This window comes from Flagellimonas myxillae (assembly GCF_023502235.1).
Classification (GTDB): Bacteria; Bacteroidota; Bacteroidia; order Flavobacteriales; family Flavobacteriaceae; genus Flagellimonas; species Flagellimonas myxillae.
Genome location: NZ_JAMFLY010000002.1, coordinates 115,344 through 949,666, shown reverse-complemented (window position 1 = coordinate 949,666; position 834,323 = coordinate 115,344). Strand labels below are relative to the sequence as shown.

Below are 834,323 nucleotides of genomic sequence, written 5' to 3'. Positions count from 1 at the left end.
CTGTCCGTAACCCATGCCAACAAAGGCAAGGGAAAAAACCAAAATCCAGGATTTTCTTCCAAAAAGAATGAAGTCAGATGCTTGTGAGGCTTTTTTTAAGAAGGTTAACATTACCTATTTCAAGATTATCAGCTGGGTTCTTTATTCCATCATAGGTAGGTTATTTGGGAAGAATCAATATTACTAAAAAATTAAGGGAAAGCACCAACTTTGTGGATTAAATCTAGGTTTCTCGGATGAACTACGTTTATCCCATGGTTAACCGCAGACTAAAGCGCTGCAGAAGCAGTTTCCACCCCAGATTCAATCTTCCTTACCAAGCCTTGCAAAACTTTTCCTGGCCCCACTTCGATGAATGAATTTCCTCCATCCTTTACCATTTGCTGAACACTTTGTGTCCATTTAACAGGTGCGGTCAACTGCAGAATTAGGTTTTGCTTGATTTCATCTGCACTTGTCACCGCAGTTGTAGTGACATTCTGATAAATTGGGCAACCAGCTTGATTAAAATTTGTTGCCTCAATTGCGGAGGCCAACTCTTCCCTTGCAGGTTCCATCAATGGGGAGTGAAAAGCTCCACCAACAGGTAATAAAAGCGCCCTTCTTGCGCCAGCATCCTTTAGTTTTTCACAAGCTGCATTTACTGCTTCAACCTCCCCAGAAATAACCAATTGGCCCGGGCAATTATAATTTGCAGGCACCACAATACCTTCTGTGTTACCACATATTTCTTCCACAACCTCATCAGCCAATCCCAGTACGGCTGCCATGGTACTTGGTTTTATTTCGCATGCCTTCTGCATGGCCAAAGCTCTTTGCGAAACCAACTTAAGGCCATCTTCAAAATTTAAGGTGCCATTGGCCACCAAGGCGGAAAACTCTCCTAAGGAATGACCTGCAACCATGTCTGGTTTAAACGCATCTCCCAAAACCTTACTTAGAATTACCGAATGCAAAAATATGGCCGGCTGTGTAACCTTGGTCTGTTTTAAATCTTCGGGAGTACCTTCAAACATAACGTCTGTAATGGAAAAACCCAATATATCGTTGGCTTGTTCAAACAATTCTTGTGCTAGAGCGTGGTTTTCATAAAGATCTAGGCCCATCCCTACAAATTGGGCACCTTGTCCAGGAAAAATATAAGCGTTCATTTTGGTCGAGTTTTGATTTCGCTAAAATAGCGATATTTTAGAATGTTGGGGGTTGGATTTTTGGCTAGGGATTTCGGGTCCTGGGTTTCAGGCTAAATGACACCTATTGCTCCTTGAACCAACTCGAGTAGGTCACATAGGCATTGGCAATTCGATCTATCTCCCCTGAACTTAGTTCTGGACTAATATCCTTGATTTTTTTTGCTGGCATCCCGGCGTAAATACTGCCAGCTTCAACGTGGGTCCCCTGGGTCACCACAGCTCCTGCGGCTATTATGGAGTTGCTTTCGACAACACATCCATCCATAATAATACTTCCCATTCCAATAAGTACATTGTCTTTTACGGTACATCCGTGTACCACCGCATTATGACCGATGGAAACATTGTTTCCTATGGTGGTCGGGGCTTTTTGATAGGTGCCGTGGATTACCGCTCCATCCTGAACATTCACCTTGTTTCCCATTTTGATGTAATTGACATCCCCACGAACCACTGCATTGAACCAAATACTACATTGGTCACCCATTTTGACCTCCCCAACGATGGTGGCATTTTCCGCAATAAAACAATCATTGCCAAATTCTGGGGTAAATCCCCTAACCGATTTTATAACCATTTCTTTTTATTCTATTGAAAATACGATAGCAAAGCTGCTTTTTTTGATGCTGATACGGAAAGTTCTTTTCCATTGGACAAAACCACGCTACCCCCCTTTCCTTTCTTATACTTGACCACCTCGGCCACATTGACCAAATAGGATTTATGGATTCTGGCAAAGGCATAGGAACTCAATGCATCCTCAAAATATTTTAGGGTCTTGCTCACCAGAATTTTCTTGTGCTCCAGGTAGATTTCAGTATAGTTGTCGTCCGCTTTACAAAAATAAATATCCCCGACCTCCAAAACTTGAAATCCATCCTGTTGTGGTAAAGTTATCTTCCCTTCGGCCTTTATTGGTTTTGCCTTTAGGACCTGACCTTCGAGCGCATTCTCCCTTTCCTTTACTTCCCTTACATAGTCCACTCCTTTTATTAACTCATCAATATTGATAGGTTTCATCAGATAGTACGCAGCATGATTGTTCAAAGCATCCATTGCGTAGTGATTGTAGGCAGTCACAAATATGGTTTCGAAAGTTCTTTCCGGGAGTTTATCCAGCAAATCAAAGGCATTGCCGAAAGGCATTTCCACATCCAGAAAAACCAAATCGGGTTGCTTGCTCTTGATCAACTCCACACCTTCGGTGATATTGGAAGCTTCACCCTCCAGTTTCACCCCTTTACAATATTTGGCCAAATAATTCCGAAGTATTTCTCTACTATTGGCTTCATCCTCTACAATTATTGCCCTCATCTCCATTAGTCTTTTCTAAGCTTTAAGGTTACTTTGGTTCCGGTTTCGTCATCATACAAATCGGTAATGGACACATCCACCTTGTTCTTGTACATGTCATTCAGGATTTGAATCCTCTTTTTAATATTGCCCATCCCTTTGGATTTCTGTTTTTTCTGATTTTCCGTTTTTAGTACGGCCGATTTCTTCCTCCCTATCCCATTGTCTTCAATAACGATTTCCAATATGCCCTGGGCCATTTCCTTGACGTTAATCTTCAAAAATCCCTTTTCTTCTTTATATCTAAGGCCATGCCATATAGCATTTTCAATATAAGGTTGTAATAGCATTGGGGGAATTTCATAGGCTTCGATATCGGTTTTTCCATCAATATCAATCTCAAAATCAAACTTATCGGCAAATCGGGAATGTTCCAGTTTCACATAAAGCTCCAAAAGCTCCAACTCCTTGGGCAATGGAATAAAGTCCTCCTCGGAATTTTCCAATACACTCCGCATTAGGACCGAAAAATCACTTAAGAAACGATTTGCGCTGCGTTCATCACTCTTGGCGATGTAGTTGTTCACCGAGTTGAGCGCATTAAAGATAAAATGTGGATTCATCTGCGTGCGCAAAGATTTAAGCGCCAACAGGTTGTTTGCCAACTTTTGTTGTTGATTGTTTCTATAAAACAGGAAAGCGGTCAAAGCCATAAGCACCATTCCAAAAATTAGGGAATAGATGATCCATCCTTGCCGTTTGCTTGTTTCCTCGAACAACTGTTGCTCGGTAACGGCCAGGCTATACTTACTTTGCGATAGCTCCCGTTCTTGCTCCAAGCTCGAAATACGATTCTGTTTGGTAGCAATTTCCCGGTTCAAGCGGGCAGCCCTGGAAATTTCCTGCTCTTTTCTGGCGTACAGACTGTCGACGACGGAAACATAGTCTTGATAGGTCTCAAGAGCTTTGGTAAAATCGCCCTTATACCGGTAGACCTCGGACAACCGTCTTGTGGCATCTTTTTTTACCACCAAATCATCCTCGCTATCCGCCTCGACAATGCTTTTCTGAAGATAGGGAATGGCCTCATCCAGTTTATCCTGGGCAATGTAGGCCCGCCCTATTTTGTAGTTTATTTGCTGTGAAGTAATCGAATCAAGCTGGCCTGTTGCCGAGTTGTCCTTGTTTACTGTTAAACCAGGAAGTTGTTGCAGTTCGTTCAAGCTTTGCTTCCGCAGTTGAATTTCGTCCTCATAACGATTTTTCTCGCTATAGAAGTCCGCCACTTTTTCGTTTTCCTGGATTTTTCGCTCGGGGGCCACGGTTTTTGAAAGGTTGAGGGAATTGGCAAAAAAGCCTTCGGCCTCCACCAACCTATTGTCTCGTGCGTAGGTGTCCGCAATCTTGGAATTTAGGTCAATTATCTTTGGGGAAATCTGATTTTTTTGGGCAACCTGCAAACCTTCCTCGTAGTAGTCCAAGGCCTTTTGGGAAATACCCATTCCCTTATGGGCATCCCCAAGTCCCTCGTAAATTTCGATTCGCTGGTAAGGAACCAATCCGTTTACTTCGATTAATGGTGCCAACATGGATGCCCCCATTTCAAACTCGCTGTTCAAAATATAGGCCTGACCCAACAACAACTCTGTTTTTACGGTTCTTCGAGCAGCAAGGGCATCTTTATAACTACTGATGGCCAAATCGTACTGCTGATGGTAGACATAAATTTCACCTAGGGCGGTCAACGCATTTGACAGTTCGGTTTTATTGCCTCTTTTTCCTAATTGCCCTATGGATTGGGCAATAAAATCTATACTTTTTTCAAGATTGGTCCTTTTATAGTGGTTGGCCGAGTCCAAAAATCGCTGATGATTTACAACCTTGCGGGAATACGGACTGCTACGTTTTTCTTTTCTTGAAACCGCAGAGGACTCATAACCCTTGACCAACACGTCCACATCCTCGTCGGAAGTAATCCGATGGCGAACCGTCTCAAATTCCTCACTCTCAAAAATGAGGTAATCCCCTATTGTTGCCGTAATGCTGAATTCCCCTTGACGGTTTGTGGTGGTAAAGTACCCCTTGTCCGTTGATACCTCCACCCCAGAAATGGGCTCATAGTTCTCCTTGCCCTTTACAGAGCCCTTGATTTCTACTCTTTCGCGGGTACTTTGCTGTTGCGCGGCCCCCACAAGTGAGAAAAAAAGCAAAAGGTGAACTATGAATTTTCTATTCTTCATTTTGGATTAAACTCCCGTAAACTTAATTCATCCAAAGCGTTTTAAAAAATGGCCTTGCGCTCAAAAATGACCATTGATCCGCCATTTTAACCTCCTCACAAAACCAGTTGGCGCAGTCCCTAACTAAAGGGGGGCTTTCACTCATTCCCGATTTTATTTCAAAAAAGTTGGGAATAGTTTTATCCCGTTCATCATTGAAATTGAAGCAAATGACCAAGTATCACAAATTAAGAAAGTCAATTTTACGGTTAAGTTTAGGACTGGTACTACTATTCCTATTTAGGCTTATCTATGGTTATAACGAACCTACCTATAACGATTCCTTCATTTACACTGAAATGTCGATGGAAATTCCCCTTGAAATTGCAGTAAGGAAGAACTATGCGACGACCAAATATCCAGCAACCAATCAAACCGCAATACATGTTGATCAGAAATATGAAAAAATAGCGGACATTGATGCAACTACCCATCAGTTTGACCAGGATGAAAAGCAGCTTAGGGAGCAGATTGAATCTTTAAAAGGTCTTATCCAATTTGAAAACAAAACGGGAAACGATGGGTATCGACACTTGCATCTTGTGATCGGGGTTCCACCTAAAAATTTCGATCAGCTGTACCATAATCTCATTGCCATTGGAAACATTACCTCCAAAGAAATCACCAAAAAGGACAAAACCAACGAATACAACGAACTTAAAGCAAAGAGAGCATCGTTGACCGAAACCAAACGATCCCTAGAGGATCTAAAACTAAAGAGCGGAGAAATAAATGAATACATACTCTTGGAAAACAGAATTCTGGAGATTGAACAGCAACTTCAGGAACTGGGCGTAAGTCTGGGCAGTTTTGATTCGGAAAATGAGTTTTGCACAGTAAAGTTTGAGCTGTCCGAACGTCAGCCCTTACAAATTGAACACCTACAAATTATCAAAAACGCCATGGAATGGAGTATCAGCACTTATTTAAAGATCATGTTGATTTTGACCGTGATCGCCCTGTTCTCGTATCTCCTGGCCCTGATCATCGAAAAAATAAAAAATAATATCTAAATCATTGAACTATGAAAATTTTGAAACAATTATTCGGAATAAGCATCATGATCCTCTCGGCAGGAACGATATACGGATGCAATCTAAATGCACATAAACAGGAAACGGCTTCCTTGTTGACCACCCCAGTGGCCGAAAAACCAGCGGAACAATTTGTAAAAATAGCCTTGTTGCTCGATACCAGTAACAGTATGGACGGGCTTATTAACCAAGCCAAAGCCCAATTATGGGATATTGTAAACGAGTTTACCCATGCCCGCTGCGGGAACGCGACACGACCATCGCTGCAAATTGCCCTATACGAATACGGCAACGACAATTTGGCTTCCAGTGAAGGTTATATCAGGCAGGTTTTGGGATTTAGTGATGACTTGGACGAAATCTCGGAAAAGTTGTTCTCTTTGACCACCAATGGCGGAGAGGAATTCTGTGGGGAAGTCATTCAAACCTCGCTAAAACAATTGGATTGGGGCAAAAATGCCGATGATCTTAAAATGATATTCATCGCGGGGAACGAACCCTTTACCCAAGGAAAACTGAATTATAAGGATGCGGCCCATAATGCCAAGGAAAAGGATGTGGTTGTAAATACCATTTTCTGCGGAAATTATGAGCAAGGTATCTCCACAGCTTGGAAAAACGGTGCCACCTTGACCGGCGGAGATTATATGGCCATTGATCACAATCGTCAAGTAGTACATATTGAAACACCTTATGACGATATCATCATCCAACTCAATGCAAAATTGAACAAAACCTATGTCTCTTACGGGTATTTCGGAGCCCAAAAAGAAGCGGCGCAAGCAGCGGAGGACTCCAAAGCATATTCCGTAAACAAGGGAGTAGCTGTAAAAAGGTCCATTAGCAAAGGTTCAAGGCTATATAAAAACTCTAAATGGGACTTGGTTGATGCCATGGAAGAGGAAGATTTTGAGGTAGCGGAACTAAAAGACCAAGATTTGCCCGCAGAACTGAAGGGAAAATCCGAAAAGGAAATCAAGGATTATGTGTCGGCGAAGAAGCAGGAGCGAATGGAAATCCAAAAGCAAATCCAAGAATTGGACGCGAAACGCAAGGCCTACATTGCCAAAAATCAAAAGGACGAGACCGGAGAACTGGAAAATGCGATGTTGAACGCCATTAAAACCCAGGCAGCAAAGAAAAACTACAAGTGGGATTAGTTTTGTGTTGATTGTAGTTTTAAATGGTCCATCTTAACCGATGGGCCATTTTAGTTGTTGGCAGCGGGGCAATAACAATCATAGCGTTTGCCCTGGTCGTTTTGACCAAACTCATAGCCCAAGGTAATCTGATGGAATCCCCCATTGTCGAAACGGATGTCACCCGATTGATAGGAGTAGTTATAGGAAAATAAAAATTGATTTACGTTGACCCCGATAATAGGTGTGAACAACTGTAATCGTTGCTCCCCAAAGCCACCATTGGTCTGGAATTGGGCTCCATCAAAGCTTCTTCTATACGAAAGTCCGGCCCAAACGGTACCAAAACTTACATCTTTGTACACTTTTGCATTGATATCAACGGTTTTCTCTTTGGTAAAGTCCGTTAGTTGGAACAGTACAGAGGGCTCAATCCTGGTATTTCTTCCAAAAACATAGCCTGCAGATAGCAAATACCGGCGTAAATTGTCAAATTCAGCGGCACTATATAGATCTCGGCCACTACCCAAAACATTCAGAATTGCGGCATGGGCATAAAATTCCATGTAGTTATAGGAAGCTCCCAAATCCACATTAAAGTAGCTTGTGGTATTCTTGGTTCCCGTAATAACCGGGTCTGGAATTATGGACCTAAATTCTGTCTCATCCAAGCTACTCAATATAACACCTGCACTTAGTCCCAAGGAAACTTGGTTCAGGGTCCTAAAGTCCCCGCCTAGCTGCAAATGATGGGCATAAGTTGCCTTAAACCCTGTTTGGGAGTGGTATCCATTGGCATCATTGAATAAAATGGCCCCAATTCCGCTTCGCTCACCTACCCTCGAGTTAAAATTCAAAGTCTGTAAACTAGGTGCCTCGTCAACGTTGAACCATTGCTTTCTTGCCGTAAGTCTAATCTTGGTTCCCTCGGCAATTCCCGCCATAGAGGGATAGACTAGATAGTAGTTATCTGCCAAATAATCAAAATAAACAGGAATGCCCTCTTGGGCCTTGGCAGTAAACCCTAGTGCAAGGAATATGATGAGTGAGGTTAAATAGCGTCTCATGAGGTGTTTGGGCTATAGTTGGGGTTTAAAGGTAATCAAACATTTAAATAACGCCCTTCACCCCACATTATTATATATTTTGCCCCTCATCTTTACTTTGGTATTTTTGTACAAATTTGGGCTATGAAAGAATTTAATATCACAGTTGTACCAACCAACAACGCTAAAATCCTAAAATTTGAGGCAAATCAGTTCCTTGTAAGAGAGAATTATGAGTTCAAAAATATTGATGAAGCCAAGGATTCCCCTTTGGCGCAACAGCTCTTTTACCTACCCTTTGTCAAGACTGTATATATCTCCGGCAACTTTGTTGCCCTGGAGCGATTTGATATTGTGGAATGGGACGATGTGAAGGGCGAAGTAGCTCAGCAATTGGTGGATTACCTCAACGATGGCGGGGCCGTGGTCAACGAGGAAAAGATGCAGAAGAAACAACCCATTACCGTGTACGCGGAAGTGACCCCGAACCCTGCGGTAATGAAATTTGTTTCCAATAAGAGAATTGTACCAGCCACCTACGAGTTTAAGAATATTGATGAAGCAAAGGATAGTCCTCTAGCTCGTGAGCTTTTTCATTTTCCTTTTGTGAAGGAAATATTTTTGGATCACAATTACGTTTCTGTTTCCAAATACGATATGGCCGAATGGGAAGATGTATCCATGGAAGTGCGAGAATTCATAAGGGATTATCTAGCCGCTGGCAAGGAAGTGGTTACTGCGGAAAGTATCCAAAGATCCAATGAAAAAAGCCAACAAAACGACAACCAGGCGGTTTATGACGATACTTCCAAACAGATTATGGACATCTTGGACGAATACGTAAAACCTGCTGTAGCCAGCGATGGCGGGAATATTCTATTCCAATCGTATGAAGCTGATAGCAAAATCGTGAATGTTATCCTTCAAGGCGCATGTAGTGGGTGCCCCTCTTCCACTTTTACTCTAAAAAACGGCATTGAGACCATGCTAAAAAACATGTTGGGTGATAAGATTAACGAGGTCGTGGCTATTAACGGCTGATTTACAAAGTTGGCACTGCCGTTTATGATCAATTTTTGCTAAATTGAATAAATTTAAAATCATTAACTATTATGGCAGTATTAAAAGTAATCGAAGTATTGGCCAACTCGGACGAAAGTTGGGAGCAGGCCGCAAAAAATGCACTGGACCAAGCATCAAAGTCAGTTAAAAACATACGCTCTGTTTACATCAATGAACAAAGTGCTTCTGTTAAAGATGGCAAAATAGATGAATACAGAGTCAATGTAAAGATTACCTTTGAGGTGAAATAATCGAAGGGCAAAGAAAAAGCGCCCTTTTAGGGCGCTTTTTTTATGTCCAAATATGTTGTTATGATCAAGAGAATTATCCTCCTATCGGTGCTGATGCCCCTTTTTTCGGGCTGCACCCAAAAATCCGATAAAGTGACCCATAAACACACCAATGCCCTTATAAACGAGACCAGCCCCTACCTGCTGCAGCATGCGCACAATCCGGTGAATTGGGAAGCTTGGCGGCCAGAGGTACTGGAAAGGGCCAAAAAGGAAGATAAACCTTTGCTCATCAGTATTGGGTATTCGTCCTGCCATTGGTGCCACGTTATGGAAAAGGAATGTTTTGAAGATGAAGAAGTGGCCCAAATGATGAACGAAAATTTCATCAACATCAAAATTGATAGGGAAGAAAGACCGGATGTCGACCAAATATACATGGACGCCATTACGATGATGTCGGGTAATGGAGGTTGGCCCTTGAACATCATCGCTTTACCTGATGGAAGACCCTTTTGGGGCGCTACATATCTTCCCAAAGATAACTGGACGAAATCGCTGAAGCAACTTGTAGAGCTTTATCAAAAAGATAAACCCCGAATTGTAAAATATGCCACGGATATAGCCAATGGCATCAATGCTGTAAATCTTGTTGAGAATAAATCCGATGCCGATATTTTTAACATGGAGCAGTTGGATAATGCGGTCCAAAGTTGGGCAAACCACTTCGATAATTTCCTTGGGGGCTATAAAAGGGCTCCAAAATTTATGATGCCCAATAACTGGGACTTTTTAATGCATTATGCCCAAACCAACAATAAACCCGAATTGATGGAGCAGGTTGATGTGACCTTGACCCGAATCGCATATGGTGGGGTTTTTGATCATGTCGGTGGCGGTTTCTCTAGATATTCGGTGGACAACAAATGGCACGTTCCCCATTTCGAGAAAATGCTTTATGATAACGGCCCCTTGACAAGCTTGTATGCCAAAGCCTATGCCGTAACCAAAAATGAACTGTACAAGGAAGTCGTGGAACAGACCATTGCCTTCGTTCAGGAAGAGCTTTTGGATGAAAATGGAGGGTTCTACTCTTCCTTGGATGCCGATAGCCTAAACGAAAACGGAGAATTGGTCGAAGGTGCCTATTATGTCTGGACCAAAGAGGAGCTTAGTGCATTGTTGGGTGCCGATTTTGAAATTTTCCAAGATTATTACAACATTAACTCGTACGGGCTGTGGGAGCATGAAAATTATGTATTGATCAGGGATAAGGACGATGATGAGATTGCCAAGAAACATGATTTATCGGTTGCAGAACTAAAGACGAAAATGCAGGAGGCACTTAAAGTACTGAAAGCAGAACGTGCCAAACGTTCCAAGCCGCGCCTCGATGATAAGGTACTTACCTCTTGGAACGGGCTTATGCTAACCGGGCTTATTGATGCTTATAGGTATCTGGGCGATGAAAAATATTTGGAGCTCGCCTTAAACAATGCCTCTTTTTTGGAAAGTGCTATGATCAAGGAAGATTATTCCCTATATCGAAACCACAAAGACGGCAATAGTGATATCGATGCGTTTTTGGAGGACTACGCCGTTCTGGGCGAGTCCTTTATTTCGCTATATGAAGTTACTTTTGATGCTAAATGGTTGAACCTTGCCAAGAATTTGGTGGATTATGCGGTAACGCACTTTTCCGATGAAAATTCCGGAATGTTCTTCTACACCTCGGATGCGGATAAGTCGCTGATAAGACGATCTATAGAGACCATCGACAAGGAGATATCCTCTTCCAATTCCATCATGGCCAAAAACTTGTTGAAATTGCACAAATTATATCCGGATGATGGGTATGGGGACAGGGCCAAGCAAATGTTGAAAAATGTACAGGACGATTTTATAGAAAGTGCCCAAGGGTTTGCCAATTGGATGAATCTCGTGCTTTTTGAAAACCAAAATTTCTACGAGATAGCCGTGGTGGGTGATAATTACAAAGAACTGGGGAGGGAAATAAGTCGGAGCTATTTGCCCAATAGTATCTTGGTAGGTTCCCAAAAAGATGGGCCGGTGGATCTATTAAAAAACCGATATGCAGAGGGGGAGACTTTTGTGTATGTCTGTATTGAAGGAGCTTGTAAACTGCCAGTGCAAACCGCGGAAAAGGCCGTAGCGCTAATCAACAACTAAAAAAATCCATCACTAGCAATGAAACAACTAAGGGATTTTGAGCAACATATTGAGCATGCCTTAGAATGGTTTTGGGATTTTATGCCCGACCTTATTTTGGCGGTGGTCATTTTTATTGTAGGGCTATGGATTGTTCGGTTCATCAATAAAATGGTGCATCGGTTCTTCGAAAAGAAGGACTATGACCCCACTCTTGAGAGTTTTTTACAGAGCTTTATCAGTATTGCGCTTAAAGTGCTTTTGTTTGTTTTGGTGGTCACCCAATTGGGCGTAAAGTCCTCATCCTTGGTTGCGATGATCGGTGCCGCAGGTTTAGCAATTGGCTTGGCCTTGCAAGGGTCTTTGGCCAATTTTGCGGGTGGCGTGCTCATCCTTATTTTCAAACCGTTTAAGGTCGGAGATTGGATTTCGGCCCAAGGGGTTGAAGGAAGCGTAAAACAAATTACCATTTTCAGCACCAAGCTCAACACCTTTGGCAATCAAGTGGCCATTGTTCCCAATGGGCAACTCTCCAACGGAAGCATCATCAACTACAATATGGAAGATACCCGTAGGGACAAATTCGATGTTGGCATTGGGTATGGTTCCAATATTAAGGCAGCCAAGGATATACTACTCCAAATTTGTGCTGAGCATGCCGATATTCTCACGGAACCTGCCCCTGAAGTCTATGTTGGGGAACTTGGGGATAGTTCAGTAAACCTTACCCTTAGATTTTGGGCCAAAAACGAGGTATTCTGGCCGGCACATTTTCATGTAATCGAGGAAACCAAACTCCGGTTTGATAAGGCTGGAATTGAAATACCGTTCCCGCAGCGGGTGGTGCACAATCCCGACTAACTTTTTTTCTTGGTCTGAAGGACGAAGTCCTTTAGGTAATAGGGTTCAAAATAGGCCACATCCTCAAAATCCTTGTTTTGGAATTTGTTAAAGGCAATCGTGGCCATTTCCCTGGCCGATGGTACAATTTGGGTGTTAAACTGAAAATTGTCCCCTTTTAAGACATCTTGGCACTTTTCAGCTCCGCTGCCAATCAGATGGACTTTTCCTTTACTGGAAAACTCCTGAAATGAATTCTCGTCAATAATCTCGGCCCTAGTCTCTCTGATTTCATTTTTATGGACGTTAAAAACTGCGGAGTAGACCTCCATACGCCGCGCATCCAAAACGGGAACGATAAATTCCCCCTCTGTAATAGCGACTTGATAAGCCATACTCTCAAGGGTGGGAATGGAAATCAAGGGTAAATCAAGGGAAAAACAAAGCCCTTTAGCGGCGGAAACCCCAATCCTTAGTCCTGTATAGGAACCGGGGCCCATGCTTACCGCAATGGCATCCAAATCGGAAAAAGAAAGGGAAGCCTCTTCCAAGGCCTCCCGTATAAATATATGCAACTGCTCAGAATGAGAGTAATTTATAGCATTGTTTTCCTTTAAAAAAACAACCTCAGTCCCCTTCGAAATACTTACGGAACAGTTTGTGGTTGCGGTCTCTAAATTAAGTATAATGGCCATAGCGGCCACAAAGATACTAGTTTAGGGAAATTGGAATACCGAAGTAGAACTCTAAAATCTTCAGCCTAAAAATATAGGCGTATTTGGTCCTGATTACATCAGCTTCCGCATTGTCCACCCTAGATTGCGCCTGACTGAAATCAAAGGCGTTCATCAGGCCAACATTAAACCTTTCTTTGGCATAGTCATAAGCCAATCTCCTTGCTTCCAAAGTTTTTTCTGCAGCCTCATAGGCCTTAAAAAAAGTGGTCACATCCACATAAGCTTGCTGAATATTGGTTTCCAAATCCAGTTTGTCCTGCTCATATTGCAATTTGGCCCTTTGTAAATCAATTTGGGAGCGCTTTACATTGTTACGGGTACTCCAACCATTGAAGATGGGGACATTTAATTGGGCTCCATAGGAAATACCATCAAAAATCCACAATTGGTCCGTAAAATTTGGCGTAAAAGGCACCCCGTTTTCATCCGGTATTTGGGTAACATCAGAGTATCTGGTTCCGTACTGGAAAAATGCCGACAGTGTTGGCGAATATGCTCCTTTGGCAATTTTTAAATCCTCTTCGGCAAGCTGAACATTGGATTCGGAAAACTTAATATCGTTCCGAAAGCCCAACGCCTTGTCAAATATAACCTTGGCGGAATTTTCCAATATATCAGAAGGAGGAATTTCGAACTCTTCGTCCGCTACATCAAAGTTTTCATAGTCCGTAATCTGTAGCAACTGGGCCAAGTTGATACGGGAAATCAATACCAGGCTCTCCCCATTTACAATCTGTTGTTCCTGATTGGCGGCAGTGGCCTCAATTTCCAACAAATCGCCTCTAGGAACCACACCGGACTCTACCAACTCCTTGGTACGTTTTAAATCTTGCTCAGTTACGGCATATTGGGCCTTAAAAGTTTGTAATTGCTCCTTATTGGAGATAATATCCAAATAGGCATTGGCAACACTCAAACGGATGTCATCCTTTAAGTCGTCTAGGCGATACTGACTGGCAATAGCTGTTAATTTGGCCCTATTGAGCTGTCGAATGTTCCTTAGACCATCGAACAGGGTTACATTGGAACTTATCCCTCCATTAACGTTAAAGGCCGTACTGTTGGTAGGCAAGTTGTTGGTCGGATTAATGGAAAAACCGGTATTACTGGACAAGGAGGCCGAACCGTTTAGGTTGGGAAGCAAATTTCCCAGGGCATCGGACTTATCGATCTTGGCGGTTTCCAAATCCAGCTCAAACTGTTCTATAGTGAGGTTGTTTTCCACGGCAAAGGTTACGCATTCCAACAAGGTCCACTTTTTCATTTGCCCATGGGACATGAATACGGCACCCAGGGCCACAAGTAATGTGATCTTAAGTTTCATTCGTTTTTTGATTTTCAGATAGAATAAAGGTTGGTCAATTTTAGGAATCCTCATCGCTCTTCTTCTCCAATTTGTTCCATACCTTGATCTTGGCACCTTCCTCCAGACCAGATACGACTTCCACATCAATTCCGTCGCTAACCCCTAGCTCCAGTTCTTTGCGTTCAAATTCGTTCTCTCCCGTTTCTATTTCCACATAGGGTTTTTCTGTTTCCTTATCAAATTGCAACAAGGCTTCCTTGATGGCCAAAACATCTTTTTTCTCCTCAAGTACTATGGAAGCATTGGCGCTATACCCCGCTCTTACGTAAGTACTATCGTTGACCACGAGGTCTCCCTCAATTTTAAATTGCACCGCACCTTCTTCTTCCACACCTTTGGGGGCAATAAACTTTAGTTCGGCATCAAACTTGTTTTTTTCAAGGGCTCCCAAACTAATTTCCAAGGGCATTCCCACGCTGAGTTTTCCTACTTCGGCTTCGTCTACTTCCCCTTCAAAAATCATTTTGGTCATATCTGCAATAGTGGCAATTGTAGTTCCATCGTTGAAATTGTTACTTTCAATTACCTGATCTCCTTCCTCAACAGGAATCTCCAAAATGGTCCCGGATACGGTCGCCCTAATATTGGTATTGGCACTTGATGATCCACCAGCAGAACCTTTGCGAATAATTTGATAATCGGCTCTAGCATTGGAAAGTTCCTGTACGGCTTGGTCGTAAGTTAACTTTTGATTGTTGAAATCCTGGCTTGAAATTACTCCCTTATCAAAAAGCGCTTTGTTTCGGTCGAACTCAATTTTTGCGTTGTTCAGGGAAAGTTCGGCATTTCTAACCCTTCCGCGAGCTTGGTTCAAGGATTGTTCATTGGGAACAACCTTGATTACTGCGATCAAGTCCCCGGCTTTAACATCGACACCTTCTTCCAAATGGATCTTATCGATGATTCCTGAAATTTGTGGCTTTATATTGATTTCATCCTCTGGAATGACCTTGCCCGTCACAATGACCTTATTGACAATGTCTTTTCGTTCCAAAGATTCTGTTTCATAAATCTGGGTTGGGGTGCTGTTCTGTTTTAGAAAATAAACCACGGCTCCCAAAATTGCGATAGCCACTATCGTGATTAACCCGTATTTTACGTATTTGTTCATTATTCCTTTTTTGATTGTTGTTATTTAAATGTTTGTGTTTATCAATTTATTCTTCCCTCAAGGCTTCGATGGGTCTGACCTTTACTGCTTTATTGGCCGGAATCATCCCAATTAAAAGGCTTAAGCCCACCATCAGTATAAATGAGATGACAAATTGGGGGATGCTCACCATCGGTTTTACAAAGGGGAAATCTTCCCCACTGCCCCATAGTGAATCTAAAATAGCCAGGATGCCTACGGAAATGGCAAATCCAATCAACCCCGCAAAGGCCGTAAGTACAATAGCCTCTACGACTATTTGGCGCCTAACCACTTTCGGTGTAGCACCAAGTGCCCTTCGAACACCAATTTCTTTGGTTCGCTCTTTTACCGTTATCAATAGGATATTGCTAATGGCAATTACGCCAGCCAATAAGGTGAAGATTCCAACGAAGAAAGAGAAACCTTTGAGGACGTTGGTAAATGCCGAAATATTGTTAAAGATCTCCGACATGTCGAAACTACCAATGGCCCGCTGATCATCTGGATGGATATCATACTTGTTTTTCAGGATATCCTTGATTTTGCTTTCGACCACTGGAACCTTGGTATTCGGTTCAACGGCAATAGCCATCCAACCCATTCGGTCTCCGGAGTTAAATGCTTTTTGAAATGTTGTGAACGGAATAAACACCGCATTTTCACCATCTATATTGATGTTGTTATTGGGTTTGTAGATACCCACTACCGAGAAAAACACCCCATTTATTCTAATATCCTCTCCAATTGCTTCCTCTCCTTTATCAAACAAAAGTTTATAGGTCTCTTCCCCAATCACACATACCTTTTTGGAATGTTCGATGTCAGTTTTATTCAAAAATCGACCTTCTACCAACCGTTTTTTTGTGATGTTGTCAATCTCGGGATAATCCCCATAGACAGATGAACCACTGGTCTGCCCGTTTCGGTATACCGTAACCACACTCCTATGGCTACCCAACTCTATTCGGGGCGCCAACACTTCAATTTCCGGAATCTCCCGTTTCAGGATTTCGGCATCCTCAATTTTGTACCGTATTCTTCGTCCTCTTTCAAAACCTTTATAAGGTTCGGAGGTAGATTGTCCCCAGACAAATAAGCTATTGGAAGCTGTACCTGCGAATACCTTGTCGAAGCCATTGCTCATCCCATTGGAAGAACCCAAAAGCAGGATTAGAATGATCATCGCGAAAATTACTCCGAGCATGGTCAGGAATGTGCGGAACATATTCTTTCCCAAGGTGTGGAAAACTTCAGTCCATAAATCTCTATCGAACAACCACATAATTATTTATCGCTAAGTGCTACAATGGGTTTTACATTTGCCGCTTTAATTGCGGGTATCAATCCAGCCAACACCCCTGCCACAATTAAAATAATGGTCGCGGTGATTACCGTGGACAAGCTCACAGAGGGGTTGGTAAATGCAGGGGTATTAATCGTAGGTCCGATAACGGAGAGGATGACCCAAGCAAAAATCAAACCTATAAACCCTGATATTGCCGTAATAAAGGTAGACTCCAACAATACCAAATTGATAATCTGTTTGGGTTGTGCTCCCAAGGCTTTCCGCACCCCAATTTCTTTGGTCCGTTCTTTAATGGTAAATACCATAATGTTTCCAATGCCCACAATTCCGGCAATCAGAATGAGAAAACCGACCCCAATGCTAATAGCGTTCAATACTGCCGAAAAACTACTGATATCATCGAAAGCCTCGGCGTAGTTCCATACATAAATTCCAGCTTGATCCTCTGGCGACACTTTATGTCTTCGCTTCATCAAATCCTCCAATCTTCCGGAGAATTCCAACGCTTTGGTTAGATCATAGGTTGGGTTATACGTGAGCAGTACCTGGCTAATGTCGTTGGTATTCCCATAAATTCTTTGGTAAGTAGATACTGGGGCATAGATGATTCTTTCCGCATTATCATCTCCTTCATCTGTAAAGATGCCAATCACTCTAAAGGGGAGGCCGTTGAACTCCGCAAACTTGCCCAAGGGATCTTCATCCTTGAACAAATCCTCGGCCACCTTCCTTCCAAGAACGGCTACTTTTGCCTTATTGATCACATCGGCTTCGTTTAGGAACCTTCCTTTTGTGATCAAGGTCTTTTCTATAATTTGATGGTCCGGGTGTACTCCTTGTACACCGTAGCTACCTGTTTCGCTTTGGTAGCGAGCCGTGGTACGGGAATAGTATCGGGCGCTGATGTACTCAATATCCTTTGGAAAGCTGCTCTTTATATAATCAAAATCGTCATTTTTGAGTTGGATCCGTCTTCCTGCCTCAAATCCCCCATACGCTTTGGAAGTGGTACCAGGGCGAACAAAAATGGAATTGGTGGCATCGTCATTGAACTGACTGGTGAATCCATTTTGCATCCCGTTTACCGAAGCGAGCAGCATTACCAAAATAAAGATGGCCCAACCCACGGAAAATCCTGTCAAGAACGTTCGAAGTTTGTTGTTCTTGAGGGTATGGAAAATTTCTTGCCAAATGTCCCTATCAAACATATTGTTGTGCCCTTACTTGTTCTATTTTTTTGTCCTCCACGATTACACCGTCCTTAAGGTGCACGATCCGTTTGCACATGTGCGCAATATCTTCTTCGTGGGTAACCACCAAAATGGTGTTGCCCTCATCGTTGATTTTTTGGATCAGGTCCATAACCTCGTAAGACGTAGTACTATCCAAGGCTCCGGTAGGCTCATCGGCCAATAGTACCTTGGGTTCCGCCGCCATGGCCCTGGCTATGGCCACACGCTGTTTTTGCCCTCCGGATAGCTCACTGGGCAAATGGGTTGCCCATTCCTTGAGTCCCACCTTTTCCAAATAGCTCAATGCTTTTTCTTGGCGCTCTTTTCTTCCTACTTTTTGATAGTAAAGCGGAAGCGCTACATTTTCCAAGGCTGATTTATAATTAATAAGGTTAAAGGATTGGAAGATGAACCCCAGGAACTTATTCCTGTATTGGGCAGCTTTGGTTTCGCTTAGGTCCTTGATCGGGACATCGTCCAGGGTGTATTCCCCTGAATCTGCCACATCGAGCATTCCAAGGATGTTAAGCAAAGTGGACTTACCGGAACCTGATGAGCCCATTATGGCGACCAGTTCCCCGTCCTCTGCCTTAAAATTGATTCCCTTTAATACGTGAAGGGAATTACTCCCCATTCTATAAGACTTGTGAAGATCTTTTATTTCTATCATGATTGGTTAATCTTAGCTATCTGGGATTGTAACTCTTGTAATAGGACTTACAAGTTGTTAAATTGTTACAAGAATAGTTGAAAATTTTTGTTAAATGACTGATTCAAAGTCTTAACAGCCCTATTTAAACCCAAAAATCCTGAAGTTTTAAAAGAAAAGAAGGCTAACTCCTGAGCTTTTTATAGACAAAATAGAAAAGTACACCGACCAAGACATAGGGAATGGCCATAAGATAAACAATCCCATTGTTGATTCCTTCGGCAGTACTTCCATCCACATCGCTCTCCACAACCGCCCTGCACATGGCACATTGGGCATCGGTAATTGAGGGAAATAGAAAGAAAACCAAAAGAACCAGATACACCCCTTTTGGACCCCATTTAAAAATTGGAACTCTCCTTCTTTGAGAAGAAAGGCCGGATGTAATGAATTTAATGCGCATAATAGGGCGAAATCATAAGATAAACCACCACCCCGGTCACGGCAACATAGAGCCATACCGGAAATGTAAATTTGGCCCATTTTCTATGCTGCTGAAATTGTCCGAGATACCCTTTGGAATAAGTAATCAGTACCAGCGGAATCACCGCAATAGACAGTGCTATATGCGTAATAAGGACGAAAAAGTAGAGATATTGAATGGCGCCTTCCCCACCAAATTTGGTACTATCGGAAGTCATATGGTAGGCCACATACATTACCAAGAATAGGGCGGACAAGACCATGCAGCTCGTCATTAACTTTTGATGCGTTCCCCGTTTGCCATTTTTAATGGCCACGACCGCCCAAACCAACAATATTGCGGTCAACCCATTAATGGATGCATATATGGGTGGCAAAAAGGAAAGGGGCTTGGCATTGGGAATCTTATACCCAAACAGTAGGAACACTACAGCCGGAATAGTAATGGAGATAATTGTAATCCATCGTTTAAATCGTTTTTCGTTTACCGCGGTCTGTTCCATTATTTTTCCAGCAATAGTTTTTTAATATCTTCTTTGAGCATGGTAATCTGCTGTGCCTCCCCATCTTTGTTTACCCCTTGTTCTTCGGTGATGGTTCCCCGATAGTAGATCAAGGGATTCCCAAACTCGTCAACCCTAGAGCGGATATATCCTTCCCGGTCCACCAAGGCAAACATTCCAGAATGCTCAAAACCTCCTGGGGCATCTTCAACCTCATTGGCCAAAATATAGAACCCTTCTTGGGCCAAAGCATAAATGGCATCCCGATCTCCTGTCAAAAAATGCCAATCTGGGTCGGATGCCCCATAACGCTCCGCATACTGCTTCAGTACGGGCGGGGTATCATACCTTGGGTTGATGGTAAAGGAAGCCACGCCAAAATCGGGATGATCTTTAAACGTTTTTTGTAGCTCCACCAGATTCTTGGTCATTACTGGGCAGATGGTGGGGCAAGTGGTAAAGAAAAATTCCACCAAATACACCTTTCCTAAATAATCTTCATTGCTAACCGTAAGACTGTCCTGGTCTATAAATGAAAAGGGAGGAACCTTTCTTTTTTGTCCGTTGCCCACGACAAATCCAAGTTTGGTTTTTGCTTCTCCGATGTTCATCCGGTCCGTTTCCACCACGGTACCATCCTTCAGTTTTTGGGTAATCTCATGGACCGCAAAAATTCCAAAGACCAGGATTACTGCAGAAATCCAAACGTAGTTGTATTTTTTCTTCTTAGTTGCTCCTGTCGGCATTGTTCTTCTTTAAAGCTAGGCGATACTCCGCTAGAATGATCTTAACATCATCCTCCATTTTATTGTTCAATTCCGCAACGGAAATGGTGTTGAACCCATACTTAGTTCCTTCATCCTCATCGTCCGTTCGGCCTCTGAGATTTCGATTTTTATCGATGATGAACACGTAAGGGGTTCCCAAATCCTGATTGAGATTTATATTGGATTGAAGGCTATTGAATATGGACTTGATCTCGGCAGCTTCCCCAAAGGCAAAATGCCATTTTTCAATTTCGGACAACTTGCCCAATTCCTTCTTCAGCGTTTCTACTTTTTCCTCGGACCCCAATGGGGCGACCATCACAATTTGAAAATCCTTGAACTTCCCGAACCGTTTGTAAATCTTTTGGTTCAGGTTAAAGGCGTTTCCCTTTTTTAGGTCGATGTTGTTCCCCAAAAACCCCAAAATGGTGATGCGGTCGTTCAAATCCACGTTGCCCTCCAAATCATTCAAATTTGAAACGTTTTCGGTCAACACGGGCAACCTTCCAAAGTTGTTTACCCCTGAAGCAAAAAACAAATAGGCCACGAGTGGAAAGACAAAGAGTACGATTAAAACAAAGCCCTTTTTCATGATAGTTTTGCTGAGTGCAAAAATAAAAAAAGACGGTCAAGAAACCGCCTTTTGTATCTGTTAATCCTTTCCTAGAAATTCCAAGACAGGTACCCCTCCTTGAACACGGTATAGATATAATCCGCTTCGAACAACAGGATAAAAATCAGGTAGCAAATCAAGAAAATCGGAGTCCAGACGATGGCTCGTCTCAAAGAACTTTTTTCATCGCGTAGGTGCATAAAATCCCAAGCAATATAATAGGCCTTGACCAAGGTAAGGATGATGAATATCCAGTTTAGGAGCTTCATCCCAATAAAGTAGTTTTGGGTTAAGACAGCTGGCTTATAAATACCCAGGATAACCTCAATTGCGGTTACCAAGGACAAAAAGGCCAATACGCCCCAAATTTTTTGAACGTTCGATTTAAACTTCCAAAGCCCTCTAAAAATTTCCAGTTTATGATCGTGTGCCATGTGCGTTTTTATTTTATTGGATTTCCGTCTGTACGAAAATGAATAATCAGTTTAAACTAAGTAGAAGAATGTAAATACAAATACCCATACCAAATCTACAAAGTGCCAGTAGAGTCCTACCTTCTCTACCATTTCGTAGTGCCCCCTTCTTTCGTAGGTACCTAAAATGATGTTGAAGAAGATGATGATGTTGATCACCACCCCGGAAAATACGTGGAACCCGTGGAATCCTGTAATGAAAAAGAAGAAATCTGCAAACAAACGACTTCCATATTCATTATGGATAAGGTTGGCGCCTTCCACCACTTGGGTAGCATTCGCCAACTTGGCCAATGAACCCGAACGGTCCAAAACGGTTTTTTCCCCTTCTTCGTTTATGGTCTCGGTACGTATTAAGATGTTTGGCGAAGCTTTGAATCCTTCCACCACCTCGTTAAGGGAGTAAGAAGTTTTATAACCTTCTTGCATATACCAAACCCCTTCACTTTTTATATGTTTTACGCGATCTTCCGGAAGGGTTTGGGCAAAATCTGCCAAAGCAGCCCTTTCACCGGTATCGGCATGTACAAACTGAAGTATTCTTCCTCCTTTGGTCTCAACCGCTCCAAAATCACCTTTTATAAAAGTTGCCCATTCCCAAGCCTGTGATCCAACAAAGATGGCACCCCCAATAATGGTGGCGAACATGTACCAAATTACACGGTTCTTTTTCATCTTATGTCCAGCATCCACGGCCAATACCATGGTCACGGAAGACATGATCAGTATAAAGGTCATAAAGGCAACATAGATCATGGGATAATTACCATGGAAGAAAGGAACGTGGGTAAACACCTCATCGGCAATGGGCCAAGTTTCGATGAACTTGAACCTTGAAAAACCATAAGACACCAAGAATCCAGAGAAGGTCAAGGCATCCGAGACGATGAAAAACCACATCATCATTTTTCCGTAACTGGCATTTAGTGGACGATTACCGCCTCCCCAAACGCTTTCTTCACTACCGGTAGTTACCGTTGTATCCATATAAAAAGGTCGTTTTAATAAAACTTTAGCAAAAATACATCTTTTGCTGTATTGAAAAAGACAAAGTTGAACGAAAACTGCTTCAACGAAAATTTATTTCACGAAATACATAAAAAGTATGAGATATACCCAAAGGAAATCCAAGAAATGCCAGAAGGTTGCACCCAATTCCAAGCCCAACATATGACCGGGCATATATTTACCACGCAGCTGCTGTACCAATACCACGATCAAGGAAATCATGCCTGCAAGCAAGTGCGCAATATGCACCGCCGCTATTAAAAACACATAAGACATTTTAATGTTGCTCGTTGGTCCTGTAAAATAGTAACCCTTGTCCAACATTTGGGAGAAGCCTATAAATTGTAGGATAATAAACGTGATCCCCAGAACCAGTGTGATCAACAAAAAGGTGGTTGCCTTGTTCTGTGCATTGGTCGCCACCGCCTGCTTAGCCAAAAAATAAGTGATACTACTCAGCACGATCACCGTCGTACTGATGAAAAATGCCTGAGGCAGATCCAAATCGCTGATCCAATCCTCCCGCTTGCTACTTACAATGTACGCACTGGTCCATCCTGCAAATCCCATAATCAGGCTCACAATCCCAAACCAGAGCATCATTTTCTTGGCCCTTCTATTTTTTACTTCAATATCAACCTCGGTCAAATCCATAATATTCCTAACCTATAAACTTATCTGCAACAAAAATTATCTGTATCAACGAAATGTAGGTCACACTGGCCAACATTAATCTTCTGGCCGCGACGTTATCCCGTTTTTCGTACAATTTAAAAGCGAACACCAACATCACTAATCCGGCCAACAGCACTAAAATCGCTGCTGGAATGGACAAATGCAATCTTCCTGTGTAACCAAAAACCGGCATAATGGAGATTACGATCATCCAAATGGTGTACAAAATGATCTGTAGTGCGGTGCCTGTATCTTTTTTTCCTGTGGGCAGCATTTTAAACCCACCTTTTTTATAGTCTTCGTCCAACATCCAGCCCAAGGCCCAAAAATGGGGAAATTGCCAAAAAAACTGGATCATGAACAAGGTTCCCGGCTCAATACCAAAATCGTTGGTGGCCGCCACCCATCCCAACATAAAGGGAATGGCACCTGGTATGGCACCCACAAAAACCGAAAGCGGGGTCTTGGTCTTAAGAGGTGTGTAGGCACTGGTATACAAAAAAATGGAAATGGCCCCGAACATAGCGGTTTTGGGACTTAAAATATAGAGTGCCACTACCCCGAGCAGCGTCATTATAATGGCAATGGTCATGGCCGTAGCGACCGTCATACGTCCTGAAGGAATGGGCCGGTTCTTGGTCCGCTTCATGAGTGCATCCAAGTCCTTTTCGATAACCTGATTGTAGGCGTTGGAAGCCCCGACCATGCAGTATCCGCCAAAAGCAAGGAGCAACAAGGAAACCAATTCAATCTGGGTGGCACCCAAAAAATATCCAGCAATGGATGAAAATACCACGCTTACGGCCAATTTGGCCTTGGTGATTTCCTTAAAATCGGTAAATATCAAGGAAAGGGAAGTACTTTTCACTGAACCCACAGCAGATTTCATCCTCATTTTTTAATGGCAGGCAAAGATAACGCCAGCCTATCTCTTTTCCAACCTATTGACGGTCTTTGTGTTATTTTTGAAGGGACGGTACGTCCAAGAATAGGTAACAACCCTTAAAACCATCACTATGCGTATTCTTTTGTCCTTGCTTTTCGTTTTTCCCGCTTTCCTGAATGCCCAAATGGAGGATGTCACTATTTCGGTGGACACCTTAACCTCCAAAACCTATATGCTCACTGGCCGGGGTGGTAATATTGGTATCTACGTAGGCACGAATCAGGTATTTATGATCGATGATCAGTTTGCCCCATTGAGCGATAAAATCAAAAAGACTATTGGAAAGCTTACGGACAAGCCAGTTTCTTTTTTGGTGAATACCCATATGCATGGTGATCATACGGGAGGAAATGCAAATTTCAATTCTGACGAAACCACAATTGTGGCCCAGGACAATGTGCGCAAAAGACTGCAAGAACGTGGGCAAAAAAATGTGGCCGACAAGAAATTGTCACAATCCGATTATGAAAAAAGCCTACCTGAAATCACCCATGCCGATGGAATGACTTTTTACGAAGGTGATGAGATCATTATGCTCATGCATGTACACAATGCCCATACGGATGGGGATACCCAAGTCTATTTTGTCAACGAAAACGTGCTGCATATGGGCGACACTTATTTTGCTGGTCGCTACCCTTATATTGATATCAACAGCGGGGGAAGCATTGATGGGTATATCGCTGCCAGTAAAAATGCGCTTATGGTGATTGATAACGAAACCCAAATTATCCCGGGCCACGGAAGACCCTCCAATAAAAAGGAACTTCAAGGGTTTGTAGCCATGTTGGAAGACATACGAAACATTATCCAAAAAGAAATTGAAGCGGGCAAAAGTTTGGACGAAGTAAAAAACAACAGCTCGTTATTGGCCAAGTACGATGAAACCCATGGGAAAGCCTATATAAATCCGGAGCGGATGAGGGAGGCGGTGTACAGAAGTTTGAAAATGGAAAATTGAAAATGGAAAATGATAAATGGTGCCAGATGTCCGATGCCAGGTACTAGAGATAAGAAGTCGGAGATTAGATATCTGAAGTCTGAAGTCAGAAATCCGAAGACCCAAGAATCAAGATAAAAGACCCTTCCCTTGAACTTGAGTTTGAACTTGAGTTTGAACTTGAACTTAAACTTAAAGTGGATTACTGAGAAAGTGTAAAAGGTAAAGGGCAATTGTTTTTGAGCTTGAACTTGAGTTTGATCTTGAACTTGAACTTGAACTTAAAAAGCCTATTCGTCAAAAAGAAACAAACTGCTCAACGGGATTTCCAGGGCATCTGCAATGCGGCTTAAGGTGACAATACTGGTATTGCGTTCTGCGCGTTCTATTCTACCAATTTGATTTTTATTTACATCTGCATCAATGCCAAGATAAAATTGGGATAATCCTTTTTCAATCCGAAGTTGTCTGACCCTCTCACCTAATTTTTTAATAATTTGCCTGTCTCTTTCCGTGTAATTAACGTGCATACCCAAAATACATTTGCTCCCAAAACGGGAAAATTAAACTTAGTTTACGGGGTTATGCTGAAGAGATTGAAATGGTTCACTTAGCTGGTAGAATCAAAGTAACAACAAGTCCTTTTGATTTTAGTTTTACTCCAGCAAATCGAGCAATTGTGATTCATTGAGGTTTAAAGCTCTTGCTATTCTAAGAAGTGTAATTACTGTGGTGCTGACCTCACCATTCTCCAATCGACTAATTTGAGTCCTGCTAATATTGGATTGAAGTCCAAGATTATGCTGCGAAAGTCCTGCTTTCAATCGGTAGCTTTTAATTTTTGCACCGAGCCTGTTTTTGAATTCAAATTCCTCCTTTTCAAGTTCCTCTTCTTCGAATTGCATACACCAATATCAAGATATAGCAAAACTAATCTTGACACATTTTTGCACATGTATGGAATAATTCATTATCATTGCAATACAATCCCTAGCATGGCCCAGTTAACCAACACCTTTGGCTATGACACCTATTTCAATTTTGGAGGAAATCCAAAACTTTTGGGAAAGCAACTCCCACACTACCCTAGAACTGACCTTTGAAACTTTGGAAATCACTTTGCTGTACCATGGCAATCCGCTTGACAAACACCTAAGACAAAATGCCAAACTCATCCTTCAAAAATGTGACGATCCATCCCTCCTACAAATGGACGTTGTGGACAATCTGGTATTTCCTTTTCTGTTTGTTTTTGACCCCACACAAGCGCTGGCAGGTAAATCTACTAGCATGAAAAAAATCCCGCGGCCCTTAAACCATGGGAATCTCTGTGTTAAACCTCATTCCCTAGAACTGGAGTTTACTATTGAACCTCCGGATAAAGAACGGGAGTTGCGGGTGAGGCATATTTATAAACTTCCAATTGGGATATTGAAATCATATTAATCTCGGACAAATAGTCATCAATAATTTTTTAATCGCAACATTGGCACAAGAGCTAATTTAAATTTTGTTCTAGTTAGCGTTAACAAGTCAAATAACAAAAAAAGCCCTGACGTTTCCATCAGGGCTTTTTCATTCCTGCCTCGACAGGAATCGTAAATCTTATCTTACTGAAGCTTAAAGGTAATTGGAATACTGAAAGGTACCTTTACAGCTCTACCTCTTTGCTTACCGGGAGTCATTTTAGGAAGCTTTGAGATAATTCGCATCGCTTCTTTCTCCAAGTTTTTATCCGGTCCACGCATTCTGATGTTTCCGATGCTTCCATCCTTTTGGATCACAAAAATCACGTTTACCCTTCCTTGTACTCCCATTTCTTGGGCAATTTCCGGGTAACGGAAGTTTTTACGGATGTGCTTCTGCATCATATCCTGGAAACACTGCTTTTTATTGCTGGCCTTTTCACAACCTGGGAAAACCGGTACGTCTTCAATTACGGCAAATGGAACGGAGATATCTTCATCTATTTCCTCAACCTCTACCTCTTCCACTTCCATTACTTCCTCTTCCTGGCTGGTTTCCGTGGACTCGATTACGGTTTCTTCAACTTCCTCTTCATCCTCTACAACCTCGATTACCTCAGGTGCAGCTGGTGGCGGTGGTGGCGGTGGTGTCTTGATCTGCTCGGTCATCGGAACTTCCTCGTCCAACTGATCTTCAACATTCAAGGCAATGTCGTAATCGTTTGCCTTGTCATATTTTTTCCACTCCATGGCTCCATAAACCAACCCCAAAACAGCGGCCAACCCTATCACAAAATAGAGCGAACTGTTTTTTCCTACATCTGCTTTTGGATTCTTTTTTAGTTCCATCGTTCTGAATTTAGTGTTTGCTAATTTAATTATTAATTGATGAAATAAACAATTAAAATTTCCATTTTAACGGCCTTTCTTTGGAAAAATACCATTTAATTAAGAGAACTCCTGCAAATGCTCCCAAAGTATTGGCAATCACATCCCCCAATTCGGCCATTCTATCTTCCGTTAGTGTGTATTGTAAAACCTCAATAATTATACCATAGGCAATTGCCGTAAAAAGCGACCATTGCACCGCCTTTCCCAAATCCATATTTCCCTTTGTGCGTTCCCGCAGGGCAAGACATCCACCCACCGAAAAAATGAGATAAAATGTAAAATGGGTAATCTTATCCGCATAGGGAATATCCACTGTTCCCGTATCCAGGTCCGAAAAAGAAAATAAGCTGAGCGTTGTTAAAAACAAAACCCAGCCTATAAAAAGTATGGTATAAATATTTCGTTTAAGCACCGATCAATGCTTTGTAATCGGCATCGCTCATTAAATCGTCCACTTCGGAGGCATCACTGATCTTGATCTTGATCATCCAACCTTCACCATAGGGGTCCGAGTTCACTTTTTCCGGCTCATCTTCCAAAGCCTCGTTGAACTCAACAATCTCCCCACTTAGGGGCAAAAACAAATCCGAAACCGTTTTAACGGCCTCCACAGTTCCAAAAACTTCTTCCTTATCCAAAGTTTCATCAACGGTTTCCACTTCCACATAAACGATATCCCCAAGCTCTCCCTGGGCAAAATCCGTAATACCAACGGTGGCTATATCCCCGTCAATTTTAATCCATTCATGATCTTTGGTGTACTTTAATTCTGCTGGTACATTCATTGTCGATTTGTTTTAGTCCAGTGACAAATGTAACGGATCAGATATTGCTTTTCAAAAAATCCATGCAACAAAATTATCCGTTGTTACAAACGATAATTTTTTAGTTGCCAAAGTTATATCGAAGAGTGAATCCGGTATTGATGGTGGTCTGGGGAAACGCAGTGGAAACCGCAAATTTGGAAAAGGAATGATCGTAGAAGAACAGGGCGTTCAAACTCTTGCTAAGGGCATAATCCGCGGTAAATTTTAGTGATGCCAATTTTTGACCGGAAGTAATCTGGTTGTTGTCGATATCCAAATTTCGGATGATGGTGATGTTGTCCCGTAGGGATAGATCCGCCTTCAGGTTCAAATCTCCTTTAAGGCGCGTTCGCTCCCCTCCAATGTTGGTCACAAACTTCACATCCTTGAATCGGTACCCCAAGCCCAAGGTATATTCCTTTCCGTTGATCTCGGTCATCAGATTGTTGTCGAAGCTCAAGGTAAGCACCCTATCCGTCCGTACTTCGGCCAAAAAGCTAAAGGAATTTTTCATTTCAAAATCTACCCTGACCAATGGATTGAACTCATCGTTCAGCACCACATTGCTAATAATATCTTCTGGTAAAAGGTCATCAGTTTCAGGATCGGTAAGAGTGTTTTCCCTCTCTAAGTTTCGTTGGATGGAATTGACGCTATAAGACGCACGATACCCATGACTCAATGAAAAACGCTTGAATTTCTTCTTGAACCAACGGTTCTTCATAAGTCCGGTGTACTTCACATTCCAGTTGGGAATAGGAATTTCCCGATAGGTATCCAGGTTTACCCGGTTCGCATCCTGCCCTGTATAGGCCGCAAAAAAGGCCGGTAGCAAAACCTCCTGTTGGGTTTTACCATAAGGCTGTGGAAAACCATCCGCATCAGGGGTTCCTGGGTTTTTGTTTCTATCGGATACCAACCTATTGGCTATGGTGATTCGATTTGCTTTAAATTGCTCAAATGTCTTGGAATCAAATTCATCGCTCTTGTTAAAAATTGTTCCAATCATCATGGTTGAAATACTAAAGTTCCCTAATGAATTGACTAAACCAGATGCTCCATTAATCCAGTCATCCGGACTATAGTTTTCTTGTGAACTGGTGGTCAACAAACGATCGGCAGACAAGTCTATGGTCAAATCTTGGGTGGGTTGGGCCGTCGCCGTAATGTTAAGTTGACGGTTGGTGTTCCTCATGTATTGGGAATTGAACTCGGAAAAGTTGGTTAACCAACCTCTTCGGGCCGCTTCGAACCGTATATCGGACTGGCTTCCAAAAACAAAGCCCAAAGTCGGCCTTGTGGTACCAATAAAACCTATGGATTGGGTATATCCCGGAAGCACCGTTCCGCTGTTTCTGCCGTAATTTACATTGACCCGCTTTACCATGGTTAGGAAATCCACCAAGGTATTGAAGCCCTTGCCAGTTTTCTTGGGCGGTTTTTCGTCAGTATCCCCAGAAGCGGGATTTCCGGCCTTGTCCCTTCGTTGACGGACCTCGGCAGCCGTAACTTTTCCATCCCGTTTCTTTAGGCCCAAAAAGTCATACAAACGTTGCATGCTCAAATTGGCGGTCAAATTATGGGTACTGGCATTCTGAACCGTGTTGATTTGGGCATTTGGATCATTCAGGGCTTCTTGCGCCACCTCGGCCAAGGCATCCCCTCCCCTTTGCCAATCAAAATTACTCGTATAGCTGTATTGGGCATTGATGAAATTCAGGAACGGAAACTTGTTGAACGGCAGATCATAGTTCAACTGCATGTTTTGCTGATGTCGATTGGGCTCCCCGATATCGAAAAACCCATCCCATAGATCCAAGGTTTCATTAATTCCTGAATCGGGGTCATCATCCATATTGAAATAGTTACGGACAATATTGTTGTTGGACCCCGTAAGGTTCAATCGCAGGGATTTGCTGATACTGTAATTCAAGGTGTACTGCCAGTTGAACAGATAATTTCGTTGTTGCAAAAGCGGTAACGCCAACGCATCTACCCCCGGCTCCAAAACATCCCTAAAGCGCTGCTGGTTGAACGAACGGTTGTAATTGGCATTCACCGATAAACTAGTAGGCAACAGATTAAAATTGAGCTCTTTGAGCCATTGCCAATATTTGCCGACCAACAGGGAATCGTTTTTGGCAAAAGGCGCAAGTGGGGCAGGCTTAAAATTGTGGTTGTACACAAAGCCCGTGGTCACATTTTGATCCCTTAGCTCGGCCACTTCAAAATCCCTATGGTTGGTTTCGTTGTAGGAGTAATTGAAGGTAAAGTTCTCCACATCGAAGAAATTTTCCTTGGCCTCTGGCCCACGGTTCTTGCGAACCCCAATTAAATTGATACTTCTCCTTTTGGTATAGTCCTCGGCCTGTTCCCTTATTTCATCTTTTGTTGGTGTTCCATCTGTGGAAGTTTCTGGGGCTGCTGCGATTCGGTCGTCCAGTTTTAAATCGTCATATACAGGATCAAACTCCGGGGTGATCAGCGTTTCGGATATCCCATAGTTGAAAGGGATTTGCACCCCCCATTTTTGGGGAAGCAGTTGGCCTACGTTCACATTCGTAACCACATCGTAAGAAACAGCATCTTCCCTGGAACGTTCATTGGGCATTTGATCAATTGAACCAAAACCTGAGGTGCTTTTGCTGCCCGTAGCAGTAACATTCGCGAAATCGGCCATGTTGGCGTCCAAGGCGGCAATCGCTGCCCAGCCCCCATTGTTGTCGAGTCCGGCCAATCGAAGTTCGTTGAACCAAACTTCACCTCGTGCCGGGAATTCATCAACGTTCTTAATACCGACCATCATCCCACGGATACTACCCAAGGAAGGATTACCCTTGATTCCGATTCGTAGGGTTCCTAGGTTATGAGTGGCAAACTCGTCCACAGGAACTGCTTCACCATCGACAATTTCGTAGTAGTTGATTTCATTTAAGGTCTGTTCCGCTATTCCCCTGGATTTCACCTTGTTCAAATCACTTAGGGCAATATTAATTTGGTTTACATCTGGCCAAATTTCATCGGCCGATGTAACGTTAAAGGGTGTGAATTGCAGCGGAAGTTCTATCTGGTAAAAGTTTTCCGAAAAGTCCGTTCCAATCCGAAGGAAACCAACTAAGGGGGTATCGGCATCAGAGTAATCCGCATTCAAGATTTTTTCTGCGTGCATGAACATTTTAATACGCTCGTACTGCCTAACATCAATGTTCACGTTTTTAAACACCCCTCTTGAATCCTCTGGCTGTAGGTTTTCCACAACAAACGATAAGGATTGCTCGTTCTGACGGATAATGGTGTTGTTATTGTTCAATTGTTCCCTAACCACCCCAGGAGGCAAGACATAGGGAATGGGCTGTCGGCCAAAATTCTCCTCAATGTTCACCGTGTTCACATCAATTATCGTGTCATCATCGGAAGGGTCATCATTGTTGGATTCCAAAGAGTTGGTATATGTTCTCCAATCCCCGCGGACCAAATCCAAAGTAGCAAAACGAAGTACAATGTCATCCGTAAATCCAGTCATGTACATCCGCATAAAACTCATGGAGCGGAAATCCTGAATCCCTCCAATCCTACAATCATTACAAATATCATTCAAAGGAATCTTATACTGGATCCATCTTCGGTTTAACTGGGTTCCATTTGGAAGATCCGGTGTTGATCCTTGGCGAATATCGGTCACGTACTGATCATTGATTGTAGTATTGGGTCTGATCTGGATTCTATATTCGAAATAACTATTCACCGTGTTCATAGTAAGGTCACGGTCTATATCCTCAACATCTGGAAGTGTGGTGGACCCACGGTTGGTATTGGTTACCGCCACGGGTGAGTTCCCATCTGGATTGTTGAAATCAAAATAGCGTTCCAAAATACTTCCATCCCTATTGAGATAATACTGATAATTGTCCAAGGCAGGGTCTTCACTAGGCCCGTTGTATATTGATACTTCATCCGTATCATTCAGACCATCCAGCCCCACATCTTGTAAGGTTCGATTGTTTTCATCCGCATCAAAGGCATAAACCAAGGATTGCGTTGAAGGTACTTGCCCCCAAATAGTGGTCCTTGGGATTTCATTATTGGTGCTTGCCGGCAGTCCATTTTCATATTGTTTCCGGCCATCCTTCAAGATATCTTCAGAGATATTTCCAAGGTTGATTACCAATTCCCCGACGTTGGCATCCGTGGTTTCCCCATCAAAATAAGGGTCCAGCACCCAGAACTGCACAAACTCCACATTCGATTGCTCAAAGTTGGTACTGCTCAACGGACGCATGATCCCGGCCCATTTATTCCCGGGCGCCTCTGTTTCAAAATTGGGGTTTGCATTGTAAGGCCCCTTGTTGTTGGGATAATAAACCAAATCCAAGGTACCTTGCACCTGTGTCTGCCCTTGGGCGATGTCGGTCTCGGTAAATATTTCGTTGATAAAAACCCTTCTGGTGGTGTTCAAGGAGATATCATTGTCAGAAATTCCAGATGGTCTTTGGTTGGTATAAAATATGGGGTCGATGGTATACCAAGCCATTTTGGCCCTTTCGTAACCAACATCGATATCCGTTCTATCCTGCAAAAATTCCACTGGCGGACTCGCCAAGGTCCAACCCAAGCTGGAGCGTATATCAATTAAAGCTTGCGCGCCTTCAAAATCATCCAAGTAGGTGGTGGTTTCCCCCTGAAAATCTGCATTTTTTGGTGAATTGGGCTTCAAAAAGGCCACCTCTCCCCGTAAGGACAGGTTGGAAGGCACATCAGTGTCAATGTTCGGTAACTTGTTCGCTAATCGGGTCAAGAACGGAAGCTCGGTACTGAAATTTCCATTTAGGCCGAAAATCGTATTGTTCACGGGTTCCACCCCAAAATTGGATTTTTGGGTAAGCGGTCGCTCATTGAGATTGAGAACCGTACCTCCCAATACAAATTTTTCATTGAATTTGTGCTCTACATTTACCCCGGTAAATCTTCTGGTCTGCTGTCCAAAAACGGCATTGTTTTCCACAGATATATTGATGGGAGTATTGGAGGCTGCCAAGCTCGGGTCCAAAATCTGGACCGTACCTGCTTGGTAATTCACTGTATAATCTATGCCCTCCTGAAGCTGTCTTCCTCCTGCTGTTACCCGTACCGAACCTCGAGGCACATTGAACGCCCCAATGGGAATCCCATTGTTTCCTTCAGATTTATATTGACCTTTTATTTGGAACCTATTCTTTTCTGCATCCTGAAGCGAGGCTGCCTTGGTCTTGGCGTACATGTTCCTAAATACATAACGCTGCTGATTTACGTTATATCCTTGGTCGTTTTCCACATCATAGGTACCACCGCCCAATTCGTTGAACAAAAATTGCCCAAAGGGTTCGACCTTGGTAAAAATGATTCGCCCACTCTGGGTATCCACCGTAATTCCAGGGACATAATCGAAGAAACCATCCCCTCCCGGCTGCACATCGTTATAAATGTTCAAACGGTCCAAATTGAACACATCAATAAGGATACGTTCCTCCAAGCCTGTCGGCCAACCCGCATTGGGGTCTACAGGGGTTATGTAGTTTCTCGGTGTAGGGTCCGAATAGAGGATATTTAGTTTAAAATCTTCTTGGCTCAACTGAAATGCACCAGTGGCATAAATGTTCTTCATCATCAAATCCCAAATGGGATCTTCCACGTTGGTGATATTACTCTTGAGTAGTTTTAGTATAAGGGTATTGTTCTCGATAATCGGGTTTACACCTCCGGTTACGGTTGTCGCATCAACTCCACCGTTGGCAAATTCCCCAACTTGGTATACCTGGTCGCCAATGGTGTATTGAAAAGCAACTCCCAACACCTCATCATTGCTCAACCGTTGATTAAGGGAGATATATCCCAATTGTGAATCAAATTGATAGTCCCTAACTGGATCCAACTTTCTTGCATTTTCAAGAATGGCATAATCAAATCCTTGGTTTACTGGATATCCGGGAACATTGAATCCCTGCTCCACAGTAGCAATATCACGGATGGCATCGGTAAGGGCACCGGTTCCAATTTGGTTTGGATCAAAGTCGTTTGCCCCGTTCTGTGGGGGCACATTGTTTCCAAAAAGATTAAAAAAGCCTGCGGGGGCGCCACCTTCCAATCCAATCCTGGTTTTTTCATTCCCGTTTTGGCCCGTTTCCGACTCTCCCAAATCCTGAATCGCCACCACATTCCTTACGTTCAAGGTTTGTTGGTTCCGATTGGTTACCCAGACTTCCAAACGGGTTATTTGTACTTCACTTCTTATAAAGGGGTAGTTGGCGAGTGCGCGATCGTAGTTGTCCCTAAAATACTGGGCCAAGAAAAAGTGCTTGTCCTCATCATAGTCCAAGGCGGTCAACGAAAATTCATTTAGTGTACCTCCACCTTGGGCAACTACGGTGTTGTTCTGGGAGCGTTGTTCGGAGAACACGGCGGTGACCGAGGTTTTTCCAAACTGAAGCTGTGTTTTTACCCCAAAAAGACTTTGGGCACCGGTAATCAGTGAACTATTGAGGGGCATGTTTACATTACCTACTTCAATTTTTCTAAGTATATCGTCCTCAGTTGGCGTATAATCCAGTTTTACCAGGTTCTGAAAATCGAATACAGCTTCCGTATCGTAGTTTGCGGTTACTTGGAGCCGCTCCCCCACCTTACCCAAAAGACTTAAACTGATCCGCTGATCAAAGTCGAACGAGAGATTGGTCCTATTTCTAGGGGAAAGTGCGGGATTGTCGTTCTTCTGCCATAAAATCCCGAGGTCCATGGCCACAGAACCTTGCGGAATCACTTCAATTGTATTTCCGCCAAATATGGATTCAAAGAAATTGCTGTTGACATAGAAATTCGGAAGCAAATTTCGACGGGCTTCTTCAGCTCCCTCCTTTTTTCCTGAAAAGGCGTCTATTTTTTCCTTAAAGTAAGACTTCATCTGCTCCTTTCGGACCAAATCGAAATACTGATCTGGAGTGAGGATGATGGGGTGTGAAATATCAAAATCGCCAACACTCTCCGTATAGATATACCGGTCCAGGTTGGGGTCGTAAGTGTACTTGGCTATAATGCTATTGGGGTTTTCCAATATGAGCCTACCAAGGGCAACACCCGTTTTAACGGAGTCCTGTACCTGCTCGGTAGTTTCCTGGCCCATGGTGGTAGCGGCCATCAGAAAACATATATAAAAGAAAAAGTACTTAAATCTATTCGATCTAAGCATCGGTTTTGCCCCTCTTTTCAAACTAGTTACAAATTTTTCAGCGCCAGTTTAATAATGTCCTCAACGCTTAACGTAGAATCCTCGGCCAGTACCTTGTCGACAACCTTTTCCGATTGCCTTCTGACAAAACCAAGAACCTCTAAAGCAGATAACGCTTCTTCTTTGCTAGTATTGTTCCATTGAAGGGAAACTTCTCCTATATCGTAGACTTTTAAAATCTTGTCTTTTAAATCCAAAATAACCCGTTGGGCAGTTTTGGCCCCTATCCCCTTGATTGCCTGTATGGAAGGGACATCTCCATTGGCTATGGCATCCCGAACTTGGGTAGGGGAAAGAGAGGACAACATCGTCCGTGCAGTGCTTGCCCCAATACCGGAAACAGATATCAAAAGACGAAATATTTCGCGCTCCGCTTTTTCCACAAATCCAAAAAGGGTATGGGAGTCCTCTTTGACCTGCAAATGGGTAAAAAGTCGAATGCTTTCTTCATCCTTTATCAGTGAAAACGTATGAAGGGAAATATTCAAAAAATAACCTACCCCGTTGCATTCAACAATAACATAAGTTGGATTTTTTTCGACCAGTTTTCCGGATAAATGGGTAATCATTCCTAAATAGTTGGATTATTGGATTATTCGACCTTTAGAGTTTGGCTTTGGGAATTTAGGCATTTTATTCTTCCGAATGCATATGGGCCTTTTTTCGTTTTTCACGCTCTTGGGCATCAATTACGGCAACAGCGGCCATATTCACCATCTCATCAACGCTGGCTCCCAGCTGCAAAATATGCGCTGCCCTTCGCAAACCTACCATGATCGGGCCAATGGATTCCGCATTATGAAGTCCCTTTAAAAGCTTGTACGTAATGTTTGCTGAATCGAGGTTTGGAAAAATAAGCGTATTTACCTTTTTCCCGGCCAATTTGGAAAATGGGAAATTGTTATGGCACAATTCCTGATCAAGGGCAAAATCGGTCTGAATCTCGCCATCAACCACTAAGTCAGGATTGTTTTCATGCAAAATTCGAACGGCCTCCCTCACTTTTTGGGCATTGGGGTGGCTGGATGAACCATAGTTGGCATAAGACAACAAAGCGGTCACCGGATTGAAACCAAATGTACTGGCCACATTCGCAGTCATTAGCGCTATTTCTGCCAATTCCTCGGCATTGGGATCCACATTGATGGAGGTATCCGCCAAAAATAAAGGGCCCCGGTCGGTGATCATGATATTGACCGTCGAAGCATTTTTCACTCCTTTAGCGCGTCCCAATACTTCAAACACAGGTTTTAAGACCTTGGGATAGGCCCTGGAATACCCGGATATCATCCCATCGGCATCACCTTCCAAGAGCATCATGGCCCCAAAATAGTTTCGCTTGCCCATATTGATACGGGCACTATATTGGGTCTCGCCTTTTCGCTTTCTGGATTCCCAGAGCTTCATGGCATAGCGCGTTCTTATTTCCTTGGACTCATCAGACCTTGGATCGATGATCTCAACTTCTGCATCAAAATCCAATTCTTTTTTTAATCCTTCGATGATCTCCCTATTCCCTAGCAAAATCGGAATGGCAATACCTTCCTCATGAACGATCTGAGCGGCCTTCATCACATCCAAAAGTTCGGCTTCCGCAAAAACAATGCGTTTTGGGTTAACCCGTGCCCGGTTGTGCATCAATCGCACTGCCTTGTTATCGTTGCCGGAACGTTGGTAAAGTTCCTCCTCGTATTTTTTCCAATCCTGGATTGGGGCCTTGGCAACGCCACTTTCCATTGCCGCCTTGGCAACCGCTGGTGGAATCTTGGTGATCAATCTGGGGTCAAAGGGTTTGGGAATAATGTAATCCTTCCCAAAGGCCAGGCGTGTTGTATCGTAGGCAATGTTCACCTGCTCAGGAACCGGTTCACGTGTTAAATCGGCCAAGGCACGAACCGCTGCCATTTTCATCTCTTCATTTATCTTAGTCGCCCTTACATCCAATGCCCCTCGAAATATAAACGGGAACCCAAGAACATTGTTCACCTGATTGGGATGGTCCGAACGCCCAGTGGCCATAATAATGTCTTTTCTTGTGCTACAGGCAAGACCATACTCTATCTCAGGATCGGGATTTGCCATTGCAAAAACAATGGGGTCTTTCGCCATAGAGCTCAACATTTCGGCGCTAAGGATATTGGCGATGGACAATCCAATAAAGACATCTGCGTCCTTCATGGCCTCTTCCAGCGTGTCAATTTTTCTGGCTGTGGCAAATTCCATCTTTTCCTGGGACAGGTTTTCCCTGTCCTTACGGATAACCCCTTTGCTATCCAACATCACAATGTTTTCCGCACTAGCACCAAAGGCCTTATACAAGCGGGTACAAGATACAGCGGCAGCACCGGCCCCGCTAACTACGATCTTTACCTCGTCAATTTTTTTGTGGGTGATTTCCAGGGCATTCAACAAAGCGGCCGCAGAAATAATAGCAGTGCCATGTTGGTCATCATGCATCACTGGGATATCCAATTCCTCCTTTAGGCGCCTTTCTATTTCAAAGGCCTCCGGAGCTTTGATATCCTCCAAGTTGATACCCCCAAAAGTGGGCGCTATGGTCTTTACGGTTTCGATAAACTTCTCTACATCCTCCGTATCCAATTCAATATCGATACCGTCGATATCAGCAAAAATCTTAAAGAGTAGACTTTTTCCCTCCATTACAGGCTTGGAAGCCTCCGGGCCAATATTTCCCAATCCCAAAACCGCTGTTCCATTGGAAATTACCGCAACAATATTGCCTTTAGCCGTGTAGCGGTAAACGTCATCCTTGTTCTTTTCAATTTCCAAACAGGGTTCGGCCACACCTGGGGAATAGGCCAAGGCCAAATCGCGTTGTGTGGCATAAGGTTTTGTGGGAACAACCTTAATTTTTCCGGGTTGGGGCTTAGCGTGATATAATAGAGCTTCCCTCCTGTGTTTTTTTTTGCTCATACCTAAAGTTTGAAGGGGTAAATTTATGGCATTCCATCAGAAAACCTATATAAAATAGGCCTCCTTTTCCCTGTGGGTGAATTGCGGCAGCGGTTTCTTGAAAAAACTTAGTCCTTCTTGACGTTGAGACGCATTGCCAATATGGCTGCAATTATGAAACAAGTTCCAGCAAATAGCATGGCGTTCACTGAATTTGCGCCCAATAAATTTTTAAAAATGGGGCCAAAGCTCAAGGTCTGTATTCCCATTGGGATTACGATCATCATGTTCAGTATGCCCATATAAACCCCTCTTCGTTCCTGTGGAACTATTTTGGAAACCATGCTATAGGGAATCCCCATCATGGCCGCCCATCCAATTCCAAACAGTATCATTGGGAAGAGTACCGTGACTGGGTCTGTTATATTTGGAATGGCAAAAAGCGCTAGTCCGGTTCCCACTAAACTGATGGCATAAATTTTCTTGCCCCCATATTTTACGGTCAAAGGGACCAAAATAAGTGCCACCACTGCTGTCACAACATTATAAGTTGTACTCATTTTAGCCGCCTGTGCTGCCGCCTGGGAAGTATCGTAGCCCATGGTGGCCCTGAACAATGGTGTTATAAATTGCCAATAAACAAATAGGGCATACCATTGAAAAAGGTATACTGCGGAAAGTCGCCACATAAATTTCGGCATATCCTTCACGGCCTCACTAATTTCCTTAAATGGCATTTTGAACCGTTCAATAAATGGAAGCCCCTTATGCCGGTTTATTTCGTTTAACTCTTCTTCTGAGGGAGGTATTTCCGGGGTTTTTAAAACAGACCATAAGATGGTAGCAATGGATAGAAAAGAACCAATAAAAAACGAATAATACAACCAAGTAGGAATAGACCCTGAAGTTTCTTCTCCTCCTCCAAACCAAGATTGAAATACAAAAATGGAGGCATTTGCCAGTAAAATCCCCGCGCCAACAAACAAACTCTGCATCTGGTACCCAATGCTCAATTGGCTATCGGGCAATTTATCCCCAACAAATGCACGGTAGGGTTCCATGGCCATATTATTGCCCACATCCAGAATCCAGAGCAAACCAACAGCAAACCATAGTGCAGGACTTAATGGGAAGGCAAACAGACACAAACTACCCATTATTGCCCCAATGAGAAAAAAGGGCTTTCTTCTACCCCATCTCGGAGACCAGGTTTTATCGGAAATTGCACCTATTATCGGTTGCACAATCAAACCAGTTACTGGACCTGCAATATTAAGAATGGGCAACATTTCCTCCGCAGCACCCAAAAAAAGGAAAATGGGATTGATTGCCGTTTGTTGAAGACCAAAACTATATTGGATCCCTAGAAATCCAACATTCATATTCCATATCTGCCAAAAACTCAATCGGGGTTTTGTAATCGTGCCCATACCTGAAAAGATTTATTTCAATAGGTGTTTACCTGCTTGTTCAATTCCATGAATATAGCACTTTCCATAGTTGATTGGCAAAATAGCGAGGGTAAAATTGAAAATTTAGGAACGAAAACGTTTGAAATTTTGGAATTCCCTATTTCAAAAACTCAATGTTGCGCTGAAGACCCTGAAACTTAGTGCGTTTTACCGCCGATTTTCTGAATACTTCCCTAAAAACCTCCTCGGTAATTTCCTCCCAATCCTTTTTGGTCATGGACAACAAATCGGGATGTGGGTTGAACAAAGGCTCTTGATGGGGCTTGGAAAAGCGGTTCCAAGGACATACATCCTGACATACATCACAGCCAAACATCCACTCATCAAACTTGCCCTTGAAATCCGTGGGTATCTCATTTTTAAGCTCTATGGTAAAATAGGAAATGCACTTGCTGCCATCCACCACATAGGGTTCCACAATGGCTTCCGTGGGGCAGGCATCAATACAGGCCGTACAGGATCCGCAATGGTCTGTGGTAGGGGCATCGTACTCCAGTTCCAAGTCCAAAATCAATTCGGCAATAAAATAGAAGGAGCCAACTTGCTGGGTCAAAAGATTGCTATGCTTTCCAATCCATCCCAAACCACTCTTGGCGGCCCAGGCCTTATCCAAAACCGGGGCCGAATCCACAAAGGCGCGGCCATGGACATCCCCAATTTCTTCTTGGATAAAATGCAACAAGGCTTTGAGCTTATCCTTTATCACAAAGTGATAATCCATGCCATAGGCATATTTTGAGATTTTGGGAGCCTCCGGATTCTGAGTTTCCGCGGGATAATAATTCAACAAAAGGGAGATAACCGATTTGGAGCCTTCTACCAGTTTTGTGGGATCCAACCGTTTGTCGAAATGGTTTTCCATATAGCCCATTTCCCCATGCATCCCCTGATTGAGCCATTTTTCCAATCTGGGGGCCTCTTCTTCCAAAAAGTCGGCTTTGGAAATGCCACAAGATAAAAAACCGAGGCGCTTGGCTTCGGTCTTGATCAATTCCGTGTATGATTGCTTGGAATTCAAAAGCGGGTGCTTGGTACTTTGCAACAAAACACCAAGATACAAAACGCTTTATATCATTCCTTGGCGGGTGCGGGAATTAGCATGTCAAAATTGGCTGCGGTCTGGAGTACTTTTTGGATTACTTCCGGCTGCACGGATTTTTTAATCGCATGTTCCTCGTTTTCTGGAACGCCAAAAGTTTCAAAAAATTGGGCGAATCCCTTCGGGCTATGGATGTTGATCCACGAACAAGCTTTGTCCGTCTTGTTATTGAAGGTATGCAAGGTTCCCGCGGGAACGTCAATCGATTCTCCGGCGGAACGCGTAATAATTGTACCGTCCACCATAAACTCCATTTGCCCTTCCACAATCAAAAAAGATTCCTCATAGTTTGAATGAATATGGGGCGGTGGTCCTTGTGCCCCGGGAGGAGTTTCACAAAACACAAGATCATAGTTCCCAGAAGTAGGATGTAGAGACACCTTATGCCCCAACACCCATTTGGCTGATTTTTTCATTTTATGAGATTTTTGTCTCACAATAGTAGGGATTAATTTTTTGATATCAAAATTTTATTAGACATTTGTCTCATGAATGATCATTTGCAAACCGGAAGGCACAAACAAAAGCAAGAGACCCGAAATCGAATTTTGAATGCCGCCAACCAATTGATACAGGAAGGGACTTCCATTACCATGGACAATGTGGCCGAAAAAGCCCAAATATCTCGTGCAACGATATACCGATATTATTCCAGCATTGATTCCCTTTCCATGGAGTTGGTCCTGCAACTCAACGTTCCCAATACCGACATTTTGCTGGAAAGATTTAAGGACAAAAGCTTCGATGAGGCTATTTTGGGGATTCAAAAGGCGTATTTGCAATTTATTCTTGACAATGAAAATACATCCCGAAAATTTTTGGGTTCCGTACTTACCTTAACTGACCCAAAATTGAAACGGGGTCAAAACCGGGAAGCCGTTTTACGTAAGATATTTGCCCAAAAAGAGCCCAAACTGGATGTAAAGCAGAAAGAAAAATTCATTAGTATTTGTGTTTTGTTTATGGGAATTGAATCGGTTATTGCCAGCAAGGATGTATGCGGCCTTAACGATGCCCAGACCCGGGCCGCTTTACAATGGGGTATGGAAATGATACTTAAGGGCTATCATTCAAAATAAAAACCAGGACACAAGGCCCTGGTCTTTTTTAATTGAAACTGCTCGTGGGTCCTATTTCACCTCCTTGATATAACCCCACCCTTGTTTTTGTCTCATTACAATTTCATAAATACCATCGGGAACGGTCGTGATTCCAGGAATAAGGTCCTCGACGGTCTTTTCTTGCCGTTTTAGGGTGAAGGAGCAGACCACCACGGATACATTGTCCTTTTTTACCACCTCTTCCAAGGTCTCCCTTGCAACCGAAGTATTCTTGTCCACCATCTTGTAGGCTCCGCTATATATTACCATTTCAAATTCCGAATCTGGGTAAGACTCCGACATCAATTTGAGGTGGCGGGCTGCCGATTTATGGACCTCAGGGTTTTCGCTGGTCACATCAAAAACTATTTTGATGGGCTCTTCCTGCGCCTGAACCGCAATGGACAAACACAGGGCCAAAGCTGCTATAATTACTTTTTTCATGATGCTTTTCTTTTATTCTCCTGCGAATATGTACCCACATCCTTTTTGCTGGGCACGGCCCAAAGCCCACACCCCTGAAGGAACTATTTTAATATCCGGTAACACCGCGGCTACCCATTCGTCGTATGTTGCTTTGGGATCCAATCCCATGGCCTGTGCCGCAAAATTGCTATACACAGATATGGCCAAGTTGCATACGCAGAACATTGCTCCCCTACCAATCATATCTTTTATTCCTTGGATTACCGGTAACGGAAAATCCCCTTCTTGGGGTTCGTACCAAGGATTTCGGTTATATACTGTGCCATCTGCTTTCTTCACATGGAACATTTCGCCCAAGTTGTACTTTTTCCACAAGTCGTCATGTAGCGCAATCGGGATTGCATCATGGCGCAGTACGGTCATCGCAGTGATATCATCATCTGCTGAGCCCGTTTCGTTGTTGGAATGGTAAAAGGCCCAGTTCCAAATAATGGGAAATCCCTTATGGGGATACGACCCATCGTAAACAATCCGGTGTGACCCCTTGATCTTGTCGAACCAAGCTTCGGCGTCGCCCATTTCACCCTCTGTAAAATCCGTCATTGCGGCATAGGCGGGATTGGTTAGAATGGGCAAAGTACTGGCAGTTGCCCCCAGCATCAGGGCGCCCATAAATTTTCTTCGTGTTGTTGAATTTTTAGTTTCCATTGTTGTTTATTTTGATTTATTAAGGTTAAACTCTTTTTTGTAGTATTCCATAATAGGTTGAAAAGGTCCCTTCTGGTGCTGTTCCATTGAAAAGGGATCCGCATAGGGTCCGTAGGGGGTCGATACCGGTTTTTTGGCAAGGTTTGGAAAATCCACCTCGCGATTGGGTTTGGTCGGTCTCAATTTTTGGTTGATGTAACCGGCAACATCATAGGCTTCCTCGTCGGTAAGTACCGGATTATCGTAAGTGGTACCAAAAGGCATATTGCCCTTGATAAAATTGGCTGCCGTGATAACACGCGTCATGCCCGCTCCGTTGTTATAGGAGTCTTGGCCCCAAAGTGGCGGGTACGTATACCGACTTCCATCCAATTGTTTCTGGCCCTGTCCATCCTCGCCATGGCAGAGGACACAATGCAGCTGGAACACTTGTTTTCCGTGTTGCAAATCCACCGCCCTATCCGGAATTTCGATTTTTAGAAAGCCCTGTCCGCCAATTTTACCATTGGAAGGTGTATACCGTCCGAGCCATTCGAGGTAAGCGATCATAGCACGCATCTCCTCGCTATCTTCCGGCATCACATGTCCATTCATACTGCGTTCCATGCAGCCGTTGATTCGTTCTTCTATGGTGCCCATTTTGTCTTCCCGGCCCCTATACTGCGGGAATCTTTTAATAACTCCTATAAGGGGGGCTGCAAACGGTTTTGTTCCGGCATCGAGGTGGCAATTGGCGCATGCCAGGTTATTGCCTGCATATTGTTTGGTACTGTCGGATTGTACTGGACCGATGTATTTTGGGGAATTGACGAAGATGTCATAGCCCAATTTTATTTGCTGGTTGCCGGCTTTTGTATCAAGCCGCTGAACATCATAACTCATAAAATAGATGTCATCAGGAGCGACAACACCCTTTTGGGCATCGAGTGCCATGACCACAACCGTGGCGCAGATGAGCAAAATACCAAGCAAGGAAAGTCCAAGCTGTTTGCAAAGTCTTCGCATTTCGCGAAGTGTATCCAAAGATTGTTTTGAGGAGGAGTTTGTCCCTATCCCTTTAATTCTTCCCATACCTAATTTATCCTATTAAGCATTTAGGGGGAAGTACTGCCGTGACGGATTAATAATGAAAAATTGTCCTTTTTACCAAAGGGGGGACACCGCAAAAGTGCAATTTACCTTCTGATATTTAGTGTGGAATTATACCAATGGTCCATAAGGGTTTATAATTGGTAAAATAAACCGTATAAATACCAGTACCATAAAATGGGGATTAGCTGAAAGGTACAAAAATAATTGATAATCAGATAATTACAGAAATGGACTACAATCTACGCCATCCAATAAGACAGCGTAAATTTGGGTAGTCCCAGGGTTAATCTTGGTTCGCCGTGGAAGGATTTATGACGGTAGCCAATTCTTGAACGGAGTTAACCGGAAACCCTCCTTTTGAAGCATGTTCTTGTATTAGTTTAATGTCTGCTGCTTTGTACAGACAGTAAACCTTGTCATTGGTGACATAACTATGTAACCATTCGATTTTTGGACCCATTTCTTTCAATACTGAACATGATTTTTGGGAAATGCCCTGCAATTGTTCCTGGGTCAATTGCCCAGCATTGGGTATCTCCCTTTCAATTACAAAGGTTTTCATGTGATGGGTTTGCTCCAAGGCAGGAGCCTTCTCCTGTTGGGCCATAGCGGCATTGGAAACAAAGAAAATAATAAGAAATGTGATACTGGGTAAACACAATTTTTTCATGATACTATGATTTAAAGATTAATACTTCAAATCTATCCTAGATCATGCTACAAAGATTTAAGGAATGCACCAAAAAATAGCACATTTGTTTCAGAACAGCGCCTTCTGGTAATTTAAGGGTGAGGTATTGAATCGTTCTTGAAAACACTTGATAAAATAGGAAGGGCTGCTAAATCCTGAATCGAAGGCCGTTTCTGCAATATTGCGATTGGTCCGGAGCAACACCAAAGCGTTTACCAATCGATATTCCCTTAAAAGTTCGTTGGGAGACATACCCAGCAATTCCGTACTCTTCCGATAAAGTTTGGATTTGCTCATGGACATTTTGATACAGAAATCATTTACGCTCCATTTGGCATTTTGGAAATGTCCTGAAAGTGTATCCATTAGCATTTGAAGTATGTTTTCATCTACAGGTTTTAACCATTTAAACAGCGTGCTTGCATATTGGGATTTTGCATCCCCCTTGTATATCTCCTTAATTATCGAAGCCAAGACTATCTGGTTCCCGCTGCCCATCCAACATAAGTAATCTGCCATTTTTACGGTGTCTCCAAATAAATCCTTGCTCTTATCAACAGGCATTCCTGCATTAAGTCCGATACGTAATTCCAAAAGCTCAGCGGCAAAATGGAGTTTTTCCTGAACGCTTACGGCACAGTTCACAGCTTGGGTAACCGACACAAACGAGGCCACAAATCCAAAATCCTCCGTCTCTACCTGTCTTCCCTCAAAGTTCAATAGCTCTTGACGCATGACTTCATGGTAGAGGGAAATCAGTTTTTTTGACTTCTCAAGACCAATCCCATGCTTTAAAAGTTGGATATCACGGGTTTTTGCAACCATAATGATGCGAAAAGCGGGGTCGTTAAAAATCTTTAAGTCTGGGTCCGCCAAGTCCTTATAAGCTTCCGGATCGCTAATTCTTCCCAAGAAGGCCTCCACCACATTGCTGTTGACCTGAATAATATCATGGGGTATGAGACCATGGGCACGGTCATGCATTTGTTTTACGGATTCTATGTCCGGAGCGTCAATCAGGCAAAAGGCACTTCCCCGATCCTCATCCACCCAATAGGTCATGCACCGACAACCATATTCATCCTGAATTCTTAAATCCTCACGATGTGCCTGAGCCGCATGCTTGGCTTCAATACCCGGTACAATATGTCTGTCCATAAAAATTGGCATCCTGAAGTGAAGATTGAAATCCCAATCGCAAAATTGATTCAGTGACGGGAATGGTTACTTAAAGAAAGTACTCTTTACCTACTTAAAATATAAAAAATCAATCAAAAAATATGATAAATGGGTCAGGCAGCACGTTAAAAAAGCTCCCCTTGGGGACCTCCTTTAATCTTGCCGAGGTGTTTATAGGCCAGTTCGGTGACTTCACGCCCCCTTGGGGTCCGCATTATAAACCCTTGTTGGATCAAGAAAGGTTCATACACTTCTTCAATGGTTTCAGCGCTTTCGGAGACTGCCGTGGCTAGTGTGGTAATACCAACAGGTCCGCCCTTAAATTTGTCGATAATGGTGGATAGGATCTTATTGTCCATTTCATCTAAACCATGGGCATCAACATTCAATGCTTTCAACCCAAACTTGGAAATTTCCATATCGATGTTTCCATTGCCCTTGATTTGGGCAAAATCCCGAACCCTTCGAAGCAGGGCATTGCAAATTCTCGGGGTGCCGCGACTACGGCCAGCAATTTCGATGGCGGCTTCGTTAGTAATTGGCACTTTTAAAATATCCGCACTGCGCTGCACAATGGTCGAGAGTAATTCGGTATGGTAATACTGCAAACGACTTTGGATGCCAAAACGGGCTCGCATGGGAGCTGTTAAAAGGCCCGAACGGGTAGTAGCACCCACCAAGGTAAATGGGCTTAAGTTGATTTGGACAGTCCGGGCATTGGGCCCAGTTTCGATCATGATATCAATCTTATAGTCCTCCATGGCCGAATACAGATATTCCTCCACAATGGGGCTCAACCGATGAATCTCGTCTATAAAGAGTACATCACGTTCTTCAAGATTGGTTAACAGACCGGCCAAGTCACCTGGTTTGTCCAACACTGGACCAGAAGTCACTTTTATGCCCACACCCAACTCATTGGCCAAAATATGCGCCAAGGTGGTCTTCCCCAATCCAGGAGGGCCATGAAAAAGTGTATGATCTAAGGCTTCTCCCCTAAGATTTGCCGCTTGCACAAAAACCTTTAGGTTTTCCAATACCTGCTCCTGACCCGTGAAATCATCGAAGGTGATTGGGCGCAAAGCCCTTTCAATATCCAGTTCTTCTTGGGAGTAATTGTCGGATGTCGGATCCAGGTTTTCGTTCATCTTCTTAAGGTTCCTCTTTTTTTAGCAGTTGTGCCGTATTCAAAAATTCCAAAATAGTAATCTTTGGATTTCCATATAAATAGATTCGGGTATTGTCGATGGCGCTCAATTCCAGGTCGCGATAGGCGTACAAACGGGCAACCGCACTGTTTGCCAGTTTTGCCGCAATGGTTGCAGCCTCCATCTTTTCGCCCTTTAATCTCGAATTGCCGGTCAGATTAGCTTCAACCCTATCCGAAGTCCCTTCAAAGGTAAGGGAACCATTTTGTTCCAAGTCTATTAAACTAACCTCGTTCACAGCGTAAACATAGCCTTCCGCCCTATTGTTCACACTAATGTTGAGGGAATCCACATCCACATTAAAATCGGCTCGGCTGTTATCTTCCAAATTAATATCCATCACCGCAGCGCTTGCGTGAATTTCCAATCGGGTGTTGGCAAATGCATCCACAAAAAGTTCATCGCTGCTGATCATGTCCGGGGCCGAAATTCTGCCTTCCTTGGCGGTAATCGCTCGAAGCTCCGTATAGTTAACGGTGATATCCATTTGTTTTTTGGCGGTCACATCGTAGAAAGAACTTATGATCAAGGTACCATCCACCACCTTGAACTTAAGAATGTCAATCAAATTATCATCTGCGATAATTTCATAGCCTGGACCAAAGGATTTTTTAAGAACGATATCCAAATCGTCATTTAACTGTACCGCATTGAACATGGGAAGCTCCCCATTGACCTCCGTAACGATCCTACTGCCCTTAATTTTAGGTTTTCGCTGCCCCCATAAGGTTACTTGGCAAAGCAGCAAGAGGAGTATTGCAAGATTTTTCAAAAGAATTCGCTTTTATGGGTTATTAAAGATATTACAATTAGCGATAACAATTGCTGTACCAAACTCCACAAACAAAAAACCCATCCGTTAGAGATGGGCTTCTTTTTTTCTTTGAACACCTTAATGGTTGAGTTCTTCCTCATTATCTTGTAGCGGCACCGTCTGCGGCACAAAATCCTGTCCTGGCAAGATGTATTCCCCATTCTCATAGGTCTTGCTGTAATCATACGCCCAACGGTGTACATGTGGAATAGCCCCTGGCCAGTTTCCGTGGATGTGCTTTTGAGGTGCGGTCCATTCCAAAGTAGTGGCATTCCAAGGATTCAAGGATCCTTTTTTACCGTAGAATATACTTTGGATAAAGTTGAAGGCAAATACCAACTGGGCCGCTGCCGTGATGAGGGCGAAAACCGTCATCAACACCTGGACATTGGTCAAATCATCAAACATGGGGAAGGCTGTATTTTCGTAGTACCTACGGGGTACCCCTGCCATTCCCACAAAGTGCATGGGGAAGAAAATTCCATAAGATCCTATAGCGGTAATCCAGAAATGGACATAACCCAAGTTTTTGTTCATCATTCTACCCTGGAACATTTTAGGGAACCAGTGATATACCCCAGCAAACAATCCGTAAAGGGCAGAAATACCCATTACCAAGTGGAAGTGGGCCACAACAAAATAGGTGTCGTGTACATTAATGTCCAAGGTACTATCTCCCAAAATAATTCCGGTAAGACCACCTGTTATAAAGGTTGATACCATACCTATGGAGAAGAGCATTCCGGGGTTGAGCTGGAGATTGCCTTTCCATAAGGTGGTAATCCAGTTAAAAGCTTTTACTGCGGATGGGATTGCGATCAATAAGGTGGTAAACGTAAATACGGAGCCCAAGAACGGATTCATCCCGGAGATGAACATGTGGTGACCCCATACAATGGTGGATAGGAAGGCAATTGCCAAAATGGAGGCAATCATCGCCCGATATCCAAAAATAGGTTTACGTGCATTTACGGCCATTACTTCGGATACGATACCCATGGCCGGAAGAATTACGATATATACTTCAGGGTGACCCAAGAACCAGAACAAGTGCTCAAAAAGTACGGGGGATCCACCTTGATAGTGCAACACTTCTCCTTGAATAAAGATATCTGAAAGGAAGAAGGAAGTACCAAAACTTCTATCCATGATCAACAGAAGCGCTGCTGACAATAAAACCGGGAACGAAATAACCCCTATTACCGCGGTTACGAAAAACGCCCAAATGGTCAATGGAAGACGTGTCATGGACATTCCCTTGGTTCTAAGGTTCAATACGGTTACAATATAGTTTAGGGAACCTAGTAGTGATGATGCGATGAATATCGCCATGGAAACCAACCAGAGCGTCATCCCTGCACCCGAACCAGGCTGTGCCATTGGCAATGCGCTCAAGGGCGGATAGATGGTCCAACCGGCAGCGGCAGGTCCAGCTTCAACAAACAGGGAGATTACCATAATCACTGCAGACAAGAAGAACATCCAAAATGAAAGCATGTTCAAGAAGCCCGAAGCCATATCACGTGCCCCAATTTGCAATGGAATCAACAGGTTACTAAAGGTACCACTTAGACCAGCGGTTAGTACAAAGAACACCATGATGGTTCCGTGCATGGTAACCAATCCAAGATAAATGTCGGCGTCCATTACGCCATCGGGAGCCCATTTGCCCAAGAATGCCTCAAAGACGGAGAAAGATTCTCCTGGCCATGCCAATTGCATTCTAAACAACAACGACATTGCAATTCCGATGAAGCCCATAATCAAGACACCCGTAATAAGATATTGCTTGGCAATCATCTTATGGTCTTGACTAAAGATATATTTGGTTACAAAGGTCTCTTTATGATGATGTCCGTGATCTTCGTGTCCGTGTTCGTGTCCAGTAGCTGACATAATCTTCTTTAAATTTTGTTTTAGTTTTTTTGCTGGGCTTTATTATTCCGCCGGGGCTATCATTTCTTTGAAGGTTGCTTGTTCAGCAATCCATTTGTTGTATTCCTCTTCTGTCTCTACAATAATCTTCATCTGCATATTGTAGTGGGACTTACCACAAATCTTGTTACAAATCAACACATAGTCGAATTCCCATGGCTCTGAATTGGGTCTCCCTTCAGCAGCCCATTTTGCCCTAATGGCATTTGTTCTTTTAACCTTATCCACCACATCCGGATTCAATCTCATTTCTTCCGTGGTTATGGTCGGAGTGAATGAGAATTGTGTGATCATCCCAGGAACACAGTTCATTTGTGCCCTAAAGTGTGGCATGTATGCTGAATGCAGTACATCTTGCGAACGCATCATAAAGTTGACCTTTCTTCCAACTGGCAGGTGAAGCTCCTTTACGATAACGTCATCTGCACTATTTGGATCAGCTTCATCCAAGCCCAAAACGTTGGCCCGGTCAATATCAATAAGTCTTACACTGGCATCACCAAGTACATTGTCCTCCCCTCCATATCTGGCGGTCCAATTAAATTGTTGTGCATACAGCTCCACGATCAAGGGATCATCCTCGTCATTGATGTCCATAATATTGGTCCAAGTATATAAGCCCCAAAGGATCAATCCGGCCAATACGATAACTGGAATAATGGTCCAGATAAACTCCAAGCGGTCATTGTCTGCGAAGAAGAGGGCTTTTTTCCCTTTTTCACCGCGATACTTGTACGCGAAATAGTGCAACAGGAATTGGGTTATGGTCTGCACAAAGAAAATGATGGCAAAGGAAACCCACATCAACTGGTCGTATCCACCTCCATGCTCGGATGATGCCTCTGGCAAGAGCACTTTGGAATATTTTACAAAGCTGAAGATGGTTATTCCGTAGATAAAGAATAGAAAGCCGAACATCAAGTATCCGTTATACTTGTTGTCCTTATCCGTTGCTACTCCAGTGTTTTCCGCTTTTAGCTGGGACAATTCAAAAATCTTGGCCATTTGCCAGATTGCAATTGCCACCAGTACTAAAACAGTCAATGTTAATAATGCAGTCATTGTATATCTCTCTAAGACTTAATCGTATTAATAATGAAATTGTCTACTTTCTTCCAAAAATGGATTTCGTTTGGGCTGTAAAGGTGCTTTGGTAAGCGCGGTGAACACCCAGAAAACGAACAATCCACCAAAGAACAAAATTCCACCAATTTCAGGTATTCCTATGTGCCATTGGTCCCCAACGGTTGCTGGCATAATCATGTTGAAGACGTCCAAATAATGTCCGGCCAACACCACGATTCCAGCCATCACTACAAACCAGTTTACGCGTTTGTAATCGCTGTTCATCAACACCAACAATGGGAAGATGAAATTCATGACCAACATGCCAAAAAATGGAACTTTATAATCTTGGAACCTCGCTACAAAATAGGTTACCTCTTCAGGGATATTTGCATACCAGATCAACATAAACTGGGCAAACCATAGGTAGGTCCAGAAGATGCTTATGGCAAACATAAATTTCGCCAAATCATGTATATGGCTATCATTTACCTGCTCCAAGTATCCTTTGGACTTCAGATAAATCGAAATCAACGCAATTACGGTGATTCCGGAAACGAACATACTCGCAAATACATACCATCCAAACAAGGTACTGAACCAGTGTGGGTCCACACTCATGATCCAATCCCAAGACATCATGGATTCTGTAACAAGATAGAATACCAAGAATCCGGCAGACCATCTAAAGTTCTTTACAAAGTTGGAGTTGTCCTCAGAAGCATCTTGTGCCAATGACAATTTTCTTGAATATTCCCTATAGAAGATCCATCCTCCCAAAAAGATTGCGGCACGTACCAAGAAGAAAGTCGGATTTAGATATCCCGCTTTTCCCTGCAATAATTTATCGTGTGCCACTACGTCGGCATCCATCCAAACGAACATGTGGTTCATGTGCAATACAGAAAGTACCAAAATCACAAATACAATGATTCCACCGGGCACTAAATACGCGGTAATACCTTCCATGATCCTGAACAGAATGGGCGACCATCCAGCCTGGGCCGCACGTTGAATGGCATAAAACGCCAATACGCCCAACGAAATCATAAAGAAAAAGAAGGCTGCTACATAAAGGGCAGACCATGGTCTGTTCTGAAGTTGATGCAGCAAATGCAAATCATGTGAAGCATCGTGTCCTTCATCGTGCGCAGCTTCCGCCCCATGGGCTTCTTCTGCGCCATGGGAAGCTTCTTCGGCATGTCCGCCTCCATGATGATCATCATGTGAAGCTGCCACAATTGCTCTTGCTTCTTCTGGAGTGCTAGGAGCCGAAACAAAACCGATTGCCAAAAAAATCAGTCCCACTGCCATGGCAATGAAAGATCCTATTCTAAGTCTGTTTGAAAACGTGTACATAGTAAACTTATCCAATTATTTTGTTAGGTCTTCCTTTAATTTCATCACGTACTCGGACACTTGCCACATTTCTTCCTCGTTCGCCATTTGCGCGGCGTAGGATCCCATGGAGTTAAGGCCATAGTAAATGGTGTGGTAAGTACTTCCCACTGTAATGTTTCGTGCCACATCTTCGTAGCTGGGCACACCCAATATTTTTTCTCGCTTCACCAAGGTACCTTGTCCCTTTCCTTTTGGTCCATGGCAAATAGCACAATAGATATCGTACAATTCCTTTCCTTTGGTCAAATTGGCTTCCCTATCCAAAGAATCCAGAGGACTAGGCTCCAAGCGGGCCAAATCCTTACCTTCCAAGGTGTTCTCGAATTTGTAGGGCAAATACCCTCTTGCAACGGTATTTTCTGGCGGAACCAAAGCAGATGAAACACCTTTGAAAATTCCTATACGGACTATTTCGCCATCATTAAAACCTTGATAGGTCTCATATCCAACAGGCTCATACATGTTGGGCATGTACTGATAGTTGGGGCTGTTCTTGTCCGCGCAAGATGCCAAGGAAAGTACCAAGGCCAAAACAACACTTATTTTACCAAAATGCTTCATATTCTTAAGAATCCTTTTCTGTAACTTTAATTTCCACGGCTCCGGTACCCCAAAGCAATGCAGTTAGCTCATCCTCGTTATCATGCACCCCAACTTCCATCAAAAAATGGTCGTCCGTAGTTCTAACATCGGGGTTTTCGGCTTTTTTAAACGGCCACATCCTACTTCTCAGATAAAAAGTAATTACCATCAAGTGAGCTGCAAAGAACACGGTCATCTCAAACATGATCGGCACAAATGCAGGCATGTTGGCCATGTAGCTAAAGCTAGGTTTACCACCAATATCCTGAGGCCAATCGTCAATCATGATATAGTTCATCATGGTGATGGCAACTGCCAGACCCAAACATCCATACATAAAAGATGTAATGGCGATACGGGTATCCTCAAGTCCCATGGCCTTGTCCAAACCGTGCACTGGGAAAGGGGTATATACCTCTTCAATATGATGGTGTTCCGCCCTAACCTTTTTAACGGCATGCATTAACACATCGTCGTCATTATAAAGTGCCTGTATAACTTTTGAAGCCATAACTACTTTTTATCGTTTAATATTTTAGCCTGTCCTGCCCAATCATCGCGCTGTGCCCTTCCAGGGAAGGAACCGGTAATGGAATCCAACAGGTTGTATTCTTTTTCGGTCATCTTGCTCACTTGGGCAAAGGTGAAAATTCCGATCTGGTTCAAAGTTTCCTCCATTTGGGGACCTATTCCCTTAACTTTCTTTAAATCGTCGGCAGAATCCTTATCCGCATCAAAGGTCCCGATGGCATCCAAAAGTGAAGACAGCTGTGCTGGGTCTGCTTCGGCTTGCTCCTCTTTCACTTCCGCTTTTTCAACGCTACCTGCTTTTGACGGTTTCTCGTAAAGGGGTTTTCCTGCTTCACGAAGATTTTTAAAGCGCTCTCCGGAAGATTTCAGGATGGATTTTACCTCTGCCTGGGCAATTACAGGGAAGGTTCTTGAGTACAATAGGAAGAGTACAAAGAAGAATCCAATCGTACCAATGAAAATTCCAATGTCTACAAAAGTTGGAGAGAACATGGTCCAGGAAGATGGCAGATAATCCCTGTGCAAGGAAGTCACAATAATCACAAAACGCTCAAACCACATTCCAATGTTCACCACTATGGAAATAAAGAAGGAGAACATGATACTGGTACGCAATTTCTTGAACCACATAAACTGCGGTGAGAACACGTTACACGTCATCATGGCCCAGTATGCCCACCAGTAAGGTCCGGTAGCCCTGTTCAAGAAGGCGTATTGCTCATACTCCACTCCGGAGTACCAAGCGATAAACAACTCGGTGATATAGGCACATCCCACGATGGAACCTGTAATCATGATCACAATGTTCATCAGTTCGATATGCTGTACAGTAATATAAGCTTCAAGGTTACACACCTTTCGCATTATGATCAAAAGGGTGTTTACCATCGCAAATCCGGAGAAAATCGCACCTGCAACAAAATAAGGCGGGAAGATGGTGGTGTGCCATCCTGGAATTACCGATGTGGCAAAGTCAAAGGATACAATGGTGTGTACGGAAAGTACCAAAGGTGTTGCCAAACCGGCCAATACCAAGGAAACTTCCTCAAAACGCTGCCAATCTTTGGCGCGACCTGTCCAACCAAAGCTCAACAGGCTGTAAATTTTCTTTTGGAAAGGCTTGATAGCCCTATCGCGAATCATGGCGAAATCTGGAAGCAATCCTGTCCACCAGAATACCAAGGAAACGGAAAGGTAGGTAGAGATTGCAAATACGTCCCACAATAATGGGGAGTTAAAGTTCACCCAAAGCGACCCAAATTGGTTTGGAATGGGCAAAACCCAGTATCCCAACCATGGACGACCCATGTGAATGATCGGGAACAATCCTGCCTGGATTACCGAGAAGATGGTCATGGCTTCCGCAGAACGGTTGATCGCCATTCTCCATTTTTGACGGAACAGCAATAATACGGCCGAAATCAGGGTTCCGGCGTGACCAATACCTACCCACCATACAAAGTTGGTGATATCCCAGGCCCAGTTTACCGTTCGGTTTAGACCCCAAACCCCGATACCTGTTGAAATGGTATAGATGATACATCCCAGACCCCAAAGGAATGCCACAAGGGCAATGGTAAACACAATCCACCATTGTTTGTTGGCTCTTCCCTCTACCGGAGCGGCAATATCCACGGTAACATCGTGGTATCCTTTATCTCCAAGTACTAAGGGCTTTCGAATAGGTGCTTCGTAATGCGATGCCATAATTTATCTTCTAGTTACTTCTTATTTATTGATTAAGCCTCGTTGGTGTTTCTAACTTTCACGTGATAGAACACATTGGGTTTTGTTCCCACGTGCTCCAACAAATGGTACATTCTATCATCTTCCTTCAACTCGGCGATCTTGCTATGCTTGTCGTTAACGTCTCCGAATACCATAGCTCCACTGCTACATGCAGCTGAACATGCGGTCTGGAACTCTCCATCCTTAACAACACGTCCGTCCCTTTTCGCATCCAAAATGGTCTTTTGCGTCATTTGAATACACATAGAGCATTTTTCCATAACCCCTCTGGAACGTACATTCACATCTGGGTTGATGACCATTTTACCCAAATCGTTGTTCATGTTAAAATCGAACTCATCATTGTCGTAGTACAGGAACCAGTTGAATCGACGTACTTTGTATGGACAGTTGTTGGCACAATATCTAGTACCCACACAACGGTTATAAGCCATTTGGTTCTGTCCTTGTCTTCCATGTGAAGTTGCCGCAACCGGACAAACCGTTTCACATGGGGCATGGTTACAGTGTTGACACATTACTGGCTGAAACGCTACTTCCGGATTTGCGGAAGCATCCTCCATTTCACCAAATCCACCAAGGGCACCTTTGTCCCCAAACAGACCTTCCAAGCCTTCCTTCTTCTCATTATCCTGCTCGAAGCTCTCTTCGGAAGAGTAATATCTATCGATTCGTAACCAGTGCATATCCCTGGACTTACGAATTTCTTCTTTACCTACAACCGGAACATTATTTTCAGCATGACAAGCAATCACACAAGCCCCACATCCAGTACATGCATTTAAATCGATGGAAAGGTTGAAGTGATGCCCAATGGAACGATCAAACTCCTCCCACAAATCGGCATCAGGAGAGGTCACGGGAATCATTTCATGATTCAAGCTAACATGTGGCATGGGATTCCATTCCTCATGATCCTTTGTATTGAAGATTTCCAAGGTGGTTTCCTTGATGATATCCCCTCTACCCATCAATGTTTTGTGCAACTGAACACAAGCAAACTCGTGATCTCCAGAAACCTTCTCCATAGAAACTGCCTGAACATCAGAAAAGTTTTTATATAAGGAAAACGCATTGACACCAGTAGCCATATCAGCCTTCATGCCTGCCTGTCTTCCATATCCAAAAGAAAGTCCAATGGTATCTTTCGCCTGTCCTGGCTGAATGATCACAGGAACATTCTCAAGTACAGTACCGTCAACCGTAAGGTTTACATAGCTACCGTTCAAGCCCCCATCAGCCACATTGTAATTTTCTAGACCTAAGTCAACCGCATCCGCTTTGGACACAGTAACATAGTTATCCCAGGAAACTCTTGAAATGGGATCAGGGAATTCTTGCAACCAAGGGTTGTTGGCCTGCTTGCCATCCCCCATACCAACTTTGGAGTACAACACCAATTCCTTACCAGAACTTGTGGTGTTCACCAAAGCACGGACTGCAGCATTGATTGAATCAAAACCTGAACTCTCTTCAACTTCTTCAGATACAGCCTGGGCTACCTGCGCCTCTTCTGCCTCCACTGCCGTAGAAGGAACGAATACCCCATCTTGAAGCGTCTGGTTCCAATCAGCTCCTTGAAGAATTGTGGTTTCCCAGTTTTCTTTGATATACTCGTAATAGTTTTGATCCTTGCCCATCCAGCTCAACAAAGAGGTTTGGAACTGTCGCGTATCGAACAATTCGCGGATTACGGGTTGGGCCAAACTAAATTGTCCTTTTTTCAATTGGGCATCTCCCCAAGATTCCAAGTAATGCGAAGCAGCAGCCACAAATTGTGAAGATTGAGCCGTTTCATCATTACTAAAGGAAAAACTTACGGAAACATCCACTTTGCCAAGTCCGGAAACAAACTCATCGGCATTAGGCAAAGAGTAGACCGGATTAACACCATCCATGATCAATACTCCAACCCTACCGGCATTCATATCCGAAATCAACTTGGATACCTTTGCGGCATCTCCTTGGCGCACATATTTAGGGTTTTCAGCATCAAAAGCTTTACTGGCCAACAATTTGTTGATGGCCAAAACCACGGTTTGTGCATTAATATCGTTTAGGCCGGTTACAACAACCGCCTTATTTCCTGCTTTTTTGATTTGTGCCGCAACAGCATCAACAGCGGAATCCACATCGGAGGTTCCCCCACCAACATTACTTCCATTTAGCTTACCATACAATTTGGCCAAGGCAATCTTCTGTTGGGTTGGCGTCATCGGATACCGCTTATCAGCATTGGCACCAGTCAATGACATATTGGACTCCAATTGGATATGCTTGGACATTTTTCCATTTATGGGAACGCGTCCTTTGGCATAAGCGCTATCGTATCCACCTCCTTGCCAATCACCCAAGAAATCCGCACCGAAGGAAACGATCAAATCCGCCTTTCCAAAATCGTAATCGGCCAAAGCACGTTCACCATAAGCAGCTTCAAAAGCATTCAAAGCCGCATCTTCCGAAATTGCGTCGTAAACCACGTGATTTACATTATCCCCGTATTCAGCTTTGAACTCGGCAATCAATTTTTCAGTAGAAGGACTGGCATAGGTCTGGGTCAATAATGCAATTTGCCTATTGGATCCTTTTAAGCTTCCCAATTTGGCCTTTACATTGGCATCAAGGATATTCCATTCCACTGGTTCTCCATTCTGGGATGGCCCTTGTACCCTTTTACTATCGTAAAGAGAAAGCACAGAAGCCTGTACCCTGACATTGGCACTACCGTTTGACTTGGCATCGGTATTGTTCTCAATTTTAATTGGCCTTCCTTCACGGGTCTTCACCAAGATACTGGCGAAGTCAAAACCATCGGCGATAGTTGTAGCATAGTAATTGGCCACACCGGGAACAATATTGTCCGGTTGCACTACGTAAGGAATAGACCTGTGCACTGGCCCTTCACAGGCAGCCACAGTTGCCGCAGCCGTACTAAAGCCAACATATTTTAAGAAATCCCTTCTATTGGTGGTTGTGGCGGATAGATTTTCTTTATCCCCCAAAAACTCCTCCACTGGAATCTCCTCTGCGAATTCGTTGTTTCTTAGCGCCTCAACAATGGAATCGTTCGGATTTAACTCCGCTTCGCTCTTCCAATATTTTTTGTTTGATGCCATACGATATATCTGAGATTATCTTCTTTATTTTTTAATAGTGGCACTTACCACACTCCAAACCACCCATCATGGCAGCGGTCAATTCTTCCACCCCATATTTCTTGGAAAGTTCGGCATGGATGGCTTCGTAGTATTCGTTACCCTCCATTTTTACATTGGTTTCCCTATGACAGTTGACACACCATCCCATGGTCAATGGCGCATATTGCTCCATGATTTCCATTTCTTCCACGGGACCGTGACAAGTTTGACACTCGATTCCAGCAACGGAAACGTGCTGCGAGTGATTGAAATATGCAAAATCAGGCAAATTGTGAACCCTTACCCATTCCACAGGCTGGGTTTCACCAGTATACCTTTGCTCTTCCTCATCCCATCCAACAGCTTTGTACAATTTCTTGATTTCAGCTGTATAGAATTCGTTGGTATACCCATTGGCCAAATCTTCAGCACTTGGCCCCTCTGGATTCCCTTTGTATTCGTAAATGGATTTGTGGCAGTTCATACAAACGTTCAACGAAGGAATCCCTGAAGTTTTGGAAACCCTGGCCGAAGAGTGACAATACTTACATTCGATTTTATTATCCCCAGCATGAATCTTGTGCGAATAGTGAATGGGCTGAACAGGAGCGTATCCTTGATCAACACCAAGTTGCATCATCCAGCCATAGGCGAAATAACCACTAGCCAACAAAAGGAAAATTGCTGTGACCAAAACCAAAAACTGGTTTTTAGCAAAAGCTTTCCAGATAGGAAGTCCTTTTTTTCCCTTATCCTTTTCAATATCCACCCCATTGGCCTCTGCAATTCTGCGCAGGGTATTGTTCACCAAAATGAGCATGATGACCAACAAACCAAAAACAAGGGCAAGCGCACCCAAAATCATTTCATTGGATATTCCACCTTCAGTTGGTTGGCTCCCATCAGGTGTGCCGGCTGCAGTAGCCGTAACAGGCGCGGGAGGTGATGCGGCCGTATAGGCCAAAATATCATCAATATCCTGATTGGATAAGGTTGGGAAAGCGGTCATGGCCGCCTGGTTGTACTCCGCATAGATCTTGATGGCATACGCATCTCCAGCTTTGATCATCCCAGGGCTGTTCTTGATCCACGTGTAAAGCCACTCCTTATCCAAACCTTCGTCCTCCGACAACCTACTTTCCACATTGGCCAAAGCAGGACCAGTCATTTTACGATCAAGGGCGTGACATGCAGCACAGTTCTGGTTGAACAACTGCTTTCCTTTCACAGGATCTCCACCTGTGGCAGCTTCGGCCGCAGCCTCTTCTTGTGCATAAAATGAAACGGAAAAAAGTAGGAGAGAAAAACCTAAAACTTTTGAAAATAGATGGCGGTATAAAACCTTTTTCATACTAACAGAATTTCTATCGAAATCTTTGGCACGATTATTCCTATTGATACTGAGAACAATAGCATTTGGGTGGCCTAAAATCGCAGACAAAAGTACGGAATAAGGTCATTTTTCAAAATGTTAAGGGATCTATAATATCTAATTTATAAGGATTCTAAATAAGGTAAAAGCAGATGTGATAACCCCTAAAAATTTACATTTGTACAAGGACAAATTTGATAAGCTCAAAAATAACATGAAAACGTACGCTTTAGCACTGATATTGTTTGGTTTAACTTTTTCACTTTCTGCCCAAGAGGGCCAGGTCACCATTGATCAGGATTCCCGAATCGACGAACTCATGAAACTCTATACCCAGGTCAATTCAAAAGCGGATTATTACCAAATCCAGGTAGGTTTTGGCAGTTATCAAAAAGCCCAAAACCTCAAGTCCAAAATCGATATTGATTTCCCGGGTTGGTATTCCAAAATCGAGTTTGAATCCCCTACGTATCGCGTTCGTTTAGGCCGCTTTAAAACCAAATTGGAAGCTGAGCGAAAATATTTGGAGGTACGCAGAAAATATCCCGAAGCCATGTTGCTGAAACCGGAGAGTAGTTCTAGATAAGCTCAAGACTCAAGACTCAACTTGAGTTTAAAATTCCAAATTATAAGCCCCAAGTTCAAAATTCCAAATACCAAATGCCAAATTCCAAAATCCAAAATCCAAACACCTGCCTGCATCGAGTAAATTTCAGTATATAAGAGCCAAGAATCAAGACAAAAGAATCAAGACTTGAGACTATTGGCATGAGACTAAAATCTTTAGCTCCAAACATCCCGCATCCAGCATCCCGTATCTAACCTTGGTTAAATTCCAAGCTCCAAATTCCAAGTGCGAGCACCAAATTCGTATGGATAGTTAATAACTTACAATTTTTCATTTTCAACTTTCCATTACTTGCCAAGCTCCAAATCCCAAATCCCAAATCCCAAATTCCAAAAACCAAGTGCCGAGCATCCAGCATCCAGCATCCAGCATCCAGCATCCAGCATCCAGCATCTAGCATCTAGCATCTAGCATCTAGCATCTAGCAAAAAAAAATCCCGCCGAAGCGGGAGGGGATATTCTTAATTGATATTAGAGTTTCTTCTTTACAGCAACTTCCTGGAAGGCTTCTACGATATCACCTTCTTTAATGTCGTTGTAGTTTTTGATCTGGAGACCGCAATCGTAACCTTTGGAAACTTCCTTGACATCATCTTTAAATCGCTTTAAGGACGCCAATTCTCCAGTGAAGATAACCACTCCGTCCCTAATCAAACGAATCTGGGAGTTTCTAAATACTTTCCCGCTGGTTACCATACAACCTGCAATGGTTCCAATCTTGGAAATCTTAAAGGTTTCACGGATTTCCGCATTTCCGGTGATTTCCTCCTTCATTTCTGGAGAAAGCATACCTTCCATGGCATCCTTCAGGTCGTTGATAGCATCGTAGATGATGGAGTACATCCTGATATCGATTTCTTCCTTATCGGCAACGGCACGGGCATTGCCCATCGGCCTTACATTAAATCCAATAATAATCGCATCGGAGGCACTGGCCAACAATACATCAGATTCGGTGATGGCACCAACTCCCTTGTGAATGATGTTCACCTGGATTTCATCGGTCGACAATTTTTGGAACGAATCGGTCAACGCTTCTACAGAACCATCCACATCACCTTTAAGGATAATGTTCAATTCCTGGAAATCACCCAATGCAATACGTCTTCCTATTTCATCCAAGGTAATATGACGCTGTGTTCGAACTGATTGCTCACGTTGCAACTGGGAACGCTTGGCCGCAATCTGCTTAGCCTCCCTTTCATCCTGAAGCACGTTGAACTTATCCCCAGCCTGTGGCGCACCATCCAATCCAAGTATGGAAATTGGGGTTGCCGGACCGGCTTTTTCGATATTTTTTCCACGTTCATCCTGCATGGCCTTTACTTTACCACTGCAGGTTCCCGCCAACACATAATCTCCTATTTCCAAGGTTCCGGCCTGTACCAAAATGGTGGATACATATCCTCTACCTTTATCCAAGAAAGCCTCCACAACGGTTCCAGTAGCCAATTTATCTGGATTTGACTTAAGCTCCAGTAACTCAGCTTCCAACAACACCTTCTCCAAAAGCTCTTTTATACCTTGGCCAGTCTTTGCAGAAATATCGTGGGATTGAATCTTTCCACCCCAATCTTCCACCAAAAGGTTCATCCCCGCAAGACCTTCCTTGATCTTGTCCGGGTTGGCCGTTGGTCTATCTATCTTGTTTATGGCAAATACGATAGGTACATTGGCCGCTTGGGCATGGCTAATGGCCTCCTTGGTCTGGGGCATAATATCATCATCCGCAGCAACCACGATAATGGCTATATCGGTTACCTGGGCACCACGGGCACGCATCGCGGTAAACGCTTCGTGACCCGGAGTATCCAAGAAGGTGATTTTTTGACCATCCTCGAGGGTTACCCCATATGCACCAATATGCTGTGTAATTCCACCGCTTTCGCCGGCAATTACGTTTTCTTGGCGGATGTAGTCTAGCAAAGAGGTTTTACCATGATCTACGTGACCCATTACCGTTACGATTGGTGCGCGGGGCTGCAAATCTTCCGGAGCATCAACTTCCTCTTCTATGGATTCTTCGATTTCGGCAGTTACAAATTCCACCTCGAAACCAAATTCTTCTGCTACAATGGAAAGGGTTTCTGCATCCAAACGTTGATTCATGGTCACCATGATTCCCAAGGACATACATGCAGAGATGATCTGGGTGGTGGAAACGTTCATCATGGTCGCCACCTCGTTTACGGTCACAAACTCCGTTACCTTTAGAATCTTGCTTTCCAATTCCTGAAGCTCAAGATCCTTCTCGGTTTGTTGACGGTGTTGGTCCCTTTTCTCCCTTCTATATTTGGCTCCTTTGCCCTTACTGGATTTCCCTTGAAGTTTTTCAAGGGTTTCCCTTACCTGTTTTTGTACTTCTTCCTCCGTAGGCTCAACCTTGGGCACAGAAGAACGTTGTCCTCTTCTCCCCTGAGCATTGTTCCCACGTTGGTTTGGACGTCCATTACCGGATTGCGCACTGTTTTTGCTTACAATACGCTTACGTCTTTTCTTTCTATCTGAACTAGCATCCGCAGCATCACCTGTTTTTGCCTCCTCTTTCTTTTTCTTGGGCTTGTTGAATTGCGAAAGATCTATTTTATCCCCTGTAATTTTAGGCCCTGAAAGTTTCTTATACTGGGTTTGGATGGCCTCTGGCTCCTTGGGTTGTTCCTCCTCGGGCTTCTTGGCCTCCACCGTTTTGGCCGGCTCCTCAACTTTTGGCTCAGCTGGTTTTTCGGCGACTTTTGGCGCTTCAACCGGAGCTGCTTTCTCTTCCTCTTTGGGAGCTTCGGGCTTTTTATCCAGGTCTATCTTCCCCACTGTCTTGGGTCCGGAAAGTTCCGCCTTGGCCTTAATCACCTGATCGGAATTTCTCTTTTCCCTGGCCAACCTGCGCTCTTCCTGCTCCTGTTCCATTTGGATCCTGAGCGCTTCCTTCTCCTTCCTTTTCTCCTCTCCTACTTCCTTGGAAGCAACCTTTTTGCTCTTATCCGTTTGGAATTCATCCAACAGGACCTGATACACCTCATCTGTAATTTTGGTGGTAGGACGCGCCTCTATATCGTGCCCTTCGGACGCAAGATAGTCCACCGCTCTATCCAGTGAAATGTTCAATTCCCTGAGAACTTTGTTAAGCCTTATTGTTGGGTTTCCTGCCATAAATTATTTTTCCTAGCCCTTAAATTTGCTGCTAATATATAGTTTAATCTTCAAATTCCTCCTTAAGGATTCGTACCACATCAGCAACTGTTTCTTCTTCTAAATCGGTACGTTTGACCAAATCGGCCACATCTTGCTCCAAAACGCTTCGTGCCGTGTCCAGTCCAATCTTTTTGAACTCCTCGATGACCCAAGCTTCTATTTCATCTGAGAATTCAGTCAATTCCACATCTTCTTCCACACCTTCTCTGAACACATCAATCTCATAACCAGTTAATTGACCTGCCAGACGAATGTTATGACCCCCTCTACCAATAGCCTTGGAAACCTCCTCCGGCTTAAGGTATACTTGGGCGGTTTTCTTTTCATCGTTCAATTTAACCGAGGAAACCCTTGCAGGACTCAAGGCCCGGGTCACCATCAATTGGGAATTGTTGGTCCAGTTGATCACATCTATATTTTCATTGCCCAATTCGCGGACAATTCCATGAATTCTTGATCCTTTCATTCCAACACAGGCCCCAACCGGGTCAATTCTGTCATCATAAGAATCCACAGCAACCTTTGCCTTTTCTCCTGGAATCCTAACTGCCTTTTTTATGGTAATCAATCCATCGAATACCTCAGGAATTTCTTGGAAGAACAATTGCTCCAAGAAAACTGGCGATGTCCTGGACATGATGATCGCTGGTTTGTTACCCTTAAGTTCCACACTCTCGATCACCCCTCTAACATTGTCTCCCTTGCGGAAGAAATCGGACGGAATCTGTTTTTCCTTTGGCAGGATAATCTCATTTCCTTCGTCATCCAACAAAATGATGGCCTTATGACGAATGTGATGTACCTCTGCGGTATAAATCTCACCCTCCAAATCCTTAAACTGTTTGTAAATAGTGGTATTGTCGTGTTCATGGATCTTGGAAATCAAGTTTTGGCGCAAGGCCAAAATCGCCCTTCTTCCCAAATCCATTAGCTTTACTTCTTCGGACACATCCTCACCTACTTCAAAATCTGGTTCGATTTTTCTAGCCTCTGACAGCGATATTTCCTCGTTGGGCTCTTCAACCTCTCCGTCTTCGACCACAATTCGGTTTCTCCAAATCTCCAAATCCCCTTTATCGGGGTTGATGATAATATCAAAGTTCTCGTCAGAACCAAATTTCTTCTTCAGGGCATTTCGGAACACATCTTCCAAAATGGCCATCAAGGTTACCCTATCTATAAACTTATCGTCCTTAAACTCCGAAAAGGATTCGATGAGCGCTAGGTTTTCCATTTTTGAACTACAATTAAAATTTTAAAATAACTTTTGCTTGTTGGATTTCAGAAAAGGGAACCACTTCCTTCTTCTGAACCGTAACTTTTCCCTTACCTACCGGCTTTGGCTCTCGAGCCTTCCACTCCAAGGTAATATAATCGTCGTTGGCCTGGGTCAGCGTTCCTTCCCATTCATTGTCGCTGGTCCGGACCATTAATTTTCTTCCAATATTTTTTCTGAACTGCCGTGGCAATTGAAGCGGGGAAGTGGCCCCAGCCGAAGTCACCTCCAAGGAAAAATCCTCTTCTTCCCGATCCAGATTGTGCTCTATGGCCCTGCTCACATCCATGCAATCTTGAAGGTTTACCCCCTCATCCCCATCCAGCACTACCCGGATGGTGTTATCGCTTCCCATCGTAAAATCTATCAAGAACAAGGAAGGACGCTCCTCCAAAGCCTCGCCCAACAACGATTCCACTTTCTCCTTAAGCATAAAACAACTTTCCTCTTAACAGATTCTTCCCTTCAACGGCATTGGTTCCACTTGTTGATTTTTATCATCCAAAAGGTTCCAAAAAATTAAAGTATCGCTAATAAAAGAGGGGACTAGAAGTCCCCTCATGAATACAATTATATCCGTTCAGTGGTGCAAAGATACAATAATTATAGAGTCTGCAAAATTGAATGCCAAAGGGTTGTGGGCAATTCCCTTATTCCGCATGCCCCATCCACCAAAGTTGTTTCCACACAGCTTCGTCACCATCATTCATTTGCGCGAGGCCTGGAGTGCTTCTACCCTCTTCAATATATTTAGTGAGCAAACTCTTAAGTTCTTCCACTTTCTCAGGGTTTGATGCCTGTTGGTTGTTCTGCTCCCCTGGATCGTTCTTTAAATCATACAGCTGGATTTCTGGCAAGTTCTCCTGTGCCTCCTTGTCGTTTGGGGTCGGAAAGCTCCAACCTCCAGAACCTGGACACATAATTAGTTTCCATTCCCCTTTTCGAATGGCAAAACTGCCATTGATCGAGTGATGTACCGTAGCTTCCCTGAAATTTCCCTCAATGGTCTCTTGGTTCAACAATGGTAATATGTTGTAACTGTCTTCGGCTTCATTGTCCTTTAATTCATACCCCACGATCGCGGCACAAGTTGCCGTAAAGTCGGTTGTACAAATGGTTTGGTCCATTACCGAGCCCTTTTCTACCTGCTTCGGCCACTTGACTATATAAGGTACCCGATGCCCTCCTTCAAAAATATCGGCCTTGTGACCTCGGAACACATGACTTGGATAATGCCCTTTGGCGGTCATTTCCTCAATTTTGGCAGCTGGGGAACAGCCATTATCACTTGTAAACACTATCATGGTGTTTTCCTCTATCCCAGCTTCCTTGATAGCGGCATTCAATTGACCCATATAGTCATCGATCATCATCATAAAATCACCATAAGGGTTAAGACCGCTCTTCCCTTGCCATTCTTCAGTGGGTAGAATGGGTGTATGTGGTGAAGGTAGTGCCAGGTACAGAAAAAAGGGATCCTCCTTTTTGGCCTGCTCTTTCACATATTGGATACCCCTACGGAAAAAATTAGGAGTCACATCTTCATGGATAAAATCCTTGGATGTGGGGCCTTTTCTCCACCAAGAATATTTTCCCGTATTCACGGTTACAGAGTCTGGAATTTGTGTTGCCATCCCATTTTCCACATACACGTAGGGTGCCATATCCAAAGAGCCACTGTGCCCATAGGCATAATCAAACCCAAGATCATTGGGCGTGTTTTTTACGGGCTTGGTATAGTCGATATTTATAAAGGTGGTATCCTGCCATCCGGTTGTTGGCGGTTGGGTAGAATCTTTTAGCGCCCAATCCCAGCCCAAATGCCATTTCCCAATAAATCCGGTATTATAGCCACTTTTATTTAGGATTGAGGCTACCGTAGTCCTTGAATTTGGAATCAAGGCTTCGGATGCACCGATCAGTACTCCTTGCTTAAGTTCGCTTCTCCAATTGTATCTCCCCGTAAGAATACCATAACGCGTGGGGGTGCACACGGCCGAAGAGGTATGGGCATCGGTAAATCTCATCCCCTCTAGGGCAAGTTGGTCCAAATGCGGTGTTTTTATTTTACTATTTGGATTAAAAGCGGCGATGTCTCCATAGCCCAGATCATCTGCAAGCACAAAAATGATGTTGGGTCTTTCATCCGTTTTTTCATTCTCGGATTTTTTATCGGAACAACTGAAGGTGATACATAGTAGTCCAACATATAAAAATAGGTTTGGTAGTTTTTTCATTACCCTTGGTTTGATTAGGACTTGAAAGTACCCAAATTACTGCAAACAAAAAATCCCAATTTCCTTAGAAATCGGAATCTTCCTTAGTTTTCTGTTGGCCCACTAGAACTTCCTTCATCTGCGCTCAGGATAAACCTCTCGTCTCCCCGGATTAAAATAAAAAACCCAACATCACGAAGATATCGGGTTCTTTTTGCATTCTGTTGGCCCACTAGGACTCGAACCTAGAACGACTGGACCAAAACCAGCTGTGTTGCCAATTACACCATGGGCCACTACCAAACTTGCATTGAAATGCAAATTTTCAAATACATGTTCCAGCATTTGAGCGTGCAAATTTATAACAAACTTTTGTTTGCACAAATAATTTCACAAGAATCCCAACGATTTTTCCAGAGCAGTCCATGTTAAAGCTTTTCCAAAATTCGCCGACCGTCTCTGCGATATTTACTAAATTCGCCCCAACTGGTTAAGACCATCTTTTATGTTTGCAGAAAACTTCAGAAAATGGGACACCATTCTTGGGTGGGTCTCCTTTACCATAGCATTTATCGTATATGCCATTACCGTAGAACCCACAGGAAGTTTTTGGGATGCCGGGGAGTACATTACCACTTCGGCCAAACTGCAGGTAGGTCACCCTCCGGGTGCCCCTCTGCTGCAAATGATCGGGGCCTTTTTTGCCATGTTCGCCTTTGGCGACACCTCCAAAATCGCACTTATGGTCAATGCGGTCTCCATTGTATCCAGCGCCTTTGCTGTATTGTTCACCTTTTGGACCATAACCAACCTCACCCGTAAACTGGTCATAAAAAAGAAGCCGCTCTCCAATAGTAAGGCCATTGCAATTTTTGGTAGCGGGCTTGTTGGGGCACTTGCCTTTACTTTTTCAGATAGTTTTTGGTTCAATGCCGTGGAAACAGAAGTTTATGCGATGGCGAGCTTGATCATGGCGCTATTGATTTGGTTGGGCCTTAAGTGGGTGGACAGTTTGGACGAACCCCGAGGACATCGATGGCTGCTGCTGATATGCTTTGTGATCGGTCTTACTTTCGGAATTCAGTTCATGGGCTTTTTGGCCATCCCCTCTATCGGATTGCTATTCTACTTCAAAAAATACAAGGAAACCAATATCAAGAACTTTTTGCTTGCCAACATTGCAGTGATAGCCTTGTTGATGTTGGTCTACAAATTTTCCCTGACCTACGTGCTAAAACTGTTTGGTTGGAGCGAAGTGTTTTTCATCAACAGTATAGGGTTGCCATTCAATTCCGGAACCATAATTATGGGATTGCTTTTTGTGGCCGGATTTTATTTTGCGCTTCGCTATACCCGTAAAAACGATTTTAGAACAGGTAACTTGGTAGTACTCTGCCTGATGTTCCTGATTCTTGGTTTTTCCTCTTGGCTGATGTTGCCGATTAGGGCCAATGCAAAAACGGTGGTCAACGAAAATGATCCTTCGGATGCACGTTCCCTTCTGGCCTATTACAACAGGGAACAATATCCTGGAGTGGAAAGTCCATTTTATGGCGCTTATTATTCAGATACGTTTGCTCCCGCTGGGGAAGACAAAGATGATCGTCCCAAGTACGAAAAAGATGAAAAGCTGGGGAAATACATCATAGTAAACAATTACAAAAATGCCATGCAAGGTCCCAACAAAAAACATGTGGGCCTTTTACCCAGACTATGGAGCGATCAGCATGCCGAGAATTATATGCGGTATTTTGGAGCACTTGATTTCCGAATAAAATCCGAATACATTTCCCAAAACGATTTACGAGAAGCCGTTGCCCAATTCAAGACCGCTTACGCCCAAGGGGAACTCGATGCCGAACAATACGTTAGGTTCCTTCGGGAGTTTGGCGAATACATCGAAGTGGAACCGCCAACATTGGGACAGAACATCCAATATATGGTAGAATTCCAATTTGGATATATGTACATGAGGTACTTTATGTGGAATTTTGTCGGCCGGCAAAATGACATTCAAGGCAGGTATGATGAAAATGGCAACTGGTTAAGTGGTATTGGCTTTATGGACAGTCTGCGACTTGGGAGTCAGGATAATCTGCCGAGTGACTGGGAAAACAACAAAGGCCGAAACACCTACTTCTTCTTGCCCTTGCTTTTGGGCATTATCGGTATCGTATTCCAGATTTCCAAGGATCCCAAGCAGTTCTGGGTGCTGTTTGTGTTTTTCATGTTCACAGGATTAGCCATTCAGTTCTACACCAATCCCTATATTTTTCAACCAAGGGAAAGGGATTATTCCCTAGTCGGCTCTTTCTACGTTTTCTGCATGTGGATAGGATTGGGGGTTTATGGGCTTTTCGATGAATTCAGAAAGTTTTTGTCCGCTAAAATTGCGGCCCCGGCAATAACAACCCTATGTCTACTGGCGGTTCCCTTGCTCATGGCCTTCCAGAACTGGGACGATCACGACCGATCCAATCGGTATACCGCCAATTCCACCGCTAAGGCTTATTTGGACTCCTGCCAAGAGGATGCAGGGGCCATCTTGTTCACCATTGGGGACAACGACACCTTCCCGTTATGGTACGCCCAGGAAATAGAGGGACACAGGACCGATGTTCGGATAGTGAACACCAGCCTCTTCGCTACGGATTGGTACATAGACCAAATGAAAAGAAAAGCTTATGAAAGTGAGCCCATTCCCTCACAATTGACACATGACAAATATCGATATGGTTCCAGGGATGCAGTCTACTTCCAAGGAATTACAGACAGCAGATGGGACATCAAAGATTTCATGAATTGGATTGGAAGTGACAAACCCCAGACCAAGTACCGATATCTATTGGAAAAGCAAGGAGCAGATATTAGTGAGGTACCCGAGGGCACTTTGAACATAATCTATTATCCCACCAATAAAATTAGGATTCCGGTCAACAAACAAAATGTCTTGGACAGTGGTCTGGTAAAACCAGAAGATGCAGATTTGATTTTGGATTACATCGATATTGACCTACCCCAAGGCGCCCTGCCCAAAAACCGTATTCTAATGTTAGATCTTTTGGCCAACAACGATTGGAAAAGGCCCATTTATTTCTCAGGAGGGAGTTTTGACCGTGCCGAGTATCTCTGGATGAAGGACTATCTTCAATTGGATGGGCTGGTTTATAAATTGGTTCCTATAAAGACCAAAAACGAAAGTTCGTTTGAAATGGGGCGAATTGACACCGACATTATGTACGGTATCGTTAAAAAATGGGATTGGGGAAATGCCGGGGACACCGGAATTTACCATGATCCACAAACACGTTCCCAAGGGTTATCGTTTAGAAGCAACCTAGCGCGGCTTATGGAGAAACTGCTGGAAGAAGACAAAATAGACAAGGCCAAGGATGTTATTGACATAGCCATAACCAACATGCCCGTAGAGCAATTCGGATTTTACGCCTTTGTGGAGCCTTTTATGGATGGGTATTTTAAAGTTGGGGAAACCGAAAAAGCCCATGCACTGTTTGAAAAATTGAAAAAGGTGTACCAAGAGCGATTGGAGTACTACGCTGGAATTCCTTTGGATGAGCAGTATGAAAAAATTGACGACATCCTTGCGGACATGCAGGCGTACCGCCGAAACATTGATATCCTTATTGAAAATCGGGACTTGGACAAGGCAGAGTCAGAAACCGTGATTTTTAACGAGTACATCGACAAGTTCTCCCAATTTGTGGGCAGTGATGAGGAAATGTTCGAAGACCCCATTCCAGATCCAGATATGGGAGATTCTATTCCGTTGGATACCATAGGTGAGTTAACGGATTCCCTTTAAATCTCTAAAAATCTGGTAAAAGAATTTAAATATACTCGTTGAGAATTCCAATGAGGGTATTGGCATCTTGCTCCCCACTTTGTCGCCAGACCATTTCACCCTTTTTATAGATCATCAGGGTGGGCAACCCCTTAATTCGGAGCGCCTGTGAAAGCTCCTTGTTTTTATCAACATCTATCTTGATTACTTTTCCTTTATCGCCCAAGGCTGCAGCTACATCGCGCAACACAGGGTGCATAGAAGTGGATTGTTCATTCCATTCCGCATAAAAGTCCAACAGCACTGGCACTTTTAAATCGATAAGTTCACCGAATTTAGACATGTGTTATCAAGGTTTACCAACCAAATGTAAGAAAATTTGTTAAAATTTTGATGAGGCCCTTATACAACTCGGAAAAGACAACGTTAATTTCACGTTAAACCTTTCTTTTTTAAGGTTATTACTGTGATTTCAGGCCAGATTCCAACACGTCCAGGATATCCAATAAACCCGAACCCACGATTTACGTTTATAAACTGATTGAGTTCTTCATAAACGCCTGCCCAGTATTTGTATCTCCACTTGACAGGACTCCATTTTATCCAACCTGGAATTTCGACACCAAATTGCATCCCATGGGTATGTCCGCTTAAAGTAAGGTGAAAATGATAATCATCATGGATCACCACATCTTCCCAATGGGAGGGATCGTGGCTCATTAAAATCTTAAAGTCGTCTTTGGATATACCTGCCTTGGCCTTTTCCAAATCACCGGCTTTTTTAAAACCGCCCCTGCCCCAGTTTTCAACACCCAACAATGCAATGCGCTGTCCATCTTTTTCCAAATAGTGATGGGTATCCAATAAGAGGTCGAAGCCCATATCCTTTTGAAGATCTTTCAAGTCTTGAAGATTTTTCTTCTTATCATCGTCCGAGGGCCAGGAAGTATAGTCCCCATAATCGTGATTGCCCAACACCGAAAACTTGCCGTCCTTGGCATCCAAAGTGGAGAAAAGATCGGCCCAAGGCTCCATTTCTACAGCTTTATCGTTGACCATATCCCCCGTAAAAAGAATCACATCACTCTGCTGTTTGTTGATCAAGTCAATCCCATAGGCAACCTTATCTCGATTGTCAAAACTTCCACTGTGCACATCCGAGATTTGTGTTATTTGATACCCATCAAACGCCTCTGGCAAATCGGCAAACTCCAGCTCATACTTAAGAACTTTATAGTTGTATTTGCCTTTGAACATGCCATAGAGCACAGCTCCAAATGGCAATGCCGCTACGCCAAGGGCAATCTTGCTAATAAATTCCCTTCGTGATGGAAAAAATTGGGTCATTGATCCGGAGGGATTTGACATTTTATTATATGCGAATACGAACAAGCGCACAATATCCTCAAGTAGCAAAAGCACCGTGAACACTAAAGCCAGAAAAATAAACGCCATGAAAATACCTGCTGCATTGGCTATTTGTCCCCGAACACCATCACCTGGCGTGTAGGCAAGGACCCGAATAATTAAATTGGCCAATGCTGCTAAAAACAACAATGCATAACCCCACTGGAGCCAGATGTTCTTAAATATGGTTTTAAAGCCTTGAAATCCATAAATGGCCAAAACAATGTAGATAATGGATATAATTATCAGGAATCTAGGCATGTAAAATTTTTTGTAAAGATATTTCTCTTAGGCGTGGAACATTAGGTTTTTGCGTTTATTTAACGCTCCGAACAATTTGACGAACCTTGTCCATATTTGTTACAGCGACCTCATTTTCCGCTACATGGACGCTCGAATTCATGCTTAGTTTGCCATCAATCGACACAGCGTTTCCAAACGAAGTTCCGGATAAATGAATGGCTGTTAACCCAGCTTTCCGAAATTTTAGGGCATTGTCCGGATTCACCCCTCCTCCTGCCATGATCGCTATTTTTTTTGAGCTGCCATTTAGTTCATTCAATAGCCCCAATCCAGCTTCGGCCGAGGTTTGCTGCCCAGAGGTCAGCACACAATCTACCCCTAGGGTTTCAAGTAAGTCCAAAGTTTCCATCGGATTTGGAACCCAATCAAAGGCTCGGTGAAAAACAAATTTTAGCGGCGCCGATAGTTCCACCAATTCCTTAGTTCGGTGTTTGTCCAATTGACAATTGCTATCCAGCACCCCGGCGACAATTCCTTCCACCCCCAACTCCTTGCATGCCTCAATGTCTTTTTTAATGGTTTCGAACTCCGATTTGGAATATGTAAAATGTCCGCTTCTAGGTCTGATCAGTACGTGCACGGGTATGTGCAAATGCTCCTTGACCAATTTTATCAACCCAAAAGAGGGCGTTACCCCTCCTACTCCAAGTTCAGAGCAAAGCTCAATCCTATCTGCCCCAGCCTGTTGGGCATTCAAGGCAGATTCCAAGGAATTGGCACAAACTTCTACAAGCATATTCCTATATTTAGGAATTCAATATAGCAACAAAATTATTCACCATCCCAATAGTGAAATCCAACCCATGAAAAGAAGAAAATTCCTCAAAAAATCCAGTTTGTCCACCGCCGGAATATTATCCGCTCCTGTTTTGGCATCTTGCAAGTCCGAGCCCAAGACTGAGACCGCAATATCCCCTACTAAAACAATCAAACCCATCGTAATTTGTACGTGGAACTTTCTAAATGCATCTGCAAAAGCTTGGGAGGTTCTGAGCAACTCGGGGAGCTCCCTCGATGCCGTGGAAGCCGGGGTAATGGTGGAAGAGGCAGATGTAAACAACCAAACCGTGGGGGTTGGCGGTAGACCTGATCGCGAAGGAAGGGTGACCTTGGATGCCTGTATTATGGACAAGGATGCCAATTGCGGAGCCGTTTTATGTATGGAGAATATTGCCCACCCAATTTCCGTGGCAAGAAAGGTCATGGAGGAAACACCCCATGTAATCTTGGCCGGAAAGGGAGCCGAACTCTTTGCCTACCAGCAAGGATTTGAGAAAACCAACCTATTGACTGAACAGTCCAAAAAAGAATGGGAGGAATGGAAAAAAACTTCCAAATATGAAACCATCATCAATATTGAAAATCACGACACCATTGGTATGCTGGCCATAGACGAAAATGGCGACATTGCAGGTGCCTGTACCACAAGTGGTATGGGATATAAAATGGCAGGCCGGGTTGGCGACTCCCCCATTATTGGTGCAGGACTCTTTGTTGACAATGAAGTAGGTGGCGCCACCGCAACCGGGGTCGGGGAAGAAGTGGTGAGGACTGTGGGCAGTTTTCTGATTGTGGAACTAATGCGACAAGGAAAATCCCCGCAAGAAGCTTGTGAAGAAGGGGTTAGGCGCATTATGAAAAAGAACGAGGGCCGCGAAGATTTTCAGATTGGTTTTATCGCCGTGAATAAAAAAGGGGAAACCGGGGGATACTGCGTACATCCCGGATTCACGTATAGGGAATATTCCGAAAAGGGCCACGAAAACAAATCGGTGGAAAGCTTTTATCAAAGTTAGAAAGAGATAAAGGATCGCTGCGCTTTTAGATAACAGACATTAGATTTCTTTAATCTTGTCTCTTGTCTCCCGGATTCTTTATTCTTTTTTCCAACTTCTTTTTCTACCTTTAAAAACTGTGCGATAACTATGCGAAAACAAGCTTCGCATTTTTAATTTCATACATCTAACCCAACAATATGTCCGACCAAAAAAGACTCTTTCTTCTAGATGCCTACGCTTTGATATTTAGGGGCTATTACGCTTTGCTCAAAAATCCCAGGATCAATTCCAAGGGCATGGACACCTCGGCGATCATGGGTTTTGTAAATTCTCTTTTTGACGTGATCAAACGTGAAAAACCGGATCATCTCGCCGTGTGTTTTGATAAAGGGGGAAGTGTGGAACGCACGGAGCTTTTTGAAGATTACAAGGCCAACAGGGACGAAACCCCCGATGCCATCCGAATTGCTGTGCCCTATATCCAGGACATATTGAAAGCAATGAACATACCCGTGGTGGTGCTTGAAGGGTATGAGGCGGATGATATCATTGGCACCTTGGCCAAACAGGCCGAAAAAGAGAACTACAAGGTGTTTATGGTAACCCCCGATAAGGATTTCGGGCAATTGGTCTCGGAAAATATCTTTATGTACCGACCCGCCAGAATGGGTAATGGTATTGAAATCTGGGGGATTCCAGAGGTGCAAAACCGGTTTGGTGTGGAGCGCCCAGAGCAGGTAATCGATTATCTGGGTATGATGGGTGACGCCAGCGACAACATTCCGGGACTCCCAGGGGTTGGTGATAAAACCGCAAAAAAGTTTCTTGCCGAATTTGGCTCCCTGGAGGAGCTATTGGCCAACACGGACAAGCTAAAGGGCAAGATGAAGGAGAAGGTTGAAGCCAATGCAGATTTGGGAAGACTGTCCCGAAAATTGGCCGAAATAAAAATAGATTGCGATGTACGTTTTAATGCTGACGACTACGAAATGTCCGAGCCGGATGCAGGACAAGTTCAGCAGATTTTTGACGAGCTTGAATTCCGAAGATTGAAGGACCAATTCGTCAAAATTTTCTCAGGGGAGGCCCAAGCAGCAGCTCCAACATCCACGGATACGGGAAAACCGGTTGCACAAAAGCCACAAGTGGCGGGAAGTGGCCAGTTCAGCCTTTTCGGAGCGGACCCCTCAAGTTCGCCCGCTACCATAAAGGATGAGAACAGTAGAAAAACTGTATCTGATGTTGCACACTTATACCAAAGCATTAAGCCTGGACTTGGTTTGAATTTATTTGTCGAAAAACTGATGCACCAAACGTCGGTTTGTTTTGATACCGAAACCACCTCCATCAATCCCTTGGAAGCCGAGCTTGTTGGAATAGCCTTTAGTTGGGAGGCAAAAAAAGGGTTTTACGTTCCAATTCCTGAGTCTAGGGATGAAGCAATGGAGATCTTGGAAGTTTTGCGACCCTTCTTCGAGTCGGAAGCCATCGAAAAAATTGGCCAAAACCTCAAATACGACATCAAGGTGATGAAAAACTATGGGGTCGAGGTCAAAGGCAAGCTCTTTGATACCATGCTGGCCCATTACCTCATCAATCCGGATATGCGCCACAATATGGACGTACTGGCCGAGACTTACCTGAACTACACCCCGGTTTCCATTACCGAACTCATCGGAAAAAAAGGAAAAAACCAGTTGAGCATGCGACAGGTTCCTTTGGACAAACAAACGGAATACGCAGCAGAAGATGCGGATATCACCCTGCAATTGGCCCAACAGTTTAGACCGGAACTGGCCGAGGCAAAAACGGATGAGCTTTTTGAAAAAATTGAGGTTCCGTTGCTCAGGGTACTTGCCGATATGGAAACAGAAGGCATCAACTTGGACAAGGATTTTTTAAATGGTCTTTCCACAGACCTGGATACCGATATCAAATCATTGGAACAAAAAATTTATGAGGCTGCTGGGGAACAATTCAACATTGCCTCACCAAAACAATTGGGCGAAATCCTTTTTGAAAAAATGAAATTGGTGGACAAGCCAAAGAAAACCAAAACTGGACAATATTCCACAGCGGAAGATGTGCTCTCCTACTTGGCCAAAGATCATGAGATTATTCAGAACGTATTGGATTTTAGGGGTCTCACCAAACTCAAAAGCACCTATGTGGATGCCCTGCCCAATGAAGTGCAGGAGCACAGTGGACGCGTACACACGGATTATATGCAAACCGTTGCCGCAACGGGTAGGTTAAGCAGCAACAATCCGAACTTGCAGAACATTCCCATTCGTACCGAAAGGGGGAGACAAGTACGTAAAGCCTTTATCCCAAGAGATGAAAATTACACCCTGCTTGCCGCGGATTACTCCCAAATTGAACTGCGCATCATTGCCGCACTAAGCGAGGAGGATACCATGATCGAAGCTTTTAAAAATGGGGAGGATATTCATTCATCCACAGCATCGCGGGTCTTCAACGTTCCTATTGAAGAAGTGACCCGGGAACAACGGGGCAATGCCAAAACGGTCAACTTTGGTATCATTTATGGCGTTTCGGCATTTGGGCTAAGCAATCAAACCGATTTGAGTAGAACCGAGGCCAAGGAACTTATCGAGACCTATTACAAGACGTATCCCAAGCTTCGAAATTATATGGGTGATCAAGTGGATTTTGCCCGGGACAATGGTTATGTGCAAACCGTGTTGGGCCGAAGAAGATATTTAAAGGACATCAATGCAGGTAACCAGGTGGTGCGCGGCGCCGCTGAAAGAAATGCGGTAAATGCCCCTATCCAAGGAAGCGCGGCCGACATCATTAAGATTGCAATGATCAATATCCATAAAAAGCTAACAGAAGGCGGTTTTAAAACCAAGATGCTTTTACAGGTTCATGATGAATTGGTATTTGATGCCTATAAACCCGAGCTTGAAGAAGTCAAAACCTTGATCAAGACCGAAATGGAAAATGCCTATGAACTTGCAGTTCCCTTGGATGTGGAAATGGGCCTGGGCAATAATTGGTTAGAAGCACATTAAATTCTTATACATCACCATGTCAAAACTTTTTCAGATCCCATTGCTTTTACTGGCAATTTTGTTCTTTGTTTCTTGTTCGGAAACCCAACAACCCGAAAAAAAACCCAACATCATCTACTTTTTGGCGGATGATCTGGGTTATGGGGAAGTAGGTGCCTATGGGCAAGAAAAAATAAAAACCCCGAACATTGACGCCCTGGTACAGGCAGGAATGAAATTCACCCAACATTATACCGGAGCTCCGGTTTGTGCCCCGGCACGGTATATTTTGATGACCGGAAAACATGCCGGTCATGCCTACATTCGCGGCAATGACGAATGGAGGGAACGTGGAGAGGTTTGGGACTACAAGAAAGCATTTACGAACACAAATTTGGAAGGGCAGCGTCCCATTCCGGAAAACACGGTCACCCTTGCTAAAAAACTTCAAGAAGCAGACTATGTAACGGGCATTTTTGGTAAGTGGGGCTTGGGTGCGCCAAATACCGAAGGGGTGCCTACCAAACAGGGGTTTGATTCCTTCTATGGGTATAATTGTCAACGTCAGGCACATAATCTGTATCCAAGCCATTTATGGGAAAATGAGACCAAGGTTTACTTAAAAAATGAACTCATTGCACCGCATGCCAGATTGGACGATTCAGAAGACCCGATGGACGAAAAGAGTTACGCTCAATTTTACCAACCGGAATATGCTCCCGAACTGATCCACAACAAAGCACTGTCCTTTATGGAGCAGAACCAAGACAGTACCTTCTTCCTTTATTACGCTTCCCCTCTACCGCATCTGCCCCTTCAGGTTCCGAAAGAATATACAGAGCCGTATCGGGAAGAGTTTGGGGAGGAAGCACCCTATGTGGGAAACAAGGGTTATTTTCCCAACCAATATCCACGTGCGAGCTATGCGGCTATGATTACCTATATGGACCAACAGCTTGGTGAATTGATAGCCAAGTTGAAGGAACTCGGAATTTATGAAAACACTTTAATCCTATTCTGTAGCGATAATGGCCCTACCTATACCGGTGGGGTGGATTTTGATTATTTCGAAAGCTCCAAACCCTTCACCAACGGTGCCGGCAGAACCAAGGGCCATGTATACGAAGGGGGCATTCGTGTTCCGTTTGTGGCGAGTTGGCCAGGGCATATTAAACAAGGAAGCGAATCCGACCATATCTCTGTATTCTATGATGTTTACCCTACCCTTTGCGACATCGCCGGGGTTGATTATTCGGATACGGATGGGGTTAGCTTTAAACCCACCCTTCTAGGGCAGGAACAAAAAAAGCACGAATTCCTGTATTGGGAATTTCCAAGTTACAAGGGACAACAGGCAGTTAGAATGGGAAAATGGAAGGCAGTCCGAAAAAACATATTTGAGGGCAACCTGAAGATTGAGCTCTACGATTTGGAAACCGACCTTGAGGAAATGAACGATCTTGCCGATGAGCACCCCGAAATTGTGGAAAAAATTGCCGCAATTATGGAACAGGAGCACGAGCCAGCGGAGAACGACAGATTCAAGTTTAAAGAGCTAGGTGACCTTTGACCTCCGAAATGAAGTAAAAAATAACATCAAAGTAAGGCTAGCATGGCCCAACAGGCGGAAAAATTGGCAAGGGAATGGTTCAGGCTTTGGGAAACAGGGGAGTTCTTGGATTTACCCATTACGGAAGACTTTGTCCATATCAGTCCTTATGGAACCATTCAAGGGAAAAAGGCTTATTTGGACCTGGTAGAGGCTAACAAGGATAAATTTCTTGGTCACTCTTTTGAGATTCACGACCTGATATCGAATCAAGACAAGGTATGCATCCGGTATACTGCGCTAAAGTCCGATTTTACACTGGAAGTTACGGAGTGGCACTACGTGCGGGACAATCTTATCCACAAAATTGTGGCCTACTATAATATTGAAGGGGAAATTAAAGAAGACAGAAAACTTTCAATACCCGAGTAGGTACATCCTTAGCATAGCATCTGGGACCAATACCTTTAAACCTTGTTGGCGTAGTAGTTATAACCTATTTGATCCAAAACTTTTAAAAACACCTCAAAATCCTCGCTTTCTAAATCTCTGATGGCTAGTTTACGAAGATTGACGGCATGGGGCAACACCAATTTGATGACTTTCTTGCCCTTTCGGGTGAGTTCCAGTTTGTAGCGCTTTTGATCTCCTTCAAACCGGGTTTTACTGATCCACCCTTTTTTTTCCAACTTTCCGATAACCCGTGAGGTTGTCGCCCGATTTCGAAAATTGGAACGTACAATCTCGCGTTGGGAAGCCGTAGCGCCCAATTCTGAAATTCGATGGAGAATCACCCATTGTTCAATGGTCAAATCCACCCCCAACTCCTCGAACTTCTTTAGATAGGCATCCTGCACCCTTCTAAGGACCAAATCCAAATGAAGTCCAATACCGGATATTTCATCAATTTGATTGAGCATCTGCTATACAAGTTGTTGTTTACAACAATGGATATTCCAAACACTAATGTATCCATTTTCCACCGTCGGGGGAAACCCTACCCAATTTTAACAAAAATTATCTTTTCAAGGGTCATAAAATCAATTCAAAATTTATACTTTTGTTGCATTAACAACAATTTTAATTATATACATCAAAATATAGAACCTATGGAAACGACCGCAATCCCTAAAATCCATGATACAGCCCAGGATTTTATGCCAATAAATGGCACCGATTACATTGAACTTTACGTGGGCAACTCCAAACAAGCCGCACATTTTTACAAAACCGCCTTCGGATTTCAGTCCTACGCCTATGCCGGGTTGGAAACTGGACTCAAAGATCGTGAAAGCTATGTGGTGATCCAGGACAAAATTCGACTCGTACTTACGTCCCCATTAAAAAGTGGAACGGATATCGGAAGGCATATCGATCAGCATGGCGACGGTATCAAGGTTGTTGCCCTTTGGGTGGATGATGCCACCTATGCGCACAACACAGCCGTGGAGCGCGGTGCCAAATCGTATCTGGAACCCGAAGTAATAGAGGATAAAACGGGCAAAATTGTTCGTTCTGGTATTTATACCTATGGCGAGACCGTCCATATTTTTGTGGAGCGGAAAGATTACCACGGTACTTTTATGCCCGGATTCAAGAAATGGGAGACCCCAGACTATAACCCAGAACCGACAGGGCTAAAATTTGTGGATCACATGGTTGGTAATGTGGGTTGGAACAAAATGGACTATTGGGTGGAGTTTTACGAAAAAGTAATGGGCTTTGTGAACATCCTTTCTTTTGACGACAACGATATCTCCACGGAATATACCGCTTTGATGAGCAAGGTGATGAGCAACGGGAATGGCCGTATCAAATTCCCGATCAACGAACCGGCCGAAGGCAAAAAGCGTTCCCAGGTAGAAGAATACCTTGATTTTTACGAAGGTGAAGGGGTACAACATATTGCTGTGGCCACGGATGATATCATTACCACTGTAAAACAACTGAGAAGCCGTGGGGTTGAATTTCTTCGGGTACCTGATACCTACTACGATGCTGTTACCGACCGTGTTGGCAAAATTGATGAGGACATTGCCCCACTTAAGGAACTGGGCATCTTGGTAGATAGGGACGATGAAGGTTACCTACTTCAGATTTTTACCCGTCCGGTGGAACCCAGACCTACCATGTTCTTTGAAATCATTCAAAGAAAGGGCGCACAATCGTTTGGAAAAGGTAACTTTAAGGCACTGTTCGAAGCCATTGAGCGTGAACAGGAAATTAGGGGAACCTTACATTAACAAGTTAGGAGTATAGCATTGTGGGTTGACCGGTATTGTAATTTGATCAGTGCGGTAAACCCATAATTCTAAGCTCATAGCGCTAAACCAGCAACTATGCCGATATATCACAAGCTTGGAAAAATTCCACAGAAAAGGCATACCCAGTTTACCAAACCAGACGGAAGCCTTTATTACGAGCAATTGTTTGGAACCATAGGGTTTGACGGGATGTCCTCCCTGATCTATCACGAGCATCGGCCTACCCAGGTCGCGGCTATAGGTGAAGCCGTGGATGTGAATCCCAAAATTGCAGTGGCCAAAAACATTGCTTCCCGAAAACTCATCGGGTTTGACGTAAAGCCCAAAAACGATTTTTTGGAAGCGCGCGAACCCTTGTTGGTCAACAACGATGTCCACATTGGACTTGCAGCACCTAAACAATCCTTGACATCTTACTTTTATAAGAATTCTGATGCGGATGAAATGCTGTTTATCCACAAAGGAACAGGCACCTTGCGTACCTTTTTGGGGAATATTCCTTTCGAATATGGGGATTACCTCATTATTCCAAGAGGGATGATCTACCAAATAGAATTTGACACTGAGGATAATCGCATTCTATATGCAGAATCCTTCCATCCCATTTATACCCCAAAAAGGTATCGAAACTGGTTTGGACAACTCTTGGAGCATTCCCCATTTTGTGAACGGGACTACAAACTCCCCCAAGACTTAGAGACTTTTGATGAAAAAGGCGAGTTTGTTCTCAAGATAAAAAAACAGGGCATGCTACATAGTTTGGTTTATGCTACACACCCTTTCGATGTCGTAGGTTGGGATGGGTATAACTTCCCCTATGGGTTTTCCATTCACAATTTTGAACCCATTACCGGTCGCGTGCATCAACCACCGCCAGTGCACCAGACCTTTGAGACCAATGCTTTTGTGATCTGCTCTTTCTGTCCAAGATTGTACGACTATCATCCGAAAGCCATACCCGCACCCTACAACCACTCCAATATCGATTCTGATGAAGTGCTCTATTATGTGGATGGGGATTTTATGAGTCGAACTGGAATTGGACCCGGATACATTTCCCTACACCCAGCTGGAATTCCCCATGGCCCCCACCCGGGAACCTACGAGGCCAGTATAGGCAAAAAGGGCACCGAAGAGCTCGCGGTTATGATCGATACGTTCAAACCCCTTCAAGTCACGGAAAATGCACTTAAGATTGATGATGGAACTTATTATAAATCTTGGGTTGAGTAATAAGAAGTTAGACGTTAGAATTTAGATTTGAGTGTTTTTTCTGATTCAACAAACTCCTCTAACATCTAATGTCTCAAATCAATATCTAGAAAAATGATAATTAACATACCTGAAAATTCAGATTTTTCAATACACAACCTCCCGTTTGGGATTTTTTCAACCGAATATAGAAGTCCACGAGCTGGAATCGCCGTAGGCGAACATATTTTGGATCTCGCTGCATTGGCCGAATTGGATGTTTTCGATTTTAACTCCGCCGTACTGGAAAAAGATACCCTGAACGATTTCATCGCTTTGGGAAAATCCATTACCAAAAAAGTTAGGATTGATATTCAACATTGGCTAAAAGATGAAGGTTCAATTTTAGCCGGTAAACCCGAGCTTTTTGTCTTACAATCCGAAGCGCAAATGCACATGCCTGTCTCAATAGGCGATTATACGGATTTCTATTCCAGTATTGAGCATGCCACCAATGTGGGGAAAATGTTTCGCGACCCAGAAAATGCGCTATTACCCAATTGGAAGCACATTCCCGTGGGATACCATGGGAGGGCTTCTTCCATAATTTTAAGTGGCGAACCTATCCACAGACCCAAGGGTCAAATATTGCCCAAAGATGCCACTACTCCTGTATTCCAAGCTTCCGCACGCTTGGATTTCGAACTTGAAATGGCATTTATTACCGGAAAAAATACTGCGTTGGGAGAAACGGTTTCCACCACAGAGGCCGAGGACCACATTTTTGGTATGGTACTTTTCAACGATTGGTCGGCGAGGGACATCCAAAAATGGGAGTACGTTCCCCTGGGGCCTTTCCTGGCCAAGAACTTTGCTTCATCCATTTCGCCATGGGTCGTTACCCTTGAAGCCTTGGAACCCTTTAGGGTTGCCGGACCTGTTCAGGAACCAAAGGTGCACCCCTATCTGGAATTTGAAGGCGATAAAAACTACGACATCCAGTTGGAAGTTGCCCTGCAACCTGATGGAGCAGCAGCACAGACCATTTGCAACTCCAATTACCAATACATGTACTGGAACATGGCCCAGCAATTGGCGCACCATACCGTTAACGGTTGCAACATCAATGTGGGGGATCTGTATGGTTCTGGGACAATCTCTGGAAAAGATGAGAACTCCTATGGATCTATGTTGGAATTGGCCTGGATGGGCACCAAACCCCTTCAAATGAAGGATGGCACTGAACGGAAGTTCATACAGGACGGGGATACCGTAATTATGCGAGGACATGCCGAAAAGGATGGTATTCGTGTCGGTTTTGGAGAGGTTACCACCAAGGTGCTTCCGGCAAAATAGATTTATCTTAGTACCATATAAATCCAACCCATGTCGAGCATAAAGACCATTGATCCCAACTCCATATCACAACCAGAGCTGCACTCCTATCTGCTTACAGCGGTAGCTCCAAGACCCATCGGTTTTGTGAGCACTGTTGATTCCAAAGGAAACGTGAACCTATCCCCTTTCAGCTTTTTCAATGTATTCAGTTCCAATCCACCAATAATGATATTTTCCCCGGCTAGGGGTCGGGAGGGGGTACCCAAACACTCCCATCAAAATGTAAAGGAGGTTCCAGAAGCCGTGATCAACATTGTAGATTTTCCTATGGTCGAGCAAATGTCCTTATCCAGCACCGCTTATGATAGAGGGATAAACGAGTTTATTAAATCCGGATTGACCCAGGTTCCCAGTGAAAAGGTGAAGCCTCCAAGGGTTGCCGAATCTCCGGTTTCGTTCGAATGTTCCATAGATCAAATCATTGAATTGGCCGATTCTCCCGGAGGTGGAAATTTAATCATCGCCAAGGTGGAATTAATTCATATTCAAAAACAATTTTTGGATGAAAATGGAAAATTGGATCCCTTAAAATTGGATTTGGTCGGCCGAATGGGAGGAAGTTGGTATACCAGGGCAACTGGTGAATCCCTTTTTGAAATCCCCAAACCTATCCGGACCAAGGGTATGGGTGTGGACGGATTGCCCTCGGGCATACGACATAGCCCGGTTTTAACGGGCAACAACTTGGGGAGATTGGGAAATTTGGAGAAATTATCTTCCGCAGACGAAATCAATGCTGTTTCCCAGGAGGATGAAATTAGGATGATGCAGAAAAAATTGAACGGAAATCCGTCAAAGCTGAAAAAAGAACTGCATTGGCTGGCCCAGCGCATTCTAGAAGAACAGCAATCCGAAAAGGCCTTGGCGGTTCTAATGTATGCTGAAAAAGTAGGGGAATGAGCAAGGGAATCGAGTCCAATTTCAAACCGTATTTGCAGCCCAAAAAAGCCTATGAAGGAGGCAAGGGCATCCCAGCAAGTACTGGAAAGAAAATTTACAAACTTTCGTCCAACGAAAATCCCTTGGGTCAATCCCCCAAAGCAACCGAGGCATTGATAAAAGCCGCACAAAACGTGCATATATACCCTGATCAGACCGATATTCGATTGCGTAAGGCCCTAGTCAGGGATTTTGACGGCCAATTGGATGAAGACCAATTTATTTGCGGTAACAGCGGTTCCGAGGTCATCGATATGATTTTAAGGGCGTTTATCAACGAGGGGGATGAAGTTATCTTTTCCAATCCCTGTTTTCTACCCTACGCTGTTTTTTCCAGATGGTATGGGGCCGTACAGGTAGATATCCCATTGTTGGAACCCGACTATTCCTTGGATCGGGAAGGCATTTTAAAAGCAATTACGGCCAAGACAAAAATTATTTTTTTGACAAGCCCCAACAATCCTACTGGAACCCATATCCCAAAATCTGTACTGGATGATTTTCTACATCAAATTCCCAAAGATGTATTGGTGGTTTTTGACGAAGTGTACCGACATTTTGCGGATGCCCCGGATTATGTAACTGCGCTACCTTATGTCAAGGCTGGCCACAACCTCATCGGAATCAATAGTTTTTCCAAAACCTATGGCTTGGCCGGACAACGCATCGGTTATGGGTATACCACGGAAAAAATTGCGACCTACCTGAGACAGATCCACAAACCATTTCTTCTTCCCATCACGTCTCTTGAAGCAGGGATGGGCGCCTTGGAAGACGCAGAATTTATCCAAAAAACAGTACGGACGGTTCACGAAGGTCGTGAGTTTCTTTCCCAGGCGTTTGACCGTTTGGGAATAACCTACTGGCCTACCCAAGCCAACTTTTTTCTGATAGACCCTCCGTTACCTGAACTGGAATTTACGGAGCTATTGATGGAACAAGGCATCATGGTTCGACCTGTGTCCCAATTTGGCGCACCGGGAAAAGTACGGATCACAATCGGTGGTGCAGAAGCCAATGAAGCCTTGGTAGAAGCACTACAGCTACTACAAAAACAGGTTTAAACAACGGTTTTTGAATTTTATTCCTCTACCTCTTCCTCAACCCTTGTGAAGACCGCCTCAGCGCCATCATAATTGTTTTCGTCCACTTCAGCTCCATCAATGATTAGGGTGTTATCACCTTCCATGACAATGGTAATGGTCCGTTCTTCCATTTCTTCGTCCGTTAGGGTAAGTTGATCATCCTCCAAACTCCAAGTTGTGGATTCCTCATCACTTTCTGCTGGACATGGGATTTCCAATCCTCCCACGCCAACGTTGATGGACAAATGGTTCATTTTACTATTTGAAACCGAGGTGCCATCGTCATCAAAAGTCATGGTGATAAGATTGCACTCATTTTCCGTGAGGTATTCGAGAATTTGTTTGGCAAAATTTAATTGATCATCATTCAGGGTTTCATCAAACCGTAAATCGGACAACAGCCATTCCCCTATAAGGTTATCATAAGAGACCACACCGTCCTCATCATCGTTTTCACCTTCTTCCCCATCTTGAGCATCATCATCTTCGTTATCGGCATCATCGGAGTCATCTGAGGAGTCATCCTCGTCGGAACCATCCTCTGAATCATCGTCCGAACCTTGCTCCATATTTGGGTCTAAATCTGTATCATCGGTACTTTCTACAGTACATGAAAAAACGAATGCAAATGCCAAGAAAAGCAATAGGTAAGTTCTTTTCATCGTAATTAGTTTGTGGGGTTTACATTTCAGATAACGCAAAATCCCTACGATTAGTACTGAAAAGTCGCTGTGAATCAGAGCACAAACCTATAGGTCGCCTTCAACAAAAAAATGTTTTGTGGTTTCTGCCCAAAAATATTGTCTCCTAAACTGGGCAACAATCCGGCTGTTGGATCTCCGGATTGTGACACGTCTTGGGACCAGACCAGGAAAATCTCAGAACCTGGTATGTACTCCCATCGCACCACCAAATTGGAACGAAATTGGACAAAGGAGAAATCAGGGTCATCAAAAGTAAAATCAACGTCACCGTCCAAATCGTCATCCACAGAAAAGGTATCTTCCGAGAAGCTCAGGTGATTCTGGTTGTAGGAAATAAACCGGTCTTCAAAAACCTTGGCGCTCGGCGTATTAATATGTTTGAAATTGGAATAACGTCCTCGGGAAATAAAGGGCTGTCCCCAATACTGTACGGTCAAATTCGGATTTATCGTGTAGTTCAACCTAAATGACATGCTCAAAGTACGTTGATCAATCTCTCCATTGAGGTACCTAACGGAACCATTGATATCATCAAAATTATCTATGAACTGAAGCTTGTTTTGGTTGAGGGTAAGTGAAGGAAAAGCCGAAATTCTCAAGGCATTCACGGGTTGGTAGGTAAATCCAGCCTCGATGGAATAAAAACTGAAAGAATTATCCACCGCCCTTCTTCCATTTTGGAAGGCGCTAAATCGAAGTTTTTTTCTGTTGTCCGTATTTATACTGTTCCAAAAGCTCAACCAAGGGGACTGTCGTAATCTGGGGCCTCCGCGTAGCGCAAAATTATCGTAATCCACTAGGGCATAATTAATGCCCAAGTTGGTAAACCAATTGTTTTTCCAGTTTTGCCAACTGTTGGTATTGAACTGTAGATAGTTATGGTTTCCGCCAAAATCCCAAGCGGTCCAATGATTGTAATTGATCCCGACCCTTCTGAACGTATTATCCGGTTTTAAGGTTTGGTAGCCTACCCAAGTATAATGTCTAATGTCATCGGACAATCGCTGAAAGCCTAGGTCGTTCAACTCGAGCTCTGGAGATCGCCAGGTTCCTCCAGATTCAAATTTCCAATGCCCGTTTCCCACCTTTCCAATTTGGATGTTGCCCCCCGTACCTGTTAGGGAAGTCCTGTTTTCATCCACTGCTACATGATCCGCCCCCACTCTTTGGAACAAATGCGTGATGGATTCCTGGGTGTTTTGAATGGCTTCGGCACTCCCTTTAACATTGCTAAAAATGAGATTGCCCTCCACATACCAATCCCTGTTGTTCCATTGGTGCTTAAAATCCAGTCCCCCTGTGAATGCTGATTTATGCAAAAAATCCAAGGCCTGGGTTAGATTATCCCGGTTGGTGGCCGTAAAAATTCCACCGATGTAGGAGTTTCTATCATTAAAATCCTTCTGGAGTCGACCCACAAAATAATTGGTCAAAGGTTCTACCATTTCCCTACGTTCTTCACCATTCTCATTTCTAATGGCTGCATATCTCTTTGCGGTAACACTTTCCAACACTCCAATAGCCCATCCATCCTTGGTCTTCCCACTAAACTTAGCCGCACCAACAATAGGGGTATTATCGGGTTGATCCACAAATTCATTGTCACCCGCACTTACAGAGCCTTGGGGGCTTCTACCAATTCTGCGGGAATAAAACAGATTGTCGAACCCGAAAGTATTCCCGGCCTCGGACTCCGACAATCTAAAATCGAAGATATTCTTGTTTTCCACAAAAAAGGGTCTTTGCTCCCTAAAAAAGATTTGAAAGCCATCCAAGGCAATAGCGGATGGATCTGCTTCGACTTGTCCAAAATCTGGATTCACGGTCAAGTCCATCGTGAGATCGTTCGTTATACCAATTTTAGCATCCAGACCCACGGTAAAATCGCTTTCATTGCCATCCCTAAACGGATTGTTCTCCTCGGCCTCATAGGTTTCTCCACTGGTAACCGTATAGGGTTGTATTTCCAATTGCTTTTGGGGCTCAATGTTCTTTAGACCATGAAGCTCCCCAAACTCGCTTACCCAACCGGGTTGGTCCACTGGCTTGCGTTGCCAAACCGAACGTTCCTCATCCCTAAAAATCCGACGCGTTGCCTGCAATCCCCATACCTGGTTTGCTGCCGACCCAAATTTTAATTGGCTCAGCGGTATTTTGAACTCCACCGTCCAACCTTCTTCATCCACATTGCTTTTGGTGTACCAGATGGGATTCCAGCTTTCATCCCAATTGGTTCCGTTGTTGGAAACAAATTCATCCCCCTTGACCCCAGCTACGGTGGCCGTAAACGAGAATGCGGTTCTTTTATCGTGATAACTATCAATATTGAATTCCACAAAATCCCCTTCAAACCCATCCCTACGGGACAAGCGTTTCACAATTTTATCCGGTTCAGAATCATAACATCGAACACCTATATATAGGTTTTTGTTGTCGTAAACGATCTTAAATTTGGTTTGCTGACTTGGAGCCGTATTCTCGTCTGGTTGGAATTCAATGAAATCGCCTGCCCATTCCACCAGGTCCCAGACCGGGTCGTTCAGTAGCCCATCGATTGCAGGGGGTTCTTGTTGACCAATGGAGGCGGTTACATAAACTTTCTTGGGAACAGTGGTAGTTGAATCCTGGGCGTTTAGGCCAACGTACAATAAGAGTAGCGGAAATAAGATGATTAGTCTTGGCACTTTGTTCGTTTTTAGGTTGATGGTTGCCTTAAAGACCTAACAAATTGGCAACAGTTACACCTACCCCGATTTTTATTCCCATTTTAACAGAATTATAGCATAGTTTTGCAGCTTGTTCGGATTATTTGGGTTGCTTCGGGAAAAAGTCAAAAATATTCCCAATCAACCATTTGTAATTCAATCTAATAATTGTACATTTGCAGCCCGTTATTCGGGATAGGTTTTTAAATCAATAATATTCTAGAAGTGGACACATTAAGTTATAAGACTATTTCTGCCAATAAATCGACCGTTGACAAACAATGGTTATTGGTTGATGCTGAAGGAGAGACATTAGGTAGATTGGCATCTAAGGTAGCCAAGTTGCTAAGGGGAAAACACAAGACAAATTTTACCCCCCATGTTGACTGTGGTGATAATGTTGTTGTGATCAACGCTGAAAAAATCAACTTGAGCGGAAACAAATGGACTGACAAGGAATACCAAAGGTATACTGGATATCCAGGAGGTCAGCGTTCCACTACTGCACAAGAATTGTTGGAAAAACAGCCTGAAAAAATTATTGAAAAATCTGTTAAGGGAATGCTTCCCAAGAACAGACTGGGTGCCGACTTGTTTAGAAACCTAAAAGTCTATGCAGGACCTGAGCACGAACATGAGGCCCAGAAACCAAAAGCGATAAACTTAAACGACTACAAATAATGGAAGTGGTTCATAAGATTGGCAGAAGAAAAACTGCTGTAGCAAGAGTATATGTTTCTGAAGGAAAAGGAAACATCACCATTAACAAAAAAGACTTAAAGGACTACTTTACAACTGCTCCATTGCAATACAAGGTAAAGCAACCTTTTGCCTTGACCGAGACCGAAGACACTTACGATGTTAAAGTAAATGTTTACGGTGGCGGAATCACTGGGCAAGCAGAAGCCGTTCGTTTGGCTTTGTCCAGGGCATTGTGTGAAATAAATGAGGAGAACAGAACCGTTCTTAAGCCTGAAGGTCTATTGACCAGGGATCCAAGAATGGTGGAAAGAAAGAAATTCGGTCAGAAGAAAGCCCGTAAAAAATTCCAGTTCTCCAAGCGTTAGGATTTTCAGCGCATTATTGCGCTATTTTATAAGTTCATTGAAAACCCTGATGTATTTCAGGGTTATATTTTTAACCAAGTTGTCGTTGTTCCAAAAAGGAAAAAACGAACTTTTTGGAATTTAGTTTAGCATCTAAATGGATTGGGCGCGCCTTAAGCAACCACCAATTCATTGCTACTACAACGGAACGTAAACTAAGTACAAAAAATGGCAAGTAACGTCGAAGTTAAAGACTTATTGGAAGCAGGTGTGCATTTTGGACACCTAACCAGAAAGTGGAACCCAAACATGTCTCCTTACATCTATATGGAGCGTAACGGGATTCACGTAATCAATCTCTACAAAACAGTTGCAAAACTGGATGAGGCCAACGAGGCCCTTAAGAAAATTGCCGCTTCTGGTAGAAAAATTCTTTTTGTAGCCACAAAAAAACAAGCTAAGGATATTGTCGCGGACAAAGTATCCAAAATCAACATGCCCTACATCACCGAAAGATGGCCAGGTGGTATGTTGACCAACTTTGTAACTATCCGTAAGGCCGTTAAGAAGATGGCCGCTATCGATAGGATGAAAAAGGACGGTACCTTCAACACTCTATCCAAAAAGGAAAGATTGCAAGTTGATCGTTTGAGAGCCAAATTGGAGAAGAACTTGGGCTCCATTGCTGATATGACCCGTCTTCCAGGTGCCATCTTTATTGTAGATACAATGAGGGAGCACATTGCGGTAAAAGAAGCCCAAAAGTTGAACATCCCCATTTTTGCTATGGTGGATACCAACTCCGACCCAAGGCCCATCGATTTCGTAATCCCTGCTAATGATGACGCTGGTAAATCCATCGAAGTTATTATGGGACGAGTAACCGAAGCGGTTGCCGAAGGTTTGGCAGAACGCAAGAATGACAAACAAGAAGAAAAAGCAGAAGCCCCAGCCGCCGAAGCAGCTGCTCCAGTAAAAGCTGAAGCTCCTGTTGTTGAGGAAAAAACTCCTGCAAAAGAAGAAGTAAAAGAAGCTCCCGTAGCTGAAGCTAAGGAAGAAAAAGCTGCGGAACCCAAAGAAGAGCCAAAAGCCAAGAAGGTAAAAAGCGATAAGGCCGATGACCTGACGAAAATTGAAGGTGCAGGACCCAAAGCTGCTGAAGCCCTTGTGAACAGTGGAATAGACACATTTGCAAAATTGGCAAAGGCCGATCCTGAAAAAATCAAGGAAATCCTTACCGAGGCAAGCTCAAGAATGGCCCATTTGGACCCAACTTCTTGGCCAAAACAAGCCCAATTGGCTGCCGATGGAAAATGGGATGAATTAAAGGAATGGCAGGATAACGCCAAAGGAGGCGTTGAGTAACCATTCATTTAATCTTGCGCCAAAATCAGGCGTACATAGTGTTTTACTTTACATAAATTTTAAATAAAAAAGAAAATGGCAAAGATTACCGCCGCAGAAGTAAATAAATTAAGAAAGGCCACCGGAGCAGGAATGATGGATTGTAAAAATGCTTTGGTTGAGGCTGATGGTGATTTTGACAAAGCAATTGAGATCCTTCGTAAAAAAGGACAGAAAGTAGCTGCTAAAAGAGCCGACAGGGATTCCTCTGAAGGTGCTGCCATCGCCAAAGTGAATGATGACAATTCAACTGGGGTGATCATCTCCTTGAACTGTGAGACCGATTTCGTGGCCAAGAATGAAAGTTTTATCACGCTTGCCAATAGCTTGGCAGACGTTGCCCTTGGCTTCGACAACAAGGACGCTTTCCTTGCAGCTCCTTACAACGGAATGACCGTAGCTGAAAAGTTGACCGAACAAACCGGTGTAATTGGTGAGAAAATTGAGATCGGTAGCTTTGAAAAGTTGGATGCTCCTTTCGTTGGTTCTTATATCCATGCAGGTAACAAAATTGCCACTTTGGTTGGTTTGTCCGCATCCGTGGACGGTGCCGCTGAAGCTGCCAAGGACGTTGCCATGCAAGCTGCTGCAATGAATCCTGTTGCCTTGAACGAAGAAGGTGTGGACCAATCTGTTATTGACAAAGAAATTGAAATCGCCAAAGACCAATTGCGTCAAGAAGGGAAGCCTGAAGCCATGTTGGAAAACATCGCCAAAGGAAAACTAAAGCGATTCTTCAAAGACAATACTTTGGTTAACCAAGCCTTCATCAAGGACAGTAAGCAAAGTGTTGACCAATACGTAAAATCTGTGGATTCTTCATTGGAAGTAACAGGTTTCCAACGTGTTGCTTTGGGATAACCCCAGCACAAAACAATTAAAAAAACCGCTCAATTGAGCGGTTTTTTTGTGCTCAAAATTTTGTTGCCACACACCATTTCTTCTTGGCAACCCATAAATATTTTTGATTATTTTTGTCCGGACTTCAACACATCCTGAATGCAATACAAAAGAGTTTTATTAAAACTAAGTGGAGAAGCCCTTATGGGCGAACAACAATACGGCATCGACGCCAAACGACTTTCCGAATATGCAGAAGACATTAAAGCCGTAATTGACAAAGGCGTCGAGGTGGCGATTGTTATCGGTGGCGGTAATATTTTTAGAGGACTTTCGGGTGCCGGCCAGGGCATGGATCGTGTTCAAGGAGACCATATGGGGATGTTGGCTACGGTTATTAATGGTTTGGCATTGCAAAGCGCCCTGGAGATACAAGGGGTGGAAACACGTTTACAATCGGCCATAAAAATAAATGAGGTTGCGGAACCTTTCATCCGAAGAAGAGCAATGCGCCATTTGGAAAAAGGCAGAGTGGTCATTTTTGGGGGAGGAACAGGAAACCCCTACTTCACTACGGATTCTGCCGCTGTTTTGAGGGCCATAGAGATCAAGGCCGATGTAATCCTTAAAGGGACGCGTGTGGATGGAATCTATACTTCCGACCCAGAAAAGGATAAAACAGCCACCAAATTTGACTCCATTTCCTTTAACGATGTCCTGTCCAAAGGATTGAAAGTAATGGACACCACGGCCTTTACCTTAAGCCAGGAAAACGAGCTACCTATTGTAGTCTTTGATATGAACACAAGGGGTAACCTTATGCGAATAGTCTCTGGGGAGAACATTGGAACCGTTGTCAATTTATAGATTGGTACAAGGTTTGATGCCAGAAGTTAAAATTTAAGATTATGAACGAAGAAGTAACTTTTATTCTTGACACCACCAAGGAAAGTATGGAAGGGAGTATATCCCACTTGGAAAAAGCTTTGGTTAAAATTCGAGCGGGAAAAGCAAGCCCAGTAATGCTTTCTACCGTTATGGTAGAATACTATGGGTCCCCTACCCCACTTTCACAGGTTTCCAACATCAATACCCCGGATGCACGAACCATTTCGGTACAGCCTTGGGAAAAGTCGCTTCTTCAAGAAATCGAAACTGCCATCATGAATGCCAATTTAGGCTTCAACCCAATGAATAATGGGGAAATGGTAATCATTAATGTACCACCCCTCACGGAAGAACGCAGAATTCAGTTGGTAAAACAGGCAAAATCCGAAGCCGAAGATGCAAAAGTGAGCATCAGAAATGCTCGGCAGGATGCCAACAAGGAACTTAAAAAGCTGGAGATCTCCGAAGATCTATTGAGCAACGCAGAGGTTGATGTCCAAGAGCTTACCGATACCTTTAGTAAAAAAGTTGATGCTATCCTTACTGTAAAGGAAGGAGAGATCATGAAAGTCTAGTTTCCTGAAACAAGCCCTCGCTTTCCTTAGGAACACAACCAATCATTTTCTACCTTTGCGCCCAATTAAAATCAAATGGTAGCAAAGCTTACAAGAGGATTCTGGCCCACGGTCGCACGTCTAATTCTACGCAATAGAATTCTTATCCTTCTTGCTGTTGCTGCATTCACTGTTTTTCTGGCCATGCAATGGAAAAACATGCAGTTTTCCAATACCGAGGCCAATATTCTACCGGATGATCATCCTGCAACGGTCCAATACAATGCGTTTAAGAGCATTTTTGGCGAGGAAGGGAATGCAATCGTTCTGGCCGTCAGGGATTCCTCCCTGTTCACTCCAAGTAATTTTAATCGTTGGAACAAGCTTAGCAAACAGCTGGATGCCTTTCCGGAAATTGACTATGTGGTTTCCACAGATAATCTAAAAGTCTTAAAAAAGGACAACGAAGAACAGGTATTTGTCATGGAGCCCTTGATTGAAGAGGCCCCTGAGACCAAAGAAGCCATAGACTCCCTGAAAAACCACCTTTTTAAGGAGCTTCCGTTTTTCGATAACCTGATCTATAATGCGGAAAGCGGAACCATCCAGACCATCGCCTATTTGGATAAGGATATCATGAACACCGCTGTTCGGAACGAGTTTATCCTAAACGACCTGGGCGATTTGGTAAATAACTTTGAGCAAGAGACCAACTTGGATGTTCGTGTTTCGGGTATGCCCTATATCAGAACTTGGAACACCAAATCCATAGTGGACGAGATTGGAATCTTTATTGGCGCCGCGCTGTTGGTCACATCCATTATTTTCTTTTTCTTCTTTAGAAGTTTCAGGGCCACCTTTATCTCTATGTTTGTGGTAATCATTGGGGTGATGTGGGCCTTTGGTATTTTGGGTCTTTTCCAATATGAAATCACCATACTTACCGCGCTCATTCCACCGTTGATCATTGTTATTGGAATCCCGAATTGTATCTTCCTTATCAACAAATATCAGCAAGAAGTAAAAAAACACGGGAACCAAGCGCTTTCATTGCAAAGGGTGATTTCCAAGATTGGGAATGCTACATTGATGACCAACATTACCACCGCTTCTGGTTTTGCCACCTTTATCATTTTGGACAGTGATCTGCTTAAGGAATTTGGTATTGTGGCCTCCATCAACATCGTCGGAATATTTATTCTATCCTTATTGATCATTCCGATTGTTTATAGCTTTATGCCGCTTCCCAAAACGAAGCACCTTAAACACCTCAACAAACGCTGGATTGACTTTTTCGTCAACAAGATGGAGCATATTGTCCGAAACCACCGGATTGGGGTCTATATCACTTCAGTGATTGTTTTGGTATTGAGTATCGTTGGGATTTATCAAATCAAGATTACTGGAAGTAGGATCGAAGATCTCCCCAAAAACACGCATTATTTTAAGGACATTCGATTTTTTGAAGAGGAGTTTGACGGTATCATGCCCATGGAAATTGTAGTGGATACCAAACGGAAAAATGGGGTTACCAAACCGGCCACCCTACGCCGAATGGATCAATTGGGAACCGTTATCGAGGAAATTCCGGAACTTTCCAAACCCTTGTCCGTGGTCAATTTGGTCAAATATTCCAAACAGGCTTTTTACAACGGTATTCCAAAATATTATCAACTACCAACTTCCCAAGAGAACACTTTCATCATGGATGTGGCACGAAAATCCTCAAGTGATGGGGACCTCTTGGAAAGTTTTGTGGACAGTACCGGGCAGACCGCCAGGTTGACCACTTTTATGCAGGACGTAAAAATTGACCGCATGGAGGAGATAGAGGAAGATGTACAAGAATCGATAACCAAGTTTTTCCCCGCGGAAAGGTTCAATGTATATATGACCGGTAAGGCATTGCTATTCCTGAAAGGGACCAAATATTTGGTAAAAAACCTGTTGCTTTCCCTAGCATTGGCCATTGGGCTTATCTCCTTGTTCATGGCCTATTTGTTCCGGTCGTTTCGGATGATCATAATTTCCCTTGTGCCCAACTTACTCCCCTTGGTAATCACTGCGGGGGTCATGGGCTATCTTGGGGTTCCAATTAAACCATCGACTATTTTGGTGTTTAGCATCGCATTTGGTATTTCGGTGGACGACACCATTCACTTTTTGGCCAAATACCGACAGGAATTGACAGCCAACCGATGGCACATTAAAAAATCGGTTTATGGTGCCCTGCGCGAAACCGGAGTGAGCATGTTCTATACATCCATCGTACTGTTTTTTGGATTTTCAGTGTTCATCATATCCAGCTTTGGAGGTACCAAGGCTTTGGGAGGATTGGTATCAGCAACCCTTCTTTTCGCCATGCTCGCCAACTTGGTTTTGTTACCTTCCCTACTCCTCTCCTTAGAGCGCAGTATCGCGAACAAACAGGTACTTAAAAAGCCGCAGATAGACATCCTTCCACAAGAGGAGGTCAATCTCAAGGACAAATAGCGCAAAGGGGGTTCTTTTATTGCCACTTGCATTGCTATCTTTTTTGACCAAAAACCTATCTTTACCGCTTAATTTACCTAAGATCATAATGAAACCTTATTCTGTAAAAGAACTTCTTGCAAAGCAACCCATAGGAGAGCGGGTTGAAGTAAACGGATGGGTAAGAACCTTTAGAAGCAACCGATTTGTGGCTTTGAACGATGGATCTACCATTCACAACCTTCAATGTGTAGTTGATTTTGAAAATTTTGACGAGAATTTGCTCAAGCAGATATCCTCTGGAGCCGCATTAAAGGTTACAGGGACTTTGGTAGAAAGCCAAGGGAGGGGACAAAGTGTGGAGGTACAAGCTTCTGATGTATTTATTCATGGAACTGCAGACCCTGACACCTATCCCATTCAACCTAAAAAACACTCCTTGGAGTTTCTTAGGGAGAAAGCACACTTGCGCGTTCGTACCAGCACTTTTTCTGCTGTTATGCGGGTAAGGTCGGCCCTAGCGTTTGCAGTACATCAGTATTTTCAGCAACAAGGGTTTTATTATATGCACCCACCTATAATTACCGGGTCGGATGCAGAGGGAGCCGGCGAAATGTTCCGAGTTACCACTTTGGACCCCAAAAACAGTCCGGTCGATGAAAAAGGAGAAGTGGATTACTCCCAAGATTTCTTTGGGAAGGAAACCAACCTTACGGTTTCCGGACAATTAGAGGCGGAGACTTATGCCATGGGATTGGGGAATGTATATACATTTGGCCCCACTTTTAGGGCGGAAAATTCCAATACATCGCGTCACTTGGCTGAATTTTGGATGATTGAACCCGAGATGGCTTTCTACGATTTGGATGCCAATATGGATTTGGCCGAGGACTTTATCCAGTCCATCCTAAGATATGTATTGGAAAACTGTAAGGATGATCTAGAGTTTTTGGAAAAGCGACTTTTGGATGAAGAGAAAACCAAGCCCCAAAACGAGCGTTCGGAAATGTCACTGCTAGAAAAATTAAAGTTTGTTGTGGACAACAACTTTAAGCGTGTTACCTATACAGAAGCCATTGACATCTTGAGAAATAGCAAGCCCAACAAGAAAAAGAAATTCCAGTTTCCGATTGATGAGTGGGGTGCCGACCTACAGAGCGAGCACGAACGCTATTTGGTTGAAAAACATTTTAAGTGTCCCGTGATCTTGTTCGATTACCCGGCCAACATCAAGGCGTTCTATATGCGATTGAACGAAGATGGAAAAACCGTTCGCGCCATGGACGTCCTGTTCCCCGGTATCGGAGAAATTGTGGGGGGATCCCAAAGAGAGGAGCGTTTGGAAGTGCTTCAACAAAAGATAAAAGACCTGGACATTGATGAAAAGGAACTGTGGTGGTATTTGGATCTAAGACGATTTGGTACTGCTGTTCATAGTGGGTTTGGATTAGGGTTTGAACGCATGGTTCAGTTTACCACGGGAATGGGAAATATCCGGGATGTGATCCCCTACCCCAGATTCCCCCAAAATGCCGAGTTTTAATCGGATTGCGTAATTTTATAGAAGAGGTATACGGTAATTTCTTATGCTAAAACAACACCTTCAATTCAAGCTTTCCCAGAAACTGTCCCCACAGCAGATTCAGCTTATGAAATTGATTCAATTGCCCACCCAGGCTTTTGAACAACGATTAAAACAGGAGCTCGAGGAAAATCCTGCCCTGGAGAGCGGAAAAGAGGAAAAGGAAGGCATGGATGACGCGTATGAGGATGCCTATGATGATTCAGCGGACAGTGAAACAATAACAGCTGACGAAATCAACATCGATGATTACCTCAGCGATGATGAGATTCCGGATTACCGCACCCAAACCAGTAATTACAGCGCAGACGATGACGAGAAAAGTGTACCCTACGCCTCCGGCATTTCCTTTAATCAATATTTGATCAACCAGCTCAACACCACGTATCTGGATGACGAAGAGTGGGCCATTGCCGAATTTTTGGTGGGTAGCGTGGATGAAAGTGGATATATAAGAAGGCCGCTTTCGGATATTATGGACGATTTGGCCTTTACGCAGAACATCTATGTGGAGGAAACCAATATTGAAGCGGTGCTAAAAACGGTCCAGGAGTTGGACCCTCCGGGGGTAGCTGCACGATCGTTGGGAGAGTGTTTGATCATCCAACTGAAACGAAAGGAAAGGACACCAGCGATAGAATTGGCTATTACCATATTGGAAAAGTCCTTTGATCAGTTTACCAAAAAACACTACTCCAAACTTTTACAAAAACACCACATTTCGGAAGAAGAACTCAAAGATGCCATTGCCGAAATCGAGAAACTGAATCCCAAACCTGGAGGTTCTTATGCTGGCAGTACCCGGATTATCGAGCATATTGTCCCGGATTTCTCCATCAGGATCGTAGAAGGGGAACTGGAACTAACATTAAATGGCAGGAATGCCCCAGAACTTCACGTAAGCCGTGACTATAGCAATATGCTGGAAGGCTACAAAAATTCCAAGGAAAAGTCCAAAGCGCAAAAAGATACCGTCCTGTTCATTAAACAGAAATTGGATGCTGCCAAATGGTTCATCGATGCGATCAAACAGCGGCAGCAAACCCTGTACGTCACCATGAGTGCTATCATGAACTATCAGCGGGAATATTTTTTGAGCGGGGATGAGCGCAAGTTGCGCCCCATGATCTTGAAAGATATCGCAGACCAAATCGGCATGGACGTTTCTACCGTCTCTAGGGTGGCCAACAGCAAATATGTGGATACCCCTTATGGCACCAAACTCATTAAGGAATATTTCTCCGAGGCCATGAAAAATGAGCAAGGGGAGGATGTTTCTACCAAAGAGATCAAGAAGATTTTGGAGACTGTTATACGAGATGAAGAGAAAAAGAAACCCTTGACAGATGATAAATTAGCCAAAATATTGAAGGATAGGGGCTATCCCATAGCGCGAAGAACCGTGGCCAAGTACCGGGAGCAACTTGGAATTCCAGTGGCCCGGTTAAGAAAACAAATCTAATGGGCCATTTCCTGAGTATTATCTCCTATGTTTTTCATCCGCTTTTTGTTCCTATCGGAGGGACCTTGCTGTTTTTCCTGCTCACCCCCTACAGCAGTTTGGAAGTGCAAAGCGGCAATATCCTACCCATCTTTATCCTTACCGTTATCATACCCATTATTTTCTTTCTGATTCTAAAGAATTTAGGGGTAATCAATTCCATCTTCCTCCCCACCTTACAAGAACGCAAGTACCCGCTGTACATTAGCTGTGTTTTATTCTTGATGATCTTGTACAAGGTAATCCCAAACAACTATGTTAACGAACTTTTCTTTTATTTTACTGGCTTGCTGACTGCCACCGGCGCGGCATTGATATTGTTGTTTTTTAGGGTAAAAACCAGCATGCACTTATTGGGTATGGGCAGTCTGCTCATGTTTATGATCGGGCTTAGCATCCATTTTGAGAAAAACATTACGCTGGGCATAAGTCTATTTACCCTCCTAACGGGATTGGTAGCCACTTCCAGGCTCTACCTAAAGGCACATAGCAAAGCTGAATTATTGGTAGGGTTCATTGTTGGAATGGTTTCCCAACTGCTTATTCTGAAATACTGGCTATAAAATATAGAAAATGACCCCAATCCGTAGTACACGCATATCTATGGATTCGCCACTCCCAATGATTTGGGCATTCTCCAACAAAGGGTTTAGGGCGTAATAGGCGTGGATATTCCAAGTGTTATATCCAAAGTTCAACGTTAACCCATATTGCCATTTCTGGATATCGGAATTTGCAAAACCTTCTGTCCCTTCATCCAAAACCAGTCTAGATCGTCCTGAAAAAACATAGCCCAACTTGGCTCCTGCATAAATGCGCCAGAACTTAAATTCCGATGGGGTCGATGTTCGCCACCGTAGTTCTAGGGGAAGCTCAAGCGCATGGGTTTCCAACTTGCTTCGAACAATAGCATCTGTCCCTACCACCTCATAAGTTATGGCTTCACCAGCTTCGTCCGCCCTTATGTTGGTATAGTATGAATTTGTAGCATACCCCAGGCCCAAACCAAGACCGAAATTTCTGCGAACATTCAAGGGTATATCTTTTATAAACCCACCTTGAAGATTATACGAAAGACTTCTTTGGACAGCGCCGTCTGGCCGTTCCAACAAAAAATTAAAACCCATTCCAATATAAAATTGGTCTTCGAGATACCGGTCATCCACCGCTTGATCAGTCTGTGCAAAAACAGCCGATACGCTAAAGCATCCAAGCATTGAAAGAAGAAGAAGTTTTCTCATGTCAGGTGGAAATAAAAAACAATCCAAAATACACAATTGGATTGTTTTTTACTCAAATTTATGGGCCTTATTGCAATTGCGAAAGTTGGTTCCCCTCGAAAGTCGTATAGTTTACCTTGAGCAGGTTTACCTTACGGAGTTCTTCCTTAATATCGGAAACAATGCCCATTTTAACTTTCTTATCCACTTTTAAGGAGACTGTCATCGTATTCCGGATAGCATCCGGGCGTTTGGCAATTTCGGAAAGTACATAAGGAGCCACTTCATTTACATGGGCCAATCTATCGTCCAATTGAATTTTAGGTTCGGATCCCAAGACCTTGGACAATTCCTCCGTGGGTTTGCCCACATAGATTTCTATCACCCGCTCCTTCATTTCCAGTTTCTTTATTTGATCGGCCTTAGGCAAATTGTTATCAACCAAAATTGGGGTGTTCTTTATGGTTGTCACCGTCATAAAAAAGAACAATAACATAAATACAATATCCGGCAAGGATGCTGTTGAAATGGCCGGCAATTTCTTTTTATTTCTTCTAAAATTTCCCATAGTCGTCGATTTATTGGATTTGTTTGGTTTCCGCTTCGGATAATTGCATTGGGAATAGTTCCCGTATCGCCAGGATGTTCTCCATTAGCTTCTTTTTGGCAGCTTTGTCCGTTTGAGGGTCAAAATACTGTCTTTCCATTTCAACAAAATCTTGATGAAAAAGCCGCTGTGCCTCCCTATTTCTAAGGGTATTATAGGCAGCTGTTAGCTCATTTTGCACCATTACATAGGTACCATAGGTAGCTTCCCGATCACTGCTTAGGGAGATTATTGCCCTACTTGGGTTATCTGAAGAAGCAGGGTCGTTTGTCCCTTTACAATAGTTACAGGGCTCTTGGGCTCTTTGGGCAGCACCTCCGTTGTCCAAAAAGGAAATTGCGGTGGCGCGCAGCTCATCAATACCCATAATTTCACTTTCTACCATGAGCTGATCATTCTTGTTCAACACAATCCGTAAAATGTTCCGTTCATTGACGAGAATAGGTGGTGTGGGCTCTTTGGAGGGAAGTTTCCGATTCAGGCCCATATCAGTCTGGATGGTCGCGGTCACTAAGAAAAAAATGAGCAGTAAAAAGGCAATATCAGCCATGGAACCGGCATTTACCTCCGGTATTTCATTGTTTCTAGCCATAATAAAAATGTTTAGTTGGACTTCGGATTAAATGGCCCAATGGGCCTTACCAATCCATCACAAGAATTATTCCAATTCTTGGAAGTTCCAATTAACCGTAAGGACAGAAACTGCTTAATGGCAATAAAAAAACGCTCCAAGTTTACAACCTGGAGCGTTTTCCACTAAATCTAAGTTATTGTCTACTGCAAATTGTTGAAAGCATTTCCTTCATAGGTCGTATAGTTGACCTTTAGGGCGTTAACTTCTCTCAACTGTTGCTTGATATCTGCGATAAGACCCATATTTGCATTCTTATCGACCTTCAATGCGGTAGTCAATACATTTTGTAATTCTTGTGGTTTTTTGGCACGCTCGGCCAAAATATAGGAGCCTACTTCATCGACATTGGCAAACTTATCGTTCAATTGAATCTTTGGCTCAGTTCCAAAGACCTTTTGATACTCTTGTGTTGGCTTCCCAACATAGATGTAGATTACCCTGTCTTTCTTCTCCAATTTTTTGATTTCCGTAGCATTCGGAAGCGTATTCTCAACCAACAAGGAACTATCTTTCATAGTGGTCACCGTCATAAAGAAAAACAGTAACATAAAGACGATATCGGGTAATGATGCAGTGGATACCGCAGGCAAATCCCCGTCCTTTTTTTTTGCAAATTTTGCCATTCTATATTACTTTAATTGGTTGATGTTTCCGCTTCAGACAGCTTCTGTGGAAACATATCCTGTACGCGCTTAACTTTGTCTTTCAAATCATCTCTTACACTTGAAGGTGTTTCCGGATTAAGGTATTCCGCCTCCATATCTGTAAAATCACGACCATACAGCTTGCTGGCCTCTCGGTTTCGCAAGTCGTTGTAGGCACCTACCAACTCGTTTTGAACGGTAATGTATGTGCTATACTTGGTTTCGCGATCGTTTTTTAAAGAGATAATTGCCTTTGAAGGATTATCGGACGAAGCTGGGTCTTTTCTTCCCTGGCAATAGTTGCAGGAACCATCAGCCCCATTTTCAAGAAAATCCATCGCGGCTTTTCTTAAACCCTTCAAATCCATCAATTCGTCTTCGACCAACAATTGACCATTTTTATTGATGTTAACCGTAAAAATGTTCTTTTGTTTGATCACCACATCCTCCTCTGGCGGCTCCATAGGTGGCAACATACGATCTAATCCCGCATCTGTTTCAATGGTTGTGGTAACCAAGAAAAAGATAAGTAACAAGAAAGCAATGTCTGCCATAGAACCGGCATTCACTTCTGGTGCTCCTTTTCTTCTAGGCATAACTTTTAATTTTTACTTAACGAACATTTTTTTCAAGCCTGGGAAAACCATTAAAACAACGGCTACAGCGGTAAGGATAAAGAAAACGTTCAATCCCATACCGATGTTTTTAACCGTGCTTTCGGTTGCACCTTTATCAGCCATAGCTTCGGCCACTTCCTGCGCTTCAGCTCCAGAAGAAAGTCCGTAAGAAATCGCTACTACAATCGCCAATCCACCCAAAGCAAACAAAGTCTTTTTAAGGCTACCTGGCGTTGAAAGCAATTTTTTAAATCCAAAGAATACTGTTGATACCACAGCAATGGCCAACAGAAGATACATGATGATAAACATGAAGTTCATTGAACCGCTGTTTATGGCATCTGGATCATCACTTGACGGCATACCAAACCATAGAACGGTTGCAACCAATCCTATGACGATAAGCACTATTTTAATTATTTTATTCATGTCTCTCGATAGTTTTTAGTTTCGTAATTATTTCTTGTGTGCTGCCAACATATCTATCAAAGATATAGAGGAGTCTTCCATGTCATTTACGATACTATCGATTTTTGCAATGATATAGTTATAGAAAATTTGAAGGATAATCGCAGTGATCAAACCAAATACGGTAGTCAATAACGCTACCTGGATATCACCAGCAATCAAGGAGGCACTCAAGTTACCTACAGCCGCAATTTTCTGGAAGGCCGCAATCATACCGATTACCGTACCCATAAACCCAAGCATGGGCGCAATGGCGATAAACAGTGATAACCAAGATACATTTTTCTCCAATTGTCCCATTTGAACCCCACCATAGGCCACAACAGCTTTCTCGGCAGACTCCAGTCCTTCACCTGCTCTGTCCAATCCTTGGTAAAAGATGGAAGCAACAGGTCCTTTTGTGTTTCTGCACACCTCTTTGGCCGCTTCAACACCACCGGAAGCCAATGCATCTTCCACTTGCTGCTTAAGCTTGGAAGAATTTGTACTGGCTAGGTTCAAATAAATTATTCTCTCAATGGCAACCGCCAATCCCAAGATCAAACATAAAAGTACGATACCCATGAAAGCAGGACCCCCTTGGATAAATTGTTCTTTCAATACTTGGGTGAAACCTTTGCTGGCTTCGGCCGCGGCTTCATCTTGAAACATCGCCGCTGATGCAGTTGTAGTTCCCATCACAAACATTCCGGCAGCAGCCAGAGTAAAGGATAATTTTTTCATTTTTCTAAAACTTAAATTTAGTTAGTTAATAATGTTAAAGATATAAAAATTTTAATACCAAAAAATTTTAATACCTAGCAGAGAGGAAGGGATTCGAACCCTCGATACACTTTTGGTGTATACACACTTTCCAGGCGTGCGCCTTCGACCACTCGGCCACCTCTCTGTTTAATCACAGTATAGGCCGAGCAATAAACGAAAAAATAATTATTTAACGAAATTTAAGGAGTTAATTTTAGACCATTTCACCCCTTAGTGAAGTCTCAAAAATTGTCTTGAAGAGCTTACCGGAAACCTTGCTTCCCAAGAGGTACATCGCCTTGGCAACGGCAGCTTCAGTCGTAATGTCCTTTCCATTAACCAATTGCATTTCCTTTAGCTGTTCACTGGTCTCATAATGCCCCATGGCTACCGCTCCCCCCGAACATTGGGTCACATTAATAATATGCAATCCTTTTTTCACCGCATTTTTCAATCCATCCAAAAACCATTCGTCCATTGGAGCGTTTCCTGCCCCATAGGTTTCCAACACGAGCGCCTTTAGATTGGGAATACTAAGAACTGAAGTCAGCACCTCTTTGTTTAAACCGGGAAACATTTTAAGCACCGCAACATTGTTGTCCATTGTTTTATGTACTTGCAGGGACTTGGTTTTAGCCGGCCCCTTTAATAAATAGGAATGGTGCACCTTTAGGTGAACCCCGGACTCCACCAAAGGAGGATGGTTCAACGAAGCAAAGGCCTCAAAATGTTCGGCATTGATCTTGGTGGTCCTGTTGGCCCTGTACAATTTATATTCGAAGTAAAGGCCCACTTCCTGAACCACTGGTTTACCCCTTTTCCGCAGCGCCGCTATCTGGATAGATGTAATCAGGTTCTCCTTGGCATCCGTTCTCAGGTCCCCTATTGGGAGTTGCGACCCAGTAAAGATCACCGGCTTGGCCAAATGCTCCAACATAAAGCTCAGCGCCGATGCGGAGTAACTCATGGTATCACTTCCATGCAAAACCACAAAACCATCATAGGCATTGTAATTCTCTTCGATCATGCCCGCTATATCCGACCAGTAACCTGGGTTCATATTAGATGAATCAATAGGGTTTTCAAACGAGAGTCCCTCAATCTTGCAATCCAACTGGTTCAATTCGGGGATATTGTTCACCAACTCCTCAAAATTGAAAGCTTTGAGGGCTCCTGTTTCATAGTCCTTTACCATTCCAATGGTACCTCCCGTATAGATCAGTAGAATATTTGTTTTCATTTCCATGGATTAAATACCGAAAACCTGTTTTGAATTTTCCGTGGTTATTGCAGCAATGGCCTCTTGATCCACTCCGTAAATTTCCGAAAGTTTGTCCAGTACCTTTAAGATATATGAACTTTCGTTGCGCCTTCCCCTAAAAGGTACCGGCGCCAAATAGGGAGCATCGGTCTCCAAAACAATATGTTTTAAATCAATTTGATTCAGGAATTGGTCGATTTTTCCATTCTTAAAGGTGGCTACCCCTCCTATGCCCAATTTCATGTTGAACGAAATGGCCCGATGAGCCTGCTCCAAAGTCCCCGTGAAACAGTGAAAGATTCCAAATAATTTATCATCCTTTTCCTGTTCCAATACGTCAAATATCTCATCAAAAGATTCCCTCGAATGGATTACAATAGGTAAACCATATTTTTTGGCCAATCTAATTTGATATACAAATGCTTGTTGTTGAAGCTTTAAAAAGCTTTTATCCCAATACAAATCGATTCCTATCTCCCCAACTGCATAAAACTTTCGCTCTGACAGCAATTGCTCCACATGGGCCAGTTCCTCCTTATAATTTTCCTTAACATGCGTTGGGTGAAGCCCCATCATCAAAAACACATTGTCCGGGAAGCTCGCTTCCAGTTCAAACATAGCATCAGTGTAGGTGGAATCAATTGCCGGGATAAAGAATCGCTCCACGCCCAAATCCATGGCTTTTTGAATGCTGGTTTCACGATCTTCGTCGAAAGCCTCGCTGTATAAATGGGTATGTGTATCCGTTATAATCATAACTTTCGATAGGATTCTTCTTGGGGATGTGCCTGCTGGTATCTATCAATGGCTTCCTTGAATTTTACTCCCCCTTCCAAACTTTGGTCAAACAAAAAGTTATCAAGTTCTGGATGATTATTGGAGGTCCAAGAAACCAATTCGGCTCTATTTTTAGTCCATAAGCTGTCGTTGAAGACTACATATTCAACAATATCAATACTATGGATGTTGTTCGCATCAAATTTCACCTGTTCTCTAGTGATTATGGGTTCCCCGTTCAAAAAATGGATTCTTTTGCATTGTTTGCTTACCCGCATTTCCACAACACCTTCTTTCAGTTGTATCTCCAGAATTTTATATCGGGGTTTAAAAACTGAATCCCATTGAAATAGATTACCATACTGCTCTTTACTAAATGTACTCTTGTACACCAATTCGTTCAAACGGATACTGTCGGCAAACATTGAAACCACAGCATTGTAGTTTGACTCGTTTAAGGCATCAATATAGCTTTTGACCATTTCAACCTTGCCAACTTCCTTTTGTTCTTCCTTACACGAACCAATCAAAATTGCTAAAAGTGCAATTGCAAATATCTTCCGCATGGGCATTTCTTGTTACCGCAAAAATAGGTTTATCTTTAAGAAAAATTGTGGATGAAATCACTCAAAAAATTCTTGAAATCCAAAAAATATGTCCGCATCCCTTTGGTACTGACGGAAACCAATCATTTTGAGATAGCTGCCAAGATCAATGGGATTTCTGGAAGGTTTATTTTAGACACAGGGGCATCCAATACCTGTGTGGGCATGGATAAAATCGAGTTTTTCGAAATGGTCTCCGAGGTGTCCGATATTAAGGCAGCTGGGGCCGGAGCCACAGAAATGGAAACCCTGGTTTCTTCCAAAAACAAAATCCAGATTGGGGAATGGTCCAAAAAAAAGCAAAAAATTGTCCTCTTCGACCTGGTTCATGTCAACCAAGCCCTAACCTCGCATAACTCACTCCCGGTTGATGGTATTATTGGCGCCGACGTCCTAAAAAAAGGAAAGGCGGTCATCGATTACGATAAAAAGTGTTTGTTCTTAAGAATAAAATAAAACTTCCGTCCCGGTTAACAGGCTGGCACAAAATCACCAATTCGCACATTCGCACATTCGCACATTCGCACATTCGCACATTCGCACATTAAATAAACTCAAGAAATCTCACACCCCACCAAAGAGTGCAAAATAACATTGTACCCTAAAGTAGTTTTATAGCTCCAATGCTTTTTTCACATTGCCGTCCATCAACAATTCTTCCGGACTTTCCAAGGCTTCCTTAACAGCAACCAAGAATCCTACGGATTCCTTACCATCAATTATTCTATGGTCATAAGACAAAGCCACATACATGATTGGCGCTATGACGACCTGTCCATCCTTGGCAATCGGTCTTTCTACAATGTTGTGCATACCCAGAATAGCACTTTGCGGAGGATTAATAATAGGCGTGGACAACATGGAGCCAAACACCCCTCCGTTGGTTATGGTAAAGGTTCCCCCGGTCATTTCGTCCACAGTAATTTCACCTTCCCTGGCCCGAATCGCCAATCTTTTTACCTCTGATTCAACGCCTCTAAAAGTCAAATTCTCCGCATTTCTAATCACAGGAACCATCAACCCTTTTGGTCCGGAAACCGCAATACTAATATCACAAAAATCAAAGGACAACATTTCTTTGCCATCGATCATGGAATTTACCGCGGGATACATTTCCAAGGCTCGGACTACAGCTTTTGTGAAGAAAGACATGAACCCAAGGCTCACCCCGTGTTTTTCTTTAAAGGTTTCCTTGAATTCTTTTCGTAGCGCAAAAATAGGAGACATATCCACCTCGTTGAAGGTCGTCAACATGGCCGTTTCATTTTTGGCAGAAACCAATCTTTCAGCCACTTTTCTTCGAAGCATGGACAGTTTGGAACGGGATTCTCCCCTGTTACCACCCGTAGGCGTTCCCATGGATGGTACCGCTTTTACCGCGTCCTCCTTGGTGATACGCCCATCCCTTCCTGTTCCAGAAACGGAAGCGGCATCCACTCCTTTTTCGTCCAAAATCTTCTTGGCCGCGGGAGAAGGTGTCCCAGAAGCATAGGTTTCTTTTTTAGCCTCCCCTGGCTTGGCAGCCTCAGTTTTTGCTGGCTCTTCTTTGGCCTCCGATTTGGATTCCTCGGCAGGAGCTGCAGCACCCTCGGGCTTGGCAGCACTGGTATCGATCAAACATACCACCTCACCTACGGCCACGGCATCGCCTTCCTCAGCCTTTAAGGTAATCACTCCACTTTCCTCCGCGGGAAGCTCCAAGGTAGCCTTGTCCGAATCGACCTCGGCAATCGCCTGGTCCTTTTCTACATAGTCCCCATCTTGCACCAACCATTCTGCAATTTCTACCTCGGTTATGGATTCCCCTGGCGAGGGAACTTTCATTTCTAAAACCATGTTATTTTAGTTTTATGCTTTTAAATTATCTTCTTACCATGTTGTCCTTGGACTTATCAAAGACATATTCTATTACTTGGGCATGCCTTCTCTGGGAACGCACTGCACTACCTGCAGCTGGTGCCCCATAAAATCTTCGGGAAGCCACTCTAAAGGTCTTGGCTTCTTCAAAATGCATCAACAGGTGCCCCCATGCTCCCATATTCCTGGGCTCTTCCTGGGCCCAAACAATATCAGTGGCATTCTTATATTTTTTGATGATGCTACGCATTTCCTTGGATGGCAACGGAAACAACTGTTCCAAACGTACCAAGGCCACATCGTCCCGTTTCAATTCTTCTTTTTTGTCGAGCAAATCGTAGTAGAATTTCCCTGTACAGAAAACCAAGGTTTTTACCTTGGATGCAGCAGCATCTGGATCATCGATCAATGGTTGGAAACCACCTTTTGCCATTTCCTCCTTGGTCGACAATACCTTTGGGTGCCTTAACAAACTCTTGGGCGTAAACACTACTAAGGGCTTTCTGAACTTAGCCTTCATTTGCCTTCGTAACAAATGGAACATATTGGCGGGCGTTGTAACATCGGCCACATACATATTATCCTTGGCGCAAAGCTGCAGGTATCTTTCCATTCTCGCTGAAGAATGCTCGGCGCCTTGTCCTTCATAACCGTGAGGCAATAGCAGCACCAACCCATTTTGAAGCTTCCATTTATCTTCTGCGGACGATAGGTATTGGTCAATAATGATCTGGGCCCCGTTGCTAAAATCACCAAACTGCGCTTCCCAAATGGTCAAGGTTTTTGGACTTGCCATGGCGTAGCCATAATCAAATCCCATAACCGCGTATTCGGACAGCAAGGAGTTATAGATATGGAATTTGCCATTTTGGTTATCCCCCAACTCATTGAGTAGGGTCACTTCCTCTTCATGCATCTCCGTTTTAATCACGGCGTGGCGATGCGAAAACGTTCCCCGTTCCACATCCTGGCCGGTCATGCGGACATCGTATCCTTCTTCAATCAATGACCCGTATGCCAAGAGTTCCCCCATGGCCCAATCCAACTGATTGTCCTCAAAATACATTTTGCTTCGGGCTGCAACCAAACGTTCAAGTTTACGTAGGAATTTCTTCCCTTCGGGAAGCCCCGTAATACTCTTCGCGATCGCATCCAACTTCTTGATCGGGTACTTTGTGTTGATGTCCTTTAACATGGCATCTTCGGTCACCTGACCAAAACCTTCCCACTCATCCTGCATAAAGGGAGTGATGCGGGTTTTTTCCACCTTGCGTGAATCCAACAGATCCTCCTCCAGGTTTTTCTTGTATTCCGCCTCAAGGCTTTTTACATAATCTTGGTCGATAACCCCTTGGGCAATCAACTTTTCAGCATAGATATCCCTAGGATTCTTATGCTTGGAAATTGACTTGTACAGCAGGGGTTGGGTAAATTTGGGTTCGTCCCCCTCGTTGTGCCCATATTTTCTATATCCTAGTAAATCCAGGAAAATATCGCGTTTATAGCGCATTCTATATTCCAGGGCAAAGGTAGCCGCATGGACCACTGCCTCCGCATCATCGGCATTTACGTGAAGTACCGGAGAAAGCGTTACTTTACCAACATCGGTACAATAAGTGGAGGAACGGGCATCGAGATAATTGGTGGTAAATCCAATTTGATTGTTGACCACAATATGAATGGTTCCACCCGTATGGTATCCGTCCAATCGTGCCATTTGAATAACCTCATATACCACACCCTGACCAGCAAATGCTGCATCCCCATGGACCAATATAGGCAGCACCTCCGAAACCTCGTCCTGATGATAACGATCCTGTTTGGCCCTGGCTATACCTTCAACAATTCCATTCACGGTTTCTAGGTGGGATGGGTTTGGGGCAATGTTCATGTTCACCACTTTTCCGGAATCCGTTTCGCGACGGGAAGTCCATCCCAAGTGGTATTTTACATCACCATCGAAGATGGTCTCCTCGTAGTCTTTACCGTCAAACTCGCTAAAAATATCCTTGGGGGATTTTCCGAAGATATTCGTTAACACACTGAGTCGTCCACGGTGCGCCATCCCCATAACAAACTGCTTGACGCCAGCGTCCGCAGCTTTTTCAATAATCACATCCAAAGCGGGAATAAGGGATTCCCCGCCTTCCAAGGAAAAGCGTTTTTGACCTACGTATTTGGTGTGCAAAAAACTTTCGAATGAAACAGCCTCGTTCAGTTTTCTAAGGATATTCTTTTTTTCCTCTGGGGAAAAATTGGGGTGGTTGTCATTGACGTTCAACCAATCCTGAATCCATTGGATGCGTTCCGGAGTTCGGATATACATATATTCGACCCCAATGGCATCGCAATAAATCCGCTCTAGGTGGTTGACAATATTTTTCAGGGAACTTGGCCCAATTCCTATAATTTTTCCTGCATCAAAGACCGTATCCAAATCTTCATCGGACAAACCAAAGTTGGAAAGTTCCAAGGTGGGTATATACTTTCTTCGTTCGCGGACCGGATTGGTCTGTGTGAACAGATGTCCCCGGGAGCGGTAGCCGTTTATCAACTTAACAACCTGAAATTCCTTTTGGAGGGATTGTGGAATTACCACTTCTTGCCCATTGGCCGTGGTAACAATGCCATTTTCCGAAGTCAGCTCCAATTCGCCCAAGGAGCTTTCCATGCCAAAATCAAAACCTTGGAAAAAAGCCCTCCAACTGGGTTCTACACTATCGGGGCTTGTTAGATACTTATCGTACTGCTCCGCAAAAAATGAAGTGTGCGCAGCATTTAAAAAGGAATATTTATCCATTGATTCTCTCTAGCAAAAGCTATGCAAAAATTTAGTCAAAAATACAACAATTACACTAGTTAGGTCGACAAAATGGGGCTAATTTGACAAAATCCAGTTAGGAGTTATATTTGTGTCGGAACCAAACTTTCTGCCACTCCCTTGCCAAGATTAAAAAACAGACTCGGGAAGAGGCATCCACGGCATCCAAACTTGCCAAATTCTTGATTTCCTGTTCGGGAATATCTACCACATACAAAAGGTTCAAATACAACTCGAACTTTTCCAGAATCAGCACATAGATTTTTTCGTGCAGGGCAGTTTTTAACGCATGCGGTTCCATTTCAGTGGAAAGCTTCAAACCGATATTCGCTCGGATACAATCCTTTTGGAGCTGCAAAACCAACTCCCCGTACAAAAGTTCTTTTTGGGCCTGTTGTAGAATCTCCAAACTGTTGTTGAAACCGGATATCATCTTCGTTTACAAGTAGGCCCAAAAGAGATTATTGGGTCTTATAGACTTTACCTTCCTTCATTACAAAGGTTACATGCTTCAAGGTTTCCACATTGTCCTTTGGATTCTCATCAACCGCAACGATATCTGCCAAATATCCTTCCTTCAATTGTCCTAAATTATCTCCCATGCCCAACAAATTGGCATTGGTGATGGTCGCAGACTTGATCGCCTCCATAATCGGCATTCCTGCTTCGGCCATATACACAAATTCCCTAGCATTCTCTCCATGGGGAAATACACCAGCATCTGTACCAAAGGCAATTGGTACCCCTTTTTTATATGCGCGTTGAAACATTCCTTGGATTTTTGGCCCAATTTCGCTCGCCTTTTTGGCCACAACTGCTGGGAAATACCCCGGAATCTTAGCTTTCTCGGTCACTTGTTTTCCGGCAGTAATTGTGGGAACCAAAAACGAATTGTGCTTTATCATCAAATCCATGGTTTCGTCGCTCATCAAGGTACCATGTTCTATGGTTTTGATTCCGCCGAGAACGGCTCTTTGCATCCCCTCATCGCCATGGGCATGCGCTGCAGTGAGCATTCCATAATCTTTGGCGGTTTCGGTGATGGCTTTGATTTCCTCTAAGGTAAATTGGGGGTTTTGACCACTTTTGGCCACACTCAAAACACCTCCTGTCGCTGTAATTTTGATAACATCCGCACCATCCTTATACCTTTGGCGCACCGCTTTTTTCCCATCTTCTGGGGAATTCACAACACCTTGTTTTGGACCAGGGTCGCCCATTAAATCTTTTTTCATTCCATTGGTCGGGTCTGCATGCCCCCCGGTTGTTCCAATAGCTTTACCTGCGGTAAAAATTCTAGGTCCTACCACAGTGCCTTTGGCAATGGCCTTTCGCAAGGCAATATTAACCCCGCTACCTCCCAGGTCACGGACCGTTGTAAAGCCTGCCATAAGGGTATTCTTGGCATAGACGGTGGATTGGAAAGCCACATCGGCCTCATTGAGTGTAAAGCGTTGAATGTAGGATTGGGCACTGGATTGACCCTCTATGTGTACGTGCATATCTATAAAACCGGGCATCACGGTCTTGTCCTTTAGGTCGATGACCACATCTTCATCTCCCCCCGATTGATAACCATTTTCAATGGCTTTGATGGTATTGCCCGAAACCACAATGGTTTTTTCGGAAAGTACTTTACCGGAATCGACATCTACAATTTTACCGCAATGGAGGTACGTTTCTTGGGCCATTAAAAGGGAACCCAGTAACAATGCTGGAAGGACTAAAAGGTTTTTCATATTTGAGTTAGCTAAAAATTATTCCAATAAATGTAAGCATTGATTCCGTTAAAGCCATAGGCAAGCCCACAACTTTGCATTCAAAGAAAAAAGCCCATCGAATGATGGGCCTTTAGTTATTACTTACATTATGTTTTTAGTTTCGGACCTTTTGCTCCCAATCCCAAGCAGATTTCATGGAATCGTCCAAGGTAGATGCGGCTTTCCAACCCAAAACATTGTTGGCATTTGTAGTATCGGCATAGGCCTGGATAACATCTCCTGGTCTTCTATCCACAATCTTATAATTGAGTTTTTCACCTGAGACCCGTTCAAAACTATGAATCACCTCCAATACGGAACTTCCTTTTCCGGTACCCAAATTAAAGACTTCGAAATTGCTGTCGTTCTTTTGTCCGAGCAAACGTTGCAAGGCCACAACATGTGCCTTGGCAACATCCACCACATGGATATAGTCGCGAATGCAGGTACCATCCTCGGTTGGATAATCATCACCAAATACGGAGAGTTGCTCTCTTAGACCAACTGCTGTTTGGGTAATAAAAGGAACCAAATTTTGGGGTACACCAATCGGTAATTCCCCAATTTCCACAGAGGGGTGCGCACCTATGGGGTTAAAGTAGCGAAGTGCAATAGCCGACAATTGCGAATTTACATGACAGGTGTCCCGGATTATCTCCTCTCCTATCTGTTTTGTATTTCCATAAGGGGATTCTGCCGGTTTAACTGGGGCATCCTCGGTAATCGGAAGCGAGTCCGCCTGACCGTAGACCGTGCAAGAAGAGCTAAAAATGAAATTCGCCTTGTCCATTTTACTGAGCTCTTGAAGCAGGTACACCAAAACCCCAAGATTGTTCTCGTAGTACAAAAGCGGTTTTTCCACACTTTCCCCAACAGCTTTGGAGGCCGCAAAGTGGATAACCCCTTCCAAATCGTGATGTTTCTTGAAAAAATCTTGGACCTTGGATTTCTCCCTTAAGTCCATTTTTTCAAATATGGGGCGTTTGCCTGTGATGGCTTCAATCCCATCCAACACATTTTCAGATGAATTGGACAAGTCATCGATAATGACGACTTCAAAACCTTCATTTTGGAGTTCAACAACGGTATGGGACCCAATAAATCCAAGTCCCCCGGTTACAAGTATCTTCATGGTTGATTATTTACAAAGTCTATGACCAAGTTGGTTATGAATGCGATTTGCTCATCATCCAATTCCGTGTGCATGGGAAGCGAAATCACTTCTTTTACCAACTGATTGGTAACCGGGAAATCGGCCTCATCGTATCGGTCATCCGCATAGGCTTTCTGCAAATGCAACGGAACAGGATAGTACACCCCACATGGAACGCCATTATCATTTAAATGTTGTGCCAATTCGTCTCTTTTTTCGTTCAAAATTCGAAGAGTATACTGATGAAATACATGGCAATCCGTAGAATCCGATTGATCATCACAATTTGGGTTGATCTTGGGAACAACGATTTGCGGATGATCTTTAAACGCAAGGTTGTATTTCTCCGCTGCTTCCCTCCTGCTTTTATTGTAGTCATCAAGTTTGGGAAGCTTGGCCTTTAAGACAGCGGCCTGTACCGAATCCAAACGCGAGTTGACCCCGACCACATCGTGGTAATATCTTTTATACATCCCATGATTCACTATGCCGCGAATAGTATGGGCCAAATCATCATCGTTGGTGAATATTGCACCGCCATCGCCATAACAACCTAAATTTTTGGAAGGAAAAAAGGACGTGGAAGCCACATGCCCTATGGTCCCAGCTTTTTTCTTTGTTCCATTGTTAAAGGTATGGCTTGCCCCAATCGCTTGTGCATTATCTTCAATCACGAACAGATTGTGCTTTTCGGCCAACGCCATGATTGCGTCCATATTGGCACATTGTCCAAACAAATGCACAGGGACAATGGCTTTGGTTTTTGGCGTAATCGCCTTTTCTATGGCCTTGGGGTCAATATTGAACGTATCGGGCTCCACATCGACCAAAACTGGGGTTAGATTAAGTAGTGCAATCACCTCAACGGTCGCCGCAAAAGTAAAATCGGCGGTGATGACCTCATCTCCGGGCTTTAATCCCAATCCCATCATACAAATTTGTAGGGCATCGGTACCATTGGCACACGGGATCACATGTTTTACGTCCAAATAGGTTTCAAGCTCTTTTTGGAACGCATGTACATAAGGACCATTAATAAACGCTGAGGACTCCAGGACTTCGGTGATGGAAGAATTCACTTCATTTTTTATCCCTTCGTATTGACCTTTAAGGTCAACCATTTGTATTTTTTTCATCAAGATAAATTGAATTGCAAAATTAAGAAATTAAGATGCCATAATGCCCTAATGATGAAAGAATGTATTTTAGCGGAAAATGAATCTCTTGCATCTATTTTATGGTCTACTAACCCACCTTGCATGGTGGTGCCTACATCTTGTTGCCTGGTTCAGTCCCAAAATGGCACTCTTCGTCAAAGGGAGGAAAAGAACCAAGGAATTCTTGAAGTCGGCCAATGTTGGGGAAGCCCCTTGGGTCTGGATGCACGTGGCATCTTTGGGAGAGTTTGAACAAGGTCTTCCCATTTTGGAACGCATCCGGTCCGAATACCCGTCCCACAAAGTGGTCCTTACGTTTTTTTCCCCTTCGGGCTACGAAGTGAAAAAGGACACCAAAGTTGCGGACCAAGTGCTTTATTTGCCCATGGATACCCGTGGTAATGCAAAACTTTTCCTGAACACCTTCAATCCCGTGCTTGCCATATTCGTGAAATATGAGATTTGGCCCAACTATTTAATGCAGCTGAAGCAAAGAAAAATACCCACCTTGCTAGTATCGGCCATTTTCTCCAAACGTCAAGTATACTTTAAACCTTGGGGAGGCTTTATGCGAAAGAATCTCCGTGCCTTTTCCCATTTTTTTGTGCAGGAAGAGCAATCCAAATTGCTATTGGAATCTGTGGGTCACGAAAATGTCACTGTTGGTGGGGATACGCGGTTTGATAGGGTTTCTGAAATCCTGAAGCGCAACAACCAACTGGACTTTATGGAGCGTTTTAAGAATGGTAACTTCTGTTTTGTGGCCGGGAGTACTTGGCCGGAGGATGAAGCCATATTAGTGGATTACATCAACAAGGCCCCAAAAGACCTGAAGTTTGTGTTGGCCCCACACACCATAAAACCGGTAAAGATTGAAAAAATCAAAAGCAGCATTTCTAAAAGCACCCTTCGTTATTCGGAAATGGGTAACCAAGATATTTCCAATTATCAAGTGCTTATTGTTGACACCATCGGACTTTTGACCAAAATTTACAGCTACGCCGATGTTGCCTATGTGGGTGGAGCCTTTGCCACGGGGCTGCACAACACCTTGGAACCAGCCGTGTTTGGCATCCCTGTGATCATTGGGCCCGAATTTGAAGGATTTAAGGAAGCCGAAAATTTGGTACACCTAAACGGAATCCAAGTGGTGCACAATTCCGAAGATTTCAATGCGCTGATGCATCGCTTCGTTTCAGAAAACACCTTCCGTAAGGCTATCGGGAAAATCAATTCCGACTACATCCAACAAAACGTAGGTGCCACGGAAAGCGTCCTGGATTACGTGAGGACCATTCTTTAATTTTTTCCTAGTTTTAGGAAAATTCAAACCTCATGAACCAACGCATATTTCGAATTTCCCTTACTGCGGCCCTGGCCGGTTTTTTATTCGGTTTTGATACCGTAGTCATTTCTGGGGCGAATCTTCCCATCAAGGAACTCTGGAACACTTCTCCTATTTTTCATGGTGTCTTTATCATGAGTATGGCTCTTTGGGGAACAGTATTAGGTTCCCTTATGGGCGGTATTCCTTGTGACAAATTGGGACGAAAAAATACACTGATTTGGATAGGGATTCTCTACTTTCTTTCAGCCATTGGCTCGGCGGTTGCCCAAGACCCATATCTCTTTTCCTTTTTCCGCTTTATTGGCGGTGTTGGGGTTGGTGCGTCATCGGTGGCGGCTCCCATTTATATCTCCGAAATTTCCACTCCTGAGAACAGAGGGAAATTGGGTGCCATGTACCAGTTCAATATTGTATTCGGAATTTTTGTGGCCTTTATCTCCAACTATTTACTCAAAGGTTTTGATGGCGCCAACGATTGGCGTTGGATGCTGGGGGTTGAAGCCATCCCCGCTTTGGCCTACACCCTGATGGTATTAACGGTTCCCAAAAGCCCAAGATGGCTAATGTCCAAAAAGCAGGATGAAACAGGGGCCTTGAAAACCTTGGAATACATCACCACTGCGGAACTGGCACAAGCTAGATTGAAACAAATCAAGGAGGCCTTGAGCCAAAGTCTCTCCAAGGAAAGTCTATTTTCCGGCAAGTACAGCAAACAACTGTCTCTTGCTTTTTTGATAGCCTTTTTTAACCAATTGTCCGGAATCAATTTTGTGTTGTATTACGCCCCCGAGATATTGGAACGGGCCGGTTTGGCAGCAAAAGAATCCTTGTTCAGTTCCATTTCAATAGGAATTGTTAATCTTATTTTTACCCTGATTGGCATACGGCTTATAGACCACTTAGGCAGAAGACAATTGATGAAAATAGGCTCTGTGGGCTATATTGTGAGTTTGGCCATGGTGGGTTGGTGTTTTTACTCGGATGCCAGCTCTACCCTATTGCTCACCTTTATCTTGGTATTTATCGCCTCCCATGCCATCGGTCAAGGAGCTGTGATATGGGTCTTCATCTCCGAGATATTTCCCAACAAGGTTCGGGCTTTCGGGCAATCTTGGGGCACCGGTACACATTGGGTCTTTGCCGCACTGATTACCTTGACCACTCCAATTTTTCTGGATGCAGATAAAGGTATTTTCAAGGATAATCCATGGCCCATTTTCTTATTTTTTGCCATTATGATGGTCCTCCAGTTGCTTTGGGTAATTTTTGCAATGCCCGAGACCAAGGGAATTTCCTTAGAGGAATTGGGCAAAAAATTAAGCCGGAAATCTAAAAAAGAATAGCGAAGTTACAACACAGCTTAAAAGCTGTCACTTAGTCGAATATAAGCCTTGATTTTGCGGAAAATCCACGAATAATTCCGTACATTGAAAGGAAATAACACTATTATGACTGATGAAATTTCTTTCGGCAATAAAATGCTAGTAGGCTTTTTGCGCTTTATGGTAATTGTACTTGTCATTATCTTGATTGCCATACCCGTTTGTATTCTTTTGGACTTTTTGGGCATTTTAGGGTAAAAAGAATGCGGTAGATTACCTACCGCATCCCTAACCATTGGAGACCGACCACCTAAAAAATCACATCCTCCTCTTCCATTGCGGTGGTCATTAACCGAATATATGTGTCAATGGTCTTATTCACTTTATTGGGTTCCGTTACCTCGAAGTCGCCTTTCCATATAAGCTCCCGTTCTTTATCCACACAGATACAGTACAAAGCTGTTTCAATATGATATAAATTGAAGGTTTCGTAATACTCCGGGTCGTAGTACATTTCCTGATGCCCAAGATAATCTTGGCTAAAACGGGCGTACAAGTTGTTGAATTTATTCAAACGCTCCTTAAAGGTCCGCCGGTTTTCCGTACCCACCACCTTTGTAAAAAGTATAGCGTCAAAACCCTTGTCCAACAATTGCTGCTCCACAGCGGAAAGTTCCTCCTCGGATTTTTCGGACGAGGTGAACTCCACGTCAAAAAGGTCGATGCTCCGCATCGCTTCCACCCCAGTTTGTTCCAAGCGTTCGACAAGCTCGGTCTCAAAGTCTATGCGGACGGTTTCATCTTGGCTCATCCCCACTACCAACACCTTATAGGCATCAAACAAAACGATTTCGGGATTCTTCCATGTACCTACCAATTGGGTAGATGCACAACCCGTTAACAGTACTAAGGACAAAAGAATCAGTTTCGCTTTCATCTTATGAATTTTTAAGGTTACAAGGGGATTTTTCCATAATCCCTGTCAATGCTTTATAAAGACACCTTGTCTTTTTTCCAATTGTCTTTTGAGTTCATCTATGGTTTCTGACATCGATTTTTCAAAATCGTGTGATCGGGACTTGGCAAACATCCTAGGTCCAGGAGCACTCAATTCAATCTCACAAATGTTATCCTCCCCAGCCTTGTCATGGTCTATCTTAAAAAGTACATTGGCTTTGATTACCCAACTGTACTTCTTTCCTAGACGTTCCAATTTCTTCAACAATAATTTGTTCAAGGATTCACTGGATTTCATTTTCTGATATTGAATGTTGACTACCATAATGCTAATTTTTAAAATCAGTATAAAGCTAGCCACACTATCATCTGTAAAAAATGACAATTATCAGGAATGGACAACGCAAAAATTGGTATCCAAACAATCGGAAAATCCTAAAGTGTGATGTTTGTTAGTTGCGGGGTTATTTCAGCAAAAAGGGTTGGCCAGTACTCTGCAACACCGAAAACCAAAACTCACTTTCCAAATCTATTTTTTTGCGCTTTTTGGTTACTTCGGAAATGGGAATGTAGACGAACTTGTTGTTCACCTTACAAGCCACAAACTTTGTTTTCCCTGCCATGGCACCGTGCACGGCATGGTAGGCCAAACGGCTACAATAAATACTATCGCTGGAATTGGCCGGTGCGCTTCGCACAATATAACTGGGGTCAATATATTTGATAGTGACCGGAATATCCGTAAAGTAGGCCTTGATTTTTTCCTTTAGGAAAACCCCAATATCCGCATGTTTGATATTCCCTGAAGCGTCCTTTGTTCTATTTTGATCTTGAAACAATTGTTGTCCGGCACCTTCTGCTACGACAATCACAGCGTGTTTTTTACGCTCCAATCGCTTTCGAAGTACCCCTAAAAAGCCCAATTCCCCTTCCAGTTGAAAATCCATCTCGGGAATCAGCACAAAGTTCACGACCGGCATGGCCAAAGCCGCCGAAGCTGCAATAAAACCACTATCCCGACCCATGAGCTTTACTATGGAAATACCATTATACGCGCCTGCCGCTTCGTTGTGTGCATCCCTGATGATGGGACTGGCCACATCAAAGGCCGTTTCAAATCCGAAGGATTCGTCAATGAGGTCAATATCGTTATCTATGGTCTTAGGAATACCCACAACACTGATATTGCTGCCTCTTTTCTTGATTTCCTCCCCGATGGCATTTACCCCTTTTAGGGTACCATCGCCCCCTATGGCAAAAAGCATGTTGATGTTGTTGGCCTCCAAAGTATCGACCATCACGGATACATCCTGTCCTCCCCTGGAGGAACCAAGGAACGTTCCACCAAACTGATGGATGTCCTTCACTTTTTCTGGTGTAAGCTCCACAAAACCATGACCCATTTCAGGGTTGAGGCCTTCATATCCGTACGGAATGCCCACAATTCTCTTGATCCCATAAAAATAATGTAGGGCCATGACCACTCCGCGGATCACATTGTTGATTCCAGGGCAAAGACCGCCACAGGTAACAATTGCGGCCGTGGTCTCCTTAGGATCAAAGAAGATATCCTGTCTAGGGCCTGCCTTTTCCAAACAACTCGGCTCCTGCCCTTCCGACAGACAGCGGGTGTACTGGTCCATGGAAAGGTCAAAGACCAATTTATCCGACTCACTGACGAAATTAAAGATATGATCTCCCCTAACAGTGCTTAACTGCAGGGGAGATTTGAAATTTGGCCTTCCAAGTTGTTCTATTTGAAACCTGTTTGCTTCGCTCACGTTGTTCAACGATTAAAAATGATCATCCAAGCTATGGTGTGAATCAATTAGTGGACCGCCGTTAAGGATTTCCTCCGATGCTTCACTAGCAAATTTATCAAAGTTAATATGAAACGAATGCGCCAACTGAATCGATTTGCTCACATAGGCTCCTTTTTGCAGCCAAGTGTTCATGGGATCCAACATTTCTGTAGGTACACCTGGGCAGTATTTGGGCATGTGTAGACCAAAAACAGGGTGTGCATCAAACTCAACCTCATCCAGTTTTCCTTCCAAAATGGCAGAAATCATAGCACGTGTATATTTAAGCTTGATTCTGGAGCCAACGCCATAAGGGCCACCGCTCCACCCGGTATTGATCAACCAAACGTTTACACCGGCTTCCTTCATCTTCTTGCTCAACATTTCGGCATAAACTGCCGGGTGCAAAGGCATAAAAGGCTCTCCAAAACATGCTGAGAAGGAGGGAACTGGTTCGTTTATGCCTGCTTCTGTACCTGCTACCTTGGCCGTATATCCGGAAATAAAGTGGTACGCGGCCTGTCCGGGGGTTAATTTGGAAACCGGGGGCAATACGCCAAAGGCATCGCAGGTAAGAAAGAAAATGTTTTTTGGATTAGCAGCATAGGATGGGGTTTGAATATTATCGATATGATCAATTGGATAACTCACCCTTGTATTTTGGGTAATGCTACTATCAAAGAAATCGACCTCTTTGGTTCCTTCTTTAAAAACAATGTTCTCCAATAAAGCACCAGGTCGAATGGCCCGATATATATCCGGTTCCTTTTCCTCGGTCAAGTCAATTACCTTGGCATAACAACCCCCTTCAAAATTGAAGATGGTGTTATCAGCTGTCCACCCATGTTCATCATCACCGATCAGTTTGCGGTCTGGATCAGCAGAAAGTGTTGTCTTACCAGTTCCAGACAGGCCAAAGTAAATGGCCGTATCCCCGTCTTTTCCAACATTGGCGGAACAGTGCATGGGCAATACATTTTTTTCGACTGGCAACACAAAGTTCAAGGCAGTAAAAATTCCTTTTTTCATTTCACCGGGATATTCAGAGCCACCTACAAGCGCGACCTTTTTGGTCCAGTTTAAAATGGAGAAATTCCCTGCAATTATTCCATACTCCTCAGGATTTGGACATTCATACCCAGGGGCACAAAGCACCAACCATTCTTCTTCAAAATCCTGCAGTTCTGCTTCACCTAAGCGAATGAACATGTTTTTGATGAAATAGCTAGACCATGGATATTCGGCAATGACCCTTACGTTCATTTTATACTTGGGGTCGGCACAAACGGAAGCATCCCTGACATAGAGTTCCTTCCCATCCATATAGTTTACCACCTCAGCTTGTAACTTGTCAAAGTTTTCGGGGGAAATCGGTTTGTTGATCCTACCCCACCATATCTTATCCTTGGTGTAATCATCCTTTACCAAAAAACGGTCTTTGGGAGATCGTCCGGTAAACTTTCCTGTGTTTATGGACAAGGTGCCATTTTCTGACTCCACGCCCATTCCTTTTTCCACAGTAATATTTTGTAGGGTCTCAGCACTTAAATTCCAGTGTGCCGTAGCGTTCTGTAAGCCATATTTGCTTAAATCTTTGGTTGTTTCCATGACTTCGTCCATAATTTTCTGTTTTAAGGTTAAAAGCTCCAAATCAATGGAACCAATACTAGTGTTGCTATAAAGAATAGGAGCAGCAGTGGCCCTCCCACTTTTACATAATCTGTAAATCTGTATCCTCCCGAGGTCATAACCATGGCATTTGTGGTGGTACCAACAGGAGTTAAAAATGCCGTTGATGCACTAATGGCCACAGCAATCAAAAATGGTTTGGGAGATACCCCCATGGTAGTGGAGGCCACAATGGCTATGGGGGCCATCAAAACCGCCGTCGCAGAGTTGTTGATGGTCTGGCTAAAGGTTGTGGTCAACAAAAATATTCCTGCCAGCAGCGCCGTGGGATGAATACTTCCGAGCACATCCACCAAACTATTTGCCGCCCATTGGGCCACTCCAGTTTTCTGAAGCGCCAATCCCATGGGTATCATGGCGGCGATCATCACCACACTCGTCCAACTTATGCCTTTGTAAGCCTTGGAGATGGGAACGCAGCCAGTGAGCATCATAATTCCAGCACATGCCAAGGCAGCAATGGCACCAGGTAGAATGTTAAATACCAATAGGACAATCATCAATGCCAGGGTGCCCAACGCAATGTAACTTTTTGGGGTAAGCACGTCCACATTTTTGGACAAGGCCTCGGGACTCCCCGAGATTACCAAATTCTCGTACATGGATGTCAGTGCCTCGATATTTTCCCATTGCCCACGGATCACAAATGCGTCCCCTGCCTCAATCTTAATCTTACCACTCAGGGGCTTACTATTTCTTGATGCTGCTAGCAATTGCACCCCAGCTTGCCTCAGATAATGACCCAATGGAAGTGTTTTCCCCACAAAAACAGATTTAGGGGTGATGATCATCTCTGCCATACCCACCTCTTGGTTGATGAGCTCTTTTTTGAGCAGGTCGCTTTCCGGTTTCCAAGGAATAACCCCCAAGCCAAATTTCAATACCAACTTGTCCACATCTCCGGCTTCTCCCTTCACCGTGATGATGTCGTGGTACCTCATCTCTGTCTGGGGGTCTGGTAATTCCACAAATTGATGAATTCCTTGCAATGGATTTGGATGTCTTCTTTTTAAGCGCATCAAAGAGACGTTATGGGTTTCCTCGAAATCCCAGTCCTCTACCTTGGTATTGATCAAGGTGGACATAGATCGAATACGCAAACGGTACAGGTTGTCACCTATACTGTAATTCTCGATCCATTTGTGCATTTCTTCATCCAAGGCCATCGGCTTGTTCTTTGTTCTGTTTTTGGGCAATAATCTGTAGCCCACATATCTGAAATAAAGAATGGATATCAACAACAGCGGTAGTCCTATCAATCCAAACTCAAAAAATGAAAATCCTTCATAACCATTTTCAACCAAGGCATTGCTCGCAATAATGTTAGGTGGTGTTCCCGTTAGGGTAAGTAAACCACCTGTGTTGGAACCAAAGGCCACTGGCATCAACAGTTTTGAGGGAAGCGTTCCCGCATTCCAAGCGGCCGTTACGGTAACAGGCAATAGGGCCGCCACCGTTCCGGTATTGCTCACGAATCCTGAGAGCAAACTGGACCCCAGCGTAACAATTACCAATAATTTGGGTACGCTGCTCTTGGCCCATTCCACAAACCGCCGACCTGCCATCGCCGTCCATCCGGTTCGAGAAAGCCCTTCACCAATTATGAACAAGGCCGCAATCATGATCACCGTGGGGTTGCTAAACCCGATCAGGGTTTCCTTTATGTCCAAAATTCCGGTAAGGAACAATGATAACATGGACATCAGGGCCACCACATCCGGTGGAAACTTTCCCCAAACAAACAAGACAATCGTAATACTAAGTATTACCAGTAGTGTAGTCATCAGCTCAAAATTGGGGTCACCATTAATCCAAGGTCAGTACAGGAATTTCCGAGTGAAGGGTCAACAATTTTGTCAATCGCCCTTCGGAAGGTGTGCTTAACCTGGTGTGGTTTCTCGGCAGGATGGCCAGTAAGTCAATATTTTTTTTGTTGATGTATTCCAAAATGCCTTCTTCCACATCCTGATTTTTACTGAAGGCGTGCTCCTCATAAAAATGTTCCAAGTAGTACTCCAACAGATTCTCCGTACTGTCCACAATGGATTCCTCGGCATACACGGAATCTTTATAGATGGTCAGGGCATGTACCCTGGAATCAAATGTCCGGGCCACATCCAGCAAGGTTCTAAGTACGACCTTGTCATCAATCTCTTCCCCGCCCATTACTAGGGCAATATCCTTGGGGGCTTTGATGGGAGTGCCAAAAGGAACCGAGATTACGGGACAATTGGCCTCTAGAACCAAGCGCGATGTATTGGTAATTGCCTCATCAGTCACCTTATCTCCCATGGTGCCCATAAGGATCAAATCTGAATTGTTCTCCTTTTGCCAATCCAAGATGGAACTGATTACCTCTCCGGTTACCGTAGCAAACGCTGGTGCCAATTTTGATTTTCCATTCAAGGAACCCAAGACCTGCCTAAAATCGGTCCTTAACTTATCTTCCTGTGTTTCTGTAACGGGCATGGCCGAAACATACAGGGCCTGAAGTTGCACTTCCCGTGTTGGGCCTGCGAAAACCAGGGCATATTCCAAGGCATTTACAGATGCTTCGGAGAAATCGAACGGGACTACTATTTTCTTGATGCTCATACCTAAAAATTTAAATGGTTAAAATCTTCGATTCAAAATTAGAACCGGGCTGGCACCTAAAACATGATAGAAGTCAGGTTCGGGATTTTATGACTTCCTATTCACATGTTTTTCCCGACCATAATGTTTTTTTTCATGGATGCACCTACCCTGTAACTTGGGAGTCTTCACCAAAAATTGGATTCAAGACCTGACAACTATCATGTTATTCCCAAAACCAAATACCAACCTTTGCGATTCAATTTTTCAAAGCCATTGTAATGGGGCGTGCAAAATGTTTTTTCCTGTTCGCTTTTTTTATTTTTCAAAGTGCGGTTTATTCCCAATCCATAGATGAACAGAGTGCTGGATCTTGGCTTGAGTTTTCAGGAACCAACAAGCTCAGTGAACATTGGAGCATTCCCTTGTCCGGAATACTTAGGCATCACGATTTGTTCGATTCCTATGATTTCTCCTTTATTAGAACCGGGGCTTCCTTTCATTTTAATAAAACGACCACCCTTACAGGTGGAATCGCCCATGTGAATACAAAAACCTATATGGATACCGGGGAAACATCCCACATTTATCAGTATTGGATCTACGAGGAGTTTTCGTTGAAGCAACCTCTAAGAAGAGGGGTCCTTTCCCATCGCTGGAGACTCGAAAATCGATGGATCCGAAATAACAATGAAACCCATTTTAACAACAGGGCGCGGTACAGATTACTATTCCATAGACCTATTCGCGGCAATTACTATATTACCACTTTTAACGAGCTCTTTGTAAACCTAAGTGGGGCGTTCTTCAACCAAAACAGATTTTATATAGGTTTAGGTAGAGCGCTTTCCCCAAACCTTAAAGTGGATATTGGATATCTGAAAAACCACTTCCCCCATTCGTATTTGGGCGCCATCCGAATGGGAATTTCCTTTACGCTAGATGTGCGGTCTAAAACGAATTCCGGGAAAGCGGACGTGACAACATTGCTTCCACCTCCCTGAAAGCTTGTCCACATGACCTTTATCATGTTTTATGACAGCCTTGCCTCCTAACTTTATCTGAGATAAATAAGTTAAGTCATGAGACCAAAAAAGAACCCTAACGCAGACATAGGTCGCAACAGCAGCCTATACTTTATGATAGGTTTGACTTCGGTTTTATTTGTTACCTGGCAATCATTGGAAGTCAAGACCTATGACAAGGAGACCCAATTTTCGGATGTGGTCCATGTTATGGACGACCTTAAGGAAGAAGTTCCTATCACCGAAATGGTCCGTACCACACCTCCTCCCCCTCCACCATCCGCCCCCGATGTAATCGAAATTGTTGAAGATGTGGAAGACATTGAGGAAACGCTTATTGAAAGCACGGAGAGTAACCAAGACGCATATATTGAGGATGTGATCGTTGACATCGACGACGTAAATGTCGGTGAGATCGAGGAAGAGGAAATTGTTCCCTTTGCCGTAATCGAACATGTTCCCGTGTTTCCCGGTTGTGAAGACCTGAGCACAGAACAAGAACGCAAGGAATGCTTCAATCAGAAAGTTCAGGAGCATGTTAGAAACACGTTCCAATATCCAAAGACCGCCCTTGAAATGGGGATTTCAGGAAAAGTGTTTGTGCAGTTCGTCATCGATTCCAACGGTCGTGTCACCAACATTAAACAAAGGGGACCGGATAGATTGCTCGAGGAAGAGGCTATTAGAATCATTTCGTCACTTCCAAAAGTTAAACCAGGCATACAGCGAGGTAAGCCCACAAGGGTAACCTATGCAATTCCTATCAACTTTAAAATGCTTTGATCAATACCCCAAAAAAAGCCCCTGTTGAAATTCAGGGGTTTTTTTATGGCTAAAACCAGCGGGCATCCTTATAGTCAACATTTTTGGAGGCCACTTCCCTGCTTTTGACCACTAAATGGGTCTGGTTCACCTGTCGAGCCCTATACCCCAACAAATGGAAAAACGATTTTACCATAAACTTGGCAATTCGAAGATCTACCAGCAGGGCATCTTTTTTTAGGGATTTCCATTTGATTCCGGGTAATCGCACCAAAATATGGTCCACCTTAAACTTCCGAAGCCCTTTTGAAATCCATAGCAAAACTTTTGGAACAGATCTGATAAAATAGAATCCTTCGCTGCCCAACTCCTGGTATAGTGGCATAAAGATCTGTCTTTTCCGATGTGTAACCAGCCTATTCCCATTGTCCACAGCAAGTTGGGTGCCTTTTGGGATTTTTTGAAAGTTCTCAAAACCGGGCTCCATGATAAACGAACTCCCCGTTTCAATTTCATACTGATAATAGATTTCATAAAACCTATTGGTGACCTCCCCTGCGCTTAAAAGTTCCCGCTTAAAACGGTCCAATTCCTGTACTGAATAGGACACAAGCTCGGTAATCCCCAAGGTAAACCGGATAAAATCGATACAATTTCTAATCGATACTATGTCTTCATGCTTTCCCCCTTCGAAACCCAGGGACACATATCCCAATTCGTTGATATAACTCAATAGGGCGCCCGAAAGGTATTCCTCTATTCCCAAAATAATGGGTAAGGGGTAGTTTGATGCAAATTTCCGATTGAGCAGGCTATCGTTCAGCACCATAAAAGGAGGTGTATCCCCCGAAGTGGTATGCAGATCAATAAAATAATAGGGAGGTTGGTTAAGGGTCAGGATATGGGTCAGCAGCTTATAAAGCTCCCTCATTTCCATTTCATCCGATGAAATTGCATCGTCTTGGGCATCTATCTGGACCAATTCTTCAGCAGACCAAATCCGGTTTAAATCCTTCTCCACAAACCTGACTTTGTTTTTCAAGGCCCCAAGGTTTCCCGCAATACCATAAACCTGGCCGTTTATTTTGGTTTGACGGAGTTTTAGTTCTCTAAACACTTGTTTGAGTGCAAACACCCCTGCTGGTTCGTTGCCATGTATCCCTGCAAAAAACACCACCGTAGGTCCTGGTTCACTCCCTTGAATGTGACCAATGATGCGGTCTATTTCCATAGTTTCTTCAAGGGCATTGCTATATACTTTGACCATAATTATAAATCCACCTTGCTGATGATTCCCACCAAATGCGACCCCACACAAACGGGCAGACTTCCTATCTGGTATTCGTCCATTAGTTTTTTTGCCGTCTTTATTTTGGTTCTTGGCTGTACTGTTACCACTTTTTTAATCATAATATCCGAAACCAAGGCATCGTCTCCATGCATTTCTTTTTCGAGTTCTGATATATGGCTCCAGGTAAGGAGACCGGCCAGTTCTCCTTTTTCGTTTTCCACAGGAATATGATGAATGTTGTTCCATTGCATGATGGATACCGCAAGGTTAGCATAGTCGTTTTCATACAGCTTGATGAGTCTTGTAGACATAATTTGACCTACCCATTGGAGGATTTTCTTTGCCTCGGATTTAGTTTTGACCATTGGCCATTCATGCACAGGTTTATCCGTTTTTTGGTTATCATACATGGCTTCGGTCAATTTCACCAAGACCGAGTCCGTTTTCATTTGGCTCCTAAGGTTCCTAAAATTTTTCACCTGCCATTCGGCGCCTGTACCTATTTTCACCCGGGCTTCAATAACCCCCAATAATCGATCTATGTCGTTTGGTTCAATCCCATATTTCATTAATCCCTGTTGGGCAATGGGCAGAAATTCGTTTAATATGAGTTTTTTAAGGGTAATGGTTTTCCCCATCCAAGAGAGAACCGACTGTCTTCCGGCTATGGCCGTTTTGATAAAGTTGTGCTTGGCCTCTTTAAAGTCCATAATACTAGGCATATCGTCAAACTCAATGGGCCTCCCCACCATAAGCCCTACCCAAAAGGCGAAATTGGCCATTTCATCCAAGACCGAAGGCCCGGAAGGGATATAGCGGTTCTCGATCCGTAAATGGGGTTGCCCATTTCCTAGACCATAGCAGGGTCGGTTCCACCGATAAACAGTGCCGTTGTACAAACTCAGTGCTTCCAGTTTTGGGATGGCCCCATTTTCCAAAAGTTCCAAGGAATTGTTGGCAATGGGCTTGGTCAAGAGGATACGATGTGCAGATATATCTTCCTTGAATATTTCAGCTACTGAATCCTTTTGCCAATGGTTTCCAAACCCAACCCTGGCCACCTGTTCTTTCAGCGCATGGGACCATTTTCGGGTATCCAAACTCTGTTGGAAAAGGGCAATCCGTGTTTCCTTCCAAAGTTCCCTCCCCATGAGCAAAGGTGAATTGCTGCAAACACCCAATACGGGCCCCGCTATAGCCTGTGCCCAATTATAGCTTTTAATAAAGTCTTGCTGGGGAATCTGCAAATGCAATTGAAAACTGGTATTGCACGCTTCGAACAACACGGAGTCGTGCCGTAAGGTAAGTTCATCCACCCCCCGTATTTTTAGGGCAAAATGGTCGCCCCTACATTTCGTAAGCACCTCGTTTAGTTTGTAGTATCTAGGAACTGGGGTCATTGAATCGATCCCCAACTCATTTTTACTGATGGTGGGTAGAATGCCCGTCAAAACAATCTTCACCCCCAACTTTGTAGCTTTGGTTTTTGCCTTTTCCAACAAGTCGGTCAATTGTTCCTCCACTTGGGAAAAACAATCGTCCTGGAGTTGAAAGGGATCTAGATTGATTTCAATGTTATAATTGGCAAGTTCGGTGGTAAAATGGGGGTCATCGATGGCTTCCAATAATTTGATGGACTCCCCAGATGGCCTAAAACCTTCATCCACAAGACATAGCTCTTGTTCGGCGCCAATGCGGACGATATCACTTTCGATAAGGTCTTGATCCAAGATCAATTCCAAGGCTTTGATATCATCAAGAAGATGCTGCACAAAGGCTTTTCGCTCTGTTTGGTCAAACTTGCTTTTGGAAATATGCTCTCCCATATCTATGAACTTGATATTTTTTCGGAACGGTATAAAACTACAAAGGGGGGTCATGTTAAAATATGATACTTATCAGCCCAGGGGGAAGCCATCCTGACAATTATCATGTTTTTTGAAAGGGGCTGGAGGTACTTTTGGTGTATAAATTGAAACGCTATGTGCCTAGTCCAAAAATATAATGTCCCCGGACCCCGATATACCAGTTATCCCACCGTTCCCTATTGGGATTTGGATACATTTTCTGGGAAGAAATGGAAAAACAGTGTACTTCAAGCTTACAAGGAATCTTCGGAAGAGGGCTTAAGTCTATACATCCATCTTCCTTTTTGCGAGAGCATGTGTACGTTCTGCGGTTGCCATAAACGAATAACCAAACGCCACGAATTGGAGCTTCCATATGTTCAAACGGTACTGAAGGAGTGGAAACTGTACTGCGAGCTTTTGGGTTCCAAACCCATCATCAAGGAAATTCATTTAGGCGGCGGGACCCCCACTTTCTTTTCGCCGGAGAATCTAAAGATGCTTGTAAATGGCATTTTGAGATTGGGTAAAAAGGCTTCACATCCGGAATTCAGTTTTGAAGGGCATCCCAACAACACTACCAAAGCCCACCTACAGGCCCTTTTTGATGTGGGGTTCAGAAGGGTCTGTCTTGGTGTACAGGATTACAGTACAACCGTACAAAAAGCGATCAATAGGATACAACCCTTTGAAAACGTAAAAAAAGTGACCGAATGGGCCCGTGAAATTGGTTACACCTCCGTGGGCCACGATATCATTTACGGATTGCCTTTCCAGACCCTAAAGGACGTTAAGGAAACCATAGTCAAAACCAATGCATTAAAGCCGGACCGCATTGCCTTTTATAGCTATGCCCATGTACCCTGGATGAAGGGGAACGGGCAGCGGGGGTATAAAGAGTCCGACCTTCCAACTTCAGATGAGAAAAAACAACAATATGAAATGGGCAAGACCATGTTGGCCGAGTTTGGATACAAAGATGTGGGTATGGACCATTTTGCCCTTCCTACGGACAGTCTGTACCATGCCCTTGAACAAGGGACCCTACACAGAAACTTTATGGGGTACACCCCTTCCAAGACCCAACTTATGATTGGGCTGGGAGTCTCCAGCATCAGTGATAGCTGGTACGGATTTGCACAAAATGTGAAAAGTGTGGAGGAATACCAACATCTTGTCGACCATGGGGTAATCCCCATTTTTAGGGGTCACATCCTTAGTGAAGAGGACCAAATAATACGAAAGCATATTCTAAACCTTATGTGCCGGTTTGAAACAAGCTGGGTACTTGGGGAAATGAGAATCCCGGATTTTCAGAAAATCATTGAGAACCTTGCCGAACTGGAGTCGGACGGATTGGTGGATATTGGCGCCAACCGGATAAAAGTGACTCCTAAAGGAAGACCATTTATCAGGAACATCAGCATGGCTTTTGATCTAAAATTGCATAGAAGAAAGCCGGATACGCGATTGTTTTCCATGACCGTTTAACTTTTAAACCCGAATCAAAATGAAAAGTATTATCGTACCCGTAGATTTTTCGCAACAATCCGAAAAAGCACTAAAAGTGGCCGCTTCGTTGGCCAAAGAACATGGATCCGAACTTTTGGTACTTCACATGCTGGAGCTTTCACCAGCTATCATGTCCGATTCTGGCTATGTGTCCCAAGAACAAATTGTACACTTGATCAAAATTGGTGAAAAACGATTCAGCGAGTTTTTGGACAAGGCCTATTTGAAAGATATCCGCATTACGCCAATAATTAAGCATTACAAAGTATTTAGTGAAGTAAGTGAGGTTGCCGAAAAGCACAATGCCGACCTCATCGTTATGGGGTCTCACGGAACGGATGGGCTCCAGGAAATCTTTATCGGTTCCAATACCGAACGTGTGGTGCGAACCGCAGATATTCCGGTCTTGGTGATAAAGGGTAATGTTGAAAGATTTAGGCCGGAACGTTTTGTATTTGCCTGTGACTTTAAGGAGGAAAATGTCCCATCCTTATTAAAGGCAGTGGAAATGGCCAAAGCTTTTAAGTCACAATTGCACTTGGTGTACATCAACACCCCTGGAGATGAGTTTTTGAGTACCGAAGATGCCTATAACAGGGTTTCCAAGTTCCTAAACCTGGCAAAAGTTGGGTTGGAGGTTCAAATCTATAACGACTATACGGTAGAAAAAGGAGTTCTTAACTATAGTGATTCCGTTGCTGCCGACCTCATAGGTATACCCACCCATGGCAGAAGAGGGCTATCTCACTTCTTCATGGGAAGCATTGGGGAAAATATTGCCAATCATTCCAATACGGCTGTTGTAACCTTTAAAATTTGATTGATTGGTATTTGATTGGGTTTTACGTGATGAAAAGGGAAGCTAAAAGCTTCCCTTTTTTATCCTTGAATGCGAAGTTTACTGATGAAATCTTTCATAGGCAGCCTTTTCCAAAGCTTCCCTATGGTCTGGATGTGCAATGGAAGTTAGGGCCTTTGCCCGTTGTTGAAGGTTTTTGCCATAGAGATTGACCACCCCATATTCCGTTGCCACATAATGAACGTGTGCCCGCGTGGTGGTTACTCCAGCCCCTTCCTTTAGGAAGGGCACAATTTTGGAAACTCCTTTTTTGGTGCTTGCGGACATGGCAAAGATGGGCTTCCCGCCCTCGGACAGGGAAGCGCCCCTTATAAAGTCCATTTGCCCACCTACCCCGGAAAATTGGTAACTACCTATGGTATCGGCACATACCTGTCCGGTCAAGTCTATTTCGATAGCGCTATTGATGGCCGTAACCTTTGGGTTTCTTCGAATTCTTGCCGTGTCGTTGGTGTATCCGGAATCGCGGAAATCACAAATGGGGTTATCATCAATAAAATCATAGAGTTTACGGGATCCCACGGCAAAACAGCTCACAATCTTGCCTCGCTTTACAGCCTTGTCCACGCCAGTGATCACGCCTTGTTCAATCAAAGGCAATACCCCATCCGAGAACATTTCGGTGTGGATGCCCAAGCGTTGGTGGTTATTCAAATTGTCCAGCACGGCGTTCGGAATATTACCTATACCCATCTGTAGGGTGGCACCATCTTCTATCAAGGAAGCCACATTGGTTCCTATTTTATGCTCCAAATCTGAAATTACTCCGGGATTATGCTCATGGATAGGTCGGTCTATCTCGATGGCAAATTCAATTTCATCCACATGCACAATACCGGTCCCGTGGGTTCGCGGCACTGAGGGATTGATCTGTGCAATGATCTTCTTTGCGGTCCTAACCGCAGGTAATGCAACATCCACGGAAACCCCAAGGGAACAATACCCATGCTTGTCCGGCACGGAGACTTGGACAATGGCCACATCCAAAGGCAGTATATTCCGCTTGAACAACCATGGTATCTCACTTAGGAAAATGGGGATATACCCAGCATTGGGTGTATTCACACTTTGTCTGACATTGCCCCCCACAAAGCAGGAGTTCAATGAAAAGGAATTGCAATAAGGTTCTTCCGTATACAAGGCGCTCCCTTCTGTATGGATGGACACAATCTCTACGTTCTCAAGTTCCTTGTGGCGCGCGCATAGGGCATCCACAAGTTCGTTTGGGGTCATGGCCGCTCCTTGTATAAAGACACGGTTTCCCGATTCAACCAAGCCAACGGCTTCTTCTGCTGATGTTATTTTCACTGTATTTTTTTTATTTCTAAGGTTGATGGCACTCCATACTGGTTGTTTCCATTTGGGGACTCATGGGTTTGGGTGATACAAAGGGAATTCCCAATCCCAATCCGCGGACAATGAACAATGCCCCAATAAGTACCACAAATACGGGAACCAACTTTCTGAATTTGGATTTCACCGATGTTGGAAAAATAGAGTGCGAATAGGCTGCTGTGGTCATTAAAGGGATGGTTCCCATGCCAAAAAGTGTCATATAGAGTCCTCCTTGCCATGGATTTCCCAAAGCAATGGCCCCCAAAAGTGCCATATAGACCAGACCACAGGGTAAAAACCCGTTTAAAAATCCAATGGTCAAAAAGGCATCCGGGGTTTTCTTTTTGAGTTCGGCCCCCAGCCTGGACTTTATTTTTCCAAGCAAGGTATATATCGGTCTTGACAATCTATGGGCATTAAAAACCTTGGCCGGAATGAAGACTAATAAGATCATCAGGATTCCCATTCCAATGGACAACTTTTGTTGCATCCCAAATAGGGACAGCCCCTTGCCCAAAAAGCCGAACAAGATTCCAATGGTTCCATAGGCCATGAGCCGTCCTAAATGATAAATGGAAAGTTGGCCTATTTTTTTGGCTTTGTTATCGCGATCCAATGGCAACATAAAGGCAATGGGGCCACACATGCCCAAGCAGTGCAGACTTCCCAAAAAACCCAATGCCAACGCGGATGCCAACATGATTCTAATACGTTAATTTCTCTTTGTGCAAAAAGGTGTTACCTTCATACGACCATTTTATGGCAATGTCCCAGCGACCGCCCACCAAGCTATTGTCAGGTATGAGCAAATGTGCATTGGACAAACTTAATGGAAAGTTATGATCCAAGTGCTTGTTGGACGGTCTGTAAAGGGACACTGTTCCTTTAATTTTTTGGTATTCGAATTGTTTAGGAAAAACAATCCTTAATCCCTCAGGTGTTTTTTCAATGCTGAGTTGGGCGTTCATTTCCGCAGCTGATCTGGAAGCGTCGATTTCCTTCTGATACGCTAGTTCCTGCTTGTAATAGTCATCGGTCACCAAATCGTGGTTGGCCCTGTCATCGGTGCTCATTCGAACCACAAAATATAGGATGAAGGCGATGAAGGCCACAAATGCCAGTACTATACCCGTTCCCCAATTAATTTTCATTTCATTTGGTTTTAGGCGATGAACTATGAGCTAATCGCATTTTTCTCTAAGGCTTCACACAGAGCTCTAATTGTAACTTCTTGGTGCCAAGAACTGGGTTACAGTTGTCTCAATAAGTTTGTCCCCGCTATACACTCCAATTTTAAGCCTATCCTTGTCTCCCGTAAGGGCAGATGCATTGATTTCTATGAACAAAGTGCCTTCGGCCAGTTCCTCGGCGGGCACCGTAAAACTTTCGTGGGAAACCATTTTAATCTCCCCATTATGTGACAATAATTTAAAACTCACATCGGTTACATCGCTTGTGGTTTTATTCACCAATTTATAGGTATACACATTACTGATGATGTTGTTATCCTTTCTTTCATACAACTGTCCGGGTAGCCTAAGAATATTGGCCTCCAATTCGTTTCTAAGGAACAACATTCCAATCAAGATTCCGGTCAGGACAAACAGCACAGCTGTATATCCTTTCATTCGGGCCGTAAACTTGAACTTTTCCTTTTTATTGATCTCGTCCTCACTAGCGTATCTTATCAGCCCAACAGGCTTGTTGATACTTTCCATGATATGGTCACACTCATCAATACAGGCAGTACAATTCACGCATTCGAGCTGGGTGCCATTTCTAATATCGATTCCGGTCGGGCACACATTCACGCACTGAAAACAATCAATGCAATCCCCATGGCCCAGCGCATCCCTATCCTCATTCTTCCTGAACTTTTTGCGTCCTGCTTCTCCTTCGCCCCTTTTATGGTCGTATGCCACCACAATGGATTTGTTATCCAACAATACCCCTTGTAGTCTCCCATACGGACAGGCTATAATACACACCTGTTCCCGGAACCACGCAAAGATGAAATAGAACACCCCTGTAAAAATGAGCAAGGGCACCATGGTTCCCATATGGGCCATAGGGCCATCGGTGATGTAGGCAATAAGTTTGTCACTCCCGATCAGGTATGCCAAAAAAACGTTGGCGATCAAAAAGGAAATAACAAAAAAGATTGTCCATTTCAAGGAACGTTTCCAGATTTTCTTGGCATTCCAGGGTGCCTTGTCCAAACGGGTCTGAGCACCACGGTCACCATCAATCCAGTATTCTATTCTTCGGAAGACCATTTCCATAAAAATGGTCTGAGGGCAAATCCATCCGCAGAAAATACGGCCATATGCCACGGTGAACAAGGCAATAAAAATCACTGCTATGATCATGGAAATCACCACCAGGTGAAAATCCTGTGGCCAAAACGGAAAGCCAAAAATATTGAATCGTCTTTCCACCACATTGAACAACAAAAATTGGTGTCCCTTGATCTTTATAAAAGGAGATGCAAACAAAAAAAGCAACAGGACATAGCTCACATATTTGCGATACTTGTAAAACTGCCCACTGGGTTTTTTGGGATATATCCAAGCCCTTTTTCCTTCTTTGGTAATGGTACCTATGGAATCCCTAAAATTTTCTTCCATTGCAATTTTGATTTACCCCTCTGTCCTTCGGACGTCTCCCCTCGAAAAGGAAGAAATTTAATAGAATTTAATTCATGGCTACATCAGTGGAGTCCGAAGCTTGCTCTATAGGAGCTTCCTCGGTTTCCGTCGGTTCGGGAGCATCGGGATCAATCCAGATATCTCCTTCAGGAGCTTTTGGGTTAGCTGGGGTAGTCCCGCCCATAGTAAGCACGTAACTCGCTACTTGGGCCATTTCCGCTGGTTTCAAACTTTGTTTCCAGGCTACCATTCCCTTACCATCACGACCTCCTTCTGAGATGGTGTTGAACACATTTTTGATGCCTCCACCCAAAATCCAATATTCGTCAGTTAGGTTAGGTCCGATTCCACCGCCACCATCGGCCATGTGGCAAACCACACAGTTATCGGTGAAGATTTTCTTACCGGCATTCAAGTCGGTAGCATCCGATAGGAACTCAACCGTATTGACGTCTACCAAATCCTTGGCGGTCTTTTTGTATTCCTCTATCGCAATTTTGGCCGCGGCCACTTCTTGTTCATATTCACCAGCCTGATCATAATCCCCAATAACATGGAAACGTACCAAGTAGATCACACTAAAGATAATGGTCCCGTAAAATAGGTATACCCACCAAGGCGGAAGAACATTGTCCAACTCCCGGATTCCGTCGTAATTGTGATCCATGATAATTTCGCTCTCCCTTTCAATCTCCCTACTTTTAGTGAGGCGTTTGTACAGGTTCTTGGCCCATGTCCACTCCCGTTTTTTGCTCTTGGATTCCAAATAATTGGCCTTCGCTTCTTCGGAAAGGGTTTGAAACATCACATTTTCTATGGATTTCAGAATCAGCTCAATAGCAATCAAAATCATCAGGACCAACAATAGGAAAAACTGTGTGATCGGGTATTCGATAATGGCAGGTTTATCACCTGAATCTATAAAGTATTCCATCAATCCGAAGATCAAAAAGAAAATTACAGGGATTCGAATCCACCAGGGTGTTCTTGTGCTCATAATTTTATAGTTTGTTAGGTTGATCGTTATCTAATGGCAGTTCGCCCATTTCTTTGATATGTTCCTTGGTAGCGGTAAATACCCACCAAAACAAGGCCACAAAGAATACAAAGAAGATCATTAGCGATATCATGGGATAATTGGCTACCCCCTCTATCGTTTCCATATGGCTTTTTACGAATTTTAACATGGTTTTTCTAGATTTTGGATGGAAGAGCCAAGATTCAAGACCAGAGTTCTTGTTTCTTGATTCTTATTTCTTGACTCCCTCATCCTGATTCTTTTATTCTTTGTTCTCTGATAGTAATTCCTCTGTCTCCTGTACCTTAATATCGGTACCCAAGCGCTGCAAGTAGGCAATTAGGGAAACAATCTCCCTGTCGCGCATCTCCACAAATTCAAGCCCATTTTCCTGTGCATATTTCTTGTCGGCCTCATAGGTCTTGGCAAATTCAGGATCGGTGTAGAGGTTCTTCTCAATGGCTTCTGCCTGTTCCGCCATGGATTGCTGGGCATTCGCAATGTCCTCCTCGGTATAGGGAACCCCTAATTTTACCATGGCCTCCATTTTGCTTTCAATTCCGCTTCTATCGTGTTCGTCCCGAACCAACCATTGGTAGGCCGGCATTATTGATCCTGCTGATGTGCTCTGTGGGTCGTACATATGGTTCAAGTGCCAGTTGTCCGAATATTTTCCGCCAATCCTGAGTAGATCAGGTCCGGTACGCTTACTACCCCATAAGAAGGGGTGATCGTAGACAAACTCCCCGGCTTTGGCATATTCACCATAGCGTTCCACTTCGCTTCTAAAGGGTCTGATCATTTGGGAGTGACATCCCACACAACCTTCCCGGATATACAGATCACGACCTTCCAATTCCAATGGGGTATAAGGTTTTACACTGGTAATGGTCGGGATATTGGATTTTACCAAGATGGTCGGCACAATCTGGATGATTCCCCCGATCAAGATGGCAATGGTCGCCAAAATGGTCAACTGTACAGGTCTTCTTTCCAACCAGTTATGGAAGGTTTCACCAGCTACACGTTTTTTGGAAACCCTGGCCAAGGCCGGAGCTTCTGCCAATTCGTCCTCTACACTGCTTCCTTTTCTAATGGTGACCACCACATTGTAGATCATAATCAACATCCCCGCGATAAACATGGTTCCTCCGATGGCCCGCATCCAGTACATGGGGATAATCTGGGTAACAGTTTCCAAAAAGTTACCGTACACCAAACTACCATCTGGGTTGAACTCCTTCCACATCAAGGCTTGTGTAAACCCGGCCACGTACATAGGCAAAGCATAAAGGATGATCCCTAAAGTACCAATCCAGAAGTGCAAGTTGGCCAAGCCTTTGGAATGCAAGGTGGTCTTGAACATTTTGGGTACCAACCAGTAGATCATCCCAAAGGTTAGGAAACCGTTCCAAGCCAAGGCCCCTACGTGAACGTGGGCAATGATCCAGTCGCTAAAGTGGGCGATGGCATTTACGTTTTTCAGGGACAACATCGGTCCTTCAAAAGTGGCCATACCGTAACCGGTAATGGCTACTACCATAAATTTCAAGGTGGCATCGGTCCTAACTTTGTCCCAAACACCCCTAAGGGTCAACAATCCGTTGATCATACCTCCCCAAGAAGGCGCAATCAACATAATGGAGAACACAACCCCAAGGTTCTGTGCCCAATCTGGCAAGGAAGAATATAACAAGTGGTGTGGTCCGGCCCAGATATAGATAAAGATCAGGGACCAAAAGTGGACGATGGATAATCGATATGAATAAATGGGTCTATTGGCTGCTTTGGGCACAAAGTAGTACATCAGTCCCAAGAAGGGCGTGGTCAAAAAGAAGGCTACCGCATTGTGCCCGTACCACCATTGCACCAATGCATCCTGAACCCCAGCATATACCGAGTAACTTTTTAAAGCGGACACCGGTAATTCCAAACTATTGAAGATGTGGAGTACCGCAACCGTCACAAAAGTGGCTAGATAAAACCAGATGGCTACATACAAATGGCGCTGTCTACGCTTAAATATGGTAGCGATCAAGTTCCAACCAAAAACCACCCAGATTACGGCAATGGCCAAATCTATGGGCCATTCCAGCTCTGCATATTCCTTGGAAGTGGTATACCCCAATGGAAGGGTTATGGCCGCCGCCACAATGATCAACTGCCATCCCCAGAAGTTAATGTTGCTCAGTGCATCACTGTACATCCGCGTTTTGAGGAGCCGTTGTGTAGAGTAGTATACTCCGGCAAAAATGGCGTTCCCCACGAAGGCAAAAATCACGGCATTGGTGTGCAAGGGGCGAATACGCCCAAAGCTCAACCATGAAATACCATCCGTAATGTTCGGGAACAAAAACATAAATGCCAGTAGGAGCCCCACCAACATTCCAACAACACCCCAAAGCATGGTGGCGTATAAAAACTTTTGTACGATCTTGTTGTCGTAACGAAATTGTTGTAATTCCATATTTATTGGTTTGTTCTTTTAGTTTGTGTGATTTCTTTTTGTTCTATGTCTGATTGGGATTCTTGATCCAATAGTTCATCTTCGAAAAGCATGCGGACGGAAGGAGTATAGGCATCGTCGTATTGCCCATTCTTGACGGACAACACGAATGCTGCGAAAAAGACCAGTGCAACTGCAATGCTTATGGCCAATAACACATAAATGACACTCATACCTACCTGAATTTGGGTGTAAAACTACTGTTAGGGTTCTCGCTAAAAAATGACATATATCAGTTTTTATTTCGTAATCTATTTTTCAACAATCCATAGCCATGTGGCAAGCTTAAAAGGGCCGCCACAATGATCAGGTTCTTTCCAATATATTGTCCCAATAAGGTAGGGATCAAGGGCGGTTGTTGAAATGATTCCAATGGAAACAAAATCAACGGGGCAAAGGTCAGGGCCATGTGGGCAAGGGCAACCCCCACCGTGAACTTTCGCCATAACCCCAGTAACAAAAGCAGACCAATACCAACCTCTAGGATGGCCAATAATATAATGGCCCACGAATCGGGTAAAACTCCCAGGGTGAGTTGATGGATGGTGTTCTTGGCCAGGCTTTCCGCCGGGCTTGCATCTGGAAAGAACTTTAAGCTCCCAAACCATAGATAAACAAATCCAATGCTGATCGCGAGCAGGTTGGGCCTTATTCTTTCCCTTGTTTCATAAATTAATTTTTTGAGCACGTTGTTAGTTTTTAGTTAGTTGAGTTTTCGTCCGAGGACATTGGTCATTACGGTGGTGAACAATACAATGCTTATAGAACTCAAAGGCATTAAAATGGCCGCTATAACCGGTTGTAATTGTCCTGTGACCGCAAAATACAATCCCACCAAATTGTAGCAGAGCGATAGTGCAAAGCTCATTTTGATGATCTGTATTGATTTTTTCGAGAGCTGCAAGAAAGTGGACAAGCGGGTAAATTGTGAAGCGTCCAAAATACCGTCGCAGGCGGGGGAAAACACGTTGATGTCTTCCGAGACCGCAATACCCACATCGCTTTGTGCCAAGGCACCAGCATCATTTAGTCCATCGCCCACCATCAGCACTTGATGTTCCCGCTGTAAATGCTGTATGTGTTCCAGTTTATCCTCTGGTTTTTGATTGAACAACATCCGCGTTTTAGCTGGTAATATTTTTTGAAGTTGCTTGCGTTCCCCATCATTATCCCCAGAAAGAATTCCAATTTGCATGGATTGGCCCAAAGCCCCGAACACCTTGGAAACACCCTCCCGATAGCTGTTCTTGAACACAAATCGCCCTTTAAAATCGTCATCGGAACTTATATAAACCGCCGTATCGGCCGAAGTGGTCGCCAAATCCTTTCCCACATAACCCGGAGAACCAATTTTGATGGAACGCTCGTTGATCCGGCCCTCGATACCTTTCCCGGTATGCTCCTGGAATTCATCCAGGGTCATGATCTCATTGGACTTTAAAATATCGTACAAGGACCTGCTCAATGGATGGTTGGAAGCCCGCAAGGTGGTTTTAAGCAAGGTATTTTCTTCCGGACTCAGTTCCACCCCTTCGTAGAGGATAGTATCCTTGGCCGTGGTGGTCAAGGTTCCGGTCTTGTCGAAGATGGCCGTGTCTATTTTGGCCAATCGTTCAATAACGTTGGTGTTCTTTAAATACAATTTGTGCCTGCCAAAAATGCGGAGCATATTCCCCAGGGTAAAGGGTGCGGCCAAGGCGATGGCACAAGGGCATGCAATGATCAATACAGCCGTAAACACATTAAGGGCCATGCTCGATTCATAGAACAACCAAAAAATAGTGGCTACTGTGGCAATGGTCAGTACAGCGGCGGTAAACCGTTTTCCAATACTATCGGTTAAGGTTTGGAAAGCGCTTGCCTTGTCCTTGGAAAAAACGGAGTTGCCCCAAAGCTGGGTAAGGTAACTCTGGGAAACGGACTTTAGCACTTCCACTTCCAAAAGTCCTGAAAGTTGCTTGCCCCCCGCAAAGAGTTTTTCCCCGGATTCTTTGATTACGGCCTGCGATTCCCCCGTAACAAAACTGTAATCGATTTCGGCCGAGCCCTTGATCAGGATACTGTCCACTGGGATGATCTCATTGCTGCGAATGAGCAGCCTATCCCCTACCTTGACCTTGTAAATCTGAATGTTTTCTTCGGTCTTATCCTGTTTCAAACGTGTAACGGCAATAGGAAAATAGGATTTGTAATCCCTTTCAAAAGAAAGGAAAGCATAGGTGCGTTGTTGGAAAAACTTCCCAAGGAGAAGAAAGAACACAAGGCCCGTTAGGCTATCAAAAAAGCCAGAGCCCAAATCAAAAACAATGTCCGCGGTACTTCGTAAAAACAAGGTGAGGATTCCCAGGGCAATGGGCACATCAATATTCAAAAGTTTGGAGCGCAATCCCTTATAGGCCGAAACAAAATAATCTTGTGATGCATAAAACACCACGGGGAGCGAAAAGGCGAACATCAGCCATCGAAAGACCGGCTTGTACTGTTCCAACCAGAATTCCTCCACTTCAAAATATTCTGGAAAGGACAGCAGCATCACGTTGCCAAAGGCAAACCCGGCAACCCCGAGTTTATAGATCAGGGAGCGGTCTTTTTTCTTTTCCTTTTTTTCGTATTCATCCAACGAAATGTAGGGCTCGTAACCAATGCTGCTCAGCATCAGAACCAAACCCTTTAGGGAAAAATCGGTTGAAGTATAGGTGACCCGAAGGGTCTTCTTTGGAAAATCCACTTGGGAATTACTGACCGCAGGGTGCAACTTGTTCAAGTTTTCCAGCACCCAAATACAGGAACTACAATGAATGGACGGAATGCTCAGGTTGATCACCTGCACCCCTTCCTCATTAAACTCCAAAAGCTTGCCTACGATTTCCTGATTGTCCAGAAAATCATATTTGCTCCGTACTTCTTTTGGGGTATTACCCGCCTTGGCCTCTATCTCATAAAAGTTGGAGAGGCCGTTTGAAGTAAAAATCTCGTACACTGTTTTACAGCCATGACAGCAAAAATCCCTTTCATCAAACCGCACCTTGTCCCTGCCACAGTCATCACCACAGTGATAACATGTCATGTTTGCCATTTACATTTGCTTAACCTGAGGCAAAATTGAAGCACATCTTCCTTTAAAAATATGATATTTATCAGTTTAAGATTAATCCTATTGGATTAATTTTGTATATCAGATAAACCAAAAGACTATGGACAGCAGGTGTGAAAATTGCATTATCAGACAGTTCAACTCCCTGAGGGCCATGAGCAAAGAGGAGCTGAAGCAGGTTTCTGATACCAAAACCACCAAAAAAATCAAAAAGGGGGAACCCATTTTTGAGGAAGGTGATAAACTCAATGGGGTTTATTGCGTTCGCGATGGGGTTTCCAAACTTTCCAAACTCAGCGCCAATGGCAAGGACCAAATTGTAAAACTGGCCACCAAAGGGGAGGTCATTGGTCAACGCTCTGTGATCGCTGAGGAGTCTACCAATCTTTCGGCCGTTGCTGTCAACGACATGGAAGTTTGCTTTATTCCAAAGGAGAGCATTACCCATACCCTTCACAAAAATCCTGATTTTACCTTGGAGGTGCTGCGCCATATGGCCCATGATCTTAAAGAGGCCGATGACGTGATCGTGAATATGTCTCAAAAAACGGTGAAGCAACGTATTGCCGAGGCTATTCTTTATCTGAAAAACAATTTTGGCGAGGACGACGAAGGCTTTTTGGCCCTAACGCTCTCGCGGGAAGATATTTCCAATGTGGTGGGTACCGCCACCGAATCTGCCATCCGAATCATTTCCGAATTCAAGAAAAAGGGGTTGATCCACACTTCGGGCAAACGTATTGGCATCAAGAATGAGCGGAAACTAGTAGAATTGGTTGAGGGCTTCTAGACCGCAAATCCAAAAACTGACAATTGTCATAGTATCCCTTTTTGCGTTACGGTAATTTTACCTTGACTTTATTTTTAGCCGAATGCAGAAGATTTTAATACCTACGGATTTTTCAGACAACGCATGGAACGCCATTGATTATGCCATGCAATTGTTCAGAAACAAGAGCTGCACGTTCTACTTGCTCAACACCTATACCCCCGTTATCCCCAGTGGCCGCTTTATGGCCAAGATGATCGATGGGGTACGCATTGTGGATGCGGTACGGAATGCTTCCGAAGAAGGACTGCAGAAGACCGTGGATAAAATCCAGAGCAAATACCGGAATCCCAAACACAGTTTTGAGACCATTTCCTCCTTCAATCTGTTGACCGAGGAAGTTAAGGATTTGGTGGATAGCTTCGGCATACATTTAATCGTTACGGGTACCAAGGGAGCATCGGGCATTGAAGAAGTTTTTATGGGCAGCAATACCGTGCGCATCATCAAAAACACCAAAAAATGCCCCATTTTGGCCATTCCCCAGCATTTTCAGTTTGTGACACCCACGGAAATTGCCTTTGCCACCGATTTTAACCGTTTTTACACGGCCTCTGAACTAAATCCGTTGTTGGAACTGGCCCAGATGTTCCAGGCCACCATCCGGATCGTGCATGTGCAGTACGGAATAAAGGCCCTTTCGGAACTCCAGCAATTTAACCTGAACATGCTTCGGCGCTACCTAAGTGGCCACGAGCATTATGTGCACACGGTTTCCGAACTCAACTCGGTTTCCCAGACCTTGGAATTGTTCTCCCAAGAATTGAACATCCATTTACTGGCCATGCTGAATTACCAGCACAGTTATTTGGAGCAAATGACCCGGGAACCCATTGTAAAACGTACGGCTTTCCACACGCAAATTCCGCTGTTGGTGATTCCCGAACTGGGCATGGAAGGGGTAGCCGATAACAAGATGGAAGAAGAAGAAGAAGAAGAGACCGTCAGCCGATAACCTTATTTTTCCCGATTTTCTTTTTGATGCAGGGGCCTACCTTGCATTCGGTTCCAATTTGACCTAATTTAGATGGGATGCCCCAAGGATAGCGGGCATTGCAATTTATTTTGCGTCTTTTTATAAAACTGCCGTCCACCTATATAAAAACCCGATGACAGCAACCATATGGAACACCTTTAACCAACAACTCCTGGGATTTATTAAGGCCCGGGTGAACAGCAAGGAAACCGCAGAGGACATCTTGCAGGAGGTATTTATTAAAATCCATAAAGGGGTGGACAAACTCAAGGACAGCAGCAAAATTGAAAGCTGGATCTACCAGATTACCCGAAATTCGATTATAGACCATTACCGCAAACGAAAACTCAGCACCCAAGAATTGAATTTTGACACCGCGCTCCCCGAAGAAATCGATGAGGCGACCCTGGATTTTACCGAATGCCTAAAACCATTTATACAGCAGCTTCCGGAAAAGTACAAGGACATTCTGTGGAAAACCACCTACGGGAACCAATCCCAGACGGATTACGCCCAGAGCAACGGCCTCACCTATTCCACTACCAAATCGCGGATGCAACGCGCCCGCAAACATCTGAACCAGCTGTTTAACCAATGTTGCAGCATAGAGGCGGACAAGTACGGGAACATTATCGATGTAGAAAAAAAGGATTGCAGTTGCTAATTTTTGCATCTTTTTTGCAGGTCCCCGTCTATAAGGGTGAACATAAGTTCAATAACATTTAATATAGATAAGACATGAAAAATCAAGACAACTGTTGTGGTGGACATTGTAGCTGTAAAACCGCTAGTGCCAATTGCCAGAGCGACGGTGGGTGCTGCTAAGGCATCCACAATTCGAAACAAAAAGGGGGAAGCTTTGCTTCTCCCTTTTTTTATTGGACCAAATTCAACCGCCATAAAAATGGCGAATGATGATGTTGAATAACCTGAACCACCCCAACTCCAATCAAAAAGGTTTTGTAGAATAAACCAGTTTTTGGACATTTATAGGTAACTAATTCCTGTAGACCATGTCCAATTCCTTTCTTAGATATACCCTCTTGATCATTTCCGTACTTGCCATTACTTATTTTTTGTGGGAAGGATGGAAATCGAGCCATTCCGAATTTGACACCCTGGTCTGGTCCGATGAATTCGATGGGGAGGGGCCCATAGACACCAACAAATGGTTCCAGCAGACCCAATTGCCACCGGGCGGTAGTTGGTGGGGCGGACTCGTTCAACACTACACGGACCGGGAAGCCAATGCCTATCAAAAAGATGGAAACCTATACATGATGGCCAAAAAAGAGACTTTCGAAGATCAGGGCGAGACCAAACAGTACACCGCTGCCCGATTAAATTCGAAGTTTGCCTTTACCTACGGAAAGGTGGAAGTAAGGGCCAAAGTCCCCAAAGGCGTGGGCACCTGGCCCGCCATTTGGATGCTGAACAAGAACATCAGCGAGGCGGGTGCGTATTGGGAACAACAAGGTTTTGGGACCACAAGTTGGCCGCATTGTGGCGAAATCGACATTATGGAGCACTGGGGCAAGAACCAAGATTTTGTACAAAGTGCGGTACACAATGGGTCAAGTTATGGGCATACCGTGAAAAATTTGGGTGGGCAACACATAAAGACTGCATCCGACCAGTTTCATGTGTATGTTTTGGAATGGACTCCTGAAAAAATGACATTTAGCGTGGACGGCAAAGTACATTATACCTATAACCCAGCCGTGAAGAATGCAGATACCTGGCCCTTTGATATGGACTATTATATACTGTTCAATATTGCCATAGAACCGGATATTGACCCCAACTTTACAGAAAGCCCCATGGTGGTGGACTATATTCGGGTTTACCAGTAACCTCGACAGGTTTTAGGTTTTAATTGAGCCTATGTTCCCTTACAAAAGTCCAATCTCAATTTTATTTAGGATATTTAAGATGTAAAATCAATGCAGATGGCAACTATGGACAACTTAAGAAATGGATTGATCCACAAGATCAAGACCATTAATGACAAGGATTATTTGGAAGCGTTGGATCATCTACTTTCGGCTGGCTCCCAATCCTTGGACGCCGTTAAACTTACCCAAGAACAAAAGGCAATGTTGGAGTTGAGTGAGGACGATATCGAAAATGGAAGGCTTATTTCCCAAGAAGCTATGGACAAACGTAATCTTGAATGGCTCCAAGGCTTGTAGCCTGGACCAAGACAGCAGATATTCAGTTTGTAGGCATTCTAGAATATTGGACAAATAAAAACAAATCCACCCTATACCCACAGAAGCTTGTACAGTTGGTCTCCAAAAGGACCCAGCTGATTTCCACAAACCCATTCATTTTTAAACCCACCCATTTTAAAGGGGTACGCGTAGCTCCATTGGGGCATTTTAATATGTACTACAAAGTCACCAAGGAGCGGATTATCATTACCGCCTTTTGGGACAATCGGCAAGACCCTAGGAAACTTTGGGAAATATTGCGAAAATCAACATAAGTTAAAGGGAGGCATAGCCTCCCTTTTTTTTAACCATTTTGAAAGGTATCCTCAATTAAATCCCAAAGCACCTTTACTTGGTAGAGGGCGCGTTTTTCTTCCCCGTCCAAGATTTCCTCGGAGTGGTATACCACAATATCGTGCACCAATTTTAGGGCCTTTACCCTGTCTGGGCCATCTAAAGGGCTTACATACTCCAGGAGTGCTTGTTGTGCTGGGGAGGGTTGGGAAATTTTGTGTGCGCCTTTGGGCGCAAGTGCCACATTGCAATGCGGGCAGCGGTTTTGTTCATTCTGATTTGCCATAAATAATGTGTTTTGGTTACGTGACCAAACCTGGCGTTGCTTATACTCAGAATGCGTTGACGTGCTAAATATACGGTATAAAAAAAATGGTGGTTGAGCATACTGCTTATGGGAATGGCAGTTGTGGATATCCACCCATAATGGCACAAAATTTAGGATCGGCCAAATATGCGCTTTTAGATAAAAAGTAGGTTATATCCTTTCAAAAGGGAAGGTTATGCGTATAAAATTGGGTACATTGGGGATATAAACGAGTTGTATGCCATTAGAATAAAATGACTGAAATAGATATATATAGCGGTAAGTTTTATCTGAACGGACAGTGTTTTAAAACACAGATTGATTCTGAATCTACTGATAGTCAAACGGTCGGAAAAAATTCATATTCAAACACATCTCTGAATGGAGTAATTTCTAATATACCATTCAAGGCAACTGGATACTACAAAAACAAAAAGCTTAAGAGCATAAGCCTAACTATTGAATCAGAATATTTAAAAGCTAATTATCACCCCCCTAAAGACATTGATTCTAGAGAATATCTAACACCATATGTTGATTTTTGGGAGAACTTGACAGAGGGACTAATGAATGAATTACTGAATACCGTAAAACGTAAGTTTGCATGGGGAAAAGTGCAAGTTCAAGTTGACCCACGCGGACCGACTGTTTATGGTGAAGTCAAGTACCGATAATACATAAATTAAACGGCATACAACATGGTATATAGCAAATAGGGCGGGCTAATAGTGGGCTACCGGAAGATGGTGTTCAAATTCGAGCCAAACCAACGGTTTGGCTTTGTAGCCGCAAGCAAACATTACATGTATCTACTGCCCTACTTGCCATATACTAACCGTTACCCACAATATGAGAAAACCGAATATGACACAAACTTTACTCTTCATTTTAGTAATCGGAATAGGATTATTTTATGCAATTAAATATGGAAATAAAGCCAAAAAAGATATTGCTGACTATCAACAAAAGACTGAAAAACAAACGGAACAAAATCCTTATCCTGATATGCGGAAAATGGCATTTTCAGTTACCCCCGAACAATTGGAATTAAATGGGACTAAAGAAAATGACCTTTACGGAATTATAGCGGAAATGGATATGGGCGGAGCGATTGCCACAGTTGTAACTTTTATTCCTGGAGACACAAGTTTATATTTAAGCACTGGAGTAGGATTTATTGGCGCAGGACAACACGAAGACGTTCGGAAAATTGTAAAAAGATTTGTGGAAAACGGACAACAATATTTGGTTAAAGCAAACAAAATTGAAAAACCTGAATTGCCAAAAAGCGGAATTACAAACTTCAATTTTTTAACTGGAAATGGAATTTATAGCATAGCTAAAAATACAAGTGAACTTGAATCTGGAAAATCGGAATTTTCAAATCTGTTCACTGAATTGAACGAAGTAATAACACAAATTCGAGTGAAAAGCGGTGGATAAAAAATACTGTGGGTAACAATGGCTATAATTCATTGTAGTTTTGTGCCACACCAAAGTAAAAGTATAAATCAAACGGTTGGATTTCGGCGGAATAATCCTGCGGATGATTCCACAACGAAATCATAGCCGAGACCGTTGTGTGCCATTTGAGAAAAATATGAACGAACCAATAATAATTGCTGAATTAGGGAAAATTTGGGGAAGAGATGCAATTTATCTTGACGGAATTGAATTTGACGGAACTCATTCTGTAAAACTGACAGGAGATTTTAATGGTTCATTATGTGAGAATGTTGAAAATGAAAAATGGATTTCTTACGAATTGACATTTAAGGGAATATTGGAATTTAAAATGACCGAATTGGACTTTTTCTCGGATACGGAATATGCTTCCAGCTTTGAAAAAGTTATTGACTCTGATAGAATAAATGATTTTTCTAAAAGTTCGCAGAACTTTAAATTAAAGGACTCACACGAACATTATATCTTTCATACTTATGACGATGTAATTGAAATAATTGCGAGTGAATTTGAATTAAAACTTAAACCAAAAAAAGAATAAAAATGGACACACAACAATGGCTATAAGTAATTGCTTGTTCTCGACTACTTCTGAAAATCCTCGCGGATTTTCAGTTTGGTGTGTACTTGCAAAGTTTAGTGCTAAACCACGCAACTACTCATAGCCGAAGCCGTTGTAGCCAATTTAACCCAAATGCAGAAAACAGAAGAGTTTATTGAAAATAGAATTAGATGGAGAGCTTCAAAACACGATTTACCGAATAAAAATGTTCATTTATTTGAGAATTTAACGACTGGTAAAAAAGCGGAATATTTGACTCATTTCAATGAGAATGATTGTGGGAAAATAATTTTACTATTTACCGATTCAAAAAAGTACTGGACAGCAATTGGAACAAAAAAAATTATTGGTTTTGACGGAACTAATTATAACTCTGTCGAATTGAATTCCATAAAAGATGTTGATTCTAAAAATCGGAAAGAATATTTTGAGCAAGCAGAAGCAGGAGAAACAAAACTGAAGAAAATTAAAAAACGGAATGAACGTGAATTATTGATTACTGAATTCAATGGAAATGAAACTATTTTTATTACAAAAAAGGGAAGTGATTTATTTTCACTTTGGAATATAATGTTAATGATTACACAACTGAATGAAAAAATTCCGACTGACATTAATAACTGAAAATCAAAAATCTCTTGAAAAAGCAAAAAAGTTTGCGGAAATGATTCGTGAAACTTTGAATTGTAAAAATGGATATGAAATTTCAAAATATGAAAAATTTGAAAACTCATATCGAATTGATTTTATTGGCCAAATAACAAGTGGGAAAAACACTGCTGAGGAGTCAATAGAATTGACTGACCGAATTTGCTCACCTTGGACTGCAACTTATGAGCGAACCGAAAATAATGTGGAATTGATGTTTAATAAATCGGACATATCTAACTTTCGGAGAACTGAATTTAATGTGCTAAACTGGGCGGAATTTGGTATTGAAAATGAATAAAAACTGGCTACAACAATGGCTATAAGTAATTGCTTGTTCTCGCCTACTTCTGAAAATCCTCGCGGATTTTCAGTTTGGTGTGTACTTGCAAAGTTAAGTGCTAATCCACGCAACTAATCATAGCCGAGACCGTTAGGTGTAAGTTTTGAAGAGTTATTATCACATAAAACTACTAAATGGATATTCCAATAAATGGAGTATTGGAGAATCTATTCGCACACCTTCAAATGAAAGTAATCATTTCCAAAAATCAATTCTTCGAGGACTCGATAGAATAACAAGTGACAGAAGAAATAATCAACGATTTCTCGATTATGCATCAGATTTTATTGACGAAAATGACTTTAACAAATTTGACTCATCTGAGCTAGATACTGAAATGACTGAATTAATGTTAGAGGAGAAATATAGTGGATTTCAACATTTGGCGTCGGAATTATTGAAGTGTAACTTTCAATATTTAAAATGGATTAGGGAAGAAATTTTTGAAAATATTAGGCTTAAATACTATGAGAAAATTCCATCTAGAAAAAAAGGAATTTGGATTTGCGAAAACGAATATGTCAAGTTTTGGTGGGATGAAATAGGAAAGAATTCTAGAAAAGAAATATATGAAATTAAATTAGCTGACTCAACTAAGCTTCATAAAGCTGATGAGCTGTATGTTAAGTTAACATCTCTTAGCCCTTCTGAACTTGAAAATAATGCTCATCAATATTGGAAAGGAATTATTAATTCCGATTCAAATATTGAAATCTTATACGAAGGAGAATTGATTGTTATCAATAAATTCGAAAGCATAGATGAATGGCAAAAAACCAACACCTAACAATGGCTATAATTCATTGTGGTTTTGTGCCACACCAAAATAAAAGTATAAATCAAATGGCTGGATTTCGGCGGAATAATCCTGCGGATGATTCCACAACGAAATCATAGCCGAGACCGTTGCCATTAATTTGAATGAAACTAACTGACCAAATAAAAATCCGAGAGCTGAAATTCAAACCAAAGGTTGAAATTTTAGAAAATACTGTTGAATTGAACGACATCGGAATTTCGATTCCAATACCCAACGAATTTACAGTTGATGAGGGCGGAATTTTTGAAAGTTTTAAAACAGAATATGTTTTTCCAGAAAACTCGGAATTTTCAAAAAAAGACAGAGAAGACTTTGAAAACCGGATTTTCCCACCTGTTTTTACACTCAAAAAAAATAATGGAAGACCAATAATTGCGTGCTACTTATTTGACATTAGAGCATTGAAAGGTGGAAGCAACCTGAACATTCGGAGCATAAACAAGTTTGAGTTAATGTGGACACCATATTTAGCAAAAAAGACAAACGAAGTTCCAATGAATGCCAAAAGAATTCTGAAAAACGACTTGGCTGGAGCACTTTCGACCGAATACGGATTTGAATATAAAATCAAAAATGGAACGGAACCAATTCCTTCAAGTTTAAGAATATTGACTTACGAAGTTGGGAATTTTGTATTGACTTTTTATTTAGTTTATGACAATGCGAATGACCTGAAACAGAACGAATTGGATTCTTTCATTGACGGAATAAAAACTAATGGCAACAATGGCTATAATTCATTGTGGCAAAAAGCTAAATCGATGTTTAATCTATAAATCTAACGGCAGGATTTCAGCGGAATAATCCTTCGGATGATTCCACAACGAAATCATAGCCGAACCGTTGTGCGTCATTTAAGAAAACCTGTGAAATACAAGAAAATAAGAGGATTAAAACGAAAGGTTGCTAATATTCAGAATTGGATAAATGAATATTTAGACTTAAATGTTGAGCATTTGAATGAACATAAATACGAATACACCAAAGTTTATGTTGACCCCTGGGACAATCTGACTTTGACTGACAGTCTGATTCCTGAACCGAAAGGAAAAGCCAAAAAGGATATTCTAAACGGACTTGAAAAAATCTATGATAGTTGGAAAATTGAATTAGAGAAATTAAACAAACCGTATTATTTAAAAATATGGTTGTACGAACCAAGGATTTCTAAATCTCAAGTCGTTTGTGCAATTGATGAAAAGATTGATTATTACGAAAACATATTTGAAAAAGCAGATTTCAAGCCAAATGACTCGTCATTTACTAATCAATTGAGTTCTGAATTTAAATGGCAACCGAATATTGACGAAGAACCTTATTGGGAAAGTGATTTGCTTTGGCCAATTGACCAGTACCAAAGAATAGAAGACAGTTATTCGGACAGAAGACTTTTGAACAAACTGAAAAAAGGGAATTTTAAGAATAAAGAAATTGACAGTCCAAATGGAAATAAAGACACGATTTATTTCTTACCAAAAGGGAAAATTTGGGTTGGAGAAAAATAAAAAACGAACGCACAACAATGGCTATAAGTAATTGCTTGTTCTCGCCTACTTCTGAAAATCCTTGCGGATTTTCAGCTTGGTGTGTACTTGTAAAGTTAAGTGCTAAATCGCGCAACTACTCATAGCCGAGACCGTTGTAGTGCATTAGAAACGATATGAAAGGAGAATATTATAAGACCAAAGAATCTGTTAAAGAATATATCAAGTTAGCAAAGGATGTTAATGGAAGTAAGTTGATTGAAAGACTTGAAGAAGTTTTACCTCACAATTCAGATTTACTTGAAATTGGCTCTGGTCCTGGAACTGACTGGAATATATTAAACAAATCGTACAATGTTGTAGGTTCAGATAATTCAACTGAATTTTTAAACCATCTGACCCTTGAAAATCCCGATGGTGAATTTCTTGACTTGGATGCCATCACCTTAAGAACCGACAAAAAATTCGATGGAATCTATTCGAACAAAGTACTACATCATCTAAAGGACAATGAACTAATTGATTCAATTAAAAGACAATCTGAAATTTTAAATCCCGATGGCATAATGTGTCATTCTTTTTGGAAAGGAAAAGGCTCTGAAATCTTTAAAGGATTATTTGTTAACTATCACAACGAAACAAGCTTAAACGAAAAATTCAAGGGTTTTTTTAAGATTATTTCAATCGAAAGCTATAAAGAGTTTGAAAACGATGATTCTCTTTTGGTAATCGGAAAAAAAATAACGCACTACAACAATGTATAACCGCAATTTGCTCACTAAAGCTTATTTTTAAAGGGGTTCGTCAGTCGCATTGCTCTTGTCGCGGATTCGACTATCCCGAAACAAGTTCGGGACAGGCTGTCCGAATCCACTCGGAATTGCTAACGTCTTTGCTAAACCGAAAGCTAACGCATTTAAACCCGTAACTGACGGTTATACGAAGCCGTTAGACACAAGTGAAAAACGAAATTGATATTTATTAAACTAATTGTAAATTCAAAATTATGACTGACATTCAAGTAAGTGCAAGACTAAAAATTAAACCAGGTAAAATGGAAGAGTTTAAACAAGTAGCTAACTCTTGTGTGGAGCAGGTTAAGCAAAAAGATAAAGGGACAATTCAATATGATTGGTTTTATAATGACCTAAAGGCCGAATGTATTGTTAAAGAGCGCTATATAGATTCAAGGGCGGTTTTAGATCATATGACTAATGTTGGCGAATTGTTGGGAGGATTAGTTGATCTCTCAACGATTTCTTTGGAAGTCTATGGAAGTCCTTCTGCTGATTTAAAAAATGCACTTGAAGGATGGGACGTCACATATTATGAATTTGGAATTGGGATATAGAAAAAAAAACCAGTGCCTAACAATGGCCATAATTCATTGTTGTTTTGTACCACACCAAAATAAAAGTATTTATCCACGGCTGATTTCTAAGCGGAATTATCCTGCCTTGCCCGCGTGCCAACTCGCTTGCTGCTTCGCAGTCGCCGTCACAACGAAATCATAGCCGAGACCGTTGTAAGCAATATAAAAGTGGAAATGATTGGAAATAAAATTAAAGGCTTAGGAGAAATTGTTCTGCGAGTCAATGATATGGAGTTGATGAAAAATTTCTATAGTAAAACTATAGGATTTGCATTGATGTATGAATCCGATACGTGTACTTTTTTCAAAATTGCAGATGGTGTTGGTGGCCATACCCAAACTTTGGCATTATTTGCAAAGAATAATCCAACTGCGTTTAGCGAAGAGTTAAAAGCTATAAAACCAGAGCATACCACCTTACATCATTTCGCTCTCGAAATTGAAAAATTGGACTATGAAGAAATGCTGAATTTTTGTAAAAAAAATAAAATAGAGTATGTAACCGAGGTCTTTGAATGGGTGAAATGGAGATCCATATTTATTAAAGATCCAGAATCGAATATTGTTGAATTTGTTTGTTATGATCCGGAGATTTAAACTACGTATAACAATGGCTAAAAATAATTGCTAACCACATAACTATTCCCAACCAAAACAGCCCTCAACCACTCACAAAAAATGAAACCAACAAAACTTTCTTTAATCATTCCCTTTACAGCCTTGATCCTTATGTTCGCTTCCTGCGATAAAAAGCCTTATGTGCTCAGCGAGGGGTATATGTATGTTCAAAAAGAAGAACGGCGGAATGATGCCACCGAATGGGAACTGGTATGGGAAGATAACTTTGACCTAGACACCTTGGATACCGATACCTGGAGCCGAATCGGTCTTTTTACTTCTTCGAAATGGAAAGTACCGGTGGAGGAATGGAGGGAAGTGACCAACTGTTTCCGATATATCACGGCCACAGATTCAAGGGTGGTCACCTTTGGCGATAGCAATATTCACCTTAATGGCATCATTAATCCCGATTCCCTTACAGGAGATCCTCGTCCCTATTTAACCGGGGGAATCTATTCCTGGGAGAAATTTGCCTTTCAGTATGGGCGTATAGAAATCAAGGCCAAGCTGGATCAGGCCTATGGGATGTGGCCCGCCATATGGATGCTGTCCGAAAAGGAAATCTACCCGGACCAACATAACGGGGAAATGGACATTATGGAAACTCTAAACCATGATGACTTTGCGTACCAAACCACCCATAACCATTATACCATTACGCTAAAACAGGAGGAACCAAAAAAGTTCGCCACGGCCAAAATAGACACTACGGGTTACAACATCTACAGCGTAAGCTGGTATCCCGATAAATTGGTGTATGCGGTCAATGGGGTAACGTCTTACGAATATCCTAAAGTTGCCGGGGCAGGCACCTACCAATGGCCCTTTGACCAGCCGTTTTATCTGCTTATCGACCAGCAAATGGAACACGCATGGCCCGGGATGATCACACATCCGGAGGAACTCCCTATTAGCATGACCGTGGATTGGGTGCGGTTGTATCAATAAGGAAAATATACTGTATTAAATCGCAGTAGCTATATTTCTTAAATCCACAAAGACTTCATGAATCTCAGCCTCAATATTTTTCAACTAATTTTTATTTTGGGTGGGGTTCATGGCTTGATCAGCAGCGGTATTCTTTTTTACAAAAGGAACAAGTCCATAAATACGATACTGTTCGGCTTGTTCCTCTTTTCCGTATCCCTTGCCTGTATAAAAATTCCCATACAGGAAATTTTCCCCCGGTTTAACTCAAGTTTTCCCATCCCCATACTATATCAATTTACATGGGGACCTTTGTTGTATTTGCTGATATTGAGCAGCCTTTACCATAATTTCAAGCTTAAAAACACGGACTATCTCCTTTTTATACCCTCCTTATTATTTGATGTTGGATTGCGGTTTGTGACCCTTTGGAGCGGGGTCGACAGAGGAACATTAAATAGCGTCAATTTTTTGGTGGACATTATAGCTGCGCTATACTTCCTTTTTTTTCTGGTCCGATCCCTCAATGTGCTTTCGTCCTTCAAAAAAGGATTGGAAGATTTTTATTCAGACATAAACCGAAATACAATATTCTGGATCAGTTCCTTTTTTAAAATATCCTTCCTGTTGATTGTTTGTTGGCTCGTTTATATTGTTAGCACAATTGCCCTATCAAGCTACAGTTTTGGGTCGATCAATACGTATTACCCAGCTTATATCGCTATTTCTGGGATTATTTATTACCTAACTTATTCTTGGGCAAGTGAATTGCGGATCCAGCAGCTTGAGAGTAACTCCAATAACAAACCCCTAAACTTCCCCATTTATGATGCCCAGGAAATTCTGGATAAAGTTCTCGAGAACAAGTATTACCTAAATCCGGAAATTACCATTAAGAGCCTTGCAAATCTGATGCAGCTAAACAGGAACGGCTTATCGCATTCCATCAACAAAGGTTTGGATAAGAATTTCAACGATTTTATAAACGAATTGAGGGTTGATGAAGTAAAAAGAATACTCAATAACCAAACCCATACCCATTTGACCCTCTTGGGAATTGGGCTTGAATCCGGCTTTAACTCCAAGGCGTCGTTCAATAGGGCCTTTAAAAAATTTACGGGTCAAACACCCTCCGAATACCACAAAACCCTGTCCAAAAAATAAGGTCTCAAATGCCAATTTGAATCGACTTGCACTTCAAAATTCATTCTTTTTGAAACAAAAATTAAGAATGAAAAACCACAACTGGAAACTTACCTTATGCAGAGTATTGCTATTCTGTCTTTGTACTGTGCTACTAATGATCCTTAGTTCATCGTTGACCAATGCATTGCCCAAACCATGGTCGGATATTTTACATATTACCATTTCTGCAATAGCTGTTTTAGGAATAAACATCCCCTTCGCCCGCTGGGAAAAACTAAACTTGGCCGAGATTGGCGTTGTTCCAAATGGTAGAACAATCAAGTGCTTTACACTGGGGTTTGCCATCGGCTGTGCCATGGTGACCACATTTACTTTATGGGTCGTTTTCGCAATCAATTCTAAATTGATTGTTGTTCAATCCCCTTCTTTTTCATCAATCTTGATTCCATTTTTACTCTATTTTGTTGTCTCTTTGAGAGAAGAACTAGCCTTTCGTGCTTTTCCCTTGCGCTCACTCAACTACGCCATTGGGTCTTGGAAATCCCAAATTATTATCGCACTCATTTTTGCAATAGAGCATATGGCTGGTGGGATGACTTTTATAGATGCCTTTCTTGGGTCTGGCGTAGGTGCTATCCTTTTCGGAATTGCAGCTTTAACCACAAAAGGCATTGCCCTGCCTGCTGGGATTCATCTTGCTTGGAATTTTGGGCAAAGGTGCTTTGGTTTTAAAAATGAACCTGGGATTGTTTGGGAGCATGTTATTATAGAAGGTAGTGAAGCAAAGAATGAACCTATGGTCTGGATTGCCTATCTTACGGTAATGGGCCTGTCAATTTTGGGCTTCTATCTGTACGGTCGAAAAAAAACCGCTTTGCAGGACGCATAGCAAATCTATAATTCACCTTCCAGTCAGAAAGAAACAACAGCGAATACCATTGGTATGCAAATGGATTCTTTAGGCAAATCGGGTTTGGTTTAAAATTAAACGATAACTTTATTGGTAGCAGATTTACGCTTCAATAAATATGTTCTCCTTGAGTTAAAACCGCCCTATGAAACGCCGATTATTTTTCAATAGAGTTTCTGCCGCCTTTTTGGGGATTGGACTTGCATCCAGTTCGTTTGTAAAACCGACCAAAAAGAAAAATAAGAAAGCCAAAGTATGCGCTACCGTGGATCAAGAAGAGGTCTTCTTTTACGCCGATCTGATTCCCGGACCGGTAAGGGTGGTCCACATTGCCGATACACATCTATTTAAAGATGATGAAAGGGGGATTCCTTTTCAAGAGTTTAGCAATCGCATGGCCACGGCGTATAACCAAACCACCCATTTTAAAACAGGAGAGTCAACGCATCCGGAAGAGGCCTTTGAACAAACCCTGGCATTTGCAAAAGAGGTAAATGCAGATGTGATCACCTTGGTGGGGGATTTGTTTAGTTTTCCGTCTGAAGCTGCCATCGAGTGGGTGCTGTCCAAATTGAAGGCAACGGGCGTTCCCTACATTTATATCGCCGGTAACCACGATTGGCATTATGAAGGTATGGAAGGTAGCTTGGAGGTGTTGCGCGATACATGGATCAAGAAGCGCCTACAACCCTTGTACCAAGGCAATCATCCTTTAATGGCGGCTTACGATATCAAAGGCATCCGCTTTTTGGCCATTGATAATTCCACCTATCAAATTAATGACGAGCAATTGAAATTTTTTACGGAACAGGTTGCCAGTGGCATGCCATTGGTGCTCTTGGTCCATATTCCCCTGTATGCACCTGGTAAGGGCATTTCGTTTGGCTGTGGAAATCCAAATTGGGGAGCGGCCACAGATCGTAACTTTGAATTGGAAAGGCGTCCTAAATGGCCAGAAAGTGGGCATACGGAAACAACGCTAAATTTTCACAAGCAGGTTTTTACAGCCCCTAACTTAATAGGGATTTTTGCAGGGCATATCCACCGAAATTCAATCGAAATTATAAAAGGGAAGCCTCAAATAGTTGCGGATGACAACGCCAGCGGAGGGTATTTGGACATCAACTTTTTACCTTTGAATGAACAACATAAAAAATTGATTTAGTAATTATTGATTTCAATTTCTACCCACTTGCAAGAAACAATCCCAAATTTATTGGCAACATTATCCTTTCTTTTGCCTCAAAAATCACTCATGTAATATGAAGTTTATCAAGGAGGTCTTCAACCATTTTTTTAAAAGCAATACGTTTCAAAAAGGAGCTGCTTTGGCTTACTATGCCGTGTTTTCCCTATTGCCCATGATCATTATCCTGATTTCAGTTTTTGGACTGCTATTTGGAAAACAAGCCGTTTCCGGAGAGATATTCCAACAACTTAAAAGCACGCTGGGTAGCGATGCGGCCATGCAAATCCAAAATATTATCAAAAACCACCATACTACCCACAACAGTGTGATCACCACGATAATTGGTTTTGTCACCTTGGCACTAAGCGCATCGGGAATGTTCAGTCAAATACACAATGCCTTTAATAGCATTTGGAATATTAAGGCGAAACCAAAAAGCAGTATCCTGCAATATTTGTCAAAGCATTTTTTCTCCTTTGTCATACTAATTGTACTGTTTTTTATTCTATTGATCAGCACCTCGGTAAACTCCTTTTTAATACATCACGCCCAAGGTTTATCCAGTGAATACCAGTTTGCTTATCTCTATGAACATATAATATCCTTGATCATAACCAGTATGGCCTTTGCCGTCATGTTTAAATTTTTGGGCGATGTTATCGTTCATTGGAAAGTTGCACTTTTGGGAGGCTTGATCACTGCCTTGCTGTTTATGTTCGGCAAAATCGCCATTGGAATGTACATAGGACATAGCCACCTTAGTTCAACATTTGGCTCGGCAAGTGTTTTGGCCCTATTGATGCTCTGGGTGTATTATACATCCCAGATTATATTTTTGGGAGCTTCCTTTGTTGAAATAATCAGTAATAAGCTTGGCTATGAAATTTTACCCAATAACAATGCGGTAAAAATTAAAAATGTGGAACTGAGCGAATAAACCAGGAAATCACCTTTTAATGACAGTCAACCAGTAGATACGGATTTAAGTATGGGACTATTTTCATTTTTTAGAAAGCGCAAAAAGGAGGAGGGGAAATTGCAACCGGAATCCAAATGGAAGGTAGAATTCAAGGGATCCACGATCACAACCACGGATTATGATGGAAATGAACACTCCATTGCCCTAAGGGTTATTCATCAGATCATCATAGAGACCAACGATTCCGGGCCTTGGGGAACGGATATCTGGTGGAGAATTCTATCTGACGATGGTATTTTATCTGTTCCAGGAGGGGCAACAGGTGAAATGGAAATGCTAAAAAACTTTCAACGTTTTCCGAATTTTGACAATGAACAGTTGATAAATGCAATGGGTTCGACCGAAAATGCCGAATTTGTTGTGTGGAAAAATGAATAGCAAAGAACGATGATGAACCTCGTAGATAAAACCAAAGCTTACGCCATAAAAAAACACAAAAATGCTAATCATAAATACGATCAATACGATTATGATTTTCACCTTAACAAGGTGTATGATATTGCCCAAGAATTTATCCATACCATAGATACTGATGAAAGGGAAAATGTATTGGCCGCCTGCTGGGTTCACGATATCATCGAGGATGCCCGGGAAACCTATAACGATGTAAAAAAAGAAACCAACGAAACCATTGCCGAACTTGCCTACGCGTTGACCAATGAAAAAGGGAGAAACAGAGCGGAACGGGCAAACGAAAAATATTACAAAGGAATCAGGGAGACCAAAAATGCATCCTTCCTTAAATTTTGCGATAGAATTGCCAATGTGACCCATTCCAAAAATAATGGCTCCAGAATGTTCGAAACTTACAAAAAGGAAAACGAGGAGTTTATCTCGAAAATATTTGTTCCTGAATGTGAGGAAATTTCGAAATATCTAAAAAGCTTGTTTGGCAACTAGCACAAAACAGCATGTCCATGAGCTACTAGCAGACATCAATGAGAAAATGGATCATTAAACAAATGGAAAAGTTTGGGCTTGACAGTTCAAATTTAAAAACCCAAACAGCGGTGCAAGGTCATTATCTTCAGCCAGGAGAAATGGAAAGAATTGTGTTCCCAAATGGCCTTGAAAACACCAGTGTGTGGCGAGTCAAGGAATGGTTTTTTAAAGATGGACAGCTGATCCAGCCCGGAAACATCGTTGGGGTTGTCGAAAATGCAAGGCAAATATTGGAATTTGAAACTTATGTGGGCGGAAAATTCTATGCCGTGAAAAAGGAAGGACAAAAAGTTGAAGTGGGCTCCATCCTTTTTGAAGTAAGGGGTTAATCACTTGTTTTGCACTAAAATCATCAGTGCATACATAAGATACGGGTTTCCGCAATGGAGATCTTGGGCAGCAATTATCTTTATGGATGGGACTTTCGTTTGGGCAACTCAGCACACCGGAACTTAGACAAAACAAAAATAGAATTTGACAATCAATCCAAGGGCAGTATCAATAACAATTAAATCCCTTAAAATAAATATGAGCTTGATATACCGACTTTTACCTTTTCTCATCTTCTATTTGGCATCCTATGATCAATCCTTGCATGCACAAAGTTGTCAAGAGCTTGAATCTTGGACTCAGGTTATTGAAAACGAATTTCCTAGTGTTAAAACAAAATCCCCGCGTTCTGGCTCACCGGTTTATAATGCCATTAGATTTAATCTTCTTTCGGATAAGTTCTTTATTCCAATGTTCGGGAAACCTTTTGAGAAATTAGGTAAGTTGAAAAAATTCGCTATAGCGGTCAAAATAACAAAATGTAAAAAGAAACCTAAGTATCCAGTTTCACAAAGACTTGATTGGTACATGTGGGGCGTATTAAATCAAGAGAAGGCCTATAATGATGCGATAAAGGAAGTTGCCACAATTAGAGAACTACGTAAAGAATTCCCGGTTATACTAAACAAAATTAATTCGCCCTTGGTTACTTATGAGGACTTGGAAGGTTTTTCCAATCTGGTGGAAACAGAGTTTCAACGATTACTTCCCTCTGAAATCAATAGGCTAGAACAAGCCATTGAAAAACAATATGCAAAGGCTTCAAAAAATAGCATAGCCCAATCGCTAGATTCAGTAAACAAAGAAGTTGATAGTTTTGAAAAGCTACATAAAATTAGGATTTTCGATTTGGTTCACAAGCAAATGTTGAGTCATTTAAATGATACTGACAAACGGGCATTCAGAGACCAATTATTTACGATTGAAACCAACACAATAAATAACCTGCTAAATCAGGAAGAACTAACGTTTAATGTCATCAGCAAAGTTAAAGTCCAAGACTACCCTAAACTCAATCAAGCAATTTTCACATTTCTTGGTTCATGGAAACCCTACTTACATGTATCCAGCGTTCAGGGGTTTAAAAAGAGATATTTTGAGCTAAAAACAAAAATAATTGGCGACAACGCTAGTTATGCAGGGGGACTAGTAATTGAATCAGAAACTCTTGAAACCTTTAAAATGAATCAAGATGAAGTTTTTAGGTACACCCTTTCTTCCGACCCTAGGATTAGTAAGATGCTAGCTATCGTAAATAGAACTTTTAAACAATTTGAGCTCGTTTATCTTATCGAGGAGATTTCAAAAATAAGGGAGGAAGTTATGGTTTCTAAAATTTTCTCCATGAAATCATTCAGAACACTACAACAAAATTTAAATAAAATTGAAGAAATTCTGACGTATCCAGGGCTTGATGAAGAAACAATAGCGAATACGGATTTCTTCATAAAAAAAGCCTTATCCATTTCAGATATAATCTGCGTTAAAAACATGCAAACTGAACATTTAAAAATCATAGCCGATTTTGAGAACATTCAGCATAAAAAACGTTACCATTTAGACAATTTCAAAAGCCAGATAAGGGCGTATAAAACAAAATACAAAGATTGTGATGGCCATGCCGGTCAGGAGATTTATAAATTGACCATTAAACTTATGGAGACGCATGCAGGTAGATATTTTTAATAAAAATTTGAGGGAAAAGAGTTCTACGATTTATTAAATAGGATTCAGTAAATTATGTACATACACGTTTATTATGAATTTGTTTCGGCTGAAAAAACCGCCGACGGCTACGGTGCCAACCTTCGAAAACATGCCGGCTCCCTTTTATTTGGTTTATTAAGGGACAAAGGCAATATGGTATGGGAAACGGAACAAGGGTGCAGGGAAATCCTTGGTTATGCAGAAACGGACCGCCCGAATGCCACTGGAACAACCCTAAAAATAATCAATTACAACATCAGGGAAATGGGCAAAGCTTTGAGCGCCATCCAAAAAATTAAATCTTGAACCAACATCACTTTGCTTCCAAGGGTTATTCAAAATTTGGGCAATCAATAAGTTCACTAGCACGGAAATCCATGGCGATCAGAATTCATTCATCAACTAAAGCATAATAGCATGGGACTTTTTTCTTCAAGCGGAAACGAGATCAAAATCAGATCTGAAATCAAATCAAATCCAAATGCCTACGAATGTTTAAGGGTTTGGATGAACCAAGGTGCCCCGGAAATCTTTGCCGACACCATTAAAGAAACACCAGACCCCCGGGCTTGGGGCTCTGTTCTTGCCGATGTGGCCGCCTTTACCTCCAGCCATTACCACAACGGAAAAGAAGATGGCCGTATCGAAGCGCTAAAGCAAATCCAAAGTATGTTCAATCATCTTATCGACGGATGGACCACATCCCATTAAAAAATCAAGTATAGCGAACAATTATCACCAAACTGCATTTATTTGTCCGTGACTAAGGATGGATCAATGGATCAACCTAAGAAAATCTCTGGCAAAGGCACTTAGTTTAATTCTGGGTTCCATGATTGGGAACATGAGTGGAATCATCGGGGGCAGATCAAATTTTAAAGAAAAGATTCCCCCAAATTTAAATCGCATTCCCATAATTTTACACCCAAAATCCAATCCATGGACGGCAAAATAACCTACACCTTTACCTCCACCATGTGGAAAGAAGCAGCAGGAAGCTGGTATTTTATTTCCCTCCCCAAGGACATTTCCCAAGAAATCAGGGGCAACCTGCAATGGCAGGAAGAAGGTTGGGGTAGAATGAAGGCCACTGCCCAAATAGGGACTGTAAAATGGGACACCGCTATTTGGTTCGATACCAAAGGAGGCACCTACTATTTACCTGTAAAAGCAGCGATTAGAAAAAAGGCCAAACTTACAACCGATACCAACCTTGACGTCACCCTTTGGGTGTGAATCCAGTTTTATGCGAAGGTTACCTCCGGTGTCCTAGAAAAAGGGCAGCTTAATTGTATGTTTTATTCCATTTTTTTATGATGGACAAGTGCTTATCATCCAACGAATTTGCCGTAAAAAAGCTAATTCCCTTGGCCCCGTTCTTCCGGGCCAATTGGATGGCTTGCTCAAAATCGGAATAGTTATCGCCGTAATGACCTGTTAGGATGCCTGTGATCAAGTCTTGTCCCTTCTCCAAATCACGTACACCTTCCTTAGTCGCAAAACCTACCCAGTTCACATTTCCTTGATGGTCTTTTTTATAGGCCATTGGAAAAAAGGTGTCCAGCTTCCAATGTCCCCAATCTTGGCGCACATATTCCCGGGCCAACTGCGGAAACGGAAAAACAGCAGCCGAAGTGGCCACTCCCTTATCGTGACAAATATCCACACAGTCATCTACCAACGAGGTGATAGCGTTCATTCTAAACTGCTGCCAAGCGGGGTTCTCGGCCCTATCTTCCAAATCTACTGGATCAGTCCCAAAAATTTCCTTGAACTGCTTACGGGCATTGGGGTGATAACCAAAATCATACTCGTCCAGAATACGGTCCTGGATTAGAGGTCCCCCTTTGTGTTTGTACTTTTTTTGAAGGTCGGCCCCAAGAATTATATCCACAAAGCGGATGTAGTCAAAATGCACCGATGCGATTCCGGGTATCTCTGCCTTTTCCTTGACCCTTTTTTTAATGAATTCCCGTGCCCCCTCAGAAAATGGGCTTAGAAATTTATAGTAACTCACGTAGGGATTGTATTCTTTGCAATTCTGTCCCAACACGTTCACCGAAAACCACTCAGGATGTTTTTGGGCCTCCTCCAGTCCCCCGATATTCATCATCCAAAGCCAAGCGTGGACCCTAATTCCATATTCTTTTGCCAAAGGAACAAGTTCCCTTAATCGTTCGGTGCTGGCATTGGGCAACAGATCCGTAATCCCGGCATCGGCCAATCGTTTTAAACGTGCCTTTTGTTCCTCAATAGTGGCCTTGGTTTTGCCTTCACCTTGGTTGATGTCCCCCCAGGCAGCAAAGTAAAATGCCTTTTCGGAGAATCCATTGTCAACCTTTTGGGCATTTAGGCCGGTGGTAATAATTAAAAAGAGTAAAAAGTATAATCGTACTAGGGGTCGCATAAAGATTTTGTTTTAGCAATTCTTAGGGAAAATAGCCTGTTTCCCGTTTTTAAGTCCAACTTTTTATACGAACGTACTTTGTGGCTCCCTGAATGTATATATTTGAGGAAGACTTGGGAATTTTGGGATTCTTTTCTGGTCAAAATCCTCAGAAATAAAACAAAAAAAGGGCATAAAAAAACCCTCAAGAATATTGAGGGTTAATTCTGTGCGGGTGAAGGGAGTCCCTTCGACCAGCTCAGGGTAAACTTCTCCTCCTCAAAATCCAACTGTATCCAAATAAAAAACCCCCAATTATCATTGAGGGTCATTCTGTGCGGGTGAAGGGAGTCGAACCCCCACGCCTCGCGGCACTAGATCCTAAGTCTAGCGTGTCTACCAATTCCACCACACCCGCAAAAAGGTGTGCAAATATAATCCAATTTTCCGATTACAATGCAACCCCTTTTTAAAAACTTGTTTTTTGTACATTTAGTGTCCTTTTAAAACAATTCATGGAACAAATAAACGACTACATAAACACCCACAAAGATCGGTTCATCAACGAGCTGGTCGAACTCTTAAAATTACCTTCCATTAGTGCCGATACCGCTTTTTCCCAAGATGTATTGGAAACTGCAAGACTCGTGGAAAAATCCTTAGTGGAAGCAGGCTGCGACAATACCCAGATCTGCGAAACCAAAGGTTATCCCGTGGTATATGGAGAAAAAATCATTGACTCCAACCTGCCCACCGTACTGGTTTATGGCCATTACGATGTACAACCACCCGACCCCATGGAACTCTGGAACTCCCCTCCCTTTGAGCCGGTTATCAAAGCAACGGATCTACATCCGGATGGTGCCATTTTTGCCAGAGGTGCATGCGACGATAAAGGTCAGTTTTTCATGCATGTAAAAGCGGTGGAATTCATGATTCGAAACAACCAACTCCCCTGCAATGTCAAGTTTATGATCGAAGGAGAAGAGGAAGTGGGAAGTGATAGCTTGGCAGATTTTTTGGAGACGCACAAAGAAATGCTTTCCAATGACATCATCCTGATATCGGACACCGGAATGATGGCCAATGATGTCCCCTCAATTACCACCGGATTAAGAGGGTTGAGCTATGTGGAAGTGGAAGTCACCGGGCCAAACCGCGATTTGCATTCGGGCATTTATGGTGGGGCTGTTCCCAATCCCATTAACGTCCTCAATAAGATGATTGCCTCCCTTCACGATGAAAATAATCATATCACCATTCCCGGATTTTATGATAAAGTAGAAGAAGTATCGGCTGAAGAACGCGCGGAAATGGCCAAAGCCCCTTTTAGCCTGGAGGCCTATAAACAAGCATTGGATATTGACGATGTTCACGGGGAAAAAGGATATACCACCGCAGAACGCTATTCCATTCGCCCAACCCTTGATGTCAATGGGATATGGGGTGGTTACACTGGAGAGGGCGCAAAGACCGTCATCGCCAGCAAGGCATTCGCCAAAATTTCGATGCGTTTGGTACCTGATCAAGATCCGGACGAAATCACGGAACTGTTCACCAAACATTTTGAGGCCATTGCGCCAAAAAGTGTAAAGGTCGAGGTTACACCGCACCATGGAGGCCTACCCTATGTGACCAAAACCGATAGTATTGGGTATAAAGCGGCAGCCATGGCCTATGAGACCACTTTCGCCAAAACCCCAATTCCAGAACGCACCGGTGGAAGTATACCCATCGTTGCACTATTTGAACAAGTCTTGGAAAGTAAGACCATTTTAATGGGCTTTGGACTGGATAGCGATGCCATTCATTCCCCCAACGAGCATTTTGGCGTCTGGAACTACCTTAAGGGCATTGAGACCATTCCATATTTCTATAAATACTTCACGGAACTAACGCAATAAACAGGATGTTGCCCATCGGTTTAAAATTAAACCGATGGGGACGTGCTTTCCGCTACTAGTTTTGGCTCGCTCGCCAAAAGCTAACCACCATTATCGCTAACTCATGAGCAAGCAATACAATAACCATCTTGTTTACCTGCTTTTAGCAACACTTTTTATCAGTACATCGGGTGCATTGGGTAAATTTATAGACTTGCCCATCCCGGTAACGAATTGGTGGCGTTCTTTTATAGCTCTGTTTGTATTGTATGCCTTCTGCAGGTATGAAAAGATACCCTATCAATTAAAATCGAAAAAGAACGTCCTTCCTTTTGTACTAAGTGCCTTGTTCATGGCCGCACATTGGATAACTTACTTCTATGCCTTAAAATGTTCCAATGTCGCTATTGGAATGCTTTCATTGTTTACTTACCCTATCATAACCGCCTTCTTGGAACCTTTGTTCATTAAAACAAAATTTGACCCCATGTACATTGTGCTAGGGGCTTTGGCACTTTTGGGCATTTACATCCTAGCTCCCGAATTTGATTTGGAAAGCACAATGTTCCAGGGTATCTTTTTCGGGCTGATATCAGCATTGTTCTATGCCTTAAGAAACATCATTTCAAAAAATTTGATTTCTGAGCACCACTACAATGCTACGGCCATTATGCTATATCAATTAGGTATTGTGACCCTTGTGCTGGCTCCTACTTTATTGTTTATGGACACTTCGAACATTACAACGCAATATCCCTATGTTATTCTGTTGGCCATTATTACCACGGCTGTGGGCCATACACTGCTCGTAAACAGCTTAAAACATTTTACCGTGAGTACTGCAAGTATCATCAGCAGCGTTCAACCTGTTTTGGGTATTGTAATCGCCTTTATTTTCTTAAGGGAAATCCCTAACTGGAATACGTTTTGGGGCGGAATGATTATTCTATCAACAGTAATAATTGAAAGTGTTCGAAATCAAAATAGACCCAAAACCCATCAAGATCGGATGTAACGACAAGTACCTCATCGAAAATCCAGACAATCATCAGATTTTCAAACAATCCGAAGCTAAATATCAAATTGCCAAACCGAACTCATTTTATTTAGGAAGAAACACCTCTAGAAGCGTTGCTTATCTAGGCATTCACCTATAGAACAATTGGGATTTCAAATTAAATATTTGGTCGTACCCCTATATGGTTGAAGTTATGGTAAGATGATCATTTTACTCTACATTTGTAGAATTCAAAATATTATTCTATGTTTGTAGAGTAAATTCTAATTTCATAGCGCATGTCCTTATCAAAATCCGAAGAAGAACTAATGAACATTATCTGGAAACAGCGGAAAGCGTTCATGAAAGACCTTTTGGATGCCTATCCGGAACCAAAACCTGCCACCACAACCGTGGCCACGCTTTTAAAGCGGATGATCGACAAGGGCTATGTGGCCTACAAAAGTTTTGGAAGGTCCAGGGAGTACTACCCCTTGGTTAAAAAACAAGATTATTTCTCCAAGCAGGTGAAAGGTCTGATTAAGAATTTCTTCAACGACAGCCCGAGTCAGTTTGCCTCATTTTTTACCAAAGAAACCGATTTGAGCAAGGAGGAACTTGAGTCTTTGCGAGCACTTATTGACGACCAAATTAAAAGAAAGTAAGCATGTTGGCCTATAGCTTAAAATCCACGGCGTGTTTGATTGTCCTATTCTTGTTTTACAAGATTTTTCTGGAGAAAGAAAGCATCCACACCTTCAAACGATTTTATCTGATCGGTGCCTTGATCCTTAGCTTGGCCATTCCGTTAATGGTCTTTGTGGAATACGTAACTGTTCCCATGCCACAGGGGTTGGATAGCTTGAACCCCATCCAGGCCGGAGAAGTTTTGGAAGTTAAAGAGGCTCCTGGTTCTCCGATTGATTTCATCGTCATTGCCTGGTGCATTTATGGTTTGGGCGTGCTTTTGTTTGGATTAAAGTTTGCCCAAAACCTAATCCGAATAACCAATCGAATTCGCAAAAATCCCAAGAATAGGCTACCACATTGCACCCACGTGCTGCATCGGGAGAAAATACCCCCGCATACGTTCCTTAAGTTCATTTTTCTGAACAAACAGAAGTTGGAAAACAATGAAATCCCCAAAGAGGTCTTGATCCACGAAGAAACCCACGTGGCCCAAAAGCACAGTTGGGATGTGATTTTTATAGAGTTGGTCCAAGTGCTGCTGTGGTTTAATCCACTGGTTGTTTTCTTTAAACGGGCCATAAAACTGAACCATGAATTTTTGGCAGATCAAGCCGTATTATCCAAAAGTGCCAACACCATAAACTATCAAAATGTTCTTCTGGAATATTCAACCACAAATTTTCAGCCAGCATTGTCCAATGCAATTCATTATTCATCAACCCGCCTGACCGTATTTGGCAAAACCTTCGTGTTTGGAAGTGCGTTCAGGCAAGTCAAAAAACGATTAACAGTCATGAAAACAAAAACATCAAAACAATCGGTTCTAATCAAAAGCCTTCTGTTGCTTCCTATACTCGCATTGCTCCTTTTGGGTTTTAGCGATAAAAAGACCGTATCCCAAGCATCAAACGAAGTCACTCCCATTACCATCAAGGTCAGTGAAAACCACGAACTTTTTATTGAAGGAAAACGAATCCGTTTGAAAAAGCTATCCGACAAGTTGAACAGCATGTCGAAATCCAATGATTTCAGCAACAACTCCAAGCCACAGGTGGAGTTGGAATTCGAGGGTGATTTTAGTATTGAGCTTTTAAAGCAGATAAAAAAGGAGTTGGCAAAAACCCCTGCTACTTTAACTTTGGTATCCGCTGATCGTATCAAATTTTCTGAAAAGGCCTTGGACCAAAGTTTTAAGGGCACCCAGTTTAGGGCTCGGGACACTCTATTAATACAGTTGGTGGATGGGGATACGATATTGGGAACCAGTACACCTCGAACACAAGAAGGTGCTTCCCGTAAACTTATGGTAGAGTACAACAAGCTGGCCAAATATTACAACAGCATGGCCAAAAACAATATGCGCGTATTGCTAAAGGACGTGGAGCGTCTTACCTACATTCGGGGATTGATGTCGGAAAAACAACAGAAGGATGCGGAACCTTTTCCTGACTTTCCAAATCCACCGCCTCCCGTCAAAAAAGTTGGGACAACCGAAATTGAAGAAGTCCCCCCACCTCCTCCGCCAAACCGGGTTGATGAAATCAAAGAGGTTCCACCTACTCCCTCAAATGACAACGAAATCAAAGAGGTGCCTCCACCCACGCCAACATCTGAAATCATAGAAATTCCGGGGTCGGCGGAATGGCCACGAGTTCCAATGATTGCCTATCTTGTTAACAAGGGGCCAATTTCAGCAGAGCTCAAAAAATTGGCGGATAGTTATGCCAAGCAAAAGAAAAGCTATTACGATGGGGTCGTCCGGTTTGTGGAACATGAGCAAGGTAGCAGAGAACAGCTCATGCACCAGTATACACAGATCATGGCCTTACATAAAAGCTATACAAAATTGGCCGTTGCCGAAGGGGTGTACGCTTCCCCCGAACCTAGCATGAGTCGTATGGTCTGGGACCGTCTCCCGCCCCACTCCCAAAAGCTTATCGACCATGTAGTCGGGTTAGCGGAAAAAGGGGCTGTTTTCTATTTGGATGATAAAAAAATTAGCACAGAAAAAGCCATTGAGCAGTTAAAGAACAACCATGAACTTCGCATAAATTCCATGTTTGAAAAGAACAATATTATGGAAGTAAAAATGTCCTCGTCCTAGCTGAAGGCCCATTCGTTGGTTGCTTGAATGGGATCGCGCTGTAACATTTTGTAAAAAACTGCGTTCTAATTACATCGCTTTTGATTTTCATTAGGGTCAACACCTTCCAAACCAACCTTCCGTGGGAGTATTTGACCTAAAAGCGGTATGCAGTCAATTACAAACCTAAACGAGCACTATCATGTTACAACGTTTTTTCATTTTCTGTTCGGGTGCCGACACCCAAATCCTAGAAACCTGTTCCAATGGGGAACGCAACAAATATGCAGGTATTGGAGCCACTGTTTTCTTTACCGCAGTTATGGCCTTTATTGCCAGCGGCTATGCCCTTTACACCGTATTCGACAACATTTACACCGCTATTTTCTTCGGATTTATCTGGGGATTATTGATTTTTAATCTGGACCGATACATCGTGTCAACCATAAAGAAAAGGGATAGTTTTAAAAGTGAATTGTTGCAAGCCACACCTCGAATCATTTTGGCGATGATCATTGCAGTGGTTATTTCCAAACCCTTGGAGATGAAAATATTTCAAAAGGAAATTGACCAAGTCCTTTTGGAGGAAAAAAATGCCCTGACCCTGGCAAATCAAGAGCAAATTGCTTTACAATATTCTCCTAAGGTAGAGGCCCTAAATCAAGAAATTGCTGGATTAAAGAACGAGATTACAAGCAAGGAAGCGGAGACCAATGCGCTTTATGATATCTACATTACCGAAGCCGAAGGTACCGCCGGAACCGGTCTCTTGGGCAAAGGCCCGGTTTACCAAGAAAAAAGGGAGAAACATGATGCCTATTTGGCTGAATTGACCCAGCTCAAAGAAACCAATGGTCAAAAAATTGAGGCACTTGAAGCGGAAATAGCGGCCCTTGGGGTTGACTACAATAGCGCGGTGACCAATTCGCAACCCATTATTGATGGCTTTGATGGGTTGATGGCCCGGATAAATGCCTTGGGCAAACTGCCTTGGTTCCCTTCATTTTTTATTTTTCTATTGTTTTTGGCGATTGAGACCGCTCCTATTATTGCCAAACTTTTGGCTCCGAAAGGAGAGTACGATTATAAGTTGGAGGAACAGGAAAGTGTGGTCGCCACTTGGGTAACCCAAAAAGTAGCCCAACGCAAACTGCTGTTTTCCACGGATGGCGAACTCAACCAAAAGATTTACGAGGATATTAAAAATGAGGAAGAGCTCTACCGTTATAAAAAACAAAAGGCGGAAGAACTTTTACGCCTTCAGGCGGATTCCTTTCACAATGTACAGGTAAAGGGGTTATAGCTAGAAACAACCCATAGTTTATTTCCCAAAAAAAGGGAAAGCTGTCCACTTAAAGTGCACAGATAGTGTAAATCATCCCTTCGTACTTAGTTCTCCTTCCCCTGTCATCCTGAGCCAACCGAAGGAAAAGGAAGGGAGATAAAAATGATGTATTGTGATTTTCGTCAATCCATAACCTACATCCATCAATCGGTTCTTGAAATTTGGGCAGAAAATCCCGTACTTCACTTATCGGACGATATTGCTCATTAAAACGAGCAATATCTTAAACGTTAGCATTAATTAAAAACGAAAAATGCCTTTTAAAGAATATTATTCAAATTTAGAATTAGATAAACTTCTTGAACTATCAGAAGCACCTCACAAAGTTAATATAGAAGGAGTTCCTTTTTTAATAGATGAACTTGATAAAAGAGGAGAAAAAGAAAATAAAAATAAAGTTGAAGAATATTATCAACAAACTGATAAATTCAAATTTGGGCACTTAAAAATTAGTGGTTGGCTTTGGATTATTTTGATAGCGTTGATAATTAATATGATTAGGTCTTCTATAAATATATTTGAATTATTACAAATTGGTTTTGAAAAAATTGAGTCTTCTCCGAACACTCATATGAAATTTGACATTTATTTATATTATGGAATAGAAATTTTTATGGTAATATTTTCAATTGTTTTAATAGCTATGATGTTAAGTTTTAATAAAGGTTTTAGGAAATTTATGGTGTTTCTTTATATAATTTCAGTTGGCTCATCTTTTTATTTCGGATTGAAAAATTCAGAAATTAGTGGATTAATAATTTTTCAAGCAGTTTTTGCCATGATTTGGAGTTATTACTTACTTTTTGCTGAAAAGCCTAAGAAAATATTTATAAAATAACTAATGCTTACAACGGCTATAATTCATTGTGGTTTTGTGCCATACCAAAATAAAAGTATAAATAAAACGGCTGGATTTCGGCGGAATAATCCTGCGGATGATTCCACAACGAAATCATAGCCGAGACCGATAAGTGCAACCCTATTTTTGACAAAATGCTTCTTTCTCTAGAAACACTTGTACAAATTTGTAAAATTCGTGTCAACCCAAATTTAACTTCACGATAAAAAGGACACTTACAAAGTAAAAACCTCTCGACTGCGCTCGAGGTGACAGATAAATCAAATATTAATTTTGGAATATGCCTTTAAGGCAACTTCAAGGCTGTCTTTCCAATGTGGGATGTCCAAATCGAAGGTGCTTTTGATCTTAGATTTGTCCAACACGCTAAATTTGGGTCGCTCCGCAGGGGTAGGAAATTCTTTAGATAGAATGGGTTTGAGGTCAACCGAAATCTTGTAACTGTCAAAAATGGCTTTGGCAAAATCGTACCAACTGGCCACGCCTTCATTACTGTAATTGTACACGCCATAATCTATGCTATGGGCATTGATAATATGCAAAACCACCTTGGCCAGGTCCAAGGCATAAGTGGGTGTGCCCACCTGATCATATACCACGGAAAGTTCCTCTTTTTCGTTCCCTAACCGGATCATGGTCTTCATAAAATTGTGCCCAAACTCGGAGTAGAGCCATGAAGTACGCAAGATAAAATGCTCTTCCAAGTTCCCTACAATAGCCCGCTCCCCTTTGTATTTTGTATCCCCATAAAACCCTATGGGCCTGGCGATATCATCTTCCAAATACGGGGTGTTCAAAAAGCCGTCGAAGACAAAATCCGTTGAAATATGAATGAGGACCGTGTTGCTCTCATTACAGTTCATTGCCAAGTTTCTGGCCCCGGTAACATTTACCTTATACGCCAACTCATTTTCAGATTCGGCTTGGTCCACATGGGTAAAGGCCGCACAATTGATGCAATAGGCATAGTTGGCAGCAAGCAATTCTTCGCGAACCGCCGCAAAATCAGTAATATCCAGATCTGAGGACGATTTGAACACAAAATCCAATCCTTTGGCCTGTCCTACGGACGCCATGGCCTTAAATGTGCTTCCCAACTGTCCGGATGCCCCGGTGACCAATATCTTCATATTATTTTTTGCTTTAATGGGGTACTGCTACCTTAAAAATGGGTAAAACCCTATCCTTTTCCGAAATGATCAGATCATCTTCATTCAAAATCCAATCGATATTAAAAGTGGGGTCGTTATAAATGATCCCTCCCTCTGATTCGGCATGGTAAAAATTGTCACATTTATAGGAAAACTTGGCGGTGTCACTCAAGGTCACAAAACCATGCGCACATCCTCTCGGCACAAACATCTGTTTCTTATTATTGGACGACAACAAGGTAGAGACCACTTGCCCGAAAGTCTTGCTATTGGGACGGATATCGACCGCCACATCCAGAACCTCTCCCTCCAAAACCCTTACCAATTTGGCTTGGGCATGCTCCCCCTTTTGAAAATGGAGACCACGAAGTACCCCTTTTACCGAGAAGGATTCATTATCCTGCACAAAAAAGGGTTTGGCGCCGGTTAGTTTTTCAAATTTTTCTTGATTGTAGCTTTCCATAAAGTAACCCCTCTTGTCCTCAAAGACAGTGGGCTCTATGACAAAACAACCTTCTATTTTAGTCTGATGTACTTGCATGATCTATGATAAAACTTCCAACAACCGTGTGCTGTACCCACTCTTCAAGAAGGGTTCTGTTAACTTTTTAAACTGATTCTTGGTTATAAAGCCCATTTTATAGGCCGAAGATTCTATGGCTCCTATTTTAAGCCCTTGTCTTTCTTCGATCACTTGAACAAACTGGGAGGCTTGCATCAACGATTTGAAGGTTCCCGTGTCCAACCAGGCTGTTCCCCGGTCCATGATGCTTACCTTAAGCTTCCCGCGTCGCAGATATTCCTGGTTAATGTCGGTAATCTCCAGTTCACCACGGGCACTGGGTTCTATGTTTTTTGCAATCTCCACCACGTCGTTGTCGTAAAAATAAATTCCCGGTACGGCATAGTTCGATTTTGGATTTTTTGGTTTTTCCTCAATGGAAATCACCTTATCGTCCTCATCAAATTCCACAACCCCATAGCGCTCGGGATCATTTACGTGATAGGCATAAATGATTCCTCCATCGGGATTGTTATTGGATTGCAACAGCGTTTCCAGACCAGTTCCGTAGAAGATATTATCGCCCAAAATCAGGGCTACTTTATCATCCCCAATAAATTTTTCCCCAATAATAAAAGCCTCGGCCAATCCATTGGGTTGGTCCTGTACTGCATATTCGAACCGGCATCCATATTTTCTTCCATCGCCCAACAAGCGTTGGAACATCGGAAGGTCATGTGGTGTGGAGATGATCAATATTTCCCAAATCCCGGATTCTATCAAAGTAGAAAGTGGGTAGTAGATCATGGGTTTATCGTACACGGGCATCAGTTGCTTGCTCACCGCCAAGGTAATGGGGTGCAATCGTGTTCCTGAGCCTCCTGCTAATATTATTCCTTTCATTGTTTTGGGGTTTTGGGCCTGTGGTTAGGCCAAGCTCTTTGTCTTGTTTCCAGTAAATTTCTTCAAATACCAATCAATGGTCTTGTCAATTCCACTTTCAAAGTTCTCATCGGCTTTCCAACCTAGATTGTTCTCTATCTTGGTCGCATCTATGGCATATCTAAAATCGTGCCCTGCCCTGTCCTTTACATAGGTAATCAAATCCTTGTAGGAGGTATTGTCCTTTTTGGGGTATTTTTTATCCAGGATTTCGCAAACCGTCTTGGCGATATATAGATTGTTTCGCTCGTTCCTTCCGCCAATGTTATAGGTCTCCCCGGAAACTCCATCAAAATAGGCCAAAGCAATGCCCTTACAATGGTCTAAAACGTACAACCAGTCCCTAATATTGGAACCGTCCCCATAAATGGGAATGGCTTCCCCTGCCAAGGCCTTTCGGATGATGGTGGGAATTAGCTTTTCGTCGTGCTGTTTGGGGCCATAATTGTTGGAACAATTGGTGGTGACCACATTCATTCCGTAGGTATGGTGATAGCTTCTTACAATAAAATCCGAGGAAGCCTTTGAAGCACTATACGGACTGTTTGGAGCATAAGGAGTGGTCTCCATAAAAAGTCCCTCCTTGCCCAAAGTGCCATATACCTCATCTGTGCTTACATGATGGAAACGCGAATGCATATACGCCTCTTTATATAACCCAGGACTTACCATCCAATGTTTTTTGGCCACATCAATGAGATTGAATGTGCCCAAAATATTCGTTTGCATAAAGGCATCCGGATTGGTAATGGAATTATCCACATGGGATTCGGCGGCAAAATGTATTACCCCTTTAATATCGTATTTCCCAAATATTTTTTCTAAGAGTTTTCTGTCGCAGATATCCCCTTTTATAAAGGTATAGCGCTCATGACCCTCCACTTCTTTTAAATTGTCGAGATTGCCCGCATAGGTGAGTGCGTCAATATTGACCAAATGGATATCGGGATTTGCTTCCAAAAAGTAAGGGACAAAGTTGGAACCGATAAATCCTGCCCCTCCGGTTACCAAGATATGAGTCATGTAGATTTTATTTTTTTACTTGTTTTGTAAATATAATCCTACTTTTTAATCGTGTTCAATTTATGTTGTGAACGGTCGGTTTTTGTTGGTGGAACACTTCAATATAGGTTTAAAAGTCAATTGAACCCATTTATAGGGCCTTATTGAGCTACTTTGAAAGATATTCCTAACAAGGCTAAAATCTTTTTCCTACTTTCGTATTGGTCTTTATTGATTAAATGGAACACCAAGTTACGGAAAAACCCTATATCCTTGCCGTTGACGATGAACAGCTTAACCTGGAGCTGCTTCGATTTATACTGGAACGGAACGATTATGAGTTTGAAGGTACAAGTGATGACGACTATTTCTTCGAACTCTTGGAAACCAGAAAACCCGACCTCATTTTACTGGATGTGATCATGCCCCGTATTGAAGGCTTTGAGCTCTGTGAAAAAATCAAGGGGTTTGAATCTTATCGCGGCATCCCCATTATTTTTCTAACGGGAAAGGTCAACGTACAGGACAAGGTCAAGGGTTTCGAAGTCGGTGGGGTCGATTATGTGACCAAACCCTTTAACGAGCAGGAGCTCATTGCCCGTATTCAAACCCACGTGGAATTGATCAGGGCCAAAAATCAAATCGAGGAACAGGCCCAGAACCTAAAACAATCCAACGACCTTAAGGACCGTATGTTTTCGATCATCGGGCATGACCTGCGCTCCCCTTTGAGCGCGGCCAAACTGAAAATGGATTTCATCATGCGCGGCATTATCGACCCCAAGGATGAAAAATTTTTGGACGAAACTGTTTATGATCTCCTAAAGACTATGGACGAAGCCTTAAACCTGCTTCAGAACCTTCTGGGGTGGGCCAAGTCCGAAAGTGATCAAATTCAGATGATCCCAGAGAAATTGGATATCAGCGATTTGGTGGAACAGACTTTTAGATTGCTAAAGCTTGGTAGTGATCACAAACACATTGTCATGCAGAACAACGTACCAGAAGAGGTATTTGCTTTTGCGGATAACAATATGATCAAAACGGTATTGCGCAATATTGTCTCCAATGCCATCAAGTTTACCCCTGTTGAGGGCCTCATCAAAATAAACAGCAAACATGCCAAGAATCACCTGGTTATTGAAATCGAGGACAATGGAAATGGAATTCCGAAAGAGGACATTAAAAAAATTCTGAACCCCAACGAGCATTTTAGCAAATTGGGTACGGAAAAGGAACCCGGCACCGGCCTTGGGCTGATCTTATGTCAAAATTTTGTCCGGAAAAACGGAGGAACCCTCAAAATTAGGAGTGAGGTAGGAAAGGGAAGCACCTTTTACTTTGACCTCCCGCTCTATTCCGAGGAAGATTAAGCTACTGCCTCGGCCTGCACCCCGCGTTTGGCCCTTTCCCAATTTACAGATTGGTTTCCTTTCAAATAACGACCGAATCCCAAAAAGACCGAAAGGTTCATAATGAAAAAATAGTAGGGGATAAATAGTAATTTCAAACGGATTTGTCTGTTTTCCAAAAACCAACCCAACAAGGCCGCTGCATAAAACAATACTTGACCCCAGAACAATACACTAAAGAGACCAAAGTTGAACATACCCTCTTGTTGTGCCAAGAAAAAGTTCATGGGAATAATCAAGAGGAGAAGCAAGGGTGTCAGCGTCCAACGTAAAACACGATGGGAAATATACTGGAAGGATAAGGTGCCATATTTGAAGAAATTTAGCAACGAACGCAGCCTTACCACAGACTGTATGCCCCCTGCGGAAATCCTGATTTTGCGTTTCAGCTCCTCCTTAACATTGGCCGAGGCCGTCTCAATGGCATAGGCCTCCGGATTGTACTGAATTGTATAACCCGACATGGCTACCCGGAGCGAAATCATAAAATCGTCCAATAAGGTATCCCGTTCCACTTCTTGCCACAGCTGGGTTCGAATAGCGAACAGCTCACCCGCTGCTCCTACCACGGAGTACAGTTCCGCATCCCATTTTTTGAGTTGCGATTCGTATTTCCAGTACATGCCTTCACCTGCACCAGCGGCATTATCGGCATCTTTGGCATAAATTCGTTTTTCACCTGAAACACAGCCCACTTTGGGATTTCGGAACAAACGAACAATCTCCTTTATCGAGTTCTTGCCCAAATCGGTATTGGCATCGGAAAAGATGACAATGGGCGTTTTCACAAATTGCATTCCCCGATTCATGGCGGCAATTTTTCCGGCCCGTTCTTCCTTGTGATACACTTCAACCTCTTTGTACTTGCGCAGCAAGTCAGGGGTACCATCATCAGAACCATCGGTAACCCAGATTTGGGTCACTTTTTCCGAAGGATAATCCAAACTCATGGAGTTTTTAACCTTTTGGTCCAAAAAGTCCTTTTCGTTAAAAGCCGAAACGAACAAGGTTACTTCGGGTTGGTAATCTTCATTGCCTTCATAAGCTTTGCCCATACCAAATAACCTTCTAAGCTTTATAATGGCAAACAACAGGATGCCATATCCTAGATAGGAGTAAAAAATGATGAACAATGAAATCCAGAATATTACTTTTACAACCTCCATTTTATCTCTTTAGATTAAACTGCAACCAAACTTTTTTTAGCAACTTTTTCCCATTCCCCTGTACTATGATTATAGGTTTTGACAACCCTCGCCGGATTGCCCACCGCCACAGAATATGGGGGTATATTCTTGGTGACGACACTTCCACCTGCAATAATGCAGTGTTTCCCGATGGTCACCCCAGCGACCACTACACTGTTGGCACCTATCCAGGTTTCTTCTTCCACCACAATAGTGGCTGTTGATACCCCTTGGGCGTGGATGGGCTGGGTTACATCTTCGTAGTTATGGTTAAGTCCCGATAGCACAATATTCTGTGCCAAGCGGACGTCATTCCCTATGGTTACAGGGCCGATTATGGTATTTCCCAGGCCTATACGGGTCCGGTCCCCGATTTTAACAGCTCCTACCCCATTGTTTATGGTCGAGAAATCCTCGATGGTGGAATTGGAACCCAATTCGAACGTGTTCCAAGGGAGGACATCCATACGGGTTCTTCTGCAAACGGTTGCTCCTTTTCCCTTTTTATGATAAAACGGATTTACAAACCATCGCACCCAAAGCCGGGGCCTCGCCTGATTTTTGGGAACCAATAACCAGTGCACCATTTTTTTGATTTTTCCACTGTTTTTGATTTTGTCCTTTAGTCCCATAATGCATCTTTTAGGCTGATTTTTTAATAGCGTCGTAAATGGCTTTCACGTTATTTTCCCAAGTGTGGCTTTTGGCAAACTCAATTCTCTCAGCTTGAAGTTTCGGGGAATTTTCGGCCAAGGCCTTTTCCGCCAATTGGATGTATTCTTCTTTGCTACTTGCGAGGTAAACATGATCTTCGAACATTTCCATAGCCTTGGTCTGGGTGGCCAAAGTTGGCTTGCCCATAGCTAGGTATTCGTCAATTTTTCTCGGATAGTTCCCAATGGTCCAATCGTTGACCACTTGGGGGTTCATGGCAATGTCGAACCCCTTTACATAGGCCGGAAGCTCCGAGCCACCTTTGCTTCCCAAAAAAAACACATTGTCCATTTGGTGTAGGGCCGAATTTTTGAAATCGGCATCTTCAGGACCTACCAGTACAATACTCCAGTCCTTTTTGGTCTTGGCCATATATTCCAAGAGGTCTATATCCAATCGCATACTGGTGAGATAGCCGACATATCCAAGAATGGGACCGGGAATTTTATCAAACTCTTCGGGTATTTCTATAGCATTCTTTTCATCGTTGAACAGGGAAACATCGCAACCTTGCCCCACCATATAGCTGTTGGGATTGTACTTGGCCCCATATTCAGCATACAGGGTGGAGTTGTTCACCACAGTATCCGCCAATTGAATCAATTGGGGTTCTATACGCTCCCCGTGTCTTCTCCAATACGGGACTTTAATAAGGTAATCCCGCATGTAATACGTATAGCTTTGGGGCTTCAAAAATTCTTTGAGATGCAGCCCCAAGAACATGGAGCTATCATTAAAGAGCAATACATTCTTAAACTTAAGCTGCTCCATGGCCTTCAAAATATCATTGGAAAAAAGTCGGGCATTTCTTTTATTGAGCCTTTTGAATAGAAAATGCAAGGGAATCCAATTGATGGATTCTGTAAGCGACGTGGGATATAGGTTCCAAAGATTTTCAGATATGGGAACCAACCCGGTTTCTTCTCCTTTGGCAATGCGCAATCGTTTTTGCACCTTTTCGGAATCTTTACCCCTTCGTAGCGTAGCTCTGTCCAAAGGCGGATTTACGTAAAGCACCCTATTGTGTTTGGCAAATTCAGTTGCAATATTCTTGCAGTTGCTGCCAATTTCAATATCCCATGCCTGAATGCCGACAACGATGATGTCCTGTCCTTTGATCATGTTAGTTTTTGTTAAGTTCATCATATACATCCTCGTAAAGTCTGAGCACCTTTCTCGCCATGGTATTCCATGAAAATTCCTTGGCCCGCTGAATGCCTTTTTCCGAAAGTAGTTGGGCCAACATCCTATCCTCTACCAATCGCCGCATCGCCTCCGTGATCTCCAAAGGGCGTGTGGGGTCCACCATCAAGGCCGAACCATCGCCAGCAACTTCGGGCATCGAAGAGGTGTTGGATGTAATTACAGGCACACCGCAAGCCATTCCCTCCAAAATTGGAATTCCAAAGCTTTCACGAAGTGAAGGGTAGAGAAATATGGTCGCCTGGTTGATAATTGCCGGCAAATCCGTATTGGGCACATATCCCGTTAGGTGAATAAGCTCCCTGATTTCTGGGCAATTGTTTGCGAGCAACAATTTTTGCAGTTCTTCCTCATCGTAATCCAACATCACCAAACGGTACTTGCCAGGATATATCGCGTTGAAATCCGCAAATGCCTTGAGCACTCCTTTGGTATTTTTTTTGGGATCTGTATTCCCCAAAAAGAAGAAAAAATTATCCGGTAGTTTATACTGCTCTTTGATGCGATTTAGCCGCACAGGGTTGACCACTTTTTTGAAATGGGAACCTACACCATTGTAAATCGCCGTTAATTTATTGTCCGTAAATCCAAAATGCTTGTTGATTCGTTCTTTCTCATAATTCGAAACGGTAATTACCTTTTTGCTCCTTCGGATCACGGGAGGAACAAAATACCTTCGGTACATATTCCCCAATTTCTGGTACCAGGTGCCTTCTTTTTTGAACAAGCTGATGCTTTCCAAATAAATAATATCGTGTAGGGTGGTGATCAAGGGGACACGCGAAAAAAGCGGACCGGTATTGCTTGTGCAATGCAGCAGATCACAGCCTTCCTTTTTTGCCGCCCTGGGCAAAACCAGTTGCTCCCATCCGGGATAGCCCCAACGGGACTCCAGTTCAACGATCTTAAAATTCTCGACTTTGGGAATGCAACTATCATCGAAATCCGGCCGTACAAAAATCACATACTCATTTTCGTGATCGATTCCCTGCAGACTCTTGATCAATTCCAGGGCCACCATGTCCATGCCATGCTTCTTTTTGCGATAGAGACGTTGTCCTTCTATTCCAATTTTCATCTGAAGTAATTAGGAGTTAACGGTACCGTGCTGGGTGTGGATAAATTTTTTGTTCGCCCCCTTTAACTTAAACAGGGAAAAGAACATCAGTAGAAAGGCCTTGGGTAAGGTAAGTGCTGCCCGAAGGGTGCTTTTACTGTAGAATTTTTTAGGTACGGCAAAGGCAAAGGCTGCTACAGTACATCCGAACACCACATACCATAGAACTGATGGCACGACCAGTAGATTATCGGGCATCAAAAGATTCAACAGTGTATATAGTCCTGTTATAAGAACCACCAATCCCAATAACAGCACCCGAGGAGGAGATATCATCTGGTAGACCTTATCAAAAAAGTCCACATTTCCTTTAGCAAATAGTTCCCTTAGTCCTGGTACAAAATACCTTCCAAAGTAAATGAACTGTGCAGATAGCCAACGTTTACGTTGATTGGCAAAAACTTCTGATTTTTGAACCTTTTCATCCAGCACCAGGGCCTCATCCAAGTACTCTATCTTAATCCGGTTCTTCAGCAATTTCAGCTCCAATTCCTTATCAAATCCACCTACGGCATTAACATTGGCCATGGTATGTTTGAAGAAATAATAGTCGAACGCCATCCCCGAACCGATAAGGGCCGATGAAAGCCCCAAAACGCGATGGCCTTTCCTAAAAATATGATTGTTTATCTCCTCACTTATCGCATCTAAAATGGCAAATGAAGTGTTGGTGTTTTTAGCCACACGATGCCCTTGGACCACCTTATAACCCTGGTTAAAGGCCTCATTGATCTTAACGATGAAGTCCTTTTCCATAATGTTGTCGGCATCCAAGATCAGGGCCACATGATACTGGTCCCCGATGTGCAGCATGGCCCTGTTCAACGCTTTGGACTTGGTACTTTTTTCAAAGGAAACTTCCACCAGTTTTATGGGTAGTACCCGAAGTTTGTCCAAGGTTTGCTGTTGAAAAGAGTCCGCAATGACGACCACGTCATACAAATGGGAGGGATATGTCTGCTGAAGGGCATTTTGGGCCACATCAACAATTACATTGTCTTCTTTATAACCCGGAATTAGCACCGCAAATTTTCGTTGCTTCGCGGACAACATCTTTCGGTTTTTGGCTTTAAAAAGTCCGGCTACCGAAAAGACGAAGACATAAATGGATGCGAATCCAAAATATCCCAATAACAGGTACTCGAGAACATTGATTATGATTCTTACTACATCCATTTGTCCTCCTTATCCTGCTACCAATTCCTTAATGGATTGATCCTTTAATAGATTGTCAAAATATTCAATGGTCTTTCCCAGGCCATCCCTAAGGTCTACGCGCGGTTCCCATCCTGCCAACTTCTCTTGGGCCAAGGAAATATCCGGTTTGCGTTGCATAGGATCATCCGATGGCAATGGCAAATGGACAATCTTGGATTTGGAACCTGTAAGATCAATGATATTTTCGGCAAGTTCCAACATGGTAAATTCCCCTGGATTTCCAATGTTCACCGGGCCTATAAAATCGTCCCCGGTGCCCATCATCTTGATCATCCCGTCTACCAAATCGCTCACATATTGAAAACTCCGGGTCTGGGTTCCATCCCCGAAAACCGTGATATCTTTCCCTTGCAAAGCCTGAATGATAAAGTTGGAGACCACCCGGCCGTCATCCGGTTCCATTCGGGGTCCGTAGGTATTAAAAATCCGAACGATCTTAACCAAAACGTCGTTGGAATTGTGGTAGTTCACAAAAAGGGACTCCGCACACCTTTTTCCCTCGTCATAACATGATCGGATTCCGATGGGGTTCACATGGCCCCAGTACCCTTCCGGCTGTGGGTGCAGTTCGGGATCTCCATAGACCTCACTGGTTGATGCCTGCAGAATTTTTGCCTTGATACGCTTGGCCAATCCCAACATGTTTATGGCCCCCAACACCGAAGTCTTGATGGTTTTGATGGGGTTATGCTGATAATGTACGGGAGATGCCGGACATGCCAGATTATAGATTTCATCCACCTCAAGGAAATAAGGTAGGGTCACATCGTGACGAACGACCTCGAAATATGGATTGTCCATCAAATGAACGATCTTACTCTTTCTTCCCGTGAAGTAATTGTCCATGCTTATGACCTCGTTTCCTTCATTCAAAAGCCTTTCGCAAAGATGGGAGCCTACAAAACCTGCTCCCCCGGTTACCAATATTCGTTTCATCTTGCCCCTTTTTAAATTTTTACGGTTTCTTCTTTGGTACTGACCACGGCATCCCTACCAATACTATAGTAGGTGAAACCGAGTTCTTCCATTTCCTCCGGGTCATAGACATTACGCCCATCGAAAATTGACTTGTTTACCATTAGTTTTTCCAAAATCCTGAAGTTGGGCATCCTAAACTCGGACCATTCGGTGACCACGATCAATGCATCGGCATCAATAATGGCATCGTATTCGTCCTTGGCATATTCTATCTTGTTACCCAAAATGCGTTCGGCCTCTTCCATGGCCACTGGATCATAAGCCCTAATGTTGGCTCCGAGTGCCTTTAGTTCCTCAATGATCACCAAGGCAGGAGCTTCACGCATATCATCTGTTTTTGGCTTGAAGGCAAGGCCCCAAAGTCCAAATTGTTTGCCCTTTAGATTTTCACCAAAATGCTTCTTTATTTTCTGCACCAAAACGGATTTTTGGCGGTAATTGACACTTTCCACTGCCTTTAGGACCTCCAAGGAATGTCCGTACTCATCGGCTGTCCGGACCAAGGCCTGGACATCTTTGGGGAAACAACTTCCTCCATATCCTGTACCTGGATAAATAAACTTGTTTCCGATCCTGGAATCGGAACCAATCCCTTTTCGTACCAAATCCACATTAGCTCCCACAAGCTCGCACAGGTTGGCGATATCGTTCATAAAGCTAATCTTGGTGGCCAACATGGAGTTGGCGGCATATTTGGTCATTTCCGAAGAGAAAATATCCATGAATAATAAGGGGTGCCCATTCATCAAAAAGGGTTTGTACAAACGATTCATCACCTTCTCGGCGCGCTTGCTTTCCACTCCTACCACTATTCTATCGGGTTTAAGAAAATCGTCAACCGCGCTACCCTCCTTCAAAAATTCAGGATTGGAAGCCACGTCAAAAGGAATACGAACATTACGTTTGGCCAATTCTTCCTCCACGGCAGATTTAACCTTAAAAGATGTTCCCACGGGAACGGTACTCTTGGTAATGATTACTTTGTAATCTTCCATGTGCTGGCCAATTTCCCGAGCTACACCAAGTACATATTTTAGATCAGCACTTCCATCTTCATCGGGTGGGGTTCCCACGGCAATAAAAATGGCATCACTGTTCTTGATTCCCTTTTCCAAACTTGTGGTGAAGGAAATTCTTCCTTTGTCCATATTGCGTTCCAAAAGGACATCCAGACCAGGTTCATAAATTGGAATCTCACCCTTGCGGAGCTTTTCCACTTTTTTCTCGTCAATGTCCACGCAGACCACATTGATTCCTGTTTCTGCGAAGCAGGTACCTGTTACCAAGCCTACGTAACCTGTACCTATAACTGTAATGTTCATAATTTGAAGTGTATTAAGGTTTGTTATATGATTTTCTATCGTTCGTACCAATCCAAATCCTGGGTACCTCCGGAATTTGCCCAATTGACAAACTTGGGATACGCGATGGTAATGGGAATGGATTCCTGCGGGGGCTCAAATTCATCAAAGATGTTCAGTGCCCATGGCAGGTTCTTATCTGTTTTATAGTATCTGTTTTGTGCCGGGTCGCTATCGTCATCTTTGGTCCCCAATGAGGCCGCCATACTTGTTGGCGCATAATCCGGCAAGTGGATCTCTTTGGACCGTGTGGCATCCGAAATTAAAAACGGGTTGAAGGGTACCAATCCCAAATCTTCATAGCTGATCGGGGTGTTGAAGTCAATACCGATTTCCACAGTTTCGCCCTGCATTTCAACTACATTGCCAGCCACAAATATTACGGTCTCGTCGGTAGCCGTATTCGCTTCTGTACCATTGACATTTAAGCTGATGTAATTGGCATTTATTTCTTGTCCCTGCACATCGTCCACCAAAGTGGGGTCAATGGGGAAGGCTAAGGCAAATCCATTATGGAGCGCGCCACCAATATTGTCGATGGTAAAAGTTCCCTCAATCCGGGTTATAAGGTTTGAAGCATTGGTGATCAGGTTGTAACTATAGGTCACCACCAGATCGTTAAAGTCGTAATCCCCCTGACTGGGCCATAGATCCTCAAAGGCCAATACCCCAGTAAGGTTGGCTGTTGGCGAAAAATTATTGAAGGCCTTGTTCACGTCAAATGGAAAATCGTCCAACTCATCGTTCACACCATCCCCGTCTTCATCGTTGGCCGGTATAAGGGCAACCACATTGGTCAATTCAATGGACTCCACCGGATTCGCCCGGGCATAAAACACCGCATCGTTAAAATCATCATCGGAACCTTGATCTCTACGAAGGTCCTCAAAGGCCAGGAAATTTATTTCCCGGGCGCTGTCATACAACTGGACCACGTGGGTATTCAAATTTGAATTTTCAGGATTGAAACTGGGCTCGGAATAGTAGATTCCGTTACCATCTGTAACTCCGGAACCGTTCCAACCGTTGGCCACTATAAACCAAGAAATCACGGTATTCGGGGGAAATCTTCCCAAGTACACACGGTCACCAGGTACCAGTCCGCCCGAAGAGCCTACCATGGAGGTATTGGGGAATATAACATTGTGAGCTGCAATCTCATTTGGGTTTGCAGGTTCATTTCCCAGTTCATAGGAATAGTACCCCAAAGCATTTCTATACCCTGCCCCTTCGGAAACAAAGGTGACCCACACATCGGCCAAATCGGTGATAACCATACTGGTTTCACTTGTATTGGATAAAAACTGTGGATTTGCAATCGGCACCCTACTGTATTCCGGTAAGGATGCGTTGATATCGTCCAAAAGGTTTTGCTGGATAACATCGGGGAGCTCCATCTCTGAAGGAACCCCTTGATTATTGAATCCGCTTAAATACGTATATGTTGCTTTGGAAGTGGTAGTTGTAGTCCCTTTTTGTACTATTTCACCGCTTTTGCCCTTGCTGGAAGAAGAACGTTCATAAAGTGGTCGGTAATCAAATGAAACCCCACCGTTGCCGATGGCCAATCGAATATCTTTTGTAAGTCCTAAATAATCAGAATATAGGAGTACACTGTCCGCCTGTGCCTGAATCGCAAAATTTTGCTCAAAATGACCGTTGGAATCAAACATTGCCTTACCAAAAGGAATGCTATCCTGATTTCCTGTTTTACTATACAGTGAGAAAACTGCTCCTCTCAAGAATGAAGGAACGTCTAAAACAACATTCACCTCCTGATTGGTTGCATAATCGAAGGTGGCAGTCACATTCAACGCGGCCAAAGGCCCATCGTCTGTATCAACATCGGGGCTATCTATTGGGGGATCTAGATCCTTTTCACTAACACATCCTGTGATTGTTAAAAAAACAGCTGTCAATAGGATGATACTTCTTAAATTTCTATTCATTATTGTAGGTTACTTAATATTTGTAAATATTATCCTACATTTTAAGAAAGAAAAGTATTTGTTGCGTAAGCAAGGTTTCGTGTTGTAAATGGAAGGCTGGCATATATTTAGCCCGCTTTGCAATAATCGAGTTTACAGATTGTTAGCTGTTCTGCCATGGGTAAGATTCCAGCTAATGGCCCTCCAAAAGGCCCTTAGATGTTCAAACTCCCGTTTGGCTAGGAAGACCAAGCTATTTTTTGGGATGGATACCAAGCCTTGGAACAATAAGCTCACAAAAAGCTGAATGGGTTTGAAGTTCCTTCGGGCAAACAAGATTCGATTGCGCGCTATGTAATAGGTTTTCAAAGGACTGAATTTTCCGGTGGAAACAGATTCCTTGTGTAAAATATGGGATTGGGGCTGGTAATAGATTTTGTACCCTCCACGCTTTACCATCTCGGCCCAATCGTGCTCTTCGTAATAGAGAAAATAAATCTCGGTCATCATCCCCACTTTTTCCACAACGCTTCTTGGCACCATCATGGCGGCCCCATGAATGGATTGGGTCTCTCCAGGAACATCATAAGTACCATCATCCTTTTGGTGGTATCCGATACTATTATTACGTATGGTCCAATGGTTCATTGGGGTATATCCCGCATATTGGATAAGGGTTGGGTCCCAATGAAACTTAATTTTGGGGCTCACCATGCCAATATTATGGTCATTTTCCAAAGTTTCCACCAAGGGTTGGATAAAATCTGGAGGGACAATGGTGTCGTTATTGATGAACAATAAGTATTCGCCCTTTGCCTGTTTTACTCCAAGGTTGTTGCCTCCGGCAAAACCAAGGTTTTCCAAACTTTTAATGAGCGTAACTTCGGGATATTGCTCCTTTATAATATCGGGATTATCATTTGGTGATGCATTGTCCACCACAATAATCTCAACATTGGAATAGGTCAAATCCCGTGTGGATTTCAAAAGATCTAAGGTTACATCCGATTCGTTGTAATTGATGGTTATGATTGAAACTAGTGGTTCCATAATTCGAATTTTATGCGGGTTGCAATTGTAAATCGGCCTCTTTTTCGGCCATGATCTGCCTATCCAATTTTGGGGATATGAAGATGAATACCATCCCTGTATACATTAAAATACAGGTTGGAAATTGTCCAAATACACCATTGCCGTAGGAGGCCAACATAATTCCGGCCATCCCGCAGACCAAAGCTGTGATTTGTCCTTTCAACCAATCGTCCCGTATTTTGAACATGCAGTTATAGGCCCCTGTAACTAGGATAAAGAATAGAATAAAAAGGTGTAGATACAGCCCAACAATACCGGTATCTGCCCAAACGGCCACAAACCAACTGTCCGTTGCTGTATTGGCCAAAAAGGTGTTGGGGGAAAAGCGTTTTCCCCAATTACCTGTGGAGCCGATACCCCCACCCAAAGGTCGGGTTGCCAAATATCCCTTTAGTTTGGCCTGATTGATCCTACGCATTTCCAGGGAAGCATCATTGGGATCAAATGCTGTTCGCATTCTTCGTATCTGATCATTGTCGTTACCAATGGTGGTGTACTTAAAAAAAACGAAAATCCCAATGCCCGCAATTACGCCAAGTACAATACTGGGAATGTGTTTTCTGACCAAAATGAACATGACCCCTCCCATGGCCGGAACCGCAATGGCTCCACGGGTCCCCGAGATCATCATACCCAAGAGGCCTGCCATAGCAACTATGCCACAAAAGATTTGAAATCTTCTGTTCTTTGCAAACAAGGCCAACACGCCAAAGACCACCCCGGTATGTCCCTGGGAAGCTCCAAATTGGCCTGCATCGGAATAAAAGGAGAAAATACGCAGCTTCCCAAACAGGATATGGGTAACATCCCCCCCTGCGTCCAGCCAAGCTTGTTCATAGGAATCTACCCCAAAAATCAGTTGCTGCATGCCCTTCATAGTGGCCAACACGGAAAGGACGCCCCAAATCAAAAAAAACAGATGGAGGTCATTTCGTTTGTTGAACAATATAAAGACCAGAGGCACAAACAACCATTGGTACAGGGCCAATCCCCGCATGGCATAAAACCACGCAGCCACACTGACCGCCTCTGGATTGGCAATTTGCAAAATGGCATAGCCAAACCAAATGGTAACTAAAAGGGTCAGTTGTGAATTGGCACGCTCCCAAGGCACCTTCATGCGAAAGGCCTTAAAAAATAGCGCTAGGTACATCAATACCATTAAGCCATCCATAAGCAGACCCCAGGTCATGGGAATGTATCGCCCTATGCCGAGAACAAAAAAGTTGAAAATTAAAACCGTGATAATGCCTATTCTGGGTTTTACAAAAAGTGCTCCCAAATAAAGAATGGCAAAGGGGAATACCATGATTCCAATTCCTGCCACCAATCCGCGGGTTGCTGTAAGATGGGCCGTACAAAATACCAAGCTTAGCAACACCAAAATTGGCAATGGTTTTCGCAAGTAATCGGAACCGTTTGTTGTTTCAAATGGATTCATTAGCCCAAATGTGTTTTTAGGTTCTTAATGAAATCCACACTTTCGGAAAAAATCTGACGCCCCTGGATCTGCACCTCTTTCTTCAGGTAATAGAATCCAAGGAAAATTCCCATCAATGTAAACAGTACCGTACCCACAGCGACCGCCACCAAGCTTTGAAAGACGAATACCGCAAGCAGGTTTAAAACTATATTGGCCAAAGTCATCACCAAAACCTTATACAGATTGAGTTTGGGCTTGTTGATGCTATCCAGCAATACTCCGGTAAACCGATCTAACGGCAATAGCATAATGTATCCCGTAAATACCCTAAAAATTAAAGTCAATAACGGCAGGGCATCCCTGTATTCATTTCCTCCCAAAAAAAGCACCAGGTATTCTGCAAAAACAAAACTGCCCAAGGCCACTGGAAAAAATAAAAGGGTGATGATACCAACGTAAGAGTAAAATATTTTCTTGGTGCCAAGAATGTCACCTTCCAACGCTTTTTTTGACATTCGCGGATAGGCTGTCATTGAAAAACTGTGAAGGGGAATCCCCAATAAATCAGTCAATTTGAGGGGAATCGCGTACATGGCAATTCCTGCCGAGCCAAGGAAAGGGCTCATCCCAATAATGAAGGTATCAGAGCTCTTCAACAAGCTTGAACTGATCAAGGTGCCCATGGAATATTTGCCAAAATTGATGAGTTCCTTTTCCACTTTTCTTTGGGCATACTTGAGGTACACCAATCCATCCCAGCGCTTTAGTACGCACCAAATTCCCGAGACGGCATTTACGGCAATATTCAGCCAAATAATTTCGATAAGGCCCCAATGCAACCACCATTGATTCAATAGTAAAAAGAGGCAAAAAAGGCCCACATTGGCAATACGCACCACCATCATTCTATTGAAATTCTGTTCAGCCTGGAAGAGGGCCATGGCATTGTTCCAACTGAGGTTGGAGAGTGCCAAAAAAGGATAGTAAATTAGAAACAAACTATAGCCGTTGTTGATTTCAATCGCAAAGGAATTCACCAAGGCCAAAAGGGACCAACATACCAAAGTTAGTACGCCCAACAAGACCAGATTGATTCTAAAACTTGCCCCCAAAATGGTTTTTTGTCCCATTTTATCCGCTCCGGACAGTTGCCGAACGGCAGAGGTTCTGGTAAGGCCAAACCTCAACAGGTCAATAAAGGTGGCCAGGGTGATAAAAAGCACCCATTCTCCAAATAGTTCCCTGCTCAGCTGTCGGGTTAGCAACATAAAACTCACCAAGCCCATAAAGGCCACGCTCACATTGGCCATGAGTGACGACAAGTTTTTCTCTTTGCTTATGTTCTTAAGCTTCCCCAGCATTAGGCAACGGTTTGTTTTGTGAAAAATCTAAACTGGACGATTTTCTTTATCCAACTGCGTATCAGCGACCTCTTTTTAGGAAGATCACCTACCACGGTCTCCATTTCCAGTACTTTTACCCCGTTGAGAATAATGGTCGGTTCCGGACCTGTGGTAGCTTCATTGAAAAGTTCCAAGGCATTTTTATCTGCTTCGCTCCACGCCCTGTTCGCTCGTGTTACCAAGAAAGTATAATCCATGGTCGAGGCCAGTTTCACCGGGAAAGGATTTTTGATGATGCTCGGGATTTCAAGAATCACAAAATCAAAAACATTGAAATCCTCGATGGTATGTTCTTCATCAAATTCGTTCACCTTGGAAATCCTATAGAGCTTGTCGCTAATTTCATATTGCACCTTATGATAGTAATCGCCAGTAAGGCCTAAATCCTCTTCATCGTAGGTAACGTGCAATACTTTATAGTCCAATTCGCAGAGTTTCTCGATCAAATGCTTGCAGATAAATGTTTTCCCCTCATTTTCTTGGGTAGAGAACAACATATTGACCACCGGCACATCCTCTTTTTCCTTTTTGAATTGGTTCAGGATTACATTTCTTGAGATTGCATTAACCGCCTTGTTCTGTAGATAACTGTAATCCAGTTTTTTGTTTTTGGCACTAATCACTGGAAATATGGAGGAAACCTTTAAATCAATTTTATCCTCTGCCCGTTTTGCGGTATTGATATTTCCGTCCAACAATTCCAACACCAGAATGGATGCTGCAACAAGCACGAAGCCAACCATGGCCGCCACTATAACCAGTAACATGCGCTTGCTGGGTTTTGGGCTGATAGGGAAAAAGGGAACTTCAGTAAGTTTTATGTTGGATTTAAGCTCTACATTTTGCTGTCGTAGTTTGGCAAGGCCCAAGCTGTGCAAAAGACTTAAATATTCCCTTTCGGCAATATCTATTTTTCGTTCCAACCGTTTCATGGTAGCGCCCAAAGGGGAAAATTCCTGATAGAGCGATTCAAACTCTTTTCGTTTTTCCTCCATTACCTTCAACTGGGCTCCATAACCCTCATATTCGATGGTCTTTTGTAACCAATCTGCCAACACACTTGTGGAAGCCACACTCTTGGTACTGTAATCCGTTGTGTACAGGGTGTCGATATGGGCCGCCAGTTTCTGTTCCAAGGCTTTTATGCGCTGCATTTTTTTGGCCACATCCTTGGCGTCATCCTCACGTTCCAACGAATCCTTTTTCAATCCCAAGGATTTCATGGACACTTCAAAATTTAAGGTGGAGAGCTCCTTTCTAATCTCCATAATGCTCTGACTGGAAATCCGTTTTCGATCGTGGGTCTCCAATTTGGATTCCAACACGCTCAAAACCGCTTTAGAAGCATGGAAATTTCGCAGGACTTCGAAGAACTTGATTTCAAATTCCTCTTTCTCGGCCGCAATATGCTTGGTCTGTTCGTAGTAATTGATAATGTTGTTGGTCCTATTGAAATCAAGGAGTTCATCTTCCGCTTCGTGCAGATGATCTGTGGATTTGTTCAACTGTCCTTGAAAATACTTTACCACGGCATCCGATTGGTTCACCTTGATGTCGGCATTGAGCTGCACAAAGGTTTCGCAGAGAATCAGAAGTGTATTTTGACAAATGGCCGGATCCTCGGATTCAAAGTCGATATCCACAAAATCACTGTTCGAAATCCTTCGCAACCCGATTCGACCAAGAATTTTTTCAATACTATAATCTGGGTGATCCAGGTTAATGAGTTTATAGATGTAATTGGTGTGATTGGATTCCTTTAAACCGACGAAGTTTTCATAGGTTTTTTGGGTGTCTCCCTTAACCACCAGTTGCTTTACCTCATCTGGGACATCTTGCATCAATTGGGCAAACTTCTCATGGGAGATGATCTTAATATCGGCACTGTCCAATGCCATATGCTGGGCAAACAACTTTAGGCCCACAATTTCTATGGTGGTCCTGGCCTTGATCAAGTTCAACAAGTTATCGTAAGCCGTATTTGTGGCCCTAAAATCGATTTTGGTGTTTTCCAGTTCAATATTGGAACCTGTGGCAATTCCAGTATATACCCTTGCCTTGGAATTATAAATTTTGGGTTCGTCCCTGGTCATATAAAATACAAGGGAAGCCAAGATTATGGGCATAGCGACCAACAGGCCAACATGCCTTACCAAAAGCCTTACAAAAAAGAGAAGGTTAAACTTCATTTCTAAATATTCAGTTCAGCCCCAATAATGTTTTCCAATGCCATTACCGAGGAAATAAAATCCGACCGCTGGAGTTCAAATCCCATGGTCGCTTGGTTCATCATTTGTTGCAAACGGGTGTATTCGGCTATGTTGATTACACCGTTGGCAAAGTCTTTTTCGGCGCGAATCGACTGCACCCTAAAATTGTCCACAATAGACCCGGATATAAAGAAAAGTCGATGCGCTTTGAGAAGATTGTTATAGAGTTCCACCACCTTTTGTTCCAGTTCCACTTCGGCCACTCGGGTCTCGAAGCGAGCTTTTTCGGCTTCGCCCTTTGCGCTCATAATCTTGGCCCTTCGGTTTATAATGGCCGACAAAGGCAAGCGGAGTGACACCCCAACATTGTATCGACTTTGTTCACTCGAAAACAAGGCCTGGCTTTGGGGATCTCCTGATATTTGGGAGTTACTCAGGTTATCAAAAATACCGTAGTTGTATCCGGCTTCAAGATTGACGTACTCCAACCAAGCCCGTTGTTCCGCGGAAACCACACCATCCCTGTATTGCTGTTCGGATACGGTTACCTTAATAAAAGGAGAATACTCCTTGGCCATGGCCACTAACGTATCTATTGGCGGTAGCTTTTTGGCGATATCGTTCTCCTCTAGACTTTTTTCAATAAAATCGTTGATGGATTGACCCATCATCACATTACACAATAGTGTCAAAAACAAAAAAATAAGTGCCCCTTTTTTCATTTTTTATACGTTCTCTTTTTGAAATACCGCTTTGAATGTTCGGAGTACGATCCACATATCGATCAAAAAAGCATATTTGCTGTTTGCGTATTTCACATATTTAATATCCAAGGTTTTACGTTCTTCGGGAGACATTTTTGAACTCCTCCCCCTTGCTTCCACCTGCCATAGACCGGTGATTCCTGCAGGGCCATTAAAGCGGTCAGTCCATTCGTCTGTGGTCAGCATTTCGGCCTCGTACAACGGTAATGGACGATTGCCCACGATGGACATATCCCCTTTTAGGACATTGATCAATTGTGGGAGCTCGTCAATACTCAACTTTCTAATGATGTGCCCCACCTTGGTAATCCTGGGATCGTTGTCAAATTTGACAAAGGCGCTTTTTGCGCTTTCCTTTCTTTTGATATTGTGTTGCACCTCATCAACCTCAGTATCATCCCCGATCAACATGGTACCTTTCTGAATTTCGGGTTGAATGGTTTCATCCTCCGTTTCGGCCACATCGTTCCCCTCCTTATCCACGTATTGGTTTAGGTGTTCAAACTCCTTGAGTCTTTTGTCCGCATCCGGATACATGGAACGCAGCTTATAGAAGTCGAAGATTTTATAGCCGGTTCCCACACGTTTCGAAATGTAGTATACCTTGCCCTTGGACTCTAACCGAATGGCGATAATAAAAAGCAGTAAAAAGGGAGCGGCGCACAATAAGGCCGTCCCAGCAACCACAATATCAAAGCTTCGTTTCCAAAAGCCAATTTTATAATCTTTGTCCTCCCCGTTTGGAGGTGATATTTTCTCCCTATTGAGATTGGCCTTTAGTTCTTTTAGGAATTGGACCCTATCCAATATCCGATCTGTGGACAAGGGCTGGACATAGAAATCGTCGATGCCGCTTTTTACAGCTTCGGACAAATCGTTTTTATCCCTTTCCTTCGCCACTAGAATGAAGGGAATAGCATGATTATTGGCAAATCGTTCCCTCAAGGTTTTATGGAATTCAATACCAGTTTGACCAGGTATTTGCTTTTCACATAAAATGGCATCCACATGCTCGTTTTCCTCCAGCCATTTGATGGCCAAAACCGCATTTTTTGCCACGTGGAAATCTACCTTTTGGGTCTGACCCAAGAACTGGTCCATTACCCCTTGGTCCATTCCCACATAGAGTAGGGATATTTTTTTGTCCAATAGTACTTCCATATGCTAGGCCCTAATGAGTAATTTTTCTACACGAATTAGCAATTCTTCAGGATTAAAGGGTTTCACCAAATAATCATCCGCTCCCAATTTTAGGCATTGGATACGATCCGAACTACTGTCCCTACAGCTGAGAACTATAATGGGAATATTGGAGAAATAGCCGCTTTCCTTTATTTTTTGGATCAGTTCAAAACCGTCCATATTGGGCATTTCCAAGTCGGTTATCACCAAATCTGGAATATTGCCTTCCTGCATCCAAGCCAGGGCTGCCAACCCGTCTTCCATCGTGGTTACCTGATAGGACTGTCCCAAAAACTGGGAAACAAGTTCACTCAGGGATTGTTTGTCGTCAACAACTAGAATTTTCATAGTATCGATTTTAAGTTTGTAGTACTAAACACGAACGAAAAGTAGGATTTATATTACTTTTTATTAATTCTATGTTGTAAAACCAAGGGAGGTTGTTGTAAGTGGGAGTTTATTGGAGGTAAGGTATTTCGGGGATTCATCGATGTAGGACCTTCGACCATGTAACCCACATTTTGCCGGGTCGCAAAAACCCCCAGAAAGTCAACAAAAGTAATGTCTTTGAGAAAAGGTCGGAACTTTAGGCTTAGCTGCCTAATTCCTCTATTTCCAACGCTTTGTATGTTTCTTGAAGTTTGTTTTCAACGGGTAGGAAGCGCTCGTTGCAAAACGGAAAGGGTTTACCTGGTTCCCTTTTTGGAGGAAGGGCCGTATGGATATCCACAGCCACATATTTAAAAGTCCCCGTATTGTGTAAATGCATGGCCAACATGCCATCATCGCATCCAGATACTGCCTTTAGGTCGGTATCGTATCCGATAGGAAGTAGTTTTTCTTTGCGAATGGCCATGCCTACAGCACGGATGTATTTTATTTTTGTGGTAAATCCCTTGGCAAGTTTCCATCGAAAATAGGCCACCTTCAACCGGTTCCGCAACCGCATTTTTAGGGGTAGTTGAAAATCCTCCCTATAGCTTTGGGAGACTGCATAACAAAGCACCAAATCTTGGTCCTTAAAAAAAGGCAGGACCATTTTATCGACGTAGTAGGGATCATAAATGGTGTCAGGATCCAAACTACAGATTATTTGCCCTCTGGCTTCTTCCAAGCCTTTTTGGCGGGCATGGGTAATACCCTGCTTTGGTTCACTTACTACCGTGGCTCCCAATTGCTTTAATATGGACAGGGATTCCCTGTCCGCATTGTTTTCCACAAAAATGAGCTCATAAGGAATTATGGTCTTCAGATTTGCAAGCGACATTATATGGGCTACCAAGGTATCCTTAGCTCGGTATACCGGGGTTACAAGGCTTACCACCGGCTTCTTCACCTCGCGCAACAACGCAAAATAGGTGGTCAACTTGGTAAAGTCAGCATCGTCCAAACTTTGTGGATCCAGCTTGTAGTAAGGTTGGTAAGCAGTGACTTTCATGATTCCCCTAGTTATTTTAATGGTCTAAATACGGTCTGAGCTGAGAATATAATCGGAATTGGTGGTGTTCAGAATTTCCATCAAAGCCCTATTTTGTCTTCCGATTAGGGAAACTACCTTATTTTGTCTTGCGGAGCTCCGGTATAATTTCTCAAAGAATTGAGCTGCAGAAGAGTCCAGTTCTGTAACCCTTTCGAGGCTTACCACAATACTTTCTTCCCGCTCCAAGACGGCATTAAAATAGGAGTTCAAAGCTCCTAAATGTTGAGTGGACACTTTGCCCAAAATCTCCAAAATTCCTCTGTTCTCTCGTATTTCCAATGACATATGCTAAAAATTTAATTAGGTAGTTTCAATCGTATTAACATTTTCAAAAAGTGTCTATCTATCTTAACGCCAAAAATACATTTGTAGTATTTTTCTTTCTTTTTAGAGTAAATTCAAGCGTTGCATCAACTCCGGGCGGTTGGATCGACTTATGGGTATCACATTGCGTTCTATAAGCACACTGTTATCCTGAATATCAACTATTTGTGCAAAGTTGATGATGTAAGATCTGTGTACTTGCAAAAATCTGGATTCCGGTAGTTTTTCCTTTATTTTCTTTAATGTGGAATGCACTCTATATCTTTCATTTTTGGTCTGTATCTCTATATAATCCCCCTTGGCCTCGATCAGTTGGATGTCATGAAATTTCAACTTGATCAGCCTCCTGTCGATGTTGATATAGAGATCATCGTCTTCGGCCAGACTGGATTCCCTTTCGAAATCGGAAGCCGATTTACAAAATACGTTATGCAACTTTATTGCGCATTTATGAAATCTTTCCGCGGATATCGGTTTCACCAAATAATCCAAAATAAATTCATATCCATAGGCTTCAATGGCAAATTCAGTATCGGAGGTGGTGAGTACAATCTTGGGTGGGTTGGTTACGGTTTCAATAAAATCAACTCCTGTAAGTTTGGGCATATGAATGTCCAGAAATATTAAATCTATTTGATTGTACTTCAAAAATTTCAAGGCTTCCAAAGCATTGGGAAACTCCGCAACCACCTCAATTTCTGGAATGGTACGGCAGAGCTCTTTCACGATTGCCCTTGCACTTTGCTCATCATCAACAATTATACATTTCACCTTACGCGATTTTTAGAATAAACTCCTCCACAGATTTTAAAATATCCTGAAATTCCTTCTCTAGCCTGGTATTACCGTATTTCAGGTCCTCTTCATACTTAATGGCTAACTTATATCCACCTGTCAAGCCCAGAATACCCAACTTGTGCTTTATTTTATGAACAATCTTCGCGGATTCTTCCAGATTGTTAGCCGCCAAATTTTCTATATAATCGTTCTTTTCCTTAGGAAATTCCGTTTGGATAATGGTCAGGAATTTCTTTTCAAAATCCTCGTTTCCGCCAGAAATCTCCTTTATATAATTCAAGTTGGGTCGCTCAGTCATTGTTCTTGTTTTTAATCGTAAAAAAGAAGGTCGTTCCTTTGCCCTCCTTCGAGGACAACCAGATATCACCTTTGTAATAGTTTATGATTTTCTTTACTAACGCAAGGCCAATTCCAGTTGCTCCTGAATTGTTCTCCAGCTTTTTGAACATCCCAAAAATTCCATCCTGAAGGTGCTTTGGTATGCCCTTGCCATTATCGGAAACACTGAACAACCATCCATCGTCCTCTTCTTTCACGTCTATCATAATGCACCCATCCTCACAATGTTCTGTTGCCGTAATGGCATTGGTGATCAAGTTTTTGAACAACTGCTCTATTCGATATTTCCCCGTGTAGAGCGTGGGCAATTTGCCACTCTTCTTAATGGTTATGTTTTCGGGAACAAATACCGTATTTTCTATTTCCCCAATAAGGTGGTTTAGATCTATGACCGTTTCACTTTCCTGAATAGAATCGATGGTGGAATGCCTTAGAATCCCATCGATAAGACTATCCATTTTTGCCAAATTCTGAAAAATGAGCTGAACATTTTTTTGGCTTTGTTCCTTGAAACCTTCCTGGCCATCTTCGAACACCCAACTCACCAAAGAATGCACATTGCGAATGGGCGATTTTAAATCGTGCGATACCATGTGTGCATAGTTGTTCAAGGACTCGTTTTGCTGCTCCAGGTTTTTGAGGAGCATGTCTTTTTCGGCGGTGATCTTGACCAACTTTAGAGCCTGCCTTTCTATATCCTCGACCAATTTTTGTGGATTGAAATCCAACGAGCCATTGATACGGTCACTGGTCTTGTCCTGCATTGAAGCCACAGCCCTGCTCAGGGATTCCAATACCTTGCGCTGCCCCTCGGTTTCCTGGTTCAAACGTTGATTGGCCTGATAGAGTTCATCGGAGCTCAAAGAAGTTGCCCTTTGGATCATCTTCAGCTTTTCATCAAAATCCGAATAGGATTTATCCACGGAATCCAAGAATTCCTCCATAGCTGGATGACCCACAAATTCTTTGGGCAAAAACTTCTTTAATTGTCTTCTAAGCAGGGAATGCATTTACTCACTCAATAAGGTTAATGTCATGGTTTGGTTGTGCAATTGGCATTCATTTTTTCCTGCAAAGGGAGCCATTTCACCATAAGAGTAGAACCCTGTGATCTTGGCTTGCTCGCCAATAACTTCTGCCACTTCCTCAATCTCATCCTCGGTACGCTGGTCAAGTACCAATTTTCGGCCCACACAACTGACCAGAATGGCCAGTTCGGGCTTGTTCTTTCTGTTTCTCATTGCCAATTCTGCAGCATTGGAAGCCCCTTCAGCAATATCGTCCATTGTGGACATCATCAACTGCACTTTGGAATTTAAGGGCACATCGCCGGCCAAGATCATGGAACTTTGTTCTTCGTCAATGTTCAGGATTGTCCTGACCAAGGGTTCCGTGTCTTCGTGCTGCTGCACGGTTAGCGGATATAGCAGTGCTGCCTGTGGAAGTTCGTCGGCCTTGTCGCCCAAGTACTTTTTATACAAATCCAAGGCGGGTTTGCCATCAATTTCAAACAGCACGTTTCCTTCGGACTTTGTTATGGTTCTTTCCGGGCCAAACGGGGTCCATCCACCAAAATTGGCATAACTCACCTCCAAGGCTTCGCCATATAATCCAATGGCAATCACCTCTCCCTGCTTGGGATTTTCGTTGTAGGAGGTCAAGGTTTTTTCAAATCGGGCACCATCACCACAAAGACCTCCTGTTATGGATGCCTTAAAACCCTCTACCGATTCCAATCCCTCAATAAGACCACTCCCATTTACAAAACTTCCATCGGAAACGATGAACAAATGGTTGAGTCCCTCCAAATCGAATTGGTTGGATATGGCGGCTCCCATCTTCTCAATATCCACATAGTCCTGGACGTTCTCACTAACTATGGAAAATCGGGTTTTTTCAAACTCTATCGCCGTAATGGTAATACTATCTTCGTACACGCTGGTTTCCATAATCTCACCAGAGGTAGATCCGAAAACAAGATGCCCGTCTGGATACAATTCCTTGATTTCCTGATACAAATCTTTGGACTCCAGTAAGAATCTATCTCCAAATATCAATACCAAAGGTTCCTTCAAAGGTTGATCCTGGGCAAATTCCCATGTACCCCCTTGTGATCGTTTCGCTTGATTTACTTTCATCGCTTTTTGTTTTTAGGTTCTTTTTTTAGGGTGAAGAAAAAGGTAGTCCCTTCTCCTATTTTACTTTTTAACCATACTTTTCCGCTGTACCGGTCAATGATCTTTTTCACGATCGACAATCCAATTCCGGTAGAGCGTTCCTTGTTACCGATGGATTGGAATATTTGAAATATTTTTTCGTGGTATTCCTTCGGAATTCCCACGCCATTGTCTTTGATGCTAAACTCCCAATGGGATGGATGCTCCTCATAATCAATCTCCACCAATCCTTTTTTCTTATCAATGTTTACCACGGCGTTGCTCAAAAAATTCTGGAACAATTGATGGATCTTGGTTTTGTCCGCTTTGATCGTGGGTAATTCCTTTTTGGGCTTGATGGAAACATGGTCCGGGATATAAATGATTTCCTTGATTTCCTGGATTACCTCATTTACATTTACTTCGGTGTTGTCCAGTACATCGTTGTTTACCGTGGAGTATTTTAGGATTCCGGTAATCAGCTTGTCCATCCCCTCGATCTTCTCCTGCATCATTTTAAGGTTATACCTTCCGTTTTCATCCAAGGTGTCCTTGTAATCATCATACAGCCATGTGGACAATGCGCTGATACTTCGGAGGGGAGATTTAAGGTCGTGGGAAACAATATGGGCGTATTCCTGCAATCCTTTGTTGCTTGCTTCCAGTTCGCTCAACAGATTTTCCTTTTGCAATTCCAGATTCTTTTGGGTGGTAATGTCCAAGTGTATCCCAATAGAGCCAATCACGTTTCCCGCATCATCATATCTAGGTGCCCCACTAATGAGCCAGAATCGTTGCTCCCCATTCGACACTTTAACTTCAACTTCATAGGAGTCAGAAATTCCCTGAAGTCTTTTGGAATTGTGTAACTGTAATTTTTCCCTATCCTCATCTATGATATGGATGACTTCCTTCGCGTTTTCACCGATCAATTCCCCAGCGGACATTCCAATCATGTCGCTGAAACTTTGGTTCACCAAAAGAATGTTCTCATCATTGTCTACTTCGACCAATCCCAGGTTCATATTGGCAATGATACTTCCGTATTTCTCTTTTTGGACTTCTAGATTCCTTCTATAATTCTTACGAAGGGTAACATCGTTATAGCTCCATAAATGACCTTGGTATTCGCCGTTGTTGAACAAGGGTATATAATCCCTTTCAAAGGTGCGGCCATCAAGAAGCTCCATTTCATCCGCAGTGACCACCTCTTTTTTATCAATTACATGATTGATCCTATGAAGTGACTCTTCCGGCTCCAAAAACATGTTCTTGTATTTATGGATGGACCTTTCGCTGTTAACTCCCTTGAGGGAATCTGGGGAAACGGCAATTCCGAACAAATCACAGAATTTTTTGTTGGCCAACACAATCTTTCGATCCTGGTCCTCCAATAAGATTCCAGTTTGTAGATTCTTGATCAGGGTGGCCATACGTTCTTCCGAAGCCTTTATTTTTTTTTCAGCATTTTTTTCTTTGGTGATATCCTCGATCATGGCCACGTTGTATTCTATGTTGCCCTCAGCATCCAATACAGAGCTCATGGAGGTTTTACCGTATAATTTTTTTCCGTTCTTTTTATGGAATTTGCGAACTATGGAGAATTTTTTGGAATCGTCCTGCAAACTTTTTTGTAACAGATTGTCGTAGAGGTCGGTGTCCTCCAAGGAAGAAATATCGTTAAGCGAGAGTTTTTGGAGTTCGGATTCCGAGTAGCCCAATAGTTCCACAAAGCTCCGATTGGCCTTGACGATTTTATCATTTACAATTAGTAAAATTCCAAGGGAAGAGTTCTCAACAATTATATCCTGTTGTTTTTTCTGGTCCTCCAATTTCTTCTTGATCTCCACCTCTTCCGTAATGTCCCTGATCACCCCTTGGGCGGCAATAGGTTGGCCAGTATCATTATAGATAAGGCTGGCGTTTATGTTCACATATTTCTCCAACCCCTTTTTGGTGATGATCTTGGCAGAGTAATTCCTGAGGATACCGTTCTCAAGCAAATTCTTAAAAGACTCTGCGGTATATTCATAATAATCTGGGTGCACCAAAGTGGACAGTTGTAATTGCTCCTTGGTATGATCATATCCCAAAAACTCCTTGGCAGAAGCATTCATGTTTACCACATTGGTTAACATGTCCATAACCACGTAGGGATCAATTAGATCCACGAAAGCGTTGTTTATCGGATTTTCCTCATAACTGTGCTTCTTCTTTTTCGAGACCTTTTCAAGCTCGTCCATTTTAAGCACCAACATGTTCTCCGCAGATTCCCGTGCCTTTCTTTCTCGCTCCAATTCCTGTTTTAGCCGCTCAATTTCCGGGTTATCCGTGTTGGACCAATGCAAACTCGATTTACGTTCTGTTTTCATTTTATGCTATGAAATCTGCTATTGCCCAAAAACCCGAAGGGCCATGGAGACGGTTAGTTGTTTTCTTTGAGAAATTTGAGGATTGAATCCCCAGAGTAAGTGAAAGAAAAACTGAAGAAGTATCGGCTTGCTTGCCCACTGGGCAGGCAGGTCCGACATGTTCAAAATAGCTATTGGGCGGTAAGACTCCTGAAGCATTTTTAGAAAAAAATGGAGTCTGTTTTAGACTGGCATCAATGTAGTCGACCTTATATAAAGGTGTCTTCAATGCACAATTTCCGGTAATAACAATTCCTTTCACAATAAGATTATTATGAAATAAATGTAGGAATTGTACTACCTGTTATAAAAATTAATGTTGTGAAAACGGGATTTTTGTTAGCCTTTGATCAATTCGCTAATCTCCCAATAATCAAATACTTTTTTAAGTTTGGATTCGTAATCCTCATATTTTAAAGGCTTTATGATGTAACCTGCGATTCCTATCTCGAAACATTTTAAAAGATCCGTCCGATTTTCAGATGTGGTCAAAATGATAATTGGCAAGTATTTCAATCTTTCATCCGCCTTTACCACAGAAAGAAACTCTATGCCGCTCATACGTGGCATGTTCAGGTCCAATAAGATGATATCGGGCAGACTTCCCCCCTTCAAGATTTCCAAAGCCTCTTCCCCATTCTTTGCTTCGATAATCTTGTGCTTGGATTCAAACTTAGAAATTGCCCTTTGCAACTTCATTGCTTCTATCATATCATCTTCTATGAACAGCACATTCATGATCTAATTCGCTTTAGGATACAAAATTGGGGAATTGCAATCAGAAAAAGACTACAAATTGGTTAAATGAAAAAAAACTATCGACGAACTGTTGTTTTGTATCGATGAAGCAAAAGATCAGAACAAAAACTAATCCGCGACGCCCAATTGGGCCTTAAGCTTTTTGGTAAGTCCGGAAACCACCAGTGCATAGGAATGGTCCACCAGTTCCATGATAAGTTTGGGTGGCAGGTTGTCCAACATTATCGTATTCCAATGCTTCTTGCTCATGTGATATCCGGGAATAATATCCCCATCATGGGTCTCCCGAAGTTCCAATGCCCGCTCTGGGTCGCATTTTAAATTGCATTGTGGCGGCAAGCGCTCCAAAGCGACCAAGGCAAACATTTTGCCCATTACCTTAAATACCAAGGTGCTTTCATCAAAAGGAAATTCTTCTGTAACCCCTTTTTTGGATAAGCAAAGTTCCCGAAGTTCTTCTACGTTCATTCTTTTAGGCCAAAGGAGTCATATACAATCACCTTCTCCCACAAATGTTTGCATTCTTCGATAAAATCCAAGTGGGGCTGTTCCGTTTGATAGCCTTCTTGGGCTTCGGCCGACTCGAAGGTAACAATAAGGGAATAGGTAAACGATCCATCCACCACCTCGCGGGTGGCAACAGGTGGCGTTCCAATAAAATTGGTTTTAGCATAGCTGGAGTTGTCCAGAAACTTTTTTAGCGAAGCTTCAAACATTGCCCTATCGGCTTTGTTTGCTGGGTCCTTGAACCAAAAATATACGGTATGGGCAAAAGTGGGATCAAAGGTTTTCATCTGGTCTTGGGTTTGAGCAATACCGGTACCGAGGGCACCAATAAAAAGTAAAGTTATAATTGTGGTTTTCATATTCAATTTATTCTTCCAAAAAATGTTTTTCCCTATTCGATATTTCCAAAGCGGAGTAATCCAATTTCCATCCTATGGTCTCCACAATCTTTTCAACCAAAAGTACGGCTTGCAGAGCTTCCTTTCTCGCGGTATCCATCAATCCGCTTTCTGGTATTTTTTGTCTGATGTGTTCCTTGGCCTCTTGATTTAAATTGGTTAGATCGTTCGGCGAGAAACTATTGAAGAGTCCATTCTTGATGTCATAAAACTGCATTTCGGGTTCAATGGACAGAACTTCCGGTTCTGGAAAATTGTTCAGGATTATCTTTTTGCGTTCATCATCGGCCCTTAGGTCCAGTTTGGTGAGATCATACCCTATCTGGGCCTTGGCCTTTACAATGATCAAGGCCTTCTTTTTACTGCTCAACAAACTAAAGAACCCCTCCTTGGTGTTCTCGTAGTTATAGATTTCCGCAAAATCCCCTTCCACTGAAACCAACTTGCACACGCTTCTTATCTTATCCAATAAAACGGTGGATTGCTGTTTGGTCAAATCCTTGTTCTTCTTTTTACGGAATAGGGAAAACAGCCAATACATTAGTATGGCGCCAAGAATGAGGCCCAAGATTACTTCCATCAGTTCACCCATTTTCCTTCCCAATTTTACCCAAATGGGTATGGTTGAAACCTCTCCCATATTTTAATCCATAACCAAAAATGCGGTCCATGGAAGCATGGGAGAAAAGAATAATACCCACAAGTTGCAGTAGTGGTTCACTTAAATATACTCCTAATATATAAAGGACAATGGCCAAACCTTTGTGATGGAAAACATTATACACCAATGCTCCCATCTTGTTTCCAGCCAAATATCCAAGCATGCCAATATCGGGTGTTAAGATCAGCGCCAGGAACCACCACCATGAAAAATCCAAGGTGCTAAAAAGAAAGATGCCCAGTCCCAGCATTAGCAGTTCTTCAATTTTTAATAGTGTTCTCATTGCTGAATTATTTTGTATAAAACGGGTCTACTTGGGCTTGCATCATTCTCAAAAGGTGCCACCTGAAGATTTAGGAAATAGCTACCATCAACTATGGAGTTGTCCACATAAATAAATTCGGTGATGGTGGCCTGCAATCGTGGGTTCCCATCCAATCCCCAAAAAGCCTTATGTGCCATCAACGCTCCCCCATCCTTCTCCTTGTCCACCGATGGAAGATCCACCAATAAATGCTCCACTTCTTTCGATACTAAATAATCCATGGCCTCCTTTAAGAAATAAGGTGGATTGGTATTGGAGTATTTAGCTTGCCTCTTGCCGCCAAGGTTCGGGATGGTTCTGATTACCACAGCGTCCCGTTTTTTGTTCCCCAAAGCATATTTGAGTTGTTTATCAGATATTACAAAATCGTCCCCCAATTTTTCCGGGGCCACGGTAATCACTTCGGCCATAAAAAAATAACGTTCCAAGTTGGTGTTGATGGAATGAAACTCCTTGGTAATATGACCCAAGCATTCAGTGTGCGTCACATGGGAATGGGGATTGAACCAAATGTCGTTGAAGTTGGTAGAAGCCCCTTCGATAACCTTCCCTACAAAATCTCCTTCTTTGTGCGGCGTGATTTTAGGTGCTTCCAAATACCAGGCATTGATATTGTCATCTCCCCCTCGGAGCGGAATGGAAATGTCGAGGGGTTCGGACAAATCTATCTTGTGGGTTTTGGAGTTGTGTTTAATAGCGGCAATCATGATTCCAAGTTAACCATAAATAGGTCGGATGCCATCCCATCCACCAAAAACTTTCCCTTGGGTGTCGCCAGCAGTTTGTCATCCTCCAAGCTTAGCAATTTGGAGTCCAAAAATTTCTGGGCGCGCCGTAGGGCATAGTTGGAAAATGAATCGCCAAAATTAGCCTGGATGCTATTCAATGAAACGCCCCAAATGGTTCGTAAGCCCGTCATCACATATTCATTATACCTATCTGTCCGTGTCAATTCTTCAGTTTCTGACGGAAGAATATTGGCTTGTAGGGATTTGATATATTTCGTGTTATTCTTGATGTTCCAGCTGCGATTTTCGCCATCAAAGGAATGGGCGGATGGCCCAATTCCCAAGTATTTTTTGCCCAACCAGTAGGAGGTATTGTTCTTGGAAAAATATCCGGGTTTCCCAAAGTTGGAAATTTCATAATTGACATATCCCTCCTGTTCAAGGGTATTCAATAGTATATGGAATTGTTCCTGCGCTTGTTCCTCGTTTACATTAGGCACCTTTCCCACTTCGATGAATTTTTTAAGAGCTGTCTTAGGTTCTACTGTTAGGGCATAACTGGAAATATGGGGCAAGTCCAAATCCAGCGCTTTTTCAATGTTGGATTTCCAACGATCATGTCCCATTCCTGGAATGCCGTAGATAAGGTCAATGGAGATATTGTCGAAAAAAGGTTTTGCCGATTTAATGCATTGCTCGGCTTCCCCGGCATTGTGCGCTCGGTTCATCAAAGTTAAATCTTCATCGTAAAAGGACTGGATACCGATGCTCAAGCGATTTATTCCAGCTTTGCGATAATCCATAAAAATGGTTCCTGACTGCGCCCCAACCGACACCAAATCGTCCGGGTTGGCCTCTAAAGTAATTTCGGGATCTTCGGAAACCTGGTAATGATCGTAAACGGTTTGAATTAATTTTTCGATTTCAGCCACTTCCAAAACCGAAGGTGTTCCGCCTCCTAAGTAGACGGTCTCCACCTCTATCTGCTGTAATTCTTCCTTGCGCAATGCAAGCTCCATTTGAAGGGCTTCGAGCATTTGCACTTTTTTCCCCATTTGGGTGGAAAAATGAAAATCACAATAATGGCAAGCCTGTTTGCAAAAGGGGATGTGAATGTATACTCCGGACATACCTACGTACAATTACCAATTGCCAATTTACAATGGATTATTTAGCTATCCGAGTGGTCTTTAGAATAGCAAACATTATTCTCGAAAGTTCATCGGCTCCAACAATTAACTTGTTTGCTTCTTTTTGGTCCAGATAATCCGAGTCCTTTAATATTGATAGCCAGTATTTCGCTTCCAAACTCTCCTTGTATGAAATCGATATTTTGGCAGAAAAGTCAGCTTTTGATATGGCCCCATTGGCTTCCGCTATGTTCGCTCCAATTGAGGTTCCTGAACGAAGCAACTGTTTGGATAAAACAAATTCCTTTTTCTCTTTGTGGATTCGTTTGCAAATCTCCACAACTCTTAAGGCAAAGTCATAGGACTTCCTAAACAAGGGGTTTTCTTTTTACATAATAGTAGGTTTAAAAAATTTGGGGTAGCTAACTCAACATTTCATTATTGATAATTGTTCATTGCTAATTGCTCATTGTTAACTGTCCAATGTCAATTAATTTTCTTCGGATTATGTTTTACAAATGCCTCCCAGCCCGTGTAATTTTTCCCAATCTCCATCCTGCCTTCATTGTAGAAGTGGCAAACCGCTGCAGCAAGGCCGTCCGTACTGTCCAAATTCTTGGGCAAGGTTTTCAAATTGAGCATTCCCTGAAGCATTTTGGCCACCTGCTCCTTGCTGGCATTTCCATTTCCTGTGATCGCCATCTTTATTTTTTTGGGCATATACTCCGTTATGGGTATCTGACGGGAAAGTCCAGCTGCCATGGCCACCCCTTGTGCCCTTCCCAATTTTAGCATGGACTGCACATTTTTCCCAAAGAAGGGAGCCTCGATGGCAATTTCATCAGGGTGATAGGTATCGATAAGTTCCAGGGTTCGCTCAAAAATGAGCTTTAGCTTAGTATAGGGGTCGTTGTATTTTTTAAGCAGGAGTTCGTTCATTTGGATAAACTCCATTTTCTTGTTCACCACCTTAATAATACCAAATCCCATTATCGTGGTGCCGGGGTCTATGCCTAAAATGATTTTTTCTGTTGCCAATATTACTGGGTATTTAAAACGATGGGTAATCTTATACGCATATTAACCGGTATTCCTCTGTAGTTGGCGGCCTTTACGGTGGTTAGATCGTTCAATCGTTCGGAAACCAATGCATTGAAGTTCTCAATTTCATTGAGAACGTTTGTGCTTTCTTCAATGTTCGATATCAAAATAAAACCGTGTTGATCAATCTTGAAATCGACGTAAATAGTATCATGGAGGTCCTGTTTCACTTGGAACTGAAGGTCGGCCATGGCTTCGGTGAAATAACGCAATAGCACGGTCTGAAAACACTCTCTTTGAGCATCCTTGGAAGCCATTTCATCGCATTCCCCAACAAATAATGGGTACTTCTCAACATTGTTCCAATCAATGGCCTGAAGTTCGTCGTGCACAATTTTATCCGTCTTTTCCTCCTTGGACAAAAACAATTGGCAAGACGTCAAAACCACCAAAAACAATAATGCAAAACACTTGCGCATACAGCCCCATGAATTTGGCTGAAATTACGATTTTTAGGTCAATTATTTTTTGGCAAAGTGCATTTCCTCTTTGAGCTCCGAAACCCGTTTTTTGACCCTTTGCCTTAAAAAAGATGGAGCCCTATCAAAATCATCCAAGAATTTTTGATAATTGCGAAGCTTTGTTTCTGGGTCTTTATAGTATTCATCGGCCATAATGCAGACTTGGTAATAACTGAAAAAATCCGCCTTGTTTTCCTCCCAAGCCTTGGTGTAATAGTCCAACGATTCCTTTAGTCGGTTCTGTAATCGGGCAATGCGCCCCAAGTTCTTATATTCCTCATCAAAGACATACCTTCTTTCCTCAATGGATTTCTTAAAAAATATCTTGGAGCTATCCAATTGCTTTTCCATCAGGTAAACCTCCCCCAACCCAAAATATGCATCGGCTTCAAAATTTGGGATTTGTTCGAGACTTCTATAGTTCTTTTTGGCCTTATCAAATTCCCAATTCTTAAAATAGGCATAGCCCAACTTTTTAAAGATAAAAGGTTGGAATTCCCCCATTTCCAACAAACGTTCAAACAAGGTGATGGCCTCAACAAAATTGCCATTGTTAAAATAGGTCAACGCCTTTAGATTGATCAGTGCCGGGTCACTAGGGGCGGATCTCAACCCCAAGTCCAATATTTCATGTGCCATGGAAGGCAATTCCGCGCCGACATAAAATTTACCCAAAAGGTAGATGCTCCTCAAATGGGTACTATCCAACTCCACTGCTTTTTTTAAGGCTTCATTTCCATTTTTAGAGTCCCCTTTTTTTTGTAGTGCGCTTCCCAAATAATAGTAGAATTCAGGATTTTCGGTACCGGCGACGGTGAGGTTTTCAAATACTAATTGGGCCTTTTCCCATTTTTTGGTTTTGGCATGGAGCTTTCCCAATTCAAACTTGGCCAAAACTTGATTTGGGTTTTTGTCGATGATATCCAAATACTGGGCAATGGCTTTTTCGTTATTCCCAATAGCGGTATAGGCCCGGGCAATCTGAAGGCTAGACTTTTCATTTCCTTCCTTTGCATACGCGTTTATCGCCTCAACGTAATTTCCCAATTGGTAAAGACTGTCCGCAATGGTAAAAGCCGGAGACTGGGCCCCGGCTTTGATTGCAAACAACCAAAATAATATTACAATACTTGACTTTATCACTATTGCAGTTTAAACGTTATAGGTATACTAAATGGCACTTCTACCGCATGCCCTTTTTGTTTACCGGGTTGCATTTTGGGCAAAAGTCCAATAATCCTTGCTGCTTCATCCTCCAATAGTTTATGAGGACCTCGCATTCGGAGACCAATAATATCTCCCTCTGTACTTATCTTAAAAATAACGTTGACCCTACCTTGAATTCCCTTTTCTTGGGCTTCTTGGGGATATCTAAAGTTTTTGCGGATATGTCGTTGTATACTTTGCATAAAACAATCACTCTTATCCGAAACATTTTCACAACCTGGAAAAATTGGGGTCTCCTCTACCACGGCAAAAGGCACAGCAACATCCTCCTCTATCAGGTTAAGTGTGCTGCCTCCTGGTTGTTTGTTCACCGACATGCTGAAAATCGCGCCTTCTTTGATAGTCAGCTCAATCGAATTCCCAACCTTATCTTTTATATACACGGTCGTAGAAGTATTGGAAGCTGATAATTCAGCCAACAATTTATCCTGTTGGCTTCTTTCTTCCGAGGACATATTATTTAAATCCTCTACATTGAATTCCATAAAACTGGCGCCATCCCCATCTGCAGAATACCCAACAACCACGGCATCATCCAACGTATTTTCTTCCAAAGCGGGAATTTGTTCATCGCCTTCGGTCTCGCACGAAGTGTAAACCAACATGCCCAATACCAAGGGCAGTAACAGCCCATATTTCAATTGATGTATCGCTTTTGATTCTTCCTTTGTTAACATGACTATTCGTTTTTTGATTAATGATTCTTTAAAAAATTGATTGATGAAACTAACTTGCTGTGTCTGAAAAACTTCAGATAACATAGACTGGTATTGTGACCGCCTATCTGCTTTGGCCACAACAGCGTCGGCCATAAATTCGTGCAATTCTGAAATCCTGTTCTGATAGATATAGACCAGCGGGTTGAACCACATGCCAATGCGCATAAGTTCAAAAAACAGAAGATCCAAACTGTGCCGCTGCTTTATATGGACCCGTTCGTGGGCAATGATCTGCTCCTGTTTATCCGGCACTATGTCCTCTCCTATAAAAACCCAGTGAAAAAAGGAGAAAGCGGTTTGGCTCTGGGGCACATCAATTCTTGTATACCCATTTAAAGGGTACTTGCTTCCCGTGCGTTTCAGTTTAAAAATTTGAAAGAGCTTATATCCAAACCAGCAACTCATCGCTAAAACCCCAAGGACATATGCCCACAGTTCCCAAGAAAGCACTCCGAAATATTGAGTGACTCCAGACTCGGCTGTCAGCACTACCTCATCCAATTTCCAGGCAACCAAGGGATAGGCCAGGGATTCCTCAGCCACGGTTGTTTTTAAGGCATCAACCTTAATCCATGGCAAGGTCAAGGACAAAATAAAGGACACAAGGAGATAAATCCTGTTCCATTTAAAAAACGTTTCTTTCTTCAACAAAAGGTCATAGGTCAATAGAAAGACCAACTGATATACTAAACTCTCTAGCACGTACTGAATCATTCTTCCTCTTCTTTAATTTGTTTCATTATACTTTCCAATTCGGTAAGGCCGATATCATTCTTCTTCATAAAAAAAGAAACCATGCTTTTAAAAGATCCTTGGAAATACCCATCCACCAATTTATTGATGCTTTGATTGCTGTAATCCGATTTTTTGATCAAGGGATAATAAAGGTGCCCCTTACCCACCTTTTCATGGTCCACAAACCCTTTGTCCTCCAATATGCGTACGATAGTGGATACCGTATTGTAGGCAGGTTTGGGTTCCGGTAATTTATCAATGATGGCGGCCACATTGCATTTTTCCAATTCCCAAAGCAACTGCATCACCTCCTCTTCTGCTTTTGTCAACTGCTTCATATGATTCAACTAAGTTTTTAGTTCTACTCGAAGCAAATATAACTAAATATTTAGTTTAAACTAATTTTTTAGTTAAAATAAATTGGATTTCACTTCCAACGCTGTAACAATTAGGCGGTATATTTGTCTCATATCCAAAAGACCGTATGGACATCGCGTTGCTTATTTTGGGATTCATTCTAATGCTTGTCGGGATATTGGGAAGCTTTCTCCCCGTGTTACCGGGCCCGCCGATAAGTTGGATTGGATTGTTACTACTATATATGACCAAGGCAGTTCCTGATAATTGGTGGATTTTGGGAGGTACCCTTGTTCTTGCCTTGGGTGTAACCGTAATGGATTACGTTATACCCGCAGCGGGCACCAAAAAATTTGGAGGTAGCAAAGCCGGAATGTGGGGAACCATAGTTGGTTTGCTGGTGGCGATAATTTTTCCCGTATTTGGGCCGTTTGGTATCATCATTTGGCCGTTTGTGGGAGCCTTGGTAGGGGAACTTATCAATAAGGCCGACCAAAAAACAGCCATGAAGGCCGCTTTTGGATCTTTTATTGGGTTTTTGACCGGAACCTTTATGAAGTTTGTACTAACGGCCGGATATCTGGTTTTCTTTATTATTGTTGCCGTAAAGTACGCTGCTGAATTGAATCCTTTTTAATATTGCTTGAATACCATTTTGTGAAATTCGAGCAATTCGTGTCAAACCGAATATGGATTCCAGCCTTTGTTCGAATGGCAAAACAATACTCAATCCAACCACTCCACCTTTTCCCCTATCGGTCTGCGTTTCACCAAGGGCGGTTCCTCATCGTAATGGCCCATATAAAAAAAGCCCAAACACTTTTCACCCTCCTTGAATTCCAAAAATTCGTCCATGTATTTAATGAGGCCCGGAGAACTCCAGTAGCAACCTATTCCCAGTGCTGCGCTGCACAACCACATGTTCTGTACCGCCATAGCCGTAGCAGCCACTTCTTCCCATTCGGGAATGCTCTCATTGGGATCGCGTTGCATACATATGGCGATAACCGCAGCGGAACGTGCTGGGTTTTCCTGTAGTTTTTTAATCTTGACCTGTTTTGGTTTTGGGTCTACTTCCTGATATTTCTCTGAAAGAAACCTACCCAATTCCGCTTGCTTCCCGTTCATAAAAACTTTAAACCGCCACGGTTCTGTTTTTTTATGTGTGGGTGCCCAATTTGCTGCCTCTAAAATTTTTTGGACGGTCTCTTTAGAAATAGGTTTGTCATTGTATTGCGCAGGAAAGATGCTGCGTCTATTTTTTATAATATCAAAAATCATAATACACACTATATGGTTCCAAAGATAAGCCTTGCTCCCTCCGTCACTACATTTTTAAGAGCAATTCCATGCAATTTTGAAGCGCGGGATTTCTGTTGTCCTCTTTCCATACCATGGAAAGTACCGCCCGTTGTTTGATGCGTTTCAACTCGATGAACTTCACCTTCATTTGAAAGCCGTATTGCAAAGCTGTTGGGACAATGGCAATACCCAATTTGTTTTCGACCAACTTAAAAATGGTTTGGGCATGAACCGATTTATGGGAAACCCTCGGTGTAAATCCGGCATCTTCGCAAATACTTAAAACCGTATCATAATACAAAGGACTATAGTCCTGCGAAAACAAGATAAAATCATCTCCGGCCGCTTGTTTCATCCCTTTAAAGGTTTTAGCATCCAATGGGTGGTCCTCAGGAAGAACCAGGGAAAATGTATCCTCAAAAACAGGCTTTAATATGAGCCCCTTGGGAACTCTTGCCAACCGTACAAAGCCCAAGTCAAGTCGGTCGTGCAAAATGGCATTAATTTGGGCACGGTTGGATAACTCTTCCAAACTCGAATGGATCAATGGGTATTTATGTTTGAGGTCCAATAGCAAATTGGGCACCACATTTTGCATCGCAGAACCCAAAAATCCAATGCGTACTTCTCCCAAATGCCCCTTGCCGATAAGTTTCAATTGTTTCTTGGTCTGTTCCAAATGGTTGAGCACAAATTCCACTTCCCCTTTTAAAAATTCCCCTGCTGGCGTCAGGCTTACCTTTTTCTTATCGCGGACAAAAAGTTGGGTCTGTAAAATCTCTTCCATCTGTTTGATTTGGGTACTTAATCCGGGTTGGGAAATAAATAGCTTTTCCGCAGCCTTCCGATAGTGGAGTTCCTCGGCTACCGCCAAAAAATAGATAAAATGTCTGAGTTCAATTTGATAATTCATACTTATTGATTATTACAAAAATAAGTATTGGTAATTATTAAACATGAATTTTACCTTTATCTACTAAAATTATTCGCATGCAACAACCCAAAACATTTCATTTTGGCGAAGACCATCTAACCGCAGGTGTAGCTTTGGACATTGCCAAAGGAGATATCCGAGGTGTGGTCTCCGGGCCCTGCTTTGAAAAAATAAAGGCGAGCAGTCTTCGAGTACAACGTATTGTGGAAAGAGGGGACATTGTTTATGGCATCAATACGGGATTTGGTCCCTTGTGCAACACCAAAATTTCCAAAGAGGATACCAAAATCCTACAATCCAATATCCTACAGAGTCATAGTGTGGGGGTGGGCGAACCCATTTCCAAGAGGTTATCCAAGATTATGCTGATTCTAAAAATCCATGCATTGGCCAAGGGGTTTTCAGGAATTGCGGTCACTACCATTGAACGGATGTTGTGGCATTTGGAAAACGATGCTATTCCTGTTGTACCATCCCAAGGTTCCGTGGGGGCATCTGGGGATTTAGCACCACTCTCCCATCTATTTCTCCCTCTAATCGGATTGGGCAAGGTAGACTTTGAAGGGAAGACCATTGCTACCAAAGAGCTGTTCCAAAAAACCGGATTGCAAGCATTGGAACTTGGCCCAAAAGAAGGTTTGGCCTTGATCAACGGCACCCAGTTTATTGCGGCCCATGCCGTTCTTGTTGTTCAAAAAATGCAGTATGCCCTAAGACAAGCCGATATTATCGGTGCGATGATGCTGGAGGGATTGCAAGGTTCCATAAAACCCTTCTTTGAGGAATTGCATGCCTTGCGTCCGTTTAAGGGCAATCAGCATGTGGCTGCGAGAATACGAACCCTTGTTCAAGGCTCAGAAATTCTCGAAGATCATATCGACTGTGAGCGGGTGCAAGACCCTTACTCGCTCCGATGTATTCCCCAAGTACATGGCGCATCCAGAAATGCCTGGCTCCATTTAAAGGAGCTTTTGGAAACTGAATTAAATTCCGTGACGGACAACCCGGTCATCATAAATGATGAGCTCACCATAAGCGGGGGTAATTTCCACGGTCAACCTTTGGCCATGGCCCTGGATTATGCCGCCTTGGCCTCGTCAGAACTTGGCAATATCTCTGATCGAAGAATATACCTTGCCTTGGAGGGAAACAGCCCAGGGGTGCCCAAATTGTTAATGGAAGACACTGGGATCAACTCGGGTTATATGATCCTCCAATACACTTCGGCCGCCCTGGCTAGTGAGAACAAAAGTTTGTGCTTCCCGGCAAGCGCCGACAGTATTCCAACTTCGTTGGGGCAGGAAGATCATGTGAGCATGGGCTCTATAAGTGGTCGTAAGGCACTTCGCATTATTGAAAATGTGGAAAAAATCCTGTCCATAGAACTTTTGACCGCTGCTCAAGCTTTTGAGTACAGAAAACCTTTAAAATCTGGTGTTTTACTGGATGAAATCTATAAATTCATTCGAACCCAGGTTTCCTTTGCCGATAGCGACCGTGTTTTTGCCGATGATATTGAAAAGGGAATCGAAATGATCCAAAAAGGGGAGATCATTGCCCTGGTCGAACAGGTTATGGCCGATAAAAAATTGCAATGGAACACTCCCCATCAAGTTGAATTTGAAACCTATTGATCCCATGGAGAAATCTATACTAATTGGCCCGTTTGCCCAACTACTCCCTATGAGCAATTTGCCCTTAAAAGGCAGTTTGAAGGATTCGGAACTACCCATTATTGAAAACGGAGGGCTATTGATTTCCGAAGGAAAAATTGAAAAGATCGGCGTTTTTGAAGATCTAATATCTTCGGAAGTCGAGGTTCATCACATTGAAGGGCAGCATGTTTGCTTACCCGGATTTGTGGATGCGCATACCCATATCTGTTTTGGAGGCTCCCGCGCCAGGGACTATGCCTTGCGAAATGCAGGGGTTTCCTATTTGGAAATCGCCAAGGCAGGAGGAGGCATTTGGGACACCGTTACCCAAACCCGAAAAGCATCCCAATCCGAATTGGAAGCAGGGATTATTACGCGAAGTGAAACACACTTGAAAAATGGGATTACCACCATCGAAGTAAAAAGTGGTTATGGACTTTCTGTGGACGAGGAGCTGAAAATGCTTCGGGCCATTAAGAGTGCCAATGATAAAACTTCTGTTGATTTGGTGACTACCTGTTTGGCGGCCCACATAAAACCCAAGGATTGGCAAGGAGAAGGCAGCTACCTAGATGAAATCATCACAAAGCTGTTTCCTGTCCTAAAATCCGAAGGACTCACCAATCGGGTCGATGCCTTTATCGAAGACAGTGCATTTTCCGCAACAGAAATAGAGCCCTATTTTGCAAAAGCCAAGGAAATGGGATTTGATATTACAGTACATGCCGACCAATTTACCACCAGCGGCAGCGAAGTAGCGGTAAAATTTGGTGCCATAAGTGCCGACCATTTGGAAGCCAGTACCGAAAAAGAAATCCAGCTGTTGGCCAATAGCAAGGTGATTGCCACTGCTTTACCAGGGGCTTCATTGGGATTGGGATGCGATTTTACTCCGGCAAGAAAACTCTTGGATGCCGGCGGGGCTTTGGCCATTGCCAGTGACCACAATCCGGGCTCGGCACCAATGGGCGACCTGCTCACCCAGGCAAGTATTTTAGGAACTTTTGAAAAATTGTCCAATACCGAAATCCTGGCGGGAATCACTTTTAGGGCTGCCGCTGCCTTAAATCTTTCGGACCGTGGAAGTCTTTATCCTGGAATGCAGGCCGATTTTGTGCTGTTCCCAACAAACAATTATCAAGAGATCACCTATCATCAAGGACAATTAAAACCAAGCTCGGTCTGGAAAGCCGGTAAAAACGTTTTTGAAAGCAATTAATATGGAACTTCAAGAATTCAAGTCACAGATCCTTCAAGGTATCCCTGCGCAACTTCCTCCAGCTAGGCCCTATCCAACCGGAGGTAACCGCGCACCCAAACGGAAGGATATGCTATCCCTGGAAGAAAAGAAATTGGCAGTTCAAAATGCCTTGCGCTACTTTCCGGTGGCATGGCATAGAGCATTGGCAACGGAATTTTCCGAAGAGCTCAAGACATTCGGTCGGATATATATGCACCGGTTTAAACCGGATTATAAAATGTATGCCCGACCCATTTCGGATTACCCAGCCAAATCCAAACAAGCTGCGGCCATCATGTTAATGATCCAGAACAACCTGGACCCTGCCGTAGCGCAACATCCTGAAGAATTGATCACCTACGGGGGCAATGGGGCCGTTTTCCAAAATTGGGCACAATACCTGTTGACCATGAAGTATTTGGCCGAAATGACCGAGGAACAGACCCTGCACATGTATTCTGGCCACCCCATGGGATTGTTTCCTTCCCCAGCGGAAGCTCCACGGGTGGTGGTGACCAATGGAATGATGATTCCCAACTACTCCCAACCCGATGACTGGGAAAAATTCAACGCCTTGGGGGTCACCCAATATGGGCAAATGACCGCTGGTTCCTATATGTACATCGGTCCGCAGGGCATTGTACACGGAACTGCGATAACCGTGATGAACGCATTTAGGAAAGTACTCCAAAAAGGAGAAAATCCGGAAGGAAAAGTATTCCTTACAGCCGGACTGGGAGGTATGAGCGGTGCCCAACCAAAGGCGGGGAATATTGCCAGCTGTATCACCGTTTGTGCCGAGGTAAACCCCGAAGCCGCAAAAAAGAGACATGAACAAGGTTGGGTCGACGAACTTTGGACCAATATATCAGCGTTGGTCGAACGTACTAAAAAAGCCATTGCCCAAAATGAAGTTGTTTCCCTGGGATATATCGGAAATGTGGTGGACGTCTGGGAGCAATTTCTTGAGGCAGGAATTTTTGTGCATCTCGGATCGGACCAGACTTCCCTGCACAATCCGTGGGCAGGGGGATATTACCCAGCAGGATTATCCTTTGAAGAAGCCAATGCGCTTATGGCAGAAAATCCTTCCGCGTTTAAGGAAAAAGTACAGGAATCCTTACGAAGGCAAATCAATGCCATCAACAAGCACACAAAAAAAGGAACCTATTTTTTCGATTATGGAAATGCCTTTTTATTGGAGGTTTCCCGTGCCGGTGGCGATGTAATGGCCCAAAATAATATTGATTTCAGATATCCTTCCTATGTACAGGATATTTTGGGACCCATGTGTTTTGATTACGGTTTTGGTCCATTCCGATGGGTGTGCACTTCTGGAAATCCATCCGATCTGCAAAAAACGGATGCCATCGCCCTAGAAGTCATGAAACAAATCAAGGCGAAAGCTCCAGAGGAAATCCAACAGCAGATGCAGGACAATATCAAGTGGATTGAAGAAGCAAAGCAAAATAGATTGGTGGTGGGTTCACAAGCGCGAATCTTATATGCGGATGCTGAAGGCAGGGCCAAAATTGCGGAGGCTTTTAACCAAGCCATTGCCAATGGTGATATCACTGCTCCGGTTGTGCTGGGCAGAGATCACCACGATGTAAGTGGTACCGATTCCCCGTTTCGGGAGACCAGCAACATTTACGACGGGAGTAAGTTTACCGCGGATATGGCCATACACAACGTGATTGGCGATAGTTTTCGAGGTGCTACCTGGGTTTCCATCCACAACGGCGGAGGTGTAGGATGGGGCGAAGTAATGAACGGTGGCTTTGGAATGGTGTTGGATGGCTCCAAAGAAGCTTCGAGGAGGCTGCAGAGCATGTTGTTTTATGATGTAAACAATGGAATTTCCCGAAGAAGTTGGGCACGGAACAAGGAAGCCCTTTTTGCCATTAAACGCGAAATGGAACGCACACCTAATTTGAAGGTTACCTTGCCCAATTTGGTAGAAACCGATATTTTGGACCATCTTTTTGATGCCTAATGAGATGATTTAAACTTTTTGAAAAAGTGGTTCTTTATTATGTTCAGACACGAATTTCACGGATTCATACAGCATACCTTGGATTGTTTTGTTGAACTTTATTTAGGGCTTTAAATCCAGCTCTTATTTTGCTAGGCCATTGCTTAAAAAACTTGAATAAATTCGAGAACTTTGGTGAAAATTTGTGTCAAAAATTTAGAAAAACAGGAAGTCTTTAAACGAAGCCAATGATTGTCAACTAGCTATTGCAACCCATGAAACACTACAGTGCACCTAAAAAGGACAATTGGCAGGGGCGTATCAGTAATAAAAGCCTCTATCTTCACGAAAAAGTGAAGTGCGTACCTCTGGATGAAATTCCCGAACCACCTAAAAAGTCCATTGCGCTTTTAGGCTATGCTTGTGACGAGGGCGTAAAGCGAAACCAAGGTCGGGTTGGGGCGGTAAAAGGCCCCGATGTCATAAAAAACAGCTTGGCGAAAATGCCCAACCATCTGCCGAGCACGGTTCAGTTGTACGATGCGGGGAATATCACTTGTTCTGATGGGGATATGGAAGCATCCCAACAAGCGCTAAGTCTGGGGGTAACCTCCCTATTGGATAAAAAACAGTTTCCCATTGTCTTGGGCGGAGGGCACGATGTGGCCTATGGACATTATCATGGAATAAAAACCCATCTTGGTTCGAAAAAAGAAGGGCAAACCATTGGCATCATTAATTTTGACGCGCACTTTGATCTTCGGCAGAACACCCAGAACAACAATTCGGGCACTCCATTTTATCAAATTGCCATGGAGTGCAAAAAGGAAAACATCAAATTCAACTACCTCTGTCTAGGTATCCGAAAAGATGCCAACGACCGCAATCTTTTTCAAACAGCCAAGGAACTTGATGTCAATTTTATACTCTCGGATACATTTCAAATCCAGTTTCTGGATGAAATCAATACATGGATCAATGCCTTTATAAAGACGGTGGATAACGCATATGTAACCATTGATTTAGATGGGTTTTCCTCGGCCTATGCGCCAGGCGTAAGTGCTCCCTCCCCTATGGGCTTTACCCCACAAATTGTGTTGGAGTGCTTAAAGACGATTATTGCATCGGGAAAATTAATCAGTGTGGACTTGGCAGAAATGAACCCAAAATATGATGTGGATGGGCAAACTGCCAAACTTGCCGCTTCGCTGGTGCACCACATTGCCCATTTGTTGTTTCCCTAAACGGTATTTTTCTTTTTGGATTAGAAGGTTTTGCTCGGTTGGCGGTATTAACTCAACTATAGATTACTATACTACCAATACGATTAAAGGGATTCCGCCTTTTTGGCGGAATTAGCTCAGCTAACAATTTCGGATGCGGCACATGACCTTTCCAAAATTGAGCTTCACTAACAAAAAAAGCCTTCCAAATGGAAAGCCTTTCATTGGCGGGCATCACGTTGATACCTCAACCTGATTCCAATCTTATTACAGATTGAAATCCAACACAACACGGCAAAGATAGGAATGATTTTTGAATAACGGCACAGATTTTAATCCCCCTAACGATATATCACTTGTATAGAACAGAAAACAGATGGACTGTATCCACATATATTTTTTATCACTTATATATCATTTGTATATCATAATGATATACATTAGCTTTGTGGCATACCTCAATCCAGGATATAATGAAAACAAAACAGGTTGCCCTCCGCTTTGATGAGGAATTGATTGAACTTGTTCGGGCGAAAGCAAAAGCACAAAGAAGAAGTCTCAATAATTATATTGAGTTTTTATTGTACAATGATGTTGGGAATATACCCAATGAAGAAACCAAATCTGCCATTGAAGAGGCCAGGAACAGTGATAACCTAGCTCCTATTGATGATTTGGGCAAGTTCTTGGACGAGCTTTAACCACCAATATATCCATGTACCAATTAGTCCCTACGACCCAATTTAAAAAGGATTTAAAAAAGGTAAAGAACAACGAAAAGGATTTTAAATTAACTACAGCAGTACTCAAGGCACTACAGCTAAAGGGAGTCAAAGGTATTCCCCAAAAAATTAAACCCCACAAGCTTTCCGGCAGATATAGCGATAATTGGGAATGCCATATTAAACCCGATTTACTAATTATCTGGATACAAATTGAATCCCCCAAGGTTATCAAGCTCGTCCGTATTGGCAGTCATTCGGATCTATTCAAATAAAATAGTTCCCAAAACTTCACATTTCCTTTCCTCACGTTTTTCAAATTGAATTATTTGGATTATTTCCATTTTATAGGAATTATTCCATAATTTAGCCTTCCCTCAACTAAACAATGAAAAAGACCATTTTACACATGGATCTGGATACATTTTATGTGTCCGTAGAGCGTATTATCAATACAGAGCTGAAAAATAAGCCCTTATTGGTAGGCGGCACCAGTGATCGTGGTGTGGTAGCGGCATGTAGTTACGAGACACGCGGATTTGGTGTACACTCCGGTATGCCCATGAAAATGGCCAAAGAACTCTGTCCGGAAGCAACCGTGATCCGGGGCAATGCAGGAACTTACAGTAAATATTCCGATGTGGTTACCGAAATCATTAAGGAACACGTGCCCCTTTTTGAAAAATCGAGCATCGATGAATTCTATGCCGACCTCTCGGGAATGGATCGTTTTTTTGGCTGCTACAAGTACGCTTCGGAAATGCGCAAAAAAATCATACGGGAAACGGGATTGCCCATCTCCTTTGGGCTTTCCGTGAACAAAGTGGTTTCCAAAGTGGCCACCAACGAGGCCAAGCCCAATAACCAGCTTAAAATCGATTTTGGGTTGGAAAAGCCCTTTTTGGCCCCGCTTTCCATCAAAAAAATACCCATGGTGGGCGATAAAACCTACCAAACCTTAAGGAACTTGGGCATTCGGAAAGTAAAGACCGTTCAGGAAATGCCCATGGACATTATGCAACGGGTCCTAGGCGCTAATGGAAGGGTTATTTGGAAACGGGCCAACGGTATGGACAACAGCCCCGTAATTCCTTTTCATGACCGGAAGTCCATTTCCACCGAACGCACTTTTGACCGGGATACCATTAACGTTACCAAACTCAAGGGCATTTTACTCGCCATGACTGAAAATTTGGCTTTTCAATTGCGTCGAGGGGATAAATTGACCGCTTGTATTGCGGTGAAAATCCGCTATTCCGATTTTAACACCTACTCCAAACAACTACGGATTCCCTACACCAGTGCAGACCATATTCTCATCCCCAAGATTTTGGAATTGTTCAACACCCTGTACAATAAAAGAATGCTGGTACGCTTGGTGGGCATTCGGTTTAGCCATTTGGTATCGGGCAATTACCAAATCAATCTTTTTGAGGATACCGAAGAGGCTTTGAATCTATATCAGGCCATGGATTATGTTCGGAAAAGATTTGGAAGTAGAAGTGTGTTGCGGGCCTCCGCCATGGGCGCAAAAACTATCGGCAGCATGCATAACCCCTTCAACGGGGAGCCCCCTGTGGTGTTGGCTCATAGAAAACAGTGAACAATCATCAATGGGCAATGGGCAATGGGCAATGGGCAATGGGCAATGGGCAATGGGCAATGGGCAATGGGCAATGGGCAATGGGCAATAAAAATGAAAAATCGAAAATCGAAAATTTTTCGACAGTTCGATCACTCGATTGTTGGAATTTGGGATTTGGAGCTTGGCAAAAGGTTGAATGTTGGATTCTAAATTTTGAATGAACATCCATCCACAATTCAACATGAAAAACTAAAAATTAAAAACTGATTATTGGTAATTGAACATTGTACTTAAACTGTCATACATATTACAGCATGCGCTACGGTACTTTCTCGGAGTTGGAACTCTTGGAACTTGCCCAACAAAACCATGTCACTCGTTTGGTATTAACGGATATCAACAACACCTCTGCAGGATTGAATTTTGTGAGAAAGGCCCCAGAATATGGAATAACCCCTCTTTTGGGCATCGATTTTAGGAATGGGGTGCAACCCTGTTTTCTGGGAATTGCCCAGAACAATGAAGGCTATTTGGAGCTGAATGACTTTCTATCCCACCATCTCCATAACGAATTGGAAATCCCTGTCAAGGCTCCAGCCTTTAAAAATGTGTTCGTCATTTATCCCTTTGAACAAGTACTGCTTAACGAGCTGGAAAATTTTGTGGAACATGAATTTATTGGGGTCTCCATTCAGGATTTAAGGCGGTTGCCTTTTTCAAGATTGGTCAAACTCAAAAAGAAATTGGTGGTGCAGCAACCCGTTACTTTTAGGAACAAGGCCGATTTTAATGCCCATCGTTTGCTCAGGGCCATCGACAATAATGTACTCTTGAGTAAACTCTCCCAAGAGGAAGAGGCCGACGAAGGGGAAAAAATGTTTCCCATTCAAAACTTGGCAGCCGCCTTTTCCGAATACCCCTTCATTTTGGAAAACACAGAAAAGCTATTGAATCGTTGCAGCATCCATTTTGACTTTTCCAAAGGACGAAAACCCCAAAACCTCAACAGTTATCTGGATAGTGTGGAAGCCGATGAAAAACTCATCGAAAAACTGTGTCTTGAAGGCCTCCCCTATCGCTATGCAAAAGTGAACACCTCCATCCAAAATCGATTGGATAAAGAGCTCCATCTTATTAAAAAAATGGGCTTTGTCTCTTACTTTTTGATCAATTGGGATATCGTCTCCGAAGCCCGTAGCAGAGGATTTTATTACGTGGGTCGGGGTAGCGGCGCCAACAGCATTGTGGCTTATCTCCTTCGGATCACCGATGTGGACCCCATGGAACTAGATCTTTATTTTGAGCGCTTCATCAACTTATATAGAGCCAATCCACCCGATTTTGATATCGATTTTTCTTGGCGGGACAGACCGGCCATGACCCAATATATTTTTGACCGTTTTGACCATGTAGCACTGTTGGGCACCTATGTTACTTTCAAAGAGCGAGGTGTTATCCGGGAATTGGGGAAAGTCTTTGGGTTGCCCAAACAAGAAATCGATTTCTTGGTCACGGGCAGATATAACCCCAACAAGTTGGACAGCATGTCCAAACTTGTTCTAAAATATGGAAGACTCCTAAAAAACAAGCCCAATTATTTGAGTATCCACGCAGGGGGCATCCTGATCAGTGAAAAGCCTTTGCACTGGTTTTCGGCCACCCATTTGCCTCCCAAGGGATTTCCCACTACACAATACGATATGGTTATTGCCGAGGATGTGGGATTGTACAAATTCGACATTTTAGGGCAACGCGGATTGGGCAAGATCAAAGAAGCCTTGGAAATTGTGGCTTACAATCAACCTGAAAAATTTAAAGAGATTGACATCCACGATATCCAAAGTTTTAAAAAGGACCGCACCATAAACAACCTGATTAAGACCGCACAGTGTATGGGGTGTTTTTATGTGGAATCGCCTGCCATGCGTATGCTCCTGAAAAAACTGGAAGTGGACAATTATCTGGGATTGGTGGCCGCCAGTTCCATCATTCGCCCCGGCGTGGCCAAAAGTGGTATGATGCGGGAATACATCCTCCGGCACCGTAATGAGGGGCGGGCGGAAGAAAAAGCACATCCTGTGATGTTGGATATTATGCCGGACACTTATGGGGTAATGGTATATCAAGAAGATGTGATCAAAGTGGCCCACCATTTTGCGGACCTGGATTTGGGTGAGGCCGATGTACTCCGTAGGGGAATGAGTGGGAAATTCCGGTCACGGGAAGAATTTCAGAAAGTAAAGGACAAATTCATTTCCAACTGTAGAAAAAAGGGCTATGCCGACACCATCATCTTTGAGATTTGGAACCAAGTGGCCAGTTTTGCAGGTTATGCTTTTGCCAAGGGGCACTCTGCCTCTTATGCCGTGGAGAGCTATCAAAGTCTTTTTTTACGTGCCTACTATCCCTTGGAATATATGGTGGCCGTGCTCAATAATGGAGGGGGGTTCTATCGTTCCGAATTTTACATCCACGACGCCCGAATGATCGGTGCCACCATCCATGCCCCTTGTATCAACAATAGCGATGCGGTCAACCGTATTTATGACACCCATATTTATTTGGGAATGATGTACCTCCGCGATTTGGAAAGCAGGGTCATGGAACGTATCATCAAGGAGCGAAATGTGGATGGGAATTTTACCTCTTTGGAAGATTTCTTGGATCGGGTCATTATTTCCGTGGAGCAACTTTCCATCCTTATTCGTATTGATGCCTTCCGGTTTACGGGCATCAACAAGCACAAATTGCTCTGGAAAGCCCATTTGATGCTCTCCAAAAACGACCGTTTGGAACATCCAAAACTGTTCCCGCCCCGTCATCAAAAGTTCAAGATTCCCAAACTGTACACCACACACCAGGAAACCGCCTTTGATCAATTGGAACTCTTGGGTTTCTGTCTCTGCAGTCCATTTGATTTGTTGGAAGAAGCACCCAAAAACAACAATGGACAACGGGACCTTTCCCGCTATTTAAACAAGCATATCGATATTTATGGGTATCTCGTCACCGTAAAAAACACCAGTACCCATACTGGCAAACAAATGCACTTCGCGACTTTGGTAGATCAGCATGGGGAGGTGTTCGACACTGTACTGTTCCCACCCGTGGCGGCCAAATATCATTTTAGGGGAAAAGGTATTTATCGCTTTTATGGCAAAGTGGTAAGTGAGTTCGGTTTTTTGAGCATTGAGGTCATTAAAATGCAAAAACAGGATTATATCCCAGACCCGCGCTATGCAGACATGAAAACGAGCAAGAAATTATTGAAGCCTAAAGTGATAAAAGAATAAGTCTATTTAAAAGCAGGGTACCCCGTAATATCCGCTCCTGTGATCAACAGGTGAATATCATGGGTGCCTTCGTAAGTAATCACACTTTCCAAGTTCATCATATGGCGCATAATGCTGTACTCGCCTGTAATACCCATTCCGCCCAATACCTGTCGTGCCTCCCTGGCAATCTTGATGGCCATGTCCACATTGTTTCGCTTGGCCATGGATATCTGGGCCGTGGTGGCCTTACCTTCATTCTTTAATTGCCCCAACCGGAAAGCCAATAATTGGGCCTTGGTGATTTCCGTGATCATCTCGGCCAATTTCTTTTGTTGTAATTGGTAGGCTGCTATAGGCTTCCCAAATTGAACGCGTTCCTTGGCATATCGGAGCGCCGTATCGTAGCAATCCATCGCCGCGCCAATGGCTCCCCAGGCAATACCATAGCGAGCGGAATCCAAGCAACCCAATGGAGCCCCCAAACCATTTTTACCGGGTAAAAGATTTTCCTTCGGTACCTTAACATTATCAAAAATCAACTCTCCTGTGGCAGAAGCACGCAAAGACCATTTATTATGGGTCTCTGGGGTGGAAAACCCTTCCATTCCCCGCTCCACGATCAATCCATGAATCCTCCCTTCCTCATTTTTGGCCCATACAACGGCAACATCTGCAAAAGGTGAATTGGAAATCCAAAGCTTGGCCCCATTCAACAAAAAATGGTCGCCCATATCCTTGAACTTTGTTTCCATCCCTCCAGGATTAGAGCCGTGATTGGGCTCCGTTAATCCAAAACAGCCCATCCATTCCCCGGTGGCCAACTTAGGTAGATACTTCTTTCGCTGCTCTTCCGAGCCATATGCAAAAATGGGATACATCACCAAAGAAGATTGCACCGAAGCGGTTGATCTTACCCCACTGTCACCACGTTCAATTTCTTGCATGATAAGACCATAGCTGATTTGATCCAAACCTGCCCCCCCGTACTCTTCCGGGATATAAGGGCCAAAAGCTCCAATCTCCGCCAAACCTCCAACAATCTCCTTCGGGAATTCCGCTTTTTGTGCGTACTCTTCAATAATTGGTGAAATATCGCGCTTTACCCATTGGCGAGCCGCATCACGTACCAATTTATGCTCTTCCGAAAATAAATCATCTAAATTGTAGTAGTCAGGGGCTTCAAATAAATCAGGTTTCATTCAATACGATTTAATATTATCACGCTTTCTCAAGCAAAAAACGCCTTATTGATGTTGATTTCGACACTTGGACCAAATGACAAGGGTTCCATAAGTATCCTGTCAAATGTACTAACGAATTATAACATTAACCCCGCAAAATTTTACATTTTTAAATAAAATGGACTGGTCAGTTCGATATATTCTTGAGTATATTCATTCCTCCCTTCTTCGATGGTGAGCAGGTCGGTGGAAACCGCCGCTTTGAAAAAAGAGAATTCCAACAAGCTTCGTTTGATTTCCGCATCGCTATTCCCCCGAACTCTAAGTATCCTAATAGGATGGAGGCCAACCTCCAAGGCCAATTCTGTAAACTTTCCTTCCTCTTTAAATGGAAGAATTACAGCAAAAATCCCGTCTTTGGACAACAATTGGGACACCCCTTGCACCAGCTCGTCAAATGGAAGAGATCCTTCCTGTCTTGCCAAATCCCGGGAGTTATTCCCACTGGACACCTGCTCTGCATAAAATGGAGGGTTGGAAACGATTAAATCATATTGTTCGTCCATTTCATCCACGAACTCATCCAGTCCCGCGTGGTAGCAAAAAAGTCTATCGGACCAGGGGGAAGCCTCAAAGTTTTCCACGCATTGTTCGTACGCAGCTTCATCCAATTCGATGGCATCAATTAACTCCGCGCTAGAGCGTTGGGCGAGTTGAATGGCGATTACCCCGGTTCCAGCTCCAATATCAAGAACGGACTGCGGTTGGTTTAGTACAGATGCCCAGGCACCCAAAAGCACCCCATCCGTTCCAATTTTCATGGCGCACCTATCTTGATGGATTGTAAATTGTTTGAATTTAAAGGGTTTCATCACTCTGAAATAACTGACAAGTCCCAAGCACCAAACTCCGTAAGTCTGAAATGCTTGATTTTAGGATTTTAATTTTGAAGTTTTAGTGCAACCTTCCCGGATCTCTTGTCTCCGTTCCTTCAAGTTCCAGTAGTGCATCACCTAATTTTTGTCTCATCCCATTGGCCAAAAACTTGATTTTTTCCACCACCTCCGGATGTTCCGATGCCACATTGTTGGTTTCACTTACGTCATTAACCACATCGTATAACTCAATCTCCTCCATATCCACCATACGATATTCACCAGGTTGCCCATCCTTACCAGGTTCCTGACCATCCATGGTTCTGAATCGGTGTGGAAAATATAGTTTCCATTTGCCATAACGCACTCCGAACATCTCGTTTACCCTGTAGTAAAAGAAGTACGCTTCTTGGGGGCTATCACCACTTTCTCCAGTCAAGAGTTTAAGTGCACTCTTGCCATCGATGGTTTTCACCGGCAACTTTGCACCGGTAAATTCGGCAATTGTGGGCAAAATGTCTATGGCCATTACAGGGGCTTCAATAACTTCACCAGCTTTAAGTTTAGCCGGATATTTAATTATAAAAGGTTCCCGTTGTCCACCTTCCCAAGCCGTACCTTTCCCTTCTCGCAATGGCAGGGCGCTCCCGGCATGGTTCCCATAGGATAGCCATGGCCCATTATCCGAGGTAAAGATCACAATGGTATTTTCTTCCAAACCATTGTCCTTAAGGGCTTCCAATATTTGGCCGACGGACCAATCAATTTCCATGATTACATCGCCATAGAGTCCACGTTCGGATTTGCCCTTGAATTTTTCTGAAACAAAAAGAGGAACATGCGGTTGCGGATGGGGAACGTAAAGAAAAAAGGGATTATCCTTATTTCTATTGATGAAATCCACGCTTCGTTCTGTAATCTGCGAGGTCAATTGCGATTGTTCCGTCAAAGTATCGATGACCACTTCGTTTTCATAGAGGGGTAAATCGGGAAAATTAAAAATTGGTCCCTGTTGTGGGTGATAGGGCCACATATCGTTGGAATATGGGATTCCGAACCATTCGTCAAATCCGTGCCTGGTAGGCAGAAACATAGGATGATGCCCCAGATGCCACTTTCCAAAAATGCCCGTTGCATATCCCAGCTCCTTAAGCATTTCTGCCAAGGTAGTTTCGGAGGCATTAATGCCGTGCGTATTATCTGGGCCCAAAGCATTATGGATCCCAATTCTGTTGGGGTAGCAGCCCGTTAGGATACCGGCCCTTGAAGCCGAGCATACTGCCTGGGCGGAATAGTAATGGGTCAGTTTAACTCCATCAGCCGCCATTTGGTCTAAATGTGGTGTATTAATATTTGGGGACCCAAACACTCCAACATCTTGATATCCCTGATCATCAGTGAAAATCAATACAACATTGGGTTGGGTTTGGGAGCTTTCTTTTTTGTCGCTTTTTTGCCCACAGGAAATGAGGAACAATAGGCCTAGTACGTACGAATATCTGAACATTGTGTTGGTTTAGGCTATAAATATAGCTAAAACCCAAATCTCCAAGCTATGCCAAATAGAGGTCGACCAAGCCTTCAGGCGTTTTCACATGAATGGTCTTCGCCTCCCTATCCACTTTAGAAATTATATCGTCACTGATGGGTATCAGCAATTCCTTCCCGTCCTTTTCGGCCTCGAAGAGTTCTTGCGAAGCACTGTCGTTTATCGCCTTGATGGTTCCAATATTACCATGAGTTTCATCCATTAGGGTGAAACCAATTACTTCATGGAAATAAAATTTGTTTCCGGTCAATGGGGGTAGCATTTTCAAAGGAAGGTACAGTTCGGACCCCATGATTTTGTCAGCAGAAACTTCATCCTTCACTTCTTCAAAATCAACACGAAGTAAGCTGGATTTATGCAGACGACATCGGTCAATAAAAAATGGAACCAGATTGTTTCCAAGAGAAACAAAAACTGATTCCATGTTTTCGTAAATTTCAGGTTCGTCGGTATCGAGTTTTACCAATACCTCCCCCTTGAAACTGTATTTTGAAACGATTTTGCCCAGGTAGAAGCAATCTTCCTTGCGCATCGTTTTAGAGTTTACTCTTCTTCCTTGCTTGCTTCGGCAGCTGGAGCAGCCTCTTCAGCCTTAGCTTCTGGTGCCACAGTTTCTTCTTTTGCCGGTTCTTCAACGGTGGCAGTTTCTTCAGCAACTGCTTCGGTAGTTTCAGCTACTTCTTCCGCAACTTCCTCAACCGCCTCTTCTTCGGCTTCAGGTAAAGCAGCAGCAGCTCTTTTTTCACTTACTTCTTTTTCTGCTTCCAAAGCTTTGGCTTTAGCATCCGCTTGAGCTTTGCTCAAACCATCTTTCTTCGCTTGTACTGCTTTTTCTTTTTCTTCCAACCAAGCGTTGAATTTCTCTTCTACCTGTTCCTCGGTCAAAGCTCCTTTACGAACTCCACCCAACAAGTGGTGCTTTAACAACACACCTTTATAAGATAGAATGGCTCTTGCAGTATCCGTGGGCTGAGCCCCGTTCTGCAACCACTTTACAGAGTTGTCAACATTGATATCGATGGTAGCAGGATTGGTATTGGGGTTATAGATTCCCAATTTTTCCAAAAATTTACCGTCTCTTTTTGCTCTTGAATCTGCGGCTACAACCCAGTAGAAGGGTTTTCCTTTTTTACCGTGTCTCTGAAGTCTAATCTTTACTGGCATATCACATTAATTTGTAGGGTGCCCGACCCTGGTTATTAATTCTTTTAAATCAAAATGTCATTTCCGAGAAGTCGGAAAATCAATCGCTCTTTGTTTAAGCGGGTGCAAATATAATTGATTTCCTTTAATGGACAATGACTTACACGACTTTCTATTCTCTTTCCGCCAATTGATCTTTGCCGGGCACCAAATTGGCTTTATGTCCTTCCACCAAATCTTTGATTTGACCCAAAATCTCACCATTGCCCTCTGCAATATCAAACTGTTCGGATGCATCGTGATTCAAATGGTATAACACTGGTGGATCATGTTCCTCACGCTCTCCAAATTGTCCATAAACTCCTTGGGTTACATAGTGTGCTTTATAATCCCCTAAACGGGCGGCAAACAATTCAGTACCTCGATAGTACAAAATACTCTTCCGAGGGCTTGGTTGACCATTCAACAATGTAGCACTTAAATCATAACTGTCCATAATTCGGTCATTGGGAACCTCCACCTTGGCCATTGCGCTAAAGGTTGCAAACAAATCCATAGTAGAACCCAAATCTGTTATAACCCCTGGCTTAACTTGCCCTGGACCCCAAAAAATTCCAGGTTCCCGCATACCACCTTCCCAAGTAGAGCCTTTCCCTGCTCTCAAAAGACCAGCACTTCCTCCGTTGTTTTTGAAGGGAAGCCAGGGTCCATTATCTGAGGTGAAGACCACAATAGTATTTTTAGCCAATCCTTCTACCTCCAGCGTTTCTAAAATCTGACCTACCCCATGATCAATTTCTTGCACCACGTCGCCATACAATCCCCGTTTGCTCTTGCCCGTTGCCTCTTCCGAAGCGAACAACGGAATATGAGGGAGGTTATGAGCCAAATAAATAAAGAAAGGTTTGTCTTTGTTCTTTTTTATGTAGGAAACGGTCTCTTCGGAGTATCGTTTCGTAATAGTATTCTGATTGGCAGGTCTTTCAATAATTTCAGTTCCGCGGAGTAAGGGCACATTAAAATGTTCGGTTTTGATGTCTTCGTTTTGCTGATTCCAGTATCCCCCATCGGGATATTCAGCAACCCTATCCATGTCGTTTGAATACGGAATTCCAAAATAATAGTCGAAACCATTGTTGGTCGGCAGGTACTGCTCTTTATGCCCCAAATGCCATTTGCCAATGGCTGCGGTTGCGTATCCCACACTCTTTAATTGTTCGGCAATGGTAATCTCGTAGGCCGGCAATCCATTTTTGGAGTCCGGGAAAAGAACACGGCTTTTGTTGCTGGCCATACCACTTCTTACCGGAAGTCTTCCTGTTAGCAAAGCTGCTCTACTCGGTGTACAAACACTGGCACCCACATAAAAATTAGTCCACTTTTGCCCTTCATGAGCCATGCGGTCCAAATTTGGAGTGAGAATAGTGGGATTCCCATAACAACTTAAATCTCCATAGCCCAAATCATCCGCAAAAATGACAATGAAATTAGGAGGAGTACTTTCCAGTACTGGTTCCTCTTTAGGTTCTTCCTTGCAAGAAGTAATCGTCAAAAAAATTGATAGTAAAAGACAAAAAGTATTTTTCATTTTTTAAGGTTGGTTTGAAGCCCTAAAGATAGCGAATGTCCGACACAAGAATGGAATTCATTATTATTTCAAAGAAGTTGATAACTCCTAAAAACTACTTTTTAAAATAGTCGGGGGTTTGTATATTTTTAATCACTTATTTCGACTGAGGAAGATAGATGTATTTAATTTTTGATACCGAGACCACTGGACTGCCCAAGCGCTGGGACGCCCCCATAACAGACACCGACAACTGGCCCCGTTGTGTGCAGATTGCGTGGCAATTGCACGACGAAATGGGAAATCTTGTGGAACATCAAGACATGTTGGTAAAACCCGACGGGTTCAACATCCCCTATGAGTCGGAACAGGTTCACGGCATTTCAACAGCCCTTGCAGAGCAAAATGGCGTTTCCTTGGAAGAAACTTTGGAGGCTTTCCAAAATGCGCTTGCAAAAGCCAAGTTCGTAGTAGGTCAAAATGTAGATTTTGATGTGAATATCATGGGATGCGAGTTCCATAGGATGGGAGTGGAAAACTCTTTGGCAACCCTTCCTGTTTTGGACACCTGTACCGAAGAGACCGCCGAACTTTGCAAAATTCCGGGAGGTCGGGGAGGCAAATTTAAACTTCCCACCTTAACGGAGCTTCACCAACACCTTTTTGGAGAACCCTTTGCCGAGGCCCACAACGCCACCGCGGATGTTGAAGCCACTACCCGTTGTTTTCTGGAACTGATCAGGAAACAACATTTTTCCACCGAACAATTGGATGTCCAACCGGAGTATCACAACCGGTTTTCCGAGGCAAATCCCCAGGAAATCCAACTTGTCGGTCTTAAGCACATCAACCTTAAAAAGGCCTCCAAAGAAATTGCAGACGCTCTATGGGCCAAGGACACCAGTGGTTTTTCGGAAGACGAAATCAAGGAAAATGCGGCAAGTCTGGCCGATGCTCCGTTTGCGCATTTGCACAACCATTCCCAATTTTCGGTTTTACAATCTACCATCAACATTAAAAGTCTGGTAAAGGCCGCTGCCGATCAGGCCATGCCCGCTGTTGCCCTAACGGACCATGCCAATATGATGGGCGCGTTTCACTTTGTAAAAGAAGTTAAGGCCCATAACAAAGGGGTGAAAGAAAGAAACGCTGAAAAAAACGAGAACGATGAGCTTCCGTTGGAGCAGGAAATTACTCCCATCATTGGTTGTGAGTTTCACGTTTGTGATGACCACACCAATAAAAATGTGAAGGACAATGGATATCAAATTGTTTTATTGGCCAAAAACAAAAATGGCTATCACAATTTGGCCAAAATGTCCTCCATTGCGTACACCGATGGCTTCTACTATGTTCCACGAATAGACAAAAAGATTGTTCGGGAATACAAGGAAGACGTGATTGCGTTGACCGGAAACCTCTATGGAGAAGTTCCAAACAAAATATTGAATATCGGCGAAAAACAGGCGGAAGAAGCCTTGTTGTGGTGGAAGGAACAATTTGCCGACGATTTCTATATAGAAATGATGCGCCACGGGCAGGAAGATGAGGACCGGGTCAATCAAGTTTTGATACAATTGTCCAAGAAGCACGATGTAAAACTTGTCGCCACCAACAACACCTATTACTGTGATAAAAAGGATGCCGAGGCCCATGATATTCTTCTTTGCGTAAAGGATGGCGAAAAACAGACCACCCCGATAGGACGTGGTCGCGGATACCGGTATGGTCTTCCTAATCAGGAATATTATTTCAAATCTTCCGATGAGATGAAATCCTTGTTCAAGGATGTGCCCCAAGCCATCCTAAACATCCAGGAAATTGTGGATAAGGTAGAGCCCTTTGAACTAGCCAGGGATGTACTTCTTCCCAAATTTAATATCCCTGAGGAATTCAAGGTCGATGAGGATAAGGCTGATGGAGGTAAACGTGGGGAAAATGCTTATTTGAGGCACATAACCTATAAAGGAGCAGAAAATAGATACGGGGAAATCACCGATGAAATCACGGAACGCATAGATTTTGAGTTGGGTACCATAGAAAATTCAGGGTATCCGGGTTACTTCTTGATCGTAGAGGATTTTATTCGCGAAGCTAGGAACATGGATGTTTCTGTTGGACCCGGGCGGGGTTCCGCCGCGGGCTCAGTGGTCGCCTATTGTTTGGGAATAACCAATATCGACCCGCTAAAATACGATTTGCTTTTTGAGCGGTTCCTAAACCCGGACAGGGTTTCGATGCCCGATATCGACATTGATTTTGATGATGAAGGAAGAGGTAAGGTCATGGAATATGTGATCAATAAATATGGAGCCAACCAAGTGGCCCAAATCATCACCTACGGAACCATGGCGGCCAAATCTTCCATCAGGGACACGGCGCGCGTGCTCGATTTACCCCTAAATGATGCGGACCGTATTGCCAAGCTCATCCCCAACATGTCCAAGCTCAATAAGATTTTTGGAGTTGAGGAAGCCGATCTAAAGAAAAAGTTCCGTTCCGATGAGCTGGAAAAGGTTCATGAACTCTTGAATATCTCAGAAAGTGATGATCTGGAGGGCCAGACGGTGAACATGGCCAGGGTCCTCGAAGGATCGCTGCGGAACACAGGTATCCATGCCTGTGGAGTGATCATTACTCCGGACGACATTACCAACTTTGTGCCGGTTGCAACTGCCAAGGACTCGGATTTATATGTCACCCAATTCGATAACTCGGTGGTTGAAAGCGCCGGACTTCTAAAGATGGACTTTTTGGGACTGAAGACCTTGACCCTAATCAAGGATACGGTTAAAATCGTGAAGGCCAGAACCGGGTTGGAGCTGGTCCCGGATGAGTTCCCTTTGGATGACGAAAAGACCTATGAACTTTTCCAACGGGGAGATACCGTGGGGATATTCCAATACGAATCCCCAGGGATGCAAAAACACATGAAAAACCTGAAACCTACGGTTTTTGATGACCTCATCGCCATGAACGCACTGTACAGGCCAGGTCCCATGGAGTATATTCCCAGTTTTATTGCCCGAAAACATGGGGAAGAGGCAATCACCTACGACCTTCCCGACATGGAGGAGAACTTGAAGGAGACCTATGGAATTACGGTTTACCAAGAGCAGGTGATGCTACTCTCCCAAAAATTGGCAGGGTTTTCCAAGGGTGATGCCGATGTCCTTAGAAAGGCCATGGGAAAGAAAATTTTTGCCCTACTACAAAAACTAAAGCCCCAATTCCTGGATGGTGGGGAAAAGAATGGACACCCAAGGGATGTACTCGAAAAAATCTGGAAAGACTGGGAAGCTTTTGCGTCCTATGCCTTTAACAAAAGTCACTCCACCTGCTACGCATACATTGCTTATCAAACGGCATACCTAAAGGCCCACTACCCTGCCGAATATATGGCAGCGGTACTTTCCAACAACATGAACGATATTAAGCAAGTAACCTTCTTTATGGAGGAATGCAAGCGAATGGGATTGGAAGTTCTTGGTCCGGACGTCAACGAATCGTACTACAAATTTGCGGTCAACAAAGACAACGCCGTACGTTTTGGGATGGGGGCTATTAAAGGTGTTGGGCGTTCTGCGGTTGAAACGATTGTCGAAAACAGAAAAGAGGACGGCCACTACCGTTCCGTATTTGATTTGGCCAAACGGGTGGAACTTCGGGCTGCAAATAAAAAGGCATTTGAAAACCTTGCCCTTGCAGGGGGATTTGATTCCTTTTCCGAAACACATCGTGCCCAGTATTTTCATCATGAAGGTGATGGGGTGACGTTCTTGGAAAAGGCCATTAAGTACGGGGCCAAGTTCCAGGAAAATAAAAATTCATCCCAGGTAAGCTTGTTTGGCGAAGCCAGCGAGGTCCAGATTCCAGAACCTGTAGTCCCTCCCTGTGAGGACTGGGGAACCATGGAAAAGCTCAAAAGGGAGAAAGAAGTGGTGGGCATCTATATTTCCGGACATCCCTTGGATGATTTTAAAAAGGAAATCAACGCCTTTTGCAATAGTAACGTTTCGGCATTTTCAGATTTGGAACCCTATGTCAACCGTGAATTGACCGTTGCAGGGGTCATCACCGATGTACAACACCGTATTTCCAAAAATGGCAAAGGCTGGGGACTGTTTACCCTCGAGGATTATACCGATTCACATGAATTCCGAATTTTTGGGGAAGAATATTTACGGTTCCGACATTTCTTGATGATCAATTCCTTTGTGCATGTCAAGGCATTTGTTCGGGAAGGTTGGGTAAACCGGGATACCGGAAAAAAGGGTGACCCCCGATTGCAGTTCAACGATTTTAAGCAGCTTCAGGATGTGATGGAGGCCTATGCGAAAAAGTTGACCATCAAACTGGACATAAGTCGATTGCAAGACAAGCGCATCCAGGTGATAAAGAACACCCTGCGATCCTACAAAGGTGACCATCCCCTCAACTTTGTGGTATACGAAATGCAGGAAGAAATCAAACTAAATCTATCCAGCAGAAAACAAAAGGTGAAAATCAACAGTGAACTGCTATCCGCGCTGGAAGAGAACGAGATACATTACAAACTGAATTAAGGGGCCATAATTTATGCCAATGGCACAATAATGAAAACGAATACGTCCCAGGTAAGGAATATGGTCAATATTTGACTAAATTTGCGAATATTAAAACAAATAAAATGGCACTAGAAATAACAGATGCAACTTTTGATGAAGTAGTACTTAAAAGCGACAAACCCGTTGTTGTGGATTTTTGGGCTGCTTGGTGCGGACCTTGTAGAATGGTCGGCCCGATCATCGAGGAAGTTAGCCAGGAATATGAAGGCAAAGCTGTAGTTGGAAAGGTAGATGTTGATGCCAACCAACAATTCGCGGCAAAATACGGAGTACGAAATATTCCTACCGTATTGGTCTTTAAAAATGGTGAAATTGTAAATCGCCAGGTTGGGGTTTCCCCTAAAAAGGTTTACACCGACGCTATTGAGGCGGTATTATAAAATTATCCTTACGGATTTTTTAAAAAAGGTTTGGCAATTGCCAAACCTTTTTTGTTTTATATTGATCCCACAATCTCGAAATGGATATACGATCAGAACTACATCAAGCCCCATTGTTCCAAAATCTGGAATTGTTGGCCAATCAGATTGTGGAAGGCTTTATCAGTGGTATCCATAAAAGTCCTTTCCATGGTTTTTCGGCAGAATTTGCTGAACACAAAATCTATAATCCAGGGGAAAGCACTAAACATGTGGATTGGAAGCTTTTTGCCAAAACGGATAGACTCTATACAAAAAGGTACGAGGATGAAACAAATTTGAGGTGCCACATGATCCTGGACAATTCAGCCTCTATGTACTATCCAGAAATAGCATCAATGGGATTGGAAAACCTGAATAAACTTGGGTTCGGGGTGCTGGCAATTGCCGCCTTGATGCAGCTTCTGAAAAGACAGCGGGATGCCGTTGGTTTGAGTATTTATTCCGACAACTACCATTTTTATACCGCTGAAAAAAGTAGTGAACGGCATTTTCAAATGCTCTATTCCAAGCTAAACGAGGCCGTCCAAACCAAAGAACCTTCCGAGACCACCAGAACCTACACTTATTTACATCAGATTGCTGAAAAAATCCATAGACGTAGCCTCATTTTCCTGTTTTCCGACATGTTCCAAACAGAAACCGAGGAAGCCAAGCTCTTTGAGGCACTTCGCCATTTGAAGTACAACAAGCACGCCGTGGTACTCTTCCACCTCCTGGACCATGAACGTGAAATCAACTTTGACTTTGACAATACCCCCAAACGTTTCGTTGATGTGGAAACTGGTGAGCATATTGATCTATATGCGGACAATATCAAAAGAGCTTATTCGGAAAAGGTAAGCGAATACCAAGAGAATCTTAAATTAAAATGCGTCCAATATAAGATCAAGTACGTTGGTGTGGATGTGCAATCGGATTTTGCCCAGGTACTGAATACCTTTATGATCGAAAGGCAAAAATTTCTTTAGTCCCATTTTTCAAAAAAACTTTTGCGAATAAGATTTGACAATGTATATTTGCACTCGCTTTGCAAAAAGCATGAACAAGATTTGAATCCCGCTTTTGCTGGAGTCTTGGAAAAGATAAAATCATTGGTCTGGTAGTTCAGTTGGTTAGAATACCTGCCTGTCACGCAGGGGGTCGCGGGTTCGAGTCCCGTCCAGACCGCTGAAAATTTATTAAATTTCAGCATAAAGCCTGTAAATCAATGATTTGCGGGCTTTTTCATTTTATTTGATACCATAATAAGGTGTCCCTCGTGCCTTTAAAACTCCTTTAAAAGGATCACCAAGGCTTGGAGTCAGCAACATCCTATCGCAATAAGTTTTTTTATTTCCCTCAATGAACTTGGACAGGCCGGACAACACTGGACGGCCAATGCACTTGAAAAGTTAGTTCTTTGCCAATGCTTGGCCTATTCGACCATTGCCATCTACAGTTTTAAAATAGAAATGAGCAATAACTGACCTGTTAATAGTTTTTTTGATGCCGCAAAAGCTGGTGTTTTCCCAATGTCGGCATGGGTACCGAATAACGTATGGGCCATGCCAACGAGGAATTCTATAGCGTGAAATAGGCCACGCTTTTTGAGGTTAAAACACATTTTGCTAGCTTGTTTCCATAATCAATTCTTTTTCAGAGCGTTGGTTGAAATTGCTTATTTTTAAAAGGTAAACCGACCTCTATGAAATCCTCATTGCTCTATATAGTATTCACACTTCTCATAGCATCCATTGCCAATGCCCAGCATACCGAAACACTTGATAGCTTACTCAAGGTATATCAAACTCAAGCTGAAGACACATCAAAAATCGGCACCATTAAACTTCTTTTTGACAATTACTTGAACAATGACCTAAATGAGGCAGAGAAGTACGTTATAGAAGAGCTGGAATTATCCCAAAAACTCGATTACAAAAAAGGGGTGGGAATGGCCTACTTGCATTTTGGGGTATTAGACGAATATCGCTCCCATCTGGATTCGGCCAAAATAGATTACACCAAAGCCAGAATCATTTTTCGAGATATTGAACACCATGGATTAGAAGCGGTAGCCATCAGAAATTTTGCAGGCGTAGAATACAATTTAGGCAATTATGATGAAGCGCTTAAGATTTTAGACGAGGGTATAGCTACCTTAAACAAACATAGCAGTGATAGCACAGCATTAATTCCATTTTACCATAATAAAGGGTTGATACATAACTTTAAAGGAAATTACAGAATTGCCACGCAGGAGGTTATCAAAGAACTGCGGATTCTTGAAAAACTGAACAGGCCTATCCAAAAGGCCGATGCTCTGAATTTGCTGGCAAACACCGAAAGCATTCAAGCCAATTACGAGAAAAGTATTGAGTATAACCTGGAGGCCCTAAAAGTATACCGAGAATTCAATGATAAATTATTCGAAGTCAATGTATTAAATGACATTGGTCTCAATTACTATTCGCTTGAAAATTATGAACAGGCTATTGTGTATTTGGAAGAAGCCCTTGAAGTAAATAAGGTTATTAAAAATCAAAGTCTCAAATCTACTGTTCTAACCAATTTAGGAAATGCGTATGCCAAATCGAATCGACCAAGTGAAGCCATAGACTATATCTCTAAAGGAATTGAAACTGCCGAAAAAATTGGAGCCAAAAACAAAATGGTGGAAGGGTATAATGCCTTGGCAGCAGTTCATGCCGGGTTGAACAACAATAATTTGGCAATTTCTTATTATTCTAAGTCCATTGAACATATTAATAAAGGGGGTTCGAAAGCGAATCTGAGTAATGCTTATAAAGGGAGGTCAGAGCTCTACGCCAGGCTAAGTAACCACAAATTGGCCTATGATGATCATTTATACCATAAACAGTTAAGTGATTCTATATATAATAACACCAAATCACAGCAAATAGGGGAACTTAAGACGATATACGAAATAGAAAAAAAAGAGCAGCAAATCGCCATGCAAGAAAAGGACATCGCTGTTTTGGAGAAAGAAGCTCAAATAAGTTATCAGCAAAAATTACTCTTAGGAGGCGGATTGGGCCTTGCACTAATTGTACTGGGCCTAGGCTTCTATGGATTTCGTCAAAAGGTTAAAAGAAACAAGTTGGAAAAAGAAAAAGTTGATGCCCAATTGGCTTTTAAAAAGAAAGAATTGACCACCCACGCCCTTCATCTTGCAAAAAAGAACGAGGTTTTGGAAAGTGTGAAGCTCAAAGCTAGGGCCCTGAAGGAAAAAGAAGGAGGTTCTGGCTATCAAGAACTGATCAAGACCATCAACTTTGATCAGCAAGATGATAAAAACTGGGAAAGTTTTACACAATACTTTGAACAGGTGCATAAGGACTTTGCCACCAATGTCAAAAAAAGGTTTCCCGAAGTGACCAAAAATGAACTCCGGTTTATGGCCCTCATGAAGATGAATATGTCCTCCAAAGAGATTGCTACCATCTTGAATATTTCTACCGATGGCATAAAAAAAGCACGGCAACGGCTGCGTAAAAAAATGGGGTTGTCCCCTAATGATTCCCTGGAAAATATTGTTTTAGCGATTTAATCTAATTTTACCAACCTCTTGAACCACCTATATTTATTGGCATTATAGGCTGTACCCCCTTTGTACCCCCTACTTTTTTTCTGTCTCAAAACCAGCGTTTTAAGTTTGGGATGTCATTGAAAATCAAGCTAAGCAATGACAACCGTTTTGTGGTCTTGCTCGGTTAAGGGTTCCGGACAGTTACCGAGCGAGTCACACAAAATCCAATCAAGTTTAACCCACAAAACAAAAGGATTATGAAAACCAAAAACGCTCTTTTTCAGAAATTAGGTCTTTTACTCATACTTGCGTTAACCGTATCATGCAGCAGCGAGGATGTTGAGGATGTTGTATTACCTGATTCAACAGACCCAATCGTGATAGAACCTTGTGATGACCCTTGCGCCAATCCTGACAAATGTCCCGACAAATGCGAAAACCCGGCTACGGGACTTAATCAAGAATCATTTGTGCCAGAGGGTACTGTCACCGAAACGGATGATGGCTATATGCTGGAGGGCAAATTAACCATTCCATTGGATTCCATCGGAGAGCTTGTTTTTGAAAATGCCGATATCGATGTCTCATTTAATGATGATGGTACATTAAAAGGTTTAACTGGAAATGTTGAAGTACCTCCGCTGGAAAACTTTTTTGAATTCGCACAACCGCTCCAGGCCGATATTGGATTCTATTCAGGGAAATATCTAAATGAAAACCGTAATTATGAAATTGTTCTCAAGGACGATAGATCGTATTTTGTTTTCAACATACAAGCCAATATTGAGCTTAAAATTGGAGTCAATGATGATCCCGACGCTACCAAACCCCTTTCAATAAGCCCTGGAAGTGCCGGAATAGCCCTTATAACCGATTATACAGATCCCATGTTCTTTTTCTCCATTGGAGGTGGCATTGCTGGCGGGGATGGAGAAGACAACAACAATAACGGTGGAGATAATAATGGAGGGGATAATGGTAATAGTAGTAATGATGGTAGATTGCTAGGTGTTAGCTTTGGGGGTTCTTTTGGGGGTAATATCGTTTACCAACCCACCAATCCGGTTGATGATGTGGTGAGCTTTGGTGCCAAAACTGTAGTAGGTGGCTCCGCCTCTCTCTTCAAAATAGTTGAGATGAGTGGGCTATTGTACGAGAACAAAGGTTTTAGTATTGACGCTGATTTACAAGACCCCTTGTCCTCTGATATTGGCGTTGGTTATCGCTCTGGTTTCAACGGAAAGATGGACCTAGCACTTGAAATTAACTCGTTCATCTCCTTTGGTTTTCCGATAGCTTCAGGAAGTGCAGCTGTGGTTGCCGAAGCTTCTACCAATAATGGCATTGAAGCTAGGGCATTTATTAACGGGGAAGTAGACCCGGATCTATCGTGGTATCCCAATTTTATCCCAATTAAACCCGATGGCAGTTTGAGTGCAGATGGTTATGTAAACCAAAATGGAGCTTTTGATATTGGTGTTCAGGGGACCTTTAGTATTGAAACACCAAACAACCAACAGGGTATTGAGGGGGCCATGCGCTTTTCCAATCCTGCGTTTGAAATCGGGGGTACATACTTTAAAAACGATAAAGAATGGTCCGTACAAGCGGCCATAAAAAAAGACGAGAGCGAAGTGGTGGTCAGCGCACCGACCGATTTTGTTTCTGGCCTGGATGTGGAAATATCCCAAAGAATTGATTCGACTTTGACCGTTGCCCAAGATGCACTTGCCAACTTGGAACAAGCCACGGCAGATTACGAGTTTGAATTGAGCCTAAGAGGGTTACGACAAGTTTTACCAGGTGTAATCTCGACTGCTTTACAAACGATAGATGATAAAGTAGCTGACGGGATTGATGAAGGGCGTAGAAGAGCCAGACAAGAGCTTGATCAACGCGGAAGGGTTCTCTGTAGTGATAATATTCCAAGTGTGGTCAACACCATAGTTAAACCTTATAAGGATGCCCTGATTCGGATGCGCAATGCCGTAAACAATGAAAACGACAATGACCAGACGAGGACCGAACTTGAAGCGTCCCTGCGGCAATTAGCAAGTTTAAATCACGTGAATAAGACCGTTACCGCCAGTATACAAAGTGATTGGAAAATCACAGGGTGCTTGGTACCCTTAACCACAAATAGGGATGTTGGCCTAAATTTTCAAGTATTAACCAATACCCAAGTCAATCAACTTAATACAGCAGCGGATAACGTTAAGTTCATTGCGGAAACCAGTGATATTATGATCAGTGCCCAGGCCATTTTTGATGCTGTGCCAACTCAAGAAATACTTGACCGCCTTGATCAGTTGAAACAAGATATTGCCAATCAGGTAAAATCATATTCAGATTTTGCAGGGGTTGGGTTCATTAAAAACCATAATAGCAATGAATTTATCTTCTTTATTGAACAAGGTGGGGAACGAACAAATGTGGCAAGTTTTAATCTTTTTGACCCCAATTCCATTGTCCAAATATTGGTTCCAGATTTATAATCTAAGGTTTTGAATATGCGGAGTGACTCTAAAATAGGTTTGCTTTTTAGACTGAATTCCCAACAAAATCCATTCAAGACAATAAGGGAAAAGTCAAAACATGTAAAAAGGACGACCTCACTAGGTGCCCAAAAATCCACCCTTTGCCAGTCTTATTTTCAGAACATTTCAAAAAAATATTTCAGTTCTGTCCAGATCGAAAAACCTTCAACTTCGTTGAAGGTTTTTTTGTATTGGGATTATTTCGGTGTAGTTACATTCCCTTAAAAAATACCCCGAGCAAATACCTTGTATTTTTGCGACTGCTGATTAAGGTATTGATGGTAAAATTTTCTCCCATCTCTAAACGCCAACAATTTTCGCATGGCAAGCCATTTTTATCAACAAAGGTTTTCCTCTCCTCAATAAATTTGGCTTTCTTCATAACTGGGAAGTTACATAAACCTGACAGGTTTAAAACAGCAATTTTGTAACTGGCCAAACTCCACCGATTATCTCAATCTTCAGTACGGATAAGTCCTAGACAACCACAATTCCGAAGCTTTTTTACACGATTCCCTCATACTACTCATTTGATAAGATTAGAAGCCTCAGCATGATATAGGCAAAAAAAGTATCGTCGGAGGCATAATTACTAGTAGAACAATTTTGGCTAAGCCCTTAACTTTACCACCATTCTGTTTAGCCAAATAAACCCTTTAGTCTGAATTGCCAACCATGAAATATTTCAAATACCTTTTTGTACTCGTACTGGTCTCTTGCACCCCAAAACCAAATAAAACCTTTGAAGCCTCGGAAATTAGCTTGTTGCCGGCACCAGCGGAAATTACACTTAACACCTCTTCTTTTGCATTAAATCAAGGAATCTCCGTTCATGCAGATTCGGAAGATGGAGAAAAAGCTATTGCCTATCTGACCAAGTCCATCCTTGATAAAACCGGAGTTCAATTGGAAACCTCAACTGACGATTCTGGTGAGATACAATTGGTTATGGATTCTACCCTTCCCGAAGAAAACTATCAGCTTCAGGTTTCCCAAGAAGAAATAACTGTAAGGGCAAATGGTTATGGTGGATTCTTTTATGGCATCCAAACCATATTGCAACTGCTTTCCCTGGAAAACACAAACGATGGTAAAACAATTTGGCTTATACCATCGGTTTCCGTAAATGATGCCCCTAGGTTTCAATGGCGGGCATATATGTTGGACGAATCGCGGTATTTTCATGGTGAAGCTTTTGTTAAGCAGCTTTTGGACCAAATGGCCCAACTAAAAATGAATGTCTTCCACTGGCATTTAACAGACGACGCCGGTTGGCGCATCGAAATCAAAAAATACCCCCTTTTAACAGAGGTTGGGGCATTTCGAACCGACAGCGAAATTGAGACTTGGAAAAGCGGTAAGACCTCTGGCGAGGCACATGGTGGTTTCTACACCCAAGAACAGATAAAAGATCTTGTAGCCTATGCTGCAGAACGTAATATTACCGTTATTCCGGAATTCGAAATGCCTGGACACTCCAGTGCCGCCATTGCAGCCTATACTTGGTTGGGCACAGCCGGAGCGGATATTGACGTGCCTGTAAAATTTGGTCGTCATTACGATAATTACGATGTGACCAAACCCGAGACCGTGCAATTTATCAAAGATGTTCTATTGGAAATCTTTGAACTTTTTCCGTCGGAAGTAATCCATATTGGCGGAGATGAGGTAGGATACAAATCCTGGGAAGACTCCAAATCCGTCCAAAAATATATGAGGGAGCATAACCTTAAAACTCCTGCCGACCTTCAAATCGATTTTACCAACAAAATATCCCAGTTTATCCAGCAACATGGGCGTAGAATGATGGGATGGAACGAGATTCTAGGGAAAAACATCCATAAAGGTTTTGAAGAAAAAAAACACGACGAAGATGCCGAAACAGAACTGGCAAAGAATGTTGTGGTGCATTTTTGGAAAGGTGACCTGGATTTGGCCACGGATGCCGCCAAGAAGGGCTATGGAATTGTCAACTCCATACACACCCATACCTATTTGGATTACGGTTATAAAAGTATAAGCTTGGAAAAAGCCTATGGCTTTGACCCCATTCCGGAGGGATTGGAACCTCAATACCACAAGAATATTTATGGTACCGGTTGTCAAATGTGGAGCGAATGGACCCCGACCAATGCCGACGTGGAGCGGCAAACCTATCCCAGGATTGCGGCCTATGCCGAGGTTGGATGGACCCCTTTGGAAAAAAAGGATTTTTCAAGTTTTAAACAGGCCCTGAAAAAAATGCAAGGACAATGGGATGCGCTAAACATCAACTACGCCCAAGTACTCGACTAAAACAAACACAAATGATATTACTTAAAAAACACATTATCCCAATAGCTGCCTTCCTGTTGGGTTACAGTATTACGCTAAATGCACAACAAACCTATGAGCCAACTTGGGAGTCCTTGGATTCCAGACCGGTTCCCGATTGGTTCCAGGATGCCAAATTTGGAATTTTCATCCATTGGGGCCCCTATTCCGTTCCCGCTTGGTCGCCCAAAGGCACCTATTCCGAATGGTACCAGTATTGGCTGCAAAGTGCAGCGTTGTTTGGCAACGGGGATTTTAAAGGGGACGAAGTCACACAGTACCACAATAAGACTTATGGGGAAGATTTCGATTACTACAAATTTGGGGAAATGTTCAAAGCGGACTTATTTGAACCGGATGAATGGGCGAAGTTATTTGAAAAAGCCGGGGCCAAATATATCGTTCTAACTTCAAAGCACCATGATGGATTTACCCTATGGCCCAACGAACAGGCCAACGACCGAGGCTTCGCCTGGAACAGCATGGAGGTAGGTTCTAAACGTGATTTGGTCGGGGAACTTTCCACAGCTATCAAAAAAACCGATATAAAAATGGGGCTGTATTACTCCCTATATGAATGGTACCATCCTTGGTGGCAAAACGACAAAGCGCGCTTTGTGGACGAACATTTTCAGCCTCAAATCAGGGATTTGGTGCAAAAATACGAGCCCGATGTGCTGTGGGCTGATGGCGAGTGGGACATGGAAGCTGACAAATGGAAATCCAAGGAGTTTTTGACCTGGCTTTTCAATGAGTCATCAGTAAAAAACTCCATTGTTATCAACGACCGTTGGGGCAAGGGAATCCGAAAAATACACGGAGGCTATTTTACCACGGAATACGAATCAGAAGCCCCCGAATTTACCAAACCCTGGGAAGAATGCCGAGGGATGGGTTTCTCGTTTGGGTATAATCAAAATGAGGATGCCGAGGATTACAATTCCCCTAAAGCCCTAGTATTAATGTTGGTCAATATTGTTAGCACAGGTGGAAATTTGTTGTTGGATATTGGTCCTGACGGACGTGGTTCCATTCCACCCATTATGCAGCAACGCCTTTTGGAAATTGGGAAATGGTTAAAGACCAATGGAGAAGCAATTTATGGGACCACCGCTTGGAATCATTCGTTCCAATGGTCGGACGGAATCAAGAATTACAAACCCAAACAGCATTATTTAGGTGGGGATTTTATCTTGAAGCAAACTGTTGACCCCGAGGAAGGATATGCCGTAAAAGAAATATTTTTCACCCAGAACAACGACGCCTATTTTGCCATTGCCCCAAAATGGCCGGGGAAGGAAATGACCATCCGAGGTTTTAGTCCAAAAAAAGATGCAAAAGTGATCTTGTTAGCTACGGGGGAAGAAGTTTCTTGGAGAAAATCCGGAAAGGACATGGTTTTGGAAATTCCAGAATACGACCCGGGCAAAATGAGTCCTACCGACTTGTATGCATACGCTTTTAAAATAATGAAGTAATCTGCATCCCCGTGAAGACCCAAAATATTGCCCGTTAGTTGGTTCAAAAAACGGACAATAAATGTCTCAATGAACCTGAAAGAAAATTTGGAGCATTAGCTTATTAAAATGAAGATATTTGGTGTTTTTTGTGCGGCCTTATTGATTATGGGATGCCATCCCACTGCAGTTCAAATACATGTAAATCCAACTGGCGAATTTGAGAAGGGAAAAGGCAACGAAGAACAGGTCCGCACTATCGAAGAGGCCTTGGGCAAATTACAGACTTTACGAAACGAAGGTAATGCTAACCTGATTACTATCTATTTAGCAGAGGGAGAATATCGCCTCGACAAACCTTTGGAACTGGACCCTAATTCCGGTCCACTCAAAATCATTGGAGCTACATCCCAAAATTCCGTGCTAAAGGGGTCTCAAGTACTAGATCTAAAATGGGAAAACCTAGATGAAAATATTTGGAAAGCCCAAATTGATGTAGATCTTGATTTTGACCAACTTTTTATCAATGGAAAACCACAGATACTTGCTAGATATCCGAATTATGATGAAAATGGTGGGCATTGGCAAGGGCACGCCTCCGATGCAATCTCCAAAGAACGGGTTGGTACTTGGAAAAGTCCCGAAGGTACAATAGTACATGCTATGCATTCCGGGGAGTGGGGAGGCTTTCATTACGTAGCCAGTGGGGTGGACGAAAAGGGAGAACTAGAGTTACAAGGTGGGCACCAGAACAACCGACCGTCACCAATGCACCCTACCTACAGGATGGTGGAAAATGTGTTTGAAGAACTCGACAGTCCCGGTGAATGGTATTTGGACAAAAATGGAGTTTTGTACTATTGGCCTGCTGAAGGAATTGACCTAAGCACGGCCAAAGTTGAAGGAGTTCACCAAAAGTCCTTGCTGCGAATAGTCGGCACGGAAGATAAACAAGCACGGAACATAAGCGTTGAAAATTTACATTTTACCCATACTCGCCGTACCCTTATGGAGGAGTATGAACCATTACTAAGGAGCGATTGGACCATATTTAGGGGAGGTGCCCTTTTTTTGGAGGGAACCAGCAACATATCAATAAAGAACTGCGAATTCAGTGATCTAGGTGGCAATGCCATCTTCGTTAGCAATTTTAACAGAAATGTTACCATTCGGGATAGTCATATCCATGAGTGCGGAGCAAGTGCAATTTCCTTTGTAGGCAGTCCATCCGCGGTATATTCCCCATCCTTTCAGTACAAGGAATATGTCCCAATAGATAAAATGGATACTATTCGAGGTCCTAGATCAAATTTGTACCCTAGCAATTGTATTGTGGACAACAATCTAATACACCGTATTGGACGGATTGAAAAACAGACAGCAGGAGTTGAAATCGCCATGGCCATGAACATTGTAGTGAGCAACAATAGCATATACGATGTGCCAAGGGCAGGAATTAATATAGGTGATGGCACCTGGGGTGGGCATCTTATTGAACACAATGATGTGTTTAACACCGTATTGGAATCAGGTGATCATGGAGCTTTCAATTCGTGGGGACGCGATAGGTTTTGGCATCCCAATAGGAAGGTTATGGATGAAATTGTAGCCAAAAATCCTAATATGCCAAAATGGGATGCAATCCACACCACCATAATTAGAAATAATCGATTTAGATGCGATCACGGCTGGGACATTGATTTGGATGATGGATCCTCCAACTACCAAATTTATAACAACCTATGTCTCAATGGAGGTATAAAACTTCGTGAGGGGTTTTATCGTAAAGTGGCGAACAACATCATGCTGAACAACGGTTTTCATCCGCATGTTTGGTTCAAAAATAGTGGAGACGTTTTCAAACATAATATCGTATTTACCGAACACAAGGATATCCGATTGGATGGTTGGGGAAAGGAAATAGATTACAATTTTTTCCCAGACCAGGAATCTTTAAACATTTCACAAGGAAAGGGCGTGGATATTCATAGCATCCACGGCACTCCCCAATTTGCTTCCCCTGAAACTGGAAATTTTAATGTGGCCACACAATCGGAAGCCGTTAAAATTGGTTTTAAACCCTTCGAAACCAATTCTTTCGGGGTTAAAGCCGAAAAGCTTAAAGCAATTGCAAAGGTGCCTGAATTCCCTGTAATTTTCTTTGGTTCCGATGTGGATAAATCCATTTTGGTGAATTGGTTGGGGTCCAAAATCAAGAACATTGAGAGCATGGCAGAACGATCTGCATCCGGATTAAATAAAACAGCAGGAGTATTGATCACATCGTTGGATGAAAATGGAATTTTGGCCCGTTCGGATATTCAAGTTGGAGACGTCATCATCACCAGTGAAGATGAAGATATTAATACGATTTCAGATTTGATGAAATCATACCAAACCCATAACTGGAAGGGTAAAATGCATTTGGAAATCTTTAGAAACCAAACAAAACAAAAAATTACAATTACCACCAAAAAATGAGGGCTACCAGACGTCAAAAGCATGCGAATTTTTCTGTCAACAACTGGCAAATAAAATTAACCACGCTCATATTGGTTTATGTTTTTGCTTCATCCTTAGTGGTTGCTCAATCCCAAGTAGAGGTTGGCGAAATGGAAATTTCCCTCGCCCAGCAGAGTTATAGTGCACCTGTGAAAAATAAATCGGTAACCGGGGAAGCATTGTCCGTTGCTGGAGAAAAGTTTCAAAATGGTTTTGGGGTACACTCAAACTCTGTCCTTAAAATCAAAATGTATGATGGCTCAAGGTTTACCGCCAAAGTGGGCTTAAACGATAGTAAGGTTGATTACGCTGCAAGTTCCATTAAAACCATACCGCTTACGGATGGCAAGCGTATTTTCTATTATGTTTCGGCTACCAAAAAACAGTTTGTAGGTATCGAGGGCAAAAATGGAAGCGTGGATGATGGTAGTGTGCTTTTCAAAGTCTTGCACAATGGAGAAGAAGTCTACAATAGTGGCACCATGCGGAAGGGTGACAAAGCCAAAATCGTAGACGTCAACACCAAAGGCGGTATTTTGGAATTGATTGTGGAAGATGCTGGGGATGGCGTTAGTGGAGATCATGCCGTATGGATAGATCCCAAAATCGACTATTTTGAAATAGCCCCAATAGTTGTACAGCCCGATTTTGGTGCGGAAGGTCCCAAATTGGACAAGGTGGTGGAAGAGCGCTTGGCATCAAAAATCAGTGCTTTGCCCCAAACTTCGATGCCATTGTTGCAACCATCCTACGATTGGCTCATAGACAATTCCAAGGCCAAGGCTGGGGTGTATCAGACCCAAAACCAAAAAGATATCGTTTTATCGAACGGTCTGGTAGCCCGAATTTTTCGCGTGTCGCCAAATTTGGCCACGATTGACTATGTAAACCAAATGACCGGCGAGAGCTTGTTGCGTGCCGTTTCTAATGAAGGAGTCTTGACCATTGATGGTAAACCCTATTCCATTGGTGGGCTCAGCAAACAACCTGAATATGCCTATACCCTCATGAAATGGGTGGATCAGTTGGCTCCGACCGCCAATGCATTTTTGATCCAGGATTTTGAGATAAAGAATATTGAGGATAGGCTGGAATGGAAACGCGTGAGATGGGCATCCAATACCAATATGCCCAAAGGGAAGGAATTGGTTTTCACGCTGGTCAAGGATGAAATCAAAGTAAAGGTACACTATGCGCTATATGATGGCCTCCCCACCTTAAGCAAGTGGATTGAGGTAATCAACGAGGGTGATCTTATGGTTCAATTGAATAGTTTTAAGTTGGAACAATTGGCAATGGTGGAGGGAGAAAGTCTCGTGGATGTCCCCGAATATTTTGAAAAACCCAATATCCACATTGAAACCGATTATGCCTTTGGTGCGATGCAGCAAAAAACATCGGACAAAACCACCTACTGGGAAATAGACCCGCGCTACACCTCCCAGACCAACTACCCCCTTCGATTGCCATGTATGTTGGAAGTGAGGCCTCCGTTGGGTCCAGACACGGGAATCTCTCCGGGCAGCTCCCTAACCACCTTTAGGGTTTGGGAAACGCCATTTGATAGTTTTGACAAAGAGCGCAAAGGGCTATTTTTAAGAAAAATGTACCGTACCATTTCCCCTTGGACCACGGAAAACCCAATTTTTCTACACCTTACTTCCACAGATCCAGAGAAAATCAAAACTGCGGTGGACCAATGTGCCGAGGTCGGGTACGAAATGATCATATTGAGTTTCGGGAGCGGACTGGACATGGAAAAAGAATCCGAGGAGTATTACCAGAAGTTCAAGAACCTAAGGTCTTATGCCAATTCCAAAGGGATAGAACTTGGAGGATACTCCTTGTTATCGAGCAGATGGATAAGCGATGAGGTTGATGTAATCAACCCGAAAACAGGAAAAAGAGGAGGCATGATTTTCGGTTCATCACCCTGTTTGAGCAGCGAATGGGGGCATGATTATTTCAGAAAAATCAAAAAATTCTTTACCAAAACCGGGATGCAAGTCTTTGAAAACGACGGCTCCTATCCTGGAAATGTTTGTGCCTCTACGGTTCATGCCCATCACAATGGGTTGGAGGACTCACAGTGGAAACAGTACGCACAAATACAAGGGCTGTACAAATGGATGCGCGCCCATGGAATTTATATGAACGTCCCGGATTTTTATCTCAACTCCGGTACCAACAAAACAGGCATTGGTTATAGGGAGGTAAACTGGTCCTTGCCACGAAATAGACAACTTGTGCTGGGGAGGGCAAACATTTATGATGGCCTTTGGAAAAGCATCCCAAGCATGTGTTGGACCTTTGTGCCCTTGACCGAATATCATGGTGGGGGTGCCGCGGCCACATTAGAACCCTTGAACGAACATTTGGACGCCTACGAAAGCCACATGATGCAAAACTATGGTTCCGGCGTACAGGCCTGTTATAGGGGGCCTCGCTTGTACGATACCCCCAAAACCAAAGCGGTTGTCCAAAAAGTAATCGACTGGTATAAAGAATATCGCCGTATCTTAAACAGTGACATTATCCACCTAAAACGTCCATCCGGTAAGGATTGGGACGGTTTTATGCATGTTAACCCAAGACTAAAGGAGAAAGGTCTAGTCATGATGTTCAACCCTACGGACGAGGAAATGACCAGAACTGTTAAACTTCCATTGTATTATACGGGGCTCACCCATAATGCCAAGGTCCGGGAAAAAGAAGGGGTTGCAAAAACCTTTGAACTAACAAGAGACTACAAGATCAACATTCAGGTAACCATACCTGCCAACGGATATAGTTGGTGGGTAATTGAATAACAAGAATTATGGACATCGACAAGAATACTTCACGACCCAAGAGCAGAAGGGATTTTATTAAACTATCTGCCATGGCGGGAACAGCCATGGTTTTGCCTTTGGAAGCCCTGCCTTTCACCTTCAAAAAAGAAGCATTGAACATTGGCTTGATCGCAGATGTCCACAACGATATTATGCACGATGGGGAAGAACGGCTTCAGGCTTTCATAAGCGAATCCAACGATCGAAATCTCGACTTTATAGTACAAATGGGAGATTTCTGTATCCCCCGTGAAAGCAACCAAAAATTTATGTCTATCTGGAACAGCTATGCCCGAGACACGCACCATGTTATAGGTAACCACGATACCGACCTTGGGTATAGCAAGGAACAGGTTCGGGAATTTTGGGACATGCCGGCCAATTACTATTCCTTTGATCACAAAGGAATCCACTTTATTATCCTGGACGGAAACGATGCCAACCCCCAACCCTGGGAAGGATATCATCGCTATATCGGGAAGGAACAGCAGGAATGGTTAAGGCAAGATCTCCAAAAAACAGATAACCCCACGATAATTTTCAGCCATCAGACCTTGGAATTGGAAGATGGTGGAGTTGCGAATCTAAAGGATGTCCAGGAGATTTTGGAAGCTGCCAACGCTTCGGCCGGTTTCCAGAAAGTCCTCTGTTGTTTGAGCGGGCATCACCATACCGATTTTATGACCAAAATCAATGGAATTTATTACGTACAAATCAATAGTGCCTCTTATCGTTGGGTGGGTGGGGACTATCAACAGGTGCGTTATAGCAAGGAAATTGATGCCAAGCACAAATGGATAAAATACACCATCCCCTACAGGGAATCCCTATTCACCTTCATGAAGATTGAAAAGAATAAGATTACCCTAGAGCCTAGAAAAACAGAATTTGTTGGTCCGGGACCCAAGGAATTGGGCATGCCAGATCAGCATCCGCATGATCCCATTGTTCCTGCCATCACCGGATTCAAAATGAAGCTAAAGTCATGAGAAACTTTCTTTTTGTAATGGGCATCTTGGTTGTTCTGGCATCCTCTTGTCAAAAAACAAGCAATGCTAACCGTGCATCTGTTAAAATAGCCTGTGTTGGAAATAGCATAACCTATGGTGCAGGAATGGCCAATCGGGAAATGAATGCATATCCCGAACAGCTGCAGCGCCTTTTGGGAGAAAAATATCAAGTTGAAAATTTTGGGGTCAATGCTGCCACGCTTCTGAAAAAGGGAAATAATCCCTACTGGGAAACAGACAAATATCAAGAAGCTTTGGATTTTGCCCCACTTATAGTTCTTATAAAATTGGGCACGAACGACTCGAAGCTTCAAAACCGAAAGTATTTGGACACCGATTTTGAAAAAGACTACAAGGATTTAATTGCATCTTTCAAGGCTCAAAACCAAAATGCCAGAATAGTATTGCTCTTACCCGTTCCCTCTTTTCTGCAGGATTCCACCAGCATTTGGAACCCCATTATCAAAGAGAAGGTCATTCCCCTGGCACAAAAAGTAGCCTATGAAACGGGAAGTGAAGTGGTGGACCTCTATCAACTTTTTGATGGAGACGAGTCCATGTTTCCAGATAAAATCCATCCATCGTCTTTGGGAGCCACTAAAATTGCACGGCGGGTGTATGAACAATTGGTGCAAAAAACAGCATCGTCATTCCAACCCCTGGAAAATCTAGATGTAGCAATTGAAAGTCAACAGAATTTCCATGGATTTCAACAGACCAATTTCAAATACGCGGGGTTAGCCTGTAAAGTGGTGCAGCCCAAAAGAACCGCTAAAGGAAGACCATGGGTACTTCGTTCCCGTTTCTGGGGTCACGAACCCCAGACGGATATTGCCCTGTTGGAAAGAGGGTATCATATTGCCTATTGTGATGTGGCCAACCTATTCGGAAATAAGGAGGCAGTGGAGCGCTGGAATACGTTTTATGAATTGATGACCAAGGCTGGACTATCGGAAAAAGTTGTTCTGGAGGGAATGAGCCGGGGCGGCCTGATCATGTACAATTGGGCCTCCGAGAATCCCGAAAAAGTAATTTGCACCTATGCCGACGCTCCTGTTCTGGATGGTACAAGCTGGCCAGGTGGCAAAGGAGAAGGCCTTGGAAGCACAACCGATTGGGAACAGTTCAAAAAAGTATATGAAATTACAAACGAGAAGAAACTGGACCAATTTACAGGAAATCCCATACACAAAACCACAACTCTGGCCAAAGCCGGGTTTCCCATGCTACATGTTTGCGGGGAAGCAGATAAAGTGGTTCCGGTTGCCGAGAATACTACCCCGTTTGAGCAAAAAATAAAAGCTGCTGGTGGGAACATCAAAACCGTCTACAAACCCGATGTGGGCCATCATCCCCACAGTTTAGCCAATCCAAGTCCGATCGTAGATTTCATTTTGCGGGCCTCCAATCGCAAAATTAATTTTGCGACCGTCCCCGCACCTGGATCAGAATACAGATCCGCCGCAGGTTGGAAAGAAGGTAAGGGCTGGTGGTACCAGATGTACGACATTGACTCCCTGAGTCGTTATTCAGGAAAATTGGATTTACTATTGGTTGGTAATTCCATAACCCAAGGTTGGGGTGGTAACCGTACCCTAACCACCTACAAGCCGGGACTTGAGGCAGCCCAACGAAGTTTCAATGGATTAAAATGGGTTTCTGCAGGTATTTCCGGAGATAGAACCGAGCATACGGCATGGAGAATCCAAAATGGACATTATGACGAAGGTTCCCCAGAGTTTGTGAGCTTGGCCATTGGGGTTAACAATTTTCCCTACAATTCCGCCGAGGAAATTGCCGAGGGCATTGCCTTAAATGTTAAGCTGCTACGATCAAAACTACCCAATTCCAAAATTCTGCTTTTTGGGCCCCTTCCAACAGGGTTGGACCATACTTCGGAACGTAGAAAGAAATACCGTAAAATCCATGAGCTAATAGCTCCCCTGGGGAATCAAGAATCTGTGCAATACTTTAACCTAGAAGCCACGTTCAGTGACGAGAAAGGCAATTTGAAAGAGACTCTATACGGCGGTGATGGCATACACCTTAAACCCGGGGGATATGAGGTTTGGGGTGAATTTATTCAAAAGCAAATCCAAAAAAAGTAGGAGTCAAATAAAACTTAAACGTAAATAGAAAATGAAAAGAGTATTTATCGCATTCCTGATACTGGTCACCATTGTTTCGTGCAAGAAAGAAACAGAACTCCAAAAAAATGAGCTCTGGTATGACGAACCCGCCGAAGAATGGATGCAGGCGCTACCCGTAGGGAATGGACGTTTTGGGGCCATGGTCTTTGGAGACCCAAATAACGAGCGCATCCAACTGAACGAAGATTCGATGTGGTCCGGAGCCGAGGATTGGAAAGAAGCCATTGGAACACCCGAAGACCTTGAAGAAATTAGAGCGTTGCTCTTAGAAGGGAAAAACCAGGAAGTGGATAGTTTGATTGTAGAGAAGTTTTCGTACAAGACCATAACCCGTTCCCACCAGACCATGGGTGACCTGTTTATCGATTTTAAGGACAATAAGAATGTCGAAAATTACAAACGCTCCCTGAACTTGAACGATGCACTACTATCTGTTGCCTACACCTCCCAAGGGGATTCTTATACCCAAAAAGTAATTGCTTCCCATCCGGATGATGTGCTTGTTATTGAATTGGCAACCACAGCCGAGAATGGTATGGACTTTGACCTGCGCTTGGACAGACCTAAAGACACCGATAGACCTACCGTAGTGGTCACCAATCCTTCCGAAACGGAGATAAGTATGAAAGGGGTAGTGACCCAATTTGGGGGAAAGCGGTTTTCTGCTCCATTTCCCTTGGATTACGGTGTCAAATTTGAAACTCGGTTAAAAGTAAAGAACGAGTCGGGCTCTGTAAGTTCCGAAGACGGAAAACTCCAGCTAAAAGGTGTTAAGAAAGCGACCATATACCTAGCAGGGAACACTTCGTTTTACCATGGCCAGAACTACGTAGATAAAAACATTGAGACCTTGGCCTCGGCCACAAAAAAAACGTTCGAGCAACTGTTGCAATCCCATACGAAAGATTATCGGCAATTGTACAACAGGGTAGCATTTGATTTGGGTGGAAAAACTTTGGATAGCCTCCCCACAGACACCAGGTTGCAACGTAGAAAAGATGGTTTGGGAGATCCAGATCTTGCGGCCAAGCTTTTCCAGTATGGAAGATATCTTTTGATTGCATCCTCTAGACCAGGGACGAACCCTGCCAACTTGCAAGGCATTTGGAACGAGCATATTACGGCCCCATGGAATGCCGACTACCACATCAACATCAACCTACAAATGAATTATTGGCCGGCAGAAGTCACCAATTTAAGTGAACTGCACGACCCCTTCTTTTCGCTCTTGGATAGAGTTTATGAAAATGGCAAGGTCACTGCTAAGGAACAGTACGGTATTACAAGGGGTACCATGGCCCATCATACCACAGATCTTTGGGCCACTCCATTTATGAGGGCGGAACGGGCGTATTGGGGTTCCTGGATACACGGTGGAGGTTGGTGTGCCCAACACTATTGGGAACGCTATCAGTTTACCCAAGACGAGGTTTTTCTCAAGGAACGGGCATACCCCATCCTAAAAGGCCTGTCCGAGTTCTATTTGGATTGGTTGGTCTGGGATGAAAAAAGTGGAAAATGGGTCTCCACTCCTGAGACCTCCCCAGAAAATTCCTATATCGCAAAAAATGGACAATCCGCAGCGGTTTCCTTTGGCAGTGCCATGGGGCATCAGATTATCGGGGAGGTATTTGACAATACACTTGCCGCTGCCCAAATCTTAGGAATCGATGATGCTTTCACCAAGGAAGTGACCGAGAAACGGGAGCAATTGCACCCAGGTATTCTTATCGGGGATGATGGTCGCATCCTGGAATGGAACGAGCCGTACGACGAGCCGGAAAAAGGTCATAGGCACATGTCCCATTTGTATGCCTTGCATCCGGGCGATGAAATTGTGGAAAACAATGCCGAAGCCTTTGATGCGGCCCAAAAAACCATAGATTACCGCTTGCAGCATGGCGGGGCTGGAACCGGCTGGAGCAGAGCTTGGATGATCAACATGAACGCACGACTCCTGGATGGAGCCGCCGCCCAAGAAAACATAGACAAGTTTCTGCAGATTTCCATAGCCCATAATATGTTCGATGAGCACCCTCCTTTCCAAATAGATGGAAACTTTGGCTATACAGCAGGGGTTGCGGAACTTTTGTTACAGTCGCACGAGGGGTTCCTGAGGATTTTACCTGCCTTGCCCACCAAATGGAAAAATGGAAAAATTTCAGGGCTTAAGGCAAGGGGCAACATTGAAATCGACATTGAATGGAAAGATGGCAAGTTGCTGGAATTAGGATTAAAGGCTGCCGCAGCAAAAACCGTTCAAATAAAATATGGGGACATCCAAACAGAAGTTTCCCTTCCCGCCAATTCCAAAATTGTGCTTGGGGAAAATCTAGATAAAATTTAGACCGATTTCCATGTATTCGATAAAATCATCAAGCAAAGAGAACATGAAAAAATTGATTATCGCTTTACTTTTGTTGTTTTGGATTCCCAACAATGCGCAGACCAAGGATTCCCTTCAGCAGAACCAGAAAAAAATGCAGTGGTTCAAGGATGCCAAACTTGGAATCTTTATTCATTGGGGCCTCTACGCCGTAGATGGGATTGATGAGTCCTGGTCTTTCTTCAACGGGTATATCTCCCACAATGATTATCTAAAACAGACCAAAGGTTTCACAGCGAAAAAATACGATCCCCAATATTGGGTAAAATTGATCAAGGAGAGTGGCGCAAAATACTCGGTGATTACTTCAAAGCACCATGATGGATTTGCCTTATGGGACACCAAATATGGCAACTTCAATGCAGTGGATGGAGCAGCTTCAAAAAAAGATGTGCTGACCCCCTTTGTGAATGAATTGCGCAAAAACAACCTAAAAGTGGGCATTTACTATTCCCTACCGGATTGGTCCTATCCAGATTACACCCATTTTATGAGGGATTCCATCCGATATAAAATTCAGGAGCAGCCCCAACGTTGGAACAAATTCCTGAATTATTACCAAGGGCAACTAAAGGAACTATCCAGCACCTACAATCCCGATTTGTATTGGTTTGATGGCGATTGGGAGCACAATTCCGAGGAATGGGAGGCTCCCAAGGTAAGGCAGATGTTGTTGGACAAAAATCCAAACACCATTTTAAATTCCCGTTTAAGGGATCAGGGAGATTATGCCACCCCAGAACAAGGGATGCCCATTACCAAACCCACAAGTAAGTATTGGGAGTTGTGTATGACCATGAACAACTCATGGGGATTCCAAAAAAACGACCACGAGTACAAAACACCGGATCAGATCATTGGCATTTTTGCCGATGTGCTGGCCAACGGAGGCAATCTTCTCTTGGATATTGGTCCAAAAGCTGATGGCACCATCCCTAATGAACAAGTCAATATTCTGAAGAACTTGGGGAGGTGGACCAACAAACATCGTGAAGCCATTTACGGAACCGTTGCCGGAATACCCAAGGAACATTTTTATGGCCCCACAACCTTGTCCAAAGACAGAAACATCCTTTACCTCTTCGTAAAGGGGAACCCCAATGGAGAGGTAGTAGTCAGGGGACTCAAGAACAAAATTAATCGCATTTGGGTAGTGGGCCAGGGTTCAAAACTATCCCATAAAGTAGTTGGTAAGGTATACTGGAGCCATTACCCTGGAATTACCTACATCAATATTCCAGACCATGTTTTGGACGAACAGATGACGGTACTCGCCCTTCTTTTGGATGGAAATGTAGATCTGTATAGGGAAGATGGTGCGGTAATAGAGAGTAACTAATTATCATGCAAAAATTGTCAACCCCCAACAACCGTTCTCCCCATTCCAAGTCTTTGGCCATTTTCACTTTTGTGTTGATGGTATTTTTCTTGCGCTCCCAGGGAATGGCCCAATCGAGACCGGACACTCTTTTCTTTAAGGATAGATTACAACCGCTTTCCAAAGAGAATGTATTCAAGACCGAAGGATATTACAACTGGGGTGGTTCCATTATCAAGGACAAGAAAGGCACTTATCATCTTTTTTATTCCCGTTGGAAAAAAGAATACACCTTTACAGGTTGGCTGACCCATTCGGAAATTGCCCATGCCACCTCCAAATCCCCTGCAGGTCCTTGGAAATATAAGAACACGGCACTAACCGGAAGAGGAGGCAACTATTGGGACGCCATTACTGCACACAACCCCAAGATAAAATACTTTGAGGGCAAGTATTATCTCTACTATATCTCGACCCATTTGGGAGAGCAATCCTATACCGAGGCGGACCTGGTTGAAACTGCCCAAACCGGCTATACTCACCCCAATTGGAAGGTGCTTAGACCCAATCAGCGCACCGGGGTAGCGGTATCCAATACCCTTAATGGTCCTTGGACACGCATGGATAAACCCATTGTTGAACCTTCAGGACCCATAACCACCTTAACCGTGAATCCGGCCATTGATAAAGGTAAGGATGGGAAATATTACCTGATTGTCAAAGGGGACAAGCCGAACGAGACCCGCTTCATCCGGAATCAGGCCATCGCTGTTGCCGATACACCATCAGGGCCGTTCACAATACAGCCCAAACCGGTAATCGATTATCTCGATACAGAGGACATGTCCCTTTGGTACGATGCCAAAAGGAATTACTTCTACGGAGTGTTTCATGCACATTCCATAATTGGAATGGTAAGTTCCCAAGATGGCATTCATTGGAAAAAAGCAACAGAATACGCCGTGCTGCCCAAAAAATTGCAAATGCCGGACGGACAAGAGCTTATTCCAGACCGCATGGAAAGGCCGTTTATCTATGTTGAGGACAACGAACCCCGTGTACTAAGCTTGGCGGTGAAAAAGGGAGATGAATCCTATCTGGTTTTTAATCCTATTGAAAGCCGTGGGGATTTTCCTTTGCCCAACAAGCGCCAGTTGGCTTGGCAACAAGCCGAAATGGGTGCTGTTTTTCATTACGACCTCCATGTTTTTGATGGCGTCAAATACGGGCAGGGAAACAATCGTATTGATCCTGTGGATGATTATCAAATTTTCAATCCGCAACAATTGGATACCGACCAATGGATAAAGGCCGCCAAGGATGCCGGATTTACCTTCGCTATCCTAACCGCCACCCATGAAACTGGCTTTGCCCTATTCCAATCCGACGTAAATCCCTATAGCATGAAAGCCTTGAATTTTCAAGATGGAAAAGGTGATATCGTTCGGGATTTTGTGAATTCCTGTCGCAAGTATGGGATTAAACCAGGCATATACGTCGGAATCCGGTGGAATTCCATGCTGGGCGTACACAATTTTAAGGTCAATGGAGAGGGTGAATTCAAAGAGAACCGGCAAAAGTGGTACAATCGTATGGTGGAAGGGATGGTCAAGGAACTTTGCACCAACTATGGTGAACTTTTCGAGATTTGGTTTGACGGAGGTGCGGATTCTCCAGAAAATGGCGCACCCGACGTGTTGCCCATTGTTCAACAGTATCAACCCAATTGTCTTTTTTATCATAACAAACAATTGGCGGAAGCCCGTTGGGGAGGCTCCGAATCGGGGACCGTCAGCTATCCAAACTGGTCCACCTTTCCCTACTATTCCACTGGGGCCGGAGAATCTGCCCATAAAAACATAGCGCACAACAACTTTCAATTGTTGAAAGAGGGCGACCCCAACGGAAACTATTGGGTGCCAGCAATGGCAGATGCCCCTTTGCGAGGATACAATGGGCGACACGAGTGGTTTTGGGAGCCCGGAGACGAAGCCCATATTTTTCCTTTGAAAAATTTAATGGACATCTATTACAAATCCGTAGGGCGAAATTCCACCTTGATCATGGGCCTTACCCCCGACCCAAGGGGTTTGCTTCCAGAACCGGATGTGCAAAGACTCAAAGAATGGGGAGATGAAATAAAAAGAAGGTTCTCAAACCCTTTGGGAACCACCTCGGGAAAAGGATCAAAACTACAATTGAAGTTTGATCAACCTACCAAAATCAACCATGTGATCTTGCAAGAAGATATTAGCAAAGGTGAAAGGGTAAGGGCTTACCGTATTGAAGGTTGGACGCAAGGTGGATGGAAAACCTTGACCCAGGGAAAAAGTATCGGACATAAACGGATCGAGCATTTTACCCCGACGGAGGTAAGTCGAATTAGGCTCGTGCTCACCATCTTCGAAAGAACGCCCCAAATAGTAAACTTTAGCGCTTTTTTCAGCCCCATGGACAATACTAACCAATAAAACATCATGAAGACCAACACTAAGTTAGCTGTTCCCCTTAAGAAAAATGTATGGTCCAAACTCGCAGGACTTATTTTACCAATTCTGATAATTGGTTGTACTGGACAGGCGCCATTGTCCTTGGAAACAGAAAGTTTTAAGCTGGGACTTGATGGACAAGGAAAAGTGGTGGAACTGGTGGATCAAATCAAAAGCAACAATTATTCTTTTTCTGGGGAAGGTGACCGACCCATTTTGTCTATTCAGGTCAACGGAGCATTGGTGCAGCCGGCTACTTGTAACTATGACCCGGAAAGGAAAACCCTCACCCTTACCTATCCAGAAAATGACATTGTAGCCAAGGTAACAACGCAATTTAAAACGGGGTATCTAACCTTCGAGCTGACGTCCGTAACCCATGAAGACAAAATAGAACTGGTACAATGGGGACCTTTTGAAACCACAATAAAAGAAACCATAGGGGAAACGGTCGGAGTTGTTCGTAACTCTGATTTCGCTATTGGTATTCAGGCACTCAACATAAGGACACTAGGTGGAGTTCCTGAGAACACCGACGATTCCACTCCTTCCTACGATATTTTTGGAACCACCAGTTTAGTTGATGTTTCCGATTCCCTGAACATTCTCTATAGAGGACATACCGCACAACCCAAAGATTATGGAAGCTCTTTGCAGGCCTATACTAGAAATAGGACGAAAGATCGGGTAGTGGCCACCATGAATCATGAGAAATATATAGCTCCCGCCTATAAGGACGAAGGAATTATCGGTTCCAAGATTGCCCTTTTTGGTTGCCTGCCCGAGGATGTCCTCAATACCATTGAAGCCATAGAATTGGAGGAAGGACTTCCACACCCAATGCTGGATGGCGTTTGGGGAAAGCGGGCACCGAAGGCCAGTTCTTCGTATTTAATCCAGGATTTTACTGCTGAAACCGTGGATCAGGCCATTGCACTGACCAAAAAAGCTGGACTAAAATATCTGTACCATCCTGGGCCGTTTGAAAATTGGGGTCATTTTGACCTCAAAAAGGACGCTTTCCCAGAAAATTGGGACAGCATGAAAGCCTGTGTTTTAAAAGCGGAGAAAGAAGGCATTGCCATGGGGGTACATACCCTTTCAAATTTTATAACCACCAACGATCCGTATGTAAGCCCCATCCCGGATGACCGATTGGCCAAAGTAGGGATCTCAAGTTTATCACAGTCCATAGATCAAGATGCGAAAGACATTGAAATAGATGATCCGACCTATTTCAACCAAATGAAGAACAACAACCTTCATGCGGCCGTCATAGGCAAGGAAATCATTAGGTATGAATCGGTATCCGAACAAGCTCCATGGAAACTTTTGAATTGTGAACGTGGTGCGTTTGGGACTTCAAAACTAGCCCATGAAAAAGGAGCAGGTATTGCTAAATTGGCCGATCATGGTTACAAAACATTTTTGACGAATACCGCTCTTTCCATAGAGATGGCAAGCACCATTGCCGATTTGTTCAACCAAACGGGACTTAAGCAAATTTCGTTTGACGGATTGGAAGGCAATAACTCCACCGGAATGGGCGCCTACGGAAAACAACTTTTTGTGAACGAATGGTATTCCAAACTAAACCCGGACATTAAGAACAATTACATCATGGATGCCAGCAATACGGAGCATTATTTCTGGCACATGTTTACAAGAATGAATTGGGGAGAACCCTGGTATGCTGGCTTTAGGGAAAGTCAAACCGCATACCGCCTATTGAACCAAGATTATTTCCGACGGAATTACATTCCCGGAATGTTGGGCTGGTTCAGCATGCACGAAAACACAAGCCTCGAGGATATTGAATGGATGTTGGCCCGGAGTGCTGGTTTTGACGCAGGTTATGCTTTGGTGACATCAGCCGAATTAATCTCCAAAAATGGGTTTGGCGACCAAATTCTGGAGAAGATAAAGCAATGGGAAAAGGCTAGAATGTCAAAGGTGTTTTCAAAGGATCAAAAGAAGCGTATGGAGGACATTGGAAATGAGTTTACTTTGGAAAGCAGTTCTGAAGACTCCTGGGATCTAATTCCATACGAAGTGTACCGTTTCGAGCATAAATTCAAGGTTCGCCAACCAGGGGAACCCATCTGGTCTTCCTTTGACCTCAACAATACAAACACAAAACAACCCCTGCAATTTATCCTTAGTGCAAAAGGGAACACTGTCAACCACATTACAGTTGAAATCAATGGATTTAAAAAGAATTCCTTGGAGGTTACCCTTCAACCCGGCCAGTATCTCAAATATAACGGAGGTAAGGAGGCGGTGCTCTATTCCAAAACTTGGAACCGGATAAGGAGCATCCCCATGGATGCCGGACAATGGACCATAAACAAGGGAGACAATACCCTGCAAGTCGACTGTCAATTCCATGGAACAGAAGAGGCAAGTTTAAAATTAGAACTAAAAACGGCCGGCCATCCAGAGGAGGTGGCAGCTAAACAATCATAACCATGAACAAAATCGCACTTAGAATTTTATCAATCGGAGCCTTGGTTTTTGCTGCCTCCTGCTCTAATGTGGAACCTCCAAAACCTGTTGGTCCACTTCCTTCGGAACGACAACTCGCCTGGCACGATATGGAGTATTACGCATTCATCCATTTCAACATGAATACCTTTACAGATATGGAATGGGGTCTGGGCGGAGAGTCCCCAGAGCAGTTTAACCCAACGGAGCTGGACACCCAGCAATGGGCCCGTGTTGCGAAAGAAGCTGGAATGAAAGGTATCATAATTACGGCGAAGCATCACGATGGATTTTGTCTTTGGCCTACCAAGACCACCGAGCATTCGGTTAAAAATTCACCTTGGAAAAATGGACAGGGCGATTTGATCAAAGACCTTTCTGAATCCTGTAAGGAAATCGGGCTCAAGTTTGGGGTATATCTTTCACCTTGGGACCGAAATCACAAAGATTACGGCACACCCGAATATGTTGCGGACTACCATGAACAGCTCCGGGAATTGCTAACCAATTATGGGGAGTTATTTGAAGTTTGGTTCGATGGGGCCAACGGTGGTTCCGGGTATTATGGCGGTGCCAATGAAACTCGAAAAATCGACAATAAAACCTATTATCAATGGGACAAGGTTACTGCCATGGTGCGGGAGCTACAGCCCAATGCAGTAATTTTTAGCGATGCAGGACCGGATGTCCGTTGGGTGGGTAACGAAGAAGGATGGGCCAATGAGACCAATTGGAGTATCATGAGAAGGGATGAGATATATCCAGGATGGCCAAGATATGTGGAACTGCGTTCCGGACACGAGGACGGCACCCATTGGTTGCCCGCTGAAATTGATGTCTCAATTCGCCCGGGATGGTATTACCATGCTTCGGAAGACCATCAAGTAAAATCGCTTCCCCATTTATTGGACATCTACTATCATTCCGTAGGTAGAAATGGAAACCTATTGCTCAATCTTCCCGTGGACAATAGGGGTCTTGTCCATGAAAAAGATGTAGCACAACTTCAGGCGCTAAGGCAACAATTGGACAAGGATTTTGCAGTTGATCTGGCTAAAGGCGTTTTGGCTACTGCCTCGGATGTTCGTGGAGAAAGCTCCAGCTTTGGTGCCGATCAGGCAAATGATGGTAATCCTAATACGTATTGGGCCACCAACGATTCCATTACCCAAGCTTCCTTGACCCTGGAATTTGAACAGCCCACAGAAGTCAACCGAATCTTGCTCCAAGAATATATCCCGTTGGGGCAACGGGTGATGAAATATACTATAGCGGCAGAAATCGATGGTCGGTGGAAAGAAATCACAGAGCAAACCACAATTGGCTACAAGCGCATTCTAAAGTTTGATACAGTGGAAGCCTCTAAAATCAAGATTGACTTTTTACAGGCCAAAGGCCCCTTGGCTATTTCCAATTTGGAAGTCTACAGGGCTCCCAACCTGTTGGTACCTCCGAAAATTTCCAGAAGTAGGGACGGCTTGGTCAATATTGAAGTTCCTGACAAGAATACTGCCATTTACTACACCTTGGATGGATCCAACCCAACCTCATCTTCAACACTGTACGAACAAGCTTTTGAATTAAGCTCACCCACCGTGGTCAAGGCTGTAGCGGTAGATCCAGATAACGACCAAAGTTCGGCGACAGCAACCAAAAGATTGGATATTTCCAAAAAACATTGGAAAGTACTACGTGTTTCTTCCGGGAATATTGAGGAAACCCAAAAAGTCATAGATGCACGACCCAACACCTTTTGGGCCACTGAAAAAGAAGCGTCGACTCCGCAGAGCATCGTTATCGATTTGGGACAGGAATACAACTTGGCCGGATTCACCTATTTGCCCATGCAAGCCAGATACCCTTTCGGGATTATCACCCATTATGAATTTGCCGTTAGCTCCGATGCAAGAAATTGGAACAAGGTCACGGAAGGCGAATTTGGCAACGTGGTCAACAATAGAATAGAGCAAAGTATTGAATTCAATCCTGTAAAAGGACGTTATATTCAATTGAAAGGAACAAAGGTCCATGGCGAAGACTTTACGGCAACCCTTGGTGAAATTGGGGTTATCACAAAGTAGATAGGATTATTCCGTTTGACCCTATGCTTCATCACTAGGGCAGTTAGTTATTCAGTCTACAAAAACTGCCCTGGAGATGAGGTTACAAGTTATAAAATGCTAAGGCATTGGTTCCCATTATTTGATTCCGCTCGTTTTCACTTAAGCCGGAAATTGCATCCGTGGTCAACTGCATTGCCTGTTGATAGCTTGCTGCCACCAGACATACCGGCCAATCGGAACCGTACATGATCCGTTTGGGGCCAAAGGCCTCTAGCACCAGATTGATATAGCGGGTAAATTGATCAGCTTCCCAATTTTTGTAGTCCGCTTCAGTTACCATTCCCGAAAGTTTGCAATGTACATTTTCATGTTCTGCAATTTTTTGCATGAGCACGGCCCATCCGTCATAGTAACCATCCTTGATATACGGCTTGGCTATATGGTCAATCACAAACTTTTGGTTGGGAAATTGCTTCACAAATTCCAGGACCGCACCCAATTGATGGGGAAATACCAAGATGTCGTAGGTATAGCCATATTTCTCCAAAAGCGAAATCCCATTTGTGAAGTTGGGTCGTAGTAAAAAGTTATGGTCTTGCTCCCCTTGTACAATATGCCTCCATCCTTTTAGGAATGGGTTTCCTTGGTATTTTTCCAAGTCTTCTTCCACTGAAATGCTCCTTAAATCCACCCATCCCACAACTCCTTTCACGAAATCGTTCCCAGAGGCGAGGTCCAACAAAAAATCGGTTTCCTCCAAAGTTTGGTCGGCTTGTACGGCCACACAGCCATCGATGTTGTTTTCCGCATAGGTTTTCTTCAGTTCCTCGGGTAGAAAGCTACGCCGGATGTTTGCCATTTCATCATCTATCCAAGCATGCCTCTCGGCATCATAGTTCCAAAAATGCTGATGGGAATCAATTATCATTCTCTTGGGTATTAAAGTTTGAATCCAGGAATTTGTCCAAAGCGGTCTTCATTCCGTGCGTGGTTATTTGTTGAAGATTGTACAGAACTTCAGCCTCCAAACCTTCATATTTGGTAAGGTCCAATCCCCAAAAATCTTCTTTCGAAAGCACTTCGTGGGTCAATACCTGTAAATTGTTCGCATTCGAAGCCCATTGTTTGGCAAAAAAGTCCAAAAACTCCTGACTATCGTTCAATGGGATAGTCTCTCCATTCCTGTCCCCTTTGTAAAAAACGATGAGCGCGGCCAAAGAGAACAACAACCGTTTTGGCAATTTCTGTTCTTTTTGGATATATCCCAATACTGAGGGCAAAACCCGGGTCTTGTATTTGGATATGGAGTTAAGGGAAATGGAGATCAGGGCATGTTCCAAATAAGGATTGCGGAACCTGTCCAATACATCATTGGCAAACGCATGAAGTTCATCTGTGGGCAATTCCAAAGTAGGACAGATTTCGCCAAAAATGGCATCCTTTAAAAATCGCCCCACTGTTTTATCCTCGATGGACTCGCGAACCTTGTCTATCCCGAATAGATACCCAACCGGAACCAAACTGGTATGTGCCCCGTTTAAAATGCGGACCTTTCGGGTCCTATAGGGCTTCATATTATCGGTAAAAATAACGTTCAAGCCTGCGGTTTGTGCTGGGAATTCGCGCTTTACGCTTTCAGGCCCTTCAATGACCCAGAGGTGGAACATCTCTCCTTCCACGACCAAGTTGTCGTGATATCCCAATTCTTTGGTAATTGCATCCATTTTGGCCTTGGGATAGCCCGGAACAATTCTATCAACCAAGGTATTGCAGAATATATTCTCCTTGTTTATCCACGCTATAAAGTCCGCTCCCAAATTCCAATTTTGGGCATATTGCAAAATAATCTTCTTCAGGTTATCCCCATTCCTGTCGATCAATTCACATGGAATGATGATGAGTCCCTTATTGTCTGGAGTTCCTTTAAAATGCAGGAACCGATGATGCAGAAATACTGTCAGTTTACCTGGAAAACTGCTTGGAGGCGCATCTCCAAATTTATCGTCGGGATTGTACGAGATTCCTGCTTCCGTAGTATTTGAAAACACAAACCTGAGCTCGGGATTGGTTGCTTCTTCCAGATATTCCGAATAGTTTGCATAGGGATCAATACCCTTTTGTATGCAATCGATCACCTGATGTTTGCTCTGCGCCCTGCCATTCTTTATGCCATTTAAATAGAGGGTGTACAGTCCATCTTGCCCATTGAGCATATCTATCAACCCGCGGTCTATGGGCTGCACTACCGCCACCCCGGCTTCAAAATTTGCCTTTTGGTTCATTTCATGAACCATCCAATCTGCAAAGGCCCTAAGAAAATTACCTTCCCCAAATTGAAGGATTCGGATTGGATACGTATTTGCCTGAACCGTTTTTCTGTTCAACTGATCGTTCATAGGGATATTCCTCTTTTCCAGGGTATAAAATCATTTTGACCATTGATCTCGGCCTTGGCCAAAGTGCTTCCACTGGCCACTTTAATTATGTGTTCCAGAATATGCTCCCCCATGTCTTCTATTGAATGCTCCCCACTTATTACGGTTCCAGCATTCAAATCAATAATATCGGTCATCTTTTCGTAGAGCTTGGTATTACTGGACATTTTTAATACGGGTGCCAATGGATTTCCCGTCGGGGTACCCAGACCTGTGGTAAACACAATCATGTTGCAACCCGATCCGGCCAAACCCGTGGTGCTTTCCACATCGTTGCCAGGGGTACACAATAGGTTTAAACCAGGTTGGGTAACCGGCTCTGCATAGTCCAAAACACCCACCACCGGGGAGGTGCCTCCTTTTTTCGCAGCCCCTGCGGATTTCATGGCGTCGGTAATTAGGCCATCCTTGATGTTTCCGGGAGAGGGGTTGTTTTCAAAACCCGAACCCACGGCCACAGCAGCATCGGAATAGGAACGCATGAGTTCCGTGAATTTTTGGGCATCTTTTTCAGACTCACATCTATTGATGAGTTCTTGTTCCACCCCATTGAGCTCTGGAAATTCGGACAACACCGCGGAACCGCCCAGCGACACCAAAAGGTCTGAGGCGTAGCCCAGGGCAGGATTCGCCGAAATACCCGAAAACCCATCCGAGCCACCACACTCCAATCCCAATACCAATTTGCTCACGGGTGCAGGTTTCCTATTTGTCCCATTGGCCTTGGACATGCCCACAAAGGTTTTTTTGACCGCGGTCTCTATAAAATCCCGCTCGCTTTTGCTCTCTTGTTGCTCCAAATAGAATACCGGCCTATCGTAATTTGGACTTATCTCCTTGATGTATTTCTGTAATATTTCAATTTGGGCGTTTTGACATCCTAGGCTCAACACCGTGGCACCTGCCGTATTAGGGTGGGTGATATACCCTGCCAATAATTTACAAAGCACTTCGGAATCTTGTCGAATGCCTCCACACCCACCGTCGTGCCTTAAAAATTTTATGCCGTCCACGTTGGGAAAGACCCTCTTTTGGGTCACTTCCTCCTGGCTTAAATGGAGCGATACCTTAAAAAGTTCCTCTTCCGTAGCCCCATTCTTATAATTGTCCACCAGGGCTTGGGTATTTACTCCATAGTCCTTTCTGGAAGGATAACCCAGAGATGCACTCAAGGCACTTTCCAGCACGTCAATATTGCGGTTTTCACAAAAAACGAGCGGTATTACCAGCCAATTGTTACGGGTGCCTACGCGCCCGTCTTCCCTATGATATCCTAGAAAGGTGTTTCCCTTGAACTTGGAAGCATCTGGGCCGCTCCATTGGTATTGGTGATTTTTGTTTTCGAACTGGGCCGAAGCATGTTTTACATTATTCGTGTTGATACCTGTCCCAGTTAGAATGGGCAAAGTGGCCTTGCCCACCAAGACTCCGTACATATAAATCTCATCACCTACTTGAAAATCGTTAAGCGCAAACTTGTGTTTTGCCTTGATGTCTTCTCCCAATATCAGGGAATGCCCACCTATCTGCACCTGTAGGCCTTTGGGCAGATCAGTGATCGCCACAATAATGTTGTCGCGTGGGTCAATTTGTATGTATGAACTTTTAACGCTCATTTTATATTTGGTTTTTGGTTGGTTTCATACTAAAGCTGGATCATGGCCTTGATCACTCCTGTTTCTGGTTTTGTCCAACTGTCAAATTGTGCGATCATCTGGTCAAAATCCGCAACGTGGGTAATAAACGAGCTGGTCGGAAAGATTTCTATGGTATTCATTACGTATTCAAAATCTTCCAAAGTGGCATTTCTACTGCAGAGGATGGAGCTCTCCTTGGCATGGATCTTCGGATGGTTAAAGGTGAGGTCCACCTTGGACAGACCTACCAAGACATATCGTCCGCCATGGGCCATGTAATCCGGTCCGCTTTCCAGGGCTTTTTGGTTCCCTGTGGCGTCAAACACAGCAGTTGCAAAATCGCCCCCAGTAATTTGACCCACCTGTTCCACAGGGTTGTCCGATACATTTACCATGTGTTCGATTCCTATTTCATCCAGAACGAATTGAAGCCTGTTCGGGTTCATATCCAACGCAATTGGAATGGCCCCGGCAAGCTGGGCAAGCTTGAGCATTCCTATACCGATGGGCCCACAGCCCATAACAACAACGTACTCCCCTTTTTGTAGGTTGGCCCTTCTTAACGCATGCGCTCCTATGGCCAGAGGTTCCACAATGGCCATTTGATCATGGGAAAGATGGTTTGCTTTTAGTAGCAAATCCGTACGCACGGTAATGTACTCCTGCATTCCACCATCCGCATGTACCCCGATTACCTTTATGTTTGAACAACAGTTGGTTTTTCCATTCTTGCAGGCAATACAATTTCCGCAATTAATATAGGGCACTACTACAACTTGGTCCCCTACCTTGACCCTATTGTCCTCATCCACTTCCACCACTTCGCAGGCCAATTCATGGCCCAAAATCCTGGGGTAGGTAAAAAAGGCTTGGTTGCCACCATAAGCATGTATATCGGTTCCACATACTCCAATTTTGTGCACTTTCAACAAGGCTTCACCTTGTTTTCTTTTGGGCATTGATTTTTGCTTCAAACTAAAAGTCCCTGGCTGCTCGCAAACGATATATTTCATGGAAGAAAAGGAATTTTAAACGAATCTCCTTTTGTTGATCTAATTAACAATCTAATGTAACCCTTCTGAACGGTGATTTCAAGAACATGATCAAAATCCCAGTCTTTTTACGAGATTCGCAATTCAACGGTAGGTCTTTTGGATATATTCTCCCAGAAATGGGCTTCCCTCAAGGTTTGCACCTAATTTGATATTCTTTTGTGACTTCCAAAATATTGCTGTGTCTTATTAGCATAGTTTTAATAAAAAACTTAGTTTTATTACAATTAAAAAATACTACACCATGGGTAAATTCGAAATTAAAACAGACAAATCAGGGCAATTTAGGTTCAATTTAAAAGCAGGCAACGGCCAAGTAATTCTTAGCAGTGAAGCATACACCACCAAGGCTGCTTGCGAAAACGGGATTGAATCCGTTAAAACAAATTCCCAAGATGACAATCGATACGACAGAAAAACTGCCAAAGACGGAAGTCCTTATTTCAACCTAAAGGCCTCCAACGGACAAGTTATTGGGGCAAGTGAAATGTACTCCAGTACTTCGGCTATGGAAAATGGGATTGCATCCGTTAAAAGCAATGCCCCTGGTGCAGATACTGAGGACAACTCATAAACGCATAAACATTAAAATTCAATGTTTTAGGAACAGCCCATCATGGGCTGTTTTTTTTTGACACCATCTGGATGACTGCATAATTATGGCATCCCAACGTCTTTAAAACGACGAAATCACAAAATCAAATCTTTTTTTGAGAATATTAAGGCGACCAATAGCAAAAAAAACTTGAAATTAGCCTCGGAATAAGCAACAATTACCCATACCGATACAAATCCATCGTATAGCATGTCCAACCACAAAGATTTTGAAGCTGAAGTACTTATCCAATCTCCCGGACGAATTAATTTGATCGGGGAACATTTGGATTACAATGGAGGCCAAGTCCTCCCAGCGGCAATCAATTTAAAAGTGAAGCTACACTTTAGAAAAAACAACAGCTCCACATGTAACTGTTACTCCAAAAATTTCGATGCCCATTTTCAGTTTGACATCAACAAGGTTGAAGTGAGTGAACAGGAATGGCACAATTACTTTTTAGGCGTAGTCCATTTTATATGTCAGGCTTATCCGGGCAAAATCCAAGGATTTGATTGTGTGGTGGAGAGCGACCTCCCAATTGGTTCTGGGGTGAGTTCCTCCGCAGCTTTGGAATGTGGCGTGGCCAAAGGCCTGGACACCCTTTTTTCCATTGGACTTACGGATGACGAGATCATTACAATGGCGCGGGATGCCGAACATCATTATGTAGGAACCAAATGCGGAATTATGGACCAATTTGCCGTGGTCCGGGGTAAAAAGGGAAAACTCATTCGCTTGGACTGTAACGACTTGTCTTTTCAATATGTTCCTGCTGATCTGGGTCCATATTCCATTGTATTGCTGAACACAAACGTCTCCCATAATTTGGCTACTAGTGAGTACAACCTTCGTCGCCAAGAATGCGAAAATGGACTAAAGTCTGTTCAAAACAAATATCCAGAACAAACAATTTTAGCCCAGGTACCCGTGGATATCATCCAAGAATTGAAATCCAGTTTACCACCCAAGACCTATAATCGACTCTTATATGTTGTTCAGGAAAATAACAGGACAATCACCGCAAGCGACGCACTCCAAGCTGGAGATTTGATTACTTTTGGACAAAAGCTCTTTGAGTCCCACGATGGACTGAGCAATCTCTATGAAGTAAGTTGTAAAGAACTGGATTTTTTGGTGGAGGTTGCCAAGGAATTTGATGGCGTTATAGGTGCAAGAATGATGGGCGGCGGCTTCGGAGGCTGCACCATCAACTTGGTGCACAAGGATTCGGAAGAAGCATTCATTGCAGCCTGTTCGGAAGCGTATTTCAAAGAATTCAACATCCAACTCAGTCCATTTACGGTAGCCATCGGGGATGGTGTTAAACAAGCAATCTAAAGATGCCAAAGATATTATCAGAACAACCGCACAGGAGATACAACATCCTTACCGGGGAATGGATTTTGGTTTCACCGCACAGGACCAAAAGACCCTGGCAAGGCAAAACTGAAAAATCAGCAACGGACCAAAGACCCATATACGACCCAAACTGCTATCTCTGCCCCACAAATACAAGGGCCAATGGAGCAGTCAATGAAGATTACAAAAGCACTTTTGCCTTTACCAACGATTTTGGCGCTATTTTAATGGATGGACCGCAGGTCAACTACAACGAAGGGCTGCTAAAGGCCGAGTCGGAGCAGGGGATTTGCAAGGTAATCTGCTTTTCTCCAGACCATAGTTTAACCTTGCCGCAAATGGAAGTGGACGCCATCACCGATGTGGTCAAGCTTTGGAAAAACGAGTATGCTGCACTCGGGGCAATGGAAGCAATCAACCATGTCCAAATTTTTGAAAACAAAGGAGATATCATGGGGTGTAGCAACCCTCATCCCCACGGACAAATTTGGGCGCAATCCACTATTCCGGAAGAACCCAGAAAAAAAACGGCCACGCAACTAGCCTATTACCAAAAAAATGGAAGGAGCCTCTTGGGCGACTATCTGCAACAGGAACTCGAATCGAAGGAGCGAATCGTTCTGGAAAACGAGGATTTTGTGGCTTTGGTTCCCTTTTGGGCCACTTGGCCTTACGAGGCCATGATCATTCCCAGAAAGCACTATACGAACATCGGAGAACTAAATGCTTCGGAAGAGCGCTCCTTTGCCGCCATCATAAAGGGGTTGACCATAAAGTTCGATAACCTATTTGAAGTTTCGTTCCCCTACTCTGCTGGAATACACCAAGCCCCAACTCATAATAAAGAGCATGCCGAATGGCATTTTCATATGTCCTTTTATCCGCCCTTACTACGTTCAGCTACAGTAAAGAAATTTATGGTGGGCTACGAGATGTTCGGTAACCCCCAGCGCGATATTACGGCTGAAATGGCTGCCAAAAGTTTAAGGGAATTACCCCAAATCCATTATAGTCATCAATAAAAAGAAGAAAGCATGAAAATTGGAAAACTAATTTGGAACACCCGCATCCTTTTACTTTCTATCACCGTATTGCTGGGCAGTTGCAAAGAAAAATCAGTAACTCCAAAGAATCAGGACAATCAGATAACATCAAAAATTGAAGAATCCATTCCGGTAATCACTGAGATTCCGACGGGCACTGAAATTCCAGAGGGAATGGTATGGATTCCAGGAGGTTCCTTTAATCAGGGAGCGGTATCTAGTGACCACATGTCCATGGGTCATGAGAAGCCCAGTCATCCTGTTGCCGTAGATGGGTTCTTTATGGATATTTCAGAGGTGACCAATGCCCAATATGCCAAGTTTACCAAAGAAACGGGATACATTACCCTGGCTGAACGAAAAATAGATTGGGAGGAAATGAAAAAACAACTCCCTGCGGGAACTCCCAAGCCCCATGATTCCATTTTACAACCGGGTTCCTTGGTTTTTAGGATGGGGGTAGTAACCAACTTACAAGACTATTCGCAATGGTGGAAATGGACCGTTGGCGCCAATTGGAAACAACCCAATGGCCCGGGAAGCTCCATAAAGGGCAAGGACAATGAGCCTGTGGTGCATATAGCATACGAAGATGCCATTGCCTATTGTGAATGGGCAGGAAGAAGATTACCCACGGAAGCCGAATGGGAGCATGCAGCACGAGGGGGCAATACATCAGGTATCCACTATTGGGGCGATTCCGCTGAAACCCTTTCCAATAATGCGAACACTTGGACCGGGGAATTTCCACGCACCAACGACCAAGAAGATGGCCATGAACGAAGGGCACCAGTAATGTCATATCCTTCCAATGGATATGGCCTCCATGATATGGCCGGTAACGTTTGGGAATGGACCAGCGATTGGTACAATAGCAATTATTATAGGGAACAAGCCGCCACTGGCAAAACCCAACACAATCCCAAAGGTGCGACCAGGGCCTTCAATAGCAACAATCCTTATGCAGTGGAAAAGGTCATCAAGGGAGGTTCTTTTTTGTGCAGCGCTTCCTATTGTGCCAGCTATAGGGTTTCCGCCAGAATGGCAACTAGCTTGGACTCAGCTTTGGAACATTTGGGCTTTAGAACGGTATTGGATGCCAAGCCAAAGGATAAAAATCCTAGTTAAATACCAATTCGTCCAAGAAAATAAAACTCTTACCTCCAGGGGAAGGGTGCCAATCCGGATTTTTGAGCTGGCTCTTAACCCTTAGCCTTATTTTCTTCAAGATTGTAGGAGGAATTTCAATGTCATAAACTAGGCGCTCAATGTCGATTGAAGGAGCAGTTAGCGGAAGGTCAATGGACTTTAATCGCGTATAACTTTGACCATCAACAGAACCCCAAACCGTATACCCCACTGGACGGAAAATCCAGTTGGTCGGAACCGATAAACTTCCCACCGCGATTCGGGATACAACGGTTGGCTCCTTGAACTCAACGGTTGCAGTCATGTGCTTGCCTTCAAAACCCAACCATCTGCCATCCACGAAATTAATGGTGCCCCTGGAATAGTCGATCAGTGTTTCCCCACCATTTCCGCTGTATTTGGGATGAGGTGTGGTGCCCAAGCTTACCTTGTCCACTTCCACCCTACTTTTTAGGAAGTTCCGCGTGCTTTCCAAACTGGGTTCCCATCCTTCCAAAGTAGCAAATGTTCTCAAGGTCGTAGTCTCATTGATGTAAAAGGGTCCTGTATATTCCTTGGGCAAGGTGTCGTTTTGGGAGTCCTCCAAAACATAGTGCAGTTTGGCCCCATCGAAAAACTGTTCCAGGGAAATTTGAATGGAATCCATAAAAATTTCATGCTCGGCAACAATGGTAGGCGGCCCTAGGGTACTTGCGGCAAAAACGCTATCTGCAATTTGTCCTTGAATTTCCACTTGCCGGTGTTGCTCTTTGAAGGCCGCTAAACCTTCGGAGGTCATTGGGGTTTGCCAAACAAAGAGCTTTTTAAGCTTGGAGAGCTTGGACAATTGGTCCAATCCGGCATCATCCACTTCTGTACTATATAAATTTAGGGACTCCAGTAATTTAAATCGCTTGATCTCGTTGAGGCCAGCATTGGTTATTTGGGTATGCTGTAACTGCAGTTTGATCAAGTTTTTAAATGGTTTCAATTGCTTGATGAGTTCATCGTCCAAATTGGTATGGCCCAAATTTAACCCTACCACATTCTCCTTATAACTTACCAAAAGTTCAAAATCGGCTTCGGAAAGGTTCTTCCGTTTTAAAAAGTTCACGGAAAGCAGTGGCATTTCTTCCGAAACCAACTGGGCCGATATATCGTTTTGGGACAAAAGGGTTATAAAATCCTCCGGAACTTCATCCACTTCATCTGCCAGCAATGCCTCGGATGAGGTATCTTTTTCCAGCGCTTCCAGAGCGGAGGTCAACTTCCCTTCATGGTGTAGATCCTCGACCAAACAATCAAAACAATGCTTGTTTTCCATCCACCATTCCAATAGCATAACTTCTTCGGAGGTAAGTTGCACCTTGCCTTTGGGAGGCATGTGCTCTTCATTTTCAACAGGTAAATGCAAACGGTGCATCAACAAACTCATTCCTTCTTGCTCCAGTGAATCCAGTAGTGATCCAGAATCCCCCCCGGCCATCAAATTCCCTTCTGATTCCAGCAGCAATCCTCCCTTTGCTTTGCCTGCGTTATGGCAACTCACGCATTTGCGTTGCAAAATGGGCTGTACGATTTCCGAAAACACGGCTGCCTTTTCCACATTTTCAATTACGGGCTCCTCATATTTGGTGGCAAACAAGAAGTCCTCACCATGGGTCAAACTTCCGCCGTAATGGCCCGTCAGTGTCAAAAGAACCAACACCACAACAAAGGAGGGCAGGTAGAACTTTTGGGCCTGGTTTGCCGAAGATTTCTTCAGAAAAAACAGTGCTATACTACCCACGGAAAATGCAACTGCAATCCATCGATGTTGGTCTAGCAATTGCTCATCATATCCCCCGTTATCCCCTAAAAACCATCCGGTAATAATGGAAAGCAAGGAACTTATAGCTCCTATGCCCAGGGTAAACAAAACAATACCATTGTCTTTGGGTTCCGGTTTTTTCCGATAGTACAGTTCCATCAAAAATGCCATCAGCAAAATGCCAATGGGTAAATGGACAAAAAGAGGGTGTAAGTTTCCTAATTGCATGTAAACAGCTTATTCCACCATAATTTCATCAATGAATGTCCACGGAAGAGTGCCTTTCCCCGGATGCCAATCTGGGATTTCAGCTAGTGGATTTATGGTGATGGTATATTCTTGGTTATTGCTTTTGTTGATGGGCACTTCAATATATTCAAGGGCTTTCTTCCCTTCTTTTGAACTATTTTCCAGTGTTTTTGAACCTAGTTCCAATCCGTTGGAGCCTACCGATATGGATTGCGGGGCGAAAATCCAGGAGCCCTGATCTTGAAGTATGCTAATGATTACCCGACTTACCTCAATTTCGGATTCAAAAATTAAGCGAACAGTCAGTTGGGTATCTTGAAAACCTAGCCAATAGCCCCCTTTTCTAAAATTTAAGCTCCCTTTTTGGCCATCAATTAATGATAATGCGCCGTTACCGGGATAATTGGTATGGGGTTCTGGATCTACTTCAGCAGTGGCTCTAGAAATATCACGGGCCAACTTGCGCACATGCATTTGTTGCTCTTCACTAGCCGCATACTGTGGATGATACGCCTTTACCTTAATTGCTGCCGTATTGGTGAGCTGAATTGGTTCCGAATAGATCAGGTCATCTTCAGTTACCGCACTACCATCCAAGCTGTATCGAATGACAGCATCGGGTTCGGCCAATTGCAATTGAAGCAGGGCCGAATCCTTAAAAAGGGCTGAATCAACCGTAATACTGGGCGGTGCCAACTGAACAGAATTTGCACTTAAATAATCCGTCTTGTCCGATTTACAAGCAATCAGGGACACAACCAATACGCCAGTTAAAAACAGGCCAATTTGGTTTGGGAAAGTCCAGGGCAGTTTCATTCTTTTAAACAATTGCCCCATTATACCCTTGTCAATTTTATGGGATAGGTATTCCAAGAATTCCATTGGGCCACATAGATGTTTTCATCATCGTCAATACATACATCATGAGGGTGCCTAAAAATCTTCAAGGTCTGGTGCATGTGTTCCAAGTTCCCATTCACATAGGTCGGTGTACTACCTCCCGGGGCCGAAATTAATTTGTTGTCGGCATCCAAAATGGAAACAAAACCGGTGCCCTCAGATCCATCACCCGACCAAATGGTGGCCAGGTAAACGTGTTTGTTGTGAATCACCGGACGGCATATATATGCTCCTGGCAAATCAATGGTGCCCAAATGCTCTCCATCCAAGGAAAAACGCTTTAGTTTGTTTTGTTGTCTGGCTGTGATCAACAGTGCCGGATTGTTTGGGTCCCTATCATCGATACAAATTCCGTGGGCATTGTTAAATAGATGGTCTTCTTCTCCTCTCCCGCCAAATATGTTTTTGATGTTTCCTTTGGCATCATAGTGGGTAATGTACTGTGCCCCGTACCCATCTGCCACATAGATATCCCCATTGCTCGCTATGGCTGTCTCCGTTGGGACGTATTCCTCTTTTTTCTGATATTTTCCACTTTCCTCCGGAAATGGCAATACCTGAATTACCTTTCCGTCCAATGTTGTTTTAATTACCTCGTGCCTGTTGTTGTCGCAGATGTATAGATATTCTGTTCCGTTTTCATCATGAAGGGTAAGCCCATGTCCCCCGGGATATTCGGTGCCCCATGAATCCAAAAGTTTCCCAGATCGGTCGTAAATTAATATGTTGTTTTTGGTGTGGTTGGTCAACAGGATAATTCTCCCTTTGGCATCCTGTACCATTTCATGGCAATCCTTAACAGGGAACTCCTTATCGTTGAGTTTTCCCCAATTTACATCCACCTTGTAGCGGTGCGACCCATGTCCAATTATGGCATCCTGCATCCTGTGGTCCGTAAAGGACAGGGAACCCATGGAGGCCAATCCCAAACCGGCTAGGCCACTTTTTCCAATAAACTGTCTTCGTTTCATCATGCTAAAATATCTTTGACGACGTGGCCTTCCACGTCCGTTAATCTAAATCTACGACCTTGGTATTTGTAGGTCAATCGTTCGTGATCTATCCCCAAAAGATGCAAGAGGGTGGCTTGGAAATCATGAACGTGCACTGGGTTTTCCACAATGTTATAGCCAAACTCATCCGTTTCGCCATAAACTATCCCGGGCTTTATGCCACCTCCGGCCAACCAAATGGAAAAACATCTGGGATGATGATCCCGGCCGTAGTTGGTATCCGTCAATATCCCTTGGGAGTAATTGGTTCTACCAAACTCTCCTCCCCAAATCACCAGGGTTTCATCCAACATTCCACGTTGCTTCAAATCAGCGATCAAAGCTGCCGAGGCTTGATCTACATCCTTGGCCTGTTTCGCAATCGCATCCGGTAAATTATCATGTTGATCCCATCCCATATGGTACAACTGAATAAATCTGACATCCTGTTCGGCCAACCTTCTTGCCAAAAGACAATTGGCGGCATAGGTACCGGGAATCTTGGCATCCGAGCCGTACATTTTATAAATGTAGTCGGGTTCTTTATCGGTGTTCATTACCTCCGGTACTGAGGTCTGCATACGATAGGCCATTTCATATTGGGCAATCCTACTTTGAATTTCATCATCCCCAAATTCCTTGTACTGTTTCTCGTTCAACTCCGCAAGATTATCCAAAATGGTCCGTTTGGTGGCTTTGGAAATTCCCTTGGGGTCGTTCAAATACAGGACAGGATCCTTGGCCGCCCTAAACTGGACGCCTTGGTGCAAGGAATGCAAAAAGCCATTGCCCCATAATCGGGTATACAAGGGTTGGCCGGCAGGCCTACCACTTCCACGAGAGAGTAGGACGGTAAACGCGGGAAGGTTTTTATTTTCACTGCCCAAACCATAGCTCAACCAAGAACCAATGCTGGGCCTTCCGGGTTGTTGTGATCCCGTTTGAAAGAAAGTAACCGCCGGGTCGTGGTTAATGGCTTCGGTATACATGGATTTTACCACGCAGATATCATCCGCCATTTTGGCCGTGAAGGGTAGTAAGTCGCTGACCCAAGTTCCATTTTTTCCATATTGCTGAAACCCAAATTGGGAACCTACCAACGGAAATTTATCTTGTCCCGAAGTCATTCCTGTCAATCGTTGGCCATTACGAATAGATTCAGGCAAATCTTCTCCCCTACGTTTGTTCAACAAGGGTTTGTAATCAAACAATTCCAGATGGGATGGGCCTCCACTTTGAAACAGGTAGATTACCCTTTTAATTTTTGCGGCATGGTGTGGGGAGTTGAGAATTCCCTTGATGCCCATAGGATTGTCGGCTTTTGTAAGCAATTCTCCTTCCTTCCTGTAAAAATTGCAGCCCAAAAGGGAACCTAGGGCAACACCGCCGATACCAAGGGCCGATTTTCCAAGAAACGTTCGCCTGTTTAAATTAACCGCACTGTTGTCCAATATTTTCTTCTCACTCATGACTATCCTCTTGTGATGGTTTCATCCAAATTAAATATGGTCTGCGCTGTCAATGCCAACGCAGTTAGGGTTTCAGGGGCTATTTCCGAATCGGGTTTATATTCTCCAATCGACAGGTATTCTTCGGGGACTATTTCCCCCGCCTTAATCTTGTCCAGGGCATTGGTATAGAATCCCTTCAGTACTTCCATTTCCTCCTCATCGGGAATTCTTGAGGTCGCAGTTTGAAATATGAACCGTATTTGGTCCTGGATTTCCCCTACCCCTGTCGCTGTAGTCGCCATCGCTCTTGCAGCTTCGATCAATTGAGGATCATTTAATAGGACCAATGCTTGTAAGGGGGTGTTGGTTTCCTGTCTTTTTACACTGCACAAATCTCGGGAAGCGGCATCAAAGGTCATCATGCTGGGCGGGGGAACCGTTCGCTTCCAGAAGGTGTACAAACTTTTTCGATAAAGGTCCTCACCTTTGCCTTGTATATAACTTGCCGTACTTCCGCCGCCACCGCCGGTTGTTTCCTCCCAAATTCCTTCGGGCTGATACGGTTTAACACTTGGACCTCCCACTTCTGGGCTTAGAAGACCGCTAATTTTCAGTGCTTGGTCCCGAATCATCTCAGCGCCTAACCGGAGCCTCGTGGCCCTTGCCAAATAGGTGTTCTCAGGATCTCTTTCCTTCATTTCCTCTGAGATTTCACTGCTCTGTTGAAAGGTAGCGGACATTGCCATGAACTTTGTGATTTGCTTTATGTCCCAACCTTCGGTTCTGAACTTGATGGCCAGGTAATCCAACAATTCTGGATGGGAAGGTAAGGCTCCTTGATTTCCAAAATCATACGAACTTTCTACCAGACCCTTTCCGAACATCCGTTGCCAAATTCGGTTTACCGCCACGCGGGCAGTTAATGGATTATCTTCATGGAACAGCCACTTTGCCAAGCCCAGTCTATTCTTGGGCAAGTCTTCCGGAAAAGCTAAAATAGCCTCAGGGGTATCAGGAAATACCTGATCAGTGGGCTGGTCATACACGCCCCTGTTCAACACAAAAGTGTTTCTAGGTTCTGGCATGTCCTCCATTACCATAACCTTGATTTCCGAATTGGACTTCGTCATGTTCACAAAATCCAATACGCCATTGGCTTCTTCCTCTGTAATAGTAATAAAGGGTTTCGGAATTACCCTGGCGTTGGCCATTAGGCCATCTTCATCCACATTGTTGAAAAATCCAAACAACTGAAAATGTTCCTCCTGGCTTACCGGGTCATATTTGTGGTCGTGGCAACGGGAACATTCCAAGGTCAACCCCAAAAAGGCGGTTCCAAAGGTATTGGTTCGGTCTTCCACATATTCTATCCTGTACTCCTCAGGGATAACCCCTCCTTCCGCGGTTATTTTATGGTTTCGATTGAATCCTGTGGCCAAAATGGACTCACTGGTGGCATTCGGAATCATATCCCCCGCCAGTTGATAGGTCACAAATTCATCATAGGGCATATTCTTCCCGAATGCATGAATTACCCAGTCTCTCCAAGGCCACATAACACGTTCAAAGTCGTCCTGATACCCATGGGTGTCGGCATATCTGGCCACATCCATCCAGTCAGCAGCCATATATTCGGCATAGTCCGAAGTTTGTAGTAAGGAATCCACTATTTTTTCAAAGGCCTCTGGACTATCGTCCTGTAGAAAATTGTTTACCTGATCCACATTTGGGGGCAAACCCGTAATACTGAAAAAAGTTCGCCTGATCAGTTGCTCCTTTGAAGCCTTTTTGGACGGCTCAAACCCTTGTTCCTCCAACTTCTTAAGCACAAACTTGTCTATCTCGTTCTGGCTCCAACCATCGTTTTCAACTTGGGGCACATCTTTATCCTCTGGTGGCACAAAAGCCCAATGTTTTTTGAACACGGCGCCTTGGGAAATCCATTTTTTTAGCAGCTCTTTTTCATAAGAGGACAGTGATAAGTTGGACTCCGGGGGCGGCATTACCAAATTGGGATCTTCGCTAAAAATCCTATTGACCAACTCGCTTTTTTCCAAATCCCCTGGCACAATGGCATATCTATCCTTATTTTCCCCAATGGCCGCATAGGCATCTTCGGCCTGGTTTAGGGAAAGGCCTCCTTCAATGGCATTTTTATCGGGACCATGGCAAGCAAAACAGCGATCGGAGAGAATGGGCTTAATATGAAATGAAAAGTCAATGGAATCTGGAATCTGAACCTTGGATTCGTCGTTTGATATCGAGGCATACTCGCCGCGTTTGGTTTGGCAGCTGACGAGGACAACCGTCAATATCAGACACAGATTAACCCATAAAATTCTTCCTTTTTTGGTTGAGGTAGCGGACATGCCCAATGAATTTAATAGCGTTTGCCATGAAGCTACCCAGATAAGCTGATTTTTCCTAAAAAATTTCGACCAATAACAAATGTCGAAAGCTGTGTGAATAAAATATCAACAAACCACCTGTGAATCAACAGGATGCAGTCTAGTTCATGGTATCGTTAAGAATCCGGCTCTTGGCCTCGTTCAAATAGCTTCGCCCGATGGTATATCGGATGCCATCAACTTCCAAACTGTTCCCTTCTATGGACTCCACCTTATCAATGGCAATGGTATACGAGCGGTGAATCCTTAGAAATTTATCCGACGGAAGTTCATCGGTAAAACTGCCGAGCGTCTTGTGGATGATATATTTGGCGGATGTGGTCTTAATCCTGATATAATCCTTCAAGCTTTCGACCACCACGATCTCATCAATAAAAATCTTTTGAAGCTTCTTCTTGTCGACCTTTACAAAAATACTTGGTTTCTCATTACCAGAGTGTGCAAAATTGGAAGCTCCCTGCTTCAATCCAATAATCCTATTGATGGCCTTTAAAAATCTAGGAAACGGAATGGGCTTGACCAAGTAATCAATAGCTTCCAATTCAAAGCTTTTTAAAGCGTATTCCTCATGGGCAGTGGTAATTACGATCATGGGCGTAACCTTCAGGGATTCCAAAAAGTTGAGCCCATCCAAAATGGGCATATTGATATCGAGAAAAATAATGTCCACTTCGTTTTCCTGCAAAAACAGATTGGCGTCGATGGCATTGGAAAACGTTTGTACCAACTCTAGTTGGCTCACTTGCTCGACATAATTTTTTAACACGTTGATTGCCAAGGGCTCATCGTCAATAATTATCACTCTCAAGGCCATCATACTTTTAATTTTAAATCCACATGAAACATTTTCTCCTTTTCAAAGATAGAAAGCTCATAATTATTGGGGTCGTACCCCAGCTCCAACCTCTTCTTCACATTGGAAAGTCCAATACCTCCTCCACGGGTTGCCACCTTGCTATTGGTATCCCTTTTTGGGATGGTGTTGGACACCTTAAAATACAAAAAATCTTCGTCGACATTGATATCGATTGTGATATTCATATCCCCAATGTTTTTGCTGGCTCCGTGCTTAAAACAATTTTCTATCAAAGGGACCAGAAGCATGGGTGCAATTTCCTTGTTTTCCAAATCCCCGGAAATTCCAAAATCTATCTCTAGGGAATCGTTAAAACGAATCCGTTCCAAGTCTATATAGTTTTGGATGCAATCTATCTCACTTTTTAAATCCTGTTTTCGCTTTTTGGTTGCGTAAAGCAGGTATCGCATTAATCCAGAAAGTTTTAGAATTACCTCGGGTGCCTTGTCCGATTTCTCCAGGGTAAGGGAATAGATATTGTTCAAAGTATTGAAGAAAAAATGTGGGGAAACTTGGGAGCGCAGGAATTTCAGTTCCGTGGTCAACTGACGTTTTTCCAGATCATGTAGCTTGCTGTGTTCCCGAAGCCAATCTACGGTTACCTTTATCGCCGTGGCAAAGGCAACCACATACAGTTCCCCAAACATTGTAATAATAGCGTAATTCAGGGTAAGGCTGTCCACATATTCAGGGCTTTCGGGCATTACATTGGTACTGACCAGATAATAGGTCAGATTAAACTTTACCAACAGCATAACAAACAAACAGACCACTACCAAAAGAGCGTACATCACATACTTTCTGGTATACACAAATTTGGGCATCAGAAAGTAAATATTGAAATAGGATAACGCAATGTGAATCGGAAAACCAATCAAATTGGTCTTTAAGGACAGTGCAAAATCACTATGAATGCTCCCCCATCGTAAGGTGTTGAGTAAGAAATAGATAACCCAAAATATGATGTGGTGCTTGTATGTTATTTTATACTGCTGGGGGGATTCTACTTTTAAGAGTTCCTCTAATTTGTCATTTATATACATCAGTAGCAGTGTTTTTTGATCGTACGGTTTTTCTGTTGTTTAGCTTTTAGGGCTTGTTGTTGGTCTAATTTTATTCGACCAGAGGATAAAATTATAAATATTTAGAAATACATTTTCTAACCCAACACGACCACAGATCCAACCCAGGATTCCAAACCAACTATAAGAAAATCAAATAAATTTTGAGGCAAAGTATAAAAAATACCAATAACACCGAACACCCATGAACAGGAGTACGATATTTATTTTGGTAGCTGCTTTGGTCTTGGGATTTTCTTGCCAGGAAACCAAGAATTTGGACCCTCAAGAAAGTCTGGTTGATTTGGTCGACCCCTTTATTGGCACTGGGGGACATGGACATACTTTTCCGGGAGCCACCGCACCCTTTGGTATGGTTCAACCCAGTCCGGATAACGGAAGAGGTGGTTGGGACTGGTGCTCTGGATACCATATATCGGACTCCATTATTTCCGGTTTTGGGCAACTTCACCTCAGCGGAACGGGAATTGGGGATTTGGCAGACCTTTTGATCATGCCCACCAACAAGAAAGTAGATCTAGGTCTTTTTGGCAAACAAAGGGATAGCCTGCCCTACACCTCTACCTTTTCACATGAAAGCGAAATTGCAAAACCTGGATACTACAAGGTTGATCTCGAAGATTCCGGAATCAAGGTGGAACTTACCTCCAACGAATATGTAGCCTTTCACAAATACACTTACCCCAATCAGGAAAAATCCACTTTCATTTTGGATTTAGGCTATGCTGTAAATTGGGATGCCCCCATTCAAAGTTCCATTACCCTAAAGGATGAAAATACCATTGTGGGGTATAGACACAGTACTGGATGGGCCAAAAACCAAAAACTGTTCTTCGTCATAAAAACTTCCAATCCAATTGGTGAAGCAGGGTTTGTAGCTGATGGAAAGCCCCTGGAATCCATGGAAGTAGCGCAAGGAAAAAAAGTCGGCGCCCAGTTCTTCCCAAAAACGGACTCTGGAAATGTGTTGGAGCTGCAAATTGCGGTTTCTTCGGTAAGCGTTGAAAATGCCGAGGCCAATTTGGCTGCACATGGGACCAATAATTCTTTTGAAGAAATTAAGAACAACACCCATGACAAATGGGAGTCCTTACTTTCCAAAATCAAGGTTGAAACGCCCCAGGATTCATTGAAGACTATCTTCTATACGGCCCTCTATCATACCCAAATTGCCCCAGTACTTTTTAGTGATACCAATGGGGAATTTCGGTTGCAGAACGACAGTATTGTAAAGGCATCCGGATGGGAAGCCTATTCCACACTTTCGCTTTGGGATACCTTCCGTGCAGAAAACCCCCTGTTAAACATACTGCAATCCGAACGCGTCTCCAGTATTGTGCAATCCATGCTGATATACTATGAAGAGCAGGGTAGACTCCCGGTTTGGACCCTTTATGGTAATGAGACCAATACCATGACAGGGAATCATGGGGTTTCCATGATAGCGGAAGCATTCCTAAAAGGGGTAAGGGGTTACAATGTGGAAATAGCCTATGAAGCTGTAAAAAACACAATGATGGGAGACATTCGGGGACTGGCTCCCTACAAGGAATTCGGTTATATCCCCTATACTTCCCTGGACGAGTCTGTTACCATTAGCCTGGAATTTGCCTATAATGATTGGTGCGTTGCCCAAATGGCAAAAGAGCTGGGCAAAGATGAAGATTACACATATTTCCTGAACCGTTCCAATGCCTACAAACAGCTATTCGATGCCAATACCGGGTTTATGCGTGGCAAATCTGAGGACGGGCAAAGTTGGAACGAACCTTTCGACCCAAAACATTCCAATCATAGGGAACATACAGACTATACCGAAGGTAATGCATGGCAGCACAGTTGGTTTGTGCTTCATGATGTTCCCGGATTCATCGAATTGCATGGTGGACCTGAAGCCTTTTCGAACAAATTGGAACAGCTTTTTACCGAAAGCTCCGAGATTTCGGGAGACAATGTTTCTGTGGACATATCAGGATTGATTGGACAATACGCACACGGTAATGAACCCAGCCACCATATTGCATATTTGTTCAACAAGGCCAAAAAACCATGGAAAACCCAAGAATGGGTAAGGGAAATTTTGGATAGTCAGTACAGCACCCAACCCGATGGACTAAGCGGGAACGAGGATTGCGGGCAAATGTCGGCATGGTACGTATTTAGCGCCATGGGGTTCTATCCCATGAATCCTGCATCAGGGCAGTACGAACTGGGCAGTCCCATTTTTGAAAAAGTTACGGTCTCCGTTGAAGAAAACAAGGAATTTGTAATAACAGCAAACGATACCTCACCCATCAATAAATATATCCAATCGGTAAAACTAAATGGAGCCCCGCTAGAGCGAAGCTACATTACCCATAAGGAATTGATGGCAGGAGGAAAACTTGAATTTTTTATGGGCCCGGAGCCCAATACAAATTGGGGCACCTAAAACCTAGGATAATACTATGGAGTTAATTGATCTTTCAATAATAATCGTCTACGTGTTGTTGACCCTGTTCATTGGAATTTGGGTATCCAAAAAAGCTTCTAAGGGTCTTGAATCCTATTTTTTGGGTGGTAACAACATCAAATGGTATTATTTGGGCCTTAGTAATGGTTCCGGCATGTTCGATGTATCCGGGACGGCGTGGATGGTCGGAATATTGTTCCTCTATGGAGCCAAGAGTTTTATGTTCATGTGGTTATGGCCCGTTTGGAATCAGATTTTTGTGATGATGTTCCTAGCGGTCTGGATTCGTCGGTCTAATATTATGACTGGCTCTGAATGGATCTTGACCCGGTTCGGTGACGGAAGGGCAGGCCGTGCATCGCATTTTATTATTGCTGTTTTTGCCATTATATCCACGGTCGGATTCATCGCTTATTTCTTTGAAGGTGCCGGTAAGTTTATGACCATTATTTTGCCTTGGGACCTCAGCTGGTTCATTGGTGAAACGCTCCTGCTCAATTCGGAGCAGTCCTATGCGTTGATTATTATTATTTTAACAACAATTTATACCATTAAGGGAGGAATGTTCTCCGTAGTGGCCACGGAGGTTCTGCAATACCTGATCATGGTAGTAGCAGGGTTGTTAGTGGCTGGTTATACCTTTGTAACCGTAGCCGAGGTCGATATTAATGCGGTATTGTCCCCGGAATGGCGCAGTATCTTTTTCAATAACGAGTTGGGGCCGCATTGGAGCGATAAGTTCCAAGCTTTCAACGACCTCATAGATTCCGAGGGCTATAAAATGTTCGGAGCATTTATAGGCATGACCTTGTTCAAAGGATTTTTTGCCAGTGTGGCAGGTCCTGTTCCCGGTTTCGATTTCCAGCGAATCCTCTCCACCCGCACAGTAAAGGAATCGGCCTATATGAGCGGTTTCACCAGTTTGGTGCTCTATATTCCACGATATCTGTTAATCGCAGGCATTGTTGTAATCGCATTGGTTACCCTTGTCCCCGAAATGAGCTCAAATCCTGGATTGAACGGTGGGGATTTGGAAGTTATCCTGCCCAAAGTCATCAACAACCACATTCCCGTTGGTGTTAAAGGATTGCTTTTGGCCGGACTCCTAGCAGCTTTTATGTCCACCTTTTCTGCCTTTGTAAATTCAGGTCCCGCCTATATCGTAAACGACATCTATAAAAAGTACTTTAAGCCAGAAGCTTCCAACAAACATTATATCAAAGCAAGCCATATTGCATCCTTTGCGGTTGTTGGTCTTGGGGTTTGCATGGGCTTCTTTGCAGATTCCATCAACTCTTTGACCCTTTGGATCACCAGTGCTTTGTACGGAGGGTATGTTGCTGCCAATTTCCTGAAATGGATTTGGTGGCGATTTAATGGTTGGGGATATTTTTGGGGCATGGTAGCCGGCCTTGTGGTGGCCAGCCTTCAGTATTTTCTTGATCAAAATAAAGGAAGCTTCGCCGAGGATACTTTTTTGTATGAGATATCCCATGTGCATGCAATCTATCTGTTCCCGATCATTTTTGGGGTTTCCCTGTTGGGTTCCTATTTGGGCACCTACCTCTCAAAGCCTACGGACATCGATATCTTGAAGTCCTTTTACAAGAATGTAAAACCCTGGGGGTGGTGGAAACCGGTAACCGACCAACTAAAAGCAGAGGATTCTGGCTTTGAAAAGAACAACGATTTTTGGATGGACATGTGTAATTGTGCCATTGGAATTATTTGGCAATCCAGCATGATCCTCCTCCCCATTTACTTACTGATACGGGACTACCCAAAAATGCTGGTGTCACTCGTAGTATTTTTAATAACTTCAATAATTCTAAAATTTACTTGGTTGAACAGGGTGCAAAAAATTCCGAATTAACCCACATTCAGCCAAATGGTTCATCAATTTATGGCATATCAAACATTGGAAAAAGTGAATACAATTCCTTGGCAAGAAAGACCGGAAGGCAGTACAGATGTTATATGGAGGTATAGCGAAAACCCCATTATCGAAAGAGATGCAATTCCTTCCTCAAATAGCATTTTTAACAGCGCTGTAGTTCCGTTTGAAGATGGCTACGCCGGGGTTTTTAGATGTGATAACAAGGCAGTGCAAATGAACATCTTTGCCGGTTTTAGCAAAGATGGAATAAACTGGGATATTGCGCACAACCCGATTTCCTTTCAGGAGGGCAACACCTCCATGATAGATTCCGATTACAAATATGATCCCAGGGTTACTTTTATCGAGGACCGATATTGGATAACCTGGTGCAATGGTTACCATGGTCCAACAATCGGCATCGGATATACTTTTGATTTTAAGGAGTTTTTCCAATGTGAAAATGCCTTTTTGCCCTTTAACCGAAACGGGGTGCTGTTCCCAGGAAAAATTGATGGCAAATATGCCATGCTGAGCAGACCCAGTGATAATGGACATACGGCCTTTGGGGATATTTATGTAAGCTACAGCCCAGATATGAAATATTGGGGCGAGCATCGCTGTGTGATGAAAGCTTCAAGGTTTGAGGATAGTGCATGGCAATGCACCAAAATTGGAGCTGGTTCGGTTCCCATTTTAGTGGACGAAGGGTGGCTCATGTTTTACCATGGTGTTATTAACACCTGCAATGGCTTCCGATATTCCATGGGAGCGGCCATTTTGGACAAAGACCGACCCGACCAAGTAAAATTCAGGACCCAACCTTATCTTATTTCACCCCAAACTTCATATGAATGTATCGGGGATGTACCCAATGTGGTATTCCCCTGCGCAAGCCTACATAGCATGGAAGAGGACAAGGTGGCAATTTATTATGGTGCTGCCGATACAGTTACCGCCCTGGCCTTTGGGCGGATATCTGGAATTGTGAAGTTTACCAAAGAAAATAGTTTATAAACCCGTCATGAAAGACTTTGCCGAAAGACACAAAAAGTTAATCAGTTTCATCCTTTTCTCCCTGTATATTGGGTGTATAATCCTGTCTGCACAGGAGACCCCAAGAAAATATGTCGCGTATAAAGCGACCGAAACCATCAAAATTGACGGACTGGCTGATGAAACCTCTTGGGAAAAGGGACCTTGGTCTGACTTGTTTATCGACATTGAGGGAGATAAAAAACCAACTTATGACACCCAAGTAAAAATGCTTTGGGATGAAACCAACATCTACTTCTTTGCCAGAATTAAGGAACCCCATGTTTGGGGAGATATTACCGAGCATGATGCGGTAATTTTCCACAACAATGATTTTGAGGTTTTTCTAGACCCCGAAGGCGACGTACACGGATATTATGAACTGGAGTGGAATGTATTGAACACGGTTTGGGACCAATACCTGACTGCTCCCTATAGAGCTGGCAACGAAACGTTGAATGGCTGGGAAGCATTGGGAATGCAGTCTGCGGTTTCGGTGCAGGGAACCCTTAATGACCCTTCTGACGTAGACGAGGGGTGGACCTTGGAAATTGCCATCCCCTTTAGGGACGTCCGTACCGGTTATTACCAAGACAATGTTCCCAAGAGTAAATTTTGGAGGGTCGGATTTTCCAGGGTGAATTGGGATTACGATATCACCGATGGGAAATATTCCAGAAAGATAGACCCAAAAACCGGTAAGCATTTACCTGAATACAACTGGGTCTGGTCCCCACAATATGTCATCAACATGCACGAGCCCGAAAGATGGGGTTATGTATATTTTTCTGAAAACGAAGTAGGTGGCAACCCAGAGGAATTTGAAATCCCAAAGGACGATCATGTCAAATGGTATTTGTATGAGCTATACCGGGATTTGGTTCAGAAAAAAGATGCAGTGCAATGGAAAACTGCCCATAACGAATATTTTACCGACGGCAAAAAAATACTTGGTAAAACGGTAAGACCAAACCTTGATATTCACAAAACAGGGTTCACCCTTTGGGCCAAAAGTCCTTTCACCAAAAACACCTTGGTGGTTGAATCCAACGGAAAATTCAGGGTGCTTGCAAACTAACTACATTAATAAATAGTCTATGAAGTTGGGTCACTTGTACATAGGATTGTTCTTTTTAGTGTTCGCTTGTACCCCACCACCCGAGAAAGACATCACTAGCGAACGTTTAATTGACTTTGTCAATCCTTTTATAGGCACCGATGGCCCTGGAAACACCTACCCAGGTGCAACCAGCCCATTTGGCATGGTGCAACTGAGCCCCGACATTGGAATTCCAGGTTGGGACCGGATAGCGGGCTATTATTATCAGGATTCCATTATCACTGGTTTTTCGCATACCCATTTAACCGGAACAGGGGCAGGTGATCTTTACGATATATTGGTGATGCCCACCAACAGCAGGTTTTCGGGTCGTATACAAGAAAACAATTTCAAACCCTACTCCAGCTTTGATCATACAAAGGAAGGTGCATCTCCAGGTTATTATTGGGTGGACCTATTGGATTATGGGATCAAAGCCGAGATGACAGCAACCGCCAGAGTGGGGGTTCACCGCTATACCTTTCCCAAGGATGAAGCAACCCAAATCCATGTAGATTTGGGATACAGTCTCAACTGGGATAGCCCCACGGACACTTTCATTGAGGTGATCAATGACTCAACCATACAAGGACATCGTATGTCCAATGGTTGGGCCCGCAACCAAAAGCTGTACTTTGAAATGCAGTTTTCCAAACCGCTTACCTCCCATAAAATCAGTGGCGATCGAACCACATCCAAAATAAGCTTGGATTATGAACTCGAAGATGGCGAGCAAATCGTGGTTAAAACCGGTTTGTCCTCTGTGAGCAGCGAAGCAGCCGGAAAGGCAATCCGAACAGAAGCCAATTCGGATTTTGACGCCATTCTCAGCGAGACAGAATCAATTTGGGAAAAGGAACTTCAGAAAATAAAAGTGGTTTCCAAAAACGGGGACGAAAAGTCCGTTTTCTATACCATGATGTACCAATCCATGCTGGCCCCTACCCTGTACAGCGATAGCAATGGGGAATACAAGGCAGCCAATGATACACAAGGAAAACATCTCCCCCAAACGGATACCGTGGCCAAAGCGGTCGAATACAATAGGTATGATACTTTTTCTCTCTGGGACACCTTTAGGGCGGCACATCCGCTTTACACGCTTATCCAACAGGAAAAGGTCCCGGATATGATCAAATCCCTTTTGGCGCATTATCAAGAAACTGGGGTGTTGCCGGTTTGGTCCATGCAAGGGAGCGAGACCCATATGATGATCGGCTATCATGCGGTTCCAGTTATCGTGGATGCTTACTTTAAAGGTTTCGAATTTGATTCGGAACTGGCGTACCAAGCTTGCCGAGAAAGCGCCATGATGAATGATCGGCAAATCGACATCTATAAAGAGTTGGGCTATATCCCCGTGGATGACCAACATGAAAATTGGTCGGTTTCCAAAACCATGGAATATGCCTTTGATGATTGGTGCATTGCCATGTTTGCGAAAGATTTGGGGAAAATGGAAGATTACAGACTTTTTCTGAGGCGTTCCCAAAATTGGAAGCATTTGTACAATGAAAAAAGGTCATGGCTACAACCCAAGGATACCCAAGGGAAGTTTATTGAACCTTTTGTTCCGAAGGAATACAGTCCCTATTTCTGTGAAAGCAATGCATGGCATTACTATTGGTTTGTGCCCCAAGACATAGACGGGCTTATTGCCAAAACCGGAGGCAATGAACGCTTTACCCAAAAATTGGATTCCATGTTCAGTTATGCCCCAGAACCGGATGACAAACTACCTGTGTTCAGTACGGGAATGATCGGGCAATATGCACACGGGAACGAACCCAGCCATCATGTTGCGTATCTTTATAACTATATTGACCAACCCGCCAAGGCCCAAAAACTGGTACGGGACATTTTGGCGAACCAATACAAAAATGAACCTAACGGGCATTGTGGAAATGAAGACTGTGGACAAATGTCTTCTTGGTATATTTTTAGTGCCTTGGGCTTTTATCCAGTTAATCCGGCCCAAGGTGTTTATGACCTAGGCATACCTTTGTTTGAAGAGGCAACACTTGCCCTTCCAGACGGCAAGTCCTTTACCATCAAAGCTCCGGGTGCGCCAGAATTACGATATGTCGAAGACATCACCTTGAACGGGGCGGCTCTGGGTAGAAATTATATTACCCATAAAGAAATTACTGCTGGAGGTACTCTGGAATTTAAACTGACCAACGACCCCAAGTTGGCCAACAAAAACACTAGAACCTCGCCGGAGACCAACAAAATCTATAATTGATATGAAACTGACTACAACAAACCGGTTGGCAAAGAGCATTTCATTAGCATGTCTTGCCTTGATGATTGTTTCTTGCGGAAATCAAAACAATTCTGAATCCACGGATGCACCAAAGACAGAAAAGGAACTGTTATCCTATGTGAACCCATTGATGGGTACCGATTCGGATTTTAGCTTGTCCAATGGAAATACCTATCCGGCCATCGCCACGCCCTGGGGCATGAACTTTTGGACCCCAATGACCTCCAAAATGGGAGATGGTTGGACGTACAAATACGATGAAAAGACCATTAGAGGCATAAAACAGACCCATCAACCCAGTCCGTGGATCAACGATTATGCCGCCTTTTCCCTAATGGCAGTTACTGGAGATTTAAAATACAAAGAAGAGGAGCGGGCTTCGCATTTTTCGCACAAGGCCGAAACGGTCAGCCCGGACTATTACAGCGTTTATTTGGCGGATTACGATGTGGTCGCCGAAGTAACCCCTACCGAAAGAGCTGCCCATTTTCGTTTCACTTTTCCGGAAACCGAGGAAGCTTTTATCCTTTTGGATGGCTTTTTCAAAGGTTCCATGGTCAAGGTATTACCAGAAGAACGAAAAATCATAGGCTACTGCCGTAACAACAGCGGGGGTGTTCCAGAAAATTTCCACAACTATTTTGTGGCCGAATTTGATAAGGATTTTGAGCTTACCCATACTTGGGGGGATGACTGGACACTTCAGGAAAATTCAACCGAGAGCAAAGGAGAACATGTCGGGGCCATTATTGGTTTCAAGACCAAAAGGGGTGAAGCCGTTCATGTAAAAGTTGCTTCTTCCTTTATTAGCCCAGAACAAGCCCAACTTAATCTGGATCGCGAAATTGGGGCCAAAACCTTTAAGGAAACCCGCGATGCAGCCACCGCAGCTTGGGAGAAAGAGTTGGGCCGTATTGAGGTAAGCACCGATAATATTGATCATTTGCGCACCTTTTATTCCTGCTTGTATCGAGTTTTATTGTTCCCAAGAAAATTCTATGAGTTCGACAGCAACGACCAAATTGTGCATTACAGTCCGTACAACGGCCAAGTTTTGCCCGGCTATATGTTTACGGACAATGGTTTTTGGGACACCTTCAGGGCAGTATTTCCTTTTTTCAACATGATGTATCCTGAATTGAACAGCAACATCATGGAAGGCTTGGTCAACACCTATAAAGAATCTGGTTGGTTACCGGAATGGGCAAGTCCCGGACACCGGGATTGTATGATCGGTTCTAATTCTGCTCCCATAATTGCGGATGCCCACTTAAGTGGTATTGATGGTTTTGACAAGGATGTGTTGCTGGATGCCATCATTAAAAATGCAACCGTACCGGATGGAAGGCCTGTTAATAGTGTAGGCCGTGCAGGTTTGGATTACTATAACGAATTGGGCTATGTTCCTTACGATGTTGGCATTCATGAAAATGCCGCCAGAACCTTGGAATATGCCTATGCCGATTTCACGATTGCACAAATGGCAAAATCTTTAGGGCAAGATGATTTGGCAGATACCTACTACCAAAAATCCTTGAACTATAAAAAGTTATTCGACCCATCTACCAAGTTAATGCGTGGCAAGAACAAGGATGGGACATTTCAAACGCCATTTAACCCACTAAAGTGGGGAGATGCCTTTACCGAAGGGAATAGCCTTCATTACACCTGGAGTGTTTTCCATGATGTACAAGGACTCATCGACCTCATGGGAGGGAACCAAGAGTTTACGGGAATGCTCGATGGGGTTTTTAACATGCCCCCAGAATATGATGACTCCTATTATGGATTTACCATTCATGAAATCCGGGAAATGCAGATCATGAACATGGGGAACTACGCCCACGGCAACCAGCCCATTCAACACATGATCTATCTATACAACTATGCGGGACAACCCTGGAAATCACAACAAAAGGTCCGGGAAGTACTTACCAAACTATACACCCCTGCGCCAGATGGGTATTGCGGGGATGAGGACAATGGGCAGACATCGGCATGGTATGTATACAGTGCCCTTGGGTTCTATCCGGTTGCGCCGGCCACAAACCAATATGTGATCGGGAGTCCTCTTTTTGATGAAGCTACGCTTCACCTGCAAAATGGGAACACCTTTACCATTGTGGCCAAAAACAATGGAAAAAAACGTCCCTTTATCCAGAGTGCAAGCTTAAACAATGAGTCTTTGGATCACACCTGGCTTTCCACGGAGACGGTCCAACAGGGAGGAACATTGAACTTTGAAATGGGCAACCAACCCAATACGGATTGGGGAGCATCAAAAGATTCCGCCCCGTACTCCTTGTCCAACCAAATAAATTAAGGAACAGCAATACCATTCTTACAAACCAAACCAATGAAGAAAGCGGCCTATACCCTACTTTTAGTTTTTACAGTTCTCCTATTCGGATGCCAACAAAAAAGCACCAAGGTCTTTACGGAGGCTGATATAGCTATAATCCCAAGACCCCAAGAAGTAATCCTTAATCCAGGAGGGTTTTTGTTTACCCAAAATACCAAATTGGTTTCTGAAGAGGCACAAAAAGATGTCTTCTACTCCCTTAAAAATGGCTTCCATACGGTTGCCAACTGGGATTTGGAAATCGTTGCCACAGCTCCCTCTAAAAACTATGTGGCCCTGGTTTCGGACAAAACACTTCCCGAGGAAGCCTACCAATTGGAAATCAATAGTGACTTTATCGAAATCAAAGCCAAGGATCAGGCAGGGTTTGTGTATGGTCTGGAAAGTGTTCGGCAATTGTTGCCCACCACTTTTGAAAGTCAATCAACGGTTAATGATGTCGTATGGGAGGTTCCCAACGTGTCCATTACCGATGCTCCCAGATTCCAATGGAGAGGGTTGATGCTGGATTTGTCCCGGCATTATTTTGACAAGGAATACATCAAAAGCACCATTGATCAGTTGGCGAAACACAAAATGAACGTCCTCCATTTACATTTGGTGGATGATCAAGGATGGCGCATTGAAATTAAAAAATACCCAAAACTTACAGAGGTCGGAGCTTGGAGGGTAGACCAGGAGAATTTGCACTGGAACAATAGATTGCCGGTAAAGGCTGGTGAAAAAGGCACGTATGGTGGATTTCTTACCCAAGAGGAGTTAAAGGAACTAGTGGCTTATGCCACAACCAAAAATGTGGAATTGATTCCTGAAATCGAGATGCCTGCACACGTGACAAGCGCCATTGCCGCCTATCCACATCTAAAGTGTTTTAACAACCCGGAGCCGGTCGGCGTACCATCAGGAGGGGTTTGGCCCATTACGGATATTTATTGTGCAGGAAAAGAGACCACTTTCGAATTCCTGGAAGATGTTTTGTTGGAAGTCATGGATATTTTTCCATCAAAATACATTCATATTGGAGGAGATGAAGCCACCAAAACCAATTGGGAAAGGTGTCCCTTTTGTCAAAAAAGAATGACGAATGAAGGTCTTGAAAATGTAGAAGAACTCCAGAGTTATTTTATTAAACGCATGGAGAAATTCATCAATGAGCACGACAAAAAATTGGTGGGCTGGGACGAAATCCTAGAGGGTGGACTTGCCCCGGATGCCACAGTGATGAGTTGGAGAGGGACCAAAGGAGGTGTGGAAGCCGCCGAGCAGGGACACGATGTGGTTATGACACCCACCGGATATTGTTATTTTGATTACTACCAAGGCCCACAAAATGAAGAGCCCTTGGCCATTGGAGGCTATTTGCCTTTGAGCAAAGTCTACAATTTTGACCCTATAGTGGAAACCATGTCTGAAGAAGATGCGGCACATGTTTTGGGCGGACAGGCCAATTTATGGACGGAATACGTCCCAACACCCGAGCATTCCCAGTACATGCTGTATCCAAGATTGGCAGCCCTATCGGAAGCTGTTTGGAGTCCGAAGGAACTTCGCGATTGGGAGGATTTTTCCGCTCGGATGAAAGCCCAATATGAACGCTATGAAAACCAAGGCGTGAACCATGCCAAAAGCGCCTTTTTGGTTACAGCCCAAACCGAAGCTGACCTAGAGAACAAAACCATCACACTCACCCTGCAAAACGAATTCCCGAATGCCAATATTCGATACGCATTGGGAGAGCAGGAATTGAGCAAGGACTCCGAAAAGTATACGGATCCCATTGCCATTACCAAGACCACGACCATAAAAGCTGCCTTATTCAAGGATGGTGAGATATCGGAAAGGATTTATGGCGATACCATTGTTTTTCACAAGGCGGTGGCACACAAAACTGATTTCAAGGAGATATACCATGAAAACTATCAGGGAAAAGGTACTTCCACATTGGTCAATGCCGTCAGGGGCACCAAGAACTTCCACGACGGACAATGGTTGGCTTGGCTCAATAAGGACATGGAGGCCACTATTGACCTGGAGCAAGAAAAGCAGATAAGTAAGGTAACCGTTGGAAGCATGGAAAACCAAGGCCCTGGAATCTATTTTCCCATTGCGCTGGAAGTATTGATCTCTAAAGACGGAAGCACGTTCGAAAAAGTGGGTGCCTTGCAAAGACCATTTGCCCAAAATGGAAATCCGGAACTAAAGAATTTTGTAATTGATTTTGATGAACAGGCCGCAAGATACGTCAAGGTGAAAGCCAAGAACCTAAAGCAAGCTCCCAACGGAGGTGGAACATGGCTTTTTGTGGATGAAATATTAGTGCAGTAACCAGGTAACACTAACGCTATGAAAATGAGAATTGAATCCCTTTTGTTATTTCTTTTTGTTGTTGCCCTCTGTCCAGCCCAACAAAAACCCATAGACTATGTAAATCCCTTTATCGGGACCTCCAATTTTGGAACCACCAATCCGGGACCCATTGCCGTACGGGGAATGGCCAATGTCTCTCCATTTAATGTGGCGGGACCTCAAAATCTCCCTTTGGAAAAAGATAGTCGGTGGTTGTCTACCCCTTATGTTCATGAAAACAAATTCCTAACCGGATTTAGTCATGTGAACCTGAGCGGTGTTGGATGTCCGGAACTAGGGGTTATCCTCACGATGCCCACTACTGGGGAACTAGAGACCGACCACCTGAAATATGGAACTACCTATTCGGAGGAAAAAGCAGAAGTAGGTTACTATACCTCCAAACTGGACAAGTACAATATACAAGTAGAGGCCACGGCCACTACCCGAACCGGAGTAAGCAAATATGCCTTCCCTGCCGGCAAGGCCAATATTTTGTTCAACCTTGGATTGGGACTTACCAACGAACAAGGAGCCCAAGTCCGGGTTGTTTCCTCAACCGAGATCGAGGGCGTTCGCAGTGTAGGCTCATTTTGCTACTACAAACCGGAAGAGGCCTACCCAGTCTACTTCGTTGCCAAATTATCCAAACCGGCAACATCTTTTGGCGCATGGAAAAAACCAACCACCTACAAGGGAACCGAAGCACAATGGATGGGCTATAATGGAAAGACACGAATTATGGAAGGGTTCACCAAAACCGTTGTTGGCGATAGCATTGGTGCCTATATGCAATACGACTTTAAGGAGCCTACTGTGGTGGAGATGAAGGTTGGGGTTTCGTACATCAGTTTGGAAAATGCCCGTGAAAACCTCGAAAAGGAAACTTCGGGAAAATCTTTTGACAATATCAAAAAAGCCACCCAAGAAGCGTGGAACCAATCCCTATCGCGAATTGAAGTAGAGGGCGGAACCGAAGATGAGAGAACTATTTTTTACACTGCGCTATACCACACGCTCATCCATCCGAGTACCTTGAACGACTTTAATGGGGACTACCCAAAAATGAGGACCCGTGAAACCTTAAAAACGGAGGGTACCCGATATACGGTTTTTTCTTTTTGGGATACCTATAGAAACCTGCACCAGCTGATGAGTTTGGTCTACCCGGAGCAGCAATCGAACATGGTCAAAAGCATCCTGCAGATCTATGATGAATCGGGTTGGTTGCCCAAATGGGAACTTAATGCCACGGAAACCACCACCATGGTCGGGGACCCTGCCGGTATAGTACTTGCAGACACCTATCTAAAGGGCATCAAGGATTTTGAGGTGGAGAAGGCTTATGAAGCCATGGTCAAGAGTGCCGATCAGTTGGAGGGCAACCCGCTGAGACCGGGCATCAAAGATTATATTGAAAAAGGGTATTTGACCACGAAGACGACCAACAGTGGTTCAGTTTCCACCACCCAAGAATACAACATTAGTGATTTTGCCATAGCACAATTGGCAAAGGCCTTGGGCAAAAAAGAGGATTACAAACGCTTTGCGAAACGCTCCATTTCGTATCGGGACCTTTTCGATAGGGAATTTAATTTGCTCCGCCCAAAAAACGATGATGGTAGTTGGTTAACGCCCTACAATCCAGAGACCGGGGCAAATTTTGTGAAGAATCTGGGCTTTATTGAAGGGAATGCTTGGCAATATACCTTTATGGTATCCCATGATGTAAAGGGGCTAATCAAATTAATGGGCGGCTCCAAAAACTTTACAAACAAGTTGCAAGAAGTATTTGACAAGAACCAATTTGATATGGCCAATGAGCCCGATATCGGCTATCCGTATTTGTTCAATTACGTGAAAGGAGAAGAATGGCGAACCCAAAAAACGGTTTCAGAATTATTGGCAACCTATTTTAAGAACGCTCCCGATGGACTTCCTGGCAATGACGATACAGGCACCATGAGTGCATGGGCGGTATTTTCGATGATGGGAATTTATCCGGTTAGCCCCGCCAATCCTGTATACGCGATCACAACTCCTGTCTTTGATAAGATCACCTTGCATTTAAATCCAGATTACTACGGAAGTGCTTCGTTGGAGTTTGTAAAAAAGACAAGGGACCATCAATCTGGAAAAAGCAACCCTGAACTGTTACTCGGTCAGAAAAAATTGAACAAACCTTTTGTTTCGCATCAGGAATTGATCAAAGCCGGAAAGTTGACATTCGTCGACAATTAAGGAACAGATTGCGGAACTAAAGTTTCCCGAAATGCCTGAAAATTAACAGGGTTTTAGGAAAAACACCCTTCGCAAACGTTTTCGTTACAGTGTTCTTTAGCCTTTCAGCATCGTTATTAGTCGAAAAATTTTCCAATATATATAAGGAATTCGAACTTTTATACAGCGAACTTGGAGCTTATAATAAGCTTTAGAAACCAATAACCTAACTCAATTAGTATGAACAGAAAAATTCATTACTTTCTACTACTTGTGTCATTTTTATGCCTACAAGCAACGATGGCACAGGAAAAAAGAATTTCAGGAAACGTTACGGATGCGACCACAGGAGAGCCGCTTCCCGGAATTAACGTTGTGGAAAAAGGTACCAGAAACGGTACTTCTACGGACTTTGATGGTAACTATGCCATCACTGTTTCGGGTGATGCCGCCATTTTGGTGTTTTCTGCCATCGGTTATACCGAGCAGGAATCCGCCGTTGGCCAACGAACTACGATCAACATCTCTTTAGGAGAGGATGTTGAATCTTTAGATGAGGTCGTAGTTACCGCTTTGGGTCTGAGCAGGGAAAAGAAATCCCTGGGTTACTCAGTTACCGAATTAGACGGCGATCAGGTCTCTTTAATTAAAGATTCCAACGTGGCCAGTACCTTGGCAGGTAAAGTTGCCGGGGTCGTTGTTTCCAAGTCTACTTCCGGTGTCGGTGGTGGTACTAGGGTCGTGATTCGTGGTAACAACTCACTGAACGGTAACAACCAACCATTGTATGTTGTCGATGGTATCCCAGTTGACAACTCCACACTTGGTACTGCTGGATCTGGTGAATTTAGTGTTCCAGATTTGGGTAACGGTGTCTCGGATATCAACCCGGATGACATTGAATCCATTTCCATATTGAAAGGACCTAACGCAGCGGCCCTTTATGGATCTAGAGCAGCGAACGGTGCGATTATCATTACTACCAAAAAAGGAACCATGAACCGCGGTTTGGGTGTTAACTACACCGCGAGTGTTACTTTCGAAGATCCATTGGTACTTCCTAAATTCCAAAATGAATATGGAAGGGGAACTGATGGTAACTTCCCACAGATCAATTCAGGAGATCCTTTAGCTACACAAGTAAACACGGTAGCTGGAGCAAGTTCTTGGGGACCAAGATTTGATGGTTCGCAGCAACTGGCCTACAACGGTCAGATGAGAGCTTATACTGCCCAACCAAACAACGTAAAGGATTTCTTTAGAACGGGAACCAGTTTGGTTAACACTGTTGCTTTGAATGGAGGAACGGAAAATGCTTCTGTGAGGTTTTCGTATACCAATTCTGATTTGGAATCTATGCTTCCAAATTCGAATGTAAAGCGTAACAACTTTAACTTAAGAGGTTTTGTAAACCTAACAGATCGTCTATCTATTGACGCCAAGGCGACTTATTTCCTACAAGATGCCAAGAACAGACCAAGTCAGGGTACTGAAGGGGTTATGGCTTATTTGTGGACATTGGCCCGTAATGTTAGGAATTCCGACCTTCAGGTTTTCCAGGATACGGAGAACCCAATTAACCCAGATGATCCATTTAGGGTAATTGCCCCTACTTCATCTGGTGGTAACCCATACTGGATTCTTCAAAATGACTTTAACAGTGATAAAAGAAAAAGGTTCACTGGTTTCGTAAAGCTGGATTATAAATTCACTGATTGGTTGTCTGCATTTGCAAGGGCAGGTACCGACCAAGTTACTCAAGATGTGGAAGGCTATACAGCTGTTGGACACCACTTCTTCCCGCGTGGAGGAATCGGATTCCGTAAAAATGATAAAACAGAGACCAACTACGATTTCTTATTGATGTTTAACCAAGATATCACAGAGAAGTTGAACTTGACAGCCAATGCTGGTGGTAACATGAGACATACCACTGAAATTGATGCTAGAATCAATGGTTCTGAATTTAAGATTCCAGGGCGTTATTTCTTGAGCAACACCAATGCTGATTTGCTTACAGCAAGTCAAAGCGATCTTGTAGAAAAGCGGGTGAATTCCCTATATGGTTCTGCATCCTTTGGTTATGACGATGCGGTTTATTTAGATCTTACCGCTAGAAATGACTGGTCTTCAGCTTTGGCTCCAGAGAACAGGTCCTATTTCTATAGCTCTGCCAACGTGAGTATCCTGTTGGATCAGGTATTCAATTTACAAGGTGGTGCCATCGACATGTTAAAACTAAGAGGTAGTATCGCTAGTGTTGGTAATGATACCGGTGCAAGGCAAATTGTAAATGTATTTAGTGTTGCTGGAGATGGATATTTGGGTAACGTACAAATTAACCGTCCTAACATTAAATTTAGCGAAAGTCTTCGTCCAGAAGATATTACCACCACTACAGTAGGTGCCGAGTTCAGATTGTTCGGAAACAGATTGTACGGAGATTTTTCTTACTATAACATTACTACCAAAGATTTGATTTTTGATGTACCTGTTGATCCAGGAACTGGTTTTAGTGCTTTCAGGGAGAACATTGGTGAAATAACCAATAAAGGTGTGGAAATACTTATTGGAGGTACACCTGTGAGAACTGACAATTTCACATGGGATATTTCAGCTAACATTTCAAGAAACAAAAATGAGTTGGTTAGCTTGATCGAAGGACAGGAAAACTTCAACTTCAGTAGTAGTAACGGTGGTATTGTGGATGTACGTGCCCAAGTGGGTGAAGGATATGGTGATATCTATGCCACAACATGGTTGCGAAACGATGCAGGTGAGCTCATTGTAACTGCAGAGGGTCGTCCAAGAGCTACGCCAGAAAGAGAGAAGTTCGGCAACTATCAGCCAGATTACACGGGTGGTATTACCAATACATTTACATACAAAAACTTTACACTGAACACCTTGGTTGACTTTAGAGTTGGTGGAGAAGTATTCTCCTTTACCGATTCTGCCATGGATGGTGCTGGGGTTTCTGAAAGATCATTGGAGTTCCGCGATGGCGGAGTGTTGGTCGAAGGAGTTGTTGACAACGGTGATGGAACATTCTCACCCAATACAACTACCATTAGTGCACAGGATTACTGGGGTGCTGTTAGCGGCATCGGTTCTGAGTATGTTTTCGACCAGACCAACTTCAGGCTCAGGGAATTAAGCTTGAGCTACCGATTTCCTAACAAATTGTTAAAAGACACATTTATCCAAAACGCATCGCTTAGCTTTATTGGAAGGAATCTGTTCTTTATTTATAAAAAGGCCGATAATTTTGACCCTGAGTCCAGCTACTCTACAGGTAATCGTGGTCAAGGTGTTTTATTCTATGCCCTACCTACCTCGAGAAGCTTAGGCTTGAGTTTAAATGTTAACTTCTAAAAAATTGCAATGATGAGAAAAAACAAATTATGGTTATTTGGTCTTGTTGCAGCGTTGTTTGTATTTAACAGCTGTACCAAAGACTTCGATAACATCAACACAAACACACAAGGTTTCCTTACTGATGAAGTAAGTGCGAAATTCTTTTTGACAAGTTCCCAAGTGGGTCTTTATGCTCCAAACAGATTTACATACTGGAGAGCCCACTTGATCCACTCGGACAGGTTTGCCGGTCACTTTACATTTGGACACAATTCCTCTTGGTGGAGTGATGGTTTGAGCTACAACTTTAATGCGAGTTATACGGATGCTACCTACGGATGGTTAGCAGGGTATTTCGGAAACATTAAATCTTTTTCTGACCTGACTGCTGAAGGCGGCGAGTTCGAAAACCAGTACATGTATGCCATGTCCTTGATCATGAAAGGATTATATTACCAAATGTATACGGATACCTTTGGTATGGTTCCCTACACCGAAGCAGGTGTTGATGGTATTTTGACTCCAGCTTATGATACCCAAGCAACAATTTACAAGGGTATTATTGCTGAATTAGATCAAGCCATGTCCATTATCGGTGACACTGAAAGAACAGGTGTTGGTGTCGACGATGCTGGTTCCAACGATATTTACTGTGGTGGAGATCTACAACAGTGGAAGCGATTGGCCAACACGCTTAAGCTTAGAATTGGTATGAGAGCATTAGGTGCTCCTGGCGATGATTTTGCCTCTTCTACCATTTCTTCTGCGATGGGTGCTCCTCTATTGGATGCAGCTTCTGGTAGCGTTACCATGATCAAGGATTTTGAGATCAGCAAGTGGGCTTCATCGGCTTATGGTGATGTATGGCACGATTTCGGCGGCGGATCCGATTGGACAGTTTCAAGCACGCTTGTTAACTTGTTAAAAGACAACAACGACCCTCGTTTAACAGCTTATGTGAAGCCTAACGTGGGCGGTAGCTTCGACTTTGATTCAGCTGCTAGTGATCCACCAGATCCTAATTTCCAAGATCGTTTGGATTTCATCGTGGCAAATCTTGATGCTGCCAATGCAAATTATACTATGTCCACTTCCGGTACTGTGACCACCATCGATGTAGATGCTGCACAGTTCATCGGACAGCCAGTAAGGGTTAATGGAGATACGTATTCATTTATGAGATACGACATGTTCTCTACGCCTTCTGATGACGTTATCCAGCCTAGAGGTAAACAAGCAGACGGATATCCTGAAATTATCCTTTCCAGCGCCGAGTCTTATTTCTTGCAAGCTGAGGCCGTAGTTAGAGGTCTTGCTTCTGGAGATGCACAGGCATTGATGAATTCTGGTATCGAAGAAGCTATGAAGCTTTGGGGTATTTCTGCAGGTGCTGCAGCAACCTATGCTGCCCAACCCATTGCAGATATTACCGGAGGTACCGAGGACGAAAGATTGGAAAAGATAGCAATCCAAAGATGGTTGGCTAGCTATACCGATGGATTCGAGGCATGGGCCGTAGTGCGTAAAACCGGATATCCTGCCGAATTGGCGGCTGGAGTTTCCGACCCTATCATTTTCGCCTTAGGTGAATTGAACGGGGACTACCCACAACGTCTACGTTACGGATCAGGTGCACAGGACAATCCAAACTTTGCTGCTGCTATTTCTGCACAAGGACCTAACGAGCAAGGAACCGTTCTATGGTTTGCTCAATAACAAAACTTTCTGTAAAGTAATCCATTAAGTAGATTAATTTATAGTTTGAGTTAGTTTGATTCATAATTATTTGTAAGTAAAGGAAGAGCAATCTTCCTTTACTTTTTTATAAGTTTCTCTCTGATTAGACAAATCATCCCCGGATGATTTTTTCAACCTCGACTAATGAAGAAGAAAATAACCTCAGGAATGAGCCTTGTGCTCATAGCGATACTAACTACGTTCTATTCATGCAATTCCGATAAGGAAACATCCGCTTTCCTTTTTGAAGCATTGGACAGTGACCAAACCAACATTCATTTTGTGAATGTGAATGTGGAAAATGAGTTGACCAATTCCTTCCTGTACGAATATGTCTATAATGGTGCAGGTGTCGCCGTGGGTGACCTTAATAACGACGGATTGGAAGACATCTATTTTACTTCAAACCTGGAAAACAATAAGCTTTACCTCAATGAGGGCGATCTTGAGTTCAAGGATATCAGCGAAGAATCAAAAACTACAGGTAAAAGAGGCTGGACCACAGGTGCTAATATGGTGGACATCAACAACGATGGTCTATTGGATATTTATGTCTGCAAGTCTGGACCCTATGAAAGAAAATCTTTGCTCGAAAACGAATTGTACATCAACCAAGGGCCTAATTCAAAAGGCATACCGGTTTTCCAAGAGTCCGCTGCGGAATATGGCTTGGCAGATAGCGGACATTCCATTCAATCTGCTTTTATAGATTACGATCTGGATGGCGATCTGGATATGTACCTCATGAACCACAATCCCCAAACCTTCACATTGGGGAATACAGCTACCTTTTCACCGCTAGGTGACCGTTTTTACGAAAACCAAAACGGAAAATATGTCAATGTTACCCAAAAAGTGGGTATCTATTCCAACGCCGTTTCCTATGGCCTCGGTGTAGGCGTCAGCGACCTTAATGGCGATGGCTGGCCCGACCTGTACATTTCCAATGACTACGATGAGCCCGATTATTTCTACATCAACCAACAGGACGGGACCTTTAAGGAAGAGATAAAAAAAGCTACCAATCACATTTCGAATTTTGCCATGGGCAATGATATTGCCGATTTCGATAACGATGGGTTTGTCGACATCATCACCTTGGATATGGTTTCTGAGGACAACTATGGAATGAAAACCAGCATGGCAAGCATGAACCCACAAAAATTCAATACGAATGTACAAGCTGGCAAGCACTACCAGTACATGTACAATACCCTACAAAAAAATAGCGGACATATCGATTCCTCCGGAATTCCATTTTTCTCGGAAGTGGGGCAAATGGCCGGAATTTCGAATACCGATTGGAGCTGGGCTCCCCTTTTAGCCGATTTTGACAATGATGGGGACAAGGACATCTTCATTTCCAATGGAATCAAAAGAGATTTCAGAAATAAGGATTACTACAATGGCCTACAAACGTACCTACAGGAAAATCACGATGCCCTCACGAATCCTGAAAAAATAAACCACCTTATAGAGACCACTCCCAATCGACCCCATATCAACTATTTCTATCAAAACAATGGTGGGCTCACGTTTGAAAACACCTCGCAAGTATGGCTCGAAGACCCTGAAAGTTCTTACTCCAACGGTGCCGCATACGCGGACCTGGACAACGATGGGGACTTGGACATCGTCGTAAACAATGTGGATTCTCCGGCCACCATTTTAAGGAACAATGCTGATCAAAGCGGTGCCAACTTTCTAAAACTTCAGTTCAAGGGTCCCTCCCAGAATACCATGGGGATTGGAGCAAGGGTCAAAATCTATGCAAACGGCAAAGAACAGGTGTACGAAAACTACAGTGTTCGCGGATATCAATCTTCGGTACCTCCAAAAATTGTTGCAGGACTTGGAAACGAATCTTCCGTGGATTCCTTGTTGATTTTCTGGCCTGGCAAAAAATTGCAACGGGTAATTGGTCCCGAAACAAACACCCCGGTTACCATTTCCTATAGTCCCGAGGAAAATCTTGCCCAATCTGGTGAGGCCATGCAAGAAAAAACATTTTTACCTGTTTCATCTACAGCTGCCCTACCCTCACATACCGAGAACGATTTTGACGATTACAGCATACAGGTATTACTACCCCACAAAATGTCCAATTTTGGTCCGGCCGTGGCCGTGGGTGATGTAAATGCAGATGGAAAGGACGATCTTTTCTTGGGACAAAGTACCGGGACCGCTTCCACTCTATACCTTCAAAAATCGGATGGCACCTTCACATTGCAGCAGACTTTTGAAAAGGAGGCCATTTATGAAGATGTGGATGCCCAGTTTTTCGATTTTGATAACGATGGTGATAAAGACCTTCTAGTAGCCTCGGGCGGTAACGAATTTGCACCAGGTTCGGACAACTACACTGATCGTCTCTATGAAAACCGTAATGGACGATTTATTCTCAGAAAGGAATTGTTTCCAAGCGTTTCGGTAAGCAGTTCAAAAATTCGGGTGGCGGATTATGACGGGGATGGTTATAAAGATGTATTTATCGGAGGTAGGTTTATCCCCCACGACTATCCTGCCCCTGCCGACAGCTATCTCTTCAAAAATGAGAAGGGCAAATTTGTAAACGTTACAGAAAGTATCGCTCCAGAACTTGCCAAAATTGGACTGGTCACCGATGCCACTTGGACCGATTTTGATCAAGATGGAGATCTGGATTTAAGTGTGGTGGGCGAATGGATGGAGCCAACTTTTTTGGTCAACAATAACGGTAAGTTCAGTAAAGCGGATTTCAACACGCTGCATGGGCTGTCCGGATGGTATTTCTCCATAAAATCCGTGGATTTGGACAATGACGGGGACGAAGACTACGTGCTGGGAAATCTTGGTCAAAATTACAAGTACAAGGCCGATTCCGAGAATCCCTTTGAGGTCTACTACCACGATTTTGATGACAATGGTAAGCGGGATTTGGTTTTGGGCTATTATAATTTTGGGGAACTATTTCCGGTAAGGGGTCGCGAATGTTCTTCCCAACAAATGCCTTCCATTAAAAAAATAGCACCTTCTTATGATCTTTTCGGAAAATCCACGATTGCCGATATCTATGGCACTGAAAAGCTCTCAGCGGCACTCCATTTAGTGTCCTACAATTTTAAAAGTGGCGTTTTGATGAACAAAGGAAATGGGAATTTCGACTTTATCGAGTTTCCTGAATTAGCCCAGATTTCTTCCATAAATGCCATTTTGGATTATGATCTGGACCAAAATGGGGCAAAAGACTTGATCATCGCTGGTAACCTGTTTGCTTCCGAGATTGAAACTCCCCGAAACGATGCCGGTTACGGAATGGTACTCCAAAATTCAGGAGATGGACATTTTAAAGCTATTAATGCGGACAAGACAGGCCTGTTCATTTCACAGGATGTTAAAAATTTGAATTTTATGGACATTTCCGGTGAGCCCCATATTATGATTGGAAAGAACAGTGATGCCCTGGAACTGATCAAAGTAATGACCCAACCCACTCCATGACCATAACAAACCCAAATTTACCGGACATGATCAAACTTTTTGATTTCGCGTACCAACCAATCGTTCAATCGATTAAAAAACACTAAAACTATACTCGCGTATGGCCATTATACCAAATAGCGATTCGGCAACCACCGACAACAATATCATCACCCCAAATAATGGGATATACGTGATAGGGGTGGATATTGGGGGTACGCATATCTCCTCGGCCGTAGTGGATATCCGACAGAAGAAAATTTTGGACCATACCTATGCCACCAGCCATGTTGCCAATTTGGAGCCGTATGATGTGATTATGGAAACCTGGGCCAACACCTTGAACAAAACCATAAATGCTTCCCATAATCTTGATGTACAGGGAATTGGTTTTGCCATTCCGGGGCCTTTCAACTATAAAAAAGGCATAGCGCTCTATCCTGAAGGGTTTAAATATGGCGCTCTTAACGAAGTTAAGGTGGAGCAGGACCTTACTCCTTTGCTAATGACTTCGAAGTGCCTTCCTATTCGCTTTATGAACGATGCCACCTCCTTTGCTGTTGGTGAGGCATGGCTGGCAGAAGAAGAAGGCTTCAAAAGGCAATTGTGCATTACCCTTGGCACCGGACTGGGAGCGGGATTCATTGAAAATGGTATTCCCGTGGTGAATGGTTCAACAGTACCTCCAAATGGGTGTCTTTGGAACGTGCCCTATAAAGACGGTATGGCAGATGATTATTTCTCTACTCGAGGATGTATAAATGCGTATCATGAACGCACAGGATACACCGCAACAGGTGTAAAGGAATTAACAATGCTCTTCAAATCAGACCCAAGAGCCAAGCAGATGTTTGAAGCATTTGGTAAAGATCTAGGGGACTTCCTTTCACCATGGATCAAAAAGTTTGGTGCGGATGCCTTGGTCATGGGAGGGAATATTTCCAAATCCTATGCCTGCTTCGGTCATGCGTTGCAATCCAGTCTTAATGAAAATGGCATTTCTATCCCCATTCGCATATCCAATCACATGGAAAAAGGGGCCATTATTGGAGGTGCCCGGGTCTTTGACAATCATTTTTGGAAAAATGTAAAGCACAACTTACCCGAACTGTAGCACCCCAAACCTAGGTTTAAAAAAATCCCAAAATCGCAACCGTTAATTGAAAACGGGCATTCATGGATTGAAAAGCCCCATCCGTGAATTGGCAACAGATAAAACCATCTTTCCTTTCTATGTTTGACCATGCTTAGTAGCAACCCGGTAATTAAGTTGCTTTCCGCTGGTTGAAGTTATTGGGACAGTCCCAACCTGGCAAAAATTCCGTGGAAATCATTGATTTATTCGATTCCAAAGGCAAGCCTTGTGGGACCAAAGTGGTAATAAGAATTCTGGAAGTATTAAAAACAGCAGTATGATCCTAAAAGTTGTAATTGTAGAAGACGAAAAGAAAAGTAGGGAAACCTTAAAGGCCATGCTTGAGGAATTTTGTAAAGATGTAAAGGTCCTGGCAACGGCCAGTAATGTAAATGAGGCCGTAAAGGTTTTGTCGGTCGTGAGCCCGGACGTGGTTTTTTTGGATATTGAACTTCAGACAGGACAAGGATTCGATGTACTGGAACAAATAAAAGATCCCAATTTTGAAGTCATCTTTACCACCGCGTTCGAAAAGTATGCCATAAAGGCCATCAAGTTCAGTTCTTTGGACTATTTGCTTAAACCGATTGATTTGGAAGAGTTGAAGCATGCTGTGGAAAAAGCTCGAAACCGTATGGACACCAGCGTATACCGTCAGCAAATTGATACCCTAATGCAAAACCTTTCCAAGGAAACCTATCGACAGGAAAAAATCTGTTTGGCCACAACTATTGGCATGGAATTTATCGCTATAGAGGATATTGTACTTTGCAAGGCAGATGGGTCCTATACTTCTTTTATACTACGTAACAAGAGCAAGCTTATGGTAAGCAAACACCTAAAAGAATACGAAGCCCTTTTGGCAGATCACCAGTTTATGCGGGTACACAACAGTTTTGTGATCAACCTTAAAGAAGTGAAAAAGTACATTAAAGCAGATGGGGGTTATATTATTATGAGCAATGACATGCACGTAAATCTTTCTCCCCGCAAAAAGGATGAATTGATCGAGGCCATGAAAAAGCTGTAATGCACTAGGGTTGGTGTAGATGTCACTCCCAAAAACACTTAGTCCTGATTTTCACGGTTGTCCTTTTTATCCACAAGGCTTCTGGTAAACTCGTTTAGAGCCTCCACTTTTTCCTCAAAATTGCCTTTTAGAGTTTTGCGATATTCGTTTAGGTTTTGTACCAAATCATCGATGTTGTCCGGAATCACATCCTCAAAAAATTGGCGTAACCGTTTGGCGGTTGTTGGTGATTTTCCGTTTGTGGATATAGCCACTTTCACATTGCCCTTGGTGACAATACCCCCCATATAAAAATCACAAAAGGGCGGATTGTCCGCAACGTTTACCAAAATGCTCTGTTCGCGGCAGTCCCGATATACTTGTTCGTTGATTTCCGGTTTGTCGGTACAGGCTACCACCAGGTGTTTGCCCTGTAAAAATTTCTTGTGATAACGCTCCTTCACTATTTCTACTTGGTGCTTTTTGGCCAATTCCACGGTTTCCCCCAAAAAATCCAGAGCAACCATTTGCACCTGGGCATTGGGGCTCGATTTTAATAAAAACGTAAGTTTTTCCAACCCAACATTGCCACCGCCCACAATAAGCACATTCAGGTTGGATACCTTTAAGAAAATGGGGTATAGTTCATTCCGCTCCATCGGTCAAGGCTTTTTTGATAAGCGTCTGTGCTTCTTCCGTCAATGAAAGTTCCAAGGCGGCCTCTTGGCCTTTTGGCGACATTTTTTTCCAAGTCTTTTGCAAAATGTCCACTACTTTTTCCTTTGGATGTTTACCAGCAAAGGGTTCAAAATAGAATTTTAGGAACACCAAGCAGACTACATCCTCCAAGGTTTGACTTTCGTTATCCTTTTTAAGTTTTTTCTTTTGAACAAGGGACTTTACCCTTTCGATCAACATATTTTCGAAACCTAGGGATTCCAAAATTTCCTTTGCCTTCTTCGCATGGAATATTTTAAGCTCCTGTCTCCATTGCAGGTACCCTACTCTGCCCTTTTCAAATGACTCCCTTGGAATTTCCCACCGTTGAATGTGTTGGCAGCGGGCGGCCAGTTGAAGGGCTTCGGAAGCTTCAGGGTCAAAAGCGTCCAAGGTATCCGTCATGCGTTGGGCATAGAGTAATTCCTTGGGGTGGGTTTTCCCTTCAAATACTTCGGTATTCGGGTCTTTGCCATTGACTCCATCAAAATACCTAAAAGCTTCCAATAATTTCTGTGATGGGGCCATGCGCATTTCTTTTTTTTAAAACTATTCAGAAAAACGGTCATACGCAAAAAGTATCTCTACGGACCCTCCGCAGGTGGCGGCTCCTACTTTTTTATGACCCTGCCATCACTGGAAAGATTTTGCCGAATAATCTCGGCGTCTCCCTTGTAGAACAAACGACTGTCCGAGTTGGCCGTAACATCAATCGTATTATTTACGGTAAGGTATGCATCGCTGTCCGAAGACAAGGAGATCACCAAATCCTCAATCTGTAGGCCATAATCCCCAAATCTACCATCTGAAGTTAGGGTGGCATCCAATTCATCCAAGGTTCCAACAACATCCACCGTACTATCCGAAGTAAGCCTCGCCCGAGCGCTGGAGGCTCGGAGTTCCCCTTCCATCTTGGCACTGGAAGAAAGGTTCAAATACACTTCATTGGCCTCCACAAATACATCGGCCTGGCTGTCGGACGAAGCCCTTAAATCAAAGTCCTGTGCCGTGATATCGCCCTCAAAATAGGCATCGGAGCTCAGTTCTACCCTAACAATGTCTGCCGTCAAAGGGTCATCCAAGTAAATGGACGCATCGGATGAGGCTTTATAATGGGTAATCTCCTTCATGGTTATAAAAAGGTTTAGGGTCTCTTTTCCCTTTAGGTTGATGTTGTTCTTCAATTTTACCGTAAGTTTTTCACCTTCTTGATAAATCCTGATTTTTTCAAAAAGATTGTCGTTGGCTCGAATACTCACACTTTCCTCAGTTTCTGAAAAACTTACGTATGCCTTAAAATCCGTTGCAACCTCGAGTTCCGTAATGTCGGTGAATCCATAATCCCTTGTGGAGACTTCTTCGGAAACCCGGATGGTTTCGTAACTGCAAGAGCTGATAAAAAAAGCCATACCTATGGCTAGCAAGGTGTTTTTGATTGTTTTCATGATGTTCGTTTTTGATTAAAATTCTATGCGATAATTCAGTAATGGCAATAGTTCCAGTTGATATTCCGGCACCATGGTTCGTGTCTGCGTACTGAAAAACATCTCGTCTATGTTTTGACGGTTGGTTAAATTTTGGATGTCCAAGGAAATCACATGTGCCACTTTAGGTCTGTTGATCCGATACGAGATACTAGTGTCCAATCGCCAATAATCATCAAATTCAAGGGTGTTCCGCTGGTTTTGCACCAAACGTACTCCCCCAGTTTGATCAAAGAAATCCAAATCTACCGGTGTCCCCCTTTTGCCACCGTTCCAAAGTAATTTGGCATTCACTCCAAAAATGTTATTGCCTGTTTTTCCCGCCTTGAATTCCTTGCCGCCCACCACATTAAAGGTGTAATTTGCATTGTACCTGCTGTTGTACCAATTGCCATCCCCTGCCCGATATTGGGAATCAAAAAGAGAGCTGGTAATCAAAAAGTAATACTGATCGGCAAAAAATTTCTCCAAGGTCAATTCAAGACCATAGTTTCTGGCTTTTCCAGTATCCACCAAAGCCGTGGTTATGAACTGGCCGTTAAGAAAGGAGTCCGTGATATTGGGGTTTGCGGAAATGGCCACCTTATTTATGTCTTGGTAATACACCTCAATTTTTACATGTCCATTTTGGATAACACGCCAATCGTAGCCCAAGACGTAATGCGCGGCCCGCATCAAATCTAGTTCCTTGTTGGGGGTCGAGGTGTTACCTTGGCCATCTTCAACTTCAATAAAATATTGGTTCAATGGCATTCTTCTGGAATGAAGTCCAATCCCACCACTCAATACATGTTTTGGAGCTAGCCGGTATTCAAATCCAGCCCGGGGCTCCACGACAAAATCATCGTTTACAGAAAAGGAGGAGGCATGTAGCCCAAAAGTGGTCGAAAATTTCTCCGTAAATCGATATTTGGCCTGGGAAAAAAACTGCAAAAAGGTTCCAGTTCCATCAGCATCCACCAAAATCTCGGTGGCGGAATCGTTGTTACTTTCATCCGAAAGTACATCATAGGCCAAACGGCTAAGGACCACCCCTGTTTTTAAGGTTGTTTTTGCGTTGAACTTTTGATTAAGATTGGTGCTCAGTCTAAAGGCACTATTCCTTAAAATATCCCGCTCCCGAAAATAGTCACCGTTGATCCTGTTCTCTACCGAAAAGTCGTAATCACTTCGGTTACCAGAATAGGAAAGCACAGCATCCAAGGACGTATTGGTATTAAAAAAGTGCTTGACGTTTACCCCTCCCATATAGGTTTTGGATTCAAAAATTTCGTCCTCGAACACATCGGGCACTACCTGCTCCGCATTGTCTTGATTGTCCTCACTGATGCCACCAATTCCCCAAGCGGAAAGATTGGTTTTATCCCCTAAGAGCAAATTTACCTTAAAGGACAAGTCTTGAAAAGTGGGCACGGAGCCTTCGGAAACTTCTATTACATTGTTCAAAATGGTTAAGGTGGAGTACCTATAATTTACCAAGTATGATCCTTTGTAGTTTTTGGAAAAGGGTCCTTCTATAGCCAAATCGGTACCCAACACTCCAAATTGGAAGGCATATTCGGTATTTTCAGCATTTCCATTCCGCAATTTGATATCAAAAACCCCGGAAGTTGCGTTTCCGTACTCTGCTGGAAAGGCTCCGGTAAAGAAATCGGAGTTCCCCAACATATTTGTACTCAGCAAGCTCACCGCTCCTGGGGAATACCCTTCTTCCGAAAAATGGTTGGGCTCTGGCACCTCCACCCCTTCTATCTTCCATAACAATTGATTCGGTGCATTACCCCGAATTACAATCTCATTGGTGGTATCGTCCGTATTGGTGACGCCAGCAAAAGACAGGGCCATTCTTCCGGGATCACTTATACTGGCCGGAAACCTTTTGGTTTCTTCAACCCCAAACGATCTTGCACTTACAGTTGCCAGCTTATTGTTGGGCTTAACTTGGTCTTTGCGGGCAGAGACCACGACTTCCCCCAATTGGTTGAGTGATTCCGTTAGTCTAATGCTCAAATTGATTTCCTTGGCCGAACCCACCAATACCTCCGATATCAAGGCATCCTCATATCCCAGATAGCTGCAGGCAAACGATTGGCGGCCCACCGGCACATTTTCCATGGTAAAAAATCCCTGACTGTCTGTTACCACCCCGATCTGCGGGTCGGAATTGAGTAAAACGATGGTAGCGCCCATGAGCGGGCTCCCCGTTACAATATCGGTTACCTTACCCTTTACGGTCTGTGTAAGGTTCTGGCCATACCCAGAAAATAAGGCGCCAAACAGCAACCCCAAGATAAGTGGGTAATATGTTCTCGTTTTTTTCATGTTGGTGATCTGTGGATTAACTAAGCTCCCGTTCCAATTCCAAAACAGGCATCCAATGAAAGTTGATCAAGGACCACTCGTCCGTTTGAAGATTTTCCGAACTTCGGACAAACACTGATCCGTTTTCGGAAAAGACGTGTTGTGCCATTAGACCTTGATTGATTGACTGTTCGTTTTTTGATTGATTATTGTTCATTGTCCAAATGTTTTTTGTAGCGATTTCTTCCCATATTAAAGACCCCTATTTTAACCCCGATGCCCCCGGAAAAACCGTTGATACGGTCCAAGGGATTGAGGTCGAGGTCCAGTTTATTGGAAAAGCGGTACTTCACCCCGGCTTCCAATTGTACATACCGCGATACATTGAATAACAGGCTCATGCCCGGTTCCAACACGAAAATGGCATCTATCTCGTCTTCGTCAATGTTATCGTCGATAGGATCATCAAAATTGTTGCCAAAGTAGCCTACCCCTCCCGCTCCAATTAAAATGGGGAAAGAAAGGTTCACCAAATTTTCACTAAACAGGATCGGTTCTAAATGAAGTCCACCGTAAACCGCGATTAAGTCTTCGTTCACAGTTCTGGGGTTATCCTGTTCGGAATAGAGAAAATTGCCCACAAATCCCACTTCAAATTTTCTATTGGCCACATAAGCAACCTTAAGACCGCCAATGTAGGTATCCTTACCGTCAATTTCCCCAAAATGTGTGGTAAGTCCCAGATAGACCCCATGCACCACATTTTTCCGATCATTGAATTCGATGTAATTGTCATCTTCCTGTTCTTGGCCGATTCCTGTAGCTCCAAGAAGCATTGTGGTGATCAATATCGTCCGTTGTAACATGTTTCTGGTGTAGTTTGCTGTCTTAAAGACAATGCTTTTTTTGGATGGTTGCATGATTGCTGATTTATTTTTGTTTTTGATTGAATTTCTTAATCTGTAAGTACAATTACCCCTTTGATGCCATTGATAGAAAAGTCCCCTTTGCTCCCCGAACCATACGAGGCGGTAATATCACGAATTTTACGTCCTGCATTGGTGATGTTGCTTTTTACATTGGAAAATGTCTTGGGCACCCTCAATAGCCCCTGTTCCAATGTGGCCCTAAAGTCAAATGCAAGTCCGGAAACATCCAATTTGATCTCGGAAGATTCCTGAACAATATCAATTTCGGGATCAGGTCCTATTATATCATGGATTTCCACTTCGGCGATCCTTAAGGTCAAGAACATTTCCGTGCCCACACTTGACACATCGACATTGGAAAATTTAAAATCGCCACGGAGCACCCCAATGGTTTCCAATTGGACTTCGTCCTTACTGGAATACAATTCCAAATTGACAATTTGATCCAGTTTAATGTCACTTCCGCTACTAATGATCTTTAATTTTTGGGCTTGCTCTATATCAATGGAGCCATTGCTCATTTTAATGTTCCCATAGTCTACACTTCCCAAATTCAATTTTCCAAAACGCATATCAACCTTGGCCGTGGACATAGCGTCATTTACCCAAATATCCCCGTGCTGCACATTGGCTTCCAAATCTCCGTTCCAAGAACCAATGACCAGATCACCAAACTTATTGGTCACGTTTAACTCCGCATTCACGGGCATGTATACCTCAAAATCAATTTGCACGTTGGATTTATCAAAATCGAAGGGATTGGCCTTGTTAAAATATCTGCCGAGCAGACTGGAACTCTTGTCAACAATCTCGGAAGTAATCCGGATAAAATCCCCGGCCTGTGTTACCTTGGGCTGGATCCTATCCAACAATTTTTTGGCATTCTCATCCTTACGGTGCACCACTTTAATGGCGATGGAAACCTGCAGCTCGTTACGGTCCCAACCGTTTACTACTACATTCCCATACTTATTCTCAATCTGCACGGTACCATTTGCCGGAAGGTCATAGCTGTTGTCCCATTGTTTGGTACGCTCGCTTTGGGCAAGGGCAGCCGTCATTAAAAACCCACACAGTAATGCCAGTATTCCTTTTTTATAAAATATACCCTTCATAGTCCATTTCATTTTTAGATGCATTGATCTGCTTCAACAAATTCTCAATAAGTTCAATGCGTTTTTTATAGTTGTTGACAATGGCTTCCAACACCCGCTCATTGTCCAAATTGTCTTGCATTTCCAATTTTAGCTGTTCGTATTCCTGATCCAGTTCATCCATGAAGGACAAAAACTCATCTTTGTCCATTTCGGATAATTTGGGATGGTTCTTGACCAGTAGTACTTGTTGATACACTAAGTTTTTATAGTGCAGGTCTATCTCAAAAAGTTCTTCATTGGCGTAGCCCTCAATCTCTTGGGAAGCGGGGCTCCCCACCAAGAAAAATGCAATGAGGGAAAATCCAATCAAAAAGACTACCGAAGCTGCAATTCTTAGCTTGCCTGATCTCCAAAGTGGAACCACCTTGGGTTCTTCCTTTTTATCCAACTGATCTGTAATGCCCTGCCAAAGTTTGTCCTTGTCCACTTTGTGAACATTGAACGCTTCCTTGTTTTCTTGTATATATTTTTCAAAATTGTCCATCACAATTCGTTTACAATTTGAATCAATTTCTTTTTAGCCCTGTGGTATTGTGACTTTGACGTGGATGTCGATATTCCCAAAATCTCCCCGATCTCCACATGGTCGTACCCTTCTATCAGGTATAGTGTTATAATTTGTCTGTACCCTTCTGGAAGCTGACCAAGGCCCACTTTTATTTTTTCAATTTCCAGTTGATCTATTTCAACGATTTCCTCCTCTTCCGGTTCGCCCTCATTTTCCAAGGATGAAAACAGCAACCGTTTCGCTTTTAAGTGGTTGATGCTCCTGTTGATCACTATACGCTTTAACCATGCCCCAAAGGTGCTCTCGAACCTAAAGGAGTCCAGTTTTTTAAAGGCCTCCACGAAGCTCTCCTGCAATACATCCTCGGCATCCTCCCTTACGGTGAGCATTCGCATGGCCACATTGAACATGGCATCTACATACAGCCCATACAACTGGTATTGGGCGTTACGGTCTCCTGCTTTGCTCTTTTCCACCAATGCTTGGTGCGTAAAACGTACGTTTGCTTCCAAAAATCCTGGACGATTATTCAATGACGGCTAAAAATAATCCTTATTCATCTATCCCAAAGACAAGGAAAAAAGTAAAGGGTTGCACTTAAGATGGATTTAACAAAAAAACCTTCAACTTTCGTTGAAGGTTTTGGATAGTGTTTAGGTTGACTGGCTATTAATCCAGCTTTACAATAATAAATTCCGATCTGCGATTAACATCATGCTCCTCGTTGGAACATCTGATTCCATTACTACATTGGTTGAGCAGTAATTTTTCGCCATATCCAATGGCGCTTTCTATTCTTTGGGCCTCAATTCCTTGGGATACAATATAATTTCCAGTGGACTTAGCTCTTTTGTCCGATAAGGTCTCGTTATAGCGATCGCTTCCTCGGGAATCCGTATGCGCTTCAATCTTGATGACCATTTTGGGATATTCCTTCATTACCTCCACAATCTTGTTCAACTCTTGGGCCGCATCGGGTCGGATGTCCGCTTTGTTCAAATCGAAGTAAATATTATCAATCTTGATCTTTAGTACCCCATTTTCCCGTACGATAAGTTTGTTGAGCTCTTTGGTGATCTCCAAAGGCACATCGTTCACAAAATCTTTTTGCTTGGATGTGATGAACAAGGTCTCGTTAGGTAAAAAACCTTGCTTACTTATTTTGATTTCGTACCCAGCCTCGCATTCCAATACATTTTCAAACTCGAAAGCTCCATAGGGGTCGGTGGATGTGCTCCCCAAAGAGTTACCCTCCGCATCCGTAAGTACCACCATCACATTTACAATGGGCTGCGCATTGGATTTACGAATCACACTTCCTTTAACGGTTTGTTCGCAGCTTTCTTCCATTCTTTGGAACGAATAAATATCGTCATCTCCTTTTCCCCCCTCTCGGTTGGAAGAAAAGTATCCGCGTTGGGAGTTTTCCTTTACGATATACCCAAAATCGTCCCGATTACTGTTCAATGGCACTCCCAAATTATTGGGGGTTCCAAAACCAGAGGTGGTAAGTTCACTTTCAAAAATATCGAGACCCCCAAGTCCCAAATGTCCATCCGAGGCAAAATAAAGTTTACTGTCGGTCACATAGGGGAACATTTCACGGCCACTGGTATTGACCGAAGGTCCTAAATTTCTAGGTTGTGAAAAACTACCATCACCATGGACATCTACCACAAAAATATCGGTGCCCCCGATACTTCCGGGCATATCGGAAACAAAATAAAGTTTGCGTCCATCCGGGCTTAAGGCAGGCTGCCCCACCGAATAATCTTCACTATTAAAGGAAACCTCCTCGGCTTCCGTCCATTCACCACCCCTTAGCTCTGAGGTGTACATTTTAAGATGGTTGGTACCTTCCTCGTCCCTTCCCAAAGTTTGGTGGGTATAATTGTTTCGGGTAAAATACACTACATTCCCTTCGGGAATAAAAGTAGCCGCTGCCTCGTGATAACGTGTGTTGAGAATGGGGGAAAATGAAGTGACATTGGCCAAATCCGAACCAGAATCCAAGGTGTCGGCCATAAAGAAATCCAGATAGGGTTGCTTGTTCCATTCATATACCCTGGTTTCAAAAGTCAAGGAGTCGCGACTTGAAGAAAACACGATTTTATCCTTGTAGTACATGGGACCAAAATCCGCTACAGCCGAGTTGATTCCCAAATTACTGATATAGAATTGAGGTTGTCTGTTCAAAAGTTCGTCCAAGGCCTGATCATTGTCATGCAATTGCGCCACTTGATATTCGGACATATCTTTTTTCTGGGTATAGATTTTCATGATCCCCTTCGCCAACTTATAGTCACCCACTCCTTTTAAGGCATGCACATATCGGAAGGCGTACTCCGGCTCCAAAACACGTTCATATTTGGTAAAGAGCACTCCGTACCATTTTACCGCATTTTCCATATCTGTATTAAAAAAGTAGGCATCTGCCAATCGCTGCAAAACATGTTGGGAGCTTTCCCCTTTTTGAACCATGGTTTCGTACTGTTTGGCCGCCTTCACGTACAACAGATTGTCAAAATTGATGTCGGCATCATTATACTTTAGCTGTGCGTGCAGCAAACCGCCCATGAAGAAAATAAGAACGGGGATGTTGGTTTTAAAACTTCTCATCTTAGTAGAATCTTGGGGATTTAAGTCTTTTTTCAACGGTTTTGAATTCGTAGCGCAGGAACACTTCGTGCGTGCCACTGGTATAACTTCTTAAATCCGAAGTGGTCAAATCATAGGAGTAGCCCATGCTTAGGTCGGGAGAGATCTGTAATCCCAAAAGTGCGGAAAACGAATCGTCCCATCGATAGGCCAACCCGGCAGTAAAGGTCTCCCTGATCATGGCATTCGCCGATATATCAGCAATCACAGGAGCGCCAGGCACCCATTTTACGAAAAAGGCTGGCTTAAACTTAACGTCCGGGGTAAGATCAATGATCTTTCCTCCAATTAAATAGTAGTGCAGGCGTTCCGCTGCAATTTCTTGTTCCTCTCCATCATAATGGTCTTGGGCAAAGAAATTGGGTACGGCTAGCCCTAGATAGCTTTTGTTGTTATGGTAATAAATCCCGGCACCAATGGTGGGGAAAAATTTGTTCTTGATGTTGTTTTGGAATGCGACGTCCGGATTTTCAACCAACCCTTTGGAGAAATCCACATTGAACATGCGGCCACCTCCTTTAAGTCCGAAGGAAAGGCGCTTGTTGTTTTCATCCAATTTTACCGTATAGGAAAAATTGGCATCCACAAATACTTCCGAAGCAGGTCCCAAAGCGTCGTGGCACAATACCAATCCAAGGCCCACATTATTTTTCATGGGACCATCTACCGCCAATACTTGTGTTGTTGGAGCACCATTTACCCCAACCCACTGCGAACGGTGCATCAGTAGGGCCGTTAGGTGGCCTCTAGATCCTGCGTAGGCCGGATTCACATTTAAGGTGTTGTACATATATTGGGTAAACTGCGGGTCTTGTTGCGCAGAGACTGTAAGAATCCCCAAAAACAAGGTTGCAATACAGCTTATTCGGAATTGCCAGTTCATTCGTTGTGCTTTTCTATTTATACTGATACCCATCTTCCTATCTGTTTATATATAACCAATCTGTTCGCGGTTCCGAGCCATCGCCCAGATCTAGTACGTAGTAATAGGTGCCCACAGGCAGTAGATCTCCCTGTTGTACGGTGGCCCTTCCTGTGGAAGTACCATCCCATTCGTTGTTATAGGAGCGTTTTTCATATACAATGGTACCCCAACGGTTATATACCTGAAGCACATTGTTAGGGTATCTGTTGATACAATCTATTTTGAAGTATTCGTTAACGCCATCTCCGTTCGGAGAGAACTCATTGTAGACCGTTAAACACGTGGGGGCGACCTCCGCTTGATCAACATCGTTGGAATTATTGGTATCCAACTGATCCACATAGGCCAGGCTTGCGGTATTTAAATAATCATCTATATCCAATACCTCAACGGTCAACTGAAGGTTCGCAGTTCCTAAGGCAGCCAATTGATCCAACTCCCAGAATCCAGCAATTTCATCATAAATCCCTTCCGAAGCTTGGGCGGTTATCAATCGATATCCTGATGGAAGTATTTCTTCTATTCCAATATTGGTAGCTGCCACGCTTCCCTGGTTGCCCACAGTAATGGTAAAGACAACTTGAGCTCCGATGCTGGGGGAGGTATTGTCCACCGTCTTGCTAATGGTGATATCCGTAGTTTGTGGGGTTACCGAAGCAACGGCTTCGTCATCATCGGCATTTCCGTCCGCAAGATCATCCGTGTTGATGCCTTGGTTCGGGTTACTGTCTGGATCTGTAAAATCACTAGCCGTGATTTCGGCCACATTTACATATTCATCCATCACACCCGTGGGGGTATTCACTGTGGCCAGGATGATTAGGCTTTCCGTGCTTAGGTTAAATACCGGCCCGTTCAAGGTCCACAAACCAGTGTCTGAATTGTAAATTCCAGCTGTGGTTATATGGGATTGATAAGTATATCCCACAGGCAGCAAATCTGTTACCTCAACTCCTGTGGCATCGCTAAATCCGTTATTGGTCAGGTTGAGGGTAAATTCGACCACATCACCAACATTTGGGATTGGGTTGTCCACCGTCTTGGTCAATTCCAAATCGGCCAATCCATCGGGTACCGGTACAACGGTATCCTGATCATCTTCAGAACCAAGGTTGTTGTTAGGAGTGGAATCCGGATCGAAGGTATCCAACGCAATCAACTCCGCAGTATTTCTATAATCACCACTAGCCAGTACCTGGGCCGTAATTTGCATGGTAGCTGAGGCTCCATTAGCAAGGGATCCAATATCCCAAGAGCCCGTAAGTCCATAATAAACCCCTGTTGAGGGTAGTACAGAGACCAGCGTATAGCCAGAAGCCAATAAATCTTCAACCACAATTCCAGAAGCATCGTTGGGTCCCGAGTTGTTCACTGTAACCGTGAACACAATCTCATCACCAACCGATGGACTCAGGTTATCCACAGTTTTGGTCACCGAAATATCCGTAACGGTTCTTGGTGTGGTACTTTGTTCCGCCTGGTCATCCTCGGAGGAATCATTATTTCCAGGGGTGGAGTCTTGGTCCAACTGAATGACCGCTATAACTTCAGCAACATTGGTATAATCCCCTGTTGGATTTACTTGCGCCACTATGTTCAGCGCGATACTGCTTCCTCCGGCAATGGTTCCCACATTCCAAAGGCCACTTGCAGAACTGTATGTCCCTCCTGAATCGTCGGAAACATACGTATACCCTGAGGGTAAGGCATCGGAAACCACAACCCCTGTCGCATCGCTTAATCCGTCATTGGTCAAGGTTACGGTAAAGGTTACATTGGCCCCTACATCCGGATTGGCATTATCCACTGTTTTGGACAAGCTTAGATCCGAACTTGGAATTGGGGTTGTTCCGGCACTATCTTGATCGTTTTCAAAAACATTATTGTTGTTGGGGGTTGAATTAGGGTCCAAATTGTTGGATGAAAACACCTCTGTCACATTGAAGTAATCCCCAGTGGCATTTACAGTGGCCACAATATTCAAGGTTTCAGTGGTACCGTTTGGAATGATACCATTCAATTCCCAAATTCCCGTGGTCGGGGTATACACCCCTGCTGTCCTATTATTGGAAACATAGGTGTATCCGGAAGGCAAAAGGTCCAATACCTCAACCCCGGTTACATCGCTAGGTCCATTGTTGGTAATGCTGATGTTAAAAATTACCTCTTCACCCACCAAAGGACTTAGAATATCCACAGATTTCCGAAGAATTAAGTCGGAAACCAAAACCGGAACAGGTTCCACGGTTTGTTGATCATCCTCCGTATCATCGTTGTTGGCGGGTACCGAATCCACATCGGTTTCGGCCAAATCTGTTAGTTCGGCAATGTTGGTATAGTCCCCATTGGCGAGCACATTTGCTGTGATCACTATGGTTTCCGAGCCTCCGTTGGCAAGGTTTCCAATGGTCCAAGATCCATTAAGGGGCTCATATACCCCAGTTGATGGAGCGGCACTCACAAACTCGTATCCAGAAGCCAAGAAATCGGTCACCACAACATTGGTAGCATCATTTGGTCCATCATTGAGAACAGAAACTGTAAAGACAATCTGATCTCCAACATTCGGCGTTAAGTCATCGGCTGTTTTGGTTACCGAAATATCCACTAAAGGATTCGGACTGATTCCGGCGGCATCTTGATCATCTTCTGCTAAAAGTCCATTGTTTGGAGTGGAATCAATGTCTGGTTGATCAGCAGCGGTTATTTCGGCAACGTTGGTGAAATCCCCAGTTGGGTTCACCGTTGCTGTTATGTTTAATGTCGATGACCCTCCGTTTGCCAAGGCACCTACGGTCCATATTCCAGTTCCGTCCACGTAGGTTCCACCGCTATCATCCGAGACATAGGTATATCCAGATGGCAGCAAATCGGTCACCACTATGTTGTTGGCGTCACTAGGCCCCGAATTGGATACGGTTAGGGTAAATACCACATTGGTGTTTACATCGGGATTGGCATTGTCCACATTTTTGGTCAACGAAAGGTCGGCCACGGCCACAGGTACAACAACCACCTCGTCTTGGTCGTCCTCGGCACCAACACCATTGCTTGGTGTGGAGTCAATATCAAATCCGTCTGAGGCCGTAATTTGGGCAATGTTGGTATAATCCCCAGTGGTGTTCACCAAAACATCGATGATCAAGGTTTCGTTGGATCCGTTGGCTACGGTGCCCACCTGCCACAGTCCTGTTACATCGTCATAGGTTCCTGCGGTCGCACTATACAAAACGTAGTTAAAGCCGGTTGGAAGTAAGTCTTGAACTACCACATTGGTAGCATCGTTGGGTCCACTATTGGACACTGTTATCTCAAAACTTATCTCATCCCCTACATTGGGTGTTATGTCATTATCGACCACAATCTTGGTCAAGGAAAGGTCAGATTGAAGCGGAGCTACGGTAACTGCGGTTTCATCATCTTCACTTTGATCTCCATCATCGTTGTTGGGCGTGCTGTCCGTATCGAATTGGTCGGCAAAGGTCACCTCGGCAATATGCATAAACTCTCCCAAAGCCCCAGTTGGATTTTGCACGGTGGCATTAAAAGTCAATGACAAAGCATTGGCTCCCACAGGAACATTTAAGCCTGTCCATGTAATAATATCGGTAATGAAGCTAAAGGTTCCCCCATTGCTTATTCCTGTAATGGTAGCATAGCCTGGTGGCACCAAGTTTTCGATGGAAATTCCCGAGGCAGCATCCGGTCCAAAATTGCTCACATTCACTGTAAAGGTTACCACCTCTCCCACATCTGGAGTCGGATTGCTCGCCACCAATTCAAGTTCCAAGTCAATTACCTGTGGCGAGGTGATATAAAAATCTTCATCGTCCTCATCCTGATCGCCATCATCATTCCCAGGATTACTGTCCTGGTCAAATTGATCTGCAGCTGCTATTTCGGCTGTATTCAAATATTCATCAGTTGCCCCGGTTGGCGCATTTACTGTTACTTCATAGGAAACAGTGGTGGAACCTACAGGAATATTGGCAATATTCCAAGTCAAGAATGTACCGGCAATATCGGTCCCCCCATTATTTACCGTTTGTAGGGTGTAGCCTATCGGAACAATATCTTCCACTACCACATTGGTGGCTGCACTTGGACCTGCATTGGTAACGGTTAACTCAAAAACAACGGTATCTCCCACATTGGGTGTTGCGCTTGAAGCCGCGCTGATATCTTTTACTAAACTAAGGTCTGAAGCCTCTGGTATTATAGTTTCGCTATCCTCATCATCTTCACTTTGGTCGCCGTCATCGTTATTGGGTGTACTATTGGAATCGTATTGATCTGAAGCTGTGATTTCCACAATGTTTTGGTATTCCCCAACTGCCCCGGTCGGCGCATTTACGGTCGCTTCATAACTCAAAGTTACTCCTGCCAATGGTACGTTAGCCAGATTCCAAAGCACTTCGGACCCTCCCAGGTTAAAAATTCCGCCATTGGAAACACTTCCTCCCACAATGGTATAGCCATCAGGAACCGCATCGGTTATGGATACATTGGTAGCAACATCAGGTCCAGCATTATCCACCTGAACAGTGAAAGTGACTACCTCTCCTACATTAGGGGTAGCGTCACTCACTGATTTGTCCACCGATAGATTAGCTTCTTGTGGGACAAGGGTCAGACTAGTTTCATCGTCATCGGCAAGGGTATCCCCTAAATCATCTACGCCAAAGCCAGAAGTTGGGTCACTATCCGTATCTACCTGACCACTCCCTGTAATTTGGGCAGCATTGGTATATTCACCCGGTGCACCCGTTGGGGTATTGACCGAGGCCTGGTAGGAAAGGGCTATGTTTCCTCCATTTGGAATGAACAATCCTGACCAACTAGCTGTGTTCCCCGCTTGGGAACCACCTCCATTAACCGCAGAAAGTGTGAATCCGGCTGGCAATACATCCTCTACGGAAACCCCAGTTGCATCATTGGGTCCAGCATTGGAAACTATAAGTTCAAAGGTTAAGGTCTCCCCCACGTTAGGGGTCAATGATCCCACTATTACGCTTTTAGCGATACTCAAATCTGCTTCTTCGGAAACCGATAGGGTAAAATTGTCTTCGTCATCTTCACTTTGGTCCCCATCATCGTTATTGGGGGTACTATCCGCATCCCATTGATCGGATGCCGTTATCTCGGTAACATTGGTATACTCCCCAGTAGTTCCTGTAGGGGTGTTGACCGTTGATTCATAACTTAAGGTTGTGGATCCAACAGGAAGGTTGGCTATGGTCCAACTTATGGTTCCTGATGAGTTGACCCCCCCGTTATTAATGGTTCCAATTGTGAGTCCGGAGGGAACTACATCTTGCACGGCAATATTGGTAGCTGTATCCGGGCCATCATTGGTAATGGTTATCTCATACACCACCGTATCTCCCACATTTGGCGTGGCACTGGAAGCTGCACTAATATCTTTGGTCAGACTTAAGTCTGATTCCACAATGGTTACTTGGGCCGAATCTTGATCGTCCTCACCTTGAACACCATTATCCACGGTAGAGTCGATATCAAAAATGCCATTGCCCGTAATTTCCGCTGTATTTTCATAGTTCCCCGAAACGTTGACGGTAGCATCAAATGTTAGATTCAAAGTAGCACCGTTGTTAATGGATAGATTGGACCATGTAATTGAGAAATCCCCAATATTATATACCCCACCATTACTCACGGTTCCAGGCACAAGTGTATAGCCCGAAGGAATCACATCCCGAACTGTTACTCCTATTGCATCGGTGGCACTGGAGGCATCGTTGTTGAAAACATCCAAGGTAAACGTAACCGTATCGCCAGGATTTGCGATGGTCGGAGATACTGATTTTGAAAGCTCTAAATCGATTCCCAATAAGGCAACTTCTACCGTGTCCGAAACGGGCGCACAAATACCATTGGTCACGGTCCATTCAAACACATAGGTACCGGAAGTCGCTCCGAATACTTCCGTATTGGGGTCATTTTCATTTACAAATCCTACGGTTGTAGGCCCTGAAACCTGAGTCCATGTACCCGTTCCGGCGATGGGCGCATCAGCCGCCATTATCACAGATGAAAACTGGTCCAAATTTTGATCAGGTCCGGCATCGGTGCTTACAGGGTCTTCATAAATGACTACCTCAAGGGTATCTTCGAACGTACATCCTCCATTTAACACAGTCCATGTAAATTCATAGGTTCCGGACTCAAGGGTGTCAATCAAAGTTGTTTCGCTGTTTGGGGTCACGATGTTGGCCGGAGTACCCGGAGTTCCACCGACCCCAGGGCCAGCAGTTTGCGTCCATGTTCCGGTTCCAATAACCAATGCTGTGGCTGCCATATTGGTCTGGGTAGCTGCACAAAGTTCTTGATCAGGGCCTGCGTCCGCCAAAGAAGGGGCATCATCTGGGAAAGTAATGCTCACCGTGTCGGTAGTTGGATCACAAGCTGATGGGCTATCCACAAAACTTACACTATTATGTGCAACGGTCCACGTAAGTATGTAGGTTCCATTCACTGTAATATTTGATAAGGTGGATGTGGGCGAGTTTGGATTATCGATGACCGCTGCACCCCCTGAAGGATCGGTAGTCAAAGTCCAAGTTCCCGTGCCCACTGTAGGTGGTACAGCATTCAATTGCGCCTCCAACTGACAGGCGTTAAGTTGGTCTGGGCCGGCATCGGCCGCCGAGGGAGCTTCATATACCTCAATCCGAACAACGTCCGAAGTATTAAAGCAAAATCCAGCCTCAAAATTCCATTCCAGAATATAAGTTCCCGGTACGGTCAATCCTGTGATTGTGGAGGTTGGGTCATTTACGTTTGTGATTACCGCTGTGCTTCCAGCCGGCTGTTCTGTAAAACTCCAAGTAGCCTCATCCACATCATCCGGTGGCATGTTACCTGCCAAAGTGGTCTGATTGGGAACTACCAAGTCTCCAATACAAAGGAGTTGGTCCGGACCTGCATCAGGCAATACAGAAGGAAGTCCACTGGATTCCACTTGAACCTGGTCCGAAGTATTTCCGCATCCCGTTGCTCCGGGATAGTTGGTTGTAAATTCAAAAATGTAAAAGCTTCCCAAGACAATATCGCTGACCTCGGCCACATTGCTTCCCACGGGATTTTGGGTTATCGTCGCCGGGGTTCCGGGAGCACCTCCCACCCCGGGTCCAAAAGTCTGAACCCAAGTTCCCGTTGAACCAAAAGTGGCTTCCAACAAAAAGTTTTGGACATTACACAATTCCATATCCGGACCGGCATTTGCTGGCACGTATACATCCACTGTTTTATCCGCAAAACTTGTAGGGCAGTTGCTATCTCCCGCAATGGTCCATCTAAAGGTATAGCTACCCGATACCATGCCGGTAACTGTGGCATTAGGGTCGTTGATATCGGAAAAGGTTGGTGTATTTGGAGCCCCAGAGAGTAGGGTCCAATACCCGTTTTCAATATCACTATTGAAGGCATTTCCATCAAGGATTACCGTGGTAGCGGAACAAATGGTTTCGGATGGACTGGTAACCACCGCCGTTGTAGGCGGAATTCCGACATTCAAGGTAACTTGGTCGGTATCTGAGGAGCAACTTCCATTGTTTGCTGTCCATTCAAATACATATTGACCAGAATAGGTAAATGTTACCTGGGCCGTAGGACTGGTATCGTCATCAAAAGAAAAACCGCCAGGTCCGGAAATCTGCGTCCAAAATCCCCCACTTCCTACCGAGCCTGAGGCATCCATAGTGAATGTGGATTGACATTCGGTTTGATCAGGTCCTGCATCCGCAATGGCATCGGGTCCAATGGTTATTTCAACCTCATCTGAAGTATCTTGACATCCGGGTGCAATTTTGGAGATGGTCCAAGTTAGTATATAGCTTTGCTCCACCGTAATGGTGGCATCTGTATCAAATTGATTGGGGTCATCAAAGGCAATTCCCACAGCAGGAACAGCAGACCATGTTCCTATCTCGTCCCCTGCAGGTTGATTTCCTACCAAAGTCACCGTTGTAACCCCAGTACCCACACATTGGTCCGCCCCGGCATCGGCCAAAGTCGGTCCTTGGGTGGCATTCGTACTTATAGTAACTGTATCTGTTCCAGGATTTGGACAAGCAGGGTCATCTGGATTGGAGATTGTCCAACGGAAAATATAGATTTCATTGGGGTCATCCAATCCGGAAACCAAGGTGTTGGGATCATTGGCATCGGCAAAAACTATGGTAGCTCCTACTGGTGCAGTATCAACCGTCCAAACACCTTCTAAATTGGATGATGGAACGGCATTTGCGGCCAAAATTGTTGGGGCTCCGAAACATATCGTTTGGTCCAGACCTGCGTCCGTTGCAACAGGTGCATCCGAAGAAACTATGATCTCCACGGTATCTTCCTGGGAAGGCGCACAGGCATTTCCTCCCGAAATAGCATATTGGAACACATAAGTTCCAGGAATCAGATTGGCAACGTTGGTAGTTCTTGCGTAGGGACTTGCAATGGTGGCCTGGTTAGGCCCACTTATTTGAGACCATAGGGAACTTCCCACCGTGACAATATTTCCAGTGATATCAGTATCCACCACGTTACAGGCCAAGGTCTGGTCTGTTCCAGCGTTAGCAGCTGTGGGTGTCATGGCCACCGTTACATTGATTGCATCTGTCGCCACATCGCAACCGGTCTGGATAGAGCCGTTCAGTGACCTTCTCAAAAGAACCGTGTAGGTCCCTTCCACATCAAAATTGATGTTTAGCGGAGTTCCTCCCGTATTGCTAAAGGTTCCAGGGTCCACCAATGTGGAACCACTTGGGCCACTTACTATGCTATAGGTATTGGTTCCATTTCCTGTAGTCACAAAGGGAATATCCACACTCGTGATCCCACAAGCAGCTACAATATCACTTCCGCCGTTCGCTGTTATGGATACAGGTGCTGTAGAATATTGCACCGTGGCGGTTGCACTATCACTACACAAAGTCGTTCCATTTTCTATGGTATAGGTGAACTGGTAGGTGCTACTACCGTCCAGACCTGTAATTTGGGTGGTACTGGAATTGGGGCTTAAAATATTTACTCCAGCAACGGGACCAGAGGTCTGTGTCCAAGTTACCGTTTCATCAGTAAAAAGAGGAACGGATCCAATAAGGGTAACCGTTGTTATACTGGCATCACAAAAGCGAATGTTATCATCTTGAAGGGAAGCGGTAGTAATATCTTGTGTTGCTTCCGCAACGGTTATGGACATGGTGTCCTCGCCACTGGCACAAGGGCCACTTACAGACCATCTGAAGGTATAGGTTCCCTCAATAAGATTGGATACGTTGGTATTGTTAGTATTTGCATTAGCGATTACAGGCGTATTTGGCCCACTAACAAAGGACCAAGTTCCTACTTGTCCATTGATATTGTTCCCACCAAAGCTACCGGCCAAATTGGTGGACTGGGTAAGTGTATAGCAATTATCCAAATTTTGATCCGGTCCTGCATCAACTACAGAAACACCTCCATAATTGGTAACCGTAATGGTAGAACTCGATTCGCAGGATAAGCCAGGAGCATACTCCGGGCCGGTAATGGTCCATTCCAAAGTCGTTGTTCCAGCACTGGATTCGGCCAAGGTAAGGGTGGTTGTTGGAGAATTTGGGGTGTTGATGGTAACCCCGGCATTGTTGGCTCCTACGATACTCCAAGCCCCTGTTTCCCCACCGTTCAATGGGGTATTTGCATTGGTGCTGACCGCACCGGTATTATCCGGACAGGATGCTATGTCGTTTCCTGCATCTGAAACCGTTATGGGTTGTACAGTAATATCAACATCTTGAAACTGTGGGGTTCCATCGGTACAAACCGCACTTAGACGGAAGGTATATGTGTTTCCCCCGACCAGTCCATTTACTTGGGTATTTATATTTAAGGGATCAACAATTATTACGGATGGGCCACCTACCTGTGACCAAGTCGGGCCACTTTGAACTAGACCAGAAGTTGAACCGAACAGGGTGTATGTCGCTATATTTTCGCATATCGTCTCCGGTATCCCAGCGTTTACGGAACAGTTCTGGGCGTTACCCCATTGAATTGCTGCAAACAACAAAAAAAATAAGAAAAAGGCTTCTTTTTTTTGGCGGGTTAGAGGTCTGTACATAGTTTAAAAAATGAGGTTGATCTTACATGTAAGAATATTCAAACATATCTACTAGCATCGGTTAAATAGAAAATATGTTGTATTTCATCGATCATTTGTTGTGAAACATCGGATAATCGATGGGTGTTTTGAAGGATTTCCAGGGAAGTAAAGGGGAATCCTTGAACAATTTGAAGTGGATATGCGCTAAAGCACTAGGAAAATTAGTTGATATACAGATTATTAGACGCTAAAATCCAAAGGGATTCCACGTTCCAAATCCAAGTCCTCGCTGAAGCATATTGGGAAAACACAAGTACACACGCCTCTTACGAAAGAGGAGATTTTTTCCTACAAAAAAATAATGGGAATTTCGGCAGATGAAAGGGTATATAATGTCCTAAATCAAAATTACGGTGCCTGAACCTGCAATTCAGAAATGGAAGAGTTTCCGTTTCCGTCCTTGGATATCACCCGTATGGAATATACTGTCCCAGAAATGTAAACAATTGGGGCGAGTTGTGTGGTTTCTGTTTCCAAGGTTTCCGATATAGTTTCATCATCAATCAAAACAAACACATCATAGGTCAAGGAATCCCCGTCTTCATCGCTTCCAATCCAAGATATGGTCATCTCAGTATCTGCCTCTACAAACTCAACCTCAATCTCTGCTGCATATGGAGCATAATTTCCAACCTGAACGCCCGGAGTGGTAAAGGAATATGTATCGCCATTTGTGGAGCCATCATCATTTATGGACATTAAATTCCATGTATATGTTTTTCCACGATCTAATTCCACTTTGGTCTCCAAGGCAGAAAATGATGCATTAAAAACTTCGGAGTCATTATCGCGGACGGTCAGCTCATAGCTTTGTGCAAATTGTGCGGAATTCCATTTAAACTGGACCAAAACTTTGGTATCATTGCCCGATACCGTTTCATAATCAGAACAGGGCTCCCCATTTTCCGGTAGTGTTCCCACTACCTTGGCTGGCGGATTTTTCGTTTCCACAGGGGGCGTTTCGCGATCATCGTTTCCTCCACTTGAGCAAGCCTGCACTACTAATGCAATTGCCAAATACCAAAAAAGTTGATTCCCTATCTTCATTTCTTTACAATTTTCACAGTTTTCTCTTTATTGTCCGCCACAATTCGGACCATGTACATTCCAGATTCCAAGGCACTCACATCCATCGTTTTGGTAAACCCGGTTGCCCCATTTACTTCGTCGTGCTTTACAAGTTGCCCCGCCATACTAAATACTCCGACAGTAAGGTGATCATAATCCCCAATAAGGTTTATTTTATCTGATGTAATTGTGGGGTAGACCAAGATTGTTTCGCCCATAAAAAAGGTATCGGCTACCTTTCCTTGGCAATCACTTGAGCCTTTTATGGTAATCTCGTTGTAGGTATCCAAATTATCCAATCGGATGGTTTGACTATAGGTATCAATGAAGTTAAAGAAACGGGCTTTGCCATTTACCACCACCTCATATGCTGTACTTCCGGATACTTCATACACAACCGCATTGGTTTTGTTTTCCAAGGAAGTTCGCTTTCCGGTAATGTTGTCAACTTCGTTGATTGTAATACCGTATTGCTGTTCAAATACTATTTCCGGAATGGAAATGGTCAGGGTGTAATTCCCTGCAGCAAGGTCGGTAATGTTAAACGGGGCAGAGGTTGACACATCGTTGTATTGGGCAGGAGCCCCGGAACCTTCCAAAACAATATCCATCTCAAGGCCTGTTGTTTCCACAGCAATCTCAATGGCCCCATCCTGACTCCCTATACAGCTCGGTGTAAGGGCATAAACCTTAATTGCATTATTTGGAATCATCTCACATCCGTCGGGACCTACATTTGCCCCAGGTCTAGTGTCCAGACAGGAATCCACTTGATCCAAAATCCCGTCCCCATCATTATCTTCATTGCACAAGGGAATTTTGCCCCCATCGGAAATGGTCCAACCAAAATTGTCTATCAACGCTTGTCTTGCGTCTTCCCCAGTGCAATATAGACTACTACCTGCATCGAACGACACCCCAATTTGCAAAGAAGGTAGTTGTGCCCAGGCTTTAAGTGTGGAATCGTAGTTTTCTGAAGACAATCCAGTCATATCAAACATGAGGCCCATATTCGACACATTCTGGACGTTCCAACCGGCGAGACTTTGATCAAAGGAAGTGGCTCCGGCAAACATCCACATGGTACTGCTTAGGTTGCCAACATCCCATAAACCCAAGTCTTGATCAAAAGCGGTAGCACTTTGAAACATTCCTACCATGACTTGAACATTGCCCACATCCCAGTTTCCAATATTTGCATTAAAGGATATGGCTGTATTAAACATGTTCGTCATATCCGTAACATTGGAAACATCCCAAGCCGATACATCCTGATTGAAACTTTCGGCATTATGGAACATGGACGACATATCGGTTACGGTGCCCACATCCCAGGTAGAAATATCTTGGTTGAAAACAGTATTACTGCTAAACATTCCTCCCAAATCCGTTACGTTCCCAACATCCCAAGCTGATATATCCTGGTTGAATCCGGAATTGGCAAACATGCCACCCAAATTGGTAACATTCGCAACATTCCAAGAACCAATATTTTGATTAAAGGAAGTTGCCCCGTTGAACATGGCAAACATGCTAGTGACGTTTGAAACATCCCAATTGGAAATATCCGCATTGAATTGTTCCGCTAGGGCAAACATGCTATCGGTAATCGTGATAGTTCCCATTGGCCAATTTTGGAAAGCTCCATTCCCGACCAAGGAAGTACATCCCGAAAACATTCGTGCAGTTGATGAAACATTGGAAAGGTCTGGAACATCGTCAGCCACCACATCAAGATTGCTGCACCCTGCAAAGGCAGCAGCCATCGAAGTCCACTGTATAGACCCCCATTGATTAATCTGCAAAATCTTTTCATTATCTGCATTATTGCCATTGAAGTTTATCCTGGGAAACTCCCCCGAAATAACAATTTGATAAACTCCCGGTGTGCTATAGGTGTGCACAATATTCCCGGTCACACCACTATCCGCAGTTCCGTCACCCCAATCCACATTGTAGTTATACGTTCCACCTGCTGGCGCCGAGGTAGAAATCGAAACTTGGTTGTCGTCTGAAAATCCAGGATTGTCCGTTTTCCATGTCGTGATAAACGCATCTTCCACTTGGCACCCGATAACGGCCTTTCCACCATCATTTATTGTCCATCCATAGGTATCGATAATCTGTTGTCTTTCAGATTCGGATGCGCAATATTGTGCATTGTTCGCACCTAGCACAACACCATTGGTTAATGATGGTAATGCACTCCAACCCATTAAGGTTTGGTCATAATTTGAAGTTGACATTCCCGCGCCATCAAAGATGGAAGTCATATTGGACACATTGGATACATCCCAATCTCCTAAATTCTGATTAAAGGCAAGGGCGTTGGCAAACATCGACCACATATTGGAAACATTGGAAACATTCCAATTGGCCAGATCCTGATTGAACACCTCCGCTCCACTGAATGTTCGGTCCAAACTGCTCACATTCTGAACATCCCAAGAACCAATGTTTTGATCAAACGCCTTCGCATCTAGAAACATGCCAATCATGGAATTCACCTGCCCGGTGTCCCATCCAGAAATATCTTGATTAAATTGGGTGGCTTCCCGGAACATAAAATCCATGCTGGTGACCGTACTTGTGTCCCAGCCATTAAAAGTGCCATTCCCCACAAGAGACCCACATAACCTAAACATGTATTGGGTGGTAGTTACATTGCTCAAATCCGGAATATCTGTGGCTTCCACATCCAAGTTTGAGCAACCGTGAAAGGCATTGAGCATGGATCTCCAGGATATATGGCCCCATTGCTTTACCGATAATATCTTTTCCCTATCTCCCTGGTTTACAAAATATATTTGAGGGAAGTCCCCTTTAATGGCAACATCGTAAGTTCCAGGAACATCGTAGGTGTGGGTGATATCCCCAGTAACTCCAAGGTCTACGTTTCCATCTCCCCAATCAACATCGTAGTTGTAACCTCCACCGGTAGTGGGAATGGTAATTTGGTTATTGTTGGATACTCCAGGATTGTCCGTTTTCCATGTGGTTACAAAAGCTCCTACCAATTCACAACCATCTGGAGCCTTGCCCCCATCGTTGATGTTCCATCCATAGGTATCGATTATAAGTTGTCTTTCGGTTTCGGAAGTACAATATTGAGTGTTGTTGGCGCCTAACCAAATGCCATTCGCCAAGGACGGTAATGCACTCCATCCCTTTAATGTTTTATCATAATTTGCGGTAGACAATCCGCTTCCATCAAACATGGAGGCCATGTCCAGTACATTGGATACATCCCAACTTCCCAAATCTTGGTCAAATAGGCTTGCTTCACTAAACATATAGCCCATTACCGTTACATTCGCCACTTCCCAAGCATTGAAAGAGTCGTTTCCGACAAGGGATGCACAATCCCTGAACATTCCGGAAGTATTAAGTCCCGACCTGGAAAAATCCGGTTCGTCTGTGGCCAAAACATCCAAATTGGAACATCCAGCAAAGGCGTAGGTTGTGGTAAACCATCTATTATTGCCCCATTGATCAACAGAAAGTATCTTTTGATCATCAGAATCTGTGGGTGCTATACTGTGGCCATTTGGAGAGCCATTAAAAAACACTCCTGGGAACTTTCCCGAGATGGTCACCTGATAGGTTCCGGGTGAGGCATAGGTGTGGGTAAAATCTCCAGTGACCCCTTCATCGGTTGAGCCATCCCCCCAATCCACAGTGTAATCATAATTCTCCAATGGATGTGTAGGAATGGTGATCTGATTATCTTCAGATGGTCCGGGATTATCTGTTTTCCAAGTAGTGATAAAGGGAATTGGTGCCTCACAGTTTATTCCCAAATCATTTATGGTCCATCCGTAGGTGTTTATAAGAAGTGCCCTGGCTGCTTCAGAATCACAATAATAGGCCTCATTAGCCCCTAAATTCACTCCGTTTTGTAGCGAAGCAAGCTGGCTCCATCCCAAGAGTATGTTATCGTAATTTTCATCGGACAGATCAGAGGCATCGAACATAAAATCCATGGCCGAAACATTGGAAACGTCCCAACCGCTAATATCCTGGTCAAAATGTCCCTGGGTGAACATATAGGTCATATTGGTAACACTTGAAACATCCCAAGAAGAGATATCCTGATTGAAATAAGTGCTGCTGAACATGTGCTCCATGCTCATAACCTTGCTAACGTCCCAATTGGAAAGGTCTTGGTTGAATTGCCCACTTGAGAACATCCCCTCCATCCATCGAACATTGCTTACGTCCCAACCATTTATATCATGATTGAACCGACTGCTATAAAACATATAGGACATATACTCAACATTGGAAACATCCCATGCGGAGATGTCTTGATCAAAAGTAGTTTTGTCGAACATGTAGGCCATATCGGTTACCACGCTCACGTCCCAATCGGCAAAACTTTCATTGCCCGCGAAGAACAAACAATTGTAAAACATGTTGCGGGTGCTGCTTACGCTAGTCAAGTCAGGAATGTCCGTTGCATTGAACTGGAGGTTCCAGCATCCGGCAAAGGCCGCTTCCATGGAGGTCCAATGTATGTTGCCCCATTGTTCTATGGTCAAAAGCTTTAACTCATCTCCGGTGAAATCAGAAAAATTAAGGGTAAAGTCGTTAAAGTAAATCCTTGGGAATACGCCGGTTATGGAAACCGTATAGGTTCCTGGAGTGGCATAGGTATGGGTAATATCACCGGTTACATTGGAATCCGTAGAGCCATCACCCCAATCCACTGTATAGTCGTATGTTTCTCCTGGAAAAGTTGGAATAGTTATCTGATTATCCTCTGAAAGACCAGGATTATCCGTTTTCCAAGTAGTGACAAATGGACTTCCACAATTGCTAAGTTCCCCACCATCATTGATTATCCAATTATAGGTGTCAATTATGTTCTGTCTAGCTTCCTCTGACGCACAATATTGGTTTTGTGGGGCATCAAATGTAACCCCGAACTGCAAGGACGGAAGGCCTGCCCAGCCTATCAAGGTTCTATCATAATTATAGTTGGACATATTACCACTTTCAAATATGTCGGTCATATCGGTAACCTTGGAAACATCCCAATTGCCCAAATCCTGATTGAACGCAGTAGCACGGGCAAACAACCAAAACATGTTGGTAACATTGGATACATCCCATCCCGATATGTCTTGGTTAAACACTGTTGAATTTGAAAAGGTCGCCCACATGCGGGTGACATTGGATACATCCCATCCGGATATATCTTGGTTAAATGCCCCAGTTCCGCCAAACATACTGCTCATATCCGTTACACTGGAAACATCCCATCCAGAAATGTCCTGATTAAAATTCGGAGTTTGGTTAAACATGGCGGTCATATCGGTAACATTGGATACATCCCACCCAGAAATGTCTTGGTTAAATTCTGAGTGTTGAAACATACTCCTCATACTGGTGACATTGGATACATTCCAACCGGATATGTCCTGATTAAACTGAATAGCTCCACTGAACATTCCGCCCATATCTGTAACGCTGGAAACATCCCAATTGGAAATGTCCTGGTTAAAAATGGAGCAGTTGACAAAAAGATTGCTTATGGCTGTTACATTACTTACATCCCAATTGGAAATATCTGCATTGAATTGGGAGCATACGTAAAAAACCTGGGTTAAATTGTCAATGTTGGAAATATCCCAAGCGTTGAACGTGGCATTTCCTTTTAAAGAACCACAATAGGAAAACATTCCAAAAAGGGAGGTTAGTCCTGAAAAATCAGGAACATCATAGGCCACAACATCCATATTTGAGCATCCGGCAAAAGCCGCCAACATGGAGTTCCATTGTATATCTCCCCATTGATTTATTTCCAATAGCTTGGTGGCATCGCTGAACGCCTCATTGCCAGGATAGCTGTTATGTTGTATGGAGACGGCATCTGCAACAATGGAAACCGTATATGTCCCAACTGTGGTGTACGTATGGGTAGCTGTACCAAACAAATCTATTTCCACGGTTCCATCCCCCCAATCAATCGTGTATGGCCCGCCTACAATTGGGATGGAAAGGGCATTGTCTTCCGACATGCCTTCGTTGTCGGTTTTCCAAGTAGTGACAAAGGCATTTTGTGTTGGGCAATTTTCCCCATTGTCGTTAATGGTCCATCCGTAACTATCTATTATAGATTGTCTGGCAGTTGCGCCCAAACAATATTCACTAGATCCTGTATCAAATTGCAGATTGTTTTGAAGGCTCCCCAACTGACTCCATGCGACAAGGGTGTTATCAAAATTTACAGTAGTGAGTTGACTGCCCGTCAACACTTCGGTAAGATTGCCGACATTGGAAACATCCCAAGTACCCAAACTGTTCTGAAATCCACTCTGGTAGAACATTCTGAACATATTGGTAACGCTTGATGTGTTCCAATTTGAAAGAATTTGATTGAATTGGGTTGCTCCCGAAAACATTTCACCCACATCCACCAATCCAGAAACATCCCATTTATTTAAGCTTGTATTTCCAACCAAGGATGAACAATTACTGAACATGCTGTTGGCCGAAGTTGCCAGCGATAAGTTGGGTGTGTCCTTGGCGGTGACATCCAAGTTTACACAATTGGAAAACGCTCCTTCCATCGACGTCCATTCCATATCCCCCCATTGTATCACATTTTCAATTAAAGCAGCATTTACAGTCCCAGAGTTAAAATGTATTCTGGGAAAGGTCCCGGTTATGGCAATATCGTAGGTACCCGTTTGACTATAAGTATGTGAAGCATTTCCCGTAACGTCTGAATCCACATTTCCGTCACCCCAATCCACTGTATACGAATAACTTTCGCTAGGATGGGTGGGAATTACAGCCGGATTGCTTGCATCGCTGATCTGCCATGTGGTAACAAAAGCTCTTTGTTGGTCCACAGTGCACCCTGCAGAGATTCCACCATCATTTATCTCCCAATTATACGTGACAATAAGGTTTTGTCGCGCAGGACCCCCTTCACAAAACTGGTTTCCGCTTGCCCCAAACTTGACGTCTTCCTGTAATGTGGGCAGATTGCTCCATCCAATTAGGATATTGTTATAATTTTCGTCCGATAGTCCGGAATCGTCAAATATGGATGTCATATTGCTAGCCTTTGCAATATTCCAGGTACTTAAATCTTGATTGAAGGAGGAGGCTCCGGAAAAAACTTCGCTCATGAATTCTGCACTACCCACATCCCAGGAGCTAATATCTTGGTTAAATGCTGTTGCACCCAAAAAGGCCCTACTCATCCATCTAACGTTGCTTGTGTCCCACGATGAAATATCCCGATTGAATGTATCATTCATCTCAAACATAAAGGACATATCGGTCAAACTTGAAGTGTCCCAACCGCTTATATCAGGATTAAAGGAGGTACCCATAAACATTTGACTCATCCACATGATGTTTCCGGTATCCCATCCACTAATGTCCTGGTCAAAGGCCAAGGCACCTCTAAACAAGCTATTCATGGTCTCCACCCCGCTAACGTCCCAAGATCCTATGGGTTGGTTGAACATAGTAGCATCCTCGAACATTTCCCCCATGTACAATACGGTGGTCATATCCCAGGTGGTAAAAGAATTATTCCCCACCAAGAGGGTACACCCCTGGAACATCCTGGCTAAATCCGTAACCAGAGATAGGTCCGGGACGTCTGTAGCTACAACATCCATATTTCCACACCCTGAAAACGCACCGAACATGGATTGCCATGGGTTGCTTCCCCATTGTTCCACCGTCAATAGCTTCATTGGATCTTTGGTATTCAAAAGATCTTCAAAATATATTCTAGGGAATAGACCGGAAATGGTAACCGTATAGGTGCCGGGAATCGCATAGGTATGGGTAATATCGCCGGTCACGTTCGTATCCGAACTACCATCTCCCCAGTCCACCGTATAGTCATAGGTTGAACTTGTGTGGGTCGGAATACTGATCTGATTGTTCCCAGTAGCACCTATATTATCTGTTTTCCAGGTGGTTACAAAATCTTGGGGAAAAACAACAAAAGAATAAAGAAAAAGAATTGTAGCAATGTAGCCTTTTAGCATAGGTGGAGCAGATTAGGCGCCTAAAATAGCAATTAATCCAAGCCAACAAACCCCTATTCGATAAATAGTCAAATTAATGGCTGAGCCACCTTTGTAAAGTCAGTCCCAATTTGATTTTACTAGACGGAAAATCAAGTGATGGGGTTCTAGCAATTTATTGCGAAACGTTCACTTAAAACAAGTGCTTGATCATTTTAACAATCTTGTTCGGGAGCTTGTACGGGGGATACCGGAGTGGGGCGTCAAACCAATTGGCCTTTTTAATGATCCCCTTTTGATTGGAAAATATCTCGAAAGAGGCTTTCCCATGATACCCTCCCAAACCACTTGCACCAACGCCGCCAAAGGGAAGCTTTTTATTGGATATCTGGATGACCGTATCGTTGATGCAACCTCCGCCAAAGCTGTATTTGTCCAACATTTTCTTTTGGAACGATTTCCGGTTCGAAAAAATGTAGGTGGCCAATGGCTTGCCGTAATGGGATATGTGATTGTCAATATCTTCTTCCGTTTCGTATGCAATGATGGGAAGGATGGGTCCGAAAATCTCACCTTCCATTAAAGGACTGTCCATTTGGGGTTCGTCCACCAAGGTTGGGGACAAATAATTGTCGGTATCATCAGAAATCCCTCCAAAAAGAATATCCTGACCTTCAAGCATGGTCTTTAGTCGGGCATGGTGTTTTTCGTTAACGATTCGGGCATAATCATCGGAGGCCTGGCTTATATCCCCAAAACCATCTTGAATACTCTTTTTCAGCGCCTCGATAAGGGCCGCTTTCACTTTGCGGTGCACCAAGATGTAATCGGAGGCTATGCACGTTTGTCCGGCATTCAGGAATTTTCCCCAAACAATGCGTTTGGCCGTCAGTTTTATGGAAGCTGAATCGTCTACAATACAAGGGTTTTTACCTCCCAGTTCCAAAGTCACGGGGGTGAGGTGTTTTGCTGCGCTTTCGTAAACGATTTGCCCCACCTTGGTACTGCCGGTAAAGAAAATATAATCCCATTTTTGGACCAGCAGTTGTTGGGAAACTTCCACACCACCCTCCACCACGGACACATGCCCGGGTTCAAAAACCTTAGCAACTATTTCTGTGATTATTTGGGATGTATTTGGGGTTAGTTCTGATGGCTTCACCACGACCGTATTTCCGGCTGCCACTGCCCCAACCAAAGGAGCAAATACCAATTGGAAAGGATAATTCCAAGGGGCAATAAGCAAAACCGTACCGTACGGTTCCCGATAGAGATAATCGGACGAAGGCCAATTGGCAAGGATGGAAGAAACACGTTCGGGACGGGCCCAAAATTCCATGTTTTTCAACATGACCTTTAACTCTGCCAAAACAAATTGGGTTTCCGCCACCAAGGTTTCAAACTCTGGTTTCTTAAAATCGGCGTAGAGTGCTTTACAGACATCATCCTCCCTTGCCAAAATTTCTTTTTGCAAGCGCTTTAATGCCTTTTTTCTATACGCTACATCCTTTGTTTTCTGTGAGGCAAAAAAATCCCGTTGTTTCTTCGGTACTTCCATGGCTTTGTTTGGTAATACGTATTCTGAAATAAAAAGAATATCCCGAATGTTTCCATCCGGGAATTCCCAATCACAAAACTAATCTAATCAAAATGATTCCAACCTTTCTTCGTTAGAGCGACTCAAATGTCAAATGGAAAAACAATGTTGGGGTATCAAAAGCAGCAGGTTCCGTATGGATTCCCATGGCCACATTCATTGTTGTTTCCGTCAATTCTTTAATAATGATAATATTGGTGGTTTCCTTATATCCCAGGTACTCATCCAAAATCAAACGTTGTTGTCCCGTAAAAGGAACGGAAATTGGACCCTCAAGGGGATGCAGGGTACCCACGGAAAAATCTTCTTCGCTGACCATCCAAGTGGCATCCGTTTTTGGGGTGTATAGCGCGTGTGCCAAGGGTACATTGTTCACATCCAATGAAACTCCTGTAATTTCAGCTGGGAAAAACGCGCTGGCATGAACAAGGCCCATTAAACTTTGTCCATCCACATTATCCACTTTGTAGGTACCATCGTGTACAAACGTGAACGCATCATCGTACGAAGCGCCCAGACCAACCGCATCCAACAAATTGTCGAAGGAAGCTATCAAAAGGCTCAAATCGCTTGTTATCAGACCTGCACCTTCCTTCCCAGCGGTATAGGCCCTTCGCAACCTCCAGGTCTTTCCTTCTGGTCTTGCTGGCCCACCGGTCAACAAAATTTCCAATGAAGGCAAAATGGTCACTTCCTTGGTCTCCGTGAAGGAGCCATTTGCTCCAGATACCGTCAATACAACTTCGTAGGTTCCTGGACTTGCATAAGCATATACCGGATCTTCGTCGGAACTACTGGATCCATCACCAAAATCCCAAGAGATCGAAGTAGCATTTGCCACAGTTCCATTAAATGTCACCACGGATCCCTCCACCAAAAATTGAAAATCAGCCAAAGGCTCCAGCGGGGCGTCATCCTCGCTACAATTGACCAAGGCCAAGGCGAGCAATAAAATTCCCAATATCTTACTATGTCTCATTTGTTTTGTTCTTAGTTTGTTCATTTTAATTCTTATCCCACCAAACAGGAGTATCTATGGCGTTGGGTCCTTGTCTGTTGATGGCCTCCGTAACATTGTTCGTATTGGAGCCCAATTCAAAAGAGGAGTACTTAAATCTGGTCGGCATAATTCCGTTAGTCACCCCTGGGTGCAAATCCGCATCCTCCCTTACAGGAATTATCGGGTATCCCGTTCTTCTGATATGGATCCAACCCTCGAAGTAATTCGGCACCAAGGCCAACCACATCTGTACCCCGATTTGTTCTTCATCATTGATTCCCGCCAAGGTTGCCGAGGGAGACCCCATAAAGGTCGCTATGTCCGTTGGGTCGATTTCCCATTGGTGTAAGGATGTTTCTATACCCATTCTAAACAATGTATTTGCAGCTGTTGGATCATTATCAAAAACCAAGGCCGCTTCCGCTCGGAGCAACCAAACCTCTGAAGCTGTAATGACATATAATTTGCTTTCTGGAGACGAAAGTTGTAATCCCATATCCGATTTGTTGGCAAAATCCGAGCCCCCAAATGCGACATCGGTCAAGCCATTGATCATCCCAGAATATTCTCCATTGCCATCCTGGCTCACAAAAACAGGCAACCTAGGATCTGCAGTACTTTGCAACTGATCGATTAACATGGTCGACATTTTAATCGATGGAAATCCTGTTCTTCGGTTGAACCAGGCATTTCCGGTTCCTTCTGTTTCAATCATGAACGCATCATGGTCCACAGATTCCATAAGTGGTTCGTCCAAGCACAGAGCTACCGTGGCACTGGACAAAGCGCTATCCGCAAAGCGAACTCGCATGGCCAACCTTAAACGGACACTATTGGCAAAGCGCACCCATTTATCCATGTCATTGTTAAAAATGGGGTCCGAGTCCGGATATCCTTCGGCCGGGTCCGCATTCTTCAGTACCGCTATACTGTTTGAAAGGCGTTCAATCATGTCTCGATAGATACTTTCCTGAGTATCATATCTGGGCTGTACAATATCCTCTGTTTTCCCTTTACCGCCTTCGGTATAGGGCACTTCTCCATAAGCATCGGTAATCTTGGCAAACCCCAACACGGCAATTACGTCCGCCATGGCGTTGCGCACAGGGTTTTTAGTTCCTTCAGCTGTGGTAATTTCCAGCACGTCTTCTATATGTCGAATGGTTCCGCCGTAAAGGCCATTCAAAATGCTGTTGTAATCACCATCGTGTCCATCACCGTATTGGTCAGGAGCTCTCCAGGTACTTCCGGCTACATAATAATGTGCATGCATCCCGGCAAAATGGGATGATGCATTATCCGTGGTCCCCTGAAATACAGACCTAACGGCCTTCGTAAACAGGGCGGCATCATCTATGGTTGTCAAGGCATTGGGATTTTCCCTTAGATCATCCAGGCGTTTTTCACAGGAAAGGAAAACCAACCCTAATGTTATGATAACTACTGTACTTCTCATGATTTGCTGTATATTTTTCATAGTCATCAATTTTAAAAGTTGAGTTTTAGATTAAGCCCATAGCTTCTTGTGGAAGGCAGGGAAGAATGCTCAAAAGCCGTGCTAGTGGGTCCACTGCTATAGGTGGCCTCTGGGTCGATATCGCCCGCTGCGTTATAGAGGAAAAGCAAGTTTCTTCCCACCGCGGATAAGGATGCGGACTGTATGAACGTATTTTTTAAAACGGTCTTTGGAAAATCATACGTTAGGGCCACTTCCCGTAACTTTACATTGCTTGCATCCAAAATCAGGTCGGTGGCGACCTCGTTTGAAAATATATCGGTAAAGTGTTTCAACATTGCCGAGGTGGTAATGTCGTTATCGAATCCTGTGAACTCATTGATTCCTTCTTCGATAATTCCGTTTTCACGTCCTTCCAAGGTTCGTGCGTCCGTTCCAAAAAACAAACGGTACCCACGGCCGTAGGAGTAGTATTCCCCACCTTGTTGAATAGTGATCAAAGAATTCAATGTGAGGTTTTTATAGCGGATACTACTCGTAATTCCACCGTACCAATCTGGGTTGATGTTACCAAGTGCAACACGTTCCCCACGTTTGGCCAGGCCGTCGTCCCCAATGATCTTTCTTCCAAAATTGTCCCTTAAAAAGTCGTTCCCGTAAATGGTTCCGAACTCCTCGCCGGGCCTAGCCTCTACAGATGCCGTCCAAAGCGACCCCAAGGTTATTCGTTCCAAACCTTCGTTCAAGGAAATGACCTTTGAGTTGCTCTTTGTAAAATTGAAGCCGAGGGTCCAAGTGAAATTGTCAGAGTCAAAAGGAATAAGGTTCAACTGCGCTTCGTATCCCTTGTTCTGAATTTTTCCAGCATTGACCACTTTGGATGAAAATGCCGTTGTTCCCGAAACCGGAACCGCCATAATCTGGTCCGTAGTATTGGTCTGGTAATAAGTAAAGTCCAAAGTAATGCGGTTGTTCAAAAACCCTAAATCTGCACCCACTTCCCAAGACTCGGAAGTTTCCGGACGCAAGTCGAAGGAAGGAAGACTTCCTGGTATCGAAGCTACAGTATAAGGCAGGGTCACGGTTTGATCAATATTGTATACGGCTTGCGTTCTATAAGGGCTGGTATCGTTACCAACCTTGGCAAAGGACCCCCTTAATTTGCCCCTACTAAGAATATTGGGGCTCACCCCAAGAATCTTGGAAAGCAACACACTCACATTTTCGGAATGGTACCAGTACGAATTGTTCTCTTTGGGCAGTGCCGAAGAGTTGTCGTTTCGAACTGTGGCATCAAAATAGAGGTATCCCCCAACATTGAACTGACTTAAGGCATAAAAGGAGTAAATCGCTTTTTTTGTAACCCCTTCATCGCTAAAGGTATTTTTGTAATTGCTGATTCTGTAAAAGTTCGGAGCCTTGCTATCGTTCCCCCAAATATTCCTGTAGCTGCTGAACTCATCCCTATAGTTGGAACCCAAACTAAAGGAAACATTCACATTGGAAATATCGGTATTATAGGTGGCCAAAATATCCGAATTCCAGATTCGGCTTTTACCACTGTCGTGTCTGTAGGAACCAAGCCCGTTGCCTATGGCCCTAGCACCACGTGCTCCAAAAGTGGTATAGTCAAACACAATATTGTCCATCCCTGTTTTGGCGGTTACATTGAACTTGTCGCTTATCATCCAATTTGCGGAAAGAAAACCTTGATATCTGTCTTTTTCATCAAAATTTCCAGCGTTCTCCAAGGCCCAATAAGGGTTGTTGAAGGTATTGTCCAAATTCCACTTGATCTCCTCCCCGCTGGCATTTATGGTGTTGTTAGCCACATCTTCCAATCGGATATCCCTGGGCATCAAGGAAAGTTGCAAGGCTGTATTGCCACTTCCTTCGGCCAATTGTGGTCTGTTCCGAACCTTGGAAGTGATATAAGTCATTTTTCCATCTATGGAGAGTTTATTGGTCAAATTGGTGGAACCCCTCAAACTAAAAGTCTGTTTGTTGAGGGTATTGTTTCCCACGATACCTTGACCTTCCTCATCGGTAATGGAGAGACGAAACGAACCTTTGTCCCCGCGCCCTTCAAAAGCCACGGTGTTGGACAGGGCAAATCCGGTTTGGTAGAATTCCTTATAAGGGTTTCTGCTGGGATTTGGGTTATAGGTGTCTTGCCTGCCCAACCAATTCGTGTAGGTCTGGCCTTCCATTCTAGGTCCCCAACTCCAGGAAAATGGGTAATCCAGTACGGGACGCCCATCTAGATTTAGTGGTGCAAAATCTCCAAAAGCTCCGGTTCCGTACTCATTCTGAAAATCCGGGGTCAATAAAATATCTGTTAAGGTAAAGGACGAGTTGAGGGAAATTCCAACCCCATCTTTTTTCCCCCCGGATTTGGTGGTGATCAAAATAACCCCATTCATTCCCAACGAACCATAGGCTGCTGCGGCGCCTGCACCCTTCAAGACGCTTATGGACTCCACATCGTCTGGATTGATGTCGGACAAGGCATCACCTCGGTCCACGCCTCCGCCTCCACCGGCCCCACCGGAACCATTATTGATCGGGATTCCATCTATGACCACCAAAGGTCTATTGCTACCGCTTATCGTGGTTATTCCCCGCAATAATACCCGGCTAGAACCATCAACCCCTGTATTGGATTGTGTAATCTGAAGTCCAGATACCTTTCCGGATAAAGAGTTCATTACATTGTTCTCCCGGGCCACATTTACTTGTTCCGAGGTTACCTGTGAAATGGAATATCCCAAAGACTCTTTGTCCCTTTGGATGTTCAGGGCCGTGAGCACTACCTCATCCATCTTTTGTGCGTCCACCTCAAGGGACACATTTACAACGGATTGGCCACCCACAGTTACCTCCTGGGTCTTATAGCCCAAAAAAGAGAACACCAGCGTAGCCTCGTCTCCCGCAACATTGATGGTATAGTTGCCATCAAAATCGGTGGAAGCTCCATTTGTGGTTCCCTTTTCCAAAATACTTACCCCCAATAGCGGTAAGCTGGTGCCCTGTTCCATTACGGTACCTGACACCGTTTTTTGTCCAATGGCCGAAATTGAAAATCCAATCACAGCCACAAAAAAGATCAGTTGTTTCATATAGATTTAGTTAGGTTATTTTGAAGAAGGTTGGTTCTTCTTATTCTTTCAAAGCCAGTATGTATTCTGCTACCGCCATCTTAGCCTCGTCGGATAGATAATCCTGAGGGGGCATTTCTGGATAATCCTCCCTTAAGTTTTTTGGATTGTTGATGTAATCCACGATGCCTTGTGGATTATTGTTGTGAATGGCCTGTAGAATTTCGGTAGGAGGCCCAATCAAACGGGTTCCAAAAGCGTGGCAACCCGCACACACTCCATAATAGGTCATCTCCCCTAATTCCTGTTCAGAAACCGAACGCGGAGGCACAGGACCTGGGGTCATCATGGTCGGAATATCTTTGGTATCCGTGATTTGGGCAATGCCATAATCATCTATACCAAAAGTCCTGTACTTGTTTTTGTCCCTAATGGTACTTCCGGTACCGCCTCCAAAAGCGAAAATATCGGGGCCTTTGTTTTCCAATTTGGTCAGCATTATGGCCTTGATCTCCCCAGTAGGCTCGTTGCCATTGTCGTACATAATGTTATCCAGGATCACAACGCGGTCTGGATTCCCCTCTGAATTTGGGTCGTTGGCACGGGGCATACCATTGGCAAGATCTACGATGGTGATTCCTGTATTGTTGTTTCCGGTTATGATGTTGTTTTCCACGATCACATCGTCCGCAGCCATTATCAAAATTCCTGTACCGGCCGGAATACCCGCCACAGTGGATCCAGGCGCCCCAAAATTTGCGTGATTGTTGTTTACCACAAAATTGTTTCGGATTATCACATCAAAAGTGGTTTTAATGGGCAGCCCAGGAGTAACAAAAGCCAGAATCCCACCCGTATTCATATGGGCATAGTTGTTTTCGACCAAACAATGTCTGGAGTTTTCAATTTCGATACCAGCAACATTGTCAAAAACCTCATTGTGCAGTACATCAACATTGTCACACATCCCTACATAGATGGCCGCATCCTCAATTTCACTGAGTACGTTGTGCTCTATAAGTCCGTTTTTTCCATACTGCGGAAAGATGCCATAGACCCCTGTATCAATGATCCAGTTGTTGCGGATGACAAAGTTGTTCCCCGCCTGTCCCATCACGCCATTCCCCTTGTAGTTGATAATCTTAAAATTCTCTATTAGAATCCCGTTCCCGGAATACAGAAAGGCATCATTTATTTCCTTATTTCCATCCAAGGTTGGCCACTCGCCATTGATTACCACCCCTTGAAGGCTAATATCGTCCTTGTCGATGTACACATTTTCCGAATAGGTTCCGGGAAATACCCGGATCAAGTCTCCAGGGTTGGCCTTCTTTACCGCATCTTGAATGGAGGATCCGTTTTTTACTTCAATTATTTGCCCATTGAACTCTTGGGATTGGGCAACTTGTGTAGTGTCGCTGGATATACCCACATTCCTATATTTTATCGTGGAAGGCATAGGAACAGTTTCAACACTCTTTACCCCAAAAAAGTGTTTTCCCAAGAACATACCCACGGCCAGAAAGAACACAACACCAAGGATTTTTAGAAAGGTTTTTTTCATGTTTGTTTATTTGATAGTTAATTCAGAATGATATTTCTAAGCCAGAAGGCACTTTGTCAGGAACTTGTGGGGTAAAGGTTTCATCGGTCAGGGTTTTGAGAAAATCCACCAACCTATCCAACTCATAATCGGTTAAATTGGGCTCCCAAATGTGCCAGTGTATCAAAAGGTCTTCACCCTCAGGTACTGCATGCCCACGACCATTGGTATAAAACTGTACGGTTTCACGAAGCGTTTTGAAACGTCCAGAGTGCATGTAGGGTGCTGTCTTTTCAATATTTCGAAGACTGGGCACTTTAAATGCCCCTCTAAGGGACTTGTCCTTGAACGGCACTTCTGCACCGGGGTCCAACGGCAAACCGTCAGGTTCGGGGGTTCCAATAACGGCAAACTGTTGGTTTGTAAACAATGGCGGTGTATGGCACTCAGCACATCGGGCAACGAAAGACCTAAAAATGTTGAGTCCTTCAATTTCCTTTTGGTTGAGCGCATCATGGTAGCCATGTGCATATTGATCATACTTGCTGTTCAAGGAAATAAGGGAGGCCTCAAATGCAGCGATTGCTGTATAGATCTCATCCAATGAAATCTTTGCATTTGAATTTCTATCCGGAAAGGCCTCGGCAAAAAGTTTTCTATAGTTTTCTATGCCGTTTAGGGAACTTAACAGGTTCTCGGGTGTGTTCCCCATCTCTTCCTCCGAGAACAACGGCCCTTCCATCTGGTCTTCCAAGTTTGTGGAACGCCCATCCCAAAACAACTTTTTCAGGTAACCCACATTCCATAAAGTGGGCGCAGCGCGTTTTGCCTTGTGCCCATCTATCCCAATGCTGGTGGCCAAACCGTCGCTAAATCCTTTTTTAGGGTCGTGACAGGAAGCGCAAGAAATGGTTCCATCGCCAGAAAGTACCGGGTCAAAAAACAAATATCTGCCCAAGTCAATTTCCTGTGGGGAAAAACCGTCCCTGATTTTTGGCAAAGCTGATTTTAAACCCCCAACACCGGCTAGGTTACGCACGGCATATTGATCATATAGATTTCGGGCGATACATGTATTGTCTTCGGTCAGTTTAAATCCTGGAGGGCAATTGCAATTGAGCAAGGGTACATCGACGTAGGGTGAAGACGACACATTGGAGGCATATAGGATGAATACCATAACACCTAAACATGCAGCGTACAAACCCGATTTTATCGTATTCCTTTTACTCAACTTAATTATCTGTTTTTCCAATCAAAACTGGGGGCCGAATTTGGTCCTTAATTGTTTCTAATTGGATTTGGCAGTGCCACAAATAAATAAAGATGAGTCCCCCAACAACTATAAACAGAGGGTTTTGTGATGAATGATACCTATAATGTTACTAATGGGATACTTTTTGTTTCAGCGCTTCTTCAAATGAGTTCTTGAATCCAGCGGAAACGGGAATGGAGGTATTGGGCATATGCTGCACATTCAACTGGTAGCTCTTCTTGGTTTTCTTTAGGGAAGAAATGTGATCTACATTGACCAGGTACGAACGGTGCACTTTTACAATATTACTCTCCTCGATTTTTTTTTCAAGCTCCTTTAAACTACCCCGAACCAATTCCTTTACCTGATCTTCCCCTTTTAGATAATACAGTTCCAAATAGTTTCCTGCAGATTTTACACAAAGCAGTTTTTGGTACTTGATGGCCAATATCACTTTTTCATTTTCACCAATGATGGTCAGGAGTTTATCCCCCAATTCTGAATTGAATTCCAAGCTATGGTTTTGAATGGCCTTGATCTTGGCCAATTTATATCGAAAACTCAAATACCAAACAAAGGCCAAATAGGGACCAACCAGAATCAAAGTGGTATATCTTACGGTTAGCCAGTACTCGTTCCACTTCTCCAAAAAGGTGTCCAATTCGGGGCCAAAGGCCAAATACATCCCCCATGCAATCAAAAGCACTTCAAGGGCAACCCAGAGCAAAAAACTGTAGGTCTTAAACTTATTTAGCCTGAAAAGCGGCCTCAATACAAATTGACTGATCAAGATAACTACTGTTCCAACAATTATGTATCCTGTAATGGTACCTCCCCATACTTCAATATTAAAGGGGACATAGACATTTAAGAAAACCAGACAAAACACCGCCAAAAATCCAACAAGCAAGAGTTTGTTCTGGACTGTATCCAGATAAGGGAATTCTAGCTTTAAAACGTTGGCGATTCGTTTCATTCAAATTTGCAGTAGAGCTTCATATTAAATATAGGATAAACTTGTTTAATATGTAAAAATTTGGAAAGTTGATATCAAGAAACTTTAGGACACTCTTTTACCATTGGTGTAGCAGATTTTGGATTTAGTTCAAAGCGAAGAGGGTACACGAAATTTCTCTTTAAACTTCAAATAAAGGGCGTAATTGGAGCAATCAAATTCTTACCTCAGATTTGCCAAATCTCTCCCATGGTCCAGTAATGGCGACAGTGTCTCCATTCTCCTGCACATTCACAAAAAGTGTCTTTCCTGAAGGGGAAAAGACCAAGCCGGTAAGTTCTGACTTAGAACTTTGGTTTCGGGCCAAGGTATAAATTTTCCCGTCTTTGTCAATACCTCTAATATGGTTTAGCTCGCCGTTGTCCTCGCAGAGCAGCACATCTCCCCAAGGAGCGATAAAAAGGTTGTCGCACATGTGCAATACCGTTTTGTCGTTGGATTCTGCATAAAGTTCAAGGGAAGCTGGGGCCTCATTTTCTCCTTCCAGACCTTCCTTAGGGGACAAACTATATTTAAAAACTTGCCCAAAATTATCCGGCCCTCCATTGGTGCACGCAAAGAAAAGTTCACCATCTCCCATCCATATACCCTCGCCCCGAGCAAACCGGGCAGCTCCAAGATCAAAGCCGCGATATCGCAAATCGTCTTCCGGGGATTCCACATCATCCAAATCAATCCAGAAAACTTCCATGGGATTATTTTTGGGAACTGTGGGTGATTCCCAATTTCTTGTATCCAGACTTTGATTGTCGCGTACGGCTAACGCCTGTAATTCTCCCCCTGCCAAAAGATTTTCTTTCTCCTTTGGAATAAACCTGTAAATGAGTCCATCATGCCTATCTTCGGTAAGATATACACACCCAGAATCCGGGTCAACGGCCACTGCCTCATGGTTAAATCGTCCCATGGCTTTGACGGGTTTTGGCTCTACCATTTCCTTGGCATTCATGGATACTTCAAATACATATCCATGGTCTTCCAGAATCTGTTTTCCATCTGCTTTGGTGACATCTTCCTCACAAGTAATCCAAGTACCCCATGGTGACACCCCCCCGGCACAATTCCTGTAAGTGCCCCCAAGGCTCAAAAATTCGTCAACAACCACTCCGGTATCCTCGTCATAAATTAGGGTTGTTGTGCCTCCCAATCCGGGATTGGTTCCGCTGCCAGAGTCGTACAATCTATCCAAATCTATATCGGGCAGCATTTCATTAGCAGGGCCAAAGGGACTGTGTTCCAAATCCGTGGCACTGTTTTCGTGGTTTCGGATGATTACGATTTTTCCATCTGCAGCCAGAAAGGCGCCCATCCCGTCCGGTCTTCCAGGTACCAATAGACCATCCGACATTTTCTCTCCGGATTTGGAGATAACTTTATACGAAAATCCTTCTGGAAGATCAAGGTATCCTTTGGGATCAGGTTTCAACTCCAACTTTGCCATCCCATTATTAGGCACTGCTTCGCTTTTCCTCTTCCTGTTAGTGCAATTGACCAACGAAATAAGCGCTATGGAGGTAAGGGTTGATTGTTTTATAAAATGTCTTCGTGTATAGTCTTTGTGGCTAACTTTCATGGTCTATTTTTCTTGATGTTCAGTTTTGTAGTGTTCTAGGAAACCTATCATGGACCTCTTCCTACAAATGTACCCAACGATTTGAAAATTCTAGCTTGTTTGAAATGTTAAAACGTTTTTATAACCCACGGAAAACATGATATGGGACGCATGTGGGCAAGAACTCGAAGTTATGTATGGGAATAAAAAAAGCCGAGAAATAAATCTCGGCTTTTGATGTACCTTGGGTGGGAATCGAACCCACACTCCCGAAAGAACTGGATTTTGAATCCAGCGCGTCTACCAATTCCGCCACCAAGGCATTTTTGTAGTCCCTTTTTGAAATGGGATTGCAAAGCTAAAAAATAATTTCATTTACCACCAAAAATACCTTGAAATATCCTTTAGCAACCCGAATTAATTTTTAAATTTGCACCTCTTTTGAAGAAAAGAACCATAATAAGCTAGTCGACAAGAGTTTACCATGCCATACCAAGTTCCAGAACCTAAAATTTTTGCCTGTACCCAGAGTACAGCCTTGGGTGAAAAGATAGCCGCATCATACGGGGCCAACTTGGGGAATGTGCTTTTCTCAAGATATAGCGATGGTGAATTTCAACCTTCATTTGAAGAATCCATTAGGGGGGCGCGAATCTTTATCATCGGCTCAACCAACCCGAGTTCGGAGAACCTTATGGAAATGTTGTTGATGTTGGACGCAGCCAAAAGAGCTTCAGCAAGGCATATTACGGCCGTTATGCCCTACTTTGGATGGGCAAGGCAAGACCGAAAGGACAAACCTAGGGTACCCATAGCAGCCAAGCTAATTGCAAAAATGTTGGAAACGGCCGGTGCCACCAGAATCATTACCATGGATTTACATGCCGACCAAATCCAAGGTTTCTTTGAAAAACCGGTGGACCACCTTTTTGCCTCAACCCTGTTTTTGCCCTACCTAAAAAGTCTCAAACTCGACAATTTGTGCATTGCCTCACCTGACATGGGTGGATCTAAAAGGGCATATGCCTATTCCAAGGCTTTGGAGAGTGATGTGGTCATCTGTTACAAGCAAAGGGCCAAGGCCAATGTTATTTCCCATATGGAATTGATCGGGGATGTAAATGGTAAAAATGTGGTTTTGGTGGATGATATGGTAGATACTGCTGGTACTTTGACCAAGGCAGCAGACTTGATGATGGAACGCGGTGCGATTAGCGTCCGTGCGATCACCACACATGGGCTACTTTCTGGCAGTGCTTACGAAAAAATAGAAGAATCACGGTTAACGGAGTTGATCGTTACCGATTCAATTCCTGTAAAACAGGATAAAGAAAAAATTAAGGTATTGAGTTGTGCAGACTTATTTGCAGATGTTATGCACAGAGTTCACCACAACACCTCAATATCTTCAAAGTTTTTAATGTAAATCAATTTAATATATAATGAAGTCAATTACTATCAAAGGATCCCAAAGAGAAAGCGTGGGCAAGGTATCTACCAAAGCCTTACGTAATGCTGGAAAGGTCCCTTGCGTGTTGTACGGAGGGGATAAACCATTGCACTTTTCAGCTGATGAACTAGCATTCAGACACCTGGTCTACACCCCAAATGCACACACGGCTGTGATTGAGTTGGAAGACGGACAAAAGTTTGATGCAGTATTACAGGATATCCAGTTTCATCCTGTAACCGACAAAATTTTGCACATCGATTTCTATCAGTTGTTCGAGGACAAGCCGGTAACCATGAACATCCCTGTTCGTTTGGAAGGAAATTCTCCCGGTGTTCGAAACGGTGGCCGTTTATTGTTTAGAAAAAGAAAGCTTTCCATTAAGGCATTGCCAAATCTACTTCCTGATTTTATCACAGTAGATATCTCCAAATTAAGAATTGGAGGGACTATTCCTGTGGAAACACTCTTAAATGATGATTTCACTATCTTACACCCAGATAGTACTGCGGTTGTACAGGTAAAAGCCTCTAGAACATCTGTTGATGATGAGGAGGAAGAGGAAGAAGAAGGAGTTGAAGGAGCAGAAGGTACTGAAGCTGCTGCTGAAGGAGCTGCTGAAGCCCCAGCTGCCGAGGCTACGGAGTAACTCTTCACCAAAACCGATAAAAGCATCCCCGATATTCTTTAACAGAATTGGGGATGCTTTCTTATTTTTGAGCAAAACCCAACCTTTTGATGCTACAGTTTTTGAAATCCCTATTTGGTGTTCCGAAACCGTTGATTGAAGAAAGCGATCCCATGAAAAAATTTCTTATTGTCGGACTTGGAAACATTGGTTCAGCCTATGACGAGACAAGGCATAATGTAGGTTTCAAAATATTGGATTTTTTAGCCGAACAGGAAGGATTCACTTTTGAAAATGCCAAATTGGGAGCCACGGGAAGCTTCAAATTTAAGGGACGGAGCATTTTGTGCTTAAAGCCATCCACCTATATGAATTTAAGCGGTAAAGCCGTCAAATACTGGATAGAAAAGGAAAAAATTCCTTTGGAGAATGTCCTGGTCATTACTGATGATATCAATCTTCCGTTTGGCACCATCCGACTCAAAACCAAAGGAAGTGATGGTGGCCACAATGGCCTAAAACATATCCAAAATACCTTACAAACATCCCAGTATCCAAGATTTCGATTTGGTGTTGGTGCCGAATTCAGCAAAGGAAGACAAGTGGATTACGTGTTAGGAAAATGGAACGAGGAGGAAACCAAAGCACTTCCGGAAAGACTTGCCAAATCGGCCGATCTTGTGCGTTCTTATGTATTTGCAGGAACCAAAAACACCATGAACCAATTCAACGGGACTTAGGCCTTATTAAAACACTTTAAAGTCAAAAATTCCAGAATCGGAAGTGTTACCCGCTGCATCGGTGGTGATAATTTTCCAGTAGTAGATAGTATCAGATTGTACAGTAACATCCATTTCCGCAGTTTCGGAATCCAAGGTGCCCAAGGAAGAGGTAGGTGGGCTTTGATCGGAGAAAAATACCTCAAAGGACGCTATATCATCCTCCACATCTGCACCGGACCACTGTAGCGTCACTTCATTGGATATACTTTTTTGAACCGTTGACCCTGAAACCGGGCCAATAAGTTGGGCAGGAAATGGCGCATAATTCACCTGTGCCCCTGCATTGTAGAACAACCAAGTGTTGCTTGTGGCAATTTGGTCCGTATCCGAATTTTGGGAAGTTACCGACCAGGAGAATGGGGTACCCTTCTCTATGGACAAACTTGCCGAGGTTGCAGCTGTCGATATGGTTTGTGGAATATTGGTCTCCAAGTTTACCACATTCAAAGTATAGCTGTCTGTATTCGAAGAGGCTTCCCATTCAAAGGTGATCTGGCTCAAATTGTCATTGATACTAACCCCAGTTGTACATTCAGAGTTCTCCAAGGGAAATAGCAAATTAGCTCCGTCTGGAATGGGTGGTGAATCATCATTTTTACCACAGGAAGACAGCAAAACAAAAATGGCCGAAAATAGCAATACCTTCTTCATTCCTTGATCATTTTAATTACTTCTTGCTTATCCCCGGTCACAACTCGTATATAATACGTTCCTTGGGGAAGGAGGGACATATCCACGTCCAAATCGTTTCCAGTCAGAATCTCATCCCGGGTCAAAACCAATTGCCCAATGGATGAAAAAACCTCGAGTTTTACGCTGCCGCTATATCCATTTAAGAATACCCTGGCAGTCTGCTGCACGGCATTTGGATATAATATAGGTCGGGAAGAAATAAAGAAAGACTCCTCGTAAACCCCTTGGCATGGTAACCCAGTAAATACCCGAAGGGTATTCCGACCTTCTTTTAGTTGTAGTTGAATCTCTTTTTCTTGGGTTTGTGTCACCAATCCATTCAATTCCACATTGTACAGACTTCCACCCTCCATGGTGAGATTTAAGGCCTCACCCACAGACTCAGCAAAAACCGACAGCAATTCCGGTTGGGTCAAGACCAAATTGAAACAGGTTTCCCGATAAGTTATCATTCCATCGGTTCCGGTAATACATAAAGAATAACTTCCAGCCTGTAGATTTTGAAAGGTATGTGTACTCGTAAAATCAAAATTTGAGGGGCCATTTCCACCATCCAAAACAGCCGTATAGGTAATGGAAGTGTCCACAGCTGTGATTCCTATTGATCCATCATTGCTACTTCGGCAACTCTCACTTTGGATTTCCACGGTGAAATTATCAACAGGAAAACGGTTAATGGGGCAACCTGAAGTATCCACTTCCGTACCTTTGGGCGTACCCAGACAAAGGTCGTCCCCATCATCGAAAACCCCATCCTCATCCTCATCGGGTCTAAAGGCACCTTCCGCACAAACCTCCAAGGAAAAAGCGATTATTGAACCGCCATCACCTGTAGCCGTATCCAATACCTCCAATGTCCATTCCCCCAAGGTTGACTCCCCAATAAACGAACTTAGGGAACCCAATGGCCTCACAGTTCCCTCAATGGCTGGATTGTTGCCGCAAACTAGTTCTATACCCTCATCATCAAATGTAGCATTGATATTATTGGCATCCCCGCAAGTATTGGAAATTAAGGTAACCTTGGTTCCAGCAGGGGAGGTTAGACTGATAATCAAATCTTCTAGAAAAGTATGATTTAACTCGAGATTTAAGTTAACATCCGAAACAGACAGATCTTCAAAAAGTTGTACACTACTTGTGAGTGTAGAGGTCCCAACTGCAGATATTTCCAAAGGCAACCCCAAGGGTTCCAAAGTCTTGCAATCCACCTGAATGGTGGTAAAACTAAAGGGCGCTCCAAAAGTTCCGGTACCACAAGCATTGTTGGGCCGAACCCTCCAAAAATATTCAGTTTGTGCAACAAGACTGGTTGTCTGGTAAAAATTGAACGGTACACTCGTCGACTCCACAATATTGGTAAAGCCTACATCTGTTGCCACTTCAACATCATAACTGGAATAAAGCACATTGGCCTCCCATTCCAACTGGGTATTTATTGAAATATTAGCTGCCGCATCCAAAGGGGATTGAAGCACAACATCTGTAAAATTGTTGTCTTTAATGATAAGGGTGAGCGGTACATTCTTGGTCACCGATGCCGCTGTAGAGGTTACGGTTATGTCATATTCCCCAGGGGACACGCCATTGGTGTTTGAAAGGGTCAATTGGACCGAAGTGTCATCGGCGCTGGCATTAAGGGGGGCAAAAACCCCATTTAGGCCTGCAGGAAGGTCCACAGAAAAAGTGGAGGCCTCGGCAAAGCCACCAAAGGTTTGATAAGTAAATGGAATAATTACGTCATCGGGTTGACAAACTTCATGGACCAAATCTTGAAAATCCAAAACCACTTCGGACTCTTGAATGGTAAAATCCGAGGCGTTCACGGCAAAAAACACATTGTCACTTGCCTTTACCATAATTCTTGCCTGGGTGGTCGCATCTCCGGGTATAAGTATTTCCTCGCTCCCATCATTAAGGGTATCTTCCGCCAAGATGATGGGAAAGGTTACACCGCCATCTATTGAAAGCAGGATATCCACGTTTTGGGCATTTACGGGAAGAATATTGGTATTGGCCACATCCCAGGTTACTTCCTGGGTAGAGCCACCTTCATAAATTTCATTGGAGCTTTGTGAAGTAACTACAAAGGGGCCTGCAGCACTCACTACTTGCACATCCAAAACATCGGAAACCACCTGTCCACCCCCTGGAGCATTGTCCCGTACCGTAAACGCGAAGCCAAAGTTTCTCGCCACGTTTGAAACAGTTTCCCAAGCTTCATTGGTTGCGGGTTCTGTTTGGGTAAGCTCCCCTTGCACTACCCTGGACAAATTGGGAAAATATCTAGCTGGATCTGTAGTGGGGGGCAAGGATCTAAAATTGGCACCGCTTGGATTGTCGGGACCAAAAGTAGAGGTGGTAACAACCCCATCATCTATTTGTTCCCATGCATAGGTCAGCACATCCCCAACATCAGGATCAGTGGCTATTCCTTCCAAAACAAATGCAGTTCCCTTGGGGATAACGTAATCCCCTACTGGGGTCAATACAGGCGGATTGTTCACTATACCGGTCTCTTCAGCACAGGCAGCCGACTGCAAATAAGTGGAGATTTGCTGAATGCTATAAAAATGGAAATAGTCACTCCCGTTGGGTGCCACATTGTTTCCAGGAACAATTCCAGCATATCCCATAATGGTGGTTCCACTAGCAGGTTCTGCCTGTACACCGGTCCCTTCGCTTTCAAAAGACCAGGTGTGGTTGGCTCCAAACTGGTGTCCCAATTCATGGGCCACGAAATCCAAATCAAAAATATCCCCTTGGGGGTTAAAGGCGGCCGAAAAAGCGCTTCCCTTGGAATTATCCGTGCAAACGGCTCCAATAAACCCTGCATTTCCATTGTCTTGTCCCTCTCCCACCTTGTGGAACAAATGCCCCACATCGTAGTTCTCCTCCCCAATAGTGGAGGTCAAGGTGGTCTGCACCTCAGAATTCAAGTTTCCATTATATGGGTCTGTATCTGGGTCCGTAAAAATAATCAAATCGTTGTTGGGAATCAGTTCCAGGGTCACGCCCAGATCCGTTTCAAAAACTTCATTGACTCTTGTTAAGGTAGTATTGATCGCGGCCAAGGCATCCGCTACCGCTCCCCCGTGATGTTCGGTATACTCTCCCGAAACGGAAACGGCTATTCTGTATTTGCGCAATAACTGGTCGTCCACCAATGGAGTGATGGTCTTGCCCACTAATTTTTGGATATCCGTGGTTTTGCAGACAAAACTCCCCATGCCCACAGCCTCCGCACCTTTTTCGTATACCACATAGGTATCTTCTTGGCCGGTCACTTGCTCAATAAAGGTGGTTTTTTGATTCTTTAAGTTGACCAACATCCCGTCCATACCTTTATGGGACTTGCTGAGTTTTACTTTGTATTTCCCATTTCTGCTAATCCCAGTAAACGATTTTAGTTCAGGGTACTTTTTGGCCAACTCAGGATGCAAAACCGAAGTTTCCTTTACATCAAAGGCGATAACCTCACCCTTTTCGTTGGGCAGATAGATCGTTCGTTTTTCTCTATTGATTTTGGTTGCTGGAACCAAATCCTGCAAAATTCTGGTTTTGTCCAAAGTATAGACCCCATTGGCTTTGTCCATACTTTTTAGGGAAGCACTTTTGAAAGTACTGTTCCCTGGAACGGATTTCCAATATCCTTGTTGACCATTGATGGAAAAGCAGGCAAAAAATATTGCAATTGAAAAAACAAGGCGTAACTTAGCTTTCATACTAAAGGGGCGACGGTCAAATTCAAAAATAAGCCTTTTTTATTTCTTGTTTAGGTGGAAACAGTCCAAGGCATTTCTCAGTTTACAGATACATCTTTCAACACCGCGGTAACCATCGGAACCTTTGATGGTGTGCACCTTGGCCACAGCAAAATACTGGAACGCCTCATAAATAATGCCAAAACGGCCGATCTTAAGTCCGCTGTTCTCACTTTTTTCCCACATCCGCGTATGGTCCTTCAAAAGGATACAGACATTAAATTGCTCAATACCCTGGAAGAAAAAATAAAAATCTTGGATGCCATTGGTCTGGATTATTTAATCATTCATCCGTTTACCAAAGATTTTTCCAGACTTTCGGCCACCGAATTTGTGCGGGACATTTTAGTCAACAGCCTTAAAACCAAGAAAATAATAATTGGATATGACCATAGATTTGGACGTAACCGCAACGCCAATATCCAAGACTTGATTTCCTTTGGGAACACGCTGGATTTTGAGGTAGAGGAGATTCCCGCCCAAGAGGTTGATGATGTCTCGGTTAGTTCTACCAAAATTAGAAAGGCACTTTTGGAGGGTGATATCAGTACGGCAAACAATTACCTAAACTACGCCTATATGCTTACCGGTACCATCAAAAAAGGTAAAGGATTGGGAAGGCAATTTGGTTTTCCAACGGCTAATCTGGATATCGCGGAACCATACAAGCTCATCCCAAAAAATGGGGTATATGTGGTAAAAAGTCGCTTGGACAATAAAGACCATTACGGGATGATGAATATTGGATACAATCCCACAGTATCGGGAAACGAAAAAAGCATTGAGGTAAACTTCTTCGAATTTGAAGGTGACCTATACAGCAAAAAAATCCAAGTGGACCTCTTGCACCGCATCCGGGATGAACACAAATTTGACTCGGTACAAGAGCTTCAAGAACAATTAAAGAAGGACAAACAGACCTCATTGACATTAATTTCGAGATAAGGTGAATCAATTTCTCTTCAAAAAAATAGATAATGCCCAGCTTGTAGTCTTTAGGGTATTCTATGGCTTATTGGTCAGCGCCGAATGCTACGGCGCCATAGCAACCGGGTGGGTACGAAAAACGCTGGTGGACCCGAAGTTCACCTTTACCTTTATTGGTTTTGAATGGTTACAACCTTTGCCCGGAAATGGGATGTACATCTATTTTGCCCTTATGGGCACTTTGGGGATATTGATCACCTTGGGATATCGGTACCGAATGAGTGCTTTTGCATTTGCCATCCTTTGGACCGGGGTTTACCTCATGCAAAAAACATCGTACAACAACCATTATTACTTATTGATGTTGCTGTCGTACATCATGGCCTTTTTTCCGGCAAACCGCGATTTTTCATTGGATGCAAAGCGCAATCCTACAATCCGTTCCACGACCATGCACAATTGGATAAGGTGGACAATAATCCTGCAGCTCTTTATTGTGTACACTTACGCCTCGGTCGCCAAGCTGTATGGCGATTGGTTGGATTTTAGCATCATTGAGATCTTGATGAGATCCAAAGCGGATTATTATGTGATCGGGGATATTTTACAGGAAAAATGGGTGCACAAAATTGTTGCCTTCTTCGGTATCTTTTATGACTTGTTGGTGGTTCCTGCCCTACTTTGGAGACCAACCCGAAAAATTGCCCTGGCATTGTCCATATTCTTCCATTTGTTCAATAGTATTGTATTTCAAATCGGGATATTTCCATATCTCTCATTGGCATTTATTGTTTTCTTTTTCCCTCCCGAGACCATAAGGGACATTTTCTTAAAAAAGAAAAACGTGGAAGTGGACAGCACTCCCCAAGTTCCAAAAAATAGCCGTTTGATCTTGTCGGTCCTAAGTCTTTATTTTACTGTACAGCTGTTACTCCCCCTAAGGCACCATGCCTTTCCTGACGATGTGCTATGGACCGAGGAGGGGCACCGTTTAAGTTGGCGGATGATGTTGCGCAGCCGCTCGGGATCCATTCGATTTAAGGTGGTACATAAAGAAAGTGGAAAGGTGGACAACGTAAAACTAGGAGAACATCTCACCAAAAAACAGCGAAGAAAGGTGGCGTGTTATCCAGATTTTACATGGCAATTTGCCCAATATTTAAAAAAGGACTACGCAGAAAAAGGTGAGGATGTGCAGGTTTTTGTGGAAAATAAGGTGAAGGTCAACAAGGGTACATATCAAAAGTTTATAGACCCTGAAGTGGACTTGGCCGGTGTTCCTTGGAAACATTTTAGCCACAATGAATGGATTTTACCCTCCCAATCCCAAGAATAGTTGCGCATCTTGCCCAGATTGAATTAAATTTGCGGCTCAAAATAAGGCCATGCTTCAATTACATACCATTAGGGAAAACAAAGAGCGCATAATCAAGGCGTTGAAAAAACGGAATATGGATGCCGAGCCCATACTTTCGGCCGTACTTGATTTGGATGAGAAAAGACGTTCCCTCCAAACCGAGCTGGATGCGACCTTGGCCGAATCCAACAAACTTTCCAAGGAAATTGGCATGCTATTTAAATCCGGTAAAGCGCAAGAGGCCAATGCCCTTAAAGAACAGACTGCTGGATTAAAAGAAACTTCCAAACAATTGGGGGAAGACCTGAACAAGGCAGCTGAAGCGCTACAAGAGCAACTTTATTTGGTACCCAATATTCCGCATGATTCTGTTCCTGCGGGCAATACCGACGAGGATAATGAAGAGGTTTACAGGGAAGGTGACATTCCCGAATTGGCCGATGGTGCCCTACCACATTGGGAGCTCGCCAAAAAATACGACATTATCGATTTTGAATTGGGAGTAAAGATCACAGGGGCAGGTTTTCCAGTATACAAAGGGAAGGGTGCCCGTTTGCAACGTGCCTTGATCTCCTATTTTTTGGATAAGAATACGGCTGCGGGTTATACCGAGGTACAGTTGCCTCATTTGGTCAATGAAGCTTCAGGCTATGGCACTGGACAGTTGCCGGATAAGGAAGGACAGATGTACCACGTTCAGGCGGATGACCTATACCTGATTCCCACAGCTGAGGTTCCCATTACCAATTTGCATCGGGACGATATGCTTTCCACAGCGGAATTACCCATTAAGTACACGGGGTACACTCCTTGCTTTAGAAGGGAGGCCGGTAGTTATGGAGCCCACGTTAGGGGCCTGAACCGTCTGCATCAATTTGACAAAGTAGAAGTGGTTCGGGTAGAGCATCCCGAGGCTTCGTACAAAGCTTTGGACGAGATGGTCGAGCACGTAAAAAGCATTTTAAAAGAACTAAAATTGCCCTATCGAATACTTCGCCTTTGTGGTGGGGATTTGGGCTTCACTTCTGCCCTTACCTACGATTTTGAGGTGTTCTCTACAGCACAGGACCGTTGGTTGGAAATCAGTTCGGTGTCCAACTTCGAAACCTTCCAAGCCAATAGGTTAAAACTTCGCTTTAAGGATGAAAATGGAAAACGCCAGCTGGTCCACACCCTAAATGGAAGTGCATTAGCCTTACCCCGAGTGTTGGCCGGAATCTTGGAGAACTACCAGACCAAAGACGGCATCAAAATTCCTGAGGTATTGGTTCCCTATTGCGGATTTGACCGCATTGAATAAGCGGAGGAGTCCCATATATTTAGATTGACTTAACAGATTTCCGGGGTTTTCTACGTTATATTTGAAATAAAACAAGCTATTGCGATACCTTTTATTTCTAATATCGTACTTCGCGCTTCTCAATTTTTCCCATGGACAAGAGGATTTCTTGGCCAAGCAGTATTTTAATGACGGGGATTACGAAAAAGCAGTGGTATTCTATGAAAAGTTGGTGCAAAAGAACCCCCGTCGCACCGATTATTCCGAAGGGTTGGTCGCTTGTTATCAACAACTGGAAAGATATTCCGACGCAGAACAATTTCTACTTAAAAAAGTAGCGGACATTTACGCGTTTCCCACCTATTTTATTGAGCTAGGATACAACTATACCCTTCAGAACCAACCGGACAAGGCCACTGAGTATTACCAAAAAGCCATTCAGAAAATCGATGAAAATCCGAATTTTGGATATAGTGTTGGCTACCGTTTTCAAAAGTATGCCCTCTTGGAACAAGCCATTCAAGCCTACACCAAAGCCATGCAGCTGAAACCGGAACTTAACTATGATTTTCAATTGGCCCGTATTTATGGCGAGCAAGGGCAGTTGGAGAAAATGTATCAGTCCTACCTTAATCTTATACACGAAGGCCGCACTTCGCGATCAAATATTCTTCGCAATATTGATGATTTTATTTCGGAAGACCCGGTCGACCAGAATAACATCCTTCTTCGAAAAGTACTCCTGAAAAATGCCCAAAAAAACCCGGATATTCTGTGGAACGAACTGTTGAGCTGGCTTTTTGTGCAACAAAAACAATATAACAGTGCCTTCAGCCAAGAAAAGGCCATTTACAAAAGAACCGATGAAGTCTCCCTGGATCGACTGGAAAATCTGGGTCAAATTGCCTTGGACGATAAGGATTTTGAAAACGCTACCAAAATCTTCGAGTATATCGTGGACCATAGTGAAAATCCCATTTCCAAACTCAATGCGGAGCTCCACCTTATCGATATTGACTTGGAGCACCCAAACAAGCAAACCCTAACTGCTGTTGAAAAAAAGTTTCAGGAATTGGTGGAAGAATATGGATACGAAAGCAGAACCCTACAGCTGCAGATAGCTTACGCCAATTTTCTCACCTTCCGAAAGGAAACCCCAGCTCCGGCTATTGCCATGCTCAAACAAAGTTTGGAGCTTCCCTTGGGCAACAGGGCCATGGCGTACGTGAAATTGGCCCTAGGGGATATTTTGGTATTTGACCAGAAGTTCAACCAAGCACTGATCTACTTTACCCAAGTGCAAAAGCGATTAAAAAATGATGTTCTAGGACAGGATGCCCGATTTAAGGTGGCCCAAACCAGTTTTTATAAAGGGGATTTTGATTGGGCCCTGACCCAATTGAAAGTATTGCGCGGCTCCACCTCCCAACTCATTGCCAACGATGCCATGCAATTGAGCCTGCAGATTTCGGATAATTCCCTTGAAGATTCTACCCAAACCGCGCTAAAAAAATATGCCAGGGCCGACTTATTGGCCTATCAGAACAAGAACGAGGAAGCCATTGAAGTCTTGGAGGACATTTTGCAAAACCACAAGGGCGAAAAAATAGAAGATGAGGCCCTGCTAAAGCAGGCGCAACTTTTGGAAGGGCAAAAACGCTATGAGGACGCCGAGTTCAATTATCAAAAAATTGTAGAGTTCTATGCCCAAGGTATTTTGGCGGACGATGCCCATTTTGCCCTGGGAGAATTGTACAGGAATCTTCTCAATGAGCCCGAAAAGGCAAAAATGCACTACGAGAAAATTATCTATAACTATCAGGATAGCTATTATTTTCCCAAGGCCAGAAAGCATTTTAGGCGGCTCCGGGGCGATGTCATTAATTGATTCTTCCTACTTTTGGGCATCCAAACCACAGTGATGCTTGTTTACAATGTAACCATCAATATCGACGAAAGTGTACACGATGAATGGTTGTCCTGGATGCGGGACAAACACATTCCAGATATGTTGGCAACCGGAAAGTTTTCCCACGCTAAAATGGCCAAGGTTTTGGTGGAGGAAGATATGGGTGGAGTCACCTACTCGGTACAATACACCACAAAGGACCGACAAACCTTGGAGTCTTATTACAGTGATGATGCCGAGCGTCTAAGAGCCGATGGACAAAAACTTTTCCCCAATAAGTTTGTTGCCTTTAGGACAGAGCTAGAGGTTATCAGTCAACAAATCCCATAAGCTTTTGGAATTCCTTTTTACCTACGGAACCCTTCAGGACGAACAGGTGCAACAGTACATTTTTGGACGCACCCTTAAAGGGAATCCTGATTTTCTACCTGGATTCAAAATAAAGGAAAATGCCATCTATGGTCGCTATCCCCTAGTGCTACGCACTGATAACCCAAAGGACAAAGTGCAAGGCATTGCCTATAAAGTAACGACCGATGATTTGACCAAGGCGGACATCTACGAAACAAGTGCCTATAAAAGGGAAAAATTCACACTGGTATCCGGTGTTGAAGCCTGGTTATATGTCAAAAATTCCAACTAACTTGCAAAAAAAGTCCCGTGCCCAAAAAGAACAAAATAAAGCTTGCCCATGGCAAGTCCAAACAAAAACCAAAGGGGCACATTGACAATGCCGTAAAGGCCAAAAAACATTTGGGGCAACACTTTCTTAAAGACGAGGGCATTGCGCAAAAAATTGCCGACACCCTCTCCCTCGATTCGTATACTAACGTACTTGAAATAGGCCCTGGTATGGGCGTCCTCACCAAATATCTGTTGCAACGGGATCTAGAACTGGTGGCCATGGACCTAGATGAGGAGTCCGTTATATATCTGAATCACAGTTTTCGATTTGAGCACTCCGAGGTTTTCCAGAAAAACAGCAGTTTCACCATTGTTGAAGCCGATTTCCTCAAATTCGACCTAAGCAAATTGTACGGTAATGAACAATTTGCGATCACTGGAAATTTCCCATATAATATCTCTAGCCAAATCGTCTTTAAAATGTTGGAATGGCGTCAACAGATTCCCGAGTTCTCCGGTATGTTCCAAAAAGAGGTGGCACGTCGTATTTGTGAACAACCTGGGTCCAAAACCTATGGCATTTTATCCGTCTTGGTCCAAGCTTTTTATGCAGCGGAATATTTGTTCAGCGTACCTCCACAAGTTTTTGACCCACCTCCGAAAGTGCATTCAGGGGTACTACGACTGACCCGGAAAAAAGAACTTCAACTGCCTTGCGACGAACATTTGTTTTTTAAAGTCGTAAAAGCAGCCTTCAACCAAAGGCGCAAGACCCTTCGGAACAGCCTTAAAACATTTAACCTCTCCGATAATCTCAAAGAAGATACTATCTTTGACCAGCGCCCGGAACAGCTTGGTGTAGCTGATTTTATTGGGTTAACCCAGAAGATAGCCAATGACTCCGTTTAAACTCACAGACGAGCTAATTCACGACATCAAGCAGCTGATTGCGGAAAAGAAGAATTCCGCGCTTAGGGCAATGATGAAGGAATTCCACTATGCGGATATTGCTGAAATAGCAGAGGAGCTCAAAGTGGATGAGGCCACCTATCTGATCAAACTTCTGGATAGCGAGAAGACTTCGGACATTCTTGCTGAAATGGACGAGGATATCCGTGAATCCGTCCTGAACAATCTGTCTGCCAAGGAAATTGCGGGAGAGCTGGAAGAATTGGACACGGATGATGCTGCCGATATCGTTGGGGAACTCCCCAAGGAAATCATCCAAGAGGTAATCTCAGAGATTGAGGACAAGGAGCATGCCGCGGATATTGTTGATCTTCTCCGTTACGACGAGGATTCGGCAGGGGGTCTAATGGCCAAGGAGCTGGTAAAAGTCAATGAAAATTGGAACGTGCTCACCTGTGTGAAGGAGATGCGGGCGCAAGCCGAAAATGTAACCCGAGTCCATTCCATTTATGTAGTTGATGATGAGGAAAAACTTAAAGGTCGACTCTCGTTAAAGGATCTTTTGACCACCTCCACCAAAACACATATCAAGGATGTCTATATTCCAAAAGTGGATTCCGTTACGGTCGGCGAAAAATCTGAGGAAGTTGCTAAAATTATGTCCAAATACGATTTGGAGGCCATCCCTGTGGTGGATGAAATTGGTAGATTGGTGGGACGTATCACCATTGATGATATCGTGGACGTAATCAAGGAAGAAGCTGATAAGGACTACCAATTGGCAGCCGGTATTTCCCAAGATGTGGAGGCTGATGACAGCATCTGGGAATTGACACGGGCGCGTTTGCCCTGGTTGATCTTAGGACTGCTTGGTGGACTTGGCGCCGCAGGAATCATGGGTGGTTTTGAGGCAATGATCGCAAAACATGCCATTCTGTTTTATTTTACCCCTTTAATTGCCGCGATGGCAGGTAATGTTGGGGTGCAATCCAGCGCCATAATTGTTCAAGGACTTGCAAATAATGATCTAAAAGGCAGTATCAGCGATCGTTTGGTCAAGGAAATGCTTCTGGCATTGCTCAATGGGCTAATACTGGCGGCATTGCTTATGGTTTTCACCTGGATCTGGAAAGGGGACTTCGCCACAGCACTGGCCATCTCCATTTCACTGATCGTTGTCATAATGGTGGCTGGTTTTATCGGCACCTTTACACCCCTGTTCTTAAATCGCAGAGGCATTGACCCTGCCATTGCCACTGGACCATTTATCACCACGAGCAACGATATTTTTGGAATCCTTATTTATTTCTGGATTGCCAAACTTATCCTTGGCATCTAATTTCTATTACGTGAAAGCAATCAACCTTCAAAAAAAACACGCAGAGTTCGACAAGAAATGGCATCCGCATCAAATAGCCATAGTGGACGAAATGCAAGTCCTCTTGGCGAAGTTGCAAGGCGAGTTTGTCTGGCACGCGCATAAGCATGAGGACGAATTGTTCCAAGTGATCAAGGGTACCCTCTATATGCAGTTTCGGGATCATACCGAGATCGTGAGGGAAGGAGAGGTCATTGTTGTGCCCAAAGGTGTGGAGCACAATCCCATGACCAAGGACAACGAAGTGGTAGAGGTGCTATTGTTTGAAAAACTTACCACAGCACACACCGGAACAGTCCAACACGAAAAAACCCAGACCGTTTATCCGAAAATCTAGGGAGTCGTATATTTAGCCAATGAAAGTTCTCCACCTAGATACCAACCACCCAACCTTATTGGAGCAATTTGCCCAATTGGGTTTTCATAACGATGAGGATTACAATTCTTCCAAGGAAGAAATCGAAGCTAAAATCCATATTTATGATGGAATCATCATTCGAAGCAGATTTACCATAGACCAACAATTTTTGGATAAGGCCACCAACCTAAAATTTATAGGCCGGGTGGGCGCAGGACTGGAAAATATAGATACCCCATACGCCAAGGAAAAAGGAATTTTTTTAGCCTCAGCTCCTGAGGGAAACCGAAATGCCGTCGGTGAGCACGCCTTGGGCATGCTGCTCTCCTTAATGAACAAAATGACCAAAGCCAATAGGGAGGTAAAAAAAGGAAAATGGGACCGGGAAGGCAACAGAGGTCTGGAATTGGACGGGAAAACCGTGGGCATTATTGGATATGGGAATATGGGCAAGGCCTTTGCCAAAAAACTCTGGGGTTTTGAAACCGAGGTGATCTGTTACGACATCATAGGTGGTGTCGGGGACGAACATGCCCGGCAGGTGGGCATCATGGAATTCCATCAAAAATCAGATGTGGTGAGCCTTCACGTTCCGCAAACCGAACTTACCGAAGGTATGGTCAACACCGAATTTATCGAAGCTTTTCATAAACCTTTTTGGCTCATCAATACAGCTCGTGGCAAATGTGTGGTCACCAAGGATTTGGTGAAAGCCCTTAAATCGGGGAAAGTACTTGGTGCCGGACTGGATGTTTTGGAATACGAAAAAAAGTCTTTCGAGAACATGTTTGCGCAAAAACCAAAGGCTTTCAAGTATCTAAGAAAGGCCAAAAACGTTTTGCTTACTCCCCATGTGGCGGGCTGGACTGAAGAAAGTAAAATCAAATTGGCACAGACCATAGTTGACAAAGTCAAAGACAGATTTTGTTAATTTTAGGGGGTGAAGAAAACCATCTTTGTTTTTTCCGCATTGATTATTGCCTTGCTTGTGTTATTTCAGCTTGGCAAGTATTCGTACGTTTCTGGGAATCTTTCCATTGAAATCGCCATAGCGGCAATTGCCATAGTGTTTTTTGTGATTGGTGTCTTTATCAATAGAAAAACCTTGCGCCAAAAACCAGAAAATCGCACTACCATCAATCACGAAAAGATTGAACAGTTGGGAATAAGTGAAAGGGAATATGAGGTGTTGGTCCACATTTCCAAAGGACTGTCCAACAAGGAAATCGCGAACCGGCTTTTTGTGTCGGAAAGTACCATCAAGACCCATGTTTCCAATTTGTTGGTAAAGCTAGATGCCAAACGAAGAACCCAAGCCATCCAGAATGCCCGAAGTCTACAAATTTTGGCGGCATAAATAGGCTTTCCATACCATTAAATGGGATTTTGGTACTTTAGTATGAGTGCATAGTTCCCCACCCTAGCTACTTTTAACCCAACCCTTTTAAAACAAATGTGATGAAAAAAACAATAATCCGATACGGACTTTATGGGGCACTTACGATTTGTTTGTTGTTCCTAGCGAGTTGGTATTTATTGAACGATCTGTCCTTTTCCACCCAAGAGGTACTTGGATATGCTTCCATGGTGGTTTCCTTGGGCTTTGTGTATTTTGGGATCAAACATTTTAGGGACAAGGAGAACCACGGCAAGATTGCCTTTAAAAAAGCGCTTACCATAGGCGTTTTGATCAGTTTGATCACAGCGGTGGCCTTTGGCCTACTGGATGTGTTTTTTACAGAAGTCCTGAATCCTGAATTTATGGAGGAATATTATCAAGCAACGGTAAAAGATATGCGAAACTCTCTACCTCCAGATGAGTTTGAATTGAAACTTGCTGAAATCGAATCTCAAAAAGCCATGTTTTCAAATCCGCTTTTTTCGTTTGCCTTAATGTCCATGACCGTATTTGTAATTGGTTTTATTATTTCGTTGATCTCAGCTTTGATCCTGCAGCGAAAATAGCGTGGAGAATCTGGTACGTGGTGCTCGGCTAGCAATGGAAAGTTGAAAATGAAAAATTGAAAGTTACTAATAGTCCATACGAAATTGGCGCACGGCACTTGAAATTTGGAGATTGGAGATTGGAGATTGGAATTTGGGATTTGGAGCTTGGTGCTTGGTGCTTGGTGCTTGGTGCTTGGTGCTTGCCGAATCCAAAGAATTGTTAACTGTTAAATTGAAAAACTATGACCATTGATGCGAAGACCCCAGACGAGTATATCAGCAAACTTCCAGAAGATCGTAAGGCGGCTGTTTCCAAATTAAGGGAAACGGTAAAGAACAATCTGCCGCAAGGTTTTGAGGAATGTATCAGTTATAAAATGATTGGATATGTGGTTCCACACTCCTTGTATCCAGGAGGGTATCATTGTGACCCCAAACTGCCATTGCCCTTTGTGAATATTGCCTCCCAAAAGAATTTTGTAGCGCTTTACCATTCCGGAATTTATGCGGACAAGGGGTTGCTGGATTGGTTTGTGGGCGAATACCCAAAGTACGTCAAAACCAAATTGGATATGGGAAAGAGCTGTATCCGATTTAAAAAAATGGATGCCATTCCCTACGAGTTGATCGCAGAGCTCTGTCAAAAAATGAGCCCAGAGGCTTGGATCCAATTGTACGAGAAAAACATAAAGCGATAATTATGAAAAATAGAGTTACTGGAATTGGAGGCTTTTTCTTCAAAACCAAAGACCCCCAACAAATCAAGGATTGGTACAAAAACCATTTGGGGTTAAATACGGATCAATACGGCTGTACTTTTTGGTGGAAGGACAAGGAAGGAAAAGACTGCTCTTCGCAATGGTCTCCTTTTAAGGAGGACACTACATATTTTCAGCCCAGTGAAAAGCAGTTTATGATGAACTTCAGGGTTGAAAATTTAAAGGAACTGTTGGAAACGCTTAAAAAAGAAGGAGTTACCGTGGTTGGCGAAATGGAGGAATACGACTATGGCAAATTTGGATGGGTCATGGATCCAGAGGGCAACAAAATTGAACTTTGGGAGCCTGTTGATAAAGCATTTCTATAGATATTGATTTATTTGTTACATTTAAAAGACAATTAACCAACACATTAAAACAATGTCTGAAGAAAACAAAGACTTAGGAGATAAAGCTGAAGAAGCTTTTGACAACGCTAAAGAAGCTGCCAAAGATGCGGCTGAAGATGTTAAGGAAGCCGCCCAGGATTTTAAGGAAGATGTAAAAGAGGCCTTTGATGCGAATAACCCTGAAAGCGGTAAGACGGTGGCAATCGTTGCCCACTTAACAGTAATCGGATGGATTATTGCCATTATCATGAATAGCAGCAATAAAACGGAACTTGGTTCTTTTTATGTAAGACAAGTTCTTGGAATATTCTTGGTCGGGTTGGTACTGGCCTTTATTCCAATTGTGAACCTTATTGGCTGGATTTTCCCATTAATTCTTTGGATAGTTAGTATTGTAGGGGCAATTAACGGTAAACAAAAACCTGTGTTTCTCGTTGGCGAGTTGTTCCAAAACTGGTTTAAAGGGTTATAAAAAGGTTAAGAAAAAGCTAGAAAAATGTTCTCTAGCTTTTTTGTTTATTATCTTTATCGTAATATTGCAATATAAAATATTAAACTCTAATCAAATTTATAGATGGGAGCTTCCAAAACACATATCTTTTCACTTGGCCAAAACTCAATGGCCCAAGCGGCCAAAGTTTTGGCACATCCTGCGCGTATCGCCATTTTGGAATATATCAGCAGACAGGAAAATTGTATCTGCAACGATTTGGTGGACGTAATCGGTCTCTCCCAACCTACCATTTCGCAACACCTTAACGAAATCAAGAAAATTGGACTCCTCAAGGGCACCTTTGAGGGCAAAAACCTTTGTTATTGTATAAATCAGGAACGCTGGGAGGAACTGCAACAGTCCTTCAACGCGTTTTTTTCAAATATTAACCAAAACTGTTGTCAGATATGAATACATCAGAATTTATTTCATTGTTAAAACAACATCAAGATAAAAGCTTGTTGTTTGAGTATACCCCTGGGAAATTGGTCGGTGCCAATTATCACATCACCGAAGTCAAGAACATTATTGTGGACTCCGTGGATTGCGGTGCAGGTACCGATTTCTGGAAGGAAACTATTGTGCAACTCTGGGAAAGTCCCGCGGAAAAGGACAAAAGGGAATACATGACCGTTTACAAAGCATTGTCCATCTTGAACAAAGTAGACCGAATCAAACCCATGGTCCAAGATGCTGAAATCAAAATCGAATATAGCAATGAGGAGTTCCATACGGCCCAACTCTTTATAGATGATTACACCCTGGACCAAAGAACATTGACCCTAAAATTATCGGTTGAAAAAACCGATTGCAAGGCCAAGGAAACCTGTGGTGTCGAAGCAAAAACAGAAAACGCCGTGCTTGAAACATCTACAGGTTGTGACCCAGGTAGTGGTTGCTGTTAATTTGTCTTTCCTATGCGTATTCGCAAAATGACACCCAATGATTGGAAGCAAGTTTCCCAGATTTATCTTGAAGGAATAGCTACCGGTTTGGCCACATTTGAACAGCAAATCCCAAGCTACGAGTCTTGGGATAATGCCCACGTGGAAGCATGCAGACTGGTTGCGGAGCAAGATGGGCAGATCCATGGATGGGCGGCGCTGTCTCCTGTTTCCAGCAGATGTGTTTATGGTGGCGTGGGCGAGGTCAGCGTATATGTGGGTTCGAACAGTAGAGGTACTGGTGTAGGCCGCCTACTCCTAGAGAAACTTATTGCCGAGAGTGAAGCTGCCGGCTTTTGGACTATCCAATCCGGGGTTTTTCCGGAAAACGAGCCCAGTATCCAATTGCATCGAAAGGTTGGGTTTCGGTATATTGGTAAACGGGAACGAATAGGGAAGAGCAACGGAGTTTGGAAAGACAATCTCCTGTTCGAAAAAAGAAGTAAAACTATCGGAAAAGATTGACTGAAGCCAATGCCATATCGAGCGCGGTCGAAATGCCATTGGCAAAACAAGCGTAAATTTGTCCATCTCTCGACTGCGCTCGAGGGAACAAAACAAGAAAATGAAAAACATATTGGTCCTTTGTACCGGAAATTCTTGCCGTAGCCAAATGGCTCATGGTTACCTTAACTATTTTCAAGACTCGCTTGCCAATGTATATAGCGCGGGGATTGAAACACACGGTTTAAATCCAGGAGCTGTTTCCATCATGAATGAAGATGGCATTGATATCACCCATCATACCTCCAACCACGTAGATGAATACGAGGAGATCGCCTGGGACTATATCATCACGGTCTGTGATCACGCCAAGGAAAACTGTCCCTTTATCCCAGCTCCCAATGCTGAGCGCATCCATCATAATTTCTTTGATCCCTCAAAGGTCCAGGGAACAGAAGATGTAAAACATGCCGCATTCCTAAAAGCTCGGGAAGAAATCAAGGAGTTTTGCAGCAATTTTGTGAAAGAAGAACTCCTGAACTAAATCGAATTTCTGGAAAGTGCTTACGGCCCATTATGGCTATAAACCATAGTCTATAGGAAGCATATCCCCTATCCTAAAATCGGCCATATAACCCCCAAAAACCAATTCCTTAAATGGGGAACAATGACCATATCGATCTATGGAAAAAATGGTCTCTGACTTTTGAATTAGCAAGGTAGATCGGTAGTATCCCTTCCGTTTATGATAAATCACAAACCTCTCCCCCAAAAACTTTATGTTTTTTAAGTCCTTTTGGGAATCAGCTTCCACACTAAAAAATTCAGAGGCCGAAATGTCCCTAAATCTCTTTGCAATTTTGAATTTTTGACTTTTTAAATTCCCCTGCCAGCAAGACCTCATAAAGTGCATTCTTGAACCTTCATAAGCGCGATGTCTCCGCCTTAGGATTTTCTGATTTCCCCGGGATACATCAAAAAACAGGGTAGATCCGTTGTAGAGGGTATTTATTATATTGTTGATACGCTCCAAACTGGTACTCCTAAAGTATATTTTAAATTCTTGGATATCGAATGAAACGCGATACCCCAAATAGTCATTTTGTATCACTATGGGCTTGTCGCTATAAGCGGAGAGCGTATTGTTGTAGGTATTAAAAAACAAGCGTATATCATGCTCGTTGATGATCTTGCTATTTTTGCCCCCAGGAGTATCCCCCAAAAATTCCACCCGAAATACCCTCATTTTCTGCTTGCGGGTAAACGGGTCCGCGGTAACGATAATCTCATCCAAATTTTCGGCCTCCTCCTTCAAAGAAATCTGTAGAACCCCAGTTTCCCAAGGTTGATCCAACCTCCTGGTTTGGTAACCCAAGTGCCGTATAACAAGCGTTGCACTGCTTCCGGCAAGTTGTGTAATTTTAAACAACCCATCGGCATCGGTTATGGTGCCCACGGAGCTACCATCGTAATATACCGACGCACCCATAATGGGTTCCTTGGTTTTGGAATCCGAAACAAACCCTGAAATTTCTTGGGAATGGATATGGCAGAACCATAAACCGAGAACAACAAATAAAACGGATTTAGGACTACCCATTACCCAGTTTTCTTTCCAACTCCTCTTGAAACTCTTCCATGACCGGTTTCACCGTACTTTCCGGTAGGTCGGCAATTTTAATGTACATAAGGCCGTCCACGGAGTTATTGAAGAGGGGATCCACATTAAAGGCCACCACTTTCGCATTTTGTTTGATGTATTTCTTGATCAAAACGGGAAGTCTAAGGCTACCTGTCTCCACTTCGCTGATCAATTTATCAAACTTATTAAGATCGGCTTGGGTTTCATCAAAAACGAACTCCTTATCGGCATCCTTCAACTGCACCTTAAATTCCTTTTTAGGTCGAACATACTGTGCCACATAAGGATCCCAATAGTTGGATTTCATAAATTCGATCATCAAGGATTTGGAAAAGTTGGAGAATTGGTTGCTTATACTCACCCCACCTATCAAATATTTATGATCTGGATGTCTAAGCGTGGTATGTACAATCCCTTTCCAAAGTAAAAACAGGGGCATAGGTTTTTGCTGATATTCCTTTACAATATAGGCTCTTCCCATTTCGATGGATTTTTCCATCATTCCATATAGCTCAGGCTCAAATCGGAACAGATCCTGAAGGTAAAACCCATCAATCCCATATTTTTTGAAGATTTCTTTGCCCAATCCCATGCGGTAGGCCCCAACGATACATTTCTCATCATCGTCCCACAGAAAAAGGTGATGGTAATACGAATCAAAGCCGTCCAGATCTATGGCATTGTTGGTCCCCTCGCCCACTTCCCGGAAAGTGATTTCGCGCTGTCTGCCAATCTCATTCAGAATAAAGGGCATATCCTGCTGTTGCGCCAGATAAACCTCGTAATTCTTGCTCTGCAGCATTCGACAGTCTTTCTCCCTTAGCTTGTCAATCTCGCCCTGCAGGACCTCCGTACCCACCGGGGTGGCAATTTTCTTTGGAGGTTTGGGAATTTTAAGAGTTGTGGGGACTTTATCAATTAGACGTTCCTTTTCAAATACGTTGGCCAGGAGGTAGGTCTTTTTCCGAAGCAGTTCGGTAAAGGATTCCAAGGTAGATTCCTCATTCTGTGCTTTGACCGAAATGGGTTGGCCAATTCTCACCTTGATCGGGCGCCTACTCTGGGAGGTAAGCTCGGAAGGTAACTTAGCCGTCCGGAAGACATCATTGATCTTGGAGAGCTTGTAAAACAGTCGGCTGTTTCGCGCATGAAAATAAATGGGGACCACTGGCACCTCGGCCTTTCGGATCAATTTGAGCGCAGCCTCCTCCCAAGGTTTGTCCACAACCAATTTTCCGTCCTTGTAGGTAGATACCTCCCCTGCCGGAAAGATGCCCAAGGGGTGACCTTCCTTAAGATGTAAAAGTGCATTTTTAAAACCCATGATACTACTTTTGGCATCCTTGTGATTTTCAAAAGGATTCACGGGCATGATAAAGGGCTTTAACGGCTCTATCCGGTGCAATAAAAAATTGGCAATAATCTTAAAATCCTCCCGCTGTTGTAACATCAATTTCAACAGGAGCACACCATCGATTCCCCCAAGGGGGTGATTGCTTATGGTGATATAAGGACCTGTTTTGGGCAAGCGTTTAAGGTCCTCTTCCGGAATCTCAAAATCTATTTCGTAGTGATCTAGGATGGCATCCAAAAACTCAGGTCCCGGCAGGGATTTGTTCCTATTATAGAAACGGTTTATGGTGGTTATCTTGGTGGCTACCATAAGTAACCATCCCACAAAGGTTCCTAAAAAGCCATACTTTTCAAGATTTATGACCTTGGCAACCTCTTTCGCAGAAACGAGCCCCATAAATTAAATATTAGGTAATCGTAAAGATAGAAAAATACCGTTATCGGATTGGGCCTACCCTGAATACGAAGTGGTATTATTTTACCACAAGCTGAACTGTCTCTTTTCCACGCTGTTCCACCAGAACTGAACGTCCGTTTTCCAAGGACTTCACAGCTTTATCATCAAAATGACGGATGGTATAAAGGGAAACATCTTCATGACAGACTACATTGAACTTTCTTTTTAGTTCATCCAACATAGCTTGCAACCCATTGAACTTGTTATCCAAACAGACCGAAAAACTAATGGCGGAATTCTGGATCAAGTCAACCTTCATTCTATGGTCGTGCAACAGTTTGAAAATATCGCTGATGTTGTTCTCCACAATGAAGGAGAAGTCCAAGGAGGAAAGTTTGATCAACACCTGGTTTTTCTTAACTATAAAACAAGGAACTTTAGGGGAAATCCCAATACCTTTTCCGACTGTGGTCCCATTGTCCTTTGGTTTTACAAAGGATTTGACGTGCAAGGGGATTTCCTTGCGCTGTAAAGGTTGAAGTGTTTTGGGGTGGATCACTGATGCCCCATAAAATGCCAACTCAATGGCTTCACGATATGAAATCTCATCCAATAACTGCGTCTCGGAAAAGTTTCGCGGGTCAGCATTCAGCACGCCTGGCACATCTTTCCATATGGTAACGGAATCCGCGTTAAGGCAATAAGCCAAGATGGCCGCCGTATAATCGGAACCCTCTCTTCCCAAGGTGGTGGTAAAGTTATTGTCGTCGCTCCCCAAAAAACCTTGGGTAATATAGAGTTTGGAGGTGTCCAATTTGGCCACCTGCTCTTGGGTACGTTCCCAATTGACTATAGCATCCCTGTAATTGTTATTCGTTTTGATCAAGTTGCGGACATCCTGCCACACATTGGATAGTCCCACCTCCTTCAAATACTCGCTGATTATGGTGGTGGAGACCAATTCCCCATAGCCTACCACTTGATCATATACAAAGGCATTTTTGGGGGATTTGTTCCAAGCAAGAAAGCCCTTGACCTCTTCAAAAAGGGTTTTGACCTTATCGTAAACAGGATGGTTCGTGTTTTCGAATAATTCGGAAAGAATTGCCTCATGGTATTCCCAAACTTCTTGGATATAGGGGGTCACTTGTTTTTTGTCCTTGAAATACGCGGCAACCACTTTTTCCATGGCATTGGTGGTTTTGCCCATGGCCGAAATTACCACCAAGGTATCTTCATGACCTACTTCTTTAAGAACTTTGACTACGTTTTTTACCGCATCGGCATCTTTGACGGATGCGCCACCAAACTTAAATACTCTCATTTATTTCGTTACTATGATTATATGGAAGATTCTTCCAAGTTTTCTATGTATGTTCTAATTCCAGTTTCATTCAGATGGACCACATCCCAATCCCTTTTTACATCAGCACCTTTTTTCTCATAAAAATCGATGGCGGGATCGTTCCAATCCAAAACTTCCCATGAAATTCTTCTTACGCCCAAGCGGTGTCCGTATTTTACCACCTCGTCCAAAAGGGCCGTTCCCAGTCCACTACCACGCATTTCCTTGGAAACGATCAAATCCTCCAAGTGCACAATGGGGCCCTTCCACGTTGAATATCTAGGATAAATAAGGGCAATGCCAACAACCTTGTCCGCTTGTTCTGCAACGAAACAATGGAACATTTTTTTGGGCCCAAAACCATCCCTTACCAAATCTTCCTCGGTCACCTCTACCTGTTCAGGTTCTTTTTCAAACAATGCCAACTCCTGGATAAGTCGCAAGACCTGACCCATGTCTTCTTGGCGGGCATCTCGAATTGAAAATTCCATATTGTTATAAATAAAACTCAAAGTTATAAATTTCTAAATCTTTATGGTAGCGAAAACGTTGTAGTTTCACAAAATGCACGATATTTGCCCTCAAATAAAACAGCCCTGTATTTATGTTCAGTAAGCACAAAACCCTTGGTGAATTTATTATAGAAAACCAGACCGAATTCAGGTACTCCACCGGGGAGCTCTCCAAATTGATCAACGCCATACGATTGGCCGCCAAAGTAGTGAACCACGAGGTAAACAAGGCCGGTTTGGTCGATATTTTGGGAACCGCAGGCGATACCAACATTCAAGGGGAAAACCAACAGAAGTTGGACGTGCTTGCCAATGAAAAATTCATCCAAACCCTAAAGAACAGGGAGATTGTATGCGGCATTGCCTCAGAGGAAGAAGACGATTTCATCAGCATCAACAGCCAAGACGAAAACCATCAGAATAAATATGTGGTGCTCATCGACCCTCTGGATGGATCTTCCAATATTGACGTGAACGTTTCCGTAGGAACCATATTTTCGGTCTATCGTAGGGTTACTCCAGTTGGCACTCCGGTGACCTTGGAAGATTTTCTGCAACCAGGAAAAAACCAGGTGGCCGCAGGTTATATTATTTATGGGACCTCCACCATGTTGGTCTATACCACAGGACATGGGGTTAATGGGTTTACCCTAAACCCCGCAATTGGAACTTTCTATCTTTCCCACCCCAATATGCAGTTCCCAGAAACCGGAAAAATCTACTCGGTAAATGAAGGGAACTATATCCATTTCCCGCAGGGAGTCAAGGATTATATTAAATATTGCCAAAAAGAGGAGGGCGACAGACCCTACACCAGCCGATATATAGGTTCGTTGGTGTCCGATTTCCATCGAAATATGATCAAGGGGGGAATTTACCTATATCCCAAAAGCAGCAAGGCACAAAAAGGAAAACTCCGTCTGCTGTATGAATGCAACCCTATGGCATTCCTTGCCGAACAGGCCAATGGAAAGGCGAGTGACGGCTTCAAAAGAATTATGGAAATACAACCCACCGAACTACACGAAAGGGTTCCATTTTTCTGCGGAAGTAAAAAGATGGTGGAAAGGGCCGAAGAATTTATGTCAGATTCCTAGCCTATTTCTCCATAAGAAACATGTAATCCTCAAAACCTATCTTTCCAGTAAAGATGGCAACGGATTTGTCTATCAAAGCCTCAGCCTTCTCAGGAGAATACCCTAAACCTACGGCATACTTTACAATAAGTGCCTTTTGTGCTTCATCGATTTTTTGGTCGGCAAGGGCCAATTCAAAAAAGTCGAAAAGTCGCTTCAACCTTCTTTCCGAACTGTGGGGAGTTTCAATTGGATATCTGTTCTCCTTTTTCATCACTTCCTTGTATTCGGCGTCTGTGATGTTCAATCGGAACGCAAATTTGTCCAAAACGGCCTTTTCCTGTTCGTTGATCTCACCATCAACGGCGGCCAAACTGGCCAAGGTGGCGAAATGGGCCAAATTTCTTCGTTGTTCTCCGTGTTCGTAAAGGTCTAAAATGGGCATAAACTAAAATTTGTTCGGCAAATATAAATCTTAAACCAAGGACGGTAAAATTATCCCCAAAAGAAATTGTAATTTTCTTTCTGCTAGTGAATTTCATAACAATACCCGCTGAAAAATTCCGAACTTTTCCATATAGCCCAAGATTGGTTCCAACAACAAGGATGGAAGCCATTTGCCTTTCAAAAACAGTCTTGGGAGGCTTTTTTGAATGGAAAGCACGGGCTGTTGAATGCCCCAACTGGAAGTGGAAAAACCTATGCACTTTGGTTTCCAATTGTTTTGGATTACATCCGAAAAAACCAGGATTATAAAACCAAACACAAAAAAGGACTGAAAGCTATTTGGATAACCCCGCTACGAGCGCTTTCACAAGAAATAAAACAATCCGCGGAGCGTATCACCCAAGATTTGGAGACCCAGATGACCGTAGGAATTAGAACTGGGGACACCACCACTGCCGAACGTGCGAGGCAGAAAAAAAGTATGCCCGACCTACTGATCACCACCCCTGAAAGCCTCCAGCTTTTACTGTCTTCCAAAGGATATGATAAAGTCTTTAAGAACTGCTCTGCTGTGGTGGTGGATGAATGGCACGAGCTACTGGGGTCCAAAAGAGGGGTTCAAATGGAATTGGGGCTTTCCAGGTTAAAAACCATCGCTTCAGACCTGCGGATATGGGGTATATCGGCCACCATTGGAAATCTGGAACAGGCTAGGGAAGTTTTGTTGGGGCCCACCTCCAAGGAATTGGATAATTCGATTTTGATAAAGGCCAACCTTAATAAAAAGATCACAGTAAAGAGTATTATTCCGGAAAAGATGGAGACTTTTCCTTGGCGGGGACACCTAGGACTGCATCTTTTAGAAAATGTAGTTCCCATCATCAACAGCAGCAAAACTACCCTGTTGTTCACCAACACCCGGGGACAATGTGAAATTTGGTTTCAGAAAATCCTGGAAAAACATCCGGAGTATGCCGGGGAAATTGCCATGCACCACGGAAGTATCAACAAGGACACCCGACTTTGGGTGGAACAGGCTATCCGAAATGAAAGTCTGAAGGCCGTCGTCTGCACCTCTAGCTTGGATTTGGGCGTGGATTTTGCACCTGTGGAAACTGTAGTGCAAATTGGAGGTCCCAAAGGTGTTGCGCGATTCCTTCAACGCGCGGGCCGCAGTGGCCATCGTCCGGGCAAGGAAAGTGTAATCTACTTTTTACCCACCCATGCCATCGAACTTATCGAAGCTTCTGCCATGCAAAAGGCTGTTTTAAACGCTGCAGTTGAGGACCGGATTCCTTATTTGAACAGTTATGATGTTTTAATACAATACCTGACTACCTTGGCGGTATCGGAAGGGTTTTATCCTGATGAGATTTATCAAGAGGTCAAGCAAACCTTTTGCTACCAAACCCTCACGGAAGAAACTTGGCAATGGCTATTGAATTTTTTGGTGATGGGAAGTCAGAGCCTAAAAAGTTATGACGAATACAAAAAAGTGGAGGTGGAAACTGATGGAAAGTTCAAGGTGAACAATCTGGCAATTGCCCGGCGACATCGATTCCAGATTGGGACCATTGTAGGTGATGCCAGTCTCTCTGTTCGCTACCAAAAGGGTGGTTATATAGGAACCATAGAGGAATCTTTTATTTCTAAAATGAGTCCTGGGGACGTCTTCACTTTTGCAGGAAGGAATCTGGAGTTTATCCGAATTAAAGGAATGACGGCCCAAGTGAGAAACTCCTCCAAACGGAGCAACAAAATCCCATCCTGGATGGGGGGTCGCCTGAGTTTTTCGGCAAAGATGTCCGAGTTACTCCGACAAGAATTGTACACTGCGGAGCTTCCGCTCAAAGATCAGGCGATAGAAATCCAATCTTTGGCCCAGATGTTTGCCAAACAACGGGAAGAGAGTATTGTGCCACAACCCCATCAGTTTTTAATTGAGACCTTCAAGACGAACGATGGATACCACCATATCTTCTATCCGTTTGAGGGTAGGGCCATCCATGAAGGTATGAGTAGTTTGTTGGCCTACAGGATAAGCTTGCTAAGTCCGATTACCTGTTCCCTTGCTTTTAACGATTATGGTTTTGAATTGCTTTCGGACAAACCCATTGACATCCAAGCCGTATTGGACAACAACTTGTTTACTTCCGAATATATGCTATCCGATCTGCAAAAAAGTTTAAACTCCAACGAGATGGCCAGACGTAAATTCAGGGATATAGCCGTAATCAGTGGGATGGTGTTCACCGGCTACCCGGAGAAAGGCGTAAAAATGAAACACCTGCAAAGCAGCTCCCAATTGTTGTTCGATGTCTTCAAGGATTTTGAGGACGACAACCTATTGTATCAACAAGCCTACACCGAAACCTACGAGCATCAATTGGAGGAAGGTCGATTGCGCTTAGCTCTGGAAAGAATCGCCGAACAGGAAATGGTTTGGAAACAATGTGAAAATCCAACCCCGTTTTCATTCCCCATTATTACGGATAGGCTACGGGAAAAATTATCCAATGAAAAACTGGCCGACCGTATTAAACGGATGACCAGAATTTTAACCCGGTAGTACGATGCTTACCCAATCCGTGTCATCTCGTGCAGCGAGAAATCTGCAACTGCGCCTTCCGTGGCCTCCATATAGGCTGCTATGTGTGGGTTTTCCATGTGCTTTTGCCATAGCTCCCTAGTGGTCCAATTTTCGAAGAACAAAAACAAGTTTTCGTTTTCATTGTCTTGGTGCAGGTCATAATTGACACACCCTTCTTCTTCCCTGGTTGGCGCAATGAGTTTTATTAATTCTGATTTGACCAATTCCCGCTTTTCCGGTTTGGCCAAGATTCGCGCTACGATGGTTAATTGCTGATTTGCCATGCTTTTAATTTAGTTTATGGTTGTTACTACATCCGTTAATGCTCTTCTGGATTTTGGATTTTTGGATGGTTGGTTAAAATCGTCCTTGTCCCGGTATCCGATGGCCACCCCAACCAATGCATGGTGGTGCTCTGCATTCAATATGCGATTGTATTTTTCCGGCTCTATACCTTCCATCGGAGTGGCATCAATTCCCATATTGGCACAAGCTGCCAGAAATACACCAAGGGCTAAATAGGTTTGGCTATCAAACCATGCTTTGAGTTGCTCTTCGGGAAAAGACTTCAAAAATTGATCGTAATAGGCCAAAGCCCGATCGGGTAAGGTGGCTTCAATCTGTTTTTCAAACATTGGAACCGAGTCGATTCTACTAAAAACTACCAAAGTGTCGCAGTCCAGTACTTTCTGTTCATTAAAAAAAGACGCCTTTGCCAAGTTCGCCTTGGTGGCCGTATCCCTTACAAAAGTAAACTTCCAAGGCTGACTATTAATGGAAGAAGGGCTTAATCGTACAATCTCTTTCAGCTCCTCAATCATTTCAGGATCAATGGTTCGCGTAGCGTCAAACTTTTTAGTGGTATAGCGCTCTTGCATTGCAGTTACAAAACTCATATTTTTATACTATATTTATTATAGTAACAAAACTAACTATAGTTGATTAATCAAACAATAACGGTCAAAAAGGATAGTATCAAATATAAATTTTAGATCCATGTATACGGTAAAAGGAAAAACATACCCGTGCTGTACCAGTGTCACCATGGGCATTATTGGGGGCAAATGGAAATCCGTAATCCTATTTTATTTATTGGAAGGCTCTCTGCGCTATAACGAACTCCTGAAAAAAATCAATGGGGTCACGGAACGAACCTTAAGCCTTCAGCTAAAAAGTCTGGAAGAGGATGGAGTGATCAAACGAAAAGTCCACACCACCAAACCCCCACTAAAAGTAGTCTATTCATTAACCGAATTTGGCACAACGCTTACCCCCTTGTTACGATCGATTGCGGAATGGGGCGATTTTGTGGTTGAAAACCATGCCGACTGATTTAAGGATGTATCTTTAATAATTGTGAAGAATATTTCCATAAAAATCCAAGATCAAACCTTTATGCTTCATCCCTTGGGTGGCATGTTTTGGGAGGAAAAATCCATGCTGTTGATCAGCGATGTGCACTTGGGAAAGGTGGCCCATTTTAGAAAATTCGGTGCCGCGGTTCCCCGAAAGGCCATCCATAAAAACTATGTGCTTTTGGACCAAATCGTATCGGAATTTAGTCCTTTCCAGATTTGTTTTTTGGGTGATCTATTCCATTCTACCTTGAACAAGGAATGGAATCTCTTTGAAAACTGGGTGGCCAAGACCCCAGCTGAGATTGTTTTAGTGTCCGGCAACCATGATATCATTTCCCCACACAAATTTGAAGACATTGGGGTTCCTATTTTTCAAGAACTGATTCTGGAGAATTTTCTGTTGACACACCATCCGGAGCAGCGTGAAAACTACTTCAACCTTTGTGGTCATATCCACCCAGCTATCAAGTTAAGGGGAGAGGGAAGACAGACCCTGCGATTGGCTTGCTTTTTTAAAACCAAGAACCAACTTATTTTTCCAGCTTTTGGCGAATTCACTGGTACCTATACCCTAAAACCCAAAAAAGGGGATGAGATCTACGTTATTGTGGAGGATGAGGTAGTGCAGATTTAGAAATTCTACAACTCGGCACGAAATGACCAGTTTTTTTAATCCCAACGGGTAAAAAACGAGAAATCGGATGGAACGGTTGTCCACCACCTTCCGTCCCCATATATTTGCAGCAAATTTGTTGGATTGACCAAATCGTCCATTTCCCAACTCTTTGAACAGTCTCCCCAGCTCGGGAAACTGCGGGATACTATTGCCCAACCTCTCGATTCCGCTCAAGGTGACAACACAAAACTTGGTGTAAAAGGCCTAACAGGCTCCGCCCTTTCCTTCGTAATTTCCTCTACCTTCCAAGAAGCGGAGGTTCCATTTCTCATATTGCTGAACGACAAGGAGGAGGCCGCATACTATCTCAATGACCTGGAGCAATTGATTGGCGAAAAAAATGTGCTGTTCTATCCGGGCAGTTATCGAAGGCCATACCAAATTGAGGAAACGGATAATGCGAACGTATTGCTACGCGCGGAAGTACTCAATCGCATCAATTCTCGCAAAAAACCAGCGGTGATTGTCACCTATCCCGATGCACTTTTTGAAAAGGTGGTCACCCGAAAAGAGCTGGACAAAAACACCTTAAAAATAAAGCTGGAAGACACCCTGTCCCTAGACTTTTTGAACGAGGTATTGTTTGAATATCAATTCCAACGAGTAGATTTTGTAACAGAACCCGGTGAATTTTCAGTACGCGGTGGGATTGTGGATGTGTTCTCTTTTTCAAACGACGAACCTTATCGTATCGAGTTTTTTGGGGACGAAGTGGATAGCATCCGAACCTTTGATGTAGAAACCCAGCTTTCCACGGACAAGGTGAAACGCATCACCATTATTCCCAATGTGGAGAACAAGTTTTTGCAGGAGACAAGGGAGAGTTTTTTAAGATACATCTCCCCCAAAACTGTCATCTTTTCCAAAAACCTGGATTTGGTCTATGCCCGATTGGATTCCTTTTTTGAAAAGGCCGAGGAGAGCTTTAAGGAACTCAGTGAAGAAATCAAACATGCCAAACCGGAAGAACTCTTTGTTACCTCAACTTTGTTGAATTCCCAGTTGGAAGATTTTAAAATGGTGGAATTTAGTGCTTCGACTCCGCTCAGCAACCAAAATTTCAAAAACACGGTTACTGAGCGAAGTCGAAGTGACTTTATTCAATTCAATACAAAACCACAACCCACATTCAACAAAAAATTTGACCTGCTTATTGAGAACCTCAACGAGAATCATCAAGCGGGCTACACCAATTATATATTTTGTTCCACGGAACAGCAGGCAAAACGGTTTCACGATATTTTTCAAGATATTGAGGAAGAGGTTCATTACAAGACCATCGTTTTTCCACTTTACCAAGGTTTTATAGACCATGACCTGAAACTAGCCTGCTATACCGACCATCAGATTTTCGAGCGCTATCACAAATTCCAGCTGAAAAATGGGTATGCTAAAAAGCAGGCGATTACCCTTAAGGAACTCAACAAACTCGAAATTGGGGATTATGTCACCCATATAGACCATGGTATCGGCAAGTTTGGTGGGTTGCAAAAAATTGATGTTGAGGGCAAAAAACAGGAAGCCATAAAACTGGTCTACGGTGATCGCGATATCCTATACGTAAGTATCCATTCCCTGCACAAAATCTCCAAGTTCAATGGCAAGGATGGCGCTCCACCGAAAATCTATAAACTGGGCTCGGCTGCCTGGAAAAAATTAAAACAAAAGACCAAAAGCAGGGTCAAGAAAATCGCTTTCGACCTAATCAAGGTATACGCAAAACGTCGTCTGGAAAAAGGGTTTCAATATGCCCCCGACAGTTATTTGCAGCATGAACTGGAGGCTTCGTTTATTTACGAGGACACCCCAGACCAAGAAAAATCCACCCAAGATGTAAAAAGGGATATGGAAAGCGAACGCCCCATGGACCGATTGATTTGTGGGGATGTTGGTTTTGGGAAAACGGAAGTGGCCATAAGAGCGGCCTTTAAGGCGGTGGACAACGGCAAGCAAGTGGCGATACTGGTACCGACAACAATTCTGGCTTTCCAGCACAACAATACCTTTAAGAAACGACTTGGGGAATTACCTGTGACCGTGGACTATCTCAACCGTTTTAGAACGGCCAAGGAGAAACGGGAAATCCTCGAACGTTTGGAACAAGGCAAAATTGACATCATCATTGGCACCCATCAACTGGTGAACAAAAATGTACAGTTCAAGGATTTAGGATTGCTCATTGTGGATGAAGAACAAAAATTTGGGGTTGCCGTAAAGGACAAGCTTAAATCCATAAAGGAAAATGTGGACGTCCTTACCCTTACGGCCACGCCCATTCCCCGAACCTTGCAGTTCAGTTTGATGGCTGCCCGTGATCTTTCGGTAATCAACACACCTCCGCCCAATCGCTACCCCATCGAGAGTAGAGTCATCCAATTCAATGAGGAGATTATCCGTGATGCGGTTTCCTATGAAATCCAACGTGGGGGACAGGTGTTTTTTATCCATAACCGAATTGAAAACATCAAGGAGGTAGCTGGGATGATCCAGCGTTTGGTCCCAGACGCCAAGATTGGTATTGGCCACGGACAAATGGAGGGTAAAAAACTGGAGCAACTGATGATGGCCTTTATGAACGGGGAGTTCGATGTGCTCGTCTCCACCACCATTGTGGAAAGTGGCCTGGATGTGACCAACGCCAACACTATTTTTATCCACAATGCCAACAATTTTGGTTTGAGCGACCTACACCAAATGAGAGGGCGTGTTGGACGAAGCAACAAAAAAGCCTTCTGCTTTTTCATTACCCCACCCTATGAAGTGATGACTCCCGATGCCAGAAAACGGATTGAAGCTTTGGAACAGTTCACCGAGTTGGGAAGCGGTTTTAACATTGCCATGAAGGATTTGGAGATTCGGGGAGCCGGGGACTTATTGGGTGGAGAGCAAAGCGGGTTCATCAACGAAATTGGTTTTGAAACCTATCAAAAAATACTAACGGAGGCTATAGAGGAACTCAAGGAAAACGAGTTTAAGGAGCTTTATGAGGAAGTGGAGGGCGACAAACCCAAAACCTTCGTAAAAGAAACCCAACTCGATACCGATTTTGAATTGCTCTACCCCGACGATTACATCAACAATATAACCGAACGTCTCAATTTGTACACCCAACTGAACGAAGTTCAGGATGAGGAAGGTCTGCAAAAATATGAGGCCGAATTAATTGACCGGTTTGGGGAACTCCCCACGCAAGCTGTTGATCTTTTAAACTCTGTTCGTATTAAGTGGATTGCCAACAAAATCGGTTTGGAAAAGGTGGTTTTGAAAAAAGCAAAGTTCTTGGGCTATTTTCTGTCCGACCAACAATCCGATTTTTACCAAAGTGCCGCTTTTACCCAGGTGCTCCAATATGTGCAGAACAATCCCAGGGCTTGTCAGCTTAAAGAAAAGCAGACCCGCAATGGACTTCGTTTATTGCTGGTTTTTGATGGGATTAATTCTGTAGAAAAGGCCTTGGAGGCATTGCAGCCTTTTCAAAACGAAGCAATTCTAAATTAGATTTCCCACCTTTGGTCTAACATGTCACAAAAAGCTAAGACCTTTTTTAACTGGAGTTCCGGAAAGGACTCCGCCCTGGCGCTATACCATTTGCAACAAGGAAAGCAATTCCAAATCGATACCTTATTGACAACGGTCAATGCCCACTACAATAGAGTCTCCATGCACGGACTTCGAAGGGAAGTGCTGGAAGCACAAACCAAATCCATCGGGATTCCTTTGGAAATTGTAGAGGTTCCGGAAAAGCCATCCATGGAAACCTACAACGAACTCATGGCCACCAAAATGCAACAAATGGTATCCAAGGGGCATACCCATGCAGCTTTTGGGGACATCTTTCTGGAAGATTTAAAGGCGTATCGAGAAAAAATGTTGGCCACCCAAGGTATTAAAACCGTGTTTCCTATTTGGAAGAAAGATACCAAGGAACTGTTTTTAGAGTTTTTAAATCTTGGTTTCAAGTCGAAGATCATCTGTATCAACAATTCGAAATTGGACGAGGCTTTTTTAGGTGCTGAACTTTCCCCGGAATTGCTCAAGGAATTTCCATCGGATGTGGATCCATGTGGGGAAAATGGTGAATTCCACACCTTTTGCCATAATGGCCCAATTTTTGATCATCCCATACCTATTGTGACAGGAAAAAAAGTTTTTAAAACCTACGATGACCCTTCAAGTGCCTCGGGTAATATCCAGTTTGGGTTCTTGGATGTGCAATTAAAACGCATCATAGACTAATTTTACAAAATCGCCCATTTTGCTCGGCTCCAACCAGCGGGTAACAATGAGCAGTCCATTTTTCTGGTCCACAACTATATAATTACCTCCAAAGCCAGCGGCATAAAAAATATGTTCCGGTACCCCTTCCCAATGTCGATTGCCCTTTTGGTTGAGCCACCACATATACCCATAGTTTACATTGGGCGTTGAAGGTGTTGTGGCCTTGGCAATCCATTCCTTACTGATCAGTTGTTGATTCATCCATTTCCCATTGTTCAAGAACACCAACCCGAACCTGGCCATATCCTCAGCACTGATAAATATCCCTGCCCCGGAATGTCCACCGCCGGTTACAGATTTCATTTTCATCCCATCGATAACGGTCCAAGCGTGATCATAACCGTGCCATCTCCACGTAGTGGAGGCCCCAATTTTGTCCATTAAATTTTCTTTGAGTACCATGGGCAGCGGTTGGCGCCAAACCTGGGTAAGCGCATAGGCCAGTACATTTACCCTAACATCGTTGTACTCCATTACGGTACCGGGCTCATTTAGTTTTCTAAACCTCCAATCGTCCAATCCCCCTTCTCTTGGTGGTCTGTCCGCCCAATCGTTTAATCCCCACAATTCCCCCGACCAATCTGAATTTTGTTGCAGCAAATGTTCCCAATTCACCTTACTGTTGTGTTCACCGTCAAAGGTTCCGTCCCAAACATAGGTACCCACCTTGTCCTGAACATTTGAAATCAAGGCTTGGTCCCAGGCCAATCCTGCTGTGGTAGAGAGAAAACTCTTGGTTACACTAAAGGTCATGTCCACCCTTCGGGTGTCTCCCCAAGAAGCAAGCAGGTAGCCGTTCTGAATGATCATTCCCGCAGGTCCTCCCCTCTTTTTGGTTGGTCCCAAAATCTCATGAAAAGGCTCCCGCTGAAATCCTTTTAATATAGCCTGACGTAAATCCCTAGAACCGGAATATTCGTTGTCCTTGGCAAAGTTCACCGCAGTCTCCAATTTTTCTTGATCAAATTTAAATTGATTCGCCTCAGCTTTTTTCCATGTTTCGTTCCGCTCCGGGAAGAATATTTCCTGGCCTATGGATTGGTAAGTTGATGAAATAAGTAAAACAGCAAACAGTATAAATGTTCTTTTCATTTTCAGGGTCGATTTAGGAAATCAAGTTAATGATTGCTGTTTGAATCCAGAAACCCTAGGAAAGAATTTAGAATCGTTTTTTTAGAAGAAGTGTTCCGTCACTATCAAAGTACCTCCAAGTTCCCACTTGCTCATCCTTTTTGAACCTACCGGTCATTCTTTCCTCCCCACTTGGATAAAATTCCTTGTATTGGCCATGCTTAAGGCCATCCTTCAGCTCCACCTGAAACTTAAGGTTCCCATTGGAGTACTTCTTTGCAAAATTCTTTGCGGTTAGGTCGTTGGGATAGATGGGTTTCAAGTTAAAAACAGCCTCAGTTGGCCCTTCTTCTTGTGGAGTTGGGGAATTCGAGCTTGGGATTTTAACCGGTTCTTTCGTTGACTCGGGTTTTTGAAAATTGGCCACCAGCCTACTCTCGAAAAGATCATCCTCAGGGGTTAGTTGAAAACCAACTTGGGGAAAGCACACAATAAAGTTCTTGTTTTTTTGCATGCTTGCGCGGGTCTTGCCATCGGCCATCGCTTTCATATTGTTGTACAACAAGGGTACATTGCTATAGATGAACAAGCTGGATGCATTTTCAAACTTTTCATCAAAATGCTGGAAATCCTTCGAAGACATAAGGGTCTCCCCAGTCACAAAATCATTTATCAGTCCCTTAAGTGTATTTGGGTTGTTGCTAAATATCACATACTCATCAATCTGCGTAAAATAGGGTTTGTCAAACGCTTTAAAACGATTGCCCAATAGCAACTTGAAAAAACCCTTGATCGAAAGGAAATTGATTTCATAACCCTTGTAGTCGATGGCCTTGAATTTTACAGGGGTCTTCTTTTTGATTTGTTTGAGCACAAAATCCAAATGGTTTTTTGCCTCATCGGCATCATTGGTTTTAAGGACCAGGGCCATATCGGTTTGCCCCTTTGTAATTTTGGATGCTATCTGTAGCAGGGCAATCTCTTCCCCAATCCAGCGTACGAAGTTCTCCTCAACATTGATCTTCAGGAACTTTTCCACCTTTTGGATTCCCGCCATATAGGTTTCGAATTGTTCTGGATTATCCCGTTGTACATTTTGGAAGTTCCCATAGAATTCAGCAAAGCTATCGAAGCCATAACTTACATACATTGCGGTTCGCTTTGAAGCTACTTTGGGAATGCTTCGTTCTGCTTTACCAGATTGCTGTAACGCAGTTAAATAGTTGTGGTTTGCAGGGCTTATGTTGGTAAACCCATTTGCGGTGATGGTACTGTTTTCGTCCAGATCAAAGTGAAAACCCGAGTATAGCAAATTTTCACTTGCCCGGCTTATCCAATCATTTGGCTGGTCTGAAAACCTGCCATAATAATCGTCCAAAACCTCATATTGCAAATACAAGCGGAACAAATTCTCGTAGCCCACCTTTGAATTAATTTCCAAAAAGTTGAGGTCCCTTCCTAAATAGGGTTCCATGTATTGGTCAATGGATGCCTCTACCAAAGTATGGGTATAGGAAGCAACCAATTGGTTCTTGATAAAAGCCAGATACATGGTCTCCTTGCTCCTGCGGTCGTACACTTCCAAAAGCTCGTGATCGTGGTACATCCGTTTGCTCATTGTATAGTTTTCATTGAGCAAGGTGTTCAAATAGGTTTTTAACAGTTTGAGCTTGGCGATCCGCTTAAGGTCGAGCACATAAAAAAAGCCGTAGTCTTTTTTACTCACCATGTGGACCGAGATAAACAGGGAACGCCCGTCAAAAAACTCGAACAATTTGTGGTTATCATTAAAGACCGTATCCACTTTTTGGATGTTCTCGGTAAGCTTGGCAAAGTAATCGTTCTGTTGAAGGTGCCTCCAAGCATCACTCTCGCTAACCTTGGCCCAACTCTCCACAGGTTTTTCGGATTCTATGATAAAAACAGCATCCTTGGGTATGAGGTAAATGGACTGGAGGTTGCTTTTTGGGGATAGGATAAAAATGTAGGCCAGATAACAAAGGTAGACGACCAAGAGGCTCAACAACCCAAAAAGAATCCTTTTTCCCGTCATGTTTGTTTAAGTGTCTTCCATACAAACGGATAAACCAAAATTTTAGTTTATATCTTCCTTTCAATTTGAATCCTGATCTCTAAATCCGTTATTTTTGGAACCAAATTCCATATCCAGATGAAGCTGCTGAAAAAACTGATCAAGGGAATAGGCATATTGCTAATAACACTCCTTGTTTTTGCTTTGGTTTCCTTACTCATCGATTCCAACAGATCCTCATATCTCAAGATTTCACAACATCCCGAATTGGAAACCGATAGTTACCTCATCAAGAATGTCAACGTGGTTCCCATGACCCAAGACACGGTTCTATATAAGAAGGATGTTAAAGTCCAAAATGGGCGCATCCTAAAAATTGCTGATGAGGTAAAAGCCGATGGCCTACCCGAAATTGATGGGAACAATGGGTTTCTATCCCCGGGATTGGTGGACATGCATGTACACATTTGGGACAGGTTCGACTTGGGCGTTTATTTAGCGAATGGGGTAACCACAGTCAGAAACCTTCGTGGTTTTCCCATGCACTTGCGAATAAAGGAAGATATAAAAGAAGGAAAGATAGTATCACCACAACTATTTACTTCTGGACCCAAACTGACTGGTCCCGATGATCTAGGGGATGAAAAAATACAGGTCCAAAACCCCCAAATGGCAAGAGATCTGGTACGGGAACAGAAAGCAAAGGGATATGATTGTATAAAAACTTACGCCGGAATGCCTTTGGATATTTTCAATGCTGTTCTTCAACAGGCGGAGGCCTCCCAGATGGAGGTTGTGGTTCACCCAAGTTTCCAAGTGCCCTATGGAAACAATTTTCAACCTCAGATTGCCAGTATAGAACATGCCGAGGATATTGTTCAACAAGCCTTGTCCTATTCCATGGATACGACCGTTTTAAAAAGCGTAGTGGCGCAATATGGAGCAGGTAGGCAAACCTTAAGCCCAACATTGACCGGGTACCATAAAATACTGGAGATGCTACAAGACGAGAACGTTTTGGATTCGGAACAAATGGGCTATATCAACCCCCTGATCAAGAAATTGGACAGCAAAGTTCAAGTGGATCGTTGGGCGAATGAAAAATCAAACAATCCGGACATTGTTAAACACATTCAGGAGCAGCACGATTTTCATGTGCACATTGTAAAAGAACTCAATAGAATTGGAATCAACATTGTTAGTGGAACCGACGCCGGAATTGGCATTACCGCTCCTGGATTTTCAATCCATGAGGAGCTGGAGTTTTATCTGGATGCAGGGATGACCAATTACGGTGCCTTAAAAACCGCTACCAGAAATCCATCAAAAGTGCATGATGGACTCTTTGATATTGGTACTGTGGAAGAAGGTAAACGGGCCAACCTTATTTTGACGAGCCAGAATCCATTGGACAATCTTCAAGTGCTCCGAAATCCCAATTGGGTGATGGTCGATGGGCGTAAATTAGGGCCAGAGTTATTGGAAGAATTCAAGGACAAGGCCCAGAATAGAAAAGGCCTTATAGCAACTGCACTCCGCTGGGCAGAATACGTGTACTTGGAAAAGTAACTATAAGCTTTTCAAGTCCTTAATGGTCTTGAAGGCGACATCCACCTGCTCTTCGTTGACCAAAATGGTAAACTCATTGGTGGTAGAAATAACTTCGTAGAGTACAATGCCCTCCCAGGCCAAACGCTGAAAAATGAAATAGTAAATCCCAGGTACGGAAACATTCTCTGCGGGGAGCTTCACTGTAATCGAGGAAAGGTTTTCCGCTTTCTGGGTGCACCGTTCGTGCTTGAAATATTTTTCTACAATACCATCCATCAAACTGCTGATCACAATATTGATTTCGTTCACACCCCGGGACGAAGTATAAAAAACATCCTGGTTGGCGTGGACCTCCTCCAGTAGTTTGGCTTGCTGCCCAAGAATGGTTTCGGAAGCCAAAAAAGTATAATCAGTGAGTGAAGATCTAACCGTAATCTCGCCAATGTTCTTCAGCACCTTCACAATTCTATGCGTTGCCCTAAATTCCAAATCATCCGACAAGCGTTTTAAGGCCATAACTATAGCTCCATCCTTGACATCCTTGCCCAATGCATCGGAAATTTCAGGTTTGATCTGACGTGATAGGGAGGTAAGGTTAATAATACCCTGTGCAAGGGCACTTTGAAGAAAGGGTTTCTTTTTAATGTAATGTTCTACAACGGCCGATATGGTCTTCATTTGGTTTGGTTTTGTTCAAAATTAACATATTGTTACAAATAACACAAACGGTTAGAAAAAATAGAACGCATTTTTAACATGTTCCAAATTTAACCCTCCTTTTTTTTGGATTATGATGATCAAATCGAAACGAACCTCTTCATTTATACCATTATTCTCTATGTAGTAATCAGCCGCCATTACCAATAGTGAAATCTTTTTTTTGCTTATAGTTTGGGAAATTTCTTCAGTAAAGCCACCGGTTCTTGATTTTACCTCCACGATGACCAAAAAACCATCCTTTCTTGCAATGATGTCAATTTCGGCCTTTTGATAGCGAAAGTTTCTTTCGCAAATCTCGTAACCGTTCTTTAACAAGAAATCCACGGCCATCTGCTCTCCCAGCCTTCCAAATTCGTTGTGTTTCCCCATCAATTTTGAAAAATATTAAAAAATATGTGCAGTTCATCGAAAATTTTGGCAGTTCACGGCAAAAACAGCGTTTAGGTTGTAATTTGTTTGCTCAACTGAACCACACCCAACGTTAGCTAAACATATAGTTGCCCCAAAACTATGGACCTAATTAACGCCGAACATTGCTATGGAGTACTTTATCAATTGTAATTCCTCAACTTTGGCGCCGTACACTACTCCATTGGATGAGTTGCGTGCTGCCCATTTGTACCGGAGGCTTGGCTTTAGCGCCTCGGTAGAAACAATCAACGCCGCTGTGGGACAGACAGCGGATACCCTAGTGGACAACTTGGTGGATCAAGCCTTGGCCACTCCCCCTACAGCAGCGCCCACATGGGCGGACTGGACCAACGCGGATTATCCGGAGGATGACGATCTCGCAGGTCAGATGCGAAGGGCACAAAGGGAAGAATTTGCCACCGCTTATGGAAATGCCCTTTTGGATAACAATCTTAGGGATAGGCTCAGTTTTTTCTGGAGCAACCATTTTGTTACCGAAATAGATATATATAACTGTAATTCCTTTTTATATTATTATATCAACAATCTACAACGGAACGCCCTAGGTAACTTTAGGACTTTTGTTAGCGAGATTGGTCTTACTTCTGCAATGTTGTATTACTTGGATGGGGTAAGAAATAGGGGAAACAATCCAAACGAAAATTACGCCCGGGAGCTATATGAGCTATTCACCTTAGGAGAAGGTAACAACTATACCGAAGATGACATCATCGAAACGGCTAAGGCCATTTCGGGCTACACCAACAATGGAGAAATAGGATGTACCCCTGTTACTTTTGATCCAGAGGAATTCAATACAGAGAATAAAACCATATTCGGACAGACCGGAAATTGGGATTATGATGATGTAATCAACATTCTGTTTACCGAGCGAGCCAATGAGATTGCTTGGTTTATCTGCAAGAAGTTGTACGAGTTCTTTGTTCACCCAGATTCTGATGACGATGCTGGCAATGCCCAGACCATTATTAATGGCATGGCAGCTACATTTACTGCCAATAATTTTGAAATTGCTCCGGTACTTCGACAATTGTTTAAGAGTCAACACTTTTTTGATGAAGATGCAATAGGGGTAATCATCAAAAGTCCATTTGACTTATATATGCACCTAGTCAAAGAAACTGGGTTCGCTTACGACGACAATACCGTAATAAATATTGTAGATGCGGCAGGATTGATCGGCCAAACCATGTTTGATCCTTTTGACGTTGCCGGATGGCAGCGCGATAGACAGTGGATCAATACCAATTTTATTATTGGACGTTGGTTGACCACCGAAGTATTTTTAGAACGATTCTTCCAGGACAATCCGGAACAATTCAGGGATTTTGCCCTGGCACTTACAGGAAATGATGGCTTAACAAGCAACAATCCTGATGTTATTGCCAGACCTATTATTGATAAGCTGTTACCAAAAGGACTGCTCACCGATGCTGAATACGACAAGGCGCTCATCGCTTTTAGAAGTGATGTCGATGAAACGTATTACGAAGGTGGGGCCACACCAAGTTGGACATTGGCCGTATGGCCCACAGCCCCCTCACAAGTCTATCTTTTGCTCAGACATTTATCAAGAGAACCCGAATTTCAACTAAAATAACCCTACCCCATGTGCGATACTCACCATACCCACGATACATCACCATATAAAGGCCTAGAACACGATGGCCATGATCAAGAACATAAAACATGGAGCAGGCGTTCCTTTATCCAAGCTTTGGGTATTGCCGGTTCTGGATCCATGTTCCTAGGGAGCAACCTCGTTTCCGCTTCTGCACCATCCCCATTTACATCTGCCATTGCAGATGCAGAGACTGATAATATCTTGATATTGATCAGACTTTCGGGAGGTAACGACGGACTTAGCACGGTTATCCCTATTCAACAATACGATACTTATGCTAATGCAAGACCTAACATTTACATCCCAGAAAGTAAGGTCCTAAAACTTACCGATGATTTTGGTGTACCCACCTATATGAATTCCCTCGAGCCTATGTGGGGAGACGGCCAGTTCAAAGCTGTTCATGGTGTTGGGTACGAAAACCAGAGTTTGTCCCATTTTACAGGTTCCGACATTTATGCCAACACTGATCTAACCACAACCGGATTTACCGGTTTGAACACAGGTTGGATGGGTAGGCATTTTGAGGAATGTTTTCCTAACTATTTGATTGACCCGCCACCAGCTCCTGCGGCCATTCAGATTGGAAACCTGTCCAATCTTATTTTCCAAGGAGAGGAAACTAACTACGCATTCGTGACCAACAACATTGATCAGTTGGAGGAAATTGCGGAAACTGGTTTGTTCTATGATCTTGAAAATGCGCCGTTTGGTGACTGTATGTACGGTGATCAATTAAGATTCCTTAGAGGTGTTGCGAATACTACCTACGAATACGCTGGTAAGATTCATGAAGCCTACGAAAGAGGGCAAAACCAAGTGGAATATCAAGACAATGGATTTGCAAGACAATTGGCCTTGTTGGCCCGATTGATCAAAGGTAATCTGGGTACCAAAGTGTACATGATTTCCATGGGAGGTTTTGATACCCACGGAAACCAGCCTTTGGCCCACGAACGTTTGATGACCAATCTTTCTGTGGCAGTCAACAACTTCTATGAGGATTTGACTTTTACAGAACAGGATGAAAAAGTGTTGAGTATGACCTTCTCTGAATTTGGACGTAGGATCTTTGAAAATGGATCTAATGGTACCGACCATGGTAAGGCCGCACCTACCCTGTTCTTTGGTTCAGGATTAAATGGCAGTGCCTTTGTGGGAGATCACCCTGACCTAAACAATCCTAATGGTCGAGGAAACTTGGAATACACAATGGATTTTAGGGATTTGTATGCCACCGTTTTGGCAGAATGGCTTTGTGTACCCATCCCACTGGTGGAGCAACATTTGTTGGACCACCCCTATAACCCGGTTAATCTTGGATTTAATTGTAGCGGGGTTGAATTCCCGGACATCGTTTATAACGACGACCCACCAACGCTACCTGATACCCCTCCCAGCCCCGATGGTACAGACCCCGATCCAGATGCCCTGACCCGCATTGTGCACAAACCCTATTATCCAACAGAGCGTACACCGCATATTCATTTGGAAATGCCGGTTGCCGCCCACGTGGATATCCAATTGTACAATATCCTAGGTCAAAATGTTGGTACCGTGTTTAACGAGATGATGTTGGAAGGTTCCACGGAAATTAACATTCGTGAAAGTATGCGGGATAGCCTTGCCACCGGTAAATACATTTACCAAATCCGCGTAGGCGAAGAAAAATTGAGTAAGTCCGTAATGATCATGTAAGACTGGTTGTAACATTTAAATTCCAGAATCCTCCGATAGTGTAACCCCCACCCCAATTAGGTTGCACAATTCGGAGGTTTCCTTTTTTAGGGCATTCCTGTTGCATCTTTTCCTAAATCAGTATTTTTGGGGCTTAATTGGATTTTTACATGCCTCAGAATACAGTACCTTCCAGATATACAATCACGGCTGCACTTCCCTACACTAATGGCCCAATCCATATTGGGCATTTGGCGGGGGTATATGTGCCCGCCGATATCTATTCCCGTTACCTACGCTTGCAAGGTCACGATGTGGCTTTTATTTGCGGAAGTGACGAACACGGGGTCGCCATCCCTATGAAGGCTAAAAAAGAAGGTGTTTCTCCCAAGGAAATCATTGATAAATACCACGGAATAATCAAACAATCTTTTGCGGATTTTGGAATTACATTTGACAATTATTCCCGTACCTCTGCCGAAGTACACCATAAAACCGCATCAGATTTCTTTCAGACTCTATATAATCAAGGGGATTTTATCGAAGAGGTAACAGAGCAATTATACGACGAGGAAGCCAAACAGTTTTTGGCGGACCGATTCGTGACCGGGACCTGTCCACGATGTGGCAACGAGGAAGCTTATGGTGACCAGTGCGAGAATTGCGGTTCCTCGCTGAATGCCACCGATTTGATCAATCCAAAATCCACGATAACCGGCGGAGTTCCGACACTGAAGAAGACCAAACACTGGTTTTTACCCTTAGATCGCTACGAAAACTTCCTTAAGGAATGGATTCTTGAAAGTCATAAGAACGATTGGAAACCCAATGTATACGGCCAGTGTAAATCCTGGATAGACGATGGGCTAAAGCCCCGGGCAGTGACGCGCGACCTTGATTGGGGTATTCCCGTACCTGTGGAAGGAGGCGAGGGCAAAGTACTCTATGTTTGGTTTGATGCCCCGATCGGATATATCTCTTCCACCAAGGAATGGGCTGCCCGCGAGGGCAAGGATTGGGAACCGTATTGGAAGGACAAAGACACCAAACTCCTTCATTTTATTGGAAAGGACAATATTGTTTTCCATTGTATCATCTTCCCAAGCATGCTTAAGGCACATGGGGATTATGTTCTGCCTGAAAATGTACCAGCCAATGAGTTTTTGAACTTGGAGGGCAACAAATTATCCACCTCCAAAAATTGGGCGGTTTGGTTGCACGAATACCTTGAGGAATTTCCGGATATGCAGGATGTACTGCGCTATGCGCTAACGGCCAATGCCCCGGAAACCAAGGACAACGATTTTACTTGGAAGGATTTTCAGGCGAGAAACAACAACGAATTGGTCGCCATTTTTGGGAATTTTGTGAACCGGGTGGCAGTATTGACACATAAATATTATGATGGGGTCATTCCTGAACCTGCTACTTTCTCAGATGGTGATAAACAAACCCTTGAGGCGTTAAAAAAGTTTCCCTCAACCCTCTCCAGTTCAGTGGAGCGGTACAGGTTTAGGGAAGGAAGTCAAGAATTGATGAACTTGGCTCGCTTGGGCAATAAATACCTGGCGGATGAAGAACCTTGGAAACTCATCAAAACAGACGAGGAACGCGTTAAGACCATCATGTTTGTGGCCCTTCAAATCGCTACTGGATTGGCTGTATTGAGCGAACCTTTTTTGCCTTTTACTTCCCAAAAACTCAAGAATATTTTGAATATTGGGTCAGGTGGAGTGGAATCTTCATGGCAAAGTGTTGCGGAAAAGGAAACCCTCCTTCCATCCAACCATCAAATCAATAAAAGCGAATTGCTGTTTAGAAAAATTGAGGACAAGGAAATTGAAGCCCAACTGGCCAAATTGGAGGCAACTAAAAAGTCGAATGAGCAAATGAATAAGGAAACCACTCCCCAAAAAGAAACCATCACTTTTGACGACTTTACCAAATTGGATATGCGGGTAGGCACCATTGTGGAAGCCGAAAAAATGTCCAAGGCCAACAAACTGCTTGTGCTAAAAGTGGATACGGGACTGGACACAAGAACCATTGTATCCGGAATTGCAGAGAGCTTCACCCCTGAAGAAATTGTTGGAAAAAAAGTAACCGTTTTGGTGAATTTGGCCCCAAGAAAACTCCGCGGGGTTGAAAGTGAAGGCATGATTCTAATGACCGAAAATCAAGATGGAAAGCTTGTCTTTGTAAACCCGGATGAGGAAGGTGTCGGGAACGGAGAAACCATAAACTAGTTTGCATTAATTGGTCAACATTTCGCTGATTTGGCTTAAAGCTGAATTCTTAACCATGTTATTTTTATGCAACTCATTCCATACATACTCCAACGTACACAGCTTCCCGAAAAAAGCGTAGTGAACACCATTGCGCTTTTAAATGAGGACTGCACCATCCCATTTATAGCACGCTACCGAAAAGAGCGCACAGGAAACCTAGACGAAGTCCAGATTGGCTCCATAGTACAGCATAAAACTGCTTTTGAGGCTTTGGAAAAAAGGAAGGCAGCCATCATTAAGGCGGTTGAAGAGCAAGAACTCCTAACCCCTGAATTGCAATCCAAGTTTCAAAGTTGTACAGATCTAACCCAACTGGAGGACCTTTATCTTCCTTACAAAAAAAGTAAAAAGACCAAGGCAGAAACTGCCCGCAAAAATGGTTTGGAGCCCTTGGCAAAAATCATCATGGGGCAACGCACGGATGAAATCGAATATGTGGCCTCCCAATACCTTGGCGATTCCATTCAAAATGAGGATGAGGCCTTGGAAGGTGCCCGACATATTATTGCGGAATGGGTCAATGAAAGAGGGGATATCCGCAACCAACTTCGAAATCAGTTGGAACGATATGCCCAAATTACAACCAAGGTTGTCAAGTCTAAAAAGGAGGAGGATAAAGCACAAAAATTCCGGGATTACTTTGATTGGAGCGAATCCTTGTCCCGTTGCCCCTCCCATCGATTTTTAGCCATCTCAAGGGCCGAAAAAGAGGGCTTTATCCGTATCAAAATAGAGATTGACGAGGAGCGGGCGCTCCAAAATATGGAACGCAGGCTTATTAAATCCAATAATGCTTGTTCCGAACAAATAGAAATGTCCATCGCGGATGCCTACAAACGCTTGCTATTCCCTTCACTTTCCAACGAGCTTTTAAAAAACGCCAAGGAAAAAGCGGATGCAGCTGCCATTCAGGTGTTTTCCAAGAATCTAAAACAATTGCTTCTGGGCGCTCCCCTCGGAGAAAAACGCATATTGGCCATTGATCCTGGATTTAGAACGGGCTGCAAAGTGGTTTGCCTAGACGCGCAGGGCGACCTGAAACACAACGAAACGATATATCCCCACGCCCCTCAAAACAACAGTTCCGGGGCCATAAAAAAGATTAGCTCCCTTGTAGACGCCTACAAAATTGAGGCCATCGCCATCGGTAACGGAACGGCTTCCCGGGAGACCGAACAATTGGTGAAACGCATTCCGTTCAAAAATCCTATTGAGGTTTTTGTGGTCAGTGAGGCGGGCGCCTCCATATATTCCGCTTCCAAGATTGCCCGTGAAGAATTTCCCAACTACGATGTTACAGTTAGAGGTGCCGTATCCATAGGCCGGAGATTGGCAGATCCCTTGGCCGAATTGGTGAAAATTGACCCCAAATCCATTGGGGTGGGTCAATATCAGCACGATGTGGACCAGACCAAGCTTAAATCCTCCTTGGACACCGTAGTGGAAAGTTGCGTGAACGCTGTAGGGGTCAATATCAACACAGCCAGTGTTTCCCTGTTGAGCTATGTCTCCGGAATCGGCCCAAAACTTGCGGAAAATATTGTCACCTATCGGAACGAACATGGAGGCTTTAAAAATCGAAAAGAGATCAAAAAGGTTCCGCGTCTTGGTGGAAAGGCCTTTGAACAAGGCGCTGGCTTTTTGCGTATTAAGGAAGGTGCAAATCCATTGGATGATTCGGCCGTGCATCCTGAAAGCTATCCGATAGTGGAACAAATGGCAAAGGACCAAGGCGTTCCACTTGCAGATATCCTTCGAAACAAAAATGTGCTACAGCGTATTGATCTGGAAAACTATTGTACGGAGATCATTGGAATGCCCACCTTGGAGGATATTTTGGAAGAATTGGAAAAACCTGGGTTGGACCGCAGGGAAAAGGCCAAGGTATTTACCTTTAATCAAAGCATTAAGGAAATCACGGATCTCCGAAAGGATCAATTGCTTCCGGGGATTGTCAACAACATTACCAATTTTGGTTGTTTTGTGGACATCGGAATCAAGGAAAGTGGACTCATCCATATTTCCAACCTATCAGATTCCTTTGTTAAAGATGTCAACGAGCATGTGAGCCTACATCAACAGGTGGTTGTGCGGGTCTTGGATGTTGACATACCCAGAAAACGAATTCAATTGGCGTTGCATAAGTCGCAATAAAACGCTTAAATCCCTTTTTTAAGAAATAATAGTTAACTTTTATTCCCTAACCTCAACGCTCAGCTATGAAACGCACTATTCTTTGTCTCTTGTTATTAATAGGGTTTCAGTTGTATCCCCAAGGTCAGATTGAATCGCAAAAGAGCAGCAATTGGCAGAACTTCACCTACGATATGGGTAATGTTTTTGGCGGTATCGGCCATGCTTACTCCCGGCCTTTTCATTGGGAAGGCGACGACTGGGCCAATTTTGGTTATTTGGCAGCAGGTACGGCGGTGCTTTTCTTGGTGGATGACGAACTGAACCACTGGACCAACGGTTTTAGCGAGGATGTCCCTGACTTCATAAAGGATTATGGAAACGAATTTGGAAACCCGAACAACAACTATATGTTCACCGGCGGGGTATATTTGGCCGGTCTTTTTACCAAAAATGAAAAGTTAAGGCGCACAGGCGTTCTCTTGATCTCTGCTGCCACCGCGGGTGGATTTCTACAGCAAGTGAGCAAACGAATTGTTGGGAGGGCAAGGCCAAAAAGTGGAGACAGTTCCAGCACCTACGACCCCCTGCACTTGGATCGAGTCTTCAATTATGACTCCTTTCCTTCCGGACATGCGATGTTGGCCTTTTCCAATGCCTATGCCATAGCCAAACAGTTTAAAAACCCCTGGGTAAAAGCAGGTATTTATACAGTGGGAATGATTCCGGGATTTGCCCGTATCATGGACGATTTCCACTGGGTTTCGGATGTGGCCTTCAGTACGTTGCTCAGTATTTTTATCGTGGAATCCATAGACCGCTATCTGGACTCCAAATACAATGAAAAGTACAATGCCCAAGCCAAAAAAGTGAGTTGGAACCTTAATTTCGGACCCGGTACCATGGGTGTGGCCCTTAGGTTCTAAGGATACCGCATTTGACTACCTCGGGGAATCGGGGCCATTTTGTATTTTTACTTCTTCAAAACGTAAAACATGTTATCTAAAAAACTAGAAAAGGCTCTAAACGAGCAAATTCGCATAGAAGCAGAGTCCTCACAAGTTTACCTTTCCATGGCTTGTTGGGCTGAAGTGCAAGGGATGGAAGGAGTGGCCGGGTTTATGTATGGCCATTCGGATGAAGAACGGATGCACATGCTCAAACTCGTCAAATATGTCAATGAACGGGGAGGCCATGCCCATGTTTCTGCTTTGAAAGCGCCCAAAACAGAGTTTGGCACCTTGCAGGAAATGTTCCAGGAGCTCTACGATCACGAACTATTCGTTTCCAAAAGCATCAACGAGTTGGTCCATGTGACCCTTCAGGAAAAAGACTATGCCACCCATAACTTTTTACAATGGTATGTGGCCGAGCAATTGGAGGAAGAAGCCTTGGCCAGAACGGTATTGGATAAAATCAACCTTATTGGAAACGACAAGGGAGGACTGTATTTATTTGACAGGGATATCCAGCAATTGACCGTGGAAAGTGCCGCCTCCGACATGGCTGGGGAATAATTTTGTTGATAACTCCTTTATTTAGATTAATTTAAAATAACTATATTTGGCCCATCTTGTAATAAGAGATGGGAAAAAAGAAAAAGGAACTATCCAAAAAGCACAAGACCAGGCTACGGGAACTCCCGGTAACCAACTGCAAGACCAAGTGCTGTAAAAAATATAAGAAGAGCGAAAGCAAACGCTGTGGACGTTGTCCATGCTTTGACCTTCTAAAGAAAGTAGCATAAAAAAAACCGCCTGAAGGCGGTTTTTTTATTTCAGTTTCTTTTTCTTGGGAAGATGTTGTACTACATTGTTCGCAGGGCTCCAAGACATAAATTCAGCATCGGAAAGAGACAAATACTCCTTGGCACGTTCCAAAAACAACCTACTATGCACACATGTACCATCGCATTGCTCCAAATGTTGTTGATACGCCTCTTTCTTCCCTTTCATATAGGCCAAATAGGCAGGAAAATTGGCTTTGCCCAAATGTCTTTCATAATTACGTTGGTCGGTCCAGTAGTCCTGCTCGTCCAAGGCTTCCAGTTTGTGGAGTCCCCACTCGTAGGAAGCATCCCGTTGCGCCAACTGCTCATAAAACCGTAATCCCTGAACATGGGTATCCACTTGGGACCAAGCCGGAGAGGCTAGGCCACATGCAAAAATCACCAATAAGAATCTGACAGTTTTCATCGCTCCTTCATCTGTTGTATTAGACGTACAACCACCCCCATTGTTACGCAGTCTATCTTTAAGTTAAAGTTAAAATTGGGCAAAAACAAAGAAAGGGGGCGATTGCCCCCTTTTTCTCGATTATCCGTAAATCCGGCTTATTTGCCGAGCATCAATAGCTCATTGCACTTTATCTCGGTGATATAACGCTTTTCACCTTCTTTGGTCTCATAACTGCGATGTACCAGCTTGCCCTCGATCATAACCTCCTTGCCTTTTTCCAAATAGCTCTCGGCAATTTCCGCGGTCTTGCCCCAGGCTACAATGTTATGCCATTGGGTGTCCGTTACCTTCTCGCCTTCCGCATTTTTGTAGGTCTCGTTCGTGGCCAAGGAAAATTTGGCCAGTTTGCTCCCACTTTCCATCAATACGATTTCTGGGTCATTTCCTAAGTTTCCAATCAACTGTACTTTGTTTCTAAGTGAATTCATGATTTAAATTTTACGTGTTAAACAGTTAATACTATCGAGCTTCATTGCATCGACGGGCAAACTTAGGGGTGTCAAAAAGCAAGAAACGGTTCTTAATCATTTGTTTTCGTTTGTAAACGGATGTATTCGTTTAGAAGTAGTTGCATATCGTTTCCCTAGGAAGCCCAACCCCTAGATTCTTTTTCAGGTTCAGGAGGGTTTTTTATCTTCGAAGCATGAACCCAAAGGACTTGATTATAGGTGTGATCATTGGAGCAGGGGCTGTGATATGGTTGCGGCTTTTGATAAAATCCAATAGAGAAAACAAAGATTACAGCCATTCTCTGCTGTCATGTGACATTAAAATTGTCTTCGGTTTGGTCGTCATCATTATTATAGGACTTCTTTTAATACTCAGAGGGGTAGGCATCCATGTAATTTGATCCGATACTTTGCCAACCAACATTAACCAGTAATATTCAATCTCTTCAAGTCCGTTTGTCCCATATTGTATATAGGTGCCTGAATGAAGTAATACCCAGTTTCAATCCCTTTTCTGGTTCATGGAGCATTTCACAAGTTGAACAACCAATAAAGCAAAAGCAAAATTGCCATGAAGGATAACCCATAAATCCATAGCCAAAGACCAAACTTAAAATACTCTTTGGTCGTGGTCTTCTTTATGGTAACATAAATGGACCTAGCCAATTTTATCAGCGACATATCCTGAAGTTATAAAAATCCAAGATGCTTTCCCCACTTTGCATATAGTTGCCAGTGCCTTGTTTCCATTTCCCTTTTCTGGTTCAGGAGGGTTTTTGGCTGTCTCTGTAAAAGCCAATGCTCGTTCTAAAAATGACATAAGCCAACAACCAACCAATGGATTGCCAGAACCAATCATTTCCTAGCTCATTTCTGACGCGTAATTTAGGATGGAGCAATTCATAAGGTGTCCTTTTTAATAGGGGTATAAGATCTGGGATAAGATAAATACCGATTGCAACGCCCAGAAGAAGGAGCAAGGCAGCAATTATTCTATAAAAAATTTTGCGACTTTTGGACACTCCTTTAAAAGTATCCATTTTCTATCATTCACAAAAACTTCGTTGGAGTTTGAATGATATATAAACGTTCTAAGACTTGAATATAGGACCAAAGGTCACACCTTAAAACTCCTGGATAAAGGCAGCTTCCGGACCCGCTTTCCCGTTGCCGAAAAAACGGCATTAGCCAAAGCCGGAATAGCTGGGGGTAGTGGCGGTTCGCCCAAACCTCTTGGCGGTAAATCATTTTGGACAAACTCCACATGGATTTCGGGTACGTCCCGCATCCGAATCCAGGGATAATCATGAAAATTGGACTGCTCCGTTGCTCCGTCCTTAAAGGTGATGTCCCCATACATAGCTGCAGAAAGACCTTCCAGAATTCCACCTTCCACCTGAGCTTCAGCTCCCGATGGGTTTACCACAATACCGCAGTCCACCACGACGTCCACGCGCAAAATTTTGATGTTTTCATCACCCTCTACCTCTACCGTCACCACTTCGGCGATAAAGGATCCCGCTCCTTTACGAGCGGCAAAGCCCCTGCCCTGCCCTTCGGGCAGTGGGACATCCCAATTGCTGTTCTCCCTTACTTTTTTTATCACATGGAGAAATCGTCCGTTATCGAATTCATATTCACCTACCACGGGGACCATGCGGGCCGGGCCCAAAAATTTCAAAAAGTAATCGATAGGGTCCATCTGGTTCTTAAAGGCCAATTCGTCCAAGAAACATTGGATAGGGAATGCATTGGCCGAAGCCGAAACCGCACGCCATTGGCCTAAAGGCACGTCGCTCAATACATGTCCGTATTCCAATTGAAGGTTGGGCACAAAACCTGCCGGGAACTCGTATTCGTCAATTTCCGTGCCTGCAACGCGACCTTCCCTCCCAAGGGAGGTCATACGAGAAGCATTGGCCACGACGTGGTGCCAGCCGGTCACCATACCATCTTTATCCAACGAAGCGGCTATTTTTTGGACACTCCCCGGTCTATACCAATCGTGCTTAACATCTTCTTCCCGGGTCCAGGTCAACTTTACCGGTTTTCCCATTTTCTTGGAGAGGATTGCTGCATCCATGGCATAATCCACGTAATACCTTCTTCCAAATGCCCCACCTATCCGGGGGATGTGAATTTGGATTTGTTCCGGTTGTAGGTCAAACAATTTGATCAGTCCATTTTGTAAGGCTTCCGGGTTTTGGGTTGGGGCCCATACTTCGCAAACATCATCACGAAAATCAACCGTGCAGTTCATGGGTTCCATCGGTACATGTGCCCAAAAGGGCAGTTCGTAAACGGCCTCATGGAACGATGACGCTTCTCTTTTTGCTTTCTCAATATCTCCGTCCCTTCTTTCTATGGTGGTATCACCTAGTTGGGCACGGAATCGCTCAAACAATTCTTCTGAGTTCTCTAGTTTACAGCCTAAATTGTCCCATTCGATTTTAAGTTTTTCGGCTCCTTTAAAGGCCGCCCAGGTAGAATTAGCCACCACGGCGACACCGTTTACAAAATTGGGACTGTTAGCTCCCAATAATCGCCCTCCGTATTCCTTGTTGTTTAATTCATGTACTGCAAGAACACCCTGTATTGCCATGGTTTCGCTATCGTCAAAGCTTTTGACTCCTCCTTCAAAAACGGGGTTTTTGCGAACTGTCGCATGGAGCATATTGGGCAGTTTTATGTCGATGCCATAGGCGGCCCGGCCTGTAACCATGGCATTCAAATCGGCATGTACGGTAGGTTTCCCAACTATTTCGTAAGCGTCCAAAGGTTTAAATTCCACCTCCTCGGGCAGTGGTATTTGGGAAGCTTCAGCCAATAGTGATTCAAAGTGGATTTCTTTTCCAGAGTCTTGGTGGATCACCTTGCTGTTTTGGGTTACAAGTTCGGCAGCGGGTAACCCCATTTTTTGGGAAGCGGCCTCAACAAGCACGTGTCTTACCATGGCGCCGGCTTTACGCATCAAATCCCAATTAAGTATAATGGCATAGCTTCCACCGGCCCACTGCTCCTCATAAATTGAATCAAAGTCCGCCTGAACGATTTTTACCTTGTTCCAATCGGCTCCCAATTCTTCGGCTAAGATCATGGGTAGCGATGTTTTAACCCCCTGCCCTATCTCCGGGTTCTTGGCGACCAAGGTCACCCAGCCATCGGTATCAATCTTCACCAAAGGAGAGAAGGTAAAGGATTCCGCAGGCGATTTTTTGGAAATACACGATTCCAGTTGCACCCCCAATAGCAATGCCCCGCTTCCCGATAAAGTAAGTTTGATAAAGTCCCTGCGTTGAATGGCTTCTTTCATTCCTCTAGTTTTTTAATTTCCTTTCCTTCAGTAATTTGATAGGTGGCGTTGACCTCTAGCTCACCGTTGGATTGTTTGATTCCTGTTGGCCATAAGATCTCTAATTTTGAAATTGCAGTATCCGATGGTATCCCAAAATGGATTTCTGGTGCATTTTCGCTGCCATAGCCTGTTTCCCTGATCAGATATCTTGTACGTATTGAGCCGTCCGAGAGCGTTAGTGTTGCCCAGCTTCCAATACCATAACTATTGGATTCTAACCCACGGAGCTTAATTTTGACCCAATTACCCAATGTATTTTGGTTGATATAGCAATCGTTGGCCTCTGCCTCTCCTCCCCAATTGCACACATAGAGGTCAAGGTCCCCGTCATTGTCCAAATCCCCGGATGCCACCCCGGCCGATATATGGCCTTCAATGGCTGGAAGGGAGTTATACACTCGTTTGAAAGTATCACCTCTTGATCCCGTATAAAGAAAATTCTGGATTTCGGGGTACCCCTCGGTCCCATTTGCTATGTAAAGGTCTAGCTGGCCATCATTATTAAAATCCCCCCAGGTCTGCCCCTTGGAAGGTCTTCTTACTTCGTAAGCTACCCCGCTTTCCGATAGTTTGGAAAAATTACCGCCACCCTGGTTTTCGTATAGGGCATTCTCATCGGAACGGGCCACATTGGTCACATAGATGTCCAAATCCTGGTCGTAGTCAAAATCCACAAAGGATACGCCGTAGGAGGCATTCAATTCTTCAACCCAAGCACCTAGATTTTGTTCTTCCAAAATGCCATCCGGAGTACTTAAATACAGATGGTTTCTATGTTTTCCGGTGACTCTTCCATCTTCCTTAACCACAAAATTGGCAACATACAGATCAGGAAGGCCGTCGCCATTTAAATCGCCCCAAGCACATGATCTGCCGTCCCCCTTGTTTCTAACCCAAGGGCCTTTTTGTTCTCTTTTAAAATTTCCCTTTCCATTGTTTACGTAAAGCGCATCATCCTCCCCATCCCGATTCACCACAAAGACATCCAGGTCCCCATCCCGATCAAAATCGCACCAACAAGCACCCGGGGAATTAGTCTTGTCCGAGGTAAGTTCACCATTCTCAGCGGCCGAAAAATTCCCTTTTCCATCATTTAGAAACAATAAATTCGGGGTGCCGAATTGTGTAGTGAAAAACAAATCCAAATCATGGTCATTGTCCACATCGACCGTATGCACCGATTCGCTCCAAGCTTTCAAGGTATTGTTCGCAATGGCCTTCCTTGTAAAACCCTCGCCGGTGTTAAAAAAGATGGTGTTTCCAAGCTGCAAAAGCGAATCTACCTGATTGGCCACCACAATATCCAGATGGCCATTCCCGTCTAAATCGGCAATGGAAACCCCGCGGGAACCTTGTTTGGGTTCGTCGAAATCCCATTTGGAGAATTGCAATTGCTGACCATGGATCCATGTTCCCGAACACAGAATACAAATCCAAATTGTAAAATGAAAACGCAGTGTAGCATCCATTTGAAGGAAGATGATTGATGATTGCACCCAAAAAAATTGGATTCCTAAACTTACCCAATAGCTAGGCGGAACCATAAGGGTTGCAGTAAACAGGCAGGATTTTGATAGTGAATGGTCTTAATACGTACGGCTTCGGAACAGGTCCGTAATCTCTTTGACAAAGCTTTTGCTGACCCGTCTACGGGTACCGTCCTTCATGATCACTTCCAAGGTGCTGCCGTTACCTCGTGCCAGTTCTGATACATAGTCCACGTTGATAATGGTCGATCTGTGGATTTTGCGGAAAGTTTCCACCGGAAGTATGTCCAAAAATGCTTTTAGGGGCTTTCGCATTACAAACACCCCTTGCGTGGTGAACAATTTGGTATAATAGTTTTCGGCGGCTAGCAACTGAATTTGGGATGGCTCGCAAAAATAGGTGTTCCCACCCCTAGTGAGCTCCAACCTTATGGGTTGTTGCTCCAATTGTGGTAAGGAAGTACGTAGTTTGTCAATTATAAACCAAACCAGTCCTACATCAATAAGCGTCCAAAACACGAAGAAATACCGGTAGACGCCAAACTTAGAACCTGGCAAATCCAGATATGGGCTAACTGTGGAGCTTACAATAAAGAACCAACCAAAATGAAGGGCGATCAACACGAGACCACTAATTAAGAGCAGGGGAAATCCATATTCCTTGTTTTGCACCTTCGCTTTTAGCCCTTTCAAGGTCAAAAATCCCAAAATCCAAGGCAACCAGATACCCATTTGCCAAAGCAGCACATGAAGCAAGGTGACTTGGTCCCTGGTGGTATATTCGCGCCAATAAATCAATCCCCCAAGAACTAGGGAAATAACCAAAACCAGACCAATAAAGTTCCTAAGCTTCATTTAGGGAATTTTACAGAATTTCATAAAATTACTAAACCTTGGCGAGCCTTTTTGGATTTATTCTCCCAAAGGGAACCCCCCATCTTGTTAAATTTATAAAGGGTTAGGCGGATACAGCAAGAATCGGGTTTTGTTCCCTGGGTCATCAACCTATTTTTGGGCTATAAAACAAAAGTCATGAACGAACAAGACAACTTAAATTACGATCGAATTGCCAAGGCCATTGGTCATATCCGAAATAATTTTCGCGAGCAACCCTCCTTGGACGAAATTGCGGAGCATGTACACCTCAGCCCCTTTCATTTTCAACGACTTTTTAAGGAATGGGCCGGAGTTAGTCCTAAAAAGTTCTTGCAATACACCAGCGTGGAACATGCGAAGTCGATGCTGAGGGGGGCGGACGCCACACTTTTTGACACCGCCATGGAAACCGGACTTTCCGGAACTAGCAGGTTGCACGATCTTTTTATTTCCATAGAGGGAATGACCCCAGGTGAGTTTAAAAATGATGGGGAAAACCTGAACATTAACTTTAGTTATGCGCAAAGTCCATTTGGCTTGGTACTTATTGCCTCTACGCCAAAAGGTTTGTGCCATGTTGCCTTTGTGGAGGATGAGGAAAAAGGCCTATACGAATTAAAAAAGGAGTTTCCAAAGGCCAAATACCAGCAATTGGTGGATCAAATCCAAGTAAATGCCTTGATGATCTTTGCCAACGATTGGAGCCAGATTTCCGAAATAAAACTGCACTTAAAAGGCACCGATTTTCAGTTGAAGGTTTGGGATTCCCTACTTAAAGTTCCAAAGGGAGGGCTTGCCACCTATGGCGCCATCGCCAAGGAAATAGGCAAACCCAAGGCATCAAGAGCCGTTGGAACGGCAATCGGCAATAACCCCATTGCGTATCTGATTCCGTGTCATCGGGTAATCCAATCATCCGGGGATTTGGGCGGTTATCGATGGAATACAACCCGAAAAACGGCCATAATCGGATGGGAAGCAGCACAATCCTAGGAAATTGATTTATCACAAAGACCTGAGTCATCAAGGGCTAGCGCTGCTGATTAAAAATGGAAAAATTCGATGGGGCGGCAACAAGAAGTTGAAGATTTATGGCTCCCTTCACTGCAAATCCGGAAAGCGGATGAACATGGAAAATCGGGTCTTTTTTGCAACAGAACAAGAGGCCTTGAAAGCTGGATTTCGCCCTTGTGGAAGTTGTATGCGTTCAAAATATGTACAATGGAAAAACGATACTTCTTCCTCAGAAACATTTTGAAAACCGTCAGTTCGAGTTTTTGCTGCAAGAAAAAGTACCTGCCTGCCGGCAGGCAGGTCGAATACAAGGTTTAAAACTATCTTTGGGAACTAAAACAACACTATGAGCAACTGGTTACAACCCACCACTCTTGAAGGAACAAGAGTCAAACTGATTCCGCTCCAAAAAAACCATAGAACGGAATTGTTTCAAGCCGCTTCAGATGGCAAACTATGGGAATTGTGGTTTACCTCCGTTCCTTCGGAAGAGACCATCGATGCTTACATAGAAACCGCTCTTGAAAACCAAAAAGACGGGACCGCACTACCCTTTGTGGTTATGGATAAAACAACTAATGAAATAGTTGGGTCCACTCGATATTTAAATGTGGAAGCGGAACACAGACGGTTGGAAATAGGAGCGACTTGGTATGCCAAAAAAAACCAGCGAACGGGCCTGAATGTGGAATGCAAACTTTTGTTGCTACAACATGCCTTTGAACATTTAAAATGTATTGCTGTGGAATTCCGCACCCATTACCACAACCTTGCCTCCCGCACGGCCATTTCAAAACTAGGGGCAAAACAGGAGGGAATTCTTAGGAACCACCGTATAGATTCCCAAGGACTTTATCGGGATACTGTGGTTTTTTCCATTTTGGACGGTGAATGGGCAACTGTTAAATACGGATTGGAACACCGGATGAATAAAACGTATTGAATTATTTTGGCGCCTTGGGTCTTAACAGCTCGACCTAACCTCTGTGGTTCTACCTTACTTTTAATAGTTTCGCAAAATTAAAACTGGCCTGCACCAAATTGGCATAACTCTGGGCCTTTGCCTCCTCCAAACTGCCAATGGTGTTGAGAATGGAAACCGCATAATCCAACCCCATCCTTTGAATCTCCTCCACCGAAACATTAACGGAGCCACATAAAGCGGCAACGGGAATGTTGCGTTCTTTTGCCAGCTTGATCACCCCAGCAATGGTTTTACCTGAAGAAGTTTGATGGTCCAACTGACCCTCCCCGGTTATGATCCAATCGGCATCTGCCAGAGCAGCGTCGAAATGTGCCATTTCCATTACTAAATCTACTCCAGAAGTGAGTGTAGCTCCCAAAAAGACCATAGCTCCAGCTCCCAATCCCCCGGCGGCTCCAACTCCTGGAATCTGTTGGACATCCTTTCCGAAACTTGCCTCCAATACTTGGGCAAAACTCTTTAGACCTTTATCCAAAAACTCCACTTCTTCTGCAGAAGCTCCCTTTTGTGCAGCATACACATGGGCGGCCCCATCTGGCCCATAAAATGGGTTGTTCACATCGCAGGCTACCTTCACCATAACATTTTGAAAGGCTTCGGGCGAAGGGACATCAATTTCTTTAACCTTTACAAGATTGCGGCCAATCGGTTCCAGTTGTTCTCCCAAGTGATTCTTAAATTCAAAGCCCAGGGCAGCAGCCATGCCCATTCCTCCATCGTTGGTGGCACTGCCCCCTATCCCAAGTACAATTTCTTTTGCCCCTTGCTGCAAGGCATCGGCAATTAGCTCGCCGGTACCAAAGGAGGTGGTATGCATGCAGTTCATTTCTGATCGGTCCAACAACTTGTACCCCGATGCCTCGGACATTTCTATATAGGCAATCCGACCATCTTGGGAGAGCAAATAGCTTGCTTCGATTTCTCTAAACAGTGGGTCTTTCACCCGAACGCTCCGTTGGTTTGCGTTTAAATAATCCTTAACCACTTCCAAGGTGCCATCGCCACCATCGGCCAGCGGTTTTTTAAGGATCGTTGCTTTGGGAAAGACCATTTGGATGCCTTGTTCGACAGCATCGCAAAATTGTGGCCCTGATAGGGAACCCTTGTATTTATCCGGAGCGATGACAAACTTCATTCAAAGGAAATTAGGAAGGTGACGTGATAAACAGACACTCAAAATACGATGAAAGCAACGAATTGCCAAGGAACCACCTCAACAGCTTTCCTATTGAAATACGGGAATCACCATTTATAGTTTAAATTTGGAATGGAAGTTGTATTGCTTGAATCAAAATCATTATCATGAAAAAAATTATAACACTATCCTTATTTATCGTATTGACTATGACTACCTATTCACAGACCAAAAACTTTTTGGATATTCCCTATTTAGAAACCTCGGCTCGAGTGGACACCTTGGTTACCCCGGATAAAATATTTTTGAGTATTACCATCCAGGAAAAAGATTCCAAAGGACGTAAGTCCGTGGAGGAACAAGAGAATAAAATGGCAAATAGCCTAAAAGCTCTTGGTATCGATTTAGAAAAACAATTGGTGATTAAAGATTTGAGCAGCAACTTCAAAAAATATTTCCTCCGACAAAAAAATGTACTGAAAACCAAACAATATTCGCTATTGGTGCATTCGGGCAAAAAGGCCGGAGAAGTATTGATGGCCCTGGAAAAATTGGGCATCGCCAATACCTATCTGGAAAAAACAGAATATTCCAAGATGGAGGACCTGGAACTTGAACTTAAATCCAAGGCCGTTGTCAAGGCTAAGAAAAAAGCGGAGGCTTTAACAGCGCCCTTGGATCAAAAAGTTGGGTCGGCCATACATATACAGGACACATCCACCCCATATTATCCCAGATACAACCAACCCCGAATGGAAATGAAGACCATGGCCATGGACGCGGGCGAAGCCCAACCTTTGGATATCGATTTTGAAAAAATCAAAGTGGAGACTTCGGTGAATGTCAAATTTAAAATTTCGGAATAGCAATTAGTAAAAATGCACAACCCAATTATTGCTGACAAAACCTTTGAAAATCTGGATTTTTCCCAAACCCGATTGGAAAAAGGAGAATATGAGAACTGCGTTTTTGTACGGTGTAATTTTTCCGAAGGTTTTTTGGACAACCAGAATTTTATGGAGTGCGAGTTCCTGGATTGCGATTTGACCAATGCCAACATCAAGCACACTATTTTTAAGGAAACAGTTTTTAAAGCCTCCAAATTGGTAGGTCTGCGCTTTGAAGATTGTAACGATCTGTTGGTTTCGGTACGTTTCGAAGGCTGCAATCTAACCCTTTCATCCTTTTATGGTCTAGCAATCAAGGGAACCCTATTTGTCAGCTGTATTCTTAATGAAACTGATTTTACGGAGACCGATTTGTCCCAAGTAACCTTTCGTGAATGCAATATGGAGAAAGCTATTTTTCAGCAGACCAATCTTCATGGAGCCAACCTTGCTTCTTCCTTCAACCTTAACCTTGACCCATCCAAAAACCATCTTAAAAAAACCAAGTTCAGTACGGACAATCTTATTGGTTTATTGAAAAAATACGATATTGTTGTGGAGTAAATGAAGTTGATATGTCCGAAAAGAAATGTCTGGAATGTGGTGATGCGCTGGTGGGACGGGTAGATAAAAAGTATTGTTCCGACCATTGCAGGAACGCTTATAACAACCGCTTGAACAAGGACAGCAAAAATCTTGTCCGAAACATCAATAATAGACTTCGGAAAAACTACCGTATCCTGGATAGTTTCACTTTAAAGGATGGGAAAACCAGAACCACAAAAATGCGGTTGATGGACAAAGGTTTCGATTTTGAGTATATCACCAACCTCTACACCACCAAAAAAGGGAGTACTTACTATTTTGTGTACGATCTAGGCTATTTGCCCTTGGACAATGACAACTATATTATTGTAAAAAGGGAGTAGCTTGGGATTATTTCTTCCAGTTTTGAGCACTAAGCTTTAAGGCAGCAATTACAATATCCTTTCTACTGATCTGTCCTACCAGAATATCGTTTTTCATTACTGGTAACCTACGCCGGTTGTGCTTATCGAATACCCCAGCAGCATCAAAAATGCTCATGTCGTGAGGTATGGTCTGCACATCTTTGGTCATAAATCGCTCCACGCTCTTGTCCAAAATGGGTTGATTGAAATATCTACTCTCGGAGATTTGCTTCATACAATCGGCCTCGGAAATTATCCCGACCAAGAAACCGTTTTTGTCCATTACAGGTCCCCCGGAAATGTGATATTTGGCAAATGCCTCCATCACCTCCAGTATAGATTGTTCGGGTGAAAAAGTGACCAATTTTTTGGTCATATAGTCCTCCACCAGGATGGGCGCGTCATATTCCTTCTTTGAAGCCTCTTTAGATCGAACACCTTGAAAACTCTTGATTGCCATATCAGTTACTTTTAGGGTTGATTAATAAATATAGCGTTTTTTAACGAAATATTTAAATAATCTTCAATCGAGGTGGTTAGATTTCATATTTTTGCATGCCATCTTAATCAAACTATGAAGTTTTCTAAAAATCTTGCGCTACTGCTGCTCATCTTCTCTGTATACTGGGCTTTTCGAGCCTTGATGCCGCAGTATAAAACCGATGCTGACAAAGCTCCAAATGCGTTCTCAACAGACAGGGCTTTGGAACATGTAAAACAGCTTTCCAAAGAACCCCACGCAGTAGGTTTCCCTGGTCATGCAAAGGCCAAAAGCTACATTATCTCGGAGCTGAACAAAATGGGCTTGGAAACTACAACCCAAGAAGGTTATACAGCCGGGGATTGGGCCAATTTGAGCAAGGCCACCAATATCCTGGCAAAGATCAGGGGGTCCGGAAATGGAAAAGCATTGCTTTTATTATCACATTACGATAGTAGTCCCCACTCTTCCTTGGGGGCCAGTGATGCCGCCAGTGGTGTGGCAACCATCTTGGAGGGAATAAGGGCCTTTTTGGCTGAGAACGAAACTCCAAAAAACGATATCATCATTCTTATTTCAGATGCGGAAGAATTGGGCCTAAATGGAGCCGACCTTTTTGTAAACCAACACCCTTGGACCAAAAACGTTGGGCTTGTGTTGAACTTTGAGGCCCGGGGAAGCGGCGGCCCTAGTTATATGCTGATCGAGACCAATCAGGGCAATGCCAAGTTGATTGAGGAATTTACCAAGGCAAGTCCAAAATATCCGGTGGCAAATTCCTTGGCCTATAGTATTTACAAAATGTTGCCCAATGATACCGATCTCACCGTTTTTAGGGAAGATGCGGATATCGAGGGCTTTAATTTTGCCTTTATTGATGATCATTTTGACTATCACACGGCCTTGGACAACTATGACCGATTGGACCGAAACACCCTTGCCCACCAAGGAAGCTATTTGATGCCTTTATTGGAGCACTTCAGCGATGCGGATCTACAGAAACTCAAGAGCTCTGAGGATTATATATATTTCAACCTTCCATTTTTTAGGTTGGTATCCTATCCCTTCGGATGGATTTGGCCCATGTTCGGGCTAGCGGTACTTGCATTTGTACTGTTATTGGTCTTCGGGCTAAAAAAACAGCAACTAAACCTGAAGGATATCCTCAAAGGTTTTGTACCCATGCTCATAGCCCTTGCCATCAACGGGGTATTGGGATACTTTGCTTGGCCCATGATATCTGGATGGTACGGGGAGTTCAATGATATGCTTCATGGATTTACCTATAATGGACATGCATTTATTGTTATGTATTCCATGCTTTCCTTGTCCGTTTGTTTCTGGGTATACCACAAATTCCGGAAAACTGGAACAGCCAATTTGCTTGTGGGTCCCATTTTTCTTTGGTTGGTTATTTGTGGCCTAGTGGGTCTATATTTAGAAGGGGCAAGTTTCTTTACCGTCCCAGTTTTTGGAGCGCTTGCGGCATTGATGGTACTTATCAACCAAGAAAAACCAAGTCCCCTCTTGTTGGTTTTCCTGACCCTTCCGGCAGTATTCATCCATGCACCCTTTATTAAGATGTTTCCCGTTGGGTTGGGCCTAAAAATGATGGTGGCAAGCACAGTTTTTACCACCTTGTTGTTTTTCTTGGTCTATCCTTTCTTGGGTGGACTCAAAAACAAAGAACGGTTTGCCTATTTGTTTCTATTTCTCTTTTTCGCCTTTGGTATCTCAGCCCATATAAATTCAGAGTTTACCGAGGAGAGGCCGAAACCCAGCAGTCTGTTATATGTTTATGATGCCAATGATGACTCGGCAACCTGGGCCACCTATGACCACAGTTTAATCGGATGGAATTCGCAATTTTTGGGTGACGAAAGAACAAAGGTGGGCACAGATGAATACAGCTCGCTATCCAGCAAGTACAATACGGGATTCACCTATGTGCAGGAAGCACCAAAAAAGGAAATTCCGGAGCCTTGGGTAGATACTATTTTGGACACCATTGTTGGTAACGAACGTATATTGGAACTCTGCATTACCCCAAAAAGGGATGTTAATCGGTTGGAGGTCTATTCCAACGATATTAAATTGACCTCAGCAAAGGTAAATGGGATATCCCTTTCCGATGCTTATTTGGCGAGCAGGGGCCAACGCTTGGTGACCCATTACATTAGCAACAACGATTATACCGAATTGGAGTTGAGTTTTCCAAAGGATGACCAGTTGGAACTAACCTTATATGAGTCTTCCAATGATCTGCTTTCCCATCCAGAATTTACGGTCCCGCAAAGGCCAAAGACCAGTATTCCAATGCCTTTTGTCCTCAACGATGCCATCATGGTCATTAAAACCTTAAAGTTTGAATAAAAAAATTGGGGTCCTTGGTTGCGGTTGGCTCGGGCTTCCTTTGGCCAAGACACTGCTTGAAAAGGGGTACAAGGTATATGGTACCACCAGTACCCAAACAAAGCTGGCAACCTTAAAGGCTGAAGGTATCGAGTCCTATTCGATTTTGCTTTCCGAAACACGAATAGAGGGCGATATTCAAGACTTTTTATCCAATATTGATGTGCTCATTGTCAATATTCCTCCTCGTTTGAGAGGGTCAAACAATGAGAGTTTTGTCGCCAAGATGAAATTGCTCCAAAATGCCCTTACCAATGCTTCTGTTGAAAACGTACTGTTTATAAGCAGTACGGCAGTGTATGGTGATGTTAGTGGTGAAGTTACGGAGGAAACCATACCAAGACCAAGTACGGCATCAGGCACCCAGCTATTGCAAGTTGAAAACCTTCTAAGGGATAATCCGTCGTTTAGGACAACCGTGATTCGGTTCGGTGGATTGGTAGGTCCCCAAAGGAATCCAACAACCATGTTATCCGGTAAGGAAAGCCTTTCCAACGGAAATGACCCAATAAACCTGATTCATCTGAACGACTGCATCCAGATGATCTGCACCATCCTTGAAAAAGGGTATTGGAATCAATTGTTTAACGGGGTATATCCATATCATCCGCAAAAAAAGGACTTTTATACCGAACAGGCCTTAAAACTGGGAATCCCTGCCCCAACATATCTGGACAACCCCAAAAGGCAAGCTGGAAAAATAGTGTTAAGCCAGAATTTTCTTAATAAATCACACTTCTTTTACACCCCTATCGACACTTAGTTGACCACCCTAAAATAAGGTTTCACAACAATTAAGATAATTTTAAGTTAATTAAACTCTTGATTTTTAATATGTTATGACTTCCTGCGTTAACTTTATATAAGACAAAGTTACATGCGTTATGGGAAATTCAAGATTAACCGTTAGAATCTTGATGGAGATGGAGAATTTGATTACAAAAAGTAGTACAAGGGATAACATAACCTCAAGATTTCAGGAATTACATAGATCTATTCTGCGGAAACATTACAATGCCGCCGATGTTGAAATTGACTATCACCACCATCGAATAAAAATGGATGTGGTGCTAGATGATGGGGAATATGACCCCAAAACCATAAATATGGTGGTATCCACCATGCCCGTGAATCTGTTTTACAAGGATTTGTGCGCTTTTCTAAAATCCTGTTTGTCGAAGGACGTTAAAAGCTTGGCGTTCTACGCTAGCCTTTTAAAACAACATACGGATAAGGACATCGCCATGATGGCCCTCTAAACCAAAAAAACTTGCTGTTGAAAAAGATGTCCTCCGGGCATCTTTTTGTTTTTTGGGCTTATAGTATTCTTTAACAGCTTCATACCAATAATTTTTTTAGTTTTGGCGCACCTAATCCAAGACAAATGAAAAAGATTGTTGTGTTGTTGCTTTTAGTCACGGGCATCAACGGTATTTCACAGAACCAAAGTGAGCTTTTAAAGCACTACCAAGATTATTACCAAGAGATGCGCCTACAAGGCGACATCAATGGGGTGATTGGAGCGCTTACCCATTTGAACGTGCTTTCCCCGTCCAAACAGCGAAAAGATACCTTGGCCTTCGTTTACATGAACAATGGGCAGCACATGCAAGCCCTAAATACCATCGGAATTGAGAAAAACGCGGATGATTCTGACCTCGCGGTACAGGTTAAAGCAGTTTCTCTGAAATCCTTGAATCAACCCAAGCGGGCACTGGAGCACTTTGAAGTGCTATTCACCCGTAACCCCTCAGCCTATTTGGCGTACGAATTGGCCGATCTTAAAATACAGACCGGGAACACCGATGGAGCGACCACAAATATTGAATATGGCATTGCCAATGCCCAGGACGATATGAAATACGCTTTTTACGAAAGACAACAACCTTATGAGGTTCCCTTAAAGGCTGCTTTCTATCATCTCCAAGGTTTGGTCATCTTTAACAAGGACAAGACTAAAATTGATGATGCCATCGCCTCTATTGACGAAGCGCTTAAAATTGACCCAAACTTTAATTTGGCCAGTTTGAGCAAGCAGGCTTTGGAAGCTAGAAAAGAAACCCCGGAAGGAGAGGAATAAAACCTATTTTTTTTGGAGCTGAAGTAGTAAAAGGCTATCCTTTTCCTTTTTAAGTTCAATGAGTTCCCCAACATTATCGTTGGGCACGGCTATAGAAAGTACATAATGGGCAATTTTCCATTGCCCATTTTCTTTTTTTAGGACCCCGGAACCTCTACAAAGCTTCATTTGGGTGTCCAACAATTCGTCAAACCAGGCAAAAGTCCCTGTTTCACTCACATAAATGTTCCTTTCCACCGCAGTAAAGCTCCAAGCTCTCCCACGATCAAAATAGGGCTTGGAAAAGGCTCTAAACTCTTGGTTTTGCCAGTTTTCGGTGGCATCGGTTCCTAAGAACACCCCGTCCGCAGTCATTTTTGAAAAATAACCCTCATAATCCGCTTTCGCAGCCGCTAAGTGCCAGGCATCCAGAAGTTGGTCGATTTGTTCCTTATCCGATTGCCCATGAGCAAAAATGCAACTCAATAAAACAAGTCCTAAAATAAGTTTACTGTTCATCCAATATTAGTTTTTTATCGAGCTGGCTATTGACCACAATATTAAATTGGGCCCTCATGGAATTGTAGGCATTGATCATCTCTATGGTGGGCTCAGTGGTCTCACTATTGCTTAGTATATGTGATTTCACCTTGAACAAATAGGTTTTTACGACCCGCTGTCTACTCTTTATTTCAAGGGCATCAAGAACACCAGGGTACTCAGATTCGGAAAGCAGCTTTTCCTTATCAATAAGGTCGTCAATAGCCAGTGCAAGGTCTTCGTTGTTTCTGGCCTTGTACAAAACATCAAAACTGCTATTAAAAATTCCGAATTCGGTCCAAGCCTCGCAAAGCTCGGCAGCTGAAGGATTCAGGTTCGCCCTTTGGGGCATTTTTTGATAGTTAAAAACGATTTCCTCAAAGGCGGAATCCCCAGAATCTGCATTCTTTTCCTTACAGCCGGAAAGGAGCATTATGCCTATAAATATCCATGACAATTTTCGCATAGGCGAATGTACAAATTTTAATAAAGGCTATCTTTACCGCCAAAGTCAATTAACTTCATTTTAAATGCAAAAACCCATTCTAATTCTTGGTGCCTGCGGGCAAATTGGCACAGAGCTGACGATGGAGCTTCGCTCCAAATATGGCGCGGATAGTGTAGTGGCCAGTGACATCCGGGAAGGCGGTGAGGCTTTGATGGCTTCCGGCCCTTTTGAGCTTTTGGACGCTACCAACTATGATGCCATTGAAGATGTGGTTATGCATTACGAAATTGATGAGGTGTACCTGATGGCCGCCATGTTGAGCGCCACGGCCGAAAAGTTTCCCATGCGTGCTTGGAACCTCAATATGAATTCCTTGTTCAATGTGCTCAACTTGGCGAAGGACCGGAAAATCAGCAAGATTTTTTGGCCGAGTAGCATTGCTGTTTTTGGACCTAGCACACCCAAGGAGAACACCCCTCAAAATACGATAATGGAGCCTAGCACAGTATACGGTATCAGCAAGCAATCCGGGGAACGTTGGTGTGAATATTACTTCAATAAATTTGGAGTGGATGTGCGAAGCGTACGATATCCCGGACTTATTAGTTGGAAGACCATGCCCGGTGGCGGTACCACGGATTACGCTGTTGAAATTTATCATCAGGCTTTGGAAAATGGGCGTTACAAGTGTTTTTTGAAGGAAGACACACAATTGCCGATGATGTACATGGACGATGCCATCCGGGCTACCCTGAACCTCATGGAAGCAGATGTGTCAACCATTCGGGTCCGTTCCTCCTATAATTTGGGGAGTATGAGTTTTACACCACAGGAGATAGCCAAAACCATCAAAGCCCATATCCCAGATTTTCAAATGGAGTACCAGCCCGATTTTAGGCAGCAAATAGCGGATTCCTGGCCTAGCAGCATAGACGACAGTTATGCCAAAAAAGATTGGGGTTGGGAGCCCAAATACGACTTAAAAAGTACCACCTCGGAAATGCTAAAAAATTTGGGAGGAAAATAGAATCATTCTTCTTCTAAACTGACAAAACCCCCATCCGGGTTCTTGCCCATGGCATCCACCCCGCGAATGGTAGCATCCGCTTCATCAAAATTGGCCATGGTACGTTGCAATTTGGAACTGATCATAACCAAATATTTGGTATCGGATGTAGCTACCTCCACAGCCTCTATGGTCTTGCCCTTCATTTTAAAATTAATGATGTCCCTATCCCCATATCCATCAGGATACTTTTCCACTAAAAGCTTAAGTACCCTGGGGGTCAGTTTCTTATAATCGACAATGACTCTCTTGATACCGGACATGGCTGTGAGCTTATCATCAATTGCACTTAAAGTTAGGACAAAAATTTTGTAAGTAAAAAAGGCGAATTTATGCCCTGTTAATATCGGACTTGCCTCCCGTTTTCTGCAGTAATTTAATTTGATGTATTTCCACCCCCTTATCAATGGGTTTTAGCATATCGTACATGTTAAGGGCCACGATGCTAGCTCCGTGCATGGCCTCGACTTCCACGCCTGTCTTATAAAAGGTTTTCACCGTAATTTTTATTGTAATCTCCAGCCCATCAATTGCATAGTCTATTGCACAATGCTCTACGGGCAAAGGATGGCAATCCGGAAGAAGGTCCGCAGTTTTTTTTACCCCAAGAAATCCAGCTGCTTTGCTCATGGCGAACACATCGCCCTTGGGGACAGTACCGTTCTCTATGGCCTCAATGGTTCCCTGTTTACTTACCTTGACCACTGCTTGGGCGATGGCCGTTCTATGGGTGGATTGTTTTTGGGTAATATCTACCATTCGCCTAGGTGTTTACTTTCCATTGATAACTGTCGTCCTCGAAAAGTTCCTTGCCAAAAACAGGAACCTGTGCCTTGATCTCCTCCACTACATACCGGATAGCCTCAAAAGCCACCTTCCGGTGCGGGGAAGACACAAAAACGAAAAGGCATAAGCCCCCAACAGGAACTTTCCCCAAACTATGGTAAATATGCATGCAGGTAAGATCATGTTTGTCGAAGGCACTTTCCTTAATCTCGTGGAACTTTAGATTGGCCATTTCCTCATAAGCTGAATATTCAATGGCACTTACGGTTTTACCCTCGATCTCATCGGCCCGTACCTGGCCCAAAAAGATATCATGGGCCCCTATTTGGGTCTTATGTTGATGTTTGGCAATGGAATCAGCAATAAAATTGGGATCAATAGCCCCTTGCACAAACACATTTTTAATTTTCTTTTCCATTTCGGAACTGTTTTGTGCTAAGGTAACCAAGAAAAGTGAAATTTTGAGGGCATTTGGTTGTATGAAAGTAGTATCCCCATCTAGGTCGCTTAAAAGGAGTGATGGCATTTATATTGCTTCCTAAAACTAGCTACAATTTGAAGTGGAAAATCAGAAATGCAATATCCAAAAACCTTAACTTACGGATATTCATAATCTTTGGTTTTCATCTCATGCCCTGGTTCTTATGAAAAAAACCATATTATTCGTTTTTCTGTTTTTACCAGCTACCCTTTGTTTTGCACAAAACTCCAAGGTAAAACAACCCAACATCCTATTCTGCATTGCAGACGATTGGGGTTGGCCCCATGCTGGAGTGTATGGCGATTCTGTAGTAAAAACCCCAGCATTTGACAAACTGGCCAAGGAAGGAGTTCTCTTCGAGAATGCGTTCGTTTCCAGCCCATCGTGCACGCCAAGCCGCAGCGCAATTTTAACGGGACAGCAATTTTGGCGTTTGGGGGAAAGCGCCAATCTTTGGTCAACCTTGGATTCCACGATCCCCGTATATCCCCTATTGCTGGAAAATGCAGGATACCATGTTGGATCATGGCGAAAGTCCTGGGGACCTGGGAACTTAAAGGCCGGAGGATACCATACATCTTTACCAGCAGGAAAAAAATATGAAGGTTTTGAAGACTTTTTAAACGCAAGGCCTTCCGATTCCCCTTTTTGTTTTTGGCTTGGGGCAAGCGACCCACATAGAGGCTATGAAAAGGGAAGTGGCGAAGCCTCGGGCATAGACCCCAAGCAAATTAAGCTCCCTGGGTTCTACCCGGATGTAGCTGAAATCAGATCAGATATTGCCGATTATTATTTTGAGGTCCAGCGATTTGATTCTGATGTGGCAGCAGCCATTCAACTATTGGACAGCATAGGTGAACTGAAAAATACAATCATCGTGGTAACAGGGGATCATGGCATGCCTTTTCCGAGGTGCAAAGGCAACTTGTACGATATGGGGGTTAGGGTTCCCTTAGTGGTTAAAATGGGGGAGAATCTCAATCCAAAGCACGGATACATTACCGATTTTGTATCGCTTACTGATTTAGCGCCCACATTTTTGGACCTTGCAGGGGTAAATACTCCCGAAAGAATGACGGGCAAATCTTTGCGGCCAATTCTTACCTCTGGAGTCAACGGTAAGGATTCTTTAAGGACACATGTGGTGTTTGGAAGGGAAAGGCATACCCCTGCACAATCTGCACCTTCGTTGGACGGTTATCCAAGCAGGGGCATCCGGACACATGATTATTTATACATCCGGAATTTTGACCCGGAACGTTGGCCTGCCGGAGTACCCAATGGAGCTACCCATCCCATGAATTCATTTTCCGATAGCGATAATGGCCCAACCAAAACCTATCTCGTAGAAAATGTGAGATCCCCTAGTATTGAGCCCTATTTTAATTGGTCTTTTGGCAAACGTCCAGCAGAGGAATTATACCGAATCCAGGATGATCCCGACCAACTCAACAATTTGGCCACAGACCCTGCCTTCGAAGCCATAAAAAACAAAATGGCCATGCAACTTATGGATGAGTTAAAGCAGTTGGAGGACCCTAGGGTATTGGAGGATAAAGTGCCATTTGATAGCTACCCGTATAGGGCTTCGTACAAGCTTAACAAGAAGTAAACTTTTGGCAAAAACAAAAATTGGTTTAGGGCATTACTGGGTTTGATTAAGAAATCCCCTTTTCGGAACCCAGGCAAGAATTACCGTATGAATGAACGGCATAAACTTCGATTCCAAAGCTTCGCTTTGAGTGCTCCGCACCTTTGCGCGTCTACTTCGTAGCCCCGGCAAGAATTACCGTATGGATTTACGGCATGAACCTCGATTCCAAAGCTTCGCTTTGGGTGCTCTGCACCTTTGCGCGTCTACTTCGTAGCCCCGGCAAGAATCGAACCTTTGCGCTAGACCCCTTCATTTAAAAGGCTTTTAGCTTTCAATGTATTTCAATGTTGACGATTTGTGAACTTTTATGGTGTTATTTTTCCGTCATTATAAAAGTAATCGAATGATGGTAAATGATTGCATTAAACATACCTAAAAAGATAAATCTTGGTTTTAGATTTTCATTTTTGGTGGATTACTTGTCCCATTTCTTACCCCAAAACTTTGCGCATGGATCCTGTTCCGATTTTATAGCGTTCCGGGAGATAAGCGTACAGTAAAATTGGAAAAGGGCGCAACCTACTGTTGATTTTAAAGTTCCACTTTTTCTTTCATTGCGACAGCTTTTTCCTTTTTATTCAATTGGACCACTTGGAAACTCAAATATCCAATTACCATACTCAGTATAATTAGCAGAGATAGAAAAAGCACCAACAACCATTTGGGGATAAGCTTGACCCTTTGCAGCTTTCGATTGATACCATTCAATGTTCTTTTATTCTGTGACTGAATGCTCTCTTGGTTCCTTAGATGTTCTTTTAGGAGATATTCCAACTTTGAAGTATCTACTTTTACTTTATTTAAGCCCTTTGATAGGCCTTCCAATTTTTTGATCGAATTCTGGAACTCATTGATTTCGTCCGTTAGCAGTTCCATGATGTCATCCAATTTTTTCATTGTTCTTTTCTTTTAGATTCCGATGCCCCGGTCAATGGACTTTTTTATGATTTTCTTCGCTAAGCTTTTTGCCAAGGCCATCGCGATATTGGTGCCCAGTTCGATGGTTTTCCCCGCCAGATTTAATACCGGGACTTTTTGTTTTGAAATTGTACTGTTCATTCTGTCTGAGATTTGGGCAATTATCCTTCCTCCCGACATCGAACGATGTACCTCGCTACCTTTAAGGTTCTGTCCCTTGTATTCAAATCGAAAGCCCTGAAGTTTCTGTTGTCCGTTGATACTTGGAATTATTTTGACGCCCCTTTCTTCCATTGACTTGATATAGGCATCCAGACTTTTCGGTCTTTCCGATTGTATCACTTCTTCATGTACCTGCTTTATCTCATTTCTTAGCTGTCTGACTTTATCAAGCCTTTGGTGTTGGACATCCCTTGCAGTGGTCAGTCCCATTTCTCTTGCCACCTTATGGGCTATTAGTTGGCTCCTCTTTCCGATAAAGCTGTCCTTGTATGCCTTTCCGTCAAATCCTATCCGGTTGACATATAAATGGATATGGGTATGTTCCTTGTCCCGATGTACAAATGCAATGGCCTGCCTTTCTTTTAGCCCCATGGCCTTGATGAACTTTTTGACAAGTTCACTTAGTTCCTGTTTTGACAGTCGCTTTCCATCCTCGATACTGGGGCTCAGTACAAAGCTCAGCGTGTTCTTCTTGGTCCGCGGGTTCTGTGATTGGACGATTCTAAATTCTTCCGTAACCTCCCTAGGGTTCTCCCCAGCCAAATGTTGGCTATGGATGATTTCCGCCTCCTTCTCTTGGTTCCATCCATAGGAGATGGAAGCCCTTGTATGTGATATGGATTTTCCTTTCCCAATCATCTATTGAAGTTTTGCAGGTGGTTTCTTATCTCATTGGCCAATTCCCCAACTTCCTTGGCAAGCTTAGGATTCCTTTTTTTGAACATATTGCTTATCCGTTTGAAATTGTTCTTGTATTTCACCAGCATGGAATAATGCTCCAATTGTTCTAGGGTTAGGCGTTCGATGATGCTATGGCCAAGGGCGGAACCACGGCAATATTCGGAAAGTGAGAGCCCAGCCCTTTTTGCCTTGAGCTTGAGCATCTTCTTCTCATAGATACTGCACCTGAACTGGATGTGTTCCTGTTTCATTTTTCTTTTTTCCTTTTGCGACCATCGGGAGAAAAAGCAAGATTGTCATGACAATGACACATCTTGAATTGCCACCCAACTTCAAAGTAGCAACAAAGTCAAAAAGGGATAAAAAGTGCCCTGTTTTTAACTAAGGAAAAGGAGTCCTTTTAAAAGAATCTCAATTGAAACAGCGAAACACTACAGTTTTCAATAAAAGAAAGGATTAGTTCAATGGAAAGCCCTACTCCAAAAGAGCATAAGTAAAGGCGCCCTATTTGATTTTTGAATTACGCTTATCTTCCCGAACACTACAAAAATCAAACAGGTTCCAGCGCAGGTAAGTCCTGGTAAGATTTGGGGTGCTTGAAATTTCAGTTAGTTAACACGTACATATAATGTCCCAAAAAAGGTGAGTTTACAATACTACTAAAAAAGACCAGAAATGGGACTGGGTTAATAATTGTAATCAACTCTTCTGCTAAATCCAATAAAAGGGCCCCTGTTAAGGATGTAAATATGAAGAGAAGTGAGACATGTTAACGGCATATGATCAATGATGATATATTCCTATATTAGTTAATAACTATATTCCCCTGTTGCCAGTAATATGACAAAACCTAATCATATCGAAAATTAAACATTAAAAAATATGTGGGATTCATTTGAACCGTTCCAAAAATTAAATATTCAAGAGTTTAACTTTAAACCTAACCGCTATGAAATATGGAAAGGTGGAAAAAAGATTGATTTTGGAAATACAACCCAAATAATAACTAATAGAGAAAAGCAAACGGCAAACGGCACAGTTTCAGTGGTAAGATTTGCCGACACAAGTCTTCATTCCGAATTAAAAAGTGAAAATGAATTTGATGTATTCATAACCTCAAATGACCGACTTCAATTAGTTAAAGTCCCAAGTTCAGGAAATGGAGACAATAATATGGGGATTTCAATGTTCAAGATGACAATTGGAGAAACAAGAAACCATACGGATTTTGATAGTAATGACCCTTATTGTTGTAATTTATTTTTGCAAAATGGACAAATCGCAAAAATCACTTTTTCATTTAGTTCGCCAGACAAAATGATAGAGTTTTACTCTGATGGAGAAAATGAAGATAGCGGACTTGAATTTGTTTTTCATTCTTCAGACCACATACGATATGAAAATGGAATTAAAGTTTCTGGACCTCACGGAGGAGCACCAAGAGCTATAAAAGTTGAGCCAAGTATAACAGGTGGTAATGGACTGACCGTTACGCTCTTCAATACAGATGGCGGGCAAGCAAATGTTCAAATGGCACCAAAACAAATGAAAATTCAGTCTGCCGACAACGAAAAAATCGTGCTAATTGGATTTGGAACTGACCAGATGGGAGCTTCATTTTCTGATTATGGATTAACCGTTTATCATAACGAGGGAAAATTGACTAAATGTGTTCTTCATATGTTTGACCGAAATATTGAAATTGAATATTTGGAATAAAATACTACTGGCAACACGGTGTATAAAACATAGCTGGTAAGTGCATAGCCAAAAGGTTTGTGCTTATTTGAAAAGACCGTCAAATTTTTAATTTGGCTTTTAAAAAGAGAAACATTAAAAACAAAATATAAAAATTTGGCTCTGTGTTAATTCGAAAAGTTAGTGCCTTTTAGCACGCTACGTTTCATACACAAGTACGTTGGGCGTAATTAAAAACAACCGCTTAAAAAAGAACTTAACCAAATAAATGAAAGCAAACGAAACTAAAGTAGAAGATTTTTTATCTTCTAATAAAACTCAATTTGTAATTCCAGTTTACCAAAGAAATTATGATTGGTCGACAAACCAATGCAAGCAACTTTTAGATGATATTTTAGAAGTTGGAACAAGTAACAAAATGAATGCTCACTTCATTGGAAGTGTCGTTTACGTTCACGATGATGTTTATACTTCTTCACGAATCAAAGAACTAACGGTAATTGATGGACAACAGCGACTTACAACATTGACACTGATCTATCTTGCTTTATATCGTCTGGCAAAGGAAAGGGAAGATGAAGCACTCGTGAATGAAATAAGCGAGACGTACTTAATAAACAAGTTTGCACCTGAAGAAGAAAAACTAAAGTTACGTCCAACAGAAAACAACGATAAAGCAATAAAGTATCTTCTTAGAAGTGATGAATCCGAAGAGTTCAATGACTTTTCCAAAGTGATAGACAATTTCAATTACTATAAAAATAGAATAACCGAAGAAAATTTTGAATTTGTTTTAAGAGGGCTTTCAAAACTTATGTTCGTTGAAATATCACTTGATAGAGATAAGGATGACCCACAAAGAATCTTTGAAAGTCTAAATTCAACAGGACTTGAACTCTCGCAAGCCGACCTAATTAGAAATTACATTCTAATGGGACTAAAAAGAAGAGACCAAAATAGGATATACAACAATTATTGGGAGATAATTGAAAAATTGGCGAAAGAAGAAACCTCAAACAAAAGTAGAGTATCTGATTTCATTAGAGATTATCTCACTTTGGTAAACAACAAAATACCTAATAAGAGCAAAGTATATGAAGAGTTTAAAGCTAAATACCCAACATCGGAAATTGATGTTTTAGAACAAAATTTAGCCCCTATAAAATCTCTAGTTAAATATTACAACAAGCTTCTTAACCCAAAAAACGAGGCTGATAAAGACATCAGAATTCAATTGGAATACATCAATCGACTAGAAATAAATGTTGCATACCCGTTTCTAATGAAAGTCTATGAAGATTATGCTGAGCAGCTGATTGATAAGAATATTTTTCTTAGTGTACTAGAGTTTGTTCAGTCATTCACGTGGAGAAGATTTATTCTCGGATTGCCAACTAATGCCCTTAATAAAATCTTTATGACACTTTATGAAAAAGTGGAAAAAGACAATTATTTGGAATCCATTCAATTTTGGCTATTAAAACGTAAAGGCTCACAGCGTTTCCCAAAAAACACAGAAGTAATTGAGAGTTTAAAACTAAAAGACGTTTACAACATAAAATCAAAAAATAGAGTTTATTTACTAGAAAGGCTTGAAAATTATAATAATAACGAACCAGTTGTAATTGAAGGCAACCCAGATATTACAATCGAACATATTTTTCCTCAAAATCCTGATGCGAAATGGAAGGCAGAACTTGGAGTGGATGAATACAATTTCATTAAAGAAAATTTTCTCAATACCATAGGTAATCTAACACTTTCAGGCAATAATGGAAAGCTAGGAAACAAGGCTTTTATAGATAAAAGGGATTTGGACAACGCAGGTTACAAGGATAGTAGATTATGGCTAAATAAATATCTCTCAGTACTCGATAAATGGAATAAAGTTGAGATTGAAAGAAGATTTGATAGACTTTCTGAACGATTTCTTGAAATTTGGAAAATGCCTGAAATTGAACTTGACGACAGAGACGAAAATAATGAAGTAAACATCTTTGAAGCAGAAGATCCAAAACATAAAAAACTTGAGTATGCGATATTTTTTGACCAAAAAATTGAAGTCAGTCAAGTAGCTAAATTATATGTAGAGGTTTTCAGGCAATTATTTGATTTACAACCTGAGACGTTTTTTACTACTGAACTTGCAGAAAAAATAACGTTGACTAAAAATCCTACTGATGGAAACCCGAGACAAGCATTACAAATCAATGATACATATTTCATTGAAGGAAATATCGATAACATTGGAAAATTTGAAAAAATAAAGCACGCCTTGACATTGTTCGACTCGGAAGATGAACTGCTAATCAAGTATGCGGAATAAAATAACGAACGCCCAAGCGGTGTATAAGTAATAGCGGTTCAGGTGTTAAAGCGGAATTATAAACTTAGAACAAAGGTTAGTGCTAAACCGAAAGGTTTGTGAGTAGAAATCCGCTACTACTGATACACAAAACTGTTGTGCCCCATTTTGCAAATACTCCTATTACTCCTTAAGAATTATTCTTACCTCATATGTTTTGAATGATTATTTAAAGCGGTTATATTTGTCAATATCTGACAAGTCATAAAATGTAAACTGTGAATAAGTTTGGAGACCGAGTACGAGAGTTGCGTGAGCAACAAAACTTACTACAAAGACAAGTAGCTGGTAAGCTGGACATTGATACACCAATGCTCAGCAAAATTGAAAGAGGTGAACGTAGGGCGAAAAGAGAGCAAGTGATTACATTCTCTGAAATACTGAGTGCCGACCAGAACGAGCTAATTACATTATGGCTTGCTGATAGAGTGTATGAAATTGTTAAAGATGAAGATTTAGCAACGGATGCTTTGAAAGTGGCAGAAAAGGAATGTGAGTATTCCAAAAAACCAATTGCTAAGGCCTGAATTGTGAAATTAATTTATGCAAGAACTAATAAATTTATATAATAACCCATTACCGGCCAACAGGAAGGGTATTCTGTATAATGCATTCCCATATCCGACCAAGATATCACCTGAAGCCATTGCTATCTATATAGCTTGTCATACAAATGTTGGTGATACGGTTTTAGACCCTTTTTCTGGAAGCGGAACTACTGGATTAGCGGTTAAATTATGTGATCAGCCCACTGAAGACATGCTCGAAACTACCGAGAAAATGAACATAAAGCCTGTGTGGGGAAGGCGCAACGCTATCTTATATGAGATCAGTTCTTTGGGCGCATTTATTGGTCAAGTAATGTGTAACCCTCCATCCTATAAACTTTTTGAAAGAGAAGCCAAGAAATTACTAAAGGAAATGGAATCTGAATTGAGTAGGCTTTATGAGGCAACAGATCCTGATGGGGAAACAGGGGTTCTAAGATATACTATATGGTCGGAAATCTTGGTTTGTCCTTCTTGTAAAACGGAGGTTAGTTATTGGGATAACTCTGTAAAGCATGACCCTTTAGAAATAACAAAAGAGTTTAATTGCCCAAAATGTGATCATAGGGATATTGTTAATAATTTAGAAAGGAGTACAGAAAAGATTCAAGACCCGATTCTAAATGAGAGAGTTACAAGAAAGAAACGAGTACCCGTGTGGTATTACGGAAGAACAGGAAAGAGAACATGGAACCGAAAGGTTTCTAAGTCAGATCAACAAGCAGAAAAGAAAAAGGCTGAAAAATTTAATGTTGGTCAGATTCCTGATTATGCTATGAATTGGGGAATCTTGCACAGAAAAGGTTATCACAAAGGCATTACACACCTACATCATTTTTACTCTGATAAAAATCTGATCGTCTTTTCAAAACTTTGGGATAAGACCCAAGAGTATCCGGAGGATTTAAGAAACGCTTTAAGATTATTGTTGCTCAGCTACAATGCTTCACATTCAACATTAATGTCAAGAGTTGTCGTGAAGAAAAACAATAAGGACTTTGTAATTACCGGAGCGCAATCAGGAGTTCTGTACATAAGCAACTTGCCTGTTGAAAAGAACATTCTTGAAGGAGTTAAAAGAAAGATCAAAACATTTACGGCCTCCTTTAAACTTGTTGCAAACAGTAAAAGTAAGGTGGAGGTTGTAAATTCGAGTAGCACCGATCTGAAAATTGCAGATCATTCAGTAGACTATGTCTTTACAGATCCCCCATTTGGAGATTACATTCCCTATTCGGAGATCAATCAAATAAACGAAGCATGGCTCGGCATGGTGACAGATGCAAAAAAAGAAGCCATTGTGAACAAAGCCCAGGACAAAGGAATAGAAGAATACGCTGGTCTAATGAGTGAAGTGTTTTCTGAAGCTCATAGAACCTTAAAAGACACTGGTTCTTTCAGTTTGGTATTTCACTCGGCTAAAGCCGAAATATGGAGGGCTTTAGTTGGTGCTTTCCAGACCGCAGGATTCAAAGTATCACTTTCCAGTATTCTGGACAAAGTGCAAGGAAGTTTTAAGCAGGTTACTTCAAGCATTAAAGTGCAGGGAGACCCGCTATTATTGTTGAACAAGGCTAATAAACCGGCCAAGAAAAGAAACGGAAAGGCTGTTATAGCTGAAGAAGAAATAATACAGAGCGTTCTATACAAAGCCTTCAATGGGGTTGACAATGATGATGAAAGAAAACCAGAACGGTTGTTTTCAAGATATATAACTACATGCTTGGAAACCGGCATTCCTGTTTCTAAGAACGCCAAACAATTTTACAAAATAGTACAAACCGAGTTACAGGAAAACTCGCATATCTAAATGGATATTAAGAATTGGAAGCAAAAATAAACGACATATCAAACAAAAAGAACTTGGGCCAGTATTTCTCTGGTAGTCCAGTTGCTTCTCTTTTAGCTCATTTAGCACAATTTAATAAAGCGAAGAGCATAATTGACCCAATGGTAGGCACAGGAGATATGTTGCGGGCATGTAATCCTAAAAGCAACATACAAAAGAGGTTCTTTGGTGTTGAATTAGATCAAGTAGTTTGGCGTAAATGCAATCAACGGTTTTCGGCTAATCAAAATGTTTCTGTCATCAGGGGCAATGCATTTGATTTAGACGTTATCAATCAATTAGCCAAACACCAATACGATCTTGTAATTACCAACCCCCCTTATGTTCGTTACCAGACTATTTCTGATAACAAAAACAACTCTCCCGAAAATCTTGACACTTCTGAAATAAAAAGGAACCTCATTGCTTCTTTGGATTACTTTGGACACTTAGATACGCAGGACAAGAAACTCTTTGAGCTTCTTATTTCTTCTTATTCAGGTTTATCTGATTTAGCCGTCCCTTCTTGGATTCTATGTGCTTTACTGACCAGTATTGGAGGCAGAATAGCAATGGTTGTACCACAAACATGGTTGAATCGAGAATACGCTGCAATAGTTCAATACATATTATTCAAATGGTTTCAGATAGAATCAATTGTTGAGGATGGAAATTCAACATGGTTTTCAGATGCACAGGTAAAGACGACACTAATTGTTGCAAAGAGGGTAAAGAGAAAGAAGTCAATTCTAATATGGGGTAAGAAACAGTTTTCTTATTGCGCCATATTTTCAAAGGCGAGAGTTAATGGGAGTTTAATTGGGCAGTTATTTCCGGGTGTGGAACTTCCAGAAGGAGATTTTCTGAACTTAATTAAATCTAAAGAACAGCAAAACGCATTTATTAGGGTTAAGCATGTAAACCTTGCAAGCTTTGCACAGGCATTAGATTTCAAACTTGATAGTCTGAAATGGTATCACAAAGTAGAACCAATCAAATCACGAGCGAAAGTAAAAAGACAAACTTTAAAAGTACCATCCCATTTACGAGATTGGCTTGGTGATAATAATCCACAGTTTGTCTCACTGGATGATATTGGTCTGAATGTTAGTCAGGGTTTACGAACAGGTGCCAATATGTTCTTTTACATGTCAGTACTTGATAAAACAGAAAAAGGCGTTTCAGCCGTCCCTAATTCACCATTTCCTCAAAAACAGATAACAATCCCCACGGGTTGCTTCAAGGAGGTACTAAGAAAGCAAAGCGACCTGTCTGATTCTTCATACACAATAAGTAATAAGGACATTCAAGGCATTGCTTTGGTTATCAGGGAGCACTTGAATACAAAGAATTTAGAAGAATGTAAAAAGTCAGGTGTATATAAAAGGTTTACTTTTAAAAGACTCCCAAAAGACCTGAGCCAACATATCCTTTTGGCGGAAAAAATCAATGTAGGAACTGATGATAAACCAAAATTCATCCCGAAATTATCCGCAGTTGAACCAAATACTAAAAAATGGAATCCAGCAAAGCCCAATGATTCTCCGAGATATTGGTATATGCTTCCTCCGTTAACATCAAGACACCTTCCTGATCTGTTTGTTCCAAGAGTTAATGGCAAAAATCCAATCACGAGACTTAACCCGGATTCTAAATATGTAATTGATGCAAATTTCTCTACTATTTGGTTGTTAGAAGGTCTTTCAGGGCATGACATTTATTCAGCTCTTGCACTATTCAACAGCAGTTGGTTTGTAGTCGCTATGGAAGAATACGGAACAGTTATGGGTGGTGGTGCATTAAAATTGGAAGCTACTCAAATCAAGAAAATTCCAGTTCCAAAGTTAGATGGCATAGCTATTTCAAAACTGTCGAATCTTGGAAAAACCTTAGTGAGTGACCCTACAAATAATGAGGGTACGATTGATAGAATTGATACAATTCTCATTAAACAACTTGGTATTAATAAAAGTACAAAGTCCAAGCAAGCTGAACTGAAATCTTTAAAACATGAATTATTAAAACAAAGAACCAGTAAATGAGCGAACCCAATACAAATATTGAAGCAGCAAAGGAATGTTTAACTGATAGCATTTCACTGATCTCGGAAGGAAAGAATGAACAAGTGGTTCGGGATAGCTTTACTTCATATTTGAGGCATATATTTCCAGATCAACCTAAATGGGTAATCAGACACATCCAAGGGAGTGAATCGGCTGTGAGGATTAATAAGGGAGCTAAGTCAAGCACTGGTTTTGTAGATAATCTTGTTGATTTAACTGCTATCGAATATGAAGGTAATCTTACAGTTGCGTCAAAATACAACACTGGTTTAAATCAAGTCAAAGATTATTGTTCAAGTCTGGTCAATAAAGGTCATGACCCTGAGTTGGTTATAGGTATTCTCTCAGATACTGTTAGATGGTATGCGTACGAAATAGATTTATCTCAAGCTTCGGAAGAACCCTGGAGCCGTGATAACATTATCCTGAATGAAATTGAGTTTGTGGACTGTTCGGTTGTCAATGACCGAACTGCTAACGAGTTGGTAAGGTTTTTATGTAAGTATCTTGGCCGTATAGGATCTCGACCTGTTACTGCCTATTCAATTGCCAAAGATTTAGGATTTGACAGCCCCTTCTGCCAATCGCATCTTATTACACTAAATGAAGGAGTAGAATCGGCATTTGAAGACAATCCTAAATACTCTAAACTGATAACTGAATTGTGGTGCAGTTTTGTCAGCTATCTGAGAGAAGAAGGAGTTTCTGATGATTTCGATTTCACAACTTACGTTGATGAATTGTACATCCAAACATTAGGTAAGCTTATCTGTGCCAATTACATAGAAAACAAAGCATTAAGTTCCAATGAACAAGAGCTTACATCAATTCTTGATGGGACATTCTTTGAGAATAAGGGACTTCAAAATTTTGTAGAGTATGATTATTTCGGCTGGCTAAATACTGAGCCATATTTAGACCAGATAAAGCCTGTGGCCTTTGCAATTCAGCAAGATTTAGTTGCATACAATTTCAAAGCAACCCCGGGTGAAGACCTCTTTGGTAGATTGATGGCTCAGTTAGCTCATAGATCCCAGAGGATTTTACTTGGTCAAGAATGGACGCCAAGTTGGTTAGCACATCAATTAGTCGAACACGTTGCAGAAGGCATTCCTGAAACAGATGCTTTACAGTTAATTGATATGTGTTGTGGTTCAGGATCAATGGTTGTTGAAGCGATTGAAATTGCAAAACAGAGGATTGAACAGAATGAAGGATCAGCCTCCCATGAACGTAAACTACAACTACTAATACAATCAATCACAGGTTTTGATATTGACCCTCTGGCAGTAATACTTTCAAAAATTAACTGGGTTCTGTCAACGATTGATTGGCTACAACCACTTGGATCTCATTCTGTTTCAATACCTGTGTACCATGCGGATTCTTTATTTGCAATTACACCTGTATCTAACAACATTAATGACAATGAGGAAAGCGTTTATTCTCTGAAAATTGCAGAATACTCAATTGAACTTCCTGAATTTTTGATAACCCCTGCATACAGCAGACTGTTCGATTCACTTGTAAATAGAAGTTATCTTGTCGCCACTGAACAATCAGAAAATTCAGAATCCAGTGTAAGTGATGATTTGATAGCCTTCTATCTCGATTCTTCTATAACAGAATTTGAGGTTGAATTCAAAGATGAGCAAAAAGCACAGGTACTGAGTTTTTTAAAAGAACTCATCTTAACGATCGATAAACTAAACAGAGATGGAAGAAACGGTATTTGGTCATATATTCTGAGGAATAGTTTTAGGCCGGGATTAGTTGCAGGACAATTTAATGGCATTGTATCTAATCCACCTTGGCTTGCCTTGAGCAAAATTGCAGATAATCCGTACCAAAGTATTTTAAAACGCAAAGCTGAATCCTTTGATATTAAACCTCCAGGATCTTCTCACCTTCATATTGAATTAGCAACTATATTCTTGTTGCATGCTGTTCAGAAGTATTTGATTGAAAACGGAAAGGTTGGGTGCATTGTACCTGAAACCATTCTGAACGGGCACCATCAGAACCCTTTTAGAAAGTATAAGTTCCTCACATCCTCTAATCCCGTTCCTCTCGATATTGAGGAAGTGTGGAAAACGCAGGAACATGTTTTCAAAAATAATGCAGTCATATTATTTGGTTCAAAAAAAGATCCTGACGTAACAAGTACTCAACCGATTCCAGGAGCAATAGTGTTTGATGATGGAACAAAAGAACAAACAACATTTTATCGAAATCAACAAGGAGAAAGAACAGCATGGAGTGAACAAGAACTCTTAGAGTCTACAGGAGGTTTCTTTGTCCCTGCCAGTTTTAGACAAGGAGCGGATATAATGCCAAGAAATTTGTTGTTTTATGAAGTTGCTTCAACAACCAATAACGATTTCTACAGTGTCAAATCAATTGACCCAACAACAAGTCCGCTGGCATTTACAGTTAAAGATGCTAAGAAGTATAAGTCCTTCCGATTAAGTGAACGAGTACTTCCGAAAAGTTTATTCTTTCATATCATCACCTCTAACTTATTGACACCATTTCATGTTGCAACTGTTCAAAATGCTCTTTTACCGATAAGAAAAAATGATGACCGTCAATGGGAAATGGTTCCTCAGAATGAGATAAACGCAAAAGGTACCGTAACCAAAAATACTTTACGAGAAATCTGTAGAGAATTGGATGCTAATAGTAGAGACGTTTCGACTGTATTTGATTTGATTGATGTAAGAGGAAAATTAACGCAGCAATACGTGAGTGATGAAGGTTATATTGTTATGACTGGTGCTGGAGGGGGCAAAGTTTGTTCAGCATACATTGATTTGTCTGAGTATGAGGCTGATCGTCTGATATTAGATCAAACAGTTTATTGGGCAGAAGTTGAAACAGAAGATGAAGCGATCTATTTATCAGGATTACTCAACAGCAATGCAATTAACCTGATCATTGAGGACTTTCAACCAAGAGGGGCATTTGGAAAGAGACACGTTCATAAATTACCTTTTGGAGTTACTCCTCCGTTTGACCAGGAACAAGCTGCTCATCAAGATGTGGTATTGAAGACAAGAGCACTGATACAGGAATATCAGGCTTTGCAAACAACTGATGATGAGCTTGAAAATTTATTAAATCCTAATACTGGTTCACTGAGCAGTAGAAGGCGTAAGCTTAATTTGAAAATGCAAGAACTTAATCCATACGTAGATTATGAAGAGGCTTGTAAATCATTGTATGGAGTATAATAAAAAGAAAAATGGGGCACAACAATGTGTTCTATAAGCAATAGCGGTTTAAAAATATACTTGACCCGCTATTTTTGTTGATAGAAGTATCTTGTTTATGGACAGTATGGTAATTTAAAACTGGTACCGCTCATACAAGAGACCTTTGGCAATAGTTTTTTCTAGGGTCGTAAATAGAAGGTTTTTTAGGACCGTTCTAGTTTTTCCCTTAGAAGCTGCATATCATCACAAACCTTTTTTTCCAATACTTTGGCATATATCTGTGTAGTGGTCAGTTTACGATGACCCAGCATTTTTGAAATGGTCTCAATAGGAACCCCGTTGGTTAGAGTAACCGTAGTGGCAAAGGTATGTCTAGCCATATGAAAAGTAAGGTTCTTTCTTACCTTGGCGAGCTCCGCAACTTCCTTCAAATAAGCATTAACTTTTTGATTCGATATTCTTGGGAAAAGTGTCCCGTTAATCGAAGACCTTTTATCATATCTGTAACATTCAATTATCTCTGATGCTTTAGATAGTAATGGAATTTTAACTGCGTTTCTTGTCTTTTGCCGTTGTGTCATTATCCAGTATGTTTTATCCATTCCTAACACCAAACTTTCATTAGTTAATTGCATTACATCTATATAACTTATTCCTGTATAACAACTAAACACGAACAAGTCCCTTACTGATTTCAATCTTGCTGATTTAATCTGCAGGTCTTCTATATGTTTCAATTCCTCAGGCGTCAAAAATCCTCTGTGAGTAGGGGTCAATTTTTGTTTGAATTTCACGAAAGGGTCGCGGTCAATCCACTCTAATTGATGGGCCAAAGACACCATTCTCCGTAGCCTCTGAATATGCTTCATCACGGCGTTATTGCCAATTCGCTTTTTATAATGCTGTGGACTGTAATTCCTTAGAAAGCTTTCAAAATTTAGTATGAACTTATAGTCAAGACTTGAAAGTTCGAAATCATCTACCTTATACTTTTTCTTCACAAATAGTAGAATGTATTTTTGACTTGTTAGGTAAAGTCTAGAAGTATTTCCATGCAGTTTTTTGAACATACTTGCATTGTGGTACTCAATAATGTCTCGTAACGTGTACTGCTCAATTTTGTCGTCACCTGTATACCTCAACTTTATGGTTTGAGGGGTTATTGATTTATTTTCTGACCTAAGTTCTTGATAGCATTGAAACAATTTTGCGTATACTTCATCCAAATATTGATTAATATTTCGAGCTTTTTCACTTGTTCCATTGATTCGTTGTTTTTGGTTGTTCCAAAGATGAGTTTCCACCCGTCGTTTAAGGCTAATATTGAGCTTTTTTCTGTTTACAGTTATTCTGGCGTAGATCGGTGCTTGATTGTTCTTAGATCTTTTGGTGTATACCCAAAATAGAATAGAAAACGTAGAGAGAGTCCGCATGACATTCGTCTTTTAATTAAACTTAGTTTAAGACGAAAGTCAAATCACCAATGGGTAGTTTGTTTAACACTTTAAAACAGACCGATTTCCAAATACGAAAACACTTAGAGAAAAATGTTGACGATTTGTGAACTCGAATGGATAGTTTCAAAAGATGTTATTTGAAACTAAAAAATCGTAAAACATTGAATATCAATATTTTTTGATTTCCTAAAAATCCCTTTGAAGTGGTAAAAGTAGCCCCGGCAAGAATCGAACTTGCATCTAAAGTTTAGGAAACTTCTATTCTATCCATTGAACTACGGGGCCATTTTCCATAAATGGAATGCAAAAATATGTTTTTTTGGGTATCAAATACTAATGCGGCAACCTGCTTTTTATCAGCCCATATACCAAAGCTCCCAACACGGCACCTAGAATAACCACTAAAATGGGAACATAACCTGCCCCAACCAAGGTGTACATGGGTCCAGGGCATGCTCCGGCCAAGGCCCAACCCAATCCAAACAGGACACCTCCCATTCCGTTGGCCACAAGTGTTTTGCTTTTGGGTGCTATTTTGATGGTATCCCCGAAAAAAGATTTCGCCTTGGTCCTTTTAACCCATTGTACAAACACAATTCCCAATATCACTGCCGAACCAATTATGCCATACATGTGAAATGCATCGAACTGGAACATTTCATAAATGCGGAACCAAGAGGCCGCTTCAGATTTGTACATCACAATGCCGAAAAAGGTGCCTATCAATAAAAACGCCAAATTTTTCATGAGCCAAAGATTAAAGGAAACAATAGGTGAATCATGATCAAACCTCCCACGAAAAAGCCAACAACGGCAATCAAGGAGGGCAATTGAAGATTACTCAATCCGGAAATAGCATGACCGGAGGTGCAGCCCCCGGCATATCGCGCACCAAATCCTACCAAGAAACCAGCGAGCAACAAAATCACCCAGGTAAATGGATCAGTTAGGCTTTCCGATGAAAAAAGTTCTGTGGGCAGATATGCAGTTCCAGCGCTATCGAATCCAAGTTCATTTAAGGTTTCAACTGTGTTTTGGGAAATGGCAACGCTTTGATCTTTGGTCAAAAAATTGGCTCCCACAAAACCTCCGATAACCGCACCCAACACTACGAGCAGGCTCCATCTTTTGGAATTAATATCCGTTTTAAAGTAATCAGTGAATCTACCCGCCCCACCTATCGAACATATTGTTTCTAGGTTGGAAGACATCCCAAATCGCTTGCCCATCAATATTAAGATGGCCATGACCAAAACAATCAAAGGCCCTGACACATACCAAGGCCAAGGTTGCAATAACACTTCCATGAGAAAAATTTTTCCAAAAATAACCCACCCAATAGGACATTTCGGGTAACAAAAGTTACACAGCGACCATATCAGGTTTGGTCAATTACATCTAAAACGGAAACTTTATTCGTCGACTACCTCAACGATCATTTCGATTTCCACGGCAATATTTCGCGGAAGTGATCCCATTCCAACAGCCGCGCGAGCATGTTTGCCGCGTTCCCCAAAAACACCCACCATCAAATCTGAAAATCCATTGATTACTTCGGGATGATCGCCAAATTCTGGGACTGCATTTACCATCCCCAAAACTTTTACCACGCGTTTCACTTTGTTCAAATTGCCCAATTCGGCCTTGAGCACGGTGAGTTGGTTTATCGCAGTTACCCGAGCGGCTTCGTAGCCCTCTTCCACTGTGAGGTCCCCGCCCACTTTTCCGGTTATGAGTTCCCCATTTGCCATCGTAGGTCCCTTCCCTGCCAAAAACAGAAGGTTTCCGGTTCGAACCACGTTCACGTAATTCGCCACAGGGGAAGAGGGAGTTCCCAACGTTATATTCAAGTCGGATAATTTGGATTCTGGATCGTAGTCCGACGCTATAACTTCTTTTGGAGCTTGCTCTTCGTGTTCCTCATGATGTTCAGGGCCTTCCTTGCAAGCAAAGAATGCAAGGACCCATAAAAAAACTAAGTACTTTTTCATTTCTGTCTGGTTTAAACTTTTAGGTTATTCCCAAAGTTACGCATTGGACAGAATTTCCTTAAGCCTGTCCGCCACAATCCTCTCTTGACCAGGCACCATCATCCATGTGGTAATACCTATGGTCTCTTTGTTTCCAACGGTAGCAATGGAAGGATGGCCTTCCTTCAGCTGTTTCCTGGCCTCTTCGGGCGTGATCTTGACCTTGTTCTGGTCCCAGCTTATTCTAAGCGAAGGCACATGGTTGGCATGTGGCGGTACGTGAATCTCGGATTCCACGCCGTCAACGGAGGTGGCACTATCGCTTATCAATTTTATCTGGCTTTCCCAAAGTTCCCATTCTTTCTTGTGGTCTTTATTGAGATAAAGCTCCAAGGCCACCAACATTCCCAGCACCTCTTCCTTGTTTACCTTCATGCCACGGGCAATGGTGGTTCCTCTAGGTGGAGTATGCAATCGGGCGGCTTTGATAAGGTCTTTTCTTCCCAATAAAAGTCCAGCACTTTGTGGTCCACGTATTCCCTTACCTCCTGAGAAGGCAACAAGGTCGAATCCTAGTTTGGTAAACTTAAACAGGTTGTCGACTGGGGGTACATCGGCGGCACAGTCGATAAAAGTTGGAATTCCATGTTTTTTACCTATGGCAACAAATTCTTCATAGCCAATTTCCCCTTGGTCAGTATTGGCGTTCAAAAACCATAGCATCGCTGTTTTGTCATTGATTTTCTTCTCCAGCTCTTTGGCGGTCTTTACAGTCACCAGTTTGGCCCCTGTATTCAAAAGGGCATGTGTATATCCAATGTCGTGCGCCTCTTGGAGGATGACTTCGTTTTTGAGTCCAGTGGTATCCGGTAATTGTGCTACCTTTTTTTGGTCCATTCCACAAATGACTCCTGCCAAACCAATAGTCATGGCACCAAAAGCACCTGAAGAAACTGTGGCGTATTCGCAATTCAACAGCTCGGCAATACGTTCTCCCACCTTGTCGTGCAATTGATCTAGGTCTACATATTCTGTTGCTCCAAACTTGTAAGCTTCCACAACTTCTTTAGGCATCATGGAACCCGTCATTGAGGTGTAGGTTCCTGCTGCATTGATAAAGGTTCTAAGACCCAATTCCTTGAATAAATTCCTCGAAGCGGGCTTGGCCATTTCGGCCCCAGCGATTTGGGGAACCAATAGGCCTGTCCCTGCCAATCCACCTAGCACGGGAATGCTGGACAATGTTTTTAATAATTTTCTTCTGCTAATCATGATTCTTTTGTTAGTGTTAATCCAATGCGGCAATACAATCTATTTCTACCAGGGAGTTTCCAGGAACCCCGCCATAAGTGGCCACTGTTGTACGTACAGGTGGATTCTTCCCAAATCGGCCTCGATATACCTCGTTCATTTTGTGGTAATCCGCTAAATCGGCCAAGTACACGTTCACCTTTAGAACTTTGTCCATGGAGGTTCCATTCTTAACCAATTCTTTTTCCACTTCTTTTAGCACATGGTCGGTATGGGCTTTGATGTCCCCATCAAAATGGGCTCCCTTTCCTGCCACATATAGGGTATTTCCATGTCTGACCGAACCAGAGAACAAGGGTACATCCTGGTCGTTCACCACGGTTCCAACCACTTCCTTAACCGGTTTTTTTTCTTTGGCAAGAGCTGATACGGTACCTGCTCCAAAAAAGGCAGCTATCCCCAAGCCAATCCGTTTCAATGATGATCTTCTATTCGTTACTTTTTTCATTTTATATGTTTTTGATTTTAGTTATTTACTGATTTACCACATTCTTTTCTTGAGCAACTCCTGAATTTGCTCTTTAGGCACAGGAAGTTCGTCAATATGATCTTTGAGCCATCCTGAAAAATCCTTTTCTATTTCGTCCGTCCATTTGTTGTCTATTTGGCCAGGCGTGTACTTCCCTTCCTTTAATCGGGAGATTCCAAACAGGTCCCTTAACCGCACCACTTCTGAAGTGACCACAACTTTTTCTGCAAGGTGCGAGGGAACAAAAATCACACCCTCCTTTTTGGCCAGAACCACGTCTCCTGGCAAAACCGTTGCTGCTCCCATCCGAATGGGTTGGTTGATTCCCAATAGCATTACCTCGGTCAAAAATGATGGGTGCCACCCCCTTACAAAGGCATTAAAGCCCTCTATTTCGGAAAGCCCTTCCATATCCCTGCTGGAGGCGTTGAACACCACTCCAGTTTTTGATTTGGCATAAATGGAATTTCCCAAATTGTCCCCAATCAAGGTTCCATCCACTATTTTGCCGAAGGCATCGGCAACATAAACATCCCCTTCATTTAGCATGTCGATTGGCCAAGAGTTCGTATTCCCAATTCGGCCCTCTTTTTTTCCATTTTCCTTGATAACTTCCGACACGTCCGGACGATTGGGCATATATTGAACCGTAAGGGCCCGGCCTACGACTACCACATCATCATGCAGCGGTTGCCATCCTCCCTCAAATTGATTGTGATACCCTTCGTTCCTCAAAACGCCCCAGGCTTCTTCAATGGTCACTTTTTTCATGCGTTCCAGCACATCGTCGGCCACTTTGGGTCGACCATCCTCAAAACGCTCCCCGGTCCACTGCGGGGTTAGAAATAATATCTGTTCCTTGGAAGTGGCCTGTGCATTCACGGTCCCATGGACCAAAAAAAGAACAATCAAGCAGGAAGCCCTGCAAAGCTGAAAAATGGTTTTTTTCATTTGTATGGTTTTAATTCTCTGTTTTTTCTTTATTGTTAAACGGACTCTTTTCGCGCCACCAGGTAGCCAAGGAAGAACCTGAAATATTCATCCACGGACCAAAAATTGCTGGTGCCAAACCTATGGTGGCCACCTTGCCCATTTCTAGGGCGATGCCCGAGGCAAGCCCCGCATTCTGCATTCCAACTTCCAAGGCAATGGTCCTGCAATCCTGTTCTTTCATCTTTAAAATCCTGCAACCCCAATAGCCCATAAAATATCCGGCCATATTGTGGATAATTGCAGCCAATACCAGGAAGATTCCTATGGAAAGCAGACTATCCCGACCTGCTGCGGTGATGATCACAATAATAAAGGCAATTCCCGCCATGGAAACAATGGGCATAGCCTTATCCAACCATTTGGCTTTTCCGTGGAAAAAGTGATTGAACAATAGCCCTAGTGCCACAGGTAGAATCACAATTTTGATAATACTCAGCATCATACCCCAAAAATCAATTGGCACAAATTCACCGGCAAATACTTCCATCAATAAAGGTGTCATTAGCGGCGCCAGTAAGGTGGAGACGGCAGTAAGGGTCACTGAAAGGGCTAGATTGGCCTTTGCCAAATAGGCCATTACATTCGATGCCAATCCGCTGGGTGATGAACCCACTAAAACAATACCTGCGGCAATCTCTGGTGGGAATGCGAACATGGTAGCAATCGCGAAACCTAAAACAGGCATGATCGTAAACTGGCACACCAAACCTACCAATACCCCCTTGGGCATTTTCACTACCCCCATAAAGTCTTTGAAACTCATTGCGGTTCCCATTCCGAACATGATAATCTGCAACAGGGGTACAATTAATGTCTTGAACTGGAACCCTCCCATTTCCTGGAAATAGGTTGGATAGTACATGGCCAATGTAACCGCTGCAAAAATTAAAATGGTATAGGAGAACCCTTTTAAAAAGGAGTGTCCGCGTAAGGCCATGGCCAATAAAAGGAAGAAGAATACCAATGACGGTCCGGAAAGTTGGGTGTTTCCAGTAACCAAAAATAAAATGCCCGAAGCAAGACAGAGCAGTGAAATCGCAAGTAGAATCTTATGTTGTTTCTTCATCAAAATAAAGTTAGTTAGCTTTCCATTTTTCTTTGGAGATCCCATTCATGTCCCAAACCACTTTTCCTTCCCGAAGGGTAAGTTCACATTCCACGCGTTCAGGACCATTGATTTTTTTACCACGAACATCCACAAATCCAAAATCCCCTTTTCTGACCTTGATCAACGTAACATCTGCAACAGCGCCCACGCTTAAATTGCCTAAGTCCGGTCTTTGAATAATAATCGCGGGTTTATTGGTAACTGCATCCACAACTTCGTTGATGGGCATTCCCATGGCCAAGAATTTCGACATGATATTGGCCAAATCCTTCATGCCAGCATTCATACTACCGGTGTGAAGGTCCGTACTAATGGAATTGGGTTTTAAGCCCTGCTGCATAGCGGGCATAGCTTGATCAAACACAAAACTTCCACCTCCATGGCCCACATCAAAGATGATTCCTCTTTTTTGCGCTTCAAATACGAAGTCCCGCACTTTGCCATTGGCATCTACAATGGGTGTTCTTCCTTTTACATTTGCATAGGCATGGGTAAAGATATCACCTGGTCTAAGTTTATCTAGGAACAATGTCTTTAACGGAAGTTCAGGATCACTTCCCCCAAAATCAATCATTACCGGAATACTGGCCAAGGTCCCGGCTTCTACCGTGCGTTCTGTTGGGGTCCAATCAAAACCAGAATAGTGCGCAAGTTTTACACCTACAACGGTTTTGGGATTTTGCTTGGCCACCATGGCAGTCAGTTTGGCATCCATGTCTGTCAGGTTCTGCTCTACGGCCCCACCTCTCATCCCGGAGCCTACAATATTGAGAAAGGCAAGCACTCGGGTCTTTGAACGATCAATAACTTGTTCTTTGAACATTTTAAAATTTCTCCAACCAGCACCACCTGCATCAACAATGGTGGTAACACCACTTCTGAAGGTGAAGCCATCTGGCGGCAATGCCGAAAAGCTATTGCTCAAATAGGCACCAGGTTCTGTTCCATGAAAGTTATGGCTGTGGATGTCCAAAAACCCGGGGGCCACAATCAACCCTTTGGCATCCACTACTTTTTTTGCGGTATTTGCGGCTATGTTGGTGGCTACTTTGGCAATTTTTCCATCTAGAATGGCCACATCCATAGGCCGGTCTATGTTGTTTTTTGCATCAATTACATGTCCCCCCTTTATTAATAGGTCATAGTTCTGGGCCTCAATCTTCGACAAAGGCACCAGAAAAATGGAAAACAATAAAAGTCGGATTACAAAATTTGTTCTCATCGTTGGTTGTATTTAGTGAGTATGGTTAGTATCATCATGAGGTTCTTCCTCGGCTTCTGTTTTGCTCCTTACGTCCCGAACTTCTTCTTCGGTAACTGCACTGGCATTGTTTCCAAAGTTCGACCTTATATAGGTAAGTACCTCAGCAATGTCCGCATCGCTTAGAAAACTGTGTTGCGGCATTACCCCGTTGTAAACGGTTCCTTTGATTTCAATACTGCCGTCCATGCCATTGAGGGTTACACCAATCAGGCGTTCTTTGTCTCCGGTAACCCAGTCGGTGTTCGCCAATGGGGGAAATCTTCCTGTAGCTCCCTCCCCATCCTTTTGATGGCATGCACTGCAATAGGTATAATACGTTTGTGCACCTCCAGAGATTATCTGACCCCGTGTCAGGTCATCCTCAATTTCATCTGGGGTGCGAATATGGGATAGTTCCTTTCTGGCTTCCATGGCAGCGAGTTCACTTTCGCCAAAGGTCGCCTTGTCTCCCTCAAAAACAATTTTCCAGATTTTGCCCTTGACCGAATCCGACAGATACATTGAGCCATCAGAGCCAAAAGCGATCCCCATCGGTCTGAATTCGGCATCCCTTACACTTACAATGGGATCCACGCGGGCAAAGCCATCAGCAAATACCTCCCACTCTCCTGTGGGTTGCCCGTCCTTAAAGGGAACGAAGCCAACAAAATATCCAGATTGCGGGTATGGCGCCCTATTGGTTGATCCATGGAAAGCAATGAAAGCTCCATTTTTATAGCGTTCGGGAAAATGGTCCCCTTGATAAAATACCAAATCGTTGGGGGCCCAATGTCCTGGAAAGCCCATTATAGGGTCTTCGCATTGATCACACCTACCCACAATTTTTCCATCCCCTCCATACTCGGGGGCCAATACCTTTTTCTCCTGAAGTTGGTCGAAATAGCAATAGGGCCATCCAAAATCCGCTCCTTCATCCACCCTTATAAACTCCTCCGAAGGCAATAAAGCACTTTGCCATCCTGAGTAGATGCTTGGGAATAAACGCAACAAATCGTCACGTCCATGGACTACAATATAGAGGTTCCCATCATCCGGGTTCCAATCCATCGCCACAACACTTCGAATTCCTGTGGCGTATTTGTATCCATCTTCTTGGGTTTGGTTTAATTTATTGGCATCAAATCGCCAGATGCCCCCATGTTTTTCCAGGTCGGGACAGGGATCTTGTCCTGGGGCTCCGGGTGTTCTCTTTGGGCTTTGACATGCATTTGAAGGAGCGCCGAAAGGGACATACATATTTCCTTGGTCATCAAAAGCCAATGGTTTTCCGATGTGCTCATGTTTCCCGTGCTCATGGTCGTCCGTTAAAACCACTTCAACCTCTCCCTGTGGCACCAAGGTCCCTGGCTCCAATTTATAGCGATACACCACCAATTCGGAGCTGAAATAGAGATATCCGTTATAAACGTGCATGGCCGTTGCATAGCTCCACTTTTGCTTTTTTCTGTATCCTCCAAACTTATGGACAGTTTCGGCCCTTCCATCATTATCTGCATCCTGCAAAACGGCAATGGCCGAATTTTCGTTTGAATTTCTAAGCTTCGCGTACACTTGACCTTCGGGTCCTACCGCCAAATGTCTAACACGTTCTTCAATACTGTCCACCATTACAGTGGCCCTAAATCCTTCCGGCAGGAACAACCCTCCGTTGGGTTCCCCCGTTTCTTTTTCACATCCTAATGAAATGATACCGACCACAGCACTGATCAGTAAAATTTTGAACTGTAAATAATGGTCTTTCCCCATGTTTATTTTGAAATAATAGTTGACATCTGAGCAAGGTCCTTATAGGACCTTTTTAAGGTATAACTATAATCAATACGTAACCAAAAAAGTAGACGAAGGACGTTACTACACCTCCGGACGCCGACATTGTGCCGATATAATGCGTGTATTGTGCCGATATTGTGCGCTTTATTATACAAAAGTTGACACAGGTTTTTGGAAAATTTTAGTTGGGAACATCCACAAATTAGCAATAATTTTGAATTGTACCTACTTCTATTATGCTTATCTTTTGCTGCTTATTGAAGAAGTTAGGTTACACCATGGACAGAAGAAAATTCGTAGGCAAAGGTTTGTTGGGAATACTTGCGGGTTCCCTTGGTGCTGAAGTTGTTTTTGCTGACAGGATTCCCCCGAATTATATCCCCCTATTTCTACAAGACCCAGACCCCTTCGAACGGTTTCTCAAGGACAAGGAAATGGTGGTTCTCAATGATAAACCCTGGAACATGGAGGCCCAGGCCCATTTGTTGAATGACCCTGTCACCCCCAATAAGTACATGTTTATCCGAAACAATGGAAAAATCCCTGAGCATGTGGATGCCTCTAGCTGGGAACTAACCATTGATGGGGAATCTGTGAAATCCCGAAAGACATTTTCACTGCAAGAACTAAAAACAAATTACCAGCATCACACCTACCAACTTACCCTTGAATGTGGAGGTAACGGACGAAGTGAGTTTGACCCGCCCGCCAAAGGGAACCAATGGACGGTGGGTGCAGTTTCCTGTGCGCAATGGACCGGGGTTCGTCTGCGTGACGTTCTGGAGGCCGCTGGAATCAAATCTGATGCAGTATATATTGGATATCACGCCGCAGACACCCATTTAAGTGGTGACCCTAACAAAGAACCTATTTCCCGTGGAGTTCCCATATCCAAAGCACTTCAGGATGAGACCTTATTGGCTTTTCAAATGAACGGGGAAGACATTCCCATGGCCCATGGTTACCCACTACGTTTGGTTTGTGGGGGTTGGCCAGCTTCCGCTTCCGGTAAATGGGTCAATCGAATCAGTATCAGAAATAAAGTGCACGACGGAGCCAAAATGGGCGGAAGTTCGTATCGCGTCCCTTGTGAAAATGTTGCTCCTGGAACCAAGGTGGAAGATACCAACATGTGCATAATCGAATCCATGCCCGTTAAATCCTTGATCACCCATCCAAAAAGTGGGGCCTTGATCAAGGCCGGACGAGCCCTAAAGGTCAATGGACATGCTTGGGCCGGGGAACTCGAGGTAAACCAAATGGAGTATTCGATAGATTTTGGAAGTAATTGGATTACTTGCAGTCTGGAAAAACCGGCAAATCGATTGGCCTGGCAGCATTTTTCGGCCACTATCGATTTCCCAAAGAAAGGATATTATGAGGTTTGGGCCAGGGCCACGGATCAAAACGGAAGGAGCCAACCCATGGTTTTGCCCGGGTGGAATCCCAAGGGGTATTTGAATAATGCCTGTCACCGAATTGCCGTAAAAGTGGTATGATATGAAAAAGGAGTTTGATCATCAGGTGAGGCGCCTGTCGCGACTGCTTTTTTCCTTCCTGTTGCTGTTTTTAATACTATTTTCAGGCTTGTTTTATTGGGCCAATCGCCCTCCGGAAATACAGCAGGAATTGGAAGATGTGACCCCCCTAGTGAGCATTGATGATGAGATTGAAAATGGCATCCATGTAACCACGGGTTTTATTGAAGACGAGGGAATGCGGGTGACCATCCAGAATTGCACCAACTGCCATTCGGCGAAATTGGTAACCCAAAATCGAATGAGCAGGGACGGTTGGGAAGCTACCATTCGCTGGATGCAGGAGACCCAAAATCTTTGGGATTTGGGAAATAACGAGGAGCTTATCCTCACCTATCTAGCCAAAAATTATGCCCCGGTTGCGAAAGGTCGTAGACAAAATCTAGACCAAACGGTTTGGTACGAACTTGAATAAACGATGTCATGGAGTATCTAGAAACTTTTGCAAACAGTTTTATGGGAACGGCCCAATGGACTTGGAAATCCATCCTGTTTCAAGTGCCATGGAGCTCCAATTATTTTTGGGGGTTGATTGTTATTTCTTTAGTGGTTTGGGCCTTGGAAATCCTATTTCCCTGGCGCAAGGAACAATCGATTTTCCGAAAGGACTTTTGGTTGGACTGCTTTTATATGTTCTTCAATTTTTTCATTTTCGCTATCGTGGTAAGTGGGGTTTACAAGATGTTGGAACTCCTATTTGGCAAGCTCGGTATTACGGCAAAAAGTTTGGCAGTAATAAACCTCACGGAGCAAGCTGTTTGGCTGCAATTATTGGTCTTTTTTGTTTTATTGGATTTTGTGCAGTGGTTTACCCATATCCTACTGCATCGTTTTCCTGCACTATGGCGATTTCATCAGGTGCACCATAGTGTAAAGGAAATGGGATTTGCCGCCCATTTACGATACCATTGGATGGAAAACATTCTTTACAAACCTTTGAAGACTTTCGGAGTAATGCTCTTGGGTGGTTTTGAACCTGAACAGGCCTTTATCGTTCACTTTGTTGCAATTGCCATAGGACATTTAAACCACGCCAATGTTAAGATTACCTATGGTCCGCTCAAGTACATTCTCAACAACCCGGTAATGCACTTGTACCATCACTCTTACGAACTTCCTAAAAATCGCTATGGAGTCAACTTTGGGATAAGCTTAAGCTTATGGGACTATATTTTTAAGACGAACCATATTCCTGAAGACAGCGGAACCATAGCACTTGGGTATCCGGGGGATGAGAAGATGCCCAAAAGATTTTGGGGGCAACTCTTTTATGGATTCAGAAAATCCAAGCATACAGATTCCTAATTTCCGAACCGGCCAACGGCGCAGCTTAGGTAGGATTTGGCCTTGAGCAAAACGCCATTTTCGTCCTCCTGACTGGGATAACCCAAAGTCTTTAATTTCTCCTTTACTTTTGAAACCGTTTGTTCATCATCGTATTCGAACATGACTATGGACAAATCGGGATTCACCTGTACGTCCCGAACATCTTCCATGTCTGACAATTGGGTTGTAATAGTATTGGCACATCCGCCGCATTTTAGGTTTTGGACCTGAAGTTCAGTTTTCATTTTATGTGATTTCAAATTTTGGGAGAATTCTTTTCTTATTTGGACCTTATCCAGTCATTGTATCCACCAGAGTAGTCATAGATAGTCAGGAAACCCAATTCTTTCGCCAACTGAACCGCCTTGTTACTACGTGCGCCTTTTTTACAATACAGATAAATGGGTTGCTGTTTGTCCAATTTTAGTATTTGCTCTTGAAAATTAGGGCCGTTAACATTGATATTTATCGCATTCCCAATATGACCCTTTTCATATTCCCCTGGGGTACGCACATCCACCAATTGCGCCTTCTTATCAACGGCTTCTGCCCTTAGGGTAGCTTTGTCTATTTTCTTTACCGTGGTTTCTTGTTGGGATTGGCACGAAAAGAAAAAGATGCAACATAAGAGCGAAGGAATCCATGTACAGATTTTTCCCATTTCGAATACTATTTTAGAGTTGTTGGACACACATAATCCGTTACGGGGATTCCCGCTTCCTTAATCGCCTTGAATCCGCCAGCCACATCGACCATGTTGTGTATGCCCCTACTTTTAAGGATGGAAGCAGCAATCATGCTACGATACCCTCCCGCACAGTGTACATAAAAAGTTTCTTCTGAAGGAAATTCAGCCAAATGGTCATTCAAAAAATCCAGAGGGGTCAAGGCCGCATTTTCTATATGTTCAGCCAAAAATTCAGGTTCTTTGCGAACATCAAAAACTGGTATCTTTTGTTCCAAGCGTTCCTTAAATGTGGAGGCGTCAATACTCTCCACGACATCCAATTCCTTTCCAGCATTTTTCCAAGCTTCCACGCCTCCTTTCAAATATCCCAGGGTTCCATCGAAACCTACTCTTGACAATCTGGTAATGGTTTCTTCTTCCTTTCCCTCAGGAGCAATTAAAAGGATTGGTTGTTTTACATCGGCAATGAGCGCTCCCACCCAGGGAGCGAAACTACCACCCAGTCCAATAAAGATGGACCGCGGTATATGGCCTTTGGCAAAATCGGCCTGATGGCGCACATCCAGAAGCACGGCTCCCGTATCATTGGCGGCGGCTTCAAAAGCTTCGGGACTCAATGCTTGCGTACCTCTTTCCAATACGGCATCGATATCCTCATACCCCTCCTTGTTCATTTTTACGTTCAAAGGGAAGTATTGTGGTGGTGGCAACAGTCCATCCGTGACTTCCTCAATAAATTCCTCCCGGGTCATGTTGGCCCGAAGGGCGTAGTTCATTTTTTTCTGGTTACCCAAGGTGTCCACAGTTTCCTTCATCATGTTCTTTCCACAAGCGGACCCTGCTCCATGGGCCGGATAAACGATGACATCATCGGACAGGGGCATTATCTTGGAACGAAGACTGTCATAAAGTGTGCCGGCCAACTCCTCCTTGGTCATGTCGGCTGCTTTTTGCGCCAAATCAGGTCTTCCCACATCACCCAAAAACAAGGTATCCCCACTAAAAATGGCGTGGTCTTTTCTTGTCTCATCCTTTAATAAATATGTTGTGCTCTCCATGGTATGGCCTGGGGTATGGAGCACCTTTAGGGTAACTTTTCCCAGTTTAAACTCCTGACCATCCTCTGCAATAATGGCTTCGAAGGCAGGGTTGGCCAATGGACCATAAACTATCGGGGCGCCAGTCTCTTTGGACAAGGTAACGTGTCCGCTTACAAAATCAGCATGAAAATGGGTCTCAAGGATGTATTTTATTTTGGCATTGGCTTCCTTGGCCCTTTTTATATAAGGTTCCACCTCCCTAAGCGGATCTATGATCGCCACTTCTCCATCACTTTCCACATAATAGGCTCCTTGTGCCAAACATCCTGTATATATCTGTTCTATTTTCATAATCTTGAAATTTTATTCAAAAATAAGCTCCTAACCATTTCCCTACAGTTACCAAAGTTACAAAGCCTAGGTTTTAGCCTGCAGGGATATTTTTTCCTGTATACTACTTCTTTTTTTCTGATTTGTACAGAACTCAACGGCCTCCAGGGTCTTCACAAAGAGATTTTCCTTACCTACAATATCGATTAGGCCGCTACTGTTAAAAATGTCCCTCGTAGGTCCAATAGCACCGGTGATAAAAAATTGGATGCCCTTGGCTTGAAGATCTTTGACTACCCGCTCCAACATAACCGCTCCACTACTGTCTATATAATTGATGGCCTCCGCGTTGAGTATCACATATTGAAGTCTATTCCCTTTTAGCCTTACTTGTTTATAGAGTTCCCTTTTAAAGTAATCCTTGTTTCCAAAGTACAGTTGGGCGTCAAATCGCAAAATTAGTTTATCGGCATCCACTTCGGTCTCTTCGGAAAAGCGGTCGATGTTCTTAAAATAATCTGTATTTTTTACTCTCCCCAAAATAGCCACATGGGGGTGTGAAATTCGATACACCAGTAAAAATAGGGAAAGTAAAACCCCCAGAAGAATCCCTTCAATAAGACCCATGAACAAGGTCAATACAAAAGTGGCCAAGAGTAGAAGAAACTCATCTTTCCTATGCCGCCAAAGCGTTAATGGGTATTTAAAATCGATAAGCCCAAACACCGACACCATGATGATGGCTCCCAAGACCGCTGTGGGCAGATTATAAAACAAAGGGGTTAAAAACAGCAATGTTCCTGCGATGAAAAGTCCACTAAAAACCAATGACATTCCCGTTTTTGCCCCGGCTTGATCATTTACGGCAGTTCTTGAAAAACTTCCTGAGACCGGTATGGATTGGAAAAAGGAACCCAACAGATTGGAAAGTCCCAGAGCCCTTAGCTCTTGGTTGGCATCCAGTTCGTATTCCGGGTGCCGCTCTTCCACTGTTTTTGCAATTGAAATTGCTTCCGTAAAACCATAAAGTGCCACCGTTATGGCAATGGGCAATAATTTCCCAAACTCCACAACCTGAAAATTCGGAAGCTGAAACATCGGTAGGCCTTTCGGTATTTCCCCAACAAGAGGGACCCCAAAATCACCCAAATCAAACAAAGTAACCCCCAATATGCCCAGCACCACGACCAATAAGGCTATTGGAATTCGCTTGCTCAGTTTCCCCAAGATCAGAATCATTGCAATGGCAATCAATCCCACCAAAAGTGTAAACGCATTAATGTTCCCAAAAGAATCAAATACCCCTTGGAGCAACTCGTGTACCTTACTGGATTGGGAAAATTGCGTGCCCAAAATATGTTTCAACTGTCCCAATCCAATAAGAATTGCAGCGGCGGATGTAAAACCACTAATTACAGGTTTGGATAGGAAATTCACAAAGAATCCCATTCTAAAAATCCCAAGCAACAGTTGAATGCCCCCCACAACCAACGTCAAAAATAATACTGCGCTTATATAATCCTCAATGGACGCCAAATGCAAGGCTCCAATCCCTGTTGCCACCAGAAGGGAGTCCATGGCAACAGGTCCGACTGCCAACTGTCTTGAGGTTCCCGTTATCGCGTACACCAATTGGGGTATCAAAGCGGCGTATAAACCATATATAGGGGGTAATCCAGCAATCATGGCGTACGCCATCCCCTGCGGGACCAACATTACTCCCAAGGTTGTGCCAGCAGATAAATCGCTAAGAAAGGTGGAGCGGTTATAGCTCTTTATCCAGGATATAATGGGAAAATACCGTGCTAACATTTAGTGGCTTTGGGCAAATGTAAGATAGTTCGTGCTGTTTTACAGTAACCTAGATCACAAACCTAAAGATCCACCAACTCAATATGGTTTCGGTGCAAAGTCAGTTTTTTCATCTTTTCCAGTTTTTTCAGCAATCTGGAAACCACAACCCTAGAGGTATGCAAATCGTATGCAATTTCTTGGTGGGTGCTTCTAATACATTTATCATTGGTGACCTCCGATTTCTTTATTAGGTAGTCCACCAATCTCTGGTCCAAATTCTTAAATGCAATACTGTCAACGGTCTGCATCAACTCGTTGAGTCGGCTATGATAACTATCAAAAACATAGTTTCTCCAACCTTTATACTTTGCCAACCATTCTTCCATTTTTTGCACGGGAACCATGATCATTTTGGCTTCGGTTTCCGTAATGGCCCTGATCTCACTTTTGGTTTGCCCAAGGCAACATGCCATGGTTACCGAACAGGTTTCTCCTTGTTCCAAATAATACAGTAGCAGTTCATCACCATCATCATCCTCCCTGAGAATTTTTATTGCTCCTGATAACAACAAAGGCATGCTTCTTACATAATTGCCAATATCCATCAACATTTCACCTGCTGGATATTGCACAAGCTTGCCCACACTCCTAATTTCTTCCAACAACGGCTGCTCAAAATGATTCCCGAAGATGTTGTACAGTTCAGACTCCATGGTACAGAATTACTTCCTAAAAGTAGTCATTTAACTTCTTAAATTCCCGGGTTATTTCTGTACAATTTTGAACATGCCAGGACCCTTCATTGGACGTTTGGAATAGCCAAATTGATGATAGAACGAAGCTACTCCCTGTGCAGCCATAAGCCCCACAAAGGCGTAATGTGAGATGGTTTGATTTAGGTACTTTTCGATTTCCTGCATTATCATTCTACCTATCCCCTTCCCTTTAAATTTAGTATGAACAATTACATCCTGAACGTAAAAATAGATAGCGCCATCTCCCACTACCCTTCCCATTCCAATTGGCTGATCCCCGTAAATCGCACAGACCGAGAACAGATCGTTTTGCAATGCCCATTCCACTTGGCCGTCCTCCAGTTTTTCCCATTCGGTAGTTGCTCTCAACTGTTGATAATGCTTTAGGGTCAATGGTATAAACTGCAGCTGTGATTTGTCCATTTTAATTTGACTTATTATGAATCAAAATACAACCAAAATCTATCCTTAATTATGCAAATCCCCAATTTTTTGACCCAAATTAACATTGATGCCTCCCAGTTTCCCTTTTTCGAACAATAGCAACACCGTTGAGCCACCATAGGCAAAATGACCCAACTTATCCCCTTTATATACCTGTACAGGGGCTGTAGATTTGATGTTCTTAAACCTTTCTTCAAACACAACCGATCCAATGGTTTGGAGTCCGATAGGAATCATGGCAATGTGACCAAATTCCTTGGTGTCAATAATGTAATATCCATGCTTAAAATCTTGGAAAACACTGTAATCTTTATTGTATGCGACATTACCATCGTTGATGATGTCCAAAATGTCCGGCATTCCAAAAAGTCTATCCCCGACTTCTTCGTTGGATTCTACCATAACCCCAGATATGGGCGCATGAAAATGATGGTAGTTGGTAGGCAATAGAAAAACAGCCATGGCCTTTCCTCCGACAAATTTTTCAGCGAATTTTGAATTGCCTAGAAGTTCCTTCAAACTTAAGGTCATTCCTGCCTTGGTGGGCAGTTTGGAATCCATTTGGACATCATTGTTAATCATATTGATTACCCCATCCGCAGGCGACACCAAAACCGAATTGTCATCAATAGCAGTAATGGGTCTAGCACCCGGTTTTAAATCGCGGGTAAAAAAGTGGTTAAAGGAGGTAAATCCACCTTCGGGATACACAAAATCCTCATGGCCCAAATTAGGGTTGGACAACCATTTATCCACCTTTTTGGTGGAAGCTTCGCTATCCATGAATTTGCCACGTTCCTCAACAAAATCCAAAGACCAACCTAGACCTGGCTCTTCCAAAATAAACTGCATTCCCTCCGGGTTTTTGTAATATAGAAACGAAAATTCAATAATTCGATCCAAACCATCGTCTGTCATAGGAAGAAAATAGAACCATTCGTTCAAAAAGGCGTATAGGTCATCCACATCCTTGCCCTTCCATGGATTGGTGGAACCATCGGGTAAAGGGTGGACATTCTTGAACATTTTGTCCACAGTTTGCTTAAAATCCCTGTTGGTTATATACAGCTGTTTCAACTGACTTACAGGTTTACAATCTTCTTGGGCCCATAGTCCAGTTTGAAGACCCACAAACAAAAACAGGAATACAAGATTCCAATGCACTTGCTTTTTCATAGTTGCATTCATTTAGATTACTAATTAAAATTGTGGGGGAACTAAAGGCTTCTTTTGAGGTACCTTTCTTTAATAATGTTTATATGCCGGAGTTCATGTCCGGCTATGTGATAGGCCAAGGCCCTAACAGTTCTCTTATTGATAACACTGCCGTCATAATCTATTCCAGCACCTCCTCTTAGAAAGCTATCTTCCGGTAGATTCAAAAAAAGTGAAATCGTTGCTTTTCTTACTGTTTCATATTCTTCAAAAATGTCATCCAAACTTCTAGAATTGGCATTGGAATAAGTTGCATAAGCATCTTGATCAAAGCCGTGTAGCGGTGTGGAATCATTGCGGGCATACCTCAGTGCCCTATACGCAAATATGCGCTCGTCATCAATCAAATGTACCAAGATTTCCTTAATGGTCCATTTGCCCTTTGCATATCTAAATTGCAACTGGTCTTCCTTCAAATCCAATACCAGTTTTTTAAGATCAAGGAAGTTGGTCCATAAGTGTTCCAACACTTGTCCATCATCTGGCATCAAATCCATATAGATGCAAGAATATGCCGGATATTCTGTGGGCTGTGGTTTATCTATTCTTCTGTTCACCATTGCTACTTATTTGAAATTCTTGGCCCATCCTTTTGCCCAGTTGCCCAAAGGTTCAATGAGTTCATATAATTCTCTTCCCTGTTGGGACAGCGCATACCCGTCTACTGTTCTAACAATAAGGTGGGAATCCCTTAATTCTTTTAAACGCTTATTTAATGTGGTTGGGGAAATGGTCTCACAATATTCCTGCAGCTTTCTAAAGGTACTGGGACCCTTATACAGATGCCAAACGATACCCATGGCCCAACTACGTCCCAATAAATCTAAGAGCGCCATAACCGGAGCTCCGGATTTTGATCCCCTTACGGGTTGTCCTGGAACTGGAATTGCCATACTTATACTAGTTTGCTACATTATTTATAGCAAAGCTACATATTATGTAGCATCTTGCCAAATATTTTAGTCCAATGGCGCTCGTTTCAACTAACAAAAACCAAGAAATGATAATCAGAAATTAATAAAACTTAGAATTTCAATGGCTCCCCCTTGACTTCGTCGGAATTGATTGGAACATCCAAAATGTCAAGAATAGTAGGTGCAATTTGATTGGTATACCATTGTTTCTCGCCCTCAGCTTCTCCCAAAGGGGGAATCCCTTTGCCAAAAACCACTAACCAAACTTGGTCTGCCCCTTTTATTTTAGAACCATGACCTGTCCATGTGTGTAAAGGTTGGGTGCCTCGTCCATGGTCCGTGGAAATTATAAACACCGTTTGATCCTTATAAAATTCATCCTTTTGGGTATACTCCCAGATTTCTTTGATCAAACCATCGGTATTATGAGCCGATTTTAAGTATGCCTGATAATCTCCTTCGTGGGCAAAATCATCGGTCTCACCATAGGAAATATAAACCAGTTTAGGATGAGCTTTTTTCATATGCTCCAAAGCAAAATGGTGTGTAAAAGCATCTAATCGTACAGAACCCCAGGGGCTGGGAATCTGTTCTTGTAATTTGTTCAGAAACTGTTCCCGCTCGTTCGGGTTGTTGGTAGCCGATTCAAATCCGGCGTTGACCGGTACCCCAGAACGCTCTTCATTCACAATAAATGGGAACACATCCCAGCTACCAAAAGCTGCCACCTTTCCCTTACCAGATTCCGTTTTGTTATAACGTTCCAACACCGTAATATTGGGATTATTGAATTTGTCATTGCTGGTAATTCGGGCATCGTCAGCTGCACCAGTCAAAATTTCGTTATAGCCAGGATAGGAGAACCACATTGTATTGGTCAGGTTCATTTTGCTTCCCAATAAACGGTTCCCGTGTAATTGACCCATTGTTGGAACTTTAGACCAGAAAAATGGCATAAGAGCAGTTCTTCTTTCCTTGGCACTTGCTCTCCAAAAAGATTTTTTTAACTGGGTAGTATCGTGTACATATTCCTTGTTGGCAATCAAAAGGGAATCTGCTCCGGTAAAAAGTTCTTGCCATCTAAATCCATCCAAAGTAATCAAGACCACCTTGGGAGGTTCACTGTTCTGGGCGAAAACTCCAATCGAACAAAAGGCAAAAATGGCAAGCCATAATTTTCTAGAAGGTTTTTTCATGGTATTAGCGGGTTGATTATGGCTTACAAGGTATTGAACAAATCCGTTTCCGGCTTGCTTAAATGTATTTGTTTTACCAAAAAGTTGGACGTAGTGATCTTACGAATTAAAATCCCAGTGAACAATCTTTTGGTCATACATGGCATCCAAGCCCATTTGAACGCAAACAGCTGTATTGGCCCCAGTGGTGATATCGGAAATAGGTTTCTCGTTGGTCAAGATACTATCCCTAAAATCCATCAACGCTTGTTTACTTGGATCGAGATGTTCGGCTTTAATTGGAATACCTTTTCCTTCTTCCCAATTAACCGTTGCTCCAGAAACACCATCCACTTCACCTAGCTCTCTTTCGTATCCTTTTTCTGGAAAGAACCAGGCTTTGGCATAATCCAAAACTATGCTTCCCTTATCTCCCATGACCTTTATTTGGTAATCTCCCATGGCATTTCCTGTCAAACAGGTAAAGGTAGCCTTAGCTCCATTGGGATAACTATAGATCAGCTGGATATTGTCATAGGTTTCCCGACCATCCTTCCAATAATCAATGCCACCTACGCCCATCACTTTTTCTGGAGTTTCTTCCAGCACCCAGTTCACAAAATCTATCTGGTGGGAACAAAGTTCAGCTACCAATCCACCGGAATATTCCCTATACATTCTCCAATTGATGGCGCGCTCCCATTTTGGATCTGGGACGGGGCGTCTCCAATTGCCATTTCGGTTCCACTGGCAATCAAAAGCAATGACTTTACCAATCTTGCCTTGTTTGATCAAATCAACCACATGGGTATATAACCTTGAACTATGATACTGATGGCCTGTCTGAAAAATGGTCTTTGAATTGTTCGCTTTATGAATCAAATTCCGAATACCATCATACCCTTTTGCCAAAGTTTTTTCGCAATAGACATGTTTCCCTGCATCCAAGGCATCTATGGCAATTTGGGAATGTTCGCTAAACGGAACAGCGATCAAAACAGCATCAACATGTTTATCCTCCAGGAGTTTTCTGTAATCTGAATATCCTTTGGCCCTTCCGCCGGCCTTGGTCAATCCGCTTTCCAATCGAAATGGAAGTACATCGCAGCAAGCCGTGACCTCCATGCCCTGAATATCCTGAATAATGGGGGTCAAACCACCTCCTCTATCGCCGGTTCCAATGACCCCTATCCTAATATTCTTTTCCTTCTTCCCAAGCAAATTGGCTCCCCATACAGGACTAGCTGCCGTAACAGCTGTAACGGCCAAACCGCTTTTTGCGACAAATTCCCTTCGCTTCATTATTTCTTAGTTTCTTATAATTTGGGCTCCCACCCTTTTTCATATTCACGTCCCCAGTGTTTCATGGCGGCTTCACTATTTAGAACTTTTCCGGTTGTTGTATCAATTTTTAAAGTATGTCCAACATCCTGGGCCATGTTACCCAAATGACAAAGCATCGTGGATATACTTGCATCGGCTATTGGAGCATTCATTGCCTTGTCCTCTCTAATAGCATCAAAAAAGTTCCCAACATGGTCTACATCCAGTCCACCAATTCCTTGTGTATTGGTGGTTGCACTTGCAGTTCTTTCAAACTCTAATTTGATAGGGTTTCCGGCAAGGTCGTACAATTTATAAAAGTTTCGGCTTAATTCAATGCTTCCCTTGCTACCATATATGGTTATTCCACGCCCGGGGCGTTCGGGTTTCATTATTCCACGGCTATGGCCTGTCCACGTAATGAACTTATCCCCCTTAAAGCCATAGGTCACTTGCTGGTTGTCCACAAACTCCCAATCATCATCATAGGTATATTTTCCACCAAAAGATGTTACTGTTTCCGGGAGGTCCACACCCAAAGCCCACCTGCAAATGTCTATCTCATGAGTCCCATTGTTATGAATTTCCCCTGTACCCCAAGCCCTGAACCAATGCCAGTGGTAGGGATGCACATTGTCTTTATAAGCAGTTCTCGGAGCTGGTCCTTGCCAAAGATCCCAATCCAAGGTTTTAGGCACGTCTATGATGTTCCCCTTTCCGATCGACCCTCTATTATTGGAATAATAAGCTTCCCCTTTATAGACGTCCCCAATTATTCCTTCTTTGATATCCTTTACCGCCTGTTGTGAAGTTCGGGCGGAGCGCTGTTGATTACCCATCTGCACTTTTTTATTATACTTCTTTTGGGCAGCTACCAACAAGGTGTTCTCATAGGCGTTATGGCTACATGGTTTTTCTACGTACACATGTTTTCCCGCCTGCATAGCCATGATGGACATAGGGGCATGCCAATGTTCCGGAGTGGCAATAAAAACAGCGTCCACATTCTTGTCCTCAAGGATTTTTCTAAAATCCTTCTCCACCTTGGGTACGTATCCAATGTTTTTCTGGCACCAAGCATTGTGCTCCTCAATAATTAAATCGTCCACATCACAGTTGTAAAGCACTTTTGCATTTGGAAAAGCACTGATGGCCTTTACATGGGCCTTTGCCCTGCTTCTAACCCCAATTACCGCACAATTGATACGATCATTGGAACCCAATATGTTGGCGTATCCCATTTTGGGTAGCACCAATCCCCCCATTGTCAATGCAGCGGTTCCTGCTGTTGTTTTTTTGATGAAATTTCGTCTAGTTCCCATGGCCTTAATCTTGAATTATTGATTTTATTTTAATGTTCCTGAAGCTAACCAAATCCCCGTGGTCCTGCAGTAAAATATGTCCCTTGTCCGCCTCCCCAAAATTGGGCCACTTTTCGTATTTGCTTTCGGATACCAGTTTGCGATAATCCTCACTCTTCCGTTCATATTCCAAAACCTTTACCCCATTGAGTCTATGCTCCACATGATTGTTTTTGGAAATGATATGGGCAGTGTTCCATTCCCCAATAGGGTTTGCTGGTTTATTTACATCAGCTTGAATCAAATCGTAAAGTGAAGCCAAAGTACGGCTTCCCTCGTGGTTCCCCTTTTTGGCATCTGGGTGTTTGGCATCATCCAAAATTTGGTATTCCAGACCAATGGAAGACCCAGGACCCTTATTTAGGTCTGTATCTACATAGTACTTGATTCCACTGTTAGCACCTTCGGTTATTTTAAAGTCAACCTTTAGCTCAAAATCTCCATACGTATCCACAGTAACAATGTCACCACCTGCGGTAGATTCGGCTCCGCCGGAAGCCAGTACGGAAAGTACTCCATTTTCAATAATCCAACCCTGCTCTGGAAAGTTATCCAACCTCGCTCCTCGCCATCCCTCGGTCGATTTTCCATCCCACAACAGCTGCCATCCTCTTTTTTTCTCATCAAGAGTAAGTTGATTTTTGGTTAGGATCGGCTTTATCGGTGTTGGTTTGGAATACTTTGAAAGACTATCGGTTAAAATTTTGATATTTTTCCATATCACTTCCGTCCCAGCTTCTTTATCCTTTCCGATGCTGTGCACTTGCAATGCAATGAATCCTTCGGCTGTTTTGTCATCAATTAAATGTGCTGCTGGCACTCCATTGATCCAAGTTTTTAAGGTGTCGCCAATAGCCTCAATGCGATAATGGTTCCAATCATTTTGTTTGAATGCTGCTTGAGCCTCTGGGTTATTTTCCAACGGATTTAGCCATCCACGTCTTCCTTCATCATAAATTCCGGCACTCCAAGCACGATCAGATGGATCTATTTCAATTTGATACCCATGAACGCGCCCATCCAAATAATAAGGTAGGCTATTGCTCCGGATCTGGATGCCTGAGTTCATGGTGGAGTCCACTAAATACTCCAACTCCAATATAAAGTCCCCATATAACTCGTCCGTAGTCATAAATGAATTGGGAGTGTCATGTTTTGTTATTCCTACAATACTGCCATCCCTAACCTCATAGGTCGCCACGCCTCCTTTTTGACTCCAGCCATTGAGTGTTTCCCCGTCAAACAGATATGTCCAAGGGGTGTCGTCTTTATCCTTCTCCGAGCATCCTGTAAAACAAAGGCCAAGGAGCGTAAAAGCCGCAATTAAATTGATCTTGATTTTTCCCATTTCAATAGATTTAAGGTTTTTGATTGTTCTTTTATTTTTTATTTCTGATTCGCTGTTTGTTTATCTGGGGACTTCGCTTTTCTCCCGTCGAAATCAAAGTAAGACTTGGCATTGTAATAGCTAATGTCTTGAATCATCCTCCCTACAAACGGAATGTCGTTCGGAACCAAGCCTTTTTTAATGTCATTGCCAAAAATGTTGCAGAGCAACCTTCTGAAATATTCATGCCTTGGAAAGGACAGAAAACTTCGGGAATCCGTCAACATCCCAATAAAGCAACTCAACAAGCCCATATTGGAAAGTGTATTTATTTGTTTTTCCATCCCATCCAACTGATCCATATACCACCAAGCTGAACCAAACTGCATCTTGCCTTTAATAGACCCATCATTGAAATTCCCGGCCATGGTCGCAAACACCTCATTTTGGGATGGATTGAGGTTATAAAGAATGGTCTTTGCCAATTGGTCCGTCTTGTCCAGTTCGTTCAAAAATTTGGACATGGCTTGGGCCTGGGCAAAATCCCCTATGGAATCAAACCCGGTGTCTGGCCCTAAGGTGCTCAACATCCGCTCATTGTTGTTCCTCAGGGCACCCAGATGAAATTGCTGGGTCCATCCATATTCATTATATTCCTTACATAGGTGGTGTAGCGTCTCAAACTTGAAATATTGGATTTCTTGGATTTCAAGAGCTTTTCCGGCCAATACCTTTTTAAACAGAATTTCAATATCGAAGGTGCCAAGATCAAAAAAGTAAAGTTGGTCCAAACCGTGATCGGACAAGCGGCTTCCCGCTTGATGGAAAAACGCAATCCTATTTTTTAGGGCATCCAAATAATCCTGATAATTGGTGATGGAGCTCCCAACGATGTCGGCCAACCGTTCTATAAACCTCGCAAATGTTCTCACGTCCTCAACGGCATAGGCCTTATCGGGTCTAAATGCAGGTAGCATTTTTGTTCCCTTTTGGTTTTTACGGGCGCTCAAATGATGTTCCAAGCTATCCAAGGGATCGTCTGTAGTGCAAAGTACCTCCACATTCATTTGGGCCATGAGACCTCGGGTGCTGTGACTTTCCTCTTGTAATTTTTCCGAAGTTTTCTGGTAGATATCCAGCCCGTTTCTTGGGGTCAACAACTCGTCAATGCCAAAATAACGCTGTAACTCCAAATGGGTCCAATGATAGAGGGGATTGCGCAGGGTATTGGGTACTGTCTCGGCCCATTTCAGGAATTTATCCTGATCGGAAGCACTTCCGGTAATAAATTTTTCGTCAATCCCAAAGGCACGCATGGCCCTCCATTTGTAATGATCGCCATGCAACCACACTTCGGTTATATTCTTAAACTGATGATTGGAGGCAATCTCATCCGGAGGCAAATGGTTGTGGTAATCTATGATGGGCATGCCCTTGGCATAATCATGGTAAAGCTCTTGGGCAAACTCGGTTTCCAATAAAAAATTCTCGGTGATAAAACTCATGGCTCCATAGATTTTTCAATGCCCAACATCAATCCCCGCAATTCTGCCAGCCCCCTTAAACGACCAATGGCCGAATATCCCGGATTTGTCTTTTTGGTCAGGTCATCCAACATTTGATGCCCATGATCTGGACGCATCGGCATGCGAAAATCCTTTCTCCCGCTTTTTTTACGCCTTCCTTGTTCGGCCAACAAGGATTTCATCACCCCGAACATATCCACGTCCCCATCCAAATGGTCGGCTTCAAAGAAATTCCCGTCGGCATCCCGTCTGGTACTTCTTAAATGCACAAAATTTATGCTGTCCCCAAGTCTATCCACCATCCCGGCCAAATCATTGTCCGACCGAACTCCATAAGATCCCGTACAAAAACAAAGACCATTGTTAGGACTTTTATAGGCTCCCAACAATTGTTTGGCATCCTCTTCCGTGCTTACCACTCTAGGAAGCCCAAAAATGGGAAAGGGTGGGTCATCCGGGTGAATCGCCAACAGTACCCCAGAAGCTTCTGCAACAGGGGCAATGGCCTGGACAAAGGCATATAGATTTTCCCTTAATTCCTTATCCCCGATACCTTTATAGGTATCCAATACCTCTTGAAACTGATCCACGGTATAGCCTTCTTCTGCACCAGGCAAACCTGCAATAATATTTTGGGTAAGCTTGGTTTTTTGCTCCTCTTCCATTTGATCATAAACCTTTTTGGCCTGTTCTTTTTCCGTTTCGGAATAAGATTGGTTCGCCCCTGGCCTTTTCAAAATAAAAAGCTCAAAAGCGGCCAATTCCGTGGCATCGTATCGCAGGGCTTTGGAACCATTCGGCATTTGGTACGCAAGGTCGGTACGGGTCCAGTCCAAAACGGGCATGAAGTTGTAGCAAACGGTATCAATACCACATTCGCCCAAGTTTCGGATACTTTGCTGATAATTAGCAATATACTCTTGGTAAGAACCCGTACGTTTTTTAATGTCCTCATGCACGGGAATGCTTTCCACTACGGACCAGGTGAGGCCTTTGGCCTCAATTTCGTTTTTCCTTTGGGTAATTTCCTCTTTGGACCATACCTCCCCGTTGGGAATATGGTGCAGGGCCGAAACAATACCGGTTGCTCCCGCCATGGCAATATCATCCAAGGAAACAGAATCATTGGGGCCATACCAGCGCCATGTCTGCTCTAATCCCATATGTTTTGTTGTCTGCATAAATTCTATCGTTTAAACCCCACTAAAGGCACTAAATCCACCATCTATAGGTACCGTAATCCCTGTTACAAATTTGGATTGATTGCTCGTCAGCCATAAGGTGGTTCCCACCAAATCCTCCGGTTCCCCAAAACGGTTCATCGGAGTGTGTTCCAATATGGTTTGTCCTCTTGGGGTCAAACTACCATTACTTTCAGTTAACAAAGTCCTGTTCTGCTCCGTTAGAAAAAAACCAGGTGCCAATGCGTTGACCCTAATGCCCACTGGGGCAAAATGTACCGCCAACCATTGGGTAAAATTGCTAACCGCTGCCTTGGCTCCACTATAGGCGGGAATCTTGGTCAGCGGCCTATAGGCGTTCATGGAAGAAACATTCAAAATGGAGCAGCCCTCCCTGTCTACCATGTCTTTGGCAAAAATTTGAGTGGGCAATAAAGTTCCTATAAAATTAAGATTGAACACAAACTGGATTCCTTCTGGATCAAGCTTGAAAAAAGTCATTAGATCCTCATCCGCCTCAAGATCCTCCGGAAATAAATGGGTATTACTGGTGGTTCCCTTGGGGTGGTTGCCACCAGCTCCATTGATCAAGATATCGCAAGGTCCCAGTTCCTGGTTCACTTGGGTATGGGCCAACTCCAAACTTTCCTTTTGTAGTACGTTGGCCTGTACGCCAATAGCTTGCCCTCCTTTTTTAATAATGTTGATGGCTATTTGGTCGGCTGCTTCCTTGTTTAAATCCAAAACGGCCACTTTGGCTCCTTGTTCGGCTAGATAATCCGCCAAAGTGCTGCAGAGCACTCCTCCGCCTCCAGTTATCACTACCACTTTGCCCTGTAAATACTCGTATTTCGGAATGGTCATTTGCAATTTTATGTTATTCTGTGTACTTTTTACACAGATAAAGATATGCATTTTTTTATAAGCACAAAAATTCTACTTTAGCATTCCTCCTATGACTAAACAAAAAGACCTCCAAAACATCCAAGTCAGGTTGGACTCCTTTGAGTGTTCCATTACTGCGGACATCACCGTTTTTGGGTATGTGGACAATAAGTTGAAGGTCTTGCTCCTGAAAAAAACCGTTGGGGATTTCAAGAATCACTGGATGGTTCCCGGTGGGGTTATGGAGGCCCATGAGACTGTGGAGGACTGTGCGGCCAAAGTTCTGTTTGCGCTCACAGGTTTCAAGGACATCCATTTTGAACAGGTTAAAACCTATAGTTCACTGGACCGTCACCCCCTCAAAAGAGTAATCACGGTTTGCTATTATGCCCTGGTAAAACCAGAAAACCATCCCCTGACCCTTCGTAGCGATGTGCAACAAATCCATTGGTTTGATGTGGACAAGCTTCCGGACGAACTGGGTTTTGACCATGGCCAATTGATCAAAGATGCCTATTTGTTTGTACAGACCAACCTAAGGGACAAACTGGTGGTTGGCGAATTACTGCCCAAACAATTTACCCTGCCCGAACTTCAGAATTTATACGAGCATATCCTAAACGTGAAATTGGACAAACGCAATTTCCGAAAAAAGATGTTCCAGATGGACATACTTCAAAATACGGGGCAAAAGAAGGTTGGCATTAAAGGCGGACCCTTGCTGTACGAGGTTAAAAAAGGTTGATTCTCAAACAACTACACTCCTGTTTCATTTTAGTTCCTGAACCCCTGCCAATTCTAGTGACAATCCACCTTAATAATGTGTCATATTATCAAACCAATATTCAAACTAATGGAAATTCGCAAAGTAAAAAAGTACAAGGTAAAAAAGAGGTTCAGCATTGGCATGAAAATGTGCGACAAACACGAGATCTTATACATTGAGGACGCCAATGCGGAAACGGACGACGTTCAAAAGGTGTTTGGGGAAGATAAAAGCTATCTCAATGACATTTCACTCCAAATGTTCTTGGCCTTAACGGAGGGGTTTATACAAAAGACCTAGAGCGAAATCCAGTACAAAGGTTGAAGGGTATAATTTTTAAAAATTCCAAAAATCGAAATCCAGCGTTAGTAAATCTAAAAATCAATCATGAACCCTAACAAATTTAGTTGGGCCAGTATTGGCGCAATTTTCGTTGGGCTTACAAATGTAACTCATGTACAAATCGGTTTTGGTCAATGAAAAAACATACTCGTGGAAAAATCCGACCTCCTGAAATTCCAAATCGTTCAATGCAACAAAAGGAACCGAAGTGTCACTTTGAAAATGGATTCCAGGGTACGAAAGTTTAATTCTATCCCCATCAACCTCATAGGTTCCCAAGGCCTGGGAAACGTATCCAAGAATTTGTTTGTCGGACGAGTCGGTGACAACATCCGATCGTATTAGCGAACCATCGATTTTAAATTCCAATCGTTGATGAACATTGGATTGTGGAAATTCTGAAATTTCATACCGAAACACGGACCAAGTTCCGACCAGGGAAGTTTCAATGTCAAAATCGTCTTGATCAGAGCATGAATAAAATGCATGGGTTGCCAAAACCAAGAATGCGATCAATTTTTTCATTTTGGGAGGTTTTTCCTTTAGATACCTGTTTTGTGGTTTGGTTGTGTTGCCTACTCTTGCGCCTACAAAATAACTTCGTCATGTTTGGGGCAGCTGAAAAACTTGTGTGTATCCAAACATATTTAGGTGATTGTAAGATAAACGGATTCGAGTGGTAAATATTCACATCGTTTTTGCGTTATTTACTTCACACAAATCCAAATATGAAAATAATCTACTGTTTACTAATGCTGCTACTTGGAGTTCAATTCATTTCCTGTTCAGATGATGATTGCACAAAAACCCAAGTACTTTATGGGAACCAACAACTTGGCGGGAATAGGGTTATCGAAGTTCCATGCGACTTTCCAGAACCCGAACCCATTACCCCAACCATTTAACGACAGTATTTTTTAAACTGAAATAGCTTTCAAATTTTAATCGTAATCCAGCTAAACTCCAAAGAATGAAAAACCTCAACAACACTATTTTTTTCCTAATCGTCCTTTCCTTTACTACAGCTTGCAGTAGCGATGACACTACTGCGCCCGATGCCATTGTTGGCGAATGGATTACGGTACAATATTTTCGAGGGGACAGGGAAAGAGAGGTCGATTTTTGCAGTTCAAAAATTGTGAACATATTCCGGACCGACGGTTCTGCGCCAGCCCGATGGACAACTGGCGAAACTCCTCCCACGGGATGTGAGAATCTCAGCCTTTCCAGTCTACAATGGGAACATGTTGGGGACAACCAATGGGAAGTGGGAACGGGCGTTCTTGTAAAATCAATACTTAGTTTGCAAGGCAACCTGTTGAGAATGGAAGATGTTGGGTCCGATAGGGTATTTCTCTTGGAAAGATATTAATGTAAGCTCCCGCAGGCACATCCTGTGCCTTCTTACTTTATTTTGTTAAACCCGCTGTTCTAAGCTGGTGGCAACCTAAATATAAAGATGGATCACCTCGAATGCCAAACAGGAAAAACATTATTACCCTTATTGTGGGTCAATTGTTTAAGTTCTTGCCCGTTTAAACCAATTGTAAAAACTTGAAAATTTGGGGAATTTCGTTTGGATGAAAATGCAATTGTTTTACCATCTGAAGACCAAGAGGTGCCATAAAAAATGGGAGGGGCACCCTCGTAGTACGGGACAAACAAATTCCGTTTCGCGTTTTGGTTGTGGGTAAGGTTCTTACGTCCAGATCCATCGGAGGACATGGTATATAAATCAATATACCTTTTTTGACCTTTTTTGGGAATCGCATGAAAGGCAATCATGCTACCATCTGGAGAAAGTGAAAAGCCAAACTCATCAACATCCATGGTATTGGTCAGGTTTTTCACGTTTTTCCCATCTGCATCCATTTCGTAGATGTCCGAATTCCCAGAGCGATCTGAACCAAAAAAGATCTTCCTACCATCTGGGGACCAGATGGGGCCAAAATCAGAACCCTTGGTATTCGAGAGATTTATATCTGAAGTTCCATCCAGTTCCGTGACAAAAATCTCAAAATCTCCTTGGTAATATGGAGCGTTTTTAGTATCCACCTTATTATATGCGACTTTTTTACCATCTGGGGACCATGAGCCTACGTAGGTATAGTGAGGTCCTTTGGTAAACTTACGCTGTTGGCTAAAATCACTTTTGGCAATAGCCACTTTATACCCACCATATTTATAGGTTCCAAAAATTACATGCTCTCCATCTGGTGAAAATTTTGGAGAAGTATTGGCACGTCTGGGCACGGCATCAAACGTGTGTTGTCTAATTTCCTTGCCCTCCGGGTTCATGGAGAATATTTCAAACGATGGGATGCTTTTACTCTCCATTTCTGAATCGAAGTAGATACGTTCCGCTTGTTTCTGCTGTCCAAAACAAAAGGAAACACACATCAGGAAAATGGTGTACAGCGAGGTGCAAAATACCATTTTTATTGCTTGTAGGGAGTATGCTTTTAATTGTTTAAGGGCCATGGTCTTTATACATTTCTTTAAGACCAAATTAAAGGGCATGGCCCAGATTCAATTTTCATTTGTGACTAATGTCGAAATTTGGGAAAAACGGTGAGTTGGAATATAAGTTATCACCCACGTTCGTGGAGAATGGAAACAATACGTTCCTTGTACAACCTGCCCGATCTAAATTCCAAACCTGTCTTGAGCCGTATTCTGTAGTAGGAATTGCCCAAATAATAACATTCTTCCAAATAGCGTTTACTTATGATCAGGGATCGGTGAATCCTGATAAATTCCAGGGGAGAAAGTTCCGTCTCGACAGAATTCAAAGTTGCTCGAAAAAGGTTCATATCCTTTTCCGTATGCAGTTCCAAATAATTTCCCTCGGATTTTATAAAGACCAGATCTTCTGTTTTTACCGTTAACAAGCGCCCATTTTTCTTGATTTCAAATCCGGTCCTGAAGTCTCCCGGAGCCTTGTTATTTTCCAGTCCACTAAATAAATTGCTCAGTTTTTTACCCAACTCCAGTGCCTGGTCATTTTGCTTGACCGACCGCATTCTATCCAAGGCGGCATCAAGACGTTCTTGGTCAAAGGGTTTTAAAAGGTAATCCACGGCATTGATCTCAAAAGCTTTGACCGCATAAGCATCGAAGGCTGTCGTAAAAATCACATAGGGCACCTTTTTTAGCCGTTCCAAAATTTCGAACCCGCTCAGGTTGGGCATTTGAATATCAAGAAAAACAAAGTCGGGTTCCTTGATCCTGATTTTTTCAATGGCTTCGCTTCCATTTCGGCACTCCCCAACAACAGCTACATCCGTATGCGTTTGCAATAGTTTCAAAATCCGCTGCCTAGCCAAATATTCATCATCTATTATTACACATCTAAGATTCATTGCTCATCTTTTTAGGGGAAGGAAAATCCGTGCTCTATATAGTTTAGAATTGACAGCTCCTGCTTCAAATTCGTATAGATTGCCATAGAGTCCTTCCAATCTCTTTTTGGTATTTTTCAACCCTAATCCAGTTCCCATTTTAGGATATTGGGAACAATTGGGTTCCAAGCTATTCAAGACCGTAAGACCGAGCTGTACTTTATTGGGCGCTGAAAGGTTTAGCTCTTTTGCCTCCAATTGAATGTACCCATTTTTTAGGGCTGGCACCACTCCATATTTGATGGCGTTTTCAACAAGCGGTTGTAAAATCATACAAGGCACTTGGGCCTGTAAAACATTCTCTGCGATATTATAATCTATTTTCATTTTATCGGCATATCGGATCTGTTCCAAATCCAGGTAATGTTGAATGAACTCCAATTCATTTTTCAAGGTGGTCATCTGATCCATTTCATTTTCCAACATACTCCGAAGCAACGCACCAATTTTGGCAAGCATTTGTTGTGCCTTTTGGGTGTCTATATCGATCATGGACGCAATGGAATGCAAGGTATTGAAGAGAAAATGAGGATGTAATTGCATCTGGAGAGCGCTGATCTGGGCTTGTACCAACGCCTGTTGGTTTCGAAGGTATTGCTTTTGATAGTCGGCACCTAAAAACACAGCGAAAATGACTAATTGTTCAATTAAACTTGAAAAAATCCCCACCACAAGAGCTACCAAACCGTTGGGCCCAAAGAACTCCTTCATATAACCAGAATCCATGTAATAGGCCACATCGTATAATTTGGTTGCCAGTGTCCGATGTAACAGGGAAATGATTAAAACGCCCATGATTATTCCAGCCCATGTTAAAGTTGTTTTTCCCTTTTTTTTTATTCTTTTGGTTAGAATGGCAATACATGGGGCAAGCACCAACCACAATCCGTAATTGATAATTATCCGCAAACTGATAAACCCCCAACTAAAGGGGTAGTTATAGTTGTTTACTAGATGGTTCGTGTATTCCTTGGCAATAAAAAAGAAGGATACAATCAAAATGGCAACTCCCAATTTACCAAAAGGGATAGGCAAATTTTTATAACTTTGAAGAAGCTGCTTTTGCATACTATCAATTTACCTTTCTAAGGTATAAAAATGAATTCATCGATCTTCCAAATTCAGATTTATAAGATGACCAAACCCCTTTTCATAATCGGAAGTATTTTCTTGTTTTTATGTTACTCTTGCAAGGACGGCAGAAAATCGGCTCCTGAACGCAACACGGATACTCAGGAATCCCTAAAGGATATAAGCGAACTTACCTATCAGGAAATATTTTACTTGCTACACGATGAAGAAGAGTACGGGGTAGACTACCACGGGGAAGCTTTCGGACAAGATGCTTCTGCATTGGTAAGTTTGGTCACCTTGGACTCAGAATCCTGCGGCCATGGGGTCGCATTAAGAAGCTCCGAAAAACTGAGAACCATCCAAACTGCAGTGAGGGTTTCCTTTAATTTTCCCGGTAACCCTGCCAATGAATTCCATCGGCTTTATACAGTAAAACCGGAAGAAACCCACCCCATAGGAAATACCAAACTTTGCTATAAGGGTTCGGAATATACAATTCATCGGGAAGTGGTTTCAGCCGGTTTTAAACAAACAATCGAAAATTAACTACCATCCGCCCGACGGTCCAGGAGGAATACCTTTCAGCCTTGTGTAAATTGTGCTCTTTCCATGCTCGCGCTGCAAGTGGGAGGTCATGATCAAGATGGATTGGAATCTGGACATTTTATTGCCGAAAAATTCAATTTCCTCTCCTAAATCCTGCATACTTAAATTTTCAATCCCCGACCGAATAAAAGCGAAAGACCCCTCCATTTGTGCTATCAGCTCCTGTTTTACCTTGGTACTTGTTACCGGGTTGGGCTTGGGCGACTCAAGCTTTACCACTGAGGCAAAAAGATAATTGGCACCGGATGTGTGTGCCATTTGTTCTGCAAAATCCCTTAATTCGGGTGTAGGCTTAAATTCGTAATGTTCCTCCGGCATAGCCTTAGCTGTTTCGACCACCATTTTGGTCATATTGTCCCATGCTTTTAAAACATTCTCCTTTTTTATTTGGGCCTGTGCTCCACAAAACGATATTAACATTACCACACATAAAAGTTTTTTGATCTTGATTGTCTTCATTGAATTGGATTTTTGTTCGACTCGAAATTATATCAGTGGAACCTTAACGATAAACCTTTTGTGATAGACAGGAATTTCTGGGATTAAATGAATTGATTTGACTCTATACAGCCCATTAAAATTATTCTCCATCACAATTTTGTCCGTTTATCCCAAACCGATGTAAAAAATTTTCAATCGGAACTAGCTTGCCCAAAATTTAAATTCAAATGCAATGAACCTAAAATCAGTTATGGGAATTTTGGTAGGGGTCTTGGCCTTTTCCTCCTGTCAGAATGGTCAAAAAAAGAACACTATATCAACACAAAATGAAATCCAGGACAGCACAGAAATCCAATCGGAATCTATAAAATTGAAAAAGCAATCAGGAACGCCTGATTTAGGCCCAAACTTTAATCCCGTTGCTTCGGAAATCGCCTATTACTCCTATACAGATGTTGACCAATCGAAAGCCAAAATCTTTGTTTCCAATTTAGATGGAAGTAACCACCGTGAAGTTTCCACCTTAGATTCAATAGGTTTTCATACCGAACCCAAATGGTCTCCCGATGGAAAACAAATAGCGTATACCAATTTTTTGGCGGAGGGAGCCCAAATGAGGTCCATATCTTCCGACGGTAAAACACTGACCCATCTTGTACAGGTTACGAAAGATGGTTTTCACATGTTCAGCTCCTGGGACTTATCAGGCGAAGGATATTACTTTTTTCATTGGCCCAAAGATGCCTTTACACCAGATGCATACTTTGCCATAGGCAACAAAGTGGAGAGGCTTACCGAAAATGGGAGGACCAATAGGCCCCAAATAACGGATGGTGGTCAATTATTTGTTAACCGAATTGATGATTTGGAAAACTATGTAGCCACCAAACAACTTTTTAATAAAAAAACGAAAAGAACCCAAGATATGCCTGAGTTGGAGGGTGAATTTATTACAGGTAGCCATTCAGTGAAAACGGTGGAGCAAAACAATGCCACTGTTTTTATCCTCGAAGACCTCCATGGAGAAGATATTAAAAAACTGGCGGAAGTGCCCTACAAGGGAATCATGTTCACGACCATAGATAAACATTTAAAATATGTGGCTTACAATACCAGTTTTGAAGACGGCGCAGAAATTCACCTGGTTGATGTGATAACTGGAGAAATAATCAAGCTTACAGAAAACTAAAACATTACTTGACACATGATGAAAATAATAATATGGCTATTGATTTCCCTTGCACCTGTGCTTGTACAAGGTCAATCTGAAATCGTGAAACTGAACATTGGACAAAAGGAATTACTTGTAAGAATTACGGTACCTGAAAATTATTCTATGAATCATAGTTATCCCGTACTATTTGGCCCTGGATTGGATGGAGGGGATATTGATCAAGGTTGCCGATATTTTGGGAAAAACCCAGAACAATTTGGATGGATCTTGGTAGAAAGTCTGGTTCACATGGAAAACCGGAGTGCGATGTCCGTTTTGTTGGATCACATTGAATCCAATTACACATGCGGCAAGAAGTTTTTATTTGGATTTTCTGCCAACAGTGTTGCTGCATTTGAGATTGCCTCCAACTTTTCCAATAGGATATCTGGCGTTATAGCCATGCCAGGGAATCCACAATCGAATAATAATCAAATGCTCAACAACTTGTCGGCACAACAAATTATAATGGTGGTTGGTGAACGGGACACCTATTGGAAAAAGCGGGCGGAAAAGGCAAAGGTCATATTAGACAAAAGAAAAATCTGGAATAGATTGGTTATTGTTCCCAACGGTGGTCATATTTTGGACGAGTTTACTGGGCATCCCTTATTTTCTCTACTGAATAAAACTTTAACTTTCCAATAACGAAAGTTCCCATCAAAGCACCATAAAACAAGACAAAAAGCCCAAGTCCATTTAATCCCTTAAATTTATACAAAGGGTTAAAACAATTTTTGCGCTGCACATGGGAATCAAAAAAAACAAATTCTTTGAGCTCGGCCGTGCTCGTTTACAGCAACAAAAGGGCTAAATGAGAATTAGTGCCATTTTCGATTTTTTATTATTGGCAGGGGCCATCCATGGTTTTCTGTTCATTATGGGCACCTTTCTGCTCAGAAAAAAAATAGAGAAACCCGTGCTGTTTCTCAATCTCTTCGTCCTTTTCCTTTCCCTGAATAACTTCCAATCGTGGTTGATGGACAAAGAGTTGGTCTTTGTGGGGCCCTTCATGGAAAACTTCATATTCCCTTGGAACATCCTCATCGTACCCATGTTCTACGCTTTTTTGGTGTACTTCTTGGGTATTGAAAAAAAGCGATGGCCATTTCTTAAGTTCTCCATTGTCTTTTTTGTGGTTGCCCTTGTTGCCCGGGCTTATCTAATTAAGGCGGTAAGTAATCAAACGCTGGAGGCTTCGAGCATTACAGATTACAACAACCTTGAGGATTTTTTGGCCTTGGCATATTCCATTTTTCTCTATGTAAAATCGATACGTTTGGTTTTCAAATATCAACAGCTGTACCCAAATGTTTTAAAGTTCGATAATCTCAAATGGATCAGATTGTTTTTGAAGTTGGGTGGGATTGTTTTTGTTTTTTGGACTATCGCCATTCTTTTCAACACCTTTTCATCTGTATTTGATCCTCCCTATACCTATTATCCCCTACGACTCTCTTCTTCTATTTTGATTTATTGGGTGGGGTATCAGGGGTTTTTCCGATATGTGACCTTAAAAAATAGGATTGCCCTAAGAGCCGATTTGAAGAAATCAAAAAAATACACGCGATTTGAGGATTTGGTGGAACGCAGGGAACAAAACCTTTCCAAATCAAAAGAAACTTTTGGACGCATCCACAATTTCATCCTTGAAAACAAAAGATATTTGGACCCCCATCTTAGTCTGGAAACTTTGGGTGGTGAGGTGAACATGGGAACCAGTAGCCTTTCAAAACTGATCAACGAGAATGTTCAGGGAAACTTCCCCGATTATATCAATCAACTTAGGGTGGAAGAAGCTAAAAAGATTCTTCTAAACCCTGAATTCGGTAACTATACCATCGCTTCTATTGGTCTGGAATGTGGGTTTAATTCCAAATCTTCCTTTTACACAGCGTTCGGAAAAACAACCGGAAAAACTCCTACGGTATTTAGAAAAGAGACCAACTAGATTGTCCGAATTTTTCCATTTCGGATGATTTTGGACAATGAAAAAACAAGCGTCTATTAGGTTTGTGATGCACTAAAACCAACACCAGATGCTGTGGATCTCAAAAAATTTAATTACTAGCCTTCTATTATTAATAACCCTAGGAACGATTTCTTTACGGGCCCAGTCCGAACCATTAATGTTTTATTCGGCCAGCGGCGGAGTTGGGTACTACAACCCTCTAGCCAAAGAGGTGCCAGGGGGCCTAATGCTGGATTTAGGCATTTCCGCAATACTTTCCGATGAGATTTTTTCCCTGAATTTCAGTAAACGAATTTCTGAACAAATAATCCGTGAAGAAGATTATCTAGGTTTGGACATCACCTACGGTAGAGCACTGGAATTGGGCCAAAAATGGCTGCTGGAAGGGCATTTTGGTCTTGGGTATATAAGACAGAAATTAGGCTTTTTAGCCTTTGAAACCGAAAGCGTAGATAATGTGGACCACGCCATTGGACTCCCTCTTAGGGCAAAGTTTGTTTACAGAATCAGCAATTCTGTGGGGTTTGGCGCAAACCCTTATCTCAACTTTAACGGTCTTGAAACTTTCTATGCCATAAACCTCATTTTTCAATACAACTTTTAGTCCCACCTCGTAGCCGCCTTTTCATGAAATAAATCAAAACGTAAAACTAAAACACCATGCAAACCAAAAAAAGTAATACCCAGTTTTTCCCTTTCACAAGGAGAAAAAAAGTGAAGTCCCCTGTCGCTCTTTTAATGTCATTTTTAGTCCTTAATCTAAACATGGGTTGTTCGTACTACACCGTTAGTCCAATGGAAGTTACCAAGGAAAACATCCAAACATTCAACGCCCAGGAAAAATACGTGATCATTCATTCGGAAGGTTCGACCTATAATTTACAGAACATGGTTTTGAATGAAGATACCCAAACCATTTCGGGTACGACAAAACATTTGCTGATCCAACATTCTTATGCTGAGGCACGAGAAAGTAAACGTGTTCATAGATATAAAAAGAAAAAACAACAACCCCTCAGTGAAGTACATTTTTATGTAAAAGGTGCCAGCTTTCCCAAGATGGACACTGAGATCACTATTCCTTTGGAACATATAATTTCCGTATCCATCAATAATCCCAATTCGGGTCGAAGCATTGCCAATGTTTTTGCATCGTCGATAGGGGTATTTTTTGCCCTAGTGCTCATTGTGGCATTGACCAAAAGTTCGTGTCCCTTTGTCTACATCAAAAATGGACAGGAATACATTTTTACTGGAGAGTTATACCCTGGGGTGATAACGGCCAACATGCAGCGAGACGATTACCTTCCCTTGCCCAATGTGGAAGCAGAAAATGGGAAATTTGAGTTGAAGATTACCAATGAGCTCAAGGAAATTCAATATACCGACCTCACCCAGTTGATTATTGTTGAACATGATAAAAATGTAAAGGTGCTGTTGGACAAGAATGGCAACCCACACTCCTTTGCCAATCTAGATTCCCCGCGAGCTGTTAGCTATGATGGCAAACGCCAAACTTTAGGGCAAATCCAAGATAAAGACAACGATTATTGGTCCTTTAACTCCGCCGAGAAAACACCGAACAGTACCAGGGAAATGGTTCTGGAATTTGACAGACCCAAGCATTCCGATACGGCTAAATTGTTTATGACCGCAAAAAATTCTGTCTGGCTAGATATCGTCTTTGGAAAGTTCAATGAACAATTTGGGTCATATTACAACGACTTTCAACAAAAACAGCAGACGCTCCCAGGGCATGTGAGCGAACAATGGATTAAAGATCAAAACATTCCGCTGTCAATTTATGTGGAAACGGCCAATGGCTGGAAATTGATGGATAGGATCTCCACCGTTGGTCCATTGGCGATGCGGGATATGGTTATTCCATTAAACCTTCAAAATGTAGGTGATGGTCCAATAAAAATTAAGTTGGAAACAGGTTTTATGTTTTGGGATGTGGACTATGTGGCCATTGATTACTCCTCAAACATAGATCTAAGTCCCCAATACATCGCGCCAAGTTTGGCCACCGATGAAAATAATTATGAGGTCACCCATCTGTTGAGCGAAACAGACTTGGATTATTTGGTTCAACCAGAAATAGGAAATGAGGTCCGCGTGATTTTTGATGTCCCTGAAGTGAACGAATCCATGGGCCAAAGTGTATTTCTAAAAAACCGGGGATACTACAACTACATAAGGGAGTATGAGGGGGCACCCGACCTTGCCTCATTAAAATCCTTTCGGGAAAAGAACGCCTTCTCCGAGTTTTCGGAATCCTCGTATTTGAACTTTGTTAGTATGGACAATCTAATGGTGAATTATGATAAGTAGTAAAAACCTTTCGGTTCCCTTTCATGAAAAAGAGCCTGTATTAAACTATGCGGTCGAAACCGAAAATCCGTCGGGAAGCCATAAAATCATCAGTGGGCTTATCAATGAACTGATTCACTTAAAATTGAAATGCAGTTTGCTGCGGATCATATTGACCACCTATAACAATCCCCTGGATTGGATACAGGCGCTGAAATACTTGATACGGCTCAGAAGACAGTTTTTGGGTGATAACAAACTAAAAAAAATGGCCATTACTGCCGGCAAATACTATATGGGGCTGTATACCCCAGGATGGAACAGTGAGGTATATAAAAAGTTTATTGTGTCGCAGTTACACGACTTTAAACCGGTGCAACAAAAAACGAATCGCTTTAATACGGTATTGATGGCGGTCACCAAAAAATGTCCGCTCCAATGCGAGCATTGTTACGAATGGGACAATCTAAACAAAAAGGAAGTGCTTTCTGCGGAGAAACTTCAAAAAATTGTAGATAAGTTACAGGAATATGGAGTGAGTCAAATTCAATTTTCCGGCGGAGAACCCCTGCTTAAAATTGATTCTTTGGTTTCCATTTTGAAAAATAGTCGGGAACAAACAGATTTTTGGGTCACAACTTCGGGGTTTAAGCTAACCCAAGAAAATGCCCGACGACTTAAACAGGCCGGTCTCACCGGAGTGATTATTAGTTTGGATCACTTTATTCCAGAAATGCACAATGAATTTCGGCATTTTAAAGATGCTTTCCATTGGGTAATGCAAGGAGTAAAAAATGCCGCGAGGGAGGATTTGGTGGTTGCCCTTTCGTTATGTACCACTAAAGAATTCATTTCCGAAAGCAACCTGAGAAGTTATATGGATCTTGCCAAGAGCTTACCTGTTTCCTTTGTGCAATTCTTGGAACCCAAAGCAGTGGGGCATTTTAGAGGCAAGGATGTTGCTCCGAGTCAAAAACAAATAGAATTGTTGGAGGGTTTTTATCTGAAAATGAATTTTGATCGTTCATTTCGCAGTTATCCCATTATTACTTATCACGGATATTATCAACGAAGGCAAGGATGTTTTGGCGCCGGAAAAAAGAGCATTTATGTGGACACCGACGGAGATATCAACCCGTGTCCCTTCTGTTCCAAAAAATATGTGAATGTATTGGACGAGGAGTTTGATCAAGCACTTGAAACGCTTAAACGGCAGGGATGCTCAATCTATTAAAGAAATGACACAATTATGAACGAACTTGGGATTTGGTTAGTGGGCACGCTCTTTTTCATTGTACGTTACGCCCTAATTGCTGGATTGTTTTACGGGGTATTTTATGTCTGGAGGGAAAAGAAATTTTTGGCGACAAAAATTCAACAAAAAGTACCCACAAGAGGACAAATAAATAGTGAAATTCTTTATTCACTAAGTACGTTGGTAATTTATGGATTGGGTATATGGCTCTTTCTTTTTTGGATACAAAATGGAAAAACGAAGCTGTATGGCAATATCGGTGATTATGGCGTACTGTATTTTCTGTGCAGCATCGTAATAATGATTGTTCTGCATGACACCTATTTCTATTGGACCCATCGATTGATTCATCATCGAAGCATTTTCAAATATGTGCATTTAACCCATCACAGATTCAGCAATCCAACTCCATGGGCGGCATTTGCATTTCATCCTTTTGAGGCCATAATTTCGCTGGGGATAATTCCCATCATTTTGTTTTTGATTCCCTACCATCAGTGGGCATTGATCATCTTTATAACTTTTTTGACGGTGTACAATGCCATTATCCATTTAGGGTACCCTATTCCCTATCTTACCTTAAGCACCTATCAAAACACGGGAAATGACCACAATCTGCATCATCGTGGAGTTGGTGCCAATTACGGTTTGTACTTTAATATTTGGGATAAGCTTATGGGAACCTACCGCAAGTTTGATGAGGACTGGTGAAGCCCACATAACTCAATACATCCTATTTGGATTGCAAGTCATTTCCAACAATAAGCAAGGGCAAGACCAAATAGGTCCTGCCCTAATTTAAATAACTATAAACTAACCAATTCAAACTAAATTCAGCAATGTATCAGTATCCGGGGTTTTGTTCCAACATACCTGGAATTAATTGGGTGCCCGGTTTGGGCAATAATCTGTCGGTTTCCGTTACCCCGGGGTGTACTCCTTGGTTGACTTCCACTACCATTTTCTTTCTTACCAAATCGAACCAACGATTCATCTCAAAGGCAAGTTCCCATGCCCTTTCGGAAATTACGGCATCATCAAAATCAGATGGGGACAATCCCGGAGTTAAATCTCCCAGTCCAGCCCGGTTTCGCACTTCATTGATAGCATCGTATGCTGCAGAAGAAGGCCCTCCCTCTGCCAAATTAGCTGCTTCAGCATAGATCAATAGTACATCCGCATAACGTAACATTACGTTGAACCCCTCCCCAGATAGGCCGCCACCAACAGTAGTTCCTGCGTCCCTGAATTTGGCAATGTGAGGTTCCACTCCGGCTTCTTCAAATGTTGATCCATCTGCAAAAATTGAGGTGAAGGTGGCATCTTTCCTGGGCCCATCTGGAAAAACGTCAAAGAATCGGGTTTCACTGTGAAAGTCTCCCCAGCCTCCTTCTCCATTGCCCCAATGTCTGGACGCCGTATGCAAATGACTTGAGGAAGCTCCATCATTTTCGGTAGATCCATAAAAGGCAAATATAAATTCGCTGTTTGTTAAGCGGTTGGCTTGTACCCATAAATCAGCAAAGTTTGATTCCAAGGCATAAACCCCGGAATCCATAACCTCCTTGGCTTTGTCACGTGCTTCGGCATACTTGGAGGTATCTTCCAACGGCCATCCAGCCATGGTTAAATATACTTTTGCCAACAACGCTTTTGCGGCACCTTGGGTTGGACGGCCCCTTTCTTCAAAACCTGCAGGTAGTTTTGCCTCTGCATCCTTTAAGTTTTCAACTATCGAAGTATAAATATCAATTTCTGAAGCCTGCCTTAAATTTTCAATATCTGTTTGGTTTTCAAAAGTGGTAAGTTGCACTTCCCCAAACCACCTTACCAAATGAAAATAGCAAAATGCCCGGATAAACTTTGCTTGCCCTTCTATCGCATTCAACCTTTCCTCTGGAATGTTCACGGCATTTTCAAGGTTTCCGATAATTACATTCGCATTGGCTATGGTTTGGTACATCCGTTGCCAAACGGCCAATATAGATTGATCACTGTCATTGGCACTTAAGGTGTTCAAATTTCTAAATATTCCAGCGTTGGACATTACATCCTCAGCCCCCGATGTCATGATCAATGGGTAGGCATAGTCAAAACTTTGCCATCCAGAATACAGTGGCCTAAAGGTTCCTGCCAGTGCCGCTTGAAATTCACTTTCAGAGGTGAAGAAGGAGTCCGGGCTCAATAAAGATGGTGGTGTCTCGTCAAGCTCAACTTCGGTACAACTAGCCCATAGTAGTGCCATCAAAAAGAGTATAGATTTAAATTTCATGTTTTTCATAGTCCTTTTATTAAAATTTAATGTCAATCCCCAAGGTGTATTGTTTTTGGGATGGGTAGGAGGCCAAATCGATTCCAGCGAAGGTGTCGGATCCTTCTGAATTATTCGATTCTGGGTCGTATCCAGAATAATCGGTTATGGTAAACAAGTTGGTTCCCGTTGCATACACCCGACAAGAACCCATACCTAGTTTACCGATAAAATCCCTGGGGAAATTATAGCCAAGAGTGATGTTCTTTATTCTAAAGTATGATCCATCTTCGATCCACCTACTTGAATTTCGAAAACCCCCTTCGGCATTATGCGCCGGAATATTGGAATCTTGGTTGTCTGGTGTCCAAACGTCTTTGTTGACAACGCTCAATCCATCTCCCCCCTCGATCAACGAGCGGCCAATATTGTAAATGTCGTTGCCTTGAACCCCAATGGCAAAAATGTTTAGGCTTAGGTTCTTATACGTAAAGGTATTGTTCCAGCTATAGGTAAAATCAGGTAGGGCGTTTCCAATATTTGTGGCATCTGCTATGCTGTAGACCCCATCATTGTTCTGATCCACATATTTTTCTGATCCTGGAGTAACCCCATATACCTCAGCCAAAATGGCCTCATCCGTACCCCAAATACCATCGAATTCCAGTCCTCGAATCAACCCTATTGGCTGTCCCACTTCCAACCAAACGGCATCGGAATGTCCAGGGAGCCCTGCCCCACCCAATCGAAGTTCGGTTTCCCCGCTATTAAGGGCCAATACCATGTTTTCATTTCGTGCAAATGTGAAATCTGAATTCCACTTAAAATTTTCGCTTTGAACCGGAACAACAGAAAGTGCAATTTCTATCCCTTTGTTTTCAACCTTACCAGCATTAACCAATTGGGTCTGAAACCCAGAAGCTTGGAACAAGGCGCGCTCCAACAACAAATCGGAAGTAGTCTTGTTATAATAGTCTGCTGTTAAATTCAGACGGTAATTGAACATTGCTAAATCCAGACCTACATTATAACTCTCCGTAGTTTCCCATTTTAAGTCCGGATTATCCGCCTGTGTAGATAAGGTAATTCCGGTATTGAGGTTGGTGCCACTAAACGAAAAGTCAGAACCTGTATCCAGCCGGGATAGTGATTGGTAGGGTCGAATGGCCGCATTTCCCACCTCTCCGTAGCTTCCTCTCAACTTTAAATTGTTGATGGTTTCTGAACCTTTCAGGAAGTTTTCATTGGAGATGGTCCAAGCCAATCCTGCGGAGGCAAAAAATGCACGTTTGTTGTTTTTTGAAAACACCGAGGCGGCATCGGACCTTCCGGTTAGTGTGATGGAGTATTTTTCATCAAACGCATAATTCAACCGTCCCATATAGGACTCCAGGGATGATTCGTTCCTAAAGGAGCTTGGTTTGGAAGGAGTCTCGCCCAATCCAAGATTATTATAGGTTACGGCGTTGGTCAAAAACCCTCTTGCCCCTGCCCAGTTTTCATTGAACTTTTGGGTCTGTTGTTCGTATACCCCTGTGAGCTTTAAATTATGTTTCCCGTTAAACTCATTCTCATAGGTCAGAATGTTGGTACTTTGAAAATTGCTCCATTTGCCATTGTAAATGGATGCCTGTCTATCGGATTCATTTCCGTTGGTAATCCTTTCATTGATGTAAAAACCATTCTCCCTGTCGAACAGTTGATAGGACACGTTAATGTTGGCCTTCAAACCCTTTAAAAATTCATATTCAAAGGTGGGATTAAGAATCATGCTATTTGAGTAGTTATCCCTAATGGGTTCGTTTGCCAAGGCCACCGGATTATATTCGGTGACCGGCCCGTGACCTCCGCCCGGTTGTGAATAAGATCCATCAGCTTCAAAAATTGCTCTGGTAGGTGCGAACAAAAGGGCGGCATAAACCGGACTTCCCTGCGAATCGCGGGTGTTCAAAACGGTGGGATTGTCCTTGGAGAAGTTTAAAAATGCGTTTAATCCTACTTTCACCTTTTTACTTAGATTGGCCGAGATGTTGGAACGCATGGAGTATCGCCTAAAGGATGAATTGATAACAATTCCATTGTTTTCCAAGTAGTCACCTGAAACACTGTAGTTCATATTATCCGTGCCCCCACTAACATTGACGTGCTGATTGTGTGAAAACCCAGATCTGTAAATCTCGCCTTGCCAATCGGTTCCTCCGTTGGTCGCAAAACTTTGCAATTGAGCATCGGAAAACACAGTTGGCAGTCCTCTCGATTGCCTGTTGGTATTCACCTGGGTTGCATATTCATGGGCATTTAAAAAGTCAAACTTTTTAAGTAGCTGGTGCACCGTAGTATAAGAATTTACGGTAATGGTCGGTTTTTGATTTCTTCCCTTTTTTGTGGTTATTAAAATAACCCCACTTGCACCTCGAGAACCGTAAATGGCGGTGGCTGAGGCATCTTTCAGCACTTCGATACTTTTTATGTCGTTGGGATGAACGTCACCAAGGGTCGCACCTTGCACCCCATCAATGATCACAAGTGGGTTGCTACCTCCATTGATGGAACTGATTCCCCGTATTCGAATGGTAACACTTCCATTGGCGGAAGCGTCATTATTAGAGATTTGCAATCCTGCAACTCTACCTTGCAACGCTTGGTCTGCTCGCGCGATGGGAACCTCCTGAAGCTCATCAACTTTTACTGAGGTTACTGCACCCACTATATCGCTCTTTTTTTGGGTCCCATATCCCACGACAACAACCTCATCCAATTTGGCGATGTCCTCTTCCATGGTTATTTCAAGTACCGTTTGATTGTTGATTACAACATGCTGATCCAAAAAGCCTATATAACTGAACAACAAAGTGCCCTCATTTGAAGGTAGATCCAGAGAAAAATTACCATCAAAATCGGATGTTGTGCCAATACTTGCACCTTCAAGAATTATGGATACTCCAGGTAGTGGCGCATTGTCATTTGCCGATTTCACATTACCAGTTATTGTTGTCTGTGCCCATGTTATTCCTCCATATAAGGCAACTAGCAGTAGACAAAATCTTATCTTATTTTTCATAAATCAATTTGGTTTGGTTATTGAATTTCCACGTTAAAGTCCTTGGTGGTGCTGTTTGCAATCTCACCACAAGGGTCGGCATCAGGGTCGGTTGTCCAGGCATCACCGGTGAGCACCCGCATTCGCACCGTTTCAATGGTCGCATCAGCAGGTACATTGATCGTGGCGTTAAAAGGACCATCGTTCAGTTGACTTTGCTCGCCAAACACCTGAATGCGTTCCCCTGCATCAGAAAAGTCTCCGTTGGAATTCCAATCGACCCATACCACGGTGAGTGACCAGTTATTGGATTGTACAACCTCCAAGGTGAAACTTCCACCTTGGGATACCACCAGATTTTGGTCTGTAACAAATTCATAGTTGCCCCCTGGTTGGCCTCCGGTATGGTCAATATCCATGGATGCTCCGGTTGCTTTGACCGAATCGGGATTATAACCGCCAGTTCCCGAAACGGGGCAATAAATCTTCCCCACAATTTCCACGTCAAAATCCTTAGTGGTACTGTTGGCAATTTCACCACAAGGGTCTGCATCTGGGTCGGTTGTCCAAGCATCGCCGGTCAACACTCTCATTCTAACCAATCCTGGAGCGGCATCCACTGGAACATTGATAGTACCATTGAATGGGCCATCGTTGAGTTGTGCCTGCTGTCCAAAAACCTGGACACGTTCCCCGTCATCTAGAAAATCCTTATCTCCATTCCAATCGATCCACACTACTGTCATAGACCAATTATTGGATTGAACAATGGTAATATCAAATGAACCGTCGGGGGCCACGGTTAGCTTCTCCCCCTCATAATAATTGTAATTGTTTCCTGGTTGATCTTCAGTATTGTTGATATTGGTTCCCCCACCAGTTGTCACAACTTCTTGAGGGTTATAGCTCCCGGTTCCGGAAGCGGAGCAATAGATAAGTCCAAGTACTGGTGGGTCTCCGCTAACAATAATCTCCACTGTAGCGGTATGCCCTCCCTCATCGGCGGTTGCAGATACTACTGTTACGCCAGCCGATACTGCTGTAATTATTCCTTCGGAATCCACCGTGGCAACACTAGGGTCGCTTGAAGTCCAATCAATATTCTTGATTGAGGCATCTTCCGGAGTAAAAATGACATTGTACTTTGTTTGGGCGGGATCGGCAATTTCCTCTTCTTCCAATTCAATTTCCTGAATCTTTGTGATCACGTCCACCACAATGGTTTGTGCTTGGATTCCAGAGGTATTGGAAGAAGCTGTTAGCGTAGTTGATCCCAGAGTCATTCCCTTTACACCAGCTACCAAACCATTCTCGCTAAATTGAATTTCTGCGACCGATGGATCACTACTGATCCATGTCACATCAGAACTGTTTGCATTTTCGGGGATAGGGTTTAGTACCAACCCCTTGACCTCGCCAATACCGAGTCTAATATCGGTTTCGGTCAGTGTAATCTGTTCTACCAAAATTTTGGCTATTTCCTCATCGTCGCAAGAAAGGAAAGCCCATCCTATGACCATACTGAAAAACAACCATTTGGTTCTCTTTTTTTTAAGCATTGGGTATTGATTAAAGTTAGTTTTCGTTTCAACCATGCAAAATGGTTTTATAGTCAACTAAAGTATTTTTCAATTCCCGCTAGGAGGTTTAGGGAAATAGGAAATTTAGGGGGGTATTCTCGTAAAGTGCTTATTTATATACAGTTGTAGGAGTTTGAAGGTGGAATTGTTGCCCAAACAGATGGCAAAGTGGGTTTCTTTAGGTGGAACTATGATCTTTGGCAAACTGGGATGGATTTTTGCCAAATTTCTTTTTGAACTCCCTGCTGAAATGTTTGCTATCGGTATAACCCACTTTAAAGCTGACATCTGCAATGGCATATTTGTGCTGTTGCAAGAGTTGGGCTGCACGCTTTAATCGAAAATCCCGGATAAAAGCCACCAAAGTCATTCCGGTTAGCGCTTTTAATTTCTTGTACATACTGGAATGGCTCATTGCCATTTCCAGTGCCAAGCTGTCTATATGAAATTCGGACTCGTCAAGCTTTTCCTCTAGAATATTTTGGAGTTTGGATAAAAATTCTTGATCTGGTGATGTAAAAGCTACTTCTTTTGGGTTCAACAAAGTAACATTCACGTAGTGCTCTCTTAGCTGTTTCCGGTTGTTGAGCAAATTCCAGATTCTTGTTTTAAGAACCCCCTCATGGAAAGGCTTTACCAAATAATCGTCAGCTCCTGTTTCATAGCCTTCCATAATGCTCTCGACCATATCACGGGCCGTGAGGAGAACCACAGGGATATGACTGGTCAACATATTGGTTTTTAAATCATAACACAGGGAAACGCCGTCTTTTTCAGGCATCATGATATCTGAAAGCACCAAGTCGGGAAGGTGTTCCCTTGCCAAATCCAATGCAACCTTACCATTTTCTGCTTCCAAAACGCTGTATTCCTTTGATAAAAGCTCAACTAAAAACTTCCGTAAATAAGTATTATCCTCAACCACCAGAATTGTGATGCCCTCCTTGGCATCAGTATTCTTCAATTCTCCCGAGGTAATGGCTTGGTAATGATCCGTGTGGTCTACGTCCATTGCGTCTTCTATAATTTGGGCGGCTCCAAAATGATTTTTCCCAAGTCGTAGTTTAATCTCAAAGGAGCTGCCCCCGTTCTTCCGATTCCTGGCGGAAATAGATCCCTCGTGCATTTCAACAATATCTTTTGAAATGGAAAGACCAATGCCAAAACCAATATTATCGGCAATTCCATTTTCATTTTGATAGAAGCGCTCGAAGACTTGGGCAACTTGCTCCACTGGAATTCCCGACCCCGAGTCCTTTACTGTGACCATCCCAAAATCGCCCACTCTTTTGACCAACACTTCAATTTTTCCTCCCTCGGGAGTAAACTTAAATGCATTCGTCAATACATTGTAAATGGTCTTTTCCAATTGCACCCTGTCGAACCAAACCATTAAATTTTTGGTTTTCGGCACATATTTGTAATTAATGTTCTTGGCTATGGCTTGTTGCGAAAAGGCCACAAAAATTTCTTGGACAAAGACAACCAAATTGTTCTCTGTCACTTGCAAGTCCATGTTTCCTGTCTCCAATTTTCGAATGTTCAACAATTCATTCACCAGGGTCATTAACCGGTTGGCACTGTACTTAACCGCATTTAGTTGTTTTTGCTCGTTCGCGTTATAATTGGTTTTGACCAGGTTGTTCAAAGCGCCCATAATCAATGTTAAAGGCGTTCGAATTTCGTGCGATATATTGGTAAAAAAGCGCTGTTTCAGCTTATGTACCTCATCTTCTTTTTCCCGTCTTAACTTTTCGGTTTTAAGGTTGTTTTTTATCTCTGCCCATTGAAGGGTATAGTGCCTGTATGTCCATAGCAAAGTGCCAAACATAAGGGCATACACAATATATGCCCACCAAGTTCTCCAAAATGGTGGCAAAACTTTAATCTGTATGGATTTGCCCGTACTGTGCGGGAAACCTTGTAAACGTGCTCGAAACGTATAGTTGCCTGGAGATAAATTGGTGTATGTTATACTTTCTTGTTGGCCAATACTCCTCCACTTCTGTTCAAAACCTTCCATTTTCACCTCATAACCCATGGCAGAAGCAATGGGAAATTGAAGGTTGGCAAGACCCAGGGTAAAAACATTTTGATTTGGTTTTAACGTAAGCTTTTCACTGATAGCAATATTTTTTGACAACACCCCTTCCTTGGATACCGACTGACTTTCATTAAATAGCATAAAATCGGTAAATACAATTGGTGGGTTCTCTGCCTCAATCATGGACACGGTAGTATTGATGGATGTTACGCCATCGATACCTCCAAAGAATATATTCCCATTTGCATCCAAACAAACTGCATTTATATGAAATTCCGTTTTGGTGTCGGGAACTGCAATGGATCTTCCAGTTTTAGGATCAAACTTGAAAATCCCACTTTTGGTACCAATCCATAGCCCACCATTATGGTCTGTTGCAATGCTGATAACGGTATTGGAATTGATGCTATTGCCAATAACGTAGTTGGTAAATGTCTCCTTTGATTTATCAAATAACGAAAGCCCTTTTTTCGTGCCCAACCATAAGTTGTTATCCTGTGCTTGTATAACTGAAAAAACATAATCACTTTGCAAGGATGTGGAATCATTTTCAATATGTCGGAAACTCCTGAACCTTTTTTCTGCTTTATTAAATCTGTTTAATCCTCCACCGTGAGTCGCCACCCATAAGTAATCATTGTCGTTAAGAAGGGCGATGGCATTGTCGTTGCTCAAAGAGCCAATGGTGTTTGGACTGTACTTATAATTCGTAAAATGTTGTTCTTGCACATCGAAATAGCTAACACCACCACCCCAAGTGGCAATCCATAAGTCATCCGAAGGAAGTTTTACAATATCCCTTACATCATCGAAGGGAATGGAGTTCTTGGCACCATCCCTCCTGTATTGGGCCTGAATTCCCTTTTCTTTATCAAACAACAACAATCCATTGGTGAATGTTCCCAACCAATATTGATTCTTCTTCCAAGGTATAATACATTGAATAAAACTAGCCCCCGCTCCCAAAACTGGATTCTTATGCACGTTTTTTGGATATTCATTGGACATGTTCAGAACACTCAATCCTGCGCCATCAAGCCCCATCATCAAATGTTCTCTTTCGGCAAAAACCGAGAGTACCGGTTGGGAATCATATCCTATGCCATCACTATAATAGCGCAATACATTTTCGGACTGTTTTTTCCAGACACTTGCACCCCTCCATGCAGTTCCAAACCATAGATTTTGTTGATTATCCTGAAAAATTGTATTTATGGAGTTGTTCGCAAGAGAAGATGGCAACTGGTTGTCTTTAAGAAAATGTCCTTTTATGCTACCATCGGGTAACATTTGGTAAAGTCCATCCCCATCGGTACCTATCCATATATTGGATTCGTTATCTTTCCAGAAAGCACGAACAATCTGGGGTCCATCCATTTTATTTTCATCAAAAATGTCGAATAAGGTCTCCTCTTTGGTATTCAACCCCACGAGTCCATTTCCCCCAGTTCCCAACAGTAACTTGTCAAACCCTAATTCGATGATGTCCAAAACATAATCCAAGGATTCATTGTATGGTAGGCTACCATATTTTGAAAAGTACTTTTCATTTGGGTCAAAAAGAAAAATTCCAGCACCATTCGTTCCTACCCAAAACGTTCCCTTCGTGTCCTCATAGAGGCTCAAAATATTGTTGGCCTCTGAATGTAGGTCCCCAGTAACATTGGAATTCAGAAAAGTAGTGAAGGATTGTGATTTCTCGTCAAAAAGACTCAAACCCCCTTCCGTGGCGGCCCAAACATATCCTTGGCGATCTTGATACAAAGTATGGACGATGTTCGAATGTAATCCTTGGGAATTATCGTCTTTTTCTTGTTTATAGGCAACAAATGAATCGAGGGATACATCATACCTGCTAATACCACCCCCAATGGTACTTACCCATATTCTCCCAAATCGGTCGAGCAGCATGTCGGAAATATCGTTGGACGATAAACTACTGTTCTGTTGGGTATAGATCTTAAAGTGTTTGCCGTCATAACGATTTAGACCATTTTTTGTCCCAATCCATATGAATCCAATGCTGTCTTGAACTATGGCTGTCACATTGCCATTGGACAATCCATTGTCCGTTCCCAAATTTATAAAGCGTAGGTCTTGCTGTCCAAGGCATATTGAGCCCAGGAAAACCAAAACCGATATGGTTGTGCATATACGCTTCACCTGTTCCAAAATTTGTTCCCTTTATAAATTTACATAAGGTAGTCCAAAGTACATTGTGCACTAGAGGACATATAGTTAAGGGATGGTAAAATTCCAAATAGAGCCGATTGTCGATGCTCCAAAGCTATCTTTTACTACAATCTTCCAATAGTATGTTGTGTCTGCATTTAGATCGTTTAGGGTAAAATTGGTTTCACTTTGTGCAGTCGCAATCCTGTTTGGGGAAGTGTCCGTCCCAAAGTGGATATCAAAAACCAATTCATCTCCATCAACATCGGAAGCAGACCATTGTAGCACAACCGAATTTGTACTTGTTACGCTGTCCATTTCTGGGCTTATCAAACTTGGGGCAAAAGGCAAATGGTTTTGCTGGCCTTCCCCTTCAGTAAAAAATTGCCAAACATTTGAATACTCACTTTTGCCTCCATTAGTGTCCATCGCCCCAACCCTCCAGTAATGTGCTGTGCCCTTTTGTAACGTGATTTCGCGTTCAGTGCTATTGGTGTTACCCGAATGCACTAGGGTTGAGAATTGATTATCCGTAGCTACCTGTACCTCGTAGGTTAATCCGTCTGAATCCGGGTCAGTAGACGCCTCCCAATCGAAGGTGAGCACATTGTTGATGCAAAGCAAATTATTGGTAGGGTATACCAGTTTTGGGGCCGAAGGCACTCGATTTTCTCGAGGGGGTGTTGCATCTTCTCCACTGCTGCAAGACGTAAATAGAAAGAACCCAATCGTCCAACATTTGCCAAAATATTCAAGTAATGATTTCATTGCTTAACCAATTTAAATGTCTTGACGATGCCATCATCAATGCCCATAAAATACACTCCAGAAGGAAGATGCCCCAACGACACTTTTGCAACTCCCGAATTGACCTCCACCTGTCTTGACAGTACTTGTTGCCCATTGAAATTGGTGACCCCGACCCAAATGTGCCCAACTTGGAAATCCGGAACATAAATCTGAACCGAATCTTGGGTCGGGTTGGGGGATGCGACGATTTGGTTTGGCATAAAAACACTGTGTTGTAAATTGCCCTCGCACTGTTTGTCTGTAGCTACCCAGAGAACATCACCGTGCTGTACATTCAATTCAAAATAATCGGATAAGGATATGCCAACTACTTGATTGTTCTTTTTAATGGTAAATGGAGGGGTTCCAGATTCTATTTGAAGTCTGGCCACTGTCTTGCCGTGAGACTGGTGCAAGGTGGTCTTTACAGATATTTCAGGTGCTTCCGAAATTAAGGCCTCATAACATTGTTCAAAATTTGGTTCACTAGGTAATGTTAAGCAAAACTGATAGGTTCCCGGTTTTAACGCATCAACTTGTAAGAACTCGGTAAATACATATTCATCACCATTGATGGTCGTCCTAAAATTGAATGCGGCCCCTGACCTGATTTCGAGCTTACCATTATCCTTATTTTGACAAGTCTCCCCGATTGTCTTTATGGTAAAATTATCCTCGCCCAGGTTGAATGGCTTTTTTTTTAGTTCCACGTCAAAATCAAAGGTCGAGCTAAAATCCCCTATCATACAAGCCTCCGGTTCTGCCAGCCAAGCGTCGCGCATTCCAATTCGCATTCTAGTTGTATCTACAACCGCATCAACTGGCACCTCTACTTCAATCGATTTGTTGATAGCGTTTTCACACGATTGGAAAATATCATCATTATAAATCAACTCTCCAAGGTCTCCAAAATCATGGTCTCCATTCCAATCTATCCAAACCTTGGTGCGTGCACAGTTTGCGCCTTGGGAATTTTCCAAATGCAGAAAGAATGTATCTCCCTGCTCAATAATAACATTGGAAAGTGTATGATGCAGATATCCATTTTTAGGAAACCCATTGGAGTTAAAGTTTATATTGGAATCCCTCCCACCTGTTGTTCGTAAATCGACGATAAAATAGTCTTTGTTGGTTCCGCCTTGTGGCGAACAATACACATCAAGCACTTCAATATCAAAATCGGCTGTTCCGGTTCTGTTGATGATTCCACACGCCAGAGGTTCGTCATCATCAGCATCGCGCACCTGAATCCGCATACGTTTTATGCCTTGTTCAATATGCTGAGGGACCGTTACATCTAGGTCGTAGGTATTCATGTTATCACATGAAGAAGCATTACCACCCGTAAATATCTTTTCGTCATTATCAAAATTAGCATCGTTGTTCCAATCTATCCAAAGGGAAGTTCTAGCACAATTTGAAGCCGTCGAATTGGTTAGGCTAAGGGTAAAGGTAGATCCAGGAACCGCGCCCACTTTCGTGCTGGAATGATGCTCATAACCATCAATCGGGTAAGTGCTGGTATTGAAATCTATATTGGTATCGCCTCCGGAAGAGGTAAGTCCACTGACATAATAATCGGAATTGGACCCTCCATTAACCCTACAATAGGAAAATATGCCCTTTGTAATTTCTGCAATAGCTTGTTGGCCTTCCCTTACCAAGGATGCTGCACCTACCCCGCTATTTGGACCAAACTGATCTATTATAGTCATAAAGGCATTGAGTTTATCTTGATCTTGGGGGTCAGTGGACGCTTCCAAATGGGCTTTGAGCGCTTTAATTTTTTCAAAATCCTGTATTCCTTCCCGTAGCAACAACAATCGTAAACTTGGTAAATATTCTGATGGACTATTGTTGGACGCTCTGTACACCAAGGCAAAATCCCCAGCGGTATGTGCTCCGTCACGTGCATCCAACGGGTCTGCCAACTGCCAATTATCGTAGGCCCAACGGAGATAGCCATTTAAATTTTCTTTAGACGCATGCCAACCCATCCATGTCATCTCAGCCAAGCTATTTTCGGGAGTTACATAGCTATTAGGACGTTTTTGGGTGCAACTCGTATAAAAGGTTGAGATTTTTCCATCACGCCCAGTTGAAGATGCAGTGCCCAAAATGCCCGAGGCGTCATACAGTTTATCGCTGTTGGCCGCTGACAATACTTTAGTGTGGGCAATGCCTATTTTCCAATCTGCATGGTTGCTGTTCACCATAGCAAAGACATCATCCAGTTTATCCTGCTCCACTTCATCCAGATAAAGTACCGTGATTTCAAACCATCCCTTGCTTTCCAAAAATGTCTTGAAAGCGGTCAAAAAATGATTCCATCTTGTATTGTAGATTGGGGATCCCAGCGGTGCGCTCAGGTTTACCATGGCGCTGCTTGCTTCGTCCCAATGGGGAATTACTTCTTGATTCCAGCCCACTGGGGAAAAACAATCAATTTGCTCCACTATGCCCCAAGACAATAAGGTGGTCACATATTTTTCAAATGCCGTAAAATCGTATTCCCATGTTCCGTCATTCTTTTTAATCCATCGAACCATGGATGGTGCACCAAGCCCCCCTTCTTTAATATGTGCCGAAATGGCCTTTTGCCCTGTGTCTGCCAACAAACGATATGCTGGTTCCAAGAGGGCAAAATGTTCGTCGGACCATATCGTTATTGGGTTCCCAGGATTAGCCGTATTGTATTTATCCAAAATGTTGCTTGGAAATTGCCATAAATCCAAATGAAAACCCCAATCGGAGACTTCTGGAAGTGTAAAGTTGACCACTTCGAGCAATATGTTGAATACTAAGGGTGAACTTCCACCATTGATTGTTAAGGTTCCTGTGTAGGAGTCCGCCTTCGTAGTTTCAGGAATGTCCACTGACAACCAAAGTTTTATGGGGTCAGAAGGATTTAGGTTGGTGATTATTTGGTCATCCAGCGCATCAACAAGTTCAATGGAAGTTGTGTGATTTGGGTATTCTCCACAGCTTCGTGCGTCTGGATCACCTTTGATGTATTTACCAAAGCGCAGTTGAATATTTGAGGAATCGATGACATTCCCTCCACTGCTTAAATCACTTATGTTATAGGATAGCCCATTAATATCAACATCGCTCCACACTACAATCTGGGCATGCAATCGATCACCCTTCCAAGCGACTGCATTCCAATCCTGGTTCTGAGTACCCGAAAAGGCTTCATTTTTATGGTACCTCTTGAACTTGGAAGTGAAAGATCCATTTATTTCCTGTCCTATAGTCACAGAAGGTACAAGGCAAAAGAATAGCACCCACAGTAAAACACAATAAAAACATTTCTTGCCCATGTTGCTATTCTTTCTTGTTCATTGAGAGTAGGATACTCTTCGGAGTTAGTTGTTTATTGAGAAGAATTTCCCTTGCTTCTATCATGTCTTCGGAAACCTTATATCTTCCATCTTGATTTCTTGTAGCCAATTCAATCGCTTTCTGAAGATTTTCCAATGAAGTAGCCCCACTATTTTCAATAATTCGGAACAACTCATAATCTTCGATTCCCTCTCTCAACAATTCCCATCGTATACTTGAAATGGGGCCATTTTTTCCTGGGTATACGTAGTAATCATCTCCTTGGGTGTGCAAAAAAACTGGAGTTTTGAATGGGTCAGGAGTCCAGTTGTTATAGGCCCATCTGAGATATCCGTCTGTTCCGTGTTTAAGTGCCAACCAGGGGATAAACCGGCTCTCAATCGCCGGGGAAAAAGTCAAGGTGTTCGGATGCGCAGGTTCTGCACAGAGGTAAAACGTTGTGATCTTATCCGCTTTTTGTCGCAGCTTTATGGCATGGTCTACAGGCACTTTTCCTTGTCCCTCCAAAGGTTGACCTGGAAAAAACATGTAGGAAACCGATAGGTTATTTGCGTAATCGGAAGCCTCGGTATGCCCTGCAACGACAATTCTTTCCAGCAATTCAGGCGCTGAGTCCTCGATAATGGAAACTACTCGTTCCAGTACTTCTTCCGGTTTTTCATCAAACCCCAAATAAGTTTCTCCGTACCACCCTTTTTCTTTCAAATGATTTTTAAAGGAGGTTAGAAAAGCTTTCCATATTTGTGCATATTCCGGGTCTTCAACCTCCAAGTGTAGTTCCTTCTGTGATGCCGTTTGCTCATCCCAAAAAAGTATTTTTTGTTTGGTTAAAAATGGTGTCAAGGAATAGGCGTTGATACTTCCTTTGATTCCGATTTCCCTCGATTGGGTTACATATCTGTCAAAAATGGAAAAATCGAATCTCCATCCACGCCCTTTTTCCCTTATCCAAGTCACCATGCTCTTATAACCAAAAGCGGTCTGCGACCTTGTGGAATTGTTGAGCCATGGCTTGTGCCAGGGTTCGTGAATTATTGTTGTGGTTATGGTTTTACCTCCTCTGCTAGCATAATCTTTTAAATATGCTTCGATTAAACTCCAGTGGGACTCCGACCAATAATCAACTCCATAATACTCAGCAATAGCACTTGGGTTTGTCCAAAGTTCTAAATGAAAGTTATACGCGTCAGCATCGGGCAATACTTGATTCCTGACGACAATTTGCAAGGGGTATTTCGTTTCGCCAAATTCAGCGGTTTCCACAAAAACAGTTCCTTTATAAATTCCAGGTTTTGTGTTTTTGGGAATCCAAAAAGTAAACCAAAAGGGTTGGGCCGTATAGGATTCCAAAAACTCCAAATTCTTTTGAACCAAAGCATCTGCAACTACATTGGGGTTCATATTACCTGTAATCTCTTCCCCAATAATTTCTTCCATCATAGGCGACCAAACATATTCACTTCGTGCCCTGGCAACCGGTAAATACTCCACAACCCTCACCTTACAGTTTTTTTCCCAGAGGATTCCGCCATCTACCGACATCATATCATTTACTTTAACCTTTATTTTGGATACATTTTTTCTTGATGCAATTGCCAATTGGGCAGAAATTTGTTCATTTCTAACCCCAGATAGTTTTAGCGTGTCCTGTATGCTTAAGGGAGTAATGCCAAAATCCCGAAAAACTGGATTTTCATCCAACTCCTCCGAACTGTAGCTTCTAGGATATCTCGGAACTTTTATCAACGAAGACGTGCCGAATTTGCCGGTTGGCACCCATGTTACCAAATTCCCATCCGGAAGAGCCTCATCCACATTCAGTTTTAACCATTCCGGAGGATTTTTGACTTTTTCAGAATCTGTGTTGTTTACAGATTGGGAGTTTGATTTTACATCACATGAGCCTACATACAGCGTCAGCAGGAGCAAAAAGAAGTTATAATAATGTTGTAATCGCATGCCTTCAAAGAAATAGCCCTCTGTCAACATGCAATGGTGGAATTTTAAGAATTTAGGGAAGGTAAATTAGTAATTGACCCTAGATTGCCATGAAATGGGATAAAAATGCCTGTGGGCTGGTTTTTAGAGTACTCCCTACAAAGGAAAAGTTATCCAACATTCCCTTTTCTTACATATTCGTTAATAGTCATTGTCTTGGTGGAATATTGCAAGAAGGTCCAGTATCATCGATTTTGGGTCATTTGGCTAAATAACTCAATCCCAATATTGCAATAGCACCGTCTATAAAGATGGAGTAATAAAAATCTGTTTTGTTTGAGGAGAAGGCAATTAAAAATATTTGGATTAAAAACGCACAAACAAACAAAGGTCTTAGCAAAGAAAAGGAGGAAATTGCACCAATAAGTGCGCAAACAAGGACCAATAATACAATTGATATGATTTTGGCGTTACGAATACCTACTACTTGTGGAATGGTACGCTGCGATGGCGAATCGTGTTTTAAGTCACGTATATCAAATGGAATGGCTACGGCAATAAAATAGATGTAGTGCGCTGGAATGAAAAACTTGAATACTTCCCATTCGTTAAGTTGTTCATTAATTATTGGAAATACAACCATTATAACAGTCCATGTAAATGCTATGGCGTGAATTTTAAGATGGGGTAATTCACGTAGATTCCTTCCTCCCATTCTAACTACATAATACACGGATATAATTACGGCGACTCCCATTGGCAGTAAAACCAATGGCATTACATCATTCAATAACCGAATGAAAAAATATGCCCCTATCAACCCACTTATAATGCTCAGAGCAATTGTTAGCCTTGTATGCTCACCCACCCACTTTAACCAAGGTGAGGTTGTTTCGGTATTTGCTTTGACTACTCGTTGACCGTTGTATACACATAAGGTGGAGAAAAAAGCGAAAAATCCATATTGCAAATAACTCTCAAGATTGAAGACGTTGGCAATCCCAGAAGCAAGAATACCCGCGGATATGGCAATCACAAAATTTAGGTGGACGATGTATGTAAGGACTACCTTGAACAATACAATGGAAAGGTTTGGATTACCGAATTTTTTTTTTCATTCGATAATCATAGAATACGAATACGTAACCTTTAGTCCCTGATTACTGTATACAGTGACGGATTGGCCCTTAGCCCTTCTGGCGGTGTAACCCCCAATTCCTTTGCCATTTTCTTGCTCGCTTCCGCAAAAGCTTTTGGACTTTCCCATACGGCTACATTTATTAACTCAAACTTGGCATCATCCTTTATTGTTTCATGTAGTTCTGTTGAAATGTAACCGGGCTGTTTTTTAAGAAAGTCTCTACAAGCTTCCCAATATGTCACGGATCCTTGCAATTTTCCGTCGGGCACTTCAAATGGGTTTATCAGAATAATATGATCGGCATTATCCGTGTCTGCAGTCGATTTACTCTTTTGCACATCTTCGTTCAAACAGGAAACCGTTGTAAATAACAAAACTGAAACAAAGGGTATTCTTGAGATCTTTATAAATACATTCATTGTTTATTCTCTTTATAGGATTCTTTTTAAAGTATTTTCTTTAGTCAATAGATAATGCTTCATCACTCCTACAACATGAAGCACCAATAATATCATCATGATAGTGGCCAATAATCCATGGGCCTTGAGTGAAGCTAGCTCTGTATTTGATAGAATTAAATCAAGGTTTCCGGATTTTAGAGCATCAACATATCCCCCGAGAACCATCACTGCAAAGCCTGCTAGGGCAATTCCAATCAACAAAAAATAAAATAGGTTATGAATCAAGACCGCTAGTTTATCATTGAATTTGGAGCCAGTTTTTAGGTCATTAGGTCGTTTGGATTTAAAAAAGAAATAACTTCTTAAAAGTGTAAGAAAAAAAACAACAGCCCCAAAAATAGCATGAATCTTTAGTAGGCCCATTTTCTCGGATGGTTCAAGACTGGACATATATTTCCCCAAAGGGAACAAAGCAAGTATAAGTAATGCCGTTATCCAATGGATGGCAATAATACCTCTACTATACTTTTGACTCAGATTATTCTGGATTTTTCTTTTCATATGTTTTATTTCTAATTCTGATTGAACTCTTCGTAATTGCCTAACCAAAACACCCCGACCGAGAATAGTTCAAAAGAAGCAATGTCATTCTTGGCAAAGGGAAGGTTCTCACATAGTTCCTTTGCTTCCTTTTCTGAATTCGTATTAATGAAAAACACAAAATCAGTCTTATCGTTGGCCTTTTGGGTACCTTCTATGTCAAAGTATATATTTTCAATACTTCCATCGTTCCATAGTTCTAGTATGGTATCTGCCTGTGATTTGGTCAGACTATCCGTAGTATTCTCCCAATTATCAGATGTCCAGACTGCTGCAAAGGAGTTGGAAATTCCTTTTTCTTGGATATCAACATGATCTCTGCCCATCCATTTAAGTCCGACAGGGTATATCTGATAAGATGCTATTCCTTTTTTTACAAGGGTTAGTTTATTCAGGATAATTGAAGCTTCCTTCTCGGACTTGGCTTTTAGAAAGAAAAAGACATTCGGAAAATATTCGAACTTGTCAATTTTTGCATTGGAATCATAGTATGCGTCTACAACAATATCCTCTTTCCAAAGTTGGTTTACCTCATCGGCTATTACTACAAGGTTATCTTCTACAAGTTGTTTGTTATCAGTTGCCCATTTCCATGCAATGGCATAATTCTGTCTTCCCACGGTAGAATCAGTTGATTCCACCTCTTTGGGTTCTACAACCTCATCTGGTTTTGCGCTGTCTTTGGCTTTCTCTTTACATGAAAATAGTACTGCTATAGAAAATACTAGTGTAACACTTTTTTTCAAAATCATGATTCCGATAACTATTTAGAGGGATTAAATACAGCAACACATTGTTATAACAATTATAGTTAAATACAATATTTGCTATGACAAATATATATGAAAAAATTATTGCCCCAAATTTTCTAGCATTTTTTTGGCCACAGCATTAAATGTTTGAACATCTTTAGGATCAATTCCCAGCGTTGTCTTTTGCAATATCTCTTTTGCCAGGGGTTCTATCTGATCACGAACCTTTTTGCCCTCCTTGGTGATATGGATTTTCCATACCCTACGGTCATTGGCATCCATTTGGCGTTTTGCCAATCCTTTTTTCTCCAATTTATCCAATATACGGGTGATATTCGCATTATCCTTGAATGTACGTTTTGCAACCTCTTTCTGCGATAGCCCCGAATTTTCACTCAGTCTGTTTAAAATGGCCCATTGTTCCGGTGTGACATTTATGTTGTTTCTGCTCAATGCCCCCGTCATTTCCCTTTTCAATAAGAGCGCTGTCATATTTATTAGATATCCGGCCGATTGATCTAAAAAGGATTCCATTTATTTGTCATGTTATTAATTCACACGACAAATATATAAGTTCAATGGGAAATAGGAACCATTGAATTCTAAAAGGGGTTCAATAAAAAAATACTGTTTTTCAAGTTTAATGACCTTATTTCCCACCCCTCTTGAGCTCCCGTAAATTGCTCTTGGGATAAACTTCTTGCAAGAAAAGTGCAAAAAGAAAAAAGCCGCCCATTTTCATGGATGGTTTTGTCTCGCCATGCCACCCCTCTTGGGGTACCATTATTGATTTTAGTGCAATTCCATAAATCTCTTTTAAAACTACATTTTCTTTATTTATAGTATTTAACAACGGAAAATGGCATCAAACAGTTGAACTCAATATAAAATATATGGGACATAAAATGGGATAAAATGGAGTAATTGGTTAACTAATCATTATCCCAAATAGTCTTTCAAAAAATTGCTTTTAGAGTTTTTCTTTAACCGCTCAAGGGCAGTTGTTTTAATTTGTCTGACACGTTCTTTGGTCAGTTCCAAATTATAGGCAATTTCATCCATCATAAGCGGGGCTTCTTCCCCTATTCCAAAATACATCCTGACTACATATGATTCACGAAGCGAAAGGACTCCTAAAAAATCGCTCACATCCTTTTTTAAGGAATTTGCAATTAGACTGACTTCGGGACTTTCTAAAATACCTGCAGAAAGGCGATCGGCCAGCGCATTTTCCCCTTCCTTATGATTCTTGTTACCATCTATGGAGATGTGCCACAATGAATGTTTCAAACAGATTTTTATTTCCGCGATTCCCACATCTATCAGTTCAGAAATCTCCTCCGCATTCGGCATTCGTTGGTGTGTTTGCTCAAAATGAGAACATACTTGGTTGATTTTGTTTATCACATTGATTTTGTTCAATGGAAGTCTGACGATTCTTGAGTTTTCGGTTATAGCCTGCAATATCCCCTGACGTACCCACCAGACTGCATATGAAATGAACTTAAATCCACGTGTCTCATCAAACTTTGTGGCCGCCTTGACAAGACCTAGATTGCCCTCGTTGATCAAATCATGCAGTCTCAACCCCCTACCTTGGTATTGTTTCGCTACCGAAATAACAAATCTCAAATTTGCATTTACCAATTTTTCAAGGGCCTCAGTATCACCATTTCTTATTTTTTCAGCCAAATCGACTTCTTCATCTTCAGTGATCATTGGGATGCGGCCAACTTCGACTAGATATCTACTTAAGGATTCGCCACCTCTGTCAGTGACCTGTTTTGCAATAGAAAGTGGCCTCATAGCATTATTTTATAAATTATGTCACCCCTCTTACATAAATTAGATTACCGTTTCCTTTTGGGTTTTTTCTTTGTCCAATTTCTATTTCTTCAATGGACTTTATCAAGGGAGTGAGTTTCTTAAACCCATAGTTTCTTGCATCAAAATTTGGTTGTTTTTTTAACAGAAGTGCACCGACTTCTCCCAAATAAGCCCAACCCTCATCATCCTCAACATCGGAAATTGTTGAAAGAATGAGGTTAACGACCTTAGGTGTTACCTTATCGACCTTGCTTTTCGCTTGCTTTGTGGATGTGCTAAAATCCCCAATTTCCGGTTTTTGCAATATTTCAAGATAAATGAACTTGTCACATGCCACAATGAACGGGTTAGGTGTTTTTCTTTCCCCAATACCAAAAACGATCATCCCCGCTTCCCTTAACCTTATGGCCAACCTAGTGAAGTCGCTATCACTGGAAACCAAGGTAAATCCATCAACCTTGCCTGAATAAAGTATATCCATGGCATCAATGATCATCGCACTATCCGTGGAGTTCTTCCCGGTGGTGTAGCCATATTGTTGTACTGGAGTAATTGCATACTCCAACAGGACATTTTTCCACTTGATCAAACTTGGCTTGGTCCAATCCCCATAGATTCTCTTAATGCTGGGGTTTCCATATTTGGCAATCTCCTCCAGCATTTCTTTTATGTATTTCGAGGGGATGTTGTCTCCGTCTATTAGGACAGCAAGGTTTAGGTCATTATTCATTATCCAATCTCAAGTACTTTTCCCTGTATACGGCTTTTGCTACTGTATCCCGGCGCAACTTAGATTTCTTTGTGAATTCTCGGTTGTTTTTGATCTGTTTCAATACCTGAGTGTTCCGATATTTTCTTTTGTACTTCTTAAGTGCCCTTTCAATGTTTTCACCTGGCACAATCTTTATTTTTAGCATATGTGTCTTTTAATATGAAATCAGATTTTCATAGTAGAAAATCCTACAATAGAATCCCCATGAAATCAAGAATGAACTAGATACCAATGAAAGCAATATTGATCACATTGATGTACCATTAATAAACCTGGAAAGAATAACAGGCAAAAAATAATTGAAAAGCATCCCTATTGGTGATTCGGAATATTTAGAGAGGGCTATCTTATATTTAAAGACAAGTGAGACTTATGTCCACGGATGTTTTGTAAAGAAAGGTATAATAATCCACAATAGGATATTTTTAGGGAATATTTGGAAAGTTTATTGGACTAAGAGGCCTATATATGACCCCACCGGAACCCAAAAGGAAAGTCCTTATGGGAAATACCCACCTCGTCACATTCCATTACACAATCATGAGATGTTGTTGACCAAACAAGAAGAAAGCAAACTTCAAAAGGTATTATATCCTATTTAAAAAAGTACTCTCAAAAGCATCTTAATTTAAAGGATTTGGGACAAAATGTAGAATAAAGAAGAAGTGGGAAAACAAAAAACCCAGTAAGAATAATACTTACTGGGCTATGCCTGCTCCCCCTCTTGGGCTCGAACCAAGGACCCTCTGATTAACAGTCAGATGCTCTAACCAACTGAGCTAAGGAGGAATATTTTTACCTTAAGCGGGTGCAAATATAGCTGTTTCTTTAAAACGCTACAAACAAATTTATGCTAAATAAACCTTTTGATGATATTCCAGATATCGTTCCCAAAAATTACCACCATTAGGCCCATCAATATCACAAAGCCAACTATCTGGCCCCTTTCCAAAACTTTCTGGCTAGGAGGTCGTCCGCTAATAATTTCATAGAGCAGGAACATTACATGGCCCCCGTCCAATGCAGGTATGGGCAATACATTGATAAACGCCAACCATACCGAGAACATCGCCATAAAACCCCAGAAAAAGCCCCAATCCCAACTCGTGGGCATCAGCTCCACAATACCTATTGGCCCTTTTACTTGTTTGTATCCCTGAATTATCGGGTTAAATATCAATTTGAATTGCTTTACCTGGCGAACCAACACATTGATGGTCTCCATAAACCCTCTAGGAATGGCCGAGGCAAAACTGAATTCTTTGGTGATGGACAACTGATCCCGGGCTATGTCCCTATTCGGGGCAATACCCACTGGAAGACTGTCTGGTACTTCAACTTGGAGATTCACCAATCTTCCATCCCTGGTTAAATCCACATTCAAGGTTTGACCCCTATTCCCGTTAATTTGGGTAGTGACCTCGTCCCAAAAATTTAATTCCTGGCCATTGATTCTTTCCAATTTGTCCCCAATCTGGATACCGGCCTCTTTAGCATTGGAACTATCCGAAACAACCCCGATGACCAAGGTTGGATATCTAGGGACGATAAACTGCCTACCTCTACTTTCCAGGGCGGCTTTTTTGCCTTCATCACTTAGTGGCACAATCATTTCCTGCCCATCACGCAATACCTTGATCTCGTCCCCGAACAAAATATCCATAGACAGGTACTTATCCAGTTTTTCAACTTTTTTCCCGTCTATCTCCAGTATTTTATCCCCGGTTTTGAGTCCAATTTTTTCACTGACAGGATCCACATGCAATCCGTGTTCAATCTTGTTTACAGGAATAAAGGTCTCCCCAATATTGGCAAAACCAACAGTATAAATGACCCAGGCCAACAAAAAATTCACGGTAACCCCACCCAACATAATAATCAAGCGTTGCCAAGCCGGCTTGCTTCTAAACTCCCAAGGTTTGGGTTCTTCCTTCATTTGCTCGGTGTCCATGCTCTCATCGATCATCCCGGCAATCTTTACATAGCCACCAAGGGGCAACCAGCCTACACCGTAAACGGTTTCCCCAATCTTCTTTTTGAACAGGGAAAATTTGACATCAAAAAAGAGGTAGAACTTCTCCACTTTGGTCTTGAAATATTTTGCCGGAAGAAAATGACCCAACTCGTGCAAAATCACCAAAACTGAGATGATTACTATAAACATTACGATCTGTGTAAAAAGATCCATTAGCTTCTATATCTTATATTAAGCCCACAAAAGTACGCTTTTAGGCCTTTTATAAAAAGATGATTTTGGGCAATGGGCGTATTTAAGAAAGTTTTAGGAACAAATTCCCATTTTAACTTGAAGATTCTTGGCTTCAAACGTAATTTTGCGCCATGCAGAGTTTTTTTTCCAAATTCAAGTTTTTCGGTGCTGTGTTGTTGGGCCTCTCCGCGGTGATCATCTACCTGTTTTACAATGCGCTGCAACCTAAAAAAACCCTGCCAGTTTTTCAGCCGTCCATGGTGAACCAGGAATTGGTGGACAGCACCTTGCACTACAAAAAGAAGTACCACACCATTAACGATTTTGAGCTCATCAACCAAAATGGTGAAGTAGTTACACAGGCAAATTACCAGGACAAAATCTATATCGCAGACTTTTTCTTTACCACCTGCCCTACCATTTGTCCCATCATGACAAAAAATATGGTTGAAATCCAAAACTCCATCAAGGACAATTCCGATGTGCTTTTGCTGTCCCATTCGGTAACCCCTGATATCGATTCTGTTGCCCAGCTTAAAAAATATGCTTTGGAAAAAGGGGTGATTGATAGCAAATGGAACTTGGTGACCGGTGATAAGCGGCAAATCTATGAGCTGGCCCGAAAATCGTACTTGGCCGTGAAGACAGACGGGGATGGCGGACCATATGACATGATCCATACGGAAAATTTTATCCTAGTGGACAAAGAGCGAAGAATTCGAGGCTTTTATGATGGGACGAATAAAAAGGATGTTGAAAAATTGCTCAATGACCTCAAAATTCTGAAAGACAGTTACAACAATCCATAAATAATCCTTCTAAATTTTAATCTCTTAATGTGGTCAAATCCAAAGTGGGCTGGGGAAGACCTAGAGCATCCAAGGCATCGAAATGTGCGTCCTCCAATACAAATCCCCATTGTTGGAAAAAATCCTTTAGATTATTCCCCGAAACTTCTGAGGCCTTCAGCATAAAATAGGCCATCTTTTCTTCATTTCCGGCCAATACAGCACGCTCTTCCCTTGTATTTTTATGCAGGTTCTTAAAAAAATCATCGCCGTATTGCAACCACAATTGTTGATATAATGCCAATCGAACAAAAAGACCTACATTTCCGTTGTAGTCCCTCTGTTCCAGCGGTAAATTAAAATAATCGTCTACCGATGCCCACACATTATCACGCTGTAATCTTGATTCATGGCCAAAATGTCTTTCCGCGGCAAGGGAATAGATATTAACGGTAACCTCAACTACCTGATCCCATGTAAGATTACCCAGTTGGTGTTGGTGTCCCAATTCATGCCAAGGTCCCCAGCCATCATTTTTGAGTTTATTAATGTCCAAGACAAAATCTATAGCAGCATCTTGATTGTAAAAAGTCCTGTACCATGTCGCTGCCATCCAAAACTCCGGATCATCCGATTCGGTGAGTAAATAGCGGTTTCGATTGGGTACATGCACGGGAGCTGAGGCGTCCAATCCATCAATATCTGCATGAATTTCCGCAATCTTGTCGATTGCTTCCACAAGGGCCATCCAGTCCTGGTTTTTGTATTTCTTCATATTGGCCACACTGGCCACAACTATACTTTTATTTCCAAATAGTTGGGCGTCTTGGCAATCATCGCATGAGTCCAACATATCGACAAAAACCGTATTCGTCGTTTCCCCTAATTTGAAAAAAGGGATTTTTTTCCCGCCTGTAATGGTAATCATGGCTTTGGAATCGGGAACATCTCCCACATACCGGATATATACCAATCTTGATTTGGTTGAATTATTGACAATGGAATTGGCACCGGCAGCCAACTGCATCTCTTGGGGGTTCCAAAACTCAACATATCTTGAATAGGTTCCCAGCACAACACTAGGTAAGGTACTTCCATCCACGAGTTCGACCTGTAATTGCAATTGCTCATTGGGGTCGACCGAAATACCCACTGGAACAAAATCTGCTATGGGTTGGTTAGTTCCCAATCTGTCCATTTCCATGGTCCCATGAAATTCTTCGTCCACCTCCAAAATGGTGACAATAGGTTCTTCCAATGGCATTTCAACTTCCTCGGTAATATCACCGCTGTCTGATTTATTGCAACCAAACAAAAATAACATCCCAATTAGGTAACCCATTAACAATCTCATACTTGCTTTTTATGTTTTAGTGCCTATTTGCCAATCCATGATTAAAAAAAAGGCGATCGACAAATTTCAAAACAGACTTTTTATTGGTGCATTTTCGCTGTCAAATAAATAATAATGTCCAAAAGGGATGAATTTAACTATTAACATTGCGTTATTCGATTCTTTTTGAAGCTTTTTGTGCTAAATTTGGCCCTACTTAAAATCAATCTAAATAAAAAAAGTGATTACTGTCGCAGAATTGGGCCTTGGACAGAAAGGTATCATCAAGGAATTTTCAGATTCCATACTTCCCATTAAACTTTTGGAGCTGGGTTGTTTGCCCGGCAATACCGTTGAAGTGGTCCAAGTGGCACCCTTGAACGATCCCATATACATTAATGTAAACGGCAGTCATATTGCAATACGAAGGTCCCTTGCCATGCAGATTGAAATTGATATCCAAGAAGATCCCACCTCCAAATGAGCAAGAGCATTAACGTTGCACTTATTGGCAATCCCAACACCGGAAAGACCTCGGTTTTTAACCAACTAACGGGCCTAAAGCAAAAAGTGGGGAACTATCCCGGTATCACTGTGGAAAAAAAACAGGGCAGCTGTAAGCTTCCCGATGGTTCCAAAGCCACTATTTTAGACCTGCCCGGAACCTACAGTCTCAACACCACTTCCTTGGATGAGAGTGTGGTGGTGGAGCTTCTCCTTAACAAGAACAATAAGGATTTTCCCGATGTGGCCGTAGTGATCAGCGATGTAGAGAACCTTAAAAGGAACCTACTTCTTTTTACCCAAATAAAAGACCTTCGAATTCCTACAATACTGGTCATCAACATGGCAGACCGTATGTCCAGAAAAGGGATTTCACTAGATATTGAGGGCATGGAACGGCAATTGGATACCAAAATAGCCTTGGTAAGTACTAGAAAAGGAAGCGGTATCGACCAAATCAAATCACTTATTGCAGATTATGGGTCCCTTTCCAACAGTCCAAATCTTGATACTTCCCGAATTGCTCCTGAGTATTTTGACCGATTGCAGAAGGCTTTTCCCGATGAAGATCTATACAAGCTTTGGATGGTGATCACCCAAGATGTAAACTTCATGCCTATTGAAAAAAAGCGGATAAAGGACGCTACCTCCTTTACCACTAAATCCAAGGAAGAGCTTAAAAAATTGCAGCATAGGGAAACCGTGCTCCGATACCAGTTCATCAATAGCGCCCTTAAGGAAACCTATAAGGTGGATCTAAATGCGGCCAAAGGCCTACGGGCTTCCCTGGACAAAATTTTGACCCACAAAGTCTTTGGTTATCTTATCTTCTTTGCCATTTTGTTATTGATTTTCCAGGCCATCTTTGATTGGAGCACTTATCCCATGGATTTTATCGATGAGCAATTTGCCGCTGCGGGGGAATGGATCAAAAATACGCTTCCGCCTGGGGTCTTCACCGATTTATTGGCAGAGGGAATTCTGGCCGGGATTGGGGGTATTGTCATTTTTATACCCCAGATCGCTTTTCTTTTCCTGTTTATTTCCTTGCTGGAAGAATCTGGCTACATGAGCCGGGTTGTGTTTTTAATGGATAGGCTTATGCGACCCTTTGGACTTAGTGGTAAAAGTGTGGTCCCATTGATTTCTGGTACCGCATGCGCCATCCCCGCCGTTATGGCTACCCGTACCATTGAAAATTGGAAAGAACGGCTGATTACCATTTTGGTTACACCCTTCACCACCTGTTCCGCACGCTTGCCCGTTTATCTGATTTTAATCGCATTGGTCATTCCGGAAGGTAGTATTTTGGGATTGAGCTATCAGGCTCTTACCCTTATGTTGTTGTACTTGCTTGGTTTTGGAATGGCAATTTTTTCGGCTTCCGTACTCAACAAAATCCTGAAAATCCGAAGCCGTTCCCTGTTTATGGTGGAGATGCCCACCTACCGTTTGCCCCTGATCAAAAATGTGGCCTATACGGTTCTCGAAAAAACAAAAAGTTTTGTTTTTGGGGCCGGAAAAATCATCTTGGCCATTTCCATAATTCTATGGTTTCTGGGTTCCAATGGTCATTCGCAAGATTTCAAAAATGCTGAGGAAATCGTCAACCAAAGAATTGATACCGAAGGCCTCAGTCCCTATAGTCAGAATTACATCCAAAATAACATCAATGCCCATATCACCAATATCAAGGGTGAAGCAACGGATGGATCAAGACTGCCTGACCCCAGGATCAGCGAAGATTCCTTAAAAGTGCTTACAGCCCAATTAATGGAGCGTGCCCGTAATCAGGAAATAGCCAGTTATAAATTGGAACACTCCTATATTGGGTATGCAGGAAAGGCCATTGAACCCATTGTAAAGCCCTTGGGCTACGATTGGAAAATTGGTATTGCAGTATTAACCTCTTTTGCTGCACGAGAAGTATTTGTTGGAACTCTTGCCACTATATATAGTGTGGGCAGTGATGAAGAGGAGACCATTAAAAATAGAATGGCCGCCGAACTCGATGAAACAGGAAAGCAGCCCTTGTTTAATTTAGCTTCCGGGATTTCACTGATGCTTTTCTACGCTTTCGCCATGCAGTGTATGAGTACCTTGGCCATTGTAAAGCGGGAGACCAATAGCTGGCGTTGGCCCATGATCCAACTAGCTTTCATGAGCGTTTTTGCGTATCTTGTTGCATTGACCGCCTTTCAAATCCTAAACTAGTGGATACCGTTCAGCACATATTGGTCTATGTTACCCTAGCCATCGCCGTTGGGTATTTGGCTTGGAAGTTTCTTTTGCCAAAATCCTTGGTGCCCAGCAAAAGGAAAGCCTCCAAATCTTGCGGACCGGACGATTGCGGGTGCAATTGATTACTTTTTCTTCTTTTTCCCTTATTTTTTTTTCAATAGGATGTAACCTTTTTTAATTTCCTGATTATATAGGTTAACTAAATCAGCTAAAAAACCTCTTTGGAAGCGCTTTCAGATGAAATACTGATGCAAAAGGTGGCGGAAGGCAATCTTGATTTACTCAAGGTTCTTTTTGACAGACATCACAAGTATGTGTACAATTATTTGTTCAAAATGACGAGGGACGCCATGCTGAGTGAGGATTTGACACAGGATGTTTTTTACAAGCTGATTCGGTACCGGGGATCCTATAAAGGGGGAGCTTTTGTTTCATGGTTGTTTAGCATTGCCCGAAACAATTTGAAGACCCACTTTACCCGAGATCACAAATTTCATGACCCCATAGAGGTGTTGGACTATAGGCAGGCGGACAATGAGCAGGACAAACAGGAAGAGTATTCCCAATTGCAAAATGCACTGGACAAGCTCAACGCCGAAGATAGGGAGCTGATCATCCTTAACAGGTACCAAGAAATCAGGTATGAGGAACTCGCCACTATTGTGGGAAGCACTCCCGGCGCCTTAAAGACCAGAGTAAGCAGAATATTAAAAAAACTCCGGGTAATTTATCTGGAGTCCAATTAGAAAATAATGGAGACAGACAAAAACAAACATGTTTCATCCCAGCTCTCAGCGTATCTGGATGGATTGCTGTCCGACAAGGACAAACAGCTGGTCGAAAACCATCTTGCTGGTTGCGAGACATGTCAAAAAGAATTGGAAGGGCTTAGGGAACTGTTCAAAGCTTTTGAGGAGGACCATGTCCCAGTTCCCTCGGACCGGCTAAGTACACAATTTGACCTAGCGTTGGAACGCGAAAAGTCTGCGCAAACCAAGGTGGTCCAACTTGAAAAAAGAACAGCCCCTTGGACCAAAAATCTGCTTAAAATAGCGGCGAGTGTTGCCTTATTGATCGCAACATTCCAAACAGGCAGGATAATGGAAATGGAAAAATCCAACGATGATGTGGCCATTCTAAGGGAAGAAAGCCTGCAGATAAAACAGACCGCCATGCTTTCCTTAATGGAAAACCAATCGGCCAGCAAGCGGATACAGGGGGTAAACTATATAGAGGAGTTTCCAAATCCGGATGAGACCATTGTAAAGGCCCTGGCCAATCGTTTGCTAAAGGATGAGAATGACATTGTTCGACTCCATGCATTTGAAGCCCTTGCTGGATTTGCTTCAACAGAAACCGTGAAATCTGTTTTTGTAAAGGCCCTGGAGAAAGAAAAAAACCCAAGTATCCAGGTGGGTATTATTCAGGCCTTGGTCAAAATACAGGAAAAGAAGGCAGTGGGTCCAATGCAAAAATTGTTGGAGCAGGAAGACACCCAACCCTTCGTAAAAAATGAAATCAAAATGGCTTTGCCAAAAATTATATAATAACCTAAGCTTCGCATTGTCGAAGCATCAAAAAGCGAAAATCATGAGAAAATTATCAATTTTAGTAGTAGCATTTGTGACCAGCACATTGGTCCAGGCCCAGGCCGATTATACCAAAGCCTTAACCGGTATTGAATGGGTAAAAATCGAATCCAAGGCCGACATTACCCTAAAAACCCAAACGTCCAACGAAATTAGGATCAAGGGAAGTAAAGACACCAAGGTCAACGAAAAAGCCAAGGGTCTCCGTTTGGTGGGCGAAGGAGGCTCGGACAATACAGAAGTAGGTTTTTATGTGGTTCAGGACGGGAATACATTGATCGTCAAAAACCTCAGAAGGTCCGAGGGAGCCATAATTTATCTTCCCAAAGGTCAGAACGTTTCCGTAAAAAGTACCTGGAACGGTCATATCAAAATAGACGGATTTTCCGGGGAGGTAGAGGCCGATGCCCAATTGAACGGCAGTATCGAAATCTCCAATGTGAACGGTCCGGTAACGGCAAATGCCCTCAATGGCGAAATCACCGTGGATTTTGCCACTGTGAAGCAAGGTTCGCCCATTTCCATTTACACCACCAACGACGATGTGGAGGTAATGCTTCCGGCCAACACTCCTGCAGATCTGCAACTCGGTACGGTAAACGGGGACATTTACACCAATTTTGAACTTAAGCGGGAAATGAAGGACGGACTTACCTCGATTTCAGACAGAAAGATCTCAGCCTCCATCAACAATGGGGGGGTAAAAATCTCCTTAAAATCCACCAACGGGAATATTTATCTCAGAAAACAGTAGACACCAAGTTTATTCATCTCAAAAAACGAAAATCATGAAAATAGTAATCACAATGCTGGTGGTGGGATTTGCGTGCCTGCCACTTAGCGCTCAAAAAGTCATCGAAAAAAACATTGCTTACTCCAATCAGGTCATCGATGTGGATGTAAAATTTGCCTCTGAAATTGAAGTGAAGACTTGGGATAAATCCACAGTTTATTTTAAGGCAACCCTTCGAACCAAGGATGGCAAGTATTTGGAACTCTACCAATTGAACGTGGACGAAGGCAATGGCTATATTGGGATAACTTCAGTGCCAGAACCCGTGTTTAAGGCCTTTCATGAGGAGTGGGAGAAAAACCGTCCCGAGGGATCCCACAGCTATTACCATACCCATGATCTGTACACTTTTGATTACATCCTCTATGTGCCCAAAAATGCAGACTTTACCGTCAGCAGCATCAATGGTCACCTTAAGGCAGATGTAATAGAGGGGGATTTCACCGCGGACCTCATCAACGGCAATATCGATATTACAAAGTACAAGGGGAATTTGGATTTAAAGACCATTAACGGCGAAATCGATTTGGTCATGCAAAACTCCAGATTAACAGCCGAGACCATCCACGGTCAAATTTATGCAGATGAAAAGTTGGAACTAAAGGTTACGGACCGATATGTGGGCCAAAAGGTGGAGGGGAGTTTTGACAATGCAACCCATCGCCTTAAGCTGAATACCATTAACGGAAATATGTACTTGCGGCTTTAGAAGATGAAACCATTTTATCTTTTTGCCTTGGCTGCTTTGTCCTTCGCAAGCTGTCAAAACGAGAAAGCTTCAACAGCAACCATAAACCAAAAGGAATCGGATTCCTTGGTGTTGGCACAAATGATATCACTTCGGGAGGAAGCGATGATCAAAAAGGATGCAGCCTTGGTCATGCCCCAGTTTTCAGAAAACGCCACTTGGATAAACTCACAAGGGTATTTTTTTGAGGGCAAAAAGGAATTGGAAAAGTTCCACCTCATGTTTACCAAAAATGATTCCTTGGACTATTATTATGAAATAGGGAAACCCAAAATTCGTTTTTTGGATAATAATAGTGCCCTTGCCTATTATTCTTGGAAAATGTTCTGGTTCAAAAAGGAGCATCCGGCCGATACAACCTTTAAGGAAATAGGATTGATGACCCTAAGTGCCCAAAAGCAAAATGAAAAATGGGAATGGGTGGCAGTTACCAATCAGCATACTCCTTGGTTTTACGATAGCATCGAGCCTGTAAGGATTGAGTAGTTGGCTACAGCATTGGAGCAATAAAAGAATAAAGCAAAAGGGCCCATCCCACTACCAACAGTAGGCCTCCCAAAGGGGTAATGGGTCCTAAAAAACGAAGCTTTCTTCCCTTGGCCGAACTTAGGCACAGCCCATATATGCTGAACGAGAACAACAGTGTTCCGTAAACAAAGCAATTCACGATGTAGGTATCCAAAGCTTGGTCAAAACCCAGATTAAACGCCAAAACCAACAATACAATGGCATGGAACATTTGGTAACGGACCCCTGTTTCAAAACTTTGAAGTAGTTCTTGGCTCAATTTCTTTTTAAGGGCGTGGGCACCAAATGCGCCCAAGATAACCGCCAAAAATCCGTAAAATGCACCCATAAACTGGGCTAAGAGTATGGTTTCCATATTATTTTGTGAATCTAATGTTTACTTGGGTGTCCCCGTTTACCTTAAAACAGCAATCCCGATACGACGGAGGGCCAAAGGTTTTCATCTTTGCTTTGGAAAAAGCCACCTTTTCCGTGGGGATGCCCAACCAGTTCTTGTCCAATTTATCGTTGCCATTGGCATCGTGAAAAATCGCCAGGGCATACTCACCATGGGGCACATCTTCCAAAAGTACGGTAATGCTTCCTTTTTTGGCCGGAACGCTTTTGGACTGAATCACCCCCTCGAATTTTAAAAACGTTTTTTCCGAACTATAAACCGCCAAATTTATATTCCCTTTCCCGGACGGTATGTTCTCCACATGCACATGTATCCTGTGCTGGGAAAACAGCGTCATGGATATGAAAAGTATACTAAACTGGACAATTCTCATGAAAAAGGATTGGGTGAAACGCAAAATCAATTTGCTTTGGCCGAAAAGTTACTTATTTGCTGTTGCAAACTATTGTAAAATTCCAGCGTTTGAAGACTATCCTTAAAATTGATGAACAACTTTAACGAATCGTGGTGGACCACCTTGATCTTTTGTTGGGCCAAATCGTCCACGAAAAAGTGAACCTTGGTTTGGGAGATGGAGTCCACAAAAACCCCTTTTTCGGCCACCATCCATGAAAAGCCATTGGAGCGTTCCAATTCAGGTAATTTTTGCACCAGTTTAATGCTGTCAATCTCCGTCAATGGGATTTTCTGATAATAAATTCCAGATAGGACCTTAAGTTCCCCTTCCTCTATTTTATGCCAGTTTTTATAATGGGCCAAAAAGGCAAAAAAACAAACTACCAAGGTTAGGACAATCAACACATTCCAAAGCCAATGCCGTTTCCTCTTACTCATTTTTATTTGCTGTTCTATACTTATCAAACCATGCCACCGTATGCGCAATCTTGGTGATCAAATTGCTGGGCCTATTGGCAATGCCATGGCTCGCGCCAGGAATCTCCACTAGAACGGTTTCAATCTTTCTCAGTTTTAGGGCATGGTAGAGTTGCTTGGCTTCGCTGGGTGGAGTACGTAAATCGTTCATGCCCACCATTACCATGGTTGGGGTCTCTATATTACCAACGAGCGAAATGGGTGAAAATTTCCAATACCCTTCAAAATTTTCCCAAGGTTGACCTGGGTATCGGTGCTCAGCGTAATAAAAATAATTATCGGCCACCAAAGTCTTACTGATCCAATTCATTACAGGTTTGGCCACAACGGCAGCCTCAAATCGGTTGTTTTTTCCAATCATCCAGGCGCTCATGATGCCTCCTGCGCTTCCGCCGGTCACAAAAAGTTGGTCTTCATGGGCAATGCCCATTTTAATGCAATGGTCCACCCCGTCCATAACATCGTTGTAATCCTCTCCGGGATAGTTGTTGTAAAGCAAGTTTCCAAATTCCTCCCCATAACTGGTACTTCCACGAGGATTGGGATAAAAAACCACATATCCGGCAGCGGCATACAATTGCATTTCGGTAGAAAACCGGTCGCCATAATTAAGGATGGGACCCCCGTGGTTTTCAACCATAAACGGATATTTTTTGCCGGCATCATAGTTAGGTGGAAAGACTACCCATCCTTGAATATCCCTGCCATCTACAGAAGATTTGTACCAAACCTCCTCCACTTTTCCCAACTCCCGATAATTTAGGAGCGCCCGGTTCAAGGCAGTTATTTTAATCGGATTCTTGGATTTTGGCTTAATGACTGCAAGCTCTGCTGGATAATCGGTCCGGGATTGGGTATACACAATGGTCCCGTTTTGTGAACTGCTAAAAGATCCGCTCGGATAGGGTCTTCCCAAAGTCGTTCCGCCTACGTTATCCGCAATTTTTGAAACATTTCCAGACAGTGAAACAAACCCAACTTTCCCATTTCCTTTATCATCATATTGAAAATAAAGTCCATCACCCTTAGTATTCCACCGAATGTTCGATAGGGTTCTGTCCAAGGCTCCCGAAATAACTTTTTTATCCGTTCCATCGACATTCATAAGGTGTAACTTTCGTACTTGATAGGCTTGTACTTTGTGTTCAAATCCGAGGTACGCTATGCGTTTCCCATCCGGAGAAACTTTGGGTTCATAATCCGGCCCATTCCTATCGGTCAAGCCCACAATATCCCCACTTTGTACATCTACGGAATAAATCTCGCTGTTTCTAAAACGATACTCCCAGTCCTCTACCCTATTGCCAGAGAAGAAAATTTTTCGCCCGTCCTTGGCCCAAGAAAGCGTCCCTCTGTGATGCCAATCCCCAGAAGTTATCTGTCGTGCAGCTCCCCCTTCCGCCGGCAAAACGAAAATGTGGTTGAAACCAGGTTTGATATATCCCCTACCGTCAGCTTCGTGATAAACGCGATCCGTAATCCTAGGTTCTTCGGCCCATTTGGCACCCTTTGGTTTTTTGGGAATCTTGGCAATAACAGGTGGCTTTTTTTGCACGTTCATGGAAAATGCGATCTGCCGTCCGTCCGGGGACCAGGTTAAGGAACTTGGGCTAAACGGTAACTGGGTAAGTCTGGCCACCTTCCCACTCGACACCCAATACATATAAATTTCCGAACCTTCGGGCGTACTTGCTGAAAAAACAATTCGGTTCCCGGATGGGGACCATCTGGGATTGCTCTCGTTGATTTCATTCGAGGTCAACTTTTGGTGCTGGCTTCCATCTGCCTTGACCATCCATAGATTGCCCTTGGAACCATCCTTCATGATATCATATCCCATTCGGCGATACACCACCCACTCACCATTCGGAGAAATCTGTGGGTCGGACGCATATTGAAGATCAAATACATCGAGATAAGAAAATTTTTGTTTTTGTGCGTAGGTACAGTGAAGTGTTCCAATACAAAACAGGAACAAAAAAAGCTGCTTCATTATTTTCAAAATTTGTAGCTTTAAAGGTAGCGAAAAAGAAGTGGTCGAAATCATCCACTTTTCCCTAGTTTTTTAAGCTGTTCCCACAACCAACCTCGCGGAACCTGTTTTAAGCTTTACATTTTGGGTATGTCAATAAAGTTCTTGATTTTGGGTTCCGTCAAAGCGTGGCACGATGGGTTCAACAGCGCCGCCCTGGGTGTTGCCGTGCTTGTTGGGGAATACTATATCATTGCCAAGGGCTATGGATTTATAAAACGTAGAGTTGAACAAATTGCGGCCAACCGCGGAATTCATTGTTGGGTGGTTTTGCAACAAACACAAACCATCGTCTTTAAAAACCCAAAAGGAGTTTCTAGGAGCGAGAAAACAAAATTGGAGATGGTCCTCTTTTTCCACATACTGGCTTTGATCCTGGCAAGTGTGCTTTGGCTGGGAATTGTAGCCGGGTTGGGCATGTTGCTATTTCACATAAACGGATAAAAGAATACCTTTAATCGCATCAACCCAAAGTCGTGACGCTACAATTATCCTTCATTCAACTTGTTACTATTTGTGCCGTGGTGAATGGATTTGTGTTCAGTTTTTTGATCTTGGGCAAAAAGGAAAACCGTTTTGCCAATCGGTTTCTTGCATTGACCATTATTTGCATGTGCTTGACCTTTACCCCCTACATGCTAGACCCTTCCATTTGGCATTCGCACAGATGGCTGGCGTGGTTGCCTTTTTCCCTTTCCTATTGGATTGGTCCTTCGTTTTACTTTTATGTAAAAACCCTTACCCAACCCCAAGCGCGTTTTACCAACAAGCAACTTTGGCATTTTAGCCCAATTGTGCTCAATTATTTGCATAGCATCTACCATCTGATTTACTCCGGTAACCATCACCCCTACCATTGGTTCCATTATACGGCCGAATTGTTTGAATCCATGGCCATACTATCCATTCTTTTTTACATGATGTTATCGTTGACCATCATTAAAAACTATCAGCGAAACCTTTTGGAAAATGTATCCAACCTGAATAAAATTGATTTGGCGTGGGCCAAACGAATCATTGTTGTGATCGTAACCTCCTTTGGGATTATTCTTGTTTTTTTGGCGATAGTAAGTGGTGTTCGGGGCATGGTGTTTCTGGATAGATGGAACGAGTTTAGAAACGCTGTCCTATTGTTGTACGCCTGTGTGTTGTATTGGTTGGGTATTCATGGCTACCTACAAACACAAACCCTGCAATTATTACCAGTCTTTAATACAGCTCAGGAATTACCCACGGAGGAATCTACCAGGGTGATTCAACAATTGGAGGAAGTTATGAGGGAAGAGAAATTATTCAAAAATCCAGAATTGAGTTTAACGGAGCTTAGTCGTAATGTTGGTATTCCAGAACGTACAATTTCGGAGGCTATCAACAGTAAACCCAACAATAATTTCTTTCAATTCATTAACGGGTATCGGGTGAAAGAAGTCCAGGAAAAACTTCGCGACCCCAAAAATTCCCATCTTAAGATTATGAGTCTGGCCTACGATTCCGGTTTCAATTCCAAAGCCAGTTTTAATAGGATTTTTAAAACTACTACCGGGATGACACCCAAGGAATACAAAATGAAAGATTCGTCATAAAAACGGGTTTTGATACCTCAAAACAGAACTTGAGACTTCTGTAAAGAGGCTGCTTTTTACTTTGAGTGGAAAACTCAATCAAAATGCAGAAAACTATCCTTGTTACTTTCGCTTTTATTTTATGTAGTACCACCTATTCCCAATCCATCAAAGATCTTGACTTTCTAATTGGCAGTTGGAATATTGAGGAAACCATTCTTCCTGGAACCGATAGGGCCTATCAGGAAATTGGAACCCGGACTTGTGAATACTATCTCAATGGGCAATTCATACGGTGCGAATCTGAAACAACCATTCAGAAAACAGGCCGAAAAAGATATTACTCCTACATCATCAATTACGATAAAAAGGAAGGTTGTTTTAGGGCCACCAACTTTGCCCATGATTTTCCGTTGCACGGACAATTTAAATGGTTTTTGGACCAAGAAAACGAACGCATCATTGCCATTACTCCCAAAAATGTAATTGAAGATCGCTTTTTTAGGGCAACTATTTCTTACGCTAATAGGGATAAATTGGTTTGGGATGGCTGGGCCAGTGTCTTTGAAAAAGACAAGGACTGGATCCAAATATTTAACGATGTTGCTACACGGGTTAAATGATAAGTGCCATGCCTAAATATTTACTCTTACCGTTTCTATTTTTCATCCTAGGTTGTCAAGACCAAAAAATGGACGTTCAAGAAGAACCCTTCTCGAACTACTTAAATTATGGGAACTACAGCGTGGGTTTCAAGACTTTGTTCACCAACGATGTTTCCCGTCCAAGGGTTCCTTTTTCGGATTGGAGTGGAAAATTGTACCCCAGCCAAGATGCTGCTCCAGGCAGAAAATTGCCCTTGCATATTTGGTACCCATCAGACGAAAAAGCTCCGTTACTTCCCTTTAGTCATTTTGTGGATTTGATAACTCCACACACCGAAAGTGCCATGGGAATGGATTCGGATTCACTTTCCCGGGAAATTTATAAATACCAAGCTGACGAACTAAAAGGGGAAAAAGGAATGACAGATAGCGACCTGGATACCTTGTTGCAATTAACCACGTTTTCAGCTTTGGAAACGAAAAGTGCTCCAGGTATTTTCCCATTGATCATTGTTCCCAACGGTAGTAGCCCAGCCAATCAAAGCGTGCTGTGCGAATACCTGGCCAGCCACGGTTACATCGTTGCCGGGGTTTCCCTAAAGGGTGAGTTTGCCCATGTGGTGGATGCGTCTGCAAGAGGGCTGGAATCCAGTGTGGATGATCTGCAGTTTGCTCTTGGAGAGTTGCTCCAATTGCCCAACGTCAATACCAAGCAAATCGCCCTCGTAGGAAACGCAATTGAGTCCTCGTTTTGTGCCGCGCTCGCTTCCCGGAACAAGAAAATCAAAGCGCTGGTAAGTTTGGAAGGCGGGTTTTTGAGTGAATACGAACAGCGAATCTTAAACGAGACCGTATTTTATGAACCACAAAGTGTTTCCCTTCCCATATTGGCCATTTATGCGCCCCACCCCAATATTTCTCCTAATAATATTTACAGCCTTGATTTTAGTAATCGTTATTTTGCACGGTTGCCAGAAATGAGTGAATTCCATTTCCTCAACTATGGCCTTTTTGACGCCTATGTTCCCAATATCATTGGTGAACCTAGAGGAGATTTGGAAGCTGGGTTTACAGCTGGAGCAGAGCTGATCCTTGCATTTTTGGATACCAAACTCAAGAATAAGAGCTATAATTTTCAGCAATATTATGACAAGACCCCTTCGGATAAACTGGGGAAATCCATAGATACTTTATATGTTCTAGAGGGGCATGAACCCCCGCCCAATATGAGTCAGCTAAAGAACCTGTTTGTGACCCAAGGATTTGGTGCCATTGATAGCATTTACAAGTACCATGTGGCTGCCGGGAACACAAAACCATTTTCCCAGACTTTCTATAACGATTATAAGAATTGGCTGGCGTACAAAAAGGATCCCGATTATAAATATAGAATTCGTTTGTATGCAATGGCGGTGGAGAGTTATCCCAACTCGGCCTTGAACCATTACCGGCTAGGTTATTACCTTGATCAAAATGATTCTTTGGTGAAATCCAACCATCACTATAGAATGGCTTCGGGGTTATTGGACGATGATACCACCTTATCCCCATCCCTACGAACAGCATTGCAACAAGCTCTGGAAGAAGTTCTGAACTGACCTACACCTTTGGAAAACCATCAAAGCCAGTTCCTTGTTATCTTTGATAACAACAAAACATCCCGGATGGATTTTTCCAATAAAAATGTATTGATTACCGGTGCTTCCCGTGGTATCGGAAAAGCCACTGCCCAGGCCTTTGCGGAAAAAGGCGCTAAGGTAGGTCTCAATTATCGCAGCAATGAGCAAGCGGCCCAAATGACACTGATGGAGTTGGCCGGTGAAGGCCACCATCTTTTGCGACAGGACATCAGTGAAAAAACAGGACCACAAGAACTCATCACAAATTTTGTGGACCATTTTGGATCTTTGGATATTTTGGTAAACAATGCGGGAATTTCCATTTTCCACGATATAGAGGAAGTGGATTTTGACCATTGGACCAACGCCTGGGTAGACACCTTTAAGACCAATCTGTTTGCGGTATCCAATCTTTGCTATTGGGGCGCCAAAGCGATGATGGAAACGGGTGGTGGAAAGATTGTAAACGTTTCCTCTAGAGGTGCGTTTAGAGGTGAGCCTACCAAACCCGCCTATGGTGCCAGCAAGGCTGCATTGAATTCCATGAGTCAGTCCTTAGCCAAAAAATTGGCTAAACACCATATCCATATTGGCGTAGTAGCGCCAGGATTTACCGAAACGGAAATGGCCGCTGAAACCTTGACTCCGGTTGAAAGGGACCATTTATTGCGGGAATCACCATTTCAGCGCATGGCACAACCCAAAGAAGTGGCCCATGCCATTTTGTTTTTGGCTTCCGAAGGTGCTGGATATTCATCCGGGACCATCATTGATGTGAACGGGGCATCTTATCTAAGGAGTTAATATGAAAGCGTCCACCATTGCCCAACTTAAAAAAGAACTCCAACATCGTTCCCCAGATGAGCTTTTGAATTTATGTCTTCGATTAGGTCGATTCAAAAAAGAGAACAAAGAACTGCTTACTTACTTGCTTTTTGAAGCCGATCATGAGGATGGATATATTGAGTCCGTCAAAGCCGAGGTGGATGAAATGTTTGAGGAAATCAATACCAATAGTTTTTACTACATCAAAAAAAGTGTTCGGAAAATTCTTCGCACCATCAAAAAATATGTTCGGTATTCAGGAAACAAAGAAACCGAAGTTGAGCTGTTATTGTATTTCTGTCAAAAGCTGAAATCTTTTCGGCCCTCCATTAAAAACAACATTGCGTTGCGCAATTTATACGATCGGCAAATAACCTTTGTTGAAAAGAAAATTGTTGCCCTGCATGAAGATCTTCAATACGATTTCAACCAAATTCTTGACGAATTAAGGTAGTTGGAGGCAACCTTTACACCCCCTTCCCACGTCTTCTTCCATAGAACCTTAATCAAAAGAAATGGGAGTCAATCAAAAAACGGCCCGCTTAGCCGGACTTATTTACTTTTTAATTGCCATTACGGGCATATTTAGTCTAATGTATGTTCCGTCGCAACTCCTAGTTTGGGACAATCCGGCAGAAACCATTGAAAACCTTAAATCTTCGGAATTTTTATTCCGCTTGGAAATTTTAGGTGAACTACTTTGTTACCTGTTTTTTGTGATATTGCCATTAGTATTATACAAACTGTTCAAGGATATCAATAAAAATGTAGCGGTCCTCATGGTCGTCTTGGTCCTTATGAGTGTCCCCATTTCCATGGGCAGTGTGGTGCACAAATTTGATGTGCTGTCCCTTTTGGGCGAAGCCGGATTCTTGGATGTGTACAATACAGCTCAAATTGAGACCCAGGTCATGCAGGCTTTTCAATCGTATTTTAAAGGCATTCTGATATCCCAAATTTTCTGGGGTCTTTGGCTCTTCCCCTTTGGTTACCTGGTCTTTAAATCTGGCTTTCTTCCCAAAATTTTGGGCCTGTTTCTGATGGTAGGGAGTGTTGGGTACTTTATTGACTTCATGGGCAGAGTCCTTTGCCCTGATTACAATTCGCTTTGGATTTCGGATTATATCACCATCCCCGCCAGTATTGGGGAATTGGGTACTTGTTTGTGGTTGTTGATCATGGGCATAAAAATTTCACCCACTGAACCACAAAATGCGACAGGGTCTTAATATAGGTTTGCTTTAGTAATGATGGGCGGAACTAAAACTTCAGAGCTGCTTTTTGGTCAAAATCAGAAGCGGAAATGGGGTTTCCATTGATATGTGCAGTGTCCCAATCTTGAGTGATCTTCCAATGGCCGTTTATTCTTTTCAGCACGATGTGAAATTGACCATAACTATAGTTGGTTTCTCCATCTTTTGAGATAAACCCGATTCGATAGAACCCTACTTCATAAGAAGTTGTTTTATTGGTATGACGACTATCGAACCAAAAATCCAAAGTAATGGAAACACCTTCGACCTTGTTGGTTTTGAATCGTTCCAAGTTTTTGGACTTAAAAACATTTTCAGTATCGATTCCTTGGGGAGTAACCCGAAGTACTTCTTCGGCGTAAATGGCATTCAGTGCCTCCCCGTCCAGGGTTTCAAAAGCATTTTTAAAAGGTTTCCAAACGGTTTGGTCTATTTCATTCTGAATGTGTTCAATCCCATTTTGGGAATAACTCAAATAGGTCAGGCAAAAGGTGAGCACAAAAAGTAATGATCGCATAGTTTTTAATTTTGGTTACTGTGCTTTATCCTAGGCCCACATCCAGCATCATCATAATGATAAATCCACCGATAAAACCCAATGTGGCGATATCGGTGTATTTGTCTCTTTGCGTTTCCGGTATCACCTCTTCCACTACTACAAAAATCATGGCTCCTGCAGCAAAAGACAATGCATAGGGCAAAATAGGCTCAAAAGTAAGAACGGCCCAAGCTCCCAACACCGCAGCTATAGGCTCCACAATGGCAGACGCTTGTCCATAAACCCAACTTTTCCATCGGCTTAATCCTTGTCTTCGTAAGGGCATTGCAACCGCAAAACCTTCTGGAAAATTCTGAAGTCCAATCCCCAAGGCCAATGCGACCGCACCTCCAATGGTGGCCCCGTCAAAGCCCGCCGCTACACCGCCAAACAGCACCCCTACTGCGAGACCTTCAGGAATGTTGTGCAAGGTAATGGCAAGGGTCAATAAAGTGGTTCGGTGCCAAGGCGTTTTCACCCCTTCGGCCTCACTTTCCTTAAAATTGATATGCAAGTGGGGCAGTACTTTGTCCAATCCAAAAATAAATGCGGCTCCCAATAAAAATCCGACAGCAGCCGGAATGACTTTGACAAAGCCCTCGCCTTCACTCATTTCTATTCCGGGTGCCAATAAACTCCAAAAACTGGCAGCTACCATAACTCCGCCGGTAAAGCCCAACATGCCGTCCAAAACGGCACGGTTCATTCCCTTGAACAAAAAGACCAAAGCGGCTCCGGCTGCGGTTAATCCCCAAGTAAATACGGTGGCATAAAAAGCAGCCAATATGGGGTCTATACTTTCAAAATATTGAATTACTTCTTCCATTAATCGTTCAGTTTAACATAAAGATTAGATGCTATTTGATGGGAAATATGGAGTTCTTTCCCATCCATTTGAATGTGCAGGGACTGATCAAACTCTTCCTTATCCAGGATTCGGATGGTGTTTCCCAAAGCGATGTTGTTCTTGTCCAGAAATTTTAAAAAAGTGGGGGAAGTGTCCTTTACCCCAACACAAACCCCATCGGTGTGGATTGGGACATCACTTAATAATTGCTTATCCCGAATCATGAACTTTCCATCCTTGCTGGGGATGGGATCTCCATGGGGATCGAATTTTGGGAAATCCAACAGCTCGTCAATCTTATCAATCAGCTTTTCACTTTTAATGTGTTCCAACTGCTCTGCCACCTCATGCACCTCATCCCAGGAAAAATCCAATTTCTTTACCAAAAAGACCTCCCATAATCGGTGCTTTCTGATGATGGAAAGGGCTGTTTTAACCCCAATGTCCGTCAAGGACACCCCTTGGTACTTTTTGTAATGCACCAATCCTTTTTCTGCCAATTTCTTGGCCATATCGGTAACCGATGAAGGTTTGGTTTCCATCTGCTCCGCTATCGCATTCGTAGCAATGGGTACGGAATCGCTTCCTCCCAAATGAAAGATAGTCTTGATGTAATTTTCCTCTGATCGGGTCATCAAAAAATTAATTTTTCCAAAAATACATTTTTATTTACAAAAACAAATTTTTAGTTTTGTCTAAATTTAATTTTACCCAAATTGAAAAACACCTCTAACGTATTCATTTTCTTCGTTGTAGGGATTCTAGGATTCAGCTCTATGCTGGCCCAAGGAACCCTAACGGGCACCCTATCCGAAAATGGTCATCCTATTGCCTATGCCAATGTCCTATTAAAGGGCACCCAAATGGGTACAGCAACTGATATTGATGGACATTATGAGCTTCCGAATATCGAGCCCGGACAATACACCCTTATAGCCTCTTCCATAGGTTATCTTGCCCAAAGGAGGTCTATTTTAATTGGAAATGGCGAGATAAAAACCTTGGACATTGAGTTGGAAGCTTCGGCCGAAAGTCTGGAGGAAACCGTGGTTACAGGAACCTTAAAACCTGTCAGCAGATTGGAAAGTGCAGTGCCTGTTGAAGTGTATACCCCAACATTCCTTAAAAAGAATCCAACTCCCAATATATTTGAAGCCCTTCAAAATGTAAACGGGGTACGCCCCCAAATCAACTGCAATGTTTGCAACACGGGGGATATCCATATCAACGGCTTGGAAGGCCCATATACCTTAGTGTTGATTGATGGTATGCCCATCGTCAGCGGCCTAGGAACCGTGTACGGGCTATCGGGAATTCCAAACTCCTTAATAGAACAAATTGAAATTGTAAAAGGCCCCGCTTCTACCCTATATGGTAGTGAAGCAGTAGGTGGGTTGATCAATGTTATTACCAAACATGCCCCCAATGCGCCAGAGTTTTTTGCGGATGCTTATCTCACAGGTTGGGGCGAATATAATCTGGATGTGGGCTCCAAAATTGAAGTGGGCCAAAACACCGACCTGCTCCTAGGGGTCAACTATTTTAATTTTGATGAGGTTGTGGACAACAATGGGGACAATTTTACCGATCTCACCCTTCAAGATAGAATATCTGTATTCCAGAAATGGAATTTTAAGCGCAAGGATTCCAAATTATTTTCGTTGGCCGGAAGGTTCTTTTACGAAGACCGATGGGGCGGTGAACTACAATGGACTCCAGAGTTTCGAGGAGGGGATGAAATTTATGGGGAAAGTATCTATACCCGTAGATGGGAGGTTTTGGGCAAATATCAACTGCCGATAGATGAAAAAGTAATGTTGTCGGTTTCCTATAATGATCATAACCAAAATTCCGTGTATGGGGATGTGAGCTATTTGGCCGATCAGCGTATTGGTTTTGGACAGTTGACTTGGGACAAAACCGCAGGAAAGCATGATCTGTTGTTTGGGAGTGCGGTTCGTTACAATTATTACGATGACAATACTCCGGCAACGGTTAGAAAGGACGAAGTTTGGATTCCCAGTTTGTTTGTACAGGATGAATTTAATTTTGCCGAAAAGCACTCCTTTTTAGGGGGTTTGCGCTATGACTATGATCAACGACATGGCAATATTTTTACGCCAAGAGCGGCCTACAAATGGAAAATTTCGGACAATGATATTTTCAGGGTAAATGCCGGAACCGGGTTCCGGGTGGTGAACCTTTTTACGGAAGAGCATGCGGCCTTAACGGGTTCCCGGGATGTGGTCATTACCGAAGAATTGAAACCGGAACGTTCCATTAACGTCAACCTTAACTATTTGAAGAAAATTTATGCGGACAATGGCACCTTTGTAGGTATTGATGTTTCCGCCTTCTATACCCATTTTTCCAATATTATCATTCCGGATTACGACACCAATCCCAACCAGATTATCTACGATAACTTGGATGGAAAATCCGTTTCGCAAGGGGTAAGTGCCAATGTAGATTTGGTTCTGCCCAATGGGCTTAAATTTTTGGTAGGAGCCACTTGGCAAGATGTAAGCAATACCGAAAACGGGGTGACCCAACAGCAAATTTTAACCGAGAGCTTTACGGGTACCTGGAATGTCTCCTACACTTTTAGGAATTTGGACTTGACCGTGGACTATACTGGAAACTTATACGGCCCCATGCGATTGCCATTGTTAGGCGATTTGGATCCGAGGTCGCCCGAATCTCCTACCTGGAGCATCCAAAACATCCAATTTACCTATAAAGGTTTGGACAAATTTGAATTCTACGGAGGAGTCAAAAACCTATTGGATTGGACACCAAACCGCGGTAACCCCTTTATCATAGCCCGTGCAGATGACCCTTTTGACAGAAACGTACAGTTTGACCCACAAGGGAATGTAGTGGCCACTGCGGACAACCCTTATGCACTAACTTTTGATCCCAGCTACGTGTATGGCCCCAACCAAGGTATTCGCGGGTTCTTTGGGTTGCGGTATACGGTTTTTTAGACTTTTTGCTTTTGTTATATTAGCTACATAATGGTAATATTTTCATCATTAAAACTAATAGCCGATTGGAAAAATGAATATAAATGTAGGAGTCTATAAAGTTGAATTAAGAACTGATGAAACCTATTCTGAGTCTTCTTCAGATAACATGAATCTTTACGATAAGGTTCATTTTGAGACATCCGAACACAAATTTTCAACCAAAATTGGCCTGAAAGTATTTAAAAACAACAGGTTGATTAATTCGGCCATAATTGGTTCAATTGGTGGTGGAACTGGAATCCACAGGAATTCTCAAATAATTGAAAATGATAGAATGGTTATATGTTGCTCAGATTCAATTTTTTGCTTATCAATTCCTGACTTAGAATTGATATGGAAAACACAGGCTGATCAAGCTACATGTTTTGAGATTTATAAGTACAATAACAGTTATATTATTCACGGAGAATTGGAAATCACCAGAGTTGATTCTGATGGAAATATAATGTGGAAGAGAAGTGGATTAGACATTTTCACAACTCCCACAGGAGTAAATGACTTTGAAATCACTGAAAAATATATTCTTGCAACTGATTGGGGAAACCGTACTTATAAATTTGATTTCGACGGAACACTCGTTAAATAAATAAACCAACTATACACTCAAGCTGAGGATTATGTTTGGTTCATTCTTTTGTGCTAAACCCAAAAAGCTCGGAAATACTTACCCCCAACCCATCCGCTATCCTAATCAAGGTAAGTAGACGTGGATTTGTTTTTCCATTTTCAATCATATAAAGCTGGGTTCGGCCAATACCACAATCAAAAGCAAAGGCCTTTTGGTCAATATCTTGTTCTTCCCTCAATTTTCTAATTCGAAGGCCTAATTCAACCAAATATTTTTCACTTTTTGTGTTCACTATACCGAATATCCAGAAATAAACTATATCTTGTGTTCGTTATAACGAACACAAAAATGAATCCAACCAGAAAACTTAAGATCCACACCAAATTCCGTCGCCGTACTTGGGATCATACCACCGTTCCTGAAATCCGCTTGGAAGGAAAGTGGTTGGAGGAACTCGGTTTTGAGCAAGGCAAGACCGTTAAGGTCATTCAGGAAAACAAGGTTTTGGTTGTTGTTCTGGAAGAATAAATAGAATTCCATTCCCACCATTAACCACTCCATTCCCTAAAGAAAATTTCTATATTTATGGCCTACAGCCTCCCAAAACATTAATGGTATCACAATTTGTGATACCTAAAAACCAAACTATGGAAATTGTAAAAGGAGGTAACGAAATTGCCAATGCCATAATTCAGTTAAGAGGTGAACGGGTTATATTGGATGTTCATCTTTCAGGCTTATATGAAGTTGAAACCCGGATATTAAAACAACAGGTAAGACGAAATCTTGACCGTTTCCCTGAGGATTTTATGTTTCTGCTTAACGATTCCGAAATTGATCTTGTCATATCACAAAATGTAATCCCCAACAAAAAGGTACTTGGTGGGGCAAGACCCATGGCGTTTACCGAACAGGGTGTTGCCATGCTCTCCAGTGTGCTCCGAAGTAAAAATGCCATTCAGGTGAACATTGCAATCATGCGAACCTTTGTTCATGTCAGGCGCCTTTTGGAAACCAACAAAGAACTATCAAGGAAAATAAATGAATTGGAAGACAAATATGACGAACAATTCAAACTGGTGTTTGAGACCATAAAACGTTTGGTCAATCAACCAAACGAACCTCGAACACAAATTGGCTATAAAAAGTGACTATACCGAAATTTTATTCTGGCGTATTGTGCAACAACTCCATCCCCGTAGATGAGCGTGGCACAAAACCAGTCCAGGTTTCCTCATTGGAGTTTTCCTTGATATCCAAAAATTTGCTGTAATCTTTCTGTTTTAGGTGAGTTCCCAAAAAAGCGGTCACAAAATGCTGGTTAATGTTATTTATTCGTCTTTGATCCCAGGAGGGTTCTGCATAGCGGTAGTATTCATCAATATGCAAACCAGCTTGCAAGGCTTCAGCAGGTGGTGGATTGGGTGCCACATTGTGTCGCGCATCCATGTAGGTCAAAAGATATCGGTCTGCATTTACAGCGCCTTCGTAAATGGCTTTTATACCTTTTTCATAACCCGAAACATCATCTTGATCTCCTGCAACAAACAGGGTAGGCGTCTTTAGACCTTTCAGGGTTTCTGCATCCCAAACGCCGCGCTCCATTCCCCAGGGTGCAAAAGCGACCACCGCTTTAATTCTCGGATCCATGGAGTTTTGATATTCCTCGCTTGCACTGCCTCGAACCGCTAAGGCATTGCTACCTCCCGTCATCCCCTTAAAGAAATTGATAGCAAACTCACTATAGGCCGCTCCAGCAACATTAAGCACGCCGTAGCCGCCCATAGAATATCCTACTATTCCCGTATTATCTCCATCAACATGGTCAGAAAGGAAGTGTTTCCCAGCTGCCATTTCGGTCACCACAAAAAGAATATCCTTGGAACGATTGAGCAAGGTGCTCTGAAAAGGGGCCGCGTCTTTAAAAGTCGATTCTGTATGATCAATGGCCGCAACAATGTACCCTTTGGAGGCCAAATTTTCCGTGAGGTACGTCATCAAGTAGCGGGAACCCACATAGCCATGGGAAACCACAACCAAAGGAAATTTGCCATCGGAAGTTATTGGGGCAGCATCCCTAGTGGCTCGTCCATTAAAGGTAAACGGAATTAGGGGGCGGTTTGGGTCTCCGTTGGTACCCATCACTTCATCGTATGATATCAAACCATCGGTTTCAACAGTTGCGGGATACCACACCTCCACCGTTAAAGGGCGATCGTAAAGAGGATCATTGCCCTCTTTGGAGTTAAGGATATCCACCTGTCCCGTGTTTACAAAATCCAACGTCCTAACCCCTACTTTGTAGGTTCCCCTAGCAGCCAACTCAGGAGCATCGGGAAGGGCATCCCCATACACAAATTGGTTTTCTTGGGTCTGGGAAATCAATAAAAAAGGTGAAAACAGCATGAAAGCTAGCATGCGGAATTGTGGCATTTTCATATCGGTGGTTTTAGTTTAATTGCTTGCTACAAGATAACTTATTTCTGCCTCCAACATGCGTTTAATCCAAGCTTTGCGCAAAGAAAAATCGATTTGCTATTTTTAAGTGATGAACCCGTTACGCCAACTGATACAGCTTTTTAGAAAACCATTTCCCATGGATGATGGGTTGGTGTACTTTCGCAACAGTGTGCTCTTAAGCATATTTATCACTTTCTTTCTTTACGTTTTTGAACCCTTTGGGATTGGCACACTGGAATCGGATAAATTCTTGATTTGCTTGGGCTTTGGAAGTATGACCTTGCTTGCCGCGATGGTGTATGACCTTATAGTATACCGAATGTTGGGATTGCGGGGGAAGCAAAGGGATTGGACGCTTGGCAAATGGGTGGTCCACAATATCTTCATCATGCTTTTGATTAGTTTGGCCAACTTCCTATTCGCCCGCCTGGCGATTATAGGCTACATAGATTGGAGCCTCTTTCCCACCATGATTTACAGCACTTTCATGATTGGAATAATCCCCATCGTTATGCTTGGGGGCATTGCCGTTCTCAACCAAGAGCGGAAGTTTCAAAAAATAGCACAAGAAATTAACCAAAAAAACTCGTCGCCGTTCCAGTCCCATGAGCAAACCCATGAAGGGGTTTTTGGGATTTCCCTAGATCAAATTAGATATGTGGAAGCCCTACAGAATTATGTAAAAATTGGTTATGTAAATCTGGATGGACAATTCAAGGTCCAAACTGAAAGAACCACCTTAAAAGGTCTTTTGGATCAAATCCATGGGAGTCCCATCATCAGATGCCATCGGTCTTTTTTGGTAAACCAAAATGCCATAGTCTCCGCTTCCGGCAACGCGCAAGGCCTATTGCTTTCCCTTTCGGGATGCTGTAAAGAAATTCCGGTCTCCCGCTCTTTGGTTCCAGTTTTCAGGAAAGATTAGCTCTCATATTCCTTGTCATTCGTCCCACCAAATTGCAATTCGTCACTTTGGGATTGTCATTCGTCCCAAAATTTGCAATCAATCACAATCACCTTGTATTCAGGTATTTATAACAATAGGTTTGGATTGTTAATCTGTAAAACTTAAAGCGATGAACTGGAAGAAAACACTTAAATACACTGGAATCATTTTTATCCTTTTATTATTTATTGGTTTTATTTTGATGTACCGCGACGGCAAACGCATGTACGGCGGACTTACCGAGCAGGTGCAGCACGAAATCTTTGAACCACGGGAAGGACCCTTTGCTTTGACAAACGTAAATATTGTCTCGATAGATGGGGATAGCATCATTCCCAACCAAACTGTCCTGATTGCGGAAGGCTTAATCTCGAAAGTGGATACTTCACTGACCATCCCACAAAACCATCAAACCATAGATGCACAAGGAAAGTACCTTATCCCCGGCCTGATAGATACGCATGTCCACCTATTTCAAAGTCCAAACGACCTCTTGTTATACTTGGCCAATGGGGTCACCCAAATACGGGAATTGATTGGGGAAGAAAGTCATCTTAAATGGAAAAAAGAAATTGATACCGGCGAAAGGTTTGGCCCTAAAATGTTTGTTGCCTCCCCTAGAATTGGAAGCTTTGAATCTTTGGAAGGTTGGTTCATGACTTGGTCCCAAGGTTATATGAATGTCCAAGATGCGGAACAGGCCAAAGAGGCGGTAGTCGAACTTCATTCCCAAGGTTTTGATGGCATTAAAATATACAGTCAAATAAACAGGGAAAGTTATATGGCCATTTTGGAAACGGCCAAAACGCTTGACATGCCCGTGTTTGGGCATGTGCCATGGAGTCTTGAACTTTCCGAAGTATGGGAAAATGGTCAAAGCGGGATTGCCCATTTTGAAGAATTGATGAATGCCTTGAGCCGAGAATTCAACGATAGACGGAACATAGGAAGCTTCTATGGTCAAGAAGAGGAATTTCTAAAATACGTGGGGCAGCGATGCGAAGATTTGGCCGAGGATCTCATCAAAAATGAGATTGCCGTGACATCGACCTTGTGGTTGACCGAGAGCTTTGCTAAACAGCCTTTTGAAATTGAACAAGTGCTGAGCGAAGTGGAACTGGAATACGAGAATCCTGGAATAAGCGAATGGGTGAGCTACATTCCCCAAGGCTTGGGATGGTTGCCAGAGGTAAATCGGTACAAATTGCCCGATGGTCTAAACGAAACTGAAAGGGAGGAATACCAAACCTATTGGAAAACCTATGTAAAAGGGTGTCAAATTTTGGCGAAAGAGCTTTCCCGGCACGGTGTTAAGATCATGACAGGCACAGATGCCAATCTACCACCTACCGTACCCGGATTTTCCTTGCACGATGAGTTGAAAAGCCTAAACCGGGCAGGGATGTCCCCAGCTCAAGTGCTTAAATCGGCAACTGCAGTTCCGGCCGTATGGTTACAAAGCAAATCAGGGAAGATTCAACCTGGTTATGAGGCCAACCTTGTTCTTTTGAATAAAAACCCTTTGGAGAATATTGGCAACACCAAAACTATACATGCTGTGATCAACAAGGGGCAGGTATTTGACCGGACCTTGTTGGATCAAATGTTGGCTGCCGTAATAGAAGCCAATGATAACAGTAGAAAAGTCAACATTGACGTATATTCCCAAGCTGGGACAAGTCAAAATCCTTAAAATGCCCAAATCGGAAGGCGGTTGTAAGATCCTCTTATTTGGCTATCTTTAAGAACAACTAACACATCTGATTAGTCTATGTACACTGGAAAAGTATACCGATTGTATGACATGGTGAGATGGACTCGCTTTGAAACCCTTTCGTTTATTTTAATCATTGTTGTTTGGGTTTGCATCTATTATTTTTTTAACATGGAGTGGTTCAAAATTCCATGGACCCCCATGGCCCTGATAGGTACTGCCGTCGCCTTCGTTATTGGATTTCAAAACAATGCAGTCTATGGGCGTATTTGGGAAGCGAGGAAAATATGGGGCGGGATAGTTAATACTTCCCGCACTTTTGGAGTTTTTGTGCAAGATATGTTGACTAATGAATATACTGTCAAGGATGTTTCCAAAACTGAACTAGATCAAGAGATCAAAGCGTTGACCTATAGGCATATTGCTTGGATGACAGCCTTAAGGCACTCTATGAGAAACCAGAAAAAATGGGAAACCACGAGCAATCATAGAACCAATACAGAATGGGGCGTAAAAGCCCCGGAAAAAGTCGCTGACTTGAAAGAGGACTTAACGCAATACTTATCCCCAACAGATATGGAATATGTGATGGATAAAGGTAACAAGCAAACTGCGATTTTGTATTTGCAATCGCACCACCTAAGGGATTTAAAAGAGCGGGGCATAATTTGGGAATTTTCATTTCTGGAACTTGAGGCCATTGTTAAACAGCTTTTTACACTTCAAGGGCAATCAGAACGGATCAAGAACTTTCCATATCCAAGGCAATATGCAACCCTAAACCATTATTTTATGTGGATGTTGTTATTTTTTCTGCCGATGGCATTGGTTCCTCAATTCGTTGACATTGGCAAGGAAATATCAGAAAACCATCCGATGATGGGAGGCTTGTTTGTGTGGTTTTCAGTGCCGGTATACACTGCAGTAGCTTGGATATTCCATACTATGGAGCGCATTGGTCGTACTGGGGAAAATCCATTTGAAGGAACCGCCAATGATGTGCCCATTTCCACCATATCGAGGGGAATTGAAATTGATTTGCGGCAAAACCTCGGGGACAACAAATCCGACATTCCATCCCAATTCCCGACAGAATATGGAGTTCAATTTTAAGAGGATTATAATCTGTTTACTGTACTTTTAATGCATGTCCAATTACGACTATGTAATCGTTGGAGCTGGTGCAGCTGGCCTGTTATTGGCCCACACTTTGGGAAATGATTCATTTTTCTCCGAAAAGTCCATCCTGGTTATCGACAAGAGCGACAAAACTGAAAATGACCGTACCTGGTGTTTTTGGGAAAAAGGCAGCGGCGATTTTGATGCCTTATTGCATAAAGCATGGAAAGACATCTATTTCTCTGGAAGGGATTTTGAGCTGTCCTCATCCATTTCACCCTATACCTATAAAATGTTGCGGGGGACCGATTTTTACCAACACTTCGTCCGCAAGGTCAAGGCATATTCCAACATTACTTGGGTTCAGGATGAAGTGGTCCAGCTGAATGAGAGTAAACAAGCAGTTAAAGTAACCACTCAAAGAACTATCTTTTTTGGAAAACAGGTGTTTAGTAGTTGGTTAGACATGGAGGCCGTAAGAAAACACAAGCACTATCCCCTTCTGCAGCAACACTTTATGGGTTGGTTTCTTAAAACAGACAAACCTGTTTTCAATCCCAGTGAAGCCACCTTTATGGATTTTTCGGTTCCCCAAAAAGGGAATACCCGGTTTATGTATGTATTGCCATTTTCGGAAAATGAAGCCCTGGTAGAATATACCTTGTTTTCGGAAGAATTATTGGAGCAAAGTGCGTATGAATATGAGATCAAGGCATACATCAAACAAAAATTAAAGGATTCGGATTATGAGATTTTGGAGCGTGAGCATGGCAGTATTCCCATGACTTGTTATCCTTTCCATAACAGCAATTCAAACCGAATTTTTCATATAGGAATTGCCGGTGGATGGGCCAAACCCAGTACGGGCTTTACCTTTTACAATACTCATAAACAGATAGGGCGTTTAGTACACCATCTCAAAAAGAATAAACCATTGTACCGTTTGTATAAAAAGCATAAATTCTGGTTCTATGACCTGTTACTCTTGGACATCCTCTACAAACAAAACTATTTGGGAAGCAGCATTTTCGAATCGCTCTTTAAAAAAAGAAAGCCACAATTGATCCTGAAATTCCTGGAGGAAGAGACTTCGGTTTGGGAAGATTTGAAAATTATAAGTGCCTGTCCAAAATGGCCTTTTATTGCCGCACTTTGGAACCGAATCTTTTAGACGGTTCGTCGCATTAAATTCTCGCCAAATTGTTTTAGCAGTTCCCTGTTTTTTTTAGGAATATCCAAATTCTTTAAGGTATCAAATGCCTTTTGCGTATAGGTTTCAATTTCCGATTTGGCCGCAGCGACCGCTCCACTTTCCTGAAAAATGACCTTAACGTTGTCCACCTTGGTTTTTGCATCCGACGGTTGAATGGAATATAAATGTTGCAATCCCTCGCGCTCTTCTTTTGGGGCAAATTCCAGTGCTTTTAAATAGAGAAAGGTCTTTTTGTTTTCCATAATATCACCACCCACTTGCTTTCCAAAGGTTTTGGGGTCTCCAAAGGCATCCAGATAGTCGTCCTGCAATTGGAAAGCTATTCCTAGGTTTCGTCCAAAGTCATAAATGGCATGGGTATCCTTCGAATTGGCTCCTGCAATTATAGCACCCATCTTCATGGCAGTAGCGACCAAAACAGCTGTTTTGTACTCAATCATTTTAAGGTACTCTGGAATGGTTACATCGTCCCTGGTCTCAAAATCCACATCATATTGTTGTCCTTCACAAACCTCAATGGCCGTTTTGCTAAAAAGTGAAATCAACTGTTTGAAGATTTTAGGAGGGTAGCTTTCCAAATATTGATAGGCATTGATCAACATGGCATCTCCAGATAATATCCCGGTATTCACATCCCATTTTTCGTGCACGGTGGTATTGCCCCTTCGCAAAGGCGCATCATCCATGATATCGTCATGCACCAAGGAAAAATTGTGAAAGACCTCTATAGCCAAGGCAGCATCCAAGGCCATTTCCCAATCGCCGCCAAACAATTCCGTTGTCATCAAGGTTAATACAGGACGCATCCGCTTGCCGCCCAATCCCAAAATATATTCGATGGGTTCATAAAGGTTCTTGGGTTCTTTGGTAGTTTGTTTGCCTTCCAAATGGGAAAGGAAGAGGGCGCGATAGCGCTCAATGGCTTCAGAATGGTTCATACCCCAAAAATACAGTCATTTTAAACAGTATCCCAATCCTGTAAAAACAACAATTCAGCAAGATTTGAAAAAAAATTCAATAAAAAACGCAATAGATTTGAAAGTCTTCGTCTTTATAATTGAAGACCGCTAACAGGCTTTTGCAAATGGCTGCCAATAAAGAGAACTATAACCGACTTACTGCCTTTTTCAATGAAGAGTATAATGCTCTTCGGGGGTATGTTCAGTCCAAAATTGACGATACCACGGAGCGTGACGCGGAGGATATTGTTCAGGATGTGGCCTTGCGGATTTTTTCACGAACGGATGACTTATCTCCCATAAACAATATTGGAGGATTTGTTTATAACTCGATCAGAAACAGAATTATTGATTTGATGCGAACCAAAAAGGATAAAGTAAACGAGGGAGATGATTTTGAGGCCCAATGGGTGGAATTTGCCGAGCTTTTTTATGGGGATGCGGACAACAACTACCCTGAAAATGTTCAGGAAGCACTGAAAATAGGAATCAAAACCCTAAAACCAGTCTACCAAGATATCATTCTCGCGGTGGATTTTGAAGGGTATTCCTATAAGGAAATTGCAGAGGATACAGGCATTTCAATCGGGACATTAATGTCCAGAAGACATAGAGCTTTGTCCCTATTATCAAAATATTTAGAAACTATAAAAAATTCAACATTATAATTTAAAGCATATGGAACCTAAAGAAAGATATTACGAAAGAAGGGTGGAAAAATACATAACCAAGGGTTTTAAAATATTCTTTGCATTCATCATCTTTTGTGTTTTGGTGCTGCTTGCAGGTTATGTATTCATGCACTTATGGAATTGGTTAATGCCAGACATCTTTGGATTGACCACTATTGGTTATTGGCAATCACTTGGACTGATATTATTGGCCAAATTTATCTTCGGATTTGGAAATCATTCTTCAAAAGGGTCCACTCACAAGTCCAGAAAACGTCATAAGAGAGAAAAGTACTGTCGCCCAAGAAAAGGATTTTCCAAGTGGCACCATTACGATGAGTTTTGGCAACATGAAGGTGAAGCGGCCTATAATGCTTATGTAGAAAGAATAAGAAATGAAAGCTCAGATGACACCCAGGAAGAAAACTAAGGCCATCCAAAAAATAGAACGGTTTAGAGAGCGGACCATCTTTTGGAGATCTAGCCCAAAAGCAACACCTAACCCAACAATAGAGGTAGCAGTTAGGCAATTTAACATCGATTAAATCCATAAATAATTAATGGGTTCACCATACGTTAAAAAAATGTAAAACCTAGGAAACTTTTTTTGTTTTTAAAGTTTCCTAGGTTATTTTTGTCGCCGATTATGCGAGAAAAGATATTACATAAGGCCACCGATATGTTCCTAACACTTGGTTTTAAGAGTGTTACCATGGACGATTTGGCCACGGAAATGGGAATTTCCAAAAAGACCATTTATTCCCATTTTGAGAACAAGACCAAATTGGTAGAGGAGTCTACCATGCATATGTTCTGGTTTATTTCTAATGGAATTGATGAAATCATAGCCGCATCCTTAAACCCCATTAAAGAACTCTATGAGATCAAAAAATTTGTGATGCTGCATTTAAAAAATGAAAAGTCGTCACCACAATACCAGTTACAGAAGTATTATCCCAAAATCCACGAAGCTTTGAAGAAGAAGAATTTTGAGGTAATGCAGGAGTGCGTTGTGGACAATGTAAAACGTGGTATGGAAATGGGAATTTATAGGGAAAACCTAAATGTCGGATTTATTGCCAGAATATATTTTTCTGGGGTAAACAGTATAAAAGATCAAGGATTATTCCCACTTCAACTTTTCTCCATTAGTCAGTTAATGGACGATTATTTGGAATATCATCTGCGTGGAATTACAACAGTTAAAGGAAGAGAAATATTAAACTCAATCATCAACTCAAATCAATAGTTAATGCGAACACTCATTATCAGTTTATTTTTAACGTTATCATGGCTGGGCCATGCCCAGGAAAATGCGCCGTACAGTTTTAGTCTGGATGAAGCCATTATCTATGCGCTGGAACACAACTATACCGCCATCAATGCCAATCGGGATATTGTGGACGCCCAAAAACAGAAATGGGAAACCATTGCGGACGGACTTCCCCAAATCTCTGGTGCCATCAGCTATCAAAATCAGTTGAAACAACCGGTTAGCCAGATTCCCGCAGAGTTTTTTGGTGGGGAACCTGGGACTTTCCAAGAGGTGGTTTTTGGACAACCCCAATCGGCCACGGCCACGGCCACCCTTACCCAGCAAATTTTTGATGGGTCATACATTGTTGGGGTTCAAGCTACCAAGGCTTTTTTGAGCTTTAGCCAAAACAACAAGGAGAAAACCGAACTGGATGTCCGAAAAGCGATCGTGGAGGCCTATGGCAATGTGCTGTTGGCCCAGGAAAGCGTCAAGATTTCCGAAAACAACAAATCCACCTTGGAGAAGAATCTTCACGAAACCCAGAAAATTTTTGAAAACGGACTGGGGGACGAGGAGAGTGTTGATCAGCTTAAAATCACCCTTTCTTCCGTAGACAATCAATTGAAGAATGCCAAGCGCTTGGAAAAAATCACACTTCAAATGCTCAATTTAAACCTGGGACTTCCCATAGAGACTCCAACGGTGCTTACCGAAAATTTGGATGACCTTACCCAAAAGCAAATCGATTTTGGTTTATTGGATACCTCCTTCAACATAGAGAACAATGTGGACTACAAATTGGCCATAAACCAAGAAGAGCAACGCTACTTTGAGCATAAATTGGCAAAGAGCAGGGCCCTCCCCACTCTAAATGCCTTTGTGAACTATGGGGGCTCTTCCTTTAGTGACAGCTTTAACTTTCTAAGCAGTGATCAAGAATGGTTTGGCTCCTCAGTTTTGGGATTCGATTTAAGCATTCCAATTTTTAGCTCGCTTAAACGTAGTGCCGGAACCCAACGCGCCAAAATTGCTTTGGAAAAGGCAAAGACCCAACTTACAGAGGCCGAAGAACAAATCCGCTTGCGATTGGAGAGCGCCAAGAGCGACTACATTCTATCCATCGAGGAATATGGAACCTCCAAGGAGAATTTGGAGTTGGCCGAACGTATCGAAAACAAAAATCAAGTTAAATATACCGAAGGGTTGGCAACCAGCTTTGAGCTAAGACAAGCGCAGACCCAGTTGTACTCCACCCAACAAGAATATTTGCAATCCATGGTGGATGTCATCAACAAAAAAACCGAACTCGAAACAATTCTTAATAATTAGTTTAAAAGGTTAAAGGATTAAAAGTTTATGGCCATGAAAACATTCTCGTTCGAAAAATTGGAAGTTTGGAAAAAGGCCATCGTGCTTACAAAAATGATATACAAAGCGACACTATCTTTTCCCAAAAATGAAAAGTACGGGCTTATTTCCCAGATGAAAAGGTCATGTATTTCTATTCCTTCCAACATATCCGAAGGAAGTGGCAGAAAATCTGGAAAGGACAAGGCACGTTTTACAGAGTTGTCCTATAGTTCAGCAATGGAGCTTCTAAACCAACTTATTATCTCTAAACAACTGAACTTTTTGTCCGAACAGGAATATAAACCCATTAGAAATCAAATAAGTGAAATTGCCGCAATGCTAAATGCCTTGCACAAGGCACAACTAAAAACTGTAAACTCATAAACATCTAAACAAATCATATCAATCATGAAAAAGTTATCATATATCATTCTTTCCGCCCTTGTTTTGGCTTCTTGTGGAGGTGGCAGCAACGGCTCCATTGAAAGTGTTCTGGCCAGCAAGGATATTGCAGCGCTTCGTGCCAAACAGGCAGAAATTTCAGGTCAACAAAGATCTTTGGAAAAGCAATTGCATTCCCTTGACTCTGCCATAGCCCAGCTCGATGATAATGCCAAGTTGCCCTTGGTAACCACCATAGAGGCCAAAACCGAAAAGTTTGACCACTATTTGGAGCTGCAAGGAAACGTTACCACCAAGCAAAATGTATTGGTATATCCGGAAATTGCAGGAACCATGAACAGGGTTTATGTAAAGGAAGGACAAAAAGTTTCCAAAGGTCAAATACTGGCCTCTATAGATGACGGAGGGCTTTCCAGTCAACTTGCCCAGGCCAAAACTCAGGCTGCCTTGGCCAAGACCACCTTTGATCGTCAAAAAAGGCTTTGGGATCAAAACATTGGTTCTGAAATCCAATACTTGGAAGCCAAAACCGCGTACGAAGCCCAAGAAAGTATGGTAAAGCAAATGCAAAGCCAGGTTGCCAAATCCACTATTAGGGCTCCGTTCTCAGGAATAGTGGACGACGTAATCAAAGATCAAGGTACCGTGGTAGCTCCAGGGCAAGGTTCTGAAGTGTTCCGCATTGTGAACCTTTCCAATATGTACATCAAGGTCGAGGTACCCGAAAGTCATTTGCCCAATGTAACCCCTGGAAAAAATGTTCATGTGTATTTCCCGGTATTGGGTGATAGTGTTACCACCAAGATCAGACAGACCGGTAACTTCATAAATCCCGGAAACCGCTCATTTACCGCAGAAATCCCAGTACCAAGTTATGACGGGAAGGTAAAACCGAACTTGACCGCCAAGGTTATGATCAACGACTATACCAATGAAAATGCCATCTTGATTCCACAGAGTATCGTTTCTGAAAATGCTGCCGGGGAACAATATGTGTATTTGGTAGACGCAGGTGCCTCTGCTTCTGAAGCCGTGGCCAAAAAGGCCATTATCGAAACTGGAAAAACACAGGGTGATTATGTAGAGGTGATTACTGGAATCAACAGCGGTGATGGTATTATTGATGAAGGCGCGAGAAGTGTCAAGGAAGGTCAAAAGGTAAGAATCAAAAACGGTGAATAAGATTGGGGGTTGTTGTTAAAACAATAAACTACCGTCTATAGACTAGTTAGACTAAAGACTTAAAAGCATGAGTAAGCAAAAGAAAAAAGTAGATAAGGAATTTAGGCTTTCCTCCTGGGCCATCGACAATAAAACAACAATGTATGTTCTTATTGCGGTTATCCTCTTTTTGGGAGCATCGGCCTATTTTAGTATGCCCAGGGAAAACTTCCCGGAAATCAAGGAAACTAAAATTTACATTAGTTCGCTATACCCTGGAAATACCGCGGAAGACATAGAAAAGTTGATTACCGATCCTCTGGAAGATGAGCTCAAAACGGTGAGTAATGTGGTGGAAATCACCTCGACCTCGCAAGAGGATTACTCGATGATCATCGTAGAGTTTGATGAGAACATTTCCGTGGACGCTGCTAAACAAAAGGTAAAAGATGAGGTGGATTCCCAAACCGCTGGGGAAGATTGGCCCACGTTTAACGGAGCCAAGGTAGAGCCCAATGTGTTCGACCTGAGTATGTCGGAAGAAATGCCCATTCTCAATATCAATATCTCCGGAGATTATCCCGTGGACCAACTCAAGGCGTTTGGCGAGTATTTGGAAGATGAAATTGAAAGCCTTCAGGAGATTAAACAAGTAGACATTCGCGGTGCCCAGGAAAAGGAAGTTGAAGTTGCCGTGGATATCTATAAAATGATGGCGGCGAAAGTGAGCTTTTCGGATATCACAAACGCCATCAGTAACGAAAACATGACTACCTCCGCGGGCAACTTGATCACAAGTGGTCAGCGTAGGACCATCCGAATTGTCGGGGAAATTGATGAGCCAAAGGATCTTGACAATTTTGTGGTTAAATCCGAAAATAACAATCCCATTTACTTAAGGGATATTGCCGTGGTTTCATTCAAAGAGGAAGATAAAACCACCTATGCCCGCGAATTTGGACATCCGGTAGTTATGCTCGATGTTAAAAAAAGGGCGGGGAAAAATATGGTGGCCGCTGCCGAGCAGATCCAAGTTATTGTTGATAATGCCATCAAAAATGTTTTCCCTCCAGATTTGGAGATAAGTATTGCGAACGACCAGTCGTCCAAAACTATTGGACAGGTGGATGACCTAGTAAACAACATCATCTTCGGTATTATCCTGGTGGTTACCGTACTCATGTTCTTTTTAGGGTTTAAAAACGCCCTTTTCGTTGGATTCGCCATCCCAATGTCCATGTTTATGTCCTTGATGATTCTAAGCACTTTGGGCTATACCATGAACACCATGATTCTCTTCGGTTTGATCATGGGATTGGGGATGCTGGTGGACAACGGTATTGTGGTTGTGGAAAACGTGTATCGCCTTATTGATCAAGAAGGTATGTCCAGAATTGAGGCGGCCAAAAAGGGAATTGGGGAGATTGCCTTCCCCATAATTATCTCAACCTTGACTACCGTTGCGGCATTTGTACCTCTAGGCCTGTGGCCAGGGGTAATGGGTCAGTTTATGATTTATTTCCCGGTTACCCTTTCGGTTGTATTGGGATCGTCCCTTTTCGTGGCTATCTTTTTTAACTCGGTATTGGTATCTCGATACATGACCACCGAGGATACGAAAATGCCCTTAAAGAATATTATACAGATTACAGCAATCGTTGCGGCAATTGGTTTACTAATAATTCTTTTCGGAGGCAGTTATAGGGCTCTGGGAACATTAATGGTATTTACTGCAATCATGCTTTGGGTCTATAGACTATTCCTTAGAGGTTGGGCCAATGGGTTCCAAAACCAAGTTTTGCCACGTTGGGAAAAGTTCTATGAAAAAACCTTGCGTCGTGCATTGAATGGAAGAAAACCCATATATATTGCCATTGGAACCTTTGTTCTATTGTTCTTGGCCTTTATGGGCTTTGGGGCATCCGTCGGGAGTCAGCGTACCAAAGTGGAGTTCTTCCCGGACAACACGCCCAACCAAATCATTGTCTATATCGAGTATCCCGAGGGAACCGATATTGAAAAAACCAATGAAATCACAGAGGACATTGAAAAGAGGGTGTACGCCATTATCAATGAAGATGCTTACTTGCACGGGGACTTTAATTTCTTGACAGAAAGTGCAGTTTCCCAAGTAGGTGAAGGTGCAGGGAACCCTCAAACCGATGGTGGTTCAACAGCAGAAATGCCACACCGTGGTAAAATTACGGCCACGATGCGGGAATATAAATTCCGTGAGGGTACCGACAGTAACGAGCTCCTAAAAAAGGTACAGGAGGCCCTAAAAGATGTATATCCTGGGGTTGCCATATCGGTGGAGAAAGATGCCGTTGGCCCACCTGCCGGATATCCAATCAATATTGAGTTGGAAGGCAATGATTATTCCGAATTGATCGCCGGTGCGGAAAAAATGAGAAACTTCATCAACTCCAAGAACATTCCCGGGATTGATGAGTTGAAGATTGATGTGAATAAGTCAAAACCTTCCATGCTCGTTGAGGTGGACCGTAAAAAAGCAGGAGAGCTTGGAGTGGCAACAGGACAAGTTGGTCAGCAATTGCGAAATTCCATTTTTGGTGCCAAGGCAGGTATCTACAAAGAAGATGGTGAGGATTACGATATCTATGTTCGTTTTAACGAGGAAAACCGCTACAACACCAGTGCCATCTTTAATCAAAAAATCACTTTTAGAGATCAATCCTCTGGCCAGGTCAAGGAAGTTCCAGTTTCTGCGGTAGCGCAACAAGTGAATACCTCTGGCTTTAGCGCCATTAAGCACAGGGATACCCGAAGGGTAGTTACAGTATATTCGGCATTGGCTCCTGGTTATACGGATGCAGGTGCGATTGTTAGTAAAATCCAGGCTGAAATGGAAAGTTACACCGACCTTCCACCGAGCATCAAAGTGGATTATACCGGACAGATAGAAGAGCAGAACAAGCAGATGGCTTTCTTAATGGGTGCCTTCTTTACGGGGCTGGGATTGATATTCTTTATTTTGATTTTCCAGTTTAACTCCATCTCCAAGCCAGGAATCATCATGCTCGCTATTTTCTTGAGTTTGATCGGGGTATTTGGAGGAATTGTGGCCACCGGAAGTGCCTTCGTGATCATGATGACCATGATGGGTATTATTTCCCTTGCTGGAATTGTGGTGAACAACGGGGTGGTACTCCTGGATTATACCCAACTCCTGATTGACCGAAAAAAGGTGGAACTGGAATTGGAAGAGGATGACCTGTTGGATTCCAAAGACTTTTTGGAGGCCGTGGTAAAAGGAGGTAAGGCCAGGCTACGTCCTGTACTCTTAACCGCTATTACCACAATCCTAGGTCTAATTCCATTGGCCACAGGATTCAATATCAATTTCTTTACCCTATTGAGCGAGTTTAATCCGAACATCTATTTTGGAGGGGATAACGTAATCTTCTGGGGGCCATTGGCTTGGACCGTGATCTACGGATTATTGGTTGCTACCTTCCTTACATTGATTGTGGTTCCAATTCTGTTTAGTTTGGTATACAGAATCAAAGTAAGACTTCACAAAAGAAGGGTTAGAAAAGAAGAAAACAACAAAGAAGTATTGGATATAGCAGCTTAATCCCAAGCTGTGCATTAAAAAAAGCCCCGACTTAAGTCGGGGCTTTTTTATATAAACACTTTACAAAATTTACTTGTCCACAGAAACAATCTCTGACTCGTTCCAATTTTTTACATTGACCATTTCATTGGCAACATAATCAACTTCCTTCAACTTTTCTCCTTCCCAAAAAAACCATTTCCCGGACTTTTTCCCGTCCACATATTTTCCAGAGGCTACTTTTTTGCCCTCGGCATCATACTTTAGCCAATGTCCATGCAACTTGTTCTCCAAAAAGTAACCGGTTTGCGCAATGGTTCCATTTTCATGATAGTATGTTGCTTTGACTAAATCCCCAACTTTTTCCATTTTGGGTTCCGTATTCTGGGCATATAGGCCAATAGAAAATATCGCTGCTATAAAAAATATTGTTTTCTTCATCCTATCTTGGGATTTATGTGATTGATCAATAATGCTAACGATATAAATGTATACATTATTTTACATTAAAGAAATATTCCCGTAACATTAAATTTACATTGAAGCTTTATTTACTTGACTATCAAATTATTACCCAATGTTAAGTTTTATCCAATTGTGATTCATCGAAGAAATCAACCCCAAATTCCCGGGTCTTTTTTGTGCGAATCCCTTCTCCATTTCACACTGGAATCAAAATCTAGAATTGCCCAAAGTTCATTCCCATCAGAAAATCAGCTTATCTAGCAAAAAATCCTGACATTCCTATTAAATTTGCCCTCCATAACTATTGGCATGTATAGAAATACAACTTGCGGTGCTTTGAGGGCATCCGATATAGGTACAGAAGTAACATTAAGCGGTTGGGTCCACAAGGTACGGGACAAGGGTTTTGTGGTTTGGGTGGATCTTAGAGATCGCTATGGTATAACCCAGTTGGTGTTTGATCAAGATCGCACCCCTGTAGATCTTTTGGACAAAGCCAAGGAATTGGGTCGTGAAACCGTCATTCAAATTAAGGGCGAGACCATCGAGAGAGCTTCAAAAAATCCCAACATCCCCACTGGTGATATCGAAGTGTTGGTTCAAGAACTTCAAATTTTAAACGAGTCCATCTTACCTCCTTTTACCATTGAGGATGAAACCGATGGTGGGGAAGACATTCGTATGAAGTACCGCTATTTGGACATCCGAAGAAATCCGGTGAAGGACAATCTTATTTTTAGGCATAAGGTAACCATGGAGGTCCGTAAATTTCTTTCGGACCAAGGATTTATCGAGGTGGAAACACCATACCTGATAAAATCCACACCTGAAGGGGCTCGTGATTTTCTTGTACCCAGTAGAATGAACGAGGGACAATTCTATGCCCTGCCGCAATCTCCCCAAACCTTTAAACAATTGTTGATGGTCGGGGGAATGGACAAGTACTTCCAGATTGTCAAATGTTTTAGGGATGAAGATCTACGGGCTGACCGTCAACCCGAGTTTACACAGATAGATTGTGAAATGGCCTTTGTGGAGCAGGAGGATATTCTCAACGCTTTTGAAGGACTTACACGTCACTTGCTAAAGGAGATTCACGGAGTGGATTCTGGCGATTTCCCTAGAATTACCTTTGATGAGGCCATGCGCCGTTATGGCAACGACAAACCCGATATCCGATTTGGAATGGAATTCGGGGAATTGAACGCCGTGTCGCAGCACAAGGACTTCAACGTGTTTAATTCTGCGGAACTTGTTGTCGGAATTGCAGTTCCTGGTGGCGCTTCGTATACCCGAAAGGAAATTGACAAACTTATAGATTGGGTCAAACGTCCCCAAGTGGGCGCCAAGGGAATGGTATATGTAAAATGTAACGAGGATGGCACTTACAAATCCTCGGTTGATAAATTCTACGACCAAGATGATTTGGCCAAATGGGCAGAAACCACAGGCGCCAAAACTGGTGACCTTATTTGTGTGCTCTCAGGGAACACCAATGAGACGAGGGCGCAATTGAGCGCTTTGCGGATGGAGTTGGCAGAACATTTGGGCCTCCGAAAGCCGGACGAGTTTGCACCCCTTTGGGTGATTGACTTCCCACTTTTGGAATTGGACGAGGAAACTGGCACCTATCACGCCATGCACCACCCATTTACTTCTCCCAAACCCGGACAATTGGAATTGTTGGAAACACAGCCTGGCGAAGTCAAGGCCAATGCCTATGACCTCGTGTTAAACGGAAATGAGATTGGTGGAGGTTCTATTCGTATTCACGATAAGGAAATACAGGCCACCATGTTCAAACATCTTGGGTTCACCCCCGAAGAAGCCAAGGCCCAGTTTGGATTCTTGATGGACGCCTTCCAATACGGAGCCCCTCCCCATGGAGGAATTGCCTTTGGTTTGGACAGGCTTGTGGCTATTTTGGGAGGCCAGGAAACCATTAGGGATTTCATAGCCTTTCCAAAAAACAACAGCGGAAGGGATGTTATGATCGATGCCCCTGCAGACATTGATGACGCCCAGCTAAAAGAACTGCATTTGAAGCTTGACTTGTAAAATACTGACAAATCCCGCCCCTGAGCGGGATTTTTAATACTTTTAAGTGAAGCAACCTCTGCATGCCTAACAAAAAGAAAAGTCTGCTAACCAAATTTCTTAAATGGAGATACAAGAATGTCTCCAACAAGACTTTTGTGCATATCATGAGTGTGGTTGTAGGCTTTTTGGCTGGATTGGCGGCCGTCACACTTAAAAACATCACCTATTTTATCCAAGCTCTGTTGGAAGGGGGAATTGTTATTTCCGAGAACCAACTGTATTTTATTCTTCCCGTTTTCGGGTTGACCCTGGTCTATCTATATGTAAAATTTGTGCATAAAAGACCCATTCAACATGCGGTCTCGTCCATTATATTTTCGCTTTCTAAAAAAGGAGGACTGCTCAAAGTGAACAATATTTATACCCCATTGATCGCCGCACCCTTAACCGTTGGGTTCGGGGGTTCGGTAGGTTTATTGGGGCCGGCGGTAAAGTCAGGTTCGGCATTGAGCTCAAACCTGAGCAAGCTCTTTCACCTTGATGCGAAAACCCGTTCCCTTTTGGTGGCATGTGCCTCTGCTGGGGCCATTTCGTCTATTTTTCAATCCCCCATTGCCGCCATAATTTTTGCCGTAGAGGTATTCACTTTGGATTTGACCATGCTCTCCATGTTGCCGCTCTTGTTGGCCTCCATTTCTGGGGTACTCACCTCCTATTTCTTTTTGGGCAACGAAGTTTTGTTCAGTTTTTCCCTGTCCGAAGGGTTTCAACTTAGGGACACTTTCTTCTATATTCTTTTAGGAGTGGGAACTGCCTTTGCTTCCATTTATTTTACCAAGATGTATTTCTCCATTTTGGAATTCTTCAAGCGTTTTAAGAGTCCCAAATACAAGTTATTGGTCGGAGGAATTGCCATCGGAATAATGCTGTATGCCATCCCTCCATTGTACGGTGAGGGCTTTGGGTTTATCAATAATCTGTTGGAAGGAGATCACCTTAAGGCCTTGGGCAAAACCCCGTTTGATGCCCATACCCATAACATTTGGGTAGTAATTGCGCTATTGTTTGGCATAACCCTCTTTAAGGCCATTGCCATGACCACTACTTTTGCAGCAGGAGGCGCTGGCGGGATTTTCATCCCAACCATGGTTATGGGAAGTGCCCTTGGGAATGTGGTGGCCAAGGTAATCAACAATCTGGGATTTGGCTTTTCGGTTTCGGAGAGCAATTTCACACTCATCGGAATGGCCGGTTTGATTGCAGGGGTAATTCATGCGCCATTAACTGCAATTTTCTTGATTGCTGAAATCACTGGGGGATATCAACTTTTTGTTCCTCTCATGATAACGGCCTCTATCTCCTATCTCATCACGAAAAATGCACTGGACTATACCATTTACACTAAAGAATTGGCCAAAATTGGTGCCTTGCTCACCCATAACAAGGACCAGATGGTCTTGGGTCTCATGGAGATTGAAGATGTGATCGAGACCAATTTCAAGTCAGTCCATCCCGAAATGTCTTTGGGCGAAATGTTGCACGAATCCGTTTCCAAATCCAAACGCAACATTTTTCCTGTCATGAAAGAGGATAAGAAGCTAATGGGCATCATCGTGTTGGACGACATACGTGAAATCATGTTCGACAATGAACTTTACAATAGCATCTACGTAAAAAATCTAATGCATGCCCCTCCCGAACACATTTTTTACAATACCGACAATATGAAGCAGGTAATGCAAAAATTTCAGGATAGCGGGGCTTGGAATCTCCCTGTGATCAAAGATGGAAAGTATGCTGGATTTATTTCAAAATCAAAATTGTTGACGGCCTACCGAAGAAAACTAATCAATCAAACCCGATGAAATCCAAACTGCGAATCGTTGTGATCATAATTGTACTGGGCTCCATTGCTTCCATTATTTATGGGTTCTCCATAAAACTGGAAAATCTATCTAGGGCCAATGCATTTATTGGGGGAGGAACAGCCGGACTTTTCCTGGTAGCGATGCCTCTTTTTTTATTTAATGAAAGCAAGGGCAAAAACATGAAAGACTATATGTTGACCAAGGAGAACATCCAAAAAATGCAGTCCAAAGAGGAAAAAAAGTCTGAAAATCAATAATTTTCGAAAGATTTAAACTTGATTTTACCCCTACCGAATTTAAAAAATACTACTTTAGTACTTTAACATTTAATATTATTAATGACTGGCACAGTAAAATTTTTTAATGGATCCAAAGGTTATGGCTTCATTACCAACGACGACACAGGAAAAGACATTTTTGTTCATGTTACGGCATTGAACGGAGTGGAACTGAACGAAGGTGACAAAGTAGAATACCAAGAAGAAGAAGGAAGAAAAGGAGTGGTTGCTGCACAAGTGCAGGTAATCGGATAACAATATTTTATTTTGATTTTGTAGAGCCCTGACCTATAAGTCAGGGTTTTTTATTTAATTCAAGTTCCTTCTTTGGATAAAAAAGCGCTTCAATAATTCCGAGGCCTCATTTTCCAAAACACCGCCTTCCACATCTGTTTTTGGGTGCAAATGCCCGCCCATTACGTTAAATCCACGTTCCAAATCGGGAGCTCCATAGACTACTTTTGAAATTTGACTCCAATACAAGGCGCCAGCACACATTTGGCAAGGTTCCAAAGTAACATAGAGCGTGCATCCATGAAGGTATTTCCCACCCAAAAAATTCGAAGCAGCAGTAATCGCCTGCATTTCGGCATGTGCTGTTACATCCTTAAGGCGTTCGGTGAGATTGTGTGCCCTGCCAATTATCCGATTTTCCACAACCACTACCGCCCCTACAGGAACTTCCCCTTTATCAAAGGCAATCTGCGCCTCCTGCAAGGCTCGTTTCATAAAATAGTTGTCATCAAATGGTTGTTGCACCATATTCTTCGGAATTATTTATAAGAAGGCTAAACTAAGCATAAATCATATTTGGGAATATGGGTATTTTTGTTTTTTATTTCCTTGGAAGCACTTTTAACACATATCAAATCCCCTGCTGACCTTAGAAAACTTTCTTTGGACCAGTTGCCTCACCTGGCCCAAGAACTTAGGGAGTTTATAATTGATATTGTGGCCACCAAAGAAGGACATTTGGGTGCCAGCCTTGGAGTGGTGGAGCTTACCATTGCACTGCACTATGTTTTTGATACGCCAACCGACAAACTCATTTGGGATGTGGGACACCAAGCCTACGGACATAAAATATTGACGGGAAGAAAGCAAATTTTCGAAACCAACAGACAACTTGGTGGCATAAGTGGGTTTCCAAAAAGAAGCGAGAGCAAATACGATGACTTTGGAACCGGCCATAGTTCCACGGCCATCTCGGCTATTTTGGGCATGGCCCTAGCAGCCAAGATTGCCCACAACGGTTCAAAACAACATATTGCGGTAGTGGGGGACGCGTCCATTGCCAGTGGTATGGCCTTTGAAGGTCTCAATCATTTGGGTGTTACGGATGTCAATGCCCTAATTGTTTTAAACGACAACGCCATTGGAATTGACCCCAGTGTCGGGGCCCTTAAAAAATATTTGACCAATGTAAAAGCTGGCACTGCCAAGGACGAAAACATTTTTGAGTGCTTGAACTTGAATTATTCCGGTCCTGTGGACGGGCATGATCTACAAGCCTTGACCCAGGAATTGGAACGATTAAAAAATGTTCCAGGGCCAAAACTTTTACATGTAATCACTACCAAGGGCAAGGGGCTTAAAAAGGCCGAAGAAAACCAGGTGGTCTATCACGCTCCTGGAAAGTTCGACAAACATACCGGGGAACGTCTGACCAAATCTGCTGGGGAACAACCTCCAAAATATCAGGATGTTTTTGGGCTGACCTTGGTGGAATTGGCAAGAAAGAATGAAAAAATTGTGGGAATTACCCCGGCCATGCCAACCGGGAGTTCGTTGAAAATTATGATGGACGAAATTCCCGAAAGAGCATTTGATGTGGGCATAGCCGAACAACATGCTGTAACATTGGCCGCTGGAATGGCAGCCCAAGGTCTTGTACCCTTTTGCAATATCTATTCGACCTTTTTGCAACGTGCCTATGATCAGGTTATCCACGATGTAGCCTTGCAGAACCTTCCGGTAATTTTCTGTTTGGATAGGGCCGGGTTGGTCGGCCAGGATGGTCCTACCCACCATGGTGTTTTTGATTTGGCCTTTTTAAGATGCATTCCCAACCTCACCATTTTTGCTCCCATGAACGAGATGGAGCTAAGAAATATCATGTATACCGCCCAAGCTGGTATTTCTGGGCCCATGGCCATTAGGTATCCTAGAGGCAGAGGGGTCAACCTGGATTGGAGAAGACCCTTTGAGCCCATTCAAATAGGAAAAGCCCGTTGTTTAAAAAAGGGTTCCAGAATTGCCATTTTAACGTTGGGTCACCTAGGAAATATGGTCCCAGACCTCTTGACCCATTTGGAATTTCCAGAGGAAATTGGCCACTATGATATGCGCTTTGCCAAACCTTTGGACCATAATATGCTTAGAACGGTTTTTGAAGCCTATGAGCACATTATTACCATTGAGGATGGAAGTAAAATGGGCGGGTTTGGCTCAGCGGTCTTGGAATTTGCCAATGAAGAAAATTTCAGAAAACCTGTTAAAATTTTCGGGATACCTGATAACTTTGTTGAACATGGAACAATTCAAGAGACCCATACCATGGCTGGTATAGATTTTGATTCAATTTGTGCTTATATAAAATCAACCTAAACCAAAATGCGATCAACCCTTTTACTGTTGTTTTTTCTTGGAATTTCTTGTAGCCTAAATGCGCAGGTAGATCAACTGCAAGCATTTGAACGAGATTCTGTTGAGTCAAGTTTTCAGGTGATAAAGATCAAAGATGTAAAGCTTAAGTATCTCACCCGGGCAGCAAAGCTTACGGATCCCAGAACCCCATTGAACCGTATAAAGCCTTTGCTCAAAAAATTCAAAAAGTTTGTTCCCCAATCCTTTTGGAAAAAAACCAACGAGTTAGCGCTTAATATCAATGAAGTGGCCTTTGTAAACTGGAACGCGGGGGGTGACAATTCTGTTTCTGCACTCGCCAATGCCAGGTTCACCCGCAATTATAAGTTTCGTTACCTTACTTGGAACAACGATCTGCGGTTACGTTATGGGGTGAATGCACAAGAAGGACGGCAACTGCGAAAAACGGATGATCAAATTCGAATATCATCGACCTTCGGTTTTAGAAAAGACACCATTACAGATTGGTACTATTCGGTTAAAGCCAATTTCAACACCCAGTTTTCCAACGGTTTCAAATATCCCAATCGAGATACCCCAATTTCGGAATTCATGGCTCCGGGTTACTTATTCCTGGGAGCGGGTACTTCCTTTATCCCCGATGGGAAAAAATTCAATCTATATATTTCTCCCATTACACAAAAAGCCACGTTTGTCCTGGATGAGGCCTTGTCCAACCAAGGTGCTTTTGGAGTTGAGGAAGGTGAACGTCTGTTTATGGAGCTTGGCTTTCTTGTAACCAATACCTGGGAAAAGGAGATTATCAAAAATGTACTTATGAACCACAGGTTGAGCCTCTATACCGACTATCTGCTAAGTTTTGGAAACGTGGATGTGGACTGGGAACTGAATTTTAACCTCAAGGTCAACAAATACATCAAAACCAATATTGGAACGCATTTGATTTACGATGACGACATTAAATTTGACGAGGTAGTAGCAGACGATGGTTCCATTATTGATCCCGGGATAGCCAAAATCCAGTTTAAACAACTATTGGGAGTAGGGCTCTCTTACGCCTTCTAGAACTCCTTCCCCATAAGTTTGTTGTGGAGGTGTACTGCTGCACTATCGGATAAGCTCGCCATATAGCAGCTGGCGTCCAGCAAAATGTTGTATACCGAAGCTTCTGGGTTGCAAAAATTATCTGGGAGACTTTTAAGGAGCAGTCGGTCATAGTTGGTCTCCTTTCCCCGCTTTACATTGTATAGGGCCGTGGTATATATTTCCAGAATATCCGATATGATCCTATAGCCCGCCAACTCCTTGTCTATAACTTCTTGGGATTGGTACACCTTTTCAACACTTAATTTAATAATGTCATCAATCTGTGCCTGATATTTTCCCTTGTCCAATAGTGCAGCATCAAAATTGCCCGTAATAATCTCATCGGAATATTTATCAAAGACCTCTACAGCATCATTGATCAAAGTGCTTATCGCCAAGGCGCGTAGATAGCTCAGTCGGTCACTAGTACCAGTAATCGCGTTGTATTTTTTCGTATTGATGTTATCCTTCACCAAGTTAATGAGATATTCCAAGGCGTATTCTTCAGGAATTAAACCAAGATTGATTCCATCCTCAAAATCAATGATGGTATAGCAAATATCATCTGCGGCCTCTACCAAATAAGTCAAGGGGTGCCTAAAGTACCCCCCTGGGTTGTTCGGATTTTCAGCCAGCCCGATTTCGTCCACAACTTCCTTAAAAACCTCTTTTTCCGATTGAAAGAAGCCAAACTTTTTGTCAGCAATATGTCTCGAAGGTTTTTTGGGAAGCGAGGCCTTGGGATATTTCATAAATGCTCCCAAAGTGGCATAGCTCAACCGAAGTCCTCCTGGAATTCCTTCCCGGGATGCGGTTAACAATTTAAACCCATTGGCATTGCCCTCAAAATCCACCAGATCTTGATATTCTTCCTTGGTTAAGAACTCCCGGTAAGCCTTTCCCTTTCCTTGGTCAAAAAAATTGCCGATGGATTTTTCCCCGCTATGTCCAAAAGGTGGATTGCCAATATCATGCGCAAGAGCGGCGGCGGCCACGATAGCCCCAAAATCATTGAAACGATACCCGTGAATTTCGGAAAGGTAAGGGTGCTTTGCCAATATGCGTTGGCCGGCGGACCTCCCCAAACTTCGGCCTACAACCGATACCTCAAGACTATGGGTAAGCCTGGTGTGCACAAAGGACTTTTTGGATCCGACACTAATGGGCATGGGAACCACTTGGGTCTTATCTTGAAGGTTTCGAAAAGCGGAAGAAAAAATTATTCTGTCGTAATCCACCTCAAAACCCAATCGGGTCTCATCTTGTTCCTTCCTTAGCCTTTTGTGGGTATCCCCATGACGTTTTAGAGATAGTAGCTGCTCCCAGTTCATTATTGCCGAATTAGTTCGCAATATACATCGAAGTCCCTGTTATCTCCTATTAAAATTGGATCGGTATGGATAACTAAGTTTAATCTTAAGTTAAACTTTAGATTACACTTAGTTGGATTTTCTATCCCACTTTTGTCTGTGTCTTAAGACATCAATGGGTTTCAAGAAATATTAGTTTTTGTCGACTATACTTCGAAATCTAAAGTATGGCCATCCAGGCCTGGGTGGCCATACTAAACATAACATAAAGCAAACGTTAATTTAACATTGGTATTGGTTCTTTGCACTCGACAAAAACTAATATTCAAATGAAATTAAGATACCTGGCCATCGTCATGGTCGCCTCTTTTTGCTTTACCTCCCACGCACAAGTTGAAGCCCCCACATTCGGAAAAGGCCTGTTTAATATTGTTGGCAAGGATAGTACCTGGACCATGAAATTTGCAATGCGAATGCAGTTTTTGGGAATATCCACATGGGATAGGGACGCGTCCAATGGATGGGTGAACCCAGAACAAAATTTTTTGGTTCGCAGGTCAAGGTTAAAATTTGATGGCTTTGTTTATTCCCCAAAACTTAAATACAAATTTGAGCTTGGGTTGTCCAATCGTGATATTTCCGGAACAAGCGAATTCACAAGCAATGCACCCCGATATATTTTGGATGCTGTTGTTATGTGGAATTTTTATGAAAACTTTGAACTCTGGGTCGGGCAGACCAAACTACCTGGCAACATAGAGCGGGTTATATCTTCCGGAAATTTGCAGCAGGTGGATCGGTCCTTGGTAAATAGTAGATTTAATATTGACCGGGATATGGGGATACAGATCAGACACCATATAAACCTTACCGATACCTTCTTGGTACGCGAAAAATTGGCAATCTCGCAAGGAGAGGGCAGAAATGTCACTTCTGGAAACCTTGGGGGGCATCAGTTCACTGGGAGAATCGAGTTGCTTCCCTTTGGCAAATTTCAAAGTAAAGGCGATTATAAGGCTGTGGACATGAAACGGGAGCCTACTCCAAAATTGATGTTGTCGGCCACCTACGACAGCAATCAAAATGCGGTTAAGACCAGAAGCAACATGGGGTCCTATATGGTTAATGATATTGGCTTTTATGAAACCACTATCAATACCACGTTTGTGGATGCCATGTTCAAGTACAATGGTTTTTCGTTTATGGGAGAATTTGCACATAGGGATGCCAAAGATCCCGTAGCCAAAAACTCTGATGGTACAGAGACCGGAGACATAGTTGGTGTGGGTAGTGGAATAAACCTGCAATCTGGTTACTTGTTCAAGAACAATTGGGAAGTTTCTGGGCGATACACCAATATTGATTTGGATGACCTAACAGGCAGACCCATGGAAACCCAGTACACTTTAGGCCTTTCAAAATATCTTGTTGGCCATAAATTAAAAGTTCAGTCAGATTTAAGCTATCTTACTATAGAAAATGGAACTAACGAACTGATGTTCAGGCTGCAAATGGACGTACATTTTTAGGCAAAAGATAACCTTTAAATAACGTCGACAATCAGCAAAGTATAGACATTTGAAAATTATTTTACGATACTACTATGGATAATATTTACTTTCTAATGATAATAGCCCTGGCGGTTTTGGCTATCGCTGATTTGGTTGTTGGGGTAAGTAATGATGCCGTTAACTTTTTGAACTCGGCCATTGGTTCAAAGGCCATTTCCTTTAGGACCATAATGATTATTGCAAGTATTGGAATTGCCTGTGGAGCAATTTTTTCCAGCGGCCTAATGGAAGTGGCTAGGAAAGGGATTTTTAATCCTGGAGAATTCTATTTTCAGGAAATCATGTTCATTTTTATGGCAGTTATGATTACGGATATCTTGCTGCTGGACTTCTTTAATAGCCATGGAATGCCGACCTCCACAACGGTTTCCATTGTATTTGAACTATTGGGTGCTGCTGTGGCCATGTCCTTGCTAAAAATTGGAGCCGCCAATGGGGATTTCTCCGATGTTGTAAACTATATCAACACCTCCAAAGCCATTCAGATTATCTCTGGAATCTTACTTTCAGTTTTAGTGGCCTTTACGATTGGGGCTATAGTTCAGTGGATTTCAAGGCTTTTATTGTCGTATAATTTTGAGAAAAAAGCCAAATGGACAGGTGTTTTGTTTGGTGGAATTGCATTGTCCTCAATCGTATATTTTATCCTAATGAAAGGTATCAAGGGAACTCCCTATGCAGGGGAATCCTTTGAAATTCTTGGAGGAATGAAAATCAAGGATTTTCTTGAGGCTGAAGTATTGTCCATAGTTCTGGTCAACTTCGTATTGTGGTCCTTGCTATCCTATGTTATGATTTACCTTGCCAAAATCAACATTTACAAGGTTATTATTGGTGTAGGCACCTTTGCCCTGGCATTGGCCTTTGCCGGTAACGATTTGGTTAATTTTATTGGCGTTCCCATTGCTGCATGGCAAAGCTATGAGGCTTGGGTAGCTTCAGGGGTACCTGCGACCGAGTTTAGCATGGATGTCTTGTCCAAAAAAGTACCCACTCCTACCTTGTTGTTGTTTATTTCGGGTATAATTATGGTCACAACCTTGTGGCTTTCCAAAAAAGCCCGATATGTAGCGGATACGGAGATTAATCTTTCCAGAGAAGGTGAAGCCAAAGAGCGCTTCCAACCCAATTTTATCTCCAGGGGCGTTGTAAGATTATCATCCAACATCTCACAGTATACCACAAGTTTATTGCCAAAGACATTAAAGGCAAAAATGGACAAACGTTTTGAAAAGCCCATCATTGCCTTATCACAAGACAAAACACATAAACTTCCTGCCTTTGATATGGTTCGGGCCGCAGTGAATCTTATGGTCGCCGGTATCCTAATTTCCATAGCAACATCTTACAAGCTTCCGTTGTCCACGACCTATGTAACCTTTATGGTTGCCATGGGTACATCCTTGGCAGATCGGGCATGGGGCGCAGAAAGTGCCGTATATAGAGTGGCAGGGGTGCTCAACGTTATTGGAGGTTGGTTTGGCACTGCAATAATCGCGTTTGTTGCTGCAGGAACTGTATTGACCCTTATTAATTTTGGTCAAGGTGCCGCCATTGCTATTTTGTTGTTCAGCGCCATACTTCTTTTGGTTAGAAATTACAGTGCGTATAACAAAAAAGCCAAAGAGCAAAAGGCGGAGGACAGCCTTAACAGAGCCGAGAGCAGCTCTATTCAAGGGGTTATAGAAGAAAGTGCAAGCAATATTGCCAATGTGATCAAAAGGACGAATAAAATCTATACCAATTCCATCAATGGATTGGCCAAACAAGATTTGGAACTTTTGAAGAAGAATAAAAAACAGGGGGCTAAATTATCTTCAGAAATTGAAGATTTGCGCAATCACCTGTTCTTTTTTATAAAAAATCTGGATGAAGCCAATGTGGGGGCTAGTAATTTCTACATCAGTACCCTGGCCCACTTAACAGATATCGCACAATCTCTTGAGTATATCGGCAAGGTGAGCCATACCCATGTGCATAACAACCACAAAAAACTCAAATACAACCAAATCAAAGAACTCAAGGAACTGGATCAAAATCTGGAATCTTTGTTTTCGAATGCTCAACAGATTTTCGATAACCGATCTTTTGAAGACATCCAAAGCGTGTTGGAAACCAAGGAGGAGTTGTTCAAATTGTTGTCCGATAAAATCGAACGTCAGATCGCAAGGACCCGCACAGAGGAATCAAGCCCAAAAAACACCACGCTTTATTTCTCCATACTAACGGAAAGCAAGGATTTGATTGAGGTTATCTATGAGCTATTGGAGCTCTATTATGTGGAGCACGACAGCACTATTGAACCTGCTCGGATGCCCAATCAGGAGTAATTTCGTTATCTTGTGTGCATGCGATATCTTACTTTGATTCTTGCATTGCTTATCGGCAATGCCCACATGGCACAGACAATTTCTTCGGAAGAGCTATTGGAAAAGGCCATAGCATTTCATGACCCAGACGGTCAATGGAAGGCATTTAACAGCTCGTTTAAGGTCCGTATGGAAACACCGGGTTCCAGCGATCGTTCCAGCCTTATCCAACTTAATATTCCGAAACAACAATTTAACTTGGATGTGGAAAAGGACGGTGTTACCTATAGGTATGCCTTTGACAAAAAAGACTGTACTACCTCGCTAAACGGGAAGTCCGAAATATCAGAGGAAGATAGAAAAGAATACCGGTTGACTTGTGAGCGGGGACAGGTAATGAGGGACTATTACACCTACCTCTACGGTCTGCCCATGAAACTTCGGGACCCTGGAACCATCCTAGGGGAAGAAGTTACCACCAAAACCTTTAAGGGGAAGGAGTATCTAGTCCTTAAAGTTGCTTACGACGAAGGCGTAGGGAACGATATCTGGTATTTCTACTTTGATCCCAGCACCTATGCCATGGAGGTGTACCAGTTCTATCATGATGAGCGCAAAGGGGACGGCGAGTATATTCTTTTAACCGGACTGGAAGAAGTCAATGGAATTAAAATGCCGAAAACCCGGGCTTGGTATTTCAACAAAGACAACAAATACTTGGGTACTGATATCCTGGAGAATCCCATGTGATGAGATTAGGACACAACATCTTATTCGTTTGGATTTTTCTATGGACCGCTCTATGCTTCTCCCAAGAAATGGAAAAGCCTTGGATGTTGGGACCATTCGAAAGGCCCATTGAGGCTAAGCCTATCATTCAAAAAAATCTGGAGACCCTATTTAAAGACCCCATTACAGGATTGGAAGTGCATTGGGAATCCATGGCAACCTTTAATCCCGCCGCAATCGTAAAGGACAATTCCATTCACATTCTTTATAGGGCGGAAGAAAAATTGGGGGAGAAGGAAATAGGGGGACACACCTCCCGAATTGGATTGGCAAAGTCTGCTGATGGAACTTCATACACAACTGAACAGCAGCCCATTTTCTATCCCAACCAAGATACCCAAAAACACAATGAATGGCCTGGGGGAACGGAAGACCCTAGAATTGTTGAAACCGTGGATGGGCTTTATGTACTTACCTATACCCAATGGAACAGAAAGGTTCCCCGACTAGCGGTGGCAACCTCCCGGGATTTGATGCATTGGGAAAAACACGGCCCAGCGTTTAAGGCCCATAAAAATGGCAAATATCTGGACCTGGAAACTAAATCGGGTGCGATTATCACCGAGCTTAAAAATGGGAAACTGGTGGCCGCCCAAATCGATGGAAAATATTGGATGTACTACGGAGTGCCCCATGTCTGGCTAGCGCATTCCACCAATCTTATCGATTGGGTTCCGCTCGAAACCTATGAAGGCACACTGGCCCCGGTCTTAAGCCCCAGACCTGGATATTTTGATTCTTGGCTAGTGGAGGCCGGTCCTCCCCCACTGCTTACGGAAAATGGTATTGTAGTCCTCTACAATGCAGGTAATTCCCAGAATATTGGGGTACAGGACTTGGGAAATAGGGTCTATACCGGGGGACAAGCACTTTTCGATGCCCAAGAGCCTTGGAAACTTCTGGATCGAAGCAACGAGCCCTTTATTAAACCAGAGCTCCCCTTCGAAAAATCAGGCCAATACAAGGACGGAACTACCTTTTTGGAAGGGCTGGTATGGTTTAAGGGACTATGGTATCTCTATTACGGAACCGCCGATAGCATGGTAGGGGTCGTGACCGCCAAGGAATAAATTCAGGTCACGGGCATTTACCTACCGGTAAAAATTCATTTCGTCCAAATACCGCCATACCGGCGCCGGAAGCAGTGGGCGAATATTTTTTCCTTCTTTATGGGAATTTCGAATAAAGGTGGATGAGATTTCCATGATCGGCGCCTTGACCTTCTGGATTTTTGGATGCTCCTCAAAACGGTGCTCCACTGCTCCTTCAGAAATTCTTGGATACACAAAAAGGGAATGGTTTTCAAGGATGACCTCATAGTTCTTCCACTTATGGAAACTCTTTAAATTATCCTCGCCCATGATCAGTGCAAATTGATGGGTTTCGCCATACTTCTCATTCAAATGTACCAAGGTATTAATAGTGTAATTGGGTTGGGGCAAATCAAATTCGATGGTACTCGCCTTTAACTTGGGATAATCTTGAACCGCCTCAGAGACCATTTGATATCGATGGTGGTCATCCAATAAGGATTGCTTGGTTTTGAAAGGGCTTTGGGGAGTGATTACGAACCACACCTCATCCAAACTGGAAAACTCCACCATGTGATTGGCGATGGCCAGATGGCCTATATGGATGGGGTTGAACGTTCCAAAATAGAGCCCTACCTGTTTCATAACACTATTCCTCTTCCGATTCGGGAACTTCGGCCCCAACAAACTCGGCAACCAATTGGTGCGATGCTTTTAGGGCCTCCTCCAAATCGTAGTTTTTGATAATCTTATCGAATTGGGGCGCCGTGGCTAGTTCCACCGAAGCCTTGGCCACCCTCATGTTGATCTTGTCCTCGCTTTCGGTACTTCTTTTTTTGAGTCTTATCTTCAATTCGTCCACACTGGGTGGCTTTACAAACACCGCCAGGGTCTCCTCCGGAAATTTCTTTTTAATCCGTAGGCCGCCAACAACATCAATATCAAAAATCACATTTTTCCCTTCTGCCCAAAGGCGCTCCACCTCAGTGTTCAAGGTACCATAGAAGTTGTCCCTATACACCTCTTCCCATTCCAGAAAATCCCCATTTTTAATGTGCTGCTTAAACTCGGAAATAGACATGAAGTAATAGTTTTCCCCATGTTTTTCCTTTCCCCTTTGGGGTCGGGATGTGGCCGAAACGGAAAAGGCCAGATTAAGTTCCGGTTGTTCCAATAAATGCCGTACAATCGTGGTTTTACCACTCCCGGATGGGGCCGAAAAAATGATGAGCTTTCCTCCTTTTTTCATAGTACGTTCAACATTTGCTCTTTGATTTTTTCCAACTCGTCCTTCATTTGAACCACCAATTGTTGCATGGGGGCATAGTTGGCCTTGGACCCAATGGTGTTGATCTCACGTCCTATTTCTTGGGCAATAAAGCCCAATTTCTTCCCATTTGAATCCTTGGACATCAAGGTAGTTTCAAAATATTTTAAATGATTGTCCAATCGCACCTTTTCCTCGGTAATGTCGTATTTCTCAAGATAGTAGATCAACTCCTGTTCAAACCTATTGGCATCCACCTCCACGGTAAGATCTGCAACTGCTTTTTCCAGTCGCTCCCGAATCGTATTTAACCTTTCGGGGTCCATGGTCCTCACTTGCTGCAATAGCTCGGTTAAACTCTTTAACCTAGCCAAAAAGTCGTGTTCCAACACCTTCCCCTCTTCACTTCGGAATTTGGATATCTCTGTTAATGCCTGCTTCATAGCCTTGGTAATGGTCTCGTATTCGGAAGCATCGATATCGTTCTTTTCGGTTTTTATGGTATCCGGCATCCGCAGGGCCAATTCCAACAATTTCAAATCGTCTCCCTCCACAATTCCGGCCAATTGCTGCATGTATTTTTTCACCACTCCAGAGTTGATCTCTGCCGTGGTCTCCTCTCCGGTAATTTCCACATAAAGACCAAAATCCACTTTTCCCCTTACCAAAACGTCAGCGATCATTTTGCGTAAGGCCAGTTCTTTTTCCCGATATACTTGCGGAATCCTGGCATTGATATCCAGGTTTTTACTGTTGAGGGATTTGATCTCGATGGTAATCTTTTTGGAAGGAAGCTGAACAACGTGCTTCCCAAAACCGGTCATGGATTGAATCATACGGAATGATTAAATTTTGGCAAAGGTAACCAAAATAGGGTTTGTCCTTTGTCTTTTGAAAGGCTCACGGCTAGCAAGGAGGATGGACCTAGTCCAACTCCCTCACCCAGATATTTCGATAGCTTACCCTGCTGTTATCGCGGTGGTCCTGAAGCATCAAAGGTGCTTTGCCATGGACCCTGTACTTGGGCCATCCTATATATTCGGACGCACCTTCTATCTCAAAATGGTCCTGGATCAATACGCCGTTGTGAAGCACCGTGATCGTAGCTGGTTTTACAATATTGCCCCCGCGGCTAAACTCAGGCGCATGATAAATGATGTCATAGGTATTCCATTCCCCCGAAGGAACAGAAGCCATAGCCAAAGGAACAGCCTGCTTGTAAATGGATCCCACTTGGCCATTTACATAGGTGTCGTTGTCGTTATTGTCCAAAACCTGTACTTCATAAAGCCCTTGCAGAAAAACGCCGCTGTTCGCCCTATTTTGATAATTCCCTTGGACCTCGGATGGGGATCTCCATTCGATATGCAGCTGAACACTTCCGAAATTCTGCTTGGTCTGAATGTTTCCTGTCTTATCCTTTACGGTCATACTCCCGTCCTTGTTCAAGTGCCATTTTACAGCTGTGCTATCCGAACTACTGACCCATTGATCAAAATTTTCCCCATTAAACAGCACTACGGCATCACTTGGTGGGGCTCCATGCCCATTGGATATGACCTTGGGAGGAACTGGTTGGTAGATTTCTGTGGCTTCCGGGTTTGTAGGTTGTTTTTCTTGGGCAAAGGCCAAAGTTGCCATCAATAATAATGGCAACAAGGGCAAACAAGTTTTTTTGGGCATATTAAAGTTCTTTGATTTTGATGTTTCTATAGGAAACGGTGTCACCGTGATCCTGTAGTCCTATTTTTCCTGTTTTGTATGCTCCAAACCCTTCCCAATCGGCGAACTTGGAATCGGCGACCATTGCGTCCCACGCATCACCATGCACTGGGAATTCCACAATCTTTGTTCCGTTCAGGATAACATGTCCTTGATTGGAACCATGATCGATCATCAGCTCCACCGTGTTCCATTCCCCGGCAGGTTTAACGGTTTTTTTCGAAGGTGCGATCATGTCGTATAGAGATCCCGCTTGATGGGTGGTTCCATTCTTCGCATCTGGGTGTCTCTCATCATCCAAAACTTGGATTTCCGGTCCTGTTTGGTAGGGTTTCCCAAATTCCTCGCTCTCATAAACACCCCAAAAAATCCCGCTGTTCCCAGCTTCGGAAATTTTCCATTCGAGGGTCAGCACAAAGTTGGTAAACTCCTTATCCGTGACGATATTATACGCTTCCTTTTCGGGTCTTTCTTCTGGTGGATAGAATACCATGGCCCCGTCTTCCAATTTCCATGGCTCATCGATTTCCCCTTCGTTGTACAAGTGCCACCCATTAAATGATGTCCCATCAAACAATACGGTCCAGTCGCTGTCTTTATTTTCCACCAAAGTCTCGGTTTCAGCATCTTCCGATTTGGAGGTTGTTTCCTTGCTTTTTTCCTTACATGCAAAAAGTACGGCCAAAACGGCCAGCAATGTTAGTTTTTTCATAATCCCAATATCTTTTTAAGTTTTGCTTTATCTGTTGCGGCCCCAGCAAAATCATCAAAGGTTTTTGTGGTTGCCTCAATAATATGATCCTGGATAAAAATGGCCCCTTCACGTGCCCCCTGTTCCGGGCTTTTTATTACGCATTCCCATTCCATTACCGCCCATACGTCACAGCCGTATTGGGTGAGTTTGGAAAAAACGGTTTTAAAATCGATTTGCCCATCTCCGAGCGAGCGGTATCTTCCCGCACGATCACTCCAGTCGTTATACCCCCCAAAAGCACCCTTTTTGCCTGTAGGGTTAAATTCAGAATCCTTTACGTGGAACGATTTAATAAACTCATGGTAATGATCTATATAGGTTATATAATCCAATTGTTGCAGCACAAAATGGCTTGGATCGTATAGAATGTTTACCCGTTTGTGGTTTCCCGTTGCTTCCAAAAAACGTTCGAAGGTATCCCCATCATGAAGATCCTCCCCCGGATGGATTTCATAGCAGACGTCCACCCCTTGTTCATCAAAATGATTTAAGATAGGCATCCACCTTTTGGCCAATTCCTCAAAACCCAATTCCACCAAGCCTGGAGGTCTTTGCGGCCATGGGTGCCATGTGTGCCAAAGCAAGGCTCCAGAAAATGTGGCATGAGCCGAAATCCCTAATCTTCTACTAGCGGTAGCAGCCTTTTTTACGGTCTCAACCGCCCATTCCGTACGTGCCTTTGGATTGTTCTTTACAGCATCGGGAGCAAAATTATCGAACATGATATCATAGGCCGGATGTACAGCCACCAATTGGCCCTGCAAATGTGTGGAAAGCTCAGTGATTTCCAACCCATAGGAATTGATTTTCCCCTTGAGCTCGTCACAATAATCTTGACTTTCAGCTGCTTTGTCCAGGTCAATAAGGAAAGATTCCCAGGTTGGAATCTGAATCCCTTTATACCCAAGGTCTGCAGCCCATTTGCACAGGCCATCCAAAGAATTGAATGGGGCTTGACTATCTACAAATTGTGCCAGAAAAACAGCTGGCCCTTTAATTGTTTTCATGTAAAATGATTTGCGTGATTGACAGTTCGTTAAATTTTTATGATTTATCCCCTATATTTAAGAAAAAACCGAGGATGTTTTTATCTTCCCTACCGAAAGTTATAAATATAGGGATAAGCCCTCAATTAAAATAACACAATCGTGGATGAAAATGTGGTTTATGATGCCATAGTGGTAGGAACAGGAATCAGTGGTGGCTGGGCCGCCAAGGAGCTGTGCGAAAACGGGTTAAAAACCCTGGTTCTGGAACGGGGACCCATGGTGGAGCACATTGTGGATTACAAAACCATGAATTGGGATGCCTGGGACATGCCCTACAAAGGCAATTTGTCCGCAGAAGACAAGAAAAAATATCCCAAACAGCTCCGGGTTGGATGGGCTCCAAGAGACGATGTCAAACACTTTTTCGTGAACGATTTGGAGCATCCATACCAAGAGACCAAGCGCTTTGATTGGATCAGGGGATACCATGTTGGAGGCAGATCCATTACTTGGGGAAAACAGAGTTATCGTTGGAGCGATATTGATTTTGAGGCCAACAAAAAAGATGGCCATGGCGTGGATTGGCCGGTTCGATATAAGGACATTTCCCCTTGGTACGATAAGGTTGAGACCTATATCGGTGTGAGCGGTCAAAATCTGGGTTTAAAACAACTCCCCGATGGGAAATTCCAACCGCCAATGGAACTCAATTGCGTGGAAAAGGAGTTCCAAGAGTCCCTTGCAAACCAATTTGAAGATGGTCGCCTGTTGACCATTGGGCGTGCAGCGCATATTACCGAAAATCCCTCCAAATTTGAAGGGCGTACCACTTGCCAATACAGGAATAGATGTTGGCGGGGTTGTCCATTTGGGGGCTATTTTAGCAGCCTATCCTCTACCCTTCCAGCAGCAGAGCGAACCGGAAATATGACCTTGCGTGCAAATTCGATTGTACATGAGGTAATCTACGACGAGACCAAAAAAATGGCCACCGGGGTTCGTATCATTGACGCGGAAACCCAAGAGAAATTGGAGTTCAAGGGCAAAATTGTTTTTCTATGTGCCTCAGCAATGGCCTCAGTCGGGATTTTATTACAATCAAAGTCCAAAACCTTCCCGAATGGTATGGGCAACAATCATGATGAGGTAGGCCGAAATATTATGGACCACCATTATCAATTGGGAGCTTCTGCCAAAGTGGACGGCCATTTGGACAAATATTATAAGGGGCGCAGGCCCAACGGATTTTACATTCCGCGCTTTGTGAACTTGGATAAAAAGACGAAGCGCAAGGAATTCCTTCGGGGATTCGGGTACCAAGGTGGTGCAGGGAGGAACAATTGGTCCGAGATGGTTGCCGAAATGGGATATGGGGCTTCCCTCAAAGAGGCCATATTAAAACCGGGAGCCTGGCAAATAGGAATGACCGGATTTGGGGAAATGCTCCCCTACCACGATAACCGTGTTACTTTAAGTAAGGACAAAAAAGACCAATGGGGGTTGCCCCAGTTGGATTTTGACGTGGAGTTCAAGGAAAACGAATTCAAAATGCGGGAGGCTATAAAAGAGGAAGCCGTATCCATGCTCAAGGCAGCAGGTTTTAAAGATGTAAATCCCTATGACAACGAAACCGGACCTGGCCTTGGTATACATGAAATGGGAGGTGCCCGAATGGGATATGATCCAAAAACCTCCGTCTTGAACAAACATAATCAAGTGCACGAGGTGCCCAATGTCTATGTTACGGACGGTGCGTTCATGACCTCAGCGAGTTGTGTAAATCCCTCATTGACCTATATGGCCTTTACGGCCAGGGCCGCGAACCATGCTGCTAAAGAGTTTAAACAAAATAAATTTTCTTAAATACCTACTATGGAAAATGCTTCTGCCCGAAATTTATGGGGCGATTTTCTAGACGCCCATCTAGAATTTGCCTCTGAAGATGCACCAAAAGTGATTCACTTTTGCGATAATGAAAAAGATGCCAACACTTGTGCCGAGCTTGTTTGTAAGGACATTAAAAGAGCAACTTCCCATTCCCTATTAGGATTGCAGTACCGCAAGGAACGCCTTCCACAGATTGGGGATTTTGCCGTGGTTACGGACTGGGCCGGAAAGGCCAAATGTATCATCCGGACCACTTCGGTAAAATTGGTCCCCTATTTTGCGATTCATGCCGAACATGCACGTTTGGAGGGAGAGGGTGACAAAAGCTTGGACCATTGGCAAAAAACCCATTGGGACTACTATACCCGCGAACTTTCCGAATTTAAGCGTACCCCAAGGGAAAGTATGATCGTGGTCTTTGAACGTTTTGAAAAAGTCTTTCAAAGATAATGGCCGCTTATAGCGGCCATTTCATATCCTTTATTTAGCAAGGTTCTTTTAATCAAGATCTATCCAAACATTCCCATTTTTATGGGAGGCAACGGTACTTTCGATAAAGTTCATACCGCGAACCCCATCTTTCATGGTCGGGAACTCGCCATCGTTATATGCTTCTCCGCGAATTGCTCTTGCGGCCCCTAGGTAAATATTGGCCATGGAATCAAAAATTCCTTCGGGATGGCCTGCAGGTATCTTTGAAGCCTTTAATGAAAGCTCTGAGTTATAGGCATGTCCTGGTTTGTACACTTGTAGGGGTTCCGTATCGCTCATTTTATAGAGGAAATTGGGTTTTTCCTGTTCCCATCTAAAAGCTCCTTTCTCCCCATAAATGGCAATGGCCAATCCGTTTTCTTCGCCAGTGGCCACCTGACTTGCCCGAACAACTCCTTTTACGTGCTTGTCCATTCGAATCAGTACAGTTCCGTCCACATCCATTTGGTTGTCGTCATAGAGATAATTGAAATCGCACAGTACCGATTTGATCTTCAAACCTGTGGTGTATTCAATAAGGTTGGAAGCGTGCACTCCTATATCCCCAATACAGGAACTGATTCCCGCTTTGGTGGGATCCAATCTCCAAACCGTTTTGCGCTTTTCCTGATCGTGAATTACCGTATTGATCCAACCTTGGTAGTAACGGGCATCAACTTTATGGATTTTTCCCAAGGCACCAGTTTTGATCATTTCGCGCATCTGTCGCACCATGGGATACCCGGTATAGGTATGGGTAAGGGCAAATACTTTTCCAGATTTTTGGTGGACCTCCTCGAGGGTTTTGGCTTCCTCATAGTCCATGGTCATCGGTTTTTCACAAATGACATGAAATCCATTTTCCAATAGTTTTTTGGCCATTGGAAAATGAAGAAAGTTGGGCGTAAGTACCGAACAAACCTGAATTCGTTCCTCCTCAGGCAACTTTAATTCCTCTTCAACAAGCGTATCAAAATCCTTATAGATTCTATTTGTCGGGACATCTATCTCTTTTGCAAAAGCCAGGTTTTGCTCATAATCCGGATTAAATACCGCCCCCACAATTTCATAATTGTCATTGATAAACGAGGCCACTCTATGCAGTACCCCTATTAGGGAATCTCCTCCACCTCCAATAATTCCTAGTCTAATTTTTTTTGGCATTCGATTTTTATTTAAGCTTCTTCTAATTTTGGTTTTCGATTTTTCATGTAAACGTAGAGTCCAATAAACGCCACAATTAATATTGCAGGTAAAATGGACATGGTTCGTAGGGCTTCGGTTGCATTGGCATCATCCATCAATTTTCCCATTACCGGTAGCACCACCGATACGGAAAGCATGCCAGCACCCCCCATGATTGAAAGACCCAAAGCACCAGTTTCTGGAAGATACTCCGCTACAAAACCAAGCATTGTCGGCCAGAAAAATGTAACTCCTACGGCAAATACCGCTGCTGCTGCGAAGGTCATTGTTCCGCTAGTTATGGTCAACAACCAAAGGCCTATAAAAGTGAATATTGCTGAAAACAATAGCATGCCCGCCGGTTGTAACTTATGTATGACCTGCCCGGCAAAGGCTCTTCCCAAGGCCATGATACCGTTGATGAATGCAAGTACCAATAATGGAACCGCCACCGACTCTTTTAATAATGACTCGATGCGTTGGGTTGTCCCCAATTCTGAAGCCGCAGTCAAAAACATACACAGTACCATAAAAATAAACAGTGGCTTTCCTAAACTGGCCAACATTTTATTATTGCTTACACCCATTTGAACCCGTTCGGTAACCGGAAAATTCTGGCCCAAAAACATGAACCCATAAATTATTAATGGGATAAACAGCACTCCGACCATGATTTGCCAACTTAGTCCCATCACATCCATTACCAACCAACCCACTAAGGATCCAATCACAATTCCACCTGGAAACCACACATGAAACCGATTCAACATTTTAGTCTTGTTCTTGGTATACATCGATGCGATCATCGGATTTAGAGCCGCCTCTACCATACCATTACCGATACCCACGAACAGGGTAGCTATGAATAAGGAGGTCTGATCTTTGGCCAAAATGGTCCAAATGATACCAATTGCATGGGTCACAAAAGCCATCCAGGTAATTTTTTTGATTCCAAGGGAATCAACCAAGGGGCCACCAATGATCATTGCGATGGTAAAGCCCCAAAATGCAGGTGTAAAGGCCCAACCTATTTGTTCCAACGTTAGACCCACTCCCTCTGGTCCAAAAACCGTTTCCAATCTAGCCCGTATTGCAAATGTCATAGCCGTAACCAACAGAGCAACGCACGACGCTGTAAATAATCGATTCTTGTTTACATTTTCCATGTTATATTAATTTGGTTGTTATTAGGTTTTGTATTCGATTTTTTCATTCTTGAACAAAAGCGCAAAGACGATAAATACCACCAGGGCAAATACTGCAGGGTAGATCCATACTTTTTCCCAAAGGGCCGTCCCATCAATTTGAATGAATTCGTCATATATTTTTCCTGCCACCCAAAAGCCGATAAGCATACCTACACCATAAGTGGCCAACGTTATCAATCCCTGGGCCGCACTCTTATATCTTTCCCCAGCCTTTGAGGCGGTATAAATTTGGCCCGATACAAAGAAAAAATCATAGCAGATTCCATGTAGGGCAATGCCGATCACAAGCATGAAAAACAATTCTCCCGAATCCCCAAAACTGAAGAGGAGATATCTCAGGGTCCAAGCCAACATTCCTACCAATATGGTTTTCTTGAATCCGTATTTCTTAAAGAAGAAGGGTAACAAGAGCATAAAGAATATTTCGGAAAACTGGCCCAGTGATGCCCAGGCGGTGGAATTCTCGACATTGGATTCCGTTAGGAAGGTACCTATATGCTGATAATAAAACGCCAAGGGAATACAGATTAAAATGGACGAGATAAAGAACACCAAAAAGTTTTTGTCCTTTAGGAGTTGGAGTGTATCCAAGCCCAAAAGTTGCCCTATGCTTCTTTTTTCGTCCTTACTAACGGTCGGAGGTGTTTTTGGAAGGGTGAAACTGAACACACCCAACACCACCGAAGCTATGGACACCATCAAAAACGTGTTCTTTAGGAAACCGGCCTCTATATTTTCGATGGAATCCCACTGAAATGCGAGACTAATGATCCAACCAGCCAAAATCCAACCCGCAGTTCCAAATACCCTAACCAAAGGGAATTCCTTTGAGGGGTTTTTCATTTGGTTGAATGCTACAGAATTCACCAAGGCCAAAGTGGGCATATACAAAATCATATAACCCAATACATAAGGGTAAAAAACCGCAAAGCTATCGGAGCAGTACATGAGGTACATCAATCCAGCTCCCACAAGATGCAGGACACCCAAAATCCGTTCGGCATTGAAAAATCGATCCGCGATCAAGCCAATAATAAAGGGGGCTATTATGGCACCCCAAGACTGAGTGGAATACGCCATTGCCGTCTCGGCCCCAGAGGCATCCAAATTGTTGCCCAAAAAAGGACCCAAGGTCACAAACCAGCCTCCCCAAATGAAGAACTCCAAAAACATCATGGTGGACAACTGGAACTTTACTTTAAAACTCATATGGGGGATTTATCTTTTATAAAAAATATAGTCCAAAGCTTCCGGTTCAATTCCCGAGTTCCTAAAATCCGTAAGGATCTGACCTCGATGATGGGTGGAATGGTTCACAATATGGAATAGGATATCCTTAAGATCGTTGGCATAGGTTCTTCCCTGACTATTTTCATAATCAATCCTCTTGTTAAAATCCTCCGTATTCCTGATAATTTCAAAAGAGGTGCGCTGGTTCTCATAATGAAGGTCTCCCCAGTCAGCCACTTTATGCAATTCCCAAACAGCAAATTCTGATGGTTTTCCCACAATCCTGTGGTTCCATATATGGTGCGCGTTCAGGATATGGCTGAACAATTTCACACTCTTTTCAGGAACCGTCCCCATGGAACTACATTGTTCTATGAGTTTTTTGTTGCTGTAAAAATTATAATCAAAAAGTTGCTGTAGAAATCCCTTCATAGGCTGAGGTTTGGCAAGGATTACTTTATCAATTTACGCAATAGATCCCTTGTTGCAATAATACCTTCCTCTTCACTTAGCTTACTTCCTTCGTACTCCACACCTATATAACCGGAATATCCTGCATCCTTAACAATCTTGAGCATGCGTGCATAATCCGAATGGATCTCGTTTCCGTTTTCATCAAAATCGTGGGACTTGGCACTTACCGCCTTGGCATAAGGCATAATCTCTTCCATTCCTTTATATCTATCATACCAATCCTTGCATTCAGGCCATTCTCCCCACGTGATACAGAAATTACCAAAATCAGGTAGCGTTCCGGCATTTTCCATATTTACTTCTTTGAAGACATTGGCCAACATGGCTCCGTTTGAGGACAAACCTCCGTGGTTTTCAACCAAAATGTTGATGTTTTTATCCTTCGCGTAGGTAGCCAATTTGGTCAAGCCATCAACAGAGGCGGCTGTCCATTCTTCTGGGTCTGTGCTCCCGCTCAAATTTACTCTTATGGAGTGGCAGCCCAATGCAGCGGCTGCATCTACCCACTTATGGTGGTTTTCGACTGCTGCGTTGCGCTCCTCCTCACTGGTAGCGGCCAAATTCCCTTGGCCATCGATCATGATGATCAAGTTCTCCAATCCGTGTTCTTCACTTAAAGCTTTGCTTTTCTCCACAAAATTGTTCATTGCGGCCTCTGAAAAATTGTCTTTTTCCAATTCTTTATAATAAAGTCCGCTAACATATTCGAGTCCTTCGAAGCCCCAAGCTTTCGCTTTTTCCGCGAATGAATAGGGGTCTACCCCATCATTTCGTATCATTTTGTGCATGGACCATTGGGCCAATGAAATCTTAAAAGTGGGTTCAGTGGACATGGATACTTCTTCAACTGTTTCTGAGGCTGCTTCTTCCTGTTTTTTGTTTTGCTTGCAAGCCACATTGCCGATAAGCAATAAAACAATCACAAATTTGGCACTGTAATGGGTAAAATTTTTTCGTTTCATAAAGGTTGATCAACTAAAATTAAATGGAATCTAAAAACTACAACGTTATAGTAGTGAATTCTCAATAAACATAGGGATTAAATGTAGAAAATTAATTTAATAATTAATACATTTAGAAAATAAACAATCCTAATAGATGAGTAAATTTTATTATAACGAAGAGCAGGAATCATACGATGCCATTGTAGTAGGAACGGGCATTAGCGGTGGTTGGGCTGCTAAGGAACTATGTGAAAATGGGCTAAAGACCTTGGTGCTGGAACGCGGTAGAATGGTGAAGCACCGCGAGGACTATCCCACTGCAAATTTGGATCCCTGGGACCTACCCAATAACGGTCAACCTACTCAGGCCGATATCGCAAAACAGGAAAAGCAAAATAGGACCGGTTATACGGTAAGGACTCCTTCAAAACACTGGTTCGTGGATGACTTGAAACATCCCTATAACGAGACCAAGCGTTTTGACTGGATGCGAGGTTATCATGTAGGTGGTCGATCCATTATGTGGGGACGCCATAGCTACAGATGGAGCGAAATGGATTTTGAGGCCAACAAAAAAGATGGACATGGCGTGGATTGGCCTGTACGTTATAAGGATATTGCTCCTTGGTATGATAAGGTTGAAAGCTATATCGGGGTTACCGGCGAAAAGCTGGGATTACCCCAATTGCCAGATGGGCAATTTGAACCGATGATGCCACTAAACTGTGTGGAAGATCACTTTAGGGAAAAAGTTTCGGAGCATTTTGATGGCAGGGTGGTCACCTCTGGCCGCGTTGCCCATATTAATAGTAACAAAAAATTTGAAGGTGATGGAAGGACTCGATGTCAATTCCGCAACCGCTGTATCAGAGGTTGTCCTTTTGGAGCCTATTTTAGCAGTGTGTCCTCCACATTGCCAGCTGCCGAACGAACCGGCAACATGACATTAAGGCCCGATTCCATTGTGCATCAGGTAATCTATGATCCAGACACCAAAAAGGCAACTGGCGTAAAAGTTATAGATCGGGTAACCAAGGAGGAGTTTGAATTTAAGGCCAAAGTTATTTTCCTATGTGCTTCGGCCATTGCCTCCACGTCCATTTTGATGCAGTCCAAATCCGATAGGTTTGAAAACGGACTAGGAAACGACTCCGACCAGTTGGGAAGAAACATCATGGACCACCACTTGGGCGTAGGTGCATCTGGTAAGTTTGATGGCTTTGAAGACAAATACTATAAGGGAAGAAAACCCGGAGGTATCTATCTACCACGTTTCCGAAACTTGGGAGGTAGTTCCGATTCCGATAAATTCCTTCGCGGATATGGTTACCAAGGAGGTGCCGGTAGAGGAAATTGGGAAGATACCATCGCAGAGATTTCCCATGGAAAGGATTTGAAGGAGGCCATTCTTAAACCAGGAGGTTGGACCTTTGGTATGGGTGGTTTTGGAGAGGTTCTACCTTACCAGGATAACCGAATGACCATGGATTACGACAAATTGGATGAGTGGGGTCTGCCAACGGTTACCTTCGATGCTGAGTTCAAGGAGAATGAGTGGAACATGCGTGAGGACATGAAAAACCAAGCGGTGGATATGCTGGAAAAGGCTGGTCTAAGAGATGTAAAGCCTTTTGACAACCCTGGTGCCCTTGGATTGGGCATCCATGAAATGGGAACTGCCAGAATGGGCAGGGACAGAAAAACTTCCGTACTCAATGGCTTTAACCAAGTGCACGATTGTAAAAATGTATATGTTACCGATGGGGCCTTTATGACCTCCTCGAGTTGTGTAAACCCATCGTTGACCTATATGGCCTTTACCGCCAGAGCGGCCAACCATGCGGCACAAGAACTTAAAAAAGGAAATATCTAATGGAAAGAAGAGTAGCATTAAAAAATATGGGGCTTGTATTTGGCTATGCCGTGGCAACCCCCACCCTATTGGGAATTGTTCAGAGCTGTAAGGGCAAAAAGGTCTTGGATTGGACCCCCGATTTCTTTACCAAAGATGAAGGAACGGTATTGCATTCCCTTGTAGATATTCTTTTGCCCAAGACCGATACGCCTTCCGCCTCAGAAGTCAACGTCCATGTATTCATGGATAAATTTGCCAACGAGGTATTGCCCAAGGAGCAACAGGACTTTATGAAAATGTGCATGGGCAAGTTTACGGATAAGGTTTTGGCCGATACCCAAAAAGAGACCCTTGCAGATTTGGATGCAGAGGATTTAGAGCCTGTTTTAGCCACTTATTTGAAAAAGCAGACCGATGAGGTGGAGGAAGCCCATGGCGAAGCTGTACAAGCTTATTATGAGGCTGTGGAAGAAAACGGCGGAGCGGTTCTCGATGATGAGATCGCACGTTATCAATTTGCCACTTCCATCCGGAATTCCGCAATCTGGGCCTATAAGACCAGCGAGTTTGTTGGGGAAGAGGTCCTTGCCTATTTACCAGTTCCTGGAGAATATGTTGGCTGCGGGGATTTGGAAACGCTTACACAAGGTAAAGCTTGGTCCTTATAAACTAAGCCACCATAACAATACATTGAAGGCCGCTGATATCAGCGGCCTTTTATTATGGGTCAATTTTGAAATAATCCCGAGCTCAAAATTCTATTCGGGGCACTCGAACTGACGTGCCCACAAAATAAAAAAGCCGCTCTAAGCGGCTTTTTTTGAGGTTGAATTTTGCAATTCAAGGAAAACACCTCGGAAGTTGTTCGTGTGGGGTGTGAACTATCCGAGGTATCTAATCAATAAACACTATCACATACTGATACGTTCAGTATTTGTTATGATCCACACATCAAACAGTCATCGTCTGCCTGGCCCTCTTTGGCCCGTGCGATCAATTCCTTCATTTCCTCCGGTGTCATAGGTTGGATGTCCACATCCTGTTGCTCCACCGGAGTAGGATCAACTTTAAGCTCTTCCGCAGCTTTTGGCGTTGCGGCCAACACTTCGGCCTCTGCCGCTACACTGATCGGCACTTCCTTCTTTTTTGTATTGTCCAAGGTAAACTTAATGGCATCAACCGCAGCCTTGGTTCGGAGGTAATACATTCCTGTTTTTAGTCCACTCTTCCAAGCATAGAAATGCATGGAGGTCAACTTGGAGTAGTTGGCGTTTTCCATAAACAGGTTCAAGGACTGACTCTGGTCAATGAAGTACCCACGGTGACGGCTCATGTCAATGATGTCCTTCATGCTAAGCTCCCAAACTGTCTTGTACAATTCCTTGATGTCATCTGGGATTACATCAATATGCTGTACCGATCCATTGGCACGCATCAACTCCTGCTTTAGGTTCTCGTTCCACAGTCCGAGTTTCACCAAATCTTCCAATAGGTGCTTATTCACCACAATAAACTCTCCGGACAATACCCTTCGGGTATAAATATTGGAAGTGTATGGTTCAAAACATTCGTTATTTCCTAAAATCTGGGAGGTGGATGCAGTTGGCATTGGCGCCACCAACAAAGAGTTCCGCACTCCGTGCTTTTTCACATCCTTTCTCAATTTACCCCAGTCCCATCTTCCTGATAATTCTTCATCCTTAATGCCCCATAGGTTGTGCTGGAACTCTCCACTGGCAATCGGTGAACCTTCGTAACTGGAATACACCCCATCGGATTTGGCTTCTTCCATGGAAGCCGTGACGGCGGCAAAGTACAGCGTCTCAAAAATTTCTTGGTTCAGTTGCTTGGCTTCATCACTGGTAAATGGCAAGCGAAGCATGATAAAAGTGTCTGCCAATCCTTGTACACCCAAGCCAACTGGACGATGCCTCATGTTGGAGTTTTCAGCCTCCTTTACCGGATAGTAATTGCGGTCAATAACACGGTTCAAGTTTTTGGTGACACGTTTGGTTACCTTGAACAACTCTTTATGGTCGAACTGGCCATTTTTCACAAACATGGGAAGGGCGATGGAAGCCAAGTTGCACACCGCAACCTCGTCTGGGGAAGTGTACTCCAAAATCTCTGTGCAGAGGTTAGAGGAACGGATGGTCCCCAGGTTTTTCTGGTTACTCTTCCTGTTTGCTGCATCCTTATAGAGCATATAAGGGGTTCCCGTTTCAATCTGGGATTCCAAAATCTTCTCCCAAAGATCACGTGCCTTGATGGTTTTTCGTCCCTTACCTTCGGCTTCGTATTTGGTATACAATGCCTCAAACTCCTCACTATGGGAATTGAACAATCCTGGGCATTCGTTCGGGCACATCAAGGTCCATTCGCCATCTGCCTCAACCCGTTTCATAAACAAATCGGGAATCCACATGGCGTAGAACAAATCACGAGCACGCATTTCTTCTTTTCCGTGGTTCTTTTTCAAATCCAAGAAATCAAAGATGTCGGCATGCCAAGGTTCTACATAAATGGCAAAGCTTCCTTTTCGTTTTCCGCCTCCTTGATCCACATAACGGGCTGTATCGTTATAAACACGAAGCATGGGAACAATTCCGTTGGAAGTTCCGTTGGTGCCAGCAATGTAGGATCCCGTTGCCCTAACATTGTGAATGGACAATCCTATTCCCCCAGCCGACTGGGAAATTTTTGCAGTCTGCTTTAGCGTATCGTATATACCATCGATACTATCGTCCTTCATGGCCAACAGGAAGCAAGACGACATTTGCGGCTTAGGGGTTCCGGAATTGAACAGCGTAGGCGTTGCATGTGTGAAATACTTTTTGGACATGAGCTCGTAGGTCTCGATGGCAGCATCCAAGTCATCCAAGTGGATACCTACAGCAACCCGCATCAACATGTGCTGGGGGCGTTCGGCTATCTTACCGTTCAACTTAAGTAGGTAGGAACGCTCCAAGGTCTTAAATCCGAAATAGTCGTAGCCAAAATCCCGGTTATAGATGATGGTAGAGTCCAATTTTTCGGCATTCTCCGATACAACCTTGAATACCTCATCTGAAAGAAGCGGTGCTTTTTTACCGGTTCTTGGGTTTACATATTCGTAAAGGTCCTTCATGGTTTCGGAGAAGGACTTTTTAGTGTTCTTATGTAGGTTGGAAACCGAAATGCGAGCTGCTAACTTTGCGTAATCTGGGTGGGAAGTGGTCATGGTCGCCGCAATTTCGGCCGCCAAATTATCCAGTTCGGATGTGGTTACCCCATCGTACAATCCTTCTATTACCCTCATGGCCACTTTTACCGGATCTACCAGGTCGTTGAGTCCATAACAAAGTTTTCTAACTCGGGCCGTGATCTTATCGAACATCATCGGCTCCTTTCTTCCATCTCTTTTTACTACATACATGTGCTACGAATATTTTTTAATGATACGCTGTTGGTTTTACCAATCGCATGGTCAGCCGTTGCGAAAAAACGCAACGCAGTGGGGTCAAGTTCATAAAAACCTCTGGGGCAAGAGGGGAATATATATTCAGTTGGTCTTCTTAAAAATCCGCGTCAAAGCTGATTTTCTGGGAATCGGTGTCCTTTTCCTTGTTCAAAACACCGGCTTTCTGATATTCGGACACGCGTTTTTCAAAGAAATTGGTCTTTCCTTGAAGTGAAATCATGTCCATGAAATCAAATGGGTTGGTAGCATTGTACACCTTCTCACATTGCAGTTCCACCAAAAGCCTATCGGTAACAAACTCCAGGTATTGGGTCATCAGCTTGGCGTTCATTCCAATTAAACTTACCGGAAGGGATTCGGTGATAAACTCGCGCTCAATGTTTAGGGCATCTACGATTATTTCCTTGATCCGTTCTTTTGGCACCTTGTTCACCAAGTGACTGTTGTGCAGGTGTACGGCGTAATCGCAATGCATTCCCTCATCCCTTGAAATTAATTCGTTGGAGAAGGTCAGTCCAGGCATCAATCCTCTTTTCTTCAACCAGAAAATAGAGCAGAACGCCCCGGAAAAGAAAATACCTTCTACCGCAGCAAAAGCGATCAAACGCTCGGCAAAGCTTGGCGATTCTATCCATTTAAGGGCCCAGTCGGCTTTCTTTTTAATCGCAGGGAAATTCTCAATGGCCTTGAACAATACATTTTTTTCCTTTTCATCCTTAACATAGGTATCAATCAACAAGGAATAGGTTTCCGAATGGATATTTTCCATCATGATCTGGAACCCGTAAAAGAACTTGGCTTCGGAATACTGTACCTCATTCACGAAGTTTTCCGCCAAATTTTCGTTCACGATTCCATCGGAAGCAGCAAAAAAGGCCAAAATGTGTTTGATAAAGTAACGCTCGTCGTCGTTGAGCTTGTTGTTCCAATCTGTTAGATCTTGGTGCAAATCTATTTCCTCAGCAGTCCAAAAACAGGCTTCCTGTTTTTTGTACCAATCCCAAAGATCATGGTGCTGGATTGGAAAAATAACAAATCTGTCCTTGTTTTCTTGTAATATAGGTTCTATGGCTACCGACATAAGTGTGCGTTAAAAAAATTATAAAATGGAGAAAATTTCCTTGCGAACAGGGCTAACAAAGATTCAAAAATGTCGTTAGATTGTAAAGCAGGTTTTATTAAATAGACTGCAAAGTTTTTAACACAAACTGTTGAAATCTAGGTTGGCAGGTGATGTACCTTGGGCTTGCCAGAGTTGCTCTTTGAAGGTGAATTTTTGGCGGATTGGCCCCAAAAGAAAAAAGACCAAAAAGTATATGTTTTTTATACTTTTTGGTCTAATTATTAATGGAAATTATGCTTAGAACAGTTTTTTGATTGGTTTACATTACCAAAAGTACGGCCATTCCCAGTTGTTTCCTTGGCGTGTTATAGTTCTAGGTAGTTCCCCCGAAACCTAAAACCCAACAAAACCGAAAACCAACATGGGATATTTTGTGCAAGCAGTTTCTATGATCAAGAGGTTGGTTGCTTAGGCCGTACGTTTGTAAATAATGTATATGAACTTTTGGGGAAGGTTACCTATTATTATTGGCCACCTCTTCCCAATTGGTTTGTATTGGCAAATCCTTTCCTTCTCCTAGAAGGGACGCGCAAATCAATGCTACGATCAAAAGCAGGAACAACACAAAACACTTTTTCATTTTTTGGAATTGAGTTAGGTTATCTTAAGTTTTGCAAGAACCAAAGTATAAAACAATTGCCCCTTCCTGTTTTGTGTATGTATAATCGGTCTTCTTTTGTGTATAAATGGTCATTGGTTTTTTGGCTTCCCTATAGAAATGCTAGGAAATACCCATTTTATCGATAAAAAACAGCCAATTTTCAGTACACAGGCATTTTGTGCCAGTTATACGTACAAAATGTCCATTAGCACATAATTTCAGTGCTTTAAAGAGAATAATCCTAAATTTGAGTTATATTAAATGGAGCATGTTAGAAGCAGTTATTGTTGATGACGAGGTCAAAGCATTGCAAAGTCTTAGTTGGGAATTGACCAATTTGACCGATGAGGTGGATATCGTGGCATCATTTACAGATGCACATGAAGCTTTGGACTATCTTGAGCGCAACACCCCCGATTGTCTTTTCCTGGACATTGAAATGCCGGCCATGGACGGGTTTCAGTTCATCAAAAATCTTAAGAATAAAAACTTTCCTGTGGTGATTACCACAGCATACAATCAATACGCCCTGAAAGCATTGAAGAACGAGGCCATTGATTATTTGCTAAAACCTATTGATACGGATGATCTTGAGGTGACCATCGAAAAAATAAAAAAATACAACGCCAAGAACCTGACTGCCGAAAAGTTGGAAAAAATCTTGCTAAACTTCAACGCGGAGGCTCACAGCAAAAAGATTACGATTAATACGGACGGGAAGCTGTTGTTTTTAAATAGCGATGACATTTTGTATGCGGAATCCGACGGCAACTACAGTACCATCTTTTTAAGTGATGGCCAAAAAATATTACTCACCAAAAAGCTCAAGGAGGTAAATACCTTACTTCCCGACACCAGCTTTTTCAGAATCCATAACTCGTATATCATCAATCTGAATAAAATAAAGGAATTCCTTAAGACAGATGGGTATGTAGTTTTGGAATCGAACCATAAAATTCCCGTTTCCCGGCAAAAGAAATCTGACTTTCTTGATATGCTGTAACTTCTGTTAACTCACGTGCTTATTTTTAACCTGACAAAATCCCCGCATTCGCCCATTCTAAAAAGGATAGTCCTTTTGGTGGTTGTTGGATTATGGATGGCGCCATCTGGTCTAGCGCAGGAAATTCCCGAAGCCTTTAAAGAGAAAGCAGAGCGGATCGTTAAAATGCGGCCCAAGACTTATTTGGTGCTGAACACGGAACTTAAATCCGAAACCGGGGACACCACCTTGCTCCGCTATTTTGCCAATTTGAGCCGGGATGCTGATTATTTGGAGGGGCAATCCTATGCCCTAGATCAAATAGGGGCAACGTACAGGAATTTCTCCAAATTTAAGGAAGCGGTAGATCTGCACCAGGCAGCCCTGCAATTGGCAGAAGAAGCCAATAATGTGGAGCTCAAGGTACGATGCCTGAACATGTTGGGAGTGGTATACCGAAGAACGGATGCTATAAAAACCGCCCTGGACTACAACCAACAAGCTTTGGAAATGGCCGAAGCAGTTGAAAATCCTTCACATCACATCAAAAGGAACATCAACGTCTCGCTAAACTGCATTGGTAACCTATACCAAACTTTGGAGCAGTACGATCTGGCCATTCTTCAATTTAGAAGGGCCCTAAAGTTGGAGGAAGAACTGGGCAATAAATTAGGTCTTGCCATCAACCACCAAAATATTGGAGATTGTTTGGACCGCAAGGGTGATTTGGAAGGAGCTCTTGAAAACTACAGGAAATCCCTGGCCTACAACGAGGATATCAATTCCACCTATGGGAGGATAATTTGTAAAAACAGCTTGGCCCAAATCTATCTAAAACAGGATATGCCCTATGCGGCACTTGTACTATTGGAGCCCCTTCATGAACAATCCAAGACCATTGGCGATTATTTTATAACTCCCTTGATTTCCATCAATACGGGTTGGGCCCATACCGAACTGGGCAACTATGATAAAGCCTATGAGTTTATTATGGAAGGATTGGAGATGTCACAAACCCATAACATTCCCAGCAATGTTTTGTATGCTTACCAAAAGCTCTCCGATTTTGAATACAAGCGAGGGAATTACAAAGCGGCATACCGATATTACAAGCAGGCCGATCAACATGACGAGGAAATCTCCAGTGCCACCAATTTTAGATACATGAACGATGTAATCGTTAAGTATGAAGCGGATAAAAAGAACAACCAGATTTCGGTGTTGGCCAAGGAAAATGAAATTGTGCGGTTGCGACTAAGAAAGAACCAGACCACCTTATTGGTGAGTGCCCTGATCGTGGGCCTGATCTCCTCCATACTATATATCCTTTACCGTCAGTACCAAAGCAAAAACGAAAAAAGGGTTCTTACGTTGGAACAGAACATGCTCCGCAGCCAAATGAACCCTCATTTTTTGTTCAATTCGCTGAACTCCATCAAGCTTTACATCATCAACAACGAGCAGAAAAACGCCGTTCACTACCTCAATAAATTTTCCAAACTAATTCGGAAAATTCTGGAAGCCTCATCTGTAAAAGAAATTACCCTGGCCGAGGAATTGGAAACCGTGGAACTTTATATGAACATTGAAAACATTAGGTTTTCCAATGAAATTGAATTTTCCATCAATGTTTGCGATAGTATCAACCCAGAAGCCATTAAAATTCCATCGTTGGCCTTACAACCCTTCTTGGAAAATTCCCTTTGGCATGGATTATCTCCTAAAGAAGGGGAAAAACTGATTCAGCTTAATGTCTTAAATAAGAACGAGGGTCATGTAACCTTGGAGATCATTGACAATGGTGTTGGGCGAGGGGCTGCACAAATAAACAAGGAAAACAGGGTGCTCAAACGAAAATCTGTAGGTATTAGAATTACCAAGGAGCGTTTTGCCAATTTCTCCAAAGACTATCAAAACAGCTTCGATGTGGATATTGTGGACCTTTTTGATGAAAACGGCAACCCCAAGGGTACCAAAGTGGTGCTGGATATCCCCACGATTTAATGATGCTTAATTAAAAATGCTTGCGTGAATTTAGTTATTGGCTCTTTTCTTTGGCCACCTCTTCCAATTCCGTATACCAATCCTCTCCAAATTTTCTGATCAAAGCCTCCTTCACAAACTTATAAATGGGGACTTTAAGCTCTTTACCCAATGTGCATGCAGCGTCACATATTTCCCATCTGTGGTAGTTGACCGCCGTGAACTCCGAGTACTCCCTAGTTCGTACCGGATATAAATGACAGGAGATGGGTTTTTTCCACGGAATTGCCCCATCCAGATATGCTGCTTCAATGCCACATTTGGTTATTCCGTTTTCGTCAAAAACGACGTAGGCACATTCACTCTTGTTCACCAAAGGGGTTTCCCATTCGCCATCCTCGCCCTTAACATAGGTCCCCTCCTCTTCAATGGCCTTTATTCCTTCCGGGCGTAGATATGGCTTTACCTTTTCATAGAGGTTCTCCAAAATTTCAGTTTCGGAATTTTCCAAGGGAGCACCATATTCCCCATCCACACAACAAGCCCCTTTGCAGGCGTTCAAGTTGCAAACAAAATCGTTGTCGATAATCTCTTCGGAAACTATGGTTTTCCCTATCTGGAACATGGGTAATCAAACTAATTTGGGCAAAGGTAACCCAAAACCAAAAAAATGATCATTTGGACAACTAAGTGAAAATCCAAATGGTGTTTCTCCCCGTATATTTGCCTACTAAAACACAAGGCTATGAACTTCAGTTTTCAACAAATTATTACGGCGAGTATGGTGTTATTTGCTGTCATTGATATTTTGGGAAGCGTCCCTGTAATTCTTTCGTTGCGAAAAAAGGTGGGGCATATCCAATCTGAAAAAGCTTCCATTGTGGCTGCGGTGATCATGACGGCCTTTCTTTTTGTAGGGGAAAGCATCCTAAACCTAATTGGTATTGACGTGAATTCGTTTGCCGTGGCTGGGGCATTTGTTATCTTCTTTTTGGCCCTGGAAATGGTCCTAGGGATCACCTTGTTCAAAGATGAGGAGGTGGAGACCGCATCGGTGGTTCCCATTGCGTTTCCTTTGATCGCCGGAGCCGGTACCCTCACCTCCATTTTGGCCTTGAGGGCAGAATTTCATGTAGAGAACATTGTAGTGGCGATACTAGTAAACATTATCTTTGTTTACGCGGTGCTCAAATCCAGTGCCCAAATTGAACGATTGCTGGGCAAGAATGGATTGCATGTAATCCGCAAGATTTTTGGGGTAATCCTTTTGGCCATTGCAGTCAAATTGTTTGCCACAAACGTGAATCAACTTTTTGTTAACTGATCAAGGTTTTCGCTACTATGAACAAACCCTTAATTATTGTATTGGTTATTTTGGCTTTAGGGCTGATTGCCTTTAATCTTACCCTAGTGGATTTTGACAATCCATTTCAAGGTGACAGTACTGTTGCCCTTATCGGTATTGTGGCATCACTTTGCGCGATTGTACTGATCTTGATCTTTGCAGCCAGTAAAAAAATCGATAAAAAACTAAAGGAAGATTAATCCCGAAATTCCGCAGTCCCAGCATCGGAATTATTAAAGATGGCGTGATCCAATTCCTTGACCTTTTCCAACATGGTATCGTGTTCCCCCTTAATCTGCGCAGATAGGTTAGGTGAGAACAATTGCTCGGCTATATTGGCTTTTAAGTAGTCCTTAATTTTATCTTCTTGGGCATAAAAATCCAGTTTGATCTTTCTGTTGAGCACAAATTGGATAAACTCATCGAATAGGATGTCGTCCACCCTAAACTCGTCCAAAAATTCATTTTTAGTAAGGTAGGAATACCGATTTCTATCTGTTTCCAAATGCTCAAAAATAAAGCGCGAAAAGAATTCAGCTCCATCCATGCTATCCACGGCTTCTTCCTCGTTATTTCCGATGGGCACGAAGACATCTGGAATTATTCCCCCACCGCCATAAACGATTTTCCCTTTTGGGGTCACAAATTTTAGAGAATCCGCCACCTTGATGCTGTCCACCGTGGTCAACTCCCCATTTCGGTACCGCTCCATAAAGGTTTGGTAGTAGTCCTTATGTCCCTTTTTATAGGATCTTTGGATGGATCTTCCTGTAGGCGTATAATATCTGGACACCGTTAACCGCACGGCAGAACCATCTCCTAGGTCCATCTCCCTTTGTACAAGTCCCTTTCCAAAAGAACGTCTCCCAACAATGGTCCCTATATCGTTATCCTGTAAAGCACCTGCAATGATCTCACTTGCAGAAGCGGAGCGTTCATTGATCAACACATACACCGGCTTGTCCTCAAAATCCCCTTTTTTGGTGGCAAAGGCCTTTTTTACCCTTCCCTTTTTGTTTTTGGTATACAGAATTAGTTTATCGTCCTCCAAGAATTCATCGGCCAACTTTTCGGCTATGCCCAAATAACCTCCAGGATTGTCCCTAAGGTCCAAGACCAATTTTTCAGCACCCCGAAGCTTCAATTTACGCAGGGCATCCTTGAATTCATCAAAGGTGGATTCAGCGAACCTGTTGATTTTGATATACCCCATATCGCGTGTCAGCATATAATAAGAATCCACGCTGCGAATCGGTACCCGGTCGCGGGTTACCGTAATGTTCATGGTTTTATTGTCTTGTTTACGGAACACCTTAAGGTCTACCTTGGTGCCTATTTTACCCTTGAGGGTTGCCACAACCTCATTGTTTGGAATCCTTCGTCCAAAGAGGGTGTCCTGATCGGCAATTAAAATGCGATCGCCTGGTTTGATTCCACTTTTGTGACTGGGCCCATTTTTAATGGTTCTGATTACGGTAATGGTGTCATGGTACATATAGAAACTAACACCAATGCCCACAAAATCCCCCTTCATGTTTTCAGACACCTCTTCCATTTCACTTCTGGGTATGTACACAGAATGTGGGTCGAGCCTGCCCAGAATATTGTTCACCGTAACATCAACAATGCTGTCGGTGTCTATATCGTCCACATATTCGTAATCGATATAATCAATAAGTCGGTTGAGCTTGTCTTTTTTGGAATTGGTGCTGAACAGTTTTTCCGGGGTATCATCGAAGTGAAGCTTGCCTCCAATAAAAATGCCCACAGCCAAAACAAATCCCAAGATAGTGGGTAGGATATACTGATATTTCTTTTTCATAGCTTAAATGGTGAGGTTAAACCATTTCTTCCAAAATGGGCAAATGATAAGTCTCGACACCGGCCCTTTCTAAAAACCGTAATCCCGAATCGTCTTTATATGCCGTTTGATACACCACGCGTTTAATCCCCGCTTGATGAATCAATTTGCTGCACTCACGACAAGGCGACAAGGTGATGTACAAAGTCGACCCTTCACAGGATTGGGTGGATGAGGCTACCTTTAAAATGGCATTGGCTTCGGCATGCAGCACATACCACTTGGTGTAACCTTCCTCATCTTCGCAAAAATTCTCGAATCCTGTTGGCGTTCCGTTGTAGCCATCCGAAATGATCATCCGATCCTTGACAATGATAGCGCCTACTTGTTTTCTTTTGCAATAGGAGAGTTTCCCCCATTCCTTGGCCATTCTTAAATAGGCCTTGTCATACTTTTCTTGTTTGCGCTCCTTCATACATCAGAAAATAGGCTGATCATTAAATAAATATACCGGCTTTGTAAGACCCGTACAACCTTATTCGATTAATTTTAACGAAGGCCCTATTGGGGAAACGTAGCAATAAGCAGGGGTATTGTGATGGCAATGACCAAAATAGAGGCAATTCCGATGAAAAGCTTTCTTTTCACCTTTAACAGGTCCAAAACCACAAAAGCCAAGGCCAAAATGATCAAGATTATGGCAACTTGGGAAAATTCAATTCCAGTGGCGAATCCAAGCAATGGCATCACCTTGTCATCCTCCTCGGCCATTAACATCTTAAAGTAATTGGAAAATCCAAAACCGTGGACCAACCCAAAAAATGCTGTGGCCAAAACATGTATGTATTTTCCCGAAGTTTGGGCATTTCCAAATACATATACAAAATTAAAAAGGGCCGTAAGCAGAATTGTTACAGGTATCAGAAATTCTATCAGTCCCACATCGACGGTCACAACGCCAAAAGCGGATAGGGCCAAAGAAGTGCAATGTGTTATGGTAAAAATTGTGGCCAAAATCACCACATGCTTCCAATTTTTAAACGTAAAGGGTATGGCCAAAGCAGATAAAAACAGGATATGATCGTAAGCACCCAAATCCAATACGTGGTTAAACCCCAACTTGATATAGAACCAGAATTCTTGCATGGTTTAGTTGTTAGTTAATTAGTATTTAGCAGCGTTAAGTTCAAACTCAAATTACAAGTTCAAGTTCAAATATTAAGTCCCATCAATCCAACCATCGAACAATCCAATTATCTTATGACATCCCCCGTTCTTGTTGAATGGTCTCATAGGCTTTTTGTACTTCCTTGAACTTTTCCTCCGCACCTTTTTTGATGGCTTCATTTTCCATAACCACGCGATCGGGATGGTATTTTTTTGCCATTTTCCTATAGGCCTTTTTTACGTCATCATCCGTGGCGGACTTTTCAATTTCCAAAATCTTGTAGGCATTGTCAGCGGATTTTATGAACATGGCCATGATACTCTCAAAATCGTACTGTCCAACACGAAGATACCCGGCCAGCTCCTTTATTTTGTTAACCTCAGCCTTGCTTATCTGTCCATCGGCCTGGGCAATTCCAAAAAGGAAGTGAAGCAACTGTAGACGGACTTCGTATCGTGTTCGCTGGGTTAAGTAACTACATATTCTTTGGGCGGAAACCTCTCTTTTTTTGATCACCTCATTGAAGGTCCTGAAAATGGCATTTGCCTTTTCCTTACCATAGGTGCTCAAAAAATACTGGCGTACATAATTCAATTCCCCTTGGCTCACTTGCCCGTCGGCTTTGATCACTATAGAGCACAATGAAAGAAGATTGAGTTCAAAATCTGCAGGGGAAACGGATTGTCGGGTAAAGTCTGAAAAAACACTACCTCCCCTTCGGGAACCAGCACCTCTCAAAGAATCCAAAAAGCTGCCCACAAGGAAACCAATTATGGCTCCAGCTAAACCTCTGATAAAAAATCCAACGAAGGCGGCTGCCCACTTGATCATCTGAACAAAATTAGAGCCCAAATATAGGCTTTTGGCTTAGAACAAAATCATTTGGCGTTGTTAAGGGTTCCGTAAAAAATGCGACAAAAACCGTATCTTTGATCCTTTAATAAAATTGAGATTATGTATCCAGAAGAATTGGTAAAACCTATGAGAGCCGACCTGGCCACTGCTGGGTTCGAGGAACTATATACAAGCGAAGCCGTTGAGAATGCCTTGAAACAAGAAGGAACCACCTTGGTGGTGGTAAATTCAGTTTGCGGATGTGCCGCAGCCAACGCAAGACCCGGAGCAAAATTGAGTCTGCAAAACAGCAAAAAACCGGACCATTTGGTAACGGTATTTGCCGGTGTGGACACCGAAGCTGTGGACACGGCCAGAAACCACATGGTTCCCTTTCCACCTTCTTCACCAAGTATGGCCTTGTTCAAAAATGGAGAGTTGGTTCATATGATCGAGAGACATCATATTGAGGGAAGACCGGCAGAATTGATTGCGGAAAACTTGATGGAAGCTTATAACGATTATTGTTAATCTTCCGAACTTAGGAATATAAAGAGCCACCCTAAAGGGTGGTTTTTTATTTTTGTGCTATAGATAATCGATTTTTATTGTCGCAATACCCTAAGACGAGAACATGTTGAAGTTATTTTCCTATCCCATCACGCTTTTATACTTCATCTGTTTTGGTCTCACCTTGGTGATTTTTCACCCCATCCAATGGATTTGTCTTAACCTTTTTGGGTATACCGCCCACAAGGCAAGTGTAAGCATCCTCAATTGGTTTTTGATGCGCTGCACCAATCTTTTGGGAACTCGATACCGCTTTGAAAATCCAATCAAGATTCCAACGGACAAGCCCTTGATCATTGTCACCAATCATCAAAGCATGTACGACATCCCACCTATTATTTGGCACATGAGGCAACACCATCCCAAATTTGTAAGTAAAATTGAATTGGGCAAGGGTATCCCAAGTGTTTCGTACAACCTTAGGCACGGAGGCTCGGCCCTAATAGATCGTAAAGACCCAAAACAGTCCATTGCAGCGCTTCAGGAACTAGGTAGTTACATTGAAGAACATGCGCGAAGTGCCGTAATTTTTCCCGAAGGCACCCGAAGCAGAACCGGTGTCCCCAAACCATTTCGCACCACTGGCCTAAAAGTGCTAATGAAACAGGCGCCATCGGCCTTGATTGTGCCCATAAGTATTAACAATTCCTGGAAAATGTTGCGGTTTGGACAGTTTCCAATGGGATTGGGTTCTTTCATAAAATTTAAAGTTCACCCACCCTTGGAGAATAGCGGGGATGCAGATCAGCTAATCAAAAAAATAGAGGAAACAATTACAAACGGAATTACAGAGTTCAAAAAATGAGCAACACTTTGATCACCAATACCAAGGTTTTTGTAAAGGAACAACTTACAAATGCGGAAGGTGGGCACGATTGGTTTCACACCGAACGCGTTTACAATATTGCAAAGCGGATTGCGGAAAACGAAGAGGTAGATGCCTTGGTGGTTGAATTGGCTGCTCTTCTCCATGATGTTGCCGACCCAAAATTCCACAATGGCGATGAAGAAATTGGACCCAAGACCGCACGAACTTTTTTATCCTCCCAAAACGTGGATTCCGAAATTGTTGACCATGTTGTGAACATAATCAGGCACATGTCCTTTAAGAACAGCCTTGACCGAAATCAGGCCACATTTACTTCACTGGAAATGCAGGTAGTCCAAGATGCCGACCGCTTGGATGCTATCGGGGCAATTGGGATAGCCCGGACCTTTAATTACGGAGGATTCAAAAACAGGGAAATGTACAACCCCGATATTCCGCCAAACCTAAACATGACCAAGGAGGAATATAAAAATTCCAATGCTCCAACGATCAATCACTTCTATGAAAAATTACTGCTGCTCAAGGACAAAATAAATACGGTTACAGGTAAGCAAATGGCAGCCGAAAGACACCAGTTCATGTTAGATTATTTGGAACAATTTTATAAAGAGTGGAATACGTAACAACATGACCCGGGCTATTGTTGTTTTTTGTATCTTAAGAGCTTAACTAAACAAGCCAAAATGCAAAGAAGAAAGTTCCTTAAAAATACGGCAGCGGCATCCGCTGCCTTTTCAATTGTTCCAAGTCATGTTTTGGGTAAAAGTCACGTTGCACCCAGCGATACACTTTATGTGGGCGCATTTGGTGTTGGTGGACGCGGAAGTGGCGTAATCCAAGGGTTGGCAAACACCGGAAGAGTAAAGTTTGTTTCCTTTTGTGATGTGGATGACAGAAGGGCCAAAGGTACTTATGAAAAGTTTCCGGATGTTAAACGCTATAAGGACTTCAGAAAAGTTTATGACCGTCACTTGAGTGATATTGATGCAGTTATGGTAGCCACTCCAGATCATATGCACGCCACCATTGCACTGCCCTTTATGAGGGAGAAAAAACATGCTTACGTGGAGAAGCCGTTGACCCATAATATCCGGGAAGCGCGATTAATGACGAAAGTTGCGGCAGAAAATGGAATCGTAACCCAGATGGGAAATCAGGGAGCTTCCAGCGATGATAGCCGCATTGCCCGTGAATGGGTAGAGTCTGGGATTATTGGAAAAATCCATACGATAGATTGTTGGACCAATAGGCCGGTATGGCCACAGGGAGTGCCAGTTCCCACAGAGAAGCAACGCGTACCCAAAGGATTGGATTGGGACCTGTGGTTAGGCCCTGCAGCCATGAGGGATTATAACGACGCCTATCTACCATTTAAATGGCGCGGCTGGTGGGATTTTGGAACCGGCGCCCTAGGGGATATGGGATGTCATATCATGGAAACTCCTTTCAGCGTTCTGGATCTAGGGTATCCTACAGAAGCGGAAGCGAGTTGTACCACAGTTTGGGTTGGGGATTTTGTGGAAGCGGATTATAGCCCTTCCTGTCCTCCATCCTCAAAAATCCATCTGAAGTTTGATCACGAGCATCACGGTGATATTGCCCTTAATTGGTATGACGGTGGATTAATGCCGGATTTACCAGATGAACTAAAAGATGGTGAAACCGTTGGAAATGGAGATGGCGGAACGGTAATGTATGGCGATAAGGGGATTTTGGTCTGCGATACCTATTCGCGAAATGCCCGTTTACTTCCTTCCGACATGATGGATTTATTCAAGGCCCCTGAACCAAAGTATCCCCGCGTTCCCGATAGCATGGGCGGTCATATTGCCAACTTTGTTGCAGGTTGTATCGACGGGGTGGACACCTCTTCAACTTTTGCTAAGGCCGGTCCATTAACGGAGACTGTGCTAATGGGTAACCTTGCCGTTAAGGCGTACCAGTACAAAGTACTGCAAGAGGGCAAAAAGCCAGGTGACTGGGCTCCATATAACTACCCTGGAAGACGCAAATTACTTTGGGATGGTGAGAACATGAAGATCACCAACTATGAAAAGGCCAATGAATGGGTAACCCGAGAATATAGAAAAGGCTGGGAGTTGATTTGATCCCCCCTTTTTCACAATAAAACCCCGGGCTGGCGACCATGGTTCGGCAGCCCATAAAACCAACCTTATGGGCCAACCAACCAAACGAATCCTCTCGATCGATGTATTGAGGGGCTTTGACATGCTGCTAATTATCTTCGCAGATCACTTTTTCGCCAACCTCCACAAAGGAGCCAATTCTTCGTTTTCGGAAGCTTTGGCAAACCAGTTTAGCCACCCCGAATGGTTTGGCTCAACCTTTTACGACATTATTATGCCCCTTTTCCTTTTTGTGGTCGGTGCCGTGATTCCTTTTGCCCTGTCCAAAAGAATGGAAAACAATTCGGACATGGGACCTGTCTATAAAAAACTGATCAGACGCTTTGTCATTCTTTTTATTTTAGGTTGGATAGTCCAGGGGAATTTGCTTGCACTGGATATTGAGCAGTTTAAAATCTTCAGCAATACCTTACAAGCCATTGCTGTGGGATATGTGGTTTCTTGTTTGGCCTATATCCATCTTAGTAGGAAAGGGCAATATGTGCTCTTTGCAGCTTGTTTGATTATTTATGCCCTCCTGCTAACCGTACCAAATGTGCCTGGTGTTGGACGAAGTGTCTTGTTGCCGGATCAAAATTTTGCCGTTTATTTTGACCGTTTGATTCTTGGAAAATTCGATGATGGGTACCAATACACTTGGTTACTAAGTGGGCTTGGGTTCATAGCCACTACCCTTTCCGGAATGTTTGCCGGGGAGTTGATAAAATCCAACCTCCCTCGCGAGAAAGTTGCCAAGCTGCTCCTGGTAATCGGATTGGCGGGATTGATCGTGGGGGCCGTATGGGGAATCTGGCATCCCATTGTTAAAAAAATCTGGTCTAGCTCCTTTGTCCTGGCCTCTTCTGGTGTATGTTTTATTTTGTTGGCCCTGTTCTATTGGATTATTGATGTGAAGGGGGTGGTAAAATGGACATTTCCGCTAAAGGTTATCGGGATGAATGCCATAACGGCTTACGTGCTGTCGCACGTTATAAATTTCCCAAAAGTTTCCAAATACCTATTATTCGGATTGGAGCAATACACAGGCCCTTATTACGATATGTTCGCCTCTATTGGTGGATTTGGTCTGCTCTATCTACTCTTGTGGTATATGTATAAAAACGGCACCTTTATTAAAGTTTAGTCCAATTTCTTTTTAAGGTGTTTTTTGACGAGGTCGTTCTTGAAATAGGCAATCGCCTTTTTCAAGGCAGCTTTATAGCCGGCACTATTGGTTTCTAACAACAGCTCCGCTTTTATGGCATAAAGTAATCCCGACTCGCCAAAGTCCGTTTTGCTCTCCAAGCTTTTGAGCGCTTCCAATGCTTTGGTCGCTCCGTGAATTTTTGCAAAGGGAACGATTCGGTTCAAGGCCAACATAGGTGAGTATTGTTGGTTGATCTGTAGATCGTATAGATACAGGATACTCTTCCAATCGGTTTGCTCAAAGGTCTTTGCTGCACTGTGGTAATAGGAGCGGGCAGCCTCCAAATGATAGATGGACGGCGTTCGGTCCAAAGTTCCGGCCCCCTCAAGATGACGTACCCCAATTTCTATCAATTCCCTATTGTATTTGCTGCGATCTTGGAACTCCAAGGTGACCAAATCCCCATTTTCATCCAGACGGGCATCAAATCGGGAAGCATGAAAACACATTAGCGCGATCAAGGCTTCCAAGTTGGGATGTTTGCAATATTTGTTTTCCTGTAGAAGCAAAGCCAAACGCAAAGCTTCATAGCAGATATCGCGTTTCAGCACCTGCGAACCCGTAGTCGCCGAGTACCCTTCCGTAAACAATAGATAAATAACTTGAAGCACCTTGAACAATCGGGATTGCAGTCCCATTTGTACCGGTATCTTTAAGAGTTGCACTTCCTTTCTAAACTTCGCCTTGGCCCTAGTAAACGATTTGGCCACAGCCTCTTCCTTCTTCATCAGGGCCTCTGCCAATTCCTTGTTGCTAAATCCCCCAATCAACTTTAAACTTAAAATTATTTGATGCTCTTGGGACAGGGCTGGGTGGCAGCAGGCAAAAATCATTTTCAGCTGACTGTCCGAAATGGTATTATCCAGGTTCTCGGAAGCTGTTTCGGAGACCACCTCTTTTTCCGGCAATTGTTCGGATCCCAGAAAGCTTATTTTTTTATCCTTCCTCAACTTGTCTATCATGGCATTGTTTGCCACTCGGTACAACCAAGCCGTTGGGTTATCCGGAACCGATTTGTACCCCCAAACCTGCATGGCCTTCAAAAAAGTGTCCTGGGCCGCATCTTCAATCTGTTCCACATAGGAAATACCAAATTTATTGGTCAAGAGTGCTACCACTTTTCCGTATTCGTTACGGAATAGGTGGTCGATGGTATTTTCTAGTTGGGTTTGGCTCATTTAATATTAAAATAGCCCGATGCAAGATCGGGCCATCTTTGGTAAATCACTTCAAATTAATGGGTGTCCATGGACATAATTTCCCTTACTTCCACATAGGCGCCGTCGTAATCAAATATGGGGCACCCTTTGGAAATTTCCACGGCCTCGTCCAAGTCGTTGGCCGAAACAATTAGATATCCTCCTACAACTTCTGCGCCCTCTGCATGGGGGCCGTTGGTGACCAATTCCCCTTTTTTGTGCACCACTTTTCCATCATCAGATAATGGAAGTCCATCCAATAATTGTCCTTTTTCCTTCAGTCCACCCATCCATTCTCCCCAAACTTGCATGTGGGCCTGTTTTTCTTCTTGGGAAAGTCTTTTAAAGTTCTCGTCCCCTCCTCTAAATAAATACATAAAATTGCTCATTTCTTTTCATTTTACGTCCAGTTTCCCAGACTGTTTATATTCCGTTTACGCCCCTATGACGAAATCCAAGGTTTGGATTGGACAATCCCCATAAATTTATTTAAAATTAAGCACCCTTACCATTTTGTTGTGGCATGTTTATTGATTCTGAAAGAATCATGAAACCGCTGCTGCCCGTATTCTTCCTTTTTGTTGTTTCCTCCAATTTTGCACAACTTCAACCTCCTGAGGCCTATATTTCCTTTGCTGGTTTTTTCGAGGAGGAATTTGAACCATCAGCCTATCTTAATATTTCCGTGGGGTCTGAGCTTTTTGCCCTAAAACACCTTGCGCCAGAGGTTGATGTAACCTACTACTTTGGAGGGCAATCCTATGAGGATTGGGCCATTGACCCATCTGGCGACATCGGTTTTCGCTCCTTTTTAAATCGCTTCTTTGATGCTTGGGTCTGGGGTGTTGGCCCCAAATTTTTTATACAGGATGAATATAATCGCGTGGTCTTTATTCCCAAATATCATTTTGGTACGCAAAGAGCAACTGGAGAGTACGCGGATTCCAATCAGATGGAAAAACAGCAGGAAACAAAAATCGATTTCAACTTTTGGGCATTCTCCCTCGGATATGAGTTCCTAGCCACAGATACAATTGGAAAACTTGGACTTTATCTTACCTATACCGCCTTCAATGCCGGGAAATCGTTAAACCAGCTGGATTTTTCTGACCAGGGATACTACAAACAAAATTTCAATACTAAGGCTATTGGAATCACAGTGCGGCTATCCACAGGATTTGGGAAACGCAGAAGCTCTTAAAACAATTTCATTTGTCCTGTCTTGTATTGCCCATGCAGTTCATGGTTTAAGGCTGGAAAAGTCCTATTCTTAAAATATTTCTGTCTAGCCAGTTTAGCCATATCATGAATTTGAGCAGCAATTTTACCTTGTCCCCTATTCCTGATTCCAAATCGGCTATCGTTAATGGTCCCTCCATGGCAGTCTTGGATTTGATGCAATACTTTCTCGGCCCTATCCGGCATGGCTTTCTTGATCCAATCTGTAAAGATTTGCCCAATCGCCCCATTTAATCGGACTATGGTAAAACCAAAGGATAGGGCGCCATGGTCGGCAACGGTCTCGGCCAACTTCATCAATTCGTGACTGTTGATTCCCGGGATTATGGGTGCCAACATAGCGTTTACCGGAATGCCATTGTCGCTCAATGTCTTAATGGTCTTTAGTCTTTTTTGGATGGAAGCCGTTCTGGGTTCCAGTTTTCGTCGGGTTTTTTCAGAAAGGGAAGTTACCGAAATGTTGACCCCAACAAGTTGATCGGCACCCAACTCGGTGAGAATATCCAAGTCTCTAAGAATGAGGGCATTTTTGGTGATAATCCCTACGGGATGTCGGTATTTTAAGAACACCCCTAGGCACTTTCTTGTAATCTTAAACCTGTGTTCGGCGGGCTGATAGCAATCCGTGTTTCCGGACATCACAATGGTTTTCGCTTTCCAATTTTTGTGCTTTATCTTTTTCTCCAATAACAGAGGAGCTTCTTTTTTGATTAGAATCTTGCGTTCAAAATCCATTCCAGCACTATATCCCCAATACTCATGCGCATTTCTTGCGTAACAGTATATGCATCCGTGCTCACATCCTTGATAGGGGTTCATGGAATACATCATCCCAACATCCGGACTGTCCACCTTGTTCACTATGGTTTTGGGAAAAACAGGGATGTATTCCGTTTTGTTTTTATCGGAATCTTCGCCCTCCAATCTACAAAACTCAAGAAAGTCGTCCCTTATCTCATAAATGTGTTGCAGAAATCGATTGTGCGGATTTTTTTGGGCACCCCTACCCTTGAGCAATTTTTTGGAATTCATTAATTGGATTTAATCCAAATTTATGGAATATATCCAATAGTAAATGTTAAGATTTATGGCTTTTGAAGGTTCAGAAATTTAAACCCTAGGAACTCCAACATGAGGGTATTGTTGTCTTCAAAGTTCAAGCTGAAAACAGAAAAATTTGTAGTTGAATCCATGGCTTCGGACAAACTGGAATAAAAAGCCTGCCCATAAGGGGTATCTCCCGCTTCGGTAGTAATCATCTGCTCGATGATAAGCTGGCTATCCGAAGCAGTATATGAGCCGCTAAAACTATTGGCCGAGGTGGAGCCAGCAAATTCACCATTTCGTCTAAAAATTATGGAAATAACCTCTCCATCCCCAGGACCCATGGTAGGGCCAGATGGACTTGAGTTGTGAATGGCAGCAATTTGCCATTCCCCTACAATCCGAAGATTGTCGACAGCATTGTCGTCCTCGTCACAGGAAGAAAATAAAGCCAGGGAAAAAGCAATTATTAAGCCTAAAAGTCGAGGTTTCATAGCAGAGGTTTTACTAATAGAGTCGACTTGCTGGAATGCGTTGCTTGTACGGTTACAAAAAAGAGACTTTTACCAATTGCTTTTTGCTGCCACGCTTGGCATAAAAGAGCATTTTACTTTCATCGATATCCTTTAAGGGTTTTGAGACCATTAAGGGAAGTCTTGCTTCTTGATTGTCGATGATTTTTTCATAGTCCATTACTCCATTTTCGTCTAAGGAAATCATAAAAACGTTACGGTTTCGGCTAAGTCCCTGTTTAAAAATGAGGCGCTCGTTATTGATCAGCTGGGGGTTCTCCGAAGCGGTACAGATAAAGAAATAGGTCTTCCCATTTTTGCAATAAGAACTGTAGGAGGCATAGGCCCCATCTCCTTGTGTTACCTCGGCCTTGTTGATGTTCCTAGCCCAGGCAAGGTCGCCGTTGGTCTTCAACTTGGCGCTTACAATGTCGTTGTGGTGAAAGCGCTCGAGTTTTACCCGTTGCCCGGCCCCGGTTACTTCCATCCCCGTGGTCACAAAGTACTCTTCTGCATTAAAAAAGATTTCATTGTCCTTGGTAATTTCTACGCCTTTGAATACTAAGTTTTTGACCACCTTATCCTCGTCCCTACCGAACTTGTCTTCCATAAATTGTTGGGAAAAGGGGTTGTATTTTTTGGACTTGATATCCAAACTAGCGGGGCTCACATCAAAAAAGGCGATTCCATTGTATCTGTTGTCTTTCCGATCGGCATAAAAACCTGCACAGACCAGTCTGTTTGGCAAAATAATAGGATATAATGCCTCGGGATACTTTCCAGCATCAACAAAGGACTGGGTTTTGCTCCCGTTCGCGGAAACCTTGATCAGTTCATATTGAAACTTACGCTCATCCACCCTAAATCGCTTCTTTTTGAAGTAAGCTTTCCCCACGATATAGGCCGTTGACAAATCGGAAGTGATAGCCAAATTTTCAAAAGCATAGTTTTTCTCCTCTATCTCATGCGAGAAATCGTGTTCGAACCGCTTATTTAAACTGGTATCGAACAAATGGATAATGTGTTTGTTGTTCTTTCCCCTTTTATGGTGTGTGCTAATCACAAAACCTGTCTTTTCCTTATTGAATAAAATGGAAGTGGAAAAGCCGCTGGAGAAGTTTCGGTTGTAATAATTTTTGTCTACCGGGTTACGCACTTCCTCGGAGGTTATGGAAAGCAATTTTTCCTGTGCAAAATTGAACGCAACGATAGGACTTCGGTGCACCCAGTACTCGTATTGGCTTTTGTCGTAATTATAGTTAAGGAACAAAAGGTTCAACTGCCCATTTTTAAGAAATCCATCAACAAAATCCAATCCCCTCAGTTTGTAATTGTACTCGGAAACAAGCTCCAGGTTGGCGTTGTACTGTTCTATCAAGTAGCCTTTGGGTTTAAGAATCAACCCTTGGTAATAGGCCCTTACCAAAATATAGCCGCCCGAACCATCTTCTGAAATGGTCAGCAGATTGGAATAGCGATAGCGGTCGTTGAATTTTTCACCAAAGTCGTAGGCGACCGGCATTTTCTCCTGGGCATACTGTAGGCTCGCCGTTAGTAGGAGACAAAAAAGTAAAAGTATACGTTTCATCATAGTCCGGTTGGGGTTAAACCATGGCTATGATCCGGGGAATTTGGCTTTTCTTTTCTCCAAAAAGGCGGAAGTACCTTCTTTAAAGTCCTCCGTGCCAAAGCAAGCGCCAAAGGCATCTATCTCCGCGGAATAACCATTTTCATCATACTTAAAACCAGCATTTACCGCTTTTATTGCATATTTTATGGCCATTGGTGAGTTATTCGATATCCTGCTTGCAAGTTTTTGGGCCAAGGGCAACAATTCCTCTTGGGGAACCACATAATTGACCAATCCAAATTCCAAGGCTTTTTGAGCATCGATCATCCCTGCTGTCATGATCAGTTCCATTGCCCTTCCCTTACCTATAAGCGCCGGTAAACGTTGGGTTCCCCCATACCCCGGGATCACTCCCAAGGATACTTCCGGGAGGCCCATTTTGGCATTGTCACTGGCCAATCTAAAATGGCTGCTCATTGCAAGTTCCAGTCCCCCACCCAGGGCAAAGCCGTTTATGGCCGCGATTACCGGTGTGGAAAGGTTTTCCACAAAATCAAAAAGTAGCTGTTGTCCCTCGGCGGCCAGTTCCCGTCCTTGGGCTACCGAAAAATCGGCAAATTCAGAAATATCGGCCCCGGCAACAAAGGCTTTTTCGCCACTACCGGTAACAATGATCACATGGATTTCCCGATCTTCATCCAATTCCTTGAAAGCCGTGTGCAGCTCCGAGATGGTTCTTTTGTTCAGCGCATTCAGTTTTTTTGGGCGATTGATCGTTATGGTAGCGACCTTGTTCTCCTCCTCTATGTAGATGTTTTCGTAGTCCAATTGTTAGGTGTTAGGTGTTAGGTGTTAGGTGTTAGGTAAAAGTAAGCATCCAACATCAATCAGTCAACTGGGGTCGGGCTCGTCGGTTACTCCTTTGGAAACTTTACGGTGAATACGGTTCCTTTTCCTTCTTGGGAAGTAAAGTCAATCACCCCTTTATAATTCTCGACAATATTCTTTACCATGCCTAGACCAAGACCCATTCCGCTTGATTTGGTGGTAAACTTAGGTTCAAAAATCTTGTCCTTGTTCTCATCCGTAATTCCTACCCCATTATCTGCAACGGAAATCTTTACTTCATCCCCTTCCGAGGCCACTGTGACCAAAATCCGGGGAGCGTCTACCTCCGGTACTGCTTGAATGGCGTTTTTGACCAAGTTAGTGACCACCCGAATCAGTTGGGTCCTATCCAATTTGGCAATGATCTCCTCCTCGTCCGAGATGAAATGGATATAGTCTTCATGGAAAATTTCCAAAGCCAGTTTCACAATCTTCACAACATTTAATGTCTCATTCTGCTGTGCCGGCATATTGGCAAAATTGGAAAAGGCCGATGCAATGTTGCTCAAGGTGTCTATTTGCTGAATCACCGTTTTGGAAAATTCCTGAATCTTTTTTTCGGCTTTGGGGTCATTGGGGTCGAACTTTCGTTCAAAACTCTGGATGGTAAGGCGAAGGGGGGTCAAGGGATTTTTGATTTCATGCGCCACCTGTTTGGCCATTTCCCTCCAAGCTTGTTCGCGTTCGCTCCGGGCAAGTTTGGCTGCACTTTCTTCGAGTTCATCAATCATACCGTTATAGGAATCAATCAGTTTTCCAATTTCATCCGTGGGATTCTCGATGAAAATTTTCTCGTTCCTTTGGGTGAGCTTTGTCCGATCCATTTTAGCCGAAATGGTTTGCAGGGAACGGGTAATATATTTTGAAACGAAATAAGCCAAAATAATCGCTGAAAGTAGCATTAGCAGGTACACTCCACCCAGTCTGAACAGGAACTCCCGAAGTTCCATGTTGCTAAAGGTATTGTCCTCAAAATAAGGCAGATTTACTATACCGATTGGTTTAAATTGGGTGTCTTTGATAAAGGTATATGAGGCCTGATAATTATCGCCGGCTGCCCTTTTCTTTTCCACATAACGCCTTTCGGGATGCAGCTTTAAATTGTTGAGAACCTCGGCATCCAAACAGTTGGAAATGGAATCGGCCTCGAAGGCAGGCCTTGAGCTTTTGATCAAGCCTCCCTCCAAATCATAGATATTAAAGGTTACGTTTTGGACATCCGCAATCTTATATATTTCATCCTTAAAAATATGGTTGAGGTTTTCGGTTGTAACGGGATAAGTTGTTTCCTTAAGCACATAGGAGATGCTCTGAAGAATTTGCTGCTCTTTTCGTTCCAATCGATTTTCATGATAGTCCTTGTCTTGCTCCCTATACTGATAAATGGTAACCCCAGCGATGAGCACCGAAGCGATGAGCACCAGCAAGATCATGGTGAAAAAGATGCGCGACCTAAGCGATAGTTTTTTGAACAACCGTTTTGAAGTTTGGATTAAAGTTAGCAATAATCAAGCCAATTTAAGTTCAAATGCCAAGCTCAAGTTCAAGCTCAAAATCCGATGGTCGAACTTGAAGATTGAAGGTGCTCTTGAATTCTTTTACGCATTTGGATTTTTATCCCGAATCCGTTTGTACAATCGAATGCCCAACATCAGTAGTATGGCAAGTACAATGATTCCCACGGTACCATAGATCCAGTTGAATGCATCTTTTAGGATTACGAGAAACACCACCGCAAAAAGTACTAGGGTGGCCACTTCGTTCCAGATTCGCATAAAGCGGGAACTGTATTTGACCTCATCCCTCTGCAGTTGTTTAAATATTTGATGGCACTTAACATGATAAACGAACAACAGGGCGACAAAAGCCAACTTTACATGCATCCAAGGTTGACTTAGCCATTGGGGCATGATGATAAGAAGCCAAACGGCAAAAAGGGTACAAAGTATCGCCGAAGGCCAGGTTATGATATACCACAACCGCTTGGTCATCAATTTAAATTGATTCGACAAAATTTCCTTTTCCGGGGAAGGTTTTTGCCAAGCTTCAATATGATAGATGAAAAGACGGGGAATATAAAACAGTCCTGCAAACCAGGTGACCACAAAAATCAGGTGCAAAGACTTAATATAAGCGTACAACATTGTGCCATGGGTTGATTCCAATTGTAAATGTAAGGTCTACACTCCAGAATTAATCCACTATGCCCATTTTCTTCAGCAAAAAACTGGCATTCATATTTTGGCAGATTCCTTTTTTAAATTGGTAGTCAAAGTAAAGTTCCCCATCCACAATCTGCGCATCGAAAAAATAATTGGACACCTTTTCCAGTTCCTCCACCACCTCGCACAAGCTAAGGTCGTGGGTCGCAACAATCCCTGTACCTCCCATACCCACCAACTTGTTAATGAACTTTTGGGATCCCAAGGCCTTGTCCTTGCTATTGGTCCCTTTTAAAATTTCATCCAGTACAATAAAATAGCTGTCCTTGTCCATTTGCCCAATAATAAATTTCAATCTTTTGAGCTCACTGAAAAAGTAACTTTCCTCATCCGCCAGACTGTCCGTTGTCCGCATACTGGTAATCAACTTGATAGGGGTATATGTTGAGGTCTTGGCGCATACAGGAAGTCCAATGTTGGCCATTACCAGGTGGAGGGCAACACTGCGTAAAAAGGTACTTTTACCCGCCATATTGGCCCCAGTAACAATAAAAAATTCATCATTTGCAATGGAAATATCATTGCTGACCGCCTTGTTCGGATCTAACAATGGATGGGACATTCCCGTGCATTCCAAGGTTTTCCCGTTGTCCAAAATAGTTGGATATGTATGCTCCACATGGTTGAAAGCGTAGTTGCCCAAACTGTTCTGGGCATCAAAAAATGCAATGGCATAGAACCACTTGGGCACCTTTCTCCTATTTTGATCAATCCACACTTCTATATTGGAGCAAATGATCAAATCCCTTAGGAAAAAACCATTGAGGATAAACCCCATCAAAATATTATTTCGCTGATCCAATCGGTCCAAAAGTCGCGAGAAACGCTTTAATACACCCGAACTTGAATACCCCTCATCAATAATTTCCTTCCTTTTAAGGGCCAATAATTCGCTTTCAAATTCTTGGTTCTCTATAAGGGACAGCAATCGGGAATACTGGGTAAAAGTGCTCTGTATTTTGGAGACATGGTTGGAAAGTCGGTTGATTTTTTTTACAAACTTTCCTGATATCAACATGCCGCAAACAAAGATGATCAGCATCCAAACCCATGAAATCAAGCTTAGAGAACAAAGGGCCAACAATGCCAAAGAAATAAAGGAAAATACCATGGTCCATACTTTCATGGTAGCAGGCACAAAGGGCTCATACGCGGACAGCCATTTGATAATTTTATGAGCTGGCACCTGGGTTTTAACCAAGGTTGCGGTGGCTCCATATTCTTGCCGCCATTCTGGCATTGCTGCCAACTCTTGAACGGCAACTTGCTTTCTATTAATCCCAATTATGTCATTGGATTGAAGTATTCCGGCCAATTGTATCGAGCCACTTTCCAAGGCCGTTCTATTAAGGTATTGATAAAAAGATCCCCTTCCGAATAAATCAATATCCGCTCCATACCAATGCTCAGCATCCTGAAACTCATTTCCTTCTGGCAAATCATAAAAGTCACGGTCCAATACCCTAAGTTCTTTTTGATTTCGTGCTAGCAGTTCGTGTTTTAGGTCTTGCTCGTACTTTATTTGATTATGACGGATTACCAAAAAGATAAAGGCCCCAATTCCGATCATAAGTGTGGGAATCCAATAAGCCAAGGTTCCCCAGCCCAAATAAATTCCCAAAACGGTGGCTATAACCACCAAAAGACGAATGGCACTTGAATAGTCAAGCTTTTTCCTGATCTCTTCAAGTTCATTTTCAAACTTTTGTAAGCGGGCTTTATAAAAAGCATGTGGGTCCAAACTCATAAATCGTCCAGGTATGGTCAAAATCCTCCTTTATCCAAGCATCGCAAATTTAGACGATTTGGTTTGGGCTGGAGATTATTCTTCCACAAAAAGATAATTTAGGTTTAGATTGTTGAACTCCCTATTGAACTCTCGCATTTCCTTGTCGACCAAAGCATCAAAAGCATTCAATTCCTTACTGATTTTAGTGGTGAGCTCATTTTTCACCGCGATGTCCTGATCTGTGGGTGGAAAATCATCAATAGAGACCAAACTGTTCAAATGGCCAAGTTTATTCGTCAATCGAATGGGAAAGTTCAAAGGGTCTTGGACGCTCCTGTTTTGGGTTTGGTAAAGTGCCTTCTCGATATTGCTGAAATCCTCCTTCATCTTTTCGGCTTTTTCAACCAATGCCTTTGTTTGCTCGTTGTCTTTATATTGCTTGGCAAAGGCCGAAAGTTTTTCGCTGATCTTTCGAATTTTTTTGATGGACTGATGCGCTTTCTCCACCGTAGTGTTGATATCCGAAATAAAATCAAATTGCTTTTGCATATCGGCCACGGAAACTTCAGCCCTTGGATCTGGCAGGATTTTGAAATCTTGTGATTGTGCGGTTCCATTGACATTCAAATGGACTTGGTAAGAACCTGGGACAGCTTTTGCCCCGTTTAAATTGGCCCACCAAAGGATCATGCCCTTCAATTTTTCTGCTCCTTTGCCACGCGTATCCCAAACGTGGGTATTTCCACCCTTCTTGACTTTTAGCTTCTGTTTTTGATTCTTGGAAAAGGTGCTATAGTTGGCCAACGTATCACCATTCATGGAGGTATAAGTAAGACTGATGCTGTCTGTTTCCGAATGGTTTTTTAGATAAAAATGGGTAACAACCCCGTTAGGATGGTTTTGACCTTCTGTTTTGGAGGGTTCCTTGGCAGCGGAACCTTTGGTTCTATAGCTGTCTTTGGGTTGATACAAAATAGTTGCTGCCGTCTTCTTCGCAGGATCCAACTGATGAAGCACCGTTAGGTCATCCAAAATCCAAACACTTCGACCTTGTGTGGCCACGATTAGGTTGTTGTCCTTAATGGTCAAATCCGTAATCGGAACAATGGGTAGATTCAATTGGAATTTCTCCCATTTTTGTCCATCGTTAAACGAAATATACATTCCGGTTTCTGTTCCTGCATACAGCAAGCCCTTTCTTTTTGGGTCCTCCCGGAGCGCCCTAGTGAAATGTTCTTCGTTTATACCGTTCGTTATTTTAGTCCAAGTCCTTCCATAATCCGTGGTCTTGTACAAATAAGGTTTGAAGTCCCCCAGCTTGTAACGGGTAGCCGCAACATAGCAAGTGCCTTCATCAAAACTTGAAGGTTCTATACTATTGATCATACTCCATTCGGGCAGGTTGGGGGGAGTAACATTCTCCCATGTTGTTCCTCCATCTTGGGTGACATGGATCAATCCGTCATCGCTTCCTACCCAAAGCAAGCCTTCTTTAAGTGGACTTTCATTGGCGGCAAAAATGGTACAGTAATATTCTACTCCTGTATTGTCCTGGGTAATGGGTCCCCCGCTACTTACCAATTTATCCGGATCGTTACGGGTTAAATCATCGCTCAACAACTCCCAGCTTTGCCCTTCATTGGTGCTCATGTGCACATGATTGGAAAAGGTGTACAGTTTTTTAGGGTCGTGTTTGCTAAAAATTATGGGGAAATTCCATTGAAAGCGGTACTTCATTCCCTCGGCTCCATAACCCATGGGATTATCGGGCCAAACATTGATGCCCCTTGTTGTTTTCTTGGCATGGTTAACCCTAGTCAGGAATCCGCCATAACTCCCGCCATAAACAATATCATTATTGGTCGGATCCACTGCAATATGGGCCGATTCTCCCCCCGCAGTAGGCTCCCAATCATCCTCTCCAATGGAGCCATCGTCGCTTCTATGGTTGATTCGTATTGTGGAATTGTCTTGTTGGGCCACATAGATCCTATAGGGGAATGCATTGTCCGTGGTCACTCGATAGAACTGTGCAGTTGGTTGATTGTAATAAGTACTCCAAGTATCGCCTCCGTCATAACTTACTTGGGCACCGCCATCATCCCCGATGATCATGAGTTTGGAGTTTTCAGGAGAAATCCAAAGATCATGGTGATCACCATGGGGTGCATTGAAGGTACTAAAGGATTTTCCGCCATCCGTAGATTTGTGGTACCTCACATTCAGCACATAGACAGTGTTCACATCCTCAGTATCGGCATAGACCCTGGTGTAGTACCATGCCCGTTGGCGCAATTTGCGTTCACTGTTCACTTGGGTCCATTTCTTTCCTCCATCTTCGGATCGGTAAAGCCCTCCCTTTTCCTTGTTTTCCACAATGGCCCATACTCGCTCGCTGTTTACAGGAGATACAGTAACGCCTATAATGCCCAAAGTATCTTTGGGAAAACCTTCGTTCTTGGATATCTCGGTCCAGGTCTCCCCACTATCCGTACTTTTCCAAAGGGCCGAACCATCACCCCCGCTGCTTAGACTGTACGGGGTCCGTTTTGCCCTCCAAGTAGATGCATAAATTATCCTGGGATTGTTTGGATCCAAGGTAAGATCAACGGCTCCTGACTGATCATTTACATAAAGGACCTGCTTCCAAGTTTTTCCGCCATCGGTACTTTTATACACCCCCCTTTCTCGGGTTGGTTTATAAATATTTCCCAAGACGGCGGCATAAACCGTGTTGTGATCTGTAGGATGAATCCTAATTCGTGGTACATGCCTGCTTTTGGTAAGCCCTGCCTGCTTCCAGGTTTTCCCGGCATCCTCTGTTTTCCAAATTCCATACCCACTTGACACATTGCCTCGAAGCGTTTTTTCTCCGCCTCCAACATAAATCACATTGGGGTCGCTTTGGGCAACCTCAACGGCGCCGATACTTCCTCCAAAATACCCATCGGAAATATTCCCCCAAGTTCGTCCGCCATCGGTGGTCTTCCACACGCCCCCTCCAGTGGCCCCAAAATAAAAAAGATTGGGCTCGCCCGGGACTCCAGTCACGGCAGCAGATCGACCTCCCCTAAATGGTCCCACCAAACGGTATTCCAGACTGGAGTAAATCGCTTCTGGATATTCCGGGCCAGCGGAAACGGATTTTCTTCTTTGGGATTGGGAAGTGGTTGCAAATAGGGTGCAGACCAACAAAAGTATGCCGGTTTTGGAAAGCAAGTGTTTCATTTTCTTTAGTGTTGAATTAGTCGGTACTAAATGTAGGGAAAAAGTAGGTATCGTTTTCTTTTTGGGGCCCAGATTCAATCAGCCTAAATACAAATCCTATTTTAATTCAATTTTGACGGTGTATGTAACAATGTGGATAATTTTATACTAATCCCTTGGAGGAAGTAATCTTCCAATTTCTTATTTTAGAAACATTAACACAAAACACTTCACCATGGATATTTTTAGTAAAATCAAAGAGAAGCTCACCAACGAGTTCATTGATATAATCGAGTGGCTGGATTATACCGATGACACCATTGCGCACCGATTTGAGCGTTATCAAAATGAGATAAAAAACGGGGCCAAACTTATAGTCCGTGAAGGACAGACCGCAGTATTCGTCAACGAAGGCCAGTTGGCCGATGTGTTTGAACCTGGCACCTATGACCTCACCACAAAAAACCTTCCAATCCTCGCTACCCTAAAAGGATGGAAATATGGATTCAATTCGCCTTTTAAGGCCGAGGTCTATTTTGTGAACACCCATTTGTTCACTGATGAAAAATGGGGAACCAAGAGTCCAATTACTTTAAGTGATGAGCGATTTGGCCTTGTCGAGATCAGGGCTTTTGGAACCTATGCCTTTAAAATTTCGGATGCTGGCAAGTTTATTGTTGATATCGTAGGAACGGATAATAACTTCACAAATTTTGAGATCAATGAGCATTTAAAAAGTTTGATAGCCACCCGATTTACCGATACCGTCGGCGAGGCCAATCTGCCCATAGAACTCTATGCGGCCAATACCTCTGAGCTCTCCGAAACTTGCCAGGAGGTTATGCAGCCTGAATTCCTAACGGTGGGCATCTCCCTAGAGAAGTTTTATATTGAGAATGTCTCCATGCCGGAAGATCTCAAAAAAGAGATTTTCGAATACAGCCGCATCGACAAATTGGATTTGGACAAATTGGCCAAGTTCAAGACAGCCAAGGCTATTGAAGCTGCAGCTAAAAATGAAGGTGGTACGGCAGGTGCTGGAATGGGAATGGGAATGGGTTTTGTGCTTGCCCAACAAATGGGCGGATTGATGGGCGGGCCCCAACAAACCAATACCCAAATGCCACAAGCTACTGGTTCGGTTCCACCACCAATGCCAACCCAGGTCCTGTATTATTACGCAGCCAATGGTGCCCAACAAGGACCGGTAACCTTTGAGCAACTTCAATCCCTTTTTGCAAGCAGAACTATAAATAGGGAAAGTCTTATCTGGAAACAGGGCATGGCAAACTGGGCAGCGCTTCAAGATGTAGAGGAACTGAAATCATTCTTAGGTGGAAACACGCCACCTCCTTTGCCGAACCCATAATATTATTTTGTAATTCCATTAAAAACAGTAAGCCATAACAACAAGATTCCCACCTTCGCGGGAATGACAGCATGGAACCATCAATCCAAAAGACAGAGCTCAAAAAACCCTGCATAAACTGTGGGGCAGAGCTCAAATATAAACCCGGCACCACAAACATTAGTTGTGCATACTGTGGGCATCAGGAGTCCATTGAAATTGATGAGAACGGGTTTGAGGAGTTGGAACTTTACCCCTATCTCAAGGAAATGGGCGCCCAAAAACACAGTGAAGAAATCTCCATGCTACATTGTAAGCATTGTGGCGCCAACCAGCATATAGAGGAAAATTACAAATCGCTCCACTGCGTCTATTGCAGTATGCCCTTGGTTATCGAGGATGCCTATAAAGAAGAATGGATCTTGCCCGGAGCTGTGCTGCCTTTTCAAATTGAAAAGAAAAAGTCGTTTTTGATTTTCCAAAAGTGGGTCGACCGGCTTTGGTGGGCTCCAAACAAGCTTAAAAAAGCAGCTTTGGACCCACAATTTACCAAAGGTCTCTACTTACCCTACTGGACATTTGATGCACAATTGGCCGCTACCTATACCGGACAACGGGGCGAGTATTATTACGAAACTCGAAGGGTGCGAAACGCCAATGGAAAAATGGTGTCCCAGCAGGTTCGCAAAACAAGGTGGTACCCAGCGTCCGGAAAAGTTTCCGGATTTGTGGACGACACCTTAATTGAAGCCTCCAAGCAAAAATCTGGTCGAATTCCAGGCAAAATTGCCCGATGGAACTTAAAAAAACTGCAACCTTTCAACAGCAGTTTTTTATCAGGTTTTGTTACCGAAAAATATACCATTCCCCTAAAGCAAGGTCATTTGCATTCCAAAGAAGTGGCTAGGGACATTGCACATAGGTGGTGCAGACAAGATATTGGCGGGGATACCCAACGCGTTTCCAGCATGGATATGCAGTTATCCGAAGAGACTTTTAAGCACATCCTGCTTCCCGTATATATTAGCGCCTACCGCTACAAGGGCAAGGAATACCACTTTTTTATAAATGGGGAAAATGGGCAGATTTCCGGTTCAAGACCCTATAGTTTTTGGAAAATTTTCTTCGCTGTGGTATTTGCACTAATCATAATTGGCATCCTTGTGGTCTTCGCCCAAGGATAAATGGTTCAGGATATTAGCTTGTTTAAAGACCGTTAAATTCCATCCAACCCATCGGTTTTTCCATTACATTTACTCCATGTCTAATCGCATTTCACTCATAAGTGTTTTTGTTCTATTGAACATGGGCTTGGGTCGATTGTTTCAGGAAAGTTTAGGGGCAAGCTGTTTTTCCGAACTCTCTATTTTGGCCATTACCAGTTTCTTTTTCTGGAATTTCTCCGCGCGACAAATCAAAACTTGGAGCGGGAAATGGGGTGTTACCGCATCTGGAAAAAATGTATTGATTCAGGGAGGATTGGGATTATCCGCTTCCGCCATAAATATTATTATTGGACAAGTCTTGGTGGTTTTCTTGATGACCACGATTTACAACTGCACCTCTCCAAGTTTCAACATGCTCAATGCCAGTCTCACCAATAATATAGCGGTAAACCTTCTCTACTACTTTGCACTGTTATTTTATTTTATCCCATCTGAAAAATCAAAAGAGCGCACCCCGACACCTGAACACATGGACACCCGAATTCCGGTTTCCAAACAGGGGTATCAATTCCAGTTGCAACCCAATGAGATCATTTATGTGGAAACCAGCAACAACTGTGTGGTCCTTCATACCGAAAAAGGGAAGTTTGTAAAATACCAAAGTTTAAAATCGCTTTCTAAAGCCCTATGTCCAGCAACTTTTAAGCGGGTACACCGTTCGTATTTGGTCAACTCCAAATTTATAGACCATATCCAAAAGAACCATAGTGGAGATGGTATGCTTAAATTAAAAACCGGCGACGATCTGAAATTCAGCAGAACCTATCTTCAGGAATTGGCTCACATCTAGATTCCGCAACTCGCCCTTTTTTTTCCGCGGCTTACATAACTATTTTATCCTCGAAGATTTTCCGCAAGTAGATTTGGCCAAAAAGGTATTTCTACATGCGAAAGCTAATTTTCCTATCATTATTCATTGCGCCAATGGTAATGCTATCCCAGGATTACTTAAACAGTATAACTGACATCCACGGAACAACCGACGAGCTCCTTTTGGATGGTTTTTTAAATGAAGCCCTATGGGAAGAGGCCCAGCGTTTCCCTTTTACGGAATGGCGCCCCGATTGGGGTGCGCCGGATAGCTTGACCACACTTTTTGTAACCTTTGATAAGGACTATCTCTATGTGGCCTTGGATGCCAAAGACCCGAATCCAGAAAAGATTATTGGAAGAAATTTGGTTAGGGACGGCTGGTACGGCGACGATTATTTTGCGTTTCAAATTGATCCCAACCGGACGCGAAAAAATGCCTTAATTTTTAGCATTTATCCCACTGGCAGCCGATATGATGATGCCATATACAATGACAATGTTCCCTTGGGCAATGCTCCATCCACACCAGCATATGATATGCTTTGGGAGGGTAGGACCCAAATTACGGAAAAGGGATGGCAAGCAGAATATCGAATTCCTTTGTCCAATTTAAGATTTGAAATCCGCGATGGAGAAGTTTTGGGTGGGATTTCCGCGCAGCGCACTATCAATTATGACAACAAGCTTTTGGTTTATCCAGAAGTCCCCCAAAACATTACTGGGGCCAATGGCAAACCCTCCTTAAAAAAACCAGTGAGATTTGTAGGTTTAGAACCTAAAAAGGACCTGCAGGTCACCCCCTACCTTCTGGCATCCTCCCAAAACAATTACCGCCTTAATTCCAGCCAATCAGCTTATGAAAAAAATACGTTCAATGAATTGGATGTTGGATTGGACGTTCGCTATGGTATCACGCCAAGCCTTACGTTGGACCTCACCTTGAACACGGATTTTTCCCAGGTGGAAATAGATGATCAGGTTGTTAATTTAGGTCGGGTCTCCATATTTTTTCCAGAACGGCGCAAGTTCTTTTTGCAACAATCCGGACTGTTCGATTTTGATATGGGCATCCTTTCCCAACTTTTCTACAGTAGAACCATTGGCATCAACAACGGACAATTGACCCCGATTATTGGAGGGGCCAAACTTACTGGGGAATTGGGGAATTGGGACTTGGGGTTATTATCCCTACAAACCGAGGGCACTCGGATAAACGCCAATGCTTTACCAACAGAAAATTTTTCAGTCCTGCGATTGCGAAGAAAGGTCTTTAACGATAGATCCTTTATTGGCTTCATGGCCACGAACCGAGCAAGGGAAGCTTATATCAATACAGCTTTGGGAGTAGATGGGGTGATTGATGTTGGCGATGAAAATTTTATCATAACCTCTCTGGCTACTACGGTGGAAGGTGAAAATTTTTCCAACGCCGATTATAATTTGATTGACAATTCCCGTTTTGCATTTCAGTTTGCCCGTCGTAAACGCGATGGCTGGTTTTATCGAGGCGCTTATGAATTTTCAGGAGAGGCTTTTAAACCAGGAATGGGATTCCTACTCCGGGAAAAACACCATAATTTTTATGTCGGGCTCAATCATGGAAAATTCAATTCCGAAAGCGAAAACCATACGTTCCAATACAGAAGATGGATGCCCATTAATTCAGACTTATATTTTACCACAGATTTTTCGGAAGTCCTAACATGGTATAACAGAAGTCAGTGGTCTGGGACATTCTTTAATATTGATGCGGTTACGTTCTTTGGGCAGGTCCAATATGAATTTCTTCAAGAACCGCTTCAATTTTCGAACAAGATTACAATACCACAAGGTGATTATTTTTACTCCTTTTTTGGTGCTTCGTACACCAGCGGTTTTCAAAGGGCACTTAAAATCCCAATTTCGGCAGAATACGGAAGCTTTTTTGATGGGAAGAATCTCGAGTTCCGGTTATCTCCGGAATGGACCATCAACCAACATTTGACCATGGAGGGCTCTTGGCGCGTCAATTATCTGAGCTTTGGTGAAAGAAATGTTTCCGAATGGATTACCCTGCCGCAATTCCGAATCAATTGGGCCTATAACCTTCATTTATCAGGGAGTGTTACGGCACAATATAATTCTATCCAAAATCAAATTTTTACCGCGGCACGGTTGAGGTACAACTTTCGTGACGGACATAATTTATATGTCGTTTACAATCAAGATTACAACACGGACCGTATGCAATTTATGCCACAACTACCTCGATTCAACAACCAGTTGGTTACCCTAAAATATGTTTACACATTCTTCTAAAACTTCAAATCATGAAAAAAACGATTGGTATTTTAATTTTGTATTGCGCACTATCAGCTTGCAAGGAAACCTCGATGGGGCCGCAAATAACCAGCCTTATTGCGCCTGCGGACCACGGAATTCTAAGAAATCTCAAGGAAGTACAATGGCCTAAAGCCTACAGGGAGCAAGACACAGTACTACTGGATAAAATTCTTGGAGACGACTTTCAAATGATTGACGCCAGCGGTACTTGGTCGGACAAACAAGGGGAATTGGAATGGATCAAAGAAAATGCTATGCAACACGACTCCTTTCACTATGAAATAAAGCGCTTGGATGTTTTGGATAATGGAACTGCCCTAATTTGTGGTACTGGTCATATCATCAATGATTCTATTGAGACCATTTACCAAAGCAGCAATATCCTGATCAAACGCGATGGGATGTGGAAGGCAGTAGCTTCCCATGTATCTGGGGTTAAACAAGTTGAATGAACTTAGGGTTTAACATAAATTTTTAACCTTCAATACGAATAAATTATGATCTTGGGAGGACAATCAATCAAAAGACATTATGAAATTTGCTTTCCTAGGGCTGCTTCTTGTTTCTTGCTTTGCTAGTGCCCAAGAGGTTACCAATGCTGTTCCACTTCATTTTGAAAAAGACCTCATCCCTGAGGGCATCGCTGTTGACCTCCAAAATCAAAAACTTTTTATAAACAGTTTAAGATATGATAAGATTGTGCGTTGCAATCTGGATGGAAGCCATCCTGAAGACTTCATTAAAAGTGGTGAGCACGGATACCTCTCCGGTTTTGGAATGACCATTATGGGCGATGTGCTCTATGCTTTGGGCAATAGCCTGCCCAAACCAAAAAATGAATCCATTTTACTGCTGTTGCATATCGAAACTGGAGAATTGATCAATTCCTATAAGCTTGAAGAAGCAGGTTTCGCCTACCTCAACGATTTGGCTGTCAGCAGTAAGGGAAACCTCTACATCACCGATTCGGAAAGCAATAAAATCTATACCGTGAATCCCAAGAAGGGTGAGCTGGAAGTTTTCTATGCCCATGATGAACTTAAGCACTGCAACGGCATTGCCATTTCCAATGACGACAAGTATCTATATTTTGCCTCCTATACCAGCGGCCTTCGGGTGTTGGACATTGCGTCCAAAACATTGGTAAACCAGCCTAATAATTTTAAGGGTATCGACGGACTAAAGTTCCACCAAAACAGTTTGGTCGCCATTGTCAATACCAAAAGAGATGCAACTCAAAATGGGGTATATCAATTTCAACTCAATCAAAAGCTAATGGAAATCACAGGTGAGGAAAAAATTTGGAACCTCCGAAACGAATCCGATATCCCAACAACCTTTGCCATTAATAATGGCTGTATGTATTTCGTTGCGGACTCACAATTGGATAATTTGGACCAAGAAAACATTGTCATTTTTGATGAATCCAAGCTGGAAAATTACACCCTAGTCAAAGTCCCTCTTCCGAAAGGAAAACACTAATCCAAAAACTCCAAGCAAACCGGGCTGTCCATTTGTACTTCACTTAAAAATTCAAGTGTTCCCGCATTTTGATCCCTGGAAAAAATGGTGATGTTATGGCTTCTTTGATTGGCCACCAACAGAAATTTACCGGAAGGATCCAAACTAAAATTCCTTGGCCAGTCCCCTCTAACGGATTCCCATCCAACAGGGGTAACTTTTCCTGAAGTTTCATCGACCGAGAATGTAACGATGTTATTTTCCCCACGGTTGGAACCATATAAAAACTTCCCGTCGGAAGAAAGATGGATATCCGCGCAATAGCTCTTCCCTTCAAAGTCGGGATCAAGTGTGCTTATCGTCTGTATTTCTTCATATTCCCCCGAAGCATTTTTTTCAAACACGGAAAGGGTGGAGTTCAACTCGTTGATCACATAGAGTTTCCCAGAAGCACTTACCGTAAAATGTCTAGGGCCCGCTCCTTGGATCACGTCCAGCGAAGGTTGGGCAGCGGGGGTATATTTTCCATTTTTCTCCTGGTATTGCTTTACGGCATCCAACCCTAAGTCAGCGACAAAAAGTTTATCGCCAACAAATTGCGCCATGTGGGCATGGGAGGTTTTGGAGGTGTCCAACACCTTATGGTCAATGACTTGCGGGTTTTCACCTAAAGCCCCATCGGGGTTTAAACGGTGAATGGAAACATTCCCGCCACCATAATTGGAGGCCACCAATTTACCATCCCCAGAAAGTGAAACATGGCAAGGATGGGTGCCCGCAGTACCGGCGCTGTTCAGCAGTTTTAGTTTTCCACCTTCCAGTTGAAAGGCGGTAACCCCACCGCCCAGGCTATCAAAATCTGCCGTTTCCTGCACGGCGTAAAGGTTTTTCTTGTCCGAAGAAATCTTAAGGTATGAAGGGTTGTTCAGTTTGGCCGCCAATTCCCGATTGGTAAGTTCTCCTGTTGACGTATCGAAAGTGAATTTATAGATGCCTTCACTGGCACCGTTGGTATATGTGCCCACAAACAGGCTATGTGTTGTATCCATTTTTTTGGTTTCCGAACAGCTCAGCAGGCAAAGTGCCAACATACCAAGCAAAAGAGGTTTTGATTGCATCTGGTTTCCTATTGTTTTGCTAAAAATAAGAAGTATCCGTGGATTCCATATTTTCTTTTTTGGGGTCTTTCTATTTTTGGGGCATGAAACAGGAAGTTGTTTTATTGGTATTGAGTTGCTTGGGTATTGCACAGGCCCTTTTTTTATTCGTGTACCTGATTACCCTGCGCAAAACCGGAGATCGGAATAACATCTTCCTGGCCTTTGTTATATTGGGCCTTACCATCCGGATAGGAAAGTCTATTCTCAATGTATATTTTGATCTTGACCCATGGCAACGAAATCTGGGAATTTCCGGAATCTTATTGACCGGCCCCTTTCTTTGGTTTTATGGCAAGGGCTTGCTGTTCAATATGAAAAAACTAAAGCGGATGGATTATTTGCATCTGCTCCCATTCGTCTTTTTTGTTCTTTTTTGTGCGCTGTTCCCCAATGACGGCCGTCCCATCTCGTATGTGATTTACCTGTTGGTTTTTGGTCATTTGGCCGTTTATGTATTGCTTTCCCTTCGTGTATATCTCAAAGGACGACAAAAAGTACACCCACAAAGAGCTTCTTGGTTTAGAAATTTGCTTATAGGAATCGGTCTTCTATGGTTATTCTATATGGGAAATCTGGCTGGCCTTATTCCATTTTATATAGGTGGCGCCGTCTTCTTTTCTTTTTTGATTTACATCTTTTCCTTCCTCTTTCTTCAGAAGCATGCTTTTCAATTAGGGAAGTACAATGCCTCCACCTTGGATAAATCAGAATCTGGAAGTTTGGTCAAGGAGGTGAAAGAACTACTTTCTAAAGAAGAGCTTTTTTTGGATGCCAACGTTTCACTTGAATCCGTTGCGAAACGGCTAAATGTATCTGCCCGAAAATTGTCCCAGGCCATCAACCAGAACGAGCACAAAAACTTCTCCGACTTTGTCAATGACTACCGGATTGAAAAAGCCAAGCAATTGCTGTCTGATCCCAAACACAATAATGACAAAATAATTGCTATTGCCTATGATTGTGGTTTTGGGAACGTTACTTCCTTCAATATGGCATTCAAGGCTAAAACCCAACTCACACCTTCGGCTTATCGAAAACAGGCCCAAGCCATCTAGGTGGATTCGTTTTAATAATCATGATTTTTAAAGCTTCCCATCTGGAATTTCATCTCATTTGCCCTAAAGTTTCTGATGATGAAATTCTTTCCCGTATTATTGATATTGGTAATCGCATGTGCCGAGGCGCCGGAACACAAAGTGGAGCAACATGCTGCATTGATTCCCAGCAAAAAAATCGTGCTTGATGGCTTGAACCATCCCTGGAGCATCGCATTTATGTCCACCGCGGAGGCCTTGATCTCGGAAAAGGACGGGAACCTACTTCTGGTCAATCTCAACTCCAAAGAAAAAACCATAATCAAAGGTTTCCCCGAGGACTTGACCGATAGCATTCGAGCCATACATTTTGGAGATAATTCGGGCATTTTTGAGGTATTGACCAGCCCAAATTTTAAGTCCGATTCCTTGGTATATTTTAGTTATGCTGCCAAGAAAAAAGGGGCAGGAACAACCACAAAAGTGGCTAGGGCCAAACTGAACAACGACTCCTTGACCAAGCATGAAACGCTTCTGATTGCGGAACCCTATACCAAAGAATATTATCACTATGGCGGCGGAATGACCTTTGGGAAGGACGGAAAATTATACATCACCATAGGAGAGCGTCTTTTTTGGGAAAGGGACGAACCTCCCCTTCCGATTGCCCAAGATGTGGCGGATAAAAGGGGTAAAATCTACCGGATTAATCCAGATGGAAGCATTCCCGAAGACAACCCAAATTTTGGGGTTGGAAGCATTCCAGGTATTTACGCTTTGGGCATAAGGGCCGCCCAGGGTATTACGGTACAACCTGGGTCCGGAAAAATTTGGTTTAGCGAGCACGGTACCATCCAGGGGGACGAAATCAACATTTTGGAGGCTGGGGCCAATTACGGCTGGCCCAATGTTACTTCGGGAAAGTTAAGGAGTTCGGACTATACGCCTCCCCAATTGGACGATGTCTCCTTTATACCGCCTGTTTGGTTTTGGCCCCATACAGTGGCGCCCACGGGTTTAACTTTTTACACCGGAAACGATTTCCCCCATTGGAAAAACAACCTTTTTGTTCCTGGACTCTCCCGAGGAAGCCTTTGGCGATTCAGGATTGATGATACTACCATAAAAAGTGCCGAAGAATTGTTTATCGATGATCGGGTTAGAATCAGAAAGGCTAGACAAAGTCCTGATGGAAAACTCTATATCCTCACTGACGAGGACAACGGCAAACTCATACAAATAATACCACAATAACAATTAACATTGATCACTATGCACAAACAGTTCTTAATCGCCTTCGTTTTATTGACTTCCCTGCCCATAACTGCCCAATCGGAGGAAAAGGCCATACGGGAAACCCTCCAAACCTATCTGGACGGATCCTCTTATAGCAATCTGGAACAGATCACCTCGGCCTTTTATCCTGAGGCTGATTTATTCCTATCTAAAAAAGATCAGGAATTATGGGTGCTGACACCTCAAGAATATGCAGATCTGTTCCGAAATAGGGAAGCTGGAAAATTCAATGGGCGTATTGGCAAAATTCTAACTGTGGACCAAGCCAATACTATTGCCATTGCCAAAGCTTCCATAGAAATTCCTTCAAGAAGAATGAAGTTTATTGATCTTTTCCTTTTGAAGAAGCTTCAAGGGGAATGGAAAATCATCAGCAAGGCCGCAACCTTGTTGCCAGAATAATGTTATTGGGGCACTGCACTTAGTTTTGTCTTGATTTCCTTTCGTAAATAGAAGCCAGTCACCACGGTGGCCAAGAAATCTGCAATTGGGAAAGAAATCCAAACCCCAAGTTCACCCATAAAATGCGGCAAAATCAAAATCAGGGGAATAAAAAAGAACCCCTGACGCGTTAGGGTGAGCAGCAAAGCTGGAATTGCTTTTCCCACGGCTTGGAAGTAGGCCGCCCCTATCAATTGCATAGCAATAATTGGAGTGGCGGCAAAAACCATACGCATGGCATTCGGCGCATGATCCATTACAAAGGCATTGGTTCTCAGTTCTTCCAGGGGTAAATTATCCTTGTTGCTTAGAAAAAGTGCTGTAAGGGCATCCGGGAAAATCATCAATCCCACAAAAACCAAGGTTGCGACCAAGGAGGCATATTTGATTGCCGTATAAATGGATTGTTTTACCCGGGCGTACTTCATGGCGCCATAGTTAAAGCCTGCTATGGGCAGGAATCCTTGGGTGACCCCAAAGACCGGAAAAAAGGCGAACATCAGCATACGACCAATAATGGCGTAGACGGCCACCATGGCCTCTCCTCCCAAATTGAACAAGATGTTGTTCATTAGTAGGTAGGTGACACTGGTCACCGCTTGCCGGGCCAGGGTAACAAAACCCAAAGAGCCCATTTCTGATAAGATGGGCAGGTTGAACCAAAAGTGGGAAAAATTAATTTTTAACTCGGAATTCTTGGAAAGGAAAAAGTAGAAGATATAGGCAAAACAAAATAGGTAACCGGCAGTGGTCGCCCATGCCGCGCCATGCATTCCCCAATCGAATACATAGATAAAAATATAATCCATGAGCAAATTCCCCACGGAAGGGATGATCATGGCAATCATCGCAAATTTGGGTTTACCCTCTGCCCGAATCACTGTATTTCCCATCATACAGAGCGCCAAAAATGGCACCCCGTAGAGGACAATGGTATAGTAGATTTTCGCCAAGGGAAAAATGCTTCCCTTTCCCCCAAATGCCGGAATCAGGTCATTAACAAAGTAGAGTCCCAAGGCCACCATGCCAACAGTCAGCAATAAGGTAAGTGCTATCTGGTTCCCGAAAGTTCTCAGGGCTTTTTCCTTATCCCCAGAACCCAATGCCCTGGAGATAATGCTGGAACCTCCAACTCCAATCGCCATTCCCAAGGCGGCGATAAAGAACGAAACGGGAAGCACCACATTGATTGCCGCTATGGCGATGGAACCGATCCACTTCCCCACAAAAACGGAATCGACCAATACATTAAGGGACATGACCAAAATCCCAATGGAAGCAGGTACTGCTTGCTTGATCAGCAGTTTACCGATGGGTTCCGTTCCTAATTGGTCAGAGGAGACTTTGGCCATTTACACTGGTAAGGATGCATTGGCCTCCCATTCATTGACCCATTTGGCCATAAGAGATACCCAATCCTCATTTTCATTTAAACAGGGAATATGGATATAGGATTCCCCTCCAGCCTCCATAAATTGTTGTTTTCCTTCCATGGCAATCTCCTCCAATGTCTCCAAACAGTCGGCAACAAAAGCCGGAGTGATAACCGCCAACTTGGTTTTTCCTTCTTTTGCCAAGCGTTCAAACTCAAAATCGGTGAAGGGCTTTAGCCAAGGATCATTTGGTAATCTGGATTGAAACGAAATACTCGTTTTATCTTCTTCCAATCCTAAAACCGCTTTTACTTTCTCTGTAGTTGCAAAGCACTGGTGTCTATAACAGGTATGGTGGGCCACCGAATTGGTGGAACAACAGCTTTGATCAATTTTGCAATGGAATTTTGTGGGATCGGATTTTCTAATATGCCTTTCTGGAATTCCATGATAAGAAAACAAAATATGGTCATATTCAAATCCTTCCAGTCCCTTGGCTATGCTTTTTGCAAGTACATCAATGTAATCTTGATTGCCATAGAACGCCGGTAAGGTGGTGACTTTCAATTCAGGAAAATCTTGACTTTGCACTTCCATAGTTTTGACCACAACCGTCTCAAAGGAACTCATCGCGTACTGCGGATAAAGTGGAACCAATAAAACTTCATCCACACCCTTGTTCTTTAATTCCTGTAATCCTTTTTTTATGCTCATGGAGCCATATCGCATCCCTAAGGCCACAGGCATCTGAGTTTGTTCCTGTACTTTTTGGGCAAATCGTTCCGAAATCACGATCAAGGGAGATCCTTCCTCCCACCAGATTTTGGAATAGGCCTCGGCTGATTTTTTGGGTCGAGTCTGTAAAATAATTCCCCGCACAATAATATTCCGCAACCATTTCGGGGTATCAATAACCCGTTCATCCATCAAGAATTCATCTAAATACGGTTTCACATCTTTGGCAGTAGGGCTATCCGGGGAACCCAAGTTTACAAGTAACACTCCTTTCATAGCTGTTGATTCTGTAGCACGGCAAAAATACTATTTGAAGGTGATCTAAAATTTGATTCCTTCAATTTGTTTCCTATTACTGCATAGATAATCTTAATTTAGGTGAAAATCCAATGATTATGTGCTCCAGATTCTTGATTGTGTTATTGTTTTTGGTCTCACATTTGGTTGTGGGGCAGATAACGTGTTCTCCCCAAGATTCCATTGCCTTTGATAAAAAGATGGCACAACTTGAGGCCTTCCAAGATGTCTCCGACATTAACTGGGTGACAGCAATTGGGAAAACCTTTTTGGATACACCTTATGTGGAAAAAACACTTGAAATTGGAACAAAGGAATCTTTGGTTATCAATCTTAGGGGATTGGATTGCACCACCTATGTGGAAAACGTACTTGCTTTTGCCCTCCTTCTCAAAAATCAACAGGATGACTTTGGGGATTTCGCCAAAAATCTAAAAACCATTCGGTATAGAAATGGGGTTTTGGACGGCTATCCATCACGTTTACATTACTTTACGGATTGGATAAGAAATAACGAAAGGAAAGGACTGGTACGAAATGTGACCAACGAGATGGGTGGGGAAATCCATCAAAAAGCAATCAACTTTATGGGAACACATCGCTCGCTTTATCCATTTTTGGAGGATGATGGCAACTACGCTGCCCTTTTGGATGTGGAAAAGAACTTGGCCCAAGAAAGTCTATGCGTTCTACCCCAAAACCAAATTGAAGATCAGGAACATCTGATCCAATCAGGAGATATCATTGCCCTGGCCACTTCCATTAAGGGCTTGGATGTTTCCCATACCGGGTTTGCCATTAAGCAAAATGGGAGAATCCACTTATTACATGCCTCCAGCGCTGGCTCGGTACGCATTACCGAAGAACCTTTGGTGGACTATCTAAAAAAAATTAAGAGCAATATTGGAATTATTGTCGCAAGACCTACGTTACTTTCGCCCTAGGCACCATTCAATTCCTCCCAAAAGATGTTGTTTGAAATTGGAATCATCAAAAGCTTCCTCCGTGTGTCCCAATCCGGTATAGAAAACCCTTCCGCCATCGTAGGTATGGTACCAAGCAATGGGATGGTTATCTCCATTGGTTCCGCCGTCGTAACTGGACTCATCCAATTTCATGAGCACGTTAACATCAGGATTTAAATTCATGAAATTGTACCACTCGTCAAAATGAAACCATTCATCATTTAGGTGCACGGTTGCCGGGTGGGTACGATCCACAACTTCAATTCTGGCTTTCTGCTGCCGGGGATGGTTTTCAAAATATGCCCCGACCATTTTACCGTACCAGGGCCAGTCGTATTCAGTATCCGTGGCGGCATGGATTCCCATAAAGTTTCCGCCTTTGTTGATATAGTTTTTAAAGACTTCCTGTTCCTGATCGTTGAGTACATCCATGGTGGTGCTCAGGAAAATCACCAACTTAAAATTATTAAGGTTTTCGGCATTAAAATCGGCCGAAGTTTCTGTTTGTAAGGCGACAAAATTGTTGGCTCTCCCAATTTCCCTTATGGTCTGCATCCCTTTTTCTATGGATTTATGACGAAACCCACTGGTTTTACTAAAAACCAAAACAAAGTCTGGTAATATTACTTCTTTGGCTTCACCTGAATTTGGATTTTCTTGGGCATTTGTAAACAGGGCCATGCAAAGGGCCAGCAATAAAAGCTTGTAGGAATTCATGACAAATTTTTAAGTGCCTGAAGTTAAATATTTTTTGGGTGTAGTGCCATATTTCTTTTTAAACGAGGCAATAAAGTGGCTCGCTGTGCTATATCCAACTTTTAGCCCTACCTCATTTACATTGTGACTTCCCGTTTCAAGCATTTTTCGGGCATATTCCATTTTATAATCAAATAAAAAACCATAAACAGAATCACCATAAATTTGTTTAAATCCCTCTTTTAATTTCTTCAAGCTCAATCCAATTTCTTTGGAAAGTTCTACCAAGGTCGGGGGTTCGGACATTCTGGAAATCACAATCTCCTTAGCCATTTTAATTCGTCTTACATTGTCTTCATCGGCCAAGAACGGGCATTGTTCAAGGTCCGCATCCTTGGTCTTATTAAAATATAGTGACATTAATTCGTAAATCTTGGCCTTAACGTACAACTCCTTGATAGAAGGATGTAAATTGTAGTTTATAAGTTGATTAAGAACCACTGCCATAGCGGGCGACACAATCTCTTGGGAGTAGTATTTCTTTTCCTTGTTGTCATCACTTAGAAATGGGATGTAATTGGCTTCACTGGAAAAAAGGGAATGGAACTTTCTTATGGTCATCACCACCGATACCAACCAAGAATTTGGAAATAAATGCAGGTTGAGCGGTAGATCTTTTTGGGTATTGTAGAGCAACAGCGAGTTTTCTTCAGAAACTTCCAACTGGTAATTTCCTTGATTGAAATTGAACCTTCCGCCTCCCTTCAAACAAAAATGAAATTGAATAAAGGAGCTATCAATTTCCCTTTCAACCATTTGGGTCTGATCCGTATCGTTCTGAATTTTAAGCACATAAAAGCCTTCTTCAATTAAAACTTCACTATATGAACCTTTAGCGACATTTTTCATCCTGACTTTGGGTTTAATTTCTTCAATAGTTTAATTTAGAATGGCTCTAAATAGCTCGAAACATCCTTCAAAGCATCAATAAAATTAGTGTTTTTGGCAAATTACGAACAAAAGTTGGCTCTATTGGCAGTCTTGCGTTATTTATTGTTCCTCTAGCGTTATTTTTTCAAAAATAGTGAGGTTACATTTGTGAGCGATTTTCAATCCTTTATGAGGAGTTACCATATTTCCAAACATAATTCGTTCTACGCCATAGGGCTGAGCTATAAGAAGGCAGATGCCGAGGTTCGGGGAAAGTTCAGCTTGGATGTTCCATCGATAGATAGGATTATGTCCAAAGCCAAAGAACAGGGAATAGATGGACTTCTGGCGATTTCTACCTGCAACCGGACCGAGTTATACGGTTTTGCCCAACATCCTTTTCAACTTATCAAACTTTTATGCGACCAGGCCCAAGGCAGTGTCGAAGAGTTTCAGGAAGTGGCCTATGTGTACAAAAACCATGATGCCATTGCCCACATGTTCAAGGTGGGTACGGGTCTGGATAGTCAAATTCTCGGGGATTTTGAAATCATCAGTCAAATTAAACAAGGCTTTTACAGGGCTAAAAAAGATGAAATGGCAAATCCCTTTATTGAGAGATTGTGCAATGCCGTGATTCAGGCCAGTAAACGTATTAAGAATGAAACCGAACTTTCTTCGGGAGCCACCTCGGTCGCCTTTGCATCGGTAAAGTACATTCTTAACCATGTCCCCAATATTACCGATAAGAATATCCTGTTGTTTGGAACTGGGAAGATCGGAAGAAACACCTGCGAAAATCTGGTAAAACATTCCAACAACTCGCACATCACCCTGATCAATAGAACCCGGGAAAAAGCGGAGGAAGTTGCAGGAAAATTTCAATTGACCGTTAAGGATTACGGTGATCTTCAAACAGAGATTCGCAAGGCCGATATTCTGGTAGTGGCCACCGGCGCCCAACTTCCAACAGTTTCCAAGGCGTTGATCTATGCCAAAAAACCTTTACTTATCCTGGATCTTTCCGTTCCCAAAAATGTGTCGGACGATGTCTTGGAATTGGAAAATGTTTCCCTTGTCCATTTGGATCAACTTTCCCAAATCACGGATGAAACCCTGGCCAAAAGAAGAGCCTTTGTTCCCAAAGCAGAGACCATCATAGAGGAAGTTAAAAAAGACTTTCTGAAATGGTTGGAGACCCGCAAATTTGCCCCGGTCATTAATGCGCTAAAGGACAAACTAAATACCATGAAAGCTGAGGAAATCGATTTTCACTCCAAGAAATTATCGGATTTCGATCAAGATCAGGCCGAACTTATCTCCGGTCGGATTATTCAAAAAATAACCAAGCAATTTGCCAATCACCTTAAAAGTTCCGGGGTGGACACCCAAGACAGTTTGGAGCTCATCCAAAAAGTGTTCCAGTTAGAAATCGATTCACAGAATGAGTAAGATCATCCGAATTGGTACCCGTGACAGCGAGCTGGCCCTTTGGCAGGCCAATACCGTGCAGCAAAAACTGGGTGATCTAGGTTACGATAGCATCTTGGTACCTATTAAGTCCACGGGGGATCAGGTTTTGGACAAACCCCTATACGAATTGGGAATCACGGGAATCTTTACCAAGACCCTGGACATCGCCATGTTGAAAGGACAAGTGGACATCGCTGTTCATTCCATGAAAGATGTTCCAACCATGCTGCCCAAGGGAATTGTTCAGGCTGCGGTTTTAGAAAGAGCTGTTGCCCAGGATATCCTGGTCCATAAAGGACTTGAGTTTTTGGAAAAAGACATTCCAGCAACCATTGCAACAGGAAGTTTGCGCAGAAAGGCGCAATGGTTACATAAGTTCCCGACCCACAAGGTGGTTGATTTACGAGGCAATGTAAATACCCGACTTATAAAACTTATCGAAAATGACTGGCAAGGTGCGATTTTTGCCAAGGCCGGGTTGGAACGCATAAAACTTTTACCCAAGGAGGCCTTGAACTTGGATTGGATGGTTCCGGCCCCTGCCCAAGGTGCGATGATGGTCGTGGCCATGGAAAATGACACGTTTTCATTGGATGCACTTCAAAAACTAAATCATACCCCATCCGAAGTTGCAACAGCCATTGAACGGGATTTTTTGAGAACCCTTGAAGGCGGATGTACCGCACCCATTGGAGCTTTGGCGCAATTAAAAGACCAAGAAGTATATTTTGAAGGTGCCCTATTTTCTTTAGACGGAAGCAAGAAAATCGGTATAAAAAAGAATGTTCCTCTGAAGGATGCCAGCCGACTAGGAGAAGAGTATGCAAAAGAAATCTTGGCCAAAGGAGGTGACAAATTGATGGAAGGGATACGAAATGAAGACAGTGCTCTCCACTAAAATACTAACCCCTGCACAAAAGGAGCTGTTTCTCAATTCGGGTATTGGAATTGTGGAACACAATGCGCTAAAAATCGAATTCTTGGACTTTGATATTCCCGAGGGAAGTGATCATTTGGTCTTTACCAGTAAAAATGCTGTGCAGGCATTTTTAAATCGTTCCAAAGGGCGCAATTATTCGAACTACCAGAGTTTTTGTGTAGGCGAAAAAACAAAACGCTTATTGGAAGAAAATGGGATAAAAGTGGTGAAAATGAGCTTAAATGCACTGGATTTAGCTGATTTTATCCTAAAAAACCACAAAAGTGGACAATTTCTGTTTTTTTGTGGAAATATGAGAAGACCCGATTTACCACGGGAATTGTCAAAAAATAACATTCGGTATACTGAAATTGTAACCTATAATACCATTCTTACCCCAAAACAGTTTAAGCGCGCTTTTGATGGCATTATGTTTTTTAGCCCTAGTGGAATAAAAAGCTTTGTTCAAGAGAACAACATAGGAAATAGCCGCCTTTTCTGTATTGGGAACTCAACTGCCGAGGAGGCCAAAAATTATACCGCGGAAATTACCATTGCCAACCAACCAACCGTGGAAAACGTGTTGGTCCAAGCCATAAAATACTTTAAGCAATATGATTAAAAACGATTTGTTCCTAAGAGCTTTGAAAGGAGAAACAGTAGACCGCCCCCCTGTTTGGATGATGCGCCAGGCGGGTAGGTACCTTCCAGAGTTTATGGAGCTCCGAAAAAAATACGACTTTTTTACCCGCTGTCAAACCCCAGAACTGGCATCAGAAATTACCGTTCAGCCCATCCGCCGATATGGCATGGATGCGGCCATATTGTTCAGCGATATATTGGTTATTCCACAAGCCATGGACATTGAGGTCGAAATGAAGCCCAACTTTGGGCCCTACCTTCCCAATCCCATCCGAAATAAGGAGGATTTGCAAAAAGTTATAGTCCCCAATATCGAGGATACCCTCGGCTACGTGATGGAAGCCATTACCTTGACCAAGGAGAAATTGAACGATGAAATTCCTCTAATCGGTTTTGCAGGATCTCCCTGGACCATTCTTTGCTACTGTGTGGAAGGACAGGGTAGCAAAAGTTTTGACAAGGCCCGGGGTTTTTGTTTCACCCAACCTGAAGCAGCACATCAACTGCTGCAAAAAATCACCGACACTACCATTGCCTATCTAAAGGCCAAAGTACAAGCTGGTGTAAACGCGGTTCAGGTATTTGATTCTTGGGGAGGTATGCTTTCCCCTGTCGACTATAAAGAATTTTCTTGGCCCTACATCCAACAGATCGTTGATGCATTGAAGGATGAAGCTCCCGTAATCGTCTTTGGAAAGGGTTGTTGGTTCGCACTTCGTGAAATGGCCCAATCCGGAGCTTCGGCCGTGGGAGTGGATTGGACTTGCTCCGCCCAAAACGCACGTTATTTATCTGGAGGCAACATTACCCTCCAGGGCAACTTTGATCCTGCGCGACTATTATCTCCGCCCGACAAAATAAAAGAGATGGTGACCCAGATGATAAGGGAATTTGGCAAGGATAGGTATATCGTGAACCTCGGTCATGGTATTCTTCCAACCATTCCATTGGAAAACGCCAAGGCCTTCATAGATGCGGTAAAAGAGTTCAAAGGGTGAATCCGGTACGGGTATTAAAACGGGTCAGGCCTAAAATGTTGGCGCATGTCGTCTTCCTTGGATTTTGGTATCCCTTGTTTGTTTTACCAACCCTGAAAGCCACAAAAAAAAGTATGCGAATTTCCACTGCTTTGTATGGAACAGCGCATCATAAAAATGGAATTGCCAATGCTTTTCGACATGCACTATGGAATTATCTCATAGCCAAGGAATGTCAAAATTGGAACAAAAATTTGGATAAGGTTTTAGCCTGGACCGAAAAAATAACCAACTGGCACGAAGCGGCATTTCCCAATAAGGAGTTGGCCAAAAAAATGGATTTGCATAATAACCAAATTGGTCGTTTACTTTTTAAGGATAATTCACAAAGGTCAGAAGATGAAGCAGTGGATACCATAGCGAAAATGGCAGCCGATTCCATCCTGGTTGATCGGGAAGCGGCACTTGATAATCACAAGAACACATTGGTCCACATAATTGAAGAATAATGAAGGATAAATTTTACGCTTACATTCAAAATTTGCAAGATGCGATTACCTCCAAGCTGGAGGAAGTGGATGGCAAGGCGAAGTTTCAGGAAGATCTTTGGAAACGTCCAGAAGGCGGTGGTGGAAGGACTCGAGTAATCCAGAATGGCAATGTTTTTGAAAAGGGAGGTGTCAACATTTCTGCCGTGCATGGCGAGCTCCCCATGAGCATGCAACAATATTTCGGTGTAAAAGATGCCGATTTTTTTGCCTGCGGATTAAGTCTAGTTCTCCACCCCAAAAACCCCATGGTGCCTACGGTCCATGCCAATTGGCGCTATTTTGAAATGTATGACAAAACCGGTGCTATTGTAGATCAATGGTTTGGTGGAGGGCAAGATCTAACCCCATATTATTTATTTGAAGAGGATGCGAAGCATTTCCATACGGTGTGCAAAAAAGCATGCGATGCCCATGATTCTGAGTTTTATGCCGCATATAAAAAAAGGTGCGATGAGTACTTCTGGAATTCACACAGAAATGAAGCCCGTGGAGTGGGCGGACTTTTTTTCGATTACTGCAAAAAATCAGAAGCGATGGAGATGGAGGATTGGTACAACTTTGTTACAGAAGTCGGTGATAGTTTTCTAGAAGCTTATATACCAATCGTTACAAAAAGAAAAGAGCTTGCATTTGATCAAAAACAAAGGGATTGGCAGGAAATCCGTCGTGGGCGTTATGTGGAATTCAACCTGGTCCATGACAAAGGAACCCTATTTGGATTGCGAACCAATGGCCGTATTGAAAGTATTCTAATGAGCCTTCCCCCCCATGTACAATGGCACTATGATCATCATCCGGAACCTGGCAGTAAGGAGGAGAACTTGATCAATGTTTTACAAACACCCAAAGAGTGGGTTAATTAAGCATACCGTAAACAGCTTACGGTAAAAATTTTAAGCAATACAGCTTATGGTCGATTATAGAAATTACAAAGTTTGGCAAAAGGCGCATCTTTTGGTAATTGAAGTGTATCGAGCCACCGGTGCTTTCCCTCAAAAAGAACAATTCGGTTTGGTGTCACAAATCAATAGAGTGGTTATATCCATTCCAGCTATTATTGCAGAAGGTTGTGGTAGAGAAACTCAAAAAGAGTTGACTCGGTTTCTTTACATTTCTTCAGGTTCTGCCCTTGAGTTGGATTATCTTATCATGCTATCCAAGGAATTAAACTTTATTAACGACAAACAGTTTAGTAACTTATCGTCAAAAATCCAGGAGATAAAGAAAATGTTGGCTTCCTTAATAAAGATAAAGCAAGACTTATAGCTATAAACCGTAAGCTGTAGACTAGAAATGAAATTAACATTATACCAAATAGACGCCTTTACAGACCATGTTTTTGGAGGAAATCCCGCGGCTGTGTGCATTCTCGATTCTTGGTTGGACTCCCAATTGATGCAGCAAATTTCCGAAGAAAATAATTTGGCCGAAACCGCCTTTGTCGTACAAAAAAACAACCTGTTTGAGCTGCGTTGGTTTACCCCGGAAACCGAAGTGGATTTATGTGGACATGCTACCTTGGCCACGGCCTATGTACTATTCCACTATCATGGGGTTCCTGAGAAAATCATCAACTTTCACTCACCGCGAAGCGGAGCCCTGTCTGTTGAGCGCCATGCAAATGGGTTAATGACTCTGGATTTTCCAACGGACCAAACAGCTTCCTTAAGGGGAATATCAGAAATAAACAACGCCATCGGACTAACACCCATCAAAACAATAAAAGGCAAGACCGACTACCTATTGATATACAATTCCCAACAGGAAATTGAAGCAATTTCCCCCAATTTTCATTTACTGAACCAACTGGATTGTAGGGGAGTGATCGTTTCCGCCCCAGGGGACAAGGTCGATTTTGTGTCCAGGGCCTTTTTCCCACAATGCGGAATCCCCGAAGACCCGGTAACTGGATCCGCCCATACGACCATGACCCCCTATTGGGCCAAGGTTCTGGGCAAAACCAAACTAACAGCAAAACAACTATCAAAAAGAGGAGGAGATTTGATCTGTGAGTTTTTGGGAGAGCGTGTCAAAATTTCCGGAAAGGCCGTGCCTTATCTCATTGGAGAAATTGAAATCTAAACCCAATATCTGACAAACAACGAACACGCAACTCCATTTGCAAAAATTCGAGAAATTCGTGTCAAGCCGTGATTAACAGCATGAAAAAACTGAGACTGGAATATTCATCCCTTCTACAAGGTAATTTCTCCCTTGGCAAGCGCAATCTTCTGTTTGTTTTCCAGGTGAACTGCCCTGGATGTTTTTTCTATGGCTTTCCAATCATGAACCACTTGTCCGAAAAGTACCAGGACCAAATCAATTTTTTGGGAATGTCCACCGCCTTTGAGGATTTTCAACTTAACACCGAAGAGCATACCCGCTTGCTACTGGAAGAAAAGATTTTGGTTGGTGAAACCAAAAAAGCCTTTGAAGCCCACCCCAATGACCTACAACTTCCAACAATAAATTTCCCAATCACCATGGATGTGTTGAGTGATGCTTCGTTTATCAACCCAGAAAATATAACCCATATTGGGAACCATTTTCCAAATTATAGCGATGCCTCAATAGAGGAACAAAAGCAATTTGATCAAAATATAAAGGACTACCTAAACAGGAATCCCATAATCCCTGTTACTTTTACATTGAATCAATTCAGGGGAACTCCAACTTTTGTACTTTTTGACCAAGAAAATACCATTCTTGACCACTGGTTTGGACATAGGCCCGTTGAAGAAATAGAAACAATTATCAAGCATTGGCTTTAAATACATCCGCACATGTATCCACTTGTAAGAAATAGAAGATTAAGAGCAACCGAATCCGTACGAAGATTGGTTCGTGAAACCGTAATCACCCCAGATGATTTCTTGGTGCCCCTTTTTGTGGTAGAAGGCAAAGGGGTCAAGGAAGAGATTCCTTCCATGCCCAATTATTATAGAATGAGTTTGGACCATTTGGAAAAAGAGGTCAGTGAATTATGGAAAATGGGACTTTGCGCTGTATTGTTGTTTGTAAAGGTGCCTGAAAATCTGAAGGACAATAAAGGAACAGAAGCCCTTAATCCCGAAGGTTTAATGCAAAGGGCCATTAAAACCATAAAAAATGCATGCCCGGAAATGCTGGTCATGACCGATGTTGCACTTGATCCCTTTTCCTCTTATGGGCATGACGGCATAGTGGCCGAGGGTCAAATTCTAAATGATGAAACTGCCGAGGTACTGGCCGAAATGAGTGTTTCACATGCCCAAGCTGGAGCGGATTTTGTAGCACCAAGCGATATGATGGATGGTCGGATCATGACCATTCGTGAAGCGCTGGAAGACGAAGGTTTCCACAACATTGGAATTATGAGCTACTCCGCCAAATACGCTAGTGCTTATTACGGCCCCTTCCGCGATGCCCTGGATTCTGCCCCAGTAGATATTGAAAACGTGCCCAAGGATAAAAAGACCTATCAGATGGATCCTGCCAATCGGTTCGAGGCCATTCGGGAAACCCAAATGGATGTGGACGAAGGTGCCGACATCGTCATGGTAAAGCCAGGTCTTCCCTATTTGGATATTGTTCGGGAAATTAAAAATGAGGTGGATGTGCCCGTCGCCGTGTATCAAGTTTCCGGCGAATATGCCATGTTAAAAGCGGCAGCTGAAAAAGGCTGGTTGGATCATGATGCGGTGATGATGGAACAACTCCTTGCCATAAAAAGGGCAGGGGCTAATATCGTAGCCAGTTATTTTGCCAAGGACGTAGTGCAGTTACTTACTTAGATTTTCCGTGACCGTATAGGAGAACTGCCTGTAACCTATTTTGCCTTCCTTGGTAATGGATTCCAAAACAACGAGCATTTCCCCAATATCATCGCCATTATAGTATGCTATAGTAGCCTTCCCTAACTTATTGGAGGTTACATTTGGGTTCCAATATACCATAGGTCTCATATCGGGGATACTCCAATCGGATGGTTCTAGATTATCATATTTTGGGGTGTAAAATTCCTTCTGCGGAGAAAATCCTTGAATGGCTTTTTTGTTCATCCCTATGGTTCTCTGGACGCTAAAAAGACCCTTTTTGGAATAAGTAAAGATATTTATGAAGGAAATTCGGACCGAAGGGTCCAACGCCAAAGGAGTTCCAAAAACTTGCGAAATATATCGCCTGGGATACTTCGGATTTTGGATGATTTCCACGCTCATTATCTCTTCCGTTGGTAAGGTGCCAATTAAGGAATAGTTTTCAATTTGGACCGGAATGCCATCAATTATTATAAATGAAAAATCGCTCCCCATCGCAGTTGCGACTTGAAACCGGTTCTCCAATCTTCCTACCTGCCTAATGTAAATATCGTCGGGATAGCTAAACTGCAGGACGCTAAAAAGTCCATGCGACCATTTTTTTATTTCCTGATGCAGTTCTTTGTCCTCTATAACCAGATCTGGCTCACCATGCAGATCCATCATTTTTTGCCGCTCTGGGGTTAATCGATAGTCCGTAAGTTCCACCTCGTCCAAGCGTATGGTGTTTTCCCCAACTTCAAACGCTTCTTCCATTCCTTGTTGATCCAGGATCTTATCAATGTACTGTTTGGATATAAGGGTGTCAGCAGTCAAGACCGCCTTTTTTTCATCATATCCAATTCGGGGAGGTTTCGGTGTATTGATGGAAATGGTATATTCCTTCTTCTTTCCATTTTCCTTTTTTGTTTGAAACAATAGTTCCAATTCTTCCTTGTAGGTGTCATCAATGGTAAAGTGAAACTGGCCCAAACTGTCTACGGTATGGGTAAAAACCTGTTTGGGGTCCCCGAAGGCCATCATGGTCAAATCAACCTCTTTCTTTCGCTTCCGCTTACTGTTTAAGAGTTCCACTATAGTTCCAGAAACATACAGGCCTTTTTCCGGTTTGTGTTCGTAATCAACCCCCTGATCAAACTTTTGATATTTGTAAGAACGCCACCCCTGGGTCAGCATCAAAGCGTTCATGTCTCTCAATCGCGTGGGATTCTTGGAATCAAAATAATAATTTGGTTTTTCGATGACGCCTTTGAGTTCCGAGGTCAACAAAAAATAGGATAAAATATTGGGGCGAATAGCTTCCTGGTCTGCTATGGCCTTGTTCAAAACCAAAACCGAAGTATTTGCCAACTCGGGCTTGTTCTCTTCCCCTAAAGTGGTAATCCCAATTGCCACTTTTTCCCGTTGTTCGTAAGTTTTTTGGATTGATTTTACATCCAAGCACAAGCGCTTTTGGTTCGATTCATTAAAAATTAGACGTTCGCAAACCGGCACACGTTCTTCGTTTAAGATTGTTATTTTGACAATGCCTTCGGGGAGACTGTCTCTTGGTATCTTTACTTTAGATAACTGGTTTTTGTGCTCCAACTCAAGCTGTTTGTATCTTATCCCTCTGCGCTCAACAGTGATATAGATCTTCTTATCGATTGTTCGGTTCGATTGCACTTGCATCCATGCATTTTTTCCAGCAAAAACCACTTTCAAGGCATATCCTTGTACCAAAACTCTCGGGAGAGGGTAGCTATATACCTTGTCGCCAACAACTACTTGAGCATGGTAGGTTTCACTTGCATCTCCGTTAAGAGCGACGGTTCCCATTCCCAGATTATTGCTTTTAAATGTAGTAACGACCGCATCATTTTTATCCACGATAACTCCAGAAACGGGTACTCCCTGTCCATTAAAATCAATGGCCTTAAAGGCCACTAAACCTTCTACATTATGAATCATTTGCCCTCCTTCCGGAAAGAACTGAAGATCAATTTTGTCCTTATCCACTATTACTGTGCGGTTATAGGAATTTACGAAGGCAATATTGTTGTTCTTTATCTTGATTCCTTCCAAGGCCAGTTTTAGTTTAGCTTGATAAGTATCCTTGGGAATGACATAATTGAGTTGATATATCTTTTTTCTATTTCTTTCCAGAATTACAGAATCTTTAATGTCATCAGTTTCTATGATCATTTTCAGTTTCCCTCTAAAATTTGGATCGATCAAACGCGGTAGAATGGTCGCACTCAACTGAATGCTATCCCCTGGCAATTCGGTGAGCACTATATTGTTTATGGCCTTGTTGGATTCTTGGACAATTTCGGCTTTGGTGATCTCAATGTATTCCGAAAAAATAAAGTCGTCGCCAAAATTTTTATTCCACTCGGTATACGCTCTAACCAAATATCTTCCAGGCGCATAGCTAGGTTTTAATTCAAACGACCCATGACCAATTCCTTCAACAAGTTTCAATTTTTTTTTGTCTACAATACGTTGGTCAAAATCGATTAACTCCACGTACAACACTTCGCTCATCGTACTCAATTGATGATCTGCGCTCCGTGCAGCAATCGCCTTGAACCATAATGTTTGTCCTACCGAATGGATCAGATTGTTTAGTTGCAAATAGATCTTTTCCGCATTGGCCAGTTTGGATGCCTCTAATTTGTCTTGGGCAAAGGAATGTTTAGGGCACAATAGAAGACAGGCACTCAATACAACTATAAAGCGTATTTGTTTCATTTTTGATTGGATGAACAGCACAAGTAAATTAAGAAAAATGTAAAACATTTGACCAAGTCGTTCCACAATGGTGTAACCTTTAGTGTTTTAGCCTAATTTTACAATCCAATCCGACTACAAATGAAAAACCCAACCCTACTATTGATTTGCCTTTTAGGATGTATTTACTTAGGCATAGCCCAAACCCCTTTGAATTATAGGAGTCTTGAAGAAGCTGGAATGGATGAAACATTCATTAACCACCAGGTGGACTCCATAATGCAACTGGGGATAATGGAACAAGCTTTTCCGGGGGCACAAGTTCTAGTGGCCAAAAACGATACGGTTGTGTTTCACAAGGCATATGGTTACCATACCTACGACAGTGTCCAAAAAGTTGGTCTCGATGATATTTACGATTTGGCTTCGGTGACCAAAATCACAGGTCCCCTTCCCGCGCTTATGAAATTGGTCGACGAAAAAAAACTAAACCTGGATGCTCCATTCAGCACTTACTGGAAGCCTTGGGCCAAACGTAAGGACAAAAAAGACTTAACCCTACGAGAGATTCTGAGCCATCAAGCAGGCTTGGTGCCCTATATAATTTTCCTGGACAAGGCGATGAAAAATGGAAAAATAAAGAAACGTTTTGTCCGCACTGAGCCTTCCAAAAAATTTCAAAAGCAGGTGTATGAAGGGCTATATGTTAAAAATAGGTTTCTAAGAAAAGTCTACCGGATGATCAATCGCTCCAAGGTTTCTCCTGAAAAAAAGTATCGCTATTCCGGACTTACCTTTTTGATTTACCCAGAACTTATTTCCACTCTCACCGGAACAGATTATGAAACTTATTTGAAGAACACCTTTTACGACCCCATAGGCAGCAAGACCTTGGGCTTTAATCCCATGACCAAGAACTTCCCGAATAAAATTGTACCCACAGAGATGGATACTTTATTTAGGAAAGATTTGACTCATGGTTGGGTGCACGATGAAAATGCCTCCCTTTTGGGTGGGGTTTCTGGTAATGCGGGTCTGTTTGGTACCGCGGAGGATTTGGCAAAAATCATGCTGTTTTACCAAAATATGGGCGCCACCTTGGATGGAGAACAGATTATTTCCAAATCGGTGGTTGAAGACTTTATCCAAGTCCAGTATCCAGAAAACGAAAATCGAAGGGGGCTGGGCTTCGACAAACCCCTATTGGGCAACGATACATTGGCAATCGCAGATGCATATCCCTCTCCAAAAGCAAGTCCTAAAAGCTTTGGACATGGTGGATTTACTGGAACTTTTGTCTGGGCCGACCCAGAAAACCAATTGGTATTTATTTTTCTTTCCAATAGGGTCTACCCCTCCAGAACACATCGCAAGCTTTACGGACTCAATATTAGAACTGCCCTGCAGGATGTTTTTTACAGCGCACTTGTTCAATAATCGTATTGGAATTCATTCCTATTCGCTACCTTAGTACAACTAGATAAAACGCATGGGTCTTCTCCTTTTTTACGCTTTCATTTCAATTTTTTTCTCATTTCTGTGCTCCATTTTGGAAGCCGTACTCCTAAGTATCTCCCCAACCTTCATCAACCTTAAAAAACAGGAGGGCAAGGAATATGCAGAGCAGCTGGAAATGCTCAAAAAAGATGTTGACAAACCCTTAATTGCTATTTTAACCCTAAATACCATTGCCCATACCGTAGGAGCCATTTTGGTGGGCGTGCAGGCCAAAGTCGCCTACGCCAACTTGTACGGAACTACGACCAGAACCGTCTTTGGCATTGAGTTTACGGAAGATTTGATGGTCGGGGTGGTATCTACGATAATGACCATATTGATTTTGGTGGCTTCCGAGATTATTCCAAAAACCATTGGTGCCACATACTGGAAACAGTTAGCCAATTTTACGGCCAAAGCTTTACGCATTATGGTATTTCTGCTCAAATGGACGGGATTGCTTTGGCTTTTGCAATTGTTCACCAGACTTATTGGCAAAAAAGGACATCATGGAAGTGTCCTTAGCAGGGAGGATTTTACAGCAATGACTGAAATTGCCCATGAGGAAGGAGTGTTTCAGGAATCTGAGTCCAAAGTCATCAAAAACCTATTGAAATTTGACGAAATCCTGGCCAAAGACGTGATGACACCAAGAACTGTTATGAAAATAGCCTCGGAAGATACTACGATCCAAGAGTTTTTTGAGGCCAATAGACCATTGCGCTTTTCCAGAATTCCACTTTATAAAAACAGTATGGACAACATCACGGGTTTTTTCCTAAAGGACGAACTGCTCGAAGCCATTATCAACAAAAAAGGAAAGGAAAAACTGGGAACTATTAAACGGGAAATTTTGGTGACCAATAGAAACAAGCCTATTCCTATGCTTTTTGAAAAGTTTGTGGAACAAAATGAGCATGTTTCTTTGGTCGTGGACGAGTATGGCTCGGTCAGCGGGCTTGTTACCCAAGAGGATGTGATTGAAACCCTTCTTGGTTTGGAAATAATGGACGAAAGCGACAACGTTGAAGACCTTCAAGTCCTAGCCAGAAAGAACTGGGAATCTCGCGCCAAGCGATTGGGACTTATTGAAGATTCAAATGAAGTAAAGTGATGGAAATAGCTTATTTACAAACACCTATTGGAATTTCAGAATTTAAAGGTGATGAAAATGGGCTTGTATCGGTATCGGTTTTGAATTACGAAGTACCTATTGGTATAATCCCTGAGGTCCTGGAAGACGCTGTCTATCAATTTCGAGAATATTTTGAAGGCCAACGACGGAATTTTGACCTAAAATTGAGCCCAGTGGGCACTCCATTCCAGAAAAAAGTATGGGAATTGCTGCAAGAGATCCCCTACGGAAAAACAATTTCGTATCTTGAGCTCTCCAAACGTTTAGGCGACCCCAAGGCCATAAGGGCAGTAGCTGCTGCCAATGGCAAAAACCCACTCTGGATCATTGTTCCCTGCCATAGAGTAATTGGAAGCAATGGCGACCTCACCGGATATGCTGGCGGTCTGCACCGCAAAAAATGGCTTTTGGAACATGAGAGCCCTGCCAAACAGATGGCTCTTTTTTAATACGCTATCATGCTTTACAAACTTAACCTGGAACATATCCTTTTTTTGGATATCGAAACTGTGCCCCAACAACCTGATTTTGATTTGTTGGACCAAAACACCCAACAGCTTTGGGCACAAAAAACCCAATACCAACGAAAAGATGAATTCACTCCGGAAGAATTCTATGAACGCGCTGGAATTTGGGCCGAATTTGGAAAAATCATCTGCATTTCCGTGGGATACTTTACCTCAAAAGGCTCAAACCGAAACTTTAGGGTTACCTCCTTTCATGGTGATGAACCCAGCTTATTGAAACAATTTAAAACCTTGCTCCAAGAACATTTTAGCCAGACGAAACACTTGCTTTGTGCCCATAACGGGAAGGAGTTCGATTTTCCATACATCGCAAGGCGAATGGTGATCCATGGCATCAATTTACCCTACAAGCTAGACCTATTCGGAAAAAAACCCTGGGAGGTTCCCCATTTGGATACCATGGAACTCTGGAAATTTGGTGATTACAAGCATTTCACTTCCTTGAAGTTGTTGGCGCACGTGCTCGGAGTCCCTTCCCCCAAGGAAGACATGGATGGGAGCATGGTCAGGGAGGTATATTACAAAAACAACGATTTGGACCGCATCATCTCCTATTGTGAATTGGACGTGATCACCACCGCCCAAGTACTTCTCAAACTAAGAAATGAAACCCTTCTTTCCGATGAAGAAATAAAAAGTATATGACACAACTTCTCGAAATAACCCCAGTATTGCCATCCCAAAACATAGAACGGGATGTGGCTTGGTACCTCAAACACCTGGGGTTTGAAACATTATCCAAAGACGAAATGTATGCCTGTCTTAAAAGGGAAAACCTTCATCTCCACCTACAGTGGCATGCCGATACCGAAGATGACCCTCTCTTGGGAGGTTCCGTGATCAAGATTTTCGTAAAGAACATCCAGCCGATTTTTGAAGAATTTGTCCAAAGGGGGACGGTGCCAGACCACAAGTTGCGACGAAACACTCCATGGAACACTCATGAATTTGGGTTCTATGATCTAAACAACAATGCGATTTTTTTTGTTGAAGATGTGTAAAAGTATGCTAGCAAGGGGGCTTGCCGGGTTTTCCTATGGGATGAAACAATCCCCTCGGACCGAAATCTCATAGAGTAAATCATGATCAACTTTTATAAAACTTGGTACTCTTAAGACCTGCATGGTCTTGCACCACCAAAACGTAAAGTCCAGAAGCTAAACAGCTCACATCTATTGGGCCCCTCGCCTGCCCTTTCTTAATGATGTTGCCCGAAGTGGTTACTATACTGTAGACGGCATCTTTGGATAATTTGGCCTCCACCGTAATGCTATCTACCGCTGGATTGGGAAAAATAGTCACTTCCAAGGCCTCGTTGTGGCCCAGCCGCTCATATTCAAAAACTTCGGTATCCGCTCCTTTAAACTCAAACTGAATCTCATCTGAAAACTCTGAAACCGCATTTTCAGTACATATTGAACGTAATCTTACTTGATATACTTGGCCTTGCGTTAAATGGGTAAGGTCCAAGTTGTTTTCCCAAAGTATTTGGCTATGCCAATCCAAGTCGCTGTACGTTTTGTATTGAAGTTCAAAAAGGGTTTCCTCAGCTTCGTCCCAGCTGATCGATACTCCATTGTCGTTCGAGGATACCAAATTCAAGTTTTCTGGAATCTCAACACTGCACAGTGAGGCCTTTACTCCGGAAACAATCAAGGAAAAATCCTGAATCCCATTTTTTAAACTTCCCTTATGGGAAATGGTCAAGGTATATTGTCCGTTGGCATTGGGTATCTCGATACGCTCATAAGGGTCCACAAGATTGTCCCCCTTGTTGGCGGCCTTGGCCGCTTGTTTTGGATCTAGCTTCCAAGGCAAGAAAGTTTCTCCATTTTTTGTGATGCGAATATCCAAATCATTGGTCAATGCTGCTGCTCCATCATTCAGCACTCCCCTGTTGATTGCCTCTCCTTCAGGATCTGTCCAGGAAATTGATGCAAACAAATCTTCTCCTTGCTTTGCCTCTATGGTCACGGAATACGATTCTCCGTCCAAAAGGGTCTGCTCTTCAACCAAGCAACTGTAGTCCTTGTTCTGAAGAAGTTCGGCCGCAGCCTTGGCATTCATCACGCCCCATCCCATTTTATAATCGGGTCCCTTGGCATCAACATCATCCGCAGTATGCAGGGCCAACCCTTTAAGAGTTGCTGCTTTCATAAATTCTCCGAACAATTTTACATGATATTGTTGAAGTAACAAAAGTGACCCCGTTACTCCCGGCGCTGCTAAGGAAGTTCCAAAGGAAGTAATATAGCTCTTGTCCCCATCCGAAGACGTGGACAATATAGAGGAACCATCTCCTGCCAAGTCTGGTTTAATCCTTCCATCATCTACAGGCCCCAAACTACTGTAAGCGGCCACCTCGGTATTTTTAAGCTCGCCCTTATTACTTACATCGGTATAGGCCCCCGCTACGGTAAGCCCATTTTTTGCCGTGTTAAATCCCAACAACAAATCAAAGCCATCAGAGGTTTTGCCATAAATGGGACTTTCATTGTCCATGGATCTCTGTGAGTTACCTGCAGCGGTCACCATAAGATAATAGGGAGCATTGTACATTATTTTATCCCAATCTTGCGAAACCTTAATGTAGGCACCAAAGTACCAGTCCGGTACGCGGTCCGACATAATGCCATAGGAATGATTGCTTAAAAGCAAGCCATTGGAAGCGGCTTCGGCCACTTCAATTTTATCCCGCGTCCAGTTGTGCGAAACGGCATTTGCCCTATAGGCAACACCCTTGGCGTTGGGCTTTACTCCAGAGGAAACTAAATTCCCTGCCACCATGGTGCCATGCTCGTCCACCTCTTCGGATGCGTCACCAACGACCACCCTGCCATCAAATTCCCGATGGGTCGTACGGGCCACTCCAGCATCCCAAATACCCACAAACATTCCCTTACCATCCAGTCCCAAATCCAAAAGACCATTGGTATACAACGTATGCGCGCGCGAGACCTGCTTGGAGGGGTCGTTTAAAGTAGTATAGAATAACGGGGTGCCATCAGGCCCAAAATCTTTAAGGGCGACAACAGTACCATCTTTCTGTTTTTCGGAATGCTTCCATCCCTTGCTAACAATTATGTTGTTGATTCTGGAAACCTTGGTTTGATATTCTTCCTTCATTTCGGAAATAAGAGCTTCCATCTTACCCTGATCATAACTGGAGCGTATCAGCGTTCTTTGATCATCGGTCTGTCCATGACCCAAATAAAGGTTGAAAAGAAGTAATAAAGCGGAAGAAAAAAGTCCTGTTGCCCATGTAGGTTTTTTGCCGTCCATAATTTTGGTTAAGTAAGATTTGGACTACAAAAATAGAATGAGCTGGTATTCCATCGACGAAAACACCCTTTATTTCGACGAAATACACGGAGTTAGAAAATTGTGTGTTGTGAAACTATCAAATGTTGTGGTGTAGTATTTTTCTTTCTTTTAAATTTTAATTGTTTTCCTTCAATACTACATAAACCGGAAAGTGATCACTATACCCTCCCAGATATTTTTTGCCCACAAAAGTCCTAAACGGATTGCCTTTATATTTTCCCTTCCACTCCTTTAAAAATTTAGGAGCAAATATCTTTGCCATTTTAAAACTGTGGGTGCCGGCCTCGTAGTTCAAAAAACTATGGGAAAGTATAATTTGGTCGAACAAGCTCCACTCCCCTTTATAATTGGCACTCCCGGATTTCGGGGACAAAAGTTGTTGCATGGGGTTTACAAACCTCCCAGAATCCATAAGCCTTTGGATGCTCGGTGAATTGGGGTCATCGTTAAAGTCACCCATAATGATGCAGTTGGGGTTTTCTTCCTGAAGGCCTTCAATCTTTCTCAAGACTGTTTCTGCGGCTTTGATTCGTTTGTGTTCGGTCTCATCCGCTCCATCCCTTCGGGATGGCCAATGGTTCACAAAAAGATGTACCTCCTCTTCATGCAGCTTTCCATGAACATAAAGAATATCCCGTGTATAATCCCTTTCCCCGTCCCCGTTGGAAATCATTAGTGGAATGGTCTCGGCATCCAGCACCTTAAAATGGGATTTATGGTAAATCAACGCGGTGTCTATGCCCCGCTCATCCGGGGAATCAAAATGCACATAGTCGTAATCCACCTCCTTTAAAGCCTTAACCTTTAAAATTGCCTCCAAGGCCTTTTTGTTTTCCACCTCGGCCACACCAACCAAAACGGGAACTTCGGAACTGTAATCCTTCCCTATCAGGGAAATCGTCCTTGCCAGCTTTTTCGATTTTTTTCTAAATCTAGTTTCGTTCCATGCCTTTCTCCCTTCTGGGGTAAAATCATCATCCAAAGTGTGGGGGTCGTCATGGGTGTCGAAAAAATTCTCCAGATTATAAAAGGCAATAACAAACCTATCTTCCGTATGCTTCAAGATAAATGGGATTTACTTCGATATAAACTTCAAAAACACAAAGTACAAAAAACAGCTTCCAAAACATTGATTAGATTTGCACTTTAATCAATTTCATGCTAGAAAAGAAGGCCATAGATTATGAAAAGGCGGTGCTTATTGGAGTGATCAATAAGGATCAAGGGGAAACGAAGGTCAAGGAGTATTTGGACGAATTGGAATTCCTGACCTATACTGCCGGGGGTGAGGTAACCCAACGGTTTACCCAACGGATTGATGTCCCCAATCCCAAGACCTATATCGGGAGTGGAAAAATGGAAGAGGTACAGCGATACGTAAAGGACCATGAGATTGGTTCCGTCATCTTTGATGATGAGCTCTCCCCTGCCCAACAAAACAACATTGAGAAAATCCTTAAGTGCAAAATCTTGGACCGTACAAGCTTGATCTTGGACATTTTTGCGCAGCGGGCCAAAACGAGTTATGCACGCACCCAGGTTGAGCTGGCCCAATATGAATATCTTCTACCTCGTTTGACCGGTCTGTGGACTCACTTGGAAAGGCAACGTGGGGGTATTGGAATGCGCGGTCCTGGGGAAACGGAAATTGAAACAGATAGACGGATTGTTCGTGACAGAATTTCCCTTTTAAAGAAAAAGCTAACTAAGATAGATCGGCAAATGGAAACCCAAAGAGGTAATCGCGGTGCCTTGGTACGGGTGGCATTGGTGGGATATACCAACGTGGGCAAGTCCACCTTAATGAACGTGATAAGCAAGAGTGATGTCTTTGCCGAAAACAAGCTTTTTGCCACCTTGGATACCACGGTTAGAAAGGTGGTCATCGGAAACCTTCCCTTTTTGCTGAGTGATACCGTGGGATTCATTCGAAAGTTGCCAACCCAATTGGTGGAAAGTTTTAAAAGTACTTTGGACGAGGTACGGGAAGCTGATCTGTTACTCCATGTGGTAGACATCAGTCATCCAAACTTTGAGGAACACATAGACTCCGTTAATAAAATTTTAGATGAAATAAAAAGTGTGGATAAAAAGACCATTATGGTCTTCAATAAGATTGACCAATACCAAGCCGAGGAACTGGACGAGGACGACTTGGTCACCGAGCGAACTTCCGTTCATTTCACCATTGAGGATTGGAAAAAAACCTGGTTCAGTAAAATTGGTGATCGTGCCCTTTTTATCTCTGCCCTGAACAAGGAAAATCTGGACGAATTTAGAAAACGGGTATACAATGAGGTGCGGGACATCCATGTAACCCGGTTTCCGTATAATAATTTCTTATATCCAGAGCATTTGGATCAGTATTAGTCTGCTCCGTTTGGTTTAGTTATCCTCACGGTAGTTGGGTTGCTTGAAGAACCCCCACTCCCTTCCAGGCGCACTTCGTACTCGACCCAAGCTTGCGAACCAAACCTGAAACAGGATGCCCAAACGATGCTGTTCCCGTTATCGGTAAATTGGGTGTTGGTTTTACTTTCAGTGTCACCTCCAGATACCTTTGTAGTAATTTGCAGCCGTTCAATGCTGACTCCCTCCGAAGAAGTATACGGGATGGTCATAACAAATGTGCTACCACTTCCGCTGGATGTATTACAATTATTTACCCCATTTAGTTCAAAAGTTTGTGTGCTTGCCGTTATGGTGGAACCCGATCCATCATCATCTTTGCTACAACCCAATAAGAAGAGTAGCATGCCTGTGTAAATCAAAATATTTTTTGCTGTTTTCATCGATTAAAATTTAAGTGTTCTTATACATTTGAATTATTGGAAGTAGGCTAGCATATGAACCATCTCTTCAGGGTCTGGAACATGGCCCCCGCCAAAAGTTTTTCCATTAATGTGGTATAAAATCGGAATCACCAGAGCTGGCTCATCGGTAAGAATACAGGAATCATGTTCTAGGACCACATCAATCACCCCAGAAGCATCCGCAACGGCTATGTTCTCTGTTCCATTAGAAGCCCCCACAGGTGGATTCGTGAGGTTAACAAAATCATTCATAAAATCAATGTTCTCCCCAACCTTTCTGGGCTTGTTCAAATAGGCCAACCAAAATGTATAGGTGCCATCCGGAATCATTCCCTCCAACATGATTTGGAGCGTAGCATTGTCCCCATCACAATACACCAATAGTTCCCCATTGGCTTTTTTAAATTCCGATAGAGTTACGTGATGGTCATCAGGAGCTGTAATCGCCGTAAGCATCCCCAGCGGGGCATCAAAAATATTTGCGGCATACAAAGGTTCATTGGAGGCGATTGGGGTATTTCCGTTTTCGTCCACTATCTCTTCCAGCAACTGCACACTCCCAAAATTCAAATGGGCAGTTACGGCTTGAGGTTGAATTACAAAGTCTGCTTTTGATTCAGTGTCTTCGGTAATATTGACTGAAAGCATATCTGCGTTTACAGCTTCCGTGGACAAAGGCAATTTTAGTGAAAGGTTGTGGGCTCCATTGGATTTGGCTTTTATCAAAAAATTCCCTTCCGAGTTTGTAAAGGCAGTTGTAGTCTCATCCCCTTTGGTCAAGTTTAACTCGACCCCTGGATAAACATGACCATTTTCATCTTCTACAATCCCGGAAACCGAACCTGGATTTTCTGGAGTCGGATCTTGGTTTTGAGAGTCATCACTACTACAGGATAGTGGAATCAGAATCAAAAGGGAAATCAATATCCCTTGCAATTTGTACTTAATGGTTCCCCAAAAAGCATGGTGATCTTGTACATACATAGCTCATATTTTGGATTATAAAATTTGAGGAACATTTTACAATCCAAAACTAGATCTCAACAATGGGGTTTGCTATTCTAGTAGTTCCAAATGATAACACTTGGGTCCCGTTTGAGTCAAAATACGCTAATATGCCGAGGGTGGGACCCCATAAAGTTCCTTAAAGCATTTGGCAAAATAAGATAGGTTGTTGAAGCCAACAGCATAAGCAATTTGGGTAACCGTATCTGCTTTTTTTGAAAGTAGTTGGGCTGCTCTTTTTAATCTGAAGTTGCGGAGCAGTTCCCCAGGAGATTCTCCAGTAAGGGCTTTTAACTTTCGGTGAAGTTGAGTTTTGCTCAATGCAAGTGCTGATTGCATTTCCTGTACACCAAAATTAGAATTTGAAAATTCCCGCTCCAAGAGCTCAAGTAGTCCTTCCAAGAACTTTTGATCAATAGAAGTAACGGTTATTTCTTTGGGGTCAATTGTGGAATGTTCTTTCGAAAATCGATCCCTAAGTGTTCTTCGCTGTTGGATTAGGTTCTTTACCCTTATCAGTAATTCTTGGGAATCAAAGGGTTTAGTGAGGTAGTCATCTGCTCCTGTTTCCAGTCCCTCAATCTTGTTTTCTTTACCCGCTTTTGCAGTTAACATAATCACAGGTACGTGGCTCGTTTCAAAATTCGATTTTAGGGCTTGACATAATTCCACCCCATCCATTTCCGGCATCATCACATCTGTAATAATGAGATCTGGCGGGTTTTGTTTTGCCGCCTTCAAGCCTATCATTCCATTCTTTGCCACTTCTACTTGATATTGCCCTTGAAGATGTTCTTTGATGAAATATGACATGTCTGGATTATCTTCTACCAACAGCAACTTGGGCAAATCCATGACTTTCGGCCGTTCCAAAGCGAACGATTTTTTAGGCAGCACATCATTTTGCTTGGTTTTGGAAGCAGATTCGCTGGGTAAGGTGCCGGTCTTTATTTTTTGAATGGGAAGCGCAACTGTGAAGATGGTGCCCTTGTTTATTTTGCTAGAGGCTGTGATTGTGCCATCCATTAGGGCTACTAGTTCCTTTGATAAGGAAAGTCCAATCCCTGAACCTTCATGTTCTCTGGTGGCCTCCTGTTTTACTTGGTAAAAACGGTCAAAAATAAAGGGTAGCTTATCTTCTGGAATTCCCTTTCCGGTATCGGAAACAACTATACGCAATTCGTTGTTATCATAACTGGCGGTAAAAGAAATAGTGCCTCCGTCATCACTAAATTTAAAGGCATTCCCCAATAGGTTGTATACTATTTTCTCCAATTTGTCCCGATCAAAGGAGGCCCAATAGATTTCATGTGGAATGTGTACTTTATAATCAATTCTTCGCTGAGCGGCATAGGAGCTAAAGGAGGAGGCTGCTCCTCTCAAACATTTGTACACTTCGCCTTCGGCATTTTCCAACTGTAAACTTCCTTTGTCAATTTTGGACAGATCCAACAGTTGATTGACCAACTGCAGCACCCTATTGGTATTCCGTCTGATCATCTTGATACTTTCCATTCCAAGTCCCATGGAAGGGTTTTGTTCCAACTGTTCTATAGGACCTTTTATCAAGGTTAGGGGTGTTCTAAATTCATGCGAGATGTTCGCAAAGAAATTGGACTTCAATTCATCCAATTCCCTAAGTTCCCTGTTGGTCTTTTGTTTGATTCGATACTGGTTCAAGAGCAAGGCCGCCAGAAGCAGCAGAACAATGGCAAATGCTATGATGGCATTACGCTCATTGACCCGTTGGGTAAGCTGAAGGGTTTGCAGTTTTTGCTCCGATTCCAACAAAGCAATTTCTTTGGTTTTTTCCTCATTCTGATATTTGGCTTCAATCTCGGATGCGAGCTCTCTTTTTTCTTTAGTGTATAGGCTGTCTTTTAAGATAGCGTATTCGGTTTGGTTGGCATAGGCTTTTGCAAAGTCCCCAAAAGCCGCATAGTGGCCGGACAGTGCTTTGTGGGCACGCATTTTACCTAAACGGTTATGGGAAGCGGTAGCTACCTGCATAGCTTTCAAGTAGCTTGATTCGGTTTTTTGGAGCTCACCAAGTTTTCCATAGCAATCGCCTATAAACCTATGCGCTCTCGAAATCCCGACAGAGTCTTTTACTTCAACCGAGGTTTTCAATTTTTTTTGAAAATGGGATAGGGCTTCACCATAATTATTTTGTTTTAAGTATATGGTTCCCAAGGTGTGGTAAATTTCTCCAACTTGACTTTTGTTTCCCATGGCCATATAGTTGGACAATGCTTTTTTGTTAAAATCAATCGCATCATCCAAATTGCCCATATTTCGTGAAATAAGTCCAAGATTGGTCAGTACAAAGGCCCTCCCCGGTCTAAAATCCAGTGCTTCAAAAACACTGTCACTTTTAATGAGATAAGCCATGGCACTATCAAAATTTTCCAATTTTCTTTGAAGCATTCCCATATTGGCCAGGTTCACAGCATAATCCCTGTGGTTTTCAAGTCCCTGGTGTTTTCTAGAAGACAGCACATAGTTTTCCATGGCTTTTGTATACTCACCCATTTCATTGTATACGCTGCCTATGGCACCATATGACCACGCCATCCTAAGATCGTCCTTTAGTTTAATCGATAGGGATAGGTTCTTTTGGTGGTATTCCAGGGCCTTTTGATAATTGCCCTTCCGTAGATAGATATATCCAAGTCCGTTAAATATATCAGATATTGGTCCATGTAATTTGGCTCTTTCAGCCAACGTCATACTGACACCATATACACTAATTGCCGAATCGTTCTCAGATTGGGTTCTCAGGAATTCTGCGTACTTATTATAACTTTCTACCTGCAGTCCAACATTTTCGAGTTTATTTGAAAGTTCAATCGAACTTAATAGTGCCTCCTTTGCTTTGTCCTTTTGGTTATATCGCTGAAGGGCATAAAGTTGATGCAAAGTCTTGATGCGGACTGTATCGTGGGTGGCATCATTTAAGGCTTGTTGCAGGCTATCAATTTTTGATTGCGAAAACAAGAGCGTATTAAAAAAAAATAGAAGGGGGAGAGCTAATTGTTTCATCTCCAAAATATTATGCTATTAAAGGTACCTTTTTTAAGGTAGGTTTCCACAAAGCAATTTGTCTGGAAAAATAAAAATCTGCTAATACAGGAGTTTCAAATTGTGCCAATGATTCACTTTGTCAGCTAAATTCGTACAAAGGAGGGATAGAAAATCACTACTGCCATTTAGACAAGCTGCACAGTTTTCCGATGAAGTGCAACCGACATCTTTTTCCACCACAACTTTTAGAAAGTTCACAACAAAAGTTTAGGTGAAAGCATCAGAAAAATTACTTTCATAATGTTTTTAAGTGTTAGTGTTACAACCTGGTCTTCCATAAACCTAACCTACTTAGACCTTGGCTTAAAAACACCCCAAATTTGTAATATAACCCCACAAAAAAGCCCTCGATTTTGAGGGCTTTTTTGATTGTGGAAGCTTATAGTGGTGAGTAAATTTGTGTCAAACCATAAGACCTACCCAGGAATAAAAGGTGCGCTCCAGTTCTCGATATGTCCCGAATTACATTCTGGACACTCGAACTGCCGCAGAGTAATTATTTCTTTCCGTCCACCTTAAAACGAATAGCTCAACCCGAAAGTCCAATAGGTTTGCAACTCATTGTCGATAGTGTCAAAGGTTGCATTGGGATTTGGCGTCGGCGCATTGTTTACAATATAGTTGAGCGTTTCCTGCTTGTTGTTCCGTAAACCAAAATCGAACCCTACCCCTATTACTTTCCATAAGGTATAGGCAAACGAATTGGTCCAGGTCCAATTGCTCAAATCTCCACTCTCATAACTTTGGAACATGGACAAATTGGTCTTAAAGCTAACCGCTCCCAATTTCTTGGTATAGTCCGCCACAATCTTTGCCCCGAGCGAAGAATTGAATATCGTATCCTCATTGCTAAACACAAAATTGTAGTTCAATGGATGGATGACCACCACAAGATCGGTAATCGGTGTCCAAGTTCCCCCAACACCCAAATCCAAATATCCAGGATCATTAAAGTTGCTCAAGATGGTGGTGCGGTATTCACCCAGTCCGGAAACCGCAAATTTATCACTGAGTTTTCTCCCATAAAGCGAAGAAATGTTGAACACATCCGTAGCTTCTCGGAATCCGTCATCATCGGTAGAATCATCCTTGTCGTCCAGTTTTACCCAACCTAGATTGATATTGGCCGCATTGCGCCAAAAGAATTTTTCTTCCTGTTGATTGGCAAAGGCATTTACGGTAAACCCAATGGTCCCTGAACTGTTATTGGGCAGCCCTTGGGCAAACCAGTTGTTAAAGTTGGACAAGCTTCCGCCAATAGTGCCAAAGGCTCCAACCTTCCATCCTGGAAGTGCATCCAATTGAGCTTGAAGTCCATCTACCCTGCCCTGGATAGCGGCAATGGAATCTTTCTTGGGAGCCATTTCGGCTTTGATTTCTTCAGCCGTTTGGGCTTGGGACAAAAGTGCAGTAAGCAGTGCTGTTGCAAAAAGTAGTCGTTTCATAGTATGGAGTTTAATGCTTAGACCCGCAAAATTATGAAATGTCACACTTAATATCTGATTGCAAAATCAAGTTCAAGTTCAAAATTAAGTTTAGCGGCCCATGTCTCATGTCTGATATCTGATAAAACACATATAACTATCAATTCCGCTCCTTTTTCCTTTAACCCTTGAGCCAGAATAGTCATCCATCAATCCAAACAGGGCATTCGTCAATTGGGTCACCTGAATACGTCCACTTTCCAGTTTCTTATCACTCTATTAATATATAAGTAGATAACAATGAAAAAAATAAGTTTTTTGGCAGTGATCATAATGGCAATATTCCTGTTTATCGCGGCCTGCAGCAGCGAGGACAGCAATTACAATAGCAGTGGCTTGAAAATCGATAGTTTTAGTCCAATCGAAGGCCCTGTTGGAACAACGGTTTGGATAATAGGTAAAAATTTTGGGAGTTCCCCAACCGTTAAAATAGGGAATGCGACAATGACCATTGATGGCACTCCTTCCGATACCGAAATATTCGCCATTGTACCTGAAGGGGCAACAACCGGGAAAATAAGCGTAATGGACAATGGTGATAACTATACAGGAGGCGAATTTGAAGTAACCGAAAGTGAGGAATCATCTTTTCCGACTGTGGAGGATATATACAATACTGGTTTTGATGAAACCAATCCTGGAGATGTTATTGCCGTGGTAGGTAGTGGCTTTAATTCTGAGGGAACTTATGTTGTTACTTTTTCTGGCAATGTCGTTGGGGCAATTACGGTTATAAAACCGGACTACATTAGAGTTGAAGTTCCAGAAGGGGCAATTTCTGGGGATATCACCTTGGAATATGAGGGAACCATAAAAACTATAGGAACAATTGAGATTGTACCCAACCCGCATACCTATGTAGTGGGTTATATATCGGATGGCGTAAACGACGTTCCTAAATTATGGATAGATGGTGTTCCACAGGATTTGCAACATGCCAGTTCCGCCAACTCTGTTTACGTCGATGGTGAAACTATATATGTTGCAGGAAAATCAATTGAGGATAAAGCAACCGTATGGATAGATGGTATCCCCCAATATCTTACAGACGGAAGTAGCTATGCTGAGGCCAATTCAATCATTGTGGACAATGGAAGTTATTATGTTGCAGGCTCGATGGGCGTAGGAGAAAACAGTATATCCAAAGCAATGGTCTGGAAAGACGGTCAAGTTTTATATGAATTTACAGATGGCACGTCCCCAGCTGAGGCAAACTCAATTAAGGTTGCTGATGGGGCAGTGTACTCTGTTGGGTATGAGCACGACGAAAATGACGATAGAGATATTGCAAGACTATGGATTGACAATCAAGCTTTTGATCTTTCAGGTCTAAATAGTGGTAGGGCTTATGACCTTGCAATTGGTAACGATAATGTAGTCTTTGTGGTAGGCAATCGTGAATATAATAATATAAATAGGGCTATTCTATGGAGACACGGCTCATCAGGCACCTTCCTAGGAACCTCTGAAATTAGGGATTCCTATAAAACGGCAATTTTTCTCAAAGATCCAGAAACGTTGGAATATCGTATCGCAGGTAGTGAGGAAATGGAAAATGGTAATTATCAAGCAAGAGTTTGGGGAAGCGGCGGACTATTTCTTACTCCAGAAAATGGCGAAGGAGAAGCTTTCGATGTATTTGTTTATAAAAATGACGTCTATACCGTAGGCTATGAAAATACCATTGCTAAAGTATGGAAAAACGATGAAACCCTTTTCAATTTAAATGATGGGAATAACAATAATGCAAAGGCTTATTCCATTTTTGTAAAGCTCTAGTCAAAATTGCACCTCTTAAATACTGCCGCCCCAAGTGGGCGGTTTTTTTATTTACTTGAGACTTAACTTTAAGCATCTTACCGCACAAACCCTTAACCCAAAACCCCCATACGTCAATCCAAACTGGGCATCCGTCAATTGGCGCCTATAACCATCTCCATTTTATACTTCCTTGCCCCTTTAACCTAAAATCCAAAAAAAATGAAAAAGATTGCCTACTTCGTTTCCATGCTGCTTTTGATAGGAATTGTAGTTGTGGCCTGTAAAAAAGATGATGATTCCACACCTCCGGGAGCTGAGCACACGGTGACAAGTTTTACGCCTCCCAGTGGCCCTGTTGGCACCGAGGTTGCTGTGATAGGAACCAATTTAACAACCCTAAATGCCACCGCAGCAATTGGTGGAACAGCAGCAACCATAACCGGTGCCAATTCCGATGGTACCGAACTTTATATTACCGTGCCCAATGGTGCGGAAACAGGGAAAATCTCCGTGACCATAGGCGGTGTAGAGGCCAAGAGCACCGCTAACTTTACTGTGACTAATGAGGTCACTGGGCCAGAATCCATTGAGCTGGCAACAACCTCAATGGAGTTACACACCTTGGATACTGCTGAATTTCCAGAGATTACCAATTGGGATGAATTTGAAAACCCTACTATTTCCTATGAATCTGATAATGAAAATGTCATTGAGGTAGATGAAAATGGAAATTTGACCGCATTGCAGGCTGGGGAAGCAGAAATTACCATAACTATTGGAGAGTTAACGGAAACAGTTGCAGTAACTGTAGTTGGACGTATGTTTGTAGCTGGATTTATTGAAAAAAATGATGGTGATGAATACACCGCAGCCATTTGGATTAATGGAGAACTTCTTGAAATTATCGATGGTACCTCAACTGCGGCATACGATATTTTTGTTCAAGGCACGGACATATTCACAACCGGTGTGGACTATACTGAAGATGGTACTTTAGTAAAAGTGTGGAAAAATCAAGCCCTATTTGATGTTCTAACCAACGGCCAAAATAATGCTTATTCGAGAGCTCTGTTTCTAGATGGCTTAGATGTGTATGTAGCAGGTTTTCAAAACAACGATAAAAATATGGCAATGTATTGGAAAAATGGAAATGCCCATATACTGAGCAATGAAACCAAAAGCGCAAATGCCTATGATATAGAATTGTACGACGGTGAACTGTATATTGCTGGCAGAGAACAAAACGAATCAAACGAATTGGTAGCAAAATATTGGAAAGATGGAATAGCTACCGATATTGCAGATGGTGCAGCCGCCCATTCTATTTTTATAGTCGATGATTCAAGTGTTTATACAGCTGGCTATGGAAAGCAATTTAATCCACCTAGGAATATTGCCAGAGCCTGGATCAACAATGAATTGTTATATGAGCTTGGAGATTTAGACCATAATTCTGTAGTAAAATCTATTGTGGTAGAAGGAACTGATGTTTATATGGCGGGGATTGATTGGAGCACTAATATGGCTAAACTATGGATTAACGATGAATTGGAAATAGACCTAACGAGCGAATCAAAAGATTCCGAAGCACATGCTGTGTCAGTATTTGATGGTATCGCTTATGTGGTAGGATCTCGTCAATCAGAAAATGATAATGAAATTTCGGTAGCAACAGTATGGTTGGTGGATAAAAATGGAGAAATCATTGATGAGATTATTTTACCCAGCAACACCAGTGCCTTCGCTCAATCCATTGTTGTGAAATAGCAGGTTCCTACAAGATATTAAGTCGCCCAAAGGGCGGCTTTTTATTTCCTCTTATACAACGGCACCGCAGAACAGGCCTCCCCATACATTACACTTTTGGCCACTTGTTGTATTTGCGTCATGGCAAAAATATAGGCATTTTCCGGTACGGGTTTGTTGGAGCAGCCTTTAATAATAACGGGTTTGTCCTTATAAGGTTCCAAGTCCAGTTGGGAAAGTTGTTCTTGGTAAAGCGAAGCCTCTAGTGTTTCTAAATTCCCCACCACCACTTTTTTGGCAAAGGGCGCCAATTTGGAGGTTACCAGCATATAAGCCCAACCGGGTACAATGGCATCTGTGGAGCAGGTCAAGGCCACGTAAGTATCTTGGTAATTGGACCAGTCCTGTTCGTCCAAATGGGTTCTAAATTCTTTTTCACGAAGAATAAGACCCTCATGCAGCCAGTCTTTTATATCCACAACTTCCCTGCGACCTTCTTGGTAGAGATCCTCAAGGTCAAAGGTGATCAGTTTGCTTTCGGCTACGCGGTTTCTTATTTCTTCTTCCATATGTCATTCCTGTACTGCGGCAGGCTCAGTATAAACTCCAACGGGAATCTTTTTAAGTTATCTGGATTCCGCACATGCTTCGACTTCGCTCAGCATCCGTTCGGAACACATCTTGCTGCTTAAAGAAGCCCCAACTCCAACTTCGCCTCCTCGCTCATCAAGTCCTGGGTCCAAGGGGGGTCAAAGGTGATTTCCACCTCCACATCTTTCAATATATCCAAGGATTTTACCTTTTCCTCAACCTCAACCGGAAGTGTTTCGGCCACCGGGCAATTGGGTGTGGTCAAGGTCATTAGAATCTTCACATCGTAATCCTCATTGACAAACACGTCGTAGATCAATCCCAGTTCGTAAATGTCCACTGGAATCTCTGGGTCGTATATCGTCTTGAGCACCCCAACGATCTTCTCGCCGAGTTCTTGGATATCTATAGTGGTTTCTTCGCTCATTTTTTTAGTTTAGGTGTTTAGATGTTTATTGGTTTAGAAGCCCTATAAACTCCTAAACTCTTAACCTTCTAAACTCAATTCAACTGTGTCTGATAGGCCACGGCATACAACTTCAACTGCTTGATCATACTTACCAAACCATTGGCCCTTGTGGGCGATAAATGTTCCTTAAGTCCAATCTCATCAATAAATTCTGTATTGGCATCAATGATATCTTGAGGCTTCTGATTGCTAAAAGCACGAATCAAAATCGCTATGATCCCTTTGGTGATAATAGCATCACTATCCGCTGTAAACACCAATTTGTCAGTGTCTAGCTCAGCATGTACCCAAACCTTGCTCTGACAACCTTTAATGATATGGTCCTCCGTTTTATATTGATCTTGGATCAAAGGAAGGGATTTGCCAAGTTCGATCATGTATTCGTACCGCTGCATCCAATCATCGAACATGGAAAACTCATCAACAATCTCTTCCTGTAATTCAGCTATGGTCATCTATTAATTTTGTTCAAAAATACAATTCAGGCTCCTGCCCATCAAACCTTTATGATAAAGATAACTTTAGGCTAGAGCAGCATGTTCCTGGCCCGTTTGACTCCTGCCACCAGCACATCCACTTCTTCCTTGGTGTTGTAGAAACTAAAACTGGCACGTACAGTTCCCGGAATGCCATAAAAATCCATAATGGGTTGGGCGCAATGGTGACCGGTACGTACGGCGATGCCCAATTTGTCCAAAATGGTTCCGATATCATATGGGTGAATGCCCTCTATATTAAATGAAATCACCGAAGTCTTGTCCTCTGCCGTGCCGTAAATCCGGAGTCCCTCAATACTTAACAACTGCTCCGTGGCATACTCAAGTAAGTCCGATTCGTATTGGGCTATGGCTTCCATTCCGATGCTGTTCAGATAGTCCAGTGCCGCGCCGAAAGCAATCCCGCCACAAATATTGGGAGTTCCCGCTTCAAATTTATGCGGTAAATCGGCATAGGTGGTCTTTTCAAAGGTCACCTCTGCAATCATCTCACCTCCTCCTTGATAGGGAGGGAGTTTTTGCAACCATTCCTCTTTTCCATACAACATTCCCACCCCGGTAGGGCCACACATTTTATGGGCCGATGCGGTGTAGAAATCCACATTCAAAGCCTGCACGTCCGCTTTAATATGGGGTGCGGCTTGCGCTCCATCTATCAAAACTGCAGCGCCTACATTGTGCGCAGCATCAATTATTTCTTCAATTGGGTTGATGGTACCCAACGCATTGGAAACATGGTTACAGAAAACCAATTTGGTCTTATCGGAAAGCAAATTATGGAATTCTTCCATGACCAATTCCCCATTTTCATTCATGGGAATCACTTTTAGTGTACCTCCCGTTTTTTCACACAGCATTTGCCATGGCACAATATTGGAATGGTGCTCCATGGCCGAAACCAGTATTTCGTCGCCTTCCTTCAAAAGAGAAGCAAATCCATTGGCTACCATATTGATACTATGCGTGGTGCCTGAAGTAAAGATCACTTCATGGGGTTTGCCAATACTAAAATGGGATTGAATCTTTTTTCTGGCCTCCTCATAGGCATCAGTGGCCTCTTGCGATAAGGTATGCACTCCACGGTGAATGTTTGCATTGTATCCATGGTAGTAGTCCACAATAACATCAATGACCTGTTGTGGGGTCTGTGACGTTGCGGCATTGTCCAAATACACCAAGGTTTGCCCATTGACCTGCCTTTGAAGAATTGGAAAATCCTTCCGAATTTTTTGTATGTCTTTACCTAAGTCCTTCATCCATTAAAATATATAATAGCCCAAAGACATTTGAAATATGGAATTGCGCATTGTAACGTCACCCCCAATAATAAAATCCTCATTTTTATTGGTGTCGGCAAAACCTTGATAATACTTTAGTTCTACAAACATCTTGCTTAAAGGTTTGTAGGCAACTCCAACAAATCCCCCGTAGTCAAACTTTTCCGAGACATCCACATTCGAATTGTCTTTTTCCGTAACCCCATCAATGGTAGTGGTCCCTCTAAATCTTCCATCAACCAAAAAGGCCACTTGTGGACCAATAACCAAATTAAAGTCCTTGCCCACGGCATATTTTAATTGAATGGGAGCTGTTAAATAGTCAAGAATATAAGATCCTTCAGACGTAATAGTTGTGGTTCCTTCGACCAGATTCCCATTTTCAAACTCAAAAGTTGGAAATACAGTTGCTATCCCGGTATCCCTTAACCCTTGGGAGGAATAAATAAGTTGGGGTACGACACTCACTTTTGGGGATATTGCAAAATCTCCAAAAACACCTAAATGAATTGAAAGCCTTCTTTCAGAAGGGATAATTTCCTCGTAATCCCCCAACAGATTGCTGAAATTTCCCCCGGCCAACACCCCATATTTTTGATCTTGCGAAAACACGTTTAGCACAAGAAAAATAAAGGTGCCAACAGTTAAAACGTGTAAATGCCTATTGAAATTAGATTTATTTTGGTGCCTCATGCGAATCCGAAAAACTGCTAATGGCATTAAAGATCAAAACCTACTCTTACCCCCAAGGTCGTGGCAATTATCTTGTTGATTCGTTTTTTTACCTCTGGAATTCGTACGCTCTCCAACACATTATTGGCAAAGGCATACATCAACAATGCTGTGGCTTCCTTTTTTGGAATCCCTCGGGATTGAAGGTAGAAAAGAGCATCCTCGTCCAACTGGCCAATGGTACATCCGTGCGAACACTTCACGTCATCTGCAAAAATTTCCAATTGGGGCTTGGTATTGATGGTGGCCTTATCACTCAAAAGTATATTGTTGTTTTGCTGAAAGGCGTTTGTCTTTTGGGCGATTTGGTCCACAATGATCTTTCCATTAAAGACTCCTGTAGATTTCTCCCCGAAAATTCCCTTATAATCCTGATGACTCTCGCAATTGGGCTGCGCATGGTGCACCAAGGTATGATGGTCCACATGCTGTTTTTCGCCCAAAATGGTCACCCCTTTTAAGGTGGAATCCACATGTTGCCCGTTTTGGTAGAAGTTCAGATTGTTGCGAATCAACTTTCCGCCGAACGAAAAGGTGTGTACCCTAACCACACTGTTGTCCTTTTGGGCAATATAGGTATTGTCTACCAATGAAGCGGTCTTGGCATCGTTTTGGACTTTATAGTAATCCACATTGGCATCCTTGGCCGCGAAAATTTCTGTCACGGAATTGGTGAATACCTCATTCCCAGTTAAACTTTGGTGTCGTTCTATAATCTGTACTTCCGCATTTTCCTCTGCAATGATCAGGTTCCTGGGTTGTAGCATCATAGCCGCCTCGTTGCCCGTAGCAAAATGTACAATCTGAATAGGTTTTCTTGGTGCTTTGTTCTTTGGGATATAGATATAGGCCCCCTCTCGACTAAAAGCGGTATTCAAGGTAGTAAGCGATTCATCTTTGGAAGCTACTTTATTAAAATAAAGCTCTATGATCTGCTTGTACATGGGTTTGCTAAACGCAGCGCTCATTAAACAAACATCCACTCCATCATGAGTGGTTTCGGATAGGTAAGAACTATAAACACCATCTATAAAAACAATCTTGTATGTGTCTATTTCGTGAAGAAAGTACTTTTTTATATCCTTATAATCCAGCGTATTCTCTTGCTTTGGAAAAACGCTGAAGTCCACCTTTTGAATACTGTTCAAAGAAGTATATTTCCAAGCTTCCTCTTTTTTGGAAGGAAACCCTTTTGCTTCAAAATTTTTAATGGCCTCCGAGCGAACCTCGTGAACTGGACTATCCAAATCCACATTATTCTCAAAAGCTATAAATGAAGAAAGTAATTTATCTTTTAAATCCATATAATCAGTGTTCAGTTATCAGTACTCTGAAATCTAATGTCTGAAGTCTCAATTCTGTTTCCTATACAACCGTCTCCTGCTTTATCCAGTCGTAACCTTTATCCTCCAATTCCAAGGCCAGTTCCTTGGTTCCTGATTTAACAATCTTTCCGTCGTGCAAAACATGCACAAAATCTGGGACGATGTATTCTAGCAATCTTTGATAGTGTGTGATCACGATAATGGCATTCTCCTTACCGCGCAGTTTGTTTACCCCATTGGCCACAATACGAAGCGCATCAATATCCAAACCGGAATCCGTTTCATCCAAAATGGCCAACTTGGGCTCCATCATTGCCATTTGGAAAATCTCATTCCGTTTTTTCTCTCCTCCAGAAAACCCTTCATTGAGGGAGCGTGACAAAAACTTACGGTCAATTTCCAACATCTCGGATTTCTCACGAATCAGCTTTAGCATTTGATTGGCGGGCATATCCTCCAATCCTCTTGCTTTTCTTGATTCATTGATGGCAGTTCTCATAAAGTTGGTCACCGATACCCCTGGAATTTCAACAGGATATTGAAAGGAAAGAAAAATCCCTTTATGAGCTCTTTCTTCTGGAGCCAACTCTTCCAAATCTTCACCTTCCAAGGCAATGCTTCCTTTTTTAACCTCAAATTCTTCTTTACCTGCAATTACCGAAGCCAAGGTACTTTTCCCAGACCCATTGGGGCCCATTATGGCATGAACTTCCCCTGGATTTACCTGAAGGTTGATTCCCTTAAGGATTTCTTTGTCCTCTACGCTGGCATGTAAATTCTTTATCTCTAGCATTTTCAAAAATTGTCTTCTTTGTTTGAATTATTTGATTTCGGCTACGCTCAATCAACCTAGCAGGAAGCTGAGCGGAGTCGAGGCTATCCTACTGAGCCCTCCAGGCTTATTTCCAATAATTTTTGTGCTTCCACGGCAAACTCCATGGGAAGCTTGTTCAGTACTTCCTTGCTAAATCCGTTTACGATCAGGGCAATGGCCTTTTCTGTATCGATACCCCTTTGGTTACAATAGAAAATCTGATCTTCCCCAATCTTGCTTGTGGTAGCCTCATGTTCTATTTGGGCCGATTTGTTTTTTGCTTCGATATAGGGAAAAGTATGCGCCCCGCATTTATTTCCCATCAAAAGCGAATCGCACTGCGAAAAGTTTCTGGCATTTTCAGCTCTGCTGTTCACCTGCACCAAGCCGCGATAACTGTTTTGGGATTGCCCGGCAGAGATACCTTTGGAAATGATGGTACTCTTAGTGTTTTTTCCCAAGTGAATCATTTTGGTCCCTGTATCCGCTTGCTGAAAATTGTTGGTCACTGCAATGGAATAGAATTCCCCGATGGAATTGTCCCCTTTCAACACACAGGAAGGATACTTCCATGTTACTGCCGAACCGGTTTCTACCTGTGTCCACGAAATCTTGGCATTGGTCTCGCAGATTCCCCTTTTGGTCACAAAATTGAAGACTCCACCGTTGCCATCTTTATCGCCAGGGAACCAGTTCTGAACCGTGGAATATTTTATCTCGGCATCATCCAGGGCAATAAGCTCCACGACTGCCGCGTGCAGTTGGTTCTCATCCCTCGATGGTGCGGTACAGCCCTCCAAATAACTTACATAACTTCCCTCATCAGCTATCACCAATGTCCTTTCGAACTGTCCGGTACCAGCTTGGTTGATTCGGAAATATGTGGAAAGTTCCATGGGGCATCGTACTCCTTTTGGAATGTAACAAAACGATCCATCGGAAAACACTGCGGAATTCAACGCTGCATAAAAATTATCCTTTCGTGGAACCACCGTCCCAATGTACTTTTTAACCAATTCGGGATGCTCCTTAATGGCTTCGGAAATGGAACAAAATATAATTCCTTTTTCAGCCAAGGTCTTTTTGAATGTGGTGGCAACGGAAACAGAATCCATTACAATATCCACAGCAACCCCTGCCAATTTCTTCTGCTCGTCCAAGGAAATGCCCAAACGTTTGAAGGTGTCCAATAATTCGGGATCTACCTCATCCAAACTATTGTATTTGGGTTTTTTATTGGGTGCTGAATAATAGGAAATCTCTTGGAAATTGGGTTTTTCGTACTTGACATTGGCCCATTCCGGCTCTTCCATTTCCTTCCAAATACGAAAGGCTTCCAACCGCCATTCCGTCATCCATTCGGGCTCCTGTTTCTTCTGGGAAATAGCGATAACAATGTCCTCGCTTAAACCCTTGGGGAAGGTGTCGGATTCAATATCGGTATAGAAACCATACTCATATTCCTTGGTTTCCAGTTCTTTTTTTAATTCTTCCTCTGTATAAGCCATACTTTACAATTCGTCAATGACCAATTGACAATAAACAATGTTAATTAGAGTGAAAAGCTTTCCCCACAGCCACAAGTTCTTTGGGCATTGGGATTATTGAAGACAAAACCTTTTCCGTTAAGACCTCCGGAATATTCCAAAGTGGTCCCAACCAGGTATAAGAAGCTCTTTTTATCCACGATAATGCGCACGGCATTATCTTCAAAAACCTTGTCGTTTTCTGCGGCGGATTTATCAAAATTCAGTTCATAGGACAATCCACTACAGCCTCCACTTTTTACGCCAACACGGACAAAATCCGTTGCAGCATCAAAGCCTTCTTCCGTCATCAAGCTTACCACCTTTTGTTTGGCTGTTTCCGAAACTTTTATCATTCTACTTGGATTTATTCTAAATAGCGTACAAATATAGGTGTTTAGTAGGGTTTTACCGCATTAACTAACATTATAATAATGTATAATCCAATAGGGGTTATCTATGGAATAGGGAGTTTATTTTATTTTAATGACCACCAGATCGGTCATTCCTTTGGGTTGTAGGCCTTGGAAGTCATCACTTGCGGTTTCTCCCACCAGAATTAGGCTACCATCGGCACTTTCAATGGCGTCAAATCCAAAATCGATTCCAGAGCCACCAAAAGTTTGCTGATATTCGATTGTACCTTGGGCATCTGTTTTAAGGACCCATAAGTCGTTCTCGCCTTTGTTTTCGGTAGTGTCCCCATCTGAGCTTTTGGAATTTCCAGCAATTACAAAGCCTCCGTCCCTTGTGGTAGATATCCCATGCCCGGCATCAAAGGCAAGCCCGCCATAGGTTTTTTCCCAAGCTAAATTCCCATTCGAACCCAACTTAATCACCCACAAATCTGATTCGCCATGGTTTTGGGATACATCCGTATCCGAACTGAAGGTGTTTCCGGTAATCACGTAACCTCCGTCCAAGGTTTTTGCGATATCATATCCTTTATCTATCCCAGTGCCACCGAAGGATTTTTGCCAGAGCAAGTCCCCATTGCTTCCGACCTTTACCACCCAAAAGTCATAGCTTCCCTTGGGACTGGTAATATCAAAATCATCACTTTCCGAAGCTCCCGCCAAAACAAACCCGCCATCATCCGAATAGACCACACCATAAGAGCGATCGTTATTGGTGCCTCCAAAATATCTGCGCCATTCCAAATTACCATCGGCATCCAATTTAGTGCCCCAAAATTCCCCTACCCCATGTCTGGTGAGGTAATTGCCCTTGCCTTCATTACCCGCGCCCCCAGAAGAGGTAACATCCAAAAATCCTGAAAAGAAAAAACCGCCATCAGAGGTCTCAACAACATCATAAGAATGGTCATGGCCCGAAAAGCCAAAGCTTTTTTCCCATAAAATATTCCCGTTTGGGCCCAGTCGTAAAATCCAATTGTCATGAAAACCTTCATTGTTGCTGCCATCGCCATCATCGCTCATGGCGTAGCCCACTATGGCATACCCTCCATCCGTGGTTTGAATCACGCTTTGCCCACGATCGTCTTTGGTGCCCCCATAGGTCCGGCCCCAAATAAGATTTCCCTCGGCATCTAGTTTTAGCAACCAATAGTCATTCACCTCGGTGGTTTTACCAGCTAGATCACCGTCCATGCTATTGCTGAATCCAAGTATCGCATAGCCTCCATCTGCCGTTTGAATCACGGATTGGGCCGTGTCCTCACCACTTCCCCCAAAGCTTTTCATCCAATCTACTTCCCCCTCGAAGGTGGTAGTAATAGGAAGAGGTTGGGAGTCATCAGATAAGCAAGACGTAACCAGAAGTATGGCGAGACATCCAAATAACTTTTTCATAGCAAGGAATTAATTGGATTTTTGAACCACAAAGAGTCCAGAATTGATGTCATTGATAATGATCTTGCCACTTTCAAAAAATGGATAAACGCTCCAAGCGCCATTAAAACTTGGAGTGTCACTTGCCGTGAAGGTGTCAAAAAATGCTTTTTCGGAAATGTTCTCGTTCTCAATATCTGAAATATCCAAAACCCGCATTCCCGCGGTATAGTTGGCAAGAAAAAATTCATCCCCAATCACATATCCATTGTGGTCTATGGCTGTAGTTGGGCCTAAATATGTGGTATGCAAGACCGGACTGTCCAAATCTGAAAAATCGAAAATCAGGGTTCTGGAATTAAACCCAAAATCCGTTTCGTCAAGTTCATCGCCCAAGATAAAATAGCGTTGGTCCTCAGTAAACCACCCTTGATGGGTATATCCCAAATTTCCATAGCTAATCGTAGAGATTTCTGTTGGATTGGATTTATCGGTGATGTCCACAATCGCGATTTGGTTTTCGTTGGCACCAATAAAAATTTCCTGGCCCGTATAGTCGTTATCAGGGCCTTGGTAGGTGATCACTTGGGCGTCGTGGGTATAACCATTGGTGCCATAACCTCCTACTGGCTGCGGGCTTGTTGGGCTTTGAATACTTATAAAGTGGACCCCGCCGTTAAAGGCATCGTTTCGGGCTGTTCCCACGGGATAAGCATATCCAGCTTCCTCATTGATAACAATGTTGTGCGCGTTACCGATACCCGTATAATGTGCATCCGCGGTTAAAACCTGTGGTGGGCTCTGTACATTTTGAAGTCGGGTCAAATCAAAAATTTGGATGCCGTGGTTTGCCGCCTCGGATACAATAAATGCATGGTTGTTATATACTTTTACATCCCTCCATGTACTATTGTCTGTAGCTGTTGGAAGTTTTCCTATGTAGATCGGATTGGAAGTATCGGTAATGTCAACAAAAGCAGTACCGTTATCAAGCCCCACCAAGGCATATTCCTTATTGTTGGCAGTGTCGGTCCAGCCCCAGATGTCGTTTCCAAAGGCCCCTGCAAAAGCCGAGAGATCCATCTGAAACAACAAATCATATCCATCACAGGGATAAATGGCCGCCATTCCTCCGTCGCATGGGGTAAGTCCCCTTGCCACCTCACCGGTTCCAATATTTGTTGGGTTTGGATTGCCCCCTCCATTATTTCCATCACCAGGAGCGGGCCCAATACCATCATCGCTTGAACATCCCAAAAAGATGACACTCAACAAGATGGCAAACTGGTATTTTACCATTTCAAAGCAATTTTAAGTTTAACTTAAAGATACCATTTTATAATTATCCTATTTACTTTTGCCAAATGCTAGAAGACAAAAATCCGCAGCGCACGGCATTGGAGAATCTTGGGGAATTTGGTTTGATCAAACACCTTACCCAACAGTTTGAATTGCGCCAACCTTCCTCCCTTAAGGGAATCGGGGATGATGCTGCCGTCCTGGACCACAAGGACCAAAAAACAATTGTTTCCACAGATTTGTTGGTGGAAGGTGTACATTTTGATTTGAGCTACATGCCCTTAAAACACTTGGGATATAAATCGGTGATGGTAAACCTATCCGACATTTATGCCATGAATGCTACCGCAACCCAAATCACAATTTCCATTGCAGTTTCGAATAGGTTTCCGTTGGAAGCCCTCGAAGAATTTTATGCAGGGGTGGCCCAAGCCTGCCAGATGTACAAAGTGGATTTGGTTGGGGGCGACACCACCTCTTCCACCAAAGGGATGTTGATCAGCATTACGGCAATTGGAGTGGCGAACGAAAATAATATAGTGTATCGTTCAGGGGCCAAGGCCAATGATCTTTTGGTCGTTACCGGGGATGTCGGTGGAGCATATCTGGGACTTCAGGTATTGGAGCGGGAAAAAGAAGTGTTCAAGGTGAATCCCAACAGCCAGCCCGATCTGGAACCTTATTCTTATTTGGTGGAACGGCAGCTTAAGCCCGAAGCGCGGAAGGATATAGTGGAACTCTTGGAAAAACTTGAAGTGCAACCCACCTCCATGATTGATATCAGTGATGGCCTTTCGTCGGAAATTCTACACCTCTGTGAACAAAGTGATGTTGGGTGTAATCTTTTCGAAGATAAAATCCCATTGGACCCCACGGTGATCTCCACATCAGAGGAATTTAAAATGGATTCCACCATGATTGCATTAAGCGGGGGTGAGGATTATGAATTGCTCTTTACCATTGATCAGGCAGACTTTCCAAAAATTAAAGCCAACCCCAACCTTACCGTAATTGGGCACATGACGTCTAAAGGAGAAGGGGCTCATTTGATTACGCGGGCCAACACAAAGATTGCGCTGTCTGCCCAAGGGTGGAATTCTTTTACAAACTAAAAAATCCCGAAAATAGGCTCAAAGTTCACAATACGGTCTTGGGGCACTTGACTGAATTGAACAAACTGCTTACTCAATTTCCGGGATAAACCTTGAAATTTTTTATGCTTGTACGGCAGTATACTATGCTACTTGGGGAACTTGTCTTCCCTGTCTTCTGCGGTACATGTCTTCCAGTGTACTATTAATGTCCTGCATTTGGGGGGTAAGTGCAGAAAGTTTGCCACTTGCATCGGTGGTAACTTCTTTTTGGCAGTGCAGGCACTTGTATTCTTTAATATGTTGTGTAACTTTCTTGGACACTACATAGTGGTGGCCAAATAGGTTGCAGAAGAAAGAAGAAAATTTGTTGCCATGGTGGTTGGAGGAAGTCTTCATAAGTAAGGTGTTGTTTTGGGAAGGCATTCAAGCGATTTGGGGATCGGGAAAATGCAGTTTTTTAGTTTGTAGTTTTATGTAATATGTTCCGATTTATATTGTACATCTATTTTAGCAACGGCTGTTGATAACTTTTTATTTTGCGACTCATCTTTAAAAAGCCGTTTTTCGATGAAATGCACCCTCATCGACCAAATGAGACATTCTACCGCTGAAATACTTCTCCGAAATATAATTATTTGATTTATTTTAACAAAAAATTATTAACATTTTATGAACAGAAAAACGGTTGCGATAACGGCTTTTGCCCTTTTCTCGCTCTTCTTTGGTGCCGGGAACCTTATTTTACCTCCCCAACTAGGTTTCAAATCGGGAAATTTATGGTGGTTGGTTACTTTGGGCTTTTGTCTTTCGGCTGTTTTAATTCCCATTCTTGGGATCTTGGCCCATGCAAAGCTACAGGGCACCATGTTCGACTTTGCAAAGAAGGTCTCTCCCACTTTCAGTTTGGCCTATTGCTATATCGTTTATGCCATTTCCATATCGCTGCCTTCTCCGAGAACAGCTTCGGTTACTCATGAGATGGCCATTCAACCCAATTGGGATTCTTCCTATTTGTTAACGAGCATCATCTATTTTGCACTAGTCTACATTTTTGTGGTGAACCGTTCCAAAATTTTGGATCTGGTCGGGAAATTTTTAACTCCAGGGATTTTGATTGTCCTGGTTTTGATTATGGGGGCTGCCATCTTTGGATTGGATTTCAATTTTGGGGTTTCTGAGTTCAACAACTCCTTTACGGCGGGAATTCTAGAAGGTTACCAAACCTTCGATGCTATCGGCGCTGTGGTTGTGGGAGGGGTCATTATCATCTCTATCAACCTAAAGGACAATCAGGCTTCGTACGAAACCAAAAAAGGACTTATCGCTAGGGCCGGTTGGTTTGCCGGTCTGGGATTGTTGCTGATATATGCAGGGCTGATCTTGACCGGGGCTCTATTTGGCGATGCTTTTGATGCTGAAATTTCCCGGACAGCCTTGCTCAGTGGCATTAGTCAAAAAACCTGGGGAAACACTGCTGCACTGTTGCTCAGTATTTTGGTTGGGCTGGCCTGTTTTACCACCGCGGTTGGAATCATAACCGGAACCGCGGATTTTATCAAAGGACGCTTTAATGACTCTAATGTTGCTTATACCATTACGGCCGTTATAGGTTGTTTCCTTGGGGTATTGATGGGGCAATTTAATGTAGGCTATATCATTGCCGTGGCCCTTCCTGCCTTGATGTTTATTTACCCCATTACCATAGTATTGATCCTCTTAAATCTAGTTCCAGAAAAATGGGCTTCGCCAAAGGTGTTCCGATGGGTGGTTGCTATTACCATCTTATTTAGCATTCCCGATTTTCTTGGAAGTATTGGTTGGGGAGAATCCATCTCTACGATAAGCTCGTGGATTCCGCTTAAAGAAAATCACATGGGTTGGGTGTTGCCGGCGTTGGTGGTTTTTGTTATTTCCAATTTAATTGGAAATAAAGAATAGCGCGATGCTAATTACCCCGCTTCTTCCTATTGTAATGGTATATCGCATAGGCAATCCCGACCAACACCACAAAAGGAAGGTAGGACCCAATAACCACGCCTATTTCATAGGAGCTGTCCGGGGCCTCCTCCATCTTTTTTTCAATGTCCGTTTGTTGCAAAAAAAGAAACAGTTGCCTAATCATAATTCAAGTATATGATCATGCGTTCATCAACGCTTCAATCTCTTCGGCCTCAATGGGAATGTTTTGCATCAGATTAAAGGGTTCTCCTTTTTCCTGAATCACCACATCATCTTCCAATCGCACTCCAAAGCCTTCATCGGGTATATAAATTCCAGGCTCCACCGTAAATACCATGTTCGCGACCATTGGGGTTTTCAACTCCCCGTAGTCGTGGGTATCCAAACCTATATGGTGACTGGTACCATGCATAAAGTACTTTTTATAGGCCGGCCAGTTTTTATCTTCATTTTGCACATCAGCCTTGTCCAACAAGCCCAGGCCCAACAGCTCCGACGTCATAATTTTACCCACCTCCTTATGGTACTCTGCCCAAATGGTTCCAGGAACAAGCATTTTGGTAGCATCGTTCTTCACCCTCAAAACGGCATCATATACCGCTCTTTGCCTTTTGGAGTACTTGCCATTAGCTGGGATGGTACGGGTAAGGTCACTGGAATAGTTTGCATATTCCGCGGCCACGTCCATCAGGATCAGATCCCCGTCTTTTACTTGCTGGTTGTTTTCAATATAGTGTAGGACATTGGCGTTTTTGCCGGCTGCAATAATCGGAGTGTAGGCAAATCCCTTGGAACGATTTCGCACAAATTCGTGCAACAATTCGGCCTCCATTTCGTACTCCCAAACCCCCGGCTTTGTGAATGCCAATAGTCTTCTAAACCCTTTTTCGGTGATGTTACAAGCTTGTTGCATAAGAGCAATCTCCTCAGGTTCCTTCACCCCCCTGATCTGCTGCAAAATGGGATTGCTTTTTGCCCATCGGTGGGCTGGAAAGTCCTTTTTACATTTTTCGATAAAACGGTCCTCCCGGGTCTGGGTCACCACCGCTTGCCTATAATGCTCATTGGTGTTGAAGTATATGGTATCAGCTTCTGTCATCAAGTCAAAAAAGATCTTATCAAAATCTGTAAGCCAATAAATGGTCTCTATCCCCGATACTTCAGTTGCTTGTACCTTGGTAAGCTTAGCACCCTCCCATACCGCAATGTGTTCGTTGGTTTCCCGAACAAACAGTATTTCCCGGTGCTTTTTTTCCAAGGCATCCGGGAACAACAATAAAATTGTTTCCTCCTGATCAGCTCCACTTAAATAAAAAATATCCCTGTGCTGCTCAAACTTCATGGTGCTGTCTGCACTTATGGGATAAATATCATTGGAATTGAACACTGCAATGCTTTTGGCCTGCATTTGTGCCATGAACTTTTTACGGTTTTTGATAAAAAGTTGCTTGCTGATGGGATCGTATTTCATCTTGTACAAATGGTTTGTTCAAATGTAGGTAATTGCGATACCGAAGACAAATTCATACCTTCCACAAGGAAACAAAACCTCTACTTCATGAAACGATTCCTACTTCCTATGTTGGCCTTGGTCCTTCAATCAAGTTTTGCCCAACAAAAAGCTACTTCCCCAGAAAAAATGATGCAGTCCTTGGCCCAAAAAAATACAATGGCCGAGACCTCCACCGTAAAAAATATTCCCCTGGAAAATATTGGCCCTTCAGTGATGAGCGGCAGGGTCGTGGACCTGGATGTAAACCCCAACGACCCTACAGAATTTTACGTTGCCTATGCCTCAGGAGGGCTTTGGCACACTAATACCAACGGGATTTCCTTTACACCAATCCTGGATAACTCCGATACTCAAAACATTGGCGATATCGCCGTGGATTGGAATAGCGGCACACTCTGGGTAGGCACCGGTGAAAACAATTCGTCCCGTTCTTCTTATGCGGGTATTGGAATCCTAAAATCCATGGATAAAGGGACCTCTTGGCAAAATATGGGACTGCACGATTCGCACCATATTGGCCGGATTATCATCAACCCTAACAATCCCAACGAGGTGGTTGTTGGGGTCACTGGACATTTGTATTCGCCTAACCAGGAACGAGGTATCTATAAGACCATGGATGGAGGAAAAACCTGGAAGCAGACCTTATTCGTAAATGATGCCACAGGAATTATTGATGTCGCCTGTTCTCCCAACAACTTTAATATTCAATATGCAGCGGCATGGGAAAAGGATAGAAAGGCCTGGAATTTTGTGGGCAATGGTGCGTCTTCCGGCATTTACAAAAGCGTTGATGGTGGGAACCACTGGACGTTGATCACAACCGAAGGCTCTGGTTTTCCCACGGGCGATGGGGTCGGTCGCATAGGGCTGGCCGTTTTTGATGACAACACGGTCTACGCGGTTCACGATAGTCAATTTAGGAGGGAGAAAAAAGACAAGGCTAAAAAAGAGGAATTGACCAAGGACGACTTCAAATCCATGGATGTGGAAACCTTTCTCGCCTTGGATGAAAAAAAATTGAACGACTATTTAAAGACCAATGGGTTTCAAGAAAAATATAGGGCTGAAAATGTAAAGCAAATGGTTCGGAGCGGTTCTGTAAAGCCAGAGGATCTTGCCAAATATCTGGAGAATGCCAATTCGCTTTTGTTCGACACCCCAGTGATCGGAGCTGAGGTGTACCGAAGTGATAATGCGGGATCAAGTTGGAAAAAAATGAACTCAAAATATATCGATGACCTGTTTTACAGTTACGGATATTACTTTGCGCAGATACGGATAGACCCAAGTAACAAGGACCGTATCTATTTGGCCGGGGTTCCCCTAATCAAATCCGAAGATGGCGGGGACACCTTTACCTCCATCGGAAAGGAAAATGTACATGTGGACCATCACGCCCTATGGATCAACCCGAAGCGACCAGGACATCTCATCAATGGTAATGATGGTGGAGTGAACATTAGCTATGATGACGGTGAAAATTGGATTAAGAACAATACTCCTAAGGTAGGCCAATTCTATGCCATCAATGTGGATCTTGAAGAACCCTATAATGTTTATGGCGGGTTGCAGGACAATGGGGTCTGGAAGGGAGCCCACAACAACAAAGAAAATCGCAACTGGCACCAATCCGGGGCCAACCCTTGGCAAATGATCATTGGGGGCGATGGCATGCAAGTGCAGATAGATAATAGGAATTCGAACATCGTTTATACCGGCTTTCAATTTGGGAACTATTATCGCGTGGATCTGGAAAAGAAAACCCAGGACTACATACAGCCCAAACATGAGCTTGGGGAATCCCCGTACCGCTTCAATTGGCAGTCCCCCATCCTGTTATCCGAACACAATCAGGATATCCTATACCTAGGGGGTAACAAACTACATCGTTCCCTAAACCAAGGCAAGGATTGGGAAGCCATATCTGACGATCTTACCCAAGGAGGCAGAACAGGCAATGTGGCCTATGGTACGCTGACCACAATTTCCGAATCGCCCTTTAAGTTTGGTTTGCTCTATGTGGGGAGTGATGACGGTCTTTTGCATGTTTCAAAAAATGGTGGAGGAAGTTGGGACAACATTTCATCTTCCCTGCCCAAAAAACTATGGGTAAGCGAAGTAGCGGCATCGAAACACAAAAAGGAACGGGTTTACGCCACTTTGAACGGATATCGATGGGACGACTTTACTCCTTATATATATGTAAGCGAGGATTATGGCCAAAGTTGGAAGAAGATTGCTGATGGAATTGCTGCTTCACCGGTAAATGCGCTTGTTGAAGACCCTGAAAATGAAAACCTCCTATTTGCTGGAACAGACAATGGGCTTTATGTAAGTTTCAACCGGGGGGTTAATTGGGAACTTTTCCAAAATGGAATGCCCAACGTGGCAGTGCACGATCTGGTGATTCAACCCAAGGCAAAACATTTGTTGGTGGGCACCCATGGTAGGAGTATCTATAAAGCCGATATCTCCGTACTACAGCAAATGACCTCCGAAGTTTGGTCGAAGGATTTGGTTGCATTCGAGATAGAGGACATCAAGCACTCCAAAAATTGGGGCAATCCATCTTACGGATGGGTCAAGCCCAATACACCCGGCATAGACCTAAGTTATTACGCTTCGCAAGCTGGCCAATGCCATTTTAAGGTAATGACAGCCAATGGCACTGAGGTAAGTTCTTCCCAGATGCTGGCCGACAAGGGATTGAATGTATTGTCCTACGACCTGGCGTTTTCCAAAAAGGGGAAAAGCAACTTCCTCAAAAAGAATAAAATGAAATTGGAAGAAGCGAAGAATGGCAAAACCTATCTGCCTAAGGGGTCGTACAGTATAGAAATTTCAGGAAATGGACAGACCGAAAAAGTGGAATTTGCCATAGATTAAATTCCCTGGCATTCGTGGTATTTTAATCCACATAGCATAAAATAGAACACTTTTATTATTGCATTGGACTCATATTCAGTTTCATAGAATATTGGAATTGCTTATTTTAGGGTATTGGTTGGTTCAACGTCCTTGTTCCCTCACTTTTGGTTGAGCCGATTAAAACCAACACATCAACCTAAACCAAAAAATCATGGAAAATGATAGACGAAAGCGCATCAAGTCCATCGACATGTTGCGTGGCTTGGTCATGGTAATCATGGCCTTGGATCATGTGAGGGATTATTTTCACTTTGATGCATTCATGTTCGACCCCTCGGACCTCAGTCAGACGAACGTTCCCTTGTTCTGGACCCGATTTGTAACCCATTTCTGCGCGCCCGTTTTTGTGTTCCTTGCGGGAACATCAGCCTTTTTTGTGGGCCAACGAAGGGATAAAAAATCCCTGAGCAAATGGTTGTTGAAACGTGGGCTCTGGTTGGTGATCGCGGAAATAACCATCATCAAATTGGCCTGGATGTTCAAATTGGATTATTCTGGTATTCTTTTGCAGGTTATTTGGGTGTTGGGCATAGGAATGATCTTTCTTGCCGGATTCATCCATCTTCCCAAAAAATTGGGCCTTGCCTTGTGTTTGATCGTGGTGTTTGGGCATAACACACTGGACGGATTTAGTCCGGAATCTCCGGTTGCATCTGGGTTATGGACCTTTCTCCATGTATTTGGTCTGGTAAATTTGGGAGGGCTTCAAGTGTTTAGCGCCTATTCCCTTATTCCTTGGATTTTTGTAATGCCCCTGGGCTACTATCTCGGGGAGCTATATAAACCCTCTTTCGATCCACAGCAACGAAAAAAAATGTTGTTGCAGTTAGGGCTGGGCGCCACCGTATTGTTTTTTGCTATAAGGGCAATCAATATTTATGGGGACCTGGTGCCTTGGTCTACCCAAGACAGTTTGGGGCTTACCATTGCCTCCTTCTTTAACGTTAGCAAATACCCTCCTTCGCTTCTATTCTTGTTGATTACGATAGGACCATCCTTGGTCTTTTTGTCTGTTGCCGAAGGCTGGCGAAACTCCCTAGTTGAAAAAATAGTGGTCATCGGGAAGGTGCCCATGTTTTTCTATGTCCTTCACATTTACGTTATCCATGCGCTGGCATGTATAGCCGCCGTAATGACAGGTTTTAGCTTTTCAGATATGATTATTGACCTATGGATTACCCTACAACCAGAACTCCAAGGATATGGTTTTAGTCTTTGGGTGGTTTATCTCATTTGGATTGTACTAATGATTGCTTTGTATCCTATTTGTAGTTGGTACAACGATTATAAAACCGCGCATCGCGAAAAATGGTGGCTGGCGTATTTGTAACTGTTTCAGTTTGAACGGCTATCCTATCGAAATTGCTAATTTTAAGGTATGATAGTGGACATCCAACAATATTTTAGAAAACACCCAGCCTATAATAAGTTGGTTGGCGATGACTATCTTTTTGTTGAGTACAAGTGTCCGATAGATGTTGAAAACTTTAAATTGTATACTGATTCGCATGTGATCAATTATGTGATCAGCGGTAAAAAAGACTGGTTTTCCCCCAACCAAACTTTTGAGATTGAAGGAGGGGATGCCCTCTTTGTACGCAAGGGGGTGTATACCACAAAACAGCATTTTGAAGTGGATTACTGTGTTATCCTCTTTTTTATTTCTGATGATTTTGTCACCCAGTTCTTTAGGGAGCATCCCAATTTGCAATTTCCATCCTCAGACCAAGACCACGACCAAATCTTTGAAATCCATGTGGACGACTCCTTCAAATCCTTAATATTTAGCATTTTTAATTATTTCAAACAAAGTGGGGAAATCCCAAAAGGTTTGGTGGAAATCAAGTTTAGGGAGTTGCTCTTCAATATTCTGTTGAATCCAAAGAATAGGGTGTTGGCCAAATACCTTTATTCCCTAATGAACACCCAAAAGGCGGATATGGAATATACCATGCTAAAGAATTTCCAATACGATTTGGGCATGGAGGAGTTTGCCCGCCTGTGTGGTCGAAGCCTATCAACGTTTAAGCGGGATTTTAAATCCCTGTTTCATCAAACCCCTGGGAATTGGATCAAGAACAAACGCTTGGAATATGCCAAAACCCTTCTGGATCAATCCAACTTGACCGTGAACGAAATCTGCTACGAAAGCGGTTTTAAGAATCCCTCGCACTTCAATAAATCCTTTAAGGAAAAATACGGTCTTCCACCCCTTCAGTTCAGGACTGGCCCAAAAGTTTAGTCCATAATTTTGGCTTTGGACTCCAGAGCAAACAAATTGGACTTTTAAGAAAATCCTCCCGCCGGAAGTTGCTCCAAATTTGCATTGTAATCAAAAAGTAAAATCATGGAAGCAACAAAATTGAATATCGAATTTACCACTAAAATAGGTTGGATGCTACTACTGGGTTTATTGGCATTTGGCCCAATTAATGCACAGGAAAATATTCTCTTGGCCTATAATGAACCATCGAAGCCTGAACTGTATTCCTCGACAGATCGAACTTCCTCAATGCAAAGAAATCAGGAATACCTGAATGAAACTGCGATAGCGGAATCCAACAAAATGGTTAGCGAATGGCAACATAAAATCGCCAATTTTGATTTGGCGCATTTGCCAGATTTTCAGCTGGAAGAGCCTTCCAAATATCATGTGGCATTACAGGACAATAATGCAAACATCCAAGCCCGGTACGATTCGGAGGGGAATGTGATCTATGCCTCGGAACGCTACAAGAATGCCAAGCTCCCTTTGAAAATTAGTAAGGAAATCAGTTCAAATTTTCCGGGGTGGACCTTTAAAAGCACCCTCCTAGCAATCAACTATACAAGAGGGAAAAAGACAAAAAGGACCTACAAGATTCACCTTGTTATGGGAAATGAGCGAAAAGTACTCAAATATGTGTACTAAAATTTTGCTCCGTGAATTGGATAAGTCTTCCATTTCACGGGGCATTTTGTCCCTTTTTAAAAAATGAGCCAAAATCCGATAAAATCTTACCGTTTAAAGCCCTAATTGTTCCCACCAAAACCTGATATTTTATAACTTTACAGCTTCCAACCAGCCTTATTGTACATCCTAATCCCCAGGAAGCATGCGAAGTGTAAGGGACATTGAATTTTTCAGGAACATCAGGGAAATCCGGGAATATGAATTCGGGATATTCTACTTTTTTGATGGCCTTGTCGTTTCCGAGGTAAAGGAGGATGTTGTCTTTAATTGGAACATGGCCAAAAAAGCTATAGATGCCGCCTATGAAATCATTGGACGGGAAAAACCCATAGCTTATATTTCCAATCGTATTAACAACTATTCGGTTGTTCCTACAGATTGGATAAAATTCTACACCCACAGAAACCAATTGGAGTTCTATTCTGTAGTGGCCCATAATAAAAGCGGGTTGGCCAGTTTAATTTTGGAGCGGATGTTCTTTAAGAACAGTATTCGTCAATTTTCCGATTTGGAAACTGCCATCAATTGGAGCCTTTCGAAGTTGGAATCCAAGAATGAAGCCCTTCAAGATTAATGCCCTAAATGGAACAGGGCATCTCCTTGGTTCACCACAGCCTGATGATTAATACAGAACACGTAACCATCAAAAGGAGCTTTTATTTTTTTGTTCTTTTTGGCATAGGTATCGGTAACCATTCCCAGGGTTTGGCCTTTGGTCACTGCCATCCCATTTTCCACCTGGGGAATGAACATCCCCGCCCGTGAAGCTCGAACCCATCGGGTCCGTTGCAGATGAATGGATTTTCTTTTCTTTCTGTTCGATTTTTTGGATAGCATCCCCATCGCAATCAGCACATTCTGTACACCGAGAACCCCTTCTTCGATACAACTTTCATCAAAACGCATACTCTCACCAGCTTCAAATACAATGGTGGGGATGCCCATTCTGAAGGCCGTTTTTCTAAACGAACCCGCTATCTGTCTTGAAGCAAAATATAAAGGTGCATTAAAGGCCTCCGCAAGCTCCTTGCTTTTTGCATCTTCGGCGGAATACCTCACCTGTGGAAAGTTATGTCGCAAGCCTCCACCCGTGTGCAGGTCAATCCCATAATCCACTTGGGGCAAAATCTCCGAAGTATAGGTGTGCGCGATTCTGCTAGCCAGGGAACCGGTTCGTGTTCCTGGAAAACTACGGTTTACATCTTTACCGTCTGGCACATCCCTAGAAAAATGGATAAACCCGAAAATATTTAGAATAGGCACTACGATCACAGCGCCTTTTTTTATATCGAACCGATTGTTTTGGAGCATGCGCCTGGCGGTCTCCACCCCATTGATTTCGTCTCCGTGCAATCCCGCCTGGACCAAAACCGTAGGTCCAGCTTTTTTCCCGTTGAATACGTGTACCGGAATATGGATCAACGTGCCGGTTGGTAGTCGGGCAATATTGATCTGTACCAACTTGCTTTGTCCCGGGGCAATTTGCTCCCCATTGATCATCAAGGTCTTATTTTCTCCTTCTGTACCCATTCTTTTCCACAAATTGAACGATGTGTTTGGCAACGTTGACACCTGTAGCGGCTTCAATGCCCTGTAGGCCAGGTGACGCGTTTACTTCTATCAAGACCGGGCCTTTTTTGGAACGCATCAAATCTACCCCGGCTACGCCCAATCCCAAATATTTTGTGGCATTTAGGGCAATGAACTGTTCTTTGGCCGTTGGCTTTATGGCCGTGGTATCCGCCCCGCGGTGCACGTTGGACCTAAAATCATCCAAATCGCTAGTGCGCTTCATACTGGCCACTACCTTATTGCCCACCACAATAATTCGGATATCTTCCCCATTGGCCTCGGCGATATACCGCTGTAGTAAAATGCTGGTATCCATTTTATAAAAGGTATCTATGATAGACTTGGCAGATTTTCTCGTTTCGGCCAAAATCACTCCCATCCCATGGGTGCCTTCTTGCAGTTTTATGATTACCGGCGGACCTCCCAAAAGCTTGATCTGTTCTTCAATGTTGTCCGGATTGATGGAAAACACGGTTTCCGGAATGGGAATACCTTTTCGCGCCATAATCTGCAAAGTGCGCACCTTATTTCTGGCACGCGTAATCCCCAAAGACCTTGCGGTGCTGAACACATTGTTCATTTCAAACTGCTTAACGATGGCGGCACCATGACGGGTTACTTTCGCGCCAATCCTGGGAATTATCGCATCAAACTCGTTGGTGACATTTTCTTCCTCAAAATAAATTTGGGGTCTGCCCTCTCCAAGTTTTACAGAGCACTTGGTATGGTCTATCAGCTCCACATAATGGCCGGCATGCTGCGCTTCCTCGAGAATCCTTCGGGTAGAATGCACGTTGAGACTTACAGATAGAATGGCGATATGCATTGGTGTTCGGTCTGATGTAAATCAATGGTAATATCGGTTAAAATTCCCATTTGTTTGAAAATTATTGGGAATAATTCCTTTGAGTTCGAGCTGTTTGGAAGGCTTGGTTATAATCGGTCTAAATAAGCTCTTTATAAATGTTCAAAGCTTGTTAAAAACTCACCCGTGACGTAAATTTGCTTTCTAAACCAACGCTAATGAGTGGATTGATAAAATCTTCGATTGCCCGCAAAGTAGTGATGGCACTTTCGGGTCTTTTTCTGGTAATTTTTCTTGTACTGCACGTAACCATCAATTTAGCATCGGTGATTTCCCCCGATTTTTTTAATGAGGCATCCCATTTTATGGGATACAATCCTTTGGTGCAATATCTGATGCAGCCCATTTTAATTGTGGGTGTTATTGTGCACTTTGTTATGGGTTTTGCCTTGGAGATAAAAAACAAACAAGCGCGTGGCATAAGCTACGTTCAGTTCAAAGGTGGAGCGGCCGCCCCATGGGTTTCCCGAAATATGATTTATTCCGGCTTGGTCATCTTGGCCTTTTTGGGATTGCATTTTTATGACTTTTGGGTTCATGAAATGAGCTACAAGTACATTCAGATGAATCCTGAGGATCCCACAAGGTATTATGCAGAAACCGTGGAAAAATTCGCTCCATTTTGGCGAACCATAATTTATGTGGTCTCTTTTGTGTTTCTGAGTCTACATTTATGGCATGGATTTGCATCATCTTTCCAATCCATGGGGGTAAACAATAAATACACCCCGTCCATTAAATCCTTTGCAAAAATATTCGCCGTGGTGGTTCCTTTGGCTTTTGTATTTATAGCCCTATACCATCACCTTAACCCAATAACACATTAATTATGGGCATATTGGATTCCAAAATTCCATCCGGTCCTTTGGCCGATAAGTGGACCAAGCATAAGAATGAAATCGACTTGGTAAACCCTGCCAACAAACGTAACATTGATGTTATCGTGGTAGGAACAGGTTTGGCCGGTGGTGCCGCAGCAGCGACCTTGGCCGAATTGGGTTATAACGTAAAGACTTTCTGCTATCAAGATTCACCTAGAAGAGCACACTCCATTGCGGCCCAAGGGGGAATCAATGCGGCCAAAAACTACCAAGGGGATGGAGATAGTTTCTATCGCCTTTTCTACGATACCATTAAAGGTGGGGATTACCGTTCCAGGGAAGCCAATGTATATCGCTTGGCAGAAGAATCGGCCAACATCATCGATCAATGTGTTGCCCAAGGGGTGCCATTTGCGCGTGAGTATGGCGGACTGTTGGATAACCGTTCTTTTGGAGGGGTACTGGTCTCCAGAACCTTTTATGCCAAGGGGCAGACGGGACAGCAGTTGCTACTGGGTGCCTATGCAGCAATGAACCGACAAATCAACCGCGGGAAAATAAAGGCGTATAACCGTCATGAAATGATGGATTTGGTATTGGTCGATGGAAAAGCCCGTGGAATTATTGCCCGTGATTTAGTGTCAGGGGAAATCCAAAGACATAGTGCCCATGCCGTGGTATTGGCCACAGGGGGATATGGAAATGTTTTCTTCCTGTCGACCAATGCAATGGGGAGCAATGTGATGGCAGCTTGGCGTGCCCATAAAAAAGGCGCCTTTTTTGCCAATCCATGCTATACCCAAATCCACCCAACATGTATACCAGTTTCGGGGGAGCATCAGTCCAAATTAACCCTGATGTCCGAATCCCTAAGAAATGACGGAAGAATCTGGGTGCCTAAACGCAAGGAGGATGCCATTGCCATCCGCGAAGGTAAATTGAAACCTACACAACTTGCGGAAGAAGAACGTGACTATTACTTGGAACGCAGATATCCTGCTTTTGGAAACTTGGTTCCACGTGATGTGGCCTCAAGGGCAGCCAAGGAACGATGCGATGCCGGATTTGGAGTGAATAAAACCGGGGAGGCCGTTTATCTTGATTTTGCAGCAGCGATTGACCGCTACGGTAGGGAAAAAGCCATGACCTCCGGAATAAAGGATCCAGACAATGCAACTATATTAAAACTGGGCGAGGAGATTATTGAGGCCAAATATGGAAACCTCTTCCAGATGTACGAAAAAATTGTGGATGAAAATCCGTACAAAACCCCAATGATGATCTACCCTGCAGTGCACTATACCATGGGTGGCCTTTGGGTGGACTACAATCTACAGACCACTATTCCCGGATGCTACTGCGCCGGAGAGGCCAATTTTAGCGATCACGGCGCCAACCGTTTGGGTGCTTCGGCATTGATGCAAGGTTTGGCAGATGGATATTTTGTACTTCCCTATACCATTGGTGATTTCTTGGCAGATGACATTCGAACCGGGGCCATTGCAACGGATTCTCCTGAATTTGAAGCAGCGGAAAATGAAGTTAGGGGCCGTTTGGAAAAATTGATGTCGGGTACCGGAATCCATTCCGTGGATTACTACCACAAAAAGCTGGGTAAGATCATGTGGAATAAATGTGGTATGTCCAGAAACGCCAAAGAACTTGAAGAAGCCATCGGTGAGATTGCGGAGCTGCGCAAAGATTTCTGGGAAAATGTAAAAATCCCAGGAAGCGCGGATTCCAAAAACCAAGAGCTTGAAAAGGCCGGAAGGGTTGCCGATTTCTTGGAATTGGGTGAGCTTTTTGCCAAAGATGCATTGCATAGAAATGAATCTTGTGGAGGGCACTTCCGCGAAGAATACCAGACTGAAGAGGGTGAGGCCCTTAGGGATGATAAGAACTTTAAATATGTGGCAGCATGGGAGTTTAAAGGCGAACCTAAGGACGCTGTGCTTCACAAGGAAGATTTGGTTTACGAAAATATTGAGCTGAAAACAAGAAGTTATAAGTAGAGTTTACGGTTGATTCTAAAGTCGAATAACTAGGAACCCATTAACCAATAACTAAGAATAACGAAGTTATGAAACTGACATTAAAAATTTGGCGTCAAAAAGATGCTTCCGCAAAAGGTCAAATTGTAGACTATACCCTAGATGGGGTTGAAGGCGATATGTCCTTTTTGGAAATGTTGGATATCCTAAACGAAGAATTGGTTTCCAAAGGAGAGGAACCTGTGGAATTTGACCACGATTGCAGGGAAGGAATCTGCGGAACCTGTTCCTTGCAAATCAACGGTGAACCGCACGGCCCCGATCGTTTGATCACTACCTGCCAATTGCACATGCGAAAGTTCAACGATGGGGATACCATTGTGATCGAGCCTTTCCGCGCTAAAGCGTTTCCTGTTATCAAGGATTTGATTGTGGATCGTAGTGCTTTTGACAGAATCCAACAGGCTGGGGGCTATATTTCGGTAAACACCTCTGGAAACACCGTGGATGCCAATGCCATTCCCATTCGCAAAGAAGATGCGGATAAAGCCATGGATGCGGCTACGTGTATCGGATGCGGAGCTTGCGTTGCTGCTTGTAAAAATGCAAGTGCCATGTTGTTTACCTCCGCCAAGGTTTCCCAATTTGCGCTATTGCCACAAGGTCAAGTTGAAGCTGCAGAGCGTGTGGAGAACATGGTTCGCCAGATGGATTTGGAAGGTTTTGGAAACTGTACCAATACCGGAGCTTGCGAAGTGGAATGTCCCAAAGGTATTTCCTTGGAGAACATTGCCCGTATGAACCGGGAATACCTTTCGGCAACCTTAAAAGGATAAAAATCCAATACATAAAAATCAAAACCCAAACTCCAGTAGGAATTTGGGTTTTTTGTTACTCAATAGTTCTTAAGAGGTTAGCATTTTTATCCCACAATGCAATCCTCCCCTCACTACTCGATGTGACGATGAACTTACCATCCGGACTCCAGTCCACTCCCCAGAGGTAATCGTCCGTTGAAGCCGATTCGGCTATTCGTTTACCTTCTTTGGACCATATCCGTAATGCGTCGCTGGCGCTGGCCAGTCTTTCTCCATCAGGGTTCCAGCGAATGTTTCTATATTCCGCCCTTTCCTTTTTGATTTCATGAAGTTTTTCACCATCACTAGTCCAATATTGGATGAGTTTATCTTTGTCGTTCACATTGTTTTCCATTTCCCCATAATCTCCAACAACAAAAAAATCGCCCGATTTATGCCATTCCACACACAAAATTAAAGTCTCCATATTTCTCGATTGAAAAGCATTGATGGTATCGCCCAAGTGCGTGTAAATTCCAATCTGGTCCCCAACCGTGACCATTATATTTTTGGTTGGATGCCAATCCAATCCGGCCACACCCTTAGAGTCGGCCATAAATCTACTTATACGGACCCCATCCATTGAATAAACCGATACTGTATCTTCGAGTTCAGAAACAGCAAGGAGTTCGCCTGTGTGATTCCAATCCAAAGCCCTAAAGCTCGATTCCAAATCCTGCAGCATTATCCATTTTTCATTTTGAAGGTCAAGTATTTTAGCCTTAAAGGTCTTCCCCTGGGTTATCACGGCCAAGAGGTTTTTGTTGGGATGCCATTTCAGTCTACTAAGTTGTACCCCTGGAACCGGGTAAGTGTTCAACAGCTTAAAAGTCTTGGCGTCGTAGATAAACAAACTATCCTGATTGCCTCCCGTGGCGATGTAATTCCCATCCGGGCTCCAAGCTATGGTCCATAAGGTTTCTTTCTCCTCAACTTGCTGCTGACAACAGATATTGGTCAAGGAGCACAGCGTCAGAAATAAGAAAAGCTTTTTCATCTAACACCCAGGTTTGGTAACCAGCACCACCTCAAATCCAATAGCATCCGAAATGATACTTTCTTTAACACTGCCAATAACTCCCTTGGATTCATATTTAATGCCCCAGCGGGTTCTATCAATTTCAAACTTGGATGTAAACACAAATGTCTGTTCTTGTTCCTCAACACTCATCTCAAATTTTATGGGATGGGTAACCTCCTTTATAGTCAAAAGTGCTTCGACACTTAATTTTCCGTAATCGACGTAAAAGACCTCCACAATCTTCAATTGGGAGATTGGATGGTTCGCTACATCGAAGAAATCTTCATTTTTTAAATGTGAAACCAGCATTTCGTTGTATTTGCCATCTGTATTGATAATGGAATTCATATCCGCCTCAAAATGACCTCCCATTATCCTTTCCCCGGACCACAATAGTGTGCCTTTTGAAAACTTTACCGTGCCATTGTGCGCATCGAACTGGAACAATTTGGATCCTGTCCATTTAATCACGCTCTTTTCTGTATCAATATTTATGGTACCTTGTCCATACATAAAGGCATTAAACCCAATGCCCACGACTAATAAGATGATTTTTTTCATTGTTTCGTTTTGGACAAAACTAGGTTTAGGAGTACCACAGGTGGTGAAGAAAATGTAAATGAAATGCAAAAAATTGCAAATTTTTGTTGCTTGACCCTTTAGGGAAATGAAAATTATTATCTACGTATATAGTGCCCTTTTTTTAGCTGTACTTTCTTATGTGGTTTTGGACAATATGCCCGAACCTCCTAAGGAAAATCTTTCCAGTAGAATAAAAGTGGCGCTTAGAAACACGGGAAATACCCTATTGCTGCAAAACAAAGATTCCACATCCTTGGTAATGCCGATAATTGCCTTGAAGCCCAACCATTTTGAGTTGACCTTTCAATCGGAACTGCCCATAATCCCAGACAGTCTGGTGGCTTCGGTGGAGAAGAATTTTTATGCCTTAAACCTCCCAAAGGACTATTTGGTGGAGGTAGTTGAATGCAATACCAAGCAAGTCTCCTATAGTTATGCCAGATTTAACGATGAGGAGCAAAATATTGTTCATTGTATGGCTAGAAAACTGCCTCAGAACTGCTATACCATCAATGTGCAATTCCCTAATATTTCAGCCCCCCAGGAATCCAATATGGGCACCTCATTGTACGCCCTTTTGCTAGTTGGCTCCATTGGAATAGGACTTCTGTTTTGGGCAAAGCAAAAAGAAACAAGCCCATCCTACGATCCAGAGGCCTATTCGACCATCGGAAACTACTTTTTTTATAAGGACCAAAATAGGTTGGTTAGGGATGGGGCGAGCATTAAACTGACATCCAAAGAAGCTGAACTCATCAAAATATTCAGTGATCATTTGAATCAGGTGGTGACCCGGGATATGTTGCTCAACGAGGTTTGGGAGAGCAAAGGCGTCTTTGTTAGCCGCAGTTTGGATACCTTTATTTCAAAAATCAGAAAGAAATTCCAGGATGATGACCGTGTTAATCTCATCAATGTTCATGGTGTGGGCTATAAGCTCGAAATTTCAAAAAAATCCCGGAGTTAATTTCCTATAATGGGCAAAAAATATTCGGAAGATCGTATTAAGGTGCCTCGTTTTAACGAGGAATCTGGATTTTACACTACCCCTGAGCGGTCCAAGATCATGGGCAAAATCCGTGGGAAAAACACCAAACCTGAGCTTGCATTTAGGAAAGCCCTTTGGGCCGCAGGTTATCGTTATCGGATCGATTACAAAAAACTGATCGGCAAACCCGATATCCTTCTCAAAAAATATAGAACGGCCATCTTTATTGATGGGGAATTTTGGCATGGCCATAATTGGGAAGAGCGCAAACAACGCATAAAGACCAATCGTGAATTTTGGATCCCGAAAATTGAGCGGAACATTCAACGAGATCAAGAAGTCAACCAAGGTTTACAGGAACTCGGCTATACGGTATTCCGATTTTGGGAGAGCGAGGTTAAAAAAAATCTTGATGAATGCCTTCAAAAAGTGATTGTATCTTTAGAAAGACATTCATCACATGCCTGAAATCTATTCCAAACTTCCCAATTTGGGGACAACCATTTTCTCGGTCATCAATCGATTGGCCAATCAGTACAACGCGGTAAATCTATCCCAAGGCTTTCCCAACTTTAGTCCAGACCCCAAGTTATTGGGTTTGGTGGACAAAGCGCTAAAAGATGACTTCAACCAATACGCGCCCATGCCCGGCTCTTTGGCCTTGAGGGAAACACTTTCCGCGAAAACGGAGCGTTTATACGGTAGGTATTACCATCCAGAATTGGAGATTACCGTTACTGCAGGAGCAACCCAAGCCATTTTTACAGCCATTGCTGCATTTGTGCACCGAGGAGACGAGGTGATAGTGCTTCGCCCGGCCTACGATAGTTATGAGCCGACCATTGAACTTTTTGGTGGCAAAGTGGTGCCTGTACAACTTAGGGGGAAGGATTTTAAGGTGGACTGGGATGCACTTAAAGAGGCGATTACCCCCAAAACACGCATGCTCGTGATCAATACCCCGCACAACCCTACGGGAACTATTTGGTCCGAGAAAGATATGCTCAAGCTCCAAGATATACTTAGGGGTACGGACATTATTTTGTTGAGCGATGAGGTTTATGAGCATATTGTTTTTGATGGGGAGCTGCATCATAGCGCATCCAAATTCCCGGATTTAGCCGCGCGAAGCCTAATCTGTTCCTCCTTTGGAAAAACCTTTCATGTTACCGGATGGAAAATTGGCTATTGTGTTGCTTCGAAGGCTTTGATGAAAGAGTTCCGAAAAGTTCACCAGTACAATGTCTTTTCCGTATTTCGGCCTGCACAAATTGCCCTAAACACCTATTTGCAAACTCCAGGGCATTATGAATCGCTTGGTGGGTTTTACCAAAAGAAACGGGACCATTTTTTAGCCGGAATCAAAGATTCCAGATTTACGGTTATTCCGTCATCTGGAACCTATTTTCAATTATTGGGCTATGATCAGATAACCGATGAAAGGGACATGGACCTTGCACAGCGATTGATCAAGGAACATCAATTGGCTAGCATTCCCATATCCGTTTTTTGCGGGGAAGGGTATGATCAAAAATTTCTGAGGTTCTGCTTTTGTAAAACGGAGGCGTTGCTGGACCAAGCCGCCGAAATCCTGAATAGGATCTAGGAAATTTAGATTTGTCTTCTAGCGATTTTGAAGATTTGAAGAATATCCTCCAAAGGAAGTTCAAAATCTTGATATTCCGGAGATTGATTTAGGTTACCACATTGTACGGCATTGCCCTTTTCGCTGTAGCCAATAATCAGTTTGCAAATTATCCTATCCTTACAAACCAATACATACGACTTGTTGAGCAGGCCCTCTTTTTTGGCAAAATCTGTGATATCCATCTCAACGCCCAAAACAATGGCTTTGTTGGGTATAGAATTTATGGTGCCATCATTCATGGAATCCCCTGTGACCTCAAAAGCCATATGAAGCTCATCGTCCATGGAATCCAATACAAAGCCGGTTTGAAAGGCATTTTGGGAAAACACCCCGGCCTTTACCCTAGTAATATATTCCTTTTGCTGTTCCATGAGCACCAAGGGGGACATGGCCAACAGCTTTCCTTGATCCAATGGGTAAAACACACTGCCATGCTTTGCATAGGGCTTCTTTTTTCCATAAGAATCCGTGGGGTCATGAAACTCATGGATGTACAATTCGGGAATGGTCATTTCAAAAAACTCGGCAATCTTCCGCAAGTTCTTATTGGGAATATTGGCATCTCTTCGTTCGTAAAGCTGTATAGTTCGTAGGCTAACACCGATTTCTTGGGCAAATTCTGTTTGACTTATTCCTCTTTTTTTTCTTAATTCTTTTATTATGTGCATAAAATCATTATCTTGTGTAATATTTTTACGCAACTAAGTGTAATCGCGTAACATTCATCCTCGCCCCTGTAATTCACTTACGATCAAATATAGAAAAAGGGAATTACTTCGATTCATCATTAATTTTTAAACATTTTTCCTATGGGAAATCTCAAATCTTTGAACCTACAGATCAAAACCGAGCTTATGTTTTCCAAATCCGATTTCGGTAAACCGATCAGCGAGGAACTTTCCACTATACTTCGCAGAAACCTGAACAAAAACAACATTGCAGATATTGCTGCGCGAAGCAGTATCAGTTTTTCAACTATTCGGGATGTGGTTTATAGGACCAATAGCCTAACCAAGGCCAATTCGGTAGCCGTGGCCCTGTTGATCCATGCCGCTTTTGAAAACTCCATTGCCCGGAAATTGCAGTCGGCAGGAGATATCATGTTCTTGGACAAGTTGCTAAAGATCTAGGCGGAGCAGCCAATCGGTCTGTTTGTCCTTCCCAATGAAATAGGGGTGCGTCCCAAATTTGGTGAAACCGTATCGCTTGTAGAATCTTATGGCATTTGGATTATGCTCCCAAACCCCTAACCACACATAGTCCAATTCGTTTTTTTGGGCCATAGCAATCACCTGTTCCAGAATCTTTGCTCCGATGCCTTTACCTTGATGTTCGGCCAAAACATAAATTCGTTCCAGTTCCACCGAGCTTTTATCCTTAATATCTGTTTGGGCCTGTCCACTATTTAATTTGAAATATCCCACCAAAGTATTATCCCAAAAAACAAAATGAAACTGTGAATCTGGTTGATGGAGCTCTTTTTGTAGCTGTTCTTTGCTAAACGCCTGATCGATGTAGGCCTTAAAGTCGGCGGGGTCATTGTCGTTCTCAAATGCCGTAACAAAGGTTTCCCTGGAAATCCGAACCAAGGCATCGAGGTCTGAAAAAGTGCACAAACGAAAAATTAAATGGGAAATGGACTTGTTCATCCCTTAAAATTAGGGAATAAAAAAAGAGCCTAACAATTTTGTTGGCCCTTCGATTTTTTCATTTTATGACTATAATTAGAGCATAAAAAGCTTTCTTATCAATAGCATAAATCCTGTGAAAAAATCATTTCTGTAAACTTGAACATTGTCCTCTACTGAGGAACGGGTAAATTTGGGTGCCATGGTGTTGATTTTAATGGAGTTAATTTGGGAAAAATATTCTATAAAACCAAAATACCATTAAAGAATTACGAAATAAAAAATTTGTTGTGAAAATCTCCCAAAATGTTGTAAACAAATCAATGGCAATTGCCTAAATTTTCATCTCTGGGATCTCACCATTTACCTGTAATTTCCCTTCTGTTGCCGCCACGATCTGTTCCACAGAAACCCCCGGAGCTCTTTCCAACAGCACAAAACCATCAGTTTTGACCTCCAAGACGGCCAAGTTGGTGACAATTTTTTTAACACATCCCACCCCCGTTAACGGAAGGGTACATGCTTTCAACAATTTCGATTTTCCGGCCTTATTGGTATGCATCATCGCCACAATTATGTTCTCTGCGGAGGCAACCAAATCCATGGCGCCGCCCATTCCTTTGACCATTTTCCCAGGAATTTTCCAATTGGCAATATCCCCATTTTCGGCAACTTCCATGGCTCCTAAAATTGTGAGGTCCACATGTTTTCCGCGAATCATGCTAAAACTCAGGGCTGAATCAAAGAAAGAAGCGCCGGGCAAGGTGGTTATGGTTTGTTTTCCTGCATTGATGATGTCTGCATCCTCTTCACCTTCATACGGAAAGGGGCCCATACCCAAAACTCCATTTTCCGATTGAAATTCCACACTAATATCATCCCTAACAAAATTGGCGACCAAGGTTGGGATTCCGATGCCCAAGTTCACATAGTATCCGTCCTTGACTTCTTTTGCAATACGTTTTGCGATTCCGTTTTTATCAAGCATAACTACCTCTTTATTGCGTATGAATTGAATTTATGTGCGTTTTCACTTTCATATCTCCAAACAATGATGGGAAACGACAATGTAATTGTAGCAATTAATCCAAACAAATAAATCAAAATGAAACTAACAACTCCGCCAATTGCCAAACCAACCGCAGTAACTCGTTGATCCACAACGGCGGTAATCCTGTTTATATGTTTCTTATCAAGTTTGCCACAATTATCGCAATTCACCTGGATTTCATCCCTGCCAACTTTTTGTTGCAGTTCTGGTCGTGTATCTGCCTTCTCCCTTAAGAAATTCTGCCTTTTACAGGCGGCACAAGTATATGTTAATCTCATTGATTTTTTTCTCTTACCGTTCTCTGTTCAATTCGCTTCTCGTAATGTTCCCCTTTAAAAATTCGTTGTACAAAAATGCCAGGAATATGTATTTCGTTGGGATCTAGACTTCCTGCCGGGACCAATTCCTCTACCTCCGCGACGGTAATTTTAGCTGCTCCACACATGCATGGGTTGAAGTTTCTAGCGGTTCCCTTGAAAATTAAATTGCCGGCCTCATCGCCTTTCCAAGCTTTGACAAAGGCAAAATCAGCTTTATATGCAGGTTCCAATACATACATCTTCCCATCAAACTCGCGGGTTTCCTTTCCTTCGGCGACTTCAGTCCCATAACCCGCCGGCGTATAGAATGCGGGGAATCCTGCTTGGGCTGCCCTGCACTTTTCGGCCAAAGTGCCCTGTGGTGTTAGTTCCACTTCCAACTCACCGCTCAACATCTGACGTTCAAACTCATCGTTCTCCCCAACATAGGAAGAAATCATTTTTTTTATCTGATGGTTTTGCAAAAGCAGGCCCAACCCAAAATCATCAACGCCAGCATTGTTGGAAATGCATGTGATGTCCTTGATTCCCAATTTTACCAACTGCCCGATCGCATTTTCCGGGATTCCACATAGACCAAATCCGCCGAGCATAAAGGTCATACTGTCGGCCACCCCTTCAAGGGCCTTTTCCACATCTGAAACTGTTTTTTTAATCATCTAGGATTGTTTTACTCAACGTTTGAAATTACGACAATTAAAGAATTCTTGAAACCATTTATTGACAAAAGAGCATGCTCTTACTTGCTCGTTTTTGGTTCTTGGTTTCCTGACCGGGTTGGCATAATATCCAAAAGAAAAAAGCCCCAAGAAACATTTTGTTTCCCAGGGCTGTTCTATTTTTGTTTTTAGGCCTTAAAAGCCAATATCTTCATCCAAATCATCCTCAACATCAATTTCCTCCTTCCGTTCTTCCAAGACTTTTGTACAATCGACGTTTATGGATAATTCCTCAGGTTCTTCAAATGCCCCGGTGGAAACTCCCAATTCCTCATTTTCATAGTTTTTCTTCATGTACAAGGCCCAAATGGGTAAGGCCATGGAAGCACCTTGACCATACGCTAGTCCTTTAAAGTGAACTGACCTATCATCACCCCCGACCCATACGCCGGTGACCAAATTAGGCACCATGCCCATAAACCAACCATCACTTTGGTTCTGGGTGGTTCCGGTTTTTCCAGCGATGGGATTGGTCAACTCATACGGATATCCTGTAACAACATCTTGGTAAACACGCTGCTCCTTGGCAAAAGTGTGTCGTAATCTAGTGCCAGAACCTCCTTGCGTAACTCCTTCCATTAGATTGACCATGGCGTAGGCCACATCTTTGCTCAATACATCCTTGGTTTCTGGAACATATTCATAAAGCACGGTACCATTCTTGTCCTCAATTCTTGTCACCATCACGGGTTTTACGTACACTCCATGATTGGCAAAGGTACCATAGGCTCCTACTATATCATATACGCTAAAATCGTGGGTTCCCAATGCTATCGAAGGTACCTCTGGAATGTCATCCCCTAGTCCCATACCTCTGGCAATATTTACTACGGACCCTGGACCTACCTGATCAATCAATTGCGCCGTTACAGTATTGACTGAGTTGGCCAAGGCATTTTTCAACGTTAAGTTTTTTCCAGAATATTTTCCATCTGAGTTTTTCGGACACCATGCTTCCATGTTCCCATGCTTTAGGGGCTCAATGCAATATTGATTGTCTGGCAGGGAGTCACAAGGGGAATAGCGCAATTGATCAATGGCAGCAGCGTACACAAAAGGTTTGAAAGTAGATCCCGCTTGGCGCGCCCCTTGAATTACATTGTCGTATTGAAAGTGCTTATAGTCCACTCCGCCTACCCAGGCTTTTACATGTCCTGTTTGTGGTTCCATGGACATCATTGCGGTTCGTAAAAAGGTCTTGTAATACCGGATGGAATCCATGGGTGTCATGATGGTATCCTTTTCATAGGAATCACTGTTCCAGTCAAAGACAGTCATTTCTATTTTCTCATGGAAGGTTTTCTCAATTTCTTCGGGAGACATGCCTTCTTTTTTCCTCACCCTCCATCGTTCCGATCGTTTCATGGCACTTCGCATTATGGTATCTATGGCTCCGTGGGTGATATCCAAAAATGGTGCCGTGGGATTTCTTTTGGGTGTATTCTGATGGAAGAATTCAGCTTGAAGATTCTTCATGTGCGTTTCCACTGCCTCCTCGGCATTCTTTTGCATGCGAGAATCAATCGTTGTGTAAATCTTTAATCCGTCCAAATAGATATTGTACTTCTCTCCATCAGGCTTTGGGTTCTCCCTTACCCATCTATTCATCCAACGTTGCATATACATTCTAAAGTAGGTGGCCAAACCTTCTCGATGCGATTCAGGATTATAATTTAGGTTGATTTCCAAGGCCTGCAGTGAGTCTTTTTCTGCTTCGCTGATATATTCGTTTTTTGCCAATTGACCTATAACCATGTCCCTCTTTCTCTTCGTGAGTTCTTCTCTACGAATGGGATTGTACAAGGATGAATTTTGAAGCATTCCAACCAACATCGCGGACTCTTCAATCTTTAAGTCTTCAGGTTCCTTTCCAAAATAAATTCTTGCGGCCGACCTGATGCCGTCAGCATTGTGCCCAAAATCATAGATGTTGAGATACATACTTATGATTTCCTCTTTGGTATAACTGCGCTCCAAGCGAGTGGCAATAACCCACTCCATGGCTTTTTGCTTAATTCGCTCTATAATGTTTTGTGAACTAACCCCCACAAAAAGTTGTCTGGCCAACTGTTGGGTTATGGTACTTGCCCCTCCACGCTTCCCCAAAAAGACAAACGCTCTTAAGGTGCCTCGGGCATCAATTCCTGCATGATTGTAGTACCGGATGTCCTCGCTGGCAATTAGGGCATCAATTAAGTTTTGGGGAAGTGCATCATAAGGAACATCTGTTCGATTGTCCTCTAAATAGAGTTTTCCCAAAGTCTCTCCATCCGAAGAAATAAATTCTGTAGCTAGGTTAGTGCTTGGGTTTTCCAAATGCTCAAAGGTGGGCATTTCGCCAAAAGCACCCCAAGATGCCAATAAAAAGATCATTGCTGCCGAGAGAATCCCGACTCCGAAAAGAATCCAAAACCATTTGATGAAAGGAATGAAGCTTTTTGGCTTCTGTTTAGCTTTTGCCATTTATTGGGTGCTTTTTTCAATTTCCAAACCTACATCGGTAATGCCCTCCAAAATATGAAGACCATCAACTTCTCCATTTTTTCGCATGGCGTGGACCACGCTCAACTTATATACGCCAGAATCTGGAAAAACGATGTTTTCCTTATACCAAAGTTTATTTTCCTTTATACTTCCCAAGCCCTTGCCCAACCATTCGCCGGTGGGTTCGGCCATTTTATATTCCAAGGTGTCCTTTTGGGTATTCCCATCAGGAAACTCCAATTCGGTAATCAAAAAGAGGTTACTGAACGGGTAGGTATTGTCATTTCTAATGTTGATGAACATGTTGTGTCGTTGCACCGAATCCAAGTCTGAAAATTCAAAATCCAAGGCCTCATCCATTTCCCATTTTCCATTGGACATGGCCTCATATTCGGAAAACACCAGATTGCTGTTACACGATACCAAGCCTAGAAGAAAAACCAAGGCATAGTAGATTTTATTGTGCATTGGAGGAAGCTTTTGGTTTGTTTTTTCTTCTCTTTTTGTTCCGCTTCTTTCTTTTGGGGCGATCAAATCGAGTAAGACTATCTTGCCCCACCACATTTTCGAAGGCCATTTTCTCATCGCTCACATTATCCTGGGCGTATTCTTCCAAACTGGCGATTTTCTCCCCTTTTTTGTTCATCTCCAGGATTTCCAATACGTGATCCTTGTCCAAGGCATGCCAAGTGGCCGGGTCGTCCCGGTACGAGAACCATAGGGTCTTTTTAAAGATGTCCGCCTTTTGGCAAAAGGCTATTCCCTTTTTGGTCTGAAGCTTACTATCAGAAGAAGGAAAGTCCTTTAAGGCCTCTAGGTACATATCCAGTTCGTAGTTGAGGCAGCATTTGAGCTTACCGCATTGTCCCGCCAATTTTTGGGGATTCAAAGCCAACTGTTGGTATCTGGCAGATGCTGTACTTACCGATCTAAAATCCGTTAACCAAGTAGAGCAACACAACTCACGCCCACACGAACCGATTCCACCCAAACGTTGGGCTTCCTGGCGATATCCTATTTGCCGCATCTCAATGCGGATGCCAAAGGCCTTTGCCATGTCCTTGATCAGTTGTCGAAAGTCTACCCGCTCCTCAGCTGTATAGTAAAAAGTGGCTTTGGAACCATCGCCCTGGAATTCCACATCGCTCAGCTTCATTTGCAATTTTAAGGAGATTGCTATTTCACGTGAACGTTTTTGAATCTCAGCCTCTTTGCTCCTACTCTTTTGCCATATATCAATATCACGCTGGGAGGCTTTTCTATAGATTTTGGGAAGGGTCTTGTCGTCCAGAGCGACTTTCTTGCGTTTCATTTGGACTTTGACCAGTTCGCCCACTAGGGTAACAATGCCGACATCGTGGCCCGATTTGGCCTGGGTGGCCACAACATCTCCAATGGCCAACGGTATGTTGTCGACATTTCTAAAGAATTCCTTTCTACTGTTCTTGAATCGTACCTCAATGCAATCAAAAGGATTCTGACCGCTGGGCAGCGACATATTGGAAAGCCAGTCAAAGACTGTAAGCTTGTTACAACCATCTGTGCCGCAAGTACCGTTGTTCTTGCAACCCCGCGGTTGTCCATCCTTGCCGGTTGAACAACTGCTACATCCCATATTTAATATCTTGATTTAGAGCAATGCCGGAACATCGGTCTAAAAAGGGTTCATAAAAATCTTGAGGTAAAGATAGCATAAATTGAGGCAGTGGTGAAATGCTACTTTAGTGCAAATGGGTTCCGCTCCCAGAGGTTCTGGTTTTCTGCTAAGTTTTAAAATAACCGTTCCCTGATTTCGCTTTGCGAAACCTTCCCTTCTCAAGAAGGGAGACTAATCCTGACAACAAAAACATTTCCCCTCTTGAGAGGGGTTGAGTTGTGTTGTTCTCAATACAAAATTCTTACTGCTTCGACTACGCTCAGCCGCCAAGAATTTCACTTGAGCTAATGGCCTGCCAAGACCTCCTAACCGCGCTCAAACTGACAAAACCTCAAAAATTCCGTCAACCCAAAAGGGGCATTCGTCAATTCAAAACCTACATCGGTTGGTTTGTACGCTTCTAAATGAAAAATAGCAGGCATTTTTAAATCCTAATCTTAAAATAGCCCAATCATGAAATTGAAAAGCTACCTATTAACCGCAATTTTCTGTGCCTTGTCCTTGTCATCTTGTGAAAAGGAAACAACACAGGAAAACAGAAGTCCTGAAATTACCGTATTGGAATACAGTGCTCCAGAAGACAGCTCTCCTGTGGACATTTTTGCCACCATTCAAGCCTTTGATCCCGATGCCGATGCGCTTTCGTTTGAAATTGTGACCAATGACAACGACTTATTTGTTATTTCTGATAGAGGGGATTTGAGCGTGGCCAACGGCAAAAACCTGGATTATAGCACAGCCACCTCCCATGAGATTGTGATCAGTGTCTCGGACGGAACTGAAACGGTTACGGCGACCATTACGATCAATGTCATCAACTCCAATCAAGCTCCTCTAATTGAGGCGCAAGAATTTGAAGTTTATGAAGATGCCTCCAGTACAGATGTTATTGGAACCATTAATGCCGAAGATCCTGATGGAGACGACCTTACCTATTCTATTGTTGCCAATGACAATGATTTGTTTGCGGTCAATAACAGCACAGGGGAAATACTTTTAGCGGATGATGCCAGCTTGGATTATGAAACGGCAACCACCCATGAAATTACGGTGGAGGTAAGCGATGGTAATGAAAATGCCCAAGGAGTGATTACCATTGTAGTGGAGAATATCCCTGACGCCCCTTATGCGTTGGACAAAACCTCTTTTGTTATCAACATGGAGACTACTGTAGCCAACGAAGAATTAGAAGTTGGTACGGACGAATACCTCACTTATAAATATATCATAGATTGGGGGGATGGAACGGTGGAGGAAATTGATACTAGTATGCCGCCTAAACACACATATGAAAAAGCAGGCATCCACACCATTGCCATAAATGGTGAAATGTTTCCAAGAATCTTATTTTACAATAGCCCTTCCGACGAAAAAGTCAAAAGTATTGTACAGTGGGGAACAATTCAATGGGGGGAAAGTTTACAGGATGCCTTTCATGGTTGCGGCAACCTGGAATATGAAGCGACTGATAAGCCAAATCTTTCTGGAGTTACAAACTTACGAGGCATGTTCTATCACGCGTACTTATTTAACGGCGACATAGGTGATTGGGATGTAAGCAATGTAACATTTATGTATTCTATGTTTCTAGGTGCCTCGTCATTTAATCAAGACCTTAGTAATTGGGATGTTAGCAACGTTACCAACATGGGATTCATGTTCAGTGGAGCATCAGCTTTCGATCAGAATCTCGGCAGCTGGGAAATTACCGGGTTAAATCAGGGTGCATCCATGGAAAAAATGTTCAACAATTCCGGTCTTTCTAGACCCAATTACGAGGCCACATTATCAGGATGGGCAGCATGGGGAGACGACTTGACCAATAATGTTACTTTAGATGCCATTGGGGTTAATCGCTGCGCAACCGAAGCATATAATTATCTTGTCAATACAAAACAATGGACCATTTCCGATAGCGGATGTGACACCTAATAATATTTATATATACTTTTGCCCTCCTTCGCCTAGCGTAGGGGGGCAATTATCTTAGTTCTTTTAATATCACCTCCCTCACCTCTTCCCTTAAAGTGGACTTGTCCTCTTCGGCCAAAATCCCAGTTTCAAAAAAATGGTGGACCTTGGCCCGTATACGACCTGGACCCCCGCTTAAAAACGTAAAAGAAAATCGTTTTTTATTGTCGTAAAAGGTAATGGGCACTACTGGAATTCTATGCGCTATCGCCATTTTAAAGGCTCCATCTTTAAAGGCATCCAAAACAATATGTTCTTCCGGCACCCCACCTTCAGGAAAAATACATATGCTCAATCCTTGATCCAATCTGCGCTGCGCCCTTAAATACACCCCGGTCCTGCTTTTTATGCTCTCCCGATCCACCAAAATGCAGACGCGCTTGTAGAAAAACCCGAACACGGGAATTTTTACCAATTCCTTTTTGCCCACAAAAACAAACGGGTTTTTGCTCACCACCATCATCAGCATAATATCCAACATACTGGTATGGTTGGACACCAACATATAGCTCTTCCCCTTTTCCATCTGCTGCTCCCTAAGGATTTTTGGAAAACACCCCATCCCATACAAAATGGGTCTGGCCCAAAGGTTACGGGCCAAACGAAAGAACATGGCATAGGTTTTCTCGGAAAGCGTAGTTAACAACCAAATTGGGGAAAAGACAAAAATGGGCAGGGCCACCAATAAATAGAACCAAATTCGGTACAGGACATGCCCAATATTCCGCAAAAATCCAAGCATGGCATAAAAGTAGAATTTTTGAATATCTTTATAGGAACAACCTTAAAAACTTGATTATGGGAATTTTATATGCCATACTTATCGGAGCGGCCGCAGGATGGTTGGCCGGAAAAATTATGAAAGGGGGAGGCTTCGGCGCTTTGATCAATATCATTTTAGGTATTGTGGGCGGTGCTGTGGGCAACTGGCTTTTTGGAGTGCTCGGGGTACAAATCGGCTCTGGATTGGTAGGTGATTTACTTACCGGGGTTATCGGTGCCGTGGTCATTCTGTTTGTGGCCGGGCTCTTTAAAAAATAGCATTTTAACTTCTTTTATCGTTGCCAATCCACATGCGCTTTTATTATCTCATGTGGATTGTTACTTTTACGGCTCAAAATTGAGCCATGGCCAGAATATTAACTGGAATCCAAAGTACGGGAACACCCCATTTAGGGAACATTTTAGGAGCAATCATTCCTGCCATCCAAATGGCGGATGATCCCGAAAACGAATCCTTTCTCTTTATTGCGGACATGCATTCCCTCACCCAAATTAAAAATGGGGCGGAACTCCGCAACAACACCTATGCCACCGCAGCTACCTGGTTGGCCTTTGGATTGGATATTGAAAAGACTGTCTTTTACCGTCAGAGTGATGTTCCCCAGGTTACCGAGCTGGCTTGGTACCTCAGCTGCTTTTTCCCTTACCAGCGACTTACCTTGGCCCATTCCTTTAAAGATAAAGCGGACCGACTAGAGGATGTGAACGCAGGACTGTTCACCTATCCCATGCTTATGGCCGCCGATATTTTATTGTACGACGCACATTATGTCCCAGTTGGCAAAGATCAACTCCAACATTTGGAGATGACCCGGGATGTAGCTTCGCGATTCCATAATCAATTTGGGGAAACTTTTGTGCTGCCTGAGGCCAAAGTGCAGCAGGATACCATGTATGTTCCTGGCATCGATGGGGAAAAAATGAGCAAGAGCAAAGGGAATACCATCAATTTATTCCAACCCGACAAAAAACTGCGGAAACAACTTATGGGTATTGTAACGGACAGCACGCCCATGGAAGACCCCAAGGATCCTACCAATGACAATGTTTTTGCCCTGTACAAAATTTTAGCACTGCCCGAACAAATCGAGGAAATGAGTGCCAACTATCTTGGTGGGAATTATGGTTACGGGCATGCCAAACAGGCGCTTTTCGAACTAATCCTGCAAAAATTTGCCGAGCCCCGGGAAAGGTTCGAGTACTATATGAACCACTTGGATGAGGTTGACGAGGCATTGGCCATTGGAGCGGAAAAAGCCCGAAAAGTAGCGGATGGGGTTTTGGAACGGGTGCGCACTAAACTTGGTTACTAACTAAAGGGGGCGCCTGTCTTGAGCAATCCCCTGTTTTATCTCCCAAACAATAGGAATAGGATTTTCTTTTCTTCAAAACCATCGCGGATTTTTTGAAAGGCAATCCGCAACTGCGCCTCCACGGTCTTAATGGAAATGCCCAATTTTTCCGCAATTTCCCTGTTTTTAAATCCTTCTTGTTTGCTCAATAAAATGATCTGTTGGCAACGTTCGGGCAAGCTGTCCATTAAGTTCTTGATTCGTTCCAGCTTTTGGTGAAATAAGCTATTGTCGTCTTGCGACTCACAAGAAAGTGCTTCGTACTTGAGATCTTCCAGTAACTTGGTCTTCTTTTTCCCTTCACGGAATTTGTCTACATAATGGTTATAAGCCGATCTGTACAAATAAGCCTTTAAGGAAGTGGTAATGGTTAGGGTCTGTCTTTTCTCCCACAGTTTGATAAATACACTCTGAACGATATCCTCCGTATGCGCTGAGGATTGGGTAAATTGAAAAATATAGGTGCACAATGGCTCATAGTATAAATGAAAAAGCTCCTTCATTGCTCCAGCATCATCTTGCTTAATCTGCCTGAACAAAATTTCTTCACCCATAGTTTTGGTCGTTCGGATTGTTGAACTTCATCTAATTGGTTCTTTCAGAGCAAAAAATTAACCCAAAATTATATTTAAGGGTATTTCCGGTTTTTTACGTCCCACTAATGCATACTATTGCTAAAACTACATATTTTGAAAATACTGGTCATAAAATACCTTACTGATGTTCTTACGGACGAGGAACTTGAAACCTTGCAAGAATGGTTGAAAATTCCTGAAAATCAGAAATATTTTAAGGACATGGTCAAGGCCAGCCATAGATTGGACCTTGCTAACAACCCGTTTGATGTAGACCAGGCGTATCGTAAAACTTTTGGACTTTCTACCCAGCCCAAGATGGAGTCAAAAAAAATGTACTACACCATTGCCAAATATGCAGCCGCAATTTTGGTGTTGGTGGCGACATTCTTCATTATAAATCTTATTGTTGACAAGCCAAATGGCGAGGATGCCCTATCAACGGACGAAATCCAAAGCGAGATTACCTTAGAGTTGGAGGATGGGACCCTGCATGAATTGGAAAAGGGTGCGGAACATGATATTGCCAATGATGCAGGGAAAACCATTGCACATCAGGAAAATGGAAATCTGGTGTATAGCAAAACCGACCAAACTAATATTGATCCCACGTTCCATATACTTAAGGTTCCTTATGCAAGTCGATTTGAAGTGCAATTATCGGATGGGTCGATTATTTTGCTGAACGCAGGAAGTCAATTAAAGTATCCCGTTTCCTTCGAAGGCTTGGCCAATAGAAACGTTTATTTGGAGGGTGAAGCATATTTTAAGGTCGCCCAAAGTAAAAATCAACCCTTTGTTGTGCATACCGAGAAAATGAACATCACGGTTTTCGGCACTGAATTCAATGTTAGCAATTACAAGAACGATCTAGTGGTTTCGGCCGTTTTGGCCGAGGGTAGCATAGTGGTCTCCAACCCCTCCCTCCCGGAAAACAAAGCAAACTCCATTGAGATAAAGCCGGGGCAGCGAGTAGCCACAAAGAACAATAATTTTGTGGTTCAGGAGGTAAACGTGGAAGAATTTATTGCATGGACCAAAAACAGATTGGACTTTTACAATGAACGCTTCGAAGACATCCTAAGAAAATTGGAAAGACATTTCGATGTGAACATTGAAAACAATTCTCCCGAATTGAATGACAGAAGGTACACCGGTACGTTTACCACGGAAACCCTGGAAGAAATATTGAATCTTTTTAAAAGGCACACCCCTTTCCAATATGAAGTCGCAAACAAGAATATAACTATATGGTCGAGTCCCACGAAGTGAGACCTCGTATCCTTGAACATTGGTTTTCCCCTGCTTTGTTCACCTAAGCACTGTTCTGAATATGAAAAAATCTAGATTGCCACTTACCCGCAAAACAAAAGCAAGTAGATTTCCACAACTGTTCGCATTTTTTTTTCTTTTAATGGGGCAATTGCCGGGGAACACCCTGGAACACGAATTGTTAAATGCGGGCACATTCGAACATCAACTTGCACAAATATCTGTTAACCCAACACCGCAACAAATAAATGGTAAGGTAATTGACCAAAATACCGGGGAGCCTATTCCCTATTGTAATATTGCCGTGGAATTGTCAGTTTCCGGGACTTCCAGTAATGAGCTAGGTGAATTTGTTGTTGCCGTGGATTCGCTGCCCACTAAAATCATATTCTCGCACATTAGCTACGAAAAAAAGGTTGTGGAGCTTTCCGAAGCCTCAGATTTGGTCATAACACTTGAACCCTTAACGCACAATCTTGACGAAATCACCCTTACCGCCTCCAAAGATGACAGCTTTGCAAAAAGTCTGGCAAGGAAGGCCTTTCAAAAAGCGATCCAAAATGTTAATAGGCCTCATTATGGCAAAGCTTTCTACAGGCAAAAAAGCAAGAATGGGGATATGTACTCCGAATTCTCGGAAATCATCTACGATATACGGTACAACAATGGCGGTATCGACGATTGGGAAATTATCGAGGGACGGTATGCCCTGAATCCTGGCGGGGTTCACAATAAAAATTTCACCCTATTATCCCGTTTGATCACTCCACTACAACCGGCGACGGACGAGCTGATTTTTCCCATGCACCCCGATTTGACGAATTTTTATAATCTAAGTATTATTGACCATATCACTTCTGGCAATACCAAAATTGCGGTGATAGACTTTAAACCAAAAAAGGGTTTGGGGGTTCCTATTTTTGAGGCGGAGGTTTATATTGATGTGGCTTCCCACGACATCCTTAAAATAGTGGGCAATGTGCTAAGTGATGACATAAAATTGGTCCGCTTGTCTGAAAAGAACGGTTCATGGAAAAAATATAATATTTCTTATGAGATCGCCTATAAAAAAGACTCCCTTCAAAACTTACTTCTTGACTATGTGAATTTAAAGCAGTCCTTTGATTATTACATAAACGACAGTTTTAAGTTCCATACAACCTCGTCTTCCAATCTTGTGTTTTTTGAGCACTATTTCCCGCTTTCGAGAAAAAGGCTTGGAGGTTCCAACAGGATAAACAAGAGCGACTGGGATAGATTGGATGAGATTGGATACAATGAAAAGTTTTGGGCGGAGAACCCCATTGTTAAAAGGACGCCTGTGGAGGAAGATGTTATTTCGGCCTTCGAAAATGACGAGGCCTTTGGTTCCATATTTTTGAACAGCAAGGAAAATATTGCTTTGATGGGATCAAATCTTGCCAAGGATCCCTTTATAAAACAATTGAGTCACGATCTTCGGTCTTATAAGGATTCCAACCCTGTGGAAAAAGTGTATTTGCATACCGATAAGCGTCTGTTTTCACCTGGGGAGGATTTGTGGTATAGTGGCTATGTGGTATTGGGTTCCCATCATCAATTCACTACCGGAAGCAAAGTTTTGTATGTTGATCTTATAGACCCAGACAACAATATCGTTAGCTCACAAACCCATGAAATAAGGGAAGGGAAGGCCTTTGGTACATTTAAAATTCCAGATGGGGCAACTTCTGGAAATTATCATTTAAGAGCCTATACCAACTGGATGCGGAACTACGACCAGGATTTCCTTTTTAGCAAAACAATCAAAATCGTTGATGGGAAAGTTCCGGCACCAATTTCTTCCAGTTCCGAGGATAAAATTGATCTACAATTCTTTCCGGAAGGAGGACATTTGGTCGCGAACTTAACGTGCCGTATCGCCTTTAAAGCGATCGGAGGTAACGGCCAGGATTTGAAGTTATCCGGAAAAATTCTGGATTCCCAAAGCAATTATTTGGCCACCTTAAGCACCATTGACCGAGGAGCTGGTTTTTTCTCATTGCAACCCAAAGCCGGGGAAGAATATGTTGCGGTCTTAAGCAACGGCCAAACCTATCCCCTTCCTCAAATTCTAGCACAAGGGTATGTAGTAACAGTTACCAACACAAGCCAAAAAAGTGTTGAAGTAAAGGTCCAGTCGGAGGGAATTGAAGAGAAGGAGCCTTTTTATGTTGTGGGTCATGTCAACGGAAAAAAATACTATCAGGGCAAGTTTCATTTTGGCAAAAAGCAACTTGTGAGTTTTGAAATTCCAAAAAGCAAACTCCCAAGTGGTGTGATGACCTTGACGTTATTTGACAGTGAAGGGCGACCAAGATGTGAACGTGTGGTTTTTATCAATAATGAAGAAGAGTTGTTTATTTATGCAAGGGTAAATCCCAAGGATTTTGGAAAAAGGGATGCAATGGCGGTCGATATTTTTGTAAGCGACCCCAATGGCAAACCTGTTTCTGGGGAATTTTCCATAGCCATTACTGATGCTGGCCAAGTCACCAAAAGTCAATCAACATCCAATATTTTAACGCATTTACTGATGGAGTCGGATGTAAAGGGACATATTGAAAATCCCGGGCTGCTCTTCAGTGATCAAAAAAAATCCACCTTACACAAATTGGATTTGGTAATGCTAACCCATGGATGGAGAAAATTACCATGGCAAGACATCAAAACAGGAGTTCATCCGGCCAAACCATTTCCCTTTGAAAAGGGCATAACACTTGTGGGAATGGCCCGGACCGTCAACAACAACCCCCTTCAAAACACAAATCTAAATGCCATTGCCAGGGCAGATCAAGACTCCGAGTTGTTCCTGATAACCACGAATCAAGATGGATCATTTACCATCCCCGATTTCAACCTTAATGGCCCTACGGATTTTGCTTTTAGTGCCTTGAACCGCAAAAACAAGACCATTAATTTTAATATGACTCTTAAAAAAGGCAACCTAGATGTGCCCTTAGCTAGCTATAGGCAGTCGTATCCGGTAAACCTAAAAGAGGCAGAGAAATACACCAGTGTCACCACGGCCCGAAAAAACACCCTTTCCTTTTTTGATGCCCAAAATGTAACCTTGCTGGACGAAGTGGTGGTTACAGAGAAAAAAATGGATCCTATTAGTCCCTCTAGAAAATCCCTCTTGGGACAAGAACCGGATGCAACGCTGTATGCCGACAAAAACAAATCTGCCCATACGGTAATCGATTTGGTACAACGGTTTCCTGGCGTTACGGTTACCGGTAATCCCTTAACCTTAACGGCCGCTGTAAGTATACGAAACCAGGGGACTCCGCTATGGGTAGTAAATGGTATTCCTGTCCATAATGAAAATATCCAACCCAGGCTTAGCGGCCTAGCAGCAAACGACTCCTTGGACCCAGGTGCAATGCTCGCCCAGACCCTATTACCAGTCGCAGCGCCTTCGTACATTCAAACTATGGATTCTTTTACGGTAGAACGTGTAGAGCTTTTAAAGGGTCCTTCGGCAGTGATTTACGGCTCTAGAGGTGCCAATGGGGTAATTCTGGTTTTTACAAAGCGAGGAGGAGATGACTATGGCCCAGAAATCTCCAGTCCCGATTTCACCATTCCTGGACACGCTGTGGAAAGGGAATTTTATTCCCCAAAATACGATGTCCCGGCCGTAGCACAAAAGGTTCCGGATTATCGGGCCACCCTGTATTGGAATCCCTCCTTTAAGACCAATAAAACTGGAAATGCGCGATTGCTATTCTACAATTCCGATCACGCAAAGGATATTCAAGTCTCCATCGAAGGTTTATCCAATTATGGATTGCCAGGCTCATACCTCCAGGTTTTTGGTAAAAGGAATTAGAACAGAATTCCACCGACTTTTCAAATAGTTCCCTCGATATTCAAATTGCCTCGAACAATTTACCGGGCCAAGGCCGTACCACCCCTTTCATTTCCATGGTCAAAAGGATGGATGAAGCTTGGAATACCGGAAGTTTGCATTCCAACGCAATGGTGTCCAGCAATTGCTTGCCGTGTTGTTGCAAATAGGAATGAATGGATTTTTCGGTTTCGTCCAATGCCACAAAAAGTTGTTTTTGAAGTGGGGATTTAGGCTTTTTTTGTTCCAATTCCCAATCCAATAAATAAACCAATTCAGCGGCCGAGGTCAACATTTGGGCTTGCTGTTTTTTAATGAGATCGTTGCACCCTTTGCTGAACTTATCCGAAGTTCTCCCCGGTACGGCAAAGACGTCGCGATGATATCCATTGGCCAAATCTGCTGTGACCAAACTGCCGCCTTTTTCAGCAGATTCTATGACCACTGTGGCCTCGCTCATCCCGGCAATAATCCGATTTCGTTTTAGAAAGTTCTCCCGATCTGGATTGCTTGTGGACCAAAATTCGGTAAGAAATCCTCCATGTTTTTCTATTCTTGCTACATATTTTTTATGCACCTTCGGATAAATTTGGTTTAAGCCATGGGCCAGACAGCTTATGGTCTGTAAACCGTGCTCCATGGCCATCTTTTGAATGGTTATGTCCACCCCGTAGGCAAATCCACTCACAATTATTGGATCCAGGGGTGCAATGTCTTCAATGAACGTTTCACAAAATGCCGTACCGTAACTGGTAATGTTCCTGGTACCCACCACGCTGATGATATGCTTGTTTTTCAGGTCGATGTTTCCGTTGTGAAAAAGAAGGACAGGGCCGTCCACACAGTGTTTGAGAAGTTCCGGATAATCCTGTTCCATAAAATAGGAAACCCCCAGATTGTTTTTCCTTATAAAATCGTACTCTTGCTCTGCATCATCCGCATAGCTAGGATGATAAAGTTCCTTTAAGGTCATCCTACCGATGCCCTCAATTTTCAACAGCTGCTGTATTTTGTCCTTGAAAACTGCAGTTGGACTACCACAGTGTGCAATCAATTTTTTGGCGGTTACGTCACCAATATTTGGGACCGCCTGCAGCCTCAGGGCCGCAAGAATTTCATCCTCAGTCATTTATTTTTGTAGGTTAAGTTGTCCACAAAGTACAGATTTTCAAATGTTAATAAAAAGTTATCCCGCATATTTTGTCCTGAGGGTTTTTTTGCAATATTTGTGCTGATGCGGATAGATGCGTATATAGAAAATTTGTTGTACAACTACAATTGTGTAGTCGTCCCAGGATTTGGTGCCTTCCTTGCACATGGAAAATCTGCGGAGCTGGATACGATTACCAATACCTTGCTTCCGCCGACTAAAGCAATTTCCTTCAATGCCCAATTGTCCAAGAACGACGGCCTTTTGGTCTCCCATATTGCCAAGGAAAAAAGTTTGGGATACGAGGAGTTGCTCCAAGAAGTGGAGCAAGTTTCGGAAGATTGGAACAAGCGCTTGGAACAAGGAGAAAACATTGAACTTTTTGGAGTGGGAAAACTATGGTTGAACCGCGATCGAAAGATTCAGTTCCAACCTGAGAACAAAATCAACTATTTAACATCTTCTTTTGGCCTATCTGCCTTTGCGGCAACTCCTATCCAACGGGAAGTGTTGAAGGAAGAAGTTGAGGAGCTCGAAGAGCAAATTCCTTTTATCATCACTCCAGAAAAAAGGGAGCAAACTTCCTTTAGACCCTGGCTTAAATATGCTGCGGTTATACTCTTGGCGGTTTCCTTGGGAACAACTTCGTTCAGGGCCTATGAAGAAATTCAGGAGAATCAGGTTGCTGTGCAACAAGAAGCTCGCAAACAAGTGCAGCAACATATCCAGGAAGCCACTTTTTTTGATAGTGCACCTTTAAAATTACCTGCGATTAATGTCGAGGTCAGTAAAAAACAGTTGGGCAAACACCATGTAATTGCTGGCGCTTTCCGAATTGAGGAAAATGCAGGAAAAAAAGTGGAGCAGCTAAAACAAAAAGGATACAATGCGTTCTACCTTGGTGTGAACAAGTTTGGGTTGCACCAGGTGGCTTACGATAGTTTTGAAGAGCCCAAGGAAGCATTGACATTCCTTCGAAAAGTAAAAAGAACGGAATCTCCCGATGCTTGGTTGCTCTCAGAGAAATAATCCCAGCATTCCCCTTTAATACCATAATACACTTCAATATCTTTGCGCAAAATTTAAAGGTATGCGCGCAAAATCGCCAAGTGAATCGAGAACGGTCATGACCGATATGGTCCTACCTAGTGAAACCAACCCGCTAAACAACCTTTTTGGCGGAGAACTGTTGGCACGTATGGACCGTGCAGCAAGTATCGCTGCCAGAAGGCACAGCCGAAGAATTACGGTGACGGCCTCGGTAAACCATGTAGCCTTTAACCGTTCCGTGCCGTTGGGCAGCGTAGTTACCGTAGAAGCTTCCGTATCCAGGGCTTTTAGAACATCCATGGAAATTTATATTGATGTATGGATGGAGGACAGGTTCACGGGAGAACGCACCAAGGCCAATGAAGCCATTTATACCTTTGTTGCGGTTGACGACACCGGAATCCCTACAGAAGTGCCTCCCTTGGAGCCTGAAACGGACCAAGAAAAGGAACGCTTTGCAGCTGCTCTACGACGCAAGCAACTGAGTTTGGTTTTGGCAGGGAAGATGAAACCTTCCGACGCATCCGAATTGAAGGCTTTGTTTACTTCCTAAGTATTGTCAGGTCTTTTTTGGTTTAGAAATCGAAGTTGTCTGGGTCCGGGCCAAATCGTTTGCCTTTATCCAAACTATCCATCAGGGCAATATCGTTCGCACTCAACTCAAAGTCGAATACATCGGCATTGGAAACAATGCGTTCGGGTTTTGATGACTTGGGAATGGTAATCACCCCTTTCTGAAGATCCCACCGAAGTACAATTTGGGCAACTGTTTTGTTATACTTTTCCGCTAAGGTCTTCAATGTCGGAATCTCGAAGATGTTTCCTTGCATCATCGGTGACCACGCCTCGTATTGAATGCTGTTTTTTTGGCAAAAACCGATTAGGTCTTGCTGTACCAAATAGGGATGAAACTCCATTTGGTTGACCATAGGGACAATCTCTACTGTGGGCAGTAAATCCTCCAAATGGTGCTGCAAAAAATTACTGACTCCTATGGCCCGTATGCGCCCCTCTTTGTACAAACGCTCCAAGGCCCTCCAGGTCTCCTTGGACAAATCGCCCTTGGGCCAATGTATAAGGTATAAATCCAAGTAGTCCATCCCCAATCGGGCCAAAGAGGCATCAAATGCTTTTAGGGTGGACTCATATCCCTGGTCGCTATTCCAGACCTTGCTTACCACAAAAACATCCTTTCTAGCTACATCGCTTTCTTTTATCCCCAAGCCCACACCGGTCTCATTGTTGTAAATGGAGGCCGTATCTACATGTCTATATCCGTGGTTCAAGGCTTCCTTGACAGCATTGGTAACTTCCGTCCCCTCTTTGGATAGATATACCCCTAATCCAAAATAGGGCATCTGAATCCCGTTATGCAGCTCAAATGTTCCCTGTAAATCAGTAATTTTTCCCATGTTATAGTTGATAGATCCAGTCTTCTGGATTTAGGCGATTGGTATCTTGATACAAATAGAACTTTAGCTTGGTTGTGCCGTCAAACCGATTGGTATAAACATCGCCTAATACATCTTTTGCGGCAACCCTGTCCCCCTTTTTAACATACAGGTTTGAAAGGTTATAATAGGTAGTGATGTAATTTCCATGTTTAATGGAAACTCCCCTACTTCCTCCTGGAACGGACATGATGGCAATAACCTCCCCCTCAAAAATCGCCCTTGCTTTGCTTCCTTTGTCAGTAGCAATGGTAACCCCATTATTCCGGTGCTTAATACCGGGATAGATCTTATCCGCATAAACCCCGTATCCTTGACTTTTTATTCCTTTTTCCACAGGCCAGATGAGCTTCCCTTTGTTGGCAGAAAAATTGGTGGCCACTAATTTGGCCTCCGGCGTCAATACAAATTTACTGCTAGATCGGGAGGAGCCTGCCTTTCTATTGGTACTTACTATAGCACTTTTAATAAGCCGTTCTATCTCCCTGTCAATCTTGCGCGCCTCTCGTTGTTTTTGGGCAATAGCAGCGCTGTACTTGCTTTCGTTTTGGCGAATACTGTTCAACAGGTCCTTTTGTGTTTGAATTTCCACGAATAGCCCATTCTTTACCTTCCTATTTTGAGCCAAAAGCTGTTCCTTCTCCTTGCGTTGATCCACAAGTTCTTGGTTTAACTTGGCTAGTTGGTCCGTCTTGGTCTGGATATCCTCCCCTTGCTTTTTTCTGTGCTTCGCATATTGCTCCATATACTGGAGCCTTTTAAAAGCCTGGAAGAAATTATCCGCCGACAACAGAAACATAAGTCGATTGTTCTGTGTTTTGTTTTGATAAGACTTTCGGATAAGTTGGGCATAATCCTCCTTGAGGATCTTAAGGTCTTCCCGAAGTTTACTTATGCTCCTAATGTTGACATTGATCTGCCGATTGAGTAGATTGGATTGTTGATTGGTCACCCGAATAAGCTCCTGTCGTACATTGATTCGCTTGTCCAAAGCCTCCATTTGGTCCAAAACATTCCCCTTTTCCCGTTTTTCCACAAAAAGAAGTCTGTTGATTTCCTTTATTTCTTCTTGCAGCCGTTCCCTTTTGGCTTCCAACGCTTTTTGTTCACTTGTTTGAGCAGAGACGTTAGCACACAAGAAGTATATAAAAATCAATATATAAGAAGAATATGTACGCTTATTGAACATATTACTTTAATATGATTTCATCAAACCCCTTTGGTATTTTATAGGGAAAATTCAGGGGTCTGTTCAATTCCAAATTTCTAAAATTTAGGTCGATTGTTGTGTTCTCGTCCTTTTCCAAAGCCACAATTTGAATTTCGTTCGGCAATACCTTTCCTGAAATATCTTGATAGGTATATTTGGCTGTCAGCCATCTGTTTTCTTCAGGCTGGGATATTTCTTGGGAGTGAATCTTAAAATTCCCAGGCTCCAACTGAAACAGAATCTTGAACAATTCCCTGGCTTTCTTAGGTTTTAACTGATAATTGCCTGCATTTATTGTGGAGGTGTATTTTTCATCCCTCAAATCCAAAACCGCAGACCCCAAGAGTAGGTTTTGGACCTTTTCAAAATCAAGTTCGGTCCCCAGTAGATCGCTTAAGTAGCTAAAATCCCCGTCAAAATATTCGTTTTGCAGTTTGTTGTAAAAGGAAACTTTACTTGGAGTAATCATGGCCTTGACAAAAGCTATCGGGGAGCTGCTCAACCAAATGACACTATCCTTTTGCATTCTAATGTTTACCGTAAACCCTTGAGAAGCTTTCCCATTTTCGTAATCCACCTTAACTCGCCCTCGTATGGTGGTAAAGTCTAGTTGGTTGGCATAATGGTTGTCAATAATTCGCCTGACCGACAAGCGGGAATCAACTTCCCCGCCCGAAATTGACCTCGTCGACTTACACCCGGTAAGTAGCAGCAAAGCAAGCAACGGGATTGTGGTAAGCTTCTTCATTGTATCAAAAACTAAAATCATTACAAGCCAGGTTTTACTTTATTAAGATATTCTGTTGCTTTGGTCGGATTTCCAATTGTGGTATACGCCTTGGCCAATTCCCTATAGATCTTGTTGGCCAACACATTGTCATCGAACAAATAATCCCTAGCTCCTTCTAACACCTCGATGGCCCGGGCTGTTTCGGATTTTCCATTGAGCGCCGCACCATAGGCATAATGAAAATATGCTTGAAGGGGGTAAGCTTCCAAAGCTTCTTCTGACATTTTTTCCAAGGCATTATAATCCAATTTCTCCAAAAACCCCTCCATCCTTGATCTATATTGCGCCACCGGGTCGTCTTCCTTCGGGGATTGTTTGGGTTGGTTTGAAATTGTGGATTTGGCTTTGTTTTGTTGCAGCGAATCCCGAATTTTTAATCCAAGTTCAGTCGCAAATTGGGAATCCCCCATGGACTCCAATATTTGAAGTGCTTTGTTGTATTTTGTTTTCTTGAAATAGATCAATGCCAAATTTTCCTTCAATTCAACTTTATCCAAGGGGACACGGGCCTTAATCGTTTCCATTGGGCGGCCCTGTTGCTCCATAATATTGACCAAGCTCTCCAAGTACCAAAAATCACTTGGCCTAGCATGTAAGGCTTCTATGGCATACTCCTGCGCTTGGATATATTGCTTGTCCAAAAAGTAGGTCTTGGCAAGCTGATAATCTACCACATCGCTTTGTGGGTCCAATTGCTTACAGCTAAGCAATAGGTTTATGGCCCTATCGTAGTTTTGGATGCTCTTCTGTTTTAGGGCCTCAAAAAAATGTTCCTGGAATTCGTCCGTGTATTCCTCCAGAAAAAGCTCTGCACTTTCCTCTTCATCTTGGGCATAACATGGATACCCTGCTAGTAACAACAAGGCGGTAATAATCCATAATACCGTTAGCCTTTTCATTTTTTCTTCTCCAAAAAACCTTCACTAGAAGGCAAATATCCTTTAGCGCTAAACCAAAACCGAATAGTCACCAATGCTTATGGTCTCAAAGTTACCATCAAAAACCACATTGTTCCCGATCATGGCATTGTCGAGGTTGGCGTTGGTAATTTTACTATTGCTTTGGATCAAGCTGTTTTTTATGGTTGAATTCTCAACAACCGTATCCGCACCCACCGAAACATAAGGTCCTATGGTTGCATTCTTAATCACTACATTCTCCCCGATAAAACAGGGCTCAATGATATTCGCATTTTCCTGCTGAACCGAATTGGAAATCAAGCTTTCGCCATCATTTTCCAAAAAGCCCAACATGCGCTGGTTGGTCTCCACAGTCACATTCTTGTTGCCGCAGTCCATCCATTCATCCACTTTTCCGGGCACAAACTTCATGCCTTTTTCCATCATTCGTTTGATTCCATCATTGATTTGGTACTCGCCTCCATGTACAATATCATTATCCAATACGTACTGAAGTTCTTGTTTGAGCACACCAACATCCTTAAAATAATAGATGCCGATGACCGCCAAATCGGAAACAAACTCCTTTGGTTTTTCCACGAGTTCCACAATTTCATTTTGGGCGTTCAAATTCACTACCCCAAATGCCTCTGGATGATCTACTTGTTTCACCCAAATAACACTGTCGGCAGATTTGTCCAAATGAAAATCGGCCCTGATCAAAGTATCCGCATAAGCGATCACGGCCGGACCACTCAAGGATTCTTTCGCACTCATAATGGCATGCCCAGTTCCCAAGGGTTCATCCTGTCTATAAATAGAACCCTTTGCCCCGAGCTCTTCGGCCAGCTGCATTAAACTGTTGACCACGTCGTCGCCAAAAAAAGCAGGGTCTCCCAAAATAAAGGCCACCTCCTCTATCTGCTCGCCCAACACTTTGGCAATATCAGCGACCAATCGGTGTACAATCGGTTTTCCAGCAACCGGGATTAAAGGTTTTGGAACGGTTAGGGTATGTGGTCGTAAGCGGGACCCTCTTCCCGCCATAGGTACAATAATTTTCATTTAGTCGTTAATTTCAATATTGTGTTTTTTGGCAATTTCGTTGAATAGCTCCAGCTTGCCTTCTTCCTTCATATCATTATAAAAGAGCCCAATGCTATGTTCGGCATCTTGGGCGTAGGGCGACCCCTCAGATTTGTACATCAGGTAGGCCCGGAACATATCGTCAAGACCCCTGTTATAGTCTTTTTGAAGATGAAATAATCTTCCCCGTCCATAATACCCTTCCGCTTCGTCGGGGTAAACCCCAATATAGTGGTCCATGGCTTCTATGGCTGCATTATAGTCTTTCTTGAACTCCTGGGCATAGGCTATATTGATAAGCGGCATTTTACCCTTGGGGTCCACCTCAAGGGATTTTCGATAGTATTTGATCGCTTCGTCATATTCTCCGAGTTTTCTGTGGCTATAGCCCAACATGTCCCAAGCAAATGCAAACTTGTCATCTACTTTAAGGGCTTTTTTATACTCTCGAATGGCATCTTTAAACTTTCCTTTTTGGAAAAAAACCTGTCCTTTGTCATACAGCACTTGGGCCCTTTTCCTGTTTGAAACCGAATTTTCACTTTTCAAATCCCGAGAGCTCATCAACAATTTCATGGCGTCGCAATTTCTGAGCAAATACTCCTCGATCTCATCGTAGTTTTTGTCGGCTTCTATGGTAATGTCGCCCCCTTCCACCAATAACGAGTCTGGCCGGTCACTTTTAGGAAGGGAATTAAGGGTATCCGCAGTTTTTTCCAAGGTTCCCAGAAAAGAACTTTTTAATTGGATGGCAAGGATTGATGAAGAGATACACTCCTCAATTTGTTTGAACTTCTTTGTTTCCTTTATGGTGGTCTCTATTTCAGCTATGCAAGGACAAGCTTCGCCCGCCACTTGTTCAACCTCATCGGTTTGGGCCGTCATTCCTAAAACAAGGAAGAAATTAAGAAGTAAGAACAACCTAAGTTTCATATCCTATTTTTTTCCAGTACTCCCAAATCCGCCGGCACCTCTTTCCGTAGTGGATAAGGTTTCAACTTGTTTCCAATCCACACGTTCGTGTTTGGCAATGACCATTTGGGCAATCCGCTCTCCATTTTCTATAACGAAATCATCCTTGGATAAATTGACCAGAATAACCCCGACCTCTCCTCGATAGTCAGCATCTACTGTTCCAGGTGCATTCAGGACAGTAATGCCCTTTTTGGCCGCAAGACCGCTCCTAGGGCGCACTTGGGCCTCATACCCAATTGGGAGTTCTAGGAACAATCCTGTTGGGATAATGGCCCTTTCCAGGGGCTGCAAGGTTACGGGTTCGCCCAGATTTGCCCTGAGATCCATTCCGGCAGAGGCCATGGTCTCATAGTGGGGCAATGCATGTTCTGATGTATTGATTATCTTAACTTTCACGCTTTAGAAATATGGTCTTTAGTTTATCTCCCTCCATTTTATAAACTAACGTCAAAAATAACAAAAGTAACAGGCCTCCTGCTATTAAATTTCGGTTAAAAGCATAAAACGACAAGGCAGAAAATATCAGGGAAACAGATAGATAAAAAACAATTTTTCTCATGTTGTACGGAACAGGATAATACTTTCTTCCAAAATAGAACGAAAGCAACATCATGCTTCCATAAGCGGCCAAGGTGGCCAAGGCCGAGGCCATGTATCCAATTTTTTCTATGAACGCCAAATTGATGATAAGTGTAATGAGCGCCCCAATAGATGAAATATAAGCGCCAAACTTGGTCTGGTCGGTAATCTTGTACCAAACGGAAAGGTTGTGGTAAATCCCAAGACAGAAACTGCCCAATAAAATAATCGGGATAATGTCCAAGGCTTCCCAGTAAATTTCGTTGCTTAGAAAAAGTTTCCCCAAGGGGTTCACAAAAACCACCACAGTAAGTAAAATAACACTCCCCAGAATCACAAAATAATTGGTGATCTGCGCATAGGTCTTCTGCGGTTTTTCGGAATTGGCATGGCTAAAGAAAAAGGGCTCGACCCCCATTCTAAAGGCCGTTCCAAAAAGAGTCATAAACAAGGCCAATTTATAACAGGCGGCGTACTTGCCCACTTCAATCTCCGCAATATCTGGGGGTAAAAGTTCCGTCAAAAGTATCTTGTCAAAAACTTCATTGATCGTAAAAGCAACGCCAGCCACCATCACTGGACCGGCATATTTAAGCATCTCTTTCCAAAGGCTGAAATTGAAACTGTATTTGGTTTTGAAATAGGTGGGCAGTAAAAGTAGCAGGGTAACCCCACTGGCAATAATATTGGATACGAAGATATATTTGATCTCCTGCCCTTCTTGATACATACTCCCGAAAAGCCCCTCGGGATTCTTCTCGGCCAAGCCTGGCAGGATCAACAGGAAGAAAATATTAAATCCAAAATTAATGGCCACATTTACGGTTTTTAGCACCGCGTATTTCATGGGTTTCTCATTGGCCCTAAGCAAGGCAAACGGAATGATGACAAGCGCATCCAAGACCAAAATGTAGGTGGTATACTTAATGTAATCCACATTGATGTTCGTGATATTAGCCAGGTTTTCACGCACTAGCAACGCCCCCAACAAAAACAGCAAAGAAGAGACCATCAAAGAAATGAGGGAGGTGGAAATCACATTTTGCTTTTCCTCTGTTTTGTGAAAAAACCGGAAAAACGCGGTTTCCATGCCATAGGCCAAAAACACATTAAAGATGGCTATCCAGGCATATATGTTGGTGTATTGCCCATAGCCAGCGGCATCTTCAAAAATAGAGGTGTATAGTGGCAGCAGGAAGAAGGAGAGCACCCTGGGCAAAACGGTGGCCAGGCCATAGATAAAAGTCTGTTTAAAAAGCCGTTTAAGTGGGTTCAAGAGAAACGCCTTGTTATAATATCATTTCTTAGGCGCGTACAAGTTACGTAAATCGTTTTGGTTATTGGTTTAACGGAACAATTTGTACCTTTTTGGATTGTTAAAACAACTCAACTCCATGAAACTATATTCAAAGCTACTATCCCTTGTCTTTTCAAGCTTATTCTTCTACTCTTGTGGTGATAAGAAAAAAGAAATTTCGAAAGAAAACCAAGCTAAACCGAACATCCTCTTTATCATGTCGGATGATCATGCCTATCAGGCGATTAGTGCCTATAGCGATCATCTGATCCAAACGCCCAATATTGACCGAATAGGCAAGGAAGGAATTGTATTTACAAATGCCTGTGTTACCAACTCGATATGCGCTCCATCCAGAGCCACGATTTTAACTGGCAAGCATACCCACATCAATGGTAAAGTGGACAACCTGATGCCTTTCGACACCACTCAAGTGACCTTTCCACAATTGTTTCAAAAAGCAGGCTATCAAACCGCCATGTTTGGTAAGCTCCACTTTGGAAATAACCCCAAAGGGGTGGATGACTTTATGATTCTTCCAGGTCAGGGTCAATATATTAACCCCGATTTTATTACCCAAAATGGGGATACCACCATAACAGGGTATGCCACGGATATCACAACCGACATTACCCTTAACTGGTTGGAGAAAAAACGAGACCCCAATAAGCCTTTTATGCTGATGTATTTGCATAAAGCTCCCCATAGACCTTGGTGGCCAACTCCAGAAAAATTCAAGGAATTCTATGGGAAGGAGTTTCCGATTCCCGAAACGCTTTTTGATGATTACAGTAATAGGGGTTCTGCTGCAAAAACAGCGGAAATGAACCTGTTGACCCATATGAAGTATTCCTATGACACCAAAGTCTGGCCCGAGACTATTGCAAAAATGGGTAAAATTACCCCAGAAGTGCCAGATTTGGTCAATGCCTTCAACAATCAATACAATCGCGCAACTGATGAGCAAAAAGCCCAATTGCAGCCATTTTTGGATGCGATAAGCAAGGATTTTGAAGAGAACTGGCCCAACATGACCGATGAAGAGAAGATGATTTGGAAATACCAACGTTATATGCAAGATTACTTGGCCTGCATTTCTTCTGTGGATGATAATGTGGGACGTGTCCTGGACTATTTGGATGAAAATGAGCTATCGGAAAATACTTTGGTGGTTTATACTTCAGACCAAGGATTTTATCTGGGAGAACACGGTTGGTTTGATAAGCGATTTATTTATGATGAATCCTTTAAAACTCCCTTATTGATTCGTTGGCCAAACAAAATAAAGCCGGGAATCACCAATGAGGAAATGGTTCAAAACTTGGACTTTGCACAAACCTTTTTGGAGGCTGCGCAAATCGAGATTCCGGATGATATGCAAGGGGAGAGTTTGATGCCTCTTTTGACTTCAAATGAAGAGGAATGGACGAGGGATGCAGTCTACTACCATTACTATGAATATCCAGCAGAACACCAGGTGATGCGACATTATGGGATTGTTACCACAGATTATAAACTGGCGCATTTCTATTACGATGTGGACGAGTGGGAACTCTATGATCGTAAAAAAGACCCACAGGAAATGAACAATGTTTATACTGATCCGGCCTATTCCGAAGTGGTGACCGAGTTGAAGAAAAAGTTGGATGAGCTACGCATTCAATACAAAGATTCAGATGAACTCAACCAGCATTATATTGATTTGCACGAATCCAGAATGGCAAAATCACATTAATTGCCCGATATAGTAAAACAAAAAAGGCCGCTTCAATGAAACGGCCTTTTTATTATAAGTATTTCTTAAGCCTAGTTATTCAAGGCCTCAGCGCTTTTAAGCATTTGGCCACACCTTGTTCCGCCTAATTGTTGAGTGCTTCCGCACCACCAACGATTTCAAGAATTTCGTTGGTAATTGCAGCTTGTCTCGCCTTGTTATATGTCAATTTCAGTTGATCCCTAAGCTCCGTCGCATTATCGGTTGCCTTGTGCATGGCAGTCATACGTGCACCATGTTCACTGGCAAATGAATCACGTACTGCTTTATACAATTGCGTTTTCAAAGATTTTGGAATCAATTGCTCTACAATCTCTGGCTTTGAAGGCTCAAAAATGTAATCCGCGGTGGAAGTATTATCTCCTTCCATAGGAACAAGTGGCAAGAATTGTTCGGTCAATACAATCTGGGTGGCCGCATTCTTGAACTTATTATAAACCAACTCTATCATATCATAATCCCCTTCCGTGAAGTGGTTCATCAAATCTTGGGCAATGGCAGCAACGTTATCGAACGTAAGGTCATCAAAAACTTGACTGTGATTTGCTATCACATTCCCAGCTTTACCTAGGATATCATTTCCTTTTTTGCCAATGGCGATTACATCAACTTGCTTTCCAGCATAAGTTTCATTGATAAGCGTGTTGGTCTGTTTGATGATGTTGGAATTGAAGGCCCCACAAAGACCCCTATTGGACGTAATTGCAACAACCAACACCTTGTTAACTGGGCGATTATCTGCAAATTTACTCCCCGCATCGCCATCCAGGCTAGCGCTCAAACTTTGCAACAACTCGGTTAGCTTATTGGCATAGGGTCGCATTGCAGTAATAGCATCCTGGGCCTTTTTCAACTTGGCCGCAGAAACCATTTTCATGGCACTGGTAATCTGCATGGTCGATGAGACCGATGCTATCCTATTCCGTATTTCCTTTAAGTTTGCCATTCTTATTTAGAATTGAGTATTGCGTATTAAGTAATGAGATTTCTCATATCCCACTTCCCAACACTAAAATCTACGCACTATACTTCCCTGTCAAGTCTTTACAAACAGTAGTTAGCGTATCGGTAACCTCATCTGTTAATTTACCGGCCTTAAGCGTATCCAACACCCCTCTGTGCTTGGCATTCAAAAACTCAATGAAGTCTGTTTCAAATTCTTTGATTTTTTCAACCGGAACATCTTTCAACAAGTTTTTAGAACCTGCAAAAATGATAGCAATTTGATCCTCTACGGTAAATGGGTCATTTTGCGCCTGTTTCAAAATCTCAACGTTTCTTCGACCCTTTTCAATTACGTTCAAGGTTGCAGCATCCAAATCGGAACCAAACTTGGCAAAAGCTTCCAATTCACGAAACTGTGCTTGGTCAAGTTTCAAGGTACCTGCTACTTTTCTCATGGACTTCACCTGAGCTGAACCACCCACACGGGATACAGAGATACCCACGTTAATCGCTGGTCTAACGCCTTGGTTGAACAAATCCTGCTCCAAGAAAATCTGACCATCCGTAATGGAGATCACGTTGGTTGGGATATATGCTGATACGTCACCTGCCTGAGTTTCGATAATTGGAAGGGCGGTCAAGGAACCTCCTCCTTTTACCATTGGTCTAAGTGCGTCTGGCAAGTCGTTCATGTTCTTCGCGATATCGTCATCCGCAATTACTTTTGCAGCACGCTCCAACAATCTTGAGTGTAAGTAGAAAACGTCACCAGGATATGCTTCACGTCCTGGAGGTCTTCTCAAAAGAAGGGAAACCTCACGATAGGCAACGGCTTGCTTTGACAAATCATCATAGATAATCAATGCAGGGCGTCCTGTATCACGGAAGTACTCTCCAATCGCAGCACCGGCAAATGGTGCATATACCTGCATTGGGGCAGGGTCAGATGCGTTAGCTGCTACGATAGTTGTATAAGCCAAAGCTCCTTTGTCTTCCAAGGTCTTGGCAATGGCAGCTACGGTAGAAGCCTTTTGACCTACAGCAACGTAGATACAATAAACAGGCTCACCGGCATCGTAAAATTCTTTTTGGTTCAAGATGGTATCGATACAAACTGTGGTCTTACCTGTTTGACGGTCACCGATCACCAACTCACGCTGTCCTCTACCGATCGGAATCATGGCATCGATAGCCTTAACTCCTGTTTGCAATGGCTCGTTTACCGGCTGACGGTAAATAACCCCAGGGGCTTTACGTTCCAATGGCATTTCGTAAGTGTCTCCAGCGATAGGTCCTTTACCATCGATTGGGGTACCCAAGGTATCCACAACACGACCAACAATTCCTTCACCTACGTTGATCGATGCGATACGCTGTGTCCTTTTAACGGTAGCGCCTTCCAAAATTTCTTTGGATGGACCCAACAATACCACACCTACGTTGTCCTCTTCCAGGTTCAATACGATTCCCTGCATTCCGCCATCGAACTCCACCAGCTCTCCATATTGAGCATTGGATAGTCCGTAGACACGGGCAATACCGTCACCTACTTGTAAAACGGTACCTACTTCGTTTAAGGAAGCGGATGCCTCGAATCCTGATAATTGTTCCTTCAAAATTGCTGATACTTCAGCGGCTTTTACTCCTGCCATTTTGACTAGATATTAGACTTTAGACGATAGACTTTAGATGGCTATACGCCTTATTTTTATTTCTATTTTGTTAATCGATTATAGTCCGTAGCTATGCGAGGGACTAAAGACTATTTGTAAATTCTCTTTTTAAACTGTTCAATTTGTTGGAAACACTTGCATCATATTGCAAATCCCCGATGCGCAACACAAATCCACCCAAGATGCTTTCATCTACCTTGTTTTCTATAGTGACTTTGTTTCCTGTGATTTTATTCACCTGGGCCAGCACCTCTTTTTCCAAAGCTGCCGTTAATGGAACCGCAGTGGTAACATAGGCCACATCCTCACCCTTCAACTGCTCGTGCAAGATGATGTATTTAAAGGCCACTTCCTGCAAAAGACCAATCCTCTTATTACCTGTCAAGGTCTTGATCAAGCCCAAAGTTATCTGGTTAGACCCCTTGAAAATCTTGCTCAGTGCTTCCTGCTTTGCTTCCCCTTTTATTACCGGGCTACCCAATAGGTTTTGGAGCTCGGCATTATCATTTATGGTAGCAGTAATGCTTCGCATATCTTTTTCAACGGCATCTGCCGCTTTCTTTTCGATAGCGAAGTCCAAGGTTGCTTTTGCGTAACGTACGGCTGCCCTGCTTTCGTTCATTTTGTCGTTATTGGTTCTTGGTCAATGGTATATTAAGTTTCCTCAACAACTATATAACCGAATAAACTAATTTAATTCTATGTCACCCAACATGTCCTGAACAAGCTTTTCCTGCTTCTTCTTATCGGACAGTTCTTCTTTGATCACTTTCTCGGCAATATCGATGGAAAGGTTGGCCACTTGTGCCTTGATATCTGCTACTGCAGCTTTCTTTTCGCTTTCGATCGTGGCCTGAGCCTGCTTGATCATTTTATCGCCTTCAGATTTAGCTTGCTCTTTTGCCTCTGAAATAATTCCTTCTTTCAACTCACGAGCTTCCTTCAACATGGCGTCCCTTTCTGCTCTAGCTTCTTTCAAAATTCGCTCGTTATCTGCCTGAAGGTTTTGCATCTCTTTCTTGGCATCCTCAGCAGATTGCAAAGCAGTTTTAATAGACTCTTCTCTTTCGCTTACTGCTCCTAAAATTGGCTTCCAAGCAAACTTTCTTAAAATCCCCAAAAGGATCAAAAATGTAATTGCTGTCCAAAAGACCAATCCAAAACCTGGGTTTACTAAATCCATTTCCTAGTATTTTAACAATTTCAAACTCTGTACTATCTATATACTTTAAGGTAGATACAGAAGCAACCAACCGTTACTCCTGTATCTTCTTATTACTAGGCTGCAGGAGCTGCTTGCAAAAGAGCAACAACCACACCGAATAACGCTACAGCTTCAACGAAAGCAGCAAGAATAAGCGCAGAAGATTGAATCTTTCCGTGCATTTCTGGCTGACGAGCCATGGCTTCCATAGCTCTACCTCCGATGTTACCAATACCTACGCCTGCTCCGATAGCTGCTAAACCAGCACCAATAGCTGCGATTCCATAAATAGTCATACTACAAAATTTAAATTAATGATGTTCTTCTTCCGTCGCCATTCCAAAATAGAGGGCAGACAATATTGTAAATATATATGCTTGAATAGCGGTAACCACAATCTCAATTACTGTTATGAACAATGAGAACAATACAGAGATTGGGGCAACAGCCACAGTTTCAAAAATGAATATCAACGACATTAAAGCCAGAATGATAATGTGCCCGGCCGTAATGTTGGCGAACAAACGAATCATTAGGGAAATTGGCTTTGTAAAAATCCCTATCAATTCTATCGGCATCAAAAATATTTTCATTGGCACGGGCACCCCGGGCATCCAGAAAATGTGTTTCCAGTAATTTTTGTTGCCGCTAAATGTTGTGATCAGAAAAGTGAAAACTGCCAAGGTGCAGGTAAACGCGATATTACCACTAAGGTTGGCACCATTCAAAATCGGTATAAGACCAAAAATGTTGTTGATCCAAATGAAAAAGAAAATGGTCAACAAATAAGGCATGTACCTTTTGTATTTGTGCTCCCCGATCATTGGTTTTGCAATCTCATCCCTAACAAAAACAACCAAGGGCTCAACAAAGCCAGCAATGCCGGTTGGCACATTGTCCTCAGATCTTCTATATACCCTTGCCGCTGTGGTAAAAATCAAGATTAACACCAATACGGAAACCCACATCATAAATACGTTTCTGGTGACCGATATGTCCAATGGCTTGGATGCATTGACAGGGTGGTGCTTTTCGTCAAATTCTACAGTAGTGGACCCTTCGTTTAACTGATAAATTTTCTCGTGAAACTTTACAAACTTCCCGCCGTTCTTCTCCACGATAACTTCACCGTTGTCATCATGATGGAACTCACTGGACATGAAGGTGGTAAGGCCGTTATCGGTCCAAAGGATTATAGGTAGGGGTATTGAAACCGGCTTGTCATTAATGTCAATGATATGAAATTCGTGTGCATCCTTTACGTGATGCATGATCATCGCATTGGGGTCAAATTTTTTATCTGATTTTTCCGCTTCTTCGTCCTTGGCAAAACCTGCTAGTGGAAATACCAATAAAAGCCCTAAAAAAACTGCACTTAATGTACCTATTCGCATTCGTTGGTCAGTTTAGAAAACACCGCTCTCAAAAATTCGGTGCAAATGTACATTACATTATATTAACTGACAAACAATAATAACACGGATTATCAAGGAGCTAAAAACTGGTTAATGCTGTAAACCTCAAATGCTAAAAAGATGAAATATGGGATGAAAAAATTGGTGGCGTCCCCAATTTTGTCCGGAGCATTGGACAGGATCAACGGAAGCAGAAATACAACGACCAAAACCATCTTTAAAACCATCAACAAAATGAAAGCATTAAAGACTTGGGTCTTTCCGTTTGAAAATCGAAAATTAATGATGGAATAGACGATCAACACCGATATTCCATGAAACATATAAACATTCCACAACGGGATTACATATTCCTTTTCAGGAAGCAATGCATTCAATAAATAGTTGTGGAGCAGGTAAAGAATTATGGTTCCAGCAAGCAACTGTATTATAAAAAGCACTTGGCGCTTTTTAAAAGATTCATCCATGGGTATCAGCGATTAGACATCTTTATAATTTGCTTAACTACAAAGTATATAGAAATTATAACCGCAAATAAAGAACAAATAACAGTATAAATAGAGTGCTTGTTGGGATATTTTTCATCTAAAAAAACCCCTAAATACGTTCCCCCAATAATTATGGCAACCATCTGGATGGCAATGCCGGAAAATTTAGCGTAATTACTTAATGGCCGCTTTTTCTTAGGAGACTTTTGCTGGTTCATTTGCTTTAGTGGACTGCAGTTTGTGCGTAGAAGCTGCGGCAGGTGCGGCGGCTCCCTTGCCCATGGTGCAAGCGGCATTGAATGTGGCGCCAGGCTCCACGGCCAGTTTCGAAACCTGAACAGTACCTTCAATGGTTGCAGAGGATTTAAGGGACAATAGGTCGTTCACCAAAAGCTCGCCATTAAACTTGCCTTCAATATCTGCATTTACACATTCCACCTTGCCTTTAATATAGCCGTCCTTTCCAATTACAACCTTTCCGGAGGTCTTCACGTTACCTTCGAGTTTACCATCGATTCTAAAATCGGCCTCGGAAGTAATATCACCCTTTATTTTGGTGTTCTTCTCAATTCTGTTGGGTTGTCCTCCAAACTCGTTCATAGTTTTAGGTTTTTTGTTGTCTGAAAACATCGTTTTCTATGGTTTTGGGGTTAAAATTTGCGCTTTGTACGCTTCTAAATTTTTATGTACTTGTATGATTTTGTAGTTGTTGGACAAAACTACAAAATTCTCATCTCGAATGCGGTAGTCCCTATTCTTTTTTAATAGCTCGGCATAGCCCAGGGCAAAATCTTTGGATTTAAATCCGTGCACGACCACAAATTGATCTTCCAAATTATAAATGTCCTTTGACACCAGGTTTTTGTAGTTCAAATCTTTGATGGACTCCTCCAATCGCTTCTTAAGTTCTAACGCCTTTTGGTTGTCCTTTATTTTGAACGGGAAGACCACCTTCCAATTTCCAGTTCCTGAAGCGCCGGTCTCCGGGGAGAATTCCTTGGCCTCCAATTTGGGTAATTGATTGGCCACCATGTCTTCCGCCTTTTTCCCCTCTGGATTGTTGGGATAGGTAAGGGCAACATAATTCAGGGCCTCCTTGAACGACTCAAAACCCTGCAAACGCCCAATGGCGTTGGCCTTCAACATTTCAAACTTGGGAACAATGGGGTCGCCCGTAAACTTGTTGATGAACTCTTGGCTCTGGGTAATCACCCTTAGGTATTCCTGCTCTTGATACAATTTGTACAAAGCAGAATATCGGGCATCCGGGCTATCGGTATTGCCCGCCAAAACGGCTTGGGGGTTCAATAGGATTTCCGCATATCGTGTGTCGGGATGGTTTACAATAATATCCTGTTTCATTCCGTCTGCCAAAGAACTCCCGGTCTCCTCGTAAATCTTGTACAGGTTATATTTCGAGGGCAAGATCAACCGCTCTTCAGGATTTAATGCCAATACCCTTTCCAATTTTCCTGCAGCCAATAAGTTTTCCTTGAATTTCTCTTTGTAGATCAACCCCAACTGATAGTTGGCAAAATTTCGCTCTGATCGAAGACTGTCAATGACCTTTACATCCGAAGGAATTTGATTCAAATAAAAATCCAGGGAATATTTTTGCTCATCTGTAACTGGGGCTTCAGCTTGGCCGTCGGCAAGGACATTCTGTCCTAAAGCTTCTGATGGTAAACTGCGACTTTTATTGCTCCATCGCCAATCATCTTCTAATGGACGGTCTCCCCAACGTGTTCTAAAATCGTTTTTTCCATACCCCAAGCTGGTTATGTTGTAAAAGTAAAACTTCCCTTTGTTCTCTTTTCCCCCCTTGGATTCAGCAAAAGTGGCGAAACCGGCATTGGTTCGCTCCAATTCCTTTTGGGCCGCTTCCTCATCCTTGCGTTTCAGTTCTGCGATAAGCTCCTCAAAGTAGGCTTTGCGCTCCGCTTCGGGCATTTCATAAAGCGTGATCACGCTATCTGCATATTGTACAACATCTTCGTACTTGATAACATCTTCCAAGTTGTCCAATTTCTTTTGGATGCGTCTATGCTCCTTGGTGTTAACAATTAGGTTGGTCAGGGTACTATCATAATAAGCACCGGCGGTTTTGTAGGCGTCCTGGTCAAAATAATAATCTGCAAGATTTCGATAGTTCAGTGCATTTAGTTTTCGCTCCCCTGTGTTGGCCCTTAACGATTTGTTGTAGTACACCAGGCCTAAACTGTCCGATTGGTTTGCCATGTGATACTCGGCAATTTGACGAAATATTTTATCCAGAAATGGCCTGTTCTCCCTGTTCTCCTCCAACTCAGTAAGATATTCAAGCATGTCTTCCCGGTTTGAGTCGGTGATTTCCGTGTTCTGAATTTTCTTGAGATGGGCATTGATCATGTAGACCCTGGGCGATTTTCGGTTTAGGGCAATGACCTTGTCAAAAGCATAATTGGCACTATCCTTAAATCCCAATTGGTTGTACAGCTGCCCAATAATGAATAAATATCTTCCCCCCTCTGCATTTTTTTTGGTGTATGCCTGGGCAATCTTCAATTTTTGGATGGCAGTATCAGGAGCCTTAAGGTTGATATAGCACTGGGCCAGCACCGCATTGGCATCTCCATACTCTTGATCTTTCAAACTTTCGAACCGAAAAAGGCGTTGCAAATTATTGATTGCCAACTCAGGATTATCCAATCGCATGTTGGTCTTTTCCCTCCAAATCGTAGCCTCGTTCAGCTTGTCACTTTCAGCATATTTTCTAAGGATGTAATTGAAGGACTCCAGGGCCGGAATGTATCGCTGATCAAAATATCGGGCCTTGCCCAACAGTAGAAAAGCTTCATCCGTTTGGGGATTTCGCTCCTCATCCTTGATGTCCATGCTGTGCTTTTGGATGGCCTTAGTGGCCTTTTCCTCGGCAATCACAAAATTGGGATTGTTGTTTTCGGAATCCAGTTTTACCTCATCGGTCACCTCCAAACGTTCCACTGGCAAAATTTCCCAATAGTCGTCCCTGTAATTGGCGTGCAATTCTTGCCTTCCTTGTTCGAAGGCAATGTTGCCATTGTAAAGTGTATTGTATTTGGTGTTCAGCGCATGCCAGTTACGGTTCATGAACTTGTCCTTTTTGGTGGAACAAGACGTAAACAGCAACCCACTAAAAACAATTGCACTAAAAAATAGGTGTTGAAGCTTCAAAATTATCGATAATCGTGTCTAACCTTAACTGAAAATCGGCCAGATTATTATAAGGCTCATCGGTAAAATGCAATAATTTTTTCGTGCACACAATTTAGGCCTTCAAAAGTGACCTTTACCAGGCCGAAGGCCGCTCAAATGTGGCCTGCCCACGATTGTATTTTGATTTATAGGCAACAGGGGACAATCCCACATATTTTTTAAAGACGGTACGAAATGCTTTTTGGTCTGCATAACCCACTTGGTACATCACCTCGTTTACATTTTGTTGTGTGGATTCCAGGCTGCGTTTTGCCGCCTCAATCTTTACGCGTTGAATGTATTCCAAAGGTGTATTTTGCGTAGCCTTCTTAAATCTTCGTACAAAATTCCGGCTGCTTATGGCATATTTTCGGGCCAACGCCTCTACCGAAATTCTGTTTTTAACATTGCTCTCAATAAATTTTTGGGCCTCTTTAATGGCATCATCCTCGTGGTCTTTCTGTCCTTGGAAAATGGCAAACTGGTTTTGGTCCACCCGGTCCATATCAATCTCAAAGAATTTGGAAAGATAGATTGCCGTAGGTCGCCCGCAATATTTTTCCACCAAATGCAACATGAGGTTCAAAAAGGAAAAAGCTCCTCCGCTCGTGTAGATGCCATCTTCGTCGGTCACAATCTTATTGGACACCAAATTGACCTTGGGGAACATTTTCCGGAACATTTCCATACCGGCCCAGTGCGTGGAGCATTGCTTGCCGTCCACCAATCCCGTTTGCGCCAATAGGAAAGCCCCCATGCACATACTGGCCACTTCTGCACCATGTATCTTTCTTTGGTTTAAGATCCATGGGATAAATTCGTTGTTTTGGTCCAGGTCTTCCTCCAATTTGTCCGGTCTAATGGCCGGTATCATGATCAAGTCGGTTTTTTTGATGTCTGCTATGGTGCTATCGCAATGTATGCTGAACAGGCCGTCGTATAGGGTATAATCCTTTTCCAATCCCACCAAATGGATATCAAAAAAGTCGTCTTCGCGAATCCCTGCTTTTTTAAGGAACTGATTGGCGGCCATCAACACTTTAAAGGGGCCAACAATATTGCTAAGGATGGCATTGCCCTTGGGCACCAAAATGCTTACGTGTTTCATAACTTGCTGTATTTGAACCATAAATGTAATCGGAATACTTGTCACAATCAACCCTTAAAAGTGTCATATTTGCCCTTATCCCTGCGTTTTCCTCTTTTGTAGCTTTGGGATATGGAGTTCGAAACATTTTTAGGAATCCGGAATAAATTTTGCTTGGAAGAAGCCGATGTTACCGAAGGTAAAATGATGCACTCCCCGGCCATTCATTATAAAAGGAAGGTGTTTGCTTTCTTTTCGAAGCAAGATAAAATGGTCTTCAAACTTGGAAGGTCATATCCTTTAGAACAGCTAAAGGTTGAATGGGCAGAATTCAACCCCTTTAAGAACAAAGGCCCCTTGAACGGTTGGTACGAAGTTGGTTTTGATAACCACGAAAAATGGGAGGAATTGACAGGTATCGCTTTGGAAAAAATAAAAACTGTCTAAACCATGATCCATGTTTTTGTGCCTTACCAAGTAAAACCTGAAGCTGTGGATACGGTAAAGGAAATTGTTGGTCGTTTTATTTCGGAAATCAGGAAAAATGAGCCTGGCACCTTATTTTATAAATCGTATCAACAAGTTGATGACCCCACATGCTTTACCCATGTAATGGCTTTTGAAAATGAGCAAGCCGAAAGTTTGCACAAAAAGAGCACTTACTGCCGTGAATTTACTCATGTGCTGTATCCGCTATGCGAAAAAATGCCAGTGCCCATTTCCCAAAATGAGATTCAATAAGAACAATTGACATGATCACAAAGGCCTACGCATCCTTCTTCCAGGAATTGACGAAGAACAACAACAAAGCATGGTTTCACGCCAATAAGAAACGGTACGAAGCCGATGTTAAAATTCCCTTTGTGGAATTGTTGGAAACTTTGATTCCCGTTTTGACGGAATGGGACCACCGAATTTTACCTGACCCCAAAAAAGCACTGTTCCGAATCAATAGGGATGTGCGGTTCTCCAAGGACAAATCGCCTTATAACCTTATGCTGAAAGCCGGTTTTTCACCAAATGGCAAAAAGTCTATTTTGCCCGGATACTACTTAGGCATTGACACTGAAAATATTCATGTGGGAGGAGGACTTTTTATGCTAAGACCTCCTGAACTCAATACGCTTAGGGCACATATTGCAGACCAGCCCAAAAGACTTAATGAAATAGTGGGTACAACACCCTTTGTACAAAGTTTTGGCAAATTGAAAGGGGAAAAATCCAAGCGTTTGGATAAAAGTCTACTATCGGTTGCAGATCAAACAGACTTGATTTACAACAAGCAATTTTTTGCCATGGCCGAAATTCCATTGGAACCTTTTTATGGCAGTCCCAAATTGAAAGACGAAATCCTATCCCATTTTGAAGCCATCAAACCTCTGAACGACTTTTTGAGCGAGGCGTTCGATTGATCACAAGTTTATTTATTAATCATAAAACAGAAACAAAATGACAACACAAGAAGTAGCAGACAAGTTGGTAAGCCTTTGTAGGGAAGGCAAGTATGACGAGGCTTATGGGCTATATGCCCAAGATGCCGTAAGCGTGGAAATGCCCGGAGTCCCGAATGAGCGAACCGAGGGATTGGACAACATTCTCCAAGGTTTTGCCCAATGGGCCAGCAATATTGAAGAATCACACGGAGGAACAGTGGGTGATCCCATGGTAGTGGGCAATCACTTTGTGGTACCCATGACCAGCGATGTTACCTTTAAACAAGGTGGGCGTATAAACATGGAAGAGTTTTGCATGTACCAAGTGGAAAATGGCAAAATCACCAAGGCCCAATTTTTCTATGATCCTTCCGTGATGGGCGGATAAAATTAAAGGTCAGTTCGGGCGGAGTCGAGAACTTAAGAGTACATCCGGACAGCTCTTTTGACTCCGCTCTGGATGACAGCGTGATGTGACCCTAAGCAGATTCAGGCGTCCATCGAAAAAAGATTGGGAAGGGTCAGCATAGTTATTCTGGCGCTGGATTCGGAATCTAGATACACTTCTTTGTCAATCCCATAACCCTTGTTGGCATTGAGCAACCGAATTTGATCCAAGAGTTGGGCGTTCTGTTCCTCGTACTGTGGCTTTGGATCTGCTAGCGCATTTGTTCCCCATTGGCTACAATGGGTTTCCAAGATTACTGTGGTCTTGGAGACTTTAAAGTTGACCAGCAAGTGCCCCTTTGGAGCTTGCGGCATGGTGTTCTCTATAATATTTTCCAATAAGGACTGGCTTAAGGCCGTGGGAATAAGTGCATCCCATTTACCAACGGGGTCCTCAATGTTAAGGGTATAGTCAAATTGGTCGTAACGCAATTTTTGAAGCTTCAGGTACCACCCCAACATTTTTAATTCCTCCTTTAGCTCTACCACCTCCGCCCCTAAATACTTAAGGTTAAACCGGATCAGTTTACTAAAGGTGGACAAATATTCCAAAGTGGATTTTTTGTCTTCGGAGGTTACATAATATTGAATGGCATTCAACGAGTTGAACACAAAATGCGGATTGAGCTGGGAGTTCAACGCCTTTAACCGAAGTTCTATCATTTCCTCCTTGATCTGCAGTAGCTTTTCTTGTTTTTCCCTCAGCGCCCTTTGCGCACGAACACTTTTGATTTTTATGGCACATATCGAGGCAATGGCGGACAACATTTTAAGGTGGTGATTGGTAAAAAATTCCTTCTCCGGATGCTCACAATCGATGACCCCATAAATAACGTCTTCGTGGGAAATGGGCACGCAAATTTCGGAGAGCCTGTTATCGTCATCCACAATGTATCTTGGATCTTTTGAGGTGTCGGGAATAATTTCAGCCTTGCCGGACACAGCCACCGAGCCCGTTATGCCATGCCCCAACACAATTTCCACCGGATTGTACAGTTTATGGTCTTTGGGGTTTTTGGGTCCATAGGCTGCCTTTTGAACCAGAAGTTCCCGGTCTTCCAAAATGAGATAGACCACACAATCCACAAATCCCAATTTTGCGATACAGTTCTTGGCTAGGTCCCAAAGGATTTCGTCCTCGTTTTCCTTTCCTAAAAGGGATTCGGAAAAATAAATTAGGATGTCTTCAAAATGGTCAGTTTTCAAAAGAAAGGGACTTTGTAAGGAGTTCAAATTAATGATTTTTTGCAAAGTGGAGGTTTTACTTCGATTCGAAGAGGAAATCACGGACAACCAATTTCAACTGTATCACCAAGAAATGGCATTACATGAAAACACCCCACAAAGTTGCGGGGTGTTTGATGATTGCCTAAAGGGGCAACCTTCCTAACCAACGTTTTTGGACTCTTTACGCCACGAGTCCGTTGTACTCTTAGAATTTCAACCTAAATCCACTATACACTCCAACCGAAAAGGGCCTAAAAGAGCCAGAAGTATCTGAAAAAGTATTCAATTGGTATTTGAACACCGGTTCTAGGTTCAATTGTACTTTGGGAGAGAATTCATAATTGAATCCAAGCCCAATATTGGTACTAAAGTTCATGGAGTTTGCATTATTGGCTTCCCCAACCTCGGTAACCAATCCTTCGGATTCAAGCAAAACCGAATTGTCTACCAAGAACAAAGAACTGATTCCACCAATAAGATCAACTCCCAATTTTTTATCGATCAGACTATAGTTCAGTTCCAATGGGATTTCTAGATAACCCAAATTCTGAATCATTTTTCCATCCAAAATCGCATCTGCCGCTGAAGCAACCTCTTCCTTATCTAGACTTAGGGCACCCTTGTCCCTACTTTCCAGAACTATGTTTTGGGACTGCTGGCTATAGTCAATATTGTCAATTAGGTTTATGGATCCATCAAAAGAGGAGGTAAAGACCACATCGTTGGTATCATATCCAAAATTTACCCGATGCACCCCAGTCCGCACTTTTAATTTCTTAGTGACCTCATAAGCAACCGTAAGTCCATAACTCAAGTCCACATTACCGGATTTGGAGTTGGAGGCAAAACTGGAATGTACAGGGGAACCTTCCCCGGAAGCACTAAAATATACGGGAGCCACCGAAGGCCCGATTGACCACTTATTGGCAATCCCTTGTGCAACAACTTCATCCTCATGTTCGGCAATCGCATCATAAATGGATTGCTTGCCTTCTTCTGGATTCTCTGTATTTGTCTGCGCAACAACCGTTTCTTCTGTTGTTTGTTCTAGTGCGTTTTCTTGCTTCGGAATAGCTTTATCAGAAACATTTTCAGCAATGGCATCCCTTTCTGTACTAGTTTCCAATCCTTCTGGGTTTTGCAAAGCATCCTTTTGATGCTGTTTTTCCAATTCGGATTCCTGGTTATTTCCATTTTCGGCAATAGCAGTGGAAACGTTCCTTAGATCGTCATTCTTAATTCCATCTCCTTGTTTGTCAAGGGATGTATTCTTGGTTTGCTGTTCAGCATCGGAGACGGCCAACTGTTCTTGGGTCAACTGACTTTGGTTCCCAATCACCTTGGTTCCACTGCCTTCCTCAACATCGGCAACGGCATCGTTCATGGATTCGGACCTGTTGTCATCTTGATCAGCTACCGCGTTCTCCTGATCCAGGGGGTCGGTCGATTTCAAGACATCGTCATCAGCCTTTTTTTCCCCAGATGATTCCGGGTTTTCAATTTCCGTGACGGTAATCTGTTCTTCCCCATCTGTTCCACCCAATGGGTTGATCACATACAATAGGATTGCAAACACGGCCGCAACTCCCCCAAGTCGCCACCATAAGGGCACTACCCTTTTCTTTTGTTTCTTTTTGTCCAAAGAAGCCTCGATAGCCTTCCATACTTTGTCATCTGGAAGTTCTTGATAATCCCCCAGTCTTTCTTTGAACATTTGCTCTAAATTCTTTTTCCCCATCTAAGCAATGTTTATGTTTTCCTTATCTATCTTTTCCCGCAAAATCATTTTGGCCCTAGCCAAGTTTGATTTTGAGGTTCCCGTGGATGTTCCCAACATCTCACTTATCTCTTTATGGCTATAGCCGTCCAACACGTACAGGTTAAATGTCAACCTATACTTATTGGGTAATTCTTGTATGTGTCCCAACAAGGTGGACAAACTAATGTCAGTTCGCTCGGTATCCACATCCAAATCTTCCCCAACATTTTCCGAGACCACATCCAAATACTGTTCTTTTCTATATTTCTGAAGCACTGTGTTCACAGTGATTCTTTTCATCCAACCTTCAAAAGACCCATTGAACTTGTATTGGTCTATCTTATTGAAAATGGTCATAAAGCTGTCATGCAAATTGTCCTCGGCCTCCGTCTTGTTTCTGGAATACTTCAAACACATTCCGAAAAGAATACCGGAATATTTCCGGTACAATTCGGCTTGCGCCTGTCTTTTGCCTTTTTTGCAATTATGTATCAGCTCTTCTATATCCAAATGTTGGTTAATTTTGGATTATGGATGTCTTTTGTTCGTTAATTAGTCCATTACCGGAATTATAAATTCCAAAAACTCTGAGTTGTCCTCTTCATCTTGCCCAGTGTAAAACCTGAAATGGTACTCTCCTGAATACAACACGTTAAAATCGAAGGATGCCTTGACTTCCTCCGCTAACTGTGCACATGCCGTATCGTCCGTAAGTACTGACCCAATAACGACCACATCGCGATCGGTCTGGGCAGTCCTAGCTACATCGAACCCTTCAAAAAAAGTACAAGCATCAGGTCTGATATAGGTGACCTCTATACTGTACCTTTGATTCAGCTCAAAGAATTCTGGGACTTGGGCATCCACAATGGACAAGGTAGTAAAACGAAAGTTTTGTCCATCGTCCAAATTACAGGCATTGAACAGTAACACCGTTCCAAACAGCATGATCAGCATTATTGCCTTTTTCATCATAAAAAATTCCTTTTTTATTCCTAGATGAGCAGCAATCTCAAGGGTTGCGTAAGTTTTGCAACCTTAACGAGGGAGAGGTTAGGCGCTTACCAAGGTAATCGCCTCCTTGATTTTGGCCTCAAGTTCTTCGGAAAGTTCCGGATTGTCCTGTAACAAGGCCTTTACGGCGTCCCTTCCCTGACCCAATTTGGTGTCACCATAACTGAACCATGAACCGCTTTTCTTCACAATTTCATAGGCAACTCCCAAATCCAGTATCTCACCAATTTTGGAAATCCCTTCCCCATACATAATATCGAACTCTGCAGTTTTAAATGGCGGAGCCACCTTGTTTTTCACCACTTTTACACGGGTCTTGTTTCCTTGTACAGTACCATCCGTGTCCTTGATCTGGGTAGACCTTCGGATATCCAAACGTACCGAGGCATAAAATTTAAGGGCATTCCCCCCAGTGGTCGTTTCTGGATTACCAAACATGACCCCGATTTTTTCCCGAAGTTGGTTAATAAAAATCACGGTACAATTGGTCTTGCTTATGGTCGAAGTCAATTTTCGTAAAGCCTGGGACATCAAACGTGCATGTAATCCCATTTTGGAATCCCCCATTTCCCCTTCAATCTCACTTTTCGGGGTCAATGCGGCAACAGAATCCACAATTACGATGTCTATAGCCCCAGAACGAATAAGGTTATCGGCAATTTCCAATGCTTGCTCCCCGTGATCGGGTTGGGAAATGATCAGATTATCTATATCCACTCCCAGTTTCTGGGCGTAAAATCTATCAAAAGCGTGCTCTGCATCAATAAATGCGGCAATACCCCCATTTTTTTGGGCTTCGGCAATGGCATGCAAGGTTAGGGTGGTTTTACCGGACGATTCGGGACCATATATTTCTATGACCCTCCCTCGTGGGTATCCTGAAACACCCAATGCAATATCAAGTCCCAAGGATCCCGAAGGGATTACTTCCACATCTTCAACAACACTGTCACCCAGCTTCATTACCGCACCCTTTCCGTAGGTTTTATCCAATTTGTCAAGGGTTAATTTTAAGGCCTTTAATTTTGCATCTTTCTCGCTGCTCATATCTTTCTTTAAATTAGGAAGGCTAAAAATACCATTTCTTTTCGCACGCAACAATAGGGTCACGCAACCTTTTTGAACAACTGTATCTACTGTGTACTAACTCGTATTATCATAGCGGGCCCTAGCTTGGGTTCGTTGCCTTTGGGCAAAAGGGAAATTTTGCGCTATGAAAAAGGATTAATCGGTTGGGAGGGGTTTCTTTTTTAAGAAGCCCTTTTTCTTTTTTAGCCCATAGGATTTTATAACTTTGCCGCACTTTTAGGACAATCTATTCTTAACTTAAACTATTGGTATAGCATGCAACTGTACAATACATTAAGTGCTAAGGAAAGAGAAAAATTAATCGAGGAAGCCGGCAAGGATCGGTTGACCATCTCTTTCTATGCATACGCACACATTGGAAATCCACAGATTTTAAGAAACCACTTATTCATTGCTTGGAACGAAATGGACGTTCTGGGCCGGATTTACGTGGCCAAAGAAGGCGTCAACGCGCAGCTTTCAGTTCCCGCAGATAACTTTGGGGCTTTTAAGGCCCATTTGGACAGTATTTCGTTTTTGGAAAATGTTCGTTTGAATATTGCCGTGGAACAAGACAACAAATCTTTCTTAAAACTTAAGGTCAAAGTACGACACAAAATTGTGGCGGACGGATTGAACGACAACACTTTTGACGTTACCGACAAGGGTGTGCATGTGGGGGCTGAAAAATTCAACGAGCTAATTGAGGACCCAGACACGGTTCTTGTGGATATGCGCAACCACTACGAAAGTGAGATAGGCCACTTTAAAAATGCCGTTACTCCCGATGTGGATACTTTTAGGGATTCTTTGGACATTATTGAAAACGACCTAAAGGAACACAAAGAAGACAAAAAATTGGTGATGTACTGCACGGGTGGCATCCGATGTGAAAAAGCCAGCGCCTATTATAAGCACAAAGGGTTTAAGAATGTGTATCAACTAGAGGGTGGAATTATTGAGTACACCCGCCAAGTAAAAGCGGAAGGCCTGGAGAACAAATTTTTGGGCAAGAACTTTGTGTTTGATCACCGTAGGGGAGAGCGTATTTCCGAAGATGTGATTGCTAATTGTCACCAATGTGGTAAGCCCTGCGACACCCATGTAAACTGTGCCAACGAGGCTTGTCATTTGCTCTTTATCCAATGCGACGAATGTGCCACCGCCATGGACAACTGTTGCTCTACTGACTGTAAGGAGGTACATGCTTTGCCTTTTGAAGAACAAAAGCGTTTACGTAAAGGCAAACACGCTAGCAATAAGATTTTTAAAAAGGGGCGTTCGGAGGTATTGAAGTATAAAAAGTGACCTTTTGGTATTTACAGGAGGAATAAAATAAACAGAAACAGAAAGCCCCTTCTCTTAAGCTGAAGAGGCTTTAAAATGATGTTTTGCGGATTAGTTACACTCAAAATCGTTAGTAATAGTCCATTGCTTTGCACCTGTTAGAAAATTTCGTGCCTCAATAGCGTCATCCCCACAATAAACTAAATCAAATGCGCCAAGTGAAATACCAGTTGGTAGATCTTGTTGCTGACTCCACCCGATTAGGGTATTGTTATAATTGGGGATATCCACCCCAGAACTACTTAGCATTCCATTCATTGCTGTAGCACTTTTTATGTTCCAACCCCCAAGGTTCTGATTAAATGCAAATGCTCCGAGGAACATAGCGCTAAAATCCTCAACGCTTTGCACATTCCAATTGGTAACGTTACCATTAAATTTATGAGCTTGGGCGAACATGCTGTCCATGTTCTCCACCTTAGACACCACCCAATTCTCCAAATTTTGATTGAATGACTCTGCACCCAAAAACATGTGTTCCATATTTGTCACATTGTTTACATGCCAATTGCCAATATTGCCATTAAACTCGGTTGCACCCTCAAACATTTGGGACATGTTTGTAATATTGCTCACATCCCATCCACTTAGGTCTCCACCATTGAATGTGGCGGCATTTAGGAACATTCCGGTTAAATCTGTAACATGAGACAAATCTGGCGTATCTGTTGCATTATAGTGCATGTTCATGCAGTGGGCAAAAGAGAAGGTTAGGTCCTTCCATTGTATTTCACCCCATTGTTCAATACTGTGTAGCTTAGAGCCATAGGAATTGTAAGGCAAGTCAATACTGGGAAATTCACCGTTAATGGACACAGTTTTTATGCCAGGTTGTGCATAAATGTGATACGGCGGCTCATTATTAGTTATGTGTTCAACAAAACCATCACCCCAATCAATGGTATAGTCATAGCCGTCGATAAATAAGTCATCTGGATCAGTACCTACAACGATAACTTCATTGGCATCGATAACATACCATGTTGTGACAAATGCTGAAGGATCTTCGGAAGGGCTTTCAATAACATTCTGTACTATAAATCTAACTTCCAATTCAACAATGAATTCATCGTCTGCCACCGTAACAACAATCAAGTGTTGTTCCGAGCTCTCAAAATCAAGATTTTGTCCCTGGGTCAATCTGATATCACCAGTGGTACTATCTATTTCAAAAAGGTCTGCATCATTGGTTTTGATGCCAAATGTCAAATCATCATTCTCCGGATCGGATACCTCCAGGGTTCCAAGTACCACATTCACGGTAACGTCCTCCTTGACTTCAAATTCCTGATTGGATACGCTAGGGGTCTCATTAACATTGTTGACATTTATAGTTATTTGTTCACTGCTTGCATGCTGACCATCATATACACTTACGGTCAACCCGTAAGATGACATCTGTTAGTAATCCAAAGAGGCACCAACAACCAAGCTTAGCTTTCCATCTTCAGATATTTCAAAGAGTTCACTTGCATCAGTTGTAATAGAAAATGTCAGCGCGCCTTCCTCTGGGTCGGATGCCTGGACACTCCCAATGATAAAATCTTCTGTGACATTCTCGTCAACAGGGAATTCTTGATCTTCCACAATAAGAGGGGCAAGGTTTTCAGGGTCTATTTGGATCACGTTGATAGTAATGGTCTCCGTGGCGGTGTCCGAGTTATCGGTCACTTTAATGGTAAGCGTGTAGGTATTGGTGGTGTCAAAATCCAAACTTTGGCCTTCGGCCAAACCCAGAACTCCGGTGGTGCTATTTATAACAAAGGGCCCGGCCTCTCCACTAATGGAGTAGGTCAAAGGGTCACCGTCTGGGTCGGACGCCTGCACTTTACCAAGATTATCACCTGGGACTTTGGTTTCGGGCAGATTAAAGATTTGGTCAGGGGTAATGCTTGGGACTCCGTTCGGGTCTTTGCCATCATCCTTGCTACAGGAAACGGCAGCCAAGGCAAAAATGGCCATAACAAATAGGTTTTTCAGTTTCATCTTTTGGGAATTTTACGATTAAGGCCTAAAAGTGCTTTGTATTTTTTGTTCTGCTCGGGCCCAACTAACGGATGATGGGTTTTAATTGATGGATGGCCTGTTTGGGTGGACGGAATTTTTTGGATATGTCGGTTCGAGTGAAATTCCAGAAGAATCTGGCTCGAGAACGACACGCACTAAGCCGTGTTATGGAGGTTTGGATTAGCCGCCAAAAAATGTTTCCAGCTCCTGAAGGGTTTCTGTTGAGGTCTGGATGTCCTTTACGATTTCACCCTTGTTCAAGACCACTATGCGTTCGCATACCTCGGTAACATGCAAAAGATCGTGGCTAGAAATTAAAACGGTCACCCCTTCTTTGGCAGCAAGCTCCTTGATTATGGCCTTAAGCCTGATTTGTGTGGTAGGATCCAGGTTTGCAAAGGGTTCGTCCAAAATAACCACTTCCGGATTACCAATAAAAGAGGCCACTATACCCGCCTTTTTCTGATTTCCTTTGGACAGGTCCCGCAAGTATTTCTTTTGCCCTAATATCTCCCCATGAAAAAAATCCGTGAAGGTGGCCAAAAGTTTGTCCACGTCCGCTTTGTTCCTGCCGCGTAGGTCTCCAATAAAGTAGAAATATTCCTCTGGGGTCAAATACCCGATCAGAAAAGATTCATCAATAAAGGCTGAAGTGAACGGTTTCCAATCCTCACTGGTGTTGATCTGAATGCCATTGTTCTCCACATGACCTGTGGTCGGTTGAATCAAATCCAACAACAAACTAAAAAAAGTGGTTTTCCCAGCGCCATTGTTTCCGACCAGACCAAAGCTTTGTCCTTTTGGAATATCCAGCGATTCAATGTTCAATACGATTTGTAGTCCGTATTTTTTAGTAAGGTTTTGTGTGGTTATCATAATGGTAAAGTGTCAAATAAAATAGTAAAGTTCAAGTTCAAAAATCAAGCTCAAATTCAATCTTTCGTTTATCAGAGTCTATTCGTTGTTCATGAATTTCATTTCAAAACCATGATGGCTATTTATCTTCCTAGCCCTCCTTTTCCTTAAAGCCGGCCAACATCCCGTATTTCTTTTTACGATATTGTTCCGTGATGCTATCCAACAATCGGTTTTTCATGGCAAATCCGATAATTCCCAAAAGGGACAAAGTAATTACTGCTGCTTCCACGGAAACTAGAAAATAGATTGCCGTAAAAACAAGTATGGGCAGCCCCAACACAGGAAGTATGATCAAAAATTGTGTGGCACTGGTACCTTGCATATTTCCCAAAGGGCTTTTGTCCAGATCTATTCTTTTTTTATTGAACGACCCAAAGTAGAGGATCACGGGAATGTTTATGCCAAGATTGTAAAGGGCGCTCCCGAAATTGATGGCCAACACTTCCCATCCAAAATATACATAGGGAATGGTCAATAGGAACATAACAACCACACTAACCGAAATCAAGCTTGCCTTGGATTCCAGGTATTTTCTTAGGGGGATATTCTGCGACATCATCATTCCATAATATGAGCTGTCCCAAGCGGGAACAAACTGTCCAAAATTGGTCAGGAAAATGCCCGTCATAAAAATGCCCAAGAATGCATGAAGCGGAACCATATTGGCATAAATTTCCTGGGTGTAAAAAATCAATCCGTAAAAAACGAAGAGCAGGGAAATAAACACTTGGGCCTTGGTGCGCTTATTGCGCCAAATCATTTTTAGGTCCAACCTTAAAAACGAGCCCATGTCCCCAAACCTTCTCGTCCATGCCAAATCCGAGGTTTTGGCTTCCTTGGTCTTTGTCTTTAAAGAGGCATCCAAGAATATTTGGCCTCTCAGAAACCGATAGTTGATGTAATAAGCCAACAGCGCCAAGGTAATGGGAACCAAGACCGTAATCGGATATTGGTACAATCCATGGAAAACCGGACCAAAAAACTCGCGCACTGGCAATAATCCGAAATAGTCGAGTCCATACATTGTCAACAGGGTGCTCCCAATGATGGCTAGAGCCTTATCATTTTTATTTACAATAAAGTTTACATAGTTGATGGTGAGCACTATTGCCAAAATGGAAACCAACCAAACAACCACATTTAGTACAGGGTAACCTTTTACCAGCAACACTATTCCGAAAGGAAGAAATAGAAAAAGGGCCATTAGATTGTAGGCGGAAATTCCCGAGCGACCTAAAATATAATGCGTAATGGCGCTTTTTTTAATGGGCATGGACAGCAGGGGTTTAATGTCCATTACCGGTAATTTTTGCATAAAATATCGAAAGAAGAGTTCTATCAACACCCAGTATACCATAAACTGGCTCAACATCCACATGGGGTTTTGGTCTGGGAAGATCTTACGCAGAATGAAATATAGGGCAGTACCCAAACCCACCAATGCCGATAGTAGGTACAGTCCAAAAAAGATCATGAGAATTTTGAGGGCAATCCCTTTTCCAAAAGAAGATGACCTAAAGAAGGATTTCCATTGTAGCCAGACAAAACGCTTAAACATGGTTGGAGGTTTTACGATTGGTTAGTAGCCCGTTCCATCCAATTGTTACAAAATGCACTCTTTTTTCAAATTTGGCAGTTCAAAATAGTCCGAATCCTTAGTTTTGCACAAAATTTGTCCAAATGAGCGAGTTTCATGCCTTAAAAATCGCAGCCGTTGATAATTTGACCCCAAATTCAGTGGCCATTACGTTTGAAGTGCCTGCTGGGCTTTCAGAAACATTTTCCTTTACTGCCGGGCAGTACATTACCCTAAAGCATCATGTAAATGGCAAGGAGGTACGCCGTGCATATTCCATTTCTTCAGCCCCCTCATCTGGCAAATTAACTGTAGGAATAAAGAAAATGCCAAATGGTACATTTTCCGTTTATGCCAATGAGCACCTTAAGGCCGGGGATAGTATCGAGGTAATGTCACCCGAAGGGCGCTTCGTTTTTGAGCCAATTTCCAAACCCAAAAATGTAGTGGCCTTTGCCGCTGGAAGTGGAATTACCCCGATAATGAGCATCGCCCAAACGGTTTTGGAGTCCAATCCAGAAAGTAACTTTGTACTTGTTTTTGGAAACCAAAGCCCCGCGGAGACCATGTATTTTAAGGAGCTGCAGGAAATACAACAAAAATATACCGATAGGTTTTATTTGCAATCCATCTACAGTCGTACTCAAGAAGAAGGCGCTCTTTTTGGGCGTATTGAGACTTCAACCGTAAACTTTGTCCTGAAAAACAAGTTTAAGGAAACCGATTTTGACGCCTTCTACCTTTGTGGCCCAGAAGAGATGATCAATACCGTATCCGAGACCTTAGAGAACAACGGTATTCCAGAGGATAAAATCCTATTTGAATTATTCACTGCATCCGAAACGGAAGATACTCTTGCCGAAAATTTGGATGGAAAAACCCATGTTGAAGTATTGGTTGATGATGAAACCTTTTCCTTTACCATGGATCAAAAGAGCTTGGTGCTGGATGCCGTCCTAAAAGAAAACATCGATGCCCCCTATTCCTGCCAGGGTGGGGTATGTAGTAGCTGTATTGCCAGAATTACCGAAGGAAAGGCCGAAATGGTAAAAAACCAGATTCTGACAGACGGCGAAGTTGAAGAGGGGCTTATCCTAACTTGCCAGGCACATCCACTGACGCCTACCCTTAAAGTGGATTATGACGATGTTTAGAAAGTGATAATCTGTTGAAGCATGAAAGGATGAAAGGTGCGAGAGTTCCTAAATTAGCCTCCAATTGCCAAAACAACATCCAAAAAGCCTTTTTTTCAATCAGATTTTGGGCAAGGGCAACCGACCAGCCAGTCTGAAAATTGAAAATTAGAAGGAGATTTTGCACTTTATCGATATCCCATCGATTTTAATCTGGGGTTTTTAGAAGTCCATTTTTAAGCTGACCGACTAGGTGGTCGGTATGTTAAAATTTGACCTCGAGGTCCTAAAATGTAATCAGATAACCACTTTTTCGACTTACATTGATGAAAAGATTTATTGTAAGTTTACGAGAAATCCTTCCATTTTGGCCAACAATTGTCCTAAACATATCGCCGTTCTTCTTTTTGCCAATTCGGCGGAAGAGGAAGTAAATGCCAAAAAAATTGGAACATCCAACAATCTATTTGAAGCGCTTACCCAAAAAGCTATAAAGACCGTTGCGGCCACTGGCCTTCCTTATTTCCATATTACGGAAGAAAAGCAACAAGGACATTCTTTTGGCCAACGCTTTTCAAATGCGATACAACACATTTTTGATACGGGATATGATCATGTTATAACGATTGGCAATGACAGCCCGCACCTAACAAAACAACATATTCTGGAAGCGGCAGCCCAACTTTCCAAAAACAAGGTGGTTCTGGGCCCGTCATTGGATGGGGGTTTTTATCTTTTGGGCTTGCATCGTTCCCACTTTAACGCAAAGCATTTTGAATCGCTTCCTTGGCAAAGGGCGTCACTTTATAAGAAAACCAAGTCCCATTTCGAGTCAATGGGTTGTCTGGTGAGTCCATTGGATGTTTTGGATGATATTGATGCTATCACCGACATCAAACGGTTATCCAACCACGTTCGTCTTTTGGGCAAAAAGTGGATAGCTCTGTTTTCCAGCTTGCTTGCACAAGGAACGCGACATTTTATCTTGAACCAATCGCCGCCTAAAGTTCTTTCTGGGCAAATTCCATTTAACAAGGGTTCTCCTTTTCGTTTTGCACCCTCGATTTAATCCTAGAAGAACTTTTTTACAGGTTCTACTCCTATTATTTATTAATGGATGGCCCTTAAGGCCATTTCCAATCAAAAAACGCAAAACAAAATGGCTAATTCATACTACGATCCAGCAGACTTACGAAAATTTGGAAAAATCACCGAATGGAGTGAAGATTTGGGCAACAAATTCTTCGATTATTACGGGAAGGTGTTTGAGGAAGGCGCTTTAAGCGCACGTGAAAAATCACTGATCGCTTTGGCGGTCGCCCATGTGGTCAAATGTCCATATTGTATTGATGCCTATACAAAAGATGGGCTTCAACGCGGGATTACCAAAGAAGAAATGATGGAAGCCGTGCATGCCGGGGCCGCGATTGAAAGTGGCGCCACCCTAGTGCACGGAGTGCAAATGATGAACAAGTACAATAAATTATCCATGTAATCATAGACGCGCGGCGCTCTTGGGTATTTAGACCGCTTCGCTTCTAGAGAGTAGACCTAATAATTCTGAATACAAATGGAACAAAGCATTTTGCCACAAATAAAAAAGGCGGCCAAGAAATCCTTAAAAGCCAGGGATAATGAGCTTGCGGAAACCAATAAGCAATTGGAAATCCTGAATGGGGGTGTTTTCGCAGATGGGGAACTGCCCTATTTCAAGGATAAGATTGCAGAAATTGGTCAATTCCCATTGCGCCCGAACAAGTTGGAAATTTTACAGATCAATGTGGGGTATATGTGCAACCAAGTCTGCGAGCACTGCCATGTGGATGCCGGACCTGATCGTAAGGAAATCATGACACGGGAAACTATGGAACTTTGCTTGGAGGTCATTAGAAATACGGGCGCACATACCTTGGACCTTACCGGGGGAGCCCCAGAAATGAACCCCAATTTCAGATGGTTTGTGGAAGAGGCCGCCAAAGCCGGAATCCAGGATTTTATTGTACGAAGTAACCTGACCATTATCAGGGCGAACAAGAAATATTATGACCTTCCGGAGTTCTTTAAAAAACATAACGTCCACGTCGTTTCTTCCATGCCGCACTACACTCGTGGCAAAACTGACAAACAACGCGGGGATGGGGTTTTTGATAAATCCATTAAAGCGCTACAAGAATTGAATGCTGTAGGATATGGTATGCCGGAAAGCGAGTTGCGATTGGATTTGGTCTACAATCCTTCAGGTGCCTTTTTGCCCGGAGACCAAATGGCGATGGAACGCGACTTTAAAAAAGCTTTGGACGAGGATTTTGGAATCCAGTTCCACAATCTGTTTGCCATTACCAATTTACCCATATCCCGTTTCCTGGATTATTTGATAGCATCAGACAACTATGAGGACTATATGTATGCCCTAGTCGAGGCCTATAATCCCGCGGCAGTTTCCAACGTAATGTGCACCAACACCATTTCGGTAAGTTGGGATGGCTGGTTGTACGACTGTGACTTTAACCAAATGCTGGAACTGAAAGTTGCAAGCAAGGTGAAACATATTAAGGACTACAACGAGGACCTTTTGAACGACCGTAATATTGTTATCTCACAACATTGTTATGGCTGTACTGCGGGTGCCGGAAGTAGTTGCCAAGGGACAGTGGCTTAATTTCTCGATTTCTATAAGCCCAACAAGCACCGTTAAACCAAAGAAATTTACACTTAAACCGACCGGGGGGTCGGTTTGTCTTTTTAGGTTCCCCTAAATTGGACATTTCACCGATTTTTCGTGTGTCTATAACCCGAATTGTTTCGGTTGGGAGCATTCCATGGGAACTTTGTAACAGACTTAACGGTCTAATAACCCAAAACCCAAATCTTATGGACAAGAACCTAAAAAAGCGTGAAACCATGCATCGTTTGTGCGCCACGGGCCTGGAAGTTTTCCATGAAAAAGGTTACTACAACACTAGCCTGGACGACATCCTTAAAGAACTATCCCTTTCCAAAGGTGCTTTTTACCATCATTTTAAATCGAAGGAAGACTACTTTATAAGTATTATCCAAAATTTGGTTGTGCAAAAGGTATATGCCCTGTTGGTGGAACCCTTGAACACCCACGAAAATCCACTTCCTGTTATTTTGGACACATTGGAACAAGCTCTGGAGCCGGGAAAACAAAATGAAATGGTATATGGCTTTATGCTAAACGATTTTTTAACGGAGTTTAATAAACGGAATGCAGAAATTTCCAGTTACCTTAAGGATATTATCAAAGTATGGGAGGTAAACTTGGTCTCAGTACTAAAAAAAGGTAAGGTAGATGGCCATATTGCCCGCCATGTGGATTGTGAGGGAGTCGCTTCCTATATCATCGCCTCGTATTTGGGCATGCGAACCCTATTATCCGAAAACAATAACCGACAGTTGAAGTACAATTACATCCAGCAGATGAAGTTGTATTTTAATGCTATTGTGGAAAAACGGGTTGAAGCGTAGATTGTTGACGCATTCGTCACTTCGAGTTAAATTTCTTTGAAATTTAGTGTCGAGTAGGGCTTAGACTCTGAAATTATCTTGTTTTCGATACGCCAAATCTTTGAATTGCCACTCAAACTGACTAAAATTTTCCCTTTAATTCTCCAATATGCTGAGAATCTTATCCACCACCTGTTTGGGAGTAATGGATTCCATCACGGATTCGTATCCTTTGGGTAGTTTATTCCCATATACCGAGGTGGGAATCAAGGGGAATTTATCCCTGTCGGCCAACAAGGCATTGTCCATGGGCTGGCGAAAGGGGTAAAAGCCCGCAAAGGGATGGGTAACGCCCCATAGTGTTACCACCGGAATTCCATAATTAGCGGCCAAATGGGCATTTCCACTGTCCATGGCCAACATAACGTCCAAATTGGAAATCAGTTCCAGTTCTTCGGCCAGCTTCAGTTTCCCTGCCATGTTATAGGCGTTGTTCCGAGGCTTTGCAAACTGCTCCAACCTTGCAGTTTCATTTGGGCCTCCGCCAAAAAGCAAAATTTTATACTTATCGGTATCATTCAGGTGGTCAATAACCTTGGTCATTAGGTGTAAGGGGTACCTTTTGCCTTCAAAAGCCGCAAAAGGGGCTATTCCAATCCATTTTTTGGCGTCCTGACCACCAACATGCTCCAGCACACCATCGGAAAGGGTTCGCCTTTCCAAAAAGTCCGCATGCTGTAATTCAATATTCAAACCAAGTTTGCCAAAAACATCTGCATAGCGCTGATGCGTACTTATTAGTTGGCTAAAGTTTTTGTTCGAGGTTCTGGTCAATGCTTTTTTTCCCGATCTACCTTTGTCAATTTGCACAAAGGGAATGCGGTCCAAGGCAAAATACTTTCGCAATACGTTACTTCGTAAAACATTATGCAGGTCAGCCACCCCACTGAAACCGAGCTTTTTTAACTCTCGATATAATCGCCAAAGGCCGATCATGCCCTTATGTCTCTTTTTTACATCAGCCTCAAATAGGGATACCCGTTCCAGGCCCGTAAAAATGGGGAAAAAGGCCTTTTTGGTTAAAATAGTGATCTTTAGATTAGGGTATTTTTTGAGTACCGCCTGTAGCACAGGAACGGTCATGGCCACATCTCCCATTGCTGAAAGCCGAATGACCAAAATATGGGCCGGTTTACCCTTTTTGTCCACGGAGCACCGGGTTTAGTTCATCGTCGTTGTACATTTTCATCTGCTTGTAGACTTTCATGTACTTGTTGCCTTGCTCAATGTCGTGCAATAGTTGGTCTATAGCTTGGGAGAGGTCCTTTCGCTGTTCTAGGAGCACGTCCAGTTTTTCCTTACACTTTCGTATATGCTCCGAAGAGGCATCTGTTCGATTTGCCTCCTCTTTCATGTGATAAATCTTTAGGGCCAAAATGGAAAGTCTATCAATAGCCCAAGCGGGGCTTTCGGTGTTTATTGTAGCCTTTTCATCCACTTCAACAGCGCTGTATTTATTCAGGAAATAGCTGTCTATATATTCCACCAAGTCTGTTCTGTCCTGGTTACTGGCATCAATTTTTCTTTTGAGGTCCAAAGCAGCAACCGGATCTATCCCGGGATCCCTGATAATGTCCTCATAATGCCATTGTACCGTATCTATCCAATTTTTTCTGTACAACAGGTGCTCCACCTGATCCTTGGGATAAGGGTTGGTGAACTCTTGGTATACATCGTCTTTAATGTGGTAGGTGTCTATACTTTGTTGAAAGACCTTAAAAGCAAAATCGCTGAACATGGCATACAAATTTCCAGCAAAGATATTGCTTTATGGATTAAAGGGTTTGGACAAAAATCAAAATAGGGGCCACGATCATAACCACCACTACCAATTCCCGGATTCTGGGCTTTTTAATGGTTTCCAAGAAATTGGTGGCGAATACCGCAGCAGGAAAAAAGGTAATCAATATGGTGCCCGTTCCATCTGGTATCAAAAATGCCATAATCGATCCTATAGCGAACGCCAAAAACAGGATGCGCAGGGGCACCAATTTACCACCTCCCTTTCTTCGTACCTGTAAAAAGACCAAGGAGGAAAGAATGCCTATCAAGGAAACATAGATCAAAATCGATAACATGCTATTCTGTCCCAAAGCTCCATCTGTCAAAAAACCAATGGGAAAGCGAAAGCGTTCCTCGAAAAAATCGGGAGTTCCCAGCAATGCCGTAATCCCCAATGTTAAAACAAACACAGTTATTATCGCTATTAGCGGAACCATCCAATTTTTCACGGTCTTCCTTTCGTACACATTGATGACCACAAAGACCAATATCAAAAAAAGGAGCGCCCACTCATAAAACAAACTGGCCACACAAATCAGAAAAGATGCGTCAAAAATTTTGTGTTTTACATTTTTGATGGACTTGATAGCCAAGAGCCTCCATACGGCCAACATTAGAAAAAAGTTGGTGAAAATGCCGTTTTTATCTGCCAATGCTTCGGAAAAAGCAAGCAAAAAAAGCACAAAAAATAACATGGCAAAACTGCTAAATTCGGTGACCTTTTCTGTCTTCACAATTTGGTTGATCAAAAAAAGTGTCAGCAGTAGTACTGCTAATACCAAGATTTCCAGGGAGAAGGAAAAATGCTCCGGTTCCAAATTCCAATTCAGAATTAGGAATAAGCCGTAAAGAAGAAACAGAAAAACGGAAAGCACAATGTAATTTATGGGCTTTGTTTTTCCGAAAAAGCTTGAAATCATCGCGGGTTTTACTACTTTTGCAAAGTAAATATAGCCAACATGAGCAAGTTTTTTTACGGCATTGAAGACTTATTTGTAAACTACCTTTTTTACTTGTATGATTTATTCCGTTCTATGGATAGCTGGTGGGGTTCCAACACCGTTAATTGGGTTTTTACCGTTATTGGATTTGTTGCCACCGTATACTGGATGAAGGAGTTGAAAATTTTCAATGACAATGGTGAAGAGGATAAGAGTATTTCTTCCCACTCTTACCTTTAATTTCTTCCGTTTCCAAGTTTGATTTCAACATCCGCTGATTGGCGGTTATTTTTGCTATAGGTCAAATCCTAGGTCCTTACGATAGTATATCCCATCAAAATGTAGCTTCTCCATATTTTGATAGGACAGTTCCAACGCTTTTCCAAAATCATCTCCGAAAGAGGTAACGGCCATAACACGGCCCCCATTGGTTACCACTTCCCCATTCACAGATTTTGTGCCTGCATGGAACACCAATGAATTTTGGATGTCTTCAATCCCGGTAATCTTCTTGCCTTTTTCGTATGCCTCAGGGTAGCCTCCAGAAACTGCCATAACGGTAGTTGCAGTTCTTTCATCAATTTCAAGGTTTACCTCGTTCAAGGTGCCGTCTGCCATTGCTTTTAGCACCTCAACCAAATCGGATTTTATCCTGGGCATTACAACCTCGGTTTCTGGGTCGCCCATACGCACGTTGTATTCTATGACCTTGGGTTGGTCCCCTACTTTGATCAATCCAATAAAGATAAATCCAACATAGGGCAGCTCATCTTTTTTAAGGCCATCTACCGTCGGCTTTACGACCTGCTCCTCTATTTTGTGCATGAAATCGGCATCGGCAAAAGGAACGGGAGAAATGGCGCCCATACCCCCTGTATTGAGGCCGGTGTCCCCTTCTCCAATACGTTTATAATCTTTGGCCGTTGGTAGCACTTTATAGTTGGTACCATCGGTCAGCACAAAACAGCTTAGCTCAATGCCATCCAAAAACTCCTCGATCACCACAGTGGCGCTAGCGGCCCCAAACTTGGAATCGAGCAACATGGATTTTAGTTCGTTTTTGGCCTGCTCCAAATTGTGAAGAATTAGCACTCCTTTTCCGGCAGCCAGTCCATCCGCTTTTAAGACATAGGGAGGCTGCAAAGTTTCCAAAAAGGTATATCCGTCGTTGAGGTTTTCTGCGGTAAAGCTCTGGTAGGCCGCCGTGGGAATCTGGTGCCTGATCATAAACTCCTTGGCAAATTCCTTGCTGCCCTCTAGGGTGGCGGCGGCTTTCTGCGGCCCTATCACGGCCACATTGCGTAGTTCCGAATCATTCAGAAAAAAGTCATGGATGCCGTTGACCAAGGGGTCTTCCGGTCCAACAACCACCAAATCTATTTGTTTGGAAAGTGTTATTTCCTTAATGGTATCGAAATCGTTTACCCCGACCTCAAGGTTTGTGGCAATGTCGGAGGTGCCGGCATTTCCAGGGGCAACATAAAGGTTGTCTACTTTGGAACTTTGAGAAATCTTATGGGCGATGGCGTGCTCGCGCCCTCCCGAGCCAAGGACCAGAATGTTCATGGTTGAATTTTTGGCAAAAATAAATCAATTCGCAAACCCGCCCTGTGATATCCTTATTTATTTCCCGTTCAAATGTGAAAAATCGCGGTGCTCTTTGCGATGAAGTTCTTCTGGGGAAAGAGATTTGAAGTAATCATAAACCTTTTTTAGACCCTCCCTTCGATTTACCTTGGGTTCCCAATCCAAGATTTCCTTGGCGCGGGATATATCGGGCTGCCGTTGTAAGGGATCATCTTGTGGGAGTGGCCTAAAGACTATTTTTTGATCTGTTCCCGTAAGCTTAATAATCTCTTCGGCAAACTCCAAAATGGTGGTTTCATCTGGATTTCCAATGTTGATGGGTTCTACATAATCGCTCATCAACAATCGATAAATCCCTTCTATCTGGTCATCTATATAGGTAAAAGAACGGGTCTGGGAACCATCACCGAACACGGTTAAATCCTCGCCGCGAAGTGCTTGTCCCATAAAGGCAGGCACCACACGCCCATCGTTTAGGCGCATACGAGAGCCATAGGTGTTGAATATGCGGACTATTCGGGTGTCTAGACCATGATGCCTATGATAGGCCATGGTAATGGATTCCATAAAGCGTTTGGCCTCGTCGTACACTCCTCGAGGGCCGATAGGACTAACATTTCCGTAGTAATCCTCGCTTTGCGGGTGTACCAAAGGATCTCCATATACTTCGGAAGTGGAAGCCACCAAGATTCTTGCATTCTTATCCTTTGCCAAACCAAGCAGGTTCAAGGTGCCCAAAGACCCCACCTTTAAGGTTTCAATTGGGATCTTAAGATAATCGATGGGGCTGGCCGGGGAAGCAAAATGTAAAATAATATCTAGGTCACCCCCATAGTGCACAAAGGTGGAGACATCGTGATGATGAAACTCAAATCGTTCCAAGGGAAAAAGATGTTCTATGTTCTTGAGATCGCCGGTAATCAGATTGTCCATTGCGATAACGTGGTGGCCTTCGGCAACAAACCGATCGCAAAGGTGTGATCCAAGAAATCCTGCCGCTCCGGTGATAAGGGTTTTTTTCATTTTAGTAAGCCTTTGCTTCGCCCTTGATGGCGTTTAATACTGTCTGGACAATAATTTTCAAATCCAGGAACATAGACCAGTTTTCAATATAAAAGATGTCGAACTTGGTCCTGTTCAGGATGTCTGCTTCCTGTTCAATCTCGCCACGATAACCACGTACCTGTGCCAGTCCCGTTATTCCAGGTTTAACAAAGTGGCGAACCATATATTTATCCACACTTGTTGCATACTCGTTGGTGTGTTTGACCATATGCGGCCTTGGGCCCACAACCGACATGGTCCCAAATAAAACATTGTAAAACTGCGGCAATTCATCGATGCTCGTCCGCCTTATTATCCGGCCAATTTTTGTGATACGCATATCGTTTTTAGTGGCAGAAATACTATCAGCATTAGTATTGGGCGCCATAGACCTGAACTTATAGCAATAGAATTCCCTGTTATCAACTCCATTTCGGGTCTGTCTAAAGAAAACGGGGCCTTTAGACTCCAAAGTTATAAGAATTGCCAGTAAAGGGGTCAGCCAAGACAAAAGCCCCAGAATTACCAAAAGGGAAAATGCCATATCAAAGCTGCGTTTTAAAAAGGCGTTGATCGGGTTATGCAGGGGTATGTCCCGTAAAGAAAGAACCGGTATATAATCGTAGTATTCAAACTTGAGCTTTTTGGCGAATATGTTTTTATTATCGGGGATAAATTTCAGCGTCTTTAAATTATTGTCGGCAAAGTTTATAAAGGCCGTCAATTCTTCATTTTTTAACTCTGATATGGAGCAATAAATTTCATCAACCCTGCTGGTTTTGATAAAGTTGAAACAATCCATCAAATTAAAATCAAGGCTTCCCGGCGAAAACTGTTTGATAAAATTATATCCGAATTCGGCTCTATCGTTGAAGACTGAAACCAATTGGTCCGTTTTTTTATTCTTTCCGATGACCACGACATTTCTAATATTCCCGCGCAAACTACCCCTGTACTGCATTAGAAGCACGTACGAAATGAGTTTTATGACAGCTACTGTTAACAGGACCAATACGAAATATTGTGCCAAGGCATATCGGCTCATTACAGGCTGTTTAAAAAACCCGATAAATGCGTAAAGCAACAGAAAGAAGAAAATAAACTGTGTGAAAATCTTTCTGATGATGATAGGCACTTTTGTGTATCTGTGGATTTTATAAAATTCGTTTCGGGTCGAGAACAAAATCCAACCTCCAGTGATATACAAATGAAACAAAAGGGGTTCCTCGAGGTTAATAGGCAAAAAATATGCGAACAAATTGATGACCAATAAGTCAACAATTAGCGACATCGGCTTTATCAAATCGGAATACTTTGTGAACCTAAAAAACATAAACGCTTTTCAAATTAGGGCTGGAGATTAAATGTATTAAAATTTAAAACGTTCACGGATAACCAAAACAATAAACTTGGTATTCCCAACCAAGTATCTTTTCCACATTCTTTTAGGTTCCTGTATTAATCTATAAAACCATTCCAGACCGGTTTTTTGCATCCATTTTGGTGCTCGCTTAACCTTACCGGCGACCACATCAAAACTGCCGCCAACTCCCATAACGAAATTAACTTTTCCCAAAACATCTCTGTTGTCAAACAGAAAATTCTCCTTCTTAGGGGAACTCATAGCTACAAACAAAATTTGCGCACCGCTGTCAGCTATTTGCTTGGCAATTTCCTGTTCTTCTTCCTTTCTAAAATATCCATTTCGATAGCCCACCACTATTCCTTCACCATATTTTTCGGTATACAATTCCACCACCTTTTTCACAACTTCTTCCTTGGCGCCAAAGAAAAATATCCTATGATTATTGATGTGGGATGCCTCAACCAAATTTTCCATAAGATCAATACCTGCCACCCGTTCTTTCAAAGGTTTACGCAGAAATCTTGAAGCCCAAACCACAGCTTGTCCGTCTGCATTGATGATATGGCTTTTATTGACACTTTCCCGAAGTTGGAGGTCTTTTTGCATGGAAACTATTTTGCCCGCATTGACCACGACATGATGGATATGCTTTTTTTCCTCAATGGCTTTAAACACCTTCCCGAGTGTCTCTTCCATTGAAAAATTGTCAATAGTTGTATTTAGGATATTTATGCGATTCATTGGTAGGTTTTGTAGTTGTGGTCCCTATAAGTGCTTTCCATAAAATTGGATAGTTTTTTTAGCGAAAATCGGGTGAATGCCTTTGGGTGGCCAATTAGGACCATATTTCCATTGTTTGCCGTTTTGGTTCGATATCTTCGAAAAGCCTTGTTTAGTAAAGATGCTTTATATCCATCAATGGATACCACACTGTGCGAAAAACTGAATAGTAGCTTTAATACATTGCTTTTGGCCATTTTAATGGCACTTCCATCACCATAAGCTTTATGTTTTGACTGTTTGGAAAACTTGATGAGCACAAACTTCCAGAAAAACCAGGGCGGAACTTTATAAGAGCTTATGGGGATTTCTGTGAATTCCCCATTTTCATCTTCTTTGACCAGGTCGTTCGAAAACTTGTATTTGGTTTTGTATTGGTCTACCCGGGAAAAGTCAAAAGATTGATTGTTGGAAAGGTATTTGCCTCCTGGGTAAACGGTGCTATCGATCAGCACCCCATTTTTTTTCAAACCTTTTCCAATTGGGCCAAAGGGTTGTGCACTCCAACCACCAGCTCTATATGCCTGCGGGCTCTTTCCCGATATTCGTTCCAAAACTTTGGTATAGCGGGAAATTATGTCAATGATTTCCTCTTCAGAAAAATTGGACAGCCTATATCTCTCTGTATGGAATACCCATTTGGCGCCATCATAGTATGAGTCTTCCCAATGTGGATGTATGTGAAGCTCCACTCCATGTCCGTTATCGGCCAAATATCTTATTTGCTGGGTTATTTTTTCATAGTCCGATTTTAAACTCCTGAAATCGGACTTGAATTTTTCCAGCGCCAGCAAATAGCCAGAATCCACAAAACAAGTGAACTTAATGCCGTAAGGATTAGTAAGCTTTAAAAGTTCCTCGGTAGGTTCAAGAATACATTTCTCCACCGTTCCGCTTTTCGAGCCGAAAAACAGCTCATAATCCAAGGTAATATATATGTTCATGGATCTATTTTTTTGCCTTGCCCGGCCAACTTAGAAATAATGAAGAGAATATCGCAAAGTACTCAATGCCCTTTATCCTAACCAATGTAGACTCGGTAAGATTTGCTAAAATGAAGGCAAAGAAAATAAAAGTAAACAGATAATCCTTCCTGTAGACACTTAACAGGAACAGCAGCCCAAGGGAAAGTACATAGGCAAAGCCACCGATGGCCCCATTTATGCTCAAATACTCTAAAAATTGGTTGTGGGCATTTAAGTCATTTGCCTCGGCCAAAGAATAATTGCCGTCAATATATTTTTGCCTTCTTACGGAATCAATCTCGGCAAATCCAACACCAATAAATGGGTTTTCCTTAAAAATTTCATAGGATACTTCCCATCGTTCAATTCTTTTTTCGTCCAAAATACTGTCAACGGAAAACATCCTGTTGTTCATATATTTATCTCCCATAGTCCAGAATAGAAGGGCGCAAATACCAATTCCCGAAACCAGGACCATTATCTGTTGTTTGTATATCGAAACCTTGCTGATTGCCAAATAAACAAAAAACAGCAACAGCAATAGCACCACCATATCGCTGGCCAATTGAAACAGCCCAAATACGAAGACAATAAGGAAGAAATATTTCCATTTCTTTGAAAGCAGTTCGTCTTGTATTAAAAACAGAATTGAGGTAACAATGAAGAGGCCGAGATACGTAGGGTGTGTATCGGCCACAGGCGTAAAATCATGCCCCATATTACTCCAGGTAAACCAATTTGCCCAAGACTCTCCCTTGCTTAGAATTTCCCAAATAAGATTGGCATAACAAATAGCCAAAGTGGTCAGACATCCAAAGACCAGGGCCATAAAAACCTTCCTTCTTTTTCCTGCATCAAAATCATCTTCAGAAATTAGGGCAATTGGGACCAGTAACAAGGACAACTGGGTTTCTAGATAATAGATGTTTTCCCAATCCAGCGAATGAAAGGAGGCGATGACGGCAAGAACAAAAAACGCAAAAACGGGTGCGCCCCTGAGCATTACTTTTCTATAGTTGAACCTGGAACTTCCAAAGAGGATTTCAACTAATCGCAAACCAATGTAAAATGCCAAAAGTACATTGTTAATCTTCATGTACATTGGAAGTGTAAAAACTACCAACAATAAAAGCCAGAGTCTGTATTTTTTTAATGCTTCCACCTTAGAAATTTTTGTTATTCCCCATTTTGCTTATTTTCAATTCTCCACCCATTGCATGTCTCGTATACAACAAACAGACAAAGAATGCATAGAAGGTAATTCCTTTATGAACATCCAATAAGGATTCTGTAAAGCTTACACCTGCAACCAATAGTATAAAGGTAGTCAACAACAGGTCCTTTTTTCTAAACGACACCCAAAGAGGTATAAGGTATATGAACAGCAACCCTATTCCTCCTCCAATTATGCCATTTCTCACCAAATTGTCCAAGTATTGGTTATGCGGGTTATACCTGTACTTGTATCCCATGGTAAACCCCATTTTCTTATAAACCTCCACCAACTCGTCTGTAATATCACCCGTACCCGTTCCCCACATTGTATTCTTTTGAATGAGCTGAAACGAAGCATCAATGTTACCAAAGCGGGAGGATACCCCACGATGGTTGTCCTTGTCAAATCCAAAATGCTCCAGTTCCGAAATTTGCGAGAACTTTTGCTTGATGGAAGGTGCATAATTGAACACCACAAAAGCAAAGATCGCGGTTCCTAAAACTAGGCCAAGCCGTCCCAATATCGATTTAAAAAACAGGGGAGCCGTAAAGATCAATGACGCTATCGAAAGGACAAAGATTATTCTTGCTGAAGTGGCCATGGCCGAAATCAACAAAAAAAGTGCCCAAAAGAAATACCTTCTACTATTCCCCTTATGGACAAATGCGATACAAATCCAATAACCAAACAAGTTATACAGACCGAGATACGTTGAATGGTAAATATCAACTGTGACAATTTTATAGAATCTTTCCCCAAAATTAAAATAGTAAGCGAATAAATACAGCAAGTAAATATTTACAAGGGTAAGTATCACCAAATAGGCATTAAATATCTTCTGTTTTTGCACCCTGTTGCCTAGACTATAAAATATTATGGGAAAGGCTAAAAAACTAAGGTTCCGGGTTACAAAGCTCCACCCGTTGTCCAAGTTTTCCGTATTTATCATCCCAGCAACATACACCAACAAGGGGACACTTAAGACAAAAACATACCCATTTACTCCTCCTTTATTTTCTTTTAGAATAAGATTGACCAGGGCCACAACCAAAAGTGCTACTATGGTTATGCTGCTATAGTTCAACTTCACAGGCAGTACTGTGAAACTAATGAACAGCAGCAATAGAACGTTGGTCGTTCTGGATATAATAGAATCTATATTCATAGGCCAATAGCAATAGCAAGGTGATATTGAAAACAAAGTTCACGATTGCATTACCGAAAAATATCGGTATTATGATCAATATGATAATCTTAAAATTCTTGTTGACAATCTTGTAAATCTTTCTGAAATAAAACAGAAATAGAAAGAGCCCTGCCAATCCAAACTCTACCAAGATCTTTAGAAAATCGTTGTGCGGGTCCTTGTACATATAGGGATATGGCATGTTGCCCTCTGTCATGGTATCCACACCAACGCCAAATATTATCCTCCCCCAGGACTCCTCGTAAAATGAGAACAATATCTTGATCCAGTAAATTACCCGCCAGACCACAGATCCATAGCCTCCTACCTTAAATTGCTCCACCCTTTCTTTAAGAAACTCCCAATTTAAATAGTTAATGCTGTCCAGCTGGCTGGTTACCTTTTCTGAAGAAAACAACACCAATGTAGTTATCCCCAAAAAGCTAAAAAGCAGCAGTAGCTTTTTGTTCAATGATATTCTTTTTGATCGTGCCACATTGTAAGCCAGAAGGGTTAAAAGTACCAACATGCCGCCAGAGGACTTGGTCAAAATAATGGATAAAAACAACACCAAAAGGCAAAGGTTTCCAAGCCATTTTGTTTTAAAGGGCTTATGGAACACTAAAAAGTAAATGCAAAAGCAAAGTATATATGCAAAATGGTTAGCGTGATTAAAAATCCCTTGATATCGATCTACGGCCCAAACTTGGTAGATGCCCAATGGAAATGTAATCACAAAAAATATGATGATCACTTTAAAAAAATCCCGGACATCCTCAATCTTGGCCGTGAGCACATAACTTGCAAACAATAGATAACATACATATCTGGCAATCCCTTTAATGGAAAAAAGAGCCACATTCATATTCATAATGGATTGTATCACAAAAAATACAATGGCCACTGTCACGATTAGCAGATACAATTTAACCAAAGGGGACAAGGAAATTCGGGATTGCCTTTGTTTGGAAATAAAAAACAGGGTGATGGCAGGAATTAGAAAATAGAGCGCCTGATGGAACGTTGCCGCCAAGACAAACAAGAATATCAATACAATCAGATTCGCTCTTAACATTTTACCACATCAAGTATGTAACCGTCCTTGGGGCATCAATTATCCGCCCCAACCTCAATAGTTTCTATTGGGCTTGCACTTGGGTTCTACCCAAAATTTTGTTGGTCAAGTAATATCTAAAGTACTTTTTTACCTTCTTATCTGAAATTCTTGGTTTACTTTTTAGGATACCTTGAACATATCCAGCCAAGTAATCATATCCTCTTTTAAAATTTCGCTTAGCAAAGGCCAAATAGAAAAACTTCAGCAGGGCATAAAGCAAAGTGTGCCCCCGGAAATAGGCATGGTACCCCTTACTCTTTTGGTTGGACAACCTTACATTTATTTCCCTGGATACCACTTTAGCCGACTTGAGTGTTTTGGTTTTCCAGCCATTGAGGTGTGCCAAAGCCAATGAAACTGTATCTGCGGTGGGTACCACTAAATATCCTGAGTTCTCCAGACATTCTTTTTTCCATAATCTACAATTTCCCCTCACAAAATTTATGTCGGCTATATGTTGTTTCCCTTCTTCCGTATAAGTAATTCCACTTGCAACCCCAAGTGATGGGTCCGCATTTAAAAAGTCAACCAATTTTTGGTAATACTCTTTTTCGGGGAAGACATCACAATCCAAAATTCCAATAAAATCCAGGGTATTGTAAAACTCACTGTTCTTTAAAAACTGTAGCCCTTTATCGATGATTGTTGCATACTTTATCCCAACACGATAGGAAGTGTCTTCAAAGTTAATGTTGAGCACCTTAAAATGCTCCACATTCTTTATGCCTGCAATCTTCTCCAAATATTCCTTGCTCCCATCGGTGCTGTCGTTTTCAACAATTACCAAGCACTTGATTCGCATGGTCAGCGATTCAATATTGGCAATGAACTTCCCAATATTTTCAATTTCATCTTTTAAAGGGGTTACCAGTGCAATGGCATTACTCTTTTCAATCATTATCAGTGATCAGTTTTTTTATTTCCAAGGCGCTGCCCACCTTTGTCTTTCTTTCGTTACCCGTTTTGTATAGGAACAAGGTTAGTTTTCGAACTTGATTTTCCTCCAACGCTATTTCCTTTGTCAGGTATTTGTATTCTTTGGTTTCCGTTAGGACGGGGTTGAAATCCCAGTTTTCAATTCTAAACGTGTCGTTTTTAATCCTTGCCCTTGCCCTCATGGTATATCCCTCTAGTTTTTCTGTGGAAGCCTTTGGGTCCATTTTGAGAACTAGGATTTTTTTGTCCTCTTTTTTGTCCCTTATCACCGCAACCTCCTCTATTGTAATTCCCTCAAGCAAGGTAAAGTCCACCTCCTTTTTATTGCTTAGGATATCCAGGCCTCTTTCCAAATATAGTTCCGTTTTGGACTTCGGACTACAGGAAACGTTCACAATGGCCAAAGCGACCAAGAACACTATTGCTAAAACACGGGGTGGCTTTTGGTTATGGATCAATCCGTTCTCTTTTTCTTTTTTTGTATTTATTTACCCAGTAGGTGTAGGTTTCTTTTAGTATGGAATCCACTTTATCCTTCATTCCCGGACTATACTTTTTATTGCTAAGGCTATCGTAACCAAACGAGTCCATAATTAAATGACATTTGCCCTCAATTATGGATATATCCTTTTCAGAAATCTGATTTTTCCATTTGTTGATCCTTTCCTTGGTTAAGGATTTCCCTACCAGTTTGTGTTGGGAAGCGGTATACTTGGGCAAGGTAAAACCATCTCCATTTAGAATTTTTTCGTCATACTTTAAACCCGCAAAAGCGCACACATCTTTTACTACTAAGGAAGGGTTGGAGACCACATCCTCATATTTGACCAACATTATTTTATTTGGGAACTGTTGTTTCAGGGCGTAATATAGTGCTACGTACTCAATCCATAGCTCACTGAGTCTTAATGCTGTGTTTGCTCCCCAGTCCAAATTCTTAACAGAAGCAAAAACAGCTCTTGGATCCCGCACAATGTATACAAAGACAGCTTCGGGAAATTGTTTGCTCCAGACATCAAAGAACTTGATAGAGCTCGGTGTATGGTCAATTCGTATGATTTGGCCATTGTATTGTTTGGAATGCTCAGCAGCATATTGCTCTACCAAATGTTCAATTGTCCCATTGAAGTTTGATGCTGTTGTGGCTTCAGGTAAACCAGGTAAATTTTGGGGGTTGATGTCCCATTGTTTGAACCTATAGTTTTCGTCAAGAAACTGCACAAGTTCTTCCCTGGACAACTTCTCTGAATTGCTTTTTGAAATTTTAAAATAGGCCTCAGACAAAAAATCGGATTCTGGAGTAGCAACGCAATTTTCGCAGCTTCCTAGGATACTGGCCAACATGGTAGTACCACTTCTGGGACATCCCGTGATGTAAACGTGTTTCATTTTTGGCAAATTCAATTTCCTCCCTCTATGTGTTCCTTTGGAATTATTTGAAATTGTAATAGGAAACGATCCCCATTTTAGATTTCAAATACCCCGCCGCCAATACATTCCTGCATGCCATACTCGCAGCAGTCGCTATGGCCGCCCCAAGGCCTCCATACTCTGGAATTAGCGCAAAGTTCAATATAATATTTAAGAAAAGGGCAGTTAACACTATGTTTTGAAAAACTTTTTGTTTGCCTGTCATTTGTAAAATCACTCCGACAGATCCAGCGAAAGAATTTACCAACTGGCCACCGCAAAGCACTATTAAAATGATGCTCCCCCCAAGAAATTCCTTGCCAAATATGGACAAAATCCAATGATGCGACAGCACCAATAGGGCTACCACCGCTATGGTAATAAAGAAATTGATCTTGGTACTAAAACGGATAAGTTTGGTAAAGGAAGGCGTGTTGCCCTCTTTATAACTCTTTGCCAATTTTGGGGCCAAAATGGAGTTGATTGCCTGTAAGGTGAAACTTGTGAATGTGGCAATCTTCAGGGCTACATTGTAAATCCCAATTTCTGTTTGGTTCTCATAAATCCCTAAAACAAAAGTGTCCACCCAACCCAATAAAATTATCATGCTTGCCGATAGCATCATGGGAAATGATTCCTTCAGAAAGAACCATGTATTTTGCTGGGTTTTTAGTGTTATGCCGCCATGCTTTTTCACACAAAGGGCAAAAGCTAAGACTGATAGGGTGATTACGCCATAGGTATGGGCCCTAATGGCATCTAAAGGGTTGTCTGACAAACTCCAGAGCACAGCTAAAATGATAACCGTTAGCACAAATCGTCCCGAGTTGTTGAAGAAGGCAAACCAATGGTTCATTTTTAATGCTCTTAGGTAACCGGCACAAACTAGGGTTAAGGACCAAAAAGGGATTGAAACGGTCAACCAAAAAAGGAAAGGCTCCATGTCCGGTTTATTAAAAAGGTCTTCGGATAACAGGTGTCGACTCCAGTATAATGCCAATGCAATTATACTTGATACCACTATGGATTTTAGTACCACTCTAAAGAACAGGCCTTTTTCACTTCCATTTTCTGGAGAGGAATAGAATTTGACCAGATTTACATCAATCCCCAGTCTGCCAAGAACTCCAGAAAAAACAAATAGGGAGAAACACAGCACTACCAGACCATAGACTTCGGTACCATAAAATTTCACCACAAGATAAGTGAACGTATAACCCGCAAACAGCCCAAGCAAACGAATAATTAGAAACAAAAAACCCTTGGATAGAATTTCCTTCTTATCGCCATCTTTAGTTAGGTTCACTTTCATCTTATAGTTTGAATCCCTATGGGTAAATTTCTAGTTGCGCAAATAGAATATTAGGTGATACTACTCCAGCTTCTCTTCCCGTAATGAAATTTCGCTTAGCACCCTTTTTTTATCTTCTAGATACCTGTAATCTTCAGAGGTTCCATAAAGATCCATTGGGGTAGGTTCCTTTCCGGTAAGCTCCATATAGCTTCTGGCCTTCTTCATGTAATCAAAGTTAATTGAGGTTGGATTGGAATTATCCCAATAGCGATAAAAGCCAAATTTAAGTGTGTTCTGTATTGAATTATATAGGTTGGCCCCGTACACCTTATTGTTGATGCCATTGTAAGGTGTAAATGGTTTTCCGTTTAGCCACACGGCAATGTATCCCGTATTGGTTAAGCTCCAATTGATATTGACCCTTACCGTATACCATTGCCCTTTAATAATCTCGTCATTTAATGCTATGGGTCTCCATTTGTTTCCATGGAGTAATCCATTTTTGACGCCATTTATTCCGTAATGTAAAATCAACATGTTTTTGGAGTACTGCTCTAAATAAGTAAAATCTACTGTAGGTCCCGTAATGATTTTTTCCTCGCTCTTGGGTTTTACATAGTGAAACTGAACAATGGATACCTCCCGGCCAATATTTGTAGAATCAAGTTTATAGTCTTTTGGAATCATGAACCTCCATTCGATCCATTCCTCCTTTAACTCAGGGTTGCCTCCATGAAGGGTAAGCTCGGCTCTATACCCTCTGATCTTCTTATGGAGCTGTCCAGGCGAAAGTGTAGATTTCAAATAGCTTAACTCTCCATCTTCAATAATTTGCAGGGAATTGTTTAGGGGTTTTTGATCTTCCTTTTCCACCAAGGAATGATAGGAATACCTGATTTCACTTTCGGTAACATCTTTTGGGTCCTTATGTTTTGGTAATTCATCAAAATCGTCAAAAAACTGAATGTCACTTCTTTTCTTGCAGGACCCAAGCAACAGGCAACTACATATAACTAAATAAAATACTTTTTTCATGACCAGAAATTAATATTCAATTGTCAAGAAAGGAATCGTGCTACCATTTTTTGGTTAACAACAAACTGTCCACTCTAAATATCTTTTGATTGGAATTAAGAGTCAGCTCAACCTCATCTATTTGATCGTAAGGTGCATTGAACTGCAAAATATGAAAGCCTCGATTCTCAAATTCTATCCAATTTGTAAAATTGTTCCTATAAACTTGTCTTGTGTTACTATTCGCCAGATTATCAATATCAATACTTTTATGCTGGTCCTTCTCCGGTATCTTAAATCTAAACCTCAATCTTGAGTTTTGCAGTTTTTTCCTGTTACCTTCAACGATCAATTCATATCGGTCTTTAAAAACATTATAAAGAAAAATATTCTTTATCCCCACTGAGTCTCTCATATAGGCTTTCTTAAAGTTCCTTTTATAGATAATGTCCTTTTGGTCATTAAGCAAAAAATATCTGTTCCCTGTTTTGTTCGGTTCACTATCTGTGGAATCGTCCAAAGAAAAGTTTTCGGAAATATATTTGGACATGTGTTGCGATACCACCAAGCCACCATTGGTATTCAGATGACTGGGATCTTTGAAATGTTTTTTTCGAAGCTTTAAGTTTTTATAAAGCGCATTGTAGTCTATAAAATGGATTCCCATAGAGTCCAAAAATTTCTTTGTTGCATGTAAATAATCCAGGTATCCTTTCTTCAGCGAGTTTTTATAAACCGGTGCACTCACAAACAAAATCTGGATATCATTTTTCTGAAGTTTTTCAATGATGTCAAGAAATCTTTCCCTTTGATATTCTGAAAGAGTAGCTTTCTTGTCTATTCTTATTTTATTGGTCTTACCTTCACTAAACATGCTAGTGTGCATATCCCAATCTTCTCTGTTTAAACCAAAATCAGGCCTGTATCCCTTATAAAAGTCCTTGTCCAAAGGGATTTGGTATTGCTTCTGTTCCCCTATATACTCTTTCCAGCGTTGGTGGTTGCGTATTAGAGGAAAAACGTCGAAAACATTGTCCATGCCATAAAGGGTTGTATGCCATTGTAGCTTTCCAAAGCCCAAACTTGTTTGATCCAAAGTCTCATACTGGAAATTCATTTGTTTTTCATCGAGGATGGAATCTGTTGCAGAATTATAAACGTCAATAACGGCTAGTTGCAGGTCGTACTTATCAACGACATCATCTAGATAAAGTAAAGTAGTGCGTAATCTTTGCGCCGCGAACGAAAAGTTGTAAGCTGAAACCCCTAATCTATATTCCAAAACCCTCGGGTCGTAGGACGAATATCCATGTGATGTGCCAAAAACACCGATGTCCACGTGATCCACGTTTTCCTCCAAAAAACCTTGTGAAAAACTGGCAAGGTTCTTCTTAATGAAGAATTGCCCGGAGTTTTCAAAAACAGTTACGACAAGTACAGCAAGAACCAAAATCCTTACAGCGAACTTGAGCCCTGCCCTAGAATTGAAAATAGATAAACTCTTTTGGTTCCAAATCGCCATATATACCAAAAATTAGTATGCCCAAAATTATTAAAACATAAGACGCCCACCTAAAGGCAAGGTTTTGTTGATTTATCCATTTGAGTGCTCCATATTTTCTATGAAACCAATCAAATAGTATTAAGAGCAGAATGACAATAAAAGCCAAACGAAGTTCGACCGGCTCCAATCCCAAATGGTATAAGGAACTGGCATTGTCAAAAGAGCCCATGTTCGAAATCAATAAAAATGCTTCTGATATGTTATTGGCCCGAAAAAATATCCAGGCAAAACAGACTATTGAAAAAGTACAGAGTGTAAATAGCAAATTGGCCGAGAAATTTTGTTTGGCCAATCCACTAAGTGCCAATAACTTTTGTTTTGGCCTTTTCAGAGCTTTTTCAAATATGATGATCACCCCATGTATCACACCCCAAATTACAAAAGTCCAAGCGGCACCATGCCAAATTCCACTTACTACAAAAACAATAAAGAGGTTTAGATAGGTCCTATAGTTTTTACCCCTGCTTCCGCCCAATGGGATATAGACATAATCTCTAAACCAAGTGGACAGGGAAATATGCCACCTTCTCCAAAATTCAGTAATGGATTTTGAAAAATATGGGCTATCAAAGTTTTTCATAAGATCAAACCCCATAGTCCGAGCTACTCCGATCGCAATATCTGAGTAACCGGAAAAATCGCAATAAATTTGAAACGCAAAGAAAATAGTGGCCACGATAACCTCGAGGCCATAGTACTCCCCTGGGTTTCCATAAACCTGATTGACTACCACCGCAAGCCGATCTGCAATCACCATCTTTTTAAACAGTCCAAAGGCTATTAGCAAAAGGCCATTCTTCACCAGTTTGTAATTAAAGGTGTAGGTTTTGTAGAACTGCGGCAAAAGATGCGAGGCCCTTTCAATTGGCCCGGCAACAAGCTGAGGGAAAAAGGCAACAAAGGCAAAAAAGGATAGGACATCTTTGGTCGGGGCAAGTTTTCCCCGGTAAATGTCTATAGTATAGCTTAGGGTTTGGAAGGTATAAAAGCTAATTCCAACAGGTAGAATAATGTTCAATGTGGAAATTTCAAGCGGTTGCCCGAAAAGCTTAAAGGCGTCTACAAAGGTTTCTATAAAGAAGTTGGTGTACTTAAAATAAACCAGGAAGCCCAAGTTTACCAAAAGGCTTATAAGCAATAGCCCCTTTCTCTTCCTTTTGTCTTCGTGTTTTGCAAGTTGGAGCCCAACCAAAAAATCCACCAAAGAACTAATGAATATCAAAAATAAAAAACGCCAATCCCAAAACCCGTAAAAAAAATAGCTGGAAACCAGTATTAGAATGTTCCTTGTGGTTTTGTTGGACGCAAAAATCCAATATAACAGGAAAACAATTGGGAAAAAAAATGCAAAATCTATTGAGTTAAATAACATTCTTTATAAGCTCCTTTTTATTGCGGTGTTCATTTTTTCTCCAATATCAATGTGACAAATATACTTTAAAGCTTTTCACATACTTTGGACATCGTATTTTCTCTAACGGTAAACTAGGTAGTTGAAAATCTTTGTAAAATAGTCCCCAAGCGTAAGCTTTCTGGTTTCCGTTTTACTTCTAAGCAAAATTTCCTGCTGTAATCTAATCCTATTCCCGTCAAACAAAAATCCCGTATACAATGGTCTGTTATTGGCAATTTTTTGTTTTGAATCGTCAAAGTTTTCTCCAAGATTCATGGCAATGTCATCCAATGTTTTGATTGGCTGCGCCACCAAATCATCGTATTTAACAATGGCCACTGCATGTTTTCTTCGGCGAAGTATTTTAACTGTCCAAAGGCATATCAGATTTACCGTCAAATAGTAAATGTTGGAAAGGAGAAACCCTTTTGGTGGCTGCTCAATATTTTTCTTATTAAACGACCTAACCACCTGTATCGGGTCTTTTTTGAGATAGATGTATTTGATCTTTAGTGAGTCCCCGTTGAAAATTTTAGAAAGGTTCATGGCCCTAAGGGGGTATTTGGAAGATTCTATCAATACGGCTTCCTTGGTTCTGTCAAAAACTGCCTTATAAAACTCTTGGATGATATCAATATATTCCTGATCGTGTTTCCCAAAAACCGCTTTTACAAAATGGGTGTGGTATTCGTGGTTTGTAACACTTTCTTCTCCCTTCGTATAATCGAAACCTTCCCTCTCGAAGGTCCTTCTAACATCATCCCAATATCCAAAAACAGGGTCCTCCTTCTCTCTTTTTGGAGGAATACCTTGTCTTTTACAAAACCTGCTTACCTCACCTATACTAATCGTATCTTGAGAGTTGCCAAGGAGAATGTCCAATATGGTTGTTCCGCTACGACCCGCACCTAGAATGTAAATTAGTGTCTTGTCCAACTATAAGCCCGTTAATCTTAACCTAGTCTATACAACCATCCCCGCAGCTACGGTTTCATTGGTGCTTTCATCTATCAAAATAAAGCTTCCCGTAGTGCGGTTCTCCCGATAAGAATCGATCAATAAAGGTTTTGTGGTCCTGATTTTTACCTTGCAAATATCATTCATCCCCAAATCCACATCTTCCGGCTTTCTGTTTAGGGTATTGATATCGATCTTATAAATCACCTCCTTGATCATCGCCTTTTGCTCATTGGATGTATGTCTGATAGTATACTTGGCCCTAGGTTTTGCCGGATCGTTATGCAACCAACAAATCATGGCTTCCACATCTTGGCTGGGTTCCGGTTTGTTATTCGAACGTGCGATCATATCACCCCTGCTGATATCAATATCATCTTCCAAGGTTATGGAAACGGACATGGGTGCAAAGGCTTCTTCCAGCTCTTTGTCATGGGCGTTTATGGATTTAATTGCTGATGTAAATCCTGATGGCAGGACAGTGATCTCATCTCCTTTTCTAAATACGCCACTGGCCACACGACCTGCATAACCCCTGTAGTCCCGATACTCTTCGCTTTGAGGGCGCAGTACAGTTTGAACAGGGAATCTTGCATCCACTTTATTAATATCGCTGCTGATATGCATGGTTTCCAAAGTGTGTAATAATGGGGCGCCTTGGTACCAGTCCATATTCTCTGATCGGTTTACCACGTTGTCCCCCAATAAGGCACTGATAGGAATAAATCGGACATCTTTTACCAATAGCTTGGACGAAAACTCCTCGAACTGGGCTATTACTTTATTGTACGCTTCTTCCTTGAACTCAACCAAGTCCATTTTGTTGATACATACTATGATATGTGGAATCTGAAGCAAGGATGCAATAAACGCATGGCGTTTGGTTTGCTCGATAACCCCATGCCTTGCGTCCACCAAAATTATGGCGGCATTGGCCGTAGAGGCTCCGGTAACCATATTTCTGGTATATTGAATGTGTCCCGGAGTATCGGCAATAATGAATTTTCTCTTAGGGGTGGTAAAGTAACGATACGCTACGTCAATGGTAATCCCTTGTTCCCGTTCATCCCTCAAACCATCGGTAAAAAGGGCCAAATCCACTCCTTCGTGTCCTTTTTGCTTGCTTGTGTTCTCTATGGCCTCCAACTGGTCTTCAAAAATGGATTTGGAATCGTACAGCAGCCTTCCTATAAGGGTGCTTTTTCCATCGTCCACACTTCCTGCAGTGGTAAACCTAAGTAATTGATTGTTGTCTAACATCTTAATGCTTAAAAATATCCTTGTTTTTTTCTGTCTTCCATGGCGGTCTCGGACCGTTTATCATCGGTACGATTACCTCTTTCCGTTTGACGCATTGCCGCAACTTCTTGCGCAATTTTTTCTACCGTATCGGCTTCGGATTCTATACCCCCGGTAATGGTAATGTCTCCCAAGGTCCTGAATCGAATCCTTTTGGTTTCAATATTTTCGTTTTCCTCCAATTGCAAAAATTCCGAATGGGGGATCCAAGAATTGTTTCTCCAAACCACTTCCCTTTCGTGTGCAAAGTACAAGGATGGTATTTCAATATTTTCTCTTTTAATATAGTTCCAGACATCCATTTCCGTCCAATTACTAATTGGAAATGCACGGAAATGCTCTCCTTCAAAATGCTTCCCATTAAAGAGGTTCCATAATTCTGGTCTTTGGTGCTTTGGATCCCACTGGCCAAAATCGTCACGGTGTGAAAAAAACCGTTCCTTGGCCCTGGCCTTTTCTTCATCCCTTCGTCCTCCTCCTATGGCACAATCTACTTTGTTGGTCTCGATTGCGTCCAAAAGTGTGGTAATCTGCAGGGCATTACGGGTGGCATTTTTCCCTTTTTCCTCAGCGACCCGTCCGGTATCGATGGATTCTTGTACAGAACCTACAATGAGCCTGACCCCAAGCGTGTTGATGAGGTCATCCCTAAACTTGATGGTTTCAGGGAAGTTATGTCCTGTGTCCACATGCATTAGTGCGAATGGTATTTTGCTTGGAAAAAAGGCCTTCTTGGCCAAATGGGTCACCACAATGGAGTCCTTCCCTCCTGAAAACAATATCACGGGGTTCTGGAATTGCGCCCACACCTCACGAAGCACGTAAATGGCCTCGGATTCCAATTCATCCAGATAATTTAAATAGTACTTACTCATTTTCTTGAAGTTCTAATTTTTTTTGAATAGCCTTATATATTATTTCAACACTTTCCTTTATGGAGTGCTTTTCCGTTACCGTTACATCGGGGCTCGAGGGGATTTCATAGGGTGCCGATAACCCGGTCATGTTTTTTATTTCCCCGGCCCGGGCCTTTTTATACAATCCCTTAACATCCCTATTTTCACACTCCTCCAAACTCGTATTTACAAAAACCTCTACATAATTTTCTGCCCCTACCGTTTTTTTGATAAACTCACGGTCTTTACTATAGGGTGCGACAAACGCAGCCAACACAACGATTCCGGCATCGATAAACAACTTGGAAATCTCACCGATCCTTCTATTGTTTTCGGAACGGTCTTCCGGACTAAAGGTTAGGTCAAAATTGATCCCCCTTCTAACATTGTCTCCGTCTAAGACATATGTTTTAATTCCGGTTTCAAAAAGCTTTTGTTCCAGGGCATTGGCAACTGTTGACTTTCCTGACCCAGAAAGGCCTGTCAAAAAAATGAGAAAAGAGTTGTGCTTGTTCAAAGCCCGTCTTTCACTTCTACTTATCTTGTAGTTATGGGTTATGATGTTCTTTTCCATTTTTTAGCTCTTTTTCGAATGTCCAGACCGTAGTTAATACGATACCAGGCCCTTTCATGCAAATAGTACAAAATCATCTTGGTGATTACCTCTGCAAAACCAATCTTCAATCCTGTGAGCGGGTTTCCAGTAATGACCCATGAAAGCAATATGGTATCCAATGTTCCTATACCCCGCCAAGTAACCGTTTTTATTAAGTGTCTCTTTTGGCTATTGGTAACATCCACAGAAAGCCATGCCCTTTCGTGAAGATAGTATAAAACCATTTTGGTGACCATTTCTGCAATCCCAATCTTAAGTCCTGTAAACGGATTACCCGTAATCAGCCAAGAAAGTATGATCGTATCTAGCGTTCCTACGAGACGCCAAGTAATGGTTTTGGCCAAATGCCTTTTATAAGAGACTTTTCCCATTAATTTCTTATTAGGAAATGACTGTTCAATAAATTCTCTTTATTATAAGGCAGCTCCTCATTGGTGTCGTTGGAAATTACTTGGAGTCCAACTGCCTTGCAAATTGCATGTCCTGCAGCCGTGTCCCACTCCATGGTCGGCGCAAAGCGAGGATAGATATCCGCCTTGCCCTCGGCCACCAAACAAAACTTCAATGAGCTTCCCTTGGAAACGATTTCCACCTCTTCATATTGTTCCTTAATGTTCGATATAAAGTGCTCGGTGTCGGAATTCATGTGCGATCGGCTCCCGACAATCCTAATTTTGGATTGGGATTCGGATCCCGGGTGAATCTGGTTCGAAGCCGTTAAAGGAGTATCGGGAAGTTCATGGTTTTCATTTAATACCAACTTAAATGCCTTCTGGTCCTTTATCTCGGCGAAGTACAATTCCCTGGTTACGGGAACATAAATCACCCCTAGAACTGGTGCCCCATCATGAATCAAAGCAATATTAACGGTAAACTCACCATTTCTTTTGATAAACTCCTTAGTGCCATCCAATGGGTCCACCATCCAACATGTTTCCCACTGCTTTCTAACTTCAAAGTCCAATTGCTTGTTCTCTTCGGAAATTATGGGAATTTGGGTGGGCACCAAATACTCGTTAATGACTTTGTTGGAATTCAGGTCTGCAGCAGTTAAAGGAGATTTATCCCCTTTTTCATGAACTTGGAAATCTGTATTTTCATAGACCTCCAAAATAGCCTTCCCTGCCTCAATGGAAGCGTCGATTGCCGTTTTTAATAGGCTTGAGATTTTGAGGTTGGTTTTCAATTCCATAAAATTTTTGCAAAACTAACATAATTCCGTTTCTGTGGGAATAAAACGACAAAACAATTAACCACAAAAAAGCCAGTTATTGTGCTATTATCCAACCAAATGCGTTTTAGAATTAACAAAGCACTCAATCTTGACCTAACTCTTGCCGTAGTTTCGCAAATAATTGTTCAATTGTAAGCCCCAGAGTACTCCCACTACCAATAGCACCAAAACTAAGGGAAAAAGGAAAAGATATCTATTCCAAAGCCCTTTCAATTCCACGCCCCTGGTTGGAAAATCACTTATGATATTTAGGATTTCAGACTTGTTGGCCCGTTCTCTGTTTAGGCGGACCAATCTTTCCTTAAGTACCTCGCGCTCTTGAATGAGTGCCAGTTCTTTATTCTGCGATTCCCCATTTTCTGCCAAATTAATATTGGTTCCTTGCATGGGTTTGTCCGCTTCCTTGATCAAAACTGTACGATAAAGGCTTTGAAGGGAATCTATTTCTGCCAATTGGTGCATATAGATATCTTCCTGGAGGTCTAGGTTTTCATCATTTATTTTCTTCTGAAGCTTAAAATAATCGTTGACTGATATGGACGCGATGATGGCCGGCTGCATTTTTTTGGCCACTTTGTTGTCGGTACTAACCACTGAAATTTGATGAAATCTTGCGTCCAACGAATTAAAGTTATCCAAATAGTTGTCAAAATCGATGGTTTTGATGGTGGTGGTATCCAAATCTTTTATGAAATCGTCAAACAGTGCAATTTTCTGGTTTTCATCCGAATAGGAATCCACAAATATCTCCTTAACGCTTCCTGCCTCATATTCTGTGATGTTGAGTGCAGTGGCCAAGGTGGTGGAGTCCTGTGCCTTCGCTAGATCGTTGTAGAAATCAATATTGTTGTACAACTGCTGCACACTATTAAAGTTTGGTTCCACAACCATTTTGGAAACATACTTTTCTGGTAGATTCTTGTCCAAAAAATACCCTGCAACAGCCCCAACAATAACGGCAATGGCCAACACTATTATGTTTTTTTGGATGAAAATCAACAAAAGGATGACCAAATGAAAGACTCCCTTTAATATGCTGCCGATAAAATTGAAGAAACGCTCAAATGCCCTGCCGATCATTTGGAATAATTGACCCAAATCAATCTCGTCCGAAGTGCCGTTGTTTACTGGTTGTTCTGCCATTTTATGAATTGAATATTTGTTTTAAAATTCTATCTGTTATCAAGTATGTTGGTTTTACTCCTGTGGTACCAAGACCGCCTGACGCCAAAGTGCTTCCAGTTTCCAATGGATTGTCCGATGCGTAATATGCATACCTGACCTTAACATCTTTGCTAATGCTCTTTCTAATTTTTGAGGCCGATTGAATCGCCTTTTGGTAATGCACCCCTTCCATTTCCAAACCAATAACATTCCAAGTGGATTCATGGAAAAATTTCAGGATGTCCTTGTTCTGAAGGGAAGTTCCCAATACCGTAACCATAGCACCTTCCAGCACCTTGAGACCATGTCCTTCAAAATCTTCTTTACAAAGCTCATTGTCGAAGGGGTAGTTGTCTGCTGATCCCTCAAAAATGTGGGCGGAAGGAATCATTAAATCTCCCTTTCCCCCCTCCAAAATTCCTGCTTTGCCCATAATGGAAATGGAATCTACGTTCAAAAACTCTTTTTGGCCGTTAACCTCAAAAGGTTTTAGTAACTCGTCTATGGTCTCATAGGCCTGCTCGCCAAAAGCATAATCCATGACGAAGATAACTGGTTTTTCATCCGTGGATATTCCTTCTGGGAAACGATAACAGCAGGTATCCTTCCCAAATTTGGCGGTATCAAAAATCTGCACGTCAATATTGGCCCCAGAACGATCATCCAAAAAGAGCATTCCGTTCTTTTCCGCGACCTGCTCCACTTTTTTTCGGAGTTGTTTGTTTTCGGAAGAGCTCAAAGTTTCGTAAACGTCCAAAGACTTAGTATCCGGAAGCTCTTTGGACAATGTGTTTTTAGCAAACAGGGAATTCATGACACTGTGCATGTTGGCACTGATAATGTGCAATGGTCTGTGCAGCAACTTGTTTTTGGCCAATGTTTGCTTGATCATTTGCGCCCATCGTTCACCATGAATATGGTGGCCCAATCGTTCCCGTAGCAAGGGACTAAAGGTTATGGTTCTCTTTAAACCTGTTGTTTCTTCCTCAATGGCCAGTTTTCCTAGCCAATAAATCACGTCCAAAAACCGATCTGGATTGTTCTTGGTCTTAAGTTTTTCCTGAATTTCCACCACATCCTCAAAGGTCCTGCCCAAAATATTGGCAGCATGTATCATCGAAATTTCCCTCTCGGCGCTGGTTTTCTCGTCGCTATTGATGAATTCCGAGAGCTTATCCCAATCCCGAATGGTGTCGGTACCGTCGACCAATACCCGTTTGCAGATTTTCCCAGACTCGATGAATAGGAAGGTAAGGTGGGTAAGAATGTCATAAATATCACTTCTCCCCCGAGTAATCTCGATGTTCATTTGCTCCTCGTCAATACGGTAGCAATTTCTTCTTCTTTTGGGTGGAATGATGGCTGTTAAATGGGATTTGGAAAAACCTTCGTCCGAAGTAAGGTTGATATAACGGCATTCCTCAATACCCTCAGGTAATCGTTCCAAAACATAGATAAGACCATTAAGTTCGGCTTTTTCCTCCGCAACAGACCCATAAATCTCAGGCCTTAAAAGGAGCAAGGCGGTTCTTAGGGCATTACCAGAAACTCCAGACGGCTTATAAAATCCTCGATTGAGAAGGTGACGCATAGTAATGTATAACCGCTCAATGGCATTGGTGGATTCTTGGGCACGTGTCGCCTGTTTTACTTTGGTAGTCATCATAATTTAGCGACAAAAATACGTGAATTCCCACTAAGGAAGCACCATAATTTGTAATCTAGATAAGAAAGGGTTGTAATCCTTTTGCAACCTTGCGATCATTGGATAGCCGTTGCACCTTGTTTTGCCCACCCAATTTGCCAATGGTTTTCATGTATTCCTGAAACCCTCCGGATTTTACCTGGGAGATTTTCAAGGGCTGAAGTATGTTCCCCGCTATCAGATCCAAATAGTAACTGTTTTGGGTTTTCATGCTTTCCTCAACATCTGCAATAAAGCTTGTGAAATCGGAAGGGGGAGTTTCAAATTCTATGAACCACTCGTGGTAAGGTAGTTCTCCTTCGGGAGGGGAGGTTTGTGGAGCCACGGTAAACTCGTTTATCACGGCATCGGACTTGGACATTGCAATTTGGATCGCCTCCTCTACTTCTTTGGCAATAACGTGCTCCCCAAAAGCAGATATAAAATGCTTTACGCGCCCAGAAACCACTACTCTATATGGTTTTGTAGAAACAAACCGAACGGTATCTCCTAGATTATATGCCCAAAGGCCAGCATTGGTTGATATGATCATGGCATAATCGACACCTTCTACCACATCTTCAATGGTAAGCCTTTTCGGGTTTTTCTGAAAAAACTCATCAGTTCTTATGAACTCATAGAAAATCCCCGCATCCAATAATAGGAGCATTCCTTCCGCCTGCTGAGAATCTTGATAGGCAAAAAACCCTTCGCTTGCAGGAAACAATTCTATGCTGTCTACCTTTCTGCCCAACAATTCCTCAAACTTGGCCCTATAAGGTTCATAGTTTACGCCACCGTAGATGAAAAGCTGGAAATTCTTAAAAAGTTCGCCAACCTTTTTCCCGGATTTGGTGTTCAATTTTTCAAAATACATTTGTACCCACGAAGGAATTCCGGCGATAACCGTCATGTTTTCATTTTCGGTTTCTTCCACGATTTTGTCCACCTTGGTTTCCCAATCCTCAATACAGTTGGTCTCCCAGCTCGGCAAGCGGTTTCTTTGTAGGTAATTGGGAACATAATGGGCCGAAATTCCAGAAAGCCTTCCCAATTTAATACCTCCTTTTTCATCCAATTCGGGACTCCCTTGCAAAAAAATCATACTTCCATCCACAAAATCGGCATTTCCGGTCTCATAGATATAGTTTAATATCGCGTTTCGAGAAGCAGCCACTTGGTTTTTTATGGACTCCTTTGTAATGGGAATATACTTTGCTCCTGAAGTGGTCCCCGAGGTCTTTGCAAAATATTTTGGTTTCGAGGGCCATAGTACGTCATTTGCACCATCCATTATTTTTTGGATATACCCTTTTAGTTCCTCATAATCCCTTATGGGCACTTGGGCAACAAAGTCAGCATACGAAGTGATGTTCTCGAAGTCATGGTCTTTACCAAATTCAGTGTTCCTTGCCGAAGTAATCAAGTCTTGAAACACCTTTTGCTGGGATTTTACTGGATTGCTGCTCCACTCCCGTGTTTTTTGGGCTATTCGTTTTGCAAAAAGTTTTGCTGCAACTGATTTAAGGGACATTTAGTTGAAGTCGATATAATTTAAAGGGTTGACAGGCTTGCCCTTTTTCCAAAGTTCAAAATGAAGATGTGGGCCGGTGGTCAGTTCTCCTGTATTTCCAATGGAGGCTATAACCTCTCCCGCCCGAACAAGGTCTCCCTGTGCCTTGCTCAAAGACCCGTTATGTTTATATACCGAGGTTAGGTCGTCCTGGTGCTTTACGATAATAACGTAACCCGTTTCAGCCGTCCATTCGGAAAATAGTACCGTTCCATCCGCAATGGATTTGACTGGAGTATCCTTTGGCGCCACCACATCTACGGCATAGTGCTTATTGTTGGGGTCAAAGTCTTGGGATACATTGCCAGTTAATGGGGCAAATAGCAATGTACCTACATTTTCGATATTTCTTTCAAAGAGATTGTATTTGTCTTCCAGTTCCACTTCCTCGCGTAACAAAAGATCTTCACGAATGGGTGTTAGGTCGACGGTAGAGGGGTCCAGCTTGTATTTCTCAAAAAGTGAATCCCGGTTCATTTCATTATTTTCGATATCTCCCCTCAAAACCAGCCTAACATTATCTAAATACCTATTGGTATAATTTAGCACAGTTACCAGTGAATCCGTTTTGTAGGTAAGTTCCGTCGCCTGCCTTTTCAAACGGGTTGAAGAGTATCCAGGAATATATTCACGCAAGGGGGTAAACGCAATGATCAGGGTAGTTATCCCAATTAGGGCTATAATAAAAAGTGTTCCGGTCACAAAAACATTGAGTCGGCTCAATTTAAAGGAGATTTTCTCCTCGAAAGTGCTTTCGTTCAAAATCACAAGCCGGTACTTGTGCAGCAGCTTTTGTTTGATTTCCTTTCTTTTCTTCTTGTCCTTTGCCATGCGGGACAAAGATAACCTTAGATTTTTATATAGATGTTAAGCTTTTACAAAACACTTCTATGTCAATAAATTTGTGTAGAATACACATCTTATTGCTAATTTTCGTTAACGACATAGGGCCTTACAGTTCTTTTTAGTAATTTTACCGTTCATTTAAAGGCGTTGCGATTATGATTGCTCAAACTTTTATTCTTGGTATGCTAGGTCCCTGGCAAATTGTACTCATTGTAGTTGTGGTTCTTTTGCTTTTTGGAGGGAAAAAGATTCCAGAGCTTATGAGGGGTCTAGGAAGTGGAATCAAGGAGTTCAAAGATGCTTCCAAGGAAGACGAAAAACTGGAAAGCGGCAAGGAGTCTGATGCCTAATTCCATGTATTGGCGAGGGTTTTTCTTACACTGAAACCCCCTTTATTTATAGGGGATTGTCGATGAAAAACAACACTTTTCACCCTTTCATGCCATAATTCCTTCCATTCACAACAAAAACTTATTGGCCCTATCACCATGCTTTATTTTAGCATTTGATAATCCTATGTAGGTCTTTTGGCCTTTTTTGGATTTGGTTAGCTGATGGAATTTGTTTCAGAAGGAGGGACTATGAAGAAACCCATTTTTATTTTAATCCTGCTACTGTCCTTTGGACTTGAGGCCCAATCTGTATCCTTTTTGCAGTTTGAGGATGGGGATCTGTACAGTGAAATGGAAGAGTCCCGCGGAAGTTATTCCTCGCAAACCGCATTTTTAAAGCAGCTTGAGGGGATGAATGCCAGGGCACTAACCAAATTCATGCGTAAAAATGGCATTACCGAAAAGCTTATTAAGCAAGCCAACGAATTCTTCAATAAAATGTGGTACGCCGAAGCGGCCCGTGTATACGACATTGTTCTTGAGAAAAGTGATGCAGAGCACACTTTCGAACTATTGTCCAGAGCTGGTGATTCCCATTACTTTTCGGGCAATATGGAAAAGGCCCACAAATGGTACCACGAACTGTACGAGACCTATAAGGAAGACATTACCGAAGAAAAGTTCTTTAAATATGCCCATGCCCTAAAAGGAACCGGTCGTTATCGAAGGGCTGCCAAACTCACTAAACTATTTAGACAAAAAAGGGATGAGCCGCTAAACGAACTGAGCAACGACCCGACCACTTGGAGCAAACCCCGATTGGTAGAGGTCAAAAATTTGGCCATTAACTCAAAATACTCCGAGTTTTCCCCAATGTTCCACAATGGAACAGATGTGGTCTTTGCCTCTTCCTTGGACTCGTCATTCTTGACCACACGTAAGTATCGATGGAACAATCAGCCATTCTTGGATTTATATGTTGCAAAGGCAGACCCTGAAAATGAGGACCTGTCCCAACCGAAAAAATTCTCCCGAAAAATAAACACCAAGTATCACGAAGCCTCAGTTTCCTTTTCTCCGGACCAAAAGACCATCTATTTTACCCGTAACAATTATGGTAAAAAGCTAAGGCGGGGAAAAAATGGCGTTAATCACCTTAAAATATATCAATCCCACTATGTGGAGGGCGAATGGACCAAAGCGGTTGAACTGCCTTTTAACAGTGAGGATTATTCAACCGGACACCCCTCTGTAAGCCCCGATGGAAAGCAACTATATTTTGTTTCCGATAGGCCTGGTGGGTTTGGGGGTACCGATGTCTACAAAGTAAATATTCTTGGAAACGGCAAGTTCTCAGAACCCGAAAATTTAGGACGTACCGTCAATACAAGTAAAAAAGAGATGTTCCCGTACATCACAAAAGATGCACTTTATTTCTCATCAGATCGCACTATGGGTCTGGGAGGATTGGATATTTACAAATCGAGCCATGTCGACGGTGTTTTCAGTGTGGGCATCAACTTGGGTGAGCCTATAAATAGCAATCGGGACGATTTCTCCTATATTATAGATGAAGGTGGCGAAAATGGATACTTTGCATCCAACCGAAAGGGAGGAAAAGGGGACGATGATATCTATTCCTTTAAAAGTATCTTGAATCTCAATGCGATTTCAGGAAACATCTTGGACGAGGTTTCGGGCAATCCAATACCTGAAGCCGAGGTAACCTTATTTGATAAAGACGACGTTCGGATAGGCCAATTGCGTTCCGAACCTGATGGTAGCTTTATCTTTAAAAACCTTAAACCCGTATCGCGTTATGTAATCAAGACGGTGAAGAAGGGTTATTTTGATGTCTCCACCAATATTACAACCAAGGAAAATGAGGATATAGCGGTAATCCAACACCTAAAACAGCTCGAAGAGATCATTGCCGAAGAGGATGGTGTAATGAAGTTGGAGGTAGAAACCATCTACTTTGATTTCGACAAGTTTAACATCAAGCCACAATCGGCCCAGGAGTTGGATAAACTGGTAGCTGTAATGACCGAATACCCCAATATGGTCATTAAGATTGAATCGCATACGGATGCTATCGGGACCAAAGCGTATAATAAATACCTCTCCGACAAGCGGGCCAAATCCACCAGGGACTATATCGTAGCCCATGGCATAGATCCCGGCAGAATAGAAAGTGCCATCGGTTATGGAGAAGAACAATTGCTCAATAATTGCAGGGATGGAACCCGATGTAGCAGAACCAAGCACAGGGAAAACCGTAGATCCGAATTCATAATCGTAAAAATGTAGCTTAATAACCCACCAAAAGAAAGCCCCGTTTCGGGGCTTTTTTCATTTCTACATCCAAATATGCACTTTATCGATCAGCTTCCTCGATGAAAAAATAATCCACCCCATGTAGTTTGTCGATGAAAAATAATCCTTTATAGGAGTTTCCAAACGTTACGTATCGTTCGTCAATTTTTTGTTGCCTTTCGTCCCAATGTTTTCACATACGATTGAGCTTGCCCAATCTTTGTCTTGTCTTTAAATCTTAAAATTTGACTTATGAAAAAACTATTACTTATTAAAGAGATTTACCTAGAAGGATTCAAAAACTTGGGTCACATTATCCTAGAAAAATATTTCAAAGCGTTCTCCTGGTTCTGCTTTATCATGTTCTTTATAGTGCTATACGCTTTTGTATATAGAATAGCAACCGGATTTGCTTTTGACTAAAAATACTTTTTAAGCATTTAGAGAACGAAAAAGCCCGGCATGCTCTGGCATACTGGGCTTTTCTGAAATGCTTTAACTATTATCAGGACTTGTTGGTCTGGAACTTTACCGTTTTAAGAATGGCCTCCAGCTCAAACATATAGTCCCGTTTTTCTTCGTTGGGGGCAAAGGTAAACCCTTCCAAAACCATTTTTCTATTGTTCTCCTTATCGTTAATGATATAGGTAATGAACGGTCCGGCCATGGGATATCCCTGTATCTCCCAAGTGCCCCTTGCTTCAGCAGCTTTTTTGCCACCCACTTGTGAAGGAAACACGTATGGCGAAAAAGCCTTCTCTGTAATCATAAACGTCCCATCATAAGGTCCCGGGATGTATTTTTTTCCAATGGAGTCCCGCATCTTTATAATGTCCTGCACAAAAGTGGTGTCGGTCGCAAAACTGTCCCACGGCATCTCGTAGGCCAAAATATTCATGGATCCCTTTGGGATTTGGATGTCCATCCAAACAAAGTTCTTTTCGTGCTTGCCCAGCTTGTAGAGGGAAGGAACCTTTAAGCTAATTCCAAATTCATCCTCAAAAACGGTCTCCTTTGTCAAAGAGCGTGTAAATCTTCTTTGGGCCTCACTAATTTCTACCTTTTTAAAGGCCGCAATTGCCATTCCCGCAATGGAATCCAGATTGCCGGCAAGGTCATTGTAAGTTTCGCCAGTTACGACCGCAACCTTTTGGGGTTTGGCATAAACGTCGGTCTTTATATGGGCTGCAGAAACGGAATCCTGCTCAACAAAAAGGACAGATCTAGAATAGGCGGTTGCCCCTTTAAAGACTTGGGGCGGTATTTGTGTAATGGTAAATTTGGGTTCTCCCTGCGGAAGTCCCAAGACTGGTGCGGCAAAATGCTCCCGAATCTTATCCCCTACGCCCCCTTTCCAGAGCTCTGTGTCCATCACCACCATCAATGAGTTTATTCCCCCAGTTGAAGGAGGTAAAAAACGTTTCTTGGGTCCCGAATCCTTACATGACAACATCACCACAAAAATCATGGTGAAGCATAGTGTTCCAATTTTTTTCATATCGAGTTAAATTTACGAAGAACAATCGCACAATTTGAGTTTTGTGCCCGGTTTAAGATTGTTACCACTAAGACCGTTCCATTCTCGTAAATTTTCTATGGAAATTCCGGGATATTTTCGTGAAATGCTCCAGAGGGAGTCCCCTTCCTGAACAGTATGTGCCTTGGTTCCCCCTGCTACTGTCCCCGAGGCTGATTTTGAAGTATTCGATTTTGTGACCGTCGGTTTGGGAACATAGGGCTTTCTAGGAAATATGGTCAAGCGTTGCCCTATCCTAAGATTGTTGCTGCGCAGTCCGTTCCATCTTTTGATTTGGCTCACCCCCACGCCGTAGCGTTCGGCAATTTTTCCCAGATAATCACCACTTCGAACCTTATATCTAATCTGGTTTTTCGTCTCCACAAATTGCGGAAGGGGTTTCTCCAAGGAGTCCATTTCCTTTTTAACATAAGCATAGATCTCATCTTCATTGCTCACAAATTGACCGATCTTGGTAACCGGTAAACGAAGTACATAATCCTTCCCCTTTACTTTTGGGATAATGTTGAGCTTGTAGGAAGGGTTCAACATTTCCAATTCCTCGGTGCTAATATCGACCAACTTGGAGATTTGATCAAAGGTGATCAGTTGCTTTACGTGTACCGTATCCGTTTCAAAATAAGGTCTTTCTGCTTTTTTATAGTGCAGCCCATGCTCTTCCGCATATTCGAAGATATACATGGTAGCCAAAAATGCAGGCAGGTATCCGGCGGTTTCACGTGGAAGATTTCTCCGGATGTTCCAATAGTTCGTGTATCCCCCAGAACGCCTTATTGCTTTGTTTACATTTCCTGGGCCCGAATTGTAGGCGGCCAAGGCCAAATCCCAGTCGTTGAAAATGTCATACAATTTGGAAAGGTATTTGCTCGCCGCCTTGGTGGCCAGTATGGGATCGTGGCGTTCATCCACATAACTGCTCACATCCAGACCGTACATTTTTCCGGTACTGTACATAAACTGCCATAGCCCTTTGGCGCCCACACGTGATCTAGCTTTTGGATTTAAAGCCGACTCAACAATCGCCAAATACTTTATCTCCAACGGAATGTCATGATTGTCCAATTCCTGTTCAAAAAGCGGAAAATAAAATTGGCTCGCGGTGATCATACGTTGCATCAAATCCTTTTTTCGGACCAAGAAGGATTTAATGACCGACTCCAAAGAGGAATTATAGGAAATATTGAAAGGCGTCTTTTCGTCCATCCGTGCCAAACGGGCTTTGAGCGTGTCCGTTGGCAGGTCGACCAATTCGATTTCTTCATCACTCGGGTTGATGATCTCCAATTCTAGCTCACTGAACAATTGGGCGCTTTGATACAATTCGTTTAGCCAAAGACTATCATATTTTCTGGCTTCCTTTTGGTCCCTCAAATGGAATTCCTTTTTGCCTGCTTCTTCAACAACCCGAAAACCATCAATTGGTTTTTCCTCCGTTTTTATATCGATGGATTGGATTTCCTGGGAGGTTCCCAAATCGGATTCCGTAGTTTTTTCTTGTGTTGAAGTTGCCTCCGTCGCACCGGAAGAATCCACCTCTTGGGCAGTGAGCAATGGAGCCGAAAAAAGCAAGGCTGCAAGGACAGCTTTTTTTAAAATGTGGTTCATGCTGGATTGGGTTTGGTTTTGGGGCAAACGAAAATGGGGCTTTTTTCCGAAAAATTAAAGTTTTCGGATCAAAACCTAACAAGTTTAGGATTTCTCCTATTAATTCATAACGTGGAGGTTAGCCCAATATTGCGGCTATTCCTGGAAGGGTTCTGCCCTCTAAACTTTCCAACATGGCCCCGCCTCCGGTAGAGACATAACTGACCTTGTCCTGAAAGCCAAATTGTTTCACGGCCGCAACGGAATCTCCTCCGCCAACCAGCGAAAATGCACCATTTTGGGTGGCTTCATCAATGGCATTACCAACAGCTATGGTTCCCTTGGCAAAGTTCTCCATTTCAAAAACTCCAACAGGACCGTTCCAAAGAATTGTTTTGGAGTCCAAAATAACCTGTTTGAAGTTTTCCAAAGTCTGAGGCCCCGCATCCAGACCCTGCCATCCATCTGGAATTGCGTTTACATCCAGGAACTGGGTGTTTGCGCCATTGTCAAAATCGTCAGCGGCCAAGACGTCAACTGGAAGGTGAATTGCAACTCCTTTTTCCTTGGCCTGCTTTAAGATATTCAAAGCCAATTCCATTTTATCGTCCTCACAAATTGAATCCCCCACGGAGCCTCCTTGGGCCTTCACAAAAGTGTAGGTCATACCGCCACCAATGATCAGGTTGTCTACTTTGTCCAGAATGTTTTCTATGATCGTAATCTTGGAAGAAACCTTGGCCCCGCCCAAAATTGCAGTTACAGGCTTTTCCCCTGTCTGCATCACCTTTTGTATGGATTTAATTTCCTTTGCCAACAGATATCCAAAACATTTGGCATCTGGAAAATAATTGGCAACGATAGTTGTAGAGGCATGGGCCCTATGAGCGGTTCCAAAAGCGTCGTTCACATAAACATCGCCATGTTTTGAAAGCGCCTTGGCAAAAGTTTCGTCCCCTTTTTCCTCCTCTGCATAAAATCGAAGGTTTTCCAAAAGAAGTACTTCCCCACTTTGCAATTCGGCCACCGCTGCATCCGCAACTTCACCAACACAATCACTGGCAAATTTGATTTGTACTCCTATAATCTCAGAAACCTTTTCAACGATATGGGACAGGGACATGTCGGGATTTGCTTGACCTTTTGGTCTACCCAAATGACTCATCAATACCGCCGCACCACCATCTTCCAACACCTTCAGGATTGTTGGTTTGGCTGCTTCAATTCGGCTGGTGTCCGTTACATTAAAATCGCCATCCAAAGGCACATTGAAATCAACGCGAATCAATGCTTTTTGGTTCTCAAAATTATAATCATCTATGGTCTTCATTGCTCTCGGTTTATGGTGAGTCCAAAAGTAAAGATTTCATTCTTTCCCAGAGGATGGAATTTAAACTTTCAACAAAAAACCTACGAAAACACACAGAACCTAAAAAATGTATCTTTGGCTTATGCTGTTCAAAGATGTTCTGGGCCTCGAGCACATTAAAAAACACTTGGTGACCACGGCGGAATCTGGCCGGGTGGCACATGCCCAACTATTTGTTGGTCCCGAAGGCTGTGGAACCCTTTCCATGGCCATTGCCTATGCGCAATATTTGCTTTGTGGCAACACAGGTGGTGAAAACGAAGGCGACAATCAGGTCTGCAATTCCAAATGCAATTCCCTTACGCATCCCGATCTTCATTTTGCCTTTCCGGTTTCCAATTCGGACAAGGTAAAGTCGCATGCAGTTAGTGACCATTATCTAGAAGAATGGCGTCAATTTGTTGCTGAGCAACCCTATGGAAATCTCTTTGATTGGTACCGGCTCATTGGCATAGAAAAAAAACAAGGTCAAATTGGGGTTGACGAAGCTCAGGATGTTGTAAAAAAACTCGCCTTAAAATCTTATGAAGGGGGATACAAGGTTTTGCTCATTTGGATGGCCGAGAAGATGAACATTTCGGCCGCGAACAAATTGCTTAAGCTTATCGAGGAGCCACCGGAAAAAACCGTGCTTATTTTGGTTGCCGAAGAGGAGGAACAAATTATAAATACTATTCGTTCCCGCTGCCAAATCCTACATTTTCCCCCACTCCCCGAAAATGCAATTGCCACAGCCCTAATGGAGCAGGGTGTTCAAGAGGCAGAAGCCAATTCCATGGCCCAAGAGGCCAACGGCAATTACAACAAGGCGCTGGACCTTATGAACAAAGATTCTGAAGACCTGGTCTTTGAACGCTGGTTTGTACAATGGGTTAGAAGTGCGTTTAAGGCCAAAGGAAATAAGGGTGCCATCCAGGAGCTCATCATGTGGAGCGAGGAAGTCGCCAAGACCGGGCGGGAAGTTCAAAAGCAATTTTTACATTATTGCCTTTCCGTTATGCGCCAAGCACTTTTGCTTAATTACAGGACTGAAGGTCTAGTTTATATGAAAATTCACTTGGAGGGCTTTGACCTTAAAAAGTTTGCGCCATTTGTTCATGAAAACAATATTATGGACATTGTCAAGGAACTGGAAGAAGCGATTTACCACGTGGAACGCAACGGCAATTCCAAGATTATCTTTACCGACCTATCCATCAAACTTACCCGCCTATTGCATACCAAGGCGGCCTAAACATAAACATCATGGAACACTTTACATCACATGCGGCACAAATTTTATTGCTCGCAGGCCTTACCATTACTTTTCTCCAAAGCGGATTTGATAAAATTCTGGATTGGAAAGGCAATCTGTCCTGGCTTACCGGGCATTTTTCCAAAACAGTTTTTAAGGGAATGGTTCCCCTGCTTTTGGGCATAGTGCTTTTTGCCGAAATGGCGTCGGGAATATTGTGTGCCATTGGCCTTTTTGAGTTTTTCTATATTGGGGAAAGTGCTTACGCTTTTTGCGGAGCTGTTTTGGCCAGCATCACCTTGCTATTTCTTCTTTTGGGGCAGCGCATTGCCAAAGACTATGAAGGGGCAAAGACCATTGTGGTTTATCTTATTTTGGCCATTTTTCTGGTCTACATTCTGCAGTAAATTCCAAAAAACACAGTGAACCTAAACTCAACCTCATGAAAAAATTTCTTCCTCTGATTGCGCTAGCAATCTTGGCTTCCTGTCAAGAATCCAACCAAAGTAAAGAATATACTTCTCGGGATTACCAGGTTTTTATGCGGGACAATCTTGCAGGTTCCCATACAAGTTCTATGGATTCAGAAGGCAACTATGTGTTCACTTTTGAGTTCAATGATCGTGGGAGAGGGCCTGAAATTCTGGAAAAAATAAGCTTGGATGACCAAGGCAACATCACCTCCTTGGACATCTCCGGAGTCAACTATTTGAAAGACACCATTGCTGAAAGCTATAGCTATTCCGATGGGTTGGCCGAATGGAAAAGTACCTCTGAAGCTGGTAGCAAAGCAACGAATGGTGTCCCCTTTTATTCCAGTGTGAACAGCACGCTTGGGGACAATGAATTGTTGGTGCGACGATTATTATCCTCGGAAAACCACTCCCTTGAACTGCTCCCAAGTGGTACGGCCGCTATTTCAAACATAGAGGCCATCATGGTGGATTCCATTCCTCTCCGCCTTGTTGAAATCACAGGATTTGGATTTACTCCTTTTTACGAATGGGTAGATGAAGATGACCGGATTTTCGCTTCGGTTTCTTCTTGGTTGAGTATCATTTCCAAGGAGCATTCCGGGATGATCGGCACCTTATTGGAAATCCAAAAAGAGAAAGAAGATGCCTTTTTCGCATCTCTGGCCAAGGAGCTTACCGAAACTCCAGACGACCAAGTGGTCATTCAAAATGTAACTCTATTCGACTCCAAAAGCGGACAGCTTGTTCCTAACCGTTCTGTGGTTATCAGCGGGAATCAAATTGAGTCGGTTTCAAGTGAAATTTCCACCATTAGTGAGGGTGCCATCGTAATCGATGGAACGGGGAAAACACTTTTGCCGGGACTTTTCGACAACCACTGCCATGTACAAAAGGAAGATGGTCTTCTTCATTTGGCGGCAGGTGTAACCGCTGTTAGGGATATGGCCAATTCCATGGAATTGTTGGAAATCAAAAAACAATTTGATGAAAACCGCAATATTGGGCCACGTGTCGTCACCCTCTCAGGATTTATTGATCAAAAAGGTCCCTTTGCGGGTCCAGGGTTAACCATAACCAATGTAGCCGAGGGAGAAGAGGCCATCCAGAATTATAAAGATCACGGGTATCAACAAATCAAGCTGTATAGCTCCATTGATCCTTCTTGGGTAAAACCATTAGCCAAAAAAGCACATGAGCTGGGGATGAAATTAAGTGGGCACATTCCTGCACACATGCTTGCTGAAGAGGCCATCAAAGATGGATTCGACGAGATACAGCATGTGAACATGGTGGCACTAAATTTTCTATCGGACACCATTGACACCCGCACGCCCTTGCGCTTTTCTGCAGTTGCGGAAAATACGCATGCCCTCGATTTGGAAGGACCAGAGTTCATTTCTTTTGTAAAATTGCTAAAGGAAAAAGGAATTGAACTGGACCCTACAGTTTCAATTTTTGAAGGCATGTTCTCGACAAAAGCGGGAGAGCCAGACCCCCAATTTGAGGCCATTTTGGACCGACTCCCCATTCAAGTGCAACGGGGCTATTTTTCTGGTGGACTTCCCATACCGGAAGGCAAGGAACAGCAGTATAAGGACTCTTTTGACAAATTACTGGAAATCTTGTATGTTCTTCATAATCAAGGCGTTACCCTGCTTCCGGGCACAGATGCAATGCCCGGATTTGCGCTTCATAAGGAGTTGGAAAACTACGTAAAGGCGGGCATCCCTGCCAATGAGGTACTGCAACTTGCCACAATTACTTCAGCTGAGGTTACGTCCATGGACCAACAATTAGGTTCCATTGAAGCAGGAAAACTGGCCGACCTTATTTTGGTTGATGGGAACCCGGTTGAAAACATTAGTGATATTCGGCGGGTCGAATTAACAGTAAAAGATGGAAAATTGTATCGACCCAAAGCGCTTTATGAAGCCTTGGGCATCAAGCACTACAAATAAAAAAAGCCCATTCGCATGAATGGGCTTTCTATATAATCAACACTGATTTTATTTCTTGTACTTGTCGTTCAAAATTTTGACAATGGAGCTAGTTAGATTCTGCGGATCCTGACCATATAAAACGGCACCACCCGTTCCTCCTGTAAGGATATAAGTAAACCCATTGGCCTCCCCGTAAGCCTTCACTTCTTTTCTGACCTTGCTGACCAAGGAATCCATTTCGGTTTGGCTACTTATCTGAAGTTGTTGTTCTTCTTGCTGCAATTGCTGCCCCATGAACTGACCTCTTTGTTGTAAAAGCGCATATTCTTCCTGGGCACTTTTCTGGGACATCTTTTGGGACTTTGTCTGAAATTCTTGAAGCTCCAACTGAAATGCCTGGGAAATACTATCCCTCTTTTTAGTCAAGGCTTCGATTTTTACTTTGTACTTGGCCTCGATATCAACCTTTTCCTGATAATCGTCCAACAGCTTAACGTTGTCCACATATCCAATTTTGTTTTGCTGACAAGCCATGGCAATCATGGCAAAAGCAAATAACATAAGTTTTTTCATCTTTCTCTTTTAAGGATGCGCAAAAATAGAAAAGCTTTTTGAATGCTCCCCCATTATCTTTTGGTGAACTGAAATTGACGGAATGCAGGGCTATAACAAAAATCTATTAATATTTTAGGTTTTCATAGCTGTTCACTATTCTATCGAAGCGTAGATACGTGCTTGTCCTTGATCCTTTTCTTTTACGGATGTCCTTATATAGCAGTTTGTCCAAAACGGCTCCAGGGCCGCTTATTTTAGCTATTTTGTCTTTCTGATCAAGTAAATTATAGAGGAATGCTCTTTGGTGAAGAAGGCCTGCAGATTAGACCATAATCCGATGAAAAATGCGCTAATAAAAAACAATCTGTTCCCTTTGTACTTTTCCGATAAAAGAGAGACATAAAAGGAATCAAAAATCATGGGCTTGGTTCCCACTACTTCCATTCCGTGTTTAGCAAACAGTTTTGAGATAGATGCCCTTGAGAAATGCCACAAGTGCCTTGGTACATCATATGCCGCCCAATAGCTCCCATAGTATTTTGCGTCAAAAGATTTAAAATTAGGAACCGCTATTACCATCAGTCCATCTGCAGCCAGCAGGGAAGCCAACTTGGCGATGCGTTCATCGAGATTCGGCAAATGCTCCAGTACATGCCACAGGGTAATCACATCAAAGTTATTTTCTCTTAACTGGTTCTCTTCGGAAACCAGCTCCACGCCTTTTTTCTTGGCATTCTGCCTGGCCTTTGCATTGGGTTCCACGCCTTCTACCCCTATACCCTTTTGCTTTACAACATTTAGGAAATCCCCCGTTCCAGCCCCGAAATCAAGAAGTGATTTTATATTAACCTGTTGATTTACAATTAGTTGCAGTTTGTTTCTTAAGTTTCGCCGCTTTATTTGTTGGTAGAGCTTGTCAAACAAAGAGCTGGCTGAATCCGTATGTGATATATAGGCCTCGCTTTCATAATAGGGTGCCAAGTCGACGGGTTGTGGAAAGGTAACCAACATGTCAATTTCCGAATCATGATGAAGTTCAAAATCCTCCTTAGAGATGGAATGATCTTTTATCTTTAAATACGGCTCCATTAAGTTTTGGGTCTTATGCTCGAATATACAGCAATTGGCTGTATGGAGTAAACGTGGGTTTTACCCAACTCCTGAAATTCTTTAAAATAATAAAAGGTATATTTTGTTCCACGTGGAACATTTTACTATCGTCCAAGAAAAACAAGTAAAACACTAATGTCTGAAGGAGAAACTCCGCTAATTCTAGATGCTTGAGAAATTGTAATCGGCCGAATACTTTCTAATTTCTCTCTAGCTTCATAAGAAAGAGACTTGAGTTTGGTATAATCAAAGTTTTTTGGAATTTTTATGTTTTCAAGCCGATGAAGTTTGTCGGCATTGTTTTTCTCCTTTTCAATGTACCCGGAATATTTGACCTGTATTTCCGCCTGTTCCAAAATTTCTGAGTCCAATTCGTTACTATTTACATAAGTAGACACAGATTCAAGCTCCAGCATATGATCCATCGTCACCTTGGGTCTCGAAAAAACCTTGAAGAGTTTATCGGCCTGATTAACGGTTGAAGAATTTACAGATTCCAATATTGGGTTAATTTCATCCGGAGCAAAGCTTGTTTTTCTAAAAAAGTCCAAGAACGCATCCGATTTTCTCTGTTTCCTTTCCATCCTTACCAAACGCTCTTCCGTAGCTAAACCAATTGCGTGACTTTTAGGAGTAAGTCTTAAGTCTGCATTATCCTGCCGTAATAACGTCCTGTATTCAGCTCTAGATGTAAACATCCGGTATGGCTCCTCGGTTCCTTTTGTGATCAGGTCGTCAATTAAAACACCAATGTAAGCCTCATCCCTTTTTAGGATGAATGGTTCTTTATCGTTAATTTTTAAATGGGCATTTATTCCTGCCATCAAGCCTTGGGAAGCGGCCTCTTCATATCCAGTTGTGCCATTAATCTGCCCCGCGAAATATAGATTCTCCACCAACTTAGTCTCCAAAGTGTGCTTCAATTGTGTTGGAGGGAAATAGTCATATTCGATTGCATATCCTGGTCTAAAGAATTTGACGTTTTCAAATCCTTTAACTGATTTAAGGGCCCTATATTGAATATCCTCTGGAAGTGAAGTTGAGAATCCATTTACATAAACCTCAACCGTATTCCATCCCTCTGGTTCTACAAAAATCTGATGGGAGTCCTTATCGGCAAACCGGTTTATTTTATCTTCGATAGAGGGACAATATCTAGGCCCGATACTCTTGATTCTTCCGTTGAACATTGGAGACCGATCAAATCCTTCCCGCAACAAATCATGAACCAAGACACTGGTATGAGTCATATGGCAATCACGTTGGGTGGAAAGTTTCGGAGTGTCCAAATAAGAAAACTTTTCGGGAATGGTGTCCCCTGGCTGGGGAATCATTTTGGTATAATCCAACGAACGGCCATCCACTCTAGGTGGTGTTCCGGTCTTCATACGACCACTGTCAAAACCAAAATCAACCAACTGTTCGGTAATGCCGGTTGCTGCTTTCTCACCTGCCCTGCCACCACCAAACTGCTTATCTCCAATATGAATGAGACCATTCAAAAATGTGCCGTTTGTAAGTACAACAGCTTTAGCCCGAATATCAATTCCCAAAGAAGTTCTAACCCCTACAATCTTTCCGTTATCCTCAAGAAGTCCAGAAACCATTTCTTGATAAAAATCGGCCTTTGGGGTGTTCTCTAAAGCCATTCTCCATTCCTCAGCAAACCGCATTCTGTCGTTCTGTGCCCTCGGGCTCCACATAGCAGGTCCCTTTGATTTGTTGAGCATTTTAAACTGAATAGCAGACTTGTCGGTAATAATCCCACTATAGCCACCAAGCGCATCAATCTCCCGCACAATTTGACCTTTCGCAATACCTCCCATAGCGGGATTACAGGACATCTGTCCAATGGTCTGCAGGTTCATTGTAACCAACAAGGTCTTGGAGCCCATGTTCGCAGCAGCAGCTGTCGCCTCAGCTCCAGCATGGCCTCCTCCAACAACAATTACGTCATATTCCCTCTCAAACATACCTATGGTTCCACGTGGAACATTTTAATTTTTTCTTCTTCCTTTTTTCTCATCTCTAGAGCCTCATTTTTCGTCTTATCCTTATAACCCATAAGGTGCAAAACCCCATGGCACATCACCCGTAAAAGCTCTATTCTAAACTCTGCATTAAAGGTTTCGGCGTTCTCTTTAACTCGGTCCGTCGAAATAAAAATATCACCGGAAATATGGTTCCCTTCTGAGTAATCAAAAGTGATAATGTCAGTATAAGTGTCGTGGTTTAAATACTCCTGATTAAGGTTCAAAAGGTATTCATCCGAACAAAAAATATAGTCCAATTGACCCACCTCCTTTTGCTCGGAAGATATCACCCTAGTTATCCAATCGGTGAACTCTAATTTCTCTTGTAAAATAAAATCAGACTGGAAATTAAATTCAATCATTATCAAAATAACCCTTAACCTTTCGCTCGTAATTTTGCCGCAAAGGTAAGGCTTGTCTGTTTAATATCTCAACCTCATTCTTGCGCCTCTTAAGCAAGGCAGGTTTGGTAGTAATAGGGTTTGAAAAAGAATTGGTATTCGTATTGGCTTCCCGTTCTTTTTTCCTTCCCTGCTGTAGTTCTGCATTCTCTAGTTTTAGCAACTCATGTTGGATTATGTTTGCCTTGTTCCTTGTGCGCTCCGTTATTCCGTTTTCCAATAAATCGTTTTCAAAATCCTCCATCTGCCGCACAAGCTTTTGGGCCAAATTCCTATCAGCTTTGCTGATCATATCCTTAAGCTGCTTTTCCAACTGTTGGCGTATGGCTTGTTGCTCTTTATATATATCATAGATTTGTTCCAAGCTCATTTCTCCGTCACCATTCCCATTAGTACCAGAACCCTGTTCCTTGCCTTTACCCCCCTCACTGGAATTTGAACCTTTTTGTGGTTCTTCACCCGTATTGCCTTCGGAGCCCTTCTCCCCTTCAGCTTCTCCGTCACTACCCTGCTCATCTCCCTTGCCTTGTTGACCTTCCTCGCCGGACTTGCCCTCTTGTCCCTTCCCACTCATCTTTTCCTGCACGCCTTGCTGACCCTTAATAATATCTGGAAGCTGAAAATCCTGTCCTTGGCCTTTGCCTTGACCAGGCTTCATGCTTTCCTGCATATTATCTAAAATATTAGCTAAGAAGTCAGCTAAGGCATTTGTAGCATTAACCACATACTGCTGATAGGAAGCTCCTTGATAAATCTGATTCTCAGCAATACTCTCCAAGGATTTATCAATATTATAATATACTTCGGTAATTTGTTCATTCACAAATTCGGATAGCTCAACCCTGCGCAACGAAAGTGCAAACAGGCTGTCGTCGACATGTTCAAAAAGACTTCTCAATTCTTTTTGATCCCGCACCGTTGTTGAAAATTGGGAAATATCGACATCGGCAGCCTCAACTTTATCAAACAGATTTTCCTGTTTGAAAGAGAAGGTTACCAAATTATCCAGAATTTGTCGAAGCATTTCTGCATCCTCAACAACATCAGAACCTCCTCCACCTGAAGATGTTTGTTGCATTGACTCGCTCATTTCCTTTAGCTTTTGGGCCGCAGCCTTTTGACGCTCCCTAGCCATTTTAGCAGCCTCCTGACTGTTAGGGCTATCTGAACTTTGGTCAATGCCTTGATGCTTATTAATCTCTTCCAGTGCTTCCTTCTGGTCTTCCTTAACCCTTTCTTGGTCCTGTGGTTTAACCTTGAATTCCATAGGTTTTCGAAGTCCTTCATTTTCTTTCCTTAGCTCATCTATATCCTCGGAAAGCTTATCAAACTCCTCTCCAACTTGCTTTTGTAGCTTATTATCCAACGTATCACCCAAATTCATTTGGGATAAAATCTTCTGACGCTCCGATAGCTTATCCAACTCTGAAGCCAATTGTTTCATTTTTTCCGTAACATAATACCTCTTGGTGAGCTCCAAAATTTGCTCCAAATTTCTGGTATTACTGCTTTGCTTTTTGGATAGCTCCTCCAACTTCTTTTGGAGTTCTTCTTGCTCAATTTTGTCCGAGAGCTTATTGAGCTCATCAAGCAGCTTTTTATTCTTTCTAGCCTCAATCTCTTGGCGCTCCAACCTCTCTTTTAGCAATTTACTCCGCTCACTATCCTCCTTTTCCAAACTCTCCTTTAACTCCTGACTGAATTTTTCCATCAAGCTTTCCTGCTGACGTTGCCTTTCCAATACATCCTTAATCTTATTTTCCCTTTCAAAACTTCGTTCCTTGCTTTGACTATCGGTATCTTTGAGCTCCCTTAATTCTTCCTGTTGGTTCTTATATTTCTCCAAAGAATTGTCAAGTTCCTGCAACGCATTTCGATTAATATCTAACTCCTTGGTTTTCAACTCTTTATCGTCTAATAAGTTCATGGTAAAAGACCTGCTCCTTACCTTCTTTCCTCCTCTAAGACCATCATTGTCAACCACTTCGAAAAACAATGTATATTCCTCTCCAGGCCGTAAATCAAATCCTGAAGGAAAGGTGTAATATAACTGATGCACGTTTACACCAGGTCGCTCTAAAACCAACTTCTGCTGTGCAACAAGATTTCCTGTTGGATGACAAACTACCCTAACTTCGGAAACCCCATAATCATCACTTACCTGCCCCTCAAAAAAAGATACATTCGGTGTTAAGGAATCAACACTTTGTTCCATTTGGATGCGCGGGTAGGCATCTTTAACCACTTCGAGCTTATACGACAAAATTTCGTGCTTACGGACCCTGCTGTTGGAAGTGGAAATTTCATATTCCAAATCACCATCGGCCGTAATTTGGTGTACAAACTGACTCTTGTCGGCTTCAATCTGTACTAAAGTATCACGATAGGCCAATCCGATTTCATCAAGATTATTTCCCAAAATCTTCCAAGTTACCTCAGTGCCTTCTGGTATAACTGCGTTGCCAGTACCAGATACTTCCTCAGCTTCCCTTTTTAGATAAGAGGGAAAGTTAAACTCCATTAAAAAATCGGTTAATACGGGGGTTTCAAGCACAGAAACCTGATACTCCCTAGACTTCCACTTTCCACCATTAAAATGAAAGTTTGTTTCCTTCACAGGTGCATTCAAGGTATAAGAAAAAATCCCATCCCTAGATTTCATAAACAGCTCCTCACCATCCATTACCATGGTGACATTTTCTGGAACCGTTTCCCCTTCAATGGCCACCATAATATTCAAGGACTCGTTATCCAGAATCTCCAAATCTTCGTTTAGCAATAGAAACTGAAATGGAGCCGGTCTTTTAAAAGCGACATCATAGTTGACAACCCGATCATGGGACCCAAAAAAAGACATAATGTTTCCTGAAATCCAATAGCATCCAATAATAATTAGAGGTACACTAAAATATTTTGCATATCCAAACACCTCCCTAAAGTTTATCGCTTCTTTAAAGGGGATGACTTTTAATTTGGCCGACCTTTGCTCAATACTAGCGAGCAACAATTCCGACTGTTCTGAGCTTTCCCGCAAATCCAATAAGTTATGAAGTCGGTCCCCAATTTGCGGAAAGTGCCTGGCAATCATCTTAGACGCCTCCTTGTTGGAAATCCCATTTCGTAGTCCCAATAAAAGAACCAACGGGATGGCAACAAACTTTATCAGCAGTCCTACCTCTACCAATATAAAAATTAGAAAAAGAATAAGCCTACCAAGTTCGTTAAGCCACAAAAAATGTTCAAAGGAAATAACCGTTATCCAAAACAATAACCCGAGGGTCAAAAAAAGCAATACGCCTCGCATCAACTGTTTGGTATAGTACTTCTTGGTGAAAGCCTGAAGTTTTGCAATAATGTCCTGAAAACTGTCCAAATCCCTCCTTTTTTACAAACCAAGATACCCGATACGCCAGAATACCCTAGAAAATATTATGTTAAATCCCTTTAAAACTCCCTAAAATTTGGCTTAAAAGCCCTTTTCTGGTCCTTATGGTCCAACTATCTTTGCAAGCAAACAAAAAAGTATGGCCGACAAAGTAAGGGTTCGTTTTGCCCCCAGTCCCACAGGTCCCCTCCATATTGGTGGAGTGCGTACCGCGCTTTTCAACTATTTGTATGCTAAAAAATATAACGGTGATTTTATACTTCGTATTGAGGACACCGACCAAAACCGTTATGTGGAAGGGGCTGAAAAATACATTCAGGAGGCCTTATCCTGGTGCGGAATCCGAGCTGATGAAAGTCCAACCACAGGAGGGTCCTTTGGTCCTTACCGTCAAAGTGAACGCAAGCATCTATACAAGGACTATGCCCTACAACTGCTAGAACAAGGCAAAGCCTATTATGCTTTCGATACACCCGAGGCTTTAGACCATCATAGAAAGGATCACGAACTAAAAGGAAAAACTTTTATATACAATTGGCACAATAGAAATAAGCTAACCAATTCACTTTCCCTAACGGAAGAGGAGGTAAAAGCAAAATTGGATGCCGGGGAAAACTTCGTGATTCGGTTTAAATCCCCACAAGATGAAACCTTGGTTCTGAAGGACCTTATTCGAGGCGAAATCAGTATAGACACCAACACCCTGGACGACAAAGTGCTCTTTAAAAGTGACGGAATGCCCACCTACCATTTGGCCAATATTGTGGATGATCATCTTATGGAAATATCCCATGTGATTCGAGGAGAGGAATGGTTGCCTTCCCTAGCCTTGCACCAACTTTTATATGACGCTTTTGGGTGGGGTGCTCCAAAATTTGCACACCTTCCACTTATTATGAAGCCAGTGGGAAAAGGAAAGCTAAGTAAACGAGATGGAGAAAAGGGTGGTTTCCCTGTGTTCCCCCTTTCATGGAACGAGTCTATGGGCTATAAAGAAGCGGGCTATTTCCCAGAAGCGGTGGTGAACTTTTTAGCCCTCCTGGGTTGGAATCCGGGCACAGAACAGGAAGTGTTTAACATGGACGAGCTCATACAAAGTTTTAGCTTGGAACGGGTAAACAAATCAGGTGCGCGCTTTGATCCCGAAAAAACAAAATGGTACAACCACAACTATCTTCAACTAAAATCCAACGAAGCGTTGGCGCAAGCTTTTTTGCCCATACTGGCAGAAAAGTCCAATTCGGAAAAGGCAGCTGACACAGGGTACATTACCAAAGTTGTAGCCATGATAAAGGAACGCGCGAATTTCGTCGGTGACTTTTGGGGCCTGGGAAGCTACTTCTTCGAAGCTCCACAAACCTACAATGAAAAGGCCGCTAAAAAACAATGGAAAGAAGGAACACCCGAACTTATGTCCGAAGTAGCCGCCATTGTAAAAAACACAACTCCATACAGCTCTTCGGAATTGGAGTCCAAAATTAAAGATTGGATCACCAACAACGAGCTTTCTTTTGGTAAGGTGATGGGGCCTTTGCGATTGCTTTTGGTAGGAGACCTGAAGGGACCCCACCTGTTTGATATCCTAGAAATGATAGGTCGTGAGGAGGCCATCCAAAGAATCAACAACGGGATAACTGCCCTAACCTCCTCTTAATCATGAATTAATTGCTATTTTTAGTAGGTTAACCAACCTTGCTAAAAACCTCATGTTTAAGTACATACATTACGTGCTGCTCATTACATGCGCTGTTTTTGTATGTTCCATTCAGGATTTGCACTCCCAAAACTCCGGGCCGGATAGCTTTAATTTCCAAAAAAATGGGATATCAAAACCCCATGCATTGGCCACCCATCCTTTTGGTATTTTGTTCGGCACCTTGCCACACAATTTTAAAAGGAGCCCAAGCTCATCCAAGCAATTTGACTTTCAAGTGGACAGTGGAAATATATGGGGGCAACCGGTAACTGTGCTGGTGCCGACATCGTCCAACGATCGGGAACGAATGAAAGAAATCCTCTTTTATAGCAGAACGTACAATTTTGATGCAGCTATCAGTCCACACCAAACCTACTCCTTCCAGTATGACGGTGTTGTCAAAAATTTCCGGCTGGCGTTTTCCCTTCCCATCCAAGAGCGCAACGAAATAACTATTTCTTCAAGAGCCTTCCTGCTCACCAAGGGAACCTTTCCATTTTCTATACTTACTGGTGATCAGTTCATTGAATTCTTTCACAGCAATATAGCTGGAGGGGAAGACCCTTTTGGACGTCGAATCCGAGGATTGGACAATGCCTCCATTAGATACACCGATAGAAATGGCCAAAGCATGAACATCGGTTCGGGTTCGTTTGTTTTCTCAGGAATCGACCTGGCATATTACCACTATCCTACGTGGTTCAATCAGAAAAACATTTCACTCAACTTTGGAACGCACTTGGGTGTTAACCTAAGTCCTTATAACTCCTCAATGGACCTAGGGATTTCAGCTGCGGGAATCAAGGTCCTTAATCCGAAGGGAAAAGGGAAATGGCAATTGGGGTTGGGCATAAATCTGCTTCGCAGAGGATTTATACAATTCAACAAAAACCAAATTGATTTAGGAACGAGTTCTTATTATGGAAGCTTTGATGGCCATTTCGAGTATGCTCGTAAAAACAAAAAAGGAGCTTACCATTCTATCGGTCTCGGCTATCGGATACAAACTCCCTATAACAACAAAAAGGAAGAAGATTACTACGTTCCAGATGTGCCCGAGCGTATAGCAAGGTGGCACGAGGCGGCCAGACATCTTTATAAATTTCCAAGTTATTGGTCCTTGATTTATTCGTTCACCAAGAAAACGGAGTTGTCCATTTATCTACAACAGGATATGCTAGTCAACAACACTCCTGACATCCAGACCGGGGTGCGATTAAGGGTTCCTATATCCTTATGATTGCCGAATATAAAACAGTGTAACAAATCCATGAATTATCCTACTGATGATACAAAAGGGTTTTGTACCTTAAAGATCTAATCTAAAATCACAGTATTATGAATCTAACATACTTAATTCCCATTGTCCTTTTCAGCTTTTTTATATTCTTTAAGTTCATCTTTATCGTTAAACAACAAACCGCGGTAATCATTGAAACTTTTGGAAGGTTTACCAGTGTGAGAAATTCCGGTTTCCAATTAAAAATTCCAATTGTCCAACGAATCGCAGGTCGATTAAGTTTGAAAATCCAACAGTTGGATGTTATCGTGGAAACAAAAACCCTGGACGACGTATTTGTAAAATTGAAGGTGTCCGTGCAATATGTTGTAATCAGGGACAAAGTATATGAAGCCTTCTACAAATTGGAATATCCCCACGATCAGATTACTTCTTATGTTTTTGATGTGGTCCGTGCCGAGGTTCCAAAAATGAAACTGGATGATGTTTTTGTAAAGAAAGATGACATTGCCATCGCGGTAAAATCCGAACTGCAAGATGCCATGTTGGAATACGGATATGACATTATTAAAACTTTGGTGACCGATATTGACCCCGATGCCCAGGTTAAGGAGGCCATGAACCGAATCAACGCTTCTGAACGGGAAAAGATTGCAGCACAATTTGAAGGTGATGCCGCAAGAATTTTAATAGTTGAAAAAGCTAAGGCCGAAGCTGAAAGTAAAAGATTGCAGGGACAGGGTATCGCCGATCAGCGCCGTGAAATTGCACGAGGTCTTGAAGAGTCGGTAGAAGTTTTGAACAAGGTTGGGATAAACTCTCAAGAAGCATCTGCTCTTATTGTGGTTACCCAACACTACGACACCCTTCAATCCATAGGTGAAGAAACGAACACAAACCTCATTCTTCTCCCCAACTCTCCACAAGCTGGAAGTGATATGTTGAACAACATGGTGGCATCATTCACTGCAAGCAACATGATCGGTGAGCAGATGAAAAAGTCAAGCCCCAAAAAAGAGTAGATCATTCTAAGATTCGCTCCGTTAAGACAAATAAAAAACCCGACTGATAATTTCAATCGGGTTTTTTGTTCATTTTGGCCACATAATCGAAATAAAGCCCGCTAATGGCCTTTCCCGCCAAAGAATATACCGTTGGGTTGAATTGTTTCAAAGCCCGCTTATTTTACGCCTGTGGCAGCCCATGATTATTAGAAAAACCAATGGCTCTTTGGCTGAATAATAGCCTGTCTCTATACTACTTTTTTTGTTCCAATTTGGCCCAAGTATCTCTTAAGGTTACTGTCCGATTAAAAACCAAATTTTCGGAGGTCGAGTCAACATCCACATTAAAATATCCCAACCGCTGGAACTGAAATCTGTCACCCACTTTTACATCCTTTAAACTTGGTTCCAGAAAACCGGTAACCTTCTTAAGGGAATCAGGATTGACAAAATCCATAAATTCTTGGTCCTTGTGACCATCCGGAGTTGCATCACTAAAAAGACGGTCATAAATCCGAACCTCTGCCTCAATGGCATGGGGTATTGAAACCCAGTGTAACGTACCCTTCACTTTTCTTAGGCTTTCTTCCGTACCACTTCCGCTTCTACTTTTTGGGTCGTACGTACATTGCACCTCTATGACATTGCCTTCCGAATCCTTGGTACAATTTTCAGCCTTGATGATATATCCGTTTTTTAAACGCACCTCGCCACCTAGTTTAAGCCTGAAAAATTTTCGGTTGGCCTCTTCCCTAAAATCTTCCTGCTCAATATATAGCTCCCTTGAAAAAGGAACTTTTCTACTACCGGCGGAAGCATCTTCAGGATTGTTCTCGGCTTCCAACCATTCTTCTTTGCCTTCTTCGTAATTGGTGATGACCACTTTTAACGGATTTAGAACCGCCATTACCCTTGGAGCTATTTTGTTCAAATGCTCACGTACATGAAATTCCAATAGGGAAACATCTACCACATTTTCCCGTTTGGCAATTCCAATGGTGTTTGCAAAGTTTCGGATAGACTCCGGGGTATACCCCCTTCTTCGCAAGCCCGATATTGTGGGCATTCTCGGATCGTCCCAGCCAGATACTACGCCATTTTCCACCAATTGCAGCAACTTCCTCTTGCTAACAACGGTGTGGCTAAGGTTTCTTCGGGCAAATTCCCGCTGTTTCGGTCTTAATTTATTAGATTCTACCAATTGGTCCAAAAACCAATCATATAGTTCCCTGTGAGGCAAAAATTCCAGTGTGCACAAGGAATGGGAGACTTGTTCAATATAATCGCTCTCTCCATGGGTCCAATCATACATCGGATAAATACACCAATCGGTATTTGTGCGGTGGTGTGCCTTGTGTAGAATACGGTACATAATAGGGTCCCGCATTAACATATTGCTCGAGGCCATATCAATTTTTGCCCTTAGAACATGTTCTCCTTCCTCAAATTCACCGTTCTTCATCCCTTCAAAAAGGGTCAGGTTTTCCTCTACAGAACGGTTCCTGAATGGACTTTCTGTTCCAGGTTCGGTCGGAGTCCCTTTCTGTTCAGCTATTTGGTCTGAAGATTGGCTGTCCACATAGGCTTTTCCTTGCTTGATCAATTCAACGGCCCAATCATAGAGCTGCCCAAAATAATCGGAGGCATAGCATTCGGTGTCCCACTCAAATCCCAACCATGAAACGTCAGCCTTTATCGCCTCCACATATTCCTTTTCTTCCTTGGCTGGGTTGGTATCATCGAACCTTAAGTTCACAGGTGCTTGGTACCTAAGTCCCAATCCAAAATTTAAACAAATGGAGCTGGCATGGCCAATATGGAGGTACCCATTAGGTTCAGGAGGGAAGCGGAAACGTAACCCTTCCTTTTCATATCCATCCCTTAGATCATCTTCAATGATGTGCTCTATAAAATTCAGCGATCGCTCTTCTTCCGACATAGGTTAAAAATTGAGGCGCAAATGTAGTAAAATGTAGGGTTTATAGCTATTCCAAACGATTTGGTGTATACAAAGAAAGCCATTTCACAACACTTTTACCGCCCCCTACAACAATATCTTTCCGTTCGACGAAAATAAAATCATATTTGTTATTAGAACATTATATGGAATAGTGGGCGTTTCAAGCGCCTTAACAACTGAACAACGATAAGGGGCACAACATAGGCGGTATTGCCATAACCCTTAAAACTAACGCTGATGAGGAAAACTACTTCATATAATGGCATTTTTGCAATGGTGTTTGCAACAGTAATGTTTGCCGCAAACACGCTTAATGCACAAGTACTCAACAAGCCTGTTGCAGCGGACAACCCAAATTTGGCAGGTAACTCTGCCTGGACAGCCGCTTGCGCTTCCGAAAGTTTCAACGAATATTTTGTGAATTTCACTTGGAATCCGCCTTTGGTGGCTCCTGACAACGATTTTGTGCTCGAATTGTCCGATTCCAATGGAAACTTTGGGTCACCAGTGGAATTGGCCCGGGTAAGTGACAAAAACACCTCTTTTGATTTTGAATTCGAATTCGCCGTACCCACAGATGTACGGGGTGAGTCCTACAAAATGAGGGTTCGAAGTACCAATCCGGCCAAAACAAGTCCTCCATCAGATGCATATCCTATGCACTATGTGGATTACAGTTCACCCTTGCTTATAAGTCAAGATGGAAGCGGTGACATTCCCCCTGGAGGAGGGATACAACTCTGCGGAGGTGGGGATATAACCCTGGAGCCGCACAACATTCCAAATGCGGATACATACATCTACAACTGGTACCGAAGCGGTACATTGCTCGCAGAAAAAGGTGCGAGCATTACTGTTTCTACACCGGGCATGTATTATGTGGAATTGGATTATGGTTCGGTCTGTTCGGGTTCGGCCAATACGCTTTCCAATACCATAGAAATCACTACGGGTACCAGCTCTGGAATTGCCATCAATGGATCCGATGACTTTGGCCTTTGTGTTGGTGACACCCGGCAATTGGAAGCCAGTATCAGCGGTATGGGCTTAACCTATACCTGGTTCAAGGATGGATCTATTGTTGCTGGACCCACTTTGGAGCAAAGCACGTATAATGTAAATACAGGTTCAGCCGGTTTTGAAGGGGTTTATGAAGTGGAAATTGACGGTCCTTCAGCTTGTTTGGAACGTTCAGCTTCAGTAACCATCAGAAATCTGGGAGACTTTGAAGTGGACAGGCAAAACGAAGCCAGCATCGTGCTTTTGCCTTCACAAACCACTACGCTTTCTTCTTCCTCAACAGCAGCTACACCTTACTATCAATGGTATAAAGACGGGGCGCCAATAGCCGATGCAACAAGTTCTACTTTGGAAATCAGTGAAACCGGAAACTATTTTGTTAGGGTAACTGAAACCGGAGGTGGATGTGCTTCTTCCCCAATTGATTCTGAGACCACAACAGTGGAAGCTCCCGAATCTTTTGAGTTTGTGGTAGAATATGTAGGTGCTTATAGTTCATGTCAGACTGCGGGTGTAACCCTTAATCTTTTAAGAATTAACGCCGTTAGCGATACTGGCTCCAGAACCGATGTTACCTCGGAACTGGAAGGTTCCTTTGTGTATCAATGGATGCACGATGGGACACCCATCTCTGGAGAAACTTCCAGAACCATAACTATTAACGACTTTGAAAACAACGGAGGGTATTCCTTGGAAGGAACAGTCGGTGCTTTCACTGCCGCCTCTAACGACCTTGATGTGGTAATGTCCACCAGTACTTCCTTGGCCATCACTTCCAACGGCACTGTGTTGTGCGAAGGAGCTGACCCAATTCGGTTTGACAGTTCGGAAAGCCTTTCAGATGAAACTTTTGAATGGTTAAAGGATGGGGTTGTTATTGACACATCAACGGAAAGCATAACCGCCGCCGAGGCAGGTGTATACCAATTACGGATTCTAACCCATGACTGCCCTATAGTCTCCAACGAGATTACTATCAACACATTTGACGAATCCCTTTTAAGCTTAGATCAGGCTGAAGAGCTTGTTATTGTTGAGGGAGAAACAGGAACAATCACCGCCAGCGGGGCCGAGTCTTATCAGTGGTTTGATGCTGACAACAATCTTTTGGGCTCTTTGGATTCCTATGGTTTTCAGGACGAGGGCGAGTACCTATTGGTAGCGAGTTTTGGAAACTGTACTATCAATCGGGTAATCACGGTTACCTATAGGGATATGTTCGCCATCCCCAATGTGATAACGGCCAATGGTGATGGTATAAACGACCTGTGGGTGTTGCCAAACAGTTATTCAAGACAGGACGATGTACTCGTAACCATTTATGATGAGCGAGGGAAGGAAGTATTTAGCCAGACGAACTACGAAAACAACTGGCCAGAATCCACAACACAATTCAACAAACTAAACATGATTTTCTACTACAAGGTAACCCGCGAAGGAGAAAGTCTGAAACAAGGAACCATAACAGTCATTAGATAAAGCGAATGCGCACCTACAAACCTCTACTATTACTAACCCTTATTCTGCTGTCTTTTTCTGGAGTACGCGCCCAGGAAGAGAACCCTTTTGTGGTGTATGATGTACCCTCGCAGAACCTGCTAAAATTCAACAGGTTTTTGATCAACCCTACCTTTTCCACGGTTAGGGAGGATAAATCATACGTTAACCTATTTCATAGAAACCAATCGGTATCTTTTGATGACAACAATCAGGTTTACTTCTTAAGCTATAGCGGTAGGGTAAGCGATAGAAGCGGGGTTGGCCTTAGTCTTTTTACTAATAGGGAGGGGCTGTTCAACAACTTTGGGGTGCACGCCAACTATGCCTATGGAGTTCGTTTGAGCCCAAAAAGTAACTTTACATTTGGTGCCAATATTTCATACTATCAAAGTTCGTTCAACCAAGATCGCGCCAATGCCTTGGACAATGACCCCTTCTTGAACTCCTTAGAAAGCAGTTCGTTGGTATTGTTCCAACCCGGGTTCAATATTTCCTACGGAAACTTTGATTTTGGGGGATACGCCGAAAACCTTTTTGATTACAACTTAAAATCCAGTGAGTCGGTTACCGAATTCAATGAAAAGACGTATTCCGGTCACATACAATATACCCACAAGCTCAAAAATGCAGGCGGTATTTTGGAAGAAGGCCGTTTAATGCCCTTGGCTAGAGCTAGAAAGATTGGTGAAAACGACGTCACCCTAGGGGGTAACCTTATCCTTGATCTTCCAAAACTAGGGTGGATCCAAGCCGGGTACGACGATTTCTATGGAGCCTCCGCCGGTCTAGGTTTCAATCTGAACAAAAACCTTTCCGTAGGATACACCGTTGAAAAAGGGCTATCCAGCAATTTTGAAAACTTCGGGGTAAGCCATGAAGTTTCCTTGGCTTATTCCTTTACTCCAAACCTTACGGAAAACAGAGTGCTGCTGGACGAGGAAGATGAATTGGCCGAAGCTGATGAAACCCCAGAAGAAACCCTGAGCCTGACCGAAAAAGACTTGGAAATAGCGCGCTTGAAAAACAAATTAGCCGAAAATGACGCCATTCTGGACGAGTTGTTATTTCGCCAAGACTCTATTGAAACAGCTAGGGAGCATGATCTGGAAAGACGCTTTGAAACCGTCATGAAAATGGTGAGAAGGGAAACCAGGGGAGAAATGCCCGAATTGGAGAAAAAAGCAAAAGAGGTCTATTTCGCCAATATGGACAGCATGGATATCATCTCCAAACGCCCGGTCCAACCGCTTGCGAATCATGGATTGTCCAACACAACTGCCGCCAAAAAGGTTATTCGACTTAACGACGATAAAAATGACGCTGTAGTAAAGACATCCACCATAAAGCGGGATAAAACGGTTAGGACTACGGCCAGCAAAAATGCAAGGTTCAGGCCCTTCAGCATTCCCAATGTGGAAAGCGGCCATTACCTCATCGCCAATGTATTCAAAAACCCAACCAACGCCGATGCCTTTGTTGACAAATTGCAGGCGCAAAACTTCAAGGCCGATTCTTTTGTGAATCCCGAAAATGGCATGATCTACGTGTATTTGGAAAGTTTCAGGAATAAGGGTGCTGCCATTGACGCATATAACTCCCAAATGAATGGGGCCTACAACGGAGATGCCTGGGTTATGAATGTAAATGGGGTGGATTCCAATGACGGGTTCAACCCGGTTTCTTCGAATTCAAGTTCCAAATACGGTGACAATACCTTGACGAAAAACGTGTCTAAAACATCGGGGGACAAAGGAGATAAAGTCACCTTCAAAACCTATAAGATAAATGGCTTGGGCTCTGGTTTCTACATCATTGCCAATGTTTTTGAAAAGCCTTCGAACGCTAAAAGATTTGTAAAGAAGCTTAATGCCAGTGGCTTAAATGCCAGCTACTTTATCAACCCTGAAAATAACCTTAGGTATGTCTATCTCAAAAAGCATGAGAACTGGACCAATGCCCTTACCTCATACTATTCCAAACTAAATGCCTCGTATGATGACGAAATGTGGATTATGCGGGTTAAACCAAAGCTCAATAGTTAAAATGACCAATCGAATTTTTAAGCTATTTCTAGGTGTTGCCTGTTTCGTTGGCCTCGGTCAATCCATGCAGGCTCAAGAGGTGCCTTTTACCCCTCGTTTAAACGATGGCGGAAACACCTATCTAAATATTAAAGGGGACTACACTTTCTTGTCCAATAGTGTTATGAACAGTGTGTCCAACGGGCACGACGTAAACACGCCCTATAACGGAAACGGAAGTAACAACAGTCTGCATGTTGAATATGTGGATATCGATTCGGACCCTTCAACCTTTAACTCCAGTAGCTCAACCCTGTCGTTGCCCAGCTGCTCCCAAATTTATTGGGCCGGTCTGTATTGGGCCGGTAACTACGACGTAGAGCGGGATGGTGACCATAGAAGCCGGTACGTAAGCGGGTACACGGACGACCCCAACCACTACGACGTAACCCAAGTAAAATTTCGGGTTCCTGGCAGCTCAACTTATATCGACCTTCAGGCCGATACCGCCGCCGACCCAGTAGGAGAGGAAGATGACATTATTGTAAATGGTTACAACACCCTGCCCAACGACCCATATGTCTGCTACAAAAACGTAACCAATGTTCTACAAGGCCTTGCCGACCCCACTGGAGATTATTTTGTGGGTAACGTTAGAGGAACAAGGGGTGCAACTACCTATGGTTGTGCAGGTTGGACCTTGGTAGTAATTTATGAAAATCCAACACTACCCGGAAAGTACATTTCCGTTTTTGATGGGTATGAAGGAATTACCACACAATCGGGAAATTCAACTGCCGATATTACAGTTTCAGGATTTAATACCATTCCAACAGGGCCAGTAAACGCCAGAATTGGGGTAAGTACTTTGGAAGGGGAGACCTCTTTGTCTGGAGATACTTTTGGAATTGTTTCCAACAGTAGTGCGAGTTTCACTGACATCTCCGATGCCGCAAATCCAAATAACAACTTCTTCAACTCCACTATTTCTGAAGATGGTGCCAATGTTACAACAAGAAATGTCAGCAGTACTAACGCCATCGGTTTTGACTCGGATGTCTTCGACCTGAACAACCCAAGTAACAGTATCATCGACAATGGTGACACCAGTGCAACCCTCCGATTGGGAACAAGTGGTGACTGGTTTGCTTCCTTCTTGGTAACCTTTGGGGTGGAAATTATTGAGCCCACCATTGTACTTGAGAAAAAGGTAGAGGATATCGGCGGTAACGACATTACAGGACTGGGCGTGAATCTAGGGCAATATCTGGATTATGTACTCTCCTTTGTGAACACCGGAAACGACGATGCCACCAACTACACTATTAGGGATATACTGCCTGCCAATGTAACCTTGGATGAAACCACGATTACCATGCCCGCGGGAGTCACCTATACTTATGACTCTTCCACAAGGGAGGTGGTGTTTAATATTCCCGATAATTTGGTAGAAGAGGGTGATCCCGTGTCCGAAATACGGATGAGGGTACGAGTAGCAGAAAACTGTTTCGATTTTATTGATGCCTGTACTGACATCATTGAGAACCTTGCTTATTCCACCTACGAAGGTATCATAAACAGCAACCAAATTAGTGACGACCCCAGTGTGTCTGATTTTGATGATTGTGGATTTACCACCCCTGGAGCCACCAACTTCCTGTTGGACGACCTTTCGGCTTGTAATTTTACCCGAACTGTTCAGCTTTGTGGTGATGATGTGCTTTTGGATGCTGGGGATAACTTTGATGCTTACGTTTGGTACCGGGACGAAAATGGAAACAACCTTATTGATGGCTCGGACACCGTTCTAAATGATGGTGACCCAGATGGTGACCCCAGTACTTTTCTAGTTAGTGAAACGGGAACCTTTATGGTCGACAAACAAGTGGCCGACCCCTGTAAAGACTTTACCGAAATAATCATTGTTGAACTTTTTGGTACCACTCAGACCAACCCCATAACCGCATTGATCAATGACACCTCCAACACAGTGGATGGTGAAATAGTAGTCTGTCCCAACGATGGTGCCGAATTGCCGGAAATCTTTTTGTGTGGACTAAATGATACGGAACTGATCCAAGTCAACATCCCTGATGCTGATAGCATTGAATGGGAGCAGTTGGATGAGTCCAGTTGTCCAGCAGGTACTCAAGATTGTGCCAACACCGACAACTCCTGTACCTGGAATGTGGTGGACACGGGCAACGATTTCTTGGCCTCTGATGCCGGTCAATACAGAATGGTCATCAACTACCAAAATGGTTGTTTTAGCCGATTCTTTTTCAACATCTACAAAAACCCTTTAGACCCCCAATATACATCAAGGGATATTATTTGTAATAGTGATGGTAATATTACGGTTACCAACATGCCCATTGATTATGAGTTTAGATTGATCGACCAGACTACAAGCACGGTGTTGGTTCCTTATAATGCAAACCCAAGCTTCGATATTACCACCAATGGTGCTTATATGGTTGAGATGCGACAACAAGGGGTAACCGACGGTTGTGTTTTTGTATTGGATAACATTGGAATCCTCAATAGGGACTTCCAAGTTGATGTGGTTCCAAGAGACACCGATTGTAACGGTTTGGGGGAGATTGCAATTTCTATCCTTAACGTTGAGCCGCAATACTATTATGAAATCTCCCAAGGTGGCACAGTGGTTGACACCTTTGGACCATCTGCGGACAACAATTATACTTTTGAAAATTTAAACGATGGCGTTTACGACGTCGATATTTCTACGGATGATGGATGTGTATATTCTGAACAGGTAACCATTAACGACTTAACGGACCTGGATTTAACCGCAAGGGTTTCACAACATATAACCTGTAGAGAGGGAAATATACAAATGGACTCTTCTGGTGGGCAAACTCCACATACATATGCCATTTGGTCTTATGTAAATGAGTCTGGAACTACTATTACTTCATACCCAACCGTAGGAGATATTCCCGCGAGCGCCTACCAAACAAGTGTCATTTTTGATATTCTAGATCCGGGCGACTATACGTTTGTTGTAGTTGATAGGAATAATTGTCATTCTATTTCCAATACAGTGACCATCTATTTTGAGCCTTCGGTGGACTATACCACTACGGCCACAGACGAAACTTGTTTTGGAGCAGAAGACGGAACAATCTCTTTTAACCTAATCAGTACAAATGGATATCAGGTCGAATTTTTCCTAATAGATGATGCAACCGGATTGGAGATTGCTTCAAATACTTCCGGCCTGTTTACAAACCTGCCGCAAGGAGATTATACCGTTCGACTAAATCAACGAAAAGGAAGTGCCTCATGTGATTACTTTGAGAATTACTCCATTAGCGGACCAACCTCTGGTGTGAGCGGGGATGCTGTATTAATACAAGATTACACCTGTTTACAAGATGGAATTATCGAGGCACAAAATGTAGTGGGCGGGACCCCTCCTTACGAGTACAGTATTGATGGCGTAAACTTTGTAAGCGGTGCCGGTGCGGAAACCTTTTCCAACCTGACCAATGGGAGTTATGCAATCACCATTCGTGATGCCAACAATTGTACCTTCACGACAAATAGTATAGTCTTAGACCCCCTAAATCCCCCTACGGACTTAACCTTTTCTGCTACGACACCTTCTTGTCCAACATTGACCTCTGATGTTACGGTGACCGTTGTTGATGGAAATACTCCTTTTGTTTTTGAAATCACGGCGCCAGCGGCAGTTGCAGCTACCTCAACCACTGGAAATTCTGCTGATTTTGATGGCTTGGCCCCTGGCACTTATACCTTTAGGGTAACCGACGACAAGGGTTGTGTTTATGATGAATCTTTTACCATAAATCCTGTTTCACAAATTGCAGTGGCAGGAAACTTGGTAAGTAATGTTACTTGTTTTAATGATACGGACGGAGAGGTAGATTTTGCCGTTTCTGATTTCAACACGGATTACAACTATTCCGTCACAGGTCCGTCGAATTTCTCTGGAAACAATCAAACCGGTGGAACCATATCTTTGACCGGTTTGGATGATGGAACCTATACCATCATCGTAACAGATAATTTAACTGGTTGTACGGCAACCACCGATGTTACCGTAAACGCTCCGGCCGCTGCGCTTACTTTGGCCGCTGCCGAAACCCAACCGACATGCCCCACAGATGGTAGTGTAATCCTCACTTCAACAGGTGGTTGGGGAGGAAACACCTTTACCTTGACCAATCCTGACACTTCGGTGTTTGGTACTAATAGTACAGGTCAGTTTAATGGGCTTTCACAAGCAGGAACCTATACAGCAACGGTTACAGATGCCAATGGGTGTGTGGTAAACACTAACTTCACCTTGAATGCTGCTGTTCCACCAGTTATGGCCATTGTTCCAAACGACACTTGTTATGATGACGCCGTAGGCTTGACCTTGACCGCTAACGTTACCTCGGGAGGTGATGGCAACTATCAATACAGCCTTAACGGAGGTGCCTTTGGACCTGCCAACGTGTTTACCGGACTTACTTCGGGAACATATACTATTGATGTTCAGGATGGTAATAATTGTACAGATTCAGCATCAATAACCATCAACCCAGAACTGACCGTTTCTGCAACTGCGGCAAACATCACAGCTTGTGGTACTGACACAGATGTTGACATTGTTGCTGCCGGTGGAGATGGTAATTACGTATACGCCATAGTTGCGGATGGAGTAACACCTACTGGCGGAGATTTTGCCGCCACCAATCCAGTTACCCTAACCGGAGCTGGTGATTACGATGTTTATGTTCGAGACAACAATGGGGGAACTGGATTCTGCGAGGCTTCTTTTGATATCACTGTGGTACAAGATGCTCCATTGACCATAACGCCAAGTTTTACTCCTGTCAGTTGTTTCGGGGGTTCAGATGGATCCATCTCAATGGTAGCCGCAGGAGGTGAGGCCCCATATGAATATAGCATTGACAATGGAGCCAACTATCAAGTTTCAGGAAATTTTGTCAACCTTTCACAAGGAACCTATAACCTTAGAATCCGAGACGCAAACAATTGTGAAACTACAGGGACTATTACAGTAACAGAACCCAATCAATTGGTGGCTGAAGCACAACAAACACAATCTTATACCTGTTTACAATTAGGTGAGATCTCTGTTGGAAGTGTAACTCCGACATCAGGAGGTTCAGGAGATTACCAATATAATATTAATGGAGGTCCGTGGACTGCTTCGACTACAGGAGGAACCATCTTCACTGGATTAACAGATGGCACATATTCCATTCAGGTAAGGGATGCCAATGCGATTGGATGTACCATCACTTTGCCTGATGTAATCATCGCTCCGCTTCCTGCCGAACCTACATTATCAACTTCCATAACCTATAATTGTGATGGAACAGGCGAAATTACTGTGCTTCCAAACGACCCCACCTATACGTACAGCCTCAATAGTGGTGCCTTTCAAGCAAATAATCTATTTAGCGGTGTAGCGGTAGGGACCCATACTATTGATGTTGACTATGGCAGCGATTGTATTGTCCAGACTACAGTCACAGTAGAGCCAGGAAATGCCTTCAATTCATCCATCACCGCTTTCTCCGATATTAGTTGTAATGCCGGAACAGACGGAAGCATCACCTTTGAAGTTGAAAATTTTGATGCCGTTAACGGATTTGAATACCAGGTAAACGGCGGTGGATACTCTGCGCCCCAAATGGCCAGTCCTATCACAATTCCAGGGCTAGCTGCGGGTAATTATACTATTGAAGTTCGCGACGTACTGGACAACTCTTGTATTGTAACGCTTAATCAGACCCTCTCCGAGCCAACACCTGTGGTGGCTTCAGCCAGCATTACCTCGGTAATGACCTGTACCAATGGAGGAGCTACGATTACAGCTTCTGCAGCCGGGGGAACTCCGGCCTATGAATACCAATTGGAGGACAATATCGGTACCGTGTTAACGGCCTACCAAACCTCCAACGTCTTTGCCGGATTAGCGGCTGGAGATTATATTGTTAGGGCCAGGGACACCAATCTTTGTGAAGACCCGATCGATGCGGCCATCACTGTGGTTGCCCCAACCCCAATAACATTTACCTCCACGGAGACAGCTTGTTATAGCGGCAGCAACGACGGCACCATCCAAGTTGATGTAACAGCAGGGAATGGGGACTACCAATTTAGCTTGAATGGTGGGCCATGGATTACGCCAACACCAGCCACAGCAACTACCCATACCTTCGTTGGATTGGCGGCTGGCAATTATACCATTAATGTTAGAGACGGGTTTGGTTGTACAGGAACCTTGCAAAACGTAACTATAAACGATGCGTTGGTGGCTACGGTTGATGTAGTTGACATCAGCACATGTGCAGACGGAAGTATTACGGTAACTGCATCGGGCGGGGTGCCAACTCTGGAATATGCATTTGTGCCAACGACAACGAGCCCAACTGGATTGTTCTCAACCACAAATACCTTCGCGGTAACTGCGGGTAACGACGGAGATTATGATGTTTACGTGAGGGACAATTCCGCTACGGTTCCTTTTTGTGAATTCATGGAAACGGTAACCGTTAATCCGGCTACACCCCTTACAGTAACAAATACTCCAACTGACCCTGATTGTCACGACGGAACAGGCTCTATAGAAGTCGATATTGCTTCTGGTATCGCGCCATTCACCATCCAAATTGTTGATCTGGACAATGGAGGTGCAGGAAACCTAACCGACACCAATGTTTTGGTGACCAACAGAACGTACTATAATCTGTTGACGGGTGATTATACGGTAACCATTACGGATTCCACAGGATGTACGGTTTCCGAAACGCCTATCAATATTGCAAACCCAGATGAGCTCACAGCCACTATTTTAGGTGTCACACCAGCATCATGTACTGGAGACCCCAATGATTTTGGATTCGAGTTCACTGCATATCCAGGTACTCTGGGCACCATAGAGTTTAGTGCCGATGGCGGAGCAACTTGGATTGGGGACAACAGTGTTCCAGGAACCACAGACCGCTTCACAGGATACAATTCCGGAGATGTGGTAAACCCCTCGATGAGGACAGTTGATGGTCTTGGAAACACCGTTTGCCAAACCGATTTCCCTCCCTTTATCATTCCTTATCCTTTGGATGATCTGGATATTACCATTGCGGCCATCATTGTTAACTGTAATGAGCTTCAGGTTACCGTTCAGGGATCGCAGGGTACGCCCAACTATCAATACACCTATTCGGACGACCCTATGAATTTTGACCCCGTTACGCCAGCGGTTTCTTGGTCAACCCCAGCCAGAGGTCTTGCCGACCCAGAGATCTTCACCGGTTTGGTGCCTGGTAGAACCTACGTATTTTATGTTAGGGATGCTGCAGGTTGTGTTAGACAAAGTAATGTCAACGTAAATGACCTAATCACGGTTCCTTTGGAAATTACATCTTCCTTTACGCCCTCTTGCGACGGAGCAAGTAACGGAAGTATTACCTATACCGTAACCGACAATCAGGCTCCATTCGGAACAGAGTTTAGATGGACCGTTTACGATATGACCACTGGAGTGCCAGTTGCTGTTGCAAATAGTGGCGGAAATGTACCTTACACTTCTCCTCAAGATGTAACGGTGAATGGGCTTGGTGCCGGAAATTATTTTATTGAGGTTGTAGAGGTTGATGGAGGTGTTGATAGTTGTGTGGGTGCCACAGAAAACGAATTGCTTGAGGAATTGGATCCCTTGACAGGAACTCCAGTAGTATTACAAAATATTAGCTGCGACAACCCTGGGTTGATTCAAGTACAAAGTCCATTTGGTGGCGGGGGAACATACACCTACACCGTAACTGGACCGGCTCCGTTTGTTACGATTACGTCAACATCGGACAACCCCATCGAGATTCCAGCGAACTCCCCGGCCGGAAACTATGATGTGACCATGGAAGATCAATATGGATGTTCCTCTCCTTTGGGCACAGTGGCCTTGACATTGACTCCAAATCCAACTATAGATTCCACAAATGTGGACAATTGCTCGGACCCTGCTACCGTAACAATAAATGCGACAAGCGGCGCTGCACAAATATTTTATTCCTTGGACGGAGGGGCCACTTACCTGGATAATGGTGGTGTCTTCAATAATGTTTCCGCTGGAACCTATAATATTTCCATACTTGACAGTAATGGATGTACTGATGCCGGTATGGTAACCGTGCATCCTGTTTTGGAGGTTGATGTCGCTTTGACCAAACTTTTGGATTGTTCCGTAAGTCCAGACGCCGAAATTACCATTGAGGTGCTTGCAGGGTCAGGGGATTACGACTATCAAATTACCGATGGTGGTGGAACCGTTGTTGCAAGAACGGCCCTTCCATCAAACCCTTTTGTGTTCAGCACGACCACAGTTGAGAATTATTCCATCACAGTGTTCGACAATCTTACATCGACACCTTGTACAAGGGTGTTTAACATTCCTGTTGTGCCGGCAGTTATGCCAACGTTCAACATCACATCTACCTCAGATGTGACCTGTAACGGGGCCCATGATGGAACCATAGATGTTGCGGCTGTTGACGCCGGAACCGGACCCTATACCTTTGAAATTATTTCCGGGCCGGGAAGCTCTGCTGTTTTCCCAATTGCGCCTACTACCAGTAATGCAACTACCGCTTCATTTACCGGATTGGAAGGTACTGCTGCCGGAATTACGTATACCATAGAAATTACTGCGGCCAATGGCTGTACTTCTACCCAAACACAGACCATCACCCAGCCCGATGTTTTGGCCAATATCAACACCTCTGTGGTTGAATTTGGTTGTGCTACAGGGAACAACATGGACAATGCCACCATAACCGTTGATACGGCCTCTATAACAGGAGGAAGTGGAAACTATGTCATTTACGAGTTTATCAATGACCAAGGCACCGTTCCTACTGGTGATGACGTTGTGGTTCAAGTTGGGCCGAATAATGTTTATACAGAAACCAATACTGCAGGAGGAAGTTATATCATCAATGTTTATGATGACAACGGATGTGAGGGAACAGTTGCTGAGACAATTGACCCATTTGATGAGCTTGTTTCGGCAGCTATTGCCGTTGACGCTGTCGCAACTTGTGTTACAGGTGAAGATATCACCATAACAGCAAACGGATCGATCACCAACTCAACAGCAACACCAGTGAATTATGAGTTCAGATTGTTGCCGGCAGGGGTTTTCCAAGCTTCTGGAAGCTTTACAGGATTGGCTGTTGGAACCCATAATTTTGAGGTAAGAAATACTGTCACGGGTTGTGTACTTGCCACATCACATACAGTTGCCGATCCTGAAGTTCTTGATCTTGTGGTGACCAATACCACAGACATTACCTGTTTCGGAGACACCAATGGTACGGTAGAGCTAGATCTACAAGATGCTGCGACAATTACCTATGCTAGCGCTACGACCTACACTTTATACTACGATATCAACAACACCCCTGGTAACTTGGCAGATGATGTGGTTACTGCTGGAGGTGATGCCGATGGTAATTTTACCATTACCGGTCTTGCGGCCGGAAACTACTTTATTGAGGTAACGGACACCAACCCTCCAGGTTCCGCTTGTGTTTATACAGAAGCTTTTGCCATAGGTGGGCCGAGCGCCGGAATCTCTGCCAACACCCAAGTGACACAAGTTACTTGTGCCTTAAATGATGGTATCATTGAAGTAATCAATCCAGCTGGAGGTTGGGGTGGCTACACCTACTTTGTAGATTTGGCCTCCAACCCTGCACCAACATTCCCAGGCAGCTATCAGGTTTCTCCACAGTTCACCGGTCTTGCTGGTGGAGGTGGTGCCGGAACTGATTATCAGGTTTGGGTGGCAGATTCCAGTGGATGCGAATTCCAATTGCCAAATGTAAATTTGGTAGACCCAACCCCGATAACGGCTACGCTACAAATCAACCAAGAAAACTGTACGGCCCTTCAAGGAGAAATTGAAGTTGTAGGAACAGCTGGCGGACAAGGAGGCAACTATACGTACCAACTCGTTCGAAATGGAGGAGACCTTGGATCACCCCAAACCGCGACCGTATTCTCTGGATTGGGTGCTGGGTCTTATGAAGTCCGCATTACCGATCAGTGGTCATGTACTACAACTGTTGGTCCTGTGGTTCTTCTTGATGAAATGGTTGCTACGGCTACCGTGGTCAAGCCTATCGATTGTACCGTAGATCCAGGAGGCCATATCACCATAAATGTAACTGGTGGTTCGGCCAACCTCACTTTCGATGTGCTTTTCCCTGATGGGTTTACCACAGCGAACAATGCAACCGGAGTTTTTACCGGACTTACACAAGCAGGAACTTATACGTTCACTATTACTGACGGTAACACGGTTACCCCATGTGTTGTTGTAATTACACAGGATCTAGATGCTCCTGTTAGCCCAGTTATCAACGATGTAATCATGGATCCTGTGAATTGTAATGGTGGTTCAGACGGTAGCTTGACTGTTGAACTGGATCCCATAACAACCGTCAATCCGGTCTACACTTACGAATTGTACGAAATGTCAAATCTGGCCGTGCCGTATAGAGTGGCACAGACCAGCAATGTCTTTGATAACCTGCCACAGGGAGACTATAGGGTACGAGTTATTTCTGGAAGGTCTTGTGATGATTTCTTTGATCAAACGGTTACAGAACCGACCGCACTTATGACCTCTGCTTCGGCAACAGCCTTTGTTTGTAATGCCAACAATGCAGTAAATACTTCTACAATTACAGTGACTGCTTCGGGCGGAACAGGCCCTTATTTGTACAGTATTGACAACGTGAATTTCCAAGCTTCAAATACTTTTGAAATTGTTGATAATGGAGCGGTTCAGAATATTACTGCCTATGTAACGGATGCCAACGCCTGTGCGCAAACTGCAGTAGTAGCGCCAATTCAACCCATCAATGTGTTCACGACCGCAGTTTCGCAAAATATTGCGATCAGTTGTGCCAGCCCTGAAGAGGTTTTGGTAACGGTAACAGATGATGGCAATCCTGGTAACACATACACCTTTGAGTTGTTGCCTGTAGGAAATCCATCGGGTAGTTTAACAGCAACTCCAACAAATGTGACTGCTAATTTTGAGTTGACCCAACCAGGAAGCTATACTTTTAGAATTACGGACAATGCCACAGGATGTTATGTGGATACCGCGCCTTACGACATTGCACCTTACGATTTGATTGAGGTGGTTGCAACCCCAACAGCACCGGCCGTTTGTTTTGGTGATACCAATGGTGCCCTGGAAATCAATGTTACTGGATATACAGGAGCTTACGATTACGAGGTGTTCAATGCCAGTGGGGTAACCACAGGGGTAACAGGTTCTGCCAATACCACTACAAATCCACTTAGCATTCCCGGATTCCCAGGTGGCAACTACTTTGTACGTGTGACCCAAACAGCCAATCCGTTGTGCGTTGAAGATTCCAACACGATTACCATTGCATCTCCAGACATGGCGCTTGCAGCTACGCCAATTGAAGTGGCCAACGTTACTTGTGCCAACAACCTTGGCGAGATAGAGGTGTCACCAACTGGAGGATTTGCACCGTATAACATTCAATTGACCAACACAACCACAGCACAAGTATACAATATGACGAATGTGGTAAGCTTTGTGTTCCAAGGGTTGTCGGCTGGTTTGTTCGATGTAGAAATCACGGACAGCGCAGGATGTGTGATCAATGAACCTATTACATTGGTTCAACCTACACCTATTACAGCAGACATTGACGCTACTCCTACCAACTTGGTTTGCTTCGGCGACACCAATGCCACAGTGAGTGCGATTAATGTACTCAACGGAAGAGGAGTATACCAATACGTGTTGAATATTTATGACACAACCGGAACTACCATCGTTTCCAATTCAGGAGCCCAATCCAACCCTGTTTTCAACAACCTTGGAGCTGGAGTTTACAGCATTACGGTATCTGACGGCTGGAGTTGTGATGTGGAAACTGCACAGGTTACGATTACCGAACCTGTTGAGGTCTTTGCCAATCTTGTACAGCTATCACAGCTTACTTGTACTACACAGGCCCAAATTGAATTGACGGCTTCTGGTGGAACTGGACCCTACGAATACAGTACCGATGGCGTATTGTACAACAATATGGCAGGAGGCAATACCCATACCTTTAGTGTTCCTGCTGGATCGTATCAATATTTTGTTAGGGATGCCTTTGGTTGCGACGCCATGATCTCCAATCAAGTTACGGTAGAGCCCATTGTTCCTTTGGATGTAATTATTGATGACAGTGCAGCCACCATAAACTGTACTGGAGAGGCATCAGCCACAATCATTGCGGATGCTGTGGGCGGATTAGGAAACTATTCTTATGAATTATTCTCCGATCCAGGACTTACGTCCTCTGTTGCCGGACCGCAGACCAACGGAGACTTTAGGGGATTGATTGCTGGCACGTACTACGTACATGTCACCAGTATGGATTGCCAAGTGACCAGCGCAGCCATTGATATAATAGATCCCGCTCCACTGCAAATCGACAGACAGGAATCTACCGATGTTACTTGTTCTGGACTCGAGGATGGTACCATTACCGTAGAGGTTTCCGGGGGAACCGGGGATATCTATTATGCCATTACCCCTAACCTAGATCAGTTTGACACGGTAGGAACTTTTGAGGATTTGGCTCCTGGTATATATGACGTTATTGCACAAGATAGAAACGGTTGTTTTGAAACTTTCCAGTTTGAAATTCTACAACCGGAGCCGCTACAGGCACAAGCGATTAATGTGATGCACGAAGTGTGTTTCAATAGCGCTGACGGAGAATTTGAACTGGATATTACCGGAGGTACAGCTCCGTATTTCTCAAGTTTGAATTCCAATGCCGATACCGATTACATCCAGGATCAAGTGTTGTTCCAAAACCTTCCTGCAGGAATGCATGTGGTTTTTGTTAGGGATGCCCAAGGATGTGAAACCAATGTAATAGTTGAGATAAATCCTGGCGTAAACCTGGTAGCTGAAGTGACTCCGATTTACGAGTGCGATGGTAACCTGCCAACCAATAGATTGGATATTGTATTTGAGGATACCAGCGTTATTGCAGATGTTATGTACGCTATTGATTCCACAGATCCTGCGGACCTTCAATTAACATCCGACTTTATGAACATTGCTCCAGGCGATCACTTCTTGACCATTGCGCACGCCAACGGTTGTATCAACACCATTGACTTCAGCATTACTGGATATGAACCGTTGACCTTGGTGCTGGAAAACAGCAATATCAATGAAATAACCGCAGTCGCTGCTGGAGGACTAGAGGATTACACCTTCATTTTTGATGGTGTGGACAATGGAACGGACAATACCTATATTATCAACAGGACAGATACGTACGTTGTTACCGTAATTGACCAAAACGGATGTGAGGTAACCATGGAAATCTTTATGGAATTCATTGATATAGAGGTTCCCGACTTCTTTACTCCTGATGGGGATGGCCTGAACGATACTTGGTTGCCAGACAACTTGGAGGCCTTCCCGAACGTACTAATGATCATTTTTGATCGTTATGGTAGAGAGCTCTATCGTATGCGTTATGGTGATACCGGATGGGACGGAATTTACAATAATAGCGAGCTCCCAACAGGAGATTACTGGTACATCATCAAGCTTCAGGGCGAAAACGATGACCGTGAATTAGTTGGACATTTTACCCTTTATCGACAATGATAGTTTAACCTACAGCATCATGTTAAAAAAACACATAGCCCCCCTCCTAATATTGCTGATCACCTTTGGTGGTGCTGCGCAGGAATTGACCATTCCGCAGTTGTCCCAATATATCGCGGACAACCCTTTTATCATGTCACCAAACTATGCGGGGATTGGAGACCATATAAAAGTTAGGTTAAACGGCCTTACCCAATGGGTGGGGATCGAGGACGCCCCAGACACCCAGACCTTGGCGGCCGATGCCCGAATAGGCAACCGTTCCGGATTGGGTATGTTGATGTACAACGATAGTAATGGGGAAACCAAACAAAGGGGCGCACGGGTTTCTTTTGCCCACCACCTTACCTTGGATAGGTACGAGGATATTTTCCTTTCCTTCGGAATCTCCTACAACTTTAACCAATTTAGGATTGACGTAGAGAACTTTACGGATTTCAACGGCCAGCGTCCAACAGATGACAAGGCCACAACCAACCACAATTTTGATGTTGGTATGTTGTACCGGTATAAAAAACTCTTTGTGAGTGTAAATGCCTCCAACATTTTGAACAAGGACTTGGCCCAATTCAACCCTGTTTTTGAACCAAACACCTTGAGAAACTACTATCTATATGCCGGGTATAGCATTTCCAAAAGCAAAAACAGCAAACTGGAGGTGGAACCTTCCGTTTTCTACCAATATTTTGAAAGTGATGGACGATCCGTAACGGATTTGAATGCCAAGTTCCGTTTTCACGATTTTGAGGATTATTACTACGTAGGTCTAACATATCGCTTCTTAAACGACCAATTGGGTACCCCGTTGTATATAGCGCCCATTGCAGGTCTAAAAAAGAACAACTTCTATTTTGGGTATTCCTATCAAATCATTACCAACGAAATCTTGGGATATAGTACTGGTACCCATGTTGTGACTGTTGGAATGGACCTCTTCCAAGGTATTAGCAATTGTAGGTGCATGTATTAATTAGCCAGTTTGAACTATTTTTGTCGCACCAAATAAATAGGTGTGGGAAAAATTAGGCTAAAAAATATTAGGGTTCACTCCAATCACGGTTGTTTAAAAGAAGAAATGCTGATTGGAAGCGATTACCGAGTGGATTTGGAAGTTTTTGTGAATCTTTCTGAACCTTCTACGTCTGATAAGTTAAGTGATACAGTCGATTACGTCCATTTGAACAATATCGTAAAGGAAGAAATGGCCATTCGCTCCAACTTGTTGGAGCATGTGGCAAAACGTATTTTGGACAGGATATTTTCGGAACTTTCGGCAGTTGAAAATGCTGAAATTGAAGTTGCTAAAATCAATCCTCCCATTGGCGGCGATGTACAAAGCGTAGCAGTGATTTTAAAGGCTGAAAGACCTCGTTAAAGGTTTGGGTAAGCTAAAAAAAGTAGTACATTTGCAGCCTAAAATGGCATCGTGGCCGAGTGGCTAGGCACAGCTCTGCAAAAGCTTGTACAGCGGTTCGAATCCGCTCGATGCCTCAAAGACCCGACAAATATGTCGGGTTTTTTTATTCACTTATACGTTCTATTCCTTCCTTGATATCGAACCTTTCCTTGGGCAAGAATCCTTTTATAATCAATACAATTCCACAAACAATGATCATCAATCCCAGTACCTTCTTTATCAAAACGATACGTTCCTTGGTCAAATAGCGTTTCAATTGTTTGGCCAAAAGAATCTTAATCAAATCGGTAATAAAATAAACAACGATCATGGTGCTAAAAAACACCAATATCCGGTTGGGGTTATTGTCCAGACTTGGACCAACAATTACAATCAAACCCAACCAAAATGCCAAAACGCCAATATTGATAAAATTGAGTAAAAACCCTTTTACCATCAAACTTAAATAGGTGCCCTTGGAAGCTTTAAGGTTTTCTTTTTTAGAGGCTTTCTTCACAAAGATGACAATTCCATATACCAAAAGAATCATACCTCCAAAAACAAAAAGGCCAGGCTGGTTGCTCAAGTTTTCCAAGAGTTGAAAACTACTGAAGTAGGCAATCAACAAAAAGACGATATCGGCCACGATCACCCCAAAATCAAAACTAACTCCCGCTCTAAATCCTTTTGTTGCGCTGGTTTCCAAAAGCACAAAGAAAACGGGGCCTATCATAAAGGCCAATAAAAAGCCCAAGGGTATCGCTGCCTGAATATCTTCTACCATACTAATCCATCCGAATTACTTTACCACCAAAAACAGTTTTTTCATCCATTTTTAAAGGGTCACCATACACCAAGACCTCACCACCGGCCTTTACGTTGGCCTTCACATAATCTGTGGCATAAACTTCAGCATTGCCACCAGCATTTACCGTTACTGTGGAAAATTTGGTCTTGAATTCCCGACCATCGTATATACCACCAGTATTGATAATTATATCCTGATTATCCGAAAAGCCATCCACCACAATTTCGCCTCCTGTGATACACTTGATCAACAGCTGTTCCGTTTGGCATGTGATTTCCAACTCGCCTCCTTCCTGAGCCCTTAAATCCAAAATGTCCTGAACAAAAACTTCTTTGGATGAAATCCTGGCATCTTCATTTACATCGATGACCCTTAGCTCTCCTGCATAATATAAATCTATAAAAGTTCTATAGCCGCTAAAAATCTTATCGATTTCCATCCGAAGTTTCAATGTTCCATCATTGTTTACAATGGCTACTTTTTGGGTGTTCGCCCCTCTGATAACCGCCTTATTTTCATCGGCTTTGATAAGATTGATGGAAAGACCATCAAACCCCTTTACTTCAGAAAAGGATTCCAGTTCTTTTGTTAGCTGTTCTTCCTGTGCATGTATTAACTGAAACGAAATGAACAGCAGCAGTAGTCTTAAAGCTTTCATGTTTCACAAAGTTATGCGCAATTGGTTCACAAAATGTATTCCAAAAAAATCACTTTTTCCTACCAACAAGGGAAAAATCCAAATGTCTTTTAACCAAATCCGTGTCCTTCACCATCACATAGACTTCATCCCCTAATTGGTACATGCGTTTGGTACGTTCGCCAACAATGGCAAAATTACGTTCATCAAACACATAATAATCATCTTTGATATCTCGTATGCGTACCATTCCCTCACATTTGTTCTCAATAATTTCCACATAGATGCCCCATTCGGTAACACCGGAAATTACCCCAAGGAACTTTTGGTCCCTATGGTCTTCCATAAACTTAATCTGCATGTATTTGATGGAATCCCGTTCGGCACTGGCGGCCAACAATTCCATATCCGAGGAATGCTTGCATTTCTCTTCGTACAAAGTGTCCTTTGGTGGCTTGCCTTTCTCCAAATAATGCTGCAATAATCGATGCACCATTACATCTGGATATCTTCGGATTGGAGAGGTAAAATGGGTATAGTATTCAAAACCCAAACCATAATGACCAATATTCTCAGTAGTATAAATGGCCTTGCTCATACTTCGGATGGTCAAAGTGTCCACCAAGTTTTGTTCTTTCTTGCCCTTTACGTCCTTTAAGAGCTGGTTTAAAGAGCTGTTCAGGCTTTTTTTGTCCTTAAGGTTAATAGAATGTCCAAACCGTGAAATAACGCCGTTTAAAGCGAGTAATTTTTCCTCATCAGGCTCATCATGGATACGATAAACAAATGTTTTCTTTTGCTTCCCAATAAACTCAGCTACTTTTCTGTTGGCCAACAACATAAATTCCTCTATCAGCTTATTGGCGTCTTTGGCTTCCTTAAAATAAACCCCTTCCGGTTCATTTTTTTCATTGAGATTAAAGCGTACCTCAATCTTATCAAAAGATATTGCTCCTGCATCCATGCGGTCCTTTCGCATGATTTTGGCCAACTTATCAAAAGTCAAAATAGCATCAACAACCTCATCCGAAACGGTATATGCATCTTCTCGAATGGAAATTTCTTTTGGAATTTTAGCTTGTTTAGTTTCAATCACATGCTGTGCCTCTTCATAAGCAAAACGCTCATTGGAGTTGATAGCGGTACGTCCAAACCATTGGTTGATGAGCTTAGCTTTTTCATCCATCTCAAAAATTGCCGAAAAGGTATATTTCTCCTCATTCGGTCTTAACGAACAAGCCAGATTGGACAGCACTTCAGGCAACATGGGCACCACCCTATCTACCAAATATACAGAGGTGGCACGATCATAAGCCTCATCTTCCAAAATTGTGTCTGGCTGCACATAGTGTGAAACATCTGCAATATGAATTCCTATTTCATAGTTGCCATTTTCCAATTTTTGAAAGGAAAGGGCATCGTCAAAATCTTTGGCATCTTTTGGGTCAATGGTAAAGGTCAAGACCTCTCGCATGTCCCTGCGCTTGGCTATCTCCGATTCCTTGATCGAGGTATCCAAGGTTTTGGCAAACTGTTCCACCTCATACGGAAACTCATAGGGTAAGCCGTATTCTGCCAAAATGGAATGAATCTCCGTATTGTGTTCCCCTGGTTTTCCCAAAATTTCCAATACTTCGCCATAAGGCGAATCGGCATCATCCGGCCAATTTCCCAGGGCCACTACAACCTTATCCCCATCTTTTGCCTTGTTCAGTTTTTCGATGGGAACAAATATATCAGTGTACATTTTTGGGTCCGTAGGCCTTACAAAAGCAAAGGTCTTTTGCTTATCAACAACACCAACATAACTACTCTTTCTCCGTTCCAATACCTTGGAAATTTCGCCTTCGGGCTTTTTTCCATTGCGTCTGGGCCTTAAGAAAATCTCAACCATATCGCCATGAAAGGCTTTGTTGAGTTTATTGTATGGGACAAAGATATCGTCGTCAAAATCTTCAGTGATAATGTAGGCATTCCCACTTGTGGTCAAATCCACCTTTCCCGTATAGTACGTATGCAACGAAGGCTTTTTCTTGAACTTTCCCCGTTCCACCTCCAAGATTCTATCGGTGGCCTTCAACTGTCCTAATCGTTTGATCAGTGCGTTCCGGTCACGGGTATCGGAAATACCCATTTTTGAAGCTATCTGCTTGTAATTAAAACTTTTAGAAGGTTCTTTTTCCAGTACTGTAAAAATGCCCTTGGTAATCTCATTCTTGCGTTGACTACTGGCTCTCTTCTTTTTCTTTGACATCTACAGTTTAATTTTTTGAAAATTACGAATTATAATAAGGCTCCATCATTTTAAACCAAACAATCGTTTCATCCAAGTTGTTATCAACAACTATAAATATTCTTCTTTTTCTTTCTTTTTAAAAATTTATAAAAATGATGATTATGATAGCTTGTTGAAATGTGGGATAAATAAATCAGAAAAAAATTGACTTCAACAGATAAGAAAGTTTGTGAACAAACTATCAATGGAAAAGAAAATTAAAAATCAACGGATTAGATTTTTAATGAACATAATTTGATAACTGTTTTCAACATGAATTTTTTGAAAACTATATTTAAATTTTATGTTGACTACGGGAAATAATTGTTGCTTAAAGGTTGATTACTTTCTGATGGATTAAACGCACAAAATCGGATTTTAATATGTAATGCCATTATTTTTTGAATAATAAAAATTTAATTCCCTCAAGTTGTCTACCAACGATTAACAAAAGGCTATTTTTTTCAAAGTTCTGAATATGAAGAGAATACTTTTATTTCGTGATTTTTATCAACATCCCAACTTCAAAAGAATCGTACCTTTGTATTCTACCAATCTAAATCTTGAACAATGAAAATAGCTATTGGAAATGACCATGCCGGTACCGACTATAAACTGGCCATAATTGGCCTCTTGAAATCCAAAGGGATTGAAGTTATCAATTATGGTACGGATGGTACGGATAGCGTGGATTATCCGGATTTTGTGCATCCTGTTGCCGATGATGTTGAAGCTGGAAAGGCAGATTTGGGCATTGTAATCTGTGGGAGCGGAAATGGAGCTAGTATGACCATCAACAAACATCAAAATGTAAGGGGGGCATTGTGTTGGACCAAAGAAATTACCGCACTAGCCCGAGAGCATAACGATGCCAACATTTTAAGTCTTCCAGCTCGTTTCGTAGCACTTCCACAAGCTTTGGAAATGGTGGAAACTTTCCTAAATACTGAATTTGAAGGCGGTCGCCATGAGCGACGTATAGAAAAAATTCCCTGCAGATAAGATGGACTAATGGGGCACCACCACCATCACGGACATGCGCATTCCCACAATGACCTGAAGGGAAGGAATCTCCTTATCTCCATAGTCCTCAACATTGCCATTACCGTTTCGCAGGTAATTGGCGGGCTTATTTCGGGCAGTTTGGCCTTGTTGTCTGATGCGCTGCACAATTTTAGCGATGTCCTTTCCCTGATTATCAGTTATGTGGCGGCTTTGTTGGGTAGAAAAAAAGCTTCCAAAAACAAAACCTTTGGTTATAAACGGGCCGAAATTTTGGCCGCCTTTATCAACGCAGCTACCTTAATGGTCGTTGCTGTTATTTTAATGATAGAGGCCGTGGAGCGTTTTTTTGAACCCCAGGAAATTGAATCCAATCTGGTTATTTGGTTGGCATTGATAGCTATTTTGGGCAATGGATTTAGCGTATTGTTGTTGAAGAAGGATTCCGAGGACAATATGAACATGAAATCGGCCTATTTGCATTTGCTAACGGATATGATGGCTTCCGTTGCTGTGCTGGTTGGAGGATTATTGATGAAATTTTACCAGATTTTCTGGGTGGATGCCGTGCTGACCATGGCCATTGCTGTGTACTTAATTTATATGGGCTACGATTTGTTGAAGGAATCCACCAAGGTTTTGATGTTGTTTACCCCAAAATCCATTGAGGTAAAAGAAATCGTGGAGTCCATTTGCACTTTGGAACCGGTAAAAAATGTGCACCACGTACATATTTGGCAACTCAACGAAGACGAAATTCATTTGGAGGCGCACATCGATTTCAAAGAAGACATTAAACTATCCGAATTTGATAAAATTTTAGTGGATATTGAAGAGCATGTATTTCATAAACACGGAATTAACCATGTGAACATCCAGCCCGAGTTTGATAAATGCGATTCCAAAAGCGTAATTGTCCAGGATTAATGGAAATACTGATCAAGACTTTTGACCAACTCAACACCATAGAGCTTTACCAACTCTTGGAATTGAGAAGTGCCGTATTTGTGGTGGAACAAGATTGTGTCTATCAAGATGTGGATGGCAAGGACCAAAAAGCTATCCATGTATTGGGAATAAACGAGGGTAAGGTTGTAGCCTATACCCGAATGTTTGGTCCAGGCGACTATTTTGACAACCCTAGCATTGGAAGGGTGGTAGTTGCAGAAGATCAACGACAGTTTGGATTTGGCAAAGTAATTATGGAGGCCTCTATCCAGGATTTGGAAGCGCGATTTCCGGGGCAGCCCTTGGAACTTTCCGCTCAAACCTATTTGCTCAAATTTTATAATGGGCTAGGGTTTAAGGAAACCGGAAAGGGGTATTTGGAAGATGGAATTCCGCATATACGAATGATAAAATGAACTACCAAACCTTCGAACCCCACCCCGATTTAGCAGCTTTGATCAGTTGCTATTGGACCTTGGAGGTGCCTGCTTCGGATAAGCCCGAGCGGCAACGCATTATTCCAGACGGTAAAATTGAAATGGTCTTTGTATTTGGGGACGATATCAAGCGATATACCTCGGAAGAAGATTTTATCCTGCAGCCCCGTGCTTTTGTGTTGGGACAGACCTTGGAGCCGTTTTATGTGGAACCCACAGGAACCGTCAATAGCTTTTCCGTTAGTTTTTATCCCTACGGCTTTGCCAATTTTGTGGATGTACCCCTAAAAACCTTGGCCAACAAGGAAACACCCATTTCAGACATATTTGGTGAGGAAACTGCCAATAATCTGGAAGAGCAAATAATTCAAGCTACAGACACCCAAGAGCGAATAACAATCGTTGAAAAATTTCTTCTGGCCAGGCTCAACCAAACCGCCACGGTTGACGCTATTGTAAAATCTACCGTGGAAGCGTTGCTCAATACTAAGGGAAATACTTCCATAAGCAACATCCTCAGAAAAGACCCTTCCAAAAGACGGCAATTAGAGCGGAAATTCTCGGAACAGATAGGCATTAGCCCCAAACAGTTAGGCAAGGTCATCCGCTTGCAAAGTGCACTAAAACTATTGTTGAGCCGGGAAGGTGAAAACCTTACCCACATCGCTTACGAAAGCAATTATTATGACCAGGCCCATTTTATTAAAGACTTTAAGGAGTTCACGGGAATAAGTCCCAAAGAGTTTTTGGGCCACAAGAACATGGAACTTTCTTCAGCATTTTACAAATAATCGTGCTTGTCGCATTCTTACAATTCAAAGGCAAAAAAAGGTGGTAGTTTTAGGTGACTTTTAAACCTAAAACATGAAAAGAACTAGTCTTGGGCTTTACACCTTGTTTTCGCTCCTGGTTTTGGCTGCTTGCAACACCAAAAATCAACCGACAAAACAGACCATTAATTTATCCGAAACACAAACTGCTACTAACATGAAAAGCTATATCTCCATTTTTGAAATCCCGGCCATGGACATTGACCGCGCCATCAATTTTTACCAAGCCATTTTGGGTATCAGTATTGAAAAAATGGAATTACCAGGCATGGAAATGGGTCTTTTGCCCTATGAAGAGCAGATGGTTACAGGGGTAATCATGAAAGGGGAGGGTTACGAGCCTTCGGCCACTGGAATTACCATTTATTTGGATGCTGGAGAAGACTTGCAGCCCGTTTTGGACAAAATATCTTCTAATGGTGGACAGATTTTGGTACCCAAAACCCCACATGCCGACGAAAGTGGATTTTTTGCCTTGTTTTTAGACTCTGAAGGCAATAAATTGGGCTTGCATTCGCCAAATTGATTTAGAAAACCAAAGCAACGCTTAATGTCATTCCGCGAAGTTTGTTTATAACCCTTAATTTTATAAACACCTGAACGGTAATGCATGACATTTTACGAAAGGGAAATACATAGAGTAGGCCGGATTATCTATGCCAACCGATCTCAGATTGACACGGTAATACGAACCCGCAAGTATTTGGACCGGAATTACGAAGCCAATGTGAACCTAAATCTATTGGCCAGAACCCATGCTGTGTCCAAATTTCATTTGTTGCGGCTATTCAAAAAATACTATGGCCTTACCCCCACGAAGTATGCAACGGACAAACGCATTGCAATGTCCAAGCAACACCTGGAGAACGGAATGTCGGTAACCCAAACCTGTTTTGCGGTAGGATTCGAGAGTTTGGGGTCTTTTAGTACCCTTTTTAAAAGGAAAACAGGAAAAACTCCGTTTGAGTACCAAAAAGAGCAACTTTCGAGAAGCTTTTAGTAGTTTTATTCCACACCTTGCCCGCTCTAATCTAAATTGAAGAAGCATGAGAGTTACTGTGATCAGCATACCCGTATTGGACCAGGAAAAAGCACTGCAATTCTATACCCAAAAATTGGGGTTTATCAAAAAACGTGACATCCCCTTGGATGGCGGTAACCGTTGGTTGACCTTGGTCTCCAAAGATGCCCAAGATGGCCCGGAACTTTTGTTGGAGCCAGCTCCTTTACACTTTGAACCCTCAAAAGTCTACCAAGACGAACTTATGAAAGCAGGAATCCCCCACACCCAGTTTGATGTGGATGATGTTCAAAAAGAACACGACCGACTTGTGGAACTTGGGGTGGAATTTAGCGTAAAACCTACTGCAATGGGCACCGTAAAGGTTGCCGTTTTAAACGACACCTGTGGGAATAACATTCAGTTGGTGGAGGAGTTATAAAATTGCCAAACGAACCTGTTAATGAGTCTTTAATTTGAATTATGTTTTTTAAAAGAAACAAGAAATTAGAACTTTTTGATAATCCCATAGTCGCTGAATTTGAAGAGGAATTGGCAAGTGAATTAGGAGTTACTATTTACTCTGGTCAGAAATCGATTATCAAAAACCTTATAAGGAATGAAATTGAACTAAGCCAAATCGATGCAAGTGTACTTTTAGACTATTATGTTGACCAAAGTGAACTTCTAAAAAGGTTTACCGCCCTAGCATTTTCAAATGAGATTAATATTGATGACGGCGAAGAATATCCAGACGGGGAAGAATTATTGGATAGTGAAAAACACGAGACACTTCCCGCCTTTGGACCTGGAATAGGGTTTTCAATAACCCATGCTATTTATTATCACTATTTAAGTAATAACCTAATTGATAAGCTTTCAGAATATTTAAAGAAACGGAGAATACCATTTTCAGCTAAGTTTTGCTCTAGGTTAGTAAAATACTACAATGAAGTTGCTATTTAACAAGCTAGAATAAACGTTTGGGTTCATTCAACAACAGAAATTTATACGCGAGGATTAACAACATTTAATAATTCATTACATTTCCCTTGTGAACCATCTGCCCAAATCCAAACAAGAAGAATTGCAACTGCTTACCCAGCAGCTTTCCGCTTTTAAGGAAGTGGAAATGGTAGTTCTTTTTGGCAGCCATGCACGCGGTAATTGGGTAGAGGACAAATATGTGGAAAAGGGCATCACCTACGAATACCGTAGCGATTTTGACCTCCTTGTTGCGCTCACCCATGAAGATTTAAAGCAAAAATTCCGGATAGAGGGCAGGATAAAACAGGAATTCGTGGACACTGGAAAAGTCACCACGCCCGTAAGCCTGATCTTCCATGGTATAAAACAACTGAATGCCTCCTTGGCCCAGGGCAACTACTTTTTTAAGGACATTAAGGAAGAAGGGATTGTGCTCTATGATTCCGAAAAGTTTAAGCTCGCGAATCCCAAAAAACTAACCCCAGAAGAGTACCGCCAAAAGGCCCAAGACCATTTTGACCAATGGTTTAAAAGCGCAAATGAATTTCTTATTGATTTTAAAAATGCATTGGACAGAAACAGTTTGAACAATGCTGCTTTCTTGCTTCACCAAGCCACCGAACGTTTTTATACCACCATTTTACTCGTTTTTACGGACTACCGCCCCAAAGACCACAATCTGGAGACTTTGGGCATAAAAGTGGAAATGTGCGATGTCCGTTTTGCCGTGTTCCCAAAATCCACCGACCAAGAAAAACACCTTTTTGAACTTCTAAAACGTGCCTATATAGATGCCCGCTACAAAATGGACGAATACGAAATCACCAAAGCTGAATTGGAGCATCTGGCCGGGCAGGTAAATGAACTTAAACAACTAACGGAGGAGGTTTGTAAGGCGAAGATTGGGGAGATAGGAAAAAGACCCTAGTTATTAAATAAGGAAGAAATGGGAATTTTTAATTTTAAAAGGAAGAAACAAACTCCACAAGCATTCCATAAAAACACAGAGCTTATAGGTATTTATTCAATTCCAAATCATAATGATGTCAACTTGGTGGAATTGATTATTGAAGAAAATGTCGATGATTTTGACCTGGGAGAAATCACTCAGGAGCAAAAAGGACAAGATAAATTGAATTGGCAGACCGCATATGATGAAAAATACTTAGATGAAAATGGCTCCGCCATTATAGGCGATGATTTTGAAAAGCCCACTGGACTGAAGAGGTTTCGAGTAGCTTTCTTTTTCCATTTTCTAGACCTAAAAAAACCATTGATTTGCCAATATGGGCTGATTAAACTTGTGGAAATTACTGAGTTTCCAGATAGATTGAAAAAGGTAATAAAGTACACACCTATAGATTAAAATCTTATTTACATCCCATAATGTTCTGGAACAAAAAGAAAAAACTGCCTATTACCGAAGCGGACAAAGAATCCGTTCAAAAATATATTTTGGAAAAAATCAGCGGAACCTGAAATCAATTAAAAAGTAAGCACAATGACAACACCAGACCACATTACGCTCAACGGCTATAAACATGTTTTGTACGAGGGGGAATCCTTGTCTCAAGACGAATCCATACAAAATAGCAAGGCGTTCCACGAATGGTTGGATAAACGCAGGTCGGTCAGGGAGTTTTCGGATCAAGATGTTCCCAAAGAAATTATTGATAATCTGATATTAAGTGCTTCCACCGCTCCATCTGGCGCTCATAAACAGCCTTGGACATTCTGCGCCGTTTCCAATCCGGCCCTAAAAACCGAAATTCGGAAAGCGGCTGAAGCCGAGGAAAAGGAAAGCTACGAGAACCGAATGAGCGAACGCTGGAAAAAGGATTTGGAACCCTTGGGAACCGACATGCATAAACCCTTTTTAGAAATAGCACCTTGGTTGATCATTGCTTTTAAGCAGGTTTACGAGTTTGATGAAAAAGGGGATAAACATAACAATTACTATGTAAACGAATCGATTGGTATTGCCTGTGGCATGTTGATATCCGCTATCCATAACGCAGGCTTGATCACCCTGACCCACACCCCAAGCCCCATGAATTTTCTAACCAAAATATTGGACAGACCAAGTAATGAAAGGGCCTTTTTATTGCTTCCTGTGGGATACCCCCAAAGCCCGGCCTATGTGCCGGATATCCAAAGAAAAGGCTTGGAGGAAGTTGCAGTTTTTTATGAATAGCCAAGTGTTCTTTGAGAATTTTACCAATTTTTGGTAATTTTACACAAAGAACCAAAATGAGCAAAAACACATCCATATCACTGGGGAATTATTTTGATGAATTTGTGCAAAATCAAGTTTCCGCGGGGCGATATAAAAATGTTAGCGAAGTGATTCGTGCGGGACTTCGACTTTTGGAAAACGAGGAGAGCAAAGCATTAGCTTTAAAAAGGGTAATTCAAGAAGGCATGGATAGTCCGAGGATGGATAATTTTGACTTGGACGAGAACCTTCAAAACCTAAAGGCGGCTAAAGAAAAGAATGGCTAGGATTATCTGGAGACAAAGAGCCATTGAAGATTTGAATGCTATTTGGGAATATACGTTTACAACGTGGTCGGAAAGTCAAGCCGACGTCTATTATAATGCGATAAAATTTGCATGTAAAGAAATTGCAGCAAACCCTCTCCTTGGAAAAGTGTATGCGGGTATTAGTAAAGATTTGCTAGGGCTTAAGTCAGGTAAACATATCATATTCTATCATGTTGTTTCAGAAAATGAAATTGAGATTATTAGAATATTACATGAGAGAATGGATCTTAAAAACAGGATAAACTAAGAACTTTACACCAATTTCTTTCCTGCCCCAATCCTGCACAAAAACTCCAATTTTAAAATCAGGTTGACGGGCTTTTCAAGCTTATTCTTACTTGAGAAAAAAAGATAGCCTTCTGAGTGCGGGTCGAGGCTTTCCAATTCCATTTTTCCATGATAGTTAGGTTGGGATAGCGCCAAACGTTGCATTTTCTCTTTGGATAGTTTCCGCGAAACAAGAAAATCCAATAGTTTTTCTCGGTTTACAAAAGTGATGTTGCAGGCGGTAAATTTGTCCTTTTCATCTGCATAAATCCCGGTAATCAAGGAATAGAAATCGGTTTTTTTGATGGCATCCAAAAACCAACCCGTTTTTGGTTCCCCATCTTTTTCATAACAAAGCTCAAAGGCAAAGGTGGGTAAGTTTATATTGGGATAATCCAGCTGGGCCTTTTCATCAATATGATAAGTATTACCAGTTTGCTTGTGGGTAAAAACCAAATCAACACCTAAAAGTTGCTCTTGGATATTGGAAACACGTTCAAAGGAATACTGCTTTAGATGTTTTTGGTATTGGGTGTCCAAATAATGGGACAACTGGCGCTCCTTGGATAAGTCGTCTTTAAAACTACTCTTCAAATTCCTGGATTTTCCGGAACAGGGCAGCGCCAATTCCCCGCACCACTCCCACCACCAAGGCATTGCCCATAAAAAAGGCGCGTTTGGCATCTGAAATGCCCGCTAGCTGGGTGTGATTGTCCGGAAACATATTCAACCGTTCCAATTCAACTGGGGAAAGCCTCCGCAATCCCTTGGGTGTTTGCACCACATGTTTAAACCGGGATGGGGACTTGCCGCCCTCTCCGGTAATGATGGTTCTGGAAGGTTGATCTAGGGCGTCTGGGAAAACCATACTGCCCTCACTATAATTATATTCAAAACCTGCTTTGGTTTTTCGAATCTCTTTTTTGGCACCCTTTAAATATTCCCATTTTGGAAGATCATGTTCAGCAATGAACAGACTTTCATCTGCAGAGCCATTTTCCAAAATGTCGGCAAGTACTCGCCCGTTATTTGTATCAGATGGCTCTGTTTTTAGGGTGGATACTTGTCCATCGATACAGACTCCTGAATTTAGGAATGGAGATAAGCCTTTTTCAGCATTAAACCGCTCCGAAAGCTCCACCAAATTTTGGTCAATGGAAAAGTTGTGCGGTGTTTGCCCAATATTCTTAACAGGATAAGCTGATGCCATGGTTCCTTGTTCCAGAACCCAGTCTTTCGCGGAAGCTTTTAGCATGGATTGAAACAAAGGAGTGGATTTGTGATAGCCTAGAAAAAAAACGCGCCTTCGGCGCTGTGGCATTCCATATTCAGCGGCATTAATCACACGCCACTCCACGGCATAGCCCAAATCGTTCAAGCTTTTCAACATTATGGCAAAATCCCGTCCGCGTTGAGAGGATGGGGATTTCAACAACCGATCTACATTTTCAAAAAACAGATATTTGGGCGGTTTTTTTTTCTCTGAAATGATGCGGTGGATAGACCACCAAAGCACTCCCTTTTTACCAATTAATCCCTTTGAATTTTTAAGCGTTGTGGCCACGGAATAATCCTGGCAGGGAAATCCGCCCACCAACACATCGTGGTCTGGAATTTCCGAAGTGGAAACCTCTTCTATGTTTTGGTTGGAATGGTTTTCAGCCCCAAATCGAGCTTCATAGACCAAGGAGGCGTGTTGCATTTTGGTGGAAGGCTCCCATTGGTTGCTCCACACCACTTTAAAGTGTTCAGTGTCCTCCAATCCCAGTCGGAAACCCCCAACACCTGCAAAAAGCTCACATACCTTCAACTGCATGCCCAAAAATAGGATTTTCTACAAGTCCTTTAGAATTCTGATGTATTTTTTCCATGGCCCCACATCATCCGCATAATGTTTGACCATTGCTCGGCTAAATTGATTGATGTGTGCCAAATCATGAACAGTCCAAGTGGAAAGTAATTGACTTAGTGTAACTTCTCCTAATTCGGGATGCACCCCGGTTTTATCCAAATCCTTGTTCGTTAAACCCCAGGATTTTAGTTCTTTTAGCGATGACTCTCTAAGGCTGGCAAACTCCTCCAACAGATCTTCCATGGTTTTTCCTTGGGATAGCTTTTCCTGTGCAAAGCGGTCAAATGGCTCAAAGGTTTTGTCCGGGCCATCACCCAAAATAATTTGTGCGCGCGGAATCCAATCCGTTTGCTCTCCGTGAATCAAATGACCCACAATATCATAGGCACTCCAAGTACGGGAGCCTTCGTTAATAGTGGCCCAGTCTGCATCCAATTCGTAAAAAAGGGCTTTAAGAACTGCTGGAGTCCGTTCCAGAATTTTGATGGATTTGTTCAATTCGAAATTCATGATAGTTGTTTTTTAGCTTTTGACAATGACTGTTTAAAAGACGCCACAGATTTTAGGATATCCTGCTCCGTGGTGGCCCAAGAACAAATACTTACACGAATGACCTTCCGGTTTTTCCATTGGGATCCTCCCACCCAACACACGCGATCTTGTTGAATGTTGAACAGGGTAGTTTGGGTAAGTTCATCCGTTTCGCACTGGACCAATACCTGGTTGAAAACGACATCGTTCAGCACTTCAAAACCGTCCACCTTCTGGATTTCATTCTTAAACTGAGTCGCTCTGTGGTGCATGGTTTCGACCAGTTCCGACACTCCTTCCTTCCCCAAATATTTCAACGCTGCCCAAAGCTCAATGATTCGCGCTCGTCTGGACATTTCCGGAGTATAGAACATGCCATCCCGCTCTTCTCCCTTTACAATATAACTCCCGGTCATGTGCAGGGCAGATTTTAGCGCTTCGGGATGTTTGCAGAGGATAATGCCGCTGTCATATGGGGTGTTCAGGGTCTTGTGGGCATCTACCGCCCAAGAGTGGGCATGTTCCATGCCTTTGGTCAAATATGAAAGGTTTTGGATGGCCCTCGCCCAAAGCCCAAAAGCACCATCAATGTGGATCCACGCTCCCTTTTCAGCAGCAACCCTGCAAATAGTTTCAAAGTTGTCAAAGGAACCTGTATTTACATTTCCAGCTTGTAAGATCAGAATGCTGCTGTCATCGAGTTCTGGAATTTCCGAAGGGATGATACGCCCCTGGTCGTCCGTAGGCACCCATTCAATATTTTTATAGCCAAAACCCAGTAGGGAAATGGCCTTAATCACGGTGGAATGCGCCTGATCACCTGTGATAATTCGCAGTTTTGGGCTACCGTTGAAACCATTTTCATTGACATTCCATCCCAATTTTTCAAGTTGATGGAATCGACCTGCTGCCAGACCGCAAAAGTTGGCCAAGGATGTACCACTGACAAATCCGGCAGCGGTATTGTTGGCAAGGTCAAGTAGCTGGCGCAGCCATTGCTCTACAACAGATTCCAATTTACTCCCAATAGGTGATAGCACCTGCATCGCTGGAGCCTGGTCCCATACCGTTGACAACGATTTGGCGGCCAAAGTTATAGGAAGGGAGCTCCCGTTTACAAACCCAAAATAGCGCCCGCCCAAGGTTGCAACCGTTGCGGGTCCGCCCTGCGTATTTAATTTTTCCAAAATTTGAGCTGAACTGCCCCTTTGTTTGGGAAGTTCTTCTTCAAAATGGGCAAGATTGTCCAATGCCTCTTTTGATGGATATACATTTCTATTAAATACATTATCAATATAGGTTTTGGCGTAACTATGCGCATCGGCCAAATCGGATTTGGTTTCCAGTTCGTGAAACATCTGTTCTTGTAGATTTTTCATATTGATATATTTAAAATTATCGATTTATAAAAGCAAAAAATTTAGAGTTCCTTGTTCATTTCCTTTAAATAGGCTTTTATGTTTTTTTCATTACGTTGAAAGTAGGTCCATTTACCAATTCGGGTAGGGGTAATGAGCCCAACATTTTGAAGCTGTGACAAATAATTGGAAATGGTGGACTGTGAAAGTCCGGATTTTTCAAAAATATACTGTCCGCAGACACCAAACCTAAAATGTCCCAGCTCCTTGTGAGGTGGAAATTCCTTGGAAGGTTCCTTCAACCATTTTAGAATGTCCATTCTTGTTTTGTTGGAAAGGACTTTGTGTACTTCAACGAGATCCATATATCAAATATAGTAAATATCGAAATATGTCGATATAAAAATGTAACCGTTACTTTTTGTCCGTGTTTATTTGCTTAAACGCTTTTGAACTACTCCTTTCTTGATCACAGTATTAATTTCCAAAGTATTTCGGATAGACTCTAGCGGATTTTTATCTAACAACACCATGTTGGCAATTTTTCCTATTTCTACGGAACCTAAACTATCTTGGGCATTCATCATCTTTGCAGCGTTTAAAGTTCCCATTTTGAGGATATCCAATGGTTCCATTCCTCCGAGTTCAAAAAGC

General features: G+C 42.9%; 733 protein-coding genes and 8 tRNA genes (1 of these 741 only partly in view). 328 read left to right on the top strand and 413 right to left on the bottom strand.

Annotated features, from left to right (window positions below; all coding sequences use genetic code 11):
* Nucleotides 1-269: 269 nt before the first annotated feature.
* From fabD to M3P07_RS12645, 4 genes are all read right to left on the bottom strand, one after another.
* Nucleotides 270-1,151: an ACP S-malonyltransferase gene (fabD, locus tag M3P07_RS12660; protein ID WP_249970278.1), complete on the bottom strand. Its 882-nt coding sequence runs from the start codon at nucleotides 1,149-1,151 to the stop codon at nucleotides 270-272.
* 103 nt (nucleotides 1,152-1,254) lie between these two features.
* Nucleotides 1,255-1,770, bottom strand: a complete 516-nt coding sequence (locus M3P07_RS12655; protein ID WP_249970277.1) for a gamma carbonic anhydrase family protein — start codon at nucleotides 1,768-1,770, stop codon at nucleotides 1,255-1,257.
* Between the two features lie 11 nt (nucleotides 1,771-1,781).
* Nucleotides 1,782-2,513, bottom strand: coding sequence for a LytR/AlgR family response regulator transcription factor (locus M3P07_RS12650; protein WP_249970276.1), 732 nt, complete (start codon nucleotides 2,511-2,513; stop codon nucleotides 1,782-1,784).
* Nucleotides 2,513-4,726 carry a histidine kinase gene (locus tag M3P07_RS12645; RefSeq protein WP_249970275.1) on the bottom strand — a complete coding sequence of 738 codons (2,214 nt, stop codon included), beginning with the start codon at nucleotides 4,724-4,726 and terminating at the stop codon, nucleotides 2,513-2,515. Before M3P07_RS12645 ends, M3P07_RS12650 begins: the two co-directional genes overlap by 1 nt.
* Nucleotides 4,727-4,935: 209 nt before the next feature.
* Between M3P07_RS12645 and M3P07_RS12640 the strand changes: the two genes are divergently transcribed.
* Both M3P07_RS12640 and M3P07_RS12635 read left to right on the top strand, forming a co-directional pair.
* The gene (locus M3P07_RS12640; protein ID WP_249970274.1) at nucleotides 4,936-5,778 is read left to right on the top strand and encodes a DUF4349 domain-containing protein; all 843 of its coding nucleotides are present in this window, start codon (nucleotides 4,936-4,938) and stop codon (nucleotides 5,776-5,778) included.
* Nucleotides 5,779-5,789: 11 nt separating this feature from the next.
* On the top strand, nucleotides 5,790-6,959 hold the full coding sequence (locus M3P07_RS12635) for a vWA domain-containing protein (protein ID WP_249970273.1): 1,170 nt from the start codon (nucleotides 5,790-5,792) through the stop codon (nucleotides 6,957-6,959).
* 50 nt (nucleotides 6,960-7,009) lie between these two features.
* Here the strand turns inward: M3P07_RS12635 and M3P07_RS12630 are convergent, their stop codons facing one another.
* Nucleotides 7,010-8,005, bottom strand: a complete 996-nt coding sequence (locus M3P07_RS12630) for a PorP/SprF family type IX secretion system membrane protein (RefSeq protein WP_249970272.1) — start codon at nucleotides 8,003-8,005, stop codon at nucleotides 7,010-7,012.
* Between the two features lie 123 nt (nucleotides 8,006-8,128).
* On the opposite strand from M3P07_RS12630, the gene M3P07_RS12625 reads away from it, so the two are divergent.
* From M3P07_RS12625 to M3P07_RS12610, 4 genes are all read left to right on the top strand, one after another.
* The gene (locus tag M3P07_RS12625) at nucleotides 8,129-9,025 is read left to right on the top strand and encodes a NifU family protein (RefSeq protein WP_249970271.1); all 897 of its coding nucleotides are present in this window, start codon (nucleotides 8,129-8,131) and stop codon (nucleotides 9,023-9,025) included.
* A gap of 71 nt (nucleotides 9,026-9,096) precedes the next feature.
* Complete coding sequence (locus M3P07_RS12620; protein ID WP_136466086.1) at nucleotides 9,097-9,297, top strand: dodecin family protein; 201 nt, start codon at nucleotides 9,097-9,099, stop codon at nucleotides 9,295-9,297.
* A 60-nt stretch (nucleotides 9,298-9,357) separates the two neighbouring features.
* A complete protein-coding gene (locus M3P07_RS12615; RefSeq protein WP_249970270.1) occupies nucleotides 9,358-11,466 on the top strand; it encodes a thioredoxin domain-containing protein in 2,109 nt (702 codons plus the stop codon).
* An 18-nt stretch (nucleotides 11,467-11,484) separates the two neighbouring features.
* Nucleotides 11,485-12,306, top strand: coding sequence for a mechanosensitive ion channel family protein (locus M3P07_RS12610; protein ID WP_249970269.1), 822 nt, complete (start codon nucleotides 11,485-11,487; stop codon nucleotides 12,304-12,306).
* On the opposite strand, the gene tsaB is transcribed toward M3P07_RS12610, so the two are convergent.
* From tsaB to cyoE, 14 genes are all read right to left on the bottom strand, one after another.
* Nucleotides 12,303-12,980 carry a tRNA (adenosine(37)-N6)-threonylcarbamoyltransferase complex dimerization subunit type 1 TsaB gene (gene tsaB, locus M3P07_RS12605; RefSeq protein ID WP_249970268.1) on the bottom strand — a complete coding sequence of 226 codons (678 nt, stop codon included), beginning with the start codon at nucleotides 12,978-12,980 and terminating at the stop codon, nucleotides 12,303-12,305. The genes M3P07_RS12610 and tsaB overlap by 4 nt on opposite strands.
* 16 nt (nucleotides 12,981-12,996) lie before the next feature.
* Nucleotides 12,997-14,346, bottom strand: a complete 1,350-nt coding sequence (locus M3P07_RS12600; RefSeq protein WP_249970267.1) for a TolC family protein — start codon at nucleotides 14,344-14,346, stop codon at nucleotides 12,997-12,999.
* A gap of 40 nt (nucleotides 14,347-14,386) precedes the next feature.
* Nucleotides 14,387-15,499: an efflux RND transporter periplasmic adaptor subunit gene (locus M3P07_RS12595; protein ID WP_249970266.1), complete on the bottom strand. Its 1,113-nt coding sequence runs from the start codon at nucleotides 15,497-15,499 to the stop codon at nucleotides 14,387-14,389.
* Between the two features lie 46 nt (nucleotides 15,500-15,545).
* Nucleotides 15,546-16,745: an ABC transporter permease gene (locus M3P07_RS12590; RefSeq protein WP_249970265.1), complete on the bottom strand. Its 1,200-nt coding sequence runs from the start codon at nucleotides 16,743-16,745 to the stop codon at nucleotides 15,546-15,548.
* Between the two features lie 59 nt (nucleotides 16,746-16,804).
* Entirely contained in the window at nucleotides 16,805-17,968 is a 1,164-nt protein-coding gene (locus tag M3P07_RS12585) for an ABC transporter permease (protein WP_249970264.1), read from the bottom strand.
* A gap of 58 nt (nucleotides 17,969-18,026) precedes the next feature.
* Nucleotides 18,027-18,728, bottom strand: a complete 702-nt coding sequence (locus tag M3P07_RS12580; RefSeq protein ID WP_249970263.1) for an ABC transporter ATP-binding protein — start codon at nucleotides 18,726-18,728, stop codon at nucleotides 18,027-18,029.
* 163 nt (nucleotides 18,729-18,891) lie between these two features.
* Nucleotides 18,892-19,170 (bottom strand): hypothetical protein, encoded by a 279-nt coding sequence (locus tag M3P07_RS12575; RefSeq protein ID WP_284042151.1) that lies wholly within the window; start codon nucleotides 19,168-19,170, stop codon nucleotides 18,892-18,894.
* Nucleotides 19,160-19,693, bottom strand: a complete 534-nt coding sequence (locus M3P07_RS12570) for a DUF420 domain-containing protein (protein WP_249970262.1) — start codon at nucleotides 19,691-19,693, stop codon at nucleotides 19,160-19,162. The genes M3P07_RS12575 and M3P07_RS12570 overlap by 11 nt, the downstream gene beginning before the upstream one ends.
* Nucleotides 19,693-20,439: an SCO family protein gene (locus tag M3P07_RS12565; protein ID WP_249970261.1), complete on the bottom strand. Its 747-nt coding sequence runs from the start codon at nucleotides 20,437-20,439 to the stop codon at nucleotides 19,693-19,695. The genes M3P07_RS12570 and M3P07_RS12565 overlap by 1 nt, the downstream gene beginning before the upstream one ends.
* On the bottom strand, nucleotides 20,420-21,052 hold the full coding sequence (locus M3P07_RS12560) for a hypothetical protein (protein ID WP_249970260.1): 633 nt from the start codon (nucleotides 21,050-21,052) through the stop codon (nucleotides 20,420-20,422). Before M3P07_RS12560 ends, M3P07_RS12565 begins: the two co-directional genes overlap by 20 nt.
* A 71-nt stretch (nucleotides 21,053-21,123) precedes the next feature.
* Nucleotides 21,124-21,507: a cytochrome C oxidase subunit IV family protein gene (locus M3P07_RS12555; RefSeq protein ID WP_249970259.1), complete on the bottom strand. Its 384-nt coding sequence runs from the start codon at nucleotides 21,505-21,507 to the stop codon at nucleotides 21,124-21,126.
* A 51-nt stretch (nucleotides 21,508-21,558) separates the two neighbouring features.
* Nucleotides 21,559-22,533, bottom strand: coding sequence for a cytochrome c oxidase subunit 3 (locus M3P07_RS12550; protein ID WP_249970258.1), 975 nt, complete (start codon nucleotides 22,531-22,533; stop codon nucleotides 21,559-21,561).
* 93 nt (nucleotides 22,534-22,626) lie between these two features.
* Nucleotides 22,627-23,208, bottom strand: coding sequence for a cytochrome c oxidase subunit 3 (locus M3P07_RS12545; protein ID WP_249970257.1), 582 nt, complete (start codon nucleotides 23,206-23,208; stop codon nucleotides 22,627-22,629).
* A gap of 7 nt (nucleotides 23,209-23,215) precedes the next feature.
* Complete coding sequence (gene cyoE / locus M3P07_RS12540; protein WP_249970256.1) at nucleotides 23,216-24,118, bottom strand: heme o synthase; 903 nt, start codon at nucleotides 24,116-24,118, stop codon at nucleotides 23,216-23,218.
* 127 nt (nucleotides 24,119-24,245) lie between these two features.
* On the opposite strand from cyoE, the gene M3P07_RS12535 reads away from it, so the two are divergent.
* On the top strand, nucleotides 24,246-25,136 hold the full coding sequence (locus M3P07_RS12535) for an MBL fold metallo-hydrolase (protein WP_249970255.1): 891 nt from the start codon (nucleotides 24,246-24,248) through the stop codon (nucleotides 25,134-25,136).
* Nucleotides 25,137-25,405: 269 nt separating this feature from the next.
* Here M3P07_RS12535 and M3P07_RS12530 read toward each other — a convergent pair whose 3' ends face one another.
* Together M3P07_RS12530 and M3P07_RS12525 are read right to left on the bottom strand one after the other, a co-directional pair.
* Nucleotides 25,406-25,645 carry a helix-turn-helix domain-containing protein gene (locus M3P07_RS12530; RefSeq protein ID WP_249970254.1) on the bottom strand — a complete coding sequence of 80 codons (240 nt, stop codon included), beginning with the start codon at nucleotides 25,643-25,645 and terminating at the stop codon, nucleotides 25,406-25,408.
* Nucleotides 25,646-25,771: 126 nt separating this feature from the next.
* Nucleotides 25,772-26,020, bottom strand: coding sequence for a helix-turn-helix domain-containing protein (locus M3P07_RS12525; protein ID WP_249970253.1), 249 nt, complete (start codon nucleotides 26,018-26,020; stop codon nucleotides 25,772-25,774).
* A 118-nt stretch (nucleotides 26,021-26,138) separates the two neighbouring features.
* On the opposite strand from M3P07_RS12525, the gene M3P07_RS12520 reads away from it, so the two are divergent.
* On the top strand, nucleotides 26,139-26,561 hold the full coding sequence (locus tag M3P07_RS12520) for a hypothetical protein (protein WP_249970252.1): 423 nt from the start codon (nucleotides 26,139-26,141) through the stop codon (nucleotides 26,559-26,561).
* Nucleotides 26,562-26,725: 164 nt separating this feature from the next.
* Here the strand turns inward: M3P07_RS12520 and M3P07_RS12515 are convergent, their stop codons facing one another.
* From M3P07_RS12515 to M3P07_RS12475, 9 genes are all read right to left on the bottom strand, one after another.
* Nucleotides 26,726-27,430 carry an energy transducer TonB gene (locus M3P07_RS12515; RefSeq protein ID WP_249970251.1) on the bottom strand — a complete coding sequence of 235 codons (705 nt, stop codon included), beginning with the start codon at nucleotides 27,428-27,430 and terminating at the stop codon, nucleotides 26,726-26,728.
* Between the two features lie 52 nt (nucleotides 27,431-27,482).
* Nucleotides 27,483-27,884, bottom strand: coding sequence for a VanZ family protein (locus M3P07_RS12510; protein ID WP_249970250.1), 402 nt, complete (start codon nucleotides 27,882-27,884; stop codon nucleotides 27,483-27,485).
* On the bottom strand, nucleotides 27,877-28,257 hold the full coding sequence (gene gcvH / locus M3P07_RS12505; protein ID WP_249970249.1) for a glycine cleavage system protein GcvH: 381 nt from the start codon (nucleotides 28,255-28,257) through the stop codon (nucleotides 27,877-27,879). Before gcvH ends, M3P07_RS12510 begins: the two co-directional genes overlap by 8 nt.
* 100 nt (nucleotides 28,258-28,357) lie before the next feature.
* Nucleotides 28,358-35,518, bottom strand: a complete 7,161-nt coding sequence (gene sov / locus M3P07_RS12500) for a T9SS outer membrane translocon Sov/SprA (RefSeq protein ID WP_470299692.1) — start codon at nucleotides 35,516-35,518, stop codon at nucleotides 28,358-28,360.
* Between the two features lie 5 nt (nucleotides 35,519-35,523).
* Nucleotides 35,524-36,105 carry a Holliday junction branch migration protein RuvA gene (ruvA, locus tag M3P07_RS12495; RefSeq protein ID WP_249970247.1) on the bottom strand — a complete coding sequence of 194 codons (582 nt, stop codon included), beginning with the start codon at nucleotides 36,103-36,105 and terminating at the stop codon, nucleotides 35,524-35,526.
* 64 nt (nucleotides 36,106-36,169) lie between these two features.
* Complete coding sequence (locus M3P07_RS12490) at nucleotides 36,170-38,470, bottom strand: NADP-dependent malic enzyme (RefSeq protein WP_249970246.1); 2,301 nt, start codon at nucleotides 38,468-38,470, stop codon at nucleotides 36,170-36,172.
* A 107-nt stretch (nucleotides 38,471-38,577) separates the two neighbouring features.
* Nucleotides 38,578-39,879, bottom strand: coding sequence for an MFS transporter (locus M3P07_RS12485; protein ID WP_249970245.1), 1,302 nt, complete (start codon nucleotides 39,877-39,879; stop codon nucleotides 38,578-38,580).
* A 139-nt stretch (nucleotides 39,880-40,018) separates the two neighbouring features.
* Nucleotides 40,019-40,939 (bottom strand): tRNA epoxyqueuosine(34) reductase QueG, encoded by a 921-nt coding sequence (gene queG, locus M3P07_RS12480; protein ID WP_249970244.1) that lies wholly within the window; start codon nucleotides 40,937-40,939, stop codon nucleotides 40,019-40,021.
* 53 nt (nucleotides 40,940-40,992) lie between these two features.
* A complete protein-coding gene (locus tag M3P07_RS12475) occupies nucleotides 40,993-41,436 on the bottom strand; it encodes a cupin domain-containing protein (RefSeq protein WP_249970243.1) in 444 nt (147 codons plus the stop codon).
* 72 nt (nucleotides 41,437-41,508) lie between these two features.
* On the opposite strand from M3P07_RS12475, the gene M3P07_RS12470 reads away from it, so the two are divergent.
* On the top strand, nucleotides 41,509-42,099 hold the full coding sequence (locus tag M3P07_RS12470) for a TetR/AcrR family transcriptional regulator (protein ID WP_249970242.1): 591 nt from the start codon (nucleotides 41,509-41,511) through the stop codon (nucleotides 42,097-42,099).
* Between the two features lie 51 nt (nucleotides 42,100-42,150).
* Here M3P07_RS12470 and M3P07_RS12465 read toward each other — a convergent pair whose 3' ends face one another.
* The 15 genes from M3P07_RS12465 to M3P07_RS12395 form a co-directional block, all read right to left on the bottom strand.
* Nucleotides 42,151-42,564: a DsrE family protein gene (locus M3P07_RS12465; RefSeq protein ID WP_249970241.1), complete on the bottom strand. Its 414-nt coding sequence runs from the start codon at nucleotides 42,562-42,564 to the stop codon at nucleotides 42,151-42,153.
* A gap of 12 nt (nucleotides 42,565-42,576) precedes the next feature.
* Nucleotides 42,577-43,254 carry a Tat (twin-arginine translocation) pathway signal sequence containing protein gene (locus M3P07_RS12460; RefSeq protein WP_249970240.1) on the bottom strand — a complete coding sequence of 226 codons (678 nt, stop codon included), beginning with the start codon at nucleotides 43,252-43,254 and terminating at the stop codon, nucleotides 42,577-42,579.
* A gap of 6 nt (nucleotides 43,255-43,260) precedes the next feature.
* Nucleotides 43,261-44,325 carry a c-type cytochrome gene (locus M3P07_RS12455; RefSeq protein WP_249970239.1) on the bottom strand — a complete coding sequence of 355 codons (1,065 nt, stop codon included), beginning with the start codon at nucleotides 44,323-44,325 and terminating at the stop codon, nucleotides 43,261-43,263.
* 304 nt (nucleotides 44,326-44,629) lie between these two features.
* The gene (locus M3P07_RS12450; protein ID WP_249970238.1) at nucleotides 44,630-45,016 is read right to left on the bottom strand and encodes a DUF4242 domain-containing protein; all 387 of its coding nucleotides are present in this window, start codon (nucleotides 45,014-45,016) and stop codon (nucleotides 44,630-44,632) included.
* Between the two features lie 90 nt (nucleotides 45,017-45,106).
* Nucleotides 45,107-46,207: a nickel-binding protein gene (locus M3P07_RS12445; protein WP_249970237.1), complete on the bottom strand. Its 1,101-nt coding sequence runs from the start codon at nucleotides 46,205-46,207 to the stop codon at nucleotides 45,107-45,109.
* A gap of 134 nt (nucleotides 46,208-46,341) precedes the next feature.
* The gene (gene ruvB, locus M3P07_RS12440) at nucleotides 46,342-47,364 is read right to left on the bottom strand and encodes a Holliday junction branch migration DNA helicase RuvB (RefSeq protein WP_249970236.1); all 1,023 of its coding nucleotides are present in this window, start codon (nucleotides 47,362-47,364) and stop codon (nucleotides 46,342-46,344) included.
* A 4-nt stretch (nucleotides 47,365-47,368) separates the two neighbouring features.
* Complete coding sequence (locus M3P07_RS12435) at nucleotides 47,369-48,196, bottom strand: GIN domain-containing protein (protein ID WP_249970235.1); 828 nt, start codon at nucleotides 48,194-48,196, stop codon at nucleotides 47,369-47,371.
* A 120-nt stretch (nucleotides 48,197-48,316) separates the two neighbouring features.
* Nucleotides 48,317-50,134, bottom strand: a complete 1,818-nt coding sequence (locus tag M3P07_RS12430) for a cytochrome c oxidase subunit I (RefSeq protein ID WP_249970234.1) — start codon at nucleotides 50,132-50,134, stop codon at nucleotides 48,317-48,319.
* Nucleotides 50,135-50,176: 42 nt separating this feature from the next.
* Nucleotides 50,177-51,235 carry a cytochrome c oxidase subunit II gene (locus M3P07_RS12425; protein WP_249970233.1) on the bottom strand — a complete coding sequence of 353 codons (1,059 nt, stop codon included), beginning with the start codon at nucleotides 51,233-51,235 and terminating at the stop codon, nucleotides 50,177-50,179.
* Between the two features lie 27 nt (nucleotides 51,236-51,262).
* On the bottom strand, nucleotides 51,263-52,597 hold the full coding sequence (locus M3P07_RS12420) for a quinol:cytochrome C oxidoreductase (RefSeq protein WP_249970232.1): 1,335 nt from the start codon (nucleotides 52,595-52,597) through the stop codon (nucleotides 51,263-51,265).
* Between the two features lie 15 nt (nucleotides 52,598-52,612).
* Nucleotides 52,613-53,200: a c-type cytochrome gene (locus M3P07_RS12415; RefSeq protein WP_249970231.1), complete on the bottom strand. Its 588-nt coding sequence runs from the start codon at nucleotides 53,198-53,200 to the stop codon at nucleotides 52,613-52,615.
* A gap of 4 nt (nucleotides 53,201-53,204) precedes the next feature.
* On the bottom strand, nucleotides 53,205-53,732 hold the full coding sequence (locus M3P07_RS12410) for a DUF3341 domain-containing protein (protein ID WP_249970230.1): 528 nt from the start codon (nucleotides 53,730-53,732) through the stop codon (nucleotides 53,205-53,207).
* Between the two features lie 2 nt (nucleotides 53,733-53,734).
* Entirely contained in the window at nucleotides 53,735-55,459 is a 1,725-nt protein-coding gene (gene nrfD / locus M3P07_RS12405) for an NrfD/PsrC family molybdoenzyme membrane anchor subunit (protein WP_249970229.1), read from the bottom strand.
* Between the two features lie 32 nt (nucleotides 55,460-55,491).
* The gene (locus M3P07_RS12400) at nucleotides 55,492-58,617 is read right to left on the bottom strand and encodes a TAT-variant-translocated molybdopterin oxidoreductase (RefSeq protein ID WP_249970228.1); all 3,126 of its coding nucleotides are present in this window, start codon (nucleotides 58,615-58,617) and stop codon (nucleotides 55,492-55,494) included.
* A 31-nt stretch (nucleotides 58,618-58,648) separates the two neighbouring features.
* Nucleotides 58,649-59,989, bottom strand: a complete 1,341-nt coding sequence (locus M3P07_RS12395; RefSeq protein ID WP_249970227.1) for a cytochrome c3 family protein — start codon at nucleotides 59,987-59,989, stop codon at nucleotides 58,649-58,651.
* Between the two features lie 235 nt (nucleotides 59,990-60,224).
* On the opposite strand from M3P07_RS12395, the gene M3P07_RS12390 reads away from it, so the two are divergent.
* Nucleotides 60,225-60,596 (top strand): SPOR domain-containing protein, encoded by a 372-nt coding sequence (locus M3P07_RS12390; protein WP_249970226.1) that lies wholly within the window; start codon nucleotides 60,225-60,227, stop codon nucleotides 60,594-60,596.
* A 513-nt stretch (nucleotides 60,597-61,109) separates the two neighbouring features.
* Here M3P07_RS12390 and infB read toward each other — a convergent pair.
* The 5 genes from infB to M3P07_RS12365 form a co-directional block, all read right to left on the bottom strand.
* Entirely contained in the window at nucleotides 61,110-63,785 is a 2,676-nt protein-coding gene (infB, locus tag M3P07_RS12385) for a translation initiation factor IF-2 (protein WP_249970225.1), read from the bottom strand.
* Nucleotides 63,786-63,828: 43 nt separating this feature from the next.
* Nucleotides 63,829-65,061: a transcription termination factor NusA gene (gene nusA / locus M3P07_RS12380; RefSeq protein ID WP_249970224.1), complete on the bottom strand. Its 1,233-nt coding sequence runs from the start codon at nucleotides 65,059-65,061 to the stop codon at nucleotides 63,829-63,831.
* A gap of 13 nt (nucleotides 65,062-65,074) precedes the next feature.
* Nucleotides 65,075-65,536 (bottom strand): ribosome assembly cofactor RimP, encoded by a 462-nt coding sequence (rimP, locus tag M3P07_RS12375; protein ID WP_249970223.1) that lies wholly within the window; start codon nucleotides 65,534-65,536, stop codon nucleotides 65,075-65,077.
* Nucleotides 65,537-65,753: 217 nt separating this feature from the next.
* Nucleotides 65,754-67,340, bottom strand: coding sequence for a sulfatase family protein (locus M3P07_RS12370; protein WP_249970222.1), 1,587 nt, complete (start codon nucleotides 67,338-67,340; stop codon nucleotides 65,754-65,756).
* A gap of 203 nt (nucleotides 67,341-67,543) precedes the next feature.
* Nucleotides 67,544-67,615 (bottom strand) — tRNA-Gln (locus tag M3P07_RS12365).
* A gap of 209 nt (nucleotides 67,616-67,824) precedes the next feature.
* On the opposite strand from M3P07_RS12365, the gene M3P07_RS12360 reads away from it, so the two are divergent.
* On the top strand, nucleotides 67,825-71,142 hold the full coding sequence (locus tag M3P07_RS12360) for a glycosyltransferase family 117 protein (protein WP_249970221.1): 3,318 nt from the start codon (nucleotides 67,825-67,827) through the stop codon (nucleotides 71,140-71,142).
* Between the two features lie 25 nt (nucleotides 71,143-71,167).
* Here the strand turns inward: M3P07_RS12360 and M3P07_RS12355 are convergent, their stop codons facing one another.
* The 3 genes from M3P07_RS12355 to M3P07_RS12345 form a co-directional block, all read right to left on the bottom strand.
* Nucleotides 71,168-71,464: a thioredoxin family protein gene (locus tag M3P07_RS12355; RefSeq protein ID WP_036382448.1), complete on the bottom strand. Its 297-nt coding sequence runs from the start codon at nucleotides 71,462-71,464 to the stop codon at nucleotides 71,168-71,170.
* Between the two features lie 89 nt (nucleotides 71,465-71,553).
* Nucleotides 71,554-72,789 (bottom strand): metallophosphoesterase, encoded by a 1,236-nt coding sequence (locus M3P07_RS12350; RefSeq protein WP_249970220.1) that lies wholly within the window; start codon nucleotides 72,787-72,789, stop codon nucleotides 71,554-71,556.
* A gap of 55 nt (nucleotides 72,790-72,844) precedes the next feature.
* Nucleotides 72,845-73,567 carry a copper homeostasis protein CutC gene (locus M3P07_RS12345; RefSeq protein WP_249970219.1) on the bottom strand — a complete coding sequence of 241 codons (723 nt, stop codon included), beginning with the start codon at nucleotides 73,565-73,567 and terminating at the stop codon, nucleotides 72,845-72,847.
* Between the two features lie 67 nt (nucleotides 73,568-73,634).
* Here M3P07_RS12345 and M3P07_RS12340 point away from each other — a divergent pair, with 67 nt between their 5' ends.
* The 4 genes from M3P07_RS12340 (at nucleotide 73,635) to M3P07_RS12325 (ending at nucleotide 79,607) form a co-directional block, all read left to right on the top strand.
* On the top strand, nucleotides 73,635-74,627 hold the full coding sequence (locus M3P07_RS12340; protein WP_249970218.1) for an isoaspartyl peptidase/L-asparaginase family protein: 993 nt from the start codon (nucleotides 73,635-73,637) through the stop codon (nucleotides 74,625-74,627).
* A gap of 179 nt (nucleotides 74,628-74,806) precedes the next feature.
* Entirely contained in the window at nucleotides 74,807-77,647 is a 2,841-nt protein-coding gene (gene polA / locus M3P07_RS12335; RefSeq protein ID WP_249970217.1) for a DNA polymerase I, read from the top strand.
* 16 nt (nucleotides 77,648-77,663) lie between these two features.
* Nucleotides 77,664-79,196 carry an arylsulfatase gene (locus M3P07_RS12330; protein ID WP_249970216.1) on the top strand — a complete coding sequence of 511 codons (1,533 nt, stop codon included), beginning with the start codon at nucleotides 77,664-77,666 and terminating at the stop codon, nucleotides 79,194-79,196.
* 42 nt (nucleotides 79,197-79,238) lie between these two features.
* On the top strand, nucleotides 79,239-79,607 hold the full coding sequence (locus M3P07_RS12325) for a nuclear transport factor 2 family protein (RefSeq protein WP_249970215.1): 369 nt from the start codon (nucleotides 79,239-79,241) through the stop codon (nucleotides 79,605-79,607).
* A 35-nt stretch (nucleotides 79,608-79,642) separates the two neighbouring features.
* Here the strand turns inward: M3P07_RS12325 and M3P07_RS12320 are convergent, their stop codons facing one another.
* A complete protein-coding gene (locus M3P07_RS12320) occupies nucleotides 79,643-80,095 on the bottom strand; it encodes a MarR family winged helix-turn-helix transcriptional regulator (RefSeq protein WP_249970214.1) in 453 nt (150 codons plus the stop codon).
* A gap of 189 nt (nucleotides 80,096-80,284) precedes the next feature.
* Here M3P07_RS12320 and hppD point away from each other — a divergent pair, with 189 nt between their 5' ends.
* The 5 genes from hppD to M3P07_RS12295 all read left to right on the top strand — a co-directional run bounded on the left by hppD (nucleotide 80,285) and on the right by M3P07_RS12295 (nucleotide 86,031).
* A complete protein-coding gene (hppD, locus tag M3P07_RS12315; protein WP_249970213.1) occupies nucleotides 80,285-81,418 on the top strand; it encodes a 4-hydroxyphenylpyruvate dioxygenase in 1,134 nt (377 codons plus the stop codon).
* A 96-nt stretch (nucleotides 81,419-81,514) separates the two neighbouring features.
* Nucleotides 81,515-82,672: a homogentisate 1,2-dioxygenase gene (locus M3P07_RS12310; RefSeq protein ID WP_249970212.1), complete on the top strand. Its 1,158-nt coding sequence runs from the start codon at nucleotides 81,515-81,517 to the stop codon at nucleotides 82,670-82,672.
* A gap of 93 nt (nucleotides 82,673-82,765) precedes the next feature.
* Nucleotides 82,766-83,986, top strand: a complete 1,221-nt coding sequence (gene fahA / locus M3P07_RS12305; RefSeq protein WP_249970211.1) for a fumarylacetoacetase — start codon at nucleotides 82,766-82,768, stop codon at nucleotides 83,984-83,986.
* Nucleotides 83,987-84,016: 30 nt separating this feature from the next.
* A complete protein-coding gene (locus M3P07_RS12300; RefSeq protein ID WP_249970210.1) occupies nucleotides 84,017-84,928 on the top strand; it encodes a flavin reductase family protein in 912 nt (303 codons plus the stop codon).
* Nucleotides 84,925-86,031 (top strand): pyridoxal phosphate-dependent aminotransferase, encoded by a 1,107-nt coding sequence (locus M3P07_RS12295; protein ID WP_249970209.1) that lies wholly within the window; start codon nucleotides 84,925-84,927, stop codon nucleotides 86,029-86,031. Before M3P07_RS12300 ends, M3P07_RS12295 begins: the two co-directional genes overlap by 4 nt.
* A gap of 17 nt (nucleotides 86,032-86,048) precedes the next feature.
* Here the strand turns inward: M3P07_RS12295 and M3P07_RS12290 are convergent, their stop codons facing one another.
* Both M3P07_RS12290 and M3P07_RS12285 read right to left on the bottom strand, forming a co-directional pair.
* Nucleotides 86,049-86,714, bottom strand: coding sequence for a lipocalin family protein (locus M3P07_RS12290; protein ID WP_249970208.1), 666 nt, complete (start codon nucleotides 86,712-86,714; stop codon nucleotides 86,049-86,051).
* A 74-nt stretch (nucleotides 86,715-86,788) separates the two neighbouring features.
* Nucleotides 86,789-89,440 (bottom strand): DUF5916 domain-containing protein, encoded by a 2,652-nt coding sequence (locus tag M3P07_RS12285; RefSeq protein ID WP_249970207.1) that lies wholly within the window; start codon nucleotides 89,438-89,440, stop codon nucleotides 86,789-86,791.
* A gap of 246 nt (nucleotides 89,441-89,686) precedes the next feature.
* On the opposite strand from M3P07_RS12285, the gene rplM reads away from it, so the two are divergent.
* From rplM to M3P07_RS12235, 10 genes are all read left to right on the top strand, one after another.
* Entirely contained in the window at nucleotides 89,687-90,142 is a 456-nt protein-coding gene (gene rplM / locus M3P07_RS12280) for a 50S ribosomal protein L13 (RefSeq protein WP_249970206.1), read from the top strand.
* Nucleotides 90,142-90,528: a 30S ribosomal protein S9 gene (gene rpsI, locus M3P07_RS12275; protein WP_249970205.1), complete on the top strand. Its 387-nt coding sequence runs from the start codon at nucleotides 90,142-90,144 to the stop codon at nucleotides 90,526-90,528. The genes rplM and rpsI overlap by 1 nt, the downstream gene beginning before the upstream one ends.
* Before the next feature lie 207 nt (nucleotides 90,529-90,735).
* Nucleotides 90,736-91,872 (top strand): 30S ribosomal protein S2, encoded by a 1,137-nt coding sequence (gene rpsB / locus M3P07_RS12270; RefSeq protein WP_249970204.1) that lies wholly within the window; start codon nucleotides 90,736-90,738, stop codon nucleotides 91,870-91,872.
* 75 nt (nucleotides 91,873-91,947) lie between these two features.
* Nucleotides 91,948-92,772: a translation elongation factor Ts gene (gene tsf, locus M3P07_RS12265; protein ID WP_249970203.1), complete on the top strand. Its 825-nt coding sequence runs from the start codon at nucleotides 91,948-91,950 to the stop codon at nucleotides 92,770-92,772.
* Nucleotides 92,773-92,910: 138 nt separating this feature from the next.
* Complete coding sequence (pyrH, locus tag M3P07_RS12260; RefSeq protein WP_249970202.1) at nucleotides 92,911-93,618, top strand: UMP kinase; 708 nt, start codon at nucleotides 92,911-92,913, stop codon at nucleotides 93,616-93,618.
* A gap of 41 nt (nucleotides 93,619-93,659) precedes the next feature.
* Nucleotides 93,660-94,214: a ribosome recycling factor gene (gene frr / locus M3P07_RS12255; RefSeq protein ID WP_249970201.1), complete on the top strand. Its 555-nt coding sequence runs from the start codon at nucleotides 93,660-93,662 to the stop codon at nucleotides 94,212-94,214.
* A 75-nt stretch (nucleotides 94,215-94,289) separates the two neighbouring features.
* Nucleotides 94,290-96,686 (top strand): efflux RND transporter permease subunit, encoded by a 2,397-nt coding sequence (locus tag M3P07_RS12250; protein ID WP_249970200.1) that lies wholly within the window; start codon nucleotides 94,290-94,292, stop codon nucleotides 96,684-96,686.
* Between the two features lie 88 nt (nucleotides 96,687-96,774).
* Nucleotides 96,775-98,208, top strand: coding sequence for an asparagine--tRNA ligase (asnS, locus tag M3P07_RS12245; RefSeq protein ID WP_249970199.1), 1,434 nt, complete (start codon nucleotides 96,775-96,777; stop codon nucleotides 98,206-98,208).
* A 43-nt stretch (nucleotides 98,209-98,251) separates the two neighbouring features.
* Nucleotides 98,252-99,709, top strand: a complete 1,458-nt coding sequence (rpoN, locus tag M3P07_RS12240; RefSeq protein ID WP_249970198.1) for an RNA polymerase factor sigma-54 — start codon at nucleotides 98,252-98,254, stop codon at nucleotides 99,707-99,709.
* Nucleotides 99,709-100,311: a hypothetical protein gene (locus M3P07_RS12235; RefSeq protein WP_249970197.1), complete on the top strand. Its 603-nt coding sequence runs from the start codon at nucleotides 99,709-99,711 to the stop codon at nucleotides 100,309-100,311. The genes rpoN and M3P07_RS12235 overlap by 1 nt, the downstream gene beginning before the upstream one ends.
* Here the strand turns inward: M3P07_RS12235 and M3P07_RS12230 are convergent.
* From M3P07_RS12230 to M3P07_RS12180, 11 genes are all read right to left on the bottom strand, one after another.
* On the bottom strand, nucleotides 100,306-100,989 hold the full coding sequence (locus M3P07_RS12230; RefSeq protein WP_249970196.1) for a porin family protein: 684 nt from the start codon (nucleotides 100,987-100,989) through the stop codon (nucleotides 100,306-100,308). The two genes, M3P07_RS12235 and M3P07_RS12230, sit on opposite strands and share 6 nt — an antisense overlap.
* A gap of 67 nt (nucleotides 100,990-101,056) precedes the next feature.
* Entirely contained in the window at nucleotides 101,057-101,536 is a 480-nt protein-coding gene (locus M3P07_RS12225) for an ExbD/TolR family protein (RefSeq protein WP_249970195.1), read from the bottom strand.
* A 10-nt stretch (nucleotides 101,537-101,546) separates the two neighbouring features.
* Nucleotides 101,547-102,167 carry an ExbD/TolR family protein gene (locus M3P07_RS12220; RefSeq protein WP_249970194.1) on the bottom strand — a complete coding sequence of 207 codons (621 nt, stop codon included), beginning with the start codon at nucleotides 102,165-102,167 and terminating at the stop codon, nucleotides 101,547-101,549.
* 182 nt (nucleotides 102,168-102,349) lie between these two features.
* A complete protein-coding gene (locus tag M3P07_RS12215) occupies nucleotides 102,350-102,832 on the bottom strand; it encodes an ExbD/TolR family protein (protein WP_249970193.1) in 483 nt (160 codons plus the stop codon).
* 11 nt (nucleotides 102,833-102,843) lie between these two features.
* Nucleotides 102,844-103,449 carry an ExbD/TolR family protein gene (locus M3P07_RS12210; protein WP_249970192.1) on the bottom strand — a complete coding sequence of 202 codons (606 nt, stop codon included), beginning with the start codon at nucleotides 103,447-103,449 and terminating at the stop codon, nucleotides 102,844-102,846.
* A 12-nt stretch (nucleotides 103,450-103,461) separates the two neighbouring features.
* Nucleotides 103,462-103,899 (bottom strand): hypothetical protein, encoded by a 438-nt coding sequence (locus tag M3P07_RS12205; protein WP_249970191.1) that lies wholly within the window; start codon nucleotides 103,897-103,899, stop codon nucleotides 103,462-103,464.
* Between the two features lie 27 nt (nucleotides 103,900-103,926).
* The gene (locus tag M3P07_RS12200) at nucleotides 103,927-104,661 is read right to left on the bottom strand and encodes a MotA/TolQ/ExbB proton channel family protein (RefSeq protein ID WP_249970190.1); all 735 of its coding nucleotides are present in this window, start codon (nucleotides 104,659-104,661) and stop codon (nucleotides 103,927-103,929) included.
* A 78-nt stretch (nucleotides 104,662-104,739) separates the two neighbouring features.
* A tRNA-Ser gene (locus tag M3P07_RS12195) sits at nucleotides 104,740-104,827 on the bottom strand.
* Nucleotides 104,828-104,896: 69 nt separating this feature from the next.
* Complete coding sequence (locus M3P07_RS12190) at nucleotides 104,897-105,928, bottom strand: asparaginase (RefSeq protein ID WP_249970189.1); 1,032 nt, start codon at nucleotides 105,926-105,928, stop codon at nucleotides 104,897-104,899.
* Between the two features lie 3 nt (nucleotides 105,929-105,931).
* Nucleotides 105,932-106,699 carry a TatD family hydrolase gene (locus M3P07_RS12185; RefSeq protein WP_249970188.1) on the bottom strand — a complete coding sequence of 256 codons (768 nt, stop codon included), beginning with the start codon at nucleotides 106,697-106,699 and terminating at the stop codon, nucleotides 105,932-105,934.
* Complete coding sequence (locus M3P07_RS12180; protein ID WP_249970187.1) at nucleotides 106,696-107,286, bottom strand: hypothetical protein; 591 nt, start codon at nucleotides 107,284-107,286, stop codon at nucleotides 106,696-106,698. Before M3P07_RS12180 ends, M3P07_RS12185 begins: the two co-directional genes overlap by 4 nt.
* Before the next feature lie 51 nt (nucleotides 107,287-107,337).
* Between M3P07_RS12180 and M3P07_RS12175 the strand changes: the two genes are divergently transcribed.
* Entirely contained in the window at nucleotides 107,338-107,781 is a 444-nt protein-coding gene (locus tag M3P07_RS12175) for a retropepsin-like aspartic protease family protein (RefSeq protein ID WP_249970186.1), read from the top strand.
* A gap of 156 nt (nucleotides 107,782-107,937) precedes the next feature.
* On the opposite strand, the gene odhB is transcribed toward M3P07_RS12175, so the two are convergent.
* The 6 genes from odhB to M3P07_RS12145 form a co-directional block, all read right to left on the bottom strand.
* Nucleotides 107,938-109,161, bottom strand: a complete 1,224-nt coding sequence (odhB, locus tag M3P07_RS12170) for a 2-oxoglutarate dehydrogenase complex dihydrolipoyllysine-residue succinyltransferase (protein WP_249970185.1) — start codon at nucleotides 109,159-109,161, stop codon at nucleotides 107,938-107,940.
* A gap of 25 nt (nucleotides 109,162-109,186) precedes the next feature.
* The gene (locus M3P07_RS12165; RefSeq protein ID WP_249970184.1) at nucleotides 109,187-111,982 is read right to left on the bottom strand and encodes a 2-oxoglutarate dehydrogenase E1 component; all 2,796 of its coding nucleotides are present in this window, start codon (nucleotides 111,980-111,982) and stop codon (nucleotides 109,187-109,189) included.
* A gap of 97 nt (nucleotides 111,983-112,079) precedes the next feature.
* Nucleotides 112,080-112,436: a hypothetical protein gene (locus tag M3P07_RS12160; protein WP_249970183.1), complete on the bottom strand. Its 357-nt coding sequence runs from the start codon at nucleotides 112,434-112,436 to the stop codon at nucleotides 112,080-112,082.
* Between the two features lie 28 nt (nucleotides 112,437-112,464).
* The gene (locus tag M3P07_RS12155) at nucleotides 112,465-113,742 is read right to left on the bottom strand and encodes a metal-dependent hydrolase family protein (protein WP_249970182.1); all 1,278 of its coding nucleotides are present in this window, start codon (nucleotides 113,740-113,742) and stop codon (nucleotides 112,465-112,467) included.
* 136 nt (nucleotides 113,743-113,878) lie between these two features.
* Nucleotides 113,879-114,895 (bottom strand): UDP-glucose 4-epimerase GalE, encoded by a 1,017-nt coding sequence (galE, locus tag M3P07_RS12150; RefSeq protein ID WP_249970181.1) that lies wholly within the window; start codon nucleotides 114,893-114,895, stop codon nucleotides 113,879-113,881.
* Nucleotides 114,892-116,052 (bottom strand): DegT/DnrJ/EryC1/StrS family aminotransferase, encoded by a 1,161-nt coding sequence (locus tag M3P07_RS12145; protein WP_249970180.1) that lies wholly within the window; start codon nucleotides 116,050-116,052, stop codon nucleotides 114,892-114,894. Before M3P07_RS12145 ends, galE begins: the two co-directional genes overlap by 4 nt.
* 163 nt (nucleotides 116,053-116,215) lie before the next feature.
* Here M3P07_RS12145 and M3P07_RS12140 point away from each other — a divergent pair, with 163 nt between their 5' ends.
* Entirely contained in the window at nucleotides 116,216-117,376 is a 1,161-nt protein-coding gene (locus M3P07_RS12140; RefSeq protein WP_249970179.1) for a 3-deoxy-D-manno-octulosonic acid transferase, read from the top strand.
* 32 nt (nucleotides 117,377-117,408) lie between these two features.
* On the top strand, nucleotides 117,409-118,764 hold the full coding sequence (locus tag M3P07_RS12135; protein WP_249970178.1) for a sugar porter family MFS transporter: 1,356 nt from the start codon (nucleotides 117,409-117,411) through the stop codon (nucleotides 118,762-118,764).
* A gap of 289 nt (nucleotides 118,765-119,053) precedes the next feature.
* On the opposite strand, the gene M3P07_RS12130 is transcribed toward M3P07_RS12135, so the two are convergent.
* The 6 genes from M3P07_RS12130 to M3P07_RS12105 all read right to left on the bottom strand — a co-directional run bounded on the left by M3P07_RS12130 (nucleotide 119,054) and on the right by M3P07_RS12105 (nucleotide 125,786).
* The gene (locus tag M3P07_RS12130; protein ID WP_249970177.1) at nucleotides 119,054-119,680 is read right to left on the bottom strand and encodes a hypothetical protein; all 627 of its coding nucleotides are present in this window, start codon (nucleotides 119,678-119,680) and stop codon (nucleotides 119,054-119,056) included.
* Between the two features lie 45 nt (nucleotides 119,681-119,725).
* Entirely contained in the window at nucleotides 119,726-120,025 is a 300-nt protein-coding gene (locus tag M3P07_RS12125) for an HPF/RaiA family ribosome-associated protein (protein ID WP_249970176.1), read from the bottom strand.
* A gap of 139 nt (nucleotides 120,026-120,164) precedes the next feature.
* Complete coding sequence (locus tag M3P07_RS12120) at nucleotides 120,165-121,481, bottom strand: ATP-dependent 6-phosphofructokinase (RefSeq protein WP_249970175.1); 1,317 nt, start codon at nucleotides 121,479-121,481, stop codon at nucleotides 120,165-120,167.
* A gap of 12 nt (nucleotides 121,482-121,493) precedes the next feature.
* Entirely contained in the window at nucleotides 121,494-123,122 is a 1,629-nt protein-coding gene (gene pckA / locus M3P07_RS12115; RefSeq protein ID WP_249970174.1) for a phosphoenolpyruvate carboxykinase (ATP), read from the bottom strand.
* Nucleotides 123,123-123,139: 17 nt separating this feature from the next.
* The gene (locus tag M3P07_RS12110) at nucleotides 123,140-124,975 is read right to left on the bottom strand and encodes an SLC13 family permease (RefSeq protein WP_249970173.1); all 1,836 of its coding nucleotides are present in this window, start codon (nucleotides 124,973-124,975) and stop codon (nucleotides 123,140-123,142) included.
* 22 nt (nucleotides 124,976-124,997) lie between these two features.
* A complete protein-coding gene (locus tag M3P07_RS12105; RefSeq protein WP_249970172.1) occupies nucleotides 124,998-125,786 on the bottom strand; it encodes a universal stress protein in 789 nt (262 codons plus the stop codon).
* Between the two features lie 260 nt (nucleotides 125,787-126,046).
* On the opposite strand from M3P07_RS12105, the gene M3P07_RS12100 reads away from it, so the two are divergent.
* Nucleotides 126,047-126,769, top strand: coding sequence for a DUF2490 domain-containing protein (locus M3P07_RS12100; protein WP_249970171.1), 723 nt, complete (start codon nucleotides 126,047-126,049; stop codon nucleotides 126,767-126,769).
* Nucleotides 126,770-126,847: 78 nt separating this feature from the next.
* Nucleotides 126,848-127,573 (top strand): energy transducer TonB, encoded by a 726-nt coding sequence (locus tag M3P07_RS12095; protein WP_249970170.1) that lies wholly within the window; start codon nucleotides 126,848-126,850, stop codon nucleotides 127,571-127,573.
* Between the two features lie 49 nt (nucleotides 127,574-127,622).
* Here M3P07_RS12095 and M3P07_RS12090 read toward each other — a convergent pair whose 3' ends face one another.
* Entirely contained in the window at nucleotides 127,623-128,819 is a 1,197-nt protein-coding gene (locus M3P07_RS12090; protein WP_249970169.1) for a succinylglutamate desuccinylase/aspartoacylase family protein, read from the bottom strand.
* Between the two features lie 2 nt (nucleotides 128,820-128,821).
* Nucleotides 128,822-130,669 carry a glutamate-cysteine ligase family protein gene (locus tag M3P07_RS12085; protein WP_249970168.1) on the bottom strand — a complete coding sequence of 616 codons (1,848 nt, stop codon included), beginning with the start codon at nucleotides 130,667-130,669 and terminating at the stop codon, nucleotides 128,822-128,824.
* A 156-nt stretch (nucleotides 130,670-130,825) separates the two neighbouring features.
* Here M3P07_RS12085 and hemN point away from each other — a divergent pair, with 156 nt between their 5' ends.
* A complete protein-coding gene (gene hemN / locus M3P07_RS12080; protein WP_249970167.1) occupies nucleotides 130,826-132,181 on the top strand; it encodes an oxygen-independent coproporphyrinogen III oxidase in 1,356 nt (451 codons plus the stop codon).
* Nucleotides 132,182-132,200: 19 nt separating this feature from the next.
* Nucleotides 132,201-133,022, top strand: coding sequence for a universal stress protein (locus tag M3P07_RS12075; protein WP_249970166.1), 822 nt, complete (start codon nucleotides 132,201-132,203; stop codon nucleotides 133,020-133,022).
* A 78-nt stretch (nucleotides 133,023-133,100) separates the two neighbouring features.
* Here M3P07_RS12075 and M3P07_RS12070 read toward each other — a convergent pair whose 3' ends face one another.
* From M3P07_RS12070 to M3P07_RS12025, 10 genes are all read right to left on the bottom strand, one after another.
* A complete protein-coding gene (locus M3P07_RS12070; RefSeq protein ID WP_249970165.1) occupies nucleotides 133,101-134,369 on the bottom strand; it encodes an acetyl-CoA hydrolase/transferase family protein in 1,269 nt (422 codons plus the stop codon).
* Nucleotides 134,370-134,385: 16 nt separating this feature from the next.
* Entirely contained in the window at nucleotides 134,386-135,096 is a 711-nt protein-coding gene (locus M3P07_RS12065; RefSeq protein ID WP_249970164.1) for a sulfite exporter TauE/SafE family protein, read from the bottom strand.
* Nucleotides 135,097-135,100: 4 nt separating this feature from the next.
* Nucleotides 135,101-135,547, bottom strand: a complete 447-nt coding sequence (locus M3P07_RS12060; protein ID WP_249970163.1) for a FixH family protein — start codon at nucleotides 135,545-135,547, stop codon at nucleotides 135,101-135,103.
* Nucleotides 135,548-135,613: 66 nt separating this feature from the next.
* Nucleotides 135,614-137,023, bottom strand: coding sequence for a cytochrome c oxidase accessory protein CcoG (gene ccoG, locus M3P07_RS12055; RefSeq protein WP_249970162.1), 1,410 nt, complete (start codon nucleotides 137,021-137,023; stop codon nucleotides 135,614-135,616).
* A 67-nt stretch (nucleotides 137,024-137,090) separates the two neighbouring features.
* Entirely contained in the window at nucleotides 137,091-138,041 is a 951-nt protein-coding gene (locus M3P07_RS12050; protein WP_249970161.1) for a cbb3-type cytochrome c oxidase N-terminal domain-containing protein, read from the bottom strand.
* Between the two features lie 4 nt (nucleotides 138,042-138,045).
* Nucleotides 138,046-138,231, bottom strand: a complete 186-nt coding sequence (locus tag M3P07_RS12045; protein WP_249970160.1) for a CcoQ/FixQ family Cbb3-type cytochrome c oxidase assembly chaperone — start codon at nucleotides 138,229-138,231, stop codon at nucleotides 138,046-138,048.
* A gap of 93 nt (nucleotides 138,232-138,324) precedes the next feature.
* Nucleotides 138,325-140,529, bottom strand: coding sequence for a cytochrome-c oxidase, cbb3-type subunit I (gene ccoN / locus M3P07_RS12040; protein WP_249970159.1), 2,205 nt, complete (start codon nucleotides 140,527-140,529; stop codon nucleotides 138,325-138,327).
* A gap of 2 nt (nucleotides 140,530-140,531) precedes the next feature.
* Nucleotides 140,532-140,741 (bottom strand): cbb3-type cytochrome oxidase assembly protein CcoS, encoded by a 210-nt coding sequence (gene ccoS, locus M3P07_RS12035; protein ID WP_249970158.1) that lies wholly within the window; start codon nucleotides 140,739-140,741, stop codon nucleotides 140,532-140,534.
* Between the two features lie 59 nt (nucleotides 140,742-140,800).
* Entirely contained in the window at nucleotides 140,801-141,256 is a 456-nt protein-coding gene (locus tag M3P07_RS12030; RefSeq protein ID WP_249970157.1) for a hypothetical protein, read from the bottom strand.
* A gap of 15 nt (nucleotides 141,257-141,271) precedes the next feature.
* Nucleotides 141,272-143,644: a heavy metal translocating P-type ATPase gene (locus M3P07_RS12025; protein ID WP_249970156.1), complete on the bottom strand. Its 2,373-nt coding sequence runs from the start codon at nucleotides 143,642-143,644 to the stop codon at nucleotides 141,272-141,274.
* A 118-nt stretch (nucleotides 143,645-143,762) separates the two neighbouring features.
* Between M3P07_RS12025 and M3P07_RS12020 the strand changes: the two genes are divergently transcribed.
* The 3 genes from M3P07_RS12020 to sigZ all read left to right on the top strand — a co-directional run bounded on the left by M3P07_RS12020 (nucleotide 143,763) and on the right by sigZ (nucleotide 146,131).
* Complete coding sequence (locus tag M3P07_RS12020) at nucleotides 143,763-144,452, top strand: Crp/Fnr family transcriptional regulator (protein WP_249970155.1); 690 nt, start codon at nucleotides 143,763-143,765, stop codon at nucleotides 144,450-144,452.
* Nucleotides 144,453-144,534: 82 nt separating this feature from the next.
* Nucleotides 144,535-145,446 (top strand): universal stress protein, encoded by a 912-nt coding sequence (locus M3P07_RS12015; RefSeq protein ID WP_249970154.1) that lies wholly within the window; start codon nucleotides 144,535-144,537, stop codon nucleotides 145,444-145,446.
* Between the two features lie 154 nt (nucleotides 145,447-145,600).
* On the top strand, nucleotides 145,601-146,131 hold the full coding sequence (gene sigZ / locus M3P07_RS12010) for an RNA polymerase sigma factor SigZ (RefSeq protein ID WP_249970153.1): 531 nt from the start codon (nucleotides 145,601-145,603) through the stop codon (nucleotides 146,129-146,131).
* On the opposite strand, the gene M3P07_RS12005 is transcribed toward sigZ, so the two are convergent.
* Nucleotides 146,128-146,454, bottom strand: a complete 327-nt coding sequence (locus tag M3P07_RS12005) for a hypothetical protein (protein WP_249970152.1) — start codon at nucleotides 146,452-146,454, stop codon at nucleotides 146,128-146,130. The genes sigZ and M3P07_RS12005 overlap by 4 nt on opposite strands.
* A gap of 26 nt (nucleotides 146,455-146,480) precedes the next feature.
* Between M3P07_RS12005 and M3P07_RS12000 the strand changes: the two genes are divergently transcribed.
* From M3P07_RS12000 to M3P07_RS11990, 3 genes are all read left to right on the top strand, one after another.
* Complete coding sequence (locus M3P07_RS12000) at nucleotides 146,481-147,320, top strand: glycoside hydrolase family 16 protein (RefSeq protein WP_249970151.1); 840 nt, start codon at nucleotides 146,481-146,483, stop codon at nucleotides 147,318-147,320.
* A 96-nt stretch (nucleotides 147,321-147,416) separates the two neighbouring features.
* Nucleotides 147,417-147,659, top strand: a complete 243-nt coding sequence (locus M3P07_RS11995) for a hypothetical protein (RefSeq protein WP_249970150.1) — start codon at nucleotides 147,417-147,419, stop codon at nucleotides 147,657-147,659.
* Entirely contained in the window at nucleotides 147,641-147,955 is a 315-nt protein-coding gene (locus tag M3P07_RS11990; RefSeq protein WP_249970149.1) for a type II toxin-antitoxin system RelE/ParE family toxin, read from the top strand. Before M3P07_RS11995 ends, M3P07_RS11990 begins: the two co-directional genes overlap by 19 nt.
* 29 nt (nucleotides 147,956-147,984) lie before the next feature.
* On the opposite strand, the gene M3P07_RS11985 is transcribed toward M3P07_RS11990, so the two are convergent.
* On the bottom strand, nucleotides 147,985-148,260 hold the full coding sequence (locus tag M3P07_RS11985) for a hypothetical protein (protein WP_249970148.1): 276 nt from the start codon (nucleotides 148,258-148,260) through the stop codon (nucleotides 147,985-147,987).
* A 275-nt stretch (nucleotides 148,261-148,535) separates the two neighbouring features.
* Here M3P07_RS11985 and M3P07_RS11980 point away from each other — a divergent pair, with 275 nt between their 5' ends.
* The 23 genes from M3P07_RS11980 to M3P07_RS11870 all read left to right on the top strand — a co-directional run bounded on the left by M3P07_RS11980 (nucleotide 148,536) and on the right by M3P07_RS11870 (nucleotide 164,961).
* Nucleotides 148,536-148,955, top strand: coding sequence for a hypothetical protein (locus tag M3P07_RS11980; RefSeq protein ID WP_249970147.1), 420 nt, complete (start codon nucleotides 148,536-148,538; stop codon nucleotides 148,953-148,955).
* Between the two features lie 175 nt (nucleotides 148,956-149,130).
* Entirely contained in the window at nucleotides 149,131-149,724 is a 594-nt protein-coding gene (locus M3P07_RS11975) for a hypothetical protein (RefSeq protein WP_249970146.1), read from the top strand.
* 157 nt (nucleotides 149,725-149,881) lie between these two features.
* Nucleotides 149,882-150,286 carry a hypothetical protein gene (locus tag M3P07_RS11970; protein WP_249970145.1) on the top strand — a complete coding sequence of 135 codons (405 nt, stop codon included), beginning with the start codon at nucleotides 149,882-149,884 and terminating at the stop codon, nucleotides 150,284-150,286.
* Between the two features lie 153 nt (nucleotides 150,287-150,439).
* Nucleotides 150,440-150,931, top strand: a complete 492-nt coding sequence (locus M3P07_RS11965) for a hypothetical protein (protein ID WP_249970144.1) — start codon at nucleotides 150,440-150,442, stop codon at nucleotides 150,929-150,931.
* The gene (locus tag M3P07_RS11960) at nucleotides 150,900-151,256 is read left to right on the top strand and encodes a hypothetical protein (protein WP_249970143.1); all 357 of its coding nucleotides are present in this window, start codon (nucleotides 150,900-150,902) and stop codon (nucleotides 151,254-151,256) included. The genes M3P07_RS11965 and M3P07_RS11960 overlap by 32 nt, the downstream gene beginning before the upstream one ends.
* Nucleotides 151,257-151,401: 145 nt before the next feature.
* Nucleotides 151,402-152,085 carry a DUF2441 domain-containing protein gene (locus M3P07_RS11955; RefSeq protein ID WP_249970142.1) on the top strand — a complete coding sequence of 228 codons (684 nt, stop codon included), beginning with the start codon at nucleotides 151,402-151,404 and terminating at the stop codon, nucleotides 152,083-152,085.
* A gap of 134 nt (nucleotides 152,086-152,219) precedes the next feature.
* Nucleotides 152,220-152,894, top strand: a complete 675-nt coding sequence (locus tag M3P07_RS11950) for a hypothetical protein (RefSeq protein WP_249970141.1) — start codon at nucleotides 152,220-152,222, stop codon at nucleotides 152,892-152,894.
* A gap of 36 nt (nucleotides 152,895-152,930) precedes the next feature.
* A complete protein-coding gene (locus M3P07_RS11945) occupies nucleotides 152,931-153,623 on the top strand; it encodes a hypothetical protein (protein ID WP_249970140.1) in 693 nt (230 codons plus the stop codon).
* A gap of 155 nt (nucleotides 153,624-153,778) precedes the next feature.
* Entirely contained in the window at nucleotides 153,779-154,366 is a 588-nt protein-coding gene (locus M3P07_RS11940; protein ID WP_249970139.1) for a class I SAM-dependent methyltransferase, read from the top strand.
* A 242-nt stretch (nucleotides 154,367-154,608) separates the two neighbouring features.
* Nucleotides 154,609-154,953 carry a putative quinol monooxygenase gene (locus M3P07_RS11935; RefSeq protein WP_249970138.1) on the top strand — a complete coding sequence of 115 codons (345 nt, stop codon included), beginning with the start codon at nucleotides 154,609-154,611 and terminating at the stop codon, nucleotides 154,951-154,953.
* Nucleotides 154,954-155,148: 195 nt separating this feature from the next.
* The gene (locus tag M3P07_RS11930) at nucleotides 155,149-155,571 is read left to right on the top strand and encodes a VOC family protein (RefSeq protein ID WP_249970137.1); all 423 of its coding nucleotides are present in this window, start codon (nucleotides 155,149-155,151) and stop codon (nucleotides 155,569-155,571) included.
* An 81-nt stretch (nucleotides 155,572-155,652) separates the two neighbouring features.
* Entirely contained in the window at nucleotides 155,653-156,543 is an 891-nt protein-coding gene (locus M3P07_RS11925; RefSeq protein WP_249970136.1) for a glycoside hydrolase family 16 protein, read from the top strand.
* A 57-nt stretch (nucleotides 156,544-156,600) separates the two neighbouring features.
* On the top strand, nucleotides 156,601-157,686 hold the full coding sequence (locus M3P07_RS11920; RefSeq protein ID WP_249970135.1) for a helix-turn-helix domain-containing protein: 1,086 nt from the start codon (nucleotides 156,601-156,603) through the stop codon (nucleotides 157,684-157,686).
* 49 nt (nucleotides 157,687-157,735) lie between these two features.
* A complete protein-coding gene (locus M3P07_RS11915; protein ID WP_249970134.1) occupies nucleotides 157,736-158,557 on the top strand; it encodes a CPBP family intramembrane glutamic endopeptidase in 822 nt (273 codons plus the stop codon).
* A 166-nt stretch (nucleotides 158,558-158,723) separates the two neighbouring features.
* Nucleotides 158,724-159,743, top strand: coding sequence for a metallophosphoesterase family protein (locus M3P07_RS11910; protein WP_249970133.1), 1,020 nt, complete (start codon nucleotides 158,724-158,726; stop codon nucleotides 159,741-159,743).
* Between the two features lie 97 nt (nucleotides 159,744-159,840).
* On the top strand, nucleotides 159,841-160,704 hold the full coding sequence (locus M3P07_RS11905) for a YihY/virulence factor BrkB family protein (RefSeq protein WP_249970132.1): 864 nt from the start codon (nucleotides 159,841-159,843) through the stop codon (nucleotides 160,702-160,704).
* A gap of 51 nt (nucleotides 160,705-160,755) precedes the next feature.
* Nucleotides 160,756-161,124, top strand: coding sequence for a hypothetical protein (locus M3P07_RS11900; protein WP_249970131.1), 369 nt, complete (start codon nucleotides 160,756-160,758; stop codon nucleotides 161,122-161,124).
* A gap of 9 nt (nucleotides 161,125-161,133) precedes the next feature.
* Entirely contained in the window at nucleotides 161,134-161,646 is a 513-nt protein-coding gene (locus M3P07_RS11895) for a phosphohydrolase (protein WP_249970130.1), read from the top strand.
* A gap of 38 nt (nucleotides 161,647-161,684) precedes the next feature.
* The gene (locus M3P07_RS11890) at nucleotides 161,685-162,017 is read left to right on the top strand and encodes a biotin/lipoyl-containing protein (RefSeq protein WP_249970129.1); all 333 of its coding nucleotides are present in this window, start codon (nucleotides 161,685-161,687) and stop codon (nucleotides 162,015-162,017) included.
* Between the two features lie 145 nt (nucleotides 162,018-162,162).
* A complete protein-coding gene (locus M3P07_RS11885) occupies nucleotides 162,163-163,704 on the top strand; it encodes a hypothetical protein (RefSeq protein ID WP_249970128.1) in 1,542 nt (513 codons plus the stop codon).
* Nucleotides 163,705-163,758: 54 nt separating this feature from the next.
* Nucleotides 163,759-164,031, top strand: a complete 273-nt coding sequence (locus tag M3P07_RS11880; RefSeq protein WP_249970127.1) for a hypothetical protein — start codon at nucleotides 163,759-163,761, stop codon at nucleotides 164,029-164,031.
* A 111-nt stretch (nucleotides 164,032-164,142) separates the two neighbouring features.
* Entirely contained in the window at nucleotides 164,143-164,436 is a 294-nt protein-coding gene (locus M3P07_RS11875) for a DUF5076 domain-containing protein (protein ID WP_249970126.1), read from the top strand.
* A gap of 228 nt (nucleotides 164,437-164,664) precedes the next feature.
* Nucleotides 164,665-164,961 (top strand): DUF1905 domain-containing protein, encoded by a 297-nt coding sequence (locus M3P07_RS11870; protein WP_249970125.1) that lies wholly within the window; start codon nucleotides 164,665-164,667, stop codon nucleotides 164,959-164,961.
* Between the two features lie 49 nt (nucleotides 164,962-165,010).
* Here M3P07_RS11870 and M3P07_RS11865 read toward each other — a convergent pair whose 3' ends face one another.
* Together M3P07_RS11865 and M3P07_RS11860 are read right to left on the bottom strand one after the other, a co-directional pair.
* Nucleotides 165,011-166,132: a family 10 glycosylhydrolase gene (locus tag M3P07_RS11865; protein ID WP_249970124.1), complete on the bottom strand. Its 1,122-nt coding sequence runs from the start codon at nucleotides 166,130-166,132 to the stop codon at nucleotides 165,011-165,013.
* A 315-nt stretch (nucleotides 166,133-166,447) separates the two neighbouring features.
* A tRNA-Leu gene (locus M3P07_RS11860) sits at nucleotides 166,448-166,529 on the bottom strand.
* A 97-nt stretch (nucleotides 166,530-166,626) separates the two neighbouring features.
* Here M3P07_RS11860 and M3P07_RS11855 point away from each other — a divergent pair.
* The 6 genes from M3P07_RS11855 to M3P07_RS11830 all read left to right on the top strand — a co-directional run bounded on the left by M3P07_RS11855 (nucleotide 166,627) and on the right by M3P07_RS11830 (nucleotide 173,947).
* Nucleotides 166,627-168,015: a dipeptidase gene (locus M3P07_RS11855; RefSeq protein WP_249970123.1), complete on the top strand. Its 1,389-nt coding sequence runs from the start codon at nucleotides 166,627-166,629 to the stop codon at nucleotides 168,013-168,015.
* 103 nt (nucleotides 168,016-168,118) lie between these two features.
* Nucleotides 168,119-169,009, top strand: a complete 891-nt coding sequence (locus M3P07_RS11850) for a DMT family transporter (protein WP_249970122.1) — start codon at nucleotides 168,119-168,121, stop codon at nucleotides 169,007-169,009.
* 281 nt (nucleotides 169,010-169,290) lie between these two features.
* Complete coding sequence (locus M3P07_RS11845) at nucleotides 169,291-169,656, top strand: BlaI/MecI/CopY family transcriptional regulator (RefSeq protein WP_249970121.1); 366 nt, start codon at nucleotides 169,291-169,293, stop codon at nucleotides 169,654-169,656.
* 2 nt (nucleotides 169,657-169,658) lie between these two features.
* The gene (locus M3P07_RS11840) at nucleotides 169,659-171,785 is read left to right on the top strand and encodes a M56 family metallopeptidase (protein ID WP_249970120.1); all 2,127 of its coding nucleotides are present in this window, start codon (nucleotides 169,659-169,661) and stop codon (nucleotides 171,783-171,785) included.
* Between the two features lie 181 nt (nucleotides 171,786-171,966).
* Nucleotides 171,967-173,067: a DUF4407 domain-containing protein gene (locus tag M3P07_RS11835; protein ID WP_249970119.1), complete on the top strand. Its 1,101-nt coding sequence runs from the start codon at nucleotides 171,967-171,969 to the stop codon at nucleotides 173,065-173,067.
* A gap of 295 nt (nucleotides 173,068-173,362) precedes the next feature.
* Entirely contained in the window at nucleotides 173,363-173,947 is a 585-nt protein-coding gene (locus M3P07_RS11830) for a DUF2569 family protein (protein ID WP_249970118.1), read from the top strand.
* Between the two features lie 281 nt (nucleotides 173,948-174,228).
* Here the strand turns inward: M3P07_RS11830 and rfbD are convergent, their stop codons facing one another.
* The 4 genes from rfbD to rfbB are packed head-to-tail and all read right to left on the bottom strand — an operon-like array spanning nucleotide 174,229 to nucleotide 177,586.
* Nucleotides 174,229-175,098: a dTDP-4-dehydrorhamnose reductase gene (gene rfbD, locus M3P07_RS11825; RefSeq protein ID WP_249970117.1), complete on the bottom strand. Its 870-nt coding sequence runs from the start codon at nucleotides 175,096-175,098 to the stop codon at nucleotides 174,229-174,231.
* 13 nt (nucleotides 175,099-175,111) lie between these two features.
* On the bottom strand, nucleotides 175,112-175,660 hold the full coding sequence (rfbC, locus tag M3P07_RS11820) for a dTDP-4-dehydrorhamnose 3,5-epimerase (protein WP_249970116.1): 549 nt from the start codon (nucleotides 175,658-175,660) through the stop codon (nucleotides 175,112-175,114).
* A 3-nt stretch (nucleotides 175,661-175,663) separates the two neighbouring features.
* Nucleotides 175,664-176,524 carry a glucose-1-phosphate thymidylyltransferase RfbA gene (gene rfbA / locus M3P07_RS11815; protein ID WP_249970115.1) on the bottom strand — a complete coding sequence of 287 codons (861 nt, stop codon included), beginning with the start codon at nucleotides 176,522-176,524 and terminating at the stop codon, nucleotides 175,664-175,666.
* Between the two features lie 24 nt (nucleotides 176,525-176,548).
* Entirely contained in the window at nucleotides 176,549-177,586 is a 1,038-nt protein-coding gene (rfbB, locus tag M3P07_RS11810; RefSeq protein ID WP_249970114.1) for a dTDP-glucose 4,6-dehydratase, read from the bottom strand.
* 218 nt (nucleotides 177,587-177,804) lie between these two features.
* Between rfbB and M3P07_RS11805 the strand changes: the two genes are divergently transcribed.
* Nucleotides 177,805-178,938 (top strand): hybrid sensor histidine kinase/response regulator, encoded by a 1,134-nt coding sequence (locus M3P07_RS11805; RefSeq protein WP_249970113.1) that lies wholly within the window; start codon nucleotides 177,805-177,807, stop codon nucleotides 178,936-178,938.
* Here M3P07_RS11805 and M3P07_RS11800 read toward each other — a convergent pair.
* From M3P07_RS11800 to M3P07_RS11620, 36 genes are all read right to left on the bottom strand, one after another.
* On the bottom strand, nucleotides 178,935-180,143 hold the full coding sequence (locus M3P07_RS11800) for a glycosyltransferase family 2 protein (RefSeq protein ID WP_249970112.1): 1,209 nt from the start codon (nucleotides 180,141-180,143) through the stop codon (nucleotides 178,935-178,937). The genes M3P07_RS11805 and M3P07_RS11800 overlap by 4 nt on opposite strands.
* A gap of 14 nt (nucleotides 180,144-180,157) precedes the next feature.
* Nucleotides 180,158-180,796 carry an acyltransferase gene (locus tag M3P07_RS11795; protein WP_249970111.1) on the bottom strand — a complete coding sequence of 213 codons (639 nt, stop codon included), beginning with the start codon at nucleotides 180,794-180,796 and terminating at the stop codon, nucleotides 180,158-180,160.
* Nucleotides 180,797-180,806: 10 nt separating this feature from the next.
* On the bottom strand, nucleotides 180,807-182,000 hold the full coding sequence (locus M3P07_RS11790; RefSeq protein ID WP_249970110.1) for a glycosyltransferase: 1,194 nt from the start codon (nucleotides 181,998-182,000) through the stop codon (nucleotides 180,807-180,809).
* 1 nt (nucleotide 182,001) lies between these two features.
* Nucleotides 182,002-183,159, bottom strand: coding sequence for a glycosyltransferase family 4 protein (locus tag M3P07_RS11785; protein ID WP_249970109.1), 1,158 nt, complete (start codon nucleotides 183,157-183,159; stop codon nucleotides 182,002-182,004).
* A gap of 9 nt (nucleotides 183,160-183,168) precedes the next feature.
* Nucleotides 183,169-184,374, bottom strand: a complete 1,206-nt coding sequence (locus M3P07_RS11780; protein WP_249970108.1) for a glycosyltransferase family 2 protein — start codon at nucleotides 184,372-184,374, stop codon at nucleotides 183,169-183,171.
* A 9-nt stretch (nucleotides 184,375-184,383) separates the two neighbouring features.
* Nucleotides 184,384-185,352: a UDP-glucuronic acid decarboxylase family protein gene (locus M3P07_RS11775; protein WP_249970107.1), complete on the bottom strand. Its 969-nt coding sequence runs from the start codon at nucleotides 185,350-185,352 to the stop codon at nucleotides 184,384-184,386.
* Nucleotides 185,353-185,363: 11 nt separating this feature from the next.
* Nucleotides 185,364-186,716, bottom strand: a complete 1,353-nt coding sequence (locus M3P07_RS11770) for a UDP-glucose dehydrogenase family protein (RefSeq protein ID WP_249970106.1) — start codon at nucleotides 186,714-186,716, stop codon at nucleotides 185,364-185,366.
* 35 nt (nucleotides 186,717-186,751) lie between these two features.
* Nucleotides 186,752-188,704, bottom strand: a complete 1,953-nt coding sequence (locus M3P07_RS11765) for an LruC domain-containing protein (RefSeq protein WP_249970105.1) — start codon at nucleotides 188,702-188,704, stop codon at nucleotides 186,752-186,754.
* Between the two features lie 132 nt (nucleotides 188,705-188,836).
* A complete protein-coding gene (locus M3P07_RS11760) occupies nucleotides 188,837-189,733 on the bottom strand; it encodes a glycosyltransferase family 2 protein (protein ID WP_249970104.1) in 897 nt (298 codons plus the stop codon).
* Nucleotides 189,734-189,743: 10 nt separating this feature from the next.
* Nucleotides 189,744-191,216 (bottom strand): hypothetical protein, encoded by a 1,473-nt coding sequence (locus M3P07_RS11755; RefSeq protein WP_249970103.1) that lies wholly within the window; start codon nucleotides 191,214-191,216, stop codon nucleotides 189,744-189,746.
* Nucleotides 191,216-192,559, bottom strand: a complete 1,344-nt coding sequence (locus M3P07_RS11750) for an oligosaccharide flippase family protein (protein WP_249970102.1) — start codon at nucleotides 192,557-192,559, stop codon at nucleotides 191,216-191,218. Before M3P07_RS11750 ends, M3P07_RS11755 begins: the two co-directional genes overlap by 1 nt.
* Nucleotides 192,559-194,790: a GumC family protein gene (locus tag M3P07_RS11745; RefSeq protein ID WP_249970101.1), complete on the bottom strand. Its 2,232-nt coding sequence runs from the start codon at nucleotides 194,788-194,790 to the stop codon at nucleotides 192,559-192,561. The genes M3P07_RS11750 and M3P07_RS11745 overlap by 1 nt, the downstream gene beginning before the upstream one ends.
* Nucleotides 194,791-194,792: 2 nt before the next feature.
* Nucleotides 194,793-195,533 carry a TolC family protein gene (locus M3P07_RS11740; protein ID WP_249970100.1) on the bottom strand — a complete coding sequence of 247 codons (741 nt, stop codon included), beginning with the start codon at nucleotides 195,531-195,533 and terminating at the stop codon, nucleotides 194,793-194,795.
* A 3-nt stretch (nucleotides 195,534-195,536) separates the two neighbouring features.
* Nucleotides 195,537-196,736 carry a sugar transferase gene (locus M3P07_RS17790; protein ID WP_284042149.1) on the bottom strand — a complete coding sequence of 400 codons (1,200 nt, stop codon included), beginning with the start codon at nucleotides 196,734-196,736 and terminating at the stop codon, nucleotides 195,537-195,539.
* Between the two features lie 3 nt (nucleotides 196,737-196,739).
* Entirely contained in the window at nucleotides 196,740-197,105 is a 366-nt protein-coding gene (locus M3P07_RS11725) for a response regulator transcription factor (protein ID WP_249970099.1), read from the bottom strand.
* A gap of 244 nt (nucleotides 197,106-197,349) precedes the next feature.
* Complete coding sequence (locus M3P07_RS11720) at nucleotides 197,350-198,195, bottom strand: glycosyltransferase family 2 protein (protein ID WP_249970098.1); 846 nt, start codon at nucleotides 198,193-198,195, stop codon at nucleotides 197,350-197,352.
* Between the two features lie 24 nt (nucleotides 198,196-198,219).
* A complete protein-coding gene (locus tag M3P07_RS11715) occupies nucleotides 198,220-198,522 on the bottom strand; it encodes an STAS domain-containing protein (protein WP_249970097.1) in 303 nt (100 codons plus the stop codon).
* 102 nt (nucleotides 198,523-198,624) lie between these two features.
* The gene (locus M3P07_RS11710) at nucleotides 198,625-199,332 is read right to left on the bottom strand and encodes a LytR/AlgR family response regulator transcription factor (RefSeq protein WP_249970096.1); all 708 of its coding nucleotides are present in this window, start codon (nucleotides 199,330-199,332) and stop codon (nucleotides 198,625-198,627) included.
* A gap of 1 nt (nucleotide 199,333) precedes the next feature.
* Complete coding sequence (locus M3P07_RS11705; protein WP_249970095.1) at nucleotides 199,334-199,657, bottom strand: Hpt domain-containing protein; 324 nt, start codon at nucleotides 199,655-199,657, stop codon at nucleotides 199,334-199,336.
* Nucleotides 199,650-200,708, bottom strand: a complete 1,059-nt coding sequence (locus tag M3P07_RS11700) for a sensor histidine kinase (protein ID WP_249970094.1) — start codon at nucleotides 200,706-200,708, stop codon at nucleotides 199,650-199,652. The genes M3P07_RS11705 and M3P07_RS11700 overlap by 8 nt, the downstream gene beginning before the upstream one ends.
* A complete protein-coding gene (locus tag M3P07_RS11695; protein ID WP_249970093.1) occupies nucleotides 200,709-201,836 on the bottom strand; it encodes an FIST signal transduction protein in 1,128 nt (375 codons plus the stop codon). It abuts the gene before it with no gap.
* Nucleotides 201,833-204,226, bottom strand: coding sequence for a PAS domain-containing sensor histidine kinase (locus tag M3P07_RS11690; protein ID WP_249970092.1), 2,394 nt, complete (start codon nucleotides 204,224-204,226; stop codon nucleotides 201,833-201,835). The genes M3P07_RS11695 and M3P07_RS11690 overlap by 4 nt, the downstream gene beginning before the upstream one ends.
* Before the next feature lies 1 nt (nucleotide 204,227).
* A complete protein-coding gene (locus M3P07_RS11685; RefSeq protein ID WP_249970091.1) occupies nucleotides 204,228-204,527 on the bottom strand; it encodes a hypothetical protein in 300 nt (99 codons plus the stop codon).
* 77 nt (nucleotides 204,528-204,604) lie between these two features.
* Nucleotides 204,605-205,003, bottom strand: a complete 399-nt coding sequence (locus tag M3P07_RS11680) for a response regulator (RefSeq protein WP_249970090.1) — start codon at nucleotides 205,001-205,003, stop codon at nucleotides 204,605-204,607.
* Between the two features lie 129 nt (nucleotides 205,004-205,132).
* Nucleotides 205,133-205,492: an MmcQ/YjbR family DNA-binding protein gene (locus M3P07_RS11675; protein ID WP_249970089.1), complete on the bottom strand. Its 360-nt coding sequence runs from the start codon at nucleotides 205,490-205,492 to the stop codon at nucleotides 205,133-205,135.
* The gene (locus M3P07_RS11670; protein ID WP_319946572.1) at nucleotides 205,489-205,818 is read right to left on the bottom strand and encodes a Dabb family protein; all 330 of its coding nucleotides are present in this window, start codon (nucleotides 205,816-205,818) and stop codon (nucleotides 205,489-205,491) included. Before M3P07_RS11670 ends, M3P07_RS11675 begins: the two co-directional genes overlap by 4 nt.
* A gap of 79 nt (nucleotides 205,819-205,897) precedes the next feature.
* Nucleotides 205,898-206,521 carry a DUF4230 domain-containing protein gene (locus M3P07_RS11665; protein WP_249970087.1) on the bottom strand — a complete coding sequence of 208 codons (624 nt, stop codon included), beginning with the start codon at nucleotides 206,519-206,521 and terminating at the stop codon, nucleotides 205,898-205,900.
* Entirely contained in the window at nucleotides 206,514-206,873 is a 360-nt protein-coding gene (locus M3P07_RS11660; RefSeq protein ID WP_249970086.1) for a DUF4260 domain-containing protein, read from the bottom strand. The genes M3P07_RS11665 and M3P07_RS11660 overlap by 8 nt, the downstream gene beginning before the upstream one ends.
* The gene (locus M3P07_RS11655; RefSeq protein WP_249970085.1) at nucleotides 206,870-207,622 is read right to left on the bottom strand and encodes a cyclase family protein; all 753 of its coding nucleotides are present in this window, start codon (nucleotides 207,620-207,622) and stop codon (nucleotides 206,870-206,872) included. The genes M3P07_RS11660 and M3P07_RS11655 overlap by 4 nt, the downstream gene beginning before the upstream one ends.
* On the bottom strand, nucleotides 207,619-208,773 hold the full coding sequence (gene hemW, locus M3P07_RS11650; protein ID WP_249970084.1) for a radical SAM family heme chaperone HemW: 1,155 nt from the start codon (nucleotides 208,771-208,773) through the stop codon (nucleotides 207,619-207,621). The genes M3P07_RS11655 and hemW overlap by 4 nt, the downstream gene beginning before the upstream one ends.
* Nucleotides 208,774-208,810: 37 nt before the next feature.
* Nucleotides 208,811-209,149, bottom strand: a complete 339-nt coding sequence (locus M3P07_RS11645) for a four helix bundle protein (protein ID WP_249970083.1) — start codon at nucleotides 209,147-209,149, stop codon at nucleotides 208,811-208,813.
* A 110-nt stretch (nucleotides 209,150-209,259) separates the two neighbouring features.
* Entirely contained in the window at nucleotides 209,260-209,811 is a 552-nt protein-coding gene (ruvC, locus tag M3P07_RS11640; RefSeq protein WP_249970082.1) for a crossover junction endodeoxyribonuclease RuvC, read from the bottom strand.
* A gap of 2 nt (nucleotides 209,812-209,813) precedes the next feature.
* A complete protein-coding gene (locus M3P07_RS11635; protein WP_249970081.1) occupies nucleotides 209,814-210,293 on the bottom strand; it encodes a hypothetical protein in 480 nt (159 codons plus the stop codon).
* A 42-nt stretch (nucleotides 210,294-210,335) separates the two neighbouring features.
* On the bottom strand, nucleotides 210,336-211,445 hold the full coding sequence (locus M3P07_RS11630; RefSeq protein ID WP_249970080.1) for a tetratricopeptide repeat protein: 1,110 nt from the start codon (nucleotides 211,443-211,445) through the stop codon (nucleotides 210,336-210,338).
* Nucleotides 211,446-211,477: 32 nt separating this feature from the next.
* Nucleotides 211,478-212,995 (bottom strand): M56 family metallopeptidase, encoded by a 1,518-nt coding sequence (locus M3P07_RS11625; protein WP_249970079.1) that lies wholly within the window; start codon nucleotides 212,993-212,995, stop codon nucleotides 211,478-211,480.
* Entirely contained in the window at nucleotides 212,992-213,354 is a 363-nt protein-coding gene (locus tag M3P07_RS11620) for a BlaI/MecI/CopY family transcriptional regulator (protein WP_249970078.1), read from the bottom strand. Before M3P07_RS11620 ends, M3P07_RS11625 begins: the two co-directional genes overlap by 4 nt.
* Before the next feature lie 146 nt (nucleotides 213,355-213,500).
* Here M3P07_RS11620 and M3P07_RS11615 point away from each other — a divergent pair, with 146 nt between their 5' ends.
* Nucleotides 213,501-214,010, top strand: coding sequence for a DUF456 domain-containing protein (locus M3P07_RS11615; RefSeq protein WP_249970077.1), 510 nt, complete (start codon nucleotides 213,501-213,503; stop codon nucleotides 214,008-214,010).
* A gap of 89 nt (nucleotides 214,011-214,099) precedes the next feature.
* Here M3P07_RS11615 and M3P07_RS11610 read toward each other — a convergent pair whose 3' ends face one another.
* Together M3P07_RS11610 and M3P07_RS11605 are read right to left on the bottom strand one after the other, a co-directional pair.
* A complete protein-coding gene (locus M3P07_RS11610) occupies nucleotides 214,100-214,654 on the bottom strand; it encodes a nitroreductase family protein (RefSeq protein ID WP_249970076.1) in 555 nt (184 codons plus the stop codon).
* A 46-nt stretch (nucleotides 214,655-214,700) separates the two neighbouring features.
* Nucleotides 214,701-215,588 (bottom strand): LysR family transcriptional regulator, encoded by an 888-nt coding sequence (locus tag M3P07_RS11605; protein ID WP_249970075.1) that lies wholly within the window; start codon nucleotides 215,586-215,588, stop codon nucleotides 214,701-214,703.
* A gap of 77 nt (nucleotides 215,589-215,665) precedes the next feature.
* Here M3P07_RS11605 and hutH point away from each other — a divergent pair, with 77 nt between their 5' ends.
* From hutH to M3P07_RS11565, 8 genes are all read left to right on the top strand, one after another.
* Nucleotides 215,666-217,243, top strand: a complete 1,578-nt coding sequence (gene hutH / locus M3P07_RS11600) for a histidine ammonia-lyase (RefSeq protein WP_249970074.1) — start codon at nucleotides 215,666-215,668, stop codon at nucleotides 217,241-217,243.
* A 4-nt stretch (nucleotides 217,244-217,247) separates the two neighbouring features.
* Entirely contained in the window at nucleotides 217,248-218,483 is a 1,236-nt protein-coding gene (gene hutI / locus M3P07_RS11595; protein WP_249970073.1) for an imidazolonepropionase, read from the top strand.
* Between the two features lies 1 nt (nucleotide 218,484).
* Nucleotides 218,485-220,500: a urocanate hydratase gene (locus M3P07_RS11590; protein WP_249970072.1), complete on the top strand. Its 2,016-nt coding sequence runs from the start codon at nucleotides 218,485-218,487 to the stop codon at nucleotides 220,498-220,500.
* 254 nt (nucleotides 220,501-220,754) lie between these two features.
* A complete protein-coding gene (hutG, locus tag M3P07_RS11585) occupies nucleotides 220,755-221,723 on the top strand; it encodes a formimidoylglutamase (protein ID WP_249970071.1) in 969 nt (322 codons plus the stop codon).
* 452 nt (nucleotides 221,724-222,175) lie between these two features.
* Nucleotides 222,176-222,403: a hypothetical protein gene (locus M3P07_RS11580; RefSeq protein ID WP_249970070.1), complete on the top strand. Its 228-nt coding sequence runs from the start codon at nucleotides 222,176-222,178 to the stop codon at nucleotides 222,401-222,403.
* Nucleotides 222,404-222,417: 14 nt separating this feature from the next.
* Nucleotides 222,418-222,699 (top strand): type II toxin-antitoxin system YafQ family toxin, encoded by a 282-nt coding sequence (locus tag M3P07_RS11575; RefSeq protein ID WP_249970069.1) that lies wholly within the window; start codon nucleotides 222,418-222,420, stop codon nucleotides 222,697-222,699.
* 113 nt (nucleotides 222,700-222,812) lie between these two features.
* The gene (gene dinB, locus M3P07_RS11570; protein ID WP_249970068.1) at nucleotides 222,813-224,027 is read left to right on the top strand and encodes a DNA polymerase IV; all 1,215 of its coding nucleotides are present in this window, start codon (nucleotides 222,813-222,815) and stop codon (nucleotides 224,025-224,027) included.
* A gap of 266 nt (nucleotides 224,028-224,293) precedes the next feature.
* A complete protein-coding gene (locus tag M3P07_RS11565; protein ID WP_335342063.1) occupies nucleotides 224,294-227,302 on the top strand; it encodes a DNA polymerase III subunit alpha in 3,009 nt (1,002 codons plus the stop codon).
* Nucleotides 227,303-227,304: 2 nt separating this feature from the next.
* On the opposite strand, the gene M3P07_RS11560 is transcribed toward M3P07_RS11565, so the two are convergent.
* The 6 genes from M3P07_RS11560 to M3P07_RS11535 form a co-directional block, all read right to left on the bottom strand.
* Complete coding sequence (locus M3P07_RS11560) at nucleotides 227,305-228,483, bottom strand: acyl-CoA dehydrogenase family protein (protein WP_249970066.1); 1,179 nt, start codon at nucleotides 228,481-228,483, stop codon at nucleotides 227,305-227,307.
* A 143-nt stretch (nucleotides 228,484-228,626) separates the two neighbouring features.
* The gene (locus tag M3P07_RS11555; RefSeq protein WP_249970065.1) at nucleotides 228,627-229,286 is read right to left on the bottom strand and encodes a tRNA1(Val) (adenine(37)-N6)-methyltransferase; all 660 of its coding nucleotides are present in this window, start codon (nucleotides 229,284-229,286) and stop codon (nucleotides 228,627-228,629) included.
* 133 nt (nucleotides 229,287-229,419) lie between these two features.
* Complete coding sequence (locus M3P07_RS11550; protein ID WP_249970064.1) at nucleotides 229,420-230,847, bottom strand: sulfatase family protein; 1,428 nt, start codon at nucleotides 230,845-230,847, stop codon at nucleotides 229,420-229,422.
* 46 nt (nucleotides 230,848-230,893) lie between these two features.
* Nucleotides 230,894-231,421, bottom strand: coding sequence for a ribosome maturation factor RimM (gene rimM, locus M3P07_RS11545; protein ID WP_249970063.1), 528 nt, complete (start codon nucleotides 231,419-231,421; stop codon nucleotides 230,894-230,896).
* Between the two features lie 11 nt (nucleotides 231,422-231,432).
* A complete protein-coding gene (locus M3P07_RS11540; protein WP_249970062.1) occupies nucleotides 231,433-232,053 on the bottom strand; it encodes a 30S ribosomal protein S16 in 621 nt (206 codons plus the stop codon).
* Between the two features lie 151 nt (nucleotides 232,054-232,204).
* Nucleotides 232,205-233,620: a sulfatase family protein gene (locus M3P07_RS11535; RefSeq protein WP_249970061.1), complete on the bottom strand. Its 1,416-nt coding sequence runs from the start codon at nucleotides 233,618-233,620 to the stop codon at nucleotides 232,205-232,207.
* Nucleotides 233,621-233,778: 158 nt separating this feature from the next.
* Between M3P07_RS11535 and dnaE the strand changes: the two genes are divergently transcribed.
* From dnaE to M3P07_RS11505, 6 genes are all read left to right on the top strand, one after another.
* Entirely contained in the window at nucleotides 233,779-238,164 is a 4,386-nt protein-coding gene (gene dnaE, locus M3P07_RS11530) for a DNA polymerase III subunit alpha (protein ID WP_249970060.1), read from the top strand.
* 89 nt (nucleotides 238,165-238,253) lie between these two features.
* Complete coding sequence (trxA, locus tag M3P07_RS11525) at nucleotides 238,254-238,586, top strand: thioredoxin (RefSeq protein WP_335342064.1); 333 nt, start codon at nucleotides 238,254-238,256, stop codon at nucleotides 238,584-238,586.
* A gap of 80 nt (nucleotides 238,587-238,666) precedes the next feature.
* Nucleotides 238,667-239,596 (top strand): DUF58 domain-containing protein, encoded by a 930-nt coding sequence (locus M3P07_RS11520; protein WP_249970059.1) that lies wholly within the window; start codon nucleotides 238,667-238,669, stop codon nucleotides 239,594-239,596.
* Nucleotides 239,597-239,721: 125 nt separating this feature from the next.
* Nucleotides 239,722-239,795: transfer RNA gene (locus tag M3P07_RS11515), tRNA-Asp, on the top strand.
* Nucleotides 239,796-240,312: 517 nt separating this feature from the next.
* Nucleotides 240,313-242,175 (top strand): tetratricopeptide repeat protein, encoded by a 1,863-nt coding sequence (locus M3P07_RS11510; RefSeq protein ID WP_249970058.1) that lies wholly within the window; start codon nucleotides 240,313-240,315, stop codon nucleotides 242,173-242,175.
* A gap of 236 nt (nucleotides 242,176-242,411) precedes the next feature.
* A complete protein-coding gene (locus M3P07_RS11505) occupies nucleotides 242,412-244,649 on the top strand; it encodes a hypothetical protein (protein WP_249970057.1) in 2,238 nt (745 codons plus the stop codon).
* A 253-nt stretch (nucleotides 244,650-244,902) separates the two neighbouring features.
* Here M3P07_RS11505 and M3P07_RS11500 read toward each other — a convergent pair whose 3' ends face one another.
* Entirely contained in the window at nucleotides 244,903-245,073 is a 171-nt protein-coding gene (locus M3P07_RS11500; RefSeq protein WP_249970056.1) for a hypothetical protein, read from the bottom strand.
* A gap of 293 nt (nucleotides 245,074-245,366) precedes the next feature.
* Between M3P07_RS11500 and M3P07_RS11495 the strand changes: the two genes are divergently transcribed.
* The 11 genes from M3P07_RS11495 (at nucleotide 245,367) to M3P07_RS11445 (ending at nucleotide 267,712) form a co-directional block, all read left to right on the top strand.
* Nucleotides 245,367-246,986 (top strand): beta-N-acetylhexosaminidase, encoded by a 1,620-nt coding sequence (locus M3P07_RS11495; RefSeq protein ID WP_249970055.1) that lies wholly within the window; start codon nucleotides 245,367-245,369, stop codon nucleotides 246,984-246,986.
* Nucleotides 246,987-246,997: 11 nt separating this feature from the next.
* Nucleotides 246,998-248,482 carry an alpha-L-fucosidase gene (locus M3P07_RS11490; protein WP_249970054.1) on the top strand — a complete coding sequence of 495 codons (1,485 nt, stop codon included), beginning with the start codon at nucleotides 246,998-247,000 and terminating at the stop codon, nucleotides 248,480-248,482.
* 108 nt (nucleotides 248,483-248,590) lie between these two features.
* Nucleotides 248,591-250,942: a PDZ domain-containing protein gene (locus tag M3P07_RS11485; protein ID WP_249970053.1), complete on the top strand. Its 2,352-nt coding sequence runs from the start codon at nucleotides 248,591-248,593 to the stop codon at nucleotides 250,940-250,942.
* Nucleotides 250,939-253,773: an NPCBM/NEW2 domain-containing protein gene (locus M3P07_RS11480; protein WP_249970052.1), complete on the top strand. Its 2,835-nt coding sequence runs from the start codon at nucleotides 250,939-250,941 to the stop codon at nucleotides 253,771-253,773. The genes M3P07_RS11485 and M3P07_RS11480 overlap by 4 nt, the downstream gene beginning before the upstream one ends.
* Nucleotides 253,774-253,781: 8 nt before the next feature.
* A complete protein-coding gene (locus M3P07_RS11475; RefSeq protein WP_249970051.1) occupies nucleotides 253,782-254,783 on the top strand; it encodes a metallophosphoesterase family protein in 1,002 nt (333 codons plus the stop codon).
* Nucleotides 254,780-256,912, top strand: a complete 2,133-nt coding sequence (locus M3P07_RS11470) for a GDSL-type esterase/lipase family protein (RefSeq protein WP_249970050.1) — start codon at nucleotides 254,780-254,782, stop codon at nucleotides 256,910-256,912. Before M3P07_RS11475 ends, M3P07_RS11470 begins: the two co-directional genes overlap by 4 nt.
* 31 nt (nucleotides 256,913-256,943) lie before the next feature.
* Nucleotides 256,944-259,301: a glycoside hydrolase family 95 protein gene (locus M3P07_RS11465; protein ID WP_249970049.1), complete on the top strand. Its 2,358-nt coding sequence runs from the start codon at nucleotides 256,944-256,946 to the stop codon at nucleotides 259,299-259,301.
* Nucleotides 259,302-259,344: 43 nt separating this feature from the next.
* Entirely contained in the window at nucleotides 259,345-260,679 is a 1,335-nt protein-coding gene (locus M3P07_RS11460) for an alpha-L-fucosidase (protein WP_249970048.1), read from the top strand.
* Between the two features lie 5 nt (nucleotides 260,680-260,684).
* Nucleotides 260,685-263,129 (top strand): alpha-L-fucosidase, encoded by a 2,445-nt coding sequence (locus M3P07_RS11455; protein ID WP_249970047.1) that lies wholly within the window; start codon nucleotides 260,685-260,687, stop codon nucleotides 263,127-263,129.
* Nucleotides 263,130-263,135: 6 nt separating this feature from the next.
* Nucleotides 263,136-265,613, top strand: coding sequence for a hypothetical protein (locus M3P07_RS11450; RefSeq protein WP_249970046.1), 2,478 nt, complete (start codon nucleotides 263,136-263,138; stop codon nucleotides 265,611-265,613).
* A gap of 2 nt (nucleotides 265,614-265,615) precedes the next feature.
* Complete coding sequence (locus M3P07_RS11445; protein WP_249970045.1) at nucleotides 265,616-267,712, top strand: alpha-L-fucosidase; 2,097 nt, start codon at nucleotides 265,616-265,618, stop codon at nucleotides 267,710-267,712.
* Nucleotides 267,713-267,794: 82 nt separating this feature from the next.
* Here the strand turns inward: M3P07_RS11445 and M3P07_RS11440 are convergent, their stop codons facing one another.
* Genes M3P07_RS11440 through M3P07_RS11425 form a run of 4 tightly spaced genes read right to left on the bottom strand, consistent with a single transcriptional unit; the run spans nucleotide 267,795 to nucleotide 272,779 of the window.
* Nucleotides 267,795-268,622 carry an amidohydrolase family protein gene (locus tag M3P07_RS11440; RefSeq protein WP_249970044.1) on the bottom strand — a complete coding sequence of 276 codons (828 nt, stop codon included), beginning with the start codon at nucleotides 268,620-268,622 and terminating at the stop codon, nucleotides 267,795-267,797.
* Nucleotides 268,612-270,090 (bottom strand): tagaturonate reductase, encoded by a 1,479-nt coding sequence (locus M3P07_RS11435; RefSeq protein WP_249970043.1) that lies wholly within the window; start codon nucleotides 270,088-270,090, stop codon nucleotides 268,612-268,614. Before M3P07_RS11435 ends, M3P07_RS11440 begins: the two co-directional genes overlap by 11 nt.
* Nucleotides 270,087-271,745, bottom strand: coding sequence for a UxaA family hydrolase (locus M3P07_RS11430; RefSeq protein WP_249970042.1), 1,659 nt, complete (start codon nucleotides 271,743-271,745; stop codon nucleotides 270,087-270,089). Before M3P07_RS11430 ends, M3P07_RS11435 begins: the two co-directional genes overlap by 4 nt.
* Nucleotides 271,746-271,774: 29 nt before the next feature.
* A complete protein-coding gene (locus tag M3P07_RS11425; protein WP_249970041.1) occupies nucleotides 271,775-272,779 on the bottom strand; it encodes a zinc-binding alcohol dehydrogenase family protein in 1,005 nt (334 codons plus the stop codon).
* A 283-nt stretch (nucleotides 272,780-273,062) separates the two neighbouring features.
* Here M3P07_RS11425 and M3P07_RS11420 point away from each other — a divergent pair, with 283 nt between their 5' ends.
* The 4 genes from M3P07_RS11420 to M3P07_RS11405 all read left to right on the top strand — a co-directional run bounded on the left by M3P07_RS11420 (nucleotide 273,063) and on the right by M3P07_RS11405 (nucleotide 276,946).
* Complete coding sequence (locus M3P07_RS11420) at nucleotides 273,063-273,392, top strand: YegP family protein (RefSeq protein ID WP_249970040.1); 330 nt, start codon at nucleotides 273,063-273,065, stop codon at nucleotides 273,390-273,392.
* A 231-nt stretch (nucleotides 273,393-273,623) separates the two neighbouring features.
* Nucleotides 273,624-274,754 (top strand): galactokinase, encoded by a 1,131-nt coding sequence (gene galK / locus M3P07_RS11415; RefSeq protein WP_249970039.1) that lies wholly within the window; start codon nucleotides 273,624-273,626, stop codon nucleotides 274,752-274,754.
* A gap of 2 nt (nucleotides 274,755-274,756) precedes the next feature.
* Nucleotides 274,757-275,797 (top strand): UDP-glucose--hexose-1-phosphate uridylyltransferase, encoded by a 1,041-nt coding sequence (locus M3P07_RS11410; protein WP_249970038.1) that lies wholly within the window; start codon nucleotides 274,757-274,759, stop codon nucleotides 275,795-275,797.
* Nucleotides 275,798-275,809: 12 nt separating this feature from the next.
* On the top strand, nucleotides 275,810-276,946 hold the full coding sequence (locus M3P07_RS11405; RefSeq protein WP_249970037.1) for a formylglycine-generating enzyme family protein: 1,137 nt from the start codon (nucleotides 275,810-275,812) through the stop codon (nucleotides 276,944-276,946).
* On the opposite strand, the gene M3P07_RS11400 is transcribed toward M3P07_RS11405, so the two are convergent.
* The 7 genes from M3P07_RS11400 to M3P07_RS11370 all read right to left on the bottom strand — a co-directional run bounded on the left by M3P07_RS11400 (nucleotide 276,939) and on the right by M3P07_RS11370 (nucleotide 286,655).
* Nucleotides 276,939-278,984: a DUF2231 domain-containing protein gene (locus tag M3P07_RS11400; RefSeq protein WP_249970036.1), complete on the bottom strand. Its 2,046-nt coding sequence runs from the start codon at nucleotides 278,982-278,984 to the stop codon at nucleotides 276,939-276,941. The two genes, M3P07_RS11405 and M3P07_RS11400, sit on opposite strands and share 8 nt — an antisense overlap.
* Before the next feature lie 9 nt (nucleotides 278,985-278,993).
* The gene (locus M3P07_RS11395) at nucleotides 278,994-279,821 is read right to left on the bottom strand and encodes a chitobiase/beta-hexosaminidase C-terminal domain-containing protein (protein ID WP_249970035.1); all 828 of its coding nucleotides are present in this window, start codon (nucleotides 279,819-279,821) and stop codon (nucleotides 278,994-278,996) included.
* A gap of 20 nt (nucleotides 279,822-279,841) precedes the next feature.
* A complete protein-coding gene (locus tag M3P07_RS11390) occupies nucleotides 279,842-280,879 on the bottom strand; it encodes an NHL repeat-containing protein (RefSeq protein WP_249970034.1) in 1,038 nt (345 codons plus the stop codon).
* Nucleotides 280,876-282,366 carry a DUF1501 domain-containing protein gene (locus M3P07_RS11385; protein WP_249970033.1) on the bottom strand — a complete coding sequence of 497 codons (1,491 nt, stop codon included), beginning with the start codon at nucleotides 282,364-282,366 and terminating at the stop codon, nucleotides 280,876-280,878. Before M3P07_RS11385 ends, M3P07_RS11390 begins: the two co-directional genes overlap by 4 nt.
* A 2-nt stretch (nucleotides 282,367-282,368) precedes the next feature.
* Entirely contained in the window at nucleotides 282,369-284,717 is a 2,349-nt protein-coding gene (locus M3P07_RS11380; protein ID WP_249970032.1) for a PSD1 and planctomycete cytochrome C domain-containing protein, read from the bottom strand.
* Between the two features lie 139 nt (nucleotides 284,718-284,856).
* On the bottom strand, nucleotides 284,857-285,570 hold the full coding sequence (locus M3P07_RS11375) for a LytR/AlgR family response regulator transcription factor (RefSeq protein WP_249970291.1): 714 nt from the start codon (nucleotides 285,568-285,570) through the stop codon (nucleotides 284,857-284,859).
* Nucleotides 285,570-286,655 (bottom strand): sensor histidine kinase, encoded by a 1,086-nt coding sequence (locus tag M3P07_RS11370; RefSeq protein ID WP_249970031.1) that lies wholly within the window; start codon nucleotides 286,653-286,655, stop codon nucleotides 285,570-285,572. Before M3P07_RS11370 ends, M3P07_RS11375 begins: the two co-directional genes overlap by 1 nt.
* 223 nt (nucleotides 286,656-286,878) lie before the next feature.
* Between M3P07_RS11370 and M3P07_RS11365 the strand changes: the two genes are divergently transcribed.
* The 13 genes from M3P07_RS11365 (at nucleotide 286,879) to M3P07_RS11305 (ending at nucleotide 313,068) form a co-directional block, all read left to right on the top strand.
* Nucleotides 286,879-289,125 carry a GH92 family glycosyl hydrolase gene (locus tag M3P07_RS11365; protein ID WP_249970030.1) on the top strand — a complete coding sequence of 749 codons (2,247 nt, stop codon included), beginning with the start codon at nucleotides 286,879-286,881 and terminating at the stop codon, nucleotides 289,123-289,125.
* 16 nt (nucleotides 289,126-289,141) lie between these two features.
* Nucleotides 289,142-291,019, top strand: coding sequence for a sodium:solute symporter family protein (locus M3P07_RS11360; protein WP_249970029.1), 1,878 nt, complete (start codon nucleotides 289,142-289,144; stop codon nucleotides 291,017-291,019).
* Between the two features lie 30 nt (nucleotides 291,020-291,049).
* On the top strand, nucleotides 291,050-292,039 hold the full coding sequence (locus M3P07_RS11355; protein WP_284042148.1) for a glycoside hydrolase family 130 protein: 990 nt from the start codon (nucleotides 291,050-291,052) through the stop codon (nucleotides 292,037-292,039).
* Between the two features lie 7 nt (nucleotides 292,040-292,046).
* A complete protein-coding gene (locus M3P07_RS11350; protein WP_249970028.1) occupies nucleotides 292,047-293,135 on the top strand; it encodes a carbohydrate-binding family 9-like protein in 1,089 nt (362 codons plus the stop codon).
* Nucleotides 293,136-293,154: 19 nt separating this feature from the next.
* Nucleotides 293,155-295,401: a GH92 family glycosyl hydrolase gene (locus tag M3P07_RS11345; protein ID WP_249970027.1), complete on the top strand. Its 2,247-nt coding sequence runs from the start codon at nucleotides 293,155-293,157 to the stop codon at nucleotides 295,399-295,401.
* A gap of 1 nt (nucleotide 295,402) precedes the next feature.
* Nucleotides 295,403-297,745 carry a GH92 family glycosyl hydrolase gene (locus M3P07_RS11340; RefSeq protein ID WP_249970026.1) on the top strand — a complete coding sequence of 781 codons (2,343 nt, stop codon included), beginning with the start codon at nucleotides 295,403-295,405 and terminating at the stop codon, nucleotides 297,743-297,745.
* A gap of 33 nt (nucleotides 297,746-297,778) precedes the next feature.
* A complete protein-coding gene (locus M3P07_RS11335) occupies nucleotides 297,779-300,109 on the top strand; it encodes a beta-N-acetylhexosaminidase (RefSeq protein ID WP_249970025.1) in 2,331 nt (776 codons plus the stop codon).
* A gap of 18 nt (nucleotides 300,110-300,127) precedes the next feature.
* Nucleotides 300,128-302,371, top strand: a complete 2,244-nt coding sequence (locus tag M3P07_RS11330) for a GH92 family glycosyl hydrolase (RefSeq protein ID WP_249970024.1) — start codon at nucleotides 300,128-300,130, stop codon at nucleotides 302,369-302,371.
* Between the two features lie 279 nt (nucleotides 302,372-302,650).
* On the top strand, nucleotides 302,651-305,725 hold the full coding sequence (locus M3P07_RS11325; protein WP_249970023.1) for a SusC/RagA family TonB-linked outer membrane protein: 3,075 nt from the start codon (nucleotides 302,651-302,653) through the stop codon (nucleotides 305,723-305,725).
* Between the two features lie 9 nt (nucleotides 305,726-305,734).
* Entirely contained in the window at nucleotides 305,735-307,423 is a 1,689-nt protein-coding gene (locus M3P07_RS11320) for a SusD/RagB family nutrient-binding outer membrane lipoprotein (RefSeq protein ID WP_249970022.1), read from the top strand.
* 165 nt (nucleotides 307,424-307,588) lie between these two features.
* Complete coding sequence (locus M3P07_RS11315) at nucleotides 307,589-310,924, top strand: VCBS repeat-containing protein (protein WP_249970021.1); 3,336 nt, start codon at nucleotides 307,589-307,591, stop codon at nucleotides 310,922-310,924.
* Between the two features lie 100 nt (nucleotides 310,925-311,024).
* Nucleotides 311,025-312,017, top strand: a complete 993-nt coding sequence (locus M3P07_RS11310) for an ROK family protein (protein ID WP_249970020.1) — start codon at nucleotides 311,025-311,027, stop codon at nucleotides 312,015-312,017.
* Nucleotides 312,018-312,315: 298 nt separating this feature from the next.
* The gene (locus M3P07_RS11305; protein WP_249970019.1) at nucleotides 312,316-313,068 is read left to right on the top strand and encodes a LytR/AlgR family response regulator transcription factor; all 753 of its coding nucleotides are present in this window, start codon (nucleotides 312,316-312,318) and stop codon (nucleotides 313,066-313,068) included.
* Between the two features lie 38 nt (nucleotides 313,069-313,106).
* Here M3P07_RS11305 and M3P07_RS11300 read toward each other — a convergent pair whose 3' ends face one another.
* The 23 genes from M3P07_RS11300 to M3P07_RS11195 all read right to left on the bottom strand — a co-directional run bounded on the left by M3P07_RS11300 (nucleotide 313,107) and on the right by M3P07_RS11195 (nucleotide 355,791).
* Complete coding sequence (locus tag M3P07_RS11300; RefSeq protein ID WP_249970018.1) at nucleotides 313,107-313,706, bottom strand: precorrin-2 dehydrogenase/sirohydrochlorin ferrochelatase family protein; 600 nt, start codon at nucleotides 313,704-313,706, stop codon at nucleotides 313,107-313,109.
* Nucleotides 313,693-314,292 carry a DUF4202 domain-containing protein gene (locus tag M3P07_RS11295; protein WP_249970017.1) on the bottom strand — a complete coding sequence of 200 codons (600 nt, stop codon included), beginning with the start codon at nucleotides 314,290-314,292 and terminating at the stop codon, nucleotides 313,693-313,695. Before M3P07_RS11295 ends, M3P07_RS11300 begins: the two co-directional genes overlap by 14 nt.
* Nucleotides 314,293-314,375: 83 nt before the next feature.
* On the bottom strand, nucleotides 314,376-315,209 hold the full coding sequence (locus tag M3P07_RS11290) for a GIN domain-containing protein (RefSeq protein WP_249970016.1): 834 nt from the start codon (nucleotides 315,207-315,209) through the stop codon (nucleotides 314,376-314,378).
* 15 nt (nucleotides 315,210-315,224) lie between these two features.
* On the bottom strand, nucleotides 315,225-317,570 hold the full coding sequence (locus tag M3P07_RS11285) for a TonB-dependent receptor (protein ID WP_249970015.1): 2,346 nt from the start codon (nucleotides 317,568-317,570) through the stop codon (nucleotides 315,225-315,227).
* A 16-nt stretch (nucleotides 317,571-317,586) separates the two neighbouring features.
* Nucleotides 317,587-317,718, bottom strand: a complete 132-nt coding sequence (locus M3P07_RS17785) for a hypothetical protein (protein ID WP_284042147.1) — start codon at nucleotides 317,716-317,718, stop codon at nucleotides 317,587-317,589.
* Nucleotides 317,719-317,755: 37 nt separating this feature from the next.
* Complete coding sequence (locus M3P07_RS11280) at nucleotides 317,756-318,469, bottom strand: hypothetical protein (RefSeq protein ID WP_249970014.1); 714 nt, start codon at nucleotides 318,467-318,469, stop codon at nucleotides 317,756-317,758.
* 35 nt (nucleotides 318,470-318,504) lie between these two features.
* Nucleotides 318,505-319,593 (bottom strand): hypothetical protein, encoded by a 1,089-nt coding sequence (locus M3P07_RS11275; RefSeq protein ID WP_249970013.1) that lies wholly within the window; start codon nucleotides 319,591-319,593, stop codon nucleotides 318,505-318,507.
* Nucleotides 319,574-320,119 (bottom strand): hypothetical protein, encoded by a 546-nt coding sequence (locus M3P07_RS11270; RefSeq protein ID WP_249970012.1) that lies wholly within the window; start codon nucleotides 320,117-320,119, stop codon nucleotides 319,574-319,576. The genes M3P07_RS11275 and M3P07_RS11270 overlap by 20 nt, the downstream gene beginning before the upstream one ends.
* Nucleotides 320,119-320,655, bottom strand: coding sequence for an RNA polymerase sigma factor (locus M3P07_RS11265; protein ID WP_249970011.1), 537 nt, complete (start codon nucleotides 320,653-320,655; stop codon nucleotides 320,119-320,121). Before M3P07_RS11265 ends, M3P07_RS11270 begins: the two co-directional genes overlap by 1 nt.
* Nucleotides 320,656-320,812: 157 nt before the next feature.
* Complete coding sequence (locus M3P07_RS11260) at nucleotides 320,813-322,762, bottom strand: OmpA family protein (protein WP_249970010.1); 1,950 nt, start codon at nucleotides 322,760-322,762, stop codon at nucleotides 320,813-320,815.
* 1 nt (nucleotide 322,763) lies between these two features.
* Nucleotides 322,764-323,684 (bottom strand): PorP/SprF family type IX secretion system membrane protein, encoded by a 921-nt coding sequence (locus M3P07_RS11255; RefSeq protein ID WP_249970009.1) that lies wholly within the window; start codon nucleotides 323,682-323,684, stop codon nucleotides 322,764-322,766.
* A 37-nt stretch (nucleotides 323,685-323,721) separates the two neighbouring features.
* Nucleotides 323,722-333,843 carry a PKD domain-containing protein gene (locus M3P07_RS11250; RefSeq protein WP_249970008.1) on the bottom strand — a complete coding sequence of 3,374 codons (10,122 nt, stop codon included), beginning with the start codon at nucleotides 333,841-333,843 and terminating at the stop codon, nucleotides 323,722-323,724.
* Nucleotides 333,844-334,233: 390 nt separating this feature from the next.
* Nucleotides 334,234-334,932, bottom strand: a complete 699-nt coding sequence (locus M3P07_RS11245; RefSeq protein WP_249970007.1) for a hypothetical protein — start codon at nucleotides 334,930-334,932, stop codon at nucleotides 334,234-334,236.
* Nucleotides 334,929-342,974: a BspA family leucine-rich repeat surface protein gene (locus tag M3P07_RS11240; RefSeq protein ID WP_249970006.1), complete on the bottom strand. Its 8,046-nt coding sequence runs from the start codon at nucleotides 342,972-342,974 to the stop codon at nucleotides 334,929-334,931. Before M3P07_RS11240 ends, M3P07_RS11245 begins: the two co-directional genes overlap by 4 nt.
* A gap of 172 nt (nucleotides 342,975-343,146) precedes the next feature.
* A complete protein-coding gene (locus tag M3P07_RS11235; protein WP_249970005.1) occupies nucleotides 343,147-344,511 on the bottom strand; it encodes an aldehyde dehydrogenase in 1,365 nt (454 codons plus the stop codon).
* A gap of 112 nt (nucleotides 344,512-344,623) precedes the next feature.
* The gene (locus tag M3P07_RS11230) at nucleotides 344,624-345,529 is read right to left on the bottom strand and encodes a PKD domain-containing protein (protein ID WP_249970004.1); all 906 of its coding nucleotides are present in this window, start codon (nucleotides 345,527-345,529) and stop codon (nucleotides 344,624-344,626) included.
* Nucleotides 345,530-345,554: 25 nt separating this feature from the next.
* Nucleotides 345,555-347,006 (bottom strand): SusD/RagB family nutrient-binding outer membrane lipoprotein, encoded by a 1,452-nt coding sequence (locus tag M3P07_RS11225; RefSeq protein ID WP_249970003.1) that lies wholly within the window; start codon nucleotides 347,004-347,006, stop codon nucleotides 345,555-345,557.
* 32 nt (nucleotides 347,007-347,038) lie between these two features.
* Nucleotides 347,039-350,125 (bottom strand): SusC/RagA family TonB-linked outer membrane protein, encoded by a 3,087-nt coding sequence (locus tag M3P07_RS11220; RefSeq protein ID WP_249970002.1) that lies wholly within the window; start codon nucleotides 350,123-350,125, stop codon nucleotides 347,039-347,041.
* A 40-nt stretch (nucleotides 350,126-350,165) separates the two neighbouring features.
* Nucleotides 350,166-351,668 (bottom strand): parallel beta-helix domain-containing protein, encoded by a 1,503-nt coding sequence (locus tag M3P07_RS11215; protein WP_249970001.1) that lies wholly within the window; start codon nucleotides 351,666-351,668, stop codon nucleotides 350,166-350,168.
* A 22-nt stretch (nucleotides 351,669-351,690) separates the two neighbouring features.
* Nucleotides 351,691-352,827 (bottom strand): cytochrome-c peroxidase, encoded by a 1,137-nt coding sequence (locus tag M3P07_RS11210; RefSeq protein ID WP_249970000.1) that lies wholly within the window; start codon nucleotides 352,825-352,827, stop codon nucleotides 351,691-351,693.
* 205 nt (nucleotides 352,828-353,032) lie between these two features.
* Complete coding sequence (locus M3P07_RS11205) at nucleotides 353,033-353,878, bottom strand: LytTR family DNA-binding domain-containing protein (RefSeq protein WP_249969999.1); 846 nt, start codon at nucleotides 353,876-353,878, stop codon at nucleotides 353,033-353,035.
* Nucleotides 353,879-354,071: 193 nt separating this feature from the next.
* Complete coding sequence (locus M3P07_RS11200) at nucleotides 354,072-355,490, bottom strand: alkaline phosphatase PhoX (protein ID WP_249969998.1); 1,419 nt, start codon at nucleotides 355,488-355,490, stop codon at nucleotides 354,072-354,074.
* A 219-nt stretch (nucleotides 355,491-355,709) separates the two neighbouring features.
* Nucleotides 355,710-355,791: transfer RNA gene (locus M3P07_RS11195), tRNA-Leu, on the bottom strand.
* 162 nt (nucleotides 355,792-355,953) lie between these two features.
* On the opposite strand from M3P07_RS11195, the gene M3P07_RS11190 reads away from it, so the two are divergent.
* From M3P07_RS11190 to pth, 3 genes are all read left to right on the top strand, one after another.
* Nucleotides 355,954-356,895, top strand: a complete 942-nt coding sequence (locus M3P07_RS11190; RefSeq protein WP_249969997.1) for a ribose-phosphate pyrophosphokinase — start codon at nucleotides 355,954-355,956, stop codon at nucleotides 356,893-356,895.
* A 16-nt stretch (nucleotides 356,896-356,911) separates the two neighbouring features.
* Nucleotides 356,912-357,568: a 50S ribosomal protein L25/general stress protein Ctc gene (locus tag M3P07_RS11185; RefSeq protein ID WP_249969996.1), complete on the top strand. Its 657-nt coding sequence runs from the start codon at nucleotides 356,912-356,914 to the stop codon at nucleotides 357,566-357,568.
* 89 nt (nucleotides 357,569-357,657) lie between these two features.
* Nucleotides 357,658-358,287 carry an aminoacyl-tRNA hydrolase gene (gene pth, locus M3P07_RS11180; protein ID WP_249969995.1) on the top strand — a complete coding sequence of 210 codons (630 nt, stop codon included), beginning with the start codon at nucleotides 357,658-357,660 and terminating at the stop codon, nucleotides 358,285-358,287.
* A 6-nt stretch (nucleotides 358,288-358,293) separates the two neighbouring features.
* Here pth and M3P07_RS11175 read toward each other — a convergent pair whose 3' ends face one another.
* Together M3P07_RS11175 and M3P07_RS11170 are read right to left on the bottom strand one after the other, a co-directional pair.
* Nucleotides 358,294-358,980, bottom strand: a complete 687-nt coding sequence (locus M3P07_RS11175; RefSeq protein WP_249969994.1) for a fibronectin type III domain-containing protein — start codon at nucleotides 358,978-358,980, stop codon at nucleotides 358,294-358,296.
* The gene (locus tag M3P07_RS11170; RefSeq protein WP_249969993.1) at nucleotides 358,977-362,747 is read right to left on the bottom strand and encodes a reprolysin-like metallopeptidase; all 3,771 of its coding nucleotides are present in this window, start codon (nucleotides 362,745-362,747) and stop codon (nucleotides 358,977-358,979) included. The genes M3P07_RS11175 and M3P07_RS11170 overlap by 4 nt, the downstream gene beginning before the upstream one ends.
* Before the next feature lie 54 nt (nucleotides 362,748-362,801).
* Here M3P07_RS11170 and M3P07_RS11165 point away from each other — a divergent pair, with 54 nt between their 5' ends.
* The 19 genes from M3P07_RS11165 (at nucleotide 362,802) to M3P07_RS11075 (ending at nucleotide 377,007) form a co-directional block, all read left to right on the top strand.
* Nucleotides 362,802-363,731 carry a bifunctional riboflavin kinase/FAD synthetase gene (locus tag M3P07_RS11165; protein ID WP_249969992.1) on the top strand — a complete coding sequence of 310 codons (930 nt, stop codon included), beginning with the start codon at nucleotides 362,802-362,804 and terminating at the stop codon, nucleotides 363,729-363,731.
* 1 nt (nucleotide 363,732) lies between these two features.
* Nucleotides 363,733-365,049 (top strand): HTTM domain-containing protein, encoded by a 1,317-nt coding sequence (locus M3P07_RS11160; protein ID WP_249969991.1) that lies wholly within the window; start codon nucleotides 363,733-363,735, stop codon nucleotides 365,047-365,049.
* A 49-nt stretch (nucleotides 365,050-365,098) separates the two neighbouring features.
* Nucleotides 365,099-366,370, top strand: coding sequence for a serine--tRNA ligase (gene serS, locus M3P07_RS11155; protein WP_249969990.1), 1,272 nt, complete (start codon nucleotides 365,099-365,101; stop codon nucleotides 366,368-366,370).
* A gap of 79 nt (nucleotides 366,371-366,449) precedes the next feature.
* Entirely contained in the window at nucleotides 366,450-368,237 is a 1,788-nt protein-coding gene (locus M3P07_RS11150) for a tetratricopeptide repeat protein (RefSeq protein ID WP_249969989.1), read from the top strand.
* A gap of 33 nt (nucleotides 368,238-368,270) precedes the next feature.
* A complete protein-coding gene (locus M3P07_RS11145; RefSeq protein WP_249969988.1) occupies nucleotides 368,271-368,588 on the top strand; it encodes a DUF4286 family protein in 318 nt (105 codons plus the stop codon).
* Between the two features lie 4 nt (nucleotides 368,589-368,592).
* Entirely contained in the window at nucleotides 368,593-368,901 is a 309-nt protein-coding gene (locus M3P07_RS11140; RefSeq protein WP_249969987.1) for a gamma-glutamylcyclotransferase family protein, read from the top strand.
* Between the two features lie 17 nt (nucleotides 368,902-368,918).
* Nucleotides 368,919-369,791: a 16S rRNA (adenine(1518)-N(6)/adenine(1519)-N(6))-dimethyltransferase RsmA gene (gene rsmA, locus M3P07_RS11135; protein ID WP_417952674.1), complete on the top strand. Its 873-nt coding sequence runs from the start codon at nucleotides 368,919-368,921 to the stop codon at nucleotides 369,789-369,791.
* A complete protein-coding gene (gene mgtE / locus M3P07_RS11130; protein ID WP_249969986.1) occupies nucleotides 369,778-371,130 on the top strand; it encodes a magnesium transporter in 1,353 nt (450 codons plus the stop codon). Before rsmA ends, mgtE begins: the two co-directional genes overlap by 14 nt.
* 10 nt (nucleotides 371,131-371,140) lie before the next feature.
* Complete coding sequence (locus M3P07_RS11125) at nucleotides 371,141-371,506, top strand: cupin domain-containing protein (protein ID WP_249969985.1); 366 nt, start codon at nucleotides 371,141-371,143, stop codon at nucleotides 371,504-371,506.
* A 19-nt stretch (nucleotides 371,507-371,525) separates the two neighbouring features.
* Nucleotides 371,526-372,458: a 2-hydroxyacid dehydrogenase gene (locus tag M3P07_RS11120; RefSeq protein WP_249969984.1), complete on the top strand. Its 933-nt coding sequence runs from the start codon at nucleotides 371,526-371,528 to the stop codon at nucleotides 372,456-372,458.
* A 9-nt stretch (nucleotides 372,459-372,467) separates the two neighbouring features.
* Nucleotides 372,468-372,884 carry a response regulator transcription factor gene (locus tag M3P07_RS17780; RefSeq protein ID WP_319946571.1) on the top strand — a complete coding sequence of 139 codons (417 nt, stop codon included), beginning with the start codon at nucleotides 372,468-372,470 and terminating at the stop codon, nucleotides 372,882-372,884.
* Between the two features lie 101 nt (nucleotides 372,885-372,985).
* A complete protein-coding gene (locus M3P07_RS11110; protein WP_249969983.1) occupies nucleotides 372,986-373,492 on the top strand; it encodes a DUF4199 domain-containing protein in 507 nt (168 codons plus the stop codon).
* Between the two features lie 224 nt (nucleotides 373,493-373,716).
* Nucleotides 373,717-374,172 carry a DUF1801 domain-containing protein gene (locus tag M3P07_RS11105; protein WP_249969982.1) on the top strand — a complete coding sequence of 152 codons (456 nt, stop codon included), beginning with the start codon at nucleotides 373,717-373,719 and terminating at the stop codon, nucleotides 374,170-374,172.
* A gap of 2 nt (nucleotides 374,173-374,174) precedes the next feature.
* Nucleotides 374,175-374,561: a VOC family protein gene (locus tag M3P07_RS11100; protein WP_249969981.1), complete on the top strand. Its 387-nt coding sequence runs from the start codon at nucleotides 374,175-374,177 to the stop codon at nucleotides 374,559-374,561.
* Nucleotides 374,562-374,613: 52 nt separating this feature from the next.
* The gene (locus tag M3P07_RS11095; protein WP_249969980.1) at nucleotides 374,614-375,054 is read left to right on the top strand and encodes a YtxH domain-containing protein; all 441 of its coding nucleotides are present in this window, start codon (nucleotides 374,614-374,616) and stop codon (nucleotides 375,052-375,054) included.
* Nucleotides 375,055-375,156: 102 nt separating this feature from the next.
* Entirely contained in the window at nucleotides 375,157-375,486 is a 330-nt protein-coding gene (locus M3P07_RS11090) for an ArsR/SmtB family transcription factor (RefSeq protein WP_249969979.1), read from the top strand.
* Complete coding sequence (locus M3P07_RS11085; protein ID WP_249969978.1) at nucleotides 375,483-375,980, top strand: DUF6428 family protein; 498 nt, start codon at nucleotides 375,483-375,485, stop codon at nucleotides 375,978-375,980. Before M3P07_RS11090 ends, M3P07_RS11085 begins: the two co-directional genes overlap by 4 nt.
* A 12-nt stretch (nucleotides 375,981-375,992) precedes the next feature.
* Entirely contained in the window at nucleotides 375,993-376,484 is a 492-nt protein-coding gene (locus M3P07_RS11080; RefSeq protein ID WP_249969977.1) for a GNAT family N-acetyltransferase, read from the top strand.
* A 100-nt stretch (nucleotides 376,485-376,584) separates the two neighbouring features.
* On the top strand, nucleotides 376,585-377,007 hold the full coding sequence (locus M3P07_RS11075; RefSeq protein ID WP_249969976.1) for an arsenate reductase ArsC: 423 nt from the start codon (nucleotides 376,585-376,587) through the stop codon (nucleotides 377,005-377,007).
* A 36-nt stretch (nucleotides 377,008-377,043) separates the two neighbouring features.
* Here the strand turns inward: M3P07_RS11075 and M3P07_RS11070 are convergent, their stop codons facing one another.
* The 4 genes from M3P07_RS11070 to M3P07_RS11055 all read right to left on the bottom strand — a co-directional run bounded on the left by M3P07_RS11070 (nucleotide 377,044) and on the right by M3P07_RS11055 (nucleotide 381,691).
* Nucleotides 377,044-378,063, bottom strand: a complete 1,020-nt coding sequence (locus M3P07_RS11070) for a carboxypeptidase-like regulatory domain-containing protein (protein ID WP_249969975.1) — start codon at nucleotides 378,061-378,063, stop codon at nucleotides 377,044-377,046.
* Entirely contained in the window at nucleotides 378,056-379,855 is a 1,800-nt protein-coding gene (locus M3P07_RS11065) for a GNAT family N-acyltransferase (protein ID WP_249969974.1), read from the bottom strand. The genes M3P07_RS11070 and M3P07_RS11065 overlap by 8 nt, the downstream gene beginning before the upstream one ends.
* Before the next feature lie 76 nt (nucleotides 379,856-379,931).
* A complete protein-coding gene (locus M3P07_RS11060) occupies nucleotides 379,932-381,179 on the bottom strand; it encodes an aspartate kinase (RefSeq protein WP_249969973.1) in 1,248 nt (415 codons plus the stop codon).
* A 17-nt stretch (nucleotides 381,180-381,196) separates the two neighbouring features.
* Nucleotides 381,197-381,691 carry a GNAT family N-acetyltransferase gene (locus M3P07_RS11055; protein WP_249969972.1) on the bottom strand — a complete coding sequence of 165 codons (495 nt, stop codon included), beginning with the start codon at nucleotides 381,689-381,691 and terminating at the stop codon, nucleotides 381,197-381,199.
* 113 nt (nucleotides 381,692-381,804) lie between these two features.
* Here M3P07_RS11055 and fbp point away from each other — a divergent pair, with 113 nt between their 5' ends.
* Nucleotides 381,805-382,809 carry a class 1 fructose-bisphosphatase gene (gene fbp / locus M3P07_RS11050; RefSeq protein ID WP_249969971.1) on the top strand — a complete coding sequence of 335 codons (1,005 nt, stop codon included), beginning with the start codon at nucleotides 381,805-381,807 and terminating at the stop codon, nucleotides 382,807-382,809.
* Between the two features lies 1 nt (nucleotide 382,810).
* On the opposite strand, the gene M3P07_RS11045 is transcribed toward fbp, so the two are convergent.
* Nucleotides 382,811-383,233 (bottom strand): tellurite resistance TerB family protein, encoded by a 423-nt coding sequence (locus M3P07_RS11045; protein WP_249969970.1) that lies wholly within the window; start codon nucleotides 383,231-383,233, stop codon nucleotides 382,811-382,813.
* Nucleotides 383,234-383,341: 108 nt separating this feature from the next.
* Here M3P07_RS11045 and M3P07_RS11040 point away from each other — a divergent pair, with 108 nt between their 5' ends.
* On the top strand, nucleotides 383,342-385,804 hold the full coding sequence (locus tag M3P07_RS11040) for a ligase-associated DNA damage response DEXH box helicase (protein WP_249970288.1): 2,463 nt from the start codon (nucleotides 383,342-383,344) through the stop codon (nucleotides 385,802-385,804).
* An 8-nt stretch (nucleotides 385,805-385,812) separates the two neighbouring features.
* On the opposite strand, the gene M3P07_RS11035 is transcribed toward M3P07_RS11040, so the two are convergent.
* Nucleotides 385,813-386,109 carry a putative quinol monooxygenase gene (locus M3P07_RS11035; protein ID WP_249969969.1) on the bottom strand — a complete coding sequence of 99 codons (297 nt, stop codon included), beginning with the start codon at nucleotides 386,107-386,109 and terminating at the stop codon, nucleotides 385,813-385,815.
* A 9-nt stretch (nucleotides 386,110-386,118) separates the two neighbouring features.
* Nucleotides 386,119-386,721: a nitroreductase family protein gene (locus M3P07_RS11030; RefSeq protein WP_249969968.1), complete on the bottom strand. Its 603-nt coding sequence runs from the start codon at nucleotides 386,719-386,721 to the stop codon at nucleotides 386,119-386,121.
* 100 nt (nucleotides 386,722-386,821) lie between these two features.
* Between M3P07_RS11030 and M3P07_RS11025 the strand changes: the two genes are divergently transcribed.
* The 4 genes from M3P07_RS11025 (at nucleotide 386,822) to M3P07_RS11010 (ending at nucleotide 392,095) form a co-directional block, all read left to right on the top strand.
* Complete coding sequence (locus M3P07_RS11025; protein ID WP_249969967.1) at nucleotides 386,822-387,157, top strand: winged helix-turn-helix transcriptional regulator; 336 nt, start codon at nucleotides 386,822-386,824, stop codon at nucleotides 387,155-387,157.
* Nucleotides 387,158-387,178: 21 nt separating this feature from the next.
* Nucleotides 387,179-387,817 (top strand): ligase-associated DNA damage response endonuclease PdeM, encoded by a 639-nt coding sequence (gene pdeM / locus M3P07_RS11020; protein ID WP_319946573.1) that lies wholly within the window; start codon nucleotides 387,179-387,181, stop codon nucleotides 387,815-387,817.
* A 123-nt stretch (nucleotides 387,818-387,940) separates the two neighbouring features.
* Nucleotides 387,941-391,357 (top strand): transcription-repair coupling factor, encoded by a 3,417-nt coding sequence (gene mfd, locus M3P07_RS11015; RefSeq protein ID WP_249969966.1) that lies wholly within the window; start codon nucleotides 387,941-387,943, stop codon nucleotides 391,355-391,357.
* A gap of 21 nt (nucleotides 391,358-391,378) precedes the next feature.
* The gene (locus M3P07_RS11010) at nucleotides 391,379-392,095 is read left to right on the top strand and encodes a Dph6-related ATP pyrophosphatase (protein WP_249969965.1); all 717 of its coding nucleotides are present in this window, start codon (nucleotides 391,379-391,381) and stop codon (nucleotides 392,093-392,095) included.
* On the opposite strand, the gene M3P07_RS11005 is transcribed toward M3P07_RS11010, so the two are convergent.
* On the bottom strand, nucleotides 392,075-393,229 hold the full coding sequence (locus tag M3P07_RS11005) for a serine hydrolase domain-containing protein (RefSeq protein ID WP_249969964.1): 1,155 nt from the start codon (nucleotides 393,227-393,229) through the stop codon (nucleotides 392,075-392,077). The two genes, M3P07_RS11010 and M3P07_RS11005, sit on opposite strands and share 21 nt — an antisense overlap.
* A 67-nt stretch (nucleotides 393,230-393,296) precedes the next feature.
* Nucleotides 393,297-395,261: a DUF3352 domain-containing protein gene (locus M3P07_RS11000; protein WP_249969963.1), complete on the bottom strand. Its 1,965-nt coding sequence runs from the start codon at nucleotides 395,259-395,261 to the stop codon at nucleotides 393,297-393,299.
* A 117-nt stretch (nucleotides 395,262-395,378) separates the two neighbouring features.
* Between M3P07_RS11000 and M3P07_RS10995 the strand changes: the two genes are divergently transcribed.
* Nucleotides 395,379-396,809, top strand: a complete 1,431-nt coding sequence (locus M3P07_RS10995) for an amidohydrolase family protein (RefSeq protein WP_249969962.1) — start codon at nucleotides 395,379-395,381, stop codon at nucleotides 396,807-396,809.
* Here the strand turns inward: M3P07_RS10995 and M3P07_RS10990 are convergent, their stop codons facing one another.
* Nucleotides 396,810-397,469, bottom strand: a complete 660-nt coding sequence (locus M3P07_RS10990; RefSeq protein ID WP_249969961.1) for an aspartate kinase — start codon at nucleotides 397,467-397,469, stop codon at nucleotides 396,810-396,812.
* 51 nt (nucleotides 397,470-397,520) lie between these two features.
* Nucleotides 397,521-397,880, bottom strand: coding sequence for a YraN family protein (locus M3P07_RS10985; protein WP_249969960.1), 360 nt, complete (start codon nucleotides 397,878-397,880; stop codon nucleotides 397,521-397,523).
* 169 nt (nucleotides 397,881-398,049) lie between these two features.
* On the opposite strand from M3P07_RS10985, the gene M3P07_RS10980 reads away from it, so the two are divergent.
* The 6 genes from M3P07_RS10980 to M3P07_RS10955 all read left to right on the top strand — a co-directional run bounded on the left by M3P07_RS10980 (nucleotide 398,050) and on the right by M3P07_RS10955 (nucleotide 407,182).
* Nucleotides 398,050-399,543: a DUF1800 domain-containing protein gene (locus tag M3P07_RS10980; protein ID WP_249969959.1), complete on the top strand. Its 1,494-nt coding sequence runs from the start codon at nucleotides 398,050-398,052 to the stop codon at nucleotides 399,541-399,543.
* A 9-nt stretch (nucleotides 399,544-399,552) separates the two neighbouring features.
* Nucleotides 399,553-401,265 (top strand): DUF1501 domain-containing protein, encoded by a 1,713-nt coding sequence (locus M3P07_RS10975; RefSeq protein WP_249969958.1) that lies wholly within the window; start codon nucleotides 399,553-399,555, stop codon nucleotides 401,263-401,265.
* Nucleotides 401,266-401,414: 149 nt separating this feature from the next.
* Nucleotides 401,415-403,490, top strand: coding sequence for a methionine--tRNA ligase (gene metG / locus M3P07_RS10970; protein ID WP_249969957.1), 2,076 nt, complete (start codon nucleotides 401,415-401,417; stop codon nucleotides 403,488-403,490).
* A 66-nt stretch (nucleotides 403,491-403,556) separates the two neighbouring features.
* Nucleotides 403,557-405,686 (top strand): Tex family protein, encoded by a 2,130-nt coding sequence (locus M3P07_RS10965; RefSeq protein WP_249969956.1) that lies wholly within the window; start codon nucleotides 403,557-403,559, stop codon nucleotides 405,684-405,686.
* Nucleotides 405,687-405,751: 65 nt separating this feature from the next.
* A complete protein-coding gene (locus M3P07_RS10960) occupies nucleotides 405,752-406,591 on the top strand; it encodes a phosphatase PAP2 family protein (RefSeq protein ID WP_249969955.1) in 840 nt (279 codons plus the stop codon).
* A gap of 69 nt (nucleotides 406,592-406,660) precedes the next feature.
* Complete coding sequence (locus M3P07_RS10955) at nucleotides 406,661-407,182, top strand: ferritin (protein ID WP_249969954.1); 522 nt, start codon at nucleotides 406,661-406,663, stop codon at nucleotides 407,180-407,182.
* Between the two features lie 255 nt (nucleotides 407,183-407,437).
* On the opposite strand, the gene M3P07_RS10950 is transcribed toward M3P07_RS10955, so the two are convergent.
* From M3P07_RS10950 to M3P07_RS10930, 5 genes are all read right to left on the bottom strand, one after another.
* Nucleotides 407,438-407,860 carry a hypothetical protein gene (locus M3P07_RS10950; RefSeq protein ID WP_249969953.1) on the bottom strand — a complete coding sequence of 141 codons (423 nt, stop codon included), beginning with the start codon at nucleotides 407,858-407,860 and terminating at the stop codon, nucleotides 407,438-407,440.
* Between the two features lie 137 nt (nucleotides 407,861-407,997).
* Nucleotides 407,998-408,330, bottom strand: a complete 333-nt coding sequence (locus tag M3P07_RS10945; protein WP_249969952.1) for a single-stranded DNA-binding protein — start codon at nucleotides 408,328-408,330, stop codon at nucleotides 407,998-408,000.
* A 1,138-nt stretch (nucleotides 408,331-409,468) separates the two neighbouring features.
* A complete protein-coding gene (locus M3P07_RS10940) occupies nucleotides 409,469-411,664 on the bottom strand; it encodes a xanthine dehydrogenase family protein molybdopterin-binding subunit (protein WP_249969951.1) in 2,196 nt (731 codons plus the stop codon).
* Nucleotides 411,661-413,175: a CRTAC1 family protein gene (locus M3P07_RS10935; RefSeq protein ID WP_249969950.1), complete on the bottom strand. Its 1,515-nt coding sequence runs from the start codon at nucleotides 413,173-413,175 to the stop codon at nucleotides 411,661-411,663. The genes M3P07_RS10940 and M3P07_RS10935 overlap by 4 nt, the downstream gene beginning before the upstream one ends.
* A gap of 117 nt (nucleotides 413,176-413,292) precedes the next feature.
* Nucleotides 413,293-414,048: a LytTR family DNA-binding domain-containing protein gene (locus tag M3P07_RS10930; protein ID WP_249969949.1), complete on the bottom strand. Its 756-nt coding sequence runs from the start codon at nucleotides 414,046-414,048 to the stop codon at nucleotides 413,293-413,295.
* A gap of 177 nt (nucleotides 414,049-414,225) precedes the next feature.
* Here M3P07_RS10930 and M3P07_RS10925 point away from each other — a divergent pair, with 177 nt between their 5' ends.
* The 3 genes from M3P07_RS10925 (at nucleotide 414,226) to M3P07_RS10915 (ending at nucleotide 416,026) form a co-directional block, all read left to right on the top strand.
* Complete coding sequence (locus tag M3P07_RS10925; protein ID WP_249969948.1) at nucleotides 414,226-415,062, top strand: bifunctional helix-turn-helix domain-containing protein/methylated-DNA--[protein]-cysteine S-methyltransferase; 837 nt, start codon at nucleotides 414,226-414,228, stop codon at nucleotides 415,060-415,062.
* 4 nt (nucleotides 415,063-415,066) lie between these two features.
* On the top strand, nucleotides 415,067-415,327 hold the full coding sequence (locus tag M3P07_RS10920; RefSeq protein WP_249969947.1) for an Ada metal-binding domain-containing protein: 261 nt from the start codon (nucleotides 415,067-415,069) through the stop codon (nucleotides 415,325-415,327).
* Nucleotides 415,328-415,429: 102 nt separating this feature from the next.
* On the top strand, nucleotides 415,430-416,026 hold the full coding sequence (locus tag M3P07_RS10915; protein ID WP_249969946.1) for a GNAT family N-acetyltransferase: 597 nt from the start codon (nucleotides 415,430-415,432) through the stop codon (nucleotides 416,024-416,026).
* Nucleotides 416,027-416,075: 49 nt separating this feature from the next.
* On the opposite strand, the gene M3P07_RS10910 is transcribed toward M3P07_RS10915, so the two are convergent.
* Complete coding sequence (locus tag M3P07_RS10910) at nucleotides 416,076-417,203, bottom strand: glycerate kinase (RefSeq protein WP_249969945.1); 1,128 nt, start codon at nucleotides 417,201-417,203, stop codon at nucleotides 416,076-416,078.
* Nucleotides 417,204-417,370: 167 nt separating this feature from the next.
* Here M3P07_RS10910 and M3P07_RS10905 point away from each other — a divergent pair, with 167 nt between their 5' ends.
* The 3 genes from M3P07_RS10905 to M3P07_RS10895 are packed head-to-tail and all read left to right on the top strand — an operon-like array spanning nucleotide 417,371 to nucleotide 419,019.
* Nucleotides 417,371-418,069 carry an SIMPL domain-containing protein gene (locus tag M3P07_RS10905; RefSeq protein ID WP_249969944.1) on the top strand — a complete coding sequence of 233 codons (699 nt, stop codon included), beginning with the start codon at nucleotides 417,371-417,373 and terminating at the stop codon, nucleotides 418,067-418,069.
* Nucleotides 418,070-418,081: 12 nt separating this feature from the next.
* Nucleotides 418,082-418,654, top strand: a complete 573-nt coding sequence (locus M3P07_RS10900; protein WP_249969943.1) for a pentapeptide repeat-containing protein — start codon at nucleotides 418,082-418,084, stop codon at nucleotides 418,652-418,654.
* 11 nt (nucleotides 418,655-418,665) lie between these two features.
* Nucleotides 418,666-419,019, top strand: a complete 354-nt coding sequence (locus M3P07_RS10895; protein ID WP_249969942.1) for a hypothetical protein — start codon at nucleotides 418,666-418,668, stop codon at nucleotides 419,017-419,019.
* Between the two features lie 7 nt (nucleotides 419,020-419,026).
* Here M3P07_RS10895 and M3P07_RS10890 read toward each other — a convergent pair whose 3' ends face one another.
* Entirely contained in the window at nucleotides 419,027-419,500 is a 474-nt protein-coding gene (locus M3P07_RS10890; protein ID WP_249969941.1) for a CBS domain-containing protein, read from the bottom strand.
* A 114-nt stretch (nucleotides 419,501-419,614) separates the two neighbouring features.
* On the opposite strand from M3P07_RS10890, the gene M3P07_RS10885 reads away from it, so the two are divergent.
* From M3P07_RS10885 to M3P07_RS10870, 4 genes are all read left to right on the top strand, one after another.
* Entirely contained in the window at nucleotides 419,615-421,894 is a 2,280-nt protein-coding gene (locus M3P07_RS10885; RefSeq protein ID WP_249969940.1) for a M28 family peptidase, read from the top strand.
* On the top strand, nucleotides 421,887-422,696 hold the full coding sequence (locus M3P07_RS10880) for an SDR family oxidoreductase (protein ID WP_249969939.1): 810 nt from the start codon (nucleotides 421,887-421,889) through the stop codon (nucleotides 422,694-422,696). Before M3P07_RS10885 ends, M3P07_RS10880 begins: the two co-directional genes overlap by 8 nt.
* 121 nt (nucleotides 422,697-422,817) lie before the next feature.
* Nucleotides 422,818-423,192: a hypothetical protein gene (locus tag M3P07_RS10875; protein ID WP_249969938.1), complete on the top strand. Its 375-nt coding sequence runs from the start codon at nucleotides 422,818-422,820 to the stop codon at nucleotides 423,190-423,192.
* Nucleotides 423,193-423,317: 125 nt separating this feature from the next.
* On the top strand, nucleotides 423,318-424,013 hold the full coding sequence (locus M3P07_RS10870) for a hypothetical protein (RefSeq protein ID WP_249969937.1): 696 nt from the start codon (nucleotides 423,318-423,320) through the stop codon (nucleotides 424,011-424,013).
* A 3-nt stretch (nucleotides 424,014-424,016) separates the two neighbouring features.
* On the opposite strand, the gene M3P07_RS10865 is transcribed toward M3P07_RS10870, so the two are convergent.
* Both M3P07_RS10865 and M3P07_RS10860 read right to left on the bottom strand, forming a co-directional pair.
* Nucleotides 424,017-424,511 carry a nuclear transport factor 2 family protein gene (locus tag M3P07_RS10865; RefSeq protein ID WP_249969936.1) on the bottom strand — a complete coding sequence of 165 codons (495 nt, stop codon included), beginning with the start codon at nucleotides 424,509-424,511 and terminating at the stop codon, nucleotides 424,017-424,019.
* Entirely contained in the window at nucleotides 424,501-424,998 is a 498-nt protein-coding gene (locus M3P07_RS10860; protein ID WP_249969935.1) for a hypothetical protein, read from the bottom strand. Before M3P07_RS10860 ends, M3P07_RS10865 begins: the two co-directional genes overlap by 11 nt.
* Nucleotides 424,999-425,062: 64 nt before the next feature.
* Between M3P07_RS10860 and M3P07_RS10855 the strand changes: the two genes are divergently transcribed.
* Nucleotides 425,063-426,007 (top strand): NAD-dependent epimerase/dehydratase family protein, encoded by a 945-nt coding sequence (locus M3P07_RS10855; RefSeq protein WP_249969934.1) that lies wholly within the window; start codon nucleotides 425,063-425,065, stop codon nucleotides 426,005-426,007.
* A gap of 2 nt (nucleotides 426,008-426,009) precedes the next feature.
* Here the strand turns inward: M3P07_RS10855 and M3P07_RS10850 are convergent, their stop codons facing one another.
* From M3P07_RS10850 to M3P07_RS10840, 3 genes are all read right to left on the bottom strand, one after another.
* On the bottom strand, nucleotides 426,010-426,309 hold the full coding sequence (locus M3P07_RS10850; RefSeq protein WP_249969933.1) for a hypothetical protein: 300 nt from the start codon (nucleotides 426,307-426,309) through the stop codon (nucleotides 426,010-426,012).
* Between the two features lie 67 nt (nucleotides 426,310-426,376).
* Nucleotides 426,377-426,805 (bottom strand): cyclic pyranopterin monophosphate synthase MoaC, encoded by a 429-nt coding sequence (gene moaC, locus M3P07_RS10845; RefSeq protein WP_249969932.1) that lies wholly within the window; start codon nucleotides 426,803-426,805, stop codon nucleotides 426,377-426,379.
* A 4-nt stretch (nucleotides 426,806-426,809) separates the two neighbouring features.
* Entirely contained in the window at nucleotides 426,810-427,250 is a 441-nt protein-coding gene (locus tag M3P07_RS10840) for a molybdenum cofactor biosynthesis protein MoaE (RefSeq protein WP_249969931.1), read from the bottom strand.
* A gap of 226 nt (nucleotides 427,251-427,476) precedes the next feature.
* Here M3P07_RS10840 and M3P07_RS10835 point away from each other — a divergent pair, with 226 nt between their 5' ends.
* A complete protein-coding gene (locus tag M3P07_RS10835) occupies nucleotides 427,477-428,925 on the top strand; it encodes a sulfatase family protein (protein ID WP_249969930.1) in 1,449 nt (482 codons plus the stop codon).
* A 573-nt stretch (nucleotides 428,926-429,498) separates the two neighbouring features.
* On the opposite strand, the gene M3P07_RS10830 is transcribed toward M3P07_RS10835, so the two are convergent.
* The 3 genes from M3P07_RS10830 to mbpA are packed head-to-tail and all read right to left on the bottom strand — an operon-like array spanning nucleotide 429,499 to nucleotide 431,039.
* The gene (locus tag M3P07_RS10830; protein WP_249969929.1) at nucleotides 429,499-429,864 is read right to left on the bottom strand and encodes a DUF6730 family protein; all 366 of its coding nucleotides are present in this window, start codon (nucleotides 429,862-429,864) and stop codon (nucleotides 429,499-429,501) included.
* A gap of 12 nt (nucleotides 429,865-429,876) precedes the next feature.
* The gene (locus M3P07_RS10825) at nucleotides 429,877-430,746 is read right to left on the bottom strand and encodes a relaxase/mobilization nuclease domain-containing protein (RefSeq protein ID WP_249969928.1); all 870 of its coding nucleotides are present in this window, start codon (nucleotides 430,744-430,746) and stop codon (nucleotides 429,877-429,879) included.
* Entirely contained in the window at nucleotides 430,743-431,039 is a 297-nt protein-coding gene (gene mbpA, locus M3P07_RS10820) for a mobilization protein MbpA (RefSeq protein ID WP_249969927.1), read from the bottom strand. The genes M3P07_RS10825 and mbpA overlap by 4 nt, the downstream gene beginning before the upstream one ends.
* Nucleotides 431,040-431,670: 631 nt before the next feature.
* Here mbpA and M3P07_RS10815 point away from each other — a divergent pair.
* The 6 genes from M3P07_RS10815 (at nucleotide 431,671) to M3P07_RS10790 (ending at nucleotide 442,523) form a co-directional block, all read left to right on the top strand.
* Nucleotides 431,671-432,507 carry a hypothetical protein gene (locus M3P07_RS10815; RefSeq protein WP_249969926.1) on the top strand — a complete coding sequence of 279 codons (837 nt, stop codon included), beginning with the start codon at nucleotides 431,671-431,673 and terminating at the stop codon, nucleotides 432,505-432,507.
* 247 nt (nucleotides 432,508-432,754) lie between these two features.
* Nucleotides 432,755-434,812, top strand: a complete 2,058-nt coding sequence (locus M3P07_RS10810) for a DUF262 domain-containing protein (protein ID WP_249969925.1) — start codon at nucleotides 432,755-432,757, stop codon at nucleotides 434,810-434,812.
* Nucleotides 434,813-435,069: 257 nt separating this feature from the next.
* On the top strand, nucleotides 435,070-435,378 hold the full coding sequence (locus M3P07_RS10805; protein WP_249969924.1) for a helix-turn-helix domain-containing protein: 309 nt from the start codon (nucleotides 435,070-435,072) through the stop codon (nucleotides 435,376-435,378).
* Nucleotides 435,379-435,394: 16 nt separating this feature from the next.
* Nucleotides 435,395-437,209 carry a DNA methyltransferase gene (locus M3P07_RS10800; RefSeq protein WP_249969923.1) on the top strand — a complete coding sequence of 605 codons (1,815 nt, stop codon included), beginning with the start codon at nucleotides 435,395-435,397 and terminating at the stop codon, nucleotides 437,207-437,209.
* A 14-nt stretch (nucleotides 437,210-437,223) separates the two neighbouring features.
* Nucleotides 437,224-439,269, top strand: a complete 2,046-nt coding sequence (locus M3P07_RS10795) for an N-6 DNA methylase (protein WP_249969922.1) — start codon at nucleotides 437,224-437,226, stop codon at nucleotides 439,267-439,269.
* Nucleotides 439,266-442,523: an Eco57I restriction-modification methylase domain-containing protein gene (locus M3P07_RS10790; RefSeq protein WP_249969921.1), complete on the top strand. Its 3,258-nt coding sequence runs from the start codon at nucleotides 439,266-439,268 to the stop codon at nucleotides 442,521-442,523. The genes M3P07_RS10795 and M3P07_RS10790 overlap by 4 nt, the downstream gene beginning before the upstream one ends.
* A gap of 185 nt (nucleotides 442,524-442,708) precedes the next feature.
* On the opposite strand, the gene M3P07_RS10785 is transcribed toward M3P07_RS10790, so the two are convergent.
* The 11 genes from M3P07_RS10785 to M3P07_RS10735 all read right to left on the bottom strand — a co-directional run bounded on the left by M3P07_RS10785 (nucleotide 442,709) and on the right by M3P07_RS10735 (nucleotide 452,823).
* Nucleotides 442,709-443,938, bottom strand: coding sequence for a site-specific integrase (locus M3P07_RS10785; RefSeq protein ID WP_249969920.1), 1,230 nt, complete (start codon nucleotides 443,936-443,938; stop codon nucleotides 442,709-442,711).
* Between the two features lie 237 nt (nucleotides 443,939-444,175).
* A tRNA-Arg gene (locus M3P07_RS10780) sits at nucleotides 444,176-444,247 on the bottom strand.
* Nucleotides 444,248-444,295: 48 nt separating this feature from the next.
* A complete protein-coding gene (locus M3P07_RS10775) occupies nucleotides 444,296-444,709 on the bottom strand; it encodes a DUF6691 family protein (RefSeq protein WP_249969919.1) in 414 nt (137 codons plus the stop codon).
* Entirely contained in the window at nucleotides 444,706-445,269 is a 564-nt protein-coding gene (locus M3P07_RS10770) for a YeeE/YedE family protein (protein WP_249969918.1), read from the bottom strand. Before M3P07_RS10770 ends, M3P07_RS10775 begins: the two co-directional genes overlap by 4 nt.
* Nucleotides 445,270-445,374: 105 nt before the next feature.
* The gene (locus M3P07_RS10765) at nucleotides 445,375-445,953 is read right to left on the bottom strand and encodes a RidA family protein (protein WP_249969917.1); all 579 of its coding nucleotides are present in this window, start codon (nucleotides 445,951-445,953) and stop codon (nucleotides 445,375-445,377) included.
* A 36-nt stretch (nucleotides 445,954-445,989) separates the two neighbouring features.
* Entirely contained in the window at nucleotides 445,990-447,204 is a 1,215-nt protein-coding gene (locus M3P07_RS10760) for an aminotransferase class V-fold PLP-dependent enzyme (protein ID WP_249969916.1), read from the bottom strand.
* 16 nt (nucleotides 447,205-447,220) lie between these two features.
* Entirely contained in the window at nucleotides 447,221-447,691 is a 471-nt protein-coding gene (locus M3P07_RS10755; protein ID WP_249969915.1) for a RidA family protein, read from the bottom strand.
* Between the two features lie 33 nt (nucleotides 447,692-447,724).
* Nucleotides 447,725-448,663: an RraA family protein gene (locus M3P07_RS10750; protein WP_249969914.1), complete on the bottom strand. Its 939-nt coding sequence runs from the start codon at nucleotides 448,661-448,663 to the stop codon at nucleotides 447,725-447,727.
* Between the two features lie 10 nt (nucleotides 448,664-448,673).
* On the bottom strand, nucleotides 448,674-449,771 hold the full coding sequence (locus M3P07_RS10745) for a bile acid:sodium symporter family protein (protein WP_249969913.1): 1,098 nt from the start codon (nucleotides 449,769-449,771) through the stop codon (nucleotides 448,674-448,676).
* Between the two features lie 10 nt (nucleotides 449,772-449,781).
* Nucleotides 449,782-451,035 (bottom strand): amidohydrolase/deacetylase family metallohydrolase, encoded by a 1,254-nt coding sequence (locus M3P07_RS10740; protein ID WP_249969912.1) that lies wholly within the window; start codon nucleotides 451,033-451,035, stop codon nucleotides 449,782-449,784.
* 12 nt (nucleotides 451,036-451,047) lie between these two features.
* On the bottom strand, nucleotides 451,048-452,823 hold the full coding sequence (locus M3P07_RS10735; RefSeq protein WP_249969911.1) for a PQQ-dependent sugar dehydrogenase: 1,776 nt from the start codon (nucleotides 452,821-452,823) through the stop codon (nucleotides 451,048-451,050).
* Between the two features lie 302 nt (nucleotides 452,824-453,125).
* On the opposite strand from M3P07_RS10735, the gene M3P07_RS10730 reads away from it, so the two are divergent.
* From M3P07_RS10730 to M3P07_RS10720, 3 genes are read left to right on the top strand one after another with little or no spacing between them, the layout of a single operon-like run.
* A complete protein-coding gene (locus tag M3P07_RS10730; protein ID WP_249969910.1) occupies nucleotides 453,126-454,346 on the top strand; it encodes a sulfite oxidase in 1,221 nt (406 codons plus the stop codon).
* Nucleotide 454,347: 1 nt separating this feature from the next.
* Nucleotides 454,348-454,800: a monoheme cytochrome C gene (locus tag M3P07_RS10725; RefSeq protein ID WP_249969909.1), complete on the top strand. Its 453-nt coding sequence runs from the start codon at nucleotides 454,348-454,350 to the stop codon at nucleotides 454,798-454,800.
* An 8-nt stretch (nucleotides 454,801-454,808) separates the two neighbouring features.
* Entirely contained in the window at nucleotides 454,809-455,690 is an 882-nt protein-coding gene (locus M3P07_RS10720) for a sterol desaturase family protein (RefSeq protein WP_249969908.1), read from the top strand.
* Here the strand turns inward: M3P07_RS10720 and M3P07_RS10715 are convergent.
* The 16 genes from M3P07_RS10715 to M3P07_RS10640 form a co-directional block, all read right to left on the bottom strand.
* The gene (locus tag M3P07_RS10715; RefSeq protein ID WP_249969907.1) at nucleotides 455,687-455,956 is read right to left on the bottom strand and encodes a heavy-metal-associated domain-containing protein; all 270 of its coding nucleotides are present in this window, start codon (nucleotides 455,954-455,956) and stop codon (nucleotides 455,687-455,689) included. The two genes, M3P07_RS10720 and M3P07_RS10715, sit on opposite strands and share 4 nt — an antisense overlap.
* A 35-nt stretch (nucleotides 455,957-455,991) precedes the next feature.
* Nucleotides 455,992-456,372 (bottom strand): rhodanese-like domain-containing protein, encoded by a 381-nt coding sequence (locus tag M3P07_RS10710; protein ID WP_249969906.1) that lies wholly within the window; start codon nucleotides 456,370-456,372, stop codon nucleotides 455,992-455,994.
* An 8-nt stretch (nucleotides 456,373-456,380) separates the two neighbouring features.
* A complete protein-coding gene (locus M3P07_RS10705; RefSeq protein WP_249969905.1) occupies nucleotides 456,381-457,790 on the bottom strand; it encodes an MBL fold metallo-hydrolase in 1,410 nt (469 codons plus the stop codon).
* Nucleotides 457,791-457,856: 66 nt separating this feature from the next.
* Nucleotides 457,857-459,581 (bottom strand): SulP family inorganic anion transporter, encoded by a 1,725-nt coding sequence (locus tag M3P07_RS10700; protein WP_249969904.1) that lies wholly within the window; start codon nucleotides 459,579-459,581, stop codon nucleotides 457,857-457,859.
* 62 nt (nucleotides 459,582-459,643) lie between these two features.
* Nucleotides 459,644-460,276, bottom strand: a complete 633-nt coding sequence (locus tag M3P07_RS10695) for a Crp/Fnr family transcriptional regulator (protein ID WP_249969903.1) — start codon at nucleotides 460,274-460,276, stop codon at nucleotides 459,644-459,646.
* Nucleotides 460,277-460,327: 51 nt separating this feature from the next.
* The gene (locus M3P07_RS10690) at nucleotides 460,328-460,741 is read right to left on the bottom strand and encodes a GNAT family N-acetyltransferase (RefSeq protein ID WP_249969902.1); all 414 of its coding nucleotides are present in this window, start codon (nucleotides 460,739-460,741) and stop codon (nucleotides 460,328-460,330) included.
* A gap of 45 nt (nucleotides 460,742-460,786) precedes the next feature.
* On the bottom strand, nucleotides 460,787-461,938 hold the full coding sequence (locus M3P07_RS10685) for a phosphatidylserine decarboxylase (RefSeq protein ID WP_249969901.1): 1,152 nt from the start codon (nucleotides 461,936-461,938) through the stop codon (nucleotides 460,787-460,789).
* A gap of 41 nt (nucleotides 461,939-461,979) precedes the next feature.
* Nucleotides 461,980-462,537: a DinB family protein gene (locus tag M3P07_RS10680; RefSeq protein ID WP_249969900.1), complete on the bottom strand. Its 558-nt coding sequence runs from the start codon at nucleotides 462,535-462,537 to the stop codon at nucleotides 461,980-461,982.
* Nucleotides 462,538-462,543: 6 nt separating this feature from the next.
* Nucleotides 462,544-462,870: a winged helix-turn-helix transcriptional regulator gene (locus M3P07_RS10675; RefSeq protein ID WP_249969899.1), complete on the bottom strand. Its 327-nt coding sequence runs from the start codon at nucleotides 462,868-462,870 to the stop codon at nucleotides 462,544-462,546.
* Between the two features lie 131 nt (nucleotides 462,871-463,001).
* The gene (locus tag M3P07_RS10670; protein WP_249969898.1) at nucleotides 463,002-464,087 is read right to left on the bottom strand and encodes a sulfatase-like hydrolase/transferase; all 1,086 of its coding nucleotides are present in this window, start codon (nucleotides 464,085-464,087) and stop codon (nucleotides 463,002-463,004) included.
* Between the two features lie 99 nt (nucleotides 464,088-464,186).
* A complete protein-coding gene (locus tag M3P07_RS10665; protein WP_249969897.1) occupies nucleotides 464,187-465,368 on the bottom strand; it encodes a Gfo/Idh/MocA family protein in 1,182 nt (393 codons plus the stop codon).
* Nucleotides 465,369-465,382: 14 nt separating this feature from the next.
* On the bottom strand, nucleotides 465,383-466,711 hold the full coding sequence (locus M3P07_RS10660) for a Gfo/Idh/MocA family oxidoreductase (protein WP_249969896.1): 1,329 nt from the start codon (nucleotides 466,709-466,711) through the stop codon (nucleotides 465,383-465,385).
* A 4-nt stretch (nucleotides 466,712-466,715) separates the two neighbouring features.
* Nucleotides 466,716-468,098 (bottom strand): 3-keto-disaccharide hydrolase, encoded by a 1,383-nt coding sequence (locus M3P07_RS10655; RefSeq protein WP_249969895.1) that lies wholly within the window; start codon nucleotides 468,096-468,098, stop codon nucleotides 466,716-466,718.
* Nucleotides 468,099-468,136: 38 nt separating this feature from the next.
* Nucleotides 468,137-469,582, bottom strand: a complete 1,446-nt coding sequence (gene uxaC, locus M3P07_RS10650) for a glucuronate isomerase (RefSeq protein ID WP_249969894.1) — start codon at nucleotides 469,580-469,582, stop codon at nucleotides 468,137-468,139.
* Nucleotides 469,579-470,766 carry a mannonate dehydratase gene (gene uxuA, locus M3P07_RS10645; RefSeq protein ID WP_249970286.1) on the bottom strand — a complete coding sequence of 396 codons (1,188 nt, stop codon included), beginning with the start codon at nucleotides 470,764-470,766 and terminating at the stop codon, nucleotides 469,579-469,581. The genes uxaC and uxuA overlap by 4 nt, the downstream gene beginning before the upstream one ends.
* 30 nt (nucleotides 470,767-470,796) lie before the next feature.
* Nucleotides 470,797-471,648, bottom strand: a complete 852-nt coding sequence (locus tag M3P07_RS10640; RefSeq protein WP_249969893.1) for an SDR family oxidoreductase — start codon at nucleotides 471,646-471,648, stop codon at nucleotides 470,797-470,799.
* A 91-nt stretch (nucleotides 471,649-471,739) separates the two neighbouring features.
* Between M3P07_RS10640 and M3P07_RS10635 the strand changes: the two genes are divergently transcribed.
* Nucleotides 471,740-472,414 (top strand): NUDIX hydrolase, encoded by a 675-nt coding sequence (locus M3P07_RS10635; protein WP_249969892.1) that lies wholly within the window; start codon nucleotides 471,740-471,742, stop codon nucleotides 472,412-472,414.
* 108 nt (nucleotides 472,415-472,522) lie between these two features.
* The gene (locus M3P07_RS10630) at nucleotides 472,523-472,735 is read left to right on the top strand and encodes a hypothetical protein (protein ID WP_249969891.1); all 213 of its coding nucleotides are present in this window, start codon (nucleotides 472,523-472,525) and stop codon (nucleotides 472,733-472,735) included.
* Nucleotides 472,736-472,816: 81 nt separating this feature from the next.
* Here the strand turns inward: M3P07_RS10630 and M3P07_RS10625 are convergent, their stop codons facing one another.
* A complete protein-coding gene (locus tag M3P07_RS10625; protein ID WP_249969890.1) occupies nucleotides 472,817-473,302 on the bottom strand; it encodes a hypothetical protein in 486 nt (161 codons plus the stop codon).
* A gap of 203 nt (nucleotides 473,303-473,505) precedes the next feature.
* Here M3P07_RS10625 and M3P07_RS10620 point away from each other — a divergent pair, with 203 nt between their 5' ends.
* Nucleotides 473,506-473,682, top strand: a complete 177-nt coding sequence (locus M3P07_RS10620) for a hypothetical protein (RefSeq protein WP_249969889.1) — start codon at nucleotides 473,506-473,508, stop codon at nucleotides 473,680-473,682.
* Between the two features lie 65 nt (nucleotides 473,683-473,747).
* Nucleotides 473,748-474,149, top strand: a complete 402-nt coding sequence (locus M3P07_RS10615; protein WP_249969888.1) for a hypothetical protein — start codon at nucleotides 473,748-473,750, stop codon at nucleotides 474,147-474,149.
* A 92-nt stretch (nucleotides 474,150-474,241) separates the two neighbouring features.
* Here M3P07_RS10615 and M3P07_RS10610 read toward each other — a convergent pair whose 3' ends face one another.
* From M3P07_RS10610 to M3P07_RS10600, 3 genes are all read right to left on the bottom strand, one after another.
* Nucleotides 474,242-475,297: a hypothetical protein gene (locus tag M3P07_RS10610; RefSeq protein WP_249969887.1), complete on the bottom strand. Its 1,056-nt coding sequence runs from the start codon at nucleotides 475,295-475,297 to the stop codon at nucleotides 474,242-474,244.
* Between the two features lie 71 nt (nucleotides 475,298-475,368).
* A complete protein-coding gene (locus M3P07_RS10605) occupies nucleotides 475,369-476,139 on the bottom strand; it encodes a LytR/AlgR family response regulator transcription factor (protein ID WP_249969886.1) in 771 nt (256 codons plus the stop codon).
* Between the two features lie 3 nt (nucleotides 476,140-476,142).
* Nucleotides 476,143-477,246 (bottom strand): sensor histidine kinase, encoded by a 1,104-nt coding sequence (locus M3P07_RS10600; RefSeq protein ID WP_249969885.1) that lies wholly within the window; start codon nucleotides 477,244-477,246, stop codon nucleotides 476,143-476,145.
* A gap of 66 nt (nucleotides 477,247-477,312) precedes the next feature.
* Between M3P07_RS10600 and M3P07_RS10595 the strand changes: the two genes are divergently transcribed.
* Nucleotides 477,313-477,798, top strand: coding sequence for a hypothetical protein (locus M3P07_RS10595; protein WP_249969884.1), 486 nt, complete (start codon nucleotides 477,313-477,315; stop codon nucleotides 477,796-477,798).
* On the opposite strand, the gene M3P07_RS10590 is transcribed toward M3P07_RS10595, so the two are convergent.
* Nucleotides 477,799-478,317 (bottom strand): DinB family protein, encoded by a 519-nt coding sequence (locus M3P07_RS10590; protein WP_249969883.1) that lies wholly within the window; start codon nucleotides 478,315-478,317, stop codon nucleotides 477,799-477,801.
* Nucleotides 478,318-478,531: 214 nt separating this feature from the next.
* Between M3P07_RS10590 and M3P07_RS10585 the strand changes: the two genes are divergently transcribed.
* The 7 genes from M3P07_RS10585 (at nucleotide 478,532) to M3P07_RS10555 (ending at nucleotide 485,763) form a co-directional block, all read left to right on the top strand.
* Nucleotides 478,532-479,488 carry a TolB family protein gene (locus M3P07_RS10585; protein ID WP_249969882.1) on the top strand — a complete coding sequence of 319 codons (957 nt, stop codon included), beginning with the start codon at nucleotides 478,532-478,534 and terminating at the stop codon, nucleotides 479,486-479,488.
* 15 nt (nucleotides 479,489-479,503) lie between these two features.
* Nucleotides 479,504-480,160: a hypothetical protein gene (locus tag M3P07_RS10580; protein WP_249969881.1), complete on the top strand. Its 657-nt coding sequence runs from the start codon at nucleotides 479,504-479,506 to the stop codon at nucleotides 480,158-480,160.
* 166 nt (nucleotides 480,161-480,326) lie between these two features.
* The gene (locus tag M3P07_RS10575) at nucleotides 480,327-481,463 is read left to right on the top strand and encodes a helix-turn-helix domain-containing protein (RefSeq protein ID WP_249969880.1); all 1,137 of its coding nucleotides are present in this window, start codon (nucleotides 480,327-480,329) and stop codon (nucleotides 481,461-481,463) included.
* A 178-nt stretch (nucleotides 481,464-481,641) separates the two neighbouring features.
* Nucleotides 481,642-482,088 (top strand): hypothetical protein, encoded by a 447-nt coding sequence (locus M3P07_RS10570; RefSeq protein WP_249969879.1) that lies wholly within the window; start codon nucleotides 481,642-481,644, stop codon nucleotides 482,086-482,088.
* 191 nt (nucleotides 482,089-482,279) lie between these two features.
* On the top strand, nucleotides 482,280-483,818 hold the full coding sequence (locus M3P07_RS10565; RefSeq protein ID WP_249969878.1) for a hypothetical protein: 1,539 nt from the start codon (nucleotides 482,280-482,282) through the stop codon (nucleotides 483,816-483,818).
* On the top strand, nucleotides 483,808-485,031 hold the full coding sequence (locus M3P07_RS10560) for a radical SAM/SPASM domain-containing protein (RefSeq protein WP_249969877.1): 1,224 nt from the start codon (nucleotides 483,808-483,810) through the stop codon (nucleotides 485,029-485,031). Before M3P07_RS10565 ends, M3P07_RS10560 begins: the two co-directional genes overlap by 11 nt.
* 15 nt (nucleotides 485,032-485,046) lie before the next feature.
* Nucleotides 485,047-485,763 carry a sterol desaturase family protein gene (locus M3P07_RS10555; protein ID WP_249969876.1) on the top strand — a complete coding sequence of 239 codons (717 nt, stop codon included), beginning with the start codon at nucleotides 485,047-485,049 and terminating at the stop codon, nucleotides 485,761-485,763.
* Between the two features lie 133 nt (nucleotides 485,764-485,896).
* Here the strand turns inward: M3P07_RS10555 and M3P07_RS10550 are convergent, their stop codons facing one another.
* From M3P07_RS10550 to rseP, 17 genes are all read right to left on the bottom strand, one after another.
* The gene (locus M3P07_RS10550; protein ID WP_249969875.1) at nucleotides 485,897-487,324 is read right to left on the bottom strand and encodes a RagB/SusD family nutrient uptake outer membrane protein; all 1,428 of its coding nucleotides are present in this window, start codon (nucleotides 487,322-487,324) and stop codon (nucleotides 485,897-485,899) included.
* A 19-nt stretch (nucleotides 487,325-487,343) separates the two neighbouring features.
* Entirely contained in the window at nucleotides 487,344-490,364 is a 3,021-nt protein-coding gene (locus M3P07_RS10545; protein ID WP_249969874.1) for a SusC/RagA family TonB-linked outer membrane protein, read from the bottom strand.
* Nucleotides 490,365-490,381: 17 nt separating this feature from the next.
* A complete protein-coding gene (locus M3P07_RS10540) occupies nucleotides 490,382-491,902 on the bottom strand; it encodes a GEVED domain-containing protein (RefSeq protein ID WP_249969873.1) in 1,521 nt (506 codons plus the stop codon).
* A 199-nt stretch (nucleotides 491,903-492,101) separates the two neighbouring features.
* The gene (locus M3P07_RS10535) at nucleotides 492,102-496,130 is read right to left on the bottom strand and encodes a two-component regulator propeller domain-containing protein (RefSeq protein ID WP_249969872.1); all 4,029 of its coding nucleotides are present in this window, start codon (nucleotides 496,128-496,130) and stop codon (nucleotides 492,102-492,104) included.
* 75 nt (nucleotides 496,131-496,205) lie between these two features.
* Nucleotides 496,206-496,907 carry a fibronectin type III domain-containing protein gene (locus tag M3P07_RS10530; RefSeq protein ID WP_249969871.1) on the bottom strand — a complete coding sequence of 234 codons (702 nt, stop codon included), beginning with the start codon at nucleotides 496,905-496,907 and terminating at the stop codon, nucleotides 496,206-496,208.
* Nucleotides 496,904-500,251 (bottom strand): glycoside hydrolase domain-containing protein, encoded by a 3,348-nt coding sequence (locus M3P07_RS10525; protein WP_249969870.1) that lies wholly within the window; start codon nucleotides 500,249-500,251, stop codon nucleotides 496,904-496,906. The genes M3P07_RS10530 and M3P07_RS10525 overlap by 4 nt, the downstream gene beginning before the upstream one ends.
* 4 nt (nucleotides 500,252-500,255) lie before the next feature.
* On the bottom strand, nucleotides 500,256-502,262 hold the full coding sequence (locus M3P07_RS10520; protein ID WP_249969869.1) for a DUF4091 domain-containing protein: 2,007 nt from the start codon (nucleotides 502,260-502,262) through the stop codon (nucleotides 500,256-500,258).
* Between the two features lie 208 nt (nucleotides 502,263-502,470).
* Nucleotides 502,471-503,247, bottom strand: a complete 777-nt coding sequence (locus M3P07_RS10515; protein ID WP_249969868.1) for a UbiA prenyltransferase family protein — start codon at nucleotides 503,245-503,247, stop codon at nucleotides 502,471-502,473.
* A 113-nt stretch (nucleotides 503,248-503,360) separates the two neighbouring features.
* The gene (locus M3P07_RS10510; protein WP_249969867.1) at nucleotides 503,361-503,771 is read right to left on the bottom strand and encodes an antibiotic biosynthesis monooxygenase family protein; all 411 of its coding nucleotides are present in this window, start codon (nucleotides 503,769-503,771) and stop codon (nucleotides 503,361-503,363) included.
* 12 nt (nucleotides 503,772-503,783) lie between these two features.
* Nucleotides 503,784-504,314: a cytochrome b gene (locus M3P07_RS10505; protein ID WP_249969866.1), complete on the bottom strand. Its 531-nt coding sequence runs from the start codon at nucleotides 504,312-504,314 to the stop codon at nucleotides 503,784-503,786.
* Nucleotides 504,315-504,325: 11 nt separating this feature from the next.
* Nucleotides 504,326-505,105, bottom strand: coding sequence for a hypothetical protein (locus M3P07_RS10500; RefSeq protein WP_249969865.1), 780 nt, complete (start codon nucleotides 505,103-505,105; stop codon nucleotides 504,326-504,328).
* Between the two features lie 99 nt (nucleotides 505,106-505,204).
* Nucleotides 505,205-505,639 (bottom strand): MarR family winged helix-turn-helix transcriptional regulator, encoded by a 435-nt coding sequence (locus M3P07_RS10495; protein WP_249969864.1) that lies wholly within the window; start codon nucleotides 505,637-505,639, stop codon nucleotides 505,205-505,207.
* A gap of 405 nt (nucleotides 505,640-506,044) precedes the next feature.
* A complete protein-coding gene (locus M3P07_RS10490) occupies nucleotides 506,045-506,911 on the bottom strand; it encodes a sigma-70 family RNA polymerase sigma factor (RefSeq protein ID WP_249969863.1) in 867 nt (288 codons plus the stop codon).
* A gap of 16 nt (nucleotides 506,912-506,927) precedes the next feature.
* Nucleotides 506,928-507,662 (bottom strand): NYN domain-containing protein, encoded by a 735-nt coding sequence (locus M3P07_RS10485; protein ID WP_249969862.1) that lies wholly within the window; start codon nucleotides 507,660-507,662, stop codon nucleotides 506,928-506,930.
* A complete protein-coding gene (gene rpsU, locus M3P07_RS10480) occupies nucleotides 507,655-507,849 on the bottom strand; it encodes a 30S ribosomal protein S21 (RefSeq protein ID WP_249969861.1) in 195 nt (64 codons plus the stop codon). The genes M3P07_RS10485 and rpsU overlap by 8 nt, the downstream gene beginning before the upstream one ends.
* Nucleotides 507,850-508,419: 570 nt before the next feature.
* Nucleotides 508,420-508,493, bottom strand: a tRNA-Asn gene (locus M3P07_RS10475).
* Nucleotides 508,494-508,557: 64 nt separating this feature from the next.
* On the bottom strand, nucleotides 508,558-509,892 hold the full coding sequence (rseP, locus tag M3P07_RS10470) for an RIP metalloprotease RseP (RefSeq protein WP_249969860.1): 1,335 nt from the start codon (nucleotides 509,890-509,892) through the stop codon (nucleotides 508,558-508,560).
* A gap of 152 nt (nucleotides 509,893-510,044) precedes the next feature.
* Between rseP and M3P07_RS10465 the strand changes: the two genes are divergently transcribed.
* Nucleotides 510,045-510,722, top strand: a complete 678-nt coding sequence (locus M3P07_RS10465) for an SCO family protein (RefSeq protein ID WP_249969859.1) — start codon at nucleotides 510,045-510,047, stop codon at nucleotides 510,720-510,722.
* Between the two features lie 16 nt (nucleotides 510,723-510,738).
* Here M3P07_RS10465 and M3P07_RS10460 read toward each other — a convergent pair whose 3' ends face one another.
* Entirely contained in the window at nucleotides 510,739-512,043 is a 1,305-nt protein-coding gene (locus M3P07_RS10460) for a M60 family metallopeptidase (protein ID WP_249969858.1), read from the bottom strand.
* A gap of 232 nt (nucleotides 512,044-512,275) precedes the next feature.
* Here M3P07_RS10460 and M3P07_RS10455 point away from each other — a divergent pair, with 232 nt between their 5' ends.
* From M3P07_RS10455 to M3P07_RS10425, 7 genes are all read left to right on the top strand, one after another.
* A complete protein-coding gene (locus M3P07_RS10455) occupies nucleotides 512,276-512,518 on the top strand; it encodes a FeoA family protein (protein ID WP_249969857.1) in 243 nt (80 codons plus the stop codon).
* Nucleotides 512,515-514,752 (top strand): ferrous iron transport protein B, encoded by a 2,238-nt coding sequence (gene feoB, locus M3P07_RS10450; protein ID WP_249969856.1) that lies wholly within the window; start codon nucleotides 512,515-512,517, stop codon nucleotides 514,750-514,752. Before M3P07_RS10455 ends, feoB begins: the two co-directional genes overlap by 4 nt.
* Before the next feature lie 248 nt (nucleotides 514,753-515,000).
* The gene (locus M3P07_RS10445; protein WP_249969855.1) at nucleotides 515,001-515,525 is read left to right on the top strand and encodes an RNA polymerase sigma factor; all 525 of its coding nucleotides are present in this window, start codon (nucleotides 515,001-515,003) and stop codon (nucleotides 515,523-515,525) included.
* 6 nt (nucleotides 515,526-515,531) lie between these two features.
* Nucleotides 515,532-516,326, top strand: coding sequence for a HEAT repeat domain-containing protein (locus M3P07_RS10440; RefSeq protein WP_249969854.1), 795 nt, complete (start codon nucleotides 515,532-515,534; stop codon nucleotides 516,324-516,326).
* A gap of 43 nt (nucleotides 516,327-516,369) precedes the next feature.
* A complete protein-coding gene (locus M3P07_RS10435) occupies nucleotides 516,370-517,122 on the top strand; it encodes a DUF4097 family beta strand repeat-containing protein (RefSeq protein ID WP_249969853.1) in 753 nt (250 codons plus the stop codon).
* A gap of 34 nt (nucleotides 517,123-517,156) precedes the next feature.
* On the top strand, nucleotides 517,157-517,870 hold the full coding sequence (locus M3P07_RS10430) for a DUF4097 family beta strand repeat-containing protein (RefSeq protein ID WP_249969852.1): 714 nt from the start codon (nucleotides 517,157-517,159) through the stop codon (nucleotides 517,868-517,870).
* 3 nt (nucleotides 517,871-517,873) lie between these two features.
* A complete protein-coding gene (locus tag M3P07_RS10425; RefSeq protein WP_249969851.1) occupies nucleotides 517,874-518,395 on the top strand; it encodes a nuclear transport factor 2 family protein in 522 nt (173 codons plus the stop codon).
* A gap of 4 nt (nucleotides 518,396-518,399) precedes the next feature.
* On the opposite strand, the gene M3P07_RS10420 is transcribed toward M3P07_RS10425, so the two are convergent.
* The 4 genes from M3P07_RS10420 to M3P07_RS10405 are packed head-to-tail and all read right to left on the bottom strand — an operon-like array spanning nucleotide 518,400 to nucleotide 521,700.
* Nucleotides 518,400-518,792: a DUF423 domain-containing protein gene (locus M3P07_RS10420; RefSeq protein ID WP_249969850.1), complete on the bottom strand. Its 393-nt coding sequence runs from the start codon at nucleotides 518,790-518,792 to the stop codon at nucleotides 518,400-518,402.
* 1 nt (nucleotide 518,793) lies between these two features.
* Entirely contained in the window at nucleotides 518,794-519,207 is a 414-nt protein-coding gene (locus tag M3P07_RS10415; RefSeq protein ID WP_249969849.1) for a DUF2141 domain-containing protein, read from the bottom strand.
* A 26-nt stretch (nucleotides 519,208-519,233) separates the two neighbouring features.
* Complete coding sequence (locus M3P07_RS10410; protein WP_249969848.1) at nucleotides 519,234-519,668, bottom strand: hypothetical protein; 435 nt, start codon at nucleotides 519,666-519,668, stop codon at nucleotides 519,234-519,236.
* Nucleotides 519,661-521,700 (bottom strand): S9 family peptidase, encoded by a 2,040-nt coding sequence (locus M3P07_RS10405; RefSeq protein WP_249969847.1) that lies wholly within the window; start codon nucleotides 521,698-521,700, stop codon nucleotides 519,661-519,663. Before M3P07_RS10405 ends, M3P07_RS10410 begins: the two co-directional genes overlap by 8 nt.
* 129 nt (nucleotides 521,701-521,829) lie before the next feature.
* On the opposite strand from M3P07_RS10405, the gene M3P07_RS10400 reads away from it, so the two are divergent.
* From M3P07_RS10400 to M3P07_RS10370, 7 genes are all read left to right on the top strand, one after another.
* Nucleotides 521,830-522,183 (top strand): hypothetical protein, encoded by a 354-nt coding sequence (locus tag M3P07_RS10400; protein WP_249969846.1) that lies wholly within the window; start codon nucleotides 521,830-521,832, stop codon nucleotides 522,181-522,183.
* A 32-nt stretch (nucleotides 522,184-522,215) separates the two neighbouring features.
* Nucleotides 522,216-523,322 carry a helix-turn-helix domain-containing protein gene (locus tag M3P07_RS17835; protein ID WP_249969845.1) on the top strand — a complete coding sequence of 369 codons (1,107 nt, stop codon included), beginning with the start codon at nucleotides 522,216-522,218 and terminating at the stop codon, nucleotides 523,320-523,322.
* Between the two features lie 83 nt (nucleotides 523,323-523,405).
* Nucleotides 523,406-523,924: a hypothetical protein gene (locus M3P07_RS10390; protein WP_249969844.1), complete on the top strand. Its 519-nt coding sequence runs from the start codon at nucleotides 523,406-523,408 to the stop codon at nucleotides 523,922-523,924.
* 68 nt (nucleotides 523,925-523,992) lie between these two features.
* Nucleotides 523,993-525,504, top strand: coding sequence for an acyl-CoA thioester hydrolase/BAAT C-terminal domain-containing protein (locus M3P07_RS10385; RefSeq protein ID WP_249969843.1), 1,512 nt, complete (start codon nucleotides 523,993-523,995; stop codon nucleotides 525,502-525,504).
* Nucleotides 525,505-525,570: 66 nt separating this feature from the next.
* The gene (locus tag M3P07_RS10380) at nucleotides 525,571-526,329 is read left to right on the top strand and encodes an SDR family NAD(P)-dependent oxidoreductase (protein WP_249969842.1); all 759 of its coding nucleotides are present in this window, start codon (nucleotides 525,571-525,573) and stop codon (nucleotides 526,327-526,329) included.
* A gap of 1 nt (nucleotide 526,330) precedes the next feature.
* Nucleotides 526,331-526,804 carry a hypothetical protein gene (locus tag M3P07_RS10375; protein ID WP_249969841.1) on the top strand — a complete coding sequence of 158 codons (474 nt, stop codon included), beginning with the start codon at nucleotides 526,331-526,333 and terminating at the stop codon, nucleotides 526,802-526,804.
* A gap of 61 nt (nucleotides 526,805-526,865) precedes the next feature.
* Nucleotides 526,866-527,579: a DUF4386 domain-containing protein gene (locus M3P07_RS10370; protein ID WP_249969840.1), complete on the top strand. Its 714-nt coding sequence runs from the start codon at nucleotides 526,866-526,868 to the stop codon at nucleotides 527,577-527,579.
* Between the two features lie 31 nt (nucleotides 527,580-527,610).
* Here the strand turns inward: M3P07_RS10370 and M3P07_RS10365 are convergent, their stop codons facing one another.
* Genes M3P07_RS10365 through M3P07_RS10355 form a run of 3 tightly spaced genes read right to left on the bottom strand, consistent with a single transcriptional unit; the run spans nucleotide 527,611 to nucleotide 529,623 of the window.
* Entirely contained in the window at nucleotides 527,611-528,120 is a 510-nt protein-coding gene (locus tag M3P07_RS10365) for a nuclear transport factor 2 family protein (protein WP_249969839.1), read from the bottom strand.
* 25 nt (nucleotides 528,121-528,145) lie between these two features.
* A complete protein-coding gene (locus M3P07_RS10360; protein ID WP_249969838.1) occupies nucleotides 528,146-528,967 on the bottom strand; it encodes a ZIP family metal transporter in 822 nt (273 codons plus the stop codon).
* Nucleotides 528,967-529,623, bottom strand: a complete 657-nt coding sequence (locus tag M3P07_RS10355; protein ID WP_249969837.1) for a metal-dependent transcriptional regulator — start codon at nucleotides 529,621-529,623, stop codon at nucleotides 528,967-528,969. The genes M3P07_RS10360 and M3P07_RS10355 overlap by 1 nt, the downstream gene beginning before the upstream one ends.
* Before the next feature lie 141 nt (nucleotides 529,624-529,764).
* Here M3P07_RS10355 and M3P07_RS10350 point away from each other — a divergent pair, with 141 nt between their 5' ends.
* Nucleotides 529,765-531,975, top strand: coding sequence for a TonB-dependent receptor (locus M3P07_RS10350; RefSeq protein ID WP_249970285.1), 2,211 nt, complete (start codon nucleotides 529,765-529,767; stop codon nucleotides 531,973-531,975).
* Nucleotides 531,976-532,048: 73 nt separating this feature from the next.
* Nucleotides 532,049-532,603, top strand: coding sequence for a hypothetical protein (locus M3P07_RS10345; RefSeq protein ID WP_249969836.1), 555 nt, complete (start codon nucleotides 532,049-532,051; stop codon nucleotides 532,601-532,603).
* A 40-nt stretch (nucleotides 532,604-532,643) separates the two neighbouring features.
* On the opposite strand, the gene M3P07_RS10340 is transcribed toward M3P07_RS10345, so the two are convergent.
* Complete coding sequence (locus tag M3P07_RS10340; protein WP_249969835.1) at nucleotides 532,644-532,877, bottom strand: helix-turn-helix domain-containing protein; 234 nt, start codon at nucleotides 532,875-532,877, stop codon at nucleotides 532,644-532,646.
* A gap of 56 nt (nucleotides 532,878-532,933) precedes the next feature.
* Here M3P07_RS10340 and M3P07_RS10335 point away from each other — a divergent pair, with 56 nt between their 5' ends.
* Together M3P07_RS10335 and M3P07_RS10330 are read left to right on the top strand one after the other, a co-directional pair.
* Nucleotides 532,934-533,113: a SymE family type I addiction module toxin gene (locus M3P07_RS10335; RefSeq protein ID WP_249969834.1), complete on the top strand. Its 180-nt coding sequence runs from the start codon at nucleotides 532,934-532,936 to the stop codon at nucleotides 533,111-533,113.
* A 119-nt stretch (nucleotides 533,114-533,232) separates the two neighbouring features.
* Nucleotides 533,233-533,736 (top strand): ORF6N domain-containing protein, encoded by a 504-nt coding sequence (locus tag M3P07_RS10330; protein ID WP_249969833.1) that lies wholly within the window; start codon nucleotides 533,233-533,235, stop codon nucleotides 533,734-533,736.
* Between the two features lie 13 nt (nucleotides 533,737-533,749).
* On the opposite strand, the gene M3P07_RS10325 is transcribed toward M3P07_RS10330, so the two are convergent.
* A complete protein-coding gene (locus tag M3P07_RS10325) occupies nucleotides 533,750-535,024 on the bottom strand; it encodes an alpha/beta hydrolase family protein (protein WP_249969832.1) in 1,275 nt (424 codons plus the stop codon).
* A 109-nt stretch (nucleotides 535,025-535,133) separates the two neighbouring features.
* Here M3P07_RS10325 and M3P07_RS10320 point away from each other — a divergent pair, with 109 nt between their 5' ends.
* The 4 genes from M3P07_RS10320 to M3P07_RS10305 all read left to right on the top strand — a co-directional run bounded on the left by M3P07_RS10320 (nucleotide 535,134) and on the right by M3P07_RS10305 (nucleotide 539,995).
* Nucleotides 535,134-535,970 (top strand): LytR/AlgR family response regulator transcription factor, encoded by an 837-nt coding sequence (locus M3P07_RS10320; RefSeq protein ID WP_249969831.1) that lies wholly within the window; start codon nucleotides 535,134-535,136, stop codon nucleotides 535,968-535,970.
* A gap of 151 nt (nucleotides 535,971-536,121) precedes the next feature.
* A complete protein-coding gene (locus M3P07_RS10315) occupies nucleotides 536,122-537,684 on the top strand; it encodes an amidohydrolase family protein (RefSeq protein ID WP_249969830.1) in 1,563 nt (520 codons plus the stop codon).
* A 78-nt stretch (nucleotides 537,685-537,762) separates the two neighbouring features.
* On the top strand, nucleotides 537,763-538,818 hold the full coding sequence (locus tag M3P07_RS10310; protein WP_284042146.1) for a bestrophin family protein: 1,056 nt from the start codon (nucleotides 537,763-537,765) through the stop codon (nucleotides 538,816-538,818).
* Nucleotides 538,819-538,852: 34 nt separating this feature from the next.
* Nucleotides 538,853-539,995, top strand: a complete 1,143-nt coding sequence (locus M3P07_RS10305) for a lycopene cyclase family protein (RefSeq protein WP_249969828.1) — start codon at nucleotides 538,853-538,855, stop codon at nucleotides 539,993-539,995.
* Here M3P07_RS10305 and M3P07_RS10300 read toward each other — a convergent pair.
* Nucleotides 539,992-540,975, bottom strand: a complete 984-nt coding sequence (locus tag M3P07_RS10300; RefSeq protein WP_249969827.1) for a polyprenyl synthetase family protein — start codon at nucleotides 540,973-540,975, stop codon at nucleotides 539,992-539,994. The two genes, M3P07_RS10305 and M3P07_RS10300, sit on opposite strands and share 4 nt — an antisense overlap.
* A 146-nt stretch (nucleotides 540,976-541,121) precedes the next feature.
* Here M3P07_RS10300 and M3P07_RS10295 point away from each other — a divergent pair, with 146 nt between their 5' ends.
* The 7 genes from M3P07_RS10295 (at nucleotide 541,122) to M3P07_RS10265 (ending at nucleotide 549,436) form a co-directional block, all read left to right on the top strand.
* On the top strand, nucleotides 541,122-541,664 hold the full coding sequence (locus M3P07_RS10295) for an RNA polymerase sigma factor (protein ID WP_249969826.1): 543 nt from the start codon (nucleotides 541,122-541,124) through the stop codon (nucleotides 541,662-541,664).
* Nucleotides 541,665-541,674: 10 nt separating this feature from the next.
* On the top strand, nucleotides 541,675-542,097 hold the full coding sequence (locus tag M3P07_RS10290) for a hypothetical protein (protein WP_249969825.1): 423 nt from the start codon (nucleotides 541,675-541,677) through the stop codon (nucleotides 542,095-542,097).
* A gap of 216 nt (nucleotides 542,098-542,313) precedes the next feature.
* Nucleotides 542,314-542,916, top strand: a complete 603-nt coding sequence (locus M3P07_RS10285; RefSeq protein ID WP_249969824.1) for a TetR/AcrR family transcriptional regulator — start codon at nucleotides 542,314-542,316, stop codon at nucleotides 542,914-542,916.
* Nucleotides 542,917-542,919: 3 nt separating this feature from the next.
* Nucleotides 542,920-544,254 carry a TolC family protein gene (locus M3P07_RS10280; RefSeq protein WP_249969823.1) on the top strand — a complete coding sequence of 445 codons (1,335 nt, stop codon included), beginning with the start codon at nucleotides 542,920-542,922 and terminating at the stop codon, nucleotides 544,252-544,254.
* Nucleotides 544,255-544,287: 33 nt separating this feature from the next.
* Nucleotides 544,288-544,659, top strand: coding sequence for a four helix bundle protein (locus M3P07_RS10275; RefSeq protein ID WP_249969822.1), 372 nt, complete (start codon nucleotides 544,288-544,290; stop codon nucleotides 544,657-544,659).
* A gap of 24 nt (nucleotides 544,660-544,683) precedes the next feature.
* Nucleotides 544,684-545,859 carry an efflux RND transporter periplasmic adaptor subunit gene (locus M3P07_RS10270; protein ID WP_249969821.1) on the top strand — a complete coding sequence of 392 codons (1,176 nt, stop codon included), beginning with the start codon at nucleotides 544,684-544,686 and terminating at the stop codon, nucleotides 545,857-545,859.
* 67 nt (nucleotides 545,860-545,926) lie between these two features.
* Entirely contained in the window at nucleotides 545,927-549,436 is a 3,510-nt protein-coding gene (locus tag M3P07_RS10265) for an efflux RND transporter permease subunit (RefSeq protein ID WP_249969820.1), read from the top strand.
* A 69-nt stretch (nucleotides 549,437-549,505) separates the two neighbouring features.
* Here M3P07_RS10265 and M3P07_RS10260 read toward each other — a convergent pair whose 3' ends face one another.
* On the bottom strand, nucleotides 549,506-549,856 hold the full coding sequence (locus M3P07_RS10260; protein WP_249969819.1) for a toxin-antitoxin system YwqK family antitoxin: 351 nt from the start codon (nucleotides 549,854-549,856) through the stop codon (nucleotides 549,506-549,508).
* A gap of 333 nt (nucleotides 549,857-550,189) precedes the next feature.
* On the opposite strand from M3P07_RS10260, the gene aspS reads away from it, so the two are divergent.
* From aspS to M3P07_RS10240, 4 genes are all read left to right on the top strand, one after another.
* Entirely contained in the window at nucleotides 550,190-551,938 is a 1,749-nt protein-coding gene (gene aspS, locus M3P07_RS10255) for an aspartate--tRNA ligase (RefSeq protein WP_249969818.1), read from the top strand.
* 62 nt (nucleotides 551,939-552,000) lie between these two features.
* The gene (locus M3P07_RS10250; RefSeq protein WP_249969817.1) at nucleotides 552,001-553,785 is read left to right on the top strand and encodes a chloride channel protein; all 1,785 of its coding nucleotides are present in this window, start codon (nucleotides 552,001-552,003) and stop codon (nucleotides 553,783-553,785) included.
* Nucleotides 553,782-554,045 (top strand): hypothetical protein, encoded by a 264-nt coding sequence (locus M3P07_RS10245; protein WP_249969816.1) that lies wholly within the window; start codon nucleotides 553,782-553,784, stop codon nucleotides 554,043-554,045. The genes M3P07_RS10250 and M3P07_RS10245 overlap by 4 nt, the downstream gene beginning before the upstream one ends.
* Before the next feature lie 81 nt (nucleotides 554,046-554,126).
* Nucleotides 554,127-554,321: a cold-shock protein gene (locus tag M3P07_RS10240; protein WP_138836430.1), complete on the top strand. Its 195-nt coding sequence runs from the start codon at nucleotides 554,127-554,129 to the stop codon at nucleotides 554,319-554,321.
* Nucleotides 554,322-554,375: 54 nt separating this feature from the next.
* Here the strand turns inward: M3P07_RS10240 and M3P07_RS10235 are convergent, their stop codons facing one another.
* On the bottom strand, nucleotides 554,376-554,825 hold the full coding sequence (locus M3P07_RS10235; RefSeq protein WP_249970284.1) for a nucleoside deaminase: 450 nt from the start codon (nucleotides 554,823-554,825) through the stop codon (nucleotides 554,376-554,378).
* Between the two features lie 69 nt (nucleotides 554,826-554,894).
* On the opposite strand from M3P07_RS10235, the gene M3P07_RS10230 reads away from it, so the two are divergent.
* Both M3P07_RS10230 and M3P07_RS10225 read left to right on the top strand, forming a co-directional pair.
* A complete protein-coding gene (locus M3P07_RS10230) occupies nucleotides 554,895-556,673 on the top strand; it encodes a 1-deoxy-D-xylulose-5-phosphate synthase (protein WP_249969815.1) in 1,779 nt (592 codons plus the stop codon).
* Between the two features lie 6 nt (nucleotides 556,674-556,679).
* A complete protein-coding gene (locus M3P07_RS10225; protein ID WP_249969814.1) occupies nucleotides 556,680-557,738 on the top strand; it encodes a DUF3078 domain-containing protein in 1,059 nt (352 codons plus the stop codon).
* On the opposite strand, the gene dgt is transcribed toward M3P07_RS10225, so the two are convergent.
* Entirely contained in the window at nucleotides 557,735-559,090 is a 1,356-nt protein-coding gene (dgt, locus tag M3P07_RS10220; RefSeq protein ID WP_249969813.1) for a dGTP triphosphohydrolase, read from the bottom strand. The two genes, M3P07_RS10225 and dgt, sit on opposite strands and share 4 nt — an antisense overlap.
* 308 nt (nucleotides 559,091-559,398) lie before the next feature.
* Between dgt and M3P07_RS10215 the strand changes: the two genes are divergently transcribed.
* The 4 genes from M3P07_RS10215 (at nucleotide 559,399) to M3P07_RS10200 (ending at nucleotide 564,808) form a co-directional block, all read left to right on the top strand.
* Nucleotides 559,399-560,598 carry a porin gene (locus tag M3P07_RS10215; protein ID WP_249969812.1) on the top strand — a complete coding sequence of 400 codons (1,200 nt, stop codon included), beginning with the start codon at nucleotides 559,399-559,401 and terminating at the stop codon, nucleotides 560,596-560,598.
* 74 nt (nucleotides 560,599-560,672) lie between these two features.
* Entirely contained in the window at nucleotides 560,673-562,970 is a 2,298-nt protein-coding gene (locus tag M3P07_RS10210; protein WP_249969811.1) for an inorganic phosphate transporter, read from the top strand.
* An 18-nt stretch (nucleotides 562,971-562,988) separates the two neighbouring features.
* Entirely contained in the window at nucleotides 562,989-563,699 is a 711-nt protein-coding gene (locus M3P07_RS10205; protein WP_249969810.1) for a DUF6503 family protein, read from the top strand.
* Nucleotides 563,699-564,808, top strand: a complete 1,110-nt coding sequence (locus M3P07_RS10200; protein WP_249969809.1) for a glycoside hydrolase family 130 protein — start codon at nucleotides 563,699-563,701, stop codon at nucleotides 564,806-564,808. Before M3P07_RS10205 ends, M3P07_RS10200 begins: the two co-directional genes overlap by 1 nt.
* A 21-nt stretch (nucleotides 564,809-564,829) precedes the next feature.
* On the opposite strand, the gene nadD is transcribed toward M3P07_RS10200, so the two are convergent.
* The 6 genes from nadD to M3P07_RS10170 all read right to left on the bottom strand — a co-directional run bounded on the left by nadD (nucleotide 564,830) and on the right by M3P07_RS10170 (nucleotide 569,519).
* On the bottom strand, nucleotides 564,830-565,414 hold the full coding sequence (gene nadD / locus M3P07_RS10195) for a nicotinate (nicotinamide) nucleotide adenylyltransferase (RefSeq protein ID WP_249969808.1): 585 nt from the start codon (nucleotides 565,412-565,414) through the stop codon (nucleotides 564,830-564,832).
* Nucleotides 565,415-565,418: 4 nt separating this feature from the next.
* Nucleotides 565,419-566,018, bottom strand: a complete 600-nt coding sequence (gene gmk, locus M3P07_RS10190) for a guanylate kinase (protein ID WP_249969807.1) — start codon at nucleotides 566,016-566,018, stop codon at nucleotides 565,419-565,421.
* Nucleotides 566,015-566,872, bottom strand: a complete 858-nt coding sequence (locus M3P07_RS10185) for a YicC/YloC family endoribonuclease (protein WP_249969806.1) — start codon at nucleotides 566,870-566,872, stop codon at nucleotides 566,015-566,017. Before M3P07_RS10185 ends, gmk begins: the two co-directional genes overlap by 4 nt.
* Nucleotides 566,873-566,960: 88 nt before the next feature.
* Entirely contained in the window at nucleotides 566,961-567,677 is a 717-nt protein-coding gene (locus M3P07_RS10180; RefSeq protein ID WP_249970283.1) for a 3-keto-disaccharide hydrolase, read from the bottom strand.
* 43 nt (nucleotides 567,678-567,720) lie between these two features.
* The gene (locus M3P07_RS10175) at nucleotides 567,721-568,470 is read right to left on the bottom strand and encodes a 3-keto-disaccharide hydrolase (RefSeq protein ID WP_249969805.1); all 750 of its coding nucleotides are present in this window, start codon (nucleotides 568,468-568,470) and stop codon (nucleotides 567,721-567,723) included.
* Nucleotides 568,467-569,519, bottom strand: coding sequence for a sugar phosphate isomerase/epimerase family protein (locus M3P07_RS10170; protein ID WP_249969804.1), 1,053 nt, complete (start codon nucleotides 569,517-569,519; stop codon nucleotides 568,467-568,469). The genes M3P07_RS10175 and M3P07_RS10170 overlap by 4 nt, the downstream gene beginning before the upstream one ends.
* 141 nt (nucleotides 569,520-569,660) lie before the next feature.
* Between M3P07_RS10170 and M3P07_RS10165 the strand changes: the two genes are divergently transcribed.
* Nucleotides 569,661-571,364: a GMC oxidoreductase gene (locus M3P07_RS10165; protein WP_249969803.1), complete on the top strand. Its 1,704-nt coding sequence runs from the start codon at nucleotides 569,661-569,663 to the stop codon at nucleotides 571,362-571,364.
* 9 nt (nucleotides 571,365-571,373) lie between these two features.
* The gene (locus tag M3P07_RS10160) at nucleotides 571,374-571,838 is read left to right on the top strand and encodes an ASCH domain-containing protein (protein ID WP_249969802.1); all 465 of its coding nucleotides are present in this window, start codon (nucleotides 571,374-571,376) and stop codon (nucleotides 571,836-571,838) included.
* 48 nt (nucleotides 571,839-571,886) lie between these two features.
* Here M3P07_RS10160 and M3P07_RS10155 read toward each other — a convergent pair whose 3' ends face one another.
* The 5 genes from M3P07_RS10155 to M3P07_RS10135 are packed head-to-tail and all read right to left on the bottom strand — an operon-like array spanning nucleotide 571,887 to nucleotide 576,918.
* Nucleotides 571,887-573,023, bottom strand: coding sequence for a Gfo/Idh/MocA family protein (locus tag M3P07_RS10155; protein ID WP_249969801.1), 1,137 nt, complete (start codon nucleotides 573,021-573,023; stop codon nucleotides 571,887-571,889).
* An 11-nt stretch (nucleotides 573,024-573,034) separates the two neighbouring features.
* Complete coding sequence (locus M3P07_RS10150; RefSeq protein WP_249969800.1) at nucleotides 573,035-574,210, bottom strand: MFS transporter; 1,176 nt, start codon at nucleotides 574,208-574,210, stop codon at nucleotides 573,035-573,037.
* Between the two features lie 21 nt (nucleotides 574,211-574,231).
* Nucleotides 574,232-575,461 (bottom strand): MFS transporter, encoded by a 1,230-nt coding sequence (locus tag M3P07_RS10145; protein ID WP_249969799.1) that lies wholly within the window; start codon nucleotides 575,459-575,461, stop codon nucleotides 574,232-574,234.
* Between the two features lie 9 nt (nucleotides 575,462-575,470).
* The gene (locus tag M3P07_RS10140) at nucleotides 575,471-575,914 is read right to left on the bottom strand and encodes a DinB family protein (protein WP_249969798.1); all 444 of its coding nucleotides are present in this window, start codon (nucleotides 575,912-575,914) and stop codon (nucleotides 575,471-575,473) included.
* 20 nt (nucleotides 575,915-575,934) lie between these two features.
* Nucleotides 575,935-576,918, bottom strand: a complete 984-nt coding sequence (locus M3P07_RS10135) for a sugar phosphate isomerase/epimerase family protein (protein WP_249969797.1) — start codon at nucleotides 576,916-576,918, stop codon at nucleotides 575,935-575,937.
* A 136-nt stretch (nucleotides 576,919-577,054) separates the two neighbouring features.
* Between M3P07_RS10135 and M3P07_RS10130 the strand changes: the two genes are divergently transcribed.
* Complete coding sequence (locus M3P07_RS10130; protein WP_249969796.1) at nucleotides 577,055-578,773, top strand: GMC oxidoreductase; 1,719 nt, start codon at nucleotides 577,055-577,057, stop codon at nucleotides 578,771-578,773.
* Nucleotides 578,773-579,423, top strand: coding sequence for a gluconate 2-dehydrogenase subunit 3 family protein (locus M3P07_RS10125; protein WP_249969795.1), 651 nt, complete (start codon nucleotides 578,773-578,775; stop codon nucleotides 579,421-579,423). Before M3P07_RS10130 ends, M3P07_RS10125 begins: the two co-directional genes overlap by 1 nt.
* A gap of 269 nt (nucleotides 579,424-579,692) precedes the next feature.
* On the opposite strand, the gene M3P07_RS10120 is transcribed toward M3P07_RS10125, so the two are convergent.
* From M3P07_RS10120 to M3P07_RS17770, 3 genes are all read right to left on the bottom strand, one after another.
* Entirely contained in the window at nucleotides 579,693-582,170 is a 2,478-nt protein-coding gene (locus M3P07_RS10120; RefSeq protein WP_249969794.1) for a ribonucleoside-diphosphate reductase subunit alpha, read from the bottom strand.
* Between the two features lie 139 nt (nucleotides 582,171-582,309).
* Nucleotides 582,310-583,296, bottom strand: coding sequence for a ribonucleotide-diphosphate reductase subunit beta (locus M3P07_RS10115; RefSeq protein WP_249969793.1), 987 nt, complete (start codon nucleotides 583,294-583,296; stop codon nucleotides 582,310-582,312).
* 496 nt (nucleotides 583,297-583,792) lie between these two features.
* Nucleotides 583,793-583,918 carry a hypothetical protein gene (locus M3P07_RS17770; RefSeq protein ID WP_284042144.1) on the bottom strand — a complete coding sequence of 42 codons (126 nt, stop codon included), beginning with the start codon at nucleotides 583,916-583,918 and terminating at the stop codon, nucleotides 583,793-583,795.
* Nucleotides 583,919-584,207: 289 nt separating this feature from the next.
* On the opposite strand from M3P07_RS17770, the gene M3P07_RS10110 reads away from it, so the two are divergent.
* Both M3P07_RS10110 and M3P07_RS10105 read left to right on the top strand, forming a co-directional pair.
* Nucleotides 584,208-584,942 carry a LytR/AlgR family response regulator transcription factor gene (locus tag M3P07_RS10110; protein WP_249969792.1) on the top strand — a complete coding sequence of 245 codons (735 nt, stop codon included), beginning with the start codon at nucleotides 584,208-584,210 and terminating at the stop codon, nucleotides 584,940-584,942.
* A 78-nt stretch (nucleotides 584,943-585,020) separates the two neighbouring features.
* Complete coding sequence (locus M3P07_RS10105; RefSeq protein WP_249969791.1) at nucleotides 585,021-586,925, top strand: tetratricopeptide repeat protein; 1,905 nt, start codon at nucleotides 585,021-585,023, stop codon at nucleotides 586,923-586,925.
* Nucleotides 586,926-586,959: 34 nt separating this feature from the next.
* On the opposite strand, the gene M3P07_RS10100 is transcribed toward M3P07_RS10105, so the two are convergent.
* The gene (locus M3P07_RS10100) at nucleotides 586,960-587,529 is read right to left on the bottom strand and encodes a DUF3109 family protein (RefSeq protein ID WP_249969790.1); all 570 of its coding nucleotides are present in this window, start codon (nucleotides 587,527-587,529) and stop codon (nucleotides 586,960-586,962) included.
* A 120-nt stretch (nucleotides 587,530-587,649) separates the two neighbouring features.
* On the opposite strand from M3P07_RS10100, the gene M3P07_RS10095 reads away from it, so the two are divergent.
* Entirely contained in the window at nucleotides 587,650-588,228 is a 579-nt protein-coding gene (locus M3P07_RS10095) for a MarC family protein (protein WP_249969789.1), read from the top strand.
* Between the two features lie 17 nt (nucleotides 588,229-588,245).
* On the top strand, nucleotides 588,246-588,449 hold the full coding sequence (locus tag M3P07_RS10090) for a hypothetical protein (protein ID WP_249969788.1): 204 nt from the start codon (nucleotides 588,246-588,248) through the stop codon (nucleotides 588,447-588,449).
* On the opposite strand, the gene M3P07_RS10085 is transcribed toward M3P07_RS10090, so the two are convergent.
* The 4 genes from M3P07_RS10085 to M3P07_RS10070 form a co-directional block, all read right to left on the bottom strand.
* The gene (locus tag M3P07_RS10085; RefSeq protein ID WP_249969787.1) at nucleotides 588,446-590,071 is read right to left on the bottom strand and encodes a S41 family peptidase; all 1,626 of its coding nucleotides are present in this window, start codon (nucleotides 590,069-590,071) and stop codon (nucleotides 588,446-588,448) included. The genes M3P07_RS10090 and M3P07_RS10085 overlap by 4 nt on opposite strands.
* 16 nt (nucleotides 590,072-590,087) lie before the next feature.
* The gene (locus tag M3P07_RS10080) at nucleotides 590,088-590,525 is read right to left on the bottom strand and encodes a deoxycytidylate deaminase (RefSeq protein WP_249969786.1); all 438 of its coding nucleotides are present in this window, start codon (nucleotides 590,523-590,525) and stop codon (nucleotides 590,088-590,090) included.
* A gap of 86 nt (nucleotides 590,526-590,611) precedes the next feature.
* The gene (locus tag M3P07_RS10075; protein WP_249969785.1) at nucleotides 590,612-591,196 is read right to left on the bottom strand and encodes a HupE/UreJ family protein; all 585 of its coding nucleotides are present in this window, start codon (nucleotides 591,194-591,196) and stop codon (nucleotides 590,612-590,614) included.
* 112 nt (nucleotides 591,197-591,308) lie between these two features.
* A complete protein-coding gene (locus M3P07_RS10070; protein WP_249969784.1) occupies nucleotides 591,309-592,049 on the bottom strand; it encodes a TerB family tellurite resistance protein in 741 nt (246 codons plus the stop codon).
* A 123-nt stretch (nucleotides 592,050-592,172) separates the two neighbouring features.
* On the opposite strand from M3P07_RS10070, the gene M3P07_RS10065 reads away from it, so the two are divergent.
* The 5 genes from M3P07_RS10065 (at nucleotide 592,173) to M3P07_RS10045 (ending at nucleotide 596,721) form a co-directional block, all read left to right on the top strand.
* Complete coding sequence (locus tag M3P07_RS10065) at nucleotides 592,173-592,583, top strand: BrxA/BrxB family bacilliredoxin (protein WP_249969783.1); 411 nt, start codon at nucleotides 592,173-592,175, stop codon at nucleotides 592,581-592,583.
* Nucleotides 592,584-592,686: 103 nt separating this feature from the next.
* Nucleotides 592,687-593,427, top strand: coding sequence for a lysophospholipid acyltransferase family protein (locus tag M3P07_RS10060; RefSeq protein ID WP_249969782.1), 741 nt, complete (start codon nucleotides 592,687-592,689; stop codon nucleotides 593,425-593,427).
* The gene (locus M3P07_RS10055) at nucleotides 593,424-594,074 is read left to right on the top strand and encodes an HD domain-containing protein (RefSeq protein WP_249969781.1); all 651 of its coding nucleotides are present in this window, start codon (nucleotides 593,424-593,426) and stop codon (nucleotides 594,072-594,074) included. Before M3P07_RS10060 ends, M3P07_RS10055 begins: the two co-directional genes overlap by 4 nt.
* 60 nt (nucleotides 594,075-594,134) lie before the next feature.
* Complete coding sequence (locus M3P07_RS10050; protein WP_249969780.1) at nucleotides 594,135-595,559, top strand: Gfo/Idh/MocA family protein; 1,425 nt, start codon at nucleotides 594,135-594,137, stop codon at nucleotides 595,557-595,559.
* Nucleotides 595,560-595,626: 67 nt separating this feature from the next.
* Nucleotides 595,627-596,721 carry an acyltransferase family protein gene (locus M3P07_RS10045; RefSeq protein WP_249969779.1) on the top strand — a complete coding sequence of 365 codons (1,095 nt, stop codon included), beginning with the start codon at nucleotides 595,627-595,629 and terminating at the stop codon, nucleotides 596,719-596,721.
* Here the strand turns inward: M3P07_RS10045 and M3P07_RS10040 are convergent.
* Both M3P07_RS10040 and M3P07_RS10035 read right to left on the bottom strand, forming a co-directional pair.
* Entirely contained in the window at nucleotides 596,718-597,962 is a 1,245-nt protein-coding gene (locus M3P07_RS10040; RefSeq protein WP_249969778.1) for an RNA polymerase sigma factor, read from the bottom strand. The two genes, M3P07_RS10045 and M3P07_RS10040, sit on opposite strands and share 4 nt — an antisense overlap.
* Nucleotides 597,963-598,018: 56 nt before the next feature.
* Nucleotides 598,019-598,372: a YciI family protein gene (locus M3P07_RS10035; RefSeq protein WP_249969777.1), complete on the bottom strand. Its 354-nt coding sequence runs from the start codon at nucleotides 598,370-598,372 to the stop codon at nucleotides 598,019-598,021.
* A 158-nt stretch (nucleotides 598,373-598,530) separates the two neighbouring features.
* Between M3P07_RS10035 and M3P07_RS10030 the strand changes: the two genes are divergently transcribed.
* Nucleotides 598,531-599,184, top strand: coding sequence for a hypothetical protein (locus tag M3P07_RS10030; protein ID WP_249969776.1), 654 nt, complete (start codon nucleotides 598,531-598,533; stop codon nucleotides 599,182-599,184).
* Here the strand turns inward: M3P07_RS10030 and M3P07_RS10025 are convergent.
* The 8 genes from M3P07_RS10025 to M3P07_RS09990 all read right to left on the bottom strand — a co-directional run bounded on the left by M3P07_RS10025 (nucleotide 599,181) and on the right by M3P07_RS09990 (nucleotide 610,415).
* Nucleotides 599,181-600,254, bottom strand: a complete 1,074-nt coding sequence (locus M3P07_RS10025; protein ID WP_249969775.1) for a PA0069 family radical SAM protein — start codon at nucleotides 600,252-600,254, stop codon at nucleotides 599,181-599,183. The two genes, M3P07_RS10030 and M3P07_RS10025, sit on opposite strands and share 4 nt — an antisense overlap.
* Nucleotides 600,255-600,307: 53 nt before the next feature.
* The gene (locus M3P07_RS10020) at nucleotides 600,308-600,760 is read right to left on the bottom strand and encodes an META domain-containing protein (protein WP_249969774.1); all 453 of its coding nucleotides are present in this window, start codon (nucleotides 600,758-600,760) and stop codon (nucleotides 600,308-600,310) included.
* A gap of 52 nt (nucleotides 600,761-600,812) precedes the next feature.
* Nucleotides 600,813-602,369 (bottom strand): hypothetical protein, encoded by a 1,557-nt coding sequence (locus M3P07_RS10015; RefSeq protein WP_319946570.1) that lies wholly within the window; start codon nucleotides 602,367-602,369, stop codon nucleotides 600,813-600,815.
* Between the two features lie 24 nt (nucleotides 602,370-602,393).
* A complete protein-coding gene (locus tag M3P07_RS10010) occupies nucleotides 602,394-603,176 on the bottom strand; it encodes an enoyl-CoA hydratase/isomerase family protein (protein WP_249969773.1) in 783 nt (260 codons plus the stop codon).
* An 86-nt stretch (nucleotides 603,177-603,262) separates the two neighbouring features.
* Nucleotides 603,263-604,669, bottom strand: a complete 1,407-nt coding sequence (locus tag M3P07_RS10005; RefSeq protein WP_249970281.1) for a sensor histidine kinase — start codon at nucleotides 604,667-604,669, stop codon at nucleotides 603,263-603,265.
* Nucleotides 604,670-604,834: 165 nt separating this feature from the next.
* Nucleotides 604,835-605,380 (bottom strand): CopD family protein, encoded by a 546-nt coding sequence (locus M3P07_RS10000; protein ID WP_249969772.1) that lies wholly within the window; start codon nucleotides 605,378-605,380, stop codon nucleotides 604,835-604,837.
* 49 nt (nucleotides 605,381-605,429) lie between these two features.
* Complete coding sequence (locus M3P07_RS09995; RefSeq protein ID WP_249969771.1) at nucleotides 605,430-607,205, bottom strand: MutS-related protein; 1,776 nt, start codon at nucleotides 607,203-607,205, stop codon at nucleotides 605,430-605,432.
* Nucleotides 607,206-607,280: 75 nt separating this feature from the next.
* Entirely contained in the window at nucleotides 607,281-610,415 is a 3,135-nt protein-coding gene (locus M3P07_RS09990; RefSeq protein ID WP_249969770.1) for a VPS10 domain-containing protein, read from the bottom strand.
* 214 nt (nucleotides 610,416-610,629) lie between these two features.
* Between M3P07_RS09990 and M3P07_RS09985 the strand changes: the two genes are divergently transcribed.
* The 6 genes from M3P07_RS09985 (at nucleotide 610,630) to M3P07_RS09960 (ending at nucleotide 617,585) form a co-directional block, all read left to right on the top strand.
* The gene (locus M3P07_RS09985; RefSeq protein ID WP_249969769.1) at nucleotides 610,630-611,763 is read left to right on the top strand and encodes an SPFH domain-containing protein; all 1,134 of its coding nucleotides are present in this window, start codon (nucleotides 610,630-610,632) and stop codon (nucleotides 611,761-611,763) included.
* A gap of 71 nt (nucleotides 611,764-611,834) precedes the next feature.
* A complete protein-coding gene (locus M3P07_RS09980) occupies nucleotides 611,835-612,926 on the top strand; it encodes a TFIIB-type zinc ribbon-containing protein (RefSeq protein WP_249969768.1) in 1,092 nt (363 codons plus the stop codon).
* Nucleotides 612,927-613,002: 76 nt separating this feature from the next.
* On the top strand, nucleotides 613,003-613,758 hold the full coding sequence (locus tag M3P07_RS09975; RefSeq protein ID WP_249969767.1) for a LytR/AlgR family response regulator transcription factor: 756 nt from the start codon (nucleotides 613,003-613,005) through the stop codon (nucleotides 613,756-613,758).
* A 95-nt stretch (nucleotides 613,759-613,853) separates the two neighbouring features.
* Nucleotides 613,854-616,079, top strand: a complete 2,226-nt coding sequence (locus M3P07_RS09970) for a DUF5916 domain-containing protein (protein WP_249969766.1) — start codon at nucleotides 613,854-613,856, stop codon at nucleotides 616,077-616,079.
* Between the two features lie 11 nt (nucleotides 616,080-616,090).
* Nucleotides 616,091-616,555 (top strand): nuclear transport factor 2 family protein, encoded by a 465-nt coding sequence (locus M3P07_RS09965; RefSeq protein ID WP_249969765.1) that lies wholly within the window; start codon nucleotides 616,091-616,093, stop codon nucleotides 616,553-616,555.
* Between the two features lie 79 nt (nucleotides 616,556-616,634).
* The gene (locus tag M3P07_RS09960) at nucleotides 616,635-617,585 is read left to right on the top strand and encodes an SMP-30/gluconolactonase/LRE family protein (protein ID WP_249969764.1); all 951 of its coding nucleotides are present in this window, start codon (nucleotides 616,635-616,637) and stop codon (nucleotides 617,583-617,585) included.
* On the opposite strand, the gene M3P07_RS09955 is transcribed toward M3P07_RS09960, so the two are convergent.
* A complete protein-coding gene (locus M3P07_RS09955) occupies nucleotides 617,582-618,613 on the bottom strand; it encodes a lactonase family protein (protein WP_249969763.1) in 1,032 nt (343 codons plus the stop codon). The two genes, M3P07_RS09960 and M3P07_RS09955, sit on opposite strands and share 4 nt — an antisense overlap.
* A gap of 152 nt (nucleotides 618,614-618,765) precedes the next feature.
* On the opposite strand from M3P07_RS09955, the gene M3P07_RS09950 reads away from it, so the two are divergent.
* The 3 genes from M3P07_RS09950 to M3P07_RS09940 all read left to right on the top strand — a co-directional run bounded on the left by M3P07_RS09950 (nucleotide 618,766) and on the right by M3P07_RS09940 (nucleotide 621,456).
* On the top strand, nucleotides 618,766-619,779 hold the full coding sequence (locus tag M3P07_RS09950) for a helix-turn-helix domain-containing protein (RefSeq protein WP_249969762.1): 1,014 nt from the start codon (nucleotides 618,766-618,768) through the stop codon (nucleotides 619,777-619,779).
* A 75-nt stretch (nucleotides 619,780-619,854) separates the two neighbouring features.
* On the top strand, nucleotides 619,855-621,012 hold the full coding sequence (locus M3P07_RS09945) for a PQQ-dependent sugar dehydrogenase (RefSeq protein WP_249969761.1): 1,158 nt from the start codon (nucleotides 619,855-619,857) through the stop codon (nucleotides 621,010-621,012).
* Nucleotides 621,013-621,030: 18 nt separating this feature from the next.
* Nucleotides 621,031-621,456, top strand: coding sequence for a nuclear transport factor 2 family protein (locus M3P07_RS09940; RefSeq protein WP_249969760.1), 426 nt, complete (start codon nucleotides 621,031-621,033; stop codon nucleotides 621,454-621,456).
* Between the two features lie 2 nt (nucleotides 621,457-621,458).
* On the opposite strand, the gene M3P07_RS09935 is transcribed toward M3P07_RS09940, so the two are convergent.
* Together M3P07_RS09935 and hemH are read right to left on the bottom strand one after the other, a co-directional pair.
* Entirely contained in the window at nucleotides 621,459-622,847 is a 1,389-nt protein-coding gene (locus tag M3P07_RS09935; RefSeq protein WP_249969759.1) for an MATE family efflux transporter, read from the bottom strand.
* Nucleotides 622,848-623,879, bottom strand: coding sequence for a ferrochelatase (gene hemH / locus M3P07_RS09930; RefSeq protein ID WP_249969758.1), 1,032 nt, complete (start codon nucleotides 623,877-623,879; stop codon nucleotides 622,848-622,850).
* A 119-nt stretch (nucleotides 623,880-623,998) separates the two neighbouring features.
* Between hemH and M3P07_RS09925 the strand changes: the two genes are divergently transcribed.
* Entirely contained in the window at nucleotides 623,999-624,844 is an 846-nt protein-coding gene (locus tag M3P07_RS09925) for an N-acetylmuramoyl-L-alanine amidase-like domain-containing protein (protein ID WP_249969757.1), read from the top strand.
* Here M3P07_RS09925 and M3P07_RS09920 read toward each other — a convergent pair.
* Together M3P07_RS09920 and M3P07_RS09915 are read right to left on the bottom strand one after the other, a co-directional pair.
* A complete protein-coding gene (locus tag M3P07_RS09920) occupies nucleotides 624,830-625,582 on the bottom strand; it encodes a ThuA domain-containing protein (protein ID WP_249969756.1) in 753 nt (250 codons plus the stop codon). The genes M3P07_RS09925 and M3P07_RS09920 overlap by 15 nt on opposite strands.
* Before the next feature lie 9 nt (nucleotides 625,583-625,591).
* Nucleotides 625,592-626,470, bottom strand: coding sequence for an AraC family transcriptional regulator (locus tag M3P07_RS09915; RefSeq protein WP_249969755.1), 879 nt, complete (start codon nucleotides 626,468-626,470; stop codon nucleotides 625,592-625,594).
* 210 nt (nucleotides 626,471-626,680) lie between these two features.
* Between M3P07_RS09915 and hemA the strand changes: the two genes are divergently transcribed.
* The 10 genes from hemA (at nucleotide 626,681) to hemB (ending at nucleotide 634,826) form a co-directional block, all read left to right on the top strand.
* Nucleotides 626,681-627,943 (top strand): glutamyl-tRNA reductase, encoded by a 1,263-nt coding sequence (gene hemA / locus M3P07_RS09910; protein ID WP_249969754.1) that lies wholly within the window; start codon nucleotides 626,681-626,683, stop codon nucleotides 627,941-627,943.
* On the top strand, nucleotides 627,936-628,862 hold the full coding sequence (gene hemC, locus M3P07_RS09905; RefSeq protein ID WP_249969753.1) for a hydroxymethylbilane synthase: 927 nt from the start codon (nucleotides 627,936-627,938) through the stop codon (nucleotides 628,860-628,862). The genes hemA and hemC overlap by 8 nt, the downstream gene beginning before the upstream one ends.
* Nucleotides 628,840-629,505, top strand: coding sequence for a uroporphyrinogen-III synthase (locus M3P07_RS09900; RefSeq protein ID WP_249969752.1), 666 nt, complete (start codon nucleotides 628,840-628,842; stop codon nucleotides 629,503-629,505). Before hemC ends, M3P07_RS09900 begins: the two co-directional genes overlap by 23 nt.
* Nucleotides 629,498-630,523 (top strand): uroporphyrinogen decarboxylase, encoded by a 1,026-nt coding sequence (gene hemE / locus M3P07_RS09895; RefSeq protein ID WP_249969751.1) that lies wholly within the window; start codon nucleotides 629,498-629,500, stop codon nucleotides 630,521-630,523. The genes M3P07_RS09900 and hemE overlap by 8 nt, the downstream gene beginning before the upstream one ends.
* A gap of 35 nt (nucleotides 630,524-630,558) precedes the next feature.
* A complete protein-coding gene (locus tag M3P07_RS09890) occupies nucleotides 630,559-631,011 on the top strand; it encodes a DUF6973 domain-containing protein (protein WP_417952595.1) in 453 nt (150 codons plus the stop codon).
* Nucleotides 631,011-631,916, top strand: a complete 906-nt coding sequence (gene hemF, locus M3P07_RS09885; protein WP_249969749.1) for an oxygen-dependent coproporphyrinogen oxidase — start codon at nucleotides 631,011-631,013, stop codon at nucleotides 631,914-631,916. Before M3P07_RS09890 ends, hemF begins: the two co-directional genes overlap by 1 nt.
* Before the next feature lie 46 nt (nucleotides 631,917-631,962).
* Nucleotides 631,963-632,319 carry a four helix bundle protein gene (locus tag M3P07_RS09880; RefSeq protein ID WP_249969748.1) on the top strand — a complete coding sequence of 119 codons (357 nt, stop codon included), beginning with the start codon at nucleotides 631,963-631,965 and terminating at the stop codon, nucleotides 632,317-632,319.
* 27 nt (nucleotides 632,320-632,346) lie between these two features.
* A complete protein-coding gene (locus M3P07_RS09875) occupies nucleotides 632,347-633,135 on the top strand; it encodes a PhzF family phenazine biosynthesis protein (protein WP_249969747.1) in 789 nt (262 codons plus the stop codon).
* An 80-nt stretch (nucleotides 633,136-633,215) separates the two neighbouring features.
* Complete coding sequence (locus M3P07_RS09870) at nucleotides 633,216-633,824, top strand: hypothetical protein (protein ID WP_249969746.1); 609 nt, start codon at nucleotides 633,216-633,218, stop codon at nucleotides 633,822-633,824.
* A 12-nt stretch (nucleotides 633,825-633,836) separates the two neighbouring features.
* A complete protein-coding gene (gene hemB, locus M3P07_RS09865; RefSeq protein ID WP_249969745.1) occupies nucleotides 633,837-634,826 on the top strand; it encodes a porphobilinogen synthase in 990 nt (329 codons plus the stop codon).
* Here the strand turns inward: hemB and M3P07_RS09860 are convergent.
* Entirely contained in the window at nucleotides 634,815-637,583 is a 2,769-nt protein-coding gene (locus M3P07_RS09860) for a hypothetical protein (protein WP_249969744.1), read from the bottom strand. The genes hemB and M3P07_RS09860 overlap by 12 nt on opposite strands.
* Before the next feature lie 120 nt (nucleotides 637,584-637,703).
* Between M3P07_RS09860 and M3P07_RS09855 the strand changes: the two genes are divergently transcribed.
* Genes M3P07_RS09855 through M3P07_RS09835 form a run of 5 tightly spaced genes read left to right on the top strand, consistent with a single transcriptional unit; the run spans nucleotide 637,704 to nucleotide 641,722 of the window.
* Nucleotides 637,704-638,999 (top strand): serine hydrolase domain-containing protein, encoded by a 1,296-nt coding sequence (locus M3P07_RS09855; RefSeq protein ID WP_249969743.1) that lies wholly within the window; start codon nucleotides 637,704-637,706, stop codon nucleotides 638,997-638,999.
* Nucleotides 639,000-639,051: 52 nt separating this feature from the next.
* Entirely contained in the window at nucleotides 639,052-640,173 is a 1,122-nt protein-coding gene (locus M3P07_RS09850; RefSeq protein ID WP_249969742.1) for a CNNM domain-containing protein, read from the top strand.
* Nucleotides 640,173-640,643 carry a methylated-DNA--[protein]-cysteine S-methyltransferase gene (locus tag M3P07_RS09845; RefSeq protein ID WP_249969741.1) on the top strand — a complete coding sequence of 157 codons (471 nt, stop codon included), beginning with the start codon at nucleotides 640,173-640,175 and terminating at the stop codon, nucleotides 640,641-640,643. Before M3P07_RS09850 ends, M3P07_RS09845 begins: the two co-directional genes overlap by 1 nt.
* Nucleotides 640,644-640,652: 9 nt before the next feature.
* Nucleotides 640,653-641,366: a 3'-5' exonuclease gene (locus M3P07_RS09840; protein WP_249969740.1), complete on the top strand. Its 714-nt coding sequence runs from the start codon at nucleotides 640,653-640,655 to the stop codon at nucleotides 641,364-641,366.
* Nucleotides 641,363-641,722 (top strand): VOC family protein, encoded by a 360-nt coding sequence (locus tag M3P07_RS09835; protein WP_249969739.1) that lies wholly within the window; start codon nucleotides 641,363-641,365, stop codon nucleotides 641,720-641,722. The genes M3P07_RS09840 and M3P07_RS09835 overlap by 4 nt, the downstream gene beginning before the upstream one ends.
* An 85-nt stretch (nucleotides 641,723-641,807) precedes the next feature.
* Here M3P07_RS09835 and M3P07_RS09830 read toward each other — a convergent pair whose 3' ends face one another.
* Together M3P07_RS09830 and M3P07_RS09825 are read right to left on the bottom strand one after the other, a co-directional pair.
* Nucleotides 641,808-644,003: a S8 family serine peptidase gene (locus M3P07_RS09830; RefSeq protein ID WP_249969738.1), complete on the bottom strand. Its 2,196-nt coding sequence runs from the start codon at nucleotides 644,001-644,003 to the stop codon at nucleotides 641,808-641,810.
* A gap of 157 nt (nucleotides 644,004-644,160) precedes the next feature.
* The gene (locus M3P07_RS09825) at nucleotides 644,161-645,108 is read right to left on the bottom strand and encodes an endonuclease/exonuclease/phosphatase family protein (protein WP_249969737.1); all 948 of its coding nucleotides are present in this window, start codon (nucleotides 645,106-645,108) and stop codon (nucleotides 644,161-644,163) included.
* Nucleotides 645,109-645,203: 95 nt separating this feature from the next.
* On the opposite strand from M3P07_RS09825, the gene hflX reads away from it, so the two are divergent.
* Nucleotides 645,204-646,415 carry a GTPase HflX gene (gene hflX / locus M3P07_RS09820; RefSeq protein WP_249969736.1) on the top strand — a complete coding sequence of 404 codons (1,212 nt, stop codon included), beginning with the start codon at nucleotides 645,204-645,206 and terminating at the stop codon, nucleotides 646,413-646,415.
* On the opposite strand, the gene M3P07_RS09815 is transcribed toward hflX, so the two are convergent.
* The 4 genes from M3P07_RS09815 to M3P07_RS09800 form a co-directional block, all read right to left on the bottom strand.
* On the bottom strand, nucleotides 646,412-646,837 hold the full coding sequence (locus M3P07_RS09815; RefSeq protein ID WP_249969735.1) for a hypothetical protein: 426 nt from the start codon (nucleotides 646,835-646,837) through the stop codon (nucleotides 646,412-646,414). The two genes, hflX and M3P07_RS09815, sit on opposite strands and share 4 nt — an antisense overlap.
* 33 nt (nucleotides 646,838-646,870) lie before the next feature.
* On the bottom strand, nucleotides 646,871-647,842 hold the full coding sequence (locus M3P07_RS09810; RefSeq protein WP_249969734.1) for a carboxypeptidase-like regulatory domain-containing protein: 972 nt from the start codon (nucleotides 647,840-647,842) through the stop codon (nucleotides 646,871-646,873).
* A 126-nt stretch (nucleotides 647,843-647,968) separates the two neighbouring features.
* Nucleotides 647,969-650,905: a tetratricopeptide repeat protein gene (locus M3P07_RS09805; protein ID WP_249969733.1), complete on the bottom strand. Its 2,937-nt coding sequence runs from the start codon at nucleotides 650,903-650,905 to the stop codon at nucleotides 647,969-647,971.
* A gap of 557 nt (nucleotides 650,906-651,462) precedes the next feature.
* Entirely contained in the window at nucleotides 651,463-652,392 is a 930-nt protein-coding gene (locus M3P07_RS09800) for a DUF3078 domain-containing protein (RefSeq protein WP_249969732.1), read from the bottom strand.
* 279 nt (nucleotides 652,393-652,671) lie between these two features.
* Here M3P07_RS09800 and M3P07_RS09795 point away from each other — a divergent pair, with 279 nt between their 5' ends.
* Nucleotides 652,672-654,210: an IPT/TIG domain-containing protein gene (locus tag M3P07_RS09795; protein ID WP_249969731.1), complete on the top strand. Its 1,539-nt coding sequence runs from the start codon at nucleotides 652,672-652,674 to the stop codon at nucleotides 654,208-654,210.
* A 201-nt stretch (nucleotides 654,211-654,411) separates the two neighbouring features.
* Entirely contained in the window at nucleotides 654,412-655,959 is a 1,548-nt protein-coding gene (locus M3P07_RS09790) for an Ig-like domain-containing protein (protein WP_249969730.1), read from the top strand.
* Nucleotides 655,960-656,000: 41 nt separating this feature from the next.
* Here the strand turns inward: M3P07_RS09790 and M3P07_RS09785 are convergent, their stop codons facing one another.
* From M3P07_RS09785 to M3P07_RS09735, 11 genes are all read right to left on the bottom strand, one after another.
* The gene (locus M3P07_RS09785) at nucleotides 656,001-656,507 is read right to left on the bottom strand and encodes a DUF2480 family protein (RefSeq protein ID WP_249969729.1); all 507 of its coding nucleotides are present in this window, start codon (nucleotides 656,505-656,507) and stop codon (nucleotides 656,001-656,003) included.
* A 119-nt stretch (nucleotides 656,508-656,626) separates the two neighbouring features.
* Nucleotides 656,627-656,956 carry an iron-sulfur cluster assembly protein gene (locus M3P07_RS09780; protein ID WP_249969728.1) on the bottom strand — a complete coding sequence of 110 codons (330 nt, stop codon included), beginning with the start codon at nucleotides 656,954-656,956 and terminating at the stop codon, nucleotides 656,627-656,629.
* 74 nt (nucleotides 656,957-657,030) lie between these two features.
* Nucleotides 657,031-657,453: a SufE family protein gene (locus M3P07_RS09775; RefSeq protein ID WP_249969727.1), complete on the bottom strand. Its 423-nt coding sequence runs from the start codon at nucleotides 657,451-657,453 to the stop codon at nucleotides 657,031-657,033.
* A gap of 71 nt (nucleotides 657,454-657,524) precedes the next feature.
* Entirely contained in the window at nucleotides 657,525-658,751 is a 1,227-nt protein-coding gene (locus M3P07_RS09770) for an aminotransferase class V-fold PLP-dependent enzyme (protein ID WP_249969726.1), read from the bottom strand.
* Nucleotides 658,752-658,754: 3 nt separating this feature from the next.
* On the bottom strand, nucleotides 658,755-659,384 hold the full coding sequence (locus M3P07_RS09765; RefSeq protein WP_249969725.1) for a porin family protein: 630 nt from the start codon (nucleotides 659,382-659,384) through the stop codon (nucleotides 658,755-658,757).
* Nucleotides 659,385-659,491: 107 nt separating this feature from the next.
* Entirely contained in the window at nucleotides 659,492-660,808 is a 1,317-nt protein-coding gene (gene sufD / locus M3P07_RS09760) for a Fe-S cluster assembly protein SufD (RefSeq protein WP_249969724.1), read from the bottom strand.
* A 61-nt stretch (nucleotides 660,809-660,869) separates the two neighbouring features.
* Nucleotides 660,870-661,622 carry a Fe-S cluster assembly ATPase SufC gene (gene sufC, locus M3P07_RS09755; RefSeq protein WP_249969723.1) on the bottom strand — a complete coding sequence of 251 codons (753 nt, stop codon included), beginning with the start codon at nucleotides 661,620-661,622 and terminating at the stop codon, nucleotides 660,870-660,872.
* 83 nt (nucleotides 661,623-661,705) lie between these two features.
* Nucleotides 661,706-663,151 carry a Fe-S cluster assembly protein SufB gene (gene sufB / locus M3P07_RS09750; RefSeq protein ID WP_249969722.1) on the bottom strand — a complete coding sequence of 482 codons (1,446 nt, stop codon included), beginning with the start codon at nucleotides 663,149-663,151 and terminating at the stop codon, nucleotides 661,706-661,708.
* Between the two features lie 44 nt (nucleotides 663,152-663,195).
* Entirely contained in the window at nucleotides 663,196-663,525 is a 330-nt protein-coding gene (locus M3P07_RS09745) for a HesB/IscA family protein (protein ID WP_249969721.1), read from the bottom strand.
* Nucleotides 663,526-663,642: 117 nt separating this feature from the next.
* On the bottom strand, nucleotides 663,643-664,980 hold the full coding sequence (locus M3P07_RS09740; protein WP_249969720.1) for a hypothetical protein: 1,338 nt from the start codon (nucleotides 664,978-664,980) through the stop codon (nucleotides 663,643-663,645).
* Nucleotides 664,981-664,989: 9 nt separating this feature from the next.
* Nucleotides 664,990-666,258: a choice-of-anchor B family protein gene (locus M3P07_RS09735; protein WP_249969719.1), complete on the bottom strand. Its 1,269-nt coding sequence runs from the start codon at nucleotides 666,256-666,258 to the stop codon at nucleotides 664,990-664,992.
* A 65-nt stretch (nucleotides 666,259-666,323) separates the two neighbouring features.
* On the opposite strand from M3P07_RS09735, the gene thiL reads away from it, so the two are divergent.
* Nucleotides 666,324-667,370 (top strand): thiamine-phosphate kinase, encoded by a 1,047-nt coding sequence (gene thiL / locus M3P07_RS09730; protein WP_249969718.1) that lies wholly within the window; start codon nucleotides 666,324-666,326, stop codon nucleotides 667,368-667,370.
* A gap of 123 nt (nucleotides 667,371-667,493) precedes the next feature.
* Here thiL and M3P07_RS09725 read toward each other — a convergent pair whose 3' ends face one another.
* The gene (locus M3P07_RS09725) at nucleotides 667,494-667,748 is read right to left on the bottom strand and encodes a hypothetical protein (protein ID WP_249969717.1); all 255 of its coding nucleotides are present in this window, start codon (nucleotides 667,746-667,748) and stop codon (nucleotides 667,494-667,496) included.
* Between the two features lie 273 nt (nucleotides 667,749-668,021).
* On the opposite strand from M3P07_RS09725, the gene brnQ reads away from it, so the two are divergent.
* Nucleotides 668,022-669,290, top strand: a complete 1,269-nt coding sequence (brnQ, locus tag M3P07_RS09720) for a branched-chain amino acid transport system II carrier protein (protein ID WP_249969716.1) — start codon at nucleotides 668,022-668,024, stop codon at nucleotides 669,288-669,290.
* 7 nt (nucleotides 669,291-669,297) lie between these two features.
* On the opposite strand, the gene M3P07_RS09715 is transcribed toward brnQ, so the two are convergent.
* A complete protein-coding gene (locus tag M3P07_RS09715; protein ID WP_249969715.1) occupies nucleotides 669,298-669,474 on the bottom strand; it encodes a hypothetical protein in 177 nt (58 codons plus the stop codon).
* A gap of 15 nt (nucleotides 669,475-669,489) precedes the next feature.
* Entirely contained in the window at nucleotides 669,490-670,782 is a 1,293-nt protein-coding gene (locus M3P07_RS09710) for an aminopeptidase P family protein (RefSeq protein ID WP_249969714.1), read from the bottom strand.
* A gap of 87 nt (nucleotides 670,783-670,869) precedes the next feature.
* Between M3P07_RS09710 and M3P07_RS09705 the strand changes: the two genes are divergently transcribed.
* From M3P07_RS09705 to M3P07_RS09685, 5 genes are all read left to right on the top strand, one after another.
* Nucleotides 670,870-673,713, top strand: coding sequence for a glycosyl hydrolase (locus tag M3P07_RS09705; RefSeq protein WP_249969713.1), 2,844 nt, complete (start codon nucleotides 670,870-670,872; stop codon nucleotides 673,711-673,713).
* 193 nt (nucleotides 673,714-673,906) lie between these two features.
* Nucleotides 673,907-675,085, top strand: coding sequence for an acetyltransferase domain-containing protein (locus tag M3P07_RS09700; protein ID WP_249969712.1), 1,179 nt, complete (start codon nucleotides 673,907-673,909; stop codon nucleotides 675,083-675,085).
* Between the two features lie 48 nt (nucleotides 675,086-675,133).
* Nucleotides 675,134-675,997 carry a helix-turn-helix domain-containing protein gene (locus tag M3P07_RS09695; RefSeq protein ID WP_249969711.1) on the top strand — a complete coding sequence of 288 codons (864 nt, stop codon included), beginning with the start codon at nucleotides 675,134-675,136 and terminating at the stop codon, nucleotides 675,995-675,997.
* 105 nt (nucleotides 675,998-676,102) lie between these two features.
* Nucleotides 676,103-676,666, top strand: a complete 564-nt coding sequence (locus M3P07_RS09690) for a hypothetical protein (protein WP_249969710.1) — start codon at nucleotides 676,103-676,105, stop codon at nucleotides 676,664-676,666.
* A 184-nt stretch (nucleotides 676,667-676,850) separates the two neighbouring features.
* Nucleotides 676,851-677,282, top strand: coding sequence for a hypothetical protein (locus tag M3P07_RS09685; RefSeq protein ID WP_249969709.1), 432 nt, complete (start codon nucleotides 676,851-676,853; stop codon nucleotides 677,280-677,282).
* Here the strand turns inward: M3P07_RS09685 and M3P07_RS09680 are convergent.
* Nucleotides 677,279-678,238 (bottom strand): succinylglutamate desuccinylase/aspartoacylase family protein, encoded by a 960-nt coding sequence (locus M3P07_RS09680; RefSeq protein WP_249969708.1) that lies wholly within the window; start codon nucleotides 678,236-678,238, stop codon nucleotides 677,279-677,281. The genes M3P07_RS09685 and M3P07_RS09680 overlap by 4 nt on opposite strands.
* Nucleotides 678,216-679,106: a RimK family alpha-L-glutamate ligase gene (locus M3P07_RS09675; RefSeq protein ID WP_249969707.1), complete on the bottom strand. Its 891-nt coding sequence runs from the start codon at nucleotides 679,104-679,106 to the stop codon at nucleotides 678,216-678,218. The genes M3P07_RS09680 and M3P07_RS09675 overlap by 23 nt, the downstream gene beginning before the upstream one ends.
* 197 nt (nucleotides 679,107-679,303) lie before the next feature.
* On the opposite strand from M3P07_RS09675, the gene M3P07_RS09670 reads away from it, so the two are divergent.
* The 3 genes from M3P07_RS09670 to M3P07_RS09660 all read left to right on the top strand — a co-directional run bounded on the left by M3P07_RS09670 (nucleotide 679,304) and on the right by M3P07_RS09660 (nucleotide 682,793).
* Complete coding sequence (locus tag M3P07_RS09670; protein WP_249969706.1) at nucleotides 679,304-679,972, top strand: succinate dehydrogenase cytochrome b subunit; 669 nt, start codon at nucleotides 679,304-679,306, stop codon at nucleotides 679,970-679,972.
* Nucleotides 679,973-679,974: 2 nt separating this feature from the next.
* Nucleotides 679,975-681,978, top strand: coding sequence for a fumarate reductase/succinate dehydrogenase flavoprotein subunit (locus M3P07_RS09665; RefSeq protein ID WP_249969705.1), 2,004 nt, complete (start codon nucleotides 679,975-679,977; stop codon nucleotides 681,976-681,978).
* A gap of 68 nt (nucleotides 681,979-682,046) precedes the next feature.
* On the top strand, nucleotides 682,047-682,793 hold the full coding sequence (locus M3P07_RS09660; protein WP_249969704.1) for a succinate dehydrogenase/fumarate reductase iron-sulfur subunit: 747 nt from the start codon (nucleotides 682,047-682,049) through the stop codon (nucleotides 682,791-682,793).
* Between the two features lie 55 nt (nucleotides 682,794-682,848).
* Here M3P07_RS09660 and M3P07_RS09655 read toward each other — a convergent pair whose 3' ends face one another.
* Entirely contained in the window at nucleotides 682,849-683,811 is a 963-nt protein-coding gene (locus M3P07_RS09655) for a WD40 repeat domain-containing protein (RefSeq protein WP_249969703.1), read from the bottom strand.
* A complete protein-coding gene (locus M3P07_RS09650) occupies nucleotides 683,812-684,396 on the bottom strand; it encodes a YceI family protein (RefSeq protein WP_249969702.1) in 585 nt (194 codons plus the stop codon).
* 106 nt (nucleotides 684,397-684,502) lie between these two features.
* Between M3P07_RS09650 and M3P07_RS09645 the strand changes: the two genes are divergently transcribed.
* The 3 genes from M3P07_RS09645 to M3P07_RS09635 are packed head-to-tail and all read left to right on the top strand — an operon-like array spanning nucleotide 684,503 to nucleotide 687,011.
* Entirely contained in the window at nucleotides 684,503-685,384 is an 882-nt protein-coding gene (locus M3P07_RS09645) for a winged helix-turn-helix domain-containing protein (RefSeq protein WP_249969701.1), read from the top strand.
* 9 nt (nucleotides 685,385-685,393) lie between these two features.
* Entirely contained in the window at nucleotides 685,394-685,873 is a 480-nt protein-coding gene (locus tag M3P07_RS09640; RefSeq protein ID WP_249969700.1) for a very short patch repair endonuclease, read from the top strand.
* Entirely contained in the window at nucleotides 685,866-687,011 is a 1,146-nt protein-coding gene (locus M3P07_RS09635; RefSeq protein WP_249969699.1) for a methionine aminotransferase, read from the top strand. Before M3P07_RS09640 ends, M3P07_RS09635 begins: the two co-directional genes overlap by 8 nt.
* Nucleotides 687,012-687,016: 5 nt before the next feature.
* On the opposite strand, the gene M3P07_RS09630 is transcribed toward M3P07_RS09635, so the two are convergent.
* Nucleotides 687,017-687,721, bottom strand: coding sequence for a helix-turn-helix domain-containing protein (locus tag M3P07_RS09630; protein WP_249969698.1), 705 nt, complete (start codon nucleotides 687,719-687,721; stop codon nucleotides 687,017-687,019).
* Nucleotides 687,722-687,862: 141 nt separating this feature from the next.
* Here M3P07_RS09630 and M3P07_RS09625 point away from each other — a divergent pair, with 141 nt between their 5' ends.
* On the top strand, nucleotides 687,863-688,183 hold the full coding sequence (locus M3P07_RS09625) for a hypothetical protein (RefSeq protein ID WP_249969697.1): 321 nt from the start codon (nucleotides 687,863-687,865) through the stop codon (nucleotides 688,181-688,183).
* On the opposite strand, the gene M3P07_RS09620 is transcribed toward M3P07_RS09625, so the two are convergent.
* From M3P07_RS09620 to M3P07_RS09590, 7 genes are all read right to left on the bottom strand, one after another.
* Nucleotides 688,172-688,702, bottom strand: a complete 531-nt coding sequence (locus M3P07_RS09620) for a GNAT family N-acetyltransferase (protein WP_249969696.1) — start codon at nucleotides 688,700-688,702, stop codon at nucleotides 688,172-688,174. The two genes, M3P07_RS09625 and M3P07_RS09620, sit on opposite strands and share 12 nt — an antisense overlap.
* Nucleotides 688,703-689,015: 313 nt before the next feature.
* The gene (locus tag M3P07_RS09615) at nucleotides 689,016-689,669 is read right to left on the bottom strand and encodes a 3-oxoacid CoA-transferase subunit B (RefSeq protein WP_249969695.1); all 654 of its coding nucleotides are present in this window, start codon (nucleotides 689,667-689,669) and stop codon (nucleotides 689,016-689,018) included.
* 2 nt (nucleotides 689,670-689,671) lie between these two features.
* A complete protein-coding gene (locus M3P07_RS09610) occupies nucleotides 689,672-690,010 on the bottom strand; it encodes a hypothetical protein (RefSeq protein WP_249969694.1) in 339 nt (112 codons plus the stop codon).
* Nucleotides 690,007-690,711, bottom strand: a complete 705-nt coding sequence (locus M3P07_RS09605) for a CoA transferase subunit A (protein WP_249969693.1) — start codon at nucleotides 690,709-690,711, stop codon at nucleotides 690,007-690,009. The genes M3P07_RS09610 and M3P07_RS09605 overlap by 4 nt, the downstream gene beginning before the upstream one ends.
* 195 nt (nucleotides 690,712-690,906) lie before the next feature.
* Nucleotides 690,907-693,234: a penicillin-binding protein 1A gene (locus M3P07_RS09600; RefSeq protein ID WP_249969692.1), complete on the bottom strand. Its 2,328-nt coding sequence runs from the start codon at nucleotides 693,232-693,234 to the stop codon at nucleotides 690,907-690,909.
* Complete coding sequence (locus M3P07_RS09595) at nucleotides 693,235-693,723, bottom strand: gliding motility lipoprotein GldH (protein ID WP_249969691.1); 489 nt, start codon at nucleotides 693,721-693,723, stop codon at nucleotides 693,235-693,237.
* Nucleotides 693,713-694,870 carry a PSP1 domain-containing protein gene (locus M3P07_RS09590; RefSeq protein WP_249969690.1) on the bottom strand — a complete coding sequence of 386 codons (1,158 nt, stop codon included), beginning with the start codon at nucleotides 694,868-694,870 and terminating at the stop codon, nucleotides 693,713-693,715. The genes M3P07_RS09595 and M3P07_RS09590 overlap by 11 nt, the downstream gene beginning before the upstream one ends.
* Nucleotides 694,871-695,365: 495 nt before the next feature.
* On the opposite strand from M3P07_RS09590, the gene M3P07_RS09585 reads away from it, so the two are divergent.
* A complete protein-coding gene (locus tag M3P07_RS09585) occupies nucleotides 695,366-696,844 on the top strand; it encodes a BspA family leucine-rich repeat surface protein (protein ID WP_249969689.1) in 1,479 nt (492 codons plus the stop codon).
* A 49-nt stretch (nucleotides 696,845-696,893) separates the two neighbouring features.
* Here M3P07_RS09585 and M3P07_RS09580 read toward each other — a convergent pair whose 3' ends face one another.
* On the bottom strand, nucleotides 696,894-697,625 hold the full coding sequence (locus M3P07_RS09580) for a lysophospholipid acyltransferase family protein (protein ID WP_249969688.1): 732 nt from the start codon (nucleotides 697,623-697,625) through the stop codon (nucleotides 696,894-696,896).
* A 56-nt stretch (nucleotides 697,626-697,681) separates the two neighbouring features.
* Between M3P07_RS09580 and M3P07_RS09575 the strand changes: the two genes are divergently transcribed.
* Both M3P07_RS09575 and trpS read left to right on the top strand, forming a co-directional pair.
* Nucleotides 697,682-697,924: a GlsB/YeaQ/YmgE family stress response membrane protein gene (locus tag M3P07_RS09575; RefSeq protein WP_249969687.1), complete on the top strand. Its 243-nt coding sequence runs from the start codon at nucleotides 697,682-697,684 to the stop codon at nucleotides 697,922-697,924.
* Nucleotides 697,925-698,010: 86 nt separating this feature from the next.
* Nucleotides 698,011-698,979: a tryptophan--tRNA ligase gene (trpS, locus tag M3P07_RS09570; protein ID WP_249969686.1), complete on the top strand. Its 969-nt coding sequence runs from the start codon at nucleotides 698,011-698,013 to the stop codon at nucleotides 698,977-698,979.
* Between the two features lie 35 nt (nucleotides 698,980-699,014).
* Here trpS and M3P07_RS09565 read toward each other — a convergent pair whose 3' ends face one another.
* On the bottom strand, nucleotides 699,015-699,572 hold the full coding sequence (locus M3P07_RS09565) for an RNA polymerase sigma factor (RefSeq protein WP_249969685.1): 558 nt from the start codon (nucleotides 699,570-699,572) through the stop codon (nucleotides 699,015-699,017).
* 135 nt (nucleotides 699,573-699,707) lie between these two features.
* On the opposite strand from M3P07_RS09565, the gene M3P07_RS09560 reads away from it, so the two are divergent.
* The gene (locus M3P07_RS09560) at nucleotides 699,708-700,865 is read left to right on the top strand and encodes a FecR family protein (protein WP_249969684.1); all 1,158 of its coding nucleotides are present in this window, start codon (nucleotides 699,708-699,710) and stop codon (nucleotides 700,863-700,865) included.
* A gap of 61 nt (nucleotides 700,866-700,926) precedes the next feature.
* Nucleotides 700,927-704,718, top strand: a complete 3,792-nt coding sequence (locus M3P07_RS09555) for a TonB-dependent receptor plug domain-containing protein (RefSeq protein WP_249969683.1) — start codon at nucleotides 700,927-700,929, stop codon at nucleotides 704,716-704,718.
* A gap of 40 nt (nucleotides 704,719-704,758) precedes the next feature.
* On the opposite strand, the gene dprA is transcribed toward M3P07_RS09555, so the two are convergent.
* The gene (gene dprA / locus M3P07_RS09550; protein ID WP_249969682.1) at nucleotides 704,759-705,865 is read right to left on the bottom strand and encodes a DNA-processing protein DprA; all 1,107 of its coding nucleotides are present in this window, start codon (nucleotides 705,863-705,865) and stop codon (nucleotides 704,759-704,761) included.
* Nucleotides 705,866-705,970: 105 nt separating this feature from the next.
* Here dprA and M3P07_RS09545 point away from each other — a divergent pair, with 105 nt between their 5' ends.
* Nucleotides 705,971-706,915: an HU domain-containing protein gene (locus M3P07_RS09545; RefSeq protein ID WP_249969681.1), complete on the top strand. Its 945-nt coding sequence runs from the start codon at nucleotides 705,971-705,973 to the stop codon at nucleotides 706,913-706,915.
* Nucleotides 706,916-706,976: 61 nt separating this feature from the next.
* Nucleotides 706,977-707,489, top strand: a complete 513-nt coding sequence (locus tag M3P07_RS09540; RefSeq protein WP_249969680.1) for an acyl-CoA thioesterase — start codon at nucleotides 706,977-706,979, stop codon at nucleotides 707,487-707,489.
* Between the two features lie 22 nt (nucleotides 707,490-707,511).
* On the opposite strand, the gene M3P07_RS09535 is transcribed toward M3P07_RS09540, so the two are convergent.
* The 8 genes from M3P07_RS09535 to M3P07_RS09500 all read right to left on the bottom strand — a co-directional run bounded on the left by M3P07_RS09535 (nucleotide 707,512) and on the right by M3P07_RS09500 (nucleotide 715,202).
* Nucleotides 707,512-708,348 carry an aldo/keto reductase gene (locus M3P07_RS09535; protein ID WP_249969679.1) on the bottom strand — a complete coding sequence of 279 codons (837 nt, stop codon included), beginning with the start codon at nucleotides 708,346-708,348 and terminating at the stop codon, nucleotides 707,512-707,514.
* A 1-nt stretch (nucleotide 708,349) separates the two neighbouring features.
* Entirely contained in the window at nucleotides 708,350-709,483 is a 1,134-nt protein-coding gene (locus M3P07_RS09530; protein WP_319946569.1) for a murein hydrolase activator EnvC family protein, read from the bottom strand.
* A 94-nt stretch (nucleotides 709,484-709,577) separates the two neighbouring features.
* The gene (gene lolB1, locus M3P07_RS09525) at nucleotides 709,578-710,366 is read right to left on the bottom strand and encodes a lipoprotein insertase outer membrane protein LolB1 (RefSeq protein ID WP_249969677.1); all 789 of its coding nucleotides are present in this window, start codon (nucleotides 710,364-710,366) and stop codon (nucleotides 709,578-709,580) included.
* Nucleotides 710,366-711,286 carry a tetratricopeptide repeat protein gene (locus M3P07_RS09520; protein WP_249969676.1) on the bottom strand — a complete coding sequence of 307 codons (921 nt, stop codon included), beginning with the start codon at nucleotides 711,284-711,286 and terminating at the stop codon, nucleotides 710,366-710,368. The genes lolB1 and M3P07_RS09520 overlap by 1 nt, the downstream gene beginning before the upstream one ends.
* Before the next feature lie 48 nt (nucleotides 711,287-711,334).
* The gene (locus tag M3P07_RS09515; protein ID WP_249969675.1) at nucleotides 711,335-712,351 is read right to left on the bottom strand and encodes a sugar phosphate nucleotidyltransferase; all 1,017 of its coding nucleotides are present in this window, start codon (nucleotides 712,349-712,351) and stop codon (nucleotides 711,335-711,337) included.
* Nucleotides 712,352-713,305, bottom strand: a complete 954-nt coding sequence (locus tag M3P07_RS09510) for a tetratricopeptide repeat protein (protein ID WP_249969674.1) — start codon at nucleotides 713,303-713,305, stop codon at nucleotides 712,352-712,354.
* A 3-nt stretch (nucleotides 713,306-713,308) separates the two neighbouring features.
* The gene (gene dut, locus M3P07_RS09505) at nucleotides 713,309-713,743 is read right to left on the bottom strand and encodes a dUTP diphosphatase (protein WP_249969673.1); all 435 of its coding nucleotides are present in this window, start codon (nucleotides 713,741-713,743) and stop codon (nucleotides 713,309-713,311) included.
* Entirely contained in the window at nucleotides 713,733-715,202 is a 1,470-nt protein-coding gene (locus M3P07_RS09500; RefSeq protein ID WP_249969672.1) for a lipopolysaccharide biosynthesis protein, read from the bottom strand. Before M3P07_RS09500 ends, dut begins: the two co-directional genes overlap by 11 nt.
* A 118-nt stretch (nucleotides 715,203-715,320) precedes the next feature.
* On the opposite strand from M3P07_RS09500, the gene M3P07_RS09495 reads away from it, so the two are divergent.
* The gene (locus M3P07_RS09495) at nucleotides 715,321-716,958 is read left to right on the top strand and encodes a sulfatase family protein (protein ID WP_249969671.1); all 1,638 of its coding nucleotides are present in this window, start codon (nucleotides 715,321-715,323) and stop codon (nucleotides 716,956-716,958) included.
* A gap of 124 nt (nucleotides 716,959-717,082) precedes the next feature.
* On the opposite strand, the gene atpG is transcribed toward M3P07_RS09495, so the two are convergent.
* The 11 genes from atpG to M3P07_RS09440 all read right to left on the bottom strand — a co-directional run bounded on the left by atpG (nucleotide 717,083) and on the right by M3P07_RS09440 (nucleotide 727,043).
* Nucleotides 717,083-717,943, bottom strand: coding sequence for an ATP synthase F1 subunit gamma (gene atpG / locus M3P07_RS09490; RefSeq protein ID WP_249969670.1), 861 nt, complete (start codon nucleotides 717,941-717,943; stop codon nucleotides 717,083-717,085).
* 70 nt (nucleotides 717,944-718,013) lie between these two features.
* Nucleotides 718,014-719,594, bottom strand: coding sequence for a F0F1 ATP synthase subunit alpha (gene atpA, locus M3P07_RS09485; RefSeq protein ID WP_249969669.1), 1,581 nt, complete (start codon nucleotides 719,592-719,594; stop codon nucleotides 718,014-718,016).
* 103 nt (nucleotides 719,595-719,697) lie between these two features.
* Nucleotides 719,698-720,237, bottom strand: coding sequence for an ATP synthase F1 subunit delta (gene atpH, locus M3P07_RS09480; RefSeq protein ID WP_249969668.1), 540 nt, complete (start codon nucleotides 720,235-720,237; stop codon nucleotides 719,698-719,700).
* A 66-nt stretch (nucleotides 720,238-720,303) separates the two neighbouring features.
* Complete coding sequence (locus M3P07_RS09475) at nucleotides 720,304-720,798, bottom strand: F0F1 ATP synthase subunit B (RefSeq protein ID WP_249969667.1); 495 nt, start codon at nucleotides 720,796-720,798, stop codon at nucleotides 720,304-720,306.
* Between the two features lie 95 nt (nucleotides 720,799-720,893).
* Entirely contained in the window at nucleotides 720,894-721,115 is a 222-nt protein-coding gene (gene atpE, locus M3P07_RS09470) for an ATP synthase F0 subunit C (RefSeq protein WP_054559962.1), read from the bottom strand.
* 15 nt (nucleotides 721,116-721,130) lie between these two features.
* Nucleotides 721,131-722,213: a F0F1 ATP synthase subunit A gene (atpB, locus tag M3P07_RS09465; RefSeq protein WP_249969666.1), complete on the bottom strand. Its 1,083-nt coding sequence runs from the start codon at nucleotides 722,211-722,213 to the stop codon at nucleotides 721,131-721,133.
* Between the two features lie 92 nt (nucleotides 722,214-722,305).
* Nucleotides 722,306-722,701, bottom strand: coding sequence for a hypothetical protein (locus M3P07_RS09460; protein WP_249969665.1), 396 nt, complete (start codon nucleotides 722,699-722,701; stop codon nucleotides 722,306-722,308).
* A gap of 5 nt (nucleotides 722,702-722,706) precedes the next feature.
* Nucleotides 722,707-722,940 (bottom strand): AtpZ/AtpI family protein, encoded by a 234-nt coding sequence (locus M3P07_RS09455; RefSeq protein ID WP_284042142.1) that lies wholly within the window; start codon nucleotides 722,938-722,940, stop codon nucleotides 722,707-722,709.
* A complete protein-coding gene (locus tag M3P07_RS09450) occupies nucleotides 722,918-723,352 on the bottom strand; it encodes a bactofilin family protein (protein WP_249969664.1) in 435 nt (144 codons plus the stop codon). Before M3P07_RS09450 ends, M3P07_RS09455 begins: the two co-directional genes overlap by 23 nt.
* A gap of 6 nt (nucleotides 723,353-723,358) precedes the next feature.
* Nucleotides 723,359-725,914 (bottom strand): type IX secretion system periplasmic lipoprotein PorW/SprE, encoded by a 2,556-nt coding sequence (gene porW, locus M3P07_RS09445; RefSeq protein WP_470299689.1) that lies wholly within the window; start codon nucleotides 725,912-725,914, stop codon nucleotides 723,359-723,361.
* Nucleotides 725,915-726,029: 115 nt separating this feature from the next.
* Nucleotides 726,030-727,043, bottom strand: a complete 1,014-nt coding sequence (locus tag M3P07_RS09440; protein WP_249969662.1) for a GlxA family transcriptional regulator — start codon at nucleotides 727,041-727,043, stop codon at nucleotides 726,030-726,032.
* Nucleotides 727,044-727,154: 111 nt separating this feature from the next.
* Between M3P07_RS09440 and M3P07_RS09435 the strand changes: the two genes are divergently transcribed.
* From M3P07_RS09435 to M3P07_RS09420, 4 genes are read left to right on the top strand one after another with little or no spacing between them, the layout of a single operon-like run.
* On the top strand, nucleotides 727,155-727,469 hold the full coding sequence (locus M3P07_RS09435; protein WP_249969661.1) for a hypothetical protein: 315 nt from the start codon (nucleotides 727,155-727,157) through the stop codon (nucleotides 727,467-727,469).
* A gap of 3 nt (nucleotides 727,470-727,472) precedes the next feature.
* Nucleotides 727,473-727,763 (top strand): putative quinol monooxygenase, encoded by a 291-nt coding sequence (locus M3P07_RS09430; protein ID WP_249969660.1) that lies wholly within the window; start codon nucleotides 727,473-727,475, stop codon nucleotides 727,761-727,763.
* Between the two features lie 11 nt (nucleotides 727,764-727,774).
* A complete protein-coding gene (locus M3P07_RS09425; RefSeq protein WP_249969659.1) occupies nucleotides 727,775-728,434 on the top strand; it encodes a DUF2461 domain-containing protein in 660 nt (219 codons plus the stop codon).
* A 37-nt stretch (nucleotides 728,435-728,471) separates the two neighbouring features.
* Nucleotides 728,472-728,843, top strand: coding sequence for a nuclear transport factor 2 family protein (locus M3P07_RS09420; protein WP_249969658.1), 372 nt, complete (start codon nucleotides 728,472-728,474; stop codon nucleotides 728,841-728,843).
* A 101-nt stretch (nucleotides 728,844-728,944) separates the two neighbouring features.
* Here the strand turns inward: M3P07_RS09420 and M3P07_RS09415 are convergent, their stop codons facing one another.
* On the bottom strand, nucleotides 728,945-730,108 hold the full coding sequence (locus tag M3P07_RS09415; protein ID WP_249969657.1) for a histidine kinase: 1,164 nt from the start codon (nucleotides 730,106-730,108) through the stop codon (nucleotides 728,945-728,947).
* Nucleotides 730,109-730,139: 31 nt separating this feature from the next.
* Here M3P07_RS09415 and M3P07_RS09410 point away from each other — a divergent pair, with 31 nt between their 5' ends.
* A complete protein-coding gene (locus M3P07_RS09410) occupies nucleotides 730,140-730,292 on the top strand; it encodes a hypothetical protein (protein ID WP_249969656.1) in 153 nt (50 codons plus the stop codon).
* A 42-nt stretch (nucleotides 730,293-730,334) separates the two neighbouring features.
* Here the strand turns inward: M3P07_RS09410 and M3P07_RS09405 are convergent, their stop codons facing one another.
* From M3P07_RS09405 to recA, 4 genes are all read right to left on the bottom strand, one after another.
* Entirely contained in the window at nucleotides 730,335-731,867 is a 1,533-nt protein-coding gene (locus M3P07_RS09405) for an outer membrane beta-barrel protein (protein WP_249969655.1), read from the bottom strand.
* On the bottom strand, nucleotides 731,868-732,398 hold the full coding sequence (locus M3P07_RS09400; RefSeq protein ID WP_249969654.1) for an RNA polymerase sigma factor: 531 nt from the start codon (nucleotides 732,396-732,398) through the stop codon (nucleotides 731,868-731,870). It abuts the gene before it with no gap.
* 42 nt (nucleotides 732,399-732,440) lie between these two features.
* Nucleotides 732,441-732,863: a hypothetical protein gene (locus M3P07_RS09395; RefSeq protein ID WP_249969653.1), complete on the bottom strand. Its 423-nt coding sequence runs from the start codon at nucleotides 732,861-732,863 to the stop codon at nucleotides 732,441-732,443.
* 78 nt (nucleotides 732,864-732,941) lie between these two features.
* On the bottom strand, nucleotides 732,942-733,949 hold the full coding sequence (gene recA / locus M3P07_RS09390; RefSeq protein WP_249969652.1) for a recombinase RecA: 1,008 nt from the start codon (nucleotides 733,947-733,949) through the stop codon (nucleotides 732,942-732,944).
* Nucleotides 733,950-734,246: 297 nt separating this feature from the next.
* Between recA and trhO the strand changes: the two genes are divergently transcribed.
* Nucleotides 734,247-735,278, top strand: coding sequence for an oxygen-dependent tRNA uridine(34) hydroxylase TrhO (gene trhO / locus M3P07_RS09385; RefSeq protein WP_249969651.1), 1,032 nt, complete (start codon nucleotides 734,247-734,249; stop codon nucleotides 735,276-735,278).
* Nucleotides 735,279-735,368: 90 nt separating this feature from the next.
* Here the strand turns inward: trhO and M3P07_RS09380 are convergent, their stop codons facing one another.
* The 4 genes from M3P07_RS09380 to M3P07_RS09365 all read right to left on the bottom strand — a co-directional run bounded on the left by M3P07_RS09380 (nucleotide 735,369) and on the right by M3P07_RS09365 (nucleotide 739,800).
* Complete coding sequence (locus M3P07_RS09380) at nucleotides 735,369-736,715, bottom strand: BspA family leucine-rich repeat surface protein (protein WP_249969650.1); 1,347 nt, start codon at nucleotides 736,713-736,715, stop codon at nucleotides 735,369-735,371.
* A gap of 3 nt (nucleotides 736,716-736,718) precedes the next feature.
* Complete coding sequence (locus M3P07_RS09375) at nucleotides 736,719-737,303, bottom strand: cadherin repeat domain-containing protein (RefSeq protein WP_249969649.1); 585 nt, start codon at nucleotides 737,301-737,303, stop codon at nucleotides 736,719-736,721.
* Between the two features lie 201 nt (nucleotides 737,304-737,504).
* Nucleotides 737,505-738,200, bottom strand: a complete 696-nt coding sequence (locus M3P07_RS09370) for an ABC transporter ATP-binding protein (protein ID WP_249969648.1) — start codon at nucleotides 738,198-738,200, stop codon at nucleotides 737,505-737,507.
* A gap of 130 nt (nucleotides 738,201-738,330) precedes the next feature.
* On the bottom strand, nucleotides 738,331-739,800 hold the full coding sequence (locus tag M3P07_RS09365; RefSeq protein ID WP_249969647.1) for a DUF5687 family protein: 1,470 nt from the start codon (nucleotides 739,798-739,800) through the stop codon (nucleotides 738,331-738,333).
* Between the two features lie 122 nt (nucleotides 739,801-739,922).
* Between M3P07_RS09365 and M3P07_RS09360 the strand changes: the two genes are divergently transcribed.
* From M3P07_RS09360 to M3P07_RS09340, 5 genes are all read left to right on the top strand, one after another.
* Complete coding sequence (locus tag M3P07_RS09360) at nucleotides 739,923-740,972, top strand: ferredoxin--NADP reductase (protein WP_249969646.1); 1,050 nt, start codon at nucleotides 739,923-739,925, stop codon at nucleotides 740,970-740,972.
* 241 nt (nucleotides 740,973-741,213) lie between these two features.
* Nucleotides 741,214-742,020: a TIGR04282 family arsenosugar biosynthesis glycosyltransferase gene (locus M3P07_RS09355; protein ID WP_249969645.1), complete on the top strand. Its 807-nt coding sequence runs from the start codon at nucleotides 741,214-741,216 to the stop codon at nucleotides 742,018-742,020.
* A gap of 90 nt (nucleotides 742,021-742,110) precedes the next feature.
* The gene (locus tag M3P07_RS09350; protein WP_249969644.1) at nucleotides 742,111-742,446 is read left to right on the top strand and encodes an arsenosugar biosynthesis-associated peroxidase-like protein; all 336 of its coding nucleotides are present in this window, start codon (nucleotides 742,111-742,113) and stop codon (nucleotides 742,444-742,446) included.
* A gap of 75 nt (nucleotides 742,447-742,521) precedes the next feature.
* Nucleotides 742,522-743,610, top strand: coding sequence for an arsenosugar biosynthesis radical SAM (seleno)protein ArsS (gene arsS / locus M3P07_RS09345; RefSeq protein WP_249969643.1), 1,089 nt, complete (start codon nucleotides 742,522-742,524; stop codon nucleotides 743,608-743,610).
* A 212-nt stretch (nucleotides 743,611-743,822) separates the two neighbouring features.
* Nucleotides 743,823-744,440: a TetR/AcrR family transcriptional regulator gene (locus M3P07_RS09340; RefSeq protein WP_249969642.1), complete on the top strand. Its 618-nt coding sequence runs from the start codon at nucleotides 743,823-743,825 to the stop codon at nucleotides 744,438-744,440.
* 135 nt (nucleotides 744,441-744,575) lie between these two features.
* On the opposite strand, the gene M3P07_RS09335 is transcribed toward M3P07_RS09340, so the two are convergent.
* The 3 genes from M3P07_RS09335 to M3P07_RS09325 are packed head-to-tail and all read right to left on the bottom strand — an operon-like array spanning nucleotide 744,576 to nucleotide 747,181.
* Nucleotides 744,576-745,628 carry a glycosyltransferase family 9 protein gene (locus M3P07_RS09335; protein WP_249969641.1) on the bottom strand — a complete coding sequence of 351 codons (1,053 nt, stop codon included), beginning with the start codon at nucleotides 745,626-745,628 and terminating at the stop codon, nucleotides 744,576-744,578.
* Nucleotides 745,612-746,217, bottom strand: coding sequence for a DUF4254 domain-containing protein (locus M3P07_RS09330; protein ID WP_249969640.1), 606 nt, complete (start codon nucleotides 746,215-746,217; stop codon nucleotides 745,612-745,614). The genes M3P07_RS09335 and M3P07_RS09330 overlap by 17 nt, the downstream gene beginning before the upstream one ends.
* A 37-nt stretch (nucleotides 746,218-746,254) precedes the next feature.
* Nucleotides 746,255-747,181 carry a DUF6427 family protein gene (locus M3P07_RS09325; RefSeq protein ID WP_249969639.1) on the bottom strand — a complete coding sequence of 309 codons (927 nt, stop codon included), beginning with the start codon at nucleotides 747,179-747,181 and terminating at the stop codon, nucleotides 746,255-746,257.
* A 39-nt stretch (nucleotides 747,182-747,220) separates the two neighbouring features.
* On the opposite strand from M3P07_RS09325, the gene M3P07_RS09320 reads away from it, so the two are divergent.
* The gene (locus M3P07_RS09320) at nucleotides 747,221-747,442 is read left to right on the top strand and encodes a DUF6341 family protein (RefSeq protein ID WP_249969638.1); all 222 of its coding nucleotides are present in this window, start codon (nucleotides 747,221-747,223) and stop codon (nucleotides 747,440-747,442) included.
* A 54-nt stretch (nucleotides 747,443-747,496) separates the two neighbouring features.
* On the opposite strand, the gene purD is transcribed toward M3P07_RS09320, so the two are convergent.
* The 25 genes from purD to M3P07_RS09195 all read right to left on the bottom strand — a co-directional run bounded on the left by purD (nucleotide 747,497) and on the right by M3P07_RS09195 (nucleotide 774,328).
* Entirely contained in the window at nucleotides 747,497-748,768 is a 1,272-nt protein-coding gene (purD, locus tag M3P07_RS09315) for a phosphoribosylamine--glycine ligase (RefSeq protein WP_249969637.1), read from the bottom strand.
* Nucleotides 748,769-748,825: 57 nt separating this feature from the next.
* Complete coding sequence (locus M3P07_RS09310; protein ID WP_249969636.1) at nucleotides 748,826-749,812, bottom strand: UDP-glucuronic acid decarboxylase family protein; 987 nt, start codon at nucleotides 749,810-749,812, stop codon at nucleotides 748,826-748,828.
* A 1-nt stretch (nucleotide 749,813) separates the two neighbouring features.
* A complete protein-coding gene (locus tag M3P07_RS09305) occupies nucleotides 749,814-751,124 on the bottom strand; it encodes an exopolysaccharide biosynthesis polyprenyl glycosylphosphotransferase (protein WP_417952559.1) in 1,311 nt (436 codons plus the stop codon).
* 78 nt (nucleotides 751,125-751,202) lie between these two features.
* Nucleotides 751,203-751,895, bottom strand: a complete 693-nt coding sequence (locus M3P07_RS09300) for a WecB/TagA/CpsF family glycosyltransferase (protein ID WP_249969634.1) — start codon at nucleotides 751,893-751,895, stop codon at nucleotides 751,203-751,205.
* Between the two features lie 41 nt (nucleotides 751,896-751,936).
* Complete coding sequence (locus tag M3P07_RS09295) at nucleotides 751,937-752,923, bottom strand: polysaccharide deacetylase family protein (protein ID WP_249969633.1); 987 nt, start codon at nucleotides 752,921-752,923, stop codon at nucleotides 751,937-751,939.
* A gap of 4 nt (nucleotides 752,924-752,927) precedes the next feature.
* Nucleotides 752,928-754,040: an O-antigen ligase family protein gene (locus M3P07_RS09290; protein ID WP_249969632.1), complete on the bottom strand. Its 1,113-nt coding sequence runs from the start codon at nucleotides 754,038-754,040 to the stop codon at nucleotides 752,928-752,930.
* Between the two features lie 67 nt (nucleotides 754,041-754,107).
* Nucleotides 754,108-755,325: an O-antigen ligase family protein gene (locus tag M3P07_RS09285; RefSeq protein ID WP_249969631.1), complete on the bottom strand. Its 1,218-nt coding sequence runs from the start codon at nucleotides 755,323-755,325 to the stop codon at nucleotides 754,108-754,110.
* Nucleotides 755,267-756,421 (bottom strand): O-antigen ligase family protein, encoded by a 1,155-nt coding sequence (locus M3P07_RS09280; protein ID WP_249969630.1) that lies wholly within the window; start codon nucleotides 756,419-756,421, stop codon nucleotides 755,267-755,269. The genes M3P07_RS09285 and M3P07_RS09280 overlap by 59 nt, the downstream gene beginning before the upstream one ends.
* A gap of 64 nt (nucleotides 756,422-756,485) precedes the next feature.
* Nucleotides 756,486-757,361, bottom strand: coding sequence for a glycosyltransferase family 2 protein (locus M3P07_RS09275; RefSeq protein ID WP_249969629.1), 876 nt, complete (start codon nucleotides 757,359-757,361; stop codon nucleotides 756,486-756,488).
* Nucleotides 757,354-757,857 carry a hypothetical protein gene (locus M3P07_RS09270; protein WP_249969628.1) on the bottom strand — a complete coding sequence of 168 codons (504 nt, stop codon included), beginning with the start codon at nucleotides 757,855-757,857 and terminating at the stop codon, nucleotides 757,354-757,356. Before M3P07_RS09270 ends, M3P07_RS09275 begins: the two co-directional genes overlap by 8 nt.
* The gene (locus M3P07_RS09265; RefSeq protein ID WP_249969627.1) at nucleotides 757,847-758,788 is read right to left on the bottom strand and encodes a sulfotransferase family protein; all 942 of its coding nucleotides are present in this window, start codon (nucleotides 758,786-758,788) and stop codon (nucleotides 757,847-757,849) included. The genes M3P07_RS09270 and M3P07_RS09265 overlap by 11 nt, the downstream gene beginning before the upstream one ends.
* Nucleotides 758,789-758,831: 43 nt before the next feature.
* Nucleotides 758,832-760,121: a flippase gene (locus M3P07_RS09260; protein WP_249969626.1), complete on the bottom strand. Its 1,290-nt coding sequence runs from the start codon at nucleotides 760,119-760,121 to the stop codon at nucleotides 758,832-758,834.
* A 60-nt stretch (nucleotides 760,122-760,181) separates the two neighbouring features.
* Nucleotides 760,182-761,138, bottom strand: a complete 957-nt coding sequence (locus tag M3P07_RS09255) for a heparin lyase I family protein (protein ID WP_249969625.1) — start codon at nucleotides 761,136-761,138, stop codon at nucleotides 760,182-760,184.
* A gap of 40 nt (nucleotides 761,139-761,178) precedes the next feature.
* Nucleotides 761,179-762,639 (bottom strand): hypothetical protein, encoded by a 1,461-nt coding sequence (locus tag M3P07_RS09250; RefSeq protein ID WP_249969624.1) that lies wholly within the window; start codon nucleotides 762,637-762,639, stop codon nucleotides 761,179-761,181.
* Nucleotides 762,596-763,882 (bottom strand): MBOAT family O-acyltransferase, encoded by a 1,287-nt coding sequence (locus M3P07_RS09245; protein WP_319946568.1) that lies wholly within the window; start codon nucleotides 763,880-763,882, stop codon nucleotides 762,596-762,598. Before M3P07_RS09245 ends, M3P07_RS09250 begins: the two co-directional genes overlap by 44 nt.
* A 273-nt stretch (nucleotides 763,883-764,155) precedes the next feature.
* Nucleotides 764,156-765,010, bottom strand: coding sequence for a sulfotransferase (locus M3P07_RS09240; protein WP_249969622.1), 855 nt, complete (start codon nucleotides 765,008-765,010; stop codon nucleotides 764,156-764,158).
* Between the two features lie 27 nt (nucleotides 765,011-765,037).
* On the bottom strand, nucleotides 765,038-766,291 hold the full coding sequence (locus tag M3P07_RS09235; protein ID WP_249969621.1) for a sulfate adenylyltransferase subunit 1: 1,254 nt from the start codon (nucleotides 766,289-766,291) through the stop codon (nucleotides 765,038-765,040).
* An 8-nt stretch (nucleotides 766,292-766,299) separates the two neighbouring features.
* Entirely contained in the window at nucleotides 766,300-767,205 is a 906-nt protein-coding gene (cysD, locus tag M3P07_RS09230; RefSeq protein WP_249969620.1) for a sulfate adenylyltransferase subunit CysD, read from the bottom strand.
* Nucleotides 767,198-767,800 (bottom strand): adenylyl-sulfate kinase, encoded by a 603-nt coding sequence (gene cysC, locus M3P07_RS09225; protein ID WP_249969619.1) that lies wholly within the window; start codon nucleotides 767,798-767,800, stop codon nucleotides 767,198-767,200. The genes cysD and cysC overlap by 8 nt, the downstream gene beginning before the upstream one ends.
* Nucleotides 767,782-768,213 carry a DUF2061 domain-containing protein gene (locus M3P07_RS09220; RefSeq protein WP_249969618.1) on the bottom strand — a complete coding sequence of 144 codons (432 nt, stop codon included), beginning with the start codon at nucleotides 768,211-768,213 and terminating at the stop codon, nucleotides 767,782-767,784. The genes cysC and M3P07_RS09220 overlap by 19 nt, the downstream gene beginning before the upstream one ends.
* Nucleotides 768,213-769,034 carry a 3'(2'),5'-bisphosphate nucleotidase CysQ gene (cysQ, locus tag M3P07_RS09215; RefSeq protein WP_249969617.1) on the bottom strand — a complete coding sequence of 274 codons (822 nt, stop codon included), beginning with the start codon at nucleotides 769,032-769,034 and terminating at the stop codon, nucleotides 768,213-768,215. The genes M3P07_RS09220 and cysQ overlap by 1 nt, the downstream gene beginning before the upstream one ends.
* Before the next feature lie 135 nt (nucleotides 769,035-769,169).
* Nucleotides 769,170-770,219: a hypothetical protein gene (locus M3P07_RS09210; protein ID WP_249969616.1), complete on the bottom strand. Its 1,050-nt coding sequence runs from the start codon at nucleotides 770,217-770,219 to the stop codon at nucleotides 769,170-769,172.
* A 1-nt stretch (nucleotide 770,220) separates the two neighbouring features.
* A complete protein-coding gene (locus tag M3P07_RS09205) occupies nucleotides 770,221-771,906 on the bottom strand; it encodes a DUF6909 family protein (protein ID WP_249969615.1) in 1,686 nt (561 codons plus the stop codon).
* A gap of 55 nt (nucleotides 771,907-771,961) precedes the next feature.
* The gene (locus M3P07_RS09200) at nucleotides 771,962-773,458 is read right to left on the bottom strand and encodes a GH3 auxin-responsive promoter family protein (protein WP_249969614.1); all 1,497 of its coding nucleotides are present in this window, start codon (nucleotides 773,456-773,458) and stop codon (nucleotides 771,962-771,964) included.
* A complete protein-coding gene (locus M3P07_RS09195; RefSeq protein ID WP_249969613.1) occupies nucleotides 773,459-774,328 on the bottom strand; it encodes a M23 family metallopeptidase in 870 nt (289 codons plus the stop codon).
* Nucleotides 774,329-774,498: 170 nt separating this feature from the next.
* On the opposite strand from M3P07_RS09195, the gene tatA reads away from it, so the two are divergent.
* The 3 genes from tatA (at nucleotide 774,499) to M3P07_RS09180 (ending at nucleotide 777,414) form a co-directional block, all read left to right on the top strand.
* Nucleotides 774,499-774,693, top strand: a complete 195-nt coding sequence (tatA, locus tag M3P07_RS09190) for a twin-arginine translocase TatA/TatE family subunit (protein ID WP_284042141.1) — start codon at nucleotides 774,499-774,501, stop codon at nucleotides 774,691-774,693.
* Between the two features lie 231 nt (nucleotides 774,694-774,924).
* Nucleotides 774,925-776,985 (top strand): OmpA family protein, encoded by a 2,061-nt coding sequence (locus M3P07_RS09185; protein ID WP_249969611.1) that lies wholly within the window; start codon nucleotides 774,925-774,927, stop codon nucleotides 776,983-776,985.
* A 258-nt stretch (nucleotides 776,986-777,243) separates the two neighbouring features.
* Nucleotides 777,244-777,414 carry a DUF6747 family protein gene (locus M3P07_RS09180; RefSeq protein ID WP_249969610.1) on the top strand — a complete coding sequence of 57 codons (171 nt, stop codon included), beginning with the start codon at nucleotides 777,244-777,246 and terminating at the stop codon, nucleotides 777,412-777,414.
* 82 nt (nucleotides 777,415-777,496) lie between these two features.
* On the opposite strand, the gene M3P07_RS09175 is transcribed toward M3P07_RS09180, so the two are convergent.
* From M3P07_RS09175 to M3P07_RS09165, 3 genes are all read right to left on the bottom strand, one after another.
* Entirely contained in the window at nucleotides 777,497-778,489 is a 993-nt protein-coding gene (locus M3P07_RS09175) for a DUF4837 family protein (RefSeq protein ID WP_249969609.1), read from the bottom strand.
* A 12-nt stretch (nucleotides 778,490-778,501) separates the two neighbouring features.
* The gene (locus tag M3P07_RS09170) at nucleotides 778,502-780,133 is read right to left on the bottom strand and encodes a LysM peptidoglycan-binding domain-containing protein (protein WP_249969608.1); all 1,632 of its coding nucleotides are present in this window, start codon (nucleotides 780,131-780,133) and stop codon (nucleotides 778,502-778,504) included.
* 118 nt (nucleotides 780,134-780,251) lie between these two features.
* Entirely contained in the window at nucleotides 780,252-781,442 is a 1,191-nt protein-coding gene (locus M3P07_RS09165; protein ID WP_249969607.1) for a phosphoglycerate kinase, read from the bottom strand.
* A 121-nt stretch (nucleotides 781,443-781,563) separates the two neighbouring features.
* On the opposite strand from M3P07_RS09165, the gene M3P07_RS09160 reads away from it, so the two are divergent.
* The 3 genes from M3P07_RS09160 to M3P07_RS09150 are packed head-to-tail and all read left to right on the top strand — an operon-like array spanning nucleotide 781,564 to nucleotide 785,149.
* Nucleotides 781,564-782,715 (top strand): DNA polymerase III subunit, encoded by a 1,152-nt coding sequence (locus tag M3P07_RS09160; protein ID WP_249970279.1) that lies wholly within the window; start codon nucleotides 781,564-781,566, stop codon nucleotides 782,713-782,715.
* A gap of 11 nt (nucleotides 782,716-782,726) precedes the next feature.
* Complete coding sequence (locus M3P07_RS09155; RefSeq protein ID WP_249969606.1) at nucleotides 782,727-783,122, top strand: DoxX family protein; 396 nt, start codon at nucleotides 782,727-782,729, stop codon at nucleotides 783,120-783,122.
* A gap of 35 nt (nucleotides 783,123-783,157) precedes the next feature.
* A complete protein-coding gene (locus M3P07_RS09150) occupies nucleotides 783,158-785,149 on the top strand; it encodes an amidohydrolase family protein (RefSeq protein ID WP_249969605.1) in 1,992 nt (663 codons plus the stop codon).
* Between the two features lie 48 nt (nucleotides 785,150-785,197).
* On the opposite strand, the gene M3P07_RS09145 is transcribed toward M3P07_RS09150, so the two are convergent.
* The 5 genes from M3P07_RS09145 to M3P07_RS09125 form a co-directional block, all read right to left on the bottom strand.
* Nucleotides 785,198-785,704: an OmpH/Skp family outer membrane protein gene (locus M3P07_RS09145; RefSeq protein WP_249969604.1), complete on the bottom strand. Its 507-nt coding sequence runs from the start codon at nucleotides 785,702-785,704 to the stop codon at nucleotides 785,198-785,200.
* Nucleotides 785,705-785,944: 240 nt separating this feature from the next.
* The gene (locus tag M3P07_RS09140) at nucleotides 785,945-786,775 is read right to left on the bottom strand and encodes a class I SAM-dependent methyltransferase (RefSeq protein WP_249969603.1); all 831 of its coding nucleotides are present in this window, start codon (nucleotides 786,773-786,775) and stop codon (nucleotides 785,945-785,947) included.
* 125 nt (nucleotides 786,776-786,900) lie between these two features.
* Nucleotides 786,901-788,769 (bottom strand): tRNA uridine-5-carboxymethylaminomethyl(34) synthesis enzyme MnmG, encoded by a 1,869-nt coding sequence (mnmG, locus tag M3P07_RS09135; RefSeq protein ID WP_249969602.1) that lies wholly within the window; start codon nucleotides 788,767-788,769, stop codon nucleotides 786,901-786,903.
* Between the two features lie 2 nt (nucleotides 788,770-788,771).
* Complete coding sequence (gene ybeY / locus M3P07_RS09130; protein WP_249969601.1) at nucleotides 788,772-789,191, bottom strand: rRNA maturation RNase YbeY; 420 nt, start codon at nucleotides 789,189-789,191, stop codon at nucleotides 788,772-788,774.
* A complete protein-coding gene (locus tag M3P07_RS09125; RefSeq protein ID WP_249969600.1) occupies nucleotides 789,184-792,603 on the bottom strand; it encodes a DUF4175 family protein in 3,420 nt (1,139 codons plus the stop codon). The genes ybeY and M3P07_RS09125 overlap by 8 nt, the downstream gene beginning before the upstream one ends.
* A gap of 151 nt (nucleotides 792,604-792,754) precedes the next feature.
* On the opposite strand from M3P07_RS09125, the gene gltX reads away from it, so the two are divergent.
* From gltX to M3P07_RS09110, 3 genes are all read left to right on the top strand, one after another.
* Entirely contained in the window at nucleotides 792,755-794,269 is a 1,515-nt protein-coding gene (gltX, locus tag M3P07_RS09120; RefSeq protein ID WP_249969599.1) for a glutamate--tRNA ligase, read from the top strand.
* A gap of 52 nt (nucleotides 794,270-794,321) precedes the next feature.
* Nucleotides 794,322-795,551, top strand: coding sequence for a hypothetical protein (locus M3P07_RS09115; protein ID WP_249969598.1), 1,230 nt, complete (start codon nucleotides 794,322-794,324; stop codon nucleotides 795,549-795,551).
* A gap of 98 nt (nucleotides 795,552-795,649) precedes the next feature.
* Nucleotides 795,650-796,573, top strand: coding sequence for an SPFH domain-containing protein (locus M3P07_RS09110; RefSeq protein WP_249969597.1), 924 nt, complete (start codon nucleotides 795,650-795,652; stop codon nucleotides 796,571-796,573).
* 235 nt (nucleotides 796,574-796,808) lie between these two features.
* Here M3P07_RS09110 and M3P07_RS09105 read toward each other — a convergent pair whose 3' ends face one another.
* Entirely contained in the window at nucleotides 796,809-798,494 is a 1,686-nt protein-coding gene (locus M3P07_RS09105; protein ID WP_249969596.1) for a glutamine--tRNA ligase/YqeY domain fusion protein, read from the bottom strand.
* Nucleotides 798,495-798,752: 258 nt separating this feature from the next.
* On the opposite strand from M3P07_RS09105, the gene M3P07_RS09100 reads away from it, so the two are divergent.
* From M3P07_RS09100 to M3P07_RS09075, 6 genes are all read left to right on the top strand, one after another.
* Nucleotides 798,753-801,014, top strand: coding sequence for a T9SS type B sorting domain-containing protein (locus M3P07_RS09100; RefSeq protein ID WP_249969595.1), 2,262 nt, complete (start codon nucleotides 798,753-798,755; stop codon nucleotides 801,012-801,014).
* Between the two features lie 5 nt (nucleotides 801,015-801,019).
* Nucleotides 801,020-803,077 carry a PorP/SprF family type IX secretion system membrane protein gene (locus M3P07_RS09095; RefSeq protein ID WP_249969594.1) on the top strand — a complete coding sequence of 686 codons (2,058 nt, stop codon included), beginning with the start codon at nucleotides 801,020-801,022 and terminating at the stop codon, nucleotides 803,075-803,077.
* 1 nt (nucleotide 803,078) lies between these two features.
* The gene (locus tag M3P07_RS09090; RefSeq protein WP_249969593.1) at nucleotides 803,079-816,797 is read left to right on the top strand and encodes a T9SS type B sorting domain-containing protein; all 13,719 of its coding nucleotides are present in this window, start codon (nucleotides 803,079-803,081) and stop codon (nucleotides 816,795-816,797) included.
* Between the two features lie 19 nt (nucleotides 816,798-816,816).
* Complete coding sequence (locus tag M3P07_RS09085; protein WP_249969592.1) at nucleotides 816,817-817,767, top strand: PorP/SprF family type IX secretion system membrane protein; 951 nt, start codon at nucleotides 816,817-816,819, stop codon at nucleotides 817,765-817,767.
* 42 nt (nucleotides 817,768-817,809) lie between these two features.
* On the top strand, nucleotides 817,810-818,172 hold the full coding sequence (gene folB / locus M3P07_RS09080; RefSeq protein ID WP_249969591.1) for a dihydroneopterin aldolase: 363 nt from the start codon (nucleotides 817,810-817,812) through the stop codon (nucleotides 818,170-818,172).
* Nucleotides 818,173-818,217: 45 nt separating this feature from the next.
* A tRNA-Cys gene (locus M3P07_RS09075) sits at nucleotides 818,218-818,288 on the top strand.
* A 29-nt stretch (nucleotides 818,289-818,317) separates the two neighbouring features.
* Here the strand turns inward: M3P07_RS09075 and M3P07_RS09070 are convergent.
* From M3P07_RS09070 to rnr, 3 genes are read right to left on the bottom strand one after another with little or no spacing between them, the layout of a single operon-like run.
* Nucleotides 818,318-818,977: a LysE family translocator gene (locus tag M3P07_RS09070; protein WP_249969590.1), complete on the bottom strand. Its 660-nt coding sequence runs from the start codon at nucleotides 818,975-818,977 to the stop codon at nucleotides 818,318-818,320.
* 1 nt (nucleotide 818,978) lies between these two features.
* Nucleotides 818,979-819,659: a head GIN domain-containing protein gene (locus M3P07_RS09065; RefSeq protein ID WP_249969589.1), complete on the bottom strand. Its 681-nt coding sequence runs from the start codon at nucleotides 819,657-819,659 to the stop codon at nucleotides 818,979-818,981.
* A gap of 49 nt (nucleotides 819,660-819,708) precedes the next feature.
* The gene (rnr, locus tag M3P07_RS09060) at nucleotides 819,709-821,892 is read right to left on the bottom strand and encodes a ribonuclease R (protein WP_249969588.1); all 2,184 of its coding nucleotides are present in this window, start codon (nucleotides 821,890-821,892) and stop codon (nucleotides 819,709-819,711) included.
* A 591-nt stretch (nucleotides 821,893-822,483) separates the two neighbouring features.
* Between rnr and M3P07_RS09055 the strand changes: the two genes are divergently transcribed.
* The 13 genes from M3P07_RS09055 to M3P07_RS08995 all read left to right on the top strand — a co-directional run bounded on the left by M3P07_RS09055 (nucleotide 822,484) and on the right by M3P07_RS08995 (nucleotide 829,908).
* Nucleotides 822,484-822,915: an RpiB/LacA/LacB family sugar-phosphate isomerase gene (locus tag M3P07_RS09055; RefSeq protein WP_249969587.1), complete on the top strand. Its 432-nt coding sequence runs from the start codon at nucleotides 822,484-822,486 to the stop codon at nucleotides 822,913-822,915.
* 9 nt (nucleotides 822,916-822,924) lie between these two features.
* Nucleotides 822,925-823,842: a cation diffusion facilitator family transporter gene (locus M3P07_RS09050; RefSeq protein ID WP_249969586.1), complete on the top strand. Its 918-nt coding sequence runs from the start codon at nucleotides 822,925-822,927 to the stop codon at nucleotides 823,840-823,842.
* Nucleotides 823,842-824,279, top strand: a complete 438-nt coding sequence (locus M3P07_RS09045) for a GNAT family N-acetyltransferase (RefSeq protein ID WP_249969585.1) — start codon at nucleotides 823,842-823,844, stop codon at nucleotides 824,277-824,279. The genes M3P07_RS09050 and M3P07_RS09045 overlap by 1 nt, the downstream gene beginning before the upstream one ends.
* Nucleotides 824,276-825,091 (top strand): DUF6597 domain-containing transcriptional factor, encoded by an 816-nt coding sequence (locus M3P07_RS09040; protein ID WP_249969584.1) that lies wholly within the window; start codon nucleotides 824,276-824,278, stop codon nucleotides 825,089-825,091. The genes M3P07_RS09045 and M3P07_RS09040 overlap by 4 nt, the downstream gene beginning before the upstream one ends.
* 73 nt (nucleotides 825,092-825,164) lie before the next feature.
* Nucleotides 825,165-825,656 (top strand): VOC family protein, encoded by a 492-nt coding sequence (locus M3P07_RS09035; RefSeq protein WP_249969583.1) that lies wholly within the window; start codon nucleotides 825,165-825,167, stop codon nucleotides 825,654-825,656.
* Nucleotides 825,657-825,740: 84 nt separating this feature from the next.
* Nucleotides 825,741-826,130 carry a helix-turn-helix domain-containing protein gene (locus M3P07_RS09030; RefSeq protein WP_249969582.1) on the top strand — a complete coding sequence of 130 codons (390 nt, stop codon included), beginning with the start codon at nucleotides 825,741-825,743 and terminating at the stop codon, nucleotides 826,128-826,130.
* 46 nt (nucleotides 826,131-826,176) lie between these two features.
* A complete protein-coding gene (locus M3P07_RS09025; RefSeq protein WP_249969581.1) occupies nucleotides 826,177-826,572 on the top strand; it encodes a VOC family protein in 396 nt (131 codons plus the stop codon).
* A 41-nt stretch (nucleotides 826,573-826,613) separates the two neighbouring features.
* A complete protein-coding gene (locus M3P07_RS09020; RefSeq protein WP_249969580.1) occupies nucleotides 826,614-827,096 on the top strand; it encodes a hypothetical protein in 483 nt (160 codons plus the stop codon).
* Nucleotides 827,097-827,184: 88 nt separating this feature from the next.
* Nucleotides 827,185-828,045 (top strand): HEPN domain-containing protein, encoded by an 861-nt coding sequence (locus tag M3P07_RS09015; RefSeq protein WP_249969579.1) that lies wholly within the window; start codon nucleotides 827,185-827,187, stop codon nucleotides 828,043-828,045.
* Nucleotides 828,046-828,063: 18 nt separating this feature from the next.
* Nucleotides 828,064-828,483: a hypothetical protein gene (locus M3P07_RS09010; protein ID WP_249969578.1), complete on the top strand. Its 420-nt coding sequence runs from the start codon at nucleotides 828,064-828,066 to the stop codon at nucleotides 828,481-828,483.
* A gap of 135 nt (nucleotides 828,484-828,618) precedes the next feature.
* Nucleotides 828,619-829,311: a nitroreductase family protein gene (locus M3P07_RS09005; RefSeq protein ID WP_249969577.1), complete on the top strand. Its 693-nt coding sequence runs from the start codon at nucleotides 828,619-828,621 to the stop codon at nucleotides 829,309-829,311.
* A gap of 56 nt (nucleotides 829,312-829,367) precedes the next feature.
* On the top strand, nucleotides 829,368-829,619 hold the full coding sequence (locus tag M3P07_RS09000) for a type II toxin-antitoxin system ParD family antitoxin (RefSeq protein ID WP_249969576.1): 252 nt from the start codon (nucleotides 829,368-829,370) through the stop codon (nucleotides 829,617-829,619).
* On the top strand, nucleotides 829,612-829,908 hold the full coding sequence (locus M3P07_RS08995; RefSeq protein ID WP_249969575.1) for a type II toxin-antitoxin system RelE/ParE family toxin: 297 nt from the start codon (nucleotides 829,612-829,614) through the stop codon (nucleotides 829,906-829,908). Before M3P07_RS09000 ends, M3P07_RS08995 begins: the two co-directional genes overlap by 8 nt.
* 5 nt (nucleotides 829,909-829,913) lie before the next feature.
* On the opposite strand, the gene M3P07_RS08990 is transcribed toward M3P07_RS08995, so the two are convergent.
* The 6 genes from M3P07_RS08990 to M3P07_RS08965 all read right to left on the bottom strand — a co-directional run.
* Nucleotides 829,914-830,522, bottom strand: a complete 609-nt coding sequence (locus M3P07_RS08990; RefSeq protein WP_249969574.1) for a hypothetical protein — start codon at nucleotides 830,520-830,522, stop codon at nucleotides 829,914-829,916.
* The gene (locus M3P07_RS08985; protein ID WP_249969573.1) at nucleotides 830,512-831,744 is read right to left on the bottom strand and encodes a DNA cytosine methyltransferase; all 1,233 of its coding nucleotides are present in this window, start codon (nucleotides 831,742-831,744) and stop codon (nucleotides 830,512-830,514) included. Before M3P07_RS08985 ends, M3P07_RS08990 begins: the two co-directional genes overlap by 11 nt.
* A gap of 18 nt (nucleotides 831,745-831,762) precedes the next feature.
* Nucleotides 831,763-832,290, bottom strand: coding sequence for a DinB family protein (locus tag M3P07_RS08980; RefSeq protein WP_249969572.1), 528 nt, complete (start codon nucleotides 832,288-832,290; stop codon nucleotides 831,763-831,765).
* Entirely contained in the window at nucleotides 832,287-833,690 is a 1,404-nt protein-coding gene (locus M3P07_RS08975; RefSeq protein ID WP_249969571.1) for a pyridoxal phosphate-dependent decarboxylase family protein, read from the bottom strand. The genes M3P07_RS08980 and M3P07_RS08975 overlap by 4 nt, the downstream gene beginning before the upstream one ends.
* A 41-nt stretch (nucleotides 833,691-833,731) precedes the next feature.
* A complete protein-coding gene (locus tag M3P07_RS08970; RefSeq protein WP_249969570.1) occupies nucleotides 833,732-833,989 on the bottom strand; it encodes an ArsR/SmtB family transcription factor in 258 nt (85 codons plus the stop codon).
* Between the two features lie 111 nt (nucleotides 833,990-834,100).
* Nucleotides 834,101-834,323: the end of an amidohydrolase family protein gene (locus M3P07_RS08965; protein WP_249969569.1), read on the bottom strand. 1,127 nt of this gene lie beyond the right edge of the window; only the last 223 of its 1,350 coding nucleotides appear in the window; its start codon lies beyond the right edge, outside the window — the gene reads right to left on this strand; it ends in the stop codon at nucleotides 834,101-834,103.

Excerpts from the sequence above, each read along its gene's own strand:
- M3P07_RS11785 (WP_249970109.1), bottom strand. The coding sequence starts at position 183,159 with ATGAAAATTGGAATAGAAGGACAACGTCTCTATCGCAAAAAGAAGCAT.
- M3P07_RS11975 (WP_249970146.1), top strand. The coding sequence starts at position 149,131 with ATGAGAAAACCGAATATGACACAAACTTTACTCTTCATTTTAGTAATC.
- M3P07_RS10400 (WP_249969846.1), top strand. The coding sequence starts at position 521,830 with ATGTCAATAAAGTTCTTGATTTTGGGTTCCGTCAAAGCGTGGCACGAT.
- M3P07_RS10675 (WP_249969899.1), bottom strand. The coding sequence starts at position 462,870 with ATGGCAATTCCAGTTCCAGGACAACCCGTAAGGGGATCAAAATCCGGA.
- M3P07_RS10270 (WP_249969821.1), top strand. The coding sequence starts at position 544,684 with ATGAAAAAGTTATCATATATCATTCTTTCCGCCCTTGTTTTGGCTTCT.
- M3P07_RS09620 (WP_249969696.1), bottom strand. The coding sequence starts at position 688,702 with ATGAACAAGTCCATTTCCCATTTAATTTTTCGTTTGTGCACTTTTTCA.
- M3P07_RS11060 (WP_249969973.1), bottom strand. The coding sequence starts at position 381,179 with ATGAGAGTATTTAAGTTTGGTGGCGCATCCGTCAAAGATGCCGATGCG.
- M3P07_RS09695 (WP_249969711.1), top strand. The coding sequence starts at position 675,134 with ATGATAGTGGACATCCAACAATATTTTAGAAAACACCCAGCCTATAAT.
- M3P07_RS12360 (WP_249970221.1), top strand. The coding sequence starts at position 67,825 with ATGTTTGCAGAAAACTTCAGAAAATGGGACACCATTCTTGGGTGGGTC.
- M3P07_RS12165 (WP_249970184.1), bottom strand. The coding sequence starts at position 111,982 with ATGGATAAATATTCCTTTTTAAATGCTGCGCACACTTCATTTTTTGCG.
- M3P07_RS10825 (WP_249969928.1), bottom strand. The coding sequence starts at position 430,746 with ATGATTGGGAAAGGAAAATCCATATCACATACAAGGGCTTCCATCTCC.
- M3P07_RS09590 (WP_249969690.1), bottom strand. The coding sequence starts at position 694,870 with ATGGGATGTAGCAGTTGTTCAACCGGCAAGGATGGACAACCGCGGGGT.
- M3P07_RS11170 (WP_249969993.1), bottom strand. The coding sequence starts at position 362,747 with ATGAAAGCTAAGTTACGCCTTGTTTTTTCAATTGCAATATTTTTTGCC.
- M3P07_RS10975 (WP_249969958.1), top strand. The coding sequence starts at position 399,553 with ATGTGCGATACTCACCATACCCACGATACATCACCATATAAAGGCCTA.
- M3P07_RS11560 (WP_249970066.1), bottom strand. The coding sequence starts at position 228,483 with ATGAAACCTGATTTATTTGAAGCCCCTGACTACTACAATTTAGATGAT.
- atpB (WP_249969666.1), bottom strand. The coding sequence starts at position 722,213 with ATGCGAATAGGTACATTAAGTGCAGTTTTTTTAGGGCTTTTATTGGTA.
- atpG (WP_249969670.1), bottom strand. The coding sequence starts at position 717,943 with ATGGCAAACTTAAAGGAAATACGGAATAGGATAGCATCGGTCTCATCG.
- M3P07_RS09170 (WP_249969608.1), bottom strand. The coding sequence starts at position 780,133 with ATGAACCACATTTTAAAAAAAGCTGTCCTTGCAGCCTTGCTTTTTTCG.
- M3P07_RS10985 (WP_249969960.1), bottom strand. The coding sequence starts at position 397,880 with ATGGGGAAACACAACGAATTTGGAAGGCTGGGAGAGCAGATGGCCGTG.
- M3P07_RS10350 (WP_249970285.1), top strand. The coding sequence starts at position 529,765 with ATGCTGGCCCAAGGAACCCTAACGGGCACCCTATCCGAAAATGGTCAT.
- M3P07_RS09250 (WP_249969624.1), bottom strand. The coding sequence starts at position 762,639 with ATGGCGATTTGGAACCAAAAGAGTTTATCTATTTTCAATTCTAGGGCA.
- M3P07_RS10275 (WP_249969822.1), top strand. The coding sequence starts at position 544,288 with ATGAAAACATTCTCGTTCGAAAAATTGGAAGTTTGGAAAAAGGCCATC.
- M3P07_RS10430 (WP_249969852.1), top strand. The coding sequence starts at position 517,157 with ATGAAAATAGTAATCACAATGCTGGTGGTGGGATTTGCGTGCCTGCCA.
- M3P07_RS11405 (WP_249970037.1), top strand. The coding sequence starts at position 275,810 with ATGAAAATTGGAAAACTAATTTGGAACACCCGCATCCTTTTACTTTCT.
- M3P07_RS09370 (WP_249969648.1), bottom strand. The coding sequence starts at position 738,200 with ATGATAACCACACAAAACCTTACTAAAAAATACGGACTACAAATCGTA.
- M3P07_RS09890 (WP_417952595.1), top strand. The coding sequence starts at position 630,559 with ATGTTGGCGCATGTCGTCTTCCTTGGATTTTGGTATCCCTTGTTTGTT.
- M3P07_RS11505 (WP_249970057.1), top strand. The coding sequence starts at position 242,412 with ATGAAAACCAAAAACGCTCTTTTTCAGAAATTAGGTCTTTTACTCATA.
- M3P07_RS11665 (WP_249970087.1), bottom strand. The coding sequence starts at position 206,521 with ATGGGTGAACTGATGGAAGTAATCTTGGGCCTCATTCTTGGCGCCATA.
- M3P07_RS10180 (WP_249970283.1), bottom strand. The coding sequence starts at position 567,677 with ATGGCAACTTTGGCCTTTGCCCAAGAAAAACAACCTACAAACCCGGAA.
- M3P07_RS11200 (WP_249969998.1), bottom strand. The coding sequence starts at position 355,490 with ATGAAAGTTAGCCACAAAGACTATACACGAAGACATTTTATAAAACAA.
- M3P07_RS11085 (WP_249969978.1), top strand. The coding sequence starts at position 375,483 with ATGAATACATCAGAATTTATTTCATTGTTAAAACAACATCAAGATAAA.
- M3P07_RS11925 (WP_249970136.1), top strand. The coding sequence starts at position 155,653 with ATGAAACCAACAAAACTTTCTTTAATCATTCCCTTTACAGCCTTGATC.
- M3P07_RS11175 (WP_249969994.1), bottom strand. The coding sequence starts at position 358,980 with ATGAAGAAGGTATTGCTATTTTCGGCCATTTTTGTTTTGCTGTCTTCC.
- purD (WP_249969637.1), bottom strand. The coding sequence starts at position 748,768 with ATGAACATTCTGGTCCTTGGCTCGGGAGGGCGCGAGCACGCCATCGCC.
- M3P07_RS09155 (WP_249969606.1), top strand. The coding sequence starts at position 782,727 with ATGGAACACTTTACATCACATGCGGCACAAATTTTATTGCTCGCAGGC.
- M3P07_RS09870 (WP_249969746.1), top strand. The coding sequence starts at position 633,216 with ATGAAAAAACTGAGACTGGAATATTCATCCCTTCTACAAGGTAATTTC.
- M3P07_RS09955 (WP_249969763.1), bottom strand. The coding sequence starts at position 618,613 with ATGGATACAACACATAGCCTGTTTGTGGGCACATATACCAACGGTGCC.
- M3P07_RS09650 (WP_249969702.1), bottom strand. The coding sequence starts at position 684,396 with ATGAAAAAAATCATCTTATTAGTCGTGGGCATTGGGTTTAATGCCTTT.
- M3P07_RS12395 (WP_249970227.1), bottom strand. The coding sequence starts at position 59,989 with ATGAAAAAGGTTTTATACCGCCATCTATTTTCAAAAGTTTTAGGTTTT.
- M3P07_RS10870 (WP_249969937.1), top strand. The coding sequence starts at position 423,318 with ATGAAAAAGATTGTTGTGTTGTTGCTTTTAGTCACGGGCATCAACGGT.
- M3P07_RS09330 (WP_249969640.1), bottom strand. The coding sequence starts at position 746,217 with ATGTTCAGCGATTTTGCTTTTAAGGTCTTTCAACAAAGTATAGACACC.
- M3P07_RS09815 (WP_249969735.1), bottom strand. The coding sequence starts at position 646,837 with ATGAAAACAGCAAAAAATATTTTGATTTACACAGGCATGCTACTCTTC.
- M3P07_RS09030 (WP_249969582.1), top strand. The coding sequence starts at position 825,741 with ATGACATTTTACGAAAGGGAAATACATAGAGTAGGCCGGATTATCTAT.
- M3P07_RS10740 (WP_249969912.1), bottom strand. The coding sequence starts at position 451,035 with ATGAGAACAAATTTTGTAATCCGACTTTTATTGTTTTCCATTTTTCTG.
- M3P07_RS10910 (WP_249969945.1), bottom strand. The coding sequence starts at position 417,203 with ATGAAGTTTGTCATCGCTCCGGATAAATACAAGGGTTCCCTATCAGGG.
- M3P07_RS12110 (WP_249970173.1), bottom strand. The coding sequence starts at position 124,975 with ATGACTACACTACTGGTAATACTTAGTATTACGATTGTCTTGTTTGTT.
- M3P07_RS11990 (WP_249970149.1), top strand. The coding sequence starts at position 147,641 with ATGGCTCCAAGGCTTGTAGCCTGGACCAAGACAGCAGATATTCAGTTT.
- M3P07_RS11520 (WP_249970059.1), top strand. The coding sequence starts at position 238,667 with ATGGATATACGATCAGAACTACATCAAGCCCCATTGTTCCAAAATCTG.
- M3P07_RS11210 (WP_249970000.1), bottom strand. The coding sequence starts at position 352,827 with ATGGTATTCATCCTATATGCCTCCAATGTGTCGTCTTCACCCTACGTC.
- M3P07_RS12590 (WP_249970265.1), bottom strand. The coding sequence starts at position 16,745 with ATGTTCCGCACATTCCTGACCATGCTCGGAGTAATTTTCGCGATGATC.
- M3P07_RS09805 (WP_249969733.1), bottom strand. The coding sequence starts at position 650,905 with ATGAAACAATTAGCTCTCCCCCTTCTATTTTTTTTTAATACGCTCTTG.
- M3P07_RS09295 (WP_249969633.1), bottom strand. The coding sequence starts at position 752,923 with ATGAACATATATATTACCTTGGATTATGAGCTGTTTTTCGGCTCGAAA.
- M3P07_RS10175 (WP_249969805.1), bottom strand. The coding sequence starts at position 568,470 with ATGAAAAAACTAACATTGCTGGCCGTTTTGGCCGTACTTTTTGCATGT.
- M3P07_RS10025 (WP_249969775.1), bottom strand. The coding sequence starts at position 600,254 with ATGAATTCCAAAAAATTGCTCAAGGGTAGGGGTGCCCAAAAAAATCCG.
- M3P07_RS11245 (WP_249970007.1), bottom strand. The coding sequence starts at position 334,932 with ATGAAGATAGGGAATCAACTTTTTTGGTATTTGGCAATTGCATTAGTA.
- M3P07_RS10130 (WP_249969796.1), top strand. The coding sequence starts at position 577,055 with ATGAGTAAATTTTATTATAACGAAGAGCAGGAATCATACGATGCCATT.
- M3P07_RS12130 (WP_249970177.1), bottom strand. The coding sequence starts at position 119,680 with ATGAAAGCGAAACTGATTCTTTTGTCCTTAGTACTGTTAACGGGTTGT.
- M3P07_RS09065 (WP_249969589.1), bottom strand. The coding sequence starts at position 819,659 with ATGAAAGCTTTAAGACTACTGCTGCTGTTCATTTCGTTTCAGTTAATA.
- M3P07_RS09070 (WP_249969590.1), bottom strand. The coding sequence starts at position 818,977 with ATGGTAGAAGATATTCAGGCAGCGATACCCTTGGGCTTTTTATTGGCC.
- M3P07_RS09460 (WP_249969665.1), bottom strand. The coding sequence starts at position 722,701 with ATGGATGAATCTTTTAAAAAGCGCCAAGTGCTTTTTATAATACAGTTG.
- M3P07_RS09935 (WP_249969759.1), bottom strand. The coding sequence starts at position 622,847 with ATGGCCAAAGTCTCCTCTGACCAATTAGGAACGGAACCCATCGGTAAA.
- M3P07_RS08995 (WP_249969575.1), top strand. The coding sequence starts at position 829,612 with ATGGCTAGGATTATCTGGAGACAAAGAGCCATTGAAGATTTGAATGCT.
- M3P07_RS10560 (WP_249969877.1), top strand. The coding sequence starts at position 483,808 with ATGATAAGTAGTAAAAACCTTTCGGTTCCCTTTCATGAAAAAGAGCCT.
- M3P07_RS09435 (WP_249969661.1), top strand. The coding sequence starts at position 727,155 with ATGGAGTTCGAAACATTTTTAGGAATCCGGAATAAATTTTGCTTGGAA.
- M3P07_RS10565 (WP_249969878.1), top strand. The coding sequence starts at position 482,280 with ATGGAAGTTACCAAGGAAAACATCCAAACATTCAACGCCCAGGAAAAA.
- M3P07_RS10280 (WP_249969823.1), top strand. The coding sequence starts at position 542,920 with ATGCGAACACTCATTATCAGTTTATTTTTAACGTTATCATGGCTGGGC.
- sigZ (WP_249970153.1), top strand. The coding sequence starts at position 145,601 with ATGACAGCAACCATATGGAACACCTTTAACCAACAACTCCTGGGATTT.
- mnmG (WP_249969602.1), bottom strand. The coding sequence starts at position 788,769 with ATGTTTGAGAGGGAATATGACGTAATTGTTGTTGGAGGAGGCCATGCT.
- M3P07_RS10465 (WP_249969859.1), top strand. The coding sequence starts at position 510,045 with ATGCAGAGTTTTTTTTCCAAATTCAAGTTTTTCGGTGCTGTGTTGTTG.
- M3P07_RS12470 (WP_249970242.1), top strand. The coding sequence starts at position 41,509 with ATGAATGATCATTTGCAAACCGGAAGGCACAAACAAAAGCAAGAGACC.
- M3P07_RS11385 (WP_249970033.1), bottom strand. The coding sequence starts at position 282,366 with ATGAGTGAGAAGAAAATATTGGACAACAGTGCGGTTAATTTAAACAGG.
- M3P07_RS09850 (WP_249969742.1), top strand. The coding sequence starts at position 639,052 with ATGGGTCTTCTCCTTTTTTACGCTTTCATTTCAATTTTTTTCTCATTT.
- M3P07_RS09045 (WP_249969585.1), top strand. The coding sequence starts at position 823,842 with ATGGAAATACTGATCAAGACTTTTGACCAACTCAACACCATAGAGCTT.
- M3P07_RS09555 (WP_249969683.1), top strand. The coding sequence starts at position 700,927 with ATGAAAAAATCTAGATTGCCACTTACCCGCAAAACAAAAGCAAGTAGA.
- M3P07_RS12450 (WP_249970238.1), bottom strand. The coding sequence starts at position 45,016 with ATGAAAAAATTGTGTTTACCCAGTATCACATTTCTTATTATTTTCTTT.
- M3P07_RS11205 (WP_249969999.1), bottom strand. The coding sequence starts at position 353,878 with ATGAAACGAATCGCCAACGTTTTAAAGCTAGAATTCCCTTATCTGGAT.
- M3P07_RS10000 (WP_249969772.1), bottom strand. The coding sequence starts at position 605,380 with ATGTTGTACGCTTATATTAAGTCTTTGCACCTGATTTTTGTGGTCACC.
- M3P07_RS09780 (WP_249969728.1), bottom strand. The coding sequence starts at position 656,956 with ATGAGCGAAGAAACCACTATAGATATCCAAGAACTCGGCGAGAAGATC.
- M3P07_RS10835 (WP_249969930.1), top strand. The coding sequence starts at position 427,477 with ATGAAAAAAACCATATTATTCGTTTTTCTGTTTTTACCAGCTACCCTT.
- M3P07_RS12135 (WP_249970178.1), top strand. The coding sequence starts at position 117,409 with ATGAACCAACGCATATTTCGAATTTCCCTTACTGCGGCCCTGGCCGGT.
- M3P07_RS09105 (WP_249969596.1), bottom strand. The coding sequence starts at position 798,494 with ATGTCGGAAGAAGAGCGATCGCTGAATTTTATAGAGCACATCATTGAA.
- feoB (WP_249969856.1), top strand. The coding sequence starts at position 512,515 with ATGAGCAAGAGCATTAACGTTGCACTTATTGGCAATCCCAACACCGGA.
- M3P07_RS11235 (WP_249970005.1), bottom strand. The coding sequence starts at position 344,511 with ATGGAAGTACCGAAGAAACAACGGGATTTTTTTGCCTCACAGAAAACA.
- M3P07_RS12475 (WP_249970243.1), bottom strand. The coding sequence starts at position 41,436 with ATGAAAAAATCAGCCAAATGGGTGTTGGGGCATAAGGTGTCTCTACAT.
- M3P07_RS10770 (WP_249969918.1), bottom strand. The coding sequence starts at position 445,269 with ATGGAAGTGTTATTGCAACCTTGGCCTTGGTATGTGTCAGGGCCTTTG.
- aspS (WP_249969818.1), top strand. The coding sequence starts at position 550,190 with ATGTATAGAAATACAACTTGCGGTGCTTTGAGGGCATCCGATATAGGT.
- M3P07_RS09595 (WP_249969691.1), bottom strand. The coding sequence starts at position 693,723 with ATGCACAATAAAATCTACTATGCCTTGGTTTTTCTTCTAGGCTTGGTA.
- pyrH (WP_249970202.1), top strand. The coding sequence starts at position 92,911 with ATGCAATACAAAAGAGTTTTATTAAAACTAAGTGGAGAAGCCCTTATG.
- M3P07_RS10215 (WP_249969812.1), top strand. The coding sequence starts at position 559,399 with ATGAAATTAAGATACCTGGCCATCGTCATGGTCGCCTCTTTTTGCTTT.
- M3P07_RS09925 (WP_249969757.1), top strand. The coding sequence starts at position 623,999 with ATGTGCTCCAGATTCTTGATTGTGTTATTGTTTTTGGTCTCACATTTG.
- M3P07_RS10860 (WP_249969935.1), bottom strand. The coding sequence starts at position 424,998 with ATGCGAAAATTGTCATGGATATTTATAGGCATAATGCTCCTTTCCGGC.
- M3P07_RS12370 (WP_249970222.1), bottom strand. The coding sequence starts at position 67,340 with ATGAAAAAACTACCAAACCTATTTTTATATGTTGGACTACTATGTATC.
- M3P07_RS09005 (WP_249969577.1), top strand. The coding sequence starts at position 828,619 with ATGACAACACCAGACCACATTACGCTCAACGGCTATAAACATGTTTTG.
- M3P07_RS09055 (WP_249969587.1), top strand. The coding sequence starts at position 822,484 with ATGAAAATAGCTATTGGAAATGACCATGCCGGTACCGACTATAAACTG.
- M3P07_RS12625 (WP_249970271.1), top strand. The coding sequence starts at position 8,129 with ATGAAAGAATTTAATATCACAGTTGTACCAACCAACAACGCTAAAATC.
- M3P07_RS11635 (WP_249970081.1), bottom strand. The coding sequence starts at position 210,293 with ATGCGCAAGTGTTTTGCATTATTGTTTTTGGTGGTTTTGACGTCTTGC.
- M3P07_RS11775 (WP_249970107.1), bottom strand. The coding sequence starts at position 185,352 with ATGAAACGAATATTGGTAACCGGGGGAGCAGGTTTTGTAGGCTCCCAT.
- M3P07_RS11770 (WP_249970106.1), bottom strand. The coding sequence starts at position 186,716 with ATGAACATTACAGTTATAGGTACAGGTTACGTAGGCTTGGTAACAGGT.
- M3P07_RS11500 (WP_249970056.1), bottom strand. The coding sequence starts at position 245,073 with ATGAAGAAAGCCAAATTTATTGAGGAGAGGAAAACCTTTGTTGATAAA.
- rfbB (WP_249970114.1), bottom strand. The coding sequence starts at position 177,586 with ATGACTCATATCTTGGTAACCGGAGGGGCAGGATTTATCGGTTCCAAC.
- M3P07_RS10950 (WP_249969953.1), bottom strand. The coding sequence starts at position 407,860 with ATGAAAACTGTCAGATTCTTATTGGTGATTTTTGCATGTGGCCTAGCC.
- M3P07_RS10405 (WP_249969847.1), bottom strand. The coding sequence starts at position 521,700 with ATGAAGCAGCTTTTTTTGTTCCTGTTTTGTATTGGAACACTTCACTGT.
- M3P07_RS12220 (WP_249970194.1), bottom strand. The coding sequence starts at position 102,167 with ATGGCTAGAAACAATGAAATACCGGAGGTAAATGCCGGTTCCATGGCT.
- recA (WP_249969652.1), bottom strand. The coding sequence starts at position 733,949 with ATGAGCAGCGAGAAAGATGCAAAATTAAAGGCCTTAAAATTAACCCTT.
- M3P07_RS10210 (WP_249969811.1), top strand. The coding sequence starts at position 560,673 with ATGGATAATATTTACTTTCTAATGATAATAGCCCTGGCGGTTTTGGCT.
- M3P07_RS12225 (WP_249970195.1), bottom strand. The coding sequence starts at position 101,536 with ATGGGAAATTTTAGAAGAAATAAAAAGAAATTGCCGGCCATTTCAACA.
- M3P07_RS10590 (WP_249969883.1), bottom strand. The coding sequence starts at position 478,317 with ATGAAGACAATCAAGATCAAAAAACTTTTATGTGTGGTAATGTTAATA.
- M3P07_RS12125 (WP_249970176.1), bottom strand. The coding sequence starts at position 120,025 with ATGGTAGTCAACATTCAATATCAGAAAATGAAATCCAGTGAATCCTTG.
- M3P07_RS12490 (WP_249970246.1), bottom strand. The coding sequence starts at position 38,470 with ATGAGCAAAAAAAAACACAGGAGGGAAGCTCTATTATATCACGCTAAG.
- uxuA (WP_249970286.1), bottom strand. The coding sequence starts at position 470,766 with ATGGGATTAGAGCAGACATGGCGCTGGTATGGCCCCAATGATTCTGTT.
- M3P07_RS17770 (WP_284042144.1), bottom strand. The coding sequence starts at position 583,918 with ATGAAAAAGTGTTTTGTGTTGTTCCTGCTTTTGATCGTAGCATTGATT.
- M3P07_RS11875 (WP_249970126.1), top strand. The coding sequence starts at position 164,143 with ATGGGACTTTTTTCTTCAAGCGGAAACGAGATCAAAATCAGATCTGAA.
- M3P07_RS11345 (WP_249970027.1), top strand. The coding sequence starts at position 293,155 with ATGAAGTTGGGTCACTTGTACATAGGATTGTTCTTTTTAGTGTTCGCT.
- M3P07_RS12320 (WP_249970214.1), bottom strand. The coding sequence starts at position 80,095 with ATGCTCAATCAAATTGATGAAATATCCGGTATTGGACTTCATTTGGAT.
- M3P07_RS10775 (WP_249969919.1), bottom strand. The coding sequence starts at position 444,709 with ATGAAAAATTTGGCGTTTTTATTGATAGGCACCTTTTTCGGCATTGTG.
- M3P07_RS11745 (WP_249970101.1), bottom strand. The coding sequence starts at position 194,790 with ATGAAGTTTAACCTTCTCTTTTTTGTAAGGCTTTTGGTAAGGCATGTT.
- M3P07_RS09610 (WP_249969694.1), bottom strand. The coding sequence starts at position 690,010 with ATGAGATTAACATATACTTGTGCCGCCTGTAAAAGGCAGAATTTCTTA.
- M3P07_RS11300 (WP_249970018.1), bottom strand. The coding sequence starts at position 313,706 with ATGGAGCGGAATGAACTATACCCCATTTTCTTAAAGGTATCCAACCTG.
- M3P07_RS09440 (WP_249969662.1), bottom strand. The coding sequence starts at position 727,043 with ATGAAACACGTAAGCATTTTGGTGCCCAAGGGCAATGCCATCCTTAGC.
- M3P07_RS12640 (WP_249970274.1), top strand. The coding sequence starts at position 4,936 with ATGACCAAGTATCACAAATTAAGAAAGTCAATTTTACGGTTAAGTTTA.
- M3P07_RS11120 (WP_249969984.1), top strand. The coding sequence starts at position 371,526 with ATGAAAGTTCTCCACCTAGATACCAACCACCCAACCTTATTGGAGCAA.
- M3P07_RS11285 (WP_249970015.1), bottom strand. The coding sequence starts at position 317,570 with ATGAAAAAAACGAGAACATATTACCCACTTATCTTGGGGTTGCTGTTT.
- nrfD (WP_249970229.1), bottom strand. The coding sequence starts at position 55,459 with ATGGCATCGCATTACGAAGCACCTATTCGAAAGCCCTTAGTACTTGGA.
- hemF (WP_249969749.1), top strand. The coding sequence starts at position 631,011 with ATGAAGGATAAATTTTACGCTTACATTCAAAATTTGCAAGATGCGATT.
- ccoN (WP_249970159.1), bottom strand. The coding sequence starts at position 140,529 with ATGGAATTACAACAATTTCGTTACGACAACAAGATCGTACAAAAGTTT.
- M3P07_RS10150 (WP_249969800.1), bottom strand. The coding sequence starts at position 574,210 with ATGGAAAATGTAAACAAGAATCGATTATTTACAGCGTCGTGCGTTGCT.
- M3P07_RS11035 (WP_249969969.1), bottom strand. The coding sequence starts at position 386,109 with ATGGCAAATCAGCAATTAACCATCGTAGCGCGAATCTTGGCCAAACCG.
- M3P07_RS12445 (WP_249970237.1), bottom strand. The coding sequence starts at position 46,207 with ATGCCAATTTTTATGGACAGACATATTGTACCGGGTATTGAAGCCAAG.
- nadD (WP_249969808.1), bottom strand. The coding sequence starts at position 565,414 with ATGAAACAGGTAGGGCTCTATTTTGGAACGTTCAACCCCATCCATATA.
- M3P07_RS12515 (WP_249970251.1), bottom strand. The coding sequence starts at position 27,430 with ATGGAACTAAAAAAGAATCCAAAAGCAGATGTAGGAAAAAACAGTTCG.
- M3P07_RS09365 (WP_249969647.1), bottom strand. The coding sequence starts at position 739,800 with ATGTTTAAGCGTTTTGTCTGGCTACAATGGAAATCCTTCTTTAGGTCA.
- hutG (WP_249970071.1), top strand. The coding sequence starts at position 220,755 with ATGAAACACTACAGTGCACCTAAAAAGGACAATTGGCAGGGGCGTATC.
- thiL (WP_249969718.1), top strand. The coding sequence starts at position 666,324 with ATGCTAGAAGACAAAAATCCGCAGCGCACGGCATTGGAGAATCTTGGG.
- M3P07_RS12550 (WP_249970258.1), bottom strand. The coding sequence starts at position 22,533 with ATGGATACAACGGTAACTACCGGTAGTGAAGAAAGCGTTTGGGGAGGC.
- M3P07_RS11590 (WP_249970072.1), top strand. The coding sequence starts at position 218,485 with ATGGAACTTCAAGAATTCAAGTCACAGATCCTTCAAGGTATCCCTGCG.
- M3P07_RS09455 (WP_284042142.1), bottom strand. The coding sequence starts at position 722,940 with ATGAACCAGCAAAAGTCTCCTAAGAAAAAGCGGCCATTAAGTAATTAC.
- M3P07_RS09845 (WP_249969741.1), top strand. The coding sequence starts at position 640,173 with ATGGAAATAGCTTATTTACAAACACCTATTGGAATTTCAGAATTTAAA.
- M3P07_RS12350 (WP_249970220.1), bottom strand. The coding sequence starts at position 72,789 with ATGCCTAGATTCCTGATAATTATATCCATTATCTACATTGTTTTGGCC.
- M3P07_RS10200 (WP_249969809.1), top strand. The coding sequence starts at position 563,699 with ATGAGATTAGGACACAACATCTTATTCGTTTGGATTTTTCTATGGACC.
- M3P07_RS10925 (WP_249969948.1), top strand. The coding sequence starts at position 414,226 with ATGAACGAACAAGACAACTTAAATTACGATCGAATTGCCAAGGCCATT.
- M3P07_RS10055 (WP_249969781.1), top strand. The coding sequence starts at position 593,424 with ATGAGCAACACTTTGATCACCAATACCAAGGTTTTTGTAAAGGAACAA.
- M3P07_RS10540 (WP_249969873.1), bottom strand. The coding sequence starts at position 491,902 with ATGCTTAAAAAAAAGAGAACCAAATGGTTGTTTTTCAGTATGGTCATA.
- rimP (WP_249970223.1), bottom strand. The coding sequence starts at position 65,536 with ATGCTTAAGGAGAAAGTGGAATCGTTGTTGGGCGAGGCTTTGGAGGAG.
- M3P07_RS10735 (WP_249969911.1), bottom strand. The coding sequence starts at position 452,823 with ATGGGGAAAGACCATTATTTACAGTTCAAAATTTTACTGATCAGTGCT.
- M3P07_RS11855 (WP_249970123.1), top strand. The coding sequence starts at position 166,627 with ATGGAACAAATAAACGACTACATAAACACCCACAAAGATCGGTTCATC.
- M3P07_RS09635 (WP_249969699.1), top strand. The coding sequence starts at position 685,866 with ATGCCTGAAATCTATTCCAAACTTCCCAATTTGGGGACAACCATTTTC.
- M3P07_RS09255 (WP_249969625.1), bottom strand. The coding sequence starts at position 761,138 with ATGAAAAAAGTATTTTATTTAGTTATATGTAGTTGCCTGTTGCTTGGG.
- ccoG (WP_249970162.1), bottom strand. The coding sequence starts at position 137,023 with ATGGAAGAAAATTTTAGGGATTCCATAGGTACCATTACCAAAGAAGGA.
- M3P07_RS12050 (WP_249970161.1), bottom strand. The coding sequence starts at position 138,041 with ATGAGCACAAGAACACCCTGGTGGATTCGAATCCCTGTAATTTTCTTT.
- M3P07_RS10310 (WP_284042146.1), top strand. The coding sequence starts at position 537,763 with ATGTACACTGGAAAAGTATACCGATTGTATGACATGGTGAGATGGACT.
- M3P07_RS11605 (WP_249970075.1), bottom strand. The coding sequence starts at position 215,588 with ATGAATTATCAAATTGAACTCAGACATTTTATCTATTTTTTGGCGGTA.
- M3P07_RS10335 (WP_249969834.1), top strand. The coding sequence starts at position 532,934 with ATGAATCCAACCAGAAAACTTAAGATCCACACCAAATTCCGTCGCCGT.
- M3P07_RS09450 (WP_249969664.1), bottom strand. The coding sequence starts at position 723,352 with ATGTTTTCAGACAACAAAAAACCTAAAACTATGAACGAGTTTGGAGGA.
- M3P07_RS10960 (WP_249969955.1), top strand. The coding sequence starts at position 405,752 with ATGAAACGCACTATTCTTTGTCTCTTGTTATTAATAGGGTTTCAGTTG.
- M3P07_RS11575 (WP_249970069.1), top strand. The coding sequence starts at position 222,418 with ATGTACCAATTAGTCCCTACGACCCAATTTAAAAAGGATTTAAAAAAG.
- M3P07_RS10295 (WP_249969826.1), top strand. The coding sequence starts at position 541,122 with ATGGCTGCCAATAAAGAGAACTATAACCGACTTACTGCCTTTTTCAAT.
- rimM (WP_249970063.1), bottom strand. The coding sequence starts at position 231,421 with ATGCGCAAGGAAGATTGCTTCTACCTGGGCAAAATCGTTTCAAAATAC.
- M3P07_RS09660 (WP_249969704.1), top strand. The coding sequence starts at position 682,047 with ATGAAACTGACATTAAAAATTTGGCGTCAAAAAGATGCTTCCGCAAAA.
- M3P07_RS12160 (WP_249970183.1), bottom strand. The coding sequence starts at position 112,436 with ATGATATCCGGTTTCAACAACAGTTTGGAGATTCTACAACAGGCCCAA.
- cysD (WP_249969620.1), bottom strand. The coding sequence starts at position 767,205 with ATGAGTAAGTACTATTTAAATTATCTGGATGAATTGGAATCCGAGGCC.
- M3P07_RS11580 (WP_249970070.1), top strand. The coding sequence starts at position 222,176 with ATGAAAACAAAACAGGTTGCCCTCCGCTTTGATGAGGAATTGATTGAA.
- M3P07_RS11220 (WP_249970002.1), bottom strand. The coding sequence starts at position 350,125 with ATGAAACAACTGATCTTTTTTGTGGCTGTGATTGGATTTTCAATTTCG.
- M3P07_RS09965 (WP_249969765.1), top strand. The coding sequence starts at position 616,091 with ATGAAAAAAACGATTGGTATTTTAATTTTGTATTGCGCACTATCAGCT.
- M3P07_RS10260 (WP_249969819.1), bottom strand. The coding sequence starts at position 549,856 with ATGAAGAAAACAATATTTTTTATAGCAGCGATATTTTCTATTGGCCTA.
- M3P07_RS10045 (WP_249969779.1), top strand. The coding sequence starts at position 595,627 with ATGGGCCAACCAACCAAACGAATCCTCTCGATCGATGTATTGAGGGGC.
- M3P07_RS09200 (WP_249969614.1), bottom strand. The coding sequence starts at position 773,458 with ATGTCCCTTAAATCAGTTGCAGCAAAACTTTTTGCAAAACGAATAGCC.
- M3P07_RS10500 (WP_249969865.1), bottom strand. The coding sequence starts at position 505,105 with ATGATTTTGAAAAAAAGTGTTACACTAGTATTTTCTATAGCAGTACTA.
- M3P07_RS11655 (WP_249970085.1), bottom strand. The coding sequence starts at position 207,622 with ATGATTGCCGCTATTAAACACAACTCCAAAACCCACAAGATAGATTTG.
- ruvB (WP_249970236.1), bottom strand. The coding sequence starts at position 47,364 with ATGAACGAAAACCTGGATCCGACATCCGACAATTACTCCCAAGAAGAA.
- M3P07_RS10875 (WP_249969938.1), top strand. The coding sequence starts at position 422,818 with ATGGGAAATTCAAGATTAACCGTTAGAATCTTGATGGAGATGGAGAAT.
- M3P07_RS09840 (WP_249969740.1), top strand. The coding sequence starts at position 640,653 with ATGCTTTACAAACTTAACCTGGAACATATCCTTTTTTTGGATATCGAA.
- M3P07_RS10140 (WP_249969798.1), bottom strand. The coding sequence starts at position 575,914 with ATGAAGGGATTTCTACAGCAACTTTTTGATTATAATTTTTACAGCAAC.
- M3P07_RS11620 (WP_249970078.1), bottom strand. The coding sequence starts at position 213,354 with ATGAAGCAGTTGACAAAAGCAGAAGAGGAGGTGATGCAGTTGCTTTGG.
- M3P07_RS09425 (WP_249969659.1), top strand. The coding sequence starts at position 727,775 with ATGATCACAAAGGCCTACGCATCCTTCTTCCAGGAATTGACGAAGAAC.
- M3P07_RS12005 (WP_249970152.1), bottom strand. The coding sequence starts at position 146,454 with ATGTCCAAAAACTGGTTTATTCTACAAAACCTTTTTGATTGGAGTTGG.
- M3P07_RS10050 (WP_249969780.1), top strand. The coding sequence starts at position 594,135 with ATGCAAAGAAGAAAGTTCCTTAAAAATACGGCAGCGGCATCCGCTGCC.
- M3P07_RS12175 (WP_249970186.1), top strand. The coding sequence starts at position 107,338 with ATGAAATCACTCAAAAAATTCTTGAAATCCAAAAAATATGTCCGCATC.
- M3P07_RS09305 (WP_417952559.1), bottom strand. The coding sequence starts at position 751,124 with ATGTCGCTAATTGTTGACTTATTGGTCATCAATTTGTTCGCATATTTT.
- M3P07_RS10890 (WP_249969941.1), bottom strand. The coding sequence starts at position 419,500 with ATGGCAATCAAGAGTTTTCAAGGTGTTCGATCTAAAGAGGCTTCAAAG.
- M3P07_RS12020 (WP_249970155.1), top strand. The coding sequence starts at position 143,763 with ATGGACAGCAGGTGTGAAAATTGCATTATCAGACAGTTCAACTCCCTG.
- M3P07_RS10305 (WP_249969828.1), top strand. The coding sequence starts at position 538,853 with ATGTCCAATTACGACTATGTAATCGTTGGAGCTGGTGCAGCTGGCCTG.
- M3P07_RS11410 (WP_249970038.1), top strand. The coding sequence starts at position 274,757 with ATGCCAAAGATATTATCAGAACAACCGCACAGGAGATACAACATCCTT.
- M3P07_RS10760 (WP_249969916.1), bottom strand. The coding sequence starts at position 447,204 with ATGATTAGCAGAAGAAAATTATTAAAAACATTGTCCAGCATTCCCGTG.
- M3P07_RS11980 (WP_249970147.1), top strand. The coding sequence starts at position 148,536 with ATGACTGAAATAGATATATATAGCGGTAAGTTTTATCTGAACGGACAG.
- M3P07_RS11865 (WP_249970124.1), bottom strand. The coding sequence starts at position 166,132 with ATGCGACCCCTAGTACGATTATACTTTTTACTCTTTTTAATTATTACC.
- M3P07_RS09140 (WP_249969603.1), bottom strand. The coding sequence starts at position 786,775 with ATGGAGCCGTATTTAAAGATAAAAGATCATTCCATCTCTAAGGAGGAT.
- M3P07_RS12580 (WP_249970263.1), bottom strand. The coding sequence starts at position 18,728 with ATGATAGAAATAAAAGATCTTCACAAGTCTTATAGAATGGGGAGTAAT.
- M3P07_RS09180 (WP_249969610.1), top strand. The coding sequence starts at position 777,244 with ATGAAAAAACTATTACTTATTAAAGAGATTTACCTAGAAGGATTCAAA.
- M3P07_RS11280 (WP_249970014.1), bottom strand. The coding sequence starts at position 318,469 with ATGCAACCATCCAAAAAAAGCATTGTCTTTAAGACAGCAAACTACACC.
- M3P07_RS09835 (WP_249969739.1), top strand. The coding sequence starts at position 641,363 with ATGACACAACTTCTCGAAATAACCCCAGTATTGCCATCCCAAAACATA.
- M3P07_RS09900 (WP_249969752.1), top strand. The coding sequence starts at position 628,840 with ATGAAGACAGTGCTCTCCACTAAAATACTAACCCCTGCACAAAAGGAG.
- M3P07_RS10895 (WP_249969942.1), top strand. The coding sequence starts at position 418,666 with ATGTCCGAAAAGAAATGTCTGGAATGTGGTGATGCGCTGGTGGGACGG.
- M3P07_RS10370 (WP_249969840.1), top strand. The coding sequence starts at position 526,866 with ATGGGAGTCAATCAAAAAACGGCCCGCTTAGCCGGACTTATTTACTTT.
- M3P07_RS11225 (WP_249970003.1), bottom strand. The coding sequence starts at position 347,006 with ATGAGAAGTACAGTAGTTATCATAACATTAGGGTTGGTTTTCCTTTCC.
- M3P07_RS11760 (WP_249970104.1), bottom strand. The coding sequence starts at position 189,733 with ATGGAACCACTAGTTTCAATCATAACCATCAATTACAACGAATCGGAT.
- M3P07_RS11055 (WP_249969972.1), bottom strand. The coding sequence starts at position 381,691 with ATGGAATTTTCAATTCGAGATGCCCGCCAAGAAGACATGGGTCAGGTC.
- M3P07_RS11755 (WP_249970103.1), bottom strand. The coding sequence starts at position 191,216 with ATGAATCCATTTGAAACAACAAACGGTTCCGATTACTTGCGAAAACCA.
- galK (WP_249970039.1), top strand. The coding sequence starts at position 273,624 with ATGTCCAACCACAAAGATTTTGAAGCTGAAGTACTTATCCAATCTCCC.
- M3P07_RS09520 (WP_249969676.1), bottom strand. The coding sequence starts at position 711,286 with ATGAAAAGGCTAACGGTATTATGGATTATTACCGCCTTGTTGTTACTA.
- M3P07_RS11800 (WP_249970112.1), bottom strand. The coding sequence starts at position 180,143 with ATGGAGGTTGTAAAAGTAATATTCTGGATTTCATTGTTCATCATTTTT.
- M3P07_RS09085 (WP_249969592.1), top strand. The coding sequence starts at position 816,817 with ATGTTAAAAAAACACATAGCCCCCCTCCTAATATTGCTGATCACCTTT.
- M3P07_RS09220 (WP_249969618.1), bottom strand. The coding sequence starts at position 768,213 with ATGGGAAAAGTCTCTTATAAAAGGCATTTGGCCAAAACCATTACTTGG.
- M3P07_RS09795 (WP_249969731.1), top strand. The coding sequence starts at position 652,672 with ATGAAAAAAATAAGTTTTTTGGCAGTGATCATAATGGCAATATTCCTG.
- hemN (WP_249970167.1), top strand. The coding sequence starts at position 130,826 with ATGTGCCTAGTCCAAAAATATAATGTCCCCGGACCCCGATATACCAGT.
- M3P07_RS12210 (WP_249970192.1), bottom strand. The coding sequence starts at position 103,449 with ATGCCTAGAAGAAAAGGAGCACCAGAAGTGAATGCCGGTTCTATGGCA.
- M3P07_RS11425 (WP_249970041.1), bottom strand. The coding sequence starts at position 272,779 with ATGAAATATATCGTTTGCGAGCAGCCAGGGACTTTTAGTTTGAAGCAA.
- M3P07_RS11390 (WP_249970034.1), bottom strand. The coding sequence starts at position 280,879 with ATGATGAAACGAAGACAGTTTATTGGAAAAAGTGGCCTAGCCGGTTTG.
- M3P07_RS11615 (WP_249970077.1), top strand. The coding sequence starts at position 213,501 with ATGGACATCGCGTTGCTTATTTTGGGATTCATTCTAATGCTTGTCGGG.
- M3P07_RS10850 (WP_249969933.1), bottom strand. The coding sequence starts at position 426,309 with ATGTCCGGTATCAAGAGAGTCATTGTCGATTATAAGAAACTGACCCCC.
- M3P07_RS10750 (WP_249969914.1), bottom strand. The coding sequence starts at position 448,663 with ATGAAAAAAACCATTTTTCAGCTTTGCAGGGCTTCCTGCTTGATTGTT.
- lolB1 (WP_249969677.1), bottom strand. The coding sequence starts at position 710,366 with ATGATTTTAGTTTTTGATACAATGAAGAAGCTTACCACAATCCCGTTG.
- M3P07_RS09090 (WP_249969593.1), top strand. The coding sequence starts at position 803,079 with ATGACCAATCGAATTTTTAAGCTATTTCTAGGTGTTGCCTGTTTCGTT.
- M3P07_RS10060 (WP_249969782.1), top strand. The coding sequence starts at position 592,687 with ATGTTGAAGTTATTTTCCTATCCCATCACGCTTTTATACTTCATCTGT.
- M3P07_RS12000 (WP_249970151.1), top strand. The coding sequence starts at position 146,481 with ATGTCCAATTCCTTTCTTAGATATACCCTCTTGATCATTTCCGTACTT.
- M3P07_RS09980 (WP_249969768.1), top strand. The coding sequence starts at position 611,835 with ATGGAACCATCAATCCAAAAGACAGAGCTCAAAAAACCCTGCATAAAC.
- rpsI (WP_249970205.1), top strand. The coding sequence starts at position 90,142 with ATGGAAGTGGTTCATAAGATTGGCAGAAGAAAAACTGCTGTAGCAAGA.
- M3P07_RS09855 (WP_249969743.1), top strand. The coding sequence starts at position 637,704 with ATGAAAAACCCAACCCTACTATTGATTTGCCTTTTAGGATGTATTTAC.
- M3P07_RS11835 (WP_249970119.1), top strand. The coding sequence starts at position 171,967 with ATGTTACAACGTTTTTTCATTTTCTGTTCGGGTGCCGACACCCAAATC.
- M3P07_RS12095 (WP_249970170.1), top strand. The coding sequence starts at position 126,848 with ATGAGACCAAAAAAGAACCCTAACGCAGACATAGGTCGCAACAGCAGC.
- odhB (WP_249970185.1), bottom strand. The coding sequence starts at position 109,161 with ATGGTTTTAGAAATGAAAGTTCCCTCGCCAGGGGAATCCATAACCGAG.
- M3P07_RS09110 (WP_249969597.1), top strand. The coding sequence starts at position 795,650 with ATGAATCTAACATACTTAATTCCCATTGTCCTTTTCAGCTTTTTTATA.
- M3P07_RS12650 (WP_249970276.1), bottom strand. The coding sequence starts at position 2,513 with ATGGAGATGAGGGCAATAATTGTAGAGGATGAAGCCAATAGTAGAGAA.
- M3P07_RS10550 (WP_249969875.1), bottom strand. The coding sequence starts at position 487,324 with ATGAAATTTAAATCTATACTCTTTTTGATGGCACTACTATGGGCTAGT.
- M3P07_RS12555 (WP_249970259.1), bottom strand. The coding sequence starts at position 21,507 with ATGGCACACGATCATAAACTGGAAATTTTTAGAGGGCTTTGGAAGTTT.
- M3P07_RS09495 (WP_249969671.1), top strand. The coding sequence starts at position 715,321 with ATGAAACTATATTCAAAGCTACTATCCCTTGTCTTTTCAAGCTTATTC.
- M3P07_RS10030 (WP_249969776.1), top strand. The coding sequence starts at position 598,531 with ATGAAACCGCTGCTGCCCGTATTCTTCCTTTTTGTTGTTTCCTCCAAT.
- M3P07_RS10790 (WP_249969921.1), top strand. The coding sequence starts at position 439,266 with ATGAGCGAACCCAATACAAATATTGAAGCAGCAAAGGAATGTTTAACT.
- M3P07_RS10670 (WP_249969898.1), bottom strand. The coding sequence starts at position 464,087 with ATGAAAAAACCTTCTAGAAAATTATGGCTTGCCATTTTTGCCTTTTGT.
- M3P07_RS09405 (WP_249969655.1), bottom strand. The coding sequence starts at position 731,867 with ATGGGGAAAAAGAATTTAGAGCAAATGTTCAAAGAAAGACTGGGGGAT.
- M3P07_RS10990 (WP_249969961.1), bottom strand. The coding sequence starts at position 397,469 with ATGAAGACCATATCGGCCGTTGTAGAACATTACATTAAAAAGAAACCC.
- rnr (WP_249969588.1), bottom strand. The coding sequence starts at position 821,892 with ATGTCAAAGAAAAAGAAGAGAGCCAGTAGTCAACGCAAGAATGAGATT.
- M3P07_RS10715 (WP_249969907.1), bottom strand. The coding sequence starts at position 455,956 with ATGAAAACTGAACTTCAGGTCCAAAACCTAAAATGCGGCGGATGTGCC.
- M3P07_RS10490 (WP_249969863.1), bottom strand. The coding sequence starts at position 506,911 with ATGAGGCCACTTTCTATTGCAAAACAGGTCACTGACAGAGGTGGCGAA.
- M3P07_RS09725 (WP_249969717.1), bottom strand. The coding sequence starts at position 667,748 with ATGAAGACTTCCTCCAACCACCATGGCAACAAATTTTCTTCTTTCTTC.
- M3P07_RS09710 (WP_249969714.1), bottom strand. The coding sequence starts at position 670,782 with ATGAAATACGATCCCATCAGCAAGCAACTTTTTATCAAAAACCGTAAA.
- M3P07_RS11260 (WP_249970010.1), bottom strand. The coding sequence starts at position 322,762 with ATGAGAAGTTTTAAAACCAACATCCCCGTTCTTATTTTCTTCATGGGC.
- M3P07_RS10840 (WP_249969931.1), bottom strand. The coding sequence starts at position 427,250 with ATGGAAAAGAAAATTAAAAATGTGTTTGTGCAAGGGGCTATTGATCCC.
- M3P07_RS12200 (WP_249970190.1), bottom strand. The coding sequence starts at position 104,661 with ATGAAAAAATTATCCTTTACTCTGGCTGCTGCCGGAATGTTTGTGATG.
- M3P07_RS11995 (WP_249970150.1), top strand. The coding sequence starts at position 147,417 with ATGGCAACTATGGACAACTTAAGAAATGGATTGATCCACAAGATCAAG.
- M3P07_RS11625 (WP_249970079.1), bottom strand. The coding sequence starts at position 212,995 with ATGATTCAGTACGTGCTAGAGAGTTTAGTATATCAGTTGGTCTTTCTA.
- M3P07_RS09785 (WP_249969729.1), bottom strand. The coding sequence starts at position 656,507 with ATGGAAGAAGAAATAAGAAACCGCGTAGCCGAAAGCAAACTGATCACC.
- M3P07_RS09350 (WP_249969644.1), top strand. The coding sequence starts at position 742,111 with ATGGCTAATTCATACTACGATCCAGCAGACTTACGAAAATTTGGAAAA.
- M3P07_RS10320 (WP_249969831.1), top strand. The coding sequence starts at position 535,134 with ATGAACCCGTTACGCCAACTGATACAGCTTTTTAGAAAACCATTTCCC.
- dnaE (WP_249970060.1), top strand. The coding sequence starts at position 233,779 with ATGTATTTAATTTTTGATACCGAGACCACTGGACTGCCCAAGCGCTGG.
- M3P07_RS10785 (WP_249969920.1), bottom strand. The coding sequence starts at position 443,938 with ATGCGGACTCTCTCTACGTTTTCTATTCTATTTTGGGTATACACCAAA.
- M3P07_RS10855 (WP_249969934.1), top strand. The coding sequence starts at position 425,063 with ATGCAAAAACCCATTCTAATTCTTGGTGCCTGCGGGCAAATTGGCACA.
- M3P07_RS11365 (WP_249970030.1), top strand. The coding sequence starts at position 286,879 with ATGAACAGGAGTACGATATTTATTTTGGTAGCTGCTTTGGTCTTGGGA.
- M3P07_RS10090 (WP_249969788.1), top strand. The coding sequence starts at position 588,246 with ATGAACAAACCCTTAATTATTGTATTGGTTATTTTGGCTTTAGGGCTG.
- rseP (WP_249969860.1), bottom strand. The coding sequence starts at position 509,892 with ATGGATCTTTTTACACAGATCGTAATGTTTATAGTAATCATCTCAGTT.
- M3P07_RS10360 (WP_249969838.1), bottom strand. The coding sequence starts at position 528,967 with ATGGAAGAAGTAATTCAATATTTTGAAAGTATAGACCCCATATTGGCT.
- M3P07_RS11355 (WP_284042148.1), top strand. The coding sequence starts at position 291,050 with ATGGCATATCAAACATTGGAAAAAGTGAATACAATTCCTTGGCAAGAA.
- M3P07_RS09700 (WP_249969712.1), top strand. The coding sequence starts at position 673,907 with ATGGAAAATGATAGACGAAAGCGCATCAAGTCCATCGACATGTTGCGT.
- M3P07_RS09515 (WP_249969675.1), bottom strand. The coding sequence starts at position 712,351 with ATGAAAATTATTGTACCTATGGCGGGAAGAGGGTCCCGCTTACGACCA.
- M3P07_RS11905 (WP_249970132.1), top strand. The coding sequence starts at position 159,841 with ATGAAGTTTATCAAGGAGGTCTTCAACCATTTTTTTAAAAGCAATACG.
- M3P07_RS09920 (WP_249969756.1), bottom strand. The coding sequence starts at position 625,582 with ATGAATTCCTACAAGCTTTTATTGCTGGCCCTTTGCATGGCCCTGTTT.
- M3P07_RS12205 (WP_249970191.1), bottom strand. The coding sequence starts at position 103,899 with ATGAATAAAATAATTAAAATAGTGCTTATCGTCATAGGATTGGTTGCA.
- M3P07_RS08975 (WP_249969571.1), bottom strand. The coding sequence starts at position 833,690 with ATGAAAAATCTACAAGAACAGATGTTTCACGAACTGGAAACCAAATCC.
- M3P07_RS12100 (WP_249970171.1), top strand. The coding sequence starts at position 126,047 with ATGGGGCGTGCAAAATGTTTTTTCCTGTTCGCTTTTTTTATTTTTCAA.
- M3P07_RS10205 (WP_249969810.1), top strand. The coding sequence starts at position 562,989 with ATGCGATATCTTACTTTGATTCTTGCATTGCTTATCGGCAATGCCCAC.
- M3P07_RS10585 (WP_249969882.1), top strand. The coding sequence starts at position 478,532 with ATGAACCTAAAATCAGTTATGGGAATTTTGGTAGGGGTCTTGGCCTTT.
- uxaC (WP_249969894.1), bottom strand. The coding sequence starts at position 469,582 with ATGAGTTTTATCACCGAGAATTTTTTATTGGAAACCGAGTTTGCCCAA.
- M3P07_RS11215 (WP_249970001.1), bottom strand. The coding sequence starts at position 351,668 with ATGAAAAAAACCTTTCTAAAAATCCTTGGTGTTGTGTTCTTTCTGGCC.
- M3P07_RS10325 (WP_249969832.1), bottom strand. The coding sequence starts at position 535,024 with ATGAAAATGCCACAATTCCGCATGCTAGCTTTCATGCTGTTTTCACCT.
- M3P07_RS09280 (WP_249969630.1), bottom strand. The coding sequence starts at position 756,421 with ATGTTAAGAGCGAATCTGATTGTATTGATATTCTTGTTTGTCTTGGCG.
- M3P07_RS10655 (WP_249969895.1), bottom strand. The coding sequence starts at position 468,098 with ATGGGAAAAATCAAGATCAATTTAATTGCGGCTTTTACGCTCCTTGGC.
- M3P07_RS09165 (WP_249969607.1), bottom strand. The coding sequence starts at position 781,442 with ATGAAGACCATAGATGATTATAATTTTGAGAACCAAAAAGCATTGATT.
- M3P07_RS12430 (WP_249970234.1), bottom strand. The coding sequence starts at position 50,134 with ATGTCAGCTACTGGACACGAACACGGACACGAAGATCACGGACATCAT.
- M3P07_RS10800 (WP_249969923.1), top strand. The coding sequence starts at position 435,395 with ATGCAAGAACTAATAAATTTATATAATAACCCATTACCGGCCAACAGG.
- M3P07_RS09630 (WP_249969698.1), bottom strand. The coding sequence starts at position 687,721 with ATGCACATAATAAAAGAATTAAGAAAAAAAAGAGGAATAAGTCAAACA.
- M3P07_RS09300 (WP_249969634.1), bottom strand. The coding sequence starts at position 751,895 with ATGGAAGAGACACTCGGGAAGGTGTTTAAAGCCATTGAGGAAAAAAAG.
- M3P07_RS11470 (WP_249970050.1), top strand. The coding sequence starts at position 254,780 with ATGAGAAACTTTCTTTTTGTAATGGGCATCTTGGTTGTTCTGGCATCC.
- M3P07_RS09790 (WP_249969730.1), top strand. The coding sequence starts at position 654,412 with ATGAAAAAGATTGCCTACTTCGTTTCCATGCTGCTTTTGATAGGAATT.
- M3P07_RS12465 (WP_249970241.1), bottom strand. The coding sequence starts at position 42,564 with ATGAAAAAAGTAATTATAGCAGCTTTGGCCCTGTGTTTGTCCATTGCG.
- M3P07_RS10640 (WP_249969893.1), bottom strand. The coding sequence starts at position 471,648 with ATGACCATTCCGAAATACGAGTATTTACAGGGCAAAGTGGTAGTGATA.
- M3P07_RS10930 (WP_249969949.1), bottom strand. The coding sequence starts at position 414,048 with ATGAAGCTTAGGAACTTTATTGGTCTGGTTTTGGTTATTTCCCTAGTT.
- M3P07_RS12635 (WP_249970273.1), top strand. The coding sequence starts at position 5,790 with ATGAAAATTTTGAAACAATTATTCGGAATAAGCATCATGATCCTCTCG.
- polA (WP_249970217.1), top strand. The coding sequence starts at position 74,807 with ATGTCCGACCAAAAAAGACTCTTTCTTCTAGATGCCTACGCTTTGATA.
- M3P07_RS10285 (WP_249969824.1), top strand. The coding sequence starts at position 542,314 with ATGCGAGAAAAGATATTACATAAGGCCACCGATATGTTCCTAACACTT.
- hemE (WP_249969751.1), top strand. The coding sequence starts at position 629,498 with ATGATTAAAAACGATTTGTTCCTAAGAGCTTTGAAAGGAGAAACAGTA.
- hutI (WP_249970073.1), top strand. The coding sequence starts at position 217,248 with ATGGAGAAATCTATACTAATTGGCCCGTTTGCCCAACTACTCCCTATG.
- M3P07_RS12595 (WP_249970266.1), bottom strand. The coding sequence starts at position 15,499 with ATGAACAAATACGTAAAATACGGGTTAATCACGATAGTGGCTATCGCA.
- M3P07_RS11325 (WP_249970023.1), top strand. The coding sequence starts at position 302,651 with ATGGCACAGGAAAAAAGAATTTCAGGAAACGTTACGGATGCGACCACA.
- M3P07_RS12250 (WP_249970200.1), top strand. The coding sequence starts at position 94,290 with ATGGTAGCAAAGCTTACAAGAGGATTCTGGCCCACGGTCGCACGTCTA.
- M3P07_RS10125 (WP_249969795.1), top strand. The coding sequence starts at position 578,773 with ATGGAAAGAAGAGTAGCATTAAAAAATATGGGGCTTGTATTTGGCTAT.
- M3P07_RS10495 (WP_249969864.1), bottom strand. The coding sequence starts at position 505,639 with ATGGAATCCTTTTTAGATCAATCGGCCGGATATCTAATAAATATGACA.
- M3P07_RS10420 (WP_249969850.1), bottom strand. The coding sequence starts at position 518,792 with ATGGAAACCATACTCTTAGCCCAGTTTATGGGTGCATTTTACGGATTT.
- M3P07_RS11690 (WP_249970092.1), bottom strand. The coding sequence starts at position 204,226 with ATGAAAACAGAACGTAAATCGAGTTTGCATTGGTCCAACACGGATAAC.
- M3P07_RS09685 (WP_249969709.1), top strand. The coding sequence starts at position 676,851 with ATGCGAAGTGTAAGGGACATTGAATTTTTCAGGAACATCAGGGAAATC.
- M3P07_RS10580 (WP_249969881.1), top strand. The coding sequence starts at position 479,504 with ATGATGAAAATAATAATATGGCTATTGATTTCCCTTGCACCTGTGCTT.
- M3P07_RS12530 (WP_249970254.1), bottom strand. The coding sequence starts at position 25,645 with ATGCACGTTAATTACACGGAAAGAGACAGGCAAATTATTAAAAAATTA.
- M3P07_RS12300 (WP_249970210.1), top strand. The coding sequence starts at position 84,017 with ATGTCGAGCATAAAGACCATTGATCCCAACTCCATATCACAACCAGAG.
- M3P07_RS10530 (WP_249969871.1), bottom strand. The coding sequence starts at position 496,907 with ATGAAATCATTACTTGAATATTTTGGCAAATGTTGGACGATTGGGTTC.
- M3P07_RS09690 (WP_249969710.1), top strand. The coding sequence starts at position 676,103 with ATGGAAGCAACAAAATTGAATATCGAATTTACCACTAAAATAGGTTGG.
- M3P07_RS11070 (WP_249969975.1), bottom strand. The coding sequence starts at position 378,063 with ATGGGTAGTCCTAAATCCGTTTTATTTGTTGTTCTCGGTTTATGGTTC.
- M3P07_RS11065 (WP_249969974.1), bottom strand. The coding sequence starts at position 379,855 with ATGGGGCTCGTTTCTGCGAAAGAGGTTGCCAAGGTCATAAATCTTGAA.
- M3P07_RS12410 (WP_249970230.1), bottom strand. The coding sequence starts at position 53,732 with ATGGCTTCAAAAGTTATACAGGCACTTTATAATGACGACGATGTGTTA.
- M3P07_RS11105 (WP_249969982.1), top strand. The coding sequence starts at position 373,717 with ATGACCATTGATGCGAAGACCCCAGACGAGTATATCAGCAAACTTCCA.
- M3P07_RS11255 (WP_249970009.1), bottom strand. The coding sequence starts at position 323,684 with ATGAACTGGCAATTCCGAATAAGCTGTATTGCAACCTTGTTTTTGGGG.
- M3P07_RS11310 (WP_249970020.1), top strand. The coding sequence starts at position 311,025 with ATGGCCATTATACCAAATAGCGATTCGGCAACCACCGACAACAATATC.
- M3P07_RS09320 (WP_249969638.1), top strand. The coding sequence starts at position 747,221 with ATGAGCAAGTTTTTTTACGGCATTGAAGACTTATTTGTAAACTACCTT.
- M3P07_RS09775 (WP_249969727.1), bottom strand. The coding sequence starts at position 657,453 with ATGACCATAGCTGAATTACAGGAAGAGATTGTTGATGAGTTTTCCATG.
- M3P07_RS11005 (WP_249969964.1), bottom strand. The coding sequence starts at position 393,229 with ATGAAAAGAACATTTATACTGTTTGCTGTTTTACTTATTTCATCAACT.
- M3P07_RS09640 (WP_249969700.1), top strand. The coding sequence starts at position 685,394 with ATGGGCAAAAAATATTCGGAAGATCGTATTAAGGTGCCTCGTTTTAAC.
- M3P07_RS11275 (WP_249970013.1), bottom strand. The coding sequence starts at position 319,593 with ATGAAGGGTATATTTTATAAAAAAGGAATACTGGCATTACTGTGTGGG.
- M3P07_RS11920 (WP_249970135.1), top strand. The coding sequence starts at position 156,601 with ATGAATCTCAGCCTCAATATTTTTCAACTAATTTTTATTTTGGGTGGG.
- M3P07_RS09950 (WP_249969762.1), top strand. The coding sequence starts at position 618,766 with ATGAAACAGGAAGTTGTTTTATTGGTATTGAGTTGCTTGGGTATTGCA.
- M3P07_RS10690 (WP_249969902.1), bottom strand. The coding sequence starts at position 460,741 with ATGGACAAATCACAGCTGCAGTTTATACCATTGACCCTAAAGCATTAT.
- M3P07_RS08980 (WP_249969572.1), bottom strand. The coding sequence starts at position 832,290 with ATGAATTTCGAATTGAACAAATCCATCAAAATTCTGGAACGGACTCCA.
- M3P07_RS10160 (WP_249969802.1), top strand. The coding sequence starts at position 571,374 with ATGGAAAATGCTTCTGCCCGAAATTTATGGGGCGATTTTCTAGACGCC.
- M3P07_RS11510 (WP_249970058.1), top strand. The coding sequence starts at position 240,313 with ATGAAATCCTCATTGCTCTATATAGTATTCACACTTCTCATAGCATCC.
- M3P07_RS11950 (WP_249970141.1), top strand. The coding sequence starts at position 152,220 with ATGAAACTAACTGACCAAATAAAAATCCGAGAGCTGAAATTCAAACCA.
- M3P07_RS11540 (WP_249970062.1), bottom strand. The coding sequence starts at position 232,053 with ATGCCAGTAAAGATTAGACTTCAGAGACACGGTAAAAAAGGAAAACCC.
- M3P07_RS11460 (WP_249970048.1), top strand. The coding sequence starts at position 259,345 with ATGAAAAAATTGATTATCGCTTTACTTTTGTTGTTTTGGATTCCCAAC.
- M3P07_RS09940 (WP_249969760.1), top strand. The coding sequence starts at position 621,031 with ATGCACAAACAGTTCTTAATCGCCTTCGTTTTATTGACTTCCCTGCCC.
- M3P07_RS10615 (WP_249969888.1), top strand. The coding sequence starts at position 473,748 with ATGAAAAACCTCAACAACACTATTTTTTTCCTAATCGTCCTTTCCTTT.
- M3P07_RS11850 (WP_249970122.1), top strand. The coding sequence starts at position 168,119 with ATGAGCAAGCAATACAATAACCATCTTGTTTACCTGCTTTTAGCAACA.
- M3P07_RS10995 (WP_249969962.1), top strand. The coding sequence starts at position 395,379 with ATGAAGCTGCTGAAAAAACTGATCAAGGGAATAGGCATATTGCTAATA.
- M3P07_RS10625 (WP_249969890.1), bottom strand. The coding sequence starts at position 473,302 with ATGAAAAAATTGATCGCATTCTTGGTTTTGGCAACCCATGCATTTTAT.
- M3P07_RS10315 (WP_249969830.1), top strand. The coding sequence starts at position 536,122 with ATGAACTGGAAGAAAACACTTAAATACACTGGAATCATTTTTATCCTT.
- M3P07_RS10265 (WP_249969820.1), top strand. The coding sequence starts at position 545,927 with ATGAGTAAGCAAAAGAAAAAAGTAGATAAGGAATTTAGGCTTTCCTCC.
- M3P07_RS09975 (WP_249969767.1), top strand. The coding sequence starts at position 613,003 with ATGTCTAATCGCATTTCACTCATAAGTGTTTTTGTTCTATTGAACATG.
- M3P07_RS10155 (WP_249969801.1), bottom strand. The coding sequence starts at position 573,023 with ATGCCAAAAAAAATTAGACTAGGAATTATTGGAGGTGGAGGAGATTCC.
- M3P07_RS12560 (WP_249970260.1), bottom strand. The coding sequence starts at position 21,052 with ATGAAAAAGGGCTTTGTTTTAATCGTACTCTTTGTCTTTCCACTCGTG.
- ccoS (WP_249970158.1), bottom strand. The coding sequence starts at position 140,741 with ATGAGTGTCATTTATGTGTTATTGGCCATAAGCATTGCAGTTGCACTG.
- M3P07_RS12015 (WP_249970154.1), top strand. The coding sequence starts at position 144,535 with ATGCAGAAGATTTTAATACCTACGGATTTTTCAGACAACGCATGGAAC.
- M3P07_RS12190 (WP_249970189.1), bottom strand. The coding sequence starts at position 105,928 with ATGGAAATGAAAACAAATATTCTACTGATCTATACGGGAGGTACCATT.
- M3P07_RS10110 (WP_249969792.1), top strand. The coding sequence starts at position 584,208 with ATGTTAGAAGCAGTTATTGTTGATGACGAGGTCAAAGCATTGCAAAGT.
- M3P07_RS11725 (WP_249970099.1), bottom strand. The coding sequence starts at position 197,105 with ATGAAAATTCTAGTTGTTGACGACAAACAATCCCTGAGTGAACTTGTT.
- M3P07_RS09605 (WP_249969693.1), bottom strand. The coding sequence starts at position 690,711 with ATGATTAAAAAAACAGTTTCAGATGTGGAAAAGGCCCTTGAAGGGGTG.
- M3P07_RS10700 (WP_249969904.1), bottom strand. The coding sequence starts at position 459,581 with ATGTTAGCACGGTATTTTCCCATTATATCCTGGATAAAGAGCTATAAC.
- M3P07_RS10435 (WP_249969853.1), top strand. The coding sequence starts at position 516,370 with ATGAGAAAATTATCAATTTTAGTAGTAGCATTTGTGACCAGCACATTG.
- M3P07_RS12420 (WP_249970232.1), bottom strand. The coding sequence starts at position 52,597 with ATGTACACGTTTTCAAACAGACTTAGAATAGGATCTTTCATTGCCATG.
- M3P07_RS11985 (WP_249970148.1), bottom strand. The coding sequence starts at position 148,260 with ATGGCAAATCAGAATGAACAAAACCGCTGCCCGCATTGCAATGTGGCA.
- M3P07_RS11320 (WP_249970022.1), top strand. The coding sequence starts at position 305,735 with ATGATGAGAAAAAACAAATTATGGTTATTTGGTCTTGTTGCAGCGTTG.
- M3P07_RS10705 (WP_249969905.1), bottom strand. The coding sequence starts at position 457,790 with ATGAAAATAGAACAGATATATACAGGATGTTTGGCACAAGGAGCCTAT.
- M3P07_RS10710 (WP_249969906.1), bottom strand. The coding sequence starts at position 456,372 with ATGGGAAAAATCTGTACATGGATTCCTTCGCTCTTATGTTGCATCTTT.
- M3P07_RS11095 (WP_249969980.1), top strand. The coding sequence starts at position 374,614 with ATGTCTGAAGAAAACAAAGACTTAGGAGATAAAGCTGAAGAAGCTTTT.
- M3P07_RS11400 (WP_249970036.1), bottom strand. The coding sequence starts at position 278,984 with ATGCAATTAGGAAACTTACACCCTCTTTTTGTCCATTTACCCATTGGC.
- M3P07_RS10290 (WP_249969825.1), top strand. The coding sequence starts at position 541,675 with ATGGAACCTAAAGAAAGATATTACGAAAGAAGGGTGGAAAAATACATA.
- M3P07_RS10065 (WP_249969783.1), top strand. The coding sequence starts at position 592,173 with ATGTATCCAGAAGAATTGGTAAAACCTATGAGAGCCGACCTGGCCACT.
- fbp (WP_249969971.1), top strand. The coding sequence starts at position 381,805 with ATGTTCAGTAAGCACAAAACCCTTGGTGAATTTATTATAGAAAACCAG.
- M3P07_RS09800 (WP_249969732.1), bottom strand. The coding sequence starts at position 652,392 with ATGAAACGACTACTTTTTGCAACAGCACTGCTTACTGCACTTTTGTCC.
- dprA (WP_249969682.1), bottom strand. The coding sequence starts at position 705,865 with ATGACTGAGGATGAAATTCTTGCGGCCCTGAGGCTGCAGGCGGTCCCA.
- M3P07_RS11940 (WP_249970139.1), top strand. The coding sequence starts at position 153,779 with ATGAAAGGAGAATATTATAAGACCAAAGAATCTGTTAAAGAATATATC.
- mbpA (WP_249969927.1), bottom strand. The coding sequence starts at position 431,039 with ATGAAACAGGAACACATCCAGTTCAGGTGCAGTATCTATGAGAAGAAG.
- M3P07_RS09310 (WP_249969636.1), bottom strand. The coding sequence starts at position 749,812 with ATGAAAAAAACCCTTATCACCGGAGCGGCAGGATTTCTTGGATCACAC.
- M3P07_RS12075 (WP_249970166.1), top strand. The coding sequence starts at position 132,201 with ATGAAAAGTATTATCGTACCCGTAGATTTTTCGCAACAATCCGAAAAA.
- M3P07_RS11870 (WP_249970125.1), top strand. The coding sequence starts at position 164,665 with ATGGACGGCAAAATAACCTACACCTTTACCTCCACCATGTGGAAAGAA.
- M3P07_RS11430 (WP_249970042.1), bottom strand. The coding sequence starts at position 271,745 with ATGAGCGTTAAAAGTTCATACATACAAATTGACCCACGCGACAACATT.
- M3P07_RS12520 (WP_249970252.1), top strand. The coding sequence starts at position 26,139 with ATGACACCTATTTCAATTTTGGAGGAAATCCAAAACTTTTGGGAAAGC.
- M3P07_RS09915 (WP_249969755.1), bottom strand. The coding sequence starts at position 626,470 with ATGAAAAATGTCGCTAAAGGTTCATATAGTGAAGTTTTAATTGAAGAA.
- M3P07_RS11675 (WP_249970089.1), bottom strand. The coding sequence starts at position 205,492 with ATGAACGTAGAAGAACTTCGGGAACTTTGCTTATCCAAAAAAGGGGTT.
- M3P07_RS09000 (WP_249969576.1), top strand. The coding sequence starts at position 829,368 with ATGAGCAAAAACACATCCATATCACTGGGGAATTATTTTGATGAATTT.
- M3P07_RS11890 (WP_249970129.1), top strand. The coding sequence starts at position 161,685 with ATGAGAAAATGGATCATTAAACAAATGGAAAAGTTTGGGCTTGACAGT.
- M3P07_RS11450 (WP_249970046.1), top strand. The coding sequence starts at position 263,136 with ATGAAGACCAACACTAAGTTAGCTGTTCCCCTTAAGAAAAATGTATGG.
- M3P07_RS10830 (WP_249969929.1), bottom strand. The coding sequence starts at position 429,864 with ATGAAAAAATTGGATGACATCATGGAACTGCTAACGGACGAAATCAAT.
- M3P07_RS11295 (WP_249970017.1), bottom strand. The coding sequence starts at position 314,292 with ATGGCCCCATCACAGAAATTATTGGAAGCTTTTAGGTATTTTGATGGA.
- M3P07_RS09160 (WP_249970279.1), top strand. The coding sequence starts at position 781,564 with ATGCTGTTCAAAGATGTTCTGGGCCTCGAGCACATTAAAAAACACTTG.
- M3P07_RS09575 (WP_249969687.1), top strand. The coding sequence starts at position 697,682 with ATGGGAATTTTATATGCCATACTTATCGGAGCGGCCGCAGGATGGTTG.
- brnQ (WP_249969716.1), top strand. The coding sequence starts at position 668,022 with ATGAACAGAAAAACGGTTGCGATAACGGCTTTTGCCCTTTTCTCGCTC.
- M3P07_RS11900 (WP_249970131.1), top strand. The coding sequence starts at position 160,756 with ATGGGACTATTTTCATTTTTTAGAAAGCGCAAAAAGGAGGAGGGGAAA.
- M3P07_RS09665 (WP_249969705.1), top strand. The coding sequence starts at position 679,975 with ATGGGCATATTGGATTCCAAAATTCCATCCGGTCCTTTGGCCGATAAG.
- M3P07_RS12085 (WP_249970168.1), bottom strand. The coding sequence starts at position 130,669 with ATGGGAGAGCATATTTCCAAAAGCAAGTTTGACCAAACAGAGCGAAAA.
- M3P07_RS10955 (WP_249969954.1), top strand. The coding sequence starts at position 406,661 with ATGTTATCTAAAAAACTAGAAAAGGCTCTAAACGAGCAAATTCGCATA.
- M3P07_RS12630 (WP_249970272.1), bottom strand. The coding sequence starts at position 8,005 with ATGAGACGCTATTTAACCTCACTCATCATATTCCTTGCACTAGGGTTT.
- M3P07_RS11945 (WP_249970140.1), top strand. The coding sequence starts at position 152,931 with ATGATTCCACAACGAAATCATAGCCGAACCGTTGTGCGTCATTTAAGA.
- M3P07_RS12330 (WP_249970216.1), top strand. The coding sequence starts at position 77,664 with ATGTCAAAACTTTTTCAGATCCCATTGCTTTTACTGGCAATTTTGTTC.
- fabD (WP_249970278.1), bottom strand. The coding sequence starts at position 1,151 with ATGAACGCTTATATTTTTCCTGGACAAGGTGCCCAATTTGTAGGGATG.
- M3P07_RS09600 (WP_249969692.1), bottom strand. The coding sequence starts at position 693,234 with ATGGCAAAAGCTAAACAGAAGCCAAAAAGCTTCATTCCTTTCATCAAA.
- M3P07_RS12290 (WP_249970208.1), bottom strand. The coding sequence starts at position 86,714 with ATGAAAAGAACTTACCTATTGCTTTTCTTGGCATTTGCATTCGTTTTT.
- M3P07_RS10145 (WP_249969799.1), bottom strand. The coding sequence starts at position 575,461 with ATGAGTTTTAAAGTAAAGTTCCAGTTGTCCACCATGATGTTTTTGGAG.
- M3P07_RS09020 (WP_249969580.1), top strand. The coding sequence starts at position 826,614 with ATGTTTTTTAAAAGAAACAAGAAATTAGAACTTTTTGATAATCCCATA.
- M3P07_RS09810 (WP_249969734.1), bottom strand. The coding sequence starts at position 647,842 with ATGTATGTACAAGATCACCATGCTTTTTGGGGAACCATTAAGTACAAA.
- M3P07_RS09990 (WP_249969770.1), bottom strand. The coding sequence starts at position 610,415 with ATGAAACACTTGCTTTCCAAAACCGGCATACTTTTGTTGGTCTGCACC.
- M3P07_RS11845 (WP_249970121.1), top strand. The coding sequence starts at position 169,291 with ATGTCCTTATCAAAATCCGAAGAAGAACTAATGAACATTATCTGGAAA.
- M3P07_RS09265 (WP_249969627.1), bottom strand. The coding sequence starts at position 758,788 with ATGAAACACGTTTACATCACGGGATGTCCCAGAAGTGGTACTACCATG.
- M3P07_RS09675 (WP_249969707.1), bottom strand. The coding sequence starts at position 679,106 with ATGCATATCGCCATTCTATCTGTAAGTCTCAACGTGCATTCTACCCGA.
- M3P07_RS11290 (WP_249970016.1), bottom strand. The coding sequence starts at position 315,209 with ATGAAAACAATCAAAAACACCTTGCTAGCCATAGGTATGGCTTTTTTT.
- M3P07_RS11100 (WP_249969981.1), top strand. The coding sequence starts at position 374,175 with ATGAAAAATAGAGTTACTGGAATTGGAGGCTTTTTCTTCAAAACCAAA.
- hemA (WP_249969754.1), top strand. The coding sequence starts at position 626,681 with ATGAGGAGTTACCATATTTCCAAACATAATTCGTTCTACGCCATAGGG.
- M3P07_RS10330 (WP_249969833.1), top strand. The coding sequence starts at position 533,233 with ATGGAAATTGTAAAAGGAGGTAACGAAATTGCCAATGCCATAATTCAG.
- M3P07_RS11930 (WP_249970137.1), top strand. The coding sequence starts at position 155,149 with ATGATTGGAAATAAAATTAAAGGCTTAGGAGAAATTGTTCTGCGAGTC.
- M3P07_RS12340 (WP_249970218.1), top strand. The coding sequence starts at position 73,635 with ATGAAAAGAAGAAAATTCCTCAAAAAATCCAGTTTGTCCACCGCCGGA.
- M3P07_RS10720 (WP_249969908.1), top strand. The coding sequence starts at position 454,809 with ATGGAGTATCTAGAAACTTTTGCAAACAGTTTTATGGGAACGGCCCAA.
- M3P07_RS11370 (WP_249970031.1), bottom strand. The coding sequence starts at position 286,655 with ATGTATATAAATGACAAATTAGAGGAACTCTTAAAAGTAGAATCCCCC.
- M3P07_RS09290 (WP_249969632.1), bottom strand. The coding sequence starts at position 754,040 with ATGAAGATTAACAATGTACTTTTGGCATTTTACATTGGTTTGCGATTA.
- M3P07_RS10865 (WP_249969936.1), bottom strand. The coding sequence starts at position 424,511 with ATGAACAGTAAACTTATTTTAGGACTTGTTTTATTGAGTTGCATTTTT.
- dgt (WP_249969813.1), bottom strand. The coding sequence starts at position 559,090 with ATGAACTGGGAGCAGCTACTATCTCTAAAACGTCATGGGGATACCCAC.
- M3P07_RS10815 (WP_249969926.1), top strand. The coding sequence starts at position 431,671 with ATGTGGGATTCATTTGAACCGTTCCAAAAATTAAATATTCAAGAGTTT.
- M3P07_RS11895 (WP_249970130.1), top strand. The coding sequence starts at position 161,134 with ATGATGAACCTCGTAGATAAAACCAAAGCTTACGCCATAAAAAAACAC.
- M3P07_RS10115 (WP_249969793.1), bottom strand. The coding sequence starts at position 583,296 with ATGTCGGTAGCCATAGAACCTATATTACAAGAAAACAAGGACAGATTT.
- dinB (WP_249970068.1), top strand. The coding sequence starts at position 222,813 with ATGAAAAAGACCATTTTACACATGGATCTGGATACATTTTATGTGTCC.
- hemW (WP_249970084.1), bottom strand. The coding sequence starts at position 208,773 with ATGTCCGGAGTATACATTCACATCCCCTTTTGCAAACAGGCTTGCCAT.
- M3P07_RS09010 (WP_249969578.1), top strand. The coding sequence starts at position 828,064 with ATGGGAATTTTTAATTTTAAAAGGAAGAAACAAACTCCACAAGCATTC.
- M3P07_RS12235 (WP_249970197.1), top strand. The coding sequence starts at position 99,709 with ATGGGCCATTTCCTGAGTATTATCTCCTATGTTTTTCATCCGCTTTTT.
- M3P07_RS10620 (WP_249969889.1), top strand. The coding sequence starts at position 473,506 with ATGAAAATAATCTACTGTTTACTAATGCTGCTACTTGGAGTTCAATTC.
- M3P07_RS10075 (WP_249969785.1), bottom strand. The coding sequence starts at position 591,196 with ATGCAAGAATTCTGGTTCTATATCAAGTTGGGGTTTAACCACGTATTG.
- M3P07_RS12485 (WP_249970245.1), bottom strand. The coding sequence starts at position 39,879 with ATGGGCACGATTACAAAACCCCGATTGAGTTTTTGGCAGATATGGAAT.
- M3P07_RS11455 (WP_249970047.1), top strand. The coding sequence starts at position 260,685 with ATGCAAAAATTGTCAACCCCCAACAACCGTTCTCCCCATTCCAAGTCT.
- M3P07_RS10070 (WP_249969784.1), bottom strand. The coding sequence starts at position 592,049 with ATGATCAAGTGGGCAGCCGCCTTCGTTGGATTTTTTATCAGAGGTTTA.
- M3P07_RS12295 (WP_249970209.1), top strand. The coding sequence starts at position 84,925 with ATGAGCAAGGGAATCGAGTCCAATTTCAAACCGTATTTGCAGCCCAAA.
- M3P07_RS12400 (WP_249970228.1), bottom strand. The coding sequence starts at position 58,617 with ATGGCATCAAACAAAAAATATTGGAAGAGCGAAGCGGAGTTAAATCCG.
- M3P07_RS10345 (WP_249969836.1), top strand. The coding sequence starts at position 532,049 with ATGAATATAAATGTAGGAGTCTATAAAGTTGAATTAAGAACTGATGAA.
- M3P07_RS10505 (WP_249969866.1), bottom strand. The coding sequence starts at position 504,314 with ATGAAAAGAAAAATCCAGAATAATCTGAGTCAAAAGTATAGTAGAGGT.
- sufC (WP_249969723.1), bottom strand. The coding sequence starts at position 661,622 with ATGCTAGAGATAAAGAATTTACATGCCAGCGTAGAGGACAAAGAAATC.
- M3P07_RS11185 (WP_249969996.1), top strand. The coding sequence starts at position 356,912 with ATGAAGTCAATTACTATCAAAGGATCCCAAAGAGAAAGCGTGGGCAAG.
- M3P07_RS09380 (WP_249969650.1), bottom strand. The coding sequence starts at position 736,715 with ATGTCATCTTACGGGTTGACCGTAAGTGTATATGATGGTCAGCATGCA.
- M3P07_RS09715 (WP_249969715.1), bottom strand. The coding sequence starts at position 669,474 with ATGATTAGGCAACTGTTTCTTTTTTTGCAACAAACGGACATTGAAAAA.
- M3P07_RS09235 (WP_249969621.1), bottom strand. The coding sequence starts at position 766,291 with ATGTTAGACAACAATCAATTACTTAGGTTTACCACTGCAGGAAGTGTG.
- M3P07_RS10525 (WP_249969870.1), bottom strand. The coding sequence starts at position 500,251 with ATGGGCAAGAAATGTTTTTATTGTGTTTTACTGTGGGTGCTATTCTTT.
- M3P07_RS10630 (WP_249969891.1), top strand. The coding sequence starts at position 472,523 with ATGGAAATTCGCAAAGTAAAAAAGTACAAGGTAAAAAAGAGGTTCAGC.
- M3P07_RS10240 (WP_138836430.1), top strand. The coding sequence starts at position 554,127 with ATGACTGGCACAGTAAAATTTTTTAATGGATCCAAAGGTTATGGCTTC.
- M3P07_RS10120 (WP_249969794.1), bottom strand. The coding sequence starts at position 582,170 with ATGTATGTAGTAAAAAGAGATGGAAGAAAGGAGCCGATGATGTTCGAT.
- M3P07_RS11030 (WP_249969968.1), bottom strand. The coding sequence starts at position 386,721 with ATGAGTTTTGTAACTGCAATGCAAGAGCGCTATACCACTAAAAAGTTT.
- pth (WP_249969995.1), top strand. The coding sequence starts at position 357,658 with ATGCTACAGTTTTTGAAATCCCTATTTGGTGTTCCGAAACCGTTGATT.
- M3P07_RS10380 (WP_249969842.1), top strand. The coding sequence starts at position 525,571 with ATGGATTTTTCCAATAAAAATGTATTGATTACCGGTGCTTCCCGTGGT.
- M3P07_RS11960 (WP_249970143.1), top strand. The coding sequence starts at position 150,900 with ATGAAAAAATTCCGACTGACATTAATAACTGAAAATCAAAAATCTCTT.
- sufD (WP_249969724.1), bottom strand. The coding sequence starts at position 660,808 with ATGGATTTAAAAGATAAATTACTTTCTTCATTTATAGCTTTTGAGAAT.
- M3P07_RS10185 (WP_249969806.1), bottom strand. The coding sequence starts at position 566,872 with ATGATTCAATCCATGACCGGTTTTGGGAAGCACGTTGTTCAGCTTCCT.
- M3P07_RS10410 (WP_249969848.1), bottom strand. The coding sequence starts at position 519,668 with ATGAGTAAGAGGAAACGGCATTGGCTTTGGAATGTGTTGATTGTCCTA.
- M3P07_RS11010 (WP_249969965.1), top strand. The coding sequence starts at position 391,379 with ATGTCACAAAAAGCTAAGACCTTTTTTAACTGGAGTTCCGGAAAGGAC.
- M3P07_RS10900 (WP_249969943.1), top strand. The coding sequence starts at position 418,082 with ATGCACAACCCAATTATTGCTGACAAAACCTTTGAAAATCTGGATTTT.
- M3P07_RS11880 (WP_249970127.1), top strand. The coding sequence starts at position 163,759 with ATGTACATACACGTTTATTATGAATTTGTTTCGGCTGAAAAAACCGCC.
- M3P07_RS12600 (WP_249970267.1), bottom strand. The coding sequence starts at position 14,346 with ATGAAACTTAAGATCACATTACTTGTGGCCCTGGGTGCCGTATTCATG.
- M3P07_RS10245 (WP_249969816.1), top strand. The coding sequence starts at position 553,782 with ATGAAATCCAAACTGCGAATCGTTGTGATCATAATTGTACTGGGCTCC.
- M3P07_RS11230 (WP_249970004.1), bottom strand. The coding sequence starts at position 345,529 with ATGAGACATAGTAAGATATTGGGAATTTTATTGCTCGCCTTGGCCTTG.
- serS (WP_249969990.1), top strand. The coding sequence starts at position 365,099 with ATGCTTCAATTACATACCATTAGGGAAAACAAAGAGCGCATAATCAAG.
- M3P07_RS09875 (WP_249969747.1), top strand. The coding sequence starts at position 632,347 with ATGAAATTAACATTATACCAAATAGACGCCTTTACAGACCATGTTTTT.
- M3P07_RS11395 (WP_249970035.1), bottom strand. The coding sequence starts at position 279,821 with ATGAAACTGCCCTGGACTTTCCCAAACCAAATTGGCCTGTTTTTAACT.
- M3P07_RS12565 (WP_249970261.1), bottom strand. The coding sequence starts at position 20,439 with ATGCCGACAGGAGCAACTAAGAAGAAAAAATACAACTACGTTTGGATT.
- M3P07_RS11840 (WP_249970120.1), top strand. The coding sequence starts at position 169,659 with ATGTTGGCCTATAGCTTAAAATCCACGGCGTGTTTGATTGTCCTATTC.
- M3P07_RS10250 (WP_249969817.1), top strand. The coding sequence starts at position 552,001 with ATGCCTAACAAAAAGAAAAGTCTGCTAACCAAATTTCTTAAATGGAGA.
- atpA (WP_249969669.1), bottom strand. The coding sequence starts at position 719,594 with ATGGCAGGAGTAAAAGCCGCTGAAGTATCAGCAATTTTGAAGGAACAA.
- M3P07_RS11435 (WP_249970043.1), bottom strand. The coding sequence starts at position 270,090 with ATGAACGATCAGTTGAACAGAAAAACGGTTCAGGCAAATACGTATCCA.
- rfbD (WP_249970117.1), bottom strand. The coding sequence starts at position 175,098 with ATGAAGATATTGGTCACCGGGGCATCCGGACAGTTGGGAAGCACATTT.
- M3P07_RS10680 (WP_249969900.1), bottom strand. The coding sequence starts at position 462,537 with ATGGTGAACAGAAGAATAGATAAACCACAGCCCACAGAATATCCGGCA.
- M3P07_RS09260 (WP_249969626.1), bottom strand. The coding sequence starts at position 760,121 with ATGAAAGTGAACCTAACTAAAGATGGCGATAAGAAGGAAATTCTATCC.
- M3P07_RS12610 (WP_249970269.1), top strand. The coding sequence starts at position 11,485 with ATGAAACAACTAAGGGATTTTGAGCAACATATTGAGCATGCCTTAGAA.
- M3P07_RS11080 (WP_249969977.1), top strand. The coding sequence starts at position 375,993 with ATGCGTATTCGCAAAATGACACCCAATGATTGGAAGCAAGTTTCCCAG.
- M3P07_RS11350 (WP_249970028.1), top strand. The coding sequence starts at position 292,047 with ATGAAAGACTTTGCCGAAAGACACAAAAAGTTAATCAGTTTCATCCTT.
- M3P07_RS12415 (WP_249970231.1), bottom strand. The coding sequence starts at position 53,200 with ATGAAGCATTTTGGTAAAATAAGTGTTGTTTTGGCCTTGGTACTTTCC.
- moaC (WP_249969932.1), bottom strand. The coding sequence starts at position 426,805 with ATGGTAGATATTACCCAAAAACAATCCACCCATAGAACGGCCATCGCC.
- M3P07_RS09210 (WP_249969616.1), bottom strand. The coding sequence starts at position 770,219 with ATGGCAGAACAACCAGTAAACAACGGCACTTCGGACGAGATTGATTTG.
- tsf (WP_249970203.1), top strand. The coding sequence starts at position 91,948 with ATGGCAAAGATTACCGCCGCAGAAGTAAATAAATTAAGAAAGGCCACC.
- M3P07_RS10555 (WP_249969876.1), top strand. The coding sequence starts at position 485,047 with ATGAACGAACTTGGGATTTGGTTAGTGGGCACGCTCTTTTTCATTGTA.
- M3P07_RS09680 (WP_249969708.1), bottom strand. The coding sequence starts at position 678,238 with ATGGGTACAGAAGGAGAAAATAAGACCTTGATGATCAATGGGGAGCAA.
- M3P07_RS12045 (WP_249970160.1), bottom strand. The coding sequence starts at position 138,231 with ATGTTAAAATTCGTAAAAAGCCATATGGAAACGATAGAGGGGGTAGCC.
- hemB (WP_249969745.1), top strand. The coding sequence starts at position 633,837 with ATGTATCCACTTGTAAGAAATAGAAGATTAAGAGCAACCGAATCCGTA.
- cysC (WP_249969619.1), bottom strand. The coding sequence starts at position 767,800 with ATGGAAAAGAACATCATAACCCATAACTACAAGATAAGTAGAAGTGAA.
- M3P07_RS09430 (WP_249969660.1), top strand. The coding sequence starts at position 727,473 with ATGATCCATGTTTTTGTGCCTTACCAAGTAAAACCTGAAGCTGTGGAT.
- M3P07_RS10810 (WP_249969925.1), top strand. The coding sequence starts at position 432,755 with ATGAAAGCAAACGAAACTAAAGTAGAAGATTTTTTATCTTCTAATAAA.
- M3P07_RS12535 (WP_249970255.1), top strand. The coding sequence starts at position 24,246 with ATGCGTATTCTTTTGTCCTTGCTTTTCGTTTTTCCCGCTTTCCTGAAT.
- infB (WP_249970225.1), bottom strand. The coding sequence starts at position 63,785 with ATGGCAGGAAACCCAACAATAAGGCTTAACAAAGTTCTCAGGGAATTG.
- M3P07_RS11935 (WP_249970138.1), top strand. The coding sequence starts at position 154,609 with ATGACTGACATTCAAGTAAGTGCAAGACTAAAAATTAAACCAGGTAAA.
- M3P07_RS11750 (WP_249970102.1), bottom strand. The coding sequence starts at position 192,559 with ATGCTGGGGAAGCTTAAGAACATAAGCAAAGAGAAAAACTTGTCGTCA.
- M3P07_RS10945 (WP_249969952.1), bottom strand. The coding sequence starts at position 408,330 with ATGAATTCACTTAGAAACAAAGTACAGTTGATTGGAAACTTAGGAAAT.
- M3P07_RS11025 (WP_249969967.1), top strand. The coding sequence starts at position 386,822 with ATGTATACGGTAAAAGGAAAAACATACCCGTGCTGTACCAGTGTCACC.
- M3P07_RS11340 (WP_249970026.1), top strand. The coding sequence starts at position 295,403 with ATGAAACTGACTACAACAAACCGGTTGGCAAAGAGCATTTCATTAGCA.
- M3P07_RS09880 (WP_249969748.1), top strand. The coding sequence starts at position 631,963 with ATGGTCGATTATAGAAATTACAAAGTTTGGCAAAAGGCGCATCTTTTG.
- M3P07_RS17785 (WP_284042147.1), bottom strand. The coding sequence starts at position 317,718 with ATGGCACAACACGTCTTTTCCGAAAACGGATCAGTGTTTGTCCGAAGT.
- M3P07_RS09830 (WP_249969738.1), bottom strand. The coding sequence starts at position 644,003 with ATGGACGGCAAAAAACCTACATGGGCAACAGGACTTTTTTCTTCCGCT.
- M3P07_RS11335 (WP_249970025.1), top strand. The coding sequence starts at position 297,779 with ATGAAGAAAGCGGCCTATACCCTACTTTTAGTTTTTACAGTTCTCCTA.
- asnS (WP_249970199.1), top strand. The coding sequence starts at position 96,775 with ATGAAACCTTATTCTGTAAAAGAACTTCTTGCAAAGCAACCCATAGGA.
- M3P07_RS09475 (WP_249969667.1), bottom strand. The coding sequence starts at position 720,798 with ATGGATTTAGTAAACCCAGGTTTTGGATTGGTCTTTTGGACAGCAATT.
- M3P07_RS09150 (WP_249969605.1), top strand. The coding sequence starts at position 783,158 with ATGAAAAAATTTCTTCCTCTGATTGCGCTAGCAATCTTGGCTTCCTGT.
- M3P07_RS09735 (WP_249969719.1), bottom strand. The coding sequence starts at position 666,258 with ATGGTAAAATACCAGTTTGCCATCTTGTTGAGTGTCATCTTTTTGGGA.
- rfbA (WP_249970115.1), bottom strand. The coding sequence starts at position 176,524 with ATGAAAGGAATAATATTAGCAGGAGGCTCAGGAACACGATTGCACCCC.
- M3P07_RS10170 (WP_249969804.1), bottom strand. The coding sequence starts at position 569,519 with ATGAAAACAATTAAAGGGCCAGCTGTTTTTCTGGCACAATTTGTAGAT.
- M3P07_RS10440 (WP_249969854.1), top strand. The coding sequence starts at position 515,532 with ATGGAGACAGACAAAAACAAACATGTTTCATCCCAGCTCTCAGCGTAT.
- M3P07_RS11315 (WP_249970021.1), top strand. The coding sequence starts at position 307,589 with ATGAAGAAGAAAATAACCTCAGGAATGAGCCTTGTGCTCATAGCGATA.
- M3P07_RS09360 (WP_249969646.1), top strand. The coding sequence starts at position 739,923 with ATGAGCGAGTTTCATGCCTTAAAAATCGCAGCCGTTGATAATTTGACC.
- M3P07_RS12390 (WP_249970226.1), top strand. The coding sequence starts at position 60,225 with ATGAAAACGTACGCTTTAGCACTGATATTGTTTGGTTTAACTTTTTCA.
- M3P07_RS10905 (WP_249969944.1), top strand. The coding sequence starts at position 417,371 with ATGAAAAAAATTATAACACTATCCTTATTTATCGTATTGACTATGACT.
- M3P07_RS10885 (WP_249969940.1), top strand. The coding sequence starts at position 419,615 with ATGAAGTTTTCTAAAAATCTTGCGCTACTGCTGCTCATCTTCTCTGTA.
- hemH (WP_249969758.1), bottom strand. The coding sequence starts at position 623,879 with ATGAAAGGAGTGTTACTTGTAAACTTGGGTTCCCCGGATAGCCCTACT.
- M3P07_RS10225 (WP_249969814.1), top strand. The coding sequence starts at position 556,680 with ATGCGATCAACCCTTTTACTGTTGTTTTTTCTTGGAATTTCTTGTAGC.
- tatA (WP_284042141.1), top strand. The coding sequence starts at position 774,499 with ATGATTGCTCAAACTTTTATTCTTGGTATGCTAGGTCCCTGGCAAATT.
- M3P07_RS11720 (WP_249970098.1), bottom strand. The coding sequence starts at position 198,195 with ATGAAAGTCACTGCTTACCAACCTTACTACAAGCTGGATCCACAAAGT.
- mgtE (WP_249969986.1), top strand. The coding sequence starts at position 369,778 with ATGACTCCGTTTAAACTCACAGACGAGCTAATTCACGACATCAAGCAG.
- M3P07_RS11090 (WP_249969979.1), top strand. The coding sequence starts at position 375,157 with ATGGGAGCTTCCAAAACACATATCTTTTCACTTGGCCAAAACTCAATG.
- M3P07_RS10365 (WP_249969839.1), bottom strand. The coding sequence starts at position 528,120 with ATGCGATCATTACTTTTTGTGCTCACCTTTTGCCTGACCTATTTGAGT.
- M3P07_RS09355 (WP_249969645.1), top strand. The coding sequence starts at position 741,214 with ATGTTAAAATTTGACCTCGAGGTCCTAAAATGTAATCAGATAACCACT.
- M3P07_RS11555 (WP_249970065.1), bottom strand. The coding sequence starts at position 229,286 with ATGAAAATTGGAACGGATGGGGTGCTTTTGGGTGCCTGGGCATCTGTA.
- M3P07_RS11270 (WP_249970012.1), bottom strand. The coding sequence starts at position 320,119 with ATGGACAATTTTGAAAAATATATACAAGAAAACAAGGAAGCGTTCAAT.
- M3P07_RS11795 (WP_249970111.1), bottom strand. The coding sequence starts at position 180,796 with ATGGGACTAAAGGACAAAATCAAAAACAGTGGAAAAATCAAAAAAATG.
- frr (WP_249970201.1), top strand. The coding sequence starts at position 93,660 with ATGAACGAAGAAGTAACTTTTATTCTTGACACCACCAAGGAAAGTATG.
- M3P07_RS10725 (WP_249969909.1), top strand. The coding sequence starts at position 454,348 with ATGAAAAAGGAGTTTGATCATCAGGTGAGGCGCCTGTCGCGACTGCTT.
- M3P07_RS12145 (WP_249970180.1), bottom strand. The coding sequence starts at position 116,052 with ATGAAAAAAATACAAATGGTTGACCTTAAAGGTCAATACGAAGGGATA.
- rpsB (WP_249970204.1), top strand. The coding sequence starts at position 90,736 with ATGGCAAGTAACGTCGAAGTTAAAGACTTATTGGAAGCAGGTGTGCAT.
- M3P07_RS11475 (WP_249970051.1), top strand. The coding sequence starts at position 253,782 with ATGGACATCGACAAGAATACTTCACGACCCAAGAGCAGAAGGGATTTT.
- M3P07_RS09985 (WP_249969769.1), top strand. The coding sequence starts at position 610,630 with ATGGATATTTTTAGTAAAATCAAAGAGAAGCTCACCAACGAGTTCATT.
- M3P07_RS11610 (WP_249970076.1), bottom strand. The coding sequence starts at position 214,654 with ATGATTTTTGATATTATAAAAAATAGACGCAGCATCTTTCCTGCGCAA.
- M3P07_RS11680 (WP_249970090.1), bottom strand. The coding sequence starts at position 205,003 with ATGAATGTGCTGTTCATAGAAGATGATATGATAGAAGCAATGAAGTTG.
- M3P07_RS10695 (WP_249969903.1), bottom strand. The coding sequence starts at position 460,276 with ATGGAGTCTGAACTGTACAACATCTTCGGGAATCATTTTGAGCAGCCG.
- M3P07_RS09670 (WP_249969706.1), top strand. The coding sequence starts at position 679,304 with ATGAGTGGATTGATAAAATCTTCGATTGCCCGCAAAGTAGTGATGGCA.
- M3P07_RS11250 (WP_249970008.1), bottom strand. The coding sequence starts at position 333,843 with ATGTACAGACCTCTAACCCGCCAAAAAAAAGAAGCCTTTTTCTTATTT.
- M3P07_RS12620 (WP_136466086.1), top strand. The coding sequence starts at position 9,097 with ATGGCAGTATTAAAAGTAATCGAAGTATTGGCCAACTCGGACGAAAGT.
- metG (WP_249969957.1), top strand. The coding sequence starts at position 401,415 with ATGCCTCAGAATACAGTACCTTCCAGATATACAATCACGGCTGCACTT.
- M3P07_RS11660 (WP_249970086.1), bottom strand. The coding sequence starts at position 206,873 with ATGAGAACACTATTAAAAATTGAAGAACTGCTAATGCTGGGACTGGGC.
- rpsU (WP_249969861.1), bottom strand. The coding sequence starts at position 507,849 with ATGCTAAAAATAAAGATTGTGCCAGGTGAAAACATTGAAAGGGCACTT.
- M3P07_RS12355 (WP_036382448.1), bottom strand. The coding sequence starts at position 71,464 with ATGTCTAAATTCGGTGAACTTATCGATTTAAAAGTGCCAGTGCTGTTG.
- M3P07_RS10005 (WP_249970281.1), bottom strand. The coding sequence starts at position 604,669 with ATGATCTTGCTGGTGCTCATCGCTTCGGTGCTCATCGCTGGGGTTACC.
- M3P07_RS08985 (WP_249969573.1), bottom strand. The coding sequence starts at position 831,744 with ATGCAGTTGAAGGTATGTGAGCTTTTTGCAGGTGTTGGGGGTTTCCGA.
- M3P07_RS10095 (WP_249969789.1), top strand. The coding sequence starts at position 587,650 with ATGAACTTCAGTTTTCAACAAATTATTACGGCGAGTATGGTGTTATTT.
- M3P07_RS10575 (WP_249969880.1), top strand. The coding sequence starts at position 480,327 with ATGAGAATTAGTGCCATTTTCGATTTTTTATTATTGGCAGGGGCCATC.
- M3P07_RS10940 (WP_249969951.1), bottom strand. The coding sequence starts at position 411,664 with ATGAAAGAAGCCATTCAACGCAGGGACTTTATCAAACTTACTTTATCG.
- M3P07_RS10020 (WP_249969774.1), bottom strand. The coding sequence starts at position 600,760 with ATGAAACCTCGACTTTTAGGCTTAATAATTGCTTTTTCCCTGGCTTTA.
- M3P07_RS09050 (WP_249969586.1), top strand. The coding sequence starts at position 822,925 with ATGGGGCACCACCACCATCACGGACATGCGCATTCCCACAATGACCTG.
- M3P07_RS12645 (WP_249970275.1), bottom strand. The coding sequence starts at position 4,726 with ATGAAGAATAGAAAATTCATAGTTCACCTTTTGCTTTTTTTCTCACTT.
- M3P07_RS10390 (WP_249969844.1), top strand. The coding sequence starts at position 523,406 with ATGCAGAAAACTATCCTTGTTACTTTCGCTTTTATTTTATGTAGTACC.
- M3P07_RS11695 (WP_249970093.1), bottom strand. The coding sequence starts at position 201,836 with ATGAAAGTAAATCAAGCGAAACGATCACAAGGGGGTACATGGGAATTT.
- M3P07_RS12215 (WP_249970193.1), bottom strand. The coding sequence starts at position 102,832 with ATGGCAAAATTTGCAAAAAAAAAGGACGGGGATTTGCCTGCGGTATCC.
- M3P07_RS11240 (WP_249970006.1), bottom strand. The coding sequence starts at position 342,974 with ATGCTAAAAGGCTACATTGCTACAATTCTTTTTCTTTATTCTTTTGTT.
- M3P07_RS12105 (WP_249970172.1), bottom strand. The coding sequence starts at position 125,786 with ATGAGCATCAAGAAAATAGTAGTCCCGTTCGATTTCTCCGAAGCATCT.
- M3P07_RS11910 (WP_249970133.1), top strand. The coding sequence starts at position 158,724 with ATGAAACGCCGATTATTTTTCAATAGAGTTTCTGCCGCCTTTTTGGGG.
- M3P07_RS12325 (WP_249970215.1), top strand. The coding sequence starts at position 79,239 with ATGGCCCAACAGGCGGAAAAATTGGCAAGGGAATGGTTCAGGCTTTGG.
- M3P07_RS10085 (WP_249969787.1), bottom strand. The coding sequence starts at position 590,071 with ATGAAAAAGAAATATCAGTATATCCTACCCACTATCTTGGGATTTGTT.
- M3P07_RS10100 (WP_249969790.1), bottom strand. The coding sequence starts at position 587,529 with ATGTTCCAGATAGGGAAAACCATAGTTTCCGAAGAGATTATCGACAAC.
- M3P07_RS09100 (WP_249969595.1), top strand. The coding sequence starts at position 798,753 with ATGAGGAAAACTACTTCATATAATGGCATTTTTGCAATGGTGTTTGCA.
- M3P07_RS09745 (WP_249969721.1), bottom strand. The coding sequence starts at position 663,525 with ATGATAAAAGTTTCGGAAACAGCCAAACAAAAGGTGGTAAGCTTGATG.
- M3P07_RS10915 (WP_249969946.1), top strand. The coding sequence starts at position 415,430 with ATGAGCAACTGGTTACAACCCACCACTCTTGAAGGAACAAGAGTCAAA.
- M3P07_RS12455 (WP_249970239.1), bottom strand. The coding sequence starts at position 44,325 with ATGGGAAGAATTAAAGGGATAGGGACAAACTCCTCCTCAAAACAATCT.
- M3P07_RS09770 (WP_249969726.1), bottom strand. The coding sequence starts at position 658,751 with ATGAAGGACTTAGGTAAAGACATACAAAAAATTCGGAAGGATTTTCCA.
- galE (WP_249970181.1), bottom strand. The coding sequence starts at position 114,895 with ATGAAGATACTTGTAACCGGGGGACTTGGATTTATTGGGTCCCATACC.
- M3P07_RS10375 (WP_249969841.1), top strand. The coding sequence starts at position 526,331 with ATGAAAGCGTCCACCATTGCCCAACTTAAAAAAGAACTCCAACATCGT.
- M3P07_RS10510 (WP_249969867.1), bottom strand. The coding sequence starts at position 503,771 with ATGAATGTATTTATAAAGATCTCAAGAATACCCTTTGTTTCAGTTTTG.
- M3P07_RS09580 (WP_249969688.1), bottom strand. The coding sequence starts at position 697,625 with ATGCTTGGATTTTTGCGGAATATTGGGCATGTCCTGTACCGAATTTGG.
- M3P07_RS10485 (WP_249969862.1), bottom strand. The coding sequence starts at position 507,662 with ATGAATAATGACCTAAACCTTGCTGTCCTAATAGACGGAGACAACATC.
- M3P07_RS10600 (WP_249969885.1), bottom strand. The coding sequence starts at position 477,246 with ATGCAAAAGCAGCTTCTTCAAAGTTATAAAAATTTGCCTATCCCTTTT.
- M3P07_RS17790 (WP_284042149.1), bottom strand. The coding sequence starts at position 196,736 with ATGGAAGTACTATTGGACAAAAAAATATCCCTACTCTATGTGGGAATG.
- ybeY (WP_249969601.1), bottom strand. The coding sequence starts at position 789,191 with ATGATTGAATTTAATTTCCAGTCTGATTTTATTTTACAAGAGAAATTA.
- M3P07_RS09275 (WP_249969629.1), bottom strand. The coding sequence starts at position 757,361 with ATGATTGAAAAGAGTAATGCCATTGCACTGGTAACCCCTTTAAAAGAT.
- M3P07_RS09410 (WP_249969656.1), top strand. The coding sequence starts at position 730,140 with ATGATTTTTTGCAAAGTGGAGGTTTTACTTCGATTCGAAGAGGAAATC.
- M3P07_RS12525 (WP_249970253.1), bottom strand. The coding sequence starts at position 26,020 with ATGCAATTCGAAGAAGAGGAACTTGAAAAGGAGGAATTTGAATTCAAA.
- M3P07_RS09705 (WP_249969713.1), top strand. The coding sequence starts at position 670,870 with ATGAAACGATTCCTACTTCCTATGTTGGCCTTGGTCCTTCAATCAAGT.
- M3P07_RS09565 (WP_249969685.1), bottom strand. The coding sequence starts at position 699,572 with ATGGGTGAAGAAATTTTGTTCAGGCAGATTAAGCAAGATGATGCTGGA.
- M3P07_RS09095 (WP_249969594.1), top strand. The coding sequence starts at position 801,020 with ATGCGCACCTACAAACCTCTACTATTACTAACCCTTATTCTGCTGTCT.
- M3P07_RS09375 (WP_249969649.1), bottom strand. The coding sequence starts at position 737,303 with ATGAAACTGAAAAACCTATTTGTTATGGCCATTTTTGCCTTGGCTGCC.
- M3P07_RS09040 (WP_249969584.1), top strand. The coding sequence starts at position 824,276 with ATGAACTACCAAACCTTCGAACCCCACCCCGATTTAGCAGCTTTGATC.
- M3P07_RS11190 (WP_249969997.1), top strand. The coding sequence starts at position 355,954 with ATGCCATACCAAGTTCCAGAACCTAAAATTTTTGCCTGTACCCAGAGT.
- M3P07_RS09740 (WP_249969720.1), bottom strand. The coding sequence starts at position 664,980 with ATGAAAAAGTTATTTGGATGTCTCGCCATACTTCTGGTTACGTCTTGC.
- tsaB (WP_249970268.1), bottom strand. The coding sequence starts at position 12,980 with ATGGCCATTATACTTAATTTAGAGACCGCAACCACAAACTGTTCCGTA.
- M3P07_RS10730 (WP_249969910.1), top strand. The coding sequence starts at position 453,126 with ATGGACAGAAGAAAATTCGTAGGCAAAGGTTTGTTGGGAATACTTGCG.
- M3P07_RS11790 (WP_249970110.1), bottom strand. The coding sequence starts at position 182,000 with ATGATCAAAGGACAGGACATCATCGTTGTCGGCATTCAGGCATGGGAT.
- M3P07_RS12570 (WP_249970262.1), bottom strand. The coding sequence starts at position 19,693 with ATGGAACAGACCGCGGTAAACGAAAAACGATTTAAACGATGGATTACA.
- M3P07_RS09325 (WP_249969639.1), bottom strand. The coding sequence starts at position 747,181 with ATGATTTCAAGCTTTTTCGGAAAAACAAAGCCCATAAATTACATTGTG.
- M3P07_RS09995 (WP_249969771.1), bottom strand. The coding sequence starts at position 607,205 with ATGAGTTTGGACCCACATGCTTTTTATAAAGCCCGCTTACAAAAGTTT.
- M3P07_RS10040 (WP_249969778.1), bottom strand. The coding sequence starts at position 597,962 with ATGAGCCAAACCCAACTAGAAAATACCATCGACCACCTATTCCGTAAC.
- M3P07_RS12425 (WP_249970233.1), bottom strand. The coding sequence starts at position 51,235 with ATGACTGCATTATTAACATTGACTGTTTTAGTACTGGTGGCAATTGCA.
- M3P07_RS11000 (WP_249969963.1), bottom strand. The coding sequence starts at position 395,261 with ATGACGGGAAAAAGGATTCTTTTTGGGTTGTTGAGCCTCTTGGTCGTC.
- M3P07_RS11700 (WP_249970094.1), bottom strand. The coding sequence starts at position 200,708 with ATGCATTCCCTGCTTAGAAGACAATTAAAGAAGTTTTTGCCCAAAGAA.
- M3P07_RS09585 (WP_249969689.1), top strand. The coding sequence starts at position 695,366 with ATGAAATTGAAAAGCTACCTATTAACCGCAATTTTCTGTGCCTTGTCC.
- M3P07_RS09510 (WP_249969674.1), bottom strand. The coding sequence starts at position 713,305 with ATGAAACTTAGGTTGTTCTTACTTCTTAATTTCTTCCTTGTTTTAGGA.
- gmk (WP_249969807.1), bottom strand. The coding sequence starts at position 566,018 with ATGAAAAAAGGAGGAAAGCTCATCATTTTTTCGGCCCCATCCGGGAGT.
- M3P07_RS09185 (WP_249969611.1), top strand. The coding sequence starts at position 774,925 with ATGAAGAAACCCATTTTTATTTTAATCCTGCTACTGTCCTTTGGACTT.
- rfbC (WP_249970116.1), bottom strand. The coding sequence starts at position 175,660 with ATGCAAGTACATCAGACTAAAATAGAAGGTTGTTTTGTCATAGAGCCC.
- M3P07_RS09655 (WP_249969703.1), bottom strand. The coding sequence starts at position 683,811 with ATGAAAAAGCTTTTCTTATTTCTGACGCTGTGCTCCTTGACCAATATC.
- M3P07_RS12615 (WP_249970270.1), top strand. The coding sequence starts at position 9,358 with ATGATCAAGAGAATTATCCTCCTATCGGTGCTGATGCCCCTTTTTTCG.
- M3P07_RS10755 (WP_249969915.1), bottom strand. The coding sequence starts at position 447,691 with ATGAAAAAAGTAACGAATAGAAGATCATCATTGAAACGGATTGGCTTG.
- M3P07_RS12655 (WP_249970277.1), bottom strand. The coding sequence starts at position 1,770 with ATGGTTATAAAATCGGTTAGGGGATTTACCCCAGAATTTGGCAATGAT.
- M3P07_RS10015 (WP_319946570.1), bottom strand. The coding sequence starts at position 602,369 with ATGATGAAACGTATACTTTTACTTTTTTGTCTCCTACTAACGGCGAGC.
- M3P07_RS12140 (WP_249970179.1), top strand. The coding sequence starts at position 116,216 with ATGGCACTCTTCGTCAAAGGGAGGAAAAGAACCAAGGAATTCTTGAAG.
- M3P07_RS10425 (WP_249969851.1), top strand. The coding sequence starts at position 517,874 with ATGAAACCATTTTATCTTTTTGCCTTGGCTGCTTTGTCCTTCGCAAGC.
- trpS (WP_249969686.1), top strand. The coding sequence starts at position 698,011 with ATGGCCAGAATATTAACTGGAATCCAAAGTACGGGAACACCCCATTTA.
- M3P07_RS09545 (WP_249969681.1), top strand. The coding sequence starts at position 705,971 with ATGCGGATAGATGCGTATATAGAAAATTTGTTGTACAACTACAATTGT.
- M3P07_RS08970 (WP_249969570.1), bottom strand. The coding sequence starts at position 833,989 with ATGGACATTCTAAAATGGTTGAAGGAACCTTCCAAGGAATTTCCACCT.
- M3P07_RS11805 (WP_249970113.1), top strand. The coding sequence starts at position 177,805 with ATGGAACACCAAGTTACGGAAAAACCCTATATCCTTGCCGTTGACGAT.
- M3P07_RS10300 (WP_249969827.1), bottom strand. The coding sequence starts at position 540,975 with ATGAACCATTCTGAAGCCATTGAGCGCTATCGCGCCCTCTTCCTTTCC.
- M3P07_RS09970 (WP_249969766.1), top strand. The coding sequence starts at position 613,854 with ATGCGAAAGCTAATTTTCCTATCATTATTCATTGCGCCAATGGTAATG.
- M3P07_RS10520 (WP_249969869.1), bottom strand. The coding sequence starts at position 502,262 with ATGTTGACAGAGGGCTATTTCTTTGAAGGCATGCGATTACAACATTAT.
- M3P07_RS11440 (WP_249970044.1), bottom strand. The coding sequence starts at position 268,622 with ATGATAATTGATTCCCATCAGCATTTTTGGAACTATGATGCCGAGAGG.
- atpH (WP_249969668.1), bottom strand. The coding sequence starts at position 720,237 with ATGAACGAAAGCAGGGCAGCCGTACGTTACGCAAAAGCAACCTTGGAC.
- M3P07_RS12345 (WP_249970219.1), bottom strand. The coding sequence starts at position 73,567 with ATGCTTGTAGAAGTTTGTGCCAATTCCTTGGAATCTGCCTTGAATGCC.
- M3P07_RS11110 (WP_249969983.1), top strand. The coding sequence starts at position 372,986 with ATGAAAAAAACAATAATCCGATACGGACTTTATGGGGCACTTACGATT.
- M3P07_RS09205 (WP_249969615.1), bottom strand. The coding sequence starts at position 771,906 with ATGATGACTACCAAAGTAAAACAGGCGACACGTGCCCAAGAATCCACC.
- M3P07_RS09615 (WP_249969695.1), bottom strand. The coding sequence starts at position 689,669 with ATGCTTGATAAAAACGGAATCGCAAAACGTATTGCAAAAGAAGTCAAG.
- M3P07_RS11965 (WP_249970144.1), top strand. The coding sequence starts at position 150,440 with ATGCAGAAAACAGAAGAGTTTATTGAAAATAGAATTAGATGGAGAGCT.
- M3P07_RS11740 (WP_249970100.1), bottom strand. The coding sequence starts at position 195,533 with ATGAAAAAAGGGGCACTTATTTTTTTGTTTTTGACACTATTGTGTAAT.
- M3P07_RS12460 (WP_249970240.1), bottom strand. The coding sequence starts at position 43,254 with ATGGAAACTAAAAATTCAACAACACGAAGAAAATTTATGGGCGCCCTG.
- M3P07_RS12185 (WP_249970188.1), bottom strand. The coding sequence starts at position 106,699 with ATGATTATAACGGATACACATACCCATTTATACAGCGAGGCTTTCGAC.
- fahA (WP_249970211.1), top strand. The coding sequence starts at position 82,766 with ATGATAATTAACATACCTGAAAATTCAGATTTTTCAATACACAACCTC.
- M3P07_RS10460 (WP_249969858.1), bottom strand. The coding sequence starts at position 512,043 with ATGGGTTACCTAATTGGGATGTTATTTTTGTTTGGTTGCAATAAATCA.
- M3P07_RS09395 (WP_249969653.1), bottom strand. The coding sequence starts at position 732,863 with ATGATGAAAAAGGCAATAATGCTGATCATGCTGTTTGGAACGGTGTTA.
- M3P07_RS10595 (WP_249969884.1), top strand. The coding sequence starts at position 477,313 with ATGACCAAACCCCTTTTCATAATCGGAAGTATTTTCTTGTTTTTATGT.
- M3P07_RS11075 (WP_249969976.1), top strand. The coding sequence starts at position 376,585 with ATGAAAAACATATTGGTCCTTTGTACCGGAAATTCTTGCCGTAGCCAA.
- M3P07_RS11495 (WP_249970055.1), top strand. The coding sequence starts at position 245,367 with ATGAAATATTTCAAATACCTTTTTGTACTCGTACTGGTCTCTTGCACC.
- M3P07_RS12180 (WP_249970187.1), bottom strand. The coding sequence starts at position 107,286 with ATGCGGAAGATATTTGCAATTGCACTTTTAGCAATTTTGATTGGTTCG.
- M3P07_RS12575 (WP_284042151.1), bottom strand. The coding sequence starts at position 19,170 with ATGCGCATTAAATTCATTACATCCGGCCTTTCTTCTCAAAGAAGGAGA.
- hflX (WP_249969736.1), top strand. The coding sequence starts at position 645,204 with ATGCTAGAAAAGAAGGCCATAGATTATGAAAAGGCGGTGCTTATTGGA.
- hemC (WP_249969753.1), top strand. The coding sequence starts at position 627,936 with ATGAGTAAGATCATCCGAATTGGTACCCGTGACAGCGAGCTGGCCCTT.
- M3P07_RS11780 (WP_249970108.1), bottom strand. The coding sequence starts at position 184,374 with ATGGATGTAGTAAGAATCATAATCAATGTTCTCGAGTACCTGTTATTG.
- M3P07_RS09960 (WP_249969764.1), top strand. The coding sequence starts at position 616,635 with ATGAAATTTGCTTTCCTAGGGCTGCTTCTTGTTTCTTGCTTTGCTAGT.
- gcvH (WP_249970249.1), bottom strand. The coding sequence starts at position 28,257 with ATGAATGTACCAGCAGAATTAAAGTACACCAAAGATCATGAATGGATT.
- M3P07_RS12025 (WP_249970156.1), bottom strand. The coding sequence starts at position 143,644 with ATGGCAAACATGACATGTTATCACTGTGGTGATGACTGTGGCAGGGAC.
- M3P07_RS12090 (WP_249970169.1), bottom strand. The coding sequence starts at position 128,819 with ATGGTCAAAGTATATAGCAATGCCCTTGAAGAAACTATGGAAATAGAC.
- M3P07_RS11970 (WP_249970145.1), top strand. The coding sequence starts at position 149,882 with ATGAACGAACCAATAATAATTGCTGAATTAGGGAAAATTTGGGGAAGA.
- hppD (WP_249970213.1), top strand. The coding sequence starts at position 80,285 with ATGGAAACGACCGCAATCCCTAAAATCCATGATACAGCCCAGGATTTT.
- trhO (WP_249969651.1), top strand. The coding sequence starts at position 734,247 with ATGCAACTGTACAATACATTAAGTGCTAAGGAAAGAGAAAAATTAATC.
- M3P07_RS11445 (WP_249970045.1), top strand. The coding sequence starts at position 265,616 with ATGAACAAAATCGCACTTAGAATTTTATCAATCGGAGCCTTGGTTTTT.
- M3P07_RS11535 (WP_249970061.1), bottom strand. The coding sequence starts at position 233,620 with ATGAAAAATACTTTTTGTCTTTTACTATCAATTTTTTTGACGATTACT.
- M3P07_RS09945 (WP_249969761.1), top strand. The coding sequence starts at position 619,855 with ATGATGAAATTCTTTCCCGTATTATTGATATTGGTAATCGCATGTGCC.
- M3P07_RS12230 (WP_249970196.1), bottom strand. The coding sequence starts at position 100,989 with ATGAGAAAACTTCTTCTTCTTTCAATGCTTGGATGCTTTAGCGTATCG.
- M3P07_RS10610 (WP_249969887.1), bottom strand. The coding sequence starts at position 475,297 with ATGCCCTTTAATTTGGTCTTAAAGAAATGTATAAAGACCATGGCCCTT.
- M3P07_RS10685 (WP_249969901.1), bottom strand. The coding sequence starts at position 461,938 with ATGAAAAAGCAAGTGCATTGGAATCTTGTATTCCTGTTTTTGTTTGTG.
- M3P07_RS11485 (WP_249970053.1), top strand. The coding sequence starts at position 248,591 with ATGAAGATATTTGGTGTTTTTTGTGCGGCCTTATTGATTATGGGATGC.
- M3P07_RS10605 (WP_249969886.1), bottom strand. The coding sequence starts at position 476,139 with ATGAATCTTAGATGTGTAATAATAGATGATGAATATTTGGCTAGGCAG.
- M3P07_RS09175 (WP_249969609.1), bottom strand. The coding sequence starts at position 778,489 with ATGAAAAAAATTGGAACACTATGCTTCACCATGATTTTTGTGGTGATG.
- M3P07_RS11045 (WP_249969970.1), bottom strand. The coding sequence starts at position 383,233 with ATGCCCATTTTAGACCTTTACGAACACGGAGAACAACGAAGAAATTTG.
- M3P07_RS10935 (WP_249969950.1), bottom strand. The coding sequence starts at position 413,175 with ATGGATGCTACACTGCGTTTTCATTTTACAATTTGGATTTGTATTCTG.
- M3P07_RS10965 (WP_249969956.1), top strand. The coding sequence starts at position 403,557 with ATGCAACTCATTCCATACATACTCCAACGTACACAGCTTCCCGAAAAA.
- M3P07_RS09195 (WP_249969613.1), bottom strand. The coding sequence starts at position 774,328 with ATGGCAAAGGACAAGAAGAAAAGAAAGGAAATCAAACAAAAGCTGCTG.
- M3P07_RS10080 (WP_249969786.1), bottom strand. The coding sequence starts at position 590,525 with ATGAAGGAGCGCAAACAAGAAAAGTATGACAAGGCCTATTTAAGAATG.
- M3P07_RS12545 (WP_249970257.1), bottom strand. The coding sequence starts at position 23,208 with ATGGATTTGACCGAGGTTGATATTGAAGTAAAAAATAGAAGGGCCAAG.
- M3P07_RS11480 (WP_249970052.1), top strand. The coding sequence starts at position 250,939 with ATGAGGGCTACCAGACGTCAAAAGCATGCGAATTTTTCTGTCAACAAC.
- M3P07_RS11715 (WP_249970097.1), bottom strand. The coding sequence starts at position 198,522 with ATGTCATTGGAAATACGAGAGAACAGAGGAATTTTGGAGATTTTGGGC.
- M3P07_RS10765 (WP_249969917.1), bottom strand. The coding sequence starts at position 445,953 with ATGAAAAAGTACTTAGTTTTTTTATGGGTCCTTGCATTCTTTGCTTGC.
- M3P07_RS11420 (WP_249970040.1), top strand. The coding sequence starts at position 273,063 with ATGGGTAAATTCGAAATTAAAACAGACAAATCAGGGCAATTTAGGTTC.
- M3P07_RS11490 (WP_249970054.1), top strand. The coding sequence starts at position 246,998 with ATGATATTACTTAAAAAACACATTATCCCAATAGCTGCCTTCCTGTTG.
- M3P07_RS09540 (WP_249969680.1), top strand. The coding sequence starts at position 706,977 with ATGCGCGCAAAATCGCCAAGTGAATCGAGAACGGTCATGACCGATATG.
- M3P07_RS09115 (WP_249969598.1), top strand. The coding sequence starts at position 794,322 with ATGTTTAAGTACATACATTACGTGCTGCTCATTACATGCGCTGTTTTT.
- M3P07_RS10665 (WP_249969897.1), bottom strand. The coding sequence starts at position 465,368 with ATGAAGCGAAGGGAATTTGTCGCAAAAAGCGGTTTGGCCGTTACAGCT.
- M3P07_RS09025 (WP_249969581.1), top strand. The coding sequence starts at position 826,177 with ATGAGAGTTACTGTGATCAGCATACCCGTATTGGACCAGGAAAAAGCA.
- M3P07_RS10980 (WP_249969959.1), top strand. The coding sequence starts at position 398,050 with ATGGAGTACTTTATCAATTGTAATTCCTCAACTTTGGCGCCGTACACT.
- pckA (WP_249970174.1), bottom strand. The coding sequence starts at position 123,122 with ATGGACGAAGTCATGGAAACAACCAAAGATTTAAGCAAATATGGCTTA.
- M3P07_RS10635 (WP_249969892.1), top strand. The coding sequence starts at position 471,740 with ATGACTAAACAAAAAGACCTCCAAAACATCCAAGTCAGGTTGGACTCC.
- M3P07_RS11375 (WP_249970291.1), bottom strand. The coding sequence starts at position 285,570 with ATGGCCTTGAGAGTGATAATTATTGACGATGAGCCCTTGGCAATCAAC.
- M3P07_RS10355 (WP_249969837.1), bottom strand. The coding sequence starts at position 529,623 with ATGACCCGATCAGAGGAAAATTACATCAAGACTATCTTTCATTTGGGA.
- M3P07_RS11765 (WP_249970105.1), bottom strand. The coding sequence starts at position 188,704 with ATGAATAGAAATTTAAGAAGTATCATCCTATTGACAGCTGTTTTTTTA.
- arsS (WP_249969643.1), top strand. The coding sequence starts at position 742,522 with ATGGAACAAAGCATTTTGCCACAAATAAAAAAGGCGGCCAAGAAATCC.
- M3P07_RS10415 (WP_249969849.1), bottom strand. The coding sequence starts at position 519,207 with ATGAGAATTGTCCAGTTTAGTATACTTTTCATATCCATGACGCTGTTT.
- M3P07_RS09145 (WP_249969604.1), bottom strand. The coding sequence starts at position 785,704 with ATGAAAAAACTTATGTTATTTGCTTTTGCCATGATTGCCATGGCTTGT.
- M3P07_RS10385 (WP_249969843.1), top strand. The coding sequence starts at position 523,993 with ATGGACGTTCAAGAAGAACCCTTCTCGAACTACTTAAATTATGGGAAC.
- M3P07_RS11380 (WP_249970032.1), bottom strand. The coding sequence starts at position 284,717 with ATGTCCGCTACCTCAACCAAAAAAGGAAGAATTTTATGGGTTAATCTG.
- M3P07_RS09860 (WP_249969744.1), bottom strand. The coding sequence starts at position 637,583 with ATGAAACAAATACGCTTTATAGTTGTATTGAGTGCCTGTCTTCTATTG.
- M3P07_RS09285 (WP_249969631.1), bottom strand. The coding sequence starts at position 755,325 with ATGAATATAGATTCTATTATATCCAGAACGACCAACGTTCTATTGCTG.
- M3P07_RS12155 (WP_249970182.1), bottom strand. The coding sequence starts at position 113,742 with ATGAAAAACCTTTTAGTCCTTCCAGCATTGTTACTGGGTTCCCTTTTA.
- M3P07_RS09035 (WP_249969583.1), top strand. The coding sequence starts at position 825,165 with ATGAAAAGAACTAGTCTTGGGCTTTACACCTTGTTTTCGCTCCTGGTT.
- M3P07_RS11550 (WP_249970064.1), bottom strand. The coding sequence starts at position 230,847 with ATGTTCAGATATTCGTACGTACTAGGCCTATTGTTCCTCATTTCCTGT.
- nusA (WP_249970224.1), bottom strand. The coding sequence starts at position 65,061 with ATGGAAAACCTAGCGCTCATCGAATCCTTTTCGGAGTTTAAGGACGAT.
- gltX (WP_249969599.1), top strand. The coding sequence starts at position 792,755 with ATGGCCGACAAAGTAAGGGTTCGTTTTGCCCCCAGTCCCACAGGTCCC.
- M3P07_RS11305 (WP_249970019.1), top strand. The coding sequence starts at position 312,316 with ATGATCCTAAAAGTTGTAATTGTAGAAGACGAAAAGAAAAGTAGGGAA.
- M3P07_RS11670 (WP_319946572.1), bottom strand. The coding sequence starts at position 205,818 with ATGAAAACCTTTGATCCCACTTTTGCCCATACCGTATATTTTTGGTTC.
- M3P07_RS10660 (WP_249969896.1), bottom strand. The coding sequence starts at position 466,711 with ATGGGAACTAGACGAAATTTCATCAAAAAAACAACAGCAGGAACCGCT.
- M3P07_RS11360 (WP_249970029.1), top strand. The coding sequence starts at position 289,142 with ATGGAGTTAATTGATCTTTCAATAATAATCGTCTACGTGTTGTTGACC.
- M3P07_RS12060 (WP_249970163.1), bottom strand. The coding sequence starts at position 135,547 with ATGAAAATTAATTGGGGAACGGGTATAGTACTGGCATTTGTGGCCTTC.
- M3P07_RS09420 (WP_249969658.1), top strand. The coding sequence starts at position 728,472 with ATGACAACACAAGAAGTAGCAGACAAGTTGGTAAGCCTTTGTAGGGAA.
- cysQ (WP_249969617.1), bottom strand. The coding sequence starts at position 769,034 with ATGGAATTGAAAACCAACCTCAAAATCTCAAGCCTATTAAAAACGGCA.
- M3P07_RS10545 (WP_249969874.1), bottom strand. The coding sequence starts at position 490,364 with ATGAAAAATAAGATAAGATTTTGTCTACTGCTAGTTGCCTTATATGGA.
- M3P07_RS10570 (WP_249969879.1), top strand. The coding sequence starts at position 481,642 with ATGTTTTATTCGGCCAGCGGCGGAGTTGGGTACTACAACCCTCTAGCC.
- sufB (WP_249969722.1), bottom strand. The coding sequence starts at position 663,151 with ATGGCTTATACAGAGGAAGAATTAAAAAAAGAACTGGAAACCAAGGAA.
- M3P07_RS11465 (WP_249970049.1), top strand. The coding sequence starts at position 256,944 with ATGAAAAGAGTATTTATCGCATTCCTGATACTGGTCACCATTGTTTCG.
- M3P07_RS11830 (WP_249970118.1), top strand. The coding sequence starts at position 173,363 with ATGCCTTTTAAAGAATATTATTCAAATTTAGAATTAGATAAACTTCTT.
- rpoN (WP_249970198.1), top strand. The coding sequence starts at position 98,252 with ATGCTAAAACAACACCTTCAATTCAAGCTTTCCCAGAAACTGTCCCCA.
- M3P07_RS09340 (WP_249969642.1), top strand. The coding sequence starts at position 743,823 with ATGGACAAGAACCTAAAAAAGCGTGAAACCATGCATCGTTTGTGCGCC.
- M3P07_RS09645 (WP_249969701.1), top strand. The coding sequence starts at position 684,503 with ATGAAAATTATTATCTACGTATATAGTGCCCTTTTTTTAGCTGTACTT.
- M3P07_RS11145 (WP_249969988.1), top strand. The coding sequence starts at position 368,271 with ATGCTTGTTTACAATGTAACCATCAATATCGACGAAAGTGTACACGAT.
- M3P07_RS12065 (WP_249970164.1), bottom strand. The coding sequence starts at position 135,096 with ATGTTGGCATCCGCGTTGGCATTGGGTTTTTTGGGAAGTCTGCACTGC.
- M3P07_RS10035 (WP_249969777.1), bottom strand. The coding sequence starts at position 598,372 with ATGAGCAATTTTATGTATTTATTTAGAGGAGGGGACGAGAACTTTAAA.
- ruvA (WP_249970247.1), bottom strand. The coding sequence starts at position 36,105 with ATGATTACCCATTTATCCGGAAAACTGGTCGAAAAAAATCCAACTTAT.
- M3P07_RS10745 (WP_249969913.1), bottom strand. The coding sequence starts at position 449,771 with ATGAAGAAACAACATAAGATTCTACTTGCGATTTCACTGCTCTGTCTT.
- cyoE (WP_249970256.1), bottom strand. The coding sequence starts at position 24,118 with ATGAAATCTGCTGTGGGTTCAGTGAAAAGTACTTCCCTTTCCTTGATA.
- atpE (WP_054559962.1), bottom strand. The coding sequence starts at position 721,115 with ATGACTATTTATGGAATCGCAGCTATTGGTGCTGGTTTAGCAGCTATC.
- M3P07_RS10135 (WP_249969797.1), bottom strand. The coding sequence starts at position 576,918 with ATGAAACGAAAAAATTTTACCCATTACAGTGCCAAATTTGTGATTGTT.
- M3P07_RS09535 (WP_249969679.1), bottom strand. The coding sequence starts at position 708,348 with ATGGGAAAAATTACTGATTTACAGGGAACATTTGAGCTGCATAACGGG.
- M3P07_RS11705 (WP_249970095.1), bottom strand. The coding sequence starts at position 199,657 with ATGACTGAGCGACCCAACTTGAATTATATAAAGGAGATTTCTGGCGGA.
- hutH (WP_249970074.1), top strand. The coding sequence starts at position 215,666 with ATGCAACAACCCAAAACATTTCATTTTGGCGAAGACCATCTAACCGCA.
- M3P07_RS11330 (WP_249970024.1), top strand. The coding sequence starts at position 300,128 with ATGAAAATGAGAATTGAATCCCTTTTGTTATTTCTTTTTGTTGTTGCC.
- M3P07_RS09625 (WP_249969697.1), top strand. The coding sequence starts at position 687,863 with ATGGGAAATCTCAAATCTTTGAACCTACAGATCAAAACCGAGCTTATG.
- M3P07_RS12310 (WP_249970212.1), top strand. The coding sequence starts at position 81,515 with ATGCCGATATATCACAAGCTTGGAAAAATTCCACAGAAAAGGCATACC.